Annotated in this window: 735 protein-coding genes, 12 tRNA genes and 2 pseudogenes (2 of these 749 running past the window's edge); 313 read left to right on the top strand and 436 right to left on the bottom strand. The window is 47.7% G+C overall.

The window, feature by feature from the left end; genetic code table 11:
• Positions 1-391, bottom strand: the 5' end (the start) of a protein-coding gene (locus tag KD145_RS10830) for a restriction endonuclease subunit S (RefSeq protein WP_212005895.1). 902 nt of this gene lie to the left of the window's left edge; 391 of the gene's 1,293 nt are visible here — the first part of the coding sequence; its start codon is at positions 389-391; its stop codon lies off the left edge, out of view.
• 15 nt (positions 392-406) lie between these two features.
• Complete coding sequence (locus KD145_RS10835; RefSeq protein ID WP_212005896.1) at positions 407-1,975, bottom strand: class I SAM-dependent DNA methyltransferase; 1,569 nt, start codon at positions 1,973-1,975, stop codon at positions 407-409.
• A 210-nt stretch (positions 1,976-2,185) separates the two neighbouring features.
• Here KD145_RS10835 and KD145_RS10840 point away from each other — a divergent pair, with 210 nt between their 5' ends.
• Together KD145_RS10840 and KD145_RS10845 are read left to right on the top strand one after the other, a co-directional pair.
• On the top strand, positions 2,186-3,550 hold the full coding sequence (locus KD145_RS10840) for a Fic family protein (RefSeq protein ID WP_212005897.1): 1,365 nt from the start codon (positions 2,186-2,188) through the stop codon (positions 3,548-3,550).
• Between the two features lie 387 nt (positions 3,551-3,937).
• Positions 3,938-4,273 carry a DHCW motif cupin fold protein gene (locus tag KD145_RS10845; protein ID WP_212005898.1) on the top strand — a complete coding sequence of 112 codons (336 nt, stop codon included), beginning with the start codon at positions 3,938-3,940 and terminating at the stop codon, positions 4,271-4,273.
• Positions 4,274-4,361: 88 nt separating this feature from the next.
• On the opposite strand, the gene KD145_RS10850 is transcribed toward KD145_RS10845, so the two are convergent.
• Genes KD145_RS10850 through KD145_RS10875 form a run of 6 tightly spaced genes read right to left on the bottom strand, consistent with a single transcriptional unit; the run spans position 4,362 to position 9,416 of the window.
• Positions 4,362-4,964, bottom strand: coding sequence for a 4Fe-4S single cluster domain-containing protein (locus KD145_RS10850; RefSeq protein WP_212005899.1), 603 nt, complete (start codon positions 4,962-4,964; stop codon positions 4,362-4,364).
• A 4-nt stretch (positions 4,965-4,968) separates the two neighbouring features.
• Positions 4,969-6,033 (bottom strand): helix-hairpin-helix domain-containing protein, encoded by a 1,065-nt coding sequence (locus tag KD145_RS10855; protein WP_212005900.1) that lies wholly within the window; start codon positions 6,031-6,033, stop codon positions 4,969-4,971.
• 38 nt (positions 6,034-6,071) lie between these two features.
• Complete coding sequence (locus KD145_RS10860; protein WP_212005901.1) at positions 6,072-7,115, bottom strand: helix-hairpin-helix domain-containing protein; 1,044 nt, start codon at positions 7,113-7,115, stop codon at positions 6,072-6,074.
• 1 nt (position 7,116) lies between these two features.
• Complete coding sequence (locus KD145_RS10865) at positions 7,117-7,329, bottom strand: DUF2997 domain-containing protein (RefSeq protein WP_212005902.1); 213 nt, start codon at positions 7,327-7,329, stop codon at positions 7,117-7,119.
• A complete protein-coding gene (locus tag KD145_RS10870) occupies positions 7,329-7,763 on the bottom strand; it encodes a hypothetical protein (RefSeq protein ID WP_212005903.1) in 435 nt (144 codons plus the stop codon). Before KD145_RS10870 ends, KD145_RS10865 begins: the two co-directional genes overlap by 1 nt.
• 12 nt (positions 7,764-7,775) lie before the next feature.
• On the bottom strand, positions 7,776-9,416 hold the full coding sequence (locus tag KD145_RS10875; RefSeq protein ID WP_212005904.1) for an AAA family ATPase: 1,641 nt from the start codon (positions 9,414-9,416) through the stop codon (positions 7,776-7,778).
• A gap of 170 nt (positions 9,417-9,586) precedes the next feature.
• Here KD145_RS10875 and KD145_RS10880 point away from each other — a divergent pair, with 170 nt between their 5' ends.
• Entirely contained in the window at positions 9,587-10,150 is a 564-nt protein-coding gene (locus KD145_RS10880; RefSeq protein WP_212005905.1) for a TetR/AcrR family transcriptional regulator, read from the top strand.
• Positions 10,151-10,212: 62 nt separating this feature from the next.
• Entirely contained in the window at positions 10,213-11,133 is a 921-nt protein-coding gene (locus tag KD145_RS10885; protein WP_212005906.1) for an alpha/beta fold hydrolase, read from the top strand.
• A gap of 42 nt (positions 11,134-11,175) precedes the next feature.
• Here KD145_RS10885 and KD145_RS10890 read toward each other — a convergent pair whose 3' ends face one another.
• The 8 genes from KD145_RS10890 to KD145_RS10925 form a co-directional block, all read right to left on the bottom strand.
• Positions 11,176-11,571, bottom strand: a complete 396-nt coding sequence (locus tag KD145_RS10890) for a VOC family protein (RefSeq protein ID WP_212005907.1) — start codon at positions 11,569-11,571, stop codon at positions 11,176-11,178.
• 107 nt (positions 11,572-11,678) lie between these two features.
• Positions 11,679-12,887 carry a TlpA disulfide reductase family protein gene (locus tag KD145_RS10895; protein ID WP_212005908.1) on the bottom strand — a complete coding sequence of 403 codons (1,209 nt, stop codon included), beginning with the start codon at positions 12,885-12,887 and terminating at the stop codon, positions 11,679-11,681.
• 23 nt (positions 12,888-12,910) lie between these two features.
• The gene (locus tag KD145_RS10900; protein ID WP_249219794.1) at positions 12,911-13,993 is read right to left on the bottom strand and encodes a redoxin domain-containing protein; all 1,083 of its coding nucleotides are present in this window, start codon (positions 13,991-13,993) and stop codon (positions 12,911-12,913) included.
• A gap of 24 nt (positions 13,994-14,017) precedes the next feature.
• Positions 14,018-15,436: a RagB/SusD family nutrient uptake outer membrane protein gene (locus KD145_RS10905; protein WP_212005909.1), complete on the bottom strand. Its 1,419-nt coding sequence runs from the start codon at positions 15,434-15,436 to the stop codon at positions 14,018-14,020.
• Between the two features lie 17 nt (positions 15,437-15,453).
• Positions 15,454-18,879 (bottom strand): TonB-dependent receptor, encoded by a 3,426-nt coding sequence (locus KD145_RS10910; RefSeq protein ID WP_212005910.1) that lies wholly within the window; start codon positions 18,877-18,879, stop codon positions 15,454-15,456.
• 350 nt (positions 18,880-19,229) lie between these two features.
• The gene (locus tag KD145_RS10915) at positions 19,230-20,381 is read right to left on the bottom strand and encodes a FecR family protein (RefSeq protein WP_212005911.1); all 1,152 of its coding nucleotides are present in this window, start codon (positions 20,379-20,381) and stop codon (positions 19,230-19,232) included.
• Positions 20,382-20,461: 80 nt separating this feature from the next.
• Positions 20,462-21,019: a sigma-70 family RNA polymerase sigma factor gene (locus tag KD145_RS10920; protein ID WP_212005912.1), complete on the bottom strand. Its 558-nt coding sequence runs from the start codon at positions 21,017-21,019 to the stop codon at positions 20,462-20,464.
• Positions 21,020-21,099: 80 nt separating this feature from the next.
• Positions 21,100-21,789, bottom strand: coding sequence for a DUF4304 domain-containing protein (locus tag KD145_RS10925; RefSeq protein WP_212005913.1), 690 nt, complete (start codon positions 21,787-21,789; stop codon positions 21,100-21,102).
• Between the two features lie 65 nt (positions 21,790-21,854).
• Between KD145_RS10925 and KD145_RS10930 the strand changes: the two genes are divergently transcribed.
• From KD145_RS10930 to KD145_RS10940, 3 genes are all read left to right on the top strand, one after another.
• Positions 21,855-22,466 carry a Crp/Fnr family transcriptional regulator gene (locus KD145_RS10930; RefSeq protein ID WP_249219795.1) on the top strand — a complete coding sequence of 204 codons (612 nt, stop codon included), beginning with the start codon at positions 21,855-21,857 and terminating at the stop codon, positions 22,464-22,466.
• Positions 22,467-22,534: 68 nt separating this feature from the next.
• Complete coding sequence (locus tag KD145_RS10935) at positions 22,535-22,987, top strand: nuclear transport factor 2 family protein (protein ID WP_212005914.1); 453 nt, start codon at positions 22,535-22,537, stop codon at positions 22,985-22,987.
• 10 nt (positions 22,988-22,997) lie between these two features.
• Positions 22,998-24,083: a nitronate monooxygenase family protein gene (locus tag KD145_RS10940; RefSeq protein WP_212005915.1), complete on the top strand. Its 1,086-nt coding sequence runs from the start codon at positions 22,998-23,000 to the stop codon at positions 24,081-24,083.
• Positions 24,084-24,118: 35 nt separating this feature from the next.
• Here KD145_RS10940 and KD145_RS10945 read toward each other — a convergent pair whose 3' ends face one another.
• A complete protein-coding gene (locus tag KD145_RS10945) occupies positions 24,119-24,628 on the bottom strand; it encodes an RICIN domain-containing protein (RefSeq protein WP_212005916.1) in 510 nt (169 codons plus the stop codon).
• Between the two features lie 161 nt (positions 24,629-24,789).
• On the opposite strand from KD145_RS10945, the gene KD145_RS10950 reads away from it, so the two are divergent.
• The 6 genes from KD145_RS10950 (at position 24,790) to KD145_RS10975 (ending at position 31,123) form a co-directional block, all read left to right on the top strand.
• Positions 24,790-25,110 carry a hypothetical protein gene (locus tag KD145_RS10950; RefSeq protein ID WP_212005917.1) on the top strand — a complete coding sequence of 107 codons (321 nt, stop codon included), beginning with the start codon at positions 24,790-24,792 and terminating at the stop codon, positions 25,108-25,110.
• Positions 25,111-25,163: 53 nt separating this feature from the next.
• Positions 25,164-25,871, top strand: coding sequence for an ABC transporter ATP-binding protein (locus KD145_RS10955; RefSeq protein ID WP_212005918.1), 708 nt, complete (start codon positions 25,164-25,166; stop codon positions 25,869-25,871).
• A 16-nt stretch (positions 25,872-25,887) separates the two neighbouring features.
• Positions 25,888-27,267 (top strand): DUF3526 domain-containing protein, encoded by a 1,380-nt coding sequence (locus tag KD145_RS10960; RefSeq protein ID WP_212005919.1) that lies wholly within the window; start codon positions 25,888-25,890, stop codon positions 27,265-27,267.
• Positions 27,251-28,705, top strand: coding sequence for a DUF3526 domain-containing protein (locus KD145_RS10965; protein ID WP_212005920.1), 1,455 nt, complete (start codon positions 27,251-27,253; stop codon positions 28,703-28,705). The genes KD145_RS10960 and KD145_RS10965 overlap by 17 nt, the downstream gene beginning before the upstream one ends.
• Before the next feature lie 21 nt (positions 28,706-28,726).
• Positions 28,727-30,859 carry a TonB-dependent siderophore receptor gene (locus KD145_RS10970; RefSeq protein ID WP_212005921.1) on the top strand — a complete coding sequence of 711 codons (2,133 nt, stop codon included), beginning with the start codon at positions 28,727-28,729 and terminating at the stop codon, positions 30,857-30,859.
• A gap of 78 nt (positions 30,860-30,937) precedes the next feature.
• Positions 30,938-31,123, top strand: coding sequence for a pinensin family lanthipeptide (locus KD145_RS10975; RefSeq protein WP_212005922.1), 186 nt, complete (start codon positions 30,938-30,940; stop codon positions 31,121-31,123).
• 146 nt (positions 31,124-31,269) lie between these two features.
• Here KD145_RS10975 and KD145_RS10980 read toward each other — a convergent pair whose 3' ends face one another.
• The 6 genes from KD145_RS10980 to KD145_RS11005 all read right to left on the bottom strand — a co-directional run bounded on the left by KD145_RS10980 (position 31,270) and on the right by KD145_RS11005 (position 40,560).
• Positions 31,270-31,482, bottom strand: coding sequence for a class I lanthipeptide (locus KD145_RS10980; protein ID WP_212005923.1), 213 nt, complete (start codon positions 31,480-31,482; stop codon positions 31,270-31,272).
• Between the two features lie 186 nt (positions 31,483-31,668).
• Entirely contained in the window at positions 31,669-33,516 is a 1,848-nt protein-coding gene (locus tag KD145_RS10985; RefSeq protein ID WP_212005924.1) for a lanthionine synthetase LanC family protein, read from the bottom strand.
• Positions 33,500-34,357, bottom strand: a complete 858-nt coding sequence (locus KD145_RS10990; RefSeq protein ID WP_212005925.1) for a thiopeptide-type bacteriocin biosynthesis protein — start codon at positions 34,355-34,357, stop codon at positions 33,500-33,502. Before KD145_RS10990 ends, KD145_RS10985 begins: the two co-directional genes overlap by 17 nt.
• A gap of 3 nt (positions 34,358-34,360) precedes the next feature.
• A complete protein-coding gene (locus KD145_RS10995) occupies positions 34,361-36,952 on the bottom strand; it encodes a lantibiotic dehydratase (protein WP_212005926.1) in 2,592 nt (863 codons plus the stop codon).
• Positions 36,953-36,962: 10 nt separating this feature from the next.
• A complete protein-coding gene (locus KD145_RS11000) occupies positions 36,963-39,173 on the bottom strand; it encodes a peptidase domain-containing ABC transporter (RefSeq protein ID WP_212005927.1) in 2,211 nt (736 codons plus the stop codon).
• 124 nt (positions 39,174-39,297) lie between these two features.
• Positions 39,298-40,560 carry a PQQ-binding-like beta-propeller repeat protein gene (locus KD145_RS11005; RefSeq protein WP_212005928.1) on the bottom strand — a complete coding sequence of 421 codons (1,263 nt, stop codon included), beginning with the start codon at positions 40,558-40,560 and terminating at the stop codon, positions 39,298-39,300.
• Positions 40,561-40,784: 224 nt separating this feature from the next.
• Between KD145_RS11005 and KD145_RS11010 the strand changes: the two genes are divergently transcribed.
• Both KD145_RS11010 and KD145_RS11015 read left to right on the top strand, forming a co-directional pair.
• Positions 40,785-42,857, top strand: a complete 2,073-nt coding sequence (locus tag KD145_RS11010) for a TonB-dependent receptor (RefSeq protein WP_212005929.1) — start codon at positions 40,785-40,787, stop codon at positions 42,855-42,857.
• Between the two features lie 53 nt (positions 42,858-42,910).
• Positions 42,911-43,288: a 5-carboxymethyl-2-hydroxymuconate Delta-isomerase gene (locus tag KD145_RS11015; RefSeq protein ID WP_212005930.1), complete on the top strand. Its 378-nt coding sequence runs from the start codon at positions 42,911-42,913 to the stop codon at positions 43,286-43,288.
• 89 nt (positions 43,289-43,377) lie between these two features.
• On the opposite strand, the gene KD145_RS11020 is transcribed toward KD145_RS11015, so the two are convergent.
• The 5 genes from KD145_RS11020 to KD145_RS11040 form a co-directional block, all read right to left on the bottom strand.
• Positions 43,378-44,781, bottom strand: coding sequence for a SusD/RagB family nutrient-binding outer membrane lipoprotein (locus KD145_RS11020; protein ID WP_212005931.1), 1,404 nt, complete (start codon positions 44,779-44,781; stop codon positions 43,378-43,380).
• A 21-nt stretch (positions 44,782-44,802) separates the two neighbouring features.
• Entirely contained in the window at positions 44,803-47,853 is a 3,051-nt protein-coding gene (locus tag KD145_RS11025; protein WP_212005932.1) for a SusC/RagA family TonB-linked outer membrane protein, read from the bottom strand.
• Between the two features lie 471 nt (positions 47,854-48,324).
• Entirely contained in the window at positions 48,325-49,230 is a 906-nt protein-coding gene (locus KD145_RS11030) for a hypothetical protein (protein WP_212005933.1), read from the bottom strand.
• Between the two features lie 622 nt (positions 49,231-49,852).
• Positions 49,853-50,911, bottom strand: a complete 1,059-nt coding sequence (locus tag KD145_RS11035) for an NAD(P)-dependent alcohol dehydrogenase (protein WP_212005934.1) — start codon at positions 50,909-50,911, stop codon at positions 49,853-49,855.
• A gap of 11 nt (positions 50,912-50,922) precedes the next feature.
• Positions 50,923-52,113, bottom strand: a complete 1,191-nt coding sequence (locus KD145_RS11040; protein WP_212005935.1) for a carboxymuconolactone decarboxylase family protein — start codon at positions 52,111-52,113, stop codon at positions 50,923-50,925.
• Positions 52,114-52,481: 368 nt separating this feature from the next.
• Here KD145_RS11040 and KD145_RS11045 point away from each other — a divergent pair, with 368 nt between their 5' ends.
• Positions 52,482-53,381: an AraC family transcriptional regulator gene (locus KD145_RS11045; protein WP_212005936.1), complete on the top strand. Its 900-nt coding sequence runs from the start codon at positions 52,482-52,484 to the stop codon at positions 53,379-53,381.
• A 68-nt stretch (positions 53,382-53,449) separates the two neighbouring features.
• Here KD145_RS11045 and KD145_RS11050 read toward each other — a convergent pair whose 3' ends face one another.
• From KD145_RS11050 to KD145_RS11095, 10 genes are all read right to left on the bottom strand, one after another.
• Entirely contained in the window at positions 53,450-55,510 is a 2,061-nt protein-coding gene (locus KD145_RS11050; RefSeq protein ID WP_212005937.1) for a TonB-dependent siderophore receptor, read from the bottom strand.
• 227 nt (positions 55,511-55,737) lie between these two features.
• Positions 55,738-56,346, bottom strand: coding sequence for a hypothetical protein (locus KD145_RS11055; protein WP_212005938.1), 609 nt, complete (start codon positions 56,344-56,346; stop codon positions 55,738-55,740).
• A gap of 2 nt (positions 56,347-56,348) precedes the next feature.
• Positions 56,349-59,234 (bottom strand): prolyl oligopeptidase family serine peptidase, encoded by a 2,886-nt coding sequence (locus tag KD145_RS11060; RefSeq protein WP_212005939.1) that lies wholly within the window; start codon positions 59,232-59,234, stop codon positions 56,349-56,351.
• 26 nt (positions 59,235-59,260) lie between these two features.
• Positions 59,261-59,989 carry a hypothetical protein gene (locus KD145_RS11065; protein WP_212005940.1) on the bottom strand — a complete coding sequence of 243 codons (729 nt, stop codon included), beginning with the start codon at positions 59,987-59,989 and terminating at the stop codon, positions 59,261-59,263.
• A 12-nt stretch (positions 59,990-60,001) separates the two neighbouring features.
• A complete protein-coding gene (locus tag KD145_RS11070; RefSeq protein ID WP_212005941.1) occupies positions 60,002-68,704 on the bottom strand; it encodes an RHS repeat-associated core domain-containing protein in 8,703 nt (2,900 codons plus the stop codon).
• A 10-nt stretch (positions 68,705-68,714) separates the two neighbouring features.
• On the bottom strand, positions 68,715-69,413 hold the full coding sequence (locus KD145_RS11075) for a hypothetical protein (protein ID WP_212005942.1): 699 nt from the start codon (positions 69,411-69,413) through the stop codon (positions 68,715-68,717).
• Positions 69,414-69,435: 22 nt separating this feature from the next.
• Positions 69,436-76,116: a hypothetical protein gene (locus tag KD145_RS11080; RefSeq protein WP_212005943.1), complete on the bottom strand. Its 6,681-nt coding sequence runs from the start codon at positions 76,114-76,116 to the stop codon at positions 69,436-69,438.
• A gap of 13 nt (positions 76,117-76,129) precedes the next feature.
• The gene (locus tag KD145_RS11085; RefSeq protein ID WP_212005944.1) at positions 76,130-76,648 is read right to left on the bottom strand and encodes a hypothetical protein; all 519 of its coding nucleotides are present in this window, start codon (positions 76,646-76,648) and stop codon (positions 76,130-76,132) included.
• Positions 76,638-77,720 carry a hypothetical protein gene (locus tag KD145_RS11090; protein ID WP_212005945.1) on the bottom strand — a complete coding sequence of 361 codons (1,083 nt, stop codon included), beginning with the start codon at positions 77,718-77,720 and terminating at the stop codon, positions 76,638-76,640. The genes KD145_RS11085 and KD145_RS11090 overlap by 11 nt, the downstream gene beginning before the upstream one ends.
• A 9-nt stretch (positions 77,721-77,729) precedes the next feature.
• A complete protein-coding gene (locus tag KD145_RS11095) occupies positions 77,730-80,093 on the bottom strand; it encodes a hypothetical protein (RefSeq protein WP_212005946.1) in 2,364 nt (787 codons plus the stop codon).
• Between the two features lie 384 nt (positions 80,094-80,477).
• Between KD145_RS11095 and KD145_RS11100 the strand changes: the two genes are divergently transcribed.
• Together KD145_RS11100 and KD145_RS11105 are read left to right on the top strand one after the other, a co-directional pair.
• Complete coding sequence (locus tag KD145_RS11100; RefSeq protein WP_212005947.1) at positions 80,478-81,944, top strand: hypothetical protein; 1,467 nt, start codon at positions 80,478-80,480, stop codon at positions 81,942-81,944.
• A gap of 63 nt (positions 81,945-82,007) precedes the next feature.
• Positions 82,008-83,054, top strand: coding sequence for a cellulase family glycosylhydrolase (locus KD145_RS11105; RefSeq protein ID WP_212005948.1), 1,047 nt, complete (start codon positions 82,008-82,010; stop codon positions 83,052-83,054).
• A gap of 5 nt (positions 83,055-83,059) precedes the next feature.
• Here KD145_RS11105 and KD145_RS11110 read toward each other — a convergent pair whose 3' ends face one another.
• Positions 83,060-83,713 carry a hypothetical protein gene (locus KD145_RS11110; RefSeq protein WP_212005949.1) on the bottom strand — a complete coding sequence of 218 codons (654 nt, stop codon included), beginning with the start codon at positions 83,711-83,713 and terminating at the stop codon, positions 83,060-83,062.
• Positions 83,714-83,899: 186 nt separating this feature from the next.
• Here KD145_RS11110 and KD145_RS11115 point away from each other — a divergent pair, with 186 nt between their 5' ends.
• The 3 genes from KD145_RS11115 (at position 83,900) to KD145_RS11125 (ending at position 86,928) form a co-directional block, all read left to right on the top strand.
• A complete protein-coding gene (locus KD145_RS11115; RefSeq protein WP_212005950.1) occupies positions 83,900-84,103 on the top strand; it encodes a hypothetical protein in 204 nt (67 codons plus the stop codon).
• A 66-nt stretch (positions 84,104-84,169) separates the two neighbouring features.
• Positions 84,170-85,372, top strand: coding sequence for a lanthionine synthetase LanC family protein (locus tag KD145_RS11120; RefSeq protein WP_212005951.1), 1,203 nt, complete (start codon positions 84,170-84,172; stop codon positions 85,370-85,372).
• A 68-nt stretch (positions 85,373-85,440) separates the two neighbouring features.
• Positions 85,441-86,928: an amino acid permease gene (locus KD145_RS11125; RefSeq protein ID WP_212005952.1), complete on the top strand. Its 1,488-nt coding sequence runs from the start codon at positions 85,441-85,443 to the stop codon at positions 86,926-86,928.
• A 72-nt stretch (positions 86,929-87,000) separates the two neighbouring features.
• On the opposite strand, the gene KD145_RS11130 is transcribed toward KD145_RS11125, so the two are convergent.
• Positions 87,001-88,497: a LamG-like jellyroll fold domain-containing protein gene (locus tag KD145_RS11130; RefSeq protein ID WP_212005953.1), complete on the bottom strand. Its 1,497-nt coding sequence runs from the start codon at positions 88,495-88,497 to the stop codon at positions 87,001-87,003.
• Positions 88,498-88,777: 280 nt separating this feature from the next.
• Positions 88,778-89,566, bottom strand: coding sequence for a PepSY domain-containing protein (locus KD145_RS11135; RefSeq protein WP_212005954.1), 789 nt, complete (start codon positions 89,564-89,566; stop codon positions 88,778-88,780).
• 218 nt (positions 89,567-89,784) lie between these two features.
• Between KD145_RS11135 and KD145_RS11140 the strand changes: the two genes are divergently transcribed.
• From KD145_RS11140 to KD145_RS11230, 19 genes are all read left to right on the top strand, one after another.
• Positions 89,785-90,864 (top strand): linear amide C-N hydrolase, encoded by a 1,080-nt coding sequence (locus tag KD145_RS11140; protein ID WP_212005955.1) that lies wholly within the window; start codon positions 89,785-89,787, stop codon positions 90,862-90,864.
• 179 nt (positions 90,865-91,043) lie between these two features.
• A complete protein-coding gene (locus KD145_RS11145) occupies positions 91,044-91,952 on the top strand; it encodes an AraC family transcriptional regulator (protein WP_212005956.1) in 909 nt (302 codons plus the stop codon).
• 270 nt (positions 91,953-92,222) lie between these two features.
• Positions 92,223-93,215 (top strand): efflux RND transporter periplasmic adaptor subunit, encoded by a 993-nt coding sequence (locus KD145_RS11150; protein ID WP_212005957.1) that lies wholly within the window; start codon positions 92,223-92,225, stop codon positions 93,213-93,215.
• Between the two features lie 31 nt (positions 93,216-93,246).
• Entirely contained in the window at positions 93,247-96,366 is a 3,120-nt protein-coding gene (locus KD145_RS11155; RefSeq protein WP_212005958.1) for an efflux RND transporter permease subunit, read from the top strand.
• 53 nt (positions 96,367-96,419) lie between these two features.
• Positions 96,420-97,703: a TolC family protein gene (locus KD145_RS11160; protein ID WP_212005959.1), complete on the top strand. Its 1,284-nt coding sequence runs from the start codon at positions 96,420-96,422 to the stop codon at positions 97,701-97,703.
• Positions 97,704-97,723: 20 nt separating this feature from the next.
• Positions 97,724-98,323: a TetR/AcrR family transcriptional regulator gene (locus KD145_RS11165; RefSeq protein WP_212005960.1), complete on the top strand. Its 600-nt coding sequence runs from the start codon at positions 97,724-97,726 to the stop codon at positions 98,321-98,323.
• A 191-nt stretch (positions 98,324-98,514) separates the two neighbouring features.
• Positions 98,515-99,264, top strand: coding sequence for a hypothetical protein (locus KD145_RS11170; protein WP_212005961.1), 750 nt, complete (start codon positions 98,515-98,517; stop codon positions 99,262-99,264).
• Positions 99,251-99,634 (top strand): hypothetical protein, encoded by a 384-nt coding sequence (locus tag KD145_RS11175; protein WP_212005962.1) that lies wholly within the window; start codon positions 99,251-99,253, stop codon positions 99,632-99,634. The genes KD145_RS11170 and KD145_RS11175 overlap by 14 nt, the downstream gene beginning before the upstream one ends.
• Before the next feature lie 186 nt (positions 99,635-99,820).
• Complete coding sequence (locus tag KD145_RS11180) at positions 99,821-101,068, top strand: TolC family protein (RefSeq protein ID WP_212005963.1); 1,248 nt, start codon at positions 99,821-99,823, stop codon at positions 101,066-101,068.
• An 8-nt stretch (positions 101,069-101,076) separates the two neighbouring features.
• On the top strand, positions 101,077-102,135 hold the full coding sequence (locus KD145_RS11185; protein ID WP_212005964.1) for an efflux RND transporter periplasmic adaptor subunit: 1,059 nt from the start codon (positions 101,077-101,079) through the stop codon (positions 102,133-102,135).
• 11 nt (positions 102,136-102,146) lie between these two features.
• Complete coding sequence (locus tag KD145_RS11190) at positions 102,147-102,452, top strand: DUF190 domain-containing protein (protein ID WP_212005965.1); 306 nt, start codon at positions 102,147-102,149, stop codon at positions 102,450-102,452.
• Positions 102,449-105,571, top strand: coding sequence for an efflux RND transporter permease subunit (locus KD145_RS11195; RefSeq protein WP_212005966.1), 3,123 nt, complete (start codon positions 102,449-102,451; stop codon positions 105,569-105,571). Before KD145_RS11190 ends, KD145_RS11195 begins: the two co-directional genes overlap by 4 nt.
• A 68-nt stretch (positions 105,572-105,639) precedes the next feature.
• Positions 105,640-106,221, top strand: a complete 582-nt coding sequence (locus KD145_RS11200; RefSeq protein WP_212005967.1) for a hypothetical protein — start codon at positions 105,640-105,642, stop codon at positions 106,219-106,221.
• A 56-nt stretch (positions 106,222-106,277) separates the two neighbouring features.
• Positions 106,278-106,862: a TetR/AcrR family transcriptional regulator gene (locus KD145_RS11205; RefSeq protein ID WP_212005968.1), complete on the top strand. Its 585-nt coding sequence runs from the start codon at positions 106,278-106,280 to the stop codon at positions 106,860-106,862.
• A gap of 45 nt (positions 106,863-106,907) precedes the next feature.
• On the top strand, positions 106,908-107,648 hold the full coding sequence (locus KD145_RS11210) for an SDR family oxidoreductase (protein ID WP_212005969.1): 741 nt from the start codon (positions 106,908-106,910) through the stop codon (positions 107,646-107,648).
• Positions 107,649-107,677: 29 nt separating this feature from the next.
• On the top strand, positions 107,678-109,210 hold the full coding sequence (locus KD145_RS11215) for a DHA2 family efflux MFS transporter permease subunit (RefSeq protein ID WP_212005970.1): 1,533 nt from the start codon (positions 107,678-107,680) through the stop codon (positions 109,208-109,210).
• A gap of 86 nt (positions 109,211-109,296) precedes the next feature.
• Positions 109,297-111,786, top strand: coding sequence for a YfhO family protein (locus tag KD145_RS11220; protein ID WP_212005971.1), 2,490 nt, complete (start codon positions 109,297-109,299; stop codon positions 111,784-111,786).
• Positions 111,787-112,619: 833 nt separating this feature from the next.
• Positions 112,620-112,889: a hypothetical protein gene (locus tag KD145_RS11225; protein ID WP_212005972.1), complete on the top strand. Its 270-nt coding sequence runs from the start codon at positions 112,620-112,622 to the stop codon at positions 112,887-112,889.
• A gap of 177 nt (positions 112,890-113,066) precedes the next feature.
• A complete protein-coding gene (locus tag KD145_RS11230) occupies positions 113,067-113,363 on the top strand; it encodes a helix-turn-helix domain-containing protein (RefSeq protein ID WP_212005973.1) in 297 nt (98 codons plus the stop codon).
• A gap of 73 nt (positions 113,364-113,436) precedes the next feature.
• Here the strand turns inward: KD145_RS11230 and KD145_RS11235 are convergent, their stop codons facing one another.
• Complete coding sequence (locus KD145_RS11235; RefSeq protein ID WP_212005974.1) at positions 113,437-114,105, bottom strand: hypothetical protein; 669 nt, start codon at positions 114,103-114,105, stop codon at positions 113,437-113,439.
• Between the two features lie 93 nt (positions 114,106-114,198).
• Entirely contained in the window at positions 114,199-114,825 is a 627-nt protein-coding gene (locus KD145_RS11240; RefSeq protein WP_212006752.1) for an RNA polymerase sigma-70 factor, read from the bottom strand.
• 121 nt (positions 114,826-114,946) lie between these two features.
• Between KD145_RS11240 and KD145_RS11245 the strand changes: the two genes are divergently transcribed.
• The 14 genes and pseudogenes from KD145_RS11245 to KD145_RS11305 all read left to right on the top strand — a co-directional run bounded on the left by KD145_RS11245 (position 114,947) and on the right by KD145_RS11305 (position 129,771).
• A complete protein-coding gene (locus KD145_RS11245) occupies positions 114,947-115,945 on the top strand; it encodes a FecR family protein (RefSeq protein ID WP_212005975.1) in 999 nt (332 codons plus the stop codon).
• 285 nt (positions 115,946-116,230) lie between these two features.
• Positions 116,231-119,626: a TonB-dependent receptor gene (locus KD145_RS11250; protein ID WP_212005976.1), complete on the top strand. Its 3,396-nt coding sequence runs from the start codon at positions 116,231-116,233 to the stop codon at positions 119,624-119,626.
• Between the two features lie 23 nt (positions 119,627-119,649).
• Complete coding sequence (locus tag KD145_RS11255) at positions 119,650-121,359, top strand: RagB/SusD family nutrient uptake outer membrane protein (protein WP_212005977.1); 1,710 nt, start codon at positions 119,650-119,652, stop codon at positions 121,357-121,359.
• Between the two features lie 286 nt (positions 121,360-121,645).
• Positions 121,646-122,077, top strand: coding sequence for a 6-carboxytetrahydropterin synthase (locus KD145_RS11260; protein ID WP_212005978.1), 432 nt, complete (start codon positions 121,646-121,648; stop codon positions 122,075-122,077).
• Between the two features lie 45 nt (positions 122,078-122,122).
• The gene (locus KD145_RS11265; RefSeq protein ID WP_212005979.1) at positions 122,123-122,581 is read left to right on the top strand and encodes an Rrf2 family transcriptional regulator; all 459 of its coding nucleotides are present in this window, start codon (positions 122,123-122,125) and stop codon (positions 122,579-122,581) included.
• Between the two features lie 301 nt (positions 122,582-122,882).
• Positions 122,883-123,398 carry a flavodoxin domain-containing protein gene (locus KD145_RS11270; protein WP_212005980.1) on the top strand — a complete coding sequence of 172 codons (516 nt, stop codon included), beginning with the start codon at positions 122,883-122,885 and terminating at the stop codon, positions 123,396-123,398.
• Positions 123,399-123,512: 114 nt separating this feature from the next.
• Complete coding sequence (locus tag KD145_RS11275) at positions 123,513-124,010, top strand: cytochrome c (RefSeq protein WP_212005981.1); 498 nt, start codon at positions 123,513-123,515, stop codon at positions 124,008-124,010.
• A gap of 24 nt (positions 124,011-124,034) precedes the next feature.
• Positions 124,035-124,373 carry a hypothetical protein gene (locus KD145_RS32260; RefSeq protein ID WP_249219797.1) on the top strand — a complete coding sequence of 113 codons (339 nt, stop codon included), beginning with the start codon at positions 124,035-124,037 and terminating at the stop codon, positions 124,371-124,373.
• A 12-nt stretch (positions 124,374-124,385) separates the two neighbouring features.
• Positions 124,386-126,005 (top strand): annotated as a pseudogene (gene nosZ / locus KD145_RS11280) (Sec-dependent nitrous-oxide reductase); the annotation flags it as partial.
• A 53-nt stretch (positions 126,006-126,058) separates the two neighbouring features.
• Entirely contained in the window at positions 126,059-126,628 is a 570-nt protein-coding gene (locus KD145_RS11285) for a hypothetical protein (protein ID WP_212005982.1), read from the top strand.
• 1 nt (position 126,629) lies between these two features.
• Positions 126,630-127,067 (top strand): nitrous oxide reductase accessory protein NosL, encoded by a 438-nt coding sequence (locus KD145_RS11290; RefSeq protein ID WP_212005983.1) that lies wholly within the window; start codon positions 126,630-126,632, stop codon positions 127,065-127,067.
• 1 nt (position 127,068) lies between these two features.
• Positions 127,069-128,301: a nitrous oxide reductase family maturation protein NosD gene (nosD, locus tag KD145_RS11295; protein ID WP_249219798.1), complete on the top strand. Its 1,233-nt coding sequence runs from the start codon at positions 127,069-127,071 to the stop codon at positions 128,299-128,301.
• The gene (locus KD145_RS11300; protein ID WP_212005984.1) at positions 128,298-129,020 is read left to right on the top strand and encodes an ABC transporter ATP-binding protein; all 723 of its coding nucleotides are present in this window, start codon (positions 128,298-128,300) and stop codon (positions 129,018-129,020) included. The genes nosD and KD145_RS11300 overlap by 4 nt, the downstream gene beginning before the upstream one ends.
• Positions 129,004-129,771, top strand: a complete 768-nt coding sequence (locus KD145_RS11305) for an ABC transporter permease subunit (RefSeq protein WP_212005985.1) — start codon at positions 129,004-129,006, stop codon at positions 129,769-129,771. Before KD145_RS11300 ends, KD145_RS11305 begins: the two co-directional genes overlap by 17 nt.
• Here the strand turns inward: KD145_RS11305 and KD145_RS11310 are convergent.
• From KD145_RS11310 to KD145_RS11330, 5 genes are all read right to left on the bottom strand, one after another.
• On the bottom strand, positions 129,722-130,981 hold the full coding sequence (locus KD145_RS11310) for a hypothetical protein (protein WP_212005986.1): 1,260 nt from the start codon (positions 130,979-130,981) through the stop codon (positions 129,722-129,724). The two genes, KD145_RS11305 and KD145_RS11310, sit on opposite strands and share 50 nt — an antisense overlap.
• A gap of 130 nt (positions 130,982-131,111) precedes the next feature.
• Positions 131,112-132,302, bottom strand: a complete 1,191-nt coding sequence (locus tag KD145_RS11315; RefSeq protein WP_212005987.1) for a TlpA disulfide reductase family protein — start codon at positions 132,300-132,302, stop codon at positions 131,112-131,114.
• Between the two features lie 20 nt (positions 132,303-132,322).
• Positions 132,323-133,681 (bottom strand): RagB/SusD family nutrient uptake outer membrane protein, encoded by a 1,359-nt coding sequence (locus tag KD145_RS11320; RefSeq protein WP_212005988.1) that lies wholly within the window; start codon positions 133,679-133,681, stop codon positions 132,323-132,325.
• An 18-nt stretch (positions 133,682-133,699) separates the two neighbouring features.
• Positions 133,700-137,149, bottom strand: coding sequence for a SusC/RagA family TonB-linked outer membrane protein (locus tag KD145_RS11325; RefSeq protein ID WP_212005989.1), 3,450 nt, complete (start codon positions 137,147-137,149; stop codon positions 133,700-133,702).
• Positions 137,150-137,193: 44 nt separating this feature from the next.
• Positions 137,194-138,180 (bottom strand): FecR family protein, encoded by a 987-nt coding sequence (locus KD145_RS11330; RefSeq protein WP_212005990.1) that lies wholly within the window; start codon positions 138,178-138,180, stop codon positions 137,194-137,196.
• Between the two features lie 190 nt (positions 138,181-138,370).
• Between KD145_RS11330 and KD145_RS11335 the strand changes: the two genes are divergently transcribed.
• Both KD145_RS11335 and KD145_RS11340 read left to right on the top strand, forming a co-directional pair.
• Positions 138,371-138,940, top strand: a complete 570-nt coding sequence (locus tag KD145_RS11335; protein WP_212005991.1) for an RNA polymerase sigma factor — start codon at positions 138,371-138,373, stop codon at positions 138,938-138,940.
• Positions 138,941-139,048: 108 nt separating this feature from the next.
• Positions 139,049-139,480, top strand: coding sequence for a VOC family protein (locus tag KD145_RS11340; RefSeq protein ID WP_212005992.1), 432 nt, complete (start codon positions 139,049-139,051; stop codon positions 139,478-139,480).
• Between the two features lie 71 nt (positions 139,481-139,551).
• Here KD145_RS11340 and KD145_RS11345 read toward each other — a convergent pair whose 3' ends face one another.
• Positions 139,552-140,634: a DegT/DnrJ/EryC1/StrS aminotransferase family protein gene (locus tag KD145_RS11345; protein WP_212005993.1), complete on the bottom strand. Its 1,083-nt coding sequence runs from the start codon at positions 140,632-140,634 to the stop codon at positions 139,552-139,554.
• A gap of 230 nt (positions 140,635-140,864) precedes the next feature.
• Here KD145_RS11345 and KD145_RS11350 point away from each other — a divergent pair, with 230 nt between their 5' ends.
• Genes KD145_RS11350 through KD145_RS11360 form a run of 3 tightly spaced genes read left to right on the top strand, consistent with a single transcriptional unit; the run spans position 140,865 to position 142,449 of the window.
• The gene (locus tag KD145_RS11350; protein ID WP_212005994.1) at positions 140,865-141,617 is read left to right on the top strand and encodes a TIGR04255 family protein; all 753 of its coding nucleotides are present in this window, start codon (positions 140,865-140,867) and stop codon (positions 141,615-141,617) included.
• The gene (locus tag KD145_RS11355; protein ID WP_212005995.1) at positions 141,604-142,086 is read left to right on the top strand and encodes a hypothetical protein; all 483 of its coding nucleotides are present in this window, start codon (positions 141,604-141,606) and stop codon (positions 142,084-142,086) included. The genes KD145_RS11350 and KD145_RS11355 overlap by 14 nt, the downstream gene beginning before the upstream one ends.
• A 12-nt stretch (positions 142,087-142,098) precedes the next feature.
• Complete coding sequence (locus KD145_RS11360; RefSeq protein WP_212005996.1) at positions 142,099-142,449, top strand: hypothetical protein; 351 nt, start codon at positions 142,099-142,101, stop codon at positions 142,447-142,449.
• A gap of 68 nt (positions 142,450-142,517) precedes the next feature.
• Here KD145_RS11360 and KD145_RS32265 read toward each other — a convergent pair whose 3' ends face one another.
• Positions 142,518-142,745, bottom strand: coding sequence for a hypothetical protein (locus KD145_RS32265; protein WP_249219799.1), 228 nt, complete (start codon positions 142,743-142,745; stop codon positions 142,518-142,520).
• Positions 142,745-143,269, bottom strand: coding sequence for a sugar phosphate isomerase/epimerase (locus KD145_RS11365; RefSeq protein WP_249219800.1), 525 nt, complete (start codon positions 143,267-143,269; stop codon positions 142,745-142,747). The genes KD145_RS32265 and KD145_RS11365 overlap by 1 nt, the downstream gene beginning before the upstream one ends.
• Before the next feature lie 263 nt (positions 143,270-143,532).
• On the opposite strand from KD145_RS11365, the gene KD145_RS11370 reads away from it, so the two are divergent.
• Together KD145_RS11370 and KD145_RS11375 are read left to right on the top strand one after the other, a co-directional pair.
• On the top strand, positions 143,533-143,886 hold the full coding sequence (locus KD145_RS11370) for a YciI family protein (protein ID WP_212005997.1): 354 nt from the start codon (positions 143,533-143,535) through the stop codon (positions 143,884-143,886).
• A 42-nt stretch (positions 143,887-143,928) separates the two neighbouring features.
• Positions 143,929-145,164, top strand: coding sequence for a DUF6596 domain-containing protein (locus KD145_RS11375; RefSeq protein ID WP_308219047.1), 1,236 nt, complete (start codon positions 143,929-143,931; stop codon positions 145,162-145,164).
• Here KD145_RS11375 and KD145_RS11380 read toward each other — a convergent pair.
• The gene (locus tag KD145_RS11380; RefSeq protein WP_212005998.1) at positions 145,146-145,871 is read right to left on the bottom strand and encodes a LytTR family DNA-binding domain-containing protein; all 726 of its coding nucleotides are present in this window, start codon (positions 145,869-145,871) and stop codon (positions 145,146-145,148) included. The genes KD145_RS11375 and KD145_RS11380 overlap by 19 nt on opposite strands.
• The gene (locus tag KD145_RS11385) at positions 145,868-146,896 is read right to left on the bottom strand and encodes a sensor histidine kinase (RefSeq protein WP_212005999.1); all 1,029 of its coding nucleotides are present in this window, start codon (positions 146,894-146,896) and stop codon (positions 145,868-145,870) included. Before KD145_RS11385 ends, KD145_RS11380 begins: the two co-directional genes overlap by 4 nt.
• Before the next feature lie 215 nt (positions 146,897-147,111).
• Between KD145_RS11385 and KD145_RS11390 the strand changes: the two genes are divergently transcribed.
• Positions 147,112-148,260: a serine hydrolase gene (locus KD145_RS11390; RefSeq protein ID WP_212006000.1), complete on the top strand. Its 1,149-nt coding sequence runs from the start codon at positions 147,112-147,114 to the stop codon at positions 148,258-148,260.
• A 57-nt stretch (positions 148,261-148,317) separates the two neighbouring features.
• On the opposite strand, the gene KD145_RS11395 is transcribed toward KD145_RS11390, so the two are convergent.
• Entirely contained in the window at positions 148,318-149,403 is a 1,086-nt protein-coding gene (locus KD145_RS11395) for a serine hydrolase (RefSeq protein WP_212006001.1), read from the bottom strand.
• Between the two features lie 82 nt (positions 149,404-149,485).
• Here KD145_RS11395 and KD145_RS11400 point away from each other — a divergent pair, with 82 nt between their 5' ends.
• Complete coding sequence (locus tag KD145_RS11400; protein ID WP_212006002.1) at positions 149,486-150,457, top strand: LytTR family DNA-binding domain-containing protein; 972 nt, start codon at positions 149,486-149,488, stop codon at positions 150,455-150,457.
• Here the strand turns inward: KD145_RS11400 and KD145_RS11405 are convergent.
• The 6 genes from KD145_RS11405 to KD145_RS11430 form a co-directional block, all read right to left on the bottom strand.
• On the bottom strand, positions 150,454-151,116 hold the full coding sequence (locus KD145_RS11405) for a hypothetical protein (protein WP_212006003.1): 663 nt from the start codon (positions 151,114-151,116) through the stop codon (positions 150,454-150,456). The genes KD145_RS11400 and KD145_RS11405 overlap by 4 nt on opposite strands.
• Before the next feature lie 19 nt (positions 151,117-151,135).
• Positions 151,136-153,295 (bottom strand): TonB-dependent receptor, encoded by a 2,160-nt coding sequence (locus KD145_RS11410; protein WP_212006004.1) that lies wholly within the window; start codon positions 153,293-153,295, stop codon positions 151,136-151,138.
• A gap of 348 nt (positions 153,296-153,643) precedes the next feature.
• Positions 153,644-164,587, bottom strand: a complete 10,944-nt coding sequence (locus tag KD145_RS11415; RefSeq protein ID WP_212006005.1) for a gliding motility-associated C-terminal domain-containing protein — start codon at positions 164,585-164,587, stop codon at positions 153,644-153,646.
• A gap of 423 nt (positions 164,588-165,010) precedes the next feature.
• Positions 165,011-165,730, bottom strand: coding sequence for an SDR family oxidoreductase (locus KD145_RS11420; protein WP_212006006.1), 720 nt, complete (start codon positions 165,728-165,730; stop codon positions 165,011-165,013).
• A 71-nt stretch (positions 165,731-165,801) separates the two neighbouring features.
• Complete coding sequence (locus KD145_RS11425) at positions 165,802-166,743, bottom strand: AraC family transcriptional regulator (RefSeq protein WP_212006007.1); 942 nt, start codon at positions 166,741-166,743, stop codon at positions 165,802-165,804.
• Between the two features lie 4 nt (positions 166,744-166,747).
• Complete coding sequence (locus tag KD145_RS11430) at positions 166,748-167,485, bottom strand: MarR family winged helix-turn-helix transcriptional regulator (RefSeq protein ID WP_212006008.1); 738 nt, start codon at positions 167,483-167,485, stop codon at positions 166,748-166,750.
• 106 nt (positions 167,486-167,591) lie between these two features.
• Here KD145_RS11430 and KD145_RS11435 point away from each other — a divergent pair, with 106 nt between their 5' ends.
• Positions 167,592-168,101: a hypothetical protein gene (locus KD145_RS11435; RefSeq protein ID WP_212006009.1), complete on the top strand. Its 510-nt coding sequence runs from the start codon at positions 167,592-167,594 to the stop codon at positions 168,099-168,101.
• Between the two features lie 93 nt (positions 168,102-168,194).
• Here KD145_RS11435 and KD145_RS11440 read toward each other — a convergent pair whose 3' ends face one another.
• Positions 168,195-168,614 carry a DUF3995 domain-containing protein gene (locus KD145_RS11440; protein ID WP_212006010.1) on the bottom strand — a complete coding sequence of 140 codons (420 nt, stop codon included), beginning with the start codon at positions 168,612-168,614 and terminating at the stop codon, positions 168,195-168,197.
• 142 nt (positions 168,615-168,756) lie between these two features.
• Here KD145_RS11440 and KD145_RS11445 point away from each other — a divergent pair, with 142 nt between their 5' ends.
• Positions 168,757-170,430 carry a DUF6138 family protein gene (locus KD145_RS11445; RefSeq protein WP_212006011.1) on the top strand — a complete coding sequence of 558 codons (1,674 nt, stop codon included), beginning with the start codon at positions 168,757-168,759 and terminating at the stop codon, positions 170,428-170,430.
• A 112-nt stretch (positions 170,431-170,542) separates the two neighbouring features.
• Here the strand turns inward: KD145_RS11445 and KD145_RS11450 are convergent, their stop codons facing one another.
• From KD145_RS11450 to KD145_RS11460, 3 genes are all read right to left on the bottom strand, one after another.
• Positions 170,543-171,922, bottom strand: a complete 1,380-nt coding sequence (locus tag KD145_RS11450; RefSeq protein WP_212006012.1) for an efflux transporter outer membrane subunit — start codon at positions 171,920-171,922, stop codon at positions 170,543-170,545.
• Between the two features lie 26 nt (positions 171,923-171,948).
• Positions 171,949-175,110, bottom strand: coding sequence for an efflux RND transporter permease subunit (locus KD145_RS11455; protein ID WP_212006013.1), 3,162 nt, complete (start codon positions 175,108-175,110; stop codon positions 171,949-171,951).
• Between the two features lie 83 nt (positions 175,111-175,193).
• Positions 175,194-176,342, bottom strand: a complete 1,149-nt coding sequence (locus KD145_RS11460; RefSeq protein WP_212006014.1) for an efflux RND transporter periplasmic adaptor subunit — start codon at positions 176,340-176,342, stop codon at positions 175,194-175,196.
• 218 nt (positions 176,343-176,560) lie between these two features.
• Between KD145_RS11460 and KD145_RS11465 the strand changes: the two genes are divergently transcribed.
• From KD145_RS11465 to KD145_RS11495, 7 genes are all read left to right on the top strand, one after another.
• On the top strand, positions 176,561-177,211 hold the full coding sequence (locus KD145_RS11465; RefSeq protein WP_212006015.1) for a metalloregulator ArsR/SmtB family transcription factor: 651 nt from the start codon (positions 176,561-176,563) through the stop codon (positions 177,209-177,211).
• Positions 177,212-177,278: 67 nt separating this feature from the next.
• Positions 177,279-177,857 (top strand): RNA polymerase sigma-70 factor, encoded by a 579-nt coding sequence (locus tag KD145_RS11470; protein WP_212006016.1) that lies wholly within the window; start codon positions 177,279-177,281, stop codon positions 177,855-177,857.
• Between the two features lie 73 nt (positions 177,858-177,930).
• Positions 177,931-178,995 (top strand): FecR family protein, encoded by a 1,065-nt coding sequence (locus tag KD145_RS11475; protein WP_212006017.1) that lies wholly within the window; start codon positions 177,931-177,933, stop codon positions 178,993-178,995.
• A gap of 228 nt (positions 178,996-179,223) precedes the next feature.
• Positions 179,224-182,454 carry a TonB-dependent receptor gene (locus KD145_RS11480; RefSeq protein ID WP_212006018.1) on the top strand — a complete coding sequence of 1,077 codons (3,231 nt, stop codon included), beginning with the start codon at positions 179,224-179,226 and terminating at the stop codon, positions 182,452-182,454.
• A 16-nt stretch (positions 182,455-182,470) separates the two neighbouring features.
• Positions 182,471-183,955 (top strand): RagB/SusD family nutrient uptake outer membrane protein, encoded by a 1,485-nt coding sequence (locus tag KD145_RS11485; protein ID WP_212006019.1) that lies wholly within the window; start codon positions 182,471-182,473, stop codon positions 183,953-183,955.
• 11 nt (positions 183,956-183,966) lie between these two features.
• Positions 183,967-185,304, top strand: a complete 1,338-nt coding sequence (locus KD145_RS11490; protein ID WP_212006020.1) for a glucoamylase family protein — start codon at positions 183,967-183,969, stop codon at positions 185,302-185,304.
• Between the two features lie 6 nt (positions 185,305-185,310).
• Positions 185,311-187,062: a family 43 glycosylhydrolase gene (locus KD145_RS11495; protein WP_212006021.1), complete on the top strand. Its 1,752-nt coding sequence runs from the start codon at positions 185,311-185,313 to the stop codon at positions 187,060-187,062.
• 35 nt (positions 187,063-187,097) lie between these two features.
• Here the strand turns inward: KD145_RS11495 and eco are convergent, their stop codons facing one another.
• The 12 genes from eco to KD145_RS11555 form a co-directional block, all read right to left on the bottom strand.
• On the bottom strand, positions 187,098-187,562 hold the full coding sequence (gene eco / locus KD145_RS11500) for a serine protease inhibitor ecotin (protein WP_212006022.1): 465 nt from the start codon (positions 187,560-187,562) through the stop codon (positions 187,098-187,100).
• 119 nt (positions 187,563-187,681) lie between these two features.
• A complete protein-coding gene (locus tag KD145_RS11505) occupies positions 187,682-188,167 on the bottom strand; it encodes a hypothetical protein (RefSeq protein ID WP_212006023.1) in 486 nt (161 codons plus the stop codon).
• A gap of 5 nt (positions 188,168-188,172) precedes the next feature.
• The gene (locus tag KD145_RS11510; protein WP_212006024.1) at positions 188,173-189,285 is read right to left on the bottom strand and encodes a hypothetical protein; all 1,113 of its coding nucleotides are present in this window, start codon (positions 189,283-189,285) and stop codon (positions 188,173-188,175) included.
• A 201-nt stretch (positions 189,286-189,486) separates the two neighbouring features.
• On the bottom strand, positions 189,487-190,221 hold the full coding sequence (locus KD145_RS11515) for an FkbM family methyltransferase (protein ID WP_212006025.1): 735 nt from the start codon (positions 190,219-190,221) through the stop codon (positions 189,487-189,489).
• A gap of 300 nt (positions 190,222-190,521) precedes the next feature.
• Complete coding sequence (locus KD145_RS11520) at positions 190,522-192,708, bottom strand: IPT/TIG domain-containing protein (protein ID WP_212006026.1); 2,187 nt, start codon at positions 192,706-192,708, stop codon at positions 190,522-190,524.
• 10 nt (positions 192,709-192,718) lie between these two features.
• Positions 192,719-196,075, bottom strand: coding sequence for a carboxypeptidase regulatory-like domain-containing protein (locus KD145_RS11525; RefSeq protein WP_212006027.1), 3,357 nt, complete (start codon positions 196,073-196,075; stop codon positions 192,719-192,721).
• 30 nt (positions 196,076-196,105) lie between these two features.
• Positions 196,106-197,083 (bottom strand): fasciclin domain-containing protein, encoded by a 978-nt coding sequence (locus KD145_RS11530; protein WP_212006028.1) that lies wholly within the window; start codon positions 197,081-197,083, stop codon positions 196,106-196,108.
• A gap of 29 nt (positions 197,084-197,112) precedes the next feature.
• Complete coding sequence (locus KD145_RS11535) at positions 197,113-198,336, bottom strand: fasciclin domain-containing protein (RefSeq protein ID WP_212006029.1); 1,224 nt, start codon at positions 198,334-198,336, stop codon at positions 197,113-197,115.
• A gap of 25 nt (positions 198,337-198,361) precedes the next feature.
• Positions 198,362-199,441, bottom strand: a complete 1,080-nt coding sequence (locus tag KD145_RS11540) for a fasciclin domain-containing protein (protein WP_212006030.1) — start codon at positions 199,439-199,441, stop codon at positions 198,362-198,364.
• A gap of 23 nt (positions 199,442-199,464) precedes the next feature.
• Entirely contained in the window at positions 199,465-200,631 is a 1,167-nt protein-coding gene (locus tag KD145_RS11545) for a hypothetical protein (protein WP_212006031.1), read from the bottom strand.
• A gap of 11 nt (positions 200,632-200,642) precedes the next feature.
• Positions 200,643-202,346, bottom strand: a complete 1,704-nt coding sequence (locus KD145_RS11550; RefSeq protein ID WP_212006032.1) for a hypothetical protein — start codon at positions 202,344-202,346, stop codon at positions 200,643-200,645.
• A gap of 30 nt (positions 202,347-202,376) precedes the next feature.
• Positions 202,377-205,472 (bottom strand): TonB-dependent receptor domain-containing protein, encoded by a 3,096-nt coding sequence (locus KD145_RS11555; protein WP_374223516.1) that lies wholly within the window; start codon positions 205,470-205,472, stop codon positions 202,377-202,379.
• Here KD145_RS11555 and KD145_RS32575 point away from each other — a divergent pair.
• Entirely contained in the window at positions 205,374-205,586 is a 213-nt protein-coding gene (locus KD145_RS32575) for a hypothetical protein (protein WP_374223518.1), read from the top strand. The two genes, KD145_RS11555 and KD145_RS32575, sit on opposite strands and share 99 nt — an antisense overlap.
• Before the next feature lie 359 nt (positions 205,587-205,945).
• Here the strand turns inward: KD145_RS32575 and KD145_RS11560 are convergent, their stop codons facing one another.
• Both KD145_RS11560 and KD145_RS11565 read right to left on the bottom strand, forming a co-directional pair.
• A complete protein-coding gene (locus KD145_RS11560; RefSeq protein ID WP_212006034.1) occupies positions 205,946-206,911 on the bottom strand; it encodes a FecR family protein in 966 nt (321 codons plus the stop codon).
• 116 nt (positions 206,912-207,027) lie between these two features.
• Positions 207,028-207,594 (bottom strand): RNA polymerase sigma factor, encoded by a 567-nt coding sequence (locus KD145_RS11565; RefSeq protein WP_212006035.1) that lies wholly within the window; start codon positions 207,592-207,594, stop codon positions 207,028-207,030.
• Between the two features lie 221 nt (positions 207,595-207,815).
• Between KD145_RS11565 and KD145_RS11570 the strand changes: the two genes are divergently transcribed.
• The 9 genes from KD145_RS11570 (at position 207,816) to KD145_RS11610 (ending at position 215,780) form a co-directional block, all read left to right on the top strand.
• A complete protein-coding gene (locus KD145_RS11570; RefSeq protein ID WP_212006036.1) occupies positions 207,816-209,000 on the top strand; it encodes a glycosyltransferase family 87 protein in 1,185 nt (394 codons plus the stop codon).
• An 82-nt stretch (positions 209,001-209,082) separates the two neighbouring features.
• The gene (locus KD145_RS11575) at positions 209,083-210,141 is read left to right on the top strand and encodes a sensor histidine kinase (protein WP_212006037.1); all 1,059 of its coding nucleotides are present in this window, start codon (positions 209,083-209,085) and stop codon (positions 210,139-210,141) included.
• The gene (locus KD145_RS11580; RefSeq protein ID WP_212006038.1) at positions 210,138-210,857 is read left to right on the top strand and encodes a LytTR family DNA-binding domain-containing protein; all 720 of its coding nucleotides are present in this window, start codon (positions 210,138-210,140) and stop codon (positions 210,855-210,857) included. Before KD145_RS11575 ends, KD145_RS11580 begins: the two co-directional genes overlap by 4 nt.
• Before the next feature lie 25 nt (positions 210,858-210,882).
• Positions 210,883-213,123: a CocE/NonD family hydrolase gene (locus KD145_RS11585; protein ID WP_212006039.1), complete on the top strand. Its 2,241-nt coding sequence runs from the start codon at positions 210,883-210,885 to the stop codon at positions 213,121-213,123.
• Between the two features lie 148 nt (positions 213,124-213,271).
• On the top strand, positions 213,272-214,081 hold the full coding sequence (locus KD145_RS11590) for a hypothetical protein (RefSeq protein ID WP_212006040.1): 810 nt from the start codon (positions 213,272-213,274) through the stop codon (positions 214,079-214,081).
• A gap of 89 nt (positions 214,082-214,170) precedes the next feature.
• Positions 214,171-214,425: a hypothetical protein gene (locus KD145_RS11595; protein ID WP_212006041.1), complete on the top strand. Its 255-nt coding sequence runs from the start codon at positions 214,171-214,173 to the stop codon at positions 214,423-214,425.
• Positions 214,388-214,837, top strand: a complete 450-nt coding sequence (locus KD145_RS11600) for a hypothetical protein (RefSeq protein WP_212006042.1) — start codon at positions 214,388-214,390, stop codon at positions 214,835-214,837. Before KD145_RS11595 ends, KD145_RS11600 begins: the two co-directional genes overlap by 38 nt.
• 263 nt (positions 214,838-215,100) lie before the next feature.
• Positions 215,101-215,433, top strand: coding sequence for a hypothetical protein (locus tag KD145_RS11605; RefSeq protein WP_212006043.1), 333 nt, complete (start codon positions 215,101-215,103; stop codon positions 215,431-215,433).
• Positions 215,434-215,540: 107 nt separating this feature from the next.
• Complete coding sequence (locus KD145_RS11610; protein WP_212006044.1) at positions 215,541-215,780, top strand: hypothetical protein; 240 nt, start codon at positions 215,541-215,543, stop codon at positions 215,778-215,780.
• A gap of 76 nt (positions 215,781-215,856) precedes the next feature.
• Here the strand turns inward: KD145_RS11610 and KD145_RS11615 are convergent, their stop codons facing one another.
• Positions 215,857-217,623: a hypothetical protein gene (locus KD145_RS11615; RefSeq protein WP_212006045.1), complete on the bottom strand. Its 1,767-nt coding sequence runs from the start codon at positions 217,621-217,623 to the stop codon at positions 215,857-215,859.
• A 377-nt stretch (positions 217,624-218,000) separates the two neighbouring features.
• On the opposite strand from KD145_RS11615, the gene KD145_RS11620 reads away from it, so the two are divergent.
• The 7 genes from KD145_RS11620 (at position 218,001) to KD145_RS11650 (ending at position 228,495) form a co-directional block, all read left to right on the top strand.
• Positions 218,001-218,594 (top strand): RNA polymerase sigma factor, encoded by a 594-nt coding sequence (locus KD145_RS11620; RefSeq protein ID WP_212006046.1) that lies wholly within the window; start codon positions 218,001-218,003, stop codon positions 218,592-218,594.
• 80 nt (positions 218,595-218,674) lie between these two features.
• A complete protein-coding gene (locus tag KD145_RS11625) occupies positions 218,675-219,814 on the top strand; it encodes a FecR family protein (protein WP_212006047.1) in 1,140 nt (379 codons plus the stop codon).
• A gap of 175 nt (positions 219,815-219,989) precedes the next feature.
• On the top strand, positions 219,990-223,466 hold the full coding sequence (locus KD145_RS11630; RefSeq protein ID WP_212006048.1) for a TonB-dependent receptor: 3,477 nt from the start codon (positions 219,990-219,992) through the stop codon (positions 223,464-223,466).
• Positions 223,467-223,483: 17 nt separating this feature from the next.
• Positions 223,484-225,409, top strand: coding sequence for a RagB/SusD family nutrient uptake outer membrane protein (locus KD145_RS11635; protein ID WP_212006049.1), 1,926 nt, complete (start codon positions 223,484-223,486; stop codon positions 225,407-225,409).
• A gap of 51 nt (positions 225,410-225,460) precedes the next feature.
• Positions 225,461-226,666, top strand: a complete 1,206-nt coding sequence (locus KD145_RS11640; protein WP_212006050.1) for a DUF5000 domain-containing lipoprotein — start codon at positions 225,461-225,463, stop codon at positions 226,664-226,666.
• A gap of 20 nt (positions 226,667-226,686) precedes the next feature.
• Positions 226,687-227,364, top strand: coding sequence for a DUF4998 domain-containing protein (locus KD145_RS11645; RefSeq protein ID WP_212006051.1), 678 nt, complete (start codon positions 226,687-226,689; stop codon positions 227,362-227,364).
• A 21-nt stretch (positions 227,365-227,385) separates the two neighbouring features.
• Complete coding sequence (locus tag KD145_RS11650; protein ID WP_212006052.1) at positions 227,386-228,495, top strand: DUF4855 domain-containing protein; 1,110 nt, start codon at positions 227,386-227,388, stop codon at positions 228,493-228,495.
• Positions 228,496-228,582: 87 nt separating this feature from the next.
• Here the strand turns inward: KD145_RS11650 and KD145_RS11655 are convergent, their stop codons facing one another.
• The 4 genes from KD145_RS11655 to KD145_RS11670 all read right to left on the bottom strand — a co-directional run bounded on the left by KD145_RS11655 (position 228,583) and on the right by KD145_RS11670 (position 234,637).
• Positions 228,583-229,536, bottom strand: a complete 954-nt coding sequence (locus KD145_RS11655; RefSeq protein ID WP_212006053.1) for a hypothetical protein — start codon at positions 229,534-229,536, stop codon at positions 228,583-228,585.
• 243 nt (positions 229,537-229,779) lie between these two features.
• A complete protein-coding gene (locus tag KD145_RS11660) occupies positions 229,780-230,994 on the bottom strand; it encodes a PepSY domain-containing protein (RefSeq protein ID WP_212006054.1) in 1,215 nt (404 codons plus the stop codon).
• Positions 230,995-231,002: 8 nt separating this feature from the next.
• The gene (locus KD145_RS11665; RefSeq protein WP_212006055.1) at positions 231,003-232,244 is read right to left on the bottom strand and encodes a DUF4374 domain-containing protein; all 1,242 of its coding nucleotides are present in this window, start codon (positions 232,242-232,244) and stop codon (positions 231,003-231,005) included.
• A 26-nt stretch (positions 232,245-232,270) separates the two neighbouring features.
• Positions 232,271-234,637 (bottom strand): TonB-dependent receptor, encoded by a 2,367-nt coding sequence (locus tag KD145_RS11670; RefSeq protein ID WP_212006056.1) that lies wholly within the window; start codon positions 234,635-234,637, stop codon positions 232,271-232,273.
• Positions 234,638-235,009: 372 nt separating this feature from the next.
• On the opposite strand from KD145_RS11670, the gene KD145_RS11675 reads away from it, so the two are divergent.
• Complete coding sequence (locus KD145_RS11675) at positions 235,010-235,918, top strand: NAD(P)-dependent oxidoreductase (RefSeq protein ID WP_374223520.1); 909 nt, start codon at positions 235,010-235,012, stop codon at positions 235,916-235,918.
• A gap of 48 nt (positions 235,919-235,966) precedes the next feature.
• Here KD145_RS11675 and KD145_RS11680 read toward each other — a convergent pair whose 3' ends face one another.
• The 4 genes from KD145_RS11680 to KD145_RS11695 form a co-directional block, all read right to left on the bottom strand.
• On the bottom strand, positions 235,967-236,890 hold the full coding sequence (locus KD145_RS11680; protein ID WP_212006058.1) for a leucine-rich repeat domain-containing protein: 924 nt from the start codon (positions 236,888-236,890) through the stop codon (positions 235,967-235,969).
• Between the two features lie 186 nt (positions 236,891-237,076).
• Entirely contained in the window at positions 237,077-237,997 is a 921-nt protein-coding gene (locus KD145_RS11685; RefSeq protein WP_212006059.1) for a substrate-binding domain-containing protein, read from the bottom strand.
• Positions 237,998-238,001: 4 nt separating this feature from the next.
• A complete protein-coding gene (locus tag KD145_RS11690) occupies positions 238,002-238,466 on the bottom strand; it encodes a DsrE family protein (RefSeq protein ID WP_212006060.1) in 465 nt (154 codons plus the stop codon).
• 10 nt (positions 238,467-238,476) lie between these two features.
• On the bottom strand, positions 238,477-239,484 hold the full coding sequence (locus KD145_RS11695; protein ID WP_212006061.1) for a c-type cytochrome: 1,008 nt from the start codon (positions 239,482-239,484) through the stop codon (positions 238,477-238,479).
• A gap of 183 nt (positions 239,485-239,667) precedes the next feature.
• Between KD145_RS11695 and KD145_RS11700 the strand changes: the two genes are divergently transcribed.
• Positions 239,668-240,381, top strand: coding sequence for a 2OG-Fe(II) oxygenase (locus KD145_RS11700; RefSeq protein ID WP_212006062.1), 714 nt, complete (start codon positions 239,668-239,670; stop codon positions 240,379-240,381).
• Positions 240,381-240,650, top strand: a complete 270-nt coding sequence (locus KD145_RS11705; RefSeq protein ID WP_249219801.1) for an Ada metal-binding domain-containing protein — start codon at positions 240,381-240,383, stop codon at positions 240,648-240,650. The genes KD145_RS11700 and KD145_RS11705 overlap by 1 nt, the downstream gene beginning before the upstream one ends.
• On the opposite strand, the gene KD145_RS11710 is transcribed toward KD145_RS11705, so the two are convergent.
• The 8 genes from KD145_RS11710 to KD145_RS11745 all read right to left on the bottom strand — a co-directional run bounded on the left by KD145_RS11710 (position 240,647) and on the right by KD145_RS11745 (position 249,862).
• A complete protein-coding gene (locus KD145_RS11710; protein ID WP_212006063.1) occupies positions 240,647-241,765 on the bottom strand; it encodes an ABC transporter permease in 1,119 nt (372 codons plus the stop codon). The genes KD145_RS11705 and KD145_RS11710 overlap by 4 nt on opposite strands.
• Complete coding sequence (locus KD145_RS11715) at positions 241,762-242,868, bottom strand: ABC transporter permease (RefSeq protein WP_212006064.1); 1,107 nt, start codon at positions 242,866-242,868, stop codon at positions 241,762-241,764. The genes KD145_RS11710 and KD145_RS11715 overlap by 4 nt, the downstream gene beginning before the upstream one ends.
• 9 nt (positions 242,869-242,877) lie before the next feature.
• Entirely contained in the window at positions 242,878-243,621 is a 744-nt protein-coding gene (locus KD145_RS11720) for an ABC transporter ATP-binding protein (protein ID WP_212006065.1), read from the bottom strand.
• Positions 243,596-244,561, bottom strand: a complete 966-nt coding sequence (locus tag KD145_RS11725; protein WP_212006066.1) for an ABC transporter ATP-binding protein — start codon at positions 244,559-244,561, stop codon at positions 243,596-243,598. Before KD145_RS11725 ends, KD145_RS11720 begins: the two co-directional genes overlap by 26 nt.
• Before the next feature lie 4 nt (positions 244,562-244,565).
• Complete coding sequence (locus KD145_RS11730; protein WP_212006067.1) at positions 244,566-245,510, bottom strand: HlyD family secretion protein; 945 nt, start codon at positions 245,508-245,510, stop codon at positions 244,566-244,568.
• Positions 245,511-245,524: 14 nt separating this feature from the next.
• Positions 245,525-246,793, bottom strand: a complete 1,269-nt coding sequence (locus KD145_RS11735) for a TolC family protein (protein ID WP_249219802.1) — start codon at positions 246,791-246,793, stop codon at positions 245,525-245,527.
• A gap of 68 nt (positions 246,794-246,861) precedes the next feature.
• Complete coding sequence (locus KD145_RS11740) at positions 246,862-247,476, bottom strand: TetR/AcrR family transcriptional regulator (protein ID WP_212006068.1); 615 nt, start codon at positions 247,474-247,476, stop codon at positions 246,862-246,864.
• A gap of 220 nt (positions 247,477-247,696) precedes the next feature.
• Positions 247,697-249,862: an outer membrane beta-barrel protein gene (locus KD145_RS11745; protein WP_212006069.1), complete on the bottom strand. Its 2,166-nt coding sequence runs from the start codon at positions 249,860-249,862 to the stop codon at positions 247,697-247,699.
• 164 nt (positions 249,863-250,026) lie between these two features.
• On the opposite strand from KD145_RS11745, the gene KD145_RS11750 reads away from it, so the two are divergent.
• A complete protein-coding gene (locus KD145_RS11750; protein ID WP_212006070.1) occupies positions 250,027-252,855 on the top strand; it encodes an FAD-binding and (Fe-S)-binding domain-containing protein in 2,829 nt (942 codons plus the stop codon).
• A gap of 269 nt (positions 252,856-253,124) precedes the next feature.
• Here KD145_RS11750 and cas3 read toward each other — a convergent pair whose 3' ends face one another.
• Genes cas3 through KD145_RS11775 form a run of 5 tightly spaced genes read right to left on the bottom strand, consistent with a single transcriptional unit; the run spans position 253,125 to position 259,888 of the window.
• Entirely contained in the window at positions 253,125-255,374 is a 2,250-nt protein-coding gene (gene cas3, locus KD145_RS11755; protein ID WP_212006071.1) for a CRISPR-associated helicase Cas3', read from the bottom strand.
• Complete coding sequence (locus KD145_RS11760) at positions 255,364-256,056, bottom strand: hypothetical protein (protein ID WP_212006072.1); 693 nt, start codon at positions 256,054-256,056, stop codon at positions 255,364-255,366. Before KD145_RS11760 ends, cas3 begins: the two co-directional genes overlap by 11 nt.
• Complete coding sequence (cas7i, locus tag KD145_RS11765; protein WP_212006073.1) at positions 256,049-257,074, bottom strand: type I-B CRISPR-associated protein Cas7/Cst2/DevR; 1,026 nt, start codon at positions 257,072-257,074, stop codon at positions 256,049-256,051. Before cas7i ends, KD145_RS11760 begins: the two co-directional genes overlap by 8 nt.
• Before the next feature lie 8 nt (positions 257,075-257,082).
• Entirely contained in the window at positions 257,083-259,065 is a 1,983-nt protein-coding gene (locus KD145_RS11770; protein ID WP_212006074.1) for a hypothetical protein, read from the bottom strand.
• Positions 259,066-259,087: 22 nt separating this feature from the next.
• Positions 259,088-259,888 (bottom strand): CRISPR-associated endoribonuclease Cas6, encoded by an 801-nt coding sequence (locus KD145_RS11775; protein WP_212006075.1) that lies wholly within the window; start codon positions 259,886-259,888, stop codon positions 259,088-259,090.
• Between the two features lie 453 nt (positions 259,889-260,341).
• On the opposite strand from KD145_RS11775, the gene KD145_RS11780 reads away from it, so the two are divergent.
• Positions 260,342-261,301, top strand: coding sequence for a hypothetical protein (locus tag KD145_RS11780; RefSeq protein ID WP_212006076.1), 960 nt, complete (start codon positions 260,342-260,344; stop codon positions 261,299-261,301).
• A gap of 47 nt (positions 261,302-261,348) precedes the next feature.
• Here the strand turns inward: KD145_RS11780 and KD145_RS11785 are convergent, their stop codons facing one another.
• Positions 261,349-263,112 carry an ATP-binding protein gene (locus KD145_RS11785; protein WP_212006077.1) on the bottom strand — a complete coding sequence of 588 codons (1,764 nt, stop codon included), beginning with the start codon at positions 263,110-263,112 and terminating at the stop codon, positions 261,349-261,351.
• Between the two features lie 126 nt (positions 263,113-263,238).
• On the opposite strand from KD145_RS11785, the gene KD145_RS11790 reads away from it, so the two are divergent.
• Genes KD145_RS11790 through KD145_RS11800 form a run of 3 tightly spaced genes read left to right on the top strand, consistent with a single transcriptional unit; the run spans position 263,239 to position 265,709 of the window.
• Positions 263,239-263,631, top strand: a complete 393-nt coding sequence (locus KD145_RS11790) for a hypothetical protein (RefSeq protein WP_212006078.1) — start codon at positions 263,239-263,241, stop codon at positions 263,629-263,631.
• Positions 263,632-263,638: 7 nt separating this feature from the next.
• Positions 263,639-264,394 carry an ABC transporter ATP-binding protein gene (locus tag KD145_RS11795; RefSeq protein WP_212006079.1) on the top strand — a complete coding sequence of 252 codons (756 nt, stop codon included), beginning with the start codon at positions 263,639-263,641 and terminating at the stop codon, positions 264,392-264,394.
• 7 nt (positions 264,395-264,401) lie between these two features.
• Positions 264,402-265,709: a hypothetical protein gene (locus KD145_RS11800; RefSeq protein WP_212006080.1), complete on the top strand. Its 1,308-nt coding sequence runs from the start codon at positions 264,402-264,404 to the stop codon at positions 265,707-265,709.
• On the opposite strand, the gene KD145_RS11805 is transcribed toward KD145_RS11800, so the two are convergent.
• The gene (locus KD145_RS11805; protein ID WP_212006081.1) at positions 265,649-268,663 is read right to left on the bottom strand and encodes an endopygalactorunase; all 3,015 of its coding nucleotides are present in this window, start codon (positions 268,661-268,663) and stop codon (positions 265,649-265,651) included. The genes KD145_RS11800 and KD145_RS11805 overlap by 61 nt on opposite strands.
• A gap of 137 nt (positions 268,664-268,800) precedes the next feature.
• Between KD145_RS11805 and KD145_RS11810 the strand changes: the two genes are divergently transcribed.
• The 5 genes from KD145_RS11810 to KD145_RS11830 all read left to right on the top strand — a co-directional run bounded on the left by KD145_RS11810 (position 268,801) and on the right by KD145_RS11830 (position 275,482).
• The gene (locus KD145_RS11810; RefSeq protein WP_212006082.1) at positions 268,801-269,142 is read left to right on the top strand and encodes a hypothetical protein; all 342 of its coding nucleotides are present in this window, start codon (positions 268,801-268,803) and stop codon (positions 269,140-269,142) included.
• Between the two features lie 190 nt (positions 269,143-269,332).
• A complete protein-coding gene (locus KD145_RS11815; protein WP_212006083.1) occupies positions 269,333-270,508 on the top strand; it encodes an efflux RND transporter periplasmic adaptor subunit in 1,176 nt (391 codons plus the stop codon).
• 18 nt (positions 270,509-270,526) lie between these two features.
• A complete protein-coding gene (locus tag KD145_RS11820; RefSeq protein ID WP_212006084.1) occupies positions 270,527-273,655 on the top strand; it encodes an efflux RND transporter permease subunit in 3,129 nt (1,042 codons plus the stop codon).
• Between the two features lie 39 nt (positions 273,656-273,694).
• A complete protein-coding gene (locus KD145_RS11825) occupies positions 273,695-275,071 on the top strand; it encodes an efflux transporter outer membrane subunit (protein WP_212006085.1) in 1,377 nt (458 codons plus the stop codon).
• Positions 275,072-275,089: 18 nt separating this feature from the next.
• Positions 275,090-275,482 (top strand): VOC family protein, encoded by a 393-nt coding sequence (locus tag KD145_RS11830; protein WP_212006086.1) that lies wholly within the window; start codon positions 275,090-275,092, stop codon positions 275,480-275,482.
• An 18-nt stretch (positions 275,483-275,500) separates the two neighbouring features.
• On the opposite strand, the gene KD145_RS11835 is transcribed toward KD145_RS11830, so the two are convergent.
• Both KD145_RS11835 and KD145_RS11840 read right to left on the bottom strand, forming a co-directional pair.
• On the bottom strand, positions 275,501-276,124 hold the full coding sequence (locus KD145_RS11835; RefSeq protein WP_212006087.1) for a chloramphenicol acetyltransferase: 624 nt from the start codon (positions 276,122-276,124) through the stop codon (positions 275,501-275,503).
• Positions 276,121-276,813 carry an HAD family hydrolase gene (locus KD145_RS11840; protein WP_212006088.1) on the bottom strand — a complete coding sequence of 231 codons (693 nt, stop codon included), beginning with the start codon at positions 276,811-276,813 and terminating at the stop codon, positions 276,121-276,123. Before KD145_RS11840 ends, KD145_RS11835 begins: the two co-directional genes overlap by 4 nt.
• Positions 276,814-276,880: 67 nt before the next feature.
• On the opposite strand from KD145_RS11840, the gene KD145_RS11845 reads away from it, so the two are divergent.
• Entirely contained in the window at positions 276,881-277,546 is a 666-nt protein-coding gene (locus KD145_RS11845; protein WP_212006089.1) for a Crp/Fnr family transcriptional regulator, read from the top strand.
• Here the strand turns inward: KD145_RS11845 and KD145_RS11850 are convergent, their stop codons facing one another.
• Both KD145_RS11850 and uvrA read right to left on the bottom strand, forming a co-directional pair.
• Positions 277,547-278,860, bottom strand: a complete 1,314-nt coding sequence (locus KD145_RS11850; RefSeq protein ID WP_212006090.1) for a sulfatase-like hydrolase/transferase — start codon at positions 278,858-278,860, stop codon at positions 277,547-277,549.
• 60 nt (positions 278,861-278,920) lie between these two features.
• Positions 278,921-281,458 carry an excinuclease ABC subunit UvrA gene (uvrA, locus tag KD145_RS11855; protein ID WP_212006091.1) on the bottom strand — a complete coding sequence of 846 codons (2,538 nt, stop codon included), beginning with the start codon at positions 281,456-281,458 and terminating at the stop codon, positions 278,921-278,923.
• 289 nt (positions 281,459-281,747) lie between these two features.
• Between uvrA and KD145_RS11860 the strand changes: the two genes are divergently transcribed.
• The gene (locus KD145_RS11860; protein WP_212006092.1) at positions 281,748-283,091 is read left to right on the top strand and encodes a serine hydrolase; all 1,344 of its coding nucleotides are present in this window, start codon (positions 281,748-281,750) and stop codon (positions 283,089-283,091) included.
• A 17-nt stretch (positions 283,092-283,108) separates the two neighbouring features.
• On the opposite strand, the gene KD145_RS11865 is transcribed toward KD145_RS11860, so the two are convergent.
• Positions 283,109-284,284, bottom strand: coding sequence for a TlpA disulfide reductase family protein (locus KD145_RS11865; RefSeq protein WP_212006093.1), 1,176 nt, complete (start codon positions 284,282-284,284; stop codon positions 283,109-283,111).
• 157 nt (positions 284,285-284,441) lie between these two features.
• Between KD145_RS11865 and KD145_RS11870 the strand changes: the two genes are divergently transcribed.
• Together KD145_RS11870 and KD145_RS11875 are read left to right on the top strand one after the other, a co-directional pair.
• Positions 284,442-285,524, top strand: coding sequence for a serine hydrolase (locus KD145_RS11870; protein ID WP_212006094.1), 1,083 nt, complete (start codon positions 284,442-284,444; stop codon positions 285,522-285,524).
• Between the two features lie 90 nt (positions 285,525-285,614).
• Entirely contained in the window at positions 285,615-287,123 is a 1,509-nt protein-coding gene (locus KD145_RS11875) for an ADP-ribosylglycohydrolase family protein (protein ID WP_212006095.1), read from the top strand.
• A gap of 4 nt (positions 287,124-287,127) precedes the next feature.
• On the opposite strand, the gene KD145_RS11880 is transcribed toward KD145_RS11875, so the two are convergent.
• Entirely contained in the window at positions 287,128-287,817 is a 690-nt protein-coding gene (locus tag KD145_RS11880) for a VIT1/CCC1 transporter family protein (RefSeq protein WP_212006096.1), read from the bottom strand.
• A 134-nt stretch (positions 287,818-287,951) separates the two neighbouring features.
• Here KD145_RS11880 and KD145_RS11885 point away from each other — a divergent pair, with 134 nt between their 5' ends.
• The 3 genes from KD145_RS11885 (at position 287,952) to KD145_RS11895 (ending at position 294,081) form a co-directional block, all read left to right on the top strand.
• On the top strand, positions 287,952-288,347 hold the full coding sequence (locus KD145_RS11885; protein ID WP_212006097.1) for a hypothetical protein: 396 nt from the start codon (positions 287,952-287,954) through the stop codon (positions 288,345-288,347).
• Positions 288,348-288,575: 228 nt separating this feature from the next.
• Positions 288,576-292,940: a CusA/CzcA family heavy metal efflux RND transporter gene (locus tag KD145_RS11890; RefSeq protein WP_212006098.1), complete on the top strand. Its 4,365-nt coding sequence runs from the start codon at positions 288,576-288,578 to the stop codon at positions 292,938-292,940.
• A gap of 1 nt (position 292,941) precedes the next feature.
• Complete coding sequence (locus KD145_RS11895) at positions 292,942-294,081, top strand: efflux RND transporter periplasmic adaptor subunit (RefSeq protein WP_212006099.1); 1,140 nt, start codon at positions 292,942-292,944, stop codon at positions 294,079-294,081.
• A gap of 77 nt (positions 294,082-294,158) precedes the next feature.
• Here the strand turns inward: KD145_RS11895 and KD145_RS11900 are convergent, their stop codons facing one another.
• Complete coding sequence (locus KD145_RS11900; RefSeq protein WP_212006100.1) at positions 294,159-296,540, bottom strand: glycoside hydrolase N-terminal domain-containing protein; 2,382 nt, start codon at positions 296,538-296,540, stop codon at positions 294,159-294,161.
• A 166-nt stretch (positions 296,541-296,706) separates the two neighbouring features.
• Here KD145_RS11900 and KD145_RS11905 point away from each other — a divergent pair, with 166 nt between their 5' ends.
• Positions 296,707-297,012, top strand: coding sequence for a hypothetical protein (locus KD145_RS11905; RefSeq protein ID WP_212006101.1), 306 nt, complete (start codon positions 296,707-296,709; stop codon positions 297,010-297,012).
• Positions 297,013-297,016: 4 nt separating this feature from the next.
• On the opposite strand, the gene KD145_RS11910 is transcribed toward KD145_RS11905, so the two are convergent.
• The 4 genes from KD145_RS11910 to KD145_RS11925 all read right to left on the bottom strand — a co-directional run bounded on the left by KD145_RS11910 (position 297,017) and on the right by KD145_RS11925 (position 301,705).
• Positions 297,017-297,796 (bottom strand): porin family protein, encoded by a 780-nt coding sequence (locus KD145_RS11910; RefSeq protein WP_212006102.1) that lies wholly within the window; start codon positions 297,794-297,796, stop codon positions 297,017-297,019.
• A 125-nt stretch (positions 297,797-297,921) separates the two neighbouring features.
• Positions 297,922-298,668 (bottom strand): HAD-IIB family hydrolase, encoded by a 747-nt coding sequence (locus KD145_RS11915; protein ID WP_212006103.1) that lies wholly within the window; start codon positions 298,666-298,668, stop codon positions 297,922-297,924.
• A complete protein-coding gene (tkt, locus tag KD145_RS11920; RefSeq protein ID WP_249219803.1) occupies positions 298,646-300,676 on the bottom strand; it encodes a transketolase in 2,031 nt (676 codons plus the stop codon). Before tkt ends, KD145_RS11915 begins: the two co-directional genes overlap by 23 nt.
• 225 nt (positions 300,677-300,901) lie before the next feature.
• Positions 300,902-301,705, bottom strand: coding sequence for a class I SAM-dependent methyltransferase (locus tag KD145_RS11925; protein ID WP_212006104.1), 804 nt, complete (start codon positions 301,703-301,705; stop codon positions 300,902-300,904).
• Between the two features lie 216 nt (positions 301,706-301,921).
• Here KD145_RS11925 and KD145_RS11930 point away from each other — a divergent pair, with 216 nt between their 5' ends.
• On the top strand, positions 301,922-302,434 hold the full coding sequence (locus KD145_RS11930) for a hypothetical protein (protein WP_212006105.1): 513 nt from the start codon (positions 301,922-301,924) through the stop codon (positions 302,432-302,434).
• Positions 302,435-302,472: 38 nt separating this feature from the next.
• Here KD145_RS11930 and KD145_RS11935 read toward each other — a convergent pair whose 3' ends face one another.
• From KD145_RS11935 to KD145_RS32485, 5 genes are all read right to left on the bottom strand, one after another.
• Complete coding sequence (locus KD145_RS11935) at positions 302,473-302,895, bottom strand: hypothetical protein (protein WP_212006106.1); 423 nt, start codon at positions 302,893-302,895, stop codon at positions 302,473-302,475.
• A 2-nt stretch (positions 302,896-302,897) separates the two neighbouring features.
• Entirely contained in the window at positions 302,898-303,590 is a 693-nt protein-coding gene (locus KD145_RS11940) for a class I SAM-dependent methyltransferase (RefSeq protein WP_212006107.1), read from the bottom strand.
• Positions 303,591-303,649: 59 nt separating this feature from the next.
• Entirely contained in the window at positions 303,650-304,219 is a 570-nt protein-coding gene (locus KD145_RS11945; protein ID WP_212006108.1) for a Crp/Fnr family transcriptional regulator, read from the bottom strand.
• A 217-nt stretch (positions 304,220-304,436) separates the two neighbouring features.
• Positions 304,437-307,658 carry a S41 family peptidase gene (locus KD145_RS11950; RefSeq protein WP_212006109.1) on the bottom strand — a complete coding sequence of 1,074 codons (3,222 nt, stop codon included), beginning with the start codon at positions 307,656-307,658 and terminating at the stop codon, positions 304,437-304,439.
• Positions 307,659-307,754: 96 nt separating this feature from the next.
• The gene (locus KD145_RS32485) at positions 307,755-307,883 is read right to left on the bottom strand and encodes a hypothetical protein (protein WP_256441299.1); all 129 of its coding nucleotides are present in this window, start codon (positions 307,881-307,883) and stop codon (positions 307,755-307,757) included.
• 131 nt (positions 307,884-308,014) lie between these two features.
• On the opposite strand from KD145_RS32485, the gene KD145_RS11955 reads away from it, so the two are divergent.
• From KD145_RS11955 to KD145_RS11965, 3 genes are read left to right on the top strand one after another with little or no spacing between them, the layout of a single operon-like run.
• Positions 308,015-308,314 carry a DUF2089 family protein gene (locus tag KD145_RS11955; protein WP_212006110.1) on the top strand — a complete coding sequence of 100 codons (300 nt, stop codon included), beginning with the start codon at positions 308,015-308,017 and terminating at the stop codon, positions 308,312-308,314.
• Positions 308,311-308,859 carry a YIP1 family protein gene (locus KD145_RS11960; RefSeq protein ID WP_212006111.1) on the top strand — a complete coding sequence of 183 codons (549 nt, stop codon included), beginning with the start codon at positions 308,311-308,313 and terminating at the stop codon, positions 308,857-308,859. The genes KD145_RS11955 and KD145_RS11960 overlap by 4 nt, the downstream gene beginning before the upstream one ends.
• Positions 308,860-308,870: 11 nt before the next feature.
• Complete coding sequence (locus tag KD145_RS11965; RefSeq protein ID WP_212006112.1) at positions 308,871-310,139, top strand: serine aminopeptidase domain-containing protein; 1,269 nt, start codon at positions 308,871-308,873, stop codon at positions 310,137-310,139.
• 5 nt (positions 310,140-310,144) lie between these two features.
• Here KD145_RS11965 and KD145_RS11970 read toward each other — a convergent pair whose 3' ends face one another.
• The 3 genes from KD145_RS11970 to KD145_RS11980 are packed head-to-tail and all read right to left on the bottom strand — an operon-like array spanning position 310,145 to position 313,181.
• Positions 310,145-311,335 (bottom strand): glycoside hydrolase 100 family protein, encoded by a 1,191-nt coding sequence (locus KD145_RS11970; protein ID WP_212006113.1) that lies wholly within the window; start codon positions 311,333-311,335, stop codon positions 310,145-310,147.
• Positions 311,332-312,474, bottom strand: a complete 1,143-nt coding sequence (locus KD145_RS11975; protein WP_212006114.1) for a glycosyltransferase family 4 protein — start codon at positions 312,472-312,474, stop codon at positions 311,332-311,334. Before KD145_RS11975 ends, KD145_RS11970 begins: the two co-directional genes overlap by 4 nt.
• The gene (locus tag KD145_RS11980) at positions 312,471-313,181 is read right to left on the bottom strand and encodes a PIG-L deacetylase family protein (protein WP_212006115.1); all 711 of its coding nucleotides are present in this window, start codon (positions 313,179-313,181) and stop codon (positions 312,471-312,473) included. Before KD145_RS11980 ends, KD145_RS11975 begins: the two co-directional genes overlap by 4 nt.
• A 255-nt stretch (positions 313,182-313,436) precedes the next feature.
• Here KD145_RS11980 and KD145_RS11985 point away from each other — a divergent pair, with 255 nt between their 5' ends.
• Genes KD145_RS11985 through KD145_RS11995 form a run of 3 tightly spaced genes read left to right on the top strand, consistent with a single transcriptional unit; the run spans position 313,437 to position 314,507 of the window.
• Positions 313,437-313,949: a hypothetical protein gene (locus tag KD145_RS11985; RefSeq protein ID WP_212006116.1), complete on the top strand. Its 513-nt coding sequence runs from the start codon at positions 313,437-313,439 to the stop codon at positions 313,947-313,949.
• Between the two features lie 41 nt (positions 313,950-313,990).
• Positions 313,991-314,206 carry a hypothetical protein gene (locus KD145_RS11990; protein ID WP_212006117.1) on the top strand — a complete coding sequence of 72 codons (216 nt, stop codon included), beginning with the start codon at positions 313,991-313,993 and terminating at the stop codon, positions 314,204-314,206.
• Between the two features lie 4 nt (positions 314,207-314,210).
• Entirely contained in the window at positions 314,211-314,507 is a 297-nt protein-coding gene (locus KD145_RS11995; RefSeq protein ID WP_212006118.1) for a helix-turn-helix domain-containing protein, read from the top strand.
• Between the two features lie 27 nt (positions 314,508-314,534).
• Here the strand turns inward: KD145_RS11995 and KD145_RS12000 are convergent, their stop codons facing one another.
• The 12 genes from KD145_RS12000 to KD145_RS12055 all read right to left on the bottom strand — a co-directional run bounded on the left by KD145_RS12000 (position 314,535) and on the right by KD145_RS12055 (position 326,437).
• The gene (locus KD145_RS12000; protein WP_212006119.1) at positions 314,535-315,032 is read right to left on the bottom strand and encodes a 4'-phosphopantetheinyl transferase superfamily protein; all 498 of its coding nucleotides are present in this window, start codon (positions 315,030-315,032) and stop codon (positions 314,535-314,537) included.
• The gene (locus tag KD145_RS12005; RefSeq protein ID WP_212006120.1) at positions 315,029-315,286 is read right to left on the bottom strand and encodes an acyl carrier protein; all 258 of its coding nucleotides are present in this window, start codon (positions 315,284-315,286) and stop codon (positions 315,029-315,031) included. Before KD145_RS12005 ends, KD145_RS12000 begins: the two co-directional genes overlap by 4 nt.
• A gap of 4 nt (positions 315,287-315,290) precedes the next feature.
• The gene (locus KD145_RS12010) at positions 315,291-316,568 is read right to left on the bottom strand and encodes a beta-ketoacyl synthase (RefSeq protein WP_212006121.1); all 1,278 of its coding nucleotides are present in this window, start codon (positions 316,566-316,568) and stop codon (positions 315,291-315,293) included.
• Between the two features lie 27 nt (positions 316,569-316,595).
• Positions 316,596-317,030, bottom strand: coding sequence for a 3-hydroxyacyl-ACP dehydratase FabZ family protein (locus KD145_RS12015; protein ID WP_212006122.1), 435 nt, complete (start codon positions 317,028-317,030; stop codon positions 316,596-316,598).
• Positions 317,031-317,033: 3 nt separating this feature from the next.
• Positions 317,034-317,825 (bottom strand): enoyl-ACP reductase, encoded by a 792-nt coding sequence (locus KD145_RS12020; protein ID WP_212006123.1) that lies wholly within the window; start codon positions 317,823-317,825, stop codon positions 317,034-317,036.
• The gene (locus tag KD145_RS12025) at positions 317,819-318,871 is read right to left on the bottom strand and encodes a type III polyketide synthase (protein ID WP_212006124.1); all 1,053 of its coding nucleotides are present in this window, start codon (positions 318,869-318,871) and stop codon (positions 317,819-317,821) included. Before KD145_RS12025 ends, KD145_RS12020 begins: the two co-directional genes overlap by 7 nt.
• Positions 318,868-319,581: a methyltransferase domain-containing protein gene (locus KD145_RS12030; RefSeq protein WP_212006125.1), complete on the bottom strand. Its 714-nt coding sequence runs from the start codon at positions 319,579-319,581 to the stop codon at positions 318,868-318,870. Before KD145_RS12030 ends, KD145_RS12025 begins: the two co-directional genes overlap by 4 nt.
• Positions 319,578-320,714 (bottom strand): NAD(P)/FAD-dependent oxidoreductase, encoded by a 1,137-nt coding sequence (locus KD145_RS12035; protein WP_212006126.1) that lies wholly within the window; start codon positions 320,712-320,714, stop codon positions 319,578-319,580. Before KD145_RS12035 ends, KD145_RS12030 begins: the two co-directional genes overlap by 4 nt.
• A 41-nt stretch (positions 320,715-320,755) precedes the next feature.
• Positions 320,756-323,773 carry an efflux RND transporter permease subunit gene (locus tag KD145_RS12040; RefSeq protein WP_212006127.1) on the bottom strand — a complete coding sequence of 1,006 codons (3,018 nt, stop codon included), beginning with the start codon at positions 323,771-323,773 and terminating at the stop codon, positions 320,756-320,758.
• 3 nt (positions 323,774-323,776) lie between these two features.
• Entirely contained in the window at positions 323,777-324,691 is a 915-nt protein-coding gene (locus tag KD145_RS12045; protein WP_212006128.1) for an efflux RND transporter periplasmic adaptor subunit, read from the bottom strand.
• 6 nt (positions 324,692-324,697) lie between these two features.
• Positions 324,698-325,939 carry a TolC family protein gene (locus KD145_RS12050; protein WP_212006129.1) on the bottom strand — a complete coding sequence of 414 codons (1,242 nt, stop codon included), beginning with the start codon at positions 325,937-325,939 and terminating at the stop codon, positions 324,698-324,700.
• Positions 325,940-326,023: 84 nt separating this feature from the next.
• Positions 326,024-326,437 carry an STN domain-containing protein gene (locus tag KD145_RS12055; RefSeq protein WP_212006130.1) on the bottom strand — a complete coding sequence of 138 codons (414 nt, stop codon included), beginning with the start codon at positions 326,435-326,437 and terminating at the stop codon, positions 326,024-326,026.
• A 381-nt stretch (positions 326,438-326,818) separates the two neighbouring features.
• Here KD145_RS12055 and KD145_RS12060 point away from each other — a divergent pair, with 381 nt between their 5' ends.
• The 4 genes from KD145_RS12060 (at position 326,819) to KD145_RS12075 (ending at position 331,635) form a co-directional block, all read left to right on the top strand.
• Positions 326,819-327,367: an RNA polymerase sigma-70 factor gene (locus tag KD145_RS12060; protein ID WP_113617649.1), complete on the top strand. Its 549-nt coding sequence runs from the start codon at positions 326,819-326,821 to the stop codon at positions 327,365-327,367.
• 46 nt (positions 327,368-327,413) lie between these two features.
• Positions 327,414-328,538, top strand: a complete 1,125-nt coding sequence (locus KD145_RS12065) for a FecR family protein (protein ID WP_212006131.1) — start codon at positions 327,414-327,416, stop codon at positions 328,536-328,538.
• Positions 328,539-328,640: 102 nt separating this feature from the next.
• Positions 328,641-331,280: a sugar-binding domain-containing protein gene (locus KD145_RS12070; protein WP_212006132.1), complete on the top strand. Its 2,640-nt coding sequence runs from the start codon at positions 328,641-328,643 to the stop codon at positions 331,278-331,280.
• A gap of 1 nt (position 331,281) precedes the next feature.
• Entirely contained in the window at positions 331,282-331,635 is a 354-nt protein-coding gene (locus KD145_RS12075; protein WP_212006133.1) for a hypothetical protein, read from the top strand.
• Positions 331,636-331,683: 48 nt separating this feature from the next.
• On the opposite strand, the gene KD145_RS12080 is transcribed toward KD145_RS12075, so the two are convergent.
• Positions 331,684-332,271 carry a DUF2064 domain-containing protein gene (locus KD145_RS12080; RefSeq protein WP_212006134.1) on the bottom strand — a complete coding sequence of 196 codons (588 nt, stop codon included), beginning with the start codon at positions 332,269-332,271 and terminating at the stop codon, positions 331,684-331,686.
• Positions 332,272-332,484: 213 nt separating this feature from the next.
• On the opposite strand from KD145_RS12080, the gene KD145_RS12085 reads away from it, so the two are divergent.
• Complete coding sequence (locus KD145_RS12085; RefSeq protein WP_212006135.1) at positions 332,485-334,551, top strand: type IA DNA topoisomerase; 2,067 nt, start codon at positions 332,485-332,487, stop codon at positions 334,549-334,551.
• A 6-nt stretch (positions 334,552-334,557) separates the two neighbouring features.
• Here KD145_RS12085 and KD145_RS12090 read toward each other — a convergent pair whose 3' ends face one another.
• The 4 genes from KD145_RS12090 to rpiA form a co-directional block, all read right to left on the bottom strand.
• Positions 334,558-335,433 (bottom strand): carbohydrate kinase, encoded by an 876-nt coding sequence (locus tag KD145_RS12090; RefSeq protein WP_212006136.1) that lies wholly within the window; start codon positions 335,431-335,433, stop codon positions 334,558-334,560.
• 61 nt (positions 335,434-335,494) lie between these two features.
• Positions 335,495-337,453, bottom strand: coding sequence for a DNA ligase D (ligD, locus tag KD145_RS12095; RefSeq protein ID WP_249219804.1), 1,959 nt, complete (start codon positions 337,451-337,453; stop codon positions 335,495-335,497).
• A 13-nt stretch (positions 337,454-337,466) separates the two neighbouring features.
• The gene (locus KD145_RS12100; protein ID WP_212006137.1) at positions 337,467-338,414 is read right to left on the bottom strand and encodes an MBL fold metallo-hydrolase; all 948 of its coding nucleotides are present in this window, start codon (positions 338,412-338,414) and stop codon (positions 337,467-337,469) included.
• Positions 338,415-338,584: 170 nt separating this feature from the next.
• The gene (rpiA, locus tag KD145_RS12105; protein ID WP_212006138.1) at positions 338,585-339,295 is read right to left on the bottom strand and encodes a ribose 5-phosphate isomerase A; all 711 of its coding nucleotides are present in this window, start codon (positions 339,293-339,295) and stop codon (positions 338,585-338,587) included.
• Positions 339,296-339,576: 281 nt separating this feature from the next.
• On the opposite strand from rpiA, the gene KD145_RS12110 reads away from it, so the two are divergent.
• Positions 339,577-340,944: a polysaccharide lyase 6 family protein gene (locus KD145_RS12110; RefSeq protein WP_212006139.1), complete on the top strand. Its 1,368-nt coding sequence runs from the start codon at positions 339,577-339,579 to the stop codon at positions 340,942-340,944.
• Between the two features lie 64 nt (positions 340,945-341,008).
• On the opposite strand, the gene KD145_RS12115 is transcribed toward KD145_RS12110, so the two are convergent.
• The 3 genes from KD145_RS12115 to KD145_RS12125 form a co-directional block, all read right to left on the bottom strand.
• The gene (locus tag KD145_RS12115) at positions 341,009-342,184 is read right to left on the bottom strand and encodes an AGE family epimerase/isomerase (protein ID WP_212006140.1); all 1,176 of its coding nucleotides are present in this window, start codon (positions 342,182-342,184) and stop codon (positions 341,009-341,011) included.
• A gap of 1 nt (position 342,185) precedes the next feature.
• Complete coding sequence (locus KD145_RS12120) at positions 342,186-343,577, bottom strand: MFS transporter (protein WP_212006141.1); 1,392 nt, start codon at positions 343,575-343,577, stop codon at positions 342,186-342,188.
• 63 nt (positions 343,578-343,640) lie between these two features.
• On the bottom strand, positions 343,641-344,573 hold the full coding sequence (locus KD145_RS12125; protein WP_212006142.1) for a YihY/virulence factor BrkB family protein: 933 nt from the start codon (positions 344,571-344,573) through the stop codon (positions 343,641-343,643).
• Between the two features lie 103 nt (positions 344,574-344,676).
• On the opposite strand from KD145_RS12125, the gene KD145_RS12130 reads away from it, so the two are divergent.
• Positions 344,677-345,498, top strand: coding sequence for a helix-turn-helix domain-containing protein (locus KD145_RS12130; protein ID WP_212006143.1), 822 nt, complete (start codon positions 344,677-344,679; stop codon positions 345,496-345,498).
• On the opposite strand, the gene KD145_RS12135 is transcribed toward KD145_RS12130, so the two are convergent.
• Entirely contained in the window at positions 345,479-346,699 is a 1,221-nt protein-coding gene (locus KD145_RS12135; RefSeq protein WP_212006144.1) for a hypothetical protein, read from the bottom strand. The two genes, KD145_RS12130 and KD145_RS12135, sit on opposite strands and share 20 nt — an antisense overlap.
• 86 nt (positions 346,700-346,785) lie before the next feature.
• On the opposite strand from KD145_RS12135, the gene KD145_RS12140 reads away from it, so the two are divergent.
• Positions 346,786-347,310 (top strand): dihydrofolate reductase family protein, encoded by a 525-nt coding sequence (locus KD145_RS12140; protein ID WP_212006145.1) that lies wholly within the window; start codon positions 346,786-346,788, stop codon positions 347,308-347,310.
• Between the two features lie 12 nt (positions 347,311-347,322).
• Here the strand turns inward: KD145_RS12140 and KD145_RS12145 are convergent, their stop codons facing one another.
• The gene (locus KD145_RS12145; protein ID WP_212006146.1) at positions 347,323-349,353 is read right to left on the bottom strand and encodes a beta-L-arabinofuranosidase domain-containing protein; all 2,031 of its coding nucleotides are present in this window, start codon (positions 349,351-349,353) and stop codon (positions 347,323-347,325) included.
• A 3-nt stretch (positions 349,354-349,356) separates the two neighbouring features.
• On the bottom strand, positions 349,357-351,201 hold the full coding sequence (locus KD145_RS12150) for a glycoside hydrolase family 2 protein (protein WP_212006147.1): 1,845 nt from the start codon (positions 351,199-351,201) through the stop codon (positions 349,357-349,359).
• A 189-nt stretch (positions 351,202-351,390) separates the two neighbouring features.
• Here KD145_RS12150 and KD145_RS12155 point away from each other — a divergent pair, with 189 nt between their 5' ends.
• On the top strand, positions 351,391-354,555 hold the full coding sequence (locus KD145_RS12155; protein WP_212006148.1) for a two-component regulator propeller domain-containing protein: 3,165 nt from the start codon (positions 351,391-351,393) through the stop codon (positions 354,553-354,555).
• Positions 354,537-355,316, top strand: coding sequence for a response regulator (locus tag KD145_RS12160; protein ID WP_212006149.1), 780 nt, complete (start codon positions 354,537-354,539; stop codon positions 355,314-355,316). Before KD145_RS12155 ends, KD145_RS12160 begins: the two co-directional genes overlap by 19 nt.
• Positions 355,317-355,323: 7 nt before the next feature.
• Here the strand turns inward: KD145_RS12160 and KD145_RS12165 are convergent, their stop codons facing one another.
• Positions 355,324-356,067, bottom strand: a complete 744-nt coding sequence (locus tag KD145_RS12165) for a class I SAM-dependent methyltransferase (protein WP_212006150.1) — start codon at positions 356,065-356,067, stop codon at positions 355,324-355,326.
• 279 nt (positions 356,068-356,346) lie between these two features.
• Between KD145_RS12165 and KD145_RS12170 the strand changes: the two genes are divergently transcribed.
• Positions 356,347-358,584: a cation:proton antiporter gene (locus KD145_RS12170; protein ID WP_212006151.1), complete on the top strand. Its 2,238-nt coding sequence runs from the start codon at positions 356,347-356,349 to the stop codon at positions 358,582-358,584.
• A gap of 70 nt (positions 358,585-358,654) precedes the next feature.
• Here KD145_RS12170 and acnA read toward each other — a convergent pair whose 3' ends face one another.
• Positions 358,655-361,381, bottom strand: a complete 2,727-nt coding sequence (gene acnA / locus KD145_RS12175; protein WP_212006152.1) for an aconitate hydratase AcnA — start codon at positions 361,379-361,381, stop codon at positions 358,655-358,657.
• 147 nt (positions 361,382-361,528) lie between these two features.
• On the opposite strand from acnA, the gene KD145_RS12180 reads away from it, so the two are divergent.
• Positions 361,529-362,359: a class I SAM-dependent methyltransferase gene (locus KD145_RS12180; RefSeq protein WP_212006153.1), complete on the top strand. Its 831-nt coding sequence runs from the start codon at positions 361,529-361,531 to the stop codon at positions 362,357-362,359.
• Between the two features lie 102 nt (positions 362,360-362,461).
• On the opposite strand, the gene KD145_RS12185 is transcribed toward KD145_RS12180, so the two are convergent.
• Positions 362,462-363,517, bottom strand: a complete 1,056-nt coding sequence (locus tag KD145_RS12185; protein ID WP_249219805.1) for an MBL fold metallo-hydrolase — start codon at positions 363,515-363,517, stop codon at positions 362,462-362,464.
• Positions 363,518-363,535: 18 nt separating this feature from the next.
• Positions 363,536-365,329, bottom strand: a complete 1,794-nt coding sequence (locus tag KD145_RS12190; RefSeq protein ID WP_212006154.1) for a chloride channel protein — start codon at positions 365,327-365,329, stop codon at positions 363,536-363,538.
• Positions 365,330-365,440: 111 nt separating this feature from the next.
• On the opposite strand from KD145_RS12190, the gene KD145_RS12195 reads away from it, so the two are divergent.
• The gene (locus KD145_RS12195) at positions 365,441-366,118 is read left to right on the top strand and encodes a Crp/Fnr family transcriptional regulator (RefSeq protein ID WP_113617622.1); all 678 of its coding nucleotides are present in this window, start codon (positions 365,441-365,443) and stop codon (positions 366,116-366,118) included.
• Here the strand turns inward: KD145_RS12195 and KD145_RS12200 are convergent.
• Complete coding sequence (locus KD145_RS12200; RefSeq protein ID WP_212006155.1) at positions 366,102-366,458, bottom strand: helix-turn-helix domain-containing protein; 357 nt, start codon at positions 366,456-366,458, stop codon at positions 366,102-366,104. The genes KD145_RS12195 and KD145_RS12200 overlap by 17 nt on opposite strands.
• Before the next feature lie 87 nt (positions 366,459-366,545).
• Here KD145_RS12200 and KD145_RS12205 point away from each other — a divergent pair, with 87 nt between their 5' ends.
• Positions 366,546-367,547 carry an NADP-dependent oxidoreductase gene (locus tag KD145_RS12205; RefSeq protein ID WP_212006156.1) on the top strand — a complete coding sequence of 334 codons (1,002 nt, stop codon included), beginning with the start codon at positions 366,546-366,548 and terminating at the stop codon, positions 367,545-367,547.
• Here KD145_RS12205 and KD145_RS12210 read toward each other — a convergent pair.
• Complete coding sequence (locus KD145_RS12210; protein WP_212006157.1) at positions 367,531-368,835, bottom strand: polymer-forming cytoskeletal protein; 1,305 nt, start codon at positions 368,833-368,835, stop codon at positions 367,531-367,533. The two genes, KD145_RS12205 and KD145_RS12210, sit on opposite strands and share 17 nt — an antisense overlap.
• A gap of 51 nt (positions 368,836-368,886) precedes the next feature.
• Between KD145_RS12210 and KD145_RS12215 the strand changes: the two genes are divergently transcribed.
• Both KD145_RS12215 and KD145_RS12220 read left to right on the top strand, forming a co-directional pair.
• Complete coding sequence (locus KD145_RS12215) at positions 368,887-369,774, top strand: cyclase family protein (protein WP_212006158.1); 888 nt, start codon at positions 368,887-368,889, stop codon at positions 369,772-369,774.
• A gap of 71 nt (positions 369,775-369,845) precedes the next feature.
• The gene (locus KD145_RS12220; RefSeq protein ID WP_212006159.1) at positions 369,846-371,003 is read left to right on the top strand and encodes an MFS transporter; all 1,158 of its coding nucleotides are present in this window, start codon (positions 369,846-369,848) and stop codon (positions 371,001-371,003) included.
• A gap of 77 nt (positions 371,004-371,080) precedes the next feature.
• On the opposite strand, the gene KD145_RS12225 is transcribed toward KD145_RS12220, so the two are convergent.
• Together KD145_RS12225 and KD145_RS12230 are read right to left on the bottom strand one after the other, a co-directional pair.
• On the bottom strand, positions 371,081-372,172 hold the full coding sequence (locus tag KD145_RS12225) for an acyltransferase family protein (RefSeq protein WP_212006160.1): 1,092 nt from the start codon (positions 372,170-372,172) through the stop codon (positions 371,081-371,083).
• Positions 372,173-372,280: 108 nt separating this feature from the next.
• Positions 372,281-373,681, bottom strand: coding sequence for an RtcB family protein (locus tag KD145_RS12230; RefSeq protein ID WP_249219806.1), 1,401 nt, complete (start codon positions 373,679-373,681; stop codon positions 372,281-372,283).
• Positions 373,682-374,184: 503 nt separating this feature from the next.
• Here KD145_RS12230 and KD145_RS12235 point away from each other — a divergent pair.
• From KD145_RS12235 to KD145_RS12260, 6 genes are all read left to right on the top strand, one after another.
• The gene (locus tag KD145_RS12235) at positions 374,185-374,811 is read left to right on the top strand and encodes a TetR family transcriptional regulator C-terminal domain-containing protein (protein ID WP_212006162.1); all 627 of its coding nucleotides are present in this window, start codon (positions 374,185-374,187) and stop codon (positions 374,809-374,811) included.
• 5 nt (positions 374,812-374,816) lie between these two features.
• Positions 374,817-376,130: an AarF/ABC1/UbiB kinase family protein gene (locus KD145_RS12240; protein WP_212006163.1), complete on the top strand. Its 1,314-nt coding sequence runs from the start codon at positions 374,817-374,819 to the stop codon at positions 376,128-376,130.
• Between the two features lie 121 nt (positions 376,131-376,251).
• Positions 376,252-377,295 (top strand): sensor histidine kinase, encoded by a 1,044-nt coding sequence (locus tag KD145_RS12245; RefSeq protein WP_212006164.1) that lies wholly within the window; start codon positions 376,252-376,254, stop codon positions 377,293-377,295.
• A 38-nt stretch (positions 377,296-377,333) separates the two neighbouring features.
• A complete protein-coding gene (locus KD145_RS12250) occupies positions 377,334-378,041 on the top strand; it encodes a LytTR family DNA-binding domain-containing protein (protein WP_212006165.1) in 708 nt (235 codons plus the stop codon).
• A gap of 97 nt (positions 378,042-378,138) precedes the next feature.
• Positions 378,139-380,706: an outer membrane beta-barrel family protein gene (locus KD145_RS12255; RefSeq protein WP_212006166.1), complete on the top strand. Its 2,568-nt coding sequence runs from the start codon at positions 378,139-378,141 to the stop codon at positions 380,704-380,706.
• A 177-nt stretch (positions 380,707-380,883) separates the two neighbouring features.
• Positions 380,884-381,675 (top strand): hypothetical protein, encoded by a 792-nt coding sequence (locus tag KD145_RS12260; RefSeq protein ID WP_212006167.1) that lies wholly within the window; start codon positions 380,884-380,886, stop codon positions 381,673-381,675.
• A 35-nt stretch (positions 381,676-381,710) separates the two neighbouring features.
• Here the strand turns inward: KD145_RS12260 and KD145_RS12265 are convergent, their stop codons facing one another.
• The 4 genes from KD145_RS12265 to KD145_RS12280 are packed head-to-tail and all read right to left on the bottom strand — an operon-like array spanning position 381,711 to position 384,328.
• Complete coding sequence (locus KD145_RS12265; protein WP_212006168.1) at positions 381,711-382,439, bottom strand: metallophosphoesterase; 729 nt, start codon at positions 382,437-382,439, stop codon at positions 381,711-381,713.
• An 8-nt stretch (positions 382,440-382,447) separates the two neighbouring features.
• Entirely contained in the window at positions 382,448-382,993 is a 546-nt protein-coding gene (locus KD145_RS12270) for a 2OG-Fe(II) oxygenase (RefSeq protein WP_212006169.1), read from the bottom strand.
• Positions 382,994-383,006: 13 nt separating this feature from the next.
• A complete protein-coding gene (locus KD145_RS12275; protein WP_212006170.1) occupies positions 383,007-383,645 on the bottom strand; it encodes a DUF4291 domain-containing protein in 639 nt (212 codons plus the stop codon).
• On the bottom strand, positions 383,642-384,328 hold the full coding sequence (locus KD145_RS12280; RefSeq protein WP_212006171.1) for an NUDIX domain-containing protein: 687 nt from the start codon (positions 384,326-384,328) through the stop codon (positions 383,642-383,644). Before KD145_RS12280 ends, KD145_RS12275 begins: the two co-directional genes overlap by 4 nt.
• A 109-nt stretch (positions 384,329-384,437) precedes the next feature.
• On the opposite strand from KD145_RS12280, the gene KD145_RS12285 reads away from it, so the two are divergent.
• From KD145_RS12285 to KD145_RS12295, 3 genes are all read left to right on the top strand, one after another.
• Entirely contained in the window at positions 384,438-385,463 is a 1,026-nt protein-coding gene (locus KD145_RS12285; RefSeq protein ID WP_212006172.1) for an AraC family transcriptional regulator, read from the top strand.
• A gap of 96 nt (positions 385,464-385,559) precedes the next feature.
• Complete coding sequence (locus KD145_RS12290; protein WP_212006173.1) at positions 385,560-390,968, top strand: Ig-like domain-containing protein; 5,409 nt, start codon at positions 385,560-385,562, stop codon at positions 390,966-390,968.
• An 8-nt stretch (positions 390,969-390,976) separates the two neighbouring features.
• The gene (locus KD145_RS12295; RefSeq protein ID WP_212006174.1) at positions 390,977-391,873 is read left to right on the top strand and encodes a PorP/SprF family type IX secretion system membrane protein; all 897 of its coding nucleotides are present in this window, start codon (positions 390,977-390,979) and stop codon (positions 391,871-391,873) included.
• Here the strand turns inward: KD145_RS12295 and KD145_RS12300 are convergent, their stop codons facing one another.
• The 11 genes and pseudogenes from KD145_RS12300 to KD145_RS12345 all read right to left on the bottom strand — a co-directional run bounded on the left by KD145_RS12300 (position 391,874) and on the right by KD145_RS12345 (position 401,275).
• Entirely contained in the window at positions 391,874-393,892 is a 2,019-nt protein-coding gene (locus tag KD145_RS12300) for a TonB-dependent receptor (protein ID WP_212006175.1), read from the bottom strand.
• Between the two features lie 3 nt (positions 393,893-393,895).
• Positions 393,896-394,765, bottom strand: a complete 870-nt coding sequence (locus KD145_RS12305; RefSeq protein ID WP_249219807.1) for an urea transporter — start codon at positions 394,763-394,765, stop codon at positions 393,896-393,898.
• 37 nt (positions 394,766-394,802) lie between these two features.
• Complete coding sequence (locus tag KD145_RS12310; protein ID WP_212006176.1) at positions 394,803-395,504, bottom strand: hypothetical protein; 702 nt, start codon at positions 395,502-395,504, stop codon at positions 394,803-394,805.
• Positions 395,501-396,325: an urease accessory protein UreD gene (locus KD145_RS12315; protein WP_212006177.1), complete on the bottom strand. Its 825-nt coding sequence runs from the start codon at positions 396,323-396,325 to the stop codon at positions 395,501-395,503. The genes KD145_RS12310 and KD145_RS12315 overlap by 4 nt, the downstream gene beginning before the upstream one ends.
• 64 nt (positions 396,326-396,389) lie before the next feature.
• Positions 396,390-397,028 (bottom strand): urease accessory protein UreG, encoded by a 639-nt coding sequence (ureG, locus tag KD145_RS12320; protein ID WP_212006178.1) that lies wholly within the window; start codon positions 397,026-397,028, stop codon positions 396,390-396,392.
• 25 nt (positions 397,029-397,053) lie between these two features.
• Positions 397,054-397,743, bottom strand: a complete 690-nt coding sequence (locus tag KD145_RS12325) for an urease accessory protein UreF (protein ID WP_212006179.1) — start codon at positions 397,741-397,743, stop codon at positions 397,054-397,056.
• A gap of 10 nt (positions 397,744-397,753) precedes the next feature.
• Positions 397,754-398,266, bottom strand: a complete 513-nt coding sequence (gene ureE / locus KD145_RS12330; protein WP_212006180.1) for an urease accessory protein UreE — start codon at positions 398,264-398,266, stop codon at positions 397,754-397,756.
• Positions 398,267-398,280: 14 nt separating this feature from the next.
• Positions 398,281-400,002, bottom strand: a complete 1,722-nt coding sequence (ureC, locus tag KD145_RS12335) for an urease subunit alpha (RefSeq protein ID WP_212006181.1) — start codon at positions 400,000-400,002, stop codon at positions 398,281-398,283.
• Between the two features lie 71 nt (positions 400,003-400,073).
• Positions 400,074-400,373: pseudogene (gene ureB / locus KD145_RS32270) on the bottom strand (urease subunit beta); the annotation flags it as partial.
• 18 nt (positions 400,374-400,391) lie between these two features.
• Complete coding sequence (gene ureA, locus KD145_RS32275; RefSeq protein ID WP_249219809.1) at positions 400,392-400,694, bottom strand: urease subunit gamma; 303 nt, start codon at positions 400,692-400,694, stop codon at positions 400,392-400,394.
• A 176-nt stretch (positions 400,695-400,870) separates the two neighbouring features.
• On the bottom strand, positions 400,871-401,275 hold the full coding sequence (locus KD145_RS12345) for a hypothetical protein (RefSeq protein ID WP_212006182.1): 405 nt from the start codon (positions 401,273-401,275) through the stop codon (positions 400,871-400,873).
• Between the two features lie 91 nt (positions 401,276-401,366).
• On the opposite strand from KD145_RS12345, the gene KD145_RS12350 reads away from it, so the two are divergent.
• The gene (locus KD145_RS12350) at positions 401,367-402,251 is read left to right on the top strand and encodes an AraC family transcriptional regulator (RefSeq protein ID WP_212006183.1); all 885 of its coding nucleotides are present in this window, start codon (positions 401,367-401,369) and stop codon (positions 402,249-402,251) included.
• A gap of 103 nt (positions 402,252-402,354) precedes the next feature.
• On the top strand, positions 402,355-402,780 hold the full coding sequence (locus tag KD145_RS12355; protein WP_212006184.1) for a hypothetical protein: 426 nt from the start codon (positions 402,355-402,357) through the stop codon (positions 402,778-402,780).
• Between the two features lie 180 nt (positions 402,781-402,960).
• On the opposite strand, the gene KD145_RS12360 is transcribed toward KD145_RS12355, so the two are convergent.
• Together KD145_RS12360 and KD145_RS12365 are read right to left on the bottom strand one after the other, a co-directional pair.
• Positions 402,961-404,502, bottom strand: coding sequence for a sulfatase (locus tag KD145_RS12360; protein WP_212006185.1), 1,542 nt, complete (start codon positions 404,500-404,502; stop codon positions 402,961-402,963).
• Between the two features lie 34 nt (positions 404,503-404,536).
• Positions 404,537-406,648 (bottom strand): catalase, encoded by a 2,112-nt coding sequence (locus KD145_RS12365; protein ID WP_212006186.1) that lies wholly within the window; start codon positions 406,646-406,648, stop codon positions 404,537-404,539.
• Positions 406,649-406,865: 217 nt separating this feature from the next.
• On the opposite strand from KD145_RS12365, the gene KD145_RS12370 reads away from it, so the two are divergent.
• The 4 genes from KD145_RS12370 to KD145_RS12385 all read left to right on the top strand — a co-directional run bounded on the left by KD145_RS12370 (position 406,866) and on the right by KD145_RS12385 (position 411,385).
• On the top strand, positions 406,866-407,819 hold the full coding sequence (locus KD145_RS12370) for a hypothetical protein (RefSeq protein WP_212006187.1): 954 nt from the start codon (positions 406,866-406,868) through the stop codon (positions 407,817-407,819).
• 89 nt (positions 407,820-407,908) lie between these two features.
• Positions 407,909-408,622: a pirin family protein gene (locus tag KD145_RS12375; RefSeq protein WP_212006188.1), complete on the top strand. Its 714-nt coding sequence runs from the start codon at positions 407,909-407,911 to the stop codon at positions 408,620-408,622.
• Positions 408,623-408,800: 178 nt separating this feature from the next.
• The gene (locus tag KD145_RS12380) at positions 408,801-410,321 is read left to right on the top strand and encodes a PAS domain-containing sensor histidine kinase (protein WP_212006189.1); all 1,521 of its coding nucleotides are present in this window, start codon (positions 408,801-408,803) and stop codon (positions 410,319-410,321) included.
• 5 nt (positions 410,322-410,326) lie between these two features.
• Positions 410,327-411,385, top strand: coding sequence for a response regulator (locus tag KD145_RS12385; RefSeq protein WP_212006190.1), 1,059 nt, complete (start codon positions 410,327-410,329; stop codon positions 411,383-411,385).
• Positions 411,386-411,592: 207 nt separating this feature from the next.
• On the opposite strand, the gene KD145_RS12390 is transcribed toward KD145_RS12385, so the two are convergent.
• From KD145_RS12390 to KD145_RS12400, 3 genes are all read right to left on the bottom strand, one after another.
• Positions 411,593-411,979 (bottom strand): hypothetical protein, encoded by a 387-nt coding sequence (locus KD145_RS12390; RefSeq protein ID WP_212006191.1) that lies wholly within the window; start codon positions 411,977-411,979, stop codon positions 411,593-411,595.
• Positions 411,980-411,990: 11 nt separating this feature from the next.
• On the bottom strand, positions 411,991-412,680 hold the full coding sequence (locus tag KD145_RS12395) for a hypothetical protein (protein WP_212006192.1): 690 nt from the start codon (positions 412,678-412,680) through the stop codon (positions 411,991-411,993).
• Positions 412,681-412,842: 162 nt separating this feature from the next.
• Positions 412,843-414,348 carry a glycosyltransferase family 39 protein gene (locus KD145_RS12400; RefSeq protein ID WP_212006193.1) on the bottom strand — a complete coding sequence of 502 codons (1,506 nt, stop codon included), beginning with the start codon at positions 414,346-414,348 and terminating at the stop codon, positions 412,843-412,845.
• A gap of 185 nt (positions 414,349-414,533) precedes the next feature.
• On the opposite strand from KD145_RS12400, the gene KD145_RS12405 reads away from it, so the two are divergent.
• The 3 genes from KD145_RS12405 to KD145_RS12415 all read left to right on the top strand — a co-directional run bounded on the left by KD145_RS12405 (position 414,534) and on the right by KD145_RS12415 (position 419,512).
• Positions 414,534-417,032 carry a cation-translocating P-type ATPase gene (locus KD145_RS12405; RefSeq protein WP_212006194.1) on the top strand — a complete coding sequence of 833 codons (2,499 nt, stop codon included), beginning with the start codon at positions 414,534-414,536 and terminating at the stop codon, positions 417,030-417,032.
• 111 nt (positions 417,033-417,143) lie between these two features.
• On the top strand, positions 417,144-418,109 hold the full coding sequence (locus tag KD145_RS12410; protein ID WP_212006195.1) for a D-glycerate dehydrogenase: 966 nt from the start codon (positions 417,144-417,146) through the stop codon (positions 418,107-418,109).
• Positions 418,110-418,249: 140 nt separating this feature from the next.
• Positions 418,250-419,512 (top strand): acetyl-CoA C-acetyltransferase, encoded by a 1,263-nt coding sequence (locus KD145_RS12415; RefSeq protein ID WP_212006196.1) that lies wholly within the window; start codon positions 418,250-418,252, stop codon positions 419,510-419,512.
• A gap of 5 nt (positions 419,513-419,517) precedes the next feature.
• Here KD145_RS12415 and KD145_RS12420 read toward each other — a convergent pair whose 3' ends face one another.
• Positions 419,518-420,681 (bottom strand): TlpA disulfide reductase family protein, encoded by a 1,164-nt coding sequence (locus KD145_RS12420; RefSeq protein ID WP_212006197.1) that lies wholly within the window; start codon positions 420,679-420,681, stop codon positions 419,518-419,520.
• A gap of 123 nt (positions 420,682-420,804) precedes the next feature.
• On the opposite strand from KD145_RS12420, the gene KD145_RS12425 reads away from it, so the two are divergent.
• Positions 420,805-421,056, top strand: a complete 252-nt coding sequence (locus KD145_RS12425; RefSeq protein WP_212006198.1) for a hypothetical protein — start codon at positions 420,805-420,807, stop codon at positions 421,054-421,056.
• A 40-nt stretch (positions 421,057-421,096) separates the two neighbouring features.
• Here the strand turns inward: KD145_RS12425 and KD145_RS12430 are convergent, their stop codons facing one another.
• The 3 genes from KD145_RS12430 to KD145_RS12440 all read right to left on the bottom strand — a co-directional run bounded on the left by KD145_RS12430 (position 421,097) and on the right by KD145_RS12440 (position 424,033).
• A complete protein-coding gene (locus KD145_RS12430) occupies positions 421,097-421,654 on the bottom strand; it encodes a DUF1543 domain-containing protein (protein ID WP_212006199.1) in 558 nt (185 codons plus the stop codon).
• Between the two features lie 135 nt (positions 421,655-421,789).
• Entirely contained in the window at positions 421,790-422,932 is a 1,143-nt protein-coding gene (locus KD145_RS12435; RefSeq protein ID WP_212006200.1) for a FecR family protein, read from the bottom strand.
• A 192-nt stretch (positions 422,933-423,124) separates the two neighbouring features.
• The gene (locus KD145_RS12440; protein WP_212006201.1) at positions 423,125-424,033 is read right to left on the bottom strand and encodes a YheT family hydrolase; all 909 of its coding nucleotides are present in this window, start codon (positions 424,031-424,033) and stop codon (positions 423,125-423,127) included.
• A 258-nt stretch (positions 424,034-424,291) separates the two neighbouring features.
• Here KD145_RS12440 and KD145_RS12445 point away from each other — a divergent pair, with 258 nt between their 5' ends.
• Both KD145_RS12445 and KD145_RS12450 read left to right on the top strand, forming a co-directional pair.
• Positions 424,292-425,110 carry a helix-turn-helix domain-containing protein gene (locus KD145_RS12445; RefSeq protein WP_212006202.1) on the top strand — a complete coding sequence of 273 codons (819 nt, stop codon included), beginning with the start codon at positions 424,292-424,294 and terminating at the stop codon, positions 425,108-425,110.
• Positions 425,111-425,197: 87 nt separating this feature from the next.
• Complete coding sequence (locus KD145_RS12450) at positions 425,198-426,502, top strand: MFS transporter (protein ID WP_212006203.1); 1,305 nt, start codon at positions 425,198-425,200, stop codon at positions 426,500-426,502.
• Position 426,503: 1 nt separating this feature from the next.
• On the opposite strand, the gene lepB is transcribed toward KD145_RS12450, so the two are convergent.
• Positions 426,504-427,703, bottom strand: a complete 1,200-nt coding sequence (gene lepB / locus KD145_RS12455; RefSeq protein ID WP_212006204.1) for a signal peptidase I — start codon at positions 427,701-427,703, stop codon at positions 426,504-426,506.
• A 205-nt stretch (positions 427,704-427,908) separates the two neighbouring features.
• On the opposite strand from lepB, the gene KD145_RS12460 reads away from it, so the two are divergent.
• Complete coding sequence (locus KD145_RS12460) at positions 427,909-428,886, top strand: sugar phosphate isomerase/epimerase (protein WP_212006205.1); 978 nt, start codon at positions 427,909-427,911, stop codon at positions 428,884-428,886.
• A gap of 54 nt (positions 428,887-428,940) precedes the next feature.
• Here KD145_RS12460 and KD145_RS32580 read toward each other — a convergent pair whose 3' ends face one another.
• Together KD145_RS32580 and KD145_RS12470 are read right to left on the bottom strand one after the other, a co-directional pair.
• Positions 428,941-429,138, bottom strand: coding sequence for a PIN domain-containing protein (locus KD145_RS32580; protein ID WP_212006206.1), 198 nt, complete (start codon positions 429,136-429,138; stop codon positions 428,941-428,943).
• Positions 429,139-429,158: 20 nt separating this feature from the next.
• Positions 429,159-429,380 (bottom strand): hypothetical protein, encoded by a 222-nt coding sequence (locus tag KD145_RS12470; RefSeq protein ID WP_212006207.1) that lies wholly within the window; start codon positions 429,378-429,380, stop codon positions 429,159-429,161.
• Positions 429,381-429,455: 75 nt separating this feature from the next.
• Between KD145_RS12470 and KD145_RS12475 the strand changes: the two genes are divergently transcribed.
• The 13 genes from KD145_RS12475 to KD145_RS12535 all read left to right on the top strand — a co-directional run bounded on the left by KD145_RS12475 (position 429,456) and on the right by KD145_RS12535 (position 446,196).
• Positions 429,456-430,670: a tetratricopeptide repeat protein gene (locus KD145_RS12475; protein WP_212006208.1), complete on the top strand. Its 1,215-nt coding sequence runs from the start codon at positions 429,456-429,458 to the stop codon at positions 430,668-430,670.
• Positions 430,663-431,226, top strand: coding sequence for an SMI1/KNR4 family protein (locus KD145_RS12480; RefSeq protein ID WP_212006209.1), 564 nt, complete (start codon positions 430,663-430,665; stop codon positions 431,224-431,226). Before KD145_RS12475 ends, KD145_RS12480 begins: the two co-directional genes overlap by 8 nt.
• 153 nt (positions 431,227-431,379) lie before the next feature.
• Positions 431,380-431,979: an RNA polymerase sigma factor gene (locus tag KD145_RS12485; protein WP_212006210.1), complete on the top strand. Its 600-nt coding sequence runs from the start codon at positions 431,380-431,382 to the stop codon at positions 431,977-431,979.
• 114 nt (positions 431,980-432,093) lie between these two features.
• Entirely contained in the window at positions 432,094-433,269 is a 1,176-nt protein-coding gene (locus KD145_RS12490; protein WP_212006211.1) for a FecR family protein, read from the top strand.
• Positions 433,270-433,440: 171 nt separating this feature from the next.
• The gene (locus KD145_RS12495) at positions 433,441-436,857 is read left to right on the top strand and encodes a TonB-dependent receptor (RefSeq protein ID WP_212006212.1); all 3,417 of its coding nucleotides are present in this window, start codon (positions 433,441-433,443) and stop codon (positions 436,855-436,857) included.
• Positions 436,858-436,876: 19 nt separating this feature from the next.
• Positions 436,877-438,460 carry a RagB/SusD family nutrient uptake outer membrane protein gene (locus KD145_RS12500; protein ID WP_212006213.1) on the top strand — a complete coding sequence of 528 codons (1,584 nt, stop codon included), beginning with the start codon at positions 436,877-436,879 and terminating at the stop codon, positions 438,458-438,460.
• Between the two features lie 161 nt (positions 438,461-438,621).
• Positions 438,622-439,251, top strand: coding sequence for a (2Fe-2S)-binding protein (locus KD145_RS12505; RefSeq protein WP_212006214.1), 630 nt, complete (start codon positions 438,622-438,624; stop codon positions 439,249-439,251).
• On the top strand, positions 439,248-440,228 hold the full coding sequence (locus KD145_RS12510) for a xanthine dehydrogenase family protein subunit M (protein WP_212006215.1): 981 nt from the start codon (positions 439,248-439,250) through the stop codon (positions 440,226-440,228). Before KD145_RS12505 ends, KD145_RS12510 begins: the two co-directional genes overlap by 4 nt.
• Complete coding sequence (locus tag KD145_RS12515; protein WP_212006216.1) at positions 440,225-442,408, top strand: xanthine dehydrogenase family protein molybdopterin-binding subunit; 2,184 nt, start codon at positions 440,225-440,227, stop codon at positions 442,406-442,408. The genes KD145_RS12510 and KD145_RS12515 overlap by 4 nt, the downstream gene beginning before the upstream one ends.
• Positions 442,409-442,448: 40 nt before the next feature.
• Positions 442,449-443,606 carry an XdhC family protein gene (locus KD145_RS12520; protein WP_212006217.1) on the top strand — a complete coding sequence of 386 codons (1,158 nt, stop codon included), beginning with the start codon at positions 442,449-442,451 and terminating at the stop codon, positions 443,604-443,606.
• Positions 443,606-444,190, top strand: a complete 585-nt coding sequence (locus KD145_RS12525; RefSeq protein ID WP_212006218.1) for an NTP transferase domain-containing protein — start codon at positions 443,606-443,608, stop codon at positions 444,188-444,190. The genes KD145_RS12520 and KD145_RS12525 overlap by 1 nt, the downstream gene beginning before the upstream one ends.
• A 289-nt stretch (positions 444,191-444,479) precedes the next feature.
• A complete protein-coding gene (locus tag KD145_RS12530; protein ID WP_212006219.1) occupies positions 444,480-445,373 on the top strand; it encodes a phytanoyl-CoA dioxygenase family protein in 894 nt (297 codons plus the stop codon).
• Positions 445,374-445,383: 10 nt separating this feature from the next.
• Complete coding sequence (locus KD145_RS12535; protein ID WP_212006220.1) at positions 445,384-446,196, top strand: SDR family oxidoreductase; 813 nt, start codon at positions 445,384-445,386, stop codon at positions 446,194-446,196.
• A gap of 80 nt (positions 446,197-446,276) precedes the next feature.
• On the opposite strand, the gene KD145_RS12540 is transcribed toward KD145_RS12535, so the two are convergent.
• Entirely contained in the window at positions 446,277-447,053 is a 777-nt protein-coding gene (locus KD145_RS12540; RefSeq protein WP_212006221.1) for a DNA-formamidopyrimidine glycosylase family protein, read from the bottom strand.
• A 28-nt stretch (positions 447,054-447,081) separates the two neighbouring features.
• Positions 447,082-448,794 (bottom strand): DUF885 family protein, encoded by a 1,713-nt coding sequence (locus KD145_RS12545; RefSeq protein ID WP_212006222.1) that lies wholly within the window; start codon positions 448,792-448,794, stop codon positions 447,082-447,084.
• A gap of 242 nt (positions 448,795-449,036) precedes the next feature.
• Between KD145_RS12545 and KD145_RS12550 the strand changes: the two genes are divergently transcribed.
• A complete protein-coding gene (locus KD145_RS12550; RefSeq protein ID WP_249219810.1) occupies positions 449,037-449,795 on the top strand; it encodes a murein L,D-transpeptidase catalytic domain family protein in 759 nt (252 codons plus the stop codon).
• Here KD145_RS12550 and KD145_RS12555 read toward each other — a convergent pair.
• The 3 genes from KD145_RS12555 to KD145_RS12565 form a co-directional block, all read right to left on the bottom strand.
• Positions 449,792-451,369, bottom strand: a complete 1,578-nt coding sequence (locus tag KD145_RS12555) for a murein L,D-transpeptidase (RefSeq protein ID WP_212006223.1) — start codon at positions 451,367-451,369, stop codon at positions 449,792-449,794. The two genes, KD145_RS12550 and KD145_RS12555, sit on opposite strands and share 4 nt — an antisense overlap.
• Before the next feature lie 232 nt (positions 451,370-451,601).
• A complete protein-coding gene (locus KD145_RS12560) occupies positions 451,602-454,139 on the bottom strand; it encodes a phosphocholine-specific phospholipase C (RefSeq protein WP_212006224.1) in 2,538 nt (845 codons plus the stop codon).
• Positions 454,140-454,324: 185 nt separating this feature from the next.
• On the bottom strand, positions 454,325-454,732 hold the full coding sequence (locus KD145_RS12565; RefSeq protein ID WP_212006225.1) for a hypothetical protein: 408 nt from the start codon (positions 454,730-454,732) through the stop codon (positions 454,325-454,327).
• A 108-nt stretch (positions 454,733-454,840) separates the two neighbouring features.
• Between KD145_RS12565 and KD145_RS12570 the strand changes: the two genes are divergently transcribed.
• Together KD145_RS12570 and KD145_RS12575 are read left to right on the top strand one after the other, a co-directional pair.
• On the top strand, positions 454,841-455,704 hold the full coding sequence (locus KD145_RS12570) for a helix-turn-helix transcriptional regulator (RefSeq protein ID WP_212006226.1): 864 nt from the start codon (positions 454,841-454,843) through the stop codon (positions 455,702-455,704).
• 61 nt (positions 455,705-455,765) lie between these two features.
• Positions 455,766-456,653, top strand: a complete 888-nt coding sequence (locus tag KD145_RS12575) for a hypothetical protein (protein ID WP_212006227.1) — start codon at positions 455,766-455,768, stop codon at positions 456,651-456,653.
• A 67-nt stretch (positions 456,654-456,720) separates the two neighbouring features.
• Here KD145_RS12575 and KD145_RS12580 read toward each other — a convergent pair whose 3' ends face one another.
• From KD145_RS12580 to KD145_RS12595, 4 genes are all read right to left on the bottom strand, one after another.
• Entirely contained in the window at positions 456,721-457,857 is a 1,137-nt protein-coding gene (locus KD145_RS12580) for a hypothetical protein (protein WP_212006228.1), read from the bottom strand.
• Positions 457,858-457,929: 72 nt separating this feature from the next.
• Positions 457,930-459,732 carry a carboxypeptidase-like regulatory domain-containing protein gene (locus KD145_RS12585; protein WP_212006229.1) on the bottom strand — a complete coding sequence of 601 codons (1,803 nt, stop codon included), beginning with the start codon at positions 459,730-459,732 and terminating at the stop codon, positions 457,930-457,932.
• Between the two features lie 14 nt (positions 459,733-459,746).
• On the bottom strand, positions 459,747-460,724 hold the full coding sequence (locus KD145_RS12590) for a FecR domain-containing protein (RefSeq protein ID WP_212006230.1): 978 nt from the start codon (positions 460,722-460,724) through the stop codon (positions 459,747-459,749).
• Positions 460,725-460,734: 10 nt separating this feature from the next.
• Positions 460,735-461,310: an RNA polymerase sigma-70 factor gene (locus KD145_RS12595; protein ID WP_212006231.1), complete on the bottom strand. Its 576-nt coding sequence runs from the start codon at positions 461,308-461,310 to the stop codon at positions 460,735-460,737.
• A 278-nt stretch (positions 461,311-461,588) separates the two neighbouring features.
• Between KD145_RS12595 and KD145_RS12600 the strand changes: the two genes are divergently transcribed.
• A complete protein-coding gene (locus KD145_RS12600; protein ID WP_212006232.1) occupies positions 461,589-462,089 on the top strand; it encodes an OmpH family outer membrane protein in 501 nt (166 codons plus the stop codon).
• 124 nt (positions 462,090-462,213) lie between these two features.
• Here the strand turns inward: KD145_RS12600 and KD145_RS12605 are convergent, their stop codons facing one another.
• Together KD145_RS12605 and KD145_RS12610 are read right to left on the bottom strand one after the other, a co-directional pair.
• The gene (locus KD145_RS12605) at positions 462,214-462,507 is read right to left on the bottom strand and encodes a GNAT family N-acetyltransferase (RefSeq protein ID WP_212006233.1); all 294 of its coding nucleotides are present in this window, start codon (positions 462,505-462,507) and stop codon (positions 462,214-462,216) included.
• A gap of 183 nt (positions 462,508-462,690) precedes the next feature.
• On the bottom strand, positions 462,691-463,563 hold the full coding sequence (locus KD145_RS12610) for an SMP-30/gluconolactonase/LRE family protein (RefSeq protein WP_212006234.1): 873 nt from the start codon (positions 463,561-463,563) through the stop codon (positions 462,691-462,693).
• 88 nt (positions 463,564-463,651) lie between these two features.
• Between KD145_RS12610 and KD145_RS12615 the strand changes: the two genes are divergently transcribed.
• The gene (locus KD145_RS12615) at positions 463,652-464,626 is read left to right on the top strand and encodes a DUF2157 domain-containing protein (RefSeq protein WP_212006235.1); all 975 of its coding nucleotides are present in this window, start codon (positions 463,652-463,654) and stop codon (positions 464,624-464,626) included.
• Positions 464,623-465,792 carry a hypothetical protein gene (locus tag KD145_RS12620; RefSeq protein WP_212006236.1) on the top strand — a complete coding sequence of 390 codons (1,170 nt, stop codon included), beginning with the start codon at positions 464,623-464,625 and terminating at the stop codon, positions 465,790-465,792. The genes KD145_RS12615 and KD145_RS12620 overlap by 4 nt, the downstream gene beginning before the upstream one ends.
• 458 nt (positions 465,793-466,250) lie before the next feature.
• On the opposite strand, the gene KD145_RS12625 is transcribed toward KD145_RS12620, so the two are convergent.
• From KD145_RS12625 to KD145_RS12640, 4 genes are all read right to left on the bottom strand, one after another.
• Positions 466,251-466,323: transfer RNA gene (locus tag KD145_RS12625), tRNA-Gly, on the bottom strand.
• 51 nt (positions 466,324-466,374) lie between these two features.
• Positions 466,375-466,450, bottom strand: a tRNA-Gly gene (locus KD145_RS12630).
• A 51-nt stretch (positions 466,451-466,501) separates the two neighbouring features.
• Positions 466,502-466,577 (bottom strand) — tRNA-Gly (locus tag KD145_RS12635).
• Between the two features lie 214 nt (positions 466,578-466,791).
• Positions 466,792-468,024, bottom strand: coding sequence for a PepSY domain-containing protein (locus KD145_RS12640; protein ID WP_212006237.1), 1,233 nt, complete (start codon positions 468,022-468,024; stop codon positions 466,792-466,794).
• 257 nt (positions 468,025-468,281) lie between these two features.
• Here KD145_RS12640 and KD145_RS12645 point away from each other — a divergent pair, with 257 nt between their 5' ends.
• The gene (locus KD145_RS12645) at positions 468,282-468,599 is read left to right on the top strand and encodes a hypothetical protein (protein WP_212006238.1); all 318 of its coding nucleotides are present in this window, start codon (positions 468,282-468,284) and stop codon (positions 468,597-468,599) included.
• A gap of 19 nt (positions 468,600-468,618) precedes the next feature.
• Here the strand turns inward: KD145_RS12645 and KD145_RS12650 are convergent, their stop codons facing one another.
• Positions 468,619-469,629: a glycosyltransferase family 2 protein gene (locus KD145_RS12650; protein WP_249219811.1), complete on the bottom strand. Its 1,011-nt coding sequence runs from the start codon at positions 469,627-469,629 to the stop codon at positions 468,619-468,621.
• 127 nt (positions 469,630-469,756) lie between these two features.
• Between KD145_RS12650 and KD145_RS12655 the strand changes: the two genes are divergently transcribed.
• The 7 genes from KD145_RS12655 to KD145_RS12685 all read left to right on the top strand — a co-directional run bounded on the left by KD145_RS12655 (position 469,757) and on the right by KD145_RS12685 (position 475,330).
• Complete coding sequence (locus KD145_RS12655; RefSeq protein ID WP_212006240.1) at positions 469,757-470,905, top strand: PAS domain-containing sensor histidine kinase; 1,149 nt, start codon at positions 469,757-469,759, stop codon at positions 470,903-470,905.
• A gap of 107 nt (positions 470,906-471,012) precedes the next feature.
• Positions 471,013-471,096, top strand: a tRNA-Leu gene (locus KD145_RS12660).
• A 126-nt stretch (positions 471,097-471,222) separates the two neighbouring features.
• A complete protein-coding gene (locus KD145_RS12665; RefSeq protein WP_212006241.1) occupies positions 471,223-471,555 on the top strand; it encodes a hypothetical protein in 333 nt (110 codons plus the stop codon).
• A 285-nt stretch (positions 471,556-471,840) separates the two neighbouring features.
• Positions 471,841-473,133: a DUF2130 domain-containing protein gene (locus KD145_RS12670; RefSeq protein ID WP_212006242.1), complete on the top strand. Its 1,293-nt coding sequence runs from the start codon at positions 471,841-471,843 to the stop codon at positions 473,131-473,133.
• Positions 473,134-473,172: 39 nt separating this feature from the next.
• Positions 473,173-473,802: an HAD family phosphatase gene (locus KD145_RS12675; RefSeq protein WP_212006243.1), complete on the top strand. Its 630-nt coding sequence runs from the start codon at positions 473,173-473,175 to the stop codon at positions 473,800-473,802.
• A 234-nt stretch (positions 473,803-474,036) separates the two neighbouring features.
• Positions 474,037-474,678, top strand: coding sequence for a DUF4136 domain-containing protein (locus KD145_RS12680; protein WP_212006244.1), 642 nt, complete (start codon positions 474,037-474,039; stop codon positions 474,676-474,678).
• Positions 474,679-474,709: 31 nt separating this feature from the next.
• The gene (locus KD145_RS12685) at positions 474,710-475,330 is read left to right on the top strand and encodes an outer membrane beta-barrel protein (protein WP_212006245.1); all 621 of its coding nucleotides are present in this window, start codon (positions 474,710-474,712) and stop codon (positions 475,328-475,330) included.
• 83 nt (positions 475,331-475,413) lie between these two features.
• Here KD145_RS12685 and KD145_RS12690 read toward each other — a convergent pair whose 3' ends face one another.
• Both KD145_RS12690 and KD145_RS12695 read right to left on the bottom strand, forming a co-directional pair.
• On the bottom strand, positions 475,414-476,424 hold the full coding sequence (locus tag KD145_RS12690; RefSeq protein WP_212006246.1) for an FAD:protein FMN transferase: 1,011 nt from the start codon (positions 476,422-476,424) through the stop codon (positions 475,414-475,416).
• A 253-nt stretch (positions 476,425-476,677) separates the two neighbouring features.
• The gene (locus KD145_RS12695) at positions 476,678-477,856 is read right to left on the bottom strand and encodes an acyl-CoA dehydrogenase family protein (RefSeq protein ID WP_212006247.1); all 1,179 of its coding nucleotides are present in this window, start codon (positions 477,854-477,856) and stop codon (positions 476,678-476,680) included.
• A gap of 168 nt (positions 477,857-478,024) precedes the next feature.
• Here KD145_RS12695 and KD145_RS12700 point away from each other — a divergent pair, with 168 nt between their 5' ends.
• Complete coding sequence (locus KD145_RS12700) at positions 478,025-478,462, top strand: YciI family protein (RefSeq protein WP_212006248.1); 438 nt, start codon at positions 478,025-478,027, stop codon at positions 478,460-478,462.
• Positions 478,463-478,610: 148 nt separating this feature from the next.
• Here KD145_RS12700 and pyrF read toward each other — a convergent pair whose 3' ends face one another.
• Together pyrF and KD145_RS12710 are read right to left on the bottom strand one after the other, a co-directional pair.
• Positions 478,611-479,432, bottom strand: a complete 822-nt coding sequence (pyrF, locus tag KD145_RS12705; protein ID WP_212006249.1) for an orotidine-5'-phosphate decarboxylase — start codon at positions 479,430-479,432, stop codon at positions 478,611-478,613.
• Positions 479,433-479,700: 268 nt separating this feature from the next.
• Positions 479,701-480,798, bottom strand: coding sequence for an Mrp/NBP35 family ATP-binding protein (locus KD145_RS12710; protein WP_249219812.1), 1,098 nt, complete (start codon positions 480,796-480,798; stop codon positions 479,701-479,703).
• A gap of 125 nt (positions 480,799-480,923) precedes the next feature.
• Between KD145_RS12710 and KD145_RS12715 the strand changes: the two genes are divergently transcribed.
• Together KD145_RS12715 and KD145_RS12720 are read left to right on the top strand one after the other, a co-directional pair.
• Positions 480,924-481,580 carry a carboxypeptidase-like regulatory domain-containing protein gene (locus KD145_RS12715; RefSeq protein WP_212006250.1) on the top strand — a complete coding sequence of 219 codons (657 nt, stop codon included), beginning with the start codon at positions 480,924-480,926 and terminating at the stop codon, positions 481,578-481,580.
• 118 nt (positions 481,581-481,698) lie between these two features.
• Positions 481,699-482,598 (top strand): 3-hydroxybutyryl-CoA dehydrogenase, encoded by a 900-nt coding sequence (locus KD145_RS12720; protein WP_374223533.1) that lies wholly within the window; start codon positions 481,699-481,701, stop codon positions 482,596-482,598.
• Between the two features lie 365 nt (positions 482,599-482,963).
• On the opposite strand, the gene KD145_RS12725 is transcribed toward KD145_RS12720, so the two are convergent.
• Entirely contained in the window at positions 482,964-483,563 is a 600-nt protein-coding gene (locus KD145_RS12725; protein ID WP_212006252.1) for a YigZ family protein, read from the bottom strand.
• Between the two features lie 25 nt (positions 483,564-483,588).
• Positions 483,589-484,641, bottom strand: coding sequence for a bifunctional diaminohydroxyphosphoribosylaminopyrimidine deaminase/5-amino-6-(5-phosphoribosylamino)uracil reductase RibD (gene ribD / locus KD145_RS12730; RefSeq protein WP_212006253.1), 1,053 nt, complete (start codon positions 484,639-484,641; stop codon positions 483,589-483,591).
• 106 nt (positions 484,642-484,747) lie between these two features.
• On the opposite strand from ribD, the gene prmC reads away from it, so the two are divergent.
• Positions 484,748-485,605: a peptide chain release factor N(5)-glutamine methyltransferase gene (gene prmC, locus KD145_RS12735; RefSeq protein WP_212006254.1), complete on the top strand. Its 858-nt coding sequence runs from the start codon at positions 484,748-484,750 to the stop codon at positions 485,603-485,605.
• A gap of 72 nt (positions 485,606-485,677) precedes the next feature.
• On the opposite strand, the gene KD145_RS12740 is transcribed toward prmC, so the two are convergent.
• The 3 genes from KD145_RS12740 to pepT all read right to left on the bottom strand — a co-directional run bounded on the left by KD145_RS12740 (position 485,678) and on the right by pepT (position 488,110).
• Positions 485,678-486,073 (bottom strand): biopolymer transporter ExbD, encoded by a 396-nt coding sequence (locus KD145_RS12740; protein ID WP_113617524.1) that lies wholly within the window; start codon positions 486,071-486,073, stop codon positions 485,678-485,680.
• An 11-nt stretch (positions 486,074-486,084) separates the two neighbouring features.
• A complete protein-coding gene (locus KD145_RS12745; RefSeq protein WP_212006255.1) occupies positions 486,085-486,801 on the bottom strand; it encodes a MotA/TolQ/ExbB proton channel family protein in 717 nt (238 codons plus the stop codon).
• A 61-nt stretch (positions 486,802-486,862) separates the two neighbouring features.
• Positions 486,863-488,110 carry a peptidase T gene (gene pepT / locus KD145_RS12750; RefSeq protein WP_212006256.1) on the bottom strand — a complete coding sequence of 416 codons (1,248 nt, stop codon included), beginning with the start codon at positions 488,108-488,110 and terminating at the stop codon, positions 486,863-486,865.
• A 196-nt stretch (positions 488,111-488,306) separates the two neighbouring features.
• Here pepT and metE point away from each other — a divergent pair, with 196 nt between their 5' ends.
• Together metE and KD145_RS32280 are read left to right on the top strand one after the other, a co-directional pair.
• Positions 488,307-490,595, top strand: a complete 2,289-nt coding sequence (metE, locus tag KD145_RS12755; RefSeq protein WP_212006257.1) for a 5-methyltetrahydropteroyltriglutamate--homocysteine S-methyltransferase — start codon at positions 488,307-488,309, stop codon at positions 490,593-490,595.
• A 28-nt stretch (positions 490,596-490,623) separates the two neighbouring features.
• On the top strand, positions 490,624-491,229 hold the full coding sequence (locus KD145_RS32280) for a cysteine-rich CWC family protein (RefSeq protein ID WP_249219813.1): 606 nt from the start codon (positions 490,624-490,626) through the stop codon (positions 491,227-491,229).
• A gap of 82 nt (positions 491,230-491,311) precedes the next feature.
• Here KD145_RS32280 and KD145_RS12770 read toward each other — a convergent pair whose 3' ends face one another.
• Positions 491,312-491,740, bottom strand: a complete 429-nt coding sequence (locus tag KD145_RS12770) for a peptidylprolyl isomerase (RefSeq protein WP_113617519.1) — start codon at positions 491,738-491,740, stop codon at positions 491,312-491,314.
• A 101-nt stretch (positions 491,741-491,841) separates the two neighbouring features.
• Here KD145_RS12770 and KD145_RS12775 point away from each other — a divergent pair, with 101 nt between their 5' ends.
• Both KD145_RS12775 and fmt read left to right on the top strand, forming a co-directional pair.
• Positions 491,842-493,014 carry an exo-beta-N-acetylmuramidase NamZ domain-containing protein gene (locus KD145_RS12775; RefSeq protein WP_212006258.1) on the top strand — a complete coding sequence of 391 codons (1,173 nt, stop codon included), beginning with the start codon at positions 491,842-491,844 and terminating at the stop codon, positions 493,012-493,014.
• 20 nt (positions 493,015-493,034) lie between these two features.
• Positions 493,035-493,961 carry a methionyl-tRNA formyltransferase gene (gene fmt, locus KD145_RS12780; RefSeq protein ID WP_249219814.1) on the top strand — a complete coding sequence of 309 codons (927 nt, stop codon included), beginning with the start codon at positions 493,035-493,037 and terminating at the stop codon, positions 493,959-493,961.
• Between the two features lie 72 nt (positions 493,962-494,033).
• On the opposite strand, the gene KD145_RS12785 is transcribed toward fmt, so the two are convergent.
• The 7 genes from KD145_RS12785 to hemH form a co-directional block, all read right to left on the bottom strand.
• A complete protein-coding gene (locus KD145_RS12785; RefSeq protein WP_212006259.1) occupies positions 494,034-494,996 on the bottom strand; it encodes a LysM peptidoglycan-binding domain-containing protein in 963 nt (320 codons plus the stop codon).
• 209 nt (positions 494,997-495,205) lie between these two features.
• Positions 495,206-496,609 carry an RsmB/NOP family class I SAM-dependent RNA methyltransferase gene (locus tag KD145_RS12790; RefSeq protein WP_212006260.1) on the bottom strand — a complete coding sequence of 468 codons (1,404 nt, stop codon included), beginning with the start codon at positions 496,607-496,609 and terminating at the stop codon, positions 495,206-495,208.
• A 134-nt stretch (positions 496,610-496,743) separates the two neighbouring features.
• Positions 496,744-498,306 carry an NAD(P)(+) transhydrogenase (Re/Si-specific) subunit beta gene (locus KD145_RS12795; protein WP_212006261.1) on the bottom strand — a complete coding sequence of 521 codons (1,563 nt, stop codon included), beginning with the start codon at positions 498,304-498,306 and terminating at the stop codon, positions 496,744-496,746.
• Positions 498,307-498,325: 19 nt separating this feature from the next.
• On the bottom strand, positions 498,326-498,637 hold the full coding sequence (locus KD145_RS12800; protein WP_212006262.1) for an NAD(P) transhydrogenase subunit alpha: 312 nt from the start codon (positions 498,635-498,637) through the stop codon (positions 498,326-498,328).
• Between the two features lie 43 nt (positions 498,638-498,680).
• The gene (locus KD145_RS12805) at positions 498,681-499,820 is read right to left on the bottom strand and encodes a Re/Si-specific NAD(P)(+) transhydrogenase subunit alpha (RefSeq protein WP_212006263.1); all 1,140 of its coding nucleotides are present in this window, start codon (positions 499,818-499,820) and stop codon (positions 498,681-498,683) included.
• Between the two features lie 62 nt (positions 499,821-499,882).
• The gene (gene hemG / locus KD145_RS12810; RefSeq protein WP_212006264.1) at positions 499,883-501,232 is read right to left on the bottom strand and encodes a protoporphyrinogen oxidase; all 1,350 of its coding nucleotides are present in this window, start codon (positions 501,230-501,232) and stop codon (positions 499,883-499,885) included.
• 11 nt (positions 501,233-501,243) lie between these two features.
• Positions 501,244-502,287 (bottom strand): ferrochelatase, encoded by a 1,044-nt coding sequence (gene hemH / locus KD145_RS12815; RefSeq protein WP_212006265.1) that lies wholly within the window; start codon positions 502,285-502,287, stop codon positions 501,244-501,246.
• Positions 502,288-502,585: 298 nt separating this feature from the next.
• On the opposite strand from hemH, the gene hemA reads away from it, so the two are divergent.
• The 8 genes from hemA (at position 502,586) to hemL (ending at position 510,324) form a co-directional block, all read left to right on the top strand.
• Positions 502,586-503,839: a glutamyl-tRNA reductase gene (gene hemA, locus KD145_RS12820; protein ID WP_212006266.1), complete on the top strand. Its 1,254-nt coding sequence runs from the start codon at positions 502,586-502,588 to the stop codon at positions 503,837-503,839.
• 5 nt (positions 503,840-503,844) lie between these two features.
• Positions 503,845-504,765, top strand: coding sequence for a hydroxymethylbilane synthase (gene hemC / locus KD145_RS12825; protein WP_212006267.1), 921 nt, complete (start codon positions 503,845-503,847; stop codon positions 504,763-504,765).
• Entirely contained in the window at positions 504,755-505,501 is a 747-nt protein-coding gene (locus KD145_RS12830; protein WP_212006268.1) for a uroporphyrinogen-III synthase, read from the top strand. The genes hemC and KD145_RS12830 overlap by 11 nt, the downstream gene beginning before the upstream one ends.
• Positions 505,498-506,526, top strand: a complete 1,029-nt coding sequence (gene hemE / locus KD145_RS12835; RefSeq protein ID WP_212006269.1) for a uroporphyrinogen decarboxylase — start codon at positions 505,498-505,500, stop codon at positions 506,524-506,526. Before KD145_RS12830 ends, hemE begins: the two co-directional genes overlap by 4 nt.
• A 4-nt stretch (positions 506,527-506,530) precedes the next feature.
• Entirely contained in the window at positions 506,531-507,445 is a 915-nt protein-coding gene (hemF, locus tag KD145_RS12840) for an oxygen-dependent coproporphyrinogen oxidase (protein WP_212006270.1), read from the top strand.
• Positions 507,446-507,601: 156 nt separating this feature from the next.
• Positions 507,602-507,985: a four helix bundle protein gene (locus tag KD145_RS12845; protein ID WP_212006271.1), complete on the top strand. Its 384-nt coding sequence runs from the start codon at positions 507,602-507,604 to the stop codon at positions 507,983-507,985.
• A gap of 17 nt (positions 507,986-508,002) precedes the next feature.
• Positions 508,003-508,974, top strand: coding sequence for a porphobilinogen synthase (gene hemB, locus KD145_RS12850; RefSeq protein WP_212006765.1), 972 nt, complete (start codon positions 508,003-508,005; stop codon positions 508,972-508,974).
• Positions 508,975-509,028: 54 nt separating this feature from the next.
• On the top strand, positions 509,029-510,324 hold the full coding sequence (hemL, locus tag KD145_RS12855) for a glutamate-1-semialdehyde 2,1-aminomutase (protein ID WP_212006272.1): 1,296 nt from the start codon (positions 509,029-509,031) through the stop codon (positions 510,322-510,324).
• 129 nt (positions 510,325-510,453) lie between these two features.
• On the opposite strand, the gene KD145_RS12860 is transcribed toward hemL, so the two are convergent.
• Positions 510,454-512,001: an IS1182 family transposase gene (locus KD145_RS12860; protein WP_212004237.1), complete on the bottom strand. Its 1,548-nt coding sequence runs from the start codon at positions 511,999-512,001 to the stop codon at positions 510,454-510,456.
• Positions 512,002-512,170: 169 nt separating this feature from the next.
• Here KD145_RS12860 and KD145_RS12865 point away from each other — a divergent pair, with 169 nt between their 5' ends.
• The 4 genes from KD145_RS12865 (at position 512,171) to KD145_RS12880 (ending at position 518,456) form a co-directional block, all read left to right on the top strand.
• Positions 512,171-512,599 (top strand): hypothetical protein, encoded by a 429-nt coding sequence (locus tag KD145_RS12865; protein WP_212006273.1) that lies wholly within the window; start codon positions 512,171-512,173, stop codon positions 512,597-512,599.
• Between the two features lie 144 nt (positions 512,600-512,743).
• Positions 512,744-513,862: an efflux RND transporter periplasmic adaptor subunit gene (locus tag KD145_RS12870; RefSeq protein WP_212006274.1), complete on the top strand. Its 1,119-nt coding sequence runs from the start codon at positions 512,744-512,746 to the stop codon at positions 513,860-513,862.
• 27 nt (positions 513,863-513,889) lie between these two features.
• The gene (locus KD145_RS12875) at positions 513,890-517,030 is read left to right on the top strand and encodes an efflux RND transporter permease subunit (protein ID WP_212006275.1); all 3,141 of its coding nucleotides are present in this window, start codon (positions 513,890-513,892) and stop codon (positions 517,028-517,030) included.
• The gene (locus tag KD145_RS12880; RefSeq protein WP_212006276.1) at positions 517,023-518,456 is read left to right on the top strand and encodes a TolC family protein; all 1,434 of its coding nucleotides are present in this window, start codon (positions 517,023-517,025) and stop codon (positions 518,454-518,456) included. Before KD145_RS12875 ends, KD145_RS12880 begins: the two co-directional genes overlap by 8 nt.
• A gap of 192 nt (positions 518,457-518,648) precedes the next feature.
• Here the strand turns inward: KD145_RS12880 and KD145_RS12885 are convergent, their stop codons facing one another.
• From KD145_RS12885 to KD145_RS12895, 3 genes are read right to left on the bottom strand one after another with little or no spacing between them, the layout of a single operon-like run.
• Positions 518,649-519,461 (bottom strand): prolyl oligopeptidase family serine peptidase, encoded by an 813-nt coding sequence (locus KD145_RS12885; protein ID WP_212006277.1) that lies wholly within the window; start codon positions 519,459-519,461, stop codon positions 518,649-518,651.
• Between the two features lie 33 nt (positions 519,462-519,494).
• Positions 519,495-520,292 carry an O-methyltransferase gene (locus KD145_RS12890; RefSeq protein WP_212006278.1) on the bottom strand — a complete coding sequence of 266 codons (798 nt, stop codon included), beginning with the start codon at positions 520,290-520,292 and terminating at the stop codon, positions 519,495-519,497.
• A 15-nt stretch (positions 520,293-520,307) separates the two neighbouring features.
• On the bottom strand, positions 520,308-521,045 hold the full coding sequence (locus KD145_RS12895) for a glycosyltransferase family 2 protein (RefSeq protein ID WP_212006279.1): 738 nt from the start codon (positions 521,043-521,045) through the stop codon (positions 520,308-520,310).
• 185 nt (positions 521,046-521,230) lie between these two features.
• Here KD145_RS12895 and KD145_RS12900 point away from each other — a divergent pair, with 185 nt between their 5' ends.
• Positions 521,231-522,559, top strand: a complete 1,329-nt coding sequence (locus KD145_RS12900) for a hypothetical protein (protein WP_212006280.1) — start codon at positions 521,231-521,233, stop codon at positions 522,557-522,559.
• A 123-nt stretch (positions 522,560-522,682) separates the two neighbouring features.
• Positions 522,683-523,624 (top strand): hydrogen peroxide-inducible genes activator, encoded by a 942-nt coding sequence (locus KD145_RS12905; protein ID WP_212006281.1) that lies wholly within the window; start codon positions 522,683-522,685, stop codon positions 523,622-523,624.
• Positions 523,625-523,718: 94 nt separating this feature from the next.
• On the opposite strand, the gene KD145_RS12910 is transcribed toward KD145_RS12905, so the two are convergent.
• The 3 genes from KD145_RS12910 to prmA form a co-directional block, all read right to left on the bottom strand.
• Positions 523,719-524,519 (bottom strand): M48 family metallopeptidase, encoded by an 801-nt coding sequence (locus tag KD145_RS12910; RefSeq protein ID WP_212006282.1) that lies wholly within the window; start codon positions 524,517-524,519, stop codon positions 523,719-523,721.
• Positions 524,520-524,627: 108 nt separating this feature from the next.
• Positions 524,628-525,269, bottom strand: coding sequence for a glycerol-3-phosphate 1-O-acyltransferase PlsY (plsY, locus tag KD145_RS12915; RefSeq protein WP_113617494.1), 642 nt, complete (start codon positions 525,267-525,269; stop codon positions 524,628-524,630).
• Positions 525,270-525,383: 114 nt separating this feature from the next.
• Positions 525,384-526,211, bottom strand: a complete 828-nt coding sequence (prmA, locus tag KD145_RS12920; protein WP_212006283.1) for a 50S ribosomal protein L11 methyltransferase — start codon at positions 526,209-526,211, stop codon at positions 525,384-525,386.
• A gap of 138 nt (positions 526,212-526,349) precedes the next feature.
• On the opposite strand from prmA, the gene KD145_RS12925 reads away from it, so the two are divergent.
• Complete coding sequence (locus tag KD145_RS12925) at positions 526,350-526,928, top strand: hypothetical protein (protein ID WP_212006284.1); 579 nt, start codon at positions 526,350-526,352, stop codon at positions 526,926-526,928.
• Positions 526,929-527,018: 90 nt separating this feature from the next.
• On the opposite strand, the gene KD145_RS12930 is transcribed toward KD145_RS12925, so the two are convergent.
• From KD145_RS12930 to KD145_RS12940, 3 genes are all read right to left on the bottom strand, one after another.
• Positions 527,019-529,358 (bottom strand): polyribonucleotide nucleotidyltransferase, encoded by a 2,340-nt coding sequence (locus tag KD145_RS12930; RefSeq protein WP_212006285.1) that lies wholly within the window; start codon positions 529,356-529,358, stop codon positions 527,019-527,021.
• A gap of 128 nt (positions 529,359-529,486) precedes the next feature.
• Positions 529,487-529,759 carry a 30S ribosomal protein S15 gene (gene rpsO / locus KD145_RS12935; RefSeq protein ID WP_212006286.1) on the bottom strand — a complete coding sequence of 91 codons (273 nt, stop codon included), beginning with the start codon at positions 529,757-529,759 and terminating at the stop codon, positions 529,487-529,489.
• Between the two features lie 140 nt (positions 529,760-529,899).
• Positions 529,900-530,595, bottom strand: coding sequence for a cell division ATP-binding protein FtsE (locus KD145_RS12940; RefSeq protein ID WP_212006287.1), 696 nt, complete (start codon positions 530,593-530,595; stop codon positions 529,900-529,902).
• Positions 530,596-530,783: 188 nt separating this feature from the next.
• On the opposite strand from KD145_RS12940, the gene KD145_RS12945 reads away from it, so the two are divergent.
• Together KD145_RS12945 and KD145_RS12950 are read left to right on the top strand one after the other, a co-directional pair.
• Positions 530,784-531,149 carry a BlaI/MecI/CopY family transcriptional regulator gene (locus KD145_RS12945; RefSeq protein WP_212006288.1) on the top strand — a complete coding sequence of 122 codons (366 nt, stop codon included), beginning with the start codon at positions 530,784-530,786 and terminating at the stop codon, positions 531,147-531,149.
• Between the two features lie 3 nt (positions 531,150-531,152).
• Positions 531,153-532,793: a M56 family metallopeptidase gene (locus KD145_RS12950; RefSeq protein ID WP_212006289.1), complete on the top strand. Its 1,641-nt coding sequence runs from the start codon at positions 531,153-531,155 to the stop codon at positions 532,791-532,793.
• A 75-nt stretch (positions 532,794-532,868) separates the two neighbouring features.
• Here the strand turns inward: KD145_RS12950 and KD145_RS12955 are convergent, their stop codons facing one another.
• The gene (locus tag KD145_RS12955) at positions 532,869-534,047 is read right to left on the bottom strand and encodes an AIR synthase related protein (protein WP_212006290.1); all 1,179 of its coding nucleotides are present in this window, start codon (positions 534,045-534,047) and stop codon (positions 532,869-532,871) included.
• A gap of 137 nt (positions 534,048-534,184) precedes the next feature.
• On the opposite strand from KD145_RS12955, the gene KD145_RS12960 reads away from it, so the two are divergent.
• Positions 534,185-535,126, top strand: coding sequence for a bifunctional riboflavin kinase/FAD synthetase (locus KD145_RS12960; protein ID WP_212006291.1), 942 nt, complete (start codon positions 534,185-534,187; stop codon positions 535,124-535,126).
• Here KD145_RS12960 and KD145_RS12965 read toward each other — a convergent pair.
• The 3 genes from KD145_RS12965 to KD145_RS12975 are packed head-to-tail and all read right to left on the bottom strand — an operon-like array spanning position 535,123 to position 537,168.
• On the bottom strand, positions 535,123-535,413 hold the full coding sequence (locus KD145_RS12965; protein ID WP_212006292.1) for a hypothetical protein: 291 nt from the start codon (positions 535,411-535,413) through the stop codon (positions 535,123-535,125). The genes KD145_RS12960 and KD145_RS12965 overlap by 4 nt on opposite strands.
• A gap of 8 nt (positions 535,414-535,421) precedes the next feature.
• On the bottom strand, positions 535,422-536,417 hold the full coding sequence (holA, locus tag KD145_RS12970) for a DNA polymerase III subunit delta (RefSeq protein WP_212006293.1): 996 nt from the start codon (positions 536,415-536,417) through the stop codon (positions 535,422-535,424).
• Positions 536,418-536,442: 25 nt separating this feature from the next.
• On the bottom strand, positions 536,443-537,168 hold the full coding sequence (locus KD145_RS12975; protein ID WP_212006294.1) for a ribonuclease H-like domain-containing protein: 726 nt from the start codon (positions 537,166-537,168) through the stop codon (positions 536,443-536,445).
• A gap of 103 nt (positions 537,169-537,271) precedes the next feature.
• Here KD145_RS12975 and KD145_RS12980 point away from each other — a divergent pair, with 103 nt between their 5' ends.
• Together KD145_RS12980 and KD145_RS12985 are read left to right on the top strand one after the other, a co-directional pair.
• Positions 537,272-538,234 carry a hypothetical protein gene (locus KD145_RS12980; RefSeq protein ID WP_212006295.1) on the top strand — a complete coding sequence of 321 codons (963 nt, stop codon included), beginning with the start codon at positions 537,272-537,274 and terminating at the stop codon, positions 538,232-538,234.
• Between the two features lie 580 nt (positions 538,235-538,814).
• Positions 538,815-539,210, top strand: coding sequence for a response regulator (locus KD145_RS12985; protein WP_212006296.1), 396 nt, complete (start codon positions 538,815-538,817; stop codon positions 539,208-539,210).
• A gap of 116 nt (positions 539,211-539,326) precedes the next feature.
• Here the strand turns inward: KD145_RS12985 and KD145_RS12990 are convergent, their stop codons facing one another.
• The gene (locus KD145_RS12990) at positions 539,327-540,970 is read right to left on the bottom strand and encodes an ABC-F family ATP-binding cassette domain-containing protein (protein ID WP_212006297.1); all 1,644 of its coding nucleotides are present in this window, start codon (positions 540,968-540,970) and stop codon (positions 539,327-539,329) included.
• A 159-nt stretch (positions 540,971-541,129) separates the two neighbouring features.
• On the opposite strand from KD145_RS12990, the gene KD145_RS12995 reads away from it, so the two are divergent.
• Both KD145_RS12995 and murI read left to right on the top strand, forming a co-directional pair.
• Positions 541,130-541,795 carry a carbonic anhydrase gene (locus KD145_RS12995; protein ID WP_212006298.1) on the top strand — a complete coding sequence of 222 codons (666 nt, stop codon included), beginning with the start codon at positions 541,130-541,132 and terminating at the stop codon, positions 541,793-541,795.
• Between the two features lie 11 nt (positions 541,796-541,806).
• A complete protein-coding gene (murI, locus tag KD145_RS13000; protein WP_212006299.1) occupies positions 541,807-542,634 on the top strand; it encodes a glutamate racemase in 828 nt (275 codons plus the stop codon).
• A gap of 8 nt (positions 542,635-542,642) precedes the next feature.
• On the opposite strand, the gene KD145_RS13005 is transcribed toward murI, so the two are convergent.
• Positions 542,643-544,124: a PLP-dependent aminotransferase family protein gene (locus KD145_RS13005; protein WP_212006300.1), complete on the bottom strand. Its 1,482-nt coding sequence runs from the start codon at positions 544,122-544,124 to the stop codon at positions 542,643-542,645.
• Between the two features lie 142 nt (positions 544,125-544,266).
• Between KD145_RS13005 and KD145_RS13010 the strand changes: the two genes are divergently transcribed.
• Entirely contained in the window at positions 544,267-544,878 is a 612-nt protein-coding gene (locus KD145_RS13010) for a hypothetical protein (RefSeq protein ID WP_212006301.1), read from the top strand.
• A gap of 41 nt (positions 544,879-544,919) precedes the next feature.
• Positions 544,920-545,912: a biotin synthase BioB gene (gene bioB / locus KD145_RS13015; RefSeq protein WP_212006302.1), complete on the top strand. Its 993-nt coding sequence runs from the start codon at positions 544,920-544,922 to the stop codon at positions 545,910-545,912.
• A 109-nt stretch (positions 545,913-546,021) separates the two neighbouring features.
• Here bioB and KD145_RS13020 read toward each other — a convergent pair whose 3' ends face one another.
• The gene (locus KD145_RS13020) at positions 546,022-548,064 is read right to left on the bottom strand and encodes a S9 family peptidase (RefSeq protein WP_212006303.1); all 2,043 of its coding nucleotides are present in this window, start codon (positions 548,062-548,064) and stop codon (positions 546,022-546,024) included.
• 143 nt (positions 548,065-548,207) lie between these two features.
• Positions 548,208-549,596, bottom strand: a complete 1,389-nt coding sequence (locus KD145_RS13025) for a Gfo/Idh/MocA family protein (protein WP_212006304.1) — start codon at positions 549,594-549,596, stop codon at positions 548,208-548,210.
• Positions 549,597-549,822: 226 nt separating this feature from the next.
• Between KD145_RS13025 and KD145_RS13030 the strand changes: the two genes are divergently transcribed.
• The 4 genes from KD145_RS13030 (at position 549,823) to KD145_RS13045 (ending at position 556,229) form a co-directional block, all read left to right on the top strand.
• Complete coding sequence (locus KD145_RS13030; protein ID WP_212006305.1) at positions 549,823-552,597, top strand: TonB-dependent receptor; 2,775 nt, start codon at positions 549,823-549,825, stop codon at positions 552,595-552,597.
• A gap of 12 nt (positions 552,598-552,609) precedes the next feature.
• Positions 552,610-553,977 carry a hypothetical protein gene (locus tag KD145_RS13035; RefSeq protein ID WP_212006306.1) on the top strand — a complete coding sequence of 456 codons (1,368 nt, stop codon included), beginning with the start codon at positions 552,610-552,612 and terminating at the stop codon, positions 553,975-553,977.
• Between the two features lie 97 nt (positions 553,978-554,074).
• On the top strand, positions 554,075-555,088 hold the full coding sequence (locus KD145_RS13040) for a phytase (protein WP_212006307.1): 1,014 nt from the start codon (positions 554,075-554,077) through the stop codon (positions 555,086-555,088).
• Between the two features lie 376 nt (positions 555,089-555,464).
• On the top strand, positions 555,465-556,229 hold the full coding sequence (locus tag KD145_RS13045; RefSeq protein ID WP_212006308.1) for a DUF563 domain-containing protein: 765 nt from the start codon (positions 555,465-555,467) through the stop codon (positions 556,227-556,229).
• Between the two features lie 85 nt (positions 556,230-556,314).
• Here KD145_RS13045 and KD145_RS13050 read toward each other — a convergent pair whose 3' ends face one another.
• The 6 genes from KD145_RS13050 to KD145_RS13075 all read right to left on the bottom strand — a co-directional run bounded on the left by KD145_RS13050 (position 556,315) and on the right by KD145_RS13075 (position 562,303).
• A complete protein-coding gene (locus tag KD145_RS13050; RefSeq protein ID WP_212006309.1) occupies positions 556,315-557,079 on the bottom strand; it encodes a succinate dehydrogenase/fumarate reductase iron-sulfur subunit in 765 nt (254 codons plus the stop codon).
• Between the two features lie 63 nt (positions 557,080-557,142).
• Positions 557,143-559,116 carry a fumarate reductase/succinate dehydrogenase flavoprotein subunit gene (locus KD145_RS13055; RefSeq protein ID WP_212006310.1) on the bottom strand — a complete coding sequence of 658 codons (1,974 nt, stop codon included), beginning with the start codon at positions 559,114-559,116 and terminating at the stop codon, positions 557,143-557,145.
• A 19-nt stretch (positions 559,117-559,135) separates the two neighbouring features.
• Positions 559,136-559,819, bottom strand: a complete 684-nt coding sequence (locus KD145_RS13060) for a succinate dehydrogenase cytochrome b subunit (protein ID WP_212006311.1) — start codon at positions 559,817-559,819, stop codon at positions 559,136-559,138.
• Between the two features lie 194 nt (positions 559,820-560,013).
• Positions 560,014-560,577, bottom strand: coding sequence for a hypothetical protein (locus KD145_RS13065; protein ID WP_212006312.1), 564 nt, complete (start codon positions 560,575-560,577; stop codon positions 560,014-560,016).
• A gap of 32 nt (positions 560,578-560,609) precedes the next feature.
• Positions 560,610-561,428: an N-acetylmuramic acid 6-phosphate etherase gene (gene murQ / locus KD145_RS13070; protein WP_212006313.1), complete on the bottom strand. Its 819-nt coding sequence runs from the start codon at positions 561,426-561,428 to the stop codon at positions 560,610-560,612.
• A 23-nt stretch (positions 561,429-561,451) separates the two neighbouring features.
• Entirely contained in the window at positions 561,452-562,303 is an 852-nt protein-coding gene (locus tag KD145_RS13075) for an N-acetylglucosamine kinase (protein ID WP_212006314.1), read from the bottom strand.
• Positions 562,304-562,515: 212 nt separating this feature from the next.
• On the opposite strand from KD145_RS13075, the gene KD145_RS13080 reads away from it, so the two are divergent.
• Positions 562,516-564,123, top strand: coding sequence for a S41 family peptidase (locus KD145_RS13080; RefSeq protein ID WP_212006315.1), 1,608 nt, complete (start codon positions 562,516-562,518; stop codon positions 564,121-564,123).
• A 191-nt stretch (positions 564,124-564,314) separates the two neighbouring features.
• Here KD145_RS13080 and KD145_RS13085 read toward each other — a convergent pair whose 3' ends face one another.
• Both KD145_RS13085 and KD145_RS13090 read right to left on the bottom strand, forming a co-directional pair.
• A complete protein-coding gene (locus KD145_RS13085) occupies positions 564,315-566,438 on the bottom strand; it encodes a carboxy terminal-processing peptidase (protein WP_212006316.1) in 2,124 nt (707 codons plus the stop codon).
• Between the two features lie 227 nt (positions 566,439-566,665).
• Complete coding sequence (locus KD145_RS13090; protein ID WP_212006317.1) at positions 566,666-567,892, bottom strand: sorbosone dehydrogenase family protein; 1,227 nt, start codon at positions 567,890-567,892, stop codon at positions 566,666-566,668.
• A 108-nt stretch (positions 567,893-568,000) separates the two neighbouring features.
• Here KD145_RS13090 and KD145_RS13095 point away from each other — a divergent pair, with 108 nt between their 5' ends.
• Positions 568,001-569,257: an MFS transporter gene (locus KD145_RS13095; RefSeq protein WP_212006318.1), complete on the top strand. Its 1,257-nt coding sequence runs from the start codon at positions 568,001-568,003 to the stop codon at positions 569,255-569,257.
• On the opposite strand, the gene KD145_RS13100 is transcribed toward KD145_RS13095, so the two are convergent.
• Complete coding sequence (locus KD145_RS13100; RefSeq protein ID WP_212006319.1) at positions 569,258-569,752, bottom strand: YkgJ family cysteine cluster protein; 495 nt, start codon at positions 569,750-569,752, stop codon at positions 569,258-569,260.
• Between the two features lie 162 nt (positions 569,753-569,914).
• Here KD145_RS13100 and gcvP point away from each other — a divergent pair, with 162 nt between their 5' ends.
• Entirely contained in the window at positions 569,915-572,779 is a 2,865-nt protein-coding gene (gene gcvP, locus KD145_RS13105) for an aminomethyl-transferring glycine dehydrogenase (RefSeq protein WP_212006766.1), read from the top strand.
• Between the two features lie 64 nt (positions 572,780-572,843).
• On the opposite strand, the gene KD145_RS13110 is transcribed toward gcvP, so the two are convergent.
• From KD145_RS13110 to KD145_RS13120, 3 genes are all read right to left on the bottom strand, one after another.
• On the bottom strand, positions 572,844-573,245 hold the full coding sequence (locus KD145_RS13110) for a RidA family protein (protein WP_212006320.1): 402 nt from the start codon (positions 573,243-573,245) through the stop codon (positions 572,844-572,846).
• Positions 573,246-573,323: 78 nt separating this feature from the next.
• The gene (locus KD145_RS13115; RefSeq protein WP_249219817.1) at positions 573,324-573,923 is read right to left on the bottom strand and encodes a Crp/Fnr family transcriptional regulator; all 600 of its coding nucleotides are present in this window, start codon (positions 573,921-573,923) and stop codon (positions 573,324-573,326) included.
• Entirely contained in the window at positions 573,923-575,182 is a 1,260-nt protein-coding gene (locus KD145_RS13120) for an ectonucleotide pyrophosphatase/phosphodiesterase (protein ID WP_212006321.1), read from the bottom strand. Before KD145_RS13120 ends, KD145_RS13115 begins: the two co-directional genes overlap by 1 nt.
• A gap of 275 nt (positions 575,183-575,457) precedes the next feature.
• Here KD145_RS13120 and KD145_RS13125 point away from each other — a divergent pair, with 275 nt between their 5' ends.
• From KD145_RS13125 to KD145_RS13145, 5 genes are all read left to right on the top strand, one after another.
• On the top strand, positions 575,458-575,970 hold the full coding sequence (locus KD145_RS13125; RefSeq protein ID WP_212006322.1) for a hypothetical protein: 513 nt from the start codon (positions 575,458-575,460) through the stop codon (positions 575,968-575,970).
• Positions 575,971-576,105: 135 nt separating this feature from the next.
• Complete coding sequence (locus KD145_RS13130) at positions 576,106-576,990, top strand: hypothetical protein (protein WP_212006323.1); 885 nt, start codon at positions 576,106-576,108, stop codon at positions 576,988-576,990.
• A gap of 163 nt (positions 576,991-577,153) precedes the next feature.
• On the top strand, positions 577,154-578,011 hold the full coding sequence (locus tag KD145_RS13135; RefSeq protein ID WP_212006324.1) for a hypothetical protein: 858 nt from the start codon (positions 577,154-577,156) through the stop codon (positions 578,009-578,011).
• A gap of 73 nt (positions 578,012-578,084) precedes the next feature.
• On the top strand, positions 578,085-578,435 hold the full coding sequence (locus tag KD145_RS13140; protein ID WP_212006325.1) for an MmcQ/YjbR family DNA-binding protein: 351 nt from the start codon (positions 578,085-578,087) through the stop codon (positions 578,433-578,435).
• A 74-nt stretch (positions 578,436-578,509) separates the two neighbouring features.
• Positions 578,510-580,402, top strand: coding sequence for a CocE/NonD family hydrolase (locus KD145_RS13145; protein ID WP_212006326.1), 1,893 nt, complete (start codon positions 578,510-578,512; stop codon positions 580,400-580,402).
• A gap of 170 nt (positions 580,403-580,572) precedes the next feature.
• On the opposite strand, the gene KD145_RS13150 is transcribed toward KD145_RS13145, so the two are convergent.
• The gene (locus KD145_RS13150) at positions 580,573-581,757 is read right to left on the bottom strand and encodes an acyloxyacyl hydrolase (RefSeq protein WP_212006327.1); all 1,185 of its coding nucleotides are present in this window, start codon (positions 581,755-581,757) and stop codon (positions 580,573-580,575) included.
• A gap of 165 nt (positions 581,758-581,922) precedes the next feature.
• Between KD145_RS13150 and KD145_RS13155 the strand changes: the two genes are divergently transcribed.
• Complete coding sequence (locus KD145_RS13155) at positions 581,923-582,639, top strand: FKBP-type peptidyl-prolyl cis-trans isomerase (RefSeq protein ID WP_212006328.1); 717 nt, start codon at positions 581,923-581,925, stop codon at positions 582,637-582,639.
• 180 nt (positions 582,640-582,819) lie between these two features.
• On the opposite strand, the gene KD145_RS13160 is transcribed toward KD145_RS13155, so the two are convergent.
• The 8 genes from KD145_RS13160 to KD145_RS13195 all read right to left on the bottom strand — a co-directional run bounded on the left by KD145_RS13160 (position 582,820) and on the right by KD145_RS13195 (position 591,086).
• Positions 582,820-583,818 (bottom strand): chorismate synthase, encoded by a 999-nt coding sequence (locus tag KD145_RS13160; protein ID WP_212006329.1) that lies wholly within the window; start codon positions 583,816-583,818, stop codon positions 582,820-582,822.
• 36 nt (positions 583,819-583,854) lie between these two features.
• Complete coding sequence (aroA, locus tag KD145_RS13165; RefSeq protein WP_212006330.1) at positions 583,855-585,123, bottom strand: 3-phosphoshikimate 1-carboxyvinyltransferase; 1,269 nt, start codon at positions 585,121-585,123, stop codon at positions 583,855-583,857.
• 39 nt (positions 585,124-585,162) lie between these two features.
• Complete coding sequence (gene aroB, locus KD145_RS13170) at positions 585,163-586,188, bottom strand: 3-dehydroquinate synthase (protein WP_212006331.1); 1,026 nt, start codon at positions 586,186-586,188, stop codon at positions 585,163-585,165.
• A 29-nt stretch (positions 586,189-586,217) separates the two neighbouring features.
• Entirely contained in the window at positions 586,218-587,321 is a 1,104-nt protein-coding gene (locus KD145_RS13175; RefSeq protein ID WP_249219818.1) for a chorismate mutase, read from the bottom strand.
• 35 nt (positions 587,322-587,356) lie between these two features.
• Positions 587,357-588,199: a prephenate dehydrogenase gene (locus KD145_RS13180; RefSeq protein ID WP_212006332.1), complete on the bottom strand. Its 843-nt coding sequence runs from the start codon at positions 588,197-588,199 to the stop codon at positions 587,357-587,359.
• Complete coding sequence (locus tag KD145_RS13185) at positions 588,196-589,359, bottom strand: pyridoxal phosphate-dependent aminotransferase (protein WP_212006333.1); 1,164 nt, start codon at positions 589,357-589,359, stop codon at positions 588,196-588,198. The genes KD145_RS13180 and KD145_RS13185 overlap by 4 nt, the downstream gene beginning before the upstream one ends.
• 21 nt (positions 589,360-589,380) lie before the next feature.
• The gene (locus KD145_RS13190; RefSeq protein ID WP_212006334.1) at positions 589,381-590,205 is read right to left on the bottom strand and encodes a prephenate dehydratase; all 825 of its coding nucleotides are present in this window, start codon (positions 590,203-590,205) and stop codon (positions 589,381-589,383) included.
• Positions 590,206-590,846: 641 nt separating this feature from the next.
• Positions 590,847-591,086: a hypothetical protein gene (locus KD145_RS13195; protein ID WP_212006335.1), complete on the bottom strand. Its 240-nt coding sequence runs from the start codon at positions 591,084-591,086 to the stop codon at positions 590,847-590,849.
• 134 nt (positions 591,087-591,220) lie between these two features.
• Here KD145_RS13195 and KD145_RS13200 point away from each other — a divergent pair, with 134 nt between their 5' ends.
• Both KD145_RS13200 and KD145_RS13205 read left to right on the top strand, forming a co-directional pair.
• Positions 591,221-591,796, top strand: a complete 576-nt coding sequence (locus KD145_RS13200; RefSeq protein ID WP_212006336.1) for an RNA polymerase sigma factor — start codon at positions 591,221-591,223, stop codon at positions 591,794-591,796.
• Between the two features lie 24 nt (positions 591,797-591,820).
• Positions 591,821-592,903: a S1C family serine protease gene (locus KD145_RS13205; protein ID WP_212006337.1), complete on the top strand. Its 1,083-nt coding sequence runs from the start codon at positions 591,821-591,823 to the stop codon at positions 592,901-592,903.
• A gap of 76 nt (positions 592,904-592,979) precedes the next feature.
• Here the strand turns inward: KD145_RS13205 and KD145_RS13210 are convergent, their stop codons facing one another.
• The 6 genes from KD145_RS13210 to KD145_RS13235 form a co-directional block, all read right to left on the bottom strand.
• Entirely contained in the window at positions 592,980-593,696 is a 717-nt protein-coding gene (locus KD145_RS13210; protein ID WP_212006338.1) for a carboxypeptidase-like regulatory domain-containing protein, read from the bottom strand.
• Positions 593,697-593,872: 176 nt separating this feature from the next.
• Positions 593,873-594,817 (bottom strand): aldose 1-epimerase, encoded by a 945-nt coding sequence (locus KD145_RS13215; protein WP_212006339.1) that lies wholly within the window; start codon positions 594,815-594,817, stop codon positions 593,873-593,875.
• A gap of 79 nt (positions 594,818-594,896) precedes the next feature.
• The gene (xylA, locus tag KD145_RS13220; protein ID WP_212006340.1) at positions 594,897-596,225 is read right to left on the bottom strand and encodes a xylose isomerase; all 1,329 of its coding nucleotides are present in this window, start codon (positions 596,223-596,225) and stop codon (positions 594,897-594,899) included.
• A gap of 23 nt (positions 596,226-596,248) precedes the next feature.
• The gene (locus tag KD145_RS13225; RefSeq protein WP_212006341.1) at positions 596,249-597,739 is read right to left on the bottom strand and encodes a xylulokinase; all 1,491 of its coding nucleotides are present in this window, start codon (positions 597,737-597,739) and stop codon (positions 596,249-596,251) included.
• Between the two features lie 20 nt (positions 597,740-597,759).
• The gene (locus KD145_RS13230; RefSeq protein WP_212006342.1) at positions 597,760-599,436 is read right to left on the bottom strand and encodes a sodium/sugar symporter; all 1,677 of its coding nucleotides are present in this window, start codon (positions 599,434-599,436) and stop codon (positions 597,760-597,762) included.
• A gap of 194 nt (positions 599,437-599,630) precedes the next feature.
• A complete protein-coding gene (locus KD145_RS13235; protein WP_212006343.1) occupies positions 599,631-600,773 on the bottom strand; it encodes an FAD-binding oxidoreductase in 1,143 nt (380 codons plus the stop codon).
• Positions 600,774-600,846: 73 nt separating this feature from the next.
• Between KD145_RS13235 and KD145_RS13240 the strand changes: the two genes are divergently transcribed.
• The 8 genes from KD145_RS13240 to KD145_RS13275 all read left to right on the top strand — a co-directional run bounded on the left by KD145_RS13240 (position 600,847) and on the right by KD145_RS13275 (position 609,385).
• Entirely contained in the window at positions 600,847-601,896 is a 1,050-nt protein-coding gene (locus KD145_RS13240; protein WP_249219819.1) for an NAD(P)-dependent alcohol dehydrogenase, read from the top strand.
• 186 nt (positions 601,897-602,082) lie between these two features.
• On the top strand, positions 602,083-606,132 hold the full coding sequence (locus KD145_RS13245) for an RHS repeat-associated core domain-containing protein (protein ID WP_212006344.1): 4,050 nt from the start codon (positions 602,083-602,085) through the stop codon (positions 606,130-606,132).
• 11 nt (positions 606,133-606,143) lie between these two features.
• Complete coding sequence (locus tag KD145_RS13250) at positions 606,144-606,485, top strand: hypothetical protein (RefSeq protein ID WP_212006345.1); 342 nt, start codon at positions 606,144-606,146, stop codon at positions 606,483-606,485.
• A gap of 186 nt (positions 606,486-606,671) precedes the next feature.
• A complete protein-coding gene (locus tag KD145_RS13255; RefSeq protein ID WP_212006346.1) occupies positions 606,672-607,274 on the top strand; it encodes a hypothetical protein in 603 nt (200 codons plus the stop codon).
• The gene (locus tag KD145_RS13260) at positions 607,271-608,206 is read left to right on the top strand and encodes a hypothetical protein (protein ID WP_212006347.1); all 936 of its coding nucleotides are present in this window, start codon (positions 607,271-607,273) and stop codon (positions 608,204-608,206) included. Before KD145_RS13255 ends, KD145_RS13260 begins: the two co-directional genes overlap by 4 nt.
• Before the next feature lie 50 nt (positions 608,207-608,256).
• The gene (locus tag KD145_RS13265) at positions 608,257-608,421 is read left to right on the top strand and encodes a hypothetical protein (protein WP_212006348.1); all 165 of its coding nucleotides are present in this window, start codon (positions 608,257-608,259) and stop codon (positions 608,419-608,421) included.
• 75 nt (positions 608,422-608,496) lie between these two features.
• Complete coding sequence (locus KD145_RS13270; RefSeq protein WP_212006349.1) at positions 608,497-608,754, top strand: hypothetical protein; 258 nt, start codon at positions 608,497-608,499, stop codon at positions 608,752-608,754.
• A 28-nt stretch (positions 608,755-608,782) separates the two neighbouring features.
• Positions 608,783-609,385 carry a hypothetical protein gene (locus tag KD145_RS13275; protein ID WP_212006350.1) on the top strand — a complete coding sequence of 201 codons (603 nt, stop codon included), beginning with the start codon at positions 608,783-608,785 and terminating at the stop codon, positions 609,383-609,385.
• Positions 609,386-609,447: 62 nt separating this feature from the next.
• Here KD145_RS13275 and ilvA read toward each other — a convergent pair whose 3' ends face one another.
• The 8 genes from ilvA to KD145_RS13315 form a co-directional block, all read right to left on the bottom strand.
• A complete protein-coding gene (gene ilvA / locus KD145_RS13280; protein WP_212006351.1) occupies positions 609,448-610,707 on the bottom strand; it encodes a threonine ammonia-lyase IlvA in 1,260 nt (419 codons plus the stop codon).
• A gap of 93 nt (positions 610,708-610,800) precedes the next feature.
• Positions 610,801-611,844 carry a ketol-acid reductoisomerase gene (gene ilvC / locus KD145_RS13285; RefSeq protein WP_212006352.1) on the bottom strand — a complete coding sequence of 348 codons (1,044 nt, stop codon included), beginning with the start codon at positions 611,842-611,844 and terminating at the stop codon, positions 610,801-610,803.
• Between the two features lie 95 nt (positions 611,845-611,939).
• Entirely contained in the window at positions 611,940-612,470 is a 531-nt protein-coding gene (ilvN, locus tag KD145_RS13290; RefSeq protein WP_113619639.1) for an acetolactate synthase small subunit, read from the bottom strand.
• Between the two features lie 108 nt (positions 612,471-612,578).
• Entirely contained in the window at positions 612,579-614,327 is a 1,749-nt protein-coding gene (gene ilvB / locus KD145_RS13295) for a biosynthetic-type acetolactate synthase large subunit (RefSeq protein ID WP_249219820.1), read from the bottom strand.
• On the bottom strand, positions 614,293-615,972 hold the full coding sequence (gene ilvD / locus KD145_RS13300; protein ID WP_212006353.1) for a dihydroxy-acid dehydratase: 1,680 nt from the start codon (positions 615,970-615,972) through the stop codon (positions 614,293-614,295). The genes ilvB and ilvD overlap by 35 nt, the downstream gene beginning before the upstream one ends.
• Before the next feature lie 249 nt (positions 615,973-616,221).
• Positions 616,222-617,124, bottom strand: a complete 903-nt coding sequence (locus KD145_RS13305; protein ID WP_212006354.1) for a branched-chain amino acid transaminase — start codon at positions 617,122-617,124, stop codon at positions 616,222-616,224.
• A gap of 498 nt (positions 617,125-617,622) precedes the next feature.
• Entirely contained in the window at positions 617,623-618,714 is a 1,092-nt protein-coding gene (locus KD145_RS13310; protein WP_212006355.1) for a phosphotransferase enzyme family protein, read from the bottom strand.
• Positions 618,705-619,607, bottom strand: coding sequence for a sugar phosphate nucleotidyltransferase (locus KD145_RS13315; RefSeq protein ID WP_212006356.1), 903 nt, complete (start codon positions 619,605-619,607; stop codon positions 618,705-618,707). Before KD145_RS13315 ends, KD145_RS13310 begins: the two co-directional genes overlap by 10 nt.
• Before the next feature lie 131 nt (positions 619,608-619,738).
• Here KD145_RS13315 and KD145_RS13320 point away from each other — a divergent pair, with 131 nt between their 5' ends.
• The 3 genes from KD145_RS13320 (at position 619,739) to KD145_RS13330 (ending at position 623,088) form a co-directional block, all read left to right on the top strand.
• Positions 619,739-621,079 carry an alpha-L-fucosidase gene (locus KD145_RS13320; protein ID WP_212006357.1) on the top strand — a complete coding sequence of 447 codons (1,341 nt, stop codon included), beginning with the start codon at positions 619,739-619,741 and terminating at the stop codon, positions 621,077-621,079.
• Positions 621,080-621,396: 317 nt separating this feature from the next.
• On the top strand, positions 621,397-622,278 hold the full coding sequence (locus tag KD145_RS13325) for a 1-aminocyclopropane-1-carboxylate deaminase/D-cysteine desulfhydrase (RefSeq protein WP_212006358.1): 882 nt from the start codon (positions 621,397-621,399) through the stop codon (positions 622,276-622,278).
• Between the two features lie 141 nt (positions 622,279-622,419).
• Positions 622,420-623,088, top strand: a complete 669-nt coding sequence (locus tag KD145_RS13330; protein WP_212006359.1) for a hypothetical protein — start codon at positions 622,420-622,422, stop codon at positions 623,086-623,088.
• Between the two features lie 69 nt (positions 623,089-623,157).
• Here KD145_RS13330 and lipB read toward each other — a convergent pair whose 3' ends face one another.
• Positions 623,158-623,856 carry a lipoyl(octanoyl) transferase LipB gene (gene lipB / locus KD145_RS13335; protein ID WP_212006360.1) on the bottom strand — a complete coding sequence of 233 codons (699 nt, stop codon included), beginning with the start codon at positions 623,854-623,856 and terminating at the stop codon, positions 623,158-623,160.
• A gap of 218 nt (positions 623,857-624,074) precedes the next feature.
• On the opposite strand from lipB, the gene KD145_RS13340 reads away from it, so the two are divergent.
• Together KD145_RS13340 and KD145_RS13345 are read left to right on the top strand one after the other, a co-directional pair.
• Positions 624,075-625,142, top strand: coding sequence for an RluA family pseudouridine synthase (locus KD145_RS13340; protein ID WP_212006361.1), 1,068 nt, complete (start codon positions 624,075-624,077; stop codon positions 625,140-625,142).
• A 193-nt stretch (positions 625,143-625,335) separates the two neighbouring features.
• Positions 625,336-627,009, top strand: coding sequence for a gliding motility-associated C-terminal domain-containing protein (locus tag KD145_RS13345; RefSeq protein WP_212006362.1), 1,674 nt, complete (start codon positions 625,336-625,338; stop codon positions 627,007-627,009).
• Here KD145_RS13345 and KD145_RS13350 read toward each other — a convergent pair whose 3' ends face one another.
• The 9 genes from KD145_RS13350 to KD145_RS13390 form a co-directional block, all read right to left on the bottom strand.
• Positions 627,010-627,960 (bottom strand): hypothetical protein, encoded by a 951-nt coding sequence (locus KD145_RS13350; RefSeq protein ID WP_212006363.1) that lies wholly within the window; start codon positions 627,958-627,960, stop codon positions 627,010-627,012.
• Between the two features lie 152 nt (positions 627,961-628,112).
• On the bottom strand, positions 628,113-628,985 hold the full coding sequence (locus KD145_RS13355; RefSeq protein WP_212006364.1) for an anti-sigma factor domain-containing protein: 873 nt from the start codon (positions 628,983-628,985) through the stop codon (positions 628,113-628,115).
• A 14-nt stretch (positions 628,986-628,999) separates the two neighbouring features.
• Positions 629,000-629,557 (bottom strand): RNA polymerase sigma factor, encoded by a 558-nt coding sequence (locus tag KD145_RS13360; protein WP_249219821.1) that lies wholly within the window; start codon positions 629,555-629,557, stop codon positions 629,000-629,002.
• 197 nt (positions 629,558-629,754) lie between these two features.
• On the bottom strand, positions 629,755-630,624 hold the full coding sequence (locus KD145_RS13365) for an anti-sigma factor domain-containing protein (RefSeq protein ID WP_212006365.1): 870 nt from the start codon (positions 630,622-630,624) through the stop codon (positions 629,755-629,757).
• Positions 630,625-630,630: 6 nt separating this feature from the next.
• A complete protein-coding gene (locus tag KD145_RS13370) occupies positions 630,631-631,182 on the bottom strand; it encodes an RNA polymerase sigma factor (RefSeq protein ID WP_212006366.1) in 552 nt (183 codons plus the stop codon).
• A 70-nt stretch (positions 631,183-631,252) separates the two neighbouring features.
• Positions 631,253-631,831, bottom strand: coding sequence for a peptide deformylase (gene def / locus KD145_RS13375; RefSeq protein WP_212006367.1), 579 nt, complete (start codon positions 631,829-631,831; stop codon positions 631,253-631,255).
• A gap of 113 nt (positions 631,832-631,944) precedes the next feature.
• A complete protein-coding gene (gene ruvX, locus KD145_RS13380; RefSeq protein WP_212006368.1) occupies positions 631,945-632,358 on the bottom strand; it encodes a Holliday junction resolvase RuvX in 414 nt (137 codons plus the stop codon).
• Between the two features lie 39 nt (positions 632,359-632,397).
• Positions 632,398-633,264: a UbiA-like polyprenyltransferase gene (locus KD145_RS13385; RefSeq protein WP_212006369.1), complete on the bottom strand. Its 867-nt coding sequence runs from the start codon at positions 633,262-633,264 to the stop codon at positions 632,398-632,400.
• Between the two features lie 47 nt (positions 633,265-633,311).
• Complete coding sequence (locus KD145_RS13390; RefSeq protein WP_249219822.1) at positions 633,312-633,857, bottom strand: RNA methyltransferase; 546 nt, start codon at positions 633,855-633,857, stop codon at positions 633,312-633,314.
• A gap of 46 nt (positions 633,858-633,903) precedes the next feature.
• Between KD145_RS13390 and mutS the strand changes: the two genes are divergently transcribed.
• Complete coding sequence (mutS, locus tag KD145_RS13395; RefSeq protein ID WP_212006370.1) at positions 633,904-636,513, top strand: DNA mismatch repair protein MutS; 2,610 nt, start codon at positions 633,904-633,906, stop codon at positions 636,511-636,513.
• A 100-nt stretch (positions 636,514-636,613) separates the two neighbouring features.
• Here the strand turns inward: mutS and KD145_RS13400 are convergent, their stop codons facing one another.
• Genes KD145_RS13400 through KD145_RS13410 form a run of 3 tightly spaced genes read right to left on the bottom strand, consistent with a single transcriptional unit; the run spans position 636,614 to position 649,507 of the window.
• Positions 636,614-638,593, bottom strand: a complete 1,980-nt coding sequence (locus KD145_RS13400) for an OmpA family protein (protein WP_212006371.1) — start codon at positions 638,591-638,593, stop codon at positions 636,614-636,616.
• Between the two features lie 11 nt (positions 638,594-638,604).
• The gene (locus KD145_RS13405) at positions 638,605-639,615 is read right to left on the bottom strand and encodes a type IX secretion system membrane protein PorP/SprF (protein ID WP_212006372.1); all 1,011 of its coding nucleotides are present in this window, start codon (positions 639,613-639,615) and stop codon (positions 638,605-638,607) included.
• A 37-nt stretch (positions 639,616-639,652) separates the two neighbouring features.
• The gene (locus KD145_RS13410; protein ID WP_212006373.1) at positions 639,653-649,507 is read right to left on the bottom strand and encodes an Ig-like domain-containing protein; all 9,855 of its coding nucleotides are present in this window, start codon (positions 649,505-649,507) and stop codon (positions 639,653-639,655) included.
• Between the two features lie 294 nt (positions 649,508-649,801).
• Here KD145_RS13410 and KD145_RS13415 point away from each other — a divergent pair, with 294 nt between their 5' ends.
• Positions 649,802-650,497: a response regulator transcription factor gene (locus tag KD145_RS13415; protein WP_212006374.1), complete on the top strand. Its 696-nt coding sequence runs from the start codon at positions 649,802-649,804 to the stop codon at positions 650,495-650,497.
• On the opposite strand, the gene KD145_RS13420 is transcribed toward KD145_RS13415, so the two are convergent.
• The 8 genes from KD145_RS13420 to KD145_RS13455 all read right to left on the bottom strand — a co-directional run bounded on the left by KD145_RS13420 (position 650,415) and on the right by KD145_RS13455 (position 668,636).
• On the bottom strand, positions 650,415-653,408 hold the full coding sequence (locus tag KD145_RS13420) for an ATP-binding protein (protein ID WP_212006375.1): 2,994 nt from the start codon (positions 653,406-653,408) through the stop codon (positions 650,415-650,417). The genes KD145_RS13415 and KD145_RS13420 overlap by 83 nt on opposite strands.
• 128 nt (positions 653,409-653,536) lie before the next feature.
• A complete protein-coding gene (locus KD145_RS13425) occupies positions 653,537-656,254 on the bottom strand; it encodes a GH116 family glycosyl hydrolase (protein ID WP_212006376.1) in 2,718 nt (905 codons plus the stop codon).
• Positions 656,255-656,436: 182 nt separating this feature from the next.
• A complete protein-coding gene (locus KD145_RS13430; RefSeq protein WP_212006377.1) occupies positions 656,437-658,140 on the bottom strand; it encodes a SusD/RagB family nutrient-binding outer membrane lipoprotein in 1,704 nt (567 codons plus the stop codon).
• Positions 658,141-658,164: 24 nt separating this feature from the next.
• Positions 658,165-661,416, bottom strand: a complete 3,252-nt coding sequence (locus tag KD145_RS13435; protein ID WP_212006378.1) for a SusC/RagA family TonB-linked outer membrane protein — start codon at positions 661,414-661,416, stop codon at positions 658,165-658,167.
• A 568-nt stretch (positions 661,417-661,984) separates the two neighbouring features.
• Positions 661,985-662,707: a hypothetical protein gene (locus KD145_RS13440; protein WP_212006379.1), complete on the bottom strand. Its 723-nt coding sequence runs from the start codon at positions 662,705-662,707 to the stop codon at positions 661,985-661,987.
• A 30-nt stretch (positions 662,708-662,737) separates the two neighbouring features.
• Positions 662,738-664,306: a SusD/RagB family nutrient-binding outer membrane lipoprotein gene (locus KD145_RS13445; protein ID WP_212006380.1), complete on the bottom strand. Its 1,569-nt coding sequence runs from the start codon at positions 664,304-664,306 to the stop codon at positions 662,738-662,740.
• A 13-nt stretch (positions 664,307-664,319) separates the two neighbouring features.
• A complete protein-coding gene (locus KD145_RS13450; RefSeq protein ID WP_212006381.1) occupies positions 664,320-667,430 on the bottom strand; it encodes a SusC/RagA family TonB-linked outer membrane protein in 3,111 nt (1,036 codons plus the stop codon).
• Between the two features lie 180 nt (positions 667,431-667,610).
• Positions 667,611-668,636, bottom strand: a complete 1,026-nt coding sequence (locus KD145_RS13455) for a LacI family DNA-binding transcriptional regulator (RefSeq protein ID WP_212006382.1) — start codon at positions 668,634-668,636, stop codon at positions 667,611-667,613.
• 261 nt (positions 668,637-668,897) lie between these two features.
• Between KD145_RS13455 and KD145_RS13460 the strand changes: the two genes are divergently transcribed.
• The 7 genes from KD145_RS13460 (at position 668,898) to KD145_RS13490 (ending at position 682,014) form a co-directional block, all read left to right on the top strand.
• A complete protein-coding gene (locus KD145_RS13460) occupies positions 668,898-669,773 on the top strand; it encodes an AraC family transcriptional regulator (protein WP_212006383.1) in 876 nt (291 codons plus the stop codon).
• Between the two features lie 129 nt (positions 669,774-669,902).
• The gene (locus KD145_RS13465) at positions 669,903-670,493 is read left to right on the top strand and encodes an RNA polymerase sigma factor (RefSeq protein ID WP_212006384.1); all 591 of its coding nucleotides are present in this window, start codon (positions 669,903-669,905) and stop codon (positions 670,491-670,493) included.
• Between the two features lie 78 nt (positions 670,494-670,571).
• Positions 670,572-671,585 (top strand): FecR family protein, encoded by a 1,014-nt coding sequence (locus tag KD145_RS13470; RefSeq protein WP_212006385.1) that lies wholly within the window; start codon positions 670,572-670,574, stop codon positions 671,583-671,585.
• Between the two features lie 26 nt (positions 671,586-671,611).
• Positions 671,612-675,076: a SusC/RagA family TonB-linked outer membrane protein gene (locus tag KD145_RS13475; RefSeq protein WP_212006386.1), complete on the top strand. Its 3,465-nt coding sequence runs from the start codon at positions 671,612-671,614 to the stop codon at positions 675,074-675,076.
• A 12-nt stretch (positions 675,077-675,088) separates the two neighbouring features.
• The gene (locus KD145_RS13480) at positions 675,089-676,669 is read left to right on the top strand and encodes a SusD/RagB family nutrient-binding outer membrane lipoprotein (RefSeq protein WP_212006387.1); all 1,581 of its coding nucleotides are present in this window, start codon (positions 675,089-675,091) and stop codon (positions 676,667-676,669) included.
• Positions 676,670-677,241: 572 nt separating this feature from the next.
• On the top strand, positions 677,242-680,355 hold the full coding sequence (locus tag KD145_RS13485) for a SusC/RagA family TonB-linked outer membrane protein (protein WP_212006388.1): 3,114 nt from the start codon (positions 677,242-677,244) through the stop codon (positions 680,353-680,355).
• A 27-nt stretch (positions 680,356-680,382) separates the two neighbouring features.
• Positions 680,383-682,014: a RagB/SusD family nutrient uptake outer membrane protein gene (locus KD145_RS13490; protein ID WP_212006389.1), complete on the top strand. Its 1,632-nt coding sequence runs from the start codon at positions 680,383-680,385 to the stop codon at positions 682,012-682,014.
• 487 nt (positions 682,015-682,501) lie between these two features.
• On the opposite strand, the gene KD145_RS13495 is transcribed toward KD145_RS13490, so the two are convergent.
• Genes KD145_RS13495 through KD145_RS13505 form a run of 3 tightly spaced genes read right to left on the bottom strand, consistent with a single transcriptional unit; the run spans position 682,502 to position 686,242 of the window.
• Positions 682,502-683,311: an alpha/beta hydrolase family protein gene (locus KD145_RS13495; protein ID WP_212006390.1), complete on the bottom strand. Its 810-nt coding sequence runs from the start codon at positions 683,309-683,311 to the stop codon at positions 682,502-682,504.
• Positions 683,312-683,316: 5 nt separating this feature from the next.
• On the bottom strand, positions 683,317-685,641 hold the full coding sequence (locus KD145_RS13500; RefSeq protein WP_212006391.1) for a M1 family metallopeptidase: 2,325 nt from the start codon (positions 685,639-685,641) through the stop codon (positions 683,317-683,319).
• A gap of 19 nt (positions 685,642-685,660) precedes the next feature.
• Positions 685,661-686,242, bottom strand: coding sequence for a HupE/UreJ family protein (locus KD145_RS13505; protein WP_249219823.1), 582 nt, complete (start codon positions 686,240-686,242; stop codon positions 685,661-685,663).
• Between the two features lie 108 nt (positions 686,243-686,350).
• On the opposite strand from KD145_RS13505, the gene KD145_RS13510 reads away from it, so the two are divergent.
• Entirely contained in the window at positions 686,351-686,800 is a 450-nt protein-coding gene (locus KD145_RS13510; RefSeq protein ID WP_249219824.1) for a DUF6702 family protein, read from the top strand.
• 147 nt (positions 686,801-686,947) lie between these two features.
• On the top strand, positions 686,948-687,472 hold the full coding sequence (locus KD145_RS13515) for a zeta toxin family protein (RefSeq protein WP_249219825.1): 525 nt from the start codon (positions 686,948-686,950) through the stop codon (positions 687,470-687,472).
• A 196-nt stretch (positions 687,473-687,668) separates the two neighbouring features.
• On the opposite strand, the gene KD145_RS13520 is transcribed toward KD145_RS13515, so the two are convergent.
• The 31 genes from KD145_RS13520 to KD145_RS13670 all read right to left on the bottom strand — a co-directional run bounded on the left by KD145_RS13520 (position 687,669) and on the right by KD145_RS13670 (position 719,762).
• On the bottom strand, positions 687,669-688,079 hold the full coding sequence (locus tag KD145_RS13520) for a hypothetical protein (RefSeq protein WP_212006393.1): 411 nt from the start codon (positions 688,077-688,079) through the stop codon (positions 687,669-687,671).
• 227 nt (positions 688,080-688,306) lie between these two features.
• Positions 688,307-689,599, bottom strand: coding sequence for a phenylacetate--CoA ligase family protein (locus KD145_RS13525; RefSeq protein WP_212006394.1), 1,293 nt, complete (start codon positions 689,597-689,599; stop codon positions 688,307-688,309).
• Between the two features lie 9 nt (positions 689,600-689,608).
• The gene (acpS, locus tag KD145_RS13530) at positions 689,609-689,983 is read right to left on the bottom strand and encodes a holo-ACP synthase (RefSeq protein ID WP_212006395.1); all 375 of its coding nucleotides are present in this window, start codon (positions 689,981-689,983) and stop codon (positions 689,609-689,611) included.
• Positions 689,980-691,668: a C45 family peptidase gene (locus KD145_RS13535; RefSeq protein WP_249219826.1), complete on the bottom strand. Its 1,689-nt coding sequence runs from the start codon at positions 691,666-691,668 to the stop codon at positions 689,980-689,982. Before KD145_RS13535 ends, acpS begins: the two co-directional genes overlap by 4 nt.
• 2 nt (positions 691,669-691,670) lie before the next feature.
• Positions 691,671-693,188, bottom strand: coding sequence for an NAD(P)/FAD-dependent oxidoreductase (locus tag KD145_RS13540; RefSeq protein ID WP_212006396.1), 1,518 nt, complete (start codon positions 693,186-693,188; stop codon positions 691,671-691,673).
• Positions 693,175-697,050 (bottom strand): trifunctional MMPL family transporter/lysophospholipid acyltransferase/class I SAM-dependent methyltransferase, encoded by a 3,876-nt coding sequence (locus tag KD145_RS13545; RefSeq protein ID WP_212006397.1) that lies wholly within the window; start codon positions 697,048-697,050, stop codon positions 693,175-693,177. Before KD145_RS13545 ends, KD145_RS13540 begins: the two co-directional genes overlap by 14 nt.
• 80 nt (positions 697,051-697,130) lie before the next feature.
• A complete protein-coding gene (locus tag KD145_RS13550; RefSeq protein ID WP_249219827.1) occupies positions 697,131-698,315 on the bottom strand; it encodes a DUF2062 domain-containing protein in 1,185 nt (394 codons plus the stop codon).
• On the bottom strand, positions 698,316-698,678 hold the full coding sequence (locus KD145_RS13555) for a 3-hydroxyacyl-ACP dehydratase (RefSeq protein WP_113617381.1): 363 nt from the start codon (positions 698,676-698,678) through the stop codon (positions 698,316-698,318).
• A gap of 44 nt (positions 698,679-698,722) precedes the next feature.
• Positions 698,723-699,310, bottom strand: coding sequence for a hypothetical protein (locus KD145_RS13560; protein ID WP_212006398.1), 588 nt, complete (start codon positions 699,308-699,310; stop codon positions 698,723-698,725).
• A 16-nt stretch (positions 699,311-699,326) separates the two neighbouring features.
• Complete coding sequence (locus tag KD145_RS13565) at positions 699,327-699,959, bottom strand: outer membrane lipoprotein carrier protein LolA (RefSeq protein WP_113617379.1); 633 nt, start codon at positions 699,957-699,959, stop codon at positions 699,327-699,329.
• Positions 699,952-700,731, bottom strand: a complete 780-nt coding sequence (locus KD145_RS13570) for a polysaccharide deacetylase family protein (RefSeq protein ID WP_212006399.1) — start codon at positions 700,729-700,731, stop codon at positions 699,952-699,954. The genes KD145_RS13565 and KD145_RS13570 overlap by 8 nt, the downstream gene beginning before the upstream one ends.
• A complete protein-coding gene (locus tag KD145_RS13575; RefSeq protein ID WP_212006400.1) occupies positions 700,721-701,791 on the bottom strand; it encodes a beta-ketoacyl synthase chain length factor in 1,071 nt (356 codons plus the stop codon). Before KD145_RS13575 ends, KD145_RS13570 begins: the two co-directional genes overlap by 11 nt.
• A gap of 15 nt (positions 701,792-701,806) precedes the next feature.
• Positions 701,807-703,000: a beta-ketoacyl synthase gene (locus tag KD145_RS13580; RefSeq protein ID WP_212006401.1), complete on the bottom strand. Its 1,194-nt coding sequence runs from the start codon at positions 702,998-703,000 to the stop codon at positions 701,807-701,809.
• Positions 702,997-703,266, bottom strand: coding sequence for a phosphopantetheine-binding protein (locus tag KD145_RS13585; protein WP_249219828.1), 270 nt, complete (start codon positions 703,264-703,266; stop codon positions 702,997-702,999). The genes KD145_RS13580 and KD145_RS13585 overlap by 4 nt, the downstream gene beginning before the upstream one ends.
• A 17-nt stretch (positions 703,267-703,283) precedes the next feature.
• Positions 703,284-703,913, bottom strand: coding sequence for a hypothetical protein (locus KD145_RS13590; protein ID WP_212006402.1), 630 nt, complete (start codon positions 703,911-703,913; stop codon positions 703,284-703,286).
• Entirely contained in the window at positions 703,906-705,162 is a 1,257-nt protein-coding gene (locus KD145_RS13595) for an NAD(P)/FAD-dependent oxidoreductase (RefSeq protein WP_212006403.1), read from the bottom strand. Before KD145_RS13595 ends, KD145_RS13590 begins: the two co-directional genes overlap by 8 nt.
• A 95-nt stretch (positions 705,163-705,257) precedes the next feature.
• The gene (locus tag KD145_RS13600; protein ID WP_212006404.1) at positions 705,258-706,322 is read right to left on the bottom strand and encodes a class I SAM-dependent methyltransferase; all 1,065 of its coding nucleotides are present in this window, start codon (positions 706,320-706,322) and stop codon (positions 705,258-705,260) included.
• A 66-nt stretch (positions 706,323-706,388) separates the two neighbouring features.
• Positions 706,389-707,525 carry a beta-ketoacyl synthase gene (locus KD145_RS13605; protein ID WP_212006405.1) on the bottom strand — a complete coding sequence of 379 codons (1,137 nt, stop codon included), beginning with the start codon at positions 707,523-707,525 and terminating at the stop codon, positions 706,389-706,391.
• A 10-nt stretch (positions 707,526-707,535) separates the two neighbouring features.
• Positions 707,536-707,985, bottom strand: a complete 450-nt coding sequence (locus tag KD145_RS13610) for a thioesterase family protein (protein ID WP_249219829.1) — start codon at positions 707,983-707,985, stop codon at positions 707,536-707,538.
• A gap of 60 nt (positions 707,986-708,045) precedes the next feature.
• Positions 708,046-708,789, bottom strand: a complete 744-nt coding sequence (locus tag KD145_RS13615) for a hypothetical protein (protein ID WP_212006406.1) — start codon at positions 708,787-708,789, stop codon at positions 708,046-708,048.
• A 3-nt stretch (positions 708,790-708,792) separates the two neighbouring features.
• A complete protein-coding gene (locus tag KD145_RS13620) occupies positions 708,793-709,221 on the bottom strand; it encodes a 3-hydroxyacyl-ACP dehydratase (RefSeq protein WP_212006407.1) in 429 nt (142 codons plus the stop codon).
• Between the two features lie 76 nt (positions 709,222-709,297).
• Positions 709,298-710,173 (bottom strand): lipid A biosynthesis acyltransferase, encoded by an 876-nt coding sequence (locus KD145_RS13625; RefSeq protein ID WP_212006408.1) that lies wholly within the window; start codon positions 710,171-710,173, stop codon positions 709,298-709,300.
• Positions 710,173-710,430 (bottom strand): acyl carrier protein, encoded by a 258-nt coding sequence (locus tag KD145_RS13630; RefSeq protein ID WP_113617367.1) that lies wholly within the window; start codon positions 710,428-710,430, stop codon positions 710,173-710,175. Before KD145_RS13630 ends, KD145_RS13625 begins: the two co-directional genes overlap by 1 nt.
• Before the next feature lie 184 nt (positions 710,431-710,614).
• Positions 710,615-711,841, bottom strand: coding sequence for a beta-ketoacyl synthase (locus KD145_RS13635; protein ID WP_212006409.1), 1,227 nt, complete (start codon positions 711,839-711,841; stop codon positions 710,615-710,617).
• Between the two features lie 14 nt (positions 711,842-711,855).
• Positions 711,856-712,587 carry a 3-oxoacyl-ACP reductase FabG gene (gene fabG, locus KD145_RS13640; protein ID WP_212006410.1) on the bottom strand — a complete coding sequence of 244 codons (732 nt, stop codon included), beginning with the start codon at positions 712,585-712,587 and terminating at the stop codon, positions 711,856-711,858.
• A 67-nt stretch (positions 712,588-712,654) separates the two neighbouring features.
• Entirely contained in the window at positions 712,655-714,193 is a 1,539-nt protein-coding gene (hutH, locus tag KD145_RS13645; protein WP_212006411.1) for a histidine ammonia-lyase, read from the bottom strand.
• Positions 714,194-714,341: 148 nt separating this feature from the next.
• Entirely contained in the window at positions 714,342-715,631 is a 1,290-nt protein-coding gene (locus KD145_RS13650) for a hemolysin family protein (RefSeq protein ID WP_212006412.1), read from the bottom strand.
• Between the two features lie 24 nt (positions 715,632-715,655).
• Positions 715,656-716,387, bottom strand: coding sequence for a ZIP family metal transporter (locus KD145_RS13655; RefSeq protein WP_212006413.1), 732 nt, complete (start codon positions 716,385-716,387; stop codon positions 715,656-715,658).
• Entirely contained in the window at positions 716,384-716,962 is a 579-nt protein-coding gene (locus KD145_RS13660; RefSeq protein ID WP_212006414.1) for a phosphatase PAP2 family protein, read from the bottom strand. Before KD145_RS13660 ends, KD145_RS13655 begins: the two co-directional genes overlap by 4 nt.
• Positions 716,963-716,964: 2 nt before the next feature.
• Complete coding sequence (locus KD145_RS13665) at positions 716,965-717,714, bottom strand: bifunctional 2-polyprenyl-6-hydroxyphenol methylase/3-demethylubiquinol 3-O-methyltransferase UbiG (RefSeq protein ID WP_212006415.1); 750 nt, start codon at positions 717,712-717,714, stop codon at positions 716,965-716,967.
• Positions 717,715-717,740: 26 nt separating this feature from the next.
• Positions 717,741-719,762, bottom strand: a complete 2,022-nt coding sequence (locus KD145_RS13670; RefSeq protein WP_212006416.1) for an LTA synthase family protein — start codon at positions 719,760-719,762, stop codon at positions 717,741-717,743.
• Positions 719,763-719,919: 157 nt separating this feature from the next.
• Between KD145_RS13670 and glmM the strand changes: the two genes are divergently transcribed.
• On the top strand, positions 719,920-721,299 hold the full coding sequence (gene glmM, locus KD145_RS13675; protein ID WP_212006417.1) for a phosphoglucosamine mutase: 1,380 nt from the start codon (positions 719,920-719,922) through the stop codon (positions 721,297-721,299).
• Positions 721,300-721,414: 115 nt separating this feature from the next.
• Here glmM and KD145_RS13680 read toward each other — a convergent pair whose 3' ends face one another.
• The 5 genes from KD145_RS13680 to KD145_RS13700 all read right to left on the bottom strand — a co-directional run bounded on the left by KD145_RS13680 (position 721,415) and on the right by KD145_RS13700 (position 726,213).
• Positions 721,415-722,542, bottom strand: coding sequence for a cysteine desulfurase family protein (locus tag KD145_RS13680; RefSeq protein WP_212006418.1), 1,128 nt, complete (start codon positions 722,540-722,542; stop codon positions 721,415-721,417).
• 173 nt (positions 722,543-722,715) lie between these two features.
• Entirely contained in the window at positions 722,716-723,426 is a 711-nt protein-coding gene (locus tag KD145_RS13685; RefSeq protein WP_113617357.1) for a LytTR family DNA-binding domain-containing protein, read from the bottom strand.
• Positions 723,423-724,697: a sensor histidine kinase gene (locus tag KD145_RS13690; RefSeq protein ID WP_212006419.1), complete on the bottom strand. Its 1,275-nt coding sequence runs from the start codon at positions 724,695-724,697 to the stop codon at positions 723,423-723,425. The genes KD145_RS13685 and KD145_RS13690 overlap by 4 nt, the downstream gene beginning before the upstream one ends.
• Before the next feature lie 183 nt (positions 724,698-724,880).
• Positions 724,881-725,225 carry a DUF4907 domain-containing protein gene (locus tag KD145_RS13695; RefSeq protein ID WP_212006420.1) on the bottom strand — a complete coding sequence of 115 codons (345 nt, stop codon included), beginning with the start codon at positions 725,223-725,225 and terminating at the stop codon, positions 724,881-724,883.
• A complete protein-coding gene (locus KD145_RS13700) occupies positions 725,218-726,213 on the bottom strand; it encodes a kelch repeat-containing protein (protein ID WP_212006421.1) in 996 nt (331 codons plus the stop codon). Before KD145_RS13700 ends, KD145_RS13695 begins: the two co-directional genes overlap by 8 nt.
• A gap of 316 nt (positions 726,214-726,529) precedes the next feature.
• On the opposite strand from KD145_RS13700, the gene KD145_RS13705 reads away from it, so the two are divergent.
• Together KD145_RS13705 and KD145_RS13710 are read left to right on the top strand one after the other, a co-directional pair.
• Positions 726,530-727,801, top strand: coding sequence for a DUF4270 family protein (locus tag KD145_RS13705; RefSeq protein ID WP_212006422.1), 1,272 nt, complete (start codon positions 726,530-726,532; stop codon positions 727,799-727,801).
• A 5-nt stretch (positions 727,802-727,806) separates the two neighbouring features.
• A complete protein-coding gene (locus KD145_RS13710) occupies positions 727,807-729,042 on the top strand; it encodes a hypothetical protein (protein ID WP_212006423.1) in 1,236 nt (411 codons plus the stop codon).
• A gap of 59 nt (positions 729,043-729,101) precedes the next feature.
• On the opposite strand, the gene KD145_RS13715 is transcribed toward KD145_RS13710, so the two are convergent.
• Positions 729,102-730,460 (bottom strand): GH1 family beta-glucosidase, encoded by a 1,359-nt coding sequence (locus KD145_RS13715; protein ID WP_212006424.1) that lies wholly within the window; start codon positions 730,458-730,460, stop codon positions 729,102-729,104.
• Positions 730,461-730,607: 147 nt separating this feature from the next.
• On the opposite strand from KD145_RS13715, the gene KD145_RS13720 reads away from it, so the two are divergent.
• Positions 730,608-731,660 (top strand): formylglycine-generating enzyme family protein, encoded by a 1,053-nt coding sequence (locus tag KD145_RS13720; RefSeq protein WP_212006425.1) that lies wholly within the window; start codon positions 730,608-730,610, stop codon positions 731,658-731,660.
• On the opposite strand, the gene KD145_RS13725 is transcribed toward KD145_RS13720, so the two are convergent.
• The 4 genes from KD145_RS13725 to KD145_RS13740 form a co-directional block, all read right to left on the bottom strand.
• Entirely contained in the window at positions 731,643-732,143 is a 501-nt protein-coding gene (locus tag KD145_RS13725) for a DsbA family protein (RefSeq protein ID WP_212006426.1), read from the bottom strand. The two genes, KD145_RS13720 and KD145_RS13725, sit on opposite strands and share 18 nt — an antisense overlap.
• Before the next feature lie 24 nt (positions 732,144-732,167).
• Positions 732,168-732,626 carry a redoxin domain-containing protein gene (locus tag KD145_RS13730; RefSeq protein WP_212006427.1) on the bottom strand — a complete coding sequence of 153 codons (459 nt, stop codon included), beginning with the start codon at positions 732,624-732,626 and terminating at the stop codon, positions 732,168-732,170.
• Between the two features lie 130 nt (positions 732,627-732,756).
• Positions 732,757-734,352 carry a M56 family metallopeptidase gene (locus KD145_RS13735; RefSeq protein ID WP_212006428.1) on the bottom strand — a complete coding sequence of 532 codons (1,596 nt, stop codon included), beginning with the start codon at positions 734,350-734,352 and terminating at the stop codon, positions 732,757-732,759.
• A gap of 17 nt (positions 734,353-734,369) precedes the next feature.
• Positions 734,370-734,729: a BlaI/MecI/CopY family transcriptional regulator gene (locus KD145_RS13740; protein WP_212006429.1), complete on the bottom strand. Its 360-nt coding sequence runs from the start codon at positions 734,727-734,729 to the stop codon at positions 734,370-734,372.
• Between the two features lie 378 nt (positions 734,730-735,107).
• On the opposite strand from KD145_RS13740, the gene KD145_RS13745 reads away from it, so the two are divergent.
• Positions 735,108-735,776 carry a hypothetical protein gene (locus tag KD145_RS13745; RefSeq protein WP_249219830.1) on the top strand — a complete coding sequence of 223 codons (669 nt, stop codon included), beginning with the start codon at positions 735,108-735,110 and terminating at the stop codon, positions 735,774-735,776.
• Positions 735,766-736,719, top strand: a complete 954-nt coding sequence (locus KD145_RS13750) for a nucleotidyl transferase AbiEii/AbiGii toxin family protein (protein ID WP_212006430.1) — start codon at positions 735,766-735,768, stop codon at positions 736,717-736,719. The genes KD145_RS13745 and KD145_RS13750 overlap by 11 nt, the downstream gene beginning before the upstream one ends.
• A 113-nt stretch (positions 736,720-736,832) precedes the next feature.
• Here the strand turns inward: KD145_RS13750 and KD145_RS13755 are convergent, their stop codons facing one another.
• Both KD145_RS13755 and KD145_RS13760 read right to left on the bottom strand, forming a co-directional pair.
• Complete coding sequence (locus KD145_RS13755) at positions 736,833-737,510, bottom strand: LytTR family DNA-binding domain-containing protein (protein ID WP_212006431.1); 678 nt, start codon at positions 737,508-737,510, stop codon at positions 736,833-736,835.
• Complete coding sequence (locus KD145_RS13760; protein ID WP_212006432.1) at positions 737,503-738,540, bottom strand: sensor histidine kinase; 1,038 nt, start codon at positions 738,538-738,540, stop codon at positions 737,503-737,505. Before KD145_RS13760 ends, KD145_RS13755 begins: the two co-directional genes overlap by 8 nt.
• Positions 738,541-738,736: 196 nt before the next feature.
• Here KD145_RS13760 and KD145_RS13765 point away from each other — a divergent pair, with 196 nt between their 5' ends.
• On the top strand, positions 738,737-739,390 hold the full coding sequence (locus KD145_RS13765) for a DUF4395 domain-containing protein (RefSeq protein WP_212006433.1): 654 nt from the start codon (positions 738,737-738,739) through the stop codon (positions 739,388-739,390).
• Positions 739,391-739,392: 2 nt separating this feature from the next.
• Positions 739,393-740,916, top strand: coding sequence for an aminotransferase class V-fold PLP-dependent enzyme (locus tag KD145_RS13770; RefSeq protein ID WP_212006434.1), 1,524 nt, complete (start codon positions 739,393-739,395; stop codon positions 740,914-740,916).
• An 84-nt stretch (positions 740,917-741,000) separates the two neighbouring features.
• Here the strand turns inward: KD145_RS13770 and KD145_RS13775 are convergent, their stop codons facing one another.
• The 18 genes from KD145_RS13775 to KD145_RS13860 form a co-directional block, all read right to left on the bottom strand.
• Positions 741,001-742,140 carry a redoxin domain-containing protein gene (locus KD145_RS13775; protein ID WP_249219831.1) on the bottom strand — a complete coding sequence of 380 codons (1,140 nt, stop codon included), beginning with the start codon at positions 742,138-742,140 and terminating at the stop codon, positions 741,001-741,003.
• Positions 742,141-742,210: 70 nt separating this feature from the next.
• A complete protein-coding gene (locus KD145_RS13780; protein ID WP_249219832.1) occupies positions 742,211-743,293 on the bottom strand; it encodes a TlpA disulfide reductase family protein in 1,083 nt (360 codons plus the stop codon).
• Between the two features lie 157 nt (positions 743,294-743,450).
• A complete protein-coding gene (hisIE, locus tag KD145_RS13785) occupies positions 743,451-744,044 on the bottom strand; it encodes a bifunctional phosphoribosyl-AMP cyclohydrolase/phosphoribosyl-ATP diphosphatase HisIE (protein ID WP_212006435.1) in 594 nt (197 codons plus the stop codon).
• A 24-nt stretch (positions 744,045-744,068) separates the two neighbouring features.
• Positions 744,069-744,824 carry an imidazole glycerol phosphate synthase subunit HisF gene (gene hisF / locus KD145_RS13790; RefSeq protein ID WP_212006436.1) on the bottom strand — a complete coding sequence of 252 codons (756 nt, stop codon included), beginning with the start codon at positions 744,822-744,824 and terminating at the stop codon, positions 744,069-744,071.
• Between the two features lie 12 nt (positions 744,825-744,836).
• A complete protein-coding gene (gene hisA, locus KD145_RS13795; RefSeq protein WP_212006437.1) occupies positions 744,837-745,976 on the bottom strand; it encodes a 1-(5-phosphoribosyl)-5-[(5-phosphoribosylamino)methylideneamino]imidazole-4-carboxamide isomerase in 1,140 nt (379 codons plus the stop codon).
• A gap of 1 nt (position 745,977) precedes the next feature.
• Positions 745,978-746,571, bottom strand: a complete 594-nt coding sequence (gene hisH / locus KD145_RS13800) for an imidazole glycerol phosphate synthase subunit HisH (protein WP_212006438.1) — start codon at positions 746,569-746,571, stop codon at positions 745,978-745,980.
• 135 nt (positions 746,572-746,706) lie between these two features.
• Entirely contained in the window at positions 746,707-747,480 is a 774-nt protein-coding gene (trpA, locus tag KD145_RS13805) for a tryptophan synthase subunit alpha (RefSeq protein WP_212006439.1), read from the bottom strand.
• A gap of 7 nt (positions 747,481-747,487) precedes the next feature.
• Positions 747,488-748,696, bottom strand: coding sequence for a tryptophan synthase subunit beta (gene trpB, locus KD145_RS13810; RefSeq protein ID WP_212006440.1), 1,209 nt, complete (start codon positions 748,694-748,696; stop codon positions 747,488-747,490).
• Positions 748,697-748,717: 21 nt separating this feature from the next.
• The gene (locus tag KD145_RS13815) at positions 748,718-749,350 is read right to left on the bottom strand and encodes a phosphoribosylanthranilate isomerase (protein WP_212006441.1); all 633 of its coding nucleotides are present in this window, start codon (positions 749,348-749,350) and stop codon (positions 748,718-748,720) included.
• A gap of 7 nt (positions 749,351-749,357) precedes the next feature.
• Positions 749,358-750,158 carry an indole-3-glycerol phosphate synthase TrpC gene (trpC, locus tag KD145_RS13820; protein WP_212006442.1) on the bottom strand — a complete coding sequence of 267 codons (801 nt, stop codon included), beginning with the start codon at positions 750,156-750,158 and terminating at the stop codon, positions 749,358-749,360.
• 4 nt (positions 750,159-750,162) lie between these two features.
• Positions 750,163-751,155: an anthranilate phosphoribosyltransferase gene (gene trpD, locus KD145_RS13825; RefSeq protein WP_212006443.1), complete on the bottom strand. Its 993-nt coding sequence runs from the start codon at positions 751,153-751,155 to the stop codon at positions 750,163-750,165.
• 52 nt (positions 751,156-751,207) lie between these two features.
• A complete protein-coding gene (locus tag KD145_RS13830; protein WP_212006444.1) occupies positions 751,208-751,777 on the bottom strand; it encodes an aminodeoxychorismate/anthranilate synthase component II in 570 nt (189 codons plus the stop codon).
• Between the two features lies 1 nt (position 751,778).
• Positions 751,779-753,191 (bottom strand): anthranilate synthase component I family protein, encoded by a 1,413-nt coding sequence (locus tag KD145_RS13835; RefSeq protein WP_212006445.1) that lies wholly within the window; start codon positions 753,189-753,191, stop codon positions 751,779-751,781.
• 242 nt (positions 753,192-753,433) lie between these two features.
• Positions 753,434-754,570 (bottom strand): bifunctional histidinol-phosphatase/imidazoleglycerol-phosphate dehydratase HisB, encoded by a 1,137-nt coding sequence (gene hisB / locus KD145_RS13840; protein WP_212006446.1) that lies wholly within the window; start codon positions 754,568-754,570, stop codon positions 753,434-753,436.
• Positions 754,567-755,643, bottom strand: coding sequence for a histidinol-phosphate transaminase (hisC, locus tag KD145_RS13845; protein WP_212006447.1), 1,077 nt, complete (start codon positions 755,641-755,643; stop codon positions 754,567-754,569). The genes hisB and hisC overlap by 4 nt, the downstream gene beginning before the upstream one ends.
• Before the next feature lie 24 nt (positions 755,644-755,667).
• The gene (hisD, locus tag KD145_RS13850; RefSeq protein WP_212006448.1) at positions 755,668-756,930 is read right to left on the bottom strand and encodes a histidinol dehydrogenase; all 1,263 of its coding nucleotides are present in this window, start codon (positions 756,928-756,930) and stop codon (positions 755,668-755,670) included.
• 11 nt (positions 756,931-756,941) lie between these two features.
• Entirely contained in the window at positions 756,942-757,796 is an 855-nt protein-coding gene (gene hisG, locus KD145_RS13855; RefSeq protein WP_212006449.1) for an ATP phosphoribosyltransferase, read from the bottom strand.
• Between the two features lie 197 nt (positions 757,797-757,993).
• Positions 757,994-758,512, bottom strand: coding sequence for an exonuclease domain-containing protein (locus KD145_RS13860; protein WP_212006450.1), 519 nt, complete (start codon positions 758,510-758,512; stop codon positions 757,994-757,996).
• Positions 758,513-758,951: 439 nt separating this feature from the next.
• On the opposite strand from KD145_RS13860, the gene KD145_RS13865 reads away from it, so the two are divergent.
• The 3 genes from KD145_RS13865 to KD145_RS13875 are packed head-to-tail and all read left to right on the top strand — an operon-like array spanning position 758,952 to position 760,625.
• Complete coding sequence (locus tag KD145_RS13865; RefSeq protein ID WP_245957484.1) at positions 758,952-759,371, top strand: LexA family transcriptional regulator; 420 nt, start codon at positions 758,952-758,954, stop codon at positions 759,369-759,371.
• Positions 759,372-759,386: 15 nt separating this feature from the next.
• Positions 759,387-759,869, top strand: a complete 483-nt coding sequence (locus KD145_RS13870; protein ID WP_212006451.1) for a hypothetical protein — start codon at positions 759,387-759,389, stop codon at positions 759,867-759,869.
• A 3-nt stretch (positions 759,870-759,872) separates the two neighbouring features.
• The gene (locus KD145_RS13875; protein ID WP_212006452.1) at positions 759,873-760,625 is read left to right on the top strand and encodes an SOS response-associated peptidase; all 753 of its coding nucleotides are present in this window, start codon (positions 759,873-759,875) and stop codon (positions 760,623-760,625) included.
• Positions 760,626-760,781: 156 nt separating this feature from the next.
• Here the strand turns inward: KD145_RS13875 and KD145_RS13880 are convergent, their stop codons facing one another.
• Positions 760,782-762,770: a hypothetical protein gene (locus KD145_RS13880; RefSeq protein WP_212006453.1), complete on the bottom strand. Its 1,989-nt coding sequence runs from the start codon at positions 762,768-762,770 to the stop codon at positions 760,782-760,784.
• A gap of 710 nt (positions 762,771-763,480) precedes the next feature.
• Here KD145_RS13880 and rhuM point away from each other — a divergent pair.
• Positions 763,481-764,458 (top strand): virulence protein RhuM/Fic/DOC family protein, encoded by a 978-nt coding sequence (gene rhuM, locus KD145_RS13885; protein ID WP_249219833.1) that lies wholly within the window; start codon positions 763,481-763,483, stop codon positions 764,456-764,458.
• Positions 764,459-764,471: 13 nt separating this feature from the next.
• Here rhuM and KD145_RS13890 read toward each other — a convergent pair whose 3' ends face one another.
• From KD145_RS13890 to KD145_RS13955, 14 genes are all read right to left on the bottom strand, one after another.
• Complete coding sequence (locus KD145_RS13890) at positions 764,472-765,080, bottom strand: RNA polymerase sigma factor (protein WP_212006454.1); 609 nt, start codon at positions 765,078-765,080, stop codon at positions 764,472-764,474.
• A gap of 97 nt (positions 765,081-765,177) precedes the next feature.
• Positions 765,178-765,765, bottom strand: coding sequence for a collagen-like protein (locus tag KD145_RS13895; RefSeq protein ID WP_212006455.1), 588 nt, complete (start codon positions 765,763-765,765; stop codon positions 765,178-765,180).
• Between the two features lie 59 nt (positions 765,766-765,824).
• Positions 765,825-766,853: a type IX secretion system membrane protein PorP/SprF gene (locus KD145_RS13900; protein ID WP_212006456.1), complete on the bottom strand. Its 1,029-nt coding sequence runs from the start codon at positions 766,851-766,853 to the stop codon at positions 765,825-765,827.
• A gap of 34 nt (positions 766,854-766,887) precedes the next feature.
• Entirely contained in the window at positions 766,888-768,879 is a 1,992-nt protein-coding gene (locus KD145_RS13905; protein WP_212006457.1) for an OmpA family protein, read from the bottom strand.
• 27 nt (positions 768,880-768,906) lie between these two features.
• Positions 768,907-769,911 carry a PorP/SprF family type IX secretion system membrane protein gene (locus tag KD145_RS13910; RefSeq protein ID WP_113617318.1) on the bottom strand — a complete coding sequence of 335 codons (1,005 nt, stop codon included), beginning with the start codon at positions 769,909-769,911 and terminating at the stop codon, positions 768,907-768,909.
• A gap of 33 nt (positions 769,912-769,944) precedes the next feature.
• A complete protein-coding gene (locus tag KD145_RS13915) occupies positions 769,945-774,078 on the bottom strand; it encodes a PKD domain-containing protein (RefSeq protein ID WP_212006458.1) in 4,134 nt (1,377 codons plus the stop codon).
• Between the two features lie 27 nt (positions 774,079-774,105).
• Positions 774,106-774,450 (bottom strand): T9SS type A sorting domain-containing protein, encoded by a 345-nt coding sequence (locus KD145_RS13920; protein WP_212006459.1) that lies wholly within the window; start codon positions 774,448-774,450, stop codon positions 774,106-774,108.
• Positions 774,451-774,466: 16 nt separating this feature from the next.
• Positions 774,467-783,409 (bottom strand): gliding motility-associated C-terminal domain-containing protein, encoded by an 8,943-nt coding sequence (locus tag KD145_RS13925; protein ID WP_212006460.1) that lies wholly within the window; start codon positions 783,407-783,409, stop codon positions 774,467-774,469.
• A gap of 45 nt (positions 783,410-783,454) precedes the next feature.
• Positions 783,455-784,741: a DUF4302 domain-containing protein gene (locus KD145_RS13930; RefSeq protein ID WP_212006461.1), complete on the bottom strand. Its 1,287-nt coding sequence runs from the start codon at positions 784,739-784,741 to the stop codon at positions 783,455-783,457.
• 34 nt (positions 784,742-784,775) lie between these two features.
• Positions 784,776-785,675 carry a putative zinc-binding metallopeptidase gene (locus tag KD145_RS13935; protein WP_212006462.1) on the bottom strand — a complete coding sequence of 300 codons (900 nt, stop codon included), beginning with the start codon at positions 785,673-785,675 and terminating at the stop codon, positions 784,776-784,778.
• 29 nt (positions 785,676-785,704) lie between these two features.
• Positions 785,705-787,192, bottom strand: coding sequence for a RagB/SusD family nutrient uptake outer membrane protein (locus KD145_RS13940; protein WP_249219834.1), 1,488 nt, complete (start codon positions 787,190-787,192; stop codon positions 785,705-785,707).
• A gap of 10 nt (positions 787,193-787,202) precedes the next feature.
• Positions 787,203-790,844 carry a SusC/RagA family TonB-linked outer membrane protein gene (locus tag KD145_RS13945; RefSeq protein WP_212006463.1) on the bottom strand — a complete coding sequence of 1,214 codons (3,642 nt, stop codon included), beginning with the start codon at positions 790,842-790,844 and terminating at the stop codon, positions 787,203-787,205.
• A gap of 408 nt (positions 790,845-791,252) precedes the next feature.
• Positions 791,253-792,251, bottom strand: a complete 999-nt coding sequence (locus KD145_RS13950) for a FecR family protein (protein WP_212006464.1) — start codon at positions 792,249-792,251, stop codon at positions 791,253-791,255.
• A 107-nt stretch (positions 792,252-792,358) separates the two neighbouring features.
• Positions 792,359-792,958, bottom strand: a complete 600-nt coding sequence (locus KD145_RS13955) for an RNA polymerase sigma factor (protein WP_212006465.1) — start codon at positions 792,956-792,958, stop codon at positions 792,359-792,361.
• Between the two features lie 242 nt (positions 792,959-793,200).
• Between KD145_RS13955 and KD145_RS13960 the strand changes: the two genes are divergently transcribed.
• Entirely contained in the window at positions 793,201-793,530 is a 330-nt protein-coding gene (locus KD145_RS13960) for a hypothetical protein (protein ID WP_212006466.1), read from the top strand.
• Between the two features lie 105 nt (positions 793,531-793,635).
• Here KD145_RS13960 and KD145_RS13965 read toward each other — a convergent pair whose 3' ends face one another.
• The 22 genes from KD145_RS13965 to KD145_RS14070 all read right to left on the bottom strand — a co-directional run bounded on the left by KD145_RS13965 (position 793,636) and on the right by KD145_RS14070 (position 824,402).
• Complete coding sequence (locus KD145_RS13965) at positions 793,636-794,772, bottom strand: glycoside hydrolase family 105 protein (protein ID WP_212006467.1); 1,137 nt, start codon at positions 794,770-794,772, stop codon at positions 793,636-793,638.
• Between the two features lie 18 nt (positions 794,773-794,790).
• Positions 794,791-795,525, bottom strand: a complete 735-nt coding sequence (locus KD145_RS13970; protein ID WP_212006468.1) for a DUF4998 domain-containing protein — start codon at positions 795,523-795,525, stop codon at positions 794,791-794,793.
• A 17-nt stretch (positions 795,526-795,542) separates the two neighbouring features.
• Positions 795,543-796,775 (bottom strand): DUF5000 domain-containing lipoprotein, encoded by a 1,233-nt coding sequence (locus tag KD145_RS13975; protein ID WP_212006469.1) that lies wholly within the window; start codon positions 796,773-796,775, stop codon positions 795,543-795,545.
• A 30-nt stretch (positions 796,776-796,805) separates the two neighbouring features.
• The gene (locus tag KD145_RS13980; protein WP_212006470.1) at positions 796,806-798,725 is read right to left on the bottom strand and encodes a RagB/SusD family nutrient uptake outer membrane protein; all 1,920 of its coding nucleotides are present in this window, start codon (positions 798,723-798,725) and stop codon (positions 796,806-796,808) included.
• A 34-nt stretch (positions 798,726-798,759) separates the two neighbouring features.
• Complete coding sequence (locus tag KD145_RS13985; protein ID WP_212006471.1) at positions 798,760-801,999, bottom strand: TonB-dependent receptor; 3,240 nt, start codon at positions 801,997-801,999, stop codon at positions 798,760-798,762.
• Positions 802,000-802,820: 821 nt separating this feature from the next.
• The gene (locus KD145_RS13990) at positions 802,821-803,129 is read right to left on the bottom strand and encodes a TfoX/Sxy family protein (protein WP_212006472.1); all 309 of its coding nucleotides are present in this window, start codon (positions 803,127-803,129) and stop codon (positions 802,821-802,823) included.
• A gap of 51 nt (positions 803,130-803,180) precedes the next feature.
• Positions 803,181-803,582 carry a hypothetical protein gene (locus KD145_RS13995; RefSeq protein ID WP_212006473.1) on the bottom strand — a complete coding sequence of 134 codons (402 nt, stop codon included), beginning with the start codon at positions 803,580-803,582 and terminating at the stop codon, positions 803,181-803,183.
• A 69-nt stretch (positions 803,583-803,651) separates the two neighbouring features.
• On the bottom strand, positions 803,652-804,011 hold the full coding sequence (locus tag KD145_RS14000) for a hypothetical protein (RefSeq protein ID WP_212006474.1): 360 nt from the start codon (positions 804,009-804,011) through the stop codon (positions 803,652-803,654).
• A gap of 40 nt (positions 804,012-804,051) precedes the next feature.
• Positions 804,052-804,621 (bottom strand): hypothetical protein, encoded by a 570-nt coding sequence (locus KD145_RS14005; protein WP_212006475.1) that lies wholly within the window; start codon positions 804,619-804,621, stop codon positions 804,052-804,054.
• 174 nt (positions 804,622-804,795) lie between these two features.
• Positions 804,796-806,829 (bottom strand): DUF5689 domain-containing protein, encoded by a 2,034-nt coding sequence (locus KD145_RS14010; protein WP_212006476.1) that lies wholly within the window; start codon positions 806,827-806,829, stop codon positions 804,796-804,798.
• Between the two features lie 8 nt (positions 806,830-806,837).
• On the bottom strand, positions 806,838-807,689 hold the full coding sequence (locus tag KD145_RS14015) for an endonuclease/exonuclease/phosphatase family protein (RefSeq protein ID WP_212006477.1): 852 nt from the start codon (positions 807,687-807,689) through the stop codon (positions 806,838-806,840).
• Between the two features lie 6 nt (positions 807,690-807,695).
• Positions 807,696-809,204, bottom strand: coding sequence for a RagB/SusD family nutrient uptake outer membrane protein (locus KD145_RS14020; RefSeq protein ID WP_212006478.1), 1,509 nt, complete (start codon positions 809,202-809,204; stop codon positions 807,696-807,698).
• 10 nt (positions 809,205-809,214) lie between these two features.
• Entirely contained in the window at positions 809,215-812,694 is a 3,480-nt protein-coding gene (locus KD145_RS14025) for a TonB-dependent receptor (RefSeq protein ID WP_212006479.1), read from the bottom strand.
• A gap of 96 nt (positions 812,695-812,790) precedes the next feature.
• The gene (locus KD145_RS14030) at positions 812,791-813,939 is read right to left on the bottom strand and encodes a FecR family protein (protein ID WP_212006480.1); all 1,149 of its coding nucleotides are present in this window, start codon (positions 813,937-813,939) and stop codon (positions 812,791-812,793) included.
• Between the two features lie 86 nt (positions 813,940-814,025).
• Entirely contained in the window at positions 814,026-814,625 is a 600-nt protein-coding gene (locus KD145_RS14035) for an RNA polymerase sigma factor (RefSeq protein WP_212006481.1), read from the bottom strand.
• 363 nt (positions 814,626-814,988) lie between these two features.
• Entirely contained in the window at positions 814,989-816,029 is a 1,041-nt protein-coding gene (locus tag KD145_RS14040; RefSeq protein ID WP_212006482.1) for an isoaspartyl peptidase/L-asparaginase family protein, read from the bottom strand.
• Positions 816,030-816,063: 34 nt separating this feature from the next.
• Positions 816,064-817,101 carry a cyanophycinase gene (locus KD145_RS14045; RefSeq protein WP_212006483.1) on the bottom strand — a complete coding sequence of 346 codons (1,038 nt, stop codon included), beginning with the start codon at positions 817,099-817,101 and terminating at the stop codon, positions 816,064-816,066.
• 20 nt (positions 817,102-817,121) lie between these two features.
• Positions 817,122-818,525, bottom strand: coding sequence for a RagB/SusD family nutrient uptake outer membrane protein (locus tag KD145_RS14050; RefSeq protein WP_212006484.1), 1,404 nt, complete (start codon positions 818,523-818,525; stop codon positions 817,122-817,124).
• A gap of 15 nt (positions 818,526-818,540) precedes the next feature.
• Positions 818,541-821,903, bottom strand: coding sequence for a TonB-dependent receptor (locus KD145_RS14055; protein WP_212006485.1), 3,363 nt, complete (start codon positions 821,901-821,903; stop codon positions 818,541-818,543).
• A 113-nt stretch (positions 821,904-822,016) separates the two neighbouring features.
• The gene (locus tag KD145_RS14060; RefSeq protein WP_212006486.1) at positions 822,017-823,096 is read right to left on the bottom strand and encodes a FecR family protein; all 1,080 of its coding nucleotides are present in this window, start codon (positions 823,094-823,096) and stop codon (positions 822,017-822,019) included.
• Between the two features lie 68 nt (positions 823,097-823,164).
• The gene (locus tag KD145_RS14065) at positions 823,165-823,719 is read right to left on the bottom strand and encodes an RNA polymerase sigma factor (protein WP_212006487.1); all 555 of its coding nucleotides are present in this window, start codon (positions 823,717-823,719) and stop codon (positions 823,165-823,167) included.
• A gap of 266 nt (positions 823,720-823,985) precedes the next feature.
• Entirely contained in the window at positions 823,986-824,402 is a 417-nt protein-coding gene (locus KD145_RS14070) for a helix-turn-helix transcriptional regulator (protein ID WP_212006488.1), read from the bottom strand.
• A 160-nt stretch (positions 824,403-824,562) separates the two neighbouring features.
• On the opposite strand from KD145_RS14070, the gene KD145_RS14075 reads away from it, so the two are divergent.
• The 5 genes from KD145_RS14075 (at position 824,563) to KD145_RS14095 (ending at position 828,447) form a co-directional block, all read left to right on the top strand.
• On the top strand, positions 824,563-826,524 hold the full coding sequence (locus tag KD145_RS14075) for a Mu transposase C-terminal domain-containing protein (protein ID WP_212006489.1): 1,962 nt from the start codon (positions 824,563-824,565) through the stop codon (positions 826,522-826,524).
• A 32-nt stretch (positions 826,525-826,556) separates the two neighbouring features.
• Positions 826,557-827,246, top strand: a complete 690-nt coding sequence (locus tag KD145_RS14080; protein ID WP_212006490.1) for an ATP-binding protein — start codon at positions 826,557-826,559, stop codon at positions 827,244-827,246.
• Positions 827,247-827,252: 6 nt separating this feature from the next.
• Entirely contained in the window at positions 827,253-827,597 is a 345-nt protein-coding gene (locus KD145_RS14085) for a hypothetical protein (protein ID WP_212006491.1), read from the top strand.
• 232 nt (positions 827,598-827,829) lie between these two features.
• Positions 827,830-828,060 (top strand): hypothetical protein, encoded by a 231-nt coding sequence (locus KD145_RS14090; RefSeq protein ID WP_147243475.1) that lies wholly within the window; start codon positions 827,830-827,832, stop codon positions 828,058-828,060.
• Between the two features lie 63 nt (positions 828,061-828,123).
• Complete coding sequence (locus KD145_RS14095) at positions 828,124-828,447, top strand: hypothetical protein (protein WP_212006492.1); 324 nt, start codon at positions 828,124-828,126, stop codon at positions 828,445-828,447.
• 109 nt (positions 828,448-828,556) lie between these two features.
• Here KD145_RS14095 and KD145_RS14100 read toward each other — a convergent pair whose 3' ends face one another.
• Positions 828,557-829,036: a hypothetical protein gene (locus KD145_RS14100; RefSeq protein ID WP_212006493.1), complete on the bottom strand. Its 480-nt coding sequence runs from the start codon at positions 829,034-829,036 to the stop codon at positions 828,557-828,559.
• Positions 829,037-829,355: 319 nt separating this feature from the next.
• On the opposite strand from KD145_RS14100, the gene KD145_RS14105 reads away from it, so the two are divergent.
• The 21 genes from KD145_RS14105 (at position 829,356) to KD145_RS14205 (ending at position 844,775) form a co-directional block, all read left to right on the top strand.
• Positions 829,356-829,586, top strand: coding sequence for a hypothetical protein (locus KD145_RS14105; protein ID WP_147243473.1), 231 nt, complete (start codon positions 829,356-829,358; stop codon positions 829,584-829,586).
• A gap of 15 nt (positions 829,587-829,601) precedes the next feature.
• Positions 829,602-830,237, top strand: a complete 636-nt coding sequence (locus KD145_RS14110) for a DUF6549 family protein (RefSeq protein WP_212006494.1) — start codon at positions 829,602-829,604, stop codon at positions 830,235-830,237.
• Between the two features lie 12 nt (positions 830,238-830,249).
• Positions 830,250-830,711, top strand: coding sequence for a CHAP domain-containing protein (locus tag KD145_RS14115; protein ID WP_212006495.1), 462 nt, complete (start codon positions 830,250-830,252; stop codon positions 830,709-830,711).
• 60 nt (positions 830,712-830,771) lie between these two features.
• Positions 830,772-832,001: a DUF2586 family protein gene (locus KD145_RS14120; RefSeq protein ID WP_212006496.1), complete on the top strand. Its 1,230-nt coding sequence runs from the start codon at positions 830,772-830,774 to the stop codon at positions 831,999-832,001.
• Between the two features lie 31 nt (positions 832,002-832,032).
• Positions 832,033-832,479, top strand: a complete 447-nt coding sequence (locus tag KD145_RS14125; RefSeq protein ID WP_212006497.1) for a hypothetical protein — start codon at positions 832,033-832,035, stop codon at positions 832,477-832,479.
• A gap of 53 nt (positions 832,480-832,532) precedes the next feature.
• On the top strand, positions 832,533-832,841 hold the full coding sequence (locus KD145_RS14130; RefSeq protein WP_212006498.1) for a hypothetical protein: 309 nt from the start codon (positions 832,533-832,535) through the stop codon (positions 832,839-832,841).
• Positions 832,842-833,040: 199 nt separating this feature from the next.
• Positions 833,041-834,912 carry a tape measure protein gene (locus KD145_RS14135; protein WP_212006499.1) on the top strand — a complete coding sequence of 624 codons (1,872 nt, stop codon included), beginning with the start codon at positions 833,041-833,043 and terminating at the stop codon, positions 834,910-834,912.
• 11 nt (positions 834,913-834,923) lie between these two features.
• Positions 834,924-835,478, top strand: a complete 555-nt coding sequence (locus KD145_RS14140; RefSeq protein WP_212006500.1) for a DUF6046 domain-containing protein — start codon at positions 834,924-834,926, stop codon at positions 835,476-835,478.
• Positions 835,465-836,427 (top strand): hypothetical protein, encoded by a 963-nt coding sequence (locus tag KD145_RS14145; protein ID WP_212006501.1) that lies wholly within the window; start codon positions 835,465-835,467, stop codon positions 836,425-836,427. Before KD145_RS14140 ends, KD145_RS14145 begins: the two co-directional genes overlap by 14 nt.
• Positions 836,428-836,433: 6 nt before the next feature.
• On the top strand, positions 836,434-836,940 hold the full coding sequence (locus KD145_RS14150) for a hypothetical protein (protein ID WP_212006502.1): 507 nt from the start codon (positions 836,434-836,436) through the stop codon (positions 836,938-836,940).
• Positions 836,930-837,151, top strand: coding sequence for a hypothetical protein (locus tag KD145_RS14155; RefSeq protein ID WP_113617272.1), 222 nt, complete (start codon positions 836,930-836,932; stop codon positions 837,149-837,151). Before KD145_RS14150 ends, KD145_RS14155 begins: the two co-directional genes overlap by 11 nt.
• Complete coding sequence (locus KD145_RS14160) at positions 837,148-837,444, top strand: hypothetical protein (RefSeq protein ID WP_212006503.1); 297 nt, start codon at positions 837,148-837,150, stop codon at positions 837,442-837,444. The genes KD145_RS14155 and KD145_RS14160 overlap by 4 nt, the downstream gene beginning before the upstream one ends.
• Positions 837,428-837,721 (top strand): hypothetical protein, encoded by a 294-nt coding sequence (locus tag KD145_RS14165; RefSeq protein WP_212006504.1) that lies wholly within the window; start codon positions 837,428-837,430, stop codon positions 837,719-837,721. Before KD145_RS14160 ends, KD145_RS14165 begins: the two co-directional genes overlap by 17 nt.
• 2 nt (positions 837,722-837,723) lie before the next feature.
• Complete coding sequence (locus KD145_RS14170; RefSeq protein ID WP_212006505.1) at positions 837,724-838,575, top strand: hypothetical protein; 852 nt, start codon at positions 837,724-837,726, stop codon at positions 838,573-838,575.
• Positions 838,572-839,048, top strand: coding sequence for a hypothetical protein (locus KD145_RS14175; RefSeq protein WP_212006506.1), 477 nt, complete (start codon positions 838,572-838,574; stop codon positions 839,046-839,048). Before KD145_RS14170 ends, KD145_RS14175 begins: the two co-directional genes overlap by 4 nt.
• Positions 839,045-839,869: a hypothetical protein gene (locus KD145_RS14180; protein WP_212006507.1), complete on the top strand. Its 825-nt coding sequence runs from the start codon at positions 839,045-839,047 to the stop codon at positions 839,867-839,869. Before KD145_RS14175 ends, KD145_RS14180 begins: the two co-directional genes overlap by 4 nt.
• Position 839,870: 1 nt before the next feature.
• Positions 839,871-840,482 carry a hypothetical protein gene (locus KD145_RS14185; RefSeq protein WP_212006508.1) on the top strand — a complete coding sequence of 204 codons (612 nt, stop codon included), beginning with the start codon at positions 839,871-839,873 and terminating at the stop codon, positions 840,480-840,482.
• A 98-nt stretch (positions 840,483-840,580) separates the two neighbouring features.
• Positions 840,581-841,579, top strand: a complete 999-nt coding sequence (locus tag KD145_RS14190) for a hypothetical protein (protein ID WP_212006509.1) — start codon at positions 840,581-840,583, stop codon at positions 841,577-841,579.
• Positions 841,580-841,617: 38 nt separating this feature from the next.
• Positions 841,618-842,640 (top strand): hypothetical protein, encoded by a 1,023-nt coding sequence (locus KD145_RS14195; protein ID WP_212006510.1) that lies wholly within the window; start codon positions 841,618-841,620, stop codon positions 842,638-842,640.
• 9 nt (positions 842,641-842,649) lie between these two features.
• Positions 842,650-843,711: a hypothetical protein gene (locus KD145_RS14200; RefSeq protein WP_212006511.1), complete on the top strand. Its 1,062-nt coding sequence runs from the start codon at positions 842,650-842,652 to the stop codon at positions 843,709-843,711.
• An 8-nt stretch (positions 843,712-843,719) separates the two neighbouring features.
• Positions 843,720-844,775, top strand: coding sequence for a hypothetical protein (locus KD145_RS14205; RefSeq protein ID WP_212006512.1), 1,056 nt, complete (start codon positions 843,720-843,722; stop codon positions 844,773-844,775).
• Between the two features lie 130 nt (positions 844,776-844,905).
• Here KD145_RS14205 and KD145_RS14210 read toward each other — a convergent pair whose 3' ends face one another.
• From KD145_RS14210 to KD145_RS14230, 5 genes are all read right to left on the bottom strand, one after another.
• On the bottom strand, positions 844,906-846,432 hold the full coding sequence (locus KD145_RS14210; RefSeq protein WP_212006513.1) for a SusD/RagB family nutrient-binding outer membrane lipoprotein: 1,527 nt from the start codon (positions 846,430-846,432) through the stop codon (positions 844,906-844,908).
• Positions 846,433-846,442: 10 nt separating this feature from the next.
• Positions 846,443-849,886, bottom strand: coding sequence for a SusC/RagA family TonB-linked outer membrane protein (locus KD145_RS14215; protein ID WP_212006514.1), 3,444 nt, complete (start codon positions 849,884-849,886; stop codon positions 846,443-846,445).
• A gap of 181 nt (positions 849,887-850,067) precedes the next feature.
• A complete protein-coding gene (locus KD145_RS14220) occupies positions 850,068-851,042 on the bottom strand; it encodes a FecR family protein (RefSeq protein ID WP_212006515.1) in 975 nt (324 codons plus the stop codon).
• A gap of 44 nt (positions 851,043-851,086) precedes the next feature.
• Positions 851,087-851,644, bottom strand: a complete 558-nt coding sequence (locus KD145_RS14225) for a sigma-70 family RNA polymerase sigma factor (protein WP_212006516.1) — start codon at positions 851,642-851,644, stop codon at positions 851,087-851,089.
• An 83-nt stretch (positions 851,645-851,727) separates the two neighbouring features.
• Positions 851,728-852,654 (bottom strand): AraC family transcriptional regulator, encoded by a 927-nt coding sequence (locus KD145_RS14230; RefSeq protein ID WP_212006517.1) that lies wholly within the window; start codon positions 852,652-852,654, stop codon positions 851,728-851,730.
• Positions 852,655-852,844: 190 nt separating this feature from the next.
• Here KD145_RS14230 and KD145_RS14235 point away from each other — a divergent pair, with 190 nt between their 5' ends.
• Positions 852,845-854,380: an aldehyde dehydrogenase family protein gene (locus tag KD145_RS14235; RefSeq protein WP_212006518.1), complete on the top strand. Its 1,536-nt coding sequence runs from the start codon at positions 852,845-852,847 to the stop codon at positions 854,378-854,380.
• 13 nt (positions 854,381-854,393) lie between these two features.
• Positions 854,394-854,759, top strand: a complete 366-nt coding sequence (locus KD145_RS14240; protein WP_212006519.1) for a DUF779 domain-containing protein — start codon at positions 854,394-854,396, stop codon at positions 854,757-854,759.
• Between the two features lie 113 nt (positions 854,760-854,872).
• Here the strand turns inward: KD145_RS14240 and KD145_RS14245 are convergent, their stop codons facing one another.
• Both KD145_RS14245 and KD145_RS14250 read right to left on the bottom strand, forming a co-directional pair.
• On the bottom strand, positions 854,873-855,376 hold the full coding sequence (locus KD145_RS14245; protein WP_212006520.1) for an ATP-grasp domain-containing protein: 504 nt from the start codon (positions 855,374-855,376) through the stop codon (positions 854,873-854,875).
• Between the two features lie 30 nt (positions 855,377-855,406).
• Positions 855,407-855,868 (bottom strand): Lrp/AsnC family transcriptional regulator, encoded by a 462-nt coding sequence (locus KD145_RS14250; RefSeq protein ID WP_212006521.1) that lies wholly within the window; start codon positions 855,866-855,868, stop codon positions 855,407-855,409.
• A gap of 110 nt (positions 855,869-855,978) precedes the next feature.
• Between KD145_RS14250 and KD145_RS14255 the strand changes: the two genes are divergently transcribed.
• Both KD145_RS14255 and KD145_RS14260 read left to right on the top strand, forming a co-directional pair.
• The gene (locus KD145_RS14255; protein WP_212006522.1) at positions 855,979-857,229 is read left to right on the top strand and encodes an aminotransferase class V-fold PLP-dependent enzyme; all 1,251 of its coding nucleotides are present in this window, start codon (positions 855,979-855,981) and stop codon (positions 857,227-857,229) included.
• Between the two features lie 32 nt (positions 857,230-857,261).
• Entirely contained in the window at positions 857,262-857,786 is a 525-nt protein-coding gene (locus KD145_RS14260; protein WP_212006523.1) for a GNAT family N-acetyltransferase, read from the top strand.
• A gap of 40 nt (positions 857,787-857,826) precedes the next feature.
• On the opposite strand, the gene KD145_RS14265 is transcribed toward KD145_RS14260, so the two are convergent.
• The 3 genes from KD145_RS14265 to KD145_RS14275 form a co-directional block, all read right to left on the bottom strand.
• The gene (locus KD145_RS14265; protein ID WP_212006524.1) at positions 857,827-858,777 is read right to left on the bottom strand and encodes a hypothetical protein; all 951 of its coding nucleotides are present in this window, start codon (positions 858,775-858,777) and stop codon (positions 857,827-857,829) included.
• A gap of 256 nt (positions 858,778-859,033) precedes the next feature.
• Positions 859,034-859,104 (bottom strand) — tRNA-Gln (locus KD145_RS14270).
• A gap of 76 nt (positions 859,105-859,180) precedes the next feature.
• Positions 859,181-860,881, bottom strand: coding sequence for a hypothetical protein (locus KD145_RS14275; protein ID WP_212006525.1), 1,701 nt, complete (start codon positions 860,879-860,881; stop codon positions 859,181-859,183).
• 85 nt (positions 860,882-860,966) lie between these two features.
• Between KD145_RS14275 and KD145_RS14280 the strand changes: the two genes are divergently transcribed.
• From KD145_RS14280 to KD145_RS14305, 6 genes are all read left to right on the top strand, one after another.
• Positions 860,967-861,833, top strand: a complete 867-nt coding sequence (locus KD145_RS14280; protein WP_212006526.1) for a hypothetical protein — start codon at positions 860,967-860,969, stop codon at positions 861,831-861,833.
• A 314-nt stretch (positions 861,834-862,147) separates the two neighbouring features.
• A complete protein-coding gene (locus KD145_RS14285) occupies positions 862,148-863,749 on the top strand; it encodes an NAD(P)/FAD-dependent oxidoreductase (RefSeq protein ID WP_212006527.1) in 1,602 nt (533 codons plus the stop codon).
• A gap of 158 nt (positions 863,750-863,907) precedes the next feature.
• The gene (locus KD145_RS14290; RefSeq protein WP_212006528.1) at positions 863,908-864,498 is read left to right on the top strand and encodes an RNA polymerase sigma-70 factor; all 591 of its coding nucleotides are present in this window, start codon (positions 863,908-863,910) and stop codon (positions 864,496-864,498) included.
• 69 nt (positions 864,499-864,567) lie between these two features.
• Positions 864,568-865,725 carry a FecR family protein gene (locus KD145_RS14295; protein WP_212006529.1) on the top strand — a complete coding sequence of 386 codons (1,158 nt, stop codon included), beginning with the start codon at positions 864,568-864,570 and terminating at the stop codon, positions 865,723-865,725.
• 308 nt (positions 865,726-866,033) lie between these two features.
• Positions 866,034-869,585, top strand: a complete 3,552-nt coding sequence (locus tag KD145_RS14300) for a SusC/RagA family TonB-linked outer membrane protein (RefSeq protein ID WP_212006530.1) — start codon at positions 866,034-866,036, stop codon at positions 869,583-869,585.
• A gap of 18 nt (positions 869,586-869,603) precedes the next feature.
• Positions 869,604-871,343, top strand: a complete 1,740-nt coding sequence (locus KD145_RS14305) for a SusD/RagB family nutrient-binding outer membrane lipoprotein (RefSeq protein WP_212006531.1) — start codon at positions 869,604-869,606, stop codon at positions 871,341-871,343.
• A gap of 98 nt (positions 871,344-871,441) precedes the next feature.
• Here the strand turns inward: KD145_RS14305 and gap are convergent, their stop codons facing one another.
• The 4 genes from gap to KD145_RS14325 form a co-directional block, all read right to left on the bottom strand.
• Positions 871,442-872,455 carry a type I glyceraldehyde-3-phosphate dehydrogenase gene (gene gap, locus KD145_RS14310; RefSeq protein WP_212006532.1) on the bottom strand — a complete coding sequence of 338 codons (1,014 nt, stop codon included), beginning with the start codon at positions 872,453-872,455 and terminating at the stop codon, positions 871,442-871,444.
• Positions 872,456-872,541: 86 nt separating this feature from the next.
• On the bottom strand, positions 872,542-873,540 hold the full coding sequence (locus KD145_RS14315) for a GlxA family transcriptional regulator (RefSeq protein WP_212006533.1): 999 nt from the start codon (positions 873,538-873,540) through the stop codon (positions 872,542-872,544).
• Between the two features lie 47 nt (positions 873,541-873,587).
• The gene (locus KD145_RS14320) at positions 873,588-876,440 is read right to left on the bottom strand and encodes a DUF6493 family protein (protein WP_212006534.1); all 2,853 of its coding nucleotides are present in this window, start codon (positions 876,438-876,440) and stop codon (positions 873,588-873,590) included.
• 24 nt (positions 876,441-876,464) lie between these two features.
• The gene (locus KD145_RS14325; RefSeq protein ID WP_212006535.1) at positions 876,465-877,802 is read right to left on the bottom strand and encodes an SWIM zinc finger family protein; all 1,338 of its coding nucleotides are present in this window, start codon (positions 877,800-877,802) and stop codon (positions 876,465-876,467) included.
• Positions 877,803-877,954: 152 nt separating this feature from the next.
• Between KD145_RS14325 and KD145_RS14330 the strand changes: the two genes are divergently transcribed.
• Positions 877,955-879,715 carry an ATP-binding protein gene (locus KD145_RS14330; RefSeq protein ID WP_212006536.1) on the top strand — a complete coding sequence of 587 codons (1,761 nt, stop codon included), beginning with the start codon at positions 877,955-877,957 and terminating at the stop codon, positions 879,713-879,715.
• On the opposite strand, the gene KD145_RS14335 is transcribed toward KD145_RS14330, so the two are convergent.
• Positions 879,705-880,682 (bottom strand): hypothetical protein, encoded by a 978-nt coding sequence (locus KD145_RS14335; RefSeq protein WP_212006537.1) that lies wholly within the window; start codon positions 880,680-880,682, stop codon positions 879,705-879,707. The genes KD145_RS14330 and KD145_RS14335 overlap by 11 nt on opposite strands.
• 412 nt (positions 880,683-881,094) lie before the next feature.
• On the opposite strand from KD145_RS14335, the gene KD145_RS14340 reads away from it, so the two are divergent.
• From KD145_RS14340 to KD145_RS14355, 4 genes are all read left to right on the top strand, one after another.
• On the top strand, positions 881,095-882,762 hold the full coding sequence (locus tag KD145_RS14340; protein WP_212006538.1) for a response regulator: 1,668 nt from the start codon (positions 881,095-881,097) through the stop codon (positions 882,760-882,762).
• A 138-nt stretch (positions 882,763-882,900) separates the two neighbouring features.
• Entirely contained in the window at positions 882,901-883,530 is a 630-nt protein-coding gene (locus tag KD145_RS14345; protein ID WP_212006539.1) for a DUF6088 family protein, read from the top strand.
• Complete coding sequence (locus KD145_RS32490; RefSeq protein ID WP_212006540.1) at positions 883,502-883,717, top strand: nucleotidyl transferase AbiEii/AbiGii toxin family protein; 216 nt, start codon at positions 883,502-883,504, stop codon at positions 883,715-883,717. The genes KD145_RS14345 and KD145_RS32490 overlap by 29 nt, the downstream gene beginning before the upstream one ends.
• 85 nt (positions 883,718-883,802) lie before the next feature.
• Positions 883,803-884,531 carry a nucleotidyl transferase AbiEii/AbiGii toxin family protein gene (locus KD145_RS14355; RefSeq protein WP_212006541.1) on the top strand — a complete coding sequence of 243 codons (729 nt, stop codon included), beginning with the start codon at positions 883,803-883,805 and terminating at the stop codon, positions 884,529-884,531.
• Positions 884,532-884,735: 204 nt separating this feature from the next.
• Here KD145_RS14355 and KD145_RS14360 read toward each other — a convergent pair.
• The 4 genes from KD145_RS14360 to KD145_RS14375 all read right to left on the bottom strand — a co-directional run bounded on the left by KD145_RS14360 (position 884,736) and on the right by KD145_RS14375 (position 889,032).
• Positions 884,736-884,806, bottom strand: a tRNA-Gln gene (locus KD145_RS14360).
• A gap of 52 nt (positions 884,807-884,858) precedes the next feature.
• The gene (locus KD145_RS14365) at positions 884,859-887,234 is read right to left on the bottom strand and encodes an ABC transporter permease (protein WP_212006542.1); all 2,376 of its coding nucleotides are present in this window, start codon (positions 887,232-887,234) and stop codon (positions 884,859-884,861) included.
• Positions 887,235-887,363: 129 nt separating this feature from the next.
• The gene (locus KD145_RS14370; RefSeq protein ID WP_212006543.1) at positions 887,364-887,825 is read right to left on the bottom strand and encodes a DUF4126 family protein; all 462 of its coding nucleotides are present in this window, start codon (positions 887,823-887,825) and stop codon (positions 887,364-887,366) included.
• A gap of 52 nt (positions 887,826-887,877) precedes the next feature.
• Positions 887,878-889,032, bottom strand: a complete 1,155-nt coding sequence (locus KD145_RS14375) for an MFS transporter (RefSeq protein ID WP_212006544.1) — start codon at positions 889,030-889,032, stop codon at positions 887,878-887,880.
• A gap of 94 nt (positions 889,033-889,126) precedes the next feature.
• Between KD145_RS14375 and KD145_RS14380 the strand changes: the two genes are divergently transcribed.
• Both KD145_RS14380 and KD145_RS14385 read left to right on the top strand, forming a co-directional pair.
• Positions 889,127-889,495 carry a helix-turn-helix domain-containing protein gene (locus tag KD145_RS14380; protein ID WP_212006545.1) on the top strand — a complete coding sequence of 123 codons (369 nt, stop codon included), beginning with the start codon at positions 889,127-889,129 and terminating at the stop codon, positions 889,493-889,495.
• A gap of 162 nt (positions 889,496-889,657) precedes the next feature.
• A complete protein-coding gene (locus tag KD145_RS14385; RefSeq protein ID WP_212006546.1) occupies positions 889,658-889,987 on the top strand; it encodes a DUF4870 domain-containing protein in 330 nt (109 codons plus the stop codon).
• Between the two features lie 149 nt (positions 889,988-890,136).
• Here the strand turns inward: KD145_RS14385 and KD145_RS14390 are convergent, their stop codons facing one another.
• From KD145_RS14390 to KD145_RS14525, 28 genes are all read right to left on the bottom strand, one after another.
• Complete coding sequence (locus tag KD145_RS14390) at positions 890,137-892,119, bottom strand: LuxR C-terminal-related transcriptional regulator (RefSeq protein ID WP_212006547.1); 1,983 nt, start codon at positions 892,117-892,119, stop codon at positions 890,137-890,139.
• A 335-nt stretch (positions 892,120-892,454) separates the two neighbouring features.
• Complete coding sequence (locus tag KD145_RS14395) at positions 892,455-892,847, bottom strand: acyl-CoA thioesterase (protein WP_212006548.1); 393 nt, start codon at positions 892,845-892,847, stop codon at positions 892,455-892,457.
• A 38-nt stretch (positions 892,848-892,885) separates the two neighbouring features.
• Positions 892,886-893,080, bottom strand: a complete 195-nt coding sequence (locus tag KD145_RS14400; RefSeq protein ID WP_212006549.1) for a hypothetical protein — start codon at positions 893,078-893,080, stop codon at positions 892,886-892,888.
• Between the two features lie 138 nt (positions 893,081-893,218).
• A tRNA-Gln gene (locus KD145_RS14405) sits at positions 893,219-893,289 on the bottom strand.
• A 106-nt stretch (positions 893,290-893,395) separates the two neighbouring features.
• Positions 893,396-894,436: a glycosyltransferase family 9 protein gene (locus tag KD145_RS14410; protein ID WP_212006550.1), complete on the bottom strand. Its 1,041-nt coding sequence runs from the start codon at positions 894,434-894,436 to the stop codon at positions 893,396-893,398.
• A 9-nt stretch (positions 894,437-894,445) separates the two neighbouring features.
• On the bottom strand, positions 894,446-895,051 hold the full coding sequence (locus KD145_RS14415) for a DUF4254 domain-containing protein (RefSeq protein ID WP_212006551.1): 606 nt from the start codon (positions 895,049-895,051) through the stop codon (positions 894,446-894,448).
• Between the two features lie 542 nt (positions 895,052-895,593).
• Positions 895,594-897,024 (bottom strand): APC family permease, encoded by a 1,431-nt coding sequence (locus KD145_RS14420; RefSeq protein WP_212006552.1) that lies wholly within the window; start codon positions 897,022-897,024, stop codon positions 895,594-895,596.
• A gap of 100 nt (positions 897,025-897,124) precedes the next feature.
• The gene (locus KD145_RS14425; RefSeq protein ID WP_212006553.1) at positions 897,125-897,736 is read right to left on the bottom strand and encodes an OmpH family outer membrane protein; all 612 of its coding nucleotides are present in this window, start codon (positions 897,734-897,736) and stop codon (positions 897,125-897,127) included.
• A 166-nt stretch (positions 897,737-897,902) separates the two neighbouring features.
• Entirely contained in the window at positions 897,903-898,592 is a 690-nt protein-coding gene (locus KD145_RS14430; protein WP_212006554.1) for a DUF4397 domain-containing protein, read from the bottom strand.
• 193 nt (positions 898,593-898,785) lie between these two features.
• Entirely contained in the window at positions 898,786-903,081 is a 4,296-nt protein-coding gene (gene rpoC, locus KD145_RS14435; RefSeq protein ID WP_212006555.1) for a DNA-directed RNA polymerase subunit beta', read from the bottom strand.
• Positions 903,082-903,202: 121 nt separating this feature from the next.
• Positions 903,203-907,012 (bottom strand): DNA-directed RNA polymerase subunit beta, encoded by a 3,810-nt coding sequence (gene rpoB, locus KD145_RS14440; protein ID WP_212006556.1) that lies wholly within the window; start codon positions 907,010-907,012, stop codon positions 903,203-903,205.
• Between the two features lie 217 nt (positions 907,013-907,229).
• Entirely contained in the window at positions 907,230-907,601 is a 372-nt protein-coding gene (gene rplL / locus KD145_RS14445; RefSeq protein WP_113617224.1) for a 50S ribosomal protein L7/L12, read from the bottom strand.
• Positions 907,602-907,731: 130 nt separating this feature from the next.
• Positions 907,732-908,259 carry a 50S ribosomal protein L10 gene (gene rplJ, locus KD145_RS14450; RefSeq protein ID WP_212006557.1) on the bottom strand — a complete coding sequence of 176 codons (528 nt, stop codon included), beginning with the start codon at positions 908,257-908,259 and terminating at the stop codon, positions 907,732-907,734.
• A gap of 61 nt (positions 908,260-908,320) precedes the next feature.
• Complete coding sequence (rplA, locus tag KD145_RS14455; protein WP_212006558.1) at positions 908,321-909,010, bottom strand: 50S ribosomal protein L1; 690 nt, start codon at positions 909,008-909,010, stop codon at positions 908,321-908,323.
• A 42-nt stretch (positions 909,011-909,052) separates the two neighbouring features.
• Positions 909,053-909,496: a 50S ribosomal protein L11 gene (rplK, locus tag KD145_RS14460; protein ID WP_212006559.1), complete on the bottom strand. Its 444-nt coding sequence runs from the start codon at positions 909,494-909,496 to the stop codon at positions 909,053-909,055.
• Positions 909,497-909,724: 228 nt separating this feature from the next.
• The gene (locus tag KD145_RS14465; RefSeq protein WP_212006560.1) at positions 909,725-910,969 is read right to left on the bottom strand and encodes a transglutaminase domain-containing protein; all 1,245 of its coding nucleotides are present in this window, start codon (positions 910,967-910,969) and stop codon (positions 909,725-909,727) included.
• Positions 910,970-911,007: 38 nt separating this feature from the next.
• Complete coding sequence (nusG, locus tag KD145_RS14470; RefSeq protein ID WP_212006561.1) at positions 911,008-911,574, bottom strand: transcription termination/antitermination protein NusG; 567 nt, start codon at positions 911,572-911,574, stop codon at positions 911,008-911,010.
• Positions 911,575-911,577: 3 nt separating this feature from the next.
• Positions 911,578-911,775, bottom strand: coding sequence for a preprotein translocase subunit SecE (secE, locus tag KD145_RS14475; RefSeq protein ID WP_113617219.1), 198 nt, complete (start codon positions 911,773-911,775; stop codon positions 911,578-911,580).
• 107 nt (positions 911,776-911,882) lie between these two features.
• Positions 911,883-911,956: transfer RNA gene (locus tag KD145_RS14480), tRNA-Trp, on the bottom strand.
• Positions 911,957-912,057: 101 nt separating this feature from the next.
• A complete protein-coding gene (gene tuf / locus KD145_RS14485) occupies positions 912,058-913,245 on the bottom strand; it encodes an elongation factor Tu (protein ID WP_113617218.1) in 1,188 nt (395 codons plus the stop codon).
• A 264-nt stretch (positions 913,246-913,509) separates the two neighbouring features.
• A tRNA-Thr gene (locus KD145_RS14490) sits at positions 913,510-913,581 on the bottom strand.
• A gap of 25 nt (positions 913,582-913,606) precedes the next feature.
• Positions 913,607-913,679: transfer RNA gene (locus KD145_RS14495), tRNA-Gly, on the bottom strand.
• 175 nt (positions 913,680-913,854) lie between these two features.
• Positions 913,855-913,937 (bottom strand) — tRNA-Tyr (locus tag KD145_RS14500).
• A gap of 54 nt (positions 913,938-913,991) precedes the next feature.
• Positions 913,992-914,068, bottom strand: a tRNA-Thr gene (locus tag KD145_RS14505).
• A 238-nt stretch (positions 914,069-914,306) separates the two neighbouring features.
• Positions 914,307-914,606: a ribosome hibernation-promoting factor, HPF/YfiA family gene (gene hpf / locus KD145_RS14510; protein ID WP_212006562.1), complete on the bottom strand. Its 300-nt coding sequence runs from the start codon at positions 914,604-914,606 to the stop codon at positions 914,307-914,309.
• A 163-nt stretch (positions 914,607-914,769) separates the two neighbouring features.
• Entirely contained in the window at positions 914,770-915,708 is a 939-nt protein-coding gene (locus KD145_RS14515; protein ID WP_249219835.1) for a tyrosine-type recombinase/integrase, read from the bottom strand.
• A gap of 91 nt (positions 915,709-915,799) precedes the next feature.
• A complete protein-coding gene (gene rpsU / locus KD145_RS14520) occupies positions 915,800-915,997 on the bottom strand; it encodes a 30S ribosomal protein S21 (protein WP_212006564.1) in 198 nt (65 codons plus the stop codon).
• A 179-nt stretch (positions 915,998-916,176) separates the two neighbouring features.
• Positions 916,177-916,929, bottom strand: coding sequence for a LexA family transcriptional regulator (locus tag KD145_RS14525; protein WP_212006565.1), 753 nt, complete (start codon positions 916,927-916,929; stop codon positions 916,177-916,179).
• 108 nt (positions 916,930-917,037) lie between these two features.
• On the opposite strand from KD145_RS14525, the gene KD145_RS14530 reads away from it, so the two are divergent.
• Positions 917,038-917,484 (top strand): hypothetical protein, encoded by a 447-nt coding sequence (locus KD145_RS14530; RefSeq protein ID WP_212006566.1) that lies wholly within the window; start codon positions 917,038-917,040, stop codon positions 917,482-917,484.
• Between the two features lie 81 nt (positions 917,485-917,565).
• Here the strand turns inward: KD145_RS14530 and KD145_RS14535 are convergent, their stop codons facing one another.
• Positions 917,566-918,240, bottom strand: coding sequence for an SdpI family protein (locus KD145_RS14535; protein ID WP_212006567.1), 675 nt, complete (start codon positions 918,238-918,240; stop codon positions 917,566-917,568).
• A 283-nt stretch (positions 918,241-918,523) separates the two neighbouring features.
• On the opposite strand from KD145_RS14535, the gene dinB reads away from it, so the two are divergent.
• The 3 genes in view from dinB to KD145_RS14550 are tightly spaced (at most 40 nt apart) and all read left to right on the top strand, a layout consistent with a single transcriptional unit that may run on beyond the window.
• On the top strand, positions 918,524-919,735 hold the full coding sequence (dinB, locus tag KD145_RS14540; RefSeq protein ID WP_212006568.1) for a DNA polymerase IV: 1,212 nt from the start codon (positions 918,524-918,526) through the stop codon (positions 919,733-919,735).
• A gap of 4 nt (positions 919,736-919,739) precedes the next feature.
• On the top strand, positions 919,740-922,697 hold the full coding sequence (locus KD145_RS14545; RefSeq protein WP_212006569.1) for a DNA polymerase III subunit alpha: 2,958 nt from the start codon (positions 919,740-919,742) through the stop codon (positions 922,695-922,697).
• 40 nt (positions 922,698-922,737) lie between these two features.
• Positions 922,738-922,746, top strand: partial view of an antitoxin Xre-like helix-turn-helix domain-containing protein gene (locus tag KD145_RS14550; RefSeq protein ID WP_212006570.1) — the 5' end (the start) only. The gene runs 444 nt beyond the window's last position; 9 of the gene's 453 nt are visible here — the first part of the coding sequence; the start codon lies at positions 922,738-922,740; the stop codon falls past the right edge of the window.

The following is a 922,746-nucleotide window of genomic DNA, read 5'->3' on the forward strand; positions in this document are numbered from 1 at the left end:
GGACTATAAATTTATCGATAACTTTTTTGCTATCTGGTCTAAAAATAGTTATATCTACTGATGTAATAGCTCTTGATTTTAGGTCTGGTAGTATACAAGTTCTTCCTATTGGATCAGCTAACCTACAGATTAGAATATCGCCAACAAAAATCTCCTTACACTTAAGAAGTCTAAAAGATTCATCAGAAATAAATTTCTTATTTTTATTCTTAAAATGTCCATCTCCAATATTACCTGTCTGAACCAATCTAATCCCATTATCCGTTATATATGGAGACTCGATCCAGTCTCCATCTGTAAACGAAGACGAAGTTCCGTTAGCTAAATCCTTCAATTTATATGATTTCCATGCTTGCGGGTAACTTAAACTACTTTTTATATTTCTATTCATAATTCCGATATGAACTCAGCTTTTAAAATTCAGTTCTTTCAAGATCTGTATAATTTTTTTATCTAGTTCTTGTTCCTGCACTTTTAGGTTTTGTAATTGTAAGCTTACTTTGTTAATGTCAATCTCCTCCCCTAACTCTTCCAAAAATACATATCTAGATATATTCAAGTTATAATCGTTAGACTGGATATCTTCAATCGACACTATGTTCAAATAACCTTCAATCTCCTTACATTCCTGGTAACACTCTATTACTCTACAAATGTGGTTATCTAATATTTCATTTTGGGTTTTACCTTCATGAAAATCATTACTTGAATCAATAACGATTACGTTGTTCTGTAACTTTTCCTTTTTCTTCTTGTTCAGAACCCAAATGGAAGCTGGGATGCTCGTGTTATAGAATAATGCAGGGGGCAGACCAATTATACCCTCAACGACATCGGCTTCCAATAATCGCTTTCTAATCTCTCTCTCAGCTCCGCCCCTAAACAAAGTTCCATGTGGCAAGACTACTGCCATCTTTCCATCTTGTCTCAAAACTGATAACATATGCTGTAAAAATGCCAGATCTGCATATCCTCGGGGAGGTATACCATATTGAAAGCGTCCATACTTATCTACCACTACTTTATTATAATTTAAAGCGACTTCTTTCTCCTTACCATCCTTTCCTATCTTCTTTGGCATATTCGCCTCTGCAATTGTCCACCATTTATCTTGCGAAAAAGGAGGGTTTGCAATTACCCTATCGAACAACATCAACTCTCCATTCTGCTGATGTTTCGGCTCTATAAGCGTGTCCCCCTTTTCAAGATTTGCTTCAACATAGTTATGCAATAGCATATTAAGTTTTGCAATAGCCCACGTACCTAAATTCTTTTCCTGACCAAATAAAGAAACATTAATATTCTTCCCTACCAAACCACCTGGTTGCTCTGCAATATACCGCGCTGCCTCAATCAGCATACCACCAGACCCACAAGTAGGATCATAAACTTTATTTCCGGGTTGAGGCTTAACCAATTGAACTAACAATTTCACAACACCTCGAGGTGTATAAAATTCTCCTCCTTTTTTACCGGCATCATCGGCAAACTGCTTTATCAGGTATTCGTAGGCATCCCCTAAAAGATCGGGCGTATATAGGTCTCCATTACGCAGGGAGTGCTCATTAAAATGGCGTAATAATCGCATCAGTGTCGGGTCACTGAGTTTCTCTTTGTCGCCAAATTTTGTTGCGGTAAGCACCCCATCAATCCTTAATCTGGCATTACTTTCTTCAATTGCAGCAAAAGCTTTATCTAAGGCAATGCCAACATTCTCTGTAAGGGATTTTAAATACTCCCAGCGGGCAACATCTGGCAACTTGAAAAAAGTATCCCCTTCCGCCTGTGCGCGAGATACCTTTTCTGTTTTCATTATCGTCTCCACTTCTTCCTCAAAAACGTCATTTACACGTTTAAGAAAGAGCAGTCCGAAAATATAATTTTTGAAATCTGAGCTATCAATACTTCCACGCAGAATATTTGCAGAATCCCATAACCAGGACTCGAGGGTGGAGAGGTCTAATTTTTCTGCCATATGAATTTTAACAATCTAATCGGGTAAATATAAATTCTTTTCGGATTCTTTATCGCACAAACATTCAAATAACTTGTAATCAACATACAATGTTTTATAAATAAAGATAAACTAATTGAGAATTTCCAACCTAATAGCTTCGTTTGTCGGAATAAGCAATATTACGACAAAAAATGTCGTAATTTACACCCCAAATGTCGGAATAGCCATATGACTCAAAACAGCTATACAACAAATGGTCTATTGTTAAACGCACTGGAACAGTTTCCAAATGGTGCGTCCATTGAGGAAATCATTTCGCGAAGTGGGTTAAAGCTAAACACACGTACGCTGCAAAGAAGACTGAATGATTTGCGCATTTCCGGCCTTATAACCACAACAGGCAAAACCCGTGGCCTTCGCTATCATCTAACCAATAAAATTAAATTAGAAAATAGTATCGGTTTCCCGGATATTCTATTATCCGATGCTTCTCAGAAGATTCTTACAATCGTTCAAAGCCCTGTTCAAAAACGCCGGCCAGTAGGATACAACCGCAGTTTCCTGGAAAATTATCAACCTAATATTAGTAATTATCTGTCTCTGTCAGAATTACAAAAATTAGCTGCATTAGGTAATACTGCCAGATTAAACGAACCTGCTGGCACATACGCAAAAGAAATCCTAAACAGGCTATTAATTGACCTATCCTGGAATTCCAGCCGTCTGGAAGGTAACACCTATTCTCTTCTGGATACTGAGCGACTGATTTCTTCCGGACAAGTTGCAGACAACAAGTCCGCAAAGGAAGCACAGATGATCCTGAATCATAAGGATGCTATTGAATTCATTGTGCAATTGGCAGACGAAATTGGATTTAACAGGTATACTTTACTCAACCTTCATTCGCTGTTGTCTAACAACCTTCTTCCCAATGCTGCCGCATCAGGGAGGTTGAGACATATTCCAGTAGGCATCCAAAATAGTGTTTACACCCCATTAACTGTCCCTCAGCTAATCGAAGAAATGTTCAGCCTCATGCTTGATAAGGCATCTCAAATTGAGAATCCCTTTGAACAAGCATTTTTTATCATGGTACATCTTCCTTATTTGCAGCCTTTTGATGATGTGAATAAAAGAGTATCCAGATTAGCTTCTAATATTTCTCTGAATAAACACAATCTAGCTCCTTTATCTTTCATTGATGTACCGAATGAATTGTATACAAAAGGGCTAATCGGAGTTTATGAGCTAAACAGAATTGAATTACTGAAGGACGTTTTCCTTTGGGCCTATGAACGTTCAGCAGCGCAATACTCCGTACTTAGACAATCACTAGGTGAACCTGATCCATTCCGACTTAAATACCGCGACCAAATCCGGTCGATCATCCGGAGAATAATATCCGAGGCGATGCCAAGACCCAAAGTAGAGCCATTTCTGCAAGATCAGTCCAAAGAACTACCTGAGATAGATAGAGATAAGTTAATCGAAGTAGTGGAAACAGAATTACTATCGCTGCATGAAGGTAATTTTGCCAGGTACATGGTACGCCCTTCCGAATTCAGGAAATGGCAGGACGAATGGAAACATTAAATATCTGTGATGGTAATCATGATACCATGTATTTCGGATAAAAAGAGCTGATATTTCCCAAACAAATCCCATCTGGGGTACTTTTTAGAGCGGACGCTCTTAATGATTTAAAAGGCATCGTGAAAACGGTGCCTTTTTTATTTGCGATAGAATTGTTACACCCTAGTTCACGAACCATTCCTTACATCATATGAGCATTTACCAGCTTCAAATCGTAATTATTTAGCCCGCTGCGATATTACATCACCTAATCGAGCATTTTCATGGAACAAAACGTTGCGCAATTCGGCTGGGAGTAAGGTAATCCCTACAAACACAATCTCCCCAAACAAAAATCTATGCTAAGTCTGGTTGTTATAGCAGCCGGACTTTTGTATTTTTATAAACATGAAACATCCTTTTCAGTGTATTGACTGGAATACTATTGATTCCACGACACATGCCGGTACTACTGGCGTTGCATTATGGCAAACACTTCAATTGCCCGGTTTGCGAATACGAATTGTTACCTATTCTCCCGGATACCTGGCCGATCATTGGTGTCAGAAGGGACATATTGTTCATTGCCTGGAAGGCAGCTTTATCAGCGAACTGGATAATGGGGAACAGTTTGTATTGGATCAGGGTATGACTTACGTCGTTTCTGATGATCTTAGCAATCATCGGTCCAGTACGGAATCAGGAGTTAAGCTATTGATCATTGACGGAGATTTTCTGAAATAACTTGTGGCAGCTGCAAGTTCAAAAGGCACCGACTCCTGTCGATGCCTTTCTATATTGTCAACCATTTAGGCATGAGGTCCCGGCAACGTTAAATCTTCCTTAGCGACCGCTGTAGCTCCAGAAATTTTTCCTTCGGCATCATCCCATTGATGGCAATCACACCCTCTTCATCAATGCGCACCTCTACTTTATTTTCGATGGTGTGTAAGTTATTCTCTAAATGTTTATACCTGTCTGTCTGGAAAAAAATACGCTGGTTACTGGAGCCCACCCAGGGGCGTTCGAAACTGGTTAAGGCTTTTACATAAGGTCCGTCAACAAAAATATCGCACAGCTCAATAATGCCGGCTTTATGCGGGCAGCCGCTTTCCAGTATGGCTTCTTTGGTATAACCACTGAAGAGCATCAGCGACAGTCCGGATGCCTTTACTTTTTCGAGGAATGGCAGTAGTGCAGCTGCCTGGTCCATTGGTTCACCTCCTAAAACAGTGATGCCTTCAATGTCAGGAGTTTCTGCCAGTATCTGCAATAATGATGATGGGTCTACTACTTTTCCTTTGTTTCTATCCCAGGTATGCGGTACCATACAATCCTCGCATCTTATAGAGCAACCCTGTACCCAGAGGCAGGCCCTGAGCCCTGGTCCTTCTACAGCTGTTACCGGGATAAAAGCATTTATGTATAATTCCATTTAATTAAAATTCTATTACTCTGCCTCTGCCTGTTCCCCTGTCTTTTCCTTTATCATCCTTTTTATCCTTTTTATCCTGCTCCTCTCTTCTTTCAGGTGCTCCAGTCACTTCAAAGGATGTGGCAAACATAAGGCTGGCTATCATCTCTTCTGTAAATCCCATCCTTTGTTCCATATCAAAAATATCGGCAAAATATCCGTTCCTTCTCCGCTCACTGATGATCCCCTTCGCCAGGACCTGGTTGATGCCGGGTAATCTCGTCAATTCACGCTCATCTGCGGTATTTACATTGATGTCAAGTGCTAAACTAGCGCCGGGAATTACATCAGGTAACACAGCGGATGTGTTGTAACTGACCTGGTCAATGGTAGTAACAGGATCTTCAGCTGTATCAAACATATGTCTTCCCAATGCAATACTGCCAACCAAACTGAATAGAAAGCCCAGCCCGATCAGCATATTATTGAAGCCTTCTTTAAATTTAAGTTTATAATCTACATATTCCCTGAAGAAAACGTTCAGTTGTTCTCTGATATACTCCTGTTCTTCTTTGGTTTTTCCGAAAGATACATTACGTGCTCCTCTTTCGCTTCTTTCTCCTGTTTCACTTTCGACCTTATCCCAGTAAGAATAGAATATACTCCTGCATGCAGTTTTAAAGACATGATAAACATCATTGTCGATAGCAATTTCCCCGGACCGCCCTATCTTAAAAAGCTTTTTCAGCTCCTCGTGTTGCTGCATCAATTCCTGAGTTGTCTTATCCAATACACTGAACATTGATTGTTCGAAGTTCCTATCGATCCTCGATTCATATTGCAGGTTTGCCGATTCAAGATTACGATAAAATGCAGGCTCCCAAAGCTCATTTATTAATCCTTTTTGTATATCAATATTCCTGGTGATAATGATTGAATTAATAATAATACCGGCAAGAAGCAGGAAAAAGATCCCTAAACGGCTCCTTCTTTGCACAAAGGATAAAACAACACACACGCATGTATTGATTAAAGGAATGAAGCCTATAAGTATACCCAGAATGATGCCCCCCACCCGGCTCCTAAACATATGCAACGATGGTTTAATGTTTTGAATAATAGTATATGTTAATATTCAATAACCCGTCCTCCTCCTCTTTTCGGAGCCTCAAAATCCAGGTTCTGTCTTATTCTGTCTACCTGCTCGGTGGAGAGCTCTATGCGTTTTTTCAGATCGTTTATATCTGTAAAGCTTCCTCCAGTATTTCTCTCTCCAATGATAGTCTTCGCCAATATCCTATTGATTCCACGCAACTGCATCAGCTCATCTTCCCCTGCTATATTTACCTTTACAGTAACCGATGACGGAGCCTCCTGCGGTAGCGGTGGTGGCGTTCTCTGTGGTTGAGGTGATGGCTGAGAGAAAGATGGAGCAGTAGCTGTTATAAAAGCGGTGTCCACATCAACATCTGTACTGAAAGTAACTACCGCCGTTTCCGAAGGTTTGACAAATAAATTAACCCCGTTTCCGATACATCCCCCCAAACCAATTAAAAAGGTCGCACCTAACAAAAACAAAAAAGTATTAGGGATCACTCCACGTTCAGACTCCAGGTATGCGTTAACGAATCTATCAACATTGTATGCTACCAGTTTCTCTTTAGTCAATCTTGCAGTATCGAAAATCAGATTATACTTGTCTTTCCCCGTTCCGGTTTGCACCTGGTTAAGATAATCTCTGTACAAGCGCTGGCTGAGTTGATGAAACTCCGCTTTAGGCTTCTCTGACAAACTGGCATTCCGTGCATTTTGCAAGAGGATTTCCAGGTTTTTATCTTTCTGAATCAGTTGGTTGGCGGTATTACTTAAAACCTGTTGCAATATCGTCTCCATCTCAACAGAGTCTATAGGCAGATCACGTTTCACCGCTACTTCCTGCAAATGCTGCTGAAAGGCTGTCGGGAAAAAGGTTTTAACAGGTTTATCTTTATTATCATAAAAATTAGATACCCCGATGGATACCAAACTCAAACCAGAAATGATCATATAAAAAAGCGCCCACTTCTTCTTTTGCTGGCGAAACGTAAAAAAAGAGGCGGCGAGCGTATTCAACAATGGTATAACTCCGATGATAACACCCAGCAGTACACCCAATAGTCGTTTTAGAAACATACTAGAGATTATTTGAAAGATGTGACCGGTCGTCAGTTTTAACTTCCTGCTCGTAATATTCAGCTGTCAGGGCTTCATTAATGATCTTACCTTCTATGAGTTGTTCAATCAACTTAGTATAATCTTTACAGGACGGACCTTTTACGCCATTTATTTCAGCAGTTACATTTCCATCTTTATCTATAGAGATAATCAGTTTTCGATCTGTAGACATCAGGCGTTCAAATTAAATGTTAACACAATAGACTGATTCTTCTGTACAGCTTCCTGTTCCAATACCAGTCCTTTTTCTTCTGCTTTTGCTTTTATAGCATTATAAACATAATCCTGTACCATTCCTTTGTATTCAGCTTCTATCTCCTTAACCAGCCTCATGATTGATTCGGCTTCCGAAGCGTAGAAATACTGTACTTCATAAAAACCGGAACCACTCATTTGAAATACAAGCTGGTAATCGGATATTACTGTTTCAAAGACATTCCCCTCACCACTGATCGGTGCATTATACAGCTTTGTCAATGTATTCCTGATCAGCGCTGCACTCTTCATATTTGTATCCACAGAGAAGACCGATTTTTTCTCAACTGATTGGTTCCACATGGCTTCCCCTAATGTAATCAGGGGTCTTATATCATATCTTACACTCATGAAAAATAAATTTTAGAATTCTATACTGCGACCACCTCTTGAAGCCTCTTCATCCGGCTTTTTAGGATCGTTGTTCACAGATTGATTATTGGGTACTTTATGACTAACAGAAGTAGCAGATACCGCCCGGACATTAGCCCATTCCCTGATAGCGCGGATCTTTTCCGACTGTGTGACAACCAGTGGAACGGTGTTTTCAATAGCAGTAATAAAATCCCCCATAGCAATAGACCTGTTTTCAGAGAATGCCTCAAACAAGCCACTAATCACTACCTGCTCTATTTCTGCTCCTGTAAACCCTTCGGTTCTTTCTACCAATGGATCAATAAAACTGTCATCCAGTTTCTGATTGCCTATTACATCCGGGTGATTCAATCGTTTTTTCAGGTGTATATCGATAATGATCTTCCTTTCTGCTCTGGTAGGAAGATCGACAAAAAATATTTCGTCGAAACGACCTTTACGCATCAGTTCCGGTGGCAGAAAATCTATATTGTTGGCAGTAGCCACTACAAATACAAACTTTTCTTTCTCCTGCATCCAGGTCAGGAAAGTTCCGAATAAACGGGTAGCGGTACCACTGTCTCCCGATGAGCCTACTCCTGAAAACGCTTTCTCAATTTCATCTATCCAGAGCACACAGGGGGCCATAGATTCTGCCGTTTGAATAACCGTGCGCATATTGCGCTCACTACTTCCTACAAGACCGCTGAACACAGCGCCCATGTCCAATCTTAACAAGGGTACGTTCCAGGAAGTGCTCACCGTTTTTGCCGTTAAGCTTTTACCACAACCGGGCAAACCAGTGATCAGGACACCGCGAGGGGCAGGAATATTATATTTTCTTGCCTGTTCAGACCAGCTGTCAGACCGCTTTTCCAGCCATTTTTTAAGATTTTCCAATCCACCTATATCCTCCATCTTCAGCTTAGGCATACTGAACTCCAGCAGGCCGTTACGATGGATGATTTGTTTCTTTTCTTCCGCTATTGTGCTGATATCATTAATGTTCAAAACCCCGTCGTTAACCATCGACAAGGCAAAAGCATTTTCGGCTTCATTAAGGGTAAGTCCACAGGCGGCCTCACATAAACGGGCAACGGCGTTATTAGAATTCAGATCGAAACGCAGACGCTGGTTCTGTTTGTTTTGCTCCACCAGGTTTAATAATACCCTCTGGATCTCATCAGCCGTAGGCAAAGAGAATTCCTTGATAAGGATCTCTTTTTGCAAAGCATCCGGAATAAATTTATCATGACCGGTTATAATCACAGTTTTCAGCCAGTTGCCTTCCTTGATGCGCCAAACCAGGTCTTTTAATTTACGAATGATATTCTGCTCACAGTTTGGGTTAGCCAGTTGTGCATACATGTCTTTCAGAATGAGTACACCATCTTCCTCCAGCTCATCTGCAAACTCCAATGCCCGCATGGGAGTTTTTACGTCACCTTTTTCAATCCTGTTGTTCCTGACATAACCATCCACCACCGTCCATTCCCATACAGACCTGGGTTTATTAAACAGGGAGGTATCTTGTAACATTGCTTTTACGGTGTCAACAAATCGCTTTTCTTCCCAGGTTACCACATAAATAATAGGGAAACGCGCTTTAATCAGGGCCGCAAGTTCTTTAGTAAAATCAGTAACAGGCATAATCGGTTTAATTATTTACTCCGGACATTTCACAGGCAAGAATATAGGCATCACCGTTAAAAGCTTGGAAAATATCAGCCTAAATATATATTTATTTTTCTGCAATTTAAATACCTGGAATTATTTTACCGAACGTTTGGTAATTTAGAATTTACGCTTACATTTGTTTCATGAGACCGCAAAAAATAGATGATGCCCGGCTGATTGAAGGACTGATGTCGGTGTTGCAATCCAAGGGATTTGAAGGTGCCAGCCTCAACGACCTGGCTCAGGCCACCGGTTTGCAAAAAGCCAGTCTTTACCACCGGTTTCCGGGAGGGAAGAATGAGATAGCTCTCATGGTGCTCGGTTTCGTATATGCGTGGATAAAGGATAACATATATCTGGTACTGACGGAGAAAGGCGTAGCGCCTGTCTCTAAATTACAGCGGGCCATACAGCATATCCGGCATTTGTACCAGAATGGCGAGAAGAGTTGTATCCTCAATGCGCTCTCCCTCGATTCGGGGTTAGTGGTATTGGGTGATGAGATCAGCAAAGCGATGCAGTTGTGGATTGATGCGTTTACCGCTCTGGGCATTGAACAGGGCTTTACAACAGCACAGGCCAGGGCAAAAGCCAGGCAATCACTTATTCTGGTGCAGGGGAGCCTCGTACTTGCCAAGGGATTAGGAGACCCGACCCATTTTCATAAGGCCCTTGCCGATCTGAAATTACTTTTTGTCAACGAGTAAAAATTTTTTCACAATAACTTTACCGAACGTTCGGTAAATAAATTATAATCATAAAAAATAAAATGAGCATTGTAAAACACAACACCGCATCCGTAAATGGAATCGACATCTTCTACAGAGAAGCTGGTCAGAAAGGTAAACCTGCTCTCGTATTATTGCATGGCTATCCTACCTCATCGCATATGTACCGCAACCTGATGCAGCAGCTCTCCAACGACTATTACCTGATCGCTCCCGACTACCCCGGTTTCGGCAGGAGCGCCCAGCCACACATGGCCGACTTCGACTACTCCTTCGACAGCTTTGCCAGTATCGTGCAGGGCCTCCTGGACAAGCTGGGCCTGGACCGGTATAGTCTTTACCTGATGGACTACGGCGCACCGGTGGGATTCCGGATAGCCACCGCGCATCCCGAAAAGATCGAATCACTGATCGTTCAGAATGGTTGTGCCTACAACGAAGGACTGGAGCAGTTCTGGGACCCCATCAAAGAATACTGGAAAAACAAAAACAACAAAGTCGCAGAACGTACGCTGGAAGGCTTTCACAGCGTAGAAGGACTACAATGGCAATACACCCATGGCGTCACCGACAGCGCTGTAGTAAGTCCGGATAACTGGGAAAACGACCTGCGGCACCTGCTACGCCCGGGCAACGACAGAATACAGCTTCAGCTGTTCTATGACTATCAGAACAATGTAACCTTATACCCTCAATGGCAGGAATACTTCCGCTCCCATAACCCTGAAATGCTGATCGTTTATGGTAAGAACGATTATATTTTTCCGGTAGCCGGCGCCGAGGCTTACAAAAAAGATGTAAAAAACCTGCAATACCATTTGTACGATACAGGTCATTTTGCACTGGAAACTCATGGTGAGGAAATTGCAGCTACAATCAGAGCATTCCTCCGCAGGATTACCCGCCAGCCCCTGATCACGGGAGAAAACCCGAACATTGAATCATTCACACGTTCTGAATGAAATAAGAAAGGCATCGCTTCTCGTGATGCCTTTCTTATCTTATCACAACTTTTTCGGTTGCAACAGGTCCCATAAGTTTCCATAAAGATCTTCAAATACAGCTACAATGCCGTATTCTTCTTCTTTAGGCAGGCGGACAAAATGAATACCACGTTCCACCATTTTATGATAATCCCGCCAGAAATCATCTGTATATAAGAAAAAGGCAACACGGCCCCCGGTCTGGTTGCCAATGCGGGATGCCTGTTCTTCATCTGCAGCTTTGGCCAGTAACAGGCTGCATTCAGTAGCACCTACCGGCGCTATTAAAACCCAACGTTTGGTTTCACTCAAAACAGTGTCTTCCATTAAGGTAAAATCCAGTTTTTCGGTATAAAATCTGATTGCTTCGTCGTAGTCTTTAACGACAACAGTGATATGGGCTATATGCTGCTTCATGCAGGTAATTTCAGAAAAAATCACTGATTTCTATAAAAAGAATATACTCTAATAACAAATCCCCGCAGTGAAACCACCACGGGGATTGTTCTAACGAAAACCACATCCTACATGCCAAATATCTCTTCCATCTTTCTATCCATAGCCTCATCATCTTCTCCCCCGCCACCATAACGACCGATGATCTTACCATTAGGATCGATGAGTATTTTAGTAGGCAGGGAATGAATACCGTAGTAATCGCTGACATCTTCCGGATTGGGCAGGTTCTTTTGTCTTTTCTGCCAGTCGAGGCCGCGGAGCACATGCCGCCAGATACCGATACCATCCTGGCTGACCGCCTTCTTCCAGGCATCATGATTGGAATCGTCGTCGGAGATACCGATGATTTCGAAGCCTTTGGACTGGTATTTAGTGTATAATGCTTTCAGATGCGGGTTACCTTTACGGCAGGGACCACACCAGCTGGCCCAGAAATCCAGCATGACATATTTACCTTTAAAATCAGCGAGATGGAGCGTTTGGCCTGTTATATCCGTTTTGGTGAATTCATGAGCAATACTACCGGGGGAGCCAGCCTTCAGACCATCCAGCTCTTTGCGGATTGCGCGGCCATGCATACTTTGCTGCATCTCCGGTGACATGTTAGCGTAAGCTGCTTCCCCTTCCCGAAGCGGCATACCGGTAACGCGGAAACGCAGTAACTGCGCAGTCACATAGGAATTGGGATACTTATCGATAAAGGTTTTATCTATCTTTCCCATTTCTTCGTAATAGGGCTCCATCTGCTCCTTTATCTTATCCAGCTTCTTTTTCAGTGGTTCCAGCGCTGCTTCGGATTTTTTGGCTTTCATTCCGGCTATATATTCTTTATTCTCTTTATTGAAGGCGTCAGACAACGGCTTGAGTTTAGCTGTTACAGGCGCGCGCATGGCATCCAGTATATCCTGTTCCTGCTGTGTTTTAGAGCCGGTGAGTTTAGCGCCTTTTAAACGTCCGTTGCCGGAGCTGAGTTGCATGTCTGCAGCTTCCATAAAAAAGCTGCCCATATCACCTTCTCCGTACATGGCGGCTTTTTTATCCATATACATCCGGCCTTCCACGGGTTGTATGAGCTGCCCGCTGATGGTGAATTTACCACCTTTGGATAGTGCGCTGTCGGTACGATATGTTTCTGAACCCGTGGCATAGCTGAGATATACATAACGGTCGGGCAGTCCTTTGATATTTGCTTTCAGGGTAAAGGGCTGTGGTGTCTGGGCCTGTCCCTGTGTACAGAGCAGGATAAGTGGTAGTGCGGTGAGATAATATTTCATGATATTATTTTTTGTGAGATTGATTATTTCAGTACTTCTGCGAGTTTGGCATGTAATGCAGCGCCTCTTAATTCCTTAGCGATGATGATACCCTGCGGATCTATCAGGAAAGAGAAAGGAATGGCCTGTATACCGTATTGCTGAGCCACCTCGTTACGAAAACCTTTCAGGTCAGATACCTGCATCCATGGCATACCATCCTTTTCGATGGCTTCTTTCCACTTATCGGCTTTATCATCAAGGGATACCCCCACTACGGTAAAGTTTTTGTCTTTGAACCGGTTGTAAGCTTTCAATACATTGGGATTTTCTGCACGGCAGGGACCGCACCAGCTGGCCCAGAAGTCCAGCAGCACATATTTTCCCTTATAGTCAGATAAACGTATAGGCTTCCCCGTTACATCAGTCTGGGTAAAGTCGATCATGGGTTGTCCGATGGCGCTTCTCTTCAGGACGGCCAGTCTGTCTGCCAGCCTTTTGCCTGCAGCGGTTTGCTGCGCAGCAGGTTTGAGCTGACGGTACAAACTATCCAATGGTGCGTATTCACCCACTACCGCCATTTCAGCAATCATGCTTACGCTCACGGCACTCTCCGGGTGTGCAAGAATATAAGCTTTGGTACGCTCCTGCTTCTGCTGCTGTAATACCTCCAGTTGGACTTCCAGTGCAGCTTCTGCGGTATCATCCCCTTTTACTTCATGATATTTTCCGTACAGGGTATTCAGCTGGCTGGTAAGATCTTCGATGGATTTTTTATATGCTTCATATGCCAGTTGTGTAGCAGAACCGGTAATTTTCAACTGATCTGTTGAATCGATATGTCCTTTTATCTGTACCGCCGCATTTTCCATGAACACTTCTATATAGCGGGCAGGTGTAGCGATGTAGATTTTTTGTGGTTCTGCTATATCACCGGTCCAGGTGAAACGGCCATCCTTTACCCGTACGGTATCCGTTTTTGCAGAATCTGCTACAGGTATGGAAATATACACCACCGAATCTTTCAGTCCCGATATTTCGGCGGTGATACTGGCCCGTGGCTCAGTATGGGTACAGGCTGCAGCCAGCAGCAGTCCTGCAAGTAATGAGTGATAACGCATCTTCATAAATAAAATTTAAAGTGTGTATACTTATTTTTGATAACCGGGATTCTGTGCGCCGATAGCAGGATTATACAGAAACTCATTATGCGGAATAGGCAGTATGTATTGGATCCTGTCTTTTAATGTAGGCCGGAGTTGCTGTGTGAGCGCTGCCGGGAGCCTCAGTAAGGCCATCCACTCCTGTCCATCTTCTGCTACCAGATTCCGGACAATCTCCAGATATACCTGTTTTAATAATTCGTTGGTGTCATTGGCATTATCAATTGCTGTGAAATCAGTAACACCGGCATGTCCCATAATATTTTTCAGGATGGCACGAACATCAGAGATACTGCCACCGGAGCGGATCATCGCTTCCGCTTTCAACAGATAAATCTCGGATAAACGAAAAGCGTAGGCTGTTTCAGATACTACGGTGGGAGTAGTTCCCTGTTTGATATATTTAGTGAAATAGCTGGTACCAGCCAGGTTGGGATTATCTGTACCTATCATCCAGTTGCTGCGCGGATCGCCGGCCAGCAGGTTTTTTAAACCTGTTTTAGCAACGTATAAAGAAGAGGCTCCCGGCCAATACTGACGGCTCAGTACATAATAAAAGCTCTCCTGGTTTTGCTGCGGTTTCACGCCCAGTATTACTTCACTGCTGTTTAATCCTTTGACATAAAAAATATCTTTCGACTGTGGTTCCAGAGTATATTTACTGTTCATGATAATACTATCGGCCAGGGCATTTACCACCGGATAATCTTCCGGCTGTGCATGACTCATCAGTACGCGCATCTTCAACGCCATGGCTGCCCAGCGGGTAACATAATAATTAGGTCTGTCGGCAGGCGCATGTGCAATGGCATCGTCTATATCTGCGAGGATAAAAGTATAACTATCTTTCACGGAACTACGGGCTTTGGATACACTGCCCACAGTTATAAATTCATCCCGTAATAAAACACCATTGGGACTATTCACATCAAACCACTGACCGAAAAAACTCAGCAATTTGAAATGTCCGTAAGCCCGCAGGAATCTGGCTTCTGCCAATATCTCTGCTTTACGGCTGCCGGTAAAGACTTTATCATCCAGTAGATTCATGCCTTTGATAAGTCCGTTGGCCGCATTAATCAGGTCGTAGGAACTGGTCCAGTAGCTGTTCGCAAAAAATGATTTCGCCATATCATTTTGCTCTCCGGGCTCTGCACCATAGCCATATCCCAGATAACCTGCAAACACCGCCGGCGGCACTTCATGCTCCGTCCATTTGGTAATGTTATCGGCAGAAACAGCCGCAAAACGATAATAGACACCATTCAGCGCTATTTCTGCCGTGCGCTGGTCAATGATGGTATTTCCTTCTACTTTGGCGTTCTCCGGAAGTTTTCCTAATTCTTTTCTGCAGGAAACAGTCGTCAGCAACAGTCCCGCTAACAATGTATATATGGTACTTTTCATAAAAATCTTTTTGTGGTTTAAAACCCGAAACGAATACCCAGATTAAACTGCTTGATAGTAGGGAATGTGCTTACATCATTACTTCCATTGATCAGGCTGTAGGGATTATTACTCACTTCAGGATCCGGACCGGGATATTTGGTGAAGGTCAGCAGATTGGTAGCGGAAGCATACATCGATGCGTCCCTGACATGCAGTCTGCTGGCTGTTTTTGCCGGCAGCTGGTAAGTGAGGGTGATCGATTTTAACCTCAGATAGGAGCCGTCATACACCTCTGCGCTGGAAGTATAGGTAGTGCTGTTTTGTCCCAGTACCAGCCTTGGCCTTTCTGCATCCGGATTTTCCGGTGTCCATCTGTCCATGATACGGGTTCCTTTATTCGTATAGCCTTCGAAGTATTTGTTCTGGATATCCGCCAGATACAGCATCTGGCCACCATAGGAGAAGGTGATCAGGGTAATCAGACTAAAGTTTTTATATGTAAATGTGTTGGTAAAACCACCGAAAAATTTGGGCTGTGCCCGCCCTATAACATCCTCCTGAGGGAATCCGGTGTTGTCTATTTTATACATAGGATCACCTATGCCGAGATAGGGAGAGAAATAATAGTAATAGGGAAATACCTTCTTATAAGCCTCCAGCTGCTCCTTAGTGCGGATAATACCATCAAATACTTTACCGTAGAAAAGCCCCAGTGGCTGGTTTTTTCTAACGATGCTGTTACCCATGGAAAAGGCGCCTACATCATTGGGATCTGTAAAATCAGTATTGATATCCGTTACCATGGAGCGGTTGCCTGAAATATTGATGGCTGCTATCCACTGAAAGGATTTATGTTTGATAATATCCGTGCGCAGATCTATTTCCAGCCCTTTATTGCTGATGCTGGCCACATTGGCAATCACAGCGCCATATGCCGCACTCGGCGGCAGCAGCGTAGACAGCAGCAGTCCGGAAGTATGTTTCTCATAATATCCGATTACGCCCCGCAGCCGCGAACCAAATAGTTCAAAATCCAGTCCCAGATCTTTCTGAAAAGTGGATTCCCATTTGATCTTATCATTTCCTAGCTGCGATGGGATTAAAGCGTTTCTGCCACCATATGCACCAGGTGTGTATAAGGTATAGTAAAGATTGTCGCCGAAATTCTGTGTTCCCGTATATCCGCCGCTCACCCTGAGTTTCAGCTCATTCACCCAGCTTACCTGTTTCATAAAAGGTTCTTCCGCAATACGCCAGGCTATCCCTCCGGAGGGGAAATAACCTACCCTGTTATGCATCGGGAATTTAGAGGAAGCATCCGAACGACCGGTGAAGGTAAACAGGTATTTTTCTTTCAGCGCGTAATTGGCACGTACATAAAAGCTCAGCAGTGAATTTTGTCCGGAGCTGCCGGTAGCTGGCAAAGTAACAGCTGCAGATGAAATATTATTCAGGTATTTATCATCCGGGAAACCCTGGCCGGTAGCGGAAAACGAATTAAAACGATATTTCTGCCAGGCAGTACCACCCAGGAGATTGATGCGGTTGTTGGCATTAAACTGTTTGTCCCAGGTAAGTGTATTTTCAAAAAACAGGTTCACATCTTCTGTCTGTGCCTGCGTACCTGTTCCGCCATTGGAGCTGCTGGCCCCATTCGGAGAAGCGATTACAGCTGTACTGGGTACATAATTGTGCTGATGATAGTTATTATAGTTGACAGAAACGATAGTTCTGAATTTAAGATCTTTGAGGATGTCATAGTCACCGCTCAATGATCCGATCAGTGTGGCTGTTTTGGCTTCATTGATACCATCCATTAATACCAATGGGTTCTGATAACCCTGATAGTCGTAGCCACCTATCTGTGAAGCCAGGAACTGATAAGGTGTACCATCCGGATTGTAGGCTGGCAAGGTAGGAGGTGCATACATGGCCGCAGGATAAATACCATTGGTGATATTGTTTTTGGTGAAGCCGTAATCCAGGTTGGTGATAACTCTCAAGCGCCGGGAGATTTCATTGTCCAGGCTTATTTTTCCAGCGATGCGGGAGAAGTCGGACCCTTTTAATACACCATCCTGTTTATTATAAGCGAGGGAGGTATAATACCTTGACCCGGCGCCACCACCTCTTACAGAGATATCGGCATTATGTGCCATTCCGGTGCGTAATACCATTTTGAGCCAGTCGGTGTTGGCCGTACCGAGGAAGCTGGGGTTGGTGAGAATAGCGGTGGCTTTTGCACTTGGTGTTTCCCCGGCAGCAGCCCTTTCTTCATTCAGGTTTCTGGCAGCTTCTTTCAGCAAACTCACATACTGGTCCGCATTTAGTAGTTTCTCTTTGATGGGAGTGCTCATGCCCGCGTAATAGTTGGCTTCCAGCACGGGCTTTTGATTCAGCTTCCCTTTTTTGGTGGTGATGATCACCACACCATTAGCGGCTTTGGAGCCGTAGATAGCAGTAGCAGAAGCATCTTTGAGGATGTCTATACTTTCGATATCGCTGATGTTAAGTCCTGCCAGGCTATTGAGTCCTCTTGAAAAAGAGCCGGACACACCGCTGTTCCTGGAGTCCTGACCGGCGGCTTCCACCGGGTTTACCACTTCTGCCTGATTTTGAATATATCTGTTTTGTATGGTCACCTGTACGCCGTCAATGATATACAGGGGATCGTTACCTCCCAGCAGCGAAGTACCGCCACGGATGCGAATCTTAGCTACTCCACCAGGAGAGCCGTCGGCTTGTGTAACCTGCACACCGGCTGCTTTTCCGCTCAGTGCCTGGTCTACGCTGGTAAAGGGCACATTTCTCACTTCCTCTACATTGACAGATGCCACTGAGCCTGTCAGGTCTTTTCTTTTAGTGCTGCCATAACCTACTACCACGTATTGATTGAGGTCATCTACTTTAGCTTTCAGTTCCACTTCAAGGTTCTTTCTGCCGCCCAGGTTGAGGGTTTGTGATTCGAAGCCTACACAGGAGATCAACAATGTAACATGGCTGTTGACATCTTTCAGCCGGAAATGTCCGGAAGGGTCTGTGATAGCAGCGATGGTACTCCCTTTCACGCGGACAGAAACGCCTGGCAGTGGATTTCCTTTAGCATCTACTACTTTGCCACTCACCTCTTCGGGTGGGACTTGCACGGAAGGATTTTGTGATGTGGGCGCGTTGTATGAAATGACCACCGTGTTTCCTTCTATATCGAAGGTGAGCGGTTTGTCCTGCAATAGCTTTGTCAGCGCCGTTTGCAGGGGCAGGTCCCGGAATTGAGCAGAGACGGGTCCGATATCAGACAGGTCTTTACTACGATAAAAAAATACAAAGCCGGTTTGTTGTTTGATGACATTAAATACCTGCGGTAAAGGCATATCCTTGCAGGAAATACTGACCGTTTGTGATAAGCTGCTGGCAGAAACGTGCAAAGCCAGTGCTGTTAGTAAGAAAGCGGTCCATCTCATTGCTCTCCAGATTTTGGTGACATAATAATTTCCCGGTGGATGGGAGTTTAGGTTGCTGCTTTGAACAACATTAATTTTCATACCTTAGGTTGGTTTTTGGTTGACAAAATGTTTCCACCTGCATTTTTAAATGCAGGAACATGTTTTCTAAAAAAGTTAACCATTACTAAAACCTGGTGCGGACGCCAATCTTGACACCAGGTTTTTTTATGGATGAACATAAGATCTCCTTGTCCGGTGGACCTGGTTTGTTCACTATACGATTTTCAAAAGGACTATCTATCCAGGCGTTGGTGGTACCTGGCACAATAGCAGGACATTGATGTTACTGGTTGGTTATCGGTTTTTAATTATGGATAAATGATGATTTTTCTTCCTTCTTCTACTTTAAACTGAATCTTTGCCTGTGCAAGTATTTTCAATAATTGTTCCTGAGTAAGACTTCTGCCAATCTCCCCTGTAAATTTCTCATCGGGTATTTTACCTGCATAACTCACTTCAATATTATACCATCTGGCCAACTGGCGCATCACTGTTGGTATATCGGCCTCTTCAAAGGAGAAGTAACCGTTTCTCCAGGCCATAATACTATTAGTATCTACTCTTTTCACGAAAGTGATTTCATCCCTGCCAGGGGCTACCCTGGCCTGCTGACCGGGGTCCAGCTGTTTATACTGACTTCCGGCCCTTACCAGTACTGCACCTTCCAGCAAGGTAGTATTCATGGTGTTTTCATCCGGATAGGCGTTGATATTAAAATGTGTTCCCAGCACGAGCACTTCCATATTATTTACTTTTACCGTGAAAGGCTGGCGGGCGTTGGGTGCTACTTCAAAATACACCTCACCGGTTACAGACACGCTCCGCTCCTCACCTGTAAAGGCAGTAGGATAGCTGATAGACGAGGCTGCATTGAGCCATACAGCTGTTCCATCAGGAAGTTTAATTTTAAATTGTCCTCCTCTGGGAGTACTTAAAATATTACTCGTGATGGCCTGGTCTGTGGTGTTGCCATGTTTATAAATAATTTCCCCCTTGCTGGTTTTCTCTACCTGGGTACCGCCTTGTAACAGGGCCCAGCCATTGCTGGCTGTATCCAGGTTGACCACGGTGCCATCCGCCAGGGTGAGCATGGCTTTATCAGCTCCGGGACTGATGCGCAGCGGCTTTTCAGCTATGCTGGTCTGCTGGTGGCGATGAGGCAGATAATAAGCGATACCGGCAGTGACCAACAGCAATACCGCGGCAGCCACCTTCCAGTTTCTGTAAAATACAGGACGCAGGCGGGTATTGGTTTCCACCGGCTGTGTAGCTGCCAGCAAACGCAGGCGCATACGCTGTTCCAGCATAGCCTCTGTTTCCGGCTCCGCGGTTATGATATGCACGGTCAATTCCTTTTCGTCATAGTCATTATACCATTGCAGCAAACGGGCTGTCTCTTCTTCACTGGCTTTTCCGGCAAGATACTTTTGCGATAGTATGGCCAGTTCTTTAGTATCCATCCACAATCATAATTTATTGGGTGCTATATAGAGAGTCTGAAAACAGGGGCCCTACCCTACCTCTCCGGAAATTTTTTTTTTCAGAATGACAAGAGGTTAAAATAATTCCGGAATTGTACACGTAAACGCTGCAGGGCTTTGGTAATATGTTTTTCCACGGCTTTCTCGGAAATCTGCAGTTCCGTAGCTATTTCCTTATTGGTCATTCCCTTTTGCCTGCTGTATTCAAAAACGATCCGGCATTTTTCAGGCAGTTGTTTTAATTGTTCCTGCATGGATTGTTGCAGGAAATAAATGGTAGCTGCATCATCCGATACAGCCTGAATGGCTTCCGGCAGGGTATCTACAGGGGTAAGCGGGACGGTTTTGGATAGTTGGGTGAATACGGCATAACGGCTGGCAGTAGCCAGGTAGGCGGGTAAAGACCGGATAATAGTCTCCCTTCTCCGTTGCCACAGGCCGGTAAGTACGTCCTGTACAACGTCTTCCGCCAGTTCTCTGCTGTGTAAGCGATCGTAGGCCAGTACATATAAACGTTTCCAGTAACGGTTGTAGATCTCTGTAAAGGCGTTGTGATCATCTTTGCTCATCAGCCGAACCAGCTCTTCATCAGCAAATTGAGCGTAATCGGTTATCATCTCAGCATAAAATCTCAACCAATATAAACACTTATTTAAAAAAGTTATACATCTAACTCAGAAAGCCGCTGCAACAGCTATTATCCGTTTACCTTTAAGTTGTTGAGATAAGCTGCTTTCATTGTTGCGTCCGTTACCTGTTTATTGGGCATGTTTCCTGCTGTTTCCATTTCTTCAAAAACCCGTCTGGCATTTCCTGTCAATCGTTGTTGTATTAAATAATTATCAAACGCTGTCTGAGCAATGTCCTGGTTACCGAAGCAACATAAAAAATCGATTGGCAGATTTTGATGACGGGTGTCAAAATGCTCATTCAGCGCTAATCCGTTTGTGGCTATCTCTTTTAATACCTGATCAATATCTTCAAATTTTTCAAAGACCGGCAGCGCATAGGTAATGATCAGTTCACATAATTTAGGGATTTCATGGTCCTGGTTACTGATGGCCATATTCCAATCCTGGTTTTTGTTTTTCAGCGGTGTTAGATTTTCCAACCGTGTGCCGAAGATAAACCCTGCAGCGGTATCTGTCTTGTACTGCTGCAGCTGCCATTTTTTAAGCTCATTGGAAGTAATGGACAGATGAGGCCACAGGGATACACTTCCACTCCAGTTTTTGGTACTGGACTGAAAATATATTTCGAAGTTCAGTTTTTTGTTTTGGGATGATTTTCTCAGGAGCTGCCCTTTCTGTAATGGTTTGAAGCCAAAGGCAGCCATCCTTTCTGCAATTTTCTGACATCCCGTCCGGAATATTTCTCCTGCATTCATTTTTTGATGTATTTGTAGCACCAGGGTGCTCCTGCAAACATAATACATCCTTTGGAAGTACCTATATGAAAATAAGTACCTTTATCCCTATGCAGGCACTATCCATTTTAAGAGAGCATCTGGCTAAAACAGCATCCCTTACGCAGGGAGAGTTTGACTATCTCTTTTCCCATTTCAAACCGCTCTCCTTTAAAAAAGGTCAGATGGTGATACGGGAAGGTGATAAAGTGGACCACGAATATTTTGTGTTGTCCGGCTGCCTGAAAGCCTTCTTCATTAATGAAGAGGGCAAAATGCATGTTCTGCAGTTTGCCATGCCCACCTGGTGGACTTCCGACTATCATGCGTTGTACAGCCAAACCAGGGCCACCATTAATGTTGATTGTATCAGTGACGCGGAATTACTGAGTCTTTCCAATGCCGACAGGGAGAAGCTTTGCAGCGAGATTCACCAGGTAGAATATTTTTTCCGCTGGCGTACCAACAAGGGTTATGTGGCTGCGCAGAAGCGTTTGCTTTCTTTTATGAACAACGATGCTAAAACCCGTTACGAAGAACTGCTGCAGATGTATCCCCAACTTCATCAGCTGGTCCCCAAACATCTTATTGCTGCTTACCTGGGCGTTTCCCGGGAAACATTGAGCCGACTGCACAGAACCCACCAGAATGTGACATAGATCACGTAATCATTCTCTGCTTCCGGCGTTACTTTGTGTCATAATTATCTCACTCCATCTCAACCGATATGAAAACATTATTATTGACAGTCCTGATCGCCTGTTCCCCATGGGGTATCAGGGCTCAACACAAAACAGTCATGGAAACACAGCAGAAAGACTCACTGGAGATCTCCCTGGTGCTGGAAAACCATTATTTTAATGGCATTTATACAGGCGATGTCAATAAACTGCGCGAAATTTATTATCCCGGCACACTACTTTTTGGAGATGTAAAGGGTCAGCCATATGCCAAAACGCTGGATCAATACCTCGACGGGGTACAACATCGCCAGAGTCCAAAAGACTCCGGCAAACCCTTCAAAGGGTCCATTCTGAACATCCGGACAGTAAACTCCATCGCTATTGCAGAAGTAAAAGTGAAAATGTACGACTTCAATTACCATGAATTCCTCTCCTTTCACAAGATCGATGACAAATGGGTGATTGTTAATAAAATGATTAGTGACGTAAACGAATAAACGAAGAACCATGTGGCATAATACCAAAGTAACCCGTTTATTGGGTATCGACTATCCCATCCTGCAAGGCCCTTTTGGTGGCGGTCTTTCTTCTGTCGCACTCGTAACGACTGTGTCCGATGCAGGCGGACTGGGAGGGTACGGGGCGTATACCCTGAGCCCACAGGAGATCTATGAATTAGACAGGCAGATCAAAACCAGTACTGACCGGCCCTACAACCTCAACCTCTGGGTATCGGATACAGACGCACCTGACGGGCAAGTGAGTGAAGAACAATATGAACAGGCCCAACGGATATTCAAACCTTATTTTGATGAACTGTCCCTTCCCTTTCCTGAAAAGCCGGCACCTTTTCAATCGAGGTTTGAGAACCAGCTGCAGACCGTACTGGATATACGTCCTAAAGTATTCAGTTTTCTGTTTGGCACCCTGTCTGCCGATATTATGGAGCAATGCCACCGCGCAGGCATCAGGACGATAGGCGCCGCCACTACTGTCAGTGAAGCTGTGGCCCTGGAAAATAGCGGTGTGGATATGATCGTGGCCACAGGTTTTGAGGCCGGCGGTCACCGGCCTTCTTTTCTGGAACCAGCGGAAGTGTCTACTATAGGCACCTTTGTACTCCTGCAACTGATCAGGGAGAAAGTAAAGATCCCTGTTATTGCTGCCGGCGGGATTGCCAACGGACGCGGAGTGGCCGCTGCATTAACATTGGGCGCAGATGCGGTACAGGTAGGCACCGCATTTTTAGCCTGTGATGAATCGAACGCGCTTCCTATTCATAAACAGATGTTGTTTGACCAGGCTGCACATCATACCATTCTCACCAGAGCCTTCACCGGCAGGCTCGGGCGCGGGTTGACCAACCGGATCAACAAAGACCTGACCAGCCGGGAAGCACATACGCTTCCCTTCCCACTGCAATCTGCATTGATGTCATCTCTCAGAAAAGCAGCCATTGATCAGCAACAATGGGACATGGTCTTTTTCTGGGGCGGACAAATAGCACCCATACTCAAACACAGAAAAGCACAACAGCTGATGCAGGTGCTGATAGAAGATACCACCACTTATTTTGATGATCTGAAAGTTTAAGTTTCTTTTATCGTATTACCCTGTAAAAAACGCCGTTACATCACAGGATGCTGTTCCTGCAAAGACCAGTGTAGCAGTTTTGAATTGTTTTTACGAGTCAGCATAACAGGCGCATTCACCGTTCCCTTATCATCAGAAGGCGTAAGGTACAGGTCTGTTCCTTTCAGTCTGATCAGAAAATCATCTTTACCGGCAGGAATAAACTCATACTGCTGACCCGCTTCTCCAGGTGTCAGTGGCTGCTCTTCCAACACCGTTCCTTCTGCTGCCTTAGGAGCTTTAGGCTGGAAAGTCTTGCCAGAGTAGAGGTTGGCCAACTGATAGGCGTTTCCTTCTATTTTCTTAAAATCCCAGGTAACGCATTTCCAGTTAACCGGAGAATAGGCAACAATAGGTGTTCCGTTTCGTGTATCAGCATCTTTGATACGCAGAAAAATTCCTGTTTCCACATTTTTGATGGCGAAGGTGCCAGTGATCGTCTGTGAAAAACAACTGCCGGAAAATGCAGTAGCGATGGCCACTAAGACCACAGAGCGTATTTTCATAGAAGATGGGGTTTGTTTATATGAATTTCGGTATCCTGACAGGATACAACAAATTATTTTTGACCGGCGGTATTGTTTTTCTACCCAAGTGTATTAAAATCTCTTAAAATATTTTTTGCAACAATGTTTCATTTTCAAAACACATGTAGTATATTTGTTGCATGCACATCCAACAGCTTCACTCCATACGCAGACTGCTGGCCATTTTAGGAATGGCCTTACTGCTCTTTGTGCATATGGTGAAGCTGTTTCACCAGCATCATCCCATCACCGGAAAACATACAAAGGGGGACTATCAGTTACAGGCATCCCATATCTGCGCCATCTGTGATTATCAGCTAGCCAAGGATGCTACCGTACCAGACCTGATCGCAGCACCGCCGGTACTATCCTCTCCATATCACACTACTGCTTCACTTACTGTAGTTCCCTATCCAGGGATATCACAGACACACGCCAATAAGGGCCCTCCTGTTGCATAATCCATATCGCAACATCATATCAGTTCCTATTGTATACCGTATTTCTGTAAGTTATGCTGCAAGCTATTGCGTTAACCAGAAAGTTCGGCCGGCATACCGCATTGGATGCACTTGACCTGTTGGTAAACAGCGGCGAGATATTCTGCCTGCTTGGACCCAACGGTGCCGGCAAAACGACTACTATCAATTGTTTCCTTGGATTCCTTTCTCCCAGCAGCGGAACAGCGCTGATAAATGGTATCCCTGTGTTCCGTCGGCCACAGGAGGCCCGCCGGCATATTGCCTATATTCCTGAGACAGTAACCCTGTATCCGTATCTGAGTGGACTGGAAAACCTTTCCTTTTTCCACTCACTTACCGGAGAACAACTTTCCAGCGACTATTATATCGCATTGTTACTGGATACCGGTTTACAGGAGCAGGCCATACACCGGCCCGTGCAAACCTATTCCAAAGGCATGCGACAGAAAGTAGGCATCGCCATTGCTACCGCCAAAAATGCCGGTGCTCTCCTGCTCGATGAACCAACATCCGGGCTGGACCCCAAAGCCAGCAATGAGTTTTCAACATTGTTGCGCCGCTTCAGCCAGGAAGGACGTGCTGTATTGATGGCCACCCATGATATTTACCGTGCCAAAGAAGTAGCCACCCGCATCGGTATTATGAAGGAAGGCCGCCTGCTCACTATCATGGATGCCGCCACCACAGACCATTACACACTGGAGAACATTTATCTGGAATATATGGAGACATCCATCTAGTATCAAACATCATCATATGTTTTCAACTATAGCCATAAAAGAATGGCGTATGGTGCTGCGTAACCATGCGATGCTTGCTGCACTGCTGTCAGCGCTGCTTTTATCGGGTATTGCCTCGATAGGAAGCCGCATAACCTTACAGGAAGAACAGCATGAACGGGAAGCCGCTAACCGCGGGTTTCGCCGGCAATGGGAACAGTTGCGGACAAACGATCCACACGGTGCAGCCCATTTTGGCACGTATATCTTCAAGCCGCTTACAGCATTGAGCGGGTTCGACAGAGGACTGGACCCCATTACCGGCAGTACCCTGCGGATAGAAGCACATATACAACACCATACCGCCACTCCGCCGCTAAGCCCGGCAGATGTATACCTCCGTTTCGGAGAACTAACACCGGCCACCGTGCTGCAGTTGTTCTTTCCCCTATTGATCTTTTTCCTCTGCTTCAACAGTTATGCACAGGAAAGATCATCCGGCACCCTCCGGCTCATGATGATACAGGGAGCCGGCAAAGGCACAATATTGTGGGGTAAAACCATCGTATATCAAAGCATTGTGGCTGGTACTTTGTTACTATCCTTATTGTTATATCTGCCTGTGATTTATCAGGCAGCCTCCCCATTGCGTATCCTCCTGTTGTTGATAGGTTATCTCTGCTACAGCAGCATCTTTGTGATTATCGGCATATGGGTATCTGCTGTTGCCCGAAATGCCCGACAGGCCTTACTATGGTTATGCAGCATATGGTTAATATGGAATGTAATAGCGCCCCGCCTTACAACCGCTGCCGGAGCAGCTCTTCATCCACTTCCCTCCCAACATGCCCTGCAACAAAAAATTGATCAGGCTATCAAAACAGGCATCGATGGTAATGATCCCCGGGAAGCCAGAACCGCGCGGCTGTTGCACGAAACCCTGAGACAATACCAGGTGACTGATGTAAGCCAGTTACCCGTCAACTTCAACGCCATCCGGCTACAGGCCGATGAAGACTATGCACAACAAGTGTACAACAAATATGCAAAGGCCACCGACAGCATCATCCGGTTGCAGAACAGTGTTAACCAGTATGCCGTGCTGGCCGATCCATATCTGGCAATACGCAGCCTCTCTATGGCCCTGTGTGGCACCGATTATGATCATCAGTTTCATTTTGATACGGAAGCAAGACAATACCGCAATGCCTTCATTCGCCGCCTGAATCAGGCGATGATATATGATCGCGAACCACCCGCCGATCTCTATTACAGCATGCCGGTATTCCACTTTGAACCGCCGGCCATCAGCAGTATCATCAACAAACAATGGCTTTCACTAGTGTCATTGCTACTATGGATAGGTATCAGTATATCACTCTTAAACAGCGTCGCCCGCCATGCACCGACTGAATAAATATTTGTTTATTGCGGGCACTATCCTGCAACAGGAATGGCGCTATATGTGGCGCACAGCGCTGCTACCCGCCATAGTAGCCATATTACTGCTCACGTCGGGCATAGCACTCTACTACGGACAGCGTGTGACCGGACAACACCGGAACACCATCGACAGCCTCCAACAACACTATGAAGGCCAACGGATTTTTTTGCAAAAAAATCTGAAGAGTGATACCACTACCGCTCAGGGTAAGGCGGCATACATCAGTGCAGCATGGCCGGCTGTGGCAGATCATCGCCTGCATTGTCATGCATATAACCCGCCGTCACCTTTTTCCATATTATCAGTAGGCATGAGCGATCTATCTGCCTATTATTATCCTGTCAGCGTAAAGAGCAGCTATACACCGGCAGAAGAAAAGGTCAGCAATCCGCTGCAGCTGATTTCGGGCAATTTCGACACGGCCTTTTTGCTCATCTACCTGCTGCCACTACTGGCTATCTGCATCAGCTATCATCTGCTGGCGCAGGAAAAAGAGCAGGGTACCTTAGCACTGTTGGAAGTACAGAAGGGCGATATCGCCGGAATAGTACTGGTGCGGCTGCTGTCACGTTACCTCCTGTTACTGATAAGTATTGTATTCATCAGTACAACAGGCATCCTGCTGTATACACCACTGCATCATTTCTCCTGGCTGGAATGGACAGCATGGAACAGTGTTGCCGCAGCATGGCTGGCATTATGGATGGCACTCATCTGGTTTGTGATTGCATGGAACACTAATGCTGCCACCAACCTGGTGGTTCTTTTAAGCGTATGGCTTTTATTGCTGATTATATTACCTGCAGGATGCAGGTTGATGATTAGCCGCTCTCATACAGATGATACTGCTGGTAATGCTTCATTACAGCGCAGCATCGAATGGACGACCTGGGACCTGCCCAAAAAACAGCTACTGGATAGCTTCTACCAGACATATCCACAATACCGCAACCCACAGGCATATGATACCAGTGACAACAGTTCCAGACATGCCATGGCATACTACGAACTGGTAGACCGGCGTATGCAACGGATCATCACCACTCAGGAATTCAGCAGCAGCAACGAATTAAAAGCCGTCGCCTCCTCGTTGCGGTATAACCCCGCCGTATACACGCAGCTATTACTGAATAGTATTGCCCGCACTGATGTATCTGACTATGGCTACTTCCGGCGGCAAGTACAGCAGTTCCGCTACCAATGGAAACAGTTCTTTTATCAGCTGCATTTTAATGACCAGCTGCTCACAGACGCCGGCTACAAAGCGCTACCGGCATATCATCCCTCCTATGACCCGGAAAGTCCGGCCCGCTGGTATAACGGCATCCTATACCTGCTGATGCTGACTGTCGTCTGGATGATGGCAGGATGGCTGGTATTCAGGAAGAGACTGGCGCAGCGGGACTTTTAACAATCACCATAAAATTAAACAATGAATAAAACATTACCTGTATTGATGTGCCTCTGTAACCTGACACTGTATGGCTATAGCCAGCAGAAGACCGACAGCCTGCGCAGACAGCGCCTGCAGGAAATCATCGTGCTGGAAAAGAAAAAAAACATAAAAGCCGACAGCATGGCATCCACCCTGCGGCTGGAAGGGCGGCTGCTGGAAACACCACAAAACATCAGCAGTGTTACCAGTGAGCTGATACGCGAACAGGGAGGACTGGAGATAAAAGATATTGTCCGTAATGCAAGCGGCATTAAGATGGGCTATAACAGCTCCGTCTTTGATGCATCCACCACCGTGATGGTACGGGGCTTTGGCGCCATCACCTATGTGAACGGTATGCCACAACGTAGTAGCATGGGTGCACTCATAGATGATGCCGCTATCATAGATCGGGTAGATTTCATCAAAGGGCCTGCCGGTTTCCTGCTGTCGTCGGGAGAGCCTGGCGGCAGTATTAACATCACCACCAAAACGCCGGGCCCACAACGCATCAGGCAACTGGAGCTGGCCGGGGGGAGTTTTGGTTTGTTGCGCGCCGCAGCAGATGTTGGCAGCGCTGTAAAATCGAAAGGCTTCTCTTATCGTATCAATGCGGCTTATCAGCAACAGGAGAGTTTTCAGGATTTTATCCGCACAAAAAAATATATAGCCGCTCCCGTTATACAATACAATTTCAAACCGGGTACCTGGTTGCTGGCAGAATACAACCTGATACGCATGAACGCCGATGGAGGCAGCAGTGTTACACAGGTCGGCACGGAGGAGGACATACTGAAATACCGTATCGGCAACAACTTCGCCGGTGATCCGGGCCTGCCGCAGTCTTCTGCCACCTCACAAAGCGCGCGGCTGTTGTTCTCCCATCGATTCAATCATCAATGGAAATTAAGCGTGCAATCCAAATATACGGTTACGCCCAGTTCAACATGGGCCTTGTTGTCCGATAACTATTCACCGGTCAACTTTGACCCTTCCAATATCACCCGTCGTATGTCGCAATACAGCCATATCAACGGACAGGTGGCCGCTGTACAGGCTTATGTGAATGGCACTTTCAACACCGGCCGGCAAATAAGCCACCAGCTGGTAGCCGGCACTGACTACAACTACAGCAAGGATAATTTTTCTGTAGCTTATGGCCTGCATTCTTTTCAGTTTAACAGAAACAATCCGCAATACGGTCTGAATACTGACAGTGTAAGTGCATTGGGTAAACCTACGCTTATCAACAGGGAAAACAACTGGTTGTCTGCCTTTGTATATAACACCACCCGCATACAGGGCAAGTGGTATTTTAACTATGGCGGACGGTTTACCTGGAACATCCCCGTTACCACCAGCGCTAAAAGCCCTCAGCGTAATGAAACCGCCTTCTCTCCCCGTCTGGGCATCACCCGCCTGCTGGGCGAAAACACCAGCGTATATGCTGTATACGACCAGTCATTTATCCCGCAGGCAGGTGCTGATTTTGAAGGCAACAACTTCAAACCATTGCGCGGCAACAGTCTGGAGGCAGGCGCCAAACGCGAGTGGTTCCAACGCAAACTCATCACTACCCTGGCTGTTTATCACATCATCAAAAACAACCTGCTGGTATCTGATCTGCAGCATCCGCGCTTCAACAGACAGATAGGACAAGCCACCAGCACGGGTGTGGAAGCAGATATCATCGGGCGTGTGTCTAACCGTATCACGGTATCTGCCAACTATGCCTATACCTACGCTATCACCAGCAAAGACAGCCGCAAGGAAAATGAAGGCACCAGATTGGCGTTCACACCGGAGCAGATGATCAACACGTGGATACAGTATTCCCTCCCCGTGAATGAGCATACCCGTCTGAGCTTCAGCGCAGGACAAAGTACTGTCACCAGAACAGCTACCTATACACCGGATGTTTACCTGAAAGGCTATACGAAACTGGATGCCGGCATCGCCTGGGACGCCGGTAAATGGTACCTGCGTGTCATCGCCGATAACCTTACCAACAAAAGATATTTCTCCAGTGGTGATATACTAATCGGTTCTATCCATCCGGGAGTAAAAAGCTATTACTACATAGAAGGAGCACCGGTTTCATTCAAAGCCTTTGCAGGCATAAGACTGTAGCCGGACTAAGATATTGCGCAATAGGGATTATGCCGAAACCCTTTAACAGTAGGCACTCACTTTAAAAAATGCTATTTTATGAAAGAACAACAAGTTAGCAACATCAAACTGAGCATCGACGATCTGAAAATTGACAGCTTCGTTACCAGCATCGACAGTGAAATGAACATGCGCCTGGCTGGCGGTCTTGCAGGTCAGAGTCACCCTACTCACACCCTGCAAACTGATGATGAAGGCCACCTGTGCACTACCATCATCTGCTAAACAGTGATGCGATGAAAAGGGGACGTCTCAAATAACTGAGACGTCCTTTTATGTTTTAAGTACATCAAGGTTTATTCAACACCAATCGCCTACAGATAAAGGGGCCTGTAGGCAAGCACAGAAATGTTTGGGCTTAAATGTTGGATTTATTCTTTATGCCCGTCTAATGGGCGACACACAGAACGACACGATAAGAAACAGGTAGGACCATTGACGTCCCAGGAAACACAATCACGGGTGCAGAAGCAGGTTTCATCCCAGGGCATGGTTCCTCCACCTACTATCTGTTGCTGGGATAAATCGCTGATCACTTCTTTGTTCAGGGTGAGTTTACGGAGATTCAATTTTTTCTTTTTCATAACGGAATTGATTTTGGTGAGATATAAAGTTCGTTCTTAGGTCTGCATAGGCTGCGCAACCGCAGCGTACTAACAGTGTGAAAGGATGTTTATTTTTATCACTGCATTTATATCTCAACGCGGCGGCTGTACAGTAATGCACCCGAATAAAATCAGGAAAAATTCACTTTTGAGATGGCCTCTTTTTTAATGATAACGTTTGATAAAACCCTGCTGTATCATCACTGAAGTTTGTGCAATAACAGTGGCTACTGCCTGCTCTCCTGCTGTTTGTCCGAAGAGGAGTGTTATTATATCCTGTAATATACGGCCGTGTTGCAGGTTACTGAAGATAACCGCCGTTAGTTTTCCCACCGGGAATACAGAGATGCCATATTCATGGCTTTGCAACAGATAATAATAATCACCGGCATCCATCATATCTTCCTGAAGATGCCATGGCCATTGCGTATGGCACAACTGTACCTGTTCCACTGGCACAAAAACCGTATGCAGCCATATATCCTGCGGGCTGTCCTGTAGACGGCCGGCATCGGCCATTAACAGTTCTTTTCTTCTCATATGGCACAACAGTCCCTGATGTGCTTTCCACATGGCTGTCAGTTGATATTCAAAAGCAAAACAATCCCGGGTTGCTGATGACATAGCAGCCGCTTCCTGTTGCAGCAATATCTCCCAGGTGTGGATGTCTGCTGCATCCGGCAGGTTCTTTCCATGTTGTGATAATTGTTTCACCGTGTTGGGGTAATACCGCGAAAACAGCCGCTGCTTTATTTCACCGGGAGCATACAGCGGAGATATCGCCTGCTGGCTCGTTCCGCGGATAACAGGATGTAAAATGGTGTCCTCACGGAAAGGCATCAACGCAGACAGCAGCATATACCCCACTCCTGCGAGCCCGGAGAAAAGCCCGGGATCGAGCGGTTTCGTGGGTACATAACTGTTATAGGTTCCATGCAGCAGATAATAATGTACCGCCTGCAGCGCTATCTGCTGCGCCGTTAGGCGTAAGTCCGGCTGCTCCAATACTACCGCCGCCTGCAGCAGAAAAAAAACGATACCGCCGTAGCCGCTGCAGAGTGTAAAATCTCCCCGTTTCAATAGCTGCGCATCTTCCAGGGCGCGTTGCAGCGCATCCAGTACCTGCTGCAGCCAGTCTGGCCGTTGGAACAGCTGCCAGGCATAGAGCCGGGCCATCCCTACTCCTGCCGCGCCATGCGCCCAGGTGTTGGTATCGCTGGCATACTCCCGGAAACGTGACAGCTGCCAACTGAGGATATCTTCCTGCCGGAGATGAGTACTGGTAAGACGAAGATCGAGCCAGTTGCGGGTTTCCGGATCATAGTACTGCATCTCATAATCCAGCGCCTGCGTGGCCAGGTAATACAACCCTTCATCCTGGAAGTAAGTGGCGGCCTGCAATAGCCCATAGGCAATACCGGACGCACCATGCGAAAAACCGGTCAGACAATCATAACTCATCTTGACATGCCCCCATTTCAGCCCCTGTGGCGCAATGCGGGCATGAAGCACCATGGTATCGGCAAGTGCTTTTATTATGGGCAACAGCTCTTCCTGCTGCGTATGTGCGTGCAGGTAAGTGAGTACAAAGATGTTTCCTGCATGACCACTGAGAAAATCATCCTGCACGACTCCTTGTAATATACCTTCCCTGAAATGCGCCACCAGTAACAGCGCCCGATCGAGGTAATGCTGCCGGCCGGTTGTTTCATACATTTTTATGCACAGATACAACAATCCGGTAGCACCGGTATAAAGTGTATAGTATTGTTGTTGCAGGATGCCGGGATGATACAACAGTGTATCCGCAGCCGATATACAGGTTTGAAGATATGCCGGGTCCTGATAATGTTCATAGAGCTTCAGGTAAAAGAGGAGCACGCCAGCGCTGCCGTTAAACAGGTCTGTACGTTGTGTCACTGCTTCCGGTTGGATGGCGGGCAACAATACCGCTGCAATTCGCTGCAGTTCTGTTTCTATGATCTGAATATCTTTTTCAGTGAGTGATGCCATAGATATGTTCAAGACATTTGCCTGTGAAATACATGATATAGGCTTCATCCAGATTGGATACACCGAGACGGTTGTGACCCATGTGAAGGAAGCTGCCGGTGATATCGCCGAGTTGTCTGTTGCTGAAGCCTAACAGGCGATATTGCTGGAAAACTATCCGGTTGCCGTCTGCGAATGTTTGCAACGCATCGGTGGTGCGGCCCTCTGCTATCTCCTGCCAGAGACTGACAGCCGCGTTGGTGAGTGCAGGTGCATAAGCATCAAAGCGTAGTTGCAGTAATTGTTTGTAATGCTGTTCCTGCTGCGACAGGTCTTTGTTACGATCGTATAAACGAGGCAGCCATGCCTGCACAAAACGGTGACAGACATCCAGTGTTTCGAAAGGCGTGGCCTGCAAAGCCTGCAGGGTGGCGATGTTTAACTTAACAGCCTGTACCAGCGAGGTAGATGTTTGCTGCAATACATAGGCAGCAGATATTCCAAACTGCTGTTCGGCCAGATGTATGCTCCGTTCATCGCCATAGCGGCTGATTTCCGGAATATAGGTGATATACTGCAACGAATCATTCGGCAGCAGCGGTGGCTGATAATCCTTATCCTGGCGCTGGGACGGATATTGCAGGAAATACCTGCCAGCTGCTGCTTCCAGATATTCTTTCACCTGTTTTTCATCTGTTTCATCTACGTATAGGCGCAACCGTATATGCGGTCCACCTTCCCAATAGCGGATGAAGAAAAAAGGCACACCTATCTGCGCTACTGCGGGAGCTACCAGCAGGTACAGGAGATGATTCAGATCACCGGCATAAAATAAATGTACAGATAACCACGAGCGCTTCATTTGTCAATATTTATACCAGTGAAGCATATGTTCTGTTACAGTAGCCTGTTTTCCGGCATCCGGCAGTACTTCTTCCAGGTAACAATGAGCGCCGGCCCTTGTGAGCATCTTTCTAAAAACCCCTACCAGCAATGGTTGTATAAAACTGATGTATTGTGGTTTATAATCATCGCGATGTAAATTACCCGCTTTATCCGGTGATGCCGGTATGTAAGGTGATTTCAGAAAAACAAATACCTGTTCCGGCAGATGATGGTTGATTCTCCACTGCTGTAGCCTCAGGAAATAAGCGGCATCCGGTTCTCCTTTGACCGGGATTGGAATATCAGCTGTATCTACCAGCCAGCCTTGTCTTCTTAGGACAAGACGTTCTTCAAAAACTATACGCGGCTTCAGTTTAACCGGTGCGTCCGCCTTGTGTTGATCAGCCTGCCTGCGATCTACTGCCGCAATGAGGCCACGCAGGGGCAGCCTCGGCTCCGGGTTGAAATGGGCCAGCAGCCGGTAAAAATGAGAGCGGTTATAAAACGACTCCAGGCATAGATCATAGGCATATACTTCTTTTCCGCTGCCCCTATCGTATAGGCATAACCGATGTTGTTCCGCATCATACCGCAACATCACTGTTTTCAGTGAGATGTGCTGCTCTGGTGAATAATTATTACTTCCGCCGGGGATGGCAATCTCATGGTCCAGCAATGGCGGATGAATATTGGCGTTAAAAACAGAACCATCATTCAGCTCCATCATCTTATGCGCGGGATACAGTGCCTTGTTCCATTCCCTGAAAGCAGCGGTCACTCCCGGATCGAAGAGATGCAGGAAACGGCCTGCTACCTTGCCCATGCCTGGCAATAATGCATTCACTACACCATGCAGCTGTGACGAAGTATCTTCACCGGTATAAAACAACTGCACAAACATTCCTCTGGAGACTGCACCGGAGGCTGGCATCAGCCCCTGGCCGGTAATATTCACCTGTACCCCATCTACTTCTAGTTGCAATGTTTCAGGCATTTCCATGACAGGTGATTCCGCCTGTTTAGCCTGTTGTTTCTTCACCTGAAGATAATAGGCATGGTAGAAACCGGTGATGCTGATTGTTTGTGCAGGACCGTAATGCTGCAGGAAAAAATCACACATATTTTTTCTTTCTTCCTGCAACATGTCAAAAGGTTCCAGTAACCGGCATAAGCGTTCGGCTTTGTCTATCAGGATCTGTACATCTTTCGCTGGCAACGGGTTATTTTCTTTTATGCTGGCATCTTCATAAAAAATATCCTGGGGCATAAAATACCGTGGTATAAAATGATTCACTTCAAAAGAAGGGGTAGCAACAGGCGGCGGCAAAGATTCCCCGGGAACGGATGGTTTCAATCCGGCTTCTGTCTGTAACTGGCTGGTAGTGGTGTTCAGCATATGTGCTGCCTCCTGCAGCAACTGAAAACGATTTGCAGAACAAGCTGTCACATATTCCTTCCGTTTAGCCTTCAACGTTATCAGCAGGTTATACAGTGATGTGATAGATGGATGCTGATGCGCAGCTGCAGACAGGGAAACAGCCAGTGCACTGTCCCATTCCGGATCTACCCCTGAGCAACCGATACTCAGCTCCAGAAGTCCGCTGGCAGCCAGTTTCAACAGAAAAGATTTAATACTTTCCCGGTCGGCATCAGGTATCTGTGGCGCTAGTATAGCAGTGAGCGCAGCAATCGTGTGTGGGACTGTTTGTTCCTGCAGATAATGATACAGCCACAGGGCCAGATTGCGTGCGGGTAGTCGTTGAAACGCTTCTACATTAAAATAGTTCACCAGAAAATGTACATGCGTTTCATCTATCGTGGCGGTGGCATTAAGTCTTACTTCCAGCAGCTCGTTTAATACAGGATGATGTATTATCAAAGCGCGCAGATAGGCGAACAGACTGTTGTTCAACCGGACGTTGCTAATGATGCCGGAAGGGGATTGTGTCGCCTGCCTACTGTCCATATCCAGTGTAGCCGTTCCCGTATAGGTAAAAGTGCTGAAGGGAGAAGTTTTAGCTGCCATCCGGGTGATATAACGGAGCAGGCTATACTCATTTTTCTGTTCGCGTATTTTGAAAGCAGCCGGATCCGTGCCGACAAAGCTGTCCAGCTGCGCATACAGTACAGGACTGGAAAGCAGGATACCTTTGCGTAACAACTCCTGCTGCGCCCACCGCTGTAACTGTTGCCTGTGCTGACGCTGCTGTTCTTCAAACTGCAGCTGCCATTCCTGTTGCAGCGCATGTTTTTTCTCCAGCAGTTGCCGGTATTGGCATAACTGTTCGTCTAATGCAGGGTTATCAACATGGATATCCGTTGCCGGCATGCGGCCATTGTAAACAGTGCGTTTGAGTTGCAACAGGCCTTGCCTGGCCCTGTTATCTGTCGCCGACTGTATGGCGATATATAACTGATCACAGAGTGCATTCTGTTGTTGCCGGATGTTGGTTTCCAGCTGTTCAGCAGCAGCCATATATGCAGACAATCCCTGTATTTCCATGGCTTTCAGCTCATGGAATGGCATAGCAGCATAACGCACCAGTGCATAAGGAAATATTTTCAGTGTCATAGGATGATATCTATTTTCCCAGCTCAAGCTGGTTTTTAACAAGTTGATAATAGGCGCCACCGCTGGATGCCAGTGTTTGATGTGTGCCGCTTTCCACAATGACACCCTTGTCCATCACCAGTATCTGATCGGCATGTTTTACGGTACTGAGACGATGTGCCACCACCACCACCGTTTTACCAGTAAAAAATTCCTGCAGGTTGTTGATGATTGCACGTTCGTTGTGCGCATCCAGTGAATTAGTGGCTTCATCGAGCAATACCACAGCGGGATTTCGGTAGATGAGCCGGGCAATGAGCAGACGTTGTGTCTGGCCTTCACTGAGGCCGTAACCATCTTTCCCGATCAGTGTTTCGTATCCGAAAGGCAGGGCCGTAAAAAAATCGTGTATGCATGCCATGCGGCAGGCTTCGTATAGCCGTTCATAGTCTCTGGTACCGGTACCGCTAAAAATGTTATTAGCAATTGTATCGCGAAACACATATCCATCCTGCATAACCACACCACAGTGCTGTCGCCATGATTTTGCGGAATACTGCTGCAGCGGCGTTTTTCCCAGCCATACCATTCCTTCCAGTGGCTGATAAAATTTTAGTAATAATTTCAGGAGGGTGGTTTTTCCGCTGCCGCTCATACCTACGATGGCAGTCACTTTGCCGGCTGGTATAACAAGATCCAGGTTTTGCAGTATCAGTGGGGAAAACTTATGTCCGTAGCGGAATGATACATGCTGTAATCGTATATCCTGCCCCATTACAGCTGCCAGCGGAAGTTCCGGCTGCTGCGGACCATCTTCATCTGCTTCATGATGTACTTCAGCCATGCGGCGCAGACTGAAGCGGGTGTTCTGCAAGGCACGGATAAAGTCTGTCAGCTGTGCCACCGGCGCACTCAGTTGCCCGCAGGTGTAAGTAATGGCCAGCATGGCCCCCAGTGTGAGTTGCCCGTTGACCACGAGTATCGCCGAAAAGCAGGTCACCAGTACATTACGGGATTCATTGATGAAGAGTGCCACTCCCTGCACCAGCTGATCCAGCCGAAGGCTCTCCAGCTTTACTTCTATGGAACGTTCCTGTATGTTTTCCCACTGTGTTGTTTTTCCGGTTTCGCTGCCGGTGAGCCTGATCTCCTGCATGCCGCTGAACATCTCCAGCAACATGTCCTGGTTGGCAGCCAGTACGCGGAATCTTTTCTGGTCGAGGCGGCTGCGGCGCTCGCGGAAAGCCCAGGTCCACAACATGCCGATAGCCGCTCCTGCCATAAACAGAATGAAGATAAGCCCGTTGTAATACAACAGCACCCCTCCCAACACCAGTATTGTTACCACCGACAACACAAAGCTGATAAGCGATACCGTGAGAAAGTCCTCTACCCGCTGGTTGTCTGTCACACGTTGCATATTATCTCCTGCCTGTCTGTTATCAAAAAAAGAGATGGGCAATCGCAGAAGCTTATGCAGGAAGTCTTTGAGCATGCCCATACTGATGCGGGCCCCGACCTGCAGCAACAGTCGTGCACGAATAAAATCAGCGACCATCCTTCCCAGGAAAAGGGCCAGCAGCCCGGCACCAATCAATAACAACAGCGGCACCTGTCGGCCCTGAATGCCTTTGTCCATGATCGCCTGGGTGAGCAAGGGCGTGAGTAACGAAAACAGACTGGCCAGCAATAAAGTCAGCATCACCGGCAGCATGCTTTTACGATGTGCTTTCAGATAAGGCCACAGTAGCTTTACAGAGGCCGTTGGTTCCTGTATTTTCGCTGCTTCATGGAAAGCGGGCCCCGGCTCCAGGAACAGCGCACGGCCATAGCTGGCCTCTTCACTGACCTGCCAGGCGGCCATAAATTCGGGGACGGAGTATCTGCTGCGCCGCCCCAGTGCCGGGTCGGCAACATACACCTGTGTTGCAGTAATATGATACAGCACGACAAAATGCTGTTTATCCCAATGCAGGATGCAGGGCAGTGGCGCCTTTCGGGCCAACACAGCAAAAGGCAGTTCGGCGGGCAGCGTTTTAAAGCCCAGCTGTTCAGCTGCCACGATCATATCCGCAAAAGTGACTCCCTGTCTGGATATATGGCAGGCATTACGCAGGTACTGCAACGGATATACCTTCCCGTAATATGCCGCTATCATCTTCAGACAGGTGGGCCCGCAGTCCATCGCATCAGACTGCCTGTAAAAAGGGAACGGTTTTTTATCGAATATTTTTTGAAACATTGTTGCAATTTAAAAATAAAACAAATATGCAACAATGTTTCAAAAAATATCAATTACTTATTTTTCTTAAAACAAAAAGGGCTGCTTTTAAAAGCAGCCCCCGGATATGTTGATTCAGGAAAACCTATCTAAAGGTGATCGCGTAAAGCTTACCATCTGCAGCAGCAGCGTATATCGTATCTCCATCGATCAGCGGCGCTGTCACAAAAGGAGCCAGTTGATACAGTTTATCCATGACCGTTAAAGTGGTCGTATATAGATTGGGGTTAGCCCCGGCAGCAAGCCGACGGAACCGGATCCTGCCCAGGCTGTCCAGGTTAGTGGCAGCATACTGATTTCTGCCGGGCGTATCAAAATGATCCACCTGCTGCCAGTTGTTGGTATTTATCAGAAACAGTCTGCCGGTGAAATCGCCATAGCTGAGCGTATTACCTGATACTACCGGTGCTCCGAATATATAGCCGCCGCCTTTATGGCGGTTGAGTTCCTTGCCGGTAGCGGCATCAACGTCTACCATAAGGAAACTATCAGAGGTACCTACGTAAACATGATTGCCGGCTATTGCCGCCGCTCCTACAATCCAGGCATCTCCGGCACTGTATTCCCATTTTTTATGGCCGGTAAATAAGTCCAGCGCATACAGCCGGGCATCCCTGGTTCCGATGTACACGGTGCTGTCGCCCACCACCGGTTTAGCCTGTATGCCTTCCAGCACATGCTCCTTTGGATGATCTTTACTTTTGAACTTCCATAACAGTTTGCCGGAGCGTGTATCCAGCGCATAAATATAGGTATCCCAGCTTCCGGCCAGCAGGATGTTGTTACTGCAGGTAACGCCCGCATGTACCGGTCCGTTTGTTTTGTATTTCCAGCGGACTTTCCCATTGGCTTTGTTCAGCGCATAGACACAGCTGTCGCTGCTGCCGAAATACACAGAAGAAGGGTCTGTTGCCGGAGCGGACAAATACAGATCATACTGATCTTCCATGTACTGAGTAGCTGGTTCCATACCCCAATATCCGATGGCACCGATCCTGCGCTCTCCACCGGTTTTAAATTTCCATATGGGTTTACCACTGTTGGCATTGACCGCATAATAATAACCATCATAACTACCTACAAAAACGGTTGCATCGGAAACTGCCGGTTCAGTGGCAATTCCGGCTGCTGCCTTGAATTTCCAGTTCTGTGCCCCTGTTTTTTTGTTGATGGAATACAGATGACCGTCCATACTCGCTGTCAGAATCGACTGTTTGTACAAAACAGGTGTAGCGAAGATCTTGTCTTGTGCAGCAAAAAGGACCCGTGATGTTCCAAACTTTGGTGTTTGGGCATAAGCAGTGGTGACCAGCATGGTCAGTAGCACAGGGATTATATTAAATTTCATAAGCGATGGATTGAAGTATAAACTTGGATGAAAATAGTAATCTTTTTTGTCCCGGGAAACAGACTGTCCATAAAAGCAGCTATGCAATCGATACTATCTGCTTAAATCCGGGAAATTTTTTGCACGATAATTTTTCCGCTTTCGAGTAGCCCGGGACCTTTATACAGCATAATTTTGCGCCCAATTCATAATAAAAATTTACCTGTAAAATATAACAGACCAGCATGTCATCATTACTTGCACGCCATTCAACCAAAATTGCGCTTATCTGCCTGCTGGCCACCGGCAAGGCTTACAGCCAGGACAGCACCAAATACAAGAGACAGACAGATACCACCAGCCAGCTGGGAGAAATAATTGTCACTGCCAGCAGGGTAGCCGAAAGCATCAATGACGTACCTTCCTCTGTGACTGTTATTTCCAGGAAAGAAGTGGAGAAACAGGCACAAATCAACAATAACCTGCCTTATATCCTGATGCAGAAAGTGCCGGGTATCTCAGCCAGTGAAGAAAGTCAGAATAATTTTGCGGGTAAACTGCGTGGCCGGAATTTTCTGGTGCTGATCGATGGCGTCCCGCAATCCACCCCACTCCGGAACGGAGGCCGCGATCTCAGAACGATAGACGTGAGCGCGATAGACCATGTGGAAGTGATCAACGGTGCGTCTTCCATGTATGGCAACGGTGCTGCCGGCGGTATCATCAACTACATCACCAAAAAACCGGTAAAAGGCGTTCCATTCAGCTCTTCCACCTATTTCAACAATAGCCTGAACCTCGCTAAAACAGATGGCACCTATGGTTATAATATTTCACAGTTATTCAGTGGGGAAGTAAAGAAGTTCGATTATGTGATCCAGGGTAAGATGGCCCATAGCGACGTGGTAAGATCTGCCGACGGAGAAGTAGTAAGCCCCTTTTACGGCCTTGGCGAAACCCGGACCTACAATGCCCTGGTCAAACTTGGATACAACATCAACGACCAGCACAGAGTAGAAGTAATGGGCAACTACTATAACAGCATTCAGGATAGTAAGTATATCGGTACCCCAGGTAAATTCGGGGTTTCTCCCGCCATTGGTATTCCCGGGGATACCAATATCCTGGGTGGTACACCCTACAACAAAACCCTTAACATCAGATACACCGGCACTTTCGGGAAAACAGAAGCCAGCCTGATTGCCTACTACGACGATATTAATTCCGTATTTGAAGCCTATAACCAGGTATTTTCGGACCACTGGGGCACCAGGCTGAATTTGAATACGCCTTTCTCCTTATCCCGGAACATCAGCCTGCAGCTGATTTATGGTTTTGATTTCCTGAAAGACCATACGGTCCAAAAAGATATGGCCAGCAAACTGATCACCCCGGATATGAATATGAACAGCATTGCGCCTTATGTTCAGTCGAAATGGGTACTTCATCATCACTGGATACTGAAAGCCGGTGCCAGGTATGAGAACCTGCACTTCAAAACCGGCGATCTCACCAAAGGAAACATACTCACACAGGGAGCCAGCAATACCTACAATACCGTTGTATTTAACGCCGGCGCACGATTCAATAAATTATCCTATCTGCAACCCTTTGCCAGCTTTTCACAGGGTTTTTCCATCGGTGATGTAGGGCTGATTCTCCGTAATGGTGTCTCCCTCAATGCTATCAATGTTTCTCCTGTTAAAGTGAATAACTTCGAAGCAGGCATCAGCGGTGCCTGGCACAGATTAAACTATGAATTAACAGGATACTACAGCAGCACCCAAAAGGGCACCACCTATGCTGAAACCACGGTTCCGGGCAACTACGAGCTGATACAGATACCTCAACGGATATACGGAGCAGAAGCCGTGCTGGGTTATAAAGCCACCGACTGGCTTAAACTCGGCGGCCTCCTGGGTTATATGGATGGCAGAGAAGATACCCAAAACAACGGCCACTACGATGCCAAACCTGACAACTCCATCATCTCTCCACTGAAAATAGGTGCCAACGCCAGCTTCAGCATCACCCGCCGCTGGGACCTGATGCTCCAGATGGTGAATGTCGGCTCCAGAGATGTGTTTCCAAAAGAAAAATACAATTACGGAAAGTATCCTGTAACAGGATATACCTTGTTCGATCTGTTTACTTCTTACAGGTTGAAATATGTTACAGTCAACTTCTCCGTCAACAATCTCTTTAACGCCAACTACTACCCTGTCCACTCCGCCATACGCGGTGCTACTTCCGAGGGCAGGTATTATGTGAAAGGCAGCGGAGCGGTAGCCAATCTTGGTATAGTGGTCAATCTGTAATATTATTAACCCGAAATGTGGTAAGTTTATGTCTTCACCCAATAACCCGACACATGCCTCACTTTGTAATAGAATGTTCTCAGAATATACTGGAACAGCAGCCAGCTGATGTTATTATGGATACCGTTTATGATGCAGCAGAAACAACAGGATTGTTTGCGGAGAATGATATCAAGGTGCGATTGAAGAGTTATGAGCATTACCGGTTAGGGAAAGGTAAACATAGTTTTCTGCATATTTTTGGCAGTATTATGGAAGGGCGGACCACAGAACAAAAGGCACATCTTTCCAATGTGATTATACAAAAACTAACATCGTTATTTCCGGATATTTCCTTTCTGTCAATCAACATCAGTGAATTTGAGTTGGCCACTTATTCCAACAGATCGCTGATTAATCCCCTCAATACCGGAAGGGACCGGCATTTTTAAACTGCGGTAACATATCCTGAAGTTGTTTATTTTAACAATAAAAAAAGGCCGTCCTATAAAGGACAGCCTTTTTCTCTTCTCCATTTCGTCTAGTTAGAAGTATCCCACCAGACACGATCATTAACGGTTGCTTTTTGATCCGGCTGAGGGTTAGTCAGCAATTCGGTTGCAGGATAGGGCCATCTTCTCGGAATACCATTTACACCTGTACCTACATAAGGTATCAGCTGGGGGAATCCGGTACGGCGCCAGTCGTTGTACACTTCCGGTGACAGGAAATCTGCAATATATTTTTCTGAAATAATCTGTTGCACTGCATTTGCATCTGTCAGGGCAGGTCTTGAAGCGATATATGCCTGTTGAGCATCAGCCGCAACACCCAGCAAAGACATATGCGCTGCGATGGCGGTCTGGTACACTGGCTGGGCGGCAGCTGCACCCTGTTTAATAAGCGTGGCCTCTGCCTTGATGAATAATGCTTCGCTATAAGTGGCCAGGTACAGTTTGGCTGCTGCACCGCCATAAAAACTATTCACCCCAGAGTATGCGCTGGCGTTACCAGCGGGCTTGTCCCCCACTTTTCTACCTACATATACGCCATCAGCATTTTTCTTAGCAATGATCGGTAACCTGGGATCGTTACGGGATTTCAGGGAATCTACAAAAGACTGACCCAGTACCACACCACCGGAAGCAGCGCTAAAGTTATAAAACCAGGGATTGGAACCGTTTCCTGTTCCGGGATAAGGAACAAAAGCATTATCGTCGTTATTTCCAAAACCATTCTGCAGCGCCGTTAATGCACTATCTGCCTGCAAGGCAGCCGTACGGCCCGGCGCTTTGGACAGCCGCAGATAATACCTTGCCTTGAGGGTATAAATCAGCTTTTTCCACTGTGTCATATCTCCCTTGTAGATAAAATCATCTCCGCCGGGAACCGCTACACCGGCTGGCTGGTTGATATAATACAAGGCACTGTCCAACATCTGCTGAATAGTCCGATAGACATTCTCCTGACTATCATATTTGGGTTTCATCACCTCCGGTATCCGGAAACCCTCGGAATAAGGTATGTTATTCCACAAGTCTGAAGCGATGGCCAGGTTGTAAGCAAACAATGTTTTACCAATAGCTGCGTAGCGGTTATGTTTTGCATTGACAGCCTGGGATGTCATTATATTCAGATTAGCAAAAACACTGGTATAAAGCTCGTAATTCCAGGTATTGTTAACATCTGTACCATTAATCAGATAGGACTCAAGGTTGGGCGCCTGTTGATTCAGTGAAAGCTGTTGCATCCAGTAAGCGGTAATATTGGTACTAGTTCCGCCTACTACCAGACTGGAAGTCGCTGCTTCTATACCTGGCAGCAGCTGCACTTCTTTTACCGATAAAGGATTATTAGGGTCGTCATTGATATCGAGGAATTTTTTGCAGCCAGTATTGATAAACACCAGGCCACCAATGAGGACGAACATTTTTATAATTCTCATGTAATTAGCTTTAAACAGTCATTAAAAGGCAACTTTCAATCCTACTATAATACTTTTGTTGGATGGCACCATAAAGTTGGAAAAACTATCTCCATTGCCTGTTCCTCCCAGACTTACCTCCGGATCAGAGCCGGTATAATTTTTATGCAGTATAAAGTTGGTGCCGGTTACAGAAAGTACCAGTGATTTAAATCCTGTTCTTTTTAATAAGTAAGTACTCAGATCATAAGCCAGGGATACCTGTCTCAGTTTCAGGAAAGAGCCGTCTTCCACGCTGCTTCCATCCACTTTGGAGTAGAATTTATAATAGTCTTCGCCCAGTGTGATAGGAACGTCATTGGGTTTGTTGTCGGAAGCCTTTACACCCGGCAGCACAACAGTAGTACCTCTGTCCTCCGTTTTCTTGGCAGTGCCATAATAATAGAGGTAGGAATTGTCGAGGTTGATCACCTCACCACCATTTTTATGATCGATAGTGAAGGAGAAACTGAACCCTTTGTAGTTAAGCGTACTGGTAATACCACCCCTCCATTTTGGTACAACACTGCCGATCGGACCCAGCTCTGTACTAATGATAGGATAGCCCTTATTATCGATCAACATCTGACCCTGATCATTACGTTGATAGTGGCGACCATAGATCACACCATAAGGCTGATTAGCATAGGCAAAAATTCCGGGAGTAGTAAATCCGGCTAACTGGAAGAAGTCTATACCACTTGCCAGGTTCAGCACTTTGTTGGTAATCTTTGTATAGTTGAGGCTAAGATTCCAGGTAAGATCTTTTGTTTTAACCGGTGTAATACCCAGGGTAACTTCAACACCTTTGTTCTGCATAGCACCGGCATTCAGAGAAGCGCTACTGAAGCCTGTTCCTGCGGAGATGGGTGTTCCGGGTGTAAGCAGATCGGTACTTTTTCTATCAAAATAAGAAACCTCCAGAGAAGCTCTGTTCCGGAAGAATTTTGCTTCCAGCCCCACTTCAAACTCTTTCAGTTTTTCATTTACAAGCGGGAAAGCATATGTGCTGGTACGCCAGTAGGCATTTTGTCCGTTGAAGGGGAAAGTTACACCAGGACCTGCCTGAAAGTAAGGATTATTGAGTGAATAGGGTCCTATGTTATCATTACCTACAGCAGAATAGGAAACCCTCACTTTACCAAAATTTAAGATCGGGTTATCAGACATCTTCAATAACTCTGTAAAAATAAATCCTGCACTAGCCGATCCATAAGGGTAAAACTGATTGTCTTTTGATAATACAGAGCTACCATCGTAACGGCCGGTGAGTGCCAGGGTAAGCATCCGTTTATATTCCAGGTTGGCCTGTGCATAGAAGCCTACTTTCCTCGTTCTGTAATAACCGTAAGTGGAATTTACCTGAGCAAAGTTGCTAATATTGTACAGATTTTCAGCAGACATATCAACGCCCTGTACCAAGTTATTATCATTATAATTGCTCTGAATATTATTTCCGAGGAGCAGGTTACCAAACAGGTCTTTATTAAAATCCTTTCTCGCCTCAATCATCAGGTCATGGTTAAACTGATATCTTTTGATATCGCGTTTATACATTTGCCCCGTACTTGGTGTAGCACCACTATTCCCCCATCCGATAGCACCGGGTGCTTCGTGGTAATCGGCAACATTGCTATACATGTCAGCACCCACTCTTTCTGTAATGGTGAGCCAGGACAATGGTGTATAACTGAGTGTAACCACCGGGATAATGCGGTTGTTACGCTCGCGCAGACCAGTATTTTCCAGTATCCAGTATGGGTTATTACGGTTGCTGCGGTATAAGCGCTGGGAGCCATCTTCATTGGTAACAGGAAACGGGTTCCATGAAATAGGCGCTCCGTAAACGGTCCACAGCGGATTTACGAAGTTGTTGCCTTCCACATAACGATGGTTATCTGATTGTATATAGTTAAACTGTGTAGTCAACTGCAGGTTGTCCAGCATTTTTACACTGTACTTTGCAAACAAGGAGTGCCTGGAATAATCCGTATTGGGGATTGTGCCATCCGTTTTCAGGTAAGAATAGGACAACAGATAGTTGGAGCGGTCGTTATAACCGGTTACGTTAATATTGTTATCACTGGTATGTCCTGTTCTGAAGAATTCCTTTAAGGGGTTATGTTTGGTGATGGGTGCTCCATTTACACGCAGGGTGTCGATGGCTGGTCCCCAGGAAGTGGAGGCATCCTCTTTATATTCCCCTCCATAGCCCTGGGCGAATTTGTCCTGAAACTTTGGAAATGTGGGTGTTTGAAAAGAATAACTACTGCTGATTGTCAGGTTGGGTCGTGTCTTGTTACCTTTACCAGTACCATTTTTTGTGGTAATAACCACTGCGCCACTTGCAGCAGCAGAACCGTACAAGGCGGTAGCGGCTGCACCTTTTAACACTGTAATACTTTCAATAATGTTGGGGTCGATGTCGCTGCCCCTGTTGGTGGTACCACCGTTATACATGGCTGTCCCGCTGGGGTTGCCGGCTTCAGTGTTATTCACGGGCACACCGTCAACGACCAGCAATGCCTGGTTGTTGCCCACCAGTGAAGTGCTGCCACGTACTACTATTTTAGCGGAGCTTCCTGGTATACCACTGGAATTGGTAATCTGTACACCGGCCATTTTGCCGGCCAGCGCATTGATCATATTATCCTGCTTGGCTTCTACGACAGCAGCACCTTTAATTTCTGCGACGCTGTAGGTCAGCATACGCTTGTCCCGTTTGATACCCAGTGCTGTTACCGTTACTTCATTAATTTGTTTAGAATTGTCGGAAAGAGAGACGTTAACGGTTTGATCATGGCCTATTGTGATTTCTTCCGTTCCATAACCTAATGCAGTAACAAGGAGGATGTCACCTTCCTTTGCTGTTATTTTAAAAGAGCCATCACCACTGGCTGCTACGCCCGTTTTGGTGCCTTTTACACGGACAGAAGCGCCTGGGACCGGCGCACCATCCTTACTTGTAATTTTACCCGATACAAACGGAGTTTGTGCATGGGCAAAAGCTACCATCAATAGCAGCAGCACTGCTATCACAGTTTGTTTTTTCATAAGTGTAATATTGATAAAAATGATTATCCGGGTGTATTACCCGGCGGTATGTTGGCGATTGCTTGCAAGCATTTCCGACTTTCGAATATTAAATACAGAATTCCTCTACAGTTCTTTCATAAAAAACTGAAACAGTCTGGCATTGGTTGACACGTCTCATACCGCGCTCCCTGCAGGCATTACAGCAACCTGTACAACTTAGGGATACTACCTGATCATGCTTTAAAATTAGGCTACATAATGGCAGCAGCTTACATTATAATTAACCACTTCTTTGCTAAAATTAACCCGTGTAATGCTGCAGATGAATTTACACATTCTACAAAACACAGTACAGTAAAAGGTTACAGCGTTATTTACAGCTGTTAAGTATTCTAGTTTTTTTTTACAAAAAATGATCAAAAATATTAACACAAAAAAAATGGCTGCCGGTGAAGACAGCCATTTTTTTTGAAATGATAGCGGTGTCGGTTACTCAGGAATGCCATAATATCTGCATACCGCAGTATAATCATTGTAATCAGGATGTGGTGTAGCTCTGCTATCGGCCACACCACCAGGGATAAGGATATAACGGTACTGCAACAACGTACTTAAATTAATAGTATTGCTGTTGTCGTGTGTAAAACGGGTAATGAGTATTTTACCTAACTGCGGAATATAAGCAATGGTATTGGGTTTACCACCAGCATTACTGGTATAGGGCAGCGTAAAATTCCCTGCGCCAAAGGTAAAATAAACCAGCACCGTTCCTGAATTGAGAATGGCACTGGAAAGGCCTGGGGCTAATACATTAGCTGCCTTCACGCTGGAAGCGTCTATGGTAGTATCCCGGAAATAGGTAGCATATACCCAGGTGGAATAGATCACATTAGCTGTGCCGGCGGGGCCTTGCGGACCAACAGGACCTTGAGGGCCGGCAGGACCCTGCAATGACAAGGCCGCACCCCATGCACCGCCTGTTTTAGGACCATACAGGTTGTAGGAAGATTTATCCAGGTAATAATCTCCATTGTTACCCAATGCAGCAGCAGGAGCACCTGTTCCGCTGAGAATCTGACTGCCGGCTGCACCAGTAGCACCAGTAGCACCAGTAGCTCCGGTTGCACCAGTTGCCCCCATCAGGCTGATAGGTGTACCCCAACCTTCAGCTTTGGGGCCATAAAATTTTGAGCTGGAAAGATCCAGATAAAAATCACCATTTGCACCAATGTTGGCTGCCGGCGCACCATTGCCGCTGTAAATCTTACTCCCTGCAGGCCCCTGTATTCCCTGCACTCCTTGCGGACCAACAGGTCCCTGATCTCCTTTTTTACAGCCTGCCCATATCAGCAGCAGCGCTAAAAAAAACATGGTTACATGTGATAACTGTTTCATGCTAGATTTGTTTTTAGTATTGATTGAAGTTGATTTGTTAGTTTGTTTGCAGCAATGGCCTGCCTCCCCGTTTTTTAAAACAGGTATTCCTGAAAGGACCGGCCATACGATTCCCACCAACCACCCGCTTTTGCTACGATGTGGTTTAATTATGGGAATAAGCCAGGTGCTTACATGCTATTGTCTTCTAAAAAATTGTTTCATGGCGTTTTGTGACAGTTATTTTAATAGTATATCCGCCAGAGAAAACCGATAGGACTTCCGGCATTTGGGGCTGTATTGATTTCCTTTTGGGGTTTATGCATGGCTATCCACTGCAACCAGGCATACTCGAATATATCAATCTAAATCTGTTCCATGTATTGCTATTCTTGAATAAAGATTTTGGGGTGATATTGGTGATCGGCATGAACTATGGCTTTGGCACCACTAAATTACCATTCCAGGCAACACTAAAATAGTAAAAAATCGAAATCTCCCTGCGCGTTCAAACAGGAAATATCGGAGATCGAACGAATAATTGTTTAACTGGTGCCTTTTCGCTGATAACTGGCAGAAGCGATACATCTCTGTCTGGCCGGTCATCATCATAAAGAAAAAGGTGGCCAATGGCCACCTCCTGTTAGTTTTTCAGAGAAGACATATCGACCACAAACCGATAATGTACATCACTTTTTAACATCCGCTCATAGGCTTCATTAATATCCTGCATTTTAATCACTTCAATATCTGCAGTGATATTATGCTTGCCACAGAAATCAAGCATCTCCTGCGTTTCAGCGATGCCCCCTATCACAGAACCGGCTATCGCCTTTCTGCCCAGGATCATAGGCGCTGTATCGATCATCTCTTCCAGATTACCGAAGAAACCTACCAGCACCAGGGTACCACTCACTCTCAGCGTAGACATATAATGATTCACATCATGCACATAAGGAACAGTATCAATAATTAAATCAAACTTTCCTTTCACCCGTTCCATCTGTGTATCATCTGTAGAAATAACCACCTGGTCTGCTCCCAGTTCCAGCGCATCCTTTTCCTTATTCGGAGATCTGGAGAAGAGCGTAACATGTGCACCCAGGGCTTTGGCTAGTTTGATGGCCATATGTCCGAGACCACCCAAACCGACAACCGCCACATTACTGCCGGAGCCAGCCTTCCAATGTTTCAACGGAGACCAGGTAGTAATACCCGCACACAGCAAAGGAGCCGTGCCGGCCGGGTCCAAGTTCTCAGGTACTTTTAATACAAAGTGCTCATCTACAGTCACCTTTTCAGAATAACCTCCATAGGTTGATGTTCCCAGGTGTTTGTCGGGGCCGTTGTAAGTGAGGGTGAAACCGGGAATACAATACTGTTCCAGATCCTGTTTGCAGTTTTCACATTCCCTGCAGGAATCGACCAGACAGCCCACTGCCACCAGATCTCCCACTTTGACTTTGGAGACTGCATCACCGACTTTGGTTACCCTGCCTACAATTTCGTGGCCGGGAACAGCGGGATAAATAGTACCGCCCCAGTCATTACGGGCTACATGCAGGTCAGAGTGGCACACACCGCAAAATAAAATATCCATTTCCACATCTTTCGGCGTCACTTCCCTGCGTTCAATAACGATTTCTTTTAATGGAGCATCGGCGGCCTCCGTGCCAAAAGCTTTTACTTTAAATTTTTCCATTGCTTGTTATTTTAATCCGGTATTACTTCGTTTAAACATTGGAGGGCATTGAGCGTCCTCGGATAACCGATATAGGGCAATAGTTGTGTGGTAACGCCCAACAGGGTGGCTTTATCATTACCTACATTTACATTACCGCGGATATGCCCTTGTACCTGCGCTTCCACTCCGCCCAGCGAAATGAGCATCGCATAGGTGATCAGCTCTCTTGTTTTTAAATCCAATCCTTTACGGGTGATATAATCGCCAAAACAATTGGCGGAAAGATATTGCTGAATATGCAGCTGGTCTTTCGGTGCTTCCTGATACATTTTATCAATGCGGTCACCGAAGATGGAACGCTGTACTAGCAATCCTTTCTCCTGGCGGTTTTCCCGGCTGGTAGTCGTTTGTCCGTCCAATGGCAATGCTACCCCTCTTCTTTGCAGGATCTCATTGGTGGCATGAATAAAATCCAATACTTTGGCAATGCCCACATAAGGGACTGCCTGATATACGATCTCTTTCAGTTCCACAGGTGTTACACCGGCATTCAGGGCGCCGTTGGCCATGAAGGTAAATTCGCTGAGAGCCTGACAGGCAATGGTAGACGCTACAATCACTATCATCCTGGTTCTGGTGTCGAGGTTGCCATAACTCACGACTTCATCATAAGCAAAATTGTCAAACACTTCTATCAGCTCAGGATCTGTTTCCTTTAACTTCGACACATCATGCGGGAATAACATTTTATGATTGTGTATAGCCGTTTCCGTTAGTTTCACTTCCGGAGGCGGATCATCGTCCATGGTTTGATGTACCCGATCGTATTCTTCATCCGTTACACGTTCCAGCCATTTTACGGCGCCATCTTTGGTGATGTTGGTTATCGCTATATGTGTGAAACCGCTGTCGCGTGTGGCGCCATGCCAGTGCACTATGCCGGAAGGTATCACCACCACATCGCCTTGGGTCAGTAGTCTGGCTGGTTTGCCTTTTTCCTGATAATACCCTTTTCCCGCTGTTACCAGCAGAATCTGTCCTGCCGGATGTGTATGCCAGTTGTTTCGGCAGCCTGGCTCAAATACCACGTCACCAATGGAATAGGTACCCGTTTCATCCTGTGGTACCAGGATTTTCACCCAGGCTGTACCGGTGAAGTAGTCAGCCGGCGCTTTTTCCCCTTTGGGGAAAATGGCGTTTCCGTTTTCCGTTGTTTCCATTTTTGCTGATTTAGCTTGTTGTACGCAATCATCCGTCTTCAGCCGTTTTAAAGTGCCTTCCACTGTAGTGCTGATCTGTTCAGGCCGGCTGCCGTGTACCTGTTTTCCTTTTCGGATACTGATATCTCTTGTTGTATTAAGGTGCCAGGCCCTCCTGCCCGTTCTTCGTTGAAATAATTAACAATTTGTTTTAATGCTTTGTTCCCCGGCAGGCCCGAACTGCCGATGACTGTGCAAAGATCCCGGCTGCTTTTTAATGTGTTATTATCCGGATTACTGTATTCCCTACCAAAATCACTGGTACGTGGATATGAGCCATCTAAACCGCCGTGGAAGCAGTATCTTTGAATCAGATTTAACAGTCGCTTATGGATAAAATAGTGAGATTTGATCACGTCAGTCAGTACAACGACTACAACAATCATGAAACCCTGCACCCGCTGGTAAGTGTGGTAGATTTTTCGAACGCGGGCCTCCGGCCTCCTGCCCATATTAACATGGGGTTTTACACCGTCTTTCTTAAAGATGTAAAGTGTGGTGATATCCGGTATGGGCGTCATTTTTACGATTATCAGGAAGGAACCCTGGTGTTTCTGGCTCCTGGACAGGTGATCAAAATTGAATGTAATCATGGTCCATATTACCAGCCTAAGGGTCATGCATTGGTCTTTCATCCTGATCTGCTTAGGGGTACTTCACTGGGTCGTCACATGAATGACTATACGTTTTTTTCCTATGATGTGCATGAGGCGCTGCATCTGTCTGAGCGGGAGAGACAAACCGTGCTGGACTGCTTTTCAAAAATTGATTTTGAACTCAGGCATGCTATCGACAAACATAGTAAAACACTGATCGTTACCAATATTGAGCTCTTCCTCAATTATTGCCAGCGTTTTTATGACCGGCAGTTCCTCACCCGTGACAATGAACACAAGGGTATTTTAGCACGGTTCGAACAGCTGCTTAATGAGTATTTTCTTTCAGACAAACCTCAGACAATAGGTTTGCCTTCTGTAGGATATTGTGCCGGCCAGCTGAATCTTTCTTCCAATTACTTTGGCGATTTAATTAAAAAAGAGACCGGTAAATCTGCGCAGGAATATATACAGGCCAAACTGATAGATGTGGCCAAGGAAAGGATCTTCGACATCAACAAATCGGTTAGTGAAATTGCCTATGAACTGGGATTTAAATATCCTCAGCATTTCAGCCGTTTATTCAAACAACGGGTAGGGCATACACCCAACGAATACAGGATGCTCAATTAATGAACATCAACATTTTTCCGGAAAAATCATCTCCCGGAAAAATGTTGATGTTCAGTGGATGATACCGTTTACCGGTGAATACGGTAAGACAGGCCCACATTCACCGTAGTTGGTGTCCCGGGGAAAAGACCGCCCCAGAAATCATAACGGTGGGTGAAATACCGCTCATTCAGCAGATTGTTGGCAGTCAGGCTTACACCCCAGTTATGCCAGTTATAATTCAGTGAGAGGTTCAGCAAATTATAGGAAGGAATGGCGCCATTGCCTCCATCTGCAGATGGCTCCTCTGTATTCAGCGCATCATTATACTGTTTTCCGGTAAAGGTATTCCAGGCATTTACAATCAACTCACCTGCACCGACACGGGTCTGATATTTGGCTCCTATCGTCAGCAATTGCTGTGGCGCATAGGGCAACAGGTTTCCCTTATTGGCTCCCTCTTCGAAAGTAGCACGTTGTAAAGCACCGGTAGTATATAAGCGCATACCTTTAAAAGGCAGTACATTCAGTTCAAACTCAATACCCTTGTGCATAGCTTTACCAGCATTAGAGAAAACGCCGCCTTCTTCCGTCAGTTTATGGTTAAAGTCCAGTATATACCCACTCAGGCTCAGGTCCAGCCAGTTTACCGGCGTAGTACGGATACCCACTTCATAGTTGTTGGATGTTTCAGCTCCCAGGCTGTGACCATCTTTAACAGTGCCCGGATCTAAAGCGGCATACAAAACCGGAGGATTGTAACCTTTGGAAACAGTGGAATAAACCCTGAATCTTTCTACCGGTTTGTACAATAACCCGAAGGAATATATGAAAACACTGGTCTCAGTAGACAACTTCTGACCGGTCATATAATCGCTCTGCCCATAGTTGATAGCGGTATACCGTAAACCCGGAGTAAAGCTCAACTTATCAGAGAAATGTATCTCATTCTGTATATAACCTTCCATTACGTTGGTAGGAATGGTGGTAGAGAAGGTAGTTTTGCCGATATGTTGCAGCGGATCATCTCCCATCACCTTTATGCTATTGGTCTGGTCTCCCAGGTATTTCAGCCCTACGATCAATGAATTATCCAACCCAAACAACTTATTGGTACGGTTATACTCCAATACAGCACCACCGGTGAAGATGTCCCTCAGATCTCCCAGGATGGATTTTTTATCCCGTTTGGTATCATACCACCAGTTACGTTTAAAATAGTTGGCAAAAACAGACAGGGAAAGTGTATTGGTAGCATCCAGGGTTTTCTTATAGGTGATAGCCGTGGAATAACGCTGCGCGTAGAAGTGATCGAATGGGTTGACACTTTGCCGGTAGTTGTCTTTGTACTGCAGTTCGGAAAGGCCTCCCGGTGTTTCAGCATCTTCTGTATAAACATTTCCGGAAACGGAAAGCTCGTTGGTAGAATCCAGTTTGGCGCCTACCCGAAAGGTAACATCGTTGGTATTAAAAGCAGACCTGCTGGTACGGAAGCCATTACCCTGCCGGCGGTTGTAGTTGACATAATAATTAAACTTACCGTTATCCCCGTATGCAGATGCATTCGCATTTAAATAGTTATAGCTGCCTGCTTCAATACTGGCTTCTGCATTGGGTTTCCCCTGCCCTTTTTTTGTAATCAGGTTGATGACACCGCCGATGGAACCGGCACCATACAATACCGGTGAAGCACCTTTGATCACTTCAATCCGCTCCAGTGAAGCAATGGGCAACATATAATAGGCTCCCAGCTGGCCATAGCTTTGTCCTAATGGGATTTTTCCATCTACCAGTACCACCACATACCCGTTTCTGCCAGGGTCAAGGCCGCGCAATCCTATTCCCGGCTTTAACCCGCGACCATCTTCATCCTGATAATTGGCACCGGGGATCAGGCGGATGGCATCGCCTACTGACTGGATACCCAGTTCTTTGATCTGCCGGTTGTTAACGATATTGACCGTACTCGCCAGATTTTTAATCTTATTGTTTAAGCCATTGGAAGTAACCGTTACATCCTGCAGGGATATGTTCCAGAGGCTGTCTCCGGGTACCGTTTTCTTCCCTTGTGGCGAAGTATCCTGTGTGTATCCATTTAAAACCGAACCGATTAAAAGTGAAAAGAGACAAGCAGTAGGTAATGCTCTCATAAATCAATGTGTGTGTTTTTAAAAACAGGGCACAAAGATATTTGGATGTATCGGATACGGCTACTCGAACACGGAAAAAATGGATAATAGGAAAACAAAAAATCTAAACTATATAATATTGATATTCATAACAATAATCATCAATGCTCTATTCGAATCAGAAAAAAATGAGCAGCAACAAAAAAAGCTGGCCGTTATGCCGGCCAGCTTTTTTGTCGATGACTATTTTACATTCCGCAACAGACCTGCGTGTTGTACCACTTCACCCCATCACTCACCAACATCAGTTTATCACCCTGACCTACAGTCAGATTGTTTTCTGCTGTATACGGAGGCGTGCCGTTCACACCTCTGTTTACAAAAGCACCGCTTATTTTCCAGCGGTTGCTGCCGCTTGTTTTATCGACGATCACGATTTCGCGGTTTTTGTTTTGTTCCGGTGCCGGCAGTGTGATCTGCCGTGGCTGTGAGATATCGGGCAGCAGCACTACGCGGATGCTGGCCGGTACGAGGTAGTTAGTATCCGGTGCGATGACCAGCCCTCTGGTCATATTTCCCAGCCACCATACATCCCGGATCTGCAGGGTGTCCTGGCCGGGTATAGCGATAGCGCTGTCGCCCACCGTCACCAGCTGCAGTTTAGCAAACGACGTACGCCCCTTACCGTTATTCTTCAGAAAGCCGTTGATTTTACTGGTTTTGTTTTCCAGGATCAACTCAGTACCGCAGCAATCACCGGTCAGTAACACGCTGTCGGCGCTGATTTTATGTACCCGCTGCGCTTTAACGGATAAGAACAGGGCTATCAGTACATGAAGCAATAATATCTTCTTCATAACTAATTAATTTTCTCGATAATCAATCCTGATATAAATGCAACGTCAGAGTAGTTATTATCAGCACGGTTGATGCTGACCTTGATCGTTTCCCCTGCCTGAATCTGCCCGTTGAAGGTGACATAGTTGTTTGTATTATCCGTCGGATACACATATTGCAGCTGGTTGCTTCTACCTCCGAATTTCACATTCACAAAGGCTTGTCCTTTCCGGTCCACAGAAGATTTTATGGAGGAGATCAGTTTCACCTGGTATTTACCAGCTGGTAAACCCTGGCCGTTGCTGCCTTTTATTTCCAGGCCGTAGTTGGAACCATCAAACTTCATGAAACCATTCATCACATGGCTACGTACCACATCCGCAGGGAAATCAGTGCTGAAGTCACCAGTGCTCATACCGTTATCATCAGCAGCGTATCCCTGGTAGAACGTACCCCAGTTGGCCGTGCTGACAGTACTGAGTACCCAGCCGGTGGGGTTGTCTGTAAACACCTGTACATTCTGGGTGAAATTACCGTAGGCACTAGTCCAACCCGGAACATTCTGCGGTGTTTTACTGAAATTAAACTGTGCTCTGTTTCCTGGCTGAGATCCCGGTTTTTCTTTCAGCACAATAGCCACTATGGCTGACTGGCCTGCCGGCAGGTTTGACAGCGATCTTGATTTCAGTGTCAGGTTGATGACGCCGCCGGTGGATTTCACGTTGGTCACATCAACATAATCATTGGTATTCCAGGCCGCATAACCGGAGCTTACATTCGCGCCGTTGACTGTTGCAGTAAGTGCGGAAGAAGTAGTCTTATCAGTGTTTCTGTTGGCATGATAAATCCTTATATCATAGCCGGAATTATCTGACAAGCCGCCAAAGGCATAGGTGGCACCTGTAGCATCAATCACAGCACCGTCTCTGTAGATGCTATGGTCGAGCCCCATGTAATCGTTGTCCAGGCCGTCGTCGAAGTTGGTAGGTACACTGGCGCTTACCACCTTAAAGCTGAGTGGATAGGTGCTTCCTTTGATATCCTTCAGTCCATTAATGATGGCACCTGGTGTGTTATCAGTGATCTTATTGGTGTTAGGTACCGGTGTATTGGAAGCTACGCCCGGATCGATCACGTAATAGCGATAGTATTCCGTGAGCCTTTGCAACAGTACACGCAAACGTTGTTCCAGCGTTGTTTTATCCGCTGAAGCCGGAAGTTTCTGCACCAGGATCAGGGCTTTGCTGTATTCGGTATAGTCTTCCTTCTCTTCTGCCCTGGTGACAAAGTTGGCTGCTGCCAATTCCGGTTTACGGTTGTATAACAACAAAAAGTCCTTTTCAAAATCAAAAGAGGCCTTTGTTTTATCGTATACTGTCTGGTTCCAGATAGTTGGTTCGTGATCACCGATGGTGAGCATCTTTATCTGTGGCGGATAAAGTCCTTTAGGACTGGCGCTGTTGATGGTGTTGATACAATCCCAGGTGATAGTGGAAGGCACATAAGGATCAATAAAATCCTGTACATAATAAGCACCTATATTTTTGGCGATGATACCATTTCTTTGCAGATCATTGTCAGTAGGTGATATAGAAATATAAGCCGCAAACAGGGAAGGATAGGAAGCTACTGCCAGACAGGATGCGCCACCACCAAAAGACAGACCGGTCACATACACCCTGTCCACATCCACATGGTAGTTCTTCACCGCATAATCATATGCAGCCTTTATTGATTCTTTGGACCAGTTCGGTGTGGGTGATTGTGGCGCAATCACGACGGATTGCATCGGGAAGCTTTTGTTATACAGGTATATGGGCAGCCCTCCAAAAGGATTCAACACCTTACTGATATCGGTACCATTTTCACCACCGCCATGCAGGAAGATGATCAGCGGGTAAGCCGGGTTGCTGTTAGGATCGTAACCATCCGGCAGATATACCCATGTTTTGTTCCCGTTCGTAGTATCGTACACGTTATCATTAGGACCACCACTGGAGAACATCTGCGAAGGCATCGGCACCAGTACTTTAACGGTATCTTTAGCTGTCAGTCCCAGCTGGTCGGTAACGGTGATCACAAAGACATAACTGCCACCGGTGAGGTTAGATACGCCGGTGTTTACTTTGGAGCTATCGGCAAAATTTACTTTCGGTGATCCGGATGGTTGTGATATAACGGTCCAGATAGAAGTGTAGTAGTTGCTGGAACCCGGTGTCACGGAGCCATTCATGGTGGTTTGTGTAGAACCTGCCGGCAACGTGGTATCCTTGCCTGCATTCACAGTAGGGGCTTTGTTGGCGCCCGCTGCGCATACATTCAGGTCGTACCATTTATTACCATCTGAAAAGAGAATCAGTTTATCACCCTTGCTGATGGTCAGACTGTCTTTAGCCAGATAAGGCGGTGTGCCTTTCATATCGCGGGGCACAAAAGCACCTTTCACCCACCAGCGGTAGTTGCCGGTGGTTTTATCGAGGATCACGATCTCACGGTTACGGTTACTCTCCGGAGCGGGCAGTGTTATCTTTCTGCTGAGTGTAATATCACGGAGTACTACCACGCCTACTTCCCGGGGGATGAGGTAATCCGCATCCCCGGTAATAATGAGGCCGCGGGACAGTCCACCCGACCACATGAGTGCACGCAGGGAAAGAGTATCCTGGCCGGGTAATGCCACTGCTGTATCTCCTACCGGCACCAGCCGGAGCTTACGAAATTCGGTCCGTCCCTTCCATTTGTTGAAGAGGAAACCCAATGTGTCCTGGGTATGGTTCTCCAGGATCAGTTCCGCTGTATCGCAGGTATTGTAGATCCGCACACTGTCTGCGCGTATCTGGTAGATGTGCTGCGCATAGGATGCGATACCCATCAGGAGGCATACAATGGAAAGAAAAAATTTTTTCATGATATAGGGTTTAGACTGATTTTATGTTATTTCGAAATTCTACCTACACTAATTGTCAGGCTATCCACCTTTCCTTTTTCTCCGAAAAATGGTATTGCAGATAAAAAAGTCAATTGACCGTTTGTTTTATTCAGCTTGAAGTAATAATCACCAGGCACTTCGTATGTTCCTAACAAAAAAGCTTTCATCGGATTCGCTGAAATATCAATCAGTATACTATACAATACCCCTCTATACCAGCTTTGCGCATCACGAGCGAAACCAGTAATCATGATAAATTTTCTCTCCGGCCAATCGTAAAGTAATATCTTGGAATTCGGAATAAATTCTATGTCCATAGACTCTGGCTCTTCAAGATTGGTTTCCGGATCATAGAATGGAACTATCTTGTCATTAACATAGAGCTTTACTACAGCCGAATCTGATTTCTTGTACTCATCCAACTCATAGGTAACTTTATACTTTTCACTCGAAAATATGACACCTGTCTTTATCTGATCTCTGACCACCTTCTTATAGGGACGAGCAATTGCAGGAATGCTCTTTTCAATGGCAGAATCATATACATATTGACTGTGCAAATATTCAGGAAATTGTGCAGCACTTATTGTAAACGAATCTTTTCCTGCGTATCTGTCTACTCCCCCTGTCATGTTATTGCTCCTGTCAACACCAGCTGAATTGTTCTTCAAAGGATGATTGTTACAGGCGGTAACAAAAACAATACAGATACTAATAAATTGGACCATTTTCATAGCTAAATCTTATTACGGTTTCTTTGTTTTCGTTTCCTTTTGCTTTTGTTTATTTTGAGATTTGGGCTTAAAATCCGGATTATCCTTCAAAAATGTATTTCCACTAAAGCTGGCGGTACCAATGTACTTATATCCTCCGGACTGAACACCTTCATGATCAGCAAGATTGCTAGGTGTATAAGTACCTTCAAATGTACCGGTATCAGCCCACTTAAATCCATTGTTGTAATAGTCAAGATAATCAGGATATTGTTCTCCTGATTTCGGATTAATGCCAGAATAAAAGAAATCAAGCCCTTTCTCATAGGTGGCACCGTTTGTTATATCATTGCCAAAAAGGGCCTTGATTGCACTACCATTAGCAGATTGCATTCCTGTTATCGCATTTCTTTCATCCAGGGACTTCTTCATAAATTCTCTATAATGTGTATAAATGCCTCTTTTATCGTTTTTAGAATCCATTCTTTTTGCATGAGTAGCTCCAACCCCACGACCTGCCATTTTCCCCATTACCCCTTGTAAATTATCCTCATCATTTTTTGCCCGGTACATCATTATATTTTGGGTAGCCTGTTGCGCTTTCGCATTTGAGGTATTTTCATTATAACCGAAAGCAGCCAGTTGCTGAAATGTATTATGATCTTTACTTACTACCGTCCATTGAGTAGCGTAGGCCCCATTTTTATCCACACCCAGAAATATTTGTTTTCCCGTACTTGTCAAAACGTCTGAGAGCTTAGCCAATCTGACTTCCATATTTTTGGGATCACCTCCCTGGCCAAGAAACTTTCCGTCCAGTGAATAATAAAATTCTAACCCATCCAAATCTACACCTGAAATGGGACTATTGCTGGCAAACTGATACGGTGTTAATTCAGGATATTGTTTTGCTAGTGGGTCTACACTTAAGAATTTCCCAATCCTGGGATCATAAATTCTCATTCCGTAATCCTGCTGATTACCTTCACCCTTTACCTCATTATCATTCTCTTTACCATTAAACCCATACCTATAATTTTCCAGATTGTATTTACGTCCTGGCTGCAACATTCCAAATGCATAATAATCTTGTTGAGACAATGGCTGAGCTGTATAATAGTCTATATCCTTTCCGTTAGCCGATACACCTGTCTTCTTATCACTAAGAACTGCCAGCACATTGGCGAGATGATTAATAACTTCATATTTACGTGACCCTGCGAGATAAATATCGCTTAGGGTATCACCTGCATTTAGCGGATACATTAAACGCGCTGGTAATGCAGATCCATAAGACCAGATGCCTAAACGTTTATTACCATACAGGTGTTGTTCCTCCCAGGTAAATTGTCCCCCGCTCTGCTTATAAACCGCTAACAGATTACCCGTTATATCACGGATATAAAAAACACTGGAATCGCTGGATTGTTTCCTGGCTCTATTTCCAGCCGGATCATAGGAATAGTTGACTGCATTTTTTCCGATAACATTCCTGATTTTTCCATATAATGTCCAACCGATCTTCTCAATTCCCTCGCTTTTATCCCGTATCAGATTTCCAATTGCATCATAATTATAGTTGTCCGGCTGCTGACTCTTCAGATCTTCGGTATACTGGTTATTACTAACAGCATCGGATACACTCGTTAGCACATTATTATCTTTTTTATAATGATAGGAAAGGTCATCCATTGCGCCTACTGCATTACGAAAATAATTCAGGATATTTCCATTGGCGTCATAACTGAGACTTTCCTTATAGTTTTCTGCAGCACTGCCAGAGTTCCATGCCTGTCCGGGAACTAATGTATGTTGCCTAACTTCTTTCAGTCGGTTTAACTGGTCGTATCCGTAAGTATAACCAGCTGTTTTTGCAGCAGCAATATTACTAAGTGCCAGCGTTGAATAACTGATATTTCCATTAAAGAGAGGGTTGCCGGTACCCAACGAAGAGCCTGAATTATATGGCATATTAAAAGCCACAGCATTTGTCGTTCCTATAGGTGTATAGTCGCTTCCATTAAAGCCGAGTACAAACCCCAATACATCTTTGGCGATCTGACTATGATTTCCTGAGAGTCCATCCCCACCCATATCGTTTCCATCCAGGGCTGCTGCGTTAATCCCCTTTAACCAACCCTGCAATGTATAAGCATAATCTAATCCCTGTACTTTATGCTCACCCAGTTCCGTCCTTGCCAACTGCCCATGCAGATAATACCAATACGATGCGTCCTGCTGCCATATCATGTTATCACGGCTACTCAGGGCAGCTACTACCTTATTTTCAGCATCATATAAATAGCGATAAACAAACTGATCAGGTTGTCCTTTTTGATAAAACAGCTTATTTACTTTCCCTGCAATGAGGTCATAATCATAATCCATCCGTTTCAGACCTTGCCCTACCTTCGCTAATTCAAGCTGTCGCTGGTATTGCCATAGGGTTTTCACATTACCCATCAGATCATAGCTGTAATAGGTAGCGTTATCATCTTGCCCATCTCCATCTTCATCAACAGTAGCCGCTGTTACCCGCTTACGGGTATTCTCCTGCAATAGTCCAAGTCCTGGTAAAGGAAAATCATAAAATGTTTTCACTATTTGAGATCTGCTACCCTGCTGCATCCAGGAAGCAAGTGCCAGCGTATCCAGGGTATTAATACTGGTAATCGGACTACCACCTTTCTCTCCTGTTTCTATAAGCCGGCCAAGGGGATCATAAAGGGAATAACTATAACGATTGGCTTCTCCTCCGTTCAACGGTCTGAGTTGTTCCGCATTCTGGGATGCCACAGATCTACCCAACCGGTCATACCAGGATCTGAACACACCACCATCCGGACTGCTCTGACGCACAACGCCATCTAGTGTATTATAAGCATACGTCGTAGGCATATCATGTTTCACCAGCACCGGATTATGATTTCGTATCCAACTATATCCCGGTGCGCCTTCCAGTACAATATCCTGTTCAGTCACCCGGTCATGCAGCAGACTACCCATTCCTTCATTCATGGGCAGCCAGCTACGCAGACCTGCATCATTACGGGGGTTCAGACAGATGTTGTTGTAGTTCATCCAGGCTTCCGCATAATTTACGAAACGATCGTATATGCGTAACTGTTTAATATATCCCTGCCAGTACTGCCAGCTGCCTTTTACGAGGGCGGCTCCGAAGCGGAATTGTTTGGTACCTTGTTCAGTTAACGCACCACCAAGGTAAGCGTGCGTGGTATCATATTGTACAGGGATAGCCCTTCCATTGATCACTACAGAAAACGGTTTCAGCGGATTGCCGGTACCTGTTATCACAATATGTGACCAGGTGCCAGCCGGCAATAAGGTGGACAATGGTACTGCAGCCACACCTTCCACCTGTTCAAAGATGGGATAAGGCCACCAGAAAGGTATATGTCTGCCACTGCGGAACACCAGCTGGTTACCACGGGTAAAGCAGCTCACCCCTTTTTCTCCATTGAATGCAGGGATCGTATAGGTACTGTCGATGAAACGGGATGGTGCGCTGACTGCGATATTATCTGAGAAGATACCCTGATCATGCCCTGCTTCCCGGTTCACCCAGGTTTCTATGGAATACGGTTTATAGGCTCCTGTCATCCAGGTGGGGTAAGGAATGTAGGCCCCGTTGCCTTTAAAACTGAGTGTATCTACCGTCTGGTAACATTCTGCGATGTTATACGGACGGTCTCTGCGTACAGCATCCAGTTGATCTTCGGTCAGTAATTTAACACCTTTGGGCGGGATGGTTTTCACCAGATTGCCTGCCTGATCATAATAATATAAAGTGTAATGATATTCTACCAGGGTACCGGAAACTGTCATCTGCGGTTGTACAGACAAACACTTGGTCAGATAGATATCCTGGAAGTCCTTCAATACAGAATCCCGGTAAGTACTGTATGACAGCGAAGCATTGATCAACGCCATATCCATACGGGTACGCATACACGGTATGGTATCCGGTTGCAATACCGGTGAAAGCGGACGGTTGCAGAGCATGTAATCCGCATACACCAGGCCACTGCCACCATCTCCGAAGTTGATACCGGGGAGATTGCAGGAAGTATTATTGTTGCTGGTATAGTTTGCCACATCATCCACCACATCAATCACTGTTTCATGTGGCACCGACAAGTGGTTATAAAAGTTAGTGATGCTGGCATAGGATGACAGAGGATCTATCACCGGAATACCTTTAGGAGCACACCACTGCGATGCCTGCATACGGAAGTAGTACGCCAGTAAGCGCGCATTGGCCCGAACCGGGAATACGTATTTAAAATTTCCGAGATAGGTCTCCAGTGCACAACAATCCATTACACCGGGAACACAGGTAACAGTGGATGGAGAACCTGCACACACCGGAGGCACACTATCATGCGGAATATTCATCGGCAGGTTGCAGTTGGCGGCCATGGAAGCGTAATCTTCATAACGCAGCTGTTTGCTGAATACAATATTCATCCAGTCCCGCAGATATACTTTGAAACTATCAGCCATATGCGTGTTACCGTTGGGGTTAGCATAATAATCCGGCTGCAGCAGCGAGAATTGCTGATAAGCTTTGGTAAAAGCTTCGCAGGAGATATTGGTCACCGGTACCTCGCCCAACTTACCACTACATCTTCCGATAAACTCATAGTATTCACCATAGCTGAGATTAAAATTCAGCTTTTTGTTAAGGTAATTAGTTAGCAGCGTTTCGTAATTATTATCTGCCGTTGTCAATGCAGGATACAAGCGCTGGAACTCCATCACCTTGCCCTGTACCACTTCACAGGATGCACAGGTTTTACAAGTGAGGGCATAAGGTAATGGGAACGCCATCTGCGAAGGGGTAACACAATCGCCTGCCACACACTTACGTAAGAGGATGTCCAATTGTTCGGTGGTCATCACAAAGGAAGATCCGAATTTCTGTTGCAGCCAGCGCAGGAAACCTGCAGTAGAAACACCATAAGCTGTTTGTTTATACTGATCATAGAAAGCGGTGATCTTCTCACAGGTACAGCTGTCGCGGGACACATATTCCTGTGTAGCTGTTTCGTAGGTAGCCGGATAGTTGATCAGCAGCGCTGTGCAGGAGCTATTGATAGCTCCAGGTCCGAGGACTCTATTCATCACATCTTCAAAAGTGCGATCCACATTGGTACTATCAGGACTGATGGTGCTGGCACCGAAGATATGACTCATATCACAGCCTTTTTCACATACAGCGACCAGACCGGCTTGTAGTTGTTTGTATTTCGTAGAGTCGTTACCGATAACCAGCTGCTGACAGCCTTTCAGGGCCTGCATCCAGGAATCAGCCTGGGCCAGGCAATTCTTGTGGCAGTTTTCATAGAGGGCGGCATCATTGATTTGTTTGATGCTGTCGCTCATGCGTGCCAGCGACTGGGCTGACAATGATTGCATGAAGTCTTCCGTCTGGATATCTTCTGCAAACAGCCGGTGTTTATTAGCATACTTTGCGGTCAATGGATCATCCGGACAGGTTTTCACCCGGCCGTTGATAATATTTTCCTGTCCGTAGCTGTTGCCCAGGTTGGGATCATTTTTTACCAGTCCGCCACCGATATAACAGTTACGGCTATTGCGAACGGTGTCTATCGGACTATTACCTCTCGCGATCTCCATCTGCGGTGTTTTGAGCTGCAGATAAAAAGTGCGGTACAGTTCCCACTCCTGGTCTTCATCTCTGCCGGCAGCACAATTGGCCGGGCCTGCACAGTTATTAAATCCTTTTACGGTAGTATCTTTTGCACAGTACACGATATAGTTGATCACCTGTAATACGTTGCTTACAGGCAGCGAAGCATCATTACGGATATAACGGGAGAACTGCTGCAACTTGTTCTGCATGGTACTGTAGGAAGAAGCACCAGCCCCGCCTGCAGCGAAGAAAGCGTCTTTCTGAAGGAGGAGCAGCGGATTGCTGCCATCCCAGTAACCGGCATTTCTTGCATCCTGTCCTGTATGTATATCTTCCAGGGAAGCATCAAAACGACGGCTGACGGCTGTCAGTTCACACCAGCGGTAATAACCATATTCCGGATGAAAGAGGATCAATGCCTTGGCCCAGCTGGGTTTCCAGTTGCGGATAAATTCTGCTTCTGTAAGATCTTTGGGGGCTTTTAGCTCTCCGTTATCGTTGTATACGGAATCCAGCTTGTCATTATCATCTACAAAGGTGGTAATGTCTTTATACTTTGTCAGCACATTTAAATCTCTTTCTGTAAATATGGTAGTGCTGTTTTGTTGCAGGGCATTGTCATCATAGGTAGCATACTGACCACCAGGCGTAACATCAGCCACTATCTGCAGGTAAGCATCCGCACAGGGAGCCGGCATGCCAACGGTATTCTGCTGACATTTAAGCAACAGGGAATCATACATCCTGCCAGCCATCACGGTATCTGCAGACAATGGACGCAGGCCATTTTCCTGCATCAGATTGAGCAGGCGGGTAGTGAACAACGCCTTGCTACCGAGGGTAGCGGCGCAGGGAGTAGCCTCACCGAAACAGCCAAGCAGGTCCATGTTGGCGATGTAGTTGCGTTTAAAATCATCTTCCGTGAGAATACAGGTCAGCTGCTTCAGATAAGCGGAATCATAATATTCAGCAGCAGCCTTGCTGACACGCAGCTGGAAGCTCGTCTGATATTCGCCGATAGGCAGATCGGCATCAAAAGTGCCGCTAACCGGGCCCGGGCGGCGGTCGCAACTGGTTTCAATACCACTGAGGTTGGCTGCAATTTTCTCTTCATGTTTCACTGCTCCGCATTCATCTTTCACGGTAATCCACAAATCATAATAACCATCGCTGCAGAGATCCTGCATATTATTCTCACAAGGGCTGGTAATCACGGTTGCAGGGTCATAGGAATATTTGAAGTGATAAGTACCTGGCAACGGTATCAACAGGCTACTGTTGGAATTGATGGTAAAATCTGATGTACTGCGGGTAGTGTTATAACGGTCGGCCAGGTTTGCGGTGAAAGGAGCCTGCGCTTCAGCCTGTGAAGGTAGTGCATATAAATTGTCTGGCGCTTTTCCTGCCAGTGCTGAGGCAATAGTTTTACCAACTGAATTGACGTAGGTGACACTCACCTGTCCGTTCGCATCCACCACCATATTTTTCAGATAGTGAGAAGCATCCCCCGCCTCTGATCCGAAAAGGCGATCCAGCTCCAGCTGTGAAGGTTTACCATAAAAGTAACGTACTTCATGTCCCTTCCCGGGCTGCAGATCAGGCCCCACACTACCCTGCAATCTTATACGGCCGGTATTATCAGCCGTAAATTGTGTCACACTGAAAGGGTATCCTTGCGCATCGGGGATATATTTGGTGTGAATGGCGTTTGTATGTAGATTGTTGGGAGAATAATACCGGGATACACCAGTGGTATTACCCGCCGGTTGCGGTATTGGTATACAGGCTGTTGTGTCCGTACCCAGTTGTTGAAAGCTGTAGGGACTGGTACCATCACTGGCTGTATTCCAGTTTCTGAAAAAATGTAGGGAACTATCCATTTCAGGAGCAGGAAGAAATGCAGCCGTAGCACGGCCCATCACATCATATACCGGTGACTGAACGATAGTACGTTTGTTGGAATTATCCAGGGTAACCTGTTGCCTGTTGCGCAGTGTACCATCAAAATAGGTGATGATTTCCTTACGTTTTCCTTCTTCCGCGAAAGAAGCGCTGTACCGCCAGTTGAGCGATGGCTCATGCGATGCATCCAATCGTACTACCGTACTGGCTGTTCCTGACCCTCCGATGGCCTGATAACTCCAGGAGGTTTCCTGGCGTTCATTGTCCAATGGATTAATCCGCACGCCTCTTACCCTGTATAACAGGAACCCGCTCCCATAGGCCATATTCAGCATATGGGACGGAGCACTGGTAGTGATGCGGGTGCTGTTGCGCAATAACCAGCTTTCCAGTTCGGCTTGTGATACTGTAATGTTGCCGGCATTAATATTGGCAGGGCTGTTTAATGCTTTAATCCTGTCAGCTACATCACTATAATCATCATAAAAAGTATATTCCAGGTCATACATTTCTGCGCCGGCATAACTGTCTGCACCTGTGCCCCAGCTGATATTGAGCTGCTTGCCTAAGGTGGGGGCAGTGGTGAAGGCATGCTGAGCCACATCATTGTTGGCTGTACTGAAAAGGTAACTGCGGTTGATCTGTATTTCATTGCGTATCCGGAAAACAGCCGGCAGGTCATCTTCTCCACCGAGTTGAGGACTACTGATACTATTAATTTTGATGGTCACCTTATGTCCGCCGCTGAATTTAAACATGGCTGTTCCCTGGTAGGGCACGGCTTTGGCAGTATCATACTGCAGGTTTAGTTTCAATCCTGAATAGGTGCGGCTGCCACCATTCCTGTCTTCATAGGTGATATCGTAGTTCAGTTCACAGGTGAATGGTTTATCGTAATAATACAGGGATGTATCATGACGCAATTCAAAAGTGATGATATTATTGACCGAGATATCCCGCTCTATTTTCTGCCACTGCGTACTGTTGCCGTATTTATCATCTTTTACCTGACAGGTCTGTCCGGCTTTGATCTTCCCGGTCAGCACATTGAGATAATGTTCATCACCGGCGCGTGCAGCTGTACTGCACAGCAACAGCCAGCAAAGGGCTATAACCAGCCGGAGTATGTTTTTATATCCAAAGAGTACAGGGTACATAGGGTTAAGCTTATAATTGATTAATCAGTTGATAGGAAGCATAGGCAGTTTGAAGGGTTGCCTTTTTCCCGTTTACCAACACATATTTTTTTTCAGAGAATGTATCAGGGTTTGTTTTACCGGTAACATACTGGTAGTAATCCATCTGCATCTTCACCCGTTCAGGAGCACCTTTACCTTCACCCTGCTCCAGCTCCATGGTCATCTGTTTGATCAGGAATGACTGTGGATCATACACGAATTCATATTTCACCAGGCGGGGATCCGGCATACCCGTGATTTGCAGCACTTTCTGATTGCCTCTTGTGCTCAGGGCAAGGCTTACCTTGTCCTGCTGCAATCTTTCCAGGAGGGTGGCCAGATCGAATGCTGTAGCGGCTTGTGCTTGTTTGGTATGTGTACCTGCCAGCAGCATGGTTTTGTCGGCATGATCAATGGTGAGCCAGTATTGTTTGTTTCGTACCAGTTCCATCGTTCCGATACGGCAATGGTATTCCTGTTGCTGCAGGGCATAGGTTGCCTGTTGCCGGTCGGTAATCTCCTGAGGCCGGGCAGCCGGGAACATGCTGATAGTTGCCTTGAATGACAGGGGTTCGTGTCCGTCATACCGGGCAAAAAGCGCGCGTGCTTCCTTCCAGGCATCCGTTTGGGCATGCGCGGCAAAGGCCACTAACAGGCAACATAATATGAGGGCGCATCTTGTTTTCATTATACGCTGATTAACCGGTTAACTATTGGATTTTGTAGGCACTTCTGTTTTCCTTGATGGTTACGATACCTTTCTCCGTTTCTTTCTTCACTCTGATCAGAACACCGGCGTCATCGTATTCATAGAAGGTAGCGTAGTTGTTTTCATCCAGTTCTGCAGCCAGGAACATGTTATTGCTGTAATAGGCATAACACTTCATTTCACTGTCGAATGGTTGTATACGGATATCATCGAAGTAGGCAGTGCCACTTTTAGGACTTAGTCTGATAGAGATGTCTGTAGCGTTATCGGGTACCGTAAACACTACTTCCACTTTACGCCATCCCTCTACCTGCGGGCCGGCGGAAGAGGAAGACACCAACACGTTGCTGCCCGACAATACATCCAGCACGCCGGAAGCGGAGCTGTTCAGGGACTGGTCTTTTACCCAGACACTGGCCAGGTAACGTTTCCCTGGCTTAGGGGTAAACGGACGTAAAGCAGCATTAGGTTTCGTATAGGCTTCTCCATTAGTATTATAACTGAGGAAAGAAAGGTCGGTAAGTACATTTACATCCCGCTTGATAACGGCCGGTGCAGAGAGTTTCAGACTATAGCGGCCTGTGTGGGCTGCTTCTGTTACTGGTTTGATATTCTGGAGCAACAGTTTACGAAAATCGAAATGTCCTTCGATATTGCACGCATCCACGCCGGTAGTGCAGGTCTGGGAATAACTGTAATCCTCAAAACCATCGTAGCCTATATCTGTATTCAAGGCGTTGGAAGCCACTGCCACTGGTGTTGTTTGCAGGTAACCGAACAATGCCGCACTGGATCGGCCTAATGCGTCTTTTGACTCTAGCGCCTCTCCTTTATTGTTGTACTTCATGCTCTCACTAGCCATCACCCAGCTGGGATAGGCTTTGCTATCCACCTGTCTGAACATACCGTTACTGTATGTCCAGAATGGAATGAAAGAAGTGAAGATACCTGAACGGCGTATGTTGGTCACACCTTCGGCTGCATTTTCGGGCAGTTGGCGGCGACTATCGTGATAAGCGAATTGCTGCCATGGACGCCAATTACCCAGTATACCCGCCACATAAGGATTGACGGCTGTAGGCTGCCATGCAGGAATACGGTCCAGAAGCTTGATACAATGCACGCCGTCTCCCGCCGGGAAATAATCAACAGGACACCCACTGATAGCATCTCCTACCTGGAAATACTTGTCGCGCATGTCCCTGGTAGTAAAGATGATATTCAGGTCTTCATATTTCGAAGCTTTAAAAAGCTCACTGAGTGTATTGTTATAAATCTCTGCACCAAAACCAGCCGCAGAACCATAGTTCATTCCCTCCAGGAAAATAGTATGGGTACCAGCCGTTAGCCATACAGGATACACATGCCACCAGTAGAATGCAGCGCCTTCATCAGTCCCCAGCCTGTTTCCAACAGCAAAAGGATCCATATTCATCACGACTGTACCATCTACCGTAATCCTGATCGTATTATCGCCCCCCATACCAACATAATAATAGCTCGAAACAGGAACATTGAATGTTGTTTTGAAGCCGATCCATTTGTTATCTGGAATATTATTGTTACAGTCCCACACCGCACAGTAATTCATTCGCCCATCTCTGGCATTACCATCCTTATTCCGCCATAAAGCGCTATCCATCGGAATCAACGTATCCCGTCCCAATCCATTCAGCTGATAGCCGGCAAAATAAACACGCGTACCTCTGAATCCATAAGCAGAATTTCCTTTGGGACAAGCCTTAATACTATCCGGTTTGGACCGGGCAATTGTGTCATACTTTTCACAGTACATACCATCCTGGCTTTTAACATATCCAGCCGGACAGCCGCAGGGTTGTGTTTGTGTCACCTGCCACTGGTCTTTATAAGTAACCGCACTCACATTCAACACCTGGCTGAAAGCGGTTAAATCAATCCTTCCAGCCTTAATCGGGTTACGCAATGCCGTTACACCACCAATGGGCGTAGCAGCCAGATTTCGTTTTCCGGACCGGGTCACTTTCAATGTGGCGTTGTTAAATGTTTGTGTATTGCCGGCTGCATCTATTACGTACAGTGCATCACCACCCTCTGGCTGTGATATCCAGCCTTTCATATTATGTGCTCCGTCCATCACTTCATCACCGGGATTAAGAAGACCTGCAGGGATATTCTGCAGCTGTCGGGTAGCATTGGTATTTACACCGTTCAGTTCCAGCCCTATATTACGATAGGCTTGTCCCATGCCACTATAAGCCCAGTGTGCCGGATAAGTAAGGTTATATACCGGATCATCAAATTCATTGTAAGTCCTGGTCAACAACACTTCCCCCGTTTCACTGTCCCATGCCAGGTTTTCAGTAGATACAGAAGAGCCGTCTTTCATCACCCGCGTTTTTTCCATCAGACCGAATTTCTGGATCACCTTTACCGTGCTGGCAGATCTGAACTCACGTGTTTCGATATTAGGACCTATACCCGGATAGAAATAAGGGATCGGAAATATCCAGGCCATAAAAGCGCCACCACTGGCATGCACGCTGCCACCGATGTTATCCGTCCGTTGTTCACGCATATCCGTAAATACTTCTATTTCTTCTCCTATGCGTCCCTGTTTCAGCGAGCCATCGGGTTGTAACAACAAGGCCTCATTTTTCACCCGCTGCTGTGCTGCCAGCGGATTATCGGTTTTGAAAATATATTCAGCGGAAGATATTTTACCTCCGCCTCTGTTGTACACAGCCTCTCCTTTCATCTTTCCATGCATATCATTCAGCTCTACGGAATATCCCTGAGATACACCCACAGAGTTTTCCACTTTCACCTTAAAGATGTTGAGAATGGGAGAAGGACGGTAATCCTGCTGCTCCTTGTCCATTTTCTTCACTATTACCGGGAAGTCTTTGGCTGTATAAAACTCCGATACCGTATAGCCGCTCCTGTTATTGTAATTATCCGCGCCTACACTTCTCACTGTCACCTTACTATATCCTACATTGGCAGCCGGAAAATAGGCTTCACCAATAGGATCTTCCATGTAGTAATAATCATTCAGCCCCAGGAATCCGGGTTTGCTCTGATAAGGAAAAGGCTGACGGAAAGGATTCTCATCATTACCGATCATCGGCTCGTAAGCCGCCACACCACTGGAAATGGTCATAGGCTGCCCCTTTTCATCGTTGCCCGTTGTGGTATAACTGTAGTCCTGGCCATAAGAACCTTCCGGCATATTTTCACCAGACATGGCCTGCCAGTTGTCTGACATACGGATAGCCTTTACCCTGCTACCGCCACCCAGTTTGGTGAAGGACGGTGCATACAGACGCACCCATGATTTGTTTAAGTTGATTTTATTGGCGAAGGATTTACGTTCTGCCCTGCTGTCAAAATTCTCTACCAGCTCCTTCACATTACCCAGGGCCGCTACCAGCGCACGGATGATCTGTGTAGCATCACCATCCAGATCATCTGTATCAGAGCCTGGATAGGCGTACACCGGCAGATTCAGCCGGAGGTATTGCCAGGCTGTTTTACTAATAGGATTCACGCCTTCTACCTTGTCCAGCGTAACAGCCGCTGTATTGGCATCCACCAGCCTCACTTTTTTTATAGTACCATAACCGGGAATCATTTCTTCATGGCCTTTGCCATCCAGGTCTGTGAGACATTTGAAATACAACCGCTCCATTCCCTGGAAATAACGGTACATCAGTTCCTGTTGACTATTTACCGGCTTCGGAAGATTTACCAGCACTTCATTGGCCTGTATCATACCGGTAGACTGCCCTTTATTATCAAGACCAGCCACCATACACATCTGCATGGCACGCTTGTTTTGCACATAGGCGTAATCGTCCGATTCGTAGGTAACATTGATATGTCCGCCGGTAGGTAAGTCTACCCTGCTGATCTGCCACAGTGCAGCATTTTCGTCTGCTCTGGCTTTATCCTGTGTTGTATAGGGAAATTCATCGTTGCGTAAACCAGTGCTGTTTTCTGTGGTGCTTTTAAAAGTACCCCAGCGGTCAGCCTGTTTGTGCCCATAGTCTACCGCCACACCATTCACTTTGTCGTTATAAGTAAACACATAAGGCTGTAAAGCTCCTTTACGATTGGCACCGAAGGTAAAATACACTTTCTTCAGCGTCAGTTTTCCTTTGCGGGCATTGATGTCCACACCGTTCACCATCACTGCATTTCCGGTATTGTTGGGGATATTACCACAGAGTGAATAATCATATTCGAAATGCACTGTTTTAACAGGCACCGCTTTATCCTTTCTCTCCAGCAGATCGGCTTTGGTAAAAAGATCAATATGGTCCAGGTATTGCTGACGCACCGTTGTATTTTTTCCACCAGCACTGCTCAGTACACCCAAACCATCTTCTCTGTCTTTGAGATAAAACATGGCCACCATAGTCTTGGATTCTATGGAGTGCATATACCAGATCTCCTTCTGACCATAAGTATAGTTGGCTTTATCATCTTTAAGATCACTCAGCAGGTCTTCGTTGAAGTTGGCACTATCTTTTTCGTAAGGAGTGCGCCAGGCGAAGTTGTCAGCAATCTTCGTATAGTTAAACTTCACAGCGGTACCAGGATCATCGTCGGAGATACCGTTGCCGGTAAGGTCTGTATAATCCGGCGACAGAATGCCGGTCAACAGATAGGCATAAGCAAAGGGAGGCAAGGTTTGTTTATTACAGTAACGATCACGCCCGATGTCATTACCACCCGTATCATCTTTTCCACTCAGGTACTTTACGAGGCCTCTGGCCTTGTTTCCATTGGAAGGATCTACACTGAAAGAAGCTTCTGTTTGTGACTGATTATATACAGGGATGCCAAACACAGTCCGTAAGCCCTGGTCATCTGTAGTAGTGATTTCTCCGATATGATGTCCGGGTTTATTACGGGTATAGCGGGTAATTTTATTATCATCGCAACCAGCCACCACCAGCTGGTTTTTGGGGTAGCTGTTGAGGGTTTTGTCCAGTCCGTAGGTAGCCGCTTCCTGCATGTTCATCTGATTGAACACGTGGTTACGGGCTTCTCTTTTGTTTCTTTTCCAGGGCTGATTGAGATCCACGCCGGTACCGCTTCCGGTAACTACGCGGTTAAGCGCCCTTACATCCCGGCCCCTGCGGATATCCACCCTGAAAGGATCTTCGTTGTTTAAGGAAGCGTAATAATCTTCATCAACCGGCATCTGTTCACCGACCCGTTTAAAATAGGCAGGTTCCATCAGCGGATTTTTTTTGTCAGCAGCCGTAAATTGTCCTTTTGACAAGTAATCATTCTGGTCCTGCCATTTGCCGGCGGAAGTAGTCACTTTCTGGGCGTAGATATCCACACCGCCCTGGAAAATGTTGCCTGCACCTATTTCCACACCAAGTGAACCGGAGAAACTATTGTTAACACCGCGGTGATCGAAGAAAACGCCGGAGCCATTGCGGTACAGCTTATACTGATGACTACCTTTCTGGCTGGAAGCTGTGAACAGGTCGGGGGTACTTATCGGTATTGGCAGATAAGGTACGCCATCCTGATAGGGAATATCATTTTCGCGGTTAAAATCCATCAGCGCATAAGCCTCCTGCTGGCCGCGTTGTGCATTCAGCAGGCCATATGCTTTCAGCGATTGTATACGCTGGGCTACTGTTTGCCGCATATAATAACCACTCAGTGCACCTTTGATATGTATACCGAAAACAGCAGGTCCAAAGCTGGCACTGAAAGTATAAGACTGATTATTAAAAGGTGTATTGATAATAGGTGTATAACTCTGACGCGCAAACGATATGGAAGATGACTGGGAAGAACCACCACTGGACACTGTTTCCAGCTGTTTTTTAGATGCATCCTTTGGATCTGCCACTTCTTTATAGGTAGTACCGGTAACAGAACCAGTCAGTGTCAGTGCCTGCATACCACTGCGGGAGTTGTAGGATGTACCGATTGACAACCCGGAGGTCACCTCTTTCAGATCTTTGGAACGATTGCTGATAGCCAGATTGACAGATGGTTTAATACTCGCACCCGTCTGTGAATTGGAGCTAATTCCCAGTGACAACGATGCTGATCCCGTGGAAGTACCGCCACCAGTACCAGTAGCAGGAGCACTGGTATTTCCAGCACCTGTTCCGGTGGTACCGGTACCAGAAGCCATCTCTGTCAGTTTGATACCAACATTGGCCCCTACTTCTGCTCCCCAGCCCCTGTAGGAGTTTTTGAACAAGCCGATGTTCACACTGAGTTTTAACAGTTTCCCCAGCCCCCAGAACTCCGGATATATTTCGAGGTTACCACCACCCGTCACATCATCCTTTACATTAAACTCCTTGGTCACCACATCACCATTAAAATCATCGGGTAAACCACGCATCTGGCGGTTCATCACACCAGGGCTTAAAGACCAGCCCAGTCCTACCCAACCAGCTTCTTCATCCATACCGGCACCACCGCGATAGGAGAGATTCACCGGATAGCCGTCCACATCCAGCAGCGGAAGGTTGTAGCTGAAGTCACCGGAAAAAAGGTCCACCATATCAGAAGTACCTGCCGGCGAAAACCCTTTCATCTCCGGCTGTGCAGGCCCCGAGGTAAGCGCCCAGGCAACAGTGGGCGTAGCCAGCTGTATCAGAAAAACAAACAATAAAAACAGGGCAATAGGCTTTCTGAACTTAACAAAGCGGTTCATGAAAAATAATTTTTTAGTATAGGGTAACATCAAAATTTCGTTGACTGAAGCTAAACGCATGCTGACTATATTTCAACAGCAGATCATGTTTCACAGCACCACGCCGGTAAAATACCAGCATGTATTCTGTTGAACTGGCCTTCCCATTGGCAATAGGCTGACAAAGACCACATACCAGCGTATCTTTCCCACTCTGCAGGGTAAACTGATTAGCCATGTCATAGGTAACGTTTTCGGGTATACGTTTTCCATTCATTTCAAACCGGAAATAATAACAGCTGTCAAGTTGACGGCGGAGACTGTCGCAGTTGACGGTTCCATTGCCGCAACCAGCCAGCAGCAGCTGATAGTCTATCGGAAACAGCTGTGCCGTATATACCGTGTCCTGCTCCTGTTGCTGCTGCACCAGTCCATGCGCAGGATCACTGATATACCGTACAAATTTCTCCGGGCTTCGGAAATGCCCGGGCTTACAGGACAGATACAGGATACTACAACACAGCAACAGGTAAAACAATCGTTTAGTCAGCATAGGTAAATTTTAAGACCAGTTCCGTACTTCCTACATTATGTATTTTCAACAGGTAGTGATGGCCCTCGATAAAAGATGAATTACTTTCCAGACGCAGGTCTATCAGGTTTACACCCGTCTGCATATGTGCTTTCGGCAGTTTCTTAATCGGTGTCAAAGGATCTGACAGATCGATGATGCTATAGTCCAGCTTACCGCCTTTATAAGGATTGTTGAAAGAGAAATGCAGCACCTTTTTAGCCAGGTAGTAGCTGCCTTCCAGTACCGGCTTGGCTTCGCGGTAGCTGTCCTTCTCCTGTACAGCAGTATCACACTTCACCGTAAAACGCCATATCTCCGAGCGGGTGATCACCAGGTCTCTGCTATGTACAAATACCTGCCAGGCGTATGACTGTCCCTGTACCAGATCAGGCACCTGCGGCGGATAGGTGATAAACTGCTGACGCAGGTCTGCAATATTGATCAGTGGCTTGTTCTGGGCCAGTGCTGTGGCGGCGTCCTGTTTGTCGGCAATAGGCGCTACAACAATACGGTAACGGGTATCCGGAGTTACCGGTACCGGTGGCTGCCAGCTGAAGGAAGGCCTGGTATTACATATTTCATCTCCGTTATAGGGATCAATCAGCAGCAAGGGCGTAGCCGGCAGTATGGTCTGATGATAACAGTTTTCATGAATTTCAGGGTCCGGTTTAAATCCTTTTTCGAGGTACTGAAAACAGTATTCAAATTCTCCTTCGGGGAAACGGCCTGTCTGGCTCAGCATCGGTACAGCGGTACTTTCACCAAACCGGAGCGTGCTATTGCTGAGCATATTTCTTTGTAAGCGGTTGGCACCCTGTCTCAGCGGGAATTCTTCCAGATACACATTCACCACGGTACGGCCCATACCATCTTTTACCAGGATACGGAAAGAACCCATCAGGTCTCTGGGGCCGGCATTCACTACCTGCGCCATCGTCAGGCCTTCCAGGGTCTGGCCGTGCAAGGCAGGTTCAAAACTGATGTTTACCTGTGCCCTCACCGCACCCACCGTACAGAGTATGCCTATCAGGGAAGCCAGAATCTTTTTCATAGTAGGGATTTAGAAGTTATACTTGATGCTCCAGTCTACACGTACCAGGTCATCATAATAGGTTTCATATTGTTTGATATTAAAGCGACAGTCTACAAACAAACTCGTGGCAAGGTGGCTGTTCAGGTTTGCTGAAAGACTTTGCCGGAAGCCGGCCTGCTCATAAAAACGTTGCATATTGCTGTAGTTCAGACCAGACGTGGCACTGATCTTCTTGCCCAGCATATAGGTAATCCCGACATCTGTATTCAGTAGACTGTTCAGGTAGGCAGGGCCACCAGGATTCTGCGAATAGGTATAGGTGACATTACCGTACAACAACTGCTGCCCTATCGTTACCGACTGCATGGAGGTAATGGTAGCTGCTTTCAGATTAGCAGTACTGTCACCGGCCCATAGATAACGGCTACGGTTATACGTAAGGCTCATGGTGTTGCGGTAAAAAGTATTCCGCAGCCGTTTCTGGAAAGAAAATTCTCCGGTGATACGGTCTGTGATATTATTATTGCGGCGGTAAGCGGGTGTTATATGCACTCCTCTTACAGGCTGGTAGCGGAACGACAACTGCTGGCTGTTTGTCAGCCGGATCCTCGTTTCCAGCAGGTAGTTATTATTACGCCAGCGGCTCGATGGCATGGTAGAGTAGGCATACTCCCGCCAGTTGCCACGGGCATTGATCACCAGCTTATTTTTCATAAATGATTTACGGAGAGACAAGGCTCCTTCTGTAGTACCACCAGGCATAAAAGCGGCGCCGGGATTATAATACGCAGAGGCAACCTTCGACACATTGGCTTCCACATTCAATGCCTGCTTGGTGAATTCTCCGCTGTAACTGGCTATCACAGCCACACTTTGACCAAAGTTTTTCATATCGGCCAAACCAGCCAGGGCAGAACGTTTATTACCTACCGTGTCATTACCATACAAAGCATCTGTGAGCACCGCAGAAGATTTGGATAATTCCAGCGACACCACTGACGTTTCATTGATCCGGAAACGATTGCTCAAACCCATGACCATACTGGATTTGGACGGCATATCAAAAGTACCTTCCGGATGCGGCACCTTCGATTGACGGAAATTAAAGATGGACAGATGTATATGATCTTCCTTTAAGGCACCACGCCCTACTCTTATACCACTGGCTATATGATCGTTGGGGCGCATCATGGAGAAGTAGGGCCGGTCGTACACAGCAGGTATGTCCCGCTCTTTGCCTACCAGCAGAAACAGGTATTTGTTCTCTTTAAAAAACTCCATGCTGACACCATTGGTGAGATAAGCATTGAGCGACAAAGGGCTGAGGGTGATAGTATGTTGTCCCATATTCATACTATTGACATACAGGAATACTTTTTCAAGTCCACTGAGCGGCAAACGGTCTGCTGCCAGCTGTTGCAGGCTGGACGGGTCATTCAGCATCCGGCTGAGTTGTTGTGCTCTGGCTGATTCTTCACTGTTCAAACGATTCTCCAGATCTACGAGATTCATCTGTTTTTGTAACGCCTGATATTTTTTATAATAGGAAAGCAACTTATAAAACATGGCTATTTCCTTTTTAAGCCCCGGAATCATGGCGGTATCACGGGCATCCAGCGTTCCGGAAGAAAGGTTTGTTTCCAGCTGTTTCAGGTAACGTTGTTTCTCCGCTATTTTGTTACTGTAATCGTTTCCTATGATAGACTGAAACACGCCACCCACGTTGCGGGTAGAAAAATCACGGATAGTATCCAGTCCCGGCAAGCGTTGCTGGAAGCCAGTCATAAAGTCCTGTTTCATGGAATCCAGTGTACGCGACACTGTTTTTTCTGCAGTCTGCCTGGCCAGCTGTAACAGCTTATCTTTCGGTATCTCCTTATCTATCTTTATTTTCCCGGCCAGTTGTTTACGGTAATTGTCCAGAAAAGCATCCTTATCGAAAGTCACCTGAAAATTGTTTGTATAACTGATGGAAGGATAACTATAATTCTGATGCAGAAACCTTACAGCCAATGGTATTTTGGCTACCTGTATACTACCTTCCAGTATCAGGCGGTTGAGCATATAATAACCGGTGCCCCAGTAGGTACGGTCTACCTGTGTTTCCTGGGTCACTGCCAGCTTATGGCTGGCCAGTATTTCCTTCATAGAAGGCTTTTCTATAGAAGGCAAACTAACGGCTTGTTTTATTCGTTGTTTCGCACCTGACAAAGGAGATCTGACTGCATTCGACAAAGCCGAAATACTGCGTTTACCCGTCTCCGTTATAACACCGGATGCCGTACGGATAACAGAGTCTTTCACCGATGCAACAGCAGGGATAGAATCCTGTGACAGCAAGGGGAAAGCGGGCAATTGGCCGACCTGGCCAGCAGCATTTATGCTTTCCACACACAACAGACAGTTAACAATAATCAAAGCGAAAACACGAAACCTGCAAGCTCTTTGGTATAGGGTTGAGCTGGTTAACATTTATTAGGGTTCTGTTACACTAAAGATAAACCGCAGTGTTATAAATCAAAAAATAATTACGCCCGGTTTCATACTAAAAAACATAAACGCCTTATTATGAAAATATTGTGTCCTGATCTTTTTTGATCATGAAAACAATAATCGCATCTACTGAGAAACCGGGATAACAACAATCGGCCAAAATCCTCTATGCTGCTACATTTTCGCAGTATAAAAAGATAACACTGCTTAAATCAGATAAAGCTAAAACTGACAAAATAAAAGCAGTGGTATTTCTTAATATTAAAAGTAAATATTGTTGCTATGCCTTCTTCCCCTCAAACCTTCCGTCAATATATACTGAAGGAAGCTGATAACCAGCGGTATCTTAAAATAGCGGCTGCAGGGCTTATCCTGCAGCTGGTCATTTTTAAAATACTGTATCCTTTTGGTGACTATTTCTCTGATTCCTATAGCTATCTCTTTGCAGCCATTACTAAGATGAAGGTAAACCTGTGGCCTATTGGTTATACCTATTTCCTGCGGTTGTTTCATCACATCAGTCATTCCGATACAGCACTGGTGGCATTCCAGTATCTGCTGGTACAGTGCTCTGCCCTTTACCTGTTTTTTACGGCAGGTTATCTTTTCCAAATGAGCGAACAGACCAGGAAGGTGGTATTTTATGTACTGGTTTTTAATCCGCTGATCCTGTATATCTGTAACTATATTTCCAGCGACGGATTGTTTCTCGCGCTGAGCCTGATCTGGTTTACACAACTGCTCTGGCTGATATACCGGCCCACATTATGGCTGATACTGGCACATACGGCGATCATCGCTATCGCATTTACAGTGCGCTACAATGCGATGTATTATCCTTTAATAACAGCTTTGGCGTTGCTGTTGTCCAGCCAGAAAATATATTATAAAATACTGGGCATCATACTGCCGCTGGTATTGATTTATTCCTTTATCAATTTTACCAGTGAAGAATCCAGGAAGATTACCGGCACACGCCAGTTTTCTGTTTTTGGCGGATGGCAGATGGCCAACAATGCCCTGTATATGTTCCCGTATCTGAAGGAATTCCCTGAACCTCCTGCCAACTGTAAAGCATTCCATCAGGACGTAGTGTATTTCTTCACACGTGTAGCCGCCCATGCAAAGCCCGTCTCTCCTATCGATGGAGCCGTTTACCTCAAACATCCCAATGCACCGCTGAAACACTATATGGAAAAACAATATGGTCCCAAAACTGACAGTACTGGCGGCATACAGTCCTGGGGCTCTGTATCACCCATATATGCAGCATACGGAAGTTATATGATCCGGCAGCATCCTTTTTATTTTGCCCGCTACTTCCTGCTTCCCAATACGTTTAACTATTTTATCCCCCCACTCGAAAAGTTAACAGAATACAATCTGGGGACCGAGGATGCAGCACCGGTGGCGATCTACTGGTTTGATTATTCTTCCAAAAAACTATCTGCTGTTTCGCTCAACGGGCAAAAGGGGCTTTTGTTTTTCTTCCCCATCCTCTTCGGTTTGCTCAACCTGGTATTTATATGGATCATTATCCGGTGGTTACTGTCCAGGGCACATAAAGAAGCAAACATGTCCAGTAAAAAGGCGCTCTGGCTGGTGCTGGCCACTTTACTGGTAAATGCAGGATTCAGCATTCTGGCTTCACCTATTGTTTTCCGCTATCAGGTATTTGCGATGATCATCTGCCTGGTATTCATTGGGGTATTGTTTGATAAACTTAAACAGGAGCTACAGCTCACATGAATTAACATTGCCAAATAGAAAGGATATTGGATATTTGACGCCGTTAACAACAAACAACTTGTCATGAGGTATCCTATCCTGTTTATTACTCTTGTATTTATATTGTCCAGCCATGTTTACGGCCAGGCTACCTGGTCTGTTGAAAAAGCCAATGCCTGGTATCAGCAGCAGGGATGGCTCAGAGGGGCCAATTTTATCCCTTCTACCGCGGTCAACCAGCTGGAAATGTGGCAGGAAGCCACCTTCGATCCGCAGACCATTGACAGGGAGCTGGGTTATGCACAGGCCACCGGTTTTAACATCATGCGTGTTTATCTGCATCACGTAGCGTGGCAGCAAGACAGAGCAGGTTTCAAAAAAAGAATACAGCAATACCTCGACCTGGCACAAAAGCATCAGATCAAAACCATGTTCGTTTTTTTTGATGACTGCTGGAGAGATACATACCAGGCAGGCCCTCAGCCACAGCCCATTCCCAGCGTGCATAACAGCGGATGGCTGAAAGATCCCGGCGGCCTGATTGACCGCGATAGTACCCTCATGGATACACTGAGTATATATGTCAGGGATATCATCCGGACTTTTAAAGATGATGACCGGGTAGTGATCTGGGATTTGTATAATGAACCCGGGCATTTTAAACATGGCGCCAAAAGCTGGCCCCTGCTGAAAAATGTGGTGGCCTGGGCCAGAGCAGAAGCGCCACAGCAGCCTATTACCATCGGCATCTGGAACAAGGAATTCACAGACTTCAACCAATACCAGCTGGAGAACTCAGACATTATCACTTTTCATAATTACCGGGACAGTGCCTCCATGCGGGAAGCCATCGATACACTCCTGACTTACAACAGGCCGCTGATCTGCTCTGAATATATGAAACGGCCCAACAACAGCACTTTCGCCACTCATCTCCCCATGATGAAAGCAGCCAACGTAGGAGCCATCAACTGGGGGCTGGTAGCCGGCAAAAGCCAGACCAACTACCCCCAGGGAAATAAAGGTGGAGAACCCGAGCCTGCAATCTGGTACCATGATATCTTCCGGACAGACGGCACCCCGTTTGACAAGGGGGAAACAGACTTCATCCGGAAGATCACCAACCGTTGATTTTATCAACGGGAATACAAAGGGCTGCGTTTTAATACATACGTTAAGGTAGGTTTGTAAGAGTCTACAGTATCCCAGAGCGACCTTCGGTTCTGGTTGTAGAGTACTGTTCCTTTATCGTTATACACTTTAAGGTTCAGCGTAGTCAGGTATTCCCTGGTTTGGGTAAGATAGCCGCTGCTGGAACCTGAAGTGCTTTTCGTCGTTCCGTTCTGCCTGTCCGTTTCCTTACTTTGATTATTATAGGAAGAAGCACCGGAAAGGGTTTCAGCAGTTTTACTCATCGTTATCATTCCATCGATAGTATATTCTACTCCCAGTATAGCACAGATCTCATCCATGGTATAATTCATCATAGTGGCTCTGGTAATACCCGCCTTATTGAGTAATACAATAGTTTTTCTGGGGTCCTGGATGGTGTATACGCCACCATGTTTGCTCAGTAAAGCATAACATTCATTCTGTACCTGCATACTCACTTCTTCCGAAACGGGAATTTCTTCTTTGATAAAGGTAAAGGGCAGTATGGCTACTTTATTATGGGAGTCGGCAGCAGTGGCTGAAGGAATGTTGGTCTTCCGGATAGTATCTACTTTGTTTTGAGACAGTACAGGCCATGATAATAACACAGCGGCGATTAAACTTAATAAGCGGTTCATAAAGTAGTGTTGTTTAGATATTATTTAGAATAACCATTAGCACAAAGTATTCCAAACCGCAGCAACTTTCCATGTCATTTTTGGCGAATAGCCCACCGTTAATAATGCTTATATTTGTTATACAACAAGAATCGATAGTCCCTGTAATTATTCCCTCAGCATTCACAACCCAAAAACCATAATTGTATGCAATCACAAAAACTGTCCCTCGACAAAAAACTCTTCCTGCAAAAACAAACCGTTGCCGTAATGACCAGTACCAATACAGACGTAGTACAGGCACCTCAGGCTGTTAGTGCCCCTTTTCACACTGCGCTCTCCACAGCTTCCCCTTTGCGTTGCTACCCTTGCTGCCAACAGGGAGTTACCATAGCAGGCTGTTACAACTGATCTGTTTTTTTCCACTGAAGCAGTATGGCAGGCCATGTCCTGCCATACTTATTTAAGCCCGAACGTATGACAACCCACTCCGTGCTCGCCCGTATTTACAACGATAATCTACGGATGCTGGAAACAAAAGCCTATGACCCCTACTATGCCGAAAGTTTATTGAAAGGTCCCTGGGGTGCACTGTTTTATCTGTTTTATTACGAACGATATATTGACAACCGTGAACAACATGCCGTAAAATGGCTGGAAACACTATACAGTGCATTGCAACCGCAGCCAGTGGCTGACTACTCCTACTGTAGCGGCACTACCGGCGTGTTCTGGTTATTACATCATCTTCACCATCATAAGTTTATTGATATAGACATTGAATGGCTGGCATCTGACTTTATCACCAGTGCTATTCGCGAGAGTGATCAACACCTCTCTCAGCACAACTTTGACCTGCTGCATGGAAGTGCCGGCATCTGTCATTACCTGCTGGCCTATCATCAGCAGGAAGCTGTTCGTGCACACCTGGAAAAATTTGCAAACACACTCCTTGCCGTGAGCAGAATGACGGATAAAGGCCGCAGCCTGCCGGTTTTTGTAATGTTTGAAACACCGGTGGAGACCGGGGTAGATACTTTCAGCCTGGCACATGGCACCTGCAGTTTGTTGATCCTGCTGGGAAAGATGTATCAGGCAGGTATTGCCTCCGCCACCTGCAAACAGCTGATAGAAGAATGTATCCGCTTTATGTGGAGCCACCAGAACGAGCGCCGGCCGGAAGTACCGCATGCCCTCTTCCCCGGTATCCTGGACGGACAACAGCCGTTTAGCCGGCTGGCCTGGTGTTATGGTGATTTTAATGTGGCGCTGGCCTTATGGCACTGTGGTCATTACCTACAGGAAGATGCATGGAAACAGCAGGCGCTGGACGTGATGCGTTTTACCCTTAACAGAAATACCGATGCCACTGCCGGCATTGTAGATGCCTGCCTCTGTCATGGCTCCGCAGGCGTCGCCGCCTTTTACCGTAAGTTCTGGTATGCAACTCAGGATCCTGCTTTTTACACGGCAGCAGAACATTGGCACCACAATACGCTGGAGAAAGTGCTTTTCTCCGAAGAGCCGCATATTCATGGTATCCGTGGCTGGGAAGGAATAGACAAACAGTGGGAATACTGCTGGGACCTGCTGGATGGCAGCAGTGGCATAGGCCTCTCCCTGTTGTCACATATCCACCCCGGGCCACTGCCCTGGGATGAAGCGCTGTTGCTGTCCTGATTGACAGGCCGAAAAATCCCCGTTAAATGCTATTTTTTCAAGGGTTAAATTAGCAGAAGTTTACATTTTTGAAGAAATTAGCACATCTTGCAACCTTACCCACCGTTTTTACCTTGGAACTGACAAAGACAAAAGAACAACCAACTGAGCAGAAGCTCAAAAGAGGACTACAAAACAGACATATTCAGCTGATTGCCCTGGGTGGTGCTATTGGTACCGGCCTGTTTCTGGGCATTGGCTCCGCAGCTGTACTGGCAGGACCTTCTGTTATATTAGGTTATGCTATGGCTGGTGTGATTGCTTTCTTTATCATGCGCCAACTGGGCGAGATGGTAGTAGAAGAACCTGTGTCCGGCAGTTTCAGCCACTTTGCCTATAAATACTGGGGCACCTTCGCCGGCTTTGCCTCCGGCTGGAATTACTGGATATTGTATATCCTGGTAAGCATGTCTGAGTTAACAGCCATTGGTGTATATGTACATTTCTGGTGGCCCGAAATTCCGCTATGGACGACCAGCCTGTTCTTTTTTATTGCTATCAATGCGCTGAACCTCAGCTCTGTAAAGGTTTACGGAGAAGCGGAATTCTGGTTCTCTATCGTTAAGGTGGCGGCCATCATCTCCATGATCATATTCGGTGTTTATCTGCTGGTAAGCGGCAGCGGTGGCCCTCAGGCCAGCGTGCAAAACCTCTGGAACGACGGTGGTTTCTTCCCTAAAGGCCTGCTGGATAAAGATGCGCAAGGCAACTTCCAGGGCCTGTTTGCAGCCATTGCCATGATCATGTTCTCCTTCGGTGGGCTGGAACTGATCGGCATTACCGCTGCAGAAGCAGACAAACCGGAAAAGACCATTCCCAAGGCTACCAACCAGGTAATATACCGCATCCTGATCTTTTACGTGGGTGCCCTCATCATCCTCTTCTCTCTGTCTCCCTGGAAAAACATTACTACAGACAGCAGTCCTTTTGTGATGGTATTTGAAAGCCTGAAAGGCTTCCAGTTCAGCCTTTTCGGCAAAACCATCTATTTCACCAGCCTGATCGCCAATGTGCTCAACCTGATCGTGCTCACCGCTGCACTATCAGTATACAACAGCTGCGTGTACAGCAACAGCCGCATGTTATACGGTCTTGCTGAACAGGGCAACGCACCCGCCTTTTTATCACAGCTCAATAAAAATCATGTGCCTGTAAAGGCTATCCTGGTATCCGGATTGTTTGCAGCTATCTGCATCGTGATCAATAAATTGATACCTGAAAAAGCGCTGGAAGTGCTGATGTCGCTGGTTGTTTCTACCCTGATCATCAATTGGCTGATGATCAGTGTGGTGCATCTTAAATTCAAAAAGCATAAAAAAGCGGAGCAGGTAAAAACAAAATTCCCTTCTTTTATCTATCCTCTTTCCAACTATATCTGCCTCATATTCCTGATAGGCATCCTGGTGCTGATGTGGATGACAGGCATGAAACTCCCGGTAGAGCTGATACCCTGCTGGGTCATCTTCCTGTATCTCTGTTATCTGGTGGTAAAAAAACAAAAAGCAGCCAGCGCTTAAGCCTGACTGCTCCTTCATAAAAACCTTATCAGGCGTAATGTGAATGCTCCTGATAAGGTTTTTTAGTTTAAACTATTCCACACTAAAAACGGTCACCAGCGCAGCATGATCCGAGGGATACCGGACGGGATGCGTAGTAATGGTGAATGATTTTACCGGGCGCAGTTTCCCCTTATAATAAATATAATCAATGCGATCTTTAAAAGCCTGTGGGAACTGAGGGCTCCAGGTGATGCCTCTGTCTTTCAGCGGGTCGGGATGGATCTTTCTGTAGCTGTCGGTGAAACCGGCTTCGAGCATGAGCCGGCTTTGCGGGAAAGGGACCACATAACCATGATTGAGAGATCGGGTACTTTCCACCCAGTCCAGATGGGAACCACTGTTAAGATCTCCGCAGAAAATGACGGGCACTGTTTCAGCATTATTGATATATGGCCTGATCACCTTCAGCGTGGCGCTCAGCTGGGCAGCATTGTGTTTCTCCATGCCCGCCAGCAGTGTGTCTATGTTAAGGGGTTGGTTTTTCTCCAGCATATCCCAGTAATCGAATGGGTAACTAAGCCAGTTGGTGATAAAAGCGATTTTTTGCTGTTGATTTAAACGGATATAGGCGCCACCGTTATAGAAAGGCCTTTCACCATCCAGGGTTTCCGCGATGGGGAAACGGCTCATGATACTGAGGTTGCTGCTACGCAGATAAAAGTAGTAGCCCAGTGCATCCGCGATTTTTTCTCCTGAGCCATACGTTTCCTGCATGGAGACAATATCTGCGCCCGACTGGCGGATGATATCCGTTATCCGTTGTGGTCCTGTGCCTTTACCGGTTTCATTGCCACCATGCCAGATATTGTAGTTCATAACCGTGAGCTGTTTTCCCGGTTGTAATGTCATCTCCGGCTGCGGAGTGAAATAACGGGCATAGGAACTACGGACCTGTTGTGGAGAAAGCACCGTTTTGTATATCACCAGTTCGTCCAGTTCGCCGTTAAAGGTGTTCCACTCACCGATATCACCGCTGGGGAGGCCGCCGGCATAAAGCGGGCCAGGGGAATTGGCCGCAGGGATGCCCGGTATGTGATAAATCGCCATTTGCCGGCCATCCAGATAAAGGGCGGCTTCCTGTTTGGCGGCATCAAAGCTATAGGTCAACTGATGCCATCTGCCATCACGGATACTTTGCCGCTGTGGCGTGGGATAGTAGGTGTAGCCCGTATTGCCGTTCCTGATCTCCCAATACCAGGCGCCGTTGGCCTGCACGCCTATTTTCCAGCCGGGCTGTTTAGGATCATCAGGAGGGGTCGTGGAAAGCAGGACATAATTTTCGTTGTCTGCCGCGGCTTTGGCCCAACACTGCACGGTATAGGCGCCTTCGTACTGTTTTAATACTGCCGGCAGCATTACCGGCTTTCGTACCGCCACACTGCTGCTGAGGTTAAGCGCCGTACCATTTACACCTGGGCATGTCTGCCATGCGGTGTCCTGATTGAAAGGCTGCTGATAGGCAGGTGTTTGCCCGGAAAGGGTTAGCGCCGCAAGAGAAACTGCGGCGGTCAATAAAACTTTTTTCATTGTTCACGCTGTTATTTATTGATTTTCCTGTGGTTTGGTTATATCCACCCATTTTACCAACCCCGTCATTTCTTCCATTTCGGCGATGATCATTTTAATGGTTTCATCATTTAGATATCTTCCAAAATACAAAAAGAGATAGAATACCTATAGTCACTGTAATGGGAAAGACGATGGATACAGTACAAAGAACGTATCCAAGTTAAATACAAACCAATAACACATGAAATTAATATATATATGCGGCTTTTTATCCCTAACCTAAAACATTTACCTAAGCTTACACCAACGCCCTTTTAGCTACTTTTTTCCTTTTCTTAAAAAGGCCGGTACTGATACCCCATAACAGGAACCCGGATACAACCGTAATCAGTCCCAGTATAGAAAAAGCGCGCAGCAGGATGTTACCGAAATTATCCCTTCCCTGGTAATCCATCGTATGGAGCATCCACAGGAAGTCGAAGGCCCTCCATTTGTTATTGCGGAATTTCTGCACGGTACCCAGGTCAGTGGCTACGTATACAGTGGTGGCGGAGGGATGTTCAAAAGTGACAGCATATGCCGGCAGAGGGCTTTCCCTGTATTCATGGTGACCATGGGTGGATGTCAGGTATTCCACGGATTTAACAGCAGGTGTTCCATTGAACCGGCTACTGGCCACAGCAATGGCTTCTTCCCGGCTTAGTGCCGGCCGGAGCTGCCCGGTGGTGGCATCCGCCAGGTAGGTAGTGTAGGCGGCCCTGTTGGTATGTCCTTCATGTTCATGCTCCATGTGCCGGCTCTTCACCTGATACACCGGTTTTCCCAGGATCTGTATCAGTTGCACAGCAGCAAAGGAGTCGGCCTGGTGGGCCTTCCGAATGTTGTCCAGCGCCACGGAAGGGGATACCAGCTGCAGGTTGCCCGAGAGAAGCGGTTCTGCTTTTTTCTGGAAATCACCATGTACGTCGTCCATATTGCTCCAGCTGAAATATAGTCCGCCAATGGTCCAGAACAGGAATTGTATACCCAGCAACAGCCCCAGGTAACGGTGTGACTTCCGGATGTAATAGTGTTTGCTTTTCGCCATAAAATACAGGTTGATAAAAATAGTCAGCATAAGCTCCGGCAGCCGCCGGGCCTCATTCGCATGGCGCCAAAAGTTAACAGCAATTTGAAAAAATCGTTATATAATTTACAGGAAATCCTTACATAATTTTCAGATTTACCTGGAGCTGAAGATCTTTTAAACAAACCATGTTAATCCTTGTTTTTATTTCAGTTTTTATCACCCCACAACTTCTTTTTATGAAGATCAGATTCATTATTCCCCTAGCCTTACTATTCCTGACACAGGTATTTTTTTGCTCTCACGTGGATGCCTGTACCGGAATTTTTCTGAAAGCCGGAGACGGTGCCTTTGTATGTGCCCGCACTATGGAATATTCTGTTGACCTGGAATCACAGGTCATTATCTTCCCCCGCAACTACCCCTTTAATGCAGTAAGCCCCGACGGCGGCAATAAAGGGCTGTCCTGGAAAACAAAATACGCCATGGTAGGCATCAATGCCCTCGGTAAAGATGCCCTTGCCGAAGGCATGAACGAAAAAGGGCTGTCAGTAGGATTGTTCTATCTGGCAGGTTATGCCGGTTATATGGATGTTCCGGCAAAAAAAATAGCTAAGTCCATCAGCGCTACCGACGTATCTGCCTGGCTGTTATCCAACTTTACAACCGTGGATGAAGTGAAAAAAGCGGTGGACAGCGGTATCCTGATCAACAAAGGCATACCCTTATATATCAACGGGGGTATTCCTTTCCCCTTACATTACAAGGTACATGATGCCCAGGGTAAGTCGCTGGTGATCGAATGTGTAGGAGGCAAGCTCTACACCTATAATAACCCGTTGGGTGTACTGACCAATTCCCCCACCTTTGACTGGCATATGACCAATCTGCGTAACTACGTAAATCTGAAGCCTACCAACGCTTCGCTTGTAAAGATGACCGGAGAGTCTGTCCAGGGCAGCAACGGCAGCGGAATGCTGGGGCTTCCGGGTGACTTTACCGCCTCTTCCCGTTTTATCCGTGCAGTAGCCTATACACAAAGCATGGAGCCTAGCCTCAACGCTTACGAGGCCGTTACACAGGCCTTTCATATTCTCAATTCCTTTGATATTCCCAAAGGAGTGATCAGAAATGCTGCCTACCCCAGGAATAATGAATATACACTATGGACCAGTGCAAGTGACCTGAAAAACAAACGGTTTTATTTTCATACGTTCTACAATAGAACTCCGCATGTAATAGATCTGATGAAATACTTGAACACTAATAAAGTACTGACTTTTTCTATGGACGCTCCTGAAGAACTCGTACAGAACTGAAAGATCTCCTCTTTTCCATACGCTCCTGCAATCTTTTTTTAAAGTAGATTGCAGGAGCGATTTTTTTGGACCGGACCCAACCGACTTTTTGACCAACATTACCGACTTATTAACCTTTGATAACAAGGCAGATCGGCAGAACTTCGCATCGTCCGGAGAAACAGCAACCCGATTAACGTATGGCACACAGGAAAGAGCACAGAGCGATTATCAAACAGGCTGAATTCATGCGCAGCAATGGATTCAATGATGTGCCAGGCATTGGGCTCTATGTAACCACTGATGTGAACATGGCTGACTACAACAAAATAGAATTTAATTTCAGGTCAGACTTCACCAGTATCCTGCTGATCCAACAAGGGACAATGAAGGGTTCACTGGACCGGGAATTATACACCCTGGAGCCCAACGATCTGTTGCTGATTCCTCCTCATACCATGAAAAAGTCTATTAGCACGGGAGAAGGATGTATAGGCTCGGGCCTTAACTTCACACTCGACTTCCTCGTGGAAATAGGTTTACCGGCCAACAAGATGGAGCTGTATGATTATTTCACTTCCAAATATTCCCCTCACTGGAAACTTTCCGCTACCGATGCCAACATCCTGCGGACACATTTCCGGCACCTGGCGGCCCGTATGGAAGAACTAAAACAACAACTACCCTTTGCCAGAGAAAAGCTGCAGCATACCTTTCTGCTGTTCATGTACGAATTGGCAGCACTGAGTACCCGGTACACACAGCTGAAAAACCCGAATGTTTCCAGAAAAGAAAGCCTGGTGATCAGTTTCACCAATCTGGTACAGGTGCAGTTCAGGCATCAGCGCAATTTAAAGCAGTATGCAGAGCAACTGTTTGTAACTGCCAAATACCTGACAGAAACCGTTAAAGAAATCACTGGAAAAAATGCCGGCGAAATCATCGACGACTATGTAGTGCTGGAAGCCAAATTGTTGCTCGACAATCCGAAACTAAGTATTGCCGAGATAGCAGAAACCCTGCACTTCAGTGACCAGTCTTTCTTCGGTAAGTTTTTCAAACGCCATACCGGCTATTCGCCGCGAGCCTTCAGGACGCTGGGGCACTGATCGTTTTCCCTTGAAAATTTCTTGTTACTAACAGTGTAACAGTTGTAGGTTTTAAAACAGGCCTGAGCATTCTTGCTCCGGCCTAATTTTCGTATAGTCATTTCCGTAGTAATACAATAACAAACCGACTTTCTGACCAGGTTACCCGATTTATCAACCTTTTCCTGCGGTCCTACTGCCAGTAATTTTGTCACGGAAAATCCTCGTATTCAATCATAGTAATAAAATCAGTTTATGTCGATGACGTACAAAACAGTTTCATTCTTAATCATGGCAGCAATGCTGGCAGGTTGCGGCAACAAGGCAGTACAGCAGGAGCAGCAGGCACCGGTTAAAGTGAGCGTATTTAAAGTCAGTACCAGTGATATACCCCGGGAATTCAGCTACTCCGGCACTATAGAGCCGGACAATACCGCTGATATTGGCTTTGCAGTGCCTGGTGTGGTGAACAGCATTCTGGTGGAAGAAGGCCAGACCGTAAAACAGGGACAGCTGCTGGCAGCTATCGATGCTACCGAATACAGTAATGCCCTTGCAATCGCCACTGCGGGCCTGGAGCAGGCAGAAGATATGTACAACCGGCTAAACGATCTTTATCAGAAAGGTAGTCTGCCTGCCAAAGACTATATCGATATCCGGACCAAAGTCGCACAAGCCAAGGCCAACAAACAGATCAGCGCCAAACATATTTCCGACAGCAGGCTCTACTCCCCTATCTCCGGCATCATCGCTGCCAGAAAGATAGAAAGAGGCAGTGCCGCAGCTCCCGGCGTACCTGCTTTCACCATCGTAAAAACAGACATGGTATACGCCAAAGCAGCCATACCGGAAAGTGAAGTCGGTTCCTTCAAACAGGGCACGATCGCTAAAGTATACATCCCTACGCTGCAGGACAGCGTGAGTGGTAAAATCACCATCATCAACCCGCAGGCCGATGCTGTATCAAGGACCTATAATATCAAAATAAAAATCCCCAACAGCAACGGCAGCCTGTTGCCCGGCATGCTGGCCAACATCAGCATCAACACAGGGAAAAGCCTGAGCAGCCTTACCGTACCCGCTACTGCCGTGGTAAGGGATGCAGATGATATCACTTATGTGTTTATCGCCGGCACACAACACAAAGCCATCCGCAAACGCATCACTGTAGGAGCCCTTACCGGCAAAAATGAAGTAGTGGTAACAACAGGGTTGCAGGGCGGCGAACAGGTGATCACCACCGGCCTTTCCAATCTCAAAGACGGCGCCTCCATCAACCTGTAACAACAATTAATCAGTGTGACAATCCGGAAGAATGAAAAAGAGAAAAATCAGCTTCATAGAAGCAGCCATGCAGTACAAACAGGTGACCATTGTAGTAGTGGTGCTGTTACTCCTGCTGGGGCTGTATTCCCTCCTGAACATGCCCAGGTCGGAAAACCCGAAGATAGACATGCCGGTGGCCATGGTATATGCTTTTTACCCCGGCGCCGATGAAATACAAATGGAGAAACAGGTGACCAACAAAATAGAACAGTACCTGTTTTCCTTCGAAGAAGTGAATAAAGAGAAAACCAAATCCCAGACAAAAGACGGGCAGGTTTTCATTACAGTAGAATTACATACCTCCGTTAAAGACCGGAAAAAATTCTGGAGCACCCTGCAACACGGCCTCAACAGCGCCGCACCGCAGATACTGCCACAAGGTGTGATAGGTCCTGTGGTGAACAGCAACTTCGGAGATGTAACCGCACAGATCATCACCGTATCCTCTGCACAACGCAGTTATGGCGAGATAGAAAAATACCTGGATAAAATAGAAGACGGGCTCAAAACCATTCCGGAAGTATCCAAAATAAACCGGTCCGGTGGCCAGAAGCAACAACTATACGTAACAATCGATGATCAGAAGATGCAGCAGTATGGTTTTGACCTGTCTACTATTATCCGTACCCTGCAGGTCCAGAATATCACGGGTTATTCCGGTGAGATGACCATCAGCTCCAACACCTTCCCGGTATTTACCAACAGCCGGTATAAAACAGCGGAAGACCTGGGCGCACAGATCATCTATACCACCCCGCAGGGAACCGTGGTGAGACTACGCGATGTAGCGCGTATAGAACGCCGGTATGAGGAACCATCTTCGTTTATCCGTATAGGTGATGACAAGGTGATGATGCTGGCTATTGAGATGCAGCCCGGTAACAACATCGTACAATTCGGTCATCTTGTGGAAAACAGGCTGGAAGCGCTCCGGCATGATTTCCCCGAAGACATCAAAATCAAGACCATCGTTAACCAGCCGGAAGTAGTAGATGAAAGTATCCGACACTTTATGAAAGAGTTTGGACTGGCCATCGCTTCGGTGATCATTGTGGTGATGTTGTTGCTCCCCTTCCGGGTAGCCGCCGTGTCTTCGCTGGCAGCGCCCATCTCCATCCTGATCACCTTCGGACTGATCAACATCATGGGTATAGAACTGCATCAGGTAACGCTGGCTGCGCTGATCATTGTGCTGGGCATGGTAGTAGACAATGCGATCGTGGTGGTGGACAACTACATCGAAAAACTGGATGAGGGCATCACCCCGTGGACAGCAGCCTGGCAGGCCGCCAAACAGCTTTCCCTGCCTATCTTCACGGCTACGCTGGCCATCATTTTCGCCTTTGCACCGCTGGCCATCTTTATGAATGGTATATCCAAAGATTTCATCGCGGCCCTGCCGGTAACCATCGCCGTAGCGCTGATTACCTCTATGGCAGTAGCATTGCTGCTCACACCCTACACATGTTATGTGTTCATCAAAAAAGGTCTCAAACATAAAGTCAGCACAACTAAAAAACGTAAAAGCCTGCTGGACCTCCTGCAGGACACCTTCAACAAAGGCGTGGAGCTGGCCTTCCGTTATCCCCGTACTACTGTGGGCATCGCGGCAGGTGCAGTAGTGCTGGCCATAGTACTGGCTGGTAAAGTGAAACAGGAATTTTTCCCGCTGAGCGAAAGCAAACAATTTAATGCAGAAATATGGATGGCCAATGGCACATCCCTCGAAGAAACAGAACGGGTGGTGAAGCTGGTGGAAATGGAGTTGCAGAAAGATAAACGTGTGACAGGTATTGCCAGTTTTGTGGGTTCCAGCTCCCCCCGTTTTAATGTTACCTACGCACCGGAGATGCCCAGAAGGAACTTCGCTCAGGTATTTATCACCACCTCCGGCAGCGATGCTACCAACGAACTGGTAAAAGAGTACCTGCCTAAGTTCGAAGGTTTTGTGCCCAACGGTTATGTACGGCTGCGTCAGCTGAGTATGCAGGAAGGCTCTCCGCTGGCCGTCCGGGTGATCGGCGAAAACCTCAGCGATCAGAAAAAAGTGGCAGAGCAGGTAAAAGAGATCCTCCGCAACACAGCAGGCACCAACTGGGTAAGGTCCGACTATGAAGACGATTACCTGGGCATCAATCTGCAGGTGAAAGAAGACGCCGCTGCCAGGCTGGGTGTTCCTAACCAGCTGATCACCCAAACGATCGGGGCCGGCCTTAAAGGCTTTGCCGTATCCCAGATATGGGAAGGCGACAAACCAGTGGACATCTTCCTGCGTATGGAAGCCAATAACCGCAAGGATTTTAATGACCTGAGTAATCTTCACCTCAACAGCATATACGGCGGTAAAGTGCCTTTAAAAGAAGTAGCAGCGCTGACACCTTCCTGGCATACCGGCGTGATCGCCCACCGTAATGGTATCCGCACCCTTACGGTATTATCTGAAGCACAGAAAGGTATCATGGCTTCCGAGATATTAAAAAAGGCGCAGCCGCAGATTGAAAAGCTGCAGCTTCCCGCCGGTATCAGCATACAGTATGGTGGTGATGCCGAATCGTCCGGAGAGAATGCTCCGGGCATGGGCAAGGCGCTGGGCACCAGTCTTGTTCTGATATTGCTCACGCTGTTGTTCCAGTTCAAGACTTTTGGTAAAACACTGATCATCCTGGCCACTTTCCCGCTTAGTCTGCTGGGCGCTTTCCTGGGCCTGTATATCACCGGCAACCCGATGGGTATGACCGCTTTCATGGGCATCATCAGTCTGATTGGTATTGTGGTACGTAATGGTATTATCCTGGTAGACTATGCAGATGAGCTGGTAAGAGACCATAACTATACGATAAAAGCCGCTGCGCTGGGTGCAGCCAAACGCCGTATGCGGCCTATCTTCCTGACATCGGCCGCAGCTGCTATCGGTGTGGTGCCGATGATCATCGGTAAGTCGCCGCTGTGGGCACCACTGGGCAGCGTACTGGCATCGGGGCTGATTGTATCCATGATACTCACCCTTTTTGTAGTACCGGTGCTCTATTATCTGTTTGTACGTCCTGCTCCGGAACCCGCGATAGCTGCCGATGCCGACGCAGAGATCATGTACAAACCGGCCCATTGATTTATCAGATCCGCAGGTGGCACTGGTTGCCACCTGCCCATAAAAAGACAACCATGAATTTCAGATTAATATTCACCCTGGCAGCTGCATTGGCCGCTCATCATACTTTTGCACAGACACCTGTGCTGACGGTGGAAGACTGCCAGCGGATGGCCATAGAACAAAATAAAAAAATCAGGGCCGCACAGTACCAGATAGATGCAGCCAATGCAGCTGTTAAATCCGCTGCAGCCAATGCCTATCCGGCCATCGACGGTTCTGTGATGGGCGCCTACCTGGGCAAACCCATTGGTGGCGCGCTGAACGGTGCCATCCCTGAATACTTCGGCAGTGCAATCGTTTCCGTTACCCAACCGATTTATGCCGGCGGTAAAATACAGCTGGGCAAAGCTGCCGCCGCCAAAGGTGTCAATATCCAGCAGGAACAGAAAGCACTGACCACCGCGGAAGTATTGCTGAACGTCAACAAAGCATACTGGCAGGTAGTACAGGTAAAAGAAAAAATTATCCTGGCAAAAAAATATCAGGAGATGCTGCAAGGACTGCAGCAGGAACTTAAAAACGCCTACGACGCAGGCCTGATCTATAAAAACGATCTGCTGCGGGTAGAAGTGAACCTCAACGACGCCTCCCTGAGGCTTACTCAGGCCAACGACGGCCTCGTGATGGCCAAGCTGGCCCTGGCACAGGTGACAGGCATGCCCGGCCAGACAGATTTTAATATAGCCGACTCCGTTAGTGGCAACTTCAACGAAGTGGCTGCACAGGAACTGACAGCTGCTGCGGAAAACAGGCCGGAAATCCGCTTGCTGCATCAGGTGCTGGAAGTAGAGCAATTGCAGAAAAAAATGCTGAAGGCTGATTTCCTGCCCACTATCGGTGTCAGCGCAGCTGGTCTGGCCACCGGCGGTAAAGGCGTCAATATCAGCAATGGCAAAGACTTCATGGGTTCCTGGTACGGACTGGCCAGCATCAATGTACCCATCTTCGACTGGGGCAAAAAAGCCAATAAGGTAAAGGAACAGTCCTTTAAAATAGCTGCCCGTCAGCAGGAACTGGAAAACACCAAAGAGCTGGTGGGCCTCGAAGTACAACAGGCATACCTGGCCCTTAACCAGTCCGTCAAAAAAATCCAGACCTCCCGGCTGTCACTGGAACAGGCCACCGAGAATCTCAAACTCGCCAACGACCGCCTCAAAGCAGGGACTATCACCGGTAAGGACGTACTGGAAGCACAAACCATATGGCAACAGGCCTATAGCAGTATCATAGACAGCAAAGTTGAATATAAGATCAATGAAGCGGCATATCAGAAAGCGATCGGAGCATTGAAATAATCCCTTAAAACAATTGTTGTATGAAAGAAGAATGGCACCAGCTCGTTCATGGCGGCATCATCCTCTTCACCCACAAAGGTATCAGGGCTACCAGCGTAGACGAGATCACCCGGTTCTGCCAGCTGCCTACCCAAAGCTTTTACGAACATTTCGACAGTAAAGAAAAACTGATTTGCCATATCATCACGGAATGGCTGGAAAAAACAGAGAGGTACCTCTCTTTCAACAGGCACCTGTCTTCCAATGCCATCACGGAGATCAGTAACTTTTTCAGGGCCGCGGAAAAAATGGTGGAAATCATACAGCCCGTCTTTTTTATCGATATCCGCAATCATTACAGCAGCACCTGGGAAAAGCTGGAACAGTTCAGGGAAGAAACACTCTCCGCTTTCATCCGGCTGAATGTCTGCAGAGGATTGAAAGAAGGACTGTACCGCCGCAACCTCGACCGGTCGCTGATGGAAAAAATTTACTTCACACCGATGCAAATCGTTACAGAACATAGGCATATAGAGAGGAGTCTTGTCAACAGGATCTACCATGAGATGAACACCATTTTCCTGCATGGACTGGTGAATCTCAGAGGGATGAAACTGATCTATGAAAAAGACGCACATTAATAAAAATGATATTCTCCAATGCTCAAAGTGGATGTTTAAAACTCATATAGAAAACTATTTTTTCAAATCGCTGCAAACATTGTCCTATAATTGGTTGCAGCGATTTGAATTTATTTTACTTTTAGATCGCAGACCGATTTTCTGTGTAAAAAACCTTTATCTTTAGTTGTCATCAGAAATCGGTACACTTCATGAGTATTGCTTTATATTCTCATCATATAACCCCACGTGAAATACAACAAATCCTCTCTTTGGGATACGAACTGAAAGGAGAAATAACCAATGCTCCCGAAGATTTTATCAACAAGTATTTCCGGAATTTCGACCTTTTAAAACTGTTAGACGATATCAATGAGACATTACTATCTGTTAGTATTGACAAATTGTTTAAGTGCATTTTTTTAAATCCACCTCACCCTCCGGAAATAAAAATTGACATTCAATCTGAGCATTGTGAAAATGAGACATCCGGGTTGGCATTATCAAGAACATTTACCTGGGATGATAATGAGCTGATAGTTAAACATGATGCATTTATTCTTCCAACAGGCGCCAGGAACAAGGGGATTGCCAAAAAGATTTTCCAATCCTTCCTTCAGCAATATTTGAATATGGGAGTCAGGAAAATACATGTCTTTGCTTGTTTAGAGGATGGTGGATATGTCTGGGCCAAATTCCAGTTTAATGCTCTGTACAAGCAGGAGATGACTTTTATTTTAAACAATTCACGAAAAAAACTAACGCAAAAACAGTACGAAGCAATCGAAAAAATATACAATAATTACTATATAAAACACCCTGAGGGAAAATCATTTCCTATCTTCAAATGGGCAGAATTGTCTTTTATGGAAAATATTCTGAGAAGCAGTCAATGGCATGGTGCAATAGATTTGTCCAATAGGGAGGAATCAATTAACTTTATAACATATGTTTGCGGATAAATCGATATTTAATGAGGCTGCCTATATTGGAGAAGAGCTTATGAAAGACAGGTATTTCTCTGATATCGACAGAAAGTGTTACACCGTTATAAAAACGGTTCAGGATGGCGATTTCTATCTTGAAGAAGCTATGGATCTATATGGAGTTTCACAGACTGATATTGAAAATTATGTTAGCAAGCGTATTCTCAAGGAGTTAGATTCTTTTTTCGCCACCTGTTCCGCTAAATCGAAAACAATCGCCATATTGGATATTATATCCGAAATGTATAAGAACTACTTCAATCCTATTGATAAGGATGCCACAGAAGTTTTTATGCACTTTGAAAAGTTATCCAACAATATCCAGAATGATAAGATCAGAGTCTAACCCCCATTTCCTCCCCATATTATTTTATTCCTCACTCCCCTTTACATCTTCAAATATTCACTATCTTGGCCCCCGATTTGGAGACCAGGCCTTGTGATTTATTCCCTTGTCAGTGATGTTATTTGACAGCCATTGAACAAAAACCGCAAAAATTAGTATTATCCATAGCAAACAGCACTAACAGGAATGCGTAGAGCCATTTATCTGATCATTTGTACGATGGGCATCCCCTTTATGTCAAGGGCCCAGACTACTCTAACCTTGCCAGGGGCACTTCATGCCGCCAGAACCAACAACCCTTTTCTTAAGCCTGCCAGTCTGAATACTGCTATCGCCCAGAGCGATGTCATTACTGCGGGATTAAGACCCAATCCGGTGTTGAACAATCAGACCCTTCAGCTGATGAACTCGCGGAACTTTGCTCCCAACACCCGGTATTACGATAAAGAAAACCGGCAAACCTGGTGGCAGCTGACCAAACAGTTTCAACTGTCGGGCCAGCGGAGACTGAAACAACAGTTCGCAGCCGGCAATGTAACCGTCGCCGAAAAAACCTTCGCCGACGTGGAAAGGAACATCCTTACCGAAACAGGCAACAAATGGCTGGATGTATGGTTTAATAAAGTCAACCTGCAACTGATCCGCGAAGCGAGAGTAAACATTGACAGCCTGGTAAAAACCCAGGAAATACGCCTGAGAAACCAGGTGATCAGCAGCAGTGAACTGGCACGTACCCAGCTATTGCTGCAACAGTACCAGCTACAATACAACAACGCAGCCCAGAACTATCGTAATGAACTGCAAAACCTGCAACTGCTCACCGGACAAACCGACAGCATCGCCATCGACGAACAGGACCCCGTTATATCCATGGAGATGACGCAGGAGCTGGACAGCCTCGTAAACCTTTCGCTGGTGCAGCGCCCCGATGTACAACAGGCACAGGCCACCATCAGCGCCGCCAAAAGCAACATCTCCCTGCAAAAAGCCCTGGCCCAACCAACGCCGGAGCTGGGATTCATCTACAACCCGCAGAACACCGTTCCCTATTTCGGCGTCTTCGCTACCATCGATCTGCCGGTATTCAGCCGCAACCAGGGCGAAATCCGGAAATCCAAAATAGTACTGCAACAGTCCGAACAGTCACTGTCCGCCCTGCAAAAACAGGTAAGCACCGAAGTACAAGCCACCTGGCATACTTATCAGGTCAATAGAGAAACAGTAGACAAATACAAAAGCATCCTGCCCCAGGCAGAAACTATTCTGCAATCTGTAAAGTACGCCTATACGAAAGGCGGTACTACCATCATAGATTTCCTGGAAGCACAACGGACCTGGTTCGAAACCCAGAAAATGTATTACGACGCATTGTACAACTATCGCAAAAGCTACCTGCAACTTTTACAGGTAACCGGATTGATTAATCAACTATAATTTATCAGATGACAAAAACTGCCTTGGGCTTATCAATAGCAAGCATTGCATGGTTGGCCATGTCTTGCGGAGCACATCAGGAAAAGAAAACAGCTGCCGCCCCCAGCAAAACCGTTGTGGAAGACAGCGGACGAACTATCAAACTTCCTCCCGACAGCCTTACCCTTCACTTCTTCAAAACCATGGAGGCCACCCAGAGCGACCTTAACGCAGAACTGATGGCTCCGGCACGTGTAGCCGCTACCGTGGTAAAGTCAAACGGAAACGCCTCCCAGAATATCGTGCTGTTCGACAATCCGGACCTCACCGCCAGTTACACGGAGCTGTTGCAACATATCATCAACATCCGCGAAAAAGGTAATATCATCCGCCAGAAAAAAGCTATCGCCGCCCAGAAACAAATAGAACTGGACCGCTTTAAAGATCTCGCGGAACACGGCGCCGGCACCGGCAAAGATGTGTCTGATGCCAAAACAGACCTCATCTCCGCCCAGACTGAAATGGCTATCGCGGAAACAGACCTCGCCAACGAAAAAACTTCCATCATAGAACATGAATCCAAACTCAAACTGGCCGGCTTCGACCCACAGTCGCTCGTAACAGCCAAACCAGACAAAACATGGATCATCTGTGAAATGCCCGAAAACCAGATCACCAAAGTAAAAGAAGGCAGCAACTGTAAACTGCAGCTCAACTCCTACCCTGGCGAAACCTTTTCCGGCGTGATCGAAAAAATCGGCGAAGTAGTAGACAACATCACCCGTATGGTGAAATTGAGAATCACCGTATCTGACATACAACACAAACTGCGCCCCGGTATGTTTGCCACCGTAAAATTCGGTGTCAGCGAAGGCAATACCCTGTCGGTGCCCCGCGCTTCCATCATTACCGTTCAGGGCAAAAACTATGTTTTTGTACGTAAAGATGATCGCACCTTCGAACGCAGGGAAGTGCTCACCGGTATACAGGTAAACGACCGCATGGTGGTATTCGGCGGCATTAAAGCAGGCGACCAGGTGGTAACCGACGGCGCCATGCAACTGAAAGGAATTTCATTCGGATATTAAAAATCATAGTTATGCTACAGGCACAGATTTTTATTGATAAAGATGATTTGCTCGGTACCAGGCCACTATATGATTTTATCATGCAGTTCCTGATCAACAACAATGTCAAAGGCGCCACGGCATACCGCGGCTTCATGGGCTTTGGCAGTAACCAGCTGATGAAACGCCCCGATGAAATCTTTTCCTTTGATGAACCTCCTATGATGATCACCTTTATAGATGAAGAAGAAAAAGTGCGGGAGGTACTGACACTGCTAAGGGCTTCCTATAAAGGCGGATTTATTATTACACACCCCGTAGAGCAATTTAAAGCATGATCCGCAACCTACTAGTATTTTCCTTACGTAACCGTTGGGCGGTCATTATCAGCGCAGTGGTATTATCAGTAATCGGTTACTGGTGTTTTACCCAGCTGAAAATTGAAGCCTATCCTGATATTGCCGATACCAACGTTATTATTGTGGCCCCGTTTGACGGACGTGCTGCGGAAGAAGTGGAACAACAGGTGACCATTCCTATCGAACGCGCCCTCAACAACGTGCCCCGCGTGCTGGACAGAAGAAGCCGTACCATCTTCGGACTCTCTGTGGTACAGCTGACCTTCCAGGATGGCACTGACGACTATTTTGCCCGTCAGCAGGTGATCGAACGTCTTTCTTCCATCACACTGCCGGCAGGCGTAACACCGGAACTGGCGCCACTCACCACCGCCGTGGGCGAGATCTACCGCTATGTGGTGGAAGCCCCTCCCAGCTATACGCCCATGCAGCTGAGAGACCTGCAGGACTGGGTGATAAGGCCCGCCATCCTTCAGGTGCCCGGTATCGCCGATGTAACCAACTTCGGCGGACCACTCAAACAATTTCATATCCTCACCGCTCCGGATAAACTGCGTAAATACAACCTCACACTGCAGGATGTGATAGACGCCGTTCAGAAGAACAACCTGAATACCGGCGGCAACGTGATAGACCGCGGTGGACAAGGCTTTGCCGTGAGAGGCCTTGGTGCGGTAAAATCAGAAAAGGACCTGCGCAACATTGTACTCACAGCCGTGAATGGTGTGCCGGTATATGTGAAAGATGTAGCCACCGTAGAAACAGCTCCCCCGCCGCCTTCCGGCGTACTGGGTTATGCTGTGCCCGATGAAGGCATCGACAAGATAGGTTCTCCTGAAGGTATCATCCTGCTGCGCCGCGGCGAAAACCCCAGTATCGCCCTGAAAGCACTGAAGGAGAAGCTGGCACTACTCAGCGACACAGAACTGCCTGAAGGCGTGAAACTCCGCGTACTATACGACCGTAGCTTCCTGATCGACCACTCTCTGGAAACGGTAGCACATACACTCTTTATGGGTGTTAGTATTGTGGTAATCGTACTCGTGTTTTTCCTGGGCAGTATACGCTCTGCACTCGTGGTGACTGCCACCATTCCCTTTTCCCTGCTGTTTGCCTTTATCCTGATGCGGCTGACCGGCATTCCGGCCAACCTGTTATCACTCGGTGCGATCGACTTCGGTATCATCGTGGATGGCGCCTGCGTAATGGCTGAACACCTGATCCGGCGCTATCGCAACGCTACACCACAGGAGAAGGAAAACGGCATTGTAGGAATCACCCTCATTTCGGCACAGGAAGTAGGCCGTGAGATTTTCTTCTCCGTTACCATCATCATCCTGGCCTATACGCCTATCCTGATGATGACAAGGGTAGAAGGTAAACTCTTCTCACCTATGGCCCTTACACTGTCTTTTGCAGTAATAGGTGCCATGATCTGCGCACTGACACTGATACCCGTGCTTATCTCCTTTGCCTATAAAAAGGCGCTGTCCACCGACAAGCCAATGAAAGCGCACCGTAATGTGGTACTGGATTTTCTCGAAAAAACATATGACCACTCGCTCAATTTCTTCCTGCGCTTTCATAAACAGACCGTATTGATTGCTGGTGTAGCCATCGTACTGCTGATCGGCCTGGGCGGCAAGCTGGGGTCAGAATTCCTGCCCGAACTGGACGAAGGCTCCATATTCATGCGCGCCTTTATGCCGGCCGGTGTTACCATCCAGGAAAACGCCAAGATCGCTCCTATTATCCGGAAAGTGATCGCTTCGTATCCTCCGGTGAAATATGTGATCACACAAACCGGACGCAATGATGATGGTACGGATCCTTTCCCTGCCAACCGTACAGAGATACTGGTAGGATTAAAAGATTACAAACTATGGAGTGATACCATCACCAAAAAAGAACTGGTAAAACGGATACAGGCGGACCTGGAGAAAAATATTCCGGGCACCTCTTTTAACTCCGGACAGCCCATTATCGACCAGGTGATGGAAATTGTGACTGGTAGTGCTGCTGACCTGGCCATCTCCGTGGTAGGCGACGATCTGAGCCTGATGCGTCCTAAAGCAGACAGCATCGCGGCCATTGTAAAAGCCACAGAGGGCTCTGCTTCCGTAAATATTGAACAGGAAGGTACACAGGCCCAGCTGGCCATCAACATCAACCGCGAAAATGCGGCCCGCTTCGGTATCAATGTAAGTGATATACAAAGCATGATCGAATCTGCCATCGGCGGAAAACCGATCGGTACATTATACGATGGCACCAAACGCTACGATATCATCGTCCGTTATCTGCCACAGGAAAGAAACACCGTTGAAGCCATCCGTAACCTGCAGGTACCTGCCGCCACCGGCGCGCTGATCCCTATGGACCAGCTGGCAGATATTCAGTTTATCGATGGTCAGACCAACATCTACCGGCTCGATGGTAAAAGGATGGTGACCGTACGTACCAACGTTCGCGGTCGCGACCAGGGCTCTTTCGTAAAAGAGCTACAGGAAAAAATCGGCCAGCGGGTACAGGTGCCCAAAGGCTACGATATCATTTACGGTGGTCAATACGAAAACCTGGAAAGAGCCGGCAAACAGCTGTCACTCACCATTCCGCTCACTATCGTGATTGTGTTTGTGTTCCTGTTTATGCTGTTTAAAAGCATGAAACATACTTTCGTAACCATGAGTTGTATACTGGTAGCACTCGCCGGCGGTATCATCGCTTTGTTTTTAAGAGGTTACCACTTCAACGTATCTGCTGGTGTAGGCTTCGTGTCCATCTTCGGTATTTCGGTGATGGCCGGTGTATTGCTGGTGTCTGCACTGAACCGGGAGATGTACAAGTCGCCGCTCACGCTGCGCGCCTCTGTACAGAAGGTGGCGGTAGATCAGTTTAAAGCCATCATGATGATGCTCATGGTAGCTATCATTGGTCTGGTACCTGCTGCCATCAGCACCGGTATCGGCTCCGATGTGCAAAGGCCGCTGGCCACGGTGATCATCGGTGGGCTCACCTTCACCCTACTCTTCACCCCGATAGTAATACCACCCTTGTATTACTGGGTGGAAAAGAAAAAGAATCCACATCATCATTAACATACAAAGCGCCTCAAAAAAATTGAGGCGCTTTGTGTATTTTGCCTTACCAAAAACAACAATAGCCAATGAGCGGATATATTTACATTTACGGCGTAAATCAGGAACAGTTTTTAGCCAGTACATCTGATAAGTTTGCTGCTATAAAAGAGAAGTATCAGGGCCAGACCATGCATTTAACTATCGGAGAGTTAAAGGAAATTTATTATGCGGAGACGTCTAAAATGGGAAAGGTGGAGGCGGCCAAAAGCGGACTGACATCTTTTTTCTTTGGGGAATACCAGTATCTTGGAGAAATGGCTTATTATTTCCTATGCGGATTTGACTGGAAAAACGGCAACCTTATGAATGAATTTGATTTCCATACAGGGGGAGCTTACATCTTTACTAAAGATCAGTTACAGGGTATTGCAGAATGGTATATGGCATTGTCTGCTACTGCTAACCAGGAAAAAGGTGTGGACGTTCAATATCAAAAGCCAGCCTTGTATATTATAAATGAGTATTATCATGGGAAGAAAGGATACGATTCCTATCCCGCTGGTCCTGTGTTTTTTTACAGGAATATGAAAGGTGTACTGGGGGACCTGAGAGATGATGTACGCAATTCCAGTTTTGATTATTTTTTCTTCACCTCTTCTCCCAAATAAAATTTCATATTATATACCAAATGGTATAATTTTGTTCTTATCAATTATCACCGGATATGAGCAAAGCAGAAAAAACGAAACAGTTTATTGTGGAGAAAACCGCCCCGGTGTTCAATGAGAAGGGTTATTCCGGCACTTCGCTGACGGATATGACCAATGCTACCGGGCTTACCAAAGGCAGCATTTACGGCAACTTCGCCAACAAAGACGAGGTCGCCCTGGCTGCCTTTGATTATAACACCCGTCAGGTGGCCGGCATGATACGGCAGGAAATGGACAAACATTCCACCTGCAGAGACAAGATGCTGGTGTATGTGCAGATATACAGCAATTTCCTCAAGCATCCGTTTCCCCCGGGTGGTTGCCCCATCCTCAACACCGCTACAGAGGCCGATGATACTCACCCAGCTCTGAAACAAAAAGCAGCAGAGGCAGTTACCTTCTGGAAAAGCCGTATCGTTCACCTGATCGAAAAAGGCGTGAAGGAAGGAGAATTCAAAAAAAGCGTTGATGCGGAACAAACCGCCCTCACCCTTATCGCCATGATAGAAGGCTGTATTATGATCACCAAACTGACCGGTAAAATGCATTACCGCAATGCCATTATGCAATCTGTTGAAACACTGATACAGGAACTTTGACCTTTTTTTATTTAAAAATATACCGATTGGTATAAAATACATATTATGAGAACACACAACAACACGGTACTAATTACCGGCGGGAGCGCCGGCATAGGGCTGGCACTGGCCCGTGCACTGGCAGCGGAAGGCAATAAAGTGATCATCACCGGAAGAGATGCTGACAGGCTGGAACAGGCCGCAGCCGCTGTACCCGGCCTTATCCCCATCGTATCGGATGTCACCCGGCATCAGTCTGTAAAACAAATGGTACAAACCCTGAAGCAGGAGCATCCGGAGCTGAACATGCTCATCAACAATGCTGGCAGAGCCAGCGCATACCGGTTGTCAGACCATGCACAGGCCTTCGACAAGGCTGCTGATGAAATGCTCACCAATTACCTGGCGATCATACAACTCACGGAACTATTGCTGCCGCAGCTGCGTCTCCAGGAAGAAGCGGCCATCATCAATGTCAGTTCCGTGACGGCCCTGGTGCCTTCCGTGGCGCTGCCCACCTATGCTGCCAGCAAAGCGGCCCTCCACTCCTACACGCAGGCATTGCGGCTGTCTGTGAGCCCTGTCCGGGTATTTGAACTGATGCCGCCGCTGGTAAACACCGCTCTCTCCCGGGAAATAGGCGGTGAAAATGGGATCCCACCCGAACAGGTGGCCGCAGAGTTTATGTCTGCCCTTGCCAACGATGAATACGAAATTCATGTAGGCGATACACAGAAAGTGTTTCAGCTGGTCCGCTCCGCCTCCCCTGCCCAGGCCGCACAAACCTTTAACGCCCGTAGTCTCTAAATTTTTTATCAAATAATATACCGATCGGTATGAAAAAGAGTATACTGGTCATGGCGGTCATCGCAGCGGCCATCATGGAACTGATAGACAGCTCTATCGTAAACGTGGCGCTATCGCACATGAGCGGCAATCTGGGCGCCACCCTCGAAGACACCTCCTGGGTTATCACTGCCTATGCCATCGCCAACGTGATCATCATTCCCATCACCGGGTTTCTGGCTGGCAAACTGGGTCGGCGCAACTATTACATCGGCTCCATCATCGCCTTCACCATCTTTTCCCTGATGTGCGGGCAAGCCACCAATATATGGGTACTGGTGTTATTCCGTTTTCTGCAGGGCATCGGCGGAGGCGCCCTCCTGTCGGTATCTCAGGTGATTGTATTTGAGCAGTTCCCCAAAGAAAAGCAGAACGTGGCCAGCGCAATATTTGGCATCGGTGTATTTATCGGGCCTACCATCGGGCCTACACTGGGAGGTTATATCACGGAGTATTACAGCTGGCCCTGGATCTTTTATATTAATGTACCGATAGGTATTATCGTAGCCTTCATCTGTTATCTTTTAGTAGAAGAGCCTGCACGAAAGGCCGGCAGCCAGAAAATAGACTGGACCGGTATCCTGCTGCTGGCGGTGGGTGTAAGTGCCTTGCAGACGGTACTGGAACGTGGCGAAAGCGACGACTGGTTTGAAGCTGCCTACATCACCTGGCTTACCGTGATAGCGGTGCTGGGTATCGGTATCTTTATCTGGTGGGAACTGCGTGTAGCCCAGCCCGTTGTCAACCTGCGCGTGCTCAAAAGCAGGAACCTGAGCATTGCAGCAGCCCTTACCTTCATCTCCGGCCTGGGCATTTACAGCTCGGTGTTTCTGGCACCTGTTTTTGCACAACGACTGCTCAATTTCACGCCTTTGCAAACCGGGATGTTGTTGCTGCCCGGCGCTTTCCTGGCCATCGGCGGTTTGATTATATCCGCCCGTCTGCTGCAGCGGGGCATCTCCCCTATCTATCTGATTATTGCGGGCATGGGTATGTTTATCCTGTTCAGCTGGCAGATGTCGCAGCTCAACCAGGACGCCAGTGCACAGGCCATCAGCAACTCCCTGATCTGGCGGGCCGTGGGCCTGGCATTGGTGACGGTGCCACTCACTACGCTGGCCGTATCTTCGCTGCCACCTGCCGATATACCGCAGGGGGCGGCACTCAACAATATGATGCGGCAGCTGGGCGGTTCCTTCGGCATCGCTATGATCAACACTTATCTGTCGCAGCGCAGAGCCCAGCACCGCTATGATCTGGTCAGCCATCTCAATACAGCCGACCCGCTGGTGTACAACCGCCTGCACGGCTATACGAAGTTTTTCCAGGGTAAAGGTTTTACAGGCACAGATGCATATCACAAAGCATTACAGCTGCTGGATATCAGCGTCACCCGGCAGGGTTTCCTGCTAAGCTTCAGCGATGCCTTTATGCTGCTGGGATTTATCTTTTTGTTATCGCTGCCATTGCTGCTGGTCACTTCTGCCAGAAGGAAAACAAACGTGGTCATATCCGACCACTGATTTTCACCGGTCATACAAATTCACTATTTTGGCTGCCCGCCAGACATAAAATACGGCGTGTATAGCATTCAATGAAAAAAGACCGGATGATCACCCTTTTGCGGCACCTGGGCGCTGTGGCGCTTTTTGCGGGCCTTGCCATGCTTTTCTGCAGTCCGCTGCTGGATGGTAAAGCACTGTTCCAATCAGACATGATGCATTTCAAAGGCATGGAAAAAGAAGCGGCAGACTATTACAAAGCCACCGGTGATGTTCCGTTGTGGAGCAACAGCATGTTTGGCGGCATGCCCACCTATGTTATCTATACTGGGCCGCCGGTGGCCAAAACCTATTATCTCAACAAACTCTTTACCCTGTGGCTGCCTAATCCGGCAGATATGTTATTTATCAATATGCTGGGGATGTATGTGCTGTTGTCTGTACTCAATTTCCGTTACTGGATCAGGATCCTGGGTGCACTCGCCTATGGATTTGCCACCTTCAGCATCATCAGCATGGATGCGGGGCATATCACCAAAGTGATGGCCATGGCCTATATCGCGCCGATGCTGGGCGGTATTATTCTCGCCTACCGCGGCCGGCTGGTGGCAGGCGCCTGCCTTACCGCACTGGCCACTACCATGCTGATCTACAACAACCACCTGCAGATTGCGTATTATGCACTTATCATGGTAGCCGGACTGATCATCAGCACTTTTATCCAGGCATACCGCAGCAAACAGTTGCCTGCTTTCGTACGTGCGTCAGCGATATTGGCTATAACGGCTATCCTGGCCATTTTGCCCAATGTAGACAACCTGATGATCCTGAAAGAGTATACCCGTTATACCATCCGTGGCAGTGAATCGGAACTGAAAACCGAACAGAAAAAAGCACCGGGGCTGGACCTGAGCTATGCATTTCAATGGAGTTATGGTCCCGGCGAAACCTTTACTATGCTGATACCGGGTGTAGTCGGCAATTCCACTTCCGAAAAGTTGTCTGTCAACTCCCATACCTACAAGGCCCTGAAATCGCTGGGCATGTCAGATGAAAAGGCGAAGAAGGAAGTCACCAATGCCCAATGGCCCCTGTACTGGGCCGGACAGCCCATGACCGGAGGCCCGGTATATATCGGTGCTATTATTTGTTTACTGGTAGTGCTGGCACTACTGATTATCCGCAGTCCGCACAAATGGTGGCTGGTAGCCGTTTCCATCTTTGCCATCCTGCTCAGCTGGGGTTATAACTTTGCCCCTTTCAATAACTTTTTATTCTACCATCTGCCGTTGTACAACCGGTTCAGAGCCCCAACCATGGCCCTGATCATCCCGCAAATCACGTTTGTGGTGCTGGCCTGCTGGGCATTACAGGAACTGCTCAGCGGAGAACAATCCCGGGAACATTTGCTGCTGCAACTGAGGAAAGCCTTCGTGATCACTGCCGGACTGGTAGTCGGTATTGCAGTATTGGGGCCTTTTGTGTACACGTTCAGAGGTCCGTACGATGCGTATCACCTGCAGCAATACACGCAGTGGCTGGGAGGTAAGGAAGCCGCTACTAAACTAATGACTGCATTAAGGAAAGACCGGAGCCAGCTGTTGCTGATGGATGGTCTTCGCACGCTGGCCTTGCTGCTGCTGACCTTTGGTATATTGTGGGCTTGTCTGAAAGAGAAGCTGAAACCGCAGCTGGCCATGGTTCTGGTTGGCATCCTGACTGTCGCAGACCTGTTTCTGGTAGATAAAAACTATATGGGAGAAGATAGCTTCATAACACCCGAAGCGCTGGACTCCTATATCACACCTTCTGCTGCAGACAAGGAGATCCTGAAGGACAAAACGCTCTATTACCGTGTATTGAACCAAACCACCAACCCCTGGCTGGACGCCAGCACCTCCTATCTGCACAAATCCATTGGCGGCCAAAGTCCGGCCAAGCTGTGGATTTATCAGGACCTGATTGATCATCAGCTGGTCCGCAACAACCCTGCGGTGCTGAATATGCTGAACACCCGGTATATTATTTCAGAAAATCCCGAAACAGGTGAGCCGGTAGCGCAAAAGAATGAAGGTGCGCTGGGCAACGGCTGGTTTGTTCAAAACATCCGGTGGGCGGCCAATGCCAACGAAGAAATGCAGGCCATGGACGCTTTTAATCCGAAAGACACGGTGATCATTGATCAGCGGTTTCAGTCCGGACTGGGCACTTTCTCACCCGGGAAAGACAGTGCTGCCCGTATAGAACTGGTCCGCTATGGCCTGAACGATCTTCACTTTACCTCGCAGAATACGCAGGACGGTTTTGGGGTGTTCTCCGATATCTATTATCCTGCCGGCTGGCGTGCTTTTATCGACCATCAGGAAACAGATATTATCCGTGTAAACTATGCGCTGCGCGGGTTAAAGATACCTGCCGGCAAACATGAAATTGAATTCCGTTTCCGCCCGGACAACTTTATTGCGGGCCGTAAAATAGCAGCCGGTTCATCCTGGCTCTTGCTGATACTGGTGGCTGCAGGGCTGTTATGGGAGCTGTTTGGGGGCAACCCGACTAAAAAAATTATGCCGGACCCACGGGCGGGGGTCCGGCAATAACCATTAAACTAACTATAACCCAAGTATACCCTTGCCATACAAAACAAGGGCAACTATCTTCTTCAGTATGTAGATGGCCGGAAGAGACTCAGCTTCCGGCCATCGAGGTTAACTGTCCGTTATATCCCCTTTACCGATTAGAATCGTTGACGTGGATGCATCGCCCTTTCGAGATAGCACCGCCTGCTGCAGCATGTGCCGGGCAGACGATGGACTATTAACAATGGCTGAAGGGCCGGAAACAGCATCAGATACAAAATTAGTATACGCTTATAAGTAAGTTTATAGTAATACTACCGGAATGTTGTAGTTATATTACTACAAGCCGTAGCAGTATGGCCGTGAATGCAGTATTGACAGGAGTATACAAAGCAGTTAGGACGGGTAACAGCTGCTAACCGGTAAGGCTCTACGCAGGTATAAACAGGAGTAGCGGTGGTAGAAACCACCGCTGTGTTTTTGGATTATGTATTTGTTGAGATGCTGAGGCAGAATGTAGAAACAATACCTCAACGATGGTATTTAACCCTTAGAACTATTTTTTAATGCCGATTAATACGAAACAGCCGAGCATCGCGATAAAAAAAATGAAAATGATGACAAACCATTTGAAGGACCCGTCATCGTCATAAAAAGGATCTTCCATGCCAGTACAAAATGAGGGACATAGTTTTTCAGTGGACTGATTATTGATACAGCCATTCTCATTAAAAGAGAAAAATTCATTTTTGGAAACAATAAATGTTATTTCGATACAATAATATTCAATATTGGATCAGTTTAAAGCATAACTACCCCATGCTGTTTATTTTTCCAATCCGAAATAATCAGATATGGCAAAAGGAAAAGACCCAAGATTCGAAGCAGTGCGCACACTGATTGAAGCAGGTAAGATCAGAGATCTTCGGGGTATTTATGATATTATTCCAATGACCACTGTAGGAACAGCGGTGGGCATCCATAAATCTACACTGTATAAAAAACTGATTAATCCCGGGTTATTAAAAATTGAGGAATGTGAATTACTTGCCAAAGCATTTGGAGTGACCCCCCAGACAATTATGACGCTCGCACTTAGTCAGATGCATAAAAAGTCTTCCTGATCAACAACTCCCGATACGTATACAATAATGTCAACATGACACATATTCAGTTTTGGTTAATATATAGTCATTTTCGTAAACGCAATATACAAATTTATAACCAAAACAGACAACTTCGTAGACAAAAAGAGCAATTGAGATAATTATAGATTTAATTTGATGAAACCTTGATTTTCAATGATTATAGGAGAATCATTATTAAACTCTGTTTCTGAAGGCATCGAAAAAGGAGGCGATAAGGGTATCAATAACTTACGGCAACTGGAGGAGCATATTAACGCACCTAAACTGGGCAAAATGACCGGTTATTCCAGAGGTACTATTAGTAAAAAAATAGAACACCCTCATTTATTAAAAGTGGAAGAGATCCAAAAGCTGGCAGAAGTACTGCGGGTAACCCCTGAACGCATCCTGAAACTAGCCATCAACGAAATCGCAGCCATCGAGGCCGATCTGAAAAATAAAAAAGGCTAAAACAAAAAGCCCACGCTCTCGCGCAGGCTTCTCGAATCTCTGTGATTCCTATTCATTTCTCTTTGTCTATATATTATCTTCTTAACCGTTTTAGTTCTTTGCTTTGTTCCAACAATAATTGTTGCTGAGCAGTTACTTTATTGTTGAGTTCGATCAAATGCAAAGTCAGTTCCTCTATTTTCTGTAACAATTTAGCCTGGGTTTCACCAACATCAATGCCATTTGCTTTTACTTGCTCTTCTGACGGTATATCTGGTAAATGTTTATTCTTCTTTATGAACGCTTCTATTTCTGTTAAAGATGGCAGATGGTATCCATCCTGAAATACGAAATCTGACCACCCGGATTTAGTTATTTGGAGTCTTGTTCCCGTAATAGTTCCATTCACCTCTAGCCTGGATTGGGGGTTTGTTGTACCGATCCCGATGTTTCCGCTTTGTTTAACATACATTATGGATTTATTAAGACCTGAGTTGTAAAACTCCCATCCTCCATTGTCATCGACTGAAGAACAATCAAATCGTAAGGTTCTGTAGCCGGCGTTAAGTGGCCTTATAAAATGGCTCTTTATAGTATATCCTGTTGAAACGTCAACGCCTAAACTGAGGCCTTGCTCGTTATTGATAGTTATACTATTTTTAGTTGTACTTCCCTTTGTTGTGACATCATCCAGCGTTTGGGAGTTAGCTGAAATATGTAATACCAGAAGGCTACAAAGGATAAATGGATATTTTCTGTACATAGGTATTATTTGCTGCGCAATATACATAAGATATAATCCCGGATCCTTTTCCCGATCCAGGATTATAAAAGCAGGTCAGCAATATACAGGGTGTTAAAAATTGCTGTGTTTCAGTAATAACAGCAATAACATCAGCGATAATTCATCATTAAAACTAGCCCGCAGAATACGCAGGGCTTTACGCATATGCTGTTCTACTGTATTAACGGAAATGTGTAAACGTTCAGCGACTTCTTTATTGGAGAGTTGTTCTTCCCGGCTCAGCAGAAACACCTTGCGGCATTGATCAGGCAGTTGCTGTATTTTATTCCGCAGCAGGCTTTCCAGCTCTTTCAGCTCCAGTCTGTCGGGGCTTGCGCCGGAGGAAGGGGCATAGTTGTCCCGGAGTAATGCTTCCTTTTTGAGTTGCAGCAACTGATGCCGGTGATAATTGTAGATACGGTTTCTGGTAGCGATGAACAGATAATTTTCCAATACGGTTTGTTCGGGTAGCCGTGACAGTTGACGATAGAGCGATAAAAACACATCCTGTACCAGTTCCTGCGACGCTTCCATATTACCGGTTTTCTTATAGGCCAGGTTGACCAACCGGATAAAATGACGGGTATAAATCATATCAAACGCTTTTTCATCGCCGTTTTTCCATGATCTCAGCAGGGCAGAATCGGTATTTTCCGTGATTGGTTCGATGGGTTTAGTATTTTCATCAAATCTAGTAATATTTAATTGCTTGTTTACCTTTTGTGCGTATCACCTTTTCATGAAAAAAAATTTATCCGGGGGATAACGGCAACGGATTAATTTGGTGTTATTTAATATAGCCAGTCGCATTATTACAGCTATGGATGAACAAAACTTGTATGTACTGTTACAGAAATATCGTCAGGGCATCTGCAATGCGGAGGAGTTACATGCACTGGAAGTCTGGTATGCATCGCTGGGGAATGATTTGCCCGATGAGGCGATCGATCCGCAGAGCGAAGCAGCCAAACAGCTGACGCAGCAACAACTGCAGGCATTACGCGGGAGGTTGTCTGCAGCGCCGGGCAGTAGCGGGATGAAAGCTGTAAAAACAGCGGTATGGAAAAAGGTGCTGCGGTATGCAGCAATCTGGGCTACCGTGTTGTTACTGGCCGGACTGAGCTACCGGATGCTGAAGCCGGATGTACTGCCGGCCGGTAAATCCGGGAGCCGGTATGCCGACAGGCAGACGGATTTCAACCGGCACATCACCCTACCGGATGGCAGTACAGTGATACTGCATGCAGGCAGCAGGCTTGTTTTCCCCGACAGGTTTAACGGAACCCTGCGGGAAGTCACCCTTTCCGGTGAAGCCTATTTTGATATACGTCCCGACAGCCTTAAACCGTTTATTATCAATACAGGCATACTGAAGACAACAGTACTGGGCACGGCTTTTAACATCAGTGCCTACCCCGGGCAGGAGGAGATAACGGTGTCGGTTACACGAGGAAAGGTAAAGGTGGAAGAAGGCAGTAAAGTGCTGGCCGTATTAACACCGGATCAGCAGATAGTTTACAACACCAAAAATGCCGCCGCCATCCAGCAAGCGGTAAATGCCATGGCCAAAGCCAGCTGGACCACCACCGATATGGTTTTTGAAAATGCAACTTTTGAAACTATTGCCAATACACTCAGCAAACGTTACGAAGTGAACATACAATTCAGTGATGATGCATTAAAACAATGCCCGATCAGAGTGTCCTTTGCAGGTACCGAATCCCTCGAAGAAGTGCTGGACGTTATCTGTGCAGTAAGGAATGCCACCTATAAGATAGAAAACGGCCATGATGTGCTGATAAAAGGCAAAGGCTGTTAAGTATATAAGTATTGAATCAATAACCGAAAAAAACTGATAACTATCCACGGTTAAAGGGGTGAAGTGTGCCCGGTTTGCTAAATCAATTTAGCAATACAACCAGCCACCAGCCTTATGTTACCAATTCTATGCTATCACTAAAATCTACGTCGATGAAACCAGAATCAATCACTTAAAACAGCATCAGGTCTAACACGTCAACAGACAAAAAACGCTAAAGCGCTGGCTGCAGTAACCTGCAGTTACAGGCTGCCTATTTCCTAACAATTTTAAAGATTGCCCGTTATGCAAAAGTTCTTAGCTGTGCCTTCACAGCTGACAGGTCTGCTATTGCCCTGTATGTTCCGCCACACCAGGCGTCTGGTAAAAACCATCACCCTGGCCCTGCTGAACATCGTTTTACTGTCATCTGTACTAATGGCCTCTCCCGGCCGCGCACAGGATATCTCCACCCAACAGATTACCCTGACGCTCAAAAATGAAACCTTAAAAAGTGCACTGGGTAAAGTGGAAGCACTGTCCGGCTTCCGCCTGGCCTATCCGCCGGAACAAGTGAACAAATACAAAAACATCAGTCTCACCAAAGGCACCCGCAGCGTTAAAACAACACTGGAGCTGCTGCTCGCCGAGACCTATCTGAACTTCAGACAGGCAGACAACATCATCATTATTTTTCGCCCATCCGAACAAATCAGCAACACCCCGGATACCACGGTGCATCCGGGCCCCCAGGCAGGCACCTCCATGCGTACCATTATCGGCTCGGTGGTGGAAAACAAAACCAATATGGTACTACCGGGCGTTTCTGTTCAGGTAAAAGGTACCACCAGAGGCACCCAGACACAAAGCGACGGCACCTACAGCATACAGGTGCCTTCCAGCCAGAAAACACTCGTCTTCTCTTTCATCGGATATGAAACCAAAGAAGTAGAGATAGCGGCCTTTAACCAAACGGATGTTACCCTCATTCCCTCCAGCCTCGGCCTGAAAGACGTAGTGGTAGTGGCTTACGGCCAGCAGAAAAAAGCCACCGTCACCGGCGCCATCGCTTCTATCAGTACCAAAGAGCTGGTACAAAGCCCCGTGTCCAACCTCACCAATGCGCTGGCAGGACGCCTTCCCGGCCTCATCACCACCCAGCGCAGCGGTGAGCCCGGCGTAGACGCCAGCAACCTCTATATCCGCGGCGTTGGCACCCTCAACGGTACCTCGCCCATCATCATGGTTGACGGCATCGAAAGGCCCATGGACTATGTAGATCCCAACGATATAGAAAACCTCACCATCCTCAAAGATGCCGCCGCCACCGCCGTACTGGGGATGCGCGGCGCCAACGGGGCCATCCTCATCACCACCAAAAGAGGTAAAGCAGGCCCTCCTTCCGTCAACTTCCGCGCTTCCACCGGTATCACCGAAGCCACCCGCCTGCCCCAATATCTCGGCTCCTACGACTATGCCTCCCTGCTCAATGAAGCCCTGAAAAACGATGGCGCCCAGCCCGCCTTCACCACCGCACAACTCGAAGGATATAAAAGCGGGAAACTGCCCAATACCGACTACTATAAGTTCATCATGAAACCGTCTACTGTAGCACAGGGCAACCTCAACGTGAGCGGCGGCAACAACATCGCCCGCTACTTTATTTCGGCAGGTTACAACGTACAGGACGGCCTCTATGCACATACCACCGAAAACCAGGACGGTTATACCGGCAACAACAATATGAAACGTTATAACCTGCGCGCCAACGTAGATGTGGACATCACCCCCACTCTCGCTGCCCGTGTAGACATTGCCGGTATCATGACAGACCGCAGGGATGGCAACAACTCCGCCAGCACGATCATGAACCTCGCCAACCGCATGGCACCTATCTATCCAATCGTCAACCCCGACGGCTCCCTCTGGGGAAACGGCACCTTCCAGTCCAACATCCTCGGGGAACTATCGCAGAAAGGATACCGCCGCTGGTATAACAATACCGTACAAGGCACTTTCGCGCTTACCCGCAAACTGGACATCATCACCAAAAACCTGACGGCCAAAGTGTCTTTCTCCTACGACAATACCAATTCGCCCTCTGCTTCCTATACCCGCAACTATGCCGTGTTTGAACCACTCTATGATGCACAAGGCAATATCACCAGCTACAAACAGTCCGGGCAAGACACCAAGATAGACCCCAACGGCTCCTTCAGTGGCGGCAGTGCCAACCGCAGCACCTACTTTGAAGCTACTGCCAACTGGAACCGCCAGTTCGGCAAACACGAAGCAACTGCTATGCTGCTCTGGAACCGCCGCCTCAACGAAAGTAATTCTTCCATCCCCAGAGCATACCAGTCGCTGCTCTTCCGCGGTACCTACAACTATATGCAGAAGTACCTGCTGGAGATCAGCGCTTCTTATCAGGGATCGGAGAACTTCCCCAAAGAAAGCCGCTATGGTATCTTCCCATCCGTATCCGCCGGATGGGTACTGTCTGAAGAATCTTTTATCAAAGACAATGTGTCTGCCATCAGTTTTCTGAAGATCAGAGGTTCTTATGGAGAAGTGGGCAATGATCAGGCGGGCAGCGACCGTTTCCTCTGGTTCACCTCCTGGGGCGGTGGCGACCCTTATTATTTTGGTACCAACGCCAGTCAGGCCAACGGCTGGAAACAAGGCCCCATCGGTAATCCCGGCGTTACCTGGGAACGGGGCAGGCAAGCCAATGCGGGCATAGAAGCCCGCTTCTGGAAAAACCTGCTGGGCATCTCCCTCGATCTTTTCACCCAGCGCAGAAGCAAAATACTGATCCGCCGCAATACCCTCTCTGATGTATTCGGACAGGATATCAAAGCGCAAAACATCGGTATTGTAGACAACAAGGGATTTGAACTGGAGCTGAGCCATGAAAACACCATCGGGCGGGTACGTTATTTCTTTAAACCCAATGTGACCTTTGCCCGCAACAACATTGTGTATCAGGATGAAGTGGCACAGGCCTATCCCTGGATGAAACGCACCGGCCATCCTATCGGCACCAAGTTCGGCCTGATCTCCGAAGGTTTCTTCAAAGACCAGCAGGATGTGGACAACAGCCCCTTCCAGAATTTTTCGGCCTATGGCCCCGGTGATTTTAAATACAAAAAACTCACCGGCAAGGAGTATGATTTTATTCAGTCCAATTTTGATGAAACGGCTATCGGTTACGCCCGTACGCCGGAAATCATGTTTGGTGCCACGCTGGGCGCAGATTACAAAGGCTTCGATATCTCTCTGCTATTCCAGGGAGCAGCTCATACCGATGTGATGCTCAACAACGAAGCTGTTTATGAGTTTTTCCAGGGCGGCAAGGTAAAACCCTTCCACCTGGGTCGCTGGACGCCGGAAACTGCGGCCACCGCCACCTATCCACGCCTGCACAGTAATACCAACGGCAACAATCACCGCGCCTCTTCCTTCTGGGTAAAAGATGCCAGCTACCTGCGCCTGAAAAACGCGGAAATAGGCTATCAGCTGCCTAAAACATGGATTAAACCGATCGGTCTTTCCTATGTTCGTATATACGCCAACGGTATGAACCTCTTCACCTGGGACAAACTCAAAGACTACCAGGTAGACCCTGAAATAGGCGATGGTAACGGCGCCATGTACCCCATCCAGCGCATCTGGAACTTCGGCATCGATGTAAGATTCTAAGACTTCCACCAAAAAACAACGTTATGCAACCACTACTCGGCTATACAAAACTGATTGTCCTTTGTGCGCTGGCGGCGGCCTCTTTCAGCGCCTGCAAAAAAGGATTCCTTGACAGGGCCGCCACCACACAACAACAGGACGCTGACATCTTCACCAATTTTGCCATGACAGACCAGGTGGTGAACAACCTGTATTCCAGGCTGCGCGGCCCCTATACCTACCTGGGCGGTTATTCCATGTCTTCCGGCACCGATGAAGCCAAAGACGCCTCCAACTGGATGGGCTCCATGAGTTTCAACAACGGCTCCTGGTCGGGCAACAACAACCCTATCGGCAATACCTGGAGAGACAACTATGTAGCCATCCGCCAGGCCAACGCCATCCTGGAAGGTGTTGCGCAGTATAAAACACCGGATGATGCCAACAATCCCGGTGCCCTGGTCAACCGCATCGGTGAGGTGTATTTTCTGCGTGCTTATTATCTCGCAGAACAGATACGGCAGTTTGGCGGCGCGATCATCGTTACTAAAACGATTGATCAGGCCGACCAGAAAGCACTCAACCAACCCCGCAGCACCTACGATGCCTGTGTAGCCCAGATACTGGCCGATTGCGACGAAGCCATCAAACGGCTGCCGGTGAATTATCCCAACACCCAGATAGGCCGTGTTACCAAAGGCACCAGCCTGGCCCTGAAAGCCCGTACGCTGCTGTACAGCGCCAGCCCGCTCTGGGCCATCGCCGGCAAAACCAGCTTCCTGGCGGATATCAGCTCCGGCTCCTTTCCTTCTGATCCTGAGAAATGGCGCAAAGCCGCGGCTGCAGCCAAAGAAGTGATAGACCTGCAGTCACCCCAGGGTGGTAATGCCTACCGCCTGGAAAGCACACTGGCCGACCGGCTCAACATGTTTACCAGCAACACCCTCCAGAGCCCGGAAGTGATCTGGGTACGGATGAAGGAAACCAATGAGAGTTATGATCGTTATCTGTTCCCGTATGGCAGCAACGGCTGGTCGGGCTGCTCTCCCAGCCAGAACCTGGTAGACGACTATGAAATGGCGAACGGGCTTCCTATCAGTGACCCGGCTTCCGGATACGATCCGGCGCAGCCCTATACCGGCCGCGATCCCCGCTTCTACACCGATATCAGCTATAACGGCGCCTCCTGGAAAGGCCGTAAAATCGAAACCTTTGAGAGAGGTAAAGATGAACAAAGCACACAGACAGACCATAGCCGTACCGGTTACAGCTGCCGTAAGCTGGCCAACGAAAGCATTACCATCAACCAGGCTCCGGGCCGTGATGTGCATGGTATTATTTTCCGCCTGGCCGAGTTTTATCTCAGTTATGCAGAAGCGCTCAATGAATATGATCCCGGCAATGCTGATATCCTGAAGTATGTGAACATGGTACGTACCCGCGCCGGACAGCCCAACCTGCCGGCCGGTCTGAACCAGGCCGACATGCGCAAACGTATCCGTAATGAGAGAAGAATAGAACTGTCTTTCGAAAACCATCGTTTCTGGGATGTACGTCGCTGGAAGATTGCAGAGAATACCGAAAAAACCATCTGGGGTATGCGGCCGGTGGCCGATGTCAGCGCTCCCGGAGGATACCGTTATGAACGCTTTAAAGTAGAAGACCGCTTGTGGCGCAATGCAATGTATGTGATACCCATCACTACTGATGAAACACTGCGCAACCCGCAGCTCAAACAAAACGAAGGCTGGTAAACATCAACATGAAAAACATACAACTTTCCCTGCTGGCACTGTGTCTGCCGGACCAGCTGTGGAGTGACTATGCTGCAAATCCGGCACTGTAAAGGTTTTCAGCACATCAATTTACATTACTGGAAAAATGTCATCCCGATTCTTCGGGATGTTCTGATGCACGTTTTACTAAAAAGCACCCGTTTACACGGGTGCCTTTTTATTCATCCCTCCCTTAAAAAAAGACAAATATATCTTCTTTTATTTTACCTTTGCATTAATTTTAAAAAAAGACGACAGACAGGCTATGTTACAACTCACAAAAATATTCAGCTTCGAAACAGCACATGCATTACACCGGTACAATGGCAAATGCCGCAATATCCACGGGCATTCCTACAAACTGCACGTGACCGTGCGTGATAGAGCGCATCAGGGCGAATACCTGCCGGCACCGGGTATACTGGTAGACTTTAAGGACATCAAAGCAGTGGTACAGTCGCATATTGTGGAGCATTTTGATCACCGGCTGATTTTGTCGGCGGACTATGTAGCGGCCCATCCTTTCTGTGAAACGCAGGAAAACCTGTGGGTATGGGAGATGGAGCCCTCTGCGGAAAACATGGTGTTATATATGCAAAAGGTGTTGCAGGATGTTTTGCCGGCGGAAGTTTCCCTGGCCAGCCTGCGCCTGTATGAAACCAGCGATTCCTATGCAGAATGGATATCCGCCGTTTGACCATAGGACATTTCTTATTATCTTGCGGATGCTACAATTTTTTATATGCTATCCAAAACAGCGGAATATGCCCTGAGAGCAACGATTTACATCGCGCAGAAAGGGTCAGAAGATAATAAACTGGGGATTGATGAGATAGCCAAAGGCATCGATTCTCCCAAATCCTTTACGGCCAAGATACTGCAGCTGCTCACGCAAAACAACCGGGTGATCAGTTCGGTACGCGGCCCCAATGGTGGCTTTTACCTGACCGACCGGGCCCGCAAACTGCCCGTGAAGGCTGTCCTCGAAGCCGTAGAAGAAGCCAACGTCATCACCAAGTGTGTGCTGGGATTGAGAGAATGCTCGGAAACCAGACCCTGCCCTATGCATACACAGTACAAGGCGATCAAAAAACAGCTGAAACAGATGTTCGAAAAAACTTCTATCCAGCAACTGGTGGAAGAGCTGAACAAAGGCAACTACTTTATCGATAATATCACAGGTTCCCGGAAACAATGCTAACCCCGCTCCCTCTTCCGGCCTCCTCCTGACACATTTTTAACCGATTCGTTTATCCGGCACCGTTATACCCGGTTTGCCGGATGAATGGTCGTTTCCTCCCTTCCTGCAACCAGATTGTATCAATACTTTGTTAAACTTTTTTGGAAAGTAATATAAAAGAAGATAATTTTGTCCTTAAATAATAAAGGACACAATCATCCTTTATTATAAAAATACCAGCAACAACAATACAGAGAGCAGCAGGCAGTTATGACTACCTGCTGGCATAAACAAATGTGAAATGTTCTAAAAAATCTGTTCTATGCACGGCATCATCCTATACAAATCAAAATACGGGGCTACCCGGCAATATGCAACGTGGTTAAGTGAAGCACTGCAACTACCGGCGGCAGATGCAGAGCAGGTAACAACAGCCCAACTCGCAGCCGCTGATTTCCTGGTACTGGGCAGCAGTATTTATATCGGTAAACTGATGATGAAACAGTGGCTGGAACAGCACATGGCCGTGCTTGCAAACAAACCGCTGTTCCTCTTCCTCGTAACAGCCACCCGCAGTGACAAGCAGGAAACACTGAATGGATACATACAACACAATGTGCCCGCCGCTTTGTTGCGCGGCATCCATCCCTACTTTTTTCCAGGCAGGATCTGTTACCGCAAACTCTCTGTAATCGATAAATTCAAGATACGCCTCGGCAGCGCGGTAGCCAGATTATGCCGTAAAACGCTGAACATCTCCGACTTCGATCTGGTGCAGGAATCCAATACTACTGCACTGGTAAAAGATATACAACAGTTTTCCAATCACCTCTCCTGATAAACCATTCCGATGTATAACAATACTTCCTGATAAACCGTGACATAATTAAGGACAAAATCATCCTTATTAATATTTCGCTTCGTATAAACTCAAACCAAAAAAATCGCAACCATGAAAAAGCAAGTAATGTTTTTAACAGCAATAGCAGCAGCAACCCTGTTGATCTACAGCTGTGGTTCCGGCACACCACCACCCGCAGCAGACGTACCAGCAGCGGATTCCAGCATGACAGCTCCTGCACAGGCCAGCAGTCAGGCACCTACAGACGACACAAAAGGAATGGGCAAATTCACGGAAGTGAAACTGACCGATCCACTGGACCAGGCCATGGTCACCAGCGGCAAAAGCACCTATGAGGTGAAATGCGCCGCCTGTCATAAGCTCAGCGGCGAAAAACTGGTAGGCCCGGGCTGGAAAGGTGTTACCGAAAGAAGGAAACCTGAATGGATTATGAACTTCGTCACCAACACTGACGAGATGATCGACAAAGATCCGGCAGCACAAGCCATGTTGCAGGAATGTATGGTACGTATGCCCAATCAGCACCTGACCGATGATGAAGCCAGACACCTGCTCGAATACATGCGGGCCAACGATGGTAAAAAATAATTGCTGACACTCACTCCGTCTATTATGAAAAGACTTAGTCTCATGCTGGGCCTGGTAGCCGCCACTGCCGCCATGCAAAGCTGCAAAATGAAAACTGCCGCCACCGCCGTTCAGGGCGATGCCGCCTCCAAAGCCTATGTGGCTCCTGGTAAATACGATGAATACTACAATTTTGTGTCCGGTGGCTTTAACGGGCAGGTATCTGTTTATGGCCTCCCTTCCGGACGTCTGTTAAAAGTAATCCCGGTGTTTTCCGTCTTCCCGGAAAACGGCTATGGTTACAGTGAAGAAACCAAAGCCATGCTCAACACCACCAACGGCGCCATTCCATGGGATGATCAGCACCACATGGACCTGTCATAAACCAACGGAGAACAGGATGGCCGCTGGCTCTTCGCCAATGCCAACAATACACCCCGTATTGCACGCATAGACCTCACCACCTTCAAAACCATGGAGATCCTCCAGATCCCCAACAGTGCAGGTAACCACTCCTCTCCCTTCATCACCGAAAATACAGAATACGTAGTAGCCGGTACCCGCTTCTCTGTACCACTCGGCAGCGAAGATGTACCTATCAGCTCCTTCAAGGAAAACTTCCACAGCACCGCGTCTTTTATCAGCGTAGATAAAAACTCCGGTAAAATGGACATCGCCTTCCAGATCGTGCTGCCTGGTATGAACCTCGACCTCAGCCACGCCGGTAAAGGTCCATCCCACGACTGGTTCTTCTTCTCCAGCTACAATACCGAACAAGCCTATACACTGCTGGAGGTAAACGCCTCCCAGAAAGACAAAGACTATATCGTAGCGGTTAACTGGAAAAAAGCAGAAGAATACGCTAAAGCCGGCAAAGGCAAAAAAGTGAGTGCACCCTATGCCCACAACACTTACGATGAGCACACACAAACGGCCACTTCCGTGATCGAAAATGAAGTGCTGTTACTCGATCCAAAAGATTGTCCGGATATGATATACATGATCCCCTGCCCTAAATCACCTCATGGCTGTGATATAGATCCCTCCGGTGAATACATCGTGGGTAGTGGCAAACTGGCTGCACTCATCCCCGTATTCTCTTTCAGCAAAATCACCAAAGCTATTGGTGACAAACAATTCGAAGGGGATTTTAAAGGTATTCCTATCCTCAAATACGAAGCAGCTCTCTACGGCGAAGTACAGAAACCAGGCCTGGGCCCGTTGCACACCGAATTTGATGGTAAAGGCAACGCCTATACGTCTATGTTCCTCTCTTCTGAAGTAGTGAAATGGAGCCTTAAAGATCTTAAAGTACTGGACCGTGTCCCTACCTACTATTCCGTAGGCCACCTGATGATACCTGGTGGCGACACTAAAAAACCGGCCGGCAAATACCTTGTAGCCTACAACAAGATTACCAAAGACCGGTTCCTGCCTACCGGCCCGGAACTGGCGCAGTCTGCCCAGCTGTATGATATCTCAGGCGATAAAATGCAGCTGGTGCTGGACTACCCCACCTTTGGGGAGCCGCACTATGCACAGGCCTGCGCTGCATCACTGATCAAAGACAAACAGGTGAAGTTCTTCGACATCAACAAAAACAAACATAACTACGTGGCCATGGGTGAAAAAAATGCGAAAGTGGTACGTCAGGGTAACCGTGTAGACGTATACATGACCGCCATCCGCTCACACCTTACACCAGACAACATCGAAGGCGTTTATGTTGGAGATGAAGTATACTTCCACGTCACCAACCTGGAACAGGACTGGGATATCCCACATGGCTTCGCCATCAAAAACAATCCCAACGCGGAACTGCTGATCATGCCCGGTGAAACCGTTACGCTGAAGTTTGTTCCGGAAAAACAAGGCATCTATCCTTTCTACTGTACCGACTTCTGTTCTGCCCTGCATCAGGAAATGTCAGGCTATCTGCGGGTATCTCCCAAAGGAGCCAACGTGCCCCTGAAATTTGGCACCGGCGAAACCGCAGAAACGGTTGCAGCAAAATAAACCCTATACAACCGGTGGTGCTGCCCGGCGCCACCGGTTCTCAACTGTCGATTATGAAGCAATTAACTAAAGCAGGCCGTATCAGCATTCCCGTAGTGGTCCTCTTCCTGATCACCCTCTGGCTCGCCCCCATGTGGCGAATAGACATGAGGGCTCCACAGTACCCGGATGGACTGTCTATGCAGATATGGATCAACGATGTAAAAGGGGATGTGCCCATCATCAACGGACTGAATCACTATATCGGAATGAAAACCATCCACCGCGATGACTTCCGTGAATTTGTATTCATGCCCATCGCCATCCTCTTGTTTATGGCAGGTGGCGTGCTCGTATTCCTGTTAAAAAGCAAAAGAGCGTATTACATATGGACCGCCGCTTTTATGGTGATCGCTATCTGTTCTTTCACTGACTTCTATCTGTGGGAATACAACTATGGCCACAACCTGGACCCGAATGCGCCCATCCAGGTGCCTGGCATGTCTTACCAGCCGCCGCTGCTGGGGTACAAAAAGCTGCTCAACTTTGAAGTGCTCTCACAACCCGACCTGGCAGGATGGTTTTATTGCGCCGCAGGTGTGATACTGACTGTCATCACATTTTATGAATGGAAAAAGAAATGATATGAAGCACAATACTTTGATTTTCCTGCTTGGCTTTTTTATGCTGCAGTTTGCCTGCAGTCCGGATTTTGAACCAGTAGATTATGGCCATGATGCCTGTGCTCACTGCAGGATGACGATCATGGATAAACGTTATGCCGCGGAAATGATCACACCCAAAGGGAAAGCCTATAAGTTTGATGATATCATCTGCCTGTTGCAATACATGTCTGCCAATCAGGTTTCTCCCGACAGCCGGCTTTTAATAGCCGACCACAGCGATGCTTCCCATCCTTTTATTGATGCACGCAAGGCCATCTATCTGCACAACCCATCCTTCAAAACACCCATGAACGGCAACTATGCAGCCTTTGCCTCCGAAAAGGCCGCCGTTCCTCTGAAAGATAACCTGGAGCAAAAACTACTGCACTGGGAAGACCTCACGCGTATAAATCCCTGATATGATGAAACACTTATGGTTGCTTTTATGGCTGACCGGTAGCTGTTTAACAAATTATGCCACTACCATCAGGGTTTCTCCCGGCAAGGATGCCCTGCGCACCGCCATCGGCAAAGCACTGCCCGGAGATACCCTGCTGGTACTGAAAGGTATTTATCAGGAACATGATATCAACATCACCCGCACCATCACTATTTTGGGAAGCGGTATGCCGGTGATAGACGCCAGCAGCAAGTATCCCGGCCTTCTGATCACCGCCGACAGCGTGGTCATTCAGGGGATTCAGGTACAACGCACCGGCAGATCTTCTATTTCCGATATCGCCGGCATCCGCATCAGCAATGCTAAAAATGTAGTGTTGCGCAACAACCGCATGCTGGACTGTACTTATGGCATTTATCTGCAGAATGCACACAACTGCACGATCCTTAACAATACCGTACATACCGGCATCAAAAATGAGATCAACGGAGGCAACGGCATACATGCCTGGAAATGCGACCGGCTGCAGATAAGCGGCAACAGCGTTTCCGGCCACCGCGATGGTATCTACTTCGAATTTGTGACCGATTCAAAAATAGACAATAATATTTCGTACGCCAATCAACGTTATGGCCTGCATTTTATGTTTTCCCACCAGGACAGCTATACAAAAAATACCTTCCGGGAGAACGGTGCCGGCGTGGCTGTGATGTATACCAGAGGAGTGACCATGTACGATAATACTTTTGTGCAGAACTGGGGAGATGCCTCCTATGGTCTTTTATTAAAAGAGATCACCGACAGCAAAATAGAACACAACCGTTTCATCAAAAACACAATCGGCATTCACATGGAAGGCACTACCCGTGTAGATGTGCTGCATAACCTGTTTCAGGACAACGGCTGGGCCCTGCGCGTAATGGCCAGCTCCAGCGGCAGCCGCTTCACGGAAAATAATTTTATCAGCAACTCCTTTGACGTGGCCACCAACGGTACCCTGATGCTGAACGAGTTTCGCCGCAACTACTGGGATAAATACGATGGTTATGATCTGGACCGCGACCATATTGGTGATGTACCACATTATCCGGTCAGCGTATACGCAGTGATCTCTGAAAAAATACCAGCCGCCATGATCCTCTACCGCAGTTTCCTCACCGGCATCATGGAACAGGTAGAAAAAGTAATGCCCAGCATGATACCCGACCAGCTAAGGGATGATTCTCCGATGATGAAAAAAATTGAACTATGATCCGCATCACCCATCTGACAAAGTCTTTCAAAAAATTCAAAGCCCTGGATGATATCTGTCTTCATCTGGAACGAGGGCAAACTGTTTCACTGCTGGGGCCTAACGGTTCCGGCAAAACGACGTTGATCAAATCCATCCTGGGACTGGTTATTCCTGAAAAGGGAGACATCAGCATCAACGGGCAGGATATCCGTACCCACTGGAATTACCGTTCCCAAATCGGCTATATGCCACAGATAGGGCGCTATCCCGAAAATATGTCTGTGCGCCAGGTATTTGCTATGCTCCGCGCAGTCAGAAAAGATTGTCAGCATTTCGACGAAGAACTGATAGCGCGTTTTAACGTACCTGCTTTTGAACATAAACTGATGCGCAACCTCTCCGGAGGAACACGCCAGAAAGTAAGCGCCTGCCTCGCTTTCCTCTTTTCACCAGACATCCTGATACTGGACGAACCTACCGCCGGTCTTGATCCGGTGTCCAGCGAGATACTGAAAGACAAGATATCACGGGAACGGGCCAACGGTAAACTGGTGATGATCACCTCCCATGTTCTCAGCGACCTCGATGATATTACCAGCCATGTGGTGTATTTGCAGGATGGGAAACTGGTCTGCTTTAAAACGGTAGAAGAACTGAAAAAATCAACGGGCTTCCATCAACTGAATAAAGTGATTGCGGCTCTGATGCAAACCAATGTACATGAAGACAATTATTAAATACGTCCTGATAGATCTGTTGAAAAACAGGACTGTGCTGGCTTATACCCTGGTACTGGGAGTGCTGACTATCAGCGTGGCCGGCATGAGCGACAATACTTCCAAAGGCATGTTAAGCCTGCTCAACATTACGCTGTTGTTTGTGCCCATCATCAGCCATCTTTTCTCCACCATTTATTTTTTTAATTCTGCAGAATTCACTGAGCTGTTGCTGGCACAGCCTATCCGTCGAAAAACCATGTTACTGGCTGTTTACGCAGGTGTAGCCATAGCGCTGAGCCTTGCCTATCTGGTCGGTGTAGGCGTTCCCGTATTTGTGCTGTACAACAACCTGGCGGCTATCGCTTTAATTATCAGCGGCATGTTACTCACACTGATATTTTCTGCGCTGGCGCTGCTTATTTTTGTGCTGTTCAAAGACAAAACAAAAGGGATTGGTGCCGGCATTATTACGGCCTTGTTTTTCACGCTGTTATTTGACGGCCTGTTACTGGCCTTTATCTACTCTTTCAGCGAGTACCCGATAGACAAACCCTTATTGGGACTGATATCCCTGAATCCTGTTGACCTGGCAAGAATACTCGTACTGTTGCAGCTGGATGCTGCGGTCATGATGGGTTACTCCGGTGCACTCTTCAAAAAATTTCTGGGTTCAGCCACCGGCAGCATTTACACCACTGCCTGTATGTTATGCTGGATCATTACTCCATTGATAACAGCGGTAAGGATTTTCCGGAAAAAAGATATCTGACGGCAGCCAGCGCTATCAGCAAGGCACCTGCCAGCAAACCCCAGGCAGCTATCCACAGCAGCCAGGGATAACGTTCAGCGGGGATGCTTACCAACCCAGGCATCCCCTGCAGCAACAGAATGATTTCATTGGCCACCAATGCAAGAGTGAACACACAGATGCCGGCGCCTGCCAGCATTTTCACCCGGGCAAAAAAACCGGTATACAGTAACTGGGCCAAAAGGTAGAGGGTCACAAAACCCAGCATCACCAGATGCAGGTAACTGATGATCAACGGCCTGTTTACAAACACCTGATCGCCTATAGCCGGGAAAATAATCAGCAGTTGCGCTACCGTCTTTAATACAAAAGCTGTAAGGGCCAGTATGCCCAGATTACGGACCAACGAGTTAACCATCTTCAGCTCCGTTTTTACAGAACGGACCATCTCCGCAAACCGGGCCAGTGTCAGTAACAACAACCCACAACCCGCAGCACCGATCACCCGTACCAGTACTGGCGGCTGATGCCACAGATAAGACAGAAACGCTGTAGGCAATACCGCAGCACACAAAGCCAGCACAAAGCGGTAACGTATTTTCTCCGCATTTTCCGGCCTCAGATGATAACAGAAAAGCGCAAACACCGCCAGCGTGAAAAAGCCATTGTACTGCAGATGCAGATAGGTATACACCGCATCATGATACAGCACGGTGTTCACCTGATGGGAAGCCATCATATAAGCCAGCGAAAACGGGCCCACCGCCGATAATACCAGTGATATCAACGAAGCAGCGGCCAGTAAGGTCACCGCCCTTTCCCGCCCGGCTTTCAGCAGATCTTTGATAAAAACCACACTGAACACACCCGTGCAGAGAATAAACAAAGTAGAGAACAGAATAGAGAAAAAAGCATACCCCTGAAGCGGGAAACTGAACAACATCCCCAGGGAAGTGCAATATACACCGCCCAGCAGCCAGCTATATACCGGCTTACTACTGCTGCTTTCCGGCAATAACCGGTAGGTCATCAGGGCAAACAAACACAAGGTGATCCATCCGCCCAGGGCAAAATGCGAATGCCCAAACAACAGGTTATTATAATAAATGCCCGGCAGGGAAAATAAAGCGGTGCTGCGGAGCAATACTCCCAGTACCGCTACAATAGCCAGGTTGATCAGTGATAGGGTAATCCATGTTCGTTCTGTTTTCCCTGTTGTTGCACGAGTCATATATGTTTGTTGTTTTTGCCGGAGCAAAGTTACAATAAAGACAAAAACATCCTTTATAAATACGGTATAAAAAAATAACTGCCAGCTGTTGGCGGTACAGCTGGCAGTCATAAAACAGCAGAGCGTTATATTAATGCTGACCCAAAAGTTTTTCCAGCAGCGCATCCAGCGCAGCCCGGTTCTTTTCTGAGTTGCCGACCAGCTTCTCCACAATCTTCCCTTCCCTGTCGATCAGTATTTTGGTGGGGAAAGCCTTTACATCGTAAGCATTCAATATTCCTTTTTCTTTTTCAGTGCTGGAACTTGTGTTGAGCACATTCAGCCAGGTCATATGGTCTTCATCAAGGGCTTTGGTCCATTTCTCCTTCCATTCGGATTCATCACCCCTTTCGTTGGCAATGCCCAGTATTTCGAAGCCGGCATCGTGGTATCTGGCGTATGTTTCCCGCAGATGGGGATGGCTCATGCGGCAGGGATAACACCAGCTGCCCCAGAAGTCCAGCAATACCACTTTTCCTTTCAGCGAGGCCAGTGTGATGGCATTACCATTTCTGTCCGGCAGTGTTACCTGTGGCGCAGGCATACCGGGTGCGGTTTCCCGGGCTTTGGCCAGTCGTGCACCATAGGCAATGCCTTCTGGAGAGGCTTTCAGCGCGGGTTGTATGCCATCATACAAAGGACCTATCACCACGGGGTCTATTTTTGTACGGGTGTATTCATTGAGCAGTTTCAACATAATGCCCGTTTGCGGGTGCTGCTGCATAAAACGCAGTTTGGCAGCCTCCCGTGCATCGTCCACTGCATAAGCCTTGCGGAGCACTGCTGCTATTGCAGCGCTGTCCTTGCTCGCAAAAGCCGCCTTTCTTTCTTTGCCAAAGTTTTTTTCTCCCTCCTGGTAGATATCATGCTGTTCTTTTTCCATCGTAAGATGATCATCTTCTGCAACAGAACCACTCACTCTGGTATCATTCAGTTCATTGGCGGAAACGGCCGTCAGCCCCCCTTTATCCAGAAAAAACACATGCTGGTAAGGTTTGATAAAATGTGTCTTAAAATAATACTGCGCTTTGTCCTCAGACACCTTCAGATAAAGCGTGGCTTCCGCGGGATAGTCTATTTTACCCTGGAAATGGTAGGTATGTTTTTCCAGGCGGCAGCTGTCTGTAATGGTCTGGTTGTGCTGACGATAGGAAAGATACACGTACCTGTTGGTGGCCAGGGTAGTTTTAGGCAGGGTGCCTTTCAGGGTGAAAGACTGTGCCTGTGTGGTTTGCAGGCTTATGCAGGCCACACAGGTGTATAATATTGTTTTTCCTTGCATAGATCAGGTTTTGGAATGGCTTAATCATTACGCGGCATATCCGGATTAAAAGATAAAACGCTGAGTGGTATCTGTAAAGTATATCTGGCTGCGTGAGGTGGTAAGGTAGCAATCACCTTTCCTGCGTCAGCATAACGGTTCACGGTCTGCATATTATTGGCTGCATCCAGGCGGCGCATGTCTATCCAGCGGAAGCCTCTGTAGGCTAGTTCCATACGGCGTTCCCTCCATACCAGGTCCATCACCTGCGCCGCGTCGGAAGATACCAGCGGCTGATAAGCGTCTTTTTTAATACGGCATTTACGGATATCGTTCAACTGGTCCAGTGCCTCCTGCAGCCTGCCGCTGCGGGCCGCCGCTTCGGCCAGTATCAGCTTCATCTCTTCCACAGAAGTACCGAAGTTAGGTACGGCCCCACTTGGGTTATACGTCACCACGCCGCGTTTGGGATAAGTATAGTCACCCGTGTTTTCATAATAGAATTTCAGCCGCAGGTCATTCACGTCAAACAGTTTCAGGAATTCAATCGTAGGATATTCCTTAGTGGCCGCTGAAGTGGAGTAACGGGCATACAGCTCATACGTTCTGATGGCCATGCCGGGCATAGCTTTGGCATTGGGGATGGTATTATAATCCAGGATGACAGGAGGATTGTCACCCAGCGCCAGTCTTGCGTTTTTAGCAGCTTCGTCATACAAGCCCATATACAGGTAGGCACGTGCCAGCACACTATAGGCTGCAGGTACAGCACCACGGAAACGGTTACCTGCATTGCTGGCCGGCAGCCCCGGAATAGCGGCATTGATATCCTGGATAATATGCTCATAGATGACAGCCACCGTGCTGCGGGGTGGTGTATTATCGGAGATATCAATAGACTCCATAAACGGTACTGCCAGGTCTTTGGCCGCAGTAGCCGGGTTGTAGGGCTTCGCATACAGGTTGACCAGGTATAGGTATTCAAAAGCCCTGCCCAGTAAAGCTTCTGCACGTATCCGCTCTTTATCTCTGGCGGTCCCGTTGCCGGCATCACCGATGCCTTTGAGCACAGCATTGTAACGATAGATATTCGCGTAATGTTTGCCCCAGAATAACGGCGGCACTTTGGTATCGTTGGAAAACTGCTCCGCCCAGAGATAGACCAGATCAGCCGGCAACACCGCAGGCTGCGGTATAGCGGGCTGGTCTACATCGTCAGCCAGCAGGTTTAATTCACGGGCGCCGCTGGAAGTGAGGTCCTGGCTGTTCAGAAAAAGATCGTAGTCACTCACGTTGGTCAGGATCGTTTTTCCTTTTGGCGCTATGTCAAGATATTTCTGGCAGGAAGTGGCTGTTGTCAACAGACCGGCCAGTCCCCATATCATCCATTTGTGTTTCATGTTCTTGCTGTTAATGCTTTAGAAATTGGTGAACAGGCCGATGGTAAAGGTAGGCACCAGGTGTCTTCTGGCATAACTGCCAGTGGCTATACTATAGTTGTATTTGTTGAGGCCTATGGTCATCAGGTTGGAGGCCTGTACCTTCACTTCAAAGTTGGTGAAGCCGATACGCTGAATAGCAGGAGCATTCCTGAAATTATAGGATACCGTGATATCACGTAGTACAAGGTAAGCCCCATTCACCACCCGTATATCAGCATAATTATACACATAACTATGATAGGCATTATACAACCAGTAAGGATAGATGCCCATCACATCTGCTTTCTGCTCATCCCCTTTCTGGCGGAAATAGTTTTCCGTACCGGCCAGTGGGCGGGTGGCACCCGTAGAAGGTGCTGGTATCCGGGTTTTAAAACCACCGTAATAATCCACCATGCAGTACACATAAAAATTCCCGATGTCTATCCTGTTGCTGATACCAGCGGTAATGACAGGCATACCTGCTCCCTGGTATTGCAGGTCGTTTAGACCGTCATCCAGCGCACCATAACCAGGATTCTTCCGCTTGCCGTCTATACCGTATATCTGTGGCAAACCGCTCGTATCGAGACCTGCATAACGATAACTGAACACCGCGCCCACCGGGTAGTCCACCACATAGTTATTGCCGATATATTGATAGGACTGTTGTTTGTTATTAACATACAGTGCCAATACCTTGTTGATATTACGGGACAGCGCGATGCCGGTATTCCAGTTGAAACGTTTACGGGTAATCCAGTCGGCATGCAGGTTTAGCTCCACCCCGCTGTTGCTGATAGATGCAGCATTCAGTTTTGCACTGCTGGCGCCTTTGGTAGGGTCCAGCTGTGCATCGGCGAGCAGGTCCTTACTTTTGCGGGTGTAATAATCAATGCTGCCGTATACACTACCCACCACTCTAAAATCCATTCCCATATTGAGGTTGCTGGTTTCTTCCCAGCGCAGGGCTGCATTTTCCATCGATCCCAGGTTAAGCGCTACAGAAGCAGGCGAAGTACGAAGATTGGAGGCATACGTTGCTACAATCTGCGGAATGCTTGCTTTGGAAGTATTACCGTTGATACCATAAGCTATACGCAGCTTCAGGGCGTCCAGCCAGTTAACATGCTGCATAAAGTTCTCCTGGTCTATATTCCAGGCGCCGCCTACCGACCAGAGCGGCTTGTAGCGGTATTTAGGATCTGTACCGAAGAGGTTGGACTGATCTATGCGCACACTTCCGGAAAAGGAATACCTGCCTCTGAAAGAATATACACCGTTAAAATAACCGGAGATATAACGGTCATCCTGATACGCTTTTGAAAAAAGATTTTCGAATCTGAGTGTAGGGTTACCATAGGCAAACTGTGATATCCAGGAGCCGGTTAGTATTTTGTTGTAATCCACCGGTTGTTGCAGCAACGTTTGATCGTTGTAGCCGAAAGTAGAACTAACACTGGCTGATGTAGTCACCTTGCGGGTTTCAGCACCCAGTATCACGTTAAAGGAGTGCTGGTCATGAATCACTTTGTTATAGTCCAGCTGTGCCCGTACAGTATAGCTAAGTGCGCTGGTATTTTTCTGGTTGATATAACCACCTTTGGGAATATTGAAGAGGATGCCTTTATCTGTTTGTTCCGCATAGCGGTTGACATACTGACGGGCTTCAGATGATTTTTCGCTGGCGTAATGTGTCAGATCGGCCCGGGAGTTTTCGTATATGCCGCCAAACCTGAAGTTGAAACCATGTCCGATATGATAGTTGAAGTTGGCGATCACCTTATTGCTGACTGTTTTATTGCGGTCGCTGATTTCATTCATATCTACCAGCGGATACCGCAGGTTGTCATACAATCCTTTTTTGATGATGGTATCATTAAAGACCGGGTTCATGTTGGAACCATCGAAGATGGGCAGCGGATTACCATTTTTATCCTGAAAACGTTCATACCCGTATACATTCATAAAATCAGGCACCGGCGCCACATTGGATTTGGTTTCCAGGTAATCGGTGGTCAGTTCCAGGGAGAGGCGTTTATTAAACCGGTAGTTGGCGCGGCCGGACAGTAAAAAACGGCTGTCATCGTTATTCATTTTTGAAAGCCGGTTGCCGGTATAGTTGGCCGATACATAATAGGTGGCCTGTTGTGTACCACCGGACATATTGAGGTCGTACTGCTGATTGAGGGCGCTGCGCAGGAACAGGCGGCTGTAATCGGCGGCGTTGTTGTAAGCACCCAGTGCATCAAAACGTGCGGCCATCTGTTCCGGTGTGATGGTACCTTCCTTTCTGTCGAGCAGGATATCAAAACCAGGCTGGTAGTAGCTGTACGATGTTCTGTACCGGGTCCAGTCTACCGGCAGGTCTGTTCCGTCTTTATAGGTATCCCGCAGGTAATTGAGCGTGGTATTGCTGGGGGCAAGACGGTAGGTGCTGTAGTTTTCCTTGCCGGTAACGCCCAGGGTAGTACGAAAAGCAAAGCGGGTACGTCCTATCTCAGCCTGTTTACGCTCTATGATCACCACACCGTTGGAGGCGCGTACCCCGTAGACAGTGGCGGAAGCAGCATCTTTCAGCACAGTAACGGATTTGATTTCATTGGGGTTGATCGCATCGAGGGTCAGTTCTGTAGGATAACCATCTACCACAATGAGCGGCTGTTTATTGGCCGAAATAGTAGACAGGCCTCTTACCTGAAAGAGGGAGTTCCCTTCAAACTTCATATCATTGTTGATCAGCACACCCGGCAGTTTGTTTTGGATACCGGACAGGAAATCAGTGCTGATACGTGTTTCATATTCTTTGGTACCAATGGCGGAGATAGCGCCGGTGCTTTGCTCCGGGCGGATACGCTGGTAGGCAGTGCTTACTTCCACCATGCCGAGGTTATGACGGCCGAATTTCAGCACTATTTCTTTCATACCGGACAGCACTTCGGCCACAAAGGTTTGTGGCTCATAGCCTACGCAGGAAATCCTGACAGTGGCCTTGGGTGCGATATGCAGTAATGAATAGGAACCGCTGCTGTTGGTCATTACACCGTTAGTGCCTACAGCGATGGTTACATAAGGCAAAGGGGCTCCCTGTTCATTTCTGACTACACCCAGCAGGTTGACAGCAGGTTCCTGTGACCTTACTGGTTTGGGTTTGTGAAAGATGACGACCGCATTGGGCAGCGCTTTGTAATCCAGTTCTGTGTTTTGCAGCAGCTGTGAAAGCGCTTCCCCCAATGGTTTGCTGTTACAGGAGATGGAAAGGTCTGTCCAGACAGTCACTTCGTCTGCCGGAAATGAGATTTTGCAACCGGCCTGCCGGCCCGCTTCTGTCAGCATAACTGACAGGGGCTGGTGCTGTAGCGACAGGCTGATGGTTTTCTGTAAGATCTGGGCATACCCCAGGTGTACATGCATGGCAAATAATAGCAACAGGCATACTCTCCTCATGATAATAAGGCTTGGTTGATTTTTGAATTCCGTGATACGGATGATTATAGCGTCGTAATGGTTACAGTATTTCCTGTAACAGAATAGGCATATCCAAGGGTAGTACAGACGATATCCAGTATATCGTTCAATGATTCTGTACCGTAGAATGCATCGGTAATGGTGACACGTTTTTCTTTATTGATTTGCCGGCTGAAAACGAATTGCATCTGATAACGGGCTGACAGCCGGTTACAGATGGTTTCCAGGCTTGTTTCATTAAACATCAGGTCTTTCGCCATCCACTCTACTGTAGGCGCTACATTCACGTTACTGGCAGCGGCCGGTTGCTGAGCACCACATACCAGTTCCTGATTTTGTGTGAGCACCGCCATGGTCTTGTTTTCCTTTTCTACTCTTACTTTACCGCTGGCAACGGTGACCACTACACGTCGGGAAGCGGCATCTGCCTTGATATTGAAGGCTGTCCCCAGCACATAGGTGCATACGTTGGCACAACGTATCATAAATGGCTTGCGGGCATTATGTTTTACATCAAAGTAAGCTTCTCCCTGTAATGTCAGGAGGCGGTCTGTCTGGTTAAAAGACGGCGCCAGCTGCAAGGTGCTGCCGGCACGTAATAGTACAACAGAACTGTCCGGCAATATCAGATGCCGGTCGTATGTTACTGCCTCGCCGGGACCAGGCGCCTTTCCGGCGCTGCTATGTATCCCGGTGACAGCAGGCGGGGCTTCTTTTACAGACAATGGATGCAGATATCTTGACAGCAATATGATTCCGGTGAGTATGGCGGCGGCCGCAGTAACGCGCTTCCATATACGATATCGGCTTTTCACCGGTCGGAGCGAAGAGCGCTGCTGAAAATCGGCATATTTATCACGCAGGTAAACTTCGTCCATCACGTCCCAATGGGGCGTCTGTGGTGTTTCTCCCAGGCCGTCGTACCATTGCTGCAACGCTTCCAGTTCTGCGTTGGTACATTGGCCGGCATGAAATTTCTCCAGTAATTGATGAAGCTTTTCCCTTTGCATATTGTAATGACGATGCTGCGAAGCGTTACCGTTACTCCTTTGATAAATATTTTTTATTCTAATAAAATCAACTGGCCAGGGTATGACGTATGTCAACAGCCTCACCGTTACTCAAGTGGAATATTTTTTTTCGCCGGTAATTTTTTTGCAAAAGATTATATCTTTATCCCGACCACCGTGGAGTATTATCTTGAATCATCACAGCGCGCATACCGACGACCAATCATTATTATCACTTTGGAAAGAAGGGGATGAAACAGCGTTTGCCTGCCTGTACCGCAAATATTTTCCACAGCTTGTTGTAACGGCCTACCAGAAAGTAAAAGACCAATACCTCGCCGAAGAGCTGGCGCAGGAGAGTTTACTTGCTTTCTACTATAAAAGGGAATATCAGCTGGACAATATCGCCGCCTATCTGCAAGTGATATTACGGCATAAAACATATGATCATTTCCGTAAGGTACTGGTACGTGAACAGCATACCACACTGGCCGCACAACAACAGCCTTCCGTTACGGAAGACGCTTCCCATCAGCTTTATCAAACAGACCTGCTCAAAACCCTGAGTCAGCAAATACAGGCACTGCCTGCACAATGCCGCACCGTTTTCCTTCTGAGCAGGAACAAACATATGTCGAACCACGAAATTGCAGATACACTAGGCATCTCCGTTAATACCGTAGAACAACATATGCGCAAGGCCTTAAAAAGATTAAGGGAAGGTATTCTGCTGTTGCTGCTGATCTCTCTACACAAATAAAAAAATGTCGGAATCCACCCCCTGAAATGTCAGTATTCCCCCTGCATCCGGAACTTTATTGCCCGTAAATTTGTTATTCATTCGTTTGACCTTAAAAAAAATAATATCATGGCATCCGTATTAAATCCTTACTTAACATTTAACGACAATTGTGAAGAAGCCTTCAATTTCTACAAATCTGTATTTGGCGGTGAGTTCGCTGTGGTGATGCGTTTCGACAGCACACCGGATCAATACACGCCAACAGAAGACGAAAAAAATAAAATCCAGCATATCTCCCTGCCTATCGGCAACGGCTCTATGCTGATGGGTAGTGATACCCCTGCCAAATATGGCAAGGTAGTGGAAGGCACCAATTTCTCCATTTCTGTTAGCGCGGATGATGAAGCGGATGCAGACCGTCTGTACCAAGGGCTTTCCGCCGGCGGTAAAGCCACCATGCCTATGGCTAAAATGTTCTGGGGCTCGTACTTCGGAATGCTGACAGACAAATTTGGCATACAGTGGATGATCAGTTTTGACTTTAACCGCAACGGTTAATAAAATGAAAAGATAAGGGCCTTCCTCTACAGGAAGGCCCTTATCTTTTATACCCGGCCGGCAAAGCTGTTTTAGTTATTCTGGGCACGGAGCAGCAGCCGGCAGATCAGGTCTACCTCTACATCCTTAATGCCCGTGTATAAAGGCAGGCACAATACTCTTTTGCTGATATCTTCACTCACCGGACAGTCATGTGGCTGTACATAATTGAGTTTGCTCAGGGAAGGATAAAAATATCTTCTGGGATAGATCCAGTTGTCATTCAGCATTTTTACAGCCTTCAGCAGATCCGCTTCATCCTGGAAGATCACAGGATAATAGGCGTAGTTGAAAGTAGCGCCGGACTGTATACGTACATGCTGTACGTTGAGTCCTTTTAATTTCTGATCGTAACGTTCACAGATTTTTATCCGCTCTTCGAGGCTGGCATCTACCTGGTCGAGGATGAGCAGGCCCATGGCCGCGTGAAATTCAGAGTTTTTAGCATTGATGCCCACACAGGCAAAATCTTCCGGCCCATCGTAACCGAAGTTACGCATATACGCCAGTGTTTTGAGCAGTTCGGCCGATTGGGTGAATACAGCACCGCCTTCTACAGTATGGAAAACTTTGGTGGCATGAAAGCTGGTGGTGCTGATATCGCCGTATTCGAAGACAGAGCGGTTGTTGTATTTTGATCCGAAACAATGGGCAGCGTCGTATATCACTTTCAGCTGATGTTTGCGGGCAATTTGTTCAATCGCTTCAATATCGCAGGGATTGCCGTATACGTGCGTAGCCAGGATAGCCACGGTATCAGCGGTTATTTTGGATTCAATAGCAGCCGGTGAAATGTTTAACGTATGTGGATCAATATCCGCAAACACCGGTGTCAGCCCTTCCCAGACAATACTGGAAGTGGTGGCAACAAAAGAAAAGGGTGTGGTGATCACTTCTCCCCTGGTAAGTCCCAGCGCCTTGAGCGCCAGCTGTAAGGCCACGGTACCATTGTTGAGGAACAACATATGTTTTACATCCAGGTGTTCCTTTAACCGAAGCTCCAGTTCATTTACCAGCGGGCCGTTGTTGGTTAGCCAGTTACGGTCCCATATGCCTTTTAACAGCTCTACATACTTATCTAAAGATGGTAAGTTCGGCTTTGCCACGTTAATCATTGATCAATTTTTAATAAAGACTGCTTAATACCATTCAACATGTAAGCGGCACAGCGTACCGCTGTCTGCAGGTCCAAAGGTACTGTTGTCCGGAAAGGTATACAAGTTTTTTATAATTCACCTTTCGGGCAACGGTTTGATACACTTGAAGATGATTTTTTTGGGATTTAATGCTGTCAAAAAACAGTACTTATTCATTTCTTCCATATATTTATATCTATTTCTGTTCCATGTCCATCAGCAAAAAATATATAACCCCTCCTTTTCTTGAAGCAATTTGTCGGTTCAGATTTGCTACTCATGAAGGGGTATCTTTATTTCAGGTAATTGATGACTTTTATCAAACGATTAAAAGTGATTTTCCAAAGAAGTCTATATTGACATCAAGAGGATTAAATGTGGATATCGAAAATTTCGATGAAATTGGGCCACTCAGAGAAGACATAGAACTATTTAAGTTTTATAATGAAACGGGAAACTTAATAGTACAAATTGGCGAAACTGTCCTGACAGTAAATCACCTACGTCCGTATTCCTCATGGGAGAATTATTCAACGACCGTTCTTTCTATCTTAAAGAGGTTTGGATCTGTGTTTAAATTTAATTTATTTGCTAAAGTTGCCATAAGATATTTAAATAAGATTGACATATCCAGCGATGAATTTGATTTGGAAGACTATTTCAATCTAAAACTGCAAGTTCCCCATGAAATGGAAAGTACGCTAATGGGCGGCTTTGATATTCGCAGTAATTTGTGGACGGAGGATAGACAAAATGTATATACCCTTGCTTTAAAAACAGCTCCGGGAAATAATGATAAGTCATATTCTTTTATTTTTGAATTAGGTTATTTTAATGCAGATGATGGGATTAAAATAGATGAGATCGATAATTGGTTTGATAATGCGCATGAATGTTTGAATAAAGCTTTTGAAAGCACATTAACCCCCAAATGTAAATTGATTTTCGATGAAGGCAAGTAGCACATATATCCCGATTATAGATACAGATTGGGCCCAAAAAAAATCCACAAGAAGAAGTTACCCTAATGAGTTATGGACCACTCCTAAAGTAAGAACGGACGTAGACAATACCTCCTTAACAGATCAATACTTAAGTATAGGATATCAGTTAAAAGAACTAGGGTTTGACTTTGAAGCCAAAGAGCTACCAATTTTAACCGATTTTTTATTAGCCAATTATCAGGTATGGCAAGAACTTGAGAAAGTACCATCTGTAATTCCAGCTTATTTTTCGGAGTATCGATTACTTATAACTTTATATAAAGACCCACAGGAAGGATATTGTCTTTTGAATTTGTATATTATTAATTCACTAGATCCTGTTTCTGCTTACCAAAAAGAGAAAGCGTTCTTTCGAAATTATTTCCGGCCTATATACAAAAAACTAAAGGGTAAACTGAATATTAAAGAAACCAGTGAAAATCTGTAAAGTCTATTCGAAATGCCTTTTGATTGGAATCTATATTTAGAATTAGGTCAGGAATTGTGTAATAAACCTACAGAGCAAGATCGAAGATCAGGCGTTAGTAGGAGTTATTATGGATTATATCATAAATTAAGAATTATGGTTGGGTTTACCACCAAATATAATCCTCACAAAGCACTTATGGATAAATTGGCAGAACAAAGGAATTTTGATGATGAATTAGAATTATCAAAGATATTGCAAGACCTGAAAGAGCTTAGAGAAAAAGCTGACTATGATGGACTTCTCCCTGTAGATCAGGCTTTTGTTAAGCGATTTATGCTTAGGCTTGAGGATGCGATAGAAATATATGAGAATAATAAATGAAAGCTTCCCTCAAACAGTAACGTTTCAAACTATTTTAACCGTCACGGTTTAGTGGAAGCTCTCCGTGATCAATATCCCCATTTTTTCATGGCAGCCAGATCCTGTTTTACGGCCTCCAGCGGGGTGAGGGACTGATAAGATTCCTGTTCTATGATGAAATAGCGGGTACCGCCGGATTTTTTGCCCAGGTCTATCACCTCTTTCACCGGGATGATCCCCTTGCCCAGGACCGTACTTTCGTAGCTACTGCCCATCTCACCTTTACCGGCTGTTTTGATTTCATCCTTCACATGCATCAGTTCAAGTAACCGAACTTCATGCCCGACTTTTTACAAAGCTCACCGCTTTTGTTGAAAACATCCATGTAGGCTTTAAAGTCATCGTAGTTTTTACGCAGGCTCTGGTCCAGCCAGGGACTGATCACATAACGTTGCCCTACGGTGGCGGCATCTTCCACAGTGTATTTCCAGGCATCGGTAAAGTCTTTTTTGGCAGCATCCCAGTGAGCAGGGCCCATAACAGTATGACCGCTGGGCATGGAAAGCCCCAGATCAGCCAGCACTTTTTTGAACTCCGTAGGGGTGTAACCGTAAAATTTCCGGTTCACATAGTTGGCATGTTCCACATGCTTATAGCCCATGGCAGCCAGTTGTTTGAGGGTACCCAGCGGGTCCTTCTTCATATCTTCCCGGATAGAATAAAGCTGTATGCCCAGCACTTCCTTTTTGCCGGCGGCCGCCAGCATTGACTTCGACAGCAGCGTGGTACCTGCCAGCGCCAGCGTTCCTTTCACTAAAAAATTTCTTCTGGAAATGTTCATGTCAAAAGTTATTTAGCAAGATGATTACGTGGAAATTTTCAATACCTGCCTAAAGTAATAAAATATATCTGTTTCACATACGATACCGGCTTGCGGCAGACCCCGTAAAACGGACCATCCAGTAAAACCCTTACCTGTAAAACATTATAGCGGTAACTGCCGGAGGATAAAAATATTTTTTCAGGCGGATGTCCAATTCGGTAATTTCCATTTGTTAAGGGGTGTTCAAAACAAATATTCCTTACAATTAAAACCTACACATCATGGACGAATTTATGCTGATATTCCGCCACCAGGACGGTAAAAAGATCGCCTCTCCCGAACAGATACAGATATGGATGAAACAGACCATGGACTGGATCGGTGGTATTGCCGCACAAAACAAGTTCAGCGGCGGCAACGGTCTTCCTTTTGAAGACGCCCGGGTAGTACATCATGATAAAGTGGTCACCAACGGGCCCTTCGGTGATATCAAAGAAACCATAGGAGGATACATTGTTGTGAAAGCCGACTCCGTAGAGGAAGCCGTGTCTTTTGCCAAAGGCTGTCCTGTTTTACAGGGAGAAGGCAATACAGTAGAAGTGAGAAGGATCGCCAAATCAGACGGCATCCACTAAATAGTTGAACAGCCCCTGTTACGGCAGGGGCTTTTTATCCCGATGATGCAACAACCCGAATTAATACCACATCTGTTCAGGACAGAGTTTACAAAGATCACGGCTGTTCTGTGCAAACATTTTGGCATTGAACATATCCAGCTGGCAGAAGATATCGCCAGCGAAACCTTTCTGCGTGCCATGGAAACCTGGACCTACAAAGGTATTCCTGAAAACCCTACCGCATGGCTGTATGTGGTGGCCAAAAACAAAGCGAAGAACTACTTTGCCCGCGCTCATATGTTTCAGGAGAAGATAGCCCCCGAACTGAAACAGCTTACTCCCGCTCCTTCCACAGAGATAGACCTGTCAGATAAAAACATCACCGATAGTCAGCTCCAGATGTTGTTTGCCATCTGTCATCCGGCTATTTCCACCGAAGCACAGATAGGCCTGGCACTGCGTATCCTCTGCGGTTTCGGCATAGACGAGATCGCCAACGCTTTTCTGACTAACAAGGAAACGATCAACAAACGCCTCTTCAGAGCCAGAGAAAAATTAAGGGCCGAAAAAGTCCAAATCAGTATACCCGATGCTGCAGCCATACAGGAGCATCTGGACACTGTACTCACCACATTGTATCTGCTCTACAACGAGGGCTATTATTCCGAAAGTCAGGATACCATCATAAGGGAAGAGCTTTGCCTCGAAGCCATGCGGCTCACCAGACTACTGCTGGATCATGACATCACCAACACCCCGGCTGTCAATGCTTTGCTGGCTCTCATGTGTTTTCATGCGTCCCGCTTTCCCGCCAGAAAAAACGAACGCGGCGAACTAATCCTTTACCAGGACCAGGACCCCGCTCTCTGGAACCTGGAGCTGATTGCACAGGGCGCCTGGTACCTGCATGCAGCGTCTCAGGGCAATACACTTACCCGCTACCATATGGAAGCCACCATTGCCTGGTGGCATACGATCAAAGAAGACAGCAGCGAAAAATGGGAGAACATTCTTCAATTATACAACCGGCTGCTGCAACTACAGTATTCTCCGGTAGCCGCCCTCAACCGCACCTATGCACTCTCCAAAGCAAGAGGTAAAGCAGCCGCCATCGCGGAAGCAGAAAAACTGGGCCTTACAGACAATCCCTATTATTATGCACTACTGGGAGAATTATACGAGGGCATTGATAACGGTCAAGCATTGCAACATCTGCAAACAGCCCAACATCTTTTTAAAACACAAACAGAAAAACAAACCATCCAGCGCAAAATTGATCATCTGCCTACCACATGATGCGCTACAAAAAAAGAAAAAAGATATTCCCTGTAAGCATTGCCTATGGCCAGCTCCTGCTCTCCTATCTGTACATCCTGATTATTCAGACTGGTCACATGCCTGAAATTAACCACCACTGATTTACTGATACGCACAAAGAGGTCCTGCGGCAATTGTTCCAGTAAGGCTTTCAGGTTGATGCCTACCATGAGTTTTCTGCCCACCATATGCAACAAACAATAATCCTTCACACCTTCTATATACAGACATTCGTTAAATACTACCCGGTGCAATCTTCTGTCAGAGCGGATAAACACATGATCCTGTTGTGTGGCGATAGCCTGTTGCTGTTGTAGTTTGCGATATCTTTTCATGTCAGCATAGTCCAGCGCCTTTTGCACCGCCTGTGCAAAACGGTTGGGGTGCACGGGTTTCACGAGATAGTCGATGGCATTTACATCATAACTGTTAAGCGCATATTCCGTATAGGCAGAAGTAAACACGACCATCGTTTCTTTGTTGAGCTGCCTCGCAAACTCCAGTCCACAGCCGCCCGGCATCTGCACATCCAGAAAGACAAGGTCCACCGGGTTCAGCTCCATAAAATCAGCGGCCCTGGCGGCTCCGGAGAAGCAGCCCAGCAGTTGCAGCGATACATCCTGCTCTACCAGCAGCCGGATTTTCTCTCTGGCCAGCGGCTCATCATCAATTACAATACAGTTCATATGCTTAAGGTTAAGGTTACTACAAACAGCTGGTCTTTGTTTTCTACCTGCAGCGAATGCCGGCAGGGGTATAACAATGCCAGTCGACGGCGTACATTTTTCAGACCGGCTCCACCGGGAAGTGCCGTCCCTGCGGCAGCTACAGGGTTTACACAACAGAATACCAGTTGTCCATCTGTAACAGTCAGTTCCAGATTAATATAGGGGTGACCGTTATAATCGTTGTGTTTAACAGCATTTTCAACAAAGGGCATCAGTAGCAAAGCATGCACGGATGCCGCCTGTATATTGCCAGTAGTGTTTACTGATACATCCAGCACATCATGCCGTAACTTTTCAAGATAGAGAAAGTCATGGATAAACGACAGTTCCTGCGGCAGCCCTACCTGGCCGTTGCCAGCCAGATACAACTGATAACGCAGCAAACGGGACAGTGTATGCACTACCTCCGAAGCCCGCTGCTGGTCGGCATATATCAGCGTATCCAGGTTGTTGAGCGTATTAAACAGAAAGTGCGGCGACAACTGTTTCTTAAGATTTTCCAGTTCTGTCTGCAGGCTGATAGCGCGGTGATAGCCGGTTTCCAGCCACTGTCCGAATAATTTCACCGCAGTGGAAGCGGCCAGCAATGCCAGCATCATCACATAAAAGACAAGGGCGTCTTTTGTATGATAAGGTTTAAAACTTTTGCCGGCCTTCAGCAAAGGTGTCATCAGTGGCTCCATCCAGACCGTCAGCAACATCAAAAAGGTGATCACCCCAAACACAGCCATGATATATTCATAATAACGATACCGCAGCAACAGGCCAGGTACCAGCAGGTAGATATTCACATAAGGTCCGGCCAGGAAAAATATAAGCCCCAGTACTTTCATGAAAGCTTGCCATGCCGGTTGGTATTCGTCCATGCCCACTGCGAAATATAAAATCACTGCCGGCAGTACATGGCATAGTATCTTATAGGCTACGGATTTCCTCATCCATAGCGGCAGTTGTATCATTTCACTATGAATAGCTGTCTGCATCGGGATTTTAAAAAAAGGCGGATGTACGAACTACGCTGCGCGAACAACCAACCCTGTGATTTGATCTACCAATAATACGCGGCTGCCTGCCGCTTACCCCTATCCGGGCATTTGTTGCCGGAGGAAAGCGGTTGCCAGTCATTTTCCCCGGCCTTCTATAATACCAGCCATATGCTTGCGGCCTATGCCTTTGTTTTGCTGAAAAAAGAAAAGTAATGATGAGAAACCTCTGCTTAGCAATTTTATTCGCCTTTGTGGTCAGCTCCTGTAAAAAAAATAAAGATGAAGTAGTTCAGCAGGAACCGCTGAAAACAGCTGCAGCATCACAACAGGTAGACAAACTAATCAACGAGATTAAAATCCCCGGTGTAGCGGTGGCACTGGTAGGCCCTGATGGGATTGTATGGTCCAGAACTGCAGGCATGGCCAACCTGGAGAAAAAAGAAGCACTCACCAACAAAACTGTTTTTAAACTGGGCTCTGTTGCCAAGCCGTTTATCGCTTTCAGCGTAATGAAGCTGGTGGAACAGGGAAAGTTAAACCTGGATGCTAACGTCAACGACTATCTGCCGTTTACCGTACAAAACCCCAAAAACCCGGGTAAAAAGATTACCCTGCGGACCTTATTGAGCCATACCTCCGGTATTATTGATACCGTGTACAGCAGATTTCTTTTGGAGGACTTTGTTGTAAAGGAAATAGACCATCCGGTTCCTATCAGCGAGTACATACGCAGCATGCTCGACCCTACCGGAAAATACTACAGCCCGGACACCTTCCTGGATGACCGTGAAAAGCCTGTCTACAGCTATTCCAATGTGGGTGCTACACTGGCTGCATATATTGTGGAACTGACAGTAAAAGAAAATTTCGACACCTGGGCCACCCGCCAGTTTATTGCTCCTTTAAACACCACCACTTTAACATGGCATCTGCGGGATTTCGCGTCCCAACCCTTTGCCATGCCTTATGGCCCGGCATTGCAACCCTGGGGCAAATACAGCATGGTCGATTACTGTGCCGGTGGACTTCACAGCAATCTCACCGACCTGGCCACCTTCGCAAGGATGCTGATTAATAACGGTAACGTGAATGGCCAACAGATAATAGCCGCCAGTTCACTGGATGCTATGGGGCAGGTGCAATATCCTGATATCAAATCTACCCAGGGCCTTTTCTGGGAACGTTACAAAATGGACAACCGTCCTGTTTTCGGGCATTCCGGAGACGTATGGGGCAGCCATTCCCTGCTGTATATCAACCCTGAAAGTAAACGGGCCGCCATCATTCTGTATAACCGTGACCTGGAAGACAATCAACAACCAGAAATCAATAAACTGTTACAAATGCTGCTTTCCCTATAACACATAAAAAAGCCTCCACCTGTTATTACGGGTGGAGGCCAGCAGCTGAAACAAACATTATTTTATTTTTGTAATGGCCTTCAAAACCCTGTACACAAACATAACGCCCCTCGTCAGGAAGCCCGAACGATTGAAGCTGCCCGCTATATAAATATCAAATACCGGATTAAAAAGCATAAAGGAACCAGTAGAGCCCAAATGGCCCCACACATCATATTTACGGGTAAACATATGCATTCTCACCCGCATCAGTCCCATACCGTAATCCACGCCCGTCCAGGTTTTCCGCCACACCATCATCTTCTCCAGCGACGCCTGGCTGATCAGCCGGCCTGTTGTCAGCGCCTGCATAAAAATGATCAGATCTCCGGCTGTGCTGATGGTTTGCCCCGAAGCATAGATACTGCTGAAACTTCTGTACTCCTCCACACGGATCTCTTTTCTGCGCAGAAAAACACTCGCCACCGGATAAAGACTGCTCACTGCCGGAGTGCTATACTGCAACAGATAAGAGTGTTGCATACCCAGCGGTTCAAAAATAAATTCATGTAACACCTTTTCGTAGGGTTTGCCGGTAACCGCCGCAATCACCAATCCCAGCAGGTTGTAGCCGGTATCGGTGTAATGTAGTTTTTCTCCCGGCGGGAAAAGCGGGTCTATATGCAGTTTGGTCCAGCTCACTGTTTCTTCCGGTGTCCAAAGCCGGTCCGGCACTTCCAGCAGCAACTGAAGGAAATAGGGTCCGTTGCCGGGTTTGTCTTCATAAAAATCCGGCAGTCCGGAAGTATGCGACAACAGATGCGCAATGGTGATGTCCGCCGTGTAATCCCGGCCTTTGTATACATGCAGGCCCTGTGTCAGCGAGGCCGGCAGATAACGCACCAGCGGATCTTCCAGACTAATCCGGCCCTGTTCCACCAGCATCATGATGATCACAGCTGTAAATGTTTTACCGATGCTGGCCGTATGCCAGGGCTGCCCGGGATCAGCAACTACACCATTTGTGCTGCCGGCGGCCATCTCCCAGTCTACCGCATATTTCGCCGAAAATACTTTCAGATAGGCATTGTAAACACAGGGCCCTGCCGCTGTTTTTTGAATAAACTGCTGCTCCAGTTTAAATTTCGTCTCCAATAAATTCATATAGGTTCAGGGGAAATGAATATCTATTATAGCCCAGGGCTTCAGCCCTGGGATGCTTGAAATTATTTATTCGCTATACAAGATGCGCAATAAAACCGGCTTTCCCTATATAAACCCGTTAAACCTGCATGAAATATCTACCACCAGCCTCATTCCGTCAAGAAAATATTACATTTACAACATGCTCAAGCAGGTCAACCAATTACTCAACAGAAAATATCCCTTTGAAATAGTCAGGATGAAACCGATCCTGATCATCAGTATGCTCATCAGTGCGGTGGTGTACGTGTATCAACCTTTCGGCTTCAGCCAGTATCAAAAAAACAAACTGCTGGGCGCTCTTCCTTTTGGTGTGGTCACTTTTTTGGGGCTTCTTTTCTGCAACTACTTCCTGAAAGGCACCCTGCTGAAGAACAAACAAATCAAATGGACCATCCTCTGGGAGGCAGGTCATATCCTATCGGTTTTTCTGGTGCTGGCATTTTTGAACACACTGGTTTTTCTTTATTTTTTTGAAGATATTCACTTTTTCCGGACAGCCGATACCATCACACAGCTACAGCTACTCCTGCACGTGCTGATGCTGACAGTAGCTATTGGCATCTTCCCTGTGGCAGCCGTTATCACCATCCGGTACAACCGTGCCCTGCGCAACAATCTCAACAGCATCATCCGCAGCGATCAGCAGCTGGCCCCTCCGGATCCCACCAAACAGCTCGTATTTCCGTCTGCCAATACTACCGAACAGCCGTTACATATCAGCATCCAGGATTTCCTGTTTCTGGAAGTGGTAAAAAACCATATCCATGTTTATCACCTGGTAAATGGATCAGTAACGACAACGGTTATACGTAATACACTAACCACCATCTCCGAAACCATCCAGGACGCGACCCTCTTTCGGTGCCATCGTTCTTTCCTGGTCAACCTCAGCCATATCAAAACAGCCAGCGGCAACTCCAACGGTTACAAAATCATCCTGAAAGGCTACGAAACCTATCCCATCCCGGTATCCAGGACTTTTGTGCCAGCCTTCCAGGAGATCATTCATTAGTGACAGCTGTTTTCCTTCACATATAACAGCTCCGGCAAACCCCAGTCGGGAGACACTGCCGTAGCGGGTTTGAAGTCGTGGAATGTTTTTTCCACCTGTTGCAGTTTGTCACAGAAGCCGTTGTCTGCCGCCTTTGTAAAGGCTGCCATCCTGTTTTGGAAGATCGCCAGCTGCAGCTGCGGACGCGGATTGTGCTGGTTCAGGCGGATGGCTTTTTCATAACCGCCTATTACCTCCCGATAGTATTTCTGCCCGTTGACAGCCGGATTCAGTGAGATCATAGCATAATAGTAATAGGCCTCCAGCGTATATACTTCCGACATATCCGCGCTGCCATTGGCTTTCAGCGCCGTCAGCTTATCTGCAGCTTCCTGCACTAAGTCTTCCGGTTTGGCGCCTGCCTTGCTCAATACCAGTTTCAGATCGAAATAGGCAATGTAATAGTCCGGCAGCCATTCGCCCGGATACATGGCTGACAAACGTTTCAAGGTATTCACCTGATCATATAGTTTGCTGATATCTTTTTCTTCCTTCACCCGGGTTAATACCTGCTGCAACATGTCCTGGCAAGTAACGCTTATTTCTTTCACAGGAACAGACTGTGCATAAACAGTGGTAACAGACCACATAACGAACATTAAAAGGAGGATCTTTTTCATTTGATATTTTTTATGTTGATTAAAAACTGGACACATCATAAGCGGAACTGCTTTTCAGGGAGATGAACAGCCCGAGATAGAAAAAACGGCTACGGGAGGCCATCACCGGCTCTCCGGCATAAACACCCTTGCTATCAGGCAATGGCGCATAACGGTAACCGTAGGTATTGGCCCTGCCTGTGAGATTGCCCATAGAGGTATACAGAATAACCCTGGGACTTAGCAGGAAAGTCAGGTTGGCATCAAGACTGAAATAGGCTTTGTCGATGGCATTGATAAACCCCGGCGTATTGGGATTATGGTAAGGCCTGCCACTGGCATAGGTGCCCGTAAATCCTGCATAGGTCTTTATCAGCGGGAAATGATATTTAAAAGACATACGCGCATTATGCCGGGAAGCAAACAGTGGGGTGGACATCACCGGAAAATCCCTGTACAGGCGTGCTGCATCATTAAAAGAATAAGAGACATTATACTTCAGTCGTTTCACGCTGGTCTCATCTGAATAATATATATCAAAACCCGCGCTCTTACCATATCCCTCAGAGGTATACACCTGTTGCCGCAACAGTTCCAGCTGATCATACGACTTATAATAAGCTTCTGCCTTCAGCAGCCTGCCATTAAAATCCCAGGAAGCACCCAATATGTAATGGGTGGCGAGCGACTGCTGCAGGTCCTGATGCGGAGCCGCCAGTACAGTATTGTCGGGTGTTTGATAATATTTGCCGTAGATGGCAGACACCTGGAATTTATCTGCCAGGTAATTCAGGGATATACGGGGAGAGAGATTCCAGGCATGGTTAAACTCCGTATATTCCAGGCGTCCTGATACATTGGCATACAACCCGTGCAGCAGCCGTATCTGGTTGTCTACAAAAGCAGCATACAACTGATTATTCAGCTGACGGTCCTGCAACAGCTGTTGCACCGTATCGTGATAAACCGTCTGGTAGCCTTTCAAGTAGGCTTCCACCCCGGTGCTCAGCCGGTAAGCCGGTACAATGGTCCTCTCCAGCTTTGCTTTGATATGCCACTCATTTTCTTTCTGCCGGTAATCATCTCCCTGAAACTTAGCGCTCCCGTAATGACTGTCCACATAAGAAAAAGCGGCACCCAGGAACAGGCGGGTATTATGGCGGAGTTTTGTTTTCAGGGTAGCATTCAGGTAATAGTTGTCCTGATGCAAGTTGAAATCCCTTAATGGCACATCATTCAGCGTATCGGCAAAAGTGCGGATGAAGGCAGTCCTGTCGTAGGCGGTATACAGTTTAAAAAGGCTGCGCGGGCCGGGCGCCGTTTTGTACTGGGCTTCGGCAGATATTGACTGGTATGGTTTTTTCCAGGTGTACCGGTCGGGTAGGAACTGGTTGTACAGCCCCAGGTTCAGATAGTTGACATTCCCGGAGAGGGAACTTTTTTTGAATGCTACGGAGCCGCCACCGCCTATGCTCAGGGGAGAAACGTTGACACCAGCTTTGGTACTACCGGCCACATCTTTAGTATCCATGGGCAATACAGCCGAGAGGGCCTGCCCGAATTCTGATTCATAACCGCCCAGGGAGAAATTGATGCCCTGGAAGAGGAAAGGTGAAAACCGGCCACGGGCGGGCATGTCCTGTGCCGTAATGGAATAGGGGTTGAGCACATGCATCCCGTCGATGAAGGTCTGTGTTTCGCGGTTATCGCCACCACGGATGTACAGCTTACCATCTTCCCCTACTTTCTGTGTGCCTGGCAGGGCCATCAGTGCCCCATAGATATCGCCGTTGGAGCTGCCGGTCATCACCACGTCGAGTGCATCCAGCTTTTCCAGCGTACGGCTTTTACCCAGACTGAACGTGCTGGCCCTCACCACTACTTCGCTCAGGTTTTTATCCTGGCTCTGCAAAATGATGGACAGTGTACCCATCTCCGTTACCCGGGCGGTAAGCCGGTAGTCTTTGTACCCTATATAACTTACTCCCAGGGTCACACTTCCGGTATAGGTGGTGGCAAAACTGAATCTTCCGTCTTTCCCGGAAGTAGTCCCTTCCAGGCTGCCGGTAATATAAATATTGGCGCCTTCTATCGGCATCCCTTTATAATTAGTGATGATCCCGCTGATCACAGGTTGTTGAGAATAGCCCTGTTGAAATGTCAGCAAGAGGGCAAAAAAGAGTATCATTTTTAAACGCATAACGGATGCTTTTGGTCAAAATCCGTGGCCGGGCCACAGCACAATATTAAATTGACCATCACTGGTTTTCAACACGTTAAGACGAACAACAAGGCTTTGGGACGAATAACTAAGGGCTGTGACGACCCGTTAATCATTGGGACAGGCAGGCAGGATTTACGGGCAAAAAACATAACCGTTAAAGACCCTTGCAATAGTCATGCATTTCAAAAAAACATTCTGATGGAATTTAAGCCAGTGACAGATGATGAAGTAACAGCCCCAAAGCTGTAGTCTCTGAACATAAAAAAAGACGCAAAGGCTCTCGTAGTCCTTTGCGTCTTTTGTATTTTTTTAGAGAGAAGAAAATCAACGTTCCAACAACACCCATCCTTTGAACTTCCGCTCACCTTGTTCCGATGGCACTGTCAGGATGTAGAAATAAGTGCCTTCACTCAATCCTGCTCCATCCCAGCTGTTGTCATAATTCTTGTTCTGGTATACCTGGTTGCCCCAACGGTTATAGATGAACAAGCCAGATCCCGGGAACCGGCTCAGGCCCGGTATCACGAACTTATCATTCTTACCGTCTCCGTTAGGTGTGATCACATTCGGAATAAAGAGATCTTCTCCTGTCACTTTCACAGGGCCCACGGTAGAAGTATTATCAGTGATATCCGGATCTTTTTCATTACCCTTGATGGTAGCGGTGTTCACGATATCTGCACCAGTTGCCAGTTTAACCGTAAACGTTAGGGTGGCTGTAGTACCCGGCGCCATGTTAGCCAGTTGCCAGTTGATGGTGGCGGTGGCTATATCGTAAGCAGCCTGACCGGCGGAAGCAGAGAGCGTAATCGGTCTGCCCAGCATGTTTTGCAGCTGGTCCCGCACCACTACGCCAGTGGCCGCATCCGGGCCGTTGTTGGTAGCCGTGATGGTAAATGTCAGTACGTCATTGACATTGTAAGGCGGATTAGTATTCAGTTTTTTCACCACTTTGAGGTTGGCGAACCGGTCTGTACTGATGATCACCCTGCTGGTATCCGGTGTGCTGACATCCGGTGGTCCGCTGATGACAGCGATGTTACGGACAGAACCGGCACCGGTGATGGTCATATCATAACTCCAGCTGCGGGTTTCGCCACCATTCAGCAGTCCGGCGTTCCATTGCAGCACGCGGGTGGTACTGTTGTAAGTGATAGTGCCAACGGGCGGGTTGCTGTATACCGGATCGCTTACCAGTGTGGCCGGCGGCAGTGTATCGATCACCACTACCGGGTTAACACCCGCGATACCGTTGTTCTTCACCTGCAAGTTATAACTGATCACCTGTCCGATGCTATAAGGCCCATTAGCCGGATTAACCGATTTTATCACCTGCAGGGCAGATTTAGGGAATACCATAGTGGTGGCAGTACTGCTGTTGTTGGTGCTGTCCTGCTCTGTAACACCAGCAGGAGTACTAACAACTGCCGTGTTCATTATCTTACCCGGTGTGGCAGCGGTGGCAGTCACCTGCAGCACCACTTTTGCTCCTGCCGGGAAGGTCCCGATAACAGCGCTGACGGTACTGCCGTTAATGGCTGGCTGTACATTAGCAGCGCCGCCATTCAGTGAAGCTACTGTGACAGCCGGTTGTGTAAGCCCTGCCGGCAACATGTCTGTCACCGTTGCATTGTCTGCGGAAGATGGTCCGTTGTTGGTAACGGTAAGCAGGTAAGTCACCTTACTGCCCACAAATACTTCATCGGGACCTGTTTTCACCATTACCAGATCAGCGGCGCTGCCAATAGTGCTAACAACAGTGTTGGAAGCGATATCGGTGCCGCCGGCATTATTCAGGATAACATGTGCTACGTTGGTAACGCTGCCGGAAGCGGCGTTAGGCTGCACTGTACCGGTGATGACGATGGTCAGTCCGCTGGTATCTGCAGCGGGCATGTTCACATTCACCTTCACCTGGTTACCGGTACCGGTGGCGCCGCTGTTGATGACAGTGCTGCGAAGCGGTGTAGCCGTCCACGTTACATTGGTGAGCACGCCCGGTATCATATCTGTGATGTCAGTATTCACCGCATCGCTGGGGCCCGGATTGACCACGCTGATGACATAGATAGCCTGGTCGCCGCGTATCATAACAGCCGGGCCGGTTTTGCTGATCCTCACCCTGGCAGATACTGTCAACTGGGTGGTGGCCGTAGCTGTTTGTGGCGATGCTCCTGTTTCAGAAGGTGTCACCGTAGCGCTGTTGACGATAGTGCCGGTAGCGCCGGGGGCTACCATACCATTCACGGTGATGGTTATATTATTTCCAGCGCCGGAAGGCATATCGCCGGTAAGGCTGATATTATTACCGCTGCCGGCAGCAGGGCTTTTTATCACGGCAGTGCCGTTGGCTACCGCTTTCCAGGTCACCTGCGTGATGGTGGCCGGCACGTTATCTGTCAGCGTGAAATTGAGTGCATTGCTAAGCCCGATATTGCTGGCGATGATGGTATACTGTATCGGCTGGCCCGCAGTAGTGGTGGTGGGGCCATCTTTCTGTATCTGTAATACCGGTTTGGCGGTAACTACTGTTTGTACCAATGCAGAAGTATCAGCCGGTGCTCCGGGTTCTGCCGGCGTAATAATGGCCACGTTATTCAGTGTATCCCTGAAGGCGGGATCTATGGTGCCATTAACGGTAATGGTAATATTATTACCAGTGCCTGGCGGAATATTCGCGGTAAGGCTTACCAGGTTGCCGGTACCGGAAGCAGCACCGGTAAGCTGTGCATTGCCTGCAGCTACTGCAGTCCAGCTCACACCTGTTACCGCGGCGGGTACTGCATCTGTGATCACCGCATTGCTGGCAACACTCGGGCCATTGTTGCTCGCAATGAGGGTATACGTGATTTTCTGGCCGGACTGTAATGCTGCCGGACCAGCTTTGGTTATCTGTACGGCGGGCATCAGCGTAACGGTAGTCTGTACCTGTGAGGAGTCCGGTGTATTGCCTGGTTCTGCTGCTGTTGCAATACCAGTGTTGAGCAACTGACCGGAGAAGGTAGAATCTGTTTTACCCTGGATGGTCACCTGCACGACTGCTCCTGCGGGAATATCGGCCACTACATTTACATTGTTGCCGCTGCCGCTGGCTCCTGAAGTGATCACGGCGCCGCCGCTTACTGCGGTGGCTGTCCAGCTCACCTGTCCTACCGCTGACGGCACTACGTCGCTGATAACTGCGCCAGTAGCGTTGCTCAGCCCTTTATTGGTCACCTGCAACTGGTAGAGTATGGGCTCGCCTGCATGCAGGGACTGCGGACCACTCTTACTGATCATCAGTTCCGGATGTTGTTCTATCTCGGTGATCACCGGCGGTGTTACCGCAGTAGGTGTTTGCGGATCAGGAGAAGTAACGGTGGCGGTATTGCTGAGTGTACCGGTAGCATCGGGCAACAGGGTACCGGTAACCATAATGGTGACGGTAGCCTGGCCAGTAGGCGGAATATCAGCATTCACACTGAGCTGATTACCGGTACCACTACCACCGGCTGTTACCACGGCTCCGCCGGAGGTGCTGGTAGTCCAGGACACTGACTGGATACGTGCGTCGATGGTATCAGTGATATGCAGGTTACGTGCAAAGGCAGGACCATTGTTGCTAACAGTGATGATATAGTTGACTTTATCTCCTGCTGTAATGGTTACAGGTCCTGATTTACGTATCTGTACATCAGATTGTTTATTCACCACAGTAGTAACAGAATCGGACACCTGCGGCACTTCGCTGCTGCTGGCGCTGGCCAGGTTGGTGATGTTGCCGGCAAAGTCATTATTCAGTGTGCCCGTAATCGTGATAGCTACGCTGTTGCCCGCTCCACCGGGGATGTCGGCGGTAGTGTTGACACTATTGCCTGTTCCGGAGAAGGGTCCGGTGAGTTGGGCACCACCGGTTACATTCGCTACCCAGCTTACATTTGCCACGGCAGCAGGTACCTGATCAATGATGCTGACACCTACGGCATTAGACGGACCGGCGTTGGTCACCACTACCTGGTAAGTAATGGTATTGCCTGCCTGCGCCTGTGCAGGACCGCTCTTCCGTATCTGTACACCGGCATTACGCCCGATGGTGGTGATTATACTGCTGGTATTGTTAGCCAGATTATAGTCCGTAATATTGGCTACCGCAACTAAAGCCGTATTGATGATAGTACCTGCAGCCGCGCTGCCGCTGACAGTACCACTAATCTGAACAGTGATGAAGTTGCCACTGCCTGCGGCCAGTTTACCTGGTATGACAATGTTGCTGCCACTGCTGTCAACTTCCTGACTGCCGATTACGCTACCGGTACCGGTTACAGTGGCCTTCCAGGTAACATTGGTGATCGTTGCCGGCACCACATCGGAAATCACAAGTGAGTCTACATCATGTGGTCCTGCATTATATACCTGAAGGGTATAGTTGATGGTTTCTCCTGCCAGTATGTGCTGTGGTCCGCTCTTGACGATGCTTACATCGGTGGACTGATTGACGGTGGTAGTGACAGAGCTTTGTTTGTTTGCCCCGGCCACTACGGTGGCGGTATTGGTGAAAGTTGTATTAGCTGTTTTATTAACAATACCTCTTACCAGTACCACCAGCATATTACCATTGCCTACCGGTATATTGCCGGTGGTGCTGATCGTATTGCCAGTACCGGTAATAGGCCCGGTGACAGTAGCATTGCCGGCAGCCGCAGCCCCCCAGGAGCTTACCGTCACATCTGCCGGTACAATATCATTGATGGCCGCACCGGTAATATTACCGTTACCGCCATTGGTGACAACGATACGATAGAAAATGGAGTCCCCGATATTCACGACAGAAGGACCGGTTTTGGAGATGCGCACGATAGGATCGTTATCTACCGACATGGTAGTAGTGCTGGTATTGTCTGCCGGATTAGGGTCGACAATCGGGCTGCCTGCAGGCAGAGCCACTGTCGCGGTGTTGGAGATGAGAGCACCGGTAACAACAGCCGGGCTGAGTACACCTGAAATGGCCACCTGTAATACGCCTCCCACCGGAATATCGGCGGTAAGGTTCACATTGCCGGAGTTACTGGCCGGTGTGATATTGGCAACACCGCCTGTACCGGCGGTTACCCAGCTTGGGCTTTGCAATTCAGCAGGCAGTGTATCCTGTACATGAGCACCGGCCACATTGGAAGGCCCGTCGTTATACACCATTAGCATATACTGCATCGGTTCTCCGGCACCCTGGTTGGCCGGACCGCTCTTCACAATCCTCAGATTGGCCACCCGGTTCACCGTTGTTACCACAGTAGCGGTATCACCTACCGGTGTTGCGAATGATGGATCATTGACAGCAGTGGCCACGTTGGTGATGCTGGGATTTGCATAGCTCGGATCTACCTTACCATTCACCTGTACAGTGATCATCGCACCGGTTGCAATGGGTATATTACCGGTCAACTGCACATTGCCGGAGCCGCTGGCGGCAGAAGTGATGGCTGCACCATTGGCTGCAGTGGCCGTCCATGTTGCATTTAATACCCCTGCAGGAATCACGTCACTGATGGTCAGGTTACGGGAATCACTCGGACCGTTGTTGATCACCTGCAGCGTATAAGAGATGTTATTACCAGCGGTGATGCTGGCAGGTCCGGTTTTACTGATCTGCAGCTTCGCTGCGCGACTGATGTTAGTAGATGCTGTGGAGCTTACCGGGGACACACCTGGCTCAGCAGCTGTGGCGGTAGCCGTGTTGGTGATCACGCCGGCAAAATCGGATTGCACGTTACCAGTGATGGTAATGGTAATACTATTACCAGTACCTGCGGGGATGTCGGCCACCACGTTCAGCTGGTTGCCTGTACCGGTGTTGCCGGAACTGATGGTGGCGCCTCCGCTGGCTACTGCTGTCCAGGAAGGATTGAGCACTGTTGCCGGAATAGCGTCGGTAATCACAGTAGCCCTGGCATCACTCGGACCGCTATTTTCCACTTTAATACTATACTGGATAGTTTCTCCGGCGTTCATCCTGGCCGGTGCAATTTTATTAATCAGCAGCTTGGGCTGTTGACGGATAACAGTAGTAACCGTATCAGAATTTACGGGCGGCAAGCTTGGTATCCTGGGATCAGCAGTGGCCACATTGATGATGGTTGCTGCCAGTGTAGCCGATGGCAGCGTGCCGGTCACCATAATGGTCACCGTCCCCGTGCTCACCGGAACATCAGCGCTCACCTGCAGGTTGTTGCCGGTGCCGGTAGCTCCGGTGACAATCACCGCGCCGCTGCTGGCCGTAGCTGTCCAGCTGACATTCTGCAGCTGTGATGGTATCTGATCTGTGATCAGCACACCGGTAGCATTGGAAGGTCCGGTATTGGTAACAGTGAGCAGATAGTTGATGGTTTCGCCGGCGCTGGCTGTTGCCGGACCAGTTTTCACTACGTGCAGGGATGGCTGTTGTACTACAGTGGTCACTACAGGGGTAGACACCGCTGGTACAGTACCCGGCTCGGAAGGCTGTGCAGTGGCGGTGTTGGTGAAGGTACCCGCAAAAGCAGGATCTACTACCCCATTGATGGTAATGGTCACGCTATTGTTGCCTCCACCTCCGATATTGGCGGTAACAGCCACTGTATTACCGGAACCGGTAGCACCACTAACTATCGAAGCCGTACCATTGACAACTGTAATCCAGGTGGTTTGTGTAACCGCTGCCGGCACTATATCTTGTATGACCAGGTTATCTGCATTAGATACGCTGGTATTGGTCACTACCACGGTATAAGTGATGTGTTCCCCTGCTTTGAGGGTGGAGGGCCCTGACTTGGACACACGGATCACCGGCAGTTTACGCACCAGCACTGTTTGTGTGGCCGTTACCGGTGGTACAGGTTCAGACGGGGTGGCAGTGGCATTGTTCACAATAGAACCTGCAAAACCCGGATCTGTCTTACCTCTCACCGTGATCACAATCTTGTTATCATTACCGGATGGAATAGAACCGGTGATCTGTACATTGTTGCCGGTACCGCTGTTGTTGCCGCTAATAGTAGCCTGCCCGAGGGCACTGGCCGACCAGCTTACACCGCTCAATGCAGCAGGCACTGCATCCGTCACTACCAGGTTGAGGGCATTGGAAGCCCCTGTATTGCCTACTTCGATGGTATAGATCACACTATCCCCTGCCAGTACCGCATCGGTGGCCGACTTAGTGATAGTGAGCTGTGGCAGCCTGTTGACAACCGTTTGTTTGGTAGCTGTATCTCCGGTGCTGCCGGTCTCAGTCGGGATGACCATTGCAGTATTGCTGATAGTGCCGGAGAAGGCAGGATCTATTTTACCAGTTACGGTGATGACTATATTATTTCCCATACCGGCAGCAATATCTCCCGTCAGGGCAATATTGTTTCCGGAGCCCTGTGTTCCACTGGAGATGGTGGCATTGCCGTTGGCCACAGCTGTCCAGGTAACCTGCTGCAGGGTAGCCGGCACATTATCATTGATCTGCATACCCCTGGCGTTGCTGGGGCCATCGTTGCCCACCGTAATTACATAGGTTACCGAACTTCCTGCCCTGGCAGTATCCGGGCCTGTTTTGCTGATGGTGAGTGCTGCCTGCGGCGTTACATTGGTCACCACTTCATTGGAAGTCACCGGTGTGGTATTAGGCTCTGATGGCGTTACCACAGCTGTATTACGGATAGGGCTATTGGTGGGAGGCTGAATAGTACCGTTGACAATAATATGTATAACGGATTCCGCAGGCATATTAGCTGTTACAGACAGCTGGTTGCCGGAGCCCGTAGCACCGCTGGTGATGACCGCGCCACCGCTGGCCACAGCCGCATTCCAGGTAACGTTATACAGGGAAGCCGGCACGATGTCACTCACTACCGCCTGCGAAGCGTTGGATGGTCCTTCATTTTTTACGTCTATCGTATAGGAGATCTGTCCTCCGGGGATAGCCGTAGCCGGACCGTTTTTGCTGATGGTAAATTTCACCACCTTACGAACGGTGGCCACATCAGTATCTGATACCGGCGGCACGCCTGGCTCTGAAGGAGTGGCAGTAGCTGTATTGGTAATAGTACCACTAAAATCACCACTAACGACACCGGATATACGAATAATAATGCGGTTGGATGAACCAGCCGGAATATTACCAGTCACGCTGATCTGATTACCGCTACCGCTGTTGCCGGCAGTGATGGCTGCAGCACCTTGCGAGGTGGCAGTCCACTGCACCTGTTGCACGGCGGCTGGTACGGCATCTGTAATCACCGTTTTGACCGCATCGCTGGGCCCGTTGTTCATCAGGGTGATGACGTATTCAATAGGTGTGCCGGCAATGGCGATCACGGGCGAAGTACGGCTTTTGTCTATCACCAGTCCCGGTGTGCTGCTGATAACAGTATTGGTGGTGTTGGATGTAAATGGCCCTACCGTGGTCTCCGTAGGGGTCACGGTAGCCACGTTGTCGATATTACTGGTAGCATTGGCACTAACGGTACCGGTTACACTGACATATACTTTTCCGGTGTCAGTAGGGGTCACTGCACCCGGATAATTGGCCACTACCCTTACATTGTTGCCCGTGCCGGTAGCGCCGGAAGTGATACTCACCTTGCCGGTGGCCGTAGCTGTCCAGCTGACGTTGGTCAGTTTACCGGATATCACGTCTGTGAATACGGCAGCCTGTGCATCGCCTAGTCCTGTATTACTTGCAATAATCGTGAAGGTAACAGACTGACCGGCCACTGCCATGGCTGGCGCACTCTTCATGATTTCGAAGAAAGGACGGCGTGCAACCGGTACCGTTACTGTAGCGGTAGCACCATTAGGATCGGGTACCACCGGAGAGACTGCAGTAATGGTATTGGTAAGATCTCCTTCGAAGGAAGAAAGGATATTGCCTTCCACCGTTATCGTGATGGTAGCATTGCCGGTGGGGATATTGGCAGTAAGATCGATATTGGTGGCAGTAGAATTGTTTTGGGTGATTTGTGCTGCACCGGTATTAGCCACAGTGACCCTGGTGCTGGCGAATCCGGCAGGCAGCGCATCTGTGATCCTCACACCGGTAGCATTACTGGGGCCTGCGTTGGTGACAACCATCCGGTACACCAGGGGCTGACCCGCCAGATAAGGTCCCTGCTCCAGTATTTCCTTTTGTGCCTGTATGTCGGCGTGGCTTACATAGGTGATGGTCACCTGGTCCTGCAGCGGAGGACAGACATTGTTGGTGATGGTCCAGGCCAGTGTGGCGCTGGTATTGGGCGCGATGGTGATGGTTGTATGCGGGTCTGAAGTATCGGCTATCGTGGCGTTACCGCTGATCACCACCCATTTGCCGGTCCCTACCTGTGGTGTGTTGGCCTGCATGTGGAACACACCGGAATTATACTGGGTAGAATCCGGGCCTGCATCAGGCAGGGTAGTATTACCGAATTCCGTCACCTGCAGGTTGGCTGAAGAAGGCGGACAAACACCACTGCTGATGGTCCATTTAAACACATAGGTGCCGGCCACCAGACCGGATACCTGTGCATTAGGAAGATTAGGGTTATCAAAAACGGCTGTATTGGTGCCGCTCAGCTGTGTCCAGAGGCCCGTACCATTCACCGGCGTGTTACCGCTAAGGGTGGTATTGCTCACATTACACAACTGCTGATCGGGACCTACCGTAGCCGTGGTAGGAGAAGGATTGATCACCAGCGTGACCGGATAAGCAGGAGAAGTACAGCCACTGGTCCTGTTTTTAAAGGTGACGTTAAATCGATAAGTACCCGGTGCTGTGCTACCGGGGATGACCACGTTTATCGGAGACACCGCCAGACCGGCATCTGTTACCGGATTAAAACCGGGCATATTGCTGGAAGTGATACTGTAGGCATCAGCATTACCTGAAACGATGGTGTAGGGTATACTGAACATCGCAGTCCCCTGGCATATAGGCGTTACCGTACCTATGGTGGCGCTGATGTTTGGATTAACTGTCACCCGGAAGGTGCGGGATACGCCGTCACCGCTACAACCATTGATGGTGGCTGTTACCCGGTAATAGCTGTTTGCGGTCAGCGGGCCGGTATTGAGTGTAGCTCCGTTCTGTCCGGGCACAACGGTCCAGCCGCTGGTACCGTTGGTACTGGTTTCCCAGGTATAGTTGAAACCGGTAGTGGGGGTACCTGTACCTGCCTTGGGAGTAATCACTGCCGACAGCTGGGCACTGGCATTATAGCAGATAGTAGCCGGTCCTGTGATCCCCACCGTATAGTCGATCACTTTCAGTTCTACCGGATTAGACACCACGCGGCAGTTGGTATTGTTTATTTCCGCCATACCACCTGCAGCCAGCACCCGGTATTCAAAGCCCGCCACTGCATTAGGAATACTGAAGGTATGCTGGTTGTTGCCCAGGTTATTAATCACGCCTCCTTCATTGGCCCAACTGGTAGTGCCCAGTGCTCTTTTCTGCAACTGGAAAAAATAATTGGAATAGCTTCCTGCCGGCAGGCTTACGGCAAAGCCTCCCGTAGCACCGCTACATACCACACCGGTAGTTTGTGTAAAGGTGATGGGTGGACCACAGGCCGCAAAAGCAATATCATCCAGGGCCAGGTCGTTGCCATTGCTGCTGGGGGTATTACTGAAGATACGGAGGATAACGGCGCTGGTAGTGGAAGGCATCTGAAAAATACCTGCCTGCCGTACCCAGGTGCCTGGGTTCTGAAAAGGTACCAGGCCGGTGGACACCGATTTTATCGGCGTACCGTTGGGGTTATTGGCGTCTACAATATCGAAGCGCAGACTGGGCTGCGATACGCCTGGTGTGGGATTGATGTTCATAATCCAGGCAGAAAACTCGAAAGTAGTGCCCGCACATAATCCTGTGATGGTCCGTTCATAAAACTTGTCAGGAGTAGCATTGGCATCTACCACCATACAAAATCCCCGGCCATCCGTACTGGTATGATCGGGTCTGTCCACAAAATAAATATTTTTATACCCACTGGTAGTGTTGCTGATCGTGTACTGGCCCGGGAAAGGACCGGTAGGCCTTGAGCCGACGCCAGGTGCATAGTAGGTGTAGGTAGTAATACCCGCCGGCAAGGGAGGCCCGAGCGTAGGTCTGGCTGCCGTAGCCGCCTGGCCGAATGTTTCCTTAAAAACAGGATCGCCCAGGGAACCAGTACACTGCTGGGCTTTCACATGACTACCTGCCAGTAACAGCAGGATAATGTAGCATAACTGTTTAACAACACGGAACATGCCTCTCTGCACATTTACAAAAATGGACAGCCTCTTTACCATATTTGCTGGGTTTGAACTTTATTGGTTTTTCGCTACTGGTGATAACTGCTCCCCGCCTGCTGCTCCGGGAGATAAAAATTTTCTGTTATGGTATATCCAGAGAAAAGAATTCCTGCGCATGCTCCTGCATCCGAAAATTTTGCTGCGCCATAAACATGTACTTCCAATGATTCGGGGGATGATACCTGACTCTACATACATCGGGGCCACACTTGTAGCATCATTGCAACATTACAACAGTGGAAAAAGGGATTATGTTCAAAGGGGTTGAAAGTTTCACACAAAGCAGTAAAGCAGCAAAGGTATTTTGTTGAATACCATTTGCTGCTTTACGTGTCTGCTTCAGCGTTATTTTCACGATATGGTGAAGGGCCTGTAATCAGAAGAAAAAAGCGGGCTCCTGCGGCTGCCGGTATATGTCCGTTACAGACTCAATCCTCCGTCGCAACGTAGCACCGTACCCGTTGTATTGGTATTGCACATCAGAAACAGGATGGCTGCCGCTAACTCTTCCGGTTCTGCTACTTTGCCCACTGGTATTTGTGTTGCATAACCTTTAAACGCTTCCGCCTTGTTGGCTGCCGGCAGGAAGTCCCACCAGGGCGTATTTACGATACCGGGTGAAACCGCGTTGATACGTAAGGGTTGGAATTCTTTTGCGAGACCGGGTATCATAGTTTCCAGCGCACCGTTGATCGCCGCCAGACCGGAAGTGCCGGGCATTCTGCTGACACTGGAGATAGCCGTCACCAGGGTGATGCTCCCCTGCTTGCTCAGATAAGGCAAGGCTGCCTGCATTGTATCCAGCTGGGGCCAGAACTTGCCTTCAAAGCCGGCCCGCAGGTCCTGTAGCGATAAGTCACTGAACATACCACCGCCTTTGGCGCCACTGAGGGCTATCACCAGATGGTCTAACTGACCCTGTGCTGCGAAAAAAGCATCCAGCGATGCGCGGTTATTACTGTCCAGTACTTCAAGGCCTGCAGTGGGGACCACTTTGGCTGCTTCCTCCAACCGGTCGGGGTTACGACCGGTAATTATCACCTGTGCTTTTTCCTGTACGAGCAATGCGGCAGTAGCCAGTCCGATACCGGAAGAACCTCCGGCGATAATCACTTTTTTGTTTTCTAAGGTGGTTGACATTTTCTTCATTTTTATGACTGTAAAATTGGGGCATAAAAAGAAGAGCATTGTTATCCGGATACTGCATAATCTTAACCGGATGCTGCATTTTTCCGATAAGCCATGGGCGTTTGTCCGGTTTTCTCCCGGAAGAAGCGGTTAAAGCCGGCAGGATCGCTGAAACTCAGCTGGTCAGATATAGCGGCAATGGTAGTATCAGTGTATCGCAAGGAGGCTTTGGCTTCCCTTACCAGCATGTCTGTAATCGCCTCGGATGCCGTGTGGCCGGTACTTTCCTTAATAGCCCTGTTCAAGTGATTAGGTGTGACACCCAGTATGGTGGCATAGTCGGCCACTTTTCTTTTGGTGAGAAAGTGTTCACTCACCAATTTTTTATATCGTGGCACCAGGTAGGTATGACCGGTATCATGGGTTGTCTGGTGCAGCTCCTGCCGGAGATAGCTACGCTTCAGTTCCAGGAGCAACAGGTACAGATACAATCGTATGGCTTTATCTCTTCCGTGGTGATGCTGCTGCAGTTCTGTATTGATCCGTTCCACAAAACCGGTGACAGCATCCAGCTCAGCAGGCAGCAGTTGCATAAAAGGAACACCTGCATAAGCGAAAAAAGGGAATTCGGCAGGAATTCTGTCTGGTGCAATGGTATCTTCCAGAAAAGCTGGATCAAACAGCAGATAGTATCCGAATGCATCATCGCTCAATCCGCGTTTGCTGAATATCTGTCCGGGGAAAGTGAAGCTGATGGTGCCATTGCCATGGGTGAAGTCTTCCAGCCCCAGTTGTATTTCCGTGACACCACGCACAGAGATGCTGATACGGTAATAGTCTGATTTGAGGGGTCCCATCTGCGAACGCACGCCCGCACTGCAATACAGCTCAAAACCTTTTATCTTCAGCTCCTCTTCCAGATTGCTGTATCCGAATGCGGTGGTATCTTCCGGCAGGCGGTGCAGGGGCCTGGATTCTTCCAGGCCATATTGCGGAATGGATGGATGATTCCTGCGGGTGGGCATAAGGCTATTTATAAAGTGATCGTATGATATCGTCTACCTGTTCTCCTTTTTGGGAGGCCATTTTCTTTTCCTTTTGTTTTATCTGTTTGCTGAAAGCGGCGGCAGCTTCCTCCGGTGCATCTTTTCCGTACAGCTGTTGCAGTACCTCATCTATTTTGCGGTGTTTGTTTTCCAGCAATACCTGCTGATGCCGATGCTGTAAGCTGCCCAGGATGCGGATCAGCGCCTGTTTGTCTTCTTCCTGCACATCATGGTACAACAGGTAAGTCACTTTATACAGGTAGCTGCCGATTTTTTTGAGCAGGGTATTTCCTTTGTCGGTGATGCTGATCAGTTTGGCCCTTTTGTCTTCCGGGTTGTTTTTTTCCGTGATGAAGCCCTTTTTATGCATCCTGTTGAGGATATCGATGCCGGTGGATTGTTCCATCAGTCCCAGGCTGATGATATCGGTTTTTTTTGCTTCTTTTTTGTATTTGATGATGTTGAGCAGGTAAAACCATTCCAGTTCTATGTCCGGCAGTTCTTTGAGGATCATTTTGGCGTAGGTGGTGTGCATGGCGCTCATGCGGCCTACCAGTTCGGTGATCACGCCGTCCATGTCGTGTGCAGGGATGGCGGCCTTTTCTTTTTTCTTTTTAGCATGGCGGCGCAGGTAATGCTCACAAAAATCGGCTACTGCCGGTTTTCCGGCCTGCTCCGAATAAGCCTCCCATTCAGCAATAAGTTCCAGTAACGGGCTCATACAATTAAACGATTCCGGTTAAAAATAAAACGATTCCGTTCTTTTTATAACGAAAATGTACTTCCTTTGTAAAGGTAAAGAACGAAACCGTAATTAATTATTTCATATGCAAACATTACTGGAAAAGTTAACAGCAGACTGCCAGGCCCTGTCTGACAGCCACATCACCGCTATCAACGATCTCGCGCTGCTCCTGGAAAGACATGCACTGAATAAATACGACGACGAAACCTTTCAGCAGGCACTATCCCATCGCCCGGACCTGGCCGCCCTGCATTTGAACGGATCCGATGTAACATCCCTGAAACACTTTCTGTTTTTTCTGCTGATGAACTACCCCGACAGAGCAGCCCTCAGCGCCCGTTGCCTGGTAAAATGTTACGACGCCTCCCTCACTCCCGGCATATGCCAGGCCATCGCTGCCTACTGGCAACAGGATGACGCCGCCACCTGCCGGCTCACAGACGCCATCACCTATGCACAGGGATATGATCAGTTCAGTGAAACAGTACTTACCTCGTTCAAAAAACTACATACGGAAGGCCTTCCGGAGACAAGGAAAACCATGTCACAGAAATTTGCCTATTACAAAAAGTTCTATGGAGCAGTACTGTAATGTCGGATGAGGCATAAGATACCCGCTGGAACTGCCGATAGCGCTGTACTTCCTGATGAATGACTTTTTACTACCAGAAAGTTAAACGTTTCATCATGCCATAGATACGATGATGCTCAATACAGCGATCAGCGCACAAAGCGGGGAAAACATCCGGGTATCGTTGCGGGCGAAGGGTGTATTTTTTATTTTTTTGAAGAAGCCTACATAGGTGAAATCTCCAATGGCCCTCAGCGTAAAAAGCAGTGCAATCCCCCTGGTGGCCCAGATGATCACATTTCTGCCCACCAGGGCATCAAAAACACCGGTGTTTCCGACCGTTACCACTGCAAATGCAAGGAGTCCCAGCGCCACTAACATCGTTGCAAACCAGCCCGGATCCAGCATCTGCCGGCCTTCTGTATTCACAGGCACCGCATCGCTGATTCCCCATTCTCCGCCAAAAGCCCAATAAAAATGAATTGCTGATAAAAAAATAAAGACACAGGTATTAATAACTATAGGTAGTAACATAACAAACATTTATAGCTGCAAAGGTAGTCTGTTCACTTTCTCATCGTCCTGATAAATATCATATAATCACTCCAACCCACAGAATAACTGGTATTTTTCCTAATTTGCCGGCGATAAAAAATTTTCATTCAATTTAACCCGCATGGAAAACCGCCACCAGACGATTGTCAACGATATTACTACTGCCGTAAGCCAACTGCTGCAGAAGATGGACGAGAGAACCGACGCTGTTAATATTACCCGCCGCTCTCCCCTGCAATCCGGCATATACACTTATGTACGTTTTTTTTATTACAAAGGAGCCGTGCATTGTTTTGTGGATAAAGGAGATAGCCGGCCCGACCTGAAATACGAAGGAACCGATTTCCCGGATGCTCCACTCACCGCTGAAGATGTAGCACAATTGATGCCTTCCCTGCAGCAACAGTTGGAACAACTGTATCGCACCTACGATAACAATCCCTTACTGGACTTCAAGTTTGAAGTATTCGCCAAGTTCAGGATCGACGAAAAATTCCTTAAACTGACCGCACTGAAAACAACCAGCGAAGTCAAAAAAACAGCCCTGTTAAAACAAATAGATCTTTATCTCACCCAAAAAATAAAAGAAGGACAGTATCCCACCAAAGATCTGGACACCACCTTCCTGGCACAGCATCTGCTGAGTCCGGCCTTATACCCGGAGATAGATGTACCAGCCATCAAAACTATCTTTGAAAAAATACGGGAACTCAACAAAAGCAATAAAGATTCACAACGTACGCATCAGCATTATATCACCTATGCGCTCAGATGCTGGGCAGAAGAGCATTTTCTACCCGTATATTATAACGTTGCCAAGAATGGCTGGGCAGGCCCGGTATATACTTTAGTGGATGCCGGTCAACGGCCAGCGCCTTCCAAATCACAGCTTGACCTGCTGGTCTATGCCGGTATCAGCATCGTCCGGTATGAGCCTAATTACAGCAGACCTACCGGAGTGGGCTTCATCGAAAAAGCCAAAGAACTGGGCAGCAAACAGGCCGGCAACATCCTGAAAACCGGCAGCGACACCTTCAGCAAGGAAGATATGCAATACAGCGATGCCGACCTTACCTGCACGGCCAACGATGTATTTGCCACTTTCAGCATTACGTTTAAAAATGAAACAGAAGAAGCTTATAGCAAAGCCATTACGTTCATCTGCAACCTGCTGGAAAAAGACTTCCCACCTAGCTATGAGATAAAATGCAAATCCAAAACCAAAGAAGTGCTTCCTATCAAAGGACTGGGCAAGTCATCTACCCAACGCTTCTTCGCCAATGCCCTGCAATACCCCGGACTGTACCCGCTGCTGGAGAAATATGTCAGACTGGCCATCCGCCACGAATTTGAATGGTACAATGATGTGGAAGCAGAACAGTGTTGCTGTCCGGGCACCTACGCCGTATTCGGTCTGGCATTGGCCAGCGACAGTTACTTCCCGCTATTGCGCGAGTACCTCAAACAGGTAGACGATGAGCACCAGTCCGTTCAAAATCATTTCCTCGTCAAGTTTGTACAGCAGTATGGCGTCAATCCGGTCACCATCCCCACCCTTATAGACTTACTGTATTGCGCGTCGGACAACATCAAACCCATCAAAGAGCTGAAAGCCTTTGAAACAGCTGAAAACATGGCACTATTGCTGGAAAACACAGCATCCATGGAAGGTTATGAGGTAGAACGTGTATGTTGGTTTATATGGGGAGCTAAGGACAAACTCGCCGCACTGGCTAAAAAGAAGGGACCACTGACTGAATATTATACTCAACTTCTAACGGTGATTAATTCCTGATACTACTGATGTTCCTGATGAGCGAAGACTTACAGCACCTGTTCTACATAAAATGCCTTGCTGGTTATCTTATCATCATCTTGTTGATCTTCGCTCATCAGTACTATCAGTATTAATCATGGTTTCCTAAGGAACGATATAACGCAATCACCGCCAGCCATTGCTGCAGCTGATCGTTAATACGCCCCATCTGTGCACTTAATAAATTCTGTTCAGATGTTAACACATCTGTATAGTTGGTAGCGGAGCTGTAACGCAACAGCTCTTTGGTGAAGTCTACTGCTTTCTCCAGCGATGCCAGCTGTTTTTCACGACTCTCCTTTTTTTCTGAAGCAGATGCCAGGGAATAGAGTGCATCTGATACTTCCTTCCCTGCTGTCAGCATGGTTTTACTGAAGTTGTACAATGCTTCCTGCTGTCTGGCGGTGGCAGTGGCCAGCCGGGCTTTGTTAAGACCTTTGTTAAAAACAGGCTGTGTGAGGCCACCGATGATATTGCCAAACAGGCCGCTGTTGGTGAACCACTGACTGAAGTCGAAGCTGGAGAAACCACCGGCAGCGGTGATACTAAGGGAAGGATAAAAGGCCGTGCGGGCAATGTTCGTATTTTCAAAAGCCTGACGGAAAGCATATTCCGCTGCTTTTACATCCGGCCGGTATTGCAGCAGTTGAGCGGGCACGCCGGTAGACAGGTCCTGCGGCAACTGCTGGGCCGACATCACGCTGCGGACTACAGGGCCCGGAGGCAATGCCAGGAGTATGGATAACGCATTTTCTGTTTCTCTGATCTGTCGTTTTACATCAGGTATGGCCACGGCAGCGGCATACTGGTTGGCTTCACTTTGTACCACTGCTGCACCGTTTACTACACCAGAGGCTTTCAGATCGCGCATACTATTCACATCTTCTTTTCTGTTATCCAGCGTTTGCTGTAATACCAGCAGTTGTTGATCCAGCGCCAGCAGCGTATAATAAGTACTGGCAATATCGGCCACCAGACTGCTTTGTATGGCCTGCTGTGCAGCCACGGTATTTAATAACGCTGCCTGTGCAGCTCTTTTGCTGCTACGCAGTTTGCCCCATATATCCGCTTCCCAGCTGGCAGTGACACCTACATCATACTGTGTGGCATTGTTCACCAGGCCATACCCTTGGGGGAAGGCCAGCCTGGACTGTTTAACGGAAGCATTTGCATTAACATCCGGAAGAAAGGCCAGCTTACTCTGTTTTAGAGCTGCCTGTGCCGCCACAATACGCTGCATGGCCATTTTGAGGTCCAGATTTTCGCGGATACCCCGTGCAATCAGTTGTTGCAGTAGCGTATCAGTAAAAAACTCCTGCCAGGGTTTAGCCGCAATGGTGTTGGTATCTGTACCAGCATGATCGCGGTACTGCGCTGCAGCAGGGAGTTCCGGCCGCTGGTAGCGCTCAGTGACCTTGCAGGCAGCTGTCAGCAGCACGAGTGCCATCAGCCAGGTATATTTGTTGTTCATCGTTGTTACTTTTAAAATCAGAAAAATTACATCGCCATTTCTTCCAGCAGCTCTTCAGCTTCTTTCTCTCTGGGTGCTTTGCCGCTGATCCGTTCCTGTAAAGCCTGGAACAGGACGAAGAGCGCAGGTATCACGAATACACCGAACACTGTACCGATCAACATGCCTCCTACGGCGGCCGTACCGATAGAACGGTTGCTCAGCGCACCTACACCGGATGCCAGCATCAGCGGCAACAAGCCGAAGATGAAAGCAAAGGATGTCATCAGGATAGGCCGCAAACGCGCGGCGGCACCGGAGATCGCCGCTCTTACCAGGCTTAACCCGCTGTTACGCCGCTGCACGGAAAACTCCACGATCAGGATGGCATTTTTGGCCAGCAGTCCTATCAGCATAATGAGACTGATCTGCAGGAAGATATTGTTGTCGAGGCCTGCGAGGCGGGCAAACAGGAAAGCGCCTGCCAGTCCTATCGGTAATGATAACAGCACCGCAAAAGGCAGGATATAACTTCTGTACTGGGCACTCAGCAGGAAATAAACAAACAGCAGACACAAAGCAAAAATGAGCATGGTCTGGTTGCCGCTGGAGATCTCTTCCCTTGTCAGTGCACTGAAGTCGAAGTCTGTACCGCGAGGCAGCGTGGATGCAGCCACTTCTTTAATGGCCCTGATGGCATCACCAGAGCTGTAACCATTGTTGGGCGCACCTGTTACAGCAGCAGAAGTATACAGGTTAAAGCGGTTGATGAATTCCGGACCACTGGTTTTTTGCAACGTAAGGAAAGCAGATACCGGCGCCATCGCTCCTTTGTTGTTGCGGACGAAGATTTTGTTGAGGTCTGCTTCTTCCGCGCGGTAGTTGGGATTGGACTGTAACAGCACCTTGTATTGTTTACCAAAGCGGTTAAAATCTGATGCGTAGATGCCACCCAGGTATCCCTGCATGGTGCGGAGCAGGCTGTTGACCTCTATACCGGCTTCCTTACAGCGGGCCACGTCTACCTTTACTTCGTATTGTGGCAGATTGGTATTAAAAGGTGTAGCGGCATACATGATTTCCGGCCGTTTGTTCAGTTGCTCCATGAACTTGTCTACTGTTGAGCCGAAATCCTTGTAGCTGCCACCTGTTTTGTCGAGCAGCTGCATTTCAAAACCGCTGCTGTTACCAAAGCCCTGCAGGGTGGGAGCTGCAAAGAAGATGATGTTGGCGCCTTTGATGGCAGCTGTTTGCTGGAACAGTTTTGCAACCAGGCTGTTGATGTCCTGTCCCGGCCCTGTCCTTTCCTTCCAGGGTTTGAGCGCGATGAACATGGCACCGTAAGAGCCGCCGGTACCGCTGATAAGGTTCATACCTGCCAGTCGGGAAGTGACGGCCACTTCAGGCATAGCGCGGGCGATGCTGTCTATCTGATCAGCGATCTTCAATGTCTGATCCATGGTAGAAGCAGGTGGCAGGATGATATCCCCATAGATGGCGCCGGAGTCTTCGTTGGGCACAAAACCGGTAGGTGTTGTTTTCAGGAAAAACACCAGGATACCGGCAAACACAGCGATAGCGCCCAGTGCCAGCCATTTTCGGGCTATCAGGAGTTTTACAATACGTATATACCTTCCCGTTACAGCGGCAAAGCCCGCATTAAAGGCAGTGTAAAACCGCTGCAGCAGGGACTTTTTAGCATGTGCTGCGGGATCATGAGGTTTGAGCAGGATGGCGCAGAGTGCAGGACTGAGCGTCAGCGCATTGACAGCGGAGATGATGATAGCCACCGCTAGTGTGAGACCGAACTGTTTGTAAAATACACCCGCAGAGCCGGTGATAAAGGTAACCGGCACAAATACTGCCGACATGATGAGGGTGATGGAAACAATTGCCGTGCTGATTTCGCTCATCGCGTGCATCGTTGCTTTCCTGGCGGATCTGGCGCCCTGGTCCAGTTTGGCGTGTACCGCCTCCACCACTACAATGGCATCATCCACCACAATACCGATGGCCAGCACCAGCGCAAAGAGGGTCAGCAGGTTCAGTGTAAAACCGAATATCTTCAGGAAGAAGAAGGTACCGATAATAGCCACTGGTACAGCGATAGCGGGGATAAGGGTAGAACGGAAATCCTGCAGGAAGATAAATACCACGATGAACACCAGGATGAAGGCTTCAAAGATGGTCTGTATCAGTTTGGCAATAGAGGCGTCGAGGAAACTGTTCACATTGATAAAAACGGCCATCTTTACGCCGGGTGGGAAATTGACTTTAGCTTTTTCGAAAACCTTTTCCACTTCCTGTACCACCTCGTGAGCGTTGGAGCCGGCAGTCTGGCTCACCGCGCCACCGGAGGAAGGATATCCCTGTGCAGTAAGTTCTGTGGCATAGTTGAAAGCCCCCAGCTCTACATCCGCCACATCTTTGAGGCGCAGCAGCTGACCGTTGCCGGTAGCGCGGATGACGATGTTTTCAAACTGTTCAGGCTTTTCGAGACGGCCGGTATATTTCAGGATATACTGGAATGTTTTTTTGCTGTTCTCGCCCAGTTTACCCGGGGCAGCTTCTATGTTCTGTTCTGCGAGGGCTGCGATCACATCGTCGGGCACCAGGCCATAGGAGGCCATTACATCAGGGCGGAGCCAGATACGCATGGAATAAGCCTGATCACTCCATACCTGCACATCTCCAACACCCGATATCCTTTTCAGTTCGGGCAGGATGTTGATGCGCATGTAGTTGTCGAGGAAACTTTCGTCATAGGATTTGTTTTCGCTGTACAGCAGGAAACCAAAGACTTCACTATTGAGTTTTTTGGTGGTGGTGATACCGGTTTTGATTACTTCGGCGGGCATGAGGCCAGTGGCTTTGGCCACTCTGTTCTGTACGTTAACAGCAGCCAGATCCGGATCAGTGCCCTGTTTAAAATTAACCGTGATCACGGCCATACCGTCGTTGCTCGCTTTAGACGTCATATAGGTCATGTGTTCCACACCGTTGATCTGTTCTTCCAGCGGGATGATGACGCTTTTCATGACTACATCAGCGTTGGCTCCCTGATAGGAGGCGGTTACTTCCACGGTGGGCGGGGCTATTTCCGGATATTGTGAGATGGGCAGGGAGAGCAGTCCGAGCACCCCCAGTATCACGATGATAATGGAGATGACGGTAGACAATACCGGGTTATCGATGAATTTTTTCAGCATACAATCATTTTTAAAAAGACAAAGCAGTAGCTACAGCACCGGAATATACCGGTACCGGAATAGCGTGTTACGCAGACAAATCCTTATCTGGCGGCGGTAGTAGTGGGTGTTGCCACTGGTTTTATTTTAATACCGTCTTTCAGGGAGCCGATTCCTTCAGTGACGATTTTGTCGCCGGAATGGAGGCCGTTGCTGACGATATAGGCGTCACCGGAGGACTGTTGACCTACTTGTATTTCCCTGACATGCGCTGTGCCGGCGGCATCCACGGTGAAGACAAATTTTTTGCCCTGCATTTCGTAGGTGGCTTTGGCGGGTACTACGATAGCATCGGTCACCGGTTGGGAGATACGGACTACGGCGCTGCTTCCGCTGCGGATGAGGCCAGCCTTGTTGTGAAATGTAGCGCGCATGCTGATGGCGCCGGTGCCGGTGTTGATCTGGCCGCCGGTAGCTTCTACCTGTCCTTTTTCCGGATAGGCGTTACCGTTAGCGAGGATCAACTGTACAGGCGGCAGTTTTTTCAGTTGTGTTTCCAGCGAGGCGCTGGCATCAGTGCCGGCCAGGTCGAGGAACTGCTTTTCTGTAAAAGAGAAGTATACGTGTACGTTAGAGATATCGGAGAGAATGGTCAGGGGCTGTTCACTGCTGCTGGCCACCAGGCTGCCGATTTTATAGGGCAGGGAGCCAATCACTCCATCGGCAGGGCTGTAGATGGTAGTATATCCCAGGTTGACGCGCGCATTCTGAAGACTGGCTCTGGCCTGGGCCAGTTCGGCTTCGCGGGCCTGCACTGCCAGTTCTGCCGCTTCCAGTTCGTAGTTGCTGACGATCTCTTTTTTCACCAGCGGCGTTACCTTGCGGACCTGCATGCGGGCGGTGTTGACAGCAGCTTCGGCGCTTTTGATGGCTGCCTGTGCGGTGAGCACTTCCTGCTCATATTGCGGGGCATTGATTTTAAAGAGTAGCTGACCTTTTTTCACAGTGGCCCCTTCGTCTACCAATATCTGTGCTACATAACCATCTACCTTCGGTCTTATTTCTATGTTCTGCTGACCGCGTACGGTGGCAGGATAGTCCATATTAAGCGTGGCGGCAGCAGGTTGTAATGTTACTACAGGAAAAGGCTGGGGTTCACTGGAGTAATCGGCTGCCGGTTTATTGTTGCCGCAGGCTGTCAGAATAGAAAGCACCACCATGGCAGCAGTTTTGTGTGATAATGTTTGCATCATTTCATGGTTTTAATGACACCGTTGCGGATAAGCATGGCACAGCCGTTCCGCAGTATGGGTACTGCAGCAGGTATTGCTTGCCATTCTTTATGGGCACGGGAATGAAGGCTGAAAATAGTCGCCCCTGTCAGTCCAGGAGCGGATTTCCGGCGATTGATTGTTTATCTGATGCAAAAATAGTAAATTTGTGAATAAACCAAATAAACACTTTGTTTATTATGAATAATAATTTGCAGGAGAATGAAAAGGCGTTGTTGATATTAAAGTCCAAAGGCCCGCAACCACTGGCAGTGGTGGCAGAAGCCCTGGGTATAACGGTGGAGGGTGCACGCTTTCAACTGCTGAAGCTGGCTAACGACGGGCTGGTACAAGCCACATCCGTATCCAAAGGCAAAGGCAGGCCACAACAGATATGGTCGCTTACCAAACAGGGGCACTGCCGTTTTCCTGATTCGCATGCAGAGCTGACCGTCCGCCTGATCAATTCGATACGAGACACTTTAGGGCCGGAGGCTTTGCAGCAGGTGATAGAAAGCAGTAAGAAGACCAGTCTTGAAAAGTATCTGCAGGCCACCGGGAGTGAAAACACATTGGAAGGTAAAATCAACAAACTGGCGGAAGCCCGTGATGCAGAAGGTTATATGGCCTGTGTAGAAAAAGACGGTGACGGCTATATGCTGATTGAGAACCACTGTCCTATCTGTGTAGCGGCCGAAGTATGCCAGGGCTTCTGTACGGCAGAGCTGGACACGTTCCGCACGGTGATGGGAAAAGACACACAGGTAAAACGTGTAGATCATTTACTGTCGGGTGCCAGACGCTGTGCTTACCGTATATCTCCAGCACAGCCGGGCAAAGCGGAGCACTGACATTTGTCACTGTTGACGGCCGGTATTGATTTTTATTTTATCTTGAGCGCCAAGCAGCTTATGCCAGATGCTCCCTGCCAACAACATACCGGAATTGCAGCGCCGTATTAGCCTATATGACGACGAAACCGCCTACAAGGAGCTGTTCCTGCATTTCTATGAGCCACTGGTACAGTTTGCCGACTCCTTCGTCCGTTCCGGACAAATAGCAGAAGAAGTAGTATCCGATGTGTTTATCAATATATGGGAAGGCCGTCAGCGGCTCGAGCAGATAGACAATCTGCGTGTATACCTTTACGTCAGCACTAAAAATATTGCCCTTAAATACCTGATGCGGCAACAGAAAAAAGCAGCGTTGTCACTCGATGAGATCACACCGGATATGGAGAGCCCGCACTACAATCCGGAAGAACAGCTGATCAGCGCCGAACTGCTGGCCCGCTTTGAACAGGCGGTGAGTGAACTGCCTCCCCGTTGTAAACTCATCTTCAAACTCATCAAGGAAGATGGTCTCCGCTACAAGGAGATCGCCGAAATTCTCAATGTCTCCATCAAAACCATCGACAACCAGCTGGCCATAGCCCTGGCCAGGATAGCCCGCGCCATCAATACTTCCTTCAAAAAAACACAGCGGCTTCAGCCCTGAAATTTTTTTTATTCCCCTTTGGTAGATTTTGTGAAAAAAGAGATCCTATAGGTAGAGCATCTTATTTCACGTTATGAATACCAGACGTATTTGGGAACTGATGGCAAGGAAACTGGCCAATGAAGCTACTGCAGCAGAACTGCAGGAGCTGGTGTCGTTACTCAGGGAACACCCTGATCTGGAGCTGCCTGCCGGTCTGGTAGATGAACTGTGGCAAAAAACCACTGCCGCCAGCCATGAGGAGCAGGCTGCAGATGCACATGCCCGGCATATCAGCCGTATGCAGACCCTGGGCATCTCTATTGGAACTCCCCCTGCAACACCGCTCCGGCCTGTACGTAGCTATCGCCGTTACCTATGGGCCGCCGCCGCCACTACGGGCATCGTATTAGCCCTTGGCACCTGGTGGTGGTCTTCTTCCAACACCCTACCCGCTGTACAAAGTGAAGTAGCCACCAAAAATGGTTCACGCACCTCCATACAACTGGCCGACGGCACCCGCGTATGGTTGAATGCCGGCAGCAAACTCACGTACAGCAAGGATTTCGGAAAAAACGACCGCAGTGTGACCCTCTCCGGTGAAGCCTTTTTTGATGTCGCCAAACAGGCAGATCATCCTTTTATCATTCACACCACCAACATGGACATCCGCGTGTTGGGCACCCGATTTAACATCCGGTCATATCCCGGCGACAAAACCACCGAAGCGGCATTGATATCCGGCAGCATAGAAGCTATCGTAAAAAACAATGCTACCCGGATCATTCTTAAACCCAGTGAAAAAATCGTGGTACTAAACAGGACACCTGCAGTACGTCCGGCCGGAACAGCCACTGCTGCTGATTCCGGCGCGGTAACGCTCAGTCATGTGTCTTACTATGCAGCACAAACCACCGCCATCACGGAAACATCCTGGATGGAAAACAAACTGGTATTTAAAGATGCGTCTTTTGCCGAACTGGCGCAGCAGATGGAACGGTTTTACGGGGTAACCGTCCAGTTCAGGAACGAGCAGCAGCAACAGCTCCGGTTTACCGGTGTATTTGCGCTCGAAACAGTCCAGCAGGCCTTAAATGCGCTACAGATGACTGCCAGCTTTCACTACGAGATACAGCACGATACAATCATTATCTACTAACAGTAAAAACGTTATGAACTCACACCAGATTAACAGTTCCTGAAATAACAACCAAAAAACAAAAACGGGAAATGCGCCAACATTTCCCGCCGAAGATCAAAAGGAAAACCTGCCAACACGCTAAGCCGCAGGTTTCCATCACTTTTCACCTCTAGATTTAAAAGTATGAAAATATCGCTAAAATTTAGGGACAGGTACTCCTATGCCCTGAAAAAAGCTTTCTTAGTTATGAAACTCACCACGTTATTACTGTTGGCGTGTTTTCTCCAGGTATCAGCAGCGCTGAAGGGACAAGGTACCATCACCCTTAAGCTGAAAAAAACGGAGATCGCACAAGTGCTGAGTAGTATTGAACAGCAGGGTAACTACCGTTTTCTGTACAATAATGCTCTGACTGAAATCAGAAGAAAAGTAAATGTTGATGTGACCAATTCCGGACTGGATGCGGTGATGAACACCGTCTTTGCCGGTACTTCCCTCCGGTACAAACTCATCGAAAACAACCTGGTGGTGATCATGTCACAGGAGATCAAAGTGACCGGTAAAGTTACCAGCAAAAGTGACGGCTCGCCTATTCCGGGCGCCAGCGTTAGCTTGAAAGGTACTACCAAAGGCGCTGTCAGCGGCCCTGACGGACACTACTCCCTCACCGTGCCCGACAACGGCACGCTGGTAGTAAGTTTCATCGGTTACACTTCCCAGGAAATAGCTGTTAACAACCGCCAGACCATCGATATCGCCCTGGAAGAAGCTATCAGCCAGGTACAACAGGTAGTGGTAGTAGGTTACGGCGTACAGCGTAAAGTAGACATCACCGGTTCTATTACCCAGGTAAAGGGAGATGAAGTGAGCAAACAGCCCGTATCCAACGCTATGAGCGGCCTGCAGGGCAAAGTAGCCGGCGTACAGATCGTGAACGATGGCAAACCCGGCGCGGCTCCTACTATCCGCATCAGAGGTACAGGCTCCGTATACGGCAGCCAGAGCCCGTTGTACGTAGTAGATGGTGTGTGGTATGATGATATCAGCTTCCTCAACCCTGCGGACATCGAAAACATGAGCATCCTGAAAGATGCCTCCAGTGAAGCTATCTACGGTATCCGTGCAGCCAACGGCGTAGTACTGATCACTACCAGAAAAGGGAAAGCCGGCAGAGCCACCGTGAACTATACTGGTTTTGTAGGTATGCAAAAGGCCACCAACAAAGTAAAAATGGCCGATGCTAAAGAATACGCTACCATCATCAATGAACTGAGCGCCATCAATGGTAAAGCTCCGCTGCTGAATCCGAATGATTATGGCAAAGGAACAGATTGGTTTAAAGAAGAATTGAGGAATGCACTTGTTACTAACCATCAGTTATCCGTAAGCGGTGGTACAGAAAAATCAACCTATAACTTCTCACTTGGATATCTCAAGCAGGACGGTCTTGTTAAAACCAATGATTTCAACAGAATAACTGCCCGTCTGCAAAATGATTTTCAGGTTTTCGAACCATTGAAGATAGGCTATACCGTTACTGCAGCAGCCTATAATACCAATGATATTCCTGACTTTTATTTAGGTCAGCTGTATACTTCGGCTCCGGTAGTAGCAGTCCGTAACCCGGATGGCTCCTATGGTGATCCTGCTTTGCTGAATCTTGGAACCGGTGCTGGTAAAAACCCTCAGGCTACACTGGACTTTTATGATCAGAACACCAAACGCCGGGTAGTGACCGGAAACGTATATGCCGATCTTCGTTTTGCGAAACACTTCGTTTTCCACACCAGTGTTGGCGGGGAATATGGTGACAGTACCATCCGCAACTATACGCCACAGTACAGTGCCACTACCAACCAACGTAACAACATCAGCAAACTGACACGCACCAATTCCAACCGTCAAAGCTGGATCGTTGAAAACACCCTCACCTATGACAACAAATTTGGTGATCATAACCTGAAAGTATTGGCCGGTCAGTCTGCCCAGCAATACAAATTCTACAAACTGATTGCCACTGCCGATAATGTACCCAACAGCAGTGAAGGTGATATGTACCTCAGACTGGGCAATACCGATGGCCGCTCCGTGAAAGATGAAGGAGATCTGTACGCAGTATCTTCCTATTTCGGACGGATCAACTATGCCTATAAAGATAAATACCTGCTGACCGCCTCCATGCGTGCTGACGGTGCCTCCAAATTCTACGGCAACCAGCGCTGGGGTTATTTCCCTTCTGTTGGACTAGGCTGGGTGATCAGCGAAGAACCGTTCCTGAAAAACACTAAAATATTCGACAACCTGAAACTGCGTGGCAGCTGGGGTAAAGTCGGTAATGCTTCTGTTCCCGGCTTTCTCGCGGTACAGCGTGTTACACAGGACCCGTTCATGACAGCCATATTCGGCGGTGGCGTGTATACAGGTGCCAGCATCAATACCATCGTTCCTCCGCAGCTTTACTGGGAACGTGCAGCCGGAACAGATATCGCTCTGGAAGCCACCGTACTGCAAAACAGGTTGTTTATGGAAGCCGGTTTTTATAACCGTAAAACACAGCAGGCCATTTTCGAAGTACCTTTCCCCAGCTCTGTAGGTACCCAATCAGGCACTATCCTCGCCAACCAGGCCGACTTCCAGAACCGTGGCTGGGAATTTGCCGCCAACTGGAAAGATGATCTGAAAAATGGTTTCAGTTATTCCGTAGGTGCCAACATGAGCATCAACAACAATAAAGTATTGTCTGTAAACACCGGTGGCAATCCCATCTATGGTGGCGGCGACGCATCCACTGGTGGCGCGCTGGCTACCCGTACTGTAGTAGGTCAGCCTATAGGCCAGTACTATGGTTATATCGTAGACGGTATCTTCCAGAATCAGGCTGAAGTAGACGCCTCTGCGCAACCCAAAGCCAAACCAGGCGACTTCAAATACCGCGATGTGAATGGTGACGGCGTAGTAGATCCTAAGGACAGAGTACCTATCGGCAACCCTAATCCTAAATACACCTACGGCATCAATTCTTCCTTCAGCTATAAGAACTTTGACCTGGCACTCGAATTCCAGGGCGTAGCTGGTGTAGATGTGTATAACGCCAACCTGGGCCTGCGCTTTGGTAACGAAAACTTCACCAAGGAATTTTATGACAAACGCTGGCATGGTGAAGGCACCTCCAACACCTATCCATCTGCCAATATCGGTGGTGGCCAGAACTACCTGCCCAACCAGTTCTTCGTAGAAAACGGCAGCTACTTCCGGATCAGAAACATACAGCTGGGTTATACCCTTCCTAAAACAGTAACAGAGCGCTGGAAAATGCAAAGGCTGCGTCTTTACCTGAATGCACAGAATGCATTCAACTTCTTCAAATACCGTGGTTTCTCACCTGAAATCGGAGGCAAGCCTACCGGTGCCGGTATCGACAACAGCGTGTATCCGTTGTATGCAACCTACAACTTTGGTGTAAATGTGACCTTCTAATTTAAAGATGATGACCATGAAAAGAAATAAATCACTACATATAAACCGTATTGCCGGCTACGCACTGCCGATACTGCTGACCTTCACTGCCGGATGTGGCAAAAGTTTTCTCGAAGTGCCGCCACAGGGCCAGCAACCAGCACAGGAATTCTGGAAATCTGAAGCTGATGCCACCAAGGCCATGAACGCCGCATATGCTAACCTGCACGAATGGCGGCAGGTAGCCTTCGCAGCATTGGGCGTAGAAGATCTGGGATCTGACGAAACAGAAAAAGGTAGCGATCCTAACGATGCCAGCTTCTTCAACAACTTCGACAACTTTACCGTTACCGCCAGCGATGGCCAGGTAGCTGATTTCTGGAAAGGACAATATCAGGAAATCAACTTCTGCAACCAGGTGCTCGACAATGTACCCGGTATTAAAATGGATGAAGCGCTGAAAGCGCGCTACCTCGCAGAAGCCAAATTCCTCAGGGCTTATGCCCACTTCAGGCTGGTACGTGCCTACGGTGATGTGCCGCTGCGTTTAAAAGTCCCAAAAACACCGGAAGAATATGATCTTCCCCGTACACCTAAAGCGGAAGTATGGGCCGCCATTGAAAAAGATCTGACAGAAGCCGCTGCTGTACTGCCACAACGCTACCAGGCCACCGAAACCGGTAAAGCCACCAAAGGTGCTGCCCTGGCCTTACACGCCAAAGTAGCCATGTATCAGAAAAAATGGCAGGACGTGCTCAATTACACCAACCAGGTGATGGGCATGGGCTACAGCCTGTTCCCTGATTACGAAAAGATGTTCCGCGTCCAGAATGAAAACTGCGTGGAATCCATCTTTGAAATACAGTGTCAGCTGATCGTTGGTAATAAAGATGCCTCCAACTCCCAGTATTCCCAGATACAAGGCGTAAAAGATGAACCAGGAGGTGGCTGGGGTTTCAATACGCCTACACAGGCGCTGGTAGACGCCTACGAACCAGGTGATCCAAGGAAAATCGCCACTATCCTCTTCAGAGGCACCATAACCGCCGAAGGAGACAGTATCAGAATGGCAGGTGTAAACCGCCGTTTTAATTACAAATCATATGTTCCCTTCTCCATGCACCGTGATGGATATAATCAGGGCGCAGACCAGAACATACGCGTGATCCGTTATGCCGAAGTACTGCTGATGAACGCAGAAGCAGCCAATGAACTGGGCAACAGCGGCCAGGCCCTCAGCTCCCTCAATACTGTAAGAGCCAGAGCCCGGGGCGGTGACAACAGCATCCTCCCGGATGTGACCACCACCGACCCTACACAGCTGCGCCTCGCCATCTGGCATGAAAGACAAATAGAGCTCGCCATGGAACGCGACCGCTTTTTCGACGTAATCCGCCAGGGTAGAGCACCACAGGTATTCGGCCCATTAGGATTCAAAGCCGGTAAAAACGAAGTGTTCCCGGTACCGCAAACTGAAATTGATATTAGCTCCGGTAAACTGACACAGAATCCCGGATACTAAAAAAACCTGTCATGAGAATTGTGACCTATATATGCCTGATATGCCTGCTCACCTTTGGTGGGCAGGCACAGGTAAAACAAAGTGCTGAAAAACCAGACCTCCGCATCCAGCAAAACCTCAGCGACAGCGCCCTGCTGGACCTTGTACAAAAACAAACCTTCCGTTATTTCTGGGACTATGCACATCCGGTGTCCGGCCTTGCCCGTGAACGCAGCAACAAATCATTTGACTATGGCGATGAAGTAGTGACCACTGGCGGCTCCGGCTTCGGTATCATGGCCATCATCGTGGCCACCGAAAGAGGCTGGATCTCCCGCGACGCCGCGACAGAGCGGCTACTGAAAATAATCAACTTCCTCCGGAAAGCAGACAGTTATCACGGTGTCTTCCCCCACTGGCTCAACGGCGCCACCGGCAAAACCATCCCCTTCAGCCGCAAAGACGACGGGGCTGATCTCGTGGAAACATCCTTCCTCTTTGAAGGACTGCTCTCTGCCCGACAGTATTTCAACCGCGACGCGCCTAAGGAACAGGAACTGCGTGATAAAATCAACTGGACCTGGTACGAAGCCGAATGGGACTGGTTTACCCGCGACGGACGCAACGTGCTGTACTGGCACTGGAGCCCCAACAACGGCTGGAGCATGAACCATGAGCTCAGAGGATGGAATGAATGTTTCATCACTTATATCATGGCAGCCTCCTCACCGAAGTATCCGATCAAACCGGAAGTATATCACCAGGGCTGGGCCAACAGCTCCTACTTCCGTAACAACCGCACCTTCTTCGATATCAAACTGCCGCTGGGATTTAATTACGGAGGCCCGTTGTTCTTCTCCCACTATTCCTTTATGGGTCTTGATCCCCGGGGATTAAAAGACCGCTATGCCGACTACTGGGAGCAAAACAAAAACCACACCCTCATCAACCGGGAATACTGCGTGCGCAACCCCAAAGGCTTCAAAGGTTATGGCCCCAATGCCTGGGGACTCACCGCCAGCGATACCTACAACGGATACGATGCGCATTCACCGGAAAATGATCACGGTACTATCACTCCTACCGCAGCCCTGTCGGCATTTCCTTATACACCGGAATACTCCATGCAGGCGCTGAAACATTTTTATTATCAGCTGGGCAACAAGATCTGGAGCCAGTACGGTTTTACCGATGCCTTCAATGAAACACAGCAATGGTACGCCCAGTCGCATCTGGCCATCGATCAGGGACCGATCATCGTGATGATAGAAAACTACCGCAGCGGACTGTTATGGAAACTGTTTATGAGCTGCCCGGAGATACAACAGGGATTAAAAAAACTGGACATCAGTAGTCCGTATTTAAAGTAACAGCACATGACGACCACGCTCCGCATACTGATAACACTGCTGTTAAGCACAGTGCTGTTGTCTTCGCAAGCCCAGACCACCTACTGCAATCCGGTGAACGTGGACTACGGCTACTGCCCTATCCCCAACTTTACGGAATGGGGCAAACACAGGGCCACGGCCGATCCTGTCATCGTCACCTATAAAGGAGACTATTACCTTTTTTCCACTAACCAGTGGGGATACTGGTGGAGCCCGGACCTCAGCAAATGGCATTTTGTATCCCGTAAATTTCTGAAACCCTGGCATAAGGTGTATGATGAGCTGTGTGCACCCGCTGTATGGGTGATGGGAGATACCATGATGGTGTTCGGATCTACCTACAGCAGCAATTTTCCCATATGGATGAGCACCGATCCAAAAGGCAACCAGTGGAAAGAAGCCGTAGACTCTTTTGAAGCCGGAGGTTGGGACCCGGCCTTCTTCCTGGACGATGACGGAAAACTGTATCAGTACAACGGCAGCAGCAACAGTTACCCGTTGTACGGCGGAGAGGTGGACCGCAAAACCATGCAATTGAAAGGTGCCAGAAAAGAACTTTATCTGTTGAACCACGAACGCTACGGATGGCAGCGTTTCGGGGAATATATGGACAACACTTTCCTCGATCCGTTTATTGAAGGAGCCTGGATGACCAAACATCATGGTAAATACTATCTGCAGTATGGTGCACCGGGAACGGAGTTCAGTGGGTATGCAGACGGTGTGGTGGTATCAGATCATCCGTTAGGACCTTTTACGCCACAGGCTCATAATCCGTTTTCCTTCAAGCCCGGAGGCTTTGCCCGTGGCGCCGGCCATGGCAGCACCTTCCAGGACACCAAAGGCAACTGGTGGCATGTGTCTACCATGGTTATTTCCGTGAAGAATAGCTTTGAGAGAAGACTCGGCATCTGGCCCGCCGGTTTCGACAAAGACGATGTACTTTACTGCAACACCGTATTCGGCGACTATCCACATTACCTCAACAGAGGCAGCAACTCCGCCTCTTTTGAAAACGACCGGAAATCCTTTACCGGCTGGATGCTGCTCAACTACAACAAACCTGTAACGGTATCGTCTACACTGGGTGGATACCTGCCCAACAACGCAGTAGATGAAAACATCAAAACCTATTGGAGCGCCGCCACCGGCAACAAAGGGGAATGGCTGCAATCAGATTTGGGCAGCGTCAGCACCGTACATGCCGTACAGATCAACTACGCCGATCAGGATGCCACCTTCCTCGGCAAACAAACAGACATCTATCATCAGTACATCCTCCACTATTCGCTGGATGGCAAAAAATGGCAGATACTGACAGATAAAAGCCATAACCTGTCGGATGTACCACATGACTATATAGAACTACCACAGCCGGTGAAAGCCCGTTATATCAAACTGGAAAACATCCATGTGCCCAGCGGTAAATTCGCTATCAGCGGACTGCGTGTATTCGGCAATGGTAACGGGCCTCTCCCCGATTCAGTGAAATCATTTATGGTACTGCGTACGGAAAAGGATAAACGCAGCGCATGGATCAAATGGGAACCGGTAGATAACGCCTATGCGTACAATATCTACTTCGGCATTGCACCCGACAAACTGTACAACTGCATCATGGTACACAATGCCAACGATTATTTTTTTAAAGGCATGGATAAAGATCAGTCCTACTATTTCTCTATAGAAGCCATCAATGAAAATGGGGTTTCTCCTAAAACAAAGCCCAGGACTTAAGTCCTGGGCTAAATTCGTTTTTATGATGCGTGAGGTTATTTTATCACTGCGTCCTTTTCTTCTTCTCCTCTCTCCCAGATTTTATATTTTACTGCAAAACCTTTGGGCACATACACCACAATAGGCAGCTTACTGTTGTATCGGACCTGTCTGGTGTCGAAGATAAATTTATCGGTCAGCTTTTTGTCGGGGCATGCCATCAGAGTAGAACGTATATTGCCGGCTGAGACATACTGGTAATAGGTATAGCCCCACCCTTTGACATCTTTGGTTACCCACCGGCCTATCAGCCCGTGCTGGTTGCAATCCACCTTCATGGTCTTGCCCGCCATAATTTCTACCTGGAAATTGTCTTCTTTGTCTTTGGCAGACAACTGGATGACGTACCTTTCCACGTCCTTCCAGGCCGGAGGAAATGGCTTCAGATTGTCTTTATCCTGTGAATAAACGCTGGAAATGCCGGCACTCCATAGCAACAACAGGGTGATGAATTGTTTCATACTTTAAGTTTTATGGTATGAAAAATTAACATCCGTGAGCCGGAATTGTTTTGCTATGGGTAAAGTGCCTTTCAGTTTTGCACTGGTTAATATCACGTTTACATTGCCAGATCTAATTATTACGTCGCTTGATTGTCAACAGGTATTGAATCATTTACAGCATCTTCTTTCTGCATTTCCTGTTCGACGGATTCTTCTTGCCCAACCTGATATAACCAGCCTCTGTTCATAGCCTTATCTCTCATTTTCTTAGCCTTTCGCTCCATTTCTCCCCGGGATTTACAGATCGAGTAATCAACTGAAACATGGCCTGCAAAAGGTTTATTATCAGCATCACACTTAAGGTCTTCCGCTTCAAATTCTCCAACAGTAACTCCTAGCACACCACATGAATTATACTGCTTAGTAAAATGTTCAAATGATTGCCTGGGGGAAAATTCATCTCCATTATAAACAGATAGTTTATTTTCATCTTTTTTAGTTGGTGTAAATACGGAGGATGTCACATGTACAGTGGAAGAGGCAACAAAAGCCAGATTTGATACACCCCCATTTTGAACCCAATTAGGATTAACTTGCCTATAAAGTAGCGTTTCAGGTGTCAATGTCTCTAGTTTTTAAAGTACTTTGCTAATTCATTCACCAATTTTTGCCATCCCTCATCAGATGCAAAATCCAATTCAAGGTCGTAATCACTATCATTGCTCAGGTTAAGATAATGTACATAACCAGACTTGTCATTCAGATTTATATATGCAGTCATGTCGTGATTACCTGTTTTCCATTCGAATTGAATACCTCCATCTACAGTAGGAAATGTATAAGGTAACAAAATATCAGTATGAAAGTAATTAGATACCTGATCAATAAGCCAATGAATACTCTCCAATCTAAAAGGCTCACCCTCTCCGTTCATCCATCCGCTTTCCAATTCTAAAAACTCCTCCAGACGCATAGGAATATCAAGAGGATGCAATATTGTTACTGATTCAACCTGCATTTTAACCAGCCTATCATTCTTATTAAATGATCCAATGCCAGAAACCTTTACCTTCTTGTTGTTTTCAAAATCATTAAATGCTTCCAGGAAAACATCAGCATAATCACTGTTTATTTTAACATCAATCTTCGAGTATTGGGCATATGTAATTGTGCACTTCCTCTCTGCTTTATCATATGCAGATATTGCGCCTCTGATTGTGGTCTCAATGTCAACACTATCCGTATCGGCAGAAGCCATAACCAGTCTCTTTCTGTTAACATTATTAAGCTTCGCCCTGTAATTGGAGTTTGGAGCAAAATCTATGGCTTCATCATCTCTTAGCCTCTTGCCTATTTTATTAAAATACCCCAAATATTCCGAAGGAATGAATATATTATCACTCCCACTTTCAGCAGCATCAATTGTCTTCACTATTAGTTCTCTTGCCTCTTCAAAGAAAGGCCTTGTATCTAAATCCCCGGCCAAAAATGTAGTAGCTGCCAATACCAGATTCGCAATTGAACTCCCTTCACTTATTCCCGCTAATTTTAATGACACTCCATCACCAAACCCCGGAGGCACCTTATATTTACCATACTTCTGGTAATAAACCCACTTAGCTACTTTAACCAACAACTCCTCATATACATTAAAATCCTCCAGCAATTCCACAGGAATCGTATGATCCTCAAACCTCCGACCAGATAACCTGGGATTAAAAAAGGATATTGATTCCATCATGCTTTTATTTTCAATGAAATATATTCAAATATAAAAATATTCTTCCAGACATCCCCGCACATTCAGCTAAGTAATAAGCGTATTTTACAGTTTACCCACTATCAATTTTAAACAGCACAATCACATACTAATACCCTAAAGGATAGATAAAACAAAGGTAGATTTATTCTTTCTACCAAAAGTTAATCAGATGTAAACAGCTCAATTAAACCTATTATTCCTGAAAATCAGATTTTCACCCAGCTGTGTTTCTGTAAAATCATACTCGCTGATAGCTTTGCGGAAAGTCTTGCTACTACCGGGCAGCAGCTCATCATGCAGTTCTATGATCAGTACTTTGGTTTTAGCGAGCCATTCATAATTGCTTTCGAATATCTTTTCTTCTGCGCCTTCTACGTCCAGCTTCACGATATCGATATGCGGCCAGTTATAGTTTTTCTGGATATCATTGATGGAGATGGCAGGGAAAGTGTCTTCAGAAGCGGTTGTTTCTTTCACCATAAAACCCCAGGCTTCGAGTCCGTCCTTCACCACTTCAAGATGACACTGTTTATTCCACAGGCCGGCCTGAACAGGAATGACGTTGGCATAAGGCCGTATGTTCATCTGCAGCTGTCTGAAGTTGCCGGATTCAGGTTCTATGCTGACAATACTGGCATCTTTCACCCTGTTGGCAAACAGGATGGCAAACAGTCCGATGTTGGCGCCTCCATCGATAATGTACTGAGGGGAGAAAGGGAAATCAATATCATATTCCCCACGCATAAAGACCTGTTTCAGGACCTTATAATCAGATGATCCTGGTCGGAGATTAACCGGATGTGACAATTCGGGGAAGCGGATAGCAGTTTTCTTTTGCTTAATACCCTGGTATGCTTTTACTCCTTCAAAAAGGCCAAGCCTTTTGATTCCATCCATCAAAGTTGATGATGACATATGTGTAACAGATGTTGACAGTAATAGGTCTCCGTCCGCGATCGGCGCGGCGGATGTTTTTCATGTGTATTTATCAACGATGGGATCAGAAGACTGCGGGAAAGCGGTTCTTATAATCAGTTGTAGGTTTAATTCACGTTACTTTACAGCACAGTTGCATAGGTATTAATAAATACGGGATCGAATATACGAAAAAGGTTTGATTTTTCGGAAATAACTGCGGACTCTTTTTCCTTCCAGATAAAAACACAAAGGCCCTGCCACCGGATAAGCAGCAGGGCCTGCCTCGTTTCCGGTATTTTACTTCAGAAAAATCTTACGAACCGCATTATTGTCTGGGTCCATCACATAAATATTTCCGTTGGTATCTATGTGTATGCCTTTCATGGAGCGGAACAGGGCTTCTTTCAGCGTACCGTCCTTGTATCCCGCCTTGAATGACTGGAAGGTACCTTCAGCGCCGGCCACTGTTTTCACACTACCGGAGGGTGTGGCATAACGCACCGCCATAGCCATGTTATCTACAAAAAAGAAATTACCGGAAGTGGGATCGGAGACCACACACAATGGTGATCCCAAACGGGCCACCGAAAGATCTCCATCCACAAAATCAGGATCATACCGGCTACTGCCCGCCAGAAAACTATGCTCTCCTGCCGGTGTTACCTTACCGATAAAAGGATTGTAAAAATCACCCCCTGCATAGTATACTGTTCCCAGTGCATCTACAGCCATTTTATCGGGGATGGTATAAGTGAAATTACCCATTCTCGTCAGGGAACCGTTGGATTCCACTTTAAACAGCCCCTGATAAAGTTTGCTGAGATAAATTGTACCATTGCGGTCTACACCCAGGCCGCCAGCCATGTTTTCCAGCACGGTCACCGCAGTAGACACCTGCCCTGCCGGGGTGATCTTGCGAACGTAAGTACGCAGTCCGTTACCATCCAGTACGTAGAGGTTATCCTGGCTGTCGACCGTAATCGTGCGCGGACCCAGGAACATAGCAACAGATACCGTACCATCAGCATAACCGCTGGTGCTGCCGCCTGCATAGGTGGTAATAGTACCATCGGGTGTTATTTTTTTCACCTGATATCCCTGCAGGAAATAAAGATTGCCAGCCCTGTCACCCGTAAGACCCTGAGCACGGGTAAACAAACCGGAGCCGGGGCCACCCGCCAGCGTCATTACACCGGCCCTTCTAAACAACGGGCCTGTGGCCTGTAAGCCACTTACCTTCACATCGAGGGTACCGGTAGATAAGCTGGCAGGTGCTATCACCTTCAGTTCTGTATCGGTAGCACTCACTACATTAGCCGCCACCCCGTTGAAGGTGACGATATTATCTGTTGCATTGATACTGAAACCAATACCGCTCACTGTCACCGTTGTACCGGCAAGACCATTGTCCGGCGAGAGACTGATCACACCCAGGTTCTGTTCTTTAAACAGCGGACCGGCTGTTTCCTGTCCGTTTACCCAGATTTTGATATTTCCCGAACCGGCACCGGCGGGAATCGTGATCACCAGTTGCTTTTCAGCGGCACTTTTTATCGTACCTGCGACACCGTTAAAGGTGACTACGTTTTCATCCATCAGGCTGCTGAAGTTGCTGCCGATAATCGTAATGTCTTTTCCGGCAGGACTGCTCAACGGGGCCACTGTAGCCAAGAATGGCGGAGGAATAACAGTAAATACCGACCCTACCGTCTTCTGTCCGTTGATGGTCACACTCAGTGGTCCGGTAGCCACATCATCCGGTGTGGCCACTACCAGCTGAGTGGCGGTAGCACTGATAACTGTGGCAGGTTTACCGTTGAAGGCTACACTGTTATTTCCTGCTACTGCATTAAAGCCTTCGCCGGTAATGGTCACCTGTGTGCCTTTTCCGCCTTTGAGCGGTTTTATTTTACTGATGTCCTGGAAGAGAAAGGATGGTCCTGTTACTTCCTTGTTATCTACCGTTATTTTGATGGTACCACTGCCGGCGCCCACCGGCACTGCAGCAATCAGGAGTGTATCGTTGACAGAAGTGATCACGGCTTCTTTCCCGTTGATCATCACTTTGGCAGGGGCAGCAGTACTACCGAAGCCTTCACCACGTACCACGATGTTGGTACCGGCAGGTCCGTTGAGTGGACTAACACCATGCATGCTCAGATTCTGATAGGTATAGGTGCCGGCTTCCAGTTCCTTACCTGCGGTTTTGACAGTTATTTTACCCGTACTGCCTCCGGCCGGCGCCAGTACTGTCATTACGGTATCGTTGACATCCACCACGGTGGCTGCAGTACCATTAAAGGTTACTTCATTATCTTTCTTTATAAAACCTGCTCCGTTAATCGTAACAATAGTACCCGGCTTTCCACTGTTGGGCCAGAAAGAACGGATCGCGGGAGGCACCTGCAAAGCTTCATCCCTGTTTCTTTTACAGGCACTCAACACAAACGCCAGTCCGAAAAGAAAATATATCAAATTTTTCATGGTCATGTTTTTAGAATGAATACCTCATCCCGAGCTGCACCTGTGCGCGGGAGTTAAAAAAGTCTATCGCATATGGCTTACCCGGATTTTCGTATAGGTATACGGGATAGTTTCCCGGATTCTGCTTTGCCGGGAATGCAGGCGTAAGGCCAACGCTGGCGGTAGAGTTGAAGGTATTGGGTGAGAAATATACTTTACCCCAGTTGCTGTTCAGCAGATTGGTCAGATTCATCACGTCGAGGGTAAAAGTGAGAAACCTGCTGCCCGGATCTCCGGAGAAATGATATTCCTGCGCAAAATGCAGGTCGGCCTGTATATTCCAGGGAGTACGGCCGGCATTGCGTTCAGTATATTGTCCACGACGGGTGCGCAGGTACTTGTCATCTTCGATATATTGATTGAAAGCAGCCGCCTGAGCTGCTGCGGTAACTGCTTCTCCCGCTTTGGTGGTATAATCCTGGAAGAACTTCACTGCTGCATCTGCCTCCGGAATATATACCAGGCTTACCTGTTGCGGCAGTCCCTGGATGCTGTTGTTGACAATACCGTAGGTAAACGGACTGCCGGACTGGGCGGTGGCAAAAAGACTGAGTGTACTTACCCATTGCTGGTTCCAGCGGCGGGTATAGTTCAGGTTCAGCACTATACGATGACGCACATCAAAATTGGAATAGGCCAATCCCGGATTGTTAGGATTCAATGCCTGGTTCAGCTGCCAGTTGCTTTCCATGGAATTACGGATACCATTAGATATGTCTTTGGACTTACCATAGGTATAAGCCAGTGAAGCGTACAATCCAAAAGGATAGTTACGGTTCACGCTACCAGTGATGCTATAACGATATCCTTTATTTGTATTACTCAACTGATAGGCATTGGAAAAATGAGGGTCCACAGCACCACCGAATACAGGTTGCTGTTTCGTAGTATCGTTACCGTAGTAACGCGGATTATCTTTGATATTGATCTGCTGGAATAATACATCCTTGATGGTTTTGGTAACAATACCTTCCACCGTGAATTTATAACCTGTTACGGTCGTATAATCCAGTGCTACGCTGGTACGCCACACCTGAGGCATCACGAAGTTATTGTCCAGTACATCCACTTGTGTTTTACCGGCTATCGGATTATTGATAACATTGCCATTGCCGGCAATAAAATCGGCGATACCGTTTTTGCCCGGTTTCACCGGATCAGTACCAGGCACAAAAACTTTAGCATCTGCTTTCTGATCGAAAGAGCCATAATTAATACCGTTGTTGTAATAGGCATATGCCAACCAGGCAAATGGGATACGGCCAGTAAACAGACCAGTACCGCCACGCAGCACCAGCCGCTGGTCGCCTGTCCAATCGTAACGGAAACCCAGACGGGGAGACAGCTGTACTTTATTCAGGTAATGATTGCTGATACGATTGAGCGGTGTATAAGTGTAGGTAGTGCCAAAATAATCATCTGTGTAGGCATTGCGCGTTTGTTCACTCAGTGCAGGTCCATTTGGCAGCATCGTATAATCAGCACGCAAACCGGGTATCAGTTTCAGTTTATCAGTCAACTGGATTTCATCCTGCGCATAGGCGCTGAGCAGGTTTACATTAAACTTTGCTTCGGGATGTGACAGGATATAATCGCGGTCGTTATTGTTATAGTTGTAGCTGCCACGTACTCTGTACGGAACGTTGTTGAGATAGTCATCGATGCTGAGATAGTCTACACGGCCATTCCAGCTGTTTACAAAACCATAGTCGATATGATAGAATTCATTATGCGTACCAAAGAGCAGGGTATGTTTGCCTTTACGCAGGGTGAGGTTATCAGTGATTTCGATGGTACGTTGTTTCATATTGAAGATGGATGCTTCCCTGTCGGTGCCCCAGTAGATAGTGGTGCCGGGAGCGCGTCCCATGATCTGTACCTGCGGCAGGGCCGGGTTGGCGGTAGGATCACGTTTATCGTGTACCAGAGTATAACCGGCAATCAGACTGTTGGACAAGCGGTTGTTGAATCTTGTTTTCAGTTCTGCTACGGTAGACGTCTGGTTGTTGGTTTGTTCGTACGCCATGCTGCTGAAGCGGAAGTCCTGCTGGTCGCGGTCCATGTTCATGGCAGAAGAACGGATGGTGTTATTACGGACAGACAACTGATTTTTATCGTTGATATTCCAGTCCAGGCGGTTGAAGAATTTCACAGAGCGGGACCATGCATTATAGGCGCCTGCAGTGCCGGGGTCTACATCTTTACCATAGCGGCTGATAGTGGCGTTGCGGATATCTTCTGCATCTTTAGTACTCAGGATATGAGCTGTTTCCGCATTGCCGGCAAGCAGCTGCACAGGGTCCTGGCGGCGGGTAATTTCTTCATTGGTGAAGAAGAAGAGTTTGTTTTTGATGATGGGGAAACCTACTCTTACGCCGGCCTGATAATCATAAAAGTCTTTGTCCATTTTACCGAGGGAGCCGACTTTATCTTTGCCTGTGATAGCGGCATTGCGGCCGAAGCCGTAGATGCTGCCGGTTACTTTGTTGGTACCGCTGCGGGTAACGGCGTTGATACTACCACCGGTGAAGTTACCGATCTTCACATCGAAGGGGGCGAGGTATACCTGCATATCTTCGATAGCGTCCATAGACACCGCGTTGGTACGGGTGCTGGAGCCGGGCATACCGGAAGAACCGGTGATACCGCCCATAGAAGGACTAAAGCCGATAGCATCGTTGTTGATGGCACCGTCGATGGTAACGTTGTTATAGCGGAAGTTGGTACCCGCGAAGGAGTTGTCTTTAGAGCCCTGGGGCACCATTTTGGTGATGTCCTGGATGCTGCGGGAGATGGTGGGCATATTGGCTACCTGCAGGCGGCTGATATGCTGGCCAGCGCCGAAGGTGTTTGCTTTTGCACCTGCTTTGGTGGCTTTGATTTCCACTTCTGACAGTTGTTTGCCTTTTTCGGCCAGCACAAAGTTTTGTTGCAGCGGTTCTCCGAGGCGGATGGTGAATCCATCTGCGGACTGCGTTTCCATGCCCATCATACTCACGGTGATACTATATGGACCGCCTATACGAAGACCTGGAAGATAATAACGGCCGTCGGCACCGGTGACCGTACCATATTTAGTGCCTGAAGGCAGATGGACAGCCACCACGGTAACACCGGGCAGCGGCTCCTGTTTGTTGCTGGTGATACGGCCACCCCATGTACCATTCGTCTCCTGTGCATATCCTCCCAATACTGCCATCAACAGCACCGACAGTAATATGATTTTGAGATTTTGGAATTTTCTTATTTTTTTATTTTCTATTTCTTCCCGAAATCCAACAATAAAAAAATAAAAAAATCCATAAATATTATAGAATACCTGCTTCATCGTAACGCTTTATTGTTAGGTATGTAATGATTATTGGTTTTCCTTCAGCATCCGGTCGATAGTATGCACTACGCCGTTGCCCGCCAGCACATTGCTTTTCACAATCTTCACCGGAGATGTGTTACCGGAACCCTGTAAGGTGATACCAGTATATTTCACGCCGCTCTTCAGCAGGCTGATAGTGATATTGTTACCATTGTACATCGCCTGCTGGCTTTTGTTGGTGGCATCTGTAGTAAGGATATAGTCGTATACAAAGCGGCGTCCTTCGAAGAAAGAATAGTAAAGGAACCTGCGGAGTACGGCCGGATCTGTTTTACCAACGCTGTCGGCATCCGGAAAACCTTCATTGCGGAATGCATTGTTGGACGGCGCCATAAACGTATATACGTTACCGGTAGACATCATATCTTTCATATTGGCCTGTTGCAGTGCCACGTTCAGGAAGGTGAGTGCGGTATCTGCAGCAATGGCATCCGAAAGGGTTTTGTTGACCAGTGGCTGCAGCACTTCGCTCAGCACCTGAATCAGACCGTTGCTGGCGGGAAGGTTGTAGCTCACTACCGGTGTACCGTTGATAGTCAGCAGGGTATCTTTTCCTTTCACCCAGCGGGTGGCATACATTTTAGCACCCGTAGCGGTGGTCAGTTCCTGATTGAAGGTAAAGGGCAGCTTATTGAGTTCCCAGGTACCGCTGAGTACATGGTATCCAACTATATTGTTCAATACGGACAGTCTTTCCTGCAATACCGCGTTGGTGGTGCCGTAACCGGCTTTTATAAAGGCATTATTATCGGGTACCAATACGGTAAAAGGACCGGCACCGGCCAGTTTGGGCCCATATCCGGTACGTTCCACAGCGGCACTAAAACTGGAGAAGTTGAACAGGTTGTCAGCAATCACATAAGTGATGCGGTTGCTGTCCATCGTGTCCGGTGTTACTTTATCATCTTTCCGGCATGCTGCCAGCAAGAGCAGCAGTATGCCTGTATAGAAAGTGCGTTTCATGTTTGTTGTTGTTTTAGGGAGATGAATACTTAGGGCATGAACAGACCATCGTTCACAATATGAATAACTCCGTTCAGCACATTGATATCTGTTTGTACCAGGGGTATCCTCTGTGCGGAGGAGCGCAGTCTTTTAACCCATATGTTACCATTGGTTACAGCGAAATCCAGTTGATATATCTTAGGCGGACTACTATATAAGGAACCGGGTCTCAACAACAGTCCAGACACGCTTCTGTTTACCATCAGCTCATTCATAAAATATACCGGGTACATTTCCCGTGCGCCGTAAGGGCCGTCTAACCCAACATACCCCATTCTGTTGGGCAATAGTATGGAGTCCATTGCTGTGGTAGGATATTGGTAATAGGAGTCTTCATCGTAACCCGGATCACCAATAGGAAGCGCCTGATAGCAATGCTGACGGATGTCTTCTACTGAATTAAAACCGCTTTTCCGGAAGGCCTCATTGGTAGGAACGATGAGGGTAAACTGTCCCGGCGTGAGGGCATTGGCAGAAAGCATCGGCATGTCCCACAGGGCCTGGTCCCAGGGATTTTTATCTTCATACAGACTGTCATTGATACGGCAGGCTTCCAGATAAAAACTAAACCTGTCATCTGCCTGCAGGAAGGAAAGCATGTCCTGTCCTGGTTTCACCAGCACTTTGTCTGCAGGATAAATTGTAGCAGTGGTGCTTTCCAGCACCTGTCCCCATTTGCTGACAGGTTTGCCGTTGACAAACAGGCTGTCGTGATAAACGCCAGCATAAATCACATATTTATACGGATGGGAATCATCAAAAGTGGGTATAGTAGTAGATTTCAGCAATGTTACGATAGGCAGGTTACCATTGAGTTGTGCCAGTGAAGTCGGATGTATCTGGGTAGCACCGATATGATAAGACAACAGCGTGTCCAGTACTTCCGGTGCCGCCTGATTGATTTTATCCATGGTCCAGCCGGCATCCTGAAAAGCTTTGTCAGTTGGAGCGATGATGGTAAAAGAAGTGGTACCGGCTTTTTTGAGACGATCGTCTATATTGGCGCGGTTCCAGGCAGTCCTGAAAATAGTATAGGGAGATTTCTCCAGCGTTTCTTTTAGCCCTAATACAGGTCCGTTATAGGACACCGGCTCTCCTACCGGTTCCGGTTCGATGTCCTGCTTGCGACAGGCCATCACCAGTAAAAACAATACAGGCAACCAGGACCTCAACAGCCTGCCTGGTGTGGTAACAGATGTAAACACGGTCATTTCAATTAACTTTTATACTGTATGTTTATTTGCGTAAAGTATGGGGGTAAAGCATCAGGTCATCCACGATATGCAGTATCCCGTTGGACACAACACGATCAGCTCCATTAGCAAACCCGTTCCGGTAATTCAGTCTCTGTGGGCCATTGGTATTATCTCCTCCTTTTTCCATCAGTATATCAATCCGGACATCTTCCGTGTCGTTATAAAAATTATAGAAGTAATAAGGTAAGATCGCAAAGCCGGGCACACTGATCATACTGTTTCCCGCACCAGACTGGCCATTGATCTGTCCCCAGTCGGTAGAGAAAATATGTTTGGACTTCAGCATCAGCGGATAGATGGCAAAGGTGATTTGCTGAAATTTGTCAGGGTCCATACGGCTGATACTGTCGGCAGTAAAGCCGTTCTTACGGAAGGCTGCATTGCCAGGCACATATACGGTGAAAGGGCCTTTTTCCTTCAGGCCGTCCCACAGTCCGAAACGTTTCATGGCGGCCACAAATATTGACAGGCTGGTATCTGCCTGCAGGTAATCCTGGATAGTGCCCGGTGTATAATTGAGCGGTTTACGGATCACGTGTATCACTCCGTTGGCCAGTGCTAAATTTCGTTTTGGCGCCGGGAATATCATCGATCCATTTACAAATACATTTCTGCTTTCAGTTGGCGTTTTATCTATATACGGCGCATCGGAGGAAGACACGTACAGGTCAGCTCCTGCCAGGGTTGTATACTTATTACCCATCTGCAGCGGAAACTCGGAGATATATTTCCGGTCTTTTAAAACGTGGTATTTCACCCATCTGAGCAGCGACTCAGCATCTATGGTATCAAAATCGCGCGGGCTGGTAATACCGATATCATTAAAGGCTTTGTTATCGGGCGCAAAACAAGTAAAGGGGCCTGGCTGGTTAAGACTGTCCAGTATGCCTGCTTTTTGCATGGCCGCCGACAGAAGGCTCAGGTCATAGTTGTTGCGGATAAACTCTCCCAGCGAGCGGGTGGGCGCAGTTTCCCTGGGTGGTGTCAGGTTATCTTTCCTGCATCCTGCCATCATCAGCAGCAAGAAGAAAAACAAGCAAGGCAAGGTATAATATCGCATGTTGATCATTTTTTTTCGACCTGTTAATACACAGGTGGTTCGTATTTACGCTGTATGGTCATTAAATAAAATTTTCCGTTCACATACTCAATGGTATTGATGGTAGCGAAGGAGCGGTTGAGATACTTTCCGGAACGGATCGTTACGACCATGCCGGTGAGGATATCTGCCGGTAGGGAAAAAGCCACATCACCACGGTAACCGTCGGCGCCTACACGCAGTTCGGTAAAATGGCCTTTGGACTCTGATGACACCTGCATAAAGGGATTATTGGCAGGAGAATAACCTGGTGACAGAAAAACGAAGGATTGTGTAGCCTTACCATCGTATATCTTGTTGGCGGTAATATCTCCAAACAAAGGGAAGCTGTAATAAGGATGTACAGCAGGGTCCTGTGAGCGGAGTACCGGCCCCATCAGCACGCCCCAATGCCCGGTGATAGGATGGGCAAAACCCTGATTATCCATTTTATTGAGTGTATAATACACATTCATCGTATCACGGATCTTCTGGTTGTAAAGCTCATTGGCCGGCTTCCCTGTTTCAAAATGGCCCACAGAACTCAGGTTGTAGAAGTTGACATACACCAGCGAATCCGAGAATGGCTGCTTCACAAAATTTTCGTTACGGATATAGATACCGGGTGTTTTGGTGGCAGCATCTTTTTCGAGTATATGCATGGTATATACTTCCCGGCTGATAAATTCGATGGTAGTGTCTATGATGATATGGCTGCGCAGGTCTTTGGGCAGTTCATAAAAAGGGACATCGCTGATCGGGCGGCTTACAAACATCACGCGGTGTTTGCCGGCAGGCATCTGTGCCCAGCTGGAGAGGTCGTAGCCATTCAGGACAGGACCCGCCAGTACTTTGGCAGAACCAGGATACTCTGTTTGATAAAGTGTCGTATTGACAGCATCCGGATACGGTCTTGCCCAGGGAACGCGTTTGTCGAGGTAATCACCTGTAACCAGCGCTTTCACCGGGATACCGTCTGCATCCAGTTCGGGATCGAGCAGGAAGGTAAGGAAGGGCTGTGGCGCATCTTTAGTATCGAGTGAGATCTTATAGTCCAGGTTATTGAATATGCGCAGATAGGCCGGTTCGGCGATGGTCGTATATTCTGTCTTCCGGCATGCCGTACCTGCCATCATACAGAGTAAAAGCAAAAGGACAATTCTGTTGTTCATGTGTTGGTACATTACTGATTATGTCTGATGATGATCATCCGGGCTTTTTCACTCCCCGGTTTGCTGGTATTGATGTTGCCGATCAGGGCTACCGTATAGACGCCGGATTCGCTCATGGGCAAGCCGCCTGGATAAAGTGCAGGATTGGCAATAAAGTCGCGGCTCTTCAGCGTAGTCACTTCCCGCAGCCAGTTGCCCGGTACAACATTATACTGTGAGGCGTAGGCCCATATACTCTGGTAGAAATTAGCGTTCAACATCACATAAGGATTCTTTATCGCAGGGATACCCAGCAGCAGGTGCTGGCTGGCACTGCCATCTCCGAAGGTCTGACCGTCATCTGTAGTGAAAGTAGCTTCCGGCAGATCGGGACAGAAGTTCATGAAACGCACCCAGCTGGGGAATTCTACTTTTATGTTGCTGTAACTGCCGTCTTCTGTTGCGCCGGTATAGTATACGTTGCTCAGGTTGTTGGCCACCAGGCTGATACCTGTTTTTCCATTCTTGTTTTCGTATATCCATGCAGTACGATTGTCACCGGGCAGCAGGGAAAAAGTACTATCTGCCAGCAGGTTGCCGGCGGCATCTGTTACTTTTAATATATGCGTTCCTATTAGATACTGATCAAAGGCCGTAGTGGTGGAGAAACCGAGGGTATTGCCCAGCGGTCTGCCATCCATCGTTACTTTAATCTGTTTGCCCGGTACCACGTTAATAGCCTGTAATCTGGCATAGGAGTTATTCTGTGGCTCTGCATCGGCGATGATGCGGAAAGCATTGTTTTTGGAAGAGTAAGTTTCGCCGTTGGTGCCGCCGTTGGAGTTGCGGAAATTAGGGCAGTCGGCAACGGCAATGGTATACACGCCACCAGGCTGATAGGTCTTCAGCGGAGCAAAGGTGAGCCTGGAGTCTACAAAACCATTCACCGATGGCCGGCTCAGTGTACCGGGCAGCAGCATGGTACCGGTTTGCGGATTCACTACATTCAGGAATTGTGCACTTCCGCCTACGCCCGGCACCAGCAGCCCGTCCATAGTCATTACTTTCAACTGATAAGTGCCGTAAGGCAGTTCCACATAATCAGAATATTGCCCTACGGGAATATTATCAAGCCCCGCGATCACTGTACCATCTGCCCAGGTTACCCGCATAGTACCACCGAAAGCGGAGTTGGTGGAGCTGAGATTCAGCAGGCGCACCTTGCAGTAAGCGGGATTGGCCGGCGGTGATACAGAGCGCGGGATGGCAAACAAAGAGTCGGAATACTCACTGGCATTAGGCCCGAAATAAGCAAAGTAATAATCTGTAGGATTGTTAAAATTATCTTTGGCATTGAAACCTCTGGTCAGTCCCAGGGAATAGTCTCTGGTAAAAGCAGCAAAACGTATATCCTTCACCGTTCCATCCGCACTCACAAACTGCTGCGGAATGGTATAGGTAAGCCCCATACGGCCGGTTTCCGGAAACCAGGGTGTGGCCTTGGTGGTATATTGGTCATAGAAGCCTTCAATATTAGGCAGGGCAAAAGCAGACAGCTGTTTACCGTTGACCATCAGCTCTGTAGCGCCCCGCATGTTCACAATACGAACGCTGGAAGCTGCGTCTGCCTGCGGATTGACCCTGTTGTCGTACGCAAAGTCTTCTTTCTTGGTACAGGATGCAAGTCCTCCGGCACACAACAGATACAAGCATACATAGTGTAGGAATCTTTTCATCATATTCAGATTAGCGTGTTCGTTTAATTTTTATAAGGTATAGCTCAGTCCCAGCATGATCTCTGTACCGCGTTTATAACTTCTGCGGATATACTCTTTTCCGTAGTACTTACCACCTGTGTTGGGGTTGGCGTAAACTTCCTGCAGGGGCCTGTCCAGTATGTTTTTAGCATAACCTTTAAACTGCAGGCGTTTAACGATGCGCTGGCTCAGCACGATGTCCAGCACGGGATTAGGGCGGGTGTACAGATCGGGCGTACCATCGAGGTTTACCTGTATCAACCGCTCTCCTACCATGTTGAAGGTGGTGGTGATATCTGTTCCGATTTTGCTGTTGAAATAGTTCAGGAAAACATTCACGGAATAAGGAGCCTGTTCAAACAGCGGACTGTTGGCGGGTGCGCGACGGTCCAGTGCCTGAGAGGCCTGCATCCTTTCCGCACTTTTTTTGATCTCACTTTGTGCCAGCAGGAGGTTAGCGCCCAGGCTGAAGTGATTCAGCGCAGGCACCAGTGTGCCCAGGTTTTTCACGGCTTCCAGCTCTATACCATATACCCGTCCTTTGTTGGGATCATTCTGAAACTCGATAGCCGGAAACTCAGGGAAACGTGCATCCAGTCCGGTAGAATGTTGTTTGTATATTTTCGTCAGCTGGTTATCGATCTCTTTGTAAAACACAGAAGCAGACAACACTTCACCAGCAGAAGGGAACCATTCCCAGCGGAAATCGTAGTTGGTGGTGAGCTGATTTTTCAACTTGGGGTTACCTACTACCAGCGCAAACTGGAAGGGATCAAAATCAAAAACGTTCGTCAGTTCCCGCAGCTCCGGACGTGCCAGTGAGTTGCTGTAACCCAGGCGGAAATTCATCTTTTTATTCAGTGTATAGGTCAGGTTAGCAGAGTAGTAGGGCTTGTAGTCTGTTTTGTAGATGGAATTAGGCTCGGTATATACCAGGTTCACTTTGTTGCCATCTTTATCTGGTGTGGTGATGGTAGGGTCCAGGAAAACGCCGGAGGTATCTACGGCAGCCTGTATGTCGGTCAGCTCAAAACGCACGCCACCAGTGAGGCGCAGGTTATCGGTCAGATGCAGGTCGAGCATACCATAGAAAGCGCGGGTTTCATAAAACCCTTTATAGTTGTTGGGTGATTTCTGGATATTGTATAAGAAGCCGCCGGTAACAGGCTGTCCTTCGTTGTTATAACCGGAAGGCGGACGGATACCGATGCGGTCAAATCCTACGAGGCGGTCCAGGTTACCATTTACTTCATACAGCGGCAAAGCCTTGTTGGCAGAGTAGTTGGAGCCAGGCAGAAATAATACGTTTTCTGTAAAATCCCTTTTACGATGGAGATAGTTGACACCTGTTTTAAACTCCTGACGCAGGCCTGCTACCTTGAAAGGTATCATCAGGTCGGCTTTGTAGTTGTAGTTAGTTTCATGCAGTTTACGAAAGCGGCGGCCGTTGGGATCGGCCTGGATGATGCCGTAGGGACCATAGCCGTTCACATAACCGGATACCAGGGAGTACAAATCTGTTGAATAAACAAATTCCGGAGGGCTGCCCGGTTGCTGCGTCGGGCGTGGATAAGCGCCGCCACCAACGGGTTTGTAAGCCGCCAGGTTCACAAAACGATAATCCGGATCATCCTGACTGGAGGAAGAAGTAGCGAGATTGTAACTCAGGCGCGGACTGTATTCACCTTTAAGCAGCTTGTGTTCACCCTGGAGGTTGAAGGTATTGAGGGTGCGGTAACTTTGTTTGAGTGAATAGATAATGTTGGACACTGTTCCGGGCAAACCGGTATAATCATAGGCGCCGTAAAGGTTGCTGGCTCTGGTTTCTGCGCCACGGCTGCCCAGGTATTGCATACTGATTTCATGCTGCGGATTAAAACGATAGGCCAGGCCTCCGAGGAAGCCGTAGTTCAGTGTTTGTATACCGGTATTTTCCTTATAGGTAAGGTATTTGCCCAGATGGATATTGTTAGGTGTGATGTAGTTGGGGATGATACGGGGACTGTACACCTCGTTGCTGCCGGTGAGTACACCCTGGTAGATACTCCACTGTGTCAGATCGCCACCATAAGTATCTGTAACGCGGCTGTAATAGTTGGCGCCGGCGATGATGCCCACCTGGTGTTTCTTAAACACTTTAAAATTATTACCGTAAGTCAGTGCATACAGTTGATTGAGTGGTGCTGATTTGTATTTGGAGGTCAGCACAGGATCAAACTGGTGCATGATATTGTTGATACGGCTGGCTTCTGCGAGTATGGCCGGATCGTTGCGGCTGTTGGAAATTTTATCCTGTATTTCTCTCAGGCCGTTGGGATATTGTTTGGACAAGGCCAGGAACTCATTGGTGAGTCCTTTGTTTTTTATTTTTTCTCCGAGAAAACCGCTCTCACTGTTATAGAAGCTGTTTACTTTTCCACCGAGGCCAACCTGTGTGTTGAAGCCGCTTTGTATGGTGAGGCTGAATGTTTCCCTGTCGGGGATGGATTTTGTTTTCAGTTCCACGATACCGGCGGAAGCGTCTGCGGGCTTGTCGGGGGTGTTGCTTTTATAAACGGTGATGTTGTCGAGCAGGCTGGATGGTACGAGGTCCAGCGGGATGGCGCTGCGGTCGGGGTCTGAGGAGGCCAGGCGCACGCCGTTGAGCTGTCCGATTACGCTGCGGTCACCTAGGCCGCGGATGGCTACATATTTATCATCGGTGATCGTTACACCGGATACCCGCTGTAATGCCTGTGTGGTGGTAATACTGGCTGTACGCTCGATATTCTGTGCGGAGATACCATCGGAGATGATGGCCGAATTTTTACGGTCGTTGAGCAAAGATGCTTCGGTATTGGTTCTGCGCCTTGCTTCCACGGTTACGCCACCCAGCGTTTTACTATCGGATTGTATGTGAATATCGAGTGCTGAGCTGGCACCTACTTTCACCATTTTGGTAGCATACCCTACAAAGTATACCACCAGCACGTCTACAGTATCTTTTACTTCCACCGTAAACCGGCCATGGGCGTCAGCGATGAGATGGTTGCCGCTGCTCTGCACCAGGATTTCAGCACCGGCTATTGGTGCGTTTTTCTTTGCATCTCTGACCACACCGCTCACAGATCTCCATTTGCGCGGTGTTTCCTGTTTGATCACCTGGGCTTTGCGGATGACCACCTTCTTACTGTCGGCTATTTCAAATTCGAGGCCGGTGCCTTGCAACAGGGAGGTTAATACCTCATGGATGGTTTTGTTATCAAAGCGTGTGTTGTATTTTTTGATGGTGGCATTTACTTCGGCAGGGTTGTAAAAGAAGGTGACGCCGCCCCGTTGCTGTACTATTTCCAGGCAGCGGGCCAGTCCTTCATTGTTGAAACTGATACTGATCTTTTTGTTCAACGTGCCATCCTGTGCCATTGCTGTTGCTGCCATGCTTAGCAGTAACGTCAGGCAACAGGCCCATCTCCACACTTTCCGTTTTAATCCTGGTAAAAATTTTTCCTTCATTCGTTTTTGATTGTTTTTTTGAAAAAAGATCCCCTTACCACTACCCGGGTAGTGGTTTAAACAGGCAATGGTGTTTCGATTCTGTGTTAGTTGCTGATGTTTATTGTTCCGTCTTTGTTTTTATGAATGGTTAACCTATAAGATAATGCGATCACTTTCAGCATATCCGGCAAAGGATCGCCGGGTTCAAAGGCGCCGGTAAACTTCATCTCATTTATAACTGTATCCCTGACATTTATTTTTACATGAAACATATTTTCGATTTCCCGGAGGACTTCAGACAGGGCCACATTATTAAACACCAGCTGTTTGTTGGTCCAGCCGATATCCACCTCCTGGTGTTTATTGATATTAACCACCCCGCCGGCTTCGTCGTAGAACAGTTCCTGGTTGGCAGTCAGCTGTGTAACCGGAAATCCTTTTACATCGGCCGACACCGCTACCCTTCCGGTTTTCACGCTTACCCTGGCAGCCTGTATATGGCTGCTGTCTGTCATCACAAAAGAGGTACCCAGTACCTTCACCTGTAGATGCGGCGCCGTGATTGTAAAGGCAGCCGAAGGGTTACGGACTACATCAAAAAATGCTTCTCCATTCAGATGCACCTGTCTTTTTTTACCCCGGAATTTTTTAGGATAACTGATTTCACTGTTGGCATTGAGTACTACTCTGGAGCTATCGGGCAGTATTACCTGTTTCACCTGGAAAGCATGAGCGGTGACGGTTTCCACGGGTATCGGATCTACCAGGTCGAGTATATCAAACTGGTAGCGGTATCCCAGGGAAGCGCCTCCCAGCAGCACTATACAGGCGGCCGCAATATTCCGGGCCCTGGAAAAACGTATAACCCTGCCCGTTGGCACATCCTGTATTTCGAGGCGCAGCCTTTCCAGTACCTGTTGCCGGTGGGTTTCGCTTTGCCCTGTAACAGGCTGTTGCCGGGCTTCCTCCAGGGCCTCTTCATACCACGCTTCCATCAGCGCAGCTTCTTTACCCGAAGCATTACCTGTCAGATACCTGTTGATGATTCTTTTTAGTTGTGCTACATTCATAATGACCGGTGTATGGCAGACAGATAAAATGCCTGCGGGTAAAAAAACTGACTGTTCTCTACCTATATGTTCCTGGGAAAAGGGGCTTTGTCCCGTCCGGTCAGGTTAAGGAATTATTAACAAACCATCTCGGCCATAATGATGGCCACCGCAATATGATGACGAAGGGTTTTGAGTGCGATATGCAGCTGATTACGGACTGTTTTTTCCGATACGCCCATCCGCAGGGCTATTTCAGCGATAGAGAGCTGTTGGCGACGGCTCATCAGAAACATTTCCCGGGTTCTGGGCGGCAGTGTTTCCAGCTGAGTGGATATCTCATTAAAAAGGTCTGATTCGTGCAGTTTGTCCCATATACTGTTTAATACGGGCAGAAACTGCTCTTCTACCCTGTCCAGGTGTTCGGGGCTTTTCAGTATCTCCTGAAGTCTTTTAAACGATTGAAACCTGACAGCCTGTAACAGATAACGCTGCAGGGAGCCGGAGATCTCCAGCTGTTCGCGTCTGCCCCACAGGGAGATATATACCAGCTGTACCACATCTTTCGCGTCATCATCTGATTTCAGTATTCTGCCGGCCAGGGAATATAATAGATGCCAGTGCTTATTGAAACATGTTTCAAAAGCTTTCTGATCGCCGGCCTTGATCTGGTGGAGCAACTCGATATCTTCACTGTTTTGCATAGCAACAGGTTTGACACTGCCCTGCAAAGTAAAGCAATCCATTCCCTGGGTTATTTTAATTTAATGTTATCAATTATTTTTATCAGGTGATACTGTTACTCTCTGCCTTTTAAATAACACTAAACAACCATATGTCTTTTTTTCTTCTTTTCAATGGAGGGAATGCGAAAATCCTGCGTTTATCATGTAGCGATAGACATTGTAGCCGTAAATTTTTTATTGTGCCAAAACATCATCAACCTGCACCTGTAATAACACTCACTGCCAGCAATCGGGTACCATCCTGGTATCAGCATCCGATGATCGTGACAGTACTGTATTTTCTGGGAACACTGATATTATATATACAATCACTGCTTACGGGCAAATACAATAATTTTATCATCTTCCGCAGCTCATGGGATCATCTGCTGCATCATATGCCGCTGTATAAGCTGTACCCCGAAACTTATTTTGACTACTTTTTATACCACCCTACTTTCCCTATCCTGTTTGCACCACTGGCCATTTTACCGGCCACTGTGGGTTTGTTTATCTGGCTGATGGGCAGCTCCGGTCTTTTTCTGTACGCCCTGCGTCAGTTGCCGGTAGCTGCCAACAGGCGGTATATCATCAGCTGGCTGCTGATACTGGAGCTGTTAAACGCTATCCAGTCTTCACAAACCAATCCGATCATGACTGCGCTGATGCTGCTGACCGTGATCAATCTGGAACGAAAGAAACCTTTACTGGCAGCGCTTTTCACCTGTCTCTGTTTTTTCATCAAAGGTTATGGCGCCATCACAGGATTGCTGTTTCTCTTTTATGACAACAAAAGTACTTACATGAAATACTGTCTGCTGTTTGGCATTAGCGGCACCTTACTCCCGCTGCTGATATTGTCTCCGGCTGAACTGATACAAACGTATAAAGACTGGTTTCATATGATCACCAGCCCTGTTATACTGGAAGATGCTTCTGTACGGGGCATGATACATGCGCTGATGCATATCCCTCTGCAGCCTGCTATCGGGATAGATAAAGTGATGCATGTGGTAGCATTTACAGGACTGGGCACCGCGCTCTTTTTCGCGTGGAAAAACAAAGCTCCTTTTTACAAATGGATCATAGCAGCTTACCTGATGTTGTGGGTGGTATTGTTCAACCAGAGCACAGAATCTCCTACCTATATTATGGCGGTAACCGGTGCTGTTGCCGGCTTGATGCTGTTGCCGGAAAGGCCACTGTCCGTTATCCTGTTAGGGATACTGGTGGTAGTCACCTCTCTGTGCCCTACCGACCTGGTACCTTCCTTCATCAACAAAATAGCCGTCAGTTATCAGCTGAAAGCATTGCCCTGTTTGCTGATACTGTTTTACTTCCAGTATTATTTGTGTTTTACTAAACAAACAGCAGCGGAGGAATAACGCCTGTCCCCCGTTTTCTGCGCTCCTGTACTTTACTTTTTTATTTCCGGCGGAACGATTTACTTTGTTCCGGATACATGGTATGAAAAAGCAGGTACGCATATCTCCTTACTGGCTGTGCCAGCTCAGCGGCTGGACAGTAGCCGCCCTTCACTGGGAAGTGGAAGGTTTTTTGCGAAGTCCGTATTTCAGCTACCGGCTGGCTATCCTCAACTTTGTGGCGGATATTGTAATCAATATCCTACTAACACATGCCTACCGCCGGTTTGCGTTGCAACACCGCTGGCCTGCGTTACCGCCCCGGGCATTGATACTGCGTATCATACCAGCTGTATTATTACTGGCGGTCTGTTTTACCTTCACGGTATCGCTGCGGTTTTATATCGAGCAGTACTATCCATCATTTGAGCTGTCTTATTGGACTTATCTGAAAGACATAGGCCGGCAGCCTTTTATGACCGGCATCCGGACCATGGCCGTTTGGGTACTGGCCTGGCATATGTACCACTATGCACAGCGGGAGATCCGTACCGCACAGGAGAATGCCCGGCTACAGCTCCTTACCAGGGAAATACAACTCAGCAATCTCTCTGCCCAACTCAATCCTCATTTCTTTTTTAACTCACTCAACAATATCAAGTCGCTGATACTGGAAGATCCGGTATTGGCCAGAAGGGCCATAGATCTGCTTTCCGAGCTGTTGCGCCATGCATTGTACAAACAGTCCGACAAACTGATACCCCTACACGAAGAACTGCAGGTAGTCAGCGATTATCTGGAGCTGGAGAAACTACGTTTCGAAGACCGGCTGGAAGCAGACATCCGGATGAACGCGCCATTGTCAGATGTATTAGTTCCTCCACTCAGCATACAAACCATGGTAGAAAATGCCATCAAACATGGCATCAACAAAAGTATGGACGGTGGCAGCATTATCATCACCATAGAAAAAAATGTAACAGCTGTCCGTATCACGGTACAAAATCCGGGACGCCTGGAGCAGTCTGCCACCTCCAGCGGACTGGGCATCCGTAATCTGCAGGAACGGCTACAGCTGCAGTTTCACGGTCAGGCTTCCTTTCATATCACAGCATTGCCTGATGAAAAAGTTTTAACCGTCTTAACTATTCCGGTTATATGAAAAAGATACGAGTAGTGATTGTGGATGATGAACGTGCAGCGCGGGAAGAGATCAAACGGGCATTACAGCCGTATACAGACTATACGGTGGCGGGAGAAGCTAAAAATGTAAGTGCCGCTCTGGAGCTGATCAGGGAAACGCAGCCGGACCTGCTTTTCCTGGATGTCCAGATGCCTGGTGCTTCCGGCTTCGATCTGCTGGCCAGTCTGTCCGAAGTACCGGACGTGATCTTTACCACCGCTTATGATGCTTATGCAGTAAAAGCATTCGATAACAACGCACTCGACTATCTGCTTAAACCTTTCCGCAGCGAGAGGTTCGCACAGGCCATGGACAAACACTGCAACAAATGTATGGAACGCGCTGCCCTGGCCGGAAACAACCTGTCCGATAAACAACTTTTCATCAAAGAAGGTGATCAGTGTTTTTTCCTGAAGCAGGGAGAAATATATCTGATAGAATCTGTGGACAACTACGCCCGTATACATTTTCAGGGGAAACAGGTGCTGATAAAAACCTCCCTTAACCAGCTGGAATCCAGACTGGACCCCGCTTCTTTTTTCAGGATCAACAGAAGTCAGATTATCCATGCCCGTTATATCACCCGTATTGTAACTATTGATGGTGGCCGATTACAGCTGACTATTCATGATAGCATACAGGTAGAAGTGTCCAGCCGGCAGTCTGTTAAATTCAAGCAATGGAATAATATTTAACGGTCTCTTTCAATTATTTTTTAAGATGATTTTACTAAGAAATTTTTTCTTACTGGCATTGTCATGCCTCTACCTGCACACAGCGGCACAGCAGTTTCCGCTGCCGCAGGCCACCATCAGCAGCGATAGCGCCTTACAGGTATCTATACCTTTGCTGGCAAACAAAATACTGCCCCGGTTAAAGCCTGATGAAGACACGTGGACTTATCTCAGTCAGCTGCTGATGGTACAACTCACCGCTAAAAAATATGCAGCCGCTTTACAAACTATCCAACAATACAGACAGGCTTTTGCACAAAACGATCCGGAGATAGCCGGTATAAAATTTATTCAATACGAAACATATGCCAGGGCCATGTTGAGCAAAGCACCCTTTGAACCCGCTTTCCGGCGGGCTTTCATGGTTTCACTGAAACGACTACACGAAAGAAACCGCTTTGACATTGACAACTGGTATAGTCCGGATGTTGCTTTTCTCACTGCAGATTTCAGGCGGCAATTACAGCAACAGCAGGGAAAAGACAGTATCAGCCTGCAGGATGCCCTATCGTTGTGTAAACGGTATATTGCGTGGCAGGTGCTTCCTCCGATTGCCACCCTGGCCAAACCCTTGCTGGCAGCAGAAAACAAGGATCGTTATCTTATCAACGACAGCGTTCTGGTGAAAACCCGCGATGGCGCTATGGTTTCAGCCATCGTTGTACGGCCCAAAGGACAACAGCATCCTTTACCTGTCATCTTTTTCTTTACTATTTACACAGAAGTCAAAAACCTTTGTATCGCCAAAGAAGCGGCCGATAAAGGTTTTGTAGGCGTGGTAGCTAATACAAGAGGTAAGCGGCTGAGCACGGATACACCTGTACCTTATGAATACGACGGCAACGATGCCTGGGATGTGTTGGACTGGATCAGTCATCAATCGTGGTGCAATGGCAAGATAGGTATGTATGGTGGTAGTTATGTGGGGTTCACACAATGGGCTGCTGTCAAACACGGCGTACATCCCGCATTAAAGACCATCGTGCCCTCTGCAGCCGTAGTGCCGGGTTTTGATGTGCCGAAGGAAAACAATGTATACCTGAGTTTCGTATATCCGTGGATTCCTTATGTCACCAACAATAAATTCCTCGACAACGTTACCTACTACGATCAGCAGCGCTGGCGCGGGATGCAGTTCCGCTGGTACAACAGTGGCGCAGCCTATCAGATACTCGACAGTACAGATGGGCAGCCCAATCCTGTATTCCAGCGCTGGTTAGCACATCCGGCTTATGATCAGTACTGGCAAAACATGACCGCTTACCGGGAAGATTTTTCCCGCATCCATATTCCGGTACTGAGTACCACCGGTTATTTTGATGGTGCGCAGATCGGCGCCATGTACTATCTCCGCGAACACTACCGGAATAACCCTACTGCTGATCATTATCTTGTCATCGGTCCCTTCGATCATTTAGGTTGCCAGCATGTGCCAGCACCTTATCTGAATGGCTATAAAACAGATGCAGTGGCCCATCTCAGCATTCATCAACTTATCTACCAATGGTTTGATTATATTTTAAAAGATGGTAAAAAACCTGCTTTATTGCAGGATAAAATCAACTATCAGGTAATGGGCACCAATCAATGGAAACATGTGCCTTCTCTTGAAAAGATGAACAATGATACGCTGACGTTTTATCTTGATCAGCAGCGACTATCTCTTCAACAACCTGTCAGCACAGGCTTTGTGACCAGGCAGGTGGATCTTTCCGACAGAGAGGGCGGATTTACCAGCAACTATATCCTTTCGAGGCTGATTGCCTCCGATATCAATACTAGCAACAGCAGTGTGTTTGTCAGTGAGCCATTTACACAATCTGTTAATATCAACGGCTCTTTCCTTGGTAAGTTGCAGGCGGTTGTCAATAAAAAGGATGTGGACATCGGTATCGACCTCTATGAGCAGTTGCCCGACGGGCGGTACTTCCAGCTGTCCTATTACCTGGGCCGTGCCAGTTATGCTGCGGATCCTGAAAAGCGGCAGCTGCTGGTACCCGGGGCAGTCAGTACAATTTCGTTTAGTAATACCCGTATGATCAGCAAAAAAATCAGCAAGGGCAGTCGGCTGGTGGTGGTGATCAACATCAACAAAAATCCTTTTGAAGAAATCAATTATGGCAGTGGTAAAAAGGTAAGTGAAGAAACTATTGCAGATGCCGGAGAGCCGCTACGTATCCAATGGCGCAACGATAGTTACATCCGGATACCGGTATGGAGGGACTAGAATATTTCACTTGATAAGAATCTATGCATATATAACAATATTGATTACAAATACCTGAACATAATAAAAAATCATATACATTAGCCAGACAGACATGATCATTAACCAATCTTCTGTTACCATTTAAAACTAAATACATATACAACCTATGAAAAAAACGTTACTCACACTGGCCGGTATGGCGCTGTTATTCACTGCATGTTCAAAAAAAGACGATACTGCTCAATCCGAAGACAATTATTTGAAAGGTTTGTTAAAAGGTGCATACAGCATCACTGACACTGTCCGCTTTGAGTACAACAGTGATAAAACGGTTTCAAGAGCTCGTTTTGGCTGGATTGACGGAACTGATGTTGGAGGAGGTATTGCCACCTTCAAATATGCCAACAACAAAATGACGGAAGCATGGCTCAGCGCTTACAGCGAATCACTGGTGTTTGGCCCCAATACACTGGAAACACAGTTCATTTATGCGGGTGATAAATTGCAGAAGATTGTGAGACCTCAGGGAACCGGTCTTCCACGTATTGATTCCATTGGATATGGCGCCAATGGCAAAGCGGAAAAAGTATTCTATTACGAGGCCGATCCTGCTGATAGAACTAAACAGAAAAATATCCAGATTGACGTCCTGGAATGGACCGGTAATAATATTTCTAAAATCACCTCTACCTGGAATGGACCAACAGGACCGGTGACAGCTATAGACACTTATATTTTAGATGACAAACCAAACTATCAGGGTGATGTATTAATGACGGTATTAGAAGATGGTTTTGAGCCTGAAGCGTTCAATGCCAACAACGTAACAAAAGTTACCAGAACACAGGACGGTTTAGACAGAATTAACACCTTTGATTTTGAATACAACAGTCAAAATAAAGCCATCAAACAAACCGCTACCTATAAATTTAAACAATCCGGTACCGAAGTAAAGACCTTCGAATACTACAAATAATAAAATCCATTTCCGGCGGATGATCAGAAGATCATCCGCCGTTGTCATTTATAACCTGCAACTGTATCTATCATATCCATATCCCGTCTATGAAAAAATATTTACTGGCTTTAACAGCAACAACATTGCTTTTTACCGCCTGCTCCAAAAAAGACGGCACTACCCCTGAAGATAAAAACGATCCACTGTCAGGCTTGCTGGCAGGCATTTACAGCCCGGCCGACACTTCCCGGCTGCAATACAACGATGACAAGACACTGGCAAAAATCACCTATACGTGGAACCGTACACTTTCCAGCGGATCAGGTGTGGAGACAGGTGGATTCTATCCGTTACCGTGCTGACGGTAAAGCCGAAAAAGTATTCCGTATCCGCGACTACAATACAGTCAACACCAGAATAGCCAACACCTACTCCCTGGAATGGACCGGCAACAATATCACCCGTGTAGTGGAGGAATACGGAGATAAAACAGATCCACTCTATACTGTCTACGTTTATAACTACACCTTCGACGACAAACCGCATATCTATGCAGATTTTCAGGCCATGCTGCTGGATGGCGGTTTTAATGCTGAATACTTCTGCGCCAACAACATTACCAAAGCAGAGCAAGTTAACGGGAACGGCAGTACGGACGTCAATACCTTCATCTATGAATACAACAGTAAGAACAAGGTGAATAAAATGAAGTCCTACTATTCCTTTGATCAGCCACTGGGAGAGAAGTTGACTACTTTTGAATATCGTAAATAACAGATCATCTCAAAGGACTGCCCCAAAGTAAAACAAAGACTTTGGGGCATTTTTTTTTGGATAATTTACAATGGCAGCGGCCGCCGGCACTACGATTGTCGTCACCTTTTTTTATGTAAAAAACTGTTATTTTTAAAATCGTCGGTTATCATCGGACCGGCATTTATCAGTACTATCCTGAAGTCTCAGATCAGGATGATATTCTTTCACATACAACGGTCCTTACCGTATTATTATTTGTTTCACCTCAAAACCTCTATTTTATGGGAATTATTGTTTTTTATGAAGGCAACAATGCTACACAAAACATCGTTCAAACAGTAGAAGATGAACCAGGACAAAACTTCAGACCTGTAAAAAATGATGAAATCAGGTCTGCCAAATTATTCTCAGTTCGGCCAGGCTGCAATGTCGTGATGTACGATTCTCCGGATGGGTCCATGAATGATGACTTCTGTAACATCATGGTAAAAAGATCAGCGCCGGAGTATACAGTGGGTACCTTTGAAAGATCTTATGAAGATGAGTTTGTAATTGTGCAGTACATTCGTAATAATGGTCTGGACGGCAAGGTTTCCAGGATCAAAATTAACTGAGTGTTGAGATAAAACAATCATAAAAAATAAAAAGGCTGGCCCATCTGTAAATACTTACAGATGGGCCAACTTGTTTTACAGGTTACTGATTCCCAAGAAAATAAACAATGCGGCATACACTCACCGCCATTGTAGTAACTTTCAGTATATGCTTTCCCGTAGTGAGTCCGTCTCCCAGTATCAGGTACCATGGCAGGTACAGACTTCTGCTCCATGCCTATGCAGATTTTCAGGCCATGTTACTGGATGGCGGTTTTGATGCAGAAAGCTTCTGCACCAACAGCGTTACCAAAGCAGAGAAGGATAACGGGAACGACACTACGGACATTAACATCCTTCGTCTATGAATGCAACAGTAAAAACTCGTTATATTTTCTGAATGTTCCTCAGACCCAGGTTATCAACCAAATATAAACAGAAGCTTTATCCGAATATCTCTGTAGCACTTATTTCTTCCAACAGATCTTCTAATTTAAACTTACAATTTTCTAAACTATTGTATCTTATTTCCTGCAGAATAAAATAGTCTTCAATGGATAAATACCCATTCATGTTGATATCCACAGGCGTATTATCCAAATAGGAAATAAGGCCATTCAGAATAAATGTTAAATAGTATTTCAAATTACCGGTAATAGATTCAATATTAAGATGAATTGCTGCATCATGAACTATTTCGTTTCTTATTCTATAGCAGCGCGTCAAGTGCCGTTCAAGATTAGTCCGGTGTTTTGATATCACTCTACCCAGCGTACTTTTATTTATAAGAAAGTTCTTGTATTTCGCTGCCCTATAAGCCAACAAAGGGTAAGTTGTAGAATAATGTTGAAGTATGTGATCAAATGTTGCCTCATTTTTTAAAAACTGAAGGTCAGGATTAAATTCAGGTACCTCTCCATCTAGTTTTAGTCGCTGAATGTCCAAACAAAACTCTGTCAGATTTCTCTTAATATAAGCGATTGAGTGAGCATGAATAAAATAATCCTTGAGCCTGGTAATGGTATTGTCGCTAATATCATAATTGGAAAAAATATACTCCAATCCTATCCAATAATTTATAAACTTCTGTTCCAGCTCATCCGCATCTCTTCCCAATCGCAAATGCCGAAAAGCAGAAATAATTTTTTGAATTGATTCTCGTTGGATTAACCTATTGCTATACAATTTTGTAATTTTTCCCTGCAAAAGATCATATAGCTCTTGCTTATTTTTATAGTGTCCGTCCGGAATATAGCTTATAGGATGAATATTAGTTAACTCTCTTCTATTTGAACCAATCACCAGACACTTCTTATAAAAATCAAATGGATTATCAGGGAAACCCAAGTGTAATAAATCCATTGTGGTAAACAACTCTTTTTTGGCCTTCTCAATAACTGATAAATAGTCCCAGCCAGTTAGGAAAATCCTCAAATAATAGGAAAAATCACCTGTTCTTGTGAAAAAATCGGCTGATTTCTTATTTATTTTTATATATATTTCTTTCTCACTATCTGAAAGTTCATATTGAGATTTCAAGGCTATGTTTCTGGTTCTACCTCCTAATTTATTTAACCTGAAAACGACTATAAAATCCTCTTGTTCTCGTTCTCCCAACTCCCTTAAATTAGTATAAGCATCTATGAACGTTTTAGCTGTACTGTCATTGAATAACCATGTGATTTTTGCATACAGAAAACCCTTTGAAAAACCATGGTTTACCAGCTCTGTACCTAAATAATCTACCAGTGCATTTAGTTTTTCAAGTTCATTAAGATTAAAGACAGGCAAGGTATTAATCCTGATAACTTCTACTTCTATTAGTTTAAAAAGATGGCTTAGATAATTTTTATTGGCATCTAAAACCAGATTGGTTGCATGATATAAATGCAGATAGTTTTTCTCGGAACTGCTGCCCAAAAGTTTATGAAAATAGGCCTTATCTATTTTCTTGTGAAATAGTGTTTCGTCATTCTCTACTAACTCCAGCGCTTCCAATATTACTGGTTTTACCGTCCTATCAAAATTCTTAATCTTCTTAGTATGCCAATCTCTCAAAACATATTTCACTTCTTCCAGCACCCATTTGGGATTATTCAATCTGACTCTATGAGAGTCAATTGTCTTATTAAAAATTAACTCAATAAGTTTCTCTACCAGAAATTTTTCAGTTGCTGTATATGTCTGGTTAACTTTATAATTTGCGATCATCGATATATATTCTTACCTTCGTACAGAATAATCTTCTTTTAAGATAAAGCAAAGGGAAGTTTAGCAAATTGGACAGAGGTTATTTATTCCCGCAAGTTGTATCGCTTCCCTATCATATTAGCCCGGTTCATCCGGGCTTTTTTATTGCTTCTATTTATAGCTTGTCAAATTATAGTATACTACGTCCCGAAATGTTAATAAATCCTAAGTAAGTACTAATTAACATTCTCAGCAGAAACTCGCCTGGATACGTTTAAAGCCCCTGCTGCTAAAGGCCATGACAATATGGATAATTTTTTAGCAGCCAACAATGATTATTAATCTCTTTTATCTATCTTAAAGCTGCCAACAGCAACGTGTAATTTCATGGACCTGATATGAATAATCTTCCGGATGATGCGGATATAATGACGGGCCTGTACAGAGGAGACAGGGAGTCTTTTGTGCGGCTGTACGAACAGCATGCGGGCGAACTATACCGCTATATCTATCTTTTTATCCGGTCGAGGGAAGATGCGGAAGACATCCTGCAGAATGTGTTCACCCGTATCTGGATGAAAAGGGAGACGCTGGGTGAGATCCGGTCGCTGCGCAGCTTTCTGTTCCGCGTTACCCGCAACCAGGTGCTGAATTATTTCAGGAGTGCCAAGGTAAAAATGCGGGTGCAGCAATTGATGGCCTCCGGTGACACACCTGAAAATGCCGATGCCGGCGAGTTATTACAATACAAACAATATTACGAGCTGGCCAGTGATGCTATCAACAAACTACCCAGGCGCCGGCAGGAAGTGTTCCGGCTGAGTTATGAAAACGGCCTCAATACCCACGAAATTGCCAGTCAGCTCCATATTTCCTCTTCTGCGGTGAAACAGCACCTGTATGCCGCCTCCGATTTTATACGTGACTATCTGCAAAAACACGGAGATATCTCCGCTGCCCTCCTGATTTTTCTGACCCTCTTCGACAATTAAAAAATTTTTTTTCTAATTGACCTGTCTTATTTTGGAGTATGCGTGTCTTTATATAAGCAGTGCAACCAAAATGTCGCTTTATGAACAATGAAGAAGCAGCCCTGTTTGTGAAAAGATATGCAGCCGGAACCGCCACCCCGGAAGAACATGCAGCCTTTGAACAGTGGATCCATGAACAACCGCTGCAGGAAGTACAAGTCCTGCTGGACGAATACACGGCGCTGATGGAACAACATCCCGTATGGCTGCCTGCCAACAAAGCCTTGCTGGACCGTATGCTCCGGGAACTGGACCGGCCACCGGCCAGGGTAGTACCGCTGTCTTCCTGGAAAAAACGGCTGTACATCGCAGCAGGCATCGCCCTGCTGATTGCAGGCGCCGGTTATGCCAGCTGGCATGTGGCCCAACAACAGCGCCAGCCCGCCACAGCGGCGATTATTCATGCAGGCGGCAACAAAGCTATCCTGCAACTGGCCGACGGCACAACGCTGGAGCTGGACAGCACCACACAAGCCAGGCCCAGCCACGTTTTGAATATAACAGCCGGTTTACTGCAATACAACCCACAGCCGTACCAGGGAGCCACCGTATACAATACCCTCTCCACACCCCGGGGCGGACAATACCAGCTGCTTCTGCAGGACGGCTCACGGGTATGGCTCAACGCAGCGTCTTCCATCCGTTTCCCTGTAGCGTTTAACGGTAACGACCGTACGGTGGAAATTACAGGAGAAGCTTATTTTGAAGTAGCACCGGATGCACGCAAACCCTTTATTGTAAAAGCCGGCACGACACAGATCAATGTGCTGGGAACCCATTTTAACGTCAGCGCCTATCCGGAAGAAGATAATATCCGTACCACCCTGACAGCAGGAAAAGTAGTGGTGTCCAATGGCAGCACCACACAGCAGCTTACACCTGGTCAGCAGTCAGTATGCACTCATGGTAGCCATACGATCAGTATACGCATGGTAGATCTTGACCAGGAAACCGCCTGGAAAGACGGCCGCTTTATCTTCAACGGTAATATCCGCGACATCATGCATCAACTGGAACGCTGGTACGATGTCAGTGTGGAATATGAAGGTAATATCAGCGACCAGGCATTTATAGGAGATATTTCACGAAACGAAAACCTGAGCGAAGTATTGAAAATACTGGAGTTCACAGGAAAAATACACTTCAGGACAATAAACAGAAAGATTATCGTAACACCGTAAAACCAATTATCACGTCAACCAAAATTAGCAACATGTAATTCCAAACCACGGATAGAGCCGGAGAAAAACCCAGACGCGGTTGCAACGCGTCCGGGGAAAGTATTGCCTGGCCGGATCCTTTTTCATCAGTGGACTGATTGAATTTTTATCACATTAAACCAAGCACACCAAATTTATGCTTTTTAAACAAAAGGTCAAACGTGGTATGCAGGCCTGTGGCCTGCCTGCCAAAATTCTGCTGTTTATGAAACTGACGCTCATTTTGATGATCGCAGCCACCCTGCAGGTTACCGCCGGCGCTTTCGGCCAGAAGGTAACCCTCCACAGGAAGGACGCCTCATTACTGGAAGTGCTTAAATCCATCCGCAAACAAACAGGATGCAGCTTTATCGGCGACCGCCAGATGCTGCAGCGCACCCAGGGCATTGATATCGCCATTGCCAACGCCACCACCGAAGAAGCGATGAACGCCTGCATGAAAGGCCTTCCCCTCTCCTGGTCGGTGGTAGGTAACACCATCATCATCCGGGAAAAAGATACGCCCACGCCCCTACGTAGTTCCGCTACCGACTCCTCCATCGTTATCAGAGGTAAGGTAACCGACAGCAGCGGCCTCGGTCTCCCCGGTGTATCCGTTACCCTACGCTCAGATCCCAGGAAAGGCGTGCAAACCGATGCCGGCGGCAACTACACTTTTCGTATGCCCGTTAAAGATATATTGGTATTTACCTATATCGGCTTCGATAAAAAGGAAATACCCGTCACCCGCAGCGGCATCGTCAATGCGGTATTGCAACCGGTAGACAGCAAACTCAACGAAGTGGCCGTGGTAGCCTACGGTACCCAGAAAAAAACCAGCATGGTAGGTTCTGTCACCACCATCAATCCCAAAGAGCTGAAAGGCCCTACCAGCAACCTCACCACCATGCTCTCCGGACGGCTGGCCGGCGTTATCTCCTACCAGCGCAGCGGAGAACCCGGCAGAGACAATGCCGAATTTTTCATCCGCGGCATCACCTCTTTCGGTAGTGGTAAAGTAGATCCGCTGATACTGATAGATGGTATGGAAATGGGGCCCAGCGATCTCGCACGCATACAGCCAGACGATATCGCCGGTTTCTCCATCCTCAAAGATGCGACCGCTTCTTCGTTATACGGAGCCAGAGGCGCCAATGGCGTCATCCTGGTCACCACCAAATCAGGACAACAGGGCAAAACACGCTTCAACGTACGCGTCGAAAACTCTACCTCCTCCAATACCCGCAACTTCAAACTGGCCGACAACGTCACCTACATGAAACTCGCCAATGAAGCTGTTATCACACGAGAGCCACTCACCAGCAGACCATACCTGCAAAGCAAAATAGCCCATACCGACGATGGCGACGATCCCTACTTATATCCCAACAACAACTGGATCGATAATCTGGTAAAGGACAATACCAACAACCAGCGCTATAATCTCAACCTGAACGGCGGCGTAGACCGCGCCCAATACTATATCGGCGCCACCTACAACATCGACAACGGCGTTCTCCGCACCATCGCCGACAACAACTTCAACAGCAACGTAAAAAGCCGCAACTACGAAATACGTTCCAATATCAACATCAAACTGACACCTACCACCGATGCCATCGTACGCACTTCTGGCAGGTTCTCCGATTACAACGGCCCTATCAGAGGTGGCGGCGAAATTTTCCGGCAGGCTATGAGCGCCAATCCAGTGCGCTTTCCTGCGTACTTCCCTGCCAGCTTCGCCCCCGATGAAAAACATCCGCTGTTCGGTAATATGAAAGCAGAAGATGGTACCTTCTACACCAACCCCTTCGCCAACGCAGTATCCGGCTTCCAGCAGGAAACCACCTCCACACTCATCGCACAGCTGGAACTGAAACAAAACTTCAACTTCCTGACTAAAGGTCTCTCCGCCAGACTCATGACCTATACCAAACGGTATTCCTTTTTTAACATGAGCCGTAAATACAATCCCTTCTACTACAGCGTCAGCATAGACCCCGAAGAAGGACTCAGAGGTCTCAATCTGCTGAATGAAACCGATGGTACCGAATACCTCAGCTTCAGCCAGGGTGATAAACAAATCACCACTTTTACTTATCTCGAAGCAGCAGTGAACTATGATAAAGTAATCCGTGAACGGCATGCCATCAGCGGTATGCTGATCACTATCCTCAACAATCAGCTGACCGCGAATGCCGGTTCACTCATTGCTTCCCTGCCACGCCGTAACCAGGGCATATCCGGACGCTTTACCTATGCGTACGATGACCGTTACCTGATGGAATTTAATTTCGGTTACAACGGTTCCGAACGATTCGATAAAAACCATCGCTTCGGTTTCTTTCCTTCCATTGGATTCGGCTGGAATGTGAGCAACGAAAAATTCTTCTCCGGCTTGTTGCCTGTCATTACCCGCCTCAAACTCAGAGGTACCTACGGCCTCGTGGGCAACGACCAGATCGGCAATACCTTTGACCGCTTTTTCTACCTCTCTGATGTAAACCTGAATACAGGTTATGCCTATTCTTTTGGAGAAAACTTCACAGAATCCAAACCCGGTGTAGTAATCAACCGTTACGAAAACAGAGACATCACCTGGGAGAAAGCGTATAAAACCAACCTGGGCTTTGAACTGGAGCTTTTTAAAAACCTTCGTCTGGAAGCCGACTTCTTTCAGGAACGCAGGTCCAACATCCTCATGTCACGCTCCTATATTCCCAGCACCATGGGTCTCAACGTTACACCACAGGCCAATGTGGGCATAGCGATGGGCCGCGGTGTGGATATGTCACTCGACTACAAAAGAAATTTTGGCAAAAATGCCTGGGCACAGATACGCGGCACTTTCACCTACGCCACCAGCAAAATACTCGTCAATGAAGAACCCAAATACCCCGAACAAAACAAGTATCTCTCCAGAGTGGGTTATCCTATCAGACAGATGTGGGGCCTCGTAGCAGAGCGTTATTTTGTGGACGAACATGAAGTGATGAACTCTCCCCGCCAGAACTATGGCGGATATATGGCCGGCGATATCAAATACAAAGACATCAATGGTGACGGGCAGATCACCAATCTCGACCTGCTGCCCATTGGATACCCTACCACCCCTGAAATCAACTACGGCTTTGGCTTCACCTTCGGTTACCGCGCTTTCGATATCAGCGCATTTTTCCAGGGGTCCGGCCGTTCATCCATTTTTATCAGTCCGGGTGATATTGCTCCTTTTATTACCGGACATTATGTATATCCTGATGGCGGCGTCTCTCCAACCGTAGACCAGCACGGTCTTCTGCAGGTAGTCGCTGATAACCACTGGTCAGAAAACAACCGCGATCTGTATGCCTTCTGGCCACGGCTCAGTGTTGACCAGCGTAACAACAATCTGCAGACCTCTACCTGGTGGATGCGCAACGGTGCCTTCCTCCGGCTGAAGACTGTAGAACTCGGATATACCCTGCCACAGCGTGGTCTTAAACGTTATGGCCTCAGCCAGCTGCGGGTATATCTCAATGGCTTCAACCTCCTGATGTTCAGCCAATTCAAGCTCTGGGACGTGGAAATGGGAGGTAACGGTCTCGGCTACCCTGTTCAGCGGGTATTCAACGCAGGCATCAACCTGGGATTCTAACTTTTAACACTTGTCACATGAAAAAAATTCTTCTACACAGCGTATATACGATAACGTTAGCATCCGGCTTGCTGCTCTCTGCCTGTAAAAAACCGTTTCTGGATATAGTGCCCGACAACGTGGTCACACTGGCCAATGCCTTCTCCAATAAAACAGAAGCAGAAAAATATCTCTACACCTGTTACTCTTACCTGCCCGATGCCGGCCCTGTGTCCAACATTCTTTTTTTTGGGGCAGATGATATGTGGACCTATCGCGCCAACAACTACTCCTATCAATCGCCCTGGAAAATAGCGCTGGGAGAACAGAATATCGTGAACCCCTATGTGGATTTCTGGAACGGTGCCTATCATGGTAAAGGATATTTCAGAGCTATCCGCGACTGTAACATCTTCCTGGAAAATATGATGGAAGGGGAATCCTATAAACATATCGCCTATCTCAGTCCGGATATGCAGAAACGATGGATTGCCGAAGTGAAGTTTCTCAAAGCCTATTATCACTTCTACCTGTTACGCATGTACGGACCTATTCCCATCACGGATAAAAGCCTGCCTGTTTCCGCTACACCCGACCAGGTAAAAGTAAAACGTGACCCGGTAGACAAAGTGGTAGGCTACATCGCGGGACTGCTGGACGAAGCCATCGCTGTATTGCCTGCCGAAGTACCCAATCGCGGTACGGAACTGGGCAGGATCACCAAACCGGCTGCACAGATGCTGAAAGCCAGACTGCTGACAATGGCCGCCAGTCCATTGTTTAATGGCAACCCGGACTATGCTTCCTTTAAAGACAAAGACGGCCAGTTGCTGTTCAGCGCCAGCTACGACGCCTCCAAATGGGAGAAAGCAGCGGCAGCCTGTGAAGCAGCCATTCAAACCTGCGCCGGCGTTGGCATCCGCCTGTATGAGTTCAGTGATCCTTTCGCTAAACTATCTCCCGCCTCCATCATACAAATGAGTATACGCGGCAGCGTTACTGAACGCTGGAACACGGAGATCATCTGGGCCCTCTCCGGCCGTACCGACGCTACACTGCAGACCTATTCCATGGCAGACAGGATAGATCCCTCTTTCCCCAATCCCACCTATCTCAGCTCTTACATGGCCCCGACTCTGCGTATAGCTGAAACATTCTACAGCAGCAACGGCGTACCTATCAATGAAGATAAAACCTGGGACTATGGCCGCCGTTATGAGCTGCGTACCGCCACGTATGACGAACGTCTCAACATACAACAGGGATATACGACTGCACGCCTGCACTTCGACCGCGAAAACCGCTTCTATGCCAGCCTGGGTTTCGATGGTGGCCACTGGTTCATGCAAAGTAACGCTACCGACGAAAAAGCATGGACCATCAAAGCCAAATTCGGACAACCACAGGGAAAAGTATCAGACCAGTTTTATTCTGAAACAGGCTACTGGCCCAAGAAACTGGTGAACTGGAAATTTGTGCAGACCAACAGCAGCTATAATACCGAAGTATATCCCTGGCCGGAAATGCGTCTGGCAGACCTCTACCTGCTCTACGCTGAAGCACTTAATGAAACAGGTAAAGGTACCGAAGCCATCGTATGGATGGATAAAGTCCGTAAACGCGCCGGCCTCGATGGCGTGGTCAACTCATGGACCAACTATTCCATCAATCCCGGCAAATTCTCCAACAAAGAAGGGCTGCGCAGTATTATCCACCAGGAACGTATGATTGAAATGGCGTTTGAAGGCTCCCGCAACTGGGACCTGCGCCGCTGGAAAGAAGCCGTGATATATGAAAACAAACCAGTGCTGGGATGGGATGTCAATCAACGAGTGGCCAGCGAATACTACCGTCCCAGAACCCTTTTCCAGCAAACGTTTGTGGCCCCCCGCGACTACCTGTGGCCGCTCAAGGAATATGACCTGACCGTTAATACCAACCTCGTACAAAATCCCGGATGGTGATACCATTTATTTATTCATTTGTTTATTTATTCATTTAGATGCATGTAACTTATGAAACGATACATCCCTTTACTGCTGGCGGTTTTATGGCTTACCGCCTGTAAGGAAGAAATGATGAAGCCAGCCTATAATGATGCTACTGCACCAGACCAGGTAACGAAGATAACCGAAGAGCCCATCCCCGGCGGTTCCCGACTGACCTATGTGCTACCTTCCAGTACCAACCTGCTGTACATACTGGCGGAGGTGACCAACAAACAAGGCGTGGTCCGGCAGTTCAAAGCATCTTATTATACCAACACCCTCCAGATTGAAGGTCTCGGTGACACTTCTCCCTATGAAGTAAAACTTTATTCGGTGAACAAAAGCGAAGTACGTTCTGCTCCGGTAACAGTGACCATCCATCCCTTGCAGCCACCATTTGCTGATGTGTTCAAATCATTTGTGATGAATGCCGACTTCGGCGGTGTCAACCTCAAATTCAGCAATCCTACAGGCCTGGAGCTGGAGATAGGCTTCTGTGGCCCCGATTCCGTGCAGAAAGGTATCTCCCTGCTCGATACTTATTTCACCGCCACCAAAGACGGCAACCATACCTTCCGCGGGCTGCCTCCCAACAAGGCCAGGTTCGGGGTTTTCATCCGTGACAAATGGGGCAATACCTCCGATACCCTTTTCCAGGAACTGACACCCCTATACGAAAAGATGCTTGATAAATCCAAATTCAGGGAGATCAAACTGCCCGGCGACGGACCAGTATATACTACTGAATGGAATATCGCCTATCGCTTCCTCTGGGATGGAAAATACTCTTCTTCCTTCAGCAATCCCTATGACGGCAATGGCAACAACTGGCAGAACCTTTCCACCAACGGCCCTAGCGACGGCACTCCTATCCATATCACAATAGACCTGGGAGAAACCGCTCATATCAGCCGCTTCCGCATCAACCATTACTATCGTTTCACACATAAGGCTCTCCGTAAATATGAGCTCTGGGGCAGTAACAATCCGCCTGCCGATGGCAGCTGGGACAACTGGACCAAAATACTGTATTACGAACAGGAGAAACCTTCCGGGCTGCAAGGCGAACAATATAACGATGCAGATGCCGAAGTATGGCTGCGCGGCGATATGGCCAACTTCCCCGATGGGCTGCCTGCCTTCCGCTATATCCGGGTGAAATGCCTGGAGAACTGGATGGGCAACGGTAACATGTCTTTTTCCGAAATCACTTTCTGGGGAGATACCAAATAACAGTTTAAAAAAATTCCACTATGAAAAAAATACCCATCCCTGTTTATATACTGCTGAGTATCCTGTTGCTGGCCAGTTGCAGCAAAATGGATGATTACCTGCAACTCTCCGGCCGCCAGGAAATCGCCTACACCGGAAGAGTAGATTCGCTGAAAGTACTGCCCGGCGACGGCAGGCTTAAACTGACCTGGCTGCTGATATCTGATCCCAAAATCACAGGTGTCACCATTTATTACAACAGCCGGAAAGACTCTGTAGTACTGCCTGTCGAGAGAAGCGCCGGCATCGACTCTATGTCATATCTCTTCAGTAACATGCCGGAAGGTAGTTACAGCTTCGAAGTATATACCTGGAATAACAGCGGCTCACGTTCCGTGCCCGCCTACATCACCGGCCGCTCTTACGGGCCTATTTATAAAAGCAGTCTGCTCAACCGTGCCCTTACTACCGCCACACTCATAGATTCAGATGCACAGCTCAGCTGGGGCCTTGCAGAAGAAACCATCACCGGAATGGAAGTCAGCTATACCAGCAATACCGGGCAATCCGTCGTTGTGCAGGCGCCTCGCAGCGCCCTCAGCACCACACTTAAAAATTATCAGCCGGGCAGCTCTTTCTCCTACAGAACTTCCTTCCGACCCGATACGCTGTGTATCGATACTTTTTATGCAGATGCCGTTACCCGTCAACCACAATGATTCACTTAAAATTGATACCATATGAAAAAACTTTCATTGCTGTTTACCACGCTGGTGCTGATGACCAGCACCGTACTGTTAGGCACCTCCTGTCAGAAGGTGTATACAGAAACCTCCGTTGCCAAAAAAGATACGACCACCGCACAGCCACTGCCAGCCTGGTATATCTCTGATCTGGCGCTTATCTACCAGGGCGGCATCCAGCGCCTGCCCTGGACCAAAGACCAGCTGATCCCGTATATATATCGCAAAACAAATACGGGCGTCGACTGGCTCTTCGATGGTTTCCTGTTCATCGAATTTAAAGATGGAATGGGCCACGAATATGCCGAAGGCTACGAACCGCTGCCAGCCGGTAAAACAGAATGGCAATGGTTGCTGGACCGCAACTTTGAAAACGGGAAAGCCCTGCATGCACTGGATGATGTGCTCGATAGTCTGGCACAACTAAACATAACGCCTAAACGTAAACGGAAAGTAGTGCTCACGCTGCCCGAACCCATCCGGACACTGAGCAACTGGGGTGACCTCAACGGCAGAACGCTCAACTTCGCCAACACCGCCGACAGAGAGGCTGCCTGCGCCTGGTACATCGAAACAGCCCTGGCCAAATGGCAGGCCGCCAATTTCAAACATATTGAACTGATGGGCTTTTACTGGGTGGCAGAACAAAATACCGGCGCCGTGGAAATACTTCCCACCGTGGCCGCCAATATCCACAGTAAACAGCAGCGGTTTTACTGGATACCCTATTATGGCGCAGCAGGAGCTGCCAACTGGAAAAGCATGGGCTTTGATATCGCCTATCAGCAGCCCAATTATTTCTTTGATCTCTCCTCTCCCTACTCTATCCTCACCGGAGCTATCAATTTTGCGCAAAAAAATAAAATGGCGCTGGAAATGGAATTCGATGACCGCCTGATGAACCAGGCCGGATACCGTCAGAAATATACAGACTACATCAATGAATTTACCAAGGCAGGTGCCTGGAATAACCTGCCGGTAGCCTATTACGAAGGTGGTGGCGCCTGGCTCACCATGTCACTCAGCACCGACCCCGAAATAAAAGGTCTGGTGAAACGGCTGTCAGATATTATCGTTACCCGGCAAACGGCAGCGGACCAACGATAATGGTCTGTCTTTTCCCTCCTATAAATTCAACACCCGGTCATACAAGATGACCGGGTGTTTTTTTGGAAGACCATCACATTTTTGGTATCAGGCTGTTACTTCGGCCTGTGCTGGTTTCATTTGTTTGGCAGTTACAAATGATGCCATTTTAGGGATCATGTGACCTAAACAAACGCCTATATTAAACGCAGCTGTAAAATTCTGTGCTTCTGTTTTAACATTTCCATTTGCATCCTGCCCGTTTACGTCATCATCAAAATGACCTTCCCTGTCTGTAATACCGGACATAAAAACAAAGGGAGCATCGCATAACAGCCTGATAACGCCGTGCGTTGTTTCCACGGAACCTACCGGTAATGTATTGCCTGTATCGGCCAGGGCTTTCAGGCCGCTCTGGTCGGAGGTTTGGTAATCGGCGTAGTTAGTGATATTAACAACGCTGAGGCCTATATAATCTTTATCAGACATGACTTCTATATTGGCAGAAGGATGGAGATAAGGCTTCAGTAACCGGGATTCGATAGCATTGACAGTAGCATTGTCCATCAGCTTGAAAAAGTCGGGGGATACAGCGGAATAGAGTACTTTTTCAAAGTCTTTGGGATCGTCCCACTGGCTTTGGATATTTTCTCCGTTAGGATGAAAATTGTGAATGAAGATATTGCTGCCCATCACCACACAACCGTTGTTGTTTCCGCCATCCAGGCCCAGGGCGGCGGTTCCGAGTGCAACGACCAGGTCCGGGGTTTCCTGTCTGTAATTGAGCACCTTAGGCAGACAGACGTGTTTGCCTTGTGAGCTGGAAGGATTCCATTGACTGTCCATGATATCCTGTATACACCAAAGTTCTATGGTCACCTGCGGAAAGCAGTCCCAGATAGCGCGTGGTTGCGGAGAACCGGGTAAGAAAGTCCAGGGATAATTTAAATGAGTAGGATTGGGCAGCCCGCTCGGCCGCATTCTGATGTTTAATAATGCATTCAGAATGGGTTCTACTTCCCATGATTTGTTACCGATTAACAGGATTCGTTTCATGCTCATAATGTTGAGGTTTTAAAAATGATTAAAAGATTGGAAATTGGTTTGATACTATGGAACAAGCCCGTTCTCATACTGGGGTTGATGGGTTCTGTCAGGAATAGTGTTGAATATGGTAAATAAGATATGCAGTTGTTATAACAGCCGGAAGATAGAAAAGGTTGCAGCTGTTGTATAAAAAGAAAGGCCCGGCATAAGCCGGACCTGTTTCTGTATGGTTATAAGCCGGAAACCGGTGTTGCTGTTCTATTCAATGGCCGCTTTGGCGGCTGTCTTTTTAGCATAGGTCTGCTGTGGCTTTTTCTTCTTCCGTCCCCACCATATCAGGAAACCCGTCACAGGTAAGGTAGCGCCAATAAGGCTGGCGAAAAAAGCCATGAACTTGCCCGGCAGCCCCAGGATACTGCCCACATGGATATCATAGTTCATGCGTCGCAGTTTGGTACCAAAACCGGCTTCTTCAAACCGTGCCGCATATACGTTGTCTTCTTTCAGCTCCTCCAGCGTATGCCGGTCAAATACATAGCGCACATTGTTGTAATACTGACCTTTACTCGGATATACGTTGATGGTGATCACCGATGCCGCTTTGGCCGTATCCGGAAAACTCATATAAAAACCCGTGGAACGTGGATTACTGCTCGTTACCCGCTGCCATACCATATCCATCGACTCCGCCATCGTGAATTTATTATGCGCCGACTGCGTAGAATCAGATTTCATCTCTGTATAAGCAGGCAGAGACCGGCCTCCCGAGGTAGCCCAATACAATCCATTGCTCCACCATTCCAGCCCCCATACCATACCGGTAACGCCTATAGCAAATAATACAAGCAGCGCATAAAATCCCAGCACATTGTGCAGGTCGTAGTTGACCCGCTTGAAACTGGCGCCCCACTTGATTTTAAAGCTCTGTTCCCTGGTGGTTTTATTCCATTTCTTCGGCCACCACAGCACCATACCGGTTACCAGCGTGATCACAAATATCAGTGTGCTGTAGTTCACGATGGGCCTGCCGATCTTATAGGGCATCCAGAGAAACCGGTGTCCGTTCAGTATCCAGCGGAAAAAGTCCACGTCTCCTTCCTGGCGGGTGACTTTACTGATTACCTCGCCGGTGTAGGGATTCAGCTTGAGGGTGGAACCGCTGCGTCGCGCTCCTACATTCACTTCCACCACCTTGCCTTCACGATAGATCGCATAAGCCGCTTGTTTGTCAGGATATTCCCGTGAAGCAACCTCCAGTATTTTAGAGGGTTGAATTACCGGCCTGTCCTGTTTGGCGATGACGGTTTTAGGTTCCAGCCAACCGGTGATTTCTTCATTAAACACCCAGATACAACCTGTCAGGCAAACGATGATCAGGACGATACCTGAAATAAGCCCCAGCCACAAATGCAGCCAGGCCGAGATACGGTAAAACAAAGACCGTCCGTTTTTCTTTTTCTGCTTATTTTTCATACCGCTGATTAGTAGATCATTTTGGTGATGGAAGTGATGGTGCCGCCTTCTACTTTTAATCCACGTGTAGCCGTTGCCGTTACCATATCAATCTTGTAAATCCAGTTGCCCGAAGGTGTGTTCAAACCGATATATCCGGTTTTGCCATCATCTGATAAAGTGTTGTTGTTATAAGGGGCAGAAGTGCTGATGATTTCCTGCGGAGCGCCCTTCATCCATTCAAATGACTGGTTGACAACATCTACCATGGCCATTTTCAGCTTACCGCTTAATGCCCCGGGTGTATCATACAACATCAGCAACATTTTATTATTACCCAGGTACAGCTGTGATGCAATATGATGTCCACCGGATTTTTCCTGCACATTAAAGAAATAGGTTTGATCGAATTCAGTAGTGCCATGTGGTACTTTGATAATAGCAGACGGATTTTGGGAAGTAGGTTTGGAACTGTTTTTAGCAGCTGCCGGAGAATAAGCGTATACATCTCCGTTTTCTGTGACAGCCAGCCCGTTGTTAAAATAGTTGCCGATAAAGCTGGTCCTGTTGTCGCGGATCACTTTCTCCAGGTTCAGGTCCGGATAAGAGAAGACAGCGATCCAGCTGCTATCGGGGTAGGCGGTACCAAAAGCATCGCCACAGCAACCTTTGATACTCATATACGGTGCAAATACTTTATTGCCTACCTGCGTGGCCCAGGTAAAATGCGCCCGTTCTCCATTGGCGGCCAGTTTCACAATGTTGATCTGTTTTTCGCCGTTCACGCTCGATTTCAGGGCATCGATACGATAGCAGGATGCATTCTCATTACCGCTGCGGGGCACTTTCATCAGCAGCAGTTCATCATTAACCTTGGTGAGTACCTGCACGGTCTCTGCCTGGAAAAACCGGGTCAGCACCAGTTTGCCAGCCTGGGTAAGACGATAGGTCGTCACATCCCCGGGATTGCCCTGTCCGTATAAAAGGCTGAAGAACCTTCCTTTATGGGTGAGATAATAACGATAAGACCCATCCTGTTCTTTACCATTACCACTGGTAGAAACAGATCCACTGCTGATATCATCTGCAGTGAGCAGATAGTCGGCAATACCGGTTGTTCCTACAGGCGTAGCCGTTATAATATATTTTGTCAATCCTTTGGGTTCGTATTCCTGGAAATCTTCCGTGCTCAGTGTGTTCTCCTTATCGCAGGAAGACATTCCCAAAGTAATACTGGCTGCAAGGAATAAAAGTCTGCTGATCTTCTTCATAATTATTTATTTAACCGCTATCCTTATTATTTACTGAAAAAATATCTCACCTTGGCATAAAAGGCTCTTCCCGGCTTTTGCAGGGTGAAGTTGTCGTATAGCCTGTTATCCACCAGGTTTTTGCATTCTACTGACACGTTGTATTTTCCATTAGCCAGACTGTATACCAGGTTCACATCCTGGCAGAACTGCCGGGGGATCTCCAGTTTCTCATCTCCCTGGCTGGGCCATGACAGATAATAAGCATGCACATACAGTAAGTTATATCCCAGCGAGAGGGTATTGCCTTTTTTCAACACATTCTTAAAGAACAGGGAAGCATCGGCATTACCAAAGAGATAAGGCATATTGGGAATACGGTCACGGTACAACGGACTTTGTTCTTTCTGTCCGTCTTCAAAGCGGGTATTGTTGCGCAGGTTCTGATAGGTCATGTTAACGCCGGCAGTGAACAGCTGTTTGTAGGAGTAACGGATTTCACCGTCAAAGCCCAGGTTAGTCACATCTGCCAGGTTGCCATTCGTTTGTTTAGTCTGGTTGGGGTTCAACATAGGCCGGATGAAGTCTTTGGCGTTGCGGTACAGTACATTACCATCAAAGCTGAAACGATGTACCTCCTGAATATGTGTCTGATAACTGATGCCCAGGTTGAAGTTATCGCTGCTCTCCGGCTTCAGGTCCACATTACCTTCCAGGTTGATCAGATCACCAAACAGCTCTTCAGTTTCCGGCAGGCGGTAACTTTTTTCATAGGAACCTTTTATCTGCAATGAAGGTTTGATAAAATACGTAGAGGCGATACCGTAGCCCTGTTTGCTGAAGCTGGTTTCCTGGTTTTTGTAGGCTACATCGCCCCAGTTACCGCTGGGGTTATAGCTTTGGGAATATTTATTCTTCTGAGAATAATTTTTGACGAATACAGAAGTATTCCATTTTTCGCTGTAATCAAATTTATAACCGAGGCCCAGGATGTTTTTTCTTACTTTTTTAGGCTGATCATATTTTTCATCATTGGGGAACAGCTCATCCTTACCCGAACGGCTAAACGTATTGTATACATTGTTCAGGATAAAGGAATGCCTGTCATTGAGGCGGTAGCTGAGGTTGGCGGTACCAAGGCCATTGTTGTTACGGAATTTGTACATGGAGCGTTCTCTTTCACTGCCGGCGCCGGAATATTGTTTATACTGCTGAAACCAGTTGTAGCGACGGTATACCGTATCAATATTTTGTTCGTAGCCGAAGTTGTAGTTACCGGTGAGACTGAAATCCAGTCCTTTCACAAACAGGTCTTTCACCTGGTATTTCAGGCTGGGCATTACGATGCTGCCTCTGCGGTGCCAGTCACCGAAAACGCTAACCATACGGGCGCCGGTCTGTATTTCTGCATAGTTCTGGCCCAGGGTGATGCCCACCAGCAGCTTATCTGCATACTTTTTTCCTACTACACCTACATTGGCAATCACCGTTTCATTATGATAGGTATCATGGAAACGCCGGATATGTTGTTTGGGATAATAATCACCGGTATTGATATCGGCTACATTCACCCATACTTTATAGTTGTTGTCGGAGTAATTCTGAAAAGCGTTCAGCTGAATGGTAAAGCCGGATTTGGCAGTATAACCGGCATTCAGGGCAGAGCGGTGTGTATTAAAGGAGCCGAAGGAATACGATGCGTCTACATACGTGCGACGGCTGTTGTTGGTGACGATATTGATAGCACCGCCGAGTGCATCAGCGCCCAGCCAGATGGGCACTACGCCTTTATACACTTCTACTCTTTCAGCGAGGTTGATGGGAATATTATTGAGCTGGAAAGAAGAGCCGAAATTATCCATGGGCACGCCGTCCAGGAAAAACTTCACCTGTTTGCCGATGAATCCGTTGAGGGAGAAGTTCATCCGGGAGCCGAGGCCGCCGGTTTCACGAACCCTTACGCCGGAAACGCGGTCCAGTGCATGTGAGAGGTCGAGTGTGGAGTTGTATAATTTCCTGGCATCGATGGCTGTCACATTAAAAGCCTGTCTGTTTACTTCCTGGCTGGCAGTACGGCCGATCACGGAAACAGTATTAATTTCACTGATGGCGGTTTGCAGGCTGACATTGAGTTTCAGCTGTTCTCCTGCTTTCAGGGTAAAGACCTGTTGCTGGCTTTTATAGCCTACGGCAGATATCAGCAGGATATGTTTACCGGGATGGATATTTTTAAAATGATAAAAACCTTCGTCGTTGGTGATGGCATAAGCCGCACTATGCTGCAGTTTAAGGGAAGCGCCCGGCACCGGAGTGCCGGAGGCATCTTTCAGCTGGCCGCTAATGCTGCTCTGCGCATATAGGAATAGGGATAGGATACTCAAAATACCTGTCAGTAATATCTTTTTTATGTGCATTGTTTATATATATTATTTCATTTCAGTTTGCTGCCTGGGTATGGGCAATACAGTATCGGGCAGGAATCCCCACCATGTCCACCAACGATACATTCACGATTTCATCAGTAACCGGCGTCGCTACAGTGCCGGAGAGAAATGTACAATACTATTATAGGTAATATCTGCCTGCAAAAATATCCACGACAAAACGAAATCATTTTCGATATCAGGAAAAATAAACGGGGATTTTTTTTCCGCATTGCGCAGATAACAGAAAAGTACAGGTGATAACGCGATGGGACATACGAAGCAACACAACCCACCCGGAAAAAAAATTCCGTATCTGAACATTTTCGCCGTTATTGTTTATGGTACTACATCGACAGACCTTTGTGTCATTCCAAAAAATCAAATGATATCACTATGACAACAAGCACAATAAAAGCCGTTACGTTGATAGGTTTGGGAGCTATGGGCCAGGCGCTGGCTCAGGCTTTATTACAACAGGGATTTAAAGTAACCGTATGGAACCGCAATGCCGCTAAAGCTGCACCATTGCAGGCAGCAGGTGCCATCGTGGCCGCCACGGCACAGGAAGCTGTCAGTGCCAGTCCTGTGGTGATCACCTGCATTACAGATTATCATATCAGCCGCAGCATCATGCATACACAGGCCGTGGCGGCAGCCTTAAAAAGTAAAACATGGATAGAACTGAGCTCTGGCACACCTAAAGAAGCCCGGGATCAGGAAGCATGGGCCAAGGCAAATGACATCCACTATCTGGATGGCGCCATACTCGCCACTCCCGACCAGATAGGCCGCCCCAACACATCGCTATTCGTATCCGGCAGCAAAACAGCCTATGATAACAGCGAAGCTCCGCTCAAAGCCATAGCTGGCGCTTTGCAGTATATGGGTGAAGATTCCGGAGCTGCTTCCACCTGGGACATGGGCTTCCTCGCCGTCCTCTTTGGAGCCATGAGTGGTTTCTTCCACGGTGGTAGAGTATTTGAAGCAGAAGGACTGACGATAGGTGCACTGGGCAACATGATACCACTGATAGCACCGGCATTGGGAGAGATGTTAAAACATCAGGGAGATACCATCCAGTCGGGCAGCTACAACGTTCCTTATAGCTCGCTGGATCTCTGTGCCGGCAGCATAGACCTCTTTATCAAACATGCAGAAGAAGCAGGCATCTCATCAGAAGTTCCTTCTTCCATCAAAAAAATATTCAAAAGGGCACAAGATGCAGGTTATGGCGGAGAACAAGTAGCGGCTGCCTACAAAACCTATTAAAAAACAAAGCGGACATGCTTACCGGCATGTCCGCTTTGATTGTATCCTTTAAGCTTTACGCGATATCTCCAGCAATGGATGATGGCCATCCGGTTCAAAACGGATTTTCTCAAACCCCTCCTCTGTAAATTTTGTTTTCACATCTTCTATATAAGTGGTCCATGCCTTGCCACTGTTCATAATACGGAACCATTGCAGACTATTAATCTGCATCAGATGACTCAGATGTTCGAGTTTAGGGCAATCGGAGATATCCAGGCGCTCCAGTCCTGAGAGATGTTCCAGCCCTTCGAGCGATGTTAGTTTTTTATTCCATTTAATTTCGACATCGCGGAGCTGTTCATATCCTTTCAGTCCTTTGAAGCTTTCGTGTCTGCCTTCCATCCATCCGGCGAAGTGAAAAGTAGCGGCGCCGGCCTGGTTGAGTGTTTCCACGGTATCTGCTTTATGAAGAAACAGGTTTTGTGTATGCTGGCATTTACCAACTTCGGAAAGGTTCAGCTTTTTATTACCGAGGGTAATGACGAGGGTATTGGTGAGCCCGGGAAAGCTGTCTGCATAAAAGTCAGACATCACTCTGCCGAGGTCCAGTGTTTTAATATATGGCAGTACCAGTGTCTTATTCCAGTTGACTTTGGCTTTGTTATCGCTCAGCACGCCCACCTGCAGGGCTTCGAGGCTGTCCGGCAGGTCTTCGGCCTTCAGGTGTGGTACAAACCAGGAAGGAATGATCAGTGTTTTGAGGTTGGGCAAAGTGGCCACCACAGGCGGGACTGTGGTTGTGCCGGAATCATCGGGCCATAGTTCAAGAAAATCGATGTCTGCCAGCAGACTTTCTTCCACCACTCCCCAGGCCAGTCCTCTGTCTTGATATCCTTTAAACTTCTCTTTTTCCGCTGTATGTAGTGTTTGTCCCATAAGCCAGCGGGGTGTGCCCGAAGGAATAATTTTGCCGGTGTAACTGATAGACATTCCTGATTTATTTATAATGAATATGATGCTGAGCCATCCTGGCAGCGTTTGACCGGGGCAAGTACTACGTCTAATATAAGAAATCCTGACCAGGATTGATGGCCCCGGCCGCAATTTAATATCCATATATAAAAAGAGACCGCCCCGAAAGGCGGTCTCTTTCCATTAGGATCACTATCGTTGTTATCAATCCGGTTTCTCTACACTAAAACCGTACTTCCGGTATATTTTTTTGGCGGTATCGCTGGTCAGGAAGTCCATAAAATCGGCTGCAGCCTGCTGATGTGGTGCGTTTTTGAGCTGTCCTGCCATATACGTGGCCGTTATATTGTGCTGATCGGGTATAGTTATCAGTGATATGGGATGACCGATCATTTGCTGGTAATAGGCCTCAGAATACCATACCGGTGCAGCATCGCTCTGATGGTATAAGATACGCATCGGTGTCTGGCGGTGATGGATCTGGGTAAGGAAAGTAGTACCATCTTTCACCTTTTTCTCCATGATCTGTTGTTTCAGCTGTTCACCGCCTGCTTTCACATAGGCTTCTTCTATCCGTTTGCCGATGCCTTCCCAGGCAGGATTAGGCATACTCACTCTTACGCCGGGCCGGGCCAGATCCTTCAGGCTGTGCACTTTGGCCGGATTATTTGCAGGTACCATCAATGCCAGTTTGTTGTATGCATAAGTAACAGTTTTGCTGAAATGATCAGCCATACCGGTGATGCGTGTTTTACCGGCGGTATATACGTCCGGTTTCAGGGTGATGCGCATATTACCGATGGTGAGTGAACCACCCTCTATCTGCTGCGCCAGAATGCCCGGTGGCAGCGTTTCTGCAAACACCCGCTGATAAGCAGGAAACTGTTGTTTAAAGGCTTCCAGCAACTCATCAATGCACATAAACTGATTACCCGCAAAAAACACCACCAGCTGCGGATCGTTGATATCACCGTACAGATCGGGCACATTATCCACACCGGGCACGGTAAACATCACCTTGCTCTGCGGCGGTTTGTTCCAGGGCGGATCAAAACGATAGTCCTGTGCACTGGCCGCTCCGGGGATGCCTGCGAGCAACAGGGCGGAAAAAAATAATCTTCTCATGGTTTTACGGTTTAACAACAGACCAGCCTTCAGCCTGACGGATGATCAACTCTCCATTACCACTAGGTACCAGGGCCACAAAATCATAGAGCTGTTCCAGCGGAATCTTTCTTTCTTCCAGGGTATTACGACACTGTGCTACAATCACGCCCCTACCGATCAGCGCTTTCAGGGCTTCTTCATATTCACTGCCTTTCAGCAAAGCATCGGTACCCTGTGAAAAAGCCACCAGCTCTATTTGCAGCTTGCCTTTCAGGCGTGGATCATTCAATGCATTATTAATATTACGGATCGCTTTCTGAATCACCTTGGGATCGTTTTTGTCCAGTTGATAGATAGCGTTGTATTGCCTTTGTTTGGCTACGGCGCCGGTGAATGCGTGGTTTTTCTGCAGCTGAGCTTCGGTGGTTTGTGCATGGCCTGCCTGCATCATAAACATCATCAGTGGAATTGCCAGGAGCTTCTTCATATATGAGTTTTTATTTTGTGATATTTTGTAGTCTTCGTTGTTCATCCTTTATCGGCTGAAAAGGACCAAATTTATGTTGTGCTTCTGAAAAAGTGTCTGCATATGGTTTGAAAGGAAAATCGACCGGCTTTTTAGCGACCAGCTGCCAGTCTTTATCCTGGTTCAGATGTGGGCGTGGCCGGCTGTTGACAAAGGCCGCCACATCCCATGCTTCTTCTTCTGTGAGCTGAGGCTCGTGATAGTCTGTACCAAAAGGCATGTTGTTATATACGAAGCCGGCGAAATTACTTAAGCGGTAAAGGCCGGCGCCATCATTATAACTATGCGGCCCCCATAAAGGCGGATAGCTGTAGCCCGCTCCCAGCGGATTCGGTTGTCCTTCTCCGTTTTTGCCGTGGCAGCTGCTGCATTTACTGTTGTACACCAGCATACCTCCGTTGGGATCGGCGCCTCTCTCGAGATATTTTATTTTCATGATACTGGTGCCATTCGGTTTGGTGCCTTTAGGTACTTCCTCACCGAGCCATTTGATATAAGCATAGATCGCCTGCATCTCCCGGCTGCCGGTATCCGGTGCATGTCCGTTAAGGCTTCTTTCAAAACAATCCGTTACCCGGTCGTAGATGGTTTGTATACCATTGTTGCGGGCACGGAACAATGGATACGTGGCATATACCTTGCCGAAATTATTGCCGTAAGGCACTGTCCCTGCCTGCAGATGGCAGTTCTGGCAGTTCATACCATTACTGATTTGAGCGACGGAACCTTGCGGCCCCAGATAATGGGCGGTGTTGGCAATAAGGTCGTGGCCATATTGTATGAGGCGACCACTGTCCGTGGAGGTGGGTATCTGCAGGCTGCTCCAGCCTCTCCACACATCTTCCTGCCGGTGGGTACTAAGCCAGACAGAAAAAGCCGCATCCTCTTTTTTCTTCTGCCGGTAGGCACTGATACTTTCCTTTGCCACCACAAGCCCCGTGGTGGCGAATAATAAAACGGGAATCCAGTCTGTTTTCATAACTATCGTTGTTTCCGTATTCGATGGCTCAAAGATAATATCGGCCTTACTGGGATTATAATCACCAATAATTATGAGCGATAACCGGAAGTTATAACCATCATAACACTGCCAAAAAAGTAGCAAGAAACGGGTTGACGGCAGAAAGTCCTCATTGTACTTTTGTTATCAAATACATGTGATATGGACAATATTATCAGCAGGCTGGAGCAGCAGGACTGGCGCACCATCGCCGAATCTCTTCATGACAAAGGTTTTTCTATCGTTGAAAATATATTATCAGCTGAAGAATGCAAACAGCTTATCAGCAACTACACCTCTCCCGACATCTACCGCAAAACCATCTCCATGGAGCGGTACCGCTTTGGCAGCGGCGAATATAAGTATTTTAAATATCCGCTGTCATCACTGATCACCGCTATCCGGCAAACCGTATACAGCTATATTGCGCCGATAGCCAATAAATGGATGGAAGTGCTACAGATAGACAAAACCTTTCCTGCCACTCACGAAACACTGCTGCAGCAATGCAAGGCTGCCGGCCAGGACAAGCCCACCATCCTCATTCTGAAATACGGCCCTGGTGGTTTTAACACCTTGCACCAGGACCTCTATGGAGATATCTTCTTTCCCATGCAGATCGTTTTGTTTCTCAATGAACCGGATGAAGACTATAGCGGCGGCGAGTTTGTGCTCACAGAACAAATTCCGAGGGCGCAGTCCAAAGCCACTGTGCTAAAGCCACGCCGGGGAGACATGCTCATTTTCACCACCAACTTCCGCCCGACAAAAGGCAGCAAAGGTTATTACAGAGTGAATATGAAACATGGGGTGAGTGAGGTAACTAACGGTAACAGGCATACGCTGGGGATTATTTTTCATGATGCACTGAGCTGATGACAATGTTTTACCATACAGCTCTGGGCGCAACACCATTCGCCCGCAACCGCAGGATCTGTCAGCTCCGGCAGGCCGGACTATTACAACTGGGAGGCAACAGGAAACTGAAAATATACGGGCTTCTCACCTGTAAATCCGGCAAAAGGATGCTGACAGACAACCGGGTGTTCTTCTCCGGCGAAGCAGAGGCGCAGGCCCATGGCTACCGTCCCTGCGGACATTGTATGCCTGAAAAATATAAACAATGGAAAGCAGGACAGGGTTAACTGGTTTTCCGGTAATTGAGGATGGCCCATCCGTTGAGCACCACAGCGAATATCACCAGATACAGGAATTCTGCCTGCACATCTGCAAACCCGCTGCCTTTCAGGATAATCATCCGCACTACTTTCACGAAATGTGTCAACGGCGTAAAAAAAGCGATCGTTCTGGCCCAGACCGGCATACTATCTACCGCTGTAAACAATCCACTCATCAATACAAAAATCATCACAAAAAAGAATGCTACAAACATAGCCTGCAACTGGCTATTGGTATAGGTAGACACCAGGAGGCCAAAGCCCAGCATAGCCACCAGATACACCCCTGCAAAAAGATACAGCAATGCAAAACTGCCTACCGGCCAGATTCCGTAAACGATCCTGGCCACCGTCAACGCCAGTGTAAAAAGAACAATGCCCACTACCCAGAAAGGAATCATCTTTCCCAGGATAAACTGCCACTTCTTTATTGGTGTTACATTGATCTGTTCTATGGTCCCGCTTTCCTTCTCCCGCACAATATTCAATGCCGTCAGAAAACCGGCTATTAATGTCAGCATTAATACCATCACCGCCGGAACAATATAAAAACGATACTCTGCCAAAGGATTATACCAGTTGGAATACGTGATGCCAATATTACTATTGTTTTGTAAGGCATTATTGCCGCTTTCATTGATACGAATGTTCTGGTTGAAATCAGCAATAACTGTCATGAGATAACTGCCGCCCAGCGCCGCTTTGGTGCCATTGATTGCATCTATCGACACGCCTACTTTCTGCATACCTTCCCGCACCAGATTGCGTTCAAATCCTGGTGGCACCTCCAGCACTACATCCGCCTTTTCCGTTTCTATATATTGCAAAGCCTCTCCATATGAGGCTGTCGCTGCCACAATCCTGAAATAACCTGATGCACCGATTTTGTTGATCAGCTGCTGGGAATAAGTGCTATGATCATGATCAACCACGGCCACATTCACATTCTTCACATCAAAGTTCATCGCCAGCGGCAGAATGATCAGCTGCACCGTAGGCATCACCAGCATCATGGCCAGAATGGTCTTGTCACGGAAAATCAGCCTGAACTCTTTTTTCAGAATAAAACGCAGCACCCTCATGACAACCGGGTTTTAAAGTTCTTTAATGCAATCGTCAGCGCCACCAATGCCATGCCCAACAGCACCAGTGTTTCCTTCCAGATATAACGCAGGCCCAGTCCCTTCAGCATCACCGCCTTGATGATCAGAAAGTACCATCTGGCAGGGATCACATTGGAAATCATCTGAAAGATCCAAGGCATATTCTCCAAGGGGAACATAAATCCTGTAAAGATGATCGTCGGCAACATCATGCCCATCATCGACAACAGCAGGGCCGTCTGCTGGGAACTGGTCGTATTGGAGATCATCAACCCGATAGACAAACACGTGATGATAAACAGCATACTTTCCATAAACAACAACAATATGCTGCCCTTGATAGCTACATTGAGCACAAACACGGCCAGCACCACGATCAGGGTAAAATTAGCCAGCGACAACACCAGATAAGGCACCGCCTTGGCCAGCAGCACCAGCAAGGGTTTGAAGGGAGATACCAACAGTATTTCCATAGTTCCCTGCTCCTTTTCCCGCACTACCGCCACAGATGTGAGCGCCGTACATACAATCATCAGCACCAGTGCCATCACACCCGGAATAAAATTCAGCGACCCATTTCCTTCTTCATTATACAACATCCGTTGCTCAGGTATAATTTTGTACGGCAACCCCGGCGAAGCACTGATCTCCTGCTGATAACCGGCGAGGATGGAAGTAATATAATTGACCACTGTTTTGGCGGTATTGGGATCTGAGCCATCTGTAATGATCTGCACCTGCGCGTTGCCCACATGCTGCAGGTCATTACCAAAGCCTTCCGGAAATATCAGCGCACATTTGGCTGATCCGTTTCTGAAGGTGGTGGCAATATCCTTGTAGTTGATATGGGATTCATTAACGATAAAGTAGGAAGAAGATTTTATTTTATGGATGATCTGTGTGCTGTTGACATCCCGGGCATTATCAATAACCGTGAGGGTGATATTTTTCACTTCACTGGTGAGTGCAAACCCGAAAAGCACGATCTGTACTACCGGCAGGCCAAACATGATCAGCAGGGTACGTCTGTCCCTGAACACATGAAAAAACTCTTTCCTGATAAATACCAAAAGCTGTTTCATAATATAATTTTAGTCGGCTGACCTTTGGGCGCCTCTGGCCAGCTGGTAAAACACTTCATCCATAGAGTCCGCTTTATACTTCTCCTTCAGGCTGGACGGCGTGTCCAGCGCTTCCACTTTGCCATCCACCATGATGGTGATCCGGTTACAATATTCAGCCTCGTCCATATAATGCGTAGTCACAAATACAGTGATGCCACTGGCAGCTGCTTCATAAATCATATCCCAGAACTGACGGCGGGTAATAGGGTCCACGCCGCCGGTAGGCTCATCCAGGAATACAATATGAGGATTGTGGAAGATGGCCACCGAAAAAGCCAGTTTCTGTTTCCATCCTAACGGTAAGGCGCCTACGAGTTTTTTGGCTTCATTGGTCAGCCCCAGTTTTTGTACCAGCTGATCACTGCGTTTACGTATATCCGATGACGATAGGCCGTATACGCCGCCGAAAAATTCAATATTCTCTACTACGGTCAGGTTTTCATAAAGAGAAAACTTCTGACTCATATAGCCGATATTTCTTTTGATGGACTCCTGCTGTTTGTATACGTCAAAACCGGCTACAGTAGCCTTTCCGGAAGTGGGGTACGACAATCCGCAGAGTATACGCATGGCCGTGGTTTTACCGGCGCCGTTAGCACCGAGGAAACCGAATATCTCTCCTTTATGCACATCAAAAGTGATGTGGTCTACCGCAGTAAAGTGGCCAAACTGTTTGGTCAGGTCTTTACATATGATTACCTTTTCGTCCATCGCTGCTGTTTTTTTCTGAAAGATTTTTTTCCTGCATGAGGCGGATGAAGCTATCTTCAATAGATGGGCTGATCTCTTTTATTTCCACCTGCCGGTGCCCCTGCTGTTCCAGGCGCTGTTGCAGCCCCGTGGTGTCTGCAGCACTATCCCTGAAAGTAACATGGACGTACTCTCCGAAAGCATAACAGCTGTCTATAGCCTGTTCTTCCCGGAGTGCTGTCAGCAAACGGTAGATGTCTGCTGCTTTTATTGCATACAGCTGTACCGGGAATGTTCTGATAATAGTCTCCGGTGTGTCCACAGACATGATCTTTCCACTCTGGATCAGCGCAATCCGTTCGCATAACACCGCTTCGTCCATATAAGGTGTAGACACCACAATAGTAATGCCCTGCTGTTTCAGCGTCCGCAGCATGTCCCAGAACTCCTTACGCGATACAGCATCTACTCCGGTGGTAGGTTCATCCAGAAACAATACCTCCGGTTTATGGATCAGCGCGCAACACAAGGCCAGCTTCTGTTTCATCCCACCCGACAATCTGCCGGCTCTACGGTCACTGAATGGTTTGATCTGTTCGTATATGTCTTTGATCATACTATAATTTGCATCGATAGTAGTACCAAAGAGGGTGGCAAAAAAATGTAGATTCTCCGACACGGTGAGGTCCTGGTACAGGGAAAATTTTCCCGGCATATAACCCACACAACGACGGATGGCTTTATAATCTTTTATACAATCATATCCTTTCACGCTGGCCTTGCCCTTATCCGGCAGCAGCAAGGTGGTCAGTATCCGGAACATGGATGTTTTACCGGCACCATCGGGTCCTATCAGTCCAAACAGTTCACCATCCTTCACTTCCAGGGATACGTCGTCTACCGCCAGCACCTTGCCGGCATCATACGTCTTGGTAATATGTTCCAGGGTAACCGGATTCATAACATCAGGGTTTATGGATCAGCATTTCGCCATACATGCCTATTTTGAGGTAACCATCATTCTTCACCCTTACCTTGATCGCATATACGAGATTGGCCCTTTCATTTTTTGTCTGAATGGTTTTAGGCGTGAATTCCGACTTGTCCGATATCCAGGTAATGGTGCCCGGATAGTATTTGTAGTCCTTTTTTCCCTGATCGATGCGCACCTCCACGTTCTGGCCCAGTTTGATATTGGGGAGTGTGACACCAGTAACATACGCCTTCAGGTTGAGCGTATCAATATTAGCGATCTTATAAAGTGGTTTGCCAACGCCGGTCACTTCTCCCCTCAACGCATAACGCGACAGCACCACGCCATTAATAGGATTAACGATCTGTCCTTTGCGGACCTGCTCTGAATACTGCTCCAGCGATTTCTCCAGGGGCGCCTGTTCACTGAGGATAGAGCGGTTTTGGGTAGCGGTGTTGGAATTATTCAGTCTGATCTGCTGGCGGGTGACATTCAGTTGTTTTTCGAGCTGCTCAATCAATGCGTTGATATCATCGAGTTGTTTTTGTGTGGCAGCATCGCTTTTCACCAGGTTCTCCGTTCTTTTCCGTTCGCGGTATTGCTGTTGCAGCTGTGCTTCCTGCACTATCAGCTGCCGTTCTACCAGCATGGTTTGTGGTTGCGGGTTACTGGTTTTTTCTTTCAGTGCGCGGATGGAGGCCTGTACCTGTTCTTTTTGCAGCGTAGGGATAGTGACATCGATCTGGCCTACTACCTGGCCTGCGCTGAGTTTATCGCCTTCGTTAACGGAGAAGGCCAGCAGTTCACCATTCTGCTGTGCAGACACGATCACTTCATCTGCCTCGAAATTGCCGGAGGCATCGTATCCTGGTCCGCTGTTACCGCAGGCACTTGTCAGCAGTGTTGCGGCCAGTGCTAATATTAAAGCGTGTTTCATATTGAATACGTTCATCAGTTACCGGAAGTGTTTTTATAGTTATACTGTGCCTGCAGCCATTGCAGCTGGTGCAGGATACGGGACTGTTTCGCGAGATTTTCCGCATTGAGCTGGGAGATATATTCATGAACGGTAATGACACCGTTGTCCAGCTGCGCCTGTGCTGATTTACGCACCGATGAGCGCAGGCGGATGGCATCGTCATCCTGTTCCATCAACGCGACGTACTTGTCGATATCCTGCTGTTGCTGCTGCATGGTGAGAGTGGTGTTAAACAGGAAGGTTTGTTTGTTCACCTCCAGCATACGGCGGTTGATTTCCATCAGCTGCCGGTTGTTCTTCAGTGAATAGAGGCTGCCCAATGACCAGTTGAGCCGCACACCTCCCATCCACCAGGCACCGAAGTTATTTTCCACGATGTTCAGCGTAGGTCTTCCATAAGCTCCCTGCAGAAAAGCAGACAAACGAGGCAGATAAGCAGATTTCAACTGCCGCTCCTGTACGTCGTACGTTTTTTTCTGGAAGTCGTATAAAGCCAGTTCGGGACGGTTGATATTTTGCTGAGGACTGGCTGACGCCGGAGCACTCAATACAGTACTATCATTTAGCGGTTGGTTGATGAAGGTGGACAACATTTTCAGATAGGCTTTACGGTTAGCCCTGAATTCAGTGGTCATCATATCGGCATTTACAATTTCTGCCAGCAGCTCGTCTACATTGCTCCTATAGGCGACACCGTTAGCCAGGGCTGCTTTCATTTTGTCGGCAGCGGTCTGCAGATCTGCCTTGCGGAGGGCATTCTGCTGCAGCTGAGCATCCATCAGCAGAATGGAAAAATACAGCTGGGTCACTCTTTCCCGCACGGCGTACAGGTTCACTTCCAGGTTCTGCTGCTGCACTTTTTCGTTGGCCCTGCTGGCTTCCTGCTGCAATTTCGTTACCCCGCCATCATAGATCTGCTGCGTTACTTCGGCCTGTACTTTATACTGATCCTTGCTCAGCACCGGTGGGTGAAGACCGGGAATCGGTGGAAACACATCCGAAAAGTTGATCACCTGCGACTGATAACTGGCCTGCCCTGTAACCGTGAGCTGTGGCAGGTATAACTTTCCTGCGTTGGCAACTGTATACTGATTGGTGCGGGCTATCAGATCATACTGCCGGATGAGCGGATAATTATCCCTCGCCAGCGTATAACATCTTTCAATCGTCAGCGCTGCTTCCTGCGCTTTCAACTGCCCGCCCAACATCATGATACAACAAAGCATGTTTAATACTTTCATGATGCAACAATGAGTTTGAATTATTGTTTTAAAAACTTGTTCAATACAGGGTCAAAAAAAACCGGGTATTACCCCAGCATTCCCTTCAGCCAAAGCGGAATAAGTGTCCTTCTTTCATTCATCAATGCTCTGAACTCCTCGTTTTTCACCAATTCATTACGCTCTAGCAGCGGCTTAGCAAGAAATGGCATCACTACCATCCCAATCACATTCATCATTATATGCACCGGATGTACTTTCAGTCTGCCCTTCTCCTGCATCTCAAACAACTGCCGGAATAAGTGCGATTTAAACAACACATGCTGCTGCGCTGCGCGTGAAAACATATCTTCGCCTGCAATGATCTCATTCACCAGGAACAGCGGAAAATCAGGATTCTCCAGCAACAGGTCGATATAATAATTCACCGCTTTACTAACCTTTTCCAGCACGCTCAGCTGTTCATCATTAAAAACACCCGCGATCTCAAAAACCAGTTTCTGCACAGCTTCCGCCATCACCACCTCAAACAGCTTCTCCTTACTGCGGAAATAATAATTCACCAGCGAAAGGTTAATGTCTGCTTCCGCAGCTATATCCCGCACCTTGGTAGCAGCATAGCCCTTTTTGGTGAATACGATACGGGCTGCCGCCAATATCTTTTCCTCCGTGCTCGTGTCCTTTTCTTTCTTTCCGGTTGCCATAATTCCACGTTTTAAAAATGAAGTTAAGGAAAAAAATAAAAAATTGAACAACTTTTTAAAACACTTGTTCAACTGTGATAAATACTGATACCTCTGATGCTCCTGATAAATGTAGATGCATGCGATTAACTGGATAAGAATAATTAAAATTAATTTCCGTCTATTCTTCGCTTATATCTTCGTCTATCAGGAGCATCAGAGGTATCAGTATTTATCACAGTTACAGGCGATGTCTTTCCTCATCACTCCCCGTATTCCTCACTTCGCGCTTGCGGGATGATTGGCCCAGTTTATAAGTCAGGGTAAGGCGAACATTGCGATTCACCTGGAAGTGTGTGAAAGTTTGTTTGATATTACCATAGGTATAATGAACTACGCTGGCACTGGAGCGAAGCAGGTCGGCAGCATTGAGGGCAATGCTCAAACGTTTCTGCAGGCACAGGGTTTTTAGGCCCAGGTCTACATTATAATAGGCGTCTGATTTTCCATTATGATCTATTTCAGGGAACTGATACCAGCCATTCACGGCAACTTGCCAGGTTTTATCACTATTGAGGGAGATATTATTGTTGGTAGACAGATACATGCCCAGTCCTTTCACATCGGCGATATAAGGGTGGGATGAATTAGCTGCTGTATTATAAGCTGTCAGCTGATTGGTGCTTTCCAGCCAGGACCAGGGCTGCACGGTGGCGCTGGCCGACAGGCCATACCGGTAAATCTTCAGGAAGTTCACCGGCGTGGTAAATACAGTGTTATCATCTTCGGATGCAATGGTGATCCGGTTAAAGCCATTATTGGTGATATTCAGAAAAGCGGCTACTGTAAATCGTTGTTTCCAGCTGTGTGATAATTCAAAATTGCTGTTGTATTCCGGCTGCAGGTAAGGGTTTCCTTCCAGGTAACTATACGCCGTAGTCAGCGATTTATAAGGATTCAGATCCCAGAATACAGGACGGTTGATCCGTTTGCCAAAGGTAAAGGCCAGATGATTGTCAGTTGTATAGTTCCAGATAGCCGAGAAGGAAGGGAATAATTTCACATAGTCGTTCCTGTTGGTCTGGTCCTGGATATGGGAAATACCTTTGGTTTGAGTGGCCTCCATCCGCAGGCCGGCATTGAGTTTCCACTTGCCCATTTCTTTAGCGGCGCTGAGATACAATGCCTGTGTATTTTCCGTATAGTCGTATTCGTTGCTCAGCGCTTTGTTATAAATCAGCTGGTCTTTTATATTGTTATAGTAAAATACATTGCTGTAGTTGTCAATAAAGCTCAGCTTTCCGCCGAAGGCGTAATTTGCAAACCGGGTAGGCCATTGAAAATCCGCTTTCAGGGTGTAAATATTGATCGCTTGTTTGTTGGTATCAAAATAACGGGTGACACCGTCCAGAAGTAGCTCTCCGTAAGGGTTATAGCGCCGGCTTTCAAAATCAGATTGATCGGTACGATAGTAGTTGAAATAGTCTGCATCTATTGACATTTGCCGGCCGACGGAATCGAAGCGGGTAACAAGATGCACATTCAAACCGTTGCTCCAGGCCACGGGCTTATAGGTGGCGTATGTTTTCAATACAGAATCCGGCAGATGGCCTGTACTATAGAGCGGGTTGTTCACATGATCATCGCCGATATAGGCGGTGCGGCTGCCGTTGTAATTAAAGCCGATGGTTGTTTTCTGACTGATTTTATAATCTGTGCCTAATACCAGGTTGAGGTTGCGCACCTTGTAGTTGCCTGTATCCGTTTGTGTCCAGTAGCGCCGCGGATAAGACAGATCTATACCGAAGCCTTCGAGGAAACGACCATGGTCGTAATTGAGGTTACCATACCAGGACCATTTGCTGGTATTATAGCTGAAGTTTCCACCGGCTGTAACGGTACCATAGTTGGAAACACCATACAGTGGTTTGCCGCCGTAGTCAGCACGTTTCAGGCCTGCCTGTACTTCTCCGCTGAAGCCCTGGTTTCTGTCACGCCGTGTGACGATATTGATCAGACCGGCATTACCATCTGCGTCATAAGCAGCAGAAGGGTTGGTGATCACTTCCACCCGGGCGATCTCTCCGGCCGACATGGACTTGAGATAACGTTGCAGGTCTTCCCCCGTCAGTGGTACCATACGACCATTCACCATCACTTTCATAGCACCTCTGCCCGCAAGGCCGATCATATTATCCGTCACCCGCAGTCCCGGTACCCGACCCAGCACTTCCAGCCCATTGGCGCCGGCAGCGCTGACGCTGCTACTGACATTATAGATAATACGGTCTGCTTTCCGCTCCACCAGGGCTTTCTGCTGCACCACCGAAATTTCAGATAACTGCCTCACAGCAGGCGGAGGCACGCTATCCGGCCGGGGCTGCTGCGCACGGGCAGTACCAGTCATTAATAAACAGGGAACGATAAAGTGTGAAAAGGACAATAAACGATGAAGATGGCACATGGTTTCAATAGTGGTTGTTAAGAAAGCGGTGGCTAAAGATATAAAAGTTATATAACTTGCTTCCTATAACAGTGAATTCAACCAGTCAAGGAATAAGGAAACTCGCCATGAACATAGCAAATGAACTAAAGAAGATCTTACCTGATAAACGTATCAAGTCCAGGTATATAGACGTAATATCTTTTGCGTCCGATGCCGGCTTTTACCACCTGGTACCCAAAGCCGTTGTACAACCGGTGAGTGAAGAAGAAATCATCGCCTTATTCCACTTTTCCCGGGAATACCGGATACCGCTCGTTTTCCGGACAGGAGGTACCAGTCTCTCCGGACAATCTATTACCGATGGTATCCTGGTAGACCTGAGCCAATACTGGAACAAAATACAGATAGAAGAAGACGGCAATACCGTGAGGGTACAACCCGGCATCACCGGTGCTATGGTCAATACCTACCTGAAAAAACACCGCCGCAAGATAGGGCCCGACCCCTCCAGCATCAACTCTGCCATGATGGGCGGTATCCTCTCTAATAACTCCAGTGGCATGTGTTGCGGCGTAGCGCTCAACTCCTATCATACCACCCGTTATATCCGGTTTATCATGCCTGATGGCAACACTTTCAGCACCGAGCATAAAAGCGACTATGCCCGTTTTGAAATGGAATGTGCGCCGCTGTTTGTGAGCCTGACCAACTTCCGTGAGCAGATCGCCGCCAATCCGGCTTTGCACGACAGGATACGGTATAAATACCAGACTAAAAATACAGTGGGCTATTCGCTGAATGCTTTCATCGACTACCACCATCCGCTGGACATCATGGCCCATCTGCTGATAGGGGCAGAAGGTACCCTTGCCTTCATCGCTGAAGCAGTGATGGACACCGTGCCGGATTACGCTTATAAATCCACCGCACTGCTCTATTTTCCTACTATCTACGCTGCCTGCCAGGCCATCGTGCCGCTGACCAACGCAGGTGCCATGATGGTGGAACTGATGGACCGTGCCTCTCTCCGCGCCGTAGAAGACATGGACGGTATGCCCGCCATCGTGAAAACCCTACCGGAAACAGCCGCCGCCCTCCTGATAGAATTCCAGGAAGAAAGCCAGGCCGCCCTCGACGCCCGTGTCAACGGCTTCATGGCCGCCGCCTCTTCCCTCGATATGTCTGAGCCACCGGTATTCACTACCAACCCGGCCGAACAGGCCTTCTTCTGGAAGATCCGTAAAGGGCTGTTCCCCGCCGTAGGCGCCGTACGCGCCAGCGGTACCACCGTCATCCTCGAAGACATCGCCTTCCCCGTAGCCAAACTGGGAGACGCTATCTCCGATATACAACAGCTGTTCGTTCAATACAAATACGACAACGCCATCATCTTCGGTCACGCTAAAGACGGTAACATACACTTTGTGGTGACCCAGTCTTTCAACACGCCCGAAGAGGTTACCCGCTACGACCTCTTTATACAGGACGTAGTGACCCTGGTGGTGAATAAATACGACGGCACCCTGAAAGCTGAACACGGCACCGGCCGCAACATGGCGCCCTTCGTGGAAACAGAATGGGGTGAAGAAGCCTACGAGATCATGAAAAGCATCAAAGAGGCTACAGATCCGCATAACCTGCTCAATCCCGGTGTTATCATCAACAGCGATGCCCGCGCACACCTGAAGAACCTGAAAGAGCTGCCTTCCGTGGAAGAAGAAGTGGACCGCTGTATCGAATGTGGCTATTGTGAACATAAATGTCCCAGTCGCGATATCACCACCACCCCCCGCAGAAGGATCGTTATCAGAAGAGCACTCAAACAACTCGAAAACGCCGGCGACAAAGACCACTATAAATTACTGCTCGACCAATACCAGTACGATGGTATGGAAACCTGCGCGGTGGATGGCCTCTGCGCCACCGCCTGCCCTGTGGATATCAACACCGGAGACCTCATCAAAAGGCTCCGCCGCGAAAACCACTCCCCCATGGCCAATAAAATCGCACTGTATGTGGCCAGACATTTCAAAACCACAGAATGGGCCGTCAGAACCGCGATCCAGACCGGTACCGGTATCAATAAGCTCTTTGGCAAACATACCATGACGCGGCTCACCAAAGGAATCCGGAAAATAGTGCCTGCCATGCCGCTGTGGACCGAACAGCTGCAACAGGCTCCCAATCTGGATATCCTGAAGCCACAGCAAACTGCTGTCACCAGCGATGGCGCTACCATCGTCTATTTCCCGGCCTGTATCTCCCGTATGCTTGGCACCTACGAAGGGAAATCCAAAAACCTCATGGAAACATTCATGAGCGTATGCCAGAAATCCGGTATCAGTGTAGTCGTGCCCGATAATCTCAGCGGCACCTGCTGCAGCCAGATCTTCTCCTCCAAAGGATATAAGGATGCTTCCCAGCATACCGCCAACCACATCGTGGAAAAACTCTGGGCTGATACCCGCCAGGGCGCGCTGCCGGTGGTGATAGACGTCAGCTCCTGCGCTTATACCCTGCATCATATGAGGCCCAACCTCACTGCTGAGAACAAGGAAAAATTTGATCAACTTCGTATACTCGACAGCGTAGACTTCCTGCATGACTACGTACTACCTAAAGTAACCGCTGTCCGCAAGAAAAAAAGCATCGCCCTGCATCCAGTATGCTCACTGGAAAAAATGAAGACCAGCCATAAGTTCCTCCGTGTGGCCAACCACTTCGCCGATGAAGTGATTGTGCCTAAATACGCTGGCTGTTGCGGCATGGCCGGAGATCGTGGATTCCTGTTTCCGGAGCTAACGGAGTCGGCTACACGTCCGGAAGCGACAGAAATAAAGACAGAGGAGCATGATGGTTATTATTCTTCCACTAAAACATGCGAAATAGCCATGTCTGCGGCCGTGAAGAAAAATTATGAATCCGTGCTGTATCTGGTAGATGAAGGGTTGTAACATATTATCCAGGGGCTTAGGCCCCTGGATAAAAATCCCTGTGGTACGAATAAAAGGGGGGTCAGTAAAACAATACAAGTTTCAATTCCGTTAATGGTACGATAATGCTCGTTTCAAATCCCTTGTTTTCAATTCCGTCATGATACGATTACACCATTAGGTGTCTAATACTAACCTATAAACTTTCAATTCCTCTCTGGTTCAATTAAAACTGTGATGGCAACATCATTCCCGTTTTACTTCACGTTTTCAATTCCACACTGGTACAATTATTCTCCCCGCACCCTATACCCTACTCCCTCCACATACTCCAGGTCAGATGCAATGATCACGGCGGTATCATCATGCATTACCTGCTTTTTCACTTCATAAAAATACACTGATACCAATAACTGGTTGGCTTCTACAAACCGTTTCTCACGGCGTTTCTGATTGAATAATTCCAGCAGGTTTCCGCAAAGCACTTCTATCTTTTGATGGCCGTTTTGAATAAATAATTTGATCCAATCGTTGTGATGGCCGGCCACCCATTTGGTTTCAAAGTCACGGATAACGGTACTGTTCAGTCCCTGTTCAAAATCGGCCTGCTGTATGGGGTTGTAGCCATTGCTGTATACGGTGTTACACACTGCTACCAGATCATCTTCTGACAACTCCTGTGTATCCAGCCTATACAATATTTTCCAGGTATCTGCTAATACATCACTATTGTAGAACGGTGTTTTCCGGATGGAGTGTTCGAAGAGATAAACAGGTACCGTGCAGTGTTTCAGTTTTGTCATGTAATCGATGGGATAGATTGTTTTCCCTCCTTCCCGGTTGGCACGGCCCAGGCGCTGTATCAGATCTTCGGCGGGTGCATTTTCTGTGAAGAGGATATCGTAATCCAGCTGCAGGCTGACTTCGACAGCCTGTGTAGCAATCAGCAGCCGTGGTCTTTGGGCCGGATCAGGGTGGCCGATCTTTTTTTCGCTGTCTATCCGGTCCGCTTCGTGCAGGCCACCATGGAGCATTTGAACAGTAGCAACATCGCTGAAGATCTCGTAAAGGTCCTGTGCTGCCTTTACGGTATTAACGATCAACAGCACGGTATGGCTGCGCAGGTATTGCCTGATCAGCGGAATATCGCTGAGGATGGTTGTCCCGGGCCGGCAATAGAGCTGATGCCGTTTTCTGTTCAGTATCTGCCGGTCTGATTCAAAAGCAGGGTCTGGTCGAACAATACAGTCTTCATTTCCATCAAACAGTTCCTTCACCATAAAATTCATCATAAAAGCAGGGATAGTAGCAGACATAAAAAGAAACCGGGCATTAAACACACGCCTGAAGAGCTTAACGGCCGCTATCATCAACCCCATTGTCAAAGCATCATAGGTATGAAATTCATCTATTACAAAAAGAGCATTCCGATAATCGATCAGGGCAAATTCCCATCCTTTATCTTTAAACGCAGTCATGAGCAATTGATGCAGGGTGGCCACTTTCACAGGATAAAACAATTCTGCTGACAAAGTGCTGGCTGACCATGCAGCCTGGGCACGGTCTGCCCCGTTTTCTGTTTCCAGTTGCTCATAGTAAAAACTATAGGTGCGGGAGTGTAATACGGTCACCTTCTCTTTTCCGAAAACCTGCTGCCATTGCAGTGCCGCGGCATTGCAGCTGGCAGTGGTGGGCAACAGATTAAACACGCGGGCATGTGTTGTTTGATTGGCATATATCCAGCTCAGTGCTGCCACGGTTTTTCCGGAGGCAGTAGGTGCATGCACGATGGCATCTGTGAAAGTATTTTGTAAACGTTGCTGAAACTGCCGGAAAGGAAAATATACGCCATTACGCTGGGGTTGAAAATCCTGTATTCGTATAGGCGTATAAGTGGGAATCTGTTCTTCCAGCCTTGCAGAGCCAATATGATCTGCTGCCATCAGCAGGGCACGCATCATCGACATCTGCCGGCGCATCTGCAGTTCTGGAACGGCATTCGGCTGATACAGGCAATGTAACGTATTACGCATATCTCTGGAGATTACCAGACTGATCTCCATTGTTTTAATCTCCATTTTAAGCTCCATCAACTCCAGCCATTGTTTTAGCACATCAGCGGTGAGTATTTCCGCATTGCTGCGATAATGGCATTGCATATCTCTTTTGAGCTGATCAGTATTGAGGGCGGAAGTATTTTTTTTATCCTGATGCGGGATGACGGATTTATGATGTGTAGCGATAGCAAACCTTTCATCCAGCGGCAATTGCAGGAAGTTTTCGCAGAACCACAGGGAGATGATCTCATGACGAAAAGGCAAGCGCGTGACGAACTGGTTTCTGAAAGTAAGATGTATTTTACCCAGATCGTGCAACACACAGCAGTTGTCCAGTTTGGGAGCCCACCAGTTCCTTTCTTCAGGCGTCAGTGGCAGGCGGGCCAGCAGGTTGGCTCCTGCGGTCCTTACGCGATGGGTATGCTCCTGTAAAGTAGTCCCATCCTGTTTGGCAATAAATTGCCGGAAAAAATCAGCGTTCATGTTTAAACGGATGCAGATAAAAACAAATTGGCTCCTGTTGTCCTTCCTGCGCTATTTCATATAAGTCCGGCATACTTACCGGGGAATAGCTGTCCCATGGCACTGCGATGAATATACCGCTGCGGGTGGCTGTTCGGCCGGTACCTATCCCGTCATTTTCACGGTAGGCTTCCGCCATTTGTACCAGCTGACCTCCTGCCTGTATTTGTGGTCCGAAAGGCAGCATACAGCCGGATACAGTCCCTTTGGCTACTTTGCTGGCCGCCACTGTCTTCACGGATGTTACCCTCAGGATATCCTGGGAGCGGCCCAGGGAGGGCGTTCCGGCGGGATACCGGAAATAGTCTGCCCATTCCGGCTGGTCCAGCCACAAGGTAAGGCGGGGCTGCACATGAAACTCCCGCAAGTGAACATCTGTGCCTTTCTGATGTGGTTTCAGTTGCCGGCCGTCAAATGCAAGGCGATGGCGTGTTTCCATATCCTTAGCGGTGTAGTCGAAGCGGTAGTAGCAACCTATTGCCACCTCTCCAGCTTCCACCAGGCGGCCCAGGCAACAACTTATCAGTCCCAGCAACAGGGAATAGGATGGCGCCGGCAGGCAGACAGCATTGCCGGACACCACAAAAGGCATCCGCGGAGTGGCCGTCCAGCCGGCAAACTGTACCTCCAGCAGATTAATCATTATGCAGATGCTTGACAGTAAACTGATGTACCACACCCAGCGGGGAGTCTACCACAAAACCATCACCAAGATTCTTTATTTCTTCTTCGCCCTGTAAGTAACCAGCCCGGATACCAACATATACCGGAGTCGACAACTTATGCCGATAGTCGCGTGCTATTTCTCTCAATGCACCCAGATTGATACCCGGCCGTTCACCACTACCGGTGAAAATATTGTTGAATACCGGGTTGGCAGATTCCATACCGGCGAGTATCAGCACTTTGGGTGATACATCGGCGCCAAAAGCAGCCTGCTTGGCACCACCACGCATATACCCCAGTCCTTTCAGCAATCCGGCTGCCCTGGCCTTTCTGGTCAGTGCCGCATCTTTCAGTTCATATCGCTTAAACTTGCCGTACAGAGCTGTTTCCCGGAAACTGCTCTTGTATTTTTCCAATAACGCTGTAGATAACTCCTGCCGGCTACCCAGGTTATCGTAAACGCCTAAACGATAATATTCGAGGTTAAAAAAACCTTCCAGATGGGTAGCATAAAATTTTGTGGCATAAGGTAAAGGTGTTCCATCCTTCAGGTGTACAAAAGCTTCGTCTGTACTTAAAGTACGCATATTGCGAAGGCCTTTGAGAACAGAAGATTTAAAGGGAGATGTCCGTTGCAATGTTTCTTCTTTTCCTTTTCCGCTTTTCATATAACCAAACAGGTCATCTTCCGGAAAATCTATAGGATTAAGCTCTGTAGCAATTTTGCTGGTACTGCCTTTTTCAGATTCCTTGATACCGCGCAGTTCACTGGGAAGCCAGTTGTTTTCTTCATTGGTGGTATCACGCAGCCAGCGGCGCCAGGCCTGGGCAGACACATAAGGCACTTCTTCCGAACGGTTGTTTACTTTTTCCCAGAATGTTTTGGGTATTACTCTGTTCTTATCTTCTCCTCTGTCTAAGCCGGCTCCGTTCAAAAAGGCCGCTGTGGCGTCTATCAGTAACGCGCCGGTAATGTTGTTTAATGTAGCCATCATGTAATGGATTAAAAGATGGGAGTTGCAGGTTGATGTTCCAGTGTATGTTTGTATAATTTAAGCAGACTTAACTTCAGGGCCATTCCGGCAAACAGTAATGCCAACTCACCATTGGGGTTGTACAATACGCTGTCAGACCAGCTTTGCGCATGGCTCTTTTCCTTGAGATAGTTGTTGGTATTGTCCAGAATTTCCTTAAACCGGTATAAAAAAGGTCCTGATTCCTGTGGGATACTGTTGACCATCCGGAAGAATTTTCCACAGGGAGGCACACCTGTTTCCCGATGACGATAAGCATCATAATAATACGCCTGGTAATCGGCGGCCAGTGCGCGGATATCCCAGAACCATTGCTGTACAGCTGTGGCAGGATACCAATCTTCCGGCAGTTCCAGTGCCTTGACAGGATACTGCTGTTGTTCCGGCTGACTGAAGAAGATCCTTAACAGCTCATTCAGTCCGGCTCTTCTGAACGCATATTTTTTAGGGTCCATCAAAGTGTGGAATATCGTTTCCAGTTCCACGCCGGGCTGATCATAGGCGCGACGCAGCATTTCTGTATATACCACCTGCAAATACCGCTGCGGGTCAGTGAGATCGGCAGTAATTTTCGAGGATAGTTCATCCTGTTGTATGAGGGCTATCATCCATTCGCAGACCTGTTTCACCGGTGATGCGGTTGCTATGGCTGCCGGCATCAATGTTTCGGAAACATTCCGCTGATAATAAAAATGGATGCAGCGGTACAACTGATAACTACTGGTTCTGACAGGCAGATGTTGACTGTCGAGTATCTGCAGATGATGGGCCAGGCTCCAGCGGCCATCCCTGGCTGCTTTCACCAACACCGCCTGCAGATCAGCACGATAGTCCTTTTCCTGCCAGGCAGCAGTGCTGCGCAGATAGCTGTCAAATGAACTGCTTTTGTATTCCCGGATCAGCGTAGCTATATAGCGGGCATATGGCAGCAGCGCATCATTACCGGTTATACGCATATACGTTTCAAAGAAGCGTACCGATACACCTTTATGTGCTACTTTTTTGAACTTATTGGGATACAACAGGCCCCATTCCTGATTACCCTCCAGTGCGTCAAGGAATTTCTGGCTGATGGCTTCTGTACGCAGGATGTTTTCCAGTTCTTTCCTGATATCTGTGTCATTCAACCAATACAGCTTACGCAACAGGCTGCAGGGGATACGGTCTATATCACAGGCGGCGCCGGTACCGGAGTTGGTAAAACTCCACAGGTTCAGGTCTGCATATACATCGGAGGCATCCTCTTTTTCAGACAGGATACTCAGCGCAATCAACAGGTAGTGTCCTTTGGAAAAGGACTGGTTGGGTATCTGCGAGGCCACGGAAGTACCTTCAATGGGTGGCAGCAGAATGTTATAGTTGGCCTGCACATAAGTGCGTGCAAAATAAAAGTCGGAAGAGTCTACCAAAAATATTCCTCCTCTGTATAACAGCGAAGAAAGTGGCAGAAACTGCAGCAGGGCTATACATACCGGATGTATGCCGGGCATAAACTTCGCCTGCGGCAATGCCTGTGCATCCGACCCTATGCTACCGATCAGTGGCACCCATACCCGGTTGATGGATAAGTCTCTTTTTTTTATCTCTCTATCGGAAAGGCCTATACGTAGCAGTGCATCCCGGTAAACTGCTTCAAAAGGGCGGCTAAACCGAAGCCCCGACAGTTCGCATACCTGCTCGCCTTCCAGCTCTATCGTGTCGATGATCTCCCTGAACAAAGCATTGTATACCATGCCTCCATCTTCGTAATACAGTGGGCCGTTGATGGTAAACAACATGGAATAGTTCTTCAGCCGTCTGTTTACCTGCCAGAGTTTTTTTTCCTGGCAAAGCTGCAACAGCAGTTCGGGGGTAATGTCCGTTACGGCAGAAAGCTGGGCCATGGCTTCGATGGTCATCAATGATGCATTGAGCATGGCATTCCCGGTATAGGTCTGGAATAGTTGTTTCATGTCGACAGACATATTTACGGCATCACACAACCTGAAGACTGCCCATACCGGCGCTGTTATACACGCCGGCCCCAGCATCCGCCAGGAGCCTCAGCGCCTGGCCGCCTGCTTTAACTTTGAGCCGGAAGTTGGTATAACCGCGGATTTTGGTCTCCTGTGGTGTATCTGCCTTGATGGTGATTAAACGGGATTTGGGAGGATTGTCCATCAACACCACTTCTACACTGACAGGTCCAAATACGCTATCAGCCTGTTCTTCACCATACAGGGTGATAAATTTCTCCCGCCAGTTGTATACCAGTTGTTTTACAAAATCGGGGTGGCTCGGCGACAGAAAGTCGTAATACCCCCGGTCATTTTTAGAGCCGCATACCAGAGGAGAAAACGGTTGCAGCAATACTTCCCGGATTTCACTGTCCGGGATGTCTTCCAGTTGTGAGGGCACCGCCTGTACCGCAGCTACGTTAAAAACGCCTTTGCTGCGCCGGTCGCCGATCTCAAAGATCTCATTCAGAAACAGTCCCCGGATAAAATTCTCTGCCGCCTGCGGCAGATGGAAAGAGATCGTAAAAACCGCCTCCCTGGATAAAAGGCGGAACCTGTCGCCCTCTATCCGGAAAGCCGTCCTGATCTCTGAAAAAGAAAACAGTTTGAATACTTTGAGGGAACCTGGCCGGGAATAGCCTTTCTCATGCAGAAAAGCGGCGTATTCTTCATCAGCCTGATGTAATATTTTAAATATCACTGCCGATAAGGCATAGGGGTAATTAATGGGAATGACTGTTTCCTGGTGTACTGCCAATAGTTTGATTCTAAAACGCATGTTTATAAATGAATAATGCTTGCTGCCATGACAGCAAATACGATTAAACAATTAGTTCACGCTCTACCAACTACGTTTCCCCTCATTAAGTACTATCTGTCAGCAAAAAAAAGTTAGTGATACAGTACAATGACCCTTGGAAAGAAGGGGCATTTACACCCTCTGGCGGGCATATATTACCACTCACAGGCCACCATACCGGCCGATGCCATTCCCTCTTCCGCAGCCATCAGCGGTCTGTCCCCCTTTAAAAACCTGCAACGGAATAACTGCGGCTATTTTGCGGCGCAATCTTAATTTTAGGTGCGCCCGTTTTGCCCTGCCAACTATCCCGGCCTTTGACTGCCAACGTGAGCATATTGATCCGTGAAGACTATTTACCACCGGTACAGGAACCAAGCACCTAACGTACGCACCTATCCCCGCATTTATAACAATTAAATATTCAGTTTTATGGAAACAACAACACTTCCGGGGCTGTACTGCCCCTTCCCGGGAAAACTCAACCCATTGGTAACAAAAGCAGACAGGCATACTGTTGCCTGGGTCCGGAAATTCGGGCTGGACAATGGCTCCGGCCAGTGGCATCTTTACCAGGAACAAAAATTCACCTGGATGGTGGCGCGTATGTTCCCCAATGCCGACCTCTTCCGTCTTTGTATTGCGGCGGATTTCAACACCCTGCTCTTTTTGTGGGATGATGAAATAGACCGTATCACGCTCAACGACCCCGGTACCAGTTTTGCAACACTGGCGGCCAGCATGATCGGCATCCTCAAAGGGAAATATGTGGCCACTCCACATCAGGACCCGCCACTGTTACTGGCCATGCAGGACATCTGGCAGCGGATGCAGCAGATAGGCCCTGTAACCTGGCAGGAGCGCTTTACCACCAGCCTTCAGGCCGCATTTATGTCCAACAGCTGGCGTATGCAAAATGTCACGGCTACCGACAGCATCTCTCTGGAAGATTATATGCTGCACCGCCCGGGCATCGGCGGGGCCAACTTCTTCCTCGACCTGGCAGAAATCATGGAAAGCGTACACCTGCCCTCCGCCTGGTACCACGATCCCCTCATCAAAGAACTGGGCCTGCTCTGCAGCCGCACCATCTGCTGGGCCAACGACCTCTTCTCCTACACCAAGGAACTGGAGCAGGGCGACGAACTCAACCTCGTGATGATGATCAAAAACAAAAAACAGCTGGCACTGGAAAACGCTGTCCACGAAGCCGCTGCCATCCATGACAACGAAGTGCGGCAGTTTCTGCAAACAGCGGAAATGTTGCTCTCACTCAGCTCCCGGCACGACGCCGCGCTGCTGGACCGTTATATCCTTATGCTGGAACATATGATGGAAGGAAATATCTCCTGGAGCACCAGGGATACCAGCCGTTATGGCATGTTGGTATAACAAACAGTCAATCATGAATAACGAATTGCGGGCGAAGCTGCGAATCCTCACTTCGCATTTTTGTTCGCAATTCGTGATTCGTATTTTATCATGAGGTCGTTCAGGGCTTTCAGGTCAATCGGTTTGGTCATGAAACCATTGGCACCGGCTTTCAGTAAATCACCAATAGAAGTTTCGGCGGCATCGCCGGAAACCGCGATAACAATGGCATTGCGGACCACCGGCATACTGTGCAGAACAGCCAGCGTATCCTTTCCGTTCATGTCCGGCATATGGGAGTCAAGAAAAATAATGTCAGGATGCAGACTGTCCGCCAGTTTCACGCCTTCTTCCCCACTCAGCGCCGACACCACTTCACACTCCATCCGCTCCAGGAACCTGGACAATATCATGTTGCTCATTTCATTATCATCTATCACCAGCGCTTTCACTCCCTTGAAAGACCGGATGGTAAGCTGTTTCGATACAGACGCCTCCGCCACCTTTTCTTCTGCGGCCACCAGCGGTAATGTCAAGGTAAATACGGACCCTTCCCCTTGCTTGCTGGCTACCGATACCGTGCCTCCCATCAGTTCCGCAAAACGCTGCACAATAGGCAGTCCCAGCCCGGTACCGCCAAAAGCATGCTGCTCAGACACATACGGCGAAAAAATAGTGGAGAGTCTTTCTTCCGGAATACCAGCTCCGCTGTCTTTTACATGCAGCTGCCAATCAGGCAATGCCTGGTTGATCTGCACCGTTACCGTACTGCCTGCATGTGTAAACTTAATAGCGTTAAACAGCAGGTTATTAAGTACCTGTGTTAATTTAATTTTATCCCCTTCAATCAGGGCAGGCATCCCCGGCTCAATCTCCAGCGCAATCTGCACATCCCGTACATTAGCGATATACTGGTAAATACTCGTGGTTTCCGCTGCCCATTCCCGCAAATTAAAAGTACTGGTTTCGAGTTGAGGGGTAACACCTTCCTCCAGCCGGTGATGCTCAAGATTGTTGTTAAGAATCTGCAGCACATTATGGGAAGCGGAATACAGATGCTCCACAGAAGATTTTAATTCGGGATATTTATCACTCTGCTGCACTTTCATCAGCAGGTCCTGCGTGATACCATATACAGCGTTAAAAGGATTCCTCATCTCATGAGAGGTTTCCATCGCCTGACGACGACTGTCTTTGTCTGCTTTTTCCAGGGCTGCCGCTTTCCGTTGCAACAAAACATTCTTTCGTTTCAGCCCGCGCACATAGATGTAAATCGTGATCACATCCAGCACCAGGATGGCCGGAATGGATACCCAGCGGATCAGGAACTGATCGGAAAGTGACAGATCCAGCGGCTGTATAACGTTGTAATAATAATTCAGCTCACACAGTATCAGACATAGTACAGAGATAGTGATACTGACAGATATCAGCAGTGGCTTGCCCTGAAAAACAGTCAGGGCGGCACCTACGAGGAAAAAGAACAGTAAATGAACTTCCGCTACCATCCCCATCAGTATGCTGAAATAAACGATGGAAGTATTGTGAAGCAGGGCGGTGAGGATAGCTGCTGTGTTATGCAGCCGGAAGTGGTTAAACAATAACACCACTACAAACAACAGGGCTTCAACGTAGGCGGGGAGTAATATCCGGATGTTGCCGGTAAGATAATAAATCGCAGTGCCAAAAATCAGACATAATACGATGGAAGCCAGACTAAGTGTATTGATGATACTGACTCGTTTCTTCTCTTCTCCTTCCAGTTGAGCAGTCCCTGTATGTATAATTCCCCGCACCAGAAGCGCAGGATGGAATAATCTAGAATAGGTCATTGGGATATCGGTTTGCTGAGAAAACATTCTCCACTGAAAACATCACATCCTTATTTTTTACGAAATTAAACACAAATCGCCGTATAAAAATAAAATGTATTTTTGTAATATATTTTTAACTTATTCATGAAGAAAGGATTATTCTATGCCCTGCTGCTGGCGGCCGCTCCGCTTGCTGCCAGCTGTCAGACTTATAAGGCCCCAACCAGCCAGAACCAATATTATCTTGCTACCATCAAAGGGATCAGTTACACTTACAAAAACGGCGTTGTTACTGTAAAAAACAACGGTCTCTACAATATCGGAACCCTGCTTATCAGCGCTGTCTCCACGGAAGATAAGGAACTCTATGGTGTAGCCGTGTTTGACGAAGGGTTCCTTAAGGGAGAAACCCTGAAAACAACCGTGTACTTCACCCGCGGCCTTGATAACGACCAGGAAGTTCCCCTGAAAGATATCAACGAAAAAAAACTCGTCTTCTCAATCGATAAAGCAACAAGAGCAGGCGGGGCTAAATAAGCTGCCTATGATCACATTACAAGGTGTCTCGAAAAGTTTCCAGCGTAAACTGGTACTGGACGACATCCATCTCACAGTTCAACCCCATGACATCTGTTGTCTGTTAGGCAAAAACGGTGCCGGTAAAAGCACCCTTATCAACATCATCGCCCGGCTTATATCCCAGGACAAGGGAGCGGTGTTGATTAAAGGCCAGGTGTTTGATGACAACAAAATTCTTATCAAGGAAAAAATCGGTCTCGTCAGTCAGTTCGACTATCTGATAGAGCAGCTCACTGGCTACCAGTACCTGGAATTCAGTGGACTGCTCTACAAAATGAAGCCCGCCGATATCAAAGAAAGAATCAACAGCCTGTCCCTCTTCTTCTTCGAAAACACCACCGACATTCACCAAGTTATCAAGGGCTATTCTTCCGGCATGCGCATGAAACTCAACATCATGGCAGCCCTTCTCCACAAGCCCGATATACTATTGCTGGATGAACCCTTTGCCAACCTCGACCCCGTGACCTGTCATAAACTCGCCGGCTTCCTGCAGGAGTTTGCAGCAGCTCCTGGCAAACTGGTGATCATCTCCTCTCATGATCTGCTGTATGTGGATAAAATTGCTACCCGCATCTGTGTGCTGCACGACAAAAAAGTAGTGTTTGATGGTGATAAGGAAAGCTTTACCAATGGCGGTGCCAAAGAACTCGACAAACAATTGCTCGAACTGATCAATCCTGCCGGCATCAACACGGCTTCGCTGAACTGGTTAACCTGAACTCAATATGAGACTGTTACTTTACCTGCTGAAAGCCCGCTGGGGCAACTTTATCCGTGAATGCGACAAACCTGCTACCCTCATGGCACGGCTGGCCATACTACTGGGGGCGGGTTTTAATACCGTTATCATTAGCCTGATACTAACGAATCCCAATCAGACCAAACTGACATGGTTTACCCTTGCGATATTTGCACTCCCGCTTGGTTGTCTTTTTTTTCCTGCCTACCAGCACAAGGTAAACTTATTCCGCCCTGCTGATCCGCTGAGTTTTACACAGCGGGCCTGTATAGCAGCCGGCTACCACCTTGTCTCGCCGTTTTATGCACTGATAACCTCCTGCTTGTTGCTCATGCCGCTGATAAGCCAGCAATTCACCTTATTCAATACACTCAACACCATCGGAGTACTGGCGGCATCAGGTGTTTTCTGTCTGTTGCTGCAAACGGCGTTCTACACCCGCAAACATATTGGCATTGCTTTTATCATCTTTATACTGACAGGTATACTTATCGTGTATACCTCTCCGTTATCTTTTCTGCTATTGCCACTGGCCTTACTGATATGGATTATATGGCAAAACAAAGTAAAGGAAGAACCCGCCGACACAGGAGATAATAAACTATACAGCACTTCCGGCACGGCCAGTGTTTACAGTTATGTGATCAGGATTTACGGCAAAACCAGACCGATTATCATTCCGTTGATCATGGGCCTGGTGTTTAAAACATTGTTTATGGTGATGGCGATAGGCACACAGCATAAACATAAAGAACCTTTTCCAGGCAAGGGTTACATTGTATACATGTTGTGCAGTAGCCTGATTATCTTCACTTATGTGCATAACAATATCTGGGGACATATCTATCGTACTTATCAACATTTGCTGATGACCAGAAATCCAAGGTTGATGTTCAAGATATATCTGTCGCTGCTGATTGTTCCGGTCAGTATAGATATAATCGTATCTGTTCCGTTGTTTCTGACATTATCGACAAGCCTTGTTCAGTTCCGGGATATGATCATCTATTATTTCATAACCCTGGGATGGCTGACGATACTGGGTTTTCATGCATCCAACAACAAACCGGAGGAAGTTACACAGGCTATTAATTTCAAAACCCTGCGGACCAATACACCACTGGGATTTAATCTGGTGGGCATGGCCCTTAGCCTGGCGATGGCTTATGTAACACTTAATGGATATAGCCTGTACGTATTTCCGGCGGCGGCCCTTCTCTGTGCCTATGTTTACTATCGGCTGCTCACGGTACCAACAGCTCCCGTTACCGGCGATTTGCCCCATTCATCCTGATAGCAGACAATGTTTTTCAGCCGAATGCCGGAAGACCTGTTTTGCCCGATGATTGATAAAGCATCTGTTGCTTTTATCACTTTGATATTGGAAATGCTGGCACCCTTTACATCATCGAGATATAATACAAAACGGCTGTCCCGTTTTTCGTAGCGGAAGGAACTTCCCTGAATGCTAAGCCCTTCCACATGACGGGCCCACAGCCCGTAAGCCGGCTGCACTTTAAGGTTGCCCACATTGTATTGGCCCACGCCCAGCTCCGGTGGCCGCTGGCTGGTGTCGGATAAGGGATTGCCGCCTTTATCGGTGATATGTACATCCTTAAACACCACGTTCCTGATATACCCGGTATGCCGGCCATCAGGCAAGGTAAAGTTCAGCCCTCCCTCCACTGCTGCCGGTTCCGGCAGCTGATATCCTGCTATAATGGAAGTGGCACGCTTCTGCGAACCATCAAAAGGCTTCCAGCGAACATCACCTCCAAAGGAGCTGCCACTATATACTTCCGCGATATCAATACCATTGATCAGGATGTTTTCCACCTGACCGATATTCACATTCTGTACCAGCAGCTCTGTTCTTTTCCGGCCTTCTTCTGTAAACGTGTATTTACCTGCTGTAGCTCCGATGATACGTCCTCTGTTGGAGATGGAAATAAAGAAAGGAGCAGTGGTACGGAACATTTTGGAACGTTGATTTACCGGACCGGTATGACCACAGTTGAGATGGATATCCTTTACATATGCACCGTCATTGGTAGAGATGGAGAAACCTGCTTTGTTGGCACCCAGCACATAAATATTGTCCACACAGATATCCATGATATCATCGGCAGTTTCTGAACCAATCTGGAACAGGTTGCAGTTGGTATCACCGATTACATTACGCACGCGGTAATGACGTGCAGGACGTGTAAAGCCCAGTGAACAATCAGATCCCGGCTTGATGATATCATCGGAACTGACCCTGGAATAGATATTACGGACGGTCACCTGATTACAGGCCATAAAGTCGTAGATATCACGGACATTACTCTGATTGTCTTTGCCGAAGTAGGTATCATGCACAAAGATGTTGTCTGTACCGGTGGCCAGCAGTACGAAGTGACCGGCGCGGTCTATCTGCAACATATTACTGTCATCTGTTATTTTCGATCCGTCTTTACCAGTGTAGTAGGGTGCATCTTTTTCCGGATCATACCACAGATCATTATCACGGGCGATGCCGCCGATTTCCACATTGGTACACAACTTCAGTGAAAACATTTTATCGGCGCGTTTGTCGGGAGGATTGTTCATGACCTTGTCGCTGGTCACCAGATTACCATTACCGGTGATGAGGCCATTGCCGATGATTTTGATGTTGTCCAGCCTTTCCCCGAAGAACATGGCGTTGTGAAAATAATGATGCCCTACATCCTGTTTGGTGAGATAGTTTTCCGGATCGAGATAAGGGCCCGGATCTGTTGGTGAAAGGCCGGCACGATAGGCCTTATCGGAGAACCAGGTGGCTTCCGGTGCATCGGCCCCTTTGATGGCGCGGATAACAGCACCTTTGTCCACATACAGGTACACGTTACTTTGCAGGTGTACCGTGCGTACGTTGTAGATGCCTTTGCCAAAGAATAGGGTACCACCGCCGATGTCATGCAGATAACGGATGGCAGCGTTGATCCGGTCAGTATGATCGGTTTCCTCATCACCATTGATGCCAAAATGTTGTACATCCAGCCTGCCGCTGTAATGGGAAGCGATATTGGAAAGACCTTCTTTGCTGGAAAGCCTGAACTGGTATAATTTGCCGGGCTGCAGTCCTGTTACCACAGCAGTGCCCCTGGCTGCATCCACGCGGGCATTGGCACGTGTCCAGGTTTTACCGCTGTCCGGTGACTGCTGTAACTTTACATCAGCGGCTATGGTAGTGGTCCAGCGGAAACGGGCCTGGGTAGCCTTTTCCAGGGCATGAAAAGGTTGATCGTTTACAATGATCCGTTCAAAGTCGGTGATGGTATGCACTACATGCAGCAGGGCTGTTTCTGTGCCGGTGCCGGAACTTGTCAGCACAGCAGGTGCTGCTGTCGTATACATTGCTTTAAAGGGATACTGTCCTGTTGCTGTCAATACTACATTACGGACTTTCAGGACCAGATCAGGGCCGTTGGCCGGGCGCAGGTCCAGGTGGCGGAAAATGACTATACTGCCTCCGTCGGCCGCAGACTGAATATCCACAGTTCCCACTTTGGAATAGGAATAGCGGGTGCCGGTACGGCCAATGGATTGTTTGTCCAGACCCTTCAGCAACACGGCTCCTCTGCCAATCACGTTGACGGTTGTATTATCCGGCGTTATCCGGATACCGGCAGGGAAATAAATGCTGATGGTAGCATCCGGCGTTCTTTGTCCGGCGGTGTATTGAAGGATCAGATCTTTGCTGGTTCCGGCGGTGATCGTGGGTTGCAGTAGCTGCAGCTGACCTGTCAGTGCCCTGTTTTCCGGCCATAAGAGATATATCGTACTCCCGTTGGCGTTAGTGGCGGTCAGGTGGTCGCCCGCAGTGATAGTGCCGGCTGTTTTCAGGATACCATCGGCAGTGTTTATCTGGCAGCTGATATGGTCAGGGCTGGCCGCTTGTACTTCTGCGAGCAGATCGGCCACGGTAGGGCGTATAAGCACCAGTCCCTCATCTTCCTGGCTATCGACCGTGAAAGAGCGGGTAATACCGTTTACCACCCGGATAGTATCACCGCTGATACCGGCGATATGAGGAGATACAGGAGCTGCTGTCAGCTTAGGGCCAGGCCCCTGGCTTATTGGCGATGAGGAAGCCAACGTATCCATAGAAGATACAGGACTGCGGCCAGGGCCTTGTCTCTTAAAAAACGGGGAAGCCAACGCATCCATGGAAGCAGCCACCATCAACATACCTGTCAATATCAGTGTATACGTGTTTTTCATAACGAAGGGAATCTTCTGTTAAAATAAGCAATCGATTGAAATTTTTCTTCATTATTGAAAAACAGCGGAATGGCAGGCTACTGACAGTATTTATTGTTATTCAGATTTGCTTCAGTTTTTCCCACTACCTTTACACCGTGCCCAACAAGCTGACCAACATATTAAACACAACGTTTATCGTCATCATGTTCTTTGCCCTCCAGGGAAGGGCGATAGAACGTTATGCCACCTGGTTCAGCAAAAAAACGGTCATTACCACTTCCCAGCAGGTAGATACCAAAGTTAAATCAGTGTATTACCGCTGTAAACTGCAGTGTTTTTCCGAGAAGATAGTTCCCCTGGCACTGCCACCAGAGGCTGCAGCCGTTCCGGCACTACACACCACTCCTCGTGAAAAAAAGACCGGCGCCATCACTGTGGTCTGCTACGCGATGCCTGGCCTGCTGCTCCTTCCACTGCGGGCACCTCCCATCGCATAAAACAGCGCTTCCACTCATCAGACACTGGTTTTCTCTTCTACAGAAAAAACAGCATACCGCTTTCCTGCCGGTGTGATGAACATATTGTATTGCGCTGTGTATTTACTGTTAGCCTGTCGTAGCAACATGGTTTCAGACCTGTAGCGCGGCACACCGATCCAATCATTATCCGTTCATTCAATACAAGCATATGTACGCATCACACCGTGACTGCTCTCCGGCACTGATATTCAGCCTGGCCTTGCTGTTGACCGCCTGTTCGGGCAACCCTTCCAAAAAGGGCCGCAGCCGCGACAATCAGGCAAAAGTATATGCCAACATCACCCTCCGCCCCATTACCGCTACTATCAACACAGATTTCCCCGCTACCATCCAGGGACAACAGAACATAGAAATACGGCCTAAAATAGACGGCTATATGCAGGACATGTATGTAGACGAAGGCTCCGAAGTAAAAAAGGGACAGCTGCTCTTCCGTATCAGTGCGCCGCAATACGAACAGAACGTCCGTACAGCAGAAGCCAATATCAAAATAGCAGAAGCAGACGTTAATGCAGCGCAGATGGAAGTCAACAAGGTAAAGCCGCTGGTAGACCAGGACATCATCAGTCCCTACGGCCTCGAATCCGCCCGCTACACCCTCGAAGCCAAAAAGGCCGCCCTCGCACAAGCAAAGGCCAATCTGGTCAATGCCCGGGTGAACCTCAGCTACACCACCATCTACAGTCCCGCTGACGGCGTCATCGGCGCGGTGCCGTTTAAAATAGGCAGCCTTGTGAGCAGCACCACCGCACAACCACTCACCACCGTCTCCAACATCACAAAAATTTACGCTTACTTCTCCATCAACGAAAAAGAATCGCTCAATTTCTTTGCACATGCCAAAGGCAATACCGTACAGGAAAAACTGAAGACATTGCCGCCGGTAAAGCTGTTACTCCCCAATGGCGCCACCTTCGCGCAGTCGGGTGATATAGAAACCATCGGCGGCCTTGTGAACCAGCAAACCGGTTCCGTGACTCTGCGTGCTACCTTCTCCAATCCCGGCGGCCTGCTGCGCAGTGGTAACAGCGCCATCGTCAGGATGCCTTACACCCGCGACAGTGCCCTGCTGATACCACAAAGCGCCACCTATCAGGTACAAGGCAAACTGTTTGTATACGTGATAGACCATTCCGTCCATGATACGCTCAAAGCCAAATCCGTTCCGGTGAGCGTGAATGCCGGTACTTCGGGCAACAACTACGTAGTGGAAGACGGGCTCAAAACCGGCGACCAGGTGCTGGTAGAGGGTACCATCAGCCTGCGTGACGGCATGCCTGTCAAAACCAGAAGTGTTAGTGCAGATAGTGTGTACAGGCAATAATTATTTAAATCAGGATTTATGCTAAAGCGATTTATAAAACGTCCTGTTCTGTCAACGGTCATCTCCATCATCATCGTTACGTTGGGAATACTGGGCATTGCAGCACTGCCGGTATCACAATACCCGGAAATAGCGCCGCCAACAATTCAGGTGTCCGCCAACTACACCGGTGCCAACGCTGATGTAGTACTTAAAAGTGTGGTAACACCCCTCGAACAGATGATCAACGGCGTACAGGACATGGACTATATGACCTCCACCTCCGGCAACGACGGTTCCGCGTCCATACAGGTAGTATTTAAAACCGGTACCAATCCGGATATCGATGCCGTGAACACCCAGAACCTCGTAAGCCGTGCCACCAGCCAGCTGCCACAGGAAGTAGTGCGTTCAGGCATCACCGTTAGAAAGCGGCAACCCAGCGACCTGCTCGTCTTCTCTATTTACAGCGATAATCCGGTTTACGACCAGACCTTTCTGCAAAACTATGCAGACATCAACCTGGTGCCGGAAATAAAACGTATCTCCGGCGTAGGCGACGCCATCGCTGCCGGCACCATGGACTATGCCATGCGTATCTGGCTGAAGCCCGACGTGATGGCCTCCTACGGCCTCGTGCCCGCCGATATCACCGCCGCCCTCGCAGAACAGAACCTGCAGGCCGCCCCCGGCCAGTTTGGAGAACAAGGCAAACAATCTTTCCAGTACATCATCAAATACAAAGGCACACTCGCAGATACCACTGAATTCGGAAATATCATTATCCGCTCGGTAGGCACGAAAGAACATGTACTGCGGCTGAAAGATGTGGCCCGCCTGGAGCTGGGCGCACAAAGTTATGCTACCGGCACCCGTACCAACGGCCTCCCTGCTGTGTCCATCACAGTTATGCAGGCCGCTGGGTCCAACGCCAGCGATATCATCAATCAGGCACTGGCCGTAGTAAAAAATGCTGCCAAATCCTTCCCGCCCGGTGTGAAATACGTAGTGCTCTCCAACGCCAACGATTTTCTGAATGCCTCTATCGACAAGGTATTACATACCCTCGTGGAAGCTTTTATCCTGGTGTTTTTTGTAGTGTTTGTATTTTTACAGGACCTCCGGTCTACCCTCATCCCCGCCATTGCAGTGCCTGTGGCTATTGTAGGCACCTTCTTCTTCCTCAATCTCTTCGGGTTTACCATCAACCTGCTGACACTCTTTGCCCTGATACTGGCCATCGGAATTGTGGTAGATGATGCTATTGTGGTGGTGGAAGCGGTACATGCCAAAATAGACCAGGGTTATACTTCTGCCCGCAAAGCCAGTATTGACGCCATGGACGAGATATCCGGCGCTATCGTTTCCATCACGCTGGTGATGGCCGCCGTATTTGTGCCGGTGAGTTTTATCAGTGGTTCTGCCGGCGTGTTTTACAAACAGTTTGGCCTCACACTGGCCATCGCCATTATCCTTTCTGCCGTCAACGCGCTGACACTCAGCCCTGCGTTGTGCGCCCTCTTTCTGAAGCCACATGCCAAAACACAACACCACAGCTGGCTGCAACGATTTTATACTGCGTTCAATACTTCGTTTGATACTATGACGCGCCGGTACCGGTCGTCTGTAGCTTTCCTGGCCCGCAAAAAATGGATACCATTCCTGGCACTCCTGTTTTTCACCGCGGTGCTGGGCATACTGCTGAAGACCACTTCCACCGCCTTTGTCCCTAATGAAGACCTGGGCGTGATCACAGCCGATGTGACCCTGCCCGCAGCAGCATCGCTCGAACGTACTGCTGCAGTAAACCGGCAACTGGAAAACATCGCCAAAACCATCCCTGAAATCAATAATGTAGTGGCCATCACCGGTTCGGGCGCCACCGGCGGCTCCGGCAGCAACTATGGCAAGGTAACCATGCGGCTGGTGCTGTGGAACCAGCGTAAACGCAGCATACAAGCCATCATCGATGAGCTGTTTCAAAAAACAGCCGGCATCACCGAAGCCAAAATTAATTTCTTCGCCCCGCCCACCATCCAGGGCTTTGGGTCGGTAGGTGGTTTCTCCCTGCAGTTGCAGGATAAGACCGGAGGCAATATCGTGGAGTTCAACAAAGTATGTACTGACTTCCTTAACGCGCTCAATGCAAGGCCGGAGATACAGTTTGCCTCCACGCCTTTTGATCCGGGATATCCACAGTATATGTTCAACGTTGATGTGGCCAAGGCTAAAGATGCAGGGTTCCAGGTAGATCAGATACTGAATGTGATGCAGGGTTATTTTGGTGGTATCTATGCGTCCAACTTCAACCAGTTCGGGCAGCAGTTCAGGGTGATGATACAGGCGGAGCCCAACTATCGCGCCAAGCCGGAAAACCTGAACTCCGTATATGTACGCAGCCCTGCCGGCACAATGGCACCTATCACCGCTTTTGCCACACTGCAGCCTACCTACGGCCCGCAGACCATTTCGCGGTTCAATCTTTTTACGTCTATCGCCATCAGCGGAACACCCAAGCCGGGATACAGTTCCGGCAGCGCTATCACCGCTATCCGTGAAGTGGCCGCACAGGTGCTGCCTCCCGGCTATGGGTATGAGTTCTCCGGACTATCAAGGCAGGAAATATCCGCAGGCGGACAAACAGGTTTCATCTTCCTGCTTTGTCTCATCTTCGTATACTTTCTGTTATGCGCCCAATATGAGAGTTATATACTGCCGTTGTCTATCCTGCTCACCCTGCCGATAGGACTGGCAGGCGCTTTTATCTTTACCGGCATCCTGGGCATCAACAATAATATTTACGTACAGATCACGCTCATTATGCTCATTGGTCTGCTGGCCAAAAATGCCATCCTCATTGTGGAATTCGCACTGGAAAGGCGCCGGCGGGGCATGGACATTCTGCAGGCAGCCCTGGAAGGTGCCAACGCCAGGTTAAGGCCCATCCTGATGACTTCTTTCGCCTTCACCCTGGGACTGGTGCCATTGATGATTGCTACCGGTGCAGGCGCCAACGGCAACCGTTCCATCGGCACCGGCGCTGTTGGAGGAATGTTGATCGGTACCATATTCGGCGTGTTCATCACACCCATCCTCTTTATCCTTTTTCAAACATTACAGGAAAAAGTCAGCGGACCACCCAAAGCAGACGATGATGATGACGAGTAATACCGCTGATTTTCACCAACAGAATTAAATGCTTACAGCATGAATCACAAATTGAATTTTTATATGTGTTTGCTGACAGGCCTGATGCTGATCACGGCCTGCTCAGTAACACGTCCTTATAAAGCACCTGATGCCAGCACCAACGGTTTATTCCGCAACCAGCCGCTAACGGACACGGCTACACTGGCCACCCTGCACTGGCGGGAAATATTCACCGATACCCTGCTCCAGAAGCTGATCAGCACCGGTATTCAACAAAACCTGGACCTTAAAACAGCCTATGCAAGGATCACACAGGCCGAAGCCACTTATGAACAAAGCCGGCAGGCGTATTTTCCCACGCTGGGTGCCAGCGCTTCGGTCAGCGGGAACAAAACAACCAGCGGAAGCACCAGCAACAGTCACCCTTATCAACTGGGGCTGAACACCACCTGGGAAGCAGATATCTGGGGACAACTACGGAGCAGTCAACGGGCCAATCTGGCCAACCTCTTACAGGGACAGGCAGCGGCAAGGGCCGTACAAACCAATCTGGTAGCCAATATCGCCAATTTTTACTATCAGCTCCTGGCATTGGACCAGCAACTGGTCATTACCCAGCAAACCGTAGAAAGCTGGAAAGCCACCGTTAATGTGATGAAAGCGCTGAAAGCGTCCAACATCGTTACAGGTGCTGCGGTCGTACAAAGTGCTGCCAGTCAGTATGCCGCAGCCGTGGCCACCCACGATCTGCGCCTGCGTATCAGAGAAACAGAAAATGCACTCAGCATCCTGCTGGGCCAGGCGCCCGATACCATTCCGCGAAGCAAACTGGCAGACCAGCAACCTATTACCCTGCTGAAAACAGGTGTACCTTCACAGCTGCTGGCCAACCGGCCCGATGTACAGGCCGCTGAATATAACTTCCGGTATTTTTTTGAACTCACTAATGTGGCACGTACTTACTTCTATCCCACCCTTACCATCACCGCCTCCGGCGGATTTACAGGATCTTCGTTAGGACAGCTGTTTGAACCGGGTTCCATGGTCGGCAATATCGTAGCCGGTTTGGCACAACCTATCTACAACCAGGGAATCAATCGTGCCCGGTTGAAAAGTGCGCAGGCGCAGCAACAACAGGCGCTGTACAATTTTCAGGGCATTCTGCTTACGGCAGGCCAGGAAGTGTCGGATGCGCTGTTCTCCTATCAGACGGCCCTCGACAAAACCGATGACCGCGACAACCAGCTGGACAATCTGGAGAAGTCTGTATCTTACACGCAGCAACTGGTAAGGTACAGCTCCGCCAATTATACGGAAGTACTAAACGCTCAACAAAACCTGCTGACCGCACAGCTGGGACAGGTAAACGACCGGCTGCAACAGCTGCAGGCCATCGTTAACCTCTATCGCGCGCTGGGCGGCGGCTGGCAATAATCCATACAATCATCGCTTATGAAAATAAACAGACTGGACCACCTCGTGCTCACCGTAGCCAATATCGACATCACTTGTTTGTTTTACTACGACGTGCTGGGCATGGAGATACAGACTTTCGGAGACGGAAGAAAAGCGTTGAAATTCGGACAGCAGAAGATCAATCTTCATCAGCAAGGGAAAGAATTTGAGCCCAAAGCAGCACATCCGTTGCCGGGTTCTGCAGACCTGTGTTTTATAACAGAAACGCCTATACGCGAAGTCAAAGAAGAACTACTTCGCAAAAATATCACCCTGCTGGAATCTGAAGTGAGGCGCACCGGAGCCAACGGACCTATTATTTCCATCTATTTCCGCGACCCGGACCAAAACCTGATAGAAGTAAGCAACTACCTGGAGCCGGAAGAATAACTTCCCGGCTCCGGATAATCAACTATCCAGCTGTTGCTGGAAGTATTCAAAAAACTGTCCTGCATGGTAACCGTCCATCAGTGCATGATGTACATGCAGCGATACCGGCATGGTGCTGATACCATCTGCATTAGTCATTTTTCCGAAGGAGACTTTAGGACAACTGTCTTTAAAGGAAAAACTACGCGCATGAGAGAGCGCTGTAAAATTGATCCAGGGGAGCGAAGAACAGTGCACCACATTTTCGCCGGATACTGCAGGTACCAGGCCCGTGCTGTTTTGCACCTGCTCTGTTATAATACGGGCTTTGGCTTCAAATGTTTCAAAATCCGCATGATATTCAAAATAAGCAAATCCAAAAGTACCATCGGGTCTGTTAATCGTAGGAGAAGGATCTATTTTATCGTATATCCATACCTGTTCGCCGATAATACGATAACGAAAAGGCTCTATCGCATTCATGGCCACCATGGCTTTATGCAGGTAATACAGGAAAAAGGAATATCCTTTTTCTCTGGCAGTAGCGTAGGCTTTGGTACAGTCTACATTAACACATACCCCGAAAAACGGCTCCTCGAACTGATTAAAAAAATGAAAATGATCTTTCCGTTTCCAGGTATTAATATCTAATAATTGTTTCATGACAATAGCTTCGGCAGAATGTCCGAAATAGTTTGAAAAGAATAGAATTTTTCTTCCTTCACTTCTTCATTCACCACTTCATGAGCCCATACAGTATGATATGGAATATGGATGGCATGGGCACCAATAGCCAGTACCGGCATCACATCTGATTTGATGGAGTTGCCGATCATCAGAAAGGCTTCCGGCTGGCAGTCCAGATGACGAAGCAGTTTACGGTAATCTTTTTCCTGTTTGTCGCTCATGATTTCTATATGATGGAAATAATGCGCGAGGCCGGATTTGTTGAGTTTTCTTTCCTGGTCCAGCAGATCTCCTTTGGTAGCCACTACCAGGCGGTATTTGCCTTTCAGGGCTTCCAGCACCTCTTTCACACCATCCAGCAGTTCTATCTCCTTATTAAGCTGTTCCTTTCCGTATTCCAGCACTTTTTCTATCAGCACCGGATTGGCGGTGTTGTTGGTTACCCGCAGGATGGTTTCAATCATGGCCAGCATAAATCCTTTCACCCCATAACCATACAGGGAAAGGTTGTCCATCTCTGTTTTAAACAATTCCTGTGCAACAGTATGGTGGGGTAGATAGTCTTCCAGGAGGCCGCAGAATTTCTGTTCCACTTCCCTGAAATAAGGCTCATTCACCCATAATGTATCATCTGCGTCAAATGCAATGATTTGTATACCGGTCATTGTGATCGTAATTAAGTTTCTAAATTTCCGTAAAATTAATAGCTTCAGCTGCGAAAAAACGGGACATTTGTCCCAACACACTATGATACATACCAATCGCGCTATATTATCATTTATTGAAGACACTCTTACGGAAGCCGAAAAAAAAGACAGAATCTTTCTGCAGTCTTATCCCGCCGGTACCCGGCTGCTAACGCAGGGACAGCTCAACAAATATGTATTGGTACAAAAGACGGGGCTTTCCAAATGTTATATTACGGAAGATAACGGGAAGGATTTTATTATTCAGTTTCTGGGAGAAGGGGAACTGCTGGGAGAACTGGAACTGATACAGCATTCCAGCAATCTGACGACTATTACCGCGCTCACGCCGGTAACGGCCTGGTGCATTATGACCGATTATTTTACCCACCTCATCAGCCATAGCATGGAGCTGAACCAGCTACTGATGAAATCACTGGCAAACCGGCTGGCACAGACTTCAGCGCGGGCTTCGTATCAACAGGTATATCCGGCTGAATATACTATGCTTAAATTATTGTCAGTACTCGCCAGGCAACAGACCGCTTTTTCCAAAAAAGACCTGGCCGATTACCTGGGAGTATCTGTACGCAGCTTTAACCGTACGCTGAAGCAGCTGCGGGAAAAAAGTATCATCCATCCGGACAGCTTTGACCTATACCTTGACAGGGCTGCTTTTGAGCGGCTGATACAGACATACGGAGAACAGTGATCAGTAGTTATCCAACAGTTGTTTCAGCGAAGCGGTTATCTCCGGATATTTGGTGGCCACATTATGTTTTTCGCTGATATCCATGCGGAGATTATATAACTCCATCACCGGTGTTTTTCCTTTTTCAGTAGTGGCAATGCGGAGTTTCCAGTCGCCTTTGCGCACTGCTTCCAGTTTACCGATAGCGCTCAGATAAAAGAGTGGTCTTTCCGGCAGCTGAGTCTGACGCCCGATGATATGCTGCCACACGTTCACTCCTTCTACATTGACCGGCAGTGGCTGTGTGTAGCTGGTAGCTGCAGCCAGTGTAGGCAGTATATCGTTGATGATAAAAGGCTGGTCGGCCACGGTGCCGGCGGCAATACGGCCAGGAGCCCAGGCAATGAAAGGTTCGCGGTGCCCACCTTCATAGGTATTGGCTTTGCCACCTCTGAAAGGGCCGGTAGAACCGTGGTCCCAGGGTTTTACAATATCACGTTGCAACATTCTGTCGGGCATGTCATTCCAGGGGCCGTTGTCACTGGTAAACATCACGATGGTCTGCTGATCCAGTTTCAACTGCCGCAGCAGGGCGATGATTTTGCCGATGCAGGCATCCTGTTGCTCTATCACATCTCCGTATAGCCCTCCCCGTGATTTACCTTTCCATTCTGATGGCACGGCCAGCGGCGCATGTGGCATAGGGAAAGGCAGATAAAGGAAAAAGGGCTGCTGACTGCGGGAAGCACGTTTGATATAGGCCAGGGCACTATCTGTATACCAGCCCATCAGCTTACTGTAGTCTGGTTTTTCGATGACGCGGTTATTATCGTAAAAGACGGCCAGCGTAGTGTCTGTATTCACAAAAGGCGACTGATAATCGTGGCTGTACAACATACCAAAGAAATGATCAAAGCCATGCGACAGCGGGCGGCTATTGGCTTTGTCGCCCAGGTGCCATTTGCCGATCATCATGGTCTGGTAATGATTGGCTTTAAACATTCTGGCAAGGGTGAAAATGCTGTCGGACAGTGCATGTGCATCGCCCGGAGCTACCGCATATGGCATGTTCACCTTGTCGGGGTAACGGCCAGTGAGCAGGGAAGCCCTGCTGGGCGTGCAGGAAGGAGCAGACACCATAAAACCAGTGCTACGAAAGCCTTCCCTGGCGAGGCGGTCCAGCTCAGGTGTGCGGATCTGCGGACTGCCGTAGCAGCTGGCATCACCATAACCCATATCGTCGGACAGGATAAAGATCACGTTGGGCTTCCGTTGCTGTGCCGACACCTGAAACGCCATCAACACCGGCAGCAGCCACCATAAAGTCTTTTTCATTGTTGTGTACTGTTTTATATACTGCGAATTACAAAATTTTACGGTAAAAATTTAACGGATTTATGTGTGGAGAAATCGCGCCAGGTAAGGTGCTGTACGGCTGTTTTTAGCGCTGGCCATTTCCATCGGTGTGCCGGTGGCCACTACTTTACCACCTTCTTCTCCCGCACCAGGACCGATATCTATCACCCAATCACTGGCAGCGACTACACGCATATCATGTTCTACCACGATCACGGTATTACCAGCATTCACCAGCCCTTCCAGCTGTACCACCAGTTTTTCGATATCTGCGGGATGCAGGCCGGTAGTGGGCTCATCGAGCACATAGAGGGTATCACCACGTCCCATGCGCTGTAACTCAGTGGCCAGTTTAATACGTTGTGCTTCGCCACCCGACAGCTGCGTAGCCGGTTGTCCCAGTCGCAGGTAACCCAGCCCTACTTCGCGCAACACACTCAGCGAACGGTGTATCTTAGGCTCGTCTTCAAAAAAGGCCCAGGCAGCATCTACGGTAAGTTCCAGCACTTCGGCGATATTTTTATCGCGGTAGGTTATTTCCAACGTCTGTGCATTATAACGGGCACCATGACAGGTAGGACAAGGTGCATATACACTGGGGAGAAATAACAGTTCTACCATTACAAAACCTTCTCCCTGACAGGTTTCACAGCGACCTTTCGCTACGTTGAAGGAGAAGCGGCCAGCATCGTATTTGCGGGCGCGGGCTGTTGGGGTATCGGCAAACAGTTTTCTGACATGGTCAAACAATCCCGTATAGGTGGCCAGGTTGGAGCGGGGCGTACGGCCGATGGGCTGCTGATCTACCTGTACCAGTCGTTTTACCTGTTCCATACCGGTAATGATGCGTCCGCCCAAAGTGAGCGGGGCGGCCTGTTCCAGCGCCTCTCCTTCTTCCGGTTCGGAGCTGAGGTCCATGCCCAGCTGCGCAGCCACCAGCTCTACCAGTACCTGGCTGACGAGGCTCGATTTGCCGGAGCCAGAGATACCGGTGACGGTAGTCATACATCCCAGCGGGAAAGCAGCCGACAGCTGGTGGAGATTATTGCGGGTAACGTCTTCCAGCTGCAGCCAGCCAGTGGCTTTGCGGGGTTCACGATGTAGGGCTGTTTTTTCTGCAAAAAGAAAACGGCGTGTTTTGGATATCTCAACAGCGGCCAGTCCATCCGGGGGACCGCTGTAAAGGATACGGCCGCCGTGCTCTCCGGCGTCGGGCCCTACGTCTATGATCCAGTCGGCAGAACGTATCACATCCAGATCATGTTCTACCACAAACAGAGAGTTCCCGGATGCTTTGAGTTTTTCCAGTGCTAACAGCAAAGCCTCTGTATCAGCGGGATGCAGGCCGGCAGAAGGTTCGTCCAGCACATACACTACCCCAAAGAGATTAGACCTAACCTGAGTGGCTAAACGTAAACGTTGCAACTCTCCCGGCGACAAGGTAGGTGTACTGCGTTCGATGAGCAGGTAGCCCAGCCCCAGGTCCAGCAATACTTCCAGCCTGCCTACCAGATCGGCCGCTATTCTCTGTGTTACGATTTGCCGCTCCGGATGGGCTTTTTCTTTTTTGGAGTGAGCGGCCTTACCTTCTGCATAAGGGCGCATCAATGCGGCCAGCCTGGAGAGCGGCAAACGCGCTATCTCCCCAATATCCATACCGGCGAATGTTACCGACAGGGAGGCCGGTTGCAGGCGTTTTCCCTTACACACCGGGCATTCGGTGCTTTCCATATATTGTGATACCCGCTTCTTCATGGAAGCGCTTTCTGTATTGGCAAAGGTGTGCAACACATACCGGCGCGCACCGGAGAAGGTGCCCATATAGGAGGGTTCTACCTTTTGTTTGATAGCCCGCTTCACCTCTTCATGCGTAAAGCCGGGATATACCGGTGCTACAGGCTGTTCTTCGGTAAACAGTATCCAGTCCCGGTCTTTTTGAGGAAGATCTTTCCAGGGTTTGTCCACATCATAACCGAGTGTGATGAGGATGTCACGCAGGTTCTGGCCATACCATGCCGTAGGCCATGCGGCGATGGCCCTTTCCCGGATGGTAAGGGTATCATCCGGTACCAGGGAACGTTCTGTGACTTCATATACTCTTCCCAGCCCGTGGCATTGCGGACAGGCGCCTGATGGTGTATTGGGGGAGAATGCTTCCGCTTCCAGGTGGGGCTGCCCTTCCGGGTATTCGCCCGCCCGGGAATATAGCATCCTCAACAGATTAGACAAAGTAGTTACACTGCCTACAGATGAACGGGTGGTCGGCAGTCCCCGCTGTTGTTGCAGCGCTACTGCCGGTGGCAGTCCGCTGATTTCATCCACTTCCGGCACCGACATCTGGTGAAAAAGCCGCCTTGCATAAGGTGATACCGATTCAAGATAACGCCGCTGGGCTTCGGCATAAAGTGTTCCAAATGCCAATGATGACTTACCGGAGCCGGATACCCCCGTGAATACCACCAATGCATCGCGTGGGATATCCAGGTCTATGTTTTTGAGGTTATGCTCACGTGCCCCGCGGACACGCATAAAGCCGGCCTTCTCCGGCGATAGTGGTTTCCCTTTATCTGTTTGCATGCCCTGAGCGCACAAAGACTATGCCCGCCGGTTTACACCTGACAAAAATTACACAATAACGTTTTAATTAATATATTAATTCCGGCGCCGAAGATTCATGCTCAAAATACCAGTTGCATCGGAATTCAAATCGTATAATCCTTATTCATCTCATTTATCCATGGTTTCGTCCCATATTGGAGAATTGTAAACAGCTGGATAATATCTTCATCATATACACTGTGCAGGGCTCTTCTGGCAATACCAGATTGATACCCATTTTTAAAATCTTAAAAAGGTCCGGATCCACATGAAAAGAATATTTATTTTTTTAGTGTGCTTTACAAATCTGCAAAGTGTGGTTGCACAGGATATACAGCAAAGAATTGATACACTGTTGAAAGCCTATGTGAATTTGAATAAATTCGGTGGCACTGTGTTGGTGGCCCACCATGGAAAAATAATAATAGAAAAAGGGTATGGTGTCAGGGATGCCGAAAATGGGGCGTTAAATGATAACAATACTGTTTTCCAGATTGGGTCTATTACAAAAGAGTTCACATCAGCTGTTATTTTGAAACTGGTGGAACAGAAAAAAATGTCCCTGTCCGACAAATTGAATAAATTCTATCCTGGTTTTCCTAACGGAGACAGTATTACCATTGAGCATCTCCTTACACATACAGCAGGTATTCAGGATGCTACAAAAAGTATGGGTTCTTTCAGCATAGCCGCGATGCCCACCAGTGAACAGGGAATGCTGGATCAGTTAAAGCGGATGCCCCCGGAGGCTATGCCTGGAAAAACATTCCGCTATAGTAATTTAGGATATACATTACTCGGTTATATTATCAGGAAAGTTACACACAGACCTTATGAGCAGGTGGTGAGAGAGATGATTTTTGGTCCGCTGAATATGCAAAATAGTGGTTTTGATTTTGCGGGCTTGAAAAATACCAACAAAGCCAAAGGCTATATGGCGTTGTCCGCACTGGAGCAAAAGGAAAGCCCTGCAACTGATTCTTCGGAACTGTTTGCCGCAGGTGCCATGTATTCAACCGTGGAAGATCTGTACAAATGGCACCAGGGCTTGCAATCCGGACGCATTGTGAGCAAAACAATGTTAAACAGGGCTTATACACCGGTTAAAGAAAAGTATGGATATGGCTGGAGCATTGATTCAGCATATAACAAACTTAGAGTTGGTCATACCGGAGGAATGCTGGGCTTCAGGGCTAAAATGGTCCGTATTCCGGAAGATGATCTGTTCATCATCCTATTGGGTAATCGTTTTGACGATCCTTACCTGGAAACCATTTCCCGGTCCATTCTTGCTATCATTTATCAGCAGCCCTATGTTTTGCCCGAACAGCCTGTAAAGTGGAGCGATCACGCATTGAGAGCCTATGCCGGCATTTATGAATTCTCGCCTGGTAATTGGGTAGATATTATTTTTGTAGATGGACATCTGATAGGTCATTCTCCCAAAAAGACATTAGAGTTGTACCCCCGCAAACAAGATCTTTTTTATATCATGGAAAGAGAAGGAGAAGAAGCGAATATCGGGTTTGGGAGAGATGAAAAAGGAGAAGTGAAGGAGATATATCTTATCAAACTGGATAATAGCAAAGCAGTGGGGAAGAAGATCAGGTAAAATTTATGTTCTGAAAATTACTGGCTTTTCTGTTCCCATTGATCTGCCGCCAGTTTTTGCAGTGTTTGTTGCAACAGGATCAGGCTATCGGTTTGCGCGGGTGTTTCCTCGTCGCGGTCATAGATAATTTTTCCGGCAGGATCAATCAGAAACAGACAAGGCAGGCCCGGTATTGCGTATTCCCGGCTGATATCCGGCTTGTTGAATATTTTGGTCCAGCTGATACCGTACCGGTCCACTGCCTTCAGAAATGCACTGGAATCTTTATCTGCTGAAATACCAATCACGACAAGATGATCTGCACTATAGCTGCTGTGTATCTTTTTGATTGCCGGCAGTTCTGCCACACAGGGCGTACACCACGATGCCCAGAAATTCAGCAGCACATACTTCCCGCGGTAATCTTTCAAGGCAACTTTGTCACCGTAAATATCAAGGGTAGTAAAATCTTTTGCCATCGCACCTATTCTGATGTCCCTGGCTGCCAGCCATTTCAGGATGGTCGCCCTTTCAGCAGCATCTTCGGCGTTTTCAGGGAAATTAGCCTGCAGGAAAGCCCGCAGCTGCGATACTGTAGTACCCTGATATCCGTATGGTACCACACTACCCATTATCATCAGTTCTTCTCGAAACAGCCATAAAGCATAATAGGTGTTCCTGTGCTGTATTACAAAGGCCAGCTGTTTATCTTCTACCGCCTTCATCTTCTGAAAAAACACCTTACGTTCAGGGCTATTAATATCCATGATAGCATTGGAATGCGCTTCCCAGTATGCATTTTTTTCCCGGATAACCGGCGCCATCCACTTTTCATAATCGTTACCTCCCTCCTTACTGATATCTTTCGCATTGGTCAAAACCGGATGTTGCCACCCATTATCAAAATGAATGGCAGCGGGTTGCTCTGTTACCCAGAAACGGCCACCAGGCATAGTATCCAATCCTGACTGCTCATAGAAGATATTAATGGTGGCATAACGGGCATTATAATTCCCTTCCAGCACGATTACTTTATCTTCAGGCCGGGGCTTTACCTTGACAGTTTCAGTACCATTATGATAACTAATAATCAGCTGTTTAAAATCTGTACCGGGAGGCACGGTAACGGTTACCCGAAAATGGCGGTCAGTGGTAAAACTCTGTAGACTGCAAACCAGCAGCATACAGGCAATAGCTCTCAAAAGGGTTGTCATGGCGCTTTTCATTGTCCACCTGAAAATATGATGTAAAAAAATCATACAAACACAACGAACTGTTAATTCACATAAGGTTATTAAAAAAGTAACACTTTCGGACAATTACAATTGTTCAAATCTTGTATATCTTTGTTCCTTCAATCCCCGTCTTCATATGAAATATTTTCCCAACCTGTTTGTATGCCTTTTAAGCATCAGTATGGTGTCATGTACGAAATCGGACCCAAAAGAAACGAATCCGGTAAATCCGCCAACACAGCCTACACAACCAACACAACCCACGCAGACAATTGATCTCAGCGCTGTCACCCAGATCCTGAATGATTCTGTTCCTGTGAGGTATAATGGTAAATGTTATACCATCATTCATGTCAACGGAAAAGAAGTATATACGAAAGGATATGGAGGATTTGACGGCGAAACCCAGCAACTCGTAGCCTCCTGCTCCAAATGGCTGGCAGGCGCCGTGGTAATGAGTCTGGTTGATGAAGGTAAATTTAAGCTCAGTGATACGATAGGGACCTTCCTGCCGATCTTCACCACCTATGGCAAAGGAGCTGTTACCATCGCGGAGCTAATGTCGCTTACTTCCGGCTTCCCTGGTACTTCAGACAAAAACTATGAGCTGAATCCCCTGCTCACGATGGCGCAATCGGTAGACTCCATCGCTAAAAACGTGAAACAGATCAACCCTCCCGGCACCTTCTATTACGGCCGTGTAAGCATGCATATCGCCGGCCGCATCTGTGAAGTGGTGACCGGCAAAAGCTGGAGTGATCTGGCTAATCAAAAAATATTTGGTCCTTGTGGCATGACAAAAACAGACTATGGAATTAGCGGCAACCCTACTCCGGCCAGCAGTGCCCGCACTACCCCCAACGACTATATTAAATTCCTGGATATGTTGTCCAACAAAGGCGTAGCGGCCAACGGCAACAGGGTGCTCAGCGAAGCCGCCGTCATTGCCATGAATCAGGCCCAGCCCATTACCAAAACGGCCTATTCTACCTACCTGGACCTGCCTAATATGTACGGCATCGGTCACTGGCGCGACATCGTTGCTACCGGTGATGTACTGGTAGAAAGCAGCAGCCCCGGCACCTACGGCAGTTTTCCATGGATCAATGATCCTAAAAAGATAACCGGCTTTATCTTCACCTATATGGAAACAGACGGTCCGCGAACGATCGCTACCTGCCAGAAAATAAGAGCCGCTGTAAGAAATGCAGTGAGGTAATCTACATGAATATAAAAAAGCGGCGGTCAATAGTTACTTATTGACCGCCGCTTTTTTATATTCATCCTCTTGTAACAACTTCCACACGATATGAAAACATCTTTACTGCTGGTAATGGCTGTACTGTCAGCTGTTATAGCCACCACTGCACAAACGCCTGGCCCGGTGGTCCATCTCTCCAAAGAAGTATTACAGGATAAGATTAAAGGCGGATGGGCCGGACAAACCATTGGTGTTACTTTTGGCGGCCCTTATGAATTCCGTTACAACGGCACCTTTATCCAGGACTATCAACCACTCGAATGGCATAAAGGTTATGTAAAAGAAGTGATGGACAGCTTCCCCGGCCTTTACGATGACCTGTATATGGACCTCACTTTTGTGGATGTGATGGAACGTAACGGCCTCGATGCTCCGGCCGATTCTTTTGCACAGGCTTTCGCGCAGGCCGGTTATGTACTGTGGCATGCTAATCAGGCCGCCCGTTATAATATCCTCAACGGCCTCAAAGCACCAGCCTCCGGACACTGGCAGCACAATATGCATGCAGACTGCATCGACTACCAGATAGAAGCCGACTACGCCGGCCTTATGAGCCCCGGCCTGCCCAACGCCGCTTCCGCTATCAGCCATAAGATAGGCCATATCATGAACTATGGCAACGGATGGTATGGTGGTGTGTACGTGGGTGCTATGTATTCACAGGCTTTTGTCACATCTGATATCAAACAGGTGGTCGTTAATGCATTAGGTGTCATTCCGACACAGAGCAAGTTCCATCAGTGTATGAGCGATGTAATCAAATGGCACAAACAATTTCCCAACGACTGGCACCGTACCTGGTTTGAACTACAGAAAAAATGGTCATCCGATCTCAGTTGCCCCGACGCCATTTTTAATCCGCTGAATATAGATGCTACCATCAACTGCGCCTATGTGATACTCGGACTGCTGTATGGTAACGGTGACTATGAAAAAACACTGGAGATATCCACCCGTGCCGGCCAGGATGCAGACTGCAACCCTTCTACAGCCGGAGGTATATTGGGCACTATGCTGGGATATAAAAAAATTCCGCAGAAATGGAAAGATGGACTGGCGGGAGCAGAAGATATCAATTTTAAATATACCAGCATCTCCCTCAACAAAGCCTATGATATCAGTTACCGGCATGCGCTGGCCAATATCAAACGCCATGGAGGACGGGAACAGGGTGATATGGTCGTTATTCCGCTGCAATCTCCTGAGCCGGTAGCTTTTGAAGAGAGCTTCCCACACCTGGTACCGGTGAGCAAAAAAGATTTTCATGTCAATGGCAATGAAATCACACTGACGATAGAGGGTAATGGTTTTGTATTAAGCGGCTATGCTGCCAAAAAAGGAGAAGTACCTGACCGTGTGATCACTGCGACCGTCAGCATAGACGGACATATTACAGACACGATCAGGATGCCTACCAATTATCTGACACGTAAAGATGAGATCTACTATAACCTTAACCTTCCCGCAGGAAAACACAACATAAAAATACAGGTCAGTGATCCGCATCCGGATTACGAACTGCGAACGGGTTATTATGTTACCTTCCGTAAACAATAGCAGATTATCCGCCAATCAGTCTGGCGATACCAAACGCACATCCTGCGGCGATAGTACCGATGACGGCTACACGAATTCCGCCCATAACAGGATTTAATCCGGTGATACGGCTTTTGAAATAGCCAAAGATAAATAAACAGATGATGGTGATCAGGGCCGATATTTTAAGGCCCTGAAGCCCTTCGCTCACAAAGAAATAGGGCGACAGCGGAATCAGTCCGCCAACGATATAGGAGACACCGATATTCAGTGCACTTTTGGTAGCCCTTGCAGCATCCGGCTTTTCGAGGCCCAGCTCATACTTCATCATAAAGTCGGCCCAACGGTCTTTGTCTGTTATCAGTTCGGCAGCGGCTTTTTGCTGCAGTTCGCGGCTCAGGCCCAGTTCTGCAAAAAATGTTTCCACTTCTTCCCTTTCTCTTTCCGGTACAGTTTCTATCTCCTCATATTCTCTCTTCAGTTCACTCTGATAGTGGTCCACTTCCGTTTTACCAGCGAGGTAACCGCCCAGTCCCATGGCAATGGAACCGGCCGCTATTTCCGCCAGTCCGGCAATAACGATGAGGTTTACATCCTTAACAGTGCCGCTGAGACCTGCCGCCAGGGCAAAAGGTACCGTAAGGCCATCGGACATTCCGATAACAATATCGCGCAATAATTCAGATCCGGTAAAATGCTTTTCCTGATGTGTCATAACTTTTGTCGGGTTTGAAAACTGATGATTCCAGGGAATGATGCAACAAAAGTAAATATTATTGGCAACGGCTATCGGGATTTTTATCTGACTTCATAATGAAATATGATTATCTTTGGCCCCGATATTCATATATGAAAAAGGCCACTGCAATATTATTATTATTTGTGTACCTGTTTGGCAGTACAGAAGCCAGCCAGTTGCTCAAATTCCCTTTGCTGGTGGAGCATTTCAAACAGCATAAACAGGAAAACACCCAGTTGACCCTGGCGTCTTTCCTGAAAATGCATTATGTAGATGAACAACCTTTTGACAATGATTATCAACAAGACATGCAGTTGCCTTTCAAAACGGTGGATATTATCTGCATGACACTCCCCACAGTAATACCGGCGCCGGTTACCCTGTTTGCGCCTGTGATAGAGTTGCCGGAGGAAGACTATTTTATTCTGAATGATGGTCCCCCTCCCTACCGGTTACCCGACAACGTTTTCCAGCCTCCCAAATCTGTATCAGCACAACTGTCCTGATATTAAAAGAATGATGTAGCCACGAAAAGACCATGCTATGCAACATTGATCTATCATGTTTGCAGGCGATGTCTTTTTACCGGCATTGATGAACATTTTCCCTTTCCCCGGGTTTAAAAAACGGGGAAGCGGGCATATTGCCGCCTTTTCCCGGGCTGGCGGTATATCCCGGGAAACAAGCCATCCGCCCATCATTCCCCATTCGTTATTTTTCTAAAGTCTGCCGCTTTGTTAAACAGTATTATCCGCTTTTCCATCAAAAACAAGCTGATCATAGGCTTGTTTATACTGGCACTGATAGGCTGGGGTAGTTATTCCCTTACCCAGCTCCCGATTGATGCAGTGCCCGACATCACCAACAACCAGGTGCTGGTGATCTCTTCTGCGCCCAGCCTGGGCGCTCCCGACGTAGAACGTTTCATCACCGTACCCATAGAACTGGCTACCCGCAATATTCCCGGGATTATCGAACAACGCAGCTTTTCCCGTTTCGGACTAAGCCTGGTGACCATCGTCTTCAATGACCAGACAGATGTTTACTGGGCCAGGCAACAGGTAAGTGAACGGTTGGCACAGGTACGCCAGCAGATACCTGCCGGTATGGCTGAGCCTGAACTAGGCCCGGTAACAACCGGTCTGGGAGAGGTTTTCCAGTATGTGGTAAAACCCAAACCCGGCTATGAAGGCAAATATGATCTCACCGCACTACGTGACATACAGGACTGGACCGTAAGGCGTCAGCTGCTGGGCACCGAAGGAGTGGCTGATGTCAGCTCCTTTGGCGGTACCGTCAAACAATATGAGGTAGCTATCAGCCCCGAGAAACTCAAGAGTTTCCAAATCACCATCTCCGATGTGTACCGCAGCCTTCAGGAAAATAACCAGAACACTGGTGGTGCCTATATCGAAAAAGGCCCCGGCGTATTGTTTATCCGCAGTGAAGGCCTGGTAAAAAACCTCGAAGACATCGGCAACATTGCCATCAAAAGGATCAACAACGGTATTCCGGTGCTGATAAGAGATGTAGCCACCGTTAAAACGGGAACGGCTATACGTTACGGCGCTATGGTACTCAATGATCAACAAGAGGTGGCCGGCGCTGTAGTAATGATGCTGAAAGGGGAAAACAGCAACAAGGTGATCCGCAACATCAAGGATAAAATAGCCGCCATAGAAAAAACATTACCGGAAGGTATCGCCATAGAAGCATTTCTGGACAGAACAAAAATGGTAGACAACGCCATCTCCACCGTAGAGCGTAACCTGCTGGAAGGCGCCCTGATCGTGATCCTGGTACTGGTCATCTTCATGGGCAATGTCCGCGCCGGCCTGATCGTAGCGTCGGTGATACCGCTGTCTATGCTCTTTGCCATCATCCTGATGCATATCTTCGGCGTAAGCGGCAACCTGATGAGTCTGGGAGCACTCGACTTCGGCCTGCTGGTAGATGGCGCCGTCATCATCATCGAAGCGGTGATGCACAAACTCACCAAAGGTGCCACCCTCAGCGGCGTAAAACAGCTCACACAGGAACAGATGAACGAGGAAGTGGAATCATCCGCCAAAAGTATGATGAACAGTGCCGCCTTCGGTCAGGTGATCATCCTTATTGTATATCTGCCTATCCTCTCCCTGCAGGGTATTGAAGGCAAGATGTTCCGCCCGATGGCACAAACCGTGTCTTTCGCCATCCTCGGCGCCTGCCTGCTGTCGCTCACTTATGTACCGATGATGGGCGCCCTCTTCCTCAACAAAAAACTAAGTCATAAAGACAGCTTCGCCGATAAAATGATGGAACGGATAAAACGCCTGTACGACCCGCTTTTGCAGAGAGTATTACGTATACCCGTACTAGTGATAGCCGTTGCTTTTGTATTGTTTGGTGCAGCAGCGCTGGTACTTTCCAACATGGGTGGTGAGTTTATTCCGCAGCTGGAAGAAGGCGACTTCGCCGTGGATACCCGGCTATTGCCCGGTACTTCGCTGAGCACCTCTATCCAGACCACAGAAAAGGCCGCCGGCGTGCTGAAACGCCAGTTTCCGGAAGTAGAAAAAGTAGTCGTAAAAATAGGTTCCGGGGAAATACCTACAGACCCCATGCCTATGGAAGCTGCCGACCTGATGGTGATCCTCAAACCTAAACACGAATGGACCAGCGCCTCCGGTTTCCCTGAGCTGGCCGGCAAAATGAGTAAGGCCCTGGAAGAGATTCCCGGTATCACCACCGGCTTTCAGTTTCCCGTACAGATGCGCTTTAATGAACTGATGACCGGTGCCCGTCAGGATGTGGTTTGTAAAATATTCGGTGACGACCTCGATACCCTCGCTGCTTATGCCGATAAGATTGGTTCCATCGTACGGACTGTACAAGGTGCGAAAGACCTCTACACCGAAACCGTCACCGGTGTGGCCCAGCTGGTAGTGTCTTACAAAAGGGAGGCCATCGCCCGTTACGGCGCTTCTGTTACCGATGTCAACAACACCATCCAGGCCGCCTATGCCGGCGCCACTTCCGGATTGGTATTCGAAGGCGAAAAAAGATACGATCTCGTAGTACGTATGAACGAAAACGAGAAAAAAGATATCAACGAAATCAATAACCTACAGGTAGGGCTACCCAACGGAGAACAGGTACCACTGCAGGTGCTGGCCGACATTGATATACAGGATGGTCCTTACCAGATACAAAGGGAAGATGCCCGCCGCAGGATCACCGTTGGTTTTAACGTGCGTGGCCGCGACGTGCAGAGCATCGTGAAGGAGTTGCAGACCAAGGTACGCGAACACCTTAAACTTCCTCCGGGATATTACATCACTTATGGCGGTCAATACGAAAACCTGCAGCATGCTACCAAAAGGTTAAGTATCGCGCTGCCGGTAGCGCTGCTGCTGATATTCCTGATGCTGTTCTTCGCTTTTCGTAAAATGAAATACTGCCTGCTGATATTCTCCGCCATCCCATTGTCTGCTATTGGCGGGGTATTCACGTTGTGGATGCGGGGTATGCCTTTCAGTATCTCCGCCGGTATAGGTTTTATCGCATTGTTTGGCGTAGCAGTATTAAACGGTATTGTATTAATCGGAGAAATGAATCAGTTAAAAAACAGTGGTATGACAAACATACGGCAGATCATCATCCAGGCCACACACGACAGATTAAGGCCTGTACTGATGACCGCCACCGTGGCATCACTCGGCTTCCTGCCGATGGCCCTCAGTAATGGCGCTGGCGCGGAAGTACAACGACCGCTGGCCACCGTTGTAATCGGTGGTCTGATCACCGCTACCCTGCTCACACTGGTAGTACTTCCTGCGCTTTTCCTGTTGTTTGAAGAAGGATGGAAAAAACCCAAACCAGCAGCAATCATGCTCCTGCTGTTGCTGGGCGCTCCTGCCCTGCTGCAGGCACAAACCACAAAGCCGCTCACGTTGCAACAGGCCCTGCAGACAGCACAGCAGCAAAACCTGCAGCTAAAACTCAGCCAGCAACAGGCTGCCTATTATCAGGCACTCACCCGTAGCAGCACCGACCTGCCCAAGGCACAGGTGATGACAGAATTGGGAAATGTCAACAGCAATACTTTTGATAATAAATTCACACTCACCCAGGGCTTCGCCTTCCCTACCGTATACAAGCGGCAAAAACAACTGTATGAGCAGGAATGGCAACAAGCCAGACTACAAACCACGCTACAGCAGGCAGAGATAACAAGGCTGGTAAAGCTGGCCTATCTGCAGTTGCAATTCCTTAAAGCAAAAAAGGTACTGTTACAAAAAACCGACAGCATCGTTTCCAGCTACTCCAGGGTGGCCAAACTTCGCTACGACAACGGAGAAAGTAATCTCCTGGAAAAAACAACACTGGAAAACCAGGAACACCAGGCTAAAATGCAGCTGGAACTGTTGCAGTCCGATCAGAAAACTGCCATCGCACAGCTAAACATGCTGCTGCATGAAACACCGTCAGACATTGACCCTGCCGATACATTGGGCAGCGCGCCCATTCTGTTCGACAGTACTAAACTGCAGCAACATCCTTATCTGCAGGTATATCAGCAGCAGCAACAGCTCAACAACAGCAAAACACAGCTGGAAAAAGCCAGGCTGCTGCCCGACTGGACGCTGGGTTATTCCAACCAATCCATCGTAGGATGGCAACCGGATAAAAACAATGTAGAACGTTATTACGGCCCCGGCCACCGTTTTTCCATCGCCCAGGTAGGTATCGGCATTCCTATCTTCGCTTCTGCACAGAAAGCCAGGATAAAGGCCGCACAACAAATGCAGGCCAGCGCCGCCACCGCCACCGCACTGGCCACTGAACAGCTACGCATCCAGCTCGAACAAAACTGGAACGACTATATGAAATATCAGCAGGCCATCAGCTATTATCATCGCTCGGCCCTGAAAGAATCAGATATCATCATACAAACGGCCAATATCAGCTATAAAAACGGCGAAATAGGGTACATCGAATGGAGTACCCTCATCAGCAACGCCATCGCCCTGCAAAGCCAGTATATCGATGTTTTGAAAGAACTCAACATCCGGAAAACAGAACTGGAATATTTATTACAATTCAATCAGCAATAGCATGCGGAAGATATTCATATACCTCGCCTTCACAGGATTATTATTCGCCTGCAAAAACAAACAGGCCGCAGAAAACACCAACGCCAACAAGGGAGCAGCAGAAGATATCGTGACACTCGACAGCCTGCAGAGAAAAAATGCAGCCATCGTACTCGACACTGCCCGTACCATCAACATGCACGCCACCCTGAGAGCCACCGGCGTAGTAGACGTACCTCCGCAAAACCTGATCTCCATCAGTTCTCCTTTAGGTGGTTATCTCAAAAGCACCCGCCTGCTGCCCGGCAGCCAGGTGTCAAAAGGAGAAGTACTGGGCATCATGGAAGACCAGAGCTACATACAGCTTCAACAGGACTACCTCACAGCCAAAGCCAATATGGAATACCTCTCCGCTGATATGGAAAGGCAACGGACCCTCAGCGAAGCAGATGCCATCAGCAAAAAGAAATATCAGCAGGTGCTCAATGAATATAAAACCGCTCAGGTGACCCTTAAATCTGTCGGGGAAAAACTGCGTATCATCAACATCAATCCTGATAAACTCACTGTTGGCAGTATCTCCCGCACAGCGCCCATCTACTCTCCCATCAACGGTTATGTGACCAAAGTCAATGTCAACATAGGCCGTTATGTAATGCCCTCCGATGTGTTGTTTGAGCTGGTCAACCCGGAAGATATCCATGCAGCCATCACGGTGTTTGAAAAAGATATCACCTCCTTCCGCAAAGGCGTAAAAGGCAAAGTGACACTGGTAGAAAAACCGGATCAGGAGTATGAAATAGAAACGATACTTGTCACCAAAAATATCAACGACAACCGCAGTGGTCTGATCCACTGCCACTTCGAAAAACCAGGTCACGATCTGCTGCCAGGCATGTTCCTCAACGCCACCTTCGAGATGGATAACCAGCAGGCACTGGCCGTGCCTGAAAATGCCGTCGTACGGTATATGGGCAAAGAATATATCTTCACCACCCAGGATGGACATACCTTTACCTTCACGCCTGTAAACACCGGCCTGAAAGAAAATAAAATGATACAGCTCCTGCCTGGAGGAAAAGATCTGCGGAACGAGAAAATTGTGGTGGAAGGCGCCTATTCACTGTTAGGCAAACTGAAAAACAGATCAGAAGAAGAATAATAACATTTAGTTATTTAGTGATTTAGTTATTTAGGTATTTGATTAAATACCCAAATAACTAAATCACTAAATCATTGTTATCGTAATAATGCGTCCAGCGGGTAATCTTTTCCGGCTTCTGTATTCATCACCACGATCTGGTCGCCATAACGTACCTGACAGCCGCCTCCTTTGATAGCGCGCAGCGTAGCGGCAGACAGCTTTCCATCTTTCCATGACATATTCACTTCAAAAGCTCCGCGGGCACAGAGTCCTTTTACGTTCCCGTCTTTCCACTCCGGAGGCAGGGCCGGCAACAGTGTCACCATCCCTTCGTGACTCTGCAACAGCATTTCAGCGATACCAGCAGTGGCGCCAAAGTTGCCGTCTATCTGAAAAGGCGGATGCAGGTTAAACAGGTTATCGGCTGTTTTATGCATGAAAATAGTGTTGAGGGCTTTTAAGGCTTCAGGACCGTTTTTTAACCGGGCCCACAGATTAGCCACCCAGGCGGCACTCCAGCCGGTATGTCCGCCACCGTGTTGCAGGCGGTATTCGAGCGATTTACGGGCCGCATGCACATATTGCGGAGCCTGGGCCTCCGTAAAGGCATAGCCCGGATACAGGGCATATAAATGCGACATATGACGATGCCCGGGTTCTTTCTCCGGATAGGGCTGCGCCCATTCCATAATACGGCCATCAGCCCCTATCTGCGGCATCAGCAGGTTGGCTTTGGCTTCACGGATTTTATCCAGCAAGGGATCTGACTGTTGTAAGATGCCCGCAGCCTGCAGCACATTGGTAAACAGTTCGTGTATCACCTCCTGATCATGCGAAGGCCCCATACTGATGGTACCATTGCTGCCGTCAGGTGCTTCGAAAGCATTTTCCGGGGAAGATGCAGGTCCGGACACCAGCTTGCCTGTTGACGGATCTTTTACCAGCCAGCCCAGGTAAAAACGGGCAGCCTCTCTCAGTGTCGGATACACCTTACGCAGATAAGCGGAATCCTTCGTAAAAGCATAATGTTCCCACAGATGTTCACAGATCCAGCCACTGGCGCCAGTAGTCAGCCCCCAGGAAGGATCTTCGCCCGGTGATGTAAAGCCCCATATGTTCACGATAGGGTTCACACACCATCCCGAACCGCCAAACTGTACAGCAGCAGAGCGGGAGGCGGGCTTCTCTATACCCTGGATGAAATTGGTCAGCGACAGATGCAGTTCTCCCAGGTTGGTATTTTCAGCCAGCCAGTAGTTCATCTGCACATTGATATTAGTATGATAGTCGCCATTCCACGGGGTCAGTACCTTATTGGCCCATATGCCCTGCAGATTGGCAGGCAGCGTGTTTTTCCGGGCAGAAGATATCAGCAGGTAACGGCCATACTGAAAGTACAGCTGTGTCAGGTGGTTATCATTGCCTGTTTCCCTTATTTTTTTCAAACGGACATCTGTAGGGATGTCGTCTGCTGTGGTGGCCAGTTGTAAAGACACCCTGTTAAACAGCCGTTGGTAATCCTTTACATGCGCCTGCTTTAATTGCGTATAAGGTACGGCGGTAGCCGCTTTTAATGCACTGGCTGTCAGCCCTGCATAATCTCTTCCTTTGTATATGGGATAGTTGGGCAGGTAATCAGTAGAAGCGGCAAGGTATAACACCACTTCGTCCGCATCTTTTACAATCAGCTGATTACCGCTGTATTTCAGCTGACCACCTTTGTTGCGGGCCTGTAATCGGGTAATGTATTTTATGCCATCACCACCTTTGCCGTTGTTGAGTGCTCCACTCATCACCAGTTCACCATTGGCGGCTTTGGTGGTAAAACGTTCCGGTCTGTCCAGCGTGGCCGTGAAGCTGAGCGCCCCTTTTTTATCAGCAGAGAATTTTACGGCCATCACATTGGCCGGCGCGCTGATAAAATATTCACGGGTATAGTGTACGCCCTCCTGCTGATAGCTGACCCTGACGATGGCATCATCCAGTTGCAGGCTGCGCTGATAGGCTTCATAGGGACTGCTTTTGCCGAAATCGATGCGCAGGTCGCCCAGGGTCTGATACGTACCGAATGGCACGTTAGAACCATTACCGGTACCGGAGCCAGCCCCTTTACATACCTGTGTTTTATTGGTCAGCGCTGTAGCTTCCTTAAACCGGCCCTGAAACAACAGGCTGCGTATCTCCGGCAGATAGCGGGCTGCTTCCGGATTGTCGTTATCATCACGACTGCCATTCCATAATGTTTTTTCATTGAGCTGTATCCGCTCCTGGTTGACATCACCAAAAACCATGGCGCCGATATTACCGTTCCCAATCGGCATGGCCTGTAACCAGGCAGGATCATCTTTCCAGGGGGAAGTGACATCTTTGGCGGTAGCGCTGGCAGGGGAAGTGTACCATAATTTTAATGACTGCTCCTGCGAAAAACCGCTGGTAGCTACTACCACGGTCAGCAGACAGGTAATCATATATTTCATATGCTCTACTGTTTTACATGACACGAAAGATAATATTATTATTGGCTATCCGTATGCCTGTAGACAGTTATTCCGCCTGTTAATTCAATTTTGATCCCGGGTAATTGTATTTTAACTTTTTTCAGCAGGATTGATTATTTAAATTGACCTTCTGAAATGATGGTTTATGGCAAATGAGAGCAACAAATCACCACATATACTCAACACTTCCACCAACCTGTTAGGCTTTTGTCTGATTGTGCTGACATCCATCAAGGTGGCACATTTTAACCAGGTAACGATTATTGATGACTGTACGGGGATTGCGGCTATATTGCTGATGGGGAGCTGTATACTGTCTTTTCTGTCGATGCGGTCGAAACAACGAAGGAGGAGTGAGAAACTGGAGGAAGCTGCAGATTACATCTTCCTCCTGTCTCTGGTATGCATTAGTGTAACGATTATATTCGTTTCCTTTAATCTGCTGGCATGAGCAGTTATTTTTTCTTATCGCAGATACGGTAAGAGTAACCCAGTACTACAACACCAGCACCGGTATTGTTTTCACCGTTGGCTTTGTTTTTTTGGATTTTCACGAAACCGTAGTTACCACCACCTTCAACGAAGATCGCACTTCTGCTGTTGAGGTGGTAAGCCAGACCGATATGACCATCGATACCCCAGTTGGCTTTTTTCAGCTCACTTTTGATATCCTGGGTTTGGTTAAAATCCTGCGGAGGAGTCAGCGGCTGTTTATGGTCTGTGTCCAGGAAAATAGGGCTGGTACCGCTCATCTCCTGTTTACCATTCAGCAGGAAACTTACGAATGGACCGGCAGCTACATAAAGATCCCATTTAGGGCTGAAGCCAAAGTGATATTTAGCCAGCACAGGGATCATCAGGTAGTTGAATTTAGCTACGCTTTTGTAATCAGCATATACATACTGAGGTACCGGTTGGCCCTGAGCCTGAAATCCTGCTGCCATTTCCGGTGTAGGAGGAAATGCCTGGCCTTTGTCTTTTTTACCACCCTGGGAAGAGTATCTCAGTTCAGGCTGGATAGAAAAACGTTTGGTAAGATGAAATTCAGCATGCACACCCGCATCAAGGCCCAGCCTGGAGCTGTAGCCGCTGTTAATTGGATTGGAAGAATTACCGGAAGTTAAATTAGGGATACTCAAACCTGCTTTAATACCGAGATCAACCTGCGCCTGCACCACGAACGGACACATAAAAAACGCCGCCACGGCAACGACTAAACGTAATTTGCTTTTCATAAGGTTTTGTGTTGTAAAAAGAATAGTTTAATGACACCAGTAAATTTTGGTTAATACCGGTTGATCCGGTAAAGCTACAACTATACCATTAAATGCAAACTACTAATTTTACAAACGGTGATTTGTTAAGCATGCAAACAGGCCAGCGCTGTTTCGATCACCCTTTTGGTTTCATCAGGATCTCTTACCGCTATACTCAGTGCCCCGGCCTCTTTCGCAGGATAATCATTGCCACCTTCAAACAAGGCATCTCCTACAAACAACATTTCTTCTATTGCTATACCCAGCGTATCCCTCAGTTTGCGGATGCCATACCCTTTATCAATTCCTTCTTTGGTAATATCCACGGAAGTCATTCCACCCAGGTTCACCGCAAATCCGGGAATCAATTTATCAAGTAAGGACTGGATTTTCCTGCGTTTGGTAAAATCGGGATCCCAGCTTTTTTTGGCATCTACGGGTGCTTCCTGTCCGAGTGCAGACCAGGTAATCTGGCTGCCGCGGTCTTCTATCTGATCACCCCAGGTTTGTATGATGGTAAACCCCGCCTGCGCAATGGCAGTATTCAGTGAGTGGAGGATTTTTTCCTTTTCAGCGGACGTAAAGTTTTCTGCGTAGAGCAGTTCCCATTGTTGTTTGTAATGATAGAACTGTGTACCACAGGTAGGCAGTATAAAAAGCCGGGATAGCGGTATGCCCTGGGGTAGCAAACGGATCACCTGTTTTTCGAATTGTTCCCATTTACCGCCGGAGATGATCGCCACACGCACCGTCTCTATCAGGCCTCCCAGCAGGGAACCCATTTCTGTGTCGATAGGCGACTTGCTCACAGCGAGGGTACCGTCGAGGTCAAATACGATGAGCTTTCTCATGTTTTACCAGTTTAGTGGCTTTGTCCAGTATATTTTCCACTGTAAAACCATAATGTTTAAACAGTTCTTTAGCCGGTGCGCTGGCGCCAAAATGGTTAATACCGATCATGGTGCCCTTCTCTCCCAGCCATTGTTCCCAGCCTTCGGGAGATCCGGCTTCTACTGCCAGTCGGGCTTTAACAGCCGGTGGCAGCACCTCTTGCCGGTAATCTTCGGACTGTTCCCTGAACAGCTCCCAGCTGGGCATACTCACCACTCTGGCATCGACACCCTCCTGTTGCAGCCGTTCCCTGGCTTCCAGTACCAGTGATACTTCCGAGCCGCTGGCGATCAGAATAATATCCGGCATGTCACCTTTTTCCTTCGCCAGGATATAAGCGCCCTGCTGTAAGCCACTAGCCGGTGCCAGCTGACTTCTGTCTGCTATCGGCAGTTTCTGCCGGGTAAGCACCAGCATGGTAGGTCCGCCGGTACGGGTGATCGCTGTACGCCAGGCCCATGCAGCCTCATTGGCATCGCCCGGACGGATCACGCACATATGCGGCATTGCCCGTAAAGAGGCCAGGTGCTCTACCGGCTGGTGAGTAGTACCATCTTCTCCCAACCCGATACTGTCGTGCGTCATCACATAAATCACGGGCAGCTCCATGATACAGGCCAGCCGTATAGCCGGACGGGCATAGTCTGTAAAAATGAAAAAGGTGGCTGCATACACCCGTACACCGCCATGCAACTGAAGACCGGAGCTCGCCGCACACATTACATGTTCGCGGATACCCCAGGCAATGTTACGGTTACCATAATTTCCTTTTTCAAAATATCCTGAAGACTTGATCAGTGTTAAAGTGGAAGGCTCCAGATCTCCGCTGCCACCTATCAGCCAGGGCACTTTGGAGGCCACTGCATTCAGAAAGGCAGAAGATATTTCCCGCGTGGCTTTGGGGCCGTCTTCGGGTTTATAAACCGGAACATCATGGTCCCAGCCTGCAGGCAGTTTCTGCGTAAGAAACTGTTCCAGCTGCTGATACAGCTCGGGGTATTTTGTTTTATACTGTTGCAGCAGGGCATTCCAGGCCTGTTCGATATCCTTCCCTTTATTAACAGCCTTGCCCATATACGCTTTCACATCTTCCGGCACCAGAAACTCCTGGTCTTCCGGCCATCCATAGAAAGCCTTGGTAAGCCGTATTTCTTCCGCTCCCAGCGGAGACCCATGCGCTTCCGATGTGTCCTGTTTATGGGGAGAACCATAGCCGATATGGCTGCGCAATATGATCATAGAGGGTTTGTCTGTCACCGCCCTGGCTGCTTCGAAGGCTGCAGAGATGGCCTGCAGGTCGTTGGCATTGTCGCCCAGGTCCTGTACATGCCAGTGGTAAGCTTCAAACCGTTTGGCTACATCATCTGAATAAGTCAGTGAGGTATTTCCTTCTATCGTTATATGGTTGTTATCATACAAACATATTAGCTTACCTAATCCCTGATGTCCGGCTACAGAAGCGGCTTCATGGGAAGCACCTTCCATCAGGTCACCATCGCTGCAGAAAACATAGGTGTAATGATCAATGATTTTTGCATCGTCCTGGTTAAACAGTGCGGCGAGGTGTGCTTCTGCCATGGCCATGCCTACGGCAGTCATGATACCCTGTCCCAGCGGCCCGGTGGTGGTTTCAATGCCCGATGTAAGCCGGTATTCCGGATGTCCGGGAGTATTACTGCCCCATTGCCGGAATTGCTTCAGGTCGTCGAGGGAGATATCATATCCGGTGAGATGTAATACCGCATATTGTAGCATCGAAGCGTGGCCATTAGACAACACAAAACGGTCGCGGTTCAGCCATCCGGGATGCTGCGGATTAAAACGCAGGTGCTCTGTCCACAGCACAAAAGCTGCCGGTGCCAGCGCCATAGGCGTACCCGGATGCCCTGAGTTGGCTTTCTGTACCGCATCCATTGCCAGGCAACGAATGGTGTTTATACACTTTTCTTCGATGGTCATTGTTTTCATAATTGCCTTTTTGAAATTGGAGAAAGTATCGGGGCCTGGCCCGGTGAGGTAAACAGATCCACAAATAAGGTACCAACTGACGTAAATCATCCGCTGTCTGACAGGTATCATTTACAGCCCTCTGAAGACTTTCTGCTTTTATGTTGCCGATATCAGTTAACTCACAAAAAGCAAAAGGCTAACCGGCGTAAATCCGGTTAGCCTTTTGCATTGTTAAACAATATCCTATTTTTTTGTAAATGATATACCGATACCTCCTCCCGGATACCAGTGATCACGCGGTTCTTCCTTGAAAAAGAGGAAGTTCCTGTTGTTCTGGTTGGAAAAGAGTGCCAGCTTGTTATTTGCATGGGCATTATCACCCAATATAACGCCCTTTTCAGCCATCTTATCTTTAATTGTCAGATATTCCCGGTATTCGTACTCCGCAGAATGGTCACTGTCATTAATAAATAAGTCTATCTTTTCATTAAATCCGGAAAGCGTTTCAATGGAATCGCCGTATAAAATTTTACCAATTTCCGCATATGCACCCTTCAACAGAAATCCGGCAGTGGTATTAATGTCTGTTCCATAATAACGACCTTCAAACCCTTCTTTCCTATTTTCCAGCAATGCCGCACACAATACAACCGCTCCCAGACCTTTGTCTACACCAGTTTCAATCAGTACTTTAGGCTTTATAATCCTCGTCATTGCATACCATCCCAACCTCTTGCCATAATCCGCACGTGGGTCAGCTACTTTCCTGGAGGATGATTTCATCGTTTCATTAATAATGTGCTCCCTTAATGGAGCATTATTACGGAGTTCATGAATATATCCGATAATCCTGTCACTCTCTGCCCCAGTAACAACAGCCAACGTTTGAGCCAGGTACAAAATATTTCCCTCAGTCAGGTCATAAGTAAAGTTTACATCTTCCTTTGAATTAAAAGTCCATTTAAATATCTGGCGATATCTGAAATTGTAATAGGACATCGCATTAAATAATCTATTTAATGGACGGGTTATTTTACCTGCTTTCATTTTATATGGTTTGCATGTACGACAATGACAACCGAAAACAAATTTATCTTGATAAGTTTATGGTTTCGACATAAAAATACATAAATAAAAAATCATCTGCGACAATTCATTCCATATAAAATGATCAGATTAACCGCTACCAGGGTGGCAGACGGCCTGTTTTAGGTATTTTCACAGAAAATGCTTAAATTATAAGGACACCAAAACAACTTTATCATGAAAAGGATCATCCTGCTGTTATTGGTATGCGCTTTTTCATTCGGAAGTACATTAGGATTTGCACAAGCGCCCGGACATCCGGCACAACAGCCTACTGAAAAAGCCACCAAAGCAGAAAAAAAGAAAAAGAAATCAGCAGCCGATACTACTTCCATGAAGGAGAAAAAACCTGCAGCCACTGAGAAAAAATCAAAAGCTAAAACTGCTGTACCAGCCGCTACCACGGCGCCTCCGGCTGCCGCTCCTGCTACAGCCCCACCAAAGACCAAGACCAAACCGGCAACAGCACCAACTGCTGTAACACCGGTGTCACCAGCTCCTACTCCAACACCTGCTCCGGCTGTCTCTAAGGTTAAACCACCAGTTGCCACTCCTGCTCAACCCACCGTACAAGGTGGTGATAAGGCAGTAGGCACGGATGATAAAGGCAGGACCATCTATCAGGGCCCTAAAGGCGGACAATATTATATCAACAAAAACGGCCACAAGACCTACATAAAGAAACAATAAGTGATAAGCGCAACAGTACGATCTGTTGCGCTCATTGTTCATCCTTTGTTCATCATCATTAAAATATAGGCAACGATAAAACAGGCCGTTGCCACCGACAGCATACCCAGCACTATTTTCATCCAATACTTTGCCGCCACCCATACATAAAAACCCATAGCCAGCAGTGTACATATCAGCAAAAACTGACTGGACTGTAAAAATGTGAAACTGGTCAGGGCCAGATAAAAATTTGTTATCCCGATAAACATAGCACCACTGCTATGGGTGGCATTGAATCCCATCCAGGCTTTCCACATGGTCAGTTCTTCTGTCAGCACCACGGAAGATTTTTTCATTTCTTCTATCAGTGCTGCATTGCGGGGGAACAGCTTATTGGTCCAAAGCGTTGCGCGGAGGTGAGAAAGTCCCATCAGTCCGATAATAACCGAACCGGCTTCCCAGAGATATCTGGCTATCATAATCATAATATTTTCTGTCCGTAAATAAACAATACGCTGCCTTTCATATAACTGCTCGTCTGCAATACTGCGCTGTCAAACAGCGACAGGGTTTGCTGTCTGGAGTACACCTCTCCAAATTCATTGATCACACGAAGCGCAGACATGAAGTACCGGCTGATCAGCTTCTCGCCGGTCATAGTATAAAAGAAGAATCTTCCGCCTGGTCTTAATACCCTCAGCGTTTCATTCACAAAGTCCTGCTTGTTGTCGAAAAGATGAATGGTGCCGAAGCTGCAAACAACATCAAAAGCATTGTTCTCAAAAGGCAGATGAAAGGCATCTCCCTGTAATAAGCTGATATTGGAAGGCAGATAACCGCTTTGTTTCACCAGTCTGGATCTGGCTATTTTCAGCATCTCCACGGACCGGTCAAAAAGCGTGCATTCGTTGGCGGTAGCCGCATATAAGGTGGACGTTTGTGCCAGTCCGCCACAACCGATGTCCAGTACAGTCCCCTGTGAATGGAGAATCGCATCGGCTGCAAACTGCCATAAGTCATTCCGGCTGCAATACCAGATAAGCTTGTTGAATGATTCCGTACCGACAAGACGTTCGTAGTACTTCGCCTTGTTATCATATGCTGCGCCCCGGATATTCTCCAGCGATGAATATATGCCATGATCGATGGTTTTGAATTTGTGTAAATAGCCCATTTTGCGTACTGTTCTCTGCAAAATTAGCGGACAAATTCCTTCCGGTAAATGAACCTGGGTTAAGAAATGCGCTTCCGGATCCGGCTAAGCGCCTGGGGAGTAACACCAATATAAGAAGCCAGATATTTAAGGGGGACCTGCTGCAGTAAGTGAGGGACTTTATTAAACAGGTCGAGATAACGTTCTTCAGCAGATTTAGTGAGGAAGGAAAGTTCTCTTTCAGATTTCCACAGCAGCATCTGCTCAGTAGCCAGCCGACCTATCCTTTCCACGATGTTTAAACGGTCGTACATTTCCTGCAGATCATCATAATGCATACGCCAGATAACAGTTTCAGCAAGTGTTTCACCATAATACAACGAAGGCTCGCGGGTATAAAAGGAACTGAAGACACACATAAACCAGCCCTCGATTGAAAAGCCAATAGTAGTTTCATTACCTTCTATGTCTTCTACATAAAAGCGCAGCAATCCACGGTCAACAAACGCCAGATAGTTTTCCGTTTCGCCGGCTTTCAGATAAAATGTTTTTGCGGGATAAATTTTCTGCTCGAAGCGCGAAGAAAAAACGCGCCAGTCTTCATCTGAGATATCTACCTGCTTCCGCAGGAATTGATGCATAAGCTCCATAACACACGGGTAATTTCCCTGGAAACAACTGACAATTGCAGCCTGTTTCCAGGGTTTTGTTTTTTTTAATAGTTTTCAACATCTCTTTTACAGCAGCTTCCAGCTGTTCATCCTCAGCAAAAAATTCGGTCTGCAAATATACACGTATAAAAAACGCAAAGGAACAGCGTTCTTCCCGCTGTCCCTTTGCGTGCTATAAAACTATTTTTCTAAATCTTTATTTGATCTCTTTCAGCATTTCCTTCACGGCTGCTTCCAGCTGATCGTCCTTGCCTGCCAGGAAATCTTCATAACGTAACGGTACACGGACGTCCGGCTCTACCTGAAGATTTTCAGTAGGACGGCCTTCTTTACCAATGGTAGCAACCATTGGGATACCAAATACGAGGGTCGGATCGATCTGTGTTTCCCACCATACTGCAGTACCGGTACCAGGAACAGGCATACCAATCAGTTTGCCCAGTTTACCCTGTTTGTACACATATGGGAAGATAAAGGCATCGCTGTAGTTGCCCTCACTGATCAGCACACAGCTGGGGGCTGTCCATTTGTTCATAGGCTCGCCACTTTTCAGCAGATTGCCCTGTGGAGCAAACTGCAGGTATTTGCTGCCGCTGAGGAGATTATACAGATCGTCGTGCAGCCATCCACCACCATTGAAGCGGGTATCTACGATGAGTGCCTGTTTCTCCCTGTTTTTACCCAGTATTTCATCATATACTGTGCGGAAGCTGCCATCATTCATTCCCTGTACATGCACATATCCAACTTTGCCGCCACTGAGTTTATCCACCATTTTGCGCATGTTGCTTACCCAGCGTTTGTACATCAGGTCACCTTCTTCTCCTCTGGAGATGGGTTTCAGGGTTTCTTCCCAGCTTTTGCCTTCTGCATCTGTAAAGCTGATCAGCACATTACGGCCAGCTTTGCGGTTGAGCAGGCCAGCCCAGTCTGCTTTAACAGTAACCGGTTCTCCATCAATTTTATTGATAACGGCACCTTGTTTCATTTTGCTGCCGGCCTTGTCAAAAGGTCCGCCTGCGATCACTTCGTCTACTTTCAGACCATCTTTGGTGAAACGTTCATCAAACAGCAGTCCCAGAGAAGCGGTATTATCGCCTTCGGGGCGCTGGGGTGAATAACGGCCACCGGTATGTGAACCATTCAGTTCACCCAGCATTTCGCTCAGCAGTTCCTGGAAGTCGTAGTTATTGCTGATATGCGGGAGGAAACGTGCATAGGTATCACGATACATTTTCCAATCCATGTTGCGGATGGTAGGATCATAGAATTTTTCTTTCACCTGTTTCCATGCGTGGTCGAGGATATAAGCGCGTTCAGCAGCCGCGTTGAGCAGCATTTCAGAGCTGATGCTGATAGGTGTGATTTTGCCTGAACTGGCATCTACTTTTACAACACTGCCCTTGTTGCTTACAAACAGACTGTTGCCATCTTTGCTCAGCTCAATATTACCAGGGCTGCCACTCAGTTTGGCGAGTATTTTGGTTTCGCCGGTGCGGGGTTCTGTTACCCACAGGTCGTAACCTTTTTCGAAGGCGGCCATGTAATACAGTTTGCTGGCATCTTTGCTGAGCACATAATCAGCGATGGAAGCACTGTTGATGGTCAGGCGCTGTTGCCTGTTATCCAGATTGCTGAAATCAGGACGGAACTCCTTTTTAGCGGCAGTATCTTTTTTGGTAGAATCCTTCGCGCCTTTTTTATTATTGTCTTCCTGTTCTTTCAGGAGATTAAACTCATCTTTGGACAGTTTAAATTTGTCAAATGCTTCCTGGTCGAAGAACACAGCATAGATATCTGTTTCACGGCTGCCCTGGTTAGCCAGTGATTTACGGCCTTCGCGAGAATTTTCCCAGGTGAGCATTTTACCATCGGAGCTCCATTTGACATTGTCTTCACCGAAGCCGCTGTTGACAGGATTGAAGATATCACCTTTTCCGTCAGCAGGGATAATGGCTGCGTTATCGGTGAAGAAGTAACCTTTCTGGTCACCTGTTACGATCCATTTGCTGTCGGGGCTCCAGGAGAAGCGCCAGTCGCCGTCGGAGTAGGAAGTGTTGTGGCCTTTGGGCAACAGCGTTCTGCTTTTACCGGAAGCGATGTTAAACACTTTCAGGATATTGCGGTCTTCCACATAGGCGATTTCCTTGCCATCAGGAGAAAACACAGGCTGGAACTCTTCAGCAGCCGTAGCGATCAGCGGTTCTTCCTTCAGTACAGTGGCGGCAAAGAAATAAGGCTCTTCCTTACGAACGATGGTAGACTGATAGATGTCCCAGTTACCGTTGCGTTCAGCGGCATAAATCAGTTTTTTTCCATCGGGAGACCATTCCACCATACGTTCCTGCTGAGGGGTGTTGGTGATGCGTTTGGTCATATTACCTTCCACGCTGGATACAAATATTTCGCCTCTGGCCACAAAAGCCATTTGTTTTCCATCCGGGCTCATGGCAAACTCAGTGATGTTGCCATTTACCGGCAGCGGTTTCTGAGTAGCATCGCGGCCATCGTTGAAAATGCGGATGTTTACTTTCTGTGGTTTATCACCTTCTTTCAGCGTATATACTTCTCCGTTATAACTAAAGCAGAAAGTGTTATTGGTAGTGCGGGAAAGATGACGCACCGGATGTTTATCGAAGCGGGTCAGCTGCTCCATCTTTCCTTTGTCAGTCAGAGAAGCTTTAAAGAGGTTTTGCGTGATGCCACCTTTTTCGCTCAGGTAGTACACGGAGTTATCATTACCGAAGAGTGGTTCACGGTCCTCACCTTCATAGCCGGACACCTGCTGGTAGGTATTTTTACCCAGGTCATACACCCAGATATCACGGGTAACGGCAGAAACGTGATGTTTACGCCAGGGATCTTCATAGCCTTTGCGGTCCTGGAAGATGATCTGGTCTCCTTTGCTGTTGTAGTGTGCAGATTCGGCACCGGCAGCACTCAGCAGTACAGAACGTCCGCCGGTAACCGGTACAGTGTACAGGTTGCTGAACAAACGGGGGGAGCTGAAGCGGATGCTGGAAGCAGGAGCATTACGTCCGCTGCCAAACAGCACCTGTTTGTCGTCTGGTGTGAAGTCATAGGGAAAGTCGGCAGCGCTGTTGCTGGTAAGTCTTACGGGCGTGCCGCCTTCTGCCGGCATGACAAACACGTCGAAGTTACCATAGCGGTCGCTGGCAAAGGCGATGTATTTACCGTCGTGGCTCCACACGGGCATCATGTCATGCGCTTCGTGGATGGTGAGTGGTACGGCCACACCACCATTGGCATCTACACGGTAAATATCTCCTTTATAGCCAAAGGCGATGGTCTTTCCATCCGGGGAAATAGCCGGATAACGCAGCCATAGCGCACTTTCCTGGGCATAGGAGGCAGTGGTTATCAGCCATGCTGCACAGCTGAATAAAAATTTCTTCATAAGCCTAAGTAGATTTGTTGTGGTAAGTATCCCAAAATATAAAAAAGCTGACGTTGTTAAACCCGATTAATGATAAATGGCACATTCGGGTGATGGCTAGAGGTAGGCTACCTCCTCCTGAAAACGGGGTCCTGCCTTAATATTTCCATCACTGCCAGGCCGTCGGTGCCGGCCGTGCAATGCGAGCATCCCGCGTGTAGCCGTTGCCGCTACTTTTCTGGTCATAATCAGCAGGATGTTATACATATAATAATTAACAGAAGGGACTCAATTATTCTCATTAAATGTTTTTGTTTCCTTAATTTTATTAAACATCGAGTTAATTTTATTTAAAATTACTTTAACTTTGTTGAACAATGAAAGCAATAAAAAAATCTCTTCCGCTGGCATGTCCCAGCTGTGCATCACCACTGAAAGTGACGTCTCTGGCCTGTGAAGCCTGCGACACCAGTGTTTCCGGCAGCTTCGAGCTGCCACTGCTGGCCAGATTGCCGGCAGAAGACCTGCAGTTTGTGATCGACTTCGTAAAGAGCAGTGGCAGTCTGAAAGTGATGGCGCAGCAGCTGGGACTGAGTTATCCCACCGTACGCAACAGGCTCGATGATATTATCAGCAACATAGAAGCTATTGAAAAAAACATAAAAACATCCCGATGACTACCTGGTTATTTCGACCGTTTACCTACATCGCCGGTGGCAAAGCCCTGCTGGCAGGATGGATCATCATGCTGATCACAGCTGTGGCAGCATATTTTTCCGGCACCCATTTTGACGGCGCCATCGATTCACATGCAACCTGGACCACCCCTTATTATCATTATCTGCTGGAACCATTGATAGCATGGCTTGATACGGTTATCATCTGTTATGTGGCAGCAAGGATCTTTTCAAAGTCATCTTTCCGCCTCATAGACCTGGCCGGTACATTCGCCCTGGCAAGGGCTCCGCTGCTGATCGTCGCATTGATCAACTTCGCCATGCCGGTGGTAAAAACACCAGCCGACATCACTCCGCAGGCTATGGCCATAGGACTGATAGTAATACCGTTCACAGGATGGATGCTGGTCCTCCTGTATCATGCCTTCAGTATCTCTACCAACCTGAAAGGGAATAAGGCTGTTATTATCTTTATTTCGGCGCTGCTGGTGGCAGAGATACTGTCCAAAATATTGTTCCCCCTTTTGTTTCCACTTCTACATTAAAAAATACCGATATGAAAAAGATCTGTTTACTGACCATGCTGCTGTCATTTTCATTGTACATGATGGCACAGGTCAACTATCCCATTGCCGCCGCAAAGGTGCAGCGGTACTATAACCAGCAACAGGCTGATAGTTTTTATGCCATGTTTGGTCCCGCTATGAAAGCCGCACTGCCACCAGATCAGACGCGTGCGATGCTCAGTCAGCTGCATAGCCAGCTGGGAGAGCTGTTGCAGCTCACGCCTTCCGGAGGTGATGCGACTTATCAGAGCTGGAAAGCAGCCTTCACCAAAGGTGCCCTGACCATGATCCTCGCACTCAATAAAGATAACCAGCTGGAAGGTTTCCGTTTTATACCTTATCAGGAGAAAGCAATAGTGGAGAAAGACCCTGACAATTTTGTTTTACATGCCGTGGGAGCCGACATTGTGGGCACACTCACGATGCCCGTTAGCAACGCCAAGGTGCCTGTAGTACTGCTCATAGCTGGCTCCGGCCCTACCGACCGTAATTGTAACAGTAAATTAGGCATCAATACCAACGCTTTCAAAATGCTGGCAGAAGCCCTGCAAGCCGACGGTATCGCCTGCCTGCGATACGACAAACGCGGTGTAGGCGCCAGCGTTACCAGCCAGCAACAATCGGAAGTTACATTTGATATAATGGTGGATGACGCATCCGGCATGCTGAAAATGCTGAAGGAAGACCAGCGTTTTTCCACTGTCGTTGTAGCTGGCCATAGCGAAGGCTCCCTGATCGGAATGCTGGCCGCTCAGCGGGAAAAAGCAGACCGGTATATCTCCATCGCCGGTTCCGGAGAACGCATTGATCTCATCATCGAAAGACAGTTGAATGCACAATCACCACCACTGGCGCAAAAGGCCAAATTATTATTCGACAGCCTCCGGCAAGGACAAACCATACACAATACAGAACCTACCCTGCAAACGATGTTCTATCCGGGCATTCAACCTTATATAGCCTCCTGGATGAAATACACCCCCTCTGAAGAAATTAAAAAACTGAAAATACCGAAGCTCATCATTCAGGGAACCGAAGACATACAGGTAAGCATCAACGACGCACATATGTTACAACAGGCCGGAGCGCCTGCCCTACTGAAGGAGATAAACGGGATGAACCATGTCCTGAAAAATCCTGCCGGCGGTAAAAGCCTGAATGACCCCACTTACAGAGACCCTACACAACCGTTGAACCTTGAGCTGGTAAAGGATATAGAAGAATTTGTGAAGGGAGTGATTGTTTACAGACAGCAATAACCCTCCTATTTTTCCCGGGAACTTTTTTTACGCATCTCTTCAAAGAAGGGTGTTCTCCTCTCCGCCACACATTTCACGGCATAGATGTACAACGCTGCAGACCAGGACTGCCAGTTCTGTCCTTTGGGTAGCGCATCCTGTGCGTGCAGCCACTCATTGAAGCCATAATCCAGCTGCTGTGCATTGACAGCTTTCACCAATGCTGTCAGCGCCAGCAGCTTTTTTTCAGCCAGCTGGTATTTTCCGGCAGCCACCAGTGCGGCAACATAAACACCGCAAATGAATGGCCATAAGCCTCCGTTATGATAGTCACCGGGTTTGTTAAACTGTTCATCCCGGGAGCGCCAGTCAGGATCATCAGGTCTGACAAACGGAAAAAAGTTAGGTGGTAAATCAGCCGCCAGCTCCCCTTTTTCACGCATCACACGACACTCTTCTTCAATCCAGGCTATCATTCTTTCTGCCCTCGATGGTGAGGCTATGCCGGTGAGAATAGCCAGACTGTTGCCCAACAGATCAAACCGCTCGCTGCTGTATACTTTGAAAGACCAGAAGGCATAATAGGGTTTGTTTTTTACCGTGAGACCTTCATGTACATGACGATTCATTACATTGCTGGTGATCGTAAAATGTCTCATTTCCTGCAGAAAGGCATCGGCTCTTTCATGTTCATCAAACATACGCAGGCAGGCATAAACCAGGGTATTAACGTACAAACCGTAACCCAGCACCCACTGCTCATCACGCCAGTCGGTAGTAGGCAATTGAGCCACCAGCAACCGGTCGGAAGGACTTTGATGAGCCAGCCAGTCCAGTGATTTCAGCGCAGCCTCCTGTAAAAAATCCTGCTCTCCTGTCAGCTGGCGATAAATACTGATACCTACTAAAAACAAAGGCGTAGTGTCACTGGCGCCGAGGTTCTCCCCATCATGTACCAGTGAAGGAATATGACCATGGAGGGTCTGGTTGCGGGCCAGTGTTTCCAGCACTTTGCGCATACTGCTGATCAGCTGTTCATCGCCGGAGACGGCGATCCCGAAAAAGGTAAACACGAGGTCACGGGTATATGGCTCCGGATATCCCCATCCGGCGGTACGTGGCAATCCATTGTAAGGACCGCTGCGGTTATGCTGTAAGACAGCTATCGCCGCCTGCATAGCCTGTTCAACTTCTCCGGGGATGGTATAGGCTTTCATATAACTCCCAGTTTATCTTCTACTATCTTCAAAAAACGTTTAGCCACTACACGGTAGTCGAAATGCTGCATCACTCTCGAGCGGCCTGCCGCACCCAGCTGCAGGCGCAGGTCTTTATTAACCATCAGTTCCCCCAGATGAGAGGCGATGTCTTCGGAGCTGGCACGATAGTCTACCGTACGGGGTGTATCAAACACTACAGTGCGTCGGGCATCAAAGCCGGATTCAGTACCCACCACCACTTCTTTCAGCACAATTTCATCCGCGATACTGGCCAGCAGGGCTGTTTCTCCATGTATCATCGTGTCCAGCATACCCATGGCCCGCAGGCTCACCACCGGTTTCCCACAGGCATTGGCTTCTACCTGTGTCATTCCAAAACCTTCCAGACGGGATGGTGCCGCATAGATATCACAGGCACTGAGCAGGTAAGGCATAAAATTGCGGGATATCTTATACTTGGTATAGATCACATGATCGGCTATGCCCAGCTGGTGTGCCAGCTGAAAATCAGCCTGGTTCTGAAAGTCGGTCCGTTCCTGCGGCCATACCTTGCAAACATATTTCCATTGGGGCATTCTTCCGTTGAGCTGTGCCAGTGCATGCATCACTTCCCGGGCCCCTTTGGAAGCGGCATCGCCGCCTACCGTCAGTATCATCAGTTCATCCGGGTGTATGCCCAGCGCATTGCGCACAGCGGCCACTTTGGGATCATCAGCCGCAAAAGGACGGAACCTGTCTGTATCACAACCCACCGGCAATACTTCTATATTACGGCCGCTGATACCATCGCGCACATACATATCTTTGACCCAGTTGGAGGTGACGAGGATCAGTGGCAGTGTGTTCAGCACCTCCTGATAATTGGCGATATAGCCGTCGGCCACCAGCCAGGGCACTGCCGTAACCCCAAATTGCTGCGCATGTAATACCAGGTGTGGAACATATCCCCAATACCCTACACCGGTTACCACATCCGGTTTAAACCAGCGGTAATACCATTCCTTTTCCTGATTGGATTCATAATGTACAGCGTGTACATCTACACCCAGTTCCTGCAGCCCTTTGAAGAGCAGGTCTCCCTGTGTGGCAAGGCCGCCGGGGCCTGCCGGATAGTCATATAATACTAATACTCTCATGGTGTGATACGGTTACTGTTCAGCCATTGCTCGGCTCCCGCCACCGTGCTGAACGTCCAGAATGCTTCCGCGGGTGGTGTAATCTGTGCTTCCCAACTATCTTGACTAAATCCATATATACCAGTGATCAGTTCTTTTTTATGTTGAAATACAGGTGCCGGAAGAGACAGGTAAATACCAGCAGTGGGATCTGCTACCGGGAAATGGGTATGACCGCCGTCATCATAGGCAAACAACCATAATTCAGGACTTGAAAGAAGATCTGCTTTCCATAGCCGGAAAACAGCCTCACTCACTTCTTCATGCCGGCGATGCCGTGTATACTCTCCCGCTATATTATGGGTAATGATCAGGTCAAACTGGGTATGTGGCAACAGTTGCAGTACCTGTTCCTCCACAGCCGGAATTGGTAACGGGGTTTGTTCAGGACCATCATCCATATCTGCCATACTGCCTGCTGCTCCCAATGCTTTGAGTGCAGCAGCAAAACGGGGAGCCCTGTCTGTGTCTCCGGCTCTGCAGATACACGCCACAAAACAACGCCATTCAGGATGGCTCATGATCGTTCCGCCAGCCCAAAGGGTTTCATCATCCGGATGTGCCACAATAATGGCCACATTTTTTTTATGGTGGTATTGCATGGTATCTTCCGGTGCTTCAGCACCGTTGAGGTGGGCATCAAGAAACGTACCTGAAAGAGACTCCACATCATTTACAAATAATTAAGATTCCAAACCATAAAAAGAATATATCAACCTTGGCTATAACCCAATACGGAAGAGGCTCCCATTGATAAAACAAAAATCAGCTGAATACTATCAGTATAAAAATAACCGACATAACATTTCATTAACCGATGGTTAATATCCTTATCTCATCCATTCCAGAGATTCATCCTAATTTTATTACACTATTAATATCAGAACCCAGGTAACAATTTACCTTAATAGTGATAATGTATTATGAGGTGCACAGACTCAACCAAAAAAGGTTGGGAAGCCCTAACCCGGGCAATAACCCAACACTCACCCGTCAGAACAAACATACATTTCCAGGAAGTACAGGAGCGTACCTGTGCTATGGAAGATTGCAGCGCATCTGTTTCCTATAATGGACTGGTTTTACTCATCTATGAACGGCAGGAGGAAACTGAAAAACACGACTCCCATCCTGTATCAACACAGCACACCGAAAAAACACCTGCACATCAACCATATCTTTTTGTGACCACCAAAAAGAAAACCTTTTATCGTGCAGGTATCGTTTCCCGACATCGTAAAACGCTGAAAAAAAACACCCCCGATATCCTCCGGATGAAAACTGTAAAGGCTGCACAATATGTTTATGCTGTCAATCTCCGTATAAAACTTCCCACAAAAAACAAAATAACATTACAATTATGCGCTATATTTCGTATATTGAAGATATATCCTGATGATGGTAAGGAGAGTTACCAGAAATATTTTTTTAACTAGACAACACAAAAAATATTTCTTAATAATTCAATCTCTTTACTATGCTCAGTTTAAAGGCATCATTTTTAAAAATTCTAGAACATCCTACGGCGATATTAGCTGCCAAGAAGACTAAAACCCCCTTTGAAAAACAAATGTATATGGCATTTGTAGTGTTGGGCAAAGGCATTCAGGAAGCCCCAACCGAAGAAGAGCTTGAGCTATGGCTAAGTTTCATGTGGGACATTCTGGAAAGGTTAGGCCTCTCCAAAGAATAACACCATGAACTTCGGGAAAGCAATCAGAACATTACGCAAACACAGCAATCAGAGTCAGCAGGAATTCGCTGATGACATTGGCATCAGCCAGACAAGTCTTTCACTCATTGAAAGCGGCAAAACAAAACCCACAGGTGCCACCCTCGACAGGATCGCTGAAAAATTTAAAACCAGAGCAGCAATCATTGCGATGGCGGCCATCGAAGTAGAGAAAGACGTTCCTCCCGGCAAAAGAAAACTGTTTAAAGAGCTATTCCCGGATTTTGAAGAAAATGTATGGACACTCATTTTCCATAAATAAAAAAGGAGCAGCCCGCGCTGCTCCTCTTCATATCTTCAGGCTTACCACCTCGTAATATTTTCCATGGTGACTGACCGACGCAGGCCGTCGTCTTCCACTACTTACTTCCCTGACAAACGGCACTCCCTGTTCATCTTTCAGCAGTAGTTCACCTGCTTCTACACCACAGGAAAGCTGATACCATAAATGCTCAGCAGGAACAGCAATTGAATGCAGTCTACTACCGTCAACGGTTGTACGAAAATGAAAAATCATGGTTTCATAACAAATGGTTCCGGTATCCCTTCCGGAAAGTTGCACGGCATAACGATGTGGGGCATAGATACGTTGTCCGGTGGTTCGGTGTACTATCTTGTAGGCAGCCTCCTTGGCACTCCACAACAGCCATACCATACGGTCCGGATCAGTTGCATCCTGTACCAACTGCCGCTCTGCCGGTGTACATATCTTTTCCAGATAACCTGCCCGCCGCCAGTTATTTTCTGCAGCAGCCAGCTCCAGATCTACCACATCGTTGCCGATCATGAGGTAGCGGCCAGTTTGTTTTCCACTACTTCCATAGCGGATTTTACATTGATCATTTTCTCCATGGAATCGTTATCAATTACAATGTTGAATTTTTCTTCCACGTCCAGCACCACATCCACCAGGTTAGCGGAATTGATTTTCAAATCACGGATAAAGTCCGTGTCTTCATTGAGGGTTGCAAGCGCCTCAGGATTTTTGGTGTAGGGCTGCACCACTTCCTTGATAGTGGCCATCAAAGCTGTTTTATCCATGATATCAGGGTTTATATTTTTTAAGAATGATACAGGCATTGACGTCGCCGAAACCAAAACTGGCTTTGGCAACTACCTGCAGCGCTTTATTCATCAACTGCAGAGGGATGCGTTCCCGGGGTACGATAGCCGCTATCTCCGGATGCAGGTCTTCACTATTTATATTCGGGAAAAGGAAACCTTCTTTCAACTGCAGCACAGCGGATACCAGCTCTATACTGCCGGAAGCACTCAAACAGTGTCCCACCATACATTTCAGGGCATTTACATAAGGGAAGTCCGCTCCTTTTCTGTTGAGTGCCTGGCTCCAGTTGAGAATCTCCGTAGCATCCTTGCTGGTAGCCGTAAGATGACCGTTGATCGCATCAATTTCATCGGGATGAATACCTGCTTCACGGACTGCTTCCCGGATGCAGCGTTGTACCGCTTCACTGTTGGGTGCCGTCATACTTCCTTCTCCCAGCTGGCCTCCGGAATTAACATGTCCACCGGCGATCTCTGCATAAATGGTAGCACCTCTTTGCAGGGCACTATCCAGCGATTCTACTACCAGCGCACCTGCGCCTGCTCCCGGCACAAAACCGCTGGCACTGGCACTCATAGGCCTGGAACCCGCTTCGGGCCGGTCATTATTTTTAAAGGTACATATACGCATGGCATCAAACCCGGCCCATACATAAGGACCGCCGTCGGTGGTACTGCCTGCCAGCATGCGCAGGGCCTTACCCGACCGTATCCTGTCATAGGCCATCATCACACTCTCAGCACCGGTAGTACAAGCGGATGAATTAGTAGTCACCTGGTTGCCCAGTGCCAGCTTCCCTCCCAGCCAGGCACTGATACTGCTGGCCATCGTTTGTGAAATAACGGTGCTGCCTAAACGACGTACTTTTCCTTCATCTACCTGATAAATCGCTTCCCGCCATTTATCCACTCCGGAAGAACCGGTACCAAATACAACACCGCTGTCCCAGTCGGGCTGCGTTGCACCATTGGCCAGCGGCAAACCCGCGTCCTGCCAGGCTTCTACACCTGCCATCACTCCGTAAAGGACCGCTTCGCTGTTGAATCCTTTCAGCTCCAGCGGCTCAAAATAACGCAGCTTCATAGCCTCCGTTACTTCCGGCGTCCCTGCAATGCGACAGGAAAAATCCATTGCTGCCAGCTTCGGATCATACCGGATACCGGAAACACCATTGATGACCGCCTCGCGGAAAGCAGGTACACCAGCTCCATTGGGTGCCACCACACCAAGTCCTGTTATAACTACCCGAACAGACATAGACAATTACGGATTAAAAATTATGGATTACGATTTACGGGGGATGATCATCCCGGCCATTACACCACTGCTCACTTCCTCCCCCCCTGCATTGGTCATTACTACTTTACATTTCAGTTTACCAAAACGAAAATAATCCTTTTCACCTGTAACGGTCACCTTCTCCCCCGGCAACACCGGCACCATAAACTCTACATTCGTAGCGGTCAGGCCAAAAGCCAGATCTTCCGCACCTCCGGTCAGATAGATGCCCAGACATACCAGGCCTATCTGTGCCATTACCTCCGTGAGCAATACACCCGGCGTAACAGCATAATGTTTGAAATGTCCTTTGTAAAAGTCCATATCAGGCCGGAAAGTAAAGCTGCCGATCACTTTTTTTTCATCAATATATTCCAGCGTATCTACAAATAAAAAAGGTTCGCTGTATGGTAGTTTTGCTAATATAGCTGTTGTCGTCATCTGTCAATGTATATGTGCACCTCCGTCTACCGGGATCACCGCGCCGGTTACCCAGGCCGCTTCATCTTTACATAAAAGATACACCATATTTGCCACATCTTCGGGTGTGGTAAGCCGTTGAAAAGGGGTACGGGCAATACTGTGGGCCAACAGCTGTTCATGCCCCGGAATCATACGCAGGGAGCGTGTATCCGTTACGCCGGCCTGCAGGCAGTTGGCCCGGATACCATAGGGCCCGAACTCCAGCGCGATGCTACGGCTGATAGCCTCCAGGGAGGCTTTGGCGGCCGACACAGCCGCATAGTGCTGCCATGCTTTGCTGCTGCCCTCACTGGTAAATGACAATACACGCGCATCACCCGCAAAAAGTCCCTGTTGCCATACCGACTGTGTCCAGTCATGTAGGCTCACCGCCATATGTTCCAGCGTGATCATCATATCATCTGTTTGTAGTGCCTGATCACCAGTCATCGCTTTTAAGGTCCCTTTAGCCACGCTGTGCAACAAACATCGCACCCGTCCTGCTGCTCCCATTTGTTGTTGCAGCTCCTGTAAAACAAACGCCCTTTTTTCTGTGTTGGTAATGCTTACATTAAACGAAATCACCTGTACGCCTGTTGCCCGCAACGCCTCAAAATCAGCATTCACCTGCTCCATTTCCACGCCTGCATTTCGATGCACAATGCAGAGATGCATACCCTTCTCAGCCAGCTTGCGGGCCGATGCCAGCCCCAACCCGCTGCTGCCACCCAGAATGAGTGCCCAGTATTGTTGTGATGCAAAATCCCTTACCATTGCAATAGTATTCTTTGTGCTGAAAAACCAGGACCAAAACTCAGCATCAACCCTTTATCTCCCGGCGGTATCGCTTTGTCCAGTATACGTTCCAGGACATACAGTACCGTGGCACTGGACATATTACCGTATAACCGTAATACTTCTTTTGTATCGTCAATGTTTTTACCGGAACCACTGAAAATCTCTTCCACTGTCTGAATAATTTTTCTTCCTCCGGGATGAAAGATCAGCTGGTTCACCGCTTCCATGGTAGTACCATTACGCTCCAGGAACGGATAAATGATATCAGAGAAATGGCTTGCTATCTGCTCTGGCACTGCAATATCCAACACCATCTGCAAACCGGTATTGGAAAGATGGAAACCCATCAGGTGGGTAGCTTCATAAAAATGATACATCTCTGCTCCCACAATCGCAGGTCCTTTATCATCTTCATGGGAAGATAATATCACGCAGGCAGCACCATCTCCGAAAATAGCGGCGCTGACAATGTTGGCCATGGAATAGTCGTTATGCTGAAAGGTGGCTGTAGGTGATTCTACCGCCACTACCGCAGCCCTTTTCCCGGGGTTGGCCTTCAGAAACTGATAAGCATAGATCATCCCCGAAACACCTGCTGCACAACCCATCTCGGTAACGGGTAAACGAACAATGTCCTGCCTTAACTGCAACGCATTGATCAGATACGCGTCCATAGAAGGGATCATAAAACCGGTACAACTGACAGTGATGATATAGTCTATCTCTTCTCCTTTCAGACCAGCCTTTTCCAGTGCACCCTGCAAACATTTTTTCCCCAGCTCCGTGCATTCCCGGATGTAAATATTGTTCTTCTCTTCAAAAGAGGTATTGTTAAATACTTCCTCTGCATTCATGATAGAATACCGCTGATCTACTGCTGCATTCTCAAAAATCTTTTTTACCTTTTTTACAAACCGTTCTTCCTGTCCGGCAAGCCATAGGTCAAGGTATGGCATTATTTCGCTGGTAGGCCTGGTATACGCTGGTAATGCCTTTGCTACTGATTGAATTTTTACGCTCATAAATTTGATATAACCCATTGGTAACGGAAAGCCCATCGCCAACGCAGACTGTAATTCCTGATATTCAGTTGCCGGGAAAGCTTTACCAGCTCCGGCTTTTTAAAACCACGCATAATGGAGGTCAGCCCGTCATAACGGGTCATCTCCTCCAGCCTCAGCACATAACACAACAGCTGAAACAGCCGGTAGGCGATACTGCTGCGATGCAGGTCATTCACCACAACCCCCACCGTAGCACGCCTGCAGAAATGTTGCATCAGTTCAAATATGACTGCATCCGTAAAATGATGCAGGGTCAGTGTTAATAACACAATATCATATTCCATCTCCACAAAAGAATCATGGGTCACATCGATACAGTCGTAACTGATTTCCGGATAATCCGCAGATAGTCCTGCTGCATGATGTACTGTAAAACGATTGGCGTCAATTCCCACCAGGCGCAGCTTCCATCCTCGTTTACGTCCTTCATCTGCCAGTGCCCGCAGCATATCACCATTGCCACACCCGATATCCACGATAGTCACTTCTCTTTCAGGAGGCAGTTGCCGCATCAGTGTTGCTACGCCTTTCAGTGTAATCCTGTTGCCTCCCAGTTTCCGGTTGATCTTTGCTATTTTGTCCAATGCCCTTTGCAGGCGTTCTCCTTCCATGGAAAAATCGTCCATGATCTCAGGCGCCAGCACACGTTCTCTGGTATTGAGTATCATGTGTTCATCACTTTTAATGGCCTGCCATGTGTTTGTCGGATGATAAATGGCAGTACTGCCGGGAAAGATGCCATCTGCTGTACCAGCCAGGTGGAAAGCCTGTCTTTCAGGAAAAGGTTGTTCAATAGCCGCCCTGTTTTCATACGTCTGCCGAAAACCCGTTCCCAGCGTTTGCTGTAATCATCTTCCAACTGCCGGCGGGAATAGTCTGTTTCCCTGCAAAACCGCAATACACCTTCTGCTGCCATCCGTGCACTGTCTATGGCCATCGCCATACCATTACCGCAAAGCGGATGAATGAGTCCGGCGGTATCACCCGTCATCAGCATATGCTGTTCTACCTTCGTCTTCTCATCAAAACATATCTGGCTGATGGTAAGCGGTTGCTCAAACAAAGCACGGCTATATGAAAAAATTTCCCTGAGATGTATATTCCGATACATCACTTCTTCCCGATGCTGCTGGATATCTCCATACTGGCGGAAGCTGTCCGTACTTACCAGATAACAGATATTCAGATGTCCGGTTTCAATTTTCGAAACGCCGCAGTAACCACCCGGAAAATTATGCAGGGCTACCAGGTCATCGGGGAAATCACCTTCATAATGTCCTTTGACAGCCAGCCATGGTGCCCGCTGCTGCAGGAAGTCCCTCGACAGGCGCTGGTCGAGCATAGAACGTTTTCCATAGGCCCCCAATGCCACGGTCCCTTCAAAACTGCCGTGTTCCTGTGTTTCCACCGTAAAACGGTTATCCTCGTAATACACAGCAGTAACAGTGTCTGTCACCAACCTAACGCCGGCTGCCAGCGCTTTGTTCAACAGGAAAGCGTCCATCGCATAACGGCTGATACCAAAACCACCCAATGGCAGGGAGGCTGTAAGCGTTTTCCCATTAGCCGCAGAAAGCAGCAGCCGGGAAATATCTGCAGGACCCAGTTCTGCCGGGTCTGCTCCCAGCCATTGCAAATAAGGCAATACTTCATTGGAGATATATTCCCCGCAGACTTTATGTTTCGGAAATCTGTTTTTCTCGATCAGGGTCACCGGCAATCCCGCACGGGAAAGGTGGATAGCTCCTGTCAGTCCGGCGAGCCCCCCGCCGATAATGATAATGTGATGCTGTAAACCCATGTACATTAGCAATATACGACATATTTGGAAGTACGGTTGTGCTATCGTTTATACCGCCAGCGCATAAACGCAGGTAATACAATCAGTAACAACGGCATAGCCACCAGGAAACCGCCTATTACCGCAATCGCCAGCGGCTGGTGCAGCTGCGCCCCGGTACCAATACCCAGGGCAATAGGCATCAGCGCAACAATAGCGCCAAGAGCCGTCATCAGCTTGGGACGCAACCGTGTAGAAATAGCGTACACAATAGCCTCGTCTGCATCTTCCGTATGATGCATCGACTCATGGAACTGTAAAAAAGTAAAAATGGCATTCTCCCCGATAATCCCCACAATCATGATCAGACCGGTATAACTGCCTACATTCAACGGAGTACCGGTAATATACAAGGCTATATAGCTGCCTGTAATACCCAATACCGCCACCAGCAAAATAATCAGCGCATCCTGGAAACTGCGGTACAGAAAAAGGATCACCCCAAACACCAGCAGCGAAGCGGCTATCAGTATCATCAACAGCTCGCGGAACGACTGCTGCTGTTCGGCATATGCACCGCCGTACATAATGCTGTAACCCTGTGGCAGCTGTATGCGGGCATGTATCTCCTGGTCTACCTTCTTCATCACCGTACCCAGCCCGCTGTTGTTCAGCCTGGCGGTCACCAGCCCCATGGATTGCAGGTTTTCCCGGTTGATCTCTGCATCGCCGGCCTGCATGTCAATATGGGCAAGGTCAGTAATCGGACGCAGCTTGCCGCCGGGAAGGAATACCTGCAGCTGCCCTATCTCTGCCACCTTCAACCGGTAGTTGCCAGGATATACCAGCCGTATAGGCGACAGCTGTTCCTTCTCCAATACACTACCCCCCACGTTGCCTTCCAGGGCTGCCTGCAACTGATACTGCAAATTAGCAGGCGTGATGCCGTATTGGGCCAGCGCAACAGTATTCAGGGTGATGTTAATGCCCGGGCCGGCAATAACGATACCGTCAAACACGTCCGCGGTCCCCTTGACGTCCTTTACCACCGCCGCCACTTGTCTCGACAACACCTGCAAAGCCTGCGGGTCACTTCCGAAGATCTTCACCTCCACCGGCTGCACCGATGTCATCAGGTCACCCAGCATGTCGCCTATCACCTGCCCGAAATCCACCCGTAGTGCAGGTTGTGTGACCTCTATCCTACTCCGCAGCTTGTCTATTACCTCGTTGGTAGTAATATGCCGGTCTTTTTTTAGCTGTATCAGATAGTCACCTCTGTTAGGCTCCGTGATAAAAAAGCCCATCTGCGTGCCGGTACGGCGGGAATAGGCAGCCACTTCCGGCGTAGTGGTGATGATCTTTTCCACCTCCTGTAACATACGGTCTGTTTCCTCCAGTGAAGTACCCGGCGGTGAGCTGTAGTCCAGCACGATACTCCCTTCGTCCATCTCCGGCAGGAAACCCGTTTCCAGCCTTGGCAATATCAGCACTGCAGCTGTAATCAGCAACAACACCAGCAACACGCTCAGCCAGGGGCGGGTGATAAAAAAGGTTACCCATCGCTGTCGTTTTACTTCATGACCAGGCGGTAGCTTTTTAGGTAGCTGTTTTCTGCCCAGCAGCAGATAGATGACCGGTAATACCAGCCAGGTGACCAGAAAAGAACAAACAAGCGTGATGATCATCGTGTTGGTCAGCACCTTAAAATAAGCACCCGCCACACCGGTCATCAGCACAAAAGGCAGGAAAATAACAATGGTGCTCAGTGATGACCCCACCATAGCGGGGAACAGGTAATGAATCGCTTTTTGCAGTAACAACGGCGTAGGCTCTCCCGGATGTTCTTCATGGGTACGGTGAATCTGCTCCACCACTACGATCGCATCGTCGATGATCAGCCCTATAGCTGCTGCAATGGCGCCCAGCGTCATGATATTAAAAGTCTGTCTGGTCGCATACAGCACAATCAGCGTCAGCAGCAAGGTGACTGGTATGGTGATCAGGATGGTAAAACTCGCTTTGGCCGAACGCAGGAATATAACCGCTACAATGATGGCCAGCAGCAGCCCTATCCACAGGCAGTCAGTAACACTCCGGATGGCGTCCCGCACAAAATCGGCCTGTACATAGTAGGGCGCTATCTTCACCTGTGCGGGCAATGTTTTGCGCAAAGCGGTGAGCTGCCGTTCCATTCTGTCGGACAGATCTATCAGGTTGGCATTGGGTTGTTTAATCACCGCTATCAGCACACCTTCACGGCCGTTGGCGTTTACCTTGATATATTCTTTGGCTTCGCGGATGCCTACGGCCGCAATGTCTTTCAGCAAAACGATACGTTGACCGTTGTTGCTGATCACGATGTTTTCCAGCTGTTGCCGGTTGCTGACCTGCGCATCAGTGACCGTCAGGTACAACAACCGGTAGTCCGTCAGGTAACCGTTGGACCGGATAAAATTGGTCTGGTTCAGCGCATTGCCGATCATCTCCGGTGTAATGCCCAGCGTATTCATTTTACCACGGTCCAGCACCACCCAGTATTCTTTAGTTTTACCACCGATAATACGGATCTCGGCCACGCCTTCCACCTGCGAGAGAAACGGTTTTATCGTATAGGAGGCCAGGTATTTAAGGTCTATCGGCGAAAGGCCGGCGCCTTCCAGCGTATATCCACTGACGGGAAGTATGGATGGGTTCATTCTTTCCACACGGATGCTGATATCAGGCGGCAGCGTGTTTTTTATTTCTTCGATCCTGGCGGATATACGTTGCTGACTGATATCAATGTCAGCATTCCAGTCCATAAACGCAGATATCTCGCAACTGCCGCGGCTGGTGATGCTTCTGATCGTTTGCAGGTCCGGTACCTGTTTGATGGCCAGCTCCAGCGGCCGGGTGACGGTGATCATCATTTTATTGACCGGCTGCTGCCCCGCCTCTGCAATGATTTTGATTTTCGGGAAAGTGATCTCCGGGAAAAGCGCAGACTGGATTTTGCTGTATGCAAACAGGCCTCCCATGATGATGATGGCAGTCAACACCGCGATAGGATTCTTGTAAGCGACAAAATACTGTTTCATGCGCTAGTGATTAATGATGATGACCCTGGCCGTATCCGGCAGTCCGTAGTTACCACTCACCAGCACCCTGTCCTGTGAAGTGAGGGCGGGTGATAACACTTCTACCCTGTCGCCGGCTTCCAGCCCTTTTTGTACCGGCACCTTCACAGCTGTCATGCTGTCCTTCAGCTTCATAATCCAGTAGTCTGTCTGGGATTCATTGGTGAGCAGTGCTGCGCGGGGCAACAGTACTGCATCTGTTTTCCTGGATTTGATCAGTATTACTTTGGCCACCAGGTTTTCCGGTATCAGTTTATGGGTGGTGATACGTACTACATAGTGTTGTGTTTGTGCCACTGAATCTACGCTGGGCAGGGCTTCCCCCAGGTGTCCTGTCAGCCTTTGTCCATCGGGCAGTTGCAGCTGCAACATGCGGTTGTCCTGCAGGTAAGGTGTCAGTTCATAAGGCAGGTTCAGTATAAAAACGAAGCTCCTGTCATCTGAAATAGTAGCCAGCTGTTCTCCGTCCTGTACGTAGTTGCCTGCCTGATAGGCCAGCTGGGTGATATACCCGTTACCGGTGGCGCGTATGGGTATCAGCCCTGTAAAGCGGAAGGAGGAATCAAGCCGGTTGATGGTATTGCCCAGGTTTTCTGCTTCTTTTGTTTTGAGGGAGAAGAGCACCTGACCGCTGGAAACATGTTGCCCGAGTTTTACATTGGCTGTTTGCAGGTAACCGTTGGCCACGGCCTTGACAAGGGTTTTAAGCAGGAAGGTAGCGGTAGCGTTCAGGACTACGGTATCCTCCACAGTACCCGTGACGGGGGACGCTACGGTAACGGGCGTACCGGTGTTGGCCGGTGTTTCCTCCGGAAGCCTGCCGTGGCAGGCAGTTACCATCATGATCGTCCATATGCCCAGTCCTGTTTTGATATTCATGGCAGCCTAATTAATACGGTTCCAGTAGTTCAGCTGGTTGATCAGCTGATATTTATTAATAGTGTTGAGGGTGATGATATTTTTTGCATTGAGATAATTATTAATAGCGATGATATAATCTGCAATCCTAACATCACCACTCATCAACAGTTTACGGTTGGCCTGTATCAGCCCTTCCGCATATTTTATCCGGGCGCCTGCCTGGTCTATCAGTTGCTGGGCGGCCTGCAATTGTTGTGTTAACTGCTGTATCAGTTGCCGGTACCGTTGCATAAAAAAATCCTGGTATCCTCTCCGTGTGTGTTCAGAGAGGGTTATTTTATCGTGTTGCATTTTTCGTTGTTTACCGTCGTAGATGGGTACGGTAAGGCTGACACCGGCGCTGATGCCTATATTTTTATAGGGGTCCACTGCCAGAGTGCTGTTATATCCTCCATCTGCGAAAAGGCTGACTCTGGGGTGGTAGTTATAATCGATTTGAGCGTCGCTGTTTTTCAGTTGCAGGCTATCGAGCTGGAATTTCCGGAAGAAGATGGTGTTTTCCGGTCCGGGTATATTTTCCGGCTGCAGGACGGGGTCCGGCAGTTCATGAAAAGAGGTATCCGTCAGGCCGCAGAGGTAATTGAGCAGGGCGTAGTTGTTCTGGTACTGTGCCTGCAGTTGTTTCACCAATAATTCCTGTTGTTGCAAGGTGACGAGGAAGGTGAGGTAATCTGTTTGTTTGTAGGTCCCTGCCCTGGTGAGCTGAATCAGCAGGGAGGATTCTTCCTGCAGAAGTTTCAGTACGTCCTGGTTGAACAGGTACTGGGCCCAGTCGCCATAGGCGGTAATATATTGTGCGGTGATATTTTTTTTCAGTTCCTGGCTGGTGATGGCGGCGGTGTTGCGGGTAGTTTCATTTTGCAGGGAGATGGCGCGGAACTGGTTTTCGATGTTGCGTTTTCCCACGAACAGGCGGGAGGCCGAAACGAGGGCACTTACCTGGGCGCCGTTGCTGATGGCGTTATCATAGCCATAGCCGTGGATAGTGGGCGCATAGGTGCTGGTGCTGTTACCGTTGACCAGGAATCCGTAGCTGGCACGGAGGCGCATGCTGTCTATAGCGGCAGACAGCAGTTGATTTTGATAGTCTTTTAACAGGGGGCTGTTGACCATCCCCTGTTCCAGGAAGTATTGTATGTTCCGTTCCTGTGCCTGTATCTGGGTTAGTATCAACAGCAGCAGGAGCGTTGTCCTGATTTTTTTCATGACGCGGCATTGGGAAATACGTTGAGACTATAACAATAACGCTGTGGTTTGTTAAAGGTTAATGGAAGATGGGGATTAAGACAGTTATTCAGCCATGGCAGGGCGTGCCGGGCTGCTGGAGATTATTTCCATGGATTGTGGGGTCATGGGGGGATCTGATTTTTTTCTGATGATGATGACTTTACCGGATATTTCCCAGGAGAAATTGAGGGGACTGAGGAGGTCATCGAGTAGTTTGGTGAGTTCGGTATCGGCAGCGTGGAGGGATACCTTCATGTCGTAGGAACCGGAGTTGCTGCCGAAGAAAGTGAGGCCGGTTTGTCTGCTGATCAGTTTAAAGACATCTTTGAGGGGTGTATTGCGTACATTGACTCGGACTTTTACTTTTTCGGCCTGGTCTGAGGAATGTTGATGGGAGAAGGCTGCGAGGGGAAGCCAGAGTAGGACGATCCAGGTCGTCTTGCGGAGGGAAGTCTGGTGAGGTAAATATTTGAGCATATTGTTAGGAGCTGGAAAAATACCGGCAAGGGTTTCAATATAATCTTTATACAATCAGACTGAAATTCATCACATCCTTTTGAACGAGTTGACCGGTAAAAAGTACTATGAAGGGAGATGATTTTGTTGTGCACCCCAAGTTCGGGTAACTAAATAATGCTTTACAATTGCTTAACAAACGTGATGAGGTAGTGCCTGTTTTGTGGTTGTGATAATAGTTTAACTTGCTAACAGGATTTTACAAAAAAATAATATAACAACTATCTGAGAGACCCCTGACCTTTTGACTAAAAATTCCCGGATAACCATTACTGATACGTGGAGACTTAATTTGACCGGAATGTTATGTAAAACAACTACTACTACATTTTAAAGGGGGAAATGATGGAATCATACACTGATGTGCAATTGGTAACTGATCTGAAGATCGGGAGCGAATGGGCATTTACGCAGATTTACAACCGTTACTACCGGCGTTTGCATGTGGAAGCCAACTTCCTGTTGAAAGATTCCGAGGAGGCGGCCGATGTGGTACATGATGTGCTGATTATCATCTGGAACAGGAGGGATAAGCTGGCAGACAATCTCCACCTGAAGAGTTATCTGATCACCTGTATTAAGAATAAGTGTATGGACCGGATACGGCGTAATGCGGTAAAGGACCGGAACGTACATATGTATATGCATTTGAAGGAGATGACGGTCAACTTCAATCCTATGGAGCGGAAGGAGCTGTCGCTTCAGATGGCGAATGCCATTAACGCGTTGCCTGTGGGGCAGCGTACTGTATTTGAAATGTCCTACCTGGAAGATAAAACCCAACGTGAAATTGTAGCAGAAAAACACCTATCGCTGCAAACTGTCAAAAACCAAATGAGTACCACCCTCAGAATTCTCAGGAAAAAATTAAAATCTTCCCACGACCTATAGTACTTTTTGTCGTGTACTCCGTTAATATGGTAATATCCGGATCAAGATGGATTATGAAAAAATACGGGAACTGACTTTTGACGAGCTGTTGGGCACTATCAGCGACGAAGAGAAGGCATTGCTTTACAACGCTATTGAAGCAGATTCCCAAGCACGCAGTATCTGGGAAAGCATACACGGGGACAGGCCCCGTTTGCTGGCTGATGCAAGCGAAAGCTTTGCACAACACCCCGTTGAAGAGGTCCTCACCAACCTCCACAAACGGAGCAGGATTCTTTATGTAAGGAAAGCCTGCAGTATTGCAGCAGCCTGCCTGCTGGCCATCACCGGCAGCTGGTATCTGCTCAGGCATTACACAAACAATGGGCAACAGCCTGTTGCAGCACTCCGGAACAACATGGATTCCACCATCCGCCTGGTAACGGCAGATGGCAAAACCATAGATCTCAGTGCTGACTCATCCGGCATACAGGTAGACCATACCATTTTAAACAACACACATCAAACGCTGAGCATCGATGCCCGCCACCAAACCGGCAGCGGGATGAATACACTCACCGTTCCCCATGGGAAAGACTACAATCTCCTGCTGGCAGACGGTACCCAGGTACAGCTGAACGCAGGTACTACCATCAGCTTCCCGTTCAGCTTCAACGGCACCAAACGTGAAGTGACCGTTAACGGAGAAGCCTACTTCCAGATTGCCGCCAAAGCAGAGCAGCCTTTTATCGTGCATCTGCCAGGCAATACGATCAGTGTCCTGGGAACAGCCTTTAATATCAACACCTACGACTCCGGCTCCGTAAAAGTAGCCCTGGTTGAAGGTGCTGTGAAAGTAGCCTCCTCCCGGCAGAACGAAGTCCTCAAACCAGGCTTTGAAATCACCAGCAGCAACACGGGTATGACAACAGCTACCTTCGACCCGGATAAAGTATTGAGCTGGCGCACAGGCGTATACACTTTCGAAAATGCCTCCCTGCAGGAACTAGCCCCTGTCATACTGCGGTGGTACGGCATTATTGTAATGATGGACAACCAAAGAGTTAGTAGCAGACGCTTCTTCGGAATCATAGACAGGAACCAACCCCTGCAGGCTTTTCTCCACAACCTGGAAGCAGCAGACGGTGTAAAATCCCATTATGATCAAAATGGTATCCTCCACTTTGAGTAGATATCCATACCAGCCAAAATAACCTGCTGCGGTCTCTTAACACCCCGCAAAGCTTATATTTTATATACATCGTTAATGTAAGTACCTTAACCGACCTTAAACATGTTACGACAAATCAGCACTGCATTCCTCGTTATCGGATGCACTACCCTCAGTATCCTCGCGTCCGGCCAGACGTCCGATTCCTGGAAAATGAAACCTTCCCCACTGCAAACAAGGTGGGCCAAAGATGTCAAACCATCCAGCGTCCTGCCCGAATATCCCCGCCCACAAATGGTGCGGTCCGGATGGGAGAACCTCAATGGCCTCTGGAACTATACCATCACCAGCGCGGCTGAACAAACACCTCCCACCACCTACAGCAACCAGATACTCGTCCCATTCCCGCTGGAATCTGCCCTCTCTGGTGTCGGCAAAACATTACAGCCCGACCAGCGCCTGTGGTATAAACGGACTTTCAACAAACCAGCCTCCAAAGGAAAAGACAAAACCATACTCCACTTCGGTGCGGTAGATTATAACACCACCGTATTCCTCAACGGGAAAAAAATCGGTGAACATACCGGCGGATATACCGGCTTCAATATCGATATCACCGAACACCTGAAAGATAAAAACAATGAACTGGTAGTGTCTGTACTCGACCCTACCGATCAGGGCGACAACCCTCATGGCAAACAGGTATTGCAGCCCCGCAACATCCTCTACACCGGCAGCAGCGGCATCTGGCAGACCGTATGGCTTGAAACCGTACCCCCTGTATATATCGCCGACCTGAAAATGGTGCCGCAGATAGATCAGCAACGACTCGATATCCAGGTTAACACCGATGGTAACGCCAACGGCTATACCGTAGAAGCCATCGCCAGCAGCAAGGGAAATGTCATCGGCAGCATAAAAGGTAAACCCAATACCGACCTGCAACTGTCTGTACCCAATCCTCAACTCTGGTCTCCTAACACCCCTTTCCTCTACGATCTCTCCGTTAGACTGCTCTACAACAACAAAGTAGTTGATACGGTAGCATCCTACTTCGGTATGCGCAAAATAGAAATCAAAAAAGATGAAAACGGCCAGGAACGCATCTTCCTGAACGGTAAATATACCTACAACCTCGGCGTGCTCGACCAGGGCTTCTGGCCCGACGGGCTCTATGCGGCCCCCACAGACGAGGCCCTCAAATTTGATATTCTCGCGGTGAAATCCATGGGCTTCAACACCATCCGTAAACACGTAAAAGTAGAACCAGACCGCTGGTACTATCACTGCGACCGCGAAGGGATCCTCGTATGGCAGGATATGGTTACTTGTCCCAATACCACCGTCAGCTCCAGAAAAAACTTTGAAAAGGAAAATATCGCTACCGTCGCCCAACTCTATAACCACCCTTCCATCGTATGCTGGGTGCTGTTCAACGAAGGCTGGGCACGTTACGATCAGCAACGACTCACCGAAGCCATGAAACAGATGGACCCCTCCCGTCTGATCAACGGCCACACCGGTGAAAACTATGATCGTGAATCGCCTAAAGACCCCAACGAAAAATGGAAAAGCAGTGACCTCACCGACGTTCATGAATACCCCGGCCCAGGCATCTCTCCATCCCTCCCCGGCAAAGCAAGAGTACTCGGTGAATGGGGTGGTGTACAGGTAAGAACACCCAACCACCAATGGAACGCGGCAGAAGGATGGGGTTATATCACCAGTACAGCGGCCGGCTTTACCCGCAAATACGAACTCATGAACAAACACCTGAAGCTATATGAAGAAGAAGGATTAAGCGGCTCTATCTACACCGAACCCTTTGACGTGGAAACAGAAGAAAACGGCCTTGTCTCCTACGACCGCGAAGTAGTTAAAATACCCGTGGCCCGGTTAAGGCAGATACACGGCATCCTCGTACCTCCTACCAGTGACGTGGCGGCCGCTTTTATCGTAAAAGATATTGACACCACCAATCCGAACAATAATTACACCGCCCTGCTAGAAGAATACCGGAAAGGCAAAAAAGATCCGGCATTTCTGCAGCAACTGGCACAAATGGCTGCCAGTGTAAATGATAAATCCAATGCGGTTAAAATCGCCAATGATTTTATCGCACAGCTGAAAGCTCCATACACTAACAGCCAGTTGGCATTTATCAGTAAATTCACTACCAGCAGCCGTGACAAAGGATTTCAGCTACTCCTGGCCAATCGTGAACAAATCAACCAGGCACTGGGACAACGTCAGGCAGACCGAAAACTGATGGGCATCATCTTTGGCGAAGAGATCCAGCCATATGTGCAGGACGCCGCCGCCACACCCGACTGGAACAAAATAGAAGCAAAAACCAAACAATACGGCGCCCCCGGAGAAGAAATATTCCTGCGCGCCAAAACCATTCATCTGCTGAATCAGAAAGATTACGACAACTTCGCCACCACGGCAGACCAATACGTGGGTAAATGTGCCGCCTACATTTCAGCCAATGAGCTCAACACCTACGCATGGACCGTGTTTGAAAATCTCTCTGATCCCACTCATCTCAACAATGCGGCCAATTGGTGTCAGCATCTGCTGAAAGCAGGCGATAATCCGGCCTACATCGACACATACGCCAATGTGCTCTATAAAGCCGGTAAAAAAGAAGATGCAATCGCCTATGAAGAAAAAGCCGTTCAACTGGCACCATCAAGTGACAAAATGAATTATCAGGACACCCTGGATAAAATGAAAAAAGGTGAAAAAACCTGGAAATAAAATGAAACCTGCAGCAGCATATTATGAAATGTCATTACTGGCCGCTGCTCATTTTAACGTCCAGCCCTTTCTGGCGGATTATGTCATGGTACACACGCTTTTCCCGCTGTGTTATGAGACCGCCGCACATTATATGGAAAAAGGTGCCCTCAGGAGGTTGTTACTCAACACCCTGGGGCACTTCCGGGTGACAGAGGACCGCAGACAGCTGTACCTCAGCTTCGAAAACGGGTATACACTCGCTCATTTCAACAGCGATATTACCTGGACCGAATTCTTTGCCGGTGGCTCCGTTCCCTTTGAAGGCCCCATCCTGAACAAGATCAGGGCCCAGTATAAAGACTGGGGCCTGTAACTGCGATGACCGAAGCGAGTATTATGATGCTCCCTTCGGTCATCACAGTTATAACCATTCCTCCGGCACATCTGCCAGTTCCTGTACAATATTCAGGGTAGGTAAAAAAGTAAAACGCAACTGCAGGTTGTTGATGGCTGTCAACAGTCGGCGTAGCCAGTGAGACGAACTGGAATCGATGAACTCAAACAATTCGGGATAAAAACGCCGCATGCCCAGCAGATAAAAGCCCCCATGCTGAGCAGGACCTATGACCACCTCATTCCGTTTCAGGATGGCAAAAGCTTCATTCAGCAGCTCCGGGGAAAGATGCGGACAGTCCATACCAATCATCACCACTTCCTGATAGCCCGTCGCAAATGCCAGGTTAAAGGCAAGCGACATGGATTCTCCGGGGCTATGGGCCAGTCTGGGGAAAATGATATATTCTTCCCATAGTCCGAAATCACTTTTATCTTCCAGCACCACATATTTATCCATGGTAGTATAGGATGCTATTTCCTGTGTGTGAATCAGCAAATGGTGGAATATCTCGCGGGTTTTAAAATCGCCTACAGAGGCTTTGAGCCGGGTATTAGCCACAGTGGTTTCCTTGTCTCTCGCAAGGACGATCAGTGCCTGGTTGAACTCTATCATATGGGCCAGGATTTTTTAGAGGTTAGCGTACCAACAATTTACGCGTTTCGAGGGGTAAAGGTTGTCTGATGATTGTTAATAAAAGCTTTTAGCATTCATTATTTTTGTTAATCTTTCCAGGATAACTTCTTATTTACCCGTCTGCTATATCCCCATTAAAATCCTGTAAAAACAGTAAATTGTCCGATATTTGTTACCCTATTTCAACTTTTTATGAAAGTTTGCATTGCAGAAAAACCAAGTGTGGCCAGAGATATAGCAGAAGTAATCGGTGCGAAGCAACGCAGGGATGGCTACTACGAAGGCAATGGCTACCAGGTAACCTGGACTTTCGGCCATTTTTGTACACTGAAGGAACCACACGATTATTACGAACAATGGAAGTTCTGGCGGTTGGAAGACCTCCCCATGATCCCTCCCAGCTTTGGCATCAAACTCATCGAGAATGAGGGCGTACAGAAACAGTTCAAGGTCATAGAAGGACTGGTACAACAATGTGACGAAGTGATCAACTGCGGGGATGCCGGGCAGGAAGGAGAGCTCATACAACGATGGGTACTGCTCAAAGCCAAATGTAGCGCTCCTGTAAAAAGACTGTGGATATCTTCCCTCACGGAAGAGGCTATACGTAATGGATTTCAGCAACTGAAGGAGGCTGACCAGTACAACAATCTATATGCTGCCGGCAGCGCCCGCGCCATCGGCGACTGGCTCCTGGGCATGAACGCCACCCGCCTGTTCACCAAAAAATTTGGTATGGGCAAAGCAGTATTGTCTATTGGCAGGGTACAAACCCCCACCCTGGCCATGATAGTGGCCAGACAGAAAGAAATCAATGCCTTTGTGTCGGAAGATTACTGGGAGTTAAAAACCCTGTATCGTGATGTGGAGTTCACAGCTGCCATAGACCGCCTGGGCAGTGTGGAAAAAGCACAGAAAGGGCTGGACTATCTGCAGCAGCATCTGTTTGAAGTCACCTCCTTTGAGAAAAAAGATGGGAAAGAAGGGAATCCCCGCCTCTTTGACCTCACCTCTCTGCAGGTGGCCGCCAATAAGAAGTACGCCTACTCCGCCGATGATACGCTGAAGTATGTGCAGAACCTCTACGAGAAAAAACTGGTCACCTACCCCCGTGTAGATACCACCTACCTCACGGAAGACCTGCATCCCAAAGTGACCGGCATCCTGCAGGACATGACACCATATGCAGCCCTCACCGCCCCGGTATTGGCCAATCCCATCCCTAAACTGAAAACCGTTTTTGACGATAAGAAAGTAACGGATCACCATGCTATCATCCCCACCGGTGTACATCCCGGTGGCCTTGGACTGGATGAAAAAAGAATATATGATCTCATTGCACGCCGCTTCATCGCTGCGTTTTATCCGGAATGTAAGATCTCCAATACCACCGTACTGGGAAAAGTAGGCCAGGTACCTTTTAAAGTAACGGGTAAACAGATCATCGAGCCGGGCTGGAAGGAAGTATATGCCAATGATACCAGCATCAAAAAAGAAGGCGAAGAAGAAGAAAAATTCATTCCTGATTTTGTGGTAGGTGAAAGCGGACCACATACGCCCCGCATACATCAGGGCAAAACCACTCCGCCCAAAGCGTTTACAGAAGCCAGTCTGCTCAGGGCCATGGAAACAGCCGGCAAACAGGTGGATGACGAAGAAATGCGCGAGCTACTGAAAGACAATGGTATCGGCCGGCCTTCTACCCGCGCCAATATCATAGAAACCCTGTTCCGCCGCAAATACATCGACAAAAGGAAAAAAAATATCTTTGCCACACAAACCGGCATCGACCTGATTGATACCATACAAACAGAACTGCTCAAAAGCGCAGAACTTACCGGCCAGTGGGAACGGAAACTCCGGCTTATTGAAAAAGGCGAATACACCATGGACACTTTCAAGGAAGAGCTGATCACCATGGTAGTAGACCTCACCAAAGAGGTAAAGACCGCCAGCTACAAAACCATCACCATCGCGCCGGATGCACCACCACCGCCACCGGAAAAACCTAAAAAGGAACGGAAACCCAAAGCAGAAAAGAAACCGGTGGACCTGGCCACCATGCAGTGCCCCAAGTGTAAAGAGCACGCCTTATTAAAAGGCAACAGCGCCTACGGATGCAGCAACTTCAAAGTATGCGGGTTTAAACTGCCTTTTGAAGTGAATGGCAAAAAACTGACTGACAAACAGATACAAGATCTCGTGACCAAGGGAAAAGCCGGCAAATTAAAGCTGACAGACAACTTTGAGATCAGCTAAGTGATTTTATAAAACAAACAGGCTTTTATCATATTCCGGGCAGGCTCCTTCACGCGTGGTCACAAATCCGCTAACGGCAATGGCCAGATCGAGTGCTTCATTTACCGGCCTGCCACTCAGCAAGCGTGACAGAAAGCCCGCCAGGAAAGCATCGCCACTGCCCACCGTATCCTTTACCGTCACCTGCCTGGCAGGACGGTCGTAGAAGGTGTCTTTGTTGACATACAAAGCACCTTTACTTCCGCGGGTGATGATCAGTTGTTGTACCCCATACTGCTGCATCACCGCCTGTGCTCCCTCCAATGGAGTAGCAGCGGATGTTCCGTCAGCTTCCAGCACCAGCCTCAGTTCTTCTTCATTCATCTTCACCAGGTCTACCTGATGCAACAATTCCCGGATGGTGGCCATAGAACTGTGTGGCGGACGGATATTAATGTCCATTACTTTGAAGGCAGCGCTGCGGAGCAGCCTGCGCAGCGTGTATTCAGACACCTGGCTGCGGATGGCCAGGCTACCGAATACAAAAGCCGCGGCACGGCTCACCAGTGTTTCATATGCCGGTTGCCAGGCAATAAAATCCCAGGCTACCGGTTGCAGGATATCGTAATGCATTTCGTTGTCGGCGCCTGCCGTGGCTAGTACCGCACCGGTAGGATACTGGCGGTTGCGTTGTATGCCATCCGTTGGCAGCTGCCATTGATGCAGTATATCCAGCAGTTCATCCCCCGCTTTATCTGCACCGATACTGCTGATGATATGGCTATCCATTCCCAGCCTGGACAGGTGATAAGCAACATTCAGCGGCGCTCCGCCGGGTTTGCGGGTACCATCGGTAAATCTGTCCCAGAGCATTTCTCCGAAACATACGGTAACAGGCTTCATGCTATGTAGTTTTTACAGATAAGTGGCATATAAGGGAAGATACTATCTTTCTTCAAGATAATTAGCCGCGTAATTGTTTCTCCAGTTTTGTGACCGCAGCTCTCATGTTAATTCCCTTTCCCAGTACGGGTTTAAAGATATCTCCTTCCTCCCGCAGGCGCGCTGCAGCATTGTGAATGTTAAAATCCTTCATCTTCATTCCTTTTTTCACTTCTTCCCAATGCAGCGGCATCGATACGGTGGCACCGGGTTTGGGACGAAGAGAATAAGGAGCGGCTACGGTGGCTTTGGGCCTGTTTTGCAGAAAGTCGATGTACATTTTTCGTTTACGCCTGGTAGTGGCCCTTTCAATACTGGTAATATCCGGTATTCGGGCATGCACCATGGTGGCAATCACGCGCGCGAATTCCCGGGACTGTTCATACGTATAAAGGGCACCTAGTGGAATATAAATATGCAGACCGGCAGAACCGGAGGTTTTGCAATAGCCGGGAATACCGGCTGCATGCAGGATATCGTGGGTAACACGGGCTGCTTCAATCACCTGGTCAAAGGTGGTCTGGTCAGGATCGAGATCAATAATACACCAGTCGGGATGGTCTGGCTGCTGACGGCGGCTGCTCCAGGGATTGATTTCGATACAGCCCAGCGAAGCCATATACAGGAGTGTGGCCTCGTCATCACCCACCAGGTATTCTTTTTCCCGGTTATCATCATCACTACGGTAAGGAAAAGTAGATGCCCAGGAAGGAGCTTTGCCGGAAACATCTTTCTGGTAGAAGCTGGCGCCATGTATCCCGTTGGGAAAGCGGTTGAGCGATTGTGGCCTGTCTTTCAGATAAGGTACCATGTAGGGTGCTATCGCATAATAATAGTTGATCATATCCCTTTTAGTGATATGGTCTTCCGGCCAGTATATTTTGCTGAGATTGGTAAACTTCAGCGCATGTCCTTTGATGGTACGGACCTGTGTTTCCTCTCCGGGGTTGAGCAGGATGCCTGTCTCTTTGCCATTGGATGCCTTTACAGGTTTTTCGGCTACTACCTGTGCAGGAGATTTATCGTCACGCATCCCTTCAAAGGAAGGATGCCGCATCACCCCATCGGGCGTCATTTCGCGGAAGCTCACTTCGCAGATCAGCTGTGGCTTTAACCATACCGCTGCAGCTTTAGGTGGATGAGGGCGGAAAGGAGAAGTTTTGTTGACATCCGGCTCTGCAGCAAAAGGCGTTTTTTTTATCTCCAGTGGTTTAAAACGTTGCAGCAGTTCCCGTTGCTGTGTAATAGAAAACCCTGTCCCTATTTTGCCGGTATATTGTAGTTTACCTTTTTCGTATACCCCTACCAGTAAGGAGCTGAAAGGTTTGGAAGAACCTTCATTTTTCGTATAGCCACCGATCACTACTTCCTGGCGGGAGCCGGTTTTTATTTTTAGCCATTCTCTGGAGCGGGTACCGGGATAGTAGCTGCTATCTGTTTTTTTGGCGATGATACCTTCCAGATTTAATTTCTGTGCCTGTTTAAAAAAATCGGTGCCTTCAGTAATGAATCCTTCGCTGAAGCGGAGGGTACTGTCATCGACCGGCATCAGCTGTTCCAATAATTTTTTCCGTTGCAGTAATGGAAGCATGGTGGTGTTTTTACCATTGAGCCACAACAGGTCGAAGAGATAATATACGAGGAGGCCGTCTGCTTCGTTGCGCCAGTTTTGCAGAGCGCTGAAGATGGGCATTCCTTCTTCGTTGATGACAACGATTTCACCGTCTACTACTGCGTTTACTTTCCACTGTTGTAATGCCAGGTATACCGGAAAATATTTTTCGTTGAAAGATGCATTGTTGCGTGACCGCAGTTCTACTTCGCCTTTATTGAGAAAGGCGAGTGCACGGTAGCCGTCCCATTTAATTTCGTATAGCCATCCGGGTTGGTCGGTGGCCGCAGAGGCCAGGGTGGCCAGCATGGGAGTGGTGTTTTTAGGCAGCGGCATTGCCTGTGTAGCAGAGGTATGCGGGGCGCGCATGTATAGCTGTTTTTTAGGCCTTTCTTCTGTTGTAAATCAAAGCACCGGTAGCCACTATTGCTATGACGCCGGCCAGTACTACCCAGCGGAAAGGAGGAGGGGATGGTACATATTCCACACCGTTGACGCCTGCTACAGCGGATTCTTTGGAATATCTTCCAAAATGGGGTTTGGCTATTGATTTAAAATGATCTGCCAGCCATTGCAGGCGGTGTTGCATGGCTTTGCCATGGAGTGGGCGGCCATGTCCGGTGGCTACGGTGTACGGTTGCAGTGCGGCGAGTTTTTTCACGCTGGTTTCTGCAGCCACCCAATCAGGGGTAAAGTAGCGGGGAGGACCGGATATATGCCTTGATTGAGCTAGCGTACAGGTGAGTGCTTCGGCCCTGGTAGTGGCAAAGGCGTCGCCGGCCAGCAGCAGCCCGTCTGATTCCCGGTACAAGCTGATATGACCGGGCGTATGGCCGGGCGTTTCGATATAACGCCAGCCTTCCAGACCGGGGACTGATTTATCTTCCGGCAGCAATAGCAGATGACCATTGAGATCGATGGGGTCCTGTGGAAAAATCCATGACATCATGCTGATGATGCCTCCGCCGGCGTAGGGGTCTGGTGGCGGGTAAGCAGACCTTCCGGTGAGATAGGGAGCTTCCAGGTAATGTGCATACACGGGCACCTCCCACTCTCTCAGCAATTTAGGCAAAGCTCCTACATGGTCGAAATGCCCATGTGTTAAAACGATGGCCGCCGGGGCAAAATGCGGGGCAAACAGCTCCTTCGACAGCTTTTTAATTTTGCGGGCCGAAGTGCGCAGCCCGGCATCTACCAATACCCAGGACCGGGTACGGACATTCTGTATCAGATACATATTCACAAAAACATCCCTGATGCCCCATACGCCCGGTGCTACCTGAAACCATCCCTTGCTTTTCAGTCCTTGCAATGTCTTCACTTTTTCCATAGTATACACTTTTGGAAATCCTTACCACAATTCCCGTTCCTGCCTGAGGCATGAGGCTGTCTTGAAAAACGGTCAGGTACAAAGTGGAAACTGTTGGGTCAGCAATGGCGATCATGTGAAGACCAGGTCCCGGATGTTTGTTCAGCAATACGACTATGTGAAAACGCTGCTCAGCCGGCAGTGTTCTGTCTGGCTGGCCGTACGGTTGTTACGCCGTTTTTGCCGGCTATTATCGCTTCCTGGGCCATCTGATAAAAGAGGGAGGTTTCCAGTACTCCCGGAATGGCCTTCAACTGTGGATTTATTTCTGCAACCGGGGGAAATACGGTAAACCAGATATCTATCAGGAGGTTACCGTTTTCAGTGATAACGGCACCATCTTTTTTATTGCTGATCCGGAGTTGCGGGCGTGCAGCAGGATACAGTCGTTGCAGTTCCCTTTGTACCAGTGGCAGTGCAGCAGGTATCAGCTCTATCACTACCGGGACCGTTACCAGCAAACGTTCCACATACTTGGAGCCGTCACCGATCAGTATAAAACGTTGTGCCATGGCAGCCAGCAGCTTCTCCTGGGTGTGAATGCCGCCTCCGCTCTTGAGTGCGTTCAGTGCTTTGTCAAACTGATCACAGCCATCGAAGTAGATGTCCAGGGTGGAGAGCAACGCAGTATCAGTAACCCTGAAACCCTGTTCCAGCAATAACTGCCGGGTGTTAAAAGAAGACGTCACTACCGTAACGCTCTGCTTCAAGGCAGGCATCTCCCCCATCAAACGTACCAGGTGAGCAATCGTGCTTCCTGCACCCAATCCCACGGTATCACCTTCATGGATATATTTCAGCGCTTCCTTCGCTGCCTCCAGTTTAAAATCAATCGTTTCCATACAAACAGTTATACGATAAAAGTAAAACCAAAATCCTTCATTACCACAGGATAAGTATTAAAAATCATCTCCGTAAACAAACTCCCGTCTGTCCCCGACTGACAGCCTATAGCAGTTGAAAAAAAGTACTTTTTTAATTCCCGATTTTTTTCTTTCTTGCACATGCAATCGTTTGCATAAATATTCCCTATCTTCCGGACTACTGAAGACATGGTGCACTCATCCATGCACCAACCGGCAGTTTCCGGAGCGATCAAACATCATCTTCTAAAACATTCCACATGAAAAAGCTACTACCACTTGTTCTGCTCTACCTGCTGCCAGCGTTACTATCAGCCGGCCAGACAACTGTTAACTCCTTGTCTGCCCTGCAATCAGCCATCGACAACGCTCAACCCGGCGCTGTCATCATCCTGGCCAACGGCGTATACAACGCCACCACCGACATTACCATCAAACGGCAGGGCACTGCTGCCAAACCCATCACCATCACCACACAATCCACTGGCAGTGCAGAAATCAGCGGCAACGGCGGCTTCAACATCGTTAGCCCCGCTCAATACATTATCATCCGGGGATTTAAGTTCACCCATAAAGCCAGCAAAGCCAAAACAGCCAGTGGCACCAGCTTCTGCCGGTTTACCCGCAATATTTTCGAAACACCAGGCGACGGTGAAAACCTTACCATCGCCGGCAGCGACCATCAGATTGATTACAACACCTTTCAACATAAAAATGCGATGGGCCGGTTCCTCGCCATCCGCGGCTCCGGCAGCCAGATAGCAGAAAGACTGTGGATACACCACAACTATTTCCTCGATCAGCAGCATCAGGCAGGCAATGGCATTGAAACACTGCAGTTCGGGCTGAGCGGCTTCAGCCTCTCTTCCAGCAACAGTATCGTGGAATACAATCTTTTTGAGCAATGTAACGGAGAAAATGAAATGATCTCTGTAAAAGCATCTGCAGTAGTGCTGCGCTACAATACCATCCGTGACTGCCCCGCACAGTTCACCCTGCGGCATGGCAATCGTTGCCAGGTATATGGCAACTACTTCGTGAACACACCCGGCATCCGCATCTTCGGCGACGATCATGTTATCCACAGCAACTATTTTGAAAACTGCGATCCGGCCATCACCATCGGCAACGGTGATGGTGAAGTAGCCGACGGCGCACCGCTGACCTGCCACGACCGGCCCGACCGCACCATGATCGTATTCAACACCCTCGTCAACAACGTTAGTAATATCACCCAACCCGGACGCACCAACGGATTAGGCGCCACCGCTACCACTGTTGCCGCCAATATTGTTCAGGGAGGTGGTAACGCTGCTCAGATTGCAGGCCCCTACCCCAACCCTGTCTGGAAAAACAATATGCTGAATAACGCCAGCGCCGGCGCCATTCCTTCCAGCGGCTATGTGACCACCAATCCAATGCTCTCCCGCAATAGCAGTGGCACCTACCATATTCAGGCAGGAAGCCCTGCTATCGGTATGGTCACTACATCTTATCCGGGTGTGCAGACAGACATGGACGGACAGCCCCGTAGCACTCCGCTGGATGCTGGTGCAGACCAGGTGTCAACTGCTCCTGTAAAGACTGTCATTCTCAGTCCTGCTATGGTAGGGCATAGTGCACCATGAGTATAAACACATAAAAAGGAAAGGCCGGAATGATGAATCATTCCGGCCTTTCCCTTTTATGCATCTACAAACGTTTGACAGCCTCCATACAGGCCCTGGCATTGTGATAGGGGCATTTCCACAAACCGGCTTTATCTTCCTGCATGATGGAATCATCTTCATGAACACCCCAAAACCATTCACCATGGGCACGATCACGGAGTCTGTTTTCTATGAATCGCCAGGAGTCACAGGCACGTTGCAGATAATTACCGGCAGGCTGCAGCTGCCAGGCATTCAGGAATCCTACTATCGCTTCCGCCTGCGGCCACCAGTGTTTTTCGGGCACCGTATTCCGTTTTGTTGGCTCATATTCATGCCACAAACCACCATCGCGGTCCAGTCCTTCCTGTGTAGCCAGTGTCATTTTCAGTGCCATCGCCCTGCAGGTGGCTATCAGCTCCTGGTCCTGTATAATAGTGGCAGCTTCCAGCAGCAGCCAGCTGGCTTCTATATCATGACCATACGAAACCAGGTTACCTTTTACCTGCCATTGTTCTGTGAAAAAGAGATGCAGATGACCACTTCTTTTATCGATGATCTTATCACAGAACAAACGGAGCAGATCATGAATGTTCTTTTTCAGCGTGCTTTCTGGCCAGATGGTGTATAGGTTAGCATATGCTTCCAACACATGCAGATGAGTATTCATCGTCTTTTTTTCATTTGCATCTTTATCGCTGAGACGCTGGTCTGCCAGCGGTTTCCATTCACGGGTAAATGCTTCAAAGTAGCCTCCGTACTGCGGATCATAGCTATGTTGCTGCAAACTGTTATACAACTTTACGGCGATACTTCTTGCCTGTTCTTCTTTTGTGACCTTATAATATTCACTATAAGCATAGATGGCAAAAGCGATGGCATACACCTGTTTTTTTGTTTCCAGCGGTTGCCCTTTATGATCCACGGTCCAATAAACGCCACCATGGACCGTATCCAGGAAATGATCCCTGAAATAGTCCTGTGCGCGGCGTGCCATGGTCAGGAAAGGAAGCTCACGAGTAAGGTTATACGCTGCAGAGAAAGTCCAGAGGATGCGGGCATTGAGCACGGCACCTTTAGGAGCGAATATGTCGGGCGTGTTGCTGTTGTCCAGCCTGCCGTAGAAACCGCCATGCTGTTCATCTTTGGTATACTTCATCCAATAGTGAAGGATATGGAATAACTCACTATGAAGCGCCTGTTTTAATTCCTGTTGCATATCAGTTGATTTGTTTTTTGCGGGCCGCCAGTTCGAGGGTAATAGCGGCTATACGGTTTTCGGATAATGGATACAAAACAATAAAAAGAATGGAGAGCAGCGAACCTGCTGCCGGCAGGAAACTCAGCATCAGCACAATACCCTGGCGGGTGGCATGTTCCTGTATGCTGTTGGCCCGGAAACCAAAACAAGCCAGCAGCCAGCCGGTGAGCGCGCCGCCGATGGTCCAGCCGAATTTCTGTGCCATGGAAGAAGAAGAGAAAATAAGGCCTGTAGCACGACGGCTGTTTTTCCATTCGGAATAATCTGCAATGTCTGCATACATAGACCACAACAACGGGAAGATAATACCTGCACATATGCTGATGATAAACTGAAACAGATATATCAGTACCAGCTGTTCCTTATCCAGCCAGTAAAACAGCATACTGAACAACGAAGCCAGGACCATGGCATACAGATAAGTATTCTTTTTGCCGATACGGTTGCCCACCGGAGCAGCGAGAACTACCCCCAGCATATTGGCGCCCTGGCCTACCAGCAGGTATAACATGGAATAGGTGACTTTGGTGCCTACCAGCAGAAAAACGGTATCCTTTTGTATGTAATATTTAAAGTAATACAAGGTGGCTCCATCACGGATGGAATTAAAGAGGAGCGCCGCTACGCCTGCCCCCAGGAGTATCCACCAGGGCCTGTTTACCCAGAGGTCTTTCAGGTCATCTTTCAGTGAGGTACTTTGTTCCTCTATAGGCTGCACTCTCTCCCTCACCCAGGCAAAACAAAGTAAAAACAGCAGCACACAAATCAGGGCAATCACGGCTACCCCCATCTGCCAGCCTCTTTGCAGGTTGGCTGGCTGCAGGCTTCCTCCGCTGAAAGCGGATACCAGCGGTTCTATAAGGGTCACCGCCAGCAGGCTCCCCCCAAATGCAAACGACATACGGAAAGAAGCCAGCGTATTTCTTTCCTTACCATCTACAGACATCACACCCAGTAAGGATGCATAAGGTACGTTGATGAGAGAATAGATCATCATCATGGCTGAGTAGGTAATATAGGCGTATATCAGTTTGCCGGAAACGCCATAACCAGGTGTTGTAAAAGTGAGCACACCGATGATACCGAAAGGGACTGCCATATAGAGCATATAAGGCCGGAATTTCCCCCAGCGGGACTGCGTTCTGTCGGCCATGGCACCCACTACCGGATCAAAAAAAGTGTCCCATATACGTGTAATCAGCAACATGGTACCGGCAGCGGCGGCCGTAATACCCATCACATCTGTGTAGAAAAAAAGGAGGTACATGCCAAATAGCTTCCAGAACATAGAAGATGCCATGTCTCCAAAACCGTAACCGATTTTTTCCCTGAGTGTTATGTAATTATTCATACGTGGAATTAGCCCGGCAGTTGGCAGCCAGCAATACTATCCACACAATGTACAGATTATTTTTTATCCTTCCTCTTCTGTTGTCTTCAACTCATACCGCATCGCATGATGCATGGTACGGATAGGTTGTCCGATATGGGAAGACCATTCGTTGGTAAAGGCAGCCCCGAAATAAAAAATGATAGAAGAATAAAACATAAAGAGCAGTAACAGCACCGTAGAGGCGGAAGCGCCATAGAGCGTATTGATACTGCTGTAGGTAAGCATTACTTTCAGTACAATTTTGCCGATGGTGAAAAGGATACCAGTCACCAGTGCGTCTACCAGTCCCGGTTTGAGCCGTGGCCGGCCATCAGGGATAAAGTAAAACACCAGATAAAACCAGATGGTCACCCAAACTACCGACATCACATAATTGAGCGTGCTGTTATAATATGCATCCAGGGCCGGCAGATAAGCGCTGATATATCTTCCCAGAAAAGCCTTGGCTGCTTCTGCCACTACATCTATCAAAAACAATATTCCCGCAAAAACAATCACCAGCACACCCCGTAACCGCGATAACATGATCTGTCTGAAATCTGCCTTCTGTACCGGTCTTATCCTCCATAGTTCATTGATAGAGCCTTTGATGATTTTAAACAGTGTGGTGGCCACAAACAACAGAAACAGAAATCCGGCGATACCGATCACCCAGTTTTGTGCGATGCTCCGGAAGGCTCGCAGCGTTTGTACAATGGCGTCGGCTGTTTCCACACCAAACATCGATTCCAGCTGCATCGAAAGTCTTCTTCCCGGATGGTTCATCCGGAAGATCAGGCGCAGCAACTGTATCAAAATAACGAGGATAGCCGGAAGAGCGAAGGTGGTAAAAAAAGCGGTGGCTCCTGCCAGGCGTAAGGGGTCGTTGGCCTGTAAAGACTTATAGGCGTCTTTAAAGGATAGCAGGAAGAGCTGCCAGTACGGCAACTTTTGTTTTGTTATAGAATGACTCATGTTTGAATATTCTCCGCGTAATACTTAATTTCACCAGACTGCAAATATAAAACATAAAATATCAGCATAGCTGACCAACGGAAGCTGAAACACCGGCAACAATATGAATGCGACTGTTCAAATACCAACTGCGGAGTTGAGGGAAGCAATCGATTACTACTGGTATCACGAAACAGACCAGCTGCAGCAGACTTCCTACAATATTCCATTCCTGCATCAGGAGCTGGTTTTCAGCTTCGGGGATGCTTTTACGGTAACCAATCAGCATCAGAAAATGTTTGGCTACGATCCTGCAGGAAGTATATCCGGTATTTTCTCGGGGCCTGTTATTACACGAGTAAGCGGGCGGTACAAGGCGATAGGCATTATCTTCAAACCTTTCGGACTGTACCGGCTGTTTGGCTTTTCTGCTGCACAGTTCAGGGATGGTCTGATACAAACAGATCAGCTGTGGGATAACAAAACCACTGATCTTGTACATCAGCTGCAACAACAACCCTCTCCTGCACAAAAGCTGCAGACACTGGAACGTTTCCTGCTGGCCCATGCGCGCCCGCATCAGGTGCCTTCCATCATTACCGACAACAGCCTGCATGCCTCGCTGGGAAAAGGACATATCCGGTCTTTACAATCTGCGCAGCAGGTATCTGCCAAAAAATATATACAACAGTTTCATCATGCTGTGGGCAGCACTCCCAAAAGATATGCACAGCTACATCTTATCAACGCATCGCTGGCACTAATTGCACAGCAGCCCGATCTGCCACTTACAGCGGTGGCGTATGAACATGGGTTTTATGATCAGGCGCATTTTATACGCGTATTCAAATCTTTTGCGGGCATTACACCACTGCAGTACAAAAAGGCTGTGCAGGCAGGAAACGTGTCCGCTACTTTTCCGAATACTATTCTTCATCATCCATAAAGAGACCTCTCCCGCCCCAATAGGCTAACGATTCATCAGACATACCACATGCCTGCATGATCTCTGTTAAATTTTGCGGACACATACTCCAATCTACTGCATAGGCAAAAAATTGATCACTCACCGGAATTTTACCGAACAACCGCTGGGTAGTAAGATGCCAGGCGGCTTTATACATCATAGCATTCGCTTCTTCAAACATGTGCTTCTTCATGGCCTCTTCCTGGAAAGCAGTTAATAATCTTTCAAAACTACTATATGAAACAGGAATATCGATTTTATCGGACCAAAGCAGTACGTCTTGCATCAAGCACGCTTTCTCATCCTGCATTTTTTGTTGTCCTGTTGCGGTAAGTGCCTGCACATAAGGCTTGTAGGAATCTGCTATCCTATAGCCTATTTCCACAAAGGCCAATGGCTCCCGGATGTCCGCTTCCTGTAATCCGGCCACTACAGCTTCTGCCATCAACAGGGATATCTCATCAGCGACATCCTGCATGGTCCTGCCTTCCGGCCATCTTACATAACTGTAAAAACCGGCACCTTCATCTTGCGCCACCTTTTCATCAATATCCTTTATCGACTCCAGCACACCCGATTTGCTATACTGATAACGACGTTTGAATGTATGTTCTCCGATACCCGGACTAACAGCCAGACAATTAGCACTCGTAACACGTCCCTCTTCATGCTGATAATATTCTACCAGCAGAAAATCATACTGTGCCTTTTCCAGCTCCCTGGCGATCTCTATGGGATCCGGCTGAAGCAGGTCTGCAGCAAACCCACCATTGATGTGTAAAGACTGATAACAGATTTCCTTTCCTTCCGCCAGTTGTTTTCTTTGAATATATACCGGCAACCTGTTATTCATATTGAACTCTACATATATTGCCTGTTCAGGTGTAAAGGAAAAATAACCCTCCCAGGAAACCTTATTATACTTGTGTTCATAAAATACGTAACAAGGATTGCCGTCCTTATCAAGTCCGTATTGATATTCCGCCCCATCTACAGGTTCACTGAACACAGGGCTGTCCGGTTTTATCTGTTTTCCATCATATTTCCGGAGATCATAACAACGGTCTTTGCTATACACAAACGTTTCCGCAGCGGCCTTTCCCGCTGCTATTTTTTCCATCTCAGCACAGGCGGCTATCCAGCGCTGCCATATGTCTGCTTTTAATTGCGTAAGTTGCATAGGAAATTTTTCTGAACACAAAATCGGAAAATTTTGTACAATTTTTCTTCCCTGCATTCTTTCACCTTTGTAAAAAAGAAATACATATGCGGAAACTGATTGTATATATTGCTGTAAGCCTCGATGGATATATTGCCACAGAAGATGGCGGCATAGACTGGCTCACCGGATTCCCCAATCCAGACAACAACGATTATGGTTATGCCAGGTTCTTGGCTACTGTAGACACTACGCTAATGGGCTATAAAACCTATCAGGACGTGTTACGTCTTGCGGAGAATTTTCCATATCCTGATACCACCAATTATGTATTCAGTCGCAGTCCGAAGCCGGAAGCGCCCTATGTCACTTTTATGAATGGAGACAGTATTCCTGCACTGGTGCAGCAGCTGAAGGCACAGGATGGTAAAAACATCTGGCTGATAGGTGGTGGTGAACTGAATGCCGCTTTCCTGCAACATGACCTGATTGATGAAATGATCATTCATACGATTCCCGTAGTACTGGGAACTGGAAGACCATTGTTTGCGGGTAATGTGCAGAAAACATTTAAGGTAAAGGATATCAAACTGTATGACACCGGCGTGGTGGAAACCCGCTATGAACGATAACACCCATCACAGTTACTGTACCACCGGAAATGCAACAACCCTCACCTTGGTACATCCGTAAGGCACCAGGGTAATGGTTGTTTCCTGATCGGTGGTTTTTCCTTTGTAGATACCTTCCCTACTGGTGACAGGCTGTGGGGCCACATCATCTGCCAGTTGCCAGGCCGGCAGTTGTTTGGCGGTAGTGGTAATGCTTAACGGCGCATGTTCCAGGTTCCATACAAAACCAGCCGTGACCCGCTTTTCCTTGTTGACGGTAAAATACTGCGCCGGTGCTTTCACTGCTTTTTCCAGCAGACCGTAGTTCCAGGGCCCTTCGGGGAATATGCTGTAATACGGGCCTTCAAGCTCATCCACCGCCTGCTGCCAACGTTCTTTTAACTTCAACGCATATACGAGTGGTCCTCTTTCCACAGCTCTGGAGTTGCGGCCCCAGCTGGACACCCGCACTTCCATGGGTAACTGCAGCGTAAGATGGTCGTTGTTTTTCCAACGCCGGTACAGCGTGATCACCTGCCCTCCTTTCTCTTTTTGCAGCACTTGCCCGTTGAGGGTGATGGCAGCCTCACTGCACCAGGCCGGAATGCGCAGCTGTAAAGGAAATTCAGCAACACCTGCTGTTTGAATAATAAAGCTGATCTGATCATCGAAAGGATAATCTGTTTGTTCCCGGATGATGACAGGCGTCTGTTGTTTTCCCACCTTCGCCTTTACTTCACAGGGGCTGTAAGTGAGGGCGGCCAGACCGTTGCCCGCTGTTCCGTACCACAGGTGTGAAGTAAATTTGGTCCATCCCTGATGCATATTGGCGGTACAGCAGGTATATCCGCTGCGCAATCCAAACACGTTGTTCATCTCCCGATCAAAAGGCAGAGAGAAATTAAACACCCCTTTTTTCACCTGTACCTGGTTGGCAATCTGGAAATACTGTTTATGGTTGTAGTCGTCTGTAGTTTGCGTAGGGAGCGCGTTAAAGGTCATTCTCTCCAGCGCATCCATATAACGGATATCCCCGGTGATACTGATAATTTCTTCCAGCGAAAACATAGATTCCACGATTGCACAAAGTTCGGTTCCCTGCGTAGGTGCGTTACCGTGAAGATCTTCATCGGCGGAGAAAATACCCATGGGCAGGCCGTGCAGGGTCATCAGATCATGGAAGCCGGTGTACAGGGAGTCCAGGTATTTTTTACTGCCGGTACGCTGGTAGTTGATGGCTGGGTCTTTCAGCGCCATGCCTACGTTTACGCCGTGACGACGCATCCAGTGATCATCATTTTGCTGGGAAGCTGCATCTATCACCCAGCTGCGATTGCCGAGCCAGGTGGTCCATGGATAACTTTGCCGGTGAATGAGACCGGCCAGTTCCAGCAGGAACGGATCTTTTGTTTTGTTATAGAGCCATTGCACGATGAGCACATTATCCGCTCCGCGGGAGGTGGCCCATTCTGTCCAGTGGCCTATCGGGCATTTTTTCAGTACCTGTAGCTGATATTTAAAATACCGGGTCAGGAAAGGTATCACACGGGCATCGCCAGTGGCGGTATAGTACTGCTGCAGCACTTTGAGCATCACCATTTTGGGCCACCAGTCTTCGCCGTCCTGCGGGTTACTAACAGTGACGGATATATTTTTTTCCCGTTCGGCGCGGGTGATGGGACCGAAGTATCCGGAGGGGCGCTGATGGTCCAGTGTCCAGTTGATATACCGCAACACTTTACGGGTGAGGGTTTCGTCTTGCAGAAGATAAGCTAGTGGTACAGCACCATCCAGCCAGTAGGGTGTTTCTTCCCAGCCGTCGCCCTGGCCGCCGAGCCAGCCATTGTCTTTTTTTATTTTATCGTGTATTTCATCCAGATGCCCGGTACTGCCGTCACGCATCAGCTGCAGCTGATGTAACAGCCATCCGGTGGGTTTTACAGCTCCCAGCGGTAATTCGTGGTACACCGGCGGCGTAAAAACGGAAGGAACCGGCGAATGAACATTCGCCGGGGTAAAGCCAACTATAATGGATATTAACGTCAGTAAACGTATGTATCGCATGGTTTATGGTTTAAGGTTCACCAGTGCCGGGTTGTATAACTTATTGCTCACTGCTCTCAATTTCTCCGCCGGTACTTTTTGTACCTTACGGTCGTAGGTCATCAGGCCGTTTATTTCCACTTCCACGTCGGTGGTCTGTGTGTATACGGCAGCTGAGAGTCCTTGTCTGATCAATATTTCCAGCCGGTCTGTAAAGACGGTGTAACGTTTAAACAACTCATCTGCATTTTTAAAGGATTGGTATCCCCAGTTATCTTTCTGTTGCCATACATGTCCATCTACTGCTAAACCCAGGCCTCCGTATTCTCCCAGTACAATAGCCCTGTCATGTCCATAGATAGCCGGGTCCGGCATAGCAGGCTCCGGATAGTTATGCAGGTCGATGATAGGCCCGATGGGGAAAAAGTTGCCACCACTGGCGGTATTCACGAGGCGGGAAGGATCTTTCTGCATCGTCCATGCTGCAATATCCATGGTTTTAAACTGGCCCCAGGCTTCGTTGAACGGTGTCCAGACGATGATGGAAGGATGATTGTACAGGGTGTTGATGATTGCGTTCCATTCCTTGCGATAATAAGTTTCCGAAGCGGGAGAACGGTCTTTATCGGTAGCCCTGCCGATGATACCGGGGCGGGTTTCCCAGCCGTTGCCCAGGTCGCCGCTGGGCATATCCTGCCATACCAGCATGCCCAGTTTATCACAGTAATAATACCAGCGGGCCGGCTCTACCTTGATATGTTTGCGGATCATGTTAAAGCCCATGGCTTTGGTTTGTACGATATCGTATTGCAGCGCTTCATCTGTAGGCGCGGTATACAGGCCGTCGGGCCACCAGCCCTGGTCCAGCGGACCAAACTGAAATACAAAGCGGTTATTGAGCAGCATACGTTGTATGCCGTTATTGTCTTTTCCTATCGATGATTTACGCATGGCGAAATAACTTTTCACTTCATCGATCACTTTGCCTTTGCGGGTGATGGTATAGCGGAGATCATACAGGAAGGGTGATTCCGGTGACCATAATCTGGGTGCGGGCACTTTCAGTTTCAGGGCTTGTCCGTCGAAATTACCGGAAGCGATTTCCTTATTGCCATCGAGGGCTGTCACTTTCACCATATCTCCCGGCTGACGGCCGGCGATGTCTGCTTCTACCGTCAGCTCTTCCCGATCTATGTCGGGTGTTTGTCTGGTAGCAGCGATATAGGTATCTGCCACTGCTTCCACCCAAACGGTTTGCCAGATGCCGGTAACGGGCGTATACCAGATCCCCTCGGGCTTCTTCACCTGTTTGCCTCTGGGCTGCGGACCATCATCAGTAGGATCCCATACACGGACGGTGATTTCCTGAGCACCTTTTTTCAGGAAGGGAGTGATATCGAAAGAAAAGGGATCGAAGCCTCCTTCATGACTGCCTGCTTCTTTACCATTCACGTACACGGTTGCACGCCAATCCACGGCACCAAAATGCAGCAGCACTTTTTTGCCTTTCATGGCAGCCGGCAGCGTGATACTGGTATGATACCACAGCAGGCTGTCTTTGCCTACGGTACGGCCTACGCCGGAAAGTGCAGACTCTATCGCAAAAGGCACCAGTATCTTTCCCTGCCAGCTTTGCGGAGCAGGCGCATTTTTTTCGCTGACAGTATACTGCCACAGGCCGTTCAGATTTTTCCAGTTGTCGCGGACCAGCTGTGGCCTTGGGTATTCAGGTAATACCGCCGCCGGAGATACTTTTTCACTCCAGGGCGAAGTAATTTTTTCGCCGGCGATTTTCCATTCGTTTTGTTGTGCATAGGCTGTTGATACCAATCCAAGGGATAAAGCCAGTAACAGATTGTTTTTCATCATGGGCTGCATATTTTTTAACTTTAAGCGTAGGGTTAACACTTAAAATCTTTCTTCAAAGAAAGCGAATAGCAAGGCTGATAGTACACTAAATCGTCTCATTCTTTTTATAAATCGTCTCATTATTCCAGTTCGTCGCATATTGGGTGTAATTCGGACACTGGATTATTATCTTTATAAAAATCCTCGTACTTGCGGCCACGTTATACCGTCTTATTATTACTGTTGCTTGCCGGCTTTTATGTGTCTGGTCAGTCTGTTAATTTCATCCACTACCAGGTGGAGAACGGGCTGTCCAACAATGCGGTGATCTGTTCCTGGCAGGACAGGCAGGGTTTTATGTGGTTTGGTACCAAGGATGGGCTCAACAGATTTGACGGTTATACCTTCCGGGTGTTCCGCCACGATCCGCAACAGCCTGGCAGTATCGGCAGCAACTATATATCGGTGATATGGGAAGATGATGATGGTATGCTGTATGTAGGCACCGATAAGGGTTTATATGTTTATCATCCGGCCACGGAGCAGTTCCGGATGCTGCCCTTACAACAGGGCATTATCATAGCGATAGATAAAGACCTGGACGGCAACATCTGGATCAGCGATGACCTGAAGATATACCGTTACCATCCGCATACCGGGCGGCTGGAAGCACCTTCTCACTACCCTTCGGCCAACTCCCTGTGCAGGGCTGCTGATGGCCGCATATGGATCACCACTCCGCAAGGACAGATCGCCCATTATGATCACCAGACCGATCGGTTTGTTTCTTTTTCCCTGTTCGATCATTCTCCGGTACCTACCTCCACCTGGATTACTACCATAACAGCTACCGGCGCCGATACCATCCTGGTGGGCACTACCAGCCAGGGCGTCAAACTCTTTAACACCCGCACCCATACCTATCAGGATATACTCACCCATACCACAGAAGGCACGGGCACGTATGTACGCGATTTCCTGCGCCGCAGTGCCGATGAATACTGGGTAGCCACCGAAAGCGGTATCTACATCTATCATCCATCCAACGGAAAATATATCAACCTCCGGAAAAAATATAACGATCCCTACTCCCTCTCAGACAACGCCGTATACACGCTTTACCGCGACCGTGAAGGCGGCATCTGGGCCGGTACCTACTTTGGTGGTGTCAACTACTTTACAGAACCCTATACCGCCTTCGAAAAATTTTTTCCCCGTACCGGCGAAAACTCACTGGGCGGCAATGCAGTGAGGGAGATATGCCCCGACCGATACGGGCAGCTGTGGATAGGCACAGAAGACGGAGGGCTCAACAAAATGGATGTCCGCAGTGGCAACATCACCCGCATCCAGCCAATACCCGGTGGTGGCGGGTTGTCGCATACCAATCTGCACGGGCTGCTCGTCACCGGTGATACCCTCTGGATCGGCACTTTCGAACATGGACTGGACCTGATGAATGTTCGTACCGGCAAATTCCTGCGGCACTATGCCGCCGGCAGCGGCCCGCTGGACCTACACAGCAATTTCATCTACAGCATTATGCAAACCAGGCAGGGAGAGGTGTTGCTCTGCACTTCGAGGGGGCTTTACCGTTATGATCGTGCGCAAAATGGCTTTTCTCCCGTAACAGCAGTACCGGAAAACCTTTTCTACACCTGTGTGTATGAAGACAGTGAAGGCACGCTCTGGGCGGGGACTGTACGCAACGGCGTGTATTATTTCCATCCCCGTACCGGCCGTACAGGCAGTTATCAGTTTAATGCTGCAGATACCAGCAGCCTCGCTCACAACCGAGTAGACCATATACTGGAAGACAGCCGGCGCCAGCTCTGGTTTACCACTGAAGCCGGCCTTTGCCGCCTGGACAAAGCATCCGACCGGTTTACCCGCTATACTACCCGCAACGGCCTGCTGAGCAACATGACTTACAATCTTCTGGAAGATGATGAACACCATCTGTGGATCACCACTTCCAAAGGGCTTGCCCGTCTCACTCCTTCTACCGGCGCTATAAAAATATATACCAAAGCCAACGGACTGCTCAACGATCAGTTCAACTACAACTCCGCCTATAAAGACAGCTGCGGCAACCTGTACTTCGGCAGTGTAAAAGGTATGATCCGCTTCAATCCCGGCAGTGTACAAACAGGCGATTATCTGCCGCCGGTTTACATCACCGGCATTCAGGTATATAACAAACCGTTACTGCCCGGAGGATCTATACTACCGCATGCTACCAACTATACCGACACCATCACGCTGGCCTATGACCAATCTTCCTTCAGTATCGACTTCGCTGCATTGTGTTTCACTTCTCCCGAAATGACACAATACGCCTACAAAATGGAAGGGCTGGATCAGGACTGGATCTTCCTGGAAACCAATCGCAAGGCCGTCTTCACCAAACTGGCACCCGGCACCTATCGCTTTCTCGTGAAAGCCGCTACCAGCAACGGACAATGGAGTACTTCGCCCCGGCAGCTGACCGTCCGGGTGCTGCCGCCTTTCTGGGCCAGTTATCCGGCCTATGCGTTGTATCTACTCACACTATGCGGTCTTGTCTGGGGTATCATTGTCTATTTCCTCCGTCGCTCCAAACAACGGCAGCAGCGCAGAATGGAACTGTTTGAACATGAGAAGGAAAAAGAACTGTATCAGGCCAAAATAGAATTCTTCACCCATATCGCCCACGAAATCCGGACACCACTGACCCTTATCAAAGGCCCTATGGAAAAGGTTATCGGACAATCTGCCGCCGTGCCCCAGGTACAAAAAAACCTGCAGATCATGGAACGCAATACCAACCGGCTGCTCGACCTCACCAATCAGCTGCTCGATTTCCGTAGCACCGAAATCAACGGCTACCGGCTCAATTTCGTGAAAGCTGCTATCCCTGCATTATTACAGGAGATACATCTGCAGTTTATCCCGGCAGCTGAACAAAAGGATATTCATTTTCATATAGCCGTTCCCGTTGAATCTTTTTTTGCTTATATAGATATAGAAGCGTTTAACAAGATATTGAGCAATCTTGTAAGCAATGCCCTCAAATACGCTGCACAAGAGGTATACATCGAGTTGCTGTCTGCAGCTGATACCGCCGAAACATTCATCATCAGGATCAGTAATGATGGAACTCCTGTTCCTTCGGAGATGAAAGAAAAGATCTTTGAACCCTTTTTCAGGGGTAAAGCAGCAGCCAATCAGCCAGGCACAGGCCTGGGACTGTCTATTGCGCGGTCGCTTGCCCTGCTGCACCAGGGCACGCTGGAACTGCAATACACCGACGCAGGGCACAATGTATTTGTACTGACCCTGCCAGTACATCAGGAAATAGAATTTAATCTCAGTAAATGGAAAAGACGATCATAACCAAAGCACAGCTGCTGCTGGTAGATGACAACGAAGAGATACTCGACTTCATTGCCGACGATCTGGGAGATAAATATCATATCACTACAGCGCCCGATGGCGCCACTGCCTTGCGTATCCTGCAGGACACCGTGATACAGCTGGTGATCAGTGATGTGATGATGCCTGTGATGGATGGTTTTGAACTTTGCCGCCGCATCAAGTCGGATGTGGCGCTCAGCCATATTCCGGTAGTCCTGCTGACGGCCCGTAATACCCTGCAGTCCAAAATAGAAGGCCTGGAACTGGGTGCAGACGCCTATATCGAAAAACCCTTCTCCCCTGCGCATCTGGAAGCACAGATTGCCAGCTTACTGAACAATCGAAAAAAAATAAGAGATTATTTTGCCAGTTCACCTGCAGTCCATATCCGCAGTATGGCTATTTCCAGGGCTGATGAGGCTTTCCTCGACAAGCTGCAGGAGATCATTCTCCAGCATCTCACCGATGTCAACCTGGATGTGGAAGTGCTGGCAGATAAAATGAATATGAGCCGCCCCACGCTGTACCGTAAAATAAAAGTGATCTCTGACCTCACGCCTCATGAGCTGATCAACCTCACCCGCTTAAAAAAGGCAGCTGTTCTACTCGACAGTGGCTACTATAAAGTCAATGAGGCCGCTGAAATGACAGGGTTTGCCTCCCTCAATAATTTCAGCCGTAACTTTCAAAAGCAGTTCGGGATGCTGCCTTCAGCCTATATTACAAAAAATAATACCTGATAAAAGGTCATCCGTTTTTTCTGCAGATCAGCTGTATTACCCAGGGCCGGGCATGATAAACATCCCAGAACCCCGGCGGATATTTTTTTTCTTCTTCGGCTGAAATGATGTAGGGTTCCAGCTCGCAGGATACAAAACCGGCAGCACGAAAAACTTCCTGATAGGTTTTCCAGCTGTACCAGTAGGTATCAAAGCTGACTTCCTGTCCATCGCTGAGGAGGGTACAGCGAATAGTGCTCCCTTCCTCCAGCAGTCCGGATATCAGCTTAAAATGCAGTTTGTGTTCCGGCAGGAACAGAGAAGGCACCGCCGGTTGCTGCGGATTTAAATTGCTGGTGATAAAACTTTGTCCCGGCCGGAGGTTCTCATAAACAGACCGGGCTATTTGCTCCAGCTGTGTACGGCTGATAGCGTAGTGCAGCAGGTAGGAGGCGGTTACCACATCGAAGGTACCGATACGGCCCATGGTGGCAACATCGGCGAGTACGTATTCCACACCGTTGTTCTGCTCCTGTTCGGTGAGGCGTGCCAACCGGATCATTTCTTCCGAAACATCTACTCCCACTACCCGCGCTGCGCCCCAGCTTTTAAGACGGCGGCTGCTCATACCATCGCCGCAACCCAGGTCCAGTACCGATTTGCCGATCAGGCTGCCCAGTCTTGTATACAGCGAATACCATTCGGGGCCACGGTAGGGAATAGATTCAGCAATAGCCCTGTAGGAGTTGGCGATATGATCATACTGGCTCATGGTTTATGTATTGGTATACTTCGAATATAGCCTATGTCTCTGCGCTGCGGCCACAGTATGCTATTACAGGAATTTATAACGATATCGCATATACGAATTTAAAAATTAAGTACTGATGGTGGTGGGATATCTCAATATTTCTCTTGTAAACACCCTGAAAAAATAATATATTAGCGACGTTCAGCGATTCAAGGAAACTGGCTTTAACACATATGTCCGGGCGTTTACACGCTGGGCATAACTGTACATTTCGCAAATCTATAAATCGATTTTTACTGTATGCATCTACCGAAATTGATTATTGACCTGGCATTGATCTTAGGAGCGGCGGGTATTATTACTTTATTATTCAGGCGACTGAAGCAGCCTATGGTATTAGGTTACATCATCGCCGGCTTTCTGGTGGGGCCTAACTTCCATCTTTTCCCCTCCATCAGTGACGGGGAGAGTGTTAAAATATGGTCTGAGATCGGTGTGATCTTCCTGTTGTTTTCACTGGGACTGGAATTCAGTTTCAAAAAGCTGATGCGTGTAGGAGGCACGGCCGCTATTACCGCCTTTGTGGAAATTGCCTGTATCACGGTGGCGGGTTATTTCACCGGACAGCTGATGGGCTGGAGTACGATGGACAGCCTGTTCCTGGGTGGTTTGCTGGCCAGTTCGTCCACCACCATTATCATCAGGGCTTTTGAAGAACTGGGTATCAAACAAAAACCTTTTACCAAAATTGTTTTCGGGGTACTGGTGATAGAAGATATTGTGGTGATCCTGCTGATGGTGTTGCTTTCCACGATGGCCGTCAGCAAACAGTTTGAAGGCACACAAATGTTGTTTACCATCGCCAAACTGATGTTTTTCCTGGCGGTATGGTTCCTGGCAGGTATTTTCCTGCTGCCTACTTTTTTGAAGAAGATGGAGAAATATATGAACAGTGAAACACTGCTCATTTTAAGTATTGCCCTTTGCCTGGGCATGGTGATCCTGGCTACACAGGTAGGATTTTCTGCAGAACTGGGCGCATTTATCATGGGGTCCATCATAGCGGAGACTACCTCCTCCGAAAAAGTAGAGCACCTTATTCAGCCTGTAAAGGACCTTTTCGGCGCTATTTTCTTTGTGTCTGTAGGTATGCTCATCAATCCGGAGATGATCGTGGAATACCGCTGGCCGGTATTATGGATCACATTGCTGACCATCTTCGGCAAATTCTTCAGCACCACCTTCGGTGCGCTGGTGTCCGGCCGCCCACTCAAGGAATCGGTGCAGGTGGGCATGAGTATGGCACAGGTAGGGGAATTTGCCTTTATCATTGCCACACTGGGCGTAACGCTAGGTGTTACCAGCGAATTCCTCTTCCCCGTGGCCGTAGGTGTTTCTGCTATCACGACTTTTACCACACCTTACATGATCAAATTTTCCGCACCGCTGTACAACTGGCTGGAAAATATCATCCCGGGGAAATGGCTGGCAGCGCTCAACCGCTACTCTGCCAGCTCTCAAACCCTGCAGGCTGAAAGTGACTGGCGCACCGTACTCAACGCCTATCTGAAAGTCATCATCCTCAACAGTGTAATCCTCATCGCTATCATCCTGTTCAACACCTACTATGTATGGCCGTTCGTTGCAAAATATGTGAATAGCCAGCTGCTGGCCAAACTGATAGCGGTAGTCATTGCCATTGTTATGATGGGGCCTTTTATTTCAGCACTTACCATCAAAAAGGTGCACGGCATCGCCTACAAAGCGCTCTGGCTCGACTCCAAATATAACCGGGGCCCGCTGGTAGTGGTGGAAGTGATCCGTAACGTGATCGCTGTACTGCTGGTAGGTTTCCTGTTGAGGCAGTTTTTCCCTTTCTGGCCGGCATTGCTGGGCACATTGCTGGTGATGCTGGTGGTATTGCTGGCATTAAGGCAACAGCTACAGAAATATTACAGCCGTATCGAACATCGCTTCCTGTCTAACCTGAACGCCCGTGAAGAGGCCGTTGCCGCCGCTAAAAAAGCCCAGGCTGCTGATCTGCTACCCTGGGACGCCCAGGTATCCGAACTGGAAATCAATCCATGGTCTGCCCTGATAGACAGGCCCCTGGTGGATCTCCAGCTACGGGAAAAATACGGCATCAATGTAGGTGCCATCAAAAGGGGTAATGTCACCATCTATGCCCCTACCCGTGATGAAAAACTATTCCCGCACGATATCATCACCGCCATCGGTACTGAAGCACAACTGGAAGAGTTCAACCGGGTAGTCAATACCCTCAACGTGGAAAGGAGCGATGATGTGGCCAACGACAATGTAGGCCTTACCAGCATCGTGGTAGACGAACACAACGGACTGAAAGGACAAACCATCCGCAGCTCCGGCATCCGTGAAAGAACCAGTGCACTCGTAGTAGGCATCGCACGCGGCAGCAACCGTATACTCAACCCACCTTCTGATATGCCCTTTGAATGGGAAGATGTGGTATGGCTGGTAGGCGACCGCAAAAAGATCGCTGAGTTTAACAGACCTTAGTACTCATATAAAGAGAAAAGCGGCAAAGGACCCTCGAATCCTTTGCCGCTTTTTATGGGATATCCGTCATTTATGCTTTCTTCAGGAATGCTCTCAGCACATACTGCAGGATACCGCCGTTTTTATAGTATTCAATTTCGATAGCGGAATTCAGGCGGCATTTAACCTGGAACACAATTTCAGGTCCACTCGCCGGGGTAGCCGTTACCGTTACCATCTTGCCCGGTGTCAGATCTTCTGCAATACCAGTGATGGTATAGGTTTCGGTACCATACAGGCCTAAAGAGGAGGCTGTATCTCCGTTTACGTATTCCAGTGGCAATACGCCCATACCAACGAGATTGCTGCGGTGAATCCGCTCATAACTTTCCGCGATCACTGCTTTTACACCCAGCAGGTTGGTGCCCTTGGCGGCCCAGTCACGGGAAGAACCACTGCCATACTCTTTTCCGGCCAGTATAATCAAAGGTGTTTTAGTAGTGGCATACTGCATGGCCGCATCGTAGATTGGCAATACCATGCCTTGCGGCATCAGCGTAGTAAAACCACCTTCCTTCGGAGACAATGCATTTTTGATACGCACATTGGCAAAAGTGCCCCGTATCATCACCTCATGATTGCCTCTGCGGGAACCGTAAGAGTTAAACATCCTCGGATCAATGCCTCTGTCCAGCAGGTATTTGCCGGCAGGTGTATCTGCTTTAAAAGATCCCGCCGGTGAGATATGGTCTGTTGTCACAGAATCGCCCAGCATCAGCAATACACGGGCATTCCGGACATCTTCAACTGCCGGAGGTGTACCCGGAAGATCATAGAAGAAGGGCGCTTCCTTGATATAGGTAGAATCATTGCTCCAGTGATAATCTTTGCCTGTAGGCGCTATCAGTCCTTTCCACTGGTCGTCACCATCGAAGATCACCGCATAGGTGTCGCGGAAATCTTCCTGTTTAACAGCTGCGGCCATCGCTTCATTGATTTCATCCTGAGTAGGCCAGATGTCACGCAGATATACCGGCTCTCCGTTGGGATCATAACCCAGCGGATCATTGAACAGGTCTACATCCACACGGCCGGTGATGGCGTAAGCTACAACCAGCAGCGGCGATGCCAGGAAGTTCATCTTCACCTGTGGATGCACCCTCGCCTCAAAGTTGCGGTTGCCCGACAATACCGACGCCACAATCAGACTGCCTTTATCCACCGCTTCCGCAATAGCTGGCGGCAGCGGACCACTGTTACCAATACACGAAGTACAACCATAACCCACCACATGAAAACGTAATGCTTCCAGTTCGGCCAGCAGCCCGGAACGTTGCAGGTACTCCGTTACCACCCTGGAACCCGGTGCCAGACTGGTTTTCACCCAGGGCTTCACATACAGGCCACGGCTGATTGCTTTTTTAGCCACCAGGCCCGCACCTATCATCACACTGGGGTTGGAAGTATTGGTACAACTGGTGATCGCGGCAATGGTAATAGCGCCGTCGCTCAGCACATATTCTTCATTTTTTAGTTTGATGCGCACCGACTTCAGGTAATCCACTTCCACTGCTACATCTTCTGCATGTTTCTGTATCTCGTAGGTAAACGCGGTGCCGGAGCCACCTTCGTATAACCAGGCTGTATCGCGGCGTTTGCCTTCCGGCGTGTACATCCTTTTAAATTCCTTGTTGAGCAGCGTCTGAAACTCAGCATGTAAGTCTTTCACCAGTATACGGTCCTGCGGGCGTTTGGGGCCTGCCACGGCAGACTGTACCTTGGAGAGGTCCAGTTCTATTACATCAGAATAGCTGATGTTTTCATTGCCATGACGCCACAGCATGTTTTCTTTGCAATAGTTCTCCACCTGGGCTACCTGCTCTTCTGAGCGGTTGGTACGCCGCATATACTGAAGGGTTTGTTCATCTATAGGGAAATAAGTAACGGTGCAACCAAATTCAGGAGACATATTGGAGATGGTGGCGCGGTCAGGCACAGAAAGGTGATCGAGGCCTTCACCGAATACTTCCACAAATTTGTCTACCACCCCATATTTACGCAACAGCTGGGTGATGGCCAGCACCATATCCGTGGCCGTTACACCTTCGCTAAGCTGGCCGCTGAGCTTAAGGCCTATCACTTCCGGACAGGAGAAATAAATAGGTTGTCCGAGGATAGCGGCTTCTGCTTCTATACCACCCACGCCCCAGCCCAGTACGCCGATACCATTGACCATCGGTGTATGCGAGTCAGTTCCTACCAGCGTATCCGGGAACAGCCAACCATCGCGGGAGATAACACCCTGTGCGAGGTATTCCAGGTTGACCTGGTGGCAGATGCCCATCCCTGGCGGCACGACCGTAAAATTATCAAAAGCCTGTTGTGCCCATTTCAGGAGCTGGTAACGTTCTTTGTTACGCTCATATTCATAGGCCACATTTTTGGTGTAGGCATAGTCTGTGGCAAAAAAATCAACCTGCACCGAGTGGTCCACCACCAGATCTACGGGGATGGCCGGGTTGATACTGGCACCGTCTTTTCCTTTTCTGATCACTTCAGCGCGGATGGAAGCAATGTCCACCACGGCGGCTACACCGGTAAAATCCTGCATCAGCACACGAGCGGGCTTAAAGGGGATTTCCTTGTCGGCAGGCTTAGGCTGCCAGTTAACCAGCGTGTCCACATGTTCGTCGGTGATCGCAAAGTTGTCGTGGTTGCGCAATACATTTTCCAGTAAGATTCTGATGGAAAAAGGTAAACGGGATATCTGTTTTCCATCCTTTTCCAGTTTGCTGAGAGAAGCTGTACGTTGTTGCATATGCTATATTGTTGACATTCCTAATGAAACAATGGTATATACGTTTTGTTTAATGGCGGCCTGTTACAGACACACCAGGTGTAATGGATTCAACTGCATGACCAATGCACACATCAGGCTTAGATTTATTAAAAATAACCATTTCTGATGACGCAGAAGTTAAAAGTTCCCGCCACTTCCCTGCTGGTGCTGGAAAAAGCGATACCCCTGTATGGCAGTCCTCTGCAACAGACTTATATCAACGCGATAGATTTCAGTGAGGTCAGCCAGGCTTCGCGTGATATGACACGCGCTTATCCACCCGGTGCAGATATGATATACTATCGCAAGCAGGCTATCCGGGAGATGATCCGGTTGCGCCTGGAACAATTTCCGGCTCAACAGATGGTGATACTGGGCGCAGGGTTGGACCCGCTGTCGCTTTACCTGCTGGAAACCTATCCGGGGCGTCTTAGCCGGATTATTGAGGTAGACAACGGGTATATCGATGTGAAGAAAAAAATCTATGAAGAAATATTACATATAAAGGGACTGCAGTTTGTCCATTGTGACCTGACGGATATTGTTTTGCTGGAAGCCCTGCTGAAACAGCATGGTTATAGTGCTGATGAGCCCACCATTATTATTTTGGAGGGGGTGATTCCTTATATCAGTAATGAAGAATTTGTGCAGGTCATGCAGCTGTTTAGTTCAGCAGGCCGTCAGAATCAGGGTATCGTGGATTATGCACTGGCGTATTCAGACATACCCGACAATTACCTGGTGTACCACCGGAATCTGTTAAAGGCTATGGAAGCCCAGCTCAACATTACTGTCAATCTGAATACCCGTCAGCAGATCATGGATCTGGTGGCCCGGTTTGGGCAACTGGATTATCTGGAGCCGTTGTATGAAACGGAGAAAAGACTCACTGGTACCAACCGGGCTTTTCATCAGCCCGGGCATGGTTCGGTAGAAATGGCTGTATTCAGTTTATAGGTTCCAGGGATATTCCGCCGGCAAATGGTTGTTGCAAACTTATGGGTTCGTTCCACCACTGCTGATGCGGGGAGCTTATGCCGGCGAATGGCAACTGTAAGCTTATAGGTTCCACCACTGCTGATGTGGGTAACTTTCGCCGACGATCACCTGTTCGCCGATCATGGGGGTGGTGACGGCCAGGCCTTTTTCCGCAGCTGCAGCCGTAACCCTCTTTGGTGGCTCATTCCAGGCATGGTTGGAAAGTGTAAACTTAGCCCAGTGTACAGGCAACAGCACTTTAGCGTCCAGGTCCAGGGCGGCCTGTACGGTTTGTTCCGGTGCCATGTGAATAAAGGGCCATGCATAGTTATACTGTCCGCATTCCAGGATGGCCAGGTCGAATGGACCGTATTCCGCTCCTATCTCCTTAAAATGCGTATCATACCCTGAATCGCCGCCCAGAAAAAGCGTATAGCCGTAAAGGTGTAATACAAAAGAAGCCCAGAGGCTGCCGCCTCTTTTTAATCCTCTGCCGGAAAAGTGACGTGCAGGCGTTGCTGTTAGCGACACCTCATCAGATATCTGTATCGTTTCCCACCAGTCCATTTCCGTGATGCGGTCTGCCGGATAATTACCACAGGTACGTATATCCTTGCCTACGCCCAGTCCGGTGTATATCGCTTTGGTGGAGGGCAACAATTGTGCAATCGTTTTCTTATCCAGATGATCGTAGTGGTTATGGGTGATGATCAATATATCGATAGGCGGCATATCAGCGGCCGTATAGGCATCACTACCAGGAAAGGCCCTCACGGTGAAAGGCATGGGTGAAGCATTGCCGCTGAAAACGGGATCTACCAATATATTGAGGCCCTTGATCTGTATCAGATAGGAAGAATGACCAAACCAGGTAACCACCGGCTTATAACCAGACACTGCACGAAGTGGCGCTTTTACAACAGGCAACGGTGCCTCCGGCTTTACATTGCCGGGCCTGTTCATCGCCTCTTTCAACATGGTGAAATAAGTGACATCGTCCGCTTTGATGGGGGTGAGCGTCAGGTTCTGGAACGCTCCGTCTTTAAAGTTCCGGGACCGTAAAATACGCTCTCTGGAAGTCAATGATTTATGCTGCATGGTGGTATATTCCACCGCAAAAATACCACATTTCAACATAGGAAAAACGCAGGCCGGCTACCTCGCCAGCAAACGTTTTCCTCTCGCCATCAACCGGAGCAACCGGGTATTGCCGAAAAAAGCAGAATGGTACCTTGCCGATTCCCGCTGCCGGCTGCTATAGGCACGCAATACAGCATCCGCTGTCATCATTCCGCTCAGCTCCTCCTGCCGCATCACCGCGAGCACACTGAGTTGATAACGCTCCAGTAGCTGCGCCGCCAGTGTAATATCATCATCCTCCCATACAAACGGAGCGGCTGCAGGCATCAGTTTATCTACCGTAATATTATCATGCCCCGTGAGTTTTTCGCGGTCCAGGTAACCGGTGAAACGGCCCGCAGCATCTGTCACCAGCAGATGCCGGTGATAGTAGGAATGATTGTCCAACAGCATGCTCACCTGCGCAACCGTAAGCGATCCGGACACCATCAGCGATGGCTGCACCAGCACCATCGACGCATTGAGCTGCTGTAATACATCAGGCGTATATTCATCCGGTGCAGTAACACCTCTGCGCCGTATCTTCTCGGTCATGATCGATCCTTTCATAAGGAAGAAAGAAACAAAATAAGCTGTCGTGCAAGCTCCGATCAGTGGCAACAAACCATGCGGCTGCCCCGTTGTCTCCAGCGCAAACACAATTGCTGTCAGCAATGCGCGGGAAGCCCCGGCAAACATAGCAGCCATACCTATCAGCGCTGCCGTGGCCAGGTTGATATCACTACCGGGAAACCAGTGCAGTACCCCTACACCTATCAGCGCGCCTAAAGCCCCGCCGATAGTGAAGAGCGGCGCCAGTGTACCACCGGAGGTACCGCTGCCCAGCGACATCACCCAGGAAAGATATTTCAGTACACAAAGTGAAAGTATCAACGACAACGCAGCCTGACCAGTCAGCAAGGTTTTAATATTATCGTATCCCACGCCCATCGTATGCGGCGCAAAATAACCGATCACACCTACCACCACCGCACCAATTGCCGGCCACCACATCCAGTGCAGCGGCAGCCGCTCAAAAAGATCTTCTACCCAATAAACCGAACGCGACACCAAAGCCGCCACCACGCCGATACCGGCGCCCATCAGCACATATACTATCAACGCCCTGTCAGACACCACCGGTATTTCCGGCATCGCAAACACCGGGTCATTGCCAAACAGCAACAGGTGCATGCCCGCTCCTGTAATACAGGACAATGCCACCGGAATCACCGAACGGGGAGAAAATTCAAACAACAACAACTCTATCGCCAGCAGTATCGCCGCCAGCGGACTGCCGAAGATCGCCGACATACCTGCACAGGCACCTGCCGCCAGCAGCACCTTCCTCTCTGCAGATGAAATATGGATCACCTGCCCGGTAAAAGATCCCATGGCACCACCTGTGGCAATGATAGGGCCTTCTGCACCGAAAGGACCACCGGTACCAATAGAAATGGCTGCCGACAAGGGTTTCAGCAAAGTAATCACCGGCGGTATCCGGCTCTCATTCAGAATAATGTTTTCCATCGCTTCCGGAATACCATGCCCTCTGATGGCTTTGCTACCGAAACGCGCCATCAATCCTACTATGATACTACCAATGATAGGCACCAGCACTACCGTCCAGCCCAGCTGATTGCCCGCAGGGCCCCGCTCTTCAAATGAAAATTTCCCGTAAAAAGAGAGATTGGTGAACAGGCTGATCAGCAATACCAGCCCTTTGGCTACAAAGCCTACCAGTACTGCATTGAGCAATGCCTGCATGCTCAGATAAAAAACCCTTTTTGATACATTCCCGGCCTTTTTAGGCCTATTTATATGATCCATGAAACAAAAAATAATGTCAAAACTATTCAAATCATCACAAAAATATGATTCAAATCATACTAAACAGCATTTTTGGTCAGAAAAAATCAAAAAAGTATTACTATTGCAACCATGAAAAAAGCCAGAGCCTGCGATCTGAAGACATGTTTTTTGTGCCGCTATTCCATACCAGAATGGCTGACAGCGGTAGCTGCCCACCGGCAGCATCTCGCCTGTAAAAAAGGAGAAACACTGTTTCAGGAAGGCGCTCCGGCCACCGGCATTTATTTTTTGTATGACGGGAAAGTAAAAGTGCACAAACAATGGGGACCCGATAAAGAGTTGATCATCCGTTTTGCCAAAAAGGGCGATATCCTCGGCCACCGTGGCTTTGGCAGTGAACAACGCCTGTACCCCGTATCTGCTACTGCCCTGGAAGACTGCACCGTTTGTTATATAGACAATACTTTTTTTGAAGCCTCTCTTAAAGTAAACCCAGACCTCACCTATCGGCTGATGCAGTTTTATGCCGCAGAATTACAGGAGGCAGAAAAGAAAATGCGCAACCTCGTGCACATGGACGTGAAAAGCAGGCTGGCAGATGCCCTGCTGGAAATAAGCCGGGTATACGGGCACAAACAATTTACTATCAACCGGCAGGACCTCGCCTCTTTTGCCGGCACCACCTACGAAACCATCTATCGCATCCTGCAGGACTTCATCCAGCAACAGCTGATAACCGCAGAAGGGAAGTCCATCACCATCCTTCAGGAAAAAAAATTACAGCAACTGCTTACAGCTGCTCACTGATATCACGCGGATTATACCAATGCGCCAATGCATCCAGTATCGGCAACAACGCCTCTCCTTTGGATGTAAGGCTGTAATCCACGCGTACCGGCACTTCCGGGATGATTGTTTTGCTAATCAACCCGTCTGTTTCCAGCTCCCTCAGTTGCTTACCCAGCACCTGATCTGAAACAGTGGGCATCATCTGCTTCAACAAACTGAAACGGTTTTGCTGTTCTGAAATATGTATCAGGATAAGGGCTTTCCATCTGCCCGCAATGGTTTCCAGCGCTCCGTTGATCCGGCATACGCTGTGCAGGAACTGCCGGTTGGATGCATTGGAGGATGTTTCTTTTATCATGCTACTCAGTTTTTAATGAGTAACTCCCAATATTCACGGTTATTGCAGCGGGATACTCATCGGGTTAGTTTTGCCAAAATTACTGAGATGAAAGCAATTGTATTGAACGGATTTGGAAATGTAGACCAGTTCAGCATGAACAGCTTTGATATACCTGCCTTTCAGGAACATGAGCTGTTGATAGCGATAAAAGCCGCTGCCTTTAATCCTATCGATTACCAGATGCGGCAGGGCCGCAGGGAAAGTCTGCACATGCATTCTCCCATACTGGGGCGGGAATTCGCCGGCGTTGTGATAGCTGCCGGTAAAAACACACAGGGCTTCCAGACTGGTGATGAAGTGATTGCTGCTGCCGGCAGCAAAGGTTCCAACGGCACCTATGCCACCCATATCGCCCTCGATTACCGGATGGTGGCACACAAGCCCGCATCATTATCTTTCAGCACAGCTACCGCTATCCCGGCCTCCGGTCTTACGGCCTGGCAAACCTTCCGGCGTATGCAGCCGCAGCAGCAGGATCATATTTTTATCACCGGTGGCGCCGGCGGGGTAGGCAGTTTCCTGATCAAACTGCTGAAAGCACATCATACAGATCAGCTGTTCACCACTGCAGGCAATGAACAAAGCAGCGCCGCATTACAGAAGCTGGGGCTGAAACCCGCACAGATCATCGATTACCAGCAGCCCGATCTGACACAGCAGATACTGGCCGCCAACGGACAGCGTTTTTTCGATTGGGCCGTGGATATCGCAGGAGGAAGTATTTCGGAAACAGCAGCGGAAGTACTGGGACTCAACAAAAACTATGCAGACATCACCTTTCTGGGTACTGCCCGTACACGGGAACTGCTGTTCGACAAAGGCTGCCATATCCTGAACATCTCCAACTACGCGTATATGGCAGCTGGCAAGACAGAGTGGTACGGACAAAACCTGCAGCAGCTCACCACACTGATCAACGATCAGGTAATCACCCCTCCCGCTGTGCAGGTGGTAGGCAGTTTAAGCGCTGATACGGTGAAACAGGCACACCTGCTGATGGAGAATAATCAGACCTATGGCCGTAAACTGGTTATGACGATGGACTAACGTTCAGCCGGGCTATCTTACGGGCAAACCTTTCGGTGATATTTTTCCAGGCTTCTTCGTATTCAGGACAGTCGTAACGTTTTTGGGCAAAGGCGTAGGTAGTAGCCGACAGATGCCAGTTGAAAATATTTTCCAGGTATGCTATATCGTCTGCTATCACGCGCTCAAGTATACGTTGTTTGGACAGGCCGGCCTGTTCACAGTAGCGGTCCAGCCAGGCACCACGGCCGGCTTTTACGTACAGCACAAACATGTCTTCCGTCATAAAAGCCCTGGGCACCTGTTCCATCTGCCAGTCGGCGCCTTTGATGATGAGGCATAACAAAGCGTGTTCATAAAATGATTCCGGGATATCGGTGCGTAAGATAGCGCCGTTGCGGGCAGCGGCATAACAAAGTTCGCGTGTGATCATCTCCGATGGCAGATAACGCAGCGCCTTACCATCTTTTGCGACAGCAGCAGCGGCCAGTTCAGGTGTGAGCATATCTTCGGGAAAATACGCCAACGCACCTACGCTCGTGCGCAGTACTTCCTCGCAGAGCGCCTGTGTACGCAGTTCCAGCGGCACCCGTTTCAGATCGTGCCAGTTTTTGCGGACTTTCTGCTGCCAGTAGCTTGCTGGCTGTTCCTGGCGTTGTAATACACTTTCTCCGGCAGCCAGATCACGGCGCAGCTCTTCAAAGTCGGTGGTAAGGGTATTGTTGAGCAGTGCACGTAGTTTAGGGGAGATGATATCATCACCGTCTTCCGATTCCTCGCAGGCATTGTCTGCAGGACTTTCGGGGTCCCGGTCGTTGTAATAGAAAAGGCTGATGTCTTTGGCGGCAGGCATCAGGTAATAATCTTCCACAATCATCACAGGTGCGGTGAAAGTACCATCACACTGCATCCATCCATGATTATAATGCAGCATGATCACTTCGGCAGCACTGATATTGCCGGTCACCCGTACAGGAGAGCCACCAATGAGCAGATGCCGGCACGACACATTGCCTGCTACATAGAGGATAGGGCCATAATCACCGGTTTCATTGAGGATGCTGCCTTCCACTTCCAGATTGCCGATGATGAGGAAACCCAGGATAGGTCTACCATCAGGTGCATCTTCCAGGGTATCGGTGTCCAGCACAAAATCACCCTGCAGGTGCAGGTCGCCGGTATGGATGTAAAAGTAGCTGTCATTACTTTCCATATCCAGGAAAGCGGCTTCACTCTCGTAGATCTTCGTATGTATCTGGTACCTGCTCATGGCATCCTCGCAGGTGATAAGCTGAAATTCTCTATGCATGGCGCTAATATCGTACATTTATAAACGCACAAAACAGGAAATTATTCACCTATGAACAAAAGAGTAAAATTTGATTTCGATATCCGTTTCACCAACGGCGGCGGCATCCGGGGCGAGGATTTCCGACTCGACATCGCCGGTGATGACATATCAGACAAAGAGCTGGCAGACTACATTGTGGCCGACATGCGTTTACTCATGGTAGGCGAAACTCATATACTCAACAAGGAAATTATCACGGAACCGCATAAACGTAAACCTATCAATACCGGCGGACACAGTTACCTGGTAGACCTGAGTCATACTATAGAAGATGGGCTGGTGACCTACAAAGGACTGCCCGCTCCTATCATCTGCGATTACCTGAGCCGGGAAGACTCCTCAAAATTTTATGATGGCGACACCACTTTCCAGATCGGGAAGATAGAAATGGTCACCAATACCGGCACCTATATCGACTGTCCTTTCCACCGCTATGCCGACGGCAAAGACCTGTCGGAGGTGCCACTGGAGCGCTTTGCCGATCTCGACGCCGTAGTGATATGTGTTCCTTATACCCAGTCACTGGCCGTAACCGCCGATATGCTGCGCAACCATGAAATCCGCAACCGCGCCGTACTGGTACATACCGGCTGGGATACCCACTGGAACACGCCCACCTACTACGAAAATCATCCCTATCTCACAGAAGATGCGGCTATCTATCTGCGTGACTGCGCCGTTCAACTGGCAGGCATCGACTCCCATAACATTGACAATACCCAGGGCCGCACAAGGCCGGTACATAGCATCCTGCTGGGTGCGGAGATCCTGATCGTAGAACATCTCTGCAACCTGGGCCTGTTGCCGGAAGACGGCTTTACTTTCAGCGCGGTGCCACCTAAATTCAGAGGTGCCGGCACTTTCCCTGTGAGGGCCATGGCCAGGCTGTCAAAATGATGGCATAAGTATCCGGATTTGTCTAATTTTGCGTTCCTCACCTCTCTTCAAAGAGGTGTGTTCCATAGCAGATGTTCATAGAGATACCGCAGACAACCGATGCCAGGCAATACAGAATTGCCGTTTCCGTATTCTTTTTTATCTCCGGCCTGGGTTATTCCACCTGGGCATCCCGGATACCATCCATACAACAGCAGCTCCATCTCAACGAAGCCCAGCTGGGTCTGGTACTGCTGGCCCTGCCCATAGGGCTGATGCTGACCATGCCGGTGACAGGCAAACTGCTGGGCAGTTTCAGCAGCCGTAAGATCATGGTGATAGGTGCGCTGATCTTTAACCTGGTGTTGAGTGTGCCCGGCTTTACCAACAGCCTGTGGCAACTGGCACTCACCCTGTTCTGTTTCGGTTCTGCCCGAAACCTGATGAACCTCTCTATGAACGCACAGGCCGTACAGGTACAACATCAGTATTCCAAATCTATCATGACCACCTTTCATGGTATCTGGAGCATCGCCGGTTCTACCGGTGCAGGCATCGGTTACCTGATGGTGTCCATGAACGTGGCTCCGTCCTGGCATATGCTGATCGTCAGTGTGTTGTTGCTCGCCTTTACATTGTATTACGGGCCGAAGACCTATCCTGATCAGCCTATCCCGCAAACTACGCGTAAACCGGCGTTTTCACTGCCCGACAAATCATTGCTGCGTTTTTCCTTTATCTGCTTTGCCTGTATGGCTACCGAAAACACGATGTATGACTGGAGCAGCATTTATTTCCATAAGGTAGCCGGAGGCACGCCCATCGCGGCTACCGCCACTTTTATGCTGTACATGGCCGCTATGACCACCGGCCGTTTTGTTGGAGACCGGCTCGTAGCCCGGCTTGGCATCAGAAACATATTGTTCTACAGTGGCTGGCTTATCCTCATCGGGCTGCTGCTGGCCATCTTCCTGCCTCATCCCGTGATTACCACCATCGGGTTTATGTGCACCGGTATGGGTGTGTCCTGTATTGTGCCGCTGGTGTTCAGTCTGGCCGGAAAGTCCAAAACCACCAACAGCGGCCAGACACTGGCCTCCATATCCACCATCGGATATCTGGGTTTCCTGGTAGTACCGCCACTGGTGGGCTTTGTAGCCCAGGCTACCAGCCTGCGTGTTTCCTTTGGTATCATGGCCATATGTGGTCTGCTGATAGTACTGATGGTACAGGGGCTTAAGCAGGATTAGCTATTAGGTCAGGACAAAAGAAAAAGCCGCCTTTTTAAGACGGCTTTTTGTGTCCACAAGGGTTTCTCAGATAGCTATTAAATTTTGAAAAACATCTTCTTTTTATACAGTCCGTAGCAGAGTCCCCATCCGAGGGCCAGTACGGTAAGGGCAGACAGCACTTCCCTGATCTCTTCCGGTATGCCAATCATAGCGGCAAACCCTTTCACAAAAATGCCGGTGGTGGGATTGACCCATTGCACACCAACGGTTTCAAAAAACAGGTATATAAAGATCGCATTCATGCCTACTGCTGTGGCTATCCAGGCGTACCGCACATATCCTCTGATATCGGTGAGCCAGTATATGAACGCCAGCAACAGCATTACCCAACCTCCTGATACCAGTACAAAAGAGGATGTACTGATACGTTTGATGATAGGGGTGATACCAGCGGCATCCAGACCATAACCGGCGATCAGGCCGATGATACCCGCGATGATCAGCCAGGTGATCTTACGACGCCAGGCCCCTTCACTGATCAGGAGCCTTCCGGCCAGTACACCCCAGATGGTGTGTGCGGCCGTTGGGATGAAATTGATCGTTACCCATCCGTCCGGATTGACCTTTCCCATCAATACAGTATCCATGTAGGCACCAAAATTATGTCCCTGGGTAAATGGGGCTTCAAAACCCGGTAACAGGAAACAACGATACATACACTCGGTGGCAATCAGCAACAACAGGCTAACTACCAACTGAAAAACAATAGGACGGCGGATAATAAGATATGCAATGATTGTGGTGACAGACAACTGCGTGAGCACATTCCACAATTCCCAGACTAACCTGCCCGCATATACGCAATGCAATGCGGTACCGAATATAAATAATTTCCCGCAACGCCAGACAATATGTTTAAAATTTTGTTGCCAGGTGACACCCTGCAACGACTTATAATGCCAGGAGATATACAGGGCAGCGCCGGCCATGGTCATAAAGGCAGGCTGCACCAGGTCCCAGCCCCGCAGGCCATTCCAGGGATGGTGGAAGAATTGTTGCACGATTTCATGGAAGAAACCCGTGGATGACAGACTGTCGAGTGACCAGTACAGATGAGCACTTTCTGCTGCCAGCAGGATCATGATTACACCCCGCATAACGTCCAGCGAAAGGAGTCGTTGGTTCATAGGTAGAAGATATGCTCATAAAATAATCATTCTTTTTAATAATTAATTATAAAAAACGAAGGCAAGCCATAGTGGGCCTGCCTTCGCTTATCATGTACCATTAAAAGGCTACTCTTTGTTCATCCGTACAATAACGGGCATAAACCTTCCTTCTATGTCTACCAGCTCCTGCTGGGCACCGATTACTTTTTCAATGTCCTTGTATGCGAGCGGATTTTCTTCCACGCTGCCACCGATGAGGGTTACACCTGCAGCCGACACGATTTTTTTCAGGCCCGACATGGTCATTTTCTCCCGTGCCCTGGAGCGGCTCATCGCTCTGCCGGCGCCATGGGAGGCGGAGTACAGCGCTTCTTCCACGCCTTTGCCACGCACCAGGTAAGCCGCCGTGGTCATGCTGCCCGGTATGATACCCAGTTCGCCGGCATGGGCCGGTGTAGCGCCTTTACGGTGCACGATCACTTTGCGTGTATCCGTCAGCGTTTCCTCCCAGGCGAAGTTATGATGGTTTTCCACCGTCACCAGCCCTTTCAGGCCCATAGCCCGGGCCAGGTTGTGATGTATCCGCTGATGACAGGCACGGGCATAATCACCTGCCAGATTCATGCTCAGCCAGTATTCCTGGCCTGCTTCGCTGTTCATATCCAGCCAGGCCAGTTGTTGTGCGGACCGGGGCAGTTTACAGGTGTCCATCGCTATTTTCGTATAGTGCTGCGCGATAGTGGCGCCCAGGCCACGGCTGCCGGAATGCGACAACAGCGCCAGGTATTGTTTGGGGGGCAAAGACAGTGAGTTATCTTCCGATAAGGTGAGCAACCCGAATTCCACGAAGTGGTTGCCGCTGCCGGAAGAGCCGAGCTGTCTTACCGCCTTGCCATGCAGACTTTTCAGCAGCGCAGTGGCACGGAAATCAGGACTGTCCAGCACCGCATGTTCCTGGTGGAAATCAAGGCCGCCTTCCATTCCAAAATGGGTATAATCTTTTAAAGCCACCTTCAGCTGATAACCATAACGCTTCAGGAAACTTTCTCCTTCATCAAAAAGTGTGAGGGCCATGCGGCAGCCGATATCGACCCCTACGGCATAAGGGACCACCGCCTGTTCGGTGGCCAGCACCCCGCCTACCGGAAGGCCATAACCCATGTGAGCGTCCGGCATCAGCGCACCCTGCACCGTCACCGGTAAAGACATAGCCAGCTCCATCTGCTGACGGGCCGATGATTCTATCTCCTTTGCACCATAGATTTTCAGTTGCCCGCTTTTTTCCAGCAACTGATACGATTGGAAATTACATTCCTTAGGCTGCTCCGCGAAAACGGCAGCGATCGGGCCCAATACCTCATCCTGTAAATAATCTGCCGGACGGGCTTTGATATCGGTCAGCAGTTGTATAATATCGGCTTTCTGATGATGTTTGAAATGCCGGGAAATAATATTGATCACCAGGCTCCTCGCCCTGTCATCTGTATAGCCTATTTTACTGAGTTCTTTTGTTTTTAAACCAGACAAAATATGTGTATTTAATAAGTCGTAATAAAAATGAATGTGAAAAGCACGGGGTATCCGCTGAGACGATATCACAGCATACAGCAGGGTACAACATCGCGGCGTTATAAAACGCAGCATGCTATAGACCCGGTATTACAGAAAATGTTCAGGGAATAAACCGGCGGATGCCTGTTAGGCAACGCTTACAAGAGGCGATATGTGGGTATGTTCTTTCATGATTCCTTTATATTTTAGAAGATGAGAAAAAGGAATTACGGCGCAAAGATATATATTTTTTTTATACTTCCGTTTTTCGTCAAAAAAGATCTGCATTATAAATCAGTCAATTGCATTCACATCTCCCTAAAAAAATAATAAAAAGCGCAAAATTTAAATGCAAAGGTGGTGTTAAAATCAACGTTGATAACCGGCTAAAGCGTAAATTTGTGATAGTGGTTTTCCCCGCACATGATAACCTCCGGGCCTTTCCGGGCGGGGTATTACAACATAGTAAATCCTTGCACATGGACAAACAACTTATCCGCAACGCTTATAAACTTTACTGGCTGGAGAACGGTAAAGCCCCTGTTTCTGTATTTAGCCTGTGTAAACAGCTCGATATTAGCGAATCCGCTTTCTATGAAGACTATAGCTCTCTGGAAGCCATTGAAAAAGATGTCTGGTTGTCTGTTTTCCAGGCAACACTTGATCAGTTGGTCCAGGATGAAATATACCAGCAATATTCCTCACAAGAAAAACTGCTGGCCTTCTACTTCCTCTGGGTACAGAAATTAAAGGACGACCGCAGCTACTTCCTTCTGCAAAGAGAAAAATTCAGACTGCCCGACCTCTATCGCAATAAACTGGAGACCTTTAAACAGGCCTTTTATTCCTATATAAGAGAACTCGTTAAAGAAGGTTATACTTCCAACGAAATCAAGGAACGGAAATATATTTCCGACCAATATGTACATGGCTTCTGGGTACAGGCTCTGTTCGTATTGAAATACTGGCTCAATGATTCCAGCGCCAATTTCGAAATGACGGACGCTGCTATCGAAAAAGCAGTCAACCTGAGCTTCCAGCTGATCAAATCCAACACACTGGATTCTTTGCTGGACTTCGGGAAATTCATCTTTACGCGGAAATAGGTTTTATGAAAGAACAATCCAATATCCCCACCACGAAAGTGGAAAGGGCTGGAAAATTTGTAAGCACTGGTCTTAAAGTAGGCACCAATTATATTAAACATTATACCCGTAAACTGATAGATCCCTCTGTCAGCAAGGAGGCATTGCACCAGGATAACGCCGCCGATATTTACGATACCCTGAGCAGCCTCAAAGGCAGCGCCCTCAAAGTGGCGCAGATGCTCAGTATGGATAAAGGCATGCTACCCAAAGCCTACACCGAAAAATTTGCTATGTCACAATACAGCGCCCCGCCACTGTCCGGGCCGCTGGTAGTCAACACCTTTGTTAAAACACTGGGTAAATCTCCCTCCCAGCTGTATGATAAATTTGACATGCACGCCTCCAACGCAGCTTCCATCGGACAGGTACACAAAGCCTGGAAAGACGGGAAACAGCTGGCTGTGAAAATACAGTACCCCGGCGTGGCCAACAGCGTCAAATCAGATCTCCGTCTCGTAAAACCCTTCGCCATCCGCATTGTAGGCATGAACGAAGTAGATATGGATAAATATTTTGAGGAGATAGAAAGCAAACTACTGGAAGAAACGGATTACAAACTGGAGTTATCCCGTTCCATGGCCCTTTCACATCAGTGTGCCCATATTCCTCATCTGCAGTTTCCGCAATATTATCCGGAACTGTCATCCGACAGAATCATCACCATGGACTGGCTCGACGGCCAGCATCTCAAGGAATTCCTGCAGGGTAACCCTTCCCAGGAGGCCCGTAATAAAATAGGCCAGGCACTGTGGGACTTTTATCAGTACCAGGTACACCAGCTGAAACAGGTACATGCAGATCCTCATCCCGGCAATTTCCTGATGCGGGCCGATGGTACCGTAGGTATCTTCGACTTCGGTTGTGTGAAAGAAATACCGGAAGATTTCTATTACAACTACTTCCTGCTTACCGACAAGGAAGTTTTGAAAGATGAAAAACGCCGGCATGAAATATATACCAACCTGGAGATGATCCATCCCAGCGATACGCCCAAAGAAATAACCTTCTTCAGCGGCCTTTTCCAGCATATGATCGATCTGCTCACCCTGCCTTTTACCGTAGATAACTTTGATTTCGGCAACGAAAACTATTTCAATGAAATCTATGCGTACATGGATGAGCTCTACAATATGAAGGAAATCAGGGAATCCAAGGTGGCCAGAGGTTCCAGGCACAGCCTGTACATCAACCGCACTTATTTTGGGCTCTATTCCATTCTGAGTGAGCTGAAAGCCAATATCACTACAGGAGCCAGCTATTTTTCACAAAAACATTAAGATCACGCAAAGAACGTTTTGCACGATGATCACGCAAAGAACGCTTTGCGTGATCATCGTGCAAATACGCCTGTTGGTCGCAACAAATCCCGGGGATGACCATTAATGCCTAAATTGCGGCATGGCAAACGAATGGTATAACCGCAAATGGGCAATTGTAGCCACACATGCACTGGTGTGGACATTGTTGTTTTCCCTTCCTTTCCTGCTGAAGCCTACTTATGAAAAGCCGGTTTCTCCCAGTGAACAGGCAGAGCGTGAAGCCTGGTTTTATTTTCTGATGGGATATTACCTGATACAGGTGGTATTCTTTTATATCAATGCTTTTCTGTTGATACCCTCCCTGGTACAGAAAAAACGGATAGTGGAATATGTGGGTGCGCTGATGCTGATGCTGACGTTTTATTTTGTCAGCCGTTATACCTTTGAGCGGTTTTATCTCCAGCGTACAACGGTAGACCCGAAGCCCACCATCCTCTTCAGCTTCTTCACTTTTCTGTTTATACTCTCTGCCAGCACGGCTTATCAGATGATACGGGAGCGGATTATGCTGGAACGCAAAGTCAGTGCCCGGGAAAATGAAAACCTGAAAACGGAGCTATCACTGCTACGCTCTCAGGTAAGCCCCCATTTTATGTTTAATGTACTCAACAACATGGTGTCGCTGGCCCGGAAAAAATCAGATCTGCTGGAACCTTCGCTGATCAAGTTGTCTTCCCTCATGCGTTACATGTTGTATGAAGCCGACGAGGAAAAAATGCCGCTACAGCGGGAAGTAGAGTATCTGCAGAGTTATATCGACCTCCAGCGTCAGCGCTTTGGTCAAAATGTGGAAATCAATGTAGAAATGAATGTGCCGAACAACCACTATGAGATAGAGCCTATGCTACTGATTCCATTTGTGGAAAACGCCTTTAAACATGGTACTGGTTTCATTATGCATGCACAGATCGATATCAACCTGTTTACCACTGCCGATAAACTTTTTTTTGCGGTGAGAAACAAATACAATCATCTTTCGGAAGAAGTGAAAGACAAAACCAGCGGGATAGGGCTTGCCAACGTTAAACGCCGGCTCAATCTGCTTTACGGCGATGATTATGTGCTGCAGATAAATTCAAAAGATGACTGGTTTTACGTAACATTGCAGCTGAACCTACATTAAATGCCAAGATCTGAGAATGTTAAAATCAAGAGATATCGATGAGATGTATTGCCATTGATGATGAACCACTGGCGTTGGATCTACTGGAAGACAACATCAGCATGGTGCCATATCTACAACTGATAGCTAAATGTAACAATGCTTTTGAGGCCATGGAAGTGCTGCGTACCCAGCAGGCAGACCTCATTTTCCTGGATATTCAGATGCCTGGCCTTACCGGACTGCAGTTTTTACAGTCCATGTCCAGCAAACCCCTGGTGATCCTGATTACTGCCTACGAAAAATATGCACTGGAGGGATTTAATCTCGATGTGACCGACTACCTGGTAAAACCTGTGTCCCTGGAACGTTTTATCAAAGCCTGTAACAAAGCCCATGAATTGTTTCAGCTCAAAGCCGCCGGCAAAACCGGCAGGGAACAAAGCGACTTTTTCTTTGTGAATGTGGACTATAGTCTTTTTAAAATTGTCTTCTCCGATATCATCTGGATAGAAGGGCTGAAGGATTATGTCAAAATCCACCTGAAAAGTTCTAACAAACCGGTGGTGACCCGTATGAGCATCAAAGGGCTGGAAGAACAGCTGCCGCCTACGAAATTTATCCGGGTACATAAGTCGTATATCGTGTCCGTGGCCGCTATCACGGCCATACGCAAAAACAGCGTGTTCCTCGAGGAAACGGAGCTGCCAGTAGGTGATACCTACCGCGACGCACTCTATGCCATCGCCGGAAAAAGTCAACCCTGATAAAGCCCGTTTTGTATCAAAATTTCAACCACTCATCTCATTTACCAAAAAAATCGATTTGGCAAATCTATTTTTGCATCTTCAAGAACTATTCACAATGCGAAAAATCTACTCGTTTATCATGCTCTTCCTGCTCGCAATGCAGGCCAGTGCGCAGGCTCCGGGCGCCAAAGGACCGGGCGGCATGGCCGGCAAAGGACCAGGCAATATCGGACATGTATATGGGAAATTGATCGATTCCGAAGGTAAACCAATCGGTTATGCCTCCGTCATCATCCTGCAGGGCCGTATGGACACCGCCACCAAAAAAATGAAGGACGTACTGGTAAAAGGTGTGCTCACCAAAACCAACGGTGAGTTCAGCCTCGATGAACTACCCCTCAGAGGCCCGCTCAAATTGCAGGCTTCCGGCACCGGTTATAAAACATACACCCAGGCCGTAGTATTCCCTCCGATAGACAAAGATCTCGGCAATATCAAAATGGCTACCAGCACCACCGAGCTGCAGGGCGTAACCGTTACCGGTTCCAAACCCCTCATGCAGATGGATATCGATAAAAAGGTGTTCAACGTGGAAAAAAATATTGTCAGCGCAGGCGGTACTGCCCTCGACGTCGTGAAAAACGTTCCTTCCGTGAACGTAGACATCGATGGTAACGTATCCGTACGCAACGGCAATCCCCAGCTGTTTATAGACGGCCGCCCCACTACCCTCACCCTCGAACAGATCCCTGCCGATGCGATTGAAAGCGTGGAAGTAATCACCAACCCTTCCGCCAAATACGACGCTTCCGGCGGTAACGCGGGCATCCTCAACATCGTCCTGAAGAAAAACCGCAAAACAGGCTACAACGGCAACCTTCGCGCTGGTGTAGACAAACGCGGTGCACTCAATGGCGGCGCTGACTTCAACCTGCGTCAGGGTAAAATCAACTTCTCTGCCAGCGCTATGGGCAACCAGATGAAAAGCCGCACCAACGGTACCACCGACCGTGACAACTTCGGCGATAATCCCGTGACACGTATTCTTCAGTCCAACAGCAACAAAACCAATGGCGGCTTTGCTTTCGGTAAAGTAGGTGTTGACTGGTTTGCTACCAACCGTACCACTTTGTCCGTCTCCGGCATCAAAGTACACGGTGAATTCAACCCTTCTGAAGTGATCGATATCAATACCGATACCATCAGAGGCACTAACAAAACCAGCATGTTCAGCCAGCGTAACTCCGCCAGCCACATGCAATTCGATGCGAATGGTCTGGTACTCGGTATGAAACACCTGTTCCCTAAAGAAGGAGAAGAACTCACCGTAGATGCGAACTACTTCGGTGGAAAAAGCAAGAACAACGCGGATTATTACACAGACTTCTATAGCAACGGCCAGAACAGCGCGATAGACCACACCAGTAAACAACAGATACTGGGTAACGGTAAAATCTCTTTCATCACGGTGCAGACAGACTACGTAAAACCGTTCACACCCAAACTGAAACTGGAAACCGGTCTCCGTATGTCCAGCCGCCGTACTGAAACCAATTTCGATAACTACATGTTCCTACAGGGCGGTTACAAACTGATTCCTGCCGCATCCAACAATTTCAAAAACACGGACAACGTGTATGCGGCCTATGCCAGTATCTCCCACAGCATTAAAGACTTTGGTTATAAAGTAGGGCTGCGCGCTGAAAGTTCCGACTACAGCGGTGAACTGATCAACGTAAAACAATACTTCAAAAACAGTTATCCGGTGAGCCTGTTCCCGTCCATCTTCCTCAGCCAGAAACTGAAAAATGCACAGGAACTGCAGGTAAGCTATACCCGCAGAATCAACCGTCCTAATTTCTTCCAGCTGATTCCGTTCACCGATTCAACTGACAAACTGAACATCACCAAAGGTAATCCCGGCCTGGTACCGGAATTCACCCAGTCTGTGGAACTGTCTTACCTGAAAACATTCAAAGGCAACAACACCTTCATGGGATCTGTGTACTACAAACATACCAACAACCTGATCACCCGTTTCCTCACCAAGGAAACCGATCCGGCCAGTGGTAGCGAAATGCTGGTAAACACTTATATCAACGCCAACTCCAGCTACTCCATGGGTGCGGAACTCACCGCCATGAACACCCTCACCAAATGGTGGAATATGTCTACCAACGTGAACATCTATAACTCGAAGATCAATACAGACAATGTAGGCCAACCTTCGCAGGATGCCATGTGGAGCTGGTTTGGTAAACTGAACAACACCTTTAAGCTGCCGCTCAACTTCGAAATACAGCTTTCCGGTCTTTATCAGTCTAAAACCAACCTGCCAGTCAACGATAACAAAGGCAGACAGGACGGACCGCCGATGCAGCAGTCACAGAACGCTTCCCAGGGTTACATCGCTTCTTTCTACGCAGTGGATGCAGCCATCAAAAAGAGTTTCCTGAAAAACAATGCTGCCTCTGTAACGCTGAGCTTCAGCGATATCTTCAGAAGCCGTAAAACAGATCAGTACTCTAACAGTGCTTATTTCACACAATACTACAACCGTCTCCGTGATCCGCAGATGATCCGCCTCAACTTTGCTTACCGCTTTGGTAAAATAGATGCCACCCTGTTCAAACGTAAGAACATGGCTGGCGGTATGCAAGGCATGTCAGAGGTTGTACAATAATTTTTCTATTTTTTTATTTTTCCATTTTGGGAGAAGGATGATTAATGTTCCTTCTCCCAAAATGAAAAAATAAAAAATAGAAAAATTACGTAGTTACCCCTATTTTTTTCTTCCCATATTTCTACCGATCTCCGGCCCCTGCTCCCCCACTACTTTTGCGGTCATAATACCAATCATATGCAAAGGATAGTGATGCCCCTGTTAATATTATGTCTCCTTTTTTCCTGCAGAAAAAAAGAGGTATCTCCACCTGATAATAATGATCCTGTAAATAGTAAACTTGACGACTATGGGAAAGCCGTAGTGGCCGTAGAAAGAGCTGTCAATGAAATTGATTTTATCGGCAGGAAAATTACCCGTAATCTCCGGGGATATCCCAATGGTAGCAGTTTCCTCGATTGCGCGGAAGTAAACACTTCAGATGTAATAACAGATGACGGCAAAAAGATTACGCTCACGTTTAACCCCGCTAACCGGTGCAGCGACCAGAATACACGACAGGGTCAGATAATTCTTTTCTACAAGGAAGCCACCGGAGAACTCATGATCCAACTCAACAATTACAGGGTAAACGGGCAGGAGGTGCTGGGCAACTACAGCTTCAGTTATACGCCGGGAGATCCTTTCCGGGAGCTGGTTGTCACCAATGGACAATTAAAAAGAGACAATGGTGACGCTATCAGATTCGATGCTTATCGTAGTATAGCCTGGAAACAGGGAGAAAATACAGCTGATGAACAGGATGATATTTTTGAGATACCGCACTGTTACTATCATCTGTTTATCAAAAACCTCGGGCTATTGCAGGCTGGTCTTGAAAAACCACTGACCATTAAATGGTCCTGTGTGGACCAGACCAGGTATCTGCCGGTACAGGGAGTTACATTGAACAAAACACCGGCAGGGAGTATCAGTTACACCAACTATGGTAATGGTCAGTGCAACACATACCCTATCTCAGAATATTAAAGTTCAGGAATATTTGGTTAAAGAACGGGCCGGGATCAGGGATTCCGGCCTTTTTCGTTAGGATACAGCAAGTAGGCGGGATCACTCTGCCATACTTCCTTTGTATCAATATTCATGGCAGAGAGTTTACCGGTGAAAGCAGCACCGGTATCGATGTTATGCACATTTACCCTCACCATCGGCAGTTCTTCGTCATAATTCAGCGTGGGTGTATGACCGATGTAAATTTCTTCGTATAGCAGTAAACGTTTGGGATAACAACGTGAATCTTTTTTCAGGCGTTGGTCCATTGCCAGTGCCAGTTCCCACAGCGTGCGGTCCCAATAACACATAGCTTCAAAACGTTCATATGCCGGGCCATGCATGGAAGCATATCCGGCATGTATAAACAGTCGGTCATCTTCTTCATAATAATTCAGCATCCTGTTAAAAAAAGTAAGATGGTGAATCCTGTCATGATCAGACAGTTTAAGATAACTGGACACAGTAGCTCTGCCTCCGTGCTGTAGCCAGCTGGCAACAGGCTGTTCGCCGGCCAGCCACATCTCGCACCAGGCATCGTGGTTGCCTTTGATAAAAATACAGGTATACTGCGTAGACAGCTCCATCAGATAATGGATCAGCTCTGCTGATTCAGACCAGCCATCAACATAATCCCCTAAAAAAATAAACCGGTCGTCCTTTTCCGGTGCGATCCGCGCTATTAGTTGCTGCAGCGCTTTCAACGCACCGTGAATATCGCCAATAACATATGTGGCAGGCATGATTTCTTTTATTTATACATGATATCCGTTCGGAGCACATATTTGGTACCTTCCGTCAGCAAGGTGCCTTCGTGCAGCAACGGATGATAAAATACGAGCGCCATGCCCGTTTGCGGGAGAATTTCTTCTCCTGATTTAAATACAGTGCTGCCACCGGTGTAACCTTCATTCAGATAAATCATGAAAGTATACTGGCTGGCTTCAAACCGGTTGCGTTCAAAACTACCGTCCTTATGCATTTTAAAGCGTTGTCCCGGGCTGTACTTGTAAAACCTGAACAGCTCGTTCAACCCACAGGCAGAGCGGTTGTCTGTACCTTCCGGCGCGAAGGTTTTCAGCCTTTCCCACATAAAGGTAGCATAAGCCGGATCTTTATACAAGACCCTTTCATTATTCCGGACACCTTTGATCATCCGTTGTACGCCGTTGCCCACGTCCACCGTGGCTTCTTCATAACCCATGGCCTCACTGCGGGTGATAAGTTCTTCGCATTCCGCAACTGAGAGAAAATTGCTGATCGTAAAAATCTGCGGGGTATAGTTATGTTTTTCCATGATAACCTGGTTTTTAATGAAGATCAATACTGTTTTTCAAGCTGGTATTTTGCAGCACATAAAGGCTTTCTTCCGGCACCAGCAGGTCTTCAGGCCGGCCACTACGGAGCACTGCACGCTGTTCCTTCACAAAATCCGTGATGTCTTCGATGGCCAGCACCTGCCGTTTACCGAACTCTTTCAGGATATCGCCTTTAAGGCCCAGCTGAATGGCCCTTCTTTCCATTTTGTTACCGGCAGGATCATGATCCGGGTCCCATTGCAGCCGTACTGGTTTGGTGCGCAGTGTTTCCTCCCAGATGGCTTTGTCGGGATAGATCCAGTGTTTATAGGTGGATAATGCAGCCTGTGATAATATTTCTTCGAAGAATGTTTTGGGGAGATGGATAGCCAGTACTCTTTCCTGCCCTTCTTTTTCTGCCCAGCCACAGCGGTACATCATCCACAGGAAATTAGGTTTGATCCATGACATGCGGTCGAAGTTGTAGGCGTTGCCACCAAAAGCCTGATGGGCAACGGCGTAGTTGGCAATGGCGGGTCGGAAGGCCTGGTATACCACCAGGGAATCATCTGTTTGCTGGGCAATAATATGTTTGCCGGATTTGGGTAGTGTTTCCTGCAACTTTTTCCAGGAAACGGTTTTTAGTTTCATGAGGCGTTAACATTGATCTGAAAACTGTTCTTTTTCAGTTTTTTATTGAATTTATATAAGTCAGGATGACGGTTTTGCAGCCCTTCCCTTTTGGTGCCGGTGTTGATCACATAGTTGGCGTCCAGGATTTTACGCCTGAAATTGCGTCTGTCGAGTGTGGTTTGCAGAATACATTCATACAGTTCATGCAGCTCGGTAATGGTAAACAGTTCATCCAGTAATTCGAAGCCTACCGGGTAATACAGAATCTTGGAACGAAGGCGCTGCAGCGCTATCTGGAAGATCTCCTGGTGATCGAATCCCAGCTTCGGCATTTTCAGGACGTTGAACCATTTCACATCATTGGCCATACTACCCACGATGATATTGAAACGGGCAGGATTGATGAGCGCGTAATATCCCACGGCGATTACGCGGCCACGCGGATCACGGGCAGGGTCGTCGAAGGAATAGAGCTGTTCGAGGAATACATCATCTATCCCTGTTTTGGTTTTAAGAATGCGGGAACAGGTATCACGAAACGTTTCATCCATTTGCAGAAAGCCGCCAGGTAATGTCCAGCAGTCTTTGAAGGGCTCTTCTTTTCTATTGAGCAGGAGCACAGACAAGGTGTTGTCATGATAGCCGAATATGACCAGATCTACTGCCAGCGATGGATTTTTGTATTCGTGAAATTGTTTCATGCCCGTTTGCGTCATTTTAACGTGAAGTAACAATTTTTTTTTGAGATGGCCTAAAAAACGGATGCTTATATTTGCGGGACCTATACCTCAACGTTACACTATACCACAAATGTCCAAGCACTATTGGAAAGTCGGCAACCTACATCATCTTGCAGAGCAACAGGCTGCTCCAGCATCTGTCAGCGCAGGTTTCGCGCTCCCCTCTACCCGGCTGCTGCCACGTATTACAGATACCCCTGAACGTTATGAACGTATTCAATATGAACGGCTGGAACCGGGCTGTATGCTGGTAAACGTTTATATCAAAGCCAAAACAGATACAATCTACCACCTGGAGCCAAGTACCAGCTTAGACTATTTTTATCTGGCCTATACGCTGTATCAGGGTGAGGTGGTACGCAAACACCTGGGAGTCTATACAGAACATTATATCAGCGGGCAGAACGTGTGCAGTTTTTATAACAACCTGTATGGCTATGAAAGCCAGCTGTCGGCCGGGACGGTGGTGCGCACGCGTTTTTTTGCCTTTACCGCAGCGTGGTTACAGGAAAAGCTGGACCCTTCGGAGCTGGCAGCAGATAGTCCGTTGTTACAGATCCTGGAGAAACAAACGGAGAAAATAGCTTTCAACACAGGACCTTTCCAAGTCAGGCTGCTGGAAGAGCTGGATGCCTTGATGGATGCTAGTCTCCGCTCCCCACTGTTCCAGCTGGAATTAAAAAAACACTCCTACACCCTGATCAGCAACAGTTTCAAGACGCTCCTTACACCATCTGCGTTGCCGGCCAAATATCCGGCACACCATGAGCAGGGTATCAATCTGATAGTCGCTTATCTGGACGAACATTTCCAGGAAGGCTTCCCTGGCCTCCCTACCCTGGCAGGCATCGGCAATATGAGCGTCACTACTATGCGCCGGCAGTTCCAGCAACATACCGGTTACAGTCCATTCGATTACTTTCACCGCCGCCAGATGAACTTCGCGGTAGAACAGCTGCAACGCCGGATGCCTGTCAAAGAAGTGGCCTTATCCCTGGGTATCCGCAATCCTGCCAATTTCACCCGCCTCTTCAGAAAATATTACGGTATCACGCCGGCGGATATACGAAAAAAAATGACCATAGAAGACAACTGATTGAACATAGAAGAGTAGCTACCTGCAGTAATTTTGCGCGCCTGTGTCTATTCCGGATACACAATATCTCATCCCTGTGACTGAACAAATTACTGCATGAAAAAATTCTACCTGTTTATCCTCAGTACCCTTCTGTTATTAATCACTTTCAGGGCCAACAGCCAGGTCTGCTACGTGAAGCCCGGCGGACCATACGGCAACGGTACTTCCTGGGAAAATGCCTTTCCAGACCTGGATCTGGCTATCGATGCTGTGAATATGGGCCAATTCAATGAAATAAGAATGCTCGCCGGTACTTACAACCCTTTTATCGAAGCGACCAATGGCCTCATTACTTCCACCTCCTTTTGGATAAAAAGAGGGGTCACCATCAAAGGCGGGTACAAGCCGGGATCCAGCTCTGCGCTGGAAGTCCGCGATCCGGCCCTCTATCCCACCGTCCTGGACGGAGACTATGCGCATACTCCCGGGCTGACGGATGACGATGCCCAACATGTGATAGTAGCTAATAGTGCCGGAACTGTTACACTGGATGGTCTGACGATTACTAACGGCAATGCCGTGTTACCTCCTTCCCTGAGCCAGCCCGAAGCCTATGGCGGGGGGATCTTAAGCCTTTTCACCAATCTCAGGTTGAATAATGTCGTACTTGTTAACAACATAGCAGAAAAAAAGGGTGGTGGAATTTACCTGACAGGAGGCAACATCACACTGAACAATACCTGGGTTAAAAACAACAAGGCCCCCATGGGCGGCGGCATTGCACTGGACCAGGGATCAGCATCACCAACTTTCCTGGCTGTCAGCAGTGCTATTGTAAATAACACCTCTGCTGGCGGAACTACCATTTATACAAAAGATGGCACCACGTTCCTGATCAACTGTACCATTGCTAACAATACGGGAACAGGATATCAGGCCATGATTGGAAACCTTAACATTCACAACTGTATTTTCCGCAATAATCTTTTGGCTGGTAATCCGTCTGACCTTGTGATAATGGGCGTCACCGGCAGTTCCTCCAATAATATATCTGATGTGGCATTGCCATTGGCCGGGGTTAATAATACGGTAGGACAAGACCCCGGTTTTGTCAGTTCCTCAAATCTATCGCTGAAACCCACTTCCATTGCCATCAATACCGGCAACAACACACCTTACAGCGCAGGTAGTAATCCCGACCTATCCGCTTTTACAACGGATATTGCCGGTAAGCCCCGCATCTATAACAGCGGCACCGTTGACATCGGTGCTTACGAGTACCAGGCTGCCATCAGCACTGTTAGTGTACTGGGTGTAACCACTACTGATCCATTACTGAATAACTACGACCAGGTACATTTTACGGTCACCTTTGCTCAAAGTGTGACCGGGTTAACGGCTGCCAATTTCAGCTTACCTGGCGGAGGTACTATCCTGTCTGTCACCCCTGTTACCGGCACCAACAACCAGCAATGGACAGTAACGGTTAAAACAGTGGAAAGTGATAACTTCCCTTTACTACTGGATAACCAGAACGGCCTCCCGGTGAACCTTTTCAATATCCCGGCGGGCTCTCCCGGATATGCTATTGATAAAACAGCCCCCACAATCACCTCGGCTAATCTTTACTCGAACAATACAGTTCCCACGCTCGCTAAAACAGGTGACAAAATTCAACTAAACCTGACTGCCAGTGAGGATATCAAGACCGTCACTGCAACCATTGCAGGCAAAACAGCCACGGTAACACTTCTGCCTCCTACCCGGTCCCAACAATGGATCACTGTGGCCGATACGGATCCGGATGGACCAGTGACTGCAAGAGTAACATTGACCGACATGGCCGGGAACAGCACTGTCTATAACATCCCTGCTGATATCGCCGCAGGCCAGCCTGTCTATATCGACAACACAGCTCCCCAGCTGACGGTGCAGCCACTCACCACCTGGCTTGATATAAACGGCAACGTTACCATCACACAGAGCATGTTAAATTACCTGGTATCAGATCCTCCCATCAATGATCCGGTGACGATCTCTTTTACCCCGCGTACATTGGACATCTCCAATATGGGAGACAACACCTTTACACTGACAGCCACCGACAAAGCCGGAAATATTACCAACAAAAATTTCACGGTCACCCTTGCCAATCGATCTGTCAGCAGCCTGGCACCGCTAAGTCCGGCTACCTTCACTGTACCTTACGGAACTTCCCTTACGGGATTATTGCCTGTCACTACCACCGTTAACTGGCAGGATGGTGGCCAAACCGTTGTGTCACTTAACTGGGACAACAGCCCCTACAATGCCCTTGTCGCCGGCGCCTATACCTTGCAGGCAGCTCCGGTACTGCATTCCACCTGGACAAGCGCCGGGCAGAAAGTGAGTGCCATCATCAACGTTAATAAACGTGTAGCTGTCAACGTTACTCCTCCTGCAACAGTCATCACTGAGCTGGGAACTGACTTTGCCGCGCTGGGTCTGCCGTCCACTTTACCAGCAACCTATTCTCCGGTTACTACCAATACCAACCCGGTGGACGTAACCTGGCAACCAGGTAGTTATAATCCTGCTGTAGCAGGCACTTACACCCTCACCGGCACCATCGTTCCGGATGCCAGCACCGATCTGCCAGCCGGTCTGCAAACCATTAATATCACGGTGGTGGTGAAAAAACGTGTCATCAGCAGCATACCAGCCATCAATCCGGTTTCTGTTCCATATGGCAGCGCGCCGGCCAGCATCCTGCCTGCCACTGTTATGCCGGATTATGCAGTCAGCAACCCGGGTAACCCGGCACTGAACATCAGCTGGGACCTGAGTAGTTACGATCCGCTTACAGCCGGCATCTATACTATCAATGGTACACTTACTGCAGACAGCAATACCGATACCAATGGTCAGCCGATGACCACCAGTGTAACCGTGACCGTTAATAAACGCACTATCTCCGGGATCACACCGGCAACGGCCATCACCGTGCCTTATGGTACTGCTCCCGCAGCAACAGGCCTTCCATCGCAGATAGCAGCCACCTATACACCGGCCACCAGCAATACAACACCACTGAACGTTACCTGGAACACCAGCAGTTACGATCCGCTCACAGTGGGTACGTATACCATTCCAGGCACACTGACGGCAGACAACAACACGGATATCACCGGCCAGCCGATGACAACCAGTGTAACCGTCACCGTTAGCAAACGTATTATCACCAGCATTACGCCAGCAACGGCCATCACCGTGCCTTATGGTACTGCTCCTGCAGCATTAGGACTCCCATCGCAGATAGCTGCAGTCTATACACCTGCCACCAGCAACACAACACCGCTGAGCGTAACCTGGAACACCAGCAGCTACGATCCGCTCACAGCGGGTACGTATACTATTCCAGGCACACTGACAGCAGACAACAATACGGATATCACCGGCCAGCCGATGACAACCAGTATAACCGTCAACGTTAGCAAACGTACTATCACCAGCACTACACCGGTAACCGCTATCACCGTGCCTTATGGTACCGCTCCGGCAGCAATAGGCCTCCCATCGCAGATAACTGCAGCCTATACACCTGCCACCAGCAATACAACACCGCTGAGCGTTACCTGGAACACCAACAGCTACGATCCGCTCACAGCAGGCACCTACAACATTCCAGGCACTCTGATAGCAGACAACAACACGGATATCACCGGCCAGCCGATGACAACCAGTGTAACCGTCACCGTTGGCAAACGTACTATCACCAACATTACACCGGCAGCAGCCATCACCGTGCCTTATGGTACTGCTCCCGCAGCAATAGGCCTCCCATCACAGATAGTCGCGGTTTATACACCGGCCACCAGCAATACAACACCGCTGAACGTTACCTGGAACACCAGCAGCTACGATCCGCTCACAGCCGGCACCTATACCATTCCCGGCACACTGACGGCAGACAACAACACAGATATCACTGGCCAGCCAATGACAACCAGTGTAACCGTTACCGTTAGCAAACGTACCATCGCCGCCATCACACCGGTACCTCCAAAAGCAGTGCCTTACGGTACCAACTTCGTCACTGTCGGCCTGCCATCACAAATAACGGCCACTTATTCACCGGCTACCACCAACACTACACCGCTGAATGTAAACTGGCTGGCTGGCAACTATAACCCTGCTGTAGCCGGCACCTATACCATCACCGGCGTACTGACGGCGGATAACAACACCGATGTGACCGGCCAAAACATGACCATCAGCACCGACATTACCGTTAATAAACGTAGTGTCGTTTCCGTTACTACACCCGCTGCGGTACAGGTAGCCTATCTTACGCCATTTGGCAGCATCGGCTTACCAGCCACCGTACCAGCCGTTTATACTGACAATACCAGCGGTAATATATCTGTTCAATGGGATGCCTCTACCTACAACCGTTCCACGCCGGGCACCTACGTACTGCATGGCACCCTGCAACCAGACACGAACACTGACAACTCACAGAATATCAGCACCAGCTTTACGGTGACGGTTCTTCAGGGTACCCAGCGCATCACTACAGCTGCAGTAGCCGACAAGTACGAGGGAGATGCCACCTTCACCCTCCAGGCCAGCAGTGACGCAGGATTGCCCTTACAATTCACTTCCAGCAATCCGGCTGTTATTGCTATGAATGGCAACCAGGCCACACCCGGTATCCCCGGTACTGCCACTATTACCATCACACAGTCCGGTGATGTTAACTATATAGCCGCTACACCAGTAACCATTACCATAAAAGTGCTGGCATGGCCGGATGCAGCCATCAGCGCCAATGGTAACACCACCATCTGTGAGAACGAAACACTCACATTACAGGGCGCTACTTCCGGTCAATACCAGTGGTTCCTGAATGGCGCAGCTGTCAGCGGAAGCAACAAACAAACCTTCAGACCTACTGCTTCCGGCAACTACAACGCAACCGTTACTTATACCAACGGATTCATAAAAACGTCCAATACCATACCGGTAACCGTCAACCCACTGCCGGATGGTCGTGTAGCCGCTACCGGTAGTACTACTATCAGCAAAGGTGCCTCCATACAACTGCAGGCGTCCGGTGGCAGCAGTTACGCCTGGACACCGGCCCAGTGGCTGGACAATCCATCCAGCGCTACACCGGTAGCCAGACCCGCTGCCAGCATCCGCTACGAAGTGGTGATCACCAGCTCCGCCGGATGCAGCGTGCGTAAACAGATCGACATTACATTGGAGGACGATTTTAAAGTGACAGGCACCAACGTCCTCACCCCTAATGGCGATGGCATCAATGACAACTGGGTAGTAAAAAACCTGGACATGTACCCTGACAATGAAGTGAAAGTGTTTGACCGCGCCGGCAGGCTCGTATTCCAGGCCCGCAACTATAACAATACCTGGAACGGCACTGTCAATGGTCAGCCACTCAGTGAAGGCACCTACTACTACATCATCACCGTAGGCCAGAACATCAAAACATTCAAGGGTTATATCACTATCGTTCGTTAAAAGATCACATGAAAAAAAGTATTTTATCTATAGCCAGCCTGCTGTTTTGTGCATACACTTATGCACAAACAGCAGGCAACTCCAACGCTGTTACCGAACCGTTGGGCGCACAATATTATCTGAATCCCTATCTCGCCAACCCCGCCTTTGCCGGCGTGGACAGCGGCCTGCACATCAACCTCGCCTACCGCAAACAATGGACAGACATGCCAGGCGCCCCGCAAACCAAACTGCTAACAGCAGACTATTTTGTGGGTAGCCGCGTAGGCCTAGGTCTGCAGGTCTACAATGATGTGGCCGGGCTGATTTCCAACACCCGCATCGCGGCCACTTATGCCTATCACCTGCCCCTTAACGACAACGGACACACGCTGCACTTCGGTATCTCTGGTGTGCTTTACAACAAAAGGCTCAACATAAAAGATATCAATGGGGATATGAACGATCCTGCCGCCAACGCCTTCAACAGGCGTGACAACTACTTCGAAAGTGATTTCGGTATGGCTTATACCAATAAACACCTGGGCCTGCAGGCCGCCCTGTCGGACATGATCAGCCACCTCCATGCAGAAGACAAAGAGGCCGGCACACAGTTGTTTTATGCAGCAGCAGATTACAGATTTGAAGTAAGTGAAGCTGTTCCTTACATCATTCCTAAAGTGGCCTGGCGTGGGGTACAGGGTATGCAGGATATTATAGACGCAGGGGTTAAAGTAGTTTTTCTGCGCAACTGGCTCGATGCCACCGGCATCTATCATAGCAACGGCTCCTTTAGCGCCGGCGCAGGATTCAGCTATCCATCCCTTGGTACACTACAGTTTATGTACAACACACAGACCGGAGGATTCCGCAACTATAGCAACGGAGGGATGGAGCTGCATCTGAAAATCAATCTCTTTCAATAATCAAAAACGCACGGAGATACCCGCTTTGAGATAAAACGGTGTACCTGGTGTAAAACACAGATCTGTCACAGACTGGGATTCATGCTGTAACCTGGTTTCTGTTTCAAACTGTGCTTCGTTCCAGTTGGTATTAAACACGTTCTGTGCCTGTACTGTAAACTGAAACTGATGATGTGTATAGGCCAGCAGGAGGTCGTTCACAAAATAGCCTTTGGCAACAAGGCTGTTGTCCTCATTAGCTGGCCTGTCCTTCATATAGCGGTAACGCAGATTGGCTGAAAAACCCATCGGCAGGTTGACCCCTATCCCACCGGTGCTGGTCAGCACCGGCGCCAGCGGAATATAGTTCTCTCCCTTGGGAGCACCTATCTCCCTTGCATTCGCATAGTTGACGTCCGCATCCAGATACAGCCATTTTAACGGCTGATAACGCACACTCACATCTACCCCCATTCTTCTTGTTTTTCCGGCAGGTTCTACTACAGCATCATCTCCCACATATACAAACTCCTGCTGTAGATACAGGTACCAGAGCGCGGGCTGTATCAGCAGGTTAGGCGTAGGTTTCAGCACCACACCCAGATCCGCACCAGCCGAAAAAGGTAATATGTCTTTCCCTTTCTGTGCTATCACTACACGCATATCATTGGAGTGGAAACCCATACCGGTTTTAAGATACCATTGCGCAACATCACCGGAGGCATAGGCAAGATTCAGTTTGGGGCTTACCCTGGTGGCCGTCACACCAGGATCACCGGAAGCCGGTTTAAGTTTATCCTGATAATTGAAAATCAACTGATCTACTCTTACTGCCGGATTAATGCGCCAGTTACCGATACGCCAGGTCAATCCCGTATAGGCATGCAGGTTAGTCTCGCGTCCGCTGCCCCATGCTTCCCGGTTCAGCAGGGAATCCCGGCGATATACATGGTTCAGTTCCAGATCGTATATATCATCCAGTCGCAGCCCCACACCGGACTGCCAGGTTAAACGGCTGTTGCCCATTGTGAAATCACGGGTATACTGTTGTTCAAATCCATAGATGCTGCGGTCATCCTTCTGCTGTATCTCATCTCCATTAACAGGATCTTTCAGGAAAAAAGTAAAATCAGAATAGAGGTTGAATTTATAACGACTATAAAAAAAGAAACTCTTCCAGTATTCCTGTGCATTGGAGTGATGGATAAAAGTCAGTGCAGCGTTGGTGCGGGAAGTATTGCCACCTTCTGTAGGATCAATAGATCCCCAGCGGCTGATCAATCCCTGTTCCACGGCTCTTTCCGGAATCTGGCCCGAAGCGTTCCAGCCCGAAGTGAAGGTGGAGAGCTGAAAGGAAAGGTAGTCTTTATCATTCAGCCATTGATTGTATTTACCAAATATGTTAAAGCGACTGAACTGTTGCTGTACATCAAAAGGCCCGTTGGTATAATTGTATTCTGTAGCGATATAAGCATTGCGTTTGGCAGCACTTTTATCCGCCATCAGGTTAAACATACCGGCCAGACGCATGGTATTAAAAGCACCTCCTTCCAGTTTGATCATGCTGTTATTCAGATGATCAAAGGTGGAGAAGTTAACATAACCGGCAGTGTTAAAATCACCTTTATCAGCGTAATAGGCGCCGTTCCCGAAGTCAATACCTTCAATGGTTTCCGGTATCAGGAAGTGCAGATCGGAATAACCCTGTCCGTGTGCATGAGAGACAATATTCACCGGGATACCATCAGCTGAAATATTCACATCGGTACCGTGATCACAGTCGAAGCCGCGCAGGAATATCTGTTCGGCTTTACCACCACCAGCATGCTGGGCAATAAACAATCCGGGCACCTTTCTCAGGAGGTCCTGAGCGGTGTTGACCGGTATTTTTTTCAGGTCAATACGCATCATCGCTGTTTCTATGCGGGGTGCGCTTACTACTATTTGTTTCAGCTGTGTATGCGCAGTATCTTCAGGCTGTTGAGCCAGCAGCGGCTGCGCACTACACAGCAGTGCTATCAGTACTGATTCTTTTTTCATCTGTTATTCTTTAATCTTCAATCCGGCCTTTTGCAGCAAATACTGCACAATCAAGGTAATCCAGGAGGCTGCTACAAAAGGAAAAGTTAAAACGGCCATATGCATCTGCAGCATCCATACATCAATGAATACAGACAACACAACAGAGAAAAGCACCCATATACCATCACGGGGTTTGTTGCCGGAAAAGGCGATGGCGCACAATACAGCATTAAAGCTGAAGAGGCCCATGTGTATGTCCGGAGCTGGTTCTGAACATTCCAGTGAAATGAAGGCCCCTAACAGTGACGCACATACGCCGTAGAGGGCAGCTATCGGTGAATTGACAAACACGGCAATAAAAAAGATAATACCGGCAATCACACTGCCCTGGAAAATCACTTCCCCAAATCCATGGGTGGCCAGTGTAAAATCATCTTTCACGGGCATGCTGCCTACCACATCCACCGCGGCTCCCGGCGCAAACACATGATGAAATAAGTATAGCAGTATCCAGGTTACCAGGATAAACGGAAACGTAAATCCGGGCAGCTTTCTTTTAATAAAAAAGTGCTGTAACATCGCGGCAGCCACAGAACCCACCACTACGGCAATCCAGACCACCGGCACCGGGTTAAAATAAAATGTCAGTGCGACACCTACCAGTGTAGGACTGAAACCGTACAACCCGGCATCTATGTCTGCCTCATCATACTTCAGCAACCTGGCCGTGAGTGTGCCGGTAATCACCGCCAGCAACGCGGCGGCACCCATAATGATGGAATCATAGAAGATCCCTGCTAGAAAAAGGACGCCAGTCCAGGCGTTGTTTTGGAGCATGATCTGCCCCACTCCCCTCAGGAAGGGGAGATACGATGATTTCCTTTGTATCACTTTTTGTTATTTAAATGAAGATGATTAAATCATGTTTTTACCACCCGAGAAACACCATACCAATCCCACACATCGTGACTACAGCGCCTCCGATGGCATGTACATATCTTTCCAGTCTGTCTGTCTTCAGAAATGAGTAACCATAACAACCAATCAGTACCATGGCCAGCATGGTCAATACAGTTGTGATGGTGAAAGCGCTGATAAGGACCACCACTTCCAGTACGGAACGGTGAGCGCCGGAGTAAAACAATAGCGGCACCAATGGCTCGCTGGGGCCCATCACAAAAATGGCAAACAATATCCAGGGTGTTACTTTCACCCTGTCCTGCGGATACACTACTTCACCATGCCGGTGTTCATACACGTATATGTCGCCGCCTTCGTACACATCAAAATGTTTATGAGGCTTGTTGAGATAAGCCTGCCGTAATCCCCACAAGAGATATACCAACCCAAAGCCCAGCAGGCACCAGCCCGACATATTACCTCTCATATCCTGGAACCAGGTAAGCCTGGACAACTGCCAGCCCAGCAATACGCCCAGCAAGCCTATCAGCACCGAGCTGAGGATATGGCCCAGGCCGCACAACACCGTCCAGAACACCGTTTTGGTCATCGTCCATTTTTTGGAACGGGACAACACAATGAAGGGCAGATAATGATCCGGGCCGGTGGCCGTATGCAGACAGCTGATGGTTACAGCCGACAATGCCAATGTTGTTAATCCTATGTTCATGCCATCACTGTTTTTAATTGTTCCGCTGCAACTGCTTTGCCGGCTTCTTCCCATAGATAGCGCTGTACCCTGCGCAGACAGTCATACAGCTGCTCTCCGCCATTGCCCAGTATTCTCACCACCACACACTTAGCGCCGGAAAGAGACACCCCAAAAGCCATGTCCTGTTCGTGTTCCAGCAACAGCCGGAGTTTTGCCGGCAGTGCTTCCATATCATATACGCCGGTATTCACATGCAACAAAGTGGCCTGATGTGTATAACCTTCCATTTGTCCGACAGCCTGCATAGGCAACAGCTGTGGCTGCAACAGCAGGTTATCTTTTACGATCAGTTTCTGCCGGTGAAATATTTCCGTGATGCTGTGAAACTTCGAAAAACGGAATACTTCACCGGAGTGTTTACGGCCACAGGTGATGATCTCTCCCAGCGTCAGATGGCAGTTGTCTGCCATCTGCACCACTGTATGTGTTTTGAAGATGGCATTTTCATGCGGCACTACCGGATGCTGAACATAACTGAAAACGCTGTGTTCTTCCATGGTAATGCGCTGCTGCTGAAGTGCACCGCTCTTCATATTGAACAGGCGCTGATAGGATTGTGACTGCAGTTGCAGATGACTGTTTTTTTCCAGCCGTATATCAATTTCATAATGATCTCCGTCCAGTATGCCGGGTGAAGAACTCATGAGCATCAGGTATAAGGCAGGGTCCTGTTTGTATATACCAACGTTGGCTACTTTAAACGGCCTTGTATAAAAGGTGTCTTTGAGCCATGAACGTCCGTTTTTATACCCACTTGTTAACGTTAGTTTGTTGATCATCCTTACCAGCCTTTTTTGATCCCAGGCTAAAGCCCTGGGCTATATTTGATTTACAATTGACGTACTATCTTACCAGTGCAGGCTCTGTTGCTTCTTCCAGCAAAGCATATTTTTTAATCCATCCGATCACGGTGTCAAGACCTTCCAGTGACATCAGGTTGGTAAACACGAATGGCTTGCCCAGACGCATTTTGCGGGCATCTCTTTCCATCACGCCCAGGTCTGCATGCACATAAGGAGCAAGATCTATTTTATTGATCACCAGCAGGTCGGAGCGGGTAATACCAGGACCGCCTTTACGGGGGATCTTATCACCTTCCGCCACATCAATCACGAAGATGGTCACATCCGCCAGGTCCGGACTGAAAGTAGCAGACAGGTTATCACCACCGCTTTCGATGAGGATCAGTTCCACTTCCGGAAAACGGGCCACCATTTCATCCACGGCTTCCAGGTTCATACTGGCATCTTCACGGATGGCGGTATGCGGGCAACCACCTGTTTCCACACCGATGATCCTTTCTTTGGGTAACAGACTGTTTTTGGTTAAAAACTCTGCATCTTCTTTAGTGTAGATATCATTGGTGATCACTCCCATGCTGTAGGTGTTCATCAGGGCACGGGACAATCTTTCTATCAGGGCGGTTTTGCCGGAGCCCACAGGGCCGGCTACACCAATCTTTACATATTTTCTTTCGCTCATGGTAAAATCAGTTTTTTAAAAATAACTATGACATGTATAGCCTGGAATACAACAGTTCATGCTGCATGCAACGGATATCAAAACCGATGTTGCATACACCCACCAGTTCACGGTCCAGTGCTATAGTAGTGGGAATAAGGCTTTGTATAAGCCGTTGTGTACGGAACAGGATATCTTGTCCGTCGAGCTGGCTTAGTGGCACTAGTTTCACGGCATTGGTGACCATCCCTACCGCAGCGTTATAATAAAACGCGTACAGCGCTTCCTGCAGCGGAATGCCCATCAGGCAGGCATACATACCGAAGGCGATGCAGTAGTGACCTTCTGCGTTTTTCGCAGTGGTGGCCGCCTCAAATTTTTTCGCCAGCGTATAAGGCTCATGACGTGTGAAGATCTTCATCAGCCGGATGCCCAGTTTGAGGCTGGCCTGCCTGATTTCCCTCGGTATTTTGAGGGCCGCCACTTCTTCGTCCAGTGCCAGCAAAGCGCCAAGGTCGTCTGCGGCTGCGGCCTGGTAAGCCAGGCATACAAAAGCCGCATCATTGTAGTGCAGATTGTTCGCCAGCATATGCCGGACAAATTCTTCCGCAGTGGCTGTATTGTTCACCATCCCCTGTTGCACATAGGTTTCAAGGCCGTTGGAATGGGAGTAGCCACCTATCGGCAAAGTAGGATCACTGAGATGCAGGAGACTTCCCAAAAAATTTGATGTCATGATCTGTTCTTTATCGTTCTTTAGCAGCAATGTTCATAATTTTTGAAAAGAGGGAACTGCCACCGCCACTACCATGTGAATGCGGCTGTACGTTTGCATTCAACAGGTTGGTGAGTTTGGTATGCTCTTTCACGGTTTGATAGCCGGCCGCCTGCAGCCAGCGGAAGATGGGTTCTTCAAAAGGCAGCAGCACCTGGTCGTTTTGTATAAACACGGGCAGGTGTTTGTTGCCGATCTCATAACATACACTTCCCATCTCCAGCAGCGACCGTGGTGTTACCACGATCGCATCGCTGGGGATAATATCTACTACCACCGCTTTTTCATTGTCCATATACAGGATATCCCCGATATGGAGCCGTTGTCCTTCTTTCAGAAAGCGGACGGCTATTTCCATGCCCTGTTGTGTATGTTTGCGCTGAATACGTTTGGTTGTTTCAAACCATTCCAGCATCAGCGGATCGATGGTGCGACCGCCAACAGGCAGGGTGTCAATATTGCCGATGATTTTATCGATAATCATTGTCTGTTTCTTTTTTAAAACAGGAAGTAACGTTGTGCCAGTGGCACCGTTGCTACCGGTTCACAGGTGATGTGCTGTCCGTCTACCCGTACTTCGTAGTTTTCGGGATTCACGGTGATCTCCGGTGTTTTGTCGTTGTGTATGAGATCTTTTTTGGAGATGTTACGGCAGCCTGAAACGGGGAGGATCATTTTCTGCAGACCATATTCCGCCACGATGCCTTTTTCCAGCGAAACCTTTGATACGAAGGTGGCGCAGGTTTTATGCATGGCCCGGGCATGAGCGCCAAACATGGTGCGCATGATGATAGGTTGTGGTGTAGGAATAGAGGCATTGGGATCACCCATTTTGCTGGCGATGATCATACCACCTTTGATGATCATTTCCGGTTTGGCTCCGAACAGCGCAGGTTTCCACAGCACAACATCAGCCATTTTGCCGGGTTCAACGGAACCTACATAATGTGCGATGCCATGTGCGATGGCCGGGTTGATGGTATATTTGGCTACGTAACGTTTGGCGCGGAAGTTATCGCTTTGTTTGTTGCTGTCTTCTTCCAGGTAGCCACGTTGTTTTTTCATCTTGTCGGCGGTTTGCCAGGTGCGGGTAACGACCTCGCCTACACGTCCCATGGCCTGAGAGTCGGAGCTCATGATGCTGAACACACCCATATCGTGCAGGATATCTTCTGCAGCAATGGTTTCCGGGCGGATGCGGGAATCCGCGAAGGCCACGTCTTCCGGGATGCTTTTGCTCAGGTGATGGCATACCATCAGCATGTCCAGGTGTTCATCGATGGTATTGACAGTATACGGCCTGGTTGGGTTAGTGGAAGCAGGCAGTACATTGGGATACATGGCTGCTTTGATGATGTCGGGAGCGTGGCCGCCACCGGCGCCTTCCGTATGGAAGGTATGGATTACCCTGCCGTTGATAGCGTTGATGGTGTCTTCCAGGAAACCGGCTTCATTGAGTGTATCAGTATGGATGGCTACCTGTACGTCGTATTTATCGGCCACTTTAAGGGCTGCATCGATAACGGCAGGGGTAGCGCCCCAGTCTTCGTGTATTTTTACGCCCAGGGCACCGGCTTCCACCTGTTCTGCGATAGGAGCTTCGGTAGAGCAATTGCCTTTGCCGAAGAAGCCGAGGTTCATCGGGAAATCATCTGCTGCCTGCAGCATCTTTTCGATAAACCATTTACCGGGAGTGACGGTGGTAGCGTTGGTTCCATCAGCCGGACCGGTACCGCCGCCGATCATGGTGGTAACGCCGCTGAAGAGGGCTGTTTCTATCTGTTGCGGGCTGATGTAGTGGATATGGGTGTCTATACCGCCGGCGGTGGCGATGAGGCCGTTGCCACCATGTACTTCGGTGGAGGCACCGATCACCATGTTACGTTCTACATCGTCCATAGTATCGGGGTTACCGGCGCGGCCGAATCCTACGATTTTGCCGTCTTTGATGCCCAGGTCACCTTTTACGATGCCCCAGTGGTCGATGAGGATCACGTTGGTGATGACCAGGTCGAGCACACCCTGGTCGCGGGTAGCGGTGCTGGACTGGGCCATGCCGTCGCGTACGGTTTTGCCGCCGCCGAATTTGCTCTCATCACCATAACGGTTAAAATCCTTTTCTATCTCTACGATAATATCGGTGTCGCCTAAACGTACTTTGTCACCTACGGTAGGGCCGTACATATTGACGTATCTCTCTCTGTCTATTTTCAGGCTCATGATTGCTGGTTTTTAAAGGTGGAAGAAGCGAGTCTGGTCATGGCTCTCTCCCTGCTGGCGTCGAGGGAAGTGTCGCCATCTACGAGGTTGTTGAGCCCGAATGCGCGGCGGGCGCCGCCGAGTTCTACCAGGGTGATTTCCTTTTCTTCTCCCGGCTCAAAACGTACGGCTGTGCCGGCGGGGATGTTAAGGCGTTTGCCAAATGCTTTGGCTCTGTCGAAGCTCATGAGGCGGTTTACTTCAAAGAAATGGTAGTGTGACCCTATCTGTACGGGGCGGTCTCCGGTGTTGACAGCCTTGATGGTCACGGTGTTGCGGCCTTCATTGAGGGTGATGTCTCCTGCTGCTAAAAAATACTCTCCTGGAATCATGGTGGATCGTTTTACATGTTAACGGATAGGGTTGTGGACAGTGACCAGTTTGGTTCCATCCGGGAAGGTGGCTTCGATCTGTACGTCATGGATCATCTCGGGTATTCCTTCCATTACATCTTCCCGGGTAAGGATAGTGGCACCGTGGTGCATCAGTTCTGCCACCGATTTGCCGTCCCTGGCGCCTTCCAGCAGTTCGCTGCTGATGAAGGCGATCGCTTCTGGATAGTTGAGTTTGAGGCCACGTGCTTTGCGTTTGGCTGCCAGCTCACCAGCCAGGTGCAACAACAGCTTTTCCGTTTCTCGCGGAGTTAAATGCATATAACAAATTTTAATATGTATAAAAACAAGAACTTTTACCTAAAAAAACAGTTGAGCGCGCAAAAAGTCGAATTCTTCTTCACATATTAATTAATAACATATATAAGCATCAGAAGCCTATACACCGGCATAAACCGGCATTATTACATCAATCGTTAAAAGAAAAACACGACTGCTTACGCGTTGTGCGAAGGAATAATAAGGGTGTGAAACAGAATGAAACGCGGGACCCGTTTCACAGCAGTATCCGGATGGTTGAACCGGTTGCCTGCCAGTATGTTTTTTTCTGTAGTGAGAAACAATGCCTGATAATAGGCTGCAAAAAGAGTGGTAAAACGCTGAAACTGTGAAGAATGAAAAGTATCGTTTTCGTCGTCGGTATTTTCATCATTGATAAAAGAAAACAACTGCGGGAAATCCAGTAGATCCTTTGTGGACAGCAAGGTATCCGAACAACCTTTCCCTGCCTCAAAAGACGGCTGGCTGGCTCTTCCCGGCAATAACGGTGTTTTGTTGTGACCGGTGAAAGTAAATCCGATGAGGAAAAAAAGGAATAATATGTACCGAACGATGGCTTTCATTTACAGCGTGCAAGGTAGATGTTAAAACAAACCCGGAATAGCACAAATCACGCATTTCTTTTCACAAATCACGCTACCTTTAGTGATGTATATGAAATCATCGGTTAAACTATTTACCAATTTCGAATATAAAAAGTCTTTCCTTCCCGGCGTATCCAGGCAGGTGCTGTTCAACGATGCCAAACTACAGGTATACCGCATCGAAAACTACCTGCGCAACATTGTGATACCAGTGCCACCCTACCGCACCTCCTTCAACTTTCTCCTGTTTGTCACCAAAGGCACCATTGTGCAACAGCTGGAAATATCTCCCATTAAACTGGAAGCCAATTCCGTACTGCTGATCAAACAGGGCAGCATCACCGCTACATTGGAAATATCACCCGATGCTACCGGCTTCTTCATCGTCTATGAAAATGAAATCGTCAACGGGCTGTCACTCAATAACAGTCTGCTGAATTTTTTCTTCACCGCACCCTTTGTGTCCCTTCCTGCCAAAGCGGTTAAATGGCTGGCCCATCTCAGTGCGCTGCTGGAAGAAGAACTGAGCATGATCAATGGCTCTATGGAAATATGTATACCACTTTTCAGGGCACTGCTGAATAAAATACTGTTGCAGGAAAACCAGCATCCGGTGCCGCTCAACCGAAGCCTGGAGATATCCCTGCTTTTCAGGGAAAAGGTACAACGTCATCATCTCCGTGAAAAAACAGTGGAATACTACGCACGGCAACTCAACATCTCCGAAAACTATCTTAATAAATGTGTGAAGGAAGCTACGGGCAAACCACCCAAACAATGGATCAATGAAATCAGTATCCTCCACAGTCAGATCCTGTTGAGAGACCCGGCAAGAGACATTGCCGGCATTGCAGCAGAACTCAATTATCAGTCAGCCTCCTATTTCACCCGTCTCTTCAAACAGGTGACAGGCCTCTCTCCTTCTGCCTACCGGAAAAAAATAAAAGTGAACTAACTGCTGTGTTTTTTGTTTTAATGAAATTTTAAGCTCCTTCCGACCTTATTTTTTTACGCTGGCAAGGTAATTGAATTCTCAGGCATACAAAACATTAAAACACATGAAAAAGTTAATCGCAGCTTTCGCCATTATGCTGGCCGTATCTCCGGCTTTTGCACAAAATGCAACCACTACTCCTCCAGCCAAGCAACAGGCGCCTGCTACCCAAAAAGCAAATGTCCAGAAAACACTACCTGCACCGGAAGAACGTGCAAAAGCTTACTCAGATGAATTAAAAACCAAACTGCATCTCACCGATGATCAGTATAAAAAAGTGCTGGCTGTGAATACGGAATGTATCCGCCGCAAAGACGCACTGCGTGCAAACGGACAAAAAGGTGGTCAGGGTGGCAAGGAAATATCTGCCTACCGCAAACAACAGTTCCAGACCATTCTTACACCGGATCAACAAACACAACTCAAAAACTTGAATGCCGCACATCAGTCAAAAAAAGGCAAAGAAGCCGCTGATGCAGGTGACCAATAAACTGCTGACATAAATAAAAGAGGCTATCCCGTGTTTTTGGAGATAGCCTCTTCTATTGAGACTCGGATAAGATTATTCCAGCCACTATATAACCTACAACTGTTACACTGTTAGTAACAAGTCACAAAGGTACAGCTCCATCTGCTAAAAAAGACAGTGTGCTTTCCTCCAGGTTAGCACTTACTTTCCCGGCCATGGCAGAGTTTTCCCACTCGCTTTCAGCACCGGCATCGGTGCATTCCAACGCTGCAACTGCTCAGACAACAACGATAACAATGCACTTGTCTTTTTCGGGTAAACGGCCGACAGGTCTTGCTTTTCGCCGATATCCGCTACCAGATCATACAGTTCTGTATGTCCTTGTTGCTGGTCGTATACCAGTTTCCAGCGGCCTTGCCGTAAGGCGCTTCTGTAGTTGATACCAGGTCCACCCTCTGCAATCCACTTATTAGGATAATGCCATATCAGTGTTCGCAGGGAATCCGTTTGCCCCGGATTCTTTAACAGTGATACAAAACTTTTTCCGTCTACCGTCTGCACGGCATCATACAACTGCATGCCTGCCATCTCCAGGATGGTAGGAAAAAAATCTTCTATCATTACATACTGCGATACTGTACTGCCGGCCTTTGTCACGCCCGGCCATTTTACCAGCATCGGCTCGCGGATACCACCTTCATATACCGATCCTTTACCGGCCCGCAGCGGCAGGTTCTGCGTATGCGGTGTGCCGCCGCGCGGCGGTGCCAGACTCAAACCACCGTTATCGCTCATGAACATAATGATGGTGTTGTCTGCTATTTTTCTGGCAGCAAGGTAGTCCATCACTTCTCCCAGGCTGGCATCCATGCCTTCAATCAGGGAAGCATACCTGGCTTCGGCCTCGTCCAGGCCCATATCCTGATAATGCTGAATATATTTTTTGTCGGCCTGCAATGGCACGTGTACCGCGTAATGCGCCAGGTAGAGATAAAAAGGCTGCTGCCGTTTCACCGGCTCATCCAGTGCTTTCAGCGCTTCCCGTGTAAGCGCTTCCGTTAGGAAATTGCCGCTACCATAATACTCTTCCAGGTCGGGCACCGCCTGCGCTGTGGCTTTGCCGGGCATATTGCCGTAGTTTTCTTCCGACAGGTAACTCTGCGGATGACCGGCAGCATGGCCTGCTATATTCACCAGAAAACCCATGTTGTAAGGATTGGCGCCCGGAGTGCCCATTGCGCCCCAATGCGCTTTGCCTGCATGAATGGTGTAATATCCGGCTGTTTTCAGAAGAGCGGGTAACGGTGTGGCATATACGGTATGCGGCACTCCCTGTACCGGACTGAAGCCGTTCCAGTTCCATGGAGCGGTGTCCAGCGCGACATCGGCTGCATCGGCGTTTACATCCTTGCGGGGAGAAGTCCAGTTGGTAACTCCATGATGCGCTGCATTCATTCCGGTGATCATACTCACCCTGGAAGGCGTACACACCGGTGTGGCATAGGCATTGGTAAACTTCACACCTTCCCTGGCCAGCCGCTCCATATTAGGTGTACGGAAACGTTTATTCCTGTCCGTTAGCTGCTCCCAGAAAGGTACCGAAGTGTCTTCCCAGCCCATATCATCTACCAGGAAGACAATAATGTTAGGTTTGGCGTTCACGGGGCTGGGCTGCGCCATGCTGCTGATACTGCAAACGATCAGGCATATACAACCCCAGCGTGAAAGTTGTATTGGTTTCATGCAGCTAATATAATCACGATCGTACAAAGATGTACTATCGTTCTCTCTCCCAGAAGCGGTGCTGCGCGATTGCGGCAATAAAGGCTTTCGGAGGATCGGAAAGAAGGATGCCCGGTGCTTCTGTGGCAGGTATTCCGGCAGCTTTCAGTACTGCCGCACCATCGCCGGAAACGGCTATCGCCTTGCCATGCCGGTAAGCTTCGCTGACAAACCGCAGCGCTTCCGGATGCTGTTGCAGCGTGTCTGTACTACCGGTACCACCCGGAATATAAACAGCATCAAACAATACGGAAGCAGCCCCCAGCAGACTCTCGTCGGCTTCAAAGCCGCTACCGGTAGATGCTTTCACGGTACCCAGATGCGGAGCAATCAGTTCTACCTGTGCACCGGCCCTCAGCAGCGCCTCTTTCATCTCTGTTATCTCCATCGAAAGCACTCCGTCGGCAACCAGAAATGCGACCTGTCTGGACCTCACCGTATCTTTTACTGTATTGGCCATACTGAGGGCTTCCGACTTTTCTACTGATTGTTCTACGGGATGTGGCTGGAATTGTTGAGGCGCTCCATCTGCCGGCATGATACGGTTGACAGGTTGTTCCGGCTGCGAAGGCAAGGCCAGGCCCAGTCCTTCCGCTACGGCAACAGCCAGATCTTTGTCGACTTGTGACAACAGGCCCAGCATCCGTATCCGTATATCCGTGATCGTTACCTTGCCCAGTTCAAAACGCAGGGCATTGATCAGGTGGCGCTTTTCAGCTTCCGACTGGCTGTGGTAAAACAGGGCAGCCTGACTGAAATGATCGAAGAAGCTGGTGCTCCGGCCCCGTACTTTGCGGGCGTCTGTCTTTTCTGCATAAGAAGAGAAACCGCCGTCTGCTATACTGGCCTGGAACGGGCAACCGGCGCCCAGTGTATTGGGCTCGTAGGAAGTGTTGCCCCGGTTGATAGTTTGCCGCATATGTCCGTCACGCTGATTGTTATGTACCGGTGATATGGCCCGGTTGACGGGGATCTCGTGGAAGTTGGGGCTCCCGAGTCTCGACAGCTGAGTATCGAGATAAGAAAACAGCCGGCCCTGCAACAGCGGGTCGTTGGTAAAATCGATACCGGGCACGAGGTGACCGGGATGAAAAGCCACCTGCTCCGTTTCTGCGAAGAAATTGTCAGGGTTGCGGTCCAGCACCATTTTACCAATACGTTTCACCGCTACCATCTCTTCCGGGATGATCTTGGTAGGGTCCAGCAGGTCGAAGGGAAAATTATGTTCATCTTCTTCCTGTATGATCTGTATACCCAGTTCATATTCGGGGTAGTAACCGCTCTCAATGGCATTCCACAGGTCGCGGCGGTGAAAGTCGGGATCTTTCCCGGAGATCAGCTGGGCTTCTTCCCAGGTTACTGAATGTACGCCTAACAAAGGCTTCCAGTGGAACTTCACGAAGCAACCCTTGCCGGCAGCATTTATCAACCGGAAAGTATGGACCCCGAAACCTTCCATCATACGGTAACTGCGGGGAATCGCACGGTCGCTCATCACCCACATGATCATATGCATAGACTCAGGTGCCAGGGAAATGAAGTCCCAGAAAGTATCGTGTGCCGAGGCGGCCTGAGGTATTTCGTTGTGTGGCTCCGGTTTTACAGCATGTACAAAATCGGGGAATTTCATGGCGTCCTGGATAAAAAACACCGGCATGTTGTTGCCTACCAGGTCGTAGTTGCCTTCTTCGGTGTAAAACTTCACGGCAAATCCCCTGACATCCCGGGCCAGGTCTGTAGAGCCACGGGAGCCTGCTACCGTGGAAAAGCGGACAAACACCGGCGTACGCCGGGCTGGGTCTGTCAGGAAACCTGCGCTCGTATAATCCGACAGGGATTCATATACCTGAAAATATCCGTATGCTCCCGCACCACGGGCATGTACAATCCTCTCCGGTATCCGTTCATGATCAAAGTGGGTAATTTTCTCTCTCAGGATAAAATCCTCTAGCAGTGAAGGTCCTCTTTCTCCCGCCTTGAGTGAATTTTGATTATCATTGATCCGCAGGCCCTGGTTGGTGGTAAGAAACTGGTCTGCTCCATCTTCGGTATGCGGCGCAAGCTGCTCCGCCTTTTTATTCAGCTGTTCAGCTTTTTTTCTTGCCATGGTGATGCTGATTTAATGATGAACAACAATACAGATCCGGGTCACAGATATTATGCCGATCAATTACGGGTTATGAATGAAAGGAAAGACCTTTCATTACATATAAAATTTTTACAATTCATAACTTATAATTCGCAATTCGTAACTATATTTGCGTTGTTCAAATCAAATTGCCCCGGTCATTTGTTTAATCCAGATATATAATCACCATTTCATTATGAACAAAACGTTCCTTTACACAGCCATCAGTGTGGCTATGCTTTCTGCCACTGTATCATGTGACAACAGCAAAAGCGGCAAAGGCCCTGCAGCCTATGAAAACAACTCCGCCGAAAAAGCCAGCCATGTCATTGAGTACACCAATCTCCTGATTGATATAGCCAACCAGCAAGGCGACTATATCACCCGTGTGATCCAGAATGCAGACAAAATTGAAAAAGGACTGAAAGATCCTTCCGACAAATTTGCCTTCTTCGGTATTATGCCGCCCAACTATTTTGAAAGACCCAGAGGGATCAAACAAGTAAAAGCGGATGAACCCGTAGATGAACTGAGCAGTGAGGATAAAAAATTCTTCAAGGAAAAAGTTGCCAGCTCCTCCAAAGCCTTCGCTAAAATTCAGGACTACTACAAACAATTGCAGGACTACCTGAAAGCAGAAAACTACAAAGACGACAAAAGCGTAAAAGGTCTGGCGCTGATAGATTCCATCCGCACCAGCACCCAGGAGCTGATGGCCGAAAAAGCAGTGCTGATAAAAAAAGTAAATGAGATCGCTGATGCCAGCGAAGCCATCGTACTGAAAGACAGCCCGCTGAAAGATTACATCTTCGCTATGAAAGCCGATCTGAAATCCGTCCACGACTTTGTAGGACTGATGGAAGTTGGCGGTGTCGATTACAACGCCATCAAAGGCAAAGTTGACGCCGCTTATGCAGCCCTGGAAAAAGCTTACGACGAACACAGCCAGCTGAATATGGACAACGCCAAAAAAGAACACAAAGACAGCTATTACAAATTATTCTACGACCGTTTCCATGAGATCCTCCTGGAAACTAAAAAAACCATGAGAGACGGTGCCGAAAAAGGTAAGTTGACAGAATATCAGGTAGAAAGCCTGAGCCGCAACTATGATTACCTTATCGAACGATACAATAGTTTCAACAGCTAGTTTTCACACGAAGCCGCAAAGCAGCAGAAAAAAATATCTTGCTGCTTTGTGGCTTTGTATTTGCGGGAGAAACTTTAATCCGATAAACCATGAAAACAGAGTATTTCCCGGCCGGTGAAAGAGGGGTTAAAGACATGGGATGGCTGAAAAGCAATTTCTTTTTTAGTTTCAGTGATTACCAAAATCCACTGCGCAGTGCTTTTGGCACGCTGGTGGCTTTTAATGATGACTTTGTAATGCCCGGCAAAGGTTTCGGCACCCATCCTCATGTGAACATGGAAATTATTTCCATACTGCTCAAAGGGAAGATGAATCACAAAGACTCTATGGGCTACAGTACCAAAATAGAGGCCGACGGCGTACAGATCATGAGTGCCGGCGAAGGATTAAGGCATGAAGAATACAATATCGGCGACAGTGATGTGAACTTCCTGCAGATATGGATAACCCCCAAATTACAGAATATCGCGCCCCGCTACCAGCAGCGCAGCTTTCCGCGGGCCAAAAGAAAAAACCGCCTGGCTACCATCGTTTCTTCCGAAGAAGGCCAGAGCCACTGCTGGATCAATCAGAATACCCGTATCTCCCTCGGATACTACGACCTTCCCGGCTCCGTGCCCTATTCGCTGCAACCGGTCAACAAATGCCTGTTTATTTTCCTGATCTCCGGTACCCTCAAAGTCAACAACCAGGTATTACATCCCCGCGATGCTTTTGGTATATGGGAAGCCAGCGAGATCAGCCTGCAACATGGAGAAGAAACGGAGTTTCTGATCCTGGAAACACCTATCAACCAGAAATAACCCCTCCCCGCCTTGCTGCACACGCAGCCCATACCCACTCCTCCGGTATGTCAGCATGATCATTTACCTATTAAAAACATCATTACTTTATCATTTTGATAAATCGAAATAGCACATTTCGTACAAGCACTATTTTTATAACACGGGAATGCTTATTTTTATAACAGACCGTTGATCCATGACCATCCTGAATTCAGTCCATACACCAGGTTTCGAAATTATCTTTAACCACGCTACCCAGGGCATCCTGCTGGCAGATGGAGCGGGTATGATACTAGCTGTCAATCCATGTTTACTGCAGTGGAGTGGTCACCAGTCCGAAGAGCTGCAGGGGAAGCCAGTCACCGGGCTACTTTCCGGCAGTCATGAAAAAGCGCTCCTGCACTGTAAAAATGGAAGCCTGTTGCCCGTTAATGCGGGATGCACCACTTATGACCCATCCTGCAGGATTTATTTTCTGACCGATCTTTCTGCACAGCAACAGGCTGTTCATACCCTGCAGAGAAGAGTGAATGAACAAAAGCTGGAAGCCCATATCATGGCGGGCAAAGAATCTGCCTACAAGAGAGTCAGCAATTTCCTCAACAGTATCTGGACCAACCTGGATGCCATACTCATCGTCACAGAACCGTTGGGACATATCCGTTTCTTTAATCCGGCTGCGGTAAAAATGCTGGGATATCCGGCCCGGGAAGTGACAGACACCGAGTCCCTGTTGCTGTTCCTTGACCACCAGGAGCTGCTGCGCCGTGCAGCCATGCTCTCCAAAGAGCTGCAACAAACGGTAGACCCGGGTATCGATACCCTCACCGTCCGCGCCAGGCTCAACATGCCTAATGAATACGAATGGACTTTTATCCGCAAAGACGGTACCCGCTTTCCGGTAGCCTTAACGGTGTCGGCCATACGCGATGATGCCAACCGTATCACCGGTTATATCGCCATCGGCCTTGATATCTCCGCACGCCGTAAATCAGAGTCAGAGCTCCGGCAGGCGCTGGACAAGGAAAAAGAACTGAACGTGCTCAAATCCAGATTCGTATCAATCGCTTCACACGAATTCCGGACGCCGCTCAGCACCGTACTGTCATCTACCTACCTGTTGGAAAAGTATAACACCACAGAGGACCAGCCCAAGAGAATGGCACATATACAAAAGATCTCTTCGGCCGTACATATGCTGACCGATATCCTGAATGACTTTTTATCACTGGGAAAAATTGAAGAAGGAAAGATACAGGTACGGCCTTCCCTGGTGGAAATCAAAAAATATGTTGAAAAAATCCTGACCGAAACGGAAGGACTAAAACGGGGACAACAACAACTCATATACACTCATGAAGGACCTATAGAAAGCACGCTCGACGGAACTTTGCTGCGACATATCCTCACCAATCTCGTGTCCAACGCCCTGAAGTTTTCACCGGACAACGGTATCGTTTATATACATACCCAGTCAGCACCCGGCTATTTCAACCTCTCGGTCCGGGACACCGGGATTGGCATCACAGCCGAAGACCAGCAACACCTGTTTGAAAGATTTTTCCGCGGCAGCAACGTGGAAAGCATACAAGGCACCGGGCTTGGGCTGCATATCGTATCCAAATATGCAGAGTTGATGAAAGGACAAGTCACGTGCAACAGTGAACCAGACAAAGGCACCGAATTCATCGTTTACATTCCCACCCCCCAAATTTGACCATCTTGGAAACAATCCTGCTAATTGAAGACAACAAAGACATCCGCGATAACCTGGCGGAAATCCTGGCACTGGCCAATTACAATGTACTGACAGCTGCCAACGGCAAAGAAGGTGTGACCATCGCGCTGGAACAACAGCCCGACCTAATCGTATGCGACATCATGATGCCCGTGCTGGATGGCTACGGCGTATTGCATATGTTGCATAAAAATGAAAGCCTGCGCCCTATTCCGTTTATTTTCCTGACCGCCAAAACAGAGCGCACCGATGTCAGGAAAGGAATGGAAATGGGTGCTGATGACTACATCACCAAACCTTTCGAAGGAGCAGAACTGCTCAGCGCCATCGAAAGCCGTCTCAAAAGATGCGCAGAGATCCGGCAACAGGATGCTTTTGGCATCAATGGCCTGCATACCCTGCTGTCGAGCACTTCCGGCAAAGACCTGTTATCTTCCCTGAAAGAAGATCGTAACACCAACCACTACAAAAAGAAACAACAGATATATGCAGCGGGTAACAGACCCGACTGCCTGTATTATATCCTGGAAGGAAAAGTAAAAACCTATCAGCGGAATGATGATGGGAAAGAGCTGATCACAGGACTGTACAATGAAGGGGATTTTCTGGGTTACACCGCGCTGCTGGAAGCAGGCGCCTATCAGGAAAATGCGGAAGCCATCGAAGATACTACCCTGGCCATTATACCGCACCAGGATTTTGAAGAACTGGTAGGCAACAATCCGGAAGTGCTCAGCCGGTTTGTGCAGCTGCTCGCCAAAAATATCGCGGAAAAGGAACAGCAGCTGATTGCACTCGCCTACAGCTCGCTGCGCAAAAAGGTAGCCTCAGCGCTCATTACGCTGGAGCATAAATACAACACCACACAAAATCCGCATTTTGAAATAGACATTAGCCGTGAGAATCTGGCTGCAATGGCCGGCGTGGCAAAAGAATCACTGATCCGTACGCTGGGCGATTTCAGGGATGAACAACTGATTTCACTAAAAGACGGCACCATTATCCTCGTGGAGAAAGACAGGATTGCTGCCATGCGCAACTAGCAACTGGTAAAAATTTTTAGCCCCGGGCATCTGCCCGGGGCTAAAAATTTCTCTACACTATCATCTTCACATTCCCCACATTTCACATGCACAATCTCTACATTCCACTTTCACAGTCCCCACTGTTCTCTTCACGGTACCTTTCTTTTGATTCTCTGCGCAATCTTTTACATTAATTCCTTTCAAAATTTATCAATCATCCAAGGTTTACTCTATTTGCCAGCTACGCAACAGGTTATTAAATGCTGTTTTCATTTTTTCAAATTCCTCCTGCATTTTCCGCATATCATGCGTTAATACAGGCCAATCATGTGGTGCTTCTTCACGTGGCTGAGGTACGATATCCAGCCAGTCCAGCTGTTCCATAACTTCATGACGCAGCAATTTCAGGGATTCATTTTTGCTGATCATTTTTTCTTGAAAGGCTTCCGCCTGGTCCAGAAAGGCACGGGAATTAACAAAGCGCAGCGAGTCTGTCAGCCTGTCCAACAGGGCAGTATTTTCTTTTCGTAATGCTTCCAGTATACTCAGCCATCCTCTGCATATCTGCTGGTCTTGCAGATTTTTACCCCTGATTTCTTCCTGGTTGTTCATGGTTAGTGAAACTAATTGTAATACATCTGCAGGCCGTTCAGCCGTTGCTGGTCTTCCCAGTGTTGCAGCAAGGTGACCATACCGCGCTGGATCAGTGACATCTCCTTGATGCAGTTGATCAGGTCCTGCATTTTCCTATCTGCACAAATATCATTAATATTATTGTCATTATCAACGCATTTCTGTAAAAATCTTGCAGTGGTATTGCTTTCTTTTACAAATGCTTTCATTACTTCTCTTACATTACCGTGATAGTCGGGCCTGAAAGCCTGCAGCACCGTTTCATCTGCCTTAATTTTCAGCGCCGGTTTCAATTCCTTCTCCAGGCTCTCCAGCACTACAGACCGGTAAGTGCTCAGCTCTCTGTAATAACTGATGATCACATCATTAAACTCCATAAAGATTACGGCATGCTGCTTCATCTCCTGGCGACTTGCCACATACAACGCTTCCAGCTTACGGGAAAGCCGTTCTGCATGAGGTACTGCCCTGTCCTTTATCTGCCGGGCCAGCTCCGCTGCATAATAACCATTGAAGTCAAACAGTTGACGCTGATTGTCCAGCAAAGTTTTTATTCCGGACTTTGTTTTATATTGTTTGAAGATAAATCCTCCGTACTGACGCAATCTTCTGATCGGATAAAACAGAAAACCTTCACAAAATCTCCGTTGCAGCGATGAGGAAAAAAAACCGGTAAACATATGCGTTCATATTAAAAAAAGAAAAACATTAAATATTCCCGACATCACAAAGGTACCTCCACCTCCATCTCTGGACAATGATATCCGTGGTAACATCTAATGATTGTCATCAACAGGAACGATGACGGTCGTCATCGGAGAGCCCAAACTGAATACGGTGGCTCATTTCACCATCTCAGTAGCTGGTGGCCGGTAATCCATACAACGGTAAACCAGGAATTTACGCACCACCCGGCCCTGCATTTTTACTTCTATCGGTGGCAGAGGCTCCACCGACACAAAAAAAGGACGCAGCTCTGCCACAAAAAGCCGCTCGTCGCTATCGTCATTCACATCTGTAAGCGAATTGATAAAGATGGCATTCCTGCCTTCCAGGCGCCGTAAATCGGTGCCTATATAATCAAACTGCAGTGCCGGTTGCCCGATGATATTTCTCGAATATACCATCTCGCCCAAATAAAAATTGAGCATGGCACTGGTCTTATAATCATCTGCAGAAAAAATAAAATCGCCAGGATAAGCCTTGTGCAAGGTTTTCACCGCTTTGCCCAGTCCTTCCCAGCCAATCATCGTATCATCAGAATGAATGGGGGCCGGGTAAAAAATTATCTCCACCGCCAGCACCAGATGTACTACCAGCGAAACCATCCACTGCCAGCGTATAAACTTCATGCCCATCCATGTACTCACCCAGATAATACCCGTGATATATGCAGGCATCATCCAGTTGATCTTCACCCAGTATATAGGAGATATCAACAGAAAAATCAGGAACAGCGGCAGAAAAAAGCAGTACAGAAACAGCTGCTTTACCGGCACCCGCCCAATATGGAACCGGTATTTCCGGAAAGCCTTGTACAGATAATAAAACAACGCAACCAGCAACACCGGTATCAGCACCGCGGCCTGATGACCTATCACCCCGAAAAAATCCAGCAGATGCACTTCCATCCCGCTTACCCTGCCGGAAGACTGAAAGCGGAAAGAGGCAAATTGATGTTCTGCATTCCAGATCACCACCGGAGATATCGTCAGGAAAAAGAAAGCGACTGCCAGCAACAGCCATGGTGACCATAGATAATGCCGGTGACGGGGCGACAGTAACAAAAACAAAACACCACCAGCCGGCAGCAGTATACCTGTATACTTACTGTCAAAAGCCAGTCCCATAGCGATGCCCGCCCATATCCAGGCCACACGGCTGCCTTCAAACAACGCCTTGTACAAGGCTATCAGTGATAGACACCAAAACAACATCAGCGGCACATCCGGCGTAGACACCAGCGACAGCAAAGTAACCATCAGCGTGGAATACAGCAACAGCCATGCATTCCAGGCACGGTGCCGCGACAGGAAACAGGTGGCCAGCCGGTAAAAAGCCAGCAGCATACAAGCCGTCACCACGGTATCCGCCAGCTTGATCACATAAGCATGCCGGCCCAATACGGTAGTGAATAAACGTAATATATAGGCAATAGCCGGTGGATGATCAAAATACGAGAGCGCCAGATGCTGCCCGTAAAAATAATAATAGGCATCCTGTGGCATCAGCCCCATCAACTCAATAAAAGACAACCTTAATACCGTAACCACACAGATGGCAAGCGCCAACCATTTATTTGCTGAGATATAAGCTATAAAAGTATTGTTCGCACCAGGTTTCCGCATGTGTAGTAGTAGACTGTTGGATAAATATGCCCTCAAGAACCATTCCGGCTGGAATCGCCGTTTGAAAGATAAGACTTTTGTTCCTTGCCGCACTATTATTATCTTGGGGACAATAGTCTTCCCATAACTTTTACCCTTATCGCGGTGTTAATCAATGCATAACAGCGCACTAAACAGCAGATCCCATGGCGGTAAAAATCAATCTTCCGGAAAACATCAAAGGGCTCGATGATGCCACAGTGGAAGCATCGAGGCTGGAAAACGGGCGTAATGTACCGCCGGAGCCTTCTATCAACCCGGTGCTGGCACTGCTCAGGGAGATCCTGCAGGAGCCTATGCTGCTGTTGCTGATCGCGGTCACCGCCATCTATTTTGTATTGGGAGAATGGGGAGAAGCCTACTTCATGCTGGCCGCCATCGCTCTGGTGTCGGGCATCTCCTTTTATCAGGACAGCCGCAGCCGCAAAGCACTCGAAGCCCTGCAAAAAATAAACGAGCCCCTTAGCAAAGTAATCCGCAACGGTACGTTGTTGTCTGTCCCCACAGCTGATATCGTGAAAGGCGATATGCTGGTGGTATCAGAAGGCAATACCATCAATGCCGACGGGGTGATTGTACACAGCAATGATTTTTCTGTCAATGAATCTGCCTTAACAGGAGAAGCCTTTGCTGTTTTTAAAGATGCCGACAGTGAGGACAACTACGTATATAGTGGCACGGTAGTCGTGTCCGGCCTTGCTATCTGCCGGGTAGAACAGGTAGGCGAATCCACTAAAATAGGTCAGCTGGGCAGGGCCATCCTCGACATCCGGGAAGAAGCCACCCCATTACAACTGCAGATACAACAGTTTGTGAAGTGGATGGCCTTTATCGGCATCGGTGTTTTCCTGGCTGTATGGCTTTTCAACTTCATCCGCAGCGGCAACCTCACCGACAGTCTGCTGAAAGGGCTTACCCTTGCCATGTCTATACTGCCTGAAGAAATACCCGTAGCCTTCACCACCTTTATGGCACTGGGTTCCAGGCGTCTGATGCAGCTGGGTATCATCGTCAAAAAAATACGCACCGTGGAAGCCCTGGGCAGCGCCACCATTATCTGCACCGATAAAACCGGCACCATCACCGAAAACAGAATGAGCCTGCAGGCTGTATATAACGCTGCCGACCATACGTTGTATGAAAACGATCATTGGCCTGCAGCTGTCATCCGCGATGCCATGTGGGCCAGCGAACCAGTGCCTTTCGATCCCATGGAGAAAACGCTGCATCACTTATATGCCGGTCTCACGGTAACGGATGAACGGCCGCAGTATAAAATGGTCCATGAATATCCGCTGGATGGCAAGCCTCCTATGATGACACATATCTTCGAAAATGGAAACGGGTCCCGCATCATCGCTGCCAAAGGCGCCCCGGAAGCGATCCTGGAGGTATGTCATCTGCCGGAGGCAGAAAAAAACATCGTCCAGCAACAGATCAATGCACTGGCACTCAAAGGTTACCGGATACTGGGGGTGGCCACCTCTCCCTTTACCGGCAACGATTTCCCGGCACAGCAACAGCAGCTGCCTTTTCAGTTCTCCGGGCTGGTAGCTTTCTACGATCCTCCCAAATCCAATATCAGCCATGTTTTCCAGCAGTTTTATCAGGCTGGTATAGAGATCAAGATCATCACCGGCGATAATAGTATCACCACCAAAGCGATTGCGCAGCAGGCAGGGCTGCGGCATTCCGACAAGGCCACCGATGGGGAAGTGTTGATGAAGATGCCGCAACAGGAGATGCAGTCCGAACTGCTGAATGTCAACATCTTCACGCGGATGTTCCCCGAAGCCAAGCTGGCAGCTATCAATGCGCTGAAAGCCGACAGCCAGGTGGTAGCCATGACCGGCGACGGCGTTAACGACGGTCCCGCTTTAAAAGCAGCACATATCGGCATCGCCATGGGCCAGAAAGGCACCGAGATCGCCAAACAGGCTGCCGCCCTTATCCTTGTCAATGATGACCTCTCCGGCATGGTAGACGCCGTAGCCATGGGCAGAAGGATCTATACCAACATCAAAAAAGCAGTACAATACATCATCTCCATCCATATTCCCATCATACTCACCGTATCCCTTCCCTTATTCCTGGGCTGGGTATATCCCTTTATTTTCACACCGGTGCATGTGATCTTCCTCGAGCTGATCATGGGGCCTACCTGCTCCATCGTTTATGAAAATGAGCCGATGGAGCCCAATGCCATGCAGGTGCCGCCACGTCCTATCAGTCAAACCTTCCTCTCCTTCCGGGAGATGAACATCAGCATCCTGCAGGGACTGGCCATCACCGCCGGCGTGCTGGGAGTGTATCAGTGGAGCGTATCCCTGGGCCATACCGAAGTATATACCCGCAGTATGGTATTTACCACGCTGGTGCTGGCCAACGTGTTCCTGACACAGGTAGACCGCTCCTCTTATTTTTCATTTATCACCAGCATGCGCAACCACAACCGGCTGATGGTAGGCATCATTCTGCTCACGCTGGTGCTGCTGGCAGGCATGCTCTATATTCCGCCGGTAGCCGGTTTCTTCAGTATAACGGCATTGGATATACGCTCACTGCTCACCTGTGCCACTGTTGGCGCAATATCTGTGTGGTGGTTTGAATTGTGGAAAATGAGAAAGAGATTTAGGAATTTATAAATTTTTGGATTTAGGAATTTTGGGGATCGGTGTTGAAGAGAATAACAGATTATTTTAAAAAAGTGTTTTCGCGCCTACAACAAATAACTAAATAACAAAATAACTAAATCGATGACGGTTTTTGCTACAAGGATCATTCCTCCCGATGGACTGGAATTACTGGAACGTGCAGGCGTCAGCGTTACCCAATGGACTGAAAAGCGTGCCCTTTCTGCAGCAGAACTGATCACCCACTGCCGTCAGTATGATGCTTTGCTGCTCGCCAGCAGCAATCCGATCGACCGTCCTTTCCTGGAGCAGTGCCGGCATCTGAAAGTGGTGGCGCTGTTATCTGTAGGATATAATCACGTAGATGTAGCCGCTGCCAATGAGCTGGGCGTGCCGGTCACCAATACGCCCGGCGTGCTGAGTGCAGCCACTGCCGACACCGCCTTTCTGCTTATGCTATCTGTAGCCCGGAAAGCCTTTTACCAACACAAAAGAATATTACGTGGCGACTGGAATTTCTCCGAGCCTACGGCCAACCTGGGCATGGACCTGGAAGGCAAAACCCTGGGCATATGGGGACTGGGCAACATCGGTTATGTGATGGCACAACGTTGTGTCAGCGCTTTTAATATGAAGGTGATCTATCACAACCGAGGCCACAACGAAGCCGCAGAGAAAAAGCTGGGCGCCGTGAAAGTATCTTTCGATGAGCTGCTGGCCCAAAGTGATGTACTCTCCATCCATACGGCCCTCACGCCGGAAACAGCCGGCACCTTTGATATGACCGCCTTTAAACGGATGAAACCTTCGGCTATATTCATCAATACCGCCAGAGGTGCCATACACCACGAACCCGACCTGACCGCAGCCATCGAACAGGGCATCATCTGGGGCGCCGGGCTGGACGTCACCAATCCCGAGCCCATGCATCCCGACAACCCGCTGCTGAACATGCCTACTGTGGCAGTATTACCACATATTGGCTCTGCCACCGTAGAAACCAGAAACGCCATGTCTGTAATGGCCGCCAGGAACATATTGGCCGCTTTCAACGGCCAGCCGCTGCCTAACCAGGTGACCAGCCTGTAACAGCATCGCAGTCACCATTACAAGCCTGCTGTCCCGTATGACAGCCTGGTGATACAAAAAGTTTTTACGCTCAGCAACATCTCAGTCATCATCATCGTAATCAATCATAATTATCATAACCCATCACAAGCATCACAGTTATGAGAAAGGTGGCTATCATTGGCGGCAAACGCATCCCCTTTGTAAAATCCTTCCGGGAATACAACAGGGTGTCCAACCAGGAAATGCTGACAGCCTGTCTGAATACCCTCATCAAAGCCTATCAGCTGGAAGGTGTCCGCATCGGCGACGTAGCCCTGGGCGCATTACTCAACCGTTCTACCGAATGGAACTTTGCCAGGGAATGTGTACTGGGTACTTCCCTCGATCCGCATACGCCGGCCTATAACGTACAGCGGGCCTGTGGTACCAGCCTGGACGCCATCATCCAACTGGGACTGCGCATCGCAGCGGGACAGATAGAATCCGCCATCGCCGGTGGCAGCGATACCAACAGCGATCTCCCGCTGCTGCTGCAACAGCAGCTTTCCTGGAAGCTCACCGCCCTCAAAGGCGCCAAAACACTGGGTGAACGACTTAAAATACTGGCCTCCCTCCGCTTCCGCGATCTGTCTCCTGTATATCCCTCTATCGTAGAACCCCGCACAGGCCTGTCTATGGGACAACATACCGAACGCATGGTACAGGAATGGGGCATCAGTCGGCAAGAGCAGGACGCCCTCGCCTACAACAGCCACATGAACGCCACCCGCGCCTATATCGCCGGCTTCTTCGAAGGACTGGTATTTCCCTTCAGGAATGTGAGCCGTGATACTATCATCCGCTCAGACACCACGCCCGAAAAACTGGCCACCCTCAAACCAGCTTTCGACTTCAGCGGTAAAGGCACACTCACCGCCGGCAACAGCACTATCTACACCGATGGCGCCGCCGCCCTGCTGCTGGCCTCCGAAGAATATGCACAACGCCGGCAATGGCCCGTACAGGCGTACCTGTTAGATGCGGAAACAGCCGCAGTGGATTATGTACACGGGGAAGGACTGCTCATGGCGCCCACCTATTCAGTAGCCCGCCTGTTAAAACGAAACAACCTGCGCCTGCAGGACTTCGATGTATATGAAATACACGAAGCTTTCTGCGGACAGGTATTATGTACCCTGAAAGCATGGGAAGATGCAGCCTACTGTAAAAAACTGGGATATGACGCTCCACTTGGAAGCATAGACAGGAGCAAACTGAATACAAAAGGAGGCAGTGTAGCGATAGGACATCCTTTTGCAGCCACCGGGGCCAGAATAGTGGCCCAGGCAGCTAAAATACTCCAGGAACGCGGTGAAGGCAGAGCACTGGTATCGATCTGCACCGCCGGTGGAATGGGCGTGGTCGCGATCCTGGAGCGGTAATATCTTTAGCGGATTACTTTTTCCAGTTCCTGCTGTAAAGCCTCTCCACGCAGGTTTTGCGCAATGATACGGCCATTGGGATCTATCAGGAAGTTCTGAGGAATGGAATGAATAAGATACAGTTTAGCCGCATCTGCATTCCACCATTTCAGGTCACTCACATGATGCCAGGTAAGACCATCTTTCTCAATAGCTTCTGTCCATTTATCATGTGCACCTTCACGATCGAGGGAAACACCCAGCACGGTAAAGTTTTTGTCTTTATACTGGTTGTAAGCCTTTACCACATTTGGGTTCTCAGCCCGGCAAGGTCCGCACCAGCTGGCCCAGAAATCCAGCAGCACATATTTACCTTTCAGATCAGACAGCTTCAAAGTTTTCCCATCAGGTGTTTTAGACGCAAAATCAGGCGCCAACTGGTTAATGCCCAGTTTGGCAGAGGCATTCAGTAATTCTTTGATACCCAGTCCGAAAGTGGAATTACGCAGTGTCGGCGTAAACTTGCTCAGCCGTTGCTGCGCTGCCGGAACGTCTTTTACGCGGGAACCCAGGCTTTCCTTGAAACTCAGCAGGCTGATATAATAATCAGGATGTGCATCAATAAAAGCATCGGTGATATCAGATTTTTGTTTCAACAGGTTGTCCATCACCTGCCTGGAAGCGATTTCCGCAGCGGTGTCAATTTTCAGTTTACCTTCCTGCCATGCCCGCATCCGGCCCATCGCTGCGCCTCTTACCACCTGCAGGCTGTCATTTACCTTTTTAAGGGAGCCTTGCAACTGGTCATACTGCATGGTTAGCGGAGCACCTTTCAGCACACCGTTTTCAAATACGTTCGCAACAGAAGTGTCCTTCGCTGTCAGCGATACGTTGTCACCGGGCTTCAGGAATAAAGTCCTGTTCCCATAATAAAATTTACCATCTGTCTTTTTGGTTACCCGTATACTCCCCTGAATAGTGTCTTCCAGCGGATACGCAAGGGAGAAAGCTCCTTTCTCTACTTTGGCTGAATCCAGTATATTGTTCTTAAAACCGGCGCCTTTGCTCAGGAAAATATACTCACCGTTGAAGATAGCTGGCACTTTACCGGTAATGGTCACACCGGCCTTCTGCGCATACAGATGGTTCATGGCTGTCAGGGCAGCACAAATAAGAAAAACTCTTTTCATTGCTTAATGGTTGGTTGTGGCCGGCAAAGTATCAAAAAAATACCTGAGCGCTGACAAATATTTGATAAAAGGTTATAAGTGCTGCGGCCTGGTCTTTGCGCAGCATTTAATAAATCTGATACCATGACAGAAAAACGCAAACTCGCCGGACAACCGGAAGGAGAACAACTTCAGACCCAACGGGAAGAAACCGGTGAGTTCAAACAAACAGAAGAGACCAGTAACTATGATGTGAGTAAAGATGATGATCAGCTGGATAAGCAGGAGGAACAGGGAGATGAGGAAGATGAGGAAGATGAGGAAGAACTGGAATTTGATGAAGAAATGGATGATGAAGATGAAGAAGATGAAGACGAAGATGAAGAAAACTCATAGTCAGTTACGAATTACGGATTCGTAATTCGTAACTGATTAATTATAGTTTGTGCAATTGAAAATACCCCAGATGCAATTCATCCGTAACGGTATCTTCCACTGGTGTTAGCTTCAATTGATACTGTGCCCTTACAGGTTCAGGGAGTATATCCTTCACCGGTATAATATCATCTACGTCTACTCCGTACTTGTCATCTACATGGGAAGTAGCGGTAGCAAAGGTAGTATGTTTGTAGAAGGTGGTTTCTTTGGCATCCCGGATGGCAGCACCAATATCTTTGTTAACACTCAGAATCTTATAGTGAAACTCTTCCATTTCTCCCGGTTTATAACCTCCCAGATTCAGGAAGTATAGTTGTTCGGGATTGTCCACCGTTTCTGTTCTGGGCACTACGGTGATACGGTAGTTGTTCACATGTGTTACTTCCCTCCATCCGTCTACATGTAGCTTTTCCCCGGCTTCGGGCCAGAAAGCCTTCAGGTCCGGCACCAGGTCGCTGACCTTGCGTGCAACACCAAAAAACACATCATGTTGTTCTGTATGACGGCCGGGCAAATCGCAGCCCAGCAACAGCATATAAAGTTTTAAATCTTCCATTGAAAAACGGTTTAGCGGTCACGGCAGCAAAAGTAAAATTTCCTGTGCGCAATTCCCGCCATTCATTTTACAGATGTCTGCAAACAGGCTGCAATCCGGCCCGGACAAGTAATATCCAACTCGTGCATCGAAATTTTACGGCAGGTTAAAATGTAATTCGCTACCGGAGAAATAATACCGGATACGACTGGTTGTTTCGAGATGATGCAGGAAAGCTGTTAATTTATTCTTTTCCAGCTGGCCGGAGGCTGTGATGTAGGCTATTTCAGGTTTGTCAAAAATTATCTGTACGCCAAACCAGCGTTCCAGCATGGGTTTCAGCTCCCTTAGTTTTTTATCCTGATAAGTAGCGACACCTTTCATCCAGCTCAGTACTTCCGTAGTATCGAAGGGGGCTGTACGTATACCGTTGTAATCGCCGTATACCGACTCAGTACCGGCTTTCAGCGTCACAGCTTCGTCGGTGGTGCCTTTTACGTTGACAGTACCTTCTATCAGGGACACCCGTACTCTTTCATCGTCGTAGGTATTGATATTTAAAGTGGTACCCAGCACCGTGACAGTAGTATTGGGCGTATGTACTACAAAAGGATGTTCTGCGTTGGCGTTTACTTTAAACCAGGCTTCTCCTTCCAGATATACCTCTCTTTTATTACGGGCGAAGTTGAACGGAAAACGTAGTCGGGATGCAGCATTCAGCCATATCTCCGTGCTATCCGACAAGATAAGACGGTAATCAGCTCCTGCAGGCACCAACAGTGTATTCAGGCCATAACCTTTGGACAGACCGCTGTATCGGAGTAAGCCGGCATCGTTGTGCAGGCGTACTTCTCCCACCTGCCATATCTGTACGGCACTGTCTCCGGTGAGGGCCAGTGAAGTACTTCCCGGGACCAGCAGCTTTACGGCGGACCTGGCGAGCACATAATTGCGGGAAATCAACCTGTCTCCCGGAACATGCTGGTGAGTGTGGTAGATGAAATAACTGCCGGCAGCGATCAGCAATAGTATTACGGCTGCAGCCCAGGCAAACCACTGGCGGGAAATGATCCGATGCGGCCGGGCTGTCCCGGTATCGGTGGTCTGCTCCGTGGCATTTCTTCTGCGCTGCGTATTCACAGTTGTCAGTGTTGTCTCCTGCTGCAGGGCAGCCCACTCTTCACGAGCGGCAGGATCCTCCTGCAGCAGTTGCTCCAGCTGCTGTGCAGCAGACTCCGAAAGAGCGCCCGTAAGCTGTTCCTTGAACAATATCCGTATTTGATCGCGGTTGGTGGTCATTACAGGTATAATACGATTAAAATGTTCTTTCAGGTAAACTGGGTTAGCGGTTTTTCAATCTGATATTTTTATCAGGTCGAGATAAGTTTGTATACTGACCGGTTGGCATTAGCTTTTCCAGTATTGCATTTAAGAGACCAAAATAGTAAAAAATAAGCTGCTCCCCGCTGATTTCTTTCCTGCCAGTGCTGCTTATAGATACTGCTTTATGAAGGCCAGTGCCCGTTCTTCCGACCAGTAAAATTCTTCATAGAACCGGACAAAGCCCACATGTCCGCCATATAACGGTGTTTCCAGAAAAAACGTATTACTGGCGTCAGCTATTTCGTAAGGGAAACAGTCCGATCCCAGAAACGGATCATCTTTGGCATTGATCAGCAGGGTGGGAATACTGATCTGGTGCAGATAACGCCGGGAGCTGCATTCCTCCCAGTAGTGCAGTGCATCCCGAAATCCATGCATAGGGCCGGTATAGCGGTCGTCAAATTGTCTGAAACTCCGGATACTGTCGTAACCTTCCAGGTTGATGTCGTTGGGATACTGCTGTTGTTTAAGCTTTAGCTTCTCCTCCAGGTTCCGAATGAACCGCTGCATATAAATGATATTATGCCGCTTCTCCAGCTCTGCAGAACTGCTTTTCAGGTCTACCGGCACTGAAATGCCCACTGCCGACCTGATTTCCGGAGCAATACGGGTTCCTTGTTCCCCTACATATTTGAGGGTCACATTTCCTCCCAGGGAAAAACCCACCAGATGAATGGATTTATATTTTCCCAGTGAAAGAAGATACTGCACCACACTGTGCAGATCGCCTGTTTCCCCACTATGATAAAAACGCAGCAATCTGTTAGGCTCTCCACTGCAACCTCTGAAATTCATGGACACGGTATCAAAACCTGCCCCATTAAAAATATGCACCATACCCAGCACATATTTCCGGGTAGAATCACCTTCCAGCCCGTGTAATATCACCACTATCCGGTCGCTTCCCTTTTCACTAAAATCCAGGTCCAGAAAATCCCCGTCCCGCGTAGTAATCCGCCGACGCTGATAATCCACCGGCCTGATCTTCCGGAACAGGGATGGATAGATCGTCAGCATATGACGGTTTTGTAATAAAAAAGGCGGCTTATAGTCGGACGGATTAGCTACTGGCATGAAACTGAACTGTGATCTCTATGATTTTTATTGATTTTCCTGATATGCGAAGATAAGTGTGAAGATTCAGTATGAGCATTTTATTTAATTTCAATATATGTTTATCGCTTCTATCTTCTCGCTTATCTTCGCATATCAGGAAAATCAACAAAAATCATATAAATCACAGTTTCAGGAGAATCAGTAAAATCAAACTAATCATTGTTACCTACTTTCGGCATAGAAAAAATATTTAATCTTCCTTACAGACAGGAAGATTTCAGGATGATACAGCATCAGCCTATCAACCAGCCTGTGATTGAGGAAGCGCACAAACATGATTTTTTTATGTTGCTGATCGTGGAGAAAGGCAGCGGTACCCATACTATTGACTTCCATGATTATAAGGTAAGTAACTACACCGTTTTTTTTCTGGCACCCGGGCAGGCCCATCAGTGGCATCTCTCTAAGAACACCACTGGTTATCAGGTGATGTTTGCCGGAGGGTTTATGCTGCATAAAGGGCCATTATGGCCTTTTTTCACGCCTTCAGCGCCACCATTGCTCAAACTCAGCATCGGGCAGTATGAACAGCTGGCCACTGAGTTGCGGTTGATGTCTGCAGAAACCGCCGCCAATATTACACAGCACCGGTTACAAATTATATTGTTGCTCCTGCAGCGCTGGTATGCCAGTGCTTATCCTTCGGAAACAGCGGCCTCCGGCCACCGGCTGATCAACCGGTTCCTGCAGCTCCTGGAAAAACATTATGCGCAGCACAGCGAAGTCAGCTACTATGCCGCCAAACTACACGTAACAGCCAGCTACCTGAATCTGGTATGCAAAAAAGAATCTTCCACTACCGCCGGTGAATATATCCGCGAACGGCTGCTGCTGGAAGCTAAACGGTTGCTCACCCTCACTGATATGGATATCAAGGAAATCGCCTTCTCCCTCGGTTTCAACGACACCTCCTATTTCTCGCGTTTCTTCCGGAAATATACCGGACAGACACCTGTCAATTTCCGTCGGCAGGTCTAACTACTTATAAAAAGTACCTTCCATCTGATAATCAGTACCATTTCCTGCTTATCGACGGGTGTAATTTTGCCGCAAACAAATAATAGTATGAAAAATGTGATGCAGCCGCCCATCGAAAGGAAGGACGGCCTGATGAACAGCACCCTGGTGTTGTTGATGGCAGTCACCTGTGGAATGGTAGTAGCCAATATTTATTACAATCAGCCGCTGTTACTGATGATCGCGGAAACATTTCGCGTGAGTGAAGAAAAAGTAAGTGTCATAGCCACTATCACACAGGTTGGTTATACACTGGGATTGTTTTTTGTAGTACCGCTGGGCGATAAAACAGAAAGACGCAAACTGATATTGTGGAAGCTCGCAGGAGCAGTAGGCAGTATGTTGATGGCAGCTGTGGCAGTCAACTACTACATGATGGTAGCAGCCAGCCTGCTGATAGGATTTTTTTCTGCTGTCCCGCAGCTGTTGCTGCCTATGGCCGCTACGCTGGCACCGGACGAAGCCCGGGGAAAAATAGTAGGTAAGGTGATGAGCGGCCTATTGATAGGTATTTTGTTATCACGCACCCTGAGTGGCCTGATAGGTGCACATCTTGGCTGGAGGGCCGTATTCCTGATCGGGGCTGTAATAATGATTATCTTATTGATGGTACTGTATCGTAAGCTGCCGCTGGACCCACCTGTTTTCACCGGCAGTTATGGTAGCCTGATGCGGTCATTGTTCTCACTGGTAAAAAATTTCCCTCCCCTGCGCCAGGCTGCCATGACCAGTTTCCTGATGTTTGGCGCCTTCAGCATATTCTGGACAACGCTCGTTTTTCTGCTGGAAGGAGCTCCATTTTTTTATAAAAGTGATGCAGTAGGCATGTTTGGACTGATAGGTGCCTGTGGTGCACTGGCAGCACCAATGGCCGGGAAATCAGCCGACCGCAAAGGGCCTCAGTTTGCGATCAGATTGGGTATTATCGCTACACTGGTATCGTTTGTGATCATGGGAGCATCCGCTACTTCACTCGCCGGGCTCATCGCAGGTGTTATACTGCTCGATATAGGCATGCAGGTGACACATAATCTCCAACCAATCAAAAGTATTTGCCTTATTGCCCGCAGCCCGCAGCCGGCTCAATACGGTTTATATGTCGAGTGCCTTCTCCGGTGGCGCCATCGGATCTTTACTGGGCGCCCAGGTATGGAGCCACTGGCACTGGACAGGTGTATGTTTCCTGGGAGGAACCTTTGTAATGATAGCCCTTCTTCTCAACCTGCTGCAACAAAAAAATTAAGCGAAGCGCACTGCGCTTCGCTTCAATATTCTCACAATCTTCTCTTATCTGACAAACTTCGCTTCCATCTTCTCACATCAGGAGAATCATCAAAATCACACCCATCATAGTTTATTTGATAAGGGAAAAAAACCTGTTCCACCGGATGTTACTTCCCTTATAGGTTTTATGATAACTAAACCATATCACCCAGGCCTTACCGATCAGATGGTCTTCGGGTACAAATCCCCAGAACCGGGAGTCGACGGACTCGTGCCGGTTATCGCCCATCATCCAGTAATAATTCATCTTAAAAGTATAGGAGGTGGCTTCCAGCCCATTGATAAATATTCTGTCTCCTTTTACTACCAGTTTGTTATTTTCATAAGTTTCAATGATTCGTCTGTAAAATGGGAGCACACAGGTATCCAGTTGAACAGACGCTCCTTTTTTAGGAACATACACGGGGCCGAAGGTATCTTCACTCCAGGGAAACTTATACGGCTCTCCGGGGAAAATACCACGACGCGAGCGCGTCTTCATATCCGGTTGTATCGTATCACCCCATTCGCGGATAGTTTTTACATTATCAAGCGTGAAGTTATAGGTATAATATCTGGAAGAATCCTGGCCTATGCCGTATCCAGGATCCAGGCTGAGTTTCTTTTGTTCTTTCTCCTCGAAAGGTTTACCGGACCTTGTTTTCACCTGATAACCGGAAAGAGAATTGGGAGGAATGAACCCAGGCTGACCATTCACATAAAGCTGACCATCTATTACCTGAATGGTATCTCCGCTGATGCCTACACAACGTTTGATCCAGGTCTCCCGTTTGTCTACCGGCCGGTAGACAGGATCACCATAAAATAGTTTAAGGGAGTCAGGGGTAAGATTACGCTTCATGGTATAATAGTCCGCATCACCACCTGAGTTATCATATAGTGCTGTATCGCCACAGGGATAATTAAACACGATCACATCATTACGGGTGATATGACTAAAACCAGGCAATCGCATATAAGGCCATTGTATAGCAGTGGAAAAGGCTTTCGTTCGTTTGGTGAAAGGCAGGGTATGATTTGTAAAAGGCCATGCCAGTGGGGTCATGGGAATACGTGGACCATAGCTGATTTTACTTACAAAAAGATAATCATTGATTAAAAGGGTCCTTTCCATAGAACCGCTGGGGATCATAAAAGCCTCAAAGATAAAAGTCCGGATCAGTGTAGCCACGACTATGGCAAATATAGCAGCATCCACCCACTCCCTTATCTTCGATTTTTTTTTCTGAACGCCTCCGGCTCTTTTTCTCCTCCAGAAAAATAGCTTCATCGAGTTGGCTTTAGGATAAAAAGTTGTCTTAACAATTTAACTAAATAAAACCACATCCCCGTAAAATTTATTTGGCTAAAACCCGCTGCAGTAAAGCCGCAGCAACATTTCTTTCATCAGATGCATCTGTTTTATTAATTTCATGCCCCGGCATCTGTTTTAAACCGATACCGCTCATTATCCACGTTACAAACTTTACGATAAAATGCAGAACTCAAGACGTTACTTTATCCAGCAGGCCGGACTACTCGCGGCAGGCATGATGCTTCCCGGCGGCCTTTTTGCCCAGACAGAAAAAAAAGCCTTCGCCCGTAAAACAGGCCTCCAGCTATATACCCTGCGTGACCTGCTGGACCGCGATGTGAAAGGTACTATCACCCGGGTGGCACAGATCGGCTATCAGGAAGTGGAAACCTACTACGGCTACCAGGGCGACAAAGACAAAGGGACCTTCTGGGGCCTCACTCCCGCTGAACTCAAAGCCCTGTTTCAGGAATACCGGCTTACCTCACCCAGCGGGCACTATCAACTCAATGACTTTCTCACTCCAGGCAATGGCAACGATGCCGCACTGCAGCCACAGATAGATCTTGCCAACCAGCTCGGACAACAATACTTTATTGTGCCCGTACTCCCACTTTCATTATGGGATAAAAAACTTACCGCCGACGACTACAAGTTCATGGCAGAGCAGCTGAACAAAGCCGGTGAAATATGTAAAAAACATAACCTGCACATAGGCTATCATAACCATCACTGGGAGTTTAAAAAACTCGCCGGAAGCAATACCACCGGTTATGAGGTGATGCTCAAAAATACCGACCCATCGCTGGTATCGTTTGAACTGGACCTTTTCTGGGCCGTTAAATCAGGAGTGGATCCACTGAAACTGTTTGCGCAGGCCCCCGGCAGATTTGTGGCCTGGCATGTGAAAGACATGGATAAAAAGAACACAGCCAGCCTCACGGCTCCCGGCAATGAAAATAAAACATCCATGCAGTTATTATCCGGCGTTAGCTTCGCCGAAGTAGGCACCGGCAGCATCAACTTCCGCCAGATATTCGCCAAAGCCCGCGAAGCAGGCGTACAGCACATCTTCGTAGAGCAGGATAAAATCACCATCGATCCGTTTGAAAGTATTACGAAGAGTTACAACTATGTGAAGAATGTATTGCTGAAATAGCGGGGATACCAATTAATTACAAATGACCATTATTGTTAGTAGATAACTTAATGGTCATTTGTGTAATATTATTTCGCCAATTTCCTCGAAATGTTTATCAGCTGTGTATAATGGCAGATTATACTGACAAGCAAAAGCTGCAATCCATATATCATTCTCGGGAATTGGTTTTCCTTTTCTTAATAATGCTGATTTTATATTTGCATACATTTCAGCAGTAATCAAATCAGTTTGCAAAACATGGCAGTTCAATAAAAAAGAGCGAACCAGGGTTAAATGTTTAATAGGATTTGCTCACAACCGTCCTCAATGATTTTCTCAAATGATGCTGCCTCTTCAGGTGTCATCATATTGCCAAAATCCTTAAAGCTTCTGCGGTGAATAGGCTGAACATTACTTTTTGCTATAACAGTCTCTATTTCAGCAAGAACAGCATCATCTTCTATTTTTAGTATTTCTTCAATCAGATGAAGTTTTTTTGCTTCTCCATACATAGGGCAACATCTTTAAATCTCACCCGTCAATAACAATATGCCGTATTTTCGCACTTTAAACAAAAGCGCAGTTATATGTCGATGCATGAAATAGAATCCCTGGTGGAGTTATCCGTTTATTGTCTGCATGAAAGCCAGGACGATTCACTGGACCGCAGAAGCCTTTTTTACAGTCTGTATGATCTGCAATCACAGTTTGATACCGGCTTTACCCATTTCCGGGTAATGGACCTGCTGATTCAACACCATTTCGTATATACTTTCCCGATAACAGCACACCCTGCATATACACAGCATCAGGCTTTTTTTGATACGCTGGCAGCCACGCAGAAGTTCAGCTTCATCTATACACAACCTGAAGCGGAATGGGATGAAGAAACCAACCCGGTAGCCGGATATGCCAACTATGACCATCAGCAACAAACTTATATCCTGTATTGCGATGCCGGTTCTTCCTTATGGGAAGGCATGGTAGCCAATGGTACCCTGCAAGGTGCCGATGCGGTGGCACCTGAAAAAACGGACGTCTTCACCCTTGCCCTTTGCATTGCTAAAGCCGCCGCACAACAACAAAACAAGGACCTGCTCAACAGCTGGTACCTCCTGTTGCCCTTCATGGTGATGGCTGCCGAACAGGAAGGAGAACCTATTGACTACAAAGCACTGGAAACTATACTGGACCTCGTAGTGGCCAATGATGCCATCTTTGAAGAAGGACTGCCTCCCGCAGACGAACTGCCGGAAGGAGGTGAACTGGGTAAGTTTTGTGCCTGGTGGTATGCTCCCGCTAAAGATAAAATGAAGTCCACTGCAGAGCTGGATGGTGACATCGACCTGGAGGCGATCCCCTTTACACAACAGGTAGATAAAAGTGCAGCCTGGTATGACAACGAGGTAAGGACCCTGCTGGAAAGTATTAACCACAGCATTACCTTCATGGAAGACAACGGTTACAATGAGGATATCCAGAAGAGTGTGGAAGGCCGCCTGAGAATGGGACTGGAATATGCACAGAAGGGAATAGAACTGGCTCCCAATGAGCCGGGAATGCTGGTCAACAAAGGTTCCCTTTACCTGCTGCAACAGAGTTATCCGGAAGCACTGGCCTGCTACGACAAAGCGTTGGCCATGGCACCCGACAATACCTTCGTACATCTCAACCGCGCCATCCTCTTTTATCATATGGAAGATATGCCCCAGGCCATCGCTTCCTTTGAGAAAGTGCTGCAGCTGGAACCCGGCAATGAATTTGCACAACAGTGGCTGACCCACCTGAAAAATAATGGATAAGCGACTTAAACATATTGAAACAGCACTCGGCATCACCCTGCCGGGTGCTTATGTCCGTTTCCTGGAAACACAACAAAGCTCCGAAAGCCTGCTGGTAACAGATCTGGTAACACTATACGGTACCGACGATCTCATAGAAAGAAACCAGACCTATTCGGTACAACGCTATCTTCCCACCTATATCAGCATCGGGGATGACAGCGGTGGGAGCGGTATCTTTCTGGACACCACTTCCGGACAACCCACTGTATACACTACCGGTTATGGTGCACTGGACCCTGATTGTATGGAAGTGCTAAGTGACGATTTTACCGATTGGACACTACAAGGATACTCACTGGACATTATCCGGGAAGCCCCTGCTGTGATCGTTTTCAGGGAATCAGAAACCTACCGGCTCAGAAGCGCCTGGATGGCCCTGCACAAAGCTCTTTCCGCACTGGAAACGGAAAGACCTCAAATAGATCTTAAAACCTACTTACGTCGCAAACGCGATCTGCAAAAGGAAATACAGGACTTTGAAATACAACATGCCGGCAAGCGCTACCGGTTATAGCTATCCACCAATATTTCGCAGCCTTTTTCGAATTTATCATGTTATCTTTGACACCCCCGGTTGCCATTCTTCCATTACACTGTTGTACCCGTTAAACCATATGCCAGGGGAGACAATAAACCAATTTTAGATTTAGTATCCGGACCTTTCAGAATGCAGCATGATTTAGCACAGGAGACTGTTTTATTCGAGCAGATTGCAGAAGGAGATGAAGCTTCCTTTGAAGCTTTGTTTCACCTGTACGTGCCCCGGATCAGTCCTGTTATCCGCCAGATCATACAGGAGGAAGCCCCGGTGAAAGATATCGTCCAGGAGATTTTCCTGGGCCTCTGGATGGGACGTGATAAGCTTACAGAGGTCACCAGTCCCCGTAACTGGATCTTTAAAATGACGTATCATCGCTCCTATAGCTGGCTGCAAAAACAAGGTGTCCGTGAAAAGGCCCGCCATCTGCTGTCCCGGGAAGAAGATGAATACACCAATATTACCGAGGATAACCTGTCACTCACCGAAACAGCCCGGCTGATCCGGGAAGCCATTGCTCAACTGCCGCCTCAGGCCAGGAAAATATATACCCTGAGCCGTGACAACGGTTTTAAAATCGCTGAAATAGCAGAACAGCTACATCTCTCCAGCCAGACCGTCAAAAATTCCCTGGTAAGGTCATTGCGTACTATCCGGGAATATCTTGTCAAACACGGTATCATACTACCTCTTTTGGTGCTCTCCTGCTGCCTTTGCAACTTTTTTTAATTTTTTTTCAGGAAGATAGGTACTACTGCCACGCTCGCAGTACGTATAGGCAGGGCCCCCTGCAACCGGGCTTTCCCAGCATCATTTTTTCACGTTATCGCAAAAACCACGTCATTGCCAGATACTGAGAGACTGACATATTTACTATCAAGAGCCCGGCAACGCCTCGCTACCGATGAGGAGTACACCGAACTGCTGGACATGATCCAGGCAGATGATACCGGCGTTGTCAACGCTCAGCTGGAGGCATTCCATGGCCCGGCCGTTCCTTCAACGGAAGATGAGGACCCTGCGGTATGGCAACACATTATCACAGCAGTGCTGGCAACCGACAAGCCGGCACCAGCACCAGGCCGGGTGGTACCGCTGTTCTGGAAATGGACCGCAGCAGCATGTATTGTAATCCTCGCCGGCACCATCTACCTAAGGCAACGGCCATCCCCTGCACCTGCTCCTCAGGTGGCTGTCAGCACCACTCCGGATGTAGCTCCCGGTGGCAACAAGGCCATGCTCACACTCGGCGATGGATCACAGATCACGCTAGACAGCGCCGGCAACGGCGTCCTCGCACAACAGGGCAACAGTAAAATCACCAAACTGGCCAATGGCCAGCTCGTATATGATGCCTCCGGCAGCAGCCAGGGTAAAATATTGTACAACACCATGAGCACCCCGCTCGGCGGCCAGTACAAGCTGGTACTGCCGGATGCTACCACCGTATGGCTCAATGCGGGTTCTTCTGTCACCTACCCAACAGCCTTTACCGGCACCGAAAGAAAAGTATCCGTCACCGGTGAAGCCTACTTTGAGGTCACGAAAGATCCGGCCATGCCTTTCCGCGTGACAGCGAATAATACCACGGTGGAAGTATTGGGTACCCACTTCAACATCAATGCCTATAAGGACGAGGCCAGCGTCAATACCACCCTGCTGGAAGGCGCAGTACGACTGCACGCACACAACCGGCAACTGCTGCTCAAACCCGGCCAGCAGGCCAGGGTAAGTGTACACAATACCGATGTACAGGTAGCCGATAATGTAGATATCTCCTCCATCGTGGCATGGAAGGAAGGTTATTTCTCTTTTAATGATGCTGATCTTCCCACCGTGATGCGGCAGCTCGCACGCTGGTACAATGTAGAAGTGACCTACGAAGGCAAAATACCTGAACGCGTATTCAGCGGGGAAATAGGCCGCAGCCTTTCTCTCTCCCAGGTATTAAAAGGACTTTCCAGAACAAGAATCAAATACAGAATTGAAGATGGCCGAAGGATTATCATCGAGCCATGACTTTATAAATGAACAATGAAAAACAATCAGGAACAATGATCAATTCAGGCTAACCGAAGAGGCATTTCCATGTACTATAATGAAATAAGCCGGGGATAAAGATTGGCGTCCTACCCCGGCCTTAGTTCAGTTAAACCACTATTTATTCATTCAACCAAACATTGCAAAAGTATGCAACTTAAAGCTATTGGTAATTCCGGTCCCCGCAGACACTGGAAGCTGACGGGGCTACCCAACAAACTCCTGTTAGTTATGAAGCTAACTTCTTTTTTTCTTTTGATGGCTGTATTACAGGTAAGTGCCAGCACCAGCGCTCAGACCATTACCTGGTCTGCCCGATCTGCCAGCCTTCAGACAGTGTTCAACGTCATTCGCCAGCAGACAGGCTATGCCTTCTTTTATGACAAGGAAGATCTGAAAAATACACATCCTGTAACCGTGGAACTGAAAAATGCCTCCCTGCAATCCGCCATGGACCAGGTAATGCGGCAACAGACCCTCAGCTACGAAATACAGGGCAATACCGTTTTTATCACCCGTAATGAGAAACCTGCCCATATCACCACCACCAGCACCCCTCCGCCCCCTCCGGCAACCATCAGCGGTAAGGTAGTGGACGAAAATGGTACCCCCGTACCCGGTGCTTCCATCATGGTAAAAGGAACCACCAAAGGCGCTATCACCAATGCCAACGGTGAGTTTCAGCTGGCCAATGTAGATGACAACGCTGTAGTGACTGTAACCAGCATTGGTTATATATCCAAAGAAATCAGTCTCAATGGAAAAACACATCTCAGCATCTCCCTCGCAGCAGATATCAGCACCCTGAAACAGATGGTAGTGGTAGGTTACGGCACTCAGAAAAAAGCCAACCTTACCGGTTCCGTGGCCACCCTCAGCAGCAAGGAACTGACCAACAGACCTGTCACCAGCGTTAGCAGCGCCTTACAGGGCACCATGCCCGGCGTGACTGTCACCGCTGCTGTCAGCGGCCAGCCCGGCGCAGACCAGGCCAAAATCCGTATCCGTGGTATCGGTACCCTCAACAATTCCGATCCCGTGATCGTGATCGATGGGGTGATCACCAACCTCAGTAACCTCAATAATATCAACCCTGATGATATCGCTTCCATGTCAGTACTGAAGGATGCAGCATCTGCTTCCATCTACGGCTCCCGTGCAGCCAACGGCGTTATCCTCATCACCACCAAACAAGGTAAAAAAGGAAAGCCCCAGCTCTCCTACAACGCTTATGTAGGTAAACAGAAACCTACCGGTCTGCCCGATTTTCTGCCCTCCTGGCAGGTAGCCACCCTGGAAAACCAGGCTGCGCTCAATGAAGGCAAAACGGCTAAATATACTCCGGACCAGATCGCAAAATTCAAAGACGGTTCTGATCCTTTCAACTATCCCAATACCGACTGGCTCGGCCTGTTCTACAAAGGCAGTGGTATCCAGCAAAACCATTACCTGAGCATGACAGGAGGCACTGAAAAAACACAATATGCCCTCTCGCTCGGCCTCTTCGATCAAAACGGTGTTGTAAAGAAAACTAACGCCAAAAGATATACGACACGCCTCAACCTGACGTCCGAAGTAGCCAACCACGTGAAAGTAAATGCCAACGTCGGCTTTACCTCCACCGGTCAGAAAGAGCCGTCCAACCCTTATACCGGCGACTTTTCCCAGCTGGTAAGACAGATCAACAGGATCAATCCACGCATCCCCTATAAATATGCCAATGGTCAATACGGCGCCATCGGCGACGGTAACCCCATGGCATGGCTCGAAGGCAACAGCCTGAACCAGTATGCCTATTACGACCTCGTAGGCAATGTGGGCGTAGACTGGGAAATCGTAAAAGACCTCCACTTCAAACCATCCCTGGCTTATGTGATGAAGATCAACCACAATAAAAAATTCAGGGCAGATCAGCAATATTACAATGCTCAAGGCGATCCAACATTCTATCAGGGCCCCAGCTCCGTGACGGATGAAAACACTTTCGCTAACACCATCACCCAACAAGCCCTGCTGGAATACACCAAATCCTTCAGCAAAAACAATTTCAAAATACTGGGCGGCTACTCCCGCGAACAAACGAAGTACACCTTCAACGATGGTTACCGTAAAGGTTATCTCAACAACCAATTGACAGATCTCAACCTCGGCTCCACCGAGGGACAAACCGCCAGCGGTTACACCTATGAAATGGGACTGGAATCCTTCTTCGGCCGCCTGAACTACGACTACGACGGCAAATATCTGCTGGAAGCCAACATGCGTTACGATGGTGCATCCCGTTTCGCCAGTGGCAACAGATGGGGTCTGTTCCCTTCTTTCTCTGCCGGCTGGAACATCGACAGAGAGGCCTTCTTTGAACCAGTGAAACAAGTAGTGTCTAACCTTAAACTGAGAGCATCCTGGGGTCAACTGGGTAACCAATACGTAAAAGGGAAAGACGATACCAACTATCCCACCTATCCTTATTACCCCTACATTCCTGCCTACAACACAGATCAGAACTATGTATTTGGGGGCACGGCCGGAGCTATATCTCCCGGCGTAGCGCAGATCAATGGCGTCGATCCGACCATCAAATGGGAAAGCACTACCGAAACCGGTGTTGGTATGGATGCAGGCTTCCTGGATGGTAAACTGAACTTCTCCGCTGACTATTTCCACAAACTCACTTCTGGTATCCTGATGTCTGTACCAGTGGCTGCCACCTATGGCCTTAACGCACCTATCCAGAACTCCAGCACCGTACTCAACAGCGGATGGGAATTTGTACTGGGATATAATAACAGCAAAGGCGATTTCAGCTACAGCGCATCTTTCAACACCGCCTTTATTCATAATGAAATCAGAGATCTCCATGGAGTAGGCCCTATCATCGACGGATATACGTTTCAACAGGTAGGTAATCCCGTTAGCGCCCTCTATGGTTATATCGCGGATGGTATATACCAGTCCGCTGATGAAGTGAAAAAAGGTCCGTTCCAGTCCAACAGAACAGCACCCGGTGATATCAGATACCGCGATAAAGACGGCAACGATACCATCAATGCAGCAGACAGACAATACCTGGGCAACTACTTCCCGAAAGTAACCTTCGGTCTCAACCTCACTGGCAACTGGAGAAACTTCGATATCGGCATTTTCCTGCAAGGTGCTGCTGGTGTGAAAACATACATCGATGCCGGCAAAATCGGTGCTGTGGGCGGCGATGCCAACAAGCCCACTTCTGCCCTGCTCGATACCTGGACGGCCAACAATCCAAATGCGTCTATGCCCCGCATCTGGTATACTTACAAACAAAACGATCCTTCCAATACTCCTTCCTCTTTCTGGGTGAAAGATGGCTCCTACCTGCGCCTGAAAAACCTGCAGATAGGTTACACCTTGCCGGAGAAGCTGATCAAAAGAGCCGGACTTACCAAAGTGCGCTTCTATTACAGCGGACAAAACATCCTCACCTTCGATCACCTCTACAGCTGGATAGATCCGGAAGCTTCCATCAGAAGCAGCATCTACTATTATCCACAGGTAAAAGTGCACACGTTTGGCGTAAATGTTAGTTTTTAACCATTAAGCAATCAACATCATGAAAAAAAATCTGCTTCACATATTACTCGCTGCTGCATTACTGCAGACAGCCTGTCAGAAAGATCTGCTGGATAAAACCCGGCAGGATGCATATACTAATGAGTCATTATGGACCAGCCAGGTCGCCGCTACCGCTGCACTTAGTGGCTGTTACAAAGATTGGGAATCCAGTTACAATATCTTTTATATGGACGCTGTAAGTGATAACTCCTACAGCCAGTGGCCATGGGACAACTATCAGCACCTCGGCAACGGCACTGCTTCTCCCGCCGACCCACAGACAGTGAACAAATGGGATTTTACGACCATCCAGCGATGCAACAACTTCCTGGAGAATGTGGATAAAGTGAAGATGGATGACGCACTGAAAACACGTTTTAAAGCAGAAGCACGTTTCCTGCGGGCATACAAATATTTCAACATGTCGCAGTTGTACGGTGATGTGCCCCTGGTAATCAAAACACTCACGGTGCAGGAAGCCAACACCGTGAACAGGACGCCCAGAGCAGACGTACGTAAGTTTGTGGCAGATGAACTGGCCGCTGTTGCTCTGATACTGCCTGAAAAATACGAAGGCAGCGATGTAGGCCGTATCACCAAAGGCGCAGCCCTCTCACTCAAAGCCAGGATGGAATTGTATGATAAAAACTATGCAGCCTGTATCGATGATTGTAAAAAGGTAATGGCTTTAGGTTACAACCTGTATCCCAGCTACACCGATCTTTTCAGACAGAGCTTTGAAAACAACCAGGAAGTAATCCTGGATATACAGTACAAAGCCAATGAAAAAGATAACAATAACGGTGACGTAGGTATTTTGCCCTCTTCCTCTTTTGGTGGCTGGGCTTCACTCAGCCCTACCCAATCACTGGTAGACGCCTATGAGATGACCAACGGCAAAACCATTGACGACCCGGCTTCCGGTTATAATGACAGCAATCCTTTCAGCAACAGAGACCCACGACTGGCCGCCAGCATCGTGTATCCAGGACTGAAATATGAAGGCAAATTCTATGATCCGATTTCTCCCAAAGCTGCTGACTATTACAACGAAGGCAACAACTCTCCTACCGGCTATATCGAGAAAAAATTCACCGCTTTCCTGTCTGACTATCCGGACATGTGGAACACAGGTCTTAATATCATCGTGATCCGTTATGCCGAAATCCTGCTCACCTATGCAGAAGCACAGATTGAATCCGGTGTGATCGATAATACCGTATATGCAGCCATCGATGCAGTAAGGTCCCGCGCAGGTATGCCGCTGGTAGACAGGACTGTTTACAGCGATGTTACTTCCCTGCGTAACCTGGTAAGACGCGAACGCAGAGTAGAGCTGGCACTGGAAGGTCTGCGCTGGTATGATATCCAACGTTGGCAGATAGGCACCACCGTTAGGTCCGGTACTGTTTACGGTACCCGCCTGGGAACAGTAGATGCTGCCACCGGTGCTACCACCTTCACCGGCGACCACGTAGTGGCTGACCAGCGTACCTTTAATCCGCTGCGCGATTATCTGTGGCCTGTACCACAGAAAGAAAGGGATATCAATAAAAACCTGGCGCAAAACCCGGGATACTAGCAGATAAAAGATATGGAGTGATGACAGCCAGGGAGTTCCGCTCCCTGGCTTTTTATTTTAATCCAGGCAAAACCCTTGTACCACTCATCCATCAAAGCTCGCAAAGGTTTGCACATCTCTCGGAAAAACTATACCTTTTGGTCAATAAAACCTTGTGTAGCATGTCACAAGCACCAAAAGAACAACCCTCTTATCCGGGTAAACAGGAATCCCGGCGTGAATTCCTGAAACAGTCCTCCGCCCTCATGGCGCTGGCACTCACTCCTCCGCTGGTAGTAAAAGCAGGGGAAAACGACGAAGCCATCGCTGGCGTCTTCGAAAAAATACCGGTCAGCCTGGATATCAACGGCAAAGCCTATCATCTCTCAGTAGAGCCCAGGGTCACCCTGCTCGATCTCCTGCGGGAACAGCTGGCCCTTACCGGTACTAAAAAAGGTTGTGACCACGGACAATGTGGCGCCTGTACGGTACATGTCAACGGACAGCGGATCAATTCCTGCCTGACACTTGCTGTGATGCAGGAAGGGAAACAGATCACCACCATTGAAGGACTGGCACAGGGAGATACCCTTCACCCCATGCAGGAAGCATTCATCAAACATGACGGCTTCCAGTGTGGTTATTGTACACCCGGCCAGATCATGTCGGCGGTGGCCTGCATCCGCGAAGGACATGCCGGCTCACCCGACGAAATCAGGGAATTCATGAGTGGCAATATCTGCCGCTGCGGCGCTTATGATAATATCGTGGACGCTGTGATGGAAGTAAAAAAAGGAGGGCATACCGTATGAACCAGTTCTCCTACGTACGCGCCACCACCGCTAAAGCAGCCATAGACGCTATCAGTAAAGACAAAAATGCCCGTTTTATCGCCGGCGGCACTAACCTGCTCGACCTGATGAAAAGCGGCGTGCTGGCACCGGAAAGGCTGATAGATATCAACAGGCTTCCGTTCAAAGACATCACCCTGCAAAACAATATCCTGCATATCGGCGCCATGGCACTCAACAGTGATGTGGCCGCCCACGAGCTGGTAAAAACACATCATCCGCTGTTATCACAGGCCCTGCTAGCCGGCGCTTCGCAGCAACTGCGCAATATGGCTACCATCGGTGGTAATATGATGCAGCGTACCCGTTGCAGTTATTTTTATGATATCTCCATGCCCTGCAACAAAAGAACGCCTGGCAGTGGTTGTGGCGCGATAGGTGGTATCAACCGTATGCATGCTATTTTTGGCGCCAGCGACCAATGTATCGCTGTACATCCCAGTGATATGTGTATCGCGCTGGTAGCCCTCGATGCAACGGTGCTGATAACCGGTCCTAAAGGTAACCGCCGTATTCCTTTCGGCGATTTTCACCGCCTGCCGGGAGATACGCCCGACAAAGACAACAACCTGGCTAAAAATGAACTGCACACCGGTATAGAGATCCCTGCCAGTCCTTTCACTAAAAATGTATACTACCTGAAAGTACGCGACCGTGCCTCCTATGCTTTTGCATTGGTGTCTGTGGCCGCAGCACTGGATATCAGCAATAATACCATTCGTGCTGCCCGGCTGGCCATGGGCGGTGTAGCCCACAAGCCCTGGCGTCTGCAGGAAGCAGAGAAAGCCCTCATCGGAAAAGCTCCGACAGCGGAAAATTTCCGTATAGCCGCTACCGTTGCTACGCAGTCTGCCAGAACATATAAACACAACGCATTCAAAGTGCCCCTGGCACAAAACAGTATCGTCACCGCCTTACAAAAAGCAGCTGCCATATGAAAAAGCAAGCCGTAGGACAATCCATGGACCGTGTTGACGGCCGGCTGAAAGTGACCGGGGCCGCCCGTTATTTCGCCGATCATCAACCGGAAGGTATGTTGTATGCTGCGCTTGTATGCAGCACTATCAGCAACGGCCGCATCACCGCCATCGACACCACCAAAGCTTTACGCGCCCCCGGTGTGGCCGATGTAATATCACATCTCAACGCGCCGCCCGTTCCGGGATACAAGCTGGAAAATCCCAATCCCAAACAGGGCCTCAAAATATTCTACGACGATCGTATTTATTCCAATGGCCAACCGGTGGCCATCGTGGTGGCCAACACCCTGGAACGCGCCGTACATGCCGCGTCCCTGGTGAAAGTGACCTACAACCAGGAAGTGCATCAAACAGACATGGCCGCCAATATGGACAAAGCCTTTCAGAATAAAAACATGAAAGACTACCTGCGCGGTGAGGCCGATGCCTGGAAAAAAGCACCGGTGTCTGTAGAAGCCGAATACAATATTCCCATCGAAGTGCACAACCCCATGGAGCTGGCTGGTATCATCGCTCACTGGGAAACACCGGATAAACTCACCCTGTATGCTAAAACACAGGGCGTAAAGAGTGTCCAACAGACACTCAAAAATCTGTTTCAGATACCGGAAGAAAATATTACCGTTCATTCGCAGTTTGTAGGCGGCGCCTTTGGCATGGCCCTCCGTGTATGGCCCGTGGAAGTGGCCACCATACTGGCTGCCCAAAAAATACGCAAACCGGTAAAGCTGGTGCTCAACCGCAGGGAAATGTTTACGCTGGTAGGATACCGCCCTGCTGCCATACAGAAAATAGGTATCGGCGCCACCCGTGATGGAAAGCTCACCGGCATCACACATGAAGCGGTAGCACTTACTTCGCCTTATGAAGACTTCACCGAGGCTATCGTAAACATGAGCCGCATGATGTATGCCTGTCCGAATGTCAACACACATTACCAGCTGGTACCACTCAACCTCAGCACGCCGGTATGGATGCGTGGTCCCGGAGAAGCTACCGGGGCTTTCGCCCTCGAGTCGGCCCTCGATGAGCTGGCCCATCAGCTCAATATGGACCCGCTGCAGTTGCGTATCCTCAATCATGCTGATATAGACCCCGAAAAAAATCTGCCCTATTCCAGCAAATACCTCAAAGAGGCTTATGAGATGGGAGCCGCTAAAATAGGCTGGCAGCAACGCAGCAACACACCACGCCAGCTGCAGGACAACGGCTGGCTCGTAGGTTATGGTATGAGCAGCGGCGTATTCGGCGCCGGCCGTGGTAAAGCCACTGCCAGCACTACGCTCAAAGCAGATGGCACCCTCGTTGTACGCAGTGCCGCCGCGGATATTGGTCCGGGTACCGCTACCGCGATGGTGCAGATAGCTGCAGACGCCACCGGCATCGATGTTAAAAAAATAAAATTCCTGCTGGGAGAATCTGCATACCCGGAAGCGCCCCGTCAGGGCGGTTCTTCTACCGTATCTACTGTGGGCAGCGCGGTCAATGATGTATGCCTGGCCCTGCAGCATAAGCTGGGAGAACTGGCCACCACCGGCCATCCCGCCTTTAAAAACGTGCAGGCAGCAGATATCAGACATGAAGACGGACAGCTGGTAACCGGCACTACCAGGATCGGCTATACGGAATTGCTGCAACAACAGCAGCTACCCGAAGTGATTGTCACCACCACCTCACAGGGTGGTGAGGAAAGAAAAAAATACGCGATGTATTCTTTCTCCGTGCATTTCGCCAAAGTACATGTTCACCCGGCTACCGGCGTCGTGCGGATCAAACATATTGTAAGCGTGGCCGATTCCGGTACCATCGTCAATACTAAAACGGCCCGCAGCCAGATGATCGGCGGCGTAGTGGGCGGCATCGGCATGGCACTCACCGAAGAAGCACTACTGGACCACCGCTTCGGCCGTTTCGTCAACAACAACTACGCAGACTATCACGTGCCCGTGAATGCAGACACACCACCCACGGATGTACTGTTCATCAATAAAAAAGATCCTGTCATTAACCCGATGGGCTCCAAAGGACTGGGTGAAATTTCGCTGATAGGCTTTGCCGCTGCTGTTTCCAACGCGGTGTTCAACGCTACCGGCAAAAGGGTACGTGACTTACCCATCACGCCCGATAAACTGATTTAATATAAGACTGGTATCACTACCGGCAAACTCATTTATAACCATGCAGAAAGAACTGGAAGATATTGTGAAGGCGTATCATACCGCCCAGGCACAGGGCATTCACTGTGCCCTGGCCACAGTAGTACATGTAGACGGCTCTGCCTACCGGCAGCCCGGCGCCCGCATGCTGATCACCGAAAACGGCGCACTCACCGGCGCCATCAGCGGTGGATGCCTTGAAGGCGACGCCCTTAGAAAAGCACAGCTGGCTATGCTGCAGCAGCAGCCCATGCTGGTTACCTACGATACCATGGATGAAGATGATGCTACCATTGGCGTAGGCCTGGGCTGCAACGGCATCATACATATACTGTTGGAACCGCTGGGCCCGCACTGTGCCTTCAATCCGCTGACATTATTGCAACAATACACCGGCACCCGGGAAACTACGGTCATGGTTACACTGTTTAATATGCAGCAACGCAGCGCCCCTCAGCCCGGCACCTGTATACTGGTAACCAACAACGGAGAACGACAGGTACATCTCAACGATGATACGCTGCGGAAAGCAGTACTGCCAGACGTTTGCGAAGCATTTACCAACAGACGGTCCGCCATTAAAACCTATCATTCCGGTACGGAAGAGATTTCAGCCCTTATCGCCTGGCATCCACCTGCGCTACAGCTGCTCATCGCCGGCGCCGGCAACGATGTGATGCCCGTCGTGAAAATAGCCTCCACACTGGGCTGGCAAACCATCGTTGTAGATGGCCGCCCTGCCTATGCACAGCCGCAGCGTTTCCCGGAAGCCAACCAGGTGATCGTCACCAAACCCGCTAATGTACTGGATCACATACAGCCCGACGAACATACTGCCGTTGTGCTGATGACCCACAATTACAATTATGATATTGCCCTGCTCACGGCCTTGCTGCCCCACAGCCTGCCCTACACCGGCATCCTGGGGCCAGCCAGAAAGCTGCAACGCATGCTCGATGAAATAAAAGATACCGGTGCCCATATCACGCAGGAACAACTGGAACGCATATACGGTCCCACCGGCCTCGATATAGGCGCAGATACACCGGAAGAAATAGCCCTGTCTATCATCAGTGAAATTAAAACGGTGATGACCGGTGCCACCGGTCTCTCCCTTCGGGATAACAATACGTATATCCATCGGCGTTCCCTGCAGCATATCATTCAAAAACAACTGTAATGCGGCACACCGGTATCATTATCCTCGCAGCCGGCGCTTCACAGCGTCTGGGAACACCCAAACAACAGGTCATCTATCAGCAGCAAAGCCTCCTGCAAAGGATCACCGATACCGCACTCACCATAGATGCTGAACCCGTTGTGGTAGTGCTGGGTGCTTATGCAGACAATATCGGCCCCGACATCGCCGGCAGCGGCGCAGACATCATTGTGAATACAAACTGGCATACCGGTATGGGCAGTACTATACAGACCGGCCTGTCACATCTATTACGTGTATACGATAACGTGAGTGATGTATTATTACTGCTCTGCGACCAACCCTTTATTACCACCCACCTGCTCCGGGAGCTAATTTCAACTCATCATCAGCAACATGACAACATCACTGCCTGTGCCTATGGCAACACCATCGGCACTCCTGTACTCTTCCATAAAAAGTATTTCCCGCAGCTGATGGCACTTTCCGGGCAGGAAGGCGCTAAAAAAATTATCCTGCAACATCCGGATGAAGTGACAACCATCCCCTTTCCCAATGGTATCATCGATATCGATACCCCTGACGATCTCCACAAACTGCTGTAACGCCATCATTTTCAATGAACAAAAAAATTCATCTCCTCCGCTGGTCGTTTATTAAATCTTTTCCCCTATATTTGTCTACAGAATTAGTAGACTATTAAAACATATAATTATGGAAAGTCGTCTTCAACATCTAAACCTGCGCCAACACGGCTTCTTTACTGCCAGCCATACAGCGGCCTGCTCCTGTTGTTGTTAATCTCCCACTCTTCTGCTGCGGTCACCCCACCAATTTCCGCACACCTTAGCACCCATCAACCATCTTTTTTCAACTGCCACAAAACTGCTCGTCATGACAACGAACAACCAACCCGTTTTCCAACTGGGGAAAACGCTCACAGCACGACAACTGAACTATTTTCATCAACATGGGATCATCCAGTTTAAAAACTTTTTCGACAGGGGAACACTCTCCCAGGTATTAGGGGAAGTCAGCGAGGTACAGGATTTCCTGTTGCGTAACCATGTACAGAAGGTGAATGGTATTCCGTTAAAATTTGGAACGGATACAGACGGAACACCACTAATACAACGGATTGCCTTTGCCTCCCATTACAGCAATACCCTGCGGGAAATATTAAAAGATGAGCGCCTGCTGCTGCTCACGCAACTCCTTGCTCCTTATGATGGCCGCATCGGAGAAAACGAAAAAGACGGCCTGGTGATCAACCACTACGTTAACACTAACGACAGCCAGTTCCGGCAACTGGGCTGGCATACCGACAGCCCCCGCGATCTGTTCCTGGGCACCAGGATCATGCCCATGCTCAATGTAGGCATCCATCTCGATGACTGCCCGCTGGAAAACGGCGGCCTCCGCGTGCTCACCGGCACACATCACCAAAGCATCTTCCGCCTGCTGTTCAGAAAAAAATACTTCATAGACCATACCCCCGACAAACGGGAAACAGGCTTCGACATTGAAGCCGGCGACCTCACCGTACACGATGGCCGGTTATGGCACCGCGTACAACAATCACCCCATACCGGCGAAAAAAGCCGGAGAAGAGTGATGTACATTCCTGTCATCACCGGTGCCTATCAACCTAAACACGCACAGTCGCCTACTCCTTTTTATCATAAACTGGCTCAACTGAAACAACATCTTTACGGTGGCAAACCGCAATGGGCGGCCGCTAAAGGGGCTACCGGCAAACTGGCAGAAGTCAACAGTTCATCCATTTAAATACAATACTATGTCTTACGCATTGGTAACCGGCGCTGCCAAAGGAATTGGCAAAGCCATCGCAGCCGAACTGGCACAAAGAAACTATCATCTGCTACTGATTGATATCAACGAAGCATCGCTCTACGATACCGCTGCAGCTATAGCAGCACAGTATCACGTCAACGTGCACACGCTCCATCAGGACCTGTCACAACCCGATGCATTACAGAAAATAACCGCCTGGACAAGTGAGTGGCATGATCAGCTCAATGTGGTAGTCAGCAATGCCGGATACGGCCTGAATGGCGCATTTGAAAACATCTCCCTGGAAGAACAATTCAACATCATCGATGTGAATATCAAAGCACAGGTAGGGTTATCATATGCCTATATCCCGGTACTGCGCCGGTTTCCAAAAGCTTATCTGCTCAACCTTGCCAGTACAACGGCCTACCAAACGGTGCCCTATCTGAATATCTATGCTGCTACCAAAGCGTTTGCATTGTCGTTTACCAGAGGACTGCGCTACGAACTGCGACACTCGCCCATCTCCGTGAGCGCACTCAGTCCCGGCAGCACAGACACCGATTTTGTGAATCGTGCCCGCATGGGTGACAGCACCCGCAAATTAGCAGACCGTTTTAACATGACAGCAGAAAGTGTGGCCAGAACAGCCATCAATGGATTGTTTAGAGGGAAAGCAGAAATCGTCCCGGGTTTCATCAATAAATTAAATGCGTTTCTACCCAAATTCTTCCCTAAATCATTGGTAGAAAAAATTGCGGGGAATATCTACGAGCCGCGCGAGAAAACGCCGGTCGTCGCTGTCACACCGGGTTAGAGGACATGCAATGACAGGGGAAAAAACAGCGGCCTTGTTTAGGGTCGCTGTTTCATTTTTTCATTTATTTATTTTTTCATTTATTTATAGTCCACCTGCTCATCGGTGTAATAGGTTTTTCCACCGGAGGCAACGTGGTGAATAACAGCGCCACCGGGACTTTCTTTCAGCTTGGCATTATGCACCAGCATATAGTCACGTACTTCGCCCTGAATAATATCAGGATGATGTTTTAATATCTTCTTCTCCGCATCTTTCAGCACTTTACTGATGGCCTCGTGTAAGGCTTTCACGGCCGGCTCCGGAATTTTGTTGCAAACAGAGAACGGAGATATACGCGCCTCCCACAGAATATCATCTGCATAAGCATTACCAATGCCCAGGATATTATGCTGGTCTACCAGAAACTTTTTAATGGCCGTCCTCTTTTTGGCCAGCGCCGCCTTCAGCCAGGAAAGCGTCATCTCATCAGACAAAGCATCCGGGGCTTCTTTAGTAGCAGGGTCCAGTGTGAGCGCGGCCTGTCCCTGAAAGTCCGTCAGTGCCAGCCCTGTACCACCTTTAAACAGCAAGGTGCAGATGGTGTATTTCTGCTCGTTCTTGTCTTTAAACAAATAAAGTTTGCCGTGCAGCATCAGGTGCATGCCCAGCACATGTTTGTTTTTAAACGTAAAATGCAGCTCTTTCCCCACACGTTGTACAGCTTCCAGCCGCTGTCCCTCCAGGGCTGATTTCAACTCTTTTTCTGTGTTATGCAGTTTCTTTTTCACCAACACATCAATGGACTCCAGTTCCTTATGCAGTAAGGCTTTCTCCAGATTGCGGCTAAATACCTGCAGGTCGGGTAATTCAGGCATGGCTTTTTTTTATAAAAATAACGATTCCTTATTGCCGCAACAACTGGTCCGCAAAACGCCATTGAGTCCTGAAATCGGGTGTCAGGGCCTGCCTGGTGATGATAGCACGGAACATCTCTATCGGGATAGCGTTCTCCTGCAGGAAAGCATCGTGTAACTGCAGCTCTGTCATCTTACCGCTATCGATCAGTTCGTGATGCAGGGCGCGCAACTGCAGGCCACCCATCATATAGGCAATCTGATACAAAGGCCCGTAATCGCCTTCAAACGAACGGCGTACTTCGGAAGTAGCGCTGAAACGTTCATGCCCTACACGGTCTACCAGGAAATCAATACATTGCTGTGGTGTCCATTTTCTCAGGTGATAATTCAGGGAGAAGATAATGCGGGCGCAACGGTGCATGCGCCAGAACAGCGCCCCTACCTTCTCTTCAGGCGTGCTATGAAAATTTTTATTCCATAACAGCATCTCCCAGTATAACGCCCACCCCTCTACGGAGAATGGCGTGCTGAACATACGGCGATAAGGTTTGTTGCGTTTGTTCATAAAACCCTGCAGGTTGTGGCCGGGTATCAGTTCATGAAACACGGTGGCATGGGCGAAAGCATAGTTATTGCTGCGCAGGCTCATGGCCCTGGTGGCTTCATCCATGTCTTCGGTAGGATAAGCCACCAGAATGGATTCCCCACCCAGGAAGAAAGGTGCAAAACGCTGCTGTTCTTTACTGAGCATAAACATGCGCCATGCTTCTTTGGCCAGTGGTGGCACCGTTACCAGGTTGCTGTCTTCCACAAATTTGATGGCTTCATCCGCCAGGCGATGTATCAGCGCAGGCTGCTTACCTGGCGCCACATGATTCTCTTTTACTTTCTCCAGCGCTTTTTTCCAGTCTTTACCAAAACCCAGCGCTGCAGAAGCTTTCAGCATCTCAGCATCACACCAGGCAAATTCTTTGTTGGCCATCTCCACCAGTTCTTCGGGAGAATAGGGAATCATTTCATACTGCAGCTGTGCGATCAATGCTTCTCTTCCGATAGGCGTGCCTTTGATACCGGAGGCATCCAGTGTTTTATCGCTTTTATCTGCCAGATCCTGGCTGAGAAAACGGGCATATTGTTCCAGCAATAAATCCGTTTGCTGATAAGGTTGTTTTACCTGCTTCGTAAAAGCCGGTTCATAACCATAATAAAAAGTGTATACGTTTTTGAGTCCGCTGCGCAGGTCGTTTACGATATCGGCAGCTCTGCGGGCGGCGGTGGGCGTGAGTGTGTTTTTCTGTTGCAGTGTAGTTCTGGCACTACCGATCTGTTGCTGTACAGTAGCCAGCGCAGCCACTATCCCGGGCACGTCGGGGTTATCGCCCCGGCGGCGGTTGACCTGCATGGTCATAATAGCGGGCCCAAACGGTATCACAGGTTGCAGGCTCTTGTACAACAGCTCGTTTTCATCAATTTGCTGCAGCTCCTGCGTTACTTTCCTTTTCAGCAGGATATAATCCACCTGCTCTTCTGTTGTCAGCGATGCAAAAGACAAGGCTTTCAGCTTATCCAGGGTTTGCCCGTAATAATTGCGCAAACGCCCGAAATACTCCGGGCTGTACCGGAAGATATATACCTTGTTCAGATCCTCTACATCGGCCGCAACCTGCTGTATCAGCTCTTTAACAGGCTCTCCTGTGCCAGCACTGGCACGCAGGAAAAAAAAGAGGAAAGGGATAATGATCAAATATTGTTTTTTCATAACGCAAAAACAGATTTTGGACTGGCTTTAAAGATACTCACCAGGAAATGTAATACTATGCTGATATTGTCTGGTTTTTCACCAAAATTGGTCCATATCAACATTTTTAACCTATGTAAACATAATGTTAAATCGGTCTGGCAAGCGATCACAGACAACTTTTTGAGATACAATTTCAGGTGTATAATCGTTATTTTCGTCCTCGTCTGTTTTTATTTCTAACTGTTAAATATTTTACGGAAGTGAATTTGAAAGTGAAGAAGTTTTTTAAACCGTTAATTTTTATTGTAACAATTAGTCTTTTTGTATTCCTGATTACCACGCTTACCTCTGCGGAAAAAAATCCTGCCAGCGCCCAACGCAACCTTATACCGGCGGTGAATGATTCATTGGAGGAAGAAAGCCTCTACGACAGTATGCGGCTCGATACCACAGGACTCTCCAGAGAAGCATTTGAGAATGCCATACAGGGCTACGACCACCTGGAAGAAAAAGGACGCATCAAAAATCCGGACATCCTTTCCATCATCGACTTTTCGCTGCCATCCAGCAAAAAGCGTTTGTTCGTGATTGACCTGAAAAACAAACTCCTGCTATTTAATACGTTGGTATCCCATGGCCGGAACTCCGGTACCCTGGTGGCCAATACTTTCTCCAACAAAAGCAACAGCTATAAAAGCAGCCTGGGATTTTATGTCACCGGCGACACTTATAGTGGAGAGCATGGCTACTCGCTGCGCCTGATCGGAGAAGAAGCCGGCATCAACGACAACGCCCTCAGCAGAGGTATTGTAATGCATAGTGCTGCTTATGTCAACGAAGCCCTGATCAAAAGCCAGGGATATATCGGCCGCAGCCTTGGATGCCCTGCCATTCCGGAAAACGTTCACCGCAAAGTGATTGAACGCATCCGCAACGGCACCGTTCTCTTTTTCTACAGCCCGGATAAATATTATTCCATGCACACCCAGATGCTGGCCAAAGACAGTATCAACAGTTAAAACATTTTCTGTTTCATGATCGAGTCGTGGTCATACACGTCGGGCACCATGTGTAGTGTGCCATCATCTACCCAGGCGGTGAAATAAGTAATGATCACCGGTACCGGATGTTTCACCGCCACATACCTTTGTTTGCCGGCATTCATGGCGGCATCTATTTTTTCATCGGTCCATTCGGGCGAGTCTTCCAGAATGAACCGGGCCATGGTTACCGGGTCCTTCAAACGGATGCAGCCATGGCTGTAGGCGCGGTTATCGCGGCTAAACAGCCGTTTTTCCGGCGTATCATGGAAGTAGATATTAAAACTGTTGGGAAACAGAAATTTCACCCGTCCCAGCGCATTCTTTGCCCCTGGCCGTTGCCGGATCACCGGCAGTCCGTTTACATGACCGATTATTTCCATATTCTTCCGCGCCAGATAATTAGGATTTCTGCTGATGGCAGGCAATATTTCCTTACGCACAATACTGCGGGGGATATTCCAGTATGGGCTGAACACCACCTGATTTAACTGACCATAGAACATGGTCGTACTATGCCCTTCCTTTCCTACCACAATAGGCATATCAAACACTTTTGTCCCGCTATTGGTAACATGCAGCATAAAAGCGGGAATATTCACCAGTATCAGTTTTCCTTCAGGAGAGGCCGGCATCCATTTCATCCGCTGCATATTGATCAGCAGCTGTTGCAGACGGTCTTTTGCCGGTACATTCATAGCATGGACCACCGTATCATTGATGATACCGTTCTCCGTATATCCGTGTTCGTTACGAAACCGGTTGACCGCTGTTTCCAGTTCTTCCGTAAACTCATTGGTACTGTCATTTTGGGATAGTTCTCCTGTGAGGGCCAGCCGTTTTTTGATACCAATAATTTCGGGAGATGACTGACCTTTTTTTAGATGCCTGTGTGATGTGTCCACCATAGGCCACCCACCCTTTTGGACGATATCACGGTACTTTTGCAGCGCCGGTTTCATGGCTGCCACAACAGGATACAGCTTGTTATCAGCCTGCAGCATAGAATCGGTCATTTCCATGATCTCATACTTCCGCATAGGCACCATATTCTCCAGCGCTGAAAAATCACCATCCATTTTCCGGAAATAACGTACCAGCCGCCAGGTGAGCATCAGCTCTGTTTTTATCATATCGGGGTCGGTGGCTTTCACATGCATACTATCTTCTTCCAGAAGACGGTCCAGCTTGGCGTTCAGCGGTTTATCACCGCTGGTATCTTTACTATAGTTGAACAGACTGCGGAAAGCGGCTGCCTCTTCGGTGAGCCCGCTGCTGTCTACCCAGGCAAACTCATAGTTACGGGCGTTGTAAAAGCTCCGCATCTGGTTGGCAACAGTATCATTCAGCTGATATTTGACTATAAAATCTGCCAGGGCGGCACTGTCAAGGAAAAGGTAGTTATAGGCATTATTTTGTGTGATCGCTGTGTTTCTCGGTGTGATCACAACAGCGGCCACCACTTTTTTCACTTTAGACTCATCCGGGGCGGAGGGTGAACTGCAGCCTGCCAGGATGTATATCAACACGCCAAACAGGATTAGGTATCTCATACTTTTATCCCAGCAAAATAAGCACCAGCGCCTGAAATGGGACTTCAGGGAACAAACGGATATCTTGCTTGTGGCTGCAAGGTCACACAATGTGCATATAGCGCTACAACAAATCAGGTCAGGGCTTAAGCCTAATAACGAAGCATTAAGCTTAAGCCCTGACCTAATAAACAAACTTAAATCGAAATTAGCCCAGGGCTTTAGCCCTGGGAATTTATAATTAATAATTAATTTAAGCCATCGCAGGATCGCTAATGCTTTCTTTCCCTGTTTCCACCCTGCCGGCAAAACGTTGTTCAAACTGGCCATGACCTTCTGCTTTTACGGAGAAGTCGTACCACTGATGACTCTTGCTGTTGTCCACAATGATAACAGCTTGTGTATTGGCGGCAATGGTTTTCCGGATAACGGCTTTACCATAGGCCATATCAGTTACTACAACGGTAATAGCTTTGTTGCTGCGGTTAACGAGATGCAGGTCTACATTGCCAGTCAGGCTTTTGCGGTTACGCAGACTACGCTGGTATTCGCAGCTGATCTCCAGTTGCGGATCGTTGGCATCACCGGTAAATTCACGGTAAAAGCCATTGGGGCCATAACTGCGGAGATGATAACGATTGTTGTCAAAGGCATGCAGCGGCCAGGTGTCTTTCAGCTGGTCACCTGCTGTCACGGCATAAGACCAGGTACGTACAGGTTCCATCTGCCGGGTATCTGCCTGCAGGTATTTACCGGGTGCATATACATTGAAGGGAGCACCTGCGGCTTTTTTGCCAAAGACTTCATTGGAAGCAGCAAAGCTGATTTCAAAAGTTTTGCGGTCGGCTCCCAGTTTACCATTTACATATAGCTGATAAGGCAGCGCGCAGGAAACGCGGGTGCCTGGTTCCTGCCGCGGCATCCATTCTGCATTGGCAGGGTTGGCATTGATCTTTTCTATTTCGGCGGCTGTCAGCTTTTTAAATTCATCCGGCAGCTTCTTGAATCGTGCATTGTACACGCTCTCTATAAATTCGTTTCTTTCCTGGAAAGGTACCTTCACCTTCTCTCCGTTGAACGGACGGAATACAGAAGTCAGGTCACCGCAAACGGTACGGCGCCATGTGGAAATATTGGTTTCCTGTATTTTTTTGCCGGTTTTGTGTTGCAGAAAATCTTCCATCAGCTGAATGATGGAAGTATGGTCAAATACCTGTGAATTCACATAACCACCGCGGCTCCAGGGCGATGCGATCACCAGCGGCACACGGTATCCCAGCCCTATCGGGCTTTCCCTCACGGAGTCTTTTTCAACATGGCCTTTGGCATCTTCCTGTTCTCTGGTGACATATTCCATCGCAGTATCGATACCTTTGGACACCAGTCCTGTACCGGGTTTGAAAGGAGCTACAAAAGGCGGCACGTGATCGAAGTAACCATCATTTTCATCATAACAAAGGATGAAGATCGTCTTCTTCCATACCTCTTCTTTTTGTGTGAGGATATCCAGCACTTCAGACACATACCAGGCACCATACCAGGGAGAACCAGGGTGGTCGGAGAATTCGCCCGGTGCTACCAGCCAGGATACGGTAGGCAACTGACCGTTATTCACATCGGTGCGGAACTGATGCAGGATATCTCCTTTAGGCACCTGCACGGTCCTTTCTACATCACCATCTTTATAACGTAATGTTTCCAGTTCGTGATAGTCCGTATCGTTGCTATTGGTGGTAAATGCTTTGTTGTGGAGGTTTTGCGCGCGTTGCGGGAGTTTTGCGAAGTTGGCGTCTGTAAAAGTCACTGCATCTTTTTTGTACTTTTCCAGTTCTTGCTTTTTCTGGTCCAGCTGCTGTTGCAACTTCCGGGCGTTGTCACTGCCGGTTGTTTCTTTGGCGAGTTTGTCCTGCACAGCGGTTATCTCTGCGGGCAGCTGTTCAATACGACGCTGCAGGTACTGTATATGTCCTTTTGCAAAACGTACATTAAAGGCGCTGAACCACTCGATCGGATTATCGGTAAAGTTGGCCAGCATACCGTCTTTTTCGCCTTCCAGGCCGGCGGCGCTGATTTCGTTCTGGTATATCTTCCAGCTGATGTTGTTGTCTTCCAGTCTTTCGGGGAAAGTGGTCCAATGTGCTTCTGCACCGTAATCCACATCTTCATTCCATACATTGGCTTTGGCGCTGGCTTTCTGTTCATCGCGCAGGGTGCCGGTCCACAGGTAAAGCCGGTTGGGAGTAGTACCGGTGAGGGAAGAACAGAAGTTCTGGTCACATACGGTAAAAGCATCTGCCAGCGAATAATAAAACGGGATATCTACTCTGTTATAATATCCCAGTGTGAGTGGCATGGGCGCCCAGTCTTTATTGCCGGAGGCTTTTACCTGCAACCATTTATCATACTTTCCATTGTTGCGCGCATCTACCTGATTGCTCCAGGAATGCGGCAGGCTGCTCATCCAGGTAGCTTTGGTATCTTTTATATTCAGCCGGAAAGGGGCGTATGTTTCGTTTTTATCATTGGTCTGCAGCCATACCAGGTTATTGTTGGGTAAACGGATGGCACGGGGATCATTATATCCTCGTACTCCTTTCAGGGTACCGTAGCAGTGGTCAAATGAACGGTTTTCCTGCATCAGGATCACAACATGTTCCGCATCATAAAAGGTAGTACCGGGATGGGGATCTATGGCCAATGCCCGCTGGATGGAACCCGGCAGGGTTCCTGCTACGCCGGCGCCACCAGACAACAGGGCTGCTTTTTTGATAAAGTCTCTTCTGGTATTCATGTAAATACTTTTTTTATTGTTCGCTGATGATGCCCACCCAACAATGGGTATGCTTAAAGCGGCATAAAATAACAAAAAGTATGTTATGCCACAATTAACAATGGAAGAGTGGCATAAAAGCACAACAAAAAGGGCCTCCGCACCGTGCGGAAGCCCCTATGTTGAAATAAATGGTAAGCCTTTGTTTAACGCTGGTTGGACGGTATCACTACAATTTTAAACCGCATCGGCACATTCGGTGCATTGGCCCTTGTGTTGTTGGGTCCACGCAATTCTACCAGTAACGTACCAGTCTGGTGTATCACGTTGTAGTTTTCATTGTTGAAAACTTCAGGCAACATCTCAAACAACTCAAAGTTACCATTCTGCTGACGTGCAAGTGATACAATCACACCATCCAGCTGGTTGGAATTACGGTCCAGTGACGGTATATTGAATTGCACAAAATATACCCCCTGATTATCCAGTGTCCAGCCGCTGGGTTGAACATCAAAAAGGAAAGTATCATTGGGGATAACCTCATTGGTGGTTTTGGTACAGCTGGAAAAAACAAGACCCAGCAGTAACAATGGTAAGTATAGCCATGTTTTCATAAAGAAGCTGTTTGCCGTATATATTCAAATACGATGCCATAAATATTATTCATCACAAATAAAGAATTGCTGATATTTGTGGAAACCATTATCCAACATCGCTTTCATATGTTGTATCGTTTACCGCAGGAATTTCATGCCAACCCTCAGATGCAAGTCAGCCATACCGGAAAATGTGCACTGGCCTGGTTCCGCCTGCTCAACCATCAGGACAAGGCAGAAGGGTTCCTTACTGAAAACACGCTGGTATTCATTATTTCAGGCAGCAAACATATTCACCTTCCGGATGAAGAGATCATCGCACATGCCGGCGATCTCATCATGCTGAAAAGAGGCACTTACTTCATGTCCGCCTTCCTCACAGAAGAGAGTACCTTTCAGGGATTGATGCTCTGCGTACATGATAATATCCTTCGCTCTTTTCTGGAAGAAATGGATGACATCAAAAAAGCGCGGATGAATATCCCCATGGTGTTGCCTTGTAATGATCAGCTGATCAACGTACGCAACACCATCATCGGCTATATGCAACATCCGCATGCAAACACACCCAAACTACTGGAACTGAAAATCCGGGAGATACTGCTGTTGCTGCTCGCAGGCCCGCATCGCGCACAGGTACTGGCTTTCCTGCATCACCTCTTTGATACCAGCAGCGAAAACCTGACGCTCACCATACGGGAACATCTGCTCAAACCCTTATCACTGGAAGAATACGCCAAAATATGCGGACTAAGCCTCTCCGCCTTCAAACGGGAATTTGCCAGACTATACAACGCACCACCTAAAAAATGGATCAACGAAGAAAAGCTGAAACACGCCACCTATCTGCTGCAACATACTTCCAAAAATGTAAATGAAGTGGCCGATGAATGCGGATTTGAAAACACTTCCTATTTCATTAAACAATATAAGGCCCGCTTTGGTGATACACCTAAAAATACCCAACGAACTAAAAGTGCTATTTTCTGAGCGGTTTCTGTTATCACGCCAGCAACGATCCCTATTACCTTTGCCATAAACAAACAAATACATGAAAACAATCCACAGAGCCGCAGCCCTTCTGTTCCCCCTGCTGACAGCTGCTACGGCAGGTTTCGCACAACAATTTAAACTCAACCGCACTCCCATGAAAGCCCCTGAAAGTGTTTATATCAGTGGCAAAAACTACTACATCACTGATACCGGTGGAGATCCTTCCAAAAAAGACGGTGACGGATTTATCTATAAAATGGATGGCAAAGGTAATATCAGCGTGTTTGCCAGCGGACTGGACGCACCCAAAGGCAGCTGGGTACTAAACAACATCTTCTATGTAACAGATGTGGACCAGATCAAAGGCTTTGATCTCAGCAACGGCAAACAGGTATTTACACTCGATATGGCCGCTACCGGCGCTACACTGCTCAATGACATGGCTGCCAAAGACGATTCTACTCTCTTCGTATCTGCTTCGGATATCAGTAAAATATTTATCGTTCACCTGGGCAAGTCTCCCCGCTATGAAGAGTTGATTTTCTCCAACCCGGTGAAAGGAGCTAACGGCGTGATATACGACAGCAAACAAAACCGGTTGTATGCCTGCGGCTTCGGCACTGCCGGCAAGCCCAACGGAGAAATCGGTTATATAGACCTGACGCCTGCCGATAAGAAATTTGTGCTGCTCACCAGCCGCACCGGTTATTACGATGGCATCATACTCAACCGTCAAAAAACGGCCCTGCTGATATCCGACTGGGTAGCCTTCGAAAAGAAAGGTGTCATCCTCCAGCTGGACCTGAAAAGTAAAGAGATCACCACCGTGAACCATGAACCCATTGCAGGCCCAGCAGATTTCACGGTAGATAACAACGGTAATATCATCACGCCGGCCATGATGGAAGGTAATGTGCTGCTGATACCATTATCAAAGAAGTACTGATAAAAAAATAGCAAAGACGTAATGCATTGATACGTCTTTGCTGTTTTAACTTTCTGCATCAACAGGATTACAGTTTCACCTGCACACCTGCTGTTCCCCCAATATAATCACCCCAGAACTTATTATTGCGATAGTGTTTAGACCAGAGGTAGTATCCTGATAAGTCCTCGCCTACACCATCTTTCGAGTACACATGATTGAAAGTAGGCCCTGCAAACACTTCTACCCTGCTGCCCAGGCGCCAGGCCGGAAGAATGGCCAGTGTTTGTTTGTGGTATTGCCATTTGCTGAAGTCTGTAAGTGCGGTGGAAGTAGCTTCTACGTTGATACGGAAACGTGGCCCCGCAAACAAATGTGCTCCTATACCCGCCTGGATGGCATATCGCGTGTCTGCATCCTTAAAATTATAACCCACACCAATGATACCATACATCACACGGCCACCGGATTTAAATGACAGGATGGTAGTGGTGGTTTCATCAATACTCAGGCTGAACTGTTTTTCTCCATTCTTCACAATGTTGATGATACCAATAGAATAGTCGCTGCTGTCAGCGATATTCAGGAAACCAGCTACCTGCACACCTTTTACTTTTTTGGCAATGTTCATAAAACCGGCAATCTGCGTATGTGCATTTCCGTTAGCATTGATAAAACCGGCAAGTTGTACTTTAGCGGCACGGTGCATGTTTCCAAATCCGGCAATGCTGAGTTGAGCTGTATCTCCTCTGTTGAGGAAACCCGCCAACTGCCCGGAACTGGTATCACCTTTAGCAGCAAAATTGCCAAAACCGGCTACCTGATAGCCTTTCAGCTCTTTGGCCGAGTTTATGAAGCCAGCTACCATCGCACCCTGTGCCTTGTTATGTACGGTATTCATAAAACCCGCTACACTGACACCTCTGGTGATATTGCCGATATGGTTGGAAAAACCGGCTACCACAGCACCGCTGACATTTTCTTTGACAATATTTGAAATACCGGCCACTGCTGCACCAGTCTCCGCTTTGGACACTCCTGCAAAAACATGCAGCGAAAACTGGTTCGTATAAGCAGGCGCATCTTTACCATTAGTACTGATCGGATATATCAGGCCCACATGCGCGGGCCTTGTCAGCGGAGATTGTCCGGATACTTTTGTGGCAAGGTTAGAAATGGCGATGAGGGATAAAATAATAATTTTGGCTAAGGTCGTTGTTCTCATATCAGTGTATATTAATTCGTACAGAATAACGACACGTCAATAAACAGATACCCCTATGCCATTTTTTAAAAATCAGAAAATATTGATACCAGCCTGCCATCCTAACCATCCGGTGGCTCCATCCCCCATCTTAAAGGAAGGATAACCAGTAGCAGGTATCTGAGACAAATACCCATCTTTGGTTTTCCACTTTTCATCATAAATATGAAAAGCCAGGGAAGGACCTGCAAATACAGAGAGCCAGCGGGTGAGTCTATAGTTCAGTAATGGCTGCAAACGGTATACCTGTGAGTCGCTGCCATCAATAAAAAGTGTTTGTCCGGTTGCTTCTGCAGTCAGAAAAAGATGTCGGTTAAAGACAATCTCTTTCCCAATACCATACCCGACAGTAAATACCTTTTTATTACCAGGACTGAATCCTGCAAACAATATGCTGTAGAACTTTTTGTAACCCGTTTTCCAGGCAACGTTATAGTTGACCAGGTCATTGCTGTAAAGCGATAATTTATGATAGCCGTGTTTTACAATGTTCACCAATCCTATGCTGTAGCCGGAAGAGGTGTCGGCAATATTTACCAGCCCTATCTGTACACCTTTAAGATGTCTGGCATAGTTAAAGATAGTACCCAGCTGCAGACCAGTCATGGTTCCGTGGCTGATATTACTGATAGCGGAAATCTGCGCTCCTTTCGCATCCTGGGAGGTGTAGTTATAGACACTGCCCACCTGCCAGCCCTCCAATGCCTTGTGGGTAGAATTGCCGATGCAGGACACCTGCACACCGTTGGTATTTCCTTTTACAATACCAATCACACCATTCACCTGCACGCCTTCCATATTACCACCTACTTCCCCAACAACGCCGCTTACCTGTGCTCCTGCCAGGTTGCCATCCACCACATTGCTGACACCTGCTACCTGTACGCCTTTCACAGAGTCAAGTACATTGTTGTGTATACCGGCTACCTGTACACCTTTGGTTTTTCCCCCCACTATATTAGTCACACCAGCGAGCTGCACGTATTGCACATTACCTTTCACGATATTAAACACGTTGCCCAGCTCAAAGCCGTCTACACCAGCAGTATAACCACCTATCAAATTGATGGAGAATTTATTGATCACCTGTCCGCTCATTCTGCCATGGGTGCCCAATCCCGGGGCCAGTGAAGCCTGATAAGGCTTATCGGCCAGGAACGCGCCCAGGTTAAGGCTCTGCACCTTCTGACGGGAAGATAACAGCATTTTACCCAGCCAGGTCCTTTCCACCTGCATATGCCCGGTGACCTCCACCGTTTTCAGCTGATAACTGGCTGGTGAAATGGTAATACTCAACTCCTGGTCATGGCCGGTATTGATCAGCAGAGACGTATCTGAATACAGCTCCTTACTAATGCTGATGGCTGCGGTGGGACTTTTGTCCCGTAACCGCAGCCTGAAGTAACCGTCGTTGTTCGTTAAAGTAGATATAAGTTGCTGTCGTTCATACACGCTGGCATTGGGTACCCGCTGCCCCGTCTTCGTGTCCGTGACGACACCCGTTATCTGATAATAACTTTGTCCGGATGTTTTTTTGAAGAGAATGATATAGTTGCCCGACTCTTTATACATATACTCTCCTTCAAACAACTGATCGAGTATTTGCCGGACTGTTTTATTTTTTGCAGAGATGCTGACCAGGCTGTCCTGCGGAAGGATGGTACTGATATAGGAAAAGTAAAAATTCCCTTGTTTGGAGATGATGTTCAGTACATCCGACAGTTTCTGTTTTCTGGCTTCCACCGTGACGGTCTTGTTGAGCAGGCTCTGGGCCTGTACCTGCACAGAAAGAAAAAACGCCAGTACTATCGATAAAAATATTCTGTTAAGTAACATACTGTATAGCGGCGTTATTTCAATGTGATGTTAGACCCGTTTTGTTCTACTGTAATACCATAGGTAATACCGATGATCTGAAGGGCACTGTCGAGAGAGCTGTTACTGAAGGTCACGCTGATGGGTTGGTCACGCTTGTCGTTATCGGCGATCACGATATTCACGCCATAGGCTTCGTTGAGGCTTGCCACCAGTTTCCACAGCGGTGTATTGTTGCACACGAATGATTTTGTACGGTAGTAGTTGTACAGTTCATCGGTATTCTGCTGTTTTACAGGAGCAGCGTCATCATCGGCCACCACGGCTTTTTCGTTTTTCTGCAGCTGTATGCTGTTGTGGCGTTTGCTCACTTCTACAGAACCGGATTCCACGATCACTTCTGTTTTGCCATTGGCATTTTTGATATTAAAGGAAGTACCCAATACTTTTACTGTTACGTCATTTACCCTGATCACAAAAGGATGGCCGGGGTCCTGGGCTACGTTGAAGAAAGCCTCTCCTTCCAGTTTCACATGCCTTTCCTTGTTAAAGGAGCCAACGTAGGAGATGGAAGATTGTTTGTTCAGCGTTACCTGAGAGCCATCAGGCAGGACATCCTGTTTTACGCTGTTATTGGCATATATCACATGCTGCTGTTGGGTTTTCATATACCAGAAACCGGCGGCGCCCAACAGTACCAGGAGTGTGGCGGCAATGCTGAGATTACGGCGCCAGAAGGAGAAGTTAGGTTTGATGATGCGGGCTTCAGACTGTTGTTCGCTGGCACCCACCCGTTGCTGGAAACGTTGCCAGGCATCCTCTTCGTTCACCGTGCTCACAGCAGCCAGTTTTTTACTTTGTTCCCATATCAGCCGGAAATGTTCATAATACTGCTGATGGGCCGGATCTTCTGCTATCCATGCTGTTATCTCTTCCTGCTCTGCCGGGGTGGTAATGCCCAGCATGTATTTTACCAGGAGATCATCATTTATATGGTCTTTGTGTGTTTTCACTGATAAAAGTTTAGAGATGGAGCAATATAAGTAACAGGGGAAGGAAGTCTACCAGGTTGAGCCTGAGCAGCCGTAATGCTTTTCCCATCTGATTTTCCACTGTTTTGATGGAGATGTCCAGCCGGTCTGCTATTTCCTGGTATTTTAATTCCTCAAAACGGCTCAACTGAAATACGGTCCTGCATTTCTCCGGCAGTTCGCGGAGTGCTTTGTCCAGTTTTTCTTCCAGTTCCCTCATGGTCACTTTGCCGGAGGTATTGCCGGTATCCCTGTTGTTGCTCATCTGATACTGTGTATGCGCCTGGTGGTTGGCTTTAACTTTCTGATGTCGCAGATAATTGATGCTTTCATGGTATACTGCTCTGTAGAGGTAGCCGGCGATGGATTGTTTGATCTTTATCTCTCCGGATTTCTCCCACAGTTTACAGAATACGTTCTGAACCATTTCTTCTGCCATTACATCATCTTTCAATATAGTGCAGGCATAGGCATGCAGACCTTTAAAATGGGATTTAAATGCCTGCTCAAAGGTTAATGTGTCTTCTTTTTCCAGTAACGAAGTATTACCTGGATATTGCAACTCCATGCTGAGGTTTTGATAACTTAAGTCAAATATAATTCCTTCTGCCAATTGAAATGCTTTTCTAAACGACACCGTTAGGAAAGGATACCCCTATGCGAAGGAATAAAATTTTCTAGTAAAGAATAAAGCTGGCCCGTTGTGCCTGGATTCCGTTTGTTTCCGCAAAATTTCCCTTATCAGACGGCTGCTGTGTCTCTTCTTTTTGCGCGTTTTGCCGCTTTGAACACGCAATTTAACATTATCTTATACAACTATTCCATAATATTGTTCAAAAGAATATTATGAAATTTTGGTACACAACTGTCGCACTGTTGTTGTTCATGAGCACTGCTGCTTTTTCGCAGAAGACCGCGTACATCAATTTCCAGCAACTGATCGCAGCCATGCCTGAAACCAAACAGGCCACCGATACCCTGCAGAAATATCAGCAGGAGCTGGCTAAGGATGGTCAGTATCTTGTAGCGGAATACACCCGCAAATTACAGGAATACGACAGCCTGAGCGCTAAATGGACTGAACAGATTAAAGCGATGAAAGAGAAGGAATTGCAGGATGCGCAGGCCAGCATACAGGACTACCGCCAGCGGATGGAGGAGAAACTGGGCGCCAAAGATCAGCAGCTGCTGATTCCTATCATGGACAAAGCTAAAAAGGCGCTGAAAGCGATAGCTACCGAAAAAGGCTACACGCTGGTAATCGATAATTCCAAAGATGAAGTGTTGATTGGTGCAGATGCCGACGATCTGATGGCTCCTGTAAAAGCCAAACTGGGCCTGAAATAAAAAATCTGGTGATGGGCTTGCCCGGTTGTCTGTAATATTAGTTGTTACTTCTCCTTCCGCCATTCAGGATAAGTATGCATCTTCATACAACCGGATAATCCATCACCAGATCAAAACGTTCAAACTATATGTGCAGACCGTGCGCCAGCAATGTTTTCCACTGCGGATTACTACGCACAAACTCTGCTACCTTTTTGCTGGAAGGGACCATACGGATATTCTGTGCAGAAATCTCCTCCATCACTTTTCCCAGCATTAACGGCAATATACCTTGTTTTTCCAATGTAGGCGGCACTTCTGCGCCCGTCAGGAAAATACGGCTGCCATTTTTCTCATAAATAACCTTGGCCAGCTGTCCGGCAATATGCGCCTCAAACTGCCTGGCCTCCTTGTTGTCAATAATTTTGAAATCCTTCATGATCATTCATTAGTTTTTACACTTGTGATGTTCTCGTAGCGTACTAAAGGGAAAGTATCTCAATAAGGGAAGTTGAAATAAGATAGCATATGTGGTATTAAAATACCCTTGAAAGCTCGTACATAGTCACAAAGGTACTAAAAATATAGCAGAAAACCGTGGAACATTTATATGTAAAAATAATTAATATCTAAAGTAATTAACAGGCAGTCCTTTAAACGGAAGTCTGGCGTGAAACACACTCCCACTCAATGGATAAGCCGCGATTTGTTGAGCCGTCATATGCTCCCGCGCGGTAGTAATCAGCATTTCCTGCATATCCGGGCCGCCAAAAACACAGGAAGACACCTGCAATGCCGGCACCTCAATCTTGCCCAGCAGCTCCCCGTTGACCGGATTCCAGCGATATACGCCACCACCGCCCCAGTGTGCTACCCACAACATACCCTCCTCATCTATCGTCATACCATCCGGACAACCCAGCTCTCCGGGTATAACCACTGCATTCCTCACAAAACGGATCTCTCCTGAATTCACCTCATACGCATATTCCTTTACCATATTGGTAGCGGTATCATTAAAATACATCCGGTCGCCATACCAAACGATTCCATTGGAAATGCTGACCTGCGCTATTTTGATCAGCGGCGGCCGGTTATGCTCCACACAATACAGTGCTCCGTTGTCTTTCTGCGTGATCAGGTGCATGGTCCCTATCCACAAACGCCCTGCAGGATCACATTTTCCATCATTGCAGCGCAGGCTGGGATTACCGTCGAGGACAGCCAAAGTACGGCCCAGCCCATGCTCCGGCGAAAAACGTACCACACGGCCCTGTAAGCCCAGCAACAATTCCTGGCTACCTTGTACCGGCACCATCATACTCACGTACTCGCCTATATGATATTTTGTGCGATGACCTTTTTTGTCCATTATGTACAGGGAATGCCCCAGGATGTCTACCCAACACCAGGATGACCGCTCCGGCCACCAGAAGGCGCCTTCCCCCAATTCAAAAGGGCCCTGGGAAAATAGTTCTGATTGATAAATCTGCATACTTCCAAAATAGTAAAGAAATTATGAATAAGGAAACATTGCGTTTTAAGCGGAAATAAACGTAATTCGTACTTCGTAACTATCATACATGAATATTGACACTTTCTCCAAACTCCAAAAAGAAGGACTGATCAGCGAAGAGGAAATGCAACGCATTACCACCGCAGAAAACAACCGGCTTTTTTCCCTGCACTGGGAAATCAAGACAATCCTCTATCTGGGCGTATTACTCCTCAGCGGAGGCCTGGGCATCCTGGTCTACAAAAACATAGACACTATCGGACACCAGGTAATTTTATTGTTCATTGCACTGGTATGCATAGGCAGCTATGTATACTGCTTCAAACACCGCCCCCCGTTTTCCCATGAAAAAACAGTCTCGCCCAACACATTCTACGATTATGCGTTACTGTTAGGCAGCCTCACCTTCGTTACCTTCATCGGTTACCTGCAGTTCCAATACACCGCATTTGGCACTGCCTATGGCCTGGCTACCTTCATTCCGCTGGTAGTGTTGTTTTTTACAGCTTACTACTTTGATCATCTGGGCATCCTGTCTATGGCTATCACCAACCTGGCCGCCTGGGCCGGTATTGCCATCACACCCATGCAGATACTTTCGAAAAATGATTTCAGCAACCAAACGCTGATCTACACCGGTATCGCATTGGGAGCGGCATTGGTATTACTGGCGGAACTGTCTGCCCGCAGAAACTTCAAATCGCATTTTGCCTTCACCTACAACAACTTCGGGGTCAATATCTTTTTCATCTCGGCGCTTGCGGCCATGTGTATCTTCGACAGCCCTATCTATATGCTATGGTTCCTGCTGATAGCCGGCGCCGGATACCGCTGTTACACCTGGGCTTTCCGCGACCGCTCCTTTTACTTCGCCTTGCTCTCAGTACTGTATATGTATTTCGGGTTAAGTATCCTGATCTTCAGATTACTCTTTTCAATCCGTAATGATGATGGCTTCATACTGGCCCTGTTTTATACCATATGCTCAGCAATAGCTGTCATCCTCCTGTTAATCAATCTCAACAAAAAAATCAAACAATGATCGCCTGGTCTTCCACTACGCTCGACAATCTCGACATACAAACAGAGGCGGCCAAAGCGCACCGTCAGCACTGTATCAGCAATGAAACCCTGGAAACAATCCGCAAGGCACATCCGGTCAATCTGTATACACCCAATCCCGTCATCCGGATCGGCCTCTTTATACTCACCCTTATCTGCGTCAACTTCAGCGTTGGATTTGTATTGCTTACTACCGGTATCAACAACGAAAATGCGCTGCGTGGTGGTGTTGTATTCTGCGGATTGGTCTGCTATGGGATACTCGAATTCGCTGTTCGTGAGAAAAAATGCTACAATTCCGGTATCAATGAAGCACTATTATGGATGGCCACCTCTTTACTCAGCACCGGTATTCTCTTTGATTTCAATTCTACGACGCCCAGCGCCACCACCATCGCGATGGTGATGCTGTTACTCACCACACTGGCCACCCTCCGCTTTGCAGACATGGTATCGGCTGCAGGTGTTTATATCTCCCTGCTGGCATTGATTTTCCTGCAAGTACTGAAATGGGGTAATACCGGCAAAATGATCATGCCTTTTGTGATCATGGGCGTCTCCCTTGCTATTTATCTGATAGTGACCCAAGGGATCAAACGCCATGCCTTCCGGCATTACCGGAACAGTCTGACCCTCCTCCGCATCCTTTCATTGATCACCCTGTACCTGGCAGGTAACTATTATGTAGTGCGTGAAACCAGCAACACTATGTTTGACCTGCAACTTCCTCCCGGACAAGGCATTCCCGGTGGATGGATTTTCTGGATATTGACCGTGATTATTCCACTGCTGTATCTTTATTCCGGCATCCGGAAAAAAGATGCGGTACTGCTGCGTACCGGGCTTATTTTGGTCTCCATGGTTGTTTTCACGGTGCGTTGCTATCATCATCTGGCTCCGGTGGAAATAGCCATGGTATTGGCCGGTATCATGCTCACGGGCGGCGCCTGGGCGCTGATAAAATACCTCCATACGCCTAAATACGGCTTTACCTACAAGGAAGCCGACGAAGCCAGCATGGCAGACAGCATGAAAATAGAGTCGCTGATCATCGCACAAACCTTTACGCCTGACCAAACCCAGCCTCCCCAGAACAACTTTGGCGGCGGTTCCGGCGGCGGCGGCGGTGCCAGTGGCGAGTTTTAGTACGTCACTCCTTAACACCCCGTTGTGCAAGGTGAAATAGCCTTGCACAACAGGTCCCCGGGTTAACCTGCATTGCCACTGATAAACGGCCGTACAACACGGCTTCCGGGTAGTCACATTACAAACTGATAAGCAAGGAAATGCACCCCCAGGGCTGGTCTGTATTATATCTGATAAATAAGGAAAATACGGATGTATACTGCACAACGCCCCCAGACTAATCTATATTACATATCTGAGAATGCGGCTGTATCCTGCATAATGCAGCCTCAGGCAGGTTTGTATTACCATCTGATAAACAAGAAAATGTGGCTGTATACTACACCATGCAGCACCAGGCTAGAGCTATTTTTCAATCTGAAAACAAGTAAAAGGCGGCGTATAATACCGAACAGCCCGCTGAGCAGAAACCTTCAGTACAGGGCATAAAAAAAGCCTGATCGTTGGATCAGGCTTTGAGCGGAAGACCGGGCTCGAACCGGCCACCCCGACCTTGGCAAGGTCGTGCTCTACCAAATGAGCTACTTCCGCAAAAGTGACTAAGAACTGTGTTTACTGAAACGATCACTAATCATTTCAGCCTGGAGCGGAAGACCGGGCTCGAACCGGCCACCCCGACCTTGGCAAGGTCGTGCTCTACCAAATGAGCTACTTCCGCAAAAGTGACTAAGAACTGTGTTTGCTAAAACGATCATTGATCATTTCAACCTGGAGCGGAAGACCGGGCTCGAACCGGCCACCCCGACCTTGGCAAGGTCGTGCTCTACCAAATGAGCTACTTCCGCTGATAATAAAGATCTTTTTTCCCGTCTGATAACGATTCCGGCGTGTTGTTTTACCGTGTATCGTTTTTCATTGGGTTGCAAAGATAGGAAACGGAGTGAAAACACAAAATTTTTTTCAAACGTTTTTCAAAAAAAATCTTGCACACTATTGTACACAACACGCTCAAACACAATACCACAGCCGCTCACAAGGCAACAAAAAATATTATAGAATTTATATCGTATTCAGTCCCGCCGCCGGCTTCACAGCCTTTTTCCGGGCTTTTCGCTGTTTACCCCACCATATGTAAAAGCCTGTCACCGGCAGGGAAGCACAAATAAAACTGATGATAAAGGCCAGTATTTTACCTGGCAGCCCGCCGATAGCACCTACATGTATATCGTAGTTCATCGCAATCAGTTTCTCCCCGCTGTTTTTCTTCCTGTATTCCTCGCGCCCCAGCAGCTTTCCGGTATATTGGTCAAACTTCAGTTCATCTGCACCAAAATAAGTATCCTTCCCTTTATATCCTCCAATCGTATGTACACCTTCGGGATACGCTGCCGGATATACGAAAACACGGTCCACGTTTTTAAGCATCGGCTGAGCTGTATTAAAAGCCATGTCCAGTGGCTGATTACCGGCACCTGCAGTTGTTTTGGCAGAAGTGTAAACAGGCGATACCGGAGCGGTGGTAGTACCGGATGCAGCCACATATACAGCAGCTTCAAACCATTTAAACGCCCATACCATACCCGTGAGTGCAATTACCAGGGCCACCAGCAGGGAATAGAAGCCCAGCACATTATGCAGGTCGTAGTTTATCCTTTTGAAACCTGCCTTCCATTTGATTTTGAAGCTCTGGTCGCGCGCCGCTTTGGTCCAGCGTTTGGGCCACCACATAATCAACCCGGTGATCAGCAGCACCACAAAGATAACAGTGCTCCATCCCACTACAGGCTGCCCGTACCTGGTATTCAGCAGTAGGCTCCAGTGGATATTTTTAACGATGTTGAAAAAATTGTGCTTGTAGTCGATCTTCCCTGTTATCTGCCCGGTATAGGGATTCACCAGTACGGATTCGTAGTATTCCACCGCCCCGAAATAGGTGATGGCAGTATCATTGCCCTTATAGGCCATAAACTCCCAGGCCCGGTCCGGAAGACGCCAGGTGGTCATGGAAAGTATCGGTTTATCGGCTCCGAGGACTTGCTGGGCATGGTCGCGCAGCACACTCAGCGGCAACGTCTGCTCCTGCGGCACTACCTGCAACTGCCGGTGATATACCAGCTCATTAATTTCCCGCTGGAAAACAAACAGACAACCGGTAATACTGATAATCAGCACAATGAGGCCGGAAGCCAGTCCCAGCCACAGATGCAGCTTGTCTACCACCGTTCGTGCCATGGATTTTTTTTTGCCGGGTTTCCCTGCTTCCTTCTTTTTCGGTTGGGTCATTGTTTTCATAAAGCCTGGCCGGGAATATCCGGCGCTGCAAAAATCATAGGTTATCAGCTCCGGACCTGCTCTTATCGGGAATATTATTTGCGCAATGAGGAAAAGAAACGGAAGGAGGGAGTAACCGGTTAAACGTAGGGGTGATAGTCCGGCTTGTCTTTAAAAGTCCCGTTACCAGGGGTATACAGACTGTTCTGCAGCCCTCATGAATCCGAAGATGCCCCACCTCCACCGAGATGCCAACATGAACACAAAACCATAGGGAGATGCCAACAAAAAAGGCTGACCAATGGTCAGCCCCGGATAATTATGTAAAAGCAGTATGCTTATTTATATTTTGGATTGTACAAGGAACTTTCCTGCACGGTCACCTCAGGTTTACCTTGATATTTGTGCTTATAAAGATTGTAGCAACCTCCCAGTGTGAATGCCACGATACAAAACAGGCCCACGTAATAGAGGAAGCGGGAGCGGGAAACCCTGTTACGGGTGATGTCATTCTTGTTTTCTATAGTGTTATGTTCCATATTCAGATTATTTCCGGTGCAAACCTAATAAATATTTTGGATTTATCTATCCGCTAAAACAGATATTTTGTCAATATCATATCAGCTCGGAGAATTTTTTGTGTCTCAGGAAATAATACCGCCAGATCATGATACCATGGAATACTCCTTTCATCCGCATGAGTTTCATTTCCGGCAGGTTATCCTGTTTAACATACTTTTTCCGCCACCGGCAATAGTCGCGGTAGGCGCGGTAGATGGCCGCCATATCCCTGGGTTTGCCGGACACCAGGCTTTTCACAGCCGCCAGGATGTCCAGGAAAAAACGCTGAAAAAGCACGATCCAGCGGTCTTCACTATGCAGGTTCTTCCACAGCATCATCAGGTTGTTGCGGAAGTTAAGATATAGCTTGCGGGGGTTGCCTTGCGGCAGGCTGCCACCACCTACGTGGAATACTTTGGAACCGGGGCAATAGCAGATCCGGTAACCGGCCCGCTGCAGGCGCCAGCACAGATCCACCTCTTCCATATGGGCAAAGAAGTCGCGGTCAAATCCGCCTACCTCATGAAAACAGGCCGAACGGATAAACAACGCTGCACCGGTAGCCCAGAAAATATCCTGTGCATCATCGTACTGGCCTTTATCTTTTTCGGTAGTATACAGAATACGTCCCCGGCAAAAAGTATAGCCCAGAACGTCCATCCAGCCGCCGGCAGCACCGGCGTACTCAAACTCGTCGGGCTGATGATAGGCCCGCATCTTAGGCTGACAGGCAGCAATACGCGGGTCGGATTCCATCAGGGTCACCACCGGCTCTATCCATCCCGGCTCTACTTCCACATCCTGATTCAGCAACACATATATATCAGCCTTCACATGGGCCAGGGCTTCATTATAACCACCGGCAAAACCATCATTCGCAGGGTTTCGGATAATACTGACCGCCGGATAATGCGCCTGTACAAACGCCACACTGTCGTCTGTAGAAGCATTGTCGGCCAGCACCAGCTGCAGATTACCATACGTAGAGCGGCACACCGAGGGCAGGAACTTCTCCAGGAAAGCCTTCCCGTTCCAATTTAAAATAACAACTGCAACTGACGGCAATATGGGCAACGGATATTACGTTTATGCGTGAACAATTAATTTAAGAGATGCAAATATGCAACAAAGGATTCTAATATTTGCTAATCATACAGAATCATCAAAGCGGAATAAGGCTTAAATTAGATTTATGTTTAAACAATATATCGGGTGGAAGTTCGTACTGGCCTCCATAGCAGTGCTCATCATCGTGACCACAATATGGTTTGCCAGCAGCTTGTCGAGAAAAATTCAGGATGAAGAACGAAAAAAAGTAGCCACCTGGGTAGAAGCCAACCGGGAACTCCTCAAATCCGATTCAGACGCCAATCTCAACCTCGCCGTGGAAATCGTGACCACCAATACCACCATCCCACTGATCCTCACCGACGAACAAGGCACCATCCGCGACAGCCGTAACCTCGACTCCATCCGCATCGCACAAAATCCTCAATACCTGAAAGAACAGTTGATCGCCTTCAAAAAACAGCATCCTCCCTTTATCATGGAAGTGGATGCCCGCCATAAACTGTACAACTACATCTACTACGGCGACTCCCTCATACTCAAACAGGTGCGGTACTACCCCTATGTTCAGCTGCTGGTGGTAACACTCTTCATCGCCCTCGTGTTGTTTGCACTCTCCAGCACCAACAGAGCCACCCAAAACCAGGTATGGGTAGGTCTTGCCAAGGAAACAGCCCACCAGCTGGGCACCCCGCTGTCCTCCATGGAAGCGTGGCTGGAAATACTCCGGGAAAATGAAGCCAACCAGATGATGGTCACCGAACTGGCCAAAGATGTGGACCGCCTTAAACTGATCACCGACCGCTTCTCCAAAATAGGCAGCGTCCCCAAACTGGAAGAAAGGGATGTACTCGAACAACTGGAAAACATGGTGGCCTACATCCGTAAAAGAGCACCACAGAAAGTATTCTTCTCCATACATACCACCGAAAAGGAACTGCCGGTAATGATCTCTCCCCCGCTCTTCGACTGGGTAGTGGAGAACCTCTTAAAAAACGCGCTGGATGCCATGGAAGGAAGCGGCAAAATAGATATCTACATAGAAAATCATCCCACTTTCGTCACCATCGATATCTCAGATACCGGCAAGGGCATTCCTAAAATGAACTTCGAAAAAGTGTTCAAGCCAGGCTTCAGTACCAAAAAAAGAGGTTGGGGTTTGGGCCTCTCCCTGGCCAAAAGAATCATCGAAGAATACCATAAAGGAAGACTTTTTGTAAAATCTTCAGAAATAAATAAAGGCACTACTTTCCGCATCCTGCTTAGAAAGTAGCCGATTTTTACCCCGCTGTGGAAAATACATTTTTGAGAAAAAGCATAAATAAATTTGCTTATTTCTAAAAAGCCCTTATTTTTGCAGCCCATTCTACCAGAAAAGATGCGAAGGTGGCGAAATTGGTAGACGCGCTACTTTGAGGTGGTAGTGCCTGAAAGGGCTTGAGAGTTCGAATCTCTTCCTTCGCACGACTTGCTAAAACCCCGCTCCAGGAGCGGGGTTTTTTGTTTTTATACAGCAACAGACACTCAAACAGTTAAATCACTTACAGGAGGATGCACCCGGATTTGCGAACTTCATAGAAATTAATTCTTATGAAAAAGCTTATTTCATCTTTCCTGCTAATCCTCTTTCTTGGTGGCAGTAGTTTTACTACGCTAAAGAACTACAAAACAACTGCTCAGACCAATAATGAATCCACCATTCGAAGATGGGACCTCTATAGTTTCGTTGTACAGGATGTAAATGGTAATTATGTAACGCTGGCCGATATATACATCAATAACATACATGCAGATTATGTATATAGTGGATTTGGTACAGTAAGAGCGAATATAGGTGACTCATATTCTATTGTTGACAATACCAACAACATTTCTGCTTCTGGTACAATCACAACCAAATTAACATTTGTAACCCTACATTAACACACCCACACACAAACAACTGAAATTCATATTCTTACAATAAATTTCAATTGTTATTATGTTAACTACTTTTCGCTTCTTAACAATTCCTTCATTTTTTCTTAACAACCGGCTAATAATAAAAACTGAATTTAGCCATACCCCAGACAGGAAAAAGAGACTATAACTTTTACCATTGTTTGTTTCACCATGCGTACTGGAAGGAAGTAGTATTCCTTCCATTTTTTTATTCCCATCAGGCAAACTTTCTAAACCCTATCTTTACATAATTTTTGTACTGAGATTATGGGAACATCTATTACCTGTCCCAATTGCAAACACCAGTTTGTCATGGAGGATGCTTTTGCAGCAGACATTGAAAAGGAAATGAGGGGGAAAATGGAAGCTGAATGGCGCAGGCGCCTGGATTCCCTGCAGGCCGAAAAAAACTCCCTGCTTTCCGAAAAAACAAAGATGGCGCAGGAACGCCAGCAGATAGAAACGCTCAGACTTCAACAGGAAGACGAGATCAGCAAAAGGGTGCTGGCAGAGAAAAAACATCTGCAGGACACCCTGGCGGAAGACCTGCGCAAATCCATTTCCGCTGATTTCGACAACCAGGTAGCCCTGCTCCGCGAAGCCAACCAGGAACAGGAAGCCAGGCTGAAAGAAGCCCGCAGACAGGAATTGGAATTTCTCCGGAAAGAACAGGAAATGAAAAGCAGGGAACAGGAAATGGAACTCCAGCTCCAGAAAAAACTGCTCGAATCACGCAATGAACTGGCAGAAAAAATCCGCCGGGAAGAAGCAGAACGCAACAGCCTTAAAGATACCGAATACCAGCTGCGTATGCGCGAGCTGGAAAAACAACTGGAAGACCAGCGTAAACTGGCCGAAGAGATGAAACGCCGCGCTGAACAAGGCTCTTCACAGCTGCAGGGAGAAGTACAGGAACTCGTTCTGGAAGAAATGCTCCGCAGCACTTTCCCGTTCGACGAAGTAACGCCTGTAGGCAAAGGTGTAAGAGGAGCAGATTGTGTTCAGCTGGTACGTAATTCCCTGGGCCAGGAATGTGGCCGCATCATCTACGAAAGTAAAAGGACCAAGGAATTTGCACGCGACTGGGTCGAAAAACTGAAAGCCGATATGCGCAGCCAGGGCGTGGATGTGGCCATCCTCGTTACCCAAACCATGCCCAAAGACATGGAGCGTTTCGGAGAAAAAGACGGCGTATGGATCTGTACCTTCTCCGAAGTAAAAGCGCTGGCTTATATCCTGCGGGATGGTATCATTAAGATCGCTGCCAGTGTACGCACCCAGGAAAATAAAGGCGACAAAATGCACATGCTCTATGGTTACCTTACCAGCATTGAATTTGCTGAACAATGGAAAGCCATCAGAGAAGGTTTTATGTCGATGAAATTATCGATACAACGCGAACGCGACGCCATGGAAAAACTCTGGAAAGCCCGCGAAAAACAACTTGAAAAAGTATTACTCAACGCTGCCCATATAAAAGGCTCTATCGAAGGTATCGCCGGCAGCGACTCCGTAGATCTCAAACTACTGGAAGACGCCGCCGATGAAATACTGGAATAACCTTTAAACCTAATTGTTTTCAAATCGTCTCACTAACCTATGAAAAGCCGTATAAACAACGAATACAACACGATTATTTTTGATCTGGGGTCTGTATTGATAGACTGGAACCCGCGTTATCTTTACCGTAAGATATTTGCCACTGAAGCAGAAATGGATAATTTCCTGCAAAACATCTGTACATCCGACTGGAATGAAGAACAGGATGCAGGCAGAAGCCTGCAGGAAGGCACCGAAATGCTGATAGCCACTTATCCGCAACATGAAGCGCATATACGCGCATTTTACGGCCGCTGGAAAGAAATGCTGGCCGGTGAAATCGCTGATTCCGTAACGTTACTGCGCCAACTGAAAGAGAGCGGCAAATACAAACTCTATGCACTCACCAACTGGTCTAACGAAACCTTCCCGCTCGCACTGGTCGAATTCCCTTTCCTGCAATGGTTTGATGGTATTGTGGTATCAGGCCGTGAAAAACAGCGCAAGCCCTATCCCGCTTTCTACCAGCTGCTGCTCGACAGATACCAGGTGTCTGCCGAAAAAGCATTGTTTATCGATGATAACCTGCGTAACGTTAAAGCGGCCGAGCAACACGGCATTGATAGTATCCACTTCATCCACCCGGAGCAATTGAAAGATGCATTAATCACAAAAAACATATTAAATTAGTCATCTTTGTTAAAAGCTCATTTTGTTAACCCAATTTCATTTTAAGATTACCTTAACAATTCAGCACTAAACTTTTTGTAACATCTTCCCATCCAAAGCGTTGAACAAGAAGAGATACGGAAACTTCCTGCAGCCGCGTGCCAACCGGCGTTAAATTTGTTAACATTTGACACGCACTCCGCTGTTAACCTGTACACGGAAGAGACCATTCCTTAAAAATTAATACGCGAGGATATGAAAAGAACAATGTATTTATTAAGTGCTGTTGCCGTTGTGATGGCAATGCTTTCATTCAGCAGCTGTCGTAAAGACCCCTTAAAAGATATGACAGATGAGGAGTCACGGATTTATATCACCAACCACGACGCCAAAGCTGACTTCACCTCCTACTCCACTTTCAGCATAGTAGATTCTGTGGTGGTGCTGAGCAGAAACAGCGACGCTGCTAAAAAAGCGCTGACTACCTACGACAAACAACTGATCGCTTCTGTTACCGCCGCCATGAAACAACGTGGCTACACGCTGGTAGATAAATCTGCCAAACCAGACCTTGGCATCAACCTCACCAGAATAGACAACTCCTATACGTCTATCAGCTGGAACCCGGGATGGTGGGGCGGTCCCGGCTATTGGGATGCCGGTTACTGGGGATATCCCGGTGGTGGCTGGTTCTGGCCTTCCTACTATAACGTGTTCCAGGTAAACGAAAAACAAACCGCTATCGATCTCTTCGATCTCAAAAATGCGCAGAACGACAAATTCAATGTCATCTGGAATTCGCTCTGGCGCGGTTCCGGCGTCTGGAACACCAACAATGTGGATGCAATGGTTCAGGCTTCATTTGCCCAGTCTGCCTATCTGAGCAAAAGCAAATAAGCTGATTCAAAAACTTTAAACTGATTAGACGATGAAAAAGATAAAAAACTGGCTGCTGGTGATGGCAGGATGTATGGCTATTCAGGCGGTATCTGCACAAAGCCGTCCACCACTTTCTATAGACCTGAACTATTCCATTGCCCAGCCACTGGGTTCACTGAAAGATTATAGCAATAAAACCAGCTTCCGCGGATGGAGTGCCGGCCTGCAATATATGCTGAACGACCGCCTGTCAGTAGGCTTCCGCAGCGGCTTCCAGGACTATTACGAAAGACTGCCACGTGCCGTGTACCCTGACAAACAAGGCGATGTTTCTACCGTACAGTCCCGCACCCTGCAGGTGATTCCCCTCCAGGCCACTGTAGGTTATGCTTTCACCAAAGCCACCAGTCCCGTAATACCCTACGGCCTGCTCGGCATCGGTGCGGCTAATATGAACTACGAAAAATATTGGGGCGAATTTGTGGAGAAAAATAACAGCTGGCAGTTTATCGTAAGCCCCGAAATAGGCATCAACGTGCCTTTTGGCGCTTACTCTCCGGTGATGTTTAACGCTAATGTGCGTTATAACTACTCACCGTACAAGTTCAATGATATCACCAACTACAATTCCATTCAGGCAAACATTGGGCTTAGAATTCATATCCACTAAGCTTTTTATCCATATTCATGAAAGAGGAAAAGTGAGGATGTCTCCCGCTTCGTATTAAACGGAGCGGGATTTTTTTATCAGCATCAAATGAAATAACTGGCAAAGCCTTTACTGTAAGCCTCTTTAATACTACCATCTGCTGCCTTATAAATGTATAATGCTTCCAGTCCCAGCTCCGGATGCTCCGCAATAAAACGAAGTCCCTTTTCTACCCCCATCAGAATAAGCGGGTTGTCAAATGCATCTGCGGTAAAACAATCTTTTGCAATCACCGTCACACTGATGATATTGTTGTGCAGGGCAATACCGGTAGCGGGGTCGATGGTATGGGCAAAGCGGGTGCGTCCCTGGTCAAAAAAACGGCGATAATTGCCGCTGGTGGCTATTCCTTTATTCTGCAACTGTACCATCCCCTGGATTGGTTCGTAGGTGGTATCTCCGGGAGCTGGCCGTTCTATACCTACCCGCCATGTTTTTCCCTGCTGATTCACGCCTTTTGCACACAGCTCTCCACCTACATCTACCAGGTAATTGTGAATCCCCTGCTGTTCCAGGAATTTTCCCAGCACATCTACCGTATAGCCCTGAGCAATACCATTACAGTCGATCTGAACTCCTTTTTTGGTGGTAGAAAGATGATCCCCTTTTACCCGCAGATAACGGTAACCCACATACGACAATGCTTTTTTTATACTATCGGGTGGTGGCACACCTTTGAAGCCAGGTTTGGTAACACCAAATCCCCAGAGATATACCAATGGCTTTACGGTAATATCAAAAACACCGTGGGTGGCTTTACTGGCAAACAAGGCCTTCTCTACCACCGCCTGCATATGCCCGTCCATGGTCACCTGGCCGGTAGCATTGAACTGATTGATCAGCGAACCAGGCTTATACAACGACAACGACTGGTCTATCACCGCAAATACAGAGTCTATCCGCTTTTGCTGTGATGCCGTGTCTGTTGTCAGGTATTTCACAATGTAATAAGTGCCTTGCGCCTTTCCTTCGCAGGCGGCCAGTTTAAGCGGCAACTCCTGTGCACTGGCCACAGTGGCCATGAACAAACCTGTCAGCAGTAATAAAAATCTCATGGTAAGCTGGTCCCTTTTTGATTGGAAATAATAACCAGCGAGTAAGATAATATTTTGTTTGAAAATCCCCGGGCTGAAGCCCGGGGATAAATTTGTTTGAAGCTGAAGTTCAGAGCGAAGAATGTTTGAAGCTGAAGTTCAGAGCTAAATTTTTTGAAGCTGAAGCCCGGGGCTAAATTTGTTTGAAACCAAAGTTCAGAGCTTTAGTCCCGGATATACCCCGGGAAAGCCTATATCAAATTTAGCCCAGGGATTATTTAAAAGCATCCATCCCCGTCACGTCCATGCCGGTGATTAAGAGATGAATTTCATGCGTGCCTTCATAAGTAAGTACACTCTCCAGGTTCATCATGTGGCGCATAACCGGGAACTCTCCGGTGATGCCCATGCCGCCCAGGATAGAACGGGCATCGCGGGCGATTTTGGTAGCCACTTCGCAGGAATTGCGTTTAGCCATGGAGATCTGTGCCGGTGTGGCCTTGCCTTCGTTTTTGAGTACGCCCAGACGCCAGTTGAGCAACTGTGCTTTGGTAATTTCTGTGATCATCTCCGCCAGTTTCTTCTGGGTGAGCTGAAAACCACCGATAGGGCGGCCAAATTGTGTCCGTTCTTTAGAGTAACGGAGGGCGGTATCATAACAGTCCATCGCTGCTCCGATCACGCCCCAGGCAATACCGTAACGCGCGGAAGAAAGACAACTGAGGGGCCCTTTTAACCCTTTCACGCCGGGAAGTATATTTTCTTTGGGGACTCTTACATTATCAAATACCAGTTCCCCTGTAGCGCTGGCGCGCAGGCTCCATTTACCTTTTGTTTCGGGGGTGGTAAATCCTTCCATACCTCTTTCCACGATGATGCCGCGGATAACACCTTCTTCATCTTTGGCCCATACTACAGCAATCTGTGCAAAAGGTGCATTGGATATCCACATCTTGGCACCGTTGAGGATGACGTGATCGCCGTCTTCTTTAAAGTTGGTGATCATGTCGGCAGGGTTGGAACCGTGGTCCGGCTCTGTGAGGCCGAAACAGCCCATCCACTCACCGGTGGCCAGTTTGGGCAGATATTTTCTTTTCTGGGCTTCGCTGCCAAAAGTAAAGATCGGATACATCACCAGCGAACCCTGTACCGATGCGGTAGAACGGATACCGCTGTCGCCTCTTTCCAGCTCCTGCATCATCAGTCCATAGGCAATATGGTCCATACCGCCACCTCCGTATTCCTGCGGGACAGTAGGGCCAAAACAGCCCAGGTCACCCAGGCCTTTGAGGATGTGCGAAGGGAAAGCCGCACGTTGGCAATAGTCTTCAATAATGGGTGAAATCTCTTTTTTTACCCATTGCCTTACTGTATCACGAATTAACAGATGCTCTTCCGTTAACAAACCATCTACAGCAAAATAATCAGGTGACTGGAATAAATCTTTAGACATCTATTTGGGTTTAGTAACCCAATATAACCAATTACGAATTACGAAATACGAATTGCAGGATTGAAAAAGGGCAAGGCCTCACTAAAGCCTTCGTTTTCAATTCGTAATTCGCATTGGGTCATTTATTATTCATGACAAGTTCCCTATCTTCGGTTTAAATTCGGGGTTATGGCAAGCAAAATCATTCCTGCACTGCTGTTGATGGGGTTTATGTTCCTCGTGATCATAACCTTTCATCCTACGCCATTACAATCTGTTTCTCTTTCCGGAATGGTGACTCATAAAAAACCGGTACCCAACCCGGACATCAAGTGTTACTGGATGGTTTTCCTTAAAACGGGCCCGCATCGGGACCAGAATATGGAAGATGCCGCGAAAATTCAATCTGCCCATCTGCAAAATATTACCCGGCTGGCCAAAGCCGGCAAACTGATCACTGCCGGTCCTTTTGGCAATGATGGTGATCTGAAAGGTATGTTTATCCTCAACTGTAAAGATAGTCTGGAGGCGGTGCAGCTGGTGGAAAGTGATCCTGCTGTAAAAGCAGGACGGCTGCGTTTTGAAGTGCTTCCCTGGTGGACGGAGCGGAATTGTTTGTTTAAATAATTGCTGGCGGGTTAACCTTTATTTTTAGACAGATGCTCTTTTCTTTTCGTGCAGATATTTTTTGAAAACCTGTCAGCGGTTAACTTTTAGCCCCAGTAGAAATTTTTTCCGGGCTGCGACTAAAAGCTAACGCCAACTGCAACTGCGCTTAGAGGCTTACAGCTGCCTGGTTCAGATAAGTGGCCATTTCCTGCTGGTATTGCAGGGCCGCATTGCGGGCATCCACAGCAAAATCTTCTCCGTTACCGGCATAAATGATAGCGCGGCTGGCATTTACCAGCAGTCCGCAATCCTTGTTCATGGCATGTGTGGAGATCTCTTGCAGACTGCCGCCTTGTGCACCTACACCTGGCACCAGGAAGAAGTGGTTAGGTACCATTTTACGGATATGCGCCAGCTGAGCTGATTGAGTGGCTCCTACTACAAACATGAGATTGTCCGGAGTACCCCATTCCATCGCTGCTTTCATCACTTTTTCATACAACAGCTCATCACCTGCCTGCTGCAGCTGAAAATCCTGGCTGCCTTCATTGGAAGTGAGTCCCAGCAGGATGGTCCATTTCTCCGGGAACTGGAGGAATGGCAACACGCTGTCTTTGCCCATATAAGGTGCTACCGTAACGGAATCAAACTTATACGTATCAAAAAAAGTTTTTGCGTATTGTGTAGAGGTATTGCCGATATCGCCTCGTTTGGCGTCAGCTATGGTAAAAATACCGGAAGGGATATATTCTACCGTACGCTGCAGGCTTTCCCATCCACGGATGCCCATACTCTCGTAAAAGGCAGTATTAATTTTATAGGCTACACAAAGGTCTTTGGTAGCATCAATAATTGCCTTGTTAAAGGCAAACACCGGATCTGCGTGAGACAGCAGGTGTTTCGGAATCTTTTGTATGTCAGTGTCCAATCCTACACAGAGATAAGATTGTTTTTCCTTGATAAGATTCACCAATTCCTGTCGATTCATAGTCGGTTTTTATTTGGGGCGCAAAGTTAAGCAAAACTTAAGCATTGCAGCTGTTTTACACATATTATGATTACTTATGATCTAACTATTGTAATGTATTTGTTGTGGTTACCGACAATCTGTACGGAGGATGACTCGATTAAAGGTAAGGAAAAAAAGGATGAAGAATTTCAAATTAAAGTACTGCTTTTTCTAAAAAAAAACAGCGAAGACAAAGCGGTTTCATCCACATTGTCTTCGCTGCATATCTGTTTTCCGGCATTCCGGATCAGGCGATAATATCTACGATTTTAGTAGGTGCTATATTGGCATTACGCATAGCAATACTTCTGGCAGCGGCGCCGGCCACGTCCAGGAAGGCTTTGCGGGTGATTTTATCATCGCTGGCCATAGCCGGTACACCGGTATCGCCACCTTCGCGGATGCTTTGTACCAGCGGAATCTGGCCCAGGAAGGGGATTTCCAGGTCTTCTGCCAGTTTTTTACCACCTTCTTTTCCGAAGATGTAGTATTTGTTTTCCGGAAGTTCTGCCGGCGTGAAGTAAGCCATATTTTCTACCAGACCGAGGATCGGTACATTGATCTGCTTACCGCTGAACATGGCGATACCTTTTTTGGCATCTACCAGGGCCACATCCTGTGGAGTGGTTACGATCACAGCGCCGGTAACGGGTACTGTCTGCACCAGCGTCAGGTGGATATCACCGGTTCCGGGAGGCATATCGATCACCAGGTAGTCCAGTTCGCCCCAGTGTACATCTGTAACAAACTGTTTCAAAGCGCTACTGGCCATTGGTCCACGCCAAACTACAGCATCTCTTTCGTCAATCAGCAAACCGATAGACATCACTTTGATACCGTATTTTTCCATAGGCTCTATCATGCCTTTGCCTTCTACATTGACCATCAACGGTCTTTCTCCGCGAAGGCCAAACATGATAGGTACAGACGGGCCGTAAATATCGGCATCCATCAGACCCACACGGGCACCATCACGGCCAAGGGCCAGGGCCAGGTTGGCAGCCACGGTAGACTTACCCACACCTCCCTTGCCGGAAGCCACCACAATGATGTTCTTCACATTCGACAATACAGCTCCTCCATCTTTACGTCTGGAGCTTACGTTAGCCGTCATCACCACTTCCACTTCCGCTTCCTTGCTGACCATCATGTGAATAGCGTTTACACACGCATTTCTGATAAGATCTTTTAAAGGACAGGCTGGTGTCGTCAACACTACCGTAAACTTCACTTTATTACCGTCTATCTCTATATCTTTCACCATGTTCAACGTCACCAGATCCTTCCCCAGATCGGGCTCTTCGACGTTGCTCAGGGCCTGTAAAATCTGCTCTTTCGTCATCATAAATTGTTGTTAAAATTTGAATCCTGCCTGCAAAGTTAACCCAATTGCAAGTTATTTTACAACTTCCTTTGCGTTCATCCATTGTAAGGGAACAAGTAAAATAAATTTCTATATCTTAGGCCGGCATGCATCACAAAAGATCCTACATACTGTCACTCATACTTGCGTTCCTGTTATCACCTTTCCTGTTGAAAGCTCAGATTGCAGATTTCCGCGACAGCGTTATTCAGATTTCAGGTGTAACCATGACAGCTGACAGCCTCAGAGCCATCCCGGCAGTAAGTATTATCGTGAGAGGACAAGGCAGAGGTACTATTTCCAACACCGCCGGTGTTTTTTCTATCGTCGTGTTCAAAGGTGATACCCTCACCTTCAGTGCGGTTGGCTTTAAACGCAAGGATTATAAGATTCCGACCTCCCTTAAAGGTAACAATTTCTCGCTGATACAACTAATGGTGGAAGATACCACCTACCTCCCCGTCACCATTATCAAACCCTACCTTTCCCGGCAGGAGTTTGAAAGGGCTTTCGCCTCTATGGACGTCCCCGACGATGCCTACGAGATAGCCCGTAAAAACACGGAAAATGCCCGCATACGGGCCATGTCACGCTTCACCCCCGTTGATGGCGCGGAAGGCGTAAACCATTATCTCAACAAACAGGCGCAGTCGCTCTATTATGCAGGGCAACCACCTCCACAGAATATCTTCAACCCCCTCGCCTGGGCACAGTTCATCCAGGCCTGGAAAAGAGGCGATTTCAAACGAAAAGACGACTACTAATCATTTATGGATTTTATGATTTACAGATTTTGTGATTTCACAGCTTTGCTAAAATTCGTAAATCATAAAATTCATAAATCGTAATTGTTTATATTGCCCTATTATCAGAACCAAAATAATCTCCATGCAAAAAATAGCGGTAATAGGCGCAGGTACCATGGGTAACGGTATCGCACACGTATTTGCTCAGAATGGCTTCAACGTAAACCTGATAGACGTCTCAGAAACAGCCCTCCAGAAAGCATTACAGACCATCTCTAAAAACATCGACAGACAAATTGCCAAAGGTACTGTCACCGAAGCAGATAAAACACAAACCCTGGCCAATATCACCACCCATACTGCCCTGGCAGACGGTGTGAAAGAAGCCTCCCTCGTAGTAGAAGCAGCCACCGAAAACGTAGCCCTCAAACTGAAAATATTCCAGGAGCTGGACCAGCATGCGCATCCCGATGCCATCCTGGCTACCAACACCTCCTCTATCTCCATTACCAAAATTGCCGCTGCCACCAAACGGCCGGCCAAAGTGATCGGCATGCACTTCATGAATCCCGTGCCCGTCATGAAACTGGTAGAGATCATCAACGGATACGCTACCGATAAAAATGTCACCGAACAAATCGTAGCCCTCTCCGAAAAACTGGGCAAAGTACCCTGCGTAGTGAATGATTATCCAGGCTTCATCGCCAATCGTATTCTTATGCCTATGATCAACGAAGCGATCTACTCCCTCTATGAAGGTGTAGCCGGCGTAGCAGAAATCGATACCGTCATGAAACTCGGTATGGCACACCCTATGGGCCCTCTGCAACTCGCAGACTTCATCGGCCTCGACGTATGCCTTTCCATCCTCAACGTATTACACGACGGATTCGGTAATCCTAAATACGCTCCCTGCCCTCTCCTCGTCAATATGGTCACCGCCGGCTATCTCGGCGTGAAAAGTGGAGAAGGGTTCTATCAATATACACCCGGAAGTAAAGAACTGGTTGTAAGCCCTTTGCACAGTAACCGCTAATCAGCATAAAATCAGAAGGCCCATTGCAAAGTGCAATGGGCCTTCTGATTTTTATTTGGGTTACAGTGTCCGATTATGAACACTTCGCTCCACTTCCGAACAATTTTTTCGCCCCATTAGATTCTAACTTCTTCATTATCAGCGGTTCTATTTCTGGCATATTCTTTATCACTCTCCGGTATCACCCTGAAACTCTACTACCATGTTGAAGCGTTATAAAATCTTTCTGATCACCGTGGCTGTTGTGGTAGCTATGCTGCTGATTTTAAAGAGAGAATGCCTTAAAATGGACAATCCCGGACCTTCCCGGTCTCCTGATATTTGTTTTGAACTGATCGCCGAATTTCAGCTGGTCGGGAAACAGGCTACTTCATCGGTTTTATCTCCAGTCCGTGAATGTCGCGGAGACGAAGCAGGCACAACTCCTCATTCGATTTGGGCACGCCTATGTCCATAGCACAGAAGAGCTGCAGCTCCTGGGAAAGCACTGTACAGTTAAGTTGTTTTACCACGATCATGACATCGTTCATAATCGTATAGTCGAAGCTGAGATGATACCTGGATTCTATGTTTTTCTGGATGGCAGGTACCAGTTGTAATACCATGGAGGCGCTCATCTTATAGGCGTTGATCAGCCCCGGCACGCCCAGCAGTGTGCCACCGAAATAACGCACCACCACAATCAGTACATCCGTCAGTTGTTTACTGTCTATCTGCCCCAGGATAGGCTTGCCGGCAGAACCGGAAGGCTCTCCGTCGTCGTTGGCCCTGAACTGTAATCCGTCTGTTCCCAGCCGGTAAGCATAACAATGGTGGGTAGCTTTCGGATGCTCCTTTTTTACTTCCAGCAGGCATTCCTTCACCGCCTCCGGAGTTTTGACAGGAAATACATAAGCCAGAAACTTGCTGCCCCTGTCTTTAAACTCAGCGACAGCTGTTTTATCAATTGTAAAATAAACCTCCATCAAAATATTTTAGAAAAACCAAATACTATTTATCTCCGCTGCGATGGTAAAAATCGATGCGGTCGCCTTCCAGGTATACTGTGTTATCCAGCACCGCATGAGGTATGGCTGGTGCAGGCAGCCCATCGGGAAGTGTAACCGTTCCCGTTATAATACGGGCTTCGTCCCACAGACCGGCTTCCAGGAAACGCTGTAATACATAAGGCCCCCCTTCTACGAGTACGCTCTGTATCTGTTGCCTGTAAAGGCTTTCCATCAGCTGCGGCAGCAGTTCGCGCTGAAAATCAAGCTGCAGGGTCTGTGTAAGGCCATGGGGACTGCTTTCTTCCGCGGTCAGGAAGATGGTAGGGATGCTGCCATCCCATAAATGATGGGTACGGGGAACAGACAGCGTCCTGTCTATCACCAGGCGTACAGGATCTTTTCCAGGCCACAGGCGGGTATTGAGGCGGGGGTTATCGAGCATAGCGGTGCGGGTGCCCACCAGAATGGCCATCTCCTCGCTACGCCAGCGGTGTACCAGGCGGTTGCTCCAGGCATTGGAGATCCGTACCGGTGCGCCGTCGCTGCCGGCCATAAAGCCATTGCAGCTCTGAGCCCATTTAAGAATTATATAAGGGCGCTGTTGCTCATGAAAAGTAAAGAAACGGCTGTTGATAGCCCTGCAGGCCGCTTCCAGCACGCCGGTATGTACTTTGATGCCGGCTTTTTCCAGCTTTTCGATCCCTTTTCCGGCTACCGCCGAGAAGGTGTCTACACAACCGATCACTACTTCAGGAATCTGCTGCGATACGATCAGGTCGGCACAGGGAGGTGTTTTGCCGTGATGGGCACAAGGTTCCAGGCTTACATACATGGTAGCCCGTGATATCAGCGGCTTGTCTTCCTCCACTACACTATTGACACAATTTACTTCAGCATGAGCCTGACCATACTGTTGATGGTAACCTTCGCCGATAATACGGCCCTGATGCACCAGCACCGCGCCTACCATCGGATTGGGAGCCGCATTACCGCGGCCCATGGCTGCCAGCTCCAGGCACCGCCGCATAAAAATTTCATGGTCCGTGCTATTCATGATACCCTGTTAAGTAATATTTTTGCCAAAATTACGGTTTTAGCCAACGGAAAATGCCAATCAACCCCCGGTTTGCATTTTTCGGTCATTTCTTAAATTATCAATTTTGACAATACAAACAGCCTTTACCTATATCACGGGTGCCATAGGTGACTTATATGACGAGCGCGAAGCGGCCAATATTGCCCATATCGTACTTGAACATATCACGGGCATGAATAAACTGGACCGTCTGGTCCATAAAACAAAGCTGCTGACACCTGATCAGAACACCGGCCTGAAGACAGCCATAGAAGCGTTGTTACGCCTGGAACCGGTGCAATATGTTACCGGCACCAGCTGGTTTTATGGTATGGAGCTGATGGTCAATAAAAGTGTACTGATACCCCGGCCGGAAACGGAAGAACTGGTGGAATGGATTGTACAGGAGCTTTCCGGTAAACCACGCCCCCATCTGCTCGATATCGGCACCGGTAGCGGATGTATCCCGCTGGCCCTGAAAAAATCCATTCCTGCCGCAGTGGTTTCTGGTATAGATGTCAGCGAAGATGCGCTGACAGTAGCACGCAGCAATGCCGCCACACAACGCCTGGACGTCAGTTTCTGGCATATGGACACCCTGAATACCCGGCAAACCGACACCCTGCCTGTATTTGACGTGATCGTCAGCAACCCGCCCTATATCACACAAAGTGAAAAGGTCACCATGCAACAACAGGTATGGGGCTTCGAACCTTCTCTCGCGCTGTTTGTACCCGACAACGACGCGCTGCTGTTTTACCGGCATATCGCGCAGCTGGCACAACACAAACTGAACACCGGAGGCGCCCTTTATTTTGAAATCAATGAATCATTGGGTAAAGAAGTAGTGGCCCTGCTGGAAGAACAGGGATTTACAGACGTGGTGCTCAAACAGGACATGTTTGGCAAAGACCGCATGGTGAAAGGAACATTCACGAAGTAATATACTATCACATAAAAGGCAGGGAGCAAAGACTACAGCGTAATCTTTGCTCCCTCCCTTTTATAATGCGGACTATTTCTTTGCTGTGGCCAGCACTACCTTCGCGCCCAGTTGTTTGGCGACTTCCATCACATTCACCACCTCTTCAATCGGCACCAGCTTTTCTGCATTGATCACGATGGTAGGATCTACTTTTTCATTGCCAATAGCCGGAGCCAGGGCCTGTTTGAGACCTTCGAAAGGTACTTTGGTAGTGCCCACGAAAAACTCATGTTTTTCGTTGATGCTAACTACCACGGTTTGTTTGGCTTTGGTATTACTCTGGGCTTTCGGCAACATCAGTTTGATGACGTTGGGATTGGCCAGTGTGGAAACAATCAGGAAGAACAACAGCAAAATGAACAGGATATCGTTCAATGCCGAGTTGTGCATTTCCACATGTTTCTTATTTCTCCTGCGTAAATTCATTATCTGTTGATTTATCGGGTTGGTTCCTGCAGGATATCGGTAAATTCTGCAGCAGCACCTTCCATCTTGTTAACAACCTTATCTATCTGAGCATTCAGGAAGCTGTAGCCGATGAAGGCCACTATACCAATGATCAGACCTGTAGCGGAAGTGATCATCTTTACATAGATACCGCCAGCGATAGTGCCCAGGGTAATATCGGAAGTAATGGAGATATTGAAGAAGGTCTGGATCATCCCGGCGATAGTACCGAGAAACCCGAACATAGGCGCGATACCGGCTATGATAGATAAGATAACAAGATTTTTCTCCATCCGGTAGATCTCCAGTTTTCCAACGTTCTCCATGGACTTTTCGATGGAGTCGATCGGTTTACCGAGACGCTGAATACCTTTATCGATCATACGGGCAATAGGGCCCTGTGTGTTTTTTGCCAGTGAACGTGCACCCTGGATATTGCCGGTAGTGATCTGGTCACGGATCATCGGCATAAAATTATCTTCCAGACGGCCTGCTTTGGCAATGGTGAGATACCGTTCCACAAAAACAAATACAGCAACCAAGGAGAGGATACCCAGCGGGATCATCAACACGCCCCCTTTCATAAGCATATCAATCAGGTGCATCTGTTGCTGTGGTGCGGCAGCGACATTAATGCCCTGCGCCACCGTGTCGGCCTTCGGTGTTAATAATGGATCCTGTAAGAGTGTAATGAGCCCTAGTAGCATGATGGATTTTCTTCTATTAACGGTTAAAATAGTAAAATAATTACGAAATGTAATTTCATTTTCAAGCCTTCTCCTCCCAAACCTGTGCCAGATATACAATTGTTTGAACAGCTTTTTGCATATCCTGTATACTTACATACTCATGTTTGCTGTGGAGCGCCATTTCACCGGTAAAAATATTTGGGCAGGGCAAACCCATAAATGATAAGCGGGAACCGTCGGTACCGCCGCGGATACTCATTTTCAGCGGCTGTACGCCGGCCCTGCGGATAGCTTCCGCTGCATAGGCCGTTACCTCAGGATGCTGATCCAGCACCTCTTTCATATTGCGGTATTGTTCTGTTACCTTCAAAGTGGCACGGGCACCGGGATGGCGATCCAATACCTTGTCCATCACCCGGCGCAGGAAACTTTCGTGTGCCTCAAGGCTGGACGTATCAAAATCACGGATGATAAAGTCGATCTCCGTTTTTTCCACGGTACCGCTTATACGAACGGGATGTATAAATCCTTCCCTGTCTTCGGTTGTCTCCGGAGAAAGTCCGTCTTTCGGTAAAGCATCTACGATCTCACCGGCAATTTTAATCGCGCTGATCAGTTTTCCTTTGGCAGCGCCAGGATGGGCACTCACACCATAAACAGTGATCTTGGCACCATCTGCGGAAAAATTCTCATCTTCCAGAGAGCCCAGCTCACCACCATCCATGGTATATCCGAACTGTGCAGCCAGCTTTTTCATGTCCGCTTTTTCCACACCACGGCCTACTTCTTCATCAGGGGTAAACAGGATGCGGATAGCACCGTGTTTTACTTCCGGATGGGTCATGAGGTAGTTGGCCGCATCCATGATCTCTGCCACGCCGGCTTTATCGTCTGCACCCAGCAGCGTAGTACCGCTGGCTGTAATGATATCATCTCCTTTTTTGCTGCCCAGATAAGGATGCTCACGGGAGCTGATCACCACCGTTTGATCGTCAGGCAATACAATGTCTCCACCATCATAATTGCGGTGAACAATAGGTTTTACACCGGTGCCACTGCTATCTGAAGAAGTGTCCACATGGGAACAGAAACAGATCACAGGTACCTGTTTGTCTGTATTGGCAGGGATGGTAGCATATACATAACCATGTTCGTCCATCTCAGCATCTGTGATGCCCATCTCCTGTAATTCCTTTACCAGCAACCGGGACAGGTCTTTCTGCTTCTCTGTGGTCGGAAAGCTGGTACTCTGAGGATCTGATTGTGTATCTATCTGCGCGTAACGAATAAAACGCGTGTCAACGGTGTATTGATAATTTGTAAACATATTGCAAACGTAAGGAAAAAACCCGTGTCCCCTTTTGCCGTAGAATATTCTGTTTTGCCATCGCTCACAATATCATTCAAAGTAAAATATTCTACAGAAAACACATTTTTTAATACAAAAAACCAAATTTATCAATATTGATCGAACAAACATACAATAATAATAGGTTTGCCTGGAACAAAAAACCATCCTATATATGATTACCAATATTCCAGGCTACCCGCGAATCGGCAGCCAGCGAGAACTGAAGAAAGCCTGCGAAAACTACTGGGCTGGAAAAATATCCCTGGAGAAACTGGAGCTAACGGCCAGGCAACTACGAAAACAACACTGGGAAACCCTCCATCAGGCGGGCATAGACCTGATCCCTTCCAACGACTTTTCTTTTTATGATCAGATGCTCGACATGAGCATGGCCCTCGGAGTGATCCCTGCCCGCTTTCAGGATTTGCAACGGTCTTTTGCCAATCCACATTGCCTGGAGCTGTATTTTGCCATGGCCAGAGGTTATCAGAAGAATGGATTTGACCTGACGGCACTGGAAATGACCAAATGGTTTGACACCAACTACCATTACCTGGTACCTGAATTTGATGACTGCCAGACCTATAGCCTGCAGTGTCGCAAGAGCATTCATGAGTTTAAGGAAGCCCTTCAGCAGGGTATCCGCACCAAACCTGTGCTGATAGGTCCTGTCACCTATATCCTCTGCGGCAAAATAAAATCTGCCGGCATTACCCGTCAGGCACTGCTTTCCCGCCTGCTGCCGGCCTATATCGAACTGCTGACAGCCCTCCGCGAAGCCGGCGCCGAATGGATACAGCTCGATGAACCTTCTCTGGTGACCGACCTGGAACCCGCTGACACTGCGCTTTTCCAACTGGCTTACACAGCCATCCGCCAGGCACTCCCCCATCAGCAATTGCTGCTCACCACCTATTTCGGCGGCCTGGAAGACAATACCCAGCTGGCGCTACAGCTGCCCGTTGATGCCCTGCACATCGATCTGGTACGTGCTCCGGAGCAACTCGATGACGTGCTGGCCGCATTACCGGACAATATGCAGTTATCACTGGGGGTAGTAGATGGCCGCAACATCTGGAAAAATGATTATACCATATCCATAGCGCTGCTCCGGCGCGCAACAGCTGCCATCGGCGAACAGCGTGTCATGCTGGGCACTTCCTGCTCATTGTTGCACGTACCCTACAATCTCGATGATGAAACCTCCCTGGACCCGGCTATCAGTCAATGGATGGCTTTTGCAAAACAGAAAGTAGGAGAAGTTGCCGCATTAAAGCAAATCCTGTCCGGCGACGAAGCGCTGCTGACTATTAACCAGCAGATGATGGACAGTCGCCGTACCGCGCCAGGCATCCACGTACCGGCTGTAAAAGCAAGACTGGCTGCCATTACAGAGGCTGACTTCTCACGCCCGCTGTCCTTTGCCGCCCGTCAGGCCCTTCAACAGGAAAAGCTACAGCTGCCACTATTGCCTACTACCACCATCGGCTCTTTCCCCCAAACCGTGGAAATACGACAACTGCGCTCCAATCTCAAAAAAGGATATATCACCCAGGAACAATACAACCACGACATCAGCACTGCTATCCGGGAAGCTATCACCTGGCAGGAAGCCCTGGGACTGGACGTACTGGTACATGGAGAGTTTGAGCGCAACGATATGGTGGAATATTTCGGCGAACAGCTCGAAGGATTTGTATTCACACAAAACGGATGGGTACAGAGCTACGGTACCCGCTGCGTAAAGCCGCCTGTGATCTATGGCGATGTATGGCGTCCTTACCCTATGACCGTTGACTGGAGCCGTTATGCCCAGTCCCTCACCGACAAACCTGTCAAAGGCATGCTCACCGGCCCCGTCACCATCCTGCAATGGTCTTTTGTCAGAAATGACCAACCTCGCATGGACACAGCTTTCCAGATAGCACTGGCCATCCGTGACGAGGTAAAAGATCTCGAAAACGCAGGCATCGCCATCATCCAGGTAGACGAGCCTGCGCTGCGGGAAGGGCTGCCACTGCGCAAGAAACAACAGGGCATCTATCTCGAACAGGCTGTTAACGCCTTCAGGTTGTCTGTCAGCCAGGTGCAGGACAGCACACAGATACATACCCACATGTGTTATGCAGAGTTCAACGATATCATCGCACACATTGCCGCGATGGATGCCGATGTGATCACCATGGAAACTTCGCGCTCCCAGATGGAGCTACTGGAAGCATTTGCACAGTTCCGTTATCCGAATGAAACCGGCCCCGGCGTGTATGATATCCACTCTCCCCGTGTGCCCGGCGTAACAGAGATGAGTAAACTACTGCATAAAGCAGCTACGTTATTACCCGTCCGCAACCTGTGGGTAAACCCTGACTGCGGGCTGAAAACCCGGAAATGGCCGGAAACAGAAATGGCCCTGCGCAACATGGTGCAGGCTGCCCGCGAGGTGAGGAAGGAGCTGGCTTGATTCATCGCCTAATCCGTATATTTGTTTCATGCAAAAACATGAAACCATTTCCTGCCCCCGCTGTCAACGGCCCTTTGAATGCCGGGTGAGCAATATCCGCAACTGCCAGTGCAGCGGGGTGCAACTCACCGCGGAAGAAAGGTTTCAGATAGGCCAACAATATCAGGGTTGCCTCTGTGCAGACTGTTTACTCGAAATGAAGACGGCGCTGCAACAGCCCACGCTTCAACATACAAAAGCTATGGCATACGAAGAACAGATAGAACGATCCGTTACCAGGATCTTTAAAGCAGTATTTCCCAACACCGTAAACCATTACGACACGCTCTTCGGCGGCACCGCCATGCATCTCATGGATGAAGTGGCCTTTATCACCGCCACCCGTTTTACGAAAATGCGTACCGTTACTGTATCATCAGACAGAATCGATTTTAAAAAACCTATCCCCCACGGGACTATCATCGAACTGGTAGGAACAGTAGTACATGTGGGTAATACAAGCCTGAAAGTGCAGGTAGACGTGTTTGTAGAACAGATGTACCTCGATCACCGGGAGAAGGCGATCAGCGGGACCTTTACATTTGTGGCAATAGACGAAAACAAAAAACCGGTCCCCATCAGGATACCGGCTTAGTAAATTTATTGATTTACGGATTTTCTCATTTAGAAATTTACCCTAAATCCAAAAATCCGTAAATTCATAAATCTATAAATATTTAGAGGATTTCCACCAGTTCCAGATCAAACACCAGATCTTCGCCAGCCAGTGGGTGGTTAGCATCGAGGGTGATGAAATCAGTACCGATAGCTGCTACTTTCACCTGGAAAACCTGGCCTTCAGGATTGCTCATCTGCAATTCCATACCAACTTCAGGATTCAGATCAGGAGGAATATTCGCTTTAGGAAAATCCATGATCATCTCTTCGTTCTTGGGACCATATGCCTGATCAACAGGGATATGAATAGTTTTTTTCTCACCCGGCTTCATATCCAGCACTCCATTCTCAAAACCTTTGATTACCATGTGTGCGCCTACTTTGAATTCCAGGGGTGCTCTGCCCTCTGAGGAATCAAACATAGTTCCGTTGGTTAAACGGCCCTGGTAGTGCACTTTCACAGTATCCCCGTTTTTAACAGCTTGCATAATTTAGTTGTTTATTGTTAATAATAAGCGCAAGATAATAAAACAGCTCGTATTCACCATTTTTTATGCCTCCCATACAGGTTTTACCGTATCTTAACGGCATGAACCGTATATTGATCATCTGTACATTTTTCTGTGGCCTGTTTGCTGCTGCACAGGCACAGTATGCCTCTCACGTAATACCGGGAGCTGCGCAAACCAGCAAATATCTTCCACTGCTGAAAGACAAACGGGTAGCCTTGTTGGTCAACCAAACCGCTACTATCGGCCAGACACATCTTGTAGACACTCTGCTGAAACTGCAGGTGCACATCTCCAAAATCTTCAGCCCTGAACACGGGTTCCGCGGCAACGCTGATGCCGGCGAAAAAGTAGGCAACAGTACCGATCCCAACACAGGACTGCCGGTAGTATCCCTCTACGGCGCTCACCGCAAAGCTACTGCCTCCGACCTGCAGGATGTGGACATCCTCATCTTCGATGTACAGGACGTAGGCGCCCGCTTCTATACCTACATCTCTTCCCTGCAGGAGCTGATGGAATCAGCAGCTGAAAACAACAAACTGCTGCTGGTACTGGACAGGCCCAACCCCAATGGAGACTATGTAGATGGTCCCATCCTGGATACAGCCTTCCGCTCTTTTGTAGGCATGCAGCCTATCCCCATCGTTCATGGTATGACCGTAGGAGAATATGCACAAATGCTCAACGGTGAACACTGGCTCAGCAAAGGTGTACAATGCCAGCTGAAAGTTATCACCTGCGAAGACTATACCCACCACACTTTTTATCAGCTGCCGATACCACCCTCTCCCAACTTACCAAATATGGCTGCAGTAAACCTGTATACCTCTCTCTGCTTTTTTGAGGGTACACCTGTCAGCCTGGGCCGCGGTACCAGCAAACCTTTCCAGCTCTTCGGCTCTCCGCTGTTTCCAAAAAAAGGATTCTCTTTCACGCCCCGCAGCGTACCTGGTGCCAAAAACCCACCACTGAAAGATCAGCACTGCTATGGCTTCGATCTGAGCAATGCACCGGAATCCAGACCTGCAAAAGGCCGGAAAATCGCCCTCAAATGGTTGCTGCAGGCCTATGCCCTCTACCCCGAAAAAGATAAGTTCTTTAGTAACTTCTTTAATAAACTGGCCGGTAATGCTACGCTGCAACAACAGATCAAAAGCGGCCTTTCCGAAGCAGCCATCCGTAAAAGCTGGGAACCCGGACTGCAGCAGTTCAAAGCTATCAGAGCGAAATACCTGTTGTACGAGGAATAATTGCTTTACTTTTGCGTACTATGAACAAACAGCTTCGTATCGTTTTTATGGGGACGCCTGATTTTGCAGTGGCGTCACTGGATATACTTGTTGAAAACGGATTTAATGTGGTAGGGGTAGTCACTGCGCCTGACAAACCCGCCGGCAGAGGATTACAGTTGCAGGAAAGCGCTGTCAAAAAATATGCTGCCAGCAAAGGGCTGCCGCTGTTGCAACCGGAGAAACTGAAGAACCCGGATTTCATTGCGCAGCTGGCTGCACTGAAAGCAGATCTGCAGGTGGTAGTAGCCTTCCGTATGTTGCCCGAGATCGTATGGAACATGCCGCCGCAAGGCACTATCAACGTGCATGCTTCCCTGTTGCCCAACTACAGAGGTGCCGCACCGATCAACTGGGCTATCATCAACGGAGAAAAAGAGTCCGGTGTAACCACCTTCAAACTGCAACATGAAATCGATACCGGTGATATACTCTTCAATGATACAGTGACTATACGCGAAGATGAAACCGCCGGCGAACTGCACGATGAACTCATGCTAACCGGTGCCCGCCTGCTGCTTAAAACAGTACAGGCCATCGCTGCCGGCACAACTAAAGAAACACCACAGGCCAGCATCGCCGCTGAAGACGTTAAACATGCACCTAAAATATTCAAGGATACCTGCATGATCAACTGGCAGGAGCCACTGGATAAGATATACAACCTGGTACGAGGTCTGAGCCCCTATCCTGCTGCCTGGACCACCTTACAGGATAAAAGCCTTAAAATTTACAAGGCGCATAAACAGCATGCACAACCTTCCATAGCACCCGGTGAATTCGATACGGATCAAAAAACCTATGTCAGGATCGCTGCTCCCGATGGTTATCTTTACCTCGATGAAATACAACTCGAAGGGAAAAAAAGAATGGATATAACCGCCTTTCTCAGAGGATACCGGTTTTAACCCATGATGATAAAAACAAAAAAGCGAAGATCAGTGTGATCTTCGCTTTTTTGTTTTTACTATTTCAGTAGATTAATTCTCGTAGCTCAGTTCGCAATAGAAACGCGCATCCGTCATTCCTAATGCCTGCATGGCGCCATCACTCAGTTTGACGATCAGTCCTGCATTGGGTTTCATCTGCGGAATCACGTCCAGCACTTTGGCGTAAATAGCTTTGCCGTTGAGCGGGTTGGTAACTTTGATGATAGTCCCACGGGCAGCGGTGTTGTGCAGCGCATAGTATTTACCCACTGCATTGCTCTTAAACCAGGTACCAGGGCCTTTTTCAGTGGCCACTTTTTTACCGCCGTTGGTTTGCTGATCGTACAGTTTTTCGAAATCAGCACTAGACACCACAGGTGCTGGTTTGGTAGCCGGTGCAGTGGCTGGCGCTGTTTCAGGAGACTCTGTCACAGGACGGGCTTCCGGTTCTTTTTCTTTTTCTTTCTTTACTTCTTTGCGGGGAGCTTCTGTTACCACCGGTGCCGGTGCAGGCGCTTCCTGTTTAGGTTCATTTTTCACCACTTCTGTGCGGGGCTGAGGAGCAGGGCTGTTGCCTGTTTTCAGATAACCAATGATAACGTAGCCGTCTTTCTTCAGACCATCACCCTGGAAATTATTCCATTGACGGATGTTGTCCAGTGGTACTTTGTTGTAGTTAACACTTACACGGTACAACGTTTCTTTCTCGGTTACCTTGTGATATACCGGTGTTCCTGCAGCATCCGCTTTCTGGGAGAAGTTGGAAGCGGAGAGTGGAATATGCACGTTGTGTCCAAGCTGCAATCCCTGTTCCATTGTTATCTTATTGGCGGCGGCAATTTCTTTTGGGGGCACACCATAAGCACGGCTGAGGCTATAGAAGTTTTCTCCCTTTTTAACGATGTGGGAGATATAAAGAGCCGGTGAGGTACCCTGTACCTGCAGCGTGTCCTGCGCTTTTACCACTCCTGCACTTAAACCAAACAAGGCAATTGATAGAATCGATTTTACCATACTAACTCTTTTTATGTGAATTACCGTCCTTTTTAGGGCAACGAATATATGCGATAAAATTGACAAAAATATTTAATAAAACAAACGAAAAAACATGCTTTTTGTTGTCATTCACTGCATGTACGCCATAGTTCGACATGCAGATAAAACTCCCGTTGGCAGCTTATTTCACAAATATGTAACGAGGGAACAAATAGCGCAGAAACTTTTTACAGCCCGTTGATATCTTTCAAAATACGGAGTTCTTTAGGATAATAATTATTCATCCGGTTTGGCAGTATTTTTGCCCAGCCCAGGGGCATTTGCTTATAACGCATCAGTGCCCATCCTCTCACGGTAGTGTCTATACCCGGATCTTCCTTGCGAAGATACTGTAAGGCAGCTTTAAGATCAAGATCTATCACCGGCACCTTATCCACAACCAGGTTACTCAAAGCCAGCTGATGGTCTGGTATCAGCTCTTTCTTTCCGAGCTGTCCTGCTTTCACGCCGGCTTTGCGAATATACAAATGTTGTTGCAGCAATGCTATTTCTGATGATACCATGGGAGATAAAATCAGGATGTCTTCCTGATGCGGCTGATAGGTATAACCTTCAGGCAACTGTATCCACTGCGATAACAGCTCCCGCTCCTTGGTCCCAATGGCAGCAGTTCTCGCTTCCTTACGTTTCACCGTGTCTGCCATGCTCTGCTTGCGGAAACAGGCAATAAAAAATCCTTCTCCCTTCAGTCTGTCAGGATAAAAACGGTATCCGCTGCAATTACGTTTATTCGTTACCGTTGTAACGATATTCCAATCACCGGGAATTTCCAGTGGTATATTTTCCAGTTCAAAATGATCTGCCAGCCAATCGAGAATTTCCTCATCTTCTTCTTTTGAAAAAGAGCAGGTAGAATAGATCAGCACACCATCTTCTTTCAGGGCAGGCAACACATCGGCCAGAATACGCTGCTGACGCTGACTGCAGAGCATCACATTTTCAGGCGACCATTCTGTTACCAGTTCAGGATCGCGGCGGAATAAACCAGATCCGGAGCAGGGTGCATCAATGACTACCAGATCGAAATATCCAGGCAGACGGCCAAAATCGCGGGGATCGTTATTGCTCACCACCACGTTTGCTGTACCCCATTTGCTGATATTGTCTGCCAGCAATGCAGCACGGACCTTAATCACTTCATTGGCCACCAGCATACTGTTACTGTTGAGAAGCGATTGCAGCAAAGTAGATTTACCTCCTGGTGCAGCACAGAGGTCCAGCACTTTCAACGGACGGTCCAGCGCTACGGTAGACCGTACCGCATGTTCGAGGAACATGGAAGATGCCTCCTGTACATAATAGGCACCGGCATGAAAATATGGATCGAATGTAAAAGACGGACGCTGTGGGAGATAATACCCTGTAGTACTCCAGGGTACCCGCTGGGCACCGGTAGCAGACAGAGAGGATAGAATATTTTCCTGTTCTGCTGCCGTACGCACCTTCATTGGGTTTAACCGGAGTGAAGTAATTTTTTCTGCTGCTGCGTGCACCTGTTCAAATGAAGCCCTGTTAAAACCGGGAAGTCCTTCCAAAGAATCTATCAGTGCCGCTGGTAAATGATTGGACAATGTTCTTTTTTCCGCAAAAATAAGGAGGATCGTGGAAAAGTTGTTGCAAAGGCTTCAGGGAACGCAAAGAGCGCAGTAATTTTTTTCTGATGTCGAAAAAATCACTGCGCTCTTTTCTGTGTTTGACAGGTAGTTTATACCTGTTTGATTTCTGCCACCAGTTGTTGCAATACCTGTTTGGCATCACCAAACAACATGGAAGTCTTTGGTTGAAAAAACAAATCGTTTTCAATGCCGGCATAACCGGGTTTCATGCTGCGTTTGTTCACGATCACCAGTTTGGCATTTTCGACTTCCAGTATCGGCATTCCGTAAATAGGGCTGGAAGGATCATTTTTGGCGGCAGGATTTACCACATCGTTGGCCCCCAGCACCAGCACAGCGTCTGTGGTGGGCAGCTCAGCATTGGCATCCTCCATCTCCAGTAATTTTTCATAAGGGACATCAGCTTCAGCCAGCAACACGTTCATATGACCGGGCATACGACCGGCTACCGGATGAATAGCGTATTTTACGATCACTCCTTTGTCTTCCAGCAACTTCTCCAGTTCATGACAGGCGTGCTGGGCCTGGGCTACGGCCAGGCCGTAACCAGGTACTATCATCACTTTACTGGCATATGCCATTACTACGGCAGCGTCGGACAGGCTGATTTCCTTGTAGGTGCCGTGGTCTTTAACAGTACCGGAAGCAGTGGTGCCATTGCCGAAAGAGCCGATCAGTACGTTTTTAAGGGAGCGGTTCATGGCTTTGCACATCAGGATGGTGAGGATGGTACCGGCAGAGCCTACCAGGATACCACCGGTCAGCATTACCGGGTTGTCGTACAGGAAGCCACCACATGCGGCTGCCACGCCGGTAAAAGAGTTCAGCAGGGAGATAACTACGGGCATATCCGCTCCGCCAATTGGCAATACGAACAATATGCCGTATATCAGGGAACATAACAATACCAGGTAAAAAAGCAGTTGAAAGCTCAGCAGGTCACGGGGACTACCAGCTGAAACGGCAGCGTCCACCTGTTTATTGACGGTCACCACCAGCACGATCGCACCGATCAGAATCATGGCCATCACCGCGAGGTTTACGTAATGCTGCCCTTTAAAGGAGAAATCACGGATGCGCCCGTTCAGTTTTCCCCAGGCGATCACGCTGCCGGCAAAAGAAACGGCCCCGATGATCAGTCCCAGCAGGATGATAAGCAGGTGGCCCCGCATATCGATGTTGGTATTGAGGCTGAAGTTGAGTGAGCCGGCACCGTCTTCCAGCTGGGCCTGCAGCAGCTTCTGCATTTTTATGATCAGTTGTTCCCCGGCAGTAGAGAGCAATTGATTAATATTAAAACGGGAATGTATCAGGTGGTCGAATTCCACAATGGAGATGAGGGCCGCACAGGCACCCCCCATACCGTTGAACATGCTAACCATTTCCGGCATGGCGGTCATCTTCACTTTTTTGGCAGACAATACACCGATGACGGTGCCTATCAGCAGACCGGCGGCGATCCATCCATAGTTATGCAAATGATGCCCATCGGATTTATAGAGGAAGATAGTGCCCAGGATAGCCAGCGCCATACCAGCGGCGGCCACCAGGTTGCCTTTGCGGGCAGTATCCGGTTTACTGAGCATTTTCAGGCCCAGAATAAACGTAACAGAGCCGATCAGATAAATGATTGATAGTACACTGGATCCCATAAAATTGCGCTTTAAACCGTTATTGCTTTTTCTTTTTAAACATCTCCAGCATACGGTCTGTCACCACGAAACCACCTACTACATTGACCGTGCCCAGGATAACGGCCAGGAAGCCGAGGATCAGCGCCAGATAGTTGTCCTGTTCTGCTTTTCCCATGACGATGATTGCACCGATGATGACTACGCCGTGAATAGCATTGGCACCGCTCATCAGCGGTGTATGCAGTACGGAAGGCACACGGGATATGACTTCCACCCCCAGGAAAACGGATAAAATCACGATATAGATCAGCTCCGTATGTTGATGAAAAAAAGATAGAATATATTCCATGCTTGCGGTATTTTGATTAGTCGGACAACGATAATCTACAGCACTAGATAGTGCTGGTAGCTGGTTTAGCGCTTTTCAGGCGTTCATTGACGATTTCTCCGTTGTGGGTGATACAGGCACCTTTCACAATATCATCCTCAAAATTCAAGTGCAGGTTTCCTTCTTTTGTCAATATGAGTTTCAGGAAATTGAAAACGTTTTTTGCATATAGTTTGCTGGCATCAGCCGGCATAGTTGCGGGGAGGTTGGAATTACCGATGATGGTGATGCCGCGGTAATGCACGGTTTCATTGTTGCGGGTAAGGGCGGTATTACCACCGGTAGCAGCAGCCAGGTCTACGATCACTGCGCCACTGCGCATCTGGTCCAGCATAGGTTGGGTAACGAGTACCGGAGCAGGTTTCCCCGGTATCTGAGCAGTGGTGATCACAATATCTGCTTTGGCGATACTTTCTGCAATCTTCTGCTGCTGTTTCTTTTGATATTCTTCATTCTGTTCTACTGCATAACCGCCGGCGGCGGAGGCATCGGCAGCACCTTCCACTTCCACGAAGCGGGCACCGAGGCTCATCACTTCTTCTTTTACAGCAGGGCGGGTGTCAAACACTTCTACCACGGCCCCCAGCCTTTTGGCGGTGGCGATGGCCTGCAGTCCGGCTACACCTGCTCCCAGTATCAGTACTTTGGCTGGGGCTATACTGCCCGCTGCCGTCATAAACATGGGAAAATAACGGGAATAGCTATACGCTGCCAGCAATACAGCTTTATAACCGGATATATTGGCCTGGGAGCTGAGTACGTCCATCACCTGCGCACGGGTGGTACGCGGGATGGAATCGAGGCTCAAAGTGGTGATATTCCGGGAGGCCCAGTAACCAACCTCTTCAGGCCGGAATAAGGGTTGCAGCACACCGAGGAGGATCTTCCCGGCAGCTATCTGCCCCGCTAGTTCCCTTGACGGAGGCTGTATAGTAAAAATGATATCCGATTGTGACAGCACTTCGGCCGCTGTTTTGATCAGCGCGCCGGCCTGCATATAGGCGTCATCGTTATAAAACGCCTGTTCTCCGGCCCCCTGCTCCACCCACACGGTTACCGACATCTGCTGCAGCTGCTTCACTATTTCAGGAGTGAGGGACACACGGGTTTCGCCGTTTTTTTCTTTTAAAATTCCTGCAATCATCTGGTGGAAGTTTATAATGGAATTTAAAGAAAAAACGGCAACAAAGAAAACAATTCCGATGATTAATTTTTCCTGAGCGAATCAGCCAATGTGGCCGCGTGCTGTATCAGCGCAGGCAATGCCACACCCTGCACATAGTTGGCTTTCAGCAATAGGCCGGGATGCTGGTTTTCCATGGCGGCAACAGCATCACGCAACTTTGCATGTCCTACATTTAACTGCGGAATGGCCTTCTCAAGATAACTGAAATGCTGCATTACCGGAGCGGCACTCAATCCCAGCAGCGATTGTACTTCTTTTATGACGATCTCCTGCAGCCCTGCAGCTCCCAGCTCATCGAAATAATGCTCCTGCCGGGCACCTCCCACAAATACGGTGAGCAGTAATTTGCCCTGCGGGGCTTTGTGGGGGAAGATGGCTGAATTACAGATGGCACCCAGGAAATGTAATTTTTCGGCATGCGGAACCAGAAATCCAAAACCTTCCAGTGGCTGAGGAAGCGCACTGGCCTCAAATCCCAGATGCAACACCCCCATACGCGGGTAATATACCTGTTGCAACAGGGCCGCTACTCCGGCATCCAGGCCTGCCAGTTGTCTGGCTGCCACGTCAGCCGGCGTAGTGATCACCACATGATCCGCCGTGATGGTATGCTCACCGCCCTGCTCCTCACAAGTCAGTGTATAACCACCATCAGCAGCCTTACTGATATGTTTCACGGAACAGTTGAACCGTACCGGTGTTTGTAATAATTCCTGCAAACGGCGGGTAAGCCTTTGATTGCCGCCTGACAGACTAATGATCTTACGGCCGGCCATAGCGCCCTTTTCCTTCATCAGTCCTTTGGTGACACTACCGTATTCGCGCTCCCAGCGCGGCAAAGCAGGCAATACTTCTGCTATGCTCATCAGATCGGGGTTGCCGGCATAGATACCAGACAATACCGGATCAAACACATAGTCCGCAATTTCTTTGTTAAACCTTCTCTCCACAAAATGGGAAACCGTTTCTTCTCCCGCTGCCGGCGCAGGTTTGCGGAAACGTTCCGTAAACAGGCGCCATTTGCTGCCACGACTGATATAATCGGAGCCCATGATCTTCAACGGATGAGGCGATACGGCATGCAACCGGTTGTTCCTTACCAGGAAACGGTTTTTGCTGACAGCGGAAGCATACAGCATCTCCTTCTCCAGGCCCAGCTCCTGCAGGAACTGCAGGGTTTCCGGCGTAGCCGCAATGGTATTGGGCCCTGCATCCAGCTCATAACCATCCTTGTTAAAAGAGTGTATCACACCGCCGCTATGGTTGGTGGCTTCGAGTACCAGATAAGGCACCTGTCTTTTCTGCAACTCATAGGCGATGCTCAGGCCGGAAATACCGGCCCCGATGATCAAAACGGGTTTCTGTGGCATATGGTTCAAGGTTATACGGTTTCCTCCTCCATGATCTGATGGCAGTATTTAACCACCGCTTTTACCCACATAGGATGAATATTCAGACAGGGGATCATGGTAAAACTGTCCCCTCCGTTGTTCATGAAAGAATGTTTTCCTTCCACGGCAATTTCTTCCAGTGTTTCCAGGCAATCGGAAACAAATGCCGGACATACTACCAGCAGTTTTTTCTTGCCTTCTCCGGGCAGTGTTTCCAGCAGCCCGGCTGTATAAGGTTTCAGCCATTCTTCGCGGCCCAGCCTCGACTGGAAGGAGATACCCCATTTTTCGCGGGGCAGGCCCAGTTTAGCTGCCACCAGCTCTGCGGTGATGAACACCTGATGCCGGTAACAGTATTCATGTGCCGGTGATTGTACATGACAACAGTCAGTTACTTTCATGCAATGATGGCCGGTAATATCTCCTTTACGGATATGTCTTTCAGGCACACCGTGATAGCTGAACAGCACATAATCATGCTCCTGTTGCAGATAAGGCCGCATGCTCTCTGCTACTGCATCGATGTATGCAGGCTCATCATAGAATGGAGGTATTACTGAAAGTTTGAACTTGTATTTTTTCTTTTTGTAGATCTCTTTCGCATATTCTGCCGCTGTCTCATAGGAAGACATGGCGTAATGCGGATATAGTGGCAATACTATCACTTCCTTCAGTCCCGGATTTTTTTTCAGCAGGTTGTTGAAAGCCACTTCCGGGTGCGGATTACCGTAACGCATCGCAATCTCCACCGGCACGTCCATATCATGCTGAACAGCGGTCTGTAGTTGTTTGGTGAGTGCTATCAAAGGGGAACCTTCCTTCCACCAGATAGAAGCATAAGCTTCCGCCGATTTTTCTGCACGGCGGGGAACGATGATCCCTTCAATCAGTATCTTGCGGAACAGCCAGGGGTAGTCGATCACGCGTTTATCCATCAGAAATTCCAGCAGATAACGCTTCACATCAGGGACCGCCGTAGAATCGGGCGAACCCAGGTTCATCAGAATAATGCCAACATCAGATTTAGATACCATGTGCTTAATAAATTGCTGCAAAAGTAAATAACAAATTCACATAAAGTGCTTTTTCAGAAAGGCCGCTGTTGGCCCTTCCACAGGGACTAATGTCATGTATTTGTAATGATTGTTCACTATTATTTCGTATATTCGTGTAGTCATCTTACCACAGAACACAGGCCCCGCAAAAACTGATAAAAATCATTTTTTCATCGTATTGGATACCAGTAGGAGAAATGACACACTAATGACAGCCTTATCCCGTTTGTTTGCGGCGTATCCAAGTATTTTTGCAGCCGGAAGCTTATTCAAAAACATGCAGGTCAGTCACTCAAAAGAAATAGCAAATTTTCATATCGTTGGAATCAACTATAAGAAAACAGACGCTGCTATCAGGGGATTATACGCCATTAATCCGGCCCAATACCAACAACTCCTGGAGCATGCCAGGACTGTGCAATTAGATGATCTCTTTGTACTCTCCACTTGTAACAGAACGGAACTATATGGTTTCGCGGACAGCCCGCAGGACCTGCTGGACTTGTTGTCCCGTGAAACACACGGCGACAGGGCACAGCTGGGGGAACTGGCTTATTCCAAATCCGGTGAGGAAGCCATCCGCCACCTGTATCAGGTAGGCACCGGCCTCGACTCCCAGATATTGGGCGACTATGAAATCATCGGCCAGATCCGTAATGCAGCCAAGTTCGCCAAGGCACAGCAATGCCTGGGCAGTTTCCTGGAAAGACTTGTCAACAGTGTGTTACAGGTTTCCAAACTCATCAAGACAGAAACCGGCCTTAGCAAAGGCACCGTTTCCGTGGCCTTCGCCACCGTACGGATGCTCGAACGCCACTGCCCGGATATCCGTCATAAAAAAATCGTATTGCTGGGTGTGGGCAAAATAGGCCGCAACACCTGTAAGAATATGATTGAATACCTGGGTGTAAAAGAGGTCACTCTCATCAACCGTACCCTTCAGGTAGCCGCTGATTTCGCCGGCCAGCATGGCCTGCGTTATGCACCTTACGAAAACATGGTAAGTGAAATGCAGGCTGCTGATGTGATACTGGTAGCTTCCAATGCACCGGAACCTACTGTACTGGCCTCCCACTTCCACCAATCATCTCCTAAGCTGGTCATCGACCTCTCCATCCCGTTCAACGTGGAATCAGCTGTCGGTGATCTGGAGCATGTCACCCTCGTGAATGTAGACGAGCTCTCCAAAGTACAGGACGAAACCCTGCAAAACAGGCTGGGTGAAGTACCTAAAGCCCTCGCCATCATCGATGAGCACATGGCTGAATTCCTGTACTGGTACAAAATGCGCAAACATGCCGTTGTACTCAAAGCCGTTAAAGACAAACTTCAGGAGATCCACACCCGCGAAATACAACAACAGAAAAACGGCTCCGGCTATAAAGTGGAAGATATGGAAGAAGTGTCTTCCCGTATCATCCAGAAAATGATCAACCTCATGGCAGGAAAAGTACGCAAGGAAACTGATAAGAGTGACCTGTACATCGCTATGATCAACGATATTTTCGAGACCGGAGTTAAGCAGGACTAATCATCATGGACAAAATTATCAGGATAGGTACAAGAGAAAGCCAGCTGGCACTCTGGCAGGCACATCAGGTCAACGACCTGCTCACCGCCCAGGGTTATAAAACCACGCTGGTACCCATTAAAAGCGAAGGCGACATCGATCTCGTTACACCACTGTACGAAATAGGTGTACAAGGCATCTTCACCAAAAGCCTTGACATCGCACTGCTCAACAACCGTATTGATATCGCTGTACACTCCTTTAAGGACGTGCCCACCCAGCTGCCTCAGCAAATTGTGCAGGCCGCTGTGCTCCAACGCGGTCCGGTGAAGGACCTGCTAGTATACAAAAACAGCACCGCCTTCCTCGACGAGCCCGGTTATGTGGCCAATATCGCCACCAGCAGCGTACGCCGCAAAGCACAGTGGTTAAGGAAATACCCACAGCACCAGCTGCACAACCTGCGGGGCAATGTCAACACCCGCCTGCAGAAACTGGCTGCTGAAAACTGGGATGGCGCCATCTTCGCCGTTGCCGGCCTGGAAAGGATCAACATACGTCCGGCCAACTCCATCGACCTCGACTGGATGCTGCCGGCACCCGCACAAGGCGCCGTAGTGGCTGTATGCCGCGAAGACGATGCCTTCTGCCGTGAAGCCTGTGCCGCCTTTAACCATGCGGAAACAGCCCTCACCACACATATCGAACGTGAATTCCTGCGTACCCTGATGGGCGGATGCACCACCCCTATCAGCGCCTACGCTTATATAACCAATGATACCGTACACTTCCGCGGTGAACTCTGCAGCCTCGATGGCACTCAGTTCCTCGACATCTCCCGCGAAGTATCCGTAGCACAGGCACAACACCTGGGCAAAACCGCCGCCGAGGACATCATGGCCCGCGGTGGTGATGAAATTGTAGCAGCGATCAGAAATGCCGGATAATGTCAAATACCGCATATTATGCACCAGGCCTCTTACAGACAGCTTAATCGCTGCAGCTGGTGACAACGGTATTGCCATCGACGTACTGGACTTCATTCAGATAAAACCACTGGTCAACAAAGACCTGCTGGGAATGGAAAACATGATAAAGGTGTTCAACAACCCTGCAACACCCCTGGTATTTACCAGTGCCCATGCTGTAAAAACCTTTGCAGACCATTACCAGTACCAGGGAGGACGTCATTACCCCCTCCCCAATCCTGTATGCTGTATCGACGGTAACACCAAAAAAACAATACAACAACTGCTGCCCGGCAATCCCATACTGGCGGAAGCCTCCTATGGCAAAGACCTCGCAACAGCTATCATACAACTAGGCCATGTTTCTGAAGTGATCTTTTTCTGCGGTAACCAGCGAAGGGATGATCTCCCCGAAGGCTTACGCAAAGCGGGTATCACCGTACATGAATTTGTGATCTACGAAAACATGCCTACACCTGCTGTGATAGCCGATGATTACGACGGTATTCTGTTTTTCAGTCCCAGCGCGGTGAAAAGTTTTTTCTCCGTCAACAGCCTGCCATCCAAAACCGTTTGTTTTGCCATCGGCACCACTACCACTTCCATACTGGAAGACTACACTGATAATAAAATCATCATGAGCCCTCTTACAGGAGAGGAGTCCATGGTACAAACAGCTATATTTTACTTTAACAATATTAACTGCTACGAATGAGCGCTTTGAAGAACGATTTATTGCTGAAGGCCCTTAGAGGCGAAACTGTTTCCCGCACACCAGTATGGATGATGCGTCAGGCAGGCCGCTATTTACCGGATTACATTAAACTGCGTGATAAATATAGTTTCTTTGAACGCTGCGAAAATCCTGAACTGGCCACCGAAATCACCGTTATGCCGGTAGACCAGGTAGGTGTAGATGCTGCCATCATTTTCTCCGACATTCTGGTAGTACCACAGGCCATGGGCATGGAAGTACAGCTGGTAGAGAAAGTAGGCCCGCTGCTGCCACAGCCGGTAAAAGGTGCACAGGACCTGCAACGTTTATGCGTTCCCGATGTACACGAAAGACTGCATTATGTATTCGATGCACTGAAGCTCACCAAACAAACCCTGGCCGGCCGTGTGCCGCTGATCGGTTTTGCCGGTGCGCCCTGGACATTGCTCTGCTATATGGTACAAGGCAAAGGCTCCAAAACCTTTGATGAAGCCAAAGCCTTCTGTTACCAGCAACCTGCTGTAGCCCATCAGCTGCTGCAGATGATCACCGATACCACCATCGCTTACCTGAAAGCACAGGTGGCTGCCGGTGCCGACACCGTACAGGTATTTGATTCCTGGGGCGGCCTGCTCAGTCCGCAGGACTTTGAAGTGTTCTCCCTGCAATATATCCGCCAGATCGTGGCTGCCATGAAAGAGGTATGCCCTACGATCGTATTCGCCAAAGGTGCCTGGTTTGCCCTCGAAGACATGGCCGCTACCGGCGCTCATGGCCTGGGTATAGACTGGTGCATCAAACCGGAACTGGCCCGTCAATTTGCTGGCAGCAACATTACCCTGCAGGGCAACTTCGACCCGGCCAAACTGCTGGCTCCTATTCCTGAAATTGAAAAATCAGTGAAGGAAATGCTGAAAGGCTTCGGCCGCCAGCGTTATATCGCCAACCTCGGCCATGGCATCCTGCCTAATGTACCGGTAGACCATGCCAAAGCATTTGTTGAAACAGTTAAAGCACACGGCTAATACCATGAGCATCAAAAACGATTTTATCACTTTTATACAGGACCTGCAGGATGAAATATGCAGCGCCCTGGAAAAAATAGACGGCAAAGCCACTTTCCGTGAAGACCACTGGGAACGCCCCGGTGGCGGCGGTGGCCGCTCCCGCGTGATCGCCGACGGTAACGTCTTCGAAAAAGGCGGTGTCAGCACTTCCGTCGTACACGGTGACCTGCCCGAAGTAATGGCCCAGCAGTTTGGTGTTACCAACAGCCGGTTCATGGCCTGCGGCATCTCCCTCGTAATACACCCGCTCAATCCTTTTGTACCTACCGTACATGCCAACTTCCGTTACTTCGAACTGTATGATCAGGATGGTAACCTGAAAGACAGCTGGTTTGGCGGCGGCGCAGACCTCACGCCCTACTATCTCGAAGAACAGGATGGCAGCTACTTCCACCGCACCTTCAAAGAGGCCTGCGATCCTTTCGGAACAGACCTCTACCCGAAATACAAAAAACATTGCGACGAATATTTCGTCAACAAACACCGTAACAACGAAGCAAGGGGTATTGGCGGTATCTTCTATGACTACCTCCGTCCCAATGCAGAAAAAACAGCGGAAGAACTTTTTGCCTTCTCCCAGGCCAATGGTAAAGCTTTCCTGAAAGCCTACCTGCCGATCGTAGAGAAAACAAAAGACATCCCCTATACAGAAGCCCATCGCAGCTGGCAGGCGTATAGACGCGGACGTTATGTGGAGTTTAACCTGATCCACGACAGAGGCACTTTGTTCGGACTCAAAACCAATGGCCGCACTGAGTCTATCCTCATGAGTCTCCCGCCGGTAGCCCGCTGGGAATACGATTTCCATCCGGAGCCCGGCAGCCCTGAGGCCCAGCTGGTGGAATGGCTCAAGCCCCGCGACTGGATTAACATTTAGTTATTTTAAAATTTGGTTATTTGATTATTTGATTGAAGCGGATAGATTGAAGCGGATGGATTGAGACGAGTAGACTGAAGCGGATGATGATACTTGATTTGAGATTTTATGGATAGATTTGGTAATACACAAGTTTGTTAACCAAAATCCAGCAACATGAACAAGTATCAACTTCAGGAGAGAACGAAAAAATTTCATATCGATGTGATACGTCTTTGTGAAATACTGCCTAAAAATATCGCTGCTTATGAAATCGCCAAACAGTTGATAAGATCAGCTGGTAGTGTTGGGGCTAATTACAGAGCTGTTTGTCTGGCCAAATCACAAACCGACTTTGTTTATAAAATCAAAGTCGTACTGGAAGAAGCAGATGAGTCTTTGTATTGGTTGGAAATTTTAAAAGAAACAGGCATTGCAGATCATACATCGTTAATCAATCCTTTGCTGACAGAGGCTAAAGAACTAGTATTCATATTCAGCGCCTCGCGAAAAAAAGCAAACGATACCTTAACGAAACAAAATATCAAAATAGCCAAATAAAAAAATTGAAAAATATGATGATCCGAAGAAACAGAATTTTAAGAGTATCCCCCGCCATTCGCGCGATGGTAGCAGAAACAATTTTGAGGCCCAGCGATTTTATCGCTCCCCTGTTTGTAACTGAAGGAGAAAATGTGAAGGAAGAGATCAGCTCAATGCCCGGCTATTTCCGGTATTCGTTGGACCTCACCATCAAAGAGGCCAAAGAACTGTGGAGCATGGGCATCAAAAGTGTATTGATTTTTGTGAAAGCACCTGACAACGTAAAAGACAATAAAGGCACCGAGGCTGTAAATCCCGACGGGCTGATGCAGCGTGCTATCCGTGGCATCAAAAACGCCATTCCTGAAATGGTGGTGATGACAGACGTAGCCCTCGATCCTTATTCCTCCTACGGTCACGACGGTATCGTGGAAGGCACAGAAATCGTTAACGACCCTACTGTGGAAGTACTGGCCCGTATGAGCCTCAGCCATGCACAGGCCGGCGCCGATTTCGTAGCCCCCAGCGATATGATGGACGGCCGTATCCTCGCTATCCGCAACATCCTCGAACAACACGGTTTCGATAAAACCGGTATCATGTCTTACAGCGCCAAGTACGCATCCTGCTTCTATGGTCCGTTCCGTGATGCACTCGACTCCGCTCCCGGTTTCGGTGACAAAAAAACCTACCAGATGGACTACGCCAATTCCCGCGAAGCCATCAAGGAAACACTGATGGACATTGAAGAAGGAGCAGACATCGTGATGGTAAAACCAGCAATGGCCTACCTCGATATCATGCGCATCATCAAAGACAATACAACCGTTCCCGTGAGTGCCTACCATGTGAGTGGTGAATACGCCATGATCAAAGCAGCTGCACAAAACGGCTGGCTCGACGAAAACAAGGCTATCCTGGAAAGCATGACCAGCATCAAACGTGCCGGTGCCGACCTGATCGCCACTTATTTCGCAAAAGACGCCGTAAGACTGCTGAATGCTTAATTCAGTATCTTGCAGCCCATATCTATCTCAGTAAATTTTAAATAATTTCCTTTCATGTACAGCTACAGCAAAAGTGAAATGTTATTCGGGAAAGCAAAGCAGGTCATCCCTGGCGGTGTTAACTCTCCCGTGCGTGCATTCAAAAGCGTAGGAGGCACTCCGGTATTTATGCAACACGCCAAAGGCCCCTTTATGTACGATGTGGATGGCAACAGGTATATCGATTACATCAACTCCTGGGGCCCCATGATCATGGGACACGCCTATGAACCGGTAGTAAAGGCCATCCAGGAATATGCCGCTTTCTCCACTTCCTTTGGTGCTCCTACAGAACTGGAAATAAAAATCGCGGAACTCATCGTAGGCATGGTGCCTAACATCGATATGGTCCGCATGGTCAACTCCGGCACCGAAGCCTGTATGACCGCCCTCAGGCTGGCCAGAGGCTATACCGGACGCAACAAGTTCATCAAATTTGAAGGCTGTTACCATGGACATGCAGACGCATTCCTCGTGAGTGCCGGCAGTGGCGTAGCCACCCTCGGCATTCAGTCTGTACCTGGTGTTACTGCTACTGTAGCAGATGATACCCTCACAGCTCCCTACAATAACCTGCCCGCTGTAGAACAGCTGATAGCAGAGAATCCGGACCAGATCGCCGCCATCATTGTAGAACCGGTGGCCGGTAATATGGGCTGTATCCTGCCCCAGCCGGGCTTCCTGGAAGGACTGCGCCAGCTCTGCGATGCCAACGGTATCCTGCTCATCTTCGATGAGGTGATGACCGGTTTCCGTCTTGCACGCGGTGGTGCACAGGAACTGCTCGGTATCCGTGCCGACCTCGTTACATTCGGAAAAATCATCGGCGCCGGTATGCCGGTAGGTGCAGTGGCAGGACCCAAATCCATCATGGAAAACCTCGCACCTGCCGGAAAAGTATACCAGGCTGGTACCCTCAGCGGCAACCCGATCGCCATGATCGCCGGTTATACGCTACTGCAGACGCTGAATGACAACCCTGTCATCTACGAACAGCTGCGGGAAAAAGCGGAATACCTGGTGAATGGCCTGCGCGAAGCATTCGGCGCATCCGGTACCGTGTACCAGATCAACAACCTGGGCTCCATGCTCAGCGTGCACTTTACCGAATACCCGATCATCGACTTTGCCGGCGCTTCCGCTGCCAACAATGAACTGTTCAGGCGCTTCTTCCATGCCATGCTCGAACGCGGCGTATACCTGCCACCATCAGCCTTCGAAAGCTGGTTCATGTGCCATGCGCTCACAACCGAAGAACTCGATGCTACCATAGCTGCCGCCAAAGCTGCTATGCATGCTATCAAACAATAGTTAACAATTAAATCCTGTGCGGAGTGGTAGGGGCCGTCTCAAAACAAGAGACGGCTTCTTTTTTATAAATTCCAGTTGTTATAATGATTCTCCAGTTTCCATTTTTAGAAGTGAAGGGTTAACCTGATTTTATGCTGTTTTCTTTCTAAGATTGTGTGCCATAGCCATTAATCCCATTTCGATTGACACTTTATCCATCCCTTTTAGCATAAATCTTTTAAAGCCATGATTATGCTTAATATTTGCGAAGACAGATTCCACGTCATGGCAACGTTGTTTACGCTTCTGTATTCCTTTTCTTCCTTTTAATCGTTTGTCAGCCAGCGCCTTAAGACGATTTAGATTATGATTTACTTCTATGATGCGATTTGTTTGTTGATCATGACACATCTGCCGTAATGTACATCCTTCGCATGTTCTGGCTTGATAAGTAGTTATTGTTTGCCTGTAACCGTTTTTAGTTGTTTTTGGGAACGTACTTTTTCTACGCATTCGCTGGCCGGCAGGGCAGATATAGTGGTCCTTTTCAGCATTGTAGGGTAGGTTTTGGGCCTTGAACATTTCCCTGGTTTTAGTTGACCAGTGCTGGTTGCGATCGAAGGAAGCATGCTTAACATAAGCCGTAATTCTCCTGTTTTCCAGCCATTGATAGTTCTGTTCGCTGCCATACCCTGCATCCGCTGTAATATTGGCGGGCACTCGTTTATATAACCGTATATACTGCAGGAGATGACTGATTAAAGTTGATGTATCCGTGGACTGCTGATGAAGGCTGTAATTGACGATGTATTGATTATTAGTACTTATCTGGAGATTATAAGCTGGTTTAAGCTGACCATTCTTCATATGATCTTCCTTCATACGCATAAAGGTAGCGGCGGGATCTGTTTTGCTATAGCTATTGCGGTTAGAGCCTATTATTTGTTCCTGTTGCTCATACTTATCCAACGCTGAAGGCCAGTTACGGTGAGCATATCCCAGCTTTTGTCTGATCCGCTTGTCTATGGGTTTTTCTTTGAGGGCGTCATTGATGGCCGCTATTGTTTTACTGACTTTTTCACTGTCGATTTTGTCATATCCGGATGGGTCCGTATCATCACCCAATTCTGAAGCTGCCACTGATTGTGCATATTTCCACAAGTCATTAAGCTGCTGTTTTATTTTTTCTTTACTGTACTTAATGCCATTGCTCCATACAAAACTGTAGCGATTTGCCTGCGATTCTATCTTTGTCCCGTCAGTGTACAGTTCTTTTATGTTCAGTAAGCCTTCTTCGCATAACAACAATACCACCTGGGTGAATATAGGTTGTAATACCTTTTGCAAGCGTTCACCACGGAACCTGTTGATCGTATTATGATCGGGTTTACTCATACCACTAAGCCACATAAAGTGGATGTTCTGGCCTAGTGCCTCCTCTATTTTACGGCTACTGTAAATGTTATTTATATAAGCGTAAATAAGGACTTTCAATAACATCCTGGGATGGTAACTGCTGGTTCCTCCTGCTTTATAACGCTTCAGCAATAAAGTTATATCGATCTTTTCTATTACGTCATCCACCACACGAACTGGGTGATTCTCGGCTATCAGATCCCCAATCTCGGGAGGGAAAAGCATAGCCTGGTGCTGCTGATTGGCTTTAAAGACTACTGATAGTGTTTTTCCTTTGGGCATACTATAAAAACGGAAAAAGCTACCCCGCAGATTTCCCCCCCCCAAAAAAAACAGAAGGGAGTGTCTTTTGAGACACCCCCTTTTTTTATGATGTGTTTATTCATCCCTTCAAACCGGCCATCAAATAAGCAGAGAGCCAAATCAAAAAATAAAATTATTTTTGTGCCTCATGGTCACACAAAGGCACATACTGAAACGATGGATGTATGTCTGTTTTCTGCTGCTACTGCAGCTGACAACAGGCGTCATACCTTCGCTTGCTGCCCATCAGCGCCTGTTGTTGCAGGAAATCAAAATACAGGCTGCCCGTGAAGATCATCTCGAAAGCCTGCTGGCCAAATTACCACCCCAGCTGAATACAGATGAACCTGAGGATGGTGACGAAGTAATTCACGCCACCAAACACCGCCGTAAAACACGGTATTATCTCAGTGCATCTTCACAACAGTTCAGCATTGCCACCCGTGTAGCCTATATCGATAGCGGCGACCTCTCTCAAATCTGTCATATCAACGAAGGCAAAACCGGCGAATATGTCCGGCAAAAAGCCTTTTTACCCGCCTACTATAGTTTTCTATTCCGGTTTACTCCTTTCTGAGTACAGTTCTCCTTTAGTTATTGCTTTTTTTCTTTTCACTTTTTTAGGGAGATGACAACCATAACCGCCACTATCGCGGAATGAGCCTTCCTATGTGTTACACTCACTTTTCCGGTGCGATACCGGAACAATATTGTTATATCTATGCGTCAAAATACAGGGATTTACGCATCGCTACTCGCATTGCTTGTAGCTGGCTGCGTTACCAAAGGAGAAAGTACTCAGAACGAGGAACTGAAATCATTGCCTGTCACCAGTCTGGTAGCAAAAGATACTTTGCTGCATCGTACTTACGTTACCGACATACAGGCTGTTCAGAATGTGGAAATACGCGCCCGCGTAAACGGATTCCTGGATAAAATATTTGTAGATGAAGGACAGGAAGTCAAAAAAGGACAGCTGCTGTTTGGCATCAATGATGCGGAATACCGTTCTGAGCTGGCCAAAGCCAAAGCGGTGCTGAGCAATATGGTGGCCGAAGCCAAATCAGCCTCGCTGGAGCTGGAGCGCGTAAAAATGCTGGTGGAGAAAAAAGTAGTAGCTGCCTCCGAGCTGGAAGTGGCTACCGCCCGCCTTTCCGCCGCACAGGCTAAAATTGATGAAGCCCGCTCCGCAGAAAGCAACGCTGCCATGCACCTCTCCTACACCAGCATCAGAGCTCCTTTTGACGGCATCATCGACCGTATACCACTGAAAACCGGAAGCCTTATCAGTGAAGGAACCCTGCTGACCACCGTGTCAGACACCCGCGAAGTATATGCTTACTTCAACGTATCAGAAACAGAATATCTCCAATACAGTAAAGCGATCGCTAAAGGAGACAACAGCTACCGCCAGGTACATCTCGTACTCGCCGATGGTAGTGATTATAATCAGACAGGGCAGATAGAAACCATGGAAAGTGAGTTTGAAGAAAACACCGGCTCCATCGCTTTCCGCGCCCGCTTCTCCAACCCATCCAAACTGCTCAAACACGGCGCCAGCGGTAAAGTACGGCTCACCAGCGAAATGGACAGCGCTATCATCATTCCGCAGAAAGCTGTCTTCGAAATGCAGGACAAAAACTATGTTTTTGTGGTAGATGCATCCAACAAAGTGAAGATGAGAAACTTCGTCCCCAAGGCCCGTTTCTCTCACTTCTACATTGTGAAATCCGGCCTGCAACCCGGAGAACGCATCGTATGTGAAGGAGTACGCAATATCCGCGATGGTGTGCAGATAGCACCACGGACCGTGCCCATGGACAGTTTACTGAGATTATAATCACGCTTATAGCAGAAAACGAGATCAATGTTTGAAACATTCATAAAAAGACCGGTGCTGTCACTGGTCATATCGCTTATTATCACACTGGTAGGCCTGCTGGCGCTATTCACGCTGCCTGTCACCCAGTTTCCCGATATCGTGCCCCCTTCTGTTACGGTAACAGCCAAGTACACCGGCGCTAACGCAGAAGTATCCGCCAAGGCAGTGTCTACCCCGCTGGAACGCGCTATCAACGGGGTTCCGGGCATGACATACATGTCGTCGGTTTCCAGTAACGACGGTATCACCGTTATTCAGATATTCTTCCAGGTAGGTACCGACCCGGACCAGGCCGCTGTAAACGTACAGAACAGAGTCGCCACTATCCTCGATGAACTACCCGAAGAGGTGATCAAGGCCGGTGTTACCACCGAAAAGGAAGTAAACAGTATGCTGCTGTACCTCAACGTAATGAGTGAAGACACCACGTTGAACGAACAGTTCATCTACAACTTTGCCGATATCAACGTACTGCAGGAACTGAAACGTATTGACGGCGTAGGCCGCGCTGAAATCATGGGTGCCAAGGAATACGCCATGCGTATATGGCTCAAGCCCGACCGTATGCTGGCTTACAATGTATCTTCCGACGAAGTCATCGCTGCCATCCGCAAACAGAACATAGAAGCGGCTCCCGGTAAAACCGGCGAAAGCTCTGATAAAAATCCCCTGTTGCTGCAATACGTACTCCGTTATACCGGTAAGTTCTTCGAACCCGAACAATACAAGCAGATCGTCCTGAGAGCCGGCGCCGATGGTTCCGTGCTGCACCTCAAAGACGTAGCAGACGTAGAATTTGGTGCACTCACCTACAGCATGGTGTCTAAAACAGATGGCAAACCCTCTGCCTCCATCATGCTCAAACAAAGACCTGGTTCCAATGCCCGCGAGGTAATCAACAATGTGAAGCAAAAGATGGAAGAGATGAAAAACGCCTCTTTCCCTCCCGGCATGACCTACAACTTCAACTACGACGTATCGCGCTTTCTCGACGCCTCTATCCATGAAGTGGTGAGGACACTCTTCGAAGCGTTTATCCTTGTGTTTATTGTGGTGTTTATCTTTTTGCAGGACTTCCGTTCTACCCTGATACCGGCGCTGGCCGTACCGGTAGCCCTGATCGGTACACTGGCCTTTATGCAGATGATGGGTTTCTCCATCAACCTGCTTACCCTCTTCGCGCTGGTACTGGCCATCGGTATTGTGGTAGACAACGCTATTGTGGTGGTGGAAGCCGTACACGTGAAGATGAGCGAAGACCACCTGCCGCCGCTCGAAGCTACAATTGCCGCTATGCGGGAAATCAGCGGGGCACTGGTTGCTATTACACTGGTGATGTCTGCCGTATTTATCCCGGTGGCCTTCCTCTCCGGCCCTGTGGGTGTGTTCTACCGGCAGTTTTCCCTCACACTGGCCATCTCTATCGTGATCTCCGGTATCAACGCAGTAACGTTAACGCCTGCACTCTGTGCCATCATGCTAAAAAACAACCATGGCCAGACTGGTAAAAAGAACCTGCTGCAGCGGTTTTTCAATAGTTTCAACAAAGGTTATACCGCTACTGAAAATAAATATGCCAGACTGGTGAGCTTTATCGCCAGCAGAAGGATCATCACCATCGCAGCGCTGGCCTTCTTCTTCGTAGCTACCTGGGGAGCCAGTGCTATCCTGCCTTCCGGCTTTATCCCTACTGAAGACCAGGGCATGATCTATGTAAATGTAACCACGCCTCCCGGCGCTACCGTAGAGCGTACCGAAGAAGTGCTCGACCAGATACAGGCCATCGCTGCAAAGCTGGAGGAAGTAGAATCAGTGTCTACCCTCGCCGGCTACAGCCTGGTAAACGAAGTGGCTGGTGCTTCCTACGGCATGGGCATGGTCAACCTGAAACCATGGGATGACCGTAACGCATCTGTAAAAGATATCATTGCAAGCCTTCAGAAGCTCACCGCAGGCATCGCAGACGCCAGCATCGAATTTTTCCCACCGCCTACCGTGCCCGGCTTCGGTAACTCCAGCGGTTTCGAACTACGGCTGCTGGACCGAAGCGGCAGCGGGGATCTGCGCCAGACCGCGCAACTCACCAACAATTTTATCGACGCATTAAAAAAACGGCCCGAAATAGGCAGCGCCTTCACCAGCTTCGATGCCGAATTCCCACAATACCTCATCCATGTAGACCAGGCCATGGCCGCCAAAAAAGGCGTGAGCATTGACAATGCGATGAGCAACCTGCAAACACTGATGGGAAGCTTCTATGCCTCTAACTTTATCCGCTTCGGACAGATGTATAAAGTGATGGTACAGGCAGATCCTGCCTTCAGGGCCAAACCCGACGACCTCCTGCGGCTACACGTAAAAAATGACCGCGGAGAAATGGTGTCCTACGCCGACTTCGTCAAACTGGAACGGGTATACGGACCTGAACAGCTCACCCGCTACAACATGTACACCGCCGCTATGATCAACGGCGACGCAGCCCCCGGCTACAGCAGCAGCCAGGCCATCCAGGCGGTACAGGAAGTAGCAGCCAAAGAACTGCCCAGGGGCTATAGTTACGAATGGAGCGGTATGACCCGCGAACAAATCCTTTCCGGCAACCAGGCCGTGTACATCTTCATCATCGTACTGATATTTGTATACCTGCTGCTGGCTGCTCAATACGAGAGTTTCCTGTTGCCATTACCGGTATTGCTGTCACTCCCTGCAGGTATCTTCGGCGCCTTCATTTCCCTCAAATTGCTTGGGTTGGAGAACAATATCTACGCGCAGGTGGCCCTGGTTATGCTGGTAGGTTTGCTGGGCAAAAACGCCATCCTCATCGTGGAATTCGCCATCCTGCGGAATAAACACGGCGCCTCCGTACTTGCCGCCGCCAGAGAAGGGGCTGTGTCCAGGTTAAGGCCCATCCTTATGACTTCCTTTGCCTTCATCGCTGGTCTTATCCCGTTGTGCATCGCCTCCGGGGCCGGCGCCATGGGCAACCGTTCCATAGGTACAGCTGCTGCAGGCGGCATGCTGATAGGAACCGTTTTCGGTGTACTCATCATACCCGGACTCTATGTGCTGTTTGCCTCCATGATCCCGAAAAAGAAAGTTGAACTAAAAGCTTACACCAATGAATAAACGAATATATCATTACGCGCTGGCCACCTGTTTAGTCGCAGGGGCTGGCGCCTGCACCACACAAAAGGAACTGCGGATGCCGGAGCGTGTGTCCGTTCCCGTTACCTCTGCTTCTGGCACCGATACCCTCTCGCTGCAGCATTTCGATCAGGTATTCCAGGACCCTCACCTGAAGGCCCTGGTAGACAGTGCCCTGGCCCACAACTACGACCTGCTCTCCGCCTCCCGGCGTGTGGCCGCCGCTCAGGCCAATCTGATGATGGCCAGAAATGCCTGGCTGCCTTCCGTCAATCTGTCGCTGACAGCCGGTGTAGACCACTTCGCAGATTACACCATGACCGGCGTCGGTAACTTCGATACCAACAAATCGCCCAATATCAACAGCGACCAGCGGGCTCCTGACCCTACCCCGGAATATTTCGCGGGTATCCGCAGCTCCTGGGAGATAGACCTCTGGGGCAAACTGAAACAACAGCGTAAGGCCACCTACGCGCGCTTCCTCGCCAGCCAGGAAGGACGACGCCTGCTCACCACACAGATCGTGGCCGGCGTAACAGGGCTCTATTACGAACTGCTGGCCATGGACAGCGAACTGGCCATCATCCGGCGAAATATCCGCTTACAGGAAGCTGCTGTGGCTACGGTCAACATACAAAAAGAAGCCGGACGAGCCACCGAACTGGCCGTTCAGCAGTTCACCGCACAGCTGCTGAGCACACAGGCACTGGAATACGGTGTCAAACAGGAAATCGCCGCCCTCGAAAATCAGCTCAACGCACTGATGGGACGCCTGCCACAGCCGATCACACGCAGCACCACCCGGGATTCCGTAACACTCCCGCCCACAGTACCAGCTGCCATACCCGGCAACCTACTGCTGCTCCGGCCTGACGTACAACGGGCCGAACTGGAGCTGAGCGCCGCCCAGGCAGACGTTAAAGCCGCCAGGGCAGCCTTTCTCCCAGGACTCACCATCACACCCTACGCCGGCTTTAATGCCTTCAAAGCAGGACTGCTCTTTAAAACACCTGCCTCCGTGGCCTGGGGAGCCCTGGGAAGCCTGACAGCGCCCGTCTTCAACAAAAAACAACTGAAAGCACAATACAACATCTCTACCGCCAGCGCCTATACGGCTTTTTATGATTACCAGCAGGCCATCGTAAACGGTTACCAGGAAGTGGCCACAGCCCTCAACAAAGTGGAGAACCAGCAACAAACTTTTGCGCTTAAAACCAAAGAAGTACAGGTGCTGCAGCAGGCCGTATCCACCGCCAATATCCTGTTTACCACCGGTTACGCCAACTACCTGGAGGTAATCACCGCCCAGAAAAACGTACTGGAAGCAGAACTGGCCCTGGTGACCACCCGCAGGAACGTGTACCAGGGACTGGTGTCGTTGTACAGGGCATTAGGAGGTAACCAATGATACATTTGATGCTGCTGATGCTCCTGATGAGCGAAAATAAAAGAATGGGTATGTAATTATGTTTAAAGAAAAAGCCCCTGGCACAACTTAATTGTTTGCCAGGGGCTTCCTGTTAATTCGTTTATTGTTCAAAAAAAAATTAAACCCTGCTTCTGTCTTCGCTTATCAGGAGCATCAGAAAAATCATATAAATCAGCGGTTCCGTTTGTGTTGGAACAACCACTGAAACAATTCCGGTTCCACAAAAACATTATCCCAGCTGTTGTGGCCTACACCAGGATACTCCGTGTATTTGACTTCAGCGCCGAGGGCTTTCAGTTTGGTTTCATAGGCACGGGATGCTTCTACAGGCACTATTGCGTCGGCACCGCCATGGAAGATCCAGATGGGGACTTTACCGGCGAAGCGGTTGGCAGCATCTACGTTGCCCGCACCACAGATGGGAAAGGCGGCAGCAAACAGTTCCGGTCTTTTGGTGATCATGTAGAAAGTGCCCATACCACCCATGGAAAGGCCACCGATGTATACTCTTTTGGTGTCTATTTTGCCGGAGGCCAGCAGGCTGTCCAGTACTTTATTCAGCAAAGCAGTGGGTGTCGGCATCTCTCCATCTATTGGGTAGGTGCCGCTGATGATTCTGTGGTTGCTGTCTGTTTTTAGGATCATGGGCGCCCAGGTGGTAGTCGACGGGCATTGAGGTATCAGTACAAAGGCGGGGTATTTGTTGCGCAGGCTGTCGCGCAGGAACATGGTACCACCATGCAAAAGCTGGGCATTGTTATCATACCCTCTTTCTCCTATACCATGAAGGAATACAATCAGCGGATATTTTTTGTGGCGGTCGTAGTTGGCCGGCAGCAGCAAGCGATAACGCAGGGTATCGCCTTTGTGATAATAGGTTTGATAACTGTAAGCGCTGAGATCCTGGGCCTGGGCTTGTTGGGCAGACATAGGTAACCCCGCTGCCAGCAGGCAGCAATAAAATAGTAGTCTGAGGTAGTTCATATTGGGAATTTGTACCAATATACTACGCGAAGACTAGTATTTCAAGGTGAAATGTTGTTTGATTTTAAAATCCTTTCGGAAAAATACCAGGCCGATGAAGAACAGGTCGATGGTCATGGTCACCTGCGGATGTTGCTGTATGGTGTGCCAGGCGGCTTCCATATCGGGTGTCCAGTGGATATCGTCGAAGATCAGGAGGGAGTATTCGTGCACATGTTGCAGGCACTGTTCAAAATAGGCCAGGGTAGGCTCTTTGCGGTGATTACCATCTATGTACACCCAATCCGGTTGTTTTATCTCGCGGAGCACATCGGGTAATACCGTGTCAAAGTTGCCCGTCACCTGAACGATGTTATCCAGATGGAGGGTTTCGAAGTTTTTGCGGGCTCTGCCCGCGATATTCGGACAGCCTTCTATGGTATACACTTTGGCATCCGGTGCTGCCTTGGCCATATAAGCCGTGGAAAGGCCCATAGAAGTACCTAATTCAAGCAATACTTTTGGTTGAAGGTATTGTACCAGCCGGTAGAACAAACGCCCGAATTTGGGCTGTTTGGCAGCATATCGTGTGATGTCGCTGACTTTTCGTTCATTACCGGCTGATATCAGAGAGCCAGCCCCCAGGTCGGTCACCTGCAGGGTTTCCTGGCTGGCCAGCAATTGTTTGCGCAGCTGCTCAATTTCGCCGAATGCGGCATGCGGGGTTTTATCCCGTAATACGTCCTCTACCAGAGAAAATACAAAAGGAGAGTGAACATCATGACGGTTTCCGGCGGTAAAATAATACCGCAGATATTTGGTGGCTAATTTATACTGCTGCGCTAAACTCACTGACTATACGATTTTTTAATAGATTTTTCCTTTAAACATACCCCACATATGCAGACGATGCTGCAGGGATACTCTAAGTACACCGAGGCCGTAGATAGCACTCCGTTTGAAGTTAATGCTGGACGCTTCCTCAAAATATTTGGTCGGACAGGTTATTTCCGCAATATCGTACCCTTTCATGAATATCTGCGAAATCATTTCATTATCAAATACAAAGTCATCGCTATTAGCCATGTAGTTGATATTCCGCAATACTTCAGCAGAAAAAGTACGGTAACCGGTATGGTATTCGCTCAGTTTCTGCCCGATCAGTATATTCTGTGTAAGTGTCAGACAACGGTTGAAAACATATTTGTACAACGGCATACCACCTTTCAATGCACCTTTTCCAAGGATACGGGAACCAAAAACCACCGGATATAATTCATTGGCAATAATGCTGCACATGGCCGTAATCAGCTTGGGTGTGTACTGATAATCGGGGTGAAGCATCACCACCACATCAGCTCCCAGCTCCAGCGCTTTGTTGTAACAGGACTTCTGATTACCGCCATAACCTTTGTTCTGATCGTGGCGGATCAGGTGTTTGATGCCCAGTTTTCTCCCCACCTCAAGGGTTTCATCTTTACTGGCATCGTCCACCAGTACCACATCATCTACGATGTCAAAAGGGATTTCCCGGAACGTCTTTTCCAGTGTTAGTGCTGCGTTGTAGGCTGGTAGTACAACCACTATCTTTTTGTTATTCAGCATGAAAGTGGATCAAATTTGGGTGCAAAGGTAACTCACCTGCTGATAATTCAAAATATATTGCGCAAATGCCCTTCGTACCACCTATCATGATTTAATTTTAACTATTATTAATTATTTATCTTTGTAGCTTGATTATTTTGGCATCATATTTTCTAAAATTTTCGTTAACAAAAAGCAAAAAGAACATGTTAAAACACTTACCAACGGAAATGCAGCACGACAAAGGTTTGGATGCCCTTTGCAACAACTCATTACCGTTAGTACAGCCCGGAAAAAAATCCCGGATTTCAAAATGGATGAAAGTGCTGCCTGCACCCTTTATCTTTTTGTTAACCTTTCAGGCCGCACAAGCTCAGGACCCGGAACTGAAAGCCATTTCGTCTCCTGTCATCAAAACACAAGACACTACTATCCGGAAACTGGTGGAGGAGATGCAGCGCATCACCGACAACGACAAAACAAACTCCAACGCCATTCAGGCTTTGCTGCAGGGTAAAGAGATCGATAATATGAGCAAATATGATCTCATCAAATACAATATCATCAATGCCAGCGAAACGTATTATCTGCTCAACAAGAAGATCATCGACCTGAAATCGCGTACCACCACCAACAACCTCGATGTATTTATTACCTCGCTCAACAACCCCGAAAGCAAGGCTTTAGGGTTTTCCCTGAGTGACCGCATCGTGGAGCTGGTGGAAAAAATCATCCTGAAAAACAAATCAGACAAGGGTGAAAAAAATTCCAAGATAGTAGAGTCCACCAAATCCATTATCAACAGCCCGATCTTCCAGAGTTTTACTTCGCTTACGCCACCACTGGCCATCGCCAATTCCGTGATGAACTTCCTGCACAGCGTAAGTGTCAACAATAAACAGATCAATCAGAAATCCTTACAGGACTTTGAAAAAGAGCTCAATAAATATGTGGTATATTATACCGCGTTGAATGATGCCAACCAGAAATTCGAGTATGGCCTCAACTTCAACAAAGACCAGCTCAGCCTGCTACAGGACAATCTGTACGACCACCTTTCCTTTACCGCTACTTCTCTGAAATTCCCGGCGCCACAGAAAGGAAACAAACCGCTGAGCCAAACCATGAACGAATATTTCTACGACTTCAAAAAAGAAAAAGTGGTAGACTATTTCACTCAGCTGGAAGCCAAATACACTAAAAACAAACGTATCGATTACGAATCGCTGCTCCGGGAAAACCCCAACCTGAAAGAGGTTAACAACCAGCTGGAAGACCTGGTGCTGCAAACCAAACGGTACGAAAACCTCTACAACGAATACTTCACCCTGCTGGATTCTTATTACAACAAGGTGAATAACTCCCTGAAGATAGCCCAGGACAACGGGCTGGCCGATAAAAGCATTATCGACAACAAACAGGCCGAGTTCCGCAATCTGAAAACAGATGCTGTTCAGGAAATACAGGCCTCCATCAATATCCGGGAACTGTATGCCAATACCGAAAAAATCAAATACCGTTACAGGATCTTCTAAAAAGATACCATCGTAATACAAGTTTTCAGGGGCAGTCGTAAGCAATGTTAAATCGCTTATCACTGCCCCTAAATCTATAATCGCAGGTAGTTTTCCTATAGATTTTATCAATACCTTTGTAACATGACAACGGTTCAATTGGAGTATATTGTTGCGGTAGAAACTTACCGGAGTTTTGTAATTGCAGCGGAAAAATGCTTTGTAACCCAGCCTACCCTGAGTATGCAGATTCAGAAGCTGGAAGATGAGTTGGGCATTAAACTATTTGACCGCAGCAAACTGCCCGTAGTACCTACCGAAATAGGAGTTGCCGTCATTGCACAGGCAAGGATCATCATAAAGGAAAATGCCCGTATCCGGGAAATCATTGCCGATCAGAAAAAAGAAGTGCAGGGCAACCTGAAAGTAGGTATCATCCCTACCCTGGCGCCCTATCTGCTGCCACGCATCCTCACGGGTTTCATGAAAAAATACCCGAAAGTAAAACTCGAAATCTGGGAATATCCTACCGAGCAGATTATTCAGCAACTGAAACAGGAACTGCTGGACTGCGGACTGCTGGCCACTCCCCTGCACAATCCGCACCTGGAGGAACATCCCCTGTTTTATGAATCATTTGTGGTATACGCAGCCAAAAGCAATCCGCTTTACGATAAAAAAGTAGTCCGTACCGATGAGCTGGAGCTTAAAGATGTATGGTTACTGAACGAAGGACATTGTATGCGCAATCAGGTGCTTAATATCTGCAAGGATAGATTCACCATGGGTGAGCATAAAAATCTGGAATATAATACCGGTAGTGTGGAAACGCTGAAGCGGATGGTAGACCTGAATGAAGGATACACGATTTTACCGGAGTTGTCGCTGCAAGACCTCTCCACCCGCCAGCTCAATATGGTCAGGTATTTCAAGGCCCCGGAACCGGTGCGGGAGATCAGCCTGGTGACCCATCGTCACTTTATTAAACAGGCGCTGATAGAGGCTTTCAAGAAAGAAATTCTGGCGCATGTGCCGGAGAAAACCAAAATACAGAAGAACAAAAAAGTAATTGAAATAGATCTGTAGATGAGATAAGAAGATAAAAGGGCTTCAAAAAACGCATTTATCTAATTTAGCCCAGGGCTTTAGCCCTGGGCCTTTTTTATTAAATGAATTCTGATTATCTCGGTTTGTAATATTGCATAGCTTCCGGCATCAGTTGCTGCAGCTGTTGTACACGTCTGGCATCGCTGGGGTGCGTGCTCATGAACTCAGGTGGTTTCTGACCATTGCTCATATTAGCCATCCGTTGCCAGAAAGGAATGGATTCCTGTGGATTGTATCCGGCCATAGCCATGAAGATGACGCCCAGGTGGTCTGCCTCCAGCTCGTTTTGGCGGGAGAAGGCCAGGACGCCCAGGTTGCCGCCTATACCGAAGGCCTGGTTAAAGACATTGACAGCGGTAGGGTTTTTACCCAGCGCTACTGTACCTGCCACCTGAATGCCTTGTGCAATCAGGCCCTGGCTCATACGTTCGTTACCATGACGGGCGATAGCGTGGGCGATCTCGTGTCCCATTACGCAGGCCAGTGCGGTTTCGTTTTGTGTTACCGGCAATAAACCGGTATATACTACTACTTTCCCACCAGGCATACACCAGGCATTCACTTCTTTATTATCTACCAGGTTAAACTCCCATTTGTAATTGGCGATCTCATTACCCATATTATGCTGGTTCATGTAGGTAGTAACGGCATTAGCGATACGCTGCCCTACCCTTTTCACCATATCCGCATCTTTATTGGAGGTTTGTGACACGACTTTGTTGGAAGAAAGAAAAGACTGATATTCCTGGAGTGCCATGGATTGCATGGTGCTTTCGGGGAGAAGGTTTAACTGGCTACGGCCTGTAATGGGCACACGTGAGCACGCGGCTAACAGTCCGATGCCGGCAGTAAAGATAAGTGCGATCTTTTTCATGGGTGAATCTAATTTATAATGCAGAAAAGCATAAAGCAAAAAGCGTGCACACTTCATACTGGCCCGGCTTTTTACTTTATGCTTTGATGTTTATAACGATAAGCTGAATTAATGCTTTTCTTTTCTATTCCTGAATAACGGCACTTTGCTTTCATTACCTTTCAACAGGCGGGTAATGTTTTTCTGGTGCGTTAAAACTACCATCAAGGCCACGGCTATTGCAAAAATGCGATAAAATATCTCGGGCTCGTTGAAGATATAAAGGATTAAAATAGGAAATGCGATACTCGCGATAATTGAACTCAGTGATACGTACCTGGTGAGAAACAGGATCATCAGAAACACGCCTACGCAGCACAGTGCTACCAGCGGCTGAATAGCCAGTACCAGTCCGAACAGTGTTGCGATGCCTTTACCACCTCTGAAGTTTGCCCAGATAGGGAAGATATGTCCAACCACGGCTGTCAGTCCCAGGCCGATCTGAAGATTGACCAGCTGGGTTAAGTGCTCGGGGTCATGATAGTAAGAAACGAGATATGCTAACCGTACAGCCAGTACACCTTTCAACATGTCTACCACCATCACAAAAGTTCCTGCTTTAGGACCTAAGACCCGGAATGTGTTGGTAGCACCGGCGTTGCCGCTGCCATATTCCCTGATGTCCATTCCGAAAACGCCTTTACTTACCCATACCGCCGTAGGAACAGAACCTATCAGATAAGCACAAAGAAGCAATAAAATTTCTGTCATCACTATAAGTTAGGATTGCTAAGATAACAATTTCTGTGTTAAAATTAAGCAAACATTAGAAAAGATTATAACACAAAAGTTGGATTATCAGTACTTTTCATATAAAGTTTAAAACTATTTCTGCTGATTTGCCTCCAATCGCAGAGCCAGCCAGTTGTTCTTCTCTATTTTTTCTTTCAGGGAGAAGCCAGCCGGGATTGCTGATGCAAGGATCTGTTCTTCATCAGACGGCATAATACCGCTCAGCAACAGTATACCGCCGGGTACCAGCAACCGGCGTATATCACTCATAAACCGCAGCAACACATTCAGATTAATATTAGCGAGCACAATATCATAAGGGCCGGTCACAGCATCCAGGTTATCTGCCTGCCATACCTTTGTATGTTGGGTCTGGTTGGTTGCTATGTTCTCTATGGTATTGTTCACTGCCCATTCATCATAATCAATGGCATCCACTTCAGCCGCGCCCATCATGTCTGCCAGGATGGCCAGGATACCGGTGCCGGTGCCAAAATCAAATACGCGTTTCCCTTCAAATGATATTTCCTGCATCAGCCGGATCATGGAAGAAGTAGTGGCGTGATGTCCTGTACCAAACGACATCTTGGGTGTAATCACTATTTCATAGGCCGGCGCCGGTGTAAACGGCGGATGAAAAGAGGCCCTGATACCGCAAAAAGCGTCTACCTGTACAGGTTCGAAATTGCTCTCCCACAGTGCATTCCAGTTAGTCTGCTGAATTGTTTCTTTCGTATAGGTGATACCGTAAGGTAATATTACCGCCTGCAATGCTGCTTCATCAAAATCTGCTTCCGGAATATAGGCAACCAACTGGTCCGGCTGCTCCTCAAACCCCTCAAAACCAATCTCTGACAACTGTGCAATCAATAGGTCAGTCTGTTCTTCACTGGCCTGCAGCGTAATAGCAATATGTGACATATGTGGCAAATATAATCATTTGCTGTAAACATCCATTAGGCCACATTCGATACAACAAAATATTTCTCTGGGACCAATTTATAACAAATTATATCAATATCATTATATTTGACATATAAAAATTAACCAATATTACCTATGAAAACATTCGTGCTCCTGCTGGCAGGCATTGCCTGCTCATTGGCCACCATGGCACAAACAGTGATCAAAATACAACCGCCTGCCGAGCCCCTGAAGGATTCTATCATTTACCAGGGCGACAATGCCATCCTTATCTTCGACCGTCAGCACCTGCTCGATTATATGATCAGCATGGACACCACGCTCCGCAATAATAAAAACAGCAATAAGGTATTCCGCAATATCCAGTTCTCCAGACTGAACAATATAGACATGGCTAACCACTTCCGGAAAGCCTACTGCTTTCTGGAAGACACGCTGAACAAGGAAATCAGCTTCCGTACCGATAAAATGAACCTGTTATGGGCAGAAGACTGCGGCGTCCTGATGCCCTATGTGGAAGAAATATTGCCAGACCTGCTGGCCACCGGCAATCTGAAAGTAGTGGAAAAAGGCAGCAAAATCGTGCAACCGGCCTACAAACTAATCGCTGAGCCGATCAATGGAAATAATTACCGTGTTTTCCGGATGAATAATGGTAAGGAGATTTTCCGCGAAAGCACCTTTTGTGTAGAACAACAACTCTCACACAGATAAGCACACAAAGGAATAAAATGAAAAAGCAGCTATTAGAAAATAGCTGCTTTTTCATTTATCTAATTTCAGTTATAAACACTGAGGGAATGCTTATTCTTCGTCGAAGGTAGGCTCCTGTGGTTTTTCAGGACGGTCCTGGAAACGAGGGCCACGGTCTCCGCCACGGTCATCACGAGGACCACGGTCACGTCTGTCGCCACCACCACGTCTGTCATCGCGAGGGCCGCGGTCACGTCCACGGTCACCACCACGATCACGATCGCCGCGGTGTTCACGTCTGTCACCTTCTTCCCTTTCCGGTCTTTCTACATAACCTTCTGGTTTAGGGATCAGCACTTTGCGGCTCAGCTTGAACTTACCGGTTTTAGGATCGGTACCGGTGAGTTTCACTTTTACCACTTCACCTTCAGTCAGCACACCTTCCATAGTTTCCAGGCGTTTCCAGGAAACTTCGGAGATATGCAGCAAACCTTGTTTGCCAGGCATAAACTCTACGAAGGCGCCATAAGGCATGATGGATTTTACCACAGATTCGTACACCTCTCCTACTTCAGGAACGGCCACGATACCTTTAACCCATTTCACGGCTTTATCCAGACCTTCTTTCTGAGCAGAGAAGATGCTTACTTCGCCGGTTTCGCCTACCTCTTCAATGTTGATGGTAGTACCGGTTTCGCGCTGGATTTCCTGTATGATCTTACCACCTGGTCCGATCACCGCACCGATAAATTCACGGTCGATGATGATCTTCTCCATGCGTGGTGCATGTGGTTTAGGTTCAGGACGGGCAGCAGGTACGGAAGCATACATCGCTTCGATGATGTGCAGGCGTCCTTTCTGGGCTTGTGCCAGTGCGGAGCGCATAACGTCCATGCTGAGGCCGTCAACTTTGATATCCATCTGGATACCAACGATACCGTCGCGGGTACCGGTTACTTTAAAGTCCATATCACCCAGGTGGTCTTCATCGCCCAGGATGTCGGTCAGTACCGCCCATTTACCATCGGAGGAACGGGAGATCAGACCCATTGCCACACCGGAAACGTGCTTAGGCAGCGGAACACCAGCGTCCATCAGTGCCAGTGAACCGGCACATACGGTAGCCATGGAGGAAGAACCATTGGATTCGAGGATATCAGACACTACCCTTACGGTGTAAGGATATTCAGATCCTGGCATCATCTGCTTCAGTGAGCGCATGGCCAGGTTACCGTGTCCTACTTCACGACGGCCGGGGCCGCGCATCATTTTTACTTCACCGGTAGAGAAAGGCGGGAAGTTGTAGTGCAGGATGAATTTGGTATAATTGGAGACAGCAGCGCTTTCAATCAGCAGCTCATCTTCTGGAGTACCCAGGGTAACGGTAGTCAGTGACTGTGTTTCACCACGGGTAAACAGGGCAGATCCGTGCGGAGAAGGCAGAATATCTGTTTCCATTGCCAGCGGACGAACCTGGTCCAGGGAACGGCCATCCAGGCGGATGGATTCGTCCAGGATCATGTTGCGGATCACTTCTTTTTCCAGGTCGTGGAAGTATTCGCCTACCAGTGGCGCATCTTCTTCCGGCAGTTCGCCCAGGTGCTCTTTCAGTTCTTCTGCGATCTTCTTGAACGCATCGCTGCGGTCATGTTTGGCAGAAGCAGATTTAGCTACCTGGTAGATTTTATCTTTGGCAAAAGCGATCACTTTTGCATTGAGTTCTTCATTCTGGTGTGGCTGGGTGTATTCACGTTTGCCTTTAACACCTTTCAGATCGCGCAGTTCTTCCTGAGCTTTCACCTGAATTCTGATAGCAGCGTGTGCAGCCTCAATAGCGGCGATCAGGTCTTCTTCCTGGCATTCTTTACTTTCCCCTTCCACCATCATGATGTTCTTTTCAGTAGCACCGATGATGAAGTCCATATCGGCATTGGCCAGATCGGAACGGTTAGGGTTGATTAGATATTGACCATTGATGCGGGCTACCCTTACTTCAGAGATGATCTCCTGGATGGGAACGTCAGAAACGGCCAGTGCTGCAGAGGCAGCCAGACAGGCCAGTGCATCTGGCATTACTTCAGGATCAGAGGAAATCAGGGTTACAAGTACCTGTACTTCGCAGAGATAGTTGTCGGGGAACAGAGGGCGTAATGCACGGTCTATCAGACGGGAGATCAGGACCTCAGAATCGGATAGTCTGCCTTCACGCTTGAAGAAGGAACCGGGTATGCGGCCGGCGGAAGCAAATTTTTCCTGGTAGTCAACAGTAAGCGGGAAGAAGGACTGGCCTGGTTTGGGTTCTTTATTCGCTACCACAGTGGCCAGCAGAATTGCATTCCCTAAACGCACCGTAACCGCACCATCAGCCTGACGGGCCAATTTACCGGTTTCGATGGTCACCATACGACCGTCTCCTATATCAAATTTCACTGAGATAGGTGTCAGATTCATAATAAAGTGAGGATTAATGAGATGATGTTATCCATTTTATTTACAATCACAAGGATAACAAAACGTATACATACAAAAAAACTATTCCCAACATAAAAGTTGGGAATAGCGCTATAATTAAGTCATGGTTACTTCCTGATACCTAACTTCTCAATAAGGGCACGGTAGCCGGTGAGGTTGGTTTTAGACAGATAAGCGAGTAAACGCTTTCTCTGACCTACCATTTTCATCAGACCACGATGGGTAGAGAAATCTTTTTTGTTTGCTTTCAGGTGACCGGAAATGCTGTTGATACGCTCAGTCAGCAGGGCAATTTGCGCTTCTACAGAGCCTGTATTTTTCTCGCTTCCACCAAATTCCTTAAAAATATTGGCTTTCTTTTCAACAGTTAAGTAAGACATCTTTAATAATAATAAGTAATAATAATTTTTTGTCGCTATTTTTCCGGGGCAAAGGTAATTTAAAAAATACGAATTACCAATAAAGCCGTAATTTATAATTAATACTGAATAATTTATATCTGTAAACAGCACAAAGTCAGTTACGAAGAGAAATTAAGCGCAGCATTGTCAGTTACATGCCCGTTTTCAGTGCGCAATACACGGGACGGGAATTTCTGTAATACGATATAATCATGGGTAGCCATCACGATAGCGGTACCCTCCCGGCAAATACGGAACAACAGCTGCATAATACCATCAGAAGTTTCCGGATCCAGGTTACCTGTAGGCTCATCTGCCAGGATCAGCCGGGGCGAATTGAGCATAGCCCGCGCAATATCTATACGCTGCTGCTCTCCGCCAGACAGTTCATACGGCATTTTAAACCCTTTGGTGCCCAGCCCTACCTTGTCCAGTACATCTGCAATCTTGTCTTCCATCTGCTTGTTATCCTGCCAGCCCGTAGCCCGCAGCGCAAACTTCAGGTTGTCGTGCACATTACGATCTGTCAGCAGTTGAAAATCCTGGAATACCACGCCCAGATTACGACGCAGATAAGGCACCTTCTTCCAGTCCATCTTTTTCAGGTCAAAACCCACTACCTGGCCGGTGCCATCCTTCAACGGCAGATCGCCATACAGGGTTTTTAACAGGCTGGACTTACCCGTGCCCGTTTTACCAATAAGATACACAAACTCCCCCTTGTTTACCGTGATGTTCACATCCGATAAAATCAATGAGTTTCCCTGATATATGCTGGCATTCGTTAATTGGATGATCGGTTGTTCAGACGTCATGTACTTTGTTTCTGTTTATTGCAAACTACGTTACGGCGGCAAAAATAACCAATTAAAAAATAATTCGTTGCGTCTTCCTGCAACAAAATCTCCACATTTCACATCCGGTGATTTTCTTCTTTAAACTAAAAAATTAGTTGTTAAACTAAAAAATTAGTTTTAACTTGTTACAAGAAAACTAAAACACCATGAAACAACTCACCAAAGCGGAAGAACAGATCATGCAAGCTCTCTGGCAAACAGGGCCGGCCTTCGTAAAAGATATCATTGAAGCCCTGCCGGAACCCAAACCCCACTACAACACCGTTTCTACCCTGGTCAAAATACTTATAGAGAAAGGATTTATCGACTTCAAGGCATATGGCAAATCACATCAGTATTACTACCTGGTCTCCAAGGAAGCTTACAGTCACAAAACCCTGAACAACCTTGCCAAAAGCTACTTCGGCGGCTCCTTCAGCAATATGGTTTCGTTCTTTGTAAAAGAAAAAGACCTCAGCCTGACAGACCTTGAACAACTGGTGCAAAAAATCAAGGACACTCAAAAGAAATAGTTTATGCTATTACTGATCTATTCCGCGAAAGTAATACTGTGCAGCGCCCTATTGTATACCTATTACCACCTGGCCCTGCGCAACAACCGCTTCCATCACTGGAACCGCTATTATCTGCTGCTGATCACCGTCGTGTCGCTGATCACGCCCCTGGTAAAAATACCACTTCCCGCAGGCGGACAAACCGTTCCGGCTACAGTAGTGACCTATACCAGCAAAATGATCACCCTGCGGGAAACAGTGGTCACTCCAGCAGCCGACCCTTCTTTTTATCTTCGTACAGGCGTTATCGTTATCTACGTACTGATCGCATTTTTCCTGCTGTGCCGGCTGCTGGTCAGCATTCACCGCATCCGGCAACTGGTACGCAGCAGCGAGATCCAGCCCATACCTCCCTATCACTTTGCCCGCCACCACAAAGTGACTGCTCCCTTCTCCTTTTTCCGGTATATCTTCTGGGACCTGCACTCCAGCCTCGACAGTCCCTCCGGCAAACAGATGCTGCAGCACGAACTGGTACATGTCCGGGAAAAACACAGCACCGACAAAATACTGATGGAAGTGATCACCGCCATCTGCTGGTTTAACCCCTTTTTCCATCTCATCAAAAGAGAACTGACGCTGGTACATGAGTTCATCGCAGATCAGAAAGCAGCCGGCGAAGAAGTGGCTGGTTATGCCGAAAACATTCTCCGCATGACCTTCGAAAGCAATCAGTTCTCCATTACCAACAACTTCTTTCACCCACCCATTAAACGCAGAATTTTGATGCTTACTCAATTCCGTCAGCCCCGTTTCAGTTATTTGCGCAGGATACTCGTGTTGCCGCTGGCAGCCCTTATCTTCTGTTCACTTGCCTTTGTGGCCGACAAGCGCCCATCCGCCATTCGGGCGCTTGTACCACCCGGCACGCTCCCCGGGCTGATGGCTGAAAATATTCCTGTTGCTGACACTGCACCTGCTTCAAAAAACAAATCTACTGTACAGCTGTTGGCCACCCGTCCTTCTTTCCCGGGCGGTGAAGATTCCATGGCAGCTTACCTGAGCAGAAACGTCCGCTATCCTAAGGAAGCCGCCCGGAAAGGCACACAGGGCATGGTCACCATTGAGTTTCTGGTGAATGAACAGGGCCAGGTGACCAACGCAAAAATTAAAGGCAACAAAATACTGGGCGATGGGCTTGAAGAGGAAGCGCTGAGAGTGGTGAAAGCCATGCCCCGCTGGACCCCGGCTACTTATAAGGGCAAAAAAGAAGCCGTCAGGCAAGCCCTGCCGATCAGGTTTTCCGTTACAGGTGACCAGCCAGTCAGCATCGTACAACCCGCAGTATACACTTTTGTAGAGCACCCACCTACCTATGTTGGCGGTGAAGAAGCCCTGACCCGTTATCTTTCCAATTCGATCCACTATCCCAGGGAAGCTCAGGAAAATAATGTTAGCGGGACTATTCTCGTTCAGTTTGTGGTAGATAGTACAGGTCATTTGAAAGACCTCAAAACTGTTGGAACTAAAAAAGGTTACGGCCTGGAAGAAGAGGCGCTCCGGGTTATAACAGCCATGCCACAATGGAATCCGGGCATGCATCGCAATAAAAAAGTCGCCGTACAATTTAATCTGCCAATCAGATTTACTTTGCAGTATTAAACTACCATCATCATAAAAAGAAGCGGGCCGACTGTGCAAATCACAGTCGGCCCGCTTCTTTTTAAACAGTATTTTTTATTGATAGATAAAAGTGCCTGCCGGCGCTTTTACAGTCACTTGTTTTTGTTCGGCTGCTTCTACCCTTCCGATGATCTGCGCATCGATATTAAAGCTTTTGGAGATGCTGATGATATCTGCCGCGATCGCTTCCGGAACATACAGCTCCATACGATGACCCATATTAAACACCTGGTACATTTCCTTCCAGGAAGTGCCGGACTGCTCCTGTATCAGGGTAAACAACGGCGGGATGGGGAACAGATTATCCTTGATCACGTGCAGGTTTTCGATAAAATGCAACACCTTGGTTTGTGCGCCACCGCTGCAATGTACCATACCATGGATCTGCGGACGGAACTGTTCCAGCACTTTTTTGATCACCGGAGCATAGGTACGGGTAGGTGACAGTACCAGTTTACCGGCATCTACGGCACCAAAGCCAGGAATATCAATTTTATCAGTCAGGGCTTTTTTACCGCTGAATACCAGTTCATAAGGAATACCGGGATCAAAGCTTTCAGGATATTTTTCGGCCATGGCCTTGTTGAATACGTCGTGACGGGCGCTGGTGAGACCATTGCTGCCCATACCACCGTTGTATTCTGTTTCGTAGGAGGCTTGTCCGTAGGAAGCCAGGCCTACCACCACATCGCCGGCCTGGATGCGATCGTTGGAGATCACATCGCTGCGTTTCATGCGGGCAGTCACGGTAGAGTCTACGATGATGGTGCGAACCAGGTCGCCCACATCCGCTGTTTCACCACCGGTGGAATAGATGCTGATACCGTGTTTGCGCAGTTCAGCCAGGATCTCTTCAGTACCGTTGATAATAGCGGCAATTACTTCACCGGGCAGGAGCTGTTTGTTACGGCCGATAGTGGAAGACAACAGGATGTTATCGGTGGCACCTACACAGAGGAGATCATCCATGTTCATGATGATGGCATCCTGTGCAATCCCTTTCCAGACGCTGAGGTCACCGGTTTCTTTCCAGTACATGTATGCCAGGGAGGACTTGGTACCTGCGCCATCGGCATGCATAATGTTGCACCAGGCTTCGTCACCGCCCAGGATATCCGGCACTATTTTACAGAATGCCTTTGGAAACAGGCCTTTGTCAATGTTTTTAATGGCATTGTGCACATCTTCCTTACCAGCTGAAACACCACGCTTGGCGTAAATATTATTATCCACCGGAAACAAATAAGTATTTAAATAAAGAAATAATCAGATAAAATATCCTTCTTCTGGCTGCAAAAGTAACAGATTCCCTGCATAATGCCCGCTGAATGTGTTAGATTTGCATGGCATTTTTGACGTTATTGAATTATATGCAGGTTCACAGGGACTTAAAGCAATTACCGGAGATCCGTAATGCTGTTATCACGATAGGCACTTTTGACGGCGTACATGAAGGGCACCGCTTCATTATACAACAACTGGAGCAGGCTGCTGCGGAGTGTAACGGAGAAACGGTCATTATCACTTTTGATCCCCATCCGAGAGAGGTATTAATGCCCAAACCCAATAATATCCGGTTGCTCACTACATTGCCGGAAAAAATCGCCCTGCTGGAAGAGGCTGGTGTAGACCATCTCGTAGTAGTACCTTTTACCAAAGCCTTTTCCGAACTATCAGCACAGGAATACCTGGAAGACTTCCTGATAGCGCGTTTCAAGCCTCATACCATCATTATCGGTTATGATCACCGTTTCGGCCACAACCGCGAAGGCGGACTGGAGCTGCTGGAAATGGAGCAGCAACGGTATGGTTTCCGGCTGCTGGAAATCCCGCAACAGGTTGTCAACGACCTTACCGTAAGCTCTACCAAAATCCGTAAGAGCCTGCAGGAAGGTGAAGTACTGCTGGCCAATGAGCTGCTGGGCTACACCTATTTTCTGAGCGGCACCGTTGTGCATGGCGACAAAATGGGCAGACAGCTGGGATATCCTACTGCCAATCTCCATCTGAAAGACGAAAGAAAACTCATTCCTGCAGAAGGCATCTATGCTGTACGGGTACAAGTACCTGATCAGGAGGGCCTGTTACCCGCTGTGATGAGCATTGGCTTCCGGCCTACCTTTAATGGTACCGACCTCCGCCTGGAAGTACACCTGTTTGATTTTAACGCAGACCTCTACGATCAGGAGCTGACCGTTTATTTCATAGAATATATCCGCGCCAACCAGAAATTTGATGATATCAAGGACCTGATTGTGCAGATGGATAAGGATTCTGCCCAGTCCAGGGAAATATTGGGAGAAAAAGCTTAAAATTTTTCTCCCAACAATTCAATTACCTCTTCCTTTTCTTCCGGTGGCCTGCAAAGCTTATATCCTTTGTACAGGAATAACCATGTCAACCCGCCTGTAATAGTGGTCATCACGAGAAAAACGATGATCCAGCCTACCTTATAACCAGGTTCATCCCATAAGGGACCTTTGTCTGTAAATGCAACGACCACGAACACAGCAGTAATACATAGCATAAAAAAACCCAGCACCAGCAACAGAATGCCGCAGGTAGCACGGAGTATAGGGTTTAAGAATATTCGTTTCACGGTAGTTATTAGTTCATCACTTTATACATCAGCTCTTTCATCAGTTCCCCGTCTTCCACGCCGCTGTCGTTGATACCGATGCTTCGCAGGTTATACTGATGCAGCAGCAGGATGGCTTTTTCAGTGCCTTCCGGGCCGTACTGGCGGGCAGCGTTCATATAATCTTTCACGAAGAACGGATGTACACCCAAAGCGGTGGCCACTTCCTTTTCTCCGCCTTTTACGCCGAAGATGAGGTTTACCTTGGCGAAGAAGTTGTACAGGGCCGGCAGGGTCATCTGGATGGGAGCTGCCTTGGGATTGGCTGCGAAGTAGGAGATGATGCGGAATACTTTGGCGGTATTTTTCTGTCCGATCGCATTTTGCAGTTCAAATACGTTGTATTCCTTGCTGATACCTACATATTTTTCGATATCGCCTTCATCGATTTTTTTCCCTGCGGGAAGATTGACCAGCAGTTTATCGATTTCATTGGCGATACGGGAGAGGTCGTTGCCGATATGGTCTACCAGGAGGATGGCTGCTTTCTGGGAGATGGCCAGTTCGCGGCTGCTCACGTAGGATTCCACCCAGGCGGGCAGCTGGTTGTCGTACATTTTTTTGGTAGCCAGCAGGACGCCTTTTTCCTTGATCAGTTTAGCGAGTTTGCTGCGGCCGTCGATTTTTCCCTGTTTATGGGCTACTACGAACACAGTGGAGGCGAGGGGATTTTCGATATAGGCTTCCAGCTTCAGCAGGTCGCGCATGGCTTGTGCTTCCTTGAGTACGACTACCTGCCTTTCGGCGAACATGGGGTAGCGGCGGCAAGTGTTGACCACGGCGGTCCAGTCAGTATCCTTACCATATAATATGGTGAGGTTAAAACCTTTTTCGGCTTCGTCGAGGAGGTGATGTTCGGCGTAGTTGGTTACCTGGTCTATAAAAAAATCTTCTTCACCTTCCAGCCAATAGAGGGGCCGGAATTTTTTCTGTTTCCAGTCGCGTATAATATCCTGATATTCCATTTGTTGTGCTTGTGTTTGGTAAGGTTTATTTTACCAGGATGACCTGTTCTTCTTTTAACAGCGGTATCCTTTTAAAGCGGAGCAGGAGCTGGGCTACTGCGATCACATCTTTCTGGCAGTAGGCCGCTATCCTTTCCAGGTTATGATCTTTCCAGTATACTTTGCCTACCATGCTGCCGTCTATATCATCTTTGGGCGTTTCTATGCCCAGGACGGCGGTCAGCAGTTTCAGGGAGGTATAATGCCTGATATCCCCGAAACGCCAGAGGTGGAGAGTATCGAGCATGGGCATTTCCCATGGTTTGAAGCCGTATAGTTGTAAAGGTCTGGGCAAAGATAACTGATGAATAACAGACCGGCGGCAAATAAAAGGAATATCAAATTCTTTTATGTTGTGGCCGGCAAACTGGAAGCCCGGATACTTTGCATAAAATTTATTTACCAATCCTAAAAAACCATTGAGCACAATTGCTTCATCATCATTATAAAAGGATTTCATCCTCAGATGATAGGCATTATTTTCCAGGCTGAAGAAAGCGGCAGATATACATATTATTTTTCCAAATTCAGCGTAGATACCGGCTTTGTCTTCATAAGCCTCCGCTTCATTTTCTGATTCTGGCGCAGTTTTTGCAATTTTCTCGATCCAGAGCCGTTGCATATCTGCAGGCAACTGATCCAGGGCCGCAGTGGCCGGAGTTGTTTCTATGTCCAACAACAATAACTGATCTAATCCAATATTGGGTAACACGTGTGAAAACTGTTTTATATATTTTATAAAATAAAAATATTATTGTAGTATTTTTGAATAATGTTTTTTAACCATATAACAATAAAACATAAAACAAACAACTATGACTGAGAACACTTTTAACACACCTGCGCCGGGCTCACCCGGATCAGAAAAACCACGGAGCCGCAATGGTCTAATTTACGGTATTTTAATTGCGGCGCTGGCAGGAACATGGATTTACATGTTGTATGACAAAAATAAAACCAGCGAGCAAATCGTACAAAAGACCACTCAGATAGATTCTATCTCTTCATCCCGTGACGCTTTACAGCAGGAGTATAACGCAGCCAATGCCCGTCTGGACGATCTGATTTCCCAGAACACCCGTATGGACAGCCTGGTAAAAACCAAGGATAAGGAAATTCAGGATATGAAAGCCCGTATTTCCAGCATTCTGACCAACAAAAATGCCACTCAGGCACAGCTGGCTGAAGCCCGTCGTTTGATTGAACAACTGAAATCCAGCATTGAAGGTTATCAACAGACCATCGAGCGCCTGGAAGGTGAAAAAATTGTGCTGGCCGGAGAACGTGATGTTGCCCGCAAAGAAAGGGATTCCGTTTCAGTTGTAAAAGACAGCCTGAACAAAAAGGTAGACCTAGGTTCTGTACTGCATGCCTCCAATATTCAGTTACAACCTATCCGTATCAAACACAACGGCAAGGAAATCGAAACTACCAAAGCTAAACGTGCTGATATGATGCGTGTAAGCTTTGACCTGGATGACAACAGAATTGCTCCTACCGGCGACAAGGAAATCTTTGTATCCATCACTGCCCCCGACAATACACCGCTGGCAGTAGAAGCACTGGGTTCCGGCAGATTTACACTGGAAGATGGTACAGAAAAACTGTACACTACCAAAAAAACTGTCGCTTATGTTACTGGTCAGAAACAGTCTGTTACCATGGACTGGAAACAGAACTCTGACTATAAAGTAGGTGACTATACAGTTGAAATCTACCACAATGGTTTTAAAATCGGCCAGGGTAAAGTGACCCTCAGAAAAGGCGGTCTGTTTTAATCCATTCCGATAAAATATTAACTTAAAAGGCTGATCATCATATGATCAGCCTTTTTTATATCTGCTGAAATAAGCTATTACTGCTACCAGCCCCTTGATCATTAAACTCCTTTGCCGGCAATAGCCATCAAGATAAAACAGCACCATCACCCCTACCCTTCTCTCCCTATCGTTCATTCCTTCGGAAAAGGCTGTACAGTCCGCATTTCTGATGTTTTTTTCACTTCTTCGAATTGTTAACGATTAGTTATTGATAAAAAGTTATATATAAAAATAAAATTAAATTAACGTTCTTTGCGCCTATAGTTACAAATAGCCTAAGGGCCAGCCGTACTGGTGGGGTAATCGGAAACTAATGTTTTGAGAACGAGGATGTGACCAGATTATTTTTGTACCAGATTTAACCCGTTTAAAGTCATAAACGATCAGCGATTTCAGTATTTTGTTCAACCTTGAAGCGCGATCATTTATTGCGAACAGGAACACTGATACATGGATTTTTTCATCCCCTTCCTTTCGCATGCCTGATGCTATTTACCGGATAAGTTCAGTAGTTCAGAAGCCCAAATAAACCATAAGCATGGAAGACATGAATAAAATAGTGTACGTTGTAGATGATGATGAGATTTTTCATTTCATTATCAAAAAGATGTTGGGGCAACAGGACGATAATCTTGTAATTACCTCTTTTCTATGTGCAGAAGAAGCCATTGAACAGCTATCCAGCACACCCCAGCTAACGTTGCCCTCTCTTATTATCTTGGATATGAATATGCAAAGGATGAACGGATGGGACTTCATTGAAGCATACCGCGGGCTTAAATCATCCCTGAAAAGCACCATTCCTATCATTATGTGCTCTTCTTCCGTAGATGTGCGGGATATGCAGAAGGTACAACATACACCTGAGCTAATGGCCTATATCACCAAACCACTGGATAGAAACAAGATGAAGGTGATTGAGGAATACCTGTAATGATGATTTATGTGATGATGCTGATGTTCCTGATAAGCGAAGATTAAAGCGAATTATAAAAACAAAGAAGCCATTGACATTGATCAATGGCTTCTTTGTTTTTATAATATTTTATGCTAGGCTGGTACTGCTATACCATACATTTCTTCACGCAATGCCTTCACACGCTCATCAGCGAGGTATTCATCGAAGGTCATCATGCGGTCGATGATACCTTTTGGTGTCAGCTCGATGATACGGTTGGCCACAGACTGCATAAAGGTATGGTCATGTGTAGTAAACATCACAATACCTTTATAGTTGATCATGCTTTCGTTGAAAGACTGGATAGACTCGAGGTCCAGGTGGTTGGTAGGCTCATCCAGGATCAGTACGTTAGGGTCCTGGAGCATCATACGGCTGATCATGCAGCGTACTTTTTCACCACCACTCAGCACGGAGGTCTTTTTCATGATTTCATCACCGCTGAACAGCATTTTACCCAGGAATCCACGCAGGAATGGTTCGTCTACGTCTGTTACATGCGCAGGCACGTACTGACGCAGCCAGTCCATCAGGTTGACACTGGCATCGGTAAAGAAGGTGGCGTTATCGTTAGGCAGAGAAGCACTGGTAACGGTGGTACCCCATTCTATTTTACCATTATCTGCTTCCATTTCATTGCTGATAACCTGGAAGAAGGTGGTGAGGGCCAGATGGTCTTTAGAGAGGAAGGCGATCTTGTCGTTTTTGTTGACAGAGAAAGTCACGTCTGTAAAGAGCTTGCGGCCGTCTACTGATTTTTCCAGTTTTTCCAGGTTCAGGATCTGGTTACCCACTTCACGTTGTTGTTTGAAGATGATACCAGGGTATTTACGGTTGGAAGGCTGAATATCTTCGATAACCAGTTTTTCGAGGGCTTTTTTACGGGAAGTAGCCTGTTTACTTTTGGAAGCGTTGGCACTAAAGCGGGCGATAAAGTCCATGAGGTCTTTACGCTTGTCTTCCATTTTCTTGTTTTTATCGGCTATCTGACGGGCCATCAACTGGGAAGACTCGTACCAGAAGGAGTAGTTACCGCTGAAGATCTGGATTTTGGCGCGGTCTACGTCGGCTACGTGCGTACATACCGCGTCGAGGAAGTGACGGTCGTGGGATACTACGATCACGATATTTTCGTAGTCGGCCAGGAAGTTTTCCAGCCAGCCGATAGTTTCCACGTCCAGGTCGTTCGTGGGCTCATCCAGCAGCAGGATATCGGGGTTACCGAACAGTGCCTGGGCTAGCAGTACCCTTACTTTCAGGTTACCGGCAATATCTTTCATCAGTATGCCATGCATCTCTTCTTTTACACCCAGGTCGCCCAACAGTACGCCAGCATCACTTTCTGCGGTGTAACCACCCATCTCGCCGTATTCACCTTCCAGTTCACCTGCGCGTATACCATCTTCTTCTGTAAAATCTTCCTTGGCGTAGATGGCATCTCTTTCCTTCGCAATCTCCCAGAGCTTCTTGTTACCCATCAATACTGCATTCAGTACCGTAACCTCATCAAACTCAAAGTGGTTCTGTTTCAGTACGCTCATACGCTCGCCGGGAGTGATTTCCACGGTGCCTTTGTTCGGATCTATCTCACCGGACAATATTTTCAGGAAGGTAGATTTACCTGCCCCGTTGGCCCCAATCACACCATAACAGTTCCCTTTCGTGAAATTGAGGTTTACTTCGTCAAACAAAACTCTCTTACCAAAAGAGAGCGTCACGTTTTTAACACTGATCATGCTGGCTATGTAAATTTTGAAGCTGCAAAGGTACAAATACTATACGGGCTTTCCAAGTTAACAGATTGCTAGCTGGCTGAACATTTAACGATTGATTTTTAATGGCTTGTATCCATGTAAATAATCAATACGTATCTTTAGCGCAAAATTTGTTACTGCATGACAGACTATAACCAGGTATTTGAAAACAACCGCAAATGGGTAGCTTCCAAACTGGCCACCGATGCGGACTTCTTTGAGAAGATGGCGGACTCGCAGACGCCTGCCTACCTTTATATCGGCTGTAGTGACAGCCGGGTGCCCACCAACGAAATCATGGGACTGGGAGCCGGTGAAGTATTCGTGCACCGCAATATTGCCAACCTGGTACCCAATACCGACCTCAACGTCATGGCTGTGATCAACTATGCCGTAGTACACCTGGAGGTAAAACATATCGTCGTTTGCGGACACTACAACTGCGGTGGGGTTAAAGCGGCCATGCAACCCAAAGACCTGGGCATCCTCAACCCCTGGCTGCGTAATATCCGCGATGTGTACCGTCTTCATATGGACGAACTGAATGCCATCACCGATGAGCATGACCGCTATAACAGGCTGGTAGAGCTCAACACCCAGGAACAGGCCATCAACGTCATCAAAACTGCTGCCGTACAGAAATCATATCTGGCCAAAGGCTACCCTATCGTACACGGATGGGTATACGACCTTAAAAACGGCCTGCTGAAAGACCTGAAAATCGACTTCGAAGGCGTATTGCACGAGATCCAGAAAATCTACGACCTCACCGGCGCCGGGATGATGCAGAAAGATAATAACCAATAAAGTCAACAACTATGGGCCCAATCGGTGTTTTTGACTCCGGCTACGGAGGACTGACTGTCCTCAAGGAAATCATTACAGAATTACCACAATACGAATATATCTATCTGGGCGACAATGCCCGCACCCCGTATGGTAACCGCGGTTTCGACACCATCCACGCCTATACGCTGGAATGTGTGCAAAAACTGTTCGATATGGGATGCCCGCTGGTCATCCTTGCCTGTAATACCGCCTCTGCCAAAGCATTGCGCACCATCCAGCAGCAGGACCTTCCCAGGATAGCACCCGACAAACGGGTACTGGGTGTCATCCGCCCTACCACCGAAATGGTTGGCACCATCACCCAAACCGGCGAGGTAGGCATCCTGGCCACCAATGGCACTGTGGCCTCCGAGTCATACCCGATAGAGATCAAAAAGTTTTTTCCACATGTACAAACCTACCAGCTGGCCTGCCCCATGTGGGTGCCGCTGGTGGAAAACAATGAACATGAAAACGCCGGGGCCGACTTCTTCGTAAAGGAATATATTGACAAAATCCTTTCATATTCACCCAATATTGACACGCTGGTACTGGGATGCACCCACTACCCGCTGCTCATGAAAAAAATCAAACAATATCTGCCCGGCGGCATTGCTGTCTTATCACAAGGTAAACTTGTGGGCCACAGCCTGAAGGATTATCTGAAACGCCATCCTGAAATGGAGTCAAGGCTTAGCCGGAACGACAACCGCCGCTTCTTCACCACCGATGATCCGGCCATCTTTGATCGTATGGCTGAAATCTTCTTCGGGAAAGCAGTACAGTCAGAAAAAATAGATTGGAAACAACACTCATAGTGTACAGCTTATAACTGCTGCAACACGCCCTGCCGGAGAATCTGAATGCTGGCCTCCGCCTCATCGAGGGTAAAATGCCCGAAGCCCAGCCGCATAGCGGTGAGGTTTTTATGCTGATAGAGCAGTGTTTTGGGGATAAACAGATTATTTCTGGAACAGGCCCTGCTCAATTGCAGCAGGTTAAGCGGCTCTTTCCAGCGGGTCCAGACGGCCAGTCCTCCGGCAGGTTTCCTGAAGTCTATAAACTCCTGCAGCTCCCTTTGCAGCACGTCTACAATATGATCCCGCCTTTCCCGGTATATTTTAAGTGACTTTTTCAGATAACGGTGTATCTCTCCCGTCTCAATCATCTCCCCCAATACCTGCTCCATCATTACATCACCCTGCCGGTCGATGATACCCAGGTATTTCCGCATCTCTGTCATCAGGTTTTCCGGTGCTATGATAAAACCGGTCCTGAACCCGGGCACCAGTGATTTACCGAAAGCTCCAATATACACCACCATCCCGCTTTTATCGGCACTGGCCAATGGCAGTACAGGCGCATTGTCATAGTGGAAATCATAATCATAATCATCTTCCAGAATGATAAACCCGAATTCTGCGGCCAGGTTAAGCAGCTCAATTCTTCGTTGAGCCGCCAGCGTAACAGTGGTCGGGTAGTGATGGTGCGGGGTGATATACAGCATGCGGATCGTATGTTTTTCGCAGATGCTGCGAATGGCTTCCACATCGATCCCTTCCTCATCAATGGGTACGGACATGATTTGGGCACCCGATTTCTGGAAAATCATATTGACAGAGAAATAGCTCAGATCTCCGACCAATACGGTATCTCCTGGCGACAGCAGGATCTCGGAGGTGATATACACGCTCATTTCCGTACTCCTGGTGATCAGGATATTATCCTTTGATATATGCAGGCCACGGGTTTGGTTGAGGTAATTGGACAGGTGTTTTTTAAAGAATTCGCTGCCATCGTGATTATAATAACCCAGCCTGCTGCGGTTGCTCTTTCTTTTGAGATGACCACTGTACAGACTGGACAGGTGGTCTACCTGCGTAAGCCGGATATCCGGTGTGCCATCGTTGAACACATATTCACAAGAAGAGTGTTCGAAGGGGTTGTCGAGCAGACTTGACTTTTTAAAAGAGAAACCGGTCTCTTTTGGATAATGCGCCAGCTGATTTTCCTGTGCGATCCTGATCTTCAGGGGCCTGGCATCTATTTTCCCGATGATGAAAGTGCCTTTGTTGGGGCGTGTTTCTATCCAGCCCTGTGTGTCCAGTTCCTCAAACACCGCTACGATGGTATTGCGGTTCACTTCCAGCAGTTCACTAAAGCGTCGGGTACCCGGCAGTTTGGTCCCGGTTACCAGAAAACCGCGCTGGATGGCGTTGATCAACTGGTGGGCAATCTGTAAATAGATGGCCGTACCGGACTGTCGGTCTATCTGAACAAAGCTTTTGTAAGGAACCGGACTACTCATATATCAAAAATAAATCAACAAAAACAGTCCGGCAAATTAACACAAGTCAGCAAAAACACCAACCGGACCAGCAACTATATCAAAACCGGCCCATATCACCAATCCGGCAAGCCGTTACATTTGACTGGAAACAAAGTCGTAAATGGAAGCTTTACTGCAACATATTGTTGGACATGACCACCTGCATGCCAAATGGCTCAACACCCTTTCCTTTATGGAGAATGCCGGAGCCAGAAAGATATCAGCCTGCGAACATCCAAGCCTGGTGGACTTTATCCAGCTTAAACATGCCGCAGAAGAACACCGGCATGCCTATTACCTGAAAAAACAGATTGCCAAAGTCAGCACCGATACCTGCAAAACCTATCAGCTCCATGAGCTGCTGGCAGCACAGCAGACCAGGCATTATCTGCACCAGCTGGACATACAGACCTGCCGTTACCTGAAAAAAGCATTTGGTCTGGAAGGCAGCCAGTTGAAATATGCCGCCTACCTCTTTGTGACTTACGCCATAGAAGTGCGTGCTGACGAGCTGTATCCGGTTTACCAGCAGGTACTGGACCAAACCGGCAGCAAGGTGATGGTGCGTTCCATCATCGTGGAAGAAGAAGGTCACCTCGAAGAAATGATCCACCAGCTGCAGGGATTCGATGCCCGCTGGGAAGAACATGCTCAACATGTCCGGTTGCTGGAACAACAGCTGTTTGAAGGATGGCTCGCCGCCATCGGCCAGGAATTACAGGTTTTTGCATAATACAGGAAGCGCTATACTACTTATCACCCACTTAATTCGCAATGATGACATCAGCTATCAGAAATGACTGGACCCTGGAAGAAATCCAGGCCATCTACGATCAGCCTTTGCTGGAACTGGTATACCAGGCAGCCACCGTACACCGCCAGTGGCATTCCGCCAAAGAAATACAGGTATGCACCCTCTTATCCATTAAAACCGGCGGATGCCCGGAAGACTGCTCCTACTGCGGTCAGGCAGCCAGATACCATACCGATATCAAAGTACAGGCATTACTGCCCACCGAAACCGTTATCGCACACGCTCAAAAAGCCAAGGAGACAGGATCTACCCGCTTCTGTATGGCCGCAGCCTGGAGAGAAGTAAGAGACAACCGCGATTTTGACCGTGTAATCGATATGGTAAAAGGCGTGAATGAACTGGGCATGGAAGTTTGCTGCACACTGGGCATGCTGACCGAAGAACAGGCCATCCGCCTCCAGGAAGCCGGATTACATGCCTACAACCACAACCTCGACACCTCCGAACAATATTATAACGAAATCATTTCCACCCGGAATTTCGATAACAGGATCAATACCATCAACAATGTCCGTAAAGCCGGCATCACCGTATGTTCAGGCGGTATCATCGGATTGGGAGAAACCCACCGTGACCGTATGTCTATGCTGCTGACACTGGCTACCATGCCCAAACATCCGGAATCCGTGCCCATCAACGCACTGGCCAGGGTAAAAGGCACACCATTGGAAAACAATCCGAAGGTAGATGCCTGGGATATGGTAAGGATGATCGCCACCGCCAGAATCGTTATGCCTGCATCCACCGTACGCCTCACCGCAGGTCGTATCGAAATGACAGAATCCGAACAGGCCTGGTGCTTTATGGCCGGCGCCAATTCCATCTTCACCGGCGAACGTCAGACATTACTTGTAACTCCCAACCCGGGCGTATCAGAAGATATGCAGATGTTACAAAATCTTGGATTGAAGCCCAAACTCAGCACAAAAGAAAGCGTTGGAGAAATAAATTAAGGATCCCAGGGCTAAAGCCCTGGGCTAATATCGAGGATAATATCGAAGATAATGGCCTGGGTTAAAGGCCAAAACTAATATAGCCCAGGACTTTAGTCCTGGGCTTTAATTATTTGGCGAGTTTCAGCAGGAAAGCGTATTCCAGGGCTATTTCCTTTAAAGCCGCAAAGCGGCCGGAAGCACCGCCATGGCCTGTTTCCATGTCAGTATGCAACAGCAGGAGATTATGATCTGTTTTCAACTCCCGCAATTTGGCTACCCATTTGGCCGGTTCCCAATACTGCACCTGCGAATCATGCAACCCGGTGGTGACCAGCATATTGGGATATGCTTTAGCCGTTACATTGTCATACGGTGAATAGGACTTCATATATTCGTAGGCATCCTTATTTTTTGGATTACCCCATTCATCAAATTCGCCGGTGGTGAGGGGAATACTTTCATCGAGCATGGTAGTGACCACATCTACGAAAGGTACCTGCGCTACTACACCGTGGAACAAATCAGGACGCATATTGATCACCGCGCCCATCAGCAGGCCGCCGGCGCTACCGCCCATAGCGTATAACTGTCCGGGATTTGTGTAGTTTCCTTTTATGAGATAGGTAGCACAGTCAATGAAATCCGTGAAGGTATTCTTCTTCTTAAACATTTTCCCATCTTCATACCACTGCCGTCCCATTTCCTGACCACCGCGGATATGAGCAATGGCAAATGCAAAACCACGGTCCAGCAGGCTGATACGGTTGGAGCTGAAGGTCGCATCCAGACTATGTCCGTAAGAACCGTAGCCATACAGCAACAACGGCCCTTTTCCATTTTTATGAAACGTTTTTTTATAGACGATGGAGATTGGTATTTTGGTACCATCTGTAGCAGTAGCAAACAAACGTTCTGTCACATAATCTTTAGGATCATATCCACCAAGGACTTCCTGCTGCCGTTTCAACTCCTGTTTGCCGGTTTCCATGTTATAATCATACACAGAGTTAGGCGTGATCATAGAAGTGTAATGATAGCGCAATTCTTTGCTGTCCATCTCCGGATTATGGCCTACATAGGCATCATAGGCCGGTTCTGAGAAAGACAGGTATTTGTCCTGATGGGTTTTATCATTGATGACCCGTATTTGTGTAAGACCGTTCTTACGTTCTTCGAGCACCATAAAATCCTTGAACAGCTCTATTCCGCTCAGCAGCACATCACTGCGATGAGGGATCACTTCCTTCCAGTGTTGTTTACCGGTTTCCTGGAGGGATGTCTCCATCAGCCGGAAGTTCAAGGCATCCAGGTTGGTAACGATGTAAAACTTATCTCCTTTATGATCGATATGATACAGCAAATCCTTTGTCCTGGGCTGGAACACACTGAAGGCGCCATCCGGCTTTGAAGCATCCAGGATACGGGTTTCAGAAGAGAGGGTGCTACCGCTGTGGATAACGATGTATTTACCGGATTTGGTTTTATGTACTTCCAGACTGAAGGTTTCATCTTTCTCATGATACACTTCCTTCTCTCCGGAAATACCCAGCGTATGTTTCATAACGCGGTCGGGACGCAGTGTTACTGTGTCTTTACGGCTATAGAACAGGGTTTTGTTATCACTGGCCCAGCAGGAACTGCCGGTTGTTTCGGGGATGATATCGGAAAACATTTCGCCGGTTTCCAGGTTTTTCACATGGATGGTATAACGGCGACGGCTAACCGTATCTATGCCATAAGCCAGCAGTTTGGTGTCTTCGCTAACATTCAGCCCGGCCACCTGGCAATAGGCATGGCCGGCCGCCAGTTCGTTGACATTCAGAATGATCTGTTCGTCGGCTTCCAGGCTGCCCTTTTTGCGGCAGTATATCGGATACTCCTTGCCTTTTTCAAAGCGGGAATAATAATAGTACCCGTTTTTGAGATAAGGCACGCTCATATCTGTTTCCTTGATGCGTCCCTTCATCTCGTCAAACAATTTTTCCCGCAGTTCCTTTTCGGGAGCCATTGTCGTATCGAGATATGCATTCTCTGCGTGTAGCCATGCCAGTACTTTGGGGTTTTCCCGTTCGTTCATCCAGTAATAATTGTCAATCCTGGTATCCCCGTGAATCGTCAGTTTCTTCTCAATTTTTTCTGCTACGGGAGGTTGAATGTTCTCCTTATTCATTTCTTTTTTCGTTTCGTGACAAGACATTAACACAATTCCTAAAAGTAAAAATACCCTTTGCATAGAAATAGGTTTTACTCAATTTAAGGATTTGATACCAGGATTAGACTGATTTTAGTGATTACCGGAGATTTTTTTACGGATCAACTCACTACGCGCATCTTCAGAGGGTCCCAGCGCAGCAGTTTTTTGCTGAAGTAACTCTGATTGGTCACCAGTGCCGGGCCGGCAGCGCGGAGGCCGAAGGTGGCGTCTTCTACTACGGTCTTGCCTGTACGCATTGACTCGAAGAAGTTCTTAAAGTGATCTAGCCTGTCGTCGTAACCCGCCGGAGCCGCAAAGGAGCTGGATGTTTCTACAGCATTACCTCTTTCGGAGCCATATTGTGTATTATAGTTCTTTACAAACTGGGCCTGCTGCGCTTCGGGGAAAGTCCGGAAGGTATCCCATCCGCCGTAGCCGGGTGCCTCTGGCAGTTTGTGTTTTTTGATTTTAAAGTCATTCCATCCCAGTTCCATGACACCGTCTGTACCGATGAGGCGAGTGTATTCGCCACCGCCGCTGCCGTCAGCGAAGTTGACACGGAGAGTCATCTGAAATGCAGGATGTTCTTTGGTTTCAGGGTAATCGAAGATGGCTACGACTACGTCAGGCACATCACGACCATCTTTCCATTGTACCAGGTTGCCACTGGCATAGATGCTGGTAGGGCCCAGAGAGCCGGTGATGAAGTGTAGTCCGGAGATCAGGTGAACGAACAGATCACCGGGGATGCCGGTGCCGTAAGCCTGATAGTTACGCCAGCGGAAGAAACGTTTAGCGTCAAATGGTACTTTGGCCGTATCCTTCAGGAAGGTATCAAAATCAACGGTGGCAGGCGAAGCATCGGTTGGTATGGAGTATTGCCAGGCGCCAAGTGCACTGTGACGGTCCATGCGGGCCTCCACGATATTGAGCTGTCCTATTTCACCTGCCTGGTAACGTTTGCGTGCTTCTGCCAGCATTACACTGCTTACCCGCTGGCTGCCCACCTGAAATACCGCTTTGGTACGTTGCTGGGTAGCAATTACTTTATGTCCTTCTTCAATCTGCTGCACCATTGGTTTCTCACAATACACTGCTTTGCCAGCTTCCATGGCAGCAATAGAGATGGTATCATGCCAGTGGTCGGGAGTAGCTACGATGATGGCATCGATGTCTTTACGGTGCAACAGTTCGCGGTAATCGCGGGTAGTGTATACGTTAGGACCATATACTTCCTTCACGCGGGTCAGGTGTCCGCTATACAGATCCGCAGCGGCTACCAGCTCCACACCGGGTACTTTCAGAGCGGTGTCTACATCTCCAAAACCCATGATGCCCATACCTACGCAGGCAATGCGAATCTTATCGTTGGCTGAATAATGATTGTCCGGCTGCAACAAGGTTACCTGTTCGCGTTCTTTGGCCAGAGCGGCCAGTTGACCCACACCCAGCAGTGCTGCAGTACTGCTTATATGCTTGATAAATTTCCTACGGGATTGATCTGACATATTAAAAGGTTTTTAAAAGGAGTTCCATAATAATAAAAAAAATCAGGAATTACCTAAACGAATTACAAGCGGTAAATAGGCTGTTTTTATGGCCTGCAGCAAGGCTTCAGTCGGTATAACAAAACTTAATGCAAACTTCATAATTCCTTCATAAAGACTTAATGCCTTCTATAGTGCACTACTGCTGGAAGAGCGGTTATTTCGCCGGTAAAACTCAGACTGTAGCATGAAAACATTTTTACCACTATTTATTTTTATCATGTTGGGAATCGGAGCCATCGCTCAAACGACAACCGGCGTGAAAGGAAATGTAACAGACAAACAAACGGGGCAGCCATTGACCGGCGCTTCGGTGAAACTGAAGAACGAGCATTACAGTGCTACCAGCACCACTGGTCTGGATGGAAGTTTCATCTTCCGTAATGTTCCCGCAGGTGATTATGAAATCAAGATAAAAGATTTAGGGCATCATGAAGTAGAGCAGAAAATTCATTGCGAAGGTCCGGTAAAAACACTGGTGATCGCGATGGAATCCAAAGATGTATCCCTGAAAACACTGACTGTTACAGGTAAAGGTGACAAAGGCAGTGAAAAGACAGCTATAAAAACCGTACAGAAAGCCGATATGGTGCTGAATGCCGTATCTGCCAATGCTATTCAGGTATCTCCTGATATCACTATCGCCAACGTGATGCAGCGTGTATCCGGTGTTTCCCTGGAGCGCAGCAACAACGGAGACGGCCATTACGCCATCATCCGCGGCATGGATAAACGTTACCAATATACGCTGATCAACGGTATCAAAATACCCAGTCCGGATAATAAAAACAGGTATGTACCCCTCGACATCTTCCCTGCCGACCTGGTAGACCGCCTGGAAGTATACAAAGCCATTACACCCAATATGGAAGGCGATGCGATCGGTGGCGCCACCAATATGGTTATGAAAGACGCGCCAGCACGTTTTATGTTGAATGCCAACGCTGCTATCGGTTACGCACAAACGCTCTTTAACAACGACTTCACCCGTTTCGATAAAAGCGGCTCTGCCAAAACCTCTCCCCGCTTCCGCAACGGCAACAACTACGAAGCTAACGGACAGGATTTCACCAACAACCCGCTGCATTTTAATACAGGCAAGGCACCTGTTTCAAGTGTTTTCGGTATCAGTGCAGGTGGTCGTAGTAAAAACGGTAAACTGGGCGCTATCGCAGGTATCAGCTATCAAAATACTTATCGTTCCAACCAATCCCTATACCTACAAACTGAAGTAGACAAAACCAACAACAACCCGGCGTTCACTGCTGCCAAAAACAGGCAGTATTCCATCCAGCAACAACGTGCTGGCATGCACGCCAAAGTGGACTATCAATTCAACGATGACCAACAGGTATCGTTGTATGCGGCCTACATGAATCTGGGCCAGAACCTGTTCCGCTTCAGCTCAGACACCAGCCTGGAGCTGGGCCGTACCGTGCCCGGCTCCGGCAGGGTGAGCAACAACTACCGCAGCGAACGTAGTGTACAGGAGATCAGCAACTTCACCCTTCAAGGTGATCACAAACTGGCCTCCCACCTGCATATGAACTGGTCTGCCGTATACTCCAAAGCCAGCGCCAATGTGCCTAACCGTACAGAGTTGAATGTCAACACCGGCGTAACTCCGCAGAAGGACAACAGCCTCAAACAGGAACCCGTACTGCTCGACGCACTTGAAGGTGTTACCCACGAATGGGCCCGTAACTCAGACGAAGACAAAAGCGGTTATCTCAACTTCATCTATTCTCCCAAAATCCTCGGTACCAAAACAGAAATCTCCGTAGGTAGCATGTACCGTCATAAACAACGCCATAGTAACTATGACGAATACACGCTGCGCCCTGACTCTACCACGCAGGCTTTCACCGGTGATATCGACGCACATAAGCTCACCCTTTTCAATAAAATCGGTACATCTGACAATGCTCTTAACTACGACTTCACCGAAAAAGTAATTGCTTATTATGGTCAGGTGAAATTCCAGATAGGACACCTGCAGACACTGGCCGGCGTAAGGGTGGAACATACCAACGCCAGCTGGGAATCCGCTGTAACACCCAATGTGGAAGGCAAAACAGGTAAGGTTAAATACATCGACGTATTACCTGGCATCCACTTTAAATACATGCCCGACAATAAAAGAAATATCCGTCTCTCGTACTACGCTGCTATCAGCCGTCCGGGCTTCTATGAAATGATCCCGCACCATGGCGGAGATCCGGACCAGGACTATACCGAAGTTGGTAACCCTTATCTGAAAAGAGCTACTTCCGATAACTTCGACCTGCGCTATGAATATTTCCCTAAAGCACTGGACCAGCTGCTGGCAGGTGTATTCTACAAACGCATCAAAGATCCGATTGAATCTGCTCTGGTACAAACAGGCCGTAATATCTATCTCATGAGCGGCAACTTCGGTACCGCTACCAACTACGGTTTTGAGCTGGAAGCCACCAAATACATCCGCAAATTTGGTATCCGTTTCAACTATACCTTCACCAATTCCTCCATCACCAGCAACAAAGCGCTGTGGTACCGCGAAGATGATGGTAACATCACTCAACGCACAGTAACACAGCAACGTCCGCTGCAGGGCCAGTCCAAACATATCGGCAATCTCTCTCTGCTGTATAAAGACACCCACTCCGGCTTCGATGCACAGCTGGCTATGGTTTACACCGGCGAACGTATTGATATCGTATCCCAGTATCTCAACAATGACATCTGGCAGAAAGGTTTCGTTCAGCTGGACTTCTCTACAGAAAAAAGAATATGGAAAAACCTGTATGCCTACGCCAAAATCGGCAACCTGCTGAACACACCGTATGAGCTGTTCATCAAGAGCGCCAACACTGAAAAATCTGCTGCCGGCGTACCACAGCAGGAAGTAGGCAAAAACATTTCCGTACGTAAAAACACCTATGGCCAGACTTACCTGCTGGGCCTTCGTTTCAAACTCTAAAACCTACCGATCATGAAATTTTACCACTATATATTCGCAGCCATCTGTACTGGTATCACGCTCAGTTCCTGTCACAAGGAAGCTGATGTATTTGTTTCAAAACCAGTAATAACACCCAGCAAACCCATTACCTCCGACACCTTGTCCGGCAGCATCCAGGGCACGCTGCTGGCCGGCAAAACCTATTATTTTGCTACCGATATTACCATCAATGATGGTGACACGCTGTTCCTCCAGAGCGGTGTAAAACTGATTGCACTGGGAGATGGCAGCAGTCAGCTGAAAAGCCCGCAGATCACTGTCAACGGAAGCCTGATCAGCCTGGGTACCAAAGAAGCCCCCAACTACATCACCGTATCAGATAACATGCGTACCGTTGATAATGCGTTTAAAGGCATCTGGGGCGGTATTCAGTGTACACCTGCCAAAGACAAACAAGGTGGCGACCTCATTCTGAAATGGACGCATGTTGAATTTGCCGGCGGTCCTGCAGCTGCCGGTAACGATATCTACAAAGCCGGCGATCCTCGTTACCTGATTTATTTTGCCAACGTAGATAAAAACTTTATCCTGGAAGACTCCTGGATCAGAGGCAGCAAAGACGATGCTATCCGCACTGATGGCGGCCGTATCAGCATCCTGCGTAATACCTTCGAACTGTGTGGCGAAAAAGGCGGTGAGGCCCTGAATATGAAATCCGGTACCATCGGCGACGTAGCTTACAATGTGGCGATCGGCACCGCTACCAATGCTTTCAAGGTATCCAACTCCGGTGATAAAACCGTACAGGCTAATGTGTATATTTACAACAATACCATGGTGAACTGCGGTTTCCGCCAGACGAAAGAAGGCCGCGGTGGTGGTATCAACTACGAAGCATTTGCAAAAGGCAAAGCTTACAACAACCTCTTCATCAATTGTCGTGTAAGCATGCGCGTAGTAGGTGGAGCCGGCACCGGTGCCGATCTGCCCAACCTCAGCTATGGCAGCAACCTTTACTACGGTAACGCCCCTACGCTGATTAGCCAGTTCAATGCCACCGATGGTGTATCTACTTTTAGTGCTAATGATATCCACGGCGACGTAAAACAAAACAGTCCTGTTTTTTACACTTACGATGTGGACCAGTTTGATTATACCACACTGGGTGGCACTATCAAAACGCCGCCGGTAACCTGGAAACAACAGCCCCTGGCGCTGTTGCAACAAGGCACTTCCAACTTCCGCATCCGGGCCACTTCACCAGCTGCAGGAAAAGGTTTCACCGGGTTTGAACCCTTAAACCGCACCACCGTAAGATCTGAAGCTGCTGCTGATGTGATGAAACCCGGTAAAGACCTGGGAGCCTACCAGCTGGATGGAAGCGGCAACCAGCATTGATATTTTGATATTTTGATATTTTGGGATTTGGGGATTTAAATGATTTCTTTTGTTTATGCTGATGATATATAATAAAACGATTCTTATAGCCTTTATCATGGCCGGATTAACAGCTTGTAAAGGTAAACAGACCAAAACCATTCCGGCACCGGCAGCAGATGCCGTAAAGCCGGTAACCATAACAACCGCCACCCAATACGACAGCGATGATCCGGCTATCTGGATCAATAAGGCTGATAGTTCACAAAGCCTGATCATTGGTACCGATAAAAACACCGATGGCGCCCTGTATGTATATAACCTGGAAGGCAAGATCGTAAAGAAAATCACCGGCCTTAAAAGGCCCAATAATGTGGATATCGCTTATGGGCTGCTGCTCAACAACCAGCCTGTAGACATTGCAGTAACCACTGAGCGGGAAACCAACAAACTCCGTATTTATCGTTTACCTGACATGGAACCGATAGACAACGGCGGCCTCGAAGTATTCATCGGTGAAAAAGAGCGCGGCCCTATGGGCATCAGTTTATACACCCGTCCATCCGACAAGGCTATATTTGCGATCGTAAGCCGCAAATCAGGTCCTGCACAGGGTTACCTGTGGCAGTATCAGTTGACCGATAATGGCAAAGGACAGGTAACGGGAACGATAGTACGTAAATTTGGCATCTACAGCGGTAAAAAAGAAATCGAAAGTGTGGCGGTAGACAATGAGCTGGGTTATGTTTATTATTCTGATGAGCAGACGGGCGTACGTCGCTATTATGCTGATCCGGCCAAAGGAGACAGCGAGCTGGCATTGTTTGGACAGGGTGATTTTAAAGCAGACAATGAGGGCATCAGTATTTACAAAACCAGTGACAGCACGGGCTACATTCTGGTATCTGATCAGGATGCCAACAGTTTTAATGTATATCGCAGAGAAGCTGCCCATCCGGTGCTGTTGTCGAGGATACCAGTTTCTGCTATCAACAGCGATGGATCTGATATTGTGAATGTGAATCTGGGCCCGCAATATCCACAAGGGATTTTTGTAGTGATGAGCACCGACAAGACCTTCCATTATTATGACTGGCGCGATATTGCAGCCAGGATCAAAGAGAAGCCGTAAGTGGCTGTCCTGAAAACAATTAATCGTACTGAAAAATCCCGGTTGCATATTGTAACCGGGATTTTTCTTTTGCTTATCATGTCAGGAGAATTCCAACAGCTTTATGTTAATATTGGTAAGTTTGTTGTTCACCTAAACCATTTATGGAAACCCAACTCATCTTTCCTGCCTATACTTTTCACTGTAGAAAACCAGTCAATTTCAGAGAAGAAGACGATCACCTTTTAAAGTATCTCACACTACGCCTATAGAGGAGACAATACGTTTCAGTCTGAAGAATGCCAGTGTATTAAGGAACACGTTCTTTCACAATGGTAAATTTTACTTTGCTCATTCGCATGTACAGCCGGTTTCCCGGAAAGCACGTTTCAAAAAAATGAAATTGTTTATCAAGCCATTCCGTAAAATCGAAAAAGGATTATGGATTATTAATGAATGGAGTTTTGAATACTTTCACTGGCTTGCGGATGCATTACCACGACTGCTTGCAGCCGGCGATTATCAGCAATATGGACCGGTACTGCTCCCGGAATATTATGCCACCAGGCCATATGTAGTGGAAAGCCTGCAACGACTGAATGTACCCGTATTATTTTTCAATCCACGCAAACGGCTGCTGGTTAAAGAGCTGACGGTTGTTAGTCCTACAGCGTCTACAGGTAATTTTAACGAACCTGCTATTCTACCGGTACGTGAACGTTTAATGGTACACGGAAAACAGGCTGTAAGGAAAATATACATCAGCAGGCAGAAAGCCGCTAAGAGGAGGATAACGAACGAGGAAGAAGTGATCGCTATTTTCAGGGAAGCAGGATTTGAAATACATTATTTTGAAGACTATCCTTTTACCAGACAGCTGGAGATAATGGGAGAAACCCGTGTACTGGCAGGACTTCATGGTGCGGGTCTTACGAATATGTTATTCATGCCTCCGGGAGGAAGTATACTGGAGCTTAGAAATGTCGGAGACACGCATTCCAACAGCTTTTATTCACAGGCAGCCGCCATGAGGCACAGCTATTATTATCTTCTCTGTCAGGGATCTTCAGCTGATACACATAATACTGATTTTCTCGTGGATACAGCGCAACTGAAAGCGGCACTGGCGGATATGAATAACGCTGAAATAAAATCTCTCTAAACTAATTGTGCTATCCGGCACTAAAATAAAACGAGGGTGTATCGGTTGATACACCCTCGTCTATTTATGAAGAAAAACTTCTGATTTATTTTTCGGAAGTAAAACCTGCGCCGATGAACTCTCTGTTCAGGCGGGCGATGTTGGTCAGGGAGATTTCTTTCGGGCATTCTGCTTCGCAGGCGCCGGTGTTGGTACAGCTACCGAAACCTTCCTTGTCCATCTGTGCCACCATGTTGAGCGCACGTGTTTTTCTTTCAGGATGGCCTTGTGGTAACAGTGCCAGCTGGGAAACTTTAGCAGACACGAAGAGCATCGCAGAAGAGTTTTTACAAGCTGCTACGCAGGCACCGCAACCGATACAGGCTGCAGCAGCGAAGGCGAGGTCAGCATTGTGTTTATCTACAGGGATGCAGTTGGCGTCCTGGGCGTTGCCGGTGTTAACGGAGACATAACCACCTGCTTCGATGATACGATCGAAAGCAGATCTGTCTACTGTCAGGTCTTTCAGTACCGGGAAAGCGCCTGCTCTCCAGGGTTCAACGGTGACAGTATCACCGTCTTTGAAAGCACGCATGTGCAGCTGGCAGGTAGTGGTACCTTCCCATGGACCGTGTGCACGGCCGTTAATATGCATAGAGCACATACCACAGATACCTTCACGGCAATCGTGGTCGAATGCGATAGGCTCTTTGCCTTCATTGATCAGATCTTCATTTACCACATCGAACATCTCCAGGAATGACATTTCAGAAGAAATGTTTTTTGCCTGAACAGTTTCAAATCTACCCTGATCGTTTTTGTTTTTCTGCCTCCACACTTTTAATGTGAGGTTCATGTTATAATGTTCCATATTCCCTGGACAATTATTTGATTTATAATCCTGGTTAACCGTTATACAATCAACCAATAACCATTATTTGTAGCTACGTTGAGTAGGTTTCACTTCTTCGAATGTCAGTGCTTCCTTGTGCAGTTCATACTGGCCATTGCCTTTGTATTCCCATGCAGCCACATAGCTGAAGTTTTCATCATCACGTTGTGCTTCACCGTCCGGTGTCTGAGATTCTTCGCGGAAGTGACCACCACAGGATTCGCGGCGTTGCAGGGCGTCGATACACATCAGTTCACCCAGTTCGAGGAAGTCGGCTACACGGCCTGCTTTTTCCAGCTCAGGGTTGAATTCACTTGCATCGCCTGGTATGCGTACCTCTTTCCAGAATTCAGCGCGGAGCGCTTTGATTTCTTCGATGGCTTCTTTCAGACCTTGCTCGTTACGTGCCATACCGCACTTGTCCCACATGATCTTACCGAGTTTTTTATGGAAATGATCAACAGATTTGGAGCCTTTGATAGACATCAGTTTGCTGATAGTTTCCTTCACGCTTTTTTCGGCTTCTACGAAGGCAGGGTGATCGGTAGGGATGGCTTTGGTACGGATTTCGTCTGCGAGGTAGTTACCCAGTGTATAAGGGATTACGAAGTAACCGTCTGCCAGGCCCTGCATCAGCGCGGAGGCACCGAGGCGGTTAGCACCGTGGTCGGAGAAGTTGGCTTCACCGAGGGAGTACAGACCGGGAACAGTTGTTTGCAGTTCGTAATCTACCCACAGGCCGCCCATGGTATAGTGTACGGCAGGGTAGATACGCATTGGTTGTTCGTATGGGTTTTCGCCGGTGATTTTAGCGTACATATCGAACAGGTTACCATATTTTTCTGCTACTACTTCCTTACCGAGTTTAATAACTTCTGCTTTGGAAACGTTGGACAGCTGGCGTTTACCCACTTCTGTGTTACCATAACGTTCGATCGCAGCGGCGAAGTCGAGGAATACCGCCTGTTTGGAGGTACCTACGCCATAGCCGGCATCGCATCTTTCCTTGGCTGCGCGGGAAGCCACGTCACGGGGAACGAGGTTACCGAAGGCAGGATATCTTCTTTCCAGATAATAATCCCTTTCATCTTCAGGGATATCGCTGGCTTTGCGGGTATCGTTTTGTTTTTTGGGCACCCAGATACGGCCGTCGTTACGCAGTGATTCTGACATGAGGGTCAGTTTGGACTGGTGATCGCCGGATACGGGGATACAGGTAGGGTGGATCTGTGTGAAGCAGGGGTTGGCGAAGTAAGCACCGTTTTTAGTGGCTTTCCAGGCTGCAGTCACGTTAGAGCCCATAGCGTTGGTAGAGAGGAAAAACACGTTACCATAACCGCCGCTGCAGATCAGCACGGCATGGCCGAAGTGGCGTTCCAGTTCACCGGTCACGAGGTCACGGGCGATGATACCGCGTGCTTTACCATCGATTTTCACGATTTCAAGCATTTCGTGGCGGGAGTACATTTTCACGTTGCCGAGTGCTACCTGGCGTTCCAGGGCGGAGTAGGCACCGAGGAGGAGCTGCTGACCAGTCTGGCCGGCGGCATAGAAAGTACGTTGTACCTGTGTACCACCGAAAGAGCGGTTACTTAACAGGCCACCATATTCACGGGCGAAAGGTACACCTTGCGCCACGCATTGGTCTATAATATTGCCACTTACCTCTGCCAGGCGATGCACGTTAGCTTCGCGGGCGCGGTAGTCGCCACCTTTTACAGTATCATAGAACAAACGGAAAACGGAGTCACCGTCGTTCTGGTAGTTTTTGGCCGCATTGATACCACCCTGGGCAGCAATACTGTGCGCACGGCGCGGACTATCCTGAAAGCAGAATGCTTTAACCTTATACCCTAACTCACCCAATGAAGCCGCTGCTGAAGCGCCGGCCAAACCAGTACCAATCACGATTACTTCGAGGCTGCGCTTATTGGCAGGGTTCACCAGCTTACAATGTCCTTTATAGTCTTCCCATTTACTGTTTAATGGTCCGGCAGGAATTTTTGCGTTCAACATATATCCTTACTTTACAGAATTATTTGAAATAGATTACAATCGGGATCAGAGCAAAACCAAGCGGGATGAGGATACCGAAGATCCATACCCCTACAAAGCTGATCAAACCGTTGTATTTTTTGTGATTTAAACCGAAGGTCTGGAAAGCGCTTTTGAAACCGTGGATCAGGTGGAAAGACAGCCCTATCATACCGATAACGTACAATACAACCAGCAAGCCGTTTTTGAAGGTTTCATAAGTCAGCGCATACAGGTCTTTCAACGGTTCTTCCACACCGGGATAGGTATGGGTAGGCATGTTGGTATAGTGGAACGCGCCCCAGAAATTGACCAGGTGGATCACAATGAAGACGAAAAGAATACTACCCATGATTGCCATCTGGCGGCTGAACCAGGAAGATGTCTGGTTGCCGGGATTAACGGCATATTTCACCGGACGGGCAGCTCTGTTGGAGAAAGTGAGCTTCAGCGCTACAACCGCATGAATCACGATCAATATTTTCAGTCCCCAGGCGATGAACTGGACCAGACTGTTGTGCCCCATAAACTGGGCGTAAGAGTTAAAAGCTTTGCCTTCATCATTATAAAGCAGCTGGACGTTACCTGCCAGGTGCACTATAACAAAACTGCAAAGAAACAAACCGGTAGCACCTACCAATAACTTCTTACCGATAGAGGTATTAAATAACTGTGACCACTTCATAAGTAAAATTCTAAGCTTCCTTGTATAAAAAGATGATTGAAATGTCGCGCAAATTTAGGGCAGGAAAAATAAAAACCAAATGATATTTATCAGGTTTTCTAAAACATTAGATTAAAAAATTATGCATAAAATAATTGAAAATCAATCATTTTATGCATAATATCTTTCATTTCGTACTGAAAATATAATATAAATTATTCCAACCGTTTCAACATGATGTTGTCTATCATATTATACAAATGCAGGGGCTGATATGTTCGCCATTTATCGTCCTCCAGCAGGTGGACATAGTACTGCAGACGGGCTTTTTCGAACTCCTGTCTGGTTTGTTCAGGCATATTCAGACTGACGATCCAGCCACCTTCATCCCTGATATCCTCCCACCATTCTTCATAATAACAATCATCGGAAGAGTGGTAATTCATCACATTTTCGGTGATGAGGATAAACTTGTAGATCCCTTCAGCAATCAGCACATCGATGATTTCCCGTTTGAGGGTCATGATATCGTTGTCGATGGCATCATTCCATTCTCCCAGTAATTCTATGATGGCAAAATTGTACTGGTAGTCAGCGAAGAGGATTTTCAGATACAGGTTACGGGAGCCGAAATCGTCCCACTGCGGGTGAACGTAGTAGTTATAGACTGTATTGGTAAATTCAAATTCACTGTACTCTCTCCCGTAGAAGGGTGATAGTTCATCTTCTTCAGCGGCGTACAGATGCCTCCAGTTATAATATGGTTCGATTGTATGCATGTTGTAGTCTTCGCTACAAATTTCAGATTTAATCAGGCTTTGGCAAAATCGTCAACTGCCTTTTTCACGCTGCCGGCTTTCAGCAACAGCTGATGTGCCTGTTCGTAATCAGTGATAGATAGTTTCTCCATCAGCATTTTCACGCCTCTGTCCACCAGTTTTTCATTACTCAGCTGCATGTTTACCATTTTGTTATCTTCCACTCTGCCGAGCTGGATCATCACGGAAGTAGAGATCATGTTGAGCACCAGCTTCTGTGCAGTGCCGCTTTTCATGCGGGTGCTACCGGTAACGAATTCAGGCCCTACCACTACTTCTACCGGGAAATCGGCAGATGCAGACACCGGTGAACCAGGATTACAGCTGATGCTGCCGGTAATGATACCGTTGCTGCGGCATTTATCCAATGCACCGATAACATAAGGTGTAGTGCCGCTGGCAGCGATACCTACCACCACATCTTTATCCGAAATATCAAACTCCTGCAGGTCTTTCCAGCCTTGTTCGCGGTCATCTTCCGCAAATTCCACTGCCCTGCGGATAGCACTGTCGCCACCAGCGATCAGGCCAATTACCAGGCCTTGTGGCACACCAAAAGTCGGCGGGCATTCAGAGGCGTCTACAATACCTAATCGGCCGCTGGTACCGGCGCCGATATAAAACAAACGTCCTCCTGCCAGCATTTTATCTGCTATTGCTGTTGCGAGTTTTTCAATCTGAGGAATAGATTTTTCCACTGCTAAGGGAACTGAGCGATCTTCTTTATTGATGTTGGTCAACAATTCCGTCAGGCTCATCTTTTCGAGATGACGATAATGAGAAGTCTGTTCAGTTACTTTTTCAAATGCCATATGTGATCTGTTGTAGATGTTTTTTAACTATTATGATATACGATGAGTCCTTCCATTGGCGTACGTAATATTTTGCCAATAGGCAGCTCATAGAGCTCGCACAGCTCTTTCAGGATATCCTGAAAATGCCAGGCGATGCCACCGGTAAAGTGCAGGGCGGTGGTCCAGCTTTCCCGGTACTTGTAAAGATGATTAAAGAAGAAATCATTCAGCCCGTCTTCCAGGATATTTTCAATCAGGAAATGGCCTCTGTTTTCTGAGAGAAAGGTCGAGTATCTCGACAGGTAACGGTTGGCCAGGGGTTTCCTGTATACGTTTTCCAGTATTTCGTCTTTATTGGTATTATACTTCAGGTCAAACCGGGCCATCAGTTCTTCATCGAAAGTGTTGTACAGGTAGTACTGCAGCACCTTTCTTCCCAGGTAGGCACCACTGCCTTCATCGCCGAGGATATAGCCCAGGCCCGGATTATTTTTAACAATTTTTTCTCCATCGAAATAGCAGGAGTTGGACCCGGTGCCCAGAATACTGGCAATCCCTGGTCCACGGCCGCACAACGCGCGGGCCGCGCCCATCAGGTCGTGGTTCACATCTATCAGTGCCTGTGGCCATACTGCCTTCAGACTGTCTGTTACCAGTTGAATATTCTTCTGCTGGGAAAGACCGGTACCATAGAAATACACCTCGTCTATCGTTGTGTTGGCCGGCAGCTGTGGTATCAGCTCCACTTCCAGAATCTGCCGGATCTGGTCTGCGGTTTGAAAATACGGGCTCACACCCTGGGTGTTGTAAATCCCTGGCTCATGGTTTCCCAACAGGGCCCATTCTGTTTTTGTAGATCCGCTGTCAGCTATCAGCATTGTTCTTGCAGCCATCCCTGTAAATTATGAAATTAAAGAATCGTAAGCGTTTGCCCCTGATTTATGCTATTTTTGTCACAATTTAAACAAAAGGGTTTCATAAAAACAAATGCCACCCCTGAGTTTAGGCTATGATGATGCATGCACGCAGCAGATTTCCTTCCGCCTGCGGCTTATATTACATGGTTAAAAGATTGGTCATAAATTAGCGGGTTAACAAACAAATTATGTCAAACAGGAAGCTGAATGTTTTCTTACCTCTTCTCTTTGCAGTAGTGCTGGCCATCGGAATGTTCCTCGGCCATAAAATGCCCGGTTCCAACACCGGTGGCACCACGGTCTTCTTTACCAAGCCCAGCAAAGGCCCTCTGCAGGAGGTAATGGATCTTATTAAAACTAAATATGTAGATACACTCGATGCCGATAAAGTACAACAGGAAGCCATAGAAGGCCTGCTGTCTCATCTGGACCCGCACTCCATCTATATTCCGCCTTCCCAGTTGCAACAGGTTAATGAAGACCTGGAAGGCAACTTTGAAGGTATCGGTGTAGAATTTAATATCACAGCGGATACTATCAATGTCGTATCTGTACTCAGCGGTGGTCCGTCTGAAGCAGCCGGTCTACAAACCGGTGACAAGTTCCTCCGGATAAACGATACACTCGTTGCAGGCAACGGCATCACCCCCGAAAGAGTACGCAAACTGCTGCGTGGTCCGGCCGGCTCTGTTGTCAATACCGTGCTGTTACGTCAGCAGAAAAAAATACAGGTGCCTATTAAAAGGGGTCTTATCCCCCTGTACAGCATCGATGCCAGCTATATGGCCGCCCCTGGTGTAGGTTATATCAAGATCAACAAATTTGCAGCCACCACCTTTGATGAGTTTATGCAGGCCATGCGTAAGCTGGAAAAACAAGGCATGCAAAAACTCATTATCGATGTACGCCAGAACCCAGGCGGATTTATGGACGCTGCCGTACGCATCGCCGACGAGCTGCTGCCCGACAACCGCCTCATTCTCTACACACAAGGAAAAGCCTATCCCCGCACCGACTATAAAACCAAACGTCCGGGTATGTTTGAAACCGGCTCACTGGCCATCCTCACTGATGAAGGCTCCGCTTCCGCCAGTGAAATCCTCGCCGGCGCCATCCAGGACTGGGACCGCGGCACCATCATCGGACGCCGTACCTTCGGTAAAGGGCTGGTGCAGGAACAATACGACCTCGACAACGGCGGTGCCCTACGTCTCACCGTAGCCCGTTACTACATCCCTTCCGGCAGAAGCATCCAGAAACCTTACGGTGATGGCACCTCCTACGATGATGATATCCTGGAACGCTACCATCATGGCGAACTGGTCAATAAAGACAGTATCAAAATAACTGATACCGTTCCATATAAAACCAACTCCGGCCGCCGCGTATACGGAGGCGGTGGTATCACACCTGATATCTTCGTACCGTTTGATACTTCCCGTTTCTCACCGGCACTAACGGCGATCTATACACGTAATGCACTGGGCAACTTCGCCTACCAGTATTACACCAGCAACAAAGAAACCTTCAAACGCTACAAGGATGCGGAAGACTTCACCAAAAACTTCCACACCACTCCTGAGCTGTTCAGTGAATTCAAAACCTTCGCCCAGAAAGATAGTGTTCCCGGCCTCAACCACCTGAGCACCCATGACGAAGAGGAAATCAAAACAAGATTGAAAGCCGTACTGGCCCGTCAGCTGTACCGTACAGAAGGTTTCTATGAGACTATCAATGCAAATGATCCGGTGATTAAGAAGGCTCTTGAGACATTGGAACACAATAACAAACGTTGATGAATGCTGATGTTTTTGATGTTCCTGATGAGCGAAGATTATAACGAAGATTGACCTTATATTATAAAAAGCGAATCGCCCATGATACAATATCATGGGCGATTCGCTTTTTATGTTATTGTCTTTTTAAGCTACATCATTTTCTCGCTATGACCTTCGCTCATCAGGAACATCTAAAACATCAGCACTTATCAGCGGTTCGTTTTGCGTTCCATCTTAGGCAGCGACATAGCAATCAGATCATTCATCACATTTACTGCTTCGTCGAGGTAAATATCTTTGGTTCTTACCTTCAGCCAGTCTTTGTTGCGGGCGATCTTGGAAGAATCGTTGCCCAGTTTCTCCATATCTGACTTAATGTTGACGATGCTGAGTTCTTTCACTTTATCGTTTACTGCGTCGTACTTTTTAAGGGCGGCCGTATTGGATTTCTGCTCAGATTTAAAGGTCTGCAGATTGAGTGAATAAGTTTCCTGTTTTTCGAGTTTTTTCAGTGTGCTGAGGTTCTCGTTGAGCAGTTTGAAAGCTGGGCTGTTGGCCATTCTTTTTTCGCTGCTCTTTTTCAGGGCTTCTGTATTCACAGGGTTGATCCACGGCGTGAAGGCAGCGCGGGGTATTTCGTCCCATATCAGTGCATCGCTGTCTTTGCGTTCAGCTACATCATAGTATGGATCCGGAAGCACTACATCGGAGGCAACTCCTTTCAGCTGGGTAGAACCGCCATTGGCGCGGTAGAATTTCTGCTGGGTGAGTTTCAGGGCGCCGAGGCTGCCACCGTCTTTCACCGGATAGAAATCGTCCAGGTTGAAGAGACGTTGTACGGTGCCTTTACCGAAGGTTTGTGTGCTACCGATGATAACAGCGCGTTTGTAGTCCTGCATGGCGGCAGCCATGATTTCGGAAGCAGAGGCACTGTATTCGTTCACCATAATAGCCAGCGGGCCATCATATTGTACGTTTTTATCACGGTCGCGCAGTACTACGGCATCGCCGCCTCTGGAGCGTACCTGTACGATAGGACCTTCCGGAATAAACAGGCCGGCCATCTGTACTACGTCCTGCAGGGAACCACCGCCATTAAAACGGAGGTCGAGGATGATACCTTCTACTTTTTCTGCTTTGAGTTTGGCGACTTCTTTAGCAACGTCTTCGGCGCTGCGGGCACCGTTACGGTCGTTGAAGTCGGCGTAAAACTCCGGCAGGTAGATATAACCGATCTTATGCTGACCATTGATAATGGCAGATTTAGCGAAAGTTTCTTCGGTAACGATTTCATCCCTCACGATGGTGATGTCTTTTATGGTACCATCCACACTTTTCACGGTCAGTTTTACCGGGGTACCTTTTTTACCACGGATCAGTTTTACCGCATCTTCCACAGGGTAACCGGTGATATCTACGGGCTCACTGGTGCCCTGAGCTACTTTCTGGATTACATCATTGGCTTTCAGCTGACCTTGTTTCCAGCTGGGGCTGCCTGTAACGATGCTGACAACTTTGATTCTGTCGCCTTCTTCTTTCAGCTGGGCTCCGATGCCGAAGAATTTACCGGCCATCTGTTCTTCGAAGGCACGTTTTTCATCAGGCGGGAAGTAGTCGGTATGCGGATCCATCGTGGTAGTGATGGCATTCACGTATAAGTTAAAACGATCGTTGTCGTTCTGTCTGTTTTTCAGTCTTTCAAAATAGCGGTCATACAGCTGTTTTACCTTTACGCGCGCATCGCTTTCCAGCTGGGCGTCTGTTTTGGTTTTGATGCTGTCTGTTTCCTTGGCTTTCTCCCTAAGCTCCTGCAGATCAGTCAACTTTTCGAGTGTGCGGTATTTCAGCACCTTACGCCAGGCTTCCTTACGGGCAGTCTCGTCGATGGGATAGTCAACCTTCTCAGGGTCCAGCACTACTTTTTCATCTGCTGTGAAATCAAAGGGTTTGGACAGGATCTCCGGATAGATGCCAGCAGCTTCAGCCACCCTTTGTTTGATCAGGGTGTTGATATTGCGGAAACAATCCACCGGTGCTCCTTTTAATTCATCATCGATATGTGTGGCAAGAGGGGCCAGCCTGTCGATATCGGATTTCAGGAAAAATTTCTTTTCCACATCGAGGCTACGCACATATTTATTGAAAACGTCCTTGGAGAAGGCATCGTCGATGGGTTTGGGTTGGTAATGCCCTTCTTTCAGCATCTGACCTACCAGGTTCATGATGACCTCATAACGGCCGGGAGGATCTTCCGAATGTCCCAGTTTATTAAAAGCCAACACGCCGGCAGAGATGCTTAGGAGCACAACCGGGATAATCACTTTCAGTCTCATATGTATCTCTATTAACGTAAACGTTGTCTGACCAAATATAAAATAAAATCGTCCGTTGCCACTTGAAATTATTTCCTTTTAACAAAAAATTGGGCCAAACGGTTAAGCGACAGCGCAGAAGGTAATTTCTGTAAAAAAAAGCGCAAAGCAGCAAGCCACCGGAAGGATCAAACGTGTATCCCTGGTGTTTTGCTGCTTTGCGTTTCTACATCACATCTTTGTGCGCGCTATTCCTTTACCAGCTTATAAACGGCTCCTTTGAAACCGTTTTTGGTGGAGCTGCTGGTGAGCATATACAGTTCACCCTGTTCGTCTTCTCCCCAACTGAGAATGAAGGGGTTATCCGCGGGACGGCTGGATAGCTGCAGTTCTGCGCGTTCCCATTTATTGCCTTTAGGTACCAGCACAAACGTTTTACCGTTATAGTCACCGAATACGTACAGTCCTTTCAGGGAAGGAATGGCATTGCCCCGGTACACATAACCACCGGTGATACTGATCCCCAGATCGTGGTCATATTCGTGTATGGGAGCCACCAGTTTGTTCTTATCTGCATCAGCCGGCACGTTGAAATCATGATAACCTTCCATGATACGCCAGCCATAATTTCCTCCTTTGGTGATGATATCTACTTCCTCATATTTGTTTTGTCCTACATCACCGGCGAAGATCCTGCCAGTGCTCCGGTCGAAGGAAAAACGCCAGGGGTTACGCAAGCCATAGGCCCATATTTCAGGCTTTGCCCCTTCATTTTTCACGAAAGGGTTGTCTGCCGGCACTTTATAGGGAGTTGCGTTAACATCAATCCGGAGAATTTTGCCCAGCACGGTGCCCAGGTTCTGTGCGTTGCCAATGGTACCGTGTTTGTCACCTCCACCACCGCCATCTCCGAGGCCTATATACAAGTACCCATCGGGACCGAAGGCCAGCTGGCCCCCGTTATGATTGGATTCGGGCTGGTCTATTTCCATCAGCACCCTTTTGGAAGCCGGATCTGCCATATTCGGATTCGTGGCAGAGGCGGTAAATTCCACCAGCTGGCTTTTGTGGTCCAGCACTTTTTTTACCGGGTTGAGTACGGGTGCACTATAATAGACATAAAATTTGCGGTTCTTTTTAAAATCAGGATGGAAAGCCATGCCCAGCAGGCCTCTTTCATCATAGGCCGGATTTACCTTCACCATATCGGCGCTCACATCCAGGAAGGGCTGGGACTGCTGAGTGCCATCTTTATTAACAATCCAGACCTTACCTTCTTTCTGGCAGAAAAACAGCCGGCCGGTACCATCACGGGGCACAGCCATATTGACAGGGGAAATGAATTTGTCTGTTATCAGTACCAGCCTGGCTTTCCGGGCAGGCTGACCGGCAGTTTCATCAGGTTCGCCGGCCAAGGTAGTTTGGGCAAATAAAAGCGGGAACAACATCCCACATAACAACCCTTGTATTTTCATAATAGAGTGGAATTTATCAGAAATAAAAATAATGGATTCTTCAACCTGTACTGATGACTTTTTGCTTTTTCCCTCCTGCTTTTTACCTTAGCAGGAAATTACATCAGCTTGGACAATACGGCTACTCCCAGAAACGACCCATACGCTTCGCTACGATTCAAAGAATTCAACTACTATCTGGTCATCCGCTTTGCTTTAGTATTTGCGCTGGCCATGCAGTTTGCCATTATAGAGTGGAAAGTGTATGCTTTATCACATGACCCTTTTTCATTAGGGCTTATTGGTTTGTCTGAAGTAATCCCAGCCGTACTGCTGGCTCCTTTTGCGGGACATCTGGTAGACAGACGGGAGAAAAGGGGTATTCTGCTGAAATCCATAACAGCTTATATTTTCATCAGCATCGGGCTCTTCCTCCTTACCTGGGACCGTGCGGTGACGGGTATCTCCACACAATGGGTGCTGAACATGATCTATCTGCTGGTTTTCGTGGGTGGCATTGTCCGCGCTTTTGTAAGTCCATCCAACTTTTCCCTGTTATCCTTACTGGTACCCCGGGCATTGTATGCCAATGCCTCTACCTGGAGCAGCTCTGCCTGGCAGATAGGTGGCGTGCTGGGGCCTGCATTGGGAGGACTATGCATTTACTGGTTTGGCGTACATTGGTCTATGCTGCTGGTAGTCGGCATTTTCCTGGCTCCGCTTTACAGCCTCATACAGATAAAACCCAAACCCATTCACTATCAGGAAAAAGGGGAAACGTTTTTCCAGGGGCTGACCAGCGGGATGCGTTTTGTATGGAATACCAAGGTAGTGCTGGGAGCGATGGCACTGGATATGTTTGCGGTATTGTTTGGCGGGGCTGTGGCCATGTTGCCGGCCTATGCCACGGATATTCTGCATGCGGGCTCTTTTGGTTATGGCCTGCTGCGTTCTGCACCGGCTATCGGCGCACTGGTAACGATGTTTATCCTGGCACACCGGCCGCTGGTTCACAAACCGGGTATTAAGCTACTGGCAGCAGTGTTTGGCTTCGGGCTGTGCATCATTATTTTCGGCTTGTCCCGCAACTTTTTCCTGTCGATGGCCGCCTTATTGATAAGCGGTTCACTGGACGGGATCAGTGTGATCATCCGCCAGACCATCCTGCAGTTAAAAACACCAGATGATATGCGGGGCCGTGTAGCTTCCGTAAGTTCCATGTTTGTGGGCTCATCCAATGAGCTGGGCGCTTTTGAAAGTGGCTTTATGGCCAGACAACTGGGGCTGGTCACGTCCGTGGTATTTGGTGGTTGTGTGACACTGGGAGTGGTGGTCACCACTTACATTATCAGCCCGGCCATGCGTAAACTGGATCTGAAACCCTGATTACAAATCCATCTTATCCTTCAACTTTTCCAGTACATAGTACACTGCAGGGCAGACCATACTGTTTTCGTAGGTGATATTAGGACGTTTGAAGAAGTCGTAGCTGTCTGTATACGGGTAGTTGGCGCAGTCGCCGGGACGCACATCGTAGATGCTGCAGGCATTGTCGTCTCCCAGAAACGGGCATGGGCTTGACTTTACCACATAATCTTCGTCTTTGTCTATCCGCAGGTAGGTATCAATGAAGGCGCCTTCCTTCATACCCATATACTTGGAGATACGTTTGATATCGGGTGCTTTAAAGCGTGGACTGATGGATTTGCAGCAGCGGGCACAGTCCATACAATCTACATGGGTGAATGCTTCTTCATGAAGGTCGGGCAGCAGCTTCTCCACTCCTTTCCCACGGCGCGTCTGCAACTTCTGCAGAAATTGTTTGTTGGCCTTCTGTTTGTCTTTGGCCTTCTGTTCCCAGTCTTCTAATATCTTGCTCATTGGCGCAAAGATAAGTAAATACCCGTTGGACAAAACCATGACATAAACAAGCAGCAGGTATCAGGTATTTATCACTGTTTTCCTTGTCCACCACCGGCTGTTTGGCGGTTGCTTAAAATCTGCATAGCTTTGCGCATCTATATCAAACTACCTGCTTACATCATGAATCTTTTTGATATCCAACAAATTGAATTCGTGCACCGTCATATAGGGCCGAATGAAGCTGAGACGAACCAGATGCTGGAGACTATTGGAACATCCAATCTGGACGAGCTGATTAACAAAACTGTTCCCGGTGCCATCCGCATGCAGCACCCGCTGGCCATTCCGGCAGCTATGGGCGAAAACGACTACCTGCGCCACCTGAAAGAAGTTTCTCTGAAGAACAAGGTTATGCGCAACTACATTGGTCAGGGTTATTTTGACACCATCACACCGAGTGTGATCCTGCGCAATGTATTTGAGAATCCAGGATGGTATACGCAGTATACGCCATATCAGGCTGAGATTTCGCAAGGTAGACTGGAAAGCCTGCTGAACTACCAGACCATGGTATGTGACCTGACAGGTTTACCGATTGCCAACGCCTCCCTGCTGGATGAAGCTACTGCAGCCGCTGAAGCCATGACCATGTTCTTCAATGCGCTGAACAAAGACCACGACCACGTAACCAGGCCTAAGTTTTTTGTAGACACTAACGTTTATCCACAAACGCTGGATGTTATCTACACCCGTGCTACTCCGCTGCATATCGAAGTGGTAGTGGGCGATTACAAAACAGCCCAGTTTGATGAATTCTATTTCGGTGCGCTCATACAGTACCCTAACAACGTTGGTGCAGTAGAAGATTACTACGAATTCATCACTCGTGTGCATACTGCGGGCGCCTTTGTAGGTGTAGCTACTGACCTGCTGGCATTAACCCTGCTGGCTTCTCCGGGTGAACTGGGTGCTGATGCAGCCTTTGGTTCTGCACAGCGTTTTGGTGTTCCTTTGGGCTTTGGTGGTCCTCACGCTGCATTCTTTGCCGTGAAAGACGATTTCAAACGTTCCATTCCCGGCCGTATCATCGGTGTGAGCATTGACGCACAAGGACAGCGCGCCCTGCGTATGGCGCTGCAAACCCGCGAGCAGCACATCAAACGTGAAAAAGCCACTTCCAATATTTGTACAGCTCAGGCCCTGCTGGCCAATATGGCTGCGATGTATGCCGTGTTCCACGGTCCTGCCGGACTGAAAGACATCGCTACCCGCGTAGCCCTGCTCAGCGCCACACTGGCAGAGAAATTACAGGCCAAAGGCCTGAAACTGAGCGCTACTTCCTTCTTCGATACTATCGTAGTAGAAGGTGCCAGCGATATCAAAGCCGCTGCAGAAGCAGCTGGTATCAACCTGCGTTACTTTGCCAACGGCCATGTAGGTATCTCCCTCGATGAGACTGTTACTATTGCCGATGTGAACGATATCCTCCAGGTATTCGGTGCCGGTAAAGTAGATGCAGCTGGTATTTCCAACGGTAAAGTTGCCATCCCTGCAAATCTGGAGCGTATGTCTCCTTATCTGCAGCACCCGGTATTCAACAGCCACCACAGCGAATCGCTGATGATGCGTTACCTGAAAATGCTGGAAAACAAAGATCTTTCCCTGAACACCTCCATGATATCCCTCGGTTCCTGCACCATGAAACTGAATGCAGCTTCCGAAATGATTCCGTTGAGCTGGGCACACTGGAGCAAAATGCACCCCTTTGCGCCTAAAGAACAGGCTGGCGGTTACTTACAGATGACCAGTGAACTGGGCGAATACCTCAGCAAAATCACCGGTTTCGACGCTTGCAGCCTGCAGCCTAACAGCGGTGCACAGGGTGAATATGCCGGTCTGTTGGTAATCCGCGAATACCACGAAAGCAGAGGCGAAGGACACCGTAACATCATGTTGATTCCGATCAGCGCTCACGGTACCAACCCTGCATCTGCGGTAATGGCTGGTTTCAAGGTAGTAGTGGTAAAAGCACTGGAAAACGGTTATATCGATGTAGAAGACCTGAAAGCCAAAGCTACTTTACATGCTAAGGACCTCGCCGGTATCATGATCACTTATCCTTCCACCTATGGTGTTTATGAAGAGTCAGTGAAAGAAATCTGTGCTACCATCCACGAACACGGTGGTCAGGTATATATGGACGGCGCCAATATGAATGCCCAGGTAGGCCTGACTGCTCCCGGTATCATCGGAGCTGACGTTTGCCACCTGAACCTGCACAAAACCTTCGCTATTCCTCACGGTGGCGGTGGTCCCGGCATGGGCCCCATCTGCGTGGCAAAACACCTGGCACCATTCCTGCCAGGTCACGTTGAGCTGAATGATGGTAAACCTTCCAACGCCGTATCTGCAGCACCGTTTGGCTCTGCCAGCATCCTGCTGATCTCTTACGCTTATATCCGTATGCTCGGCGACAACGGCGTTAAACTGGCTTCTCAATATGCTATCCTGAATGCCAACTACATGAAGGCAAGACTGGAAAAAGCTTATGATATCCTCTACACCGGCGTAAACGGTACCTGCGCTCACGAGTTCATCGTGGACCTGCGTCCGTTCAAAGCTACTGCCGGCATTGAAGCGGAAGATGTGGCTAAACGCCTGATGGACTACGGTTTCCACGCTCCTACTATGAGCTTCCCGGTAGCCGGCACCATCATGATCGAGCCAACTGAAAGTGAAGACAAAGGAGAACTGGATCGCTTCTGCGATGCCCTGCTGTCTATCCGCGAAGAAATTCGTTCTATTGAAGAAGGTAAGACTGACAAACAGAACAACGTACTGAAAAATGCACCGCATACACAGTTTGTGATCACTGCCGACGAATGGACCCGTCCATACGGCCGTCAACAGGCAGCTTATCCACTGGAGTACGTAAAAGCCAATAAATTCTGGCCTTCTGTAAGTCGTGTTAACAATACTCATGGCGACAGAAACCTGATCTGCACCTGCGAACCAGTAAGTGCTTATGAGGAATCCGTTGCGTAACTGATCAACTCAATATAAAAAAGGGTGTACCGACTGGTACACCCTTTTTTTGTGCAGATGGGAATTACCTTTCCACTGCTTCATCTGCCACTGCTACCGCTTCAATCTCTATCAAAGCATCCGGTGAATACAGGGAAGACACTTCCATAATGGTATCTGCCGGATAAGGTGGTGTGAAATAACGTTTGCGCAGTGCCACTATTTTGGAGAAGTTGGCCATATCGCGTAGCAGGATAGTTACCTTGATAACATTGCCCAGGCTGGAGCCACCTGCCTTCAGTACTTTTTCCAGGTTCTGAAAGGCTTTCTCTGCCTGTATATCAAAGTTGCCGATGCCTGTCAGTGCACCATCTTCACCGATGGCAGTCTGTCCGCTGATAAACAGCAGATCACCTGCACGGTAACCCTGGGAAAGATGAAAAGGCTGGTAAGGATCGGGGTGGATGTTGATGCTGGATACTTTCATGGTGTTTGATATTTACCCTGCAAAGCTATCTCACCCCATTGGGCTGAAAATTCAACCAATTGAATAAATGGCGTTAAACTACTTTAACTTTTTCGCCTGCCGGTTGCGGAGCTGGCTCATAAAAACGGGTGTCATTCCCAGATAGGAAGCGAGGTGTTTCTGCGTTACGCGGGCCGCAATGGCGGGGTATTGCTGAACGAAGGCATCATAACGTTCTGCTGCGGTGAGGCTGATATTATGCAGAATACGGCGGTTCTGGGCCAGATATGCGTTCTGGTGCAGTATCCTGAAAAACCGTTCAAAGGCGGGTATCTGCTCATAGAGTTTTTGCAGGGAAGGCAGATCGAGCTGCAGCAGCCAGGAGGGCTCCAGTGCTTCGATATAGATCTGTGACGGGCTTTGGTCCAGGAAACTTTGCAGGTCGCTGATCCACCAGTCTTCTATGGCAAAATGCAGCACATGGTCGTTACCGGCCATATCGGTGATATACGAGCGCATACAGCCTTTTACCAGAAAACTCTCATGGCGGCAGATGTCGCCAGCCTGCAGCAACCACTGGCGGCGAAGCAGCATCCGTGGTTTCAGCAGGCTGACGAAATATGTTTGTTCTTCTGCGGTGAGCTGAATATGTCTGGCTACATGTTGCAGCAGCAGCTCCTGCATCTGTTGTAAATCCATTATGGTTGGCTCAGTATGGGTTCAAGCACTTCCAGCTTACCATCTATCGGCTGCGTGATATCCAGACCCAGAATACGGGCTACTAACGGATACACATGTACGTTTTCGAAGGTAGCGATACGGGCATTGGTTTTAAAAGCGGGTCCCCAGGCCATGAAGATCGCATTCATGTCGGTGAGGTTGTTATCAAAACCATGGTGACCGGGATGCATTTTTTTGCCAGGACTGCCAAAAGCGTAGTTGGCTTCCGCCAGGATGATAATATCCCCGATACGGCTGTACACATCTTCCTGTCCGTAGTGCCATCTTTCCGGTGTTTCCTTTTTCAGGTAAACAGTGTAATGGTCTTCATGCTGTTTGAGGAAGTCATAGGCCGCTTTGATGTCAGCTTCGTTGTTGCCGTAAAGCATCATTTTTTCGCCTCCCGGTACAATGCGCAGTGGCTTTAACACCGGGCTGTCCGGTAATGACAACGTGCGTTCAGTATCTACCCGGAGCATACCATGATCTGATACAACGATGAAGTTAACCGGCAGATTTAATTTGCTGACAGCAGCCTGCATACGGCCAATGGCGGCATCTACAAATTGTACGGCCTTGCGTACGCTGTCGCTTTCCGGACCGTAGCTGTGGCCCATATGATCTACTTCAGGGAAATAGAAGGTAATGATGTGCGGCCGTTGGTCTTCCGGCAGCCGGAGCCAGTCTACCACCTGCTGGATACGCTGGTCTATGCCGGTTTTTTCCTGGTATTTAAAGTAATAGGTTGGACGGATGTTCTGGATGGCACTTTCAGAGCCTACCCAGAAGTAACTGGCGCTGATCATGTGTTGTTTTTCGGCCAGTACCCACAGGGGTATGCCGCCATACCAGGTACCGTCTTCCACTGCATCGCGGTTGCCCACTTTATAGATGGCATCGCGTTTACGGTCGTAGAAGGTGTTGTCTACCAGGCCGTGATGGGCTGGGTACATACCGGTAGCCAGTGAATAGTGGTTGGGGAATGTCAGTGAAGGAAAGGATGGTTGCATGGCGGTAGCCCTTACACCCTGACCGGAGAGCCTGAGCAGGTTCTCCGCATGATATTTTTCAGCATAATCATAACGGAAACCATCAATCGAGATCATGATTACATACGGTTTGGATTGCTGGGAGGCGGTGTTTTTACGTCCTTCCACTATCAGCTGAGCCGTGTCTTGTGCGCGCAGGCCTGTTCCTGTCAGGACTATCGCTGCCAATAAAATAATAATCCGCTTCACTATTGTTGTTTTAAGATTTACATTTTTCAATGGGGAAAGATAACAGCAGGATGGGTCAGGATGCGCAAATTAGAAAACTATTTCCATTCCGGATGATATGCGGTCAATTATATATTCGTTAAGGCCATATAAACATATGATAATATTTTATCATAAAAATTATCATATGTTTATCATTCTGGCAAAATAACAATCATTAATTTAAAAATTATATATATAAATTTAATTAATTGACTGTTTATCTATATATTAGCCAACTGAAAAACCATCGAACTATGTCCGACTACACCTTTATTACAACTGAGGAGAACTTTTTATTACAACAAGCACTGAAGCGGAACAAACAGCAGTTAAGGAAATTTGCATTAATAGGTTTTATCGTGTTATTAGTGGCGGCCATCATACCGCAGGTTTATTTGTATACACATAATACCCTGGGAGATGCAGATGATTCCCTGTTATCCTACAAGAACATCTGGTTTTGGGTATGGATGGTCAGCTTTGTGATTGCACTGGTTTTTGCGCTGATCAAAGTGACTGATATCCGTTACTGGGCATTAAAAAAAGACCTGGTAGCCCTACAGAAAGGCACCTTACAAGCCCCTATGGAAGCCGTGTATCTTGAAAACAATGATACACAGACCAATATTATGATAATGCTGGAGAACAAGAAAAAACGGCTCTTTTACTGGATGCGCGGAGCTCTCGAAGGTTACCGTGCCGGCCAGGAGGTAGAAATTACCTATGCCCGTTATTCCCGCGTGATCATCTCCATCAACAAAAAATAAGCTTTAACCTATCACAAAAATCCTGTACGCTGGCCCCTGTCGGCGTACAGGTATATATCAGCCCCAATTTATCAACCCTGATCATTCCGGCAGCCTTTCAGCATTAATAATTATCTTCGGACAAACCCGCAGTCCATGTATGGCACCCTGAAAAAATATGTGCTGATAGCACTGTTGTTTACAGTATCTGCCTGTCAATGTAAAAAAGAACACGTTGACCCGCCAGCCCCTCCGGCTCCACCACAGGATACTTATCTTGTCACCTCCATCCGCATCAATGGCATTCCCAAAGACAGTCTGGTATATAATAATCAGCAACAGCTGATAGAAAGATGGGATTACAACACCTCTTACCATCAATGGCAGAATTATATTTCCTTCATTTATGCAGCTGATGGCTACCTGAAAACAGCTTTGTATTACAATGAAAATGATAACCCTCTGAAGAGCCGCAGCCAGAAAGATTCACTGGCATGGACTATGGGCAAAGTGACCATCTACACCACCTTTTACCGGGACCTGGGTGAAGCCATATCCGGCTATGACACCAGCTCCCTGCAAATGAACAACAGCCGTTTACTTTCACTCGCCGGTTCCAAAGACACTTTTTATCTTAATATCGGTGTCTTCGGGGAGATGGTACAGTATGAAGAATACCTTTATCAGCAACAGGATATCAGTCATTTCACCGGCCTCAATTATGTCAACATCCGCGGCGGCCAGCCAGTAAAAGATGTATACAGTTATGATATGCGCTACAACAACCAGATCAATCCACTGTTCCGCTATCTGGCTAAAAACCCTATCCTGCTTCGTAAAGTGACGGCTGATCTTCAAAACATTGTCTACAGAGGATATCCCTTCCTCGCCAGCGAACATTATGTGACCAATATCCGTTCTGCTTCTACAGACATGCCTGTCACCTACTACACACCAGACACGCTGAAATACCCACTGGAACAGCGATTCAATAGTTCTACCATTATCACTTACCGATATAAAATCATCAAGGCTCCCTAAATTATTATTCCCGTACATACACCAACTAATCAACTTCAACATCTCTCCAGGAAACATAATAACATTCATTAATTTGCAGCCGCTATTAACCTGCCAAGTCAAATAGAATAAGCGATGTAAGGTCAAAAGAACCTACTATACTATTTATAAAACCTATAATTCTATGAAAAAGAATTTCCCGCTCAGGCTATATGCCTTCGTAGCTGCTGCATTATTGACCACTATGTCCTGTAGTAAGAAAGATGACACCTCCACTACTCCTGAAGAGGAGAAAAAACCGGAGACTTATCTGTTACAAACCATTACTTCTACAACAGCCTCCGGGACCAAAGTAGATAGTTTTGTTTATAACGCCCAGAACCAACTGCTAAGAATATATGTGATGTCAAGAATGACCCAGCAGTTTAGCAGGTATCAGACCTTTACCTATGATGCTGCCGGACGGGTAGTCAAAAAGGAGGATACAGGTATCAAAGCAGACAAAACCGAATACTTGCACGAATCAGATTCCCTTGTCTGGAAAGATGGAAAAATCAGTGTTTTCCAGCATTTGCCGACCTCAAGTATACCATACGAAAAAATCTATTACGAGGTTAACAGCAATGGACAAGCGACTATGCTTGGTTCTAAGGACTCCATCATTTGGGGTAACGTAATCAGATATACAGAATTTACCTATAATGGTAAAGATGTTGTCAAAAGCCTGTACTTCGCCCAAAGCACCAACGAACCTACGCCCACTACCACCACTACCACCTATACTTATGATAACAAAATCAGCCCGTTTTACAGCCTGTACAGAAATAATCCCATCCTTGAGTTATATACCATCTTGATATCTCTGGACATCTTGCCCAGTGAGCATAACCTTCTCAGAAAGGAGATTGGCAGCACAATCTGTACTTTCGAAAACACCTATGATGAAAAAAACGGTTTACTGATAGCACAAAAAGCAATAACAACCTATAATAGTGGCCCTTCCGAAACGAATACAAAATTCAAATACATAAAAGCGAAATAATAAAACAACCTCAGGTAAGGGCTCCACAGGGCCCTTACTTTTTGCTATATTTGTTGTCCGTTAAAATCTGCATATGGACATCGAACAATACCGCGAATACTGCCTTTCCCTTCCTGGCGTCACAGAAGAGTTTCCTTTTGGAGAAGAAACCCTCGTATATAAAGTAGCCGGGAAAATGTTTGCCCTGAGCGGCCTGGAAGAGTTTAACAGTATCAATCTGAAATGTGATCCGGAGGAGGCTGTGGAATTACGCGAGCGTTATGAAGGAGTGATACCTGGTTATCATATGAACAAAAAACACTGGAATACCGTAGACATACATTCCAACATTCCCAATAAACTATTACTGCAGTGGATCAAAAATTCCTATGATCTGGTGGTGGCCAGTTTACCCAAAAAAGAAAGGGAAAAGCTGTCCCAATAACCGTTCACCCATTTCTATGCCTGCGTTACCTGATTTTTTTGCTACTTTAGTCCCCATTAATAAAATAACCGTTTATGAGAAAATGGCTGTTGCTGGCCTATGCCGCACTGTTCGTCTTTCCTGCAGTTACCAAAGCGGTAAACCAGGACTCCCTCTGGATGTACACCAACTACACTAAAAAAGAAGTGTATATCCCCATGCGGGATGGCGTAAAACTGTTTACTTCCATCTATCTGCCTAAGGATCAGTCTGAGAAACATCCCATTCTGATGTCCCGCACGCCGTATTCCTGCGCTCCTTATGGTGAAAAGGTATTCCGTCCGCTGTACAGAAATCATTACAACCAGTACCTGCATGAAGGCTACATCATGGTAATACAGGATGTCAGAGGTACCTGGATGAGTGAAGGTAAGTTCGTAAACGTACGTCCTTTCAATGCCAGTAAAAAGGGCAAAAACGAGATCGACGAAGCCAGCGACACCTATGACACCATAGACTGGCTGGTTAAAAATCTCAGTGGCAACAACGGCAATGTAGGTGTATTCGGTATCTCCTACCCCGGCTTCTATTCCTCTATGAGCGCACTGAGCGGCCATCCCGCACTGAAAGCGGTAAGCCCGCAGGCACCCGTAACAGACTGGTTCATCGGAGATGACTTCCATCACAACGGTGCCTTTATGCTCTCTGACGCCTTCTCCTTCTATACCGTATTTGATCATCCTCATCCCAAACCTACTACAGTTGGGCCTAAAGGAATCGACTACTATACCCGCGATAACTACAAATATTATCTCGAAACCGGTACGCTGTCCAACTTCGCCAAAATCATCGGCGACAGCGTAACCTTCTGGCATGAGATGTATGCACACCCTACCTACGACAGCTTCTGGCAGGCACGTAACGTGCGTAACAACCTGAAGAACGTAAAACCAGCCATGCTGGTAGTAGGTGGTGTATTTGATGCAGAAGACTGCTTCGGTGCATGGAACACCTATCAGGCCATAGAAAAACAAAATCCCAATACCAACAACCGCCTTGTAATGGGCCCCTGGTACCATGGGCAATGGGCTTCCAACGACGGTACACACCTGGGTAATGTGCGCTTTGGCAGCAACACTTCAGAATATTATGCCAACAATATCGAAGTTCCTTTCTTCAACTATTACCTGAAAGGTAAAGGTCAGGCGCCGGATATTGCAGAAGCTACCATCTTTTTCACTGGTGAAAACAAGTGGAAACGCCTTCCGCAATGGCCTCCTGCCGATACAAAGGAAAAAGCCATCTTCCTGCAACCTGATGGTAAGCTGTCTTTCGACAAACCCACTGCAGCCAACAGCTTCAGCGAATATATCAGTGATCCGGCCAAACCGGTGCCTTATACAGAAGATGTGCACTTCGGCCGCACTATCAACTATATGACAGATGATCAGCGCTTTGCTTCCCGCAGACCTGATGTGGTAGTGTTTGAATCCAATGTACTGGATAAAGACATTACCCTCGCAGGTCCGGTGATCGCAGATATCATTGCCAGCACCACCGGTACTGATGCCGATTTCGTTGTTAAGCTGATCGATGTTTTCCCGAATGATTTCAAGTATGAAGAAGATGCACCTTCAGAACACCGCCGTGTTCCTTCTTCTACTTATCCTATGGGTGGATACCAGATGCTGGTACGTGGCGAAGTAATGCGCGGCAAATTCCGTAACAGCTTCGAAAAGCCGGAAGCCTTTGTACCCGGACAACCTACTCCGGTGAAGTTTACACTTCCCGATGTTGCACATACCTTCCAGAAAGGCCACCGTATCATGATACAGATTCAGAGCAGCTGGTTCCCGCTGGTAGACCGCAACCCACAACAGTTTATGGACATCTATAAAGCTACCGATAAAGACTTCAAAAAAGCCGATATCCGTATCTATCACGATGCCAGCCATGCTTCCAGTGTGGTACTTCCAATAGAACTGTGATTTATGTGATAACCACTGATGCTCCTGATGAAGCGAAGACAGTAATGAATAATTATAAAAGAAAACATAAAAAGCGAAAGCCCATTGATTTAAAATCAATGGGCTTTCACTTTTATACGCTTTTATCTTCGCTCCATCAGGAGCATCAGTGGTTATCACATAAATCACAGTTACAGTGGGTAGCGGCCGCCTCCGCCCCATTCGATCCAATCGGAAGCTGCGCCGCTTTTGGTTTTGAGGCCTATCTGTACAAAACCGTATTTGCCGATGTCATAACGCAAGGCTACGCGAAGAAACCAATCTCCCTTTTCTCCATCGCGGCGCCAGAAGTAGGTACCAGCCTGTGTAACAATATTGAAACGTTGAAGATGGAGGGCATGTCCAATGTGAGCGCCCATCAGCATTTTATCCAAAGTGGAGACTTTACTGTACCGCTGGTCATATGTCCAGCCGAGAGACCCATCGTAAAAGCCGTCGAGGCCGGCACCCACGCTACATACATGGCTGTATTTATAATTCCAGTCTGCTACTGCAGTGGCAGTGCCATAATGGGCTTTCACACCAGAGGAGTTGTCGATCTGCACCACTCCAAAAGCACCGTAAAAGCTCAACTCATTCGTATGTTTTACCCTGGGCAAAGGGTCTCTGATTAAAGTTGGCCTGATGGAAGCACGGTAGTTGGAGTCAATCTGTTGTATAACAATATTCCGTATGGTATTGTAATGCACGCGCACTCCAGCGTGTACACCAGCCATATTGAGGCCCAGGTTGGGCGTAAACATACGGCCATTGGAGAAATGGGTGAGATCTATCCCGTAAACAAAATCGAACAACTCCGACAAACGCAGGACGCCGGTAGCGCTTACATTAAAGTATACGTCTACCTTAGAGCCGATAGCGTTGTTGAGTGGATTGGTTTCGGGGTTGTAGGCATTCAGATCATAGGTAATACCCAGAGCCAGGCCTGCTTCGAAATGATGTCTTTTACGCCGGTGGAAGGGTGCATAAAAAAAACCATACACCCCGCTAGGATTACCCAGTATCGTGGAGTTGCCGATATTACCGGTATACAGGCCGATACCATAACTGGGATAGTTGAGCGCACGCTGCCATACCTGCTTACCGGTAGACATCCATGCCATCCTTAGTTCCATTGCCTGATAACCATGTTCGAGGACGCTGGCCATGTCCTCACCATTGTAGAGGTGGCCGCCAGTATGTAGTTTAAGCTCTATAAACTTATGTCGGCCTAAGTTGGGGTTAGCTTTTGCTTTTGTCCATAAATCTGTTGAATCCTGAGCCTGCAGACCTATTGCCAGCAGGGACAATGCCATTGTTATAATACTTGCTTTCATAATCGCCAAACGGGTAACATACAGGAATTATTATACGCCCAACAAAGCAGGGGTTCCTTTTGTTGTACCAAAGCAAAAGGCTTCTGCTGTAAGTAGTTAATTCCTTAACTTGCAGGGGCTTAATAAAACCTTATTTGTTTCAATATTATTGACAACCACAAAATTATGTACAAAAAATATTTCTTTACAGGTGTATTGGGCCTGTTGGCCATCCAGGGTTTCAGTCAGGCTAAACCCGCTGCCAAAGCCAAACCAGCAGCCCAGACAGCAGCGAAGGCCGCTTTAAAAAACCGTATGGACTCAGTAAGCTACGGTATCGGCGTCAGCATCGCTGAAAACCTGAAAGCACAGGGATTAAGCAACGTGAATACCGCCGTGCTGGCCAAAGCTGTCCAGGACGCGCTGACCAATAAATCTTTAACATTATCTAAAGAACAGAGTGAAATGAGCATAAGCAATTATCTCCAGCAGCTGAAAGCTGAAAAATCTGCCAAAAACCGCGAAGCCAGTGAGAAATTCCTGGCAGAAAATAAAGCTAAACCAGGTGTGGTAACACTGCCTAGCGGGCTGCAATACCTCATCCTGAAAGCCGGTACTGGCGCTAAACCTACCCTCAACGATAAAGTAAAAACACACTATCACGGTACCCTCATTGATGGTACTGTATTCGATAGCTCTGTAGAAAGAGGTGAACCCATCTCCTTCCCTGTCAGCGGTGTGATCAAAGGCTGGACAGAAGCCCTGCAGTTAATGCCTGTAGGCTCCAAATGGCGCCTCTTCATCCCTGCCGATCTCGCTTACGGTGACCGCGGAGCCGGCCCGAAAATCGGACCCGCCAGCGCACTCGTTTTTGATGTAGAGCTGCTCGACATTGTACAGTAACTGTGATGTATGTGATAAATGCTGATGCTCCTGATGGAGCGAAGATCACAGCGAATTGATAAAAGCAGAAAGCCCATTGATGTACATCAATGGGCTTTCTGCTTCTTTTCTTTCAATAGTATACTTCTAATCTCGCTCCATCAGGAGCATCAGCATTTATCACATTCATCACAGTTACCATCAGTGGTTGTTGATACGCGGTCTCCGTTGCTCCAGCAGCATGAAGTCGGCCAGCACCATGGCTGTTACGGCTTCCAGTACTACAGGCACACGCAGGGCGATACAAAGATCATGACGACCTTTAACACTGAACGTTTCTACCTGACCGGTAGTGATATTAAGGGTTTGTTGTTCTTTAGGTGTGCTGGAAGTAGGTTTGACAGCGATACGGAAAACCAGCGGATTGCCGTTGCTGATACCGCCTACCACACCACCGGCATTGTTGGTGGCTGTTTTACCGGTTGTGTCTATGATGGGATCGTTATGCTCCAGTCCTTTCATTTTAGCGGCAGCGAAACCAGCACCGAACTCAATTCCTTTAACAGCCGGGATGGCAAATACAGCATGAGCCAGCGAGGATTCCAGCGAATCAAAGAAAGGTTCGCCCAGCCCTATCGGCAGACCATCTACCACACATTCTACAATACCGCCTACGGAGTCTTTGGCAGCGATGGCTGCTTCCAGGCCTTCTTCGGGGTTGGTATATCCGCCTACTTCGGTGATAACAGCCTTTATCTGAATGCTGTCACCCAGTATTTTTTTGGCGATCACACCGGCTGCTACCAGGTTAAGTGTCAGCCGACCACTGAAGTGGCCGCCACCACGGTAATCTTCGAAGCCCCCGAATTTTTGGGTCGCCACAAAATCGGCATGGCCGGGACGGGGGAACTCACGCAGCTTCTCATAGTCGGTGCTGCGGGTATTGTTGTTTTCGAAGAGGATGGTCACCGGAGCGCCTGTAGTATGATCGTTGAAAACACCGGATTTGATAAAGGGCAGGTCTTCCTCTTTGCGGGGTGTAGTGCCTCTGGAGCCGCCTTTACGCCGTTCCAGGTCAGGTAAAAAGTCTTCCTGCCTGAGCGCTATGCCGGCAGGTATACCATCGATATTGACACCTACACTGGCCCCATGAGATTCTCCAAAAACATTGACCCTGAATATTCTGCCAAAACTGTTCACACGCTGATGATTTAAATTGAATTAAAAAAGTACCCGTTAGCTGTTGGCTTCCACAGCTATTTTGCCACCCAACAGCTGCAGGTGGTCGTAAAATTCCGGATAGGATTTGTTGACAGCTTCTGCATTTTCGATGACTACGGGGCCGGCGGCGGTAAGGGCCGCTACGGCGCAGGCCATGGCAATGCGGTGGTCGTTGTGGGAATGTACCTGTGCACCTTTGATGCCGGTACCGCCATGCACCAGCATGTCATCACCCTGAAGGTCTATACGGATGCCCATTTTACCAAACTCCTGCTGCAGGGTAAGACCGCGGTCGCTCTCTTTATGTGCGAGGCGGCTCACGCCTTTTATTTTCGTAGTACCGTTACAGTTAGCCGCCAATGCTACCAGTGGCGGGAACAGATCTGGACAGTCGGTAGCGTCTATTTCAAAGGCTTTGAGTCCGTTTTTCTGAATATTCACTGTAAACATGCCCGGCAGTATGTGAGTGCCAGCCTTTTCCAGTGCTTCCAGGATAGCCTTATCTGACTGGGCAGAAGCGGTATTCAAATGCTGTACTTCCGCTTTTCCGGCCACAGCAGCTGCTACCAGCAAAAAGGCAGCACCACTCCAGTCACCTTCCACCGTATAGTCGGTAGCGTTATAGGACTGTTTTTTACCAAAGCTGAATGTTTCGAAGTTCTCTTCCTTCACCTGTACGCCGAAGTGTGCCATCAATTGCAGGGTCAACGCAATGTATGGTTTACTTTTAAGATCTTTAACGGTGATGGTCACATCTTCTGCAGCAGCGCCGTAGGCCATCAGCAGGCCGGTGAGGAACTGAGAGCTCAGGGAACCGTCGATGGTAATATTTTTAGGTTGTAACGGACCCTGTATATGCAGTGGCAGTTTACCTTCCTGGGTGGTACATTTTACGTCCAGCTGTGGCAGCACTTCTTCAAAGAAATGCATAGGCCGGGTAGTGAGACTGCCATGTCCAACGATGGTGATGGGAACAGCAGCCAGGGCAGCTATCGGCGTAAACATACGGATACCAAGACCGGACTCTCCGCAGTTGATTTCATCGTAAAACGGTTTTACACCGTTGCTCGTGATTTCGAAATGATCGTCTGTTCTTTTTATTCGGGCACCGAGGTTTTCCGCTACTTCGAGTGCTGCCAGGCAATCGTTGCTCAGGCCGGGATTACGGATGATACTGGTGCCATTTGCCAGCAACGCTGCCGCAACAGCACGCTGCATCGCACTTTTGGAAGGGTTGGCCGTAACCGTGCCTTTAATGATGCCTGGTGATACAGTAACTTGCATATGTATATGTGGTCCGCCTTTAAATGTTTAGAAAAATAATTACAACTCCTGCAGCAGCAGTTTCAGGTCTGCAATAGGAACAGGCATGGTAGTAGCCTTCCCTATTTTCTCCAGCAGTACAAAATGGATGGCGTCTTTTTCCCGCTTTTTGTCCAGCTTGAAGATGTCAAACACAGCTTCCTTATCAGAAGTAAACGCCACCGGCAGCTGGTAAGCGCTGATGAGCTCTATCAGCCGCAGGGTTTGTTCGTTGGGGAAATCCATCAGTTTTTCAGAGAAGCGTGCAGCTGCTACCATGCCGATAGCGACGGCTTTACCATGGGCCATATGTTCCAGCTTTTCAACCGCATGCCCCAGCGTATGCCCGAAGTTGAGCCAGCGGCGCGGGCCTGTCTCAAACTCATCTTCCAGCACTACTTTGGTTTTAGCCGCTACTGATTTCTCCACGAGGTATTCGAGCACTGCCACATCTCTGGCGAGCGCCTTTTCGCGGTTGACTTCGAGATAGTCAAACAGTCCCGCATCCATGATGCAGGCGTATTTGATGATTTCGGCGAAGCCGTTATGCCATTCCTCATCAGGCATGGTCAGCGGCAGCGCATAGTCAAAGAGGATAAATTCCGGTTGGCGGATAGTGCCGAGCAGGTTTTTATGTTTGCCATGGCTTACGCCGTTTTTACCGCCGATGGATGCATCTACCTGCGCCAGTAAGGTGGAGGGCACAAAGCCGAATGGAATGCCTCTCATGTAGATGCTGGCAGCGAAGCCGGCCACGTCGGTGATCATTCCGCCGCCAATGCCTACCAGGGTGGTCTTACGGTCTGCCTCATGGGCAATCAGTCCGTCGATGATCCTTTCCACGGTGGCCATGTTTTTCACTTCTTCGCCTGCGGGCACCACAATTTTTTTCCAGTCGTGCAGGTGATGACCATGCAGTCTTTCCACATTTTCATCTATCACCAGTACTGACCGGTTGCGGTCTACATGGTTTCCCAACTGCAGCAGGCTCTCGCCCATCAGATAGGTAGTGGCCTGCTGCTGAAAGTTATTGGTAAGCTTTTTCATTCATTGAATTTAGCTGTCAGCGTACGCTGTTATTTTTCTTCGTTCATCACCCTGTTCTGGCGGTTGATGGATTCCAGGTGCACTGCATCGAAATATTTCAGGATGAATTCTTTGGTCAGGCCCAGTTTTTCACCTTTTGCGATGTTGCGCTCCAGGATCTCATTCCAGCGATTGGTTTGCAGGATGGTGATATTGTTTTCCTTTTTGTACATACCGATTTTTTCGGCGATTTTCATACGGTTGCCCAGCAGCAGCATGATTTCATCGTCTACCTGATTGATCTGTGCACGCAGTTTTTCCAGGGCGGTATTGAAGTCTTTTTTATCAGTATGTTCTCTTCTCCAAACGATGCCATCAAGCAGTTCAGCCAGTTTGGAAGGAGTTACCTGTTGTTTGGCATCGCTCCAAGCGTTGTCCGGATCTACGTGTGTTTCGAGCATGAGACCGTCGTAATCCAGGTCGATTGCTTCCTGAGATACTTCCTGCAGGATGTCGCGGCGGCCGGAGATGTGGCTGGGGTCGCAGATCATCGGCAGTTCCGGCATACGACGTTTCAGTTCGATAGCGAGATGCCACATGGGAGCATTACGGTATTGAGTGTTACCGTAGCTGGAGAAACCGCGGTGGATAAGACCAACTTTGTTAATACCGGCTTTCTGGATTCTTTCCACAGCACCGATCCACAGTTCCAGGTCAGGGTTGATCGGGTTTTTGATCAACACGGTAGTGTCTACCCCTTTGAGTGCGTCAGCTACTTCCTGTACAGAGAAGGGGTTTACTGTGGTTCGGGCTCCTACCCACAGGATATCCACACCAAAGTGCAGTGCATCTTCCACCTGTTTAGCGGTAGCTACTTCCACGGCCAGCGGCAGACCAGTGAGTTCGCGGGCTTTCTGCAGCCAGGCGAGGCCTTTGGTACCGATACCTTCGAAAGAGCCCGGACGGGTGCGGGGTTTCCAGATGCCGGCGCGCAGTACGTCTACCTTGCCGGTTTTTTGCAATTCCAGCGCGGTAGCCAGTACCTGCTCTTCTGTTTCAGCGCTGCAGGGACCGGAGATGATCAGCGGCTTTTTGTCAGATGAAGGATCTGAGAATTTGGTTTTGGATAATATTTCTTCCATTGTCTGTACCATAGTATTGAAGTTAAGTAGATTGTTAGAATTTATGTTTATTTCAGGATTTTCCTGATTTTATTGGATTTCTGAATCAGTTTGTAAAAGGTGTCGTAGTCTTCTGCTTCCAGCAATGATTTCATCTGCTGCAGCTGATGGATATGTTCGTCCAGTACGTCGAGCACATTGCCACGGTTGTGTTTGAAGATCGGCACCCACATGTCTGGTGAACTTTTAGCGAGACGTACAGTGGATTCGAAACCACCGCTGGCCAGTTCAAAAATGCGGCCTGACTCTTTTTCTTTCTTGAGTACGGTCAGTGCCAGTGCAAAAGAGGTGATGTGGGAGATATGCGACACGTAAGCTGTATGCAGATCGTGTTCTTCTCCATTCATGTATACAGTGCGCATCTGCAGTTTGTCTACCATATCCTCTACCATTTCGAGGGCATCTTCATCACTGTTTTTAACATCGCAGAGCACCATGGTTTTATGTACGAACAGGTTACGTACAGCAGCATCGGGGCCGGAATACTCGGTGCCGGCCATCGGGTGGGCTGCTACAAAACGGCCGCGATTGGGATGACCGGCAACGAGTTGCAGTATTTTTTGTTTGGTGGAACCTACGTCCATGATCACCTGGTTGGGCCGTACCTTGTCCATGAGTGTGGGCAGTACCTGCAGCACACCATCTACGGGGATGGCCAGTATGATCAGGTCGGAGCATTGCATGGCATCGTCGAGCGTCATACCTTCATCGATGATGTTCAGCTCTTTAGCCCGCTGCAGATGCGATTCGTGCTGATCTACCCCGATGATCCGCTCTGCCACTCCCTTTTCCCGAAGGGTGATGGCCAGCGAGCCGCCTATTAAACCTGTTCCTATTATTGTTACAATCATTTTATCGCTGTTTTAATACGGTCAATGGCTTCCTGGAAAACTTTTTCATCCTGACAGAGACTTACTCTGATATAGCCGTTACCGTTACTTCCGAAAATGCCACCTGGTGTGATAAATACCCGGGCTTTGTGTAACACTTCATCACTGAGCGTGTAGCCGTTATCGTAAGTATCCGGTATTTTGGCCCAGACAAACATGCCCACCTGGTTTTTATCGTAGGTGCATTGCAGCAGGTCCAGCAGCTGGAATACTTTTTCGCGGCGTGCGCGGTAGATATTATTGAGACCGTCGTACCAGTCTTTACCCAGTTGCAGTGCTTTAACGGCAGCCATCTGTAAAGGCTGGAACATACCGGAGTCCATATTGCTTTTGAAGCGAAGCACTTCAGCGATCCATTCGGCTTTACCTACCAGCATACCTACGCGCCAGCCGGCCATGTTGGAGGATTTGCTGAGTGAGTTGAGCTCCAGTACCACGTCGCGTGCACCTTCAAACTGCAACAGGCTTTCCGGCTGTTCGTTGAGGATGAAGCTGTACGGATTATCGTGGCAGATCAGGATATTATGCTGTTTGGCGAAGGCGATCAGTTTTGCTGCGAAAGCCTTGTTGACCTTAGCACCGGTGGGCATATGCGGGTAGTTGACCCACATCAGCTTTACACGGCTGAGGTCTTTTTGTGCCAGGGCGTCCAGATCAGGGAGCCAGCCGTTGGCTTCTACCAGGTCGTAATCCACCACAGTAGCACCACTGAGGTTGACAGCAGAGCGGTAGGTGGGGTATCCCGGGTTAGGGATCAGTGCTTCATCGCCGGCCTGGAGGTAGGTCATGCATATGTGCATGATACCTTCTTTGGAGCCGATGAGCGGGAGCACTTCCGTATCGGGATTTAATGTCACCTGGTAATAGTGCTGATACCAGTCGGCCATGGCTTTGCGTAAAGCGGGGATACCTTTGTAGCCCTGGTACGCGTGGGTATTGGGCAAGGCAGCCTGTTCATGGAGCGCGGCCACCACAGAAGGGTGTGGAGGCAGATCCGGACTTCCGATACCCAGATTAATGACCCTGGTACCGTTCTGGTTCATCTCATCTATTTCCCGCAGTTTTTTGGAGAAGTAGTATTCTTCTGTTCCCTGTAATCTTTTAGCAACCTGTATCTGCATATTCCTGATTTCTGAAACTGATTAATGTGTTTTTCCTTTTTTGTAGATGCCCAGCACTTTCAGATTTTCTGTGAGCGGCGCTATTTTTTCGAGCGCTTTTTCGAAGTGTGCCGGAGAATCAAATTCCATATCGGCGTGGAAGTAATAGTTCCATTCTTTTGCCGGGATGGGAAAGGACTGCAGCTTGGATAAGTTAATACCGGCGTCAGCTATTTTGGTCAGCACTTTGGCCAGGCAGCCGCGCTCATGGCTGGTATGAAAATAAACAGAGGCTTTATTGGCATCCGGCGCGGTGGGTACGGCAGTACGGGACAGCGCCAGGAAACGGGTATAGTTGTTTTTGTTGGTCTGGATGTTGGGCTCGATGATATCCAGTTCATAGATTTCAGCGGCCAGTTTACCGGCGATGGCGGCTACACTTTTCAGTTTTTTCTGACGGACGTGTTTGGCGCTGAGGGCGGTATCTTCGGTTTCCACCAGTTTGATATGCGGGTGTTTCTCCAGAAAGTCGATACACTGTAAAAGAGCCATGGGATGGGAATGTACCTCACGGATATCTTCCAGAGTCTGACCGGGCAGCACCATCAGGTGCTGGTTGATCTGCAGGTACACTTCACCGGTTACGTGCAGGCCTGAGTTTTTGAGGAGGCTGTAATTAGGTAAAATGCTGCCTGCGATAGAATTTTCGATGGCCATGATACCGGCATCCACGCCCGGGTCCTGCTTAACTTTACGTACCAGTTCGCTAAAAGTAGCGCAAGCTTCAATGCTGGTATTCTTTCCGTAGAAGCTCTGTGCTGCGATCTGGTGAAAAGCACCTTCAAACCCTTGTATGGCAATTTTCATGTGTATTGAATTGATTTTATTTATTTATAGTTGCTACAGCAACTAGCTATTTAAAACAGAAAGGGCCCCGCTTGCGGGACCCTTTTGCCTGGTAAACTTTTATGTAAAGTATGTTTATTGCAAACGAGTCCCTGTCTTCTTCGCATAAAAGAAGTAATAAAAATAATAAGTACTAAAGTTGCGGTTTAACATATTACGATAATTGAGTAATTAAAAAGGCCTCCCGACTTTCGGGAGGCCTTTTCGTAGTTTTTTATATTTTCTACTTACAAACGACCTCCCTATTCCTGGTACCAGAAATAATAAAAGCCAAAAAATCCAAAAGTCGTTTGTGTAGTCATGATCTGATTTGATGTTGCTTTGAATGCCTTACAAAAGTACATCACGGTTTTAATTATCCAAGCGGCAGACACAAAAAATACATATTTTTAAATAATAAGGGCATTTATTGAAATAATTCTAATTTCACTGAAAAATAGGGGGCAGTGGTGCTATAAAAACAGGGGAAAGGGCATCATTTCTGAAAAAAACAAAATAACCAGCTCATCAGTATTAAATAAAAAGGCATAAAAAAAACCGCTATGGCTTGAACCATAGCGGTTTATATAAAACCTTGCGGTTTTTAAGTCAGAATTGTCTGATTAGTGGTGAGCAGCAGCAGAGTCAACTTTAGTTGCAGCAGCAGCAGCAGCGGAGTCAACTTTAGCAGCAGCGGAGTCAACTTTAGCAGCAGCAGTGTCAACTTTAGCAGCAGCTGAATCGATAGCAGCAGCGTTAGTAGCAGTAGAGTCAGTAGCAGTTTTGTTTTCGCCACCACCACAAGCTACAGCGAACAGACCGAAAGAGAGAGCCAGGAAACCGAGTTTAATTACGTTCTTCATCGTACAAATAATTTAAGGTGTTTTTTTGAATGATTTAACCTTTATACCGGGATCACCCAAAAGGTAACCCAAACTTTTAAAAAATTTTTTTTTCGGTACTTTGGGTTACCAAATGCCTAATAATAGTATTAAGAGTGAAGCAACATCAAGACATAACAAGAGACAGGGAATTATTGCTGGGACTGGCAAGGAGCGATGATAAGTCATTGGAAACCATCTATTCAGAGAACTTTCCGGCTGTGCTGCGCATGATTTTACAACATAATGGCAGCGAAGATGATGCAAAGGATGTTTTCCAGGAAGCGATTATCGTTTTATATGAAAAGGCTTGCGAAGGTGGTTTTAACCTGACCAGCCGGTTAAAAACTTTTCTTTACTCCGTTTGCCGCCATATCTGGTTAAAGAAGGTACAAAGCACTTATGGGCTTTATTCCATCCCTCCGGAAATGGAGGAAATTATTCCGGCTACAGAAGCATTAGACGATCACTCTGCCAAAGACGAACAGTTCCGTATTATGGAAGGCGCCATGGAGAGTATCGGAGAACCCTGCAAGACAATTCTGGAAGATTATTATCTGCGTAAGAAATCTATGCAGGAAATAGCAGACAAATTCGGATATACCAATGCCGAAAATGCCAAAAACCAGAAGTACAAGTGTCTGATGCGACTGAAGAAGTTATTTTTTGAAAAGTACAATACATCATTATAAGCAGCAACGGCCATGAAAGAAGATATGAATCTACTACGTGAAATTGAACGTTACCTCGAAGGAGAGATGAGCGGACAGGAGAAAGCCGTTTTCGATGAACTGCGTAAAAACAATCCGCAAATCAACCGTCAGGTAGAAGAGCAACAGTTTTTCCTGCAGCAGCTGCAACATTTTGGCCAGCGTCAGTCGCTCCAGGCTAAAATGAACAAAATACACGAACAGCTGGATATGCCTACCCTGCGTAAACAGGCACAGGAGGCTACTCTTACTGCCAAAAGGATATCCATCCGTCGCAGAACCATCACCAACCTGGCCGCCGCAGCCTGCATCGCTCTGGTGACATCTCTGTCTACCATTGCAGTACTGCAGAACGCAGCCAAAAACAAATCTACTGCCCAGTATGAAGATGTAAGAAGGGTCCTGAACAATATTCAGCGTTCCCAGAATGCACTCATCAACGATATTAATAATAAGAACAAAGCTCCGGTAAACCCCGGCACTTATGGCGGTACCGGTTTCGCTGTATCCGGTAATGGTTACATTGTAACTAACTATCATGTAGTGTCCGGCGCCGATTCCGTATACGTACAGAACAATAAAGGTGAAGCTTTTAAAGCAGTCAGCGTCTTTGAAGATATCTCCAGCGACCTGGCTGTCCTCAAAATCTCTGATTCCAGCTTCAAAAGCCAGCCTCTCCCCTACACTTTAAAACCACAAAGTGTAAAACTGGGTGAAGAAGTATTCACGATGGGCTTCCCCCGCGATGAAATCGTTTACGGCAAAGGATATATCAGCGCCAAAACCGGTTTCAACGGCGACACTACCGCCTATCAGGTATCTATCCCGGTTAATCCCGGCAACAGTGGCGCACCGCTGTTAGACAATGCCGGCGATGTGGTAGGTATCGTTACCGGCAAACAAACCACTTCCGATGGTATCGCCTTTGCAGTGAAATCAGCTCATCTGAAACGCCTCCTGGATGAAATGCCCAAAGATAAAGGCGTTAAAAAGGAATGGGGCCATAAAAGCCATCTGGAAGGCTTAAACAGGGTAGACCAGATCAAGAAACTGGAAGACTTTGTATATATGGTGAAGGTGTATAACTAAGGTTTTTCAACACAATAGCATATATCAATCAAAAGGGTGAAGACTTCGGCTTGTTCTTCACCCTTTTTCTTTGCATTTATTTTTTGATCCATGCCTTGTACCTGTCTGTGATCCAGTACAGGAAGTCGTTGTGGCCCAGAGCCCTCATGGTATTGTAGTCCGGATAATTATCACGCATAAACAGCTGGAGCGAATCGCCTTTCAGTCCGGTCACCTGGTTTACCAGCACCGGTGTAAAACGGGAGTCTATATATTTTTCCCGCTCCATTTCCTCATAATTTTTCTTGAACTGCCGTTTTTGTCTTTCACCTTTGGAGAAACGGGTAATCGGGCTGAACACAATGCCAGCTCCCTGTGGGGTACTTCCCCCAGCCAGCGGCTTGTTAGGCTGGTCCAGCAGATAACCGTACTCCCGGCGGCGTTCGACGGAGTCTATCTGATACGGTGTATACTGCGATGAGATCTCCACCCCTTTCAGGAAACGGCTGGCTACCACCAGTTTGACATTGATCGTTTGTGTACCGGTGGCTTGGGTAACCCTGACAGTATCTGAGAGATACCCCACAAATGAGAAAGCTATTTTATCATTCCGGGAAGCCTCAATCCTGTAAAAACCACCCTGGTCTGACAACGCATGTTTGCCGGTAGTGATATTGGTAACGGTGGCAAACGGCAGTACCAGCTTATTACTGTCTGCGATCTGCCCGGTTACAATCACCTGCGCTTTTGCCAGAGAGGGAAACAATAAGCCTGCGATACAGCCCAGCACCAGTGTACGTAAGAGAACCTTCATAAAATTGAAAATGTTTTTATTCCTGACTATCCTTCCTCTACCTGAACAACCATTACAGTGTATACATTGTTCATATCCTTTCCAGCCCACAAATTAAATAAATTGATGGGTTGTGAAAACAAAAATCCTCCGGCTATTTACCGGAGGACTGCATTATTTTTATTTTAGGTTAAACATCAGACAGTTACCTTAATTCTGGTATCAAAAACCCTGCTTTCGCCAACGGCGAGTGTTACGAGCCCGAGACCATTATTAAAGGCATTTGGTGCTCCACTCAGATTTTCTACCGCAATACTGTTGCGGTGTGGCGGAATGTATATCTGCAGAATCGGATAGTTGTTGCCCGGGAAAAAGTCGATGCGGATATTTTTTACTGGATCATGGAGTGCAGCCAATGGCTGGGCATGAGAAAAATCCAGCACAAAAGAGTTATCCAATTCTACACCAGTCAGCTTTTTACCATTCACATATTCTGTAAAGGGCAGTACTCTGCCGGTAGGAATCAGTTTGGCGTCGAACTCCACAATTTCTTTGGAAGCGAATGTCAGCGTCAGCTCATCTACGGGTGTACCGGTGGTAAAATACGGATGCCATCCGTCCATTACCGGAATGGATGTCTGACTGCGGTTGATTACCCTGGTACTGATCTCCAGCTCATTGCCGGCATGCAGTGTATAGGTGGCCAGGCAGTCGTAGCTGAAGGGATAACCTGTATCTTCTTCCTTAAAACTATAAGTCAGCGTTACAGAAGCCTGCTGTTCGGAAGCCTGTTGTGCGGCCACTGTAAACTTTGCATCGTACAACAGTCCATGGATGGCATTGCCGGGGGCAATTGTTCTTTCAATGCTATAGGAGTTGCCTTCCCACTGATAAGCCGCATCTTTGATACGGCAGGCAAAAGGGCTCAGTTTTACACTTTTGAAGCTGACACGGAGGTTATCTTCCAGGTCCTGGAGGCTGCTATAACTATCTATCAGGTTGATGGTTTTGCCTTCACGCTGTACTTTAAAAGCATGCAACAATGCACCATGGGCCGGCACAATTTCTACCTGGGTACCGGTGCTGTCATCTGTGAGTGCAATGATGTCAAATCCTGCTTCGTGAAAATTCTTAATTGTCATTGTTCATTGTTTTGTTCCCATAAGGTTTCCTTCTAAAGCCCCGTAATTGCTTTCTGTTGCTGTGCCGGGGCTTTATGAATTATATACATCCGTTGATAATATTTTCCAGCCATTCCTGTTTACCGCTGGTCTGTGCCGGCTCTCCGTTGGAGATAGCGAAACTACGAAGATCTTCCAGTGTCAGCTGGCCTTCTTCAAATGCTTTTCCCTTGCCGGAATCGAAGGAAGCGTAACGGTTGGCACGGAATTTTTTATAGGCTGTTTGCGTCAGTACTTTTTCTGCAATGATAGCCGCTCTGGCAAAGGTATCGATACCGCCGATATGTGCATGGAAGATATCTTCCAGGTCGGTGGAGTTGCGGCGTGTTTTGGCATCGAAGTTAACGCCACCACCGGCAAATCCGCCAGCTTCGAGGATAACAAGCATACTTTCCACCAGCTCATTGAGGTTGATGGGGAACTGGTCGGTATCCCAACCGTTCTGGTAATCGCCGCGGTTGGCATCGATGCTACCCAGCATACCGGCATCTGCAGCCACCTGCAATTCATGCTGGAAGGTATGGCCGGCCAGCGTAGCGTGGTTAACTTCAATATTCAGCTTGAAGTCTTTGTCCAGTCCATAATGGCGGAGGAAGCCGATCACTGTGGCGCTGTCATAGTCATATTGGTGTTTGGTAGGCTCACAAGGTTTGGGTTCGATGAAGAACGTTCCTTTAAAGCCTTGTTTACGGGCGTAGTCACGGGCCATGGAGAGAAAGCGGGCCAGGTGTTCCTGTTCGCGTTTCATATTGGTATTGAGCAGGCTCATATATCCTTCTCTACCACCCCAGAACACATAATTTTCGCCGCCTAAGGCGATGGTGGCATCCAGCGCGTTTTTCACCTGCGTACCGGCGTGGGCCAGTGCGGCGAAATCGGGGTTGGTAGCTGCGCCGTTCATATAACGGGGATGGCTAAACACATTAGCGGTACCCCAGAGGAGTTTCACACCGCTGACATCCTGCTTTTGTTTGGCGTAGTCAACGATCTGCTGCATCCTGCTTTCATATTCAGCGATGGTAGCGCCTTCATCCACGAGGTCTATATCATGGAAACAATAATAAGGCAGGCCCATTTTGGTGATGAATTCAAAAGCAGCGTCCATTTTATCAAAGGCGCTCTGCATAGGGTCTTGCGATACCAGCCAGGGGAAGTGTTTGGTGCCGGGTCCGAAAGGATCGCCGCCAGTGCCACAGAAGGTATGCCAATAGGATACCGCGAAGCGGAAGAGCTCCTTCATGGTTTTACCTGCTATGAGGCGGTTTTCGTCGTACCAGCGGTAAGCCAGCGGATTGTCTGACTGCAGCCCTTCATAACTTATTTTCCCGATGTTCTTAAAATACTCATGGTTTCCAAGTGTAATACTCATAAAAGTGGATTTTAAAATATCGTTTACAGGTCACCGTTACACATGAGTGCGCGCAGTCCTGCCAGCCAGTGACCATATGCATCCCGGTAATGTGACAGCAACCGGGCGTCTGGTTCTATCACCGCCAGGCACTGCATGCCACGGTGTGCTTCTTTGAGAGGAACATAACCCGCTCCTACGGCGGCGCCGCGGGCAGCACCCTGTGCTCCGTCTGTATCATACAGTTCGATGACCACATTGGCCGTATTGGCAAATGCCTCGCGGAACAGCGGGCTGAGGAACATATTAGCGTTGCCGGCTCTTACCCGATGAATAGTGAGGTCCATTTCGGACATAATATCCAGACCATAGTTCAGTCCGAATACGATACCTTCCTGTACGGCTCTCATCATATGCGCCTGGCTATGCCGGTTAAAATCGAGGTGGCTAACGGTAGCGCCTGTACTTTTATTTCCCAGGATCCTTTCTGCGCCGTTTCCAAAAGGAAATACCAGCAGTCCATCCGATCCTACCGGTGCCTGGAGGGCGATGGTATTCATATCGGGATAACTGATCTCTCCGATCATGTTGCGCAGCCAGCTGTTGGCAATACCAGTGCCGTTAAGGCACATGAGCACACCATCTCTGGTGTGGTGTACATCGTTGTTCACATGTACAAAAGTATTGACCCTGCTTTTAGGGTCGAAAGTATGTTTATCATGCACAGCATATACCACACCGGAGGTACCTGCCGTGGTAGCGGCTTCGCCGGGCTGGAGTACGTTGAGCGCAAAGGCATTGTTGGGCTGATCTCCGGCACGGTAGGTAACCGGAGTGCCGGCTTTCAGCTGCAGGACTGCGGCAGCGGCAGTGGTCAGTTCCCCCTGTATCCCGAAAGTTGGTACCAGATCAGGAAGCAGTTGCCGGTCTATCCCGTAATAATCCAGTAGCCTGGTATTGACGGTATTGCCGGGGAAGTCCCAGAAAGTGCCTTCAGAGAGGCCCGACACGGTGGTGCAGGCTTCTCCTGTGAGTTTCATGGCGATAAAATCGCCGGGCAGCATTATTTTATGGATTCGTTCATAGAGATGAGGCTCTTTTTCGTGTATCCAGCGCAGTTTGGAAGCGGTGAAATTGCCGGGGGAGTTGAGCAGATGCGAGAGGCAATACTCTTTGCCCAATGCGGTGAAAGCGCTGTTGCCGATATCTACGGCGCGGCTGTCACACCAGATGATGGCAGGGCGTAACACCTGCAGGTCTTTGTCTACACAAACCAGGCCATGCATCTGGTAGGCAATGCCTATTCCTTTTACCATGGCCGGATCAAATGTATACTGGCGTTGCAACAACTGTGTGGCATGTATGATTTCCAGCCACCAGCTTTCAGGGTCTTGTTCTGCCCAGTGCGGGTGCAGCACCTGTATGGGCATTTCCCTGGAAGGGCTGGTGGCAGATGCGAGGCATCTGCCACTACCGGCGTCCAGTAAAGCTGCTTTTATTGAAGAAGAACCAATATCATAACCGATGAAATACATGGGAACTACGGGATTTGCGATTACCAGTATACGGTATACAAGGCAATCAGGATACCAATGATAAACAATGCACCAATGGTAAAGGGCATCGCTGTTTTAAACATGCTGCCGTCTATTGCCAGTCCTTTTGGATTGTTTTTGCTGGCGGGATCGGCCAGGGAGATGATGATCATACCTACCACACAAATAACAAACACTACGCCCATGCGGTCGATGAAGGCCATTTCATATAAACCGGCCGCATTGGGGGCAGCCCAGCCAAACTGATACAGTGGCTCCAGGTTTACCCACATCGGCAGGAATTTCAGCACGAAAGACATCAGCAGGCCGGCTATCATCGCAAACAGTGCGGCGTTAGAGGTTGTGCGTTTCCAGAAGAAGCCCATCACAAACATGGCGAAAACACCGGGAGATACGAAACCGGTATATTCCTGAATGAACTGGAAGCCGCCTTTTTTATCGATACCGAGGAAATTGGATAATACGATGGCGATCACCATAGCGATGATAACGGTTGTACGTCCTACACTTACGATTTTGTTTTCGTCAGCGTCTTTGTTGTATATCTTCTTATAAATATCCAGTGAGAAAATGGTGGAAATACTGTTGGCTTTACCTGCCAGAGAGGCTACCACAGCGGCGGTCAGGGCTGCAAAAGCCAAACCTTTGAGGCCAATGGGCAGGAGATTGAGCAATACAGGGTAAGCATTGTCGGGGTTCAGGGAGCCATCCTTCAGCATCTCAGCATGATACAATCCTTGTTGGTACAACACATAAGCAGCGATACCCGGTAATACCACGATCACCGGCATCAGCAGTTTCAGGAAACCGGCAAACAGCAGACCGCTGCGGGCAGTCTTAAGATCTGCACCCAGTGCGCGTTGTGTAATGTACTGGTTACAGCCCCAGTAGTTCAGGTTAACGATCCACATACCGCCAATGAGTATACTGAGTCCCGGTAGGTCCAGATAATGTGGCTGGTCTTTCTTAAAGATCATGTGAAAATGATCATCGGCATGCTGATGCAGGAGGCTGAAACCTTTGAGCACACCGCTCTGGCCGAAATGCTGTGCCACCAGGTCCAGTGCCAGGTAAGTAGTGGCCAGACCACCCAGGATAAGGAAAAACACCTGAATAACGTCTGTATAACCAATCACCTTCATACCGCCCAGTGTAATCAGCACTGCAAAGAAGGACAATGCCACCATACAGGCGTAGAAGTTGATGCCTGAAATTTTATTGATAGCCAGTGCACCCAGGTACAGGATAGAAGTAAGGTTTACCACAACATAGAGGAGCAACCAGAACACTGCCATGATAGTACTCACCGTTTGATTATACCTGCGTTCCAGAAACTGAGGCATGGTATAGATCTTGTTTTTCAGATAGATGGGCAGGAAAAACACCGCCACCACAATGAGCGTGGCAGCAGCCATCCATTCATAGGTGGAAATGGCCAGACCCATAGCAAAACCGGAGCCGGACATACCGATGAACTGTTCTGCCGAGATGTTGGAGGCGATCAGGGAGGCACCGATAGCCCACCAGGTGAGTGACCCTTCCGCCAGGAAAAAGTCTTTGGAATCTGTTGTTGCCTTCTTTTTCTTTTGATAGATATAATACCCGTAGCCGGCCACTATTACAAAATATACCAGGAATACCAGGTAATCAACGTAGTGAAGTAAGTTTGGTTGCATAAATGTTCAAACGTGGTTTTTAATAAATTTAGCGGATCAATATAGTGAAATAAATGTATTTAATACACTTATGACAACATAAAAATGCTAAAACTAAAAACCGCAGCCTTTTACTGCGGTTCCCGGGAGATTAAATTTATACATTTAAATTTCCTATCAAAGTCCATTAACAAAAAAACGGGGGCAAAGGGATTTTATTTTTGTTCAAGGGCCATGGCTGCAATTTTATCCCCGACAATAGAGCCAATAGCCACGCCCATGCCACCCATGCGGACGCCGAGGATGATATTGTCCGTATAGGCGCGGACGATAGGTTGTTTGGTATTGCCGAAGGCCATGATGCCGGTCCAGCGGTCGGCGATGGTAAAAGGCCGCCCCGGCAGTATAATATGACGGAGCATTTCTTCCAGTTCGTGCTGAATGCGGTCGTTGAATCTGAAATCGGTGGATGTTTCCCCGGGGAAGTCCAGCTGGCGGCCGCCGCCCAGCAATACCCGTCCATCCAGCTCTCTGAAATAAAAATACCCTTCCTCCAGGTGGAAAATTCCTTTAAAAGGCAGTCCGGGCACGGGTTCGGTGATGAGCACCTGCCCTCTTCCGGGTGTTAGCTCCAGCTGTGGCAGCAGCTGTCCGGTAAAAGCGTTGGTGCATACCAGTAACTTATGAGCCTGGAAGATAATATCTTCTTTCAGGGTATGGTTGGCCACTATCACGTTGACGCCTGTATGCAGGTCTTCCATGCGTTCGATCCGGCAGCCGGTCTTTATTTCCACGCCCATGGCGATGGTTTTGTCTATCAGCGCCCGCATCATCTTACCGGTGTGGATTTCTCCTTCGTAGTTGTTGCGGACCATGGCTTTTACATGGCCGGTGGCAAAGCCAAAGCTGCTGATCTTTTCATTGGCAGGAGAAAAAGCGGGCGTCTCCTCCAGTATACTACCCAGCAGTCGGTTGACCTCCTCCAGCTGGCCCAGCGCCCATTCTTCTCTGGGACCTATCAACTCATAACTACCGTTTTCCCTGTAGCCAATACGTTCATCACCGAGGCGGTGACGCAACAGCCGCAGACCAGCCAGGCGCATAGATACCAGATTAAGCACCGTTTCCGGCGGCATGGTTTGCAGGTCTTCCAGTATTTCCGTGAGGCTGCCGATACAGGCAAATCCTGCATTTTTAGTACTGGCACCGGTAGGCAGCACCTCCCGTTCCAGTACCAGCACACGAGCCGCGGGCTGACGCTCTTTCAGGCTGATAGCAGCCGACAGCCCGACAATACCGCTTCCGGCGATGATGTAGTCGTATTGAAGCAGACTTTGCTTTTCCCAATAACTTAACATACTACTAAGTTAATCAATCATCATAATCCTGCTTAAAAAGCAGTAGCTTAGAAACACAAAAATCAATTTGACCATGATTGAAACCAAAGCTTACGCGGCACAGAGTGCTACCACCCCGCTGGGACCCTGGAATTTTCAAAGAAGAGCAGTAGGTCCGCATGATGTACAAATCGAGATCCTGTATTGTGGCGTTTGCCATTCAGATATACATCAGGTAAAAGATGAATGGGGCGGCTCCATCTATCCGATGGTACCCGGCCATGAGATTGTAGGGAGGATCGTAAAGACAGGCGAGCATGTGACACGGTTTAAAGTAGGCGACCTGGCCGGTATCGGTTGTTTTGTGGACTCCTGCCGGGAATGCGATCCCTGCAAGGCTGGTGAAGAACAGTATTGCCACCAGGGCAACGCCAGCACCTACAATGGTACCGAGATGGACCGTCAGACACCTACCTATGGCGGATATTCCACCGAGATCGTAGTAGATGAAAAATATACCCTGAAAGTTTCTGATAAATTACCACTGGAAGGAGTAGCTCCCCTGCTCTGCGCCGGTATCACCACGTATTCTCCGCTGCGTCACTGGAAAGTGGGTCCAGGTCACAAAGTAGCTGTACTGGGCCTTGGCGGATTGGGACATATGGCTGTAAAACTGGCCGCTTCCTTCGGTGCTGAAGTTACCATGCTGAGCACCTCCCCTTCCAAGGAAGCAGATGCCAAAAGACTGGGAGCCCATCACTTTGCCCTGATAAAGGATAAAGAACAGATGAAACGACTGCGCAACAAATTTGATTTCATCATCAACACGGTGTCTGCTCCGCATGATTACAGTCCTTTCCTCAATCTGCTGACACTGAACGGTGTCATGATCTGCCTTGGCGTACCACCAGAACCTTCTGCCGTACCGGCTTTCCACCTGATCATGGGCCGCCGTAGCATTGCAGGGTCCCTGATTGGTGGTATCCGCGAAACACAGGAGATGCTGGACTATTGTGCAGAACACAGTATCACCAGTGATGTGGAAGTGATTGATATCAAAGATATCAACAACGCTTACGAGAGAATGCTGAAAGGAGATGTGAAATACCGGTTTGTGATCGATATCGCGAGTCTGAAAAAATAGTCCTCAAAAACACTACAACGCCTATACGGAGGCAGGTGAATAGCCTGCCTCCTTTTATTTTTCCCCATTTTGGAATTCATGAAAAATCATCGGTTTTAATTTTTTAAGCCCCGGGCATTTCTTATATTTATTCTACCGTTCCTTTATTGTTACACCCTTGCCCCATGGCTTGTAAACCATATCAACATGCTTGTCAGTAATAAGCACTTTACCCCGGTGATTGGACTCGACATTCATATTGTCATCCTGCTGGGTTTTCCTGTTCCCCTGCCCCACCCCTACATCGGGCTGGTGATAGATCCGATGGATTATGTGCCTTTCATTGGCGCCACCACCAAAATAAATCATGTTCCCCGCGGCAAAAGTGATACCAGCGGGAAGCTGGTGTTTCTGGTCCATATCCCAATGGGAGGACCTTTCCTGATGGCCCCGATGATAGGACATGATTCAGTGAATTTCTACGGCAGTAAAAAAGTAAAAGTGGAGGGTAACCTCATGAGCCCTTCCGGACATATGCTGATGACCTGCAATGATATCGGCATGCCTTTGTCTCTTTCGCCTGGTAAAAAATTCATTCCTATTCCCAGCCTGTATCTGCCTACTTCCTATTCCATACCACTGTCTTTCGGAAAGCCTGTGATGGTTGGGGGCCCTTACGTTCCGGACTGGGCAGGTGTGTTATTAAACCTGATGATGTCGTATGGTTTCGGCGCACTGATGAAGGGACTGGGAAAAGCTGGCAAGAAGGCACTTACAAAATTCAATCATGCCCTGAAAAATAAGATCGGCAGCAATAAACTCAGCAAAGCGCTCTGCAAGAAAGGTTTTGAGCCTGTAGATCTGGTACAGGGTATCGTTATCTATGATGGTTGCGACTTTGAACTGCCAGGTCCTATCCCGCTGAAATGGGAGCGCTCCTGGAACAGCGATAGTCCTTTTGAAGGGCTGCTGGGGCATGGCACTCACCTGGGTTATGATCTTCGTATACAGGAATTTCCTGAAGAAGATGCTACAGTGGCACTACTGGGAGATGGCCGCAGCGCGTTGTTTGATACATTGTCCTACCCCGGCAACAGTGAATATAACAGACATGAACAGTTACTACTTACCAGAGCTAACATAGAAGAATACACGCTTTTCAGCTACGAAAACCGGCAAACCTGTACTTTCCGCAAGCTACATCCTGCAGACAAGCAATACCGCCTGATCAGCATTACAGATGAAAGAGGATTTATGATCAGCTTTCATTACAACAGTGCCGGGCATCTGCTGCGGATTATAGACAGTGCCGGCCGACACCTGACTATCGACAGCGACAACGCCGGTCGTATCACCTGTGTTATAGCTCACCACAAAGGAGAGAAAAGAGAACTGGTACGTTACGCCTATAATGAGGCCGGGGACCTTTCCGAACTGATTGATCCATTAGGTCAGATAACGTATATGCATTACCGTGACCATCTGATGGTAAAGAAAACAGACCGCAATGGAGCCTCTTTTTACTGGGAGTATGATAAAAAAGGTCGTTGTATTCACACCACCGGTGATGAAGGGCTACTGGAAGGATGGCTGGAATATCAGCCGGCAGAGGGTTTTAATCGTATCACCAATACCAAAGGTACTACCACCTACTATTACACAGCGGATTTTGTGGTATCGCAGATAAAAGACGCACTGGGTAATTCCACTTTCCTGGAATATACGGAAGATATGGAGTTGTACCGGGGGATAGACCCAGAGGGTAATGTTACCGGATATACGTATGATGAGTTGGGGAACAGGACCAGTGTGGTGTTGCCGGATGGCAGTACCCAAACCACGCTCTATGATACTTCCGGCAGGACCATACTGGAAGAGGATGCCACCGGTAACAGCCGGACCTATGTCTACTACGGGGGAAACAGCCAGATACACACTATTACTGAATCCATCGGTCGTATCAGCATACACCGATATAATGCACAAAACCTTCTTCATAAAATTGAAACAGAAGATGGGCAGGCAACCCTGTTAAGTTATGACGATGATTTTAACCTCACCAGTGTCCTTATGCCAGATGACAGCCGAACGACATGGATCTATGACAGATGGGGCAGATGCATCACCATGACCAGCCCGTTGGATGCCAAACAAGAAATCCGTTACGATCTGCTGGACAGGGCAACGGAACTCAGACTGGGAGGAGGCAATCATGTACAGGTCCAATACGATGCCTATGACGACATAACCCTCATTCAGGACAAAGAACGCCAGATATGTCTTTCCTATACACCACTCGGCAAAATCAAACGACGGGAAGAAAATGGTACCAGCGTCCAATTTATCTATGATAAAGAAGAAGACCTGACCGGCGTGGTAAACGAACAGGGAGAAACTTACCGTATCACTCGCGATGCCAACGGCAATATGATCAGTGATACCGGTTTTGACGGACTAGTCCGGCATTATCAACGGGACAGCGCCGGGAAAATCATCCGTATTCAACGTCCGGGCAACAAATGGACCCAGCTTGAATATGACAGCAACGGGAAAATCATCCGGACCGAACAACATGATGGTAGCTGGGAGACCTTCGGCTACGACCGTAATGGGGCTATGACAGAGGCCATCAACCAATATAGCACGGTCCGTTTTCAGCGTGATCAACGGGGACGGGTAGTATCTGAATGGCAGGATGGCCATCTGGTCAACAGCCGTTTCGATGCAGCCGGCTGCCGTATCTCCGTTACAAGCAGTATCGGCGCCAATATCCGTTTTGATTGGAACAATATCAATGGGCTCACCGGCATCTTTGCCAGGACAACCGGCCAGGAAGACGACTGGACCGCCCGGATTGAAAGAAATCTGTTGGGTCAGGAAATCGCGCGGTATCTACCGGGTAACGTTAACGGTTATTGGAACTACGGCAGCGCAGGCATGGCATCATCCCATAAGGTGAGCGTCAATGAGCACATCACCCGACACCGGCAATACCTCTGGGATAGCCACCACCGGTTGAAACAGGTGCTGAACATGTTGAACCAGCAACTAAGAAAATATGGCTACGATGCAGAGAACCGGCTGACATGGGCGCAGTATGAAAACGGGCAAACCGGTTACCGCAGCCCGGACCGTACCGGCAATCTGTTTGAGACAGCCACCCGGCAGGATAGGAAATACAGTGCGGGAGGCAGACTGCTGGAAACGAACCAGGCACGCTACACCTACGATGACGAAGGAAACCTGATCCGTAAAATAGTGGTTGCAGGCATCACTCCGACCACCTGGGAATATCGCTGGTATGCCAATGGTCTGTTGGAGGCAGTCACCCGGCCCGACGGATCCACGGTGTCTTTCCGGTATGATGCACTAGGAAGGAGAACAGAAAAAACCTTAAAGAACCGGATTACCAGATTCATATGGAATGCCGATGTTCCCCTTCATGAATGGACATATCCGGAAGCAGAGCGTCCCCGTGTTACCATCAATGAATATGGGGAAATTGAATGGAGCTATCCGGAACCTATACCCCTGGATACTCTCACCACCTGGGTTTTTGAAGATGATAACTTTACCCTGTCAGCTAAAATTACCGGACAGCAACGTTATTCCATTATTGGAGATCACCTCGGAACTCCCTGCGAAGCCTATGATGAAACCGGGAATAAAGTGTGGGCTGCCGATATGGATATTTATGGCCAGGTCCACACCTTACGAGGCGACAAATATTTTATCCCTTTCCGGTATGCCGGGCAATATGAAGACGTTGAAACAGGGTTAGCCTACAACCGTTTTCGGTATTACGATGCATCTGCGGGCATATACATCAGTCAGGACCCCCTTGGGCTGGATGGAGAAAATCTTAACTTTTATTCATATGTACATGATAACAACACACAGATAGACCCATTTGGATTAAAATTAGTCACGGTTTACCACTACACAAGCAAAAAGAATTATAACGCTATTCGGTCTCAAAACCCTATAAAATTTAAAGCCAGTTCTCCGGTTAAAGGGCATCCGAAAGGAGTCTATGTAACACCCAAATCTCCTGAGGTATTATCTCAATCAACAAATGGATTTAAGAAACTAGGTCTTACCGGGGAAAAATCATCTCATTTCTTTGAATTTCAAATTGATGATTCTAAATTAAAGTCTATCAAGGGAGATCGAGGTGAGTTTATTAAATTTATAGAGGGAGACCTTGAAGTACCAAAGGAAAATGTCTTAAGGCATGGAGTTACTCCTTGCAGATAAATTACAAATTTATGATTACAGGAATAGATTATATTTTATATACCAAAGAAAGTCAAGACGTTTTCATCCAAAAAATGAAAGACTCTCTCACATTCTGGGATAACCCATATTATGTAGTAGATAACGAAGATGAAACAACAGACATTTTTGTTTCTAAAGATGAAAAAATGTTCCGGCTTATGGATGAAAAAGGATTTTATACCCTCAGAGGCTCCGGAGAAGGCCCTTTTATGGTAATGTTTAATAGTAAATACTCTTCTGATCGCAATAGAATAACCTTGGTTCTTCCTAAAGAAATTGACAAATCAAAGTTTGCCCAAAAAGTATTTAATTGGATTAAATCTATCCTATAAATACTGATTCCAGGTAAGCTCCCTATCGGGGCTATTTGCATTGAAATAACTATTATGCTGGCAGAAGCAATGAATATCTACAATAAAAAAATCCGAAACGCCAAGAATATGGCGATGGCGGCGAGCTTTTTTATTGAGTGAAATTGATGCCAAAATGTAGAACGTCACCCATATAGAGGTACAAATATGAAAACCGACAACAAACAGATTGAATATATTCAACAGCAGCTTAAACAGAGAAAGAAGCTAAGCAAGGAAGAAGTGAACAACCTAGCTAAATTAATCAACCGGGAAGCAGCGGGAGAATATACTAATGTCAGAAAGGAAAATTTTGCCAATCCGGAATACACTCAGGAAATAATCGCGCTCGCCAACGACCATCCTGAAGATGTCAAAGTACTGCGCGATATCGTTTCCGCAATAGGCTTCATTGCCATTAAATATCAGTTTTACGATCAAACCGGCTTCGATTTCCTGATAAGCCATATCAATAACAAAAACAACATTGTTAAAATGGCCATTGCCAAAAACATTTTCCGGTATCCACAGTTCTTAAAAAGACCAGATTGCTGGGATTATCTGCTAACCATACCATCCATAACACCAGCCAAAGATTCTATGGACTATTTCTATGCAGCTACTCAACTGTATGCAGATGATATTCCGGATAAATATCTCCCCAAAGTACTCACTGCGCTGCATAATTGCATCAGGAAAAACAATGAACAGTACGAAATGCCAGAATATACTGCGTTCGCCGGTGAACTGGAAAAAAAACTCCTGAATTGACAACCTCCAACAAGACCATCGCGAAAATAATTAATCATCACAGATATACTGATGCTTTTGACGTGCAGCAGTCCAATGATGATTTTATGGAAGGCTATGTGTTTTCCTATAAAAACTTCAAAAAAAACAAATATGATTTTGGCCTGTTTATCGGTGTGCTAACCAATGTCATGTCCAATGACTCCCATCATATTGCCGCAAAAAAGCTGCTCTTTCAGGGTAATCCCATTTGCTGGAAGTACATGGAGCGGACAACCCTTTTCTTTACCATGTCTCAAATGGCTGACGAATATATCGATCATATCCGCGATGAGTTTCAATATGCGCTATATATGGAAAGAAACGACCTGCTGGAAATATTGATCGGAAAATCTGTAGACTATCTCAACATGAATGAGTACCAAACCAGCAGGGAACATAAAACACAAAAGGTTTATCCCAGTACCCAACTGCTGCATTTTCTAGTGGAAAAATGGCTGGGACACAACCCTGTTAAAAAAAGAGTGCTTGCCTTCGGGAAAGAAGGATATGGTATCTATCAAAACCTGATTGATCATTGGGATGACTATAGCAATCTTCCAGCCACCTACTGGAATGAATTGTGTGATCATCATCTGAACAGCGTAGGCATACAGCGCGGAGAAAAATGGGAATACGAGGAGTTTCTGGGCGCCGGATTAATTCCGATGGAGTTTATCAACCTGTTTAAGGTGCGGCGAAAACTAGGTCTGGATGTACCAGTTATCAGCCATCCCCTTTTTGATACCCCTATGGCCGTTGAACCTCAGATTCCTACCGGTTATGACGAGCGTTTTGATGTTAAATATCAACTGATCATGCAGACAGCGAAAACACAGAAACAATATACTTACACAGATATAGAACATTTCATACGCCAGGAATATGGCGATAGTGGCGAGCTTTTTTACTAAGCCGGGATTATTTGCTAACCATACCATCCATAACACCAGCCAGAGATTGTATGGACTATTTCTATGCAGCCTGTCAATTGTATTCAGATGATATTCCGGATAAATACCTGCCCAAAGTACTTACTACGCTGCATGATTACACCAGGAAAAACAGTATGCAGTATGAAGTGACAGAATATACTGCTTTCGCCGGGGAATTGGAAAAAAGCTCTTAATTTGACAACATCCAACAAAACCATCCGGAAAATAATCGATCGTCACAGATATACTGACACTTTAAAATAGCTATTATGTTAGCAGAAGCAATGAATACCTATAATATTGCATTGTATACAATCAAAGAAAAAGGTTACATTATAAAATTAGAGTTGGATGAAGCGAAAGAAGAAATTATTTCATGGCTTGCAATGAAAGGAGACATGTCCATTTCTGCATTTAACCCCTTGTCTTTATTAGCATTAGTCGTCGTAAATGAACAATATGGAAAGAATTGGAAATATATAAAAACAGGGGACTTATATGATGAAATATTAGACCAGGATTATTGATTTCTACAAGAAGAGTACAATTCTAGCCATGAAGTTAAAAACAGACGCTTTATACTCGCTGAAAGACAAACTGCTCAACTGGCAGGACTTTTCTGAACAGGAACTGGAGACATACATCCGCGAATTTGAAAAAATACCACGAGATGAAGTATCGACCTTTTATACACCAGTATTATCCGACAGCCAGCTGGGAGCCACACTGGTAGCTATTGGGCAACAGTTCCTGACCAACGATAAACTGCAGATCCTCATCATTTCAGCCTTAGGCAATATGGTATGGCGGTATAGATTAACACCCACTGATGCCATGTTTGATTTTCTGGTAGCTGCTACCGGTAATAAAAAAGCGAACTTCTATGCAGCCCTGCATATGCCTGTTTTCCCGCAGTATCAGTCGTGGGGCAAAAAATGGGAATATCTGCTGTCTGTTCCGGACATCGCACCAAAGAAAAAATCTTTTGTTGTTTTCTATGACACTGTAAAACAGCAGCTGAAACAACATGATACGATGCCATTGGAAGTAAAACAGGCTATCATCAAAAAAATTCAGTTCCGGTTGGAGGATGTGGAGTTGCATCCCTATTTGAAGGAGGAATATCTGGCCACTTTGCACGCGGTGGTTAACCAATAAAAAAGCCCGCTCATAAAAATGATCAGGCTTGTATTACTCTTAAAACAACTATTTGTCAAACGTTAAACCAGATAACCAAACAGGTTATCGTCTTTATTCAGTTCGGTGAACTGAAAATTATATTTCCGGAAATTGGCGATGAGGGTATCATAATCCTCTCTGCACTTCAGTTCTATACCTACGAGTGCGGGGCCTGTTTCCTTATTGTGTTTCTGAATAAATTCGAAGCGGGTGATATCATCATTGGGCCCGAGAATATGGTTCAGGAATTCTCTGAGTGCACCAGGACGTTGTGCAAAACGTACAATAAAGTAATGCTTGAGTCCTTCGTAGAGCAGGGAACGTTCTTTTATTTCCTGCATACGGTCGATATCGTTGTTGCTGCCGCTGATGATGCAGACTACTTTCTTTCCTTTGATTTCTTCCACAAAATCCTGGAGGGCAGTGATAGAGAGGGCGCCGGCGGGTTCTACCACGATGGCGTCTTCATTGTATAATTTCAGGATGGTAGAGCATACCATACCTTCCGGTACGGGGTGCATCTGGTCCAGCACTTCCCGGCAGATCTCGTAGTTGAGGGTACCTACTCTTTTTACAGCTGCACCATCAACAAAACGTTCAATTTCCTGGAGGGTAACAGGGCCGCCGTTTTCGAGGGCACGTTGCATGGAAGCAGCTCCTTCGGGTTCCACGCCGATGATGCGGGTTTTGGGGCTATAGGTCCTGAAGTAGGTGCCTACGCCTGCGGCAAGGCCGCCACCGCCTACAGGTACAAAGAGATAGTCGATATTGGTTTGATCTTCCAGAATTTCTACTGCCACGGTTCCCTGGCCTTCGATGATTTTAGCGTTGTCGAAGGGAGGGATGAAAGTCATGCCGCTGGTTGCAGTGAAAGCCTGGGCTTCAGCAGAGCAATCATCGAAGGTATCGCCGATCAGGCGTATTTCGATGTTGTCGCCGCCGAACATATTCACCTGATTTACTTTTTGCTTTGGTGTGATGATGGGCATAAAAACCACGCCTTTGATATTTAAGGCTTTACAGGCATAAGCAAAGCCCTGTGCGTGATTTCCGGCGCTGGCGCAGGTTACGCCTTTTGCCAGCAGATCGGCAGGCAGGCTGCTGATCAGGTTGTAGGCTCCGCGCAGTTTATAGGAGCGTACAATCTGCATATCCTCTCTTTTCAGATATACATCACAGTTATAGCGGCGGGAAAGAGTAGCGCTATAAGTCAACGGAGTGCGATTAACCACGGGCTTCAATTTCACCGATGCATCGAGGATATTGAGCGGGTTAACGCCAGCTATTAGATTAGAGGACATATCAAATCATTTGGAGATTTGGTTATTTGATTATTTAATCATTGACAGAATCCGGTCAATAACCTAATAATCAAATAACCAAATCATAAAATATTATGCATTAGGTCTGAGCTTGCGAACAGCAGCACCAGCCTGCCACATTTCGCTTTCGCGCAGTTCTTTCAGTTCTTCGTTCAGTTTCTCGCGATAGTCAGGAGTACTGTTGGAAGCGATAGAACGGGCAGCTTCTTTACCGGCGGCAACGCTGGCATACAGCTCGTCAAATACAGGCTGGGTAGCGTCTTTAAATTTCTTCCACCAGTCGAGAGCACCACGTTGTGCAGTAGTGGAGCAGTTAGCGTACATCCAGTCCATACCGTTTTCAGCAACGAGCGGCATCAGTGACTGAGTCAGCTCTTCTACAGTTTCGTTGAATGCTTCAGAAGGGGAGTGACCATTTCTGCGCAGTGTTTCGTATTGAGCAGCGAAGATACCCTGGATACAACCCATCAGTGAACCACGTTCGCCGGTGAGGTCGGAGAATACTTCTTTTTTGAAATCTGTTTCGAACAGGTAACCGGAGCCTACGCCGATACCCAGTGCTACTGCGCGTTCTTTAGCGCGGCCGGTAGCATCCTGGAAGATAGCGAAGCTGGAGTTCAGACCCTGACCAGCCAGGAACAGGCGGCGCAGAGAAGTACCGGAACCTTTGGGAGCTACCAGGATTACGTCTACATCAGCAGGAGGAATGATGCCAGTCTGCTCTTTATAGGTAATACCAAATCCATGGGAGAAGTACAGTGCTTTACCAGGAGTCAGGTGCTGTTTCAGTGTAGGCCACAGGGTGATCTGACCTGCATCAGACAACAGGAACTGAATGATAGTACCTTTAGCAGCAGCTTCTTCGATATCGAATAAAGTTTCGCCCGGAACCCAGCCATCAGCTACCGCTTTATCCCAGGTTTTGGAATTTTTACGTTGACCAACGATAACATTGAAGCCGTTATCTTTCAGGTTCAGTGCCTGGCCGGGGCCTTGTACACCATAGCCGATAACTGCGATCACTTCGTTTTTCAGGACTTCCCTTGCTTTTTCCATTGGGAACTCTTCCCTGGTTACTACTTCTTCGAGTACACCTCCAAAATTGATGGTTGCCATGTTTTGTGTTTTTAGCTTTTAGCTACTAGCCATTAGCTATTAGCTGTAAATTTTAAGTAAATGAATAAAGGCTTATTAATGTTTGCAGCAGCTGGTTATGATTCCGGTACTGCCTGCAGTTCTTTCAGATGTTCGTGGAAGCGGCGGCTCCATTTGACGATCGCGACTCTTCCGCTTTTGGAATATTCGATCAGACCATAGGGTTCCAGCTTTTTGATGAAGTCTGTCAGCTCCTGCTGGTGGCCGGTTTTCTCGATCACGAAATAGTCTGCCGTGATGGTCAGGATACGTGCCTGATTTTCACGGATCAGTCTTTCGATATCGCCGGTATCCAGTGACCGTGTAGAAATTTTATACAATGCCAGTTCCTGGTACACCACTTCCTCCTCCTCGTGTACAAAGGCACGGTGAATTTCAATCAGTCTTTCAATCTGACCAACCACCTTATCCAGTTTCTCACGTGTAGACATCACCGTTATAATGAACTTATACACGCCAGGAATCTCGGTTTCAGCAGTGGTAAGACTGGTGATATTGATCCCTCTGCGGGTAAAGATTATGGTGATACGGTTGGTGATACCAATACGGTCTTCCGTATAAACCGTAACTGTATATTCTTTTTGCATAAAAACAGCTTGGGCGTCCCCTCCCTCGAATCCTGCTTGCAGCGGGTCCAAAGGGAGAGGCATGTCTTATAAAAAAATTAATTGCTTGTCTGTTATAATCTGATGGTACTACTCCAGTCTGATATTGGCAATTGGGGCACCTGCCGGTACCATAGGGAATACGTTATCTTCTTTTTCCACCACAACTTCCAACAGGTAAGCACCGTTGTGGGCCAGCATTTCATCGATAGCAGCTGAAATATCTTCGCGCGCGGTAATTTTTTTGCCGGGGATATAAAACCCTTTGGCGATCTGAACGAAATCCGGGTTGACCATTTCGGTAGAGGAATAACGTTTGTCGAAGAACAGTTGCTGCCACTGGCGAACCATGCCAAGGAAGTTGTTATTCAGGATCACGATTTTCACCCCTATTTTGGACTGATAGATAGTTCCCAGTTCCTGTAAGGTCATCTGGAAGCAACCATCACCGATAATAGCTACCACTTCTTTTTCGGGCGTACCCATTTTAGCGCCCATGGCTGCCGGCAGGGAGAAGCCCATCGTACCCATACCACCGGAGGTGATGTTGGTGTTCGGGTTTTTGAAACGATAATAGCGGGAAGCTACCATCTGATGCTGACCAACGTCTGTAACCAGTACTGCTTCTCCTTTTGTTTTTTCGGAGATGAGCCGTATTACTTCCGCCATTTTCAGTTCACCTGCTTCCGGATACAGTTCGCGGTGTTGTACTTTATCGTATTCTTTCTGATGCGCAGCCTGGAATTCAGCGAGCCATTCTTCATGGCTGGCAGGGTTTACTTCCTCCAGCAATGCTTCGAGAGCTGTTTTGGCATCTGCATGCAGGGCCACATCAGCTTTGATGATCTTGTTGATCTCGGCGGCATCTATTTCGATGTGAATAACTTTTGCTTTGTTGGCATAGCTTTCCACGTCGCCGGTTACACGGTCATCGAAGCGCATACCAACGGCGATGAGGGTATCACATTCACCGGTGAGCACGTTGGGACCATAGTTGCCATGCATGCCCAGCATACCTACATACAGCGGGTGGTCTACCGGAACAGCGGAGAGGCCCAGCAGTGTGGAAGCCATGGGTATCTGTGCTTTTTCTGCCAGTGCTATCAGGGCTTTTTCAGCACCTGATAACAGTACGCCGTGGCCTACCAGCAGGAAAGGTTTTTTCGCTTCGTTGATCACTGCGGCTGCAGCTGTTACAGCATCCTGATTCAGTTGTGGTACCGGTTGATAACTACGTATAGCCGTGCACGGTATATATTCATATTCGAACTCGCCGAACTGTGCGTTTTTGGTGATATCCACCAGTACAGGGCCTGGGCGGCCACTGCGGGCGATATAAAAAGCTTTGGCGATAGCGCCCGGAATATCTTCCTGGCGGGTCACCTGAATATTCCATTTGGTGATGGGCATGGTGATGCCGATCACGTCTGTTTCCTGGAAAGCGTCTGTACCCAGCAGGGCTGCACCTACCTGACCGGTGATGCACACCATCGGTGTACTGTCCATATAAGCATCTGCCAGCCCGGTGACCAGGTTGGTGGCGCCCGGACCGGAAGTGGCAAAGGCCACTCCTGTTCTGCCGGAGCTGCGGGCATAACCCTGGGCTGCGTGTGTAGCACCCTGTTCATGCCTCACCAGTATATGATGGACCTTGTCCTGGAAATCGTACAGCGCATCATAGATTGGCATGATAGCACCGCCGGGGTATCCGAAGATGGTATCCACTCCTTCAGCGATGAGGGAACGGATTACGGCTTCTGCACCGGAGATAACAGGTTTAGCGGCCAACCGTTTATCAGCTTCCTCAGCCTTCATCGGTAACACATCCTTCTGTTGCATTTTTAACAAGTTTTGCGTACTTAAATAAGATTCCATTGGATACCTTCAATGCCGGAGCGGTCCACTGGGCCCTGCGGGCAGCCAGTTCTTCCGCGCTGACTTCCATATTGATTGTATTGTTCACTGCATCTATTTCGATGATGTCGTCGTCTTGTACGAGGGCGATATTACCACCTTCGAAAGCCTCCGGTGTGATATGTCCTACCACGAAACCATGAGTACCACCGGAGAAACGGCCGTCGGTAATCAGTGCCACACTTTTACCGAGTCCTACGCCCATAATGGCGCTGGTAGGTTTCAGCATTTCCGGCATACCGGGTGCACCTTTAGGGCCTACCTGGCGGATGACCACTACATCACCCTTTTTCACTCTACCGGACTGAATACCAGCGATGAGTTCAAATTCACCGTCAAATACGCGGGCAGGTCCTTTGAACTGTTCGCCTTCCTTACCGGTGATTTTAGCAACAGAGCCTTTTTCGGCGAGATTGCCATATAATATCTGGATATGGCCGTTGACTTTCAACGGCTTCTCCACGGGAACGATAATATCCTGTGTGCCGAAATCGATATCCGGAACAGACTCCAGATTTTCAGCGATGGTTTTGCCGGTCACGGTCATGCAATGACCATGCAGGCGGCCTTGTTTCAGCAGGTATTTCATCACTAATGGAACGCCGCCGATATTGTGCAGGTCTTCCATCAGGTATTTACCGCTGGGCTTAAGATCGGCTATCAGCGGGGTTTTGTCGCTGGAACGCTGGAAATCTTCCAGTGTAACGGACACGCCTACTGATTTTGCGATAGCGATGAAGTGCAGTACTGCGTTGGTACTACCACCCAGTGCCATGATCACTGTGAGCGCATTTTCAAATGCCTCTTTGGTCATGATGTCTCTGGGTTTGATATCTTTTTCCAGGAGCAGGCGGATGTATTTGCCGGCATTGGCACATTCTTCCTTTTTTTCCTTGCTCAGGGCGGGGCTGGATGAGCTGTAGGGCAGGCTCATACCCAATGCTTCGATAGCGGAAGACATCGTATTGGCAGTGTACATTCCACCGCAGGCGCCGGCGCCCGGGCAGGAATTCATTACGATGCCTTTAAAATCGCCTTCGTCCAGTGTGCCGGCCATTTTCTGACCGAGTGCTTCGAAAGCAGAGATGATGTTGAGGTCCTGGCCTTTATATTTGCCGGGTGCGATGGTACCGCCGTAAACCATGATGGACGGGCGATTGAGGCGACCCATAGCCATCAGTGAACCAGGCATGTTTTTATCGCAGCCAGGCACGGTGATGAGTGCATCATAGTATTGGGCACCACAAACAGTTTCAATGGAATCTGCAATCAGATCGCGGCTTACCAGGGAGTAACGCATACCAGGTGTACCATTGCTCATACCGTCGCTGACGCCGATGGTGTGGAAAGTAAGTCCGACCAGATCATTGGCCCAGACGCCTTTTTTCACATCCTGTGCGAGGTCATTGAGGTGCATGTTACAGGTGTTACCATCATAACCCATGCTGGCAATACCTACCTGGGCTTTTTTCAGGTCTTCATCTGTAAGGCCGATACCGTATAGTTGCGCCTGCGCAGCTGGCTGCGTAGGGTCCTGTGTAATCGTTTTGCTGTATTTATTTAGTTCCATTGCTGTTGATGTTTCCCGGATTACGGTTGATAGTAATCCTATTTTAAAAATCCGTCACAAATTACCCGGTGAGGCTGGCAAATTCAAACCAAGAATTTTCAATAAACCGGTCTTCAAATCTGCTCCGGGGTCTTTCAAACCCTTTACCACAGAGGATTCTGCATTTTTCGTTTTACAGAATCCAAGGGAGCTTTTAGCTTTTAGCTGTCAGCATTTAGCACTGACAGCTAAAAGACTAACAGCTAAAGGCTATGCTAATTGTGCTTCGCGTTGAAAGGATTTTTCGAGCACTCTTGCTTTATAGGCTTGTTGTAATACTTTTCCGAGAGAAGAGGCCCATGTTTTGGCAAAAGGCTGTCCGTCGATAGATTCGAGGCCTACCACTTCTGCAGCAGTACCGCAGAAGAAAGCAGCATCGGCTTGTTTTAATTCATCGATGGTAAACAGTTTTTCTTCGAGTGGGATTTGCAGTTCCTGGCAAAGTTCGATAACAGTGGCGCGAGTGATGCCTGCAAGAATGTTACCGGCTGGGGGAGTGAAGATTTTGCCGTCTTTTTCGAAGAAGATGTTGGCACCCGGACCTTCTGCCACATAACCATTCATATCCATTAACAGTGCTTCATCGTATCCTTTTTGTTTGGCTTCCTGCGATGCCAGTATCGAGTTTATATACAGGCCGGCCGATTTGGATTCTATCTTGAATGCTTTGGGATTCGGTCGCTCGAAGGAAGAAGTCATGATGCGCAGCAGTTTTTCACCGAGGTAAGCTCCCCATTCCCAGGCGCAGATGAGTATGTTGGATTCACTCGCCGCCTTCAGGGTCATGTTGGGCGGACAGAATACCAGCGGTCTGATGTAGGCTTCTTCCATATTGTTCATCTCCAGTACTTTGTAGCATGCGGCGATCAGCTCGTCGTTGTTGAAGTCGTAGGGGATGTGTATCAGTTCGCAGGAACGCTTCAGGCGATCAAAGTGTTCTTTGGCCTTGAAGACCTTCACTTGTCCGTTAGCTGTTTTATAAGCGCGGATTCCTTCGAATACGGCGTAACCGTAGTGTAATGATTGCCCGAACAGATCGGTGGTGGCTGCAGTTGCTTTCAGATACTCGCCGTTGAGATAGAGAATGGTGTCGTTGTTGTAATAGCTATACATAAAATTGAATTATTAGCGTCAAAATAGTAGTCAAAAAAAAAGCCTTCCTCGTTGCGGAGGAAGGCGTTATATCGTTTTGATTATACACGTGGACCTATCCTCCATAGTGGTGGCTAATAATGACAACGACGATAATCACGACCTTCGTGATAGCCCAGTTGAGCTGAGGTACGATGTGATTAAGTTTTATGTTGTCTTTATTTTCCCACATAGGAGGTGATTGTTATTGTATCAGTACAAATGTATTCGTGAAAAAAATAAAAAACAACAAAGCATAAAATTTTTCGTCAAAAATTAATCCCTTTATATGTTTTTGAAAATATTCAAAAAAAGAAGTCGATTATTAATCCATTTCTAATAAACAACCAAAACCGGTCACTAAATACTAAAGGTTTGGTGAGAGGATAAAGCAGGGAGAAGCGGCGGAAGGTGCAAAAAAAATCCCGATGCAGGAGCGCACCGGGATTTCAGAATGATTTCATTTGATTGTTCACTAGTCTAAACCTGTTCACTGACAAGGAGGCATTTATCGATGATAGCCTGCAATGTGTCTTGTTTTTCGATGAGCCGCTGCAGCAGTACCAGCTGGTTTTGTGCGCGGTCGTAGTTGTGGGTGTCGTACTTAATCGGGTAGTAGACATCGCCGTTGAGATAATCGGTGAGGAATCGTATCCCCTGCATGTAGATCATGAACTTTCCTGCAAAAAAGAGTTGTTCTTTTTCCACTTTGGTTAAAGTGCCGCCTATTTCTCCGAGATATCCCTGCATGAGTGCTTCGAAATATTCTTCGCGGATAATGATCTGGCTGACATCCGGCTCTTCTTCAGAAACGGGGCAAACATAAGTTCTTACCATGTCTCCGAGGTCTGAGATGATTTTTCCCGGCATCAGTGTATCCAGATCGCAGACGCAGATACCTTCATATGTGTCTTTGTTGAGCAGCACATTATTGATTTTGGTATCATGGTGCATCAGGTGGTCTCTGAATTCGGGATTTGTTTTCAGCTGTTCATACGTGACTGCGATATCGGAGTAGCGGAGGAATTCTTCAATCATCTCTTCTGCTGCTGCTTTCCTGTCTTCCCTGGCATTGCGGATAGCTTCCTGAAAAGCACTGTAACGCAAGGTAAGATTGTGAAAGTTTGGAATCGAAGCTTTAAACGGCTTCAGGTCGATGCCCGAAAGGTAATTAGCAAGGCGGCCGAATTGTCTGGCTGCTTCAAATGCCTGCTTTGGGTTGTCGGCCTGATCTACCGTCACGGATCCGGCAATAAACGGAATCATTCGCCAGTACTCGTTGTCCATTACAAAAAGCTCTTCCCCGGTAACAGTGGGTATGGGCGTAATGAACAGGTACCCCGGATGATGTGCTGCGAGATAATCGGCTGCCATTCTTTGGTTGGCGGCAATTACTCCAGGTTCCTTAAATACGTTTACATTGATTTTCTGTAAAACATATTTGCTGCCGTCCTCTTTCTTTTCGAGCAGAAAAGTGTTGTTGATGTGTCCTGATCCGAACTTTCGGACATTTAATCCTTCAGGCTCCAGTCCGAAAGCCTGAAGGATTAATTTGTTGGGTATTATTTCCATAAATTGTCGGGATATTCTCCATTTTTAACCAATGCCGACAAGCTGGCCTGCACACCCGGTGCATCTTCTTTGTAAGTAACACCAAACCATTGCGCTGTGGTAGGCAGTACTTTTACCTTACCGATATCCCGGCGGATAAACTCATCAGCCACGATCGGAATAAAGAACTCCGATTTAGGGTTAGTGCCGCTTTTCTGCAGGAACTCGTTAAACAGCGTCTGGCTCAGGTTAAATACGCTGGGATGGAAACCCCAGAAATTCATGGACACCGGCGTATCGGCAGACAGCGGATGTTTGCTGCCATCAGCCTCTTCGTAAACGATCTGACCATTGTCAGTATAAATTTTTGTTCTCTCGTTGATAGCAGACAGGAAGCCGGTACCATTCACAGCACAAACACCACGGGACACGGAACCGTGCTCGCTCACTGTTTTACCCAGCTCATAACCTACAACACTGTAGATATCTTCTTTACTTTCTCCATTCAGGAAAGCAGCCATTTTCACAAAAGCATCCGCTCCATAAAAATCATCTGCGTTGATCACTGCAAATGGTTCGTTGATGGCGTTTTTAGCACAAAGGATCGCATGTGCAGTACCCCAGGGTTTAGTCCTGTCAGCCGGGATCTGGTAATCACCGGTAAAGGAGTCCATATCCTGAAATACATAATCAGTCGCTACACGGCCTTTCAGCTTGGGCTCAAAAATCTCCTTGAACTCTTCAGCAAAGTTCTCACGGATGATAAATACGATCTTGCCAAATCCTGCACGGATAGCATCATAAATAGAGTAGTCAATGATAGTCTCACCGCTTGGCCCAAAAGACTGGATTTGCTTTAAACTGCCGTATCGACTGGCCATACCGGCCGCTAAAATCAATAAAGTCGGTTGCATTTTTCTGATATTATTTTATAATTTTCAATGATTTACCTGAAAATATCGGCGCTAAATATAATCATTAAACCTATTTTCACGCTTTCTTTTTGTGGACAACACATATTTTAAGAACTAATTTAATCGGAACGATGAAAAGACTACTTGTGCTGGGAGCCTGTGCCATGCAGCTTTTTACAACTGCCAATGCTCAGCAGCAGACCAAACCGGAAGACATTAAAGAAAAAATGCAGTGGTTTGCCGACGCCAAACTCGGCATCTTCATCCACTGGGGCATCTATTCTGTAAAAGGAATAGACGAATCCTGGTCTTTCCATAACAAAAAAATCTCCTATCCCGATTACATGCAGCAGCTGAAAGGCTTTACTGCCAGTAATTACGACCCGCAAGCCTGGGCCGATCTTATCAAAGAATCCGGCGCGCGATATGCGGTAATGACCACCAAACACCACGATGGCGTGGCCCTGTGGGACAGTAAATACAGTAAACTGGATGTTGTCAACAGTACACCCGCTAAAAAGGACGTGCTCACCCCCTTCTATGCGGCATTGCGGCGCGACAGCATCAAATGTGGTGCCTATTTTTCGTTGATAGATTGGAGTTATCCCGATTATCCACAGTTTCTGAAAGACAGTAACCGCTACGACATCAAAGCCCAACCCGCCAGGTGGCAGCGTTTCCTCAAGTTCTACGAAGGACAGATGGAAGAGGTCATGACCAAATTTAATCCCGACCTCTGGTGGTTTGACGGCGACTGGGAACACTCCGCCGATGAATGGGAAGCTGCCAAAATGCGCAAAATGCTCACCACCCACAACCCTAATACCATTATCAATGGCCGTCTTCAGGGTTATGGTGACTACGATACGCCCGAACAAAACTTTCCCGTTACCCGTCCACACTACCACTGGTGGGAACTGTGCATGACTATCAATAACAACTGGGGCTGGCAACCACAAGATACCAACTGGAAAACACCCTTTGAAATCATCACCATTTTCGTGGACGCTGTCAGCAACGGCGGCAACCTCCTGCTCGACATAGGCCCCAAAGCCGATGGCTCCATCCCCGCAGAAGAAGTGCATATGCTCAAAGAACTCGGCGCCTGGAACCAAAAGAATGGTGAAGCCATCTTCAACACCATCGCCGGTTTACCACTAGGTCACTTCTATGGCCCTACCACCCTCTCCAAAGACTCCACCACCCTTTATCTCTTCCTGCCCGGTAAAACCAGCGGCCAGGTAGCTATCAAAGGACTGAGCAACAAAATTGAATCCATCAGCGTAGTAGGCAACGGCACCCCGCTGACTCATAAAGTTGTTGGCAAAATTTCATGGAGTCCCGTACCAGGCCTCGTTTACATCGATGTACCAGAAAACGTACAGGATAAATACGTAACCGTACTGAAAGTAAAACTGGATAAAGCCGTTAAACTTTATCGCGGCAAAGGCGGATTTCTGACAAATGAATAAACCGCAAATAACGCGCAATATGAGCTGATTAAGCTGATGATAATTAGCAAGATTGAAGCGAATTTTAACAAGTCCCAGGGCTAAAGCCCTGGGCTAATTTTGATGGATAAAGACGGTGGATTAGTTAGAATTGGGACCGATTTTTAGTCGGTCAAATCATATTGCAGACCTGCTTTTTGTGGAATGAAAGCGGATCAATGCAAGATCAATCAGGCTGTGTTGAAGCCAATTTTAGCATAGAAATCAATTATAGCCCAGGGCTTTAGCCCTGGGAGCACCGGGCTAATTTATTTTTATCCTGCTTAACTTTGCGGCTTATGCTGTCTACGGATCATATTACGCTGGATACCTTAACACTCTCCTGGCTGCCATCTCAGATGGAAGCGGCCATATTGCGTCTGGATAAACTGGAGCCGGAAATTTCCGGCAACAAATGGTTCAAGCTCAAATACAATCTGGAGGCGGCAAAGGAGCTGGGGAAAAAACATATCCTGACTTTTGGGGGTGCGTATTCCAACCACATCGCTGCTACTGCAGCAGCCTGCCAGCTGGCCGGCTTAGCCTGTACCGGCGTGATCCGCGGTGAACGCCCGCCTGTATATGGCCATACGCTGCAACACGCTATGGACAAGGGTATGCAGCTGGAGTTTATCAGCAGGGAGGACTACCGCGACTGCCGCCAGCAATACAACGCGTCGCCGGATACCTATGTCATCCCCGAAGGGGGACATAATGCGGCTGGCGCCAGGGGCTGCGAAGAGATACTCTCCCTCTTCCCCACCCATCATTTCACGCATATGTTATGCGCTACCGGCACCGGCACTACCCTCGCCGGCCTTATCAACAGTGCCGCCCCTCATCAAACTATCCTTGGCATACCGGTATTAAAAGGCGCTGCCTATCTCGAAGAAGAAGTAAGGACATTATTACATCCCGGCAGGCCCCGCCAGTGGCAACTGTTGCATGACTTCCATGGCGGAGGATACGCAAAAGTAAAACCGGAGCTTATAGATTTTATCAATACTTTTTATCAAGAGACCAGTATCCCCACTGATATTATTTATACCGGTAAACTTATCAAGGCTTTTCGTGAATTAATCCATCATGGCTACTTTCCAGACAATAGCAAAATATTATTAATACATACCGGTGGGTTACAGGGCAATCTTTCCCTACCTTCCGGCGTTCTTACACTGTAAAAACAGTTCATTATATTTGAACCGAAGCGTATTTTTGCCAACTTTAAGAGCTTAGGGATTTTTTGTATGAAGCAGGTCGTGCGTTTAATATTCGCAACAGGAATTTTTTTATCGATAGCATTCACAGGAAAAGCACAGGAAATGTTGCCTCCTGTATTGCCGAACTTCACAGCTACCATTAAAACCGGTAAAATTCAGCTGGACTGGATCACCGGATTTATGGAAGTTAAGGAGATCGGAGTTCAGCGCTCACTGGACAGCGTACTCAACTTTAACACCATTGGTTACGCCAGTTATCCCACACAAACCCGGAATGCCTACATCGACAGCAAACCGCTTCCAGGCAGCAACTATTACCGCCTTTTCATCCTGTTCAACAATGGCCGGTATGTATATAGCAAAACCATGCTCGCCCTGCCAGACAGCACCATTAAAGCGGACATGAAGCTGCAATATGCAGATATCAAGGAAGCATCCCGTGCCCTGAGACCAACAGGAACAGGAAAACCCAACGAACAGGAAAACAAGGAACCGGAGAAGGTAATATGGCGCCCCTCCAACTACATCTATACTACTGCGGATGGTAATGTCAATATCAAACTGGCAGATGCCCAACACAAAAAATATTCGGTTAAGTTTTACGAGCCCAACGGTTCTTTCCTCTTTGAAATAGAGCATGTGAAAGCAGCTTCCCTTATCCTGGAAAAAGCCATTTTCCTGCATGCCGGCTGGTTTAACTTTGAACTGTTTGAAGACGGGAAACTGAAAGAGAAATGGAACTTCTTCATCCCACTCAACTACAGAATGTAAGCTGAAAAAGATGATAAAAAGAAAAGCGGAGACCATGTGGTCTCCGCTTTTCTTTTATCGTTTATATGCTTAAATCATAGTAGCACCAAATACATCCGCAAAGTGCTTGCTGAGTTTGGCCTTCACGTCGTTGATATCCACTTCCCTGCCTACTTCCTTGTCGAGTGTAGCCACTTGTTTATCTGCAATCCCACAGGCAATAATGTTATCAAAATAGTTCATCGGTGTATTGACATTGAGGGCAAAACCATGCATGGTCACCCAGCGGCTGCAACGGACACCCATTGCACATATTTTGCGGGCTTTTGTTTTTTCCGCCGGATCCAGCCATACGCCGGTCTCCCCGGGGGAACGGTCACCTATAACACCGTATTCCGCGATTGTACGGATCACTACTTCCTCCAGGCAACGCAGGTATTTTCCAATATCTGTAAAGAAATTTTCCAGGTCCAGAATCGGATATCCTACTATCTGGCCCGGGCCGTGAAAGGTAATATCACCGCCTCTGTTGGTAGGTACAAAACCAATCCCCTGTTCATCCAGCTCTTCCCTACTCAGCAACAGATTCTCCATGTGTCCGCTTTTACCAAGGGTATATACCGGCGGATGCTCGCAAAAAAGAAGGTAATTGGTGGTGGGCTTGGGCCACAGGTCGGGTGTTTGTGCTTTCAGCTGTACATTTTCCTTCAACAACTGTTCCTGGTAGTCCCAGGCTTCCTGGTAATCTATTTTTCCAAGGTCTCTGATGATGATCTCCTGCTTATCCATACTGAACTGTGGCGCTTTAAAACGCCTATTTTTTCAAAGACACAAAGGTAGTTGAATCTTTTGACTTCCGGCAAGACCCGGACCAGCGCTCCGGAAGCCGGTATGTAGGCTTTATCCGGAAAGCTCAGCCTTTCCTTCCATTGTCCACTCCGGCGCTTTACACGGGGCTTTACGTGCTACGGGTAATTTATTTTACCTTTGCCAAAATTTAAATATTAATGGCTGAAGAATTGCTGGAACTGGAAGACGAGCTGGAAAACGGAGAAGGCAGCGAGGAACTGTATGAGAAGATCAACATGGTGGTAGACAAAGGCCAGGAGCCTGTCCGCATCGATAAGTTCCTCACCGCCCGTATCGAAGGCGCCACCCGTAACAAGGTACAGAACGCGCTGGACACCGAGATGGTGCTGGTCAACGACAAGCCTGTCAAGGCCAATTACAAGATCAGACCGCTGGACAGGATCGTTGTTTTTTCCAATAAAAATCCGGAAAGTACAGAAGTACTGCCGGAAGAGATCCCGCTCAATATTGTTTATGAGGATGATGACGTGCTGATAATAGACAAACCTGCCGGCATGGTGGTACACCCCGGCTGTGGCAACTACACCGGCACGCTGGTCAATGGCCTCTCCTGGTACCTGGGCGACAAAACCCAGGCTACTACACCTGTCATCCCACGCTTTGGGCTGGTACACCGTATCGATAAAAACACCTCCGGCCTGCTGGTAGTGGCTAAATCTGAAAAAGCCATGACCGACCTTGCCAAACAGTTTTTTGACCACACCGTTCACCGCCGCTATATAGCCCTTGTATGGGGTGATTTTGAAGAAGAAGAAGGCACCGTGGTAGCCCACGTAGGCCGCCACCAGCGCCTGCGCAAAATCATGGACGCCTATCCCGACGGCGAGTATGGTAAAGAAGCCATCACCCACTACCGCGTGCTGGAACGTTTTAACTACGTTACCAAAATTGAGTGCCGCCTCGAAACAGGCCGTACCCACCAGATCCGCGTACACATGCAGCATATCGGCCATTCCCTCTTTAATGACGATACCTACGGTGGTAACCGCATCCGGAAAGGGACCATCTTCACCAAATACCAACAGTTTGTGGACAACTGCTTTGAGATTATGCCCCGTCATGCCCTGCATGCCCAGCAACTCGGCTTTATCCACCCCCGCACCCGCAAGCAGATGCGCTTCGAAAGCCAGCTGCCGGACGATTTCTCCCAGGTGCTGGAAAAATGGCGGAGATATTCTACTGCCCGCCCGAACACTGAGGATTAATGCTGACGTTTTGAGCGTTTTGAAGATTTTAAAAGAGCATTCGTGATTTTATCCGGATGCTCTTTTTTATGCACCTGGTCTATCATTCATCCTATCAACCAGCATCATCAGCATTAATCTCTGTTAAATCACAGTTATTATTAACATTATTTTATATATTTCATTATCTTAGCGTCTATTACCATGTCAACACATGAGGACCCTTTATATACACTGTTCTTTTCTGATTTTACTGTTTCTGGCCATGCTGCTGGGCAATACCCGGGCAAATGCCGGGGTATGGAGAGCCACTCCTTTTAAGGCTTCCTCTACCTGTGTGCAGGACAGCGTTTTCTTCGTAATTAGCAATACTACCGGGATAGACTCCGTCAAATGGTATTTCGGGGATCCGGCTTCTGCTGAAAAAGATTCTTCGAATAAAATAAAAGGGGCTTTCCATGCATACCAGCTTACCGGCACCTACACCGTTACCCTGGTAGCCTGGCGCGGCGGACAGCCTGATATCTCCACCCAGCCAATCACCATTGTGACGCCGGTGATCTATGACCTGGGACCACAGGATATCACTCTCTGTGAAGGCAACACCATGACCCTCAGCGCACCGGTGATACCTGGCGCCGCCTACGAATGGCAGAATGGGTCCACTGCTCCCAACATCCTGGTAGACACTTCTGCTACGTATAAAGTCAAGATCAATGGTTGTCTGATACCGGATTCAGTGAATGTGTTTTATACGCCTGTCCCCAAGATAGATCTGGGTCCAGACCTGGTATTGTGTACAGGTGAGCAGCTGGCCCTTGATGCCACCGCCCAGAACTGTACCTACCTGTGGAATACCGGCAATACAGAGCCCACGCAGGATGTACGAACATCGGGCACCTATCAGGTAAGGGTGTTTCCTAAAGGTTGTGCAGAAATAGACGACCAGATCACTATCACGTTTACCGGTCCGCCCTACCCTTTCAGCCTGGGCCCCGATACGCTGTTATGCCCCGGCGAATCTATCCGGCTGGCACCAGTAGTGCCGGAAGCCACCGCCTGGAAATGGAGTACAGGAGCCACGACACCGGCTATTACTGTCAACTATGAGGCAAATATATGGGCGCTTGTAGAGATCAATCACATCTGTAATGTGGTGGATACCATCTTTGTAAACTTCAACCGGTTGCGCAAACTCAACCTGGGTAACGATACCACTATCTGTAAAGGTAATTTTCTGGTGCTGACGGCCGATTTCGGCAACGGGCAATATCGTTGGCAGGACGGTTCAGACCAGGCCACCTATTATGTGACCAAACCCGGCAATTTCTTTGTGCATGCCCAGATAGGCCGTTGCGAATCTTCCGATACCATCCGTGTGTCTTATGATGATACGCTGCGGGTGAATCTCGGGCCGGATACCCTGTTGTGCCGCAACGAGGTATACCCGCTGACAGTCCTTGGTGCAGGCGGAGCTCCTTTCAAATGGCAGGACAGCACCAGCATCCCGCAGTATATTGTACGGCAGCCTGGTATCTACTCCTTAACGGCCTGGAATACCTGTGGTAAAAGTGTGGATTCAGTCGTGGTGGACTTCCATGACTGTGAATGTACAGTGCATTTCCCCAATGCCTTTACCCCCAACGGAGACGGACGCAACGACTACTTCCGGCCCCGGTACCGATGTCCGATAGAACAGTATACGCTCAGTATCTACAACCGCTGGGGCGAAAGGGTGTTTTTCACCAACGACCCGCAGATAGGCTGGACAGGGCGCGTAAAGGGCCTGCAGGCAGATATGGGCACCTACGTATGGATTGTTGATTACCGGGAAGTATATACCAGGATACCGGTGCACAAGACCGGTACGGTCACGTTGTTGTATTAGTTATTCACTCGCCTTAAAATCAAAGAATTTAGCGATAAAAACGGCTGTTTCCCGTTTTTTGAACGGTACATTCCAGGTACCGTTGTAGGTAACCAGTGCGGGTATAAGCAAGCCAAACTGTTTGGTCATCTGTACATTCATCTTCACGTTAAAATCAAACAGCATCGTTTTGTAGGACAGGGCATATTTGCGGCCTACAATCTCAAAGTTATCCTTGTTGAACCAGGTGATAAGTTCATCGATCACTACATCTCCGCGGTCGATGCGGCTCAGGTCTGGTTTGGCTTTGGCGGTAAACACGTAGCAGGGGGTGCCGTCTACATAGTTTTCGGCGCTGATGGAGAAGTTATAAAACCGCATCACATCTCTGTCGAAGATGGCCACTTTGCCGCCAACGATGGGCACTCCTTTGACGGGTTTGCCGGGGTTGAAGATGAGTTGTTTAAGCTGTGCTTTATGGCGGGCCATGCTACCGCCGGCATTCTCAGGTGTTTCGCCGTTGCCGTCCACACATACGGTACCGTTGGTAAAGAACAGGTTGCCGTACAGTTCGGCGGTATAATAGTTATAGTTGCCTTTGCGGGTGAAGAAGTCGCCGGTCACCTGCTGGCTGGTGACTTCCATATTGCGGCAGCGGCCGTTGATATGCTGGCGGGTGAGGCTTTTGAGAGATGCCTGTGTTTCTCCTTTTTTATCCAGGATGCGGATATCATTGTCGGCGTTGAAGCCTACGATATGGAGGTTTTTAAATGCGCGGTAGAAGGTAGTATCTTCTTCCACTCTTTTAATGAAACTATTAACGTCAAAGCCTATACGTTTTGCTTCCACGATAACTTCGTCCAGGTTTACGGTCATTCCTTTGTACCGGGCAGTGTCCTGGGCTGCCAGGTGAGATAGTTGCAGGCATCCCGCAACAACGGTTGCGGCTATACTTTTCCAAAAATGTGACATGCTGCAATTTAGGGAAAAGCTGTAAGCTTTCAGCTGTTAGGAATTCGTTAAAAAACAGCGGAGACAACAGGAAAGCGGGTGTTCTCTGTTATCTCCGCTGTGGTAAGCTTTGGGAGAGGGCCGGCAACCGTGGTTGCCGGCGGGTTATGTTATCAACCTGGTATTTTTCCGGCTACGTACATCTGCTCCATGGTTGGAGAAGCGGCACCACCTTTCTTTTCCAGGGTTACGGCAAACATTTGTGCTTTGCCGGTGATCTTCATTTTCTGCAGCAGGCTTGCTGTATCACCCATTTCAAACACACCCATGTCAACCGGTTTGCCATCTACGATAGCCCACAGCTGGTATTGTTTGTCGGCAGCGGGTTCTGGCAGGTTGTTGACTTTCAGGTATACCTGTTTGTTATCCTGATTCCAGAACACAGTGGCTACTGCGGTCGGGAAGGATTGAGTACCTGGCATGGCTACTTTCATCACTTTAGGATCTTCCATTACCTGCATGGATTCCTGCAGTTGTTCTAACCTTGTTTTGTACTCATTGGTTTTGGAGATGATGGAGTTCTGGGAAAGCAGTAATGACTGATACTTGTCTTTGTACTCCCGGAATTCCTTCCATCGGTTGAAGTACAGGAAATTGAGGATAATACTGCCAACCAGCAATACAGCGGCGACGGCCGCAATCCACTTCCAGGAAACACTTTTGGTTTCCGGAGCGGCCAAGACATTGGTTTGTTCCATGGATAAGATTTTAGTTTGTTGCAAGGGGTGTGCAGGTGGTTCTGAATTTTCCTGCATGAAGGAATCGTTATTGATCAGGTGAAGTAAATGTGATTTGATGGCAGGAGGCGGGATGATAGACTGTAGCTGTACATACTCTTCCATATCGCGCTGGCATTCCGCAACGGCAGCGGCTACTTCCGGAAACCGGCGCATGGCGGCTTCCAGGTCATGCGCTTCTTCTTCAGAAGTCATGCCTGCGGCATACAGCTCTATGAGTCCGGACGATATGAAATACTGGGCGTCCACGAGAAAAAGAAAATTTATTTGTTCAATATGTTCCTCAACTGAATAATGGCATTGCGCAATCTGGTCTTAACAGTCCCCAGGGGTATACTAAGTAACCTGGAAATTTCTTCCTGGGTACAACCTTTATAATAAGCCAGATCGATAAGGATACGTTGTTCTTTGGTTAGTTTTTCCAGGATTTTGGAAAAACCAAGATGATCGATGGACTGGTACACGGCTAACTGACCATCGTTTAAATGTACGTCATCCGCGATGTTTTGGATTTTTTGTCCGAGTTTCCAGGCTTTGGACCTGAGTATATCTATCGCTGTGTTCCGGGCAATATTCAGCATCCAGGTAAACAGCCGGCCTTTATCGTTTCTGTATTGGTCGGCATGACGCCATATCTTCATAAATACATCCTGCAGCACATCTCCGGCTGAGTGGCTGTCATTCAATACCTTTACGATCACGCCGTAGAGAGCGGGAGAATAATGATCATACAGGTATGCGAAGACTTTCTGGTCACGGGCACGCAACCCATCAATCAGTTCAGCTTCTGTATATGTTACAGGGTATTCCAAAACAGACAAATAAGTATGGTTGATATTTGTTTTTCAAAATTGAACGATGATATCCACAGACAAACGTATCCACTTCTGAACAATCAAAAGGCTACATGACTGGTTAAGGTTAAATCGTATTGAGCGTGTTCCTAATGGTCTAACGGGGTATTTTCGGTAATTTCGGTAAGTTACGGATAAAGTTTATAACAAGTTACTAGTCCTTACTATTTCTGTATTTTAACAGACAGCTGTACCTGGTCCATACTGGGGTCGATGCTGCCACCGGCCTTTTCCAGGGTAACTGCAAAGCCTTCGGCTGATTCCACCGGTTTCATATGTTGTATCTTTTGAGCAACCGGAGCACCACTCTGGAAGACACCGGCATCCACGAGTTTTTTATTGCGGATAGCCCACAACTGGTATTGTTTTCCAACAGGAGGCAGGGGCATCACCTGTGCCATCAGGAAAAGTGCATGGGAAACGGGATTCCAGCATACGGTAATCACTTGTCCGAGATTGGCACCAGCACCTTCTATTTTAATCCATTTGAAAGCCGGGTCTTTGAGCATGTCCAGTTCTTTCTGCAGCTCTTCGTGAGCGGTCAGTGACTGGTTTTCCCTTTCGCCGTCCAGTTTTTGTTTGGCAGCAATCAGCGACTCATAGCGGCTTTTATAGTCAGTAGATCCCTGGAAGAAGACAAAGTTCAGGATTAAGCTACCGATAAATAAGACGATGATAGCAGCGGCGACATACTTCCAGACACGATCTGTTTTACGACCAGACATTTTTCTTACCGGCGTTTCTTTGGAAGCAGGGAGAGCCGGGTTGCGCAGTTCCTGAGGAAGGAGGGTATTTCCTTCCGGCGTATCTTCTTCCTGCAGAATGTTGAGGAGCCGGTCTTTTATTCCCGGCGGAGGTACAATGGCGTACAACTGCACAAACTTCTCCCGGTCGAGCTGCAATGCCTGTACGGCAGCTTTCACCTGAGGGTAATGTTCAGCAACGGTTTCCACCTCTCCCTGTTCTGATTCAGGCAGAAGGCCAAACACATAACTCTCTAGAATACCGGATGATATGTAACGTTGTACATCCACTTTATGTTATAATTGTTTTAGTAGGATTCTCAACTGCATAATCGCATTGCGCATTCTGGTTTTCACTGTACCCAGCGGTATGTCCAGTGTTTTGGCTATTTCTTCCTGTGTACAACCTTTGAAGTAAGCGAGATCGATAATAATACGCTGGTCTTTGGGAAGGCCTTCAATTACTTTCGTTAATCCAAGGTGGTCTACGGAGAGGTGTACGGCCAGTTGTGGCTCATACATCAGATTGGTGCTGGTTACATCCTGTACTTTCTGCTCTAATTTGTGCGCTTTGGATCGCAAACTATCGATAGCGGTGTTCCTGGCAATATTAAGCATCCAGGTAAATAGGCGGCCTTTGGTGGGATCGTATCGGTCAATATTTTTCCAGATCTTAATGAACACTTCCTGGAGTACATCTCCTGCGGAAGCATCATCCGTAACTATTTTGAGCGCTACCCCATATAACGCGGGTGAATAATGGTCATATAAATAACTGAATAATTTTTCATCCCTGGCCTGAAGTCCTTGAATGAGCTCTATTTCAGTATATGATACGGTAGTTCCCAAAATGGATACGGATGCGTTAATCTTTACAATACCAAAATAATGGGTTTTCTTTACATTACAAAATTATTTCCTATTTAGGAAACGTCATTTTGTAGTCTACTCTTACTTTTCCTTTGGTAATATCTTCGAGCTTGCTCTTTAACATCCTGCGTTTCAGGGGCTTCAGATGGTCGATGAACAGCTTGCCGTCGATGTGGTCGTATTCGTGCAGGATCACACGGGCGGTAACACCGGTAAAGGTTTTTTGCTGTGGCTCAAAGTTTTCGTTTACATAAGAAAGGGTCACTGTCTCTGCTCTGTTCACATCTTCCCTTACCTTGGGGATGCTCAGGCAGCCTTCATTATAAGCCCATTCCTTTCCGCCGGTTTCCACGATTTGCGCATTGATGAACACTTCCTTTATACCGTTATCACCAGGATAATCGTTCTTTTCATCATCTTCCAGGTTGTCGATGATTTGTTTACTGTCTACCACAAACAGGCGTATAGACTTATTTATCTGCGGAGCCGCAACGCCTACTCCATTGGAGCCATACATGGTTTCCCACATATTTGCGATCAACTCTTTCAGCTTGGGATAGTCGGGCGTGATATCTTCTGCTACTTTTCTCAGCACCGGGTGCCCGTAAGCTACTATTGGCAGTATCATGATTTATTTCTTAGTTTTATTTAGTCTGCAAAGGTACAACATTTGCCCCATAGGGTCATGACAGCAAGGGTTTCCCTCTTATCAAATTACAAAATAATTAAATGAAAAAATATTTACATTTTATTCTGTAAATATTCCTGCAGAATAATAGTGGCGCTGATTTCATCGACCAGGCCTTTATTCTGGCGGTCCTTTTTCTTCAGTCCGCTATCGATCATACTCTGAAAAGCGATACGGGAGGTAAAGCGTTCATCTACTTTTTTGACAGGAATATGAGGGAAGTTCTTCTGGAGTACCCGGATACATTCGGCCACGAGCGGGGTGGCGTGGGTATCATTACCATCCAGGTTTTTGGGCTCTCCGATGAGGATCATCTCCACTTCTTCAGCGGCAAAATATTTTTTCAGGAAAGGGATCAGTTCATGGGTAAGGACAGTAGTGAGTCCGCTGGCAATCAGTTGCAGCGGATCTGTCACAGCCAGTCCGGTTCGTTTTTTTCCATAATCTATTGCCATCACACGTGCCATAGGATATTTTGATATTTTGTTATTTTGATATTTTGTTATTTATGAAAACAGCAGCATATCTGCTATCACAAAAATGGCAAACACCACGCTGGCGATACCGTTAGTAGTCATAAACATCACATTCACTCTGCTGAGGTCATGTGGCTTTACCAGCAGGTGCTGAGACACCAGCATGGATATAAACACGGCAGCCCCGATCCAGAACAGCCAGTGATAATGACCGGTGATACCGATGGTGATCACCAGTGCCGCGGCTACCACGTGCAGCAGCTCAGAGAAACGCAGTGCTCCGGAAAGTCCCAGCCAGGCCGGAATAGAGTTCAGCTGCTGTGACTTGTCGAAGTCTTCATCCTGCAGGGAATAAATAATATCGAAACCGGCTACCCAGCAAAGTACCAGCACAGATACCAGTACCGGCAACAGGGCAAATTCGCCTGTGACGGCCAGATAAGCCCCGATTGGTGCCAGAGAAAGCCCTACACCCAGCACCATATGGCACAAGGCTGTAAAACGTTTGGTATAACTATATCCCAGCACTACCAGCAGTGCAATAGGTGACAGGAAAAAGCAGATACGATTAATGAACCAGGTAGTCAGCACAAACAGCATCACGTTGATCAGGATGAAAAACATGGCGTTCTGCGGGGAGATCACGCCGGCGGGTATTTCCCGTTTGGCCGTACGCGGGTTGAGTTTGTCGATGTCCGTATCCAGCCAGCGGTTGAAGGCCATGGCCGCACTACGGGCGAACACCATACAGAGCACCACCAGCCCGAAGGTAGCCCAGCTGAAGCTGCCCCCACCTTTGGTGGTGGCCATAAAATAACCCGTCAGGGCAAAAGGCATGGCAAAGATGGTATGGCTGAACTTTACCAGTGACAGATACTTGTTAATAGTAGTAATCATATGTAAGCAGTTGAGCTAACAGCTCTTATAAATTAATCTTTCTTAAATCAACCACGGTTTGTAACGGCCCGCAATTTTACAAAGATATCCCAAACCACAATACCAGTGCTGACAGAAATATTCAGGGAGTGTTTCATCCCGGACTGGGGGATTTCGATACAGCCATCGGCCAGCTTCATCACTTCTGCGTCCACACCGCTCACTTCATTCCCGAAAACAAGCGCCACGGGCTGGTTGACAGGAGGTACAAAAGCATCGAGCATCACGCTGCCGGCAGCCTGTTCTATGGTCATTATAAGATATCCGGCGGATTTGAGGGCATTGACAGCCTCCATAGTAGTGGGGAAATATTGCCATTCCACCGTTTCGGTGGCACCGAGGGCTGTTTTGTTGATATCCCGGTGGGGCGGTACGGGCGTATAGCCACATAAAACGATGCCCTGTAACAGGAAGGCATCTGCTGTGCGGAACACCGATCCAACGTTGTGCATACTGCGCACATTATCCAACACCAGCACCAGCGGTGTTTTATCTGCTGCCTTGAACTCGTCCACCGTTTTACGGCCCAGTTCATCCATGCTTAACTTTCTCATGATCTGCAAAGATAACCGGATCGGATGAGTTTTATATATTTGCGCCATGGCAAAAAGTAAATCAGAAGAAACGCCACTGATGCTACAGCATAAGGCTATCAAGGATAAGTACCCGGATGCAGTACTATTGTTCCGTGTAGGCGATTTTTACGAAACCTTTAATGAAGACGCTGTGATAGCGTCCAGAGTGCTGGGCATTGTGTTAACCAAAAGGGCCAATGGCTCAGCTTCATATGTTGATCTGGCAGGCTTTCCCCATCATTCACTTGACACCTACCTTCACAAGCTGGTAAAAGCAGGGCACCGTGTGGCCGTTTGTGATCAGCTGGAAGACCCGAAAACAGTAAAAGGCATTGTAAAACGCGGCGTTACGGAGATGGTAACACCCGGCGTGGCCGTTAATGATAAACTGCTGGAGAATACCAGCAACAACTTCCTGGCCGCCGTACATTTCGGAGCAGACGTGACCGGCGTTTCCTTCCTCGATATCTCCACCGGCGAGTTTATCATCGCCGAAGGCAGTACCGAATATGTGGATAAACTCCTGCAAAGCTTCCGTCCGGCTGAAGTAGTGTTTGCCCGTCAGCAACAGAAACATTTTAAAGCCACCTTCGGCTCCCGCTTTTATACCTATAACCTGGATGAGTGGATCTTTACTTCCACTTATGCAGAAGAGATACTGCTGAAACATTTTCAGACCCATTCACTGAAAGGTTTCGGTGTAGAGGGTATGGACGCCGCCATTATAGCGGCCGGCGCCACCCTTCACTACCTGAAGGACACAGAACATCCGCACCTGCAGCATATCACCCGCCTGCAGCGTATCAGCCAGGAAGACTTCCTCTGGATGGACCGCTTTACCGTGCGCAACCTGGAACTGCTCAACAGCAGTGTGGAAAACGGCCATACCCTGCTCAAAGTCCTCGACAATACCGTCACCCCGATGGGCGCCCGCCTACTGAAACGCTGGCTGGTATTCCCCCTGCGTGACATCGCTCCAATCAATGAGCGGCTGGACACCGTAGCCTTCTTCATCCAGGAAACGGAACTGTCCAAAACACTGACACACCATCTCAAACTCACCGGCGACCTGGAAAGGCTGGTATCCAAAATACCGCTCCGTAAGATCAATCCCCGGGAAGTGATGCAGCTGGCCCGTTCCCTCGAACAGGTACAGGCCGTACAGGAACTGCTTGCCAAAAGCAGCAACGACTACCTGTCACGCCTCAACGAAAAACTGGATCCCTGCACTCCTATCCTCAACAAGATACTGAATGAAGTGATGGAAAACCCGCCGGTACAGGTCAACAAGGGCGGCGTGATCCGCGAAGGCGTAAATGCTGAACTGGACGAACTACGCGGCATCGCCACCAAAGGCAAAGACTTCCTGCTGCAAATACAGCAGAAAGAATCCGAAGCCACCGGCATCCCTTCCCTGAAGATAGCCTTCAACAACGTTTTCGGCTACTACCTGGAAGTGACCAACACCCACAAAAACAAGGTGCCCGATACCTGGATACGCAAACAGACCTTAGCCAACGCCGAAAGATATATCACACCGGAGCTGAAAGAATACGAAGAAAAAATCACCGGCGCCGAAGACAAAATCCTGACGCTGGAAACAAGGCTGTTCGACGAACTGCTGGCTGCCCTGCAACCATTTATTGAACCGGTACAACGCAATGCACAGGCTTTCGCACAACTCGACTGTCTGCTCTGCTTTGCCCACAACGCCGTACAATACAAATACCGTCGTCCGGTAATCACCGATGGTTACCAGCTCGACATTCGTGAAGGCCGGCACCCTGTTATCGAAAAAGGACTGCCTCCCGGAGAAGCCTATGTAGCCAATGATATACAGCTCAACAAAGACAATCAGCAGATCATCATCCTGACAGGTCCCAACATGAGCGGTAAATCAGCCCTGCTGCGGCAAACCGCCCTCATCACCCTCATGGCACATATGGGTAGCTTTGTACCCGCCACCAATGCGGAGATCGGGCTTACCGACAAGATCTTCACCCGTGTAGGCGCTTCCGATAACCTGAGCGGCGGCGAATCCACCTTCATGGTTGAAATGAATGAAACCGCCAGCATCATCAACACCATCACATCACGCAGCCTGGTCATACTCGATGAAATAGGCCGTGGTACCAGCACCTACGATGGTATCTCCATTGCATGGAGTATCGTGGAATATCTGCATGATATGACTTCCCATCGCCCGAAAACGCTGTTCGCCACCCACTACCATGAGTTGAATGAACTGGAGAATAAACATGAAAGAGTGAAGAACTTCCATATCACCAATATGGAGTCCGGCAATAAAATCATCTTCCTGCGTAAACTGGCACCAGGCGGCAGTCGTCACAGTTTCGGTATCCATGTGGCCCGCATGGCCGGCATGCCACCCGAACTGATAGAAAGAGCCAACGAAGTGCTGGCCAACCTGGAAGAAAAACATATCGATACTTCCCTGCAGAAAAACATCAAGAATATTGCTACTCCTACACAAAAGCTGCAGCTCAATATTTTTGATGCACACAGTGATACCTTCCAGCAGATCCGGGATAAACTGGGCGCCGTTGACATCAACCGCCTGACACCGGTGGAAGCCTTGCTTAAACTGAGTGAGATCAAGGAGATGATTAACTAGTCATTTGGGTATTTAGATATTTTGGTATTTAGATATTTAAATGCAGCGAAGATCATCCCTCGCAGCATTTAAATATCTAAATACTAAAATAAAGTCTTTGTTATCTGCGCAATATCCGGATTTCCGTTCTTCTGTTAACCTGATGTTCTTCTTCAGAACATTCCACCCCGTCTGCACATCGGTTCAACAGTTTTGACTCCCCATAACCTTTGGCCAGCATCCGTTCTGCCGCTATCCCATGTTTTAGGAGATAGTTGACTACTGCGGCAGCCCTGTTGTTGGATAACTCCAGGTTATAGGCAGTTGTGGCACGGCTATCGGTATGGGCTCCTGCTTCCACTTTCATATTGGGATAACGTAACATGAGTGCTACCAGTGAATCCAGCACCGGATAAGCCTCAGGACGGATATCGTATTTATCGCGGTCGTAATAAATATTTTGTAGTGTTATCACATCATTGACTGATGGTGTTTCTTTAGTGAGATAAAGTGTCATGCGAAGAGTATCCGCAGACAACGTATCTGAAGAGAAAGCATACATCTCTGAAGGAGCGTACTTGTCTTTGGCTGCAAACACCATATAGGGAGCCGCTTCTTCGAGTACATTATAATTTTTCCCTCCGGAAGTTACCTGTTGCGTCCAGCTCACCTCTCTTCGTTTATGGAACAACGTTACTACCGCATCTTCCAGTGGCTTCCGGGTTTGGGCATCCATCACCAGTGTCTGTAATATCTTCACCGGTTTGCCTGCCGCCTGGTATGGCTCAGGAAGGGATATCTGCTCCAGAGAATAAATATCATCTTCTCCTTTCCCACCCTGTCGGTTGGATGCGAAGAACCATTGTGGTCCCTTCTGCTCCAGCAGGAAATCATCGCCGGCGGAATTAACCGGGGAATGCATGTTAACAGGAACCGTCCAGTTGCTGGCAGCACCTTTTGCAAGGAAGATATCGAGGCTTCCCATACCGATATGGCCTTTACTGGAGAAGTGTAACTCCTGTTGTCCGTTCACTACCGGAAACGCTTCTTCTTCCGGGGTGTTGATTATAGGGCCACAGTTGGCCGGTGTGCCCCATGAACCGTCCTGTTGTTTTTCGCTGTACCAGATATCTGTTTTGCCAATACCGCCGGGCATATCGCTGGCAAAATACAGATAACGGCCATCCCTGCTCAGGGTGGCGTGTCCGAGCGAATATGCATCAGGGTTGTTGTAAGTAAATGGTTCAGGAGTTTGCCATTTGCCATCTTTTTTTATGCTGATGAACAACTGCAGCCTGCGGGTACCGTATAAAGTTTTTGATTTTTCCTTTTTATGCGTGACCTGATAAGGATTGGTGACCGTCAGATACGCAGTATCCAGACCGGTAGAAAAAGCAACGGGGCCAATATGAAAACGGTATCGATTAAACGTAGTTTCGATGCCCCGTATCAGCGCCACAGCTGGCTGGCCCTGAACCGTGTCCACAAAATACAGTTTCTGGTATGGCCGGTCTGTTGCCGGAAATTTTTTATGACCAGGTTTGGTACCTGGATCTAACATGGTATAACGCAGACTGTCCGAGCTGAACACCAGTTTATTTCCATACCAGACCGCGCCCCAGTCGGAAGAGGCGGTGTTGAGTTCTGTTCTGTTTATTACTTTGAAAGCGGCCGGTGAAGTTTTCCACAGCAATGCGGAGTCACATCCTGCCAGCTGCATGCTGACATCCTGTTTTGACAGCTCCGCATAGCGTGTATATTGTGTTTTGGCGGCTTCGTATTGTTCCACACTCTTCAGGGCATCTGCATAATGCAGGAAGTCTTCCGGCTGTGCATCGGGGAGACTCGCAATCCTTTGAAAGATGTCAACAGATTCCTGATAGGCATTGATCTTGCGATAACACTGTGCCAGCTTTTTCAGCACGTCCGGCTGTACATTTTTTTTCGCTGCCAGTCTGCTGTATAATATCGCGGCAGGCTTATATTCATAGCGGGTATAATGTTCATCGGCTATTGCCAGCACCGACTTCTGCTCCTGTGCTCTTATTCCTGCTGTCATCAATAACAACAGGCTTCCTATAGTGAAATGTTTTATTGCCATTGTTGTACGATTTAGAAATACCTTGGACTGATGATTCTTTCCTTCATCTTCCTGTTGGGAATCAGGAAGCCAACGGATATTTCATGTGATCCGCCCTGATAGCCGCTTAACCTGTTGGTCATCACGTCGTAGGCATATCCGATTCTGAGCCGGTCGGTCGCAAAATATTCTATCATAGCACTGGCTGCATTGGTTTTAGTAAGGCCGGACTTCAGGTTATTGTGGTCCCACAAATTCACTGCAGTGCGGTAGGAACCACCTATCCATATTTTTTCGGACAGCAGGGCGAAGAGATTAAAATCCAGGCTGGTAGGACCGTTGAAGTCATCCTTGATCATTATGGAAGGCTTCAGTTTAACATCACCGGAGAGGTTTAGCAAACCACCCGCTGTAAAATACAGATGTTTTGTTTTACGGATGGTCAGGAACTCTTTATCTACCCCTGCAATAATGATTCTGTTGTTCAGTTCCCGGGTAAACAATTGCATCACGGAAACACCGGCATAAAAATGAGGGTTATAATAATAGACGCCGAAGCTGGCATCCGGCTGGAATGCGCTGACTTTACCAACTGGTACATTGGGATCATTTTCATCCAGTACTGATATCATATCTCCCTTTACAGCATACTGAGAAAGGCTGGCACCAATGCCCAGGCACAGGCGGCTGACACCTTCTTCGTCGAGGCGTATACGGTAGGCGTAGGAGCCGGTGAAGGAAAGATATTCCTGTGGACCTTGTTTATCCCAGAGTACCTGGGCGCCCAATCCTACTGTTTCATCGTTGGCCCAGGAAGGCGCACCATCAATGGAAACGGCGCCGGTTTGCGGAGCACCGGGCAGGTTGGTCCATTGCTTACGGAAGCTGGCCCCCAGGTAGGTATCTCCACGATATCCTGCGTATGCCGGATTGACCGCTAATCCGTTGAACACATACTGGCTAAACTGCACCTCCTGCTGTGCCTGAGCCATCTGGCCCAGGCAACTTAACAGGATGAAAAAGATCAATATTTTCGAATACATATTGCTGAATATTTTGTGCATACTGTACGATGCCTGATTAACGTAATAATTGAATCCAACCTTTATATACTTTAGTATCCTGACCGGTATTCAGTTTAAGGATATAATAATAAGTGCCACCACTCAGACCTGTACCATCCCAGCGGTTATCATAGTTGGGAGAATAATACACCTCATTGCCCCAACGGTTGAAGATGGTGAGTGTGGTGCCCGGATATTTTGAAATACCAGGGATCAGGAACCGGTCATTCTTGCCGTCATTATTAGGTGTGATAGCATTCGGAATATAAAGTTCTTCTGCTTCCACATCAATATTAACAGTCGCTTCATTGGACACCTTACCGTTTTTATCTTTAAACTGGTAGCGGAAGTTATCCTTTCCGGCATATTTACGTGCAGGCGTATACGTTATCGTACCGTCTGCATTTACCGTGACACTGCCCTGCTTAGGCTGCAATGTTACTATGACAGTTGAAGGATCAATTTTACCACGGTCATTGGCCAGCACCGGTATGGAGACTGGTTTATCGGAACTGGTAGTAGCATCATCGTCTACTGCCACAGGTGCTTCCAAGATGGTGATCTGAACGGTAGCCTGATTGGATTCCATTCCGGCCATGTTTTTCACGGTATACACGAAGTTGTCTGTACCGTTATAACCGGCTGCCGGCGTGTACGTTACTGTGCCATCCGGTTTAACGGTCACGCTGCCGTGCGCCGGTTGCCGAACGATCTGTACGGAAGCCGGATTGATAGTACCATTCTGCTGGGAGTCGTTGTTCAGCACGTTGATGTCAACCGGTGTCTCTGCATAGGTTTCTGCCACATCATTCTGTGCTACTGGCGGTGCAGTGTTGGTGCAGTCGGCGACAGTCATGGTAATGCTGGTACTGTTGAAACAGCCAGCCGTTGTTAATTGATAAGTGATGGTAACAGTACCGGCTACCACTCCGTTCACTGTTCCATCGGGTCCTATACTTGCCAAATTGGGGTTATTACTGCTCCAGGTTCCACCCGGAGTGTTGTTACTTAAAGTTGTTGTACCGCCTATGCATACAGTTGTCGTACCTGTAATTGGTGAAACGACCGGCAGTGCTTTTATAGTCACGACAGCGGTTTGTTGTGTTTTACAGCCGTTGGCGTTGGTTACTTCATAGGTAATCGTTGCCGTACCGGCTAAAACACCTGTCACCAGGCCGTTGGCGTCTACGGTAGCGACAGCGGTGTTGCTGCTGCTCCATACGCCCCCAGGAGTAGCGTTGCTTAAGGCAGTGGTGGTACCGGTGCACAAGCTAGTAGTACCAATAATCGGAGATACTACCGGTAGCGCATATACGGTTATGGTTACTGTTTGTTGTGATTTACAGTTGCTGGCGTTTGTTACTTCATAAGTAATTGTTGCGGTGCCGGCGGAAACGCCTGTCACAACACCACTGGCGTCTATTGTAGCTACAGCGGTGTTGCTGCTGCTCCATACTCCGCCTGGCATGGTGTTATTTAAGGTAGTTGTAACTCCAACGCATACACTGGTTGTGCCTGTAATCGGAGATACTACCGGCAGGGCATTTACGGTTACGGTAGTAGTTTGTTGTGCTTTACAACCGCTGGCGTTTGTTACTTCATAAGTAATCGTTGCAGTACCAGTAGAAACACCTGTTACCAGACCGTTGGCGTCTATTGTAGCTACAGCAGTGTTGCTGCTGCTCCATATGCCGCCTGGCGTGGTGGTGCTTAAGGCAGTTGTAACTCCAACGCATACACTGGTAGTACCATTTATCGGAGATACCACCGGCAGAGCGTTTACGGTTACGGTAGTAGTTTGTTGTGCTTTACAGCCGTTAGCATTAGTTACTTCATAAGTAATCGTTGCGGTACCAGCGGAAACACCTGTTACCAGACCATTGGCGTCTATTGTAGCTACAGCGGTGTTGCTGCTGCTCCAAATGCCGCCTGGGGTGGTGGTGCTTAAGGCAGTTGTAACTCCAACGCATACACTGGTAGTACCAGTTATCGGAGATACCACCGGCAGAGCGTTTACGGTTACGGTAGTAGTTTGTTGTGCTTTACAGCCGTTAGCATTAGTTACTTCATAAGTAATCGTTGCGGTACCAGCGGAAACACCAGTTACCAGACCATTGGCGTCTATTGTAGCTACAGCGGTGTTGCTGCTGCTCCAAATGCCGCCTGGCGTGGTGTTGGCCAAATTAGTAGTAAAGCCAATGCATACATTATTGGTACCGGTGATCGGAGATACTACCGGTAGGGCATTTACGGTTACGGTAGTAGTTTGTTGTGCTTTACAGCCGTTGGCATTATTTACTTCATAAGTAATCGTTGCAGTACCTGCGGAAATACCTGTTACCAGGCCACTGGCGTCTATAGTAGCGACAGCAGTGTTGCTGCTGCTCCATATACCGCCTGGCGTGGTGTTAGCCAAATTAGTAGTAAAGCCAATGCACACATTATTGGTACCGGTGATCGGAGATACTACCGGTAAAGCGCCTACAGTTATAGTGGCAGTTTGTTGTACTTTACAACCGTTGGCATTGGTTACTTCATAAGTAATCGTTGAAGTACCAGCGGAAACACCTGTTACCAGGCCATTGGCGTCTATTGTAGCGACAGCGGTATTGCCGCTGCTCCATATACCGCCTGGGGTAGTGTTGTTTAAGGATGTAGTGAAACCGATACATACACTAGTAGTACCAGTAATCGGAGATACTACCGGTAGTGCATTTACGGTTACGGTAGTAGTTTGTTGTGCTTTACAGCCATTGGCATTGGTTACTTCATAAGTAATCGTTGATGTGCCGGCTGAAATACCTGTCACAAGACCACTAGCATCTATTGTAGCGACAGCGGTGTTGCTGCTGCTCCATACTCCGCCTGGGGTGGTGTTATTTAATGCAGTGGTAAACCCAATGCATACACTATTGGTACCGGTGATCGGAGATACTACCGGTAGGGCATTTACGGTTACGGTTGTAGTTTGTTGTGCTTTACAGCCATTGGCATTGGTTACTTCATAAGTAATCGTTGTAGTACCTGCGGAAATACCTGTTACCAGGCCACTGGCGTCTATAGTAGCGACAGCAGTGTTGCTGCTGCTCCATATGCCGCCTGGGATGGTGTTGTTTAAGGCGGTTGTAACACCAACGCATACACTGGCTGTACCTGTAATCGGAGATACTACCGGCAGTGCGTTTACGGTTACTGTAGCAGTTTGTTGTGCTTTGCAGCCGTTGGCGTTTGTTATTTCATAAGTAATCGTTGCTGTACCGGCGGAAACACCTGTTACTAGGCCACTGGCGTCTATTGTAGCGACAGTAGTGTTGCTGCTGCTCCATATACCGCCTGGGGTGGTGTTATTTAAGATAGTTGTAACACCAACGCACACACTAGTAGTACCAGTAATCGGAGATACCACGGGCAGTGCATTTACGGTTACTGTAGTAGTTTGTTGTGCTTTACAGCCGTTGGCGTTTGTTACTTCATAAATAATCGTTGCAGTACCTGCGGAAATACCTGTTACCAGACCATTGGCATCTATTGTAGCGACAGCCGTGTTGCTGCTGCTCCATATGCCGCTTAGGGTGGTGTTGGCCAAATTAGTAGTAAAGCCAATGCATACACTATTGGTACCGGTGATCGGAGATACTACCGGTAGGGCATTTACGGTTACTGTAGTAGTTTGTTGTGCTTTACAGCCGTTGGCATTAGTTACTTCATAAGTAATCGTTGCAGTACCTGCGGAAATACCTGTTACCAGGCCACTGGCGTCTATAGTAGCGACAGCAGTGTTGCTGCTGCTCCATATACCGCCTGGGGTAGTGTTGTTTAAGGATGTAGTGAAACCGATACATACACTAGTAGTACCAGTAATCGGAGATACTACCGGTAGTGCATTTACGGTTACGGTAGTAGTTTGTTGTGCTTTACAGCCATTGGCATTGGTTACTTCATAAGTAATCGTTGATGTGCCGGCTGAAATACCTGTCACAAGACCACTAGCATCTATTGTAGCGACAGCGGTGTTGCTGCTGCTCCATACTCCGCCTGGGGTGGTGTTATTTAATGCAGTGGTAAACCCAATGCATACACTATTGGTACCGGTGATCGGAGATACTACCGGTAGGGCATTTACGGTTACGGTTGTAGTTTGTTGTGCTTTACAGCCATTGGCATTGGTTACTTCATAAGTAATCGTTGTAGTACCTGCGGAAATACCTGTTACCAGGCCACTGGCGTCTATAGTAGCGACAGCAGTGTTGCTGCTGCTCCATATACCGCCTGGCGTGGTGTTAGCCAAATTAGTAGTAAAGCCAATGCACACATTATTGGTACCGCTGATCGGAGATACTACCGGTAAAGCGCCTACAGTTATAGTGGCAGTTTGTTGTACTTTACAACCGTTGGCATTGGTTACTTCATAAGTAATCGTTGAAGTACCAGCGGAAACACCTGTTACCAGGCCATTGGCGTCTATTGTAGCGACAGCGGTATTGCCGCTGCTCCATATACCGCCTGGGGTAGTGTTGTTTAAGGATGTAGTGAAACCGATACATACACTAGTAGTACCAGTAATCGGAGATACTACCGGTAGTGCATTTACAGTTACGGTAGTAGTTTGTTGAGTTTTACAACCGCTGGCATTGGTTACTTCATAAGTAATGGTTGCGGCGCCAGCGGAAACACCTGCTACCAGGCCGTTGGCGTCTACTGTAGCGACAGCGGGATTACTACTGCTCCATACACCGCCTGGCGTGGTGTTATTTAAGGTAGTTGTAACTCCAACGCATACACTATTAGTACCAGTGATCGGAGATACTACCGGCAATGCATTTACGGTTACGGTAGTCGTTTGTTGTGCTTTACAGCCGTTGGCATTTGTTACTTCATAAGTAATCGTTGAAGTACCAGCGGAAACACCTGTTACCAGACCACTAGCATCTACTGTAGCGACAGCGATATTGCTGCTGCTCCATATGCCGCCTGGCGTGGTGTTAGCCAAATTAGTCGTAAGGCCGATGCACACATTATTGGTACCGGTGATTGGAGATAAGACCGGTAAAGCGTTTACAGTTATAGTGGCAGTTTGTTTTGATTTACAGCCGTTAGCATTTGTTACTTCATAAGTAATCGTTGAAGTACCAGCGGAGATACCTGTTACCAGGCCATTGGCATCTATTGTAGCCACAGCAGTGTTGCTGCTGCTCCATACTCCGCCTGGGGTGGTGCTATTTAAGGCAGTTGTAACTCCAACGCATACACTGGTTGTACCAGTTATCGGATTTACTACTGGTAGGGCGTTTACAGTTACAGTAGTCGTTTGTTGTGCCTTACAACCACTGGCGTTTGTTACTTCATAGGTAATCGTTACAGTACCTGCGGAGATACCTGTTACCAGGCCACTGGCGTCTATTGTAGCGACAGTGGTATTGCTGCTGCCCCATACGCCACCCGTAGTGGTGCTGCTTAATGTAGTGGTAGCACCAACGCATACACTGGTAGTACCGGTGATCGGAGATACTACCGGCAGGGCGTTCACCGTTACGGTAGCGATTTGTTGTGCTTTACAACCGTCAGCGTTAGTCACTTCATATATAATATTGGCGGATCCCACGGCAACGCCCATTACCAGGCCATTGGCATCTACTGTAGCGACAGCTGTATTACTGCTGCTCCAGGCGCCGCCGGCAGTGGCGTTGTTTAAGGTAGTAGTAGAACCGACGCACACATTGGTTGTACCGGTAATGGGAGATACTACCGGCAGGGCTTTTACGGTTACAGTGGCCTTTTGTTGCGCCTTACAACCATTGGCATTGGTTACTTCATATATAATATCTGCAGTACCTGCGGTAACACCGGTTACCACTCCAGATGCATTTACTGTAGCGATAGCGGTGTTGCTGCTGCTCCATACACCACCAGGAGTGATGTTATTTAAAGCAGTGGTAACGCCAACGCATACACTGGTAGTACCAGCAATCGGGGATACGACCGGTAAAGCATTTACAGTAACGGTAGCGGTTTGACTAGCTTTACAACCATCTGCATTGGTTACTTCATACATCATATCGGCTGTACCGGCTTTGATACCAGTTACCAGACCAGTGGCATCAATAGTGGCCACAGTAGTGGCATTACTGCTCCATATACCACCGGGAGTAGTATTGGCGAGTAAAGTGGTAGCCTGTTCGCAGACATTTAAGTTACCTGTAATAGCCGGTACCACGACCTTACTTTCTGTAATCTTGACAGAGCCCGAGGAAGAACATCCATCGGGGAAAGTTACCTTCACACTATAAGTTCCGGGCTGGGTAACCACCAGCGTGGGATCGGTGCTACCATCATTCCATTTATACTGGCACATCGGCGAGCCAAAAAAACCGTCTGTGGTGAGTGTATAGGGAAATTTATCAGAGCACAGGGTGAGATCGGGGCCCAGACCGGTGATAGGAGCAGAACCGTTATAGGGCTTAAAACTCCAGTTCACGTTACTACCTTGATCCTGGCTATGTTCACCGGCGTTAAATGGTGTAATACCAGCAGCGGTGATACCTTTTACCCTGATATAATCAAAGTTAACAGATCCGGTTGTTTTGGTAATCGTAGCATTGGCAGGACCAGCAGTGTTAATTTCCGTCAGGTTGCAGGGCGTTCCACTGCCAAACCAGTCGCCGGTGATCGTAGTATTAGTGTTGGCTCCGAAAGTATATATTTTACCTGGCGTAAAAATCAAGGTACCGATCGTATTATTGATACCAACTATCCTTCCACTGCTCTTGAATTCCAGCCTGCCAATGGTGTTGTTTGCAGCTATATTAGCACCTGATGGATTTGCGGTATTGCTGAACAACAGGTCTGCAATGGTTGCGCCGTTAATGGCTATTTTGTTACCATCACTCGTCTGAACGTTCACCTTGTTGTAAACGCAACCACTGGTATAGAAATTGGTCGCTGTAATAGAAGATCCATTGGCGTCCACTGTTCTGGTGGTACTTTTGACATAATACCACTCCCCAACATTAATAGTGGCATTTGTAATCTTAATGTTAGTCGGTCCTGTTGCATAAAAATCAGAAACCGAGGACAGTTTTATCGTAAGGCCAGTCAGGTCTACTATTCCACTTTTCAGGGCAATGGATCCCAGGGGATTGATAAAATTATCAAGGAAACGTACTGTATTGGCAATAGGTTTATCAATTGATATCACCAGGGTGCCCTTACCACTGCCATTGGTGGTAATCGTAACATCGGAAGGTCCTTTAAAGACTGGTGAGGCGTTCATTGTCACCGCCGGATTCATGACCAGATTGCCCCAGATTTCCATACTAAAACTGGTGGTATGGTTAAACACCGGATTAAAGCCAGCACCGGTCCAGTCCATATTACGGCAATAAGCGTTTCCTGTAGCAACACTCACCGTACTGCTACCATTGGTAAAGCTGTTGGCATCAAAAAATACATTATCAATAGCCGTAGGCACACAGGCCCCACCTGCTCCTCCACTGGAAGCAGACCAATGCGAAGGATCATTCCAGTCGCCACTACCACCTACCCAATAACGATTACCTCCGGCTGTGGCGGTAATCGAAAATCCTGTATTTCCGCCGGCGTCTACGCCTGTTACCGGTACGGGTATACCACTACCGGTAGCAGTCATATTTTGTATATATACATTGGCCAGATCAAAAGTGACACCTGGAGAAAAATTTAAGGTACCAGGCCCCCTCATCTCTCCCAATCCAGAACAGGTAGCGCTATTCAGTCGTATCCGCTCTTTAATGGTATTATTCCCTGCAAACTTGTTAATAGAGGATGGCGCCATCAACAGCCGTGCGATCTGATTACCGCCCCCTCGTATGTCCCCTGCCCCTTTAAACTCCAGGGTACCGATGATATTATTGGCGCCAATATTTGCTTTGGAGAGAGGATTGGGACTGGTAAATACCAGTTCATCAACGGTACTACCGGAGATGTTGAAATGGTCCAGATCGCCGGTACAATATACTTTGGGATAAGTAAGACCTGATACCAGAAAATAGTCATTACTGGTAATAAAAGAACCTGCACCATTATTGACCCACGTGCGTCCGGTACCAGTCAGCTCCCAGTTGTAACTAGTAGTGATGGTTGCATTGGTAATATCAATTGTTCGTGCATTGTTAGTGTTACTCTTAAATTCGTAAATATCCAATTTACGGCCAGCCATATAGAGCTGACCATTGGTCAACAAGATCGATACCTGAGGATTGGTAAAATTATCTGTGAGGGTGACAGCACCTACAGGTTTCGTGATGGTAAGTATAAGTCTTCCCTGAGAAAAGCCATTGGTAGTAAGGGTAACATCTTCCGCCCCTTTCATTGTCAGGGTTGCAGTCATGGTCACATTGGGATCCAGGCTCAGGGAGCCCCAAACTTCTGCTGTATAACCCGCAGCGGTAGTAAAAGTGACTGGCGTGGACAGGTTGGTCCAGGTCATATTGTGACACCAGGTATTAGTTGTCGTGCTCACAGTATTGTTACCTGGAGCAAAACCACTGTTGGCATCAAATATTACATTATCGGCGGAGAGCGGAACGCAATAGCCGCCGGTGCCACCACTGGTGGCACTCCAATGGTTCTGATCATTCCAGTCGCCGGCGCCGCCTACCCAATACATGGTCGTTCCGCCGCTGAGTGGTTGTATGTCCATCCCCGTATTACCGCCCCCATCAAGCCCCTGGAAAGACACTGGCAAAACAATACTTCCGCCAAAGGTCATGGCTTTTGCATAAACATTGCGCAGATCCGTTGTTGCACCAGCACCAAAATTGAAGGTTGCCAGGGCATCAGCGCCCAGTATTTCGCTCAGACCGGCACAGTCCTGTGAGTTCATTCGAAGCAACGCTGTAATCGTACTTGATCCCCACACAAGCAGCTGTTTGCCTGGTGCCATCAGTAGCCGTGCAATCTGGTTACCACCAGCCCGGATATTACCATGACTTTTAAACTCCAGCTGATCAATGGTGTTATTCATTCCGATCCTCACCATCCCCGGCGCGGAGCTGGTATTGGTAAACGTCAGCGTACCGAGAGTGGTACCACTAATGGCCATACCATTGCCTGCACCGGTAATGTCCACCTTGGGGTAATTACCCGCATCCGACCCGAAATTAGTGGCTTGGATATAGGAGCCCGTAGCATAAAGCGTATAATTGGTACCCCGCAGATCCCAGGTACTTGGCGGCGACACAGTGGACATAATCAGCGTGGCATTGGTAATATCTACCTCCCTGACATTATTGTTAGTGCTCGTAAAGCTGCCAAAAGTGTGTATGCCACCGGATAAGTCCAGTTTTCCATTGGTCAGGAAAACATTCTGTGCAGCAAAAGATCCCGGAATATCCCCCAATATCTTCAGGGAACTTCCTGGCTTATCAACTGTAAAGGGGTTGTACCATCCGGCTGCATTCACACGGGCGGCTCCGTTTATCTTGAAGGTTGCCGGAGTTGGCCCATTAAACATTATCGACACCATACCATAAGCAACACTGGAAGCCAATTCAGCACTTCCCGAAATATAAATCGTATACTTGGAGGCACTAGATGTACTTCTGAAAGTTGCATTGCCTGTAACACCCACCCATGACATATTCCGGCAATAAGCATGACTGCCTGCCGGCAGGGTTACTATAGTACCGTTTACCAAACCACTGTTGGCATCAAAATAAACATCATCGTCCGGGCCAGGTACGATCGCCTTATTAGGGGTTCCACCAGAGGTAGAAGACCAATGGTTAATATCCTCCCAGGCGCCGGCGCCTTTTACCCAATAGTAGGTACTCTGCGCCTGCGACAATAACGCAGCCAGTACAAATAAACATAACAGTAAAAGTTTTTTCATCATTGGGGGATTGGTTTTGCATTTCCTATGAACCTCCTGACGGAAGGCGATAAACGTTCGGTATCAACAAGCATTCAACAGAATTCAGGCATTTTCATAGACCCTCTATGACAGAACATTCGTTTTATAGGAAATGGTTGAAAAGCAATAGCGCCAATCAAAATTAGCAGTGTTGGCCCGGGGCTTTTGTAACAAAAATTCTAAAATCAATATCGATATATTACTATTTTGTAGAAATATTACTACAGTAAGTATCAGAAAAGAAGGAGACTTTTGCCGTAACCATACCTATTTACCATGCCATCGTTCCTTATAGCTGAAGACCACGGTGTAGTCCGAATGGGCGCTATCCTGATGATCAAAGAGCTCTATCCACACGCAGAAATTGAAGAAGCAGAAACTTTTGATGAAGCCATTAAAAAACTGGAGAAGCAGTTTTTTGATATGCTGTTGCTGGATATACATATTCCCGGCGGTGATACCATCCTGATGGTGCCCGCTGTAAAGCTCAGACAGCCGCAGACTGCTATTCTGATTTTTTCCAGTTACAACGAAGCGGTATATGCGCCGGAATATTTAAAAGCCGGTGCAGACGGTTATCTTTCAAAGTCCGCTCCTCCGGAGGAGTTTAAGTCTGCCATCCAGAAAATATTCCGGGGTAAAAAATATATCAGCGAAGCCTTACAGGACAAGCTGGTGAATGAACTCCTGAAGCCCAAAAACGTGCTGACCGGCGAACCGGTGTCTTTGTCGCAGCGGGAAACAGAGGTCATGAACCTGCTGATAAAAGGCGCCAGTGCCAAGGAAATCAAGCTGGCACTCAACATCCATGACTCTACTATCAGCACCTATAAAACCCGGATCTTTGAAAAGATGCAGGTATCCAATGTGATTGAGCTGGCCGAAAAAATCAAGATGGCCGGTCCTGTACACAAAAGCAACAACCATCATCTGGTAAGGATGAAACAAACAAATCCAGTTGAAGAAGGGTGATCAGTTCCCTGACGATCATCAACCCGATGCCGTTCCTTAATGGTATTGGAGATTCTCCTGTATTCAACCACTCCACCAATTCCCGTTTCATGCCGGGGCCAGTGTCCTTTATGAAGATAGCGGTCCCGCCATGTTGTGCCCGGGCGGCAATCATAATAGTGCCGTTGCGGGTTACCTTCACCGCATTGTCCACCAGATTGTGCAGCACTACAGACAACAACTGTCTGTTGCCTTCCCATTCCAGATCTGCCGGGATATAATTCTCGATAGCTGTTCCTTTCTCGCGTGCGATATCTTTAAAAATCAGCAGAATCTCATCCACTACTTCTTTCAGGGAAAACCTTTCTGTACGGAGAGGTTGTTCTTCCACCTGTACCTTCAGATAATTCAGGAGGTTTTCTGTCATATGATGCAGACGGTAGGTATGTTCATGCATTACCTTGGCCACGTCTGTGAGGATAGGATTATTTTCCGCAGCCAGTCCTTCATAGATTTTTTTCGACAGGAACTGCTGGTATTTGAGCGGTGTTTGAATATCATGACTGACGGAGCGGATAATCCTTTCCTGCACATCGGTACGTTGTTGCAGTTCCCGGGTTTTGAGGGCCACTGCAGCTTCCAGCTGTGTATTGCGTTTTCTGATATAACGCATGCGCAGCCGCATCAGCAGGAAACAGCCGCCGACAAAGCATCCCAGCGCACATAACATAAACCAGTAGGTTTGATACCATGCGGCCGCAATACAGAAAGTGATTCTTTTTTCCTGGTAATTATCTTTTCCAAAGCCGTTTTGTTTACGTATCAGCAGCGTATAGTCGCCATGTGAGAGCATAGACAGGGAAATGATACCATCTTCCGGTACCGGTAGCCATATAGACTGGTGACCACTTTCCTCCAACACATAACTTATCTGAAGGTTTTTCTGGTCACCCATATAAGGGGAGCTAACGGTAATATTAAGCTGACTGAGTTTGCGTGGCAGGTCCAGATGCCCGGTAACAGGCATTTCCTGCTCATCTGCCAGAATTCTGTCAATAAAAAGATCATTGTTGGGCAACAGAGGCTGGATGTTATCCGGATTAAATAACACCAGCCCATTCAGCGAAGGCAGTGAAATGGTGCCATTGTCGAGCTTTACAGCACAGGGCTGACATCCGCCGTTAAATTCATTGGTCAGAAAACCTTCTTTTCTATCATAGTAGTGATAATACAGGGTATTGGTGGTATCAGCTGTATAAGCTCTGAGATCAGCCTGACTTACCTGGAAAAGGCCGTTGTTGGTAGTGATCCAGAAGAAACCTTTATTGTCGGGAATGATACAATGGGCGGTGACGAGTGCCTTGTTGGCATCCAGCGGGAAGGCTGTCACCTGGCCTTTATAGTAACGGAAGAACCCTTTGCCATAAGTGGTGATCCATACCTCTTCAGGCCCTGAAACATACAGACTGCGTACATACATATCCCGCAGAGCCGCAATGGTATCAATGCGCCGTGAGGGAATGTCAATACGGTAGAAACCTTTGTCGGTACTCATGAACATCGTATTATGATAGCGGGCGAAGTAGCTCACATCCTCTTTCAATGGCAGAAACATTTCCGGCTGCGCATTCTTCCGGTATAGGTCCATGAGAGCGATCCCTTTTCCTTTTAAGCCGATCCACATTTTTCCTTCTCCTCCATCGTGGATTATACTTATTTTGGCAGGAAAGCGCCATCTGTTGAGCAGTTGAAAAGATTTACCATCATGTTTGTGTACCCAGGGCCCCCATTTTAGCCAGATGTGATGCAGGCTATCGGTGAACACGCTATACCAGTCTGAGGGCATCCGCTGTCTGATGGCGGGTATGCTGTGAACTTCCCCATGTGTGCTGATCATATCTCCCTGCGCCGTCAGTATTTTATCTTTTGTATAAGCCGTCTGGCCATAATAGGAATCGCCACCAGTCAAAGTTTTCAGCGCGTAAAAACGTTGTTTGGAAAGGATAAACAGCCCTTTAGTATTACTGCCCAGGTAAAGCTTTCCCTGCTGTTCGTTGTACCAGGCAATTTGGATGCCCAGATCAGCGATATTAAAGCCGGAAATGATGCGGGTAGTGGTGAGCCGGCCCTGGCTGGTGGCTTTCACCAGGTAAAATGACTGGTTGAAATACAGTATCGCCTGGTCGGTAGTATATACATTCCAGAAGAAGGTACTGTTATGCATACCTCCGGGAAATGCCGGATCAGCGCGGATATCCCCTTCCAGGAAACCGGTATGGATTTTTGAAGTTAAGGCAGAATAGGTACCATTATCATGTAAATAGTATAACCGGTTGTATAACAAAAAAAAGTTGCATTTTTTCCCGTGATGAAAAGGCACTTCATAACGGAGTACACCTTTCTCATAAAAACTCACCTTCCCCTGGACAATGTTATAAACACCTTTAATATTGTCGTACAACACCAGTCTTTTGATGACTCCTCCCATCACCTGTATCTTCTCCGGAAGTCCCAGGAGGCCCGTTGTTCCGGAATCCAGTCTGTCATTGATGGCATGCCATTGCAGGTAACTGCCGGGATAGTTGACTGCCACCGTATCACGGTGAGGCCAGCCATCAACAATGCGTACATGTTCCTTCCATTCATTGTATACCGACAGCCCTCCCTGAGGATTGCTGTAAAAAGCCAGGAAACGGTTAGAAGCAAGCGGGAGGCTATTCATGCCAAAGGTGATAAACCGCAGGCCATCAAAGCGGACCAGCCCATCTTGTGTACTGAGCCATATAAAGCCGCAGGGATCAGCGGCGATGGCCATAACAGTGTTCTGAGGCAATCCATTTGTATTATCAAAATGTTGCATATAATAGGCTGAAGGAAGCGTATCAGTCGTGGCCAGACAAACATTGGCGATCGCCGACAGCGTGAGCAACATAAAAAGACAGGGTTTCCGGCGCGTGCACATAGGTAAAAAGGCTGCTAAAATAACATTCAACGTTTACCTATATACGAAGTTTGTGCCAGTTTGGCCCGACAACTCGAAAATTTAACTGTGACAGCTGGTTATACAATCATGATTTCGAGCTTTCCGGCTGTTGAGATATGGGTTTCTTTTTTTAGTGAAATATGGATGTTTCCTTCTGTTATCACATATCGGGCGGGTATGGCGACTCCATTGAGCATCACTTTTACGGAGGATGCTGATACCCCTTTCATTTGTTCTAATTTTATTTCCCGTAATCTCAGCTTTCCGAATAACAGCTGCAGCGTGTGTTCCTGACCGTTAGCACTTTTTACTTGTTGATAACTTCCCCATCCTTCAGCGGCAGTAAAAGCACATTTAAAATTTTCCGGTTGAATGCGGGGTGCAAAACCGATATATCCTTTGGGGCCATGATACTGGAATCCACAGGCATTGATAAAGGTTCCGTAGCTGGCCATGGCACGGGCGTAGTGGTCACTGCATTCTATTTCATTGAATGGATTTCTTTTGGAAGGATGATAACGATCGTGAATAACACGGGTAAGCACCAGACTTTCATCCACCAAACCTTCTGCCATCATATGAGCAGCTACCTGATGCTCGAATCCGGTCATACATTCATGGAAATAGCCCAGTTGCCAGGTGACATTTTCGCCATAGGGTTTAGGTTCGTTTAAAGGATTAGTGTTCATGATCATCCCTCCTTCTCCCGCTACAGCATAGGGACGTCCGCCGGTATGTGTTTTAATATAGGGACCTACATCCATCGTAAAGTTATACTTCCACAATGCTCTTAAAGCCGATAATGTTTTCTCTTTTTCCAGTACTCTGGGCAATCCTACCTGGAAAGCCCAGCTTTGTCCGTATACCTGGTCTATGTGACACGTATTGTAAGAACCCAGATTTTTCCGGCCTTTCACCGGGTCTGGTTTATGAATGAAGTATTCACCGTTAAAGAGCTGTGTTTCCATATTGCGGCTTCCCTTTTGCACATAGTCAGCACAGGTGGCAGCAAAAGCATGATCACCCAGTTCTTCCGCCATAGCCTGCGCCGCGCGGGCAGCGGCAATACAGAGCCCTACGATCCAGGATATCTCCCCATCCCATACGGCATCGAGTGTATTTTCCATGGGTGTATCGGTCATCCCGTCACCGTTTTTGTCCTGGGCCAGCATAAACTGTGTCGCCTTTTTGATGCGGGGCCAGTTTCTTTTAAGAAAAGAATGGTCGGTACTCATCTGATGCTCCCGGTAAAACCGGAGAATGGTTCCGGCCTGACCATCGATGGCTGGTCTCTTTTCGTTTTCAGCACGAAAAATAATGGCGCCGGTATCCGCTTCAAATCCGGCTCCCAGGTCTACCCGTTCCCGCAGCTCTCTTTCCAGCTCCGGGAAAATACGGGCCATGGTCTGTGCATATTGCCATACATGTGTACAGGTGCCGGCACAGGCCCCCACTCCTTCCCAGGCCCAGAAACGACCATCCGCAAGACGATAGGTGTTGGCAGTAGCCAGAGTACCGATATTGATGAAAGTCCGCTCCAGCAGCCAATGCGGAAGGGAAGCATCATTCCAGGTCTGCTGCCACAATTCGGTGGCAGTAGTGAGCTGGCGGAAATGCGAGGCAAGATATTCACTAACAGCCAAAGCGTCTTTAAAACGTGTACCATAGTAATAACCACCCTCTGCATCTTTTACCAGCTGCTTCAGTTTGGGATGAGGATTGTTAAAATACCAGGCAATGGAAAAGTCCGCCTGCAGGGACGTTCCTGCTGCTATTTGTTTTTTAATGATAATACCACCCACCTGATTTCCCAGAGCTTCCAGTTCGGCCACTGCAGGATCTTCTTTATCAAAGCAGGCCGCTGTAACCGGCCAGGGTGCCAGTGAGGTGTTTACCGTTGCATGATCTCCATGAAAGGCTAAACACATGCTGCCTGTATCTGTTGCTGTTTGCAGGACAGGGTCTTGTGTGAAGTAATCAAAAAACAGGGCTGTATGTCCTTCTTTTGCAAATGTCCTGCACCGCTTTTTACCCTTTCCCGGCAGGGCCGACAACTTATTGGCCCCGTTCTCCAGCCATCCTGTCAGGGCTATATCCAACGTGGCATTCGTGGTATTTTTTACTTCTACCCGCAAAATGGTAGCAGGAAGGGAGGAATTGGCTGCATCCAGTGGTATATAAGGTGTATATATCTTCAATAATACTTCTACCGGAAAGTCTTTACTGCTGTATCTCACGAGTGCGGTGGGATAAGAAGGTTCAAAAACAATTTCATCCCAATGACTTTCCGTGAGTTCTTTGATCCATGTTGTTTCTCCATCGCTGACACTGATAGCAAAGCCCTGTTCCAGTACGCGCATATTATCCGCGATAACCGGTTCTACATAGGCGGCACCATCGCGGGGACGTACCTTTTGCAGCCGGGTGCCATCATTCCAGTCAACAGTCTGCGGAGAAATACCTTCATGTACAGATTCCATCGTTTCGTTGTACACCTGCCAAAGCCATAAACGACCATCTCCGCCAACATAAACAGTACCGGTATGAAGACCACCTGCCGGCATGCCGATGTATTTCAACTCGTTCCTGCTTTTAAGGTAACGACCCGGTTCTCCCCGCTCATACAGCGACTGCAGCCAGCTTTTATCAATGTTTTTATTTAATGGGATATTATGCCAGGGAGTCTGGTGCTGCCATAGTGATTTTCCTAAAACAGGGAAACGTACAAGGGAAAGGCCTGCAGTGAGTATACCGGCATTTTTCAGAAAATGCCTTCTTGGTAAGTTGTTTTTCATTGTTGATCCATTAAGGATGTGGTTAAACCAAAATAAAAAATATACCAGAGAAATGCAGCTGCCGGTTAATCAGCCATCACTAAAAGAGAAAAAAACACATAAGACAAAGAGGCCGTCCCCAGCAGGAGACGACCTCTTTCTTGTTAGCAAAGGTTGCTATATATGGTTACTGGTTACAAAACCTATTTTTTATCCCACCATACACGTCCGGTGAAATCGTTGTCGGCATTGCCGTATTCGCCGGTTTGTCCCATTTCGTTGATCGCATTTCTCCAGTTAACCTGGTTTGCGAGGGATGGCTGCGGTAAAGCCCAGCGGCGTGGAACTGTTATGTTCTGGCCGGATACCTGCATTGGTTCGAAAGCCAGGATACCACCTACTTTAGGGATACCACTGCGTTTCCAGGCTCCCCATGCTTCCCAGGGGGATTTGAGCAGGTTGAGGAAGTTCTGGATATTGATTTTTTCGAGGAGTACATCGTTACTACCAGTGAAAGCGATATCTGGTTTAGTCAGGTAAGTAGCTACAGCAGCCTGGTCCAGCGGAGTGTAGTCCTGGATTTTAGCTTCGCGGCCCATTGCATCATAAGCGTTGATGGAAGCTTCTACACCGTTTTTATAATAGGCAGCCGCGTCTCCGCTGATAATGCCTCTTACGCTCAGTTCTGCCAGCATGAAACATTGTTCAGCATAAGACAGGATCGGCTGCGTATAGCGGGCACCGTTATTGTTACCGTTTTCAGCATCCAGGTTGAACAGACGGCGTTGTACAGCGGATACGGTATCTACGGTTCTGACGATGATATCGTTACCGAAGACCATAGTATAACGTTTCACATTAAAGATGATGGTATCCGCTTTCACGTTTCTTCTGTCGGGGCTGGCCGGCAGACCGAAATAACGACGTTCGTTGTACTGGTAAGAAGCGGGGAATACACCACCTTTGATAAGGCTGTCGACCAGTCCTTTGGTATAACTGTTCTTTTCGTAGAAGATACCTATACGTGGATCGCTATTGTTGTACATATAGTCCACCATGTTTTTGCTGGCAGAGAGCGGACTATTGTCCATAGCCCAGTTACCGCCACGGGCAAAATTCATCTCCGCAGAAATAAACTTCCACTCTTCGCTGTTGCCGGCAAACAGGCCAGCTTTATCCGCCACGGCCTCTTTGATGATGGAGGTTGCTTTTTCCGGTGCTCTTTTCAACTGTCGCATGGCCAGTTTAATACGCAGAACATTCGCTGCTTTGGCCCATTTGGCCACATCACCGGAGTAAAAGATATCATTGTTGCCCATGGATGCCTGACCAGACAAACCGCTGGTGAGTGTGGCGATGGCAGTTTTCAGCTCCTGGTCCCAGATGCCAAACAGTTTCTCCTGTGTATCGTAAACAGGTTTGTAGCTGCCATCTGTACGGGCTTTGAAGGCTTCAGTGTATGGAATGCTACCGTTGGCGTCGGATGTTCTCCAGGCACTGTATACTTTCAGGATTTTGGCAACAGCCACTACATTAGCGTATTGCCCCTGTTCGCCCGCCGGCTTTGCAGCAACTACATCCTCTATTTGAACGAGGTTACGACCAATGTTTCTATAAAAAGCGTTGTAAAAATCATTGGTGTTGCCAGGGCTGAAAAGACCTGTAGGAGAAGAGCCTGGTGAAGCTACCCCAAACTGCATCCACTGCATCTGGTAGGTATAGGCATCATAGAACCAGTCAACGTCACGGTCTACAATGCTTTTAACAGATTGTGTGATCAATAGTTCCGGTGGTACGTTATCACTGATCACCGGGCTTTTGTTGATATCCTCAAAGTTTTTGGTACAGGAGCTGAGCATCATACCAGCTACGGCAACGCCTATACTCCATTTATTAATAGCTTTCATGTTCAATTTTTTGTTAAACGGTTATTAGAATCCTACCTGTACTGTCAGACCCATGTTACGAACAAACGGAACGGCACCATATTCGGAGAAAGCAGATGTTTTGTTGTTACGAACTGCTTCCGGGTTGATGTGGTCCGGCAGGTTGTTGAACAGGTAACCCAGGTTACGGCCTACCAGTGATACGCGGAGGCTGTTGAGTCTCCAGCGTTGTATCATTTCGGTAGGGAGGGAATAGCCGAGGGAAACTTCGCGCAGTGCTACGTAAGAAGCGTCAAATACGGAAGCCTCACGGATACCGATGCCCCAGTCGCCGACCATACCATAGTATTGGAATGGTGTGAGCGGGCTTACATAACCTTTTTCATAAGCCTGTTGGTAAGTCATACCATCCAGCGTAATGTTCTGACCGTCTTTGGAGATAGTAGTACCTTTCTGGAATACGGCATCGGGGATCATACCATCATTGCGGGTTACGCCGGAAGCATCTTTGAAGGTAATACCACCGTGTTCAGTGTCGCGGCCATACATGGTGTTGGCAGTAGTACCTCTACCTGTACCGTACTGGTGAGAAGCAGAGAAGAAGTCACCACCGATACGTGCCTGGATCAGGACGCCGAGGCTCCAGTTTTTGTAGTTGAAAGTATTCTGCAGACCCAGGTTGAAGTCGGGCATAATGTTACCTACTACAGCTTTTCCGCGTACATATTGGTAAGGGAAATCACTACCTCCTAAAGAAATGATCGGTTTACCATTGGCATCACGGGTATAACCATAGTCAGTTATCAGGTTACCGTAGCTACCACCTACTGAAGCGATAGCCTTAACACCCTGGTCTTCGTTGAGCTCCAGCTTGTCTACGCCAGGAGCGAGTTCTATGATTTTGTTTTTGTTGCGGCTACCATTGAGGGTAACATCCCAGGTGAAGTTTTTCTGCTGGATAGGTGTACCGTTGATAGACAGCTCTATACCTCTGTTAACCATGCTACCAGCGTTGATCCAACCGGAGAGAACACCGGATTCAATAGGCATCGGCAGATTAATGATCTGGTTGGTAATGTTGGTACGGTACCAGGCAAAGTCAAAGCCCAGACGATTATTAAAGAAACGAACATTAGCACCCAGTTCCCAGCTTTTTGAGAGGGAAGGTTTCAGGTTCATGTTCGGCAGGATATTCGAGTTATAGATATTTACCAGCGGTAAGTCTTTACCGGAGGAGGCACCCTGATACAGTTCGGTAGTATAATAGCCGGTATTGATCGAATACGGATCGAGGTCACCACCTACCATCGCATAAGAAGCGCGCAGTTTACCATAGCTGATCCATTCAGGCAGGGTATTTTTCAATGTATGGGTGAATTCCCACGCAGCACTTACTGAAGGATAGAAGTAAGAGTTATTAGTATGTCCCTTGCTACCTTTAGGATAAGTCAGCGCGGAAGACCAGTCGTTACGGCCGGTCACATCCAGGAACAATTCGTTGTTATAAGCGAGGCTGGCCGCGAAGAATACAGAATTGATCACTTTACGCAGCAGCGGGTCATTCTTTACAATCGGAGCGGTGATACTGTTGCTGATATCATACAGGAAAGGAATACGCAGCCCACTGGTAGTATAGTTATTATACTGTTTACCGATACCGCTGTTCCAGGTTTCCGCACCCAGGTTCAGGTTACCCTCAAATTTTTTGCCCAGTTTAGGTGTGATCATCGCCATACCAGTGAAGGTATATTGTGATTTGTTAACACCGGCAACAGAATAAAAACCATCGGAACCTTTAAAGAAAGCACCAGTACCTACTTCTTTACGTTCGTCAGTAGACTGTTCGCTGCTGAAGTTGGCTTTACCTACGAATTTCAGCCAGTCGGTAGCTACTGCAGTGAGGGAGAAGTTACCAGTGATGAGAGATTCTTTACGGGTCCAGCTGTTGTAAGCCTGTTGATAAAAATAGTCAGCGCCCGGATTGGTGCTCAGGTTAGCCCTGCCACCATTGGGTCCGAGATAGTTTTCCGGTTTGCTCCAGATGGAAGGATCGTAGTTACGTGGGAACACATATACCCATTTACGACCGATGTTATAGCTGGTGTAGTCACCACCCTGACGGTCGGGGTTGAGTGTTTTGGAAGTAGCATAGGTTACACCCGCATCAGCACTCAGCACTTTGGAGATCTGGGAAGATCCGCGGAAAGCGAAGGTGTTTCTGCCAAAGCTGTTGTTGGGAGAAACGCTGTTATTGTCCAGGTGGGAGTAAGACAGACGGAAAGTTCCTTTGTCGTTACCACCTTCCATGGACACGTTGGTATTAAAGTATTTACCAGTCTGGTAAAGATCTTTAGCGTTGTTGGGTTTAGCAGTATATGGTACTTTCATGCCGTTGGCCAGTTCTACCATGCTACCGTCCATTTTGGAACCGAAGCTGTAACCACCTACGTTGTTGGCATAAACACCATCAGTACCCTGACCGTAAGAATTCTGCAGGTCGATAGCACCGCGGTATACTTTTTCGATCTGGGCAGTCTGGCTAACGGTAACGCCTATACCTTTTCTTGCATTACCTTTTTTGGTGGTAATGAGGATGGCGCCGTTGATAGCGCGGGAGCCGTACAATGCTGTAGCAGCAGCACCTTTCAGCACTGTTACAGATTCGTAGTCGTCGGGGTTGAGGTTTTTCAGTACGTTACCGAAGTTAACGTCTGCGGCACTCTCGTCATTTTCGAAGATCACACCATCTACGATGAAGATAGGCTGGTCTTTACCATTCAGTGATTTAGCACCACGCAGTATGATACGGGGAGCAGCAGCAGGACCACCGGCAGCAGCGGAGATGTCCAGACCGGCTACCTTACCCTGCAATGCAGATACCGGGTTGATGGAGTTGGTTTTAGCCACATCCGCACCCTTCAGTTCTGTTACCGCATAACCCAGCTTACGCTGTTCACGCTTCATGCCCATAGCGGTAACCACTACTTCGTTCAGATTTTTGTTGTCTTCTTTCAGAACAACTGTTAAGGTGGTTTGTCCGTTTACAGGTACTTCCTGATTGATAAAACCGATATAAGACAGTACCAGTGTAGCATTAGGAGCTACCTGTACTTTAAAGGTACCATCAGCACCGGACATGCTGCCGTTGGCAGTTCCTTTTTCTTTTACCGTAACACCTGGCAAAGGCGTTCCCTTTTCATCTTTTACGGTTCCCGTAACAGCTTTCCTATCCTGCGCCCATGCGGCGATGCAGCAGCATAAGAAAAGCAACGTGGTGAGAAGAAATGATCTTCGCATAGCTTCCTTAGGTTTAATTTATAACTAGTGATCAGTCACATGATAAAAAATGCACGGCAAGGCCTTTACCGAAGCATCGCTGCAAGAGGCAGCCAGAGGCAGGCAAGACATAGTTTCCGTTCCCGTAATAAATCATGGAATTACTCCACTGACAATTTCATTGTTCACTGTTCTGCTTTGCTACAGTAGTAAAACGTTTTAGCAAATCACTATAAAAAAAACCTGTCCGGCCTCACATTCTCTTTTCATTTTCACCAACAAGTTTTCTCAACAGAAATAATGGTTTCAAACTTAGGTATAATTATGAGAAGTGCAAAAAAGATTTAACAATTTTTTGATGTTTGGTTAACAACTCGTTAAAAGTATTAAAATAATATAGCTCACGAAGAAAATACTATCAGTATCCGAAATCATCAAAAGAGAATGAGATTTCAGGACATCATCCCTCAAAAAACAGAAGGGTAGTAAACGCAACGATAGGACGATATGAAAAGGCAAGGCCGGAAAATGTTTGATGTATTGAAAGCCCGTCTGATTGAGTCAGACGGGCTTTCCCATCAAAAGGGACTTATTTGTTCACCGCCTCCAGTGCGAGCCTGGCTGCAGTTTCATCGAAGGACTCTTTATAACTGTCCAGAAATCCTTTAGCGGCTGCATGAGCCTGCGGATCCTGGCTCAGCGCCTCCAGGAATGCTTTTTTACGAAGAGAGATCTTTACCGGCACCTGGTCTTTCACCAGATAATAGGTATATTCTTTTTTATATTCATCATAGTTTTTGCCGGACTGCACCATTCCTTTATCTACAAAGTCAGCCTGTTTGAAAACGACCTTCACATCCCGTACCAGCCGGTATTTGCCACCAGCCAGCTGCTCCACAAACCGGGGCGTACCATTCAGGTTCACCGCTACAAAAGCTGTTTCCGCATCTCCTTTTTTAAGATGGAAAGCCTGTATGTCTTTGGTTTCCGGTGCATAGGCTTTGCCGTCGCCACCTTTTACGATCAGCATGTTTTTCTCCAGGTCTATATTGGCATCATATACTATAGAGCGACCTACCCTTTTATGTTCCAAAGAGTCGAGCCACATACGACCCCAGTCAGCGTACAGATAAGGAGTGCCAACCGTATTTTCTTTCGGGTGGAATGTGAGTGCGGTTGCAAATCTTACTCCCAGGTTGTTGTCGATACTATTCCGGGCACTAACGGTCTGTGCGAGGCCGGTAGAATCCTGTGCCTGCAGCGAAAGACCTGCTAACAGGGTAATGGTTGAAAGAACGATGTTTTTTTTCATGGCATTGATTATGGTTTGATAATTCTTGTCTTATGGCTTGTCCCACCATATCGGCGTTGTAAACAGGTCCGGGCCTTGTGCTGCGTTGGCTGCGTTCACATTATTCCTGTTTACATCATATTCATTCCGTGGGTAACGTAAACGGCGCGGTATCTGGCCATTGGTTTCGTTATTTTTATAGTTGACCGGCGTCAGTACAGGGAATCCGCTGCGGCGCCAGTTAGCATAGGTTTCATAATCATTCAGAAAAGTTGTAATGTAATACTGGGTATTGATGGCTTCGAGCTGACTGTTTAACGGCCCCGACAATGCTGCAGCCTGGGCTGTCGCATAAATGGTGGCCGCAGCATCATTATACACAATGGAAGGAGAATACAAAGTCCATTGCCAGATACCGGATTTCACACCGGTGGTAAAAAACTGCACCGGATCACCAGCAATCCAGCCTCTGGCCGCGGCTTCCGCCAGCATCAACTGTACTTCCGAAAAAGTGATAAAAATATTCGGTGAGTTGGGTTGTGCAATGACCTGTTTGGGCTGTGAATAATGCGCCAGATTGGCATCGCCGGTAGTACCTATTCCAAAAACCGGATCAGAGGTGTTGTCAAATCCACTGGGCAGCCCTTTCTGCAAAGCGGGATCATCAGAGCCACCGGGTGTGGAATCAGCCTTCGGCAGTTCAGAGATAATCTGCAAACGGGGATCTGACTTCCCTTTCAGCAGGTCTACAAAAAACTTCGAGAGTTTGATGTTCAGATTATCTTTACTGGTTTCTCCGCGACTGCCGGGATATACCCCAATAACATGGCTGTTGGGATTATCATAATCACCGGATGCATGCTGAATGAAAAAAGCATCCGTGTTGGCGGTAAACACACCGCCGGCCACGGCTTTCTGCACCCAGGTCTTACCCTGTGAAGGGTCTGCCTTCTTGGATAACCGCAGCCCTACCCGCAGCAACAGTGAGTAGGCCAGTTTTTTCCACTGTGCCGGAGAACCGCCATAGCCGGAGATATCCGCATTGCCGGGTGTAGATTTGGAAGGGTCCAGCTGGGCCGCAGCAGCCTGCAGTTCGGAGGCCAAACCCGCATAAATCACATCCTGCGGATCATAAGCCGGTGTAAAGTTCTGATCAAGAAATCCCCTGCCAGCCGCTACATATGGCACATAACCATACAGATCAGTCAACCGCTGCAACATGATTACTTTGGCAATCCTGGCCATTGCATTCACATTGACTTGTGTTGGATCGTCTTTGGTCTGGTCTATCAGTGTCGTCAGTATCTTCACACCATTGGGATAAAATGAATTAAAAGCTGCTCCGGTATATCCATCATTATACAGGTATTTATCTCCTACATAAGTCAGGCTCAGGGAAGAGATATGTTGCACCATCGGGGCACAGTAGATAAGATTGGCCCGCCAGGCTTCAAACTCGCCACCGGAAACATACAGCAGCCCTCTGGTGAGCAGGATACCGGGAGCTATTGTCGGCGCAGCAGTAGGATCGGTGTTGATCCGTTCGAAATTTTTTGTACAGGAAGCCAACAACCCAATCAACACTACTACAATTCCGAATTTATGTAATGACTTGATCATTGTTAAAAGAAATTTAGAATTTTACATTCAGATTCAGACCATAACTTCTTGATTGCGGATATCCCAGTAATTCCGCTCCCTGCCCTGCCCCATTGCTGTAAGTAGATTCCGGGTCTACGTTAGGCACATCTTTATAAATAATCCACAGGTTTCTCGCTACAAATGACAGGGAGGCGCCGGTAATCGGCAATTTATCCAGTAGGCGGGGCGACAGGTTATAAGTAAGAATTACCTGACGCAACTTGATAAAGGCACCACTGTAAATAAATGGTTCTGCAATATTAAAAGCGATGTTCTGGAAGTAGTCCTGTGCATCTACCCGCTTATCCACAAATCTGGTAGGATCGGCAGGGTCCTGTGCTTTGATCATGATACCGTCTTTGCGACCGGTGAGCGTGGCCTTCTGTAATCCGAAATAATAGGCGTAATCGTTGGTACCGGAGTAAATTTTGTTGCCCCAGCGGGAATCTATCAGGATGCCCAGTGTAAAGGATTTAAAGCTGAAGTTGTTGGTAACACCCAGTGTATAAGGCGCTACACCGGTGCCGAAGATAGTAAGTGGCCCCTGCATGGGCTTGCCGGCGCTGTTAAATAAAATATTGCCCTGATCATCCCGCAGGAATTTAAATCCCTGGATTACGCCAAAAGGCTGGTGGGGCACCTGCTGGATAGTGACGTTGAAAGTGCGTACATCCGCTACTTTCAGGGCATTCAGTTTACCGTCCAGCTGGATCACTTCACTTTTGTTATAGGCAAAATTGGGGATGATGTCCCAGCTGAAATTCTTGCTGCGTACGGGTGTGCCGGTGATCATCAGTTCCACGCCTTTGTTGCTTACCTTACCTACATTGATAAAGGCAGTATTATAACCGGAAGCGTTAGAGATAGTGGTTTGCACAATATCGTCTTTGGTTTTACGGGTATACCAGGAGAAGTCTATAGCCAGGCGGCTGTCGAAGAAACGGGCTTCCAGACCGGCTTCATAGCTGGTGTTGACGTATGGCCTTAGTGTAGCGTTGGGCACGGCGTAACTGCCGTCCTGTGCTTTTTTCACGTCGGCCACAGGCAGACTGGTAGTGCCCAGCGTGAACGGGTTTTGTACACTGTAGGCGAGCCGTAGCCGGTATGGATCAGTATCACCTCCCACCTGTGCCCAGGAAGTACGCAGTTTGAGGTAGTTGATCCATTTGGGCAGGGTGAAAGCGTCTGACAGTACGAAACTGAGTCCTGCAGAGGGATAGAAAATACTGTTACTGTTAGATGGCAGTGTGGAAAACCAGTCGTTGCGGCCGGTGAGGGTCAGATATACATAACTTCTGAAAGACACTTCCGCAGAAGCATATATGGAATTGATTTTTTTCTCGAAGATATCGTTTGTAACGGTTTTTGTTTGCAGGTTGCTTTGATCATAAAAGAAGGGGATGTTGAAGGTGTTGCCGTTGAGCGACAATTTATCATTTCTGTTGCGCATCACGTTGCCGCCTACAAATCCGGATACACGCCAGTCTCTGGCGAAAGCCCTTTCCACGCCCAGCATGATGTCTGCGTTCAGTTCGTAGAAGTTCTGACGGGTCTGGTCGTTGATCTGGCCACCAACGATATAGGCGGTACCAGTGGGGGTAATGGCTTTGTTGTCACGGAAAAACATATCCGCCCCGATACGGCCTTTTACAAAAAGCCAGTCCAGCACATCATAACGCAGTTCAGCGGTATTGATAAAGCGGTCTTTTTTATCGTGCTGAATAAAATCGTATACGGAGAACCAGGGGTTAGTGATGTATTGGTTGGCATTCCAACGGAATTCGTTGCCGTCGGCGTTGAGTTTGCTGGTTTTCAGCGTTTGCACGCTGAGGGAGGTAGGCAGCAGGTATAGTGCGAAGTTGGCGTTGCCGGGAGAGTCGGATACCCTGGGCCTGTTATCGGTGCGTTCCCGGATATATTTGGCGTATACGTTCAGGTGAAGTTTTCTGCCAAGCCAGGCGGAGAGGTTAAGCGACAGGTTATCGCGGCGTATGCCGGAATTGGGCAGGGTGGCTTCATTTTTCATATCGGTGGCTCCGAAGCGCCAGGTCACTTTTTCATTGCCACCGCTGGCAGCGATGGAGTTGGTGAAAGTATAACCGCTGCGGTAGAATTTTTTGAAGTTGTTTTTGATGGCGCTGTAGGGTCTGCTGATGCCATCGTATTGAATAACGGAAGAGCCGTCGAGTGGTGCACCCCAGCTGAAAAGTCCGGCTGACCGTGCTTCTGCAGCAGTCTGTGGTTTGAGGCCATTGAGGCCCATACCGAAGTCATATTGCCAGTCGAGGTTGTTTACGACGGGGCGTTCAAACACGATATTGCTGCTATATTCCACGCCTATTCCTTTGCGGAAGGCGCCGCTTTTGGTAGTGATAAGGAGTACACCGTTAGAGGCACGGGAACCGTACAATGCTGCAGCAGTGCCACCTTTCAGCACTGAGATGGTAGCGATGTCATCGGGATTGATGCTGGAGAGACCATCACCGGCATCAGTACCGCCGTATTCACCGGCGGAGCCGAGGTTATCATTATTGATAGGAATCCCATCTACTACGATGAGGGGCTGGTTGTTTCTGTTTTTATCGATGGAAGTATTACCCCGGAGGATGATACGGCTGGAGCCAGCCGGACCGGTGGCGGTGGAGGTGACGTTAAGACCAGCCACTTTACCGGAGAGGCTGTTGGCGATATTGGTGGAACGGGCCTGGGTCAGTTCTTCTCCTTTCACTTCAGACACCGAATATCCCAGTGACTTTTTTTCCTTTTTGATACCGAGTGCGGTGACCACTACTTCTCCCAGGCTTTTTTCATCCTGTTTGAGGACTACGGTCAACTGGGTTTCGGTACCTACGGGTACTTCCTGGGGAAGATAACCCACGTATCGGAAAACCAGGGTGCTGCCGGTGGCTACAGACAGAGAGAAGGCTCCCTGCGCGTTGGTCACGGTGCCTTTGTTGGTTCCTTTTACCAGGACATTGACACCAGTGAGGGGCTGGCCGGTATTGTCCGTTACCTTGCCGGTAATGGCCTGTTGTGCCCACAGTACGGGGGCGGACAATAACAACAGCACAACAAGCAATGCATGCGTAAAGTTCCTGATCATTTTTTTAAAAGAATGAAGTGAAGAAATAAACCAGGGGCGTGGTTTTGGCTGAACATTCAATTTCCTGTTGACCGGGCTGAGATCTGACAACCGGAAACTGAATAAGATAACAACATGACATAGACTTTTGTTCCCGTGAGGACACCGGAACAGCAGGATACTAGCGGGGATTGGGGGGTATTATTTTTTTCCCGGGTTGGAAGAAGCTCTCACGATGAGTGATGGTTCCAGTACAATTTGCCGGGGTGCAGCAGCAGGATGATTCAGTTCTTCCATGAGTACTTCCACAATATTTTTTCCGATTTCTGTGATGGGTTGGGCCACACAGGTGATAGAAGGGCTGTGGAGGCGGAAGAGGTCGTGATCATCGAAGCTGGCCACACCTATCTGCGGGCCGATTTCCCAGCCGAGGGAGCGGATACTTTCGATGCCGTAGATGCCGAGATAGTTGGTAGCAAAGAATACTGCGTCCAGGTCTTTGACGGAGGTAAGGAACTTTTTTATTTCTGTGTTAAAGCCTTCGCGTTCCAGTTCGAATGGTATTTTTTTCACCTGGCTTTTGTTGAAAGGGAGATGATGATGTTTGAGGGCGGCGGTAAATCCGTCCAGGCGGTCTTTCATCTGGATCTGATCGGAGGTGATGGTTACGATGGCGATCTTTTTATATCCCTGTTGAGCGAGGTGGCTGGTGACGTTGTAGGCGCCCTTGAAGTTATCTACTACCACGTAGCTGGAGCTAACATTTGGCAGATAGCGGTCTACGAGGACTACTGGTTTGGAGGTAGCTTTGAGTTGTTCTATTTCCTTGTCCAGGTTTTTGGTGGGGGTAACGATATAGCCGTCTACCTGGCGGTATTTCAGTACTTCCAGGAGGCCTTTTGCTTTTTCGGTATTATCTTCTGTGCTGCCATACAGTACTTTGTAGCCGTGTTTATCGGCTTCATCTTCCATGACTTTGGCGAGACTGGCGAAGAAGTTATTGGCGATATCTTCTACGATAAGGCCGATGGTTTTGGTTTTTCCGGTACGAAGACCACGTGCAAGCTGGTTAGGTTTGTATTTAAGCTTAGCGGCTATTTTCTGTATTTTTTTACTAACCTGTTCGCTGATCCGTTTTTCTTTTGACTTACCGTTGAGAACAAACGAAACGGTCGTGGGAGAAACCCCTGCCTGTTTTGCGATGTCTTTAATAGAGATTCCTTTCATAGACAACAAATGCTATATCGATTTAGCCCTGCGTAAATTACAAAATCAAAGCTGAAATTTACATTCTTGGGTTAATTATTCCAAAAAACTTGCTAAATCTTATAGTCCGGCATTAGCAGCGGACTATGACATTTAAGGGTCATTTTCCCAATAATGATATTTTTTTAACCAATTTTTAATAATTTGGCAACATTCATAGGACAATGGCAATAGTAAATAACGAATTGCCTGTATACCAGTAGTTTTAAAATTAATACTTGAATGAAACCCATTCTTATTAAAGTGGGGGCTTTTGCCGATAACCAGATCACGATCATAGAGAGATGTGATCCGCATTTCAACACACCGTTTCACTTCCACCCGGAATGTGAGCTGGTGTTTGTTACGGAAAGCCACGGGAAGAGAATTGTAGGGGACAGCATTGAGAGCTTTGAGGAAGGCGATATGGTGTTTCTGGGGCCGCATATTCCCCATGTATGGTATAATGAGGAAGAATATTATAAAGGGGACGAGAACCTGAAAGCCCGTTCCGTGGTGATTTATTTTCCCAAAGACATTTTTGGGGAGAAGTTTTATGGTCTTCCAGAAACCAAAGCATTAAGTGAGCTTTTCCATCGCGCGCAGCGCGGGATGAAAATCACCGGGCCTACCTACGACAAACTGAAGCCGGAAATACTGTCACTTCCCAAAAAGGAGGGGCTCGACCGGATCATCTCCCTGCTCAGCATTCTGAAAACATTATCGGAAACAAGGGATTGTTATTACCTGGCCAGCACTGGTTATTCCCATGCCTACAATGTAAAAGACAATCATAAGATTGATGAGGTCTTTAAATATGTGATGAACAACTTCTCCAAAGAGATCTCCCTGCAGGACGTAGCCAGCATCACGAACCTCTCCCCGCAGTCATTCTGCCGTTTCTTTAAGAACCGTACCAAAAAATCCTTTGTACAGTTCCTTAATGAGGTACGAATCGGGCATGCCTGCAAGCGCCTGACAGAAGAAGACTGGTCTATTGCAGAAATCGCCTATTCCTGTGGTTTTAAAAACCTGTCCAATTTTAACCGCTTTTTTAAAGAGATCGTTGGTAAAACGCCCAAGGAGTACAAGAACGAGCTCAGATTGAAAGAAGCATAACCTGCAACGATACCGCACGTACGAATAACGCTTAAAATTCAGCCGGCAAAAAATCGAAATAATCAGAATATTCTTCTTACTTTCATTCATTGTAATTCAACCAAAACATCTAATCGCTACTGTAATTCAATGTTCAGCAGTTATTCAGATACCCAGTTAGTATCACTGTTAAAAAGTGATGACAATGCCGCCTTCAATGCCATCTATGAACGCTACAGTAAAATGTTGTATCTCTTTATTTACAGCAAACTGGAAGCCGGAGAGCTGAGTAAGGATGTGTTGCAGGATCTGTTTGTTTCCCTTTGGGAGAAACGTCATTCCCTTGTACTGAAAGAGTCGCTGAAATCATACCTATACCAGGCAGCCCGGCACAAGATCATTGATATCTACCGGAAAAATGCCACGTATCGCAAGTACCTGCAGCAGCTTATTGAACATTTTGATGCACAGCCCCATGCCATTGATGAAGCGGTTGACTACAAAGCCAGGGCACAGGACCTGTTTGAAGCCATCAACCACCTGCCGGAGAAGATGAAGGAAATATTTATGCTGAGCAGGTTCGAAAATCTTTCCATAGAACAGATATCCACCCACCTCGGCCTTTCCCAGCAAACAGTAAAGAACCAGATCACCAAAGCATTAAAGATATTACGGGCCAACTATGCGCAAACTGATAAGATATTGCTCGTTATCTCCCTGGTTTTCATGGCCAACCGGTAATTTCCTTAAAATTTTCTCTATTGCGATGGTACTTTTTCCACGTTATTACGACTTATCATCATCCAAAAACGCTATCAGGTGGACACAGAACAGATAAAAATATTGCTGGAGCGATATCAACAGGGGAGCTGCTCACCGGAGGAAGCGAATATCATAGAACAGTGGTTTGAGCAGATCAACAGCCGCCAGTCTACCCTGGTAGACGAAACTGCGCTGGATCTGCAGCTGGATGAAGTGAAACAGCGGATCCATGAACAGATTACACCGGCACCCCGTGTACGCCGCATGCGGCCATGGCTGTTGGCGTCTGCAGCTGCAGCAGTTGTACTGCTCGCCGCCGGACTGTTCTGGTTTAACAGTCAGCATCAATCCACCGTCAACCTGCCGATCACGCAACTACCCATCACCGGCAGCAACCGTGTGGTAAAGGATGGTTTTGTAGAAATAACCACACCCAAAGGACATCAGGAAAATATAAAACTGGATGATGGCAGCACCATCAGCCTTAATGCCAACAGTAAACTACGCTACCCTGAACATTTCGGTCCGGACGAAAGAAGTATATACCTCGATGAAGGAGAAGCCCTTTTTAACGCCGCCCCCGATGCGAACCGGCATTTTGTAGTACGCACCGCTGAAATAGCCACCACTGCACTGGGCACCACCTTCAACATCCGGGCCTACAACGCGGAAAATAAAGTGACTGTAGCCCTGCTCACCGGTAAAGTAAAAGTGGACCAGCTGCACAACAGCCAGGCTAACAACTCCCTGATACTGATGCCCAGCGAACAGATCAGCTACGACCGGCAACTGCTTAGTCTGATCAAAACCTCTTTTAGCAAAGCTGATGAGGTGACCGCCTGGAAACAGGGATACCTCGTTTTCAAAGACGCACCCTATATCGAACTCATGACCGGTATCGAAAATCGTTACGGCGTGACCGTTATTAATGAAAGCAGTAAGACAGCCTGGAACTATACCGGTAATTTCAGAAATGAAAGCCTTGCGGAAGTAATGGACATTATTTGTATCGCCAAATCATTAACATATACCATTAAAAACGACACCGTTTATCTTGTAAATAAAAAATAGCTCATATGAGGGTAAAGCCTTGTCCCATGAAATGGTTTATATCCATGGGGCTAATGCTGACATTGCTGCTGTCCGGTAGCTTAAAAACCCTGAGTAGCGCCATCATACAGACACAGTATCCGCCATCAACAATTGTTGTCAGTATCCAGGTCAAAAACAAAAACCTGGAAGACGTTATGGCCGAAATATCGGCCATAACCGGGCTGAACTTCCATTACGACAAAACTGATCTTAACCTGAAAAAAAAGGTTACGCTCAACTGCACCAAAACACCGATCGAAGAAGTTCTGGCGTTGTTATCAGCACAAACCGGATTGAAGTTTACCCGCGTCAACAACAAAATTATTGTAGGTGCTGATACCGAATCCGGAGAAGCTCAGACTGTTGACCTATTAAAGCACGTTTCACTTGAAAGACAAATCACCGGAATCGTACGCGATAATAAAGGCACGCCACTACAGGGAGTAACCGTTAAAATCAGGAACAGCAATAAAGGAACGCAGACAGACGCCGACGCTGGCTTTAACATAGCCGCCAGCCCTGGCGATGTACTGCTTTTCAGCTATGTGGGATATCTCCCCCGCGAAGTGACCATTGGCACAGACAGCGAACTCTCCATCATACTGATCGAAAATATCAAAGCACTGGGCGAACTGGTGGTAACCGCCATGGGCATACAGAAAAAGTCGAGGGAACTGCCCTACTCCACCCAGCAGCTGGACGGAGATGACGCTTCCCTCGTTAAAGACGCCAGCTTCATGAACAGCATCAGCGGTAAAGCCGCCGGTGTATCTATCACCCGCAGCGCCTCCGGTATAGGCGGCTCCGTTAGGGTAGTACTGCGTGGTAATAAATCTACCCGCGAAAACCAGCCCCTCTACATCGTAGACGGCGTACCCTATGCCAACTACACACCCGCCCAACCCACTGATGTATGGGGCCAGGCCAACAATATCATCGGTGCCTGCGGCCGTGACGGCGGTGATGGCATCTCCAATATCAACCCCGACGATATCGAAAGCATCAGCATACTCAAAGGCGCCTCCGCCGCCGCCCTGTACGGCAGCCAGGCTGCCAACGGCGTGATCCTCATCACCACCAAAAAAGGGAAACCAGGCAAAAACCGTATAGACGTGGCCTCCGACTTCACCATCGAAAGGCCCTCCCTCCTGCCTAAACTCCAATACCGCTACGGACAAACAGATCCCCCCGGCAATGATATGGTAGGCACGCCCAAACCCGGTTCTATCGGCAGCTGGGGCTCGCCCGTCAATGTACCGGACCATGTAAAGGATTTCTATAACACCGGTACTACCTGGACCAACACCGTCTCTTTCAGTGGTGGCACTGAAACTGCCCAGAGCTACTTTTCATATTCCAACACCACCAATAAAGGCATCCTGCCAACCAGTAAGTTCAACCGGCATACCATCAACTTCCGGGAAACACTCAAGCTGCTCAACGACAAACTGATCATGGATGCCAACGTGTCTTTCCTGGCGCAGTCTACCCTCAACCGCCTTTCTTCCGGACTGTACTATAGCCCTATCTCCGGACTGTATACCTTCCCCCGCGGCCTGGATTTCAGCGCCTATAAAAACGGATTTGAATACTATGACACCACCCGCAACCTGTATATGCAGAACTGGTGGAACATCCGCAGCGATAAAGGCTGGATAGGACAAGACGATCAGCAGAATCCCATGTGGGCCTTGTTACGCAACCGGCGTATCGACTCCCGTTACCGCGGCATGGCTTCTCTCTCCCTCAGCTATCAGCTCAACAACTGGCTGTCCCTCAAAGGACGCGGCAGCTTTGATAAATCCATGGACCAGTATGAACTGGAAGCCTATGCCGGCACACAGATCGTACTGTCAGGCGTCAACGGCCGCTATACTTTCGAAAGGGAATTCAACACCCAGCTGTATGCCGACATGATGGTCAACGGCAGCGGGAAAGTAACTTCATGGCTGCATATGGCCGGCAATCTGGGCATCAGCATCACCGATATTAAAGCCCACGAAAGAACATACAACGGTGCCAATCCCAATGCCCCACCAGGGCTGATCTATCCCAACAAATTCTCTGTATACAATATCAACGATAAATCACTGGACGCACAACATAATGTAGAACAGAAACAGCTGCAGGCCGTATTCGGCAATGCCCAGCTGGGCTTCAAAAACTACCTGTTTCTCGACCTGACCGGCCGTAATGACTGGTCCAGCACCTTTGCGTTTACACCCACACTCAGAAAAGGATACTTTTATTACTCCGCCGGCCTGTCTGCTGTATGGTCCGATATGTTTAAACTGCCCGCAGCCATCAACCAGCTGCGTACCCGGATCTCCTACGCCAAAGTAGGCAACGATATCGCCAGTTATTCCTCCAACCCGGCTCCCTTTACCATGCGGACTATCGCAGGCGTCAGCAGGGTGGTACTCAACCAACGTACCCCCTACCCCGGCATATCCCTGGAACCGGAAGACAACCGCTCCCTGGAAGCCGGCATCGAAGCCCACCTCTTTGACAACCGCTTCAATGCAGACATTACCGTCTATAAAAACAATAACTACAAACAATATATGGAAGTGCCCGCCCCTCCGGGGTCAGGGTTTACCACCTACTACCTCAATATGGGCAACATCCAGAATGTAGGGATGGAAGCCTCTGTAACGGTAATACCTATACGTCAAAAGAATTTCAGCTGGAACAGCACCATCAACTTCTCCTTCAACCGCAACAAGGTATTACAGCTGAGCAATAACAACATTGCCGGCGCCGATACCAGCAACCGTTTCAGCCTGACAGACTTTGGCGTAAACATGTTTGGTTCGTTTATCCGTGAAGGTGATTCCTGGGGAGATATCTATTCCAACAAGGAGCTTAAACGCAATGATAAAGGTCAGATTATAGTAGATGATCAGGGTAAACCCAGTACCACTACCAGCTTCAAAAAAGTAGGCAACCCCAATCCCGATTTCATGCTGGGCTGGAACAACAGCATCTATTATCGTAACCTGACCTTCAGCTTCCTGATAGACGGCCATTTCGGTGGTAAAGTCATGAGCGTCACACAGGCCATACTGGATGGATATGGTGTCAGCGAAGTGACTGCCAGAGCCAGAGACAACGGCGGCGTACTCCTCAACACCGTCACCGACGACAACGTACCGTATACCAGGAAGGTCAGTGCGCAGGATTATTATACCATCATCGGCGGCAGGTCGGGCATTGGTGAAATGTATATGTATGACGCCACCAACATACGCCTGCGGGAACTCAGTCTCAGTTACCTCATCCCGCTGAAATGGAAATGGATTAAGAATGTACGCGCCGGCATCATTGGAAGAAACCTTTTCTTTTTTTACCTCAACGCCCCGTTTGACCCTGAAGTGTCTATGGGCGCAGGCAACGGACTGCTGGGCGTAGATGTATTTGGATTACCGCCTGTACGCAGTATGGGCCTGAACCTCAAATTCGGATTCTAAAACCACGCACCCATGAAAAAACGGACTTTACACATGCTGCTCGTTATCGCCACCGTCCTGCTGAGCAGTGGCTGTACCGGGAAATTCATCGACATCAATAAAAACCCTTACGACTTCGGAGAAGATGAGCTGAAAGGAGATTTCCAGCTGATGGGCGCACCTATGTCGCAGGCCCAGCTGCACCTCCTGCGCTACAACGACCCTCCCACCGCACAACTGCAGCAGAACCTGAATGCAGATATATTTTCCGGTTATATGATGTCGCCCACCCCTTTTGAAGGTAATATCAACAATACCAATTACGGACTGCTGTATTACTGGAACAACCATCCCTGGAACGAGGCCTACAACTGGGTATTCAAAGCCTGTGCCTTCACCCAGGAAAAAGCCAGAGGTAAGTACCCTGATTTTTATGCCTGGGCCCAGATCATGAAAGTAGAAGCCATGCATCGCATCAGCGATATCTTCGGTCCTATTATATACACTCATTTCAGTAACATTAACGAGGATAAAAGCCTGGATTACGACTCCCAGCAGGAGGCTTATTATGCGTTTTTCAAAGATCTTGACAGCGGTATCACGACGCTGACCAATTATGTCAACAGTGGCGCCACACAGCGTTTTCAGTCTTTTGACCTTGTATATAAAGGAGATTATGTCCAATGGATAAAATTTGCCAACACCCTGCGGTTAAGGCTGGCGATCCGTATCTCGGGAGTAGACAAAGACAAAGCCCGCGCTGAAGGCGAAGCTGCTCTGAAACATCCTATGGGCTTACTACAGGACAGCAAAGACAATTTTTCAGTAGACATCTCTCCTGTCACCCATCCGTTGAACATCATGTGTTATACCTGGGCCGACCTGCGTATGAGTGCGCCCATGGAGTCTATACTGACTGGTTTAAAAGACCCGCGCCTGCCGAAATATTTTGTACATACCGATGAGGGGCCTACTGTATACCGTGGTATTCGCAACGGCATCCGTATTTCAGCCAAGGAACAGTATTCCGGCTTTTCGCTGCTGGTACGGCTGGAAAATAAAATCCAGTACATGACCGCAGCCGAAGCCTGGTTCCTGAAAGCAGAAGCAGCCCTTAATGGCTGGGAAGGCGCCGGCACCGCCGCCTATAATTATGAAAAAGGTATCAGCACTTCTTTCGCCCAATACGGACTAACTAACGTTGACGACTATATTAATAACAACACTAACAAGGCCAAACCTTACATAGATCCTAACAATCCTGTCAACAATGTTTCTGCCGGCAGCCAACATTTGAGCACCATCACCATCAAATGGCAGGAAGAGGCATCAGCAGAAGAGAAACTGGAACGTATCATCACCCAGAAATGGATTGCCATGTTTCCCGAAGGACAGGAAGCCTGGAGTGAATTCAGACGTACGGGTTATCCCAAACTGTTTCCCGTAGTGATCAACAACAGTAACCTTACGATCAGCAGCGAAAAATTCATCCGCCGCCTCCCTATGCCACAGATAGAACAGGTCACCAATCCCAAAGCCCTCGCCAAAGCCGTCAAAACACTGAACGGCCCGGATAACGGAGGGACACGATTATGGTGGGATACCAAACCATGAACTGTGATGACTGGTATTGTTTACTATGATGAGTGCTGATGCTCCTGATAAGCGAAGATTAACATATTAATAAATGCAACACCCATTAACTTTTCGTTAATGGGTGTTTTTTTGGGAAGATCTGACAAGATCATTTATCATAATCATCATATCCATCAAAAAAAAATTACAGTGATATAGTACTATTGATCACATCGCACGACATCTTACCTGTAGCGCCTTTCATGGCGTATCCAAATGAAAACAACAAAATAACAAAACAGCAAAATAACAAGCAGCAACGGAGGAGTATCATTCAAAATAAAAATTTCATGTAAGAAAAACAGGCACGAAAAAGTCTGACGGAATCGACCTGAAAAGCAGGATTGTATCTCCGGAGGGATACCTGTGCAAACAAACCACGTTTATTTATTAAAAAACGAGTGGTAAAGGATGGCTTGCGCCATGCTAATGGAGATACTTTTTCCATAGAGCACGTGATAGCAGCTTGTATCAGCCAGGCACGCGATACATACAGTCAGATCTTATCCACAACATTTAAATACCAATTATTAACCAAAAAAAAGGCAAGTATGAAAAAAAACCTACGCCTTATGAAAGTGTGTGCTGTAACGGGAATAGCGCTCACTTCCATATTAGCAGACAATGCTTATGCGAAGGCTGCCGGCTATACTTATGCGCCCACAGCTTCATTCCGTAGCATTTTACAGGAAAGGGAAATCAGCGGTACTGTCCGCGATAACAAAGGGACTCCTCTGCCCGGCGTTTCTGTACAAATAAAAGGTGCTACCAAAGGCGCACAAACCAATGCATCCGGCCAATACCACCTCAGTGCCAAAGCCGGCGACGTATTGGTATTCAGCTCTATCGGTTTCGCTCCTCGTGAAGTGACCGTAGGCACCAGTGCTTCTGTAGATGTAAGACTCGAAGAGAATGTAAAAGGATTGAATGAACTGGTAGTAACAGCGCTGGGTGTGAAAAAGACTGCCAAATCACTGACTTATTCCACACAAAGGCTGGGCGGTGAAGAACTGACCACTGCCAAAGACGCCAACCTCATGAACTCCATCTCCGGTAAAGCTGCCGGTATCACGGTGAGCAGGAGTGGTTCCGGTGTAGGCGGTTCCGTTAAAGTAACCCTTCGTGGTAATAAATCCGCTCAAAGTACCAACCAGCCACTGTATGTAATTGATGGTATCCCCATGACCAACTACAGCACCCAGCAGCCTAACAGTACCTGGGGTGGTAATGGTACCATTACCTTTGCACCTGGTCGTGACGGTGGTGACGGTATCTCCAACCTCAACCCCGACGACGTGGAAAGCGTGTCTGTACTGAAAGGTGCTTCTGCTTCTGCGCTGTACGGTAGTCAGGCAGCCAATGGTGTTATCCTCATCACCACCAAAAAAGGTAAATCCGGCACCTCCAAAGTAGAATTTTCCAGTGGTTTCACCCTCGATAAAATAGCTTACAAACCTAAGCTGCAGAACTCCTATGGCGCCACCAAAGACGGTTCTACCCAAAGCTGGGGCCCTGAAATCACCAATGCCCATGATAACGTCTCCGACTTCTTCCGTAACGGTAATACCTGGATCAACTCCATCAACTTCACCGCCGGTAATGAAAAAGCCCAGACTTATATCTCTTATGCCAACACCAATGCAAATGGTGTAATGCCAGGCAATGACCTCAACCGTCACAACTTCACTTTCCGGGAAACTGCCAAATTCCTGAACGATAAACTGACACTGGATGGTAACGTAAACATCATCACCCAGAAGCTGGATAACGGACCTGTAACCGGCTTGTACTTCAACCCGCTGACCGGTTTGTATCTGTTCCCAAGAGGCCGTGATATGGCACCTTATAAGGACAGCTATACCAAGTTTGACCCCATCCGTCAGATAGACCTCCAGAACTGGCCTTTCAACGAAGACGTACAACAGAACCCTTACTGGATCGTTAACAGAAATACCAGCCAGGCCAGGCGTAACAGGACCCTCTTCAATGCCAGCGCCAAATACGATATCGCTGACTGGTTATATGTTCAGGCCCGCGGTAACATGGACCGTACCAACGATACCTACGATGGTCAGTTCTATGCCGGTACTCACGGCGTACTCTCAGGCCCCAACGGCCGCTATATCATGAGCGACCTTACTACCACTCAGTTTTACGGTGACCTGATCGTTAATGCCAACCGCCACTTCGGCAACTTCAAGCTGAATGCATTGTTGGGTACCAGCATCAACGATACCCGTACCAAAGGCATGAACGGAGACAGCTTTAACGGCGACCTCTATGTAGCTAATTTCTTCACCCTGCAGAACATGACCGCTGGTAGCCAGATACAGACAGTTCCGGAAAACCACAGCCAGCTGCAAGCCGTATTCGGTAACGTGAACCTGTCTTACAAAGACCTCGTGTTCCTTGACCTGAGCGGCCGTAATGACTGGTCTTCCAACCTGGCCTATACTGGTAACGGCTCCTACTTTTATCCCTCTGCCGGCCTTTCCTTCATGCTCCATCAACTCCTCAACCTGCCGGAACCTGTTAGCTACGCCAAACTCCGCGGCTCCTATGCTGCAGTAGGTAACACTGTTCCATGGTACGTAACCAACCCGCTCAACAGGCTGGGTAACGTAGGCGGTACTTTCGTGTTCAACAACCAGGCTCCTTTCAAAGAACTGAAACCAGAAAAAACCAAATCACTGGAAATCGGTACAGAATGGCGTTTCCTGCAGGACAGACTGAACTTCGACTTTACCTACTATAAAACAAATACCACTAACCAGTACTTCCAGATCGCCGTACCACCGGGAACCGGTTACGCCTTCCGCTTCATCAACGCTGGTAACATCCAGAACAGCGGTTTCGAAGTGGTACTGGGATACAATGTGATCAAAACAGACAAATTCCGCTGGAACACCAGCCTCAACTATTCTCAGAACAAAAACAAGGTGATCGAGCTGGCTGACAATATCGACCAGTTTGTGCTGACACCTCAAGGCTCCAACACCTTCGCATCTATCATCGCCAAAGGCGGTTCCTATGGTGACATCTATGGTAAAGTGCTGAAAAGAGATGAAAGCGGTCGTGTGATCATCGGTAAAGATGGTCCGCTGGTAAGCTCCGACCTCGCACTTGTGGGTAATCCTAACCCTAAATGGCAAGGTGGCTGGAGCAACAACCTCAGTTATAAGGACTTCACCCTGAGCTTCCTGATCGATGGTAAATTCGGCGGTAAAGTAATGTCTATGACGGAAGCTGTACTGGACAAATACGGTGTATCCGAAAGAACTGCAGAAGGCCGCAAAAACGGTGGTGTAGCCATCAATGGCGTAGGTGAAAACACCAAGGAAACCATCAGCAAAATTGATGCAGCCCAATGGTATGGTGTTATAGGCGGACGTGACGGTGTTAGTGGCGAGTATATGTACGACGCTACTGTAGTAAGATTCAGAGAGCTGTCTCTTGGTTATGCCGTTCCTTCCAGAGCACTGGGCCGTGGTTTTGTGAAAAACCTCCGTTTCTCACTCGTAGGCAGAAACCTCTTTTATATCTCCAAAAAAGCACCATTCGATCCGGAGATCTCCATGTCTACTGGCAACGGCCTGTCCGGTGTGGATATGTTCGCGCTGCCAGCTACCCGCAGCTTTGGCTTTAACCTGAATGTTGGTTTCTAATGACTGTTCACCTTTAATTCAACACCGATGAAAAAGCTCAGATTCAAACTATATAAGCCAGTAGCAGTCATCGCGCTGGCGGCAGGTATCCTTGGTCTCAATGCCTGTACCAAAAACTTCGAGGAATACAATACAGACAATACCGGGTTGACCGAAGACGCGCTGAGGCCCGATTTCAACTATATCGGTGGCTTCTTCCCGCAGATACAGTCTTCCATCTATTTCAACTTCAACAACACGAACTCCGACTTTCAGCTGCAACAAAACCTGATGGGCGACGTGTACTCCGGTTATCTGATGCCGCCAAATAACTTCCGCGGTAACATCAATAACATGACCTATTCACTGGTAGACGGCTGGAATGCTTCCGCCTTCAACCTGGCTTACAATAACGTGATGGCGCCTATCGCCGAAGTAAAAAGAAGAGGTGCACCGGCTAAAGCTCCTGAGTTCTGGGCCATTGCGCTGATCCTCAAGGTAGAAGCCATGCACCGGGTAACCGATATCTATGGTCCTATTCCTTACAGCTCTTATGGCAGTGGCGGAACTACTTCTGCCTACGACAAACAGGAAGATGTGTACACCCGCTTCTTTAAAGAACTGGATACTGCTGTAACCTCACTGAACACGTATGTAGCCGCGAATCCGGGTGTTTCCCTCTTCAGTAAATTTGATATGTTATATGGCGGTGATTACAAACAATGGGTCAAGTTTGCCAACTCCCTTCGTCTGCGACTGGCGATCCGTATTTCCAACGTAAATCCTGCCAAAGCAAAAGAAGAAGGTGAAAAAGCACTGGACCCCGCCAAAGGTGGCGTGCTGGAAGTCACCAGGGACAATGCCAATGTTTCCGGCTTCGGTCTGAAAAATCCGCTGTTCACTATCGTAACATCCTGGACAGACAACGCCATGAACGCCTCTATGGAGTCTATCCTGGTAGGGTATAAAGACCCTCGTTTGCCTAAATATTTCGACCATGCTACCGCCTATCCCGGCACCTACAAAGGTATCCGTATCGGTAGCCAGGTGACCGCCAAACCGGACTATACCGGCTATTCCGTTCCTGCTAATGCGGAAACCAAAACATTCCGCGCCAACACTCCCATACAGCTGATGACTTCAGCAGAAGTCTTCTTCCTGCGCGCAGAAGCTGCCCTGAGAGGATGGAACAACACCGGAGGAACCCCTGCCGAACTGTATGAAAAAGGCATGCGGGCTTCCTTCGCTCAATGGGATGCCGCTCCGGCTGATGTTAATGCTTATATAGCAGACGATATCAGCAAACCAATTGATTACGTAGATCCCCGCAATGCGGCCAACAACTCCCCTGCGTTGTCTAAAATCACCATCAAATGGAATGATGCCGGCAATTTCAACGAAAAACTGGAACGTATCATCACCCAGAAATGGATCGCTATGTATCCGGAAGGACAGGAAGCCTGGAGCGAATTCAGACGTACCGGCTATCCTAAACTGTTCCCTGTTGTAAATAACTTAAGCAACGGGACCATCAATACCGACATACAAATCAGAAGAATACCATTCCCCAACACAGAATATACTTCCAACAAAGCGGAAGTGGACAAAGCCATCCAGCTGTTAGGCCCCAATCCTAAAGACGAAGGTGGTGTGAGACTCTGGTGGGACATACCTCACTGACTTTGTTAACATACTTATTTTGAATCGCGTGCATAAAAAAAAATGCCGGTCCTATCGAGGACCGGCTTTTTTTATGGTAGTAGTATGCTAACAATGTGTAGCAATTACACATTAAAAAAAGTTAAAAAATATTTTATGGAGATGGTACCATCGGGGAGTTGATCCGACTCCTTTGCCGGGGGATCAACAGACAGTTCGCAAAACCTATAGACTAATAACGTTAACGCACACACGATTCTGACTGCATGCTCATTGAAGACACAACGATAGTAATATCCATCTACGATGGGATAAAAGCAAATGATTTCGCTTAGCATTCAACTTAGGTCACATGAAAATAATCCGGCCGCCTGTAGTCTTACCTCCGGCCGTCTTTTTCCCTTTGCGACAAACTTATTTTTCATAGATCAACAGGACATATTAGCAAGTTAAAAAGCCGTCCCGATCCCGGGACGGCTTCTTTATGCCTGAATGTGACGGTTATTATTTACTGAAAGAAACGATGGAAAAAGAGTAACTGATACTGTATCGAATTGGCCCAGTAATCCCAGTCGTGTTGCCCGGCACGTTCCGTATAGTCGTGATCGATACCTTTTTCGAGCAGTTTTTTATGCAGGTCGCGGTTCACGTCGATATAGAAATCCTTTACACCACAATCAATGATCATGGGCAGGGTACCAGGTTTCAGCCTGTCGAGCTGACCGATGACCGTGTAATCGGTCCAGTTGGCGCCGTTTACGCCAGGTGCACCCAGTCTTTTGGCAATATCCCAGTTTTTGGGGAATGGCCTGAAATCCACGCCACCACTGATACTGCCGGCTGCGCCAAACACTTCCGGATGACGGATGGCGAGATACAGCGCACCATGGCCGCCCATACTAAGCCCTGTAATAGCGCGGTAATGCGGTTCGGGCAGGGTTTGGTAGTGTTGGTCAATATATGCCGGTATTTCTTTTCCTACATAGGTCTCAAACCGTATAGTGCTGTCTACCGGACTATCGACATACCAGCTGCTGATCGCTCCATCCGGGCATACGATCATGCATTGGTAGGTATCGGCCAGTTCTTTTACAGCAGGTACTTTACGGACCCAGTTGGCATAATTACCGCTATGACCGTGCAGCAGGTACACCACCGGATAACGCCGGGTGCCTTCCTTATAGGAAGCCGGTGTAATAACCACGCACTTGTAACTGCGGCGCATAGCTGCACTGGGAATGCTGATGGTATCAACATCCGCAGCGCGGACCGTCTGCAGGAAGAACAAAAACAAAAAGAGGGTGAGCGTGTGTTTCATCGACATTATTTATTAAGGGCTTTTTTCATCGGATTATCGCCGGTGGACGCACCTCTTACGCTGGTAGCGCTTTTAAACATTTCGAACCGGGAAGGGCTTGCTTCACGCGGCCAGCTGTTATTGCTTTCGTCGATATCAGCTGTTTCGCGGAGCGGGTCCAGTTTCAGCGATACTACTTTTTTGTCTTTCGCAAATACTTTGGTAACCTGGTTTTCATTTTTACGCCAGATGTAAGCAGAGATGCGGTCTGTTTCCTTAGTACCATCTGCAAATGTCCATTCCAGGATCAGCGGCATTACCAGTCCGCCTACGTTGGAAAAAGTCACTTCATAGAAGTTCTTTTTGCTGTCGTACATCGCTTTTTCTTCGGGAGACAGGCTGCTGTAGAACTGCTCATAGGCAGCTTTGTCTTCGCTGGTCACTTCAAAGCGGTTCCATTTGCTGTAGAAATCCTGCAGGCTGGTGTCCTGATCTACTGCAAATTTAATACCTGCAGCTTTGTTGCGCTGACGGGCTACATGGTCCATACTTTTATCATAGGCGGCCTTGGCGGCCTTGTTGGATTCAGCCGGATTTTTAGCGTCCATGCTGTACCATTTTACGCTGTCGATGGAGATGTCTACCGGTTCGGTGGTAAAGAACCATCCGCGCCAGAACCAGTCCAGGTCTACAGCAGAAGCATCTTCCATGGTACGGAAGAAATCTGCCGGCGTAGGATGTTTAAAGGCCCAGCGGCGCGCATATTCACGGAAGGCAAAATCAAACAGTTCGCGGCCCATTACGGTTTCACGCAGGATATTGAGGGCTGTGGCTGGTTTGGCATATGCGTTCGGTCCAAACTGAATAATATTTTCAGAATTGGTCATGATCGGTTCCAGCTGATCTTTCGGCATTTTCATGTAGTCAACGATCTTATGTGCCGGACCACGGGAGGAAGGGAAGTTGCTGTCCCACTCCTGTTCAGCCATAAACTGGCAGAAGGTGTTCAGTCCTTCATCCATCCAGGACCACTGCCTTTCGTCGGAGTTGACGATCATGGGGAAGAAGTTGTGGCCTACTTCGTGGGTGATCACGCCTATCATACCATTTTTGGTCGCTTCGGAATAACTACCGTCTTTATCAGCACGGCCGTAGTTGAAGCAGATCATCGGGTATTCCATACCGCTGGCTGCTTCTACAGAGATGGCCACCGGATAAGGGTACGGGATGGTATGTTGGGAGTAGGATTTGACAGTATGCGCCACCACTTTGGTAGAATAACGGCGGTAGAGCGGGTAAGCCTCCGGACCATAGTAAGACATGGCCATCACTTTATTGCCTTCCACATTGGCAGGCATAGCATCCCATACGAGGCGGCGAGAAGAAATAAGTGCGAAGTCGCGCACATTCTGTGCTTCGTACACCCATGTTTTACGGGCACCTGCTTTATTCTGCATGGCTTTTTTCGCTTCATCCAGTGTCACTATTTCCACTGGCTCTTTGCTGGTTTGGGCCTGTTGCCAGCGCTGGAACTGTGCAGGAGACAGCATTTCCTTATAGTTCTGGCATTCACCGGTAGCACCGATGATATGGTCGGCGGGTACGGTAAAGCGTACACGGAAATTGCCGAAAGCGAGGGCAAATTCGCCTCTGCCGGTGAACTGTTTGTTCTGCCATCCCTGGAAGTCGGAATACACTGCCATACGAGGATACCACTGTGCGATAGTGTAGAGGTAGTTGTTGTCTTCCTGGAAATATTCATAACCCCCACGGCCACCAGTCACCATACGATTAGACAGGTTGTACCACCACTCTACCTTGAAGCGGTATTTCTCTCCCGGCATCAGGGTTTTAGGCAGGTCTATCCGCATCATCGTCTGGTTGATGGTATAAGGCAGCGTTTTACCATCCGCATCGGTCACTTTCACGATTTTTACGCCCAGATCGCCGGTAGGAGGCAGCATGCCGCTGATTTCCCTTAATGTCATTTTATCAGACATCTTACTACCGTCGAAGCTGCGGTTATCGCTTTTCGGGTCATGCTCGTTCTCATCCAGCTGCAGCCAGAGGTAGGTAAGCGGGTCCGGAGAATTATTAAAGTAGGTGATGGTTTCAGCACCTGTCAGTTTCTGTTTGGCATCATCCAGTTCGGCCGCGATTTCATAGTCGGCGCGTTGTTGCCAGTATTTAGGCCCCGGGGCCCCGGAAGCGGAGCGGTACATATTGGGCGTCTGCAGCATTGTTCCCAGCTGCTCGAAGCGGTTACCATGGTTGGATCCCGGGTTGTTTTGTGCATGCAGTGTAACAGCAGTACTGCATAAAATACCAAGGAGGTACAGATTTTTTCTCATAGACGGATTTAGATTTCAATTATTTCAAGAGCTCTCTTACGCCCTGGACAACCATGAGGAAGGCAATACCAAAGGTAGCAGAAGATAAAAACATATTCCAGTCGCGGCGGCTTACCCGCCCAATGTTGACAAGCGTCCCTGACAGCAGCATCACTACGGCCACAATGAGCAGCTGCCCGAATTCCAGTCCGATGTTAAAACCCAGCAGCGGCTGCACGATATTGGCCTGTGTGCCCAGCAGGCTTTTCAGATAATTGGAAAAACCCAATCCATGGATCAGGCCGAAGAACAAAGCATAGAAGTAGTTGAGCTGCAGATTCTGCGGCGCCTCATCTCTTCTCAGAATGTTGGATAGTGCTGTAATACAAATGGTCACCGGAATCAGGAACTCCACCAGGGAACTAGATATCCTAATAATGTGTAATACACTTAAAGCCAGCGTAATAGAATGCCCGATGGTGAAGGCTGTCACTAAAACCAGCAGCTTTTTCCATTCTTTTACCAGATAAATCGCACTCAGGGCAATCACAAAAAGAATGTGATCATAACCTTCCCAATTGAGAATATGTTGCCATCCCAGCTCAAAATACAACGCGTCCATTGCCCTACTTTTATCTAAATTTGGTAATTATAGAAACTAAAAATTAATTTTCCCAAAAAAATTAGTCTAGTGGGTTTATTATTATGTAAATGGTGGACAATCGCCTGCATGGCCATTCTACACCCATTCTATGTGAGTGTTACCGAGATCACGCACAATGCAGCCAAAAAGGAACTGGAAGTCAGCTGCCGTATTTTCACCGACGACCTGGAAAGTACGCTGAAAGCACAATACAACACCACCTTTGATATCACCAAACCCGCCAACCGGCAGCAGGTCGATAAACTCATCGCCGATTACCTCTCCCATCACTTTCAGCTGACACTCGACGGGAAACCAGTACCCCTGCGCTTTCTGGGCTATAAGATTGAAGAAGATGCCGTATGGAGTTTCCTGGAAGCAGACAACATCCCCACCCCCAAAAAGGTGATGATCAAAAATGATATCCTGTACAAACAACATCCCAGTCAGATCAATATGATCCATGTGATCGTTGGCGGGAAAAGGAAAAGTACGAAGCTGGATAATCCGAAAGCAGATGCTTTAATAGAATTCTGATTATATGCCGAATCTTTATATCATATCAGGTTGCAATGGTGCAGGTAAAACTACCGCCAGTTTTACCATCCTACCGGAGATACTGCATTGCAGGGAGTTTGTGAATGCGCTGCAGGTCTGTCTCCCTTTAATCTGGAAAAAGTAGCAGTGGAAGCCGGAAAGCTAATGCTCAAAAGGATTCATCAACTACTGGAAGAAAAAGAGGATTTTGCATTTGAGACAACACTGGCGACGAGAAGTTATAAGTCACTGGTAGAAAAAGCGAAAAAAGCGGGTTATAAGGTGGTGTTGCTGTATTTCTGGCTTAGTTCGCCAGCCCTTGCCAAAGAAAGGGTCGCCAACAGGGTGAAGAAAGGAGGGCATAACATTCCCCCGGATGTAATTGAGCGTCGATATTATAGAGGAATTCATAATCTTACAGCACTATATATTCCAGTATGTGATGAGTGGATAGTAGTAAGAAATGAAGATACCGTACCTGAAGAAATTAGCATAAATTCTAAGAAAAGAGAATTTGAAAAGTTATCTGACAAAGTGATGAAAGGCATGAAAATAGCCCTTCGAAGACTTGTTGAAAAAAGTGCCGCCAACAATGAAGAACTGGTTATTGGCGATAAAAATGGTCAAATCAAGGTTGTACAAGCCAATGACTTGCTGAGCTCAGTTCAATAGCATTACTGCCCTGTTTAGTTACATTCCCCTCAATTTATCACGTAACTTCTCCAGCGTTCGTAACCTTACATTTACCTGTACCAAAAGCGGACAATATCAAGCAAAGCAGTTTTATAAAATCCTTATTATCAACAGCCTCTGCTGACTGGCATTCTTTTGGCGGAAAATCGGGCTTTTTAAATATTCTAGTTGACAATTAAATTTTGGCGGTACCAAGATGGTAATACTCGAAAACTGTTCTTATCTCACTACAATGTTGGATGTTCTCCTCTAACTTTCTAATGATGAAGTCCAAATGCCGTTTACCGGATTTACCTTTTTTAAGGTTTTCCAAATTTTTATCATTCATCACTTGGTCTAAATTTTTCTGGAGAATACGAATACCTTGTTCAAAGGTCAGTTGTTGCATTATCTCCTTTTCTTGGGCATTATTCGCAATCATATAAGTAGTAAGATCATTAATTAAATCTGTATTCAACTTCTTTAGGAATTCAAATTTTTGAATTGCGTATTCGGTATCCTCTCGAGGTTCTTTATAATAAGTATAAATGAATGTTAGAATAGCCATAAGAGTTCCAAGAGTTGTCCAGAATAAGGAAGCATCCATTACATGTAGTTTTTTCTTCTTTAAAATAAGACATTCTAATTTAATCTTTAAATAAACTTATGTTTACATCAAGTTCAAATAATGAGATAGACTAAAACAACGAAAACCACAACTATCGCTAGCTTTGAAACTTCTCAGCAATCTCTTTGGAATTCTAAATAATAAAACAGGGCTGACCCAAAACCGGCCAACCCCTAGTTGTTTACTATCGAAAATACAAAACAGCCTTAATTCCTATTATCCACAAACTTCACCGGCTTTCTACTATTCTCCGGAAACTGCATCCGAATAATCTCTTGCTGGCTGCAGTATTTCACCTGTGGTATTACTCTCAGTTTAGCCTGAAGATAGGATTTTATTTTGCGATCCATCTCTTCTGATTCTTCTGTAGGCCAGAGGTGTAGCAGGATTTCATCGGTGCCCAGTTCATTGGAATACACTTCTACTACAAACTCTTTCACTTCTTCCATATCGTTGAGCAGGTCGAATAAAGCAGGTGGATACAGGGTGGTACCTTTATATTTGATCATCTGTTTTTTCCGGCCGATAACGGGAGATAGCCGCAGGGTATGACGGCCGCAGCTGCAGATATCCTCGTGGTACTGACAGATGTCACCTGTTTTATAGCGCAACAGCGGCATTCCTTCCACGCCCAGGGTGGTGATAGTTACCTCTCCTTCTTCGCCGGGAGCTACAGGCTGATTGTTTTCATCCAGCAGCTCTACATACAACAATTCAGGGTGATGGTGGCCGCCACGGCCTTCCTTACATTCGGTAAAGGCGGTCTGCATCTCTGTGGAAGCGTAGGTGGAATACAGTTGGATATTCCATTGCTCTGTAATTTTTTTGCCCAGTACGTTGAGGGAGAAATCCGTGTTACGGATATTTTCACCGATGCAGACGGCTTTCCTTACAGAAGTTTCATTGATATTGATATGATGTTCTTTCGCGTAAGCGATCAGTTTTACGATAAAGGAAGGTACACCTACGATGGTAGTAGGTTTGATGCGTTTGATGTTCTCCCACTGCATGCTGGGCACGCCGGGGCCTACACGCAGTACGCCGGCACCCAGCTTGCGGATACCGTTGTAATAGGCCATACCGGCCATAAACTGCCGGTCGAGGGTAAGCATCAGCTGGTAAATATCATTTTCTGTTCCATCTGCGCAGCAGAAGGAAATGTATTCGTTGTAGCTAAGCCGTTGCAGATCTTTTTCTGTGAGGGCGATGATCACAGGACGGCCCAGTGTACCGGAGGTAGTGGTATATTCCGCGATCCTGCTTTTATCCACACAGAGGAATTCCCAGTTGTGTTCCTGCAGCTCTTCTTTTGTTACGGGTGGTATCTGGCTGAAGTCTTCCAGCGTACGCACCTGATCGGGCCGGATATCATGTTTCTTAAACCACGACCGGTAAAAGGGAGAGAACTCACGCAGATAACCTAATAACCGCATGACTTCCTTTTCCTGGAATGCTTTGATATCTGTCTGTGATTGAAGTTCAATATCCGGGATGTACATATGTAATCTTTAGTTTTCGAGAATCACCATTGCCACGGCTGCATTTTTTTCGTGTGACAATGACACCCATATTTTTTTGACACCCAACGATGCGAATCTGTCGTTATGCGCCAGCAGAAACAGTTCCGGCCGGCCAGCTGCATCATTGCGTATTTCTATTTCGTTGAAGTTGACACCACCATTACCCCAGCCGGTGCCTAATGCTTTCAGGAAGGCCTCCTTGGCGGCAAAACGAGCTGCATAACTCTCTCCCGGAACCGCCTGCTGCTCACAGTACCTGATCTCCAGCGGCGTAAACACCAGCTCGCGGAAACCTTTTCCCTTAGCCACTTTGTCTGTTATGCGGGCTACGTCTGTAATATCAGTGCCTATGCCAACAATCATTGTTTGCTGAGTTTAGCGTTACATTTTTCCAGCTGTTTGCGGATATGCGTTTCTTCTCCTTTGGTGGCGATCACTTTGCTGAGGGCCGTTTCATAGTATTGTCTGGCTTCGGTATAGTTACCACGTTTGAAGTGGTAGTCACCGGCCAGTACATAAGTATGATAAAATTCCGGGTTGGAAGCTACCAGCGCTTTCGTGTCAATTGTTTTGCCATCCTGCATTTGCGCTTTCAGCTGACGGAACACCTGAAAAGCAGCGTAGTCTTTTGTCAGCAGGAAAGAATCGGCGGGGACATTCTGCACACTGTCATACACTTCATGATCACTATCGAGGCCATGCATGCTGAAGATCTTGTTGAGATCATAGGCTACAAACTGCCCCAGCTGCCAGGGTGCGGCGGATACCCATACCATTCTTTTCTTTGGCTCAAATACAATGGCATGGTGTGCGATGAACTGATTGATGGCCTTTTCATTACCCATCCCGATATCGGCGCCATGCAACCCTTTACGGTCACGGAGGATGCTGATCGTTTTCTGTACGGTATTCGGACCTTTTTCTTTCAGCAGCTCATTCAGCCGCTCATAGCGGTACTGGGAAGCACTCTCGCTGATCTGCAACTTATTGGAAGCCAGACTGCCCAGTGAATCGCCCTGGAAGTGGTTAGTACAGGTGATAAAGCTCTTTTTGGGATCATAGAGGTCCATGCCTTCCGGCGTTTTCTCTATCACCACTGCTTTGTTATCTGCTGCAGAACCAATCAGAAAAGACTCTGAAACGAACATTTTGCGCTTCCTGGCAATATCCCAGGCCTCCTGTATGTTGCCGGCATATTGTAATATCTCTCTGGCCACCAGTGAAACAGGTGTTGCTGCGCCGGAAGGCACACTGGTTTTGGCTGCGTTGATGGTGACGGTCAGTCCTTTATCGTTCATGCCGGAAACCACGCCGGTGAAACCACCCCAGGTAACGAACATAAAGTTGTTCCCTTTATCGGGATGATAAAACACGACCATTTTATCTTCTGCAAACTGATCACCCATGTAGAAGTCGAAGTTGCGGCCGATGATCAGGCTGCTGTCTGCCGACTGATCATTCCAGGTACCAAAGGAAGTACAACCTACCAGCATCATGCCTTGCAGCGCGTGACCAATATCGTGGGCACCGTGGTAGTTCATCAGCCTTTCGTAGTTACTGCCGATATAGTCGTAACCGTTAGCCGCAGAAAAAGATTCTCCATAAATCTCTTCTTTAAACTCCTCCGCCACATGATTGGAGAGATCACGGTTAAACCAGCCGATGAAATATTTCAGAAAATGCAGGTAGAAAGTAGAAGGAATCATTTTTTTGATCTGTCCTACAAAAACATCTTCCTGATGGCGGATCAGCTCTCCGGACAGTTTGCCGTTGATAACGCCTCTTTCAAAGGGCGCTCCTTCCACGTACATTTCGTAGAGGCCGCTGTTGCTTTTACGGAACCAGCTGTTGCCGATGGTCCAGGCGGTGCTGTCCAGCTGTTTGCGCTGAAGCTGTAAGGCAGACTTGTCGGCGATCGCCGGAGGCGTCATACGGCTTACAGCCACCAGATAGATGGCCAGTGCGATAAACAGTACCAGGATGGTGCCCAGGCAATACAACAGTACCCGTCCTAACTTACGCCATCCGCTTCTTTTTTTCTTTTCCACTTTTATTTAAGTATTGACTGATTAATTTCATCTACCAGGAATTCCATTCCCAATAGTTCTGCTGAAGTGATCACGCTGCTCATGGTGACCCCTAAAATCCCATGCAAGTTCAGGTTTTGCCCTGTAAGATACAAATTAGACAGCCGGGTACGGGCCGAAACCATGGTCCGCAGCGGATCTGTGTTATCTTTCAGGATACCGTACATGCTGCCGTCGCCGGTACCGATATAATCGCGGTAAGAGAGTGGTGTCGCCACATAGTACGACTGCACACAATTCCGGAATCCCGGGAACTTTTTCTCCACACAATCTATAAGCTGTTCGGCCTTCTGTATTTTAAATGCTTCGTAGTCTTCGCCCCTGCTGGCTTCCTTTTGTTCTGTATTAAAAGTATGCTGCCAGGGAGCCAGCTCATCATAACGCATATACGTCATGATCGACAGACTGTCGGCATAGGTTTCGTGCCGGGAGCTGGCAGATACATACATGGCGTAGGTTTGCGGCCAGTCGGCGGCTGTATAGCGAATACCGGCCCAAGCATCATCTGTGGCATGATAATAATAGTTGTGGTTGAGATACCGGAAGGTACCAGGTTTTAATACCACATTGAGCACAAAACCACCACAGGAATTTTCCAGATTCTGCATCCGGGAACGGTAAGCACCGCGTATCATCTCACTTTCTGTCATCGCTGTGGTTTGTGCAGGATGCAGGTTGGAAATAAAATGGCTGGCATATGCCTTTTCTCCGTTTTCCAGTACAATATGGTCTACGCGGTCACCCTGACCTACAATCCTTTCCACCTGTGTATTACGCACTACTTCACCACCGTTTTCGGTGATCTGCCGGCACAGCAGGCGGGCTATCTGCGAGCCTCCGTCTACACATTTCCAGGAGCTGTGCATATAACTGTTTAACACCAACGCATGTACGTAGAAAGGTGTTTTTCCCTTCACACCGGCATATAACAGGTTGTTGCCTGCCAACACCTGCTGCAGGCGGGTATTGGAAGTAATACCTTCCAGCACTTCCGCAGCGTTGAGGTGCAATACACTTTGTTTTTCTTCATAATCCCCTACCCGCAGGTTATATAAGGGAAATTTGCTGCACACTTCACTAATCTTGTCACAATAGGCATGCAGGGCCTCTTCTTCTTCGGGGAAATCAGCCAGCAGGGTGCGGATGAATTGGTCCCTGCCCTGTGCAATCCGGTATACTTTATCTTCTGCGCCGAAATTGATATGATCAAAACCATCCGTATCCATTCTTTTCAGCTTCAGCTTATCGAGGATACCTACATACTTGAATACCTTATGCAGATTTTCGCCTTCTCCAAGCCCTCCGATATAGTGTACCCCGGAGTCGAAAATGACTTTATCACGGGAAAAAGTCTGAAGGCAACCACCGGGTTGACGGTTCTTTTCGTATATGCGCACCCTGTATCCGTTCCGGCTCAGGATTGCACCGCATACCAGGCCACCGAGGCCGCTGCCAATGATGATGACATCATAGTTGTGCATAATTTTTTTGGGGAGATTTTTTAATAACAAATATTATATTGGATGTGTACCGGGTGTTGTCTATCTCTTCCGCTACTGCACCATATTTGCCAACCATACTCCGCACATGCGAAGCAGATAAAAACGACAACTGCCTGTTCTTCGTCTTATTAAATCCTATTACCCGGGTAGATAAAAATTCACTGAATCTGGTGCCTTCATGCCGCTGCTTTTTGTCGCTGTCGCCATCCCGTACGATGATCACACCGTTGGGCTCCAGGCCGTCAATGCATTGCTGCAACAGCTGCTCCTGCTCTTCCGGTTGCAGATAATGCAACACATCACTCAAAATAAAGGCATCGTATTTTTTAAATGGTGTATCAGAGATATCACCATGAATAAACTGAAGATTGTCTGGTTTACCATAACCATGCGCTGCTGTCGCTATTTTATCTTCATCATAGTCCACACCGGTAATCTGCCTGCCGGGAGCGGCATAGCTGAGCATGTAGTCCATAAAACCGTAGCCGCAGCCCAGGTCCAGTATACGGCCTTCGTGAGGCAACAACTGATGGAACAGCTCGTAGTTGCCTTCCAGACTGGTTTTTACACGCATATACCATTCCAGCACAGGACCTTTGTAGATGAAGTTGTATTTCAACTGCTCCCTGAAATAAACAGGCACTTCTATTTCCTGGCGCAGCAGTTCGTATTGTTGTTTGAAATAACGGCTGATAGATTTCGTACGGGCGCTGTAGTTATCTCCCCAGGAAGTATCCTGCGGGGTAATACGCGGCAGGTATTTTACGGTTATCTGTCCGTCTTTCAGCAGGAAGTCGCCTTTAGTCATCGTATAGGCGGTACCGTGAATAATGACCGGTAAGATGTCCAGCCCCAGCTCTTCTGCAATATAAAAAGCGCCTTTATGGAAGCGTTTGATCGTGGTATCAGGCGATCTGGTGCCTTCCGGATATACCACAATGGAATATCCTTCCGCTACCCTTTCCCTGAGTTTTTCGATGGCACCTTCTGCGCCATCTGCCACCGGGTAATAGTCTGCCAACCGCACTACTGCACCAAATACAGGCGAACGCCATACCCACTGGTTAGTCAGCAGGATCACCTTCGGATTCAGCATCGTAGATACCAGGATGTCCAGGAAAGACTGGTGGTTGCTGATGATCACGGCGGGCTTTTCCAGCTGCTCATTATCCGGGTTGATTATCCGTTTTTTTACATTGCCCATGATGTACAACACACTCCGGGTATAAGCCGATAAGATGCGGTGATACAACAGTTTGCCTTTGGTTTTATTAAAAGGATTGATCTTTATCAGACAGTAACCCACTACTGTCATGATCAGACATCCAACTGTAAAATAAGTGAAGGAAAACACTGACAACACCAGTCCTTTACAGGTCCACGGCGCATATCCCTTTTTCACCCTGTTGGTGATCAGCCAGTTGAACAACACCGGTATCATCACCTGAGAAATCAATACCACCGTGCTGATGCCAATGATGGAGATCAATGCGATAGACTGCAGAGATGGATGTTTGGCGAAGATGAGCACACCCAGTCCGAGGATAGTGGTGATGGCAGACAGGAAGATGGAGGATTTGAAAGAAGACAGGGTCTTTTTGCCCGTCTTGTATTCCTGCAACAGCCCGTCCATCATAAATATGCTGTAGTCATCTCCCAAACCAAAAATAAAAGTGGAAAGGATAATGTTGACAATATTAAACTTGATCCCCAAAAGGCCCATGATGCCCAGTATCCATATCCAGCTGATAGCCATCGGTACAAAGGTGATAAGAGCCAGTTCCAGCCTGCCATAGGAAAGCAACAGGGCTGTAAATACCAGCAGGGAAGTCATCCAGGCGATACTGTTGAATTCTTCTTTGATCACTTCCACCAGGCGGTTGGCAGCGTATTGTTTGTCCAGCACCGTAGTATGTCCAAACTTTTCAAAGGCGGTATATACGGACTGCTTATGGTCCGGATCTACTTTCAGCAGTGTAACGATCGCTGTCTTACCATTTTTCTGTATGATAAAATCACCCAGACTGCCATTGCGGATGATCTGCAGTGCTTCGGGAGAAATTTTTTCAAAAGGATGCTGCAACAGTTCATCAAACCGATTAAAAGCTGTGGCACTGAAACCCGTTGCCGGGCCGTTGCTTCGCAACCAGTTCATCAGCTGTGCTTTCTTTTCCGGTGTCCAGTAGTGGTTCCAGCGGTCTATGCGGGCCTGCTGTTCTTTGGCAGATAACAGCAACGCCTGTACGCCGGCATACTTTTTCACGACACCGGCAGCCTGCAGCTCATGGATGGCGGGCATCAGCTGCTCACCATTTTCAAGGGCTGCTTCCAGGTTGGCACCGTCGGTCACTACATATACGGAGCGCGCTGTATAGGAATTGATGGAATTAAGATGTTCTTCCGCCGCCTTCAGCTTAGGAGACATAAAATTCATCCGCATCATATCACTTTCGAATGATACGTTGCGGGCGGTGAAGAAAAATACAATGGTCAGCAGGAAGATGGCGCCTACCAGGTATTTGTTTTTCTCCGGTTTCAGGGCAGAGAAGCGGTCCAGCCAGTTATCGTGGTGAGTATGTGGCTGTTCAGCATTTTTGCCTAATACAATCCAATGTGGTAAAAAGATGAGTGAGAAGAGTGCTGCGCCTACCAGGCTGAGAGCTGCAAACAGCCCTACATCCTGCAGCATGGGCGAATGCACAAACTGCAAACAAAGAAAACCGCCTACAGTAGTAAAGCTGCCCAGCGTCATGGGAGTAGCCAGATCAGCAATCACTTCGCGGATATCGGGTGAATGCCGGTAGTGGTTAAACACATGCAGGGAGTAGTTGACAGCGATGCCCAGCACCACTGCGCCTGCGCCCAGCGCCATTACCGCAATATGTCCTTTGATCAGGTAGATGCAGGCCAGGGAGAAAAGACCTCCGAAAGCTACAGGCAACATCACCAGCAGGGGTGCGCGTTTTTTCCGGAAAAACAGTGCGATAAGCGCTACCAGCAATACCACGGTGATACCTTGTGTGAGCAGGGTGTCCTGCCGCAACTGGGTGGCGTTGCCGGCTGAAACAGCGGTACCGCCGAAATAGCTGACACTGATATCAGGATACTGAGCGGCCAGGCTGTCTTTAATATGATCGAGGCCCTGCAGGAATTTAGCGTTTATCTTTGTCGCACCCGGCGGGTTGGCCGGTGTAATAAATATCATCAGATGACGATGATCTTTCGTCATCACATAACTGTCGTATAATTCAAACTGATCATCATACTGCAGGTGTTGCAGTTTCTTCACGCCTATCCAGGAAATACCCACCGGGTCGGCCTGTATCATCTTCTTTAATACCAGGCCTGCAGGGGATATCAGCGTATTATAATCATATTGCAGGGATTGCTGCAATTGTGCAGGTGTGATCAGGCTGTCTATTTTGGCATAGTCGCCGGCTTCCAGAAAAACGGGCAGATGGTCCTGTATCACCTGCATCAGTCCCATGACCATCGTATCGTTTGCCTGGCCCTGTATCTCGTGGATATAAGGCGACAACTGACTTCCGGCACTGCTGATCAGAGAGGAAGCGCAGGCAGTGAGACTGTCAGGCAATGGTGCGTGGGTAGTATCTTTCTGCGAAAGGGTAACTACCAGCTTATCAGCGAACCGGGAGTCCTGGAAGACCTGCTGCAGTTTGTCCAGTTTTTTGTCCTGGGGTAAAATCTTAGTGATATCTTCTTCCAGCCTGATACGCGATGCTAAAAAGCCAACCAGCGCAAAACTCACGAGGGTACAACACCACAGCGCGGTTTTATGCCGGTCAAAAAAATTATAGATCGCTACGAAAAGACTGCTCATATTTATATCAATTTCGAATTACGAATTTCGAATGATGAATTACTCATTCGTAATTCGTCATCCGTAATTCGTAATTGTTTTTATTTCTTCTTTCTGAATAAAGCCAGCAACAGATAACTGATGCCCCATGCGGCCACTCCGGCTATAATCGCCAGGGTGATACTGCCAAAAACATACTGGAGTAGGTTATCGCCTATTGCTGCAAAGGTGATTTTATCATCAAACAACAGATCTTTGGCTGACCTTCCCATCCATATTTTCCCTACGAGAAAACCGGCAAAGATCACGAACGGGGTTAGCGGCGGCGTGCTGATATGGGCCGCTAAAAATACCAGTGCCTTGTTCAGCTTCAACTTGATAGATATCAGCATGGCTACCAGGAGCTGAAATCCCCATATAGGAACAATGCCCATAAACACACCGAAGCCAATGGCAGCGGCTTTGCGGGCATTGGACTCCGAAGCGTTCAGTACTTCTTCCCGCCACATCTTTTTCCAGTTTTCTTTTTTCAGGAGATACAGGAAAAGGTCCCTGGGTTTGATATACAGGAAAGTGATGAGCACCAGTATGGTATTCAGCACACTGATACGGGAGAAATCGCGGAAAGGCCGGAAATGGGAGATCCTTTCCTCTGCCGGCGGATAATATACCTTTACCGGTGTCCAGTCTATTTTTATACCTTTCCAGGCGCTGCGTACCAGCACCTCAATTTCAAATTCATATTTGGTGCACCACCAGCGGACACGGCCCATGCGATGTAGTGGATACAAGCGGTAGCCCGACTGTGTGTCAGGGGCCTTCAGCCCTGTTTCCACATAAAACCAGAAATTGGAAAACTTGTTGGCAAAAGTATTTTTACCAGGCATGTTTTCCTGATTGAGGTTGCGGGCGCCGATCACCAATGTGTCCGGATGGGTGCTGATTTTATCCAGCATGCCCGGCAGATCGGAGGCAAAGTGTTGTCCGTCTGCGTCCATGGTGATCACATAATCGTATCCCTGCGTGAGCGCATATTCGAAACCACGGCGCAGGGCAATGCCTTTACCACGGTTAGGGCTATACGACACCCGGTGCAACTGCGGATATTTATCGAGAATATGGCTGGTATGATCGGTAGCGCCATCATTCACGACAATTACATGTGAAGTATAGGATAGGGCGTCCTGTACAACTGCCTCCAGCGTGGAGGCATTGTTGTAGGTAGGGATCAGCACTGCTGCCCTGTGGCGCTCAAAATGTTCGTTATGTGTGGTGTTGGCTATCACTTATTTAAATACTCCCTGGAATTTCATAAATGTCATCGCTTCCCGTTTCAGGGTAGCATTCACTTTCCATCCTCCGTTCTCTTCCACTTTATAGGTCAGTGTTACATCTACCAATGGCTGTTTTACCGGATCGATCATGTTCAGGAACTTCATCTGGCCTGCTTTCTGCAGCAATACTTTTTGTTGCACGGCGTCCTCCAGCGTTTCTGTGATGATCTGCATCATACATACGCCCGGCACTACCGGCTGGTCGGGGAAGTGACCCTGGAAAATCGGATGCGCTGCATTCAGCTCCAGTGTAATATTAACCTGACCTTCTTCTTTAGCTGTTGCTGTGATATGATAAAAGTTACCCTTTAACATGTTTGTATTTTGTTGTTTATATATTTTGATGTTGAGATGCTTACCTATTGTTTTTTCTCTGTTTTTTGCAGAGAAATATTAAAACGGAAGTTCTGATGTTCAATACGGATGCTGTCTGGCGTACCTTGTGTATAATGCTGCATCCACACTTTTACCACCGGTTTACGCACAGATGATTTTTCGATGCGCTCCAGTTTCGTACAAGCGCTATCCGTTATATAGTAATTATTGCCTTTCTCAGTGGGCACTACTACATAGCGGAAGTTGTTATCTGTAGCGACATGCGCCTGGCTAAGATCCGGGCGTAGCAATACCAGTTCAAAATCTTGCCGCAGGGTTTTCACCACCGCCTTTTTATCCATTTTAGGCAACAGATAATGTTTGGTAAAATTGCCATGACGGTCAAATTCAAAATCAAAGAATTTAAAACCCATCTCATTGGCAAATACCACCCGCAGGCTGCTGTCGGGCATCTGCTTAAAAAAAAGCAGTCCACTCAGGTGATGCTTCAGAATGTTAACCTGCGTACTGTACAGCGTGGCATTAAAGGCCGGGCTGAACTGCCTAACACAATTCACATCCCCGTTGGTGCGCTGTAATCCTTTATAAACGGATTTACAGCTGGTCAGCATTGCTAACAGTAACAGACTATTTAACCACAAATACCGCATCCGGGATGTTTGAATTCACTTGTTTGTGTACAAAACTGATGGTCGTATCATCGCCGGAGGGTTCCTGCATAGTGATGCGGGACACCGTATAATCCTGTTTGTCTACCAGCAGCACAATGGCTTTGAAATAACCCGCCATGGTTTTATTGACCGGCACCATTTCCAGCCGTACGCTCTGCGCGTTTTCTGATGCTTTGGTGGTAAAGTCGGTATTGTCCAGCACAGTGCCTCTCACACAGTCAACCGTAATTTTATTGATCTGTTCAAACAGTTTATTGTTTTTGCCGGACACCTTGCTTTCCTTCTGCGCATCTTTTATTTTGATGTCTTTCCCATTGATGACCAACAGGTAATACGAAGGCTGCTGGTATTCCATCCGGACTTTATTATCCCGTTTGAACCAGAATTTTCCTTTCGACACAATTTTATCGGACAGCATGCTCAGGTTTTTCTCCTGCACAAAATCGCATTGTATGCTCTGGGTATTTTGTGCGGTCCTGGCGAACTGTTTTTTGATATCAGACAGGTCTGATACCGGTTTAAAGCCTGACTGAGCGTGCAGTTGCAGCGACAGTAAAGTTGACAGGCAGATGATCATCCATTTACACATAAGCTGGCACTTTTAACATTTTGTCCATGCGTTCCAGCCGGTATCCTTCAGCGCGGATGGCGCTGATCAACCGGGGCAGGATGCTGGCGGTGATGCTGCAGGTATCATGCAGGAGGATAACAGCACCGGGGTGCAGTTCCGTCATGATTTTATGCAGCAGTTTATCTTCATCTGTTGCAACGGTATCCATAGAGCGGATGCTCCATCCTACCGGCAGGTAATTATTGCGTTTGATGGCCCTGGCCAGGTTGGGATTGGTAACCCCGTATGGCGGGCGGAAGAGGCGCGGCTGCAGCCCGGTAGCGTTGATGGTTACAGTGTCCATCTTTTCCATATCGGCCTCCATCTGCCGGCTGCTGTACATATCAAACCAGAAATGATGGGAGTAGGTATGGTTGCCGATTACATGACCTTCTTCGTGTATCCGTTTCAGTAAGTGCGTATTTCCTTCGATGTTTTTACCAATACAAAAGAAGGCTGCCTTTACCTCATGTTCGTCCAGGATATCGAGGATGAGTGGCGTATGTTCGGACGCGGGCCCATCATCAAACGTCAACGCCACTACGTTTTCCGTAGCAGACGCGGTACAGAGCGTTTTAATAAAAAAACCGGATTGTATATTGATGGCCCCTCTCACATAAAAAGGCAACAACAGCAACAGCGGGATAGCATACCACCACAGCGGCACAGTATACAGTCCCGACAGCCGGATGACCAGCAAAACGGCGATACTCGTGATAATGATGATATTTCCGGCCCTGTTATTCAACATGTGTGAGTAAGATCAGGGAGTGATGGGTACCCTGATGATGGTTATACAATAAAATTCTTTTGATGGGGCCAGCCACTTTTCCATAAAACAGAGCCGCTTCAGGCACCGCCTGTTCAGCGAGTATACTGTTGGCCATCCACATGCCAAAGGCAGCAGCGGTAGGATATTCGCCGCAGAGATGTTTAAAGCTGGCTTCCGGATGTTCAGGGAACAGTGCTTCCACTACCTCTTCATAGATGTCATCCTGATCGATATCACCGTTCCTGCCGGTGATGAGCAGATCAATATCGTTGGGAGTACAAGCATTATCTTCCAGGAATTTCATGATATGGCCAATCACTTCCCCTTCCCAGAGCGGTTTGTAGAGGGTGCTGATACCGGTGAGCGCAGCAGCGGAGTGTTGGCTTGGAGTGATGCCCAGCGTAAAGAAAGCAGCACCTTCTCCGGCGATAGTACCACGGGTAGGGCTTTTCAGCAGCTCCATGGTTTTTACCGGTTCTTTTTTATACAGTCCGAAGCGGGACAGTATCTGATGGCTATGCTGGGTGATTTCGTCCAGACCGCCGGCCAGTACGTTTTGCGCACTACCTTCCTTTAATATCATGATAGCGTCCAGCAGGGCGTTTTCGAAAGAGAAGCCTCTGTGAACGAAGGTGTTGTTATAGGCATTGCAGCCCAGGAGCAGTGATATCTGTCCGCCCACGGTGTTGTGGGTGCTTTGTATAAAAGCGGTGGGGGTCAGCATTTCCTCCTGCTGGTTGACCATTTTGGTCAGGAATACGCCGGTATCGTCGAGGCAGCCGTAGGCTGTTCCGGTGACGATAGCATCGGGCATAGTCACCCCGGCAGCTTCCAGGCTCAGGCTGGCGGCACCTACGCCCATTTTCACCACCCGGCTCATTCTGCGGATCTGTTTTGCATCGATCCATCTTTTGTAGTCGGGGTCTACGGTAGCCAGGCGTTCCTGTTCATACTCCCGCAGCGTGGCCAGCAGAGGGCCACCTGCCGCAGTTTCCTGCGCAGAAATACAACCGGTGCCGTTTATATAAATGGTCAACATAATATCATTTAATCACTAAAAGCTTGAAAAAACCAGGCTGGAACAGTTACCTCCAAAGCCGAAGGAGTTGGACATCACATGCAACAACTCATTACCTTCAGAATAGGTGGTGGCCGGTGCAAACGGCAGTTCCTTCATCTGGTGTTCAAACCGTGCGTTGGGATAGATGATCCCTTCCTTCACGGAGACGGCAGAAAATACAGCCTCAATACCACCGCTGGCGCCCAGCGTATGCCCGGTGAACGACTTGGTGGAGCTCATGGCCGGAAAATGCGGCGCAAAGAGCCGGTTGATGGCAATGCCTTCAGATACGTCGTTGTTACCGGTACCGGTGCCATGCAGATTGATATATCCTATCTGCTGTGGTTGCAGGCCACTCATGTCCAGTGCACCTTTCATCGCCAGATAGTTGCCGGTACCGTCGGGCGAAGAAGCCGTCTGGTGATAGGCATCATTGGCATTGGCGAAACCACTGAGGCGGCACCATGGCTGCAATTGAGCAGCCAGGCTGTCGGACACCAGCACCACATAACCGGCACCTTCGCCCAGATTAAGCCCGGTACGGGTTTCATCGAAGGGGCGGCAGGCCTGCTGGTCGAGGATCATCAGGGTATTAAAACCGTTGAGCGTAAAACGGGTGAGTGAGTCGGTACCACCGGCGATCACCACGTCTACTATGTTATTGCGTATCAGGCGGGCTCCGTACATGAGCGCATTAGCGCCGGAAGAGCAGGCAGTGCTGATGGTAGACACATGATGTCGTATACCTAAAGCATCGGCTACTATTTCGCTGATGCTGCCGCATTCATGATGTACCACCTGACGCAGCCTTCCTTTACGGTTATCTGCCAGATAATCTGCAAAAAAATCTTCTGTTTTGTCCATCCCTCCTACCGTATTGCCGGATACAAATCCTACGCGGTAGGCGGAGATATCACCGAGTCCCGACGACTGCCAGGCTTCTCTGGCGGCTATCAGGCTGAGCAGGGCCGTCCGGCTGATGTGTTCCGGCAGCCCGGCCATTTCGGCCAGGGTGTCATTGTCTGCCTTCACCTCAGCCACCGGGAAAGTGTTGCGGTGCACGGAAGACAGGTATTTCATGGCGCCCATGCCCGGCTCCATCTGCCGGAAAGCCTGCAGGCACTCCCGCAGGTTCAGGCCTATGCCGCTGATGACGCCGCCACCCGCTATCCACACCTTTTCAATCATGCTTTAGCTGTTTGATGGGCAACAATAAATTCTGCCATAGAACGGATAGAGTAAAATATCTCCGGTCCCTGTTCCGGGTTGGCAATACGGATGTTATAATGCTGTTGCAGCAGTACGATCAGTTCCAGCGCATCGATAGAATCGAGACCCAGCCCTTCCTTAAACAACGGCTGATCATTGCTGATACTTTCCGGTGTCACTTCCTGCAAATTCAGTTGTTCTATGATCTGCTTCTTCAGATCTTCCATCAGCTTTTCCAAGTCCATTTTTTTATTGATAAATTTTAATATTTGTTTATTTGATACAGTGCGTCCAAAGCTGCTGCTGTCAACGGCTGCGCCAGACCACGCTTTTCTTTTTCCAGCAGAAACAGCGCCACTTCGTATTCCTGGTCCATCACCTCCACCCAGCCGCAAAGACAGGCCTGCAAAGGCGTGTTGGTCAGCAGTTGGGCCGGATAACTGCTCATCAGCTCCGGATCAAAGGTTTCAGAGACGAAAAAAGTATTCTCTCCTTTAAAACCGTGCCGGATACAGATTTCTCCCATCACAATGTTTGGAAGGGTATACACGAAGAGGGCCGGGCTGGCAATATCCTTTACTGTAGCGTAATAGCGCAGGTCTGTATCCAGACTGCCGCTGCGGTTGGATAACACCATCCCTACCGTTTCGGGCGGTAAAGACAGTACCGGCGTGTCTTTCAGCAGTATTTCCGCGGCCAGCCACCCCAGTTTGCTGAGGGCGTCCATCTTGTGGAATTTGGGATACTGACCGGAAAACCGGTCGTAGCCCGCCCGCAGCCATTCCTGCAGGTCCATTTCCCTGTCAGCTTCCCATAACAGGTCGCCGTTCAACCGGATACTGTTATGCCGCAGGATACAACTTCCTGTAATATATACTTCCTCGCTATTCAATCTCTGAACTGCTTTTTAATTTTTCTGTTAATTCTATGGTCCTAGCCAGCCGTTTGAGGGCCGTATCGTGGTTTTTCACGAATGGATTGTCCATATCCCAAACATACCCTGCCAATACAGAGCAGATCTGACCTTTGATCACCGGATCTGCATCTTTCTTGAAAAAGATGGTGTCCAGTGTGCCTTCATACCAGGCCATTACATAAGAACGGAAGGTATTGACGCCCTGCAGCGTAGGCTCCATGTATTCTTTTTCCCAGTCTACCGCTTCTCCTCTCAGTTTTTTGATCACCAGTTTGGCGGCAGTCTGGCTGGAAACGCAGGCCAAAGTTACACCAGATGAGAAAATAGGGTCCAGAAATTCTGTCACGTTGCCGGTGAGCACAAAACCATCGCCATAGAATTTATCGGTGGTGGCAGACCAGGACTGCAGAATCCGGGGTTCAAACACCAGTTCTACATCGCGGAAACGCTCTCTGGTATAGGGTTCTGCTTCCAGCAGGGCCCGGTATACTTCTTCATCTGTACCCTTGTATTCCGCAAAAAACTCCGGATCACCTACAAAACCCAGGGAGGTTACGCCCGTGGAGAAAGGAATGATCCAGATCCAGACGCCTTTTTTGTGTACCACGGCGGTGATACGGTTAGGTTCGTCGGCCATGGAACGGCGTACGTCCACGGTGTGGGCGAACAATGCTTTACGGGGCTGCAGGTTGGAGTTTTTCTCCAGGTTGAACAGACGTGGGATCACCCGGCCGTAACCGCTGCCATCCACAATAAAGCGGGCTTCAATGGTGGATTTGTTGCCGTGAATATCTTCTACCGTTGTTACTGAATCCGATCCGTTGAAACGTATATCCGTTACCGTAGTTTCATATGATACCGGTATGCCCATGTTTTCAGCAGCATCAGCAAGTGTTTTGTCGAAGTCGGCTCTGGTCACCTGCCAGGTCCAGGTCCAGCCGGGCGTGAACTGCTCCTTGAAAGTGAAATCGCAGACAGCATTTCCTTTCACGAACTTGGCACCGAATTTTTCCTGGAAACCTTTAGCCTTGATCGCGTCGATGAAACCAGCTTCTTCCAGCGCATCCATACTGCGTGGCAGCAGGCTTTCACCGATAACGAAGCGGGGAAACTTCATCTTTTCCACGATCTTCACTTTATAACCCGCCTGGTGAATAATAGACGCCGCTACTGTTCCGGCAGGTCCCGCACCTATGACTAAAACATCTACTTGTTCAGTTTTCATACGGAAAAAATTTTATGGATTCAGAGATTTGATTATAGGGGATTGGGTTTGTCAGGAACCCTGTGATTCTCTATTATCACCGGGTTCCTGTATAACTATTTCTTCTTTTTAACCTTCAGCAGGGTGTAGTTCAGGCCCATCTTGTTGTTTTCTTCCGTTACTACCAGTCCTGCATTTTCGATGCACTGGAAGAAGTCGTCGGTATGATACATCTGGCTGTTACCATTGGCCATAGCAGTGAAATACAGGGAGGTCTGCTGCAGGCAGAAAGCCGCTGATTTAAACTGCTGGCGGTTCCAGAATGGTTCCAGGATGTAGATGGTACCGTCGTCGTTGAGCGCTTCGCGACAACGGGAGAGGATAGACTCGATTTCTGCTTCGGAGAAACAGTCGAGGAACTGGCTCATCCAGATGGCATCAAACCCTTTAGGGAAAGGTATTTCCTCATGCAGGATATTGGCGATATGGAAGTGTACTCTGTTTTCCACGCCGGCTTCTTTCATTTTCTGCTGCGCGATATTAGCCTGTCCGGGGATATCGAAGATGGTGACTTCCACTTCGGGATCTTTGGCGGTGCAGGCCAGTGCCCATTTACCGGTGTTGCCACCGATGTCGAGGAGGCGTTTGGGATGGTTTTCAAAAACGATATCCAGTGCGCCCGGAGTAGCGAGGTCGGAATAATAGTGGTCGAAATCGAACCAGCTTTTTCCGACAGCTGGTGGCAGCAGGGAGAGGCCGGGATAGATAGTATCCCAGGGGCCCAGTTCCTGGAGGCCTTCCGGCTTACCGTTGCGCAGACTGTCTTCCAGGTGGTACATGCCTTTGTAGCAGATATCCTGGGTAAAGTCCATATTGATACGGGTCAGCTGGTCGTGTAAAATAAAGTAGCCGGTTTTGGTGAGCGTGTATTTTTTGTCGTTCACGATCACTAATTCCATTCCTAAACCGGCTTCCAGCAATACTCTCACTGCATAGCGGTTCATGTTGGTTTTTTCCATCACTTCCTCAATGGTGATTCCGGCAGATCCGCTGTCGCTCACTGCTTTTAAAATCCCCATGTCACGCAGGGCCCTGGTAGCCTGGAAGGCAATAGGGGCAAAAGCCAGCCACAATGCGGCTTCTTTTGCCTGTAATGCTGTTTTCGTTTCTTTATTGAACATAGATCGGATTTGACAATTACGAATTATCAATTGCGCATGACAAATTTGTAATCAGATAATGCGTAATTATTTTCTACTAAATATCATGGCTGCGTTGCAACCACCGAACCCCGACACTGTTTTCAGGAAGTGGCGGGAAGATTGTTGGCGCAGGGTATTGCTGACGTTGACAGGCATACTCACACCGGGTGTTTCGTATCCTTTGGTGGGCAGTATCACACCTTCTTTCATGGCTTTCATACTGACAATTGCTTCTACGAGGCCGGCAGCACCGAGGGTGTGGCCGTAGTATCCTTTGAGACTGTTGACCGGTACGGCTGCCAGTCCGGCATGGTGCAGGGCTTTGGCTTCCATTTCGTCGTTGTACAGGGTGGCGGTGCCGTGAGCAGATACAAAGCCGATATCTGCCGGTTGGAGGCCGCTGCCTTTGAGGGCCAGTTGCATGGCCATGGCCAGCTCCTGTCCGGTGCGGGAAGGGCCGGAAATGTGGTTGGCATCGTTGCTGACAGCCCCGGCGCCTAATACAATTTCTGCCTGTGCGGATGTTTTGCTGAGCACCACGGTGGCAGCTGCTTCTCCCAGGGAAACACCCATACGCCCGGCATCAAAGGGTTTGCAGGGCACGGCACTTACTGCCTGGAAAGACTGGAATCCTGACAATACAAAACGGGTGAGCACATCGGCGCCCGTTACCACTACGTGGTCGTATTTTCCGGAAGTGATCAGGCGCTGACCGGTAAGAATGGCCAGCAGACCGGATATACAGGCGCTGCTGATCACCAGTGGAGCATTGGCAGCACCCAGATGAGCCGCTATCTTACGGGCAGTAGCGGAAGGCTGTAACTGTTCCGGCGGAGGGATCACTCCTTCCGGCTGCTGTTCCAGCAGTTCAATATTTCCTTTGGTAGTGGAAATGATCAGACCGGTGCGGGAATCCGACAGGCGGATACCTGTTTGCGATACGGCCGCCGTGACGGAGGCGATCACCAGCTGTTCAAATTTCGTATAACCTTCTACGTTAAGACCCGCTGTTGCCCTGCTGAGCATGGCGGGAGCCATCATGGCACCATAAAAAGGTGCAGGGCCATAATCGCTGCGGTCCTGTAAACCGATACCACTGTTGCCCCGGATGATCTGTTCAAAATTTTCATCGGTATCAATACCCAGTGGCCCCACAATATTATCTGCAACTACAAAGACCATGATCCATTATCTAAAGGTGGTTATGCAAGTGTTGTTTTTTCCATTCACTGAAAAAAGCCGGGGTGGTCAGTTGCAGCAGCGCTGTTTCCTTGTCCAGGAAAACCTGTACAGAAGAGCCTTTGGCAATGATTTCACCCGTAGCCGGATTGGAAAGCACATAGTTAAATCTGATCTTCGCCGCGAGGTCGTCCACAAAAGTGGTTGCTACCTTTACGCGGTCGCCGTAGCGCAATGGCCGCTTGTAATCAAGCTGTATATTCACCACCGGCGCGGTATATCCGGCCTCAAACACATCCAGGTAACGCAGCGCGTACTTTTCTCCGAAAGCCTCCCTTCCGTCTTCAAAATACCGGACATAGTGGCCATGCCATACAATGCCCAGTGAATCCACCTCATTAAACTTCACCGGAAATTCGGTGCATTCGGTTATCTGGTCCATTTCATTTAGAAATTTTTTCATTTAGGGATTTTTTCATTTGCGAAATCAAAAATCCCTAAATGAAAAAATCCCTAAATCCTGTTATCCTTTCTTCTTAGCTTTTTTTGTTTCTTTTTCCTTGGCAGCTACTGCTGTCTTGGGATCTTTTTTAGGAGCTGCAGGTGCTTCTTCTTCAGGATCTTTGGCTTCTGCATATTTCTCCTTGATTTTTTTATAGCCTGAGCTGAAATCGTCCATTACATCATGCACGGAAAACGCCCAGTAGTTACGGAAACCAAAGCCTTTCGCCTTGCCGGTCATTCTTTCTGTCAGGAGTACATTGCGGGTAGCCATGTCGATTACAGTCACGTACATAGACGCTTCTTTACCGGTTTTATTCATGGACTCCATCACAAACAGTACACCGATGCCTTTTTTGCCATTTACATCGATACCTTTCACCAGTTTGGTGATGTCGGCGGGTTTCAGGCGGGTGATATCATCGTTGTTATCGGATTTCAGCGCTTCCTTGTTGGCGGCTGCATTCCGTTTGTTGGTGGCGGTCACATCGTACGTTACTTTAGAGCGATGGAAAGCACCAGCAACATCGTATTTTTTAGGTTCGTTGATCACCACATCGTTGATACCAGCGAAGTGGCGGTCTACGATGTCTACTGCGTTGGCGGCTGCGTCGCCGAGCAGGCGGGCCTGTGTGAAGTCCACACCCAGCCAGGTGAAGGAAGAATCAGTATTTTCCAGGAAGTTTTTCAACTTCTGGGCCTGGGTGGCACTGATAAAAAAGCCAAGTAACAGAACGGTCAGGGGAAAAACTTTACGGATAATCATAACTTATTGTATTTGCGGGTTGATGAAAATTTTCATTTCACATTGTGCCATCACCCTTCCATCGTACATAACTTTTCCTGTTACCATGGTAGCATTAAACACTTCTCCTCCGATTTCCGTGGTGGTTTCGATCATCTGTCCGGCGGGCGGCAGTTCAAATATTTCCAGGTCTTTTACAGCGCCGATAAAACCCAGGGGTACGGGGCTGTTTTCCTGTCTTGCGATATAACCGATACGGGCTGCCGCGGTCTGTGCAATATTTTCCATGAGGCCGGGCGGTGTGAGCACGCCGTTTTCCACAAAAACATTGTCCGGTGCAATATGCAGTCCGGTGCGGGTTTTAGGGCCGTCCACTTCCAGTATGCCACTGATCATGACAATCGGCGTACGTTGTGGGATATAAGCGGTAATATCATCTGTATGAATAAACATCTGCGCAAGTTATTATTTATAGACAAAACACGAAATAAATCGAATTATTCGACATTATTAACAGTAAAAACACGCATTATGCCCAAAAATCATAATAATTAAACCACTGTTCCGGGTAACGATGGATTTTTTCCTCCAGCAGGCCGGTAAAATCGGCCACGGCCTTTTCCACACCCTGGTTGCGGCGTCCATGGTATGAACGGGGTTCGGTGGCATAAAAATGATAATGGGTAGCCGTTTCCTTAAAGGCAAACACCACACATACCGGCACCCGGAAGGTAGCTGCCAGCAGGAAAGGCCCTACCGGGAAACGGGCATCATGCCCCAGCAATGGTGCGGTAATGGTTTTGTTGCCGGGCAGAAAACGGTCTGCGTGCATACAAACCAGCTCCTGGTTACTCAACGCTTCGTTGATGGCATAGATATGTGATAAATCATCCTTAATGACGATGATATTCACATTCCTGTCGCCGGTGATGGAAGACAGGTATTCTTTGATGCGTTGATGTTCCCCATCAAACATGACAATATTAATACGGGTTTGCAGGCGTTTGAACAGGTGACCGGCCACTTCCCAGTTGCCCAGGTGTGCACTCAGCATGATTCCTCCGCGCCCGCCGGTCACCATCTCACGCAGATGGTGTTCCCCGTCAAAATCGAAGGTAAACTTGTTCTCCATGTTGGCCATCACCACAATCTTATCGATCAGTGTCTGACCAAACACGTAGTAGTTGCGGTAAAGGCTGTACAAAGACCGCCATCTGCCGTAACCTATTTTGGTATGAAAATATTGATAGATGGGCCTGGAAGAACTCCAGGAGAACAGAAAATAATAAAAAGCAACAAATCTCAACAGAAAATAAGCAGGGTAAACACCTCCATACCTGAGTATGAAAATAAAGATACTGTAACCCAGCTTATTTCCCTTAGACTTTCCCTGCCAGGATGGCATTATACCAGTTCTTTTTGTTGAACACGAGCAGTTACATAATCGTAGAAATCCTGGAAGGTAACGATGGACTGAAAATCTTCCGGTTTTACTTTAAAACCAAAATTATCTTCAATCACTACTACCATGTCAATATAATCCAGGCTGTCGAGATCCAGCGTGGACTTGAGGTTAGCTTCAGGCTTAATGTCAGTGGGGTTAGCTTCAAACTCCTCCACCAGAAACTTGTTCGTAACAGTTATTATTTCCTTAATTTCCATAAATGTGCAATCAGATATAGGTCGTTTTAAAAATAATTTTTAAGCGGTTCTTATTTACCCAATCCTGATTTTTAATCTTCCAAAGTTAAAACATTTAGAGCATTGGTCATTTGCATATTTGGCAATACAGCGGGTCTGAAACGCCTGTCAGCCTACAATAAACTCATAATCAAACCTCCAGATATTACATCCCTTCCCATTTTTTTACAATAAGAGAAGAGTTGGTTCCTCCGAAGCCGAAGGAATTGGACAAAAATATATTAAATTTTTTATCGATGGTTTTGGTCGCAATGTTCAACTTCGCAGCATCATCATCCGGGTTTTCCAGGTTGATATTGGGGGCAATGAAATCGTTCTGCATCATCAGCATGGAGTATACGATTTCGCTGGCACCAGCCATCCAGCATTCGTGGCCGGTCATGGATTTGGTGGAACTTACATAAGGGTTGGAGGTACCAAACACTTCATAGATGGCACGGGCCTCGCTGGCATCACCTGCCGGCGTAGAGGTAGCGTGGGCATTGATATAGGCAATATCTGCTGCCTGCAGACCTGCATCCTGCAAGGCTATCTGCAGGGAACGTACCGGTCCGTCCACCGTAGGGTTGGAAATATGGCCGCCATTGGAAGAAAAGCCATAGCCCAACACTTCGCCCAGGATAGGGGCCCCTCTGCGTTTGGCTGATTCGAGGCTCTCCAGGATCACGGTAGCCGCGCCACCGCTGGGCACCAGCCCGTCACGGTCGCGGTCAAAAGGCCTGGAAGCCCGCTCAGGGTCATTTTCGCGGGTAGAGAAAGCTGCGATCGCATCGAAATTGCCCATGGCATATAGATTCACCTCCTGTGCACCACCGCAGATCACCGCGTCCTGCATACCGTTGCGGATAAACATGTACCCCAGCCCGATGGCATGGGAACCACTGGCACAGGCCGCACTCACCGTAAAGTTTACCCCTCTCAGCTTGAAGATAGTGGCCAGGTTCATATTAACGGTAGAATTCATAGTCTGGAACACCGAGCCGGAACCTACCAGCATAGTATCCTTTTTCTCCCGCATAATATCTGTAGCCTCGATCACCGGTTTGGCGGAGCTGTCGTTGCCGTACAGCAAACCTACCGGGGTCTGGTCAATATAGTCCTGGTCCATACCCGCCTGGGCAAGCGCCTCACGGGTTGCCATATACGCAAACTCGGCCTGTTCAGGCATCATCAGCCTGGACCTACGGTCCAGCAAACCTTTCAGCTCCGGCCGCTGGATATTGCCGGTCAAACCGGAACGGTAACCAAATGTTTTCCGTTCAGGATCCAGCACAATACCAGACTTTCCTTTATACAATGAATCCCTCACCTCCTGCAGGTCTTTACCAATGCAGGAGTAGATTCCCATTCCAGTGATCACTACTCGGTTCATGTACAAAATGCTTTTTAAGTATGGAGACCTCCATTAATATTCAACACTTCCCCGGTGATATAACCCGCAGACTTAGACGCCAGGAACGCCACTGCATCGGCTACTTCTTCCGGTGTACCGAAACGGTTCATCGGTACCTGTGCTGCCAGCTCTTTCTCGTTCAGCTCTGCGGTCATATCCGTTTTGATAAAGCCGGGAGCGATGGCATTCACCGTTACGCCCCTTTTGGCTACTTCCTGTGCCAGCGCTTTGGTAGCGCCAATTACGCCTGCTTTGGCAGCAGAGTAATTGGTTTGTCCGGGCAATCCTTTGATACCGGACAAAGACACCATGTTGATGATACGTCCGTAACGTTTCAGCAACATGCTGTTGAGTACCTGCTTAGTCACATGATAAAACCCGTTCAGGCTGATATTCAGCACATTGTTCCATTGTGCTTCGGACATCCAGAACATGAGGGAATCTTCCCGTATGCCTGCATTATTCACCAGCACTTCAATGGTATGTTGGTCTTTATGTTGTTCGATCCACGCGCCCAGTACAGCCTGTACATCGGCGGCATCTCCTACGTTGAACTGCAACAGCTCACCGCTGCTGCCTTTCGCTTTTACTGCCTCCAGGGTTTCCTGTGCGGCAGCTTCATTTCCTTTATAATTTATCAGGACATGATATCCCAATTCAGCCATTTTAATACATACTGCCCTGCCAATACCGCGGGAGCCTCCTGTAATTAAGGCACATTTCATGAAAAATACGAATTACTGGATTATGAATCACGGCATGCCGTGTTTGCTCATTTGAATTACAGAGAAATCAGAACATTTTTACCGGCTCATTACACAACAGGTATTCCTTAATCTTGCCGAGGTCCTTGTACATAGGTCTGTCCTCAATAAATTTAGGATAAATTGCTCTTACTTCATTGTAAACCTTATGAGAGAAAGCCGCGAGCCTGTCCTGACAGTTCAGGAAATCTACTGCCTGTAACACGGTGAGGGTGTGAATAGCCAGTACCTCAAAGGTATTGGCGATCACTCTGTTGGCCATCAGCGCTGAGTTACAGCCCATGCTCACAATATCCTGGTTGTCGTTGTTGTTGGGGATACTGTGTACATACATCGGGAAGGACAAGGTCTGATTTTCCGCAACGGTAGAGGTAGCGGTAAACTGAGCGCCCTGCATACCGAAGTTGAAGCCCAGTTTGCCCAGGTTCATAAACGGCGGGAACTTGTGGTTCAGCTTTTCGTTCAGCAGGTAGTTGAGCTGACGCTCTGCCAGCATAGACAGGCGGGTGACAGCGATTTTCACTTTGTCCATTTCCAGGGAGATATAATCACCGTGGAAGTTACCGCCATGGAACACATTTTCCAGTTCGTGGTCTACTACGGGGTTGTCGCTCACAGAGTTGAGCTCCTGCACCACTATTTTTTCGGCCTGTATGAGTGTATCATACACGGGGCCGAGGATCTGTGGTACACAGCGCAGGGAGTAATACTCCTGTACTTTATCCTTAAAGATTTCTTCTTCCAGTTCTTTATAGAGGTGGTCCGGACGATGGCGCACCATTTTGCTGCCCTGGAGCACTTCCCGCATGCGGGCGGCTACGGTGTTCTGGCCGGTGTGCATTTTCACGGCATTCAGTTCGGCAGACAGGTGGTCGTCGAAAGCTTCCACTATTTCGTTGATCATGGCGGAGAGGGTCACTGCCCATCCCAGCAGCTGGCGGGCCTGGATCAGGTTTACCAGTCCGGCGCCTGTCATCGCGGAGGTACCGTTGATGATAGCCAGTCCTTCGCGGACGTGGATACCGATTGGTTTGAGACCCAGGCGGGCAAATACTTCCGCCGTAGGCTGCATTTTATCTTCGTACCATACTTCCCCTTCTCCTATCAGCACCAGGGCCAGGTGAGCCAGCTGTACGAGGTCGCCACTGGCACCTACGCCACCGTGCTCAAATACACAAGGGTATACGTTTTTGTTGATCAGGTCTTTTAAGAGATGAACCACTTCGGGGTGAATACCGGAATGGGCCTGCATGAAGCTGCTCAGGCGGGCAATCATGAGGGCTTTGGTGATCACCGGTGACAAGGGTTTGCCGGCGCCGGTGCTATGGCTGCGAATCAGGTTATATTGCAACTGAAAGGTATCGCTGTCACTAATACGGTATTGAGCCATTGGACCAAAACCTGTGTTGATACCGTAGATCAGCTTTTTGGCAGAAAACGTTTTCAGAAACAAAAAGCTGGCTTCCACCTGCTGTAATGCCGCTTCATCCAGTGTCAACTCTTCTCCGGCGTAAAGCACGCGATACACCTCGTCCAGCGTCAGCGACTTACTTCCTAATACAACCATTTTATATTATATTATTTAATTATTTATGTAAAAAAGTGCTCAAAAATAGTACAAAGATGGATTTAATCAAATAAATCCACCCGGACAATCACGAATTACGGGTAAGTACGCATGCGAAATGTACCTGCTTTGGGGGATGGTTGGTCTATTACTCCTCTTCAGTTTGCACAGGTGGTGTTACCAGTACTTTATCTATACGATGAGCATCCATATCCACTATTTCAAACTCAAAGCCACGCCAGAGGAATTTCTCCCCTGTTTTCGGAATATGTTCCAGATGATGGAGAATGAATCCGGCCAGGGTATCAAAGTCCTGTTCAAATTCAGACATCCAGTCTTCCTTATCAAATTCTGCCAGGAAATCATAAAACGGAATCTGTGCATCTACCAGCCAGGAGCCGTCTTCGCGCAGTACCATTTCATAATCATCGGCTTCCTCTGTTTCCGGCATATCGCCTACTATCGCCTCTAAAATATCGTTGAGCGTGATCATACCCAAAAACGTACCATATTCGTCGACGATGAACGCGGCATGTACATGAGTTTCCTTAAACTTTTCCAGTACCTGGTAGGCGGTATTGTTTTCCGGAACAAAAAGTGGCTTACGTATGATCTGTGTCAGTGAGGTGGATGTACCGGCCACGGCGTACAGGTCTTTAATAGACACGATGCCTTTGACGCTGTCTATCTGGCCTTCACATACCGGATAAACATTATGCAGACTTTCGTGGATCTTTTGCTGGTACTGGTCCGGTGTTTCGTTGATATCCAGCCAGGTGATATCGTTGCGGTAGGTCATGAGCGAGGTGATATTACGGTCGCCCAGATGAAATACCCTTTCGATGATTTCCTGTTCTGTTTCTTCGATAGCTCCGGAAGTAGTGCCTTCACTGATGATGGCTTTGATTTCTTCTTCTGTCACCTGCGATTCTTCGGGGTGCAGATTAAATATTTTTACCAGGAGGTTGGTGGAGGCGGATAACAGCAATATGAACGGGAAAGTGAGCCAGGATACTACCTGCATGGGTTTGGCCATCATTTTGGCGATGGCTTCCGGTTTGGCGGTGCCCACTCTCTTCGGTACCAGTTCGCCCAATACCAGAGAAAAATAGGTAATGACAATAACAACGATGATGGTAGCGAGGAGGTTGCTATAGGTGGTAACGGCGGGAAACTGGTTGAGCCAGGCCATTACCTCGTCTTTGATCGTTTCACCGGAGTAAATACCGATGAGGATGCCGATGAGTGTGATACCGATCTGGACGGTAGAAAGAAAGGTTTCCGGATTATTGGCCAGCTTCAGAGCGGCCTTTGCTTTTTCATCCCCTTTATTAGCTTGTTGTTCCAGTCTGCTCTTGCGAGCCGAGACCAGGGCTATTTCCGTCATCGAAAATATGCCGTTCACTAAAATAAGGATGAAGATAATGACGACTTCCATGATTTAAAGTCTAAAAATAAAAAATTATTCAAATATAAGGGTAAGAAATGCCAGCACCAGTCCTGCCGCTATGGCCATCACTTTTTTTCCACTCAGTTCATGGTGTTTGGTGCCGCTTTCATAGAATATGGTGGTGGAAATGTGCAGGAATGCACCAATTACCAGGGCCACCACGTACAGCAGGTAGTGTTGTACTATCTCAAAGCGGTTGCCCATCCACCCGGCCAGTATAGCTGCCAGGGGAGTAACGAGGGCAAAAGCGATGAGTATACGCCACAGCTCTGCCTTTTTCCTGTGTGCATGCATCATCACGGTGATCAGTGTTAATGCTTCCGGTACTTTATGCGCAGCCACGCCCACCATTAAAGATGGGAGCGCGGATTTATCTTCATAATGAAATCCCAGCGGGATACCTTCCATAAAAGCATGGATGGAAAGTCCCAGCAGCAGCGGTGTTACCGCAATATGGCGGTGGTTTTCACCCGGTAAATGGGTGTGGCCATGTTCCATACCATGCGATAACTGCTGAAGGAATACCTGCAGGAAAAAACCGAGGACAACATAAATGCCGGCATTATGTCCCAGCTCATGGTATACCTCCGGCAGCAGATGCATGGTGGTGATCCCAAACAGGAAGGCGCCGGTAAAGGCCAGCAGGTAAATGGTAAAATTGGCATTGATACGCCTGATCGTCATGGGGATCAGCCCACCGCCCAGCGTAGCCAATAATATAAGTATAAGATAATTCCAGTTCATGATGTTTGTTCAGGCTCCAGTCTAATGCGGCGTTGAAAGAAACTTCCACTCAGCAGCCCTATAAATATGCCCAGTACGGCGCCGCCGGCAACGTCCAGCGGGTAATGCACACCAACATATACCTGTGCGTAACCTACTAAGGCCGCCCACAGAAAAAATAACCAGGTGTACCGGCCCAATGCTGATTTTAAAGTTAAGAAACAAAACGTAGCCAACGCAAAATGATTGGCCGCATGGTTGGAGGTGAAGCTTCCGCTCGTTGGGCAATACCCCACCAGTATCCGTGCATAATGCGACACTATCGGGTCACGGCAGGGTCTGACCCGGCCGAATGCCTGTTTGATGTACAGGCTGCTCTGGTCTGCCAGCGCAAAACACAGCAGGAAAAAAAGAATCCACCAGAAGCCTTTCCAGCGGTAGTTGATGGTGACAAACAAGGCCAGGAACAGGTACAGCGGCGCCCACATATATGGCTCCCTTGCCAGGGGCAGGATATAGTCCAGCACAGCATTGTGCCACTGCCCGTTGATATGGAAGAATAACCGAAGGTCCTGTTTCAGGATACTTTCAAGCATGGCTAAGGTTTTGTAGCAACGAGGATGAGGCGTGGCGAGCGCTCTTCGTCATAGCTGTTAAAATGATAATCTCCGAAAATTTCCGTAATAACGAGTCCCTGTCGGGCAAACATCTGCTCAAAATCCTCCCGGTTAAAAGCATTGACGCTCTCTGCATAGGTGAGCCTTCTCATCAGGTTTTTATCGAGAATATTAATTTTTTTGAGGAATTTATGATCTTTCACCTCCCGGTGGATATCAAACACCACATTATCTTTTTCCTTCACTTCATCATATACGAGGTGTTTTTCCACATATGAGCTGTTCAGGTAATCGAGTACCAGCCTGCCACCAGGCTTCAGGGCGTTGGTCAGGGTACGGAGAGCGTTGTTATTGTCGCGCTGGGAGGCAAAATAACCGAAGCTGGTGAAGAAGTTGAACACCACATCGAAGTAGTTGACACGGAAAGGCAGGCGCATATCGTGCTGGAAAAAGCTCAGGTGCTCATTTTCCATTTTCTTGGCGATATTAATGCTCTCTATGGAAAGATCTATGCCGGTAACATCGTATCCTTTGTCCGCCAGGTATTTGGCATGACGGCCCTTACCACAGGCCACGTCCAGCATCTCCGCATGTGGAGAGGGCTGAAGATAAGCCAGCAGCTTGTCAATGAATGCAGCTGCCTCCTGTTCGTCCCGATTGCTGTATAACAGGTGATAGTAAGGAGAATTGAACCAATCTTTAAACCAGCTTTTATCTATATCTATATCCATAATTCGCAAATTGCCGTGGCAACAGTTTATTTTTTATTATTAAACATCAAATATCGCGTGCTTTCGTAGAAGCCACGTGTTAAATTATCCAGATTTTTTGCCGTGTCCGGCTGCTGGGCCTGTATGTTCTTAGTAGGATCGGCCTGCAGGTCGTACAGTGCAGTGGCTGCAGTGACCAAATTGATCTCATACAGGTATCGGTCACCGATGAGCGCGTAATAAGGCTGCTGATTACGCAAATAGGTGATAAACACGTATTTATCATTTACCCGGGTACTGTCCAACAAGTTGGTGCCCAGGGTATAGTTGTTATAAGGTATACCTACCATGCTGGCCATTGTAGGATAAACATCCAGGAGGCTGCCGGGAGTATTAATCACCTGTTGTGGCGCCACATGGCCGGGACTGTACATAAAAGCAGTCACGTGCACCCCGCCGGTGGCCAGTTCGTATTCCGGCAGCGGCATAAAGGAATACGGATTGAGGATACAGTTGTGGTCGCCGAAGAACATAAAGACGGTATTGTTGAGGTAACCATCTTTACGGGCCATGTCTATCAGGTGACCTACGTTGTAGTCTTCATAGCGCAGGGCATTGAACTGATCGATGGACACGAATCCGGATTTTTTGAATTTTTCCATATCGATGTCCTTTTCCTTCACTTTTTTGAAATCGCCGGCCCCGCTGGTGGTGGTATATGGCGGGTGGTTGTCTGCCAGCTGGAGGAAAGCCACAAAAGGTTTCTTCTGATCGTTGCTGGCTTTGAATATTTCGCTGGCTTCGGTGATCAGGTCGTAGTCGGAGATGCCCCATACATCGGCTTTGCCGGATTTGTACATCCCTTCTTCGTGAATGTTGATACCTTCCACGTTGTTGGTGAATACGGCGCGTATGTTGGCCCAGTTGGTACTACCGCCGAGGAGATACAGTTTTTCGTATCCTTTGAACTGGTCCATGATGATACGCTGGTCCAGCATTTTAGGATGGCGGCTGGCCGTTTTCACGGCAGTAATGTCGGGCAGGCCGGTAGTGACACCAAAAACAGTTTTGGCGGTGCTGATGGCCGGCACGTAAAAGTTTTTGAAGAGGATACCGCTGTCGGCCAGGCGTTTCATGTTGGGCGTGGCCTGCATGGGATTGTTGTACATGCTGGTAGGCGCTGCACCGGTAGACTCCAGCATGACCAGAATGACATTGAGCTTTGGTTTGGTGGAATCAGCGGGGACAGTACGGCGGTAATCCAGTTTTTCCGCATCGGGCTTGTCTACCTTCAGGTATTCTGCGATATACGGATAATATTTTTTAGTGAGATTGATATCGTAGGTATCACCCTGTACGGAGAAATTGGAGACGAAATACAGGATGGGATTGAGTCCCAGGCTGGTCACGCCATTGTCGCGGGTAAACATGGCCTGGCTCCAGCGCAGCGGGAAATAGGCGAAGTTGCCATAGATGCCGGCGGCGATCAGGAGGGTAAGTCCGGTAACATAGCCGGTGAAGGGCCAGTTGCGGAGATATACCGGCGGCTCGGCGGACAGGTGGTTCCAGGTGCGCCTTTGCAGGCGGAATACAAGGTACAGGAATACGAAGAGCCCCAGGAAACCACGTACCACCGGGTAACTTTGCCATACCATACGGGCATTGTCTGCCCGCTCCCCTTTAGCCAGGAAACGCAGGATGGACGGGTCAAGACGTAAACCCAGGTAGTCGTAATGCCCCAGATCGAGTATAAATAATAAGGTAAGGACAGTAAAAACAATAAAAACATAAGTTCTGTTAATATTGCGTATAACCTTTGAAGTAAAAAAACGGTTACGGGCAATGACCGCCATGAGGGCGATGGGGATTACCAGGATAAGCGCCAGCCGGAGATCGAACTTAAGGCCCAGGTACCACGCCTTTGTAATCACAGCACTGCTGGTAATGGTCGACTTAAAGAAGAACAGGTAAAAAATAGCCCTGAACAGCACCATCAACAGGAAAAGATAGAGTGTTTGAACAACCACATAACGAATATACCGGGGTATATTCTTCCAGAAGTTTTGCATGCAACGTATAGCTGTTTTTTTAAAAGCGTAGCTGCAAATATAATGAAAACTGAGTGGGGAAAATGGCTGTTTCAGGGGTAAGGCTCATCATCTTTTCATAATTAGGAAATCTGGAGTGGATTTTTTTATATTTGCCTTCCTTAAAAAATTGAATCTCGTGGCACTGATCAAATCAATATCCGGCATTCGCGGAACCATTGGCGGCAAGCCCGGCGAAGGACTCTCTCCCCTCGATGTAGTAAAGTTCACAGCAGCTTACGGTACATGGCTCTCCCGCCAGACCGACAACCGCAAAGTGGTAATCGGCCGTGATGGCCGCATTTCCGGCGAAATGGTGAAAAACCTGGTAGTTTCCACACTGAATGCCCTGGGAATCGACGTAGTTGATCTGGGCTTGTCTACCACACCCACTGTGGAAATTGCCGTTAAAATGGAAAATGCTGCAGGCGGTATCATTCTCACTGCCAGCCATAATCCAAAAGAATGGAACGCCCTCAAACTGCTGAATGCGGAAGGGGAATTCATTTCCGGCGCAGACGGCGCGGAGCTGCTCGATATCGCCGAACGCGAAGACTTTAACTTCGTTGATGTGAATAAACTCGGCTCCTACACCCAGGACGATTCTTATCTCCAGAAACATGTAGACCTGGTAGTGAACTATCCTTTGGTGGATGTGGCCGCTATTAAAGAGCGTAACTTCAAAATCGTAGTGGACGCGGTTAACTCTACCGGTGCCCTGTTTGTACCACCGCTGCTCAAAGCATTGGGCGTGGAAGACGTACAGGTACTGTTCGGGGAAGTGAATGGTAAATTCAGCCACAACCCGGAACCACTGGCCGAAAACCTGACTGCGTTATCCAATGAAGTAGACAAATCCAACGCTGATCTGGGCATCGCCGTAGATCCGGACGTGGACCGTCTCTGCTTCGTTTGTGAAGATGGCAGCATGTTTGGTGAAGAATATACCCTGGTGGCCGTAGCTGACTATGTACTCAGCAAACGCAAAGGCAATACGGTTTCCAATATGTCTTCCACCCAGGCATTAAAGGATATCACGCTGAAACACGGTGGTGAATACACGCCATCTGCCGTAGGAGAAGTAAACGTGGTAAAGAAAATGAAAGACACCCAGGCTGTCATCGGCGGCGAAGGTAATGGTGGTATCATCGTTCCTGACCTGCACTATGGCCGTGATGCACTGATCGGCATCGGTCTTTTCCTGAGCCACCTGGCACAGAGCAAAAAAAACATCAAAGCGCTGCGTAACAGCTACCCCGACTACTTCATCTCCAAAAATAAAATCGAGCTGGACAAAGGTGTGGATGTAAAAACCATCTTCGAGAAAATCAAAGGGAAATACAAAAATCAACCGTTAAACACGGAAGATGGCCTGAAGATTGAGTTCGACAAAGACTGGGTACACCTGCGCACCTCCAACACAGAGCCTATTATCCGTATTTACGCTGAAAGTCAGAACGAAACAACGGCTGACAATATCGCCAAACGGATCATGCAGGACATCAAGGAGTTTATGTGATTTTGTAATTTTTTTATTTTATCATTTTTTTATTTAAAAAGAAGACCGAAGCGATTATTATGCTTCGGTCTTCTTTTTTTATTGAAAAAATAACAAAATGACAAAATAAAAAAATTTAGATCAGTTCTTTCAGTTTTGTGATCACCTTGTCTATTTCCGCTCTGGTGTTGTTTTTAGAGAAGGAGAAACGTACAGCGATCTGGTTAGGATTGCTGTTGATGGCTCTGATCACGTGGGAGCCGGCGTTGGCACCGGAGGTACAGGCACTGCCACCGGAGGCACAGATACCGTTGATGTCCAGGTTGAACAGGATCATCTCGCTCTTTTCTGATTTAGGGAAAGACACGTTCAGGACTGTGTACAGGCTACGTCCGTGCAGGTCGCCGTTGAAGGCTACGCCCGGAATGTTTTTCTCCAGTTCTGCAGCCATATACTGACGCAGGTCGTTGATATACTGACTATGCTCGTCGTAGTGTTCTGTGGCCAGTTCCAGCGCTTTGGCGAAACCGATGATGCCGTACAGGTTTTCGGTGCCGGCGCGCATATTGCGTTCCTGGCTGCCACCCTGGATGAAAGGCGTGATTTTCACGTTTTCATTGATATACAGGATGCCTACACCTTTAGGGCCGTGAAACTTGTGACCGGCGCCGGTGATGAAGTGTACCGGTGTATTGCGGAGGTCAAAAGGATAGTGCCCTACGGTTTGTACGGTGTCGGAATGGAAGATGGCGTCAAACTCCTTGCAGAGGGTACCTACTGCGTATAAGTCGAGCAGGTTGCCGATTTCATTGTTGGCGTGCATCAGTGTCACCAGGCATTTTTCCTTGGAGCCTTGCAGCAGTTCACGGAGATGGTCCATGTCAATATGGCCGGATGGCAATATTTTGACAAATGACAGGGCCACACCGTCGTGATGATGCAGGTACTCTACAGTATGCAGGGTGGCGTGGTGCTCAATGGGTGAAGAAATGATGTGTTTGCATCCCAGGTCCTTCACTGCCGCGTTGATGGCCGTATTGCTGCTCTCTGTGCCGCCGGAGGTAAAGAATATTTCTCCCGGGTGCGCATTGAGGGTCTTTGCTACGGATTTACGTGCATTTTCGATGCCCAGTCTGGACTCTCTACCATAAGAATAGATGGATGACGGGTTACCGAATTTTTCAGTCATATACGGCAGCATGGCATCTAATACCACCGGGTCCAGGGAGGTAGTTGCTGCGTTGTCAAAATAAATTCTTTCCAATGTTGGTGGTTTTTGATTAAGGTTCTTTTTTGAATGGTGCCACCAAAGTTCCGAAAAAAAATGAAAATATGATGATCCGAACAGATGGTTATTTAAAATAAAGTGAAGCCTACAGCGGCTATAGGCTTTGTCTGCTGATTGTCTTCACTTTATTTTAAACAACCATCCTATAATCAGGAGTTTCTGTTGATCACGTCATAGAAGCGTTCGCGGTAGCCATCGCTGATGGGGATAGACTGATTGGCAATCATGACGGTGTTTTTCTCCACGGAGTTGATTTTACTGAGCGACACCAGGTAAGAGCGGTGTACCCGGATGAATTTATCTGCCGGAAGACGGGTTTCAAATGATTTGAGGCTGCGCAGCGTGAGCACAGGGAGGTTGGGAGTATAGATTTTCGTATAGTCTTTCAATGCTTCGATGAAAAGAATATCTTCAAGATTGATCTTGATGATTTTGTATTCCGTTTTGATGAAGATGTAGTCATTGGTCCAGGCTGGGTCCAGCTGGGTTGTTTTCTGCTGATTGGCCGAGAAGGCTTCACTGGCTTTGGCGGCGGCTTTGAGGAATCGTTCAAAGGGCACAGGCTTCAGCAGGTAGTCTACTACATCGAGGTTAAAGCCATCGAGGGCATATTCGCCGTAGGCAGTTGTAAAAACTACCATGGGCGGATATTTCAGAGATTTCAGGAATTGTATGCCTGTAATATCCGGCATTTTGATGTCCAGGAATACCAGGTCTACCGGTTCTTCCTGGATAAAGCGCAGGGCGGTAGCCGCGTTTTCGAATTTACCGGCCAGGCTCAGAAAGGGCACCTTACGGATATAATCCTCCAGGATTTCCAGCGCCAGCGGCTCATCATCCACAGCAATACACTTTATCATTTTTTCAATACTATTTTAAGATCCACAATAAACTGGTTGTCTGATTCTGTGATGGTGATTTCATGGTCACCGTGATAAAGCATGTCCAGCCGCTTCAACACATTCTGTAATCCAATACCTCCTCTTTCAGCCACCCTTTCCTTAAAGAGGCTGTTTCTGACCATTAATCTGATCATATTTTCGGCGATCGTAATATCGATATTGATAAAGGAGTCTTCCGCATAACTGATGCCGTGTTTAAAGGCGTTTTCCACGAAAGGGACCAGCAGCATGGGTTCTATCTGAAAGCCGGCAGGCTGGCCGTTTAAGGTATATTGGATCTCTATATCCTGTGGCAGCCGCAGCCGCTGTATGTCAATGTAGTCCTGTAGGTATTTTAGTTCGTGTTCCAGCTGTACTTTCGCTTCATTGGATTCATAGATCATATATCGCATGATGGTTGATAACTTCAGGATAGCATGTTCCGTTTGCCCTGATTGTTTATGTGCCAGCGAATAGATAGTATTCAGACAGTTGAAAAGGAAATGTGGATTAATCTGCGACTTCAGAAATTTCAGTTCTGCATTCAGTTTTTCTACTTTCAACGCTTCCCGCTGCTTTTCACTTTCAAACCACTCCACCGCTATCTTAATAAAACCACTCATAAACAACATCAGCAATGCAAAAAAACCAGATCGGCGGAGCACTTCCGGGAACAGCAGGTATTCCCAGAAAGAAGGTTTCTCTCCCATTATACGGTATAAGCGCGGCGGCGGCATTGGCATTGTAGATACCACCGGCTTGCCCATTCCAAAAACAGCTGCATCTCCTTTTGCCGGCACTGCAACCACCGAAGCCATCTCTGTCACCCCTTCTTCGAATAAACGGTACCGATGATGAAACGGTGGGAAGCCGCTTCTTGTTACACCCTCCTCCGGATGATTTTTATCCATACGCATGGTCATCATCGCGGAGCGGCCCATAAAATTTCTGAAAAAATAATAATCAAGCGCGGCCTGTTGTATCGTGATAAACACCACCAGCAACATCACAGTAGAGAGATAGAGTACTATTTTTTTCCGGTTGAAAAAACGTGGAATCAACACATAAATGTTCAGATAAAAAATAGCAATCAGAAAGAGATTATCAATCAGCTCTTTGATGAAAAATCCTTTGTGCAGAATTTGTATGCGGTAGATGAAGAAAGGAAAGAATAAAAAACATACCCATCCCAACACATGCAGGGCCACGACGACAGGGCGTTTTTTTAGTATCCGTTTGAAATTAGGCATCACTTAGTTTGATGCGATAAACATACAACCGTATCCGGTTACGCTTGTGTTAAAGTTTGTTAATCCTGGTATAACGGATTGTTAAAATTAATAGAGATTAAAATCCAATTAAAACAGGGAATCCCACCCGGTTTTTAGTAATTAAAACCAGGTGAGATCAAACCCGTTGAACAGACAACATCCTTATTGTATACCGGCCACTTGCATTTTCATTAATTCAGTCAACGTAACAGCTGGCAATTTGTGTTGCATCATTTTCTCCAGCACCAGGTTACCTACCCGTTGTGCATCTTCCTTCGAATGAAAAGCCTGGTTACCCGCAACACCGGGAATAACATCCTGATAGATGTAGGGCTTATTATCCATCATCACTTTATATCCCCATCCACCATTGATTTCGAAAGGCACCACTGTCAGTTGCACCATGCCGTCCTGCTGCGCAGACGCCGGTTTACGATGCCTGGCAACTATCAGCAGCAATAATAATACGGCTGCTCCTGCCAGGATAAATAATTTTCGTTTAGTCATATTGGTTATATGCCGCTGTAGGATCAAATTCAAACATATTATCAAACGGCTGGCTGGAACTGGTGCCCAGCACTACAAAGCCGCGGTCTTTTACAGCAAAGCCGACAGCACCGTTGCGGGCAGCACCTTCAAAATCTGTTTTCTGCACCCACAGATCAGTACCGGGGTTGTACTCCCATACGGCAGTTGACAGGCCCGTTTTGGTACCGGTTGCTATATATCCCAGGCCGCGCATGGCAAACGAAGCGGCACCACTGCCTTTAAAGTTGTAGCTGTCATCATAACTCTGGTCAGACACGTTATCAATGGAACGCAGTGCTGTCCATGTTTCGGTCGTACCATCGAAAGCATAAAAATCGGATACATAAGTACCATTAGCGGTACCCATACACACATAAGCCTTGTTGCCGATCACAAAAGCATTACCATCCTGTCTTTTACCACTGGTGAGGCTTTGCACCTGTGTCCAGGCATTGGAGGCGGGATCATAGCGCCAGTTATCTTTCAACCAGTTGCCATCATAACCCGTAGCGATATATCCTTTGTCATTCAGCGCAAAACTTACGGCACCATATCTGGCAGTACCGCCAAAATCAGCTTTGCGGGCCCAGGTATTGGATGCAGGATCATACTGATAAAAATCGTTCAGTTTGTTGAGGCCGTCATAACCGGTACCTACATAACCTTTTCCCGCCATGGCCATTCCTACGGCTCCACTGCGGCCAGCACCCGGCAACGCGGCTTTCTGTGTCCACTGGTTCAGGTCTACATCATACACCCAGAAATCCTGCAGTCTGTTTTCACCATCGTACCCGGTACCTACATAGGCTTTGTTATCTATCACAAAAGACGCAGCAGCACTCCTGCCCACTCCTTCAAATTCGGAACGTTTAATCCAGTTGCCTATTTTATCAGTAGTGGTGGAACTCTTGGAACAGGCCATCAGGGAAGCGACCAATAATAAACTGTAACCTTTTAAATAACGCATTAGCATGTTCTTTTTACTATTGCCAAAATTATCCGCAGGAGCATTCCGGCAAACAGGAAATAGACATTCCCCTCTTTTTAAATGACAGATACCGCTTTTTCATCTCCCAGCAGTAATCTTTCCTCCTTAATGGCTATCAGGACACTATTGGCAGCATAAAGAACGGATTAAAGGATTCATCGATGAATAATGGCCGTTGGCATATTACAGCAACTGTAAGTATCGATCCTGTCTAAAATTGCGCACCATGAACGAGACTATTTTTTCACACAAAGGTGCAAAGTGCTCAGGCGGTATTATATACGTAACTACCGTTATGACCCTACTTGTAACAGCCCTCTGCAGCTCCTGTCAGAAGGCTGGTTTCACCTATGACAATGTGGTAGATAACCAGCAAACAGATTATATCCTCACCGATACCCTTTCGCTGACGATGAAAACCATTCAGTATGATTCGGTGCCGACCTCCGGTTCAGGGATATTACTTACCGGTGTTAAAGCAGATCCCTATTTCGGAACTTCTACTATCAACTCTTTCTTCCAGTTGCAGGCACCATCTTCAACAGACATTCCTGTCAATGGGTCCGGCTTCGACTCCCTGCGGCTTCTCATGAGGCCCACGGGGTATATTGCCGGCGATTCCACCATACCACAAAGTTTACAGGTGTATCGTGTCACACAATCGATACAGTTTGCCAAAACTTTCTACTACCTGTACAACAACAGTAACTTCACGACAGAAAATACTCCGCTCGGCACTTTTACCGGCATCATCCGGCCAAAGACCGACAAAAGCATCTCCATAAAAATGTCTGACGCACTGGGCAGCCAGTTGTTTACCATGGTACGCGACAAAAGCCCTGACATCTTCCCTACTTCCAGTTTCCTCAATTTTTTCCCGGGGCTGAAGATTACACCAGGCCCCGGAAGCGCGTCTGTTATGGCATTCCAGGCGATAGATACTGCACTGACTATGCGGTTGTACTATCATATCAATGAACTGATTCCAACGGCCAGATATATAGATTTTAAAATGAACGGCAGTGAGCTGCAGTTTAACCAGGTATTGAGTAACCGTACCGGCAGCCCGCTGGAAAAACTACAGGGACCTGTAAAAGAGCTGCCATCCGCCGCCACCGGCAATATGACGTTTACACAGTCGCTCACGGGCGTGGCTACACGTATCGATATCCCCTTCCTGAAAAATATGCAGCAACTGGGACAGTTTTTTAAGATCATGAAAGTGGTGCTGACCGTATATCCTGCCAGCGGCACTTACGCCAATAGCAGCCAGATACCTGCTAACCTGGCCCTTTGCCAGGTAGACAAAACCAATACCGTGACAGATACCATCAGTTATGGCAATCTCTCCATAGATAATCAGTACAACGAAAACACCTACTACTCCTACGATATCACCAATTACTGCAACACCCAGCTGTCGGCCGATCTGGCTGGCACCCGCGGCCTGTTGCTGACAACTCCCGGCGGTGCCGGCAGAAATACCCTCAACCGGTTGATAACAAACGATCAGCAGGTCGCTAAAAAGAAAATAAAAGTCCAGGTGTACTACCTGTTGTATAAATAACGGACATGACTATGCGCATAAAAAGATATACCTGTTTTTTGTGTTTACTGCTGCTGACCGCAGCCGCCCAGGCACAACACGGCCTTAACTCCATCTATTCCGCCTATGGAATAGGAGACCTCGAAGAAAGGGATTACAGCCGCAATTTCGGCCTCGGAAGCACCGGCATAGGCCGTCGTAACAGCGGCTACCTGAACGAGCTCAATCCCGCCTCCTACAGCGCCCTGCCTACACAAAGCTTTATGCTCGATGTTTCGATGAAAGCCCAGTACCTGAACTACTCCGGCAACAACATCTCGCAGACCGCCTCCGATCTCAACTTCAAAAGGCTGGCACTGGGTTTTAAAGCAGCCCGGTTCTGGGGCATCAGCGCAGGCATCACTCCATTCAGCACTGTCAATTTCAAAGTGCTCAACAACCAGTTCATCACCGGTACCGGCAACCCGATCACCGCCGCCACTACCGGCACCGGCGGGCTCAACAGGGCCTATATCTCCAATGGATTTCAGTTGAACAAACATTTCTCCATAGGAGTGTCCACCGGTTTTCTCTTCGGGCCGCTCAATACCGCACAGACAACCGGTTCCGACTCCCTCATCACACAGCATAACACCTATACGTTCAAGCCCAACTTCACCGCCGGCGCTCAATACGTGACCAAGGTAACCGACAAATGGCAGCTGGGACTGGGCGCCACTTACCGCTTCCAGACCAGGATGAAGCTGCAACAACAGCTCAACATCGTGAACCAGGATGCCCTCTCCTATTATAGTGAACAGCTGGCTCCCGGCTACTTTACGCTGCCCGCCGAATACGGCGCCGGTATTTCACTCACCAATGGTGCCCTCACCTGGGTAGCAGACTATCGTCATCAGCAGTGGAATAATCTCAGCGAGAAAGGACTGAACTATTATTATCAGGATGGCCAACGGTTTTCAACAGGAGTGGAATATGCGATCAATAAACAATACTACAACCGTCCCATCGAAGCCCTTATCCTGCAGGCCGGTTTTAGTTACAATCAATCGCCACTGGTCATTAAAAACACTTCCATACACGATATTGCCGGTACACTCGGGGCTTCCCTGCCCAGCAAAAACGGGCAGCTACGCTACTATATCGGTATAGAAGCCGGACAGCGTGGCACTACCAGCAATGGACTCATTAAGGAAAATTATTTTAACGCTGTATTTAACTTCAGTCTGAGAGATCTATGGTTCCTGAAGCGACTGAACCAGTAAGGGTTTCCGTTAAAAACGCCGGGCAGCGAAATGATGCTGCCCGGCGTTTTTAATTTCGTTTATTCATTCAACAGATTCCGGAACCAATAGCCCGAATCCTTGATCGTTCTTTGCTGGGTTTCAAAATTAACATGTACGAGGCCAAAGCGGGCACGGTATCCTTCGGCCCATTCAAAATTGTCGGTCAGGGTCCAGGCAAAATAACCATCTACCGGCACTCCTTCCTGTTTGGCTTTGAGCACGCCTCCCAGGTATTCTGTAAAATATTGTATACGGTCGTTGTCGCGGATAGATCCGTCTTCATCCCGGATATCAGGGAAAGCAGCCCCCCCTTCGGTAACGATGAGTCTTTTTACACCGTCATAGGCTGCAAACTGTTTCAGCACTTCATACAGGCCATTACCGTTGATTTCCCATCCCAGGGCGGTGGTAGGCACGTTGCGGGCTTTCGGCTTCACTTCTGATATATTGATGACGGGCATAAAAGCATTATGCTTTACTACCAGCGGGAAATAGTTTTGTACGCCGATAAAATCAAAATCAAAGGGCAGCTTATCCCAGTCGCGCCAAAGGGCATAACGCCGCTCTATCTTTTTCAGCAGCGGAAAGTCTTCAACAGGATAACCCATACCCAGCGCCGGTTCGAGAAACAGCCTATTAAACAGCGCATCGGCCTTTCGGGCAGCCCTCAGGTCCTGTTCATTGTTGGTAAAGGGAATAATCTGGGAGCAGGACAAGGCGGTACCTATCCTGGCACCGGCTACTTCTTCCCTGACCACACGCCCGCCTTCTGCCTGTGCCATCACCGCATGATGCACTGCCGGCAGAAACCACGACAAGCCAAACTTACCAGGCGCATGCACGCCCAGCATATATCCCAACGCCGTAAAACCGAATGGCTCATTCAGGATGATCCAGTGTTTTACCTTGTTGCCAAAAGCCTGCGTACATACGCGCACGTAGTTTTCAAAAGCAAACACCACACCCCGGTGGCACCATCCGCCTTTATTTTCCAGCGCCTGTGGCAGGTCCCAGTGATATAAAGTAACATAAGGCTCCAGACCCAGCTCCAGGCATGCATCTATCACACGGTGATAAAAATCAATACCCGCCTGATTAACCGCACCGGTGCCTCCGGGTATGATCCTGGACCATGATAAGGAGAAACGAAATACGTTGAAGCCCAGCATTTTAGCCAGTAAGATATCCTGTGTATAACGATGATAGAAATCACACGCTACCTGTGCATGGGTTTTATCACGGATTTTGCCCTTTCGGCCAGAGAAGGTATCCCAGATGGAAAGTCCCTTGCCATCACGATCATGAGCGCCTTCATTCTGAAAAGCGGAAATGGTGACTCCCCAAAGAAAATCATCCCCGAAATCCTTTCTGGTAAAAGGCATGACTGACTGTTCCATATGCAAAACCTGAATAACAGTGCCGGTCTGTTGCACCGATCAGGGTGCAGTTTACGACAGTTTGCGTAAAAAAATCATTATATTATTGTTAACGGTGATGCGAGCCCTTTGTTTGCGGGATACTCCGAACTTTCTTATTTTGTGCGGATGAGCAGGCATTTAATATATCTCAGTATAATCACATCCCTGACGGCCTGTGCAGGCAACAGCCGGCCAGCCGTTCAACAGGATACTACCACCACTATCACTGGCACGGATACACTCAACAGGATGGTACTGGTTCCGGGTGGCACGTTCAGCATGGGTGCAGATGACAGTACCGGCATGCCTGATGAGTATCCCAAACATAGTGTGAAAGTGGATAGTTTCTGGATGGATGAACATGAAGTATCCAACCGTGAATTTGCTGTCTTTGTAGCGGCCACCGGTTATGTGACCACCGCCGAAAAGCCAATCTCCAAAGAAGAACTGATGGCCACCCTGCCTCCGGGCTCAGCAGAGCCGGACAGCAGCATGCTGGCGGCCGGGGCGCTGGTGTTTACACCGCCCAATCATGCAGTGCCTTTCAACGATGTATCGCAGTGGTGGAGCTTTATTGCAGGCGCCAGCTGGCAACATCCGGAAGGACCGGGAAGTGATATCAAAGGCCGGGAAGATCATCCTGTAACGCAGGTATCCTGGCATGATGCACAGGCTTACGCCAAATGGGCCGGCAAACGCTTACCCACCGAGGCAGAATGGGAATATGCAGCCAGAGGCGGCCTTTCCAACCAGATATATCCCTGGGGCAGTGAAGCCCTGACTGCCGGCAAACCTAAAGCCAACACCTGGAATGGTAATTTTCCCTATAAAAATACCCATACAGATGGATTTGAAAACACAGCGCCTGTAAAATCGTATAGCCCTAACGGTTATCAGCTGTATGATATGTCCGGCAATGTGTGGGAATGGGTGTCTGATCTGTATGATGCCCGTTATTACGCACAGATGGAAAAGGGAACTGCCAACCCTTCCGGGCCGTCCAAAGGGTATGATCCGGAAGATCCGGCGCTGGAAAAACATGTGATCAGAGGGGGCTCCTATATGTGCAGTGACGAGTATTGCCGCGGGTACAGAGTATCTGCCAGGATGAAAACAACCCCTGAATCGGGCCTGGCCAATCTGGGATTCCGTTGTGTACGCTCAGTGACGCACCACTGATAACAGGTTACGATAATCTCCGTTATATCTTTTACCATTGATAAAGAAAGTAGGTGTGCCATTCACACCACTGCGCACACCACTTTCGAAGTCAGCTTCTACTTTGCTGACCAGGCGGTTGTCCTGCATATCTTCTTCAAACTGGTCGAGGTCCAGCTTCAGGTTACGGGCCAGTTCCATAAACAAATTATCGCTCAGCTGCCGCTGATGGAGGTAGAGGGCATCGTGCATATGCCAGAACTGCTGCTGCCTGCCGGCTGCTTCGGCAGCTATGGCCGCATCCATGGCGTACTCGTGGGTTTCTGCCAATGGGAAATGCCGGAATACAAATTTGATATTATCTGCAGACCGCAGCAGGTCACGGACTACACCGAATGCTTCTCCACAGTAGGGGCATTGAAAATCTCCATATTCTACAATCTCCACAGTGCCCTGGGGATTGCCGGTTACATGATCGCGGCTGGTAATGGGAGGTGTAAGCATATAATTGAGTTATCAGTTTTTTGTTCAGGCGGTCATCGTCATGGATTCCAGTGCCTGCAGAATACCATCAGCACCGGGGTTTTCATCGATAGGCGACAGATAGCTCCATTGTATCATCCTTTGCTGATCGATGACAAACAGGGCACGCTGACTAACGCCTTCCTTATACACGCCGTACTGGCGTGACACCGCTCCCTTGGGCTCAAAATCCGACAGCAGGTTGAAGTGCAGGTTCCTGTCTTTCGCAAATGCCTGATGACACCATACACCATCCACAGAAATGCCTAGCAGCATAGCGTTATACTTTTCGAAGAAATGGAGCATTTCATTGTACAGGGCCATCTGGTCGCTGCAAACGGGGCTCCAGTCGGCCGGATAAAATGCGAGGATGACATTTTTGCCATGCAGGTCCGATAGCCTGAAAGGTTTGCCGGGAGCTGCCTGGAGAGTAAAATCGGGTGCTTTATCGCCTTTTTGTAACATAACCGCTATTTATCCGGGGAAGAAAACAGTGCTTAAGTATAACGTTAATGCCCGGAGAAAGTTGACTACAAACAAAAATGCCACGGTGGCGGACCGTGGCTTTTTGCTTCCCGAGCGAAGAGAAGATGAATCAAGGTTTAGCGTCTGATTCTACTTTTGCTTGTCTGGCATCTTTATCATTTTTATTGGCATTGACGCTGCCTTGCTCTTTGGAGAGGAGGGTGATTTTATCGGCAGACATAGTATTGCCTGAGGCACCCTGTACAGATGCATTGTTAGTGTTGACCATAATAACGTGGCCCATCACCGTCACTTTTCCACCGTTAGCCGCGCTACCGCCAGTAGCTACAGATACATGGTTGGCTGTTCCAGAGATGGTCGTGTTTTTTGCTACAAAAGCCTGGCCGCTTATCGTTTTTTTATTGGCAGCAGCCCAGGACTTGGTAAATATTTCAATTACACCGTTGCGGGCGGATTCACCGTATTGTTCTATATAGGTACCCGTAGAAGCACCTTTGTAAACACTGATTGATTCAATATCATCCGGATTGAGGGAGTGTATTTCCCCATCGGTGATGGGTCTGCCGTTCAGCAGGTACAGAGGGCCCTCGCCATTAACCGTATTAGCACTTCCCCGGAGGGTAACAGGTGCCGGTCCGCCAGCAGCTACTGCACCTGCTTCTTTAGGTGCTGGTGCTGCCAGTGGGGTTGGGTTCGCTACCACAGCAGGTGCGGCTGGTCTGGCTTTCGGGGAAGCAGTGCGCTCCGGTGATGCCGGTTCGGCAACAAAAACCGCCTCACGTGGACCGGTGGAATCTTTAGGTTGTACAGCGGCAGCGGCAAATACCGCCTGGTGGTTGGCCACCGATGCCCGGCTGTAATTGAGCGATAATACCAGGCCTCCCACCAGTACGCCGAAAGCTCCATAGCGTACCACCTGGATGGCTGATGACTGTTTCCTGTTCATCATAATGATCCTGTTTTTTAAATGTGAGAAATTGAAATTGTTTGCGATGGCCGTCGCATATGGGATCCCACTAACTTGTATCAGACTGTATTGATATGTTTTTTTATCTATGCCCTGCTTCAGGAGATAACGATCAGTAATAAATTCCAGGTTTTCGCGGATCGCTGTTTTCATCAGCCAGGCACCGGGGTTAAACCAGTAAAAAGTATTATTCAGTTCTCCCAGTATTACATCGGCGCTGTGCCATTGTTTCACATGTACCTGCTCATGGCGGAGGATAGCCGGTATTTCATCCGGCTGATGCAGAGAAGGATTAATGTAGATATGGCGGAAAAACGAGAAGGGGGATAACTCCTTCTGCAATGTCCGCACGGCAGCGCCTTCTACTATACCAGGCCTGGACTTCCTATGGATCCTCCAGAGTGAGAAGAGCTGCCCGGCAAAACGTATAGACATTACCGTTACACCTGCCCAGAAAAGATATACCAGCAAGGTCCACACGGTGAAGCTGTCTCCATGCGTTTTGAGCGCTTCGAGATCTGGCAGATAAGTCATGCCGCCGGCAATAGCCTGGTGCCGGTTGACAAATGAATTAACAGCTACTAATGGAAATAAAGAGGAAAAAGCAATGCCGGTCAACAGGAACACCCTGTTAAGGGTGTAAAAGGTCAGCCTTCTTAATCCCAGCCAGTAAGCGAGGAAAAAAAGTGTCAGCGCAATATTGGCCTTCAGGAGGTATATCAGTATGGCAGGTATCATTGTTTTCCAGGTTTAGGTTATTTACCACTTTCAATCATCCGGATAATTTCTTTGAGCTCTTCAGGGCTGATCTTTTTTTCTTTGGCGAAGAAAGATACCAGCTCCTTATAAGAGTTCTCAAAGTAGTCTTTTACAAAACCACTCATGAACCTGTTTTTATAGGTCTCTTCTTTTATAATCGGCGTATATTCATATACGTTACCCACCTTATGACTTTCCACAAATCCTTTCTTTTCCAGATTTTTAATGGTAGAAGCCAGTGTAGTATATGGCGGTGCCGGTGCAGGATGTGCTTCCAGGAAGTCTTTCACAAACCCTTTCCCCCTTTTCCATATCGCCAGCATGGCAGCTTCTTCCTGTTGTGTGAGCTTTTCCATATTGATGAATTTATTAATTACGAACTTTTCGTAAATCTACGAAAGTTTCGTAATTAAGGAAATATTTTCGGGGAAAATTCTCAAAAAGAATTCAAAAGAATAATTATCAAATAATTATTCAAAAAGGAATATGCAGGGTAGGCTGTATTTAAATATGCAGATGTTTGAATCTTTCAGTATCCAATCATCATCACGAGGTTCCAAACAATGAGAAGGTTTTTTAATTACATAACTACACACAATAATATTTCACTACCCCTATATAATAGTGTTCTGTGTTATTTAAAAAATGAGAGCGCTTTCGCCCAACCGGAACTTTATTAAATCAAAACTACTACTTAATACTTTAATTATCAATAACTTAATTAAGAAATTTGCATGAATTTTAAATTAAATTACTTGCAAAAAGATGATTTAGTGCTATATTTGTATAGAGGAACAGAAAAAATGAAAAAGCTAGAGGAACTCAAAAAGCATCTGAGAAGTGGTGAGGTATATCGCCGCGCTGATTTAGCTCAATGGTCTAATGCTGTTGATCGCCATCTTGTAATGCTCTTAAAAGAAGGTTTGCTTGAGAAGGTATCGGCTGGACTATATTATGTTCCCAAAGAAACTGTTTTTGGGGTCGCACCACCTGATGAGAAAGTGCTAGTACGCACTTTTTTAAAGGATGATAATTTTTTACTGACCTCACCAAACGCCTATAATAGTTTGGGAGTTGGAACGACCCAATTGTATAATAAGCGCATTGTATATAACCATAAAAGGCATGGTGAATTCAATTTGGGTGGTAAAGAATTTTTTTTCCATTCTAAACATCATTTCCCCAAAAAGCTCACCCCTGAATTTTTGCTGGTCGATTTAGTCAATAATATAGATACCCTGGCAGAGGATAAAGAAGTGCTTTTAAAAAATGTTTTTGCAAAAGTAACTTCAATGGACAGGAAACAACTAAAGCGATCCTTGGATAGCTACGGTAATGTCAAAACTAAATCTCTATTGTCACCTGTATTAAACGAACAAAACCAGATTGCCCATGCCGTCTAAATTTCTTCATGAGCATAAGAATTTTGCTGATCTTTTAAGAATCCTGGAAAAAGAGACGGGAATCCTTGCGGGCCTTATTGAAAAAGACTACTGGATTATGCACGTATTATACGGCCTTAAGAAGCAAGGCTTTTCATTTGTAATGAAAGGCGGGACTTCTTTATCGAAGGGCTATGGCATTATTGACCGATTTTCAGAAGATATAGATATTCAAATATACCCACCGGATGATTTAGGAGTTGTATCCAATCCTAAGAATATTAAAGGAGATGCCGTAGATTCGAGAAGGCAATATTATGATTGGCTTGCAGAACAAATCAAAATTGAGGGAATTACATCAATATTACGTGATAAGGCATTTGACAACGAAAAAACTTATAATAGCGGCGGCATCAGGCTGTTTTATGAAAGCTCCGCCGATAAAGTAGAAGGAGCTAAAGAAGGTATACTTCTTGAAGTTGGATTTGACACAGTGACACCGAACAACAACTTGAGAATTAGTTCATGGGCCTATGAGCGTGCAGTTAGCGGTAAAATTAAGATTGAGGATAATCGAGCCATTGATATAGCCTGTTATCATCCCGGATATACTTTTGTCGAAAAGCTCCAAACTATCGTAACAAAATTCCGAATTGAACAGGAAAAGAGGCAAGAGAAGCCCAATCTAATGCGCCAATATTATGATATTTACTGTTTGCTTGACAATCCACTAGTACAGGAATTTATTGGTACGGACGATTATCAAAAACATAAAGAGGTTCGTTTTACAGGTAAGGATAAAGGTGTCTTTATTGCCGAAAATGAAGCATTTCATCTCAGTTCTCCCGAACTGCAAAACAAATTTAAAGAGCGGTACGAAGCGACTAAAAGCCTTTATTATAAGGGACAACCTCCTTTTGAAGAGTTGCTCCAACGCATAAAAAAAAATATTGAGCGATTATAGAAATGTATATGACGTTTCAGATTGCAACATCTTGTCAGCTCACTATTAACTTAGTAAACTGCCAAAATCCAACAAATCCTGTAATAATCGGTTAGACAACTCTCCCTTTCTCGCTACAATTTATCCAGTATATCCTTATATCCTCTTCCAATAGGAATGGGTTTCCCTTTTATTTCCACTACTTCAGCGGTATAGGAATCAATCTGATTAACAGAAACAATGAAAGAACGATGTACGCGCTTGAAAATATTCCCTGGCAGCAGCTCTTCGATCTCATTGGTACTCATCTTGGACAGGTATTCACTGCTGATGGTCACGATTTTAATATACTCCCGCTGGCTTTCTATGTACAGTATCTCCGAAAACCGGATTTTTACTCTCCGCTTCTGTACATATACGAAAATAAAATCCCTGACCTCCTCTATTCCCCGGCGGGGGTCGGCTTTTACTTTATTAACAGCCGTAAAAAAACGTTCAAATTCGATAGGCTTCAGCAGGTAATCTGTTACATTCAGGTTAAAACCCTCTACCGCATATTGATGATAGGCAGTAGTAACAATCACGGAGGGCGGATTCGTCAGTGTTTTAAGAAAAGCCATTCCTTTCAGCCTGGGCAGATGGATATCCAGAAAGATGAGATCCGTTTCGTTACGCAACAGAAACTCTGAAGCAAGGATGGCATCTTTAAAAATACCTTGCAGCTCCAGAAAGGGAACTGCTGAAACGTAATCCTTCAGCACTTTTGCTGCCAGCGGCTCATCTTCTATAATAATGCATTTTATGCTAGACATGACTGTTGAGATTTATTTTCAGGACAGCGGTAAACATAAAATCTCCCGGCCGTATATCAAGACTGTAATCAGTATATAACAATGCCAGCTGGCGGCGTAAGTTAGATAAACCGATATTTTCTTTCACTTTGTTATCATCCACTGGATCACCGGTGGAATTTTCTACTGTAAAAAGTAGTATCCTGTTTTTTACAGAGAGAAAAATATTTACCCGCGGGCGGTCTCTGGTTTCCGATACGCCGTGCTTAAAGGCATTTTCAACCAGTGGAACCAGCAGCAGCGGAGGAACACCCTGCCTGCTGTCTTCCAGATCATGACTGAAATTAACCTGCAGCGATTCATCATACCGCAGTTTTTCCAAGGCAATGTAATCATCAATAATCCTCAGCTCCTGTTCTATAGCTGTATAGGGCGCGCTGGTTTCATACAGCATGTACCGCAGGATCTTTGATAAGCGCAGAATAGATTCCGGCGCCAGGTCGGACTTATCTCGGGCCAGTGAATAGATATTATTCAGTGTATTGAATAAAAAATGTGGATTAGTCTGTGATTTGAGATAGTTCAGCTCTGCCTGCTGGCTTTCTATCTGCAGTTGCTGCGATGATTGTTTCAGCTTTACATAGTTGAAAATATGTCTGGTTATTCCAAAAATAACAACCGATCCAATGCTATACCCTGTAAGGCCACCGATTCTCTCCGGTATGGACATCGTTTTATCCAGCACCGTATAGATATGCAATGTTACACCCAGCGATCTCCAGAGAAAAAAACCAAGGGAATAAATAAAACAATACAGCAACACCTGCAGGAATGATTCAAACCATCTTTTCCAACTCATACCTGGTAAGGCGTATTCAAAAAGCCGGTAGTTGGCTACCGTCAGATAACATACCAGCCATAATTCATTGACCGCCCGCTGAGGGAAATGACCGGCACCTTCCACTACATCCCCCAGCAGGTTGAGCAGTAAAAAAATCGGAATGAGCCAGATATACAGCTTATATCGTTTTATGAGACATAATTTCTTCATAGGGATGTTTGGTGCCATAAATGTCGATAAAATGTTTTTCATTTCACTATCCGGCAATGGACATTGACTTAATTCCGCAGTTTGTTTACCATTACTCGTTGTTCGTTGACCCGGCATGTCTGCAAAATGCCCGATTCTCTAATCTTGTACTGTCAACAAATCAACATCCATCTTCACACTCAATATTAATCAAAACATGAACAACCTTATTCAATTCGGAGAGATCGTTGAAGGATATAATATCCCCGTACTAAACGAGAGAGAAGTCAGAGCCGCTGCAGGTATCCTATTTCTCGCCACCTATACTTCATTATTGTTTATTCTCTTTGACGGAAATTTTATCCCTGTCAAATATGTGATCACTTTTTTCCTGTTAGACTTCCTGATCCGTGTACTGATCAGCCCCAGGTTCTCTCCCACCTTGATAGCAGGACGTTTGATCGTCCGGAATCAGACACCTGAATATGTAGGTGCAGCGCAAAAAAAATTCGCCTGGAGTATTGGCATTGTGCTGTCGGCCACTATGTTTTATTTTTTTATCATCGTTAATGCCTATAGTATTATTACCGGCCTGATTTGCCTGGTCTGCCTGCTGTTTCTGTTTTTTGAAGCCGTCTTCGGTATCTGCCTGGGTTGTATATTTTATCGGTTGTTTAACCGGAAGAAGGTACAGTATTGCCCGGGAGAAGTATGTGATATCAGCTCCAGACAAAAGATTCATAAAGTGTCAATCGGACAGTTAATTGTACTGGCATTGTTTATCGCGCTGGTTTACGCTGCATCTGGTTTGTTAATTGAACGATACAGCAAAGCACCGCATGATTTATTTAAAACTGCTCAATCCAGATAGTTATGCTTTCATTATCTATCCCTGGGGTAAGCGGACTGGAAAGCTACTTCTCCTTTTACAGAAAGAATATCATCGGCCAGCAGACGTATTTTGAATCCCCATTTGGCCCCCAACGGATCATTTATGCCGACTGGACGGCCAGTGGCAGAGCCTACAGACCAATTGAAAATCATATACAGCAGGAAATACTTCCTTTTATTGGCAATACTCACACCTGCACTACTGTCACCGGCAGTTCGATGTCCAACGCCTATGAAGAGGCAAAAACGATCGTCAAAAATCATGTTAATGCCAATAGCGATGACGTGCTGCTCTTCTGCGGCAGCGGAATGACTGCCGCTGTAAACAAACTGCAGCGCATACTGGGTCTGAGAATACCTGAGCGCCTGGCATCCTATACTACAGCGATATCACTGCCATCTGATGAAGCCTGGAGACCTGTTGTTTTTGTAACACATATGGAACACCATAGTAATCATACCAGCTGGCTGGAAACCATTGCCACCGTGGAAATCATCGGAATGACGGAAGAAGGGATGGTGGATTTGCTTCACTTCAGCTATTTACTGGAACAGTATAAAAACCGCCGGCATAAAATAGCTGCTGTAACCGCGTGTTCAAATGTTACCGGTATCCGGACGCCCTATCACCAGATTGCCCAACTCATTCATGCATATGGCGGGTGGTGTTTCGTGGACTTCGCCTGCTCAGCACCCTATTGTGATATCAACATGCATCCTGAGGCCCATGGTGCCCACCTGGACGCCATTTACTTCTCATCGCATAAATTCCTTGGCGGACCGGGCACTCCGGGGATATTGATATTCAATCAGGAGCTTTACAACAATAAAATACCTGATCAGCCGGGAGGAGGTACTGTAAAGTATACCAATCCCTGGGGAACACATGTATATACACAAAATATCGAACAACGTGAAGACGGTGGCACTCCCCCGTTTCTTTCCGGCATCAAGGCAGCCATGAGTATCCGGCTTAAAGAAGAGATGGGCGTAGCCTGTATGCTTCAACGGGAAGAAGAACTTCTATCCATTATTTTCTTCAGGCTGACTGCTATGCAAAATGTGGAGGTGCTTCAAGCCAATGTCACTAACCGGCTAGGCGTGGTCTCTTTTATGGTAACGGGCGTGCATTACAATTTAATAGTAAGGCTGCTGAACGACAGATTCGGGATTCAAATGAGAGGAGGATGCTCCTGCGCAGGCACTTACGGGCATACACTGCTGCATGTTGATAAACCGGAATCATACGCCATACTCCATGCCATCCATGCAGGAGATTTATCCTGCAAGCCTGGCTGGGTGCGGTTATCCATCCATCCTACCATGACTGACGACGAAATTAATTTTATCCTGGATGCCATTGAGATAACTATTACGCATATACGGGAATGGGAAAAAGATTATTACTATGATCGTGGTTCAAATGAGTATTTCTTCAAAGGAGATATTAACAAAGGGCTCAGGAAGATACAGGACTGGTTTGATATGGAGCGATGGACAGACTGAAGATATTGTTTTCGGGAGAAGCATAAAAAAGGGCTGACCGAGTGGTCAGCCCCTGTTATACTGTGTTTTAAACCTTCGGTGGTATTAAGGCAGTACTTCAGCCAGTTTCTTTTCGAGGTCTTCGCCGCGCAGGTTTTTAGCTACGATCTTGCCTTTAGGGTCGATCAGCACATTCTGCGGGATGGCGCGTACGCCATAGAGCTCTGCTGCAGCGTTTTTCCAGCCTTTCAGGTCGGAAACATGCTGCCAGGCGAGTTTGTCTGCTTCAACAGCAGCCAGCCATTTTTCTTTTTTATCATCGAGGGAAACGCCCAGGATTTCAAAACCTTTGTCTTTGAATTTACCGTAGGCTTTCACTACGTTAGGGTTTTCTGCACGGCAGGGACCGCACCAGCTGGCCCAGAAATCCACCAGTACATATTTACCGCGGAAAGAAGCGAGGCTGATATTTTTACCGGCGGCATCAGCCTGTGAAAATTCCAGGGCTGTTTGTCCTACTGCGGTCTTTTTAGCAGATTCCAGTCTTTTAGAAAGATCCTTACCGGAAGGAGAGTTTTTCGCTTCTTTGCTCAGTTTTTTGAACAGCGGCGTTACTTCTTCTGGTTTGATATCGTAACCAGCCACCTGGTTGAGCACAAACAGTGCAATCGGTGAATTGGTATTTTTTTGCAGGAAATCGTTTTCGATCTTTTTCTCTTCTGCTTCGAGGGCATCGTAAGCAGATTCCAGCTTTTTGATACCTTCCTCGTCTTTATTCTTTGCCAGTTCGCGATACTGCTGCTGGAGGGCGGCGCTTTTTTCGTTCACATCCTTCAGCTGGTCCTGGAGGCGTCTGTAGTCCTCGTTGGCCTGGGAACCGGTTACGGTGGCTTTGCTGATGGAATCGGTGGTATTTATCACGACGGTTCCGTTATCCAGGAATACAGCCAGCATGTCGCGGCCCATCGATACTGGTTTGTCTGCACTTTTCTGCACCAGCATCAGGCTGGCCAGGATGGGCTCTTCCAGATTGCCGGAAAGAGAGAATTTACCATCTTTCACCTGGGCGCTATCAGTCAGCCATTCCCCGTTTTTACGCATTCTGAGGAATACGGTAGCGGGCTTTTGCTGTTGGGAAATAGTTCCCTGAATGGTAAAGGGTTTACCCGCGGAGGCAGCTTTTTTATCCTGGGCAAACAATATCGTTGGCATAAGTAGGGCGACCCCTACAAAAGATCTCTTCATTGGTTTTTAATTTACGAATAACAAATTTGGCAAATCAATTGGTTATTGTCAACCTGATTTTGATAAACGGCTATTTCAGGATTTCCTGCAGTTTCTGTTCCAGTTCTTCACCCCGCAGATTCCTGGCAATAATAGTACCATCGGGGCCTATCAGCATATTGGCAGGGATGGAGTTGATACCGTATTGCTGGGCCACTTCATTGCCCCAGCCTTTCAGGTCAGATACCTGTGTCCAGGCCAGACCATCCGCTTTAACGGCCCTCAGCCAGCGTTCCCGGTCATTATCCAGGGATACGCCCAGGATAGTGAAGTTTTTGCTTTTAAACTTGTTAAAAGCCTTTACTACATTGGGATTTTCCTGTCTGCAGGGACCACACCAGCTGGCCCAGAAATCTACCAGCACATATTTACCGCGGAAAGAAGACAGTTTCACCTGATTACCTTTTTCGTCTTCCTGGGAGAAATCCTCCGCAGGAATGTTGACAGCATTGGTTTTCAGACTTTTTATATAGGCGGTTACACTGCCGCCGTAAGCACTTTCCTGAATGGTTTTATCCAGCGAGGAAAACAAACGCTGAAATTCGGCTGGTTCCACGCGGTTACGCAGCTCGTTCATCATCAGCCAAATGCTGGCAATATTTTTCGGGTGGGTAGTGATAAAGTCGGTACCCGTTTTTACGATGTCCTGGCTGAACTGGTCGGCTTTCTTACGGAAAGCATTTTTTGCCGACTCATCTTCCGGGTTGATTTCCCTTGCTTCCTGATTAAGTGTCTGCGCTCTTTTGATCAATGGGTCAAAAGCCTTCTGATAGGCCTGCATGGCGAGTGTATTGTCATTACCCTTTATCGCTGATGCAATCGGATAAGCTGCTGTAGTAGTGGTAAAGTGGATGGCGTCCGGACCAGACACAAACAGCATAGGATAATTCACATCCTGCAGTATCAGGGCGTATACGGCAGGCTCCTTGCCAGCCTTTACCTTGAAGGAAAACTGCTCGTTCTGGATGGTCAGGGAGTCGTCCGGATTATTATCCTGGTCGTCAAACAGATAGATCTTCTTGCCATTACCACCTTTCACGATTCCGGATACCTGCTGAGCTGAAACACCGGCAGTTATCAATGCACCTGCCATTAACAGGAAAATTCCTTTCATTATAAATAATTTTAATCAGTTAGATGGGACGTAATTTACGACAATTACAAAATACGAATTGCGCATTACGCACGAAAGAATAAATATACACAAAAAGATTCATGCATATTCATCGAACATTCTGCGCAATCCGCAATCCTGGATTTTTGAGGAATCCTTATTTATGTCTTTCTTTTAACACCTTTATAACGTCGACCAGGGTAAAACCTTTGGCCTGCAGCAGTACCAGGTAGTGATAGAGCAGGTCGGCCGATTCGTTCAGGAAAAGTTCATCATTATTATCTTTGGCTTCTATCACCACTTCCACAGCTTCCTCCCCTACTTTCTGCGCCACTTTGTTGATGCCTCTGGCAAACAGCTGGGAGGTGTAGGATTTGTCGGAAGGATTGTTTTTTCTGTCGGTGATAATGCTTTCCAGCTTTGCCAGGAAATCATTGCTGGCATTAACTTCATTCCAGCAGGTGTCAGCGCCGGTATGACATACGGGGCCTACCGGATTGGCTTTGATAAGAATGGTATCAGAGTCGCAGTCAACCTTGAGGTCCTGCAGCAGCAGGAAATTGCCGCTTTCTTCTCCTTTGGTCCACAGGCGTTGTTTGGAGCGGCTGTAGAAGGTGACTTTATTTTCAGCGAGGGTTTTGTCGAGTGCTTCGCGGTTCATATAACCGAGCATGAGCACCTTGCCGGTGGCGGCGTCCTGTATGATGGCCGGTACCAGGCCATCGGCCGATTTTTCAAAATCTATCTGCATGATAACATGTTTCAGAGGATATACTTAAAATCTGACATTCACACCTTTCTGGTAGAGGAAGGTTTTGAGTGCCTGTATTTCTATTTCTTTATAGTGGAAGATACTGGCGGCCAGCGCTGCATCAGCCTGGGCATTTTCGAATACGTCCACGAAATGTTGCATAGTGCCCGCACCTCCTGATGCAATCACCGGCACATGCAGGTTTTGTGACAGCTGCGCCGTAATGTCGAGTGCGAAGCCCTGTTTGGTGCCATCGTTGTTCATGGAAGTGAGCAGTATCTCTCCCACACCACGGTCCACCGCTTCTTTCGCCCAGTCATATGCTTTACGGTCAGTTTTCACCCGGCCTCCGTTGAGGTATACGTACCAGTCGCCCTCTTCAAAACGGGTATCGATGGCCAGTACAATACACTGACTGCCAAACTCCCGTGCCAGACGGTCCAGCAGTTCCGGATTTTTGAAAGCAGCAGTATTAACGGATATTTTATCGGCACCGGACTGCAGCAGTGCACTTACATCTTCCACCTCAGCAATGCCGCCACCTACGGTAAACGGAATATCGACGTGGCGGGCGATGCGGGACACCAGTTCAGACAGTGTTTTTCTTCGTTCATTCGTCGCCGTTATATCCAGAAATACCAGTTCATCAGCTCCCTGTGCTGCGTATAAAGCGCCCAGCTCAATAGGATCGCCGGCATCCCGGACATTTTCGAAATTAACGCCTTTAACGGTACGACCGTCTTTAATATCCAGACAAGGTATGATACGTTTGGTAAGCATACAATAAGTTATTTACAGGAATGATTTTAATTCCGCTGTTGAAATTTTTCCTTCGTAGATCGCTTTGCCGATGATCACGCCACTACAGCCAATCTCCTGCAATGCCGCCACATCACCGATATGGCTTACGCCTCCGCTGGCCACAAAGTTGATACCGGAAAACTGTGCAATGATCTTCTTATACAGCTCTGTGGAAGGGCCTGCCAGCAGACCGTCCTTAGCGATATCAGTACAGAAGATATTATGCACGCCACGGCTGATATTATCTGCCAGGAAATCAAACACAGACAGGTCTGTCGTTTCCAGCCATCCGCCTACGGCGAGCTTCTCATCTTTCACATCTGCGCCCAGGAATATTTTATCAGCGCCGTAACGTTCTACCCAGCTGAAAAACAGCTCCGGTGATTTCACGGCCACACTACCAATGGTAGCCAGGACAGCACCACATTCATATACGATCCCCAGGTCTTTATCTGTTTTGATACCGCCGCCAAAATCCGTTACCAGTGAGGTTTTACCGGCAATATTCTCCAGCACTTTCCAGTTAACCACCGCTCCCTTTTTGGCACCGTCCAGATCTACGAGATGGAGGCGGCGCACACCCAGTGCTTCAAACTCCTTCGCTACTTCCAGCGGATGTTCGTTGTACACTTTCTGCTGGCTGTAGTCGCCCTGGGTAAGGCGTACACATTTTCCACCGATGATATCAATGGCCGGAATGATCTCGAATGTTTTGGCTTTGGACTGCTCCAGTGGTAATTCCATTCGTATGAAGTTGATTCCCCCTTTTATAAAATAATTGCCCCGGGCAACATACCCGAGGCGGTCGTAAAAAGAAACTGCCGTATCACGGGCATTACACCAGAGCAGTTTGATTTTTTCCTTCCGGCAGATGTCCACCAGGTGTGCCAGTACTGCTTTCCCATAACCCTTGCCCTGGGCCGCCGGCAGTGTGGCCAGCTTACGGAACTGTGCCTCTTCCCTACCCATGAACAACGATACTACCGTGACCAGCTGACCGCCATCAAATACCCCGAAGTGAAGGCCATCTTCATCCTGATCTACCTTTACTGTTTCCAGCGATGCATCAGGATACAAAACATCCCGGCGCAACGACAAGGTATCTTCTACACTAATCCTTCTGATTTCCATCTTACAAGTTCAAAAAGTTTTCAATAATACGGGCGCCACCTGCTGAAGACTTCTCCGGGTGGAACTGTACCGCGTAAAAATTATCCTTCTGCAGTGCCGCACTGTAGTTGATCACATAGTTGGCCATTGCTACCGTGTCTGCACCGAGCGCAGCGTAATAGCTATGCACAAAATACATGTAGGCATTTTCCGGCACATGTTCAAACAGCACGCTGTGCAGGCCGGTAATATTGTTCCAGCCAATCTGTGGTATCTTCAGCAGGTTTTCCACCGGAGAGGTAAACCGTTTTACTTCCACATCAAAAATACCCATGCAGGGGGTATTATTTTCTTCCGAGTGGCGGCACAACAGCTGCATACCCAGACAAATGCCCAGCACAGGCTGTTTCAGGCCGGTGATCAGTTTATCCAGGTTCCTTTCCTGCAGGTAACGCATGGCGGTGCTGGCTTCGCCAACACCAGGAAAGATCACTTTGTCAGCCGACAGGATCTCTTCCGGATTATCCGTTACAATGCCAGTTACACCCAGACGCTCCAGCGCAAACTGCACAGAGCGGATATTACCGGCGTTGTATTTTATAATGACCGTTTTCATTTCAATTACGAATTACGAATTGCGAATTACGAATGATGAATGACAACCAACGAATGAAGAATTACGAATTACAAATTATAAGCGAAGATATTAGTGATAGTCCTTCATTCATAACCTGTAATTCGCAATTTGTAATTATTTTTTGATGGATTCAATAAAGGTACGCACTGTTCCGTCAATATCCCTGCTATGTTCTACTGCTTTGATAAAGGCGGTACCGATGATGGCGCCGTTGGTATACCGGGTGGCCGCATCAAAGGTAGCCTTGTCTTTGATACCAAATCCGATCAGCACCGGATTGTGGAGCTGCAGACCCTGCAGGCGTTCAAAATAAGCCTGCTGGCCAGACATATCCTTGTCTTTTCCGGTGGTGGAAGAAGAAGATACCGCGTACAGAAACCCTTTGCTGAGACCGTCTATCTTCCGGATGCGCTCATCACTTGTTTCCGGTGTTACCAGAAAAATGAGGTGTACATTGTATTTTTCAAAGACAGCTTTATAGTCCGTTTCAAACTCTGCCATGGGCAGGTCAGGGATGATGAGGCCGTCTATACCTGTTTCCGCACATTTTTTCACAAAGGCTTCCACACCGTACAGCAGTACCGGGTTGAGGTATCCCATCAGTATAACGGGGACGTGTATACGTTCACGGAATCCTTCCAGCTGTTCAAACAGTTTATGAAGGCTCATACCGTTTTTCAGTGCGCGGGTGCTGCTGTCCTGGATCACGGGGCCATCGGCCAGCGGATCGGAGAAAGGCATGCCCAGCTCGATGAGGTCTGCGCCATGTTGTTGCAGGGCGGTCATCACCGGCAGGGTATCATTCAGTTCCGGGAAACCGGCGGTGCAATATATATTCAGAATACCGTTTGGTTTGGAGGCAAACAGTTGGTCAATACGATTTTGCATAATCCATTTATTTATTCATGTGACGGATATAGGTATCCAGGTCTTTATCACCGCGGCCGGAGAGACATACTACCACGACATCATCAGGGTTGAGTGGCAGGTCTTTCAGTTTGGCCAGTGCGTGGGCAGATTCCATGGCGGGGATGATACCTTCCAGTCTGCTCAGCTCATAACCGGCGGCCAGGGCTTCTTCGTCGGTAGCGTCGAGGAACATGGCGCGTCCTGTTTCATACAGATGGGCGTGCATGGGTCCTATACCGGGATAGTCGAGGCCGGCGGAGATAGAGTGTGGCTCTACGATCTGTCCGTCTTCCGTTTGCATGAGCAGTGTTTTGCTGGCGTGGATGATACCGATTTTGCCCAGCTGTGTGGTGGCAGCGGAGAAACCGCTGTGCACCCCTTTACCACCTGCTTCTACTGCCACCAGCTTTACGGATTCTTCATCGAGGTAATGGAAAAATGCGCCGGCAGCGTTACTACCGCCACCGATACAAGCCACTACATAATCAGGGTTGGCGTTGCCGGTTTTGGCCAGCAGCTGTTTTCTGATTTCTTCACTGATCACTGACTGGAGCCGGGCCACCATATCAGGGTAAGGATGCGGACCGGCAGCGGTACCCAGGATGTAATGTGTATCCACCGGGTTGTTGATCCAGTCACGGATAGCCTCGTTGGTGGCGTCTTTCAACGTTTTACTACCGCTGGTGGCCGGCACTACGGTAGCGCCGAGCATTTTCATACGGGCTACGTTGGGTGCCTGTCTTTCGATATCGATGCTGCCCATATAAACCACACATTCCAGTCCCATGAGCGCGCACACGGTGGCGGTGGCCACGCCGTGCTGACCGGCACCGGTTTCTGCGATGATACGTTTTTTACCCAGGCGTTGGGCCAGCAGTATCTGTCCGATGGTATTGTTTACTTTATGGGCACCGGTATGGTTCAGGTCTTCTCTTTTAAGATAGATCTGTGCCTTGTATTTTTCAGATAAACGTTTGGCGAAAAATAATGGGGAAGGGCGGCCTACATAGTCCTGCAGCAGTGCTTCAAACTCCTGCTGAAAGGATGGGTCGCTGAGTATTTCCATATATCTGCGTTGCAGTTCGTCCACGTTGGGAAACAGCATCTCAGGGATATAGGCGCCACCGAACCTGCCATAATAGCCATTCTTATCTACCTGATATCTGGATTTGCTGGTATCAATTGCAATGTCCATGACTAATATTTTTTTATTTGATTATTTAGTTATCTGACGCACATCGTCCACAAACTGCTTCACCTTGTCCAGTTGTTTAATGCCGGGAGCCTCTTCGAATTTGCTGTTGATGTCTATTGCAAACAGGGCAGGCAGCTGTAAAGTGCCGATGATGGCCGCATCTTCCGGAGCGATACCGCCGCTCAGCAGGAAAGGATGATCAAACGGATACTGCTGCAGCAGCTCCCAGTTGAACCGCTCTCCTGTGCCACCATAGCCTTTTTCGGAGGCTGTGTCGAAGAGGAAATAATCCGTTACCGGCACAAAGGCGGCCAGCTCCGTTTCCCAGTTAACGTTTTTGCCTATACGAAAAGCTTTGATGACCGGCACTATTTCCCGGATGGCGGCGCAAAATTCAGGTGTTTCATCACCATGCAGCTGTACCATATCGAGGGCATAGTCTGTTACGGTACGTTTTATCTGTTCGGCGGATGCATTCACAAATACGCCCACTTTCCGGATACCGGTGGTTTCCCGGACGCTGCGGGCATCTATCCTGCTCGCTGCAAAGCGGGGCGACCGTTCGTAAAAGATAAAACCGGCATAGTCTACCTGATTGGCTACGAGGCCCTGCAGGTCGTTGACTCTTGTGATACCGCAAACTTTAATACGCATGATGTGATTATTTAGCCTGCAGATCGTTTAATGTCTGCACAAAATTTTCAAAAGCATGGGCCGGATCTTCCTGTTTCATGAAATGTTCACCGATCAGGAAACCCTGGAAGCCGGCAGCTTTCAGCGTTACGATGGCAGCAGGATCATTGATGCCGCTCTCTGCTACTTTTATTTTATCGGCCGGTATTTTAGGCGCCAGTTCGCAGGAGCGGTTGAAGTCTACCTTAAACGTCACCAGGTCGCGGTTGTTGACACCTACCAGGTGCGTATGTGCGGTCACTTTTTCCAGCTGTGCTTCGCTGTGCACTTCCAGCAGCACTTCCAGTCCGAGGTTATGCGCAAACTGCGCCAGGTGCGCTACCTGTGCGGCATCCAGACATTCAGCGATCAGCAGTATCACATCAGCACCGATGGCTTTTGCTTCGAGAATCTGGTATTCATCGATCACAAAATCCTTGCGCAGGATGGGTATCTGATTAAAGCTGCGGGCCTGTTGCAGGTCATCTGAAGAGCCACCAAAATATTTTTCATCTGTGAGCACTGACAGTCCGGAGGCACCATAGCGGGTATAAGCCGTAGTCACCTGTTGAACGGTCGCTTCACCGTTGATGAGTCCTTTGGATGGAGAACGTCTTTTGAATTCTGCTATGATGCCGGTTTTATCCGGGTTCTGCAGGAAACTGCGGAGCGACAGGGGCTCGCGTTCAAACATAGACGTCTGCTGCAGTTCTTCCGCACTGCGTTGCAGTTTGCGGGCAGCTACTTCTATCTGTTTGTGGGCAACTATTTCTGCTAAAATATTTTTCATCAGCTTACTGTAATTCAATCAATTTTTTAAATGCTTTATGGGCATTTCCTGATTCCAGGGATTCTACGGCAGCGGCAAAAGCATCTTCGTAGTTGTTGTATTTATCGAGGCTGTAGAGACCCATAGCGGCATTGGCCAATACTACGGAGTTCTGCGCCCAGGTGCCTTCTCCTTTCAGTATCTTCATAAAGATCTTCGCGGCTTCTTCCACCGTGTTGCCACCATAGATATCTTCCGGATGTACTTTACGTTTACCCAGTTGTTCAGGTGTCATGACCTGTTCACCGGCGTTGGTGATAATCTTGGTATCAGCAGTCAGTGATATTTCATCATAGCCGTCGAGGCTGTGTACGATCACATATTTTTTATCTGTTTGCTGGAACAGATAATTGTACACACGAGCCATTTCGAGGCTGTATACGCCTATCAGCTGGTGTTGGGCGAAGGCTGGGTTTACCAGCGGGCCGAGCATGTTAAAGAATGTGCGGATACCCAGTTCACGACGGATGCCGGCCACATTTTTCAGTGCCGGATGGAACAGCGGCGCGTGAAGGAAACAGAGGCCGGCTTCTTCCAGCTCTGTCCTGAGTTTGGCGTCGTCTGCCTTAAACTTATAGCCTACCAGCTCCATGAGGTTGGAAGCACCGCTGATGGAAGACACGCCGTAGTTGCCGTGTTTGGCCACTTTACCACCGGCACCTGCTACGATAAAGCAGGACAAGGTAGAAATATTAAAAGTATTTTTTGCATCACCGCCGGTACCTACGATGTCCAGGACATCGTAACCATTGAGTTTTACAGGGATGCACAACTCCAGGAGGGCATCACGGAAGCCCAGCAGCTCATCGATGGTGATGCTGCGCATAAGGAACACGGTCATGAAAGCAGCCAGTTCGCTTTCGTTGTACATGCCTTTGGAGATGTTAATGAGAATATCTTTGGCGCCTTCGCGGCTGAATGTTTTATGTTCAAACAGATAGTTAAGTATCTTTTTCATACAGACTGATGTATTTAAAGTGATCAATGGGAGTAAAAAAATGGCGGTGAGACTATAATTCCAGCCAGTTTTTCAGCATTTGTTCTCCCAGGGGTGTGAGTACACTTTCAGGGTGAAACTGCACACCGCTTACATCGTACTTATTATGTTGCAGGGCCATGATAAAACCGTCTGCATCTTCTGCCGTGAGGATGAGGTCTGCCGGCAGGGTAGCTTTGTCGATCACCCAGGAGTGATAACGGCCGGCCTGAATATCGCGGGGCAGGCCATTGAAGATGCGGCCGGCATCGGATACTATTTTTACGTTGGTGGCCACACCGTGGTACACTTCCTTCAGATTGATCAGCGAACCGCCAAAAGCCTGACCGATAGCCTGTAAACCGAGGCATACACCGAAGATGGATTTGGTAGGTGCATATTCCTTTATCAGCGGCAACAGCAGGCCTGCCTCTTCCGGAATGCCAGGGCCGGGAGATAAAATGATCTTATCGTAATCGTTCACTTTTTCCAGGGGAATTTCATCATTGCGGACAACGGTCACCTTGCCGTTAATCAGCTTCTCCACCAGATGAACGAGATTGTATGTAAATGAGTCGTAATTATCGAAAACCAGGATGTTCATATCATATTTTTTGTGCCAGCAGAATGGCTTGTTTTAATGCATTGAGTTTATTACCTACTTCTTCCAGTTCGGAGGAAGCTACCGATTTGGCCACCACACCGGCGCCTGCCTGGTAGTAAAGTGTGTTCATCTTGCTCAGCATGGAACGGATCATAATAGCGTGATTGAAGTAGCCATTGAAACCTACCACACCGATACAGCCGCCGTAGAATCCGCGGGCAGTGGGTTCCAGCTCATCAATGATCTGCATGGCCCTATATTTAGGTGCGCCGGAGAGCGTACCTGCCGGGAAAGAAGAAGCGAGCAGGGAGAAGGGGTTGGTTTTAGGATCTACCTTACCGATCACTTCGCTCACGAGGTGGATCACGTGGGAATAATACTGTACCTGGCGGTAGGTCGATACTTCCACATCGGTAGCATTTCTGCTGAGGTCATTACGGGCCAGGTCTACCAGCATCACGTGCTCTGCATTTTCTTTAGGGTCCTGAAGAAGTTTATCTGCCAGCGCTTTATCCTGCGCATCGTCGCCGGTACGGCGGAAAGTGCCTGCTATCGGGTGAATGGCGGCCACACCGTCTTTAATCACTATTTGTGCTTCCGGAGAAGAACCCATTAATTTATAATCGCCGTAATCGAAGAAGAAGAGATAAGGAGAGGGGTTGATAGAGCGGAGAGCGCGGTACACATTAAATTCATCGCCGGTGAAAGATTGCTGGAAGGCTCTGGAGAGTACCACCTGGAAGACATCTCCGCGAAAACAGTGTTGTTTGCCTTGTTCCACCATTTGCATGTATTCCGCGTCCGTCATGTTACTGGTTTCTTCTCCGGCGGTGGCGAAAGGATAGCCGGGTGAATCTTTGTGGCGGATCAGTGATTCTACCAGGTCAAACTCACTGTCTATGCCTTCTACCTGGTTCTCACAAAGGAATAGTTCATCCTTGAAGTGATTGATGGCGATCACATATTGGTAAAACCGGTATCGCATCAAAGGTATCGGAGCATTACCGACCTTTTTATTTTTGTTGAATTCTATAGTTTCGAAGAACTGTACTGCATCAAAAGTAGTGTATCCAAAGAGGCTCTGGGCCATGGGTACCGGCTGGTTGCCAGTGAAGGTATAGTTACCCAGGAATTTCTCCAGTTCGTCCAGCACTTTTTGTGTGTCTTTCAGTTCCTTTTTCTCTACCGGCAGGTTGGGATATTTGAACTCAAAGTGGCTGGTGGAGGTGACTTCAATACCGGCGATGGGTTTTATACAGATATAGGAATAGCTGTTTTCGCTGGCGCGGTAGTCCGTACTTTCCAGGAGGATAGAGCCGGGAAACTTATCCCGCAACCGCAGATAGATGCCCACTGGCGTGAAGATGTCTGCCAGCATCTGTTTGGATCTCGTTTTTACTTGAATGGTACGCATAATATTCAGGGTAAAAGGTGTTTGCATTTGTTAAAAGAAAAGGCCTAAAAAGCCGAAAGGCCCGCTGTGTAACAGCGAGCCTTCCAATTATATTTCAGACGAAACATGGCACTGTAACACAGATCAGGGATTGATTCCGTGCCACCACCAATGTTTATTTGTCATGATATTTTTCATAGCGAGACAAAAATGAAACTTTTTTATAACAAATGCAAATTTTTTTTTGTCACGCAAAGGCACGCCTATAATAAGCCTTTGGTACTTGGCAGCTGCATATTATATGGATTACGTTTTACTGCCATCCGTACCGCTTTGGCAAAACATTTAAAGATCGCTTCTATTTTATGATGCTCGTTCTGTCCTTCTGCTTTGATATTAAGATTAGCTTTTGCTCCGTCGGAGAAGGATTTGAAAAAGTGGAAGAACATTTCGGTAGGCATCTCCCCTATCTTTTCCCTTTTAAATTCCGCCTCCCATACCAGCCAGTTACGGCCGCCGAAGTCGATGCCCACCTGTGCAAGGCAGTCATCCATCGGCAAACAGAAGCCATATCTTTCGATGCCACGCTTATCTCCCAAACCCTTGGCAATGGCTTCTCCCAGCGCAATACCGGTATCTTCTATCGTATGGTGCTCATCGATGTGCAGGTCACCATTGGCGGTAATATCGAGGTCTATGGAACCATGGCGGGCGATCTGATCAAGCATATGATCGAAGAAACCCAGGCCGGTGTGAATGTTGGCCTTACCACTGCCGTCAAGATTCATCCGGATGGTAATATCGGTTTCATTTGTTTTTCGTATATGCGTTACCGTTCTGAGGCCCAGCTTCAGGAATTCATAAATACGGTTCCAGTCGGTAGACTCCAGTGCTATCACTGACTGCAGCGCCTGCACATCGTCGCTGATTTCAGCATTGCCAAGGCCATTGCCTTCATTAAGCCAGATAGCTTTGGCGCCCAGGTTTTTAGCCAGCTGCACATCGGTGATACGGTCACCGATCACGAAAGAATTGGCCAGGTCATACTCTTCCGTAAAGAAGCGGGTAAGCATGCCTGTGCCTGGCTTGCGGGTAGGAGCATTCTCTGCCGGGAAAGTCCGGTCGATGAATATTTCGCTGAACGTCACGCCTTCATTTTCAAAGGCTTTGAGGATCATATGCTGTGCAGGCCAGAAGGTATCTTCCGGAAAAGAATCGGTACCCAGGCCATCCTGGTTGGTAACCATCACCAGTTCGTAATCCAGCTCAGCTGCAATACGGGCCATGTTCACAAATACTTTGGGATAAAACTCCACTTTTTCCAGGCTGTCGACCTGGTAGGTAGGCGGTACTTCCTTTATCAGGGTACCATCGCGGTCTATGAAGAGCACTCGTTTCATGCGGATACCGGTGTTTCTGTTTTCGGATTATAGGATTTTAATGTTTCGAGCAGTTGCAGGTTTTCTGCCGGTGTGCCTACGGTGATGCGGAGGCAGCCCATACACAGTTCCACCTTGGACCTGTCGCGCACCACAATGCCGCGCTGAGTAAGGAAATGGTAGATCCCTTTAGCGTCTGTAGTCTGTACCAGCACAAAATTGGCATCACTGGGATATACCTTCAGTACCATAGGCAGCTGTTCCAGGCCCGCTGAGAGCAGGTCGCGCTCGATCACGATTTCGCGTATCCATTCATTCACCCGGCTTACGTTGTCCAGTGCCTGCAGTGCCAGTTCCTGAGTGGCCTGCCCGATGTTGTACGGTGGCTTCACCTTGTTAAACACATTAATAATATCTTCTCCGGCAAAAGCCATCCCTACGCGCAAACCGGCGAGGCCCCAGGCTTTTGACAGTGTTTGCAGCACTACCAGGTTAGGATATTCGGTCAGTTCCTGGATGAAACTTTTCTGACGGGAGAAATTGATATAAGCTTCATCAATCACTACGATACCGTCGAAGTTGTTCAGCACCAGTTCAATATCACTGCGGTGAATGGTGTTACCGGTAGGATTGTTAGGAGAACAGATAAAAACCAGTTTGGTGTTTTCATCGATGGCCTCTTGCAGTCCTTCTATATCCAGCTGAAAATCAGGTGTGAGGCTTACCTTACGGATGATCACATCATTGATGTGGGCGCTCACCTCGTACATGCCGTAGGTAGGCGGACAGAGCACTACATTGTCTATGCCGCCGGGGTTGCAGAAAGCGCGGAACAGCACGTCGATAGCTTCATCACTGCCATTGCCGATGAAGATATTCTGCGGCGGTACTCCTTTGATATCTGCCAGCTTGTATTTCAGCGGCCACTGCATAGGATCGGGATAGCGGTTGTAATTAACCGGCAACGGCGATCCGAAGCTGTTTTCGTTGGCATCCAGGAAAACGGAAGCTTCTCCTTTAAACTCATCTCTTGCGGAAGAATAAGGTACCAGTCGTTTTATATTTTCCCTGAGCAGGGATTCCAGATTAAACATTTTTTTATTTTGATATTTGGATATTTAGATTTGAATTCTGACAGACACTGCATTCTTATGGGCATCCAGTCCTTCAGCAGCTGCCATGGCTTCGATAGTAGGGCCGATCTGCTGTAATCCCTGCAGGCTGATTTGCTGGAAGGTAATTTTCTTTACAAAGCTATCCAAAGATACACCACTGTAAGCGCTGGCATAACCGTTGGTAGGCAGAGTGTGGTTCGTACCGGAGGCATAGTCGCCGGCACTTTCCGGAGTATAGTTGCCCAGGAATACCGACCCGGCGTTGACCACCTTATCGGCCACATTGAGCTCATTGCGGCAGGCCAGGATGAGGTGTTCCGGCGCATAGGCATTGAGCATGTCCATGGCGGTGTCTATATCTTTTACAAGGATCATTTTGCTGTTGTCGAGCGCGGCTGTGGCGATAGACTTACGAGGCAGCTTGTCCAGCTGTGCCTGCAGGGCTTTTTCCACATCAGCGAGCACTTTTTCGCTGGTGGTTACCAGCACCACCTGACTGTCTGGTCCGTGCTCTGCCTGTGAGAGCAGATCGGCGGCCACAAAATCGGGTACGCAGCTGTCATCTGCGAGCACGGCCACTTCAGAAGGACCTGCCGGCATATCGATGGCTACGCCTCTTTTATTAACCAGCTGTTTGGCGCAGGTCACATATTGGTTGCCTGGTCCGAAGATCTTGTATACGCGGGGCACTGTGGCTGTTCCATAAGCCATGGCACCGATAGCCTGTACCCCTCCTATTGTAAACACCCGCGATATCCCTACCAGCTGGGCTGTATACAGGATGGCCGGGTGCAGCGACGGCGTACAAAGGATAATTTCCTTACAACCTGCTATGGTGGCCGGAATACCAAGCATCAGGATAGTAGAAAACAACGGAGCGGAACCACCGGGAATATACAGCCCTACTTTTTCGATACCTACCGGTTTACGCCAGCATTGCACACCTGGCATGGTTTCGATGATCTGTGTTTTTTCCTGCTGAGCTTTGTGAAAAGTGGTGATATTGGCTGCAGCCTGCCGGATGGCTGCTTTCAGTGCAGGGTCCAGGGCTGCTTCAGCCGCAGCAAAGGCAGCTGGTGCCACTTCCAGATCGGTGAGCGTCACTTTATCAAATTCAGCTGCATATTTTCTGACGGCCACGTCACCATTGTCGCGCACATCGCTGAGTATAGCTTCCACTTTGGCTTCCAGTGCAGACGTGTCCATCACAGGGCGCTGCAACAAAGTGTTCCAGGTGCTTTTATCGGGAAATTTTATTGTTTGCATCCTATACTTTTTTAGATCACCATTTTTTCGATGGGCACGACAAGAATACCTTGTGCACCGGCTGCTTTCAGACTTTCGATGATATCCCAGAAATCATTTTCATTGAGTACGGAGTGAACAGAGCTCCATCCCTGTTCTGCCAAAGGCAGTACGGTAGGACTTTTCATACCTGGCAGCAGTCCGATGATATCATTCAGTTTTTCATTGGGTGCGTTGAGCAGGATATATTTATTGTTCTTTGCTTTTTTCACTGCCTGGATGCGGAACAGCAGTTTATCCAGCAGTATCTGTTGTTCCGGCTGGAGGTTGTGACAGGCGGCCAGCACCGCTTCTGATTTCAGGACGGTTTCCACTTCCTTGAGGCCGTTCATAAATAAAGTGGAGCCGCTGCTTACGAGGTCGCAGATAGCGTCAGCGAGGCCTATGCCTGGGGCTATTTCCACGGAGCCGCTGATTTCGTGGATTTCGGCCATGATGCTGTTGCGCTGCAGGAACTCATTCACGATCACAGGATAACTGGTAGCGATCCTGGTGTTTTCGAGATCCTTTACTGTACTGTATTCCATGGTTTTAGGCACAGCCATGGACAGGCGGCATTTTCCGAAGCCGAGCTTCTCTACAATGTTAACCTGCTTTTTCTTTTCCAGCACTACGTTTTCACCTACAATACCAATATCCGCCACCCCGTCTTCAATATATTGCGGGATATCATCATCACGGAGGAAAAACACTTCCAGCGGGAAGTTGCTGGCTTCCGTTTTAAGCTTGTTAACACCATTGTTAATGTCGATGCCGCATTCCTTCAGCAATTTGATGGAATCATCGTGCAGGCGGCCTGATTTCTGGATGGCGATCTTTAGTTTCATGATGTGTAAAAATAAAAAAGGGGCTTACCTGTTGGTAAGCCCCTGATGATGAATCTAATATGGTGGTTATACACATTATCATCCCAGCCTACCTGTGCGGTAAGTATGATGGTGATGATGGATATGTATGTTGATAATCATAATGTCGGGACAAAAATAATAAGTAAATCGGGAAATCAAACTTATTTTTTTGTTAATCACCATTTAATTTTCAGACCATATTCCTTTTTGAGTGTGAGCAGCGCTTCTGCGTTGCCTGTGGCGTCATCCACAGGATGATGGGTGTGTTTGGTCTTTCGCAGATGTTTAAAATTCTGAAAAGTATCTTTCACGAGTCCTTTATAAAGGCTGCCCAGATTTTGGGAGCTGTGACCAAAAGGATTGGCACCAGTGAAATGATGAAAGTACCAGCAAATGAACATCCAGTCGAACCCGTTATTATCGCTGATAAATACAGGGCGGTCTTTACAATTTTCTTTTAACCAGGCTGCAAAATCCTGCATCACCTTTTGTGGTTCATCAAACTGCAGGGTCTCTTCCCTGGTAAAGCCTGATACAGCCAGTGCTTCAGGAATATATTGTTCTGAAACGGGCTTCAGTTGCCCGTAAAAAGAGGTGTTGAGTGATTCATTGACCAGCACGGCGCCAAAAGAAATCATGGAATAATCACCGGGAATAGGCCCATCAGATTCTACGTCTACCATTATGTAAGCCATAGGTTAGTTTTTAAGTTTTAAAGGTCATTAAACAATGTTATTTACGGATAAAAGCCAGGTTATACTGTGCCATGTTGATTTGGTTTCCTGCTGTGGATGGGGATCTTCGCGGCTGATGTCTGGTATGGAGACTTTAAACAGTAATATTATCAAGTATTAACATCTGCACAGCAAATTACATAAAATAATTTATTGCTGTTTTATTCCCCGGAAATTCCACCGCAGCAGACTGCGACAGCTGTTCAGTAGCCCAAAAATATCCCTGCGCCTGTTTTAGCAGTCAAAGCAGTCATTGTGCTGATTTGCTGTAACTTAAGCGCTAGCAGCTGCAGCCGCGGTTCTACGTCTTTTGCAAATGATCTGTTAACGGATTTTTTCAACTAAATTATTTAGCTTTATTTTGCTAATAAAATTAGCAAACATTAAAAGCGATAGTAGTATGGAAGCATTGAAGTTGAGTGAGCTGAATATGACCCTGCCATTCTTTGACACGACTATACCCGCGGGCCTTCCCTCACCTGCGCTGGATTATGAGCCGGAAGAGATTGATCTCTCCCGCATTTTACAACCTAATCCCCACCAGTCTTTTATCATCCGGGTTAAGGGCGACAGTATGACCGAAGCCCATATCCCGGATGGTTGCCTGGCGGTGGTAGACCGCTCTATTCGTCCTTCCACCGGGGATATTATTGTGGCGGTCCTTAATGGAGAGTTTACCATCAAACGGCTGGTAAAGGCTGGGCGTAATTGGGTTTTGCATCCGGAGAACCCTTTTTACAAACCGATTGTTATAACGGAAGAGGCTGATTTTCAGGTATGGGGTGTAATCACCGCTGTGATAGTAGATATGCGTAAATAGAGAAACGACAATGTTATGCACAATCCGTTAGTATTATTATCAGCTGCGCTGTTATCAGCGCTGCTGCGGGAAGGGTTTACCATTTTTGTACGGCAGTCTTATCCTGCCGGCGAATCACCTTCCGATGCACACATAAAGGAAGTATTGCTGATCACACCTTATAAGGATATCGCTGCGGCCAATGCACATTTTCAGCATATACGGTTTGACCGGCGAAAATATATTTATCAGTCGTTCCATCCGGAAGAAGTGGAGAAGCTGTATACTGCTGCTTCGCAGCCTACAGGATATAAAATTTACGTAGCGCTGATTGCCGGCGACAAACAAACACCGGACAAACAACTGGCACCTGTCGTACGACAGTATATCAGCCGCCATACCCAATGGCCGCCCGAAAAAACCAGTGCCACGTTGTGTCTGCATTACGGGGATCTATATATTTCGCTGCGATATCAGCATGAAGAATTAAAAGTACCTTTACCGGCAATCGAAAGTTAAAACATGTGTTACGATATCGCCCTTAATGCCAACCTGCAACGGATACTGAAGTCGGTACCGCTGTTAAAAACAGCAGGCAATCTGGACCTGAACTTCGACACCACCTATCATAAAATAGGGATGTCTTTTCCACAATGGCCGGTGATTGTTAACAACAACGGCCTGAAAGTGGACAAATACACCTGGGGGCCTGTTCCCAAGCTGCTGGACACGCTTGAAAAAGTTAAAAGACAGCGGCAAATGTATCTTAATGCGCGCAGTGAAAAAGTGCTGGAAAGCGGGACCATGTGGAATGCCATCCGGCATCAGCGTTGCCTGATACCGGTCACCGGCTTCTTCGAATACCGGCAGATACCCGAATGGAAAAATAAAGTAGCTTACTATATCCATTCCAAAGAGCAGGATGTTTTTCTCATTGCGGGCTTATGGGCCTATTCCAACTCCTGGGATGTGGACAAGCCGGAACGTATCCCTACGTTCACCCTGCTGACACGCGCCGCTAATCCCGTGATGCGTCAGATACACAACGGAGGCGACAATGCCGGCAGGATGCCGCTTATGCTGCCGAATGAACTGGCCCTGCAATGGATAGAGAAGGATGTAACTGAAACGGATATACGTAATATCATTCAATATGAATATCCGGCAGAACAGCTGGAATACTGGCCTGTCAATTCTGTCCGGAAAGTAAAGCCGGACGATGAAACCGTGATCGCCAGAGCTCTATATGAAGGGTTACCTGAACTCAGCCTGTAACAAAATACTACTGCCGGTGAGCAACTGCATACCGGCAGTCCTGCGTATCCCCGGCCCTGCTTCTCTTCAACAGGCATGGGTAGCTGCCGGAGTAAGAGACCGGTACCGGGAATACGGGGACAACATTTATAACCGGGCAACTAACCCATTGTTTTCTCAGGGTGCCAGGCAGAAAGCAATAGAGGATTCAGCATCCAGCTGACTCTGACGACTATGGCCGTTAATAACAGTGGACGCCACATACAGGGATTCTGCAAATGCCGCTACACCCGGACAGTTATTCAGCAGGTCAGACACATTCTTTATCAGATCCTGTCCATGCACCGGAGCAGGGAACAAAGCACCTGAATCGGCGTATACCCCACCATTCAGTCCTTTTATAATATTGAAAGACCAGGTGGCAAAGCCCTGCGGATGAGCTGCAGACCAGCGCAATGTTACCTGATCTGTTGCATTCATATATTTCAGATAGCCGCAACCGTTAGCCGGATGTGTATTCAGCAAGGGGACATCGAGGCTGGCCACACACTTCTCGTTATTGATCAGCAACTTATTAGTCATAGAAGACACCTGTACATGCGCTGCATCGTAGAACTCTACTATGAGCGTATGCTGTCCGTTGGACACGGTAGTACTCTCGAGCAGGCAGCCCAGGTCTGTATTGTAATACATAGCAGCCGGATTGTGTATGTTATAGAACCCGCTGACATCCGGCTTTTGTAATTCGATGATATCATAATACCCGTTGGTGGTGTTCAGGCGTAAGTCGTTCCAGGACTCGAAACGGGGGCTACCATCTATCAGCACCTTGTAATATTTGATGCCGCTGCTCCAGGCATTGTAATGATCAATATTTACCGGCAGGGTACCACCAAAAGGCGAGTCTTTCGGGAACTGGAAGGGGTAGGCCGGCTGTGTGGTTGTATCGGCCTTTCCTACGGCTGTAATGAGGTTCCAGGGCACAAAACCGATTCCCTTGTACCATCCGGTGCCGGTACCAGCCATGAGGGCATACTGGTCTACTTCGCTATTACAGCATACACAATAGCTGCCGGGCTGTGTGGCCACTATACTGGAAGGACGGGAAGCTGTGTTACTGATAAACAGGTTGACATTATTTGTTGTTTTGGTAACATCCACGCTGGAGATGCGGTTGGCCGGATCCCGTTCTGCCACCAGCAGCCGGCTTTCTGTGCTGTCTGTCCAGGTGAGGAAAAACGGAGCAGTCAGTCCACCTGCGATGAGTATTTTGATACCGGTGCTCAGTTCTATACGGCTGATGCCGGAGAGACCCTGTTCTGTTACGTATGCAAAAGACAGGTCTGAAGACAGGGTAAGCCCCACGGGGAAGTTAAGTCCGCTGTAGAGTACTGTTTTAGTGCCTGTAGTGAGGTCTATGCGGAACAGGTTACCCGGGTTAGCATATTCCACGACATAAGCTGTCATATGTGCTTCGTCCAGCCACAGCTGTTGCGGGGCGGTTAATCCGGAGCATACTACCGTAGCGGCGGCACGGTTGGCACTGGCAAGATTTACTTTCATAATATCGCCGCTGCGTTCCGAAACAAAGGCGGTTTGTTCATTGGCCATCACCGCAATATCTTCCGGATTAGTATAACCGCTGCCGATACGTTTATACGTTGGGTTTAGTTTGTAGGTTACCCATTGTACCTTGAGGTTATAGCCATACGCTACTACCATCAGTTTACAATAATTGCCTTCCCGGGTATGTACACAAAAGACATCTCCATTGACCAGTTTATTGGAAGCATCGTTGTTACCGATAATAGGTGTATTGGAATAGTTGTACGACTGTAAAACGGCGGGTGTGATCTGGTTGAAATCCACTATACCCAGATTGACGATCTGTGCATTGCCTTGTGGCACCATCTGCCTTTTTACCGTGTCTATCTGTTCCCACCAGATATCAGCCGTGGCACCGGCACTAACGTTGGTACCGGTTTCACAATCAAACAACCAGGTACCTTTGATATCTGTAGTACCCTGGGAAATAACGACTGCTGAAACAGGAGCGAGGTCAATGGTAGAGATGAAGCCGTCGTATTCCACAAAGATGAGCTGGTTCTTATTTTTCAGATAGCGCGAACCAATAGCGCCAGCGAGATTAGCTGCTAACATTTTCATGACATGGGGTTTTTAAATTGAAATGAAATTCTGCACAAGACACACCTGCACTGAGGTGTACCTTTATGTTTTGGGGAATTGTAGGTGAATAAAACAGGTGCTGTTTTCCGGAAACTGCGGGTACGAAATTACGGAATCAGGAACGAATAAAAATGTTAAGCATATACGCAATTTCTGATTGCGTATATACACGTAAAGTGTAATATCTGTAGGGAGGCGTTTAATTGTAATCACTCCTGCCGATCTATCGGCAGGTCCGGCGTGAAAATCCGCTCAGGATGAAATTTCAGGAACAGGACGAAGGGGTTTTAAAAAGTTTCTTAAAGCCTTATGATATTGGGTTACGGGACTTTTTATAATGCTAGCTAAATATGGGATGATTTTCTATTTTTTGAGCTGTCAAGGATTCCTTGACAGCTCAAGACAAGCCATGACAGAGAATTACAAACGACACAACAACTAACACAACGACCAAACCAGCCACCACAAAGAGATACAAAGCAAACTAAAAACATTTAACTTATAAATAATTAATATTGAGCAATATATATTAAAATAATAAGTTCATATATTTGGATCTACAAAAATGATTCTTAACAAGGAAAAAATGATGCAACAGCTCTTATATTCAAAAAATAGGGCAGCATTTATATATCATTAACAAAAGCCATTTCTTTATGTTCCATATTACTGAAATAAAAAATAAACTTATGCTTATTTATCAAACAGAAGATGGACAAACCTCTATTGAGGTCAAACTTGAAGACGATATGATCTGGCTTACCCAAACCCAGATGACTGAATTGTTTGAACAAACCAAACAAAATATCAGTCTTCACATTAAAAACATTTACAAAGAAGGTGAGCTCAACAAAAATGCAACGGTCAAGGAATACCTGACTGTTCAAGCTGAAGGAAAAAGACAGATAGAAAAAATTACAAGCTACTACTCCCTCGATGTAGTCATATCCACAGGCTACCGTGTAAAATCCCGACGAGGTACCCAATTCCGTATCTGGGCCAATAAAATACTAAAAGATTATCTGATAAAAGGCTACGTCCTGAACGAGCAACGCCTCAAGGAGCAAGGTGATCAACTCGTCACTCTTAAAAACACGATACGGCTGATGGGCAATGTACTGGAAAGTAAACCGCTCAATACAGACGAAGCAACAGGACTGTTAAAAGTGCTTACTGATTATGCCTACGCATTAGACGTCCTGGACAAATATGATCATCAACAGTTAACCATACAGGGCACTACCTCAGATACACTTTTCCGTATTACCTATTCAGCAGCTATGGGAGCCATTCACGGATTAAAGGACAGATTTGGTGGCAGCACCCTGTTTGGTAACGAGAAAGATGAATCTTTCCGCAGTTCGCTTGCAGTAATCTACCAAACTTTTGATGGCAAGGAATTATATCCAAGCATTGAAGAAAAGGCAGCACATCTGCTGTATTTCGTGATCAAAAACCACTCCTTCTCAGATGGTAACAAACGTATCGCCGCCTTTCTGTTTGTTTGGTTTATTGAGAAAAACAATTTATTGTACAGAGAAGATGGTTCCAAACGTATCGCAGACAATGCTTTAGTAGCCCTGACACTGATGATTGCGGAAAGTAAAGCCGACGAGATGGAGATAATAATCAAAGTGGTGGTTAACCTCATCAATACCCTCAATTAAAGCGCTGTCTTTCTTATATATACCTGCTTTGGACTTCTCCTTCTCCCTCCCCTTCCACCAACATCTGCTTCCTTAAGTTCATCAATGCATACCTTACCCTTCCCAATGCAGTATTAATACTGATTCCTACTGTCTGTGCCATCTCTTTATAACTCAGGTCTGCGTAGTAGCGTAATATGACCGCTTCCCGCTGTACGGTTGGCAGCTGGTCCAGCAGCGCATTGATCTCCTGACTGGTTTCGTGGGCGATCAGGTGATGTTCAATGCTGTGTTCCATATAGTCCAGGCTATCACCCATTTCATCGTTGTAGCCGGCCACTACTGTCTTAGACCAGGAATTGACCTTACGGAAATGGCTGATGCAGCAGTTGTGGGCTATACGTACCGCCCAGGCCAGAAACCGGTTATTGTCTGAATACTGCCCGCTATGCAGGGCATTGACTATCTTGATAAATACTTCCTGAAAAATATCTTCGGCCAGGTCACGGTTGCGGACCAGGAGTACAATGGTGGTATATAATCTGTTTTTGTGACGATGCACAAGGGTTGTAAAGGCCTGGTTATTGCCGGCGATATACATACGGATCAATTCGTGGTCCGTAAAATCTTGATACTTGTTCATACACAGGTTTCAATCGTTAAAAAATAAAAGCTTCAGTATACGGTCTCCCTTGAAAGGGAGACCATTATTTCTATGCTGGAGGCTATGAGTAATTAACCTAATCTTCCAGGTGCAGGGCTTCCTTCACCTGACCATAATTTTTCCAGTCGAAAGTGCTGGCAGAGCGGGCAGCAATACCACCAGGTACTACTACATATCTGTATTGATAAATTTTACCGCTGGCAGTAGTTCTCGTACCAGGGTTGGCGTTAGATACCACCGTAATAGCTTTATTACCTGCTACATAACGGATAATAACACCACCCTCGTCGGTATAAGGCAACACTACAATCCTGGGCTGTAATGCTGTACCCAGATTGATATACACATTCACCAGCGCATTACCCAGCAGGATAGAATCAACTTTAGGCGTTGAGATCACGGCACCATAAAGAACAGTGTCTACACCCCCGCTGGAGTTGGGTGCCGTTTGAATTCCCTGAAACTGAACATCCAACCAACCAGAATAAATCACATTGGCAGAACCGGGCAAACCAGAATCCCCTTTAGGACCCTGAGGGCCTTTAGTACCGGCGGTTCCGGCAGGACCAGCAGGTCCCTGTGCTCCGTCTTTGGAGCAGGCAGCAAAAAATACAACTACAGAGAGAACCAGTGCATAGGGCATGCAACGCAATACTTGTTTCATAATTACAATTTGGATTTAAGTGTTTATTTTGATTGATATTTATTTGTTGGATGTAATTTTTACCAGACGTTTCTCGGACAGGTATCACCATATTTGTTACCCAGCAGGAACCCGATCATAATCTCATGAGATCCTTTACTGACCGTATTCAGTGAAGAAGCCGTATAGTCGTAGGAGTAACCAATGTTAAAAGTGGAATTGATATTCACCCCGAACATGGCCGCCACACCATCATGCAGGCGATAGGAAGCTCCCATCCAGAAACGGTCCCTGAACATCGCACGGGCATTCACATCCACACTCATCGGCATAGCGGTAATAAATTTGATCATCACCGACGGCAGTATATTGACATCATCGTTTATCCATAAACGATAGCCTGTGGTGAAAAACAGGTGTGGCACCAGTTTCCCCCGATAGAGGCTGTCGCCTACCAGCTTCCCGTTATCGTATCCGATGTTTTGCGGGATGATATTCTGCGCGGAGATGCCAGCGAAATAATCTGCTGAATACAACCATAACCCCGCCCCGATATCCGGGCGCCAGCGGTTCAGGATACCGGTACCATTGATAGCCGGGTCGTTTGGGTCCAAAAACCCCACCTTGCTGGCATCCAGGCTCACCTGCTGCATACCCAGTGACAGCCCTGCACTCAGACTGGTACGGGGCGACAGGTTGATATGATGGGCATACGCAGCGCTGATGGAAAAACGATTGAGTGGCCCGGCCTTGTCGTTCAGGATGGTCAGCCCTGCACCGGGATGTGGCGGTGGCGTAGTATAATCCCGCCAGTAAGCCTTTCCCCGCGGATTCTCACCCTGTATGTCGAAGCCGGTAGGTGATGATGTACTGTAGTCCGATTTGCGTAATGGTCCATGCACCGTGAAATAAGTGGTTACCGGCGAACCATTCAGCCCGGCCCACTGATGACGATGGCTCAGACGCAGGTCCCAGTAATTTTCTATTCCTGCTACCGCAGGATTGATGATGAAAGGATTCATAATATACTGTGTGTAATGCGGCTGTTGCTGGGCCTGTACACATATCACTATCAATCCCATCAAACCAGTTAACACAAACTTTTTCATGACTCAATGTTTTAGGTTAAAAACATATGCTCCGTTATTTCTTCAGCACAGTGAAAGTGGTCCTTCTGTTCTTCTGTCTGCCTTCCGGGTTGTCTGTGCCATCCGGCAGGGAGTTGGGCGCTATCGGCATGGAAGCACCATAACCTTTATAGGTAAGGCGGTTGCGGTCTATTCCTTTTTCTATCAGATAGTCTACGCAGCTTTTAGCACGGGCTTCCGACAGGCGCTGATTGTAACGTTTGGTACCGATACTGTCGGTGTGAGCACTCAGCTCTATCTCCATAGAAGGATTTCCATTCAGCAACGCCACCAGTTTATCCAGTGCGGTGAAAGATTCCGGTTTGAGGGTAGACTTATCATAATCGTAGTACACATCTTCAAGGGTAACCGGTGAAGGCGGTGCTACTATCGGTGTAAGGCACAACAGCGGCGCAGTAATAGCTTCCGCATCTTCATCTGCCGGCACATCTATCCGTTGAGTGGATGACGTATAACCGTCCGCGTTAGCAACGGCCACCAGCGGCTGATATTCATCCATAGTGAAGGCGTAACTACCGTCAGCTGCGGTGCTGCGGGTGGTGACTACCGTATGGCGGACCGTATCGATGATACGCACTTCCGCACCGGCTACCGGCGTATTACTATTGCAGGCCACTACCACCCCGCTGAGCTGCCGTGCGGGCCGGTCTTTATGCAGGAAAAACAGCTCCAGGCAACATTCGGCGGCTCTATCGGTCCCCAGCAGCACATCATCCAGCAGATTGCGGTTGTTGCTGCGGCTCGCGAAATAGATATCGTCTTTTACAGAGTTGACAGGATATCCCATATTGACGGGCGTTTGAAAGTTGCCTGGCTCTCCTTTGCTGCTGAAAAAATCGTAACCTCCCATCCCTGTTCTACCATCGGTAGAAAATACGAGGGTGCGGGTAGCGGCATGATAACAAGGCGCCTGCTCATTTTCGGCTGTATTGATCACTGTTCCAAGGTTGGAAGTACTTATAGGCTTACCTGTTTCATCGAGTACTGCACACCACAGGTCGAAGCCACCCTGTCCACCGGGCCTGTCGCTGGCGTACAGCAGATGTTTGCCATCCGGCAATACAAAAGGCTGCTGGGTGTTGCTGCCGGGCACGTTGATGGTTGCATCCAGCTGTACAGGCTCACTCCAGCTGTTGCCATTTTTACGGGAAGTCCAGATGGAGGTGATTTTTTTGCCATGATCGATATGCCAGCGGGTGAGGAACAGCTGCTGCCCATCCGGTGTGAGGCTGACAGCTCCCTGGTGCAGCAACTCCGGCTGCGCTAAGGTCAGCAGCCTGATATTGGACGCCTGCCCGTTGGCATAATCTGCGGTATAAACACGGTTGATATAACCTTTATTTCTATCAGGATCAGGACGGGTGGAAGTGAACAGCAGTGCTCCGTCAGCTGTCCAGCAGGGCGCATAACTGGCGCCTGTGGTATTCAGCGCTGCCGGGGCCTTGCGGACTTCATATTTTGATAAATCATTTCTTTTCAGCTGGCCGTTGATAAAGGACAGGTTATCCACCTCGCGGGCAGCTGCTGTACTATAGCCATCTTTGGAGCCATAACCATTCAGGAAATTCCGGAAGGCTTTTTCCGCGTCTTCATATTTACCCAATGCCCGCAGGGAAACAGCATAGTAGTATCCTGCCAGCGGGAAACTGTTTTTGTCAGCCTCCATCACGGTTTCATAATAAGGCGCCGCCTTTCCGTAGTTGTGCAGATTACGGTAACTCTCCGCCAGTTTATATACAGCCTGCTGCTCGCTACTTACCGGAGCAGCAGTTTTTCTGCTGGTAGTTACGGCGGCGTAAGGCTTGTAGGAATCACGCCGGAACGCCTTGTTTTTGGTGCCAAGGTATTTTTCATAATACTGCACAGCAGAGTTATAATCTTCCTTTTTATAATATTGATCGGCAGCTTTCAGGTAATCATAGGTAAATTGTCCATACGACACTAATCCTGCCAGCACCATGGAAGCGGTAACGAATATTTTTTTCATGAGATGCCTGTTACTTTTAAAAATTGATTACAAACGGGGACATACAAATTCCACTTCCGGTGTTCTCACTTTCCTACGTCCGATAAAGGTGATCGATACCTCGAAGCTGTTGGAGCCACGGGCCATCTTATTCAGATCAGAAGTATTGATATCGTAGCTGACGCCCAGCATCATGGTTTTATAGATAAACCCGGCATGTGTGGTAAAAGCGTCTTTAACACGATAGTTGAGTCCCAGCAGGAAATCAGTACCTGGTGCAGCGGTCAGCTGACCATAAGCGCCAATCATTTTCTCCTGCGCAGGTCCCTGCTGCATAAACAGGAAATTGGGTGTAACACTCAGTATATCCGACAACGTTAACTTCACACCACCATGCACATTAAAGCGCATCGGGAAGCGGGCATCACCGGCAGCACTGAACTGGTCCTGCGGACGAGTGAGGTGCATCACAGAGAAACCACCATAGATGTTGTATTTTTTTCCGGGGGTGGCATCATAATACAATGCTCCGGCACCGGCATCGAATGAAATCGATGAGGTACGTGTAAGCATGTCCGTTACCGGATTACCGGGATTATAGCCGGTCACCGGATTCCATTGCTCCCCGAAGGTGAGCTTGGAAGGATCAAAGCGGCGCTGTATAAAGCCCAGCTGCAGACCGAAGTTGAGCTGATGATAATGTGCTGCGTCCAGCTTTACGCCGGTATAGGCAGCATTTACGTACCCGGTAGTATAGTTGTATCCACCGTCACCGGCAGCCTGGTTAAGCACACTGGCGCCGAGGTTGATATTCCTGTTGGTAGGCAGTTCTGCTGTAACGCCATATGTTTTGAAGGGGCTGATATTTCCCCATTGTGTACGATAGATGGCCGCTACCCGGTAATCGCCGTCGAATGCGCCTGTCAGCGCAGGATTGAGCCAGGACGGATAAGTATAATACTGTGAGAAGTGCGGGTCAGCCTGTGCCATCGCCTTTGAGCAGGCGAAGAAGGCTGTCACTGACATGAGCCATGTTGCAATTTTAGTTCTCATTTTGCTGTCGGTGTTTTATGTGAATGTTGTTCATTATCTGATGATGGCCACATAACCTGTGAGTGGCGCAAATCCGTTCCTCAGGGTGATGACATAGTAGTATGTTCCTACCGGCAGCTGATTTCCCTTGAAGCTACCATCCCAGGGCAGTGCATAACCGTCTGAATAATACACCCGCTGGCCGTAGCGATTGAAGACTTCCACTTTGCTGCCGGGATAATCACTCAGGTTATAGATCACCCACTTATCGTTGATATTGTCTCCATTAGGTGAAAAGGCATTCGGTGGAACCACTGCTTTCAGCACTTTTACAGACATCTGGTCGCTGGCGGTACAGTTGTGTTTACCGATAGCGGTCAGCGTATATACCTGGTCGTGCATGGCGGCGATCACCGGTGAAAACAGTGTTGGGTTCGGGAAGTCAGCCGCAGGTTCCCAGCGGAACTTCAGGTTGACAGAATCATTGGCCGTAGGCCGGAAAGTAATCACGGTTCCCTGTGGCACCACAAAAGACTGACCTGCATCAATCACCGGCTGCAGATACACCACCACCTTACTATCGAAGGGTGCCGATGTACAACCGGCTGCATTCACCACTTTCAGCTGCACACCGTATTCACCGGGGCTGGTATATTTCTTCACCGGATTTTGTGCGGTGGATGTTGTACCATCACCAAAAGACCATTGCCATTGCGTAATGTTGCTGCGGGCATCAGTGCTCTGGTCGGTGAAAGCATTATCAGTACCCTGACATAAAGTATCAGGCGCCACTTTAAAGGATGCTACCGGTTGTCCGAAGAAGGTTTCCAGACGATTGCTCTTCTGATCGGTACAACCAAAGGCAGAAGTGGCGGTCAGCACGATATCAAACGGACCATAGGCGGTGTAGTTATGCAAAGGATCTTTTAATGCTGATTTTGCACTGCCATCACCAAAGTCCCACTGCCAGGAAAGTGCAGAGTTATCCTTGATAGTAGTCAGGTTGGTGAAGGTGGCGCTGCCTTCCGGCATACAAACAGAAGCCGGCAGCTGGAAATTCACTATCGGCAACGGACGTACGGCCACTGTTACAGTCGCGGTATCGCTGATACATTGCTGATCGCTGACAGCTACCAGTTTCACGCGGTAAGTGCCGTCTGCGGCATAGTTGATATTAAAAGGATTGTTGTTGGTGGCGACAGTCTGATTGCCATTACCATCGTCCCATTTCCAGGTAGTGATGGTACCGGTGCTGATGGAAGACTGGTCAGTGATGGCGGCCGGCTGTCCGAGGCAAAGGCTGGGCGTTGCCGCAAAAGCAGCTGTCGGTTTGGGATATACGGTGATATCTGTAGCGATGGAGTCTGAGCAACCAGTAGCGGTATTAAACACATACCAGATTTTATGTGTGCCCGCACCGGCTACAGAAGGTGTGAAATTACCGGATGAATCGGTAGCAGGACCTTTATAATATCCCTTACCGGTTACACCATTTTTCACACTGGCATTGGCTACTGGTATTGTACCTTTCACGTTAACACAAACGCCGTTCACCGCGGTATAAGCCAACTGTGGCTTCAGTTTGAAGCTGGCCGTGATGGTAGTATCTTTCGTACAGCCCTTATCGGTAGTTACCTGGTATTTGATGTTATACGAACCAAAGGTGGCATAAGCATGTGTAGGCGCAGACAACGTCGAAGTATTGGGATTGGCTGGCGTAGCGCCGGCATCTCCAAAGTCCCAGCTATGGCCGGTGATGGTTTGCGCATCAGGGACAGTGGCTGCTGTATTAAACTGCACCACACCATTTACGGGCAGGCAATTACCGGGGAAGGTAAAGTCCGCGTGAGGTTTGGCATATACCGTAATAGTTTGTGTAGCAGTATCACTCACACACAGCGTACTCACTTTCACTACATGTTTTACGGTATAGGTCTTATATCCGTTGTAGGTCATAGATGGTGAGGCATTGGTGGTAGCGTTCAGTACTGAGTCATTGCCGAAATTCCAATACCATTCCTTTAGTGGAGCAGTACCACCGTAGGTAGAGTTGTCCGTTAATTTTACAGCAGTACCTTCACACAAAGCAGTGGCATCGCTGGTGAAAGCGGCCACCGGTTTGGCAGCAGCCGTTATCTGGAAGGCGGTATCACCCACACATCCGTCTTTGGAGATCACGGTGAGTTTTACATTGGACGGGCCTACCGGGAAAGCATGATGTACTTCTATGCCACTATCCAGCACAGGGCCGGGGAATTCCCACTTCCAGCGGTCTATTTTATAGTCGGGTTGATTATTATCTCCTTTTAAAATAGCCGAGTCGAGGGTACAGCCGGTGTAGGTATAAGAAGCAATAGCACGGGGTTTGGTTTTCACCGTCAGCGTATAGCCTACTTTTTCCGTATTGGTACAGTTCTCAATAGACGGATGGGTAGACATCACCGTGATATTTTGCTCACCCTCCGTGGTGAACTTATAGGACCCGGGCAGGGTGTATTTATAATAAGTGATGCCTTTGATCACTACGGTGCCGGAAGGTACCGGGTTGTTGACCGTCACGTCTGCATTGGGTGTAATAGCTGCTCCCAGCAGACTCAGTTTCCACACCATTTTGGTGGGTTGATAAGCCATGAGGATGGATAGTTCTACCGGTGTTTGTGTACAGGTAAAATCATTGGTTGCTTTGGAAGTATCGTATTCGTTGTGAATAGAACCCACTGCGTTGAGGTTGTTGATGAGCGTACCGGCGTTATAGGCATAACTTTCCACAGAGCCCAGGCCGTAGGTAGTAGCAATGAAAGCGGAGTCGCTTGTCACAATACACTGGGCCTGCGCGGCGGGCCAGCGTTTGACCACCACGGTGTAACCGGCCAAACGGGGATGCACATACGAATAATCGTAAAGCCCGGAACCATCGATCCTAAGCGAACCCAGACCACCTGTAGGAATGATCATGGTGAGGTAATTGACCGTAATGCTTTCACGGGTGTTGCGGTAAAAACCGGTCCTGTTAATGGCCTGTTCCAATGGGCTCAGGTACACCATCTCAGGGTCGCCCAGGGGATCCGTATTACCACATTCACCGGAAGAGGGCATATATTGTGCTACCAACACCGGCTTGTCTGATTCGATATAGTCAGCGGTACCGCTGAGGTATTCATAGTAGGAGTTGTTGATCAGTGTCCCTATGGGCAGTACGACTCCGTTTTTCCTGACTACTGTAGCCGGGTCTTTCACCACTATCTTGAAATAAGCGTTCTGACTACTGATAGGGTTGTTGGACGCTGAATACGGCGCTGTCAGATAACGTTTTCCCCATGCCTGGAAGGGGAACACCTGCTGAATATTATTATCACCACTGCTGGTGCCTCCGGTGCAGGTAATGGCGGTACGGCTGCTGCCGGAAAATACAGCTACCGGAAAACATTGTCCGTTGGCGTTACCGATGGATTTGACAACAGTACCTGTCAGCTGACGCCCCAGAGAGCCACCCAGTGAAGCACCTACCAGCTGGTAAATATCTCCGCGGTTGAGTGTTACGGTAAAAGGCACACCCGGCGGGCGGCCATTACGGGTCAATACGGAAGGGGTTATCTCAACAACAGTATTATTCTGATTAGCGATGACAAACATCCAGTTAAAACAGTCGGAGCCATAGTTCTGCTGACTATTCACGGAGATATAGGAATAGCCCCATGTTTCCTCCGGCATAAGCATGGTAGCACCGGAAGAGGCGCTGCCATAGATATGTGCATAAGCTACGATGGGCACATTACTCTGGATATGAATGGATCTATTGGTGAATATCCCTTCCCCACCGGTACCTCCGAAAGAAGGAGGAGGAGAATATAAGCGGGCATCGCTGGCGCCGACCTTGGGAATCAGGTCTGATGCAATCACCGTATTGGCCGGGATGTTATAGGTCCTTGTCCATGCCGTGCCGGTAACGCTTACCGTAACGGTAGCGGCCTGTTCGGCGCTCAGGTACAGGATCATTTCCTGGCTGTTGGAGTTACCGGGCTCCATGAACTGATGGTGTCCGTAGCCTACCCAGAAATCCTTCCCTTTGTTGGAAAGATTCTGGGCGTATAAACTGAAGGCTACGAACTGCAACACTAACACAGATATGGCCAGTTTACACCACTGCAGCGCAGCGCCGACAGGATGATTGGTAATTTTGGTTAACATCTTGTACAATTTTTCATCATGAAATGATTATTGTTTGATGATCATCTTTGACGTTCTTGTCCCATCTTCAAATATGGCCTTCAGCAGATAAGGACCTTGTTCCAGTCCGGATACCTCTACCAGGTTATGTTTGCCCGGTGTGTGTATCTTCCTTACCTGCCTGCCGTCCAGGGCATAAATCACCAGCTCCCGCATCGTTTTCACGGATTGCACATGCAGCGAGGCTGTAACCGGATTAGGGAAAGCGGCAATAGACCTTGCACTGTTCAACAGGCTGTCTATTCCCTGGCGGCAGCTGTGGGCTGCTGCATGGGCCTTACGCCCATGCAGCAACGCAGCTGTTATTATGAAAGCAAGCAAATACTTCTTCATCACAGATCATTTGCGGTTATCGGATCAGGTTCACTACACCTTTCTTTTCCACACTGGTTCCATCTTTCAGTACAAGGTGACATACATAGATGTACACACCGGAAGGCATCGCCTTACCTTTGTAGGTGCCGTCCCAGCCTGTTTCCTGGCTATTGGACTCAAACACCTTCTCACCCCACTGATCAAAAATGGCTATGTGTATTTTGCTGATGATGTAACCGTATACTTTCAGCACATCATTCTTCGCATCATTGTTAGGTGTGAATGCATTCGGGATGTAGATACCGTCTGGCAATGTTTTACCTTCTGCCGGATCTGATATCTTTTCTTCGCAACCTTTTACTTTCACGATCAGCTTCACTGTCTGGTTAGGCTGCAGGCCAGACACCAGGTGTTCCAGCCCTTCTCTTCCCGAAGACGGCAGCGTCCAGTTGAGGCCACCATCCAGTGATACTTCATAACCCGTAGCATTAGGCACAGCGGCCCATTTGAAGCGGATCAGATTTACACCGATCGTATCGACTTTCACCACTGGTGTAGTCAGCAACGGTAACACATGCACAATAGCTTTGGCACGCGCAGCACCCGGACAGCCATGGTTGATGGCTTCGAGATAATAGTTGGCGCTTGCACCAATCGCTGTAATCGTATAGGTATTACCGGTATGCAGCAGATTGCCACCAGTTTGTGCATCGTACCAGTTGTACAGTACGCCGGCTTCCGGATCTTTTACGGCCAGTGATACATCAGAACCACTGCACACGGTCATAGAATCCTTCACCAGTACCGCTACACCAGGTGCGTACACTTCCACCTCTTTGGTAGTATCACCGATACAACCTTCGGCCGCCACGATATTGAGTTTCACTTTGTAGATGCCCGGTGTACTGAAGGTTTTGGTGGTGTCTTTACGGTAACCATTCGTAGCGTCACCGAAGTTCCAGGTCCACTTGCTGATAGCAACGTTGTTGCTGGTAGTAGCATTGCCCACAAACTGCGCCACATCGCCTACGCAACCGGAATAGGTAGTAGTGAAATCCACCACCGGAGCTGGTATCACCTTAATAGGCAGAACAGCTTCGAAACTATTGCTGCAGCTTTCTATATCCGGATGTGAGATGCGGATAGGCACGTTGTAGGTACCTGGTACAGAGAACACATAATCATCCGGCAATACATAACGGTAGTACTTCCTTTCGTTGGCAACGATAGAATCTACCGGCACCGGATTGTTTTGCAGCACGTCTACCGCAGGAGCCAGGTTTTTCACCTCGCTGAGTTTCCAGGTAATAGCGGTGGGTTTCACCGGTATCAGCATGGAGAAGCGGAACGGCGTTTTCACGCAGGTATAAGTGTTGTTGCTGCCGCTGGTTGGATTCAGCACGTTGCTGAAGCCTGGCAGGATATTGAGGTTCTTCACCAATGTTCCGGCATTGTAACCGTAGCTTTCCACACTGCCGAGGCCATAGGTAATGGCTGTAAAGGCAGAATCAGCGGACACATTACATTGTGCAGGCGCAGCCATCCACCTCTTCACCACTACCGTATAACCGTTCAGGTTAGGGTGAGGATAGGTGTAATCATAGATAGTACTACCGTCGATCAGTAAAGAACTCAATCCTCCTGTTGGTATGATGAGGGTTAAATAGTTGGTACGGATAGATTCCAGGTTGGTGCGGTAAAGACCTACCGCTTTGATGCCCTGTTCCAGCGGGCTGAGGTAAATCATTTCAGGATCACCATCTCCACTGGTATTAGGACAGTTTCCACTGGAAGACATATACTGCGCAACCATCACTGGTTGATTTGCTTCGACATAATCAGCCGTATTACTTTCGTACTGATAGTACCGGTTGTCAATCAGATTCACCGGCAACAGTGAAGTACCATTCAGTTTTACGTCTGTGGTCGGGTCTTTCACCATGATGCGGTATATGTTGGTCATCAGTGAGTTGGCACCACTACCGTTTGAAGTAGGCGCTGTCAGGTATTTTTTACCCCAGGCCTGTGAAGGGAAGTTCTGTTGTATATGGTTGTCACCGGAGCTTCCTGTGCTGCCGCCACATCCAATGCCTGTACGGCTGCTGCCGGAGAACACCGCCATCGGATAACATTTACCATCGCTGTTAACGATTGACTTAACATGGCTTCCGGTGATGTCATATCCTTCTGAACCATCTTTTAAGGCACCTAAAACCTGATATACTTCTCCCCTGTTCAACGTCACGGTAAAGGTCTGTTTGGCAGGTCTGCCACCCAGGGTAGGCACGCTAGGCGTGATTTCCACGGTTGTGTTGTCATATTCTGCCATCACATAGAACCAGGAATAGGTATCTGTACTATAGTTCTGACGGGACGAGATCGCATAATAGTCGTAAGCGTAGGTACCCACCGGCAACAACATGGTAGCACCGGATGCAGCACTGCCATAGATATGTGCATAGGCAACAATGGGCACATCACTTTCTATACTGATACCTCTGTCGGACCATCCTTCGTCCAGCAGACGGGCATCGTTCATGCCTATTTTAGGCATTGTTTCGGTTGTAATGGTGGTATTGGCCGGGATATGATAAGTACGTTCCCAGGTAGTACCATTGATCTTCACAGTCACATTGGATGAATCCTTCGCATTCAGGTACAGTACCATCTGCTGGCTGTTATCGCCGGTAAAGAACTGATGGTGGCCATAACCTACCCAGAAGCGGGTACCTCTGTTGGAGCTGTCTGCAGGCTGCAATAATTGCGGCGCGTTGGAGCCTCCATTCAGGCCGGTGAATTTATCGAAGTAATGCAGGGTACTGTCTGTAATGACCTTAGTGGAGGTATTGACTAAACTCAGTGAATCAACGATCCATTTGTCTGTGCTGTCGGTTCTTGCCAGTCGGATATCTTTCTGTCGTTTGATATAACCTTGCCATGGATCGAGATAGAACTGCTGGATATTGAAGTTGTACACACCACTGGACGGTGTTACGTCCACATCAGTATAGAAATACATGAAGTCGGTACCAGGGGCGATATTCGGTGGTTTCACACCGGAGTAGCGCCTTACGGTCATGTTAGACGGCAGTGTGGCATTGTTCCAGGTGATTTTGGTAACGGTATCGGTACCAAACATAAATGTCTGGGTAACGCCAGGAGCCGGTGCTGCCGGGAAGGCAGGCAATGCCGGTGGCACAGAAGTGGGCAGGAACTCATAAGCACCCATATCCGGCACACCTTCCTGCAGGGTCACAGGCCTTGGATCACCATTCAGATCTTTGTTGTTATTGGGGACCTGTACACCACGGCCATGGATAGCCCATACTTCCGGATCGGTAATCTGCGGATGCAGATCATCAGGACTAACAAAAGCCGGTTTGTACACGATGGAATAAACATCCAGTCCGCTGCCGGTACGGTAAGCCGCCAGGGTACCATAATTGGCGGCAGGTGTGTTCTGACGCACCAGCACAGAGCCGGTAGTGTACAGTGTATTGTAATCGCTGTTGATATAATTCGGGTTGGCGATATACATGGCCCTGCCGGTATCAGCCGCGAAGATGTTGTTACGCACCTTCACCGGTGAAGCGGAAGAATAACTATGCGAGAAATAAGCCGCATAGTTGTTGCTGGTGCTGGTAGAATTGTTCAGCACACTGTTGTTCAGATAATTGAGGTTATTACCATACTCACTGTAAATACCATACGAATTGGTAGCGGTAGTACGAATACTTACCACGTTGTTCACCACATCGATACGGTTGGTGGAACTGAGGGTAAGACCTCTCAACTCTCCTGTATTACCGGTACGTGCATAGATCTCATTACCATTAACGGTACTCATAGATCCTGCAGGTGGCTGGCAATAATAGAGATACACACCATATATTTTGGAAGCAGTATTGCTGCCGTTGATCTTATTGCGTACGATGCTAACCAGAGAATCAAGTTCTTCGGCATAAATACCATAGGCAGTAGAAGCCAGCGTACCGCTCAGATTGATGGTATTTTTGCGGGCCAGCACTTTGTCTACATAATAAGTATAAACACCATAGCTGTAAGTGCGGTTGATGGTATTACTATCTATGGTTACACCCGGAGAAACGAGGTCATAACTATTACTCCAGTAAACGCCATTACCACCTTGGGTGATGGTATTACCAACAATCACGTTGCCTTCACCGATACAGCCGTTGGCATAGATGCCGGTACTGTTGGTGCTGGTAGAAGTAACTACCGGCAAGGTGATGGAGCAGTTTTGTATACTATCCCAGGATGCTTTCTTCGCAAATTCAATCGCTCTGGTATAAGTAGTACCGGTAGGTTTGAAAGTGATGTTTTTCCAGGTCACATAACTAACACTATCCAGTTTCAGTATATAGTTGAGCGCTGATGTACCGCTGTAGGCAATGGTTACATCGGCTGCATTACCAGAAGCGCTGCTGAAGGTCACCCTGTTAACAGCAGAAGATCCGGGAACTTTACGCATGGTCAGCTGTTCATTATAGGTACCGTTGGCGGCGAGGAACCACACAGGACCTGCGATACCACATTCCAGTTTGGATACCACACTGGCAAATGACTGGAAGTTGGTAGTACTGGTGGGCAATGCCGGGTTGATGGTATAAAAACCGGACAACAACGGATCGTTCAGGTTAACAGCCACAGGTGTGGAGTACACGGTATCTCTGTTACTGCACACCACCGCGCAACGGAAGTATTTCTCTACTCCGGCCACGGTATTAAACAGGCTGACATATTGGGTGTCGCTTACATTTTTCCATGTGCCGGTCAGGCTGGTAGCTGCCTGCCACTGATAGGTCTGATGACCGCCTTTACTGTTACCAGTGAGGTCCAGCTTAATGGCATCACCCATACAAACAGGTGTAGTAGGAACTACTGTAGCTGCACCTGCCACCGGCGGAGAAGTACATTCCGGTATGTTGATTTCATAAGCACCAATATCAGGCGTAGTAGTGCTCCTCGTAATGTTCAGGATGTCTGTTGTTACACCCACAGGTTTGCCACTGTTGTCAAGCGGAGAAATAACAGGGGCAAAATTACCGCTGGCCGGATCTGCATACACAGGTGGCACTGCCAGGGAATTACTGTCGAGCTTAGCCCCTGCACGCCAGTTGGCGAGGGTTACATAGTTGGTGCCGTTATTACCGGTATAGGCGGTATTCCGGGCACTCTTAACAAATATATCATTGTAATCAGACTTGAAGTCAGTACCGCTGGTAATAGACAGACCTGTTCTATTGCCACCACCGGCACGGCTGATATCCAGAATATTATTATAGAAAAGGATACCGGATGGAGAACTGGACTGATACAAGCCGGTTGTTTCAGCGTTGGCTGTATTCTGGCTATCATTCAGCGCTACGGTATTGTGGTAATACAGTGTAAAGCTGCTGTTGTAGTTATAGAAGGCACGTTGTGTACCTGCACCACGGATATCATAAATGAGGTTATTGATAATCCTGGCAGGACTGGCCGCTGTACCACTTGCGCTGGTGAACTCAATACCATAGAAGGTGTTGGTTGTTCCCTGCGTAGCGTTAAACAGGCCATGAATGCGGTTACCGTTGAGTACCACACCATCTCCCTTGCTGCTCACACTGATACCGTAGTTGGAATAAGATATGTTGATACGGTTCTGGCGGAAGATATCGTTGTGATCTACCACTGTGTTAGCGGTGTTAGACAGCGAGATACCATATGAATAGAATTCACGGATGGTATTGTTTTCAATCCGGTTATTGGTAGGTGGAGCCGCATTGGCGCCATAAATCACCACACCATAATAACCACCCAGGATATTATTGCCACGCACCACGTTGCTGTCGCAAAGGTTATTGGTGCTGGTGCTGATGCTGCCATCACCACCGTTGATCACGATACCTGCCAGTCCGGAGCCGGAAGAAACAGTATCTACCATTATGCGGCAACGGCTGATGGTATTGTTGTCGGCATTATTGAGGATATGCACGCCATAACCATTACTACCGCCTCTGGCGTCTATCACCAGGCTATCGAAGGTAACGTAGTCGGCCGCACGCAGTTTGATAACAGCCCTTTCATTATCATCTGTAGCAGCAAAGCGGATCGTATCACCGTTACCGTTAAAGGTGATGGTATTAACAGATGACATACCGGAAATGGAATCCAGTATCAGCTGTTCTTTGTAAGGACCGGAGCCTGGCACTACGTTAAACACCACCGCACCGGCGATGCCGCATTCCATGGCTGCCTTGGCAGCGTTAAAGCTGACAAAGTTATTGGCGCCGGCTGGTGCCCCCTTGTTGATGGTATAGGTACCACCCGGGAAAGCAGGATTTACGGTCAGCAGTACCGGTGTGCTATAAGCCGTATTACCACTACAGGTGACAGCCACACGGTAATACAGTGTAGTCGTTGCCGTGATAACCGTATCCGGGTTGGTAAGCGGATTGCCTACCGCTGTATAAGGACCAGCGGCCGTGGTAGCACTTTGCCATTGATAGGTTTGTCCCAGCCCGATGCTGTTGTTGATCAGACTCAATGCCACTTTGCGGGTTGCACATACGGGAGTAGCACCTACTGTAGCGTCACCGGCCAGTGGCGGTGTAATACAGGGGCCCGGTGTGAACTCATAGGCACCGATATCTGGTGTGGTAGTGCTGCGGGTATTATTGTTGATATCAACAGTGATACCCACCGGGAATCCTTTGTTGTCAACAGACGCACTGGTTGGCTGATAATTACCGGAAGCGGGCGCGGCAAACAACGGATTAGAAGCCAGCGACACAGTATCCTGCGATGAAGCAGTCTGCCAATCGAGCAATGTGCTGCGATTGGTAGTAAAGTTACCGGTATAGCTGGTGCCACCCGGTGCCGACATAAAATAGATATTATTGTTGGCATGAATGGTACTGGTAGTGGCGTTGAAATACACAGCATACTTGTTGCCGCCACCACCGCGGGTTACCGCAATGATGTTATTGAGGAATTCGATACCATCTGCCTTGGTAGTCTGATAAAAACCTCTGGCGGTATAAGTGGTCGAGCTGGTGGAAGTACCATCCAGCGCAATGGTATTATGATAGTACCATACGTTGTCAGAACCGGAGTTGTAGATACCATAGGCATCACCTTTACCGGTAAAGTTGTACATCAGGTTGTTGGACACTACGTTTTCCAGTTGCGTAAATGCTTTGGCACTGGAGAAATAGATACCATAACTGGTACTGGTACTGTTGGGAGATCCGCCGAAAGGATTGGTGATCCTGTTGCGGGTGATATTGGCCTTTGTGTTGAGGCTGGAGAAATAAATGCCATAGAAGGTAGACACCGTAGAACGGGCCGGCCTGCTGATGATATTATTCTCAATTAACGTGTTAAATGATCCGCTGACATTGACACCAGCGTAATAGAATTCGGTAATGGTGTTGTTGGTGATCCGGTTGTTACCATTGGCCAGCGTACTGCTGCCAGTCATGGTAATACCGTAATAACCACCTACGATTTTATTGTTGTTGAATGTGTTGAAATCGCATTTGGCATCACCGGAAATAGTGGGAGAAGTATAGGAACTGCTGATCACGATACCGGCGTAGTTACTGCTGCTGGTGGAAACAGAATCCACCAGGATGGTACAGTTGCTGATGGTATTATAATCGGCATCGTTGGTGAGGAATACGCCCCATCCATAACCGGAGCTGCCACTACCTTTGGCTTTTATCACCAGGTTATTAAAAGTGATATAGTCAGCATCATCCAGCTGAATCACTCCTCTGTTAGAAGAGGTACCGTTGAATGTCAGCGTATCACCGTTACCGTTAAAGGTAATGGTATTGGTAGCGGAGGCGCCGGGTACTGCTTTCATGGTGAGCTGTTCGTTGTAGGGGCCGGAGCCGGCTACCACATTGAATGTTACCGCCCCATTGATACCGCATTTGAGATAGTTATAGGCATCATTGAAAGAAGCAAAGTTGTTACCCCCTGTGGGCAACCCTTTGTTAATAAAGAAAGTACCGGCTACCAGCGATGGTGATGTTACATTTACGCTGGTAGAGGTAGCGCTCTGGGTGCTGGCCGTACAGGTCACCACACAACGATACCAGGTGCTGGCTGATTGTGTGCCGGCATACTGGCTGTTGGTGGCTCCTGTGATGTTGGTCCAGGTGGCATTGTCAGCTGACTGCTGCCACTGATAGGTAAGTCCGGACGCAACAGTTGCGCCATTGAGTTTGAGATTAAACGTGGAATTCAGGCAAACGCTGCTAACATCTGTAGCTGCAGTACCTGCTGTGGGTGTGCCGGTACAGGCAGCAGCAGGTACCCAGGTAAATACAATATTGGGTCGGGTGGTCATGGAACCATTGTTGGTGGTACTGGTAGTACCGCACAGGTTGTCTTCATTATCCGCCCGGTAGGTATGGGAAGCATTGAACGAAAGGCTGGTTGTAAACGGAACTTCAGGGTTATTGGAGTAGAAGGTGCCGGTGGTGCTGTTAGGCGAGCCACTACAAACCTCTACGATGATGTTATCCGTTCCATTCCAGAAAAAATTGCTGCTGAATGGGAAGGTATTAACGCCCACCACAGGGGCATAATCTGCAGGAGCCCTTACGATAGTAGCTCCTGGTACCCAGCTGGCGTCATCGAGGGTACTGACAGTCGTAGTGCCAATACTGATGCCATACTGTTCGATCAGATCGGTACCATTCAGGTTTTTAACCAGAAACTTGATACCGGAGATAAATCCCGGCCCCATGCCGGCGGCCGTCAGTTCTGAAGCTTTAAACAGGTACTGTGCCCTGTTACCTTCATAATAATCCTGCAACGGACAGGGATATCCGGTATCGGTGTTCCCTGTCGGATCATTGCCGATGGCGACGTCGGTTTGTGCTGACAGCCGGAAGGCTAGCATCAGCAGCAAAACCAACATGACGGAGGTTTTGTGAATAAACGAAAGCGTATAATTTCTCATATAAAAAACTATTTGCTGATTTTTCAGAGGGGTTTAACAAGGTTATCAGAACACCCAGGAGATCCACGATTTCCCGTCTTTGGCGCTGACCATATCATAGGTATTATCACTGGTCTGTACCAGGAAGTACCCATTCGGGTCTGCCATCAGGGCGCGGCTTTTGGTCACTGGCGTATTGTTTGCCGGCATATCACCAAAAAGTCCCAGGTCTTTGAAAATGATACGGCCATCATTGGTAAACGAGGGCGCACTGTATACCATGCCGTAGCTGAGTGTGGGCTGCCCCTCTTCCGGAACAATAATTCCGAAAGCATCGACACCAGAAGCAGCTTCAGGCCAGTAGGTAGCGGAGATAAAACCGGGCAATGTGCGTATGCCGAAGGCATCGTCTACACCATTTACATGGAAGCCTGTTTCCGTAACCCAGTAACGGCGTTGGTTGACTGCATACTGATACCAGCGTTTGGGTGCTGCACCGTCTATAGCAACAGGGCGCACTATCTCAGTGATACTGGCTGGCTGCCCGTTGATGGCGCCTTTTACAGCAGCACCATCCCAGATGAGATTATCGAAGTTGCTGATAGTGGTGGAGCCATCTGTAAATGCAGGAGAGAGCGCGATACCGCGCGGCGTGTAGTAGTAACCGGTAGTCATCTGTTTTACCTGTCCGTTGCTCACCCAGGTAAAAGTGATCCGGTGTGTGAGCGGATTCACTTCCACATCATATCTGCCTGTACTGGTCGTCAGTCTGCGGAAATAGGTCAGTATCCTGCTAACACTGTCGATGTTACGGTTGATACGATGCTGATAATAATCGTTCTGATCCTGTTGAGTAGCTTTTACCAATACAGCCTTACTTCTGTTGAAGCGGCCAGTGAGCAGCAGGGTGTCGCCTGCCATGCCATTGATAGCAAATTCAAAATCAGATCCCAGACCTTTTCCATAGTCGCCGCCATTTTGGCCAGCGTCCGGATCACAGAGTACATGGAGATAGGAATAGGTATCAAACAGCAGACTTGGCTGCTGCAGGGCTTTAAGGCGCCAGCTGCTTTCCTTCATGGTAGCTGTGGAGGACGGGTCAAAATCGCTGAACATCTGTACCCGGTTGGAATCGTTAAAGCGGAAATAAAAACTGTACACTGATTTAGGTGTACCCCCCGGATATACCAGGGCTTTCCAGCCATAGGGCGACTGGGTCAGTATACTCTGATAACGCTGGATCGTATCATTGATCCGTTCATCAGGAGATTTGTCGAACAGCGGATCTGTTTCTTTCTTACAGGCATACATTCCGGTAAGGACCAACAGTAAGTACAAAAGTTTTTTTCTCATACCAATATTTTTCAATGTTGCCGGTGTGACAGTTTTAATACAAAAGCTTATTGATTTCTTTCCTGGTGCGGGACTGCAGGCTATAAAAATCGATGTGCCATACGGTCTGGAAATAGCTCACCACAATGGATTCCTTTTTTCGGAGGCGGGCGATGGCTTCTGCCTGGGAAGTACCGTTGATACTGAATCCGGGAGGAATGCTATTTACAATTTTGTCAAACCCGGCCCTTCCTTCCACCAGCATCGTGGATATCATCTCCACAAAATCATCATCATATCCTGACATGGCATAAGGCGTTACATAACCATCCTGATGAGCAGCCATATCACTGATGTTATTCCAGTTGGCCGTATAAAGTCCGGCAGTCACCCGTTTGAACTCTACCGGATACATCACGGTCTGGTGAAGGATATGCCCGAATTCGTGTTCTATGACATGGAACATCTGTTTTACATTGGCAGAATCGGAGGGTTTATAACCAGGCATGTCTTTGGTCATAAAATCATTGACGAGGTAAAGCACCACTTTGCGGCCACCTTCGGCGGTACCCAGTGTGATGGTGCCGTTTTCGTTCCAGCTGGCACTTCCGCTGAGGATAAAGAATTTGGGACAGTAACGGCGGAAGAACAGATCACCGGCTTCTGCGATGTAAGTGTTCATCCATACCTTCTTAATGGCGCTCATTACCGGGATCACCTTTTCCTCACGGGGAGGCACCAACGTTTTATTCAGTTCAAATTCAAACTGGTCCCATTTATATTTTACGGCGATGTTGTAAGGAATGGTAAGGGTATCGTACAACCACCGGTCCAACGGGCCTTTCGCCCAGGTATCGCCGCCCAGACCAGGGATATCTTCTACCTTACCCAGATCATCTTTCTTGCTGCAGGACACGAGCAGAAAAAGAGACATAGCGAGCAAAAAAACTTTCATATACAGCGATTTTGATATTTCGAATAATATTATCTCGGGTTTAATTCGATGCCGGAAGAGGTGGCAGACTGCGGTATCTGGAACACACAGCGTTTATCGCCGGCTTTCAGTTCCAGCACCTCCCCTTCCCGGGTGGTGTGCACCACGGTCATTTTATAGCGTTGCAGATCAAACCAGCGCATCCCTTCCTGCAGATATTCTGCGCGTTTGAAATCCAGGATGGTATGTATCAGGCCGTCCTTTTCACCGGTGATGCCGTAGAAACTGCGGATAGAAGCCGTGGTAATGGTATGTGCAGCCGGATTATAGTTGCGTATACGTTTGCTGGCAAAGAGGTTCAGGTCTTTCAGCGCAGCAGCTGTTTTTCCCAGGTGTGTATTGGCTTCTGCACGGTTAAACAGTACTTCTTCCGTGGTAAACAATGGCACCATCACATAAGGTTCTCCGATAGTAGCGTTGACAGAGGATTTCACGAAGTATTCCGTGAGCTTGGGCACGAAGTAATCCTGTGAGCCCCTGTAGTATATCGGATAAGCCCAGCGGCCGCCAGTCACATTATATCCCAGGATCTGTACTTCATGTGCATAGTCGAGGTCATAACGATACTGCCCAACATAACGACCATAAAGGGACTGTGTTTCCACGAGCAGCAGGTTGGCGTTCTCCTTGGCATTGGCATACAGGTCGAAGAGCTGGTCCGGTGACATGCTGCTGTAATTAGCATTCCAGCCACGCATGTTGCTGGCAATGTCATTGCTAGCAAAAGCCTGATCAGCAAATTCCACTACTTTGGCATAATCTTTTTTGAAGAGATAAAAGCGGGTGGCAAAGGCGTAAGCGGCGCTGCGGTTAAAATGATAACGTGGCACGCTGTAGCCCTCATCGCTGATCAGTGGCAGCCCTTCCAGCAGGTCTTTCTCTATCATATCGTACACATAGGCTACTGTCTTGCGTTCATATTGTTTGATGACTACTGTTTCCGGTACGGTCACGTAAGGAATACCTGGTGCAGCAGCTGCTGTGGCTTCATCATACATCTCTGAAAAAATATTCACCAGCATAAAGTGGGCGTAGGCTCTGGCTACCAGTGCTTCTCCGCGCTGGGCCGTGTACTCCTTCGGATCGGCAGCTTTACTGCAGGCTTCCAGCGCCTGATTGGCAGCAGAAATGGCTTTGTAACAGGCCGTCCAGTAAGCCTCTGGGGAATCCTGTTCAATAGATTGTATATCCTTGAACATATAGGCGTCCTGGTTAGGACGGCTGATCACGCCGGCACCTTTGTCGGCCACGTTATCAGACATGGCTTCGCACATGGTGATGTAGGAAGACTGCGGATAAGCGGTGCCCAGCAGCTTGGAAACCTTGGCGGGTGTGCTGAGGTCTGTCCAGGTGCTGTCGGGCACCTGTTCCAGGTATTTACGGCAGCTGCTCAGCGTGAGCAGGCCCATGGTCAGCATGGCCATCGCCAGCGGTTTAATGAATCGTTTATGCGTACAGGTTATATATCTCAGTTCCATAAGTGCGTTTTTAGATACCAACTTTGATTGACAAGGTGAATTGCTTCTGGATTGGCTGTGCTACCCCACCGGAGTTGAAGAACTCGGGGTCCTGGCCCTGGAGTTTTTTATCCGCATAGATGAGCCATGGATTGATGGCAGCGCCGCTGACCGCCACATTGCTGAAGCCGATGTGGCGGATCAGAGAAGACGGCAGCTGATAGGTCAGGGACACGGTTTTCAACCGCACAAAATCTCCTTTGGCCACCCTTTCCGTAGAATAGTTGTAGTTATTGTAAGGATAGGCGCCCCGGATCAGTGTCTGCTCATAGGCATCCAGAATGGAAGGAACACGGGTGGTCTGTTGATCGCCCGGCATTACCCAGCGGTCATAAAACTCTTTAGGCATTGCATCCAGGTCGGAGTAGGCTGTCTTAAACGCAGGATAGAGGCGGATTTTATTGCCCCATTGATAGGTAAAGAAGACATTGAGTGACAGTCCTTTGTAGCGGAAGGTATTGGAGAAACCACCGGTTATCGGCGGATCTACAGCTCCTTCGTATACCAGGTGACCGGTCTTGAGGTCCTGCAGGTTTACATCCGGACTTACCTCACCATTCTGGTTGATGAAAGAAGGCACGCCGTTTTTGGGAGAAAGGCCCTGGTACTGCAAAGAGAAGAGACTGTGTACCGGATAACCTTCCCTGTTACCTCCTTCTGCCACTACCAGGTCGAAGATGGCCGGAATATTTTTAGCATTGGTGATTTTGTTGGTATTGTAACCGAAGGTGACATTGGCTTTCCAGCCCCAGTCTTTTTTGCGCACCACATCACCACCTACCAGCAGCTCCAGCCCTTTGGAAGTCATATCAGCATAATTGGCTGCTTTGTACATTTCACCACCGATACCGGATGTTTTGATAATGCTGATCAGGTCGAAACTTTTGCGGGTATAGAGATCGAGGGAGAAGTTGACCCGGTTGTTAAAAAATCCGCCGTCTAATCCCAGGTTGGTGGTGTACAGTTTTTCCCAGGTGAGGTCGTCATTTTGCAGGTGAGAGAGGCTGATCACAGACTCTACTTCATTGAGGTGCGGCCTTCTGGTGTTGATGGTCTGATATACGATGTTGGAGTTGGTGGCCGGGCCCATGCTGGCGGTGAGACCGTAGCTGGCACGGAGGGTGAGGTAGTTGAGCCAGGCGGCTTTTTGCATGAAAAGCTCCTGCTCTATGTTCCAGGAACCAGCAACGCTCCAGGTGGGAAGCCAGCGTGCTTTGCTTGACTGTCCCAGTCTGTTGGAACCATCATAACGACCAGTGGCGGTGAGGTTGTATTTGTTATTGAAAGCATAGGTACCGGAAGCATAAAAAGCCGCAAAGCGGTCATAGTCACGGCCCATATTGTAATAAGGGAAATTGCTTTCAATGGTTTGTTTCAGGATACGATAGTCCACGAAGGGTGTTCCTCCGTTGTCGTACTGATAACCATAGCCTGTGTTGGAAGCACTTTGCCGGTCGGCATATTTTACTTGCTGACCGACTAACAGGTTGATATTATGTTTTCTGGCAAACGTGTCCGTATAGACGAGACCGTTACGGAAGTCGAAGTTCATCAGCTGGTCTTCCGTGCGGTTGTAGAAACCGCCGGCAGGCAGCACGATAACCGGCTGTGCGTCGGGATCGTCGGGGTTACGGTAGAGGAACTTGTTGTTTCTGGCGATGGTAGCGTTGCCGGCAGCACGGTAAGCGTTGGCCATATTGGCTTCTTCCGTGATCTGGTGTTCGCGGGATGATTTCACATAGCGGATGGCGCCGGTGAATTCATAGCGGAGGTTGCGGGTCAGCTTCCAGCCCAGGTCGCCCTGCAGGCGGAGGTCCATCATGTTCAGGTTGAGGGAGTTGTTGCGCAGCTCGTTGATGATGTTAAACGGTGCGAAGTTCCGTCTGAAGTATTCGAGGTGTCCGTTCTGGTCGTAGGCGGTGAGCGTACGGCTGGTATTGAGGGAATAACTGAACGGATTGATATCAAAATCGCGGTCGTACTGTCCTTCTACGGGGTTGCTGCTGCGGGTGAGCGCGCCGGGAGCTTTCTGCTGGCGTACGGACGCCAATGCAGAGAAGCCGGCAGTGAGCCTGTCGGAGAACTTGTAGGTATTGCGATAGTTGAGTGTATAACGATTTACTTTATCTGCCAGTGTCCATCCGTTGTCGCTGTAGAAGCTGGTAGAGAAGTAAGACTGTGATTTATCGGTACCGGAGGAGATACTTAAGGAATGTTCCTGTACGAAATTATTGCGGAACAGGAGACCAAACCAGTCGGTATTGGCATTGGCATAACGCAGCAGGAATGCTTTCATGGCAGCGGGATCGTTGCGCAGCGGGAAGTCGCCGTCTTTGTTGGCGTCCAGCTGTTCGTATAATTTTCCGAATACGCCGATATCACCACGGGAAAGGATATCCGAAGTGAGTATGCCTTTACGTTCGAGTTCTGCCAGCACAGACATTTGCTGGCCGGAGTTCATGATGTTGAAGTTTTTGTAAGTGGGCTTCAGCTGGGTGCTGAAGTTGCCGCTATAGGCGATGACCGGTTTTCCGGCGCGGCCTTTACGGGTGGTGATCACTACTACGCCGTTCATCGCGCGGGCACCGTAGAGAGCGGTGGCAGCAGCATCCTTGAGGATATCGAAACTTTCGATATCGTTGGCATTGAGGCCGGCCACGGCGGAGCCCAGCAAGGTAGTTGGGTCTCCGCTGGACAGCTGATCGTTGGAGATGTTTACTACATCTTCGAGTACAACTCCATCTACTACCCAGAGAGGTTTGTTGTCGCCGTTGATGGAGGTAGCTCCGCGGACTCTTACTTTGGGCGCGGTACCGAAGGTGCCGGACACGTTCTGTACGGCCACTCCGGCCACACGTCCTTCGAGCATACGGCTTACGTCCGTGATGCCGTCAATTTTCACGTCTTCGCCTTTGAGTCTGGTGGCAGCACCCGAGAACTTGCTTTTGTCTATACTTTGAAAACCGGTCACCACCACTTCCTGCAGGCGGGTTGGTTTTTCTTTGAGGATGATGGTAAGCGCACCGCTTTTAAATTCGCTGGAGTGCACTTCTTCCATTTTGTAGCCGGTGAAGTTAAAAACCAGGATGGCATCGCTGGCCACTTTTTTGATTTCAAATTCACCTTTGGCGTTGGTAGTAGTGCCTCTTCCGGAGCCTTTTACCAGGATGGTAACACCTGGCAGCGGTTCTTTTTTCTCGGAAGTCACAATGCCTTTGATGTCTGTAAGCCGGGGGGTGACCTGCCTCGGAGTACTGACGGTAAGGGATGCCATCTTTTTGGCCCCATCGTGTTTGATCACGATGCGATCGTAGATGACGCTATAGGACAACGCGTAAGGTGTCAGTATTTTATTCAGCAGGTCCCCCACTTTTTCGTTGCGGGCGGAGATGCTGATTTTATTGGCGTTGAGCACTTCGCTGCCAACATATACAAAAGACACCTCGGCGAGGTTACTGATTTTTTCCAGTGCATCTTTCAATACTACATCGTGCAGATGTAAGGTTATTTTTTTATCCAGTGCATCCTGAAGGTCCACAGCTTGTGCCTGTATATGTAGTATAGACAGGAACAACGTTATTAAAAGTGTGTAGTGTCGGGTCTTTCTAAGCATAATAAATAAATGTTTGTTCATTCCGGGCAATAGGAATCCCTATCCGGTCATTTGGCGAAGCCGGGCAATAAAGGGTCTTCTGCTGTGCAGTGAGATTTATTAGTGTCTAGTTGACAATTATTAGCCTGATAAACAAGGTATAGTCTGTGTCATATAGCGATTTAGTTCGGTTGTGAAATGAAAAAAGTTTATGGGAATGTATTGGCAATAGGATGCCCTGTTGAAAGAATACAGGCGTATTCCATCAAGGCAGATAACCAGGGATGAGAATCATTTCCAGGCTAAAAGTTAACAGGATAGCTTACCAGCAATACACTTATTATTTCTATAAGTCAGGTTAATTGCTACAACAAAACAAGTGTTTCATCTTGTCTACGATTTTGGTTAACGGTTATCTTTAATTGGTTATTATCGGCAATTGCCATCTACTATCGTATACCCGTTTCCGTTGGCATCTTTTCTAATCTTGGCATTCAAGGTCACGGCAATTAATGTTAAAGCTTGTTGCAGATCATCTGCAGTATTAAAGTCCCCGTAAAAGTTACACTGTTCCAGCTTTTTTTCGGACCTGAGCGGTACATTATAGAACCGTTGCAGGTCGTTGAGCACCATAGTCAGGGCTTGTCCTTTGTAAACGAATTTTCCGTTTTGTTTTTGGGTGAAAAAACGGGCATCATCTGTTGCATCTACCAGCTGCAGTCCTTTGGAGGCGGGGTGATATACCGCGCTTTTGTTGGCACTGAGTACCATCGGTTTGTGACTGTTTGTTCCGCCTTCGTTGGTGTTTACCTGTACCATCCCGGACACGACTACTACTTTGGCCACTTCCCTGTTACGGGCTTCCATATTAAAGGAAGTTCCGAGTACGGTAGTATTGATCAATGCAGAAGAAATGATGAACGGGTGGCGGCTGTCCTGGCTTACTTCAAAGAAGGCTTCTCCATTGAGCTGCAGGGTCCTGTTTTTTTTTCCAAAATTTTCCGCATAGGCTATACTGGAACTTTTTTCCAGGTATACAACAGAGCCGTCGGGCAATGTCACTGTTTTCCGGGCGTTGCCGCTGTTTGTCACGAGTTGTTTTACCTGTTGCTGTATCACCAGGTACCAGGAGGCACCGGCTACCAGGAGCACTGCAGCTGCGGCAGCGATTTTTCTTCCGTACAGCGTAAAAATGCCTGGTTGGGTAATACCTGCACGGCGGTGAATTTTTTTCAGCAGCAGTGCCGACAACCGTTCGTCCAGCAGATTTTTTACTTCAGGACCTTCCGCCTGATAATATTCTCTTGCTACCGCTTCAAGGTCAGACAGATCGTTTTCATCCAGGTACTGTAGCATCCATTCCTGCTCCACGGCAGACCAGTTCTCCGTATGTAGCAGTTGTCTGAGGTATTCCTTTCTGTTGTGCACTATCGTGACGGTTTAATTTAAATACGCAGGTTGATAAAATGTGGGTGGGTAATTTTCCGAAAAAAAACATATTTATTTTATTCTAATTCATTTCATGTAGATATTTATTAGTTGGAAGAATTGTGATGTGTGAAAAAAAAGAGAAAGAGCACAATGTATTTGTGGTCACCATTGCGAAGAATATAGTCGTTGAGTTTAATCATGGCTGCAGACAGATGTTCTTTAACGGTATTTCGGGAGATATTCAGTTCACTGGCTACTTCATCATAGGTTTTGCCTTCCAGCTTACAACGGGTAACAATGGTTCTTTTTTTGGGAGATAATTGTGCAATCGCCTGTTCCAGGAGGTTATACTGCTCTTCGTCCATATTTTTACGGTCCAGCATGAGATGGTCTTCCGGTCCCAGGTCAAGCAGATTTTTATGTAAAGCCTGTTCCTTCAGTTTTTTACGCATCCAGCTGACCGAGAGGTTAAAACTGATTACGAACAACCAGCCACCTACCGACTGCTCAGCCTGGATTTCCCGACGCTTCTCCCACAACCTGGCAAAGACTTCCTGCAAGATGTCTTCTGCTACTGCAACATCTTTCACAAGTTTGAGGATATTCCGGTATACGGCCTGATGATAACTTGTATACAAGCTGTCAAAAGCGCTCACGTCGCTGTTACGGAGCCGTAATACCAATTCAGCATCTGTTATATTCATATCTCTTCTTTTATATAAATCATACCGTGGAATACAATTTATATGGCTGAGAAAAAGCCAGGTTTCTCATACAATGGCCATTCAATCGACCGTATAAATTAGTAACAAATATTATTATTTAATAATTAAATTCGTATTAGTTATAATTATAAATTATTATATACATAGTTAGAGCTGATAGTAAAAAACCATTGTTTAAATGTGGCGTATCTTTGGGGTGACATCCATTTAAACTACAAGATATGACAACGCAGAAAAAAAACATAGGACCCCTGCGTGAAGACGAGCTTCTACCGGATGACATCATCAATCACCACCAACAGCCTGTACCACCCAAAGGCAATCAGGACGAGCAATCACGCAGAGCAGACTCTTCTGAAGACCTGTTGAATGAAGAGGAATATGATGAAGAAATTGATGAACTGCTGGAAGAAGAAGATAAACGAGAGGCTGCCGCTGAGGCAGCCATGGAGCAAGAAGAAAACATGGACCCGGAAGAAAGGGAGAACGTAACAGACGAAGAGGAAAAAGATGAGAAAACAGACGAAGCAACCCGGCTGAAGATTTATTAAAACGGATGATTCACATAAAAGCGCAAAAAAGAACAGCGCAAACAAAACGCTTCCCATCGTTGCGCCGGAAGCATTTTGTTTGCGCTGTATTTATCTACCAGCGGATTATCTCAGTAACGCGGCAGCACACCACAGCACCGGCGCCTGTCCATGCATATCACCGGTAATACGGCCACGATCAAGGTAATATTGCCGATCGTTTTTCTTGTTGGTACCTTCACATACTTCCCGCACATCCGCATGCTCATCGATATAGGTAACTAATGCCATCCAGGCCTTTCTGGCTGCCGGTCCATAGGTAGCTGCATCCAGCCAGCCGTTTTTCACACCGGTGATCATCGCAAAGGTGAACATCCCGGTACCGGACGTTTCCGGCCAGGATGCAGGATCATCGATCAGCTGCCGCCACATGCCGTCGGACGCCTGGTACTTCAGCAACGAAGCCATCATGATCTTATAGCCTTTCATGATACGTTCGCGGTTAGGGTTGTCTTGAGGCAGTGAACGCAACAGCTCACTCATACCTGCTGCCATCCAGCCATCACCACGGCCCCAGAAATAAGGTACATCCGGTGCATGATAAAAAAGACCATTGGGTTGCTGCAATGAATCCAGGTATACCACCATCTCCCGCGCAGCACGGTTGATATATTCCGCATTGCCGGTAGCCCGGTAAGCCTGCGACTGTACCGCTGTAATCATAAACATATCATCTATCCACATCCTCGTCTGCCAGGTAAGTCCGCGGTCATAATATCCCTGTGATTCCGGCTTCACACGCGGCCCTTCCGGAGGTCCCCACTGCTTGTCAGCAAAACGTTGACCCATCTCCAGATAACGGGCTTCTTTGGTTTGCATGTACAGCTCCAGCGGCACCGAACCAAACACGGTATAGTCCACGTGGTCAGGCACGGGCACCAGTTTTGCTTCCGTGGTGAACAACGGTTCAAAACGCGCAGCCAGCTGTTGTGTCAGCGCTTTATCCCCGCTCTCGCGGGCAAAGGTCAGAGCGCCGTACCAGGTGCATACCTCCGGATAGTTAATACGGGAAGGCGGTGTGGGCCGCCCGAAATTAGCATGCGGTGAAGCCACAAAACGTGCTGCCACACGCTTGCCTACCTCTTTGGGAGAACAACCCTTCGGAAAGTGGACCAGGTCCGCTGCTCCGGATTTTTTCTGTGCAGAGGCCGTGTGAGTGCTGATCACGAGTACTGTCAGCAGGCCTGCCATCATTGTTTTCATATAGTGGATTTATTTTAGCTACTGGACCGTTTGCATTTCATAAGCGGTATAAAAAGTATCAATCGCAATTTTAACCGGTTTGTATGCGGTTCTATACTTAAAGGGTGTACCAGCCTGGTAACCGGGCAATTTAAGCGAAGCCCTGAACTCCATCGGATCACGCGGCAGGGCAGGCACACTGTCAGCCATCTGTGTGAGCGTTGTTTGCACACCAGCCGTGTTGGTATACACCACTTCCACCTTTACCACCTGGTTATTCACCCCAAACCACCAGATAGTGGTTTCCTTTTTGGTGGCATCATACTTTGCAGACCGCACCGGGCGATTGGACAAAGTCGCCGTGTAGGCGTCACCGTAAACATTACCGATAGCTTCCTCTTTCACGGAAGAGTGGCCGGCATTGTCATACGTATATACCTGGAAAGTATAAATATTTTCCGGTAATTTATCCAGCAGCAGTTTCACGGTGTCTACGCCACCAGTACGTTTTACCGCCACCTCTGCAGAATCGGTGCGCTGATTCCAGAACACCCGGCATTTGGTAATCTTGGGATCAGAAACCAGATACCAGGACAGCAGCACCCTGTTTTTACCGGGAAATACTTTCAGGGAGTCTACTCTGCCGGTATAGATGATTTCACCGCCTTCCAGGAACTGTTTGTAGGTATCGTCCATTTTGGTACAGGCAGAGAAAGCCACTATCACAGCGCCCAGGAGCAGACTACCTTTTACCCATCGTTTTATATATGTCATGATAAAATTTCTTTTGATTATTGTTTGATTTGTCCCCAGATAGCTATTTCACTGATATGCAGATGCCCGATGATACCATCGACGGCGGCCCAGCTGTCGATATGTTTCCAGGCGATATATCTCACCGCGGGTGTACCGATAGGCAGTTCATATTCCTGTCCGGCTGCGGCGGCATCGATGTCTTCATTGGAGTTCTGCCCCAACGGCAGCCCGGAAGGCTTCTCCATAATCTGATGGTCCAGTTTCACCCAGCTGTTGACATCGATGGGATTATTGGTACCCCACAGCTCCCATTCATGCGGATTTCCATGGTTGTAGATGTATCCTGCCTGACGCTGCCAGATCTTGTAACGACTGATCACCGCCTTCACACCCAGGTCTATCGGAATCCAGATAGGCACATCTTTATTTTCCGTGGTATGAAACCCTTCGTTTCCGATCACGCCGTTCCACATGTTTTCAATAGGCCAGGAAGACAGGTTGCCCGGCTCTACAATCTGTACGCCCGGCGTTTTAGGCAGCGGCGCTACTTGCGGAATCGGATATTTTTTCTTCATAGCGCTCACAAATCTGGTCCTGTCTAGCTGTTCTTCGTATATGGGTGTCAGTTCGAATTTGAGCGTATCGCTTTTGTTGTCCCAGCGGTCTTTTACATAAAGGCCAAACTGCTGCTTTACCGGCTGCAGCCCTCTAACCGTAAATCTGCCGGAATCCAGGCCGTAGTAAAAGTTGTTGATATTACGCCATTCCTTTGCCTTGGGGTCGTAGAGCAGCGTGCCTATCACAATCTTTCCTCTGTCGAGATTGCTGAACTTCACCTGTAAACCACCAAAAGCCTCTGTTACCGCTAAAGATTTAAACACCTGCCAGATAGCGGGTGGCAATGGTTTTACCTTCACCTCCACCGGTGTGGAAGAAACCTCACCCCGGCTCACGGCATACAGTTTCACCGTGTGGAAAGCTGTGTCACCAAAGCCTTCTACCCTTATCGATCTTTTGAAGTAAGAAGATTTGGCTTCTTTCTTTTCTCCATTGATCTCGAATTCGGCGCGCACATAAGACAGGTTCTGATCATCCGGTAATGAGTAGGAAATTTCAGCAGCACCGGCCTGTGGCACCACATTGGGATTGGACACAGGATTAGGGGCTGTTTTGTCGTTGGAAACAGGCATCATTTTATCTTCCTTGCAGGCAGACAGGATGGCAACGGAGAGGCAGACAGCTGTTGATAAGATTTTGAAATGCTTCATTTCAGTAAGTTTGAGTGTCATGAAAAAGGATTACCATCCGGGGTTCTGTACAAGGTTTTTGTTGATGATCATCTCGGCATTTTCTATAGGCCACAGGTAATCCCGCATACCAAAGCGCTGGTTAAACAGCAATACTTCCTTATAATAAGACGGGGCAGCATTTTGGGTGATATCCCATCCTTTGATGGGGTTGTTGAGGGCTACGTGCGCGGTTTTCCATCTTCTCAGGTCCCAGAAGCGTTGTCCCTCAAAACAAAGCTCGATGCCTCTTTCCTGCTGGATAATTTCCCGCATGCCTTCTCTGGTAGTGTATTTAGTAGGGTTTTTAGAATAGTTGGTCCAGGATTCTTCTACTGATTTCAGTCCGGCACGGGCCCTCACCAGGTTGATCCACTGGGTGGTACCAGCGCCGGGGCCGTTCACTTCATTGAGTGCTTCGGAATATAGCAGGTACAAGTCCGCCAGCCTGATCTCGGGCCATGGATAAGTCACCAGTCCACTGGCGATGTTACCATCTGTGGCCGCACTGCTTTCTATATTCACCGTTTTCTTCACCCAGTAACCTGTTACCGAATAGTTACTGATACCTCTTCTGGAAGCTATTTCAGTAGCCCTGCCCTTTACGAAATACAGGGAGCTGTCTTTGTTGTAGTTGAGTACCCAGTTGCCAAACCAAACGGCGCGGTCAAATGCCACATCTGCATAAAAACGCGGCTCGCGGTCGTAGTGCAGCTCTACTGTCTGCTCACCACTGCGTACATAAAATTTCTCCGCATTGGTGGCTGTTCTCAGCACATACCTTCTGCTATAGTCCCAGGTGCGATCTTCTGTAATGGGCACGCCGTTTTTGGAATAAAACATCTCCACCATTTTGAGGGTGGGTGCAATAATCCCTTTAGGGCCGGAGGTGCTGGCACCATTGGCGATCAACGGCATAGACCAGCGCTGCATATCGCCGGCAGTGCTGTTGGTATTGGGCCAGATCACTTCCGTGTTGTTTTGTTTATCGGTCACGGCTGCACGAATATCCAGCTGTGTTTGCAGGGTATCGTTGATTTTGTAGCCGAAGTTGCCCGGGAAATGGTACAACGTATAGCCGTTGGCCTGACAAAACTCAATAGCTTCTTTACAGGCCTGTGCTGCCCGGCTCCATTTTTCAGCGTTATAGGACGCGGAAAACAGCTGTACACCGCGGTTATCCACCATACGGCTGTAGTCCGGATTACCATTAAAGAAAGGGCTGGCAGCGGTCACCAGTACTTTGGCTTTCAGCGACAGCACAATACATTTGGTGATACGGCCCAGCTCTGTGTTTTCGGTGCCTTCCAGTTTGTTGGGCAGAAACTCACTGTTAGCTGCTTCATCCAGCAGCTGCACGATATAATTGATACAGGTATCCACCGGCTGGCGGTATACCTGTACTTCATCGGAGCCTGCAGACACCGGCAAGTTTTCCTTTATCAGCGGAACAGGGCCATAGCAGCGGAGCAGGAAGAAGTGATAATATGCCTTGAGGAATTTCACTTCCGCGATCCATCTCTCCCTTTCATACTGCCGCAGCTCCCTTACCTTGCCGATGTTGGCCAGGAAAGTATTACAGTCGCGGATGCCCACAAACAGGGAAGTGCCGCGGGCACTGCCGCTCCAGTAGTTACCCAGCGGGCTGGTCATACTTTGCAGGCCCTTGGCGATATTGAAGAAGGTAGGGTCCACATCACGGATGGGATCATCGTACCATACTTCATCGGCACCATTAAAAGCGACGTTATCGTTAAAGTGCCCGTTTTTAGGCATGTAGGAGTAGCAGGTAAACAAGTATTTTTCTGCAGAAGTACGCAGGGTAAAAGCATTATCGATAGTCGGCACGTTATCGGGTACCACATCCAGATACTTGCTGCAGGAGCTCAGTCCGGCTATCAGTGTAAGCGTGATCAGTATTTTATATTTCATTGCTGTTTTTTTATTGCTGTCAGATGCACATTTATCAGAAGCCAACCATTAAACCGAAGTTGACAACGCGCTGAATCGGATACCCCAGTCCTTTACCTCCCATTTCGATATCCCAGAGTTTGAATTTGGAGAAGGTGAGCAGGTTGGTAGCGTTGGCGTATACACGCAGATTAGACATATGCAGTCGCCGTGTCAGATTGGAGGGAAGGGTATAACCCAGTTCCACCTGTTTGAGGCGGAGGAAGGCTCCGTTGCGCATAAACCAGGTGCTGGTTTGCATGCTGTTGGTATTCAGCACAGGGCTCAGGCGGGGCCATAAAGCATACAGATCTCTGTTTTCTTCAGACCAGTGGCTGTCTGCATAAGCTTTCAGCAGCTGGGTTTCTCCGATAACTGATTTATCATCACTGTTATTAATAAAGGGAGAGGTAGCCTGTACATCGATCCAGAAGGAAGAGCGGGCAGATCCCTGGAAGAAGGCAGAGAAATCCACGCCTTTGTATTTGGCGCTGAAACCAAAGCCATAGATGATTTCAGGCATGGTAGGAAAACCGATAGGCACCATATCGCTGGGTGTGATCTGGCCATCGCCGTTCACATCGCGGTATTTGATATCGCCACCCATGGTTTTGAAGTTACCGAAAGCCTGTTGGGGGGAGCTTCTTACTTCTTCATCATCAATGAACAAACGTTCAGCGATATAGCCCCAACGCTGGGAGATCGGATAGCCTACATGGTAACGGTAAGGCTCATCATAACGGGGCTCTTCATAGGCCTTGAATTTATTACGGGCATAGGTGAAGTTGGCACGCAATGTCACAAACAAATCCTTACCGATGTTGCTGTTATAATCAGCGGTGAAGTCGAAGGCATTGGATTCGGCTTTGCCCACATTGGCTTTGGGCGTAGCCTGCAGGCCCATGGTTTTGGGTGTGGAAGCCCTGTCCATGAGGATATTATAACGTTGTTCGAAGAAATATTCAGCGATGATGTCCAGTTTATTGAACAGACTTACTTCCAGCCCAAACGTAGAGTTTTTAGCTGTTTCCCAGGTGATGGCCTGGTTGTCGTAGCGGCCTATGGAGATACCGTTGCGGGAATAACCGCCATTGGTGCCGAATGTAGCGCCTTTCCTGGAATCACTCATATTCACATTGGAGAGATAGAAGAAACGGTCATCTTCATTACCAATTGCGTCGTTGCCCACCAGGCCGTAGTTGGCTCTGACTTTAAGTTTGTTCACCACATGCTCCAACGGTTTGAAGAAATTTTCGTTAGACACAAACCAGGCTATACCTGCAGAGGGGAAGAAACCATAACGTTCTGTTTTGTAAAAACGTTCGGAACCGTTGTAGCCGAAGTTGAACTCACCAAAGAAGCGGTTATCATAAGAATAGGTGGCGCGGCCGGACAGGCCCAGGTTTCTGGATGGCAGCGACTTCTGCAGGAGGTTCACATTTGAACTGTTATCATCAATCGTCTGGAGATTGTTGCGGGCAATAAAGATCAGCATACCAGCCAGACCGTGTTTATCGAAAGTACGGTTGTAGTCAACAGCGGATTCCAGGTAAAACGTAGAAGCCACGGACCTTTTTCCCGGTACGTAGTTGAGATAGTCTGTACCCTGATCAGGGTTGATATCCCGGAGCACATAGGTATTATTTAGTTTATCATAGTTGGTTGCGCTATACCAGAAAGGAATATACTGCCTGGACACATCGAAGTAGGCTTGCCTGTTGGTGTTCATCATAGCTCTGACAGACAGGCCTTTGGTGATGAAGGAAGACAGGTCCTGTTTGATCTCGAACTGTGCGAGCATGAGCGAACGGGAATATTGTTTGTATCCTTTCACCATGTCGGCGTAGGGGTTGAGATATTCGCCGTTGTTGAAGTTACCGAAGAGCGGATGTGTTACAAACTGGTGTGCATCATCAGCAGGATAAACAGCAGGGAACAATACCTGGTTGGACCAGATCATTTTCTGGTAGAGTTTTTCACCGCCGTCGATCGGGCCTTTGTATTCATCGAAGGTGCCGTGCAGGCGCACCATGGCGCTTGTAGATTTGGTAACACGGATATTGACGTTGGAACGTAAGGTATAGGTAGTGAGATCGATGTTGTTGTTAAAGTTGTTTCGTCCGTCTACGTTGAGGATACCGTTATCTTTCGTATAGCCGCCGGAGACGAAGTAGGTGGCTATCTGGCCGCCACCGCCGAGGTTGAAGTTGGCGCGTTTGTTAACCGTTTGTTTTTTAAACAGCATCTCCTTCCAGTTGGTGGTAGGATATACGTCTTTGTTGGTACCGGCTTTGGTGTTATCTATCTGGCTCTGGGAGTAGGTTACAGGCGCCAGTGGATTTCGTGTCAGCACGGCTTCGTTGTTCTGCTCCATGTAGGTGATCGGATCTGCCAGCTGCAAGTCGCGGGTGGGCGAAGAGATGGAGTTTTCGAGACGGAGGTTAAGTTTAGCCTTACCTTCCTTGCCCTCTTTGGTGGTAACGAGGATCACGCCGTTGGCGCCACGGGCGCCATAGAGTGCGTTGGCAGTAGCGTCTTTCATGATAGAGAAGCTAGCGATATCGTCTGTATTGAGACGTGCCAGTTCTGTTACATCATATTCGATACCATCGATGAGGATAAGCGGGCTTTTCTTATAACCGAAGGTGGTGGCACCGCGGATAAAAAACTCTGCGTTGTCCATGCCGGGCTCGCCGCTGCGCTGGTAGGCGATTACGCCGGCGAGGCGTCCTGCCAGGGCGGTAGTGAGGTTGCTGGAAGGCACTTTCAGTTCACCCGGATTGATGGTGGTAATAGAACCGATTACAGAAGCTTTTTTCTGTTTACCATAGGCTACCACCACGGTTTCACTGAGCTGGCTGGCGGAGTTTTTTAGTTGAACGTTGATGACGCTGCGGCCATTGAGCGTTACTTCCTGGGTGGTATATCCTACCATGGTAAACACCATCACGGTGGTGTTGTCCGGTACTTCCAGGATATAGCGTCCGTTCATATCGGTGGTGGTGCCGATATTGGGACTGTTTTTTACGAGGACGGTTACACCGGGCATGGGAGATCCGGCGGTATCTGTAACCTGGCCCCGTACTTCTTTTTTAAATAGTGCTGTCGTGTTTTTGTTGGCAAACGCGTCGGAGGCAGGTGTATGCAGGCTGGTGATGTTTGCAGCTGCCAGCAGTTGTGCAGGGGCTTTTCCCGGCACAAATAGCAGCAATGAGGCAAACGCACTACATAGCAGGAAGAGAAATCTTTTTTTCATGTGAAATTTATTTAGGCAGACCGTTTGCGACAGGCATAGGTCTCTCAGACAGGGCCTTGGCGTAGCTCCTGCAGGTAATTAAACTGTCTTGGTTGATGTTAATGCAGTATTCTTTTTATTGTGGCGCTGGTAAATTTTCGTACATGCGTACAGTTTTGTTTTTAGTGGTTGATAATATTAACCGCAACCGCTGATAAGTCTGATGCTGCTGATGTTCCTGATGCACGGATTTGCAACCTTAACCGCTGATACATCGCTGATGCATTTTGATGCTCCTGAGGGAGAGATAACTGCAACTGCTGATGTGTTTAAGGTTGCTGATACCTCTAATGCATCGGGGATAAATATCTGCAATCGTTTGCATATATATTGCAGGCAAAACTCACGTCCCTGGCTGCTGTCACATTCCGCCAGCTGCGTTCAATCTATTGAACTGCAATCGTTTGCATTAAAATAGGCGAGTATACCTTTCCGTTATACCGTTTCCGGAAATAATCGTTCGCCAGAAAATCAGTGGATAAATTGTCGTCTTCAGAATTTCATAACGCTCTTTAGTACAAGGATCAGCTTTCGTTCGGTAGTGGATTTACAGTCTTGCTTTGATCTACAGCACATTTCAGGATTCACAGCCATGGAATCAGTCAGTTCGCTCCAGGCAATAATTTCGGTTGAATTTGTAACAAATATGAAGAAAATTATCGTAGGTTATACATCTAATTTTAACAAAGGCTTATATTTTTTTCGCTATGAGGGTAAGAAGTACACTTAACTTTGAGCCCTACCCGAAGGCAATAAAAAAAGAGACCAGCGGTCTCTTTATATCAGTTTTGTTTTGCGCGTCGTCCAGCTGCCAGTCCTTGCTTTGCCCACTTACGCAGGTCCTTCTCATCCATATACGCTCCATCCGGCGCACTACGATAAGGTTCATACCCCAGCGTACCATCTTTCTTCGGTCGTCTTAACCACTCACTACCGGCAGCATCCCATGCCAGGTCACTCTCATCATCCGTTCTGAACCATAACTTCGACTCCGCCACATAAGCAAAGAGCACCCCATCCAGATAAATAGCCTGCCCCTCCATCGTCGGCCGGGTACTGATAGGCCCTATCGGCTGCATTGATTTTCTCACCCAGGAGATTAATTCTTCGTCGTTCATATTCATAGGGCGAAGGTAAGGAATTTAGCAGGGAATGGTTGAAGGCAGCTGTTCAATCTGTTCATCACTCACATCCGGGATGATAAAATTACGTTCCCTTATTTCGTAATACCATTGTTCCGGTATCGCCAGTCCGTTCTCTACAACAAAGTCAGCAATATTATCCAACCAGAGCCATTTACCATCGGTTCTGTAAGCAACAGTGCCTCTTTTTATCTCTCCATCAAAAGGAGAAGGGAAACTTATGCCGCTTGTTACACAAACAATAACTCCGTTATTTAAATATTCAATTAACCTCTTGTCATACCCCGCATTGATTTCATGATCCACAAAATCCTTTATAGAAGGATATTTCTCATAACCTTCTCCGTATTCCTTCCATGGTCCCAACCATTGATAGGGCCAGTTATGTAAGGTGTAATTCATCTTTTAAACATTTTTAGAACGTGATTCCAGCCAGTACCAATAAATGTTGTTGCCGTGGTTTGGTTACCATTATAAAATTTTAAAAAGGTCGTTCTCATCTACCAGCTGCCTGACAACTCCTTGTTCACCTGCGTCAGTGATTAGAATCCAGGTATAGGGATTAAGCAGATTATCGCTTATTAATATCTCTGTTTTAAAAGAATGACAAAGAAAGATTGATAAGATTTTAACATCAAACTTCAAATCTGTATAGATCCACAACGCTATACAAAAATCTCCTTTCATAGGAATACACTCATAAACCACATCTTCATGCCTTTCTTTATCAGTATCAAGATAAGCTATAGACACTTCATTTTTGAAAAACTGTGATAAGCTGACTAACAGATCTGCTCGATCAATACAGTCCTTAATTATCAAGCTGAACATCTTTCTGTTAATTTTGCAGGGATGAATCCTAATCCAGCCTTTAGTGCTTTAAAATGCCGGACGAGTCAGGGCTACATTTGTTAAAATTGAATCCGGCATCAGCGAATTTTATCCAACAGGTATGGGTTGTATCATCATCTACTTTTGTATCAACATGTTTGAGAAATATCGGAATCATAGCATATTTACTTAATTGATACGTCATTAGAGGTCTTCCTGCAAAACCTTGATCCCGTATATACTCTATCTTATATCCTTTAAGTTTCCATTTTCTCTCAACAGTAATAGTGCCTGCAACTACCCCCATGAAGCTAATAAAAACACATAAAAGAAAAAGTGACAAAGAAATAATCCCAGTTGGTAAAAACTTATACTCTGTTACTTTATGTATTAAGGCATATGCGAAGGTTAATAAAATATAAAAAAGATAGCCATACGCGTTATCTACTACATAACTATATCCCGTCAGGGCTGGTAATAATAGTACCAAAGAGATGCAAAGTATATAGGAAATGGTTTTCTTTGAGAAGCATTGATGGATTAACCACCCCAGTAAGGGAAAAGTAAAAAACAGGAAAATAAAACCCTGGTGCCTGACTAAATAATGCATATGTAAATATGTAGTAGTATCAAATAAAAATCCGGCCTATGCCCACTCTATAGGTGACATACCAACATTTAGCGGATTTATGCTCAAGATAATGTATGGATAGTAAACCAGCAATAAAAACGAACAGGGGATCACCTTTTCAGATGATCCCCTGTCACTATTAAAAGCATTTCCCTACTTATTATACTTCACCGACACATGCGCCAACCTGCACGTAGCAGTTGTTGACAACGTACCTCCTGTAGCTGCATTGGTAGTACCTACGTTTTTATTCGCCACTCTCAGCCGGATATACAGATGCTCCTGTCCTGATGCGGCCTGCGGCAGCTGAAAATTCAGCACCTTAAGCCCAGCCACCTGTGTGAGCAGGGTATTGGACCAGTTGGCTACATCTTCAAAAGTGAAGCTGCCTAAACTATTCCAGCTGGCATTATCCGCCGACCATTCCGCTATGAAGTTGCGGGGACCACCGATATCAGTATTGCCTTCTATCTGTAAAGATACCGGTGTGCTGATGCCCGCAGTTGACACTTCTATCGCCCAGTATTCACCGGTATTGGTAGTGTTGTTCCACCATCCTTTGGTGCCCCAGCCACCATTGGCAACGGCGCCCTTGTTGGTGGTAGGTTCCTGAATGAGCGCGTTATAGTCAGTAGTTGCTGTGATACCGTTCGCGGTATAATCGAGCCATTTTTTGCCGCTCTGATAAATACGCCCGGTACCGATATCCGGGGTAAGCGGATGCTGCGCATCTGTAGGCGTGGCAGCGTATTCGGTTTTAAACCGGCTCCATTCTGCCAGTACGTTAGAGAAGCCATTATTGCGGTCATCATTCAGCGTGATATCTTCCCGCTTCAGATGACGAATGGAATAACGCCCGATATCACCGCCATAACGCTCGTATTCTTCATGTACCAGGATACCAGTGATACTGCCGGAGCCTTGCGGCACCCGTTTGCCATCGCGGCGATAAGGAACATCCAGGTTGGTAAGCATATACATGCTGCTGCCCTGAATATCGCGGATGCTCGTAGGATAACAGTCCATCCTCGCCGTATAGCCTTCATTGATATTCGTAAAGGATCCACTGGGGACGGATATTTCCACCTCTTTGAGTTTTACATAGGTATAGAGATCATTGTCTGTCAGCTGCGACATATATTTTTCTCTTGGTTGCAGCAGCATAGTACCTACATCTTTTTTCATGATATGTACTACATCCAGATCTGATATGATGGTCCGGGAAGGATTTTGCAGCTGTTGTATGCTGGTGCCTTTCAACCATATTTTCACACGATCGTTGAAGTTAAAGATATTATCACCCGGTGTTTTGGTCCTGAAATAAAGGCCACTGCTGCCATCCAGGCTTTGCACGTAAACGGCTATACTGTTTTCCGTTTTATCCAGGTTGTGTTTGTTGCTGGGTGTATTGAGGTTACGGGCGATATTGGGATGTCCTTTGTCGCTGACCACAATCCCTTCTACATAAATATTCTCATTGATCACGCCGTTGGCCAGTGTTTGTTTTACATAGGCGAAATCTTTTTGCACGGCGCCTTCATAACTCATCCCCGGCTGTTGTTTGATAAGGATGGTATCTTTGGTGGTAGTACCCAGCGCATCCAGATAACTCAGTCGCAATGCTACGCTGCGGGCTGTAGCCAGCTGGTTGGTATCTACCTTAAAAAACAGATACCCGTCTTTTATCTGCAGACCGGATACCCAGTTGGTGGCGCCGGTAGAATCGTAGCCATATCCTACTGTCATCAAATCCAGTGGTACATTGGTATTGATGGCCGACTTATACGTTCCCCCGTTGGCGATAGTCTGTGCTGTTTCATCAGTAATAGCCAGCAGTGGCGTAATACCTTTCTGCTGCAGCACGATGGTATCTGATTTACCTCCGCCTTTCACGACCAGTTTGGCGGCACGAGGCAATTGGCCGCTGTTATCCTTTACTTCCACCAACGCATCGCCCTTACCATGTCCGATGCTGGTTTGCAGCAGCAGCCAGGGTGTTTCAGCCACCGGCTCCATTTTCCAATCCCCATCGGCATACACGATAATACGGGTAGTATCGGCGGCGGCACCTACCCGCACGATACGGGTGTCGATGGCCAGTGGAGTGCTGAATTTATAATCTTCTGTTTTGCGGCACGAGATCATCCCCAATAATAAACAGGCTGCTATGAACAGATATTTTCCCATGACGGCTTTTATTTTTTTAGTTCCATGTAAACCGGCCGGTGATCAGAGTATTTGGCCGTAAAATCATCATAAATAAACTGACAGCTGATTAACTTCTTAGCCAGGTCTTTGCTGAGATAGATGTAGTCGATGCGGGTGTTGGTACCCATCAGATCCTTACCCGAAGCCGCTTTCTCCTGTTTAGCATACTCATAAATGGCATCCGTAAAACCGGCATCCAGCATTTGCTGTTGTACTTTGTAATCTATCAGATTACCATCCACCAGGTTGTCGATATTCGGATTTTTCTTGATGGCATTGGCCTGCCAGGACTTTATCCTGTTGGAGTCCAGGCGGTTTTTATCGAGCGGTGTATTGGAGTTGAAGTCTCCCATGATGATCCAGTTACGCGGATCTTTTTTTCTTTCCATATTGGCCAGTATGGTTGCTATTTCTTCCCTCCTTTTACGGTATTTATGTGGATTGAGATGCAGCACTACGATATTGTAATCATTCACATTAGCCATGATAAAGCCATGAGTCATGTTTTCATTCACCTTCTGAATATCAGTGATGGGATATCTGGAAGTGAGGCCGGTAGGGTAACCATTCTCCTTTACGATCACGGCATAAGGATGTCCCCAGGTAGCAGCCAGTTCTTCGAGTGATTTCTGGGTAAATCCATTACATTCCTGTAATGCTATGATGTCCGGGTTGAACTGCTTCACCCATTCCACAAATACTTTCTTCCCTTTGGTAGTATCGGTGGTCATTCCCTCCAGTATGTTATAACTCAATACCCGGAGTGGTGCCTGTGCCTGAGCACCGGCTATATAAAAAGGACAAAACAATAAAAAAGCAATCTTCAGAAAACGTTTCATGATAAATTATTTATAAGCTGGATTAGTTAAGATGCCACCGGAACGCAGTGCTTCCTTGTCCGGTATCGGATAATATTCATGGTAAGGACGAAGGTTGTTTTTGATGACCTCGTATTCTGTAGCAGATGTTGCGCTGACAGCTTTGAAGAAGGTACCCCATCTTACGAGATCCCATTTACGGCCGTATTCTCCCATCAGTTCGCGGGCACGCTCTTTCTTCACTTCTTCCAGAAATTGGTCTTTACCGGGATATGCCGGAAGTTTAAGGCCATCGTATGCTCTGGCTTTTACTTCGTTCAGGCATTGCAGTGCGAGTCCATTATCGCCGGTTTCATTGGCTGCTTCAGCCAGCATCAGCAGTGCGTCTGCATAACGGAATACTTTCTGGTTGTTGCCATCGGCGACGTTGTCCATGCCAGGACACCAGAATTTGGGGCCCATCCAGGCCTTGCCGGTGCCGTTGTTTTGCATGGGCCGTTTGAAATAGGTGCCGTTATAGCTGTAAGCCAGAATGATTTCCCGGCGTGGATCTGCATAGTCATACAGGCCCATGAAGTACTCAGTAGGTATAATGGAGACGAAAGGATTGGCTTTGGAGCCCAGTTCCGGTATGTTCACCCCATCATAGATGCTGGTACCGGATGTTTTGGTGGGCGTAAAGAAACAGGCCACAGTAGATGTTTTCCTCAGTCCTGTGGCCGACCAGGTGAACTGTACTTCAAAAATGGATTCAGCTGTGTTTTTATTACGGAACCAGGTATCCTGCAAAGGATACTGCGTCAGCTGGCCATAGATCTTGCGGATGGCTTGCATGGCATCTGCACATACCTGATATTCTTTATTCCACAGCGCCATCTTACCGATAAGCATATACGCCATGGCCGCGGATATCCTGTTTTGCGGCACTTCTGAAGTACGTGCCTGTGGCAGCTTCGGTGCATATTCCTGCAGTTCTTTGATCAGTTTATCACGCGTTTCCACGGCACTCATTCTGCCCAGCTTCATCACTTCTGTCAGCGCACTCAGGCTGTTGATGTTCTGCGTATAATACGGTACGTCATTGAAGGTGCTGGTGAGAATATAATAGTACAACGCCCGCAGCGCCACCGCTTCCGCTTTCAGCGCAGGTTTCCGGTCGGCAGCCACCTTTGCATTTTCAATGCCATAGATCGCCGCATTGCAATACATAATACCATTGTAACAGGCAGACCATAAATTATCGCCCATACCAGGATTGGCCGGTGATATTTCGAACTTGGCATCCAGCGCGGAAGAATTCAGGAAAGCCAGATCTGTAGCTGCTTCCTGTGCAATCATGAAGTCGGCTGTATAGACACTGTTGAGCGGAATATAACAACCATTCAAGGCAGCAATACACTGATTTTCATTTTGAAAAAACTCACCCGGACTAACAAAGCTGCTGGGATCTTCCTCCAGCAGTTTTTTACAACCGGTGGACAGGCTAACACCCGCCAGCAGCAGTAAAGAAAGGATATAACTGTATTTTCTTTTCATACCAGTACTTTTAGAATTTTAATTCAGCACCAAAAGTGATCGTACGGCTGGACGGATAAGCACCGTTGTCCATACGACGGATAGTAGAGCTACCACTCTGTGTAGACACTTCCGGATCATAACCATTGTAATACTTCCACAACACCAGATTGTTGCCACCCAGCGACAACGACAGTGACTGCAGCTTCTTATGTGTAATTTTACTCAGGTCAAAAGGATAGGCAATGGAGAAATTCTTGAAACGCAGGAAGGTGGCCGAATGCACAAACCGGTCGTTGGGAATATCATCTTTGGAATCAGCCCTGGGATAATCGGAAGTCGGGTTACGCACCGGATGCCAGGCATTCACCATATAACGGTATTGATTACTCAGATAAGTACCGGTGCCCATAAACAGTTCGGTAGGATTATAGATTTGACCGCCCACACTGTAGTTGAAATAAAAAGAAACACTCAGCTTTTTAAACCGTACTGTATTCTGTATCCCGCCATAGACCTCAGGATCAGCGTTACCCAGGTATACCATGTCTTTGTTATCGAGAATACCATCATGGTTTTGATCGATATAACGCTGACGACCGGGAGAATAAAAATTAACAGCAGCAGACGCATAGTTTTTATCTTTTTTGTTCTGGTCTATTTCATCCTGACTTTTCCAGACACCGGCGTATTGCATACCCCATAAGGCATTCAGCGGTTGCCCCTTTACATAGCCATACATCATGTATTGTGCACCGTAGGGATTATCGTATACAGATACTTTATCGAGTCCGCCGATATCTTCCACCAACTGCTTGTTATGCGCGATGGTGAAAGTGGTGGACCAGGAGAAATTTTTCCTGCGGATGTTTTCTGTGTTGATGGTCAGCTCAATGCCTTTGTTGGATGTTTTCCCGATGTTGGCCAGCCTGGAATTGAAGCCCGTATGAGTAGGCAACTGAACGGTCAGCAACAGGTCGGAAGTAAAACTTCTGTAGAGATCCAGGGAGATGTCTACCCTTTTGTTGAGGAAAGACAGGTCCAGACCTGCATTGTAAGAAGTGGTCTTTTCCCAGGTGAGTCCTTCGTTTTCAATACGGCCGGGATAATATGCTACTGGCTGTGTACCTGAGAAAATATAACCGGAGGATGTGGAGTTCATCCGGGATAAAGACTGATAGCGGGATATCGCATCGTTACCGGAAGTACCGCCACTCACACGAACCGACAGTTCGCTGATATCACGGAAACGTTTCATGAAAGGTTCACTGGTAACATTCCATTTGAAGGCGGCGGAAGGAAAGTAAGCCCATTTGTGATCTTTGGAAAAGTTGGAAGCACCATCTGCACGGCCGGTGGCAGTGAGATAGTATTTATTCCTGTAGTTATAGTTGATACGTGCCAGATGCGACATACGGCCCTGGTTCTCCAGTGATGAACCGATAGAGATGGTTTCTTTGGAAGGCAGTGCACCTATATCGTTGGTACCAATGTCATCAATAAAATAACCACTACCACTGGCGGTCATATTATTGAATTTTTTCTTCTGCAGAGTGAAACCGTACATCACATCTAGGTTGTGCGTACGGTTCCAGGAGTTTTTATAGGTAATGGTATTTTCATTCAGGATGTTATTATCATAATAACTGCGTTTATAGGCAGCTCCTCCGCTGTTGGCATTGGCGCGGGAAGGCATGGTAGACGGTGTGAACTGGTTCTCGTTTTTGCTGTAGTCTGTATAAGACAAGGTTGAACGGATGAGTATATTTTTCACCGGCGTGATTTCAATATAGCCCATAGAACTAAGGCTTTTCTCCAGTGCATCATTCTGTTTCAGCTCTACGTTGGCTATTGGCGAGTCAAACAGGGTGCCGCTGTACCATTGGGTATTCCAGTCGTTGAAACTGCCGTCAGGCTTGTAGGCCGCCATGGTAGGTGCCAGGAAAATAGTGGAACGGTACCATAACGTGCTCGTACCTACGTCGGCATTATTGAGCTTACGCATCAGCTGTGAGTAGTTGAACCGCACACCGGCCTTCACATAACGGCTGATGGTCCTGTCGAGGTTCAGACGCACCTGATAACGTTGCATGCCGCTGTTTTTGATGATACCCTGGTTGTCGTTATAGTTGGCCGAAAAATAATACTGCGTGGCTTTATCGCCGCCATTGGCCGACAGGGTATAGTTCTGATAAGGAGCCACACGGGTGATCTCTTTGGTCCAGTTGGTACCTTCGCCCAGGGAAAGCGGGTCCGGATAAGGGTATTCTTCCAGCGGGCGTGTAGGATTGGCTGAGTTGCTGAAATAAAAACGATCGTTTTGTAACTGGGCAAACTCGGTAGCATTCATCAGGTCCAGGTAGCGGGGCAATACAGAGCTGCCCAGGTCTGAGCGGAAAGTGAAGTTGGTTTTGCCCGAACGGTTGACACCGGATTTGGTGGTGATGATGATGACACCATTGCTACCGCGTGAACCATAGATCGCAGTGGAAGATGCATCTTTCAATACGTTGATGGAGGCGATATCAGAAGGGTTCAGCTCATTCAAACTGGTGATACCATCCATCAGACCATCTACGATATAAAGGGGTTCGTTGCTGGCGCTGATAGAACGGGTACCACGGATACGCACCGACGTACCGGCGCCAGGCTCTCCGCTTGTAGATACGATCTCAGCGCCGGCAATACGGCCCTGCAGCATCTGGTCCACCCGGGTGACAGGCAGGCCTTCAATATCGGCAGGACGTATTACAGAAACGGCTCCGGTAAGATCTTTTTTGGCCACTGCACCATAACCAATCACTACTACTTCATTGATGTCCTTTTTGGCGGGCAGCAGCTGTATGGTCAGTGGTTGTTTATCATGGGCCAGGGAGATCATTTTTCTTTCAAAGCCGATGTAGGTGATAAGCAGCGTGGCGCTACTACCGGCTTCTATACTGAACTCTCCTTTTTCATTGGTCTGTACACCACGTGTACTACCGGCCACGGCCACGGTAGCGCCGGGCAACGGATTGCCTTCATTGTCGGTCACTTTCCCTTTTACCGGCGGGTCTTTGGCCAGCTCCTTGCCAGCCTGCGCTGGTAGCACTTCTGCAGAGAGTCTGTTCTTCTCTTTGATGGTAATGGTTTTTACGCTGATCTCAAAATCGATCGGCTGGTCTGCCATCACAGTGCGGAGAAAATCAACCACGCTCATATCCTTTACCGTAATGGTGACAGGTTTGGTTTTACTGAGCATAGCCGTGTTGTAGAAAACAACGTATCCGGTTTGTTTTTCCAGGACATGAAAGATCTCTCTGAAAGAAAGATTTTTCCCGGAGAGGGTGATGGTTTGCCCCATAGTGCCGGCTTGTACCTGCAGGCATAGGATAGCAGCCAATAGCAGTATGCATGGCCATAAACGGAACCTGCGGCGGACAGGTTTACCGGATGGCCGGCTGCTGTTCAGCCGAGTCACCTGGCCAGGCTGAAGTGTAGTTTTTTGTGCGTAAAGCTGTTTTGTGAACATTATGATTTCAGAATTTGTATGAAGGATCATTACGGGCAAACGTTGCCCTGCTGCGCGTTCAGGCGCAGTAATAGTTGGTATGTAAATATGTATTGGTTACTGTGTGATGATTAGTTTTTTCCCTACCAGCTGATAATGTACGTTTGATATTTCCAATATCCGGAGCACATGGCTGAGACTCAGGTCCCGCTCCAGTTTCCCGCCGAAGCGGATATCGGGAATGCCTTTTTCATAGATCACTTCTATATCATACCACCGCTCCAGCTGGTTCATGACAGTTTGTATATTGGTATTGTCAAACTGAAACATACCTTCTTTCCAGGCGGTCACCTGGCTGGTATCGGCCTGCTGCAGACGAATAGCGTCATTGTTCATCACTGCCTGCTGACCGGGTTTCAGTATCATTTTATGTTGGGTGCTCACCACCTGAACACTACCATGCAATAGTGTAGTAGCCATTTCCGGTTCATTCGTGTAGGCGTTTACGTTGAATCCTGTTCCGAGTACTCTTATTTCCTGATGATCGCCGGTTTTTACCCGGAAAGGTTTGGTCGCGGCCTGCTTAATTTCGAAATAGGCTTCCCCGGTCAGTTCCACCACCCGCTCTGTTCCTGTAAAGGCGATAGGGTAACGGATAGAACTGGCGGCATTCAGCCATACTTCAGAGCCATCGGGCAGCACCAGATGAAAGATACGGCCACGTGGCGTGGAGAGTGTATTGTACGCGGCGGCCGTTTGCTGACCGCCCGAATAAATAATGCTTCCTTTTTGTAGTTGGATGGCGGCTCCTGTTGTGTTACTGATACTGCCAGGTTGCAGGCTGTCCAGTGCTACCTGGCTGCCATCGGCCAGTGTAAGCATGGCACTCTGCGATGCAGGCCGGATGTCTTGTATGGCCAGTGCCGCCGAACCAGATGGAACAATTGTCCGGGCACTATGCCGGAAATAAAACCAGGAAGCCCCCAGCAACAGGCAAACGGATGCAGCCGCCCACCAGCCCATGCGGACCAGCCGGTGCTGTTTCTTTCTTTGCATCCTGGTGTGCAGAATGATGGAAAGAATTTCCCCGGCCCGATGTTCCGGGAGAACCAGTTCCTCATCTGTTTCGGCAATTACCTCATCCAGCAGCCGCAACAGCTCTTCATCGTGCTGCGACTGCGCAATGAGCTCCAGCAGCTCCTTTTCCTCAGCTGCCGTATAGCTACGTTCCAGTGATTTACGAAATAATGACTTGAAATAAGACATCCTGTTGACCGGATTTATGACCGGTTATATCAAAAGAAATCCCTTAAAAAGAAAAATGGGTCAGCGGACTACAGAAAAAATCTGCTTCATAACAATTCCTTAATAATCAGCAGGGCGGCATAAGTGCCCAGATGGTAGCTGCAATAAGTGCGGATAAACTGCATCGCCTCTGCCAGATGGCGTTTGACGGTTTCCGGAGAAAGATTCAAGGCTTTGGCGGCTTCCTCTCTTTTCATGCCATGTTCCTTAATCAGATGGTATACTTTCTTTTGCTGGGGAGATAACTGACCAACGGCATCCTGTAATATCTGACGATACTCTTTCTCCAGCAGCAGAGAGCTGGAAGTATCTGCCGGTGTTAACAGCCATTCTTCCTCTTCGGTGATGGGGCGGTCAGTGGCACGGTGCGCCAGTTGCTTAAGTGTCTTAAACACACGATTGCGGGTAATGGTAAACAACCAGGCCGTAAAGTATTCCAGTTCGGGCAGCTGTTCTCTTTTTAACCATACTTTCAGGAATACATCCAGTACGATCTCTTCGGACAACTCCTCAGAACCGGTGATCTTAAACGCAATTGTGTATACTTTGTTACGATATTTACTGAAGAGCGTTTCAAAAGCTTTTTCATTGCCGCTGGCAATCGCACGGAACAGGTCAGTCTCTGTATGTAGCTCGCGGACGTTCATCCATATAGATTTTGGTCACAAATATAGTATGGTGTACAGGTCACTGTAAAGGCTATAGGAAAATCCGGTAACACGTGAAAATCTTATCGTTAGCTGCAAATCCGCCAGTGGCCGTGGATTCCGATGACCCCTACACTGATATCAGTCAGCCGGAATTCATAATTATATAACATTCACCCGGTAAAATAAAGATATAAATAAAAATCAACTATGATGGATGTGATTTTCCTGATAACACTGATGAGCGGAGATCAGTGTAAAAAGTAAAGGCTGTTTGATTGAATCAAACAGCCTTTACTTTTTATGTTAAAATTTCCTTCGCTAATATCGACGCTCATCAGGTCATCAGCAAAATCACATCCATTACGGTTCTTTGTAAATAGCAATTTCAATCTTCCCGTCTTTGGTAACAGTACCTCTGTACATGCCTTCCGTATTGAAAGGCATGGCCATGTTACCGTTTTTATCGAGGGCGATGAGACCGCCGTCGCCGCCCATGTCTCCTACTTTTTTGATCACGGTTTTACCGGCGTCCTGTACGGAAAGACCTTTGTATTCCATCAGGGCAGAGAGATCGTAGGCTACTACGTTGCGGATATAATACTCGCCCCAGCCGGTGCAGGATACAGCCACTGTATTGTTGTTGGCGTAGGTGCCTGCTCCGATGATGGGAGAATCGCCTACACGGCCGTATTTTTTATTGGTCATGCCACCGGTAGAGGTAGCAGCGGCCAGGTTACCCTGCTTATCTAACGCTACCGCACCTACGGTGCCAAACTTATTATCTTTATTAATGATACCCAGTTTGGCCGGATTCGTATAGGCGTTGGAGCGGGCAGCAGCCAGGGAGTCTTCTTTCAGGGCTTTCTGCAGCGCTTTCCAGCGGGATTCGGTCCTGAAGTAGGAAGGATCTACTATTTCCAGGCCCGCTTCTTTGGCAAATTTCTCAGCACCAGGGCCTATCATCATCACATGCTCTGATTTCTCCATTACAGCACGGGCTGCGCTGATAGGGTTACGGATCACTGTCACGCCGGCTACGGCGCCGGCAGCTCTGTTTTTACCGTTCATAATAGCGGCATCCAGCTCGTTACGTCCATCATGTGTAAACACTGCGCCTTTGCCGGCATTAAAAAGAGAATCGTCTTCCATTACCCGCACGGTGGCTTCTACCGCATCCAGGCTGCTTCCGCCGGACTGTAAAACACCATATCCTTTTTCCAGCGCTTTTTTCAGAGAAGCTTTGTAAGCAGCCTCCATCTCAGGCGACATATTCTTTTTCAGGATAGTGCCCGCACCTCCATGTATCACCAGCACATAAGGCCCCTTTTTCTGGGCTATGCCTGTGTTCCAGGACAAGGCCAGGCAACAAACCAGCAATAGATAGCAAAAACCTCTTTTCATTTTATTATTTTGATATTTTGTTATTTTAAGATAATCAAATCTGCTTCGTTTTCAACACGCCATTTTCCACCCACCACCAATACCAGGTACCACCGCTGGCAGCTGCAGGATCAAAGTCGGATACCCGGAAGCTGCCGTTGCCGGTGGCTGATGCCGGCACTTCATATACCTTCAGGGCCTGCCCGTTACAGTTCCACTGTAGTGGCTGCCCTTTCGCACAAAGTTCAGGTTTTTTAAGACTATCTGTCAATATAAAATAAGCTTTGCTGACACCAAATACTTTGGCCATACCCTGCTCGTCGATACACACGGCTGTTTTCTCATCCGGCGCGATGCCCCTGGGGAAAACACCATGATCGGTGATAATACGGCTCATAAACGTTACATGCCTTCCCTGACGATGACGCTTTACATAATGCTGGTCGCTGATCACCAGCGACAGATAAGGTGCATGCAGGAAGTCGTTGTTGTATACTGTGACCAGTGAGTCGTAGGGATTGGCCAGCACACTGTCAGACACGGCACTGCCTCCTTCTCCGCTGTAATACAGTCCGCTGAGGATGGCACAGCCCGCGCTGGTACCACCTACCGGCACTTTCTTCTCCTGCAGCAGGTAGTTGATCGCAGTCCCTGTTTTGGTGCCACGCCAGTTGTTCATATAACGCGACTGGTCCCCACCTGCAATAAACAACATCTCCGCATTACGGATGATCTGTGCTACAGTATCATTATTGGCCAGCTCCCGGCTGGTGATATTCAGCGTCTCCACAGAATTTACCTTACCCAGGGAATCAATGTCAGCATTATAACCGCCGTTGTTGGAAGCCGTCAGCACCACTACATCACCGCCACCGCTGCGTTCTATCATCCATTGAAAAGCGCCGTCTACATTACCACCACCGCCAACCAGTGCCACGCCTCCTTTTACCGGTGTGGTGACATCGGCCGTATCACCGATAATGCCGATAGAAGCCGGGCGCCCCGGCATGACACGAGGGGCTGTTTGTTGCTGACAGGCACTAAAATATATAGCCGTCACCGTTAACAACCCTATCAATTTATATCCTTTCATCTGACAATCTTATGGGTTTACTAATAAGGAGTATTCTGCACCATGTTTTTATTGGCTTTGGTTTCTGCATCCGGAATAGGGAATACATATCCCCTGTCACCAGGATTCAGCAATACCGCACCCAGTGTATTGATCGCGTCTTCCCGGTCTCTGGTCACCGGCAATTGTCTTCTGCGGAGATCAAACAAACGATGTCCTTCAAAAGCCAGTTCTTTAAAGCGTTCGTTATACAAAGCGGTGATCAGTGCATTTTTATCTGCAAAAACTTCCGGTGCATAACCGTTGATACGTGCAACACGCAGATCATTCAGGTCGGTGGCTGCTTCGGGGAGCCTGTTCAACTCTGCCAGTGCTTCTGCCCTGATCAGGTACATCTCACCGGTGCGGAACAGCTTAATGTCCGCCAGTCCTGGATTACCGGAGTTACCGGCATATTTGTTCACCAGATAAGCTGATTTACCAGCTCCGCGGGTATCATCATACCCGATATAGGAAGTGTAACGCACATCATTGTCTTTATCGAACTGTTTGATCAACTCGAAAGAAGGCACGTACAAGGCTACACGTTTTTTGAAATATACACCGCCAATCAGACCGTTGTTGGTACCGGCCATCTGTTTCAGCTTCCAGATTACTTCCGATTCATCGGTATCCTTCCAGATACCAGGGAACTTGCTTCTGGATGCCAGCGGTATGGCATTGATGGCTTCAGTGGCATAGGTTACGGCATCATCCCACTTCTTTTCGTATAGGGCTACGCGTGCCTGTATGGCAGCAACAGCCGCTACAGTAATACGGGTATTATCATCCAAAGAAGCAGGGACCAGCTTTTTGGCGGTTTTCAGGTCAGCTTCTATTCTGGTCATCACTTCTCCAAAAGTATTACGGGCAGGGGAACTGATCACAGAAACATCCATGAATGGTACCCCCAGCGCACTGGCAGTATAGGACTGCGCGTAACTCTGCAGCAACTGAAAATGACAGTATGCTCTCAGTGCCAGCAACTCGCCCTGGTACTGTACTTTCTGTGCCACCTCATCGCCTTTGGCAGGTATCTGCGGTAAGGCCGCCAGCACGCGGTTGGCGCGGTCTATCGTTACATAATACTCATCAAAGGAGGAAGTGATGGTACCACTTCCGGGATCTATCTGCCAGCGGTAAGAGGCCACTCCCCCGCCGGTACCGTTTTCACTGGGCAACATACATTCGTCTGTTACCAGCGACACATTGTATATCGTATTATAGGTAAGTCGCGTGTAAGCGCCCAGCAGACCGCCGTTCAGGTCAGACACATTGCGGAAGGTTCTTCCCGGGTCAATGATCTTGTCGGTAGGCGACAGGTCCAGCTGTTTGTTGCACGAAAGCAGGCATACCGGCAGCATCAGCGCCAGGTATTTAACGGTATGTTGAAAATAACGGATCATGATGTGCTGCGTGGTTTAAAAGTTAACGTTCAGGCCAAAGGTGTAGGTACGTGCGCTGGGATAATCGAAGCGCCCTTCGCCATTGGCATTTTCCGGGTCAAAACTTTTCCATTTGGTCCAGGTGTACAGGTTCTGGGCCTGAGCAAAGATCTGTACGCCCTGTACAAATTTCAGCTGCGACAACATTGTCTTCGGCAGATTATAACCGATGCTGACATTCCTTAAGCGCAGATAAGAAGCATCCTGGATATCTCTGGAAGAATAACCGCGTTTAGTGCCAAAACGAGGCAGGATCGCGTTATCACCAGGTTTCTTCCAGCGGTCGTACAACATGCGTACAGACTGATTACTGCTGGCGAAAGCAGGGTTTTCGTTGTAATAGTCTTCATTGAGATAACGCATGGTTTTATCTGCGAAAGTGAACAGTGCATTCAGATAAAACCCTTTCCAGTTCACGCCGGTATTGAAGCCACCGGTGAAGGGCGGGATATAGGTACCAAATTCAGCTACACTGAGGGCGGTTTCGTTATAGTCGCTGGTGGTTTTGCCGCTCCTGTCGTAATACAGGGGATTGCCGGTCTGCGGGTCTACACCGGCCCATTTGGGCGCATAGTGTGAGCCATAAGGCAGCCCTACCCGCACAATCTGTGAAGTGCCCTGCGCAAACTCATTGGCACCACCCAGATCAGTGATCACGTTTTTATTATAGGCGAAGTTAAAACCAACGTTCCAGGTGAAATCCTTACGTTTCAGCACATCAGCCTGCACATCCATTTCAATACCTCTGTTGCGCATAGCACCGGAATTGAGGAACATATTGCCGAAGCCGGAAGTGATAGACAGCGGCTGATCTATAAACAGGTTGTTGGTAATCTTGTTATACACATCTGTCACGATGCGGATACGGTTGTTCCAGATACCGAGGTCGAAGCCGACGTTGAGCTCTTTGGCGTATTCCCAGTCGTAGCCAGGGTTGCCGGGTTGTGAAGGCACAATGGCCGGATGGCCTGCATACTGGTCTGTTCCATAAGTGCGGAAGTAAGCAAAGGGTCCCAGTGTAGAGAAAGGATTGGCGGAAGTACCATAGCTGGCGCGGAAGCGCAGGTTATCCACAAAACTTACATCTCTCAGGAAATTTTCCTTTTTCACTTCCCATCCGATACCCACAGAATAGAAGCCATGCCACCTGTTGGAAGGAGGCACGGTAGAAGCGCCATCATAACGGAAGCTGGCGTTCAGGGTATATTTTTCATCAAAGGTGTAACGGCCTACTGCAATATAAGAGGCCAGTGCACTGCGGGTACGGCCGCCCCCCAACACAGGGCTGAAAGGCGATCCTGGCGTAATGGCCGCCGGCGTGGCCGGCAGACGGCCGTCCAGGTCGAAGCCGGTGTAGTCAAAAGCGCGGTAGTTGTTCTTTGTAAATTCGAAATAACCGGACACTTCAAAATCGTGGCGGTTGGCAATATTTTTTGAATAGGTAAGGCCAGAAGTAGTTACCAGGGTGAAGTTGCGGGTAACGCCTTCACCGAAGCTGCCTTTTGCTCCGTTGTCTACTTTGTAACCGGAGTAGGAATCCGGGTTTACATAACGTTCTGTGGTGGTTTCTCTGAAATCGAGTCCCAGCCTAGTTTTGGCCACCAGCCCTTTAGCAATGGTGAAATTCAGGGATGTACCGATGATGCTTTTCAGCTGGTTATCTTTACTGCTGGTATTCAGCAGGGCTTCGAGTGCGTTGCTGCCTTCACGCAGATCGTATACAGGGTATACATCGTCGTTCCAGTTGGTGACCAGTGTACCATCTGCAGCATAAGGATATTCATAAGGCAATGCGTAATATACGGCTGCCAGCGGGTTCTGGCCGCTGCTGGAAGCTTCTCTTTCAATGAAGGAAGATTCTGAATAAGCGAGGCCCACGTTGATGTTAGCGGTCAACCGGCCGGCATTGAAGTCCACATTGTTTTTCAGGCTATAGCGTTTTAAGCCGGAGCGTCTGGCGATACCCTGCTGATCGTAATAGTTCAGTGAGCTGTAAAAACGAACGTTATCATTGCCGCCGCTGGCGCTCAGCTGGTGTTCCTGGAACTGGCCGTTTTGCAGGAATATTTTGCGCCAGTCGGTGCTGGTATTTCTCAGGCTGTCCAGTATATGATCGGCTTGCCTTTGTTCTTCCGGTGTTTTGGTGGCATAGTCGGGGTTCTTTTTGGAGTACTCCCAGCCGGGGCCCAGATTGGAACCGGTTTCCAGCCCTATTTCTTCTTCGAACTGCAGATGTTCTGCGGAGTTCATCATCTTGAATTTGGGCGTGGTCATATTGGAGAAACCGTATTGTGATTTATAGGAGAAAGATACTTTGCCGGCTTGTCCTTTTTTGGTGGTGATAACGATCACACCATTGGAGCCACGAGAGCCATAGAGTGCTTTGGCGGAAGCATCTTTTAAGACCGTCACGGAGGCGATGTCTTCCGGGTTGATGCCCTGAAACTGTCCTGCTTCAATAGGAATACCGTCCATCACGTACAATACGGAGGAGTTACCGTTGATGGTACCTACACCTCTGACAGTAACGGTGGCAGCTGTTCCGGGCTGACCGGAGCCGGCAGACACCATCATACCAGGCACACGTCCTTGCAGGATCTGTTCAAAGCTGGCCATCGGTACTTGTGTTATTTTGTCGGACCCTACTACGCCTGCAGAAGCGGTGGATTTATCCCTGGCATAGTTCGTATAGCCGGTTACCGTTACTGCGTTCAGTGTTTTCACATCTTCCTGCAGGGTAACATTAATTTCGTGTCTGTTACTGATCTCTATCTGCCGGGTAGTGTAACCTACCAGCGAAAACTGCAGCAGACGGGCGTTATCAGGTGCGGTGAGTGTATAGGTGCCATCAGCAGCGGTAAGTGCGCCGGCATTAGTGCCTACCGCTCTTACCGTAACACCCGGCAGCGGGAGGTTATCGGTGCCTTTTACTGTTCCGCGGATGGTCATATCTGCCGCGGCTTTGGTGACAGCATGGTCGTTGGCATATACTACTACCAGCCCGTCTTCTTTCTGGGTCCAGGCCAGGCGGGTGCCGGCAAAGGCTTGAGAAAGTACAGCTTCAAGTGTGGCACCTTTGGCGGAAACAGACACTTTCCTGTCTTCCGGCAATGTCTTGTCATGAAATACAAACCGGTAGGCGGTTTGGTGTTCCAGGGTTTTGAGTAACTGTTTGATACTTGTTTCCCTGACTTGCAGGGTAATGGATTCCTGCGCGAAACAAATAGCCTGTACCTGCAGGCAGGTCAAAAAAAGAAAGATGGTCAATTTCATAGTGAGCAACAGTTTGCCGGCGGGAACAGATTTCCCTTTCCATTTCAGGAATACAAGTTTTACCATACCTTTGATTGGGTTTAGTTGATGATCGTACAGGACATTATCTGGCCTATTTCCGGGGAGGTGGGCCAACACTTCCCCGTTTTACTTTGGTTGATGATGTATTGCGTTGATTTTTATTTACTGATAATAATTGTGTCGTTTACCATTTTGAAATTAAAGGGATAGGATAACTGCAATGCGTCCAGGGCTTTCAGGATGGTTTCACTTTCGAAAGTGCCTGAATAACGGTACTGTTTCACGGCTTCGTCGGCAAAGGCAATCCTGATACCATACCATTGCTCCAGTTTACCAGCAATCTCTGATAGTGGTTCATTCTCAATTTCAAGGCGGTTGCGTACCCAGGCTATCTCCCGGGCTTTATGATCCACAGGGTCAGCATCAAGTGGTACTACTTTTAACAGGGGTGCTTTAGTGGATGGCTGGTCTGTGGGCGCTGTCAGGATGGTAAGTTTCTGGTTGGGCTGCAGTACAATTTTCTGCTGAGGTTGCTGCACGCAGGTGATCTCCACTTTTCCTCTGAACAGAGCCGCTTCAGTAGCGGGATGTCCCACATAGGCGCTTACGTTAAATACAGTCCCCAATACTTTAATATCCAGCAAAGCCGTATGCACCGTAAAAGGGAGCTTTGCATTCTGGTATACATCAAAAAAAGCTTCACCTGTCAGTGTAAGCTCCCTGTTCTGCAGATTAAACCCTGGTGCCAGCTCCACGCGGCTGTTCTTACGCAGGATAAGGGAAGAGCCGTCAGGTAATACAACAGATTTACGTGGTTCCTCTCCGGACGCTATGATGGTGGCGCCGGGTTGTCCGGACATAGTACCGTGACCATACCGGCTAAAAAAAAAGGTGCCGGCAGCCAGTACTAATACGCCACCTACTATGGCAGCGTATTTCCATACCGGTAACCTTTGCCGGGCTGTCATTACAGGTACCGGCTCCATTAAAGCCTCTTGTAACAAGTCGTACTGTGCCAGGCCATCCTTCAAATGTTTTAGCTGTTCTGCGCGGCCCCCCTGGCGGGCAGACAGTATTTCCACCAGCTGTCTGGCTTCTGCCACCACAGCTGCTTTCACGGGATGCCTGGCTATCCAGTCCGACCAGAATATCATGTCAGTTTCGCATTCCTCCCGGCAATAACGCTGGAAAGATTCGTTACATGCAAGTTCCGTTGCATCATAATCCAGGAAGTTCATGCTGATAACCCTTTCTTATACTGACGGCAGTATTTTCATTTTTTCCTAAGCGTTGGGCAACTTTTTTTTCAGGAAAGTATTTTCCGGAGGGTTTTAATGGCGTCATAGACCGTATTATAGGCCGTTTTTACCGTTTGTGACGTTTGTGCAGCGATCTGTTCGTAACTGAGTCCTTCAAAAAATTTAAGGCGTATCAGCTCTATCTGCCGGGGGGTGAGTGCTTTTATGGCGCTGTGCAGCCGCTGTTTGATTTCGTCGTCCTGCTGTACCCGGATGATGATCTCTTCATAGGATAATTCATTCTCTTCTTCTTTTCCGGTTATCTTGCTGATAGCATCGTGTATCCGTGACTGATAGGCCAGCTGATCCAGTAACTGCCGTTTAAGAGCAGTAAACAGATAGGCGGGCACGTTAGTAACTGGTTTCAGCTGAGCATGTTTATTCCATAGCTGTAAAAACAGCTGGGTAATACAGTCTTTCACCAGCTCATCGTTCCCACACAGTTTCAGGCCAAAACGCAGCAGATGGGCATAGGTACTGTTATACAGCGCAAACAACGCTTGTTTGTCGCCATTTCTAAGTCGCTCCCATTGTATACTATGGAGATCCTCTTCTGTTGACATTGGTCCGGTTTAATGGTAAGGTGCTAACACAACCTCAGCCAAATTATATTTTTTTATCCGGATTTTTACAGAAGGTCGGATGTAATACCGATAAAACGATGCGTCTTAAAAACAACTATGGTGATTTATGTACGGATAGCCACTGCTGCGGGTTGGCAATATTGTCTGGGGGAAAGGGTTAATTCCAGCGGGGCCCTTTGCTGTAGCGGATTTGTACGTTTGGCAGATTAAATGGGGTCTGATTAAAATAAGTAATGAATCGGGCGTTATCGGCTCTTCTTCCCTTCCTGCTTGATTTTGCTCACTTCTCCTCTCAGCATGGTCAGTTCCCTGAGTATGTCTTCCATCGTTACCTCCGGTTGTGCGCCGGACTTCTTTCCTGTGGCCTTTTTGGAGGTTGCGCTTGCACTTACGCTTGCAGTTGGGCTTGCATCTTTATAACTAATCTTATATTTATCATGAAAGCTGTTATCCCGGAAAATCGGGTCCTGTTCCCACATAAACCAATAAGGATGAATCCCCACTTCTTCCACCAAACGTTTGAATACCGGATATGATATGCCGTTCTTTTCATTCTCAATGTCGGAAAGCGCGGCCTGTGATATGCCCAGCATCAGGGCAAAGTCCTGCTGACTCTTTTTTATCAGCTTTCTGATATATAAAATACGTTGTCCGTCTGTCATTGCTGAAAAATATAGAAAAAGTTATAAAAAGATTTTGACTTTATAAGAAAACTTATATTTTTGTGATATGGTTTTAATAGAGAAAAAACGATAAAAGTATCAATTAAAATCAAAACGGCCTAAAAAGTTGGCTACAGTCCTTGTTGTAAGTTGTTAACCTATGAAGTTTGATTCCCGTAACAGATTGTGCATAGAAGGGCACGAATTTATAAAAACAAAGGAGAACCCCGGAGGCCTTGTCCCCAAAGGAACCTATGATTCTTTAAAAAGCAGGAACAGGATAGAAGTGCTGGAACGCGGCGGCAATGGCCGTTCCGTACTGATTGTATATGCATCTTTACCCGAGGTATATAAAGAGCTGATTGTAACAAAATACGGCGACCCGCATGCTTATCTATGCAAGCAGCCCCTGCTCCATCTAATCAGGAAAGATCCGCGTGCTGAAAAATTTTTCCTGGACTATCGTTATGATGAAAACAAATGTCTGCCTGCCGGGCATGTGGAAAAGTACGTCATAGCTGCTGCCTGGCTGGATATGCTGGTACAGGTATGCAAGGAAAAATATTTCATCCGGAAACAGCTGGGCATCAGTAAGGAAACATTCTGGAAAACCGTACTGGAGTTGATTGTCACGCATGATATTCTATTACCTCACAGCTATAAAAGACTGAACAAAAAAATCAGACAGTATGAGGAATTGGGCTATGCCTGCCTGATAGACTGGCGGTTTGGTAACCAGAACAGTGCGAAGATAAAAGATGAATTATCAGAATCGATGTTACTGGAGCTGATTGCGCATCCCAATCAACATGATGATACGGTAATTGCCAGGGCCTATAACCAATGGGCCAGCCAGCATGCTTATGCAGCTATCACCGCTGCCACAGTAGGTAATCACAGACGCAACAATTATTATCAGCTGCAACTTTTCCGGGAAGGCAGTGCTGCATGGTACAACCAATTTGGTAAACAAACGAAACGGAACCGTCCATCCGCGCCGCTGTTGCTCGTTGGTTCTGATGATAACGATGTAGACCTGTATTTCAGGGATGAACATGCAAGTAACGAACAACAGCTTGTTACCCGCTACTACCACCGGTTTAAAGCAGTTGTTATCAGCGACGCTTTTAATGATTATCCGCTGGGCTACTTTTATGCAGATAGTATCAGTACCGATCTTGTAAAAATGGCCTGGCTGGATGCAATGTATCACATACATCAGCTTACCGGTGCCTGGTACCTCCCACATCAACTGCAAACAGACAGATGGAATCTGAAGGCACTGGAATCCTTTTACCAACAGATCGATGCCGGATATTTTCCTGCAGCAGCAAGAGCTCCCCGCTCCAAATATATAGAACGGACGTTTGGTAAACGCTGGCATCAGCACCTGCGTCGCTTCGATAACTATGCAGGCAACAACATTACTTCCCGTAGCCGTCTCAATCCTGATCATCTGGCAAAACAAAAAAAACTTTTCCCCGAAAAAGAAGAAGCCTTTCCTATACTGCAAACCTTTATTGAAGGCTTACGCCAGGAGAGAAATCCTGCAACAGGCCGCACCCGCCAGGAAGACTGGATAGCTTCCTTTAATGCCAGCGCCTCATCCAAACAACGGTGTATTACAGACGAACAGCTACTGCTGATTTTCGGCGTGCCCCATACGCATAGCAACACAATCACCAACGGTGGCATACGTATGACCATAAAAGGCCGGACCCACGAATATGAAATACCGGATGCCCTGTACCTCCGGAATGTAGGAAAAAAGGTACAGCTGATATATGACCCGTTTGATCTGTCACGGATACTTGTTACGGACGGGCAGCAACTACGTTTTGTTGCACATACACAGCAAAAACTGCCTGCCGCCCGCGCCGACTATCAGGAAGGCGATGAAGCACGCCTCTGGCAGCATCTGCATAACAAAAAAGAGCTGGTGAAAATGATAACAGATAAAAAAAGAAACCGGGAAACCCTGCTGGAAAAAAACAAAGCGAATGCCGCTGCTCTCTTGCAAGCCCGGGTAATGATCAAAGAAATAAAGCAACAAGCCGAAGACAACGTACAGGAATTTATTCCATCAGCAACATCCGATTTCGATCCCCTCGATTTAATGTAATCCTACTCACAACAAGATAAAAAACATCAGATATGAAAAAGCAAGCTGTAATGCCGGCCTGGCATTTCGTGGAAACTATTGCCTCCCAAACACTGGACGCATATTTCGAAGATGCAAAAATGTATGGGAATGTGTTTGCTATCACAGGCGCAGCTGGTTCCGGTAAAACCTTTTCTGCACAAAGGTTTTCCACCACAGAGCCTTCGGTTATACACCTGGAATGTGCAGAGCACTGGAACCGTAAAATATTTCTCAGAAAAATACTGACAGCCATGCATAAAGAACCACAGGGCTACAATGTAGGTGACCTGCTGGATGAAATTGTATCCCATTTACTGGTGATGGAAGAACCCTTACTGATCCTCGATGAAGCAGATAAACTCAGTGATCAGGTATTGTATTTTTTTATCACGCTGTACAACCTGCTCAGAGGAAAATGCGGCATTGTGATGATGGCCACCAACCACCTGGTAAAACGAATGGAAAGAGGACGCAGACTTAACCGTAAAGGATATACGGAAATTTATTCCCGTTTAGGCCGGCGTATTATTCAGCTCCCCTCCCTCAATAAACAGGAAATCATCGCTATCTGTGAAGCCAATGGCATCAGTGAGCAGCCAGCTGCTGTAGAAATCTTTCATGAATGTGAAGGAGATATGCGCCGTCTTGAAAGAGAAGTGCATAAACGGAAACGTAAAATGCTCAAACAGACCCAAAAATAAGCCGACATGAAAAGAAAAATAAAGATTCATGGTCAGCCGGAAAACGACTTTGCTGACCAGACAGTAGATGCCATTTGCCACGCACTTCAGCTGCGTAAGGAAGTGTTAACTTCTGGTCGTAATGATAAATATGTGGCATGTGCAAGACAGGTTATTTGTTATGTTTTAATCAGATTTTTCAATGTAACATTTGCACAGGCGGGAAAATCATTAAACCGGAGCAGACCGGCCGTATATTACAACCTGAACGAAGCCATCAAACACCTTACTGTAGCGGATTACACATTTATGGAACAATGGCAGAAAATAGCCCCCATTCTGCCCGGATTAAAAGCAAAAATTTTACCTTAAAATGCCATAAAAAAAATATATCTTTAAATGAACAACTGTTAAACTCATAAAAGGATTTGTTAATCCATACGATACCAATCCATTTACCTGAAAAAATAGTTTTACACCCTTAAAATTATCAAGCCAGACTTTCAACTGTCGGTTTCCATACCAGCAAAAAACACTGTAGCTATACCTGGCGGGTTACCTATTATGGAAGGACAGAAGTGAGCGAATTAATCCTAAGAAAATTATGAAGAAAGTGTGTTATCAAAATGAAGGTTTGTTACTATACATTCCAACCGTGAGCCCTGAAAGTTTACATTCCGGATTAATGCAGGGAATTATTCAGACTGTAAAACATAATCTTGCCAATCCGGAAAGCGTACCGGAAAACGTACGACAGGCAAATGTGTTTTTGCTCGATCTCTTGTCCAGCATGCTGCCTGGTGAATTGGAAATGGAGCAGATCTACAAATCGTAATCTTCTGGCTATTGTCAACATCTTAATGCTCCTCTAACGGGGAGCATTTTTTATTTTTGTAGTGTGAAAGGAGTTCAAACATTATTCTCGCAATTATTGTCTGACCCGCCTGCTGATGCCAGCCGTCGGACGCCGGGTAGAAACCGCGACCTTATCGTACGTCGTGACGAAAGGCTCGTGCATCGTCATTATTACTATTTGCGGATTTGCCGGAAAAGATATGATGAGATCATTCATATTCTATCCATCGAATTTGATTTATCAGGTTATACTATCATCGAAAGATTACAACTGGATGTGAACTTTCAATTATTAAAGCAACTGAATACACAGCAGCCTTCTGTGACAGCATTGCGTAAATTATACCCCTGGATGGTCTGGAAATAATTTATCAAAAAGGGATTACAAAACCGGCGCGGACAAACAGTTGAATACTGTTCTGTCCGCGCCGGTTTCGTTTGGGGCCATATGCTGATTAAATACGCCGGATACCGGTTTAGCTATACTTGTTGATAACCGGGTTAGGTCTTGCTGTTTTGGTACTGTTATCCACAGTGCTGTTGTCTCTCAGAGATAGGGCATATTTCACCACACGCAGATGCAGTTTATCACCCAGCTGCTCACTATCAGAGGAACGGCGGAGTAGTTTTCCATAACCATTGCCCAGTACCTGCCCCTGCAGTGCTTTATGGATAGCTTGCTCCAGCGCATAATAGGTGTTTACGTTATTACCGGCGGCATCCACTGCAATACGTATCTGAAGGCTTCCGGTCCCCTGCTGTATGTTACCAGGCAGATCTTCCCAGGTAACTTCACGCAGATCAATCAATGCACATGGAAAAGCAATTGCAGCAGGTGTAGTTGCACCTGTTTTCTCCAGCTGACCAAAATCCTGTCCGACAAACTGAAGGGCAGGAACGGCCGCTTGCACGCGGCTGATAACGAGGTTCATAAAATCTACGAAAACGTTGTTCATGTGATAAATGTTTTTGTTAAGAATTGTTTATGCAAAAGTGCTTTAATAAAAGGTTGGATAAAATTTCACCTGGCATGATGCGGAGATAACCGGAGTATGATACCGCCATACAAGAAGTATGGCGAAACCCTTATTTGGTAAAGCTTTCAGATGATTGCATCTTTACATTGTATTACGGACGAAACGATGTACACAAGCAACAGCAGACAGAAGATGATCAGTTGTACAATTTAACCGTGATACTCCCGCTTGCTTTCCCTATCCCGTAAGATAGGGCAGCCGGAGGGAGGGGATCGTTAACCTTTAGCAGATGACAGATATGAAACAATTCATTAACGAAACAAAGGAGAGATTAACCTCTCCAACCCCCAGATTTTTCAAGAAAATAAAGATTGTTGGCAAAGTACTGATAGCCGGAGCTGGTGCAATATTAGCACCATCTGTGGCCAATGTGCAAATGCCGGGCATGCTGCAGGAAGTTGCCAAGGCATTGTTTATTGCCGGCTCTGTGATGGTGGCCGTAGCTTCTGCTGCCGTAGAAGGTGAATAAAAAAAATGTTAACCCGTGAGAAACATTCCATTGTTTGTTGCTGCCCTGTTAGCGATACTGCTGCTATACCGGGAATGCGGCAGAATTGTTAACCCCATACAGCCGTTGATAACTTCCATAGACACTCCGATAGTACAACACTATCGGGATGCAGAAGGACTACAGCATGCTGTAACCGCTGTCAGTACCAACAAAGCGTTAGCACCTGTTGCAGCTATCAGCAAAAAGGTTACTGTTAAACCTGAAAAAATACAACAGGTCACCAACGCTGTAACCATTACATCGGATACCATACCCGCGATAGCAGTCAATCACGTACAGGACACGACGGTGTTTTATTACGAAGACGACTGGATTAGCATCCATGGCGTATTGCACGACTCGGTTCAGATTACCTACAAGATGCGTGACAGTATCTGGCTGGCAGCATACCAAAAGAAAGAAGGGCTTTTCAGAAAAGCTACCTATATCGATGGTTTCAGCGCCAATCCCCATACCACCATCACCGGTTTAAAATCGATCAACTTAAATACGCTGAACCGCCGGCAGGCCAGGCTTTCCATAGGACCCTCCATCGGCTATTATTATGCAGGAGGAAAGTTTCAATGGAGCGCGGGTATCGGTATGCAATACAATATCATCCGTTTTTAAACCCGTTAACCAATGACACTGGCAGAAAAAGTATTAGCTGTAGCCCTTTCCCAGGAGGGTGTTGAAGAGCATCCCAGGGGAAGTAATGCAGGACCTGAAGTAAATCAGTATCTCAAAAGTGTGGGATTAGGTCCTGGTTATCCATGGTGCATGGCATTTGTATACTGGTGTATGCAACAGGCTACCACCGCATTGGGTGTAAAAAATGAACTGACTAAAACCGGAGGCGTCTTGCTGCAGTGGCGTACCACCGGCATGAAAAAAGTTCAGACTTCCAGAAGTGTAATACCTGGCGCCATCTTCATCATGGAATACGGCAATGGCTTCGGTCACACCGGTTTCGTTATCAGCGTCGACGGCAACAAGGTATATACTATCGAGGGCAACACCAATGACCAGGGTAGCCGTGAAGGCTTTACAGTGGCCAAAAGAATACGGCCGGCAACATCCTTCAAAGGTTTCCTCATCCCCTAGCTACCACACCATCACAGTTTTTTATCAATTTCTATACATCCATTTTACAAAAAATGAAAAATGGCAAGACCAAAAGTAAATATTTCAACAACTAACGGCAACCTTGGTGGTTTAGCCCCTAATGTAGACGGCGTGTGCGGCCTTATCATGGCCATCCCGCAAGCACCCACCAGTGGCTTCGGTACACCGGTACTGATCAAGAGCAAAAAACAGGCAGGTGAAGAATTAGCCCAGGCCACCAATGCACTGGCACTGACTGCTATCAACGATGGATTTTTTGCAGAAGCAGCCGAAGGCAGCAAACTGTATTGCCTGTTCGTAGCAGCAGCCACCACTATGGAAGACATGTTACTTCCAGCTAACGCAGATAAACTGCTGACGTTCGCCAATGGTACTATCAGCCTGCTCGGCCTCGCTAAATTCCCTGCATCTGGCTACACGCCTGTCGTTACCGATGGTATCGATGCAGATGTTGTAAAAGCTGCAGATGCAGCGCAGATACTGTCCACCAAATGGTTCAACCTGCGCAAACCATTCCGTGCCCTCCTCCAGGGTTTTGGTTTCACAACCCCTTCCAGCGTAAAAAGTTATGCTGCTGAAAAGAAAGACAACATCGGTATCGTTCTCGGCACCGTCAACGGCAATGGCCCCCATGCTTTGCTGCTGGCCCTCGGAAGAGCTTCCGGCATGCCTGTTCAGCGTAACATCGGCAGGGTTAAAAGCGGTAGCCTGAAACTCCAGGAAAGTGCTGTCGTTAAAATCGGTGACAAAAACGTGGACGCCCTGGATAGCGTTGATCTCGACACCCTCTGGGAAAAACGTTACATCACCTTTGAACGCAACGAGGCAGCACCTGGTTATCTGTTTAATGACGATAATATGCTCGGCTCCCTTACCAGCGACTTCAGTTCTCTGCGCAATGGCCGTACCATTGACAAAGCAGTGCGTATCGCCTATGAAGTGTACTACAACGAGTTGAAAAATGATGTGGACGTAGACGACAATGGCCGCCTGAGCAGCGCCATCGAAGCAGCACTGTCATTAAACATCGAAGAAGCCATCGGCCGCAGAATGGCAGGTGAAATCAGCCAGAATAATGATGGCACGCCTGCAGTAGAAGCCCTGGTAAACCCCGATCCATCCACCTATGCAGGTCTGTACAGCGCTGCCGGTATCGACAGCCCGGATTTCAATATCCTCGCTACAAACCTGGTGTACATCTTCGTACGTATCCGTCCGAAAGGTTGCCTCAAATACATCGATGTATTCCTGGGATACACCGCTGCTTAATCATTAATTATCAATTTTAAACTAACAGCAAATGGCAATATTTGATTCAAGAGAATTTGAATGGGCGGATGTCAAGGTAGTACTCTTCGGCCGCGAAATCTCCGGCCTGCGCGGACTGACCTACAAAAAATCACAGGAGAAAGAAGTCATCTATGGCGCCGGCAACCGTCCCCTGGCCGTACAACGCGGCAATAAAAAATACGAAGGAACCCTTACCATCCTGAAAAGCGAGTTTGATCAACTGAACATAGCAGCTATCAGCGCAGGTTACAGCGACATCGTAGATGTGCCCGGTAAAGCTATCAGCATTATCGTTACCTACAAAAAAGAAGGTGACGCCTATGTGCAGGTAGACAAAATCTCCAACGTGGAATTTACTGATTTCGAAGATGGCATGAAACAAGGGGATAAGTTCAAAGAAGTGAGCTTACCGTTTATCTGCCTGGCAATCAGCAAAACCAAAGGGACCGGCAACTAAGGCCCCTGTCATCAACTATCAACAATATTATCACACTAAAAATTTAGTATACAATGTCAAAACAACTGATCGGACAGGTATCACAGGAACAGATTGATGCCTGGAAAAAAGAACACGGTAAAGTCTTTGCATACAAAATCGAAGGCCGGATAGGTTATTTAAGAACAGTATCCCGCGATGTTTACAGCCTGGCTGCCACAAAGGTTTCTTCCAGCCCGGCCAAGTTCAACGAAACTGTTATCAACGGTATCTGGCTCGGAGGCGATGAAGCTATCCGCAAAGAAGACCGCTACTACTTTGGCCTCAGCGATTTTGTTGAAGAGTTGATGAACAAGAAAAAAGGTGAACTGGGGGAGCTCTAAAAAACGCCAAAGGCGATTTTCAAAGTAACTATGTTTTATACATAGACCTCCAGTTACGCTATCATTTCGGTATAGACCCCTCCTCACTCGATGATGATTCATGGGCACAACATTGGGCCATACTGGAAGATATGCGTAAAAAAGAAGCCCAACAAAGGTCCCTCGGCATGTAGCCGGGGACCTTTAAAAAATTGACACTATGGACATCAAGTCAACGATGGCCGATTTCCAGAGCTCTCTCGGGAGAATGGCCAGAGACATGAATATTACGGCGGCCTTCAAGCTGATGGATGTAGGCGTAAAAGGCTCTGAAGCACAGCTGGATCGCCTGAACCAGGCGGTGGAGATATTCACACCCGGACTGCAGTCGCTCGCACGGATTTCAGATGATGCCGGTGCGAATATCGCTGCCTCTTTCACTAAAGCAACAGAAGAAGTCGATAATTTAACCGATGCATTCAAAGACCTGCAAAAGGTCATCAAAGCAAGTAATGCTGCCGGCAACGGAAGAAGGGGCGATGGACCTACCGGCAGGACGGAAGAAGCCGACCAGGAGCTCGCTGATGGATACCAGGAGGCAATGGGCAACATTGCCAGTGTGGGACTGGAATTGCTGGGCAAAGGCCTTGACATAGCCATGGCAAAGGAGCAGATGAACATCGAGTTCAAAGCCGCATTCGGTTCACAAGGCGGTCAAATGCAGCAGCAGGTCAAGAAAATGGCAGACGATACCACCTTTAACATGGAAGACCTTGCCCCCAATGCACTGGCATTGGCCAATGCCGGTACTGCCGTGAATGATATCGTTCCAACCCTGGGCATGCTGGGAGATATCAGCGGCGGCAGCGCAGAAAAAATGAAGGCGCTGACAGAAGCCTATGCAAGCATCCAGACCGAAGGAACACTGACCAAAGAGAATCTTGCAGCATTAAAATCAGCCGGATTTGATCCGCTGGTGGAAATGACAAAAGTTTCCGGACTGTCGATGGATCAGCTAAAAGCCAATATGGAAGCCGGTAATATCTCGACATCCATGATCCAGGAATCCTTCAAGTCTGCCACAAGCACCGGAGGCCAATACTTTGGCCTGATGGAAGAAAAAGCCTCCACACTCGGAGGCAAATGGGCCATGATCCAGGAGTCGTTCTCCAACGGACTGGGAGTAATAGGCGGCGCCGTACTGGGAGTAGTAGGCTTATTCGCCGACTTTGGAATGGCATTGAAGGATGGAGAAATCGGTGCCATGCTATTAGCCGCAGGCTTAGGCGGGCTCGCCCTTATACTGAGCTGGAATGCCATCGTCGCTGGTTTTAACGCCATTGCTTTAGGCGGACTAAATCTGGCTATGACAGTATTCAATGCACTGGCAAATGCCAACCCGATCATGTTGATCGTAACCGGACTTGCCTTACTGGTAGGTGGACTAATATATGCCTACAAACATTTTGAATGGTTTAAAAAAGGCGTACAGGTATTTTTTAATGTCCTGCTGGAAGCGGGTAAGTTTGTTCTTAACTTCTTACTGGCACCACTGGAGTTGTTTATGGAAGGTATCAGAGGTGTGCTTAATCTCATTCAAAAAGTAACCGGAGCAGACCTTTCCAGCCAGATCAATGGTATAGATAATATACTGAAAAAGAAGCATGAGCTTTTAGATCCGAAAAATCCGCTCGCTCCGCTGAATGAGCCTAAGGAAAAAGCAGCACCGGCTGCGCCAGCACCGCCAAATCCATTGCAGAACCCGGCACTAGTCCCTGCCCAGTTCCCCGGAATCAATGGACTCAAGGTTATCCCGAAGACCGGAGGCGCCACAGCGACCACAACTACCGGAGCTACCGGAATCAGCGGTGCACAGGCATCTACATCCATACAACCGGACCAAAACCTGGGTAATCGCTCAGACTCCATTAACAGCGGAGGAAAAAGTGCCATCACCATCAACATAGGCAAACAGATTGAAACGCTGGAAATCCACGCCATGAGCGCGAAAGAAGGCATTGAAGAAATGACAGGACTGATTCGCGAAGAAATGCGCCGGGTATTCTATTCCCTGAACGGACTGGCCACTTAAACAATTTGACAATGGCAAAATTTGATTTAGCGAAGCTCTATAATGAAGCATTTAACCGTAATCCCGGAAAGGACTTTGACATCAAGGAAGCGGTTGGTCAGACAGGCCTCACAAAGCTGGGAAAGCCTTATTCCTTTACCGATGACCAGAAGCGGGGACATTTCTCTCCGGTGAAGCTCAACGACTACGTATTGCCTTTTGCTACAGTAGAAGTTACCTGCAAGCGGACATATACAGCCACACCTATGCCGGAGAGAAACGGCTCCGTAAAGGAAGTAACAGGCAGAGATGACTACATCATCAATATCAAAGGGATTGACATCTCTGATGAAGAAGGAGGCCCGACAGAAGCGATGAGTAAGATCGAAGCGTTTTTTTTGTCTAAGGAAAAGATAACGATTGATAATATCATTACCAATATCTTCCTGAAAGGCAGACCCTACGCCATGATCACCGACATGAAATTCTCCCGGGAGAAGAGTACCGAAAACGCAAGGCCATACGAAATTTCGTTGCTGAGCGATGATATATACACGCTTGAATTTATAGGAAATGTTCATTCTTAACAGCAAAATCAGCATCGGTCAATACGGTAACATCAAACCAATAGAAGCCAAAATCACCCGGAGCATTTTTGATCTGGTAGACAAGGCTACCCTGACCATACCAAAGAAAGCGACTGTTATGCAGGGGTTGATTAAGAAGGAAGACCAGGTAAACGCAGCCACCTTGTTTAAGGCCGGCGATGCAGTGAGTATAGAACTGGGGTATAATGAGCAGTACAGGACTGAGTTTAAAGGGTTTGTTACAGAGATTGACAATGCGAAAAACGTGGTGATTACCTGTGAGGGATTCAGCTATAAACTTCGTAACAAAAACTTCAACGAACAATCAGGCAAAACCTCCCTCAAGGACCTGTTGCAGAAGGTCATCGCCGGTACAGGATTAACCCTTGCTGATGATATTCCAGGAATGGTGATCGATAAGTGGGAATTAAAAAACGTCAACGGCCTCCAGGTATTGATGGCCCTCAAGGCAGCCTTCCCTCTCGAACTGTTCTTTGACGGTGAAGCCCTGGCCGTTAATCTACTGAACCGGCACGGCAAAGTATCAACGATTAATCTGCGGATGGGATATAATGTGATCAGTAATGACCAGCTCAAATATAAAAAGGGGCCTGCATCCAGGGTGACGGTAAAAGTCACCTCCGCTAAAAAAGATGGTACTGCCGCCACTAATACCGCCAGCAGCAGTGAAAACAAAAGTGCCCGAAATGTAACAGACAAAACAACGTTGGATGACATTGGTAAAAAATATACCAATACCACGAATTATGAAGGATACGAAGGTAAAATCACCTGCTTCCTGCAACCTTACATACAGCCAGGTGATACCGTGTATCTCGAAGATCTGAAATTCAACGAAAAAACGGCATTGTACTATGTTCAGAGCACCGCTGTCACCTATGGTCCCAGCAAGGCCAACAGGGAAATAACCATCAGTCAGAAAAAATAAATACCGATGTCAAAGGAAATTCATGATATCGCAGCAGCGATGGCCAGCTTCGCTTCGAAATACGGTCCTGAAACAATCTTTCAGGGTATTGTACACTCAGTAGACGACAAAGAGGATACTGTAGCAGTGGAATTGCTGGATGGGTATAAAATCCCCGACGTACGCCTGAAAAGTGTCATCAAGGACGGTGGTAAAATACTGCTCGTTCCAAAAACAGGCAGCAATGTGTTGATCGCACGTATAGACGGCACCGATGACTACGTGATACTGACGGTACATGAAGTAAGCCGCGTCCTCTACAAAATTGGCAATACAACGATGAATGTTGATGATAAGGGCTACTTGTTTAAACGTGATAATGAAACGCTGCGTAAGTTATTCGACGACTTGCTCGATGCCATCTTACAAATGCGTTTCACCACACAAAGCGGCCCTACCATCAACCTCGTAAACGCCACTACCTTTCAACAAATTAAAAACCGGGTTAAAAACCTTTTAAAAGATGATGAATGAAGCTAGACTGAAAGCCAGCATCCGTGCAGCTTTTAGTGAAGAAAACGAAAAAAGTGATGCCCCCGGAGCCATGGACAGGATTGCGGAGAAGATCGCCAAAGCAGTCATCGCCGAGGTGAAGGCTATAGAGATCACTTATATTTCAGGGCTCACATCTGCCACTGGCGGCCCGGTAACACCTTCTGGCCCACTAAAATATACCATCCAATGATTGACATACTTCTGAATGAAAGCGGTGATCTCTCTTTTGTAAAAGCGGACCTCGAAACAGGGGAATGCACCATGCAGAATCAATTACTGCTGCTGATGAGCAACCGTGGCGACTGGCGTGAATTTCCCACTACCGGGATTGGCCTGCCTTCCTTTTTGAAAGATGAAGACCGGTATGCCTTCCTGGGTGACATAAAACCGGAATTTGAAAGAGACGGTATGAAAGTCACCAGCATCCGGCTCGACGAAAATGGACACTTAAATATTGATGCAACATATGGCAATAACAGTTAAACCCCATCAATGCCTGTTTGATATTGTGCTCCGCGAAACCGGTAGTATCAGCAGCGTTTTTACCATCGCCATGTTGAATGATATCAACATTACCGACGAGTTAACGGGCGGACAGGTCCTGGAAACAGCAGGGGCCAGGATACTGGACAACTCGGTGACAACGTACTACAGGGATTTTAATATTTACCCCGGTACATCTCTCACCCTGGATTCAGCAACCATCTCACGGGGAGGTATTGGATTTATGGGTATAGGCATTGACTTCAAGATTAGTTAACAATGGCAAGAACAATTCAAGAAATACAATCGCAGATTATCGATAAAATAGCTTCCTCCAGGGAATTGCAGGCACTCAACAACATCAGCAATACTTCCATCTACCGGTTGTTTGTTTATGTGGTGGCCGTTTGCCAATGGACACTCGACCAGTTATTTGATCTGCACAAACAGGAGGTCAATGACCTCATCAGCCGCATGAAACCACATAGCATGAAATGGTATGCCGAAAAAGCAAAACTGTTTCAATACGGCTTTAACCTCAAACAGGAAAGCGATGAGTATGACAATACCGACGCCACCACAGAGGAAATCACGGCCAGCAGGGTGGTAAGCTTTTGCGCCATCGTAGAACAGCCTGATGGCAGAGGTGTACTGGCACTGCGTGTGAAAGCTGCTTCCAATCAGGGCGATCTGCAAAAATTAACGGCCGACCAGTTACTGGCTTTCACCACCTATATGAACACCATTAAGGATGCCGGTGTAAGATTGCTCGTCAGCTCTGACCCTGCTGATAACCTGCGGTTAAGAATCAATATCTATTACAACCCGCTTGTGCTGTCCAGCAACGGCTCACGCCTGGATGGTAATGGTCCCAATCCAGTGGTAACCGCCATCAGGAACTACCTGAAACAGCTGCCCTTTAATGGCTGGCTGGTACTCACCTATCTCACAGACGCATTGCAACAGGTAGATGGTGTGGTTATCCCGCAAATATTGCAGGCAGAAGCCCGCTATGGCACCCTGCCATTCAAGGCTTTCGATGTGATGTATCAGCCCGACGCAGGTTATCTCCGCATCGATGAGGAAAACGATCTCGATATTCAGTACATCCCTCAAAGTAGTATTATATGATGAAGATATTCGAGATAGATTTCAGGCGGCTTGTAACGGCGTTGTTACCTCCCCGCCTACGTAAGCCCCGCATGCTGGAATGGCTCATAGCGCTCACCTATCCTGTGCAGCTGCTGTACAACGACTTCCGTTCCAACAGAAAGGCCAATCTCAAAAGGTTGAGCATCACTCCGCAGGTATGCTATCTGACCTGGGCACTCAACGATCGTTATGACTTCGGATTACGACGCATACGCATCGCAGACCCATACATCCGCGAACAGGCCTATGTATATCAGGAAGCGGAAAGTAAACCGCTGTACCTCGACGCAAACCATCCGCATTACATTTATTCGACCACCGAAACCATCGCTGTAAGCGTAGACTTTGTAGTACTGCTGCCGACAGGTTTAAGGTATGCTGAAAACGAAATGCGGGCATTCATCGACAGCTATAAATTAGCCAGTAAAGAATATAAAATACAACTGACATGAGTAATAAACGAGTGGATTTCGGCAACCTCGGTGGTTTCCCTTTAACACAAGACGTATTGGCATACATGCAATCATCCTACCGTGATGCATTGACAGGTCTGGCAAGAGTTTGCGGCAACAAAGTCATTGTTTCCGGAATGTCGGAAAATGGCACGATCGTGGCCGACGGCTGGATTTTGCATGATGGAGAGCTGCTGCCGTTTGTAGGTGGACCCAAACAAAACACTTACATCATCATAGACGACAACAAACCTGTAACCTTCGAAGACGGTGTGTCAAGAACCGTATTGTTTAACAGGTACGCACGCTTCGGCAGCGGTGGTTTTCCATACAGCGACCTGGTGAGACTGGACAGCATGGCCTCATTGAAAGACAACATTGCTACCCTGAATAACAATTTAAGTACGCTCAATGCCAACTTCCTGGCGCATCGTTCGGCCGTGAATCCGCATGGCATGACCAAAGCAGATGTTGGCCTGGGAAATATCCCCAACGCCATCTCCAGCGACCCTGCATCCAACAACCCCGCAGTACTGGCTACCACAGCAGCCCTTGCAGCCGCCAACAGATTTTTGTTGTCCGGGACTATCGACTTGCCTGATATTGACAGGGACCTGAACATCAGAGTCTGGTTCAACAGATACATCTACGACTCCTACATTGTGGTAGGCTCCTTGAGAAGCCGTGGTTACTGGAATGATGACAATGATTGTCATTATACCGTTAAAAACCTTGATTATAACGGTTTCGACCTGCTCATCAGGGAGAACTCTACAGACAATCAGCGAATATCATTCGATTACCTAATCATTAAACGATAATATGCCAATACAAGACAGAAACAGACTGAAAAGCTGGTTTGAAACGGGGGATTATCCCACCCAGCAACAGTTTTGGGATCTTATCGATAGTTTTTTACATCGACTGGAAGATACTATTGATATTGAAAATGTACGAAACCTCCGTACGCTTCTGAATGCCAAGGCGGATTATGAGCAATTACAGGCTCACTTCACAAATGTGTCTAACCCACACCAGGTAACGAAAGAACAGATCGGACTTGGCAATCTTCCCAACGCAATCTCCAGTGACTACAACCAGGACAAGGAAGATGTACTGGCCACCAGTGCAGCAGTATATCGTTTATCACGGCTGATACAGGCAAGGGACGTAGAAGAAGCAATCTATACAACTGATAGTGCCTATGGAATCAGGAATAACAGCCTCCTCGAAAAAATTGCTGTAATGCCGGCCACAGATATCACACTAAGCATTGGTTCCTCCGCCGGCGATAAAGATATACTGGATAATCTGCTGCTCATCGGTGGCAAAGCGAACGTAATTCAGCTGGATCAATATGCTTATAACGCCGAAAAAAAGCTGTTCTTCTCTGGTATTACCGCTAAAACGGTTATCAGGTTTTACGTAAGATAATATCTTCTGTTGCCCCGTACATACAAGTCTGCCGGCTATGCCGGCAGTACTTTGCATGAATAATACAATTCATTTGAGATATTCAACCCCATCATACAATGAAGCAATTTCTTATATACAGTGCTTTATTCACAATACTGACAATCCACATCACTTTTGCCCAGAGTAATATTTCTGCCAATCGTGTTGCCGTAAAAGATTCATTATCACTCAAAGGTGCATGGGTAAACAGTATTAACAACGACAGCACCCTGAAGTCTGCCAGTGATAAAAGCATTTCAACAGACGGTGCCCTGAAGAAGTATATTCTTCAGGCATTGAGTGATACCGGCAACATCAACAAGTTATCACTGCAATCCTTGTTTGATATATTTTCTATGCAACCACATGCCATGAAAGTAAACACCCGTTTTACGTATATGCCGGGCATCACTGGCCAATCTTTTGATTTTGAGTTTATCAGTTCAGATAGTATTGTCACTACACTAACAACCCGGCCTGATAAAACTGGCTGGATATATGTGTTCGGTAAACCACCCTATACTATAAAATGTAAGTCTGTAGCTGCAGATTCCGGATTTTTCACATACTTCAATATATATAAACGTTCGGAGGATGGATCTCCCCAATCTCTTCTATCCCATACATACATTTCCAGGGACTCTATCAAAATCGAAAAGACCGGAGTGATAGAGGATAATATCTGGATTTATATTGGTTACAGTGAAATGGGCAGTCAGGATCCGGCGCAATTTTTCTACTTAAATACTAAACTGGTAAATCTCACCAATGATGTATCCGTTAATTTTCTGGGTGATATAATTTACCCCGGCACGTCTGAGCTGATTGGCCAACGTATACAACCAGATCAGGGTATATTCCGCTATTACATTTACCCAGCAAAGGCAATCAAAACAATTAATGGCGCCTACTCGTTCTATCTGCCGCTAACAAAGAGCATTGAACTTGAAATATGGGCAAACGGCCAGCTATCCGGAATTACCCGTGTGGATCCTCAGCAGCCTAACCCCGAATTTTCCGTAACGCTTCCTGTATCTGATCTTACCATATATGTACGTGACGTTACAACTAAATAATAACGTTTAATTCAAGATCATTTTTCCCAAACAATTATATGAATAAGTTAATCCTGCTTTGCTGCATTTGCTGCCTGCACCTGTCTGTATTTGCTCAAAGTGTACTCAATGTCAACCGCCTGATCGTGAAAGATTCCATTGCCATTAATGGTAAGTGGATCAGGCAGTTCGGGAACGACAGCACCATGCAACGTGCCTCAGACCAGTCTGTATCCACCAGCGCCGCCTGGAAACAGTATATAGATCACAACATGAAGGTAACCCAACCGGGAAAAACCAGTCGCACAGACAGTATGCTGACACTTCTACCGGCCACGCGAGAACTCGCCCTGGCACCGGTTCGTGTTGCACCTGAATTTGACAGCCGTTTGTTACTGCCTCCATTATTCAAGTTGATCATGAGGCCGGAAGAAGATTCAATGGTGGGATTTTTCGATCCCATTACTTTTAATGTCACCAGCAGCGATGGTATTACTACGCCAATTGTGGTAAAGGGAAATCAACCGGATGTTGCCTTTGCTAAAGGGCAGCCACCCTTTAAGCTCTCCTGCTCCTTTATCAACAATCATCCCGGACAGACAATTCGGTTATCTTCAAGGGTTGGATTTCAAGAACAGGTATCATTTGCACCGGTTTACAGCGCACTGGCTACCTGGCAACAAGCCGATTACCTGGACACTATACAATTTACCATGAGTAACCTGTATGGTTTCATTCGGTTCAGAATGGCAATAAAGGATATCGATACGGCCCCCACCATGCGTTTGAAAATATACAATAGAAGTAATTATATATATTATACGAAGTCCAACCCCAATCTTTATCTATTGCCCGGCGAGAGTTGCAATACACTTTATCCCGCCAGGATATCCGAAAAATTCGGAATTGCTGCTTCCCGGATGATTTCATCTATATACGGATTTAACGCGTTATACACTGATGAAAAAATACAATACAATGTGAAGTTATATAAGAATGGAGTACAGATTTCATCCACCTCACTTTTTGAGTCATTTATGCTGGATGAAACCTGGAAGGAAGCAATCATTATCTGCGAATAAATTTTATCTATGAGACACCTTTTTAATATTGTTTTACTGACCTTGTTTGTATTGTCACAGGTGAACGCCCAAACAGTCACAACAGGCAGAGTAATCGTAAAAGATTCAATATCGCTCAATGGCCGCTGGATACAGGGTATAACATCGGATAGTACCCTTACGGATGCTGGCACTAACATACTCGCTACAGCACAGGCATTAAAAGCTTATGCTGATGCCAGGACATTCAGTATAAAGGATAGTTCCGGCATACTGCGGGATAGCTCGCTGACCATAGATCCGGTTTCCCGTGAACTGGCTATGGCTCCTTATGTTGCAGGCGATGTCAATACCATACTACGGCTGTTTACTAACAATGGGTATGGCCTCAGCGTTTTTATATTGCCCGGTTTGAATGGTGGCGGTATATTAACCGACTCCATTTATGTGGATATTACCAGCAGTGATGGTGTTCTTACACAGGTAGCCAAAGCCCCTGGATATTTCATCAGTGTATTTTATGCAAAAGGCTATGCTCCGTTTAAAGTAAAAGCGCGGCTGGCCAATAACAGTACAATCGCCAATTACACACTGAAAGCCTTTAGATTGTCGGATAGAGATTTTATAGATGGAACTACCTATAATGTTTATCAGTGGGCCTATCACGGAGATACGATCCTGTATCATTTAAAGCATATATATAGCACGGTTTGCCTGGATGGCAATCAATGGCCAACAGCAGACAGTCTACCTACGGACCCTGCTTCCCTGGCCAAAGTATCTATCATCAACCGTACCAGGAAGGCCTGCCTGAATGTGACGGGGTTTCGCAATCAGTCCATCCTGTTCCCTGATCAGACAACACATTTCAGATCTCTCCGCACCGGAACACTGGCATATACCGTAAGAGGATACACGCTCTCTGAAAACAATGGATATACCCTGCATGCATTATCCAATACTGTGAAAGTAACCGTCCTTAAAAATGGGATAACGTACGAAAATGTAGAACTCCAGGGAAATCCTGGCTCCCGGCGGGTGAACCTGGACAACAGTGTCACCGATTTAACCATCATTTTAGAAGATAAATAAACTAGTGCATGAAGCTGAAAAGGAAATATTTATTGATCACATGTCTATGCTGGCAGTTCTCTGCATATGCGCAAAGTACTATATATACCAACCGACTTGCAGCAAAGGACTCTATTCAGTTGAAGAACAGTTGGATCAGTAAGCTGATCACAGATGATTTACAACAGGCGGCTCCCCATTCACTTGCAGGAGACAGTGCCATGAAGAAATATGTAAATAAAATCACCGGTAAACCACCAATAGGAGAGTCTTCCAGACTATGGAATCTGATAACACCGGACCAACAGGATGGTGCTATGAAACTGGCAGCAGTGCCCTCTCCCCTGCCAATAGATACTGATACGCTCCTGGATAAATTGTTTATCCACCCTCAGTATTTTAAATTGTTCTATTCACAAGCCAATTTTCGCGGTAGCGATACCCTTACTGGAACTATCACCAGTAGCGATGGCATAGTGACTCCCTTTGTATTAAGCGAACTACACACCCGTTTTATAGCATATGGTAAACCTCCCTTTGATCTTGATTGTTGGCTCACCTCTAAAAATCCCGACATATGGGCCTTAGTATATTTTTGCAATGCTTATGCCGATGATGAAACCGGCATATGTGTATCGGCCAGTCGTAAGATACCGTATGGAGAGTCTTCCCATATTGTCGTCCGTGGATTAAATACCCATATGCAGTTAGTCAGGAATGAGATGTACGATACTACACTACCGACCCACTCTGACTCGCTCACGGTAAATATGAAATTAGACAATAGATCTGCTAGCCTGGCCATGCGTGTGAATGATGAAACACTGCTTCCGGGCGAAACACGCGCCTTTCGTAACTGCATTGTTACAGTCAAAGGGAACAACGGCACCTTACTGCAGTTCGAGGCACTCACGCTGCGTTATACCCGTGATGGCAGGGCTGGTTTCGCCAATCTCCCGGCACCGCCGGTTACGGTGACGGTTAATCGTAATGGTCAGCAATATTTTAAAGGGCCGGTACAGGGCGCCGTTAAGTTTATACTCGATGCCGGCTGGAAAGACGCGGAGGTAATATTGGAAGACTAGACCTCTTATCCATGGCTAACCTGAACAAAACCGGACGACTGGATTTTTTTATCCGGTCGTCTGGTTTTTTCTTATTTACATAAAACAAAAAAGGGCATCTCTGAAGAGACACCCTTTTGTCAACAACGCATTATTTGTCCCACCAAACCCTCTTTAACCAATCATTTTTACCACCGATCCTATTCAATGCTTCTCTATAATTTTTGGTATTGTTAAACGCTTCTGTGGCCGGATAAAACAGCCGGCGTGGCATGACACCACCGGTAACAGATTCACCGTCTACGTCTTTTACCGGCAACGTTTTAGGAAAGCCTGTCCTTCTCAGATTGGCATAAGCCTCATAGCCATTGGGGAAAAGCGCCACCCATTTCTGCATATTGATCTGTTCCAGCTCTTTGCCGGCAGTCAGTGTATGAGCAGTCACGAAGTCCGATGCTTTCTGAGGATCCACCGGATTCATATCAGGATATATATCCAGCTGTTTCATAGCAGTCCGGATAGCTTCCTGGTAATGCTGGTTGGCATCATCACCGGTCCATCCACGGGCAGCCGCCTCTGCTTTCAGGAATTCCACCTCTGCATATCCGAAATGCAGGAACGGAGCTTTCAGCTGATAAAAAGGGGTATTGACTTTGCAGAATTTGTCGGCCTGTTCTATCATAGTGCCATCAGGTGCTCTCCAGGCGCCCCATTCATCCCACCAGTACAAACCTGGTGCAATCGGCATATAATTGGTCAGGTGGGTGATATCTCTTCCTCTGCTATCTCTGTTAATAAAAAAGGCGCTGAGCCTGGGGTCATTTTCAGCTTTCAGGTAGTTCACAAAAGTGGCGCTGCCGTTGCTGTAAAGATAGGTCTGTGTTTCCTGTAAGGCCTGTGCCAAACCATTGCCACGCAGATCAGGATAGGCATACTCTTCATGTACCATCTTAAAATTATCATTGGCACTGGTAAAGGTACCACCGGCAACGGCAGCCTGTACTTCCTGTCTGGCCCTGTTTTCATCCACTTTGGACAGACGCATACCCAGTCTCAGCCGCAGGGAGTTGGCCAGCTTTTTCCATTTTGCCACATCACCCTGATATACGATATCATTGTCCAGTCTGTCTTTGGTAGCATCAAACTGTTTCACTGCTTCGGTCAGTTCCTTGAACAGATCATTGTAGATATCTTCCTGCTTATCGTAGCGGGGTGTATAGGTATTTTTATAATACGCCATGCCAGCTTCAAAGTAAGGCACATCTCCATAGGTATCTGTCAGGATAGAGAAGATGTATACTTTCAGGATACGGCCGGCAGCCATGTAATTCACCAGCTGCGGGTCATTGTCGCAGCGATGCAACATATCGATGAGCTGTTTAAGACTGCGGTTATAAAAGATCTCCCATACACGTTCATTAAAAAAATCATCGCGTACAAACTTGGAACCTACACGCTGCCCATAAGCGCCGTTCATGTATTGTACCATCGGCTGGAAGATATGCAGGTTCGCATAGCCTGCCTCACGGCCACCACTGAGAAAATAGGCAGCTGCAGCCAGTTGTTGTCCTGGTGCGATGGTATTACCTCTGGTAGGATTCTCGTTGATCGTTTCAAAATCTTTCGTACAACTACCTAACAGCAGTACGGTGAATATTAGTAGAAAAATATTTTTCATCTTCATGGATTTAAAATTTTGCATACAGGTTGATACCATAAGAGCGGCGGGTAGGCAGAGAACCATATTCAAAACCCTGTCCGTTACTGTTGTTGTAGCTGGACTGCGGGTCAATGTTTGGTACATCTTTACTTAAGATGAACAGGTTACGGGCCACGAGTGACACCGTCAGATCGCGGATCATGGTTTTGCGCAGGATACTTTTAGGGAGATGATAATCCAGTGTGATCTGACGCACTTTCACGAAGGAAGCATCATAGATAAACGCTTCAGGGATATTGTCGGTGATACGGGTCCAGTATACCTGCGGGCTTACAAAGCCGGATGCTGATTTATATTTTTTGTTACCATTGCCATCTACCCCATCTTCCTGCACACCGGTTACGAAAATACCGCCGGTTGGTTTCCAGTTGCCAGGCTCAACACCAGCTGCCACCCTTTCTTTTTCAGACTGGGTCCAGCTTTCGCGGCCTTCCAGAGTTCCTTTCTGACGCCCGTTGGCATAAGCACGCAGGTTGGTCATGGAGTAGATATGCCCACCATGTCTGACGTCCAGCAATACAGACAATGCAAAGTTTTTATAGGCAAAACGATTGTTGATACCACCAATCCATTTGAACTGACCATTACCCAGACGGGTATCTTCGGCTTCATAACGGGGCAGCAGCTTATCATCCAGCACCACAGTGCCTTTATCATCTCTCAGAAACTTACGTCCTACAATAATCCCATACTCCTCTCCTTCCTGGGCCACAATGGAGGCATTGGCCCAACGTGCGGATGCCAGGGTATAATAACCGGAAACCAGCGGACTTAACTCCAGGATCTTGTTCACGTTGCGGGCCCAGGTAATGTTCATATCCCAGTTGAAATTTTTGGATACGATGGGTTTGATACCCAGTGCTACTTCCACCCCTTTGTTCTGCACATTGCCGGAGTTGATGGCGGCGGCGGTATAACCACTGGCAGAAGAAATGGTAGGGAACAACACCTGATCTCTTGTATTGGATTTGTAGAAGGTAACATCCATGTTTACCCTGTTACGCAGCATTACCAGATTGATACCTGCTTCATAAGACCTGCTGATACTGGGTTTCAGCCCTTCGAAAGGTACCCTGTCTACCGCTACGCCACCGATAGAATAACCTCCCACCATAGGGATATTGGGGTTGTTGGCGTAGCTAATTTTCAACTGATAGGGATCAACTGCATCAGTACCGGTTTGCGCCACGGATAAACGGATCTTACCGAAGTTCAGCAGCTCGTTCTGCGGCATCAGTTCGGAGAACACAAAGCTGGCGGATACTGAGGGATAGAAGAAGGAGTTTTTGCCAGTGGCCAGTGTAGAGGACCAGTCATTACGGCCTGTCAGGTCCAGGTACAAATAGTTTTTGTAAGCCACACTCAGCGCGCCATACACGGAATTAATCCGTTTACGGTTGACGGTTTCTTCACTGAGTTTTGTCCTGAAATTGTTGATACTTTTAATACCTCTGACACTGATATCTCTACCTCTGGTATCGAGTACATTTTCTTCATAGTCCATGCGGTTTGTACCCAGGTTGGCGTTTATCTGAAAATCCTTTACCTGTTTGCTGAAGGTCAGTAACAGTTCGGAATTGGTTTCCCGCAAAGTGCGGTCTTTCAGGGCAATCGCTCCTGTGGTGTTAAAGGGTGAGGAAAATTCTGTAAACTCCCGAAAGCTGAATTTCGAATAATCGGTACCGGTGCGGCCCTGAATGCTCAGGTATGGGGTAAGCTGGTATTTCAGCATCGCGAAGCCGGTAAGTCTGTCCTGTTTACTGTTGTTGGGCTGCTCGTTTAAAGCCCAGTAGGGGTTTACCTGATAGGGTTCATTATTCCAGTCGATGTAATCACCGGTCTTGGGGTTTTTGTATTCTTTGAGCCAGTCTATGGAGATATTGGGGGCAATACCACTCAGTACATAACCGATGTTATTCGGGTTATCAGACAAAGCCGGGCGGTTATTGACTTTTTCGTTGAGGTAAGCCACCTTGGCATCGATACTCAGTTTGTCGGTCAGCTTCGAAGTGCCTCTGATGGCGAAGTTGTGTCGGTCCAGTCCACTGGCCGGTACAATGTCCTTGTTGTGCAGGTTGGTATAGGTAAAGCGCAGCTGGGTTTTATCATTACCGGTGGCCATGGCGATGGAGTTGGACAGTGTCAGGCCTTCGCGGAAAAATTTCTGGATAGGGTTGACAGCTTTTACGTAAGGCACTCTGTTACCATTCCACAGCCAGGTTGTACTGTCGGCGCTCAGTTTTGGGCCCCAGCTGGATTGTGTATAGGTACGGGCGGTGGCCGCATCACGGGGTAACTGTCCTGCACGGCCGGAACCGTATTCTTCCTGGAAATCGTAGCTGTTATTGAGTTTCTCCAGTACAGCATTGGAAGTCACTTCCACTTCCAGTCCTTTATTATTTCCTTTTTTGGTGGTGATGAGGATAACACCGTTGGATGCTCTGCTGCCGTATAATGCGGTAGCAGCGCCACCTTTCAGCACCGACATGGTTTCTATTTCATCGGGGTTGATAATGCTGGTACCATCACCCAGATCGTAACCACCATATTTATCGGCCTGTCCGGGTGAGGAGTTATTGATAGGAACTCCATCGATCACATACAATGGCTGGTTATCACCGCCTACTACTTTTACACCACGCAGGGTCACTTTCACGGAAGCACCTACGCCGCTGTTGGTCATGTTTACATCGAGGCCGGCCACTCTTCCCGCCAAAGAAGCCACGGGATTGTTTTCCCTGGCTTTGGTAAAATCGGAACCTTTTACATCGGTATAAGCATAACCCAATGAACGTTGCTGACGGCCTATACCCAGTGCTGTCACCACTACAGTGTTCATTTCAGCAATACGGCGGGCCAGTTGTACATCAGCAGATTTGTTACCCCTGACTGTATTCACAGCAGTTTCATAACCGATAAAAGCTACCTGATAAGTGCCGCCTTCCGGAGCAGACAAAGTGAAAGAACCATCTTCGCCGGATACCACCGACTTACCGGTTTCCCGGGAAGTGATCACCGCACCGGGTAATGCTTCTCCGGTCTGTTTGTCCATGATACGGCCTTTAAGCTGGATCAGCGGGCCTTGTACTTTCGGCACCTGTTTGATCACCACATGTGCACCCATGGCTTTGATCTGGAAGCTGTTCACCGGAAACAATACTTTGAGGATGTTTTCCAGCTGGGTATTTTTTTCCTTAAAAGAGAAGTTACCACGCCCGTTCACAATTTCATTGGGATAGGCAAATGAAATACTGAGCTGTTTTTCAATCAGGGCCAGTATCTCAGGTACAGGTCTGTCGGTAACTTCGAGGGATACCCGCTTCGACAATACAGAGGATTTATCTTGCGCGAACGCGCGGGCACAGGTTAAAACGATCATAATGACCGTACAAATAAATTTAACTTTTTTCATGCTACGCATTTGATTTTAGTTGATACATATACAGTAACAGACAGCAGCTGGCAATTACCTTTTCTGCAGAAAAGATATCAGATGGAAATTACAGGCATAACAAGGTCACAGGCCAATGGCCAGGCATTACAGGTTAGCCGGTAATATTAAGTTATGATCAGAATATTGCGATGCGGATAAGCTACTTCATCTTTCTCAGTACATACTCCGCCGCGGAAATATGGTCTGCTTTCAGGTCAAGCATTTCCCTGATTACTCCCAAAGCTTCTTCAAGCGTTATATTTTTAAATCGTGCTGTTATATTTTCATGTAACATGGTCGTATCTGCAACATCTATCCTCACATGATAAAAGGAAGACAGTGTATTCAATACCGTAGTCAGCGGCTGGTTGTTAAAACTCAGGTCATTGTTGGCCCATCCACAGCGGTATTCAAAGGCTCCTTCCATCTTCTCTACCTTGCCGGTATAACCATCCACTTTTCCCATAGTCGCCGGCGTTAGTATCACACCTTCCTTTCCTGCTGCAGCACTCAGTTTCACCTTTCCATCCCATACTGCTACATCGGTATAGTCAGTGGAAGTTTTAACGTTAAAAGAAGTACCCAGTACTTCCACCGCTGCATTGGCAGCGTTTACAACAAAACGTTGTTGTTCATTTTGTACGATATCAAAAAATGCTTCACCACTTTGCAGCTCCACCGCCCGGTCCCGGAAGTTTTTATGATAGTGCAGGATACTACCTGGTTTCATAAAAACAACGGAACCATCCGGCAGCCGCAGGCTGTCTTTAAAGTTACCTTGCGCGATATAGGTGACCACTTCCTTTCCCTGTTGTTCATGTATCCACCACCATCCCGCCAGGATTGTCAGCGGCAGCAATACAGCGGCCACTTTCCACCAGTGGCGGCGGAAGATAGTTTTCATCGGCTGTTTACGTGCTACAGTGGCCAGTTGCAGGTTATCCCATCCGGTTGCCACGTCAAAATCATGTTCCGGCAGCGCTGCTGCTGTTTTCCACAGCCGGCTGTAATCCGCCAGCAGGGCCGCATGCGTTTCATCTTCCAGCAACCAGTCCTTCAACTGTTGCTGTTTCGCTGCATTGTCCGGTTCAGACAAACAGGCTATGATGAACGCTGGTACTTCCTCTTTTTTCATGGCTGTATACTATTATGACAATTGAGAAATGATAAACTTTGATGTCAGCGTAATTTTTTTTTCGGCAGCAGAGTATCGCGCAGGGAACTGAGTGCTACCGACAGCTGATAATAGACCGTATTGAGGGTAATACCGAGCTTCTCCGCTATTTCAGCCGGTTCCAGGCCCTGTACCCTGCTCAGGATAAAGATCTCCCGGCAACGGGGCGCCAACGGAGCCAGGTGGTTTAACAGCTCCTGCTGAAACAGGATATAATCTGCGATCTCATAAAAGGAGGCGGTATCTGATTCAAAACGTAGTAATTCTTCACTGACAGTACGGGAACGGCGCTTTAATTCATTGATGGACATATTGGTAATGGCGCGGAACAGGTAATGCCGCACCTCTCCGGTAATAGTGAGGGTATTCCCTTTTTCCCAGAGGTGTACAAACAGGTTATGCACCATATCTTTTGCCAGCCCTTCATCCTGTACCCAACGGAAGGCCAGCAGATAGAGTTCCCTGCTGTAGGTATTGTACAGGTGATGGAATACATCTTTATCCTGGTTACGCAAGCCCTCAGTGATCTGGGCAGCGGAGACAGTCCGGTTGTGTTGCGTCATTTTTTAAGCATAGGGTTGTAATGCTGTGTGTCAGCAATGCTACAAAGTACAAAGTATTTTTAATTGAAGAAGAAGGGAAATGGTTATTTCCGGCAGATGAGCTGATAAGCGCCAGGGGTGATACCTTCGGTGTTTTTAAAGAGGCGCACAAAATAGTTGGTATCATTGAATCCGCATTGTATGCCCACCTGACTTACGGTATACCTGTTGTCTGCCAATAGTTGTTTGGCCAGCTTGATCCTTTCGCGGTTAATATATTCAAGTGGGGTGATGCCAAACTGCTCTTTAAACCATTTGAAGAAGATGTTGCGGCTCAGATAGGCTTTTTTACAGAGTGTATCAACCGCAATTTTTTCTGTGAGATGTTCGTGAATATAATGCAGTACAAAATGCAGGCGGCTGTTGTTGCTGTCTACCGCGCTCTCTTCTTCAATTACCCGCAGATGCTGGCTCTGAAGGATGCGGATCAGCAGCTCTTTCATGTTGAGGTCCGCATAGATGTCTTTATTCAGGTCTGCACTGTGACAGATACGTACCAGCTTGTTGATGACAGCAGTGATATTTTCATCATTATCAAAATGATATTTGTGGAACTGCAGGCGCCATTCATTTTTTTCGGTGGGCTCACTGTTGTAATGATCATTCAGGTATTGCAGGGTATTGCGGATATACATATCGTCTACTGTAAGTGCAATGCACTGCGTAGGGTTGTCTGGTGTTGCTTCCGGGAAATCGATGATCATAGCCCCGTTGGCGGGTACAATCACAGATTCGCCGGGATAATATTCAAATGCCGGCCGGTCGGGCAGATGCATCACTTTTTTACCTCTTACCATACTGGTGATCACAAAATCACCAAAAGACAATGGTACTTTATACGCTTGCTGATAACTCTCAAAGATATTCAGCTCGCAGTTTTTCAGGTTATAGATACGCCTGTTCTCTACCAGCTGTTGCAAATACCTGGGATGGGTAAAATCTATATGGTCCACATAATTTTTTACCGGCATAACTATCACTTTTACTCCTATCAATTTACTGAATTTCCCCGCAGGAAATAAAAGATAGGTACGATTGTGCTATAGATAAGTACGAAAATCTGCCATCAACCCCTTTATCTTTAGCAAATTAGCGTTGTAGCGCCACAGAAGCCACAGGCAGTACAGCGCGCAGTATTTCCTCATCAAAAAAAGTTCCGTTATGAAAAGTACAGCAACTGCTGGTATTCCTGACCCTCATATAGCAGAACGGCCGGAATTCAAAGCCAGATATGAACATTATATAGGTGGTCAATGGGTGAAACCTGACAGTGGTGAATATTTTGATAATATATCACCTATTGATGGTAAAGTATTTACCCAGGCTGCCCGGGGCAATGCCCGGGATGTAGAAAAAGCGATTGATGCAGCCCATCAGGCCTTTGCTACCTGGAGCAAAACATCTGCCACCTATCGCAGTAATATCCTGCTTCGGATTGCCCAGGTGATTGAAGACAACCTCGACTACCTGGCTATAATAGAAACAATAGACAACGGGAAGGCCCTCCGCGAAACCCGCGCCGCCGACATCCCGCTGGTAGTAGACCATTTCCGGTATTTTGCCGGCGTTATCCGCAGTGAAGAAGGTAGCATCAGTGAACATGATGAACATACCGTATGCATCAATCTGCACGAACCTATCGGCGTTGTAGGGCAAATCATTCCCTGGAACTTCCCTCTGCTGATGGGTGCCTGGAAAATAGCGCCAGCCCTGGCTGCAGGATGTTGTGTAGTGGTAAAACCAGCTGAACAAACACCTACCAGCATCATGTGCCTCATGGAACTCATAGGCGACCTGCTACCCGCCGGCGTACTCAATATTGTGACTGGTTTCGGACCGGAAGCCGGTAAACCACTGGCATCCTCACCCCGCATACAGAAAGTGGCCTTCACCGGTGAAACCACCACCGGCCGCCTCATCATGCAGTATGCTTCCGAAAACCTCATCCCCGTAACGATGGAACTCGGCGGCAAAAGCCCCAACATCTTCTTTGAATCTGTAGCCGATGCAGATGATGAGTTCTTCGACAAAGCTGTGGAAGGTGCGGTAATGTTTGCACTCAACCAGGGCGAAGTATGTACCTGCCCCAGCCGTATCCTCGTTCATGAAAAAATTTACGATGTGTTCATGGACAAAGTGATACAACGTACCAAAGCCATTAAAATGGGCAACCCGCTGGATGCCACCGTCATGATGGGTGCACAAGCATCTGAAGATCAATACAACAAAATCCTCAGCTACCTCGAGATCGGTAAACAGGAAGGAGCCCAGGTGCTCTGCGGCGGAGATGCCTTCCATCAGAACAGCGGGCTGGAACACGGTTATTACATACAGCCTACCCTTTTCAAAGGCCACAACAAAATGAGGATCTTCCAGGAAGAAATCTTTGGCCCGGTAAGCTGTGTGACCACTTTCCGCACCACCCAGGAAGCAATAGACATCGCCAACGATACCTTATATGGCCTCGGCGCCGGCGTATGGACACGCGATGCGCATGAGCTGTATCAGGTGCCACGGGCTATCCAGGCAGGACGTGTATGGGTCAACTGCTATCACGCCTACCCTGCCCACGCTCCCTTTGGTGGCTATAAAAAATCGGGCTTCGGCAGAGAAAATCACAAAATGATGCTCAGCCACTACCGCCAGACTAAAAACATGCTCATCTCTTACAGCAAAGTAAAGCTGGGCTTTTTCTAAAACGCTGTCAATTATGAGTGTAGCACGCGTAATCGCCACAGCGCAGGCTGTTGCACTGATCAACAGATTAAAAAACGACCACGGTCCGCTGATGTTCCATCAGAGCGGCGGTTGTTGCGATGGAAGCCAGCCTATGTGCTTCAGTGCAGGTGAATTTATTACCGGCAGCAGTGATGTATGCCTCGGAGAAGTGGAAGGCTGCCGGTTTTATATGCACCGCGATCAGTTTGAATACTGGAAACATACCCGGTTAATACTGGACGTCACGCCCGGAAGAGGTAGCAGCTTCTCGCTGGAAATACCTTTGGGTGTGAGATTCTATATCAGGTCGGAAGTTTTTACCACCGCTGAATTAAATGATCTTGAGCCCGTAGTATAGTATAAAAAAGAAGAGGGCCGCTATGTTTTACAGCATAGCGGCCCTCTTTTTATAGCCTGTATTAATAGTATCATTTGATAGTATCAAATGATACTATTAATACAGGCTTTTGTTCAACAACCCGCAAAAAAAGTAGTCACCTCCTTCACAATTCTTTCAATATCTCCTTTATAAAATCCCGCCGAATTCATACACCCACATTCCACAATAAAATATTCATCACCACATAAACAAACATCCATCACAAAAATATCATTGGGCGTATACTCCTGACAACGGGCTTCTGCAAATTCTATCACAGCTGCCGGGCAACCCGGTTTTTTATTCAGCTGAAAATATTTCCGGTATTGCGAAGCCGTGATCACCTTTTTGTTGACGATCCACAACCGCCACTCATAGGCAATATTATAAGGCTCTGATACAAGCACTCTGCTCTTTGCAGATATATTCACCGGATCAGTGTCAAACGATGGCAATGCATCTGAAAAAGGGATCACAAACACTTCCTGATATTTTACGCCTGTCTTTTCACAGGAATCTTTCAGCATTTTCAGATCCTCCTGATTCGTCAGGTTTTGCTGAACAACCCATTGTATATTTTTAAAACTGCTTTGCATCAATTAAAGATAAAAATTATCGTTGTCCGACTAAATACTCACCCCATAACTCACCTTAACTTTATCCATTACCACATGTGTGTAGAAGTGTTTGAGGTTAGGATTATCCATGAGGTGTTTTTTTGAAAATTCTTCAAAATGTTTCATGTCTGTTGTATTAATTATCAAGACAAAATCGTAGGTACCAGTAACATAATAACAATGTGCCACTTCAATACAATTTTTCATGGCAGCTTTAAATTTATCAATTGCCTTGGAACTACCTTCATGTAATACCACATCAACCACACAGGTAATACCGATCCCCACCGCTATGGGTGAAATAATTGAAACATCCGCTTCAATTACCTTTTCATTTCGCAGCCGGGTAATCCTTCTTTGCACAGCACTCTGGCTAAGATTTACTTTGCTGCTTAGTTCTTCCGTAGTAAATTTATTGTTTTGCTGGAGAAGCCTTAAGAGCTCTTTATCGTACTTATCAAGTGGTTGCATAATTTACCCATTTGTTGTACAAACATAAATGAAATTAGTCGCCAATAAACTAATAACGCAAAAATTATGCGCCACAACGCTGGTAATTTTGCTTTTAAAATCATTAAAGTATGATAGTTTCAGACAACCAGATACTACTTCCTACTGGCAGTGTATTTACAGCAGCAGAAGTTAAGCAGTTCCGAAACGAAACGGCAGGAACCAAAAATGTTATTCATTTGAATAATGCAGGCGCCGGTTTAATGCCTGATGTGGTTACACAGGCACAACTCGACCATATAAAATTAGAAGCAGAAATAGGCGGATATGAAGCATCTGCATTGAGGGCCGCCGCGGTAAAAGCATTTTATGAGCAGGCAGCTTTATTATTCAATTGCAAGCCTTCAAATATGGCTTTTACTGCCAGTGCAACAGACTCCTATACGGGAGCTTTATCCTCCATTCCGTTTAATACAGGAGATGTAATATTGACAGATTGTGATGATTTTGTATCCAATCAAATTCAGTTTTTGTCTTTACAAAAAAGATTAGGCGTCAAAATTATTCACATTAACAATGCAGCTATTGGCGGGGTTGATTTAAATGACTTAAAAGATAAATTATACAAGTACCTTCCTAAATTGTTAGCGATAACACATATCCCTACTAACTCTGGTTTGGTTCAACCAGTAAATGAAATTGCGAACATTTATGAGGAATACTTAAATATTTATCCTGATAAAACCTGGTATATTTTAGATGCCTGCCAAAGTGCCGGGCAAATGAAATTGGATGTACAAAAATTGAAATGTGACTTTTTAAGTGTTACCTGTAGAAAATTTTTAAGAGGTCCCCGTGGCACAGGTGCGTTATATATTTCGGATAAGGCATTGCATGCAGGCCTGGAGCCATTGTTCATTGATATGAGAGGGGCTGAATGGACGACAAAAGATACCTATAAACAACAACCAGATGCAAAGCGGTATGAAGATTGGGAGTTTGCCTATTCTACTGTAATAGGTACAAAAGCTGCCATAGAATATTGCAGAACTATTGGCGAAGAAAAAATCTGGCAGCAGGTCAAATTACTTTCAGGCATTACCCGCGAAAAACTGGCAGCAATAGACCGGATATCAGTATTGGACAAAGGACCGGAACAAGGCGGGCTGGTTACGTTTACTGTTAAAGATTCAGGCCCGGTTCATATTGTAAATGAACTATTGAAAAGAAAAATAAATGTAGTAGCCAGCTACAGAGCTTTTGGTGTAATTGATTTTGATGAAAAAGGAATAGAATGGGCCGTCAGAGCTTCGCCACATTATTACAATACCTTAGGTGAGATTGATACATTTATTGAAAGTGTAAAAGAAATAATAAAGTAAATATTGAGCCGTAGCGGTCAATTAAGAACACGATGAATAAAATAATATTTGAAACGGAGCGATTATTGATTAGGGAGGTTGAAGTCACTGATTTTGACAACTTGTTTGCCATTTGCAGCAATGAAGAACTAATGCAGTTTGTTGGCGATGGTATCCTGTCAAAAGAGCTAACGCAAAAATGGATAGCAATATCCATTGAAAACTACGACAGTAAAGGGTTTGGCATGTCGGCTGTTATACACAAATCAAACAACCGGTTTATTGGGTATTGTGGAATAGTATTTTCAAAAGCCATCAATGATTACGAGCTCATTTACGCCATTGAAAAAGAATATTGGGGTAAAGGACTGGCCACTGAAGTGGCGGCAAAGATGGTTCAATATGGGTTTGAAAAATTGAAATTTAAAACCATCTATGCTTCTATTGATCCTGCAAACATTGCATCGAAGAAGATATTATTAAAAATCGGGTTCAAAGAAATCTACACAAAGCATGATGAAGCCGGATATCCCACCATTTATTATTCATCCTCCGGAACTGATGAAGTAATTATTTAGAAAGAGCCCCGTAGTTAAAACTACGGGGTTCTTTTTTACATTACTTATCCTGATGTTGATTTTTTTTGAGTTCGTTGACCTGCTTTTGCAAATCGATAATGTATAAAGTCAGCTCTTCTACTTTCTGCAAAAGTTTCCGGTTCATTTCTCCCACATCAATGCCATTTTCCTGTACTTCCGCAGCAGAAGGGATTTCAGGCAGATGTTGATTTTTTTTGATATAGTTTTCAAGTTCCGCCAGCGAGGGTAATTTATAATCATGATGAAACACAAAATCCGGCCAGATGGCTTGTGGTTTTACCTTTATTTTTTCGGCAATCATACTACCGGCGACGGCTAAACGATAACCTTGCGCATTGTTAGTACCAATACCAACATTACCATTGACAGAAAGTGTGTTATTGCCTGCATCTGCATAGCCTCCCAGCGCCAGATTACCATTACCATCAATAACCACAGCCTGTGGATAATCATTAACTCCTGTGGACTTTGTAATCTTCAACCTTCCACGGCAACAGTTATTGGAGTTATCTACATCAGGATATTCCCAGAGCTCCATGGAATTGGGATACACGCCAAAACCACCACCAACTGATGCTGTGAGCCATTTCCACCCATAAGAATTACCACTTGCGCCTCTGTTGTAAATAGTCAGGCCACTAAGGTATGGTGTGGTATTATTGCCCGGATCATTTAATACAACCAACTCCGATGCTACTATATTACCCGCCACCTGTAACCTGGCAGTAGGTGCAGAAACACCGATACCCACATTTCCGTTTTGTAAAAAATAAGTATCATTCATCATAAAATACCGGGCACTGTAACTTTTCCACACCAGGTTGGAAAAAGCATCCTGTCGGGCTTCCCAGTGACCATCTTGTCCGTAAAACACCAATGGATTATCCTGAAATTTCAGCGGCCCGTTCTGCGCGCTTGCAGTCATGCGGGAAAGGGTACAGACAACAATAAATAACACGATTTTTTTCATAGATATATTTTTGAAGGTTGTTTGTAATTCAGAAGCAGCTTACAACTACAGACACAATAGGATCTTCAGGACATACCGCTAAACACTACAATAGGGATAATTTCTTTTGCTACAGTTAACATTTCTTACTATCACCGTAAGGGATATACGTAATTGGTGTATAAGATAAATATTTTTTGGATTATTGGGTTAACACAGGCATTACCAGCCTACTACAGCAATAAAAAAAACCGCTATGGTAGCGGTTTAAATTTTGTTGCCCGACCTGGATTCGAACCAAGACAAACAGAGTCAGAGTCTGTCGTACTACCGTTATACTATCGGGCATTGTCAATTCAGGAACGCGAAGGTAGAACATTTCCCATAACTAACAAATTTTTGTTCAAAAAAATTTTTAGCCTCGCTAAAAATTGAACTCCCTCGGCTGCAGATTCACCCTGAAACCAACTGTATAAAAGAAGGTACTGGTATTAGGCTGGCCCTGTACATTGTACGTCCGATAGGTACTATTCAGATCTATAAACATATTTTCAAATATTTCCCAGGAGACGCTCAGCGCGGCAGTAGTGCTTTTAACCGGAGTACCGCTGCCGATGAAAAAACCATAATCCCTGGGCCTGGTTTCATATCCACGGGAAACATCGCCTCCGAAGTTAACCCCGGCAGAGTCCAGCCCCTGCAAATGGTACATCAGCTTGCCGGTGAGATACAAGTGCGGAAGAGGCTGGTACCGGGCGATACCGATAAACTCTTTCAGATTGGCCCCCAGCGGGTGTGCCAGCGGCTGCCTATAGTGGGTCAGATTAGTGGTGCTGTCGAAATTAGTGTAGGTATATGGACGGATATAATTCACTTCTGCCTGGACATCGAGATTATGGACAAAGAAAGCATCAATATATTTAACACCCAGTTGGAACGCCTGTTTATTGGCATAGTTGCCACGACTGTAATGCAATACTTCCTTTGTTACAAATTCATTGATAAGCAGCTGTCCGTACAACTGCACTGAAGAAGTGACATTTGATTTGAAATCAAAGCCTACATTGGCTTTACCAGCGGCGCCCAACTGCTGCTCTACCGAACGGTAGAAAATCACCGGGTTCAGGTAACTGAGCTGCAGGCCGTTCCTACCATCTTCCATCACATTTTCATAAAAGCCCAGGTTCAACCATTTCGTTACCTGCAGGCTTAGATGGTGCATCATCATATAGTTGCGGGGGTGCATTGGGCGGCCATCTGAACCATAGGGCGGAAAAGGTGCGATGGTTTGTGCAAAAATATTTTCGTAGTCAAACTTCCAGATGCGGGTACTGATACGGAGATAGAGGTAATTACTGCTGAAATCACTGAGAAACAGACTACGGAAACCATTGCCGATAAAAAGTTTATCATAGGCAAACTGAATATCGAAATATTTGGCAAGGTTAAAGGAGATACCACCGCGGGCATCAAAGTAGTCGTAACCATTCTTACGATATGACTTATAAAAGCCCTCTCCGGGCACCGCACCATTGTGGGCAACAAAGTCGCGCACATAGGCTGGGTCACGTTCCTGGTTGTCGGTCAGGATGCTATAAAAGCCCACCTTGTTGGCAATATTTCCTCTCAGCATAATGCCACGCGTGTTTGTGTAGATACTGCCGGTACCATCGTTATCCTTACCGTATTGCAGGTTCAGCAGCGGATCAATGGCCAGTTTGAAATTACTGGTGCTTACCGCATAAAGGTTGGCCGGTGTTTTATAAAACACGCCAAACACAGGTCTCACCCGGAATGAATCAGCATATGCCGGCGCCCACTCCCAGTTGTCCATCAGCAAACGACGGATATTATACCGGTCTATGGAAGATAACGGAAAGGGTAACACGCCTCTTTTGTCCAATGAATCAATATACAACACCCGCTCCGTCATTTTGCGGCGGTCGTACGGTTTTACGGTGGTAAATCCCAGCAGGGTATCATGCCTCGTACGGATATCCAGCCGCTCCAGCAACTGGTATTGTTTGTTTCCGAGACCAATGTAATCAGACTGGCCCTTAGCAGGCAATGACAACAGGATAACCATTATCATGGTTATCAGGGAAGAAGGGTGTTTCATGATCATATAAACCGAAGATACCCCCTTGTTGTTCAAATATTTATTAGAAAAGGATTAAAAAGACAGTCGTATTATTTAAGTAAATTGCCTCATGCGATTACCTGTTCTGCTGATTTCCCTGCTGTTGACCTTTTCCGGTACAATGGCACAGGGAGTGAAAGATAATACCACAGTCAAACCCGTTATACTGGGCAATGTGTCTTCTGACAAGATCACTGAAGCTTCCGGTATTGCTTCCAGCACTACCCTGCCCGGATACTACTGGACCCACAACGACAGTGGTAATAAAGCAGAAGCCTTCCTGCTGGACAGTCAGGCCAACCTCGTTTGCACCGTCAAACTGAAGGATGTTACCAATCGCGACATGGAAGATATCGCAGAAGGCATAGGCCCCGCCAAAGGCAAACATTACGTATACGTGGCTGATATCGGTGATAATGCAGGTGTGCGCAAACATATCCGCATCTATCGCTTCGAAGAGCCCACCACCGTTCCCGGCAAACACCTCTCCATTACCCCCGATGTGCTCACCCTTCAGTATCCCAATGGACCCAGGGATGCAGAAACCCTGATGATTGATCCTATCGGCAAAAAAATATATATCGTCAGCAAAAGAGAAAGAATGGTCAGCCTCTACAAAACAGACCAGCTCTTCTTCAAAGACGGCGATAAAGCCGGCCTCGAAAAACTGATCACCCTTCCCTACACCTGGGTCACCTCCGGCGACATCTCCAAAGACGGACATCATATTGTCATCAAAACCCTCACCGATATCTACTACTGGTACCGTGATACCAACGAAACCGTAGAACAGGCCATGGCCAAACCCGCCCGCCAGCTCCCCTATGTGATCGAAAAACAGGGCGAAGGTATCACCATCACTCCCGGCAATAACGGATATGTCACCATCAGCGAAGGAAAAAACGCCCCGGTATACTTCTACAAATGGAAATTTTAAACCTCCCAAACTACCAACATTAACCGTACCTGAAATACTATTTCAGTTCCGTGGCTTATACTTGTATACACAGCAAAATAGCGTATCGGGCTGTGTTACCCTGTAATGATTGCCCTCAAAAAAACAAGCGTTCCTGTAGGAGGAACAGCTTGCGAAAAACCATTATAATATGCCAGCTTTCAAGTCCACCACTATTCATTTGCATGTACGGGGAGCACCCCCGCATTTTCTGATGCCCCATAACGACTTACCCCGAACGGACAAGATACTTACAGCCCTCAAATAACTATTCACTCAACAATCTCTGTTATCTCATGCAAAAGAAAGCTATTATCATTGGCGCAGGGCCCGCTGGCCTCACCGCTGCCTATGAACTACTCCAGCGCACTGATATAATACCGGTAATACTGGAAAAAAGCACAGACATAGGTGGCATCTCCAAAACAGTCAATTATAAAGGTAACCGTATCGATATCGGAGGCCATCGTTTCTTCTCCAAATCAGACCGCGTGATGGACTGGTGGATGACCGTGATGCCACTCGACAAAGAGGCTGCTGAAATATTCACCATCAGCTACCAACAGAAAACAAGGGAAGTAAAAGTCCCCAAAAAAGAAACAGAGACAGACACCCTCGTAGCCGAAAATCCTGACCTCATCATGCTGGTCAGGAAACGCCTCTCCCGGATCTACTTCCTGAAAAAATTCTTTACCTATCCCATTCAGTTGTCAATAGACACGTTGCGCAAACTCGGTATCATGACCACCATCAAAATCATGATCTCCTATCTGTATGCCCAACTCTTCCCCAGGAAAAATGAAAAAACCCTGGAAGACTTTATGATCAACCGCTTTGGGAAAACATTATATCTGCTCTTCTTTAAACATTATACAGAAAAAGTGTGGGGCGTGCCCTGCAACGAAATATCCGCCGAATGGGGTGCACAACGTATCAAAGGTATCTCCATCGGCAAAGCCATTGCCCATGCGGCCAAATCAGCCTGGAATGCCAGCAAACCGAAAGACATCAAACAAAAAAATGTTGAAACAAGTCTCATAGAACAATTCCTCTATCCCAAACACGGCCCCGGCCAACTATGGGAAGAAGTAGCCCGGCAGGTCACCGCACAGGGAGCTACCATCCTCATGCAGCACGATGTAACCAACATCATCGCCACCGGCGACCGCATCACCGCCATCGAAACGGTAGACAGAACCACCGGTGAAAAAACACTGCTCGAAGGAGACTACTTCTTCTCCACCATGCCCGTACAGGAACTGGTGGCCGGCCTTAAAACCGATGTGCCCGCCAACGTCAGGGAAGTAGCAGCCGGACTGCTATACCGCGACTTCATCACCATCGGTATCCTGCTCAAAAACCTCAGCTTCGAAAACGCAAAAACAAAAACCCACGCCCCCATCACCCTCCAGGACACCTGGATCTATATCCAGGAAAAAGATGTGAAAGTAGGCCGCCTCCAGCTCTTCAACAACTGGAGCCCCTACATGGTGAAAGATCCTGATACCACCTGGGTAGGCATGGAATACTTCTGTAATAAAGGAGATGATTTCTGGGCGCTGAGTGATACCGAAATCAGGGAAACAGCCATACACGAACTCTGTAAAATAGGGCTCGCCAGAAAAGAAGATGTACTCGATGCTACCGTGCTCCGGATGGAAAAAACCTATCCCGCCTACTTCGGCACCTACGACCGGTTCGACGAAATACGCAACTATCTGGACTCCTTTGGTAACCTCTTCCTCGTTGGCCGCAACGGCATGCATAAATACAACAACTCAGACCATTCTATGCTTACCGCCATGGTAGCGGTAGACAACATCGCCGCCGGTATTACCACCAAAAACAATATCTGGTCTATCAATACCGAACAGGAATATCACGAAGAGAAAAAATAACAATAATACTATAAGAAAAAGCGAAGATAGCATGCATGCCGCTGCTATCTTCGCTTTTTTACCGCAATCTGTAATTGATAAATTTGTAATTCTAAAAGTATCCCTATATTTATCATAGCATCAACCAGAACACAGAGCCATATACAGTCTATTTCACTTTGGAGAAAACGTATTTAAATAGTGAACCTGATTTACTCTTACTAGTATCTCAAGGCGATGAAGCCGCCTTTGCCCGGCTTTTTTATACTTACCATCAGCGACTGGGCGCTTTTGTGTTTCAGCTTACAGGCTCCATCACCATGGCGGAAGAAATAGTACAGGAAGTATTTATCAGAATATGGGAAAAAAGAGAGAAACTGAGTCAGGTTCATCACTTTCATCCCTATCTCTATATGGTGGCCAAAAATTACACCTTCTCCTTTCTGAAAAAACTGGGACGGGAACTGGAACATAAACAACAATGGGAACTGACACTCTCCGCCAGCACCGACAATCCTTATGAAGAAAGTACCGATGCCTGTTTCCGCCGGATCATTGACCAGGCTGTAGCCGAACTGCCAGCCCAACGGCAGAAGGTTTATCTGCTCAGCCGCGACGAAGGTTTAAGACAGGCCGAAATAGCAGAACGGATGGCTATTTCCAGGGAAACAGTCAAAAAACACATGGTACTGGCCCTGCGCGCTATCCGCAGCTATGCACTCACCCACCCTGAAAGCAACCTTTTGTTTTTTTTCCTGCTGCTCAAATAATTTTTTTTTAAAACTGATTACCTCTTTTTACCCCCTGCTGCTGTCTATATAGGTAGATGACCTTTGCTGATGGACAATAACAGATTAAAATACCTGTTAAGCCGCTATGCCAGCCATGCCGCTACCGCCACCGAACTGGAGGAACTGAAAACATTCCTGAAAACGGAAGATCAGGATGCCCAGCTGGAATGGATGATAGAAGAAGCATGGATGCAGTCGGCCGAAGCAGAAGAAAATGTATTCGACACCCAGTCGGATGCTATCCTTGCACGTATCCTGCCCCTGCGAGCCGAAAGGCGTCCGGTTGCTAAAACGTTTTATTTTAAATCATGGGCCGCAGCCGTCCTCCTGCTGATAGCTGTCGGTGCCGCTTTCCTTTGGAAAAAACGACTACATCAGCCCGCTATCGCCACCACCCGGCATAAAATTATCCAACCCGGCACAGACAAAGCCGTCCTGACCCTGGCCAACGGTGCCACCATCGAACTGGACAGCAATATGAACGGCCAGATCGCCCAGCAAGGCCCTGTAAGCCTGCAGACCAATGCCGGCCAACTGGTCTATAAACAAAGTATGTCCGCCAACAGCACCATCAGCTGGAACACCCTCAGCACGCCCAAAGGCGGACAATACAGTCTCGTACTACCCGATGGCTCACGGGTATGGCTAAACGCCGCTTCTTCCCTCAGATATCCCACCGCATTCACCGGGCCTAAAAGAACCGTCACCCTCACCGGCGAAGCCTATTTTGAAGTACAGCCCAATTCCGCCCAGCCATTTTTCGTAACCACCGGAAATACAGAAGTGGCCGTACTCGGAACCAACTTCAACATCATGGCCTACGACAATGAAAACAGCATCAGCACAACCCTGCTGCAAGGATCCGTCAAAGTAAGCCAGCAGGCCGTCAACCATATACTCAAACCAGGACAACAGTCACGTATCAACGAAAACGGGACCATGGAAGTCATCGACAATGCCGACACAGACCTCGCCATTGCCTGGAAAAATGGCCTCATCTCCTTCAAAAGCGCTGATATCCGTACCATCATGCGACAGATAGAAAGATGGTACAATATTGATGTCGTTTTTAAAGGAGACATTCCCACCAGAACATTCACAGGAGACATTCCCAGATCAGCCGACTTGTCTGCACTGTTACGCTTGCTCGAAATCAGCAGAATACATTTTAAACTGGAAAATGAACAACTGATTGTAATGCAATAATCAACTTTAGCATCATCATTTTATTACAGCCAAAATCAAAAACGAAAACATGCACAAAGGTCCCTAACAGCCTTCTACTGTTCCGGCATAAAAAACCAGGAGCGCTCTCACCCGCCCCTGGCCAAATGTCTGAGTCAGTATGACACATCTCCGTATCAAACTATTCTAAACTCAAACTTCCCAAATGTATGAAATATCATTGTCATGCAAAGGCCTCTCGCGTGCCTGGGCTACTCTCAACTATTCTTGATCGCTCACTCATCCGCAGAAAATCAGGTGTCCATCTGACAATCAAAAAAAGATTGATTATGCAACTCAAAATAGTAACACTGTTACTGACAGTCGCCTGCCTGCAAATCAGTGCCAGGTCTATGTCCCAGCAGATCACCCTTTCCCGCAAACATGCACCGCTACTGAGCGTCTTCGAAGACATCAGAAAACAGTCGGGGTATAACTTCTGGTACGAAGACATGCTGCTGAAAAAAAGCAGACCGGTGGATATACACATCGAAAATGCTTCACTTGAACAGGTACTGTCTGTATTATTCAAAGAACAACCTTTCAGCTACGAGATCATCGGTAAAGTGATCGCCCTGAAGGAAAAAGAAAAAGCTGAAAAACTCAGCTCATTGTCCGCTATAACGGAGCAGGATAAACGAAAAGTTACCGGTGTGGTAAAAGACAGCACCGGCACCCCTGTACCAGGCGTTACCTACCTGGTAAAAGGCACCAAAATCGGTGGTGCCACCGATGCTTCCGGCCGCTTCAGCCTTGAAGTGCCGCAAGGCAACGTGGTACTGGTGTTTTCCTCTATCGGCTTCCAGCCCACCACCGTTACCGTAGGTAGCTCCAACACCGTCTCCGTAATCATGCAGGCCGCCTCCAACGGCCTTAATGAAATGGTGGTGACAGCCCTCGGTATCAAACGCCCCAAAGGCACACTGGGCTATGCGATCAGCACCATCAAAGGGGAAGAACTCACCAAAGCCGGTGCTACCATGAACCCATTCCTCGCCCTCTACGGTAAAGCTGCCGGCGTAGGCGTGAACATGGGGGCCGCTGGTCCGCAGGGAGGTATCAAAATCAACATCCGCGGCGCTGCCAGTATGAACCCCGACCAGAACATCCGTCCGATGTTTGTGGTAGACGGTGTTATCCTCAGCGACCGTAAAACATCCATCGGCGGTACTACAGGACAGGGCTTCGACTATGGCGCCGGTATCAACGATATCAACCCGGCCGATATCGAATCAATGGTCATCCTCAAAGGCGCGAAAGCAACCGTACTGTATGGCAGTGATGCAGCCAATGGTGTGGTACTCATCACCACCAAAAGCGGTCGTAATACCACCGGCATGGGCATGACAGGTTCTATCCAATATACTGCAGAACAACCAGTATCTTACCTGAAACTGCAAAACCAGTACGGCCTCGGTGATAATATTTACGATACCACCTATGCTACTGTCAACGGTAAACAAGTCCGTACCATCCCCAACAGACGTTTCAGCTTCGGTCCTAAATTCGACGGCGCTGATGCTATGTTCTATGACAGTGCTATGGTTAAAAATTCACCGCACAACAACAACTTCCTGTCCCTCTTCAAGACCGGACACTCTACCACCGGCAACGTAGCCATCGCCGGCAGCAACGATAAAGGCAGTGTCCGCGCTTCCTATACCAACTACTACTATAAGGATATCAGCGGCGATAACTCCTGGCAGAAAAGAAATACCTTCAGCTTCAATGGTAACATCAAAGCCTCCGACCTCGCCAGCTTCGAAGTGATATCCAACATCTACAACATTACCAGCATGAACCGCCGCGGTTCAAACGACGGTTCCGTAGCATGGGGTCTGCCACTGGATTACGACTATAACCGCATCTTCCCATTCTATACCGACCAGACAGGTTATAAACGCGACCTCTCCAATGCAGGCGTACCTACTGCTTTCTCCAACCTCGGCGGATTCCTCTGGGACCGTTCCCAAAACTCCCTGAAGGATGACAAGGTACATATGATCACCTCTGTCAAAGCTACCCTCAACTTTACCAAACACCTCTTCCTCGTAGGTCAGGCTGGTCTGGACTATGATAATACCACCTATACCACCGAAAAAAGTGTGACCAGAGTATTACCCAGCGTAGCTGGTGGTGGTTTTGGCGTAGCCAAGGAAAATGCTACGGTACAAACCTATCAGGCGTTGTTGAACTACAACCGCTCCTTCATGGCCGACAGACTGCACCTCTTCGCTTATACCGGTGGCGCCTACCGCTTACGCTCCTCCGATTATATCGGTAGCAACGTCGTTGGTGGCCTCAACTTCGCAGACCTCTACTCTTTCAACAATGAAGCGGGTACTGCTTCTGCTGCTAATCTGGATAAGATCAGAAACTTCAGAAGAGGCAATGATGTGCTCTATAGCTGGTTAGCATCTGCCTCTCTCTCCTGGAAAAGTGAACTGACCCTTGAAATGCAGGGCCGCATGGACTGGAACTCTACCCTGCCTCCGGCAAATAACAGATATTTCTACCCGGGTGTAGCCCTCAACTGGAACTATACCGAACGTTTCACCGTACCTGGTATGAACAGTGGTACACTGCGCCTGTCATGGGCCGACGTAGGTAACGGTACCAACCGTTACTTCGCCAACAACCTGTACAGCTTCACCCGCCTGTCCGGCACCACTGCGCTCTCTATCACACCGCCCGAAGCCATCCTTCCCGGTGCCCTCAAACCCGAGCGCAAAAGAGAATTCGAAATCGGTATCAACAACTCTTTCTTCAGGAATAACCGCCTGACCATCGACTTCTCTGCGTATAGCAATCACCGTTATAACCAGATCTTTAACCTCCCGATCTCTCCCGCCTCCAGCTCCTCAGGGCTGAAAATAAACGTAGGCGATGTGAAGGCATGGGGCCTCGAACTGGGTCTTACCGGTACACCGCTCATGGGTAAAAACTACAGATGGGATATCACCCTCAACGCCGCCAGCCAGGGTTCTAAAGTCGTAAAACTCTATCCCGGCGTTGTCAACAATCCCATCTCCAACCTGATCAACGGCTCCGCTGCATCTATCCATGCAGATGAAGGACGCCCCTATGGTGATATTATGATGTACGACTACCTCCGTGACGATGCCGGTACCAAAATTGTCGGCTCTAACGGTATGTATTCACTCAACAACCAGAAAACAATCGCTGCCGGTAACATCATGCCTAAATTTTATGGTGGTATCATCTCCGATTTTAATTACAAAAACCTCAACCTCCGCATAGGTCTCGACTATAAATCCGGCGGTACCATCTTCTCCTATACCAACAACCGCCTTACCGGTGTAGGTCAGCTGGAAAGCACCCTGCAATACAGAGATGAAGCACATGGCGGCCTCGCCTATTACCTCGATGCCAGCGGCAATCAGGTAGCCTGGCAGCATAACAATCCCGCTCCTGCTGCCTCCCGCGACGGTAAAGTATATCACGACGGTATCATCCTGCCGGGCGTAATGCAGGATGCCAGTGGTAAATCCGTGCCCAACACCCAGATGACCAATGCTTCCTCCTACTACATGAGCTATGCCAACGACCTGGCCACCTCTTTCCCGCCAGACCGTTTGTATAAAAACAACTACGTGAAAATGAGGGAAGTAGCCCTGTCATATGAAGTACCACGCAACCTGGTAAAACGTATGAAGCTGCAGCGTCTTACGCTGACCGCAGCAGCCCGTAACCTGTTTTACCTCTACAAATCCATTCCTAACATAGATCCTGAAGGTGCACTGGGTGCCGATACCTACGTGGAAAATACTATCTACCCAACCCAGCGGACCTACTCCTTAGGGCTGAATGTAGCTTTCTAACGATTTAAATGGACAAACATGAAAAAATCATACTTATATATAGCACTGATGGCCTTCACTGGTCTCACCGCCTGCAAAAAAGATGTGGAGAGCAGATTTTATGATCCGGACAAGCTCAATGCCAACGTTACCGATGTCATCCCCGGCCTGTTCACACAACTGATCACCAACAACAAAATTTTTGTACAGGACTACGGAGAATGGTATTACCTGATGAACCCCGGTACCGGTATCACCGGCTACGAACAGGTAGCTCAGCGTTATGTTTCTTACCGGTACGACTGGTTCAGCAGCTACAACGATCTGGTAAGCGGCAACGGCTTTGATGATACACCGATCTCCCAACAGTCTTTCTTCGAAAACAGTTACACCAAACTGAAAAACTACGAAGTGATCAAAGACTCTGTAGACCTCAGGTCCGGACAACTGAAAGCCGATGGAGACGTATACCTTAAACTGGCCACTTTTGTAAAGCTGTACCAATGCGGCAAACTGGTGGACTTCTTCAATTCCATCCCCTACTTTGATGCCTTCCAGGGCGTAAAAGGCGGCACAGAACATCTCTTCCCAAAATATGATGATGCGAAACAGGTATATGTATCTATCATCAAAGACCTGGGAACACTGGTAAATGATCTGCCCAATGCCTACAATCAGATGTCTGACCCGGCAAAAACTATTTTCCGTCAGCAGGACTATGCATTTAAAGGCGATATCAACAAATGGATCGCTTTTATCAACTTCACCCGCCTGAAACTGCTGGTGCGCATGGCTGGTGTAGACGAAACTTTTGCTAAACCACTGATCCAGGAAGCACTGGGCAAACCCTTGCCTGCCGCAGATCTGAACTGGGCAATGTGGTATAAGATAGATGTACTGGGCGGAGGCACCTGGCAGCGTGGCCTTTATGAAAACACCTACGCATCCTTCATTCCCAACATCATCATGAAGCGGTTGAACTATGGTGACTCTACCTATCAGCCAGGTATCGATGATCCGCGCCTGCCCGTACTGGCCATGCCTACCAAGTATAAAGACTATCGTGGCGTTTCTGCCAATATAGAAGAGCAGACCGCACTTTATAACAGCGGCCAGAAGTATTATGCGTATGCAGATAATATTAAACTCAGCCTTGAACGGAATGCCAAATCCACCTACAACCATGCTACTTTCCACCGCAATGAAAACATGCCGGTGTACATGGTTTCACAAGGTGAAGTGGATCTCCTGCTCGCTGAGATCGCATTAAAAAATCTGGGGAATACCGGCAAAGCTGCGGAAGAACATATCAAGGATGAAGTAGTACACTCCATCAATTTCTGGTATACCATCAACCAGCTCAGCACCTACGAAAGAGGTACCATCGATTCTCTCCTGTATCCCAACAGACCAACCGGCGCTGTTATCGATGCCTGGGGAGAAAAGATCAAAGCTCAGTTCCTGGCTGCGGCTACACTGGATGATAAAATGGAAATTCTCATGCAGCAGAAATACATCCACCTCAATCTGCTGCAACCATACGAACTGTGGGCCGAACTGAGAAGAACCCGGCACCCTAAGCTCGAACCATTCACCTGGCATAGCTCCGTATGGAAACCCATGCCGGAAAGAGTACACTACCCTACTATAGAACTCACCAACAACCCGGACAACTTCTCCAAAGTAGCCGGAGAAAACAATACCACCTCCCCCATCTTCTGGGTACCAGCGGATAAGAGAGGAGTATTGCCTTACTGGGATAACTATAACTATCAATAGTAGGAAGATTGATATAGAAGAATAATACAAATAAAAAACACCCATTGACATCAAAATCAATGGGTGTTTTTTTATCAAAAAATATTATCAATCCGCTCCTATCTCCGTGTATCAGGAGCATCAGCAAAATCAAGTGCATCAACGGTTACGAGTTCCGCTATCCTGTTAGATATCCCCACTTCATTATCATACCAGGCTACCACTTTCACCAGGTTACCAATTACTCTGGTCAGTGCACCATCTATGATGGAGGAATGTGTATTGCCTAATAAATCTGCTGAAACGAAAGGTTCTTCGGTATATTCCAGTATGCCCTTCAAATCGTTGGCTGCGGCCTGTTTAAGCAATTCGTTGACAGCTGCTGCGGTAGTATTTTTTTTCACAGTGAGGGTAAGCTCTGCAATAGAGGCATCTATCACGGGCACACGATAGGAAACTCCATCCAGCTTTCCTTTGAGGTCTGGTAATACATCTCCGATAGCTTTGGCTGCGCCGGTGGTGGTAGGGATGATAGACTGAGTGGCTGCTCTTGCTCTTCTGAAATCCTTATGTGGTCCGTCCTGCAGCATTTGGTCCATGGTGAAAGCATGTACGGTGCTCATAAAACCGGATTCGATACCCAGCTCTTTGTCGAGCAGAAATAATGGTACGGCAATGCAGTTGGTGGTACAGGAAGCAGTAGATAAAATTTCATCTTCCGCTGTGATGATATTATCATTTACACCCACCACAATGGTTTTTACCCCTCCGGAAGCGGGCGCGGTGATCAACACTTTGCGGGCGCCGGCGCGGATATGGGCCTGGGCCTGGTCACGATGGGTGAACCTGCCCGTAGATTCAATGACCATATCTACGTCCAGTTGTTTCCAGGGCAGGTTGGCAGGATCTTTTTCATTAGTAAGCAGGATCTCTTTTCCGTCAACGATCAGGTGGGTGTTTGTATGCGTAACAGTACCGGGGTATTTACCATGTGCTGTATCATATTTGAAAAGGTGAGCCAGGATATCAGCAGACATAAGGTCATTGATGGCCACTACTTCTGTGTTTTTATGTTGCAATGCCCGTAACGTCATCCTTCCGATACGGCCAAATCCGTTGATAGCTATTTTCATCGTTTGAACAATTTTGGTTACACTACAAAAGTACCCTGGCAACCACTTGTCTCAAATGACGAAAAATATACAATTTCTGCCAACCGCTAAGCATACAGGGCAGTACGGAAAGTGCGGCGATAATCACTGGGGGAAACGGAGAGATGTCTGAGAAATACCCGTCGCATGGAAACCATACCGCCAAGGCCACATTTTTCTGCGATCTGTTCCATACTGAAGTCGCTTTCTTCGAGGTATTTACGGGCTGTTTCCACCCGTAGCTTTTCTACATATTTGGCGGGGGTAAGGCCGCTTTCCCGCAGGAAAACGCGGGCAAAATTGCGGGGACTCATATTCATATGTTCGGCCAGGCGTTCTACGCTCAGGTCTTTGTTCAGCTCCTGCAGCATCCAGGGACGCAGCCTGCCGGCCATGGTATTCGCCAGCTGGTGATTGTCCAGCAGCTCCCCGAATTGTGATTGATAACCAGGTCTTTTCAGGTAGATGACCATTTTTTTTGCTACCTGCGCAGCCATTTCCCGGCCATAATCTTCTTCCAGCAGCGCCAGTGCCAGATCAATACCAGAGGCAAGCCCGCCCGACGTATATACGTTCCCGTCACGGGTATAAAAAGGGTTGGTATCTACCTTTACAGCAGGGTGCTGTTCCTGAAAGTCCTGACTGTACTGCCAGTGGGTCGTGGCACGCCGGCCGTTCAGAATCCCGGCCCTTGCCAGCGCATAGGCTCCGATGCATACAGAGCCTATGCGACGCAGGCTGGGATATATCTTATGTAACCATTCGTAAAAATCATGGTGGCGATTCTCCAGGAATTCCTTCCCGAGGCCGGCAATCAGCAAAGTATCAATCGGACGGTCCAGGTCGGTGGCTGCTACCGGACATACCAGCTCCACACCACTCCCCGTTTTCAGATGACCACTATCTGCCGGCGATGCCAGCAGTATTTCATACCCTTCATCTTCGCGCAGGGGATCACTCTGAAGTATCTTGCTGGCCTGTGAAAACACATCACAGGGCCCCGCTACATCCAGCAGGGACGTACCTTCCATCGGTACAATCACTATCAGCTTCTTTGCATGAGACATGATATCAGGTCTGGTATTTCTTCCCTAAAATTACACAGAAAAATGGGCTATTCCTTTGTAACCAGCTGCTGCAGTTGTTTGGCAGTCTTCTTCAGCGTAGCATTGCCCTCCCATGCGGCCAGCAGCGAAGCAATCACCGGGCTGCTGATACTGCTGCCGTTCAAAGCCAGCACCTCGTTATACACTTCCAGCAGTTTCTTCAGGTCTTTTACCGGCGTTTCTTCAAAACACTCCAGACAGGCTGTCAGCAATACTTCCAGTGCTTCATTATGCTGCCGGCTGATCTGCATATTGGCGCTGAGCAGGTCTGTCAACCGCTTTAGTGGTGCCCATGCCACCCGCTGCTGCAGGCCTATTGTCTGCCCCAGGCGCTGACTGCTGATCCGGCCGGAGATGCGGCTGTTCCAGTATTCGGCCGCGTAGTTCCGTACGGTCTTGTCACCATGCAACATACAAAGGGCCACAAACAGATACATGATATCAGACACAGGAATGTCCAATTCATGCAACATCTGAATGCCCTGCATCACTATACTGGTCTCCTGTACCTCATAATAACCGGAAGAACGTTGACAGGACGCCATAATCCGGGCAAGGAATATATCCGGATGATGCGGCATCAGGAGTAAAATACGGGCCACATCAGTAATGGAAACAGACATGTATTTACCTACACCGTTCAGATATTCCTGCAGCAATGGCGAAGGGCCATTCAGTATTTCAGCTTCAGGAAAAGTTATATCCATCACGGTTTCTTCTGACCAATAACGATCATACTCATGGGTCTTGATGTTATATTCGCCATATGCCCTGTAGGGCTTTTTCCCGGTCTCCCATTTAAAGCAGCCAGTCAGCAGCTCTCCCGGCAAGCGGTTATACGAAAAACCGGCAAAAGCATCGTAAACGGTTTCCGGAGCTTTGACAAGACCGACCTGCATCCATGCCGCCTCCAGCGTTAACGGACCTTGAGGCAGGGCCTCCGCATCCAGTAAAAACAGCAGCAGCCGTTTATATTCATCTTCCGGCAGTTGTTTTACAAGGGCCAGCGCATCGCTGGTGTCCTGCAAAGCACAACGGGAAATAGCTACCTGCAGGTCCAGCATATCAGGCACTGCCTGCTGTTGCTGGTATTGCTGCAACCGCTGCACCAGTATTACAGGATCTATCCATGCCGGTTGATGGGTAGGAGTAGACAACAAAGGCAAAGTATCTCCCTGCTTTATTTTGTCCAGCGCCAGCACCATCAGTTTCCGATGGGGTATATAGATGCCGTTCTCTGTACGGGAAGTTTTCCAATGTGCCAGGTCGGGCAGTTCACGACGCATACGCCACCAGTGCTGCGATTGTTTAATTTCGTTTAGCCGTGCGGTATAGTCTGCGTTAGTATCGGCCATGCATTTGCCGTAGTTAAGGAAAAAGAGTGACATGGCCACGTCCAGCTGACCGGCAGTACCCGGCGGACGTTTAAAAACAACGGCAGCCCGTTGGAAAGCCGGTTCCAGCTGCAGCAACACGTCTGTTGTGATAGTTCCCTGTGCAGACAACAACATGGCCGGCAACAGATCGATATGATGAGGGGCGTTGTTTTCAAAAGCCTGACTGGCAAAGAATACCAGGTCTTCTGCTCCAATGCGGTTATGTTCTCCGATAAGCGGTAATTGTTCCGTTATCACTTCCGCGGCAATCGTATCTTCCTGCATATCATTGTCCATAAAGTCCTGCAGGGAGTTGCGGGTACTTGTCAGCATACTGCTGCTGTATTGGCCCAGCTGCTCTTTTAAAGCTGCTGATGTTTTATCGCCCCATTGTAATATCAGTTTGGCAGCTTTCGCCTGCGTATCTTCGTCTTTGGAAAGAAAAGCCTGGCAAAGCTCTATACAGGCCCGCTCCTTTATCTCCGGATGTTGTTTGCCGGCTTTTTCCAATATCTGAATAGTGGTGACAAGCATGGATTTTTTATCCATAGCAATCACCTGCGGAAGATGATCAAAGAAGGCCTGATGATCGAATTTTTTTTCAGCAGATAATATTTTGAGATAGCTCAGGGCTGTGTTCACCGCCTTGCTTTGAGGCGAGTCCAGGGTCAGGAGTAACAACGGTTGTAACTGTAGTAGTTCGTCCTGAGTGGGTTTCAGTGATATCAACAGGTCCAGAAACCATCCTGTCAGCAACTTGTTAAAGCCTCTGTTGGCGGTGTTCAGGCATTCCGCCAGCACGCGCATGCGGTCGATTGTTCCATCACCGGTATACCGCAGGATAAGTCCTTTCCAGTTAGGCTCTTCTGTTATACTTTTTTTATTGGCAACATTCTGCCACCGATCGCTGAAATGTATATTGGATGGATATTCAAAGAGATACCAGAAATGTTCGGACATTGTTTCCGGATATTGAAACAAAGCGTCGGGGCTGTAATGTGTTCTTTTACCTTCATATACAAAGATGGCCGCAGGCAATCTGTTGGTGATCAGTTGAGGTGTCAGCGTTAGAAACCCGCCAGCATGCAGTTCCATCAGTGCAGTATATTTCACATCTCCCGGCAGTATTTCTTTTTCAGCCATTTCCTGCATCCATTCATTGAACCAGTCGGGCACATACCAGGAAACTATTTGTTCCAGCAGGTTTTCCCGGAAAAGCGTAAAGTGGAAAGAGGTTGCCTGGAAAGCTTTTTTATCATAACAAACGAAAGTCGCGATAGTCAGCATGGCAGACTGACGTATGGTTAATCTGGTACGCCAGCTATTGTTGGCTACTGGAACTAGTTCTGTGTAAAAGGTCACTAGTTTGGATAAGGCAGGTCTTAACGTCTTCCTTTCTTCCGGCGATAATTTCTGCAGAAAAGGTATTATATCCTGGTCCCTTTCCATGGTCAAAAGCTGCTCCAGTTCTTCCTGGTGTGTCATGACAATACTTATTTGGGTTAATGATCAATTGGCTTTTTTACGTACAGCGAGAATATGTTTACAGGGGCCACGTTCTCCCTGGTGGCGGGCAAACCAGGTACAGGTGCAGCGGGCGTTGTCGCCGTCCAGTGTTACCGTATGCGTGACACCGGAGCCGGCAACCCGTGCTTCCACTTTATCGTACTGTTGATAGATGATCGCTACTTTATCTTCTGCCAGCAACTGCTCAGCCTCTTTCATGCGGGGATTGAGACTGAGTATCCTGTTGAGTTTAAATGGCAGCCGGCGATAGAAATAATGGTTATTGTCGGGATCATATCCCAACAGGCCCATAGCGGCCAATCTGGCCGTTAGCTGGTCTATCTGCTCAAAGCTGACCTGTTCCTTTATCGCCAGTAGCGTAGCATTAAACTCCTGATTGGCATAACCATATTTATCCAGTGCGGCAATCAGGTGGTCCGGCACATCCGCAATCAGCGCGTCCAATGCGGCACCTTCGCCTGAAAAGCCGCGCCAGGCCTCACGCGACAGGCTCAGACTAAACCGGACATTCCCGAAAACCAGCTGCCAGGTGGTACTTTGCATATCAGGATGAGCAAATACCTGCAGCTCATCTGCCAGCGGCAACAACGGCTCCAGCAACCGAAGCCGGTGTACCCCTCCGATACAGATGGCCTGCGCGTTTTTTACCGGGGAAAGCACAGGTTTATTATTGCGTACCATCAGGTAATAATCTGCTTTCACGGTGCCGTTGGGCAGTCCCTGAAACAGCTGCCGCAGCTGCACTTTATTGAAGGTATATCGCTGGTCGGATGCCGCCAGGAAGAGTTGCACAGTGGTCAACCCTTTGATCCATTTTATAGGCAGGGGTACTTTCTTTTCGGTGACCATTCCTCCTTCCTGGTCCTGCAGGCTGATTTCCCGGGCTCCCACCGTGAGCTGCATGGTATCATTACGGCCGATAGCTCCCAACGCGTTTATCATCGGCTGATTAAAATCCACGTTCACCGTGCCATTGGCCGGAAAAGAGCCGTTATGGCCGCCCGGCAGCACATCCACCCGCGCATATACGCCCGCACACTGGGAGAAACCTTCAAACCGCAGTTTGCTGGCTCCGGCTGTCACAATCGGATCTTTTGTAAAGGCCGCCTGCGCAGGCGTCAGCGTAAAACCCGATCGCACCACATTGGCCAGTGTTATCAGGCAACGCGCCGTAATATAAGGCTGTTCAAGGGTTCCCTGGAAAAACGAAGGCGCGGCCGTTTTTTCAATTTCACTGTATCCTGCCAGGAAAAGTCCGGGGGCAGCGCCGGTATGGAGTACAGAAGGGACTGGGTAACGGTACGTAATCACGTCGGACATGGCATCACTAGTTAACTATAAGCAACTAAATTACAATTAATTGCCAACTCTCCTATTTTATGTTTAATTTGAATAAATTAGCATGTGGAAACACACCAACGACCTCAAAATAAGGCTACAACTGTATATTGATTTCGAGAAAACCTACAATTATGTTCCAGGCGTTACTGAGAAGTATTAAATCGCTCACCCAGGCGGGTACGACAGGTCTGTCAGAAGAAGACAGTAAAAATGTCCGTATCATCAACACGGTATCCCTGTTTACCGCTATATTAGCTATCAGCATAAGTGCTCTATTATATTATCATACTCGATTACTTGGTATACTTATACCTGCTCAACTTGAAGGTATCAGCTTTCTGATACTTGTCTGGCTGAACAAAAAAGGGGTTTATAGACTTGCCAGGTTGGGAGTGCTCTTCATTTTTTGTGTAACTGCTTTATACTTCGACATCATATTGGGACAGAATATCAACCTGGCATTGATATGTGTATTTTTGTTCTGTCTTACTTTGCTGGTATATAACGATCCCAAAGAGCGTCTGATGGGCATATTTATTACTGTGCTGACCTTGTTCTTTATGGAGTTGAACTTCTATAAAAGTTTCTTCCAGCCTTATCAGTTATCAATCAGCAATCAGTTTTTTTTAAGATGGACAGCTCTGACCTGTTTTCTTTCTTTTAATGCAATCGTAATTCTCTATTACGTGAAAGATAGAAAAATGTGGTATGACAAGTTGAAAAGCTATTCCGCTTCACTGGAAGACATGGTACAGCAACTGAAAGCTGCCAATCAGGCGAAACGTGTTTATCTCCGCGAAACAAACCACGAAATCCGCACCCCGTTAAATGCAATTTTCGGTATCGGACAATTATTGGAAACCAAACTAGCCAACTATGATGGTAGTACAACCAGTTTATGCGAAATACAAGAACTGGTTACTCACCTGAATTCATCCAGTATTTTTGCAAAAAATATTGTCAACAATGTGTTGGAGTTAAGCAGAATCGAATCTGGTATAAAAGAAAATGTACACAATGTTTACTTCCACACAGCCATCTGGATCAGAGAACTGGTACAAATGCATTATTATCTGGCCCGGTCGCAGAAAGTAAAACTGGAGCTAATCATGGACGAATCCAGCTTACCCAAAAAACTATTTACTGATAAGATTAAACTTACTCAGATCGTCACCAATATATTATCCAACGCTATTAAATATTCTCAGGAAGATGGGAAGGTAACGATTCAATTATACCAGGAAGACAATGATTTCTTTATCGTTATCGAAGACCAGGGAAAAGGCATTAGCCCCGAACAACAGGTTACTATATTTGAGCCATTTGTTACTGCTGGTAATGGTTTTATAGAAGGTACGGGACTTGGTCTTTATATTTCAAGACAACTGGCATTAATGCTGAATGGTAACCTGGAATTAAGAAGTGAAGAAGGAAAAGGTTCTGTCTTTACCATCAGCCTAAACAATATACAAACCGATGCATCACCGGATAAATCCACTCAGCCCACCGAAGTGTTGTGTGATCTCAACCGTAAGCGTGTACTGGTAATTGATGATGATAGCATGTCACGGATGATTTTATCCAAATATCTGAGAGAAGCTGGTTGTGAATTATATGAAGCCGCTGATGGAAAAGATGGGTTAAGCAAAGCCAGGAGTGAAAGGCCGGATTTTATTGTCCTGGACACACAGATGCCAATCATGGATGGTAGAGAGACATTGAAGAATATCCGTCGTGATAGAAATATCAGTCACATCCCCGTCATTATTACATCAGCAGATAGCTTTATGGAATCCCGTAATGAAATGATGGCAGCAGGAGCTTCTGAATTTATACCCAAACCCATCGAATTCCGGGCCCTGCATCAGGTTTTGAGCAGGATCATACAGTAACCTGCAACTTATCACCTTTCAGTTCACTGGACGGGTGACCATTGGCCTTATATCTTTGTGTGAACAGAAGGGTCCAGTGAAGATAACCATGGATCATCAGCGCCAGGTTTTCCACATAATCCATGACAGCTTCCTGATACAAGCCGCAATCAGGCAACTGTAGTCTGAATTGGCAGAATTTTGCCACATCCTGATCATGAATCTTTAATGCCTCTTTATACGCCTCTTCCATTGTGCATTGGCTGAAATATTCCACCAGTAGAACAATATTCAATACATCGTTCCCTTTTTCCAGGTGAGCACTGAAAAGGTCGTTACACCAGGAGAGAATCCGGCAAGTTAGCTGCCGCAACTGTTGCAAAACAGGATGTGCTAAAATAGCCCCTGGTATAATAGTACCGGTAATTGCTTCCGCAAAATCCACAAGTGGATCTACATTTACCGCTTTCTCACGGATTGCATAAAACTCTTCAAAAGAAGGAAAAACAAGGTTTACCCGATAAGGAATTTCCATGCCTACTCCATCAAAATAAACGTCCAGACTGTCGCAGAAGCGGTTCATCCATCTTTCATTGGCAAAAGACAATAGCTCTCTTCTCAGCATGGGTAATTCATGATATAAGGCTGCTGACGTGCCAGTTGAATTTCCGCGCAAAATAGGTAAAGCTATTTCTCTTATCTGTTCAATCTGTTCTACAGTTGCAAACTCAAAACTATCATCAATAATGAAGGCCCATAAAAAGAAGCGGCTGATAGCCGTTAATTGTGCTGCGTTCGCTCTTGGAAACATACACCCGGCTGCCAGGCCTACACCGGTATGCATATATTTCTTCTTTACTTTTTCCGGAAGAAAATCATAGTGAGCTTTTATCCATCCTCCTATTTTACTTTCTACTTCTGCTGCATGGGGATTAGTTGCACAGGGAAAGGGGTACTGCAAAGCAGTAACATCAAATGTTTGTTCCATTTGGGTAAGTGTTTAATGATTAAATAATTGCATTGCTGGTAAGTGGCATAACATTCAAATACAATCTGTGGCCAGGCATTCCGGATCTCCAGTTATATTTTGCAGAAAATAGCTATTTTGGACAAACTCTTGATATAAATACGTATTCTCCCAATATCGTGGCTGCCACCAGGGGATTCACCGGAAGTAAGCTCGGAAGCAAGAATTAGGCAGATGGTAAGATTAGCAGATAACAATGATGGACGATCAAATGTAGGCTGGTTCCTGCGGAAAAATAGGGGATTAATCCCCCCTTCTGACAGCTTCTGTTAATCAGCAGTAAACAGGCAGGATATAAAATCCATATAAATTCAACTATCAATATAAAAACTTAAATTCGGATGTACTTCTATTCACATAGTGACAAACCATCATGGCATTTAGTAACGCTTCAGATAAACCCTCTATCTATTTCAACATCATTAGTATCCTCATCTCCCTGTTATCCCTTACACTGGGAATGATTGTCTGGTATCTTATTGATTTTCAACCAGCATTTTATCTTGAACTACTCATCGGTACACTATTTCTTGCCTTACCCGTCATAAAGAAATTTATCGGGCTAAAACCCAGTGTGCTTTTATTTTTCATCATACTCAATTCTGCTTTCGTCTTCTATGGTATCATTCTGGGACCCGTAGCATCTATTCCACTGTTGACAGTCTTCCTGATGGGAGCTTCTCACCTTCTTATCGCAAATAAAAAAATACGGAACCTTTTCTGGGGTTACGTATGTATTACAGTCATATTCCTGGAAACCAACTATATCTTCAACTGGCTACCTCCGATTACCATCCTTCCCCAAAGCTTGCTGATTATCCGTTTGATCGTAATCGCCACAGGAACTACCTTAAATGGTATCGTGCTCTTCTTCTATATCAACACGCTCAAAAAAGCCTCCGAATCCAAAACAAAATATCTCCGTGAAACCACCCACGAAATAAGAACGCCGCTCAACTCCATCATGGGTATTGCTGAAGGATTAAATGATAAACTCACACTGTTGAATGATCCTGCATTAAGATCTACCTTCCGTAAGGAAACGGAGCAGCTCCAGATCGCCTCTCTCATGATCAGGGAGATCATTAACAACCAGTTAGACCTTGCCAAGATAGAAGAAGGAAGATTCAATGAAGTAAACAATGAAAGTTTTAATCTCCGGGAATGTATCAATGAATGTATATTGATGCTACGTCCTATTGCTTCCTCCCGAAGGATTAACATTATTCTGAACTATGATAGCCGGCTACCGGAATACATCATTACTGATAAAACGATTATCAGTAAAATCATCAACAATCTTACATCCAATGCGCTGAAGTATTCCATTGAAGATGCAGTGGTCAGGTTTAATGTATTAAAAGTGAATGATCACATCAACATTGAAACGAATAATATCAGTTCATTACCCAAAGAGCAACTGGAAGATATTTTCCAGCCATTCGTTTCTCATGCCAATAAAGAGAATATCGCGGAAAGCACCGGTCTGGGACTCGCTATCACCCAACAACTGGTCGAAAAAATTGCGGGCACCATCACTGCCAGCAAATTTGGCAACAACACTATTTTCACGCTGAGTATTCCCTTGAAGGAAGGCAGGAAAGTGATGGAGACAGTACTGCCTCCGTTAGTAGAGGATATGTATAAAGACTATGTGATACTGGTGCTGGAAGATGATTCATTAAATCAGATAGCTATTCGCGAGGCTATAAAAACAATGGGAATCGAACCCTATTTTGTTGAAAACGGCGCAGAAGGACTGGAACTGCTGAAACAGATAAAACCCGACCTGATTATAACGGATGGAAAAATGCCCGTTATGGATGGGAAAAAGTTTCTTAGTATCCTTAGAGCCTCTAGTGATAATAACCTTCGTAATATCCCTGTCATCGTCGCCTCCGGAGAAACGTTCCTGGCAGAAAAAGAAAGCTTTATAGCAGTCGGTGCAAATGATTTTATCCTTAAACCATTTAGTCGGGCTGAATTAATAGATGTTATCAGAAAACACCTTCCCCAGATAAAATTGCATGCGGTAAACTAAAACACCCTCTTTTCCATAAAACCAACACACAACAATAACAATCAAAATTAAAAACATTATTTTTAAGTGTAATACTGTTACCTTTTCCAAATTTTTATGTAACAAATATTGTTACCTTTTTTCCCTATTTTTGTAACAATGGAAAGCGTACAGAAAAATATCGAAAACAGGATTAGCCGGTTTAAAAAGGGAGAATTGATATTCCCGGCTGACTTCAGGGGTCTTGGCTCAACAACTGCCATCAAAATGGCATTGTCCCGCCTGACCACTAAAGGCAAGCTACGCCGCCTTTCCCATGGCATTTATTACCGCCCCAAAATGGATGCTTTGTTTGGAGAATTATATCCTAATCCTGAAAAAGTAGCTCAGGCCGTCGCGCAAAAGGAAAAAGTACGCATTATGCCAACCGGCTCCGAGGCACTCCATGCCCTCGGTCTCACCACCCAGGTACCCGTCCGCCGGATCTACCTAACTGATGGTGAAAATCGACAAATCAAAATGGGTAAAACCTACATTGAATTTAAGCATACCACTCCCAAAAAAATGTCTTATCAGGGAAAGCTGAGTAGCCTGATAATACTTGCGCTGATGGAAATAGGGACTGAATCGCTGAGTGACGAAGTCCTTAAAAAACTTAAACATTTGCTCTTACACGAAAATAAATCTGTACTTGTAAAAGATCTGGCTATGGCTCCTACACGTATATATGATTTCATCATTAAACTTATTGCTGTAGGAGATGATCAGATGGTTAAACCTGACAGATAAACAGAGAGAGACTGCACTTGCACAGGCAGAAGCAAAGAGCCCACATATACAAAAAGCCATTGAAAAAGACTGGTGGGTGACTTTAACACTTAAAGCTCTTTTCAATACTGCCCATGCACCTCACTTTATTTTTAAAGGAGGCACTTCCTTAAGCAAAGGATATAAACTAATAGAGCGTTTTTCCTGAAGCTTTTGGCAGAGAATACCTGACAACACCTACCCACAGTTATGTTAAAAGGCTAAAGAAAGAAGGGTGCAGATTTACTAGCACGTTGCTCAAAGAAGCACTGGAAAAATCATTGCTGGCTATGGAGATGAAGCCTGAAGCTTTTACGCTGATTGCTGAAGACATCAAAACTGCTCATCCGGATAAAGATCCTCAAACACTATATCTTCATTACAAATCTCTATTCCCTCCTAACCCCTACCTAAAAGACGAAGTCAAAATTGAATTTAGCGTACGATCACTGACCGAACCATATGAAGAAAGGCCTATCCAATCTCTATTATGGGAGTATTTCCCCAATAAAGCATATGAGGAAACACCTTCTATGATCCGAACAACTCAACCCAGAAAAACATTCCTCGAGAAAACATTTTTGCTGCACGAGAAGTTTGCAGGAATTGTCGGGCAAAAGATTCCCGAAAAGAATCTCGGCTCCGAACGAGGCTCACGCCACCTCTACGATATTGTCAAAATGGATGAACAAGGAATTACTAACCAGATTCTAAATGATCCTGCATTTTACAACACCCTTCAAAACCACCGGCGACATTGGATACGACTGAAAGGATTTGACTATACTACATTGCATCCATCCACCATTAATTTTGTGCCTCCCAATCATGCTATTGCAAAATATCAACAGGATTATATTGCCATGACCAACGGAGGAATGCTGACAACTCCTTACCATCATTTTAACATCATTCACAAAAAATTACAGACAATAAACGATCGTTTCAGAACACTGGTATTACCAACACGAATCAACTTATAAAAAAATATCACGGCGATGAAGGGACTTCATGTTACTGGAGTTACTAATTTTCATAACGGGAATATTAAAGGGATTGATGTCAATGGATATAAAAATAACCAACAATTCTCTTAATACTAAACCATCGGATTGATTTTTTCAAAGAAGATATGGGTAATAACAAAAAGCGCTGCAGTATTGTACTGCAGCGCTTTTCCTTTTATGTTGCCCAACCAGGATTCGAACCTAGACAAACAGAACCAAAATCTGTCGTACTACCATTATACTATTAGGCACCGTTTTTACGGGACGCAAATGTAGCCCTTTTTTTAATAAAAACAAATTTACTTATTCTGCTTTCAGACTACGCACCGGATTCACCAGCGCCGCCCTGATGGCCTGGTAGCTGATAGTACAGATAGTGATCAGCAACGCACCGGCTGCTGCCACTATAAACACGCCCGGACCAATACTGACACGGTAGGCGTATTTGTTCAGCCAGTACTGCAGACTGTAAAAGGCCACCGGCACAGCAATACAGCAACCAATAAACACCAGTGCCATAAAATCCTTTGATAACAATAACCACAACTGCGCTACGGATGCCCCCATCACTTTGCGGATGGCAATCTCCCGGGTCCGCTGTGCGGCCATATAAGCAGCCAGACCAAAGAGGCCCAGACAGGAGATAAAAACGGCCAGCACTGCGAAAACAGCGGCCAGCTTACCTGCCAGCGTCTCCAGATCAAACTTTTTATCATAACTATCGGCAGCAAAAACATAATCAAAGGCATAACCCGGATTATGTTTATTGAAGATGGGAGTGATCTTCTTAAGGGCGGTATGTGTATCTGTTTTGTCAGACAAACGGAATAACAAGGTAGTAGCATCCTGGTCATCATGTGTGAACACCGCTGGCTCTACCGGTTTGAAAGGCGATTCCATCACGGCATCCTGTACTACACCGGCAATGACTACACGCTCCCCTCCTCTCCAGCTGATCTGCTGTCCGGCTACCGGAGCGGTAAGTCCCATACGTTTTACGGCAGCTTCATTAATAATCACATAACCTGAGTCTGCTGCCCGTAAATCATGAAAGTCACGCCCTTCCTTCAGTTGCATGCCCATCGCATTGAAATAACCTGATGATACATCAATCTGAGAAACGACCAGCGGTTGATTTCCCTGATGACCTTTCCACTGCTCCAGTACAGTACGCGACCAGATGGATGTTACCGGATTGGAGGCTTTTACTACGTTTTCCACCATACCACTCTGCAGCAGCTCCTGACGCAGCGCATCGTAACTGTGCTTCATATCTTCACTCATAAAGGTGTACAACAACCGGGAAGTGCTGTAACCCACCGGTCTTTTTTTGGCATACTGAATCTGCTGATAAATAATAATAGTGCTGATGATCAGCGCCACAGATGCCGCAAACTGTGCTACCACCAGTACTTTACGGGGAAGCACCGCTGCCCTGCCGGCCTGCAGGCCACCCTTCAGCACTTTCACCGGCTCAAAGGAAGACAGATAAAAAGCCGGCCTGCTTCCCGCCAGCGCTGCAGTAACCAGAATAAACAAGGACAACACACCCCATGCCAACGGCTGCTCATAAGGAATATGCAGCTCACTGGCCACCACCTGGTTAAACGCCGGCAACACCAACTGCACTATTCCAACGCTCAATACCGCCGCCAGACAAGTGATCATCAACGACTCCAGCAAAAACTGTATCACCAGGTCACGCCGCCCCGAACCAATCGCCTTGCGCACACCCACTTCCCTCGCCCGCCGCTCAGAACGGGCAGTAGACAGGTTGATGAAATTGATACAGGCAATCAATAATACCAATACTCCAATCAGCGTAAACATCCGGACATAAGTGATAAAACCACCGCTCTCCTTCCCATTCTCGAAGTTGCTGTACAAACGCCATCTGTCCATCGGATGCAGAAAAATCTCTTCATTCCTCTGTGCATTATAACGATGGATAATATTTTTGATCTGTGCCGATACCGCTGCATAGGATACTCCCGGATCCAGGGCTACAAAGGCCTGGGAACCGTTATCACCCCAGTCGTTACGCGCAGCCTGCATCCAGGGTTGTGTCTGTATCAGGTAAGTATAAGGTATCAGATATTTGAACTGCAGGGTGGAATTGACTGGTACGTCCTGAATGATACCGGTCACTTTCAGATCATGCTGATTATCGATGCGCACAGTTTTATTCATCGCATCTGCAGACCCAAACAATGTTCTGGCCGTGGAAGCACATAACACGATGGAGTAGGGCTCCTGTAAAGCGGTATTGGGATCGCCTTCCAGCATGGTAAAGCGGAACATACGCAGATAATCTTCACTCACACCACTACCCCGGAGATATAGTTTCTTATCACCGGCAATCAGACCATGATTATAAGGCCAGTCCGTGATAGACACATACCGGATGCCTGGAATATCTTTCCGCAAAGCATCTGCCAGTGGCATAGATACAGTTCCCACTGTTCTGAGTCCCCCATTGTTATCAGGGTTGTTTTTCATAACCTGGTAAAGATGTTCATGCCCCGGTAAAAACCGGTCATAGGAATATTCATTCACTACCCACAGGGTGATCAGCAAAGCCACTGCCATGCCGGTACCAAGTCCCAGGATGTTGAGCGCACTGTATACTTTATTGTTAACAAGATTGCGCCAGGCGGTTTTCAGATAATTACGAAGCATGCAGGATGTTTTTTGAAAGATACATCCAGGGCACCAATAAAATGCCATTGAAATAAACAGCTGATAATCAAATCAATAAGGAAATATTTTTGTCCGTTTTCAATGCACCTTCGTTCATTTGCGGACAATTTATTTCCGGGCAGTAGCACCTACGCCAAGCCCTACAGCCAGTACATCTTCTACTCCACCGGCGAAAGCATCTTTTAACTTATACTTTTCCCCGGCGTATTTCCGCAGATAAAAAAAGGCGTAAGAAGCAGCTATTGCCGCCACAGCACCAATCAACGCACCGCGCCAGGCTTTGTCACCGCCGGACTGATATACGGTAGCTCCGGCCAGTCCACCGGCCGCAGCCCTGCCCACCAGCCCTCCGGGTGAAATACGGTCCAGTACACCTGGTACCTTATCTGCTACCAACTCACCGGCTGTTATAGTCTGCAGCCCTCGCATCACATTTTCCCTTTGCATAAACCCCAACGGGCTGCCATTCAGTTGCCGGGAAGGATAACGATTGGCGTATTGACTGGCAAAAGCCGGCCCCATCACACTACGCATGCCGGACACTACGCCCAGTCCAACCGCACGCATCATAATAGGAAAGATCGATTTGCTCATACTGGTCGCGGCACAATCATTGTGCCACTCATGCCATGTTACTGCTCCTGCTACGCAACACGCCCCGCCACAGTACCAGCACTATTGCCACCATCCCAAACACCATCCCTACCCAGGGAGCATAAGCCACACTATGTGTCGCGATCACCATGCCACTCACAGCTGTACCCACTGATACACCCAGGTTACCAAACGAAACAGCCAGACTGTTAGCGAATTCCAGCGCATCCGGCGCTGCCGAAATCATATTCGCCGCACCAGTAAAAAAACAAGGTGCATACCACACCCCCCACAAAGCAATAACACCTGCCACCGGCCAACCTTCATATCCACAAAAGGATAAGGCTACCGGAATAACGATCGTTCCTCCCAGCAATACCAGCGTCACCAGTACCATATTCTTTCCGATTACCTTGCCCGCCAGCCAGTTGCCCACCACCCCGGTAATACCAAACAACAACATCATACTGCTGATCATCTCTTCATTCATATGTTTCTCCTTGTTGAGATAATCTGCGAAATAGCTATAACTGCTAAACCAGGCCGCAATCATCACAAAGTTGATACAGGAGGTCAGCAGAAAATCATTTCTACCCAATATCTTCAGCTGTGCTCCATACGACTTCTTCTCCCCTGCCGGCATCGGAGGCAACAGCAACCATATTCCCACAATGGCCAGCATACTCACACCCGCCTGCATAACAAAAGCTCCCTCCCAGTTAAATCGCCCTGCCAGCCAGGTAGACAACGGTACCGTTGTCACCGTGGCAATACTGATACCTCCCATCACAACAGACATCATCCGGTGGGCATCTTTTTTATCGACTGAACCCACCGCCGCCGCAATCGCTGTAGAGATATACACCGGTTGCAGGAAAGCTGGTAATATCCGGAGCACCAGCAACAGCCAGAAAGGCGGCGCCAATGCTGATCCTCCGGCAGACAAAACAAACAGGCCCATCGCCAGCAACATCACCTTCTTCCGGTCAAAACCAGATGCCAGCAATGTCATAAATGGCCCCGTAAATGCTATCACCAGCGCAAAAGCACTGAGTAATATGCCCGCCTGGTCAATCGTAATATGATAGTGGGCCGCTACCTGTGGTAATATACCAATGATCCCAAACTCTGTCGTGATAATGCCGATCATGCCCAAACAGCCTATATATGCCAGCTTTTTCATGGTTCTTCTATTAATGTTGCCGCGAAATTAGAGAGTAAGTATCTTCGTACCTGCGGCTACAGCCGGTTGTATGGTACTAACAAAATTGTAAGCCATGACCAGAAGAAAGGAAACCTCTACCAACAGTCTGAATAGAGAAATATTGAACAACACCTGCGATCTTGCTTATGCACTGGATCTCATCGGTGGAAGATGGAAACTGCTTATCCTCACCAACCTCGGCGACGAACCTGTTCGTTACAGTGAATTAAAAAAACTGGTACCTAAAATCACAGAAAGAATGCTCGCATTGGAATTACGGGCCCTGGAAAAGAACGGGTTAATCATCAGAAATGTATATGCTAGTGTGCCACCTTGTGTCGGTTACCAGCTCACCAACCTCGGAAAATCACTGGTACCTATCTGCCGCCAGCTGTCCGGATGGGGTGCCGAACATCGAATAACGAATAACATAATTGATTGATTATTAATTTTTTACAAGAGATGTATATCTTTTGTAGATATACCTTTTACCCCCCTGTAGACCCACTGTAGTATCTACAAAAACAGGATCGTTTGCCCCACTGCCTACCTTTGCCCTGATTTCTATTTTATCCTTTTATCATTTTTAAACATCAGCGCAACTATGAAAACAAAACAATGGGCAATCATCGCTTACATCACGATTATCGGTTGGATCATCGCGTTTGTTAAGAACAAGGAAAACAAAGACACATTAGTAACGTATCATCTCGAACAGGCACTAGGTCTCGCGATAGCAAGCCTGCTATGGTCTGTGGCCGTTGGGGTACTCCTGAGTATTATACCAGCACTGTCTGCGTTACTGTCTATACTGGGAATCCTTCCCCTGATATTTATGATATTCGGGATCATCAATGCCAATAGTGGTGTGCATAAACCCATACCAGTAATCGGAAAGTTCTTCGAAAACAAATTTGTTTTCCTACAGCAATAGATTGCCAGCTACATTTCATCCATTGCCCCTTTTTATCCATTACCCTGGTTTCATCCATCCCCATTCATCCAGGCCCCCATTTTATCCATTCCCCCAGGTTTCATCCATTATCCCATTCATCCAGACTCCAGATTCATCCAAACCCCATTTCATCCTGCCCCACTTACTTCACCCGCTGTGGCTTCGCCCGGCGGGTTATTTTCTCTCCAGGCCATCAGATAGGTATCCAGGCCTTCGTCCTTGCCCAGTCCCAGTTTCTGTTTGATACGGTATCTCGACATCAGGATACTTTTGGGGGCCACGCCCAGATGGGACGCTATTTCTTTGGTAGACAACCCGATTGAAATATAGGAGCAATGTTTCAGGTCCAGTTTGGTAAGCGTGTTATTGGCTTTCTCCTGCAACTTCCGGAAAAATTCAGGGTGGATGTTTTCAAATTCCGAACGGGTGGTCTCAAAGGTTTTGTCCATCCGTTTATGCATCTCGATCATACGTGTAATCTGTTTGGCCAGATCAGGCTGTACAGATTTGTCCTGTAATTTTTCCTGCAGGGATTGCAGCAGTTCATTTTTCTGCTCCACCTGTAAAGTGCCAGCCAGCAGATCTTTCTGCAGCTGTTCCTTCTGCGTTTGTATAAGTTGTTGCTCTGCCTGTAACCGGGCTGCTTCTTCTGCCTGCAGCCGTGCCTGTAGTTCTGCTTCCTGCTTCTCCAGCTGCAGGCGCATGGATTCTTCTTCTTTCAGGCGTATCAGCAGCTCTCCGTCCTGCTTTTCCTTCTCCAGCAGCTTTTGCTGCTGAATGGTAGACTGCAGCCGGAAATGATAAGAGCGGAACAGATAAAGCAACGCCACCAGACAGGCTACGATCAGCCCTATATATACCACATTCAGTTTACGGTTGAATGCCGCCTTCTCCTGCAGCGACACCAGTTCCTGCTCCCGCTGACGGGCCTGGTACTGGGCTTCCAGCCGTTTGGCAATGGCCATACGGTCGGCATCAAAAGCCTTGGCATAATAGCGGCTGTATTCCCGGGCATATTGTAAGGCAGTAGGCAGATCTCCTTTTCTCTCCGCTACATCCGAAAGAGCTTCCATCAGATGCGCCATCAACCGGTTGTCTGGTGTTGGATAGGTTTTCAGTGCCATCAGTCCGGCCAGCAGCAGTTCCGAAGCCCGGTTGTAGTTGCCGTCATTCAGGGCAAAGCTGCTCATCATCCCGTAACAACTCGCTACTACCTCCTGCTGGTTGGTCTCCTTACCAATCCTAAGAGCTATATCCAGATAATGTTGCGCGCTGTCACGGTAAGGGCGTGGAAAATACTGATCATACAGATTGGCGGTATTGAGCGCCAACAGGGCAATGGTACTGCGGAAACTGATGCGGCTTGCATTGGCTTCGTATGTAGCAATGGCTTTGCGGTTGTAGTACAATGCCGAATCCAGAAATATCCGTTTGCTGCTATCTCCATCAAACTGGTATTCAAAACTGGTGGCCATAGCCTGATAGGCATTGCACATATCGTCGGGATCAGATCTTAACCGGGCAGATACCAGACTGGCAAGGGCATAACGGTATTGGTTATCCGTATCCTTCCAGTCAGAATAAATGGCTGCGAGATTATAATAAACGCTGGTTTCGTAGATATTGCCAGATAGTCCTTTTCCCAGCTTCAGTGATTCCTGAAAACTTTTCACAGCCTCGTGAGGCTTGCCCATACGGCTTTCCAGCCATCCCTTGCGATACCATACACTGGCCAGTGTAAGCGGGTCGCCTGATTGTTTGGCAAAAAGGAAGGCACTGTCCAGATGACGGGTCGCCAGCGTAGTGTCTTCGGCTGTATACTCCAGGGATACCAGCGCAGAATGCGCCAGTGCCTGATATTTGCTGTCTTTTAAAGAGCGGCTCATCGCCAGGGCTGTCTCTGTAGCCGCAATCGCATCTTTGCGGCTGCCGTCCACCAGAGCCCTCCCCATCCTGATACGCGTCATTACCTGCTCTTCTGGTGTCAAACCCGGTTGTTTCAATACTTGTTTCAGCGAATCCTGCACAGTTTGCGCAAAAATATTACCCGCCGTCAGCATACACAGGGTGACAAACATCATTACCACCCTCATTTTTAGGATATGGTTCATGCGCCAAAAATACAACTTGTAGATGTTTTGTAGATATCAAAAAAATAATCGTGTAGTAGACGTGTAGATGCTACAAATGCCGGAGATCCGCAACAGGTAAGTACTTTTGCATCACAGAGTTCATTCACAGAATTAATAATAAACCCAGGACTAGTCCCGGATATAATCCGCCCAGGACTTCAATCTTAGCCCAGGACTTTAGTCCTGGGAACACGAGCGCGTAACTTACCGGCCTGATCCGTTGTAGTTCTCCCACTTTTTGGCAAACGCTATAAAAAGATAATGCAGCAGTCGTTCTCCACTGCTGCATTTTAATTTTGTTCCTTTTCCGGATATTATTCCTCCCTTAAACGTTCATCCGTGTACGTTATCTTCGTCTTACCATGCGGTGCCGGCACCCCGTTTTCATCCACACTCACAAAAACGATCCTATCGATGGTCAGAATACTTTTCTGAGTAATCTTGTTTCTCACTTCACAGGTAAGCGTAAGTGACGTTCTGCCAAAATGCACTGCCTTAATCCCCAACTCCACAATATCTCCCTGACGGGCAGAGTTAATAAAATTGATCTCAGACATGTATTTCGTCACACAGCGGTTGGTACCCAGCTGAATAATGGAATAAATCGCTGCTTCTTCATCAATCCATCTCAGCAAACTGCCCCCGAACAAAGTACCATGTGCATTCAGATCTTCCGGTTTCACCCATTTACGTGTGTAAAAATTCATGCGCGCTCGTTTTAAAGTGTAAAGCTAGGCAAATTCCATTACAGGTCTTTAAGAGGGGATTCCTCTTCATAAGTATCAAGAGGCCCTACGCTTATCAGGTTTCTGAGAACTGCTGTCCTGGTTCTCCTGTTTTCAAAAAACCTGTCTTTCAACAATGGTAATGAAAAGGAGACAATCGTTACACTAATACCACCCAATGCTCCACTTAAAGCACCAATCAATATTTGATTCATAGCATTTAGTTTTAGATAATATGGTCAGGAACAAATTCAGGCCAGGTAAATTGAGGGGAAGTCGAAAATGATCTGGGGCTCAGGGGATTGCCATAAAAAAAACTGGACAAGGCGATCTATCGCACTTGTCCAGTTTTGTTGCCCAACCAGGATTCGAACCTAGACAAACAGAACCAAAATCTGTCGTACTACCATTATACTATTGGGCAATTCCCTTGTTGTTTGGGATGGCAAAAGTATAACTTTTTTTATTTCTGCAAAAAAAACTTGCAACTTTTTTCAAATATCCTTTGAATCACTTATCCACAGGCACTTTCAACCTACAGCACTTATTACTTTTTCTAATATCTGTGCTGGTTTTATCCATTCCATGCAGGCATGATCTCCTCTGAAACAAGGCTTATTGCCAAATACGGAACAGGGCCGGCAGCTCAGATCAGTGATTTGCACTGCATTGGCATCAGACTGACCATATCCCATAAATCCGGCAAACGGATGGGTGGCGCCCCATACCGAAACAACCGGCACTCCATACAGCGAAGCCAGGTGCATATTGGCAGAATCCATGCTGATCATCACGTTCAACTGGCTGATCAGTGCCATTTCCTCTTGCAGGGAGAAACGGCCTGCCACCACCTGTGCCTGCGGATAACGCTCAGCCATGGCATTCAATAGCTCCACTTCCTTTTTCCCTCCGCCAAAGAGCAGTACACGCCGGTTCTCTGTTTTCAGTAGTTCGGCCAGCACAATTTCCATTTTCTCCAACGGATACATCTTCTCACGGTAGGTAGCAAAGGGAGCCAGGCCTACCCATTGCTGCGCTCCCTTTGCGCCGGTAACGGCTAAAACCCGCTCCGGCAAGGCCTGCGGCGCAAAAACCGGTCGATGCCCCATCGTGCACTTCAGTCCCAATTGCTTGAAAACCAGTGCATAACGCTCAATGGTGCTGGTCACCGGTTGTAATACCTTATTTTCCTTGCTGGTGAGCGCTTTTTTAGCTGCACGTCCCTTATCAATGGCAGCCACCTGCTTGCCGCTGAAGCGGAAAAAGGTACGGATGATCTTCGAACGTAACACATTATGCAGGTCTGCAATAGCCGTAATCTTATACTGCCTGCTGACACTGCGGAATAACCGGTAAAGTCCCGGTATCCCTTTATGTTCGCCCTTTACGTCTGCCGGGAAAAATATCAGCCGGGGAATACCGGCACACAAGGCACCCCAGTTTTTGTTGGTCACAAAAACGATCTGTACTTCCGGATTTTCTTCCAGTACCTGCTTCATCACCGGCACAGTCATCGCCACATCTCCCAGGGCGGAAAGACGTGTCACCAGTATAGTTCTAGTAATAGCCAAGGGCCAGGTTTATTTTTCACCCTTGTATAATACAGGGTTCAGTGAAGGATCATTATACATCTTCATCTGCTTGTATACTTTCATATACTTCCTGCCGCCTTCGATGTCGGCCAGCAGCGTTTCAATGGCAGTGCTCAGATCTGCGCGTTGCTCCAGCAGAATATCCAGTTTACGCTGGCAGGCTTCCCGGTGTGCTGCAGTAGCATCGGCACGGGTAGCTTCTTCCTGCATGTGGTATATCTTAAGTGCCAGGATAGACAAACGATCTATCGCCCAGGCTGGACTCTCTGTATTGATCACAGCATCCGCTACCGGCGCAACATGTTTGTATTTGTCAAGGAAATAACTGTCGATATATTCTACTACATCGGTCCGCTCCTGGTTGGAACGGTCGATCCAACGTTTGATGTGCAGCGCTTCTACCGGGTCTATCTTCGGATCGCGGATAATGTCTTCCAGGTGCCACTGCACCGTATCGATCCAGTTTTTCAGGTACAGCAGATGCTCAATGCTGTTTTTTTCATAGGGATTGTTGATGGCCTGATGCACATCATTATACTGATGATAATCCTGTATACTCTGATCAAATATACTGTTGGAGGTTGATGTAAACATGTAGCAAAAATAAAGAAGCGCACGGTAGAAACCATACGCTTGTTGTAAAAGATTGTCATGTGAATGTTCGAGAATGCAAATCGTGTAGGCTTTTAATGGTTATCCTGGGGTTGAGATACCTTTCTATCGCCTCATATTTTTATACTCTAATTGTATGATGTCGTTAAACATCACAAGTTGGCAATAAATATTTTTTGGTAATTTCTTTAGATGTAGAAATATATTTAACTCTGATGGCTTTACTTTTTGAGGGTCCATAAAAATTCATACATACAACACTAACCTAACAAATACTCCACGGCATACATTTCAAAGTTATATCTAATCAATGCTGCATGCAGCGTTTACTCCGTTGTGATGTGGCTATACCGGTTTTTTGTTTTTACTATAGGGTTTTCTGCTATATCAGTAGGGTTCCATCTGCACCTGTTCTGTCCGTCTCTTGGTGCAAATTAAATGGGGTCACTGCTATTATAACTGCAGTGACCCCGGAATTTCATACAACGTTTGTGTTAAATTTCGTTTTTCTTTGTCCTTTTTAGCTACACAGCGGCTTTTCCCTTGTTCCGCATAGCCAGAAAATACAAAGGAATACCCAGTAAAATGATGCCCAACCCTGGTAAAGTGTAGTTGGATTCGAATACCAGCAACAGCGCTGCAAGCGATAAAGCCACTACCACATATATCATCGGCAGTAAAGGATATCCCAGTGCTTTATAGGGTCTCTCTATGTCCGGGCGCTTCTTTCTCAGAATAAATATGCCCAGGATCGTCAGCACATAAAAAATCAATACGCCAAATATCACCAGTGCCAGCAGGTCATTGTAACGGCCGGTAAGGCATAGCATGGAAGCCCAGGCACACTGTATCCACAAACCATGTGCAGGCACGCTGTTTTTATTCAGTTCAGCTGCTTTGCGGAAAAACAGCCCGTCTTCTGCCATCGTATAATAAATACGTGCACCGGAAAGGATCAACCCGTTGTTGCAGCCAAAAGTGGAAATCATGATCATCACCGCAATAATTCCGGAACCAATGCCGCCGAATATTTTCTCTGCAGCAGCCACTCCCACGCGGTCATTCGCAGCAAAAGCGATATCGTGCAGTGGCAGTACGGCCAGATACATCAGGTTGCAGCTCACATAAATGATGGTTACTATGAAAGTGCCCAGAAACAGCGAGCGGCCGATGTTTCTGGCCGGATTCTTTATCTCTGCAGCAATAAAGGTGACGTTATTCCAGGCATCACTCGAAAACAGCGATCCTTTCATCGATACAGCAATAGCACCAAAGAATGCCAGCCCGGTCAGCGATTTCACCACTGTTTCTCCATTCACCATCTGCAGTGAAAAATGGTTCCAGGGATCCTGCCAGTTAGCCTGCCAGATCTCAGCCTTAGCCCCCAGCATAAAACCAAAAATGATCAAACCAAACAGGGATAACAGTTTGGCCAGGGTAAACACGGTCTGTATAAACTTCCCATGCTTTACCCCACGGGTGTTGATAAAGGTGAGCAGGATGATGGAGATAATGGCCACAATCTGTGCTGCTGTAATCTGAAATCCGCCGGTAGAAAAGAGTATGTTTTTTTCACTGAAGGCAGGCACCAGGTAAGCGGTAAACTTAGCGAAAGCCACAGCCACAGCGGCGATGGTACCGGTCTGAATAACCCCGAACTGTGTCCAGCCAAATAAAAAGGCAATAAAAGGATTATACGCTTCCCGCAGGTAAACATATTGCCCCCCTGCTTTAGGATACATGCCCGACAGTTCACCATAGCTGAGCGCGGCAATCAACGTTACCACTCCGGCCAGTACCCACATGGCGGTAATCCAGCCGGCGCCGCCCACGCTGCGGGCTATTTCTGCCGTTACAATAAAAATACCGGAGCCTATCATAGAGCCGGCCACGATCATGGTGGAGTCCAGTAAGCCCAGTGTAGGCTTGAAAGATTTACTTTGGTTGATGTCCATAAGGTAGAATTAAAAAGTCCCGGCTCGTTGAAAAACCGGGACTATAAGGTAGACAAATTTTTTATTGTTGCCTTGTTATTTTACTTGTCTGGAAAGCTTCTTATTTGGCAGGAGCTTCTGATGCTTTTACGTTCATGCCTTTGATCACCTCAGCAGTCACATCATAGGCAGAATCTACATACAGGATGTTGCTCTGACCAGTACGATAGGAGAAGATGAAAGCAAAACGTTTGTCTGCATTAAAAGATTTCAGGAAATCATCCAGTTTTTTCTGCAGTTCTTCATTAAACTTGGTTTCGCTCTGAGCGTATTCTGCACGCATGTTCTGCGCTTCCTGCTCCAGCTGTTGCTGTTTGGCCATCAGTGAGCGTTGTGCTGCCTCGCCCTGTTCCTGGGTAAGAGTAGACGCTTTGCGCTGCAGGTCCTGGTATTCGCTCTGTAAAGCTCTGGCTTTGGCTTTCAGCTGGTTGTCCATACCTTGTTGTTTCTGTTCCAGCTGGGATTTCTTCTCTTTAAAATATTCAAAATGCGCTTCCAGGGAGTCCAGGTCTACGTAAGCAATTTTGAAACCTGCTGCTGCCGGAGCGTTGGTACCAGCTGCTGGAGTAGCGGGCGCGTTGTTACCAGCCTTGTTGCCATTGCAGGCCATGAATAAACCGGCTGCTAATGCCGCTAATAATCCTTTTGTCACGAATTGTTTACGAATGCGCATGTTGATAGGTAGATTTACTCCTTTAATAGGTTTTTTGAAAATAGAAGGGCTAAAATAAGGCTTTTAGCGGATTTTCAAATCCGTATTGCCATTTTTAACGAAGCTTTTTTTATAATGGCAATACACTTGCTTCCCGCGCTGAAGCTTGATTTTACCCTCGTTGTTCCTAATTGTTGGTAATGGTAAATGTCTTGAAAGTTGCTGAACTCAATGCATTTCCTACCGTCACCAGTGTATAGATTTTGCCTGTTTGTGAGGGAAAGTCTTTCCTGTTTGGTATGATGGTGGTGGAATCCGTACGCCGGAAATTAAGCTGATAGGTGCTATCTCCAGGCATGTTGACAAACGGGGTAAACTGGGTAAATCCTATCCCCCTGAAAATACGATCTTCCTGGGAAAACACGTCTATGCCCACACTTGCTCCGCTGAAACGATAGGCCTCACTGAAGTCCACTACCCGGAATTTCATGTTCTGCGGCGGCGGAGATGTCAGATCATCTTCTACCGTCCTGAACACCGGTACCTTGTTGGCCGAATCAAATCCAATATAGGCGGAGAAAGCCCGTTTGTTACGCAGATTGATCTGCCCTACTCTCATGGTATCATTCGGGAAACGCTGATCTATCAGGTAAATAGTGTACAACTGGGCTCTGAATGTTTTGTAAGGTGTGTTCTTTCCAAAGGTCACACCAGTTGCCATGGAGAAGGAGTCCAGCCGGATATCGTATACCGCGTCAGGCACCCCGTTAAAAAACATAAAACTGGACTGGGTAACAGGAATAGCTGTATCACTATTCTTTTTACACGCTGCTGCCGCCATCAGCAATATCAATGCTACAATAAGCAGTTTTTTCATGAAATCCGGATCATTTTTAAACCGGATGTAAAGTAGTAAAACCGCTGATGATGACCACATTTTTTTTCATGTATTGCGATTCTCCCGATAAGATGAGCATAAAAGCAAAAGACCTCATTGACATTACATCAATGAGGTCTTTGCTTATATCTTCACCTATCAAGGCGAATCAGTTTACATCAAAAAATCACAGTTACTCTTCTTCGTCGAACTGGAACACTTCTTTGGAAGATGCCAGGATATCGTATTCTTCTTTGGAGCCTACGATCATGTTCTCGAATTCGCGTAAACCTGTACCGGCAGGGATCAGATGACCTGTGAGCAGGTTTTCTTTCAGACCCAGCATTTCATCGATCTTACCGTTGATCGCAGCCTGAGACAGTACTTTCGTAGTCTCCTGGAACGATGCGGCAGACATCCAGCTGCGGGTACCCAGAGACGCTTTGGTAATACCTTGCAGCAGCGGGCTGGAAGTAGCCGGATTCGCATCACGGAATTCAACCAGTTTTTTATCTGCACGACGCAACAGGGAGTTCTCTTCACGTACCTGACGTAAGGTTACGATCTGACCAGCTCTCAGCGTAGTAGATTCACCAGCTTCAGTTACCACCTTCTTATCAAAGATCATATCATTTTCTTCAAAGAAGTCGAATTTATCTTCGGTATCTCCTTCGAGGAAGCGGGTATCTCCAGGATCTTCAATGTTTACTTTACGCATCATCTGACGAACGATCACCTCGATGTGTTTGTCGTTGATCTTCACACCCTGTAAGCGGTATACTTCCTGGATTTCATTTACCAGGTATTCCTGTACGGCAAACGGACCTTTAATAGCCAGGATGTCTGCAGGAGTAGTAGAACCGTCGGAGAGGGAAGTACCGGCCTTCACGAAGTCACCGTCCTGTACCAGGATGTGACGGGTCAAAGGCACCAGGTATTTCTTGATCTGACTTTCACGGCTTTCGATGATGATCTCACGGTTACCACGTTTGATGTTACCGAAGGCTACCACACCATCAATTTCAGAAACGATGGCAGGGTTGCTTGGGTTACGTGCTTCAAACAGCTCAGTTACACGAGGCAGACCACCGGTGATGTCTCGCAGTTTACCGATAACGCGCGGGATTTTTACAATTACCTGGCCGGCCCTTACGTGGTCTCCTTCGGAGATAACGATGTGGGAACCTACCGGTAAGTTGTAGGATTTCACCTCTTTATTACCATCTACATAGATAGACGGGATCTTGTTTTTGTCTTTGGTTTCGATAACCACTTTCTCACGGTGACCGGTTTGTTCGTCCGCTTCTTCACGGAAGGTGATACCTTCTATGATACTGTCGAAACGGATGTTACCCGGAATTTCAGACACGATAACGGCGTTGAATGGATCCCAGGTACAGATCTGGTCACCTTTGCTCACCTTCTGTCCGTCTTTCACCAGCAGGGTGGAACCGTACGGAATGTTGTTTGTTACCAGCAGACGATCGTTTTTCACGTCCATGATACGCAGCTCACCGGTACGGCCGATAACCACCTGTACTTTCTCACCTTCGTTATTTTCGTAGGTGGTAGTACGTAAGCCATCGAACTGGATAGTACCTTCAAACTTAGCCTGCAGGCCGGATTCTACGGAAGTGGAACCAGCCACACCACCCACGTGGAAGGTACGCAGTGTCAACTGTGTACCAGGCTCACCGATAGACTGGGCAGCGATGATACCTACTGCATCACCACGCTGTGCTGTATAACCAGTGGCCAGGTTTTTACCGTAGCATTTCACGCACACACCACGACGGCTTTCGCAAGTCAGTACGGAGCGGATTTCTACAGTTTCTATGGCGCTGTCTTCAATTTTATGAGCGATGTCTTCTGTGATTTGTTCACCGGCAGCAACCACCAGTTCCTCAGTATGAGGATCAAACACGTCGTGCAGGGAAGTACGTCCCAGAATACGGTCGTACAGTGTTTCGATTACTTCCTCGTTGTCTTTCAACGCAGCAGTAGCGATACCACGCAGAGTTCCGCAGTCTTCTTCGTTGATCACCACGTCCTGTGCTACGTCCACCAGACGACGGGTCAGGTAACCCGCATCCGCCGTTTTCAGCGCCGTATCCGCAAGACCCTTACGGGCACCGTGGGTAGAGATGAAGTATTCCAATACGTTCAGACCATCTTTAAAGTTGGACAATACCGGGTTCTCAATGATCTCAGAACCGGTAGATCCACTCTTACGCGGCTTGGCCATCAGACCCCTGATACCTGCCAGCTGTTTGATCTGTTGTTTGGAACCACGCGCACCGGAGTCAAGCATCATGTATACAGAGTTGAAGCCCTGTTTGTCTGTCGCCAGTTCGCGGATCAGGGTTTCTGTCACCTTCGTATCCACACGTGACCAGATATCGATGATCTGGTTGTAACGTTCGTTGTTGGTGATCAGACCCATGTTATAGTTATCCCAAACTTCGTCAACTTCACCGGCAGCAGCATCAATCATGTCCTGCTTAACTTCCGGAATGATCAGGTCATTGATGTTAAATGACAGACCACCACGGAACGCCATGCGGAAACCTAACTGTTTGATGTCGTCCAGGAATTTCGCCGTTTTAGGGATATCTGTGTATTTGATAATGTCACCGATGATCTCACGCAGTGATTTTTTAGTCAGCAGGGCGTTTACATAACCGGCTTCCTTCGGCACGAACTGGTTGAACAGTACGCGGCCTACAGTAGTTTCGATCAGTTTCCTTTCCAGCTCACCGTTAGCATTACGCACAGTCGTTTTTACACGGATGTGGGCATGCAGGTCGATGCGGTCTTCATTCAGTGCAATGATTACTTCTTCAGCAGAGTAGAATGCTTTGCCTTCACCTCTTACCACCACATCACCCATGGTTTTCTTACCCTTGGTGATATAATACAGACCGAGTACCATGTCCTGAGAAGGCAGGGTGATCGGCGTACCGTTCTGCGGGTTGAGGATGTTGTGAGAAGACAGCATCAGCAGTTGGGCTTCCAGAATAGCAGCATTGCTCAAAGGCACGTGTACCGCCATCTGGTCACCATCGAAGTCGGCGTTGAACGCAGAACACACGAGCGGGTGCAACTGAATCGCTTTACCTTCCACCAGTTTAGGCTGGAAAGCCTGGATGGACAAACGGTGCAGGGTCGGAGCACGGTTTAACAACACCGGGTGACCTTTCAATACGTTTTCCAGGATATCCCAAACCACCGCTTCTTTCCGGTCTACCAGCTTTTTAGCTGATTTTACGGTTTTAACGATGCCTCTTTCAATCAGTTTACGGATGATAAATGGTTTGAACAGCTCTGCCGCCATATCTTTTGGCAGACCGCATTCATGCAGTTTCAGCTCAGGACCTACCACGATAACGGAACGACCGGAGTAGTCCACACGTTTACCGAGGAGGTTCTGACGGAAACGACCTTGTTTACCTTTCAGTACATCGGAGAGAGATTTCAGCGCACGACCACCTTCGGCTTTCACCGCATTGGATTTACGGGAGTTGTCGAACAGAGAGTCCACCGCTTCCTGCAGCATACGTTTTTCGTTACGCAGGATCACTTCCGGTGCTTTAATTTCGATCAAACGTTTCAGACGGTTGTTACGGATGATCACCCTGCGGTACAGGTCGTTCAGGTCGGAAGACGCAAAACGGCCACCATCCAACGGCACTAATGGACGCAGTTCAGGCGGTACTACAGGAATATATTGCATTACCATCCATTCAGGACGGTTTTCAACACGGCCGTTGGCGTCACGGAAAGCTTCCACTACGCTCAGACGTTTCAGCGCTTCCGCTTTACGTTGCTGGGAAGTTTCAGTAGCAGCCTGGTTACGCAGCTGGTAAGAAAGGCTGTCCAGTTCGATACGGGCCAGCATCATTTCCACTGCTTCAGCACCCATTCTGGCAATAAACTTGTTGGGATCTTCATCCGGCAACAGCTGATTGTCTTTAGGCAGGGTATCCAGGATATCCAGGTATTCTTCTTCAGTGAGCAGGTCACCATAGTTCATACCTTTTTCCTGTTTCGCGCCTGGCTGGATTACTACGTATCTTTCATAGTAAATGATGGTTTCCAGCTTTTTGGAAGACATCCCCAGCAGGTAACCGATCTTGTTAGGCAGCGATTTGAAATACCATATATGTACAACAGGCACTACCAGACGGATGTGGCCCATTCTTTCACGACGAACTTTTTTCTCCGTTACTTCCACACCACAACGGTCGCACACAATACCCTTATAACGGATACGCTTATATTTTCCGCAATAGCATTCGTAATCCTTTACAGGCCCGAATATTCTTTCGCAGAATAAACCATCACGTTCCGGCTTGTAAGTACGGTAGTTGATAGTTTCAGGTTTCAGCACTTCACCGTAAGAACGCTCCAGAATCACATCCGGAGAAGCCAGACTGATGGTAATGCTGTTAAAATTTGATTTAGGACGATTTTCTTTTTTGATAGCCATCTGTTTATAGCTTTTAGCTGTTAGCCGTTGGTGTTAAGCCAGCGACAAAAATTTTATTCCTGCGAAATATCCAAGCTATCAGCCATTAGCTGCGGAGCTAACGGCTGGTAGCTAAAAGCTCTTAGTCAAATTTCAGATCCAGACCCAGACCACGCAATTCATGGATCAATACGTTGAAGGATTCAGGAACACCCGCTTTCGGAATGTTATCACCCTTCACAATTGATTCATATGCTTTGGCACGACCAACGATATCATCGGATTTAATAGTGAGCAATTCCTGCAGAATGTTGGCTGCACCGTATGCTTCCAGTGCCCACACTTCCATCTCACCGAAACGCTGACCACCAAACTGTGCTTTACCACCCAAAGGCTGTTGTGTGATAAGGCTGTACGGTCCGATAGAACGGGCGTGCATCTTATCATCCACCATGTGGCTCAGTTTCAGCATGTAGATAACACCCACGGTTGCTTTCTGGTGGAAGCGGTCACCCGTTTCACCATCATACAGGTAAGTGTGACCAAAGCTTGGCAGACCTGCTTCATTGATATATCCGGCTATTTCTTCTGTAGTGGCACCATCGAAGATCGGTGTAGCGAAACGCATGCCCAGCTTCAGACCAGCCCAACCCAGTACAGTCTCATAGATCTGTCCGAGGTTCATACGGGAAGGTACACCCAGCGGGTTCAGTACGATATCCAGTGGTGTACCGTCTTCCAGGAACGGCATGTCTTCATCACGCACGATCTTGGCTACGATACCCTTGTTACCGTGACGTCCCGCCATCTTATCACCCACTTTCAGCTTACGTTTGCTGGCCAGGTAAACCTTCGCCAGTTTCAGTACACCAGCAGGCAGCTCGTCACCAATAGAGATGTTGAACTTCTCACGTTTGTAACGGCCCAGCTCTTCGTTGTACTTGATGTTGTAGTTGTGGAGCAGAGTGTTGATCTGGTCGTTGGTTACCTCGTCGGTAGTCCAGCCCAGCGGATTCACGTTCATGAAGTCAACGTTCACCAGATTCTTCTGAGAGAATTTGGAACCTTTGGAAATCAGCACTTCACCGTAAGTGTTGGTAACACCCTGAGACGTTTTGTCTTTCAGTAATACCAGCAACTTGCTCATCAGCACTTCCAGCAGGTCTTCCGTATTTTTCTGGTGGATTTTCTCCAGTTTCTCAATCGCCGCTTTTTCACGGGTCTTGGAGTTTTTATCTTTTTTCGCGCGGCTGAACAGCTTCTTGTCAATCACCACACCTTCTGTAGATGGAGGTGCTTTAAGGGAAGCGTCTTTAGCATCAGATGCCTTGTCACCGAAGATCGCTCTGAGGAGTTTTTCTTCCGGAGAAGGATCAGATTCACCACGCGGAGTGATTTTACCGATCAGGATGTCACCTTCCTTAATGTGGGCGCCCACACGGATAATACCGTTCTGGTCGAGGTCTTTGGTAGCCTCTTCGCTCACGTTCGGGATATCCGGGGTCAGTTCTTCCTCACCCAGTTTGGTGTCACGTACTTCCAGTTCGTATTCGTCGATGTGGATGGAGGTAAAGAGGTCTTCACGTGCTACACGCTCAGAGATTACGATCGCATCCTCAAAGTTGTAACCTTTCCATGGCATGAAGGCCACTTTCATGTTACGGCCCAGTGCCAGCTCACCACCGCGGGTAGCGTAGCCTTCGGTCAGGAAGTCACCTATTTCCACACGCTGACCTTTCTTAACGCAAGGTCTGAGGTTGATACAGGTGCTCTGGTTCGTTTTCACGAATTTGGTCAGGTTGTATATTACCAGGTCGTCTTCGAAGCTCACCAGTTTCTGCAGCTCGTCACGCTCGTAACGAACATGGATTTCCTTGGCGTCCACGAATTCGATCACGCCTTTTCCTTCTGAAGTGATTTGCAGACGGGAGTCGCGTGCTGCCTTTGCTTCCAGGCCGGTACCTACAATAGGAACTTCCGGATTCAGCAGTGGCACGGCCTGACGTTGCATGTTTGATCCCATCAACGCACGGTTGGCGTCATCATGTTCGAGGAACGGAATCAGGGAAGCACTCAGACCTACGATCTGGTTAGGCGCTACGTCCATAAACTCCACATCCTGTCTGTCCAGGATCGGGAAGTCGCCGGTTTCGCGGGATTTAACTTTATCATTGATGAAGTTTCCTTTGTCATCCAAAGGAGCATTTGCCTGTGCAATTTTCACGGTATCTTCTTCCTCAGCGCTCAGGAACTCCACACTATGCATATCTACCTTACCCTGATTAACCTTACGGTAAGGAGTTTCGATGAAGCCCATTTCGTTCACTTTCGCGTGTACGCAGAGGGTAGAGATCAGACCGATGTTCGGACCTTCCGGTGTTTCGATCGTACACAGACGGCCGTAGTGGCTATAGTGAACGTCACGCACCTCGAAGCCTGCTCTTTCACGGCTCAAACCACCGGGACCGAGAGCGGAGATACGGCGTTTGTGCGTGATTTCAGACAGCGGGTTGGTTTGGTCGAGGAACTGAGACAGCTGAGAGGTACCGAAGAAGGAGTTGATCACAGAAGACAGGGTCCTCGCATTGATCAGATCTACCGGTGTAAACACCTCGTTGTCACGAACGTTCATTCTCTCACGGATGGTACGGGCCATACGAGCCAGACCAACACCAAACTGAGCATATAACTGCTCACCCACAGTACGTACACGACGGTTGCTCAGGTGATCGATATCGTCGATCTCTGCTTTACCGTTGGTCAGCTGTACCAGGTATTTGATGATGGAAATGATGTCGTCTTTTGTCAGCACTTTCATATCGAGTGCAGTAGACAGGCCCAGTTTCCGGTTGATTTTATAACGACCTACATCTCCGAGATCATAACGTTTGTCGGAGAAGAATAATTTATCGATGATACCCCTTGCTGTTTCATCATCCGGCGCATCGGCACCACGCAGTTGGCGGTAGATGTGCTGAACGGCTTCCAGCTCGGAGTTGGATGTATCCTTATTTAATGTATTGTAGATGATGGAGAAATCACCGCTCACCTCTTCCTTCTGTACGAAAACGCTCTTCAGGCCCATATCTACGATGGTCTCGATGTTTGCTTCGTCCAGAATGCTGTCACGTTCGAGCATAATTTCATTACGCTCAATACTTACCACCTCACCGGTATCCTCATCCACAAAGTCTTCCACCCAGCTTCTTAAAACACGGGCAGCCAGCTTTTTGCCGGCATATTTATCAAGACTTTTCTTGTCTGCTTTTACTTCATCAGCCATACCAAACAGCTGCAGGATGTCCTTATCGGTTTCGTAGCCGATAGCACGCAGCAGTGTGGTAACAGGGAACTTCTTCTTACGGTCGATGTAAGCGTACATCACATTGTTAATGTCTGTCGCAAACTCCATCCAGGCACCTTTGAACGGGATCACCCTTGCAGAGTAGATCTTCGTTCCGTTCGGGTGAACAGATTGACCAAAGAATACACCAGGAGAGCGGTGCAGCTGGGATACAACTACGCGCTCAGCACCATTAATAACGAAAGTACCTCTTGGGGTCATGTAGGGTATGTTACCTAAGAACACGTCCTGCACAATAGTCTGAAAATCCACATGCTCCTCATCATTACAGCTGAGGCGCAGTTTGGCCTTCAACGGTACGGAGTAAGTAAGCCCACGTTCAATACACTCCTCAATGGTATAGCGCGGAGGGTCTACGAAATAATCAAGGAACTCCAGATTGAAGATATTGCGGGTATCTGTAATCGGGAAGTTCTCCTTAAATACTTTAAAAAGGCCTTCGTTATTTCGTTTGTCTGGTGTGGTTTCTAATTGGAAGAAATCCTTGAAAGATTGGATTTGGATAGCCAACAGATCCGGTGTCTCAGTAACTTGTTTGATCTTTCCAAAATTTACTCTTTCGCTTGTTTGGGCTTTTTTTAGAGACATATTCGAAGTTAGCAGTTATATGACTTGTAAGAATTAGGGAAATTAAGATTTCTTTACCAATATTCATCCTCAATAAAGTATGCCTTCTACACATGGTCAAAGTCACCTTGGGTGATTCCCCGTTTTGACTCCTGAAAAAGACACTTTCCCAAAGGGAATAAGGCCAAAAGTGCAGGAGCACTTTTGACCTTGAAAAAGATGTATACTAAGCAAAGAATTACTGAATTTCAACTTCAGCACCTGCTTCAGTCAGCTTAGCTTTCAGATCTTCAGCTTCTGCTTTGCTAACGCCTTCTTTCACAGATTTAGGAGCGCCGTCAACCAGTTCTTTCGCTTCTTTCAGACCCAGACCGGTCAGGTCTTTTACAACCTTAACAACGTTCAGTTTAGATGCACCTGCGGATTTCAGAACTACGTTGAATGCAGTTTTTTCTTCAGCAGCAGCAGCTTCGCCACCACCTGCAGCAACAACTACCGCAGCAGCTGCTGGTTCAATGCCGTACTCATTTTTCAGTACGTCTGCGAGTTCTTGTACTTCCTTAACAGTTAAACCTACTAATTGTTCGGCTAATGCTTTTACGTCTGCCATTTTATAATGTTTTTAAGTAATTTTTTGTAATGATGTTAATTATATATTGTGACTTGGAAGCCATTGTTATTATGAAATTTTAATATTTGATTATTTAAATATTTAAATAGCCAAATAGCTAAATTCCAGATTATTCTGCAGCAGGAGCTTCTTCCACGGCGCCTTCTTTCTTGCCTTTTTCCAGCAAAGCAGCGATAACGCGTTTGGCAGGAGATTGCAACAGACCAACGATTTCTCCGATGAGTTCGTTTTTGGTCTTGATGTTGGTCAGGGCAGTCAGTTGGTTGTCGCCAACGAAGATTTCGTCTGCTACGAAAGCTGCTTTCAGAACTGGTTTTTCCAGTTTGTTGTTAGCTTTACGGAAGCTGGAGATGATTACTGCAGGCTCTTTCGGGCTGTCAGAGAACATCAGGGCAGTTACACCGTTCAGTGAATCATAAATACCAGCGTATTTTTCGTTGTCCAGTGATTCCAGTGCTTTGCGGATCAGGGTGTTTTTAGCCACCTTCATTTCCACATTCTTATCGAAGCAAACTTTCCTCAGGTTATTCACCTGCGCTACCGTTAATGATTCGGTGTTAGTGATGTAGAAGTTGCTATATTGAGAGAACTTACTTTTCAGCAGTTCGATCACCTCATTTTTTTGATCTTTATTCATATTATTACGTTTGTAGCAAGCCATTTTCCTTGCGGAAAAAAGGCTACACACTCGTGATCAATTAGTTTTGAACAGATTTAGTGTCGATTGCAATACCAGGGCTCATTGTGCTGGCCATGGACAGACCTTTCAGGTAAGTACCTTTTGCTGTAGCTGGTTTCAGCTTGATGATAGCATTGATCAGCTCCATAGAGTTCTGCTCAATTTTATCGGAAGCAAAAGAAACACGACCGATAGAAGCGTGGATGATACCAGCTTTATCAACCTTGAAGGTAATTTTACCACCTTTCACGTCATTTACTGCTGCTGCTACGTCGTTGGTAACAGTACCGGTTTTCGGGTTTGGCATCAGGTTGCGGGGACCCAGGATTTTACCCAGTTTACCGATTTTAGGCATTACAGCCGGAGTAGCGACGATTACGTCGATATCAGTCCAGCCAGCTTCAATCTTCTGGATAAATTCGTCCAGACCTACGAAATCAGCACCAGCTTCTTTAGCGGCAGCTTCTTTGTCAGGTGTGCAAAGCACTAAAACTTTCTTTGTTTTACCAGTACCGTGAGGAAGCGTTACGGAACCACGGATAGCCTGGTCTGCTTTCTTAGGATCAACGCCTAAGCGGATATGTAAATCGACAGAACTGTCGAATTTAGTACAGTTAATCTCTTTTACCAGGTTGGATGCGTCTTTCAGCGAATACGCCTTATTTTTATCCACCTTAGCCTGAGCGACTTTTCTCTTTTTTGTTGCCATTGTCAAAATGATTTAAAGTTCCTGCCTTAACAGGTGAAACAATTAGTTTTCCCAGGGTGCTTTACCTTCTACAGTAATACCCATGCTACGAGCAGTACCAGCTACCATTTTCATAGCGCTGTTCAGTGTGAAGCAGTTCAGATCAGGCATTTTATCCTGTGCAATTGCTTCTACCTGAGCCCAGGTAACTTTACCCACCTTGTTACGGTTAGATTCTTTAGAACCACTTTGTATTTTAGCAGCTTCCAGCAGCTGTACAGGAGCCGGAGGAGTCTTGATTACAAAGTCGAAAGATTTATCAGTGTAAACAGTCAGCAGTACAGGCAATACTTTACCCATTTTGTCCTGGGTACGGGCATTGAACTGTTTGCAGAACTCCATGATGTTCACACCTTTGGAACCCAGAGCGGGACCAATTGGAGGTGCAGGATTGGCCTGGCCGCCTTTAACCTGCAATTTCACGTACGTTGCGATCTCTTTTGCCATACTATTTGATTTAATTTGGTTAAAACGCCCTCTGCAGAGCAGAGAACTCCCAAATTTAAAAGGAACGAAATAACCTTTTAAAGGGGATGCAAAGGTAATTATTAATATGAAAACAACAAAAAGTTTTCGAATTTGGGCATCCTTTTTGCTACCAGACGCCTTTTTTTTACAAATCTATTGCATTCACACAAAAAAAACCTTATTATCCGGGGAGCGGCAAAGTTACACCTAAAATGCCAATTTATAAAACAGTGACTTCCGGAAAACCTTTCCCGTTTTGATATATTTTGTCACAAAAGCCTGCTCTTCCGCCAGCCTCCGCTTCATTTGTGCTACTGACTCCTCTAACTCCGCCAGCACACGACGATTCCCCGGATCTGTAATTGTCAGTCCCTGTAATTGCTGCTCTATCTCCGTAGTCTTACTCATCATTCCATCTACCCACTCCCGGATTTCCTTGTCCGGCTTCGTAGGAGTAAACTGATTATTCCGGAACACCACATAATCATTAAAACTGTTGACTACCCTGTTGTACCGGCTGCTACACGCATTAAGCCTGTCAATCACACCGTTCTGGGCTATAACTTCTGCATTGTGCTTTTCTACCATCGTCACATTGATGAGGTAGGTCATTTCACCAGAAACCATCTGATTGGTCACCCCGTAACGATCTATCCTGGCCACAGCATTGGCTGCCCTGTCCTGTAAAGACATACTGGTAAAGGCCGCCAACGTATCACGGTAGGCAAAACGAGGTCTACCGGCGCCGGCCGCCCATTTCCCATCCCGTATCTCATCGTGCCTTAGCGGCTGCTCCAGGAACTGGTATAATGGATCAAAGGGTACATGTGTTTTAATAGATACAGCCGGTGATACCAGGAAGTATTTCCAGTTGACCCGGGCTATATATTTATTGTTGATCACCCCACCTGATCCCCAGGTAGGGTCTATCAGCTGCCACTCGTTGTCCAGCAATACGGCTACCCAGGCATGACTGGCGTTATCCACCTTCCCGTTGGTCAGCGTATACCCGCTTATCAGGCAGGCTGGTATGCCAGCTTGCCGGCATACATCCATAAACAGGGCAGAATACCCCTGGCATACGGCGGTACGGGTTTGCAGGGTTTTTCTGATAGCGTCTGTGGTATCTTTATAATAGTCGGGTTTAAAGGTGTTCACCATATCGTACTGGATATGGGAAGACATCCAGCCATACAGGGAACGGAGGGCTGCCAGTTTACTTTCACTATGGGAGGCCAGATAAGTGGCCATGGATGTGGAGGAACCCGTCACAGAATCAGGGATAGAAGCGAAAGTGATGGCGGCTGCTGAGGTATTGGTTGTTTTTTTGACAGGAGTCTGGGCGGTTGCCTGGAGGAGCAACAAGCTACAGGTTAGGGTGCTGATCAGTCGTTTCATCGTTGTCAGATCAATAAACTGGTAAATAATAAAAGTAAAAAAGCGTTCCGGCATTCCGGAACGCTTTTTCAATAAAGTTATAGCTGTGGTAACTATGATAATTTTTCCACCTGCATGAAGTTGAGTTCCACAGGAGTGGCACGGCCAAAGATTTTCACCGTTACTTTCAGTTTCTTTTTGTCTTCGATCACTTCTTCGATTACACCGTTGAAATCGTTGAACGGGCCGTCGATGATCTTGATGGTTTCGCCGACGATGAAAGGTTCACTCATGGTGAGTCCCTGATCGCTCAGTTCGTCCACTTTACCTAACATTTTGTTTACTTCGGCTTTACGGAGTGCAATGGGTTTTTCCTTACCGAGGAAGTGGATTACACCAGACACGTTACGGATAGCCTGGATCACTTCATCTGTCATTTTACCATCGATGGCTTCAATCATCACATAACCGGGGTAGAAGTTTTTTTCACGCATCACCTTTTTACCAGCCTGCACCTTGTAAACTTTTTCCACTGGCAGAAACACCTGAGTGATCACATTGCCCCAATCAGACCTGCGCACTTCAATATCCAGGTATTCCTTCACTTTTTTTTCCTTGCCACTAACAACGCGGAGTACATACCACTTTGTTTCCTGAGCAGGAATATTGGTTGCATCCATGTTTTATTTTTTGAATATTTCGTAATAGTGTGCTAACACAAAATTGGAAGCGGCGTCCATCCCCCATACCAATGCTGTAACAAAGAGGGTCGCTATCAGCACGATCATGGTAGAAGACTGCAGTTCCTGCCAGGTAGGCCAGGATACTTTGTAGACCAACTCATGATAAGACTCACGGAAGTAGTTTCTGATCTTATTCATTCTGTAAAGTTAACGATTTATGGTCAATTGATTAAAGCCTAAAAATGGTTGAATTGTTCTATTTGATAATAATAACAATTCAACCATCTATATATTTTTAATTAACCTGGCACGGGTACTAGGATTCGAACCCAGATCAAAGGTTTTGGAGACCCGTATGCTACCGTTGCACCATACCCGTGTATAAAGCCATTAGCGTTGAGCTCTCAGCAGTCAGCAAATATAATAATAATTCCTGACATTTAATAGCTGAAGCTAATGGCTTTTAGTATTGTGAGATACTTATTTCAGGATTTCAGTAACCTGACCAGCACCTACTGTACGACCACCTTCGCGGATAGCGAATTTCAGACCTTTGTCCATAGCGATCGGTTGGATCAGTTTTACAGTCAGTGTTACGTTATCACCAGGCATTACCATTTCAACACCTGCAGGCAGTTCAACTTCACCAGTTACGTCAGTTGTACGGAAGTAGAACTGAGGACGGTATTTGTTGAAGAACGGAGTGTGACGGCCACCTTCTTCTTTGCTCAGTACGTAAACTTCGCATTTGAATTCAGTGTGCGGAGTGATGGAACCTGGTTTGCAGATAACCATACCACGACGGATCTGAGTTTTCTCAATACCGCGCAGCAGCAGACCAGCGTTGTCACCAGCTTCACCTTCGTCGAGCAGTTTTTTGAACATTTCAACACCAGTGCAAGTGGATTTCAGTGGTTCTTCCTGCAGACCTACGATTTCAACGTTCTCACCCACTTTAATACGACCGCGTTCGATACGACCGGTAGCAACGGTACCACGACCAGTGATAGAGAATACGTCTTCAACGGACATCAGGAAGTCCTGATCAACCGGACGAGGAGGCAGCGGAATGTAAGTATCAACAGCTTCCATCAGTTGGTCGATAGCGCCAATCCATTTAGCGTCACCAGCCAGCGCACCGGTAGCAGAACCCTGAATAACAGGTACGTTGTCACCGTCGAAGCCGTTAGAAGTTAACAGGTCACGGATCTCGATCTCAACCAGTTCCAGCAGCTCAGGATCGTCAACCAGGTCAACTTTGTTCATGAAAACAACAATACGAGGTACACCTACCTGGCGAGCCAGCAGGATGTGCTCTCTTGTTTGTGGCATAGGACCGTCTGTAGCGGCAACCACCAGGATAGCACCGTCCATCTGAGCGGCACCGGTGATCATGTTTTTCACATAGTCAGCGTGACCAGGGCAGTCAACGTGAGCATAGTGACGGCTAGCAGTCTGATACTCTACGTGAGCTGTATTGATAGTGATACCTCTTTCTTTTTCTTCAGGAGCCGCATCGATCTCATCATAGCCTCTCTTCTCAGCCAGACCCTTGTTCGCCAGAATTGTGGTAATGGCAGCAGTCAAGGTAGTTTTACCGTGGTCCACGTGGCCGATGGTACCAATGTTTACGTGGGGTTTATCCCGCTTAAAGGTTTCTTTTGCCATTGTATTTTCTTTTTAGATGGTTTGTAAAGATTGTATTGATAGTTGTTTTAAAAAAACGGTTTTACAAACTTGTACCGTTGATGAGAATTGAACTCACGTCCTTCCCGGAAAATTGATGTGGGTTGCTCTACCATTGAGCTACAACGCTAAGTTTTATTTCGGAGTGCGGAATTTACAAATTCGAATCCGAAATTCGAATTTTATGGAGTTGGTTTGTTGTGAAGTAATCTCACCACAATGATTCTTCTCTTCTAAAATTCAAAGAGCTGTTGAAGAGAATTGAACTCTCGACCTCTTCCTTACCAAGGAAGTGCTCTACCCCTGAGCTACAACAGCTTGAAAATTGCATGAATATTATGCGAGCGGGAGACGAGGTTCGAACCCGCGACCTACAGCTTGGAAGGCTGTCGCTCTACCAACTGAGCTACTCCCGCATAATGGACACTTTAAACAACAGGTTATTACGCTGTTTAAAGTATTCCCAAATAAATAAAAGAACATAAAGGCTGTTGTAACACAGGACCAAACCCTTCACTTCTGAACTACTCACCTTCCACTCAACAACTAAGTTCCGCCTCTGCAAGGGCAAAGGCGGAACACGCCGTTTTGTGGGCAGGATAGGATTCGAACCTATGAAGTCGAAAGACAGCGGATTTACAGTCCGCCCCATTTGGCCGCTCTGGAACCTGCCCAATTGTTTTTGATTCTGACATCTGATCATCGAGAGATGATGCAGATTAAAATCGTGGAGCCAGCAGAGGGATTCGAACCCCCGACCCACTGATTACAAATCAGTAGCTCTGGCCAACTGAGCTATGCTGGCATCTTTTCAAAAAACCTTGCTTTCAAAAAAGTAACTCATTGAAAGAGAGCGCAAAATTAATTGATTTTTTCAAATCTCAAAATCTTTTTTTCAGTTTGTTACAAATATTTAAAAATTTATCTGTCTCGCTGAAAACGCCCTACCATAAAGAACTTTGCTACCTTTTACCGACCCTCTTTTTGAATCGGGATGGCAAAGGTAGCAAAGAGATTGATATTTCCAAAATTATTTTAAAAAATTATTGAAATTTCTTTTCCTTCTGCTTTTTAACCTGGTTGACTAAGGAGTCAAAAGCTAAGTCAAATGACTCTTCGAAGGATTTGGACTCATGCTTCACAAAGAGGTCCTGGCGGGGAATTCGTACTCTTATTTCGGCAATCTTATCTTTAACCTGATGCGCTAAATTATCCAACTTTAAAAACACATCCACACTGATGATCCGATCGTAAAAGGTGTTCAGCTTCTGCAATTTTTTGTTCACGTGATCAATCAGTTTTGAATCAGCATCAAAATGCACAGTTTGAATTTGAACGTTCATAACACTAATTTTTTAATATTTAACAATCTAGGTTCTAGTTAGTAAACTATGGTCATAGGCATTCTCTTGATTGTGAAAGAACTTCTGTATTAAATATACTCACTTTTGTAATGCAATGATCTTCTGATGCGTAATATTTTGTTAAAGGTGAATAAAATGTACGTTACGCCTTAGGATGTGCCTGCTGGTAAACCTTCTTCAGCTGTTCTATCGTTGTATGCGTATAAATCTGTGTAGAAGTAAGACTGGCGTGGCCCAACAGGTCCTTTACCGCTTTCAGGTCGGCCCCGTTGTTTGTCAGATGCGTGGCGAAAGTATGCCGCAGCAGGTGCGGACTTTTCTTCCGGAACGTAGTGATTTCATGGTCCGTCAGGTATTTGCGCACCATGAGGTACACATATTTGGGATATAACCGTTGCCCGCTGTGCGGATGCACCAGCAATACACCTGACTCAAATTCTTCCAGCTGACGGCGTTTCTGTGCCATATACTCACTAATCTGGTCATACAGCCGGTTGCTGATCGGAATAATCCGTTCCTTCCCTCCCTTTCCCATCACTTTAATGGTCAGGTTACCTTTATCGACCCTGAACTCCTGTAAAGAGATCAGTTCCGACAAACGGATACCGGTCTGGTAAAATATTTCGAAAATAAGGCGGTGGGTATCTCCTTCGAAGTCGTCTGCAAAAATAACGGGGGAGGTGACAGACACCGGGCTGCGGTTATCTTCCAGGGCTTTCATACCTTTTTCATCAATAAATCCTGGCAGGCGGCGGCTGATTTTAGGCGCTACCACTTTGGCCATCGGGGTCTGCTGCAGCAGTTCCTGGCGGATACAGAATTTGAAAAAGGATTTAAGGGAGGATATTTTCCGGTTAACGCTTTTGGCTGTCATGGCATCTTCCATCAGACTGGCGAGCCAGCTGCGGACCATTACGTGGGTAATATCTCCTACGGACACATTACCGTAGGCAGCCGTAGTATAATCGAAAAACTGAAGGAGATCGTTGCGATAAGCGGTGCAGGTATGCTCTGAGTATCGCTTTTCGAGCTGGATATGGGAGATGAACCGCTCGGCTAAGGAATATAGTATTTCGTTCAACGCAAAAAGATTGATGATTGTAAAGTTATCAAATAACCTTACAATCATCAAATATTTTGAGTTGTCAGCCAGTGATGGCTAAAGACAAGGACTAAGCTTCAAGTTTACCACTCGCCAGCTGTTGTTTGTAAACAGCCTTTAACACCTCGTTACGGCGTTTAACAGATGGTTTAGTGAAAGACTGGCGGGATCTGAGCTGAAGCAGGATACGTGCTTTCTCAAATTTCTTTTTATATTTTTTAAGCGCCTTGTCTATGTTTTCGCAATCTTTAGAATCAATGATCAACATAATTTTTGCCTCTTATTTTTTAGGAACGCAAAGATAACATAACATTTTATAAAAACAAAAAACCAATTTCCGATTCCGGGATTTTTTGATGTATCGTACTGATATGCAGGGGAAAAGGAATTGATCTATGCCACTGCTCACCGGTGCGTCCTATCAAAAAATCCCATTACCGGCGACTGTTAATCTTTGATTTTCTTTTTCAGGAGACTTACCTGATCCTGCAGGTGGCTGACCATATCAGCCAGATGGTTGACACTCATACGGCTTTGCTGGCTGGATTTGCTGATAACGGCATCAGACTGCCATAATTCCAGCACATCCTCCATTTCCACCGGATAAGGTTCAAACTGGGGATTGTCTGATACGAGTGTAAGCCTGGATTTGGAACGGGTGCTTTTCACCACTCTTTTAAAAACAATGCCTTCACGGGAAGTGATTACCACGTAGGTTTCATTGCTTTTGATTTCTTCCCAGCCTTCTACCTTATGGCATACGATAACGGAACCGGAGGTAACAGGCAACATGGAATCACCGGCAATTTCAAAAGCGCGGTAATCGCCGGCACCCAGCATAGGCAGGGTGAAGGTGTTGAGCTCCTCAATAAATTCATCGTCATTGTAGCCGGCAAGGTAACCGGCGGCAGCTTTCACCGGTACAAACTGTATCGCCTGACGGGCGCTGCCCAGTTTCTGCTGGCGGCGCTTCTCCAGGAAATTATCTTTCTGGGAACCGAGATCACGCCGGAGCAGGTCATCGATGGAAACCCGGAACATGTCACTGACCTGTTCCAGCACCTCCGTACGTGGCTCCGCACGCTCTTCCTCGTATGCACCCAGCAAAGAACGCTTGATGCCCAGTTTGTCTGCAAACTCTTGCTGCGTCCAGCCTTTTTGCTTACGCAGATATTTCAAATTCTGACATACTACGGACATAACCTAAATAATTTAGTACCTTGCTAACAAAATTAGCAAATAATTTTATAAAATCCCAAATATATTCAAGCCGCTTCGCTTATTTTTGCGCGGTAAAATCAACATGTTATGGTACATCTACACTCCATTCTGAGATGGGCAATCGTATTGGCTGGGCTTTGGGCAGTTATCCGCGCTTTTAAAGGTGTTTCCGGCAAAACGCCGTTCACCGCAGCTGATAATAAAGCAGGATTGTTTTTTATGATCTTCTGTGATATCCAGCTTTTGGTAGGACTGCTGTTATATTTTGTATTTAGCGAGAAAGCAAAAGCCGGACTGGCAGACATGGGCGCCGCTATGAAAAATCCTGCCCTGCGCTTTTTTACTGTTGAGCACACCCTCATGGCTGTGATTGCCATCGCCCTGGTGCATATCGGCAAATCCAAAGTGAAAAAAGCTACTTCCGATGCTCAGAAACACAAGCTGGCCCTTACATTCTATGGCATTGCATTTATCCTGATCCTGGCGCTCATCCCCTGGCCTTTCCGTCAGGCACTGGGTGCAGCCTGGTACTAATATCAAGCAAAAACGTATTGATGAAAAATGGCGGTCAATAGACCGCCATTTTCTTTTTATTGATTGACCACTACGAAATACTTATCCTTTGTCCTTATTATACAACCGGAAGGAGTAGATATAAGGCAGGGCTGCCAGTACAATAGCCGCAAAGAAAATCAGAAACACCCCGGTAATCAGCGGCAGGAAAAAACTAATGATGATCATCACCACACCGGCACTGATCCATAAAGTAGCCGCCATCTGGTGCGTTTTAGTCCATATCTCACTGCTCTGCAATGTCCAGGGCGTTCGCACCCCGATGTAATGGTTGGGCGTTGTTTGCAGTTTCCGCAGATACAACCCGATACCGATCACCAACACACCTATCACCACAAAGGCCCAACGCGCCATTTCGAACGGTTTGCCCAGACTCACCATAAAGATAATCAAACAGGAGAACAACGCCAGATAAATATGTATGGCAAACCGTACCCTGTAATATTCCCGCTGCTCTATTGTAGACACCACCGGACTATTGCTTTCTTCCGGGGGAATATAACGGAACAGCGCATAGATCAATGCGTTGGTCACAAACTGAAAGATCATCAACAGCAGAAAAGCTGTTCTGCCATTCATCCCCTCCGGATTCCCACTCTTGTCGAAGCTTGTTGGAATATCCACCGGCAGATTGTTCCAGATAATGGCCAGATAAGCCATGGGCAAGAGTAGCAGGGCCAGGATGAGAAACTCCTTCAATGCATTGGTTTGTTTCATGGGACGATAGTTTAAAAGATCAACATTCACTTTCGCCTTATTCCCTCATTACCATTCCCTTATACTACAGATTGCCCGTCTGATATGTTGTATCAAAGATAGGAAAATTGAAAATGGGGATAAAATCCAAGCAATAAAATACTAATTATTTTAGTATTACTAATAAATTTAGTAAATTGCGGCTACAAAAGTGATTACGGCTGGCAGGCCCTGCTGATCACTGTCTATGCTGACCCTACGCCCGGCCTGCCATCCGCCTATCGCTTTGTTAAACAGGAATTATATGCTCACGTTACAACAGCGTGCTATCGCGCATTTTGATCTGGATTGTTTTTTTGTGTCGGTGGAATGCCAGCAGGATAGCCGGTTGAAAGGTAAACCCCTGTTAATAGGCGGCAGCAGCGACCGCGCCGTAGTAGCGGCCTGCAGTTACGAAGCACGCCGCTATGGCATCCACTCGGCCATGCCCATGAAAACAGCCCTGCGGCTCTGCCCTCACGCCATCGTCCGCAGCGGTGACATGGATCGCTACAGCGAAAAATCACGGGAAGTGACCAGCATCATTGCCGACAAAGCTCCTTTGTACGAAAAATCATCCATCGACGAGTTTTATCTCGACCTCTCCGGCATGGACAAATTTTTCGGCTCCCTCAAATGGACCACGGAACTGAGAAAAGCCATCATTAAAGAATCCGGACTGCCCATTTCCTTCGGCCTCGCATCTAACAAACTCGTCTCTAAAGTAGCCACCGATGAAGCCAAACCCAACGGGCAACTGGAAATACTGTTCGGCCATGAAAAAAATTTCCTCGCCCCCCTCTCCATCGAGAAAATACCCATGGTAGGCAAGGAAACCGCCGCACAACTCAGACGCCGCGGCGTGGAAACCGTCAAAACCCTGAGCGAGGTACCCATCTCCCTGCTGGAAGCCTGGATGGGGAAAAACGGCATCTCCCTCTGGAAAAAAGCCAACGGCATCGACGAATCCCCGGTAGTGCCCTACTATGAACAAAAATCCATCTCCACCGAAAGTACCTTCCCTGCAGATACCATCGACATGGAATTCCTCCATGCCGAACTGGTACGCATGACCGAAAAAATAGCATTTGAACTACGCCAGCAGAACAAACTGACCGGCTGCGTGACCCTCAAAATCCGGTACTCCGACTTTGAAACCGTCACCAAACAAATGTCTATCCCCTACTCCTGCTCCGATCATGTACTGCTTGAAAAAGTAAAAGACCTGTTTAAAAAACTGTATGACCGCCGCCTGCTGGTACGCCTTATCGGCGTACGGTTCAGCCATCTCGTGCAAGGCAACTACCAGATCAATCTCTTCGACGACAGCCAGGAAATGATCGCCCTTTATCAGGCTATCGACCATATCAAAAACCGCTTTGGCGCAGACCTGCTCATGAAAGGCACCAACGTGGCGCCTCCCGGCCAGCGGAAATATCCTGTGCAAAAAGATATCATGCCATACTACAAAGGATGACGCCATGTACCTGAACTGTAAAACATTTTTCAGCCTGCGCTATGGCACCATGCCTGCCAGCATGCTGGTCGAAAAAGCCGCGCAGCTGGGCATCACCACCCTGGCCCTCACTAATATCAACATCACCTCCGATGCCTGGGAGTTTGTGGAGCAATGCAGGCAACACCTGATCAAACCGGTGCTGGGCGTGGAATGCCATCAGCAAACCACTTTCCGCTATATACTCCTGGCCCGCAACCAGGAAGGCTGGTACCAGATCAACCTGTTTCTTTCCGAATACCTGCATAGCGGCCACCCATTCCCCGACCGGGCACCGGCCCTACCCGGCACCTACGCCATCTATACCTGGGGCAGCCTTGCACCGGAGATACTCCTCCCACATGAACTGCTGGGTATTAAACCCCGTGATATCAATAAACTGTTCCGCGTGGACACCCTCAGCATCCGCCACAAACTGGTGGTCATGCATCCTGTCACCTTTCAGGACAATGAACACTTTGAACTGCACCGGATACTGCGCGCCATCGATCAGAACATCCTGATTTCCCAGCTGGAGCCCCATACCACCGGCACTATCCACGACCAGTTCATTCATCCTGCCAAAATGGTGGAGCATTTTGAGCAATACCCGCATATTGTGGAAAACACCCTTAGTATCCTGGAAACCTGCACGGTAGATATGGAAATGAACGTTCCCCGCAACCGGAAATATTTTCTCGGCAGCGTGGAAGAAGACCGGCAAAAACTGCGGGAGCTGGCCTATGAAGGCATGGAATACCGCTACGGCAAAGACAATCCGGAATCGGCACGCCGCATAGAGCGTGAGCTGAAAATCATTGCCCAGCTGGAGTTTGAAGCATACTTTCTTATCTCCTGGGATATTATCCGCTACGCACAGGAACGGGGTTTCTTTTACGTAGGACGCGGCAGTGGCGCCAACTCCATCGTAGCCTACTGCCTGAAAATAACAGATGTAGACCCAATAGAACTGGACCTGTTTTTTGAACGTTTCCTGAATCCTTACCGCACTTCACCACCAGACTTTGACATCGATTTTTCCTGGCGTGACCGCGACGAGATCATTCAGTATGTTTTTGATAAATATGGCCGGGAATATACTGCGTTGCTGGGCACTGTCACCACTTTCCAGACCAATGCCATCGTCCGGGAGATGGGTAAGGTGTATGGGCTTCCCAAAAAAGAAATCGATAAGATCCTGGAGAACGGTTTCAACATACAACTGAATGAAGACAATATCCAGCGCAAAATCCTGCATTTCAGCAAACTGATGGACCAGGAAAAATCCTTTCCCAACCATCTCAGCATACATGCCGGCGGTATTCTTATCAGCGACGAACCTATTCATCATTACTGTACTACCTACCTGCCGCCCAAAGGCTTCAGTACTGCACAACTGGACATGTGGCAGGCCGAACGCATCGGGCTGTATAAGTTCGATATCCTCAGTCAGCGCGGCCTGGGGCATATCCGCGATGCCATTGATCTTATCCGGGAAAACAAACAGGTAGACATCGACATTCACAATGTAAAAGCCTTTACCATCGATACCAAAGTGCGGGAAAATCTGAAAAAGGTGAATACGATCGGTTGTTTTTATATTGAATCCCCTGCCATGCGGCAGCTGCTGCAGAAACTGGAATGCGACAACTATCTGGCGCTGGTAGCTGCCAGCTCTATCATCCGGCCGGGAGTAGCCCAGTCAGGCATGATGAAACAATATATTCAAAGCTATCGCAATCCCGCTTCCGTTACTTATCTGCACCCTATTATTGAGGACTTGCTCAAGGAAACCTTTGGTATTATGGTGTATCAGGAAGATGTGATCAAAGTGGCCCACCAGTACGCCAATATGGAACTGGCCGATGCAGATACGCTGCGGCGGGCCATGGCAGGGAAATACAGGGGGACCAAAGAGTTTGAGCAGATCCAGGAAAGATTTTTTGCCAACTGCGCCAGACTGGGACGGCCTTATGAAGTGTCGGTGGAAGTGTGGCGGCAGATTGCCAGTTTTGCCAACTTCTCCTTCTCTAAAGCCCATTCCGCCAGCTTCGCCGTAGAGAGTTACCAAAGCCTGTATCTGAAAACCTACTTCCCCGCAGAGTTTATGGTGGCCGTTATCAATAACTTCGGCGGCTTCTATAACCGGGAACTGTATTTCCAGGAGTTGAAAAAAACCGGTATCCGGCTACATCCGCCCTGTATCAACAACAGCGACTATTCTACCAATATCAAAGGGGAAGATGTGTATGTAGGCTTTATTCATATAGAAGGGCTGGAACAGGCGCTGGCAGAACGGATACTGGAAGAACGCCGGCAATACGGGCCATACCTGCATCTGGAGGATTTCTGTGCCAGAATAGCCCCTGGTGCAGAACAGCTGGAGCTGCTGATCCGCATCGGCTGTTTCCATTTCACCGGACATACCAAAAAACAGCTGTTGTGGAAAAGCAGTTTGCTGGTGCGTCAGAAAGATACCAGTACCTCCTCTCATACCATGTCACTCTTCAGCCCGGCGCCGGTCAACTGTGAACTACCGGAACTGGCCTACCATATGCACGAAGATGCCTTCGATGAAATTGATCTGCTGGGATTCCCGCTAATATCACCTTTTGAGGTGCTATCGCATGATCAGTCTGCGTATATCCCTGCCCGTAGTTTCAACAAATACATCCATCTGCCGGTTACTACCCTGGGTTATCTGGTTACCACCAAGTTTATGCGCACATCCAGAGGTGAGCCGATGTGTTTTGGCACTTTCCTCGACCGGGAAGGTCATTTTATTGATACGGTACATTTTCCGGACAGCCTGCGGCAATATCCTTTTCAGAAGGGTGGTTTTTATATCCTGCAGGGGAAGGTAGTTGCTGAATACAGCGTTATCACACTGGAAATCAGTCAGATGCGAAAGATCGGATATTTCGAGGATAAAAAATTCCGATAACCCGACAAAATGTTGTATTTTTGTGTCAAATGTCGGCATCATGAAACAT

Origin of the sequence: Chitinophaga sp. HK235, from assembly GCF_018255755.1 — a bacterium.
Taxonomy (GTDB): domain Bacteria; phylum Bacteroidota; class Bacteroidia; order Chitinophagales; family Chitinophagaceae; genus Chitinophaga.

Excerpts from the sequence above, each read along its gene's own strand:
- KD145_RS11950 (WP_212006109.1), bottom strand. The coding sequence starts at position 307,658 with ATGAAGAAATTTTTATTCAGCTGTGCAGCATGGCTGATAACCACTGCC.
- KD145_RS12250 (WP_212006165.1), top strand. The coding sequence starts at position 377,334 with ATGAGATGTATTGCCATTGATGATGAACCACTGGCGTTGGATCTACTG.
- ureG (WP_212006178.1), bottom strand. The coding sequence starts at position 397,028 with ATGAGCGAAAGAAAATATGTAAAGATTGGTGTAGCCGGCCCTGTGGGC.
- ilvD (WP_212006353.1), bottom strand. The coding sequence starts at position 615,972 with ATGGAACTAAATAAATACAGCAAAACGATTACACAGGACCCTACGCAG.
- KD145_RS14155 (WP_113617272.1), top strand. The coding sequence starts at position 836,930 with ATGATGAATGAAGCTAGACTGAAAGCCAGCATCCGTGCAGCTTTTAGT.
- KD145_RS14075 (WP_212006489.1), top strand. The coding sequence starts at position 824,563 with ATGAAGTTTGATTCCCGTAACAGATTGTGCATAGAAGGGCACGAATTT.
- KD145_RS13945 (WP_212006463.1), bottom strand. The coding sequence starts at position 790,844 with ATGCTTAGAAAGACCCGACACTACACACTTTTAATAACGTTGTTCCTG.
- KD145_RS11875 (WP_212006095.1), top strand. The coding sequence starts at position 285,615 with ATGAAAACATCTTTACTGCTGGTAATGGCTGTACTGTCAGCTGTTATA.
- KD145_RS13520 (WP_212006393.1), bottom strand. The coding sequence starts at position 688,079 with ATGGATGCTTCCTTATTCTGGACAACTCTTGGAACTCTTATGGCTATT.
- KD145_RS11735 (WP_249219802.1), bottom strand. The coding sequence starts at position 246,793 with ATGAAAGTATTAAACATGCTTTGTTGTATCATGATGTTGGGCGGGCAG.
- KD145_RS13700 (WP_212006421.1), bottom strand. The coding sequence starts at position 726,213 with ATGCGTTATTTAAAAGGTTACAGTTTATTATTGGTCGCTTCCCTGATG.
- KD145_RS12125 (WP_212006142.1), bottom strand. The coding sequence starts at position 344,573 with ATGAGTCATTCTATAACAAAACAAAAGTTGCCGTACTGGCAGCTCTTC.
- KD145_RS11250 (WP_212005976.1), top strand. The coding sequence starts at position 116,231 with ATGCAAAAGTTCTTAGCTGTGCCTTCACAGCTGACAGGTCTGCTATTG.
- KD145_RS13625 (WP_212006408.1), bottom strand. The coding sequence starts at position 710,173 with ATGCCATCCTGGCAGGGAAAGTCTAAGGGAAATAAGCTGGGTTACAGT.
- KD145_RS10980 (WP_212005923.1), bottom strand. The coding sequence starts at position 31,482 with ATGAAAAAGAAAAAATTGAATCTCCGTAAACTCACCCTGAACAAAGAA.
- KD145_RS10870 (WP_212005903.1), bottom strand. The coding sequence starts at position 7,763 with ATGAGTGTAAGATATGATATAAGACCCCTGATTACATTAGGGGAAGCC.
- KD145_RS13090 (WP_212006317.1), bottom strand. The coding sequence starts at position 567,892 with ATGAAAATACAAGGGTTGTTATGTGGGATGTTGTTCCCGCTTTTATTT.
- KD145_RS11030 (WP_212005933.1), bottom strand. The coding sequence starts at position 49,230 with ATGAAACAGTTATCACATGTAACCATGTTTTTTTTAGCGCTGCTGCTG.
- KD145_RS10995 (WP_212005926.1), bottom strand. The coding sequence starts at position 36,952 with ATGACACTGAAAATATTTCCTTATGCACTGGTGCGTTATGCTGCTATG.
- KD145_RS12565 (WP_212006225.1), bottom strand. The coding sequence starts at position 454,732 with ATGAAAACATGGCTATACTTACCATTGTTACTGCTGGGTCTTGTTTTT.
- KD145_RS12715 (WP_212006250.1), top strand. The coding sequence starts at position 480,924 with ATGCATCACAAAAGATCCTACATACTGTCACTCATACTTGCGTTCCTG.
- ilvC (WP_212006352.1), bottom strand. The coding sequence starts at position 611,844 with ATGGCAACCATCAATTTTGGAGGTGTACTCGAAGAAGTAGTAACCAGG.
- KD145_RS13155 (WP_212006328.1), top strand. The coding sequence starts at position 581,923 with ATGTACAAAAAATATTTCTTTACAGGTGTATTGGGCCTGTTGGCCATC.
- KD145_RS12845 (WP_212006271.1), top strand. The coding sequence starts at position 507,602 with ATGAACAAGTATCAACTTCAGGAGAGAACGAAAAAATTTCATATCGAT.
- KD145_RS12950 (WP_212006289.1), top strand. The coding sequence starts at position 531,153 with ATGCTATTACTGATCTATTCCGCGAAAGTAATACTGTGCAGCGCCCTA.
- KD145_RS11900 (WP_212006100.1), bottom strand. The coding sequence starts at position 296,540 with ATGAAATATATGATTACCTGTCTGCTGACCGTGGTAGTAGCTACCAGC.
- KD145_RS11045 (WP_212005936.1), top strand. The coding sequence starts at position 52,482 with ATGGATAAAATAGTGAGATTTGATCACGTCAGTCAGTACAACGACTAC.
- KD145_RS11905 (WP_212006101.1), top strand. The coding sequence starts at position 296,707 with ATGGCAAATGAGAGCAACAAATCACCACATATACTCAACACTTCCACC.
- mutS (WP_212006370.1), top strand. The coding sequence starts at position 633,904 with ATGGCAAAAAGTAAATCAGAAGAAACGCCACTGATGCTACAGCATAAG.
- KD145_RS13585 (WP_249219828.1), bottom strand. The coding sequence starts at position 703,266 with ATGGACTTGGAAAAGCTGATGGAAGATCTGAAGAAGCAGATCATAGAA.
- KD145_RS13190 (WP_212006334.1), bottom strand. The coding sequence starts at position 590,205 with ATGAAAATTGCCATACAAGGGTTTGAAGGTGCTTTTCACCAGATCGCA.
- KD145_RS11620 (WP_212006046.1), top strand. The coding sequence starts at position 218,001 with ATGAATAATCTTCCGGATGATGCGGATATAATGACGGGCCTGTACAGA.
- KD145_RS11420 (WP_212006006.1), bottom strand. The coding sequence starts at position 165,730 with ATGTCAACCACCTTAGAAAACAAAAAAGTGATTATCGCCGGAGGTTCT.
- KD145_RS14315 (WP_212006533.1), bottom strand. The coding sequence starts at position 873,540 with ATGTCTCATGCAAAGAAGCTGATAGTGATTGTACCGATGGAAGGTACG.
- KD145_RS13960 (WP_212006466.1), top strand. The coding sequence starts at position 793,201 with ATGACAACGCAGAAAAAAAACATAGGACCCCTGCGTGAAGACGAGCTT.
- KD145_RS11230 (WP_212005973.1), top strand. The coding sequence starts at position 113,067 with ATGATTATAGGAGAATCATTATTAAACTCTGTTTCTGAAGGCATCGAA.
- KD145_RS11215 (WP_212005970.1), top strand. The coding sequence starts at position 107,678 with ATGAAAAAGAGTATACTGGTCATGGCGGTCATCGCAGCGGCCATCATG.
- KD145_RS12060 (WP_113617649.1), top strand. The coding sequence starts at position 326,819 with ATGATGGAATCATACACTGATGTGCAATTGGTAACTGATCTGAAGATC.
- KD145_RS12945 (WP_212006288.1), top strand. The coding sequence starts at position 530,784 with ATGAAACAACTCACCAAAGCGGAAGAACAGATCATGCAAGCTCTCTGG.
- KD145_RS14180 (WP_212006507.1), top strand. The coding sequence starts at position 839,045 with ATGAGTAATAAACGAGTGGATTTCGGCAACCTCGGTGGTTTCCCTTTA.
- rpiA (WP_212006138.1), bottom strand. The coding sequence starts at position 339,295 with ATGGAAACGATTGATTTTAAACTGGAGGCAGCGAAGGAAGCGCTGAAA.
- KD145_RS11835 (WP_212006087.1), bottom strand. The coding sequence starts at position 276,124 with ATGAAACAATTATTAGATATTAATACCTGGAAACGGAAAGATCATTTT.
- plsY (WP_113617494.1), bottom strand. The coding sequence starts at position 525,269 with ATGACAGAAATTTTATTGCTTCTTTGTGCTTATCTGATAGGTTCTGTT.
- KD145_RS12905 (WP_212006281.1), top strand. The coding sequence starts at position 522,683 with ATGACAACGGTTCAATTGGAGTATATTGTTGCGGTAGAAACTTACCGG.
- KD145_RS14175 (WP_212006506.1), top strand. The coding sequence starts at position 838,572 with ATGATGAAGATATTCGAGATAGATTTCAGGCGGCTTGTAACGGCGTTG.
- KD145_RS11485 (WP_212006019.1), top strand. The coding sequence starts at position 182,471 with ATGAAAAGAAATAAATCACTACATATAAACCGTATTGCCGGCTACGCA.
- KD145_RS12595 (WP_212006231.1), bottom strand. The coding sequence starts at position 461,310 with ATGGAGTTGCAATATCCAGGTAATACTTCGTTACTGGAAAAAGAAGAC.
- KD145_RS11740 (WP_212006068.1), bottom strand. The coding sequence starts at position 247,476 with ATGGCAACCGGAAAGAAAGAAAAGGACACGAGCACGGAGGAAAAGATA.
- KD145_RS12545 (WP_212006222.1), bottom strand. The coding sequence starts at position 448,794 with ATGAAAAAACAATATTTGATCATTATCCCTTTCCTCTTTTTTTTCCTG.
- KD145_RS10845 (WP_212005898.1), top strand. The coding sequence starts at position 3,938 with ATGAAACATCCTTTTCAGTGTATTGACTGGAATACTATTGATTCCACG.
- KD145_RS11690 (WP_212006060.1), bottom strand. The coding sequence starts at position 238,466 with ATGAAGAAGCTCCTGGCAATTCCACTGATGATGTTTATGATGCAGGCA.
- KD145_RS12420 (WP_212006197.1), bottom strand. The coding sequence starts at position 420,681 with ATGAAAAGAGTTTTTCTTATTTGTGCTGCCCTGACAGCCATGAACCAT.
- rplA (WP_212006558.1), bottom strand. The coding sequence starts at position 909,010 with ATGGCAACAAAAAAGAGAAAAGTCGCTCAGGCTAAGGTGGATAAAAAT.
- KD145_RS13620 (WP_212006407.1), bottom strand. The coding sequence starts at position 709,221 with ATGTTTATTCATACAGATGATATTACCGCTTATATCCCACAACGTACG.
- KD145_RS11615 (WP_212006045.1), bottom strand. The coding sequence starts at position 217,623 with ATGATCGCAAATTATAAAGTTAACCAGACATATACAGCAACTGAAAAA.
- KD145_RS12025 (WP_212006124.1), bottom strand. The coding sequence starts at position 318,871 with ATGAGCGTAAAAATTCAATCAGTAGCAAAGGCATTACCAGCGTATACC.
- KD145_RS13565 (WP_113617379.1), bottom strand. The coding sequence starts at position 699,959 with ATGTGTAAATGGATGATCATCTGCCTGTCAACTTTACTGTCGCTGCAA.
- KD145_RS14035 (WP_212006481.1), bottom strand. The coding sequence starts at position 814,625 with ATGAACGTCCGCGAGCTACATACAGAGACTGACCTGTTCCGTGCGATT.
- KD145_RS11070 (WP_212005941.1), bottom strand. The coding sequence starts at position 68,704 with ATGTACCCTGTACTCTTTGGATATAAAAACATACTCCGGCTGGTTATA.
- KD145_RS12300 (WP_212006175.1), bottom strand. The coding sequence starts at position 393,892 with ATGAAAAAAGAATCAGTACTGATAGCACTGCTGTGTAGTGCGCAGCCG.
- KD145_RS11785 (WP_212006077.1), bottom strand. The coding sequence starts at position 263,112 with ATGACCTATTCTAGATTATTCCATCCTGCGCTTCTGGTGCGGGGAATT.
- KD145_RS13080 (WP_212006315.1), top strand. The coding sequence starts at position 562,516 with ATGTCAAACAGGAAGCTGAATGTTTTCTTACCTCTTCTCTTTGCAGTA.
- KD145_RS12620 (WP_212006236.1), top strand. The coding sequence starts at position 464,623 with ATGATCGCCTGGTCTTCCACTACGCTCGACAATCTCGACATACAAACA.
- KD145_RS10970 (WP_212005921.1), top strand. The coding sequence starts at position 28,727 with ATGAATAAAACATTACCTGTATTGATGTGCCTCTGTAACCTGACACTG.
- KD145_RS14040 (WP_212006482.1), bottom strand. The coding sequence starts at position 816,029 with ATGAAAAGAGGTTTTTGCTATCTATTGCTGGTTTGTTGCCTGGCCTTG.
- KD145_RS12200 (WP_212006155.1), bottom strand. The coding sequence starts at position 366,458 with ATGATAAAAGAAACATCCTCCAATGCATCCAACCGGCAGTTCCTGCAC.
- KD145_RS14105 (WP_147243473.1), top strand. The coding sequence starts at position 829,356 with ATGAAACAATTCATTAACGAAACAAAGGAGAGATTAACCTCTCCAACC.
- KD145_RS11385 (WP_212005999.1), bottom strand. The coding sequence starts at position 146,896 with ATGCAGACAGCTATTCATAGTGAAATGATACAACTGCCGCTATGGATG.
- murQ (WP_212006313.1), bottom strand. The coding sequence starts at position 561,428 with ATGGCATTTGAAAAAGTAACTGAACAGACTTCTCATTATCGTCATCTC.
- KD145_RS11710 (WP_212006063.1), bottom strand. The coding sequence starts at position 241,765 with ATGAGGGTGCTGCGTTTTATTCTGAAAAAAGAGTTCAGGCTGATTTTC.
- KD145_RS12375 (WP_212006188.1), top strand. The coding sequence starts at position 407,909 with ATGAAAACAGAGTATTTCCCGGCCGGTGAAAGAGGGGTTAAAGACATG.
- KD145_RS12640 (WP_212006237.1), bottom strand. The coding sequence starts at position 468,024 with ATGAAAACAATGACCCAACCGAAAAAGAAGGAAGCAGGGAAACCCGGC.
- KD145_RS12055 (WP_212006130.1), bottom strand. The coding sequence starts at position 326,437 with ATGCTCAAATATTTACCTCACCAGACTTCCCTCCGCAAGACGACCTGG.
- KD145_RS12960 (WP_212006291.1), top strand. The coding sequence starts at position 534,185 with ATGCAGGTTCACAGGGACTTAAAGCAATTACCGGAGATCCGTAATGCT.
- hisC (WP_212006447.1), bottom strand. The coding sequence starts at position 755,643 with ATGTTTAATCTGGAATCCCTGCTCAGGGAAAATATAAAACGACTGGTA.
- KD145_RS11165 (WP_212005960.1), top strand. The coding sequence starts at position 97,724 with ATGAAAGAAGAATGGCACCAGCTCGTTCATGGCGGCATCATCCTCTTC.
- trpC (WP_212006442.1), bottom strand. The coding sequence starts at position 750,158 with ATGAAAAATATTTTAGCAGAAATAGTTGCCCACAAACAGATAGAAGTA.
- KD145_RS11725 (WP_212006066.1), bottom strand. The coding sequence starts at position 244,561 with ATGAATCCGGTTACCCTGGAACATATTACCAAGACGTATGATGCCGGC.
- KD145_RS12225 (WP_212006160.1), bottom strand. The coding sequence starts at position 372,172 with ATGAACCAACGACTCCTTTCGCTGGACGTTATGCGGGGTGTAATCATG.
- KD145_RS11585 (WP_212006039.1), top strand. The coding sequence starts at position 210,883 with ATGATTTTACTAAGAAATTTTTTCTTACTGGCATTGTCATGCCTCTAC.
- KD145_RS11290 (WP_212005983.1), top strand. The coding sequence starts at position 126,630 with ATGAAGCACAATACTTTGATTTTCCTGCTTGGCTTTTTTATGCTGCAG.
- KD145_RS12995 (WP_212006298.1), top strand. The coding sequence starts at position 541,130 with ATGACAGACTATAACCAGGTATTTGAAAACAACCGCAAATGGGTAGCT.
- KD145_RS11120 (WP_212005951.1), top strand. The coding sequence starts at position 84,170 with ATGACAACCCACTCCGTGCTCGCCCGTATTTACAACGATAATCTACGG.
- KD145_RS12035 (WP_212006126.1), bottom strand. The coding sequence starts at position 320,714 with ATGGGTTTACAGCATCACATTATCATTATCGGCGGGGGGCTCGCCGGA.
- KD145_RS11490 (WP_212006020.1), top strand. The coding sequence starts at position 183,967 with ATGAGAATTGTGACCTATATATGCCTGATATGCCTGCTCACCTTTGGT.
- KD145_RS13385 (WP_212006369.1), bottom strand. The coding sequence starts at position 633,264 with ATGATTACTACTATTAACAAGTATCTGTCACTGGTAAAGTTCAGCCAT.
- KD145_RS12435 (WP_212006200.1), bottom strand. The coding sequence starts at position 422,932 with ATGACCACCAACCGCGATCAAATACGGATATTGTTCAAGGAACAGCTT.
- metE (WP_212006257.1), top strand. The coding sequence starts at position 488,307 with ATGATTACCAATATTCCAGGCTACCCGCGAATCGGCAGCCAGCGAGAA.
- KD145_RS12695 (WP_212006247.1), bottom strand. The coding sequence starts at position 477,856 with ATGTCTAAAGATTTATTCCAGTCACCTGATTATTTTGCTGTAGATGGT.
- KD145_RS10965 (WP_212005920.1), top strand. The coding sequence starts at position 27,251 with ATGCACCGACTGAATAAATATTTGTTTATTGCGGGCACTATCCTGCAA.
- KD145_RS13445 (WP_212006380.1), bottom strand. The coding sequence starts at position 664,306 with ATGATCAAGTCATTACATAAATTCGGAATTGTAGTAGTGTTGATTGGG.
- hemF (WP_212006270.1), top strand. The coding sequence starts at position 506,531 with ATGAGCATCAAAAACGATTTTATCACTTTTATACAGGACCTGCAGGAT.
- KD145_RS13580 (WP_212006401.1), bottom strand. The coding sequence starts at position 703,000 with ATGATTGAAAAGGTGTGGATAGCGGGTGGCGGCGTCATCAGCGGCATA.
- KD145_RS13440 (WP_212006379.1), bottom strand. The coding sequence starts at position 662,707 with ATGAAAAAAAACATCGTTCTTTCAACCATTACCCTGTTAGCAGGTCTT.
- KD145_RS13775 (WP_249219831.1), bottom strand. The coding sequence starts at position 742,140 with ATGAAGAGATCTTTTGTAGGGGTCGCCCTACTTATGCCAACGATATTG.
- secE (WP_113617219.1), bottom strand. The coding sequence starts at position 911,775 with ATGAATAAGATCAGAAACTACTTCCGTGAGTCTTATCATGAGTTGGTC.
- KD145_RS12065 (WP_212006131.1), top strand. The coding sequence starts at position 327,414 with ATGGATTATGAAAAAATACGGGAACTGACTTTTGACGAGCTGTTGGGC.
- KD145_RS13250 (WP_212006345.1), top strand. The coding sequence starts at position 606,144 with ATGATTACAGGAATAGATTATATTTTATATACCAAAGAAAGTCAAGAC.
- KD145_RS11005 (WP_212005928.1), bottom strand. The coding sequence starts at position 40,560 with ATGAAATTTAATATAATCCCTGTGCTACTGACCATGCTGGTCACCACT.
- KD145_RS14085 (WP_212006491.1), top strand. The coding sequence starts at position 827,253 with ATGAAAAGAAAAATAAAGATTCATGGTCAGCCGGAAAACGACTTTGCT.
- KD145_RS13195 (WP_212006335.1), bottom strand. The coding sequence starts at position 591,086 with ATGAAGAACGTAATTAAACTCGGTTTCCTGGCTCTCTCTTTCGGTCTG.
- KD145_RS13100 (WP_212006319.1), bottom strand. The coding sequence starts at position 569,752 with ATGAGCAAGATATTAGAAGACTGGGAACAGAAGGCCAAAGACAAACAG.
- rpoC (WP_212006555.1), bottom strand. The coding sequence starts at position 903,081 with ATGGCTATCAAAAAAGAAAATCGTCCTAAATCAAATTTTAACAGCATT.
- KD145_RS12470 (WP_212006207.1), bottom strand. The coding sequence starts at position 429,380 with ATGTATGGAGAAGCAAAAAAACTTCATCTGATTGAAGAAATACTAAAA.
- KD145_RS14345 (WP_212006539.1), top strand. The coding sequence starts at position 882,901 with ATGGAAAGCGTACAGAAAAATATCGAAAACAGGATTAGCCGGTTTAAA.
- KD145_RS12775 (WP_212006258.1), top strand. The coding sequence starts at position 491,842 with ATGAACCGTATATTGATCATCTGTACATTTTTCTGTGGCCTGTTTGCT.
- KD145_RS13205 (WP_212006337.1), top strand. The coding sequence starts at position 591,821 with ATGAATCTACTACGTGAAATTGAACGTTACCTCGAAGGAGAGATGAGC.
- KD145_RS12710 (WP_249219812.1), bottom strand. The coding sequence starts at position 480,798 with ATGATGACGAAAGAGCAGATTTTACAGGCCCTGAGCAACGTCGAAGAG.
- KD145_RS32490 (WP_212006540.1), top strand. The coding sequence starts at position 883,502 with ATGATCAGATGGTTAAACCTGACAGATAAACAGAGAGAGACTGCACTT.
- KD145_RS11000 (WP_212005927.1), bottom strand. The coding sequence starts at position 39,173 with ATGTTTCAAAAAATATTCGATAAAAAACCGTTCCCTTTTTACAGGCAG.
- KD145_RS13035 (WP_212006306.1), top strand. The coding sequence starts at position 552,610 with ATGAAATTTTACCACTATATATTCGCAGCCATCTGTACTGGTATCACG.
- KD145_RS13780 (WP_249219832.1), bottom strand. The coding sequence starts at position 743,293 with ATGAAAGGAATTTTCCTGTTAATGGCAGGTGCATTGATAACTGCCGGT.
- KD145_RS14025 (WP_212006479.1), bottom strand. The coding sequence starts at position 812,694 with ATGTTCACAAAACAGCTTTACGCACAAAAAACTACACTTCAGCCTGGC.
- KD145_RS11255 (WP_212005977.1), top strand. The coding sequence starts at position 119,650 with ATGCAACCACTACTCGGCTATACAAAACTGATTGTCCTTTGTGCGCTG.
- KD145_RS13740 (WP_212006429.1), bottom strand. The coding sequence starts at position 734,729 with ATGGAAAAGCTCACACAACAGGAAGAAGCTGCCATGCTGGCGATATGG.
- KD145_RS11160 (WP_212005959.1), top strand. The coding sequence starts at position 96,420 with ATGAATTTCAGATTAATATTCACCCTGGCAGCTGCATTGGCCGCTCAT.
- KD145_RS11850 (WP_212006090.1), bottom strand. The coding sequence starts at position 278,860 with ATGAAAAAGACTTTATGGTGGCTGCTGCCGGTGTTGATGGCGTTTCAG.
- KD145_RS12865 (WP_212006273.1), top strand. The coding sequence starts at position 512,171 with ATGGTCACACAAAGGCACATACTGAAACGATGGATGTATGTCTGTTTT.
- KD145_RS32280 (WP_249219813.1), top strand. The coding sequence starts at position 490,624 with ATGCAAAAACATGAAACCATTTCCTGCCCCCGCTGTCAACGGCCCTTT.
- KD145_RS11930 (WP_212006105.1), top strand. The coding sequence starts at position 301,922 with ATGAAAAGGATCATCCTGCTGTTATTGGTATGCGCTTTTTCATTCGGA.
- KD145_RS10935 (WP_212005914.1), top strand. The coding sequence starts at position 22,535 with ATGAAAACATTATTATTGACAGTCCTGATCGCCTGTTCCCCATGGGGT.
- KD145_RS13110 (WP_212006320.1), bottom strand. The coding sequence starts at position 573,245 with ATGAAAGTATCCAGCATCAACATCCACCCCGATCCTTACCAGCCTTTT.
- KD145_RS12770 (WP_113617519.1), bottom strand. The coding sequence starts at position 491,740 with ATGCAAGCTGTTAAAAACGGGGATACTGTGAAAGTGCACTACCAGGGC.
- KD145_RS12140 (WP_212006145.1), top strand. The coding sequence starts at position 346,786 with ATGCGGAAACTGATTGTATATATTGCTGTAAGCCTCGATGGATATATT.
- KD145_RS12680 (WP_212006244.1), top strand. The coding sequence starts at position 474,037 with ATGAAAAGAACAATGTATTTATTAAGTGCTGTTGCCGTTGTGATGGCA.
- KD145_RS11205 (WP_212005968.1), top strand. The coding sequence starts at position 106,278 with ATGAGCAAAGCAGAAAAAACGAAACAGTTTATTGTGGAGAAAACCGCC.
- KD145_RS10860 (WP_212005901.1), bottom strand. The coding sequence starts at position 7,115 with ATGTTTCTAAAACGACTATTGGGTGTACTGCTGGGTGTTATCATCGGA.
- KD145_RS12345 (WP_212006182.1), bottom strand. The coding sequence starts at position 401,275 with ATGAAAGCCATCGTTCGGTACATATTATTCCTTTTTTTCCTCATCGGA.
- KD145_RS11525 (WP_212006027.1), bottom strand. The coding sequence starts at position 196,075 with ATGAAGCAGGTATTCTATAATATTTATGGATTTTTTTATTTTTTTATT.
- KD145_RS12690 (WP_212006246.1), bottom strand. The coding sequence starts at position 476,424 with ATGAGATTTTTATTACTGCTGACAGGTTTGTTCATGGCCACTGTGGCC.
- fmt (WP_249219814.1), top strand. The coding sequence starts at position 493,035 with ATGAACAAACAGCTTCGTATCGTTTTTATGGGGACGCCTGATTTTGCA.
- KD145_RS13270 (WP_212006349.1), top strand. The coding sequence starts at position 608,497 with ATGTTAGCAGAAGCAATGAATACCTATAATATTGCATTGTATACAATC.
- KD145_RS13890 (WP_212006454.1), bottom strand. The coding sequence starts at position 765,080 with ATGAACAAGTATCAAGATTTTACGGACCACGAATTGATCCGTATGTAT.
- KD145_RS13135 (WP_212006324.1), top strand. The coding sequence starts at position 577,154 with ATGAAAAAGAATTTCCCGCTCAGGCTATATGCCTTCGTAGCTGCTGCA.
- KD145_RS13735 (WP_212006428.1), bottom strand. The coding sequence starts at position 734,352 with ATGATACCTGCCATACTGATATACCTCCTGAAGGCCAATATTGCGCTG.
- KD145_RS11550 (WP_212006032.1), bottom strand. The coding sequence starts at position 202,346 with ATGAAAAGATTCCTACACTATGTATGCTTGTATCTGTTGTGTGCCGGA.
- KD145_RS13045 (WP_212006308.1), top strand. The coding sequence starts at position 555,465 with ATGAAATTGTTTATCAAGCCATTCCGTAAAATCGAAAAAGGATTATGG.
- KD145_RS11715 (WP_212006064.1), bottom strand. The coding sequence starts at position 242,868 with ATGAAACAGCTTTTGGTATTTATCAGGAAAGAGTTTTTTCATGTGTTC.
- KD145_RS11025 (WP_212005932.1), bottom strand. The coding sequence starts at position 47,853 with ATGAAAAAACAAACTGTGATAGCAGTGCTGCTGCTATTGATGGTAGCT.
- KD145_RS14525 (WP_212006565.1), bottom strand. The coding sequence starts at position 916,929 with ATGTCCGTAGTATGTCAGAATTTGAAATATCTGCGTAAGCAAAAAGGC.
- KD145_RS11805 (WP_212006081.1), bottom strand. The coding sequence starts at position 268,663 with ATGAAAAACACGTATACACTGATATTGACAGGTATGTTGATGGTGGCT.
- KD145_RS13455 (WP_212006382.1), bottom strand. The coding sequence starts at position 668,636 with ATGAAAGGAATCTCTATTAAAGACATCGCAAAACAGGCAGGGGTTTCT.
- KD145_RS11915 (WP_212006103.1), bottom strand. The coding sequence starts at position 298,668 with ATGAGAAAGCTCATCGTATTTGACCTCGACGGTACCCTCGCTGTGAGC.
- hemG (WP_212006264.1), bottom strand. The coding sequence starts at position 501,232 with ATGCCACAGAAACCCGTTTTGATCATCGGGGCCGGTATTTCCGGCCTG.
- KD145_RS11610 (WP_212006044.1), top strand. The coding sequence starts at position 215,541 with ATGCGGCATACACTCACCGCCATTGTAGTAACTTTCAGTATATGCTTT.
- hisB (WP_212006446.1), bottom strand. The coding sequence starts at position 754,570 with ATGAAACGAGTGCTCTTCATAGACCGCGATGGTACCCTGATAAAGGAA.
- KD145_RS11575 (WP_212006037.1), top strand. The coding sequence starts at position 209,083 with ATGAAAAAGCAGGTACGCATATCTCCTTACTGGCTGTGCCAGCTCAGC.
- KD145_RS11075 (WP_212005942.1), bottom strand. The coding sequence starts at position 69,413 with ATGAAAACAAGATGCGCCCTCATATTATGTTGCCTGTTAGTGGCCTTT.
- KD145_RS10910 (WP_212005910.1), bottom strand. The coding sequence starts at position 18,879 with ATGAGATGGACCGCTTTCTTACTAACAGCACTGGCTTTGCACGTTTCT.
- KD145_RS13670 (WP_212006416.1), bottom strand. The coding sequence starts at position 719,762 with ATGCAAAACTTCTGGAAGAATATACCCCGGTATATTCGTTATGTGGTT.
- KD145_RS13330 (WP_212006359.1), top strand. The coding sequence starts at position 622,420 with ATGTTGCCTCCTGTATTGCCGAACTTCACAGCTACCATTAAAACCGGT.
- KD145_RS13750 (WP_212006430.1), top strand. The coding sequence starts at position 735,766 with ATGCCGTCTAAATTTCTTCATGAGCATAAGAATTTTGCTGATCTTTTA.
- KD145_RS12210 (WP_212006157.1), bottom strand. The coding sequence starts at position 368,835 with ATGCATAGAGAATTTCAGCTTATCACCTGCGAGGATGCCATGAGCAGG.
- KD145_RS13955 (WP_212006465.1), bottom strand. The coding sequence starts at position 792,958 with ATGAATATAACAGATGCTGAATTGGTATTACGGCTCCGTAACAGCGAC.
- KD145_RS13695 (WP_212006420.1), bottom strand. The coding sequence starts at position 725,225 with ATGACTAAACGAAAATTATTTATCCTGGCAGGAGCAGCCGTATTATTA.
- KD145_RS12910 (WP_212006282.1), bottom strand. The coding sequence starts at position 524,519 with ATGAAAAAGATCGCACTTATCTTTACTGCCGGCATCGGACTGTTAGCC.
- KD145_RS13920 (WP_212006459.1), bottom strand. The coding sequence starts at position 774,450 with ATGAAGAAGTATTTGCTTGCTTTCATAATAACAGCTGCGTTGCTGCAT.
- KD145_RS14205 (WP_212006512.1), top strand. The coding sequence starts at position 843,720 with ATGAAGCTGAAAAGGAAATATTTATTGATCACATGTCTATGCTGGCAG.
- KD145_RS11745 (WP_212006069.1), bottom strand. The coding sequence starts at position 249,862 with ATGACTGGTACTGCCCGTGCGCAGCAGCCCCGGCCGGATAGCGTGCCT.
- KD145_RS11180 (WP_212005963.1), top strand. The coding sequence starts at position 99,821 with ATGCGTAGAGCCATTTATCTGATCATTTGTACGATGGGCATCCCCTTT.
- KD145_RS11010 (WP_212005929.1), top strand. The coding sequence starts at position 40,785 with ATGTCATCATTACTTGCACGCCATTCAACCAAAATTGCGCTTATCTGC.
- KD145_RS14255 (WP_212006522.1), top strand. The coding sequence starts at position 855,979 with ATGATAGTTTCAGACAACCAGATACTACTTCCTACTGGCAGTGTATTT.
- KD145_RS13725 (WP_212006426.1), bottom strand. The coding sequence starts at position 732,143 with ATGCTTACACCTCCCATTACCAGCCGCGATCATGTAACCGGCAATCCC.
- KD145_RS13610 (WP_249219829.1), bottom strand. The coding sequence starts at position 707,985 with ATGAAAAAATTTCTAAATGAAATGGACCAGATAACCGAATGCACCGAA.
- cas3 (WP_212006071.1), bottom strand. The coding sequence starts at position 255,374 with ATGAACGCTGATTTTTTCCGGCAATTTATTGCCAAACAGGATGGGACT.
- KD145_RS12540 (WP_212006221.1), bottom strand. The coding sequence starts at position 447,053 with ATGCCTGAATTACCCGACCTGCAGGTATTTAGCCGCAATCTGGAGAAA.
- KD145_RS13140 (WP_212006325.1), top strand. The coding sequence starts at position 578,085 with ATGGACATCGAACAATACCGCGAATACTGCCTTTCCCTTCCTGGCGTC.
- hemL (WP_212006272.1), top strand. The coding sequence starts at position 509,029 with ATGTACAGCTACAGCAAAAGTGAAATGTTATTCGGGAAAGCAAAGCAG.
- KD145_RS11225 (WP_212005972.1), top strand. The coding sequence starts at position 112,620 with ATGGCAAAAGGAAAAGACCCAAGATTCGAAGCAGTGCGCACACTGATT.
- KD145_RS12020 (WP_212006123.1), bottom strand. The coding sequence starts at position 317,825 with ATGGTAAGGGATTTTGCATCACAACAATACTGGGCACTCATTCTGGGT.
- KD145_RS11780 (WP_212006076.1), top strand. The coding sequence starts at position 260,342 with ATGGAAACAACAACACTTCCGGGGCTGTACTGCCCCTTCCCGGGAAAA.
- KD145_RS13995 (WP_212006473.1), bottom strand. The coding sequence starts at position 803,582 with ATGAATTACACCTTACATAACTGGCCCTATCAATGGTTGGGACCATGG.
- KD145_RS12130 (WP_212006143.1), top strand. The coding sequence starts at position 344,677 with ATGAATGCGACTGTTCAAATACCAACTGCGGAGTTGAGGGAAGCAATC.
- KD145_RS11210 (WP_212005969.1), top strand. The coding sequence starts at position 106,908 with ATGAGAACACACAACAACACGGTACTAATTACCGGCGGGAGCGCCGGC.
- KD145_RS13060 (WP_212006311.1), bottom strand. The coding sequence starts at position 559,819 with ATGAAGTGGTCACAGTTATTTAATACCTCTATCGGTAAGAAGTTATTG.
- KD145_RS13720 (WP_212006425.1), top strand. The coding sequence starts at position 730,608 with ATGAGCAGGCATTTAATATATCTCAGTATAATCACATCCCTGACGGCC.
- KD145_RS14185 (WP_212006508.1), top strand. The coding sequence starts at position 839,871 with ATGCCAATACAAGACAGAAACAGACTGAAAAGCTGGTTTGAAACGGGG.
- KD145_RS11535 (WP_212006029.1), bottom strand. The coding sequence starts at position 198,336 with ATGACCGTGTTTACATCTGTTACCACACCAGGCAGGCTGTTGAGGTCC.
- KD145_RS13980 (WP_212006470.1), bottom strand. The coding sequence starts at position 798,725 with ATGAAATATAAAATACTGATCACGCTTACACTGATAGCCGGACTGAGC.
- KD145_RS12570 (WP_212006226.1), top strand. The coding sequence starts at position 454,841 with ATGTTGTATCGTTTACCGCAGGAATTTCATGCCAACCCTCAGATGCAA.
- KD145_RS11880 (WP_212006096.1), bottom strand. The coding sequence starts at position 287,817 with ATGACACATCAGGAAAAGCATTTTACCGGATCTGAATTATTGCGCGAT.
- KD145_RS14130 (WP_212006498.1), top strand. The coding sequence starts at position 832,533 with ATGTCAAAACAACTGATCGGACAGGTATCACAGGAACAGATTGATGCC.
- KD145_RS11480 (WP_212006018.1), top strand. The coding sequence starts at position 179,224 with ATGAAACTCACCACGTTATTACTGTTGGCGTGTTTTCTCCAGGTATCA.
- hisD (WP_212006448.1), bottom strand. The coding sequence starts at position 756,930 with ATGCAAACAATAAAATTTCCCGATAAAAGCACCTGGAACACTTTGTTG.
- KD145_RS14145 (WP_212006501.1), top strand. The coding sequence starts at position 835,465 with ATGTTCATTCTTAACAGCAAAATCAGCATCGGTCAATACGGTAACATC.
- KD145_RS12675 (WP_212006243.1), top strand. The coding sequence starts at position 473,173 with ATGAAAAGCCGTATAAACAACGAATACAACACGATTATTTTTGATCTG.
- KD145_RS13400 (WP_212006371.1), bottom strand. The coding sequence starts at position 638,593 with ATGGCAATAAAACATTTCACTATAGGAAGCCTGTTGTTATTGATGACA.
- KD145_RS12980 (WP_212006295.1), top strand. The coding sequence starts at position 537,272 with ATGACTGAGAACACTTTTAACACACCTGCGCCGGGCTCACCCGGATCA.
- hisH (WP_212006438.1), bottom strand. The coding sequence starts at position 746,571 with ATGAAAACGGTCATTATAAAATACAACGCCGGTAATATCCGCTCTGTG.
- KD145_RS12460 (WP_212006205.1), top strand. The coding sequence starts at position 427,909 with ATGCAGAACTCAAGACGTTACTTTATCCAGCAGGCCGGACTACTCGCG.
- KD145_RS13835 (WP_212006445.1), bottom strand. The coding sequence starts at position 753,191 with ATGCGTACCATTCAAGTAAAAACGAGATCCAAACAGATGCTGGCAGAC.
- KD145_RS13560 (WP_212006398.1), bottom strand. The coding sequence starts at position 699,310 with ATGCTGACCAGCTGTAAATCCGTTTATAAAGGATTACAGCGCACCAAC.
- KD145_RS11840 (WP_212006088.1), bottom strand. The coding sequence starts at position 276,813 with ATGACCGGTATACAAATCATTGCATTTGACGCAGATGATACATTATGG.
- KD145_RS13965 (WP_212006467.1), bottom strand. The coding sequence starts at position 794,772 with ATGAAAACAATGATGGCAGGCCTGCTGACAGTACTCGTGATCAGCACT.
- KD145_RS13475 (WP_212006386.1), top strand. The coding sequence starts at position 671,612 with ATGAAATGGTTTATATCCATGGGGCTAATGCTGACATTGCTGCTGTCC.
- gap (WP_212006532.1), bottom strand. The coding sequence starts at position 872,455 with ATGAAAATAGCTATCAACGGATTTGGCCGTATCGGAAGGATGACGTTA.
- KD145_RS10850 (WP_212005899.1), bottom strand. The coding sequence starts at position 4,964 with ATGGAATTATACATAAATGCTTTTATCCCGGTAACAGCTGTAGAAGGA.
- KD145_RS13215 (WP_212006339.1), bottom strand. The coding sequence starts at position 594,817 with ATGACAATTAAGAATTTTCACGAAGCAGGATTTGACATCATTGCACTC.
- KD145_RS10895 (WP_212005908.1), bottom strand. The coding sequence starts at position 12,887 with ATGAAATATTATCTCACCGCACTACCACTTATCCTGCTCTGTACACAG.
- KD145_RS14005 (WP_212006475.1), bottom strand. The coding sequence starts at position 804,621 with ATGCATTATTTAGTCAGGCACCAGGGTTTTATTTTCCTGTTTTTTACT.
- KD145_RS13495 (WP_212006390.1), bottom strand. The coding sequence starts at position 683,311 with ATGAAACACACGCTCACCCTCTTTTTGTTTTTGTTCTTCCTGCAGACG.
- ureA (WP_249219809.1), bottom strand. The coding sequence starts at position 400,694 with ATGCATTTAACTCCGCGAGAAACGGAAAAGCTGTTGTTGCACCTGGCT.
- KD145_RS12525 (WP_212006218.1), top strand. The coding sequence starts at position 443,606 with ATGCGGCACACCGGTATCATTATCCTCGCAGCCGGCGCTTCACAGCGT.
- KD145_RS12560 (WP_212006224.1), bottom strand. The coding sequence starts at position 454,139 with ATGAATACCAGAAGAGACTTTATCAAAAAAGCAGCCCTGTTGTCTGGT.
- trpA (WP_212006439.1), bottom strand. The coding sequence starts at position 747,480 with ATGCAAAATCGTATTGACCAACTGTTTGCCTCCAAACCAAACGGTATT.
- KD145_RS14235 (WP_212006518.1), top strand. The coding sequence starts at position 852,845 with ATGAAAAGTACAGCAACTGCTGGTATTCCTGACCCTCATATAGCAGAA.
- KD145_RS13600 (WP_212006404.1), bottom strand. The coding sequence starts at position 706,322 with ATGTTCAATAAAGAAACGAAAACAGCATTACAGGCAAAAGAAGCCGCA.
- KD145_RS12120 (WP_212006141.1), bottom strand. The coding sequence starts at position 343,577 with ATGAATAATTACATAACACTCAGGGAAAAAATCGGTTACGGTTTTGGA.
- KD145_RS12605 (WP_212006233.1), bottom strand. The coding sequence starts at position 462,507 with ATGAAGGATTTCAAAATTATTGACAACAAGGAGGCCAGGCAGTTTGAG.
- KD145_RS14380 (WP_212006545.1), top strand. The coding sequence starts at position 889,127 with ATGACCAGAAGAAAGGAAACCTCTACCAACAGTCTGAATAGAGAAATA.
- hisIE (WP_212006435.1), bottom strand. The coding sequence starts at position 744,044 with ATGCAGATAGATTTTGAAAAATCGGCCGATGGCCTGGTACCGGCCATC.
- KD145_RS14195 (WP_212006510.1), top strand. The coding sequence starts at position 841,618 with ATGAATAAGTTAATCCTGCTTTGCTGCATTTGCTGCCTGCACCTGTCT.
- KD145_RS14465 (WP_212006560.1), bottom strand. The coding sequence starts at position 910,969 with ATGCCGGAACGCTTTTTTACTTTTATTATTTACCAGTTTATTGATCTG.
- aroB (WP_212006331.1), bottom strand. The coding sequence starts at position 586,188 with ATGAAAAAGCTTACCAATAACTTTCAGCAGCAGGCCACTACCTATCTG.
- KD145_RS11510 (WP_212006024.1), bottom strand. The coding sequence starts at position 189,285 with ATGATGGAATCAATATCCTTTTTTAATCCCAGGTTATCTGGTCGGAGG.
- KD145_RS11670 (WP_212006056.1), bottom strand. The coding sequence starts at position 234,637 with ATGCACATAAAAAAGATATTACTGACAGGTATTTTGAGTATCCTATCC.
- KD145_RS13605 (WP_212006405.1), bottom strand. The coding sequence starts at position 707,525 with ATGGTCTTTGTAGTTGCAGATAATATTGTGGGGCCACTGGGTATTGAT.
- KD145_RS12015 (WP_212006122.1), bottom strand. The coding sequence starts at position 317,030 with ATGACGACAACAGCTATATTAGCAAAACTACCATACAGCGAACCTTTT.
- KD145_RS13505 (WP_249219823.1), bottom strand. The coding sequence starts at position 686,242 with ATGGACGCGTTGTATTTTGAGCTGGGATGGCAACATATTCTCAATTGG.
- KD145_RS14045 (WP_212006483.1), bottom strand. The coding sequence starts at position 817,101 with ATGAAAGGATATAAATTGATAGGGTTGTTAACGGTGACGGCTATATAT.
- KD145_RS12085 (WP_212006135.1), top strand. The coding sequence starts at position 332,485 with ATGAAAGTTTGCATTGCAGAAAAACCAAGTGTGGCCAGAGATATAGCA.
- KD145_RS14340 (WP_212006538.1), top strand. The coding sequence starts at position 881,095 with ATGGCATTTAGTAACGCTTCAGATAAACCCTCTATCTATTTCAACATC.
- KD145_RS11625 (WP_212006047.1), top strand. The coding sequence starts at position 218,675 with ATGAACAATGAAGAAGCAGCCCTGTTTGTGAAAAGATATGCAGCCGGA.
- KD145_RS11375 (WP_308219047.1), top strand. The coding sequence starts at position 143,929 with ATGATGCAACAACCCGAATTAATACCACATCTGTTCAGGACAGAGTTT.
- KD145_RS11470 (WP_212006016.1), top strand. The coding sequence starts at position 177,279 with ATGCTCCCTGCCAACAACATACCGGAATTGCAGCGCCGTATTAGCCTA.
- KD145_RS11260 (WP_212005978.1), top strand. The coding sequence starts at position 121,646 with ATGTTACAACTCACAAAAATATTCAGCTTCGAAACAGCACATGCATTA.
- KD145_RS13575 (WP_212006400.1), bottom strand. The coding sequence starts at position 701,791 with ATGTTGACCATTTATATAAACGGCACCGGTTGTATTTCTGCGCAGGAA.
- rplL (WP_113617224.1), bottom strand. The coding sequence starts at position 907,601 with ATGGCAGACGTAAAAGCATTAGCCGAACAATTAGTAGGTTTAACTGTT.
- KD145_RS11445 (WP_212006011.1), top strand. The coding sequence starts at position 168,757 with ATGGAAAACCGCCACCAGACGATTGTCAACGATATTACTACTGCCGTA.
- KD145_RS12875 (WP_212006275.1), top strand. The coding sequence starts at position 513,890 with ATGTTTGAAACATTCATAAAAAGACCGGTGCTGTCACTGGTCATATCG.
- KD145_RS11645 (WP_212006051.1), top strand. The coding sequence starts at position 226,687 with ATGAAAAAAATACCCATCCCTGTTTATATACTGCTGAGTATCCTGTTG.
- KD145_RS12040 (WP_212006127.1), bottom strand. The coding sequence starts at position 323,773 with ATGAAACAGTATTTTGTCGCTTACAAGAATCCTATCGCGGTGTTGACT.
- KD145_RS13705 (WP_212006422.1), top strand. The coding sequence starts at position 726,530 with ATGACCCTACTTGTAACAGCCCTCTGCAGCTCCTGTCAGAAGGCTGGT.
- KD145_RS14300 (WP_212006530.1), top strand. The coding sequence starts at position 866,034 with ATGCAACTCAAAATAGTAACACTGTTACTGACAGTCGCCTGCCTGCAA.
- KD145_RS12190 (WP_212006154.1), bottom strand. The coding sequence starts at position 365,329 with ATGGATCATATAAATAGGCCTAAAAAGGCCGGGAATGTATCAAAAAGG.
- KD145_RS14265 (WP_212006524.1), bottom strand. The coding sequence starts at position 858,777 with ATGAAAAAAATCGTGTTATTTATTGTTGTCTGTACCCTTTCCCGCATG.
- KD145_RS13240 (WP_249219819.1), top strand. The coding sequence starts at position 600,847 with ATGATTGAAACCAAAGCTTACGCGGCACAGAGTGCTACCACCCCGCTG.
- KD145_RS13650 (WP_212006412.1), bottom strand. The coding sequence starts at position 715,631 with ATGGAAGTCGTCATTATCTTCATCCTTATTTTAGTGAACGGCATATTT.
- KD145_RS13130 (WP_212006323.1), top strand. The coding sequence starts at position 576,106 with ATGTATGGCACCCTGAAAAAATATGTGCTGATAGCACTGTTGTTTACA.
- rpsU (WP_212006564.1), bottom strand. The coding sequence starts at position 915,997 with ATGTTGATCATTGATTCTAAAGATTGCGAAAACATAGACAAGGCGCTT.
- KD145_RS12405 (WP_212006194.1), top strand. The coding sequence starts at position 414,534 with ATGGCGGTAAAAATCAATCTTCCGGAAAACATCAAAGGGCTCGATGAT.
- KD145_RS11870 (WP_212006094.1), top strand. The coding sequence starts at position 284,442 with ATGAAATATTTTCCCAACCTGTTTGTATGCCTTTTAAGCATCAGTATG.
- KD145_RS11035 (WP_212005934.1), bottom strand. The coding sequence starts at position 50,911 with ATGGAAAAATTTAAAGTAAAAGCTTTTGGCACGGAGGCCGCCGATGCT.
- KD145_RS14375 (WP_212006544.1), bottom strand. The coding sequence starts at position 889,032 with ATGAAAAAGCTGGCATATATAGGCTGTTTGGGCATGATCGGCATTATC.
- KD145_RS11330 (WP_212005990.1), bottom strand. The coding sequence starts at position 138,180 with ATGCAAAGGGAAAAGCTTCATCAATTACTGGAGAAATTTCATGCCGGC.
- ureC (WP_212006181.1), bottom strand. The coding sequence starts at position 400,002 with ATGAGCCTGAAAATAGACAGAGAGAGATACGTCAATATGTACGGCCCT.
- aroA (WP_212006330.1), bottom strand. The coding sequence starts at position 585,123 with ATGCAAGTTACTGTATCACCAGGCATCATTAAAGGCACGGTTACGGCC.
- KD145_RS11925 (WP_212006104.1), bottom strand. The coding sequence starts at position 301,705 with ATGAAAGCAGGTAAAATAACCCGTCCATTAAATAGATTATTTAATGCG.
- hisG (WP_212006449.1), bottom strand. The coding sequence starts at position 757,796 with ATGAAACTAAAGATCGCCATCCAGAAATCAGGCCGCCTGCACGATGAT.
- KD145_RS10945 (WP_212005916.1), bottom strand. The coding sequence starts at position 24,628 with ATGAAAATACGCTCTGTGGTCTTAGTGGCCATCGCTACTGCATTTTCC.
- KD145_RS13460 (WP_212006383.1), top strand. The coding sequence starts at position 668,898 with ATGAAACCCATTCTTATTAAAGTGGGGGCTTTTGCCGATAACCAGATC.
- KD145_RS13115 (WP_249219817.1), bottom strand. The coding sequence starts at position 573,923 with ATGGATTTACAACAGATGCAGGAGCTGCTGCTGCAACATGTAGCCAGA.
- KD145_RS12685 (WP_212006245.1), top strand. The coding sequence starts at position 474,710 with ATGAAAAAGATAAAAAACTGGCTGCTGGTGATGGCAGGATGTATGGCT.
- KD145_RS10985 (WP_212005924.1), bottom strand. The coding sequence starts at position 33,516 with ATGGCATCACTCACTGAAAAAGATATTCAGATCATAGAAACAGAACTG.
- KD145_RS11935 (WP_212006106.1), bottom strand. The coding sequence starts at position 302,895 with ATGATAGCCAGATATCTCTGGGAAGCCGGTTCGGTTATTATCGGACTG.
- KD145_RS10900 (WP_249219794.1), bottom strand. The coding sequence starts at position 13,993 with ATGAAGATGCGTTATCACTCATTACTTGCAGGACTGCTGCTGGCTGCA.
- KD145_RS14160 (WP_212006503.1), top strand. The coding sequence starts at position 837,148 with ATGATTGACATACTTCTGAATGAAAGCGGTGATCTCTCTTTTGTAAAA.
- KD145_RS14390 (WP_212006547.1), bottom strand. The coding sequence starts at position 892,119 with ATGAACCATATCCTAAAAATGAGGGTGGTAATGATGTTTGTCACCCTG.
- KD145_RS13315 (WP_212006356.1), bottom strand. The coding sequence starts at position 619,607 with ATGCAACCGACTTTATTGATTTTAGCGGCCGGTATGGCCAGTCGATAC.
- KD145_RS11145 (WP_212005956.1), top strand. The coding sequence starts at position 91,044 with ATGGCACACAGGAAAGAGCACAGAGCGATTATCAAACAGGCTGAATTC.
- KD145_RS13325 (WP_212006358.1), top strand. The coding sequence starts at position 621,397 with ATGCTGTCTACGGATCATATTACGCTGGATACCTTAACACTCTCCTGG.
- KD145_RS11315 (WP_212005987.1), bottom strand. The coding sequence starts at position 132,302 with ATGCAAGGAAAAACAATATTATACACCTGTGTGGCCTGCATAAGCCTG.
- KD145_RS11530 (WP_212006028.1), bottom strand. The coding sequence starts at position 197,083 with ATGAAACGCACTTTCTATACAGGCATACTGCTGCTCTTGCTGGCAGCA.
- KD145_RS11960 (WP_212006111.1), top strand. The coding sequence starts at position 308,311 with ATGACTACCTGGTTATTTCGACCGTTTACCTACATCGCCGGTGGCAAA.
- pepT (WP_212006256.1), bottom strand. The coding sequence starts at position 488,110 with ATGTTTACAAATTATCAATACACCGTTGACACGCGTTTTATTCGTTAC.
- KD145_RS11430 (WP_212006008.1), bottom strand. The coding sequence starts at position 167,485 with ATGAGCCCGTTACTGGAACTTATTGCTGAATGGGAGGCTTATTCGGAG.
- KD145_RS12240 (WP_212006163.1), top strand. The coding sequence starts at position 374,817 with ATGAAAGAACAATCCAATATCCCCACCACGAAAGTGGAAAGGGCTGGA.
- ilvN (WP_113619639.1), bottom strand. The coding sequence starts at position 612,470 with ATGCAAAAAGAATATACAGTTACGGTTTATACGGAAGACCGTATTGGT.
- KD145_RS12195 (WP_113617622.1), top strand. The coding sequence starts at position 365,441 with ATGAAAAAAGCCAGAGCCTGCGATCTGAAGACATGTTTTTTGTGCCGC.
- KD145_RS11635 (WP_212006049.1), top strand. The coding sequence starts at position 223,484 with ATGAAAAAAATTCTTCTACACAGCGTATATACGATAACGTTAGCATCC.
- KD145_RS11135 (WP_212005954.1), bottom strand. The coding sequence starts at position 89,566 with ATGGCGAAAAGCAAACACTATTACATCCGGAAGTCACACCGTTACCTG.
- KD145_RS13245 (WP_212006344.1), top strand. The coding sequence starts at position 602,083 with ATGCTTGTCAGTAATAAGCACTTTACCCCGGTGATTGGACTCGACATT.
- KD145_RS32575 (WP_374223518.1), top strand. The coding sequence starts at position 205,374 with ATGGGCGTCAGCGATGAGATGGTTGCCGCTGCTCTGCACCAGGATTTC.
- KD145_RS11245 (WP_212005975.1), top strand. The coding sequence starts at position 114,947 with ATGGATGAACAAAACTTGTATGTACTGTTACAGAAATATCGTCAGGGC.
- pyrF (WP_212006249.1), bottom strand. The coding sequence starts at position 479,432 with ATGAATCGACAGGAATTGGTGAATCTTATCAAGGAAAAACAATCTTAT.
- KD145_RS12670 (WP_212006242.1), top strand. The coding sequence starts at position 471,841 with ATGGGAACATCTATTACCTGTCCCAATTGCAAACACCAGTTTGTCATG.
- KD145_RS13540 (WP_212006396.1), bottom strand. The coding sequence starts at position 693,188 with ATGCACAACTATGATGTCATCATCATTGGCAGCGGCCTCGGTGGCCTG.
- KD145_RS13760 (WP_212006432.1), bottom strand. The coding sequence starts at position 738,540 with ATGAAGAAATTATGTCTCATAAAACGATATAAGCTGTATATCTGGCTC.
- KD145_RS11285 (WP_212005982.1), top strand. The coding sequence starts at position 126,059 with ATGAAGCAATTAACTAAAGCAGGCCGTATCAGCATTCCCGTAGTGGTC.
- KD145_RS12700 (WP_212006248.1), top strand. The coding sequence starts at position 478,025 with ATGGCAAGCAAAATCATTCCTGCACTGCTGTTGATGGGGTTTATGTTC.
- KD145_RS13655 (WP_212006413.1), bottom strand. The coding sequence starts at position 716,387 with ATGAACTGGAATTATCTTATACTTATATTATTGGCTACGCTGGGCGGT.
- KD145_RS11705 (WP_249219801.1), top strand. The coding sequence starts at position 240,381 with ATGACAATGTTTTACCATACAGCTCTGGGCGCAACACCATTCGCCCGC.
- KD145_RS14090 (WP_147243475.1), top strand. The coding sequence starts at position 827,830 with ATGAAGAAAGTGTGTTATCAAAATGAAGGTTTGTTACTATACATTCCA.
- KD145_RS12160 (WP_212006149.1), top strand. The coding sequence starts at position 354,537 with ATGGAAAAGACGATCATAACCAAAGCACAGCTGCTGCTGGTAGATGAC.
- KD145_RS12615 (WP_212006235.1), top strand. The coding sequence starts at position 463,652 with ATGAATATTGACACTTTCTCCAAACTCCAAAAAGAAGGACTGATCAGC.
- KD145_RS10880 (WP_212005905.1), top strand. The coding sequence starts at position 9,587 with ATGAGACCGCAAAAAATAGATGATGCCCGGCTGATTGAAGGACTGATG.
- ureE (WP_212006180.1), bottom strand. The coding sequence starts at position 398,266 with ATGATTATCGATAAAATCATCGGCAATATTGACACCCTGCCTGTTGGC.
- KD145_RS11560 (WP_212006034.1), bottom strand. The coding sequence starts at position 206,911 with ATGAATGTAGCACAACTAAAAAGAATCATCAACAGGTATCTGACAGGT.
- KD145_RS11340 (WP_212005992.1), top strand. The coding sequence starts at position 139,049 with ATGGCATCCGTATTAAATCCTTACTTAACATTTAACGACAATTGTGAA.
- KD145_RS13830 (WP_212006444.1), bottom strand. The coding sequence starts at position 751,777 with ATGAACATCCTGGTTTTCGATAATTACGACTCATTTACATACAATCTC.
- hemA (WP_212006266.1), top strand. The coding sequence starts at position 502,586 with ATGCAGGTCAGTCACTCAAAAGAAATAGCAAATTTTCATATCGTTGGA.
- KD145_RS10905 (WP_212005909.1), bottom strand. The coding sequence starts at position 15,436 with ATGAAAAGTACCATATATACATTGTTAGCGGGACTGTTGCTGACGACT.
- KD145_RS12115 (WP_212006140.1), bottom strand. The coding sequence starts at position 342,184 with ATGCAACAGGAATTAAAACAGGCGCTTCATAGTGAGTTATTCCATATC.
- KD145_RS12480 (WP_212006209.1), top strand. The coding sequence starts at position 430,663 with ATGGATAAGCGACTTAAACATATTGAAACAGCACTCGGCATCACCCTG.
- KD145_RS12275 (WP_212006170.1), bottom strand. The coding sequence starts at position 383,645 with ATGAAACTAAAAACCGTTTCCTGGAAAAAGTTGCAGGAAACACTACCC.
- KD145_RS10950 (WP_212005917.1), top strand. The coding sequence starts at position 24,790 with ATGCACATCCAACAGCTTCACTCCATACGCAGACTGCTGGCCATTTTA.
- KD145_RS13545 (WP_212006397.1), bottom strand. The coding sequence starts at position 697,050 with ATGAGCAGTCTTTTCGTAGCGATCTATAATTTTTTTGACCGGCATAAA.
- KD145_RS14275 (WP_212006525.1), bottom strand. The coding sequence starts at position 860,881 with ATGATCATGAAACACCCTTCTTCCCTGATAACCATGATAATGGTTATC.
- KD145_RS13765 (WP_212006433.1), top strand. The coding sequence starts at position 738,737 with ATGAACAACCTTATTCAATTCGGAGAGATCGTTGAAGGATATAATATC.
- KD145_RS12495 (WP_212006212.1), top strand. The coding sequence starts at position 433,441 with ATGCAACTTAAAGCTATTGGTAATTCCGGTCCCCGCAGACACTGGAAG.
- KD145_RS12485 (WP_212006210.1), top strand. The coding sequence starts at position 431,380 with ATGCAGCATGATTTAGCACAGGAGACTGTTTTATTCGAGCAGATTGCA.
- KD145_RS13660 (WP_212006414.1), bottom strand. The coding sequence starts at position 716,962 with ATGCTTGAAAGTATCCTGAAACAGGACCTTCGGTTATTCTTCCATATC.
- KD145_RS11895 (WP_212006099.1), top strand. The coding sequence starts at position 292,942 with ATGCGGAAGATATTCATATACCTCGCCTTCACAGGATTATTATTCGCC.
- KD145_RS12010 (WP_212006121.1), bottom strand. The coding sequence starts at position 316,568 with ATGTCTGTTCGGGTAGTTATAACAGGACTTGGTGTGGTGGCACCCAAT.
- KD145_RS14050 (WP_212006484.1), bottom strand. The coding sequence starts at position 818,525 with ATGATCCGTTATTTTCAACATACCGTTAAATACCTGGCGCTGATGCTG.
- KD145_RS12925 (WP_212006284.1), top strand. The coding sequence starts at position 526,350 with ATGAAAACATTCGTGCTCCTGCTGGCAGGCATTGCCTGCTCATTGGCC.
- KD145_RS12555 (WP_212006223.1), bottom strand. The coding sequence starts at position 451,369 with ATGAGATACCTAATCCTGTTTGGCGTGTTGATATACATCCTGGCAGGC.
- KD145_RS12795 (WP_212006261.1), bottom strand. The coding sequence starts at position 498,306 with ATGGGATCCAGTGTACTATCAATCATTTATCTGATCGGCTCTGTTACG.
- KD145_RS11985 (WP_212006116.1), top strand. The coding sequence starts at position 313,437 with ATGAGGTGCACAGACTCAACCAAAAAAGGTTGGGAAGCCCTAACCCGG.
- KD145_RS13745 (WP_249219830.1), top strand. The coding sequence starts at position 735,108 with ATGAATTTTAAATTAAATTACTTGCAAAAAGATGATTTAGTGCTATAT.
- KD145_RS13465 (WP_212006384.1), top strand. The coding sequence starts at position 669,903 with ATGTTCAGCAGTTATTCAGATACCCAGTTAGTATCACTGTTAAAAAGT.
- KD145_RS14395 (WP_212006548.1), bottom strand. The coding sequence starts at position 892,847 with ATGAATTTTTACACACGTAAATGGGTGAAACCGGAAGATCTGAATGCA.
- KD145_RS12530 (WP_212006219.1), top strand. The coding sequence starts at position 444,480 with ATGACAACGAACAACCAACCCGTTTTCCAACTGGGGAAAACGCTCACA.
- hutH (WP_212006411.1), bottom strand. The coding sequence starts at position 714,193 with ATGGTTGTATTAGGAAGTAAGTCGCTGACGCTGGACGAGGTGTATCGC.
- KD145_RS11150 (WP_212005957.1), top strand. The coding sequence starts at position 92,223 with ATGGCAGCAATGCTGGCAGGTTGCGGCAACAAGGCAGTACAGCAGGAG.
- KD145_RS11665 (WP_212006055.1), bottom strand. The coding sequence starts at position 232,244 with ATGAAGAAGATCAGCAGACTTTTATTCCTTGCAGCCAGTATTACTTTG.
- hisA (WP_212006437.1), bottom strand. The coding sequence starts at position 745,976 with ATGGAAATCAGAAGGATTAGTGTAGAAGATACCTTGTCGTTGCGCCGG.
- KD145_RS13235 (WP_212006343.1), bottom strand. The coding sequence starts at position 600,773 with ATGTTAAGTTATTGGGAAAAGCAAAGTCTGCTTCAATACGACTACATC.
- KD145_RS13755 (WP_212006431.1), bottom strand. The coding sequence starts at position 737,510 with ATGTCTAGCATAAAATGCATTATTATAGAAGATGAGCCGCTGGCAGCA.
- KD145_RS11515 (WP_212006025.1), bottom strand. The coding sequence starts at position 190,221 with ATGTCATCATCAACTTTGATGGATGGAATCAAAAGGCTTGGCCTTTTT.
- KD145_RS12785 (WP_212006259.1), bottom strand. The coding sequence starts at position 494,996 with ATGGTAAAATCGATTCTATCAATTGCCTTGTTTGGTTTAAGTGCAGGA.
- KD145_RS12505 (WP_212006214.1), top strand. The coding sequence starts at position 438,622 with ATGTCACAAGCACCAAAAGAACAACCCTCTTATCCGGGTAAACAGGAA.
- KD145_RS12315 (WP_212006177.1), bottom strand. The coding sequence starts at position 396,325 with ATGATCAACAAACTAACGTTAACAAGTGGGTATAAAAACGGACGTTCA.
- KD145_RS11760 (WP_212006072.1), bottom strand. The coding sequence starts at position 256,056 with ATGATTAATCTGCTGGAGGTACAGTTTGCCGGCTGGACGGCCACTCCG.
- KD145_RS12310 (WP_212006176.1), bottom strand. The coding sequence starts at position 395,504 with ATGAACATAGGATTAACAACATTGGCATTGTCGGCTGTAACCATCAGC.
- KD145_RS12610 (WP_212006234.1), bottom strand. The coding sequence starts at position 463,563 with ATGCAGATTTATCAATCAGAACTATTTTCCCAGGGCCCTTTTGAATTG.
- KD145_RS13275 (WP_212006350.1), top strand. The coding sequence starts at position 608,783 with ATGAAGTTAAAAACAGACGCTTTATACTCGCTGAAAGACAAACTGCTC.
- KD145_RS14535 (WP_212006567.1), bottom strand. The coding sequence starts at position 918,240 with ATGAAACAAACCAATGCATTGAAGGAGTTTCTCATCCTGGCCCTGCTA.
- KD145_RS12070 (WP_212006132.1), top strand. The coding sequence starts at position 328,641 with ATGTTACGACAAATCAGCACTGCATTCCTCGTTATCGGATGCACTACC.
- KD145_RS12415 (WP_212006196.1), top strand. The coding sequence starts at position 418,250 with ATGAGAAAGGTGGCTATCATTGGCGGCAAACGCATCCCCTTTGTAAAA.
- KD145_RS13490 (WP_212006389.1), top strand. The coding sequence starts at position 680,383 with ATGAAAAAGCTCAGATTCAAACTATATAAGCCAGTAGCAGTCATCGCG.
- trpB (WP_212006440.1), bottom strand. The coding sequence starts at position 748,696 with ATGGACATTGCAATTGATACCAGCAAATCCAGATATCAGGTAGATAAG.
- KD145_RS11200 (WP_212005967.1), top strand. The coding sequence starts at position 105,640 with ATGAGCGGATATATTTACATTTACGGCGTAAATCAGGAACAGTTTTTA.
- KD145_RS12355 (WP_212006184.1), top strand. The coding sequence starts at position 402,355 with ATGAAAAAGTTAATCGCAGCTTTCGCCATTATGCTGGCCGTATCTCCG.
- KD145_RS12655 (WP_212006240.1), top strand. The coding sequence starts at position 469,757 with ATGTTTAAACAATATATCGGGTGGAAGTTCGTACTGGCCTCCATAGCA.
- rpsO (WP_212006286.1), bottom strand. The coding sequence starts at position 529,759 with ATGTCTTACTTAACTGTTGAAAAGAAAGCCAATATTTTTAAGGAATTT.
- KD145_RS11790 (WP_212006078.1), top strand. The coding sequence starts at position 263,239 with ATGAAGAAAGGATTATTCTATGCCCTGCTGCTGGCGGCCGCTCCGCTT.
- KD145_RS11540 (WP_212006030.1), bottom strand. The coding sequence starts at position 199,441 with ATGCGATATTATACCTTGCCTTGCTTGTTTTTCTTCTTGCTGCTGATG.
- KD145_RS14415 (WP_212006551.1), bottom strand. The coding sequence starts at position 895,051 with ATGTTTACATCAACCTCCAACAGTATATTTGATCAGAGTATACAGGAT.
- KD145_RS12220 (WP_212006159.1), top strand. The coding sequence starts at position 369,846 with ATGTTCATAGAGATACCGCAGACAACCGATGCCAGGCAATACAGAATT.
- KD145_RS13875 (WP_212006452.1), top strand. The coding sequence starts at position 759,873 with ATGTGTTACGATATCGCCCTTAATGCCAACCTGCAACGGATACTGAAG.
- KD145_RS13150 (WP_212006327.1), bottom strand. The coding sequence starts at position 581,757 with ATGAAAGCAAGTATTATAACAATGGCATTGTCCCTGCTGGCAATAGGT.
- KD145_RS32485 (WP_256441299.1), bottom strand. The coding sequence starts at position 307,883 with ATGACCAGAAAAGTAGCGGCAACGGCTACACGCGGGATGCTCGCATTG.
- KD145_RS10865 (WP_212005902.1), bottom strand. The coding sequence starts at position 7,329 with ATGTCTACAGATCGAAAACTGATTATCTCTATAGATAAAGATGGAAAT.
- KD145_RS13225 (WP_212006341.1), bottom strand. The coding sequence starts at position 597,739 with ATGTATTTCATCGGTTATGATATTGGTTCTTCTTCAATAAAAGCAGCT.
- KD145_RS12520 (WP_212006217.1), top strand. The coding sequence starts at position 442,449 with ATGCAGAAAGAACTGGAAGATATTGTGAAGGCGTATCATACCGCCCAG.
- KD145_RS14060 (WP_212006486.1), bottom strand. The coding sequence starts at position 823,096 with ATGAACTTCCTGGATTATGATGCAACGGAACTTGCATGTAACGAATCT.
- KD145_RS11775 (WP_212006075.1), bottom strand. The coding sequence starts at position 259,888 with ATGCGTTTTAGAATCAAACTATTGGCAGTACACCAGGAAACAGTCATT.
- KD145_RS11820 (WP_212006084.1), top strand. The coding sequence starts at position 270,527 with ATGCTAAAGCGATTTATAAAACGTCCTGTTCTGTCAACGGTCATCTCC.
- KD145_RS10955 (WP_212005918.1), top strand. The coding sequence starts at position 25,164 with ATGCTGCAAGCTATTGCGTTAACCAGAAAGTTCGGCCGGCATACCGCA.
- KD145_RS14325 (WP_212006535.1), bottom strand. The coding sequence starts at position 877,802 with ATGTCCGACGTGATTACGTACCGTTACCCAGTCCCTTCTGTACTCCAT.
- KD145_RS12165 (WP_212006150.1), bottom strand. The coding sequence starts at position 356,067 with ATGAGCCAGTATGATCATATCGCCAACTCCTACAGGGCTATTGCTGAA.
- KD145_RS14055 (WP_212006485.1), bottom strand. The coding sequence starts at position 821,903 with ATGGTAAAACTTGTATTCCTGAAATGGAAAGGGAAATCTGTTCCCGCC.
- KD145_RS10920 (WP_212005912.1), bottom strand. The coding sequence starts at position 21,019 with ATGATAACCGATTACGCTCAATTTGCTGATGAAGAGCTGGTTCGGCTG.
- KD145_RS11100 (WP_212005947.1), top strand. The coding sequence starts at position 80,478 with ATGCCTTCTTCCCCTCAAACCTTCCGTCAATATATACTGAAGGAAGCT.
- KD145_RS13405 (WP_212006372.1), bottom strand. The coding sequence starts at position 639,615 with ATGTATTCGAAAATATTGATCTTTTTCATCCTGTTAAGTTGCCTGGGC.
- KD145_RS11130 (WP_212005953.1), bottom strand. The coding sequence starts at position 88,497 with ATGAAAAAAGTTTTATTGACCGCCGCAGTTTCTCTTGCGGCGCTAACC.
- KD145_RS11730 (WP_212006067.1), bottom strand. The coding sequence starts at position 245,510 with ATGAAACACGCTTTAATATTAGCACTGGCCGCAACACTGCTGACAAGT.
- KD145_RS13930 (WP_212006461.1), bottom strand. The coding sequence starts at position 784,741 with ATGAGAAAAAAACTTTTGTACTTACTGTTGGTCCTTACCGGAATGTAT.
- KD145_RS14280 (WP_212006526.1), top strand. The coding sequence starts at position 860,967 with ATGCGATTACCTGTTCTGCTGATTTCCCTGCTGTTGACCTTTTCCGGT.
- rplJ (WP_212006557.1), bottom strand. The coding sequence starts at position 908,259 with ATGAATAAAGATCAAAAAAATGAGGTGATCGAACTGCTGAAAAGTAAG.
- KD145_RS13935 (WP_212006462.1), bottom strand. The coding sequence starts at position 785,675 with ATGAAAGTTTTTTTGCTCGCTATGTCTCTTTTTCTGCTCGTGTCCTGC.
- KD145_RS32260 (WP_249219797.1), top strand. The coding sequence starts at position 124,035 with ATGAAAAGACTTAGTCTCATGCTGGGCCTGGTAGCCGCCACTGCCGCC.
- KD145_RS14250 (WP_212006521.1), bottom strand. The coding sequence starts at position 855,868 with ATGCAACCACTTGATAAGTACGATAAAGAGCTCTTAAGGCTTCTCCAG.
- KD145_RS12045 (WP_212006128.1), bottom strand. The coding sequence starts at position 324,691 with ATGAATATCAAAACAGGACTGGGCATATGGACGATCATGATGGTAACT.
- KD145_RS12370 (WP_212006187.1), top strand. The coding sequence starts at position 406,866 with ATGAACAAAACGTTCCTTTACACAGCCATCAGTGTGGCTATGCTTTCT.
- KD145_RS11815 (WP_212006083.1), top strand. The coding sequence starts at position 269,333 with ATGTACGCATCACACCGTGACTGCTCTCCGGCACTGATATTCAGCCTG.
- KD145_RS12080 (WP_212006134.1), bottom strand. The coding sequence starts at position 332,271 with ATGATAGAGTTCAACCAGGCACTGATCGTCCTTGCGAGAGACAAGGAA.
- KD145_RS13310 (WP_212006355.1), bottom strand. The coding sequence starts at position 618,714 with ATGGAAATAATACCCAACAAATTAATCCTTCAGGCTTTCGGACTGGAG.
- KD145_RS11700 (WP_212006062.1), top strand. The coding sequence starts at position 239,668 with ATGGACAATATTATCAGCAGGCTGGAGCAGCAGGACTGGCGCACCATC.
- KD145_RS12290 (WP_212006173.1), top strand. The coding sequence starts at position 385,560 with ATGAAAAAATTCTACCTGTTTATCCTCAGTACCCTTCTGTTATTAATC.
- KD145_RS13480 (WP_212006387.1), top strand. The coding sequence starts at position 675,089 with ATGAAAAAACGGACTTTACACATGCTGCTCGTTATCGCCACCGTCCTG.
- KD145_RS11350 (WP_212005994.1), top strand. The coding sequence starts at position 140,865 with ATGTCCATCAGCAAAAAATATATAACCCCTCCTTTTCTTGAAGCAATT.
- KD145_RS10835 (WP_212005896.1), bottom strand. The coding sequence starts at position 1,975 with ATGGCAGAAAAATTAGACCTCTCCACCCTCGAGTCCTGGTTATGGGAT.
- KD145_RS12205 (WP_212006156.1), top strand. The coding sequence starts at position 366,546 with ATGAAAGCAATTGTATTGAACGGATTTGGAAATGTAGACCAGTTCAGC.
- KD145_RS12380 (WP_212006189.1), top strand. The coding sequence starts at position 408,801 with ATGACCATCCTGAATTCAGTCCATACACCAGGTTTCGAAATTATCTTT.
- KD145_RS12050 (WP_212006129.1), bottom strand. The coding sequence starts at position 325,939 with ATGAAAAAAATCAGGACAACGCTCCTGCTGCTGTTGATACTAACCCAG.
- KD145_RS11640 (WP_212006050.1), top strand. The coding sequence starts at position 225,461 with ATGAAACGATACATCCCTTTACTGCTGGCGGTTTTATGGCTTACCGCC.
- KD145_RS11305 (WP_212005985.1), top strand. The coding sequence starts at position 129,004 with ATGAAGACAATTATTAAATACGTCCTGATAGATCTGTTGAAAAACAGG.
- KD145_RS14385 (WP_212006546.1), top strand. The coding sequence starts at position 889,658 with ATGAAAACAAAACAATGGGCAATCATCGCTTACATCACGATTATCGGT.
- KD145_RS14150 (WP_212006502.1), top strand. The coding sequence starts at position 836,434 with ATGTCAAAGGAAATTCATGATATCGCAGCAGCGATGGCCAGCTTCGCT.
- KD145_RS11495 (WP_212006021.1), top strand. The coding sequence starts at position 185,311 with ATGACGACCACGCTCCGCATACTGATAACACTGCTGTTAAGCACAGTG.
- KD145_RS11945 (WP_212006108.1), bottom strand. The coding sequence starts at position 304,219 with ATGGAGCTTATGCATCAATTCCTGCGGAAGCAGGTAGATATCTCAGAT.
- KD145_RS11105 (WP_212005948.1), top strand. The coding sequence starts at position 82,008 with ATGAGGTATCCTATCCTGTTTATTACTCTTGTATTTATATTGTCCAGC.
- KD145_RS12940 (WP_212006287.1), bottom strand. The coding sequence starts at position 530,595 with ATGACGTCTGAACAACCGATCATCCAATTAACGAATGCCAGCATATAT.
- KD145_RS13615 (WP_212006406.1), bottom strand. The coding sequence starts at position 708,789 with ATGATTATCCGTAAAGTTTTTCCCCTGACCGTTCTGTTACTTGGCTTT.
- KD145_RS13595 (WP_212006403.1), bottom strand. The coding sequence starts at position 705,162 with ATGAAAACTGAACAAGTAGATGTTTTAGTCATAGGTGCGGGACCTGCC.
- KD145_RS12390 (WP_212006191.1), bottom strand. The coding sequence starts at position 411,979 with ATGAACAACCAGGAAGAAATCAGGGGTAAAAATCTGCAAGACCAGCAG.
- KD145_RS13350 (WP_212006363.1), bottom strand. The coding sequence starts at position 627,960 with ATGTCACATTTTTGGAAAAGTATAGCCGCAACCGTTGTTGCGGGATGC.
- KD145_RS12100 (WP_212006137.1), bottom strand. The coding sequence starts at position 338,414 with ATGGAAAAAGTGAAGACATTGCAAGGACTGAAAAGCAAGGGATGGTTT.
- KD145_RS13895 (WP_212006455.1), bottom strand. The coding sequence starts at position 765,765 with ATGAAACAAGTATTGCGTTGCATGCCCTATGCACTGGTTCTCTCTGTA.
- KD145_RS11370 (WP_212005997.1), top strand. The coding sequence starts at position 143,533 with ATGGACGAATTTATGCTGATATTCCGCCACCAGGACGGTAAAAAGATC.
- KD145_RS12285 (WP_212006172.1), top strand. The coding sequence starts at position 384,438 with ATGTCCAAGCACTATTGGAAAGTCGGCAACCTACATCATCTTGCAGAG.
- hpf (WP_212006562.1), bottom strand. The coding sequence starts at position 914,606 with ATGAACGTTCAAATTCAAACTGTGCATTTTGATGCTGATTCAAAACTG.
- KD145_RS14000 (WP_212006474.1), bottom strand. The coding sequence starts at position 804,011 with ATGTTCAGCTTGATAATTAAGGACTGTATTGATCGAGCAGATCTGTTA.
- KD145_RS11235 (WP_212005974.1), bottom strand. The coding sequence starts at position 114,105 with ATGTACAGAAAATATCCATTTATCCTTTGTAGCCTTCTGGTATTACAT.
- KD145_RS11435 (WP_212006009.1), top strand. The coding sequence starts at position 167,592 with ATGCAAACATTACTGGAAAAGTTAACAGCAGACTGCCAGGCCCTGTCT.
- KD145_RS13555 (WP_113617381.1), bottom strand. The coding sequence starts at position 698,678 with ATGTTAAAGGGTAACTTTTATCATATCACAGCAACAGCTAAAGAAGAA.
- KD145_RS13685 (WP_113617357.1), bottom strand. The coding sequence starts at position 723,426 with ATGATAAAGTGTATTGCTGTGGATGATGAGCCGCTGGCGCTGGAAATC.
- rhuM (WP_249219833.1), top strand. The coding sequence starts at position 763,481 with ATGCTTATTTATCAAACAGAAGATGGACAAACCTCTATTGAGGTCAAA.
- KD145_RS12280 (WP_212006171.1), bottom strand. The coding sequence starts at position 384,328 with ATGAAACAATTTCACGAATACAAAAATCCATCGCTGGCAGTAGATCTG.
- KD145_RS14115 (WP_212006495.1), top strand. The coding sequence starts at position 830,250 with ATGACACTGGCAGAAAAAGTATTAGCTGTAGCCCTTTCCCAGGAGGGT.
- KD145_RS11405 (WP_212006003.1), bottom strand. The coding sequence starts at position 151,116 with ATGAAAAAGATCCTCCTTTTAATGTTCGTTATGTGGTCTGTTACCACT.
- KD145_RS11695 (WP_212006061.1), bottom strand. The coding sequence starts at position 239,484 with ATGAAAACAGACTGGATTCCCGTTTTATTATTCGCCACCACGGGGCTT.
- KD145_RS11055 (WP_212005938.1), bottom strand. The coding sequence starts at position 56,346 with ATGAAGAAGATATTATTGCTTCATGTACTGATAGCCCTGTTCTTATCC.
- KD145_RS12985 (WP_212006296.1), top strand. The coding sequence starts at position 538,815 with ATGGAAGACATGAATAAAATAGTGTACGTTGTAGATGATGATGAGATT.
- KD145_RS10840 (WP_212005897.1), top strand. The coding sequence starts at position 2,186 with ATGACTCAAAACAGCTATACAACAAATGGTCTATTGTTAAACGCACTG.
- KD145_RS14330 (WP_212006536.1), top strand. The coding sequence starts at position 877,955 with ATGTTCCAGGCGTTACTGAGAAGTATTAAATCGCTCACCCAGGCGGGT.
- KD145_RS11050 (WP_212005937.1), bottom strand. The coding sequence starts at position 55,510 with ATGAGAGCATTACCTACTGCTTGTCTCTTTTCACTTTTAATCGGTTCG.
- KD145_RS11380 (WP_212005998.1), bottom strand. The coding sequence starts at position 145,871 with ATGAACTGTATTGTAATTGATGATGAGCCGCTGGCCAGAGAGAAAATC.
- KD145_RS11450 (WP_212006012.1), bottom strand. The coding sequence starts at position 171,922 with ATGAACAACAAATATACCTGGCTGATGGCACTCGTGCTGCTGACAGCT.
- KD145_RS13510 (WP_249219824.1), top strand. The coding sequence starts at position 686,351 with ATGGCCATTCTACACCCATTCTATGTGAGTGTTACCGAGATCACGCAC.
- KD145_RS13900 (WP_212006456.1), bottom strand. The coding sequence starts at position 766,853 with ATGAAAAAGTTTGTGTTAACTGGTTTGATGGGATTGATAGTGATATGT.
- KD145_RS13415 (WP_212006374.1), top strand. The coding sequence starts at position 649,802 with ATGCCATCGTTCCTTATAGCTGAAGACCACGGTGTAGTCCGAATGGGC.
- KD145_RS12350 (WP_212006183.1), top strand. The coding sequence starts at position 401,367 with ATGAAATCATCGGTTAAACTATTTACCAATTTCGAATATAAAAAGTCT.
- KD145_RS11195 (WP_212005966.1), top strand. The coding sequence starts at position 102,449 with ATGATCCGCAACCTACTAGTATTTTCCTTACGTAACCGTTGGGCGGTC.
- KD145_RS11185 (WP_212005964.1), top strand. The coding sequence starts at position 101,077 with ATGACAAAAACTGCCTTGGGCTTATCAATAGCAAGCATTGCATGGTTG.
- KD145_RS13880 (WP_212006453.1), bottom strand. The coding sequence starts at position 762,770 with ATGAAAATGTTAGCAGCTAATCTCGCTGGCGCTATTGGTTCGCGCTAT.
- KD145_RS14220 (WP_212006515.1), bottom strand. The coding sequence starts at position 851,042 with ATGAAAAAAGAGGAAGTACCAGCGTTCATCATAGCCTGTTTGTCTGAA.
- KD145_RS13065 (WP_212006312.1), bottom strand. The coding sequence starts at position 560,577 with ATGCATACAATCGAACCATATTATAACTGGAGGCATCTGTACGCCGCT.
- KD145_RS12830 (WP_212006268.1), top strand. The coding sequence starts at position 504,755 with ATGCCGGATAATGTCAAATACCGCATATTATGCACCAGGCCTCTTACA.
- KD145_RS12005 (WP_212006120.1), bottom strand. The coding sequence starts at position 315,286 with ATGGATAAAACAGCTTTGATGGCCACTATCAAGGAAGTGGTGCAGCCC.
- KD145_RS13450 (WP_212006381.1), bottom strand. The coding sequence starts at position 667,430 with ATGATCAGGAACTTTACGCATGCATTGCTTGTTGTGCTGTTGTTATTG.
- KD145_RS12665 (WP_212006241.1), top strand. The coding sequence starts at position 471,223 with ATGAAAAAGCTTATTTCATCTTTCCTGCTAATCCTCTTTCTTGGTGGC.
- KD145_RS10875 (WP_212005904.1), bottom strand. The coding sequence starts at position 9,416 with ATGCCTGTTACTGATTTTACTAAAGAACTTGCGGCCCTGATTAAAGCG.
- KD145_RS11415 (WP_212006005.1), bottom strand. The coding sequence starts at position 164,587 with ATGGTAAAGAGGCTGTCCATTTTTGTAAATGTGCAGAGAGGCATGTTC.
- KD145_RS11425 (WP_212006007.1), bottom strand. The coding sequence starts at position 166,743 with ATGCCCACCCGCAGGAATCATCCATCCATTCCGCAATATGGCCTGGAA.
- KD145_RS12215 (WP_212006158.1), top strand. The coding sequence starts at position 368,887 with ATGAACAAAAGAGTAAAATTTGATTTCGATATCCGTTTCACCAACGGC.
- KD145_RS12800 (WP_212006262.1), bottom strand. The coding sequence starts at position 498,637 with ATGGAATATATTCTATCTTTTTTTCATCAACATACGGAGCTGATCTAT.
- KD145_RS11390 (WP_212006000.1), top strand. The coding sequence starts at position 147,112 with ATGATGAGAAACCTCTGCTTAGCAATTTTATTCGCCTTTGTGGTCAGC.
- KD145_RS11795 (WP_212006079.1), top strand. The coding sequence starts at position 263,639 with ATGATCACATTACAAGGTGTCTCGAAAAGTTTCCAGCGTAAACTGGTA.
- KD145_RS14140 (WP_212006500.1), top strand. The coding sequence starts at position 834,924 with ATGGCAAAATTTGATTTAGCGAAGCTCTATAATGAAGCATTTAACCGT.
- KD145_RS13435 (WP_212006378.1), bottom strand. The coding sequence starts at position 661,416 with ATGCGAAGATCATTTCTTCTCACCACGTTGCTTTTCTTATGCTGCTGC.
- bioB (WP_212006302.1), top strand. The coding sequence starts at position 544,920 with ATGATGACATCAGCTATCAGAAATGACTGGACCCTGGAAGAAATCCAG.
- eco (WP_212006022.1), bottom strand. The coding sequence starts at position 187,562 with ATGAAACAATTCATCACCCTGTTGTTGCTATGGAGTGCCGGCATTTCC.
- KD145_RS11750 (WP_212006070.1), top strand. The coding sequence starts at position 250,027 with ATGAACATAGCAAATGAACTAAAGAAGATCTTACCTGATAAACGTATC.
- KD145_RS12450 (WP_212006203.1), top strand. The coding sequence starts at position 425,198 with ATGAAAAATGTGATGCAGCCGCCCATCGAAAGGAAGGACGGCCTGATG.
- KD145_RS14320 (WP_212006534.1), bottom strand. The coding sequence starts at position 876,440 with ATGACACACCAGGAAGAACTGGAGCAGCTTTTGACCATGGAAAGGGAC.
- KD145_RS11155 (WP_212005958.1), top strand. The coding sequence starts at position 93,247 with ATGAAAAAGAGAAAAATCAGCTTCATAGAAGCAGCCATGCAGTACAAA.
- KD145_RS14125 (WP_212006497.1), top strand. The coding sequence starts at position 832,033 with ATGGCAATATTTGATTCAAGAGAATTTGAATGGGCGGATGTCAAGGTA.
- KD145_RS13905 (WP_212006457.1), bottom strand. The coding sequence starts at position 768,879 with ATGAAAAAAATATTCGTTACCGCTTCCATGGTGCTGGCAGGATTAGTG.
- KD145_RS11720 (WP_212006065.1), bottom strand. The coding sequence starts at position 243,621 with ATGGACGAAAAGGTAATCATATGTAAAGACCTGACCAAACAGTTTGGC.
- KD145_RS13420 (WP_212006375.1), bottom strand. The coding sequence starts at position 653,408 with ATGTTGCTCACGCTGTCGGCGATCGCCAATGTTTGTCTGGCCACGACT.
- nusG (WP_212006561.1), bottom strand. The coding sequence starts at position 911,574 with ATGGATGCAACCAATATTCCTGCTCAGGAAACAAAGTGGTATGTACTC.
- KD145_RS11580 (WP_212006038.1), top strand. The coding sequence starts at position 210,138 with ATGAAAAAGATACGAGTAGTGATTGTGGATGATGAACGTGCAGCGCGG.
- KD145_RS12430 (WP_212006199.1), bottom strand. The coding sequence starts at position 421,654 with ATGGAAGATTTAAAACTTTATATGCTGTTGCTGGGCTGCGATTTGCCC.
- KD145_RS11310 (WP_212005986.1), bottom strand. The coding sequence starts at position 130,981 with ATGACTCGTGCAACAACAGGGAAAACAGAACGAACATGGATTACCCTA.
- KD145_RS14215 (WP_212006514.1), bottom strand. The coding sequence starts at position 849,886 with ATGAAAAAAGTTAAATTTATTTGTACGGTCATTATGATCGTTTTAACC.
- KD145_RS12360 (WP_212006185.1), bottom strand. The coding sequence starts at position 404,502 with ATGAAACCAATACAACTTTCACGCTGGGGTTGTATATGCCTGATCGTT.
- KD145_RS12740 (WP_113617524.1), bottom strand. The coding sequence starts at position 486,073 with ATGAATTTACGCAGGAGAAATAAGAAACATGTGGAAATGCACAACTCG.
- KD145_RS13050 (WP_212006309.1), bottom strand. The coding sequence starts at position 557,079 with ATGGAACATTATAACATGAACCTCACATTAAAAGTGTGGAGGCAGAAA.
- KD145_RS14400 (WP_212006549.1), bottom strand. The coding sequence starts at position 893,080 with ATGAATCAAATATTGATTGGTGCTTTAAGTGGAGCATTGGGTGGTATT.
- KD145_RS11650 (WP_212006052.1), top strand. The coding sequence starts at position 227,386 with ATGAAAAAACTTTCATTGCTGTTTACCACGCTGGTGCTGATGACCAGC.
- KD145_RS14120 (WP_212006496.1), top strand. The coding sequence starts at position 830,772 with ATGGCAAGACCAAAAGTAAATATTTCAACAACTAACGGCAACCTTGGT.
- KD145_RS12805 (WP_212006263.1), bottom strand. The coding sequence starts at position 499,820 with ATGATTGCAGGAATTTTAAAAGAAAAAAACGGCGAAACCCGTGTGTCC.
- KD145_RS12395 (WP_212006192.1), bottom strand. The coding sequence starts at position 412,680 with ATGTTTACCGGTTTTTTTTCCTCATCGCTGCAACGGAGATTTTGTGAA.
- def (WP_212006367.1), bottom strand. The coding sequence starts at position 631,831 with ATGATACTGCCAATAGTAGCTTACGGGCACCCGGTGCTGAGAAAAGTA.
- KD145_RS13180 (WP_212006332.1), bottom strand. The coding sequence starts at position 588,199 with ATGATTGTAACAATAATAGGAACAGGTTTAATAGGCGGCTCGCTGGCC.
- KD145_RS11170 (WP_212005961.1), top strand. The coding sequence starts at position 98,515 with ATGAGTATTGCTTTATATTCTCATCATATAACCCCACGTGAAATACAA.
- KD145_RS14425 (WP_212006553.1), bottom strand. The coding sequence starts at position 897,736 with ATGCGCATTCGTAAACAATTCGTGACAAAAGGATTATTAGCGGCATTA.
- KD145_RS13500 (WP_212006391.1), bottom strand. The coding sequence starts at position 685,641 with ATGAGAAAAAATCTGTACCTCCTTGGTATTTTATGCAGTACTGCTGTT.
- KD145_RS13185 (WP_212006333.1), bottom strand. The coding sequence starts at position 589,359 with ATGCAGATACAGGTTGCTAAAAGATTACAGGGAACAGAAGAATACTAC.
- KD145_RS11910 (WP_212006102.1), bottom strand. The coding sequence starts at position 297,796 with ATGAAAAGCAAATTACGTTTAGTCGTTGCCGTGGCGGCGTTTTTTATG.
- KD145_RS12400 (WP_212006193.1), bottom strand. The coding sequence starts at position 414,348 with ATGCGGAAACCTGGTGCGAACAATACTTTTATAGCTTATATCTCAGCA.
- KD145_RS11885 (WP_212006097.1), top strand. The coding sequence starts at position 287,952 with ATGAAAAAGGCCACTGCAATATTATTATTATTTGTGTACCTGTTTGGC.
- KD145_RS14010 (WP_212006476.1), bottom strand. The coding sequence starts at position 806,829 with ATGGGAAAATATCTGTTCATAGCAGCCTGTTTATTATTGGGGATGATC.
- KD145_RS13410 (WP_212006373.1), bottom strand. The coding sequence starts at position 649,507 with ATGATGAAAAAACTTTTACTGTTATGTTTATTTGTACTGGCTGCGTTA.
- KD145_RS12255 (WP_212006166.1), top strand. The coding sequence starts at position 378,139 with ATGCGAAAAATCTACTCGTTTATCATGCTCTTCCTGCTCGCAATGCAG.
- KD145_RS13925 (WP_212006460.1), bottom strand. The coding sequence starts at position 783,409 with ATGAGAAATTATACGCTTTCGTTTATTCACAAAACCTCCGTCATGTTG.
- acpS (WP_212006395.1), bottom strand. The coding sequence starts at position 689,983 with ATGATTGTTGGCATAGGCACTGATATTACAGACGTAGCCCGCATAACA.
- tuf (WP_113617218.1), bottom strand. The coding sequence starts at position 913,245 with ATGGCAAAAGAAACCTTTAAGCGGGATAAACCCCACGTAAACATTGGT.
- KD145_RS14190 (WP_212006509.1), top strand. The coding sequence starts at position 840,581 with ATGAAGCAATTTCTTATATACAGTGCTTTATTCACAATACTGACAATC.
- KD145_RS12365 (WP_212006186.1), bottom strand. The coding sequence starts at position 406,648 with ATGGCAAGAAAAAAAGCTGAACAGCTGAATAAAAAGGCGGAGCAGCTT.
- tkt (WP_249219803.1), bottom strand. The coding sequence starts at position 300,676 with ATGAAAACAATGACCATCGAAGAAAAGTGTATAAACACCATTCGTTGC.
- KD145_RS11275 (WP_212005981.1), top strand. The coding sequence starts at position 123,513 with ATGAAAAAGCAAGTAATGTTTTTAACAGCAATAGCAGCAGCAACCCTG.
- KD145_RS14170 (WP_212006505.1), top strand. The coding sequence starts at position 837,724 with ATGGCAAGAACAATTCAAGAAATACAATCGCAGATTATCGATAAAATA.
- KD145_RS11995 (WP_212006118.1), top strand. The coding sequence starts at position 314,211 with ATGAACTTCGGGAAAGCAATCAGAACATTACGCAAACACAGCAATCAG.
- KD145_RS11940 (WP_212006107.1), bottom strand. The coding sequence starts at position 303,590 with ATGGGCTATTTACACAAATTCAAAACCATCGATCATGGCATATATTCA.
- KD145_RS11830 (WP_212006086.1), top strand. The coding sequence starts at position 275,090 with ATGAAAATAAACAGACTGGACCACCTCGTGCTCACCGTAGCCAATATC.
- rpoB (WP_212006556.1), bottom strand. The coding sequence starts at position 907,012 with ATGTCTCTAAAAAAAGCCCAAACAAGCGAAAGAGTAAATTTTGGAAAG.
- gcvP (WP_212006766.1), top strand. The coding sequence starts at position 569,915 with ATGAATCTTTTTGATATCCAACAAATTGAATTCGTGCACCGTCATATA.
- KD145_RS11455 (WP_212006013.1), bottom strand. The coding sequence starts at position 175,110 with ATGCTGAAAAAATTCATCGATAACCCGGTATTGTCTACCGTCATCTCC.
- KD145_RS14260 (WP_212006523.1), top strand. The coding sequence starts at position 857,262 with ATGAATAAAATAATATTTGAAACGGAGCGATTATTGATTAGGGAGGTT.
- KD145_RS11265 (WP_212005979.1), top strand. The coding sequence starts at position 122,123 with ATGCTATCCAAAACAGCGGAATATGCCCTGAGAGCAACGATTTACATC.
- KD145_RS12000 (WP_212006119.1), bottom strand. The coding sequence starts at position 315,032 with ATGATCGGCAACGATGTGGTAGATCTGGAGCTGGCTGCTGCAGAAAAT.
- KD145_RS13710 (WP_212006423.1), top strand. The coding sequence starts at position 727,807 with ATGACTATGCGCATAAAAAGATATACCTGTTTTTTGTGTTTACTGCTG.
- KD145_RS12260 (WP_212006167.1), top strand. The coding sequence starts at position 380,884 with ATGCAAAGGATAGTGATGCCCCTGTTAATATTATGTCTCCTTTTTTCC.
- KD145_RS13020 (WP_212006303.1), bottom strand. The coding sequence starts at position 548,064 with ATGAATAAGGAGAACATTCAACCTCCCGTAGCAGAAAAAATTGAGAAG.
- KD145_RS12150 (WP_212006147.1), bottom strand. The coding sequence starts at position 351,201 with ATGATGAAAAACAATCTGTTACTGGCTTTATCCCTTGGATTGGTATCA.
- KD145_RS13970 (WP_212006468.1), bottom strand. The coding sequence starts at position 795,525 with ATGACATATATAAAACGATGGGTAAAAGGTAGTCTGCTCCTGGGCGCT.
- nosD (WP_249219798.1), top strand. The coding sequence starts at position 127,069 with ATGATGAAACACTTATGGTTGCTTTTATGGCTGACCGGTAGCTGTTTA.
- ruvX (WP_212006368.1), bottom strand. The coding sequence starts at position 632,358 with ATGGCACGTGTGATGGCAATAGATTATGGAAAAAAACGAACCGGACTG.
- KD145_RS13075 (WP_212006314.1), bottom strand. The coding sequence starts at position 562,303 with ATGGCTGCAAGAACAATGCTGATAGCTGACAGCGGATCTACAAAAACA.
- ilvB (WP_249219820.1), bottom strand. The coding sequence starts at position 614,327 with ATGCAACAGAAGGATGTGTTACCGATGAAGGCTGAGGAAGCTGATAAA.
- KD145_RS11630 (WP_212006048.1), top strand. The coding sequence starts at position 219,990 with ATGCTTTTTAAACAAAAGGTCAAACGTGGTATGCAGGCCTGTGGCCTG.
- KD145_RS11355 (WP_212005995.1), top strand. The coding sequence starts at position 141,604 with ATGAAGGCAAGTAGCACATATATCCCGATTATAGATACAGATTGGGCC.
- KD145_RS11975 (WP_212006114.1), bottom strand. The coding sequence starts at position 312,474 with ATGAGAGTATTAGTATTATATGACTATCCGGCAGGCCCCGGCGGCCTT.
- KD145_RS12990 (WP_212006297.1), bottom strand. The coding sequence starts at position 540,970 with ATGATCAGTGTTAAAAACGTGACGCTCTCTTTTGGTAAGAGAGTTTTG.
- holA (WP_212006293.1), bottom strand. The coding sequence starts at position 536,417 with ATGGAATATCAGGATATTATACGCGACTGGAAACAGAAAAAATTCCGG.
- KD145_RS14135 (WP_212006499.1), top strand. The coding sequence starts at position 833,041 with ATGGACATCAAGTCAACGATGGCCGATTTCCAGAGCTCTCTCGGGAGA.
- KD145_RS14245 (WP_212006520.1), bottom strand. The coding sequence starts at position 855,376 with ATGCAAAGCAGTTTTAAAAATATACAATGGGTTGTTCAGCAAAACCTG.
- cas7i (WP_212006073.1), bottom strand. The coding sequence starts at position 257,074 with ATGATGGCTACATTAAACAACATTACCGGCGCGTTACTGATAGACGCC.
- KD145_RS10915 (WP_212005911.1), bottom strand. The coding sequence starts at position 20,381 with ATGGATACTAAAGAACTGGCCATACTATCGCAAAAGTATCTTGCCGGA.
- KD145_RS14020 (WP_212006478.1), bottom strand. The coding sequence starts at position 809,204 with ATGAAAAGAAAATACAGTTATATCCTTTCTTTACTGCTGCTGGCGGGT.
- KD145_RS13125 (WP_212006322.1), top strand. The coding sequence starts at position 575,458 with ATGTCCGACTACACCTTTATTACAACTGAGGAGAACTTTTTATTACAA.
- KD145_RS11655 (WP_212006053.1), bottom strand. The coding sequence starts at position 229,536 with ATGAGCATGAAACGAATCCTGTTAATCGGTAACAAATCATGGGAAGTA.
- KD145_RS14305 (WP_212006531.1), top strand. The coding sequence starts at position 869,604 with ATGAAAAAATCATACTTATATATAGCACTGATGGCCTTCACTGGTCTC.
- hemE (WP_212006269.1), top strand. The coding sequence starts at position 505,498 with ATGAGCGCTTTGAAGAACGATTTATTGCTGAAGGCCCTTAGAGGCGAA.
- KD145_RS13145 (WP_212006326.1), top strand. The coding sequence starts at position 578,510 with ATGAGAAAATGGCTGTTGCTGGCCTATGCCGCACTGTTCGTCTTTCCT.
- KD145_RS11460 (WP_212006014.1), bottom strand. The coding sequence starts at position 176,342 with ATGATGCAAACATTATCACACAAAACTGCTGCCATGGTGGTGCTTTCT.
- murI (WP_212006299.1), top strand. The coding sequence starts at position 541,807 with ATGGGCCCAATCGGTGTTTTTGACTCCGGCTACGGAGGACTGACTGTC.
- KD145_RS12475 (WP_212006208.1), top strand. The coding sequence starts at position 429,456 with ATGTCGATGCATGAAATAGAATCCCTGGTGGAGTTATCCGTTTATTGT.
- KD145_RS11190 (WP_212005965.1), top strand. The coding sequence starts at position 102,147 with ATGCTACAGGCACAGATTTTTATTGATAAAGATGATTTGCTCGGTACC.
- KD145_RS11220 (WP_212005971.1), top strand. The coding sequence starts at position 109,297 with ATGATCACCCTTTTGCGGCACCTGGGCGCTGTGGCGCTTTTTGCGGGC.
- KD145_RS11090 (WP_212005945.1), bottom strand. The coding sequence starts at position 77,720 with ATGAAAAAGATTCTGGCTTCCCTGATAGGCATACTCTGTACGGTGGGT.
- KD145_RS12930 (WP_212006285.1), bottom strand. The coding sequence starts at position 529,358 with ATGAATCTGACACCTATCTCAGTGAAATTTGATATAGGAGACGGTCGT.
- KD145_RS11685 (WP_212006059.1), bottom strand. The coding sequence starts at position 237,997 with ATGAGAAGATTATTTTTTTCCGCCCTGTTGCTCGCAGGCATCCCCGGA.
- KD145_RS12725 (WP_212006252.1), bottom strand. The coding sequence starts at position 483,563 with ATGGAGGTTTATTTTACAATTGATAAAACAGCTGTCGCTGAGTTTAAA.
- KD145_RS14420 (WP_212006552.1), bottom strand. The coding sequence starts at position 897,024 with ATGGACATCAACCAAAGTAAATCTTTCAAGCCTACACTGGGCTTACTG.
- KD145_RS14165 (WP_212006504.1), top strand. The coding sequence starts at position 837,428 with ATGGCAATAACAGTTAAACCCCATCAATGCCTGTTTGATATTGTGCTC.
- KD145_RS11080 (WP_212005943.1), bottom strand. The coding sequence starts at position 76,116 with ATGAACCGCTTTGTTAAGTTCAGAAAGCCTATTGCCCTGTTTTTATTG.
- KD145_RS12860 (WP_212004237.1), bottom strand. The coding sequence starts at position 512,001 with ATGCCCAAAGGAAAAACACTATCAGTAGTCTTTAAAGCCAATCAGCAG.
- KD145_RS10990 (WP_212005925.1), bottom strand. The coding sequence starts at position 34,357 with ATGAAGCGCTCGTGGTTATCTGTACATTTATTTTATGCCGGTGATCTG.
- KD145_RS13085 (WP_212006316.1), bottom strand. The coding sequence starts at position 566,438 with ATGAGACTGAAAGTGATTATCCCGGTTGTGCTCCTAAGCATCTCTGCC.
- fabG (WP_212006410.1), bottom strand. The coding sequence starts at position 712,587 with ATGAAATGTGCCTTAATTACAGGAGGCTCCCGCGGTATTGGCAGGGCA.
- KD145_RS12510 (WP_212006215.1), top strand. The coding sequence starts at position 439,248 with ATGAACCAGTTCTCCTACGTACGCGCCACCACCGCTAAAGCAGCCATA.
- KD145_RS10925 (WP_212005913.1), bottom strand. The coding sequence starts at position 21,789 with ATGAATGCAGGAGAAATATTCCGGACGGGATGTCAGAAAATTGCAGAA.
- KD145_RS13305 (WP_212006354.1), bottom strand. The coding sequence starts at position 617,124 with ATGTATAGCTATTACAACAACGACACCATTCTCTATCTCAACGGCGAG.
- KD145_RS12110 (WP_212006139.1), top strand. The coding sequence starts at position 339,577 with ATGAAAAAGCTACTACCACTTGTTCTGCTCTACCTGCTGCCAGCGTTA.
- KD145_RS10930 (WP_249219795.1), top strand. The coding sequence starts at position 21,855 with ATGAAAATAAGTACCTTTATCCCTATGCAGGCACTATCCATTTTAAGA.
- KD145_RS11970 (WP_212006113.1), bottom strand. The coding sequence starts at position 311,335 with ATGAAAGCCTATACCATCCCCGGAGAAGTTGAACAGGCTATGCAGGCG.
- ligD (WP_249219804.1), bottom strand. The coding sequence starts at position 337,453 with ATGCGCGCCCCGCATACCTCTGCTACACAGGCAATGCCGCTGCCTAAA.
- KD145_RS13910 (WP_113617318.1), bottom strand. The coding sequence starts at position 769,911 with ATGAGAACTAAAATTGCAACATGGCTCATGTCAGTGACAGCCTTCTTC.
- KD145_RS12235 (WP_212006162.1), top strand. The coding sequence starts at position 374,185 with ATGGACAAACAACTTATCCGCAACGCTTATAAACTTTACTGGCTGGAG.
- KD145_RS11360 (WP_212005996.1), top strand. The coding sequence starts at position 142,099 with ATGCCTTTTGATTGGAATCTATATTTAGAATTAGGTCAGGAATTGTGT.
- KD145_RS12295 (WP_212006174.1), top strand. The coding sequence starts at position 390,977 with ATGAAAAAAAGTATTTTATCTATAGCCAGCCTGCTGTTTTGTGCATAC.
- lipB (WP_212006360.1), bottom strand. The coding sequence starts at position 623,856 with ATGGATAAGCAGGAGATCATCATCAGAGACCTTGGAAAAATAGATTAC.
- KD145_RS11770 (WP_212006074.1), bottom strand. The coding sequence starts at position 259,065 with ATGAAACAACTATTCCAGACCTATACCGGGAATGCCATGCTCAATGCA.
- KD145_RS14065 (WP_212006487.1), bottom strand. The coding sequence starts at position 823,719 with ATGTCAACAGAAGAGGATCTCCATAGTATACAATGGGAGCGACTTAGA.
- KD145_RS13715 (WP_212006424.1), bottom strand. The coding sequence starts at position 730,460 with ATGGAACAGTCAGTCATGCCTTTTACCAGAAAGGATTTCGGGGATGAT.
- KD145_RS11465 (WP_212006015.1), top strand. The coding sequence starts at position 176,561 with ATGAATAATAATTTGCAGGAGAATGAAAAGGCGTTGTTGATATTAAAG.
- KD145_RS11860 (WP_212006092.1), top strand. The coding sequence starts at position 281,748 with ATGAAAAGAATATTTATTTTTTTAGTGTGCTTTACAAATCTGCAAAGT.
- KD145_RS14070 (WP_212006488.1), bottom strand. The coding sequence starts at position 824,402 with ATGACAGACGGACAACGTATTTTATATATCAGAAAGCTGATAAAAAAG.
- KD145_RS13040 (WP_212006307.1), top strand. The coding sequence starts at position 554,075 with ATGGCCGGATTAACAGCTTGTAAAGGTAAACAGACCAAAACCATTCCG.
- KD145_RS13255 (WP_212006346.1), top strand. The coding sequence starts at position 606,672 with ATGAAAACCGACAACAAACAGATTGAATATATTCAACAGCAGCTTAAA.
- KD145_RS11440 (WP_212006010.1), bottom strand. The coding sequence starts at position 168,614 with ATGTTACTACCTATAGTTATTAATACCTGTGTCTTTATTTTTTTATCA.
- KD145_RS11605 (WP_212006043.1), top strand. The coding sequence starts at position 215,101 with ATGGGAATTATTGTTTTTTATGAAGGCAACAATGCTACACAAAACATC.
- KD145_RS11520 (WP_212006026.1), bottom strand. The coding sequence starts at position 192,708 with ATGAAAAATTTGATATATTTTCTTTTCGGACTGGCGTTTGTGTTGAGT.
- KD145_RS13940 (WP_249219834.1), bottom strand. The coding sequence starts at position 787,192 with ATGGAACTGAGATATATAACCTGTACGCATAAACGATTCATTAAACCG.
- KD145_RS11365 (WP_249219800.1), bottom strand. The coding sequence starts at position 143,269 with ATGAACATTTCCAGAAGAAATTTTTTAGTGAAAGGAACGCTGGCGCTG.
- KD145_RS14365 (WP_212006542.1), bottom strand. The coding sequence starts at position 887,234 with ATGCTTCGTAATTATCTGAAAACCGCCTGGCGCAATCTTGTTAACAAT.
- KD145_RS11865 (WP_212006093.1), bottom strand. The coding sequence starts at position 284,284 with ATGACAACCCTTTTGAGAGCTATTGCCTGTATGCTGCTGGTTTGCAGT.
- KD145_RS11400 (WP_212006002.1), top strand. The coding sequence starts at position 149,486 with ATGCGCAATAAAACCGGCTTTCCCTATATAAACCCGTTAAACCTGCAT.
- KD145_RS13770 (WP_212006434.1), top strand. The coding sequence starts at position 739,393 with ATGCTTTCATTATCTATCCCTGGGGTAAGCGGACTGGAAAGCTACTTC.
- KD145_RS13390 (WP_249219822.1), bottom strand. The coding sequence starts at position 633,857 with ATGAGAAAGTTAAGCATGGATGAACTGGGCCGTAAAACGGTGGACGAG.
- KD145_RS12580 (WP_212006228.1), bottom strand. The coding sequence starts at position 457,857 with ATGAGAACAACGACCTTAGCCAAAATTATTATTTTATCCCTCATCGCC.
- KD145_RS13975 (WP_212006469.1), bottom strand. The coding sequence starts at position 796,775 with ATGAAGCATTTCAAAATCTTATCAACAGCTGTCTGCCTCTCCGTTGCC.
- KD145_RS13320 (WP_212006357.1), top strand. The coding sequence starts at position 619,739 with ATGAAAAGACTACTTGTGCTGGGAGCCTGTGCCATGCAGCTTTTTACA.
- KD145_RS13815 (WP_212006441.1), bottom strand. The coding sequence starts at position 749,350 with ATGCGTATTAAAGTTTGCGGTATCACAAGAGTCAACGACCTGCAGGGC.
- dinB (WP_212006568.1), top strand. The coding sequence starts at position 918,524 with ATGCTCACGTTACAACAGCGTGCTATCGCGCATTTTGATCTGGATTGT.
- KD145_RS11565 (WP_212006035.1), bottom strand. The coding sequence starts at position 207,594 with ATGCAAAACAGTGAAGATATCGAGTTGCTCCACCAGATCAAGGCCGGC.
- KD145_RS12245 (WP_212006164.1), top strand. The coding sequence starts at position 376,252 with ATGGCAAACGAATGGTATAACCGCAAATGGGCAATTGTAGCCACACAT.
- KD145_RS11320 (WP_212005988.1), bottom strand. The coding sequence starts at position 133,681 with ATGAAACACAAATGGATGATATGGGGACTGGCCGGTCTGTTGACAACA.
- KD145_RS14100 (WP_212006493.1), bottom strand. The coding sequence starts at position 829,036 with ATGAACAACGTTTTCGTAGATTTTATGAACCTCGTTATCAGCCGCGTG.
- KD145_RS13230 (WP_212006342.1), bottom strand. The coding sequence starts at position 599,436 with ATGCAACCAAACTTACTTCACTACGTTGATTACCTGGTATTCCTGGTA.
- KD145_RS32265 (WP_249219799.1), bottom strand. The coding sequence starts at position 142,745 with ATGCATGTGAAGGATGAAATCAAAACAGCCGGTAAAGGTGAGATGGGC.
- KD145_RS13340 (WP_212006361.1), top strand. The coding sequence starts at position 624,075 with ATGGCTGAAGAATTGCTGGAACTGGAAGACGAGCTGGAAAACGGAGAA.
- uvrA (WP_212006091.1), bottom strand. The coding sequence starts at position 281,458 with ATGCAAACAGATAAAGGGAAACCACTATCGCCGGAGAAGGCCGGCTTT.
- KD145_RS11270 (WP_212005980.1), top strand. The coding sequence starts at position 122,883 with ATGCACGGCATCATCCTATACAAATCAAAATACGGGGCTACCCGGCAA.
- KD145_RS13175 (WP_249219818.1), bottom strand. The coding sequence starts at position 587,321 with ATGGTACAGACAATGGAAGAAATATTATCCAAAACCAAATTCTCAGAT.
- KD145_RS11545 (WP_212006031.1), bottom strand. The coding sequence starts at position 200,631 with ATGAACAACAGAATTGTCCTTTTGCTTTTACTCTGTATGATGGCAGGT.
- KD145_RS13025 (WP_212006304.1), bottom strand. The coding sequence starts at position 549,596 with ATGTCAGATCAATCCCGTAGGAAATTTATCAAGCATATAAGCAGTACT.
- KD145_RS14015 (WP_212006477.1), bottom strand. The coding sequence starts at position 807,689 with ATGAAACGTTTTCTGAAGATTGCTTTTTTATTGTTTTGTCCTTTTTAT.
- KD145_RS14210 (WP_212006513.1), bottom strand. The coding sequence starts at position 846,432 with ATGAAAAATATTTTTCTACTAATATTCACCGTACTGCTGTTAGGTAGT.
- KD145_RS12410 (WP_212006195.1), top strand. The coding sequence starts at position 417,144 with ATGACGGTTTTTGCTACAAGGATCATTCCTCCCGATGGACTGGAATTA.
- KD145_RS13985 (WP_212006471.1), bottom strand. The coding sequence starts at position 801,999 with ATGAAAAAAAGATTTCTCTTCCTGCTATGTAGTGCGTTTGCCTCATTG.
- KD145_RS13485 (WP_212006388.1), top strand. The coding sequence starts at position 677,242 with ATGAAAAAAAACCTACGCCTTATGAAAGTGTGTGCTGTAACGGGAATA.
- KD145_RS13635 (WP_212006409.1), bottom strand. The coding sequence starts at position 711,841 with ATGAACCGAGTAGTGATCACTGGAATGGGAATCTACTCCTGCATTGGT.
- KD145_RS10855 (WP_212005900.1), bottom strand. The coding sequence starts at position 6,033 with ATGTTTAGGAGCCGGGTGGGGGGCATCATTCTGGGTATACTTATAGGC.
- ilvA (WP_212006351.1), bottom strand. The coding sequence starts at position 610,707 with ATGTCCTCTAATCTAATAGCTGGCGTTAACCCGCTCAATATCCTCGAT.
- KD145_RS12145 (WP_212006146.1), bottom strand. The coding sequence starts at position 349,353 with ATGCGATACATACGTTTACTGACGTTAATATCCATTATAGTTGGCTTT.
- prmA (WP_212006283.1), bottom strand. The coding sequence starts at position 526,211 with ATGTCACATATTGCTATTACGCTGCAGGCCAGTGAAGAACAGACTGAC.
- KD145_RS13345 (WP_212006362.1), top strand. The coding sequence starts at position 625,336 with ATGAGGACCCTTTATATACACTGTTCTTTTCTGATTTTACTGTTTCTG.
- KD145_RS11345 (WP_212005993.1), bottom strand. The coding sequence starts at position 140,634 with ATGATTAACGTGGCAAAGCCGAACTTACCATCTTTAGATAAGTATGTA.
- KD145_RS12870 (WP_212006274.1), top strand. The coding sequence starts at position 512,744 with ATGCGTCAAAATACAGGGATTTACGCATCGCTACTCGCATTGCTTGTA.
- KD145_RS11065 (WP_212005940.1), bottom strand. The coding sequence starts at position 59,989 with ATGAAAATGGTCCAATTTATTAGTATCTGTATTGTTTTTGTTACCGCC.
- KD145_RS13630 (WP_113617367.1), bottom strand. The coding sequence starts at position 710,430 with ATGGAAATTAAGGAAATAATAACTGTTACGAACAAGTTTCTGGTGGAG.
- KD145_RS14240 (WP_212006519.1), top strand. The coding sequence starts at position 854,394 with ATGAGTGTAGCACGCGTAATCGCCACAGCGCAGGCTGTTGCACTGATC.
- KD145_RS12885 (WP_212006277.1), bottom strand. The coding sequence starts at position 519,461 with ATGAACTACCTCAGACTACTATTTTATTGCTGCCTGCTGGCAGCGGGG.
- KD145_RS13265 (WP_212006348.1), top strand. The coding sequence starts at position 608,257 with ATGGACTATTTCTATGCAGCCTGTCAATTGTATTCAGATGATATTCCG.
- KD145_RS12265 (WP_212006168.1), bottom strand. The coding sequence starts at position 382,439 with ATGCCTGCCACATATGTTATTGGCGATATTCACGGTGCGTTGAAAGCG.
- KD145_RS11590 (WP_212006040.1), top strand. The coding sequence starts at position 213,272 with ATGAAAAAAACGTTACTCACACTGGCCGGTATGGCGCTGTTATTCACT.
- KD145_RS11175 (WP_212005962.1), top strand. The coding sequence starts at position 99,251 with ATGTTTGCGGATAAATCGATATTTAATGAGGCTGCCTATATTGGAGAA.
- KD145_RS10960 (WP_212005919.1), top strand. The coding sequence starts at position 25,888 with ATGTTTTCAACTATAGCCATAAAAGAATGGCGTATGGTGCTGCGTAAC.
- KD145_RS11395 (WP_212006001.1), bottom strand. The coding sequence starts at position 149,403 with ATGAATTTATTGGAGACGAAATTTAAACTGGAGCAGCAGTTTATTCAA.
- KD145_RS12900 (WP_212006280.1), top strand. The coding sequence starts at position 521,231 with ATGTTAAAACACTTACCAACGGAAATGCAGCACGACAAAGGTTTGGAT.
- KD145_RS11990 (WP_212006117.1), top strand. The coding sequence starts at position 313,991 with ATGCTCAGTTTAAAGGCATCATTTTTAAAAATTCTAGAACATCCTACG.
- KD145_RS12425 (WP_212006198.1), top strand. The coding sequence starts at position 420,805 with ATGACAGAAAAACGCAAACTCGCCGGACAACCGGAAGGAGAACAACTT.
- KD145_RS12895 (WP_212006279.1), bottom strand. The coding sequence starts at position 521,045 with ATGCTGAATAACAAAAAGATAGTGGTTGTACTACCAGCCTACAACGCA.
- KD145_RS13005 (WP_212006300.1), bottom strand. The coding sequence starts at position 544,124 with ATGAGTAGTCCGGTTCCTTACAAAAGCTTTGTTCAGATAGACCGACAG.
- ribD (WP_212006253.1), bottom strand. The coding sequence starts at position 484,641 with ATGAATAGCACGGACCATGAAATTTTTATGCGGCGGTGCCTGGAGCTG.
- KD145_RS14545 (WP_212006569.1), top strand. The coding sequence starts at position 919,740 with ATGTACCTGAACTGTAAAACATTTTTCAGCCTGCGCTATGGCACCATG.
- KD145_RS14295 (WP_212006529.1), top strand. The coding sequence starts at position 864,568 with ATGGACAATAACAGATTAAAATACCTGTTAAGCCGCTATGCCAGCCAT.
- KD145_RS12180 (WP_212006153.1), top strand. The coding sequence starts at position 361,529 with ATGACGCAGAAGTTAAAAGTTCCCGCCACTTCCCTGCTGGTGCTGGAA.
- KD145_RS13525 (WP_212006394.1), bottom strand. The coding sequence starts at position 689,599 with ATGTACATCCCGGATATTGAACTTCAATCACAGACAGATATCAAAGCA.
- KD145_RS11595 (WP_212006041.1), top strand. The coding sequence starts at position 214,171 with ATGAAAAAATATTTACTGGCTTTAACAGCAACAACATTGCTTTTTACC.
- trpD (WP_212006443.1), bottom strand. The coding sequence starts at position 751,155 with ATGAAAAAGATACTTAACTATCTGTTTGAACATAAAACATTCAGCCGC.
- KD145_RS12515 (WP_212006216.1), top strand. The coding sequence starts at position 440,225 with ATGAAAAAGCAAGCCGTAGGACAATCCATGGACCGTGTTGACGGCCGG.
- KD145_RS11060 (WP_212005939.1), bottom strand. The coding sequence starts at position 59,234 with ATGAAAAAATTTTTTCTTTCCATTGTATGCCTCCTGATGGGTATCGCA.
- KD145_RS12745 (WP_212006255.1), bottom strand. The coding sequence starts at position 486,801 with ATGCTACTAGGGCTCATTACACTCTTACAGGATCCATTATTAACACCG.
- KD145_RS14430 (WP_212006554.1), bottom strand. The coding sequence starts at position 898,592 with ATGAAAAAACTGCTTATTGTAGCATTGATATTGCTGATGGCGGCAGCA.
- hemH (WP_212006265.1), bottom strand. The coding sequence starts at position 502,287 with ATGGTATCTAAATCTGATGTTGGCATTATTCTGATGAACCTGGGTTCG.
- rplK (WP_212006559.1), bottom strand. The coding sequence starts at position 909,496 with ATGGCAAAAGAGATCGCAACGTACGTGAAATTGCAGGTTAAAGGCGGC.
- KD145_RS12325 (WP_212006179.1), bottom strand. The coding sequence starts at position 397,743 with ATGACATCAAATTTTTTGGGAAGTCTCCTGCATCTCAGTGATCCTACT.
- KD145_RS10975 (WP_212005922.1), top strand. The coding sequence starts at position 30,938 with ATGAAAGAACAACAAGTTAGCAACATCAAACTGAGCATCGACGATCTG.
- KD145_RS13055 (WP_212006310.1), bottom strand. The coding sequence starts at position 559,116 with ATGTTGAACGCAAAAATTCCTGCCGGACCATTAAACAGTAAATGGGAA.
- KD145_RS14225 (WP_212006516.1), bottom strand. The coding sequence starts at position 851,644 with ATGACGCAACACAACCGGACTGTCTCCGCTGCCCAGATCACTGAGGGC.
- KD145_RS14200 (WP_212006511.1), top strand. The coding sequence starts at position 842,650 with ATGAGACACCTTTTTAATATTGTTTTACTGACCTTGTTTGTATTGTCA.
- KD145_RS12600 (WP_212006232.1), top strand. The coding sequence starts at position 461,589 with ATGAAATTTTGGTACACAACTGTCGCACTGTTGTTGTTCATGAGCACT.
- KD145_RS11825 (WP_212006085.1), top strand. The coding sequence starts at position 273,695 with ATGAATCACAAATTGAATTTTTATATGTGTTTGCTGACAGGCCTGATG.
- KD145_RS11115 (WP_212005950.1), top strand. The coding sequence starts at position 83,900 with ATGCAATCACAAAAACTGTCCCTCGACAAAAAACTCTTCCTGCAAAAA.
- KD145_RS13210 (WP_212006338.1), bottom strand. The coding sequence starts at position 593,696 with ATGAAGGTTCTCTTACGTACACTGGTGCTGGGCTGTATCGCAGGCTTA.
- KD145_RS12500 (WP_212006213.1), top strand. The coding sequence starts at position 436,877 with ATGAAAAAAAATCTGCTTCACATATTACTCGCTGCTGCATTACTGCAG.
- KD145_RS13425 (WP_212006376.1), bottom strand. The coding sequence starts at position 656,254 with ATGAAAAACAACTTACCAAGAAGGCATTTTCTGAAAAATGCCGGTATA.
- KD145_RS10890 (WP_212005907.1), bottom strand. The coding sequence starts at position 11,571 with ATGAAGCAGCATATAGCCCATATCACTGTTGTCGTTAAAGACTACGAC.
- KD145_RS14285 (WP_212006527.1), top strand. The coding sequence starts at position 862,148 with ATGCAAAAGAAAGCTATTATCATTGGCGCAGGGCCCGCTGGCCTCACC.
- KD145_RS12135 (WP_212006144.1), bottom strand. The coding sequence starts at position 346,699 with ATGCAACTTACGCAATTAAAAGCAGACATATGGCAGCGCTGGATAGCC.
- KD145_RS12075 (WP_212006133.1), top strand. The coding sequence starts at position 331,282 with ATGAAACCTGCAGCAGCATATTATGAAATGTCATTACTGGCCGCTGCT.
- KD145_RS12535 (WP_212006220.1), top strand. The coding sequence starts at position 445,384 with ATGTCTTACGCATTGGTAACCGGCGCTGCCAAAGGAATTGGCAAAGCC.
- KD145_RS11110 (WP_212005949.1), bottom strand. The coding sequence starts at position 83,713 with ATGAACCGCTTATTAAGTTTAATCGCCGCTGTGTTATTATCATGGCCT.
- KD145_RS13870 (WP_212006451.1), top strand. The coding sequence starts at position 759,387 with ATGCACAATCCGTTAGTATTATTATCAGCTGCGCTGTTATCAGCGCTG.
- hemB (WP_212006765.1), top strand. The coding sequence starts at position 508,003 with ATGATCCGAAGAAACAGAATTTTAAGAGTATCCCCCGCCATTCGCGCG.
- KD145_RS13010 (WP_212006301.1), top strand. The coding sequence starts at position 544,267 with ATGGAAGCTTTACTGCAACATATTGTTGGACATGACCACCTGCATGCC.
- KD145_RS11040 (WP_212005935.1), bottom strand. The coding sequence starts at position 52,113 with ATGGAAACAACGGAAAACGGAAACGCCATTTTCCCCAAAGGGGAAAAA.
- KD145_RS12585 (WP_212006229.1), bottom strand. The coding sequence starts at position 459,732 with ATGTTACTTAACAGAATATTTTTATCGATAGTACTGGCGTTTTTTCTT.
- lepB (WP_212006204.1), bottom strand. The coding sequence starts at position 427,703 with ATGAAGCTATTTTTCTGGAGGAGAAAAAGAGCCGGAGGCGTTCAGAAA.
- KD145_RS13865 (WP_245957484.1), top strand. The coding sequence starts at position 758,952 with ATGGAAGCATTGAAGTTGAGTGAGCTGAATATGACCCTGCCATTCTTT.
- hisF (WP_212006436.1), bottom strand. The coding sequence starts at position 744,824 with ATGCTTACCAAACGTATCATACCTTGTCTGGATATTAAAGACGGTCGT.
- KD145_RS13690 (WP_212006419.1), bottom strand. The coding sequence starts at position 724,697 with ATGCCTAATTTCAAACGGATACTAAAAAAACGCCCTGTCGTCGTGGCC.
- KD145_RS13730 (WP_212006427.1), bottom strand. The coding sequence starts at position 732,626 with ATGTTACAAAAAGGCGATAAAGCACCCGATTTTACTCTCCAGGCAGCT.
- KD145_RS11475 (WP_212006017.1), top strand. The coding sequence starts at position 177,931 with ATGAATACCAGACGTATTTGGGAACTGATGGCAAGGAAACTGGCCAAT.
- KD145_RS14230 (WP_212006517.1), bottom strand. The coding sequence starts at position 852,654 with ATGCCGGTAAAAAATTATGTGGACCATATAGATTTTACCCATCCCAGG.
- KD145_RS12030 (WP_212006125.1), bottom strand. The coding sequence starts at position 319,581 with ATGATACTCAATACCAGAGAACGTGTGCTGGCGCCTGAGATCATGGAC.
- KD145_RS13430 (WP_212006377.1), bottom strand. The coding sequence starts at position 658,140 with ATGAAAGCTATTAATAAATGGAGTATAGGCGTTGCCGTAGCTGGTATG.
- KD145_RS14370 (WP_212006543.1), bottom strand. The coding sequence starts at position 887,825 with ATGATGCGTGCGGTTGGACTGGGCGTAGTGTCCGGCATGCGTAGTGTG.
- KD145_RS11015 (WP_212005930.1), top strand. The coding sequence starts at position 42,911 with ATGCCTCACTTTGTAATAGAATGTTCTCAGAATATACTGGAACAGCAG.
- KD145_RS13915 (WP_212006458.1), bottom strand. The coding sequence starts at position 774,078 with ATGTTAACCAAAATTACCAATCATCCTGTCGGCGCTGCGCTGCAGTGG.
- KD145_RS11955 (WP_212006110.1), top strand. The coding sequence starts at position 308,015 with ATGAAAGCAATAAAAAAATCTCTTCCGCTGGCATGTCCCAGCTGTGCA.
- hemC (WP_212006267.1), top strand. The coding sequence starts at position 503,845 with ATGGACAAAATTATCAGGATAGGTACAAGAGAAAGCCAGCTGGCACTC.
- KD145_RS11680 (WP_212006058.1), bottom strand. The coding sequence starts at position 236,890 with ATGTCTATCAGTTACACCGGCAAAATTATTCCTTCGGGCACACCCCGC.
- KD145_RS11140 (WP_212005955.1), top strand. The coding sequence starts at position 89,785 with ATGAAGATCAGATTCATTATTCCCCTAGCCTTACTATTCCTGACACAG.
- KD145_RS12880 (WP_212006276.1), top strand. The coding sequence starts at position 517,023 with ATGAATAAACGAATATATCATTACGCGCTGGCCACCTGTTTAGTCGCA.
- xylA (WP_212006340.1), bottom strand. The coding sequence starts at position 596,225 with ATGAGTATTACACTTGGAAACCATGAGTATTTTAAGAACATCGGGAAA.
- KD145_RS13570 (WP_212006399.1), bottom strand. The coding sequence starts at position 700,731 with ATGTTGAATAACAGGGCCGGAAATATCATCATTATCACGAGTATCGCC.
- KD145_RS11020 (WP_212005931.1), bottom strand. The coding sequence starts at position 44,781 with ATGAGAATTATAAAAATGTTCGTCCTCATTGGTGGCCTGGTGTTTATC.
- KD145_RS14080 (WP_212006490.1), top strand. The coding sequence starts at position 826,557 with ATGAAAAAGCAAGCTGTAATGCCGGCCTGGCATTTCGTGGAAACTATT.
- KD145_RS10885 (WP_212005906.1), top strand. The coding sequence starts at position 10,213 with ATGAGCATTGTAAAACACAACACCGCATCCGTAAATGGAATCGACATC.
- KD145_RS12090 (WP_212006136.1), bottom strand. The coding sequence starts at position 335,433 with ATGAAGCCTGTTACCGTATGTTTCGGAGAAATGCTCTGGGACAGATTT.
- KD145_RS12575 (WP_212006227.1), top strand. The coding sequence starts at position 455,766 with ATGAAAACAATCCACAGAGCCGCAGCCCTTCTGTTCCCCCTGCTGACA.
- KD145_RS14530 (WP_212006566.1), top strand. The coding sequence starts at position 917,038 with ATGGTACATCTACACTCCATTCTGAGATGGGCAATCGTATTGGCTGGG.
- KD145_RS12170 (WP_212006151.1), top strand. The coding sequence starts at position 356,347 with ATGCATCTACCGAAATTGATTATTGACCTGGCATTGATCTTAGGAGCG.
- KD145_RS10940 (WP_212005915.1), top strand. The coding sequence starts at position 22,998 with ATGTGGCATAATACCAAAGTAACCCGTTTATTGGGTATCGACTATCCC.
- KD145_RS11085 (WP_212005944.1), bottom strand. The coding sequence starts at position 76,648 with ATGCTGACTAAACGATTGTTTTACCTGTTGCTGTGTTGTAGTATCCTG.
- KD145_RS13665 (WP_212006415.1), bottom strand. The coding sequence starts at position 717,714 with ATGGATATAGATATAGATAAAAGCTGGTTTAAAGATTGGTTCAATTCT.
- KD145_RS12270 (WP_212006169.1), bottom strand. The coding sequence starts at position 382,993 with ATGGAAAAACATAACTATACCCCGCAGATTTTTACGATCAGCAATTTT.
- KD145_RS12185 (WP_249219805.1), bottom strand. The coding sequence starts at position 363,517 with ATGTTGAAATGTGGTATTTTTGCGGTGGAATATACCACCATGCAGCAT.
- KD145_RS12440 (WP_212006201.1), bottom strand. The coding sequence starts at position 424,033 with ATGCTGACGATCTATCCATCCCTGTTCCGGAAGATCAGGCCGGTGGAT.
- KD145_RS11300 (WP_212005984.1), top strand. The coding sequence starts at position 128,298 with ATGATCCGCATCACCCATCTGACAAAGTCTTTCAAAAAATTCAAAGCC.
- KD145_RS14030 (WP_212006480.1), bottom strand. The coding sequence starts at position 813,939 with ATGTCTTATTTCAAGTCATTATTTCGTAAATCACTGGAACGTAGCTAT.
- KD145_RS11800 (WP_212006080.1), top strand. The coding sequence starts at position 264,402 with ATGAGACTGTTACTTTACCTGCTGAAAGCCCGCTGGGGCAACTTTATC.
- KD145_RS11325 (WP_212005989.1), bottom strand. The coding sequence starts at position 137,149 with ATGAGGAGAGTATGCCTGTTGCTATTATTTGCCATGCATGTACACCTG.
- KD145_RS11410 (WP_212006004.1), bottom strand. The coding sequence starts at position 153,295 with ATGCGTTTAAAAATGATACTCTTTTTTGCCCTCTTGCTGACATTTCAA.
- KD145_RS14335 (WP_212006537.1), bottom strand. The coding sequence starts at position 880,682 with ATGGAACAAACATTTGATGTTACTGCTTTGCAGTACCCCTTTCCCTGT.
- KD145_RS13860 (WP_212006450.1), bottom strand. The coding sequence starts at position 758,512 with ATGGCTTACATAATGGTAGACGTAGAATCTGATGGGCCTATTCCCGGT.
- KD145_RS11660 (WP_212006054.1), bottom strand. The coding sequence starts at position 230,994 with ATGAAAAATAAGCAGAAAAAGAAAAACGGACGGTCTTTGTTTTACCGT.
- KD145_RS12645 (WP_212006238.1), top strand. The coding sequence starts at position 468,282 with ATGCCAACAAAAAAGGCTGACCAATGGTCAGCCCCGGATAATTATGTA.
- KD145_RS13030 (WP_212006305.1), top strand. The coding sequence starts at position 549,823 with ATGAAAACATTTTTACCACTATTTATTTTTATCATGTTGGGAATCGGA.
- KD145_RS11965 (WP_212006112.1), top strand. The coding sequence starts at position 308,871 with ATGAAAAAGATCTGTTTACTGACCATGCTGCTGTCATTTTCATTGTAC.
- acnA (WP_212006152.1), bottom strand. The coding sequence starts at position 361,381 with ATGCAACAACGTACAGCTTCTCTCAGCAAACTGGAAAAGGATGGAAAA.